The sequence below is a fragment of the Streptomyces sp. Y1 genome (genome assembly GCF_041053115.1).
Lineage (GTDB): Bacteria > Actinomycetota > Actinomycetes > Streptomycetales > Streptomycetaceae > Kitasatospora > Kitasatospora rubellomurina.
Genome location: NZ_CP163445.1, coordinates 169,843 through 1,081,660 on the forward strand (window position 1 = coordinate 169,843; position 911,818 = coordinate 1,081,660).

Annotated in this window: 769 protein-coding genes, 9 rRNA genes, 23 pseudogenes and 2 riboswitches (1 of these 803 cut by a window edge); of the genes and pseudogenes, 375 read left to right on the plus strand and 426 right to left on the minus strand. The window is 74.3% G+C overall.

All coding sequences use genetic code 11. The annotated features are described in order from the left end of the window. The 3 genes from AB2U05_RS00525 to AB2U05_RS00535 all read right to left on the minus strand — a co-directional run. Positions 1-482, minus strand: partial view of an AAA family ATPase gene (locus tag AB2U05_RS00525; protein ID WP_369182062.1) — the beginning only. 2,449 nt of this gene lie to the left of the window's left edge; 482 of the gene's 2,931 nt are visible here — the first part of the coding sequence; it begins with the start codon at positions 480-482; its stop codon lies off the left edge, out of view. Positions 483-883: 401 nt separating this feature from the next. After that, positions 884-1,360, minus strand: coding sequence for a (2Fe-2S)-binding protein (locus AB2U05_RS00530; RefSeq protein WP_045703009.1), 477 nt, complete (start codon positions 1,358-1,360; stop codon positions 884-886). A 19-nt stretch (positions 1,361-1,379) separates the two neighbouring features. Next, positions 1,380-3,683 carry a molybdopterin cofactor-binding domain-containing protein gene (locus AB2U05_RS00535; RefSeq protein WP_045711040.1) on the minus strand — a complete coding sequence of 768 codons (2,304 nt, stop codon included), beginning with the start codon at positions 3,681-3,683 and terminating at the stop codon, positions 1,380-1,382. Between the two features lie 487 nt (positions 3,684-4,170). Here AB2U05_RS00535 and AB2U05_RS00540 point away from each other — a divergent pair, with 487 nt between their 5' ends. Next, a complete protein-coding gene (locus tag AB2U05_RS00540) occupies positions 4,171-4,377 on the plus strand; it encodes a hypothetical protein (RefSeq protein WP_045711039.1) in 207 nt (68 codons plus the stop codon). Between the two features lie 40 nt (positions 4,378-4,417). Here the strand turns inward: AB2U05_RS00540 and AB2U05_RS00545 are convergent, their stop codons facing one another. After that, positions 4,418-5,131 (minus strand): bacterial transcriptional activator domain-containing protein, encoded by a 714-nt coding sequence (locus AB2U05_RS00545; protein WP_052706753.1) that lies wholly within the window; start codon positions 5,129-5,131, stop codon positions 4,418-4,420. Positions 5,132-5,739: 608 nt separating this feature from the next. Here AB2U05_RS00545 and AB2U05_RS00550 point away from each other — a divergent pair. From AB2U05_RS00550 to AB2U05_RS00570, 5 genes are all read left to right on the plus strand, one after another. After that, positions 5,740-8,166 carry a S8 family serine peptidase gene (locus AB2U05_RS00550; protein ID WP_369182063.1) on the plus strand — a complete coding sequence of 809 codons (2,427 nt, stop codon included), beginning with the start codon at positions 5,740-5,742 and terminating at the stop codon, positions 8,164-8,166. Between the two features lie 66 nt (positions 8,167-8,232). After that, positions 8,233-8,415, plus strand: coding sequence for a hypothetical protein (locus AB2U05_RS00555; protein WP_045711752.1), 183 nt, complete (start codon positions 8,233-8,235; stop codon positions 8,413-8,415). 72 nt (positions 8,416-8,487) lie between these two features. Beyond that, positions 8,488-8,679, plus strand: coding sequence for a hypothetical protein (locus AB2U05_RS00560; protein WP_045702999.1), 192 nt, complete (start codon positions 8,488-8,490; stop codon positions 8,677-8,679). A gap of 112 nt (positions 8,680-8,791) precedes the next feature. Further along, entirely contained in the window at positions 8,792-9,172 is a 381-nt protein-coding gene (locus AB2U05_RS00565; RefSeq protein WP_045711751.1) for a hypothetical protein, read from the plus strand. Positions 9,173-9,239: 67 nt separating this feature from the next. Next, positions 9,240-9,440, plus strand: coding sequence for a hypothetical protein (locus AB2U05_RS00570; RefSeq protein ID WP_045702995.1), 201 nt, complete (start codon positions 9,240-9,242; stop codon positions 9,438-9,440). A 134-nt stretch (positions 9,441-9,574) separates the two neighbouring features. Here the strand turns inward: AB2U05_RS00570 and AB2U05_RS00575 are convergent, their stop codons facing one another. Both AB2U05_RS00575 and AB2U05_RS00580 read right to left on the minus strand, forming a co-directional pair. Beyond that, positions 9,575-10,636 carry a hypothetical protein gene (locus AB2U05_RS00575; protein ID WP_369182064.1) on the minus strand — a complete coding sequence of 354 codons (1,062 nt, stop codon included), beginning with the start codon at positions 10,634-10,636 and terminating at the stop codon, positions 9,575-9,577. After that, a complete protein-coding gene (locus AB2U05_RS00580) occupies positions 10,633-10,782 on the minus strand; it encodes a hypothetical protein (protein WP_167352971.1) in 150 nt (49 codons plus the stop codon). The genes AB2U05_RS00575 and AB2U05_RS00580 overlap by 4 nt, the downstream gene beginning before the upstream one ends. A 347-nt stretch (positions 10,783-11,129) precedes the next feature. On the opposite strand from AB2U05_RS00580, the gene AB2U05_RS00585 reads away from it, so the two are divergent. Then, a complete protein-coding gene (locus tag AB2U05_RS00585) occupies positions 11,130-12,215 on the plus strand; it encodes a hypothetical protein (RefSeq protein ID WP_369182065.1) in 1,086 nt (361 codons plus the stop codon). Positions 12,216-12,301: 86 nt separating this feature from the next. Here the strand turns inward: AB2U05_RS00585 and AB2U05_RS00590 are convergent, their stop codons facing one another. From AB2U05_RS00590 to AB2U05_RS00615, 6 genes are all read right to left on the minus strand, one after another. Then, positions 12,302-13,153 (minus strand): SAM-dependent methyltransferase, encoded by an 852-nt coding sequence (locus AB2U05_RS00590; RefSeq protein WP_078860797.1) that lies wholly within the window; start codon positions 13,151-13,153, stop codon positions 12,302-12,304. After that, positions 13,150-13,512, minus strand: coding sequence for a hypothetical protein (locus AB2U05_RS00595; RefSeq protein WP_045702987.1), 363 nt, complete (start codon positions 13,510-13,512; stop codon positions 13,150-13,152). Before AB2U05_RS00595 ends, AB2U05_RS00590 begins: the two co-directional genes overlap by 4 nt. 213 nt (positions 13,513-13,725) lie before the next feature. After that, a complete protein-coding gene (locus AB2U05_RS00600; protein ID WP_369182066.1) occupies positions 13,726-14,319 on the minus strand; it encodes a hypothetical protein in 594 nt (197 codons plus the stop codon). 305 nt (positions 14,320-14,624) lie between these two features. After that, complete coding sequence (locus AB2U05_RS00605; protein WP_369182067.1) at positions 14,625-15,047, minus strand: hypothetical protein; 423 nt, start codon at positions 15,045-15,047, stop codon at positions 14,625-14,627. 148 nt (positions 15,048-15,195) lie between these two features. Then, positions 15,196-16,401: a lanthionine synthetase LanC family protein gene (locus tag AB2U05_RS00610; RefSeq protein ID WP_369182068.1), complete on the minus strand. Its 1,206-nt coding sequence runs from the start codon at positions 16,399-16,401 to the stop codon at positions 15,196-15,198. Positions 16,402-16,778: 377 nt separating this feature from the next. Next, positions 16,779-20,126 (minus strand): lantibiotic dehydratase, encoded by a 3,348-nt coding sequence (locus AB2U05_RS00615; RefSeq protein ID WP_369182069.1) that lies wholly within the window; start codon positions 20,124-20,126, stop codon positions 16,779-16,781. A 264-nt stretch (positions 20,127-20,390) separates the two neighbouring features. Between AB2U05_RS00615 and AB2U05_RS00620 the strand changes: the two genes are divergently transcribed. After that, complete coding sequence (locus tag AB2U05_RS00620) at positions 20,391-20,522, plus strand: hypothetical protein (protein ID WP_279616844.1); 132 nt, start codon at positions 20,391-20,393, stop codon at positions 20,520-20,522. A gap of 124 nt (positions 20,523-20,646) precedes the next feature. Here AB2U05_RS00620 and AB2U05_RS00625 read toward each other — a convergent pair whose 3' ends face one another. Both AB2U05_RS00625 and AB2U05_RS00630 read right to left on the minus strand, forming a co-directional pair. Further along, the gene (locus tag AB2U05_RS00625; protein WP_369182070.1) at positions 20,647-21,588 is read right to left on the minus strand and encodes a cupin domain-containing protein; all 942 of its coding nucleotides are present in this window, start codon (positions 21,586-21,588) and stop codon (positions 20,647-20,649) included. 319 nt (positions 21,589-21,907) lie between these two features. Beyond that, the gene (locus AB2U05_RS00630) at positions 21,908-22,180 is read right to left on the minus strand and encodes an RICIN domain-containing protein (RefSeq protein WP_369182071.1); all 273 of its coding nucleotides are present in this window, start codon (positions 22,178-22,180) and stop codon (positions 21,908-21,910) included. Between AB2U05_RS00630 and AB2U05_RS00635 the strand changes: the two genes are divergently transcribed. From AB2U05_RS00635 to AB2U05_RS00645, 3 genes and pseudogenes are all read left to right on the plus strand, one after another. Further along, on the plus strand, positions 22,101-22,973 hold the full coding sequence (locus AB2U05_RS00635; protein WP_369182072.1) for a substrate-binding domain-containing protein: 873 nt from the start codon (positions 22,101-22,103) through the stop codon (positions 22,971-22,973). The two genes, AB2U05_RS00630 and AB2U05_RS00635, sit on opposite strands and share 80 nt — an antisense overlap. An 82-nt stretch (positions 22,974-23,055) precedes the next feature. Further along, entirely contained in the window at positions 23,056-23,961 is a 906-nt protein-coding gene (locus AB2U05_RS00640) for a ribokinase (RefSeq protein WP_369182073.1), read from the plus strand. Beyond that, a pseudogene (locus AB2U05_RS00645) lies at positions 23,958-24,050 on the plus strand (RbsD/FucU domain-containing protein); the annotation flags it as partial. The gene AB2U05_RS00640 and the pseudogene AB2U05_RS00645, both read left to right, overlap by 4 nt. Before the next feature lie 40 nt (positions 24,051-24,090). Here AB2U05_RS00645 and AB2U05_RS00650 read toward each other — a convergent pair. Next, positions 24,091-24,807, minus strand: a complete 717-nt coding sequence (locus tag AB2U05_RS00650; protein WP_369182074.1) for a flavodoxin family protein — start codon at positions 24,805-24,807, stop codon at positions 24,091-24,093. A gap of 305 nt (positions 24,808-25,112) precedes the next feature. Between AB2U05_RS00650 and AB2U05_RS00655 the strand changes: the two genes are divergently transcribed. Further along, entirely contained in the window at positions 25,113-26,636 is a 1,524-nt protein-coding gene (locus AB2U05_RS00655) for an MFS transporter (protein WP_369182075.1), read from the plus strand. Between the two features lie 510 nt (positions 26,637-27,146). On the opposite strand, the gene AB2U05_RS00660 is transcribed toward AB2U05_RS00655, so the two are convergent. From AB2U05_RS00660 to AB2U05_RS00680, 5 genes are all read right to left on the minus strand, one after another. Next, a complete protein-coding gene (locus AB2U05_RS00660) occupies positions 27,147-27,878 on the minus strand; it encodes a hypothetical protein (protein ID WP_045699686.1) in 732 nt (243 codons plus the stop codon). Positions 27,879-28,086: 208 nt separating this feature from the next. Further along, positions 28,087-30,846, minus strand: coding sequence for an alkaline phosphatase family protein (locus tag AB2U05_RS00665; RefSeq protein ID WP_369182076.1), 2,760 nt, complete (start codon positions 30,844-30,846; stop codon positions 28,087-28,089). Between the two features lie 92 nt (positions 30,847-30,938). Further along, a complete protein-coding gene (locus tag AB2U05_RS00670; protein ID WP_369182077.1) occupies positions 30,939-32,309 on the minus strand; it encodes an ABC transporter permease in 1,371 nt (456 codons plus the stop codon). After that, a complete protein-coding gene (locus AB2U05_RS00675; protein WP_369182078.1) occupies positions 32,306-33,331 on the minus strand; it encodes an ABC transporter ATP-binding protein in 1,026 nt (341 codons plus the stop codon). The genes AB2U05_RS00670 and AB2U05_RS00675 overlap by 4 nt, the downstream gene beginning before the upstream one ends. 49 nt (positions 33,332-33,380) lie before the next feature. Next, positions 33,381-33,773 (minus strand): hypothetical protein, encoded by a 393-nt coding sequence (locus AB2U05_RS00680; protein WP_369182079.1) that lies wholly within the window; start codon positions 33,771-33,773, stop codon positions 33,381-33,383. Between the two features lie 74 nt (positions 33,774-33,847). Between AB2U05_RS00680 and AB2U05_RS00685 the strand changes: the two genes are divergently transcribed. After that, positions 33,848-34,690, plus strand: coding sequence for a class I SAM-dependent methyltransferase (locus tag AB2U05_RS00685; RefSeq protein ID WP_369182080.1), 843 nt, complete (start codon positions 33,848-33,850; stop codon positions 34,688-34,690). A 104-nt stretch (positions 34,691-34,794) separates the two neighbouring features. Further along, entirely contained in the window at positions 34,795-35,373 is a 579-nt protein-coding gene (locus AB2U05_RS00690; protein WP_369182081.1) for a GNAT family N-acetyltransferase, read from the plus strand. 72 nt (positions 35,374-35,445) lie between these two features. On the opposite strand, the gene AB2U05_RS00695 is transcribed toward AB2U05_RS00690, so the two are convergent. Further along, positions 35,446-35,700, minus strand: coding sequence for a hypothetical protein (locus tag AB2U05_RS00695; protein WP_045699675.1), 255 nt, complete (start codon positions 35,698-35,700; stop codon positions 35,446-35,448). Between the two features lie 196 nt (positions 35,701-35,896). On the opposite strand from AB2U05_RS00695, the gene AB2U05_RS00700 reads away from it, so the two are divergent. From AB2U05_RS00700 to AB2U05_RS00710, 3 genes are all read left to right on the plus strand, one after another. Further along, on the plus strand, positions 35,897-36,031 hold the full coding sequence (locus AB2U05_RS00700) for a hypothetical protein (RefSeq protein WP_369182082.1): 135 nt from the start codon (positions 35,897-35,899) through the stop codon (positions 36,029-36,031). A gap of 357 nt (positions 36,032-36,388) precedes the next feature. After that, the gene (locus AB2U05_RS00705) at positions 36,389-37,555 is read left to right on the plus strand and encodes a methyltransferase (protein WP_369182083.1); all 1,167 of its coding nucleotides are present in this window, start codon (positions 36,389-36,391) and stop codon (positions 37,553-37,555) included. 222 nt (positions 37,556-37,777) lie between these two features. Continuing rightward, positions 37,778-38,161: a VOC family protein gene (locus AB2U05_RS00710; RefSeq protein ID WP_045711235.1), complete on the plus strand. Its 384-nt coding sequence runs from the start codon at positions 37,778-37,780 to the stop codon at positions 38,159-38,161. A gap of 138 nt (positions 38,162-38,299) precedes the next feature. On the opposite strand, the gene AB2U05_RS00715 is transcribed toward AB2U05_RS00710, so the two are convergent. After that, complete coding sequence (locus AB2U05_RS00715) at positions 38,300-39,040, minus strand: rhomboid-like protein (RefSeq protein ID WP_369182084.1); 741 nt, start codon at positions 39,038-39,040, stop codon at positions 38,300-38,302. Between the two features lie 283 nt (positions 39,041-39,323). Between AB2U05_RS00715 and AB2U05_RS00720 the strand changes: the two genes are divergently transcribed. The 3 genes from AB2U05_RS00720 (at position 39,324) to argG (ending at position 42,847) form a co-directional block, all read left to right on the plus strand. Continuing rightward, positions 39,324-40,073 carry a rhomboid-like protein gene (locus AB2U05_RS00720; RefSeq protein WP_369182085.1) on the plus strand — a complete coding sequence of 250 codons (750 nt, stop codon included), beginning with the start codon at positions 39,324-39,326 and terminating at the stop codon, positions 40,071-40,073. A 140-nt stretch (positions 40,074-40,213) separates the two neighbouring features. After that, positions 40,214-41,074, plus strand: coding sequence for an SAM-dependent methyltransferase (locus AB2U05_RS00725; protein WP_078860343.1), 861 nt, complete (start codon positions 40,214-40,216; stop codon positions 41,072-41,074). A gap of 360 nt (positions 41,075-41,434) precedes the next feature. Beyond that, positions 41,435-42,847 (plus strand): argininosuccinate synthase, encoded by a 1,413-nt coding sequence (argG, locus tag AB2U05_RS00730; protein WP_369182086.1) that lies wholly within the window; start codon positions 41,435-41,437, stop codon positions 42,845-42,847. Between the two features lie 158 nt (positions 42,848-43,005). Here argG and AB2U05_RS00735 read toward each other — a convergent pair whose 3' ends face one another. The 3 genes from AB2U05_RS00735 to AB2U05_RS00745 all read right to left on the minus strand — a co-directional run bounded on the left by AB2U05_RS00735 (position 43,006) and on the right by AB2U05_RS00745 (position 45,074). After that, the gene (locus AB2U05_RS00735; RefSeq protein WP_369182087.1) at positions 43,006-43,788 is read right to left on the minus strand and encodes a hypothetical protein; all 783 of its coding nucleotides are present in this window, start codon (positions 43,786-43,788) and stop codon (positions 43,006-43,008) included. Next, a complete protein-coding gene (locus tag AB2U05_RS00740) occupies positions 43,785-44,354 on the minus strand; it encodes an RNA polymerase sigma factor (RefSeq protein ID WP_369182088.1) in 570 nt (189 codons plus the stop codon). The genes AB2U05_RS00735 and AB2U05_RS00740 overlap by 4 nt, the downstream gene beginning before the upstream one ends. A gap of 246 nt (positions 44,355-44,600) precedes the next feature. Next, on the minus strand, positions 44,601-45,074 hold the full coding sequence (locus AB2U05_RS00745) for a MarR family winged helix-turn-helix transcriptional regulator (RefSeq protein ID WP_045699668.1): 474 nt from the start codon (positions 45,072-45,074) through the stop codon (positions 44,601-44,603). A gap of 179 nt (positions 45,075-45,253) precedes the next feature. Here AB2U05_RS00745 and AB2U05_RS00750 point away from each other — a divergent pair, with 179 nt between their 5' ends. Beyond that, positions 45,254-45,664: an organic hydroperoxide resistance protein gene (locus AB2U05_RS00750; RefSeq protein ID WP_045699665.1), complete on the plus strand. Its 411-nt coding sequence runs from the start codon at positions 45,254-45,256 to the stop codon at positions 45,662-45,664. A gap of 25 nt (positions 45,665-45,689) precedes the next feature. Here AB2U05_RS00750 and AB2U05_RS00755 read toward each other — a convergent pair. Further along, positions 45,690-45,821: pseudogene (locus AB2U05_RS00755) on the minus strand (SHOCT domain-containing protein); the annotation flags it as partial. A 464-nt stretch (positions 45,822-46,285) separates the two neighbouring features. On the opposite strand from AB2U05_RS00755, the gene AB2U05_RS00760 reads away from it, so the two are divergent. After that, positions 46,286-46,657: a hypothetical protein gene (locus tag AB2U05_RS00760; protein ID WP_369182089.1), complete on the plus strand. Its 372-nt coding sequence runs from the start codon at positions 46,286-46,288 to the stop codon at positions 46,655-46,657. Between the two features lie 30 nt (positions 46,658-46,687). Here the strand turns inward: AB2U05_RS00760 and AB2U05_RS00765 are convergent, their stop codons facing one another. Together AB2U05_RS00765 and AB2U05_RS00770 are read right to left on the minus strand one after the other, a co-directional pair. Beyond that, positions 46,688-47,338 (minus strand): beta-glucanase, encoded by a 651-nt coding sequence (locus AB2U05_RS00765; RefSeq protein WP_052706955.1) that lies wholly within the window; start codon positions 47,336-47,338, stop codon positions 46,688-46,690. A gap of 145 nt (positions 47,339-47,483) precedes the next feature. Then, positions 47,484-48,113 carry a CBS domain-containing protein gene (locus AB2U05_RS00770; RefSeq protein WP_244178888.1) on the minus strand — a complete coding sequence of 210 codons (630 nt, stop codon included), beginning with the start codon at positions 48,111-48,113 and terminating at the stop codon, positions 47,484-47,486. Positions 48,114-48,476: 363 nt separating this feature from the next. Here AB2U05_RS00770 and AB2U05_RS00775 point away from each other — a divergent pair, with 363 nt between their 5' ends. Further along, positions 48,477-50,441 carry a hypothetical protein gene (locus AB2U05_RS00775; RefSeq protein WP_369182090.1) on the plus strand — a complete coding sequence of 655 codons (1,965 nt, stop codon included), beginning with the start codon at positions 48,477-48,479 and terminating at the stop codon, positions 50,439-50,441. On the opposite strand, the gene AB2U05_RS00780 is transcribed toward AB2U05_RS00775, so the two are convergent. After that, a complete protein-coding gene (locus tag AB2U05_RS00780) occupies positions 50,425-51,636 on the minus strand; it encodes an FAD-dependent monooxygenase (RefSeq protein ID WP_369182091.1) in 1,212 nt (403 codons plus the stop codon). The two genes, AB2U05_RS00775 and AB2U05_RS00780, sit on opposite strands and share 17 nt — an antisense overlap. 101 nt (positions 51,637-51,737) lie before the next feature. On the opposite strand from AB2U05_RS00780, the gene AB2U05_RS00785 reads away from it, so the two are divergent. Further along, positions 51,738-52,484: a TetR/AcrR family transcriptional regulator gene (locus AB2U05_RS00785; protein WP_369182092.1), complete on the plus strand. Its 747-nt coding sequence runs from the start codon at positions 51,738-51,740 to the stop codon at positions 52,482-52,484. 92 nt (positions 52,485-52,576) lie between these two features. Next, a pseudogene (locus tag AB2U05_RS00790) lies at positions 52,577-53,376 on the plus strand (HEAT repeat domain-containing protein). Positions 53,377-53,413: 37 nt separating this feature from the next. Here AB2U05_RS00790 and AB2U05_RS00795 read toward each other — a convergent pair. Continuing rightward, positions 53,414-53,779, minus strand: coding sequence for a hypothetical protein (locus AB2U05_RS00795; RefSeq protein ID WP_045699647.1), 366 nt, complete (start codon positions 53,777-53,779; stop codon positions 53,414-53,416). Positions 53,780-54,001: 222 nt separating this feature from the next. Here AB2U05_RS00795 and AB2U05_RS00800 point away from each other — a divergent pair, with 222 nt between their 5' ends. Then, a complete protein-coding gene (locus AB2U05_RS00800) occupies positions 54,002-54,271 on the plus strand; it encodes a GlsB/YeaQ/YmgE family stress response membrane protein (protein ID WP_045711519.1) in 270 nt (89 codons plus the stop codon). 93 nt (positions 54,272-54,364) lie between these two features. After that, positions 54,365-54,688: a hypothetical protein gene (locus AB2U05_RS00805; protein WP_045699643.1), complete on the plus strand. Its 324-nt coding sequence runs from the start codon at positions 54,365-54,367 to the stop codon at positions 54,686-54,688. Positions 54,689-54,695: 7 nt separating this feature from the next. Here AB2U05_RS00805 and AB2U05_RS00810 read toward each other — a convergent pair whose 3' ends face one another. After that, on the minus strand, positions 54,696-56,636 hold the full coding sequence (locus tag AB2U05_RS00810) for an amino acid transporter (RefSeq protein ID WP_369182093.1): 1,941 nt from the start codon (positions 56,634-56,636) through the stop codon (positions 54,696-54,698). A gap of 393 nt (positions 56,637-57,029) precedes the next feature. Here AB2U05_RS00810 and AB2U05_RS00815 point away from each other — a divergent pair, with 393 nt between their 5' ends. Next, positions 57,030-58,538: a N,N-dimethylformamidase beta subunit family domain-containing protein gene (locus tag AB2U05_RS00815; RefSeq protein ID WP_369185870.1), complete on the plus strand. Its 1,509-nt coding sequence runs from the start codon at positions 57,030-57,032 to the stop codon at positions 58,536-58,538. A 15-nt stretch (positions 58,539-58,553) separates the two neighbouring features. Here AB2U05_RS00815 and AB2U05_RS00820 read toward each other — a convergent pair whose 3' ends face one another. After that, positions 58,554-59,408 (minus strand): hypothetical protein, encoded by an 855-nt coding sequence (locus AB2U05_RS00820; RefSeq protein WP_369182094.1) that lies wholly within the window; start codon positions 59,406-59,408, stop codon positions 58,554-58,556. Between the two features lie 229 nt (positions 59,409-59,637). Between AB2U05_RS00820 and AB2U05_RS00825 the strand changes: the two genes are divergently transcribed. After that, positions 59,638-60,381 (plus strand): polyprenol monophosphomannose synthase, encoded by a 744-nt coding sequence (locus AB2U05_RS00825; protein ID WP_045699638.1) that lies wholly within the window; start codon positions 59,638-59,640, stop codon positions 60,379-60,381. Positions 60,382-60,495: 114 nt separating this feature from the next. Beyond that, on the plus strand, positions 60,496-61,761 hold the full coding sequence (locus AB2U05_RS00830; protein ID WP_045699636.1) for an aromatic acid exporter family protein: 1,266 nt from the start codon (positions 60,496-60,498) through the stop codon (positions 61,759-61,761). Between the two features lie 16 nt (positions 61,762-61,777). Here the strand turns inward: AB2U05_RS00830 and AB2U05_RS00835 are convergent, their stop codons facing one another. The 9 genes from AB2U05_RS00835 to AB2U05_RS00875 all read right to left on the minus strand — a co-directional run bounded on the left by AB2U05_RS00835 (position 61,778) and on the right by AB2U05_RS00875 (position 71,666). Then, positions 61,778-62,227, minus strand: a complete 450-nt coding sequence (locus AB2U05_RS00835) for an SRPBCC family protein (RefSeq protein WP_045699634.1) — start codon at positions 62,225-62,227, stop codon at positions 61,778-61,780. Positions 62,228-62,233: 6 nt separating this feature from the next. Continuing rightward, positions 62,234-62,722 carry a VOC family protein gene (locus tag AB2U05_RS00840; protein WP_369182095.1) on the minus strand — a complete coding sequence of 163 codons (489 nt, stop codon included), beginning with the start codon at positions 62,720-62,722 and terminating at the stop codon, positions 62,234-62,236. Positions 62,723-62,828: 106 nt separating this feature from the next. Further along, positions 62,829-64,805 carry a phosphocholine-specific phospholipase C gene (locus tag AB2U05_RS00845; protein WP_369182096.1) on the minus strand — a complete coding sequence of 659 codons (1,977 nt, stop codon included), beginning with the start codon at positions 64,803-64,805 and terminating at the stop codon, positions 62,829-62,831. A 14-nt stretch (positions 64,806-64,819) separates the two neighbouring features. Beyond that, entirely contained in the window at positions 64,820-66,253 is a 1,434-nt protein-coding gene (locus AB2U05_RS00850) for an endonuclease/exonuclease/phosphatase family protein (RefSeq protein ID WP_045711707.1), read from the minus strand. 306 nt (positions 66,254-66,559) lie between these two features. Beyond that, on the minus strand, positions 66,560-66,826 hold the full coding sequence (locus AB2U05_RS00855) for a metal-sensitive transcriptional regulator (RefSeq protein ID WP_045699629.1): 267 nt from the start codon (positions 66,824-66,826) through the stop codon (positions 66,560-66,562). A 76-nt stretch (positions 66,827-66,902) separates the two neighbouring features. Then, a complete protein-coding gene (locus AB2U05_RS00860; RefSeq protein WP_045699704.1) occupies positions 66,903-67,250 on the minus strand; it encodes a PRC-barrel domain-containing protein in 348 nt (115 codons plus the stop codon). Positions 67,251-67,372: 122 nt separating this feature from the next. Next, on the minus strand, positions 67,373-68,047 hold the full coding sequence (locus tag AB2U05_RS00865; RefSeq protein WP_045699627.1) for a response regulator transcription factor: 675 nt from the start codon (positions 68,045-68,047) through the stop codon (positions 67,373-67,375). Beyond that, the gene (locus AB2U05_RS00870) at positions 68,044-69,279 is read right to left on the minus strand and encodes a sensor histidine kinase (RefSeq protein ID WP_045699625.1); all 1,236 of its coding nucleotides are present in this window, start codon (positions 69,277-69,279) and stop codon (positions 68,044-68,046) included. The genes AB2U05_RS00865 and AB2U05_RS00870 overlap by 4 nt, the downstream gene beginning before the upstream one ends. Before the next feature lie 188 nt (positions 69,280-69,467). Further along, a complete protein-coding gene (locus AB2U05_RS00875; protein WP_045699623.1) occupies positions 69,468-71,666 on the minus strand; it encodes an MMPL family transporter in 2,199 nt (732 codons plus the stop codon). A gap of 352 nt (positions 71,667-72,018) precedes the next feature. On the opposite strand from AB2U05_RS00875, the gene AB2U05_RS00880 reads away from it, so the two are divergent. The 3 genes from AB2U05_RS00880 (at position 72,019) to AB2U05_RS00890 (ending at position 75,266) form a co-directional block, all read left to right on the plus strand. Further along, positions 72,019-73,143, plus strand: a complete 1,125-nt coding sequence (locus AB2U05_RS00880; protein ID WP_369182097.1) for a DegT/DnrJ/EryC1/StrS family aminotransferase — start codon at positions 72,019-72,021, stop codon at positions 73,141-73,143. A 79-nt stretch (positions 73,144-73,222) separates the two neighbouring features. Next, a complete protein-coding gene (locus AB2U05_RS00885; RefSeq protein WP_045699618.1) occupies positions 73,223-74,170 on the plus strand; it encodes an NAD(P)-dependent oxidoreductase in 948 nt (315 codons plus the stop codon). 16 nt (positions 74,171-74,186) lie between these two features. Continuing rightward, entirely contained in the window at positions 74,187-75,266 is a 1,080-nt protein-coding gene (locus AB2U05_RS00890) for a glycosyl hydrolase (protein WP_045699616.1), read from the plus strand. 42 nt (positions 75,267-75,308) lie between these two features. On the opposite strand, the gene AB2U05_RS00895 is transcribed toward AB2U05_RS00890, so the two are convergent. From AB2U05_RS00895 to AB2U05_RS00925, 7 genes are all read right to left on the minus strand, one after another. Beyond that, positions 75,309-75,911 carry a hypothetical protein gene (locus AB2U05_RS00895; RefSeq protein ID WP_369182098.1) on the minus strand — a complete coding sequence of 201 codons (603 nt, stop codon included), beginning with the start codon at positions 75,909-75,911 and terminating at the stop codon, positions 75,309-75,311. 107 nt (positions 75,912-76,018) lie between these two features. After that, entirely contained in the window at positions 76,019-76,348 is a 330-nt protein-coding gene (locus tag AB2U05_RS00900) for a deoxyxylulose-5-phosphate synthase (RefSeq protein ID WP_369182099.1), read from the minus strand. An 11-nt stretch (positions 76,349-76,359) separates the two neighbouring features. Then, positions 76,360-77,118, minus strand: a complete 759-nt coding sequence (locus AB2U05_RS00905; protein ID WP_369182100.1) for a polysaccharide deacetylase family protein — start codon at positions 77,116-77,118, stop codon at positions 76,360-76,362. A gap of 32 nt (positions 77,119-77,150) precedes the next feature. Continuing rightward, positions 77,151-77,963: an SDR family oxidoreductase gene (locus tag AB2U05_RS00910; protein ID WP_045699609.1), complete on the minus strand. Its 813-nt coding sequence runs from the start codon at positions 77,961-77,963 to the stop codon at positions 77,151-77,153. Positions 77,964-78,067: 104 nt separating this feature from the next. After that, positions 78,068-78,958, minus strand: a complete 891-nt coding sequence (locus tag AB2U05_RS00915; RefSeq protein WP_045699607.1) for a hypothetical protein — start codon at positions 78,956-78,958, stop codon at positions 78,068-78,070. Positions 78,959-79,050: 92 nt separating this feature from the next. Beyond that, the gene (bla, locus tag AB2U05_RS00920) at positions 79,051-79,971 is read right to left on the minus strand and encodes a class A beta-lactamase (RefSeq protein ID WP_369182101.1); all 921 of its coding nucleotides are present in this window, start codon (positions 79,969-79,971) and stop codon (positions 79,051-79,053) included. A gap of 46 nt (positions 79,972-80,017) precedes the next feature. Next, positions 80,018-80,821 carry an SAM-dependent methyltransferase gene (locus AB2U05_RS00925; RefSeq protein WP_369182102.1) on the minus strand — a complete coding sequence of 268 codons (804 nt, stop codon included), beginning with the start codon at positions 80,819-80,821 and terminating at the stop codon, positions 80,018-80,020. A 221-nt stretch (positions 80,822-81,042) separates the two neighbouring features. On the opposite strand from AB2U05_RS00925, the gene AB2U05_RS00930 reads away from it, so the two are divergent. Both AB2U05_RS00930 and AB2U05_RS00935 read left to right on the plus strand, forming a co-directional pair. Continuing rightward, positions 81,043-81,606, plus strand: coding sequence for an RNA polymerase sigma factor (locus tag AB2U05_RS00930; RefSeq protein WP_157882237.1), 564 nt, complete (start codon positions 81,043-81,045; stop codon positions 81,604-81,606). Further along, a complete protein-coding gene (locus AB2U05_RS00935) occupies positions 81,603-82,310 on the plus strand; it encodes a hypothetical protein (protein ID WP_369182103.1) in 708 nt (235 codons plus the stop codon). The genes AB2U05_RS00930 and AB2U05_RS00935 overlap by 4 nt, the downstream gene beginning before the upstream one ends. 30 nt (positions 82,311-82,340) lie before the next feature. Here the strand turns inward: AB2U05_RS00935 and AB2U05_RS00940 are convergent, their stop codons facing one another. The 5 genes from AB2U05_RS00940 to AB2U05_RS00960 form a co-directional block, all read right to left on the minus strand. After that, positions 82,341-84,110 (minus strand): condensation domain-containing protein, encoded by a 1,770-nt coding sequence (locus tag AB2U05_RS00940; protein WP_369182104.1) that lies wholly within the window; start codon positions 84,108-84,110, stop codon positions 82,341-82,343. Between the two features lie 100 nt (positions 84,111-84,210). After that, positions 84,211-84,888, minus strand: a complete 678-nt coding sequence (locus tag AB2U05_RS00945) for a 4'-phosphopantetheinyl transferase superfamily protein (RefSeq protein ID WP_369182105.1) — start codon at positions 84,886-84,888, stop codon at positions 84,211-84,213. Beyond that, the gene (locus AB2U05_RS00950) at positions 84,885-85,667 is read right to left on the minus strand and encodes a hypothetical protein (protein WP_369182106.1); all 783 of its coding nucleotides are present in this window, start codon (positions 85,665-85,667) and stop codon (positions 84,885-84,887) included. The genes AB2U05_RS00945 and AB2U05_RS00950 overlap by 4 nt, the downstream gene beginning before the upstream one ends. A 4-nt stretch (positions 85,668-85,671) precedes the next feature. Then, a complete protein-coding gene (locus AB2U05_RS00955) occupies positions 85,672-85,962 on the minus strand; it encodes a phosphopantetheine-binding protein (protein ID WP_045702346.1) in 291 nt (96 codons plus the stop codon). 86 nt (positions 85,963-86,048) lie between these two features. Further along, positions 86,049-86,981, minus strand: coding sequence for a 3-oxoacyl-[acyl-carrier-protein] synthase III C-terminal domain-containing protein (locus tag AB2U05_RS00960; RefSeq protein WP_369182107.1), 933 nt, complete (start codon positions 86,979-86,981; stop codon positions 86,049-86,051). Positions 86,982-87,133: 152 nt separating this feature from the next. On the opposite strand from AB2U05_RS00960, the gene AB2U05_RS00965 reads away from it, so the two are divergent. From AB2U05_RS00965 to AB2U05_RS00980, 4 genes are all read left to right on the plus strand, one after another. Continuing rightward, positions 87,134-87,433 carry a hypothetical protein gene (locus AB2U05_RS00965; protein WP_369182108.1) on the plus strand — a complete coding sequence of 100 codons (300 nt, stop codon included), beginning with the start codon at positions 87,134-87,136 and terminating at the stop codon, positions 87,431-87,433. Further along, positions 87,430-88,629 (plus strand): glycosyltransferase, encoded by a 1,200-nt coding sequence (locus tag AB2U05_RS00970; protein ID WP_369182109.1) that lies wholly within the window; start codon positions 87,430-87,432, stop codon positions 88,627-88,629. Before AB2U05_RS00965 ends, AB2U05_RS00970 begins: the two co-directional genes overlap by 4 nt. A 152-nt stretch (positions 88,630-88,781) precedes the next feature. Next, positions 88,782-89,756: an ATP-binding cassette domain-containing protein gene (locus AB2U05_RS00975; protein WP_369182110.1), complete on the plus strand. Its 975-nt coding sequence runs from the start codon at positions 88,782-88,784 to the stop codon at positions 89,754-89,756. Positions 89,757-89,779: 23 nt separating this feature from the next. Further along, positions 89,780-90,544 (plus strand): ABC transporter permease, encoded by a 765-nt coding sequence (locus AB2U05_RS00980; RefSeq protein WP_045702335.1) that lies wholly within the window; start codon positions 89,780-89,782, stop codon positions 90,542-90,544. Between the two features lie 67 nt (positions 90,545-90,611). Here AB2U05_RS00980 and AB2U05_RS00985 read toward each other — a convergent pair whose 3' ends face one another. The 5 genes from AB2U05_RS00985 to AB2U05_RS01005 form a co-directional block, all read right to left on the minus strand. Continuing rightward, positions 90,612-91,922, minus strand: coding sequence for a PLP-dependent aminotransferase family protein (locus tag AB2U05_RS00985; RefSeq protein ID WP_045710649.1), 1,311 nt, complete (start codon positions 91,920-91,922; stop codon positions 90,612-90,614). Further along, complete coding sequence (locus tag AB2U05_RS00990; RefSeq protein WP_045710648.1) at positions 91,919-92,857, minus strand: alpha/beta hydrolase; 939 nt, start codon at positions 92,855-92,857, stop codon at positions 91,919-91,921. Before AB2U05_RS00990 ends, AB2U05_RS00985 begins: the two co-directional genes overlap by 4 nt. A gap of 113 nt (positions 92,858-92,970) precedes the next feature. Continuing rightward, entirely contained in the window at positions 92,971-93,747 is a 777-nt protein-coding gene (locus AB2U05_RS00995; protein ID WP_369182111.1) for a methyltransferase domain-containing protein, read from the minus strand. A 133-nt stretch (positions 93,748-93,880) separates the two neighbouring features. Beyond that, on the minus strand, positions 93,881-94,972 hold the full coding sequence (locus AB2U05_RS01000; protein WP_045702324.1) for an alpha-hydroxy acid oxidase: 1,092 nt from the start codon (positions 94,970-94,972) through the stop codon (positions 93,881-93,883). Continuing rightward, a complete protein-coding gene (locus AB2U05_RS01005; protein WP_244178992.1) occupies positions 94,959-95,126 on the minus strand; it encodes a hypothetical protein in 168 nt (55 codons plus the stop codon). Before AB2U05_RS01005 ends, AB2U05_RS01000 begins: the two co-directional genes overlap by 14 nt. A 78-nt stretch (positions 95,127-95,204) precedes the next feature. Between AB2U05_RS01005 and AB2U05_RS01010 the strand changes: the two genes are divergently transcribed. The 11 genes from AB2U05_RS01010 (at position 95,205) to AB2U05_RS01060 (ending at position 106,020) form a co-directional block, all read left to right on the plus strand. Further along, entirely contained in the window at positions 95,205-96,590 is a 1,386-nt protein-coding gene (locus tag AB2U05_RS01010) for a class I adenylate-forming enzyme family protein (RefSeq protein WP_369182112.1), read from the plus strand. A 47-nt stretch (positions 96,591-96,637) separates the two neighbouring features. Then, entirely contained in the window at positions 96,638-96,928 is a 291-nt protein-coding gene (locus AB2U05_RS01015; RefSeq protein WP_045702319.1) for a phosphopantetheine-binding protein, read from the plus strand. After that, entirely contained in the window at positions 96,925-97,203 is a 279-nt protein-coding gene (locus tag AB2U05_RS01020) for an acyl carrier protein (protein WP_244178991.1), read from the plus strand. Before AB2U05_RS01015 ends, AB2U05_RS01020 begins: the two co-directional genes overlap by 4 nt. Beyond that, entirely contained in the window at positions 97,200-98,417 is a 1,218-nt protein-coding gene (locus tag AB2U05_RS01025; protein WP_369182113.1) for a beta-ketoacyl synthase N-terminal-like domain-containing protein, read from the plus strand. The genes AB2U05_RS01020 and AB2U05_RS01025 overlap by 4 nt, the downstream gene beginning before the upstream one ends. Further along, on the plus strand, positions 98,414-98,965 hold the full coding sequence (locus AB2U05_RS01030) for a hypothetical protein (protein ID WP_369182114.1): 552 nt from the start codon (positions 98,414-98,416) through the stop codon (positions 98,963-98,965). Before AB2U05_RS01025 ends, AB2U05_RS01030 begins: the two co-directional genes overlap by 4 nt. A gap of 67 nt (positions 98,966-99,032) precedes the next feature. After that, positions 99,033-100,664 carry a class I adenylate-forming enzyme family protein gene (locus AB2U05_RS01035; protein ID WP_369182115.1) on the plus strand — a complete coding sequence of 544 codons (1,632 nt, stop codon included), beginning with the start codon at positions 99,033-99,035 and terminating at the stop codon, positions 100,662-100,664. Further along, complete coding sequence (locus AB2U05_RS01040; protein WP_369182116.1) at positions 100,661-102,034, plus strand: beta-ketoacyl synthase; 1,374 nt, start codon at positions 100,661-100,663, stop codon at positions 102,032-102,034. Before AB2U05_RS01035 ends, AB2U05_RS01040 begins: the two co-directional genes overlap by 4 nt. A gap of 50 nt (positions 102,035-102,084) precedes the next feature. Beyond that, entirely contained in the window at positions 102,085-103,059 is a 975-nt protein-coding gene (gene hppD, locus AB2U05_RS01045) for a 4-hydroxyphenylpyruvate dioxygenase (RefSeq protein WP_369182117.1), read from the plus strand. 50 nt (positions 103,060-103,109) lie between these two features. After that, the gene (locus AB2U05_RS01050) at positions 103,110-104,024 is read left to right on the plus strand and encodes a phytanoyl-CoA dioxygenase family protein (protein WP_369182118.1); all 915 of its coding nucleotides are present in this window, start codon (positions 103,110-103,112) and stop codon (positions 104,022-104,024) included. Beyond that, positions 104,021-105,055, plus strand: coding sequence for a thiamine pyrophosphate-dependent dehydrogenase E1 component subunit alpha (locus tag AB2U05_RS01055; RefSeq protein WP_369182119.1), 1,035 nt, complete (start codon positions 104,021-104,023; stop codon positions 105,053-105,055). Before AB2U05_RS01050 ends, AB2U05_RS01055 begins: the two co-directional genes overlap by 4 nt. Then, positions 105,052-106,020 (plus strand): alpha-ketoacid dehydrogenase subunit beta, encoded by a 969-nt coding sequence (locus tag AB2U05_RS01060; RefSeq protein ID WP_369182120.1) that lies wholly within the window; start codon positions 105,052-105,054, stop codon positions 106,018-106,020. The genes AB2U05_RS01055 and AB2U05_RS01060 overlap by 4 nt, the downstream gene beginning before the upstream one ends. A gap of 45 nt (positions 106,021-106,065) precedes the next feature. On the opposite strand, the gene AB2U05_RS01065 is transcribed toward AB2U05_RS01060, so the two are convergent. After that, positions 106,066-107,415, minus strand: coding sequence for an acyltransferase (locus AB2U05_RS01065; protein ID WP_045702307.1), 1,350 nt, complete (start codon positions 107,413-107,415; stop codon positions 106,066-106,068). Between the two features lie 168 nt (positions 107,416-107,583). Between AB2U05_RS01065 and AB2U05_RS01070 the strand changes: the two genes are divergently transcribed. The 4 genes from AB2U05_RS01070 (at position 107,584) to AB2U05_RS01085 (ending at position 112,383) form a co-directional block, all read left to right on the plus strand. Then, complete coding sequence (locus AB2U05_RS01070; RefSeq protein ID WP_369182121.1) at positions 107,584-109,962, plus strand: FHA domain-containing protein; 2,379 nt, start codon at positions 107,584-107,586, stop codon at positions 109,960-109,962. Between the two features lie 83 nt (positions 109,963-110,045). Beyond that, a complete protein-coding gene (locus AB2U05_RS01075) occupies positions 110,046-110,636 on the plus strand; it encodes a hypothetical protein (protein ID WP_369182122.1) in 591 nt (196 codons plus the stop codon). 77 nt (positions 110,637-110,713) lie between these two features. Further along, complete coding sequence (locus tag AB2U05_RS01080; RefSeq protein ID WP_045710886.1) at positions 110,714-111,685, plus strand: serine/threonine-protein kinase; 972 nt, start codon at positions 110,714-110,716, stop codon at positions 111,683-111,685. A gap of 32 nt (positions 111,686-111,717) precedes the next feature. After that, on the plus strand, positions 111,718-112,383 hold the full coding sequence (locus AB2U05_RS01085) for a hypothetical protein (RefSeq protein ID WP_369182123.1): 666 nt from the start codon (positions 111,718-111,720) through the stop codon (positions 112,381-112,383). 2 nt (positions 112,384-112,385) lie between these two features. Here AB2U05_RS01085 and AB2U05_RS01090 read toward each other — a convergent pair whose 3' ends face one another. Beyond that, complete coding sequence (locus AB2U05_RS01090; RefSeq protein WP_045702299.1) at positions 112,386-113,729, minus strand: streptophobe family protein; 1,344 nt, start codon at positions 113,727-113,729, stop codon at positions 112,386-112,388. Between the two features lie 515 nt (positions 113,730-114,244). Further along, positions 114,245-114,559: a hypothetical protein gene (locus AB2U05_RS01095; RefSeq protein ID WP_045710877.1), complete on the minus strand. Its 315-nt coding sequence runs from the start codon at positions 114,557-114,559 to the stop codon at positions 114,245-114,247. Between AB2U05_RS01095 and AB2U05_RS01100 the strand changes: the two genes are divergently transcribed. After that, positions 114,456-115,433 (plus strand): DUF6777 domain-containing protein, encoded by a 978-nt coding sequence (locus AB2U05_RS01100; protein WP_369185871.1) that lies wholly within the window; start codon positions 114,456-114,458, stop codon positions 115,431-115,433. The two genes, AB2U05_RS01095 and AB2U05_RS01100, sit on opposite strands and share 104 nt — an antisense overlap. Before the next feature lie 98 nt (positions 115,434-115,531). Here AB2U05_RS01100 and AB2U05_RS01105 read toward each other — a convergent pair whose 3' ends face one another. Then, positions 115,532-115,951: a DUF4259 domain-containing protein gene (locus tag AB2U05_RS01105; protein WP_045702356.1), complete on the minus strand. Its 420-nt coding sequence runs from the start codon at positions 115,949-115,951 to the stop codon at positions 115,532-115,534. Positions 115,952-116,095: 144 nt separating this feature from the next. On the opposite strand from AB2U05_RS01105, the gene AB2U05_RS01110 reads away from it, so the two are divergent. Both AB2U05_RS01110 and AB2U05_RS01115 read left to right on the plus strand, forming a co-directional pair. After that, positions 116,096-116,917: a nucleotidyltransferase gene (locus tag AB2U05_RS01110; protein WP_369182124.1), complete on the plus strand. Its 822-nt coding sequence runs from the start codon at positions 116,096-116,098 to the stop codon at positions 116,915-116,917. Next, positions 116,914-117,252 carry a hypothetical protein gene (locus AB2U05_RS01115; RefSeq protein WP_369182125.1) on the plus strand — a complete coding sequence of 113 codons (339 nt, stop codon included), beginning with the start codon at positions 116,914-116,916 and terminating at the stop codon, positions 117,250-117,252. The genes AB2U05_RS01110 and AB2U05_RS01115 overlap by 4 nt, the downstream gene beginning before the upstream one ends. Positions 117,253-117,282: 30 nt before the next feature. Here the strand turns inward: AB2U05_RS01115 and AB2U05_RS01120 are convergent, their stop codons facing one another. Both AB2U05_RS01120 and AB2U05_RS01125 read right to left on the minus strand, forming a co-directional pair. Then, positions 117,283-118,896 carry an LCP family protein gene (locus AB2U05_RS01120; RefSeq protein WP_045702292.1) on the minus strand — a complete coding sequence of 538 codons (1,614 nt, stop codon included), beginning with the start codon at positions 118,894-118,896 and terminating at the stop codon, positions 117,283-117,285. Then, on the minus strand, positions 118,889-119,482 hold the full coding sequence (locus tag AB2U05_RS01125; RefSeq protein ID WP_369182126.1) for a DUF6542 domain-containing protein: 594 nt from the start codon (positions 119,480-119,482) through the stop codon (positions 118,889-118,891). Before AB2U05_RS01125 ends, AB2U05_RS01120 begins: the two co-directional genes overlap by 8 nt. Positions 119,483-119,742: 260 nt before the next feature. On the opposite strand from AB2U05_RS01125, the gene AB2U05_RS01130 reads away from it, so the two are divergent. After that, on the plus strand, positions 119,743-119,961 hold the full coding sequence (locus tag AB2U05_RS01130) for an antitoxin (RefSeq protein WP_369182127.1): 219 nt from the start codon (positions 119,743-119,745) through the stop codon (positions 119,959-119,961). 145 nt (positions 119,962-120,106) lie between these two features. After that, the gene (locus AB2U05_RS01135; protein ID WP_369185872.1) at positions 120,107-120,715 is read left to right on the plus strand and encodes a lytic transglycosylase domain-containing protein; all 609 of its coding nucleotides are present in this window, start codon (positions 120,107-120,109) and stop codon (positions 120,713-120,715) included. Between the two features lie 43 nt (positions 120,716-120,758). Here AB2U05_RS01135 and AB2U05_RS01140 read toward each other — a convergent pair whose 3' ends face one another. Both AB2U05_RS01140 and AB2U05_RS01145 read right to left on the minus strand, forming a co-directional pair. After that, positions 120,759-121,430, minus strand: a complete 672-nt coding sequence (locus tag AB2U05_RS01140) for a hypothetical protein (protein WP_369182128.1) — start codon at positions 121,428-121,430, stop codon at positions 120,759-120,761. A gap of 460 nt (positions 121,431-121,890) precedes the next feature. Then, on the minus strand, positions 121,891-122,325 hold the full coding sequence (locus AB2U05_RS01145; RefSeq protein WP_045710884.1) for a hypothetical protein: 435 nt from the start codon (positions 122,323-122,325) through the stop codon (positions 121,891-121,893). A 672-nt stretch (positions 122,326-122,997) separates the two neighbouring features. On the opposite strand from AB2U05_RS01145, the gene AB2U05_RS01150 reads away from it, so the two are divergent. Next, positions 122,998-125,520 carry a cytochrome P450 gene (locus tag AB2U05_RS01150; protein ID WP_369182129.1) on the plus strand — a complete coding sequence of 841 codons (2,523 nt, stop codon included), beginning with the start codon at positions 122,998-123,000 and terminating at the stop codon, positions 125,518-125,520. Between the two features lie 10 nt (positions 125,521-125,530). Here the strand turns inward: AB2U05_RS01150 and AB2U05_RS01155 are convergent, their stop codons facing one another. The 4 genes from AB2U05_RS01155 to AB2U05_RS01170 form a co-directional block, all read right to left on the minus strand. Then, positions 125,531-125,740, minus strand: a complete 210-nt coding sequence (locus tag AB2U05_RS01155) for a DUF6126 family protein (RefSeq protein ID WP_045703682.1) — start codon at positions 125,738-125,740, stop codon at positions 125,531-125,533. Between the two features lie 56 nt (positions 125,741-125,796). Beyond that, positions 125,797-126,141, minus strand: a complete 345-nt coding sequence (locus AB2U05_RS01160; RefSeq protein ID WP_045703701.1) for a helix-turn-helix transcriptional regulator — start codon at positions 126,139-126,141, stop codon at positions 125,797-125,799. A 247-nt stretch (positions 126,142-126,388) separates the two neighbouring features. Beyond that, positions 126,389-126,850, minus strand: a complete 462-nt coding sequence (locus AB2U05_RS01165; protein ID WP_369182130.1) for a hypothetical protein — start codon at positions 126,848-126,850, stop codon at positions 126,389-126,391. Positions 126,851-127,066: 216 nt separating this feature from the next. Then, positions 127,067-128,089, minus strand: a complete 1,023-nt coding sequence (locus tag AB2U05_RS01170) for a glycoside hydrolase family 3 N-terminal domain-containing protein (RefSeq protein ID WP_369182131.1) — start codon at positions 128,087-128,089, stop codon at positions 127,067-127,069. Positions 128,090-128,329: 240 nt separating this feature from the next. On the opposite strand from AB2U05_RS01170, the gene AB2U05_RS01175 reads away from it, so the two are divergent. Beyond that, positions 128,330-128,728, plus strand: coding sequence for a hypothetical protein (locus AB2U05_RS01175; protein ID WP_369182132.1), 399 nt, complete (start codon positions 128,330-128,332; stop codon positions 128,726-128,728). A gap of 19 nt (positions 128,729-128,747) precedes the next feature. Here AB2U05_RS01175 and AB2U05_RS01180 read toward each other — a convergent pair whose 3' ends face one another. Beyond that, positions 128,748-130,319, minus strand: coding sequence for a PLP-dependent aminotransferase family protein (locus AB2U05_RS01180; RefSeq protein WP_369182133.1), 1,572 nt, complete (start codon positions 130,317-130,319; stop codon positions 128,748-128,750). Here AB2U05_RS01180 and AB2U05_RS01185 point away from each other — a divergent pair. Next, complete coding sequence (locus tag AB2U05_RS01185; RefSeq protein WP_369182134.1) at positions 130,318-131,163, plus strand: methyltransferase domain-containing protein; 846 nt, start codon at positions 130,318-130,320, stop codon at positions 131,161-131,163. The genes AB2U05_RS01180 and AB2U05_RS01185 overlap by 2 nt on opposite strands. Before the next feature lie 24 nt (positions 131,164-131,187). Here the strand turns inward: AB2U05_RS01185 and AB2U05_RS01190 are convergent, their stop codons facing one another. Both AB2U05_RS01190 and AB2U05_RS01195 read right to left on the minus strand, forming a co-directional pair. Next, entirely contained in the window at positions 131,188-131,379 is a 192-nt protein-coding gene (locus AB2U05_RS01190) for a hypothetical protein (protein WP_369182135.1), read from the minus strand. An 81-nt stretch (positions 131,380-131,460) separates the two neighbouring features. After that, a complete protein-coding gene (locus AB2U05_RS01195; protein ID WP_045703670.1) occupies positions 131,461-131,970 on the minus strand; it encodes a MarR family winged helix-turn-helix transcriptional regulator in 510 nt (169 codons plus the stop codon). 110 nt (positions 131,971-132,080) lie between these two features. Between AB2U05_RS01195 and AB2U05_RS01200 the strand changes: the two genes are divergently transcribed. The 3 genes from AB2U05_RS01200 (at position 132,081) to AB2U05_RS01210 (ending at position 135,503) form a co-directional block, all read left to right on the plus strand. After that, a complete protein-coding gene (locus tag AB2U05_RS01200; protein ID WP_369182136.1) occupies positions 132,081-133,043 on the plus strand; it encodes an EamA family transporter in 963 nt (320 codons plus the stop codon). A gap of 95 nt (positions 133,044-133,138) precedes the next feature. Further along, the gene (locus AB2U05_RS01205; protein ID WP_045703665.1) at positions 133,139-133,777 is read left to right on the plus strand and encodes an NAD(P)-dependent oxidoreductase; all 639 of its coding nucleotides are present in this window, start codon (positions 133,139-133,141) and stop codon (positions 133,775-133,777) included. Positions 133,778-133,937: 160 nt separating this feature from the next. After that, positions 133,938-135,503 (plus strand): alpha/beta hydrolase, encoded by a 1,566-nt coding sequence (locus AB2U05_RS01210; protein WP_244179029.1) that lies wholly within the window; start codon positions 133,938-133,940, stop codon positions 135,501-135,503. Here AB2U05_RS01210 and AB2U05_RS01215 read toward each other — a convergent pair. Together AB2U05_RS01215 and AB2U05_RS01220 are read right to left on the minus strand one after the other, a co-directional pair. Further along, positions 135,500-135,793, minus strand: a complete 294-nt coding sequence (locus tag AB2U05_RS01215) for a hypothetical protein (protein WP_369182137.1) — start codon at positions 135,791-135,793, stop codon at positions 135,500-135,502. The two genes, AB2U05_RS01210 and AB2U05_RS01215, sit on opposite strands and share 4 nt — an antisense overlap. A gap of 46 nt (positions 135,794-135,839) precedes the next feature. Beyond that, a complete protein-coding gene (locus tag AB2U05_RS01220; protein WP_157882260.1) occupies positions 135,840-136,223 on the minus strand; it encodes a hypothetical protein in 384 nt (127 codons plus the stop codon). A gap of 504 nt (positions 136,224-136,727) precedes the next feature. Here AB2U05_RS01220 and AB2U05_RS01225 point away from each other — a divergent pair. Beyond that, positions 136,728-138,167 carry a lytic transglycosylase domain-containing protein gene (locus AB2U05_RS01225; RefSeq protein ID WP_369182138.1) on the plus strand — a complete coding sequence of 480 codons (1,440 nt, stop codon included), beginning with the start codon at positions 136,728-136,730 and terminating at the stop codon, positions 138,165-138,167. Between the two features lie 74 nt (positions 138,168-138,241). On the opposite strand, the gene AB2U05_RS01230 is transcribed toward AB2U05_RS01225, so the two are convergent. The 3 genes from AB2U05_RS01230 to AB2U05_RS01240 form a co-directional block, all read right to left on the minus strand. Continuing rightward, on the minus strand, positions 138,242-138,829 hold the full coding sequence (locus tag AB2U05_RS01230) for a TerD family protein (protein WP_045703660.1): 588 nt from the start codon (positions 138,827-138,829) through the stop codon (positions 138,242-138,244). 186 nt (positions 138,830-139,015) lie between these two features. Beyond that, the gene (locus AB2U05_RS01235) at positions 139,016-139,708 is read right to left on the minus strand and encodes a hypothetical protein (protein ID WP_369182139.1); all 693 of its coding nucleotides are present in this window, start codon (positions 139,706-139,708) and stop codon (positions 139,016-139,018) included. Continuing rightward, positions 139,705-140,346, minus strand: coding sequence for a class I SAM-dependent methyltransferase (locus AB2U05_RS01240; protein WP_045703657.1), 642 nt, complete (start codon positions 140,344-140,346; stop codon positions 139,705-139,707). The genes AB2U05_RS01235 and AB2U05_RS01240 overlap by 4 nt, the downstream gene beginning before the upstream one ends. Positions 140,347-140,675: 329 nt before the next feature. Here AB2U05_RS01240 and AB2U05_RS01245 point away from each other — a divergent pair, with 329 nt between their 5' ends. After that, the gene (locus AB2U05_RS01245; RefSeq protein ID WP_369182140.1) at positions 140,676-143,033 is read left to right on the plus strand and encodes a glycosyl hydrolase family 18 protein; all 2,358 of its coding nucleotides are present in this window, start codon (positions 140,676-140,678) and stop codon (positions 143,031-143,033) included. Between the two features lie 61 nt (positions 143,034-143,094). Here AB2U05_RS01245 and yidD read toward each other — a convergent pair whose 3' ends face one another. The 6 genes from yidD to AB2U05_RS01275 all read right to left on the minus strand — a co-directional run bounded on the left by yidD (position 143,095) and on the right by AB2U05_RS01275 (position 150,573). Then, positions 143,095-143,670 (minus strand): membrane protein insertion efficiency factor YidD, encoded by a 576-nt coding sequence (gene yidD / locus AB2U05_RS01250; protein ID WP_244179027.1) that lies wholly within the window; start codon positions 143,668-143,670, stop codon positions 143,095-143,097. A gap of 143 nt (positions 143,671-143,813) precedes the next feature. Continuing rightward, positions 143,814-144,584, minus strand: coding sequence for a DUF4239 domain-containing protein (locus AB2U05_RS01255; protein ID WP_045711773.1), 771 nt, complete (start codon positions 144,582-144,584; stop codon positions 143,814-143,816). Between the two features lie 90 nt (positions 144,585-144,674). Continuing rightward, the gene (locus AB2U05_RS01260) at positions 144,675-145,874 is read right to left on the minus strand and encodes a hypothetical protein (RefSeq protein ID WP_369182141.1); all 1,200 of its coding nucleotides are present in this window, start codon (positions 145,872-145,874) and stop codon (positions 144,675-144,677) included. A 308-nt stretch (positions 145,875-146,182) separates the two neighbouring features. Beyond that, on the minus strand, positions 146,183-147,589 hold the full coding sequence (locus AB2U05_RS01265; protein WP_045705313.1) for a family 2B encapsulin nanocompartment shell protein: 1,407 nt from the start codon (positions 147,587-147,589) through the stop codon (positions 146,183-146,185). Positions 147,590-148,430: 841 nt separating this feature from the next. After that, positions 148,431-149,888 carry a PLP-dependent aminotransferase family protein gene (locus AB2U05_RS01270; protein WP_369182142.1) on the minus strand — a complete coding sequence of 486 codons (1,458 nt, stop codon included), beginning with the start codon at positions 149,886-149,888 and terminating at the stop codon, positions 148,431-148,433. A 121-nt stretch (positions 149,889-150,009) separates the two neighbouring features. Next, positions 150,010-150,573 carry a universal stress protein gene (locus AB2U05_RS01275; protein WP_369182143.1) on the minus strand — a complete coding sequence of 188 codons (564 nt, stop codon included), beginning with the start codon at positions 150,571-150,573 and terminating at the stop codon, positions 150,010-150,012. A 472-nt stretch (positions 150,574-151,045) separates the two neighbouring features. Between AB2U05_RS01275 and AB2U05_RS01280 the strand changes: the two genes are divergently transcribed. Then, the gene (locus AB2U05_RS01280; RefSeq protein ID WP_369182144.1) at positions 151,046-151,441 is read left to right on the plus strand and encodes a transglycosylase family protein; all 396 of its coding nucleotides are present in this window, start codon (positions 151,046-151,048) and stop codon (positions 151,439-151,441) included. A gap of 146 nt (positions 151,442-151,587) precedes the next feature. Here the strand turns inward: AB2U05_RS01280 and AB2U05_RS01285 are convergent, their stop codons facing one another. Then, the gene (locus tag AB2U05_RS01285) at positions 151,588-152,172 is read right to left on the minus strand and encodes a pyridoxamine 5'-phosphate oxidase family protein (RefSeq protein WP_045710572.1); all 585 of its coding nucleotides are present in this window, start codon (positions 152,170-152,172) and stop codon (positions 151,588-151,590) included. A gap of 102 nt (positions 152,173-152,274) precedes the next feature. Here AB2U05_RS01285 and AB2U05_RS01290 point away from each other — a divergent pair, with 102 nt between their 5' ends. The 5 genes and pseudogenes from AB2U05_RS01290 to AB2U05_RS01310 all read left to right on the plus strand — a co-directional run bounded on the left by AB2U05_RS01290 (position 152,275) and on the right by AB2U05_RS01310 (position 156,021). Then, on the plus strand, positions 152,275-153,198 hold the full coding sequence (locus tag AB2U05_RS01290; protein WP_369182145.1) for a helix-turn-helix domain-containing protein: 924 nt from the start codon (positions 152,275-152,277) through the stop codon (positions 153,196-153,198). A gap of 34 nt (positions 153,199-153,232) precedes the next feature. Next, complete coding sequence (locus AB2U05_RS01295) at positions 153,233-153,685, plus strand: VOC family protein (RefSeq protein WP_369182146.1); 453 nt, start codon at positions 153,233-153,235, stop codon at positions 153,683-153,685. Continuing rightward, positions 153,682-154,032, plus strand: coding sequence for an MmcQ/YjbR family DNA-binding protein (locus AB2U05_RS01300; RefSeq protein WP_045710570.1), 351 nt, complete (start codon positions 153,682-153,684; stop codon positions 154,030-154,032). Before AB2U05_RS01295 ends, AB2U05_RS01300 begins: the two co-directional genes overlap by 4 nt. A gap of 78 nt (positions 154,033-154,110) precedes the next feature. Continuing rightward, a pseudogene (gene ligD / locus AB2U05_RS01305) lies at positions 154,111-154,989 on the plus strand (non-homologous end-joining DNA ligase); the annotation flags it as partial. A gap of 177 nt (positions 154,990-155,166) precedes the next feature. After that, entirely contained in the window at positions 155,167-156,021 is an 855-nt protein-coding gene (locus AB2U05_RS01310) for a DNA ligase (RefSeq protein WP_244178754.1), read from the plus strand. A gap of 42 nt (positions 156,022-156,063) precedes the next feature. Here the strand turns inward: AB2U05_RS01310 and AB2U05_RS01315 are convergent, their stop codons facing one another. From AB2U05_RS01315 to AB2U05_RS01335, 5 genes are all read right to left on the minus strand, one after another. Beyond that, positions 156,064-156,690, minus strand: a complete 627-nt coding sequence (locus AB2U05_RS01315) for an RICIN domain-containing protein (protein ID WP_369182147.1) — start codon at positions 156,688-156,690, stop codon at positions 156,064-156,066. A 139-nt stretch (positions 156,691-156,829) separates the two neighbouring features. Beyond that, on the minus strand, positions 156,830-157,417 hold the full coding sequence (locus AB2U05_RS01320; RefSeq protein WP_045696052.1) for a type 1 glutamine amidotransferase domain-containing protein: 588 nt from the start codon (positions 157,415-157,417) through the stop codon (positions 156,830-156,832). Positions 157,418-157,503: 86 nt separating this feature from the next. After that, positions 157,504-157,803 (minus strand): hypothetical protein, encoded by a 300-nt coding sequence (locus tag AB2U05_RS01325; protein ID WP_045696049.1) that lies wholly within the window; start codon positions 157,801-157,803, stop codon positions 157,504-157,506. Between the two features lies 1 nt (position 157,804). Beyond that, entirely contained in the window at positions 157,805-158,260 is a 456-nt protein-coding gene (locus AB2U05_RS01330; RefSeq protein ID WP_157882094.1) for a hypothetical protein, read from the minus strand. Positions 158,261-158,326: 66 nt separating this feature from the next. Beyond that, entirely contained in the window at positions 158,327-158,770 is a 444-nt protein-coding gene (locus tag AB2U05_RS01335) for a hypothetical protein (protein WP_052706655.1), read from the minus strand. Positions 158,771-159,059: 289 nt separating this feature from the next. Between AB2U05_RS01335 and AB2U05_RS01340 the strand changes: the two genes are divergently transcribed. Next, positions 159,060-159,656, plus strand: coding sequence for a hypothetical protein (locus AB2U05_RS01340; protein WP_045696042.1), 597 nt, complete (start codon positions 159,060-159,062; stop codon positions 159,654-159,656). Positions 159,657-159,696: 40 nt separating this feature from the next. Next, positions 159,697-160,362: a TMEM175 family protein gene (locus AB2U05_RS01345; protein ID WP_045696039.1), complete on the plus strand. Its 666-nt coding sequence runs from the start codon at positions 159,697-159,699 to the stop codon at positions 160,360-160,362. Between the two features lie 93 nt (positions 160,363-160,455). Here AB2U05_RS01345 and AB2U05_RS01350 read toward each other — a convergent pair whose 3' ends face one another. Next, positions 160,456-161,805, minus strand: coding sequence for a geranylgeranyl reductase family protein (locus AB2U05_RS01350; protein WP_078859845.1), 1,350 nt, complete (start codon positions 161,803-161,805; stop codon positions 160,456-160,458). 436 nt (positions 161,806-162,241) lie between these two features. Here AB2U05_RS01350 and AB2U05_RS01355 point away from each other — a divergent pair, with 436 nt between their 5' ends. Further along, on the plus strand, positions 162,242-163,243 hold the full coding sequence (locus tag AB2U05_RS01355; RefSeq protein WP_369182148.1) for an LPXTG cell wall anchor domain-containing protein: 1,002 nt from the start codon (positions 162,242-162,244) through the stop codon (positions 163,241-163,243). Positions 163,244-163,394: 151 nt separating this feature from the next. Here AB2U05_RS01355 and AB2U05_RS01360 read toward each other — a convergent pair whose 3' ends face one another. Next, positions 163,395-164,495 (minus strand): calcium:proton antiporter, encoded by a 1,101-nt coding sequence (locus AB2U05_RS01360; protein ID WP_045696038.1) that lies wholly within the window; start codon positions 164,493-164,495, stop codon positions 163,395-163,397. A 385-nt stretch (positions 164,496-164,880) separates the two neighbouring features. On the opposite strand from AB2U05_RS01360, the gene AB2U05_RS01365 reads away from it, so the two are divergent. The 4 genes from AB2U05_RS01365 to AB2U05_RS01380 all read left to right on the plus strand — a co-directional run bounded on the left by AB2U05_RS01365 (position 164,881) and on the right by AB2U05_RS01380 (position 168,250). Continuing rightward, on the plus strand, positions 164,881-165,288 hold the full coding sequence (locus AB2U05_RS01365) for a hypothetical protein (RefSeq protein ID WP_157882093.1): 408 nt from the start codon (positions 164,881-164,883) through the stop codon (positions 165,286-165,288). 285 nt (positions 165,289-165,573) lie between these two features. Beyond that, positions 165,574-166,356: a glucosamine-6-phosphate deaminase gene (locus tag AB2U05_RS01370; protein ID WP_045696034.1), complete on the plus strand. Its 783-nt coding sequence runs from the start codon at positions 165,574-165,576 to the stop codon at positions 166,354-166,356. Positions 166,357-166,549: 193 nt separating this feature from the next. Then, positions 166,550-166,993, plus strand: a complete 444-nt coding sequence (locus tag AB2U05_RS01375) for an Rrf2 family transcriptional regulator (RefSeq protein ID WP_045696032.1) — start codon at positions 166,550-166,552, stop codon at positions 166,991-166,993. Positions 166,994-167,068: 75 nt separating this feature from the next. After that, on the plus strand, positions 167,069-168,250 hold the full coding sequence (locus tag AB2U05_RS01380) for a globin domain-containing protein (protein ID WP_369182149.1): 1,182 nt from the start codon (positions 167,069-167,071) through the stop codon (positions 168,248-168,250). A 94-nt stretch (positions 168,251-168,344) separates the two neighbouring features. Here AB2U05_RS01380 and ddaH read toward each other — a convergent pair whose 3' ends face one another. Continuing rightward, positions 168,345-169,169: a dimethylargininase gene (gene ddaH / locus AB2U05_RS01385; RefSeq protein ID WP_045696028.1), complete on the minus strand. Its 825-nt coding sequence runs from the start codon at positions 169,167-169,169 to the stop codon at positions 168,345-168,347. 266 nt (positions 169,170-169,435) lie between these two features. On the opposite strand from ddaH, the gene AB2U05_RS01390 reads away from it, so the two are divergent. After that, complete coding sequence (locus AB2U05_RS01390; protein WP_045696025.1) at positions 169,436-170,218, plus strand: SGNH/GDSL hydrolase family protein; 783 nt, start codon at positions 169,436-169,438, stop codon at positions 170,216-170,218. A 150-nt stretch (positions 170,219-170,368) separates the two neighbouring features. Beyond that, a complete protein-coding gene (locus AB2U05_RS01395) occupies positions 170,369-171,784 on the plus strand; it encodes a DUF2252 domain-containing protein (protein WP_369182150.1) in 1,416 nt (471 codons plus the stop codon). A 23-nt stretch (positions 171,785-171,807) separates the two neighbouring features. On the opposite strand, the gene AB2U05_RS01400 is transcribed toward AB2U05_RS01395, so the two are convergent. Beyond that, a complete protein-coding gene (locus tag AB2U05_RS01400; protein WP_045696019.1) occupies positions 171,808-172,494 on the minus strand; it encodes an alpha/beta fold hydrolase in 687 nt (228 codons plus the stop codon). Between the two features lie 95 nt (positions 172,495-172,589). Here AB2U05_RS01400 and AB2U05_RS01405 point away from each other — a divergent pair, with 95 nt between their 5' ends. Then, positions 172,590-173,231 (plus strand): maleylpyruvate isomerase N-terminal domain-containing protein, encoded by a 642-nt coding sequence (locus AB2U05_RS01405; RefSeq protein WP_045710558.1) that lies wholly within the window; start codon positions 172,590-172,592, stop codon positions 173,229-173,231. 89 nt (positions 173,232-173,320) lie between these two features. Here AB2U05_RS01405 and AB2U05_RS01410 read toward each other — a convergent pair whose 3' ends face one another. From AB2U05_RS01410 to AB2U05_RS01430, 5 genes are all read right to left on the minus strand, one after another. Next, positions 173,321-174,811 carry an MFS transporter gene (locus tag AB2U05_RS01410; RefSeq protein ID WP_369182151.1) on the minus strand — a complete coding sequence of 497 codons (1,491 nt, stop codon included), beginning with the start codon at positions 174,809-174,811 and terminating at the stop codon, positions 173,321-173,323. Positions 174,812-174,884: 73 nt separating this feature from the next. Continuing rightward, positions 174,885-176,276, minus strand: a complete 1,392-nt coding sequence (locus tag AB2U05_RS01415) for an FAD-binding oxidoreductase (protein ID WP_369182152.1) — start codon at positions 176,274-176,276, stop codon at positions 174,885-174,887. A 276-nt stretch (positions 176,277-176,552) separates the two neighbouring features. Continuing rightward, positions 176,553-176,690, minus strand: a complete 138-nt coding sequence (locus AB2U05_RS01420) for a hypothetical protein (protein WP_157882092.1) — start codon at positions 176,688-176,690, stop codon at positions 176,553-176,555. 59 nt (positions 176,691-176,749) lie between these two features. Next, positions 176,750-177,574 carry an HAD family hydrolase gene (locus AB2U05_RS01425; RefSeq protein ID WP_045696013.1) on the minus strand — a complete coding sequence of 275 codons (825 nt, stop codon included), beginning with the start codon at positions 177,572-177,574 and terminating at the stop codon, positions 176,750-176,752. Positions 177,575-177,615: 41 nt separating this feature from the next. Beyond that, positions 177,616-178,164 carry a DUF6328 family protein gene (locus AB2U05_RS01430; RefSeq protein ID WP_045696011.1) on the minus strand — a complete coding sequence of 183 codons (549 nt, stop codon included), beginning with the start codon at positions 178,162-178,164 and terminating at the stop codon, positions 177,616-177,618. Positions 178,165-178,503: 339 nt separating this feature from the next. Here AB2U05_RS01430 and AB2U05_RS01435 point away from each other — a divergent pair, with 339 nt between their 5' ends. The 7 genes from AB2U05_RS01435 (at position 178,504) to AB2U05_RS01465 (ending at position 218,855) form a co-directional block, all read left to right on the plus strand. Beyond that, positions 178,504-196,587: a non-ribosomal peptide synthase/polyketide synthase gene (locus AB2U05_RS01435; RefSeq protein WP_369182153.1), complete on the plus strand. Its 18,084-nt coding sequence runs from the start codon at positions 178,504-178,506 to the stop codon at positions 196,585-196,587. Positions 196,588-196,654: 67 nt separating this feature from the next. Next, positions 196,655-197,905: a cytochrome P450 gene (locus tag AB2U05_RS01440; protein WP_045696007.1), complete on the plus strand. Its 1,251-nt coding sequence runs from the start codon at positions 196,655-196,657 to the stop codon at positions 197,903-197,905. 95 nt (positions 197,906-198,000) lie between these two features. Further along, entirely contained in the window at positions 198,001-214,950 is a 16,950-nt protein-coding gene (locus AB2U05_RS01445; RefSeq protein ID WP_369182154.1) for an amino acid adenylation domain-containing protein, read from the plus strand. A gap of 151 nt (positions 214,951-215,101) precedes the next feature. Continuing rightward, positions 215,102-216,055: an ATP-binding cassette domain-containing protein gene (locus tag AB2U05_RS01450; RefSeq protein ID WP_369182155.1), complete on the plus strand. Its 954-nt coding sequence runs from the start codon at positions 215,102-215,104 to the stop codon at positions 216,053-216,055. Continuing rightward, positions 216,052-216,879, plus strand: coding sequence for an ABC transporter permease (locus tag AB2U05_RS01455; protein ID WP_045696001.1), 828 nt, complete (start codon positions 216,052-216,054; stop codon positions 216,877-216,879). Before AB2U05_RS01450 ends, AB2U05_RS01455 begins: the two co-directional genes overlap by 4 nt. 107 nt (positions 216,880-216,986) lie before the next feature. Then, positions 216,987-217,550: a hypothetical protein gene (locus AB2U05_RS01460; protein WP_157882091.1), complete on the plus strand. Its 564-nt coding sequence runs from the start codon at positions 216,987-216,989 to the stop codon at positions 217,548-217,550. Between the two features lie 240 nt (positions 217,551-217,790). Beyond that, positions 217,791-218,855 carry a TolB family protein gene (locus AB2U05_RS01465; RefSeq protein WP_369182156.1) on the plus strand — a complete coding sequence of 355 codons (1,065 nt, stop codon included), beginning with the start codon at positions 217,791-217,793 and terminating at the stop codon, positions 218,853-218,855. Here the strand turns inward: AB2U05_RS01465 and AB2U05_RS01470 are convergent. Both AB2U05_RS01470 and AB2U05_RS01475 read right to left on the minus strand, forming a co-directional pair. Next, positions 218,843-219,445, minus strand: a complete 603-nt coding sequence (locus AB2U05_RS01470) for a hypothetical protein (protein ID WP_244178752.1) — start codon at positions 219,443-219,445, stop codon at positions 218,843-218,845. The two genes, AB2U05_RS01465 and AB2U05_RS01470, sit on opposite strands and share 13 nt — an antisense overlap. Before the next feature lie 61 nt (positions 219,446-219,506). After that, positions 219,507-220,028, minus strand: a complete 522-nt coding sequence (locus tag AB2U05_RS01475) for a MarR family winged helix-turn-helix transcriptional regulator (RefSeq protein ID WP_045695996.1) — start codon at positions 220,026-220,028, stop codon at positions 219,507-219,509. An 82-nt stretch (positions 220,029-220,110) separates the two neighbouring features. Between AB2U05_RS01475 and AB2U05_RS01480 the strand changes: the two genes are divergently transcribed. Further along, complete coding sequence (locus tag AB2U05_RS01480) at positions 220,111-221,385, plus strand: MFS transporter (RefSeq protein WP_369182157.1); 1,275 nt, start codon at positions 220,111-220,113, stop codon at positions 221,383-221,385. 10 nt (positions 221,386-221,395) lie between these two features. On the opposite strand, the gene AB2U05_RS01485 is transcribed toward AB2U05_RS01480, so the two are convergent. Further along, entirely contained in the window at positions 221,396-222,313 is a 918-nt protein-coding gene (locus AB2U05_RS01485) for an alkaline phosphatase family protein (protein WP_045695989.1), read from the minus strand. An 83-nt stretch (positions 222,314-222,396) separates the two neighbouring features. Further along, positions 222,397-223,404 carry a phosphatidylserine/phosphatidylglycerophosphate/cardiolipin synthase family protein gene (locus tag AB2U05_RS01490; protein ID WP_369182158.1) on the minus strand — a complete coding sequence of 336 codons (1,008 nt, stop codon included), beginning with the start codon at positions 223,402-223,404 and terminating at the stop codon, positions 222,397-222,399. Between the two features lie 316 nt (positions 223,405-223,720). Between AB2U05_RS01490 and AB2U05_RS01495 the strand changes: the two genes are divergently transcribed. Continuing rightward, positions 223,721-225,010 carry a serine hydrolase gene (locus AB2U05_RS01495; protein ID WP_052707347.1) on the plus strand — a complete coding sequence of 430 codons (1,290 nt, stop codon included), beginning with the start codon at positions 223,721-223,723 and terminating at the stop codon, positions 225,008-225,010. A 91-nt stretch (positions 225,011-225,101) separates the two neighbouring features. Here AB2U05_RS01495 and AB2U05_RS01500 read toward each other — a convergent pair whose 3' ends face one another. The 7 genes from AB2U05_RS01500 to AB2U05_RS01530 all read right to left on the minus strand — a co-directional run bounded on the left by AB2U05_RS01500 (position 225,102) and on the right by AB2U05_RS01530 (position 233,896). After that, the gene (locus AB2U05_RS01500) at positions 225,102-225,809 is read right to left on the minus strand and encodes a sigma-70 family RNA polymerase sigma factor (protein WP_244178751.1); all 708 of its coding nucleotides are present in this window, start codon (positions 225,807-225,809) and stop codon (positions 225,102-225,104) included. Between the two features lie 159 nt (positions 225,810-225,968). Then, positions 225,969-226,352: a hypothetical protein gene (locus AB2U05_RS01505; protein WP_369182159.1), complete on the minus strand. Its 384-nt coding sequence runs from the start codon at positions 226,350-226,352 to the stop codon at positions 225,969-225,971. 333 nt (positions 226,353-226,685) lie between these two features. Continuing rightward, positions 226,686-227,777 (minus strand): vWA domain-containing protein, encoded by a 1,092-nt coding sequence (locus AB2U05_RS01510; protein ID WP_045695980.1) that lies wholly within the window; start codon positions 227,775-227,777, stop codon positions 226,686-226,688. Positions 227,778-227,922: 145 nt separating this feature from the next. After that, positions 227,923-231,300 (minus strand): right-handed parallel beta-helix repeat-containing protein, encoded by a 3,378-nt coding sequence (locus tag AB2U05_RS01515; RefSeq protein ID WP_369182160.1) that lies wholly within the window; start codon positions 231,298-231,300, stop codon positions 227,923-227,925. Positions 231,301-231,605: 305 nt separating this feature from the next. Then, positions 231,606-232,838 carry a sensor histidine kinase gene (locus AB2U05_RS01520; protein ID WP_369182161.1) on the minus strand — a complete coding sequence of 411 codons (1,233 nt, stop codon included), beginning with the start codon at positions 232,836-232,838 and terminating at the stop codon, positions 231,606-231,608. A gap of 2 nt (positions 232,839-232,840) precedes the next feature. Further along, on the minus strand, positions 232,841-233,371 hold the full coding sequence (locus AB2U05_RS01525) for a hypothetical protein (protein WP_045695977.1): 531 nt from the start codon (positions 233,369-233,371) through the stop codon (positions 232,841-232,843). 138 nt (positions 233,372-233,509) lie between these two features. Next, positions 233,510-233,896 (minus strand): hypothetical protein, encoded by a 387-nt coding sequence (locus AB2U05_RS01530; RefSeq protein ID WP_369182162.1) that lies wholly within the window; start codon positions 233,894-233,896, stop codon positions 233,510-233,512. A gap of 175 nt (positions 233,897-234,071) precedes the next feature. Here AB2U05_RS01530 and AB2U05_RS01535 point away from each other — a divergent pair, with 175 nt between their 5' ends. Continuing rightward, positions 234,072-235,718 carry a PQQ-binding-like beta-propeller repeat protein gene (locus AB2U05_RS01535; RefSeq protein WP_369182163.1) on the plus strand — a complete coding sequence of 549 codons (1,647 nt, stop codon included), beginning with the start codon at positions 234,072-234,074 and terminating at the stop codon, positions 235,716-235,718. 80 nt (positions 235,719-235,798) lie between these two features. Here AB2U05_RS01535 and pqqB read toward each other — a convergent pair whose 3' ends face one another. The 5 genes from pqqB to AB2U05_RS01560 form a co-directional block, all read right to left on the minus strand. Continuing rightward, positions 235,799-236,671 (minus strand): pyrroloquinoline quinone biosynthesis protein PqqB, encoded by an 873-nt coding sequence (gene pqqB, locus AB2U05_RS01540; RefSeq protein ID WP_369182164.1) that lies wholly within the window; start codon positions 236,669-236,671, stop codon positions 235,799-235,801. A gap of 7 nt (positions 236,672-236,678) precedes the next feature. After that, positions 236,679-238,088, minus strand: coding sequence for a pyrroloquinoline quinone biosynthesis protein PqqE (pqqE, locus tag AB2U05_RS01545; protein WP_369182165.1), 1,410 nt, complete (start codon positions 238,086-238,088; stop codon positions 236,679-236,681). Beyond that, complete coding sequence (locus AB2U05_RS01550) at positions 238,085-238,819, minus strand: pyrroloquinoline quinone biosynthesis protein C (protein WP_369182166.1); 735 nt, start codon at positions 238,817-238,819, stop codon at positions 238,085-238,087. Before AB2U05_RS01550 ends, pqqE begins: the two co-directional genes overlap by 4 nt. Continuing rightward, complete coding sequence (gene pqqA / locus AB2U05_RS01555; RefSeq protein ID WP_045695963.1) at positions 238,804-238,983, minus strand: pyrroloquinoline quinone precursor peptide PqqA; 180 nt, start codon at positions 238,981-238,983, stop codon at positions 238,804-238,806. Before pqqA ends, AB2U05_RS01550 begins: the two co-directional genes overlap by 16 nt. A gap of 666 nt (positions 238,984-239,649) precedes the next feature. After that, positions 239,650-241,926 (minus strand): serine/threonine-protein kinase, encoded by a 2,277-nt coding sequence (locus AB2U05_RS01560; RefSeq protein ID WP_369182167.1) that lies wholly within the window; start codon positions 241,924-241,926, stop codon positions 239,650-239,652. Positions 241,927-242,119: 193 nt separating this feature from the next. Here AB2U05_RS01560 and AB2U05_RS01565 point away from each other — a divergent pair, with 193 nt between their 5' ends. Both AB2U05_RS01565 and AB2U05_RS01570 read left to right on the plus strand, forming a co-directional pair. Beyond that, positions 242,120-242,275 carry a hypothetical protein gene (locus tag AB2U05_RS01565; RefSeq protein ID WP_369182168.1) on the plus strand — a complete coding sequence of 52 codons (156 nt, stop codon included), beginning with the start codon at positions 242,120-242,122 and terminating at the stop codon, positions 242,273-242,275. 58 nt (positions 242,276-242,333) lie between these two features. Then, positions 242,334-242,885 (plus strand): YciI family protein, encoded by a 552-nt coding sequence (locus AB2U05_RS01570; RefSeq protein ID WP_369182169.1) that lies wholly within the window; start codon positions 242,334-242,336, stop codon positions 242,883-242,885. Between the two features lie 46 nt (positions 242,886-242,931). Here AB2U05_RS01570 and AB2U05_RS01575 read toward each other — a convergent pair whose 3' ends face one another. After that, positions 242,932-244,311 (minus strand): helix-turn-helix domain-containing protein, encoded by a 1,380-nt coding sequence (locus tag AB2U05_RS01575; protein ID WP_369182170.1) that lies wholly within the window; start codon positions 244,309-244,311, stop codon positions 242,932-242,934. A 195-nt stretch (positions 244,312-244,506) separates the two neighbouring features. Here AB2U05_RS01575 and AB2U05_RS01580 point away from each other — a divergent pair, with 195 nt between their 5' ends. After that, a complete protein-coding gene (locus tag AB2U05_RS01580; protein WP_369182171.1) occupies positions 244,507-245,361 on the plus strand; it encodes a neprosin family prolyl endopeptidase in 855 nt (284 codons plus the stop codon). Here AB2U05_RS01580 and AB2U05_RS01585 read toward each other — a convergent pair. Continuing rightward, positions 245,312-245,815, minus strand: a complete 504-nt coding sequence (locus AB2U05_RS01585; RefSeq protein WP_369182172.1) for a hypothetical protein — start codon at positions 245,813-245,815, stop codon at positions 245,312-245,314. The genes AB2U05_RS01580 and AB2U05_RS01585 overlap by 50 nt on opposite strands. Positions 245,816-246,093: 278 nt before the next feature. Between AB2U05_RS01585 and AB2U05_RS01590 the strand changes: the two genes are divergently transcribed. The 6 genes from AB2U05_RS01590 (at position 246,094) to AB2U05_RS01615 (ending at position 253,621) form a co-directional block, all read left to right on the plus strand. Next, the gene (locus AB2U05_RS01590) at positions 246,094-247,083 is read left to right on the plus strand and encodes an alpha/beta hydrolase (protein ID WP_369182173.1); all 990 of its coding nucleotides are present in this window, start codon (positions 246,094-246,096) and stop codon (positions 247,081-247,083) included. Positions 247,084-247,094: 11 nt separating this feature from the next. Further along, positions 247,095-248,639: a peptidoglycan DD-metalloendopeptidase family protein gene (locus tag AB2U05_RS01595; RefSeq protein WP_369182175.1), complete on the plus strand. Its 1,545-nt coding sequence runs from the start codon at positions 247,095-247,097 to the stop codon at positions 248,637-248,639. Positions 248,640-248,734: 95 nt separating this feature from the next. Further along, entirely contained in the window at positions 248,735-250,120 is a 1,386-nt protein-coding gene (locus AB2U05_RS01600) for a hypothetical protein (RefSeq protein ID WP_369185873.1), read from the plus strand. 169 nt (positions 250,121-250,289) lie between these two features. Next, on the plus strand, positions 250,290-251,057 hold the full coding sequence (locus AB2U05_RS01605) for a hypothetical protein (RefSeq protein WP_045704259.1): 768 nt from the start codon (positions 250,290-250,292) through the stop codon (positions 251,055-251,057). An 11-nt stretch (positions 251,058-251,068) separates the two neighbouring features. Next, complete coding sequence (locus tag AB2U05_RS01610; RefSeq protein WP_045711412.1) at positions 251,069-252,433, plus strand: serine/threonine-protein kinase; 1,365 nt, start codon at positions 251,069-251,071, stop codon at positions 252,431-252,433. Between the two features lie 117 nt (positions 252,434-252,550). Beyond that, positions 252,551-253,621: a BTAD domain-containing putative transcriptional regulator gene (locus AB2U05_RS01615; RefSeq protein WP_369182176.1), complete on the plus strand. Its 1,071-nt coding sequence runs from the start codon at positions 252,551-252,553 to the stop codon at positions 253,619-253,621. A 23-nt stretch (positions 253,622-253,644) separates the two neighbouring features. On the opposite strand, the gene AB2U05_RS01620 is transcribed toward AB2U05_RS01615, so the two are convergent. The 3 genes from AB2U05_RS01620 to AB2U05_RS01630 all read right to left on the minus strand — a co-directional run bounded on the left by AB2U05_RS01620 (position 253,645) and on the right by AB2U05_RS01630 (position 258,080). Next, positions 253,645-254,736 carry an alpha/beta hydrolase family protein gene (locus AB2U05_RS01620; protein ID WP_045704267.1) on the minus strand — a complete coding sequence of 364 codons (1,092 nt, stop codon included), beginning with the start codon at positions 254,734-254,736 and terminating at the stop codon, positions 253,645-253,647. 110 nt (positions 254,737-254,846) lie between these two features. After that, positions 254,847-257,294: a penicillin acylase family protein gene (locus AB2U05_RS01625; protein ID WP_045704269.1), complete on the minus strand. Its 2,448-nt coding sequence runs from the start codon at positions 257,292-257,294 to the stop codon at positions 254,847-254,849. 117 nt (positions 257,295-257,411) lie between these two features. Further along, positions 257,412-258,080, minus strand: coding sequence for a cutinase family protein (locus tag AB2U05_RS01630; protein ID WP_045704271.1), 669 nt, complete (start codon positions 258,078-258,080; stop codon positions 257,412-257,414). Between the two features lie 183 nt (positions 258,081-258,263). Between AB2U05_RS01630 and AB2U05_RS01635 the strand changes: the two genes are divergently transcribed. Further along, a complete protein-coding gene (locus tag AB2U05_RS01635) occupies positions 258,264-259,094 on the plus strand; it encodes a hypothetical protein (protein ID WP_369182177.1) in 831 nt (276 codons plus the stop codon). Here the strand turns inward: AB2U05_RS01635 and AB2U05_RS01640 are convergent. From AB2U05_RS01640 to AB2U05_RS01665, 6 genes are all read right to left on the minus strand, one after another. Beyond that, entirely contained in the window at positions 259,081-259,947 is an 867-nt protein-coding gene (locus tag AB2U05_RS01640; protein ID WP_369182178.1) for an NAD-dependent protein deacetylase, read from the minus strand. The genes AB2U05_RS01635 and AB2U05_RS01640 overlap by 14 nt on opposite strands. 43 nt (positions 259,948-259,990) lie before the next feature. After that, entirely contained in the window at positions 259,991-260,452 is a 462-nt protein-coding gene (locus AB2U05_RS01645; protein ID WP_369182179.1) for a hypothetical protein, read from the minus strand. A 169-nt stretch (positions 260,453-260,621) separates the two neighbouring features. Beyond that, entirely contained in the window at positions 260,622-262,472 is a 1,851-nt protein-coding gene (locus AB2U05_RS01650; protein WP_063889780.1) for an Ig domain-containing protein, read from the minus strand. A gap of 431 nt (positions 262,473-262,903) precedes the next feature. Beyond that, positions 262,904-263,305 (minus strand): pyridoxamine 5'-phosphate oxidase family protein, encoded by a 402-nt coding sequence (locus AB2U05_RS01655; protein ID WP_045704279.1) that lies wholly within the window; start codon positions 263,303-263,305, stop codon positions 262,904-262,906. Between the two features lie 95 nt (positions 263,306-263,400). Further along, the gene (locus AB2U05_RS01660) at positions 263,401-264,039 is read right to left on the minus strand and encodes an MBL fold metallo-hydrolase (RefSeq protein ID WP_369182180.1); all 639 of its coding nucleotides are present in this window, start codon (positions 264,037-264,039) and stop codon (positions 263,401-263,403) included. After that, the gene (locus AB2U05_RS01665) at positions 264,039-265,124 is read right to left on the minus strand and encodes an S-(hydroxymethyl)mycothiol dehydrogenase (RefSeq protein WP_045704283.1); all 1,086 of its coding nucleotides are present in this window, start codon (positions 265,122-265,124) and stop codon (positions 264,039-264,041) included. Before AB2U05_RS01665 ends, AB2U05_RS01660 begins: the two co-directional genes overlap by 1 nt. A gap of 753 nt (positions 265,125-265,877) precedes the next feature. Between AB2U05_RS01665 and AB2U05_RS01670 the strand changes: the two genes are divergently transcribed. The 3 genes from AB2U05_RS01670 to AB2U05_RS01680 all read left to right on the plus strand — a co-directional run bounded on the left by AB2U05_RS01670 (position 265,878) and on the right by AB2U05_RS01680 (position 268,767). Beyond that, positions 265,878-267,098, plus strand: coding sequence for a cytochrome P450 (locus AB2U05_RS01670; RefSeq protein WP_369182181.1), 1,221 nt, complete (start codon positions 265,878-265,880; stop codon positions 267,096-267,098). Further along, positions 267,095-267,406, plus strand: a complete 312-nt coding sequence (locus AB2U05_RS01675) for a ferredoxin (protein WP_078860960.1) — start codon at positions 267,095-267,097, stop codon at positions 267,404-267,406. Before AB2U05_RS01670 ends, AB2U05_RS01675 begins: the two co-directional genes overlap by 4 nt. A gap of 158 nt (positions 267,407-267,564) precedes the next feature. Further along, a complete protein-coding gene (locus AB2U05_RS01680) occupies positions 267,565-268,767 on the plus strand; it encodes an MFS transporter (protein ID WP_369182182.1) in 1,203 nt (400 codons plus the stop codon). A 21-nt stretch (positions 268,768-268,788) separates the two neighbouring features. On the opposite strand, the gene AB2U05_RS01685 is transcribed toward AB2U05_RS01680, so the two are convergent. From AB2U05_RS01685 to AB2U05_RS01705, 5 genes and pseudogenes are all read right to left on the minus strand, one after another. Then, positions 268,789-269,442 carry a LysR substrate-binding domain-containing protein gene (locus AB2U05_RS01685; protein ID WP_369182183.1) on the minus strand — a complete coding sequence of 218 codons (654 nt, stop codon included), beginning with the start codon at positions 269,440-269,442 and terminating at the stop codon, positions 268,789-268,791. 35 nt (positions 269,443-269,477) lie between these two features. After that, positions 269,478-269,696: pseudogene (locus AB2U05_RS01690) on the minus strand (LysR family transcriptional regulator); the annotation flags it as partial. Between the two features lie 9 nt (positions 269,697-269,705). After that, positions 269,706-270,944 (minus strand): phosphotransferase family protein, encoded by a 1,239-nt coding sequence (locus AB2U05_RS01695; RefSeq protein ID WP_369182184.1) that lies wholly within the window; start codon positions 270,942-270,944, stop codon positions 269,706-269,708. 52 nt (positions 270,945-270,996) lie between these two features. After that, on the minus strand, positions 270,997-271,509 hold the full coding sequence (locus AB2U05_RS01700; RefSeq protein WP_045696563.1) for a hypothetical protein: 513 nt from the start codon (positions 271,507-271,509) through the stop codon (positions 270,997-270,999). A 74-nt stretch (positions 271,510-271,583) separates the two neighbouring features. Further along, positions 271,584-272,258 carry a TetR/AcrR family transcriptional regulator gene (locus tag AB2U05_RS01705; RefSeq protein ID WP_369182185.1) on the minus strand — a complete coding sequence of 225 codons (675 nt, stop codon included), beginning with the start codon at positions 272,256-272,258 and terminating at the stop codon, positions 271,584-271,586. 126 nt (positions 272,259-272,384) lie between these two features. Between AB2U05_RS01705 and AB2U05_RS01710 the strand changes: the two genes are divergently transcribed. Next, positions 272,385-272,783, plus strand: a complete 399-nt coding sequence (locus AB2U05_RS01710) for a cupin domain-containing protein (RefSeq protein ID WP_369182186.1) — start codon at positions 272,385-272,387, stop codon at positions 272,781-272,783. Between the two features lie 104 nt (positions 272,784-272,887). Here AB2U05_RS01710 and AB2U05_RS01715 read toward each other — a convergent pair whose 3' ends face one another. After that, a complete protein-coding gene (locus AB2U05_RS01715; protein WP_045696556.1) occupies positions 272,888-273,745 on the minus strand; it encodes a PhzF family phenazine biosynthesis protein in 858 nt (285 codons plus the stop codon). Positions 273,746-273,933: 188 nt separating this feature from the next. On the opposite strand from AB2U05_RS01715, the gene AB2U05_RS01720 reads away from it, so the two are divergent. Beyond that, the gene (locus tag AB2U05_RS01720) at positions 273,934-274,443 is read left to right on the plus strand and encodes a ricin-type beta-trefoil lectin domain protein (RefSeq protein WP_369182187.1); all 510 of its coding nucleotides are present in this window, start codon (positions 273,934-273,936) and stop codon (positions 274,441-274,443) included. 71 nt (positions 274,444-274,514) lie between these two features. On the opposite strand, the gene AB2U05_RS01725 is transcribed toward AB2U05_RS01720, so the two are convergent. Beyond that, positions 274,515-275,612 (minus strand): DUF5937 family protein, encoded by a 1,098-nt coding sequence (locus tag AB2U05_RS01725; RefSeq protein WP_369182188.1) that lies wholly within the window; start codon positions 275,610-275,612, stop codon positions 274,515-274,517. A gap of 101 nt (positions 275,613-275,713) precedes the next feature. On the opposite strand from AB2U05_RS01725, the gene AB2U05_RS01730 reads away from it, so the two are divergent. The 5 genes from AB2U05_RS01730 (at position 275,714) to AB2U05_RS01750 (ending at position 280,273) form a co-directional block, all read left to right on the plus strand. Then, a complete protein-coding gene (locus AB2U05_RS01730) occupies positions 275,714-276,994 on the plus strand; it encodes an MFS transporter (RefSeq protein ID WP_369182189.1) in 1,281 nt (426 codons plus the stop codon). Between the two features lie 31 nt (positions 276,995-277,025). Beyond that, complete coding sequence (locus AB2U05_RS01735; protein WP_369182190.1) at positions 277,026-277,589, plus strand: hypothetical protein; 564 nt, start codon at positions 277,026-277,028, stop codon at positions 277,587-277,589. An 82-nt stretch (positions 277,590-277,671) separates the two neighbouring features. After that, on the plus strand, positions 277,672-278,475 hold the full coding sequence (locus tag AB2U05_RS01740; protein WP_045696551.1) for an MBL fold metallo-hydrolase: 804 nt from the start codon (positions 277,672-277,674) through the stop codon (positions 278,473-278,475). Between the two features lie 7 nt (positions 278,476-278,482). Then, positions 278,483-278,914 carry a nuclear transport factor 2 family protein gene (locus tag AB2U05_RS01745; RefSeq protein WP_045696549.1) on the plus strand — a complete coding sequence of 144 codons (432 nt, stop codon included), beginning with the start codon at positions 278,483-278,485 and terminating at the stop codon, positions 278,912-278,914. A gap of 129 nt (positions 278,915-279,043) precedes the next feature. Next, positions 279,044-280,273, plus strand: a complete 1,230-nt coding sequence (locus tag AB2U05_RS01750) for an NAD(P)/FAD-dependent oxidoreductase (RefSeq protein WP_369182191.1) — start codon at positions 279,044-279,046, stop codon at positions 280,271-280,273. Positions 280,274-280,370: 97 nt separating this feature from the next. Here AB2U05_RS01750 and AB2U05_RS01755 read toward each other — a convergent pair whose 3' ends face one another. Further along, the gene (locus tag AB2U05_RS01755) at positions 280,371-280,730 is read right to left on the minus strand and encodes a tyrosinase family oxidase copper chaperone (protein WP_078859912.1); all 360 of its coding nucleotides are present in this window, start codon (positions 280,728-280,730) and stop codon (positions 280,371-280,373) included. A gap of 220 nt (positions 280,731-280,950) precedes the next feature. Next, a complete protein-coding gene (locus tag AB2U05_RS01760) occupies positions 280,951-281,868 on the minus strand; it encodes a helix-turn-helix domain-containing protein (protein WP_369182192.1) in 918 nt (305 codons plus the stop codon). Between the two features lie 168 nt (positions 281,869-282,036). Here AB2U05_RS01760 and AB2U05_RS01765 point away from each other — a divergent pair, with 168 nt between their 5' ends. Then, the gene (locus tag AB2U05_RS01765; RefSeq protein ID WP_369182193.1) at positions 282,037-282,795 is read left to right on the plus strand and encodes an SDR family oxidoreductase; all 759 of its coding nucleotides are present in this window, start codon (positions 282,037-282,039) and stop codon (positions 282,793-282,795) included. A gap of 64 nt (positions 282,796-282,859) precedes the next feature. Here the strand turns inward: AB2U05_RS01765 and AB2U05_RS01770 are convergent, their stop codons facing one another. Beyond that, positions 282,860-283,333: a hypothetical protein gene (locus AB2U05_RS01770; protein ID WP_369182194.1), complete on the minus strand. Its 474-nt coding sequence runs from the start codon at positions 283,331-283,333 to the stop codon at positions 282,860-282,862. Positions 283,334-283,538: 205 nt separating this feature from the next. On the opposite strand from AB2U05_RS01770, the gene AB2U05_RS01775 reads away from it, so the two are divergent. Next, the gene (locus tag AB2U05_RS01775; RefSeq protein WP_369182195.1) at positions 283,539-284,522 is read left to right on the plus strand and encodes a S1C family serine protease; all 984 of its coding nucleotides are present in this window, start codon (positions 283,539-283,541) and stop codon (positions 284,520-284,522) included. 375 nt (positions 284,523-284,897) lie between these two features. Here the strand turns inward: AB2U05_RS01775 and AB2U05_RS01780 are convergent, their stop codons facing one another. The 3 genes from AB2U05_RS01780 to AB2U05_RS01790 form a co-directional block, all read right to left on the minus strand. Next, positions 284,898-285,368 (minus strand): hypothetical protein, encoded by a 471-nt coding sequence (locus AB2U05_RS01780; protein WP_369182196.1) that lies wholly within the window; start codon positions 285,366-285,368, stop codon positions 284,898-284,900. 6 nt (positions 285,369-285,374) lie between these two features. Then, positions 285,375-285,929, minus strand: a complete 555-nt coding sequence (locus tag AB2U05_RS01785) for a universal stress protein (protein WP_369182197.1) — start codon at positions 285,927-285,929, stop codon at positions 285,375-285,377. Positions 285,930-286,074: 145 nt separating this feature from the next. Then, a complete protein-coding gene (locus AB2U05_RS01790; RefSeq protein ID WP_369182198.1) occupies positions 286,075-286,803 on the minus strand; it encodes an SDR family oxidoreductase in 729 nt (242 codons plus the stop codon). A 168-nt stretch (positions 286,804-286,971) separates the two neighbouring features. On the opposite strand from AB2U05_RS01790, the gene AB2U05_RS01795 reads away from it, so the two are divergent. From AB2U05_RS01795 to AB2U05_RS01805, 3 genes are all read left to right on the plus strand, one after another. Further along, positions 286,972-287,319 (plus strand): GntR family transcriptional regulator, encoded by a 348-nt coding sequence (locus AB2U05_RS01795; protein ID WP_369182199.1) that lies wholly within the window; start codon positions 286,972-286,974, stop codon positions 287,317-287,319. Continuing rightward, entirely contained in the window at positions 287,316-288,323 is a 1,008-nt protein-coding gene (locus AB2U05_RS01800; protein WP_369182200.1) for a DUF1648 domain-containing protein, read from the plus strand. The genes AB2U05_RS01795 and AB2U05_RS01800 overlap by 4 nt, the downstream gene beginning before the upstream one ends. A 139-nt stretch (positions 288,324-288,462) precedes the next feature. After that, a complete protein-coding gene (locus AB2U05_RS01805) occupies positions 288,463-289,242 on the plus strand; it encodes a hypothetical protein (RefSeq protein WP_369182201.1) in 780 nt (259 codons plus the stop codon). A 13-nt stretch (positions 289,243-289,255) separates the two neighbouring features. Here AB2U05_RS01805 and AB2U05_RS01810 read toward each other — a convergent pair whose 3' ends face one another. Next, on the minus strand, positions 289,256-290,473 hold the full coding sequence (locus AB2U05_RS01810) for a hypothetical protein (RefSeq protein ID WP_369182202.1): 1,218 nt from the start codon (positions 290,471-290,473) through the stop codon (positions 289,256-289,258). A 22-nt stretch (positions 290,474-290,495) separates the two neighbouring features. Beyond that, positions 290,496-291,980: an MFS transporter gene (locus tag AB2U05_RS01815; protein WP_369182203.1), complete on the minus strand. Its 1,485-nt coding sequence runs from the start codon at positions 291,978-291,980 to the stop codon at positions 290,496-290,498. Positions 291,981-292,145: 165 nt separating this feature from the next. Between AB2U05_RS01815 and AB2U05_RS01820 the strand changes: the two genes are divergently transcribed. Then, positions 292,146-294,212, plus strand: a complete 2,067-nt coding sequence (locus AB2U05_RS01820) for an MDR family MFS transporter (RefSeq protein WP_369182204.1) — start codon at positions 292,146-292,148, stop codon at positions 294,210-294,212. Positions 294,213-294,224: 12 nt separating this feature from the next. Here AB2U05_RS01820 and AB2U05_RS01825 read toward each other — a convergent pair whose 3' ends face one another. Further along, positions 294,225-294,794, minus strand: a complete 570-nt coding sequence (locus tag AB2U05_RS01825) for a Uma2 family endonuclease (RefSeq protein ID WP_369182205.1) — start codon at positions 294,792-294,794, stop codon at positions 294,225-294,227. A gap of 301 nt (positions 294,795-295,095) precedes the next feature. Beyond that, positions 295,096-296,259, minus strand: a pseudogene (locus tag AB2U05_RS01830) (WD40 repeat domain-containing protein); the annotation flags it as partial. Between the two features lie 4 nt (positions 296,260-296,263). Here AB2U05_RS01830 and AB2U05_RS01835 point away from each other — a divergent pair. Next, entirely contained in the window at positions 296,264-296,509 is a 246-nt protein-coding gene (locus tag AB2U05_RS01835; RefSeq protein ID WP_045696520.1) for a hypothetical protein, read from the plus strand. A 55-nt stretch (positions 296,510-296,564) separates the two neighbouring features. Here the strand turns inward: AB2U05_RS01835 and AB2U05_RS01840 are convergent, their stop codons facing one another. Then, a complete protein-coding gene (locus AB2U05_RS01840) occupies positions 296,565-297,602 on the minus strand; it encodes an aldo/keto reductase (RefSeq protein WP_369185874.1) in 1,038 nt (345 codons plus the stop codon). A gap of 135 nt (positions 297,603-297,737) precedes the next feature. Between AB2U05_RS01840 and AB2U05_RS01845 the strand changes: the two genes are divergently transcribed. Then, positions 297,738-298,367, plus strand: a complete 630-nt coding sequence (locus AB2U05_RS01845; protein WP_369182206.1) for a TetR/AcrR family transcriptional regulator — start codon at positions 297,738-297,740, stop codon at positions 298,365-298,367. Positions 298,368-299,133: 766 nt separating this feature from the next. Here AB2U05_RS01845 and AB2U05_RS01850 read toward each other — a convergent pair. Both AB2U05_RS01850 and AB2U05_RS01855 read right to left on the minus strand, forming a co-directional pair. Continuing rightward, positions 299,134-299,688, minus strand: a pseudogene (locus AB2U05_RS01850) (TerD family protein); the annotation flags it as partial. 106 nt (positions 299,689-299,794) lie between these two features. After that, the gene (locus AB2U05_RS01855) at positions 299,795-301,003 is read right to left on the minus strand and encodes a cytochrome P450 (RefSeq protein ID WP_045696515.1); all 1,209 of its coding nucleotides are present in this window, start codon (positions 301,001-301,003) and stop codon (positions 299,795-299,797) included. Positions 301,004-301,072: 69 nt separating this feature from the next. On the opposite strand from AB2U05_RS01855, the gene AB2U05_RS01860 reads away from it, so the two are divergent. Then, positions 301,073-302,353, plus strand: coding sequence for a pyroglutamyl peptidase (locus tag AB2U05_RS01860; protein ID WP_369182207.1), 1,281 nt, complete (start codon positions 301,073-301,075; stop codon positions 302,351-302,353). Positions 302,354-302,389: 36 nt separating this feature from the next. Here the strand turns inward: AB2U05_RS01860 and AB2U05_RS01865 are convergent, their stop codons facing one another. Continuing rightward, positions 302,390-302,890 (minus strand): inorganic diphosphatase, encoded by a 501-nt coding sequence (locus AB2U05_RS01865; RefSeq protein WP_045696511.1) that lies wholly within the window; start codon positions 302,888-302,890, stop codon positions 302,390-302,392. Between the two features lie 108 nt (positions 302,891-302,998). Here AB2U05_RS01865 and AB2U05_RS01870 point away from each other — a divergent pair, with 108 nt between their 5' ends. Then, positions 302,999-303,814 (plus strand): hypothetical protein, encoded by an 816-nt coding sequence (locus tag AB2U05_RS01870; protein ID WP_369182208.1) that lies wholly within the window; start codon positions 302,999-303,001, stop codon positions 303,812-303,814. A 93-nt stretch (positions 303,815-303,907) separates the two neighbouring features. On the opposite strand, the gene AB2U05_RS01875 is transcribed toward AB2U05_RS01870, so the two are convergent. The 4 genes from AB2U05_RS01875 to AB2U05_RS01890 form a co-directional block, all read right to left on the minus strand. After that, positions 303,908-304,639 (minus strand): Mut7-C RNAse domain-containing protein, encoded by a 732-nt coding sequence (locus AB2U05_RS01875; protein WP_369182209.1) that lies wholly within the window; start codon positions 304,637-304,639, stop codon positions 303,908-303,910. A 101-nt stretch (positions 304,640-304,740) separates the two neighbouring features. After that, positions 304,741-305,463 (minus strand): DsbA family protein, encoded by a 723-nt coding sequence (locus AB2U05_RS01880; RefSeq protein WP_369182210.1) that lies wholly within the window; start codon positions 305,461-305,463, stop codon positions 304,741-304,743. Between the two features lie 128 nt (positions 305,464-305,591). Beyond that, a complete protein-coding gene (locus AB2U05_RS01885) occupies positions 305,592-305,969 on the minus strand; it encodes a nuclear transport factor 2 family protein (RefSeq protein WP_045696505.1) in 378 nt (125 codons plus the stop codon). Positions 305,970-306,048: 79 nt separating this feature from the next. Next, positions 306,049-307,305, minus strand: coding sequence for an MFS transporter (locus tag AB2U05_RS01890; protein WP_369182211.1), 1,257 nt, complete (start codon positions 307,303-307,305; stop codon positions 306,049-306,051). A 456-nt stretch (positions 307,306-307,761) separates the two neighbouring features. Here AB2U05_RS01890 and AB2U05_RS01895 point away from each other — a divergent pair, with 456 nt between their 5' ends. Continuing rightward, a complete protein-coding gene (locus AB2U05_RS01895) occupies positions 307,762-310,155 on the plus strand; it encodes a molybdopterin cofactor-binding domain-containing protein (RefSeq protein ID WP_369182212.1) in 2,394 nt (797 codons plus the stop codon). A 95-nt stretch (positions 310,156-310,250) separates the two neighbouring features. Beyond that, positions 310,251-310,715, plus strand: coding sequence for a (2Fe-2S)-binding protein (locus AB2U05_RS01900; protein WP_045696503.1), 465 nt, complete (start codon positions 310,251-310,253; stop codon positions 310,713-310,715). A 16-nt stretch (positions 310,716-310,731) separates the two neighbouring features. On the opposite strand, the gene AB2U05_RS01905 is transcribed toward AB2U05_RS01900, so the two are convergent. From AB2U05_RS01905 to AB2U05_RS01935, 7 genes are all read right to left on the minus strand, one after another. Next, positions 310,732-311,334 (minus strand): TIGR03086 family metal-binding protein, encoded by a 603-nt coding sequence (locus AB2U05_RS01905; RefSeq protein ID WP_045696501.1) that lies wholly within the window; start codon positions 311,332-311,334, stop codon positions 310,732-310,734. A 98-nt stretch (positions 311,335-311,432) separates the two neighbouring features. Then, the gene (locus AB2U05_RS01910) at positions 311,433-312,185 is read right to left on the minus strand and encodes an SDR family NAD(P)-dependent oxidoreductase (RefSeq protein WP_369182213.1); all 753 of its coding nucleotides are present in this window, start codon (positions 312,183-312,185) and stop codon (positions 311,433-311,435) included. A gap of 187 nt (positions 312,186-312,372) precedes the next feature. Then, the gene (locus tag AB2U05_RS01915; protein ID WP_045696498.1) at positions 312,373-313,170 is read right to left on the minus strand and encodes a transglycosylase family protein; all 798 of its coding nucleotides are present in this window, start codon (positions 313,168-313,170) and stop codon (positions 312,373-312,375) included. Positions 313,171-313,796: 626 nt separating this feature from the next. Beyond that, the gene (locus tag AB2U05_RS01920) at positions 313,797-314,465 is read right to left on the minus strand and encodes a response regulator (RefSeq protein WP_369182214.1); all 669 of its coding nucleotides are present in this window, start codon (positions 314,463-314,465) and stop codon (positions 313,797-313,799) included. A 102-nt stretch (positions 314,466-314,567) separates the two neighbouring features. Continuing rightward, positions 314,568-316,223: a sensor histidine kinase gene (locus AB2U05_RS01925; protein WP_244178769.1), complete on the minus strand. Its 1,656-nt coding sequence runs from the start codon at positions 316,221-316,223 to the stop codon at positions 314,568-314,570. A 110-nt stretch (positions 316,224-316,333) separates the two neighbouring features. Then, the gene (locus tag AB2U05_RS01930) at positions 316,334-318,811 is read right to left on the minus strand and encodes a SpoIIE family protein phosphatase (protein WP_369182215.1); all 2,478 of its coding nucleotides are present in this window, start codon (positions 318,809-318,811) and stop codon (positions 316,334-316,336) included. A 118-nt stretch (positions 318,812-318,929) separates the two neighbouring features. Beyond that, a complete protein-coding gene (locus tag AB2U05_RS01935) occupies positions 318,930-319,496 on the minus strand; it encodes a Uma2 family endonuclease (RefSeq protein WP_369182216.1) in 567 nt (188 codons plus the stop codon). A 154-nt stretch (positions 319,497-319,650) separates the two neighbouring features. Here AB2U05_RS01935 and AB2U05_RS01940 point away from each other — a divergent pair, with 154 nt between their 5' ends. The 3 genes from AB2U05_RS01940 to AB2U05_RS01950 are packed head-to-tail and all read left to right on the plus strand — an operon-like array spanning position 319,651 to position 322,064. After that, the gene (locus AB2U05_RS01940; protein WP_045711578.1) at positions 319,651-321,009 is read left to right on the plus strand and encodes a PQQ-binding-like beta-propeller repeat protein; all 1,359 of its coding nucleotides are present in this window, start codon (positions 319,651-319,653) and stop codon (positions 321,007-321,009) included. Further along, entirely contained in the window at positions 321,009-321,659 is a 651-nt protein-coding gene (locus AB2U05_RS01945) for a uridine kinase (RefSeq protein WP_369182217.1), read from the plus strand. The genes AB2U05_RS01940 and AB2U05_RS01945 overlap by 1 nt, the downstream gene beginning before the upstream one ends. A gap of 30 nt (positions 321,660-321,689) precedes the next feature. After that, positions 321,690-322,064 carry a bleomycin resistance protein gene (locus AB2U05_RS01950; protein WP_369182218.1) on the plus strand — a complete coding sequence of 125 codons (375 nt, stop codon included), beginning with the start codon at positions 321,690-321,692 and terminating at the stop codon, positions 322,062-322,064. Between the two features lie 42 nt (positions 322,065-322,106). On the opposite strand, the gene AB2U05_RS01955 is transcribed toward AB2U05_RS01950, so the two are convergent. From AB2U05_RS01955 to AB2U05_RS01975, 5 genes are all read right to left on the minus strand, one after another. Next, a complete protein-coding gene (locus AB2U05_RS01955; protein WP_369182219.1) occupies positions 322,107-322,949 on the minus strand; it encodes a DNA-formamidopyrimidine glycosylase family protein in 843 nt (280 codons plus the stop codon). Positions 322,950-322,996: 47 nt separating this feature from the next. Further along, a complete protein-coding gene (locus tag AB2U05_RS01960; protein WP_045711580.1) occupies positions 322,997-323,446 on the minus strand; it encodes a universal stress protein in 450 nt (149 codons plus the stop codon). Positions 323,447-323,489: 43 nt separating this feature from the next. Then, positions 323,490-324,500 carry a zinc metalloprotease gene (locus tag AB2U05_RS01965; protein WP_369182220.1) on the minus strand — a complete coding sequence of 337 codons (1,011 nt, stop codon included), beginning with the start codon at positions 324,498-324,500 and terminating at the stop codon, positions 323,490-323,492. Between the two features lie 116 nt (positions 324,501-324,616). Continuing rightward, on the minus strand, positions 324,617-325,165 hold the full coding sequence (locus AB2U05_RS01970; protein WP_369185875.1) for an AAA family ATPase: 549 nt from the start codon (positions 325,163-325,165) through the stop codon (positions 324,617-324,619). A 203-nt stretch (positions 325,166-325,368) separates the two neighbouring features. After that, entirely contained in the window at positions 325,369-326,295 is a 927-nt protein-coding gene (locus AB2U05_RS01975; RefSeq protein WP_045696478.1) for an LLM class F420-dependent oxidoreductase, read from the minus strand. A 153-nt stretch (positions 326,296-326,448) separates the two neighbouring features. Between AB2U05_RS01975 and AB2U05_RS01980 the strand changes: the two genes are divergently transcribed. Further along, positions 326,449-326,802 carry a DUF6401 family natural product biosynthesis protein gene (locus AB2U05_RS01980; protein WP_045696477.1) on the plus strand — a complete coding sequence of 118 codons (354 nt, stop codon included), beginning with the start codon at positions 326,449-326,451 and terminating at the stop codon, positions 326,800-326,802. Between the two features lie 21 nt (positions 326,803-326,823). On the opposite strand, the gene AB2U05_RS01985 is transcribed toward AB2U05_RS01980, so the two are convergent. Further along, positions 326,824-327,633: a hypothetical protein gene (locus AB2U05_RS01985; protein WP_045696577.1), complete on the minus strand. Its 810-nt coding sequence runs from the start codon at positions 327,631-327,633 to the stop codon at positions 326,824-326,826. A 207-nt stretch (positions 327,634-327,840) separates the two neighbouring features. Here AB2U05_RS01985 and AB2U05_RS01990 point away from each other — a divergent pair, with 207 nt between their 5' ends. After that, positions 327,841-328,611: an alpha/beta hydrolase gene (locus AB2U05_RS01990; RefSeq protein WP_369182221.1), complete on the plus strand. Its 771-nt coding sequence runs from the start codon at positions 327,841-327,843 to the stop codon at positions 328,609-328,611. 29 nt (positions 328,612-328,640) lie between these two features. On the opposite strand, the gene AB2U05_RS01995 is transcribed toward AB2U05_RS01990, so the two are convergent. From AB2U05_RS01995 to AB2U05_RS02015, 5 genes are read right to left on the minus strand one after another with little or no spacing between them, the layout of a single operon-like run. Then, positions 328,641-330,989, minus strand: a complete 2,349-nt coding sequence (locus tag AB2U05_RS01995) for an ATP-binding protein (protein ID WP_369182222.1) — start codon at positions 330,987-330,989, stop codon at positions 328,641-328,643. After that, entirely contained in the window at positions 330,986-334,327 is a 3,342-nt protein-coding gene (locus AB2U05_RS02000) for a hypothetical protein (protein ID WP_369182223.1), read from the minus strand. Before AB2U05_RS02000 ends, AB2U05_RS01995 begins: the two co-directional genes overlap by 4 nt. Before the next feature lie 19 nt (positions 334,328-334,346). Continuing rightward, positions 334,347-338,036, minus strand: coding sequence for an AAA domain-containing protein (locus AB2U05_RS02005; RefSeq protein ID WP_369182224.1), 3,690 nt, complete (start codon positions 338,034-338,036; stop codon positions 334,347-334,349). Next, positions 338,017-342,243 (minus strand): AAA family ATPase, encoded by a 4,227-nt coding sequence (locus AB2U05_RS02010; RefSeq protein WP_369182225.1) that lies wholly within the window; start codon positions 342,241-342,243, stop codon positions 338,017-338,019. Before AB2U05_RS02010 ends, AB2U05_RS02005 begins: the two co-directional genes overlap by 20 nt. A 32-nt stretch (positions 342,244-342,275) precedes the next feature. Next, positions 342,276-343,706 carry a hypothetical protein gene (locus tag AB2U05_RS02015; RefSeq protein ID WP_369182226.1) on the minus strand — a complete coding sequence of 477 codons (1,431 nt, stop codon included), beginning with the start codon at positions 343,704-343,706 and terminating at the stop codon, positions 342,276-342,278. 227 nt (positions 343,707-343,933) lie between these two features. Between AB2U05_RS02015 and AB2U05_RS02020 the strand changes: the two genes are divergently transcribed. Then, complete coding sequence (locus AB2U05_RS02020) at positions 343,934-344,692, plus strand: G1 family glutamic endopeptidase (RefSeq protein WP_369182227.1); 759 nt, start codon at positions 343,934-343,936, stop codon at positions 344,690-344,692. A 132-nt stretch (positions 344,693-344,824) separates the two neighbouring features. Here the strand turns inward: AB2U05_RS02020 and AB2U05_RS02025 are convergent. From AB2U05_RS02025 to AB2U05_RS02045, 5 genes and pseudogenes are all read right to left on the minus strand, one after another. Continuing rightward, positions 344,825-344,944, minus strand: a pseudogene (locus tag AB2U05_RS02025) (hypothetical protein); the annotation flags it as partial. Positions 344,945-344,953: 9 nt separating this feature from the next. Further along, complete coding sequence (locus AB2U05_RS02030; protein ID WP_369182228.1) at positions 344,954-346,378, minus strand: sialidase family protein; 1,425 nt, start codon at positions 346,376-346,378, stop codon at positions 344,954-344,956. 204 nt (positions 346,379-346,582) lie between these two features. Next, positions 346,583-349,105 (minus strand): DUF4132 domain-containing protein, encoded by a 2,523-nt coding sequence (locus AB2U05_RS02035; RefSeq protein ID WP_369182229.1) that lies wholly within the window; start codon positions 349,103-349,105, stop codon positions 346,583-346,585. Then, positions 349,105-349,500: a hypothetical protein gene (locus AB2U05_RS02040; RefSeq protein WP_045696570.1), complete on the minus strand. Its 396-nt coding sequence runs from the start codon at positions 349,498-349,500 to the stop codon at positions 349,105-349,107. Before AB2U05_RS02040 ends, AB2U05_RS02035 begins: the two co-directional genes overlap by 1 nt. Before the next feature lie 149 nt (positions 349,501-349,649). Beyond that, positions 349,650-350,366 carry a hypothetical protein gene (locus AB2U05_RS02045; protein WP_369182230.1) on the minus strand — a complete coding sequence of 239 codons (717 nt, stop codon included), beginning with the start codon at positions 350,364-350,366 and terminating at the stop codon, positions 349,650-349,652. 260 nt (positions 350,367-350,626) lie between these two features. Here AB2U05_RS02045 and AB2U05_RS02050 point away from each other — a divergent pair, with 260 nt between their 5' ends. Together AB2U05_RS02050 and AB2U05_RS02055 are read left to right on the plus strand one after the other, a co-directional pair. Further along, entirely contained in the window at positions 350,627-351,559 is a 933-nt protein-coding gene (locus AB2U05_RS02050; protein ID WP_369182231.1) for a carbohydrate kinase family protein, read from the plus strand. A gap of 40 nt (positions 351,560-351,599) precedes the next feature. Beyond that, positions 351,600-353,768 carry a trehalose-6-phosphate synthase gene (locus AB2U05_RS02055; protein ID WP_369182232.1) on the plus strand — a complete coding sequence of 723 codons (2,169 nt, stop codon included), beginning with the start codon at positions 351,600-351,602 and terminating at the stop codon, positions 353,766-353,768. A 6-nt stretch (positions 353,769-353,774) separates the two neighbouring features. On the opposite strand, the gene rrf (AB2U05_RS02060) is transcribed toward AB2U05_RS02055, so the two are convergent. From rrf (AB2U05_RS02060) to AB2U05_RS02085, 6 genes are all read right to left on the minus strand, one after another. Further along, positions 353,775-353,891, minus strand: a 5S ribosomal RNA gene (rrf, locus tag AB2U05_RS02060). Positions 353,892-353,962: 71 nt separating this feature from the next. Further along, positions 353,963-357,076 (minus strand): 23S ribosomal RNA (locus tag AB2U05_RS02065). A 259-nt stretch (positions 357,077-357,335) separates the two neighbouring features. After that, positions 357,336-358,859, minus strand: a 16S ribosomal RNA gene (locus AB2U05_RS02070). Together the 16S, 23S and 5S rRNA genes form the textbook arrangement of a ribosomal RNA operon. A 601-nt stretch (positions 358,860-359,460) precedes the next feature. After that, positions 359,461-360,258: a hypothetical protein gene (locus AB2U05_RS02075; RefSeq protein ID WP_369182233.1), complete on the minus strand. Its 798-nt coding sequence runs from the start codon at positions 360,256-360,258 to the stop codon at positions 359,461-359,463. Positions 360,259-360,329: 71 nt separating this feature from the next. Further along, positions 360,330-360,836 (minus strand): SigE family RNA polymerase sigma factor, encoded by a 507-nt coding sequence (locus AB2U05_RS02080; protein ID WP_045694076.1) that lies wholly within the window; start codon positions 360,834-360,836, stop codon positions 360,330-360,332. Positions 360,837-361,054: 218 nt separating this feature from the next. Then, entirely contained in the window at positions 361,055-362,716 is a 1,662-nt protein-coding gene (locus AB2U05_RS02085; RefSeq protein ID WP_369182234.1) for a histidine decarboxylase, read from the minus strand. Positions 362,717-362,876: 160 nt separating this feature from the next. On the opposite strand from AB2U05_RS02085, the gene AB2U05_RS02090 reads away from it, so the two are divergent. Continuing rightward, positions 362,877-363,365, plus strand: a complete 489-nt coding sequence (locus tag AB2U05_RS02090; RefSeq protein WP_045694078.1) for an Lrp/AsnC family transcriptional regulator — start codon at positions 362,877-362,879, stop codon at positions 363,363-363,365. A gap of 55 nt (positions 363,366-363,420) precedes the next feature. On the opposite strand, the gene AB2U05_RS02095 is transcribed toward AB2U05_RS02090, so the two are convergent. Genes AB2U05_RS02095 through AB2U05_RS02105 form a run of 3 tightly spaced genes read right to left on the minus strand, consistent with a single transcriptional unit; the run spans position 363,421 to position 371,161 of the window. Beyond that, positions 363,421-364,647 (minus strand): hypothetical protein, encoded by a 1,227-nt coding sequence (locus tag AB2U05_RS02095; RefSeq protein WP_369182235.1) that lies wholly within the window; start codon positions 364,645-364,647, stop codon positions 363,421-363,423. A gap of 53 nt (positions 364,648-364,700) precedes the next feature. Next, the gene (locus tag AB2U05_RS02100) at positions 364,701-368,450 is read right to left on the minus strand and encodes a hypothetical protein (protein ID WP_369182236.1); all 3,750 of its coding nucleotides are present in this window, start codon (positions 368,448-368,450) and stop codon (positions 364,701-364,703) included. 5 nt (positions 368,451-368,455) lie between these two features. Next, a complete protein-coding gene (locus tag AB2U05_RS02105) occupies positions 368,456-371,161 on the minus strand; it encodes a hypothetical protein (RefSeq protein ID WP_369182237.1) in 2,706 nt (901 codons plus the stop codon). Between the two features lie 443 nt (positions 371,162-371,604). On the opposite strand from AB2U05_RS02105, the gene AB2U05_RS02110 reads away from it, so the two are divergent. The 4 genes and pseudogenes from AB2U05_RS02110 (at position 371,605) to AB2U05_RS02125 (ending at position 374,759) form a co-directional block, all read left to right on the plus strand. Beyond that, positions 371,605-372,660 carry an NAD-dependent epimerase/dehydratase family protein gene (locus AB2U05_RS02110; RefSeq protein ID WP_369182238.1) on the plus strand — a complete coding sequence of 352 codons (1,056 nt, stop codon included), beginning with the start codon at positions 371,605-371,607 and terminating at the stop codon, positions 372,658-372,660. Positions 372,661-372,768: 108 nt separating this feature from the next. Further along, positions 372,769-373,446, plus strand: a pseudogene (locus AB2U05_RS02115) (glycosyltransferase family 2 protein); the annotation flags it as partial. 135 nt (positions 373,447-373,581) lie between these two features. Beyond that, positions 373,582-374,109 carry a DUF2064 domain-containing protein gene (locus AB2U05_RS02120; protein WP_369185876.1) on the plus strand — a complete coding sequence of 176 codons (528 nt, stop codon included), beginning with the start codon at positions 373,582-373,584 and terminating at the stop codon, positions 374,107-374,109. Then, the gene (locus tag AB2U05_RS02125) at positions 374,106-374,759 is read left to right on the plus strand and encodes a class I SAM-dependent methyltransferase (RefSeq protein ID WP_045694093.1); all 654 of its coding nucleotides are present in this window, start codon (positions 374,106-374,108) and stop codon (positions 374,757-374,759) included. Before AB2U05_RS02120 ends, AB2U05_RS02125 begins: the two co-directional genes overlap by 4 nt. 39 nt (positions 374,760-374,798) lie before the next feature. On the opposite strand, the gene AB2U05_RS02130 is transcribed toward AB2U05_RS02125, so the two are convergent. The 6 genes from AB2U05_RS02130 to AB2U05_RS02155 all read right to left on the minus strand — a co-directional run bounded on the left by AB2U05_RS02130 (position 374,799) and on the right by AB2U05_RS02155 (position 380,322). Further along, on the minus strand, positions 374,799-375,407 hold the full coding sequence (locus AB2U05_RS02130; protein WP_045694095.1) for a cytochrome b/b6 domain-containing protein: 609 nt from the start codon (positions 375,405-375,407) through the stop codon (positions 374,799-374,801). Then, a complete protein-coding gene (locus tag AB2U05_RS02135) occupies positions 375,391-376,104 on the minus strand; it encodes a molybdopterin-dependent oxidoreductase (protein WP_045694097.1) in 714 nt (237 codons plus the stop codon). The genes AB2U05_RS02130 and AB2U05_RS02135 overlap by 17 nt, the downstream gene beginning before the upstream one ends. A 53-nt stretch (positions 376,105-376,157) precedes the next feature. Next, a complete protein-coding gene (locus tag AB2U05_RS02140; protein WP_369182239.1) occupies positions 376,158-377,528 on the minus strand; it encodes a glycosyltransferase 87 family protein in 1,371 nt (456 codons plus the stop codon). 19 nt (positions 377,529-377,547) lie between these two features. Next, complete coding sequence (locus AB2U05_RS02145) at positions 377,548-378,402, minus strand: S-methyl-5'-thioadenosine phosphorylase (protein WP_045711338.1); 855 nt, start codon at positions 378,400-378,402, stop codon at positions 377,548-377,550. Between the two features lie 90 nt (positions 378,403-378,492). Further along, positions 378,493-378,996, minus strand: a complete 504-nt coding sequence (locus tag AB2U05_RS02150; RefSeq protein WP_045711339.1) for a hypothetical protein — start codon at positions 378,994-378,996, stop codon at positions 378,493-378,495. A gap of 30 nt (positions 378,997-379,026) precedes the next feature. Further along, complete coding sequence (locus AB2U05_RS02155; protein ID WP_369185877.1) at positions 379,027-380,322, minus strand: molybdopterin-dependent oxidoreductase; 1,296 nt, start codon at positions 380,320-380,322, stop codon at positions 379,027-379,029. Between the two features lie 442 nt (positions 380,323-380,764). Here AB2U05_RS02155 and AB2U05_RS02160 point away from each other — a divergent pair, with 442 nt between their 5' ends. The 3 genes from AB2U05_RS02160 (at position 380,765) to AB2U05_RS02170 (ending at position 384,511) form a co-directional block, all read left to right on the plus strand. After that, positions 380,765-381,892 carry an NADH:flavin oxidoreductase gene (locus tag AB2U05_RS02160; protein ID WP_045694104.1) on the plus strand — a complete coding sequence of 376 codons (1,128 nt, stop codon included), beginning with the start codon at positions 380,765-380,767 and terminating at the stop codon, positions 381,890-381,892. 188 nt (positions 381,893-382,080) lie between these two features. Further along, on the plus strand, positions 382,081-382,737 hold the full coding sequence (locus tag AB2U05_RS02165) for a hypothetical protein (protein ID WP_369182240.1): 657 nt from the start codon (positions 382,081-382,083) through the stop codon (positions 382,735-382,737). A gap of 256 nt (positions 382,738-382,993) precedes the next feature. Next, positions 382,994-384,511: a hypothetical protein gene (locus AB2U05_RS02170; RefSeq protein WP_369182241.1), complete on the plus strand. Its 1,518-nt coding sequence runs from the start codon at positions 382,994-382,996 to the stop codon at positions 384,509-384,511. 117 nt (positions 384,512-384,628) lie between these two features. Here AB2U05_RS02170 and AB2U05_RS02175 read toward each other — a convergent pair whose 3' ends face one another. The 6 genes from AB2U05_RS02175 to AB2U05_RS02200 all read right to left on the minus strand — a co-directional run bounded on the left by AB2U05_RS02175 (position 384,629) and on the right by AB2U05_RS02200 (position 390,507). Continuing rightward, a complete protein-coding gene (locus AB2U05_RS02175; RefSeq protein ID WP_369182242.1) occupies positions 384,629-385,618 on the minus strand; it encodes a phospholipase in 990 nt (329 codons plus the stop codon). Positions 385,619-385,715: 97 nt separating this feature from the next. After that, the gene (locus AB2U05_RS02180) at positions 385,716-386,099 is read right to left on the minus strand and encodes a DUF962 domain-containing protein (protein WP_052707239.1); all 384 of its coding nucleotides are present in this window, start codon (positions 386,097-386,099) and stop codon (positions 385,716-385,718) included. Positions 386,100-386,103: 4 nt separating this feature from the next. Beyond that, positions 386,104-386,811 (minus strand): DUF6875 domain-containing protein, encoded by a 708-nt coding sequence (locus tag AB2U05_RS02185; protein WP_369182243.1) that lies wholly within the window; start codon positions 386,809-386,811, stop codon positions 386,104-386,106. Then, positions 386,808-387,992, minus strand: coding sequence for a methyltransferase (locus AB2U05_RS02190; RefSeq protein ID WP_369182244.1), 1,185 nt, complete (start codon positions 387,990-387,992; stop codon positions 386,808-386,810). The genes AB2U05_RS02185 and AB2U05_RS02190 overlap by 4 nt, the downstream gene beginning before the upstream one ends. After that, entirely contained in the window at positions 387,989-389,368 is a 1,380-nt protein-coding gene (locus tag AB2U05_RS02195; protein ID WP_369182245.1) for a cytochrome P450, read from the minus strand. The genes AB2U05_RS02190 and AB2U05_RS02195 overlap by 4 nt, the downstream gene beginning before the upstream one ends. 50 nt (positions 389,369-389,418) lie before the next feature. Further along, positions 389,419-390,507, minus strand: a complete 1,089-nt coding sequence (locus tag AB2U05_RS02200) for a UbiA family prenyltransferase (protein WP_369182246.1) — start codon at positions 390,505-390,507, stop codon at positions 389,419-389,421. A 660-nt stretch (positions 390,508-391,167) separates the two neighbouring features. Between AB2U05_RS02200 and AB2U05_RS02205 the strand changes: the two genes are divergently transcribed. The 8 genes from AB2U05_RS02205 to AB2U05_RS02240 all read left to right on the plus strand — a co-directional run bounded on the left by AB2U05_RS02205 (position 391,168) and on the right by AB2U05_RS02240 (position 403,811). Next, positions 391,168-393,270, plus strand: a complete 2,103-nt coding sequence (locus AB2U05_RS02205) for a transglycosylase domain-containing protein (RefSeq protein ID WP_369182247.1) — start codon at positions 391,168-391,170, stop codon at positions 393,268-393,270. 589 nt (positions 393,271-393,859) lie between these two features. Next, entirely contained in the window at positions 393,860-395,122 is a 1,263-nt protein-coding gene (locus AB2U05_RS02210; protein WP_369182248.1) for a phenylacetate--CoA ligase family protein, read from the plus strand. Continuing rightward, positions 395,119-396,426, plus strand: coding sequence for an MFS transporter (locus tag AB2U05_RS02215; RefSeq protein WP_369182249.1), 1,308 nt, complete (start codon positions 395,119-395,121; stop codon positions 396,424-396,426). The genes AB2U05_RS02210 and AB2U05_RS02215 overlap by 4 nt, the downstream gene beginning before the upstream one ends. After that, a complete protein-coding gene (locus AB2U05_RS02220; protein ID WP_369182250.1) occupies positions 396,423-397,568 on the plus strand; it encodes a GNAT family N-acetyltransferase in 1,146 nt (381 codons plus the stop codon). Before AB2U05_RS02215 ends, AB2U05_RS02220 begins: the two co-directional genes overlap by 4 nt. Positions 397,569-397,624: 56 nt before the next feature. Next, on the plus strand, positions 397,625-398,791 hold the full coding sequence (locus tag AB2U05_RS02225; protein ID WP_045694240.1) for an acyl-protein synthase: 1,167 nt from the start codon (positions 397,625-397,627) through the stop codon (positions 398,789-398,791). Beyond that, complete coding sequence (locus tag AB2U05_RS02230) at positions 398,788-401,328, plus strand: acyl-CoA reductase (RefSeq protein WP_369182251.1); 2,541 nt, start codon at positions 398,788-398,790, stop codon at positions 401,326-401,328. Before AB2U05_RS02225 ends, AB2U05_RS02230 begins: the two co-directional genes overlap by 4 nt. A gap of 163 nt (positions 401,329-401,491) precedes the next feature. Then, the gene (locus tag AB2U05_RS02235; RefSeq protein ID WP_045694118.1) at positions 401,492-402,685 is read left to right on the plus strand and encodes a CapA family protein; all 1,194 of its coding nucleotides are present in this window, start codon (positions 401,492-401,494) and stop codon (positions 402,683-402,685) included. A gap of 58 nt (positions 402,686-402,743) precedes the next feature. Continuing rightward, on the plus strand, positions 402,744-403,811 hold the full coding sequence (locus AB2U05_RS02240; protein ID WP_369185878.1) for a polyprenyl synthetase family protein: 1,068 nt from the start codon (positions 402,744-402,746) through the stop codon (positions 403,809-403,811). A gap of 39 nt (positions 403,812-403,850) precedes the next feature. Here the strand turns inward: AB2U05_RS02240 and AB2U05_RS02245 are convergent, their stop codons facing one another. After that, on the minus strand, positions 403,851-405,194 hold the full coding sequence (locus AB2U05_RS02245; RefSeq protein ID WP_369182252.1) for a GH1 family beta-glucosidase: 1,344 nt from the start codon (positions 405,192-405,194) through the stop codon (positions 403,851-403,853). 195 nt (positions 405,195-405,389) lie between these two features. On the opposite strand from AB2U05_RS02245, the gene AB2U05_RS02250 reads away from it, so the two are divergent. Continuing rightward, entirely contained in the window at positions 405,390-406,460 is a 1,071-nt protein-coding gene (locus tag AB2U05_RS02250; RefSeq protein ID WP_369182253.1) for a hypothetical protein, read from the plus strand. On the opposite strand, the gene AB2U05_RS02255 is transcribed toward AB2U05_RS02250, so the two are convergent. Together AB2U05_RS02255 and AB2U05_RS02260 are read right to left on the minus strand one after the other, a co-directional pair. Further along, entirely contained in the window at positions 406,429-407,199 is a 771-nt protein-coding gene (locus AB2U05_RS02255; RefSeq protein WP_369182254.1) for an N-acetyltransferase, read from the minus strand. The two genes, AB2U05_RS02250 and AB2U05_RS02255, sit on opposite strands and share 32 nt — an antisense overlap. A gap of 74 nt (positions 407,200-407,273) precedes the next feature. Next, positions 407,274-408,119 carry a class I SAM-dependent methyltransferase gene (locus tag AB2U05_RS02260; RefSeq protein ID WP_369182255.1) on the minus strand — a complete coding sequence of 282 codons (846 nt, stop codon included), beginning with the start codon at positions 408,117-408,119 and terminating at the stop codon, positions 407,274-407,276. Between the two features lie 178 nt (positions 408,120-408,297). On the opposite strand from AB2U05_RS02260, the gene AB2U05_RS02265 reads away from it, so the two are divergent. Further along, the gene (locus tag AB2U05_RS02265; RefSeq protein WP_369182256.1) at positions 408,298-409,800 is read left to right on the plus strand and encodes a N,N-dimethylformamidase beta subunit family domain-containing protein; all 1,503 of its coding nucleotides are present in this window, start codon (positions 408,298-408,300) and stop codon (positions 409,798-409,800) included. Here the strand turns inward: AB2U05_RS02265 and AB2U05_RS02270 are convergent. Further along, positions 409,739-410,509 carry an HAD family hydrolase gene (locus AB2U05_RS02270; RefSeq protein ID WP_369182257.1) on the minus strand — a complete coding sequence of 257 codons (771 nt, stop codon included), beginning with the start codon at positions 410,507-410,509 and terminating at the stop codon, positions 409,739-409,741. The two genes, AB2U05_RS02265 and AB2U05_RS02270, sit on opposite strands and share 62 nt — an antisense overlap. An 11-nt stretch (positions 410,510-410,520) precedes the next feature. Beyond that, positions 410,521-411,696, minus strand: coding sequence for a serine/threonine protein kinase (locus tag AB2U05_RS02275; RefSeq protein WP_244178697.1), 1,176 nt, complete (start codon positions 411,694-411,696; stop codon positions 410,521-410,523). Between the two features lie 195 nt (positions 411,697-411,891). Between AB2U05_RS02275 and AB2U05_RS02280 the strand changes: the two genes are divergently transcribed. The 4 genes from AB2U05_RS02280 (at position 411,892) to AB2U05_RS02295 (ending at position 416,063) form a co-directional block, all read left to right on the plus strand. Beyond that, on the plus strand, positions 411,892-413,178 hold the full coding sequence (locus AB2U05_RS02280) for an extracellular solute-binding protein (RefSeq protein ID WP_369182258.1): 1,287 nt from the start codon (positions 411,892-411,894) through the stop codon (positions 413,176-413,178). Further along, positions 413,168-414,082 carry a carbohydrate ABC transporter permease gene (locus AB2U05_RS02285; RefSeq protein ID WP_045694132.1) on the plus strand — a complete coding sequence of 305 codons (915 nt, stop codon included), beginning with the start codon at positions 413,168-413,170 and terminating at the stop codon, positions 414,080-414,082. Before AB2U05_RS02280 ends, AB2U05_RS02285 begins: the two co-directional genes overlap by 11 nt. Further along, positions 414,079-414,903 (plus strand): carbohydrate ABC transporter permease, encoded by an 825-nt coding sequence (locus AB2U05_RS02290; protein ID WP_045694135.1) that lies wholly within the window; start codon positions 414,079-414,081, stop codon positions 414,901-414,903. Before AB2U05_RS02285 ends, AB2U05_RS02290 begins: the two co-directional genes overlap by 4 nt. A 62-nt stretch (positions 414,904-414,965) precedes the next feature. Continuing rightward, positions 414,966-416,063: a radical SAM protein gene (locus tag AB2U05_RS02295; protein ID WP_052707245.1), complete on the plus strand. Its 1,098-nt coding sequence runs from the start codon at positions 414,966-414,968 to the stop codon at positions 416,061-416,063. Between the two features lie 16 nt (positions 416,064-416,079). Here the strand turns inward: AB2U05_RS02295 and AB2U05_RS02300 are convergent, their stop codons facing one another. Genes AB2U05_RS02300 through AB2U05_RS02310 form a run of 3 tightly spaced genes read right to left on the minus strand, consistent with a single transcriptional unit; the run spans position 416,080 to position 418,684 of the window. After that, a complete protein-coding gene (locus AB2U05_RS02300; protein WP_369182259.1) occupies positions 416,080-417,051 on the minus strand; it encodes a galactokinase in 972 nt (323 codons plus the stop codon). Continuing rightward, positions 417,048-417,542, minus strand: coding sequence for an NUDIX domain-containing protein (locus tag AB2U05_RS02305; protein ID WP_369182260.1), 495 nt, complete (start codon positions 417,540-417,542; stop codon positions 417,048-417,050). Before AB2U05_RS02305 ends, AB2U05_RS02300 begins: the two co-directional genes overlap by 4 nt. Positions 417,543-417,601: 59 nt before the next feature. Beyond that, positions 417,602-418,684: an NAD(P)-dependent oxidoreductase gene (locus tag AB2U05_RS02310; RefSeq protein ID WP_078859740.1), complete on the minus strand. Its 1,083-nt coding sequence runs from the start codon at positions 418,682-418,684 to the stop codon at positions 417,602-417,604. A gap of 244 nt (positions 418,685-418,928) precedes the next feature. On the opposite strand from AB2U05_RS02310, the gene AB2U05_RS02315 reads away from it, so the two are divergent. Beyond that, on the plus strand, positions 418,929-420,626 hold the full coding sequence (locus AB2U05_RS02315; RefSeq protein ID WP_369182261.1) for a hypothetical protein: 1,698 nt from the start codon (positions 418,929-418,931) through the stop codon (positions 420,624-420,626). A gap of 13 nt (positions 420,627-420,639) precedes the next feature. On the opposite strand, the gene AB2U05_RS02320 is transcribed toward AB2U05_RS02315, so the two are convergent. From AB2U05_RS02320 to AB2U05_RS02410, 19 genes are all read right to left on the minus strand, one after another. After that, positions 420,640-423,480 carry a hypothetical protein gene (locus tag AB2U05_RS02320; protein ID WP_369182262.1) on the minus strand — a complete coding sequence of 947 codons (2,841 nt, stop codon included), beginning with the start codon at positions 423,478-423,480 and terminating at the stop codon, positions 420,640-420,642. 302 nt (positions 423,481-423,782) lie between these two features. Then, a complete protein-coding gene (locus tag AB2U05_RS02325) occupies positions 423,783-425,201 on the minus strand; it encodes a cytochrome P450 (RefSeq protein ID WP_045694142.1) in 1,419 nt (472 codons plus the stop codon). Positions 425,202-425,232: 31 nt separating this feature from the next. Further along, a complete protein-coding gene (locus AB2U05_RS02330; protein WP_045694143.1) occupies positions 425,233-426,777 on the minus strand; it encodes an MFS transporter in 1,545 nt (514 codons plus the stop codon). Positions 426,778-426,928: 151 nt separating this feature from the next. After that, positions 426,929-427,507, minus strand: coding sequence for a hypothetical protein (locus AB2U05_RS02335; RefSeq protein ID WP_369182263.1), 579 nt, complete (start codon positions 427,505-427,507; stop codon positions 426,929-426,931). Further along, positions 427,504-428,460, minus strand: a complete 957-nt coding sequence (locus AB2U05_RS02340) for an alpha/beta hydrolase (protein WP_078859741.1) — start codon at positions 428,458-428,460, stop codon at positions 427,504-427,506. Before AB2U05_RS02340 ends, AB2U05_RS02335 begins: the two co-directional genes overlap by 4 nt. Positions 428,461-428,603: 143 nt before the next feature. Further along, on the minus strand, positions 428,604-429,344 hold the full coding sequence (fabG, locus tag AB2U05_RS02345; RefSeq protein ID WP_045694145.1) for a 3-oxoacyl-[acyl-carrier-protein] reductase: 741 nt from the start codon (positions 429,342-429,344) through the stop codon (positions 428,604-428,606). After that, the gene (locus tag AB2U05_RS02350; protein ID WP_078859742.1) at positions 429,341-429,844 is read right to left on the minus strand and encodes a 3-hydroxyacyl-ACP dehydratase FabZ family protein; all 504 of its coding nucleotides are present in this window, start codon (positions 429,842-429,844) and stop codon (positions 429,341-429,343) included. The genes fabG and AB2U05_RS02350 overlap by 4 nt, the downstream gene beginning before the upstream one ends. Next, positions 429,841-430,224: a 3-hydroxyacyl-ACP dehydratase FabZ family protein gene (locus AB2U05_RS02355; RefSeq protein ID WP_045694147.1), complete on the minus strand. Its 384-nt coding sequence runs from the start codon at positions 430,222-430,224 to the stop codon at positions 429,841-429,843. The genes AB2U05_RS02350 and AB2U05_RS02355 overlap by 4 nt, the downstream gene beginning before the upstream one ends. Continuing rightward, positions 430,224-430,475 (minus strand): acyl carrier protein, encoded by a 252-nt coding sequence (locus tag AB2U05_RS02360; RefSeq protein ID WP_045694150.1) that lies wholly within the window; start codon positions 430,473-430,475, stop codon positions 430,224-430,226. Before AB2U05_RS02360 ends, AB2U05_RS02355 begins: the two co-directional genes overlap by 1 nt. A gap of 112 nt (positions 430,476-430,587) precedes the next feature. Then, positions 430,588-431,016: a hypothetical protein gene (locus AB2U05_RS02365; RefSeq protein WP_045694152.1), complete on the minus strand. Its 429-nt coding sequence runs from the start codon at positions 431,014-431,016 to the stop codon at positions 430,588-430,590. A 1-nt stretch (position 431,017) separates the two neighbouring features. After that, a complete protein-coding gene (locus AB2U05_RS02370) occupies positions 431,018-431,425 on the minus strand; it encodes a hypothetical protein (protein ID WP_045694154.1) in 408 nt (135 codons plus the stop codon). Between the two features lies 1 nt (position 431,426). After that, positions 431,427-431,753, minus strand: a complete 327-nt coding sequence (locus AB2U05_RS02375; protein ID WP_369182264.1) for a DsrE family protein — start codon at positions 431,751-431,753, stop codon at positions 431,427-431,429. Continuing rightward, the gene (locus AB2U05_RS02380) at positions 431,746-432,726 is read right to left on the minus strand and encodes an alpha/beta hydrolase (protein ID WP_063773475.1); all 981 of its coding nucleotides are present in this window, start codon (positions 432,724-432,726) and stop codon (positions 431,746-431,748) included. Before AB2U05_RS02380 ends, AB2U05_RS02375 begins: the two co-directional genes overlap by 8 nt. Next, on the minus strand, positions 432,726-433,520 hold the full coding sequence (locus tag AB2U05_RS02385) for an SDR family oxidoreductase (protein ID WP_045694158.1): 795 nt from the start codon (positions 433,518-433,520) through the stop codon (positions 432,726-432,728). The genes AB2U05_RS02380 and AB2U05_RS02385 overlap by 1 nt, the downstream gene beginning before the upstream one ends. A gap of 46 nt (positions 433,521-433,566) precedes the next feature. Next, positions 433,567-434,523: a beta-ketoacyl synthase N-terminal-like domain-containing protein gene (locus AB2U05_RS02390; RefSeq protein WP_369182265.1), complete on the minus strand. Its 957-nt coding sequence runs from the start codon at positions 434,521-434,523 to the stop codon at positions 433,567-433,569. Further along, entirely contained in the window at positions 434,520-435,704 is a 1,185-nt protein-coding gene (locus AB2U05_RS02395; protein WP_045694160.1) for a beta-ketoacyl synthase, read from the minus strand. Before AB2U05_RS02395 ends, AB2U05_RS02390 begins: the two co-directional genes overlap by 4 nt. A gap of 440 nt (positions 435,705-436,144) precedes the next feature. Further along, positions 436,145-437,971: an acyl-CoA dehydrogenase gene (locus tag AB2U05_RS02400; protein ID WP_045694162.1), complete on the minus strand. Its 1,827-nt coding sequence runs from the start codon at positions 437,969-437,971 to the stop codon at positions 436,145-436,147. A gap of 56 nt (positions 437,972-438,027) precedes the next feature. Further along, positions 438,028-438,894, minus strand: coding sequence for a LuxR family transcriptional regulator (locus AB2U05_RS02405; protein WP_157882026.1), 867 nt, complete (start codon positions 438,892-438,894; stop codon positions 438,028-438,030). 125 nt (positions 438,895-439,019) lie between these two features. Further along, positions 439,020-439,865 (minus strand): hypothetical protein, encoded by an 846-nt coding sequence (locus AB2U05_RS02410; protein WP_369182266.1) that lies wholly within the window; start codon positions 439,863-439,865, stop codon positions 439,020-439,022. A gap of 649 nt (positions 439,866-440,514) precedes the next feature. Between AB2U05_RS02410 and AB2U05_RS02415 the strand changes: the two genes are divergently transcribed. From AB2U05_RS02415 to AB2U05_RS02425, 3 genes are all read left to right on the plus strand, one after another. Further along, positions 440,515-441,606, plus strand: a complete 1,092-nt coding sequence (locus tag AB2U05_RS02415; RefSeq protein WP_369182267.1) for a sensor histidine kinase — start codon at positions 440,515-440,517, stop codon at positions 441,604-441,606. Next, positions 441,603-442,295: a response regulator gene (locus AB2U05_RS02420; RefSeq protein WP_369182268.1), complete on the plus strand. Its 693-nt coding sequence runs from the start codon at positions 441,603-441,605 to the stop codon at positions 442,293-442,295. The genes AB2U05_RS02415 and AB2U05_RS02420 overlap by 4 nt, the downstream gene beginning before the upstream one ends. A gap of 127 nt (positions 442,296-442,422) precedes the next feature. Continuing rightward, positions 442,423-443,151: a phosphatase PAP2 family protein gene (locus AB2U05_RS02425; protein ID WP_369182269.1), complete on the plus strand. Its 729-nt coding sequence runs from the start codon at positions 442,423-442,425 to the stop codon at positions 443,149-443,151. Positions 443,152-443,158: 7 nt separating this feature from the next. On the opposite strand, the gene AB2U05_RS02430 is transcribed toward AB2U05_RS02425, so the two are convergent. The 23 genes from AB2U05_RS02430 to AB2U05_RS02540 all read right to left on the minus strand — a co-directional run bounded on the left by AB2U05_RS02430 (position 443,159) and on the right by AB2U05_RS02540 (position 472,797). Then, the gene (locus tag AB2U05_RS02430; RefSeq protein ID WP_045694164.1) at positions 443,159-444,484 is read right to left on the minus strand and encodes a glutamate-1-semialdehyde 2,1-aminomutase; all 1,326 of its coding nucleotides are present in this window, start codon (positions 444,482-444,484) and stop codon (positions 443,159-443,161) included. 5 nt (positions 444,485-444,489) lie between these two features. Next, entirely contained in the window at positions 444,490-445,038 is a 549-nt protein-coding gene (locus AB2U05_RS02435; RefSeq protein ID WP_369182270.1) for a dTDP-4-dehydrorhamnose 3,5-epimerase family protein, read from the minus strand. Next, on the minus strand, positions 445,035-446,237 hold the full coding sequence (locus AB2U05_RS02440; RefSeq protein WP_045711377.1) for a polysaccharide pyruvyl transferase family protein: 1,203 nt from the start codon (positions 446,235-446,237) through the stop codon (positions 445,035-445,037). The genes AB2U05_RS02435 and AB2U05_RS02440 overlap by 4 nt, the downstream gene beginning before the upstream one ends. Further along, positions 446,234-447,181, minus strand: coding sequence for a glycosyltransferase family 2 protein (locus tag AB2U05_RS02445; protein ID WP_369182271.1), 948 nt, complete (start codon positions 447,179-447,181; stop codon positions 446,234-446,236). The genes AB2U05_RS02440 and AB2U05_RS02445 overlap by 4 nt, the downstream gene beginning before the upstream one ends. Then, on the minus strand, positions 447,178-448,506 hold the full coding sequence (locus AB2U05_RS02450) for a hypothetical protein (RefSeq protein ID WP_369182272.1): 1,329 nt from the start codon (positions 448,504-448,506) through the stop codon (positions 447,178-447,180). The genes AB2U05_RS02445 and AB2U05_RS02450 overlap by 4 nt, the downstream gene beginning before the upstream one ends. Positions 448,507-448,511: 5 nt before the next feature. Further along, a complete protein-coding gene (locus tag AB2U05_RS02455; protein WP_369185879.1) occupies positions 448,512-449,765 on the minus strand; it encodes a DUF4910 domain-containing protein in 1,254 nt (417 codons plus the stop codon). A gap of 17 nt (positions 449,766-449,782) precedes the next feature. Then, positions 449,783-450,808 carry an NAD(P)-dependent oxidoreductase gene (locus AB2U05_RS02460; protein ID WP_045694175.1) on the minus strand — a complete coding sequence of 342 codons (1,026 nt, stop codon included), beginning with the start codon at positions 450,806-450,808 and terminating at the stop codon, positions 449,783-449,785. A gap of 6 nt (positions 450,809-450,814) precedes the next feature. Then, complete coding sequence (locus AB2U05_RS02465; RefSeq protein WP_369182273.1) at positions 450,815-451,462, minus strand: PIG-L deacetylase family protein; 648 nt, start codon at positions 451,460-451,462, stop codon at positions 450,815-450,817. Further along, a complete protein-coding gene (locus tag AB2U05_RS02470; RefSeq protein ID WP_045694180.1) occupies positions 451,459-452,256 on the minus strand; it encodes a glucose-1-phosphate cytidylyltransferase in 798 nt (265 codons plus the stop codon). The genes AB2U05_RS02465 and AB2U05_RS02470 overlap by 4 nt, the downstream gene beginning before the upstream one ends. Further along, positions 452,253-453,488, minus strand: coding sequence for a methyltransferase domain-containing protein (locus tag AB2U05_RS02475; RefSeq protein ID WP_369182274.1), 1,236 nt, complete (start codon positions 453,486-453,488; stop codon positions 452,253-452,255). Before AB2U05_RS02475 ends, AB2U05_RS02470 begins: the two co-directional genes overlap by 4 nt. After that, entirely contained in the window at positions 453,485-454,759 is a 1,275-nt protein-coding gene (locus tag AB2U05_RS02480; protein ID WP_369182275.1) for a glycosyltransferase, read from the minus strand. The genes AB2U05_RS02475 and AB2U05_RS02480 overlap by 4 nt, the downstream gene beginning before the upstream one ends. A 2-nt stretch (positions 454,760-454,761) precedes the next feature. Then, positions 454,762-455,988 carry an O-antigen ligase domain-containing protein gene (locus AB2U05_RS02485; RefSeq protein ID WP_369182276.1) on the minus strand — a complete coding sequence of 409 codons (1,227 nt, stop codon included), beginning with the start codon at positions 455,986-455,988 and terminating at the stop codon, positions 454,762-454,764. A gap of 1 nt (position 455,989) precedes the next feature. Then, entirely contained in the window at positions 455,990-457,507 is a 1,518-nt protein-coding gene (locus AB2U05_RS02490; protein WP_045694187.1) for a right-handed parallel beta-helix repeat-containing protein, read from the minus strand. Continuing rightward, positions 457,504-459,501, minus strand: coding sequence for an alginate lyase family protein (locus AB2U05_RS02495; protein ID WP_369182277.1), 1,998 nt, complete (start codon positions 459,499-459,501; stop codon positions 457,504-457,506). Before AB2U05_RS02495 ends, AB2U05_RS02490 begins: the two co-directional genes overlap by 4 nt. Before the next feature lie 2 nt (positions 459,502-459,503). Continuing rightward, positions 459,504-461,690, minus strand: coding sequence for a bi-domain-containing oxidoreductase (locus AB2U05_RS02500; protein WP_369182278.1), 2,187 nt, complete (start codon positions 461,688-461,690; stop codon positions 459,504-459,506). Positions 461,691-461,727: 37 nt separating this feature from the next. Next, a complete protein-coding gene (gene asnB, locus AB2U05_RS02505; protein ID WP_369182279.1) occupies positions 461,728-463,638 on the minus strand; it encodes an asparagine synthase (glutamine-hydrolyzing) in 1,911 nt (636 codons plus the stop codon). A 3-nt stretch (positions 463,639-463,641) separates the two neighbouring features. Beyond that, a complete protein-coding gene (locus AB2U05_RS02510) occupies positions 463,642-465,168 on the minus strand; it encodes a Wzz/FepE/Etk N-terminal domain-containing protein (protein WP_045694196.1) in 1,527 nt (508 codons plus the stop codon). Next, positions 465,165-466,538, minus strand: coding sequence for a Wzz/FepE/Etk N-terminal domain-containing protein (locus tag AB2U05_RS02515; protein ID WP_045694198.1), 1,374 nt, complete (start codon positions 466,536-466,538; stop codon positions 465,165-465,167). Before AB2U05_RS02515 ends, AB2U05_RS02510 begins: the two co-directional genes overlap by 4 nt. Beyond that, on the minus strand, positions 466,535-467,803 hold the full coding sequence (locus AB2U05_RS02520) for a glycosyltransferase family 4 protein (RefSeq protein WP_045711672.1): 1,269 nt from the start codon (positions 467,801-467,803) through the stop codon (positions 466,535-466,537). The genes AB2U05_RS02515 and AB2U05_RS02520 overlap by 4 nt, the downstream gene beginning before the upstream one ends. Then, complete coding sequence (locus tag AB2U05_RS02525) at positions 467,793-469,109, minus strand: nucleotide sugar dehydrogenase (RefSeq protein WP_369182280.1); 1,317 nt, start codon at positions 469,107-469,109, stop codon at positions 467,793-467,795. The genes AB2U05_RS02520 and AB2U05_RS02525 overlap by 11 nt, the downstream gene beginning before the upstream one ends. A gap of 74 nt (positions 469,110-469,183) precedes the next feature. Continuing rightward, positions 469,184-470,626 carry a sugar transferase gene (locus AB2U05_RS02530; RefSeq protein WP_369182281.1) on the minus strand — a complete coding sequence of 481 codons (1,443 nt, stop codon included), beginning with the start codon at positions 470,624-470,626 and terminating at the stop codon, positions 469,184-469,186. A gap of 812 nt (positions 470,627-471,438) precedes the next feature. Continuing rightward, complete coding sequence (locus tag AB2U05_RS02535; protein WP_045711675.1) at positions 471,439-472,026, minus strand: protoglobin domain-containing protein; 588 nt, start codon at positions 472,024-472,026, stop codon at positions 471,439-471,441. Positions 472,027-472,164: 138 nt separating this feature from the next. Next, positions 472,165-472,797 carry a MarR family winged helix-turn-helix transcriptional regulator gene (locus tag AB2U05_RS02540; RefSeq protein WP_369182282.1) on the minus strand — a complete coding sequence of 211 codons (633 nt, stop codon included), beginning with the start codon at positions 472,795-472,797 and terminating at the stop codon, positions 472,165-472,167. A gap of 320 nt (positions 472,798-473,117) precedes the next feature. On the opposite strand from AB2U05_RS02540, the gene AB2U05_RS02545 reads away from it, so the two are divergent. Together AB2U05_RS02545 and AB2U05_RS02550 are read left to right on the plus strand one after the other, a co-directional pair. Then, a complete protein-coding gene (locus AB2U05_RS02545; RefSeq protein WP_045694210.1) occupies positions 473,118-473,321 on the plus strand; it encodes a cold-shock protein in 204 nt (67 codons plus the stop codon). Positions 473,322-473,491: 170 nt separating this feature from the next. Continuing rightward, a pseudogene (locus AB2U05_RS02550) lies at positions 473,492-474,877 on the plus strand (DEAD/DEAH box helicase); the annotation flags it as partial. A gap of 171 nt (positions 474,878-475,048) precedes the next feature. On the opposite strand, the gene AB2U05_RS02555 reads toward AB2U05_RS02550, so the two are convergent. The 7 genes and pseudogenes from AB2U05_RS02555 to AB2U05_RS02585 all read right to left on the minus strand — a co-directional run bounded on the left by AB2U05_RS02555 (position 475,049) and on the right by AB2U05_RS02585 (position 484,771). After that, positions 475,049-475,609, minus strand: coding sequence for a hypothetical protein (locus AB2U05_RS02555; protein WP_369185880.1), 561 nt, complete (start codon positions 475,607-475,609; stop codon positions 475,049-475,051). A 141-nt stretch (positions 475,610-475,750) separates the two neighbouring features. Beyond that, positions 475,751-475,906, minus strand: a pseudogene (locus AB2U05_RS02560) (sigma factor-like helix-turn-helix DNA-binding protein); the annotation flags it as partial. Between the two features lie 94 nt (positions 475,907-476,000). After that, a 5S ribosomal RNA gene (gene rrf / locus AB2U05_RS02565) occupies positions 476,001-476,117 on the minus strand. Positions 476,118-476,188: 71 nt separating this feature from the next. Next, positions 476,189-479,306, minus strand: a 23S ribosomal RNA gene (locus AB2U05_RS02570). A gap of 259 nt (positions 479,307-479,565) precedes the next feature. Continuing rightward, a 16S ribosomal RNA gene (locus AB2U05_RS02575) occupies positions 479,566-481,089 on the minus strand. A gap of 786 nt (positions 481,090-481,875) precedes the next feature. Further along, a complete protein-coding gene (locus tag AB2U05_RS02580; protein WP_369182283.1) occupies positions 481,876-483,822 on the minus strand; it encodes a glycoside hydrolase family 5 protein in 1,947 nt (648 codons plus the stop codon). Between the two features lie 190 nt (positions 483,823-484,012). Then, a complete protein-coding gene (locus AB2U05_RS02585; RefSeq protein ID WP_369182284.1) occupies positions 484,013-484,771 on the minus strand; it encodes a maleylpyruvate isomerase family mycothiol-dependent enzyme in 759 nt (252 codons plus the stop codon). 269 nt (positions 484,772-485,040) lie between these two features. Here AB2U05_RS02585 and AB2U05_RS02590 point away from each other — a divergent pair, with 269 nt between their 5' ends. After that, positions 485,041-486,582, plus strand: a complete 1,542-nt coding sequence (locus AB2U05_RS02590) for a glycosyltransferase (RefSeq protein WP_369182285.1) — start codon at positions 485,041-485,043, stop codon at positions 486,580-486,582. Between the two features lie 77 nt (positions 486,583-486,659). On the opposite strand, the gene AB2U05_RS02595 is transcribed toward AB2U05_RS02590, so the two are convergent. Beyond that, positions 486,660-487,481 (minus strand): trypsin-like serine protease, encoded by an 822-nt coding sequence (locus AB2U05_RS02595; protein WP_369182286.1) that lies wholly within the window; start codon positions 487,479-487,481, stop codon positions 486,660-486,662. Between the two features lie 546 nt (positions 487,482-488,027). On the opposite strand from AB2U05_RS02595, the gene AB2U05_RS02600 reads away from it, so the two are divergent. Continuing rightward, on the plus strand, positions 488,028-488,693 hold the full coding sequence (locus AB2U05_RS02600; protein ID WP_045700438.1) for an Ig-like domain-containing protein: 666 nt from the start codon (positions 488,028-488,030) through the stop codon (positions 488,691-488,693). Positions 488,694-488,826: 133 nt separating this feature from the next. Here the strand turns inward: AB2U05_RS02600 and AB2U05_RS02605 are convergent, their stop codons facing one another. Next, positions 488,827-489,321, minus strand: coding sequence for a nitroreductase family deazaflavin-dependent oxidoreductase (locus AB2U05_RS02605; protein ID WP_369182287.1), 495 nt, complete (start codon positions 489,319-489,321; stop codon positions 488,827-488,829). Between the two features lie 161 nt (positions 489,322-489,482). On the opposite strand from AB2U05_RS02605, the gene AB2U05_RS02610 reads away from it, so the two are divergent. Next, entirely contained in the window at positions 489,483-490,166 is a 684-nt protein-coding gene (locus AB2U05_RS02610) for a TetR/AcrR family transcriptional regulator (RefSeq protein WP_045711566.1), read from the plus strand. 90 nt (positions 490,167-490,256) lie between these two features. Here AB2U05_RS02610 and AB2U05_RS02615 read toward each other — a convergent pair whose 3' ends face one another. From AB2U05_RS02615 to AB2U05_RS02625, 3 genes are all read right to left on the minus strand, one after another. Beyond that, positions 490,257-491,033 (minus strand): VOC family protein, encoded by a 777-nt coding sequence (locus AB2U05_RS02615; protein ID WP_369182288.1) that lies wholly within the window; start codon positions 491,031-491,033, stop codon positions 490,257-490,259. A gap of 100 nt (positions 491,034-491,133) precedes the next feature. After that, positions 491,134-491,628 (minus strand): hypothetical protein, encoded by a 495-nt coding sequence (locus AB2U05_RS02620; RefSeq protein WP_369182289.1) that lies wholly within the window; start codon positions 491,626-491,628, stop codon positions 491,134-491,136. Between the two features lie 391 nt (positions 491,629-492,019). Then, positions 492,020-492,484, minus strand: coding sequence for a DoxX family protein (locus tag AB2U05_RS02625; protein ID WP_045700431.1), 465 nt, complete (start codon positions 492,482-492,484; stop codon positions 492,020-492,022). Between the two features lie 341 nt (positions 492,485-492,825). On the opposite strand from AB2U05_RS02625, the gene AB2U05_RS02630 reads away from it, so the two are divergent. The 3 genes from AB2U05_RS02630 (at position 492,826) to AB2U05_RS02640 (ending at position 494,602) form a co-directional block, all read left to right on the plus strand. Beyond that, complete coding sequence (locus AB2U05_RS02630; protein WP_369182290.1) at positions 492,826-493,503, plus strand: TetR family transcriptional regulator; 678 nt, start codon at positions 492,826-492,828, stop codon at positions 493,501-493,503. Positions 493,504-493,616: 113 nt separating this feature from the next. Then, positions 493,617-493,817: a DUF1918 domain-containing protein gene (locus AB2U05_RS02635; RefSeq protein WP_045700427.1), complete on the plus strand. Its 201-nt coding sequence runs from the start codon at positions 493,617-493,619 to the stop codon at positions 493,815-493,817. Between the two features lie 44 nt (positions 493,818-493,861). After that, positions 493,862-494,602 (plus strand): DedA family protein, encoded by a 741-nt coding sequence (locus AB2U05_RS02640; protein ID WP_369182291.1) that lies wholly within the window; start codon positions 493,862-493,864, stop codon positions 494,600-494,602. A gap of 18 nt (positions 494,603-494,620) precedes the next feature. Here the strand turns inward: AB2U05_RS02640 and AB2U05_RS02645 are convergent, their stop codons facing one another. Both AB2U05_RS02645 and AB2U05_RS02650 read right to left on the minus strand, forming a co-directional pair. Continuing rightward, positions 494,621-496,657 (minus strand): hypothetical protein, encoded by a 2,037-nt coding sequence (locus AB2U05_RS02645; RefSeq protein ID WP_369182292.1) that lies wholly within the window; start codon positions 496,655-496,657, stop codon positions 494,621-494,623. 245 nt (positions 496,658-496,902) lie between these two features. Next, entirely contained in the window at positions 496,903-497,652 is a 750-nt protein-coding gene (locus AB2U05_RS02650; protein WP_045700423.1) for a PIG-L deacetylase family protein, read from the minus strand. Between the two features lie 134 nt (positions 497,653-497,786). Between AB2U05_RS02650 and AB2U05_RS02655 the strand changes: the two genes are divergently transcribed. The 3 genes from AB2U05_RS02655 to AB2U05_RS02665 all read left to right on the plus strand — a co-directional run bounded on the left by AB2U05_RS02655 (position 497,787) and on the right by AB2U05_RS02665 (position 499,679). Beyond that, the gene (locus AB2U05_RS02655; protein WP_369182293.1) at positions 497,787-498,149 is read left to right on the plus strand and encodes a hypothetical protein; all 363 of its coding nucleotides are present in this window, start codon (positions 497,787-497,789) and stop codon (positions 498,147-498,149) included. 82 nt (positions 498,150-498,231) lie between these two features. Beyond that, positions 498,232-499,254: an NADP-dependent oxidoreductase gene (locus AB2U05_RS02660; RefSeq protein ID WP_369182294.1), complete on the plus strand. Its 1,023-nt coding sequence runs from the start codon at positions 498,232-498,234 to the stop codon at positions 499,252-499,254. 29 nt (positions 499,255-499,283) lie between these two features. Beyond that, complete coding sequence (locus tag AB2U05_RS02665) at positions 499,284-499,679, plus strand: MerR family transcriptional regulator (RefSeq protein WP_045700415.1); 396 nt, start codon at positions 499,284-499,286, stop codon at positions 499,677-499,679. A gap of 4 nt (positions 499,680-499,683) precedes the next feature. On the opposite strand, the gene AB2U05_RS02670 is transcribed toward AB2U05_RS02665, so the two are convergent. From AB2U05_RS02670 to AB2U05_RS02690, 5 genes and pseudogenes are all read right to left on the minus strand, one after another. Beyond that, on the minus strand, positions 499,684-501,066 hold the full coding sequence (locus AB2U05_RS02670) for an MFS transporter (protein WP_369182295.1): 1,383 nt from the start codon (positions 501,064-501,066) through the stop codon (positions 499,684-499,686). A gap of 38 nt (positions 501,067-501,104) precedes the next feature. After that, positions 501,105-501,467: pseudogene (locus AB2U05_RS02675) on the minus strand (GNAT family N-acetyltransferase); the annotation flags it as partial. Beyond that, positions 501,464-502,756, minus strand: a complete 1,293-nt coding sequence (locus tag AB2U05_RS02680; protein WP_369182296.1) for a type III PLP-dependent enzyme — start codon at positions 502,754-502,756, stop codon at positions 501,464-501,466. The pseudogene AB2U05_RS02675 and the gene AB2U05_RS02680, both read right to left, overlap by 4 nt. After that, entirely contained in the window at positions 502,753-504,195 is a 1,443-nt protein-coding gene (locus tag AB2U05_RS02685; protein WP_369182297.1) for a DUF6271 family protein, read from the minus strand. Before AB2U05_RS02685 ends, AB2U05_RS02680 begins: the two co-directional genes overlap by 4 nt. Further along, positions 504,177-505,256 carry a YbiU family protein gene (locus tag AB2U05_RS02690; RefSeq protein WP_045700409.1) on the minus strand — a complete coding sequence of 360 codons (1,080 nt, stop codon included), beginning with the start codon at positions 505,254-505,256 and terminating at the stop codon, positions 504,177-504,179. The genes AB2U05_RS02685 and AB2U05_RS02690 overlap by 19 nt, the downstream gene beginning before the upstream one ends. A gap of 434 nt (positions 505,257-505,690) precedes the next feature. Here AB2U05_RS02690 and AB2U05_RS02695 point away from each other — a divergent pair, with 434 nt between their 5' ends. Beyond that, a complete protein-coding gene (locus AB2U05_RS02695) occupies positions 505,691-507,652 on the plus strand; it encodes an FUSC family protein (protein WP_369182298.1) in 1,962 nt (653 codons plus the stop codon). 34 nt (positions 507,653-507,686) lie between these two features. Here AB2U05_RS02695 and AB2U05_RS02700 read toward each other — a convergent pair whose 3' ends face one another. After that, on the minus strand, positions 507,687-509,126 hold the full coding sequence (locus AB2U05_RS02700; protein ID WP_369182299.1) for an amidase: 1,440 nt from the start codon (positions 509,124-509,126) through the stop codon (positions 507,687-507,689). A 220-nt stretch (positions 509,127-509,346) separates the two neighbouring features. Between AB2U05_RS02700 and AB2U05_RS02705 the strand changes: the two genes are divergently transcribed. Together AB2U05_RS02705 and AB2U05_RS02710 are read left to right on the plus strand one after the other, a co-directional pair. After that, positions 509,347-510,699 (plus strand): cytochrome P450, encoded by a 1,353-nt coding sequence (locus tag AB2U05_RS02705; protein WP_045711944.1) that lies wholly within the window; start codon positions 509,347-509,349, stop codon positions 510,697-510,699. Between the two features lie 71 nt (positions 510,700-510,770). After that, positions 510,771-511,487 (plus strand): rhomboid-like protein, encoded by a 717-nt coding sequence (locus tag AB2U05_RS02710; RefSeq protein WP_369182300.1) that lies wholly within the window; start codon positions 510,771-510,773, stop codon positions 511,485-511,487. Between the two features lie 7 nt (positions 511,488-511,494). Here the strand turns inward: AB2U05_RS02710 and AB2U05_RS02715 are convergent, their stop codons facing one another. After that, positions 511,495-512,076: a DUF421 domain-containing protein gene (locus AB2U05_RS02715; protein WP_045700399.1), complete on the minus strand. Its 582-nt coding sequence runs from the start codon at positions 512,074-512,076 to the stop codon at positions 511,495-511,497. Positions 512,077-512,131: 55 nt separating this feature from the next. Beyond that, on the minus strand, positions 512,132-512,935 hold the full coding sequence (locus AB2U05_RS02720; RefSeq protein ID WP_369185881.1) for a LysR family substrate-binding domain-containing protein: 804 nt from the start codon (positions 512,933-512,935) through the stop codon (positions 512,132-512,134). A 67-nt stretch (positions 512,936-513,002) separates the two neighbouring features. Between AB2U05_RS02720 and AB2U05_RS02725 the strand changes: the two genes are divergently transcribed. Then, complete coding sequence (locus AB2U05_RS02725) at positions 513,003-513,425, plus strand: DUF5997 family protein (protein ID WP_045700397.1); 423 nt, start codon at positions 513,003-513,005, stop codon at positions 513,423-513,425. A 238-nt stretch (positions 513,426-513,663) separates the two neighbouring features. Here the strand turns inward: AB2U05_RS02725 and AB2U05_RS02730 are convergent, their stop codons facing one another. Together AB2U05_RS02730 and AB2U05_RS02735 are read right to left on the minus strand one after the other, a co-directional pair. Beyond that, positions 513,664-514,056 carry a hypothetical protein gene (locus AB2U05_RS02730; RefSeq protein WP_369182301.1) on the minus strand — a complete coding sequence of 131 codons (393 nt, stop codon included), beginning with the start codon at positions 514,054-514,056 and terminating at the stop codon, positions 513,664-513,666. Beyond that, entirely contained in the window at positions 514,053-514,343 is a 291-nt protein-coding gene (locus AB2U05_RS02735; protein ID WP_045711782.1) for a hypothetical protein, read from the minus strand. Before AB2U05_RS02735 ends, AB2U05_RS02730 begins: the two co-directional genes overlap by 4 nt. Before the next feature lie 446 nt (positions 514,344-514,789). Between AB2U05_RS02735 and AB2U05_RS02740 the strand changes: the two genes are divergently transcribed. Further along, positions 514,790-515,521: a hypothetical protein gene (locus tag AB2U05_RS02740; RefSeq protein WP_244178934.1), complete on the plus strand. Its 732-nt coding sequence runs from the start codon at positions 514,790-514,792 to the stop codon at positions 515,519-515,521. A gap of 91 nt (positions 515,522-515,612) precedes the next feature. Here the strand turns inward: AB2U05_RS02740 and AB2U05_RS02745 are convergent, their stop codons facing one another. The 9 genes from AB2U05_RS02745 to AB2U05_RS02785 form a co-directional block, all read right to left on the minus strand. After that, positions 515,613-516,086: an SAM-dependent methyltransferase gene (locus AB2U05_RS02745; RefSeq protein ID WP_045700453.1), complete on the minus strand. Its 474-nt coding sequence runs from the start codon at positions 516,084-516,086 to the stop codon at positions 515,613-515,615. A gap of 149 nt (positions 516,087-516,235) precedes the next feature. Next, the gene (locus AB2U05_RS02750; RefSeq protein WP_369182302.1) at positions 516,236-517,174 is read right to left on the minus strand and encodes an ADP-ribosylglycohydrolase family protein; all 939 of its coding nucleotides are present in this window, start codon (positions 517,172-517,174) and stop codon (positions 516,236-516,238) included. Continuing rightward, positions 517,171-518,010, minus strand: coding sequence for an ammonia-dependent NAD(+) synthetase (nadE, locus tag AB2U05_RS02755; RefSeq protein WP_369182303.1), 840 nt, complete (start codon positions 518,008-518,010; stop codon positions 517,171-517,173). Before nadE ends, AB2U05_RS02750 begins: the two co-directional genes overlap by 4 nt. A gap of 122 nt (positions 518,011-518,132) precedes the next feature. Further along, positions 518,133-519,977: an ATP-dependent zinc metalloprotease FtsH gene (gene ftsH / locus AB2U05_RS02760; RefSeq protein ID WP_369182304.1), complete on the minus strand. Its 1,845-nt coding sequence runs from the start codon at positions 519,975-519,977 to the stop codon at positions 518,133-518,135. Positions 519,978-520,112: 135 nt separating this feature from the next. Next, positions 520,113-520,673: an NUDIX hydrolase gene (locus AB2U05_RS02765; protein ID WP_045700386.1), complete on the minus strand. Its 561-nt coding sequence runs from the start codon at positions 520,671-520,673 to the stop codon at positions 520,113-520,115. Next, a complete protein-coding gene (locus AB2U05_RS02770; RefSeq protein WP_045700384.1) occupies positions 520,670-521,611 on the minus strand; it encodes a hypothetical protein in 942 nt (313 codons plus the stop codon). Before AB2U05_RS02770 ends, AB2U05_RS02765 begins: the two co-directional genes overlap by 4 nt. Continuing rightward, a complete protein-coding gene (locus AB2U05_RS02775) occupies positions 521,608-521,901 on the minus strand; it encodes a hypothetical protein (protein WP_157882192.1) in 294 nt (97 codons plus the stop codon). The genes AB2U05_RS02770 and AB2U05_RS02775 overlap by 4 nt, the downstream gene beginning before the upstream one ends. A 164-nt stretch (positions 521,902-522,065) precedes the next feature. Further along, positions 522,066-522,680 (minus strand): DsbA family protein, encoded by a 615-nt coding sequence (locus tag AB2U05_RS02780; RefSeq protein WP_045700380.1) that lies wholly within the window; start codon positions 522,678-522,680, stop codon positions 522,066-522,068. Positions 522,681-522,749: 69 nt separating this feature from the next. Then, the gene (locus AB2U05_RS02785) at positions 522,750-524,330 is read right to left on the minus strand and encodes an alpha/beta hydrolase (RefSeq protein WP_369182305.1); all 1,581 of its coding nucleotides are present in this window, start codon (positions 524,328-524,330) and stop codon (positions 522,750-522,752) included. 351 nt (positions 524,331-524,681) lie between these two features. Between AB2U05_RS02785 and AB2U05_RS02790 the strand changes: the two genes are divergently transcribed. Beyond that, on the plus strand, positions 524,682-525,080 hold the full coding sequence (locus AB2U05_RS02790; protein WP_045700377.1) for a PadR family transcriptional regulator: 399 nt from the start codon (positions 524,682-524,684) through the stop codon (positions 525,078-525,080). Beyond that, positions 525,077-525,715 carry a hypothetical protein gene (locus AB2U05_RS02795; protein WP_369182306.1) on the plus strand — a complete coding sequence of 213 codons (639 nt, stop codon included), beginning with the start codon at positions 525,077-525,079 and terminating at the stop codon, positions 525,713-525,715. The genes AB2U05_RS02790 and AB2U05_RS02795 overlap by 4 nt, the downstream gene beginning before the upstream one ends. Positions 525,716-525,809: 94 nt before the next feature. Here AB2U05_RS02795 and AB2U05_RS02800 read toward each other — a convergent pair whose 3' ends face one another. Next, a complete protein-coding gene (locus AB2U05_RS02800; RefSeq protein WP_369182307.1) occupies positions 525,810-526,514 on the minus strand; it encodes a DUF6461 domain-containing protein in 705 nt (234 codons plus the stop codon). Positions 526,515-526,793: 279 nt separating this feature from the next. Here AB2U05_RS02800 and AB2U05_RS02805 point away from each other — a divergent pair, with 279 nt between their 5' ends. The 4 genes from AB2U05_RS02805 to AB2U05_RS02820 all read left to right on the plus strand — a co-directional run bounded on the left by AB2U05_RS02805 (position 526,794) and on the right by AB2U05_RS02820 (position 529,887). Continuing rightward, a complete protein-coding gene (locus AB2U05_RS02805; protein WP_369182308.1) occupies positions 526,794-527,480 on the plus strand; it encodes a polysaccharide deacetylase family protein in 687 nt (228 codons plus the stop codon). A 154-nt stretch (positions 527,481-527,634) separates the two neighbouring features. Beyond that, complete coding sequence (locus AB2U05_RS02810; protein WP_369182309.1) at positions 527,635-528,561, plus strand: immunity 49 family protein; 927 nt, start codon at positions 527,635-527,637, stop codon at positions 528,559-528,561. A 164-nt stretch (positions 528,562-528,725) separates the two neighbouring features. Beyond that, positions 528,726-529,217, plus strand: coding sequence for an HPP family protein (locus tag AB2U05_RS02815; protein WP_369182310.1), 492 nt, complete (start codon positions 528,726-528,728; stop codon positions 529,215-529,217). A gap of 109 nt (positions 529,218-529,326) precedes the next feature. Next, positions 529,327-529,887: a DinB family protein gene (locus AB2U05_RS02820; RefSeq protein WP_045700368.1), complete on the plus strand. Its 561-nt coding sequence runs from the start codon at positions 529,327-529,329 to the stop codon at positions 529,885-529,887. Between the two features lie 40 nt (positions 529,888-529,927). On the opposite strand, the gene AB2U05_RS02825 is transcribed toward AB2U05_RS02820, so the two are convergent. Next, complete coding sequence (locus tag AB2U05_RS02825; RefSeq protein WP_369182311.1) at positions 529,928-530,689, minus strand: GNAT family N-acetyltransferase; 762 nt, start codon at positions 530,687-530,689, stop codon at positions 529,928-529,930. An 86-nt stretch (positions 530,690-530,775) separates the two neighbouring features. Then, positions 530,776-531,552 (minus strand): crotonase/enoyl-CoA hydratase family protein, encoded by a 777-nt coding sequence (locus AB2U05_RS02830; RefSeq protein ID WP_045700366.1) that lies wholly within the window; start codon positions 531,550-531,552, stop codon positions 530,776-530,778. 175 nt (positions 531,553-531,727) lie between these two features. Between AB2U05_RS02830 and AB2U05_RS02835 the strand changes: the two genes are divergently transcribed. The 3 genes from AB2U05_RS02835 (at position 531,728) to AB2U05_RS02845 (ending at position 535,415) form a co-directional block, all read left to right on the plus strand. After that, entirely contained in the window at positions 531,728-533,089 is a 1,362-nt protein-coding gene (locus AB2U05_RS02835; RefSeq protein WP_369182312.1) for a PLP-dependent aminotransferase family protein, read from the plus strand. 53 nt (positions 533,090-533,142) lie between these two features. Then, positions 533,143-533,622 carry a hypothetical protein gene (locus tag AB2U05_RS02840; protein WP_369182313.1) on the plus strand — a complete coding sequence of 160 codons (480 nt, stop codon included), beginning with the start codon at positions 533,143-533,145 and terminating at the stop codon, positions 533,620-533,622. Positions 533,623-533,705: 83 nt separating this feature from the next. Beyond that, a complete protein-coding gene (locus tag AB2U05_RS02845) occupies positions 533,706-535,415 on the plus strand; it encodes a BTAD domain-containing putative transcriptional regulator (RefSeq protein WP_369182314.1) in 1,710 nt (569 codons plus the stop codon). A 98-nt stretch (positions 535,416-535,513) separates the two neighbouring features. On the opposite strand, the gene AB2U05_RS02850 is transcribed toward AB2U05_RS02845, so the two are convergent. Then, on the minus strand, positions 535,514-536,500 hold the full coding sequence (locus tag AB2U05_RS02850) for a helix-turn-helix transcriptional regulator (protein ID WP_369182315.1): 987 nt from the start codon (positions 536,498-536,500) through the stop codon (positions 535,514-535,516). A 100-nt stretch (positions 536,501-536,600) separates the two neighbouring features. Between AB2U05_RS02850 and AB2U05_RS02855 the strand changes: the two genes are divergently transcribed. After that, a complete protein-coding gene (locus AB2U05_RS02855) occupies positions 536,601-537,137 on the plus strand; it encodes a DinB family protein (RefSeq protein ID WP_369182316.1) in 537 nt (178 codons plus the stop codon). A 9-nt stretch (positions 537,138-537,146) separates the two neighbouring features. Here the strand turns inward: AB2U05_RS02855 and AB2U05_RS02860 are convergent, their stop codons facing one another. Then, positions 537,147-537,371: a heavy-metal-associated domain-containing protein gene (locus AB2U05_RS02860; RefSeq protein ID WP_369182317.1), complete on the minus strand. Its 225-nt coding sequence runs from the start codon at positions 537,369-537,371 to the stop codon at positions 537,147-537,149. A 247-nt stretch (positions 537,372-537,618) separates the two neighbouring features. Here AB2U05_RS02860 and AB2U05_RS02865 point away from each other — a divergent pair, with 247 nt between their 5' ends. Together AB2U05_RS02865 and AB2U05_RS02870 are read left to right on the plus strand one after the other, a co-directional pair. After that, positions 537,619-538,314, plus strand: coding sequence for a DUF3152 domain-containing protein (locus AB2U05_RS02865; RefSeq protein WP_369182318.1), 696 nt, complete (start codon positions 537,619-537,621; stop codon positions 538,312-538,314). Positions 538,315-538,449: 135 nt separating this feature from the next. Continuing rightward, on the plus strand, positions 538,450-539,346 hold the full coding sequence (locus AB2U05_RS02870; RefSeq protein WP_244178672.1) for a glutaminase: 897 nt from the start codon (positions 538,450-538,452) through the stop codon (positions 539,344-539,346). A gap of 92 nt (positions 539,347-539,438) precedes the next feature. Here the strand turns inward: AB2U05_RS02870 and glmS are convergent, their stop codons facing one another. Further along, entirely contained in the window at positions 539,439-541,265 is a 1,827-nt protein-coding gene (gene glmS / locus AB2U05_RS02875; RefSeq protein ID WP_045693237.1) for a glutamine--fructose-6-phosphate transaminase (isomerizing), read from the minus strand. A 115-nt stretch (positions 541,266-541,380) separates the two neighbouring features. Further along, complete coding sequence (locus AB2U05_RS02880; protein WP_244178662.1) at positions 541,381-541,656, minus strand: hypothetical protein; 276 nt, start codon at positions 541,654-541,656, stop codon at positions 541,381-541,383. Between the two features lie 193 nt (positions 541,657-541,849). On the opposite strand from AB2U05_RS02880, the gene asnB (AB2U05_RS02885) reads away from it, so the two are divergent. The 4 genes from asnB (AB2U05_RS02885) (at position 541,850) to AB2U05_RS02900 (ending at position 547,130) form a co-directional block, all read left to right on the plus strand. Continuing rightward, on the plus strand, positions 541,850-543,706 hold the full coding sequence (gene asnB, locus AB2U05_RS02885; RefSeq protein WP_045693239.1) for an asparagine synthase (glutamine-hydrolyzing): 1,857 nt from the start codon (positions 541,850-541,852) through the stop codon (positions 543,704-543,706). Positions 543,707-543,930: 224 nt separating this feature from the next. Further along, the gene (locus AB2U05_RS02890; RefSeq protein WP_052706832.1) at positions 543,931-545,046 is read left to right on the plus strand and encodes a hypothetical protein; all 1,116 of its coding nucleotides are present in this window, start codon (positions 543,931-543,933) and stop codon (positions 545,044-545,046) included. Between the two features lie 162 nt (positions 545,047-545,208). Beyond that, the gene (locus AB2U05_RS02895) at positions 545,209-546,633 is read left to right on the plus strand and encodes an aspartate aminotransferase family protein (RefSeq protein WP_369182319.1); all 1,425 of its coding nucleotides are present in this window, start codon (positions 545,209-545,211) and stop codon (positions 546,631-546,633) included. 77 nt (positions 546,634-546,710) lie between these two features. After that, positions 546,711-547,130 (plus strand): hypothetical protein, encoded by a 420-nt coding sequence (locus AB2U05_RS02900; protein ID WP_045693241.1) that lies wholly within the window; start codon positions 546,711-546,713, stop codon positions 547,128-547,130. Positions 547,131-547,142: 12 nt separating this feature from the next. On the opposite strand, the gene AB2U05_RS02905 is transcribed toward AB2U05_RS02900, so the two are convergent. The 3 genes from AB2U05_RS02905 to AB2U05_RS02915 form a co-directional block, all read right to left on the minus strand. Further along, positions 547,143-547,820: a hypothetical protein gene (locus AB2U05_RS02905; protein ID WP_369182320.1), complete on the minus strand. Its 678-nt coding sequence runs from the start codon at positions 547,818-547,820 to the stop codon at positions 547,143-547,145. A gap of 125 nt (positions 547,821-547,945) precedes the next feature. Then, entirely contained in the window at positions 547,946-548,167 is a 222-nt protein-coding gene (locus AB2U05_RS02910) for a hypothetical protein (protein WP_045693243.1), read from the minus strand. 103 nt (positions 548,168-548,270) lie between these two features. Continuing rightward, positions 548,271-552,164: an amino acid adenylation domain-containing protein gene (locus AB2U05_RS02915; protein ID WP_045693244.1), complete on the minus strand. Its 3,894-nt coding sequence runs from the start codon at positions 552,162-552,164 to the stop codon at positions 548,271-548,273. 299 nt (positions 552,165-552,463) lie between these two features. Here AB2U05_RS02915 and AB2U05_RS02920 point away from each other — a divergent pair, with 299 nt between their 5' ends. The 4 genes from AB2U05_RS02920 to AB2U05_RS02935 all read left to right on the plus strand — a co-directional run bounded on the left by AB2U05_RS02920 (position 552,464) and on the right by AB2U05_RS02935 (position 556,949). Beyond that, positions 552,464-553,231, plus strand: coding sequence for a GNAT family N-acetyltransferase (locus AB2U05_RS02920; RefSeq protein ID WP_369182321.1), 768 nt, complete (start codon positions 552,464-552,466; stop codon positions 553,229-553,231). 304 nt (positions 553,232-553,535) lie between these two features. Next, positions 553,536-554,798 (plus strand): MurT ligase domain-containing protein, encoded by a 1,263-nt coding sequence (locus AB2U05_RS02925; RefSeq protein WP_045693245.1) that lies wholly within the window; start codon positions 553,536-553,538, stop codon positions 554,796-554,798. Between the two features lie 46 nt (positions 554,799-554,844). Next, a complete protein-coding gene (locus AB2U05_RS02930) occupies positions 554,845-555,573 on the plus strand; it encodes a type 1 glutamine amidotransferase (RefSeq protein WP_045693246.1) in 729 nt (242 codons plus the stop codon). 350 nt (positions 555,574-555,923) lie between these two features. Next, positions 555,924-556,949: a 6-phosphofructokinase gene (locus tag AB2U05_RS02935; RefSeq protein WP_045693247.1), complete on the plus strand. Its 1,026-nt coding sequence runs from the start codon at positions 555,924-555,926 to the stop codon at positions 556,947-556,949. Between the two features lie 184 nt (positions 556,950-557,133). Here AB2U05_RS02935 and AB2U05_RS02940 read toward each other — a convergent pair whose 3' ends face one another. After that, positions 557,134-557,493 (minus strand): hypothetical protein, encoded by a 360-nt coding sequence (locus tag AB2U05_RS02940; RefSeq protein WP_045693248.1) that lies wholly within the window; start codon positions 557,491-557,493, stop codon positions 557,134-557,136. Between the two features lie 350 nt (positions 557,494-557,843). Between AB2U05_RS02940 and abc-f the strand changes: the two genes are divergently transcribed. Then, entirely contained in the window at positions 557,844-559,478 is a 1,635-nt protein-coding gene (abc-f, locus tag AB2U05_RS02945) for a ribosomal protection-like ABC-F family protein (protein ID WP_369182322.1), read from the plus strand. 35 nt (positions 559,479-559,513) lie between these two features. Here the strand turns inward: abc-f and AB2U05_RS02950 are convergent, their stop codons facing one another. Then, positions 559,514-560,488, minus strand: coding sequence for a LysR family transcriptional regulator (locus AB2U05_RS02950; protein WP_369182323.1), 975 nt, complete (start codon positions 560,486-560,488; stop codon positions 559,514-559,516). An 89-nt stretch (positions 560,489-560,577) separates the two neighbouring features. Here AB2U05_RS02950 and AB2U05_RS02955 point away from each other — a divergent pair, with 89 nt between their 5' ends. From AB2U05_RS02955 to AB2U05_RS02975, 5 genes are all read left to right on the plus strand, one after another. Beyond that, positions 560,578-561,498, plus strand: a complete 921-nt coding sequence (locus tag AB2U05_RS02955; protein ID WP_045693251.1) for a zinc-binding dehydrogenase — start codon at positions 560,578-560,580, stop codon at positions 561,496-561,498. A 347-nt stretch (positions 561,499-561,845) separates the two neighbouring features. Further along, the gene (locus tag AB2U05_RS02960; protein WP_369185882.1) at positions 561,846-562,829 is read left to right on the plus strand and encodes an ABC transporter permease; all 984 of its coding nucleotides are present in this window, start codon (positions 561,846-561,848) and stop codon (positions 562,827-562,829) included. Between the two features lies 1 nt (position 562,830). Then, positions 562,831-563,730 (plus strand): ABC transporter permease, encoded by a 900-nt coding sequence (locus AB2U05_RS02965; RefSeq protein WP_045693253.1) that lies wholly within the window; start codon positions 562,831-562,833, stop codon positions 563,728-563,730. Beyond that, positions 563,727-565,817 carry a dipeptide ABC transporter ATP-binding protein gene (locus AB2U05_RS02970; protein ID WP_369182324.1) on the plus strand — a complete coding sequence of 697 codons (2,091 nt, stop codon included), beginning with the start codon at positions 563,727-563,729 and terminating at the stop codon, positions 565,815-565,817. The genes AB2U05_RS02965 and AB2U05_RS02970 overlap by 4 nt, the downstream gene beginning before the upstream one ends. A gap of 38 nt (positions 565,818-565,855) precedes the next feature. After that, a complete protein-coding gene (locus AB2U05_RS02975; RefSeq protein WP_369182325.1) occupies positions 565,856-567,553 on the plus strand; it encodes an ABC transporter family substrate-binding protein in 1,698 nt (565 codons plus the stop codon). A 91-nt stretch (positions 567,554-567,644) separates the two neighbouring features. Here the strand turns inward: AB2U05_RS02975 and AB2U05_RS02980 are convergent, their stop codons facing one another. Together AB2U05_RS02980 and AB2U05_RS02985 are read right to left on the minus strand one after the other, a co-directional pair. Next, on the minus strand, positions 567,645-567,959 hold the full coding sequence (locus AB2U05_RS02980) for a hypothetical protein (protein WP_369185883.1): 315 nt from the start codon (positions 567,957-567,959) through the stop codon (positions 567,645-567,647). Between the two features lie 373 nt (positions 567,960-568,332). Next, positions 568,333-568,899 (minus strand): annotated as a pseudogene (locus tag AB2U05_RS02985) (tannase/feruloyl esterase family alpha/beta hydrolase); the annotation flags it as partial. Positions 568,900-569,117: 218 nt separating this feature from the next. Here AB2U05_RS02985 and AB2U05_RS02990 point away from each other — a divergent pair. Both AB2U05_RS02990 and AB2U05_RS02995 read left to right on the plus strand, forming a co-directional pair. Next, positions 569,118-570,407 (plus strand): esterase/lipase family protein, encoded by a 1,290-nt coding sequence (locus AB2U05_RS02990; protein ID WP_369182326.1) that lies wholly within the window; start codon positions 569,118-569,120, stop codon positions 570,405-570,407. An 11-nt stretch (positions 570,408-570,418) separates the two neighbouring features. Then, a complete protein-coding gene (locus AB2U05_RS02995; protein WP_369182327.1) occupies positions 570,419-571,450 on the plus strand; it encodes an alpha/beta fold hydrolase in 1,032 nt (343 codons plus the stop codon). A 59-nt stretch (positions 571,451-571,509) separates the two neighbouring features. Here AB2U05_RS02995 and AB2U05_RS03000 read toward each other — a convergent pair whose 3' ends face one another. Further along, complete coding sequence (locus AB2U05_RS03000) at positions 571,510-579,648, minus strand: hypothetical protein (protein ID WP_369182328.1); 8,139 nt, start codon at positions 579,646-579,648, stop codon at positions 571,510-571,512. Between the two features lie 289 nt (positions 579,649-579,937). Next, a complete protein-coding gene (locus AB2U05_RS03005) occupies positions 579,938-580,528 on the minus strand; it encodes a fasciclin domain-containing protein (RefSeq protein ID WP_052706244.1) in 591 nt (196 codons plus the stop codon). 362 nt (positions 580,529-580,890) lie between these two features. Here AB2U05_RS03005 and AB2U05_RS03010 point away from each other — a divergent pair, with 362 nt between their 5' ends. Both AB2U05_RS03010 and AB2U05_RS03015 read left to right on the plus strand, forming a co-directional pair. Further along, positions 580,891-581,415, plus strand: a complete 525-nt coding sequence (locus tag AB2U05_RS03010; protein ID WP_045693257.1) for a hypothetical protein — start codon at positions 580,891-580,893, stop codon at positions 581,413-581,415. 44 nt (positions 581,416-581,459) lie between these two features. After that, positions 581,460-581,963 carry a DinB family protein gene (locus AB2U05_RS03015; protein WP_045693258.1) on the plus strand — a complete coding sequence of 168 codons (504 nt, stop codon included), beginning with the start codon at positions 581,460-581,462 and terminating at the stop codon, positions 581,961-581,963. Positions 581,964-581,995: 32 nt separating this feature from the next. On the opposite strand, the gene AB2U05_RS03020 is transcribed toward AB2U05_RS03015, so the two are convergent. Continuing rightward, a complete protein-coding gene (locus AB2U05_RS03020; RefSeq protein WP_167352900.1) occupies positions 581,996-582,151 on the minus strand; it encodes a DUF6131 family protein in 156 nt (51 codons plus the stop codon). 200 nt (positions 582,152-582,351) lie between these two features. On the opposite strand from AB2U05_RS03020, the gene AB2U05_RS03025 reads away from it, so the two are divergent. Then, entirely contained in the window at positions 582,352-583,389 is a 1,038-nt protein-coding gene (locus AB2U05_RS03025; RefSeq protein ID WP_369182329.1) for a YihY/virulence factor BrkB family protein, read from the plus strand. A gap of 5 nt (positions 583,390-583,394) precedes the next feature. Here the strand turns inward: AB2U05_RS03025 and AB2U05_RS03030 are convergent, their stop codons facing one another. From AB2U05_RS03030 to AB2U05_RS03050, 5 genes are all read right to left on the minus strand, one after another. Continuing rightward, positions 583,395-583,892 carry an ATP-binding protein gene (locus tag AB2U05_RS03030; RefSeq protein ID WP_369182330.1) on the minus strand — a complete coding sequence of 166 codons (498 nt, stop codon included), beginning with the start codon at positions 583,890-583,892 and terminating at the stop codon, positions 583,395-583,397. Positions 583,893-584,019: 127 nt separating this feature from the next. Next, positions 584,020-584,415: an STAS domain-containing protein gene (locus AB2U05_RS03035; protein ID WP_369182331.1), complete on the minus strand. Its 396-nt coding sequence runs from the start codon at positions 584,413-584,415 to the stop codon at positions 584,020-584,022. Between the two features lie 131 nt (positions 584,416-584,546). Next, the gene (locus AB2U05_RS03040) at positions 584,547-585,470 is read right to left on the minus strand and encodes a SigB/SigF/SigG family RNA polymerase sigma factor (protein WP_369182333.1); all 924 of its coding nucleotides are present in this window, start codon (positions 585,468-585,470) and stop codon (positions 584,547-584,549) included. 227 nt (positions 585,471-585,697) lie between these two features. Next, a complete protein-coding gene (locus AB2U05_RS03045; RefSeq protein WP_045693261.1) occupies positions 585,698-586,093 on the minus strand; it encodes an SsgA family sporulation/cell division regulator in 396 nt (131 codons plus the stop codon). 117 nt (positions 586,094-586,210) lie between these two features. After that, positions 586,211-586,582 (minus strand): PRC-barrel domain-containing protein, encoded by a 372-nt coding sequence (locus tag AB2U05_RS03050; RefSeq protein ID WP_045693262.1) that lies wholly within the window; start codon positions 586,580-586,582, stop codon positions 586,211-586,213. Positions 586,583-586,903: 321 nt separating this feature from the next. Here AB2U05_RS03050 and AB2U05_RS03055 point away from each other — a divergent pair, with 321 nt between their 5' ends. Further along, the gene (locus tag AB2U05_RS03055; protein WP_045693332.1) at positions 586,904-587,953 is read left to right on the plus strand and encodes a mechanosensitive ion channel family protein; all 1,050 of its coding nucleotides are present in this window, start codon (positions 586,904-586,906) and stop codon (positions 587,951-587,953) included. 72 nt (positions 587,954-588,025) lie between these two features. Here the strand turns inward: AB2U05_RS03055 and AB2U05_RS03060 are convergent, their stop codons facing one another. After that, positions 588,026-588,766 (minus strand): 3-oxoacyl-ACP reductase family protein, encoded by a 741-nt coding sequence (locus tag AB2U05_RS03060; protein ID WP_045693263.1) that lies wholly within the window; start codon positions 588,764-588,766, stop codon positions 588,026-588,028. 262 nt (positions 588,767-589,028) lie between these two features. On the opposite strand from AB2U05_RS03060, the gene AB2U05_RS03065 reads away from it, so the two are divergent. The 3 genes from AB2U05_RS03065 to AB2U05_RS03075 all read left to right on the plus strand — a co-directional run bounded on the left by AB2U05_RS03065 (position 589,029) and on the right by AB2U05_RS03075 (position 591,534). Then, a complete protein-coding gene (locus AB2U05_RS03065) occupies positions 589,029-590,012 on the plus strand; it encodes a cytochrome c oxidase assembly protein (protein WP_045693264.1) in 984 nt (327 codons plus the stop codon). Between the two features lie 76 nt (positions 590,013-590,088). Then, on the plus strand, positions 590,089-590,727 hold the full coding sequence (locus AB2U05_RS03070) for a YdcF family protein (protein ID WP_369182334.1): 639 nt from the start codon (positions 590,089-590,091) through the stop codon (positions 590,725-590,727). An 84-nt stretch (positions 590,728-590,811) separates the two neighbouring features. Beyond that, entirely contained in the window at positions 590,812-591,534 is a 723-nt protein-coding gene (locus AB2U05_RS03075; RefSeq protein ID WP_369182335.1) for a hypothetical protein, read from the plus strand. Between the two features lie 74 nt (positions 591,535-591,608). On the opposite strand, the gene AB2U05_RS03080 is transcribed toward AB2U05_RS03075, so the two are convergent. The 3 genes from AB2U05_RS03080 to AB2U05_RS03090 form a co-directional block, all read right to left on the minus strand. After that, positions 591,609-593,831, minus strand: coding sequence for an NADP-dependent isocitrate dehydrogenase (locus tag AB2U05_RS03080; RefSeq protein ID WP_369182336.1), 2,223 nt, complete (start codon positions 593,829-593,831; stop codon positions 591,609-591,611). A 167-nt stretch (positions 593,832-593,998) separates the two neighbouring features. Then, complete coding sequence (locus tag AB2U05_RS03085) at positions 593,999-594,358, minus strand: DUF4180 domain-containing protein (protein WP_369182337.1); 360 nt, start codon at positions 594,356-594,358, stop codon at positions 593,999-594,001. A gap of 11 nt (positions 594,359-594,369) precedes the next feature. Continuing rightward, positions 594,370-594,771 (minus strand): helix-turn-helix domain-containing protein, encoded by a 402-nt coding sequence (locus AB2U05_RS03090; RefSeq protein ID WP_045693268.1) that lies wholly within the window; start codon positions 594,769-594,771, stop codon positions 594,370-594,372. Positions 594,772-595,011: 240 nt separating this feature from the next. On the opposite strand from AB2U05_RS03090, the gene AB2U05_RS03095 reads away from it, so the two are divergent. Beyond that, positions 595,012-595,323, plus strand: a complete 312-nt coding sequence (locus AB2U05_RS03095; protein ID WP_045693269.1) for an SAV_915 family protein — start codon at positions 595,012-595,014, stop codon at positions 595,321-595,323. After that, complete coding sequence (locus tag AB2U05_RS03100) at positions 595,320-595,637, plus strand: hypothetical protein (RefSeq protein WP_045693270.1); 318 nt, start codon at positions 595,320-595,322, stop codon at positions 595,635-595,637. The genes AB2U05_RS03095 and AB2U05_RS03100 overlap by 4 nt, the downstream gene beginning before the upstream one ends. 7 nt (positions 595,638-595,644) lie before the next feature. Here the strand turns inward: AB2U05_RS03100 and AB2U05_RS03105 are convergent, their stop codons facing one another. Beyond that, positions 595,645-595,896 (minus strand): hypothetical protein, encoded by a 252-nt coding sequence (locus AB2U05_RS03105; RefSeq protein ID WP_045693271.1) that lies wholly within the window; start codon positions 595,894-595,896, stop codon positions 595,645-595,647. A 369-nt stretch (positions 595,897-596,265) separates the two neighbouring features. On the opposite strand from AB2U05_RS03105, the gene AB2U05_RS03110 reads away from it, so the two are divergent. After that, a complete protein-coding gene (locus tag AB2U05_RS03110) occupies positions 596,266-597,924 on the plus strand; it encodes an APC family permease (RefSeq protein WP_045693272.1) in 1,659 nt (552 codons plus the stop codon). Between the two features lie 74 nt (positions 597,925-597,998). Here AB2U05_RS03110 and AB2U05_RS03115 read toward each other — a convergent pair whose 3' ends face one another. Beyond that, a complete protein-coding gene (locus AB2U05_RS03115) occupies positions 597,999-599,624 on the minus strand; it encodes an FAD-dependent oxidoreductase (RefSeq protein ID WP_369182338.1) in 1,626 nt (541 codons plus the stop codon). A 236-nt stretch (positions 599,625-599,860) separates the two neighbouring features. Between AB2U05_RS03115 and AB2U05_RS03120 the strand changes: the two genes are divergently transcribed. The 9 genes from AB2U05_RS03120 to AB2U05_RS03160 all read left to right on the plus strand — a co-directional run bounded on the left by AB2U05_RS03120 (position 599,861) and on the right by AB2U05_RS03160 (position 606,618). After that, positions 599,861-601,033 carry a SchA/CurD-like domain-containing protein gene (locus AB2U05_RS03120; RefSeq protein ID WP_045693274.1) on the plus strand — a complete coding sequence of 391 codons (1,173 nt, stop codon included), beginning with the start codon at positions 599,861-599,863 and terminating at the stop codon, positions 601,031-601,033. Positions 601,034-601,064: 31 nt separating this feature from the next. Next, entirely contained in the window at positions 601,065-601,493 is a 429-nt protein-coding gene (locus tag AB2U05_RS03125) for a cupin domain-containing protein (RefSeq protein WP_045693275.1), read from the plus strand. Continuing rightward, entirely contained in the window at positions 601,490-602,746 is a 1,257-nt protein-coding gene (locus AB2U05_RS03130; RefSeq protein WP_045693276.1) for a beta-ketoacyl synthase, read from the plus strand. The genes AB2U05_RS03125 and AB2U05_RS03130 overlap by 4 nt, the downstream gene beginning before the upstream one ends. A 5-nt stretch (positions 602,747-602,751) precedes the next feature. Beyond that, entirely contained in the window at positions 602,752-603,993 is a 1,242-nt protein-coding gene (locus tag AB2U05_RS03135) for a beta-ketoacyl synthase N-terminal-like domain-containing protein (RefSeq protein ID WP_045693277.1), read from the plus strand. Positions 603,994-604,027: 34 nt separating this feature from the next. After that, positions 604,028-604,288: an acyl carrier protein gene (locus AB2U05_RS03140; protein ID WP_045693278.1), complete on the plus strand. Its 261-nt coding sequence runs from the start codon at positions 604,028-604,030 to the stop codon at positions 604,286-604,288. 1 nt (position 604,289) lies between these two features. Next, complete coding sequence (locus AB2U05_RS03145) at positions 604,290-604,745, plus strand: SRPBCC family protein (protein WP_045693279.1); 456 nt, start codon at positions 604,290-604,292, stop codon at positions 604,743-604,745. Positions 604,746-604,762: 17 nt separating this feature from the next. Next, positions 604,763-605,083 (plus strand): TcmI family type II polyketide cyclase, encoded by a 321-nt coding sequence (locus tag AB2U05_RS03150; RefSeq protein ID WP_045693338.1) that lies wholly within the window; start codon positions 604,763-604,765, stop codon positions 605,081-605,083. 318 nt (positions 605,084-605,401) lie between these two features. Continuing rightward, positions 605,402-605,863 carry a hypothetical protein gene (locus AB2U05_RS03155; RefSeq protein ID WP_045708695.1) on the plus strand — a complete coding sequence of 154 codons (462 nt, stop codon included), beginning with the start codon at positions 605,402-605,404 and terminating at the stop codon, positions 605,861-605,863. 86 nt (positions 605,864-605,949) lie between these two features. Continuing rightward, on the plus strand, positions 605,950-606,618 hold the full coding sequence (locus AB2U05_RS03160) for a class F sortase (protein ID WP_369182339.1): 669 nt from the start codon (positions 605,950-605,952) through the stop codon (positions 606,616-606,618). A gap of 72 nt (positions 606,619-606,690) precedes the next feature. On the opposite strand, the gene AB2U05_RS03165 is transcribed toward AB2U05_RS03160, so the two are convergent. Further along, positions 606,691-607,716, minus strand: coding sequence for a methyltransferase (locus AB2U05_RS03165; RefSeq protein WP_045693282.1), 1,026 nt, complete (start codon positions 607,714-607,716; stop codon positions 606,691-606,693). 61 nt (positions 607,717-607,777) lie between these two features. After that, positions 607,778-608,860 (minus strand): nitrous oxide reductase family maturation protein NosD, encoded by a 1,083-nt coding sequence (locus AB2U05_RS03170; protein WP_369182340.1) that lies wholly within the window; start codon positions 608,858-608,860, stop codon positions 607,778-607,780. Between the two features lie 215 nt (positions 608,861-609,075). Here AB2U05_RS03170 and AB2U05_RS03175 point away from each other — a divergent pair, with 215 nt between their 5' ends. Next, entirely contained in the window at positions 609,076-610,017 is a 942-nt protein-coding gene (locus AB2U05_RS03175; RefSeq protein ID WP_369182341.1) for a deoxyribonuclease IV, read from the plus strand. Positions 610,018-610,096: 79 nt separating this feature from the next. Then, the gene (locus AB2U05_RS03180; RefSeq protein WP_369182342.1) at positions 610,097-612,211 is read left to right on the plus strand and encodes an MMPL family transporter; all 2,115 of its coding nucleotides are present in this window, start codon (positions 610,097-610,099) and stop codon (positions 612,209-612,211) included. Between the two features lie 65 nt (positions 612,212-612,276). Here the strand turns inward: AB2U05_RS03180 and AB2U05_RS03185 are convergent, their stop codons facing one another. Next, complete coding sequence (locus AB2U05_RS03185) at positions 612,277-612,501, minus strand: hypothetical protein (RefSeq protein ID WP_045693285.1); 225 nt, start codon at positions 612,499-612,501, stop codon at positions 612,277-612,279. A gap of 358 nt (positions 612,502-612,859) precedes the next feature. Between AB2U05_RS03185 and AB2U05_RS03190 the strand changes: the two genes are divergently transcribed. Further along, positions 612,860-614,329: an amino acid permease gene (locus AB2U05_RS03190; RefSeq protein ID WP_369182343.1), complete on the plus strand. Its 1,470-nt coding sequence runs from the start codon at positions 612,860-612,862 to the stop codon at positions 614,327-614,329. Positions 614,330-614,424: 95 nt separating this feature from the next. Then, positions 614,425-614,631: a hypothetical protein gene (locus AB2U05_RS03195; RefSeq protein ID WP_369182344.1), complete on the plus strand. Its 207-nt coding sequence runs from the start codon at positions 614,425-614,427 to the stop codon at positions 614,629-614,631. Positions 614,632-614,651: 20 nt separating this feature from the next. On the opposite strand, the gene hppD (AB2U05_RS03200) is transcribed toward AB2U05_RS03195, so the two are convergent. Then, entirely contained in the window at positions 614,652-615,812 is a 1,161-nt protein-coding gene (hppD, locus tag AB2U05_RS03200) for a 4-hydroxyphenylpyruvate dioxygenase (protein ID WP_369182345.1), read from the minus strand. A gap of 706 nt (positions 615,813-616,518) precedes the next feature. Between hppD (AB2U05_RS03200) and AB2U05_RS03205 the strand changes: the two genes are divergently transcribed. The 4 genes from AB2U05_RS03205 (at position 616,519) to dmpI (ending at position 622,588) form a co-directional block, all read left to right on the plus strand. Then, on the plus strand, positions 616,519-619,659 hold the full coding sequence (locus AB2U05_RS03205) for an amino acid adenylation domain-containing protein (protein ID WP_369182346.1): 3,141 nt from the start codon (positions 616,519-616,521) through the stop codon (positions 619,657-619,659). A 75-nt stretch (positions 619,660-619,734) separates the two neighbouring features. Next, positions 619,735-621,222: a carboxylesterase/lipase family protein gene (locus tag AB2U05_RS03210; RefSeq protein ID WP_369182347.1), complete on the plus strand. Its 1,488-nt coding sequence runs from the start codon at positions 619,735-619,737 to the stop codon at positions 621,220-621,222. Positions 621,223-621,410: 188 nt separating this feature from the next. After that, complete coding sequence (locus AB2U05_RS03215; RefSeq protein WP_369182348.1) at positions 621,411-622,280, plus strand: LysR family transcriptional regulator; 870 nt, start codon at positions 621,411-621,413, stop codon at positions 622,278-622,280. Between the two features lie 125 nt (positions 622,281-622,405). Then, the gene (gene dmpI / locus AB2U05_RS03220) at positions 622,406-622,588 is read left to right on the plus strand and encodes a 4-oxalocrotonate tautomerase DmpI (protein WP_369182349.1); all 183 of its coding nucleotides are present in this window, start codon (positions 622,406-622,408) and stop codon (positions 622,586-622,588) included. A gap of 80 nt (positions 622,589-622,668) precedes the next feature. Here the strand turns inward: dmpI and AB2U05_RS03225 are convergent, their stop codons facing one another. Continuing rightward, a complete protein-coding gene (locus AB2U05_RS03225; protein WP_369182350.1) occupies positions 622,669-624,081 on the minus strand; it encodes an ABC1 kinase family protein in 1,413 nt (470 codons plus the stop codon). 560 nt (positions 624,082-624,641) lie between these two features. Between AB2U05_RS03225 and AB2U05_RS03230 the strand changes: the two genes are divergently transcribed. After that, a complete protein-coding gene (locus tag AB2U05_RS03230; protein WP_045693292.1) occupies positions 624,642-625,475 on the plus strand; it encodes a cyclopropane-fatty-acyl-phospholipid synthase family protein in 834 nt (277 codons plus the stop codon). A gap of 61 nt (positions 625,476-625,536) precedes the next feature. Here AB2U05_RS03230 and AB2U05_RS03235 read toward each other — a convergent pair whose 3' ends face one another. The 3 genes from AB2U05_RS03235 to AB2U05_RS03245 form a co-directional block, all read right to left on the minus strand. Then, positions 625,537-626,817, minus strand: coding sequence for an MAB_1171c family putative transporter (locus AB2U05_RS03235; protein WP_369182351.1), 1,281 nt, complete (start codon positions 626,815-626,817; stop codon positions 625,537-625,539). Then, positions 626,798-627,358, minus strand: coding sequence for an ImmA/IrrE family metallo-endopeptidase (locus AB2U05_RS03240; protein ID WP_369182352.1), 561 nt, complete (start codon positions 627,356-627,358; stop codon positions 626,798-626,800). The genes AB2U05_RS03235 and AB2U05_RS03240 overlap by 20 nt, the downstream gene beginning before the upstream one ends. A gap of 71 nt (positions 627,359-627,429) precedes the next feature. Further along, entirely contained in the window at positions 627,430-627,762 is a 333-nt protein-coding gene (locus AB2U05_RS03245; RefSeq protein WP_369182353.1) for a hypothetical protein, read from the minus strand. A 543-nt stretch (positions 627,763-628,305) separates the two neighbouring features. Here AB2U05_RS03245 and AB2U05_RS03250 point away from each other — a divergent pair. Further along, positions 628,306-630,312: a putative Ig domain-containing protein gene (locus tag AB2U05_RS03250; RefSeq protein ID WP_369182354.1), complete on the plus strand. Its 2,007-nt coding sequence runs from the start codon at positions 628,306-628,308 to the stop codon at positions 630,310-630,312. A 61-nt stretch (positions 630,313-630,373) separates the two neighbouring features. Here AB2U05_RS03250 and AB2U05_RS03255 read toward each other — a convergent pair whose 3' ends face one another. After that, entirely contained in the window at positions 630,374-632,401 is a 2,028-nt protein-coding gene (locus AB2U05_RS03255; protein ID WP_369182355.1) for an ATP-dependent DNA helicase, read from the minus strand. A gap of 395 nt (positions 632,402-632,796) precedes the next feature. Here AB2U05_RS03255 and AB2U05_RS03260 point away from each other — a divergent pair, with 395 nt between their 5' ends. The 8 genes from AB2U05_RS03260 to AB2U05_RS03295 all read left to right on the plus strand — a co-directional run bounded on the left by AB2U05_RS03260 (position 632,797) and on the right by AB2U05_RS03295 (position 637,020). After that, complete coding sequence (locus AB2U05_RS03260) at positions 632,797-633,150, plus strand: hypothetical protein (protein ID WP_369182356.1); 354 nt, start codon at positions 632,797-632,799, stop codon at positions 633,148-633,150. 36 nt (positions 633,151-633,186) lie between these two features. Further along, positions 633,187-633,705, plus strand: a complete 519-nt coding sequence (locus AB2U05_RS03265; RefSeq protein ID WP_045708707.1) for a DUF6328 family protein — start codon at positions 633,187-633,189, stop codon at positions 633,703-633,705. A 98-nt stretch (positions 633,706-633,803) separates the two neighbouring features. Further along, positions 633,804-633,971 (plus strand): hypothetical protein, encoded by a 168-nt coding sequence (locus AB2U05_RS03270; RefSeq protein WP_045693297.1) that lies wholly within the window; start codon positions 633,804-633,806, stop codon positions 633,969-633,971. 29 nt (positions 633,972-634,000) lie between these two features. Further along, positions 634,001-634,183 (plus strand): hypothetical protein, encoded by a 183-nt coding sequence (locus tag AB2U05_RS03275; RefSeq protein WP_369182357.1) that lies wholly within the window; start codon positions 634,001-634,003, stop codon positions 634,181-634,183. Between the two features lie 3 nt (positions 634,184-634,186). Beyond that, positions 634,187-634,522, plus strand: coding sequence for a DUF1360 domain-containing protein (locus tag AB2U05_RS03280; RefSeq protein ID WP_369182358.1), 336 nt, complete (start codon positions 634,187-634,189; stop codon positions 634,520-634,522). 88 nt (positions 634,523-634,610) lie between these two features. Beyond that, positions 634,611-635,012 carry an STAS domain-containing protein gene (locus AB2U05_RS03285; protein WP_369182359.1) on the plus strand — a complete coding sequence of 134 codons (402 nt, stop codon included), beginning with the start codon at positions 634,611-634,613 and terminating at the stop codon, positions 635,010-635,012. A 98-nt stretch (positions 635,013-635,110) separates the two neighbouring features. Next, positions 635,111-636,682, plus strand: coding sequence for a PP2C family protein-serine/threonine phosphatase (locus AB2U05_RS03290; protein WP_369182360.1), 1,572 nt, complete (start codon positions 635,111-635,113; stop codon positions 636,680-636,682). A gap of 149 nt (positions 636,683-636,831) precedes the next feature. Next, on the plus strand, positions 636,832-637,020 hold the full coding sequence (locus AB2U05_RS03295) for a DUF1508 domain-containing protein (RefSeq protein WP_045693299.1): 189 nt from the start codon (positions 636,832-636,834) through the stop codon (positions 637,018-637,020). A gap of 62 nt (positions 637,021-637,082) precedes the next feature. Here the strand turns inward: AB2U05_RS03295 and AB2U05_RS03300 are convergent, their stop codons facing one another. Next, positions 637,083-637,871 (minus strand): SDR family NAD(P)-dependent oxidoreductase, encoded by a 789-nt coding sequence (locus AB2U05_RS03300; protein WP_369182361.1) that lies wholly within the window; start codon positions 637,869-637,871, stop codon positions 637,083-637,085. 54 nt (positions 637,872-637,925) lie between these two features. On the opposite strand from AB2U05_RS03300, the gene AB2U05_RS03305 reads away from it, so the two are divergent. The 3 genes and pseudogenes from AB2U05_RS03305 (at position 637,926) to AB2U05_RS03315 (ending at position 640,210) form a co-directional block, all read left to right on the plus strand. Next, positions 637,926-638,360 (plus strand): MarR family winged helix-turn-helix transcriptional regulator, encoded by a 435-nt coding sequence (locus AB2U05_RS03305; RefSeq protein ID WP_369182362.1) that lies wholly within the window; start codon positions 637,926-637,928, stop codon positions 638,358-638,360. A 106-nt stretch (positions 638,361-638,466) separates the two neighbouring features. Continuing rightward, positions 638,467-639,701, plus strand: a pseudogene (locus AB2U05_RS03310) (SLC13 family permease). A gap of 14 nt (positions 639,702-639,715) precedes the next feature. Then, positions 639,716-640,210 (plus strand): universal stress protein, encoded by a 495-nt coding sequence (locus tag AB2U05_RS03315; protein ID WP_369182363.1) that lies wholly within the window; start codon positions 639,716-639,718, stop codon positions 640,208-640,210. Positions 640,211-640,514: 304 nt separating this feature from the next. On the opposite strand, the gene AB2U05_RS03320 is transcribed toward AB2U05_RS03315, so the two are convergent. Continuing rightward, positions 640,515-643,613, minus strand: coding sequence for a SpaA isopeptide-forming pilin-related protein (locus AB2U05_RS03320; RefSeq protein WP_369182364.1), 3,099 nt, complete (start codon positions 643,611-643,613; stop codon positions 640,515-640,517). A gap of 530 nt (positions 643,614-644,143) precedes the next feature. Here AB2U05_RS03320 and AB2U05_RS03325 point away from each other — a divergent pair. Beyond that, positions 644,144-645,091, plus strand: a complete 948-nt coding sequence (locus AB2U05_RS03325; RefSeq protein WP_078859682.1) for a PHB depolymerase family esterase — start codon at positions 644,144-644,146, stop codon at positions 645,089-645,091. Between the two features lie 20 nt (positions 645,092-645,111). On the opposite strand, the gene AB2U05_RS03330 is transcribed toward AB2U05_RS03325, so the two are convergent. Genes AB2U05_RS03330 through AB2U05_RS03345 form a run of 4 tightly spaced genes read right to left on the minus strand, consistent with a single transcriptional unit; the run spans position 645,112 to position 650,541 of the window. After that, the gene (locus tag AB2U05_RS03330; RefSeq protein WP_369182365.1) at positions 645,112-647,493 is read right to left on the minus strand and encodes a beta-glucosidase; all 2,382 of its coding nucleotides are present in this window, start codon (positions 647,491-647,493) and stop codon (positions 645,112-645,114) included. A gap of 17 nt (positions 647,494-647,510) precedes the next feature. Further along, positions 647,511-648,329, minus strand: a complete 819-nt coding sequence (locus AB2U05_RS03335) for a carbohydrate ABC transporter permease (RefSeq protein ID WP_045708711.1) — start codon at positions 648,327-648,329, stop codon at positions 647,511-647,513. After that, positions 648,329-649,237 carry a carbohydrate ABC transporter permease gene (locus AB2U05_RS03340; protein WP_369182366.1) on the minus strand — a complete coding sequence of 303 codons (909 nt, stop codon included), beginning with the start codon at positions 649,235-649,237 and terminating at the stop codon, positions 648,329-648,331. Before AB2U05_RS03340 ends, AB2U05_RS03335 begins: the two co-directional genes overlap by 1 nt. A gap of 32 nt (positions 649,238-649,269) precedes the next feature. Further along, entirely contained in the window at positions 649,270-650,541 is a 1,272-nt protein-coding gene (locus tag AB2U05_RS03345) for an ABC transporter substrate-binding protein (protein WP_369182367.1), read from the minus strand. Positions 650,542-650,770: 229 nt separating this feature from the next. Between AB2U05_RS03345 and AB2U05_RS03350 the strand changes: the two genes are divergently transcribed. After that, the gene (locus tag AB2U05_RS03350; RefSeq protein WP_369182368.1) at positions 650,771-651,787 is read left to right on the plus strand and encodes a LacI family DNA-binding transcriptional regulator; all 1,017 of its coding nucleotides are present in this window, start codon (positions 650,771-650,773) and stop codon (positions 651,785-651,787) included. A 126-nt stretch (positions 651,788-651,913) separates the two neighbouring features. Here the strand turns inward: AB2U05_RS03350 and AB2U05_RS03355 are convergent, their stop codons facing one another. After that, positions 651,914-653,386 carry an endo-1,4-beta-xylanase gene (locus AB2U05_RS03355; RefSeq protein ID WP_369182369.1) on the minus strand — a complete coding sequence of 491 codons (1,473 nt, stop codon included), beginning with the start codon at positions 653,384-653,386 and terminating at the stop codon, positions 651,914-651,916. 539 nt (positions 653,387-653,925) lie between these two features. On the opposite strand from AB2U05_RS03355, the gene AB2U05_RS03360 reads away from it, so the two are divergent. Together AB2U05_RS03360 and AB2U05_RS03365 are read left to right on the plus strand one after the other, a co-directional pair. Beyond that, positions 653,926-655,932: a glycoside hydrolase family 6 protein gene (locus AB2U05_RS03360; RefSeq protein ID WP_369182370.1), complete on the plus strand. Its 2,007-nt coding sequence runs from the start codon at positions 653,926-653,928 to the stop codon at positions 655,930-655,932. Positions 655,933-655,989: 57 nt separating this feature from the next. After that, complete coding sequence (locus tag AB2U05_RS03365; RefSeq protein WP_369182371.1) at positions 655,990-657,519, plus strand: cellulase family glycosylhydrolase; 1,530 nt, start codon at positions 655,990-655,992, stop codon at positions 657,517-657,519. An 11-nt stretch (positions 657,520-657,530) separates the two neighbouring features. On the opposite strand, the gene AB2U05_RS03370 is transcribed toward AB2U05_RS03365, so the two are convergent. Then, entirely contained in the window at positions 657,531-658,565 is a 1,035-nt protein-coding gene (locus tag AB2U05_RS03370) for a LacI family DNA-binding transcriptional regulator (RefSeq protein ID WP_045705041.1), read from the minus strand. Between the two features lie 281 nt (positions 658,566-658,846). On the opposite strand from AB2U05_RS03370, the gene AB2U05_RS03375 reads away from it, so the two are divergent. The 8 genes and pseudogenes from AB2U05_RS03375 to AB2U05_RS03410 all read left to right on the plus strand — a co-directional run. Beyond that, complete coding sequence (locus tag AB2U05_RS03375) at positions 658,847-660,202, plus strand: ABC transporter substrate-binding protein (RefSeq protein WP_369182372.1); 1,356 nt, start codon at positions 658,847-658,849, stop codon at positions 660,200-660,202. An 83-nt stretch (positions 660,203-660,285) separates the two neighbouring features. Next, complete coding sequence (locus AB2U05_RS03380; protein ID WP_369182373.1) at positions 660,286-661,269, plus strand: carbohydrate ABC transporter permease; 984 nt, start codon at positions 660,286-660,288, stop codon at positions 661,267-661,269. A gap of 2 nt (positions 661,270-661,271) precedes the next feature. Then, positions 661,272-662,129: a carbohydrate ABC transporter permease gene (locus AB2U05_RS03385; protein ID WP_045708718.1), complete on the plus strand. Its 858-nt coding sequence runs from the start codon at positions 661,272-661,274 to the stop codon at positions 662,127-662,129. 49 nt (positions 662,130-662,178) lie between these two features. Beyond that, positions 662,179-663,666: a glycoside hydrolase family 1 protein gene (locus AB2U05_RS03390; RefSeq protein ID WP_369182374.1), complete on the plus strand. Its 1,488-nt coding sequence runs from the start codon at positions 662,179-662,181 to the stop codon at positions 663,664-663,666. 204 nt (positions 663,667-663,870) lie between these two features. Then, entirely contained in the window at positions 663,871-664,887 is a 1,017-nt protein-coding gene (locus AB2U05_RS03395; RefSeq protein ID WP_369182375.1) for a LacI family DNA-binding transcriptional regulator, read from the plus strand. Positions 664,888-665,016: 129 nt separating this feature from the next. Beyond that, the gene (locus AB2U05_RS03400) at positions 665,017-666,243 is read left to right on the plus strand and encodes a sugar MFS transporter (protein ID WP_369182376.1); all 1,227 of its coding nucleotides are present in this window, start codon (positions 665,017-665,019) and stop codon (positions 666,241-666,243) included. Positions 666,244-666,603: 360 nt separating this feature from the next. Continuing rightward, a pseudogene (locus tag AB2U05_RS03405) lies at positions 666,604-667,284 on the plus strand (glycoside hydrolase family 11 protein); the annotation flags it as partial. Positions 667,285-667,457: 173 nt separating this feature from the next. Beyond that, positions 667,458-668,366 (plus strand): annotated as a pseudogene (locus AB2U05_RS03410) (non-reducing end alpha-L-arabinofuranosidase family hydrolase); the annotation flags it as partial. A 116-nt stretch (positions 668,367-668,482) separates the two neighbouring features. On the opposite strand, the gene AB2U05_RS03415 reads toward AB2U05_RS03410, so the two are convergent. Continuing rightward, positions 668,483-669,457, minus strand: coding sequence for a glycoside hydrolase family 6 protein (locus tag AB2U05_RS03415; RefSeq protein WP_369182377.1), 975 nt, complete (start codon positions 669,455-669,457; stop codon positions 668,483-668,485). A 357-nt stretch (positions 669,458-669,814) separates the two neighbouring features. Between AB2U05_RS03415 and AB2U05_RS03420 the strand changes: the two genes are divergently transcribed. Next, a complete protein-coding gene (locus tag AB2U05_RS03420) occupies positions 669,815-670,840 on the plus strand; it encodes a LacI family DNA-binding transcriptional regulator (RefSeq protein WP_369182378.1) in 1,026 nt (341 codons plus the stop codon). Positions 670,841-670,939: 99 nt separating this feature from the next. Next, positions 670,940-671,125 (plus strand): annotated as a pseudogene (locus tag AB2U05_RS03425) (family 1 glycosylhydrolase); the annotation flags it as partial. A 134-nt stretch (positions 671,126-671,259) separates the two neighbouring features. Here the strand turns inward: AB2U05_RS03425 and AB2U05_RS03430 are convergent. Next, positions 671,260-671,385 (minus strand): hypothetical protein, encoded by a 126-nt coding sequence (locus AB2U05_RS03430; protein ID WP_369182379.1) that lies wholly within the window; start codon positions 671,383-671,385, stop codon positions 671,260-671,262. Between the two features lie 311 nt (positions 671,386-671,696). Between AB2U05_RS03430 and AB2U05_RS03435 the strand changes: the two genes are divergently transcribed. From AB2U05_RS03435 to AB2U05_RS03455, 5 genes and pseudogenes are all read left to right on the plus strand, one after another. Further along, the gene (locus AB2U05_RS03435) at positions 671,697-672,617 is read left to right on the plus strand and encodes an NADP-dependent oxidoreductase (RefSeq protein ID WP_369182380.1); all 921 of its coding nucleotides are present in this window, start codon (positions 671,697-671,699) and stop codon (positions 672,615-672,617) included. Between the two features lie 103 nt (positions 672,618-672,720). Further along, a pseudogene (locus AB2U05_RS03440) lies at positions 672,721-672,981 on the plus strand (leucine zipper domain-containing protein); the annotation flags it as partial. Further along, a complete protein-coding gene (locus tag AB2U05_RS03445) occupies positions 672,981-673,241 on the plus strand; it encodes a hypothetical protein (protein WP_369182381.1) in 261 nt (86 codons plus the stop codon). The pseudogene AB2U05_RS03440 and the gene AB2U05_RS03445, both read left to right, overlap by 1 nt. Before the next feature lie 72 nt (positions 673,242-673,313). After that, positions 673,314-674,123, plus strand: coding sequence for a beta-galactosidase trimerization domain-containing protein (locus AB2U05_RS03450; protein WP_369182382.1), 810 nt, complete (start codon positions 673,314-673,316; stop codon positions 674,121-674,123). Beyond that, positions 674,120-674,512 carry a hypothetical protein gene (locus AB2U05_RS03455; protein WP_369182383.1) on the plus strand — a complete coding sequence of 131 codons (393 nt, stop codon included), beginning with the start codon at positions 674,120-674,122 and terminating at the stop codon, positions 674,510-674,512. The genes AB2U05_RS03450 and AB2U05_RS03455 overlap by 4 nt, the downstream gene beginning before the upstream one ends. Positions 674,513-674,527: 15 nt before the next feature. Here AB2U05_RS03455 and AB2U05_RS03460 read toward each other — a convergent pair whose 3' ends face one another. Further along, positions 674,528-675,685: an ROK family protein gene (locus tag AB2U05_RS03460; RefSeq protein ID WP_369182384.1), complete on the minus strand. Its 1,158-nt coding sequence runs from the start codon at positions 675,683-675,685 to the stop codon at positions 674,528-674,530. A gap of 72 nt (positions 675,686-675,757) precedes the next feature. Then, positions 675,758-677,188, minus strand: coding sequence for a xylulokinase (xylB, locus tag AB2U05_RS03465; RefSeq protein WP_369182385.1), 1,431 nt, complete (start codon positions 677,186-677,188; stop codon positions 675,758-675,760). 92 nt (positions 677,189-677,280) lie between these two features. On the opposite strand from xylB, the gene xylA reads away from it, so the two are divergent. The 4 genes and pseudogenes from xylA (at position 677,281) to AB2U05_RS03485 (ending at position 681,575) form a co-directional block, all read left to right on the plus strand. After that, a complete protein-coding gene (gene xylA, locus AB2U05_RS03470; protein WP_045709318.1) occupies positions 677,281-678,453 on the plus strand; it encodes a xylose isomerase in 1,173 nt (390 codons plus the stop codon). 490 nt (positions 678,454-678,943) lie between these two features. Then, positions 678,944-680,452, plus strand: a pseudogene (locus tag AB2U05_RS03475) (glycoside hydrolase family 43 protein). 363 nt (positions 680,453-680,815) lie between these two features. Next, positions 680,816-681,028 carry a cellulase family glycosylhydrolase gene (locus AB2U05_RS03480; RefSeq protein ID WP_369185884.1) on the plus strand — a complete coding sequence of 71 codons (213 nt, stop codon included), beginning with the start codon at positions 680,816-680,818 and terminating at the stop codon, positions 681,026-681,028. A 211-nt stretch (positions 681,029-681,239) separates the two neighbouring features. Beyond that, complete coding sequence (locus AB2U05_RS03485; protein WP_369182386.1) at positions 681,240-681,575, plus strand: hypothetical protein; 336 nt, start codon at positions 681,240-681,242, stop codon at positions 681,573-681,575. A gap of 253 nt (positions 681,576-681,828) precedes the next feature. Here AB2U05_RS03485 and AB2U05_RS03490 read toward each other — a convergent pair whose 3' ends face one another. The 6 genes from AB2U05_RS03490 to AB2U05_RS03515 form a co-directional block, all read right to left on the minus strand. Beyond that, on the minus strand, positions 681,829-682,884 hold the full coding sequence (locus AB2U05_RS03490) for an aldose epimerase family protein (protein ID WP_369185885.1): 1,056 nt from the start codon (positions 682,882-682,884) through the stop codon (positions 681,829-681,831). Between the two features lie 127 nt (positions 682,885-683,011). Next, on the minus strand, positions 683,012-684,520 hold the full coding sequence (araA, locus tag AB2U05_RS03495) for an L-arabinose isomerase (protein WP_369182387.1): 1,509 nt from the start codon (positions 684,518-684,520) through the stop codon (positions 683,012-683,014). Between the two features lie 11 nt (positions 684,521-684,531). Beyond that, positions 684,532-685,218, minus strand: a complete 687-nt coding sequence (locus tag AB2U05_RS03500) for an L-ribulose-5-phosphate 4-epimerase (RefSeq protein WP_045696217.1) — start codon at positions 685,216-685,218, stop codon at positions 684,532-684,534. Beyond that, entirely contained in the window at positions 685,215-686,975 is a 1,761-nt protein-coding gene (locus AB2U05_RS03505) for a ribulokinase (RefSeq protein WP_369182388.1), read from the minus strand. Before AB2U05_RS03505 ends, AB2U05_RS03500 begins: the two co-directional genes overlap by 4 nt. A 360-nt stretch (positions 686,976-687,335) precedes the next feature. Further along, on the minus strand, positions 687,336-688,367 hold the full coding sequence (locus AB2U05_RS03510; RefSeq protein WP_244178758.1) for a LacI family DNA-binding transcriptional regulator: 1,032 nt from the start codon (positions 688,365-688,367) through the stop codon (positions 687,336-687,338). Between the two features lie 326 nt (positions 688,368-688,693). Further along, positions 688,694-690,178, minus strand: a complete 1,485-nt coding sequence (locus AB2U05_RS03515; protein ID WP_369182389.1) for an arabinofuranosidase catalytic domain-containing protein — start codon at positions 690,176-690,178, stop codon at positions 688,694-688,696. A 348-nt stretch (positions 690,179-690,526) separates the two neighbouring features. Here AB2U05_RS03515 and AB2U05_RS03520 point away from each other — a divergent pair, with 348 nt between their 5' ends. From AB2U05_RS03520 to AB2U05_RS03565, 10 genes are all read left to right on the plus strand, one after another. Continuing rightward, entirely contained in the window at positions 690,527-691,669 is a 1,143-nt protein-coding gene (locus tag AB2U05_RS03520; RefSeq protein WP_369182390.1) for a substrate-binding domain-containing protein, read from the plus strand. After that, a complete protein-coding gene (locus AB2U05_RS03525) occupies positions 691,666-693,234 on the plus strand; it encodes a sugar ABC transporter ATP-binding protein (protein WP_369182391.1) in 1,569 nt (522 codons plus the stop codon). Before AB2U05_RS03520 ends, AB2U05_RS03525 begins: the two co-directional genes overlap by 4 nt. Beyond that, positions 693,231-694,238: an ABC transporter permease gene (locus tag AB2U05_RS03530; protein ID WP_045709311.1), complete on the plus strand. Its 1,008-nt coding sequence runs from the start codon at positions 693,231-693,233 to the stop codon at positions 694,236-694,238. Before AB2U05_RS03525 ends, AB2U05_RS03530 begins: the two co-directional genes overlap by 4 nt. Before the next feature lie 405 nt (positions 694,239-694,643). Continuing rightward, a complete protein-coding gene (chvE, locus tag AB2U05_RS03535; protein WP_369182392.1) occupies positions 694,644-695,738 on the plus strand; it encodes a multiple monosaccharide ABC transporter substrate-binding protein in 1,095 nt (364 codons plus the stop codon). Positions 695,739-695,859: 121 nt separating this feature from the next. Next, positions 695,860-697,407, plus strand: a complete 1,548-nt coding sequence (mmsA, locus tag AB2U05_RS03540; protein WP_369182393.1) for a multiple monosaccharide ABC transporter ATP-binding protein — start codon at positions 695,860-695,862, stop codon at positions 697,405-697,407. Positions 697,408-697,410: 3 nt separating this feature from the next. Further along, positions 697,411-698,646 carry a multiple monosaccharide ABC transporter permease gene (mmsB, locus tag AB2U05_RS03545; protein ID WP_369182394.1) on the plus strand — a complete coding sequence of 412 codons (1,236 nt, stop codon included), beginning with the start codon at positions 697,411-697,413 and terminating at the stop codon, positions 698,644-698,646. 406 nt (positions 698,647-699,052) lie between these two features. Continuing rightward, positions 699,053-701,707 carry an RICIN domain-containing protein gene (locus AB2U05_RS03550; protein ID WP_369182395.1) on the plus strand — a complete coding sequence of 885 codons (2,655 nt, stop codon included), beginning with the start codon at positions 699,053-699,055 and terminating at the stop codon, positions 701,705-701,707. Between the two features lie 207 nt (positions 701,708-701,914). Beyond that, positions 701,915-702,853 (plus strand): expansin EXLX1 family cellulose-binding protein, encoded by a 939-nt coding sequence (locus AB2U05_RS03555; protein WP_369182396.1) that lies wholly within the window; start codon positions 701,915-701,917, stop codon positions 702,851-702,853. Between the two features lie 131 nt (positions 702,854-702,984). Next, complete coding sequence (locus AB2U05_RS03560; RefSeq protein ID WP_045696204.1) at positions 702,985-703,515, plus strand: SigE family RNA polymerase sigma factor; 531 nt, start codon at positions 702,985-702,987, stop codon at positions 703,513-703,515. Further along, on the plus strand, positions 703,512-704,306 hold the full coding sequence (locus tag AB2U05_RS03565) for a hypothetical protein (protein WP_369182397.1): 795 nt from the start codon (positions 703,512-703,514) through the stop codon (positions 704,304-704,306). The genes AB2U05_RS03560 and AB2U05_RS03565 overlap by 4 nt, the downstream gene beginning before the upstream one ends. Before the next feature lie 127 nt (positions 704,307-704,433). Here the strand turns inward: AB2U05_RS03565 and AB2U05_RS03570 are convergent, their stop codons facing one another. From AB2U05_RS03570 to AB2U05_RS03580, 3 genes are all read right to left on the minus strand, one after another. Then, positions 704,434-706,467, minus strand: coding sequence for a fructose-specific PTS transporter subunit EIIC (locus AB2U05_RS03570; protein ID WP_369182398.1), 2,034 nt, complete (start codon positions 706,465-706,467; stop codon positions 704,434-704,436). A gap of 106 nt (positions 706,468-706,573) precedes the next feature. Continuing rightward, entirely contained in the window at positions 706,574-707,545 is a 972-nt protein-coding gene (gene pfkB / locus AB2U05_RS03575) for a 1-phosphofructokinase (protein ID WP_369182399.1), read from the minus strand. Then, positions 707,542-708,303, minus strand: coding sequence for a DeoR/GlpR family DNA-binding transcription regulator (locus AB2U05_RS03580; protein ID WP_045696194.1), 762 nt, complete (start codon positions 708,301-708,303; stop codon positions 707,542-707,544). Before AB2U05_RS03580 ends, pfkB begins: the two co-directional genes overlap by 4 nt. Positions 708,304-708,636: 333 nt before the next feature. Here AB2U05_RS03580 and AB2U05_RS03585 point away from each other — a divergent pair, with 333 nt between their 5' ends. After that, the gene (locus AB2U05_RS03585; RefSeq protein WP_369182400.1) at positions 708,637-708,909 is read left to right on the plus strand and encodes an HPr family phosphocarrier protein; all 273 of its coding nucleotides are present in this window, start codon (positions 708,637-708,639) and stop codon (positions 708,907-708,909) included. Further along, entirely contained in the window at positions 708,906-710,564 is a 1,659-nt protein-coding gene (gene ptsP, locus AB2U05_RS03590; RefSeq protein ID WP_045709305.1) for a phosphoenolpyruvate--protein phosphotransferase, read from the plus strand. The genes AB2U05_RS03585 and ptsP (AB2U05_RS03590) overlap by 4 nt, the downstream gene beginning before the upstream one ends. Positions 710,565-710,716: 152 nt before the next feature. Here the strand turns inward: ptsP (AB2U05_RS03590) and AB2U05_RS03595 are convergent, their stop codons facing one another. Then, complete coding sequence (locus AB2U05_RS03595; protein WP_369182401.1) at positions 710,717-711,310, minus strand: hypothetical protein; 594 nt, start codon at positions 711,308-711,310, stop codon at positions 710,717-710,719. Between the two features lie 475 nt (positions 711,311-711,785). Here AB2U05_RS03595 and AB2U05_RS03600 point away from each other — a divergent pair, with 475 nt between their 5' ends. Then, positions 711,786-712,514 carry a hypothetical protein gene (locus tag AB2U05_RS03600; protein ID WP_052707358.1) on the plus strand — a complete coding sequence of 243 codons (729 nt, stop codon included), beginning with the start codon at positions 711,786-711,788 and terminating at the stop codon, positions 712,512-712,514. 112 nt (positions 712,515-712,626) lie between these two features. On the opposite strand, the gene AB2U05_RS03605 is transcribed toward AB2U05_RS03600, so the two are convergent. After that, positions 712,627-712,839, minus strand: a complete 213-nt coding sequence (locus AB2U05_RS03605; protein ID WP_045696187.1) for an MbtH family protein — start codon at positions 712,837-712,839, stop codon at positions 712,627-712,629. A gap of 723 nt (positions 712,840-713,562) precedes the next feature. Between AB2U05_RS03605 and AB2U05_RS03610 the strand changes: the two genes are divergently transcribed. The 7 genes from AB2U05_RS03610 (at position 713,563) to AB2U05_RS03640 (ending at position 720,254) form a co-directional block, all read left to right on the plus strand. Continuing rightward, entirely contained in the window at positions 713,563-714,330 is a 768-nt protein-coding gene (locus tag AB2U05_RS03610) for a hypothetical protein (protein ID WP_369182402.1), read from the plus strand. 63 nt (positions 714,331-714,393) lie between these two features. Beyond that, on the plus strand, positions 714,394-714,861 hold the full coding sequence (locus tag AB2U05_RS03615) for a MarR family winged helix-turn-helix transcriptional regulator (protein WP_369182403.1): 468 nt from the start codon (positions 714,394-714,396) through the stop codon (positions 714,859-714,861). A 26-nt stretch (positions 714,862-714,887) separates the two neighbouring features. Further along, positions 714,888-716,309, plus strand: a complete 1,422-nt coding sequence (locus AB2U05_RS03620; RefSeq protein WP_369182404.1) for an MFS transporter — start codon at positions 714,888-714,890, stop codon at positions 716,307-716,309. A gap of 130 nt (positions 716,310-716,439) precedes the next feature. Further along, entirely contained in the window at positions 716,440-716,733 is a 294-nt protein-coding gene (locus AB2U05_RS03625) for a DUF1330 domain-containing protein (RefSeq protein WP_045696183.1), read from the plus strand. A 194-nt stretch (positions 716,734-716,927) separates the two neighbouring features. After that, positions 716,928-718,160: a glycosyltransferase family 4 protein gene (locus tag AB2U05_RS03630; protein WP_369182405.1), complete on the plus strand. Its 1,233-nt coding sequence runs from the start codon at positions 716,928-716,930 to the stop codon at positions 718,158-718,160. Next, a complete protein-coding gene (locus AB2U05_RS03635; RefSeq protein ID WP_369182406.1) occupies positions 718,157-719,392 on the plus strand; it encodes a glycosyltransferase in 1,236 nt (411 codons plus the stop codon). The genes AB2U05_RS03630 and AB2U05_RS03635 overlap by 4 nt, the downstream gene beginning before the upstream one ends. Beyond that, the gene (locus tag AB2U05_RS03640; protein WP_369182407.1) at positions 719,367-720,254 is read left to right on the plus strand and encodes an SGNH/GDSL hydrolase family protein; all 888 of its coding nucleotides are present in this window, start codon (positions 719,367-719,369) and stop codon (positions 720,252-720,254) included. The genes AB2U05_RS03635 and AB2U05_RS03640 overlap by 26 nt, the downstream gene beginning before the upstream one ends. 3 nt (positions 720,255-720,257) lie before the next feature. Here the strand turns inward: AB2U05_RS03640 and AB2U05_RS03645 are convergent, their stop codons facing one another. After that, complete coding sequence (locus AB2U05_RS03645; RefSeq protein ID WP_369182408.1) at positions 720,258-722,228, minus strand: WD40 repeat domain-containing serine/threonine protein kinase; 1,971 nt, start codon at positions 722,226-722,228, stop codon at positions 720,258-720,260. On the opposite strand from AB2U05_RS03645, the gene AB2U05_RS03650 reads away from it, so the two are divergent. Continuing rightward, positions 722,227-722,451 (plus strand): hypothetical protein, encoded by a 225-nt coding sequence (locus tag AB2U05_RS03650; RefSeq protein WP_369182409.1) that lies wholly within the window; start codon positions 722,227-722,229, stop codon positions 722,449-722,451. The two genes, AB2U05_RS03645 and AB2U05_RS03650, sit on opposite strands and share 2 nt — an antisense overlap. A gap of 15 nt (positions 722,452-722,466) precedes the next feature. Here AB2U05_RS03650 and AB2U05_RS03655 read toward each other — a convergent pair whose 3' ends face one another. Beyond that, positions 722,467-723,525: a methyltransferase gene (locus tag AB2U05_RS03655; RefSeq protein WP_369182410.1), complete on the minus strand. Its 1,059-nt coding sequence runs from the start codon at positions 723,523-723,525 to the stop codon at positions 722,467-722,469. 148 nt (positions 723,526-723,673) lie between these two features. On the opposite strand from AB2U05_RS03655, the gene AB2U05_RS03660 reads away from it, so the two are divergent. Further along, entirely contained in the window at positions 723,674-724,822 is a 1,149-nt protein-coding gene (locus AB2U05_RS03660) for an NUDIX domain-containing protein (RefSeq protein WP_369182411.1), read from the plus strand. Positions 724,823-724,897: 75 nt separating this feature from the next. Next, positions 724,898-725,335: a DUF6188 family protein gene (locus AB2U05_RS03665; RefSeq protein WP_369182412.1), complete on the plus strand. Its 438-nt coding sequence runs from the start codon at positions 724,898-724,900 to the stop codon at positions 725,333-725,335. Positions 725,336-725,388: 53 nt separating this feature from the next. Here the strand turns inward: AB2U05_RS03665 and AB2U05_RS03670 are convergent, their stop codons facing one another. From AB2U05_RS03670 to AB2U05_RS03700, 7 genes are all read right to left on the minus strand, one after another. Continuing rightward, complete coding sequence (locus AB2U05_RS03670) at positions 725,389-725,763, minus strand: hypothetical protein (RefSeq protein ID WP_045709301.1); 375 nt, start codon at positions 725,761-725,763, stop codon at positions 725,389-725,391. 70 nt (positions 725,764-725,833) lie between these two features. Then, on the minus strand, positions 725,834-726,226 hold the full coding sequence (locus tag AB2U05_RS03675) for a roadblock/LC7 domain-containing protein (protein ID WP_341846005.1): 393 nt from the start codon (positions 726,224-726,226) through the stop codon (positions 725,834-725,836). 82 nt (positions 726,227-726,308) lie between these two features. Further along, on the minus strand, positions 726,309-727,421 hold the full coding sequence (locus AB2U05_RS03680) for a hypothetical protein (RefSeq protein ID WP_369182413.1): 1,113 nt from the start codon (positions 727,419-727,421) through the stop codon (positions 726,309-726,311). Beyond that, positions 727,418-727,555, minus strand: coding sequence for a hypothetical protein (locus AB2U05_RS03685; protein WP_369182414.1), 138 nt, complete (start codon positions 727,553-727,555; stop codon positions 727,418-727,420). The genes AB2U05_RS03680 and AB2U05_RS03685 overlap by 4 nt, the downstream gene beginning before the upstream one ends. Continuing rightward, positions 727,552-727,935: a hypothetical protein gene (locus tag AB2U05_RS03690; protein ID WP_045696175.1), complete on the minus strand. Its 384-nt coding sequence runs from the start codon at positions 727,933-727,935 to the stop codon at positions 727,552-727,554. The genes AB2U05_RS03685 and AB2U05_RS03690 overlap by 4 nt, the downstream gene beginning before the upstream one ends. A gap of 617 nt (positions 727,936-728,552) precedes the next feature. After that, entirely contained in the window at positions 728,553-729,572 is a 1,020-nt protein-coding gene (locus tag AB2U05_RS03695) for an MsnO8 family LLM class oxidoreductase (protein WP_369185886.1), read from the minus strand. A gap of 152 nt (positions 729,573-729,724) precedes the next feature. Further along, positions 729,725-730,924, minus strand: a complete 1,200-nt coding sequence (locus AB2U05_RS03700; RefSeq protein WP_045696173.1) for a peptidoglycan-binding protein — start codon at positions 730,922-730,924, stop codon at positions 729,725-729,727. A gap of 365 nt (positions 730,925-731,289) precedes the next feature. On the opposite strand from AB2U05_RS03700, the gene AB2U05_RS03705 reads away from it, so the two are divergent. The 8 genes from AB2U05_RS03705 (at position 731,290) to AB2U05_RS03740 (ending at position 738,894) form a co-directional block, all read left to right on the plus strand. Beyond that, positions 731,290-732,594 carry a DUF6271 family protein gene (locus AB2U05_RS03705; RefSeq protein ID WP_369182415.1) on the plus strand — a complete coding sequence of 435 codons (1,305 nt, stop codon included), beginning with the start codon at positions 731,290-731,292 and terminating at the stop codon, positions 732,592-732,594. After that, the gene (locus tag AB2U05_RS03710; RefSeq protein ID WP_045696169.1) at positions 732,591-733,088 is read left to right on the plus strand and encodes a GNAT family N-acetyltransferase; all 498 of its coding nucleotides are present in this window, start codon (positions 732,591-732,593) and stop codon (positions 733,086-733,088) included. Before AB2U05_RS03705 ends, AB2U05_RS03710 begins: the two co-directional genes overlap by 4 nt. 83 nt (positions 733,089-733,171) lie before the next feature. Continuing rightward, on the plus strand, positions 733,172-733,609 hold the full coding sequence (locus tag AB2U05_RS03715) for a DUF3574 domain-containing protein (RefSeq protein ID WP_045709299.1): 438 nt from the start codon (positions 733,172-733,174) through the stop codon (positions 733,607-733,609). 58 nt (positions 733,610-733,667) lie between these two features. Then, positions 733,668-734,978 (plus strand): hypothetical protein, encoded by a 1,311-nt coding sequence (locus AB2U05_RS03720; RefSeq protein ID WP_369182416.1) that lies wholly within the window; start codon positions 733,668-733,670, stop codon positions 734,976-734,978. 168 nt (positions 734,979-735,146) lie between these two features. Continuing rightward, positions 735,147-735,308, plus strand: a complete 162-nt coding sequence (locus tag AB2U05_RS03725; protein WP_167352918.1) for a hypothetical protein — start codon at positions 735,147-735,149, stop codon at positions 735,306-735,308. A gap of 222 nt (positions 735,309-735,530) precedes the next feature. Continuing rightward, complete coding sequence (locus tag AB2U05_RS03730; protein ID WP_045696249.1) at positions 735,531-736,196, plus strand: response regulator transcription factor; 666 nt, start codon at positions 735,531-735,533, stop codon at positions 736,194-736,196. Further along, complete coding sequence (locus tag AB2U05_RS03735) at positions 736,193-737,503, plus strand: sensor histidine kinase (RefSeq protein WP_369182417.1); 1,311 nt, start codon at positions 736,193-736,195, stop codon at positions 737,501-737,503. Before AB2U05_RS03730 ends, AB2U05_RS03735 begins: the two co-directional genes overlap by 4 nt. A 386-nt stretch (positions 737,504-737,889) precedes the next feature. Beyond that, a complete protein-coding gene (locus tag AB2U05_RS03740; RefSeq protein WP_369182418.1) occupies positions 737,890-738,894 on the plus strand; it encodes a hypothetical protein in 1,005 nt (334 codons plus the stop codon). A gap of 464 nt (positions 738,895-739,358) precedes the next feature. Here AB2U05_RS03740 and AB2U05_RS03745 read toward each other — a convergent pair whose 3' ends face one another. Together AB2U05_RS03745 and AB2U05_RS03750 are read right to left on the minus strand one after the other, a co-directional pair. Further along, the gene (locus AB2U05_RS03745; protein ID WP_369182419.1) at positions 739,359-740,006 is read right to left on the minus strand and encodes a response regulator; all 648 of its coding nucleotides are present in this window, start codon (positions 740,004-740,006) and stop codon (positions 739,359-739,361) included. After that, positions 739,991-741,253 (minus strand): sensor histidine kinase, encoded by a 1,263-nt coding sequence (locus AB2U05_RS03750; protein WP_369182420.1) that lies wholly within the window; start codon positions 741,251-741,253, stop codon positions 739,991-739,993. Before AB2U05_RS03750 ends, AB2U05_RS03745 begins: the two co-directional genes overlap by 16 nt. 233 nt (positions 741,254-741,486) lie before the next feature. Between AB2U05_RS03750 and AB2U05_RS03755 the strand changes: the two are divergent. The 9 genes and pseudogenes from AB2U05_RS03755 to AB2U05_RS03795 all read left to right on the plus strand — a co-directional run. Further along, positions 741,487-743,085, plus strand: a pseudogene (locus tag AB2U05_RS03755) (AMP-binding protein); the annotation flags it as partial. Beyond that, positions 743,065-743,547 carry an acyl-CoA thioesterase gene (locus tag AB2U05_RS03760; protein WP_369185887.1) on the plus strand — a complete coding sequence of 161 codons (483 nt, stop codon included), beginning with the start codon at positions 743,065-743,067 and terminating at the stop codon, positions 743,545-743,547. The pseudogene AB2U05_RS03755 and the gene AB2U05_RS03760, both read left to right, overlap by 21 nt. Continuing rightward, on the plus strand, positions 743,544-745,895 hold the full coding sequence (locus AB2U05_RS03765; protein WP_369182421.1) for an FAD-dependent monooxygenase: 2,352 nt from the start codon (positions 743,544-743,546) through the stop codon (positions 745,893-745,895). The genes AB2U05_RS03760 and AB2U05_RS03765 overlap by 4 nt, the downstream gene beginning before the upstream one ends. A gap of 18 nt (positions 745,896-745,913) precedes the next feature. Next, a complete protein-coding gene (locus AB2U05_RS03770; RefSeq protein ID WP_369182422.1) occupies positions 745,914-746,885 on the plus strand; it encodes a carbon-nitrogen hydrolase family protein in 972 nt (323 codons plus the stop codon). Then, a complete protein-coding gene (locus AB2U05_RS03775; protein WP_369182423.1) occupies positions 746,882-748,012 on the plus strand; it encodes a cupin domain-containing protein in 1,131 nt (376 codons plus the stop codon). Before AB2U05_RS03770 ends, AB2U05_RS03775 begins: the two co-directional genes overlap by 4 nt. 79 nt (positions 748,013-748,091) lie before the next feature. After that, positions 748,092-749,003, plus strand: coding sequence for a fumarylacetoacetate hydrolase family protein (locus AB2U05_RS03780; RefSeq protein WP_369182424.1), 912 nt, complete (start codon positions 748,092-748,094; stop codon positions 749,001-749,003). 41 nt (positions 749,004-749,044) lie between these two features. Continuing rightward, a complete protein-coding gene (locus tag AB2U05_RS03785) occupies positions 749,045-749,800 on the plus strand; it encodes an Asp/Glu racemase (RefSeq protein ID WP_369182425.1) in 756 nt (251 codons plus the stop codon). A 53-nt stretch (positions 749,801-749,853) separates the two neighbouring features. Beyond that, the gene (locus AB2U05_RS03790) at positions 749,854-750,750 is read left to right on the plus strand and encodes a PaaX family transcriptional regulator C-terminal domain-containing protein (protein ID WP_369182426.1); all 897 of its coding nucleotides are present in this window, start codon (positions 749,854-749,856) and stop codon (positions 750,748-750,750) included. Next, the gene (locus tag AB2U05_RS03795; RefSeq protein WP_369182427.1) at positions 750,747-752,366 is read left to right on the plus strand and encodes an amidohydrolase; all 1,620 of its coding nucleotides are present in this window, start codon (positions 750,747-750,749) and stop codon (positions 752,364-752,366) included. The genes AB2U05_RS03790 and AB2U05_RS03795 overlap by 4 nt, the downstream gene beginning before the upstream one ends. A gap of 1,008 nt (positions 752,367-753,374) precedes the next feature. On the opposite strand, the gene AB2U05_RS03800 is transcribed toward AB2U05_RS03795, so the two are convergent. The 4 genes from AB2U05_RS03800 to AB2U05_RS03815 form a co-directional block, all read right to left on the minus strand. Continuing rightward, positions 753,375-753,896: a universal stress protein gene (locus tag AB2U05_RS03800; protein ID WP_045696139.1), complete on the minus strand. Its 522-nt coding sequence runs from the start codon at positions 753,894-753,896 to the stop codon at positions 753,375-753,377. Positions 753,897-753,981: 85 nt separating this feature from the next. Further along, positions 753,982-754,608, minus strand: coding sequence for a hypothetical protein (locus tag AB2U05_RS03805; RefSeq protein ID WP_369182428.1), 627 nt, complete (start codon positions 754,606-754,608; stop codon positions 753,982-753,984). A gap of 24 nt (positions 754,609-754,632) precedes the next feature. Beyond that, on the minus strand, positions 754,633-755,052 hold the full coding sequence (locus AB2U05_RS03810) for a hypothetical protein (protein ID WP_045711104.1): 420 nt from the start codon (positions 755,050-755,052) through the stop codon (positions 754,633-754,635). Between the two features lie 70 nt (positions 755,053-755,122). Beyond that, positions 755,123-755,383, minus strand: coding sequence for a hypothetical protein (locus AB2U05_RS03815; protein ID WP_369182429.1), 261 nt, complete (start codon positions 755,381-755,383; stop codon positions 755,123-755,125). A 93-nt stretch (positions 755,384-755,476) separates the two neighbouring features. Between AB2U05_RS03815 and AB2U05_RS03820 the strand changes: the two genes are divergently transcribed. From AB2U05_RS03820 to AB2U05_RS03840, 5 genes are all read left to right on the plus strand, one after another. After that, positions 755,477-756,118, plus strand: coding sequence for an alpha-ketoglutarate-dependent dioxygenase AlkB (locus AB2U05_RS03820; protein WP_369182430.1), 642 nt, complete (start codon positions 755,477-755,479; stop codon positions 756,116-756,118). Positions 756,119-756,209: 91 nt separating this feature from the next. After that, entirely contained in the window at positions 756,210-756,959 is a 750-nt protein-coding gene (locus tag AB2U05_RS03825; RefSeq protein ID WP_369182431.1) for a VOC family protein, read from the plus strand. 1 nt (position 756,960) lies between these two features. Then, positions 756,961-757,302, plus strand: coding sequence for a TfoX/Sxy family protein (locus AB2U05_RS03830; RefSeq protein ID WP_045696126.1), 342 nt, complete (start codon positions 756,961-756,963; stop codon positions 757,300-757,302). Positions 757,303-757,351: 49 nt separating this feature from the next. Beyond that, positions 757,352-757,960 (plus strand): hypothetical protein, encoded by a 609-nt coding sequence (locus AB2U05_RS03835; protein ID WP_045696123.1) that lies wholly within the window; start codon positions 757,352-757,354, stop codon positions 757,958-757,960. A gap of 212 nt (positions 757,961-758,172) precedes the next feature. Beyond that, positions 758,173-759,000 (plus strand): alpha/beta fold hydrolase, encoded by an 828-nt coding sequence (locus tag AB2U05_RS03840; RefSeq protein WP_045696240.1) that lies wholly within the window; start codon positions 758,173-758,175, stop codon positions 758,998-759,000. A gap of 89 nt (positions 759,001-759,089) precedes the next feature. Here AB2U05_RS03840 and AB2U05_RS03845 read toward each other — a convergent pair whose 3' ends face one another. Continuing rightward, entirely contained in the window at positions 759,090-759,716 is a 627-nt protein-coding gene (locus AB2U05_RS03845; protein ID WP_369182432.1) for a sigma-70 family RNA polymerase sigma factor, read from the minus strand. 169 nt (positions 759,717-759,885) lie between these two features. Continuing rightward, a complete protein-coding gene (locus tag AB2U05_RS03850) occupies positions 759,886-760,641 on the minus strand; it encodes a hypothetical protein (protein WP_369182433.1) in 756 nt (251 codons plus the stop codon). 218 nt (positions 760,642-760,859) lie between these two features. On the opposite strand from AB2U05_RS03850, the gene AB2U05_RS03855 reads away from it, so the two are divergent. Next, positions 760,860-761,609, plus strand: coding sequence for a DUF1775 domain-containing protein (locus AB2U05_RS03855; protein ID WP_369182434.1), 750 nt, complete (start codon positions 760,860-760,862; stop codon positions 761,607-761,609). A 34-nt stretch (positions 761,610-761,643) separates the two neighbouring features. Here AB2U05_RS03855 and AB2U05_RS03860 read toward each other — a convergent pair. Next, positions 761,644-761,751: pseudogene (locus AB2U05_RS03860) on the minus strand (carbohydrate ABC transporter permease); the annotation flags it as partial. A gap of 219 nt (positions 761,752-761,970) precedes the next feature. Here AB2U05_RS03860 and AB2U05_RS03865 point away from each other — a divergent pair. Then, positions 761,971-762,777, plus strand: a complete 807-nt coding sequence (locus tag AB2U05_RS03865) for an IclR family transcriptional regulator (protein WP_045696118.1) — start codon at positions 761,971-761,973, stop codon at positions 762,775-762,777. Between the two features lie 502 nt (positions 762,778-763,279). Next, entirely contained in the window at positions 763,280-764,014 is a 735-nt protein-coding gene (locus tag AB2U05_RS03870) for an alpha/beta hydrolase family protein (RefSeq protein ID WP_369182435.1), read from the plus strand. Between the two features lie 32 nt (positions 764,015-764,046). Here AB2U05_RS03870 and AB2U05_RS03875 read toward each other — a convergent pair whose 3' ends face one another. Then, positions 764,047-764,595: a universal stress protein gene (locus tag AB2U05_RS03875; protein ID WP_045698033.1), complete on the minus strand. Its 549-nt coding sequence runs from the start codon at positions 764,593-764,595 to the stop codon at positions 764,047-764,049. 250 nt (positions 764,596-764,845) lie between these two features. Then, positions 764,846-765,181: a ribonuclease gene (locus AB2U05_RS03880; protein WP_244178833.1), complete on the minus strand. Its 336-nt coding sequence runs from the start codon at positions 765,179-765,181 to the stop codon at positions 764,846-764,848. A 372-nt stretch (positions 765,182-765,553) separates the two neighbouring features. On the opposite strand from AB2U05_RS03880, the gene AB2U05_RS03885 reads away from it, so the two are divergent. The 3 genes from AB2U05_RS03885 to AB2U05_RS03895 all read left to right on the plus strand — a co-directional run bounded on the left by AB2U05_RS03885 (position 765,554) and on the right by AB2U05_RS03895 (position 768,739). Further along, positions 765,554-767,170, plus strand: coding sequence for a carboxyl transferase domain-containing protein (locus tag AB2U05_RS03885; RefSeq protein WP_369182436.1), 1,617 nt, complete (start codon positions 765,554-765,556; stop codon positions 767,168-767,170). Between the two features lie 506 nt (positions 767,171-767,676). Then, a complete protein-coding gene (locus AB2U05_RS03890) occupies positions 767,677-768,048 on the plus strand; it encodes a transglycosylase SLT domain-containing protein (RefSeq protein WP_244178831.1) in 372 nt (123 codons plus the stop codon). A gap of 196 nt (positions 768,049-768,244) precedes the next feature. Next, on the plus strand, positions 768,245-768,739 hold the full coding sequence (locus tag AB2U05_RS03895; protein WP_045698026.1) for a hypothetical protein: 495 nt from the start codon (positions 768,245-768,247) through the stop codon (positions 768,737-768,739). A gap of 84 nt (positions 768,740-768,823) precedes the next feature. Here AB2U05_RS03895 and AB2U05_RS03900 read toward each other — a convergent pair whose 3' ends face one another. Next, positions 768,824-769,285, minus strand: a complete 462-nt coding sequence (locus AB2U05_RS03900) for an HD domain-containing protein (RefSeq protein ID WP_045698024.1) — start codon at positions 769,283-769,285, stop codon at positions 768,824-768,826. Positions 769,286-769,536: 251 nt separating this feature from the next. Between AB2U05_RS03900 and AB2U05_RS03905 the strand changes: the two genes are divergently transcribed. After that, a complete protein-coding gene (locus AB2U05_RS03905; RefSeq protein WP_369182437.1) occupies positions 769,537-770,463 on the plus strand; it encodes an AEC family transporter in 927 nt (308 codons plus the stop codon). Here the strand turns inward: AB2U05_RS03905 and AB2U05_RS03910 are convergent. Beyond that, a complete protein-coding gene (locus AB2U05_RS03910) occupies positions 770,438-770,920 on the minus strand; it encodes a MarR family transcriptional regulator (protein WP_369185888.1) in 483 nt (160 codons plus the stop codon). The genes AB2U05_RS03905 and AB2U05_RS03910 overlap by 26 nt on opposite strands. Positions 770,921-771,115: 195 nt before the next feature. Here AB2U05_RS03910 and AB2U05_RS03915 point away from each other — a divergent pair, with 195 nt between their 5' ends. After that, positions 771,116-772,009, plus strand: coding sequence for an alpha/beta fold hydrolase (locus tag AB2U05_RS03915; RefSeq protein WP_369182438.1), 894 nt, complete (start codon positions 771,116-771,118; stop codon positions 772,007-772,009). Between the two features lie 109 nt (positions 772,010-772,118). Further along, positions 772,119-772,493: a hypothetical protein gene (locus AB2U05_RS03920; RefSeq protein ID WP_045708983.1), complete on the plus strand. Its 375-nt coding sequence runs from the start codon at positions 772,119-772,121 to the stop codon at positions 772,491-772,493. Positions 772,494-772,514: 21 nt separating this feature from the next. Here AB2U05_RS03920 and thpR read toward each other — a convergent pair whose 3' ends face one another. The 3 genes from thpR to AB2U05_RS03935 all read right to left on the minus strand — a co-directional run bounded on the left by thpR (position 772,515) and on the right by AB2U05_RS03935 (position 775,331). Further along, on the minus strand, positions 772,515-773,132 hold the full coding sequence (gene thpR / locus AB2U05_RS03925) for an RNA 2',3'-cyclic phosphodiesterase (protein ID WP_369182439.1): 618 nt from the start codon (positions 773,130-773,132) through the stop codon (positions 772,515-772,517). A gap of 316 nt (positions 773,133-773,448) precedes the next feature. Next, positions 773,449-774,237, minus strand: coding sequence for a MerR family transcriptional regulator (locus AB2U05_RS03930; protein ID WP_045698014.1), 789 nt, complete (start codon positions 774,235-774,237; stop codon positions 773,449-773,451). Then, a complete protein-coding gene (locus AB2U05_RS03935) occupies positions 774,234-775,331 on the minus strand; it encodes a serine hydrolase domain-containing protein (protein WP_369182440.1) in 1,098 nt (365 codons plus the stop codon). Before AB2U05_RS03935 ends, AB2U05_RS03930 begins: the two co-directional genes overlap by 4 nt. A 173-nt stretch (positions 775,332-775,504) precedes the next feature. Here AB2U05_RS03935 and AB2U05_RS03940 point away from each other — a divergent pair, with 173 nt between their 5' ends. Then, a complete protein-coding gene (locus AB2U05_RS03940; protein WP_369185889.1) occupies positions 775,505-776,050 on the plus strand; it encodes a DUF6817 domain-containing protein in 546 nt (181 codons plus the stop codon). Positions 776,051-776,116: 66 nt separating this feature from the next. Beyond that, the gene (locus tag AB2U05_RS03945; RefSeq protein ID WP_369182441.1) at positions 776,117-776,887 is read left to right on the plus strand and encodes a hypothetical protein; all 771 of its coding nucleotides are present in this window, start codon (positions 776,117-776,119) and stop codon (positions 776,885-776,887) included. Between the two features lie 532 nt (positions 776,888-777,419). On the opposite strand, the gene AB2U05_RS03950 is transcribed toward AB2U05_RS03945, so the two are convergent. Then, on the minus strand, positions 777,420-777,683 hold the full coding sequence (locus tag AB2U05_RS03950; RefSeq protein ID WP_045698004.1) for a dsRBD fold-containing protein: 264 nt from the start codon (positions 777,681-777,683) through the stop codon (positions 777,420-777,422). 267 nt (positions 777,684-777,950) lie between these two features. On the opposite strand from AB2U05_RS03950, the gene AB2U05_RS03955 reads away from it, so the two are divergent. Further along, positions 777,951-778,970 carry a DMT family transporter gene (locus AB2U05_RS03955; RefSeq protein ID WP_369182442.1) on the plus strand — a complete coding sequence of 340 codons (1,020 nt, stop codon included), beginning with the start codon at positions 777,951-777,953 and terminating at the stop codon, positions 778,968-778,970. A gap of 8 nt (positions 778,971-778,978) precedes the next feature. Continuing rightward, positions 778,979-779,662 carry a DUF6629 family protein gene (locus tag AB2U05_RS03960; RefSeq protein WP_045698002.1) on the plus strand — a complete coding sequence of 228 codons (684 nt, stop codon included), beginning with the start codon at positions 778,979-778,981 and terminating at the stop codon, positions 779,660-779,662. 5 nt (positions 779,663-779,667) lie between these two features. On the opposite strand, the gene AB2U05_RS03965 is transcribed toward AB2U05_RS03960, so the two are convergent. The 3 genes from AB2U05_RS03965 to AB2U05_RS03975 form a co-directional block, all read right to left on the minus strand. Continuing rightward, entirely contained in the window at positions 779,668-781,038 is a 1,371-nt protein-coding gene (locus AB2U05_RS03965) for an MFS transporter (RefSeq protein WP_045708978.1), read from the minus strand. Beyond that, positions 781,035-781,697, minus strand: a complete 663-nt coding sequence (locus AB2U05_RS03970) for an ArsR/SmtB family transcription factor (RefSeq protein ID WP_369182443.1) — start codon at positions 781,695-781,697, stop codon at positions 781,035-781,037. The genes AB2U05_RS03965 and AB2U05_RS03970 overlap by 4 nt, the downstream gene beginning before the upstream one ends. Before the next feature lie 158 nt (positions 781,698-781,855). Then, positions 781,856-782,575 carry a sensor histidine kinase gene (locus AB2U05_RS03975; RefSeq protein ID WP_369182444.1) on the minus strand — a complete coding sequence of 240 codons (720 nt, stop codon included), beginning with the start codon at positions 782,573-782,575 and terminating at the stop codon, positions 781,856-781,858. Positions 782,576-782,958: 383 nt separating this feature from the next. On the opposite strand from AB2U05_RS03975, the gene polX reads away from it, so the two are divergent. Both polX and AB2U05_RS03985 read left to right on the plus strand, forming a co-directional pair. Then, positions 782,959-784,686, plus strand: coding sequence for a DNA polymerase/3'-5' exonuclease PolX (gene polX, locus AB2U05_RS03980; RefSeq protein ID WP_369182445.1), 1,728 nt, complete (start codon positions 782,959-782,961; stop codon positions 784,684-784,686). Between the two features lie 62 nt (positions 784,687-784,748). Beyond that, a complete protein-coding gene (locus AB2U05_RS03985) occupies positions 784,749-785,354 on the plus strand; it encodes an Imm21 family immunity protein (protein ID WP_369182446.1) in 606 nt (201 codons plus the stop codon). A gap of 353 nt (positions 785,355-785,707) precedes the next feature. Here AB2U05_RS03985 and AB2U05_RS03990 read toward each other — a convergent pair whose 3' ends face one another. Further along, positions 785,708-786,586, minus strand: coding sequence for a carbohydrate kinase family protein (locus tag AB2U05_RS03990; protein ID WP_369182447.1), 879 nt, complete (start codon positions 786,584-786,586; stop codon positions 785,708-785,710). 2 nt (positions 786,587-786,588) lie between these two features. Then, a complete protein-coding gene (locus AB2U05_RS03995) occupies positions 786,589-787,560 on the minus strand; it encodes a pseudouridine-5'-phosphate glycosidase (RefSeq protein WP_369182448.1) in 972 nt (323 codons plus the stop codon). A 139-nt stretch (positions 787,561-787,699) separates the two neighbouring features. On the opposite strand from AB2U05_RS03995, the gene AB2U05_RS04000 reads away from it, so the two are divergent. From AB2U05_RS04000 to AB2U05_RS04020, 5 genes are all read left to right on the plus strand, one after another. Next, positions 787,700-788,614, plus strand: coding sequence for a LysR family transcriptional regulator (locus tag AB2U05_RS04000; RefSeq protein ID WP_369182449.1), 915 nt, complete (start codon positions 787,700-787,702; stop codon positions 788,612-788,614). Positions 788,615-788,755: 141 nt separating this feature from the next. After that, a complete protein-coding gene (locus tag AB2U05_RS04005) occupies positions 788,756-790,420 on the plus strand; it encodes a peptide-N4-asparagine amidase (RefSeq protein ID WP_369182450.1) in 1,665 nt (554 codons plus the stop codon). A 490-nt stretch (positions 790,421-790,910) separates the two neighbouring features. After that, the gene (locus AB2U05_RS04010) at positions 790,911-792,110 is read left to right on the plus strand and encodes an RNA-guided endonuclease InsQ/TnpB family protein (protein WP_369182451.1); all 1,200 of its coding nucleotides are present in this window, start codon (positions 790,911-790,913) and stop codon (positions 792,108-792,110) included. Positions 792,111-792,157: 47 nt separating this feature from the next. Then, positions 792,158-792,526, plus strand: a complete 369-nt coding sequence (locus AB2U05_RS04015) for a hypothetical protein (RefSeq protein ID WP_369182452.1) — start codon at positions 792,158-792,160, stop codon at positions 792,524-792,526. A 118-nt stretch (positions 792,527-792,644) separates the two neighbouring features. Then, the gene (locus tag AB2U05_RS04020; RefSeq protein WP_369182453.1) at positions 792,645-793,382 is read left to right on the plus strand and encodes a (2Fe-2S)-binding protein; all 738 of its coding nucleotides are present in this window, start codon (positions 792,645-792,647) and stop codon (positions 793,380-793,382) included. Positions 793,383-793,505: 123 nt separating this feature from the next. Here AB2U05_RS04020 and AB2U05_RS04025 read toward each other — a convergent pair whose 3' ends face one another. The 5 genes from AB2U05_RS04025 to AB2U05_RS04045 all read right to left on the minus strand — a co-directional run bounded on the left by AB2U05_RS04025 (position 793,506) and on the right by AB2U05_RS04045 (position 800,071). Beyond that, complete coding sequence (locus AB2U05_RS04025) at positions 793,506-794,579, minus strand: hypothetical protein (protein WP_369182454.1); 1,074 nt, start codon at positions 794,577-794,579, stop codon at positions 793,506-793,508. A gap of 136 nt (positions 794,580-794,715) precedes the next feature. After that, complete coding sequence (locus AB2U05_RS04030; RefSeq protein ID WP_369182455.1) at positions 794,716-796,302, minus strand: alpha-amylase family glycosyl hydrolase; 1,587 nt, start codon at positions 796,300-796,302, stop codon at positions 794,716-794,718. Positions 796,303-796,437: 135 nt separating this feature from the next. Next, a complete protein-coding gene (locus AB2U05_RS04035) occupies positions 796,438-797,028 on the minus strand; it encodes a bifunctional 4-hydroxy-2-oxoglutarate aldolase/2-dehydro-3-deoxy-phosphogluconate aldolase (protein ID WP_369182456.1) in 591 nt (196 codons plus the stop codon). Positions 797,029-797,153: 125 nt separating this feature from the next. Continuing rightward, positions 797,154-798,770: an amidohydrolase family protein gene (locus AB2U05_RS04040; RefSeq protein WP_369182457.1), complete on the minus strand. Its 1,617-nt coding sequence runs from the start codon at positions 798,768-798,770 to the stop codon at positions 797,154-797,156. After that, positions 798,770-800,071 (minus strand): alanine racemase, encoded by a 1,302-nt coding sequence (locus tag AB2U05_RS04045; RefSeq protein ID WP_369182458.1) that lies wholly within the window; start codon positions 800,069-800,071, stop codon positions 798,770-798,772. Before AB2U05_RS04045 ends, AB2U05_RS04040 begins: the two co-directional genes overlap by 1 nt. Before the next feature lie 224 nt (positions 800,072-800,295). Between AB2U05_RS04045 and AB2U05_RS04050 the strand changes: the two genes are divergently transcribed. From AB2U05_RS04050 to AB2U05_RS04065, 4 genes are all read left to right on the plus strand, one after another. Next, positions 800,296-801,426 (plus strand): sugar kinase, encoded by a 1,131-nt coding sequence (locus AB2U05_RS04050; protein ID WP_369182459.1) that lies wholly within the window; start codon positions 800,296-800,298, stop codon positions 801,424-801,426. Next, positions 801,423-802,172 carry an IclR family transcriptional regulator gene (locus AB2U05_RS04055; RefSeq protein ID WP_045708968.1) on the plus strand — a complete coding sequence of 250 codons (750 nt, stop codon included), beginning with the start codon at positions 801,423-801,425 and terminating at the stop codon, positions 802,170-802,172. Before AB2U05_RS04050 ends, AB2U05_RS04055 begins: the two co-directional genes overlap by 4 nt. Positions 802,173-802,207: 35 nt before the next feature. Then, the gene (locus AB2U05_RS04060) at positions 802,208-802,615 is read left to right on the plus strand and encodes a RidA family protein (protein ID WP_045697975.1); all 408 of its coding nucleotides are present in this window, start codon (positions 802,208-802,210) and stop codon (positions 802,613-802,615) included. A 158-nt stretch (positions 802,616-802,773) separates the two neighbouring features. Then, positions 802,774-803,493, plus strand: coding sequence for a DUF2470 domain-containing protein (locus tag AB2U05_RS04065; RefSeq protein WP_369182460.1), 720 nt, complete (start codon positions 802,774-802,776; stop codon positions 803,491-803,493). On the opposite strand, the gene AB2U05_RS04070 is transcribed toward AB2U05_RS04065, so the two are convergent. Together AB2U05_RS04070 and AB2U05_RS04075 are read right to left on the minus strand one after the other, a co-directional pair. Next, positions 803,494-804,219 (minus strand): hypothetical protein, encoded by a 726-nt coding sequence (locus AB2U05_RS04070; RefSeq protein WP_369182461.1) that lies wholly within the window; start codon positions 804,217-804,219, stop codon positions 803,494-803,496. Positions 804,220-804,541: 322 nt separating this feature from the next. Further along, on the minus strand, positions 804,542-805,522 hold the full coding sequence (locus tag AB2U05_RS04075) for a peptidoglycan DD-metalloendopeptidase family protein (protein ID WP_369182462.1): 981 nt from the start codon (positions 805,520-805,522) through the stop codon (positions 804,542-804,544). A 2-nt stretch (positions 805,523-805,524) separates the two neighbouring features. Further along, a riboswitch (cyclic di-AMP (ydaO/yuaA leader) is annotated at positions 805,525-805,706 on the minus strand. A 395-nt stretch (positions 805,707-806,101) separates the two neighbouring features. On the opposite strand from AB2U05_RS04075, the gene AB2U05_RS04080 reads away from it, so the two are divergent. Beyond that, a complete protein-coding gene (locus tag AB2U05_RS04080; protein WP_369185890.1) occupies positions 806,102-807,562 on the plus strand; it encodes an MFS transporter in 1,461 nt (486 codons plus the stop codon). A gap of 23 nt (positions 807,563-807,585) precedes the next feature. Here AB2U05_RS04080 and purB read toward each other — a convergent pair whose 3' ends face one another. The 4 genes from purB to AB2U05_RS04100 form a co-directional block, all read right to left on the minus strand. After that, complete coding sequence (gene purB, locus AB2U05_RS04085; protein ID WP_369182463.1) at positions 807,586-809,025, minus strand: adenylosuccinate lyase; 1,440 nt, start codon at positions 809,023-809,025, stop codon at positions 807,586-807,588. Positions 809,026-809,125: 100 nt separating this feature from the next. Then, complete coding sequence (locus AB2U05_RS04090) at positions 809,126-809,581, minus strand: MarR family winged helix-turn-helix transcriptional regulator (RefSeq protein WP_045697965.1); 456 nt, start codon at positions 809,579-809,581, stop codon at positions 809,126-809,128. 82 nt (positions 809,582-809,663) lie between these two features. Next, positions 809,664-810,047 carry a DUF3037 domain-containing protein gene (locus AB2U05_RS04095; protein WP_045698046.1) on the minus strand — a complete coding sequence of 128 codons (384 nt, stop codon included), beginning with the start codon at positions 810,045-810,047 and terminating at the stop codon, positions 809,664-809,666. 44 nt (positions 810,048-810,091) lie between these two features. After that, positions 810,092-810,847 carry a HipA family kinase gene (locus tag AB2U05_RS04100; RefSeq protein ID WP_045697964.1) on the minus strand — a complete coding sequence of 252 codons (756 nt, stop codon included), beginning with the start codon at positions 810,845-810,847 and terminating at the stop codon, positions 810,092-810,094. 162 nt (positions 810,848-811,009) lie between these two features. Here AB2U05_RS04100 and AB2U05_RS04105 point away from each other — a divergent pair, with 162 nt between their 5' ends. Further along, a complete protein-coding gene (locus AB2U05_RS04105; RefSeq protein ID WP_045697963.1) occupies positions 811,010-812,368 on the plus strand; it encodes an NAD(P)/FAD-dependent oxidoreductase in 1,359 nt (452 codons plus the stop codon). Between the two features lie 76 nt (positions 812,369-812,444). On the opposite strand, the gene AB2U05_RS04110 is transcribed toward AB2U05_RS04105, so the two are convergent. Continuing rightward, complete coding sequence (locus AB2U05_RS04110; RefSeq protein WP_369182464.1) at positions 812,445-813,647, minus strand: GDSL-type esterase/lipase family protein; 1,203 nt, start codon at positions 813,645-813,647, stop codon at positions 812,445-812,447. A gap of 159 nt (positions 813,648-813,806) precedes the next feature. Further along, complete coding sequence (locus AB2U05_RS04115) at positions 813,807-815,144, minus strand: aminotransferase class I/II-fold pyridoxal phosphate-dependent enzyme (RefSeq protein WP_369182465.1); 1,338 nt, start codon at positions 815,142-815,144, stop codon at positions 813,807-813,809. Positions 815,145-815,179: 35 nt separating this feature from the next. On the opposite strand from AB2U05_RS04115, the gene AB2U05_RS04120 reads away from it, so the two are divergent. From AB2U05_RS04120 to AB2U05_RS04145, 6 genes are all read left to right on the plus strand, one after another. Beyond that, complete coding sequence (locus AB2U05_RS04120) at positions 815,180-815,848, plus strand: pyridoxamine 5'-phosphate oxidase family protein (protein WP_045697959.1); 669 nt, start codon at positions 815,180-815,182, stop codon at positions 815,846-815,848. Positions 815,849-815,862: 14 nt separating this feature from the next. Further along, positions 815,863-816,567, plus strand: a complete 705-nt coding sequence (locus AB2U05_RS04125; protein WP_063773522.1) for an FMN-binding negative transcriptional regulator — start codon at positions 815,863-815,865, stop codon at positions 816,565-816,567. A gap of 117 nt (positions 816,568-816,684) precedes the next feature. Beyond that, positions 816,685-818,094: a sugar porter family MFS transporter gene (locus AB2U05_RS04130; protein WP_045697956.1), complete on the plus strand. Its 1,410-nt coding sequence runs from the start codon at positions 816,685-816,687 to the stop codon at positions 818,092-818,094. Positions 818,095-818,151: 57 nt separating this feature from the next. Continuing rightward, the gene (locus AB2U05_RS04135) at positions 818,152-818,853 is read left to right on the plus strand and encodes a dienelactone hydrolase family protein (protein ID WP_045708961.1); all 702 of its coding nucleotides are present in this window, start codon (positions 818,152-818,154) and stop codon (positions 818,851-818,853) included. 102 nt (positions 818,854-818,955) lie between these two features. Then, positions 818,956-820,227, plus strand: a complete 1,272-nt coding sequence (locus tag AB2U05_RS04140; RefSeq protein ID WP_369182466.1) for an MFS transporter — start codon at positions 818,956-818,958, stop codon at positions 820,225-820,227. Positions 820,228-820,327: 100 nt separating this feature from the next. After that, on the plus strand, positions 820,328-820,855 hold the full coding sequence (locus AB2U05_RS04145; protein WP_052706309.1) for an HAD domain-containing protein: 528 nt from the start codon (positions 820,328-820,330) through the stop codon (positions 820,853-820,855). Here the strand turns inward: AB2U05_RS04145 and AB2U05_RS04150 are convergent. Continuing rightward, on the minus strand, positions 820,833-821,621 hold the full coding sequence (locus tag AB2U05_RS04150) for a CPBP family intramembrane glutamic endopeptidase (protein ID WP_045697947.1): 789 nt from the start codon (positions 821,619-821,621) through the stop codon (positions 820,833-820,835). The two genes, AB2U05_RS04145 and AB2U05_RS04150, sit on opposite strands and share 23 nt — an antisense overlap. Before the next feature lie 73 nt (positions 821,622-821,694). Then, entirely contained in the window at positions 821,695-823,197 is a 1,503-nt protein-coding gene (locus AB2U05_RS04155; RefSeq protein ID WP_045697945.1) for a glutamate--cysteine ligase, read from the minus strand. Positions 823,198-823,561: 364 nt separating this feature from the next. Here AB2U05_RS04155 and AB2U05_RS04160 point away from each other — a divergent pair, with 364 nt between their 5' ends. Together AB2U05_RS04160 and AB2U05_RS04165 are read left to right on the plus strand one after the other, a co-directional pair. Continuing rightward, positions 823,562-824,134 (plus strand): hypothetical protein, encoded by a 573-nt coding sequence (locus AB2U05_RS04160; protein ID WP_045697943.1) that lies wholly within the window; start codon positions 823,562-823,564, stop codon positions 824,132-824,134. A gap of 420 nt (positions 824,135-824,554) precedes the next feature. Further along, positions 824,555-824,746, plus strand: a complete 192-nt coding sequence (locus tag AB2U05_RS04165) for a DUF5999 family protein (protein WP_045697941.1) — start codon at positions 824,555-824,557, stop codon at positions 824,744-824,746. 125 nt (positions 824,747-824,871) lie between these two features. Here the strand turns inward: AB2U05_RS04165 and gcvP are convergent, their stop codons facing one another. Beyond that, the gene (gene gcvP, locus AB2U05_RS04170) at positions 824,872-827,772 is read right to left on the minus strand and encodes an aminomethyl-transferring glycine dehydrogenase (protein WP_045697939.1); all 2,901 of its coding nucleotides are present in this window, start codon (positions 827,770-827,772) and stop codon (positions 824,872-824,874) included. A 239-nt stretch (positions 827,773-828,011) separates the two neighbouring features. Then, positions 828,012-828,115, minus strand: a riboswitch (glycine riboswitch). A gap of 237 nt (positions 828,116-828,352) precedes the next feature. Here gcvP and AB2U05_RS04175 point away from each other — a divergent pair. From AB2U05_RS04175 to AB2U05_RS04185, 3 genes and pseudogenes are all read left to right on the plus strand, one after another. Beyond that, a pseudogene (locus tag AB2U05_RS04175) lies at positions 828,353-828,664 on the plus strand (PRC-barrel domain-containing protein); the annotation flags it as partial. Beyond that, positions 828,653-829,474: a YsnF/AvaK domain-containing protein gene (locus tag AB2U05_RS04180; protein ID WP_369185891.1), complete on the plus strand. Its 822-nt coding sequence runs from the start codon at positions 828,653-828,655 to the stop codon at positions 829,472-829,474. The pseudogene AB2U05_RS04175 and the gene AB2U05_RS04180, both read left to right, overlap by 12 nt. Positions 829,475-829,671: 197 nt before the next feature. Beyond that, positions 829,672-831,159: an MFS transporter gene (locus AB2U05_RS04185; protein ID WP_045697937.1), complete on the plus strand. Its 1,488-nt coding sequence runs from the start codon at positions 829,672-829,674 to the stop codon at positions 831,157-831,159. Between the two features lie 149 nt (positions 831,160-831,308). Here the strand turns inward: AB2U05_RS04185 and AB2U05_RS04190 are convergent, their stop codons facing one another. From AB2U05_RS04190 to AB2U05_RS04255, 14 genes are all read right to left on the minus strand, one after another. Then, the gene (locus AB2U05_RS04190; RefSeq protein WP_369182467.1) at positions 831,309-832,718 is read right to left on the minus strand and encodes a DNA polymerase IV; all 1,410 of its coding nucleotides are present in this window, start codon (positions 832,716-832,718) and stop codon (positions 831,309-831,311) included. Positions 832,719-832,778: 60 nt separating this feature from the next. Beyond that, positions 832,779-833,483, minus strand: a complete 705-nt coding sequence (locus AB2U05_RS04195; protein WP_045697933.1) for a vancomycin high temperature exclusion protein — start codon at positions 833,481-833,483, stop codon at positions 832,779-832,781. Between the two features lie 131 nt (positions 833,484-833,614). Then, positions 833,615-834,259 (minus strand): MerR family transcriptional regulator, encoded by a 645-nt coding sequence (locus AB2U05_RS04200; protein WP_078860073.1) that lies wholly within the window; start codon positions 834,257-834,259, stop codon positions 833,615-833,617. A 251-nt stretch (positions 834,260-834,510) separates the two neighbouring features. After that, positions 834,511-834,987, minus strand: a complete 477-nt coding sequence (locus tag AB2U05_RS04205; protein ID WP_031070646.1) for a bifunctional nuclease family protein — start codon at positions 834,985-834,987, stop codon at positions 834,511-834,513. Positions 834,988-835,071: 84 nt separating this feature from the next. Beyond that, positions 835,072-835,767 (minus strand): MerR family transcriptional regulator, encoded by a 696-nt coding sequence (locus AB2U05_RS04210; RefSeq protein ID WP_208615479.1) that lies wholly within the window; start codon positions 835,765-835,767, stop codon positions 835,072-835,074. 182 nt (positions 835,768-835,949) lie between these two features. Further along, complete coding sequence (locus AB2U05_RS04215; RefSeq protein ID WP_045697925.1) at positions 835,950-836,492, minus strand: FHA domain-containing protein; 543 nt, start codon at positions 836,490-836,492, stop codon at positions 835,950-835,952. 583 nt (positions 836,493-837,075) lie between these two features. Next, positions 837,076-838,074 carry a DUF881 domain-containing protein gene (locus AB2U05_RS04220; protein ID WP_369185892.1) on the minus strand — a complete coding sequence of 333 codons (999 nt, stop codon included), beginning with the start codon at positions 838,072-838,074 and terminating at the stop codon, positions 837,076-837,078. Between the two features lie 112 nt (positions 838,075-838,186). After that, positions 838,187-838,519 (minus strand): small basic family protein, encoded by a 333-nt coding sequence (locus tag AB2U05_RS04225; protein ID WP_045697923.1) that lies wholly within the window; start codon positions 838,517-838,519, stop codon positions 838,187-838,189. Next, the gene (locus tag AB2U05_RS04230) at positions 838,516-839,634 is read right to left on the minus strand and encodes a DUF881 domain-containing protein (protein ID WP_369182468.1); all 1,119 of its coding nucleotides are present in this window, start codon (positions 839,632-839,634) and stop codon (positions 838,516-838,518) included. The genes AB2U05_RS04225 and AB2U05_RS04230 overlap by 4 nt, the downstream gene beginning before the upstream one ends. A gap of 230 nt (positions 839,635-839,864) precedes the next feature. Beyond that, complete coding sequence (locus AB2U05_RS04235) at positions 839,865-842,360, minus strand: mannose-1-phosphate guanyltransferase (RefSeq protein ID WP_045697918.1); 2,496 nt, start codon at positions 842,358-842,360, stop codon at positions 839,865-839,867. 124 nt (positions 842,361-842,484) lie between these two features. Continuing rightward, positions 842,485-843,105, minus strand: coding sequence for a CDP-alcohol phosphatidyltransferase family protein (locus AB2U05_RS04240; protein WP_045697916.1), 621 nt, complete (start codon positions 843,103-843,105; stop codon positions 842,485-842,487). Between the two features lie 104 nt (positions 843,106-843,209). Further along, positions 843,210-843,326, minus strand: a 5S ribosomal RNA gene (gene rrf, locus AB2U05_RS04245). 71 nt (positions 843,327-843,397) lie between these two features. Then, positions 843,398-846,513, minus strand: a 23S ribosomal RNA gene (locus AB2U05_RS04250). 259 nt (positions 846,514-846,772) lie between these two features. Then, positions 846,773-848,296, minus strand: a 16S ribosomal RNA gene (locus AB2U05_RS04255). A 652-nt stretch (positions 848,297-848,948) separates the two neighbouring features. On the opposite strand from AB2U05_RS04255, the gene AB2U05_RS04260 reads away from it, so the two are divergent. Further along, positions 848,949-849,398 (plus strand): PTS glucose transporter subunit IIA, encoded by a 450-nt coding sequence (locus tag AB2U05_RS04260; RefSeq protein WP_045705418.1) that lies wholly within the window; start codon positions 848,949-848,951, stop codon positions 849,396-849,398. A 78-nt stretch (positions 849,399-849,476) separates the two neighbouring features. Continuing rightward, positions 849,477-851,147, plus strand: a complete 1,671-nt coding sequence (gene ptsP / locus AB2U05_RS04265; protein ID WP_045711787.1) for a phosphoenolpyruvate--protein phosphotransferase — start codon at positions 849,477-849,479, stop codon at positions 851,145-851,147. A gap of 66 nt (positions 851,148-851,213) precedes the next feature. On the opposite strand, the gene AB2U05_RS04270 is transcribed toward ptsP (AB2U05_RS04265), so the two are convergent. From AB2U05_RS04270 to AB2U05_RS04280, 3 genes are all read right to left on the minus strand, one after another. Further along, the gene (locus tag AB2U05_RS04270; protein ID WP_369182469.1) at positions 851,214-853,232 is read right to left on the minus strand and encodes an acetoacetate--CoA ligase; all 2,019 of its coding nucleotides are present in this window, start codon (positions 853,230-853,232) and stop codon (positions 851,214-851,216) included. A 116-nt stretch (positions 853,233-853,348) separates the two neighbouring features. After that, positions 853,349-853,909 (minus strand): NUDIX domain-containing protein, encoded by a 561-nt coding sequence (locus tag AB2U05_RS04275; RefSeq protein ID WP_045705424.1) that lies wholly within the window; start codon positions 853,907-853,909, stop codon positions 853,349-853,351. Positions 853,910-853,986: 77 nt separating this feature from the next. Next, positions 853,987-854,979, minus strand: coding sequence for an NUDIX hydrolase (locus tag AB2U05_RS04280; RefSeq protein ID WP_045711789.1), 993 nt, complete (start codon positions 854,977-854,979; stop codon positions 853,987-853,989). Positions 854,980-855,158: 179 nt separating this feature from the next. Here AB2U05_RS04280 and mmuM point away from each other — a divergent pair, with 179 nt between their 5' ends. The 5 genes from mmuM to AB2U05_RS04305 all read left to right on the plus strand — a co-directional run bounded on the left by mmuM (position 855,159) and on the right by AB2U05_RS04305 (position 861,544). Further along, positions 855,159-856,103, plus strand: coding sequence for a homocysteine S-methyltransferase (gene mmuM / locus AB2U05_RS04285; RefSeq protein ID WP_369185893.1), 945 nt, complete (start codon positions 855,159-855,161; stop codon positions 856,101-856,103). 154 nt (positions 856,104-856,257) lie between these two features. Further along, the gene (locus tag AB2U05_RS04290; RefSeq protein WP_045704763.1) at positions 856,258-857,022 is read left to right on the plus strand and encodes an IclR family transcriptional regulator; all 765 of its coding nucleotides are present in this window, start codon (positions 856,258-856,260) and stop codon (positions 857,020-857,022) included. 389 nt (positions 857,023-857,411) lie between these two features. Beyond that, positions 857,412-858,119 carry an MIP/aquaporin family protein gene (locus AB2U05_RS04295; protein ID WP_341846050.1) on the plus strand — a complete coding sequence of 236 codons (708 nt, stop codon included), beginning with the start codon at positions 857,412-857,414 and terminating at the stop codon, positions 858,117-858,119. A 163-nt stretch (positions 858,120-858,282) separates the two neighbouring features. Beyond that, positions 858,283-859,803 carry a glycerol kinase GlpK gene (gene glpK / locus AB2U05_RS04300; protein ID WP_045704758.1) on the plus strand — a complete coding sequence of 507 codons (1,521 nt, stop codon included), beginning with the start codon at positions 858,283-858,285 and terminating at the stop codon, positions 859,801-859,803. A gap of 145 nt (positions 859,804-859,948) precedes the next feature. Next, positions 859,949-861,544: a glycerol-3-phosphate dehydrogenase/oxidase gene (locus tag AB2U05_RS04305; RefSeq protein ID WP_045704756.1), complete on the plus strand. Its 1,596-nt coding sequence runs from the start codon at positions 859,949-859,951 to the stop codon at positions 861,542-861,544. A 58-nt stretch (positions 861,545-861,602) separates the two neighbouring features. On the opposite strand, the gene AB2U05_RS04310 is transcribed toward AB2U05_RS04305, so the two are convergent. Continuing rightward, positions 861,603-862,823 carry an amidohydrolase family protein gene (locus AB2U05_RS04310; RefSeq protein ID WP_369182470.1) on the minus strand — a complete coding sequence of 407 codons (1,221 nt, stop codon included), beginning with the start codon at positions 862,821-862,823 and terminating at the stop codon, positions 861,603-861,605. 69 nt (positions 862,824-862,892) lie between these two features. Here AB2U05_RS04310 and AB2U05_RS04315 point away from each other — a divergent pair, with 69 nt between their 5' ends. Further along, the gene (locus tag AB2U05_RS04315; RefSeq protein ID WP_167352988.1) at positions 862,893-863,516 is read left to right on the plus strand and encodes a TetR/AcrR family transcriptional regulator; all 624 of its coding nucleotides are present in this window, start codon (positions 862,893-862,895) and stop codon (positions 863,514-863,516) included. Between the two features lie 69 nt (positions 863,517-863,585). On the opposite strand, the gene AB2U05_RS04320 is transcribed toward AB2U05_RS04315, so the two are convergent. Together AB2U05_RS04320 and AB2U05_RS04325 are read right to left on the minus strand one after the other, a co-directional pair. After that, on the minus strand, positions 863,586-864,977 hold the full coding sequence (locus tag AB2U05_RS04320; RefSeq protein WP_045704769.1) for a GntP family permease: 1,392 nt from the start codon (positions 864,975-864,977) through the stop codon (positions 863,586-863,588). Between the two features lie 2 nt (positions 864,978-864,979). Next, a complete protein-coding gene (locus AB2U05_RS04325) occupies positions 864,980-865,534 on the minus strand; it encodes a gluconokinase (protein ID WP_045704752.1) in 555 nt (184 codons plus the stop codon). A 170-nt stretch (positions 865,535-865,704) separates the two neighbouring features. On the opposite strand from AB2U05_RS04325, the gene AB2U05_RS04330 reads away from it, so the two are divergent. Next, complete coding sequence (locus AB2U05_RS04330) at positions 865,705-866,400, plus strand: FadR/GntR family transcriptional regulator (RefSeq protein WP_045704750.1); 696 nt, start codon at positions 865,705-865,707, stop codon at positions 866,398-866,400. Between the two features lie 157 nt (positions 866,401-866,557). Then, positions 866,558-867,016 carry a hypothetical protein gene (locus AB2U05_RS04335; protein ID WP_369182471.1) on the plus strand — a complete coding sequence of 153 codons (459 nt, stop codon included), beginning with the start codon at positions 866,558-866,560 and terminating at the stop codon, positions 867,014-867,016. 4 nt (positions 867,017-867,020) lie between these two features. Here AB2U05_RS04335 and AB2U05_RS04340 read toward each other — a convergent pair whose 3' ends face one another. The 4 genes from AB2U05_RS04340 to AB2U05_RS04355 form a co-directional block, all read right to left on the minus strand. Then, positions 867,021-867,779, minus strand: a complete 759-nt coding sequence (locus tag AB2U05_RS04340) for a metallophosphoesterase (RefSeq protein ID WP_045704765.1) — start codon at positions 867,777-867,779, stop codon at positions 867,021-867,023. A gap of 10 nt (positions 867,780-867,789) precedes the next feature. After that, on the minus strand, positions 867,790-872,355 hold the full coding sequence (locus AB2U05_RS04345; protein WP_369182472.1) for a hypothetical protein: 4,566 nt from the start codon (positions 872,353-872,355) through the stop codon (positions 867,790-867,792). 60 nt (positions 872,356-872,415) lie between these two features. Continuing rightward, on the minus strand, positions 872,416-873,291 hold the full coding sequence (locus AB2U05_RS04350) for a hypothetical protein (protein ID WP_369182473.1): 876 nt from the start codon (positions 873,289-873,291) through the stop codon (positions 872,416-872,418). Between the two features lie 62 nt (positions 873,292-873,353). Next, a complete protein-coding gene (locus tag AB2U05_RS04355; protein WP_045701904.1) occupies positions 873,354-874,853 on the minus strand; it encodes a hypothetical protein in 1,500 nt (499 codons plus the stop codon). A 395-nt stretch (positions 874,854-875,248) separates the two neighbouring features. On the opposite strand from AB2U05_RS04355, the gene AB2U05_RS04360 reads away from it, so the two are divergent. Then, a complete protein-coding gene (locus AB2U05_RS04360; protein WP_045710115.1) occupies positions 875,249-875,776 on the plus strand; it encodes a hypothetical protein in 528 nt (175 codons plus the stop codon). A 141-nt stretch (positions 875,777-875,917) separates the two neighbouring features. After that, positions 875,918-876,694 (plus strand): LamB/YcsF family protein, encoded by a 777-nt coding sequence (locus AB2U05_RS04365; RefSeq protein WP_369182474.1) that lies wholly within the window; start codon positions 875,918-875,920, stop codon positions 876,692-876,694. Between the two features lie 64 nt (positions 876,695-876,758). Here AB2U05_RS04365 and AB2U05_RS04370 read toward each other — a convergent pair whose 3' ends face one another. Further along, a complete protein-coding gene (locus tag AB2U05_RS04370) occupies positions 876,759-877,688 on the minus strand; it encodes an aminoglycoside phosphotransferase family protein (protein WP_369182475.1) in 930 nt (309 codons plus the stop codon). A 51-nt stretch (positions 877,689-877,739) separates the two neighbouring features. After that, complete coding sequence (locus AB2U05_RS04375; protein WP_045710113.1) at positions 877,740-878,507, minus strand: alpha/beta fold hydrolase; 768 nt, start codon at positions 878,505-878,507, stop codon at positions 877,740-877,742. Between the two features lie 123 nt (positions 878,508-878,630). Here AB2U05_RS04375 and AB2U05_RS04380 point away from each other — a divergent pair, with 123 nt between their 5' ends. The 3 genes from AB2U05_RS04380 to AB2U05_RS04390 all read left to right on the plus strand — a co-directional run bounded on the left by AB2U05_RS04380 (position 878,631) and on the right by AB2U05_RS04390 (position 881,020). Next, positions 878,631-879,167 (plus strand): PadR family transcriptional regulator, encoded by a 537-nt coding sequence (locus AB2U05_RS04380; RefSeq protein WP_045710112.1) that lies wholly within the window; start codon positions 878,631-878,633, stop codon positions 879,165-879,167. Between the two features lie 60 nt (positions 879,168-879,227). Continuing rightward, a complete protein-coding gene (locus AB2U05_RS04385; protein ID WP_369182476.1) occupies positions 879,228-879,938 on the plus strand; it encodes a class I SAM-dependent methyltransferase in 711 nt (236 codons plus the stop codon). A 236-nt stretch (positions 879,939-880,174) separates the two neighbouring features. Then, positions 880,175-881,020 carry an undecaprenyl-diphosphate phosphatase gene (locus tag AB2U05_RS04390; protein ID WP_369182477.1) on the plus strand — a complete coding sequence of 282 codons (846 nt, stop codon included), beginning with the start codon at positions 880,175-880,177 and terminating at the stop codon, positions 881,018-881,020. Positions 881,021-881,105: 85 nt separating this feature from the next. Here AB2U05_RS04390 and AB2U05_RS04395 read toward each other — a convergent pair whose 3' ends face one another. After that, entirely contained in the window at positions 881,106-882,605 is a 1,500-nt protein-coding gene (locus AB2U05_RS04395; protein ID WP_045701877.1) for a hypothetical protein, read from the minus strand. A gap of 287 nt (positions 882,606-882,892) precedes the next feature. Here AB2U05_RS04395 and AB2U05_RS04400 point away from each other — a divergent pair, with 287 nt between their 5' ends. Next, complete coding sequence (locus tag AB2U05_RS04400; protein ID WP_369182478.1) at positions 882,893-883,438, plus strand: PAS domain-containing protein; 546 nt, start codon at positions 882,893-882,895, stop codon at positions 883,436-883,438. A gap of 129 nt (positions 883,439-883,567) precedes the next feature. Here AB2U05_RS04400 and AB2U05_RS04405 read toward each other — a convergent pair whose 3' ends face one another. Continuing rightward, positions 883,568-885,049: a hypothetical protein gene (locus tag AB2U05_RS04405; RefSeq protein ID WP_045710110.1), complete on the minus strand. Its 1,482-nt coding sequence runs from the start codon at positions 885,047-885,049 to the stop codon at positions 883,568-883,570. 476 nt (positions 885,050-885,525) lie between these two features. Between AB2U05_RS04405 and AB2U05_RS04410 the strand changes: the two genes are divergently transcribed. Next, positions 885,526-886,740, plus strand: a complete 1,215-nt coding sequence (locus AB2U05_RS04410) for a phosphotransferase (RefSeq protein ID WP_369182479.1) — start codon at positions 885,526-885,528, stop codon at positions 886,738-886,740. 154 nt (positions 886,741-886,894) lie between these two features. Here AB2U05_RS04410 and AB2U05_RS04415 read toward each other — a convergent pair whose 3' ends face one another. From AB2U05_RS04415 to AB2U05_RS04430, 4 genes are all read right to left on the minus strand, one after another. Next, positions 886,895-888,217: an acyl-CoA dehydrogenase family protein gene (locus AB2U05_RS04415; protein WP_369182480.1), complete on the minus strand. Its 1,323-nt coding sequence runs from the start codon at positions 888,215-888,217 to the stop codon at positions 886,895-886,897. Between the two features lie 193 nt (positions 888,218-888,410). Then, on the minus strand, positions 888,411-888,494 hold the full coding sequence (locus AB2U05_RS04420; protein WP_350526312.1) for a putative leader peptide: 84 nt from the start codon (positions 888,492-888,494) through the stop codon (positions 888,411-888,413). A 66-nt stretch (positions 888,495-888,560) separates the two neighbouring features. Next, the gene (locus AB2U05_RS04425) at positions 888,561-889,055 is read right to left on the minus strand and encodes a hypothetical protein (RefSeq protein ID WP_045701883.1); all 495 of its coding nucleotides are present in this window, start codon (positions 889,053-889,055) and stop codon (positions 888,561-888,563) included. Positions 889,056-889,851: 796 nt separating this feature from the next. Beyond that, a complete protein-coding gene (locus AB2U05_RS04430) occupies positions 889,852-890,064 on the minus strand; it encodes a DUF397 domain-containing protein (protein ID WP_031071451.1) in 213 nt (70 codons plus the stop codon). 393 nt (positions 890,065-890,457) lie between these two features. On the opposite strand from AB2U05_RS04430, the gene AB2U05_RS04435 reads away from it, so the two are divergent. After that, positions 890,458-890,997: a hypothetical protein gene (locus AB2U05_RS04435; RefSeq protein WP_078860661.1), complete on the plus strand. Its 540-nt coding sequence runs from the start codon at positions 890,458-890,460 to the stop codon at positions 890,995-890,997. A 23-nt stretch (positions 890,998-891,020) separates the two neighbouring features. Here the strand turns inward: AB2U05_RS04435 and AB2U05_RS04440 are convergent, their stop codons facing one another. Beyond that, positions 891,021-891,509: an NUDIX domain-containing protein gene (locus tag AB2U05_RS04440; RefSeq protein ID WP_045701885.1), complete on the minus strand. Its 489-nt coding sequence runs from the start codon at positions 891,507-891,509 to the stop codon at positions 891,021-891,023. Positions 891,510-891,757: 248 nt separating this feature from the next. Further along, positions 891,758-892,030: a hypothetical protein gene (locus AB2U05_RS04445; protein WP_052706564.1), complete on the minus strand. Its 273-nt coding sequence runs from the start codon at positions 892,028-892,030 to the stop codon at positions 891,758-891,760. A gap of 361 nt (positions 892,031-892,391) precedes the next feature. On the opposite strand from AB2U05_RS04445, the gene AB2U05_RS04450 reads away from it, so the two are divergent. After that, entirely contained in the window at positions 892,392-893,489 is a 1,098-nt protein-coding gene (locus AB2U05_RS04450) for a polysaccharide deacetylase family protein (protein ID WP_244178977.1), read from the plus strand. 543 nt (positions 893,490-894,032) lie between these two features. Here AB2U05_RS04450 and AB2U05_RS04455 read toward each other — a convergent pair. After that, on the minus strand, positions 894,033-894,803 hold the full coding sequence (locus tag AB2U05_RS04455) for a glutamate racemase (RefSeq protein ID WP_369182481.1): 771 nt from the start codon (positions 894,801-894,803) through the stop codon (positions 894,033-894,035). A 57-nt stretch (positions 894,804-894,860) separates the two neighbouring features. Between AB2U05_RS04455 and AB2U05_RS04460 the strand changes: the two genes are divergently transcribed. Then, entirely contained in the window at positions 894,861-896,009 is a 1,149-nt protein-coding gene (locus AB2U05_RS04460) for a glycosyltransferase (RefSeq protein WP_369182482.1), read from the plus strand. Positions 896,010-896,078: 69 nt separating this feature from the next. Next, positions 896,079-896,825 carry a cyclopropane-fatty-acyl-phospholipid synthase family protein gene (locus AB2U05_RS04465; RefSeq protein WP_369182483.1) on the plus strand — a complete coding sequence of 249 codons (747 nt, stop codon included), beginning with the start codon at positions 896,079-896,081 and terminating at the stop codon, positions 896,823-896,825. An 18-nt stretch (positions 896,826-896,843) separates the two neighbouring features. Here the strand turns inward: AB2U05_RS04465 and AB2U05_RS04470 are convergent, their stop codons facing one another. From AB2U05_RS04470 to AB2U05_RS04480, 3 genes are all read right to left on the minus strand, one after another. Beyond that, the gene (locus AB2U05_RS04470) at positions 896,844-897,719 is read right to left on the minus strand and encodes an alpha/beta fold hydrolase (RefSeq protein WP_045701891.1); all 876 of its coding nucleotides are present in this window, start codon (positions 897,717-897,719) and stop codon (positions 896,844-896,846) included. 87 nt (positions 897,720-897,806) lie between these two features. After that, positions 897,807-898,481: a thiol:disulfide interchange protein DsbA/DsbL gene (locus AB2U05_RS04475; protein ID WP_045710106.1), complete on the minus strand. Its 675-nt coding sequence runs from the start codon at positions 898,479-898,481 to the stop codon at positions 897,807-897,809. Between the two features lie 156 nt (positions 898,482-898,637). Next, positions 898,638-899,852: a glycosyltransferase family 4 protein gene (locus tag AB2U05_RS04480; protein ID WP_369182484.1), complete on the minus strand. Its 1,215-nt coding sequence runs from the start codon at positions 899,850-899,852 to the stop codon at positions 898,638-898,640. A gap of 452 nt (positions 899,853-900,304) precedes the next feature. Here AB2U05_RS04480 and mscL point away from each other — a divergent pair, with 452 nt between their 5' ends. The 4 genes and pseudogenes from mscL to AB2U05_RS04500 all read left to right on the plus strand — a co-directional run bounded on the left by mscL (position 900,305) and on the right by AB2U05_RS04500 (position 906,128). Continuing rightward, positions 900,305-900,754 carry a large conductance mechanosensitive channel protein MscL gene (gene mscL / locus AB2U05_RS04485; protein ID WP_045701893.1) on the plus strand — a complete coding sequence of 150 codons (450 nt, stop codon included), beginning with the start codon at positions 900,305-900,307 and terminating at the stop codon, positions 900,752-900,754. 455 nt (positions 900,755-901,209) lie between these two features. Next, positions 901,210-901,617: pseudogene (locus AB2U05_RS04490) on the plus strand (DUF6643 family protein); the annotation flags it as partial. Positions 901,618-902,281: 664 nt separating this feature from the next. Continuing rightward, positions 902,282-903,160: an MOSC domain-containing protein gene (locus tag AB2U05_RS04495; protein WP_045701894.1), complete on the plus strand. Its 879-nt coding sequence runs from the start codon at positions 902,282-902,284 to the stop codon at positions 903,158-903,160. A gap of 442 nt (positions 903,161-903,602) precedes the next feature. Then, positions 903,603-906,128, plus strand: a complete 2,526-nt coding sequence (locus AB2U05_RS04500) for a right-handed parallel beta-helix repeat-containing protein (RefSeq protein ID WP_369182485.1) — start codon at positions 903,603-903,605, stop codon at positions 906,126-906,128. Between the two features lie 270 nt (positions 906,129-906,398). Here the strand turns inward: AB2U05_RS04500 and AB2U05_RS04505 are convergent, their stop codons facing one another. From AB2U05_RS04505 to AB2U05_RS04515, 3 genes are all read right to left on the minus strand, one after another. Then, on the minus strand, positions 906,399-906,971 hold the full coding sequence (locus AB2U05_RS04505) for a TetR/AcrR family transcriptional regulator (RefSeq protein WP_045701898.1): 573 nt from the start codon (positions 906,969-906,971) through the stop codon (positions 906,399-906,401). A gap of 103 nt (positions 906,972-907,074) precedes the next feature. After that, entirely contained in the window at positions 907,075-908,250 is a 1,176-nt protein-coding gene (locus tag AB2U05_RS04510; protein ID WP_045710525.1) for a PLP-dependent cysteine synthase family protein, read from the minus strand. A 170-nt stretch (positions 908,251-908,420) separates the two neighbouring features. After that, a complete protein-coding gene (locus tag AB2U05_RS04515; protein WP_369185894.1) occupies positions 908,421-909,596 on the minus strand; it encodes an ROK family protein in 1,176 nt (391 codons plus the stop codon). A gap of 248 nt (positions 909,597-909,844) precedes the next feature. Between AB2U05_RS04515 and AB2U05_RS04520 the strand changes: the two genes are divergently transcribed. Together AB2U05_RS04520 and AB2U05_RS04525 are read left to right on the plus strand one after the other, a co-directional pair. Next, on the plus strand, positions 909,845-911,023 hold the full coding sequence (locus AB2U05_RS04520; RefSeq protein ID WP_369185895.1) for an MFS transporter: 1,179 nt from the start codon (positions 909,845-909,847) through the stop codon (positions 911,021-911,023). Between the two features lie 132 nt (positions 911,024-911,155). Next, positions 911,156-911,755, plus strand: a complete 600-nt coding sequence (locus AB2U05_RS04525; protein WP_063773576.1) for a HutD family protein — start codon at positions 911,156-911,158, stop codon at positions 911,753-911,755. Positions 911,756-911,818 lie beyond the last annotated feature (63 nt).

Here is a 911,818-nt window from a genome sequence, read left to right on the forward strand (position 1 = left end):
CGCAGCCGGCGCGCCAGGTAGAGCAGGCACTGCAGGGAGGCGTCGTCGGACCAGTGCACGTCGTCGACCAGGATCAGCAGCGGCCCCTGGCAGGCCAGTTCGCCCAGGAAGCCGCAGACGCCGTGCATGATCCGGGTGGGCATCGCGGCGGCGTCCGGCCCGCCGGTGACCGGCCCGACCTGGGCTGCGGCCTCGTCCAGCAGCCGGGCGACCCGTTCGGCTCCGGCCGCGGGCAGGTCCGGCCCGAGCAGTAACTGGGCCAGCACGCCGAGCGGGACGGCGCGTTCCGCGCGGATGCCGGCCGCGCTCAGCACCCGGGCGCCGTGTTCGCCCGCCCGGTCGGCCACGGCGTGGAGCAGTTCGGTCTTGCCGCTCCCGACGGTGCCGCCGATCACCGCCATGGCGCCGCGCCCGCCGACGGCGACGGTGGCCAGCATCTCGGTGAGGAAGGCCAAGCTCCTGTCTCGTTCGACCAATGCCATGGATTTCTCCAGGTAGTCAAGGTGATGATCACGACGGTCACTCCTGCACGCCCTTCCCGAGTGACCGACCGCCTGAAACCGCCGCACCGAAACCTTCGGACCGGAACCGTCGGGAATTCACCACCTCACCGCCGCCTCGCCGGCCACCTCCCTCCCACCAGTCCCAGGCCAGTGCCGCAAGTGTGACACTTTCGCAACTCGCCGACCCGGCCCAATAGTTCGTCGCACATGTTAGAGGACGACGAAAACTTCACATAGAGATCATGTGCGAGGATTTCCGTTAACGTTTCATCGCACCCGGGGTTTAAACCGGTTTCTCTACCCATCCGGAACGCGGTCCATGCGAGACCGGCACCCCGCTTCGTCGACGATCGGTCCGTGCACGTCGGACGGGTGCGGCCTCACATGTGCCGGGCACCGTCCTTGATCGCCTCGCGGATCCGGAAGTACGTGCCGCAGCGGCAGATGTTGCGGATGCCGTCGAGGTCGTCGTCGGTGATCGTGCGGCCCTCCTCGGCGACCCGGCGCACCAGGGCGACGGCGGCCATGATCTGGCCGGGCTGGCAGTAGCCGCACTGGGCCACGTCGTGGTCCAGCCAGGCCTGCTGCATCGGGTGCAGGTCCTTGCCGACCGTGGCCGGCAGCCCCTCGATGGTGGTGACCTCGTCGGTCGGGGCCAGGTCCTTGACCGGGATCGCGCAGGGGTTGGCGGCCTTGCCGTTGACGTGGCTGGTGCACGCCTTGCAGACGTTGATGCCGCAGCCGTACTTCGGTCCGGTGACGCCCAGGACGTCGCGCAGCACCCAGAGCAGCCGCACGTCGTCGGCGACGTCGACGGTGACCTGCTCGCCGTTGAGGCGGAACGTGTGCTTCGGCACGGGGATCTCCTAGCAGCCCTCAGCGGGCCAGGTTCAGGCCGTCGGTGGGGGACGGCGGGACGGGCGGGACGGTCGGCTTGGGCTCGAAGGAGAGGGTGCCGTGGTTGATCGGGAAACTGGTGGGCATGGTGCCCGTCGCCCGGCCGTACGCGCAGGCGACCGCGGCCATCGACGCGGCGACGCCGAGCTCCCCGGCGCCGCCGGGCTCCCCCGTGGTGGTCGGCAGCACGATGATCCGCAGCTCCGGGGGCGTGTTCCACTGCCGGGTGTAGAAGTAGTTGTCCCAACTGGCCTCCAGGAAGTACCCGTCGCGCAGGTGCAGGCTGGAGGTCAGGGTCTGGGCGATGCCGTCCATGACGCAGCCCATCATCTGGGCCTCCAGGCCGCGCGGGTTGACGGCGAGGCCGACGTCCACGGCCATGACGGCCTTGGTGACGCGCGGCCCGGCCACGCCGTTGCGGACCGGCCGGTCGACGGTCTCGGGCCGGCAGTCGATCTCCACCAGCACCGCGCTGACGGCGTGGTACTCGGAGTGGAAGGCGATCCCCTGGGCCGTGCCCGGCGGCATCTCCCGGCCCCACTGGCCGACCTCGGCGACCTTGTCCAGCGCCGCCCGGGCGCGGTCCTCGGCGAGGAACTCGCGGCGGAACCGGTACGGGTCCTTGCCCATCCGGGCGGCGAGCCGGTCGACGATCAGCTCGCGGGCGGTGGTGACGTCCGGGGAGTAGACGTTGCGCATGCTGCCGGTGTTGAAGCCCTTGTCGGTCTCGGTCAGCAGCCGGCTGCTGACGCCGAAGCGGTAGGGCATCGACTGGGAGAGCTGGAAGAAGGTCTCGGAGAAGCCGATGTCGCCCACCGGCAGCTTCGCGGCCAGGGCGGTGAAGATCTCGCCGAGCCCCATGCTGAGGTCGGTCGAGACGCTGGTGTGGTGCTGCGCGTAGCCGAGCACCTCGGTGCCGAGGTAGGAGGCGCGCACCCGGGAGGTGGCCATGGGGTGGGCGCGCCCCTGGCGGGAGTCGTCCGCGCGGTGCCACATGAGCTTGACGGGCTTGCCGATCCGCTGGGAGATCTCGGCGGCTTCCGACGCGGCGTCGTAGAACAGCCGGCGCCCGAAGGAGCCGCCGCTCTCGGTGACGTGCACGGTGACCGCCGAGGGCGGCAGGCCGAGCTTGGCGGCGATGGCCTCCTTGGCGACGATCGGCGACTTCAGGGCCGACCAGATCTCGGCGCGGCCGGGCCGTACGTCGGCTATCGCGCAGTTGGTCTCCAGCGCGCTGTTGCTGCGGAAGTGGAAGGTGAAGGTGCCCTCCACCGTCGGGGTCAGGGCCGGGAGCACGAACGGCGCCTCGGCGGCGCGCAGTTCCGCCAGGACGGACTCGTCGGACTTGCCGGCCGCCGTCCCGGCCTCCCAGGTCACCCGGAGGGCGCGGACGGCGTCGATGCACTGGCCGAAGGTCTCCGCGCGCACCGCGACCCCGGTGGAGATCACCGTGACGTCGGTGACGCCCGGCATGGCGCGGACCTCGTCGAGGTTGGCCACCGACCGGACGGTGCCGTTGATCGTCGGCGGGCGGCACACCATGGTCGGCTTGGCGTCCGGGACTTGGAGGTCCATCGCGAACTTCTTGCGCCCGGTCACCGCGGCGAGCGCGTCCACGCGGTTGTGCGGCGTGCCGATGACGGTGAACCGCTCGCGCGGCTTGAGCACCACGGACACCTGCTCGGTCCGGGCTCCGGCGGCCTTCTCGGCGAGGTCGCCGATGCCGATGGCGCGGCCCACCGCGTCGGTGACGACGCCGGCCCGCAGGGTGAGGTCCTTGACCGCCGCGCCGAGTTCGATCGCGGCCGCCGTCAGCAGCCGGCCCCGGGCGACGGCCGCGGCGACCCGGATCGGCACGAAGGTCGAGATGGTGGTGTTCGACCCGCCGGTGAGCTGGTTGAACAGCAGCTCCGGCCGGGCGTCGGCCAGGGTGACCCGCACCTTCTCCACCGGCACGTCCAGTTCCTCGGCGATCAGCATCGCCGAGGACGTGGTGATGCCCTGCCCGACCTCGGCCCGCGGCAGGGCGAACGACACGGTGCCGTCCTTGTTCACCTCGACCGTGATGAGGTTCGCGGTCGGCAGGGCGGCCGCGGTCATCACGTCGTTGAGGTCGAGCAGCCGCGTGATGTCCGGCGACGGGAGCTGCGCCTGGGCCTCGGGAGCGAGCCCGAGCTCGGCGGCGGCGACGAGGGTCGGGGCCGCGAGCACGTACCCGAGGAACCGGCGCCTGCCCATGGCGTGCGGATCGGCCCCCGGCCTCGGACGTTCAGCCCGGATCATCGGTAACTCCCCTTCTTCGGACCGGCGTTGACCGCCCATTGGGCGTCGGCACCGGGCGTGCTGTTGCTGTCTGCGGCCACCACCTTGGCGGACCGGCCCTCAGACCACCGGATCATCACTCAATCTCCACGGTTCGATGTCGGCCCGTCGCATTCCGGCCGACGGGCGGCCATGGCGGTGGAACTGGCGATCGGGCAGCAGACAAGTCCTTCGAGGGGGCCGGGGGTGGTCACCGGACGGCCCGGCGATATTACCTCAAAGTAACTTGATGTGATGTCAGGGTCGCTTCAAGGCCGGTTCCGCGCGACCCGGGGACGGACCTCCCGGAAACCTGGGATGTCCCGGGCGGAACCGCTCTGCCACACTGAGTGATGTCATGGACACTCACGCCGAGGTGCGCCCCGCGCACGCTGTTCGGCACCGCCGCCAACGTCGCGCTCGGCCCGGTGCTGGTCGCCGGGACCGACGAGGACGCCTCGGCCGGGTCATGGCGACCCTGCACGCCCTCGCCGACGCCCTCGGGCCGCTCGGCGCGCTCACCGGCGGCCTGCTCGGCGACCGGCTCGGGATCCGCCCTGCCCCGTGGACGCTCGCCGTCGCCTCAGCCGTCGCCGCGCGGGATCACGCGGGTCACACGACACGGCCGCACGCACGGCGATCGAAGGACTGCGGGAGCTCGCCGCACGCCGCCTGACGGGCAGTCAAGTATTCGCCGCGGCCGCCGACCCAGCCGCTCAGGTCCGCAGCAGGTTCCGCACCAGGCCGGTCATCTTCGGCGAGGGCGCGACGTTCAGTTCCCGCTGGAGGAAGGAGCGGTACTGCTGGTAGAAGCGGAGCGCGCTGGCGATGTTACCCTCGGCGAGGTGGATCTCGACCACGATGCGATGCGCCGTCTCCCGGACGGGATCGATGTCGATCGCCGTGAGCGCGGTCTGCAGTGCCGCCAAGTACCGCTCGGCGCCGCACAGTTGGCGGGCCAGGCTCTCCAGCGCGTACAGCCGCAGCTGATCCCAGCGCTCGCGCTCCGTGATCAGCCACTCGTCCCCCCAGCCCGGCAGCAGCTCGGCCGCGAGGTCGCCCACCAGGTCGTCGCAACCGGACGGCAACTGGCTGAGCCCGGCCACGACTTGGCGCGCGGTGCCGCGCGCCGCGCGCAGGTCGACCCGCACCGCGGGCGACAGGCAGAGCCACTGCCCGGAGGCCTCGATCGGCATCCCCGGCCCGTGGTGCCGCGCATGGTACAGCGCGGCCCGCAGGTTCGCCGCCGCGCGGTACTGCGCCGAATCCGGCCAGAGCCGCTCGGCGGCCACGCCGCGCTGGACGCCGCCCTCGTGCAGGGCCAGGAACGCCAGCAGGTGTTGCGCGCCGACCGGGAGGAGCACGCGGTCGCCTTCCGCGGTGACTTCGAAGCCCCGCAGCAGTTCGATGCCCAGACCATGCCAGAACACAACCCCCACTCTGCCGCGACGGCGCGTTCCTCGCACCCCCTCAGGCACGCCGCCGGGCGTGCGCCGGAGGCGTGACCAGCGCGTTCGTCTGACCACGCACCAGTGTCACGGCGGTGCCGCCGGGCCGTCGCGGGACGTTCCGGGAGCGTCCCGCGCCCGTCCTCCGCGCGTACTCGGCCCTCGTCGCCGAGCGTCACGAGAGCGCCCGCACCGGGGCCCCGCACGGCCCCGGCGCCCCATCGGCGCAGGGATGTTGACGAACGCGCCGGATCCGCGCCGACCTGATCACGGCCCCCGGAATCACAGACCGTCACAGCGCGGACCCGCCCGCCCGGTCGCCCCGGCCGCCGCCCCCGCCCCGCCGGAGCGACCGGCCGGGACGCCGGCCCGACGGGCCCGTGACGGCGCCCGGCAGGTCGCCACGACGCTCCCCGGCACGCTCGCGCCACGCCCGCCCCGTTGACTGGCACCAGCTGCCGCGGTCCGCGCAGCGGGCCCGCGGCGGCCACCACCCGACCAGGGCCCGGCCGTTCGGACGCGGCACGACCCACCACCCCCGCGGGGCACCGGGCGCACCCGGTCCCCGCCCCCGAGAAGGACGATGCCCCATGGAGCCCAGAGCGGTGCTGCGCGGCGTCCGCGCCCCGGAGGCGGACCTCCTCGGCGACCCGTCCGTGTGCGTCGCCGTCCTGGACGGCCCCGTCGACCTGTCGCACCCGTGCTTCGACGGCGCCGACCTCACCCGCCTCGACACCCTCGTCACCGAGCCCGCCGGCGGCGGCCGGATGTCCCTGCACGGCACCCATGTCACCAGCCTGATCTTCGGCCGGCCCGGCAGCCCGGTGACCGGGATCGCCCCGCGCTGCCGCGGCCTGGTCCTCCCGGTGTTCACCGACGCGGGCGAGGGCCGGGTGCACCAGCTCGACCTGGCCCGGGCCATCGAACGGGCCGTGCAGGAGGGGGCACACATCATCAACATCAGCGGCGGCGACCCCAGTCAGGGCGCCCGGCCGGACGCCATGCTGGAACGGGCCCTGCGGCTGTGCGCCGACCAGGGCGTCCTGGTGGTCTCGGCGGTCGGCAACGACGGCTGCGACTGCGAGCAGGTGCCGGCCGCCGTCCCGACGGTGCTCGCCGTCGGCGCGGCCGGGCCGGACGGCGAACCGCTGGAGCTGAGCAACTGGGGCTCCGCGTACGCGGCCAACGGCGTCCTCGCGCCGGGGGAGGGCATCGAGGGCGCCGTCCCGGGCGGGGGGCGCACGGCCCTCACCGGCAGCAGCTTCGCCACACCACTGGTGTCCGGGGTTGCCGCGCTGCTGGTCGGCGCGCAGGGACGCGCGGGGCGCCGCGCCGACCCGCAGGCCGCCGGACGGGCCGTCCTGCAGGGCGCGGACACCGCGCCCTGCACGCCCGCCGAAGCGCCCGAGTGCCGACGCCGCCTGGTCGGCCACCTGGACGCGGCGCGGGCGTACGAGCTGATCAGCCGAGGAGATCCGACGACACGTCAGGCCGGCGCCGGGACCACGGCGGACGGCGCCCGCCGCACCACCCTCTCCCCCGAGGCCCGGGTCGCCGCAGCCGGCGCACCCTCGTCGCTCGGGACCGTCCCTTCCGACTCGCACGAGGGAGCCAGCACCATGGACACCCAGAGTTCTCCGGCCGTCACCCCCCAGGCCGCGCCGATCGCGCAGCCGGCACCGATCGCGCAGGACGCGCCCCACGAAGCCGTCGCACCGGCCGGAGCACGTGCCGGATCCGGCACGGGAGCGACCGACGGCGTGGCGGCCGCGAGCCCCGCCCCCGTCCCGCCCCCCGAACCCGCCCCGCTCACCGGCGCCACCGCGCTCGGGCTCGCACCGGCGGCGGCCGTGGCACCCGCCGCTCCCGCCCCGGCCGCCGCCCCCTGCGCCTGTCAGGGCGGCGCGCGGGCCGGCGGCGGCGTCCGGCCGTCCTGCGCCTCCACCAACGACCGGCCACTGGTGTACGCGATCGGCCGGGTCGGCGTCGACTTCCAGACCGAGGCCCGCCGGGACAGCTTCCGCCAGCTGATGGACCCCGTCGAGGGCACGATGCCGGACGGGACCCCGACCGAATCACCCGCGAACCCCTACGACGCCCGGCAACTGCACGCCTACCTGACGGCCAACCCGTGGGCGTCCGACAAGGTCACCTGGACGCTGAACCTGGAGAGCACGCCGATCTACGCGCTGGAGGCCGAACTCCCGGTCGGCATGGACTTCACCAGCCCGGGCCCCCTGGACCTCACCCTCGCGAAGACCGACGTGCAGCGGATCGTGAGCGATCCCGCGAAACTCGCCGACCTCGTGATGGCGATCGCCGCCCCACCGGTCTCCACCGTCTACCGCTCCTTCCGGGACGCCTACCTCGGCCAGCACCTGGTGGCCGCCACGGACGACGACTACATCTCCCGGATCTCGGTGCCCGGCCGGCTGACCGACCGGACCGTCCGGCTGTTCTCCGGCCAGATCGTGCCCGTCGTGGAGGTCAAGAGCCGCGGCGTCTTCATCTGGTACGAGAAGCAGCTGGTGGACGCCGTGCTGGCGGCCGTCACGAAGGAGGCCGAGCAGCAGCAGATGGCGATCGACGAGACGTACGTGCGCCGGACCATCGACGCGTTCCTCGACAAGGTCTACTACCAGTTCCGCAACCTCGGGCAGACCTCCGCCGACCGGGCGATGAACTCCGCCGGGACGAACGCGTTCTCGGTCGCCAAGACCATCAGCCAGGCCATGCTGCTGGGCCAGAGCATCCCCAGCAACCCGAGCCAGCGGGCCTCGGCCCTCGGCGGCCTCAACCCCGAGAACCTGATGAACCCCAGCCTGTACTGCATCGACACGATCACCGTCGCGAAGAGCCCGTACTGCCGCATGGGCTCGGACTGCCAGGACGTGACGGTGAGCTTCTTCGACCCGGAGAACGACCGGCGCGCCCGGGTCAACCTGCTGTTCACGATCGACGTCAGCGACGAGTTCCCCGTCAGCCTGGCGCCGGCCCACCAGTTCCTCGGTTCCTGAGCCCGCGGGCACCCGCCGGTGCCCGCAGCACGGGACCCCACTCCTGGAACCCGCCGGAGGCGGATCATGAAGACTCCCAGAACGCTCCCCAAACCGGTCCACGACCTGCCGGTCCTGGCCCCGCCGGTTCGCCGGGACGACCAGGGCGAGGCCGGCCGGCAGCCCTACGGCCCGGGCGTCGAACCCTCCCGGTCGCCGTGCGCCGGCCTGACCGGCCCGGCCCGGGGCATGTGCTACGCCGCCTACTGACGGCCCCGCCCCCGTGACCCGATGAAGATCGACACGGAAGAGGAACACGAACAAGAGAAGGGATGAGCGGAAATGACCCACGAAGAAATCCGCGAGGAGCACCCGGTGTGGTTCCCCACCCCGCAGCTCCCGAAGCTGGCCCCGCCGGTCGACCGCACCGGCACCCACGGCGCCGCCCTGGGTGACACGCAGGGCGTCGAGGCCAACTTCGACCTGAAGAGCCTCCTGGGCGCCGCTGCCCAAGGCCTCGGGTCGCTCTTCTGACGAGGTACCCGTGTCGGCGGCGGAACCCGAGCCCTCCGCCGCCGGCCACCCCACCCGGTGACGCCTCGGCACGGGGTCGGTCACCGGAGCACCCGGCAGGAGAGACAGAACCATGGAACAGCAGCCGCGCCAGGCACCACCGATCGACCGCAAGGTCGGCTACGACCCCGATCTGAAGCTGGTCAAGGTGCTCCCCAGCGTCGACGACGCAGCTTCGAGCACGAACTCGGTCATGCCGACGTCCAACGCGATCGTCGCCTTCGCCGGCCGCCCGACGCCGACAGTCGGCCCGGGCGCAGCCCCGGCGCCCGCTCCCGACGCCGCCGCGGACCCGGGCGACGGGACCACCGGCAAGCCCCATGCCGCGAACCCGCCCACGTACTACCTGGACGGACCGGGCGGCTTCTACGGCCCCAGCTTCGCGGATCCGGCCCCCTGGGCCTGCGGCGGCGCCCCCGGCCCCGGTAGCACCACGCTCGGCGGCCGTCACTGACCACCTCGGGACCCTCACCGACGAGGGATGAGCCCACCGAACCAGCACCAGAGAACGGAAGATCGCCATGATCAACGTAGACGTTCGCGAAGAGCGCCGGGTGTGGTCCCCCACCCCGCAGCTCCCGAAGCTCGCTCCGCCGGTCGACCGCACCGGCACCCACGGCGGCACCCTGGGCGGCGCGCAGGGCGTCGAAGCCGACAGCTTCTGGGACACCCTCAGCAACATCGCCTCCACCGTCCTGCCGATCGCGGCCGCCGTGATCTGACAGCGCCATGGCAGCGCGAACCCGGCGCCGGCCGCGCGGCCCCACCGCCCGCGGCCGGCGCACCCGGTGCAGCAACCCCGGCTGACACCGCACCGACGCGTCGGTGCGGTGTCAGCCGACGGCCCCGGCCCGGGTCACCCGGACCGGTCCCGGAGCAGGGTGCGGAACCTCGCCAGCGCGCCCACCGCCGCGGCCGCCCCGAAGACCTGGTCCACGTCGCTGACCAGCACGCCCGTGCCCACCGCGCCCTCCCGCCGGACCTGCTCCGGCGCGGGCGTCAGGACCTCGGGCGGCGGGATCCGGAAGACCGGCGCGGTGGGCCAGGAGCCGTCCGGCGCCTGGCTGTCGAGCAGGTGACGGGCGGCGGCCACCAGCGCCTCGGTGACCCGGGGCCGGCAGGACATCAGCGCCCGCATGGCGAGGGCGGTGGCGAAGGCCGAGGGGCCGATCTCCGGATCGCCGCACCACCCGCCCGGCCCGCCGGCCCGCTCGGTGAGGGCGTCGTGGACCCGGCCCAGCAGCGCCGGGTCCCCCCGCCGCGCGGAGCCGAGCGCCTGGACGGCGACCGCCGTGGGGTACGCGACGCCGGGCCACCAGTAGCTCCGCCACAGCCCGTCTGCGGCGCGGGAGCGCCGGAGGTCGTCGGCGGCCAGGTCCACCACCCGCCGGTCGCACCGGCCGTGGACGGCGAGGGCCATCAGGGCGGAGGCCGTGACGCAGACGTGCGGCTGGGTCCAGCCGCCGACCGCGTCCGGCGCCGCGCCGATGAACCGGTGGATCCCGTCGAGCGCGTCGTAGGTACTGATGCCGCCGCTGATCGGCTCCTGGTGCCGGACCAGGTACCGGGCCGCCCGCATGGCGGCCGACGGGCGCCAGGGCGTCACGGTGGTCAGGGCCAGCAGCGCCCAGGCCGTACTGTCGGCATCCGAGGGGACGGCCCCGTTGTACGCCCAGCCGCCGTCCCGGCGCTGCAGCGTGACGAGCTGCCGGGCCGCCGGGCCGACGACCTCCCACTCGGCGTCCGCCTCGGCGAGGGAACAGCAGACGAAGCCCGTGACCCAGTGCGAGCTCGCGCCGGCCGGCGTGCGGAAATCGCGCCAGAGGCCGTCCGGGTCCCGGCGCGCCGCGAGGTGGCGCAGCCCCCGCGACAACGCGCCGTCCAGCGAGGACAGCCGGGGTACGGCCGCGGTGCTCACTCCGGCCACCCGCGGACGCCGTGCTCGACGAAGGCCCTCAGCCCGCTCTCGGCCGCCCCGGGCGTGGACCACAACTGCCGGAGCGCGGCGGTGACTTCGGCCGCGGCCTCGCGGACGCGGGCGCCGTCGAGAAGGTCCTCCCTCACCGCCCGGCCCCCTCGTTGTCCTCGTCCCGGGCCGCGTACGTGCACGCGTGGCGACGGCCCTCCTGACACCGCCCGCTGATCCACGGCATGCGGCCTCCTCGACCTCGCGGCGCCGCGTCGCGCCGGTTCCCGCGCCGGCGCTCCATGGGCGGCCGGCCGTTGCCCAGCCTGCGCCGGCGCCTCGGGCACGCACCATCCGGGCTGGCCCGTTCGAAGCAGCCGGGCCGCGTGTTCCCGCGCCGGATCCGCTGCGGTGGAGGGCGCCCCGGCCGTGACGGAGGATGGTGCGCGAACGGTGGTCCGGCGGTGCCGATCGAAACCGGCGCCACGTCCAGGGGCAGGCCGAGGTGGAGATTCCCGAAGAACTGCGGCGGGCGGTCGACGACGCGGTCAACCGCAGCCTTTCGAGCGAGCTCGACGCCCGGGGCCTGCTGCTCGCCCCCGCGGCCCTGGAGGCGGCCACGGCCGACGCCGTCCGCGCGGGGGCGGACCTGCTCCGCCGGGCGGTGGAGCACTGCTACCCGGACGGCCGGGCCGGGGCCTACCGGATCGAGTTCGACGACGACCGGGCCGCCGAACGCATCGGCCTGGGGCTCGCGTTCGGATCGGTCACCGCGCACCTGCTGGCACCGCGGCGGGTCGGCGACGAACGGGCGGCCACCACCGCGCTGTCCTGCGCGGTGTTCAACCTGGCCGTCGGCCTCGTCGACGGCGTGTGCGACGGCGCCCCGCCGCTCGGGCTGGAGCTGCTCCGGACGGTCCGGTCCGTCGACCTGACCGGCGCCGCGACCGAGCCGTGGCCGGACGGACGGCTGCGCGCCGCGCTGCCGGAACCGCTGCGTACGGACCCGACCGTGGAGTTCACCGCCCGGCTCGTCGAGGCCTTCGTCCGCCTCCTGCACCTCGGCCACCCGGCCGAGCCGGGCGCGGCGCTGCGCGAACGCGTCGGCGCCCGGCTGGCGGAGGCCCTGGCGGCGGAGCACCTGTCGGTGCGGCGCCCGGCCGGTGCCACCACCCGTGACCAGCTGGTCGGGTGCTCGCGAGGGACCTCGGTCCTGCCGTTCCAGATCATCGAGCACCTCGCCACCGGCCTGCCGACGCTCCCCCCGCCGACGGCCGGCACGCTCCTCGGCGAGGCGATGTGGCGGATCGACGACCTGGTCGACCTCTGCCAGGACGCGGGCGACGGGGCGCTCAACGCGGTGCTGCTGGCCGCGGCGGACGGCCCGTGGCCCGCCGACCCGCGCGACGGCGCGGCCACCCTCGAACGGGCGCTCGACTCAGGGGTCGTTCCGGCCCTGGCCGCCGAGGCCGCGGCGCGCCTGGAGGCCGGGCTGACGGCGGCCGCTGCCGGCGGGGCCGAGAGCCGGGACCGGCCGCTCTTCCTCTCCTTCGTCCACCGGTACGCCGGCATCGCGCCCCGCGGCCGCTGACCCCCGCCCGGACGCCACCGTCCCACGCGCGAGGGGAGCGGCCGGGCCCGGCCGCTCCCCTCGCGCGCACGCCCTGCGCTCCGGCCTCACCCCATCGGGGCCACCGGCACCGCTTCCGCGGGCGTCCCCCGGCTCACCATGAGGTCCAGCAGCTCGGAGTCCAGGACGGGCCGCTCGGTCAGCGCGGGCACGTACAGCGTGCCGATGCCCGGCATCCCCTCCAGCGCGGCCGCCAGCTCACCGAGTTCCAGCGGCACCACGGTGGAGCGCAGCAGCGGGTGGTTCTTGCTGGTCACCAGCTTGACCCGGTGATCGCGGGGATAGAACCGCAGCAGGTGCTCCTGCAGCGGCTCGAACTGCCGTGCGGCGTACGGTCCGTCCGGACAGGTCGGGTCCCCGACGACCGTCGGCTGCCAGATCACGCAGGTGACGTCGGTCTGGACGGGCCGCTGCCGCAGCAGCAGGTCGGTGGCCTCGTACATCTGGATGCCGCCGTTGGCGATGTCGGTGCCGAGGTCGACCAGCAGCGTGTCGAACGCGGACACCCCGGGGAAGACCTCGACGTGCAGGTCCAGCAGCGCCGCGGCCCGGGTGATCAGCGTGGTCGGGTAGCAGTACACCCAGGGGTGGCCGTAGGTGGCCAGGCAGATCGGCCCCTCGGCGACGGCCGCCGACAGCACCTCGGCCGCCATCCGGTGGTAGGTCGGCAGCCGGTTCATGCCCGGCTCGTAGAACCGGCTCAGGTCGGTCACCTGCGGGCACAGGGTCTCGATGTGCTCGGTGATCCCGAATCCCGAGGCGATGACGAAGGTGTGCTTGCTCCGCCGGATGACCTCCTCGGCCTCCCGGGTGAGCTGGTGCGTCCCGACGATGCCGGTGCCGACGATGCCGATGTCGAAGGGCCACACCGAGGGTGCGCCCATGGCCTGCCCGCTCATCCGATCAACCTCACCAGGCGGAGCATCGCCTCGCGGCGCTCCTCGTCGTTCCCGGCCTGCCGGACGGATTCGATCTCGCTCGTGATCAATGCGCTGACGTCCTTCTGCTCCGGTGGCGGCACCGACCGGTTGATCCAGTCGTGGGTGCCGGAGATCTTGACCGTGATCGCCAGCCGCCCCTCGTCCTCGCCCTGCTTCTTCAGCGCGTCGGACAGCAGCTGCGGATCGGAGAACGTCGCCGCCTCCTCCGGGCTCAACTCGTAGTCGGCGAGGGCCGCTTCGGGATCGGACTGGCAGTGGATGTAGAAGGCGTAGTCGCTTTGCACACGAGCGAGCGCAGCGTCGTAGTCGCGTCGCATGGGTCCCACCTCCCTTTCGGTTGCCGCAACGGTAGGAACGCCCGGCAAGTGCGTCAACGAACCACGCCGCCGTCGACGCCGGGGCCGAGTATCTGAACTCGGCTGCCCCGAAAGCGAGATGACTGATCATCAGTTCTACACTCCGGTGCCCGACGGCGGGGGCAGGAGACCGGCAGGGCCGACCTCCTGCCCCCGCACTCGGCGCGGGACCGGTCAGCCGGCCAGGAGGAACTTGGTGGACGTGGCACCCCGGTAGGTGCTGCAGTCGTAGTTCTGGGTGGTCGCGGTGTACGTGAAGCCGGTGGGCACGTCACAGGCCCACATGCCGCTGACCGGCTTGCGCAGGTGGAAGGCGTTGCTCTGGACGCCCTGGACGGTGGAACAGGCCAGGCCCCAGACGAGGTAGTCGTAGGTGAAGTCGCGGGGGCCGTCGCAGGCGACCAGACCGTCGTACGGCTTGCGCAGGTGGAAGGCGTTGCTCTGGACGCCGGAGATCTGGCTGCAGGCGGAGCCCCAGCTGATGGAGTCGTAGACGAAGCCGGGCGCGCTCACGCAGGCCGTCAGGCCGTCGTAGGGGGTCACCAGGTGGTACTGCGGCGAGCCCCAGCTGCCGCCGCCGCTGCAGCTGCGGTTCATCTGCACCTGGTCGTAGACGTACCCGGTCGGGACGGTGCAGGCCCAGGCGCCGTCGAGGCTGCTGGCGGTGGCGCTCGCGGGGGTCGCGGCGGCCGCACCCGAGAACAGCAGGGCGACGGCGGCCAGGACGGCGAGAAGTATGCGGAAGGGACGGGTGGGTGCGGCGGGCATGGCTCTCCCAAGGTCGTGACCGGGCAAAGGCGCCCGGACAAAGAGGGGTGGCACGGGAACACCCGGACCTGCGGTACCGGGCAGGCGCACAACGGGAGTTGCGGCCCGCCGATGGTTGTAGCACGGAGATGTCGTGGTGATCCCGTGAACCGTTCAAGTCGGGTGGATGCCGCGGAACCTTGACCGGAATCCCGCCGTCGAGATCAGGACACGGCGTCAGGGGGCGATGCCGGAACACGAGCTCGGAGCGCAGCCCCCACCGCCATCCGGAGGCGGTGGGGGCTGCGGCGTCCCGGGGGGCGCGGTCACGCCGTGGCGGCGCCGGTCTTCTCCTCGAGCGGGATGATGCGGGTCTCGGCCGTGCCGATGAGCGGCGTCTCCGAGTACACGTCGAGCTGCCCCGCCATCGGCCCGATCCCGATCCGGTGCACGGTGGTGATGCCGATGGTGCTCACGGTCGCGCTCGGCCCGACCAGGTTGACGGAGGGCACCAGCACGGAGAACGACGTGGACCCGCGGTCGACCGAGATCTCGATGGTCACGCTCACCACCTGGCCGAGCGGGGTCTTGTCCACCGTCACCTCCGAGCCCCGGAACACCAGGGACCTCGTCGAGTCGGCGTACTCGAAGGAGCTCAGGCCGCCCGCTCCGATCGGCATCCAGACGACGTGGAGCGGGGAGTGGCTCCCATGGGTGGAGTGGAACTGGTAGTAGTCCGGCTCGGTCACGGCTTCTCCGTCTCGGTTGGCGGTCCCCCCTGTCTGGCGCCCCAGCCTCCGTCCGGTCCCCCACCGCCCCCGACCGGGCGCGCGTGTTTGGACCGAACGTGCGACACGGCCTCGTCCGAAGGCAGGCAGGCGGGCGCCGGCGGCGGGCTCAGCCGAGGAGCAGGAAGGCGTCCCAGCCCCCTCCGGCGGCGCCGCCGGGCCGAGGGTCGCCGTGGAGGTGGGCGTGGAGGGCCAGGGCCGCGCCGGCGGTGCCCTCCAGGAGGGTGGCGGGCTCTCCGGCGGCGAGGGCGGCGGCCAGGTCGCGGGCGGTGGCCGCGGCGAGGGCCGGCAGGTGGTCGGCCAGGGCGGCGGAGCCGGAGTCCTCGGCCATCCGCTGGACGATTCGCAGCAGACCGCCGGTGCCGTGGCAGAGCCCGGCGCCGGCCAGGTGCCAGGCGGCGGGGTCGGCCAACGCGTCGGCGAGCGCGGCGACGGCCGCGTCCCGCCAGTCCGCGCGGCCCAGTGCGGTGCCGGCGAGGAACAGCGCCCGGGCCGCGCCCGGGGTGCCGTAGCACCAGGCCGCCCGGGTCGGCGCGTCGGCGGGCGGCCGGCCGGCGGCCACGTCCTCGACGCGCACCGTCATCGGCCAGCCGCCGGCGGGCCGCCGGTGCGCGGCGAGCCAGGACGCGAGGGCCTCGATCGCCTCGTCCTGGCCGGGCACCCGGACGCCCTGCAGCCGGGCCAGGGCCAGCAGCGCGAGCGGGCCCGGAACGCCGTGCGCCAGACCGAGGTTGACGTGGCCGCGGGGATGGTCGGGGTCCGCGCCGGGCAGCCCCGGACCGCCCGCCGTCCACCAGCGCGGCAGCGCCCCGCCGCCCGGCGCGGCCAGCTCCACCAGGGCGGCCAGCACCCCGGCCAGCGCGGGCCCCTCCGGCTCCAGGGCCAGCAGCAGCCGGCCCAGACCCGCCGCCCCCGAGACCGCGTCGAAGGTGTGCGCCCGCAGCCCCGCCCCCGCCGCCAGATCGGCCCGCAGCGCCACCACCCGCCCGGCGGCGGACTCACCGACCCGGGGCACCAGCGCGTCCAGCAGGCCGCGGTACTCGCCCGGCTCCCGCGCCATGGTGCGGGCGGCGAAGGCCACCGCGGCGGCACCGGAGTAGAGGCCGCCCCCGCGCATCGCCCCGGGCGCCCGCACCGCACCCGCGAGCAGCCCGTGCGCGGCCCGACGCAACGCCGGGTCCTCCCCGGCCAGCACGGCCAGCGCCAGCGCCGCACCGCTCGGACCGGCCCCGAGCCCGGGGGCCGGGACGGCCTCCGGGTCGGCGGGGCGGGCGAGTTGGGCGGTGACCGCCCGGACGGTTTCGGTGGGAGTCATCGAACCTCGCTCGAAGTGGTGGGTTTCCAGGTGCACACCCGCGAGGCGGCCACCGCACCCGCGGTCCAGGCCAACTTGCCTGCGGAACAGGCACGTTCGGTGACGACAGCAGGCCGATCCCGACCCCCGAGCGCCCACCCGGCACGCCGACCGAGCGCCCACCGAACGGGACCGCCGCCACAGCCCGGGCCGGCCGGCCTGCGCGACAGGCATGGGCGGCGACGACGGCAAGCCGCCCCGAGCGCCCGCACGCCAGCCGCGACCAGCCGGCGCCCGCCCCCACCCACCGCCGCCCCCTCCCCGGCCGGTGCCGACGCCGCACCACGCGGGCCGGCCCCGGGCCGGCCGCCGCAGGCCGGGCCGCCGGCTCGGGCGGCTCATCGCTCGGCGGTGGGGCGGGTGCGGTGGGCTTCGAGGGTGCCGCGGGCGAGGGCGTAGGCGCGGCGTTCCGCCTCGCGGTCGATGCCGATGAGGCGGTTGTGGCCCATGTGGAGGACGGAGGCGAGGGCCGGGCCGGCGGTGGGCGGGGTGAGGCGGGGGGCGTACTGGGCGAGTCGGGCGGCGCGCTCGTGCCAGGCGGCGGTGAGGGCGGGGTCGGCGGGCAGCAGGCCGCCGCCGGGGGTGGTGGGGCCCGCCGGGCCGATGGCGCGCAGGGCCGCGGCGCGGTGGGCCCGGAAGGCCTGGTGGTGCTGTTCGGACTTGGGGTAGGTGGCGGCGATCCAGCCGCCGACGGGCAGCGGGGTGGGGCGGGCCGCGAGGAAGGCCTGGGCGGTGGCGGTGAGGTTGACGGCGGCGAGAAGTTCACCGGGCGTGGTGCGGGCGGCGCGGGCCAGCCGCAGGGCCGCGAGGGCGACCAGGCTGTCGGCGTGGAAGACGCGCTCGGCGTCGGCGAGAGCGGCGGGACCGCCGTAGCGGTCGGTCTCGGGCGTGTAGCTGTCCAGGCGCAGGTCGGCGGCGAGGCCGGCGCGGCGCAGGTCGTGGGCCCAGTCGTGGAGGGCGGGCAGCAGGTCCGCGGCGAGGGCGCGCGGCGTGCCGTGGAAGCGCAGCCGCAGGTGGGGGGCGGGGTCGCGGTAGCGGATGAAGAACCAGCGGTCCACGTCGCCGGGCAGGTCGGCGAGCAGCCGGGGCAGGTGGTCGGCGAGGATCTCGTCGTGCCGGGCCTCGGTGGCGGCGAGGCGGGCGAACAGCCAGGGGCCGCCCGGGAGTTCGGGGCTGCGGGGGTGCGGGGCGGGCAGCGGACGGCGCGCCGCGGGGGCGGCCGGGTCCGCCGGGCGGGCGGTGCGGCGCAGCGGGACGACGAGTTCGGCGGTGCGGGCGCCGCCGGGGCCGAGCAGCCAGCCGCCACCGCCGTCGCCGGTGAGGTCCTCCTGGAGCACGGTGGGCCGGTCGGAGCGGGACTGGCTGTGCAGCAGGCGGCGGTGCCAGGGGTTGTCGAGGTCGAGGCCGATGCGCTGGTCACCGCTGAGCAGGCGCACGGCGGCGGGCACGCCCCAGCGGCGGCGCCACCGGGCGAGGCCCTCGGCCCACTGCTCGTACGGGGCGTCGCCGGAGGGGACGGGGGCGGTGAGGCGCCAGGCGGCGGGCGCGAGGACGACCCGGCCGCGGCGGACGCGGGGCAGGGCGGGGGCGCTGGCGGCGGCGCCCCAGTCCCAGGGCTGCCAGGGGCGTTGGCCGGTGAGCGCGACCTCCTGGAGGAAGCGGGCCGCGTTGGGGGCCCCGGTGCGCAGGTTGAGCGCGTGGTGGGCGGTGGCGCGGATCTCGCGGCCGAGGCTGCGGGAGTGGACGGTGAGGCGTTCGGCGTCGGCGAGGACGACGAGGTCGTCCAGCGGGAGGGCGGTGGGTCCGCCGGGGTCGGGGAAGGCGCTGACGGCGACGCGGTGGCCGAGCCAGCGGGGGGTGAGGGCGATGTTGGCGTGCCGGGGGCGGTAGGGGGTGAACTCCAGTTGGGTGTCGAGGACTTCGTCGGGGTGCGGGGTGCTGCCCGCGGCGGCGGCGAGCAGCGCGCCGCCGTCCGCGCCGTCTCCGCCCGCGCCGGCGAGGTGGGCGGCGAAGCGGCCGAAGGTGGCGCCCGCGCGGTCGCTGCCGGCGGTCGGGGAGAGCACGAGGCGGAACTGGCCGGCGTCCAGGGCGTCGAGGGAGTCGGCGGCGAGTTCGGCGTACAGCTCCAGGGAGGCGGGCGGGGTGTCGGCGGCGCCGCCGGATTCGTCCTGCGGGGGGATCAGACGGGCGAGCAGGTCGTCGTCGAGGACGACCTCGGGCAAGGGCGCGCCGGGCTCGCGGTCGGCGAGGGCGCCGGAGGCGAGTTCGGCCAGCACCCGGTCGCGGGCCGCGTCGGCGTCGGTGCGGGGGCGGGTGGACTGCGGGTTGGCCGCGCCCCGGGCGCCGGCCGGGCGCCGGTAGCCGGCGGGCGGGCCGAGGCCGGTGTCGGGGTCGAGCAGTTCGGTGAGCGGGACGGGGCTGTCGGTGCCGTACCGCTCGACGAACTCCGCGTGGTAGGTACGCAGGTGCTCGGGGGCGGTGACGGGCGGGGAGAGCCGCCACAGGAGCGTGGCGGTGTGCTCGAGGTCGGTGCGGACCTGCTCGGGCAGGACCACCTCGGCGTCCAGGGCGAGGTCGGCGTGCAGCGCTCGGTCGGCGGGCCCGAGCCGGGTCATCCGCCGGCGCGCCTCGCGCAGCACGGCGGTGGCCTGCCCGCGCGGCAGGCCGGCGGCCTGCCCCAACAGGGAACGTACGGTGGCGAGTTCGGCGCGCACGGGGTGGCCGTCCGGCAGTCGGTCGAGGACGTGGCCGAGCAGGTCGGTGCTGTCCGGCGGGGGCGTCAGGTCGGTGAGCAGGAAGCCCTGGGCGACCAGGGTGCGGACGAGCGCGGCGATCGCCTCGGCCGGGGCGGCGGGGAAGTCGGCGGCCAGCGCGGCGAGCAGGTCGGCGTGGCGCAGCGGCCGGGCGGCGTGGCGCACGGCGGCGCGCACCACGGCGGTGGCACGCACGGTCCGCTCGCTGACGGGCTGCGCGCCCCCGGCTCCGGCGCCCCCGCCCTTGGCACCCCCGTCCTTGGCACCTCCGCCCCTGGCGACCGCGCCCTTCCCGCCGGCCGACTCGGCGCGCCGTTCGGGCAGGTAGGGCAGGACGAGCCGGTCGCCGCGCAGGGCGACCTGCTGGTCGGCGGCCAGCCACAGGGTCGCCAGCACCTGCGGTTCGGTGCGCAGCCGGTCCAGGAGCGGGAGGAGCCAGCCGAGGTCGGGGCGGAAGGCGCGGCGTTCGGCGCCGTCCCAGCGGACCTCGGCCCGGGTGCCGAAGCGGGCCGGTGCGACGGCGGCCATCAGGCCGAAGGGGGTGGGGCGGGTGGCCATCCGCAGCCGGTAGCGGCCGATCGCCTCGGCGGCGCGGCGCAGAGCGGCCGGGCGCAGAGCGACGGGGCGCAGGGCGTCAGGGCCCAGTGCGGCCGGGCCCAGTGCGGCCGGGCGAGGCGCGGCGGCAGCCGCCTGGTCCACCAGGTCCGCCAGCGAGGGGCTGGAGACCTCGATCGCCTCCCGCAGCACCGGATCGGCGGCGGCCTCGGCGACGTACGCCATGAGCCCGTCGGCATCGAGCCCGGCCGCATCGACCGCATCGGCCCCGGCGGGGACGGCGCGGTCCGGGCGGGCCGACGCCGGTGTGCGCAGCAGGACGGGTCCGGTCGCGGTGAAGAGCGTGTCCCGGTGTGCCGCGTGCGTCTTCTTCCCCACCGTGCCCCCGTGCCTCGTGTCGCCCTGTCGCCGTATTGCTGTGGTGCCGTGTCGCCCTGTCGCGATGTCGCTTCGTCGAGCGAGTTCGTCGGGTCGTTCTATCCCGACGATCGAAAGGTGTCTATGAGCGATCAAAAGTCATCAAGAGTTGGCTGGATTCGGCCATCCGTTGTCGCACGGTCATTGTCGGGCTCCGCGGCGAGTGCCTAACGTCCGCTGCAGTCCGCCGCGGCCAGTCGCGGCACTGACGAAGGGAGGCCCCCCATGGCCACCGACATGCAGGAGCTGTTCGACCTCGACGTGCAGGACCTCGTCGCCGCCGAGACCGGCGAGCAGGAGGAAGCCGCGTTCAGCATCTCGTGCGAGGGCTCCTGCACCCGCCCGTACTGCATCTGACCGGTGCCACCGGCTCGATCGGGCGGCTCCGCCTGATCCAGCGGCAGTACGGGTACGACCGGGCGCGGTTGCCCGGACCGTTCACACGGTCCGGCGCAACCGCGCCCGTTCGCGTTCCCCCGGCTCAGCCGCCCAGCGGCCCCGGGAGCGGCGGGGCGTCCGGCGCCGGGGCGGGCAGCGGGCCCCGTGCGAGGCGCAGCAGTTCCTCCGGGGTCAGTTCGGCCAGGCGGGCGCGGCTGCGGTGCAGCACCTCGGCGGCGGCGGCCAGCAGGTCGGCGGCCGTCCCGGGCCGTTCGGGCAGGTCGCCGGCGCCAACGCCGGTGCCGCTGCCGCTGCCGCCACCACGGGAGGTGCCGGCGGCCAGGAACTCGCCGACCGCCGCGTGCAACCGCCCGGTGCCGACCTCACGGACGACGAACGACAGGTGCACCGACAGCCCCTGACGCCCGGTCGCGGCATGCGGAGCGCCGCGCGGCACGTACAGCACCTCGCCCGGCGCGAGCACCGTCTGCACCGCCACCGGCCCCGGCTCGGGGGCGAGCCCCGGGCGCCAGCGCCCGTCCGCCGGCGCCTCGTGGACCGTCCACTCCTTCTCCCCCGCGAGCTGGACGACCAGCACGTCCGCGTCGTCCCGGTGCACGTCCAGGCCACGCCGGCCGGCGCCCGTCGCGAAGCAGAACGCCTCGGTGCGACGCCCCAGCTGGAGCGCGATGTCGCCGGCCAGCGCCCGCACGGGGGCGTGCCACTGGTCCAGCTGCGGCAGCAGCAGCGTGGCGCCCTCGGCCAGCAGGGCGGTGATCCGCCCGGGGTCCGCCCAGCCCTCGTCCCGCCGCCCGGCGACCGTGCGCGCCGTACAGAACCGCTCGGGCGCGACGACCTCGCCGCCCATCACCATCTCCACGTACGGCACCCGGAGCAGGCCCCCGTGCAGGACGGCGTCCAGCTCGTCCGGCCGGGGCAGCCCGGCGGGCCACCCGGCGGTGCGGAACACCTGCGGCCTCCGGTCCTCCAGTGCCCTGGCGAAGTCCTCCGTGTCCCCCACCAGCTCGGCCAGTACTCGCCCCATCGCCCATCCCCTCTCGTCCGACGCCCGGCGTCCGGCGTCCCGTCCCACATCGCCTCCGGCGGCTCACAGGTGACCGACCGTCCCATGACGAACGGATGAACGAGGGGCAGCGGTTGAACCGCATCCGCCGGCGGATCGGGAACCGGCCAGCTTGACACCCCCGCCCGCCCGGACCCCCTGCCCCACGACCCCGCAGGCCACCGGGCCCGCCACCCCGCCCACCGCGCTCCGGAGCAGGACCCCGACGGACGGAGATCCGGCGACCGTGGGATAGATCACACCACCCCCGCCCCCGCGGCGACCGGGGCCCGACGCCGGATCAGATGAACCGCCACCGGTGGTCGCCGGCGCCGTTGTCGTCCCAGAGCACGGCCCGCGCCCCCAGGGCGGTGGAGGCACCGGAGATGCCGAGGACGCGGCCGCTGTCGGCGCACTGGATCCTGAAGGTGTCGCCGCCGCCGTGGCGCAGGCGCCACCGGTGGTCGGCGGCGCCCGGCGTCGACGTGCCGGTGGTGCGGGCGGACGGGCGGGGCGCCGTACGGGACCTCGTCGCGCACCTGCACCGGCTGGGGCACCGCCGGCTGGCGATCATCGGCGGGCCGGCGGCCACCACGACCGGGCAGGAGCGTGTGGCGGCGTTCCGCGAGGCGCTGGCGGAGTACGGCCTCGACCTGCCGGACCGGTACGTCGGCCAGGGCGACTTCCAGGCCGACAGCGGCCGGCGGGCGACCGAGCGGTTCCTCGACCTCGCCGAGCCCCCGCAGGTCGTGTTCGCGGCGGACAACCTGATGGCGCTGGGCGCCCTGGACGCCGTACGCGCCCGTGGGCTGCGGGTGCCGGACGACATCGCGCTCGACAACGTCGCCGGCGGCGAGCAGGCGGCGAAGGCCCTCGCCGAGAAGCTCGGCGGCAGCGGGAAGATCGTGATCCTTCAGGGGCTGGCCGGCACCTCCGCCGCGCGCGAGCGGGCCGAGGGCTTCGCCAAGGAACTGGCGGCGTACCCGGGGATCGAGGTCGTGGCGCAGCAGCCGGCCGACTTCGACCGGACGAAGGGTCTCGACGTCATGTCGAACCTGCTCCAGGCACACCCGGACGTCCGGGGTGTCATCGCCGCGAACGACGAGATGGCGCTCGGCGCGGCGAGGGCGCTCGGGTCCGAGGCCGGTGATTCCGTGCAGGTCGTCGGCTTCGACGGGACTCCGGACGGGCTGAAGGCGGTCGAGCAGGGGACGCTGTACGCGTCCGTGGCCCAGCAGCCGTCGCAGCTCGGGAAGATCGCCGTGGACAACGCGGTCAAGGCGATCGAGGGGGAGAAGGTCGAGGAGACCATCAAGGTGCCGGTGAAGGTGGTCACGAAGGAGACCGTGGCCGGATTCAGTGGCTGAGACAGGGAAAGGGGTGGCCCGGGTGCCCGCGGAAGCGGGGCTCCGGCTCACCCCGTTCCGGATTTCCTGATTGGGGAGTTTCATGTACGACTACGACGTGCTGGTCGTGGGGTCGGCCAACGTCGATCTCGTGATCGGTGTCGAGCGCAGGCCCGCGGCCGGGGAGACGGTTCTCGGGTCGGACCTCGCCGTCCATCCCGGCGGCAAGGGCGCCAACCAGGCGGTCGCCGCCGCGCGCCTCGGGGCGCGCACGGCGCTGCTCGCGCGGGTCGGGGACGACGCGAACGGGCGGCTGCTGCTGGAGTCGCAGCGGAGCGCGGGGGTCGACACGACGAGCGTCCTGGTGGGCGGGGCCCCGACCGGCGTCGCGCTGATCACCGTCGACCCGTCCGGGGACAACAGCATCGTGGTGTCGCCCGGCGCGAACGGGCGGCTCACGCCGGAGGACGTCCGGGCCGCCGGGCCCCTGGTCCGCGCCTCGCGGGTGGTCTCGGCGCAGTTGGAGATCCCGTTGGAGTCGGTCGTCGAGGTGGTGCGCCAACTGCCGTCCGGTACGCGGTTCGTGTTGAACCCCTCGCCGCCGCGGGCGCTGCCGGCCGAGGTCCTGGCGGCCTGCGACCCGCTGATCGTCAACGAGCACGAGGCCCGGGTGATCCTGGGCGGCGAGGCCATCGGCGACGATCCCGCCGCGTGGGCGCGGGAGTTGCTGGCGAGCGGGCCCGAATCGGTCGTGGTGACGCTCGGTTCGCAGGGCGCCTTGGTCGCGTCCGCCGAGGGTGAGGTCGTGCGGGTCGCGTCGGTGCAGGTCGAGGCCGTCGACACGACGGGTGCCGGTGATTCCTTCACGGCCGCACTGGCCTGGAAGCTGGGTGCGGGGGCCTCGCTCGCGGAGGCCGCCGCGTACGCCGCCCGGGTGGGCGCCGTCGCCGTGACGCGGCGGGGGGCCCAGGAGTCGTTCCCCACCGCCGCGGAGGTCGAGGCGCTGTGACGAAGGGCGGGAGCCTGAATCGCCATCTCGCCGGAGCCCTCGCCGAGTTGGGGCACGGTGACCAGGTGCTCGTGTGCGACGCGGCGGTCGGGCCCGGTCGGCCGGCGACGGCATGGTCCCGGATGCGGTTCAGCGGTGCTCGGGGTTCTCGAAGTCGAAGCGGCAGCCGGCGTCCCACTCCGAGCGCTGGTTGCCGTACGCCGGGATGCCGCCGGCGTCCTTGAGCATCCGGGCCAGGTGCAGCTGGTTCCACGTCATGAAGGTGGCGTTGCGGTTGGTGAAGTCGTTCTCCGGCCCACCGGACCCCGGGTCGAGGTACGACGGCCCCGGCCCGGCCTCGCCCACCCAGCCGGCGTCGGCCTGCGGCGGGATCGTGTAGCCGAGGTGCTGGAGGCTGTAGAGCACGTTCATCGCGCAGTGCTTGGCACCGTCCTCGTTGCCGGTGATCAGACACCCGCCGACCCGCCCGTAATACGCGTACTGCCCTTCCGGGTTGAGGATCGACGAACACGCGTACAGCCGCTCGATCACCTTCTTCATCACCGAGGAGTTGTCCCCCAGCCAGACGGGCCCGGCCAGCGTCAGGATGTCGGCGGCCATGACCTGGGAGTAGATCACCGGCCACTCGTCGGTCTCCCAGCCGTGCTCGGTCATGTCCGGCCAGACGCCGGTCGCGATGTCGATGTCCACCGCGCGCAGGACCTCGACCGCGACGCCCTGGCGCTCCAGGATGCCGGTGCTGACGTCGATCAGGCCCTGGGTGTGGCTGCGTTCCGGGGAGCGCTTGAGGGTGCAGTTGATCACCAGGGCGCGCAGGTCGGCGTACGAGGTCGTCGGGTCCGGCACGGGGTCCTCCGTCGTGGGGTGCGGGAGGCCGGCCGGACGGGCCCCGGGGCGCTCCCCGCCCAGCTCAGCAGTCCGGCGGCGCGGGCGCACGCCGGGCGGGGCCGGTCGCCTGACGGTGGACGCCGCCTCGTTCCGCCCGACCAGGGTCCTTCCGCGGCCTGGACCGGACGGGGTCTCCTCGCGCGCGTCCGGCCCGATATGCGCGGTTCGGGTGACGGTGTTGCGTACGGTCGGCGGCACGTCGCCGCCCGCCCGCGGGCGGGCCGTCCGTGCGAACTCCCCCTCTTCGAAGGAGACCGGCAGCCGTGCAACGCAAGTGGTGGACGCTGATCGCCGTGTCGGTGGCGACGTTCATGCTGCTGCTCGACATCACCGTCGTGAACGTCGCCCTGCCCTCGATCCGCAGGGACCTGGGCGCGAGCTTCACCGACCTGCAGTGGGTGTTCGACGCCTACGCCCTCTCCCTGGCCGCCCTGGTGCTGACGGCCGGTTCGCTGGCCGACCGGCTCGGGCGGCGCCGGGCCTTCGCGGCCGGACTGGTGATCTTCTCCGGCGCCTCGCTGCTCTGCGCCCTGGCCCCGAACCCGGTCTTCCTCAACGTCTCGCGCGCGGTCCAGGGCGTCGGCGGCGCGGTGATGTTCGCGGTCTCGCTCGCCCTGGTCGCGCAGGAGTTCCCGCCCGGGCGGGAGCGCGGCTCCGCGATGGGCGTCTACGGGGCCACCATCGGCATCGCCGTCGCCGTCGGACCGCTGATCGGCGGGGCGCTCACCGACTCGCTCGGCTGGGAGTGGATCTTCTACCTCAACGTGCCGATCGGAGCCGCGGCCCTGCTCGTCACCTACCTCAAGCTGGCGGAGAGCCGGGACCCGAACGCGACCCGGATCGACTGGGCCGGGGTCGTGGCCTTCAGCACCGGCCTGTTCCTGCTCGTCCTCGCGCTGGTGCGGGGCAACGCCGAGGGCTGGGGCAGCGGCCTGATCGTCGGGCTGTTCGCCGGTGCGGCCGTGCTGCTCGCCGTCTTCGTGCTGATCGAACGCCGGGTTCCGGAGCCGATGCTGCCGCTCGGGCTGTTCCGCCGGCAGGCGTTCACCGGCGTGCAGCTGGCGGCGTTCGCCGTCTCCAGCTCGCTGTTCGCGCTCTTCCTCTACCTCACGCTGTACCTGCAGAACTACCTCGGGCTCTCGCCGTTCGCGGCGGGCGTGCGCTACCTGCCGATCACGGTGCTCAGCTTCTTCGTGGCGCCGGTGGCCGGGGTCCTGCTCTCCCGGGTGCCGGCCCGGCTGATGCTCTGCGTCGGCCTGGTCGCGGTCGGCGCGGGCTTGCTGCTGATGGGCGACGTCCAGCCCGAGGACAGCTGGACCGGTCTGCTGGCCGGCTTCCTGGTCGGCGGCGCGGGCGTCGGGCTGATCAACCCGGTGATCGCCGACGTCGCGGTGAGCGTGGTGCCCAAGGAGAGGAGCGGCATGGCGGCCGGCATCAACGACACCTTCCGACAGGTCGGGATCGCGGTCGGCATCGCCGTCTGGGGAGCGATCTTCGTCGGCCGGGGCACCCACAAGGTCCGCGAGCTGGCGGCCGGCACGCCGATCGCGGAGGGCGCCCGTCCCCGTGAGCTGATCGAGGCCGCCTCCTCCGGCAGTCTGCCGCAGGCCCTCGCCGCACTTCCCGAGCCGGCCCGGGCGGCCGCCGCCACCGCCGCCCGGGCCGGCTTCCTGGACGGCCTCAACCTCGTGCTGCTGCTGGGCGGAGTGGTCAGCCTGGTGGGCGCCGCCCTCGCGCTCTGGCTGGTCCGGGAGGACCAGATCGACCGCCAGGAGATCCAGGGCTGAGGCCCGTCCCCCCACCCGCCTCACCCGCCCTGCCCGCCTCGCCCGTGGGCCCGGACCGCCCTCGAAAACGCGAGAGGACCCGGGAGCGTAGCCTGCTCCCGGGCCCCTGTGTGCCGCCCAATTGCGCACACCGGCACGTTGAAGGGTCGCGGATCAGATTGAAACCGACGCGTTCTACCTTTGAACTACCGTGCCACGAAGCGGCACAGACAGGACTTGAACCCGCATTCGTCGATGTTCGTCCACACCCGGTCGATCCGGTGTTCGGCGGCGAATGCTGAGACTGGAGCGAGAGTCTGAGATTCACGGGCTTGCCTCTACCGCTTGGGCTACCCCGGCCCGTGGTGCCGGGGGGAGGATTCGAACCTCCACTGGTGACCCCTGGTCAGCTTCAACATCAGTGTCAGCTTTTCGCATCGCGCAGCGCGAACCCGCCCCGGCTTCCCGGAACGGAGTCCTCTTTGCGCGCCCGATGCACCCGCCCGGCTCCCCGGGCGGGCGTTCATGAGGCTACCGGAACAGGTAGCCGAAGACGGCGTCGCCCACCCTCCGGTCGGTGACCTCGACCGAGTTGGCCTCCTCGCGGGCGAACTTGACCGCCTGCTGCAGCTTCTCCACCCGCTCGGCGAGCTCGTTCACCCGCCGGGCCGGCAGCGCGCCGGAGAACTTGACCGTGGTCCAGTAGCCGACCGCGATGTCCTCGTAGTAGACCTCGACCTGGGCCGGGTGCTTCTCGGTGGCCTCGGCCTTGACGTGGTTGCGCGGCACCTTCTTGGTCCGGATGGTGCGCACCGGCTCGGTCTTCCAGGAGTCGGTGGACGGGTCGAGGTTCCACGACTCGGAGGCGTCCAGCACCGGGAGCTTCTTCACGAAGGTGAACAGATCGGTGAGCTGCTTCTCCAGGAACAGCAGGTACGGCACCGGCACCTGGGCGAGGAGCACCTGGCCGTCCACCACCACGTCGGCGCTGGCACCGACGTTGGCCCAGTCCTTGGTGGCCGTGATGTCGAAGAGCCGGGTGAGGGTGCTCGCGGTGGACCGCAGGATGTCCTCGGCCTTCAGCTGCACCCGGGTCGACTCCGGCGGCAGCTGCTCGCCCTCCTCGTCCTTGGGCTGGTAGCTGCGGGAGATCCCGGCCAGCAGCGCGGGCTTCTGCAGGTCCTGGTGGGCCTGCGTCAGCTCCTGGAAGGACTTGGACTTGACGCCCTTTTCAACGGCGATGATCTGGTTCAGCTTTGCCACGTCCGGGACGCTATCAGCCCCGAACTGACCGGCGACACCCAATTAGTGACCGAGACCGGTGATCGAGCGGCCGGCCAGGGGCGGCCGGCCAGGGGCGCCGGTCAGGGGCGCCGGTCAGGGACGCCGGCCAGGGGCGGCCGCGCGCACGGCCGCCCCTCGCTCGCACCGACTCCGCCGCTCGAGGGCCGGTCCCCCGTGCGGCGCGGGATCAGCCGTCGTTCTCGGCGGACGGCAGGTAGGCACCGGGCACGTCGTTCGGCGCGAGGATCGCGCCCTCGCCCGGGTACGGCGTCGTCCAGTTGTGCGTCTGGTACCAGGTCAGGTGGTCCATCTGCGCCGGGTTCGCGCGGTCGGGCGCCGCGTTCGGGCCGGAGAGGTGCTGCTTCGACTTCCAGGCGGACCACTGGTCCGCGACGGCCCGCTCGGCCGCCGGCGGCTCGGTCGTGGCGGGCACCGCGGCCGCGTTGCGGTCCTGCGCCGCGGGCACGTCGACGCCGCACGGGGGCGGCGTCTTCAGGCCGTCGGTGAGCGAGGTCCGGTTGGGCACCGAGGTGAACGGCGTGAAGTCCGGCTTGTCGGTGAACGCCGTGGACATCGGGCTGGCCGCGCTGTCCTTCTGGTTCATCGGGTGGATGCCGAGGATCTGCTCGATGGTGCGGACCATCGTGATCTGCGAGTAGTAGCGGCTGTCGACCGCCCCGTGCTGCGCCCAGGGGCTGATGACCTGGATCGGGGCGCGGTGGCCGTCCACGTGGTCGAGGCCGGCCTGGGAGTCGTCCTCGACCACGAAGATCGCGGAGTCCTTCCAGTACTCGCTGTGCGAGATCTCGTCGATGATCCTGCCGGTCGCCAGGTCGTTGTCGGCGACCTGCGCGGCCGGGGCGGCCGGGCCGCCGGTGTGGTCGCTGGACAGCCACAGCATGTTGAGGTCCGCCGGGCCGTTCTGCTCGAAGTCCTGCTTCCAGATCTGGTACCGGTACAGGTCCGGCACGTCGGTGTCGAACCGGGGGAAGCCGGGCACCGACACGTCGTTGAGCGACGGTATCGGCGAGGAGGAGTTGAGGGTGTAGGCGCTGCCCTGCCCCGTCTCGTCCATGGTCTTCGCGTCGCAGTACAGGTTCTGCCAGGTCGCGCCGTCGGGCTTGGTCAGGAACTGGTGGAACTCGCCGAAGTCGCGCACGTCCTTGCCGGCCGCCTGCGCGCCCGACCACAGGAAGCCCGAGCGCTGGTGGCCCAGGCCGTCGTCCTCGGTGTCGTAGCTGCGCTCGTACTCGCCGGCCGAGGACTCGGTGTACTCCGGGTTGTCCGCCTGCATCAGCCAGTTGTGGCCCTCGGCGGAGTTGGTGCCGATGTCGTAGGTGTTGTCGTAGAGCCCGAACTGCTCGGCCAGCGCGTGCTGGTTCGGCGTCACGTTCGCGCCGAACTGGGCCAGCTTCGGGTCGCCGTTGCCCTTCGCGACGTCGCCGAAGACCTGGTCGTACGTCCGGTTCTCCTTGACGATCAGGAAGACGTGCTTGATCGTCGACGGGTCGCCGATCCGGGCCGGCACCGGCTTGGCCCGGCGCTTCTCGGCGGCGCCCTTCTCCGCCGTCCGGACCGCGCCGTCGGTCCAGCCGTTCTGCCGGAAGACCTTCGCGGTCTGGGCGCGGATCTCCCGGTCACCGGGCAGGGTGAACCGCGTCAGGCTAGAGGTCGTGTCGTGGGTGTTGTGGGCGCCGCCGGCGCGGGGCCGCCGGGCGTCGATGCCACGGGTGTTGGAGACGAGGACCGTCGAGCCGACGGTGGTGATCTCCGCCGGGAAGTAGTCCGTGGGCAGCAGGCCGACGTAGCTCACCGGCTCCCGCGCGCTCGTGTAGCGGTAGACCGCCACCGCGTTGGCGCGGCCGAGGGTGACGAGCAGGTGCCCGTCGTCGGTGAGCGTCACCGCGTCCGGCTCGTAGCCCACCGAGGCCTCCGGCCAGGGCTTGGTGGAGATGCGCTGCACGACCTCGTCCCGCGCGGTGTCGATGACGGACACCTGGTCGGAGCCGGTGTCGGTGACGAACAGCGTCCCGTTCCTGGCGTACAGCGCGGTCGGGTGCAGGCCGACCTCGATGGACCCGACCGCGGCGGCCGGGTCGCCGAGGTCGATCACGCTGACGGTGCCCGTGGTGGTGGCGCCCGTGTCCGGGTCGGCCGGCACCTGCGTGCCGTACGAGTTGAGGGTGGTGTCGTCGGCGGTGGCCGGGCGGCCGCCCTCGTTGCCGACGTACAGCTTCCGGCCCACCTGGGCGAGGCCGCGCGGCGCGTTGCCCACCGTCCAGCTCCGCCCGATCGCGCCGGTCGCCGCGTCGATCGCGACCACCCGGTTCTGCCCGTTGACGGCCGCGTACACCGTCGAGCCGTCCGCGGAGAACACCGCGCCCGAGGCCAGCGCGTGCTTGTCGCCGTCCGCCGGGATCGGCACCGCCACCGGGTCGGCGAGGGAGCCGTCCGCCGTCACGGTGAACCTGGTGTAACCGTCCAGCTGGCCCAGCCACAGCTGCTTGCCGTCCGGCGAGTACACCGGGGCCTCCTGGCCGACCGAGCCCTTGGGCAGGCGCAGGTCGTCCGTCTTGGCGGTACCGACGCGCTGCTGCACCTGGCCGGTCCTCAGGTCGACGATGACCAGCGAGGCGTCGCCGTCCGCGAGCGAGGCGGCCAGGTGGGCACCGTCCGGGCTGACCCGGGAGGCCATCAGCTTGCCGTTGTCGATGACGACCCGGCTGCCGTACGGGGCGATGTACTGGTCGCTGGAGACGACCTGGCCGTCCGCGGTGACCTGGCCGACCTGGGCCGTGCCGAACTGCTGGGTGGTCGCGAAGGCCGTGCCCGTGGCCACGGCCACCGCGGTGACGCACGCCGTGGCGAGCGTGGCGCGGCGGCCCAGGGGGCGGCCGAGGAGGGTGCGGTGCTCCGTCCGGACACGTCGACGACGTGTGACCTGCATGGCGTCAACCCTTCGTTGGTTTCGGTTCGTTCGGTGCGGATCGCGCAAGGGGTGGTGGTGCGGGGGGACCGTACGGGGGCCGGCGGCGGGGTTCAGGAGGAGAGCAGCGCGACCTGGCCGTCGAACTGCCACAGCGGGTTCGGCGCGTCCCCGGTCGGGGTGTGCACCAGGAAGTAGCCGTTCACCTCCTTCGGCCCGTCACCGTCCGCCATCAGCCGACCGTCCGGCGCGATGTCGAGCTGGTAGACCGCCGTCCCCGGCGCGGCCGTGCCCGGCAGGTGCCAGGTGACGACGCAGCGCCAGTCGTTGCCCGGCCCCTCCGGGTCCACCTGGCCGTCGCCGCGCTCGCACGCAGCCGTGACCCGCAGCTGGTCCTCGGTGACGGCGGGGCGGTGCAGTTGCTCGGTCTGCAGCCGGTAGAGGTGGGCGAACCCGGTGGCGACCGAGCGCTGCACCTTCTCCTGCGAGATCCCCGAGCCCGTCGACGGCGCGGCGAGGGCGACCGCCCCGAAGGCCAGCGCGAGCAGGCCGGCGAGCGGCAGCACGCCGAAGGCCAGCGCGCGGCGGCCCGCGCCGTCCTCGGCACCGCTGGTGAAGTCCCGCCGGACGAACAGCCGGTACGCCACGGCGGTCGCCACCGCGGCCCACACCAGGCTGACCGCGACGGCGATCAGCAGTTCGTCGAGCCGGACCGGATCGGCGAACAGCCCGTTCCAGGACACGAAGGCGTAGCCGGGCAGCGCCAGGCGCAGCGCCACCGGCAGCGGCAGCATCTGCGCGAGCTGCATCGCGACCGCCGTCAGCGCCGGGACGAGCAGGCCCATCGGCGAGCGCCCGAGGAGGACGGAGCCGAGCAGCCCGATCGCCGCCAGCGCCAGGGTGGGCGCCAGCGCGCACCCCCACGCGAGCAGCACGCTGCCGGCCGCGTCGGACGGCGCCAGCAGGTGCCCGTCGACGCCGACCAGCGGCTCGTTCCCGACCGCCGCCAGCCCGCCCGACGTGCTCGACGCCACCAACCCGGCCACCAGCAGCACGATCACGGTCCCGCTCGCCATGGCCTTCGCCGCGAAGATCCGCCGCGGCGAGCGGACCGTCACCAGCAGGTGCCGCCACGTCCCCAGCCGGTCCTCGGCGGCGAACACGTCGCCCGCGACCACGGAGGTCAGCAGCGGCAGCGCCCACGAGCCCGCGAAACCGAGCACCACCAGCGGGCCCGCCCAGCCCGTGGCGTGCATCCAGCGGCCGAACAGCGTGTCGGAGGGCAGCGTGCCCTGCTGCGCCACCGCGGCCGTGAACAGGCCGGGCGCGGTCCAGCAGGCCAGCATCAGCAGCCGGATCCGCCACTGGGAGACGAGCTTGACGAGCTCGAAGCGGTAGGCGCGGCCGACCGGGACGCGGCGGGCGGCGGCCGCGGCGGCGGGGTGGGCACCGACCGCGGTGGTACGGGCCGTGGTCGTGCTCATCGCTCGTCCTCCTGCTGCTGTCGCTCGGTCGGACCGGTCCGCTTCGTCGGCTTCTTCTGCTCGGCAGGTCCGAGGTGCTCGATAGGTCCGGTCAGGGCGAGGTAGGCGGCCTCCAGCGGCGGGACCACGGGGGCGACCTCGCGCACCCGCACGTCCGCGCGCACCAGCTCCGCCACCAGCCGCTCGACCGCCGACCCCGACGCGCGCACGACCAGCGACTCGGCCCCGCGCCACTCCCCGGCCTCCCCGACCACCCGTACGCCCGCCACCCCGGCGGCCACCCGCCGCGCGGCCGGCGGGTCGGAGGTGAGCAGGCGGTGGTCGAACTCCTGGCTCTCGGGGACCAGTTCGCCCAAGGGGCCGGAGAACCGGAGCTGCCCCGTGGCGAGGATCGTGACCTCGGAGCACAGCGCTTCGAGGTCGTCCATGCGGTGGCTGGACAGCACGACGGTGACGCCCTCGTCCGCGAGCCGGCGCAGCGCCCCGTGCACGTGCCGCTTGCCCGCCGGGTCCAGGCCGTTGGACGGCTCGTCGAGCACCAGCAGCCGCGGCTCGGTGAGCAGCGCGGCGGCCAGCCCGAGCCGCTGCCGCATCCCCAGCGAGAAGCCGCGCACCCGGTCGTCGGCGACGTCCGTCAGCCCGACCTCGGCCAGCGCCCCGTCGATCCGCTCCGCGACCCGCCGCGCCCGGGTGTCCTCGCCGCGCAGCGCCGCCAGCGCGGCCAGGTTCCTCCGCGCGGTCAGCGCCGGGTACAGCCCCGGGCCGTCCACGAACCCGGCCACGCCGTCCGGCGCCGCCAGGGCCCGCCCGACCGGTCTGCCCAGCACCTCCAACTCGCCGCCGTCCGCGACGGCCAGGCCGAGCAGCAGCCCGAGCAGCGTCGTCTTCCCGGCGCCGTTGGGCCCGGCGAGCCCGTGGATCCGCCCGGGCGCCAGGTCCAGCCGGACGCCGTCGAGCGCCACCACGTCACCGAAGCACTTCGTCAATCCACGTGCCCGTACGGCAAGTTGTGAGTCTCCCATGGCCCCTTCTCGCAGTCCCCCAGGACCGTAGGGCCACGACGGGGCGCCGTCAGGAGCGCTCGGTTGAACTCCCATGGAACAGCTGACGCCCGACGCCGCCGCGCCGCACGAATCCGGCCCGCACCTCCATGCTCTCGGCCGCGATCAGCCCCTGGACCGGCTCCGGCCCGCCGCCGTCCGCGTCGAAGGCGACCAGCACCGCGGGCCGTTCACCGGTCTGCCGCTCGACCAGCCGCCGCTCCTCGGGCGTCGGCGCCCGGAACACCGGGTCCTGGAACATGGCCGGGCACCGGACGTACAGCGGGTCCCCGAAGACCAGCTCCAGGCCGTGGTGGTACGACAGGTCGTAGCCCGCCGCGAGGCGCAGCTCGGCGGGCGTCCACAAGAGGACTTCCCAGTCCCACCAGGACCCTTCGGGCAGCTCCGGCAGCTCTTCCCCCATGCCCTGTCCCTCCACCCGGTCCTCCGGCGGGAATCCGTTGTCCCGCCCCGGTCCACCCAGGCGAAGATGGTGCCATGACGAAGGACCAGCCCGCCGCCGAACCGCCCGGTCGCCGGACCTCCTCGGCCCGCTCGGATGTCGGTCGCTTCTACGACGAGTTCGCCGCCGACTACCACCTGGTCTATCCCGACTGGGACGCCTCCGTCGCCCGCCAGGGTGCCGCCCTGGACGCCCTGATCCGCGCCCACCTCGGTGACAGCCCCGCCGAGGTCCTGGACTGCGCCTGCGGCATCGGCACCCAGGCGATCGGCCTCGCCGCCCTCGGCCACCACGTCACCGGCACCGACCTCAGCCCGGTCGCCACCGCCCGAGCCGCCGCGGAGGCCGCCCGCCGCGGCCTCAGCCTCCCGGCCGCGGCCGCCGACATGCGCCGGCTGCCGTTCCCCGCCGGCCGGTTCGACGCCGTCGTCTGCGCCGACAACGCGCTTCCCCACCTCCTCACCCCCGAGGACGTCCACACCGCCCTCACCGAGCTGCGCCGCGTCCTCCGCCCCGGCGGCCTGCTCCTGCTCAGCACCCGCCCGTACGACGACCTGCGCCGCACCCGGCCGACCTCCACCACCCCCCGGACCACCGACCGCGACGGCCGCCGGTCCGTCGTCTTCCAGCTCTGGCACTGGCACGCCGACGGCGAACGCTACGACCTGGAACTCTTCCGCCTCACCCCTGGCTCCCCCGCCGGCTCCCCCGCCGACACCACCTCCTGGCACACCGCCGTCCACCGCTCCACCTACTGGGCCCTCACCTCCGCCCAGCTCACCGCCTTCGCCCACCAGGCCGGCTTCGCCGCCCCCGCCTGGCAACCCCCCACCCGCACCGGCTTCTTCCAACCCCTCCTCACCGCGCGAACCCCCTGACCGGGGCGCCCACGTTCTCCAACGTCCCCCTGCGGGGGCCCGCCCCGCAGGGGGAGGGGGAAATTCCGTTGCCGCCGCAAGCCTCCGCATGCGAAGCTCCGGCCATGGACCTCCCCTCGCCGGTGATCGAGCTCGACGACCTGACGCTGCGCCGATTCGACGGCGAGGCGGACGTTCCGGAGCTGTTCCGGGTGATCGAGGAGTCCTTGGAGCACCTGCGGCCGTGGATGCCCTGGGTGGCCGAGCACAGTCTGGGCATGACCACCGCGTTCCTGGCCGGCCGTGCGGAACGCTGGGCCGTCGGCGAGGAGTTCACGTACGCGATCGTGCAGGGCGGGGCGATCGTCGGGACCTGCCAGCTGTACCGACACGAGGGGTCGTCGGGGGGCGGCCTCGAAATCGGCTACTGGCTGCATCCGGCCGCGACCGGCCGCGGCGTGGCCACCCGGGCGGCCCGCGCGCTGGTCGCGCAGGCCTTCCGGCTCCCCGGTGTCGACCACGTCGACGTCGTCCACGACCCGGCCAACCGGGCCAGCGGAGCGGTCCCGGCCCGGCTGGGCTTCACCGAGCACCTTCGCCGCCCGGCCGAGGCGATCGCCCCGGCCGAGTCCGGCGAGGAGCTGGTCTGGCGGATCACCCGCGGCCAGGCGGCGGCGCTCGCGGCGGAGGCCGGGCAGGCGTAGCCCGCCGGAACCCCGCAGACCGGCCAGACGGCCGGGCCGCGCCGTGCCCCTGGCCAGGGGTGCCGCGATCGGTCAGGCCCGCCCGTCCGAGCCTCCGCCCCGGATGAGGCGCAGCGACGGCTTCGGGTGCTCGGCCTCCCCCTCGACGGCGTCGCGTTCGATCACCAGGACCGGCACGGCCCGGGCGGCCATCGCCCGCAGTTCGGCCTTGCGCGCCTCGTCGGCCTCTTCACCCGGGTAGAGGGTCACGCAGCGGGCCCCGTTCTCGTCCTCCCAGGCGTAGGCGTGGTAGGGCACCGGGTGCCACACCGGTGTCTCGTCCGTCATCAGGAACCTCCGGTTCTCCCCCGCGGGGTGACTCCCGTACGGGGCCGTCCGGCAGTCGGCGGGCGGGCCCCGGCACGGGATTTCGCGCTCGGCACGCTACCGTCTCCGCCGCGCGGGGCGGGGCGAAGTTCCGCATCAGTACCGGTTCGGGGGATCCCGTACGCCCACGCTTCTGCCGCCCCGTGTTCCTTTGCTCGTGCGGCAGGCGGGCGCCTTCCTGCGGCCGCGCGTCCGCGCGCACCGCGAGTCGGCCGCCGTGCCGGCCGCCTCCCTCGAATCGAACCTGGACTTCACGGCGGAACACCCGGTCGAGGTGCGGACGCTGACCTGACGGTGCCCCGGGCCCGCACCCGTTCCCTCCCGGCTCCTCTCGTCCGGGTCACCTACCAGCCAGGGCTTCGATGAAAATCGGTTGCGGGCCGCGCACTTGATGTGAAAGCGTACGAACCACCTCGTAGGACCAGCACGTTGAGGAAGGAGGCCCGTCATGACGGGCGGTATAAGACTCGCCGCGGTACCGGGCCTCGTGCTTGGTGACACCCCGGCTCGCGCTTCGACGCGTGAGCCGCGCCTGCCCTGAGGTCCGCGCCCGCCACTCCGCGGCGCCACTGTCCGGCGTGCCCGCTGCTCAACTCCTCGTCGAAGCGCTCCTTCGTGCCCCCTGCACGTTCGACCACGAGGAGCCCCGGTGTCCGACACCCATCGGTTCGCCATCGCCCAGTCCACCATCCCCCTGTCCGCCCTCTCCGCCCAGTGGCACAGCGAGAACGGCGCGCCGCCGCCGCGCCGCCTGATCGCCGCCGACTCCACCCTGCGCGCCGACGCCGCCTACCGGCTCGCCTGCGAGGGCACCGCCCTGCTCTGGCACGGCGACTACCCCGACGCGCTCCGACTCCTGTCCGCCATGCGCCGCCGCGCCGAGCGGCGCCGATCCCGGTCCGCCCCCACGACGCACGACTCCCCCGCCGAGGCCTTCCATCGGCACCGCCGGGAGCGCGCCCGCCTCGCGCGCGTCCTCGGCATGCTGCTGGTCCCTCTCGATGCCGACCGCCGGATCCGGCTCGACCGCGCTCCCGATGTCCGGGCGGCGTGCCTGGCCGCCTACGGGCCGTTCCTTGACAGCAGAATCCTGTCCCTGCGCGAGCTCCTCGGGGTGATCGGCGCCCACCAGTGGCGCCTGAAGGGCGTCGAGGTCCCGGCCCTCGGCGCCCGCATCCACCCCCACTACGGCGTCTTCTCCCCGGTGCGCGGCGAGTACGTGGACCTCGTCGCCCGGGCCCCGCTGCCCCCGGCCGTCCACGACCATCCCCTCGCCCACGACCTCGGCACCGGCACCGGCGTGCTCGCGGCCGTCCTCGCCAAGCGCGGCCTCGGACCGGTCCTGGTCACCGACACCAATCCGCGCGCCCTCGCCTGCGCCGACGACAACGCCCGGCGCCTCGGCCTCGCCGACCGCATCCGGTCGGCCGGCACCTCGCTCTACCCGCCGGGCGGCGACCGTGCCGCGCTCGTCGTCTGCAATCCGCCCTGGCTGCCGCACCGCCCGAGCTCCGCCCTCGAGCACGGCGTCTACGACCCGGGCGGCCGGATGCTGGCGGGCTTCCTGGACGGCCTCGCGGCCCGTCTGCTGCCCGGCGGCGAGGGCTGGCTGGTCCTCTCCGACCTGGCCGAGCTCCTCGGTCTGCGCACCCGCGCCGACCTGCTCACCGCCATCGCCGCCGCCGGACTGCGCGTCCGGGGCCGGCTCGACACCCGGCCCCGCCATCCCCGGGCGTCCCGTCCCGATCCCGCCGACCCCCTGCACGACGCCCGCGCCCGTGAGACCACCTCGCTCTGGCGGCTGGCTCCGGCCTGACGTCCGCCCGCCCACCCGGAGGCCCGGGCCCGGGGTCCCGCGCCCCGGGGTAGCCGCCCGTGCCGACCGTCCGACGCCGCACCGGGCCGCCGAGGTGGCCCGGTGCGGCCACACCCGGCCACACCCGGCCACCGCCCGTGCACAGCACGAATCCACCCCACCCGCCGCGTGGGCAACCCGGCCCGACGTACCTAGCCTGGAGGAAGGAGGAGGCGAATCACCATGCTGGGAGACGCACCTGTGCTGGCCATGATCCCCGCCGCCGATCTGGCGCGGGCCAAGGCCTACTACACCGACACCCTGGGCCTGAAGCTCGTCGAGGAGACGCCCGAGGACGTCACCTTCGAAAGCGGCGGCATCCGGTTCGGCATGTACGAGACACCGAGCGGCGGCCAGGCCGCGCACACCCTGGCCAGCTTCAAGGTCGCAGACCTCGACGGCGAGATGTCGGCGCTCCGCGCGCGCGGCGTCACGTTCGAGGAGTACGACTTCCCGGGCCTGAAGACGGAGAACGGCGTCGCCGTGGGCAGTGACGGCCTGCGCGCTGCCTGGTTCAAGGACTGCGAAGGAAACATCCTCTGCGTGGCCGAGCGGCCCACCAAGTAACGCCCCGTTCGAGCAAGCCCACGCTCGCCGAGCCCGCTCCCGGCCGCCGCGCCCGCTCCGGCCGGGAGCGGGAAGCGGCTGCCCACCGCCGCTCCGCCACCACCGCACCGCACCGCGTGCGGCCCGACGCGGCCGCGGTCACCAGGTCCGCGACCCGGCCCGCGACCGCGCCCGCACTCGCACTCGCTGCCAGGCGGCACGGGCTGCGGCGACCGGGTCGAAGGCGCCGGGCCGTCCCCGGGTGATCGGGTAGCAGGCCAGCCCGATCAGCACCGCGCTGAAGTGCCCGACGCTGGTGTAGTCCCGACTCTGGACCACCCCCAGCCCGTAGACGGCGAGCACCCCGGCCAGGTACAGGTACCGCCAGGGCCGGGTGATCAGGTAGGTCAGCACCGCCACCACCCCGGCGAGCGCGTAGCTGACGCCGTAGTCGAGGGTGTAGACGGCCTTCGGCGGCGCGAGGCCACGGTGGATCGCCCAGCCCAGTAGCCCCTCGCTGAGATAGGTCGCGCCGACGTGCGCGATCACCGCCACCGAGATCCAGCGCAGGGTGCCGAGCCAGCGCTCGGCCGGCACGTGGAAGAGGTTGTAGAGCACGAAGTAGACCAACCAGCCGCCGCCGGCGATCCACAGCGCGCTGGTCAGCAGGACCCGGACCGGCGAGACCTGCAGGTGGTGGAGATTGGTGGAGCGCCGCTCCAGGATGCGGTCGGCGGTCACGGGGTCGACGTGCCGGATCACCTGGGTGGTGATGAGCAGGATCGCCAGCCAAGCGTAGCTGCCCGGCGCCCGCCGCACGTAGTCCCACGCCGCGCGACCGGCCCGCGCCCACCAGGGCCGCCGGCGCGCCCCGGTCGGCTCGCTGGTGCTCCCGGCCATCGACGTCCTCCTCGGCGGACCTCTCCCTGGTCCCGCAGTCCCACCCTCGCCCCGGGGCGGCGCCGATGCGTCGGCGCACTCCCCTCTTCGGGTGAGCGACCACACCGCGGGCGGCAACGGTCGGAACCCCCGGTGCCGCCCTTCCCAGGCGCCTCCGCACGTGCCGACGGCGGAGCACGTCGGCACAGGCCCCGCCCGCTCCTGGCGTAACCTGGCGATCCGACCTCCCGGGCCTGCCCCGGGCCCGGCGCCGGAGATCCGCAGAACAAGGACATCAAGCACGATGAGGGACCGCCTCGACGCACGCAGGCACACCGGCAACGGCCCCGACGCGGGCACGGACCCTGACGCGGGCACGGGCCCCGCCGCCGGCACCGCCCGTACCGGCGACACCCCCGGCGCCGCCGGCACCACCGGCCGGAACCCCCTGCTCCGCACCGCCGCCCGGCTGCGGCTGACCACGGTCTACGTCGCCCTCCTCACCGCCACCGCCGCGTGGCTCGCCAGCCAGAGCCACGGCGAGCGGGCCCGCTTCGTCCGCCACAACAGCAGCAACGTGCACCACATGGAGGTCGGCAAGTGGTGGACCATGTTCACCAGCGGCCTGGTGGTCGACGGCGTGCCGGCCTGGGCGGGCATCACCGCGGTCGCGGTCGTGTTGGGGGCGGCCGAGTGGCGCTGGGGCCCGGCCCGCGCCGGAGCGGTCTTCCTGTTCGGGCACCTGGGGGCCACCCTGCTCACCGAGGGCGCGATGTGGGCGATGCTCGCCACCCGCATCCCGGGCGCGCTGTCCCACGCCAGGGACGTCGGCATCAGTTACGGGCTGGTCGCCACGGCCACCTGCCTGCTCGCCCTCGGCCCGGCCCGGCTGCGCCGGTACGGCCTGCCGGTGCTCGCCCTCGCGCTGGCCTCGGCCTGGGCCCTGGACCAGGAGCTCGCCGACGCCGGGCACCTGGTGGCCTTCCTCCTGGGCGTGCTGGCCTCCCGTACGGCCTGGGTGCGAGCCCGAGCCCGGGCCCGAGCACCCCGCTGATCCCGCCGGAATCCCTCCCTCCTCCTGGCCCGGGGGGAGGTGGTCGACAGCCGAAGATCGCCCGCTATCATGCGTTCACGTCCAACCGGCTGTCGGCGTAGGCCTGGTGACAGCCGCTCAGGCCTTTGGAGGGGGACCGGATGCTCAAGCCCGGTGACAGCACGGACACGACCGGCACGGGGAGCACGCACCAGACGACCGGAAGGTCCGCGACGGAGGACCTCGCGCACCCGGTCGCACTGCAGACCGACCGGCCGCACCCGGCCCGGATCTACGACTACTGGATCGGCGGCAAGGACAACTTTCCGCCCGACCGCATCGCGGCCGAACACGCCATCTCCGTCTCGCCCGACATCCCGCAGGCCGCCCGGGAGAACCGCGGCTTCCTGCGCCGAGCCGTCCGGCACTGCGCGGAGGCGGGCATCCGCCAGTTCATCGACATAGGCTCCGGGCTGCCGGCCCAGGGGAACGTGCACGAGGTGGCGCAGGAGGTGGCCCCCGACAGCCGGGTGGTCTACATCGACAACGACCCGATCGTCCTGACCCACGGCCGGGCCCTGCTCGCGGACAACCGCACCACCACCGTCCTCACCGGCGACCTCCGCGACCTCGACGAGCTGCTCGACCGGCCCGCCCTGCGCGAGTTGATCGACCTCTCGCAGCCGGTCGCCGTGCTGCTCGTGGCGGTCCTGCACTTCGTGACCGACGAGCAGGCCGCCGCGGCCGTCCGGGCGGTCCACGAGCGGCTGGCGCCGGGCAGCTTCCTGCTGGTCTCGCACAGCACCGCCGAGGGCAACCCGGTTCGCGCCGCCGAGGCCGCGAAGACCTGGGACAACACCGACTCCCCCATCCGCCTGCGCGGTCGCGCCCAGGTCGAGGAACTGCTCGAAGGCTGGGAGCTGCTGGAGCCCGGGGTGGAGTTCGTGCCGCTCTGGCGCCCGGACGGGCCCACCGACGACTCCACCCGCTGGATGTACGCGGCCGTGGGCCGCAAGGCCTGACACCGCAGGCCCTGACACCCCAGGCACTGAGACCTCAGGCACTGACACCTCACCGCGGCGGCCGGCCGTCGTTCCGGGCCGGGCTCCCCACAGGGGGCCCGGCCCGAGCCGTCCGCACGCCAACTAGCCTCCGCACCACGTCAGTTGATCAGACCCACGCAGGCGCGCGCGCCGGGCCGGGGCACCGCCTCCGACTGACGTGATCGTATTGTCTTGCATTGCTCTGCAAATGTATGCCAGAGTTCAGGCATCGGATACGTCGAGATCCCAGGCGTCGCTCACACCGACGTCGTCACGTCCACGTCGCAAGTCAACATCGCTGAGTCAGGAGCCCGCGCCACGCGGGTCAAGGGTGCACCCATGTCGAAGGTCTTGAGCAAGCTGCCGGTCGGTGAACGGATCGGCATCGCATTCTCCGGTGGTTTGGACACCTCGGTCGCCGTCGCGTGGATGCGCGAGCACGGCGCCGTTCCCTACGCCTACACGGCCGACATCGGCCAGTACGACGAGCCGAACCTCGCCGACGTGCCGGCCCGTGGCCGCGCCTACGGCGCCGAGCAGGCGCGGCTGGTCGACTGCCGTGCCGCCCTGGTCGAGGAGGGTCTGGCCGCGCTCGCCTGCGGCGCCTTCCACATCCGCTCGGCCGGGCAGACCTACTTCAACACCACCCCGCTCGGCCGCGCCGTGACCGGCACCCTGCTGGTGCGGGCGATGCAGGACGACGGCGTCTCGATCTGGGGCGACGGTTCCACCTACAAGGGCAACGACATCGAGCGGTTCTACCGCTACGGCCTGCTCGCCAACCCCAACCTGCGGATCTACAAGCCGTGGCTGGACCAGCAGTTCGTCACCGAGCTCGGCGGCCGCAAGGAGATGTCCGCCTGGCTCGCCGAGCGCGACCTCCCGTACCGGGACTCCGCCGAGAAGGCCTACTCCACCGACGCCAACATCTGGGGCGCCACCCACGAGGCCAAGCGGCTGGAGTTCCTGGACGCCTCGATGGAGATCGTCAGCCCGATCATGGGCGTGGCCTTCTGGGACCCGGCCGTCGAGATCGCCACCGAGGACGTCACCGTCGAGTTCGAGTTCGGCCGCCCGGTCCGGATCAACGGCCAGGTGTTCGCCGACGACGTCGCGCTGGTGCACGAGGCCAACACCATCGGCGGGCGGCACGGCCTGGGCATGTCCGACCAGATCGAGAACCGGATCATCGAGGCCAAGAGCCGCGGCATCTACGAGGGCCCGGGCATGGCGCTGCTGCACATCGCCTACGAGCGGCTGCTCAACGCCATCCACAACGAGGACACCCTCGCCACCTACCACACCCAGGGCCGCCGGCTCGGTCGGCTGCTCTACGAGGGCCGCTGGTTCGACCCGCAGGCGCTGATGCTGCGCGACAGCCTGCAGAAGTGGGTCGGCCAGGCCGTCACCGGCAGTGTCACGCTGCGGCTGCGGCGGGGCCAGGACTACTCGGTCATCGACACCCAGGGCCCCAACTTCAGCTACCACCCCGAGAAGCTGTCGATGGAGCGCAGCGTGGACGCCGCGTTCGTCCCGGACGACCGGATCGGCCAGCTGACGATGCGCAACCTGGACATCGCCGACTCCCGCGGCAAGCTGGAGCAGTACGCGGTGCACGGCCAGCTGGCGCCGTGGAGCGGCCTGATCGGCGAGCTGTCCCTGGGCGGGGCCACGCCGATCGCCGCCGGCACCGGCGACGCGGCGGAGTCCACGGCACTGGACCACGCCGCGATCGAGTCCGGCACCGACTGACCCGGTACGGCCCGCCCTGACCGGGCCGTACCCGCCGGGGGCCGCCGCACCACAGCAGGTGCGGCGGCCCTCGGCCGTCCCGCTCCACACCCCGGCCACACCCCGGCCACGCCCGAGCCGCACCCGCCGCGCACCGGCGGCAGATCAGCAGCCCCCGGTCACCGGATCCGCACGACGCCCCGGCCGCGCACCGCCCGCTCCCCCAGCCGCGCGGCCGCCACCTCCGCGACCCCGGCACCCCCGACCGCACGCAGGTCCGCCCCGGCCCCCGCCGCAGCGCCCGAAGGGGCGCCCGCCATCGGCCGCGCCAGCACCGCGTCCCGCAGCATCAGCAGGATCTCGCCGTCGTAGCGCTCCGCCAGCAGCCGGGCGAGCCGGGCCGCGCCGCCCGGTCGGGCGCCCGGGGCCAACTCCGGCAGCCGGCCCGGTTCGCTGAGGTCCTGGGCCCGCCCGGCCCAGCGCGCCGCATCGCCCGGCTCGCCCTCGGCCACGTAGTGCACCGCGAGGCAGTGCACGGCCAGTTGGTCACCGTACTGGGCGGCGATCCGCCACCAGAAGACGCCGTCGCCGGGCCGCCCCATGCCGTAGAGCAGGCAGCCGAGGGTGCGGAGGGCGGTCTTCTCGGCGAGTTCGAGGTCGAGGGCCAGTTCGCCCGGCTCGGCCGCGCCAGCCACGCCCGCGCACAGGTGCCGCAAGTCACGCCGCAGGTCACGCCGCAGGTCGGCCCGGCCGCCGGCCCACGGCGGGTCCCCGGAGCCGAAGGCGTGCGGCGGACGGGCGGCGGACGGCGGCCGGGCGGGCCGCTCGCGGGTCGGCTGGGCGGGCCTGCGGGCGGCGGCGAGGTGTTCGGCGAGCCGCCGGGTGAAGGCCACCGGGTCGTGGTCGCGGAACTCGCGCTCCAGCGCGGCGGCGTGCGTGTCGAGCAGGTCGGCGATCCTCATGTGCCCGCCTCGCCTTCCGGGTGCTCCAGCAGGTACTCCAGGTGGCGCCGCCCGAGGCTGTAGTAGGTGCGGGCGGTGGTGTGCGCGAGGCCGAGCGCCCGGCCGATGTCGGGGTAGGAGAGCCCTGCCTGGCGCAGCCGGACGACATCGGCCTGGACGGGCGCGGCGCGCGCGAGCTCGTCCATCGCCCAGTCCAGGGCGTCCAGTTCGGCGAGCTCGTTCAACTCGTCCTGGCTGGTGTCGGGGCGGCGCTGCGCGATGACCCGCTGCCGTTTGCGCTCGGTGCGGCGGCGTTCACGCAGGACGTCGACGACCGCGTCCTTGACGATCTTGAAGGCGTAGGCCTGCGGGTCGGCGCTGGCGAGGGCGCGGCGCCAGTTCTTGTACAGCGCGGCACCGGCGTTCTGGACGGCGTCCTGCGCGTCCTCGCGGTGGCGCAGGCGCTGCTGGGCGTAGCGGAGGTAACCGGGGTTCTCGTGGGTGAAGAAGGCCTCGAAGTCGGCCGGCAGGTCGGCGAGCGGGTCCGCCCGCAGGGCCCGCTCCTCGCCCGGCCCGGGGGTGCTCACACCCGTCCCCCTTTCGTGGGTCAGCTGGCCGGCCCACCGGGTGGCACGCCGACGGCCCGTGGAAGGGCTCGTGGTGTAACCGTCCGGGAGGGGGCGAATGTTGACCGGATCGGGCGGACAATCGGCGAACGTTTCCGTTCACTTTCGAACATGGCCGCTGACCTGCCGGTTCGGCTCGATCGACCGACACCGAACCGCACCAGAGTGACCCAGATCACACTCCACCGCCGGCCGACTTGACAGGCCCTACGGCGCCGGGTCCACCACCGCCGAGTCCAGCGCACCGGTGACCCGGTCCAGCAGCGCGCGCAGCGCGGCCAGGTCCTCGACCGGCAGGCCGGTCGCGGTGAGCAGCCGGCGCGGCACCTGGCCGGCCCGCCCGCGCAGCGCCGAGCCCTCGGCGGTGAGCCGGACGGTGACCGACCGCTCGTCCTCCGGGCTGCGCTCGCGGCGCACCAGTCCGGCCGCCTCCAGCCGCTTGAGCAGCGGCGACAGCGTGCCCGAGTCGAGCCGCAGGCGCTCGCCGATCCGCTTGACGGGCAGGTCGCCGTCCTCCCAGAGCACGAGCATGACCAGGTACTGCGGGTAGGTGAGCCCGAGGTCCTTGAGCAGGACGCGGTAGACGCCGCCGAACGCGCGGGAGGCCGCGTTCAGGGAGAAGCAGATCTGCTGGTCGAGGCGGAGCAGGTCCTCGTCCGCCATGCCGGGGAGCGTCGTCATGCCCCCATGGTACCGATCGCTTTCACGCCATTGAGTTGTGCGCAATTGAATTGCGTGCTCTACTTACTGCACGGCAGGAACAGCCCGGGCAACCGGGCCGGCTCCGCCCGGCACCAGCAGCACCAGCAGCACCAGCAGCAAACGACGGCAGCACTCCACCGAAGACCGAAGGAACCGACATGGACGCGATCTACACCGCAGCAGCCACCGCCAACGGCCGGGAGGGCCGCGCGGTCAGCTCGGACGGCCGACTGGACCTCGCGCTGGCGATGCCGCAGGCGCTCGGCGGCGACGGCAACGGCACCAACCCCGAGCAGCTGTTCGCGGCCGGATACGCGGCCTGCTTCGCCAGCGCCCTCGGCCTGGTGGGCCGCCAGTCCCGGGTGGACACCAGCGAGGTCTCGGTCACCGCGGAGGTCTCCATCGGCAAGGACGGCGCCGGCTTCGGCCTCGCCGTCGTCCTGCGGGTCGAGCTCCCCGAGGCGCTCGCGGACGGCAGCGGCGAGCTGCTGGTCAAGCAGGCCCACGAGGTCTGCCCGTACTCCCGCGCCACCCGCGGCAACATCCCGGTCGAGCTGGTCGTCGAGTAGTCCCACCGGGGGGGGTGGCCTCCGGTCACCCCCCGCTCGGCGCACCCGGCGCACCCGGCCCGTTGGCCGAGCGCAGCGTGTCGAGTCTGCGCCGGTACTCGGCCTCGTCGATCTCGCCGCGGGCGAACCGCTCCGCGAGCAGCTGCTCCGGCGTCGGCCCGTACGCCCCCGGCGGCCCACCAACCCCGGCAGACCCGCCGGGGCCGCCGGTCCCGGCGGGCCACGCCGTCCCGGACGCACCGGACGCCCAGCCCGGCGGCCCGGCCGCGCCGGGGCCCGCCGCACCGTGCGGGACCGGCTGCCGCGAGCGCGACAGGTACCGGATCAGCAGGACCACCAGCAGCACCAACAGCGCCAGGACCAGCAGCGAGCCGACCACCATCAGCCCGATGCCCCAGCCGCTCAGCCCGTGGCCGCGCCCGAAACCGTGACCGTGCCCGAACCCGGGCCCGAATCCGTGCCAGTGCCTCATCAGGACCTCCTCCTCCGGCCCCTTCGGGCCCGCCGAGGCGATCAGCGCCTTATCACCATCGTGCGCCCGCCACGGCGGGAAGCGGCATGAGGAAAGCCTGAGAAATCGTTTCGGCACGAGGACCGGGCCCGGCGGGGTACGTTGCGGCCATGACCCACCACCCGCCGCCCGACCTGCGCTCGCCCGAGCGGCTCGTCGCGGCCGGGGTGCTGCGCCGCCACGGGGACGGCAGCCCCCACCCGGCGCTGGGCGGCTCCCCGATCAGTTACGTCTCGCTGCCCCTCTGGGCCGCGCTGACCGCCCTGGCCATCGCACCCAACGCGGCCGAGGCCACCGCCACCGCCCTGCTGCGCGCGATCGCCGACCAGGCCGTGGACGCGGCACTGGCCCCCGGCAACGAACGCGCGCCCCGCGACGACCTGTACGTGGCCGCGCCGGCGCACATCGGCCCGTACCGGCGCACCGTCTGGTTCCAGCGCAGCGGCCCGCGCGGTCCGGTCACGGCCTCCTTCCCGCCGTGAGCACGGACGTCGGGGGCCCACCGCCGCCCGTCACCGCTCGACCCGCAGGCTGTGGCAGACCCAGCTGAGCCGGTCCGGCCCGTCCAGCGGCGGCCGGTCGTGGTAGATCCCGTCCGCCACCGACAGGTTGACGATCAGGTAGGCGTGCCAGGCCGGCCCGACGCCGTGCAGGTCCGCGTAGACCAGCTCCTCCTCCACGTACCAGTCCACCGAGTGCGCGCCGAGCACCACCCGCAGACCGAAGGTGGCCCCGGGGCCGATCCCGGCGCTGCCGCCGTGCCAGTAGCGGAAGCCGCCCCGGACGTGGTTGGAGATCTCCAGCAGGTCCGGGTTGTCGGGGTGGTACTCGAAGACGTCGACCTCGTTCCCGCCGTCCCGCCAGGTCCAGATCGCGGGCCAGGCGCCCAGTTCGACGGGCAGCGTCACCGTCGCCGAGAGCACGTCCCCGGTGCGCAACTGGAAACCCTCCGGACTGCCTTCGGTGGTGAGCAGGTTGCAGGTCCACAGGCCGCCGGCGCGCCGCCGGCGGGCGGCGAACACCCCGCCGGGGCAGTACTCGCGGCTCAGGTAGTCGAGTTTGTGATCGCTCCGGTTGGTCGGCCCCATTCTCGGGTAGGCGCTGCTACGCCCGGCGATCCACTGCCTGGTCGAAGTGAAGTCCGCGTCGAACACGACGGTCACGGCCGCCTCCCCAATGCTCCGGTGCCCCGGCAGTCCGACACGCCGGGCACACAGAGTGAGTTACCTGATACGCTCCGCAGTATGCGAACGGGACCAACCGGGTCCGTACCGCGGACCGGCCGCCCCCCACGGTCCGTACGGTCCGTCAGCCCACCGGTGTCGGCGCGTCGCCCGCCTCCAGCCGGTCGGTGACCGAGACCACGCCGTCCACCGAGCGGCACAGGTTGAGCACGATCGGCACCAGGTGCGGCTCCGGCACGGTCCCGCTCAGCACCACCCGGCCCTGATCGACCTCCACCCCGACCTGCGCCGGGCTGACCCCCTCGATCCGGCCGAGCACCTCCTCGACGATCTCCCGCCGGATCACCACGTCCTCGCGCAGGAACACCCGCAGCAGGTCCCCGCGGCTCACCATGCCGACGACCCGCCCCTCCTCGTCCAGCACCGGCAGCCGCTTCAGCCCGTGCCGGCTCATCAGCCGGGCGGCCGCGACCACGCTGGTGCCGGGCGTGGTGCAGACCGGCTGCGCGGTCATCAGATCGGCCGCGGTCACCGCGCCGCCGCGTCCGAGCCGGGCCGGCTCGGGGGCCGGGAGCGGGCTGTGCGGGTCCTCCTGCGCCGCAAGCGTGCGCAGCAGGTCGGCCTCCGAGACCACGCCGAGCGGCCGCCCGTCCGGGTCCACCACCGGCATCCCGGTGATGTCGTACTCGGCCAGCAGCGCGACGATCTCCCGGAACCCGGTCTCGGGCGCGACCAGCACCACGGGGCTGGTCATCACAGATTCGACGGTGGCATGCCGCACGCCGGTTCACCTCGTCCACCACGCTGGTCAGGCCGGGCGCGGATCGGCCCGGCCGGTACCGGCAGCATCGCTCCCGGCGGCCCGAAAGGCCAGGGGCCAAGGGGCCGAACGGGTGGGACCTTGGCCCCTGAGCCGCGCACACGCGCCGAACGCGGTATCCCACGAGGCCGCGGGCCCGGAAGCGTCCGGCGCGCACCTCCGGGCGGGGTGACCGGGCGCGTCGCCCTCGCACCGGCTCCGGTGCGGACGGGAGGGCTCCACGGACGGCGCAACCATCACATGATCGACTCGTTGAACCGTCCACCACGACAGCACGGACGGCGCCGGGAGGGCCTGTTGGCAGGACGGACGGTGAGCGCGCTGCGGCCGCGCCCGGGCACGGCGCAGCGCCCGGTGGTCCGGGCGGAGGCCGCGCTGGTGCGCCACTACCGCCGGCTGGTCCGGATCGCCTACCTGGCGCTGCCCGCCGACCGGGACCGGCACAGCCGGGTGCTGGCCGCGCACGCCGCCGCCCAGCGCGCCCTGCCCTCCCGCTGGTCCCGCGGCACCGAGGCGCCGCTCGCCGCACCCCAGTCCGCCGCACCCCAGTCCGCCGCTTCGCCCGCAGCGCCTCCGACACTCGCCTGGCCCGGCGAGGACGAGGTGTACGCCGCACTGCGCCTGCGGGTGCTGCGGACCGCGCTGCGGCCGCGGCCGGTGCGGCGGGTGGTGGCGCCCCGGGTGTGGGGTCTGCGGCTGTTCACGCCGCACGGCGGGGAGGAGGACGCGGCCCTGGACCGGGCGCTCGCCGCGCTGGACGCCCCGGCCCGGGCCGCGTTCGCGCTGCGCGCCGTCGAGGGGTTGAGCGCGGAGGCCGCCGTCGACGTCCTGCGGCAGGCCGGGGCGGCAGGACCGGAGGCGGCGGTGGCCGCAGCCGCCGAGGTGCCCGCCGGGCCGGGCCCGGACGCGCCCGCCTTCGACCCCTGCGCGGTCCGGGTGCAGCCCACCGACCTGCTGCGCCGCCGCCGGTCGCTGGCCGCCGCGCTCGCGGTGGGCGTGCTGGGGCTGACCACCACGGCGGCGGTCCTGGGCGCCTCCGGACCGGCCGAGCCAGCCGGCAGGCCGTCCGCCGCGCCGCCACCGGGCGGAGCGGCCGATCCGGGCCGGCTGGTCCGGGTGGCGCCGGACGCGTGGCAGCACACGACACGGGTCGACTTCACGGCCTGGCCGGCCCGGGGCGAGCGCCGGGAGGACGGCGCGCTGCTCGGCCGCGCGCTGGCCTCCTGGGCGCAACCGGGCCCGCGGACCCGTGCCGAGCCGGGCACCGACCCGGGCCCGCCGACCGCGCCGCCGCACCTGCTGTACGCCGGCACGGTGGACGGCACCGGCGTGGTGGTGCTGTTCGACGGGCAGCGGATCGCCCGGTACAGCGACGGCCAGGGCGGCGGCCTGGACCTCGCCCGCGCCGACGACCCGGACCCGGCGACGGCGGGCGCGGTGGTGCTGCGCCGTCAGGGCACCGCCGTCCGGTACCTGCTCGCCCCCTGGGTGGAGGACGCGGACACCCGCCGGATCGACCAACCCGACGCCCCCGCCCACCCGCTGGAGCACCCGGACGGGGTGACCGCCGCGGCGCCGGGCGGCGGGTTCGCGGACTGCCGGGGCGCCACCGTGCTCCGGCTGCACTCCTCGCCGCAGCTCGCGGAGCGCTCCGGCGTCCTGCTGGCCGACCTGGGCGGCCTCGTCCCCGCGCACCTCACCTGGTCACCGCCGGACCGCGCCCAGACGCCGTCCCCGTCCCAGACCCAGCCGCCGTCGCCGTCCCCGTCCCCGTCCGAGGCCACCGGCCAGGACGCCCTGCAGGCCTGGGCCCGCGCGGGCTGCGCCGTCCCGGATGCCACGCCGGGCGTCCGGCAGTTGAGCCTGTGGGCCTTCGCGAACCAGCAGCTGCCGCAGAACGCGGGGTCCGCCACCTGGTACTGCCTGCGCGCCGACCGCTGGGACGGCGCGGGCAGCGCCGCCACCGCCGTCCTGCTGCCGGCCTCCCGCACCCCGCAGCGCACCGGTGGCGGCCCGGGCCGGGCCTGCAGCCGCTTCGAGCCGGACGTGGCGGCCTGGGCCTGGTGGCGCTCCCCGCAGGGGGCGGAGTTCCTGCTGGCGGCGGGCAGTCGGCGGGTCGCACGGCTGACCGTCAAGGGCCCGGACTGGTCGGCCGACCGGGCCGTGCCGGACCACACCCTGGCCCTCGAACGGCCCGGCCGCGCCACCGTCCAGGTCGAGGCGACGCTGGACGGCGGCACCCGCATCAGTCCGCCGCACTGAACCCCGCCGCGCTGAGCCCCGGCTCCCGCTCGTAGTCCGGCAGTTCGACGCTCGACACCTGCTCCCCCAGCGCCAGCATCCTCCGCAGCACCCACCGCCGGTTGAGCAGCCCGTTGCGCAGCCGCAGCCCGGTCGCGGTGCGCGGCGCCAGGAACGGCCCGGTGCGGTCGCCGCCCTTCTGGCAGCCGCGGGCGTAGTCGCGCAGCAGCCGCTCGTACCGGGCGAAGGCGGTGCGGTGGTCGCCGCGGGCCCGGGCGAGTTCGCCGGCCAGCACGTAGGCGGCCACCACGCCGGTGCCGGTGCCCATGCCGCCGATGGTGGCGCCGCAGGCGGCGTCGCCGAGCAGGGCGATCCGGCCGGTGGACCAGGCGGGCAGGTCGGCACGGCTGATCGCGTCGAAGTACAGCTCGGGCGCGGTGTCCAGGCTCGCCAGCAGTTCGGGCACCCGCCAGCCGAGCCCGGCGAAGGCCTGCCGGATCAGGGCCTTCTGCTGCTCGGGGTCGTTCCGGTCGTACGCGCGGGCGGGCGAGGCGAAGAGGCAGAAGGCCCCGGCCCGGCCCGGGTCGCGGTGGTCGGCGCCGAGCGAGGCGAGTCGGCCCGGCACGTTGAGCCCGACCGATCCGGTGGCCGGCAGCGTGCCGTCGTTCGGCAGGTGCCAGGTGGCCGCGTAGTAGCCGAGGTGGCGGACGTAGTGCTGCTCGGGGCCGAAGGCGAGGCGCCGGACGGTGGAGTGCAGTCCGTCCGCGCCGATCACCAGGTCGACGTCGCGCGGCGCGCCGTGCCGGAACTCGACCCGGACGCCGTTCGCGTGCTCGGCCAGCGCGGTGATCGAGTCGCCGAAGACGTACTCGGCGCGGGCGCTGCTGTGCCGGTGCAGCAGCCGGGCCAGTTCGCCGCGCGGGAGCTCCACCGCGCCACTCGCGAACTCGGCGGGCAGGTGGAGCAGTCGGCGCCCGTCCGGGTCGACGAAGGTGATCGGGCTGCCGCCGGTGTCGAGTGCCCGCAGTTCGTCGAGCAGGCCCATCCGTTCCAGGACGGTCAGGTGGGTGCGGCCGCGGAAGTCGACGTTCTGGCCGCCGCCGCGCAGCGCGGGCGCGCGCTCGACGACGGTGGTCTCGAAGCCGAAGCGGCCGAGCCAGTGGGCGAGGGCGGGGCCGGCGATGCCCGCACCCGAGATCAGGACCTTGGTGTTCATGGAATCCGCTCCGTCCGACGACCGGGGATCACGGTCGAAAACTGCGCACCGAAAACTGTGTCCAGAGGACACTGTTTGTTGTTGTGTACGGTAGACGCAGTTTGGTCGGAGGGGCAAGCCCCCAGGCGGGAGCGGCACGTGAGCGAGACGGTGAACGAGAGCCTTCGGCTGCTCTGGGGGCCTCCGGCCCGGCCGACCCGGGGCCGAAGCCGGCGCTGAGCCTGGAGCGGATCGCGGCGGCGGGTGTCGAGATCGCCGATGCCGAGGGGCTGGCCGCGGTCTCCATGCAGAAGGTGGCCGGGCTGCTCGACTTCACCAAGATGTCGCTCTACCGCTATGTGCCCGGCAAGGCCGAACTCGTGGCGCTGATGGTCGAGTCGGTCAGCGGCGAGCCTCCCGAGGCCGCGGCCGACGCCGACTGGCGGGATCAACTCACCGCCTGGGCCCACGCGTTGACCGAGCGCTTCAGCCGCCACCCCTGGCTGCTGGACGCCACGGTCGGCCCCCGGCTGCTGGGCCCCCGGGAACTCGCCTGGCTGGAGCGGGTGGTGGCGGCACTGGAGGGCAAGGGCCTCACCGGCCCCGAGCGGATGGACGCCGCCGTCCTGCTCGCCGGGCACGTGCGCGGCATCGCGCTCCAGGCCCGGGGGTCCGGTCCGGGCGGCTCCCCGGAGGCCGAACTGCTGGCCGCACTCGGCTCCGTGGTGCTCCGGCACGCCGACCGCTACCCCGCCCTGGCCGACGCCATGGCCGACCCGGACGGACGCGACCAGGCCCTCGGCTTCGGCCTGGAACGCATCCTGGACGGCCTCGCCGCGCTGATCGACCGGCGGACCGGCGGCAGCTGACGGGCCGCCTCGACCGGGCCACCGCAGACCGGGCCACCGGCACGCGATACCCGTTGGAGCGCGGGCCGTTCGAGGCACTAGCATCGCCCGCCATGGCCATGTTCGTGCATCTGACCAACGCCGCGAACGCGCCGCGCATCCGCCGCTCCGGCATCCGGGCCGGCAGCTGGGCCCAGGGTGACACGCGCGGGGTGTACTGCTTCCCGGTGCTGCCCTCCTACACCCTCACCCACCAGTGGGTGCGCGAGCTCGCCCGGTTCCACCCGAAGGGCGCGCTGGTCGCGGTGCACGTCCGGCTGGACGACGCGCAGGAGGTGCTGGTCGGGCACTACCGGGACCGCGCCAAGGAGGCCCAGCGGTGGCACACCGCCGCCGAGGCCGTCGCGCGGATCGCCGCGCTGCCCGATCCGCGCGGCTGGGAGGTGGTCCTGCCGCGCGCGGTGGCGGCCGGCGAGGTGCACCGCGTCCGCGCGGTGCCGCAGGTCGCCGGCTGGCGCTACCTGCCGGACGCCCACGGCCGCCGCCCCTGCACCTGCATCGGCTGCCGTGGTCGCGGCGGCTACGGCGACCGTCGGCTGCGCGAACGCCACCCGCACCCACTGGACGGACCGCCGCCGCCCGTCCCGGTGCTGCTCGCCCGGATCGCGGCGGCCGGGGACCCGGGCGACCCGGACGAACTGCGGGCCGCCCTGCACTGGTTCGGCCTGCGTCGGCGCGGCCCGCTGGACGCCCTGGCCCGGCTGGCCGACCACCCGGACCCGGCCGTGCGCAGGGAACTGGTCTGGACGGTGCACAACTGGTCCACCCGGGCGTCGCCGAGCTGCTGGACGGCCTCGCACAGGACCCGGAACCGGACGTCCGCGAGGCCGTCGAGGCGGTCCGGGACGTCTGAACCGCCCCCCGAACCGCCCCGTCACCGCGCGCAGGTGTCAGGAGGTGCGCTTCAGCTGCCAGGAGTTGTTGTTGAAGCTCGGCACCGAGGAGTACTGGCAGCTGGAGCTGTAGAAGCTGCTGACGATCGTCCAGCCGGCCGGCGGGTAGGTGGACGAACAGGCGTTGACGACCGTGCCGACCGGCAGGCCGGTGAGCTGCTTGATCTGCTTGGCGTTCGGGGCGAACCCGGAGCCGCAGCCGGCGCTGTTCCACCACTGGACGTCCACGTAGCCGCTCGGGGTCAGCGTGGAGGCGCAGACGTTGGTCGTGTCGCCGGGGGCGGCCTGGGCGGAGCCCATGGTCAGGGCGAGGGCGGCGGCGGTACAGCCGAGGGTGACGGCGACGGCGCGAAGTCGGGTCATGGGAGGTCCTCTCGGAAGTCACGCGGGATGTCCGCGTCACGGCCCCCTTTTCTATGCCCGCGGCATACTCCGTGGACAGTGTCTTTCCGGCCCACCCGGCGGCCCGATCTCGCCCTTCCCCACCGGGCACGGGCCCACCCGGGCGGCTCCTCGACGTGCCCGCCCGGCCGACTCGGGCGATCCTGGGACGAACCGCGTCGTCGACGGGGAAGGTGGACCGCGATGTTCCAGCTCCTGTGGATTCTGCTCATCGGCTTCGTGCTGGGCCTGCTCGCCAAGCTGATCCTGCGCGGACCGCAGTCGATCCCCTGGTGGCTGACCATGCTGCTCGGCGCCGCCGGGGCCTGGCTCGGCAACGCCGTCTCCGGCTGGATCGGCGTCCGCCACACCTCGGGCATCGACTGGATCCGCCACCTCCTCCAACTCGGCTTCGCCGTCGCCCTGGTGGCCTTCGTCGCACCGGCCTGGACGAAGTCCCGCCCACCCCGCTGATCCGGCGCCGACCGGAACTGTCAGTGCCGGGTGCAAGACTCCCGTCCGGGCCCGCCGAACGGGCCCGGACGATTCCGGAACGGGGGTGCACCGATGCGCACGGGCGGGACGTGGCGGCTGCTGCGCGGCGAGGAGCTGCTCGGCGAGATCGTCGTGGATGAGAGCGAGTTCGCCTGGACGGACGGCCGGTTCCTGCCCCGGCCGGGCTTCGCCGAGGTGAAGCCCTGGTTCGACGAATCGGCCGCACTGCTCGACGCCGAGGAGTACGAGGCGTTCGAGCTGGCCTACGACCGGATCGACGGGGCCCTCACCCTGGTCGGCCCGGCCGGGCCCGCCGCCGAGTTCCTGCTGCACATACGCGGCGACCGCGCTCGGTTCCGATGGTCGGACGAGCCCTTCCAGGACGAGGAGCGCTGACCCCGGCTCAGCCGACGTGGACGGCCGGGCGGCGGCGGCGGTCGGGTTCGGCCTCGCGCAGGACCTCGCGGGTGACGGGGGCGATCTCGCCCTGGCCGAACAGGAAGAACCGCAGGAACTGGGCGAAGGGGTTGCCCTCGGTCCACTCGAAGTAGATGTGCGGCTGCTGTCCGGTCAGGTCGCGCACCTGGAGCAGCAGCGCGGCCAGCGCGTTGGGCACGCTGGAGCTCTGCAGCGCCAGCACCCGGTAGCGGTCGTGCAGCACCTCGCCGTGCACGGTCAGTTCGGCCTCGAAGTCGGACGGGTCGAGCACGGTGACCTCGACGAAGACCAGGTCGTCCTCGGCCGGGATGTCGTTGTCGGCGCGGATCTGGCGGAGCTTGTCGCGGTACTCGGCGAGGTCCCGGCTGTTCGGCTCGTTGGCGATCAGGCGCAGCGGGCGGTGGGTGTAGTCGCGGACGAAGCGCTCCGCGGTCTCGTCCAGCGCCACGCCCGTGACGCGCAGTTCGAAGGAGCGCTTGAGCCGGGACAGGAAGGAGACCAGCACGATCCCCCCGATGAAGCAGGCACCGATCTTGACGCCGTCCGGCCGCTCGGCGATGTTGACGGCCGTGGTGTAGAGGAAGACGCCGGAGATCACGGCGAAGCCGACCGTCCAGCGCCGCTGCTCGGCCTTGTGCGCGGCGATGGTGACGGCGATCGCGGCCGAGCTGATCAGCACCAGCACGCCGGTCGCGTACGCGCCGCCCTGGGCGTCGACGTTCGCGTTGAAGATCCACGTGACCAGGAAGGCGATCAGGGTGAGGACGATCACCAGCGGCCGTACCGCGCGGGCCCAGTGCGGTGCCATGCCGTAGCGCGGCAGGTAGCGGGGCATCAGGTTGAGCATGCCGGCCATCGCGGAGGCGCCGGCGAACCAGAGGATGGCGATGGTGGACAGGTCGTAGACGGTTCCGAAGCTGCTGCCCAGGTACTCGTGGGCGAGGTAGGCCAGGGCGCGCCCGTTGGCCTGGCCGCCGGTCTTGAAGGCGTCGGCGGGGATCAGCACGGTCGTGATGAAGCTGGTCGCGATCAGGAAGACGCTCATGATGACGGCCGCGGTGGTGAGCAGCTTGCGGGCGTCGCGGATCCGGCCGACCGGGTCGGCCTCGGTGTCGTCCGGCTCGCCCTTGATGTGCGGCATCACGGCGACGCCGGTCTCGAAGCCGGAGAGGCCGAGTGCGAGCTTCGGGAAGACGGTCAGGGCTACGCCGACCATCGCGATCACGTTGCCGTGCTCGGCGGTCAGCGCGTCCGACCAGTCGGTGACCACGTGCGGCGACTTCAGCACGTGCCACAGACCGTTGGCCACCACGACCACGTTGAGCGCCAGGTAGACGGCGACCAGGACGACGGCGACCCCGATCGCCTCGCCGAAGCCCCGGAGGAACACCGCGCCGAGCAGGGCGATCAGGACCAGCGTGACCAGCATCTGCTTTCCGCTGAGGGCGCTGTGCACGTGCGGGTTCTCGACCAGGTGCGCGGCGCCGTCGGCGGCCGACAGGGTGATGGTGATCATGAAGTCGGTGGCGGCGAAGCCCAGCAGGGTCAGCACGAAGAGCTTGCCCTGCCAGAACGAGAGCAGCCGCTCCAGCATCGCGATGGAGCCCTCGCCGTGCGGGCTCTCGCGGGCCACCCGCCGGTAGACGGGGAGGGCTCCGAGCAGGGTGACGATCACCAGGACGATCGTCGCCACGGGCGAGAGCAGGCCGGCCGCCAACGCCGCGATGCCCGGCTGGTAGCCGAGGGTCGAGAAGTAGTCCACACCGGTCAGGCACATGACCCGCCACCAGGACTGGCCCTCGTGCTCCGGTGCCTGCGCGTGCGGTCCGGGGTGCTGCTTGGCCATGTCGGACAGGCCTTCCAGCATCCACGCCCGGAACCTCGTGCCCCGCGTCGGAGGAGCCATCCCCGGTTCGACCGATCCCGACGACGCCACGTACACCCCTGTCCACGATCTCGGCCGGCCGCACCGCGGCTGCCGGGCCCCCTTGGCCGCCGGACGGCGGGCCTGGTCAGGCTAGGCGGGGTGGGCGCCGTCGCCGGGGAGCCACGGGGCGGACACGCCTGTGCTCCGCCCGAACGGCTCTCTGCGCCGGCGGGATCGGCTCGGCCGGGTCGGCCACCCGGCGCGGCGGTCGGGTCGTACCGCCCGAAAGGGGTAAGGATGTGCCGGCGCCTTGACGCGATCAGTTGACGCGGTCGACTCGGTGAGCGCACCGGCGCACCTAGCGACAAGCAACGACAGCGGGAGGACACGGTGGCGGAGCCGAGCCGGCGGGGGATTCTGGGCCTGGGTCTGATGGCGGCCGCCGCCACCTCGTGCGGCGCCCACCCGTCGGCCCACGCGCCCGCGCCCAGCCTCGACCACCCGGCCACCGCTCGCCCGGCCGGCGACGCCGGGAAACCCGACGAGCGCGCCCTGCCCGGCACGCCCGGCTGGGAGATCACCGACCCGGGCCCGGCCGACGCGATCGAGGGCTTCGCCGACCGGGTCAGCGTGCTGCCCGGCGAGCCCTTCGGCCTGCACGTGTCCACCGGCGCCCCCGCCTTCACCGTCTCCGCCTACCGGATGGGCTGGTACGGCGGGGCCCGCGCCCGCCTGGTCTGGCGGCGCGAGCACGTCCCCGGCACCCGGCAGGCCGCCCCGCAGGTGGACCGGGCCACCCGCACCGTGCTCACCGGCTGGCAGCGCACCCTGGCCGTGGACACCGCCGGCTGGCCCGAGGGCGCGTACCTGCTGCGCCTGGACGCCGAGGACGGCTCCGGCCGCCGCTACGTCCCGCTCACCGTCCGCTCCGCCGTCACGGCCGGCCGGACCGTCGTGATGAGCGCCCCGGCCACCTGGCAGGCCTACAACGAGTGGGGCGGCCACAGCCTCTACAACGGGCCGACCGGCACCCTGGCGACCCGCTCGCTGACGGTCGTCTTCGACCGGCCGTACGACTACGACCACGGCGCCGGGCTGTTCCTGGTGTACGAGGCGCCGCTGGTCGCGCTCGCCGAGAAGCTCGGGCTGGAGCTGGCGTACACCACCGGGATCGACGTGGCCCGCGAACCCGGCCTGCTCAAGGGCGCGAGCGCCGTCCTGTCCCTGGGCCACGACGAGTACTGGTCGCCCGAGCAGCGCGCCAACGTGGCGGCGGCCCGCGACGCCGGGACGAACCTGGCGGTGCTGGGTGCCAACTGCTGCTTCCGCCGGGTGCGTTTCGAGCCGACCGGGCTGGGCCCGGACCGCGCGGTGGTCTGCTACAAGGACGCCTGGGCGCAGGACCCGGGCCACCAGGCCGGCGCGCCGGCGACCACCGACTTCCGGGCCGGCCCGGGCGCGGACCCGGAGAGCGCGCTGCTGGGCGTCATCTACGACGGCTACCCGGTGGACGCCCCGTACGTGGTCACCTCGCCGGAGCACTGGCTCTTCGAGGGCACCGGCGTGACGGCCGGGGCGTCGTTCCCGCACCTGGTCGGCGTCGAGTACGACCGGGTCGACACCGGCTTCCCGACCCCGCGCCCGATCGAGGTCGTCGCGCACTCCCCCGTGGTCTGCGAGGGCCGCCGCTCGCACTCCGACACCGCCTACTACACGGTGCCGAGCGGCGCCGGGGTGTTCGCCAGCGGGACGATGCGCTGGGTGGAGGCCCTGGACGCGAACGGCCCCGGCGGCGGCAGGGCGGACCACGGGATCGACTCGCACGCCGGGGACCTGGTGCGCAGGGTCACCGAGAACGTGCTGCGCGCCTTCGCCGCCGGGCCGGCCGGGCGCACCCGCCCGGCCCGGGACAACCTCGCGGCGGTCTACGGCGCGTCCTGACCGGCACTCAACCGGTCACGGGGCGATCTCGCCCGGGAGCGGGGCGGCGAAGGTGTCCGCCGGGCCGAAGTTCGAGTACTGGTCCTTCGTCACGACCGTCTTGCCGTTGACCACCATCGACTGCACGCCGCGAACGCCCCGGCCGAGCCGGTCGATCCACAGCTCGCAGTCGACCCCGTCCACGCCCTGGGCCGCCATCCGCGCGGCGTTCGACGGGTCCGCCTCGCGCACCTGGTCCATCGTCAGCCGGCCGGCGAGGTGGAAGACCGGCAGGCCCAACTCGGTCTCCATGCCCTTGCGGGCGGCGGGACCGGTCTCCAGCAGGGCCTTGGCGTAGCCGGCGACCTGCTCGCCGTTCGCGTCGGCGCCCTCCCCGCTCTGCAGGTCCTTCGTCCACTTGGTCTCGCCCTTGGCCTTGTCCCGGTGGTAGCCGACGCCGTCCGCGGTCAGCGTCTCCATCCAGTTCAGCACCAGCGCTCCGCCCATGACGGTCTTGCCCTCGGTGCGGGCGCCGCGGGCCGGGGTGTAGTAGTTCATCCGGCCGGTGACGGTGATCCGCACCTGCTGGTCGCCCTCCCCGGTCTCGGAGACCAGGACGACGTTCGCGGCGTACGGCTCGCGGGAGCGGTGGGCTATCGCGACCGCCGGGTCGAACGCGCCGTCGGCACCGGCGGGCGCGCCGACCGCCGCGGCGGTCGCCGACGCGGTCGCGGTCGCGGACACCGAGGCCGAGGCCGATGCCGAGGCCGTCCCAACGGCGGCCGCCGGGGCGGAGCCGCCGGAGCCGCCGGAGCCGCAGCCGGTGAGGGCGGTCAGCGCGAGCGCCGTGGCGGCGAGGACCGGTACGGCGGTGGTGCGGCGGATGGTCAAGGAGGCTCCCCGGGGGTGTCGATCCGAACCGGGGAAGGTTGCCACACCCACACCTCGCAGTCGAACCGCCCTGCGACGGCCGCCCCCGTGGGGGGCCTGGCGGTACCCGTGGCGGGCGGGGGTGAAGCGCGCGGATACACTCACACGGTCTACTGGAGCGCAGGTCGTCGCGGACTACCGACCGGCCTGGCCGGGCAGCCGGCCGGAGAGGGCACGAGGGAAACAGAACATGGTCGAGGCCTCCCCCAAGGTCGTTGTCGTCGTCCCCACGTACAACGAACGGGAGAACCTTCCGGTCCTGGCGGGGCTCCTCGCGGACCTCCCGGTGCCCAACCTGCACCTGCTGGTGGTGGACGACAGCTCCCCGGACGGCACCGGCGAGGTCGCCGAGAAGCTGGCCGCGGAGGCCGGCGGCACGATCGGCGTGCTGCACCGCACCGAGAAGGACGGCCTCGGCCGCGCCTACCTGGCCGGCATGGCCCGGGCCCTGGACGAGGGCGCCGATGTCGTCGTCCAGATGGACGCCGACCTCTCGCACCCGGCCTCGGCGATACCGGCGATGGTGGACGCCCTGCTGACCGGCGACACCGCCGTGGTGCTCGGCTCCCGCTACGTGCCCGGCGGCTCGACGGCCGCCGAGTGGCCGTGGCACCGCAAGGCGCTCTCCGCCTGGGCCAACTTCTACGTCAACGCGATCCTCGGGCTGGGCGTGCGGGACGCGACCGCCGGGTTCAAGGCCTGGCGGGCGGACACCCTGCGGGCCATCGACCTGCCGAGCGTGCGGAGCAACGGCTACTCGTTCCAGGTCGAGATGAACTACCGCGCCGTCCGGCGCGGCATGACGATCCGCGAGGTGCCGATCCGCTTCGAGGAGCGGATCGAGGGCGCCTCGAAGATGAGCCTCGCCGTACAGGTCGAGTCGGCGCTGGCGCCGTGGAAGCTGCGCTTCGACCGCGGCGACCGGCGCGGCTGACCGGGCCGGGGGCCGGGCGACCCGGCCCCCCACAGCCGTCCGGACGCCGCTCGTCCGGGTAGTGCGCGGGCCGGGCGGCGGTGTGAACGGCGCCCGCGGGGAAAGAAGGGCCTCATGGCCCTCGTCCCGGAGTCGATCGTCCCGGAGTCCGTCACGGCCCTGGTCCGCCGGGGCGCCCGCGAGCCCTTCGTCGTCCAGACCGTGCGGGCGACGGTGGCCGCCACCCTCGCCTACGCCGTCGCGACCCGGCTCAGCAGCGAGCCCGCCCCGCTCACGGCGCCGCTGACGGCGCTGCTGGTCGTCCAGGTCACCGTCTACTCGACGCTCAAGACCAGCATCCGCCGGGTCAACTCGGTGGTGGTCGGGGTGCTGATCGCGATCGGCTTCAGCGCCGTGGTGGGGCTGTCCTGGTGGAGCCTCGGGCTGGTCATCCTGGCCTCGCTGGTGATCGGCCGGTTCGTCCGGGTCGAGGAGTTCGTCCAGGAGGTCGCGATCAGCGCGATGCTGATCCTGGGCGTCACCAAGCTCGCCTCGCAGGCCTGGGACCGGGTGCTGGAGACGCTGATCGGCGCCGCGGCCGGGCTGGTGTTCAACCTGGTGTTCGCCCCGCCGGTGTGGGTGGACACCGCCGGGGAGGCCGTCGAGGGGCTGGCCCGGCGGGCCCGGCAGCTGCTGCTGGACCTCGCCGAGGAGCTGGGCCGACCCATCCCGGTGGCCCGGGCCGCCGAGCGGCTGCACGAGGCGCGCCGGCTGGACCAGGCGATCGCGGAGGTGGACGCGGCGATGCGCCAGGCCGAGGACAGCCTGCGGTTCAATCCGCGGATCAGCGAGGGGCTGCTGTCCCGGCTGGTGCTGCGCACCGGGCTGGACACCCTGGAGATCTGCGTGGTGGTGATCCGGGTGCTGGCCCGGTCGCTGACCGACCTGGCGAAGCGGCGCGGGCCGGGCGAGCGGCTGTTCCCGCCGGACGTCGCGGTGGTCCTGGAGGAACTGTTCGCGCACGTGGGCGGGGCGATGGTGAGCTTCGCGGTGCTGGTCACCACCCAGGTCAGCCGGGACGCGGAGGAGGCGGAGCAGCGGCTGGCCGCCGAGCTGGCGGCGGCCTGGGCGTGCCGGGAGAACGTCGCCCAGGTGCTGCTGCGGAAGGTGCAGGAGCATCCGGAGGCGTGGCAGTTGCACGGGTCGATACTGGCCGAGGTGGACCGGATCCTGGACGAGCTGGACCTCGACCACCGCAGCCGGCGGCTGATGGAGGAGCTGGACCGGGCGTCGGTGGCGAGCCGGGAGCGGTTCTCCCGTTTCGCCCGGCTGCGCGGACTGCTCCGCGGCGAGCGGGGTGGCGGCGACGGAGAGCGCCCGGCGTCGGACGCCGGGCGCTGAGTCCGCAGGGGAACGCTCAGGGCATCAGCCAGGGCTGCTGCGGGAGCGGGTGGCCGGTCTCCAGGTAGGTCTTCAGGTTGGACAGCACCGCCGACCAGCCCTGCTCCGCGTCCAGCCGCGCGGCCTCGTCTGGCAGGTTCTGGTGGGTGACGGTGAGCCGGGTGAGGTCCTGCCAGTGCCGCAGCTCGAAGGTGACCCGGGACGGGCCGCCGGCCCGCTCCTCCTCGGGGCCGGCCCAGGTGGTGACCAGCCGGTGCGGGCGGTCGGCGGCCTCGACCAGGCCGATCACGTCGGCGATGCCGGAGTCGTCGGTCCGCTGGTGCTCCCAGGGGGTGCCGGGCAGCCAGGTGGAGACGTTGCGGTGGCCCCAGTACAGGCCGGACTCGTCGGCGTTGGTGAGGGCGTGCCAGACCCGCTCGGGGGTGGCGCGCAGGTAGACGATGCTGCGGTGGGTGAGTGCGGCCACGACGGCTCAGCCCTCGGCCGCGTCGAGCAGCGGCTGGATCTCGATCTTCCGCATCCGCATCATCGCGGCGAACACGCGTGCGGCCTTCTCCCGGTCCTCGCCGCCGACCAGGTCGAGCAGGATCCGCGGGGTGATCTGCCAGGAGAGGCCGTAGCGGTCCTTGAGCCAGCCGCACTGGCTCTCCTCGCCGCCGTCCGCGGTGAGCTTGGCCCACAGGTCGTCGACCTGCTGCTGGTCGTCGCACTCCACCAGGAGCGAGACGGCCTCGTTGAAGTGGAACACCGGGCCGCCGTTGAGGGCGACGTACTCGCGGCCGAGGAGCTCGAACGAGACGGTCATGACCGAGCCGGGCTCGCCCGGGCCGCTCTCGCCCGCGCCGGTGTCGGGGTAGCGGGCGACCTGGGTGATCCGGGAGTCGGGGAACAGCGAGGTGTAGAAGGTGGCGGCCTCTTCGGCCTGTCCGTCGAACCAGAGGAAGGTGGCGATCTTCTGCATGGGCAGACCGTAGCGCCGGGGTCCGACAGTGCGGCCCCGCCACGGCCGGGGGTCACCGGATCGGCGCCCCCGGCCGGTTGACGCGGCGTCGGCCGAGCCGGAGGGCTCAGTGCACCCAGCCCGCGTAGCGCTGGGCGAAGCGCAGGCCGGTGTGCGCGGTGACGGTGACGTCGTAGCGGCCCTGCTTGTCCAGCGGCCAGGACAGTTCGGTCTGCTTGCCGGGCTTGACCCAGACCGTCCGCGCGGTGCCCGCGAAGTCGTTGGGCGCGGCGGTGAAGGCGACGTCGGTCAGGCCGTCGTTGGCGACCTGGAGGGTGAGCCGCAGGTTGCCCCGCAGGTCGGCGGTGACGATCGGCACGCCGACGTCGTTCTGGCCGTCCTGCCCGTCGCGCACGACGGTGCCGGCGAAGCGGCGGACGAAGCCGTCCGGGCCGTGCACGCTGAAGTCGTAGCGGCCGGAGGTGTCGGCGGCGTTCCAGACGTAGCGGGCGGTCGCGCCGGGGGCGACGGTGTACGGGGTGCCGACGAAGGGCAGCGCGATGTTGGGGTAGACGGTGTACGGGAAGGCGACCGAGCCGTCGTTGCTCATCGTGCAGGTGACCTTGCCGGTCCTGCGGTCCACCTCGACGTCGGCCCAGGGCTGGTACGGCAGGGGGCGGTGCGGGCGCTCGCCGCGCTCCTGGACGGGCATCGACTGGGCGCCGGCGGCCGGCAGGGCGACGCCGGGCAGCTTGGTGCCCGCGTCGGCCCTGGCCATCAGGGCGTTGGTGTCGGGCAGGGACGGGATCGAGTGGTCCGGGGCGGCGAAGTCGAAGCAGCTGGTGAGGTCGCCGCAGACCGCCCGGCGCCAGGCGGAGATGTTCGGCTCGGCGACCCCGGTGACCAGCTCCATGAAGCGCAGCACCGACGTGTGGTCGAAGACCTGGGAGTTGACCCAGCCGCCGCGCGACCAGGGCGAGGCCACCCAGAGCGGGACGCGGTTGCCGAGGCCGATGGCGCGGCCGTGGGTGAACTCCTCGGGGGTGCCGGGCTCGGGGGTGGGCGGGACCATGTGGTCGAAGTAGCCGTCGTTCTCGTCGTACATGACCAGGAAGACGGTGTGCTGCCAGACCTCCGAGTTGGACATCAGCGACTGCAGCGCCTGGTTGACCCAGTGCGCGCCGTAGGCGGGGCCGGCCTCGGGGTGCTCGGAGAACAGGTAGGGCGCGACCAGCCAGGAGATCGTCGGCAGGGTGCCGTCCTTGCAGTGGCGGTCGAAGTCGGCGGGGTCGAACTTCGTCATCGCGTTGACGTAGCGCGGGTCGTCGTGCGAGAAGGCGTGGAACTGCTTGAAGTAGGAGAGCGCGTTGTCGTCGTAGTCGCCGGTGCGGTCGTCCTTGCTGGGGTTGTGGTAGACGCGCCACGAGACGCCGGCCGCCTGCAGGCGCTCGGCGTAGGTGGTCCAGTCGGCGACCGGGTTGTCGGTGACCGGCGTGTTGTCGATCCACGGGCCGGTGGTGCCGTCGCGGCCGGGGCCGGCGGTGCCGGTCCACAGGTAGAGGCGGTTGGGGTCGGTGGGCCCGGCGAGCGAGGTGAAGTAGGCGTCGCAGAGGGTGAAGGCGTCGGCGAGGGCGTACTGGTAGGGGATGTCCTCGCGGGTGAAGTAGCCCATGGTGCGCTCGCCCTTGGCGGCGACCCACTTGTTCATCGCGCCGTCGTTGATGGCCTGGTGGCCGGTCGCCCAGTCGTGGGCGAGGCCGCCGGCGTTCTGCGCGTTGTACTTCGAGGTGTCCATCCGGTAGGGCAGCATCACGCCGCCGTCGCTGCGCCGGCTGTCGGGCTGGCGGAACACGTCGGTGCCGTCCGGGAACCGGAGGGCCTGCTTGTCGCCGAAGCCGCGCACGCCGTTCAGCGTGCCGAAGTAGTGGTCGAAGGAACGGTTCTCCTGCATCAGGACGACGACGTGCTTGACGTCCTTGATGGTGCCGGTGGGCTCGGCCTCCGGGCGGGCGGCCGCGGCGGGGGTGGCGGCGAGGCCGGTCAGGGCGGTGGCGCCGGCGGCCGCGGTGGCGCCGACGAAGGTGCGGCGGGAGAGCTCGGGCATCTCGGACCGGCCTTTCAGAGCTGGAAGGTGGCGACGGCGGCGGCGGTGTCGGAGGGCCACTGGTTGGCGGCCGTGTTCGGCTCGGGCTGCGGCCAGTCGGCGACGAGCGTGTGCGCCTCGACGAGCTTCAGCGGGCCGGCGTACTGAACGGCGTCGATGCGGTCCTGCGGCTCCGGGCGGTCGCCGCGCCGCTTGCGGGTCGGCGACCAGGTGTTCCCGGGCGCCTTGGCCGGGTCGGGGTGCTCCTCGCGGAAGGCGTCGGTCAGCCCGGCGTCCTGGAGTGCCCTGGTGACCGGCCAGTTCAGCGGGCCGACGCCCTGGTGCGCGGCGGCGGTGGCGGCCGTCCAGTCCAGGTGGGAGGGCGAGGAGAGGGCTCCGGCCAGGACCACCGGCAGGTGCCGGGCGAGGTCCGCGCGGACGGCGGCGGCCAGGGCGGTGGCCTGCCGGAAGCGCAGCGAGGCCCGCTCGGCGGCCTCCACCTGCGCGGCGCCCTGCCCGTCCTGGACGGCGTACGGGCCGTAGCCGGCCTCGTCGAGGTGGGCGGCCCAGAACCGGACGGCGCGGCCGCCCGGCAGCTGCAGGGTGGCCGCGGCGGCGGGCAGTTCGGCGGTCGCCGGGGTGACGTCGGCGAGCGGGTGGCGGCTGAGGATGCCGACGCTGCCGGGGCTCTGGTAGGCGTACCAGCCGAGCGCGTCGGCCAGGGTCTTCGCGCGCTCGCCGGCGGTCTCCTGGAGGGCGAGCGCGTCCAGGCCCTGGGCGAGGACGACGCGCAGCTGCTTCTCCAGGGCGTCGGTGAAGCCGGCGCCGGCCTCGTGCAGGTTCCAGCTCGCGACCTTGAGGCGCGGCGGGGCGGCCGGGTCGGCGACCGGGACGAGGACGGTGACGGTGTCGGTGGCGCCCGCGCCGTCCTTGACGCCGACGACGACGAGTTCCGGGTTCGCGCCGGCGGCGGGGGCGGTGCCGGTGAGGGTGCCGTCCGGGCTGACGGCGGCCCAGGCCGCGCCGCCGAGCTTGCGGTAGGTCGCGGAGCCGGGCGGGTTGCCGGCCGGGCGGGACCACAGGCCGCCGAGTTTGACGGTCACGCGCGCGCCGGGGGCGACGGGGGCGGTGGTGAGGGCGTCCACGGCGGCGTGCGGGCGGATCACGGCGGGCTTCGGCCGGAAGCTGAACGGCGCGCTCCGGGCGAGGACGCCGTAGCCGTCCTTGGCCAGCAGGTAGGCGGTGTACGGGCCGCCGGTCAGCGCGGAGGTGTCGAGCTGGACGTCGCCGGAGGGGTCGGGGGTGTACTTCCACAGCAGCGAGGAGCCGGTGCCGGGTTGGCGGCTGCCGTCGTAGATGCCGACCCAGTTCTTGGCGTCGGGGGCGTCGGTGGTCCAGTGGAAGGTGAGCCGGTCGCCTTCGACGGGGTTGGCGGAGCTGGTGAGGGTCAGGGCGCTGCCTGCGGCCACGGTTGTCCTGTCCGCCGCCCGGGGCCCGGTCCGCCGGGGGGACGGCGCCGGGGCCGCGCGCGGCTGGTCACGGAGGCTGGGAGGAGGGAGCACCGCAGTTGGCTGTACAACTACGGGCGGGCCTCATTCATCCGAAGGCCAGCGACCGGGGAGTGAACGGTGCGTGACGGAGCGTCGGGCGGTTCGCGAACTCCACGGCGCGGGGCGGGACGTGACGACGACGAGCGGGGCGTCCGGCGGCGGAAGGGGCGGGCACGGCGAAGGGCCGCGACGGAGGACTCCGTCGCGGCCCTTCGGGCGGTTCCGTCAGGCCAGGGCCAGGAACAGCTTCTCCAGCTCGGCCTCGCTCATCGGCGGGGCGTCCTCGTCGGCGGCGGCCAGGCACTGGCGCATCCCGCTGGCGACGATCTTGAACCCGGCCCGGTCCAGTGCCCGCGACACGGCGGCGAGCTGGGTGACCACGTCCTTGCAGTCACGGCCCGCCTCGATCATCGCGATCACACCGGCCAACTGGCCCTGCGCACGGCGCAGCCGGTTCAGGACCGCGCCGACCGACTCCTCGTCCACCTGCATCCCGGGCCGCCTTTCGCCTCGACTCTCCGGCGACCAGTGTACCCCGCGGGGTATCCGTTCCGGGCCGGAGCCCGGCTCAGCGGCGGGCCAGGCGGCGCTCGCCGCCGGCGCCGGTCGCGTACGGCAGCTCGTAGTGCGCGAACACGGCCGGCTCGTCCCCGGCGGGCAGGACGTCGTCGGTGCCGATCGCCGGCGCCTGCCGGACCAGGTTGCGCGGGTAGGCGACCCGCAGGTAGCCGGGGCCCGCCACGGCGCCGAGCAGCGGGACGAACGCCAGGCGGCGGCGGGTGAGCACACCGACCGTCACGGTGGCGAAGAACGGCTCGTCGCTGGCCGTCTCGACGTAGACGGACTCCAGCGTGCCGATCCGGCGGTCCTTCTCGTCGACCACCGGCTGGCCGCGCCACTCCCGGATGTCTGCCATCGCGATCGCCACGGGCCCGACCTCCTGCCTGCCGCCGGTCCTGCGCCGGCCCTCCCATCCTGCGCCGCTCCGGGCGCGGACGCGCGGCGGGGAAGGGGGCGGGCCGCGCGGAACGGCCCCGGCTACGCCGGGCGGCCGGGCGGGACGAGGCCGGACTGGTAGGCGATGGCGACGAGTTGGGCGCGGTCGCGGGCGTCGAGCTTGGCCATCGCCCGGTGCACGTGGGTGCGCACGGTGAACGGGCTGACGAACATCCGCTCCGCGATCTCCTCGTTGGTGAGCCCGGTGGCGGCCATCGCCATCACCTCGCGCTCGCGGGCGGTGAGGACGGCGAGCCGTTCGGCGGGCTCGGCGGCGGCCGGGTCGGGCCGGGCGAGGAGCTGGTCGATGACCGCGCGGGTGGCGGCGGGCGAGAGCAGCTTGTCCCCGGCCGCGACGGTGCGCACGGCGGCGAGCAGTTCCTTCGGGTCGGCGCCCTTGCCGAGGAAGCCGCCGGCGCCCGCGCGCAGCGCCTGGGCCACGTACTCGTCGATCTCGAAGGTGGTGAGGATGAGCACCCGGGTGCCGGACAGCTCCTCGTCGCCGCAGATGGCGGCGGTGGCGCCGAGGCCGTCCGCACCGGGCATCCGGATGTCCATCAGGACGACGTCGGGCCGGGTGGCGCGGGCGAGCTCGACCGCCTCGCGGCCGTCCGCGGCCTCGCCGACGACCTCCATGTCGTCCTCGGCGTCGATCAGCACCCGGAAGGCGCCGCGCAGCAGGGCCTGGTCGTCGGCGAGCAGTACGCGGATGGTCATGCGGCGTGGTCCTTCTCGTGCGGGGCGGTGCGGGCGTCGCGGCTGCCGGTGCGCAGCGGCAGTTCGGCGGTGACCAGGAAGCCGCCGTCCGGCCGGTGGTCGGCGCTGAGCCGGCCGCCGACCGCGCCGGCCCGTTCGCGCATGCCGATCAGGCCGAAGCCGCTCTCGCCCGGGGCCGGCGGGGGCAGCGGGACGGGCCGGCGGGCGGGGCCGGGACGGCCGTTGGCGACGCTGAGCGCGACCCGGCTGCCGCTGTAGGCGAGGGTGATCTCGGCGTCGGCGCCGCGGGCGTGCTTGGCGACGTTGGTCAGCGACTCCTGGACGATCCGGAAGGCGGTCAGGTCGACGCCCGGGGACAGCGGCCGGGCCTCCCCCTCGACGGTGAGCCGCACGGGCAGGCCGGCCCGCTCGAAGCTGTTGATCAGTTCGGGCAGCCGGTCGAGGCCGGGGGCGGGTTCGAGCGGGGCGCGCTCCTCGGCGCGGCGCAGCAGGCCGACGGTGGCGCGCAGCTCCTGGAGGGCGGAGCCGGTGGCGTCGGTGATGTGGCTGAGCACCTCGCGGGCCTGGGCGGGGTGGCTGTCCATGAGGTGGACGGCGATGCCGGCCTGGGCGTTGGCGAGGGCGATGTGGTGGGCGACGACGTCGTGCAGGTCGCGGGCGATCCGGATGCGTTCGTCGGCGACGCGGCGGCGGGCCTCCTCCTCGCGGGTGCGCTCGGCGCGCTCGGCGCGTTCCTCGATGGCGGCGAGGTGGGCGCGGCGGTTGCGGATGGAGTCGCCGAGGGCGCCGGGCAGCAGGGCCCAGGCGAGGACGCCGAGCCGTTCGCCGATCGGGCCGCCGGGGCCGAACAGCAGCGTGATCCCGGTGAGCAGGACGGCGGTGGCGATGGAGGCGCGCAGGGCGGTGACGCGGTCGGTGCGGACGGCGAGGGAGTAGAGCGCGAGCAGCAGCGGGGTGGCCAGCATCGGGGTGAGCCGGGGGCTGGTCAGGGCGAGGGCCATGGTGCAGAGCAGGGTGACGGCGACGACGGCGCGCGGGTGGCGGCGGTGGGCGAACACGGCGAGGGCGGAGAGCAGGGCGATCGCCGCGGTGGCCGGGTCGGGCAGGGTGTAGTGGCCCTGGGTCTGGTCGACGGTGGCGCCGAGCGCGGTGAACACGAGCAGGACCGCTCCGCCGGCGGTGTCGAGCAGCCGGGGGTGGCCGCGGCGCAGGCGCTGCCAGGTGTCGCTCATGGTCGGGGTCTCCGGGTCGTGGTCTCCGGGCCGTGGCGCCCCCGGGGAGGGGCGGCGCACCGGTCGGGGGCCGTCCGGGTGGGACGGCCCCCTCCAGCAACGGTAACGGTCCGCGCTCGAACGTCCCTCCGAGCCGGCCGTGGCCCGGGCCCTGTCCGGCAGGATCGGCCGGACGGGGCCCGGGTGCGTCAGACGGTGACGGGCTCCCGGACCGGTTCCGGTTCGGGGGCGGCCGTGTGCAGCTTGCTGCCCTCGACGTCCACGTCCGGGAGCGCCCGGTCGAGCCAGCGCGGCAGCCACCAGGCGCGGCGGCCGAGCAGGGCGAGCACCGCCGGGACGATCGTCATCCGGACCACGAAGGCGTCGAAGGCGACGGCCGCGGCGAGGCCCAGGCCCATCATCTTGATCATCGGCTCGCTCATGCCGATGAAGCCCGCGAAGACGGCGATCATGATGAAGGCGGCGGCGGTGACCACCCGGGCGTTGTGCCGGAAGCCGGTGACGATCGCCTCGCCCGGGCTCTCGCCGTGCACGAAGCCCTCGCGGATCCGGGTGACCAGGAACACCTCGTAGTCCATGGCCAGGCCGAAGACCACGCCGATCATGAAGATCGGCATCATGCTCATCACCGGGCCGGTCTGCTGCACGCCGATCAGGTCGGCCAGCCAGCCCCACTGGAAGACGGCCACGACGGCGCCGAGCGCGGCGGCCACCGAGAGCAGGAAGCCGAGCGCCGCCTTCAGCGGGACGAGGACGGAGCGGAACACCAGCAGCAGCAGGAGGACGGCCAGGCCGACGACCACGCCGAGGTAGGGCAGCAGCGCGTCGCTGAGCTTCTGCGAGACGTCGATGTTCATCGCCGTCGTGCCGCTGACCAGGACGGTCGCGCCGGTGGCGGTCTTCAGGCCGGCCGCGTGGCCGCGGATGGTGTGCACCAGGTCCTTGGTCGCGGCGTCGCTCGGGCCGGTCGCCGGGATCGCGTTGACCAGGGCGGTGTCCCCCGCCTTGTTGAACATCGGCGGCGTCACCGTGACCACGCCGGGCAGGCCGGAGACGGTCTTGGCGACCTCGCTCGCGGCGGCCTTCGGGTCGGGCGCGCCCTTGGCGTCGACCAGGACGGTCAGCGGGCCGTTGAAGCCGGGGCCGAAGCCGTCCGACAGCAGGTCGTAGGCGCGGCGCTGGGTGGTGGAGGTGGGCTTGGCCTCGTCGCCGGGCAGGCCGAGGTTCAGGTCCAGGGCCGGGGCGGCGAGCACGCCGAGCGCGATCACGCCGCCGAGCAGCACCGCGAGCGGGCGGCGCAGCACGAACCGGGCCCAGCGGGCGCCGCCGTTGTCCCCGGTCGGGCGCGCGGCGCCCTCGGCGGCCTTGCGGACCTTGCGGGGCAGCACCCGGCGGCCGATGAAGCCGAGCAGCGCGGGCACCAGGGTCAGCGCGACCAGGACGGCGATCACCACGGTGCCGGCGGCGGCCATGCCCATCTTGGCGAGCATCGGGATGCCGACCACGGAGAGCCCGGCGAGGGCGATCACCACGGTGAGGCCGGCGAACACCACCGCCGAGCCCGCGGTGCCGACCGCCCGGCCGGCGGCCTCCAGCGGCTCGCGGCCCTCGGCCAGTTCGGCGCGGTAGCGGGACACGATGAACACCGCGTAGTCGATGCCGACCGCGAGGCCGAGCATCATCGCGAGCGTGCCGGTGGTACTGGACAGGCCGAGGGTGCTGCCGAGCGCGGTGATCAGCGACATGCCGAGGCCGACGCCGACCACGGCGGTGAGCAGCGGCAGGCCGGCGGCGACCAGCGAACCGAAGGTGATCACCAGGACGACGGCGGACAGCGCCATGCCGATCGCCTCGCTGCTGCCGCCCGCCTCGGGCTTGGCCATCAGCGCGGTGCCGCCGACCTCGACCTTCAGCCCGGCGTCCCGGCCGTGCTGGGCGGCCTGCTCCAGGGCGGCGGTGGCGCCGTCGGACAGCTTGCCGGCCTTCACGGAGTAGCTGACCGTCGCGTACGCGGTGGTGCCGTCCTTGGACACGGCGTGCGCCTGGAACGGGTCGACCGCGCCGGTGACCTGCTCGGCGTGCGCGAGCTCGGCGACGGTGCGCTGCACGGCCTGCTGGTTGGGCGCGGCGGTGATCTTCTGGCCGTCCGGCGCGACGAACACCAGGCGCGCCGAGGCGCCGTCCGCGTGGCCGCCCGGGAAGCGCTCGTTCATCAGGTCGAAGGCCTGCTGCGCCTCGGTGCCGGGCATCGCGAACCCGTCGTCGGGGGCGGCTGGCGCCTTGGCCGCGAGCACTCCGCAGACGGCCAGCACGGCGACCCACAGCAGGGTCACCAGCTTGCGCCGGGCGAAGGCCCATCGGCCCAGGCGGTACAGGAACGTGGCCACGGGGTGCGGCCTCCTTCGGGTTCGGTGCACGGTCTCGAAAACGCGCCGCGAGCGGCCCGGCGCCGGTCCCGGCGCGGTCCGCCCGCAGCATGTCCCATCCTTCGCCGCCGCCCCCGCCCGCGTCGTCGTCCCTGCGCAGGCCGTTTCCGTACCGCCGCCGTACTGCGGACGCAGTAGGCGACCGGTACCCACGGAGGAGGGGAGGCCCGCGTCACCCGTGCGGGGGAGACGACGGGCCGGGCCCGGTCGGGCGAAGTAGCGTGATGTGACTGTGGCCCGACCGTCCGACGGACGGTTCGGTACGACCTGACCCCGATCGGTGCTGACCCCAGCCCGCCGCCGGAGGTGTCCCATGGGCGTTCCAGCCGCCCGCATCGTGTTCGACGAGAACGACCGCGCGGCCGTCGCCGAGGCGGTGACGGAGATGCTCACCACCGGCGCCCTCACCCTCGGCCCGTGGACCGAGCGGTTCGAGCAGGCCTTCGCCGCCGAGCACGGCGCCTCGCACGCCGTCGCGGTCAGCAGCGGCACGGCCGCGCTGGAGGTGATCCTGCGCACCGTCGACGTCCGCGGCCGCGACGTCGTCCTGCCCGCCGTCACCTTCTACGCGAGCGCCGGCGCCGTCCTGCACGCCGGCGGGCGGCCGGTGTTCGCCGACGTCGACCCGGCGACCCTGGCGCTCTCCCCCGAGACCCTGGAGGCGGCGCTCACCCCGGACACCGCCGCCGTCGTCCTGGTCCACATCGGCGGGCTGATCACCCCGCGGGTCGCGGAGCTGCGCGCGCTGTGCGACCGGCACGGCATCCCGCTGGTCGAGGACGCCGCGCACGCCCACGGCAGCAGCCTCGGCGGGCGCTGCGCCGGGACCTTCGGGCTGGCCGGGGCGTTCTCGTTCTACCCGACCAAGGTCACCACCAGCGGCGAGGGCGGCATGATCCTCACCGAGTCGCCGGAGCTGCGCGACGAGGCCCGGATCTACCGCGACCAGGGCAAGGGCTCGTTCACCACCAACCACCACGTGCTGCTCGGCCACGCCTGGCGGATGAGCGAGCTGCACGCGGCCACCGGCGCCGTGCACCTGCGCCGGCTCAAGGAGTTCATCGAGACCCGCCGGGCCGTCGCCCGCCGCTACGACGAGGCGCTGGCCGGCCTCGACGGCCTGGAGCCGGTCCGCGAGCCGGCCGGTGCCCGCAGCAACTACTACAAGTACGTGGCGCTGCTGCCGCCCGGCACCGACCGGGCCGCGTTCAAGCGGGCCGTCGCCGAGGAGCACGGCGTCCGGCTGTCCGGCGAGGTGTACGACCTGCCGCTGCACCTGCAGCCCGTCCTCGCCCCCTACCGGCGCGGGCCGCTGCCGGTGGCCGAGGACGTCTGCGCCCGACAGGTCTGCCTGCCGGTGCACTCCGACATGACGGAGGACGAGACCGAGCAGGTGATCGCGGCCGTCTCGGCGGTGCACCGGCGGACGGCCGGCTAGCCGGCGCGCTCGGGCAGGGCGCTCGGGCGGGAAACGAACCGGCGGGAACGAACCGGCGGGGAACGAAGGGAGCAGGACCGTGCGGATAGCCGTCACCGGGGGTTGCGGGTTCATCGGCTCACACGTCGTGGACCACCTGATCGCGGCCGGGCACGAGGTGCTGGCCGTGGACACCACCGACAAGTACCTCAACCCCGACGCCGAGCACGCCCGGATCGACGTCCTCGACCTGCCGGCCCTCACCGCCGCGCTGGCCGGCAGCGAGGTGGTCTACCACCTCGCCGCGATGGCCGACGTCGAACAGGTCACCGCCGACCCGGTGGGCGCCGTGCGCGCCAACATCGACGGCACCGAGGCCGTCCTGGAGGCCGCCCGGCGCAGCGGCCTCAGCCGCACCGTCCTGGCCAGCACCGTCTGGGTCTACGGCGCCGCCCTGGCCGACTCCCAACTCGACGGCGAAGAGCAGGAGTTGGACGAGCACGCACCGATCGCGCTGGAACGCAGCGGCCACCTGTACGTGGCCACCAAGCTCGCCGCCGAGATGCTGGTGCACAGCTACCGCGAGCTGTACGGGCAGCACTTCACCATCCTGCGCTTCGGCATCCCGTACGGACCGCGGATGCGCGACGAGCTGGTCGTCGCCCGGTTCGTCCAGGCCGCGCTGGCCGGGCGGCCGATCACCATCGCCGGCGACGGCCGGCAGAGCCGCAACTTCGTCTACGTCGAGGACCTCGCCGACGCGCACGTACGGGCCCTGTCCCCCGCCGCCGAGGACCAGACCTTCGCCCTGGAGGGCTCCACGGCCGTCTCGGTGCGCGGCATCGCCGACACCGTCGACGACCTGCTCGGGCCCGTCACCATCGAGCACGTGCCCGGCCGCAAGGCCGACTACGCGAGCCGGCGGATCTCCTCCGCCCAGGCGAAGCGGCTGCTCGGCTGGTCGCCGCGGACCAACTTCGCGGAGGGCGTGCGGCGTTACGCCGACTGGTACCGGGCCGACCAGGCCGCCCGGGCCCTCGGCGACTGATCCGGGGGCCCGCGCGGTGCCGCACGCCCTGCTGGTCTCCGGCTCGCTCGGCCAGGGCCACGACGTGATGGCGCAGGCCTGCGCGGACACCCTGCGCGACCGCGGCTGGACCACCGACACCGTCGACGCGATGGCCCTGCTCGGGCAGCGCTCCGGCGCCGCCGGGGAGGCCGTCTTCCGGCGGCTGCTCGACCTGCCCGGCGTGTACGACGCCTTCCACTTCTCGGCGCTGCGCCCCGGCGCCCGGATCGCGCTGCTCGCCGACGCCGCCGCCCGGGCCCGACTCGTGCCGGCGCTGCGGGAGTTGGTGGCGGCGCGGCGGCCGCAGCTGGTCGTGTCGGTGTTCGCCACCGCGACCTCCGCGGTCAACGCGCTCGCCCGGGACGGCTTCCGGCACGTCGTGTTCTGCACGGACGTGACGCCGCACCGGCTGTGGGTGCAGGAGGGCACCGACCTGTTCCTCGTCACCTCCGAGGTCGCCGCCTGCGCCGTCCGCCGCTACCGGCCGGAGGCCGCCGTCGCCGTCCTGCCCGCGCCGCTGCGCGCGCCGTTCTACCGTCCGCCCGAACGGGCCGCGGCCCGGGCCGAGTTCGGGGTGCCGGCGGACGCCCGGTGCGTCCTGCTGATGTCCGGCGCCTGGGGGCTCGGGCCGCTCGCCCGCACCGCCGCCGCGCTCGCGGCCGCCGGGCCGCACGTACTCGCCGTCGCCGGGCGCAACCGGGAGCTCGAACGGCGGCTGCGGGCCGCCGCGCGGTGTGAGCCGCGGCTGCTGCCGTTCGGCTACACCGACCGGGTGCCCGCGCTGATGGCGGCCGCCGACCTGGTGGTCACCAGCTCCGGGGACACCTGCAGCGAGGCCCGCGCCCTGGGGCGGCGGCTGCTGCTGCTCGACGTCGTCCAGGGGCACGGGCGGGACAACCTGCAGCACGAGCTGGAGCTCGGCCACGCGGACGTGGCCTCCGCCCGCCCGGCCGAGGTGGTCCGCAACGCCCTCGCCGCCCTCGGCCGGCCCGGGCCGGCCCCCTCCCCCGGCGCCACGCCGGACGCCTGGCGGACGGGGTTCGGGGCGGCGCTGGGGCGGTTGGGGCTGGGGTAGCCGGGGCCGGGGCGGCGCCGGGGGTCGGTCGCCGGGGGTCGGTCAGTGCAGGCCGAGGGTGTTGGCGCAGGTCAGGGTGCCGCTGACGGTGCCGGTGGCGCCCTTGTCGTCCGTGACGGGCAGGCCGGTGAGCTTGGCGGCGTTGCCGGTGCGGCTCGCGTGCTCGCCGACCGGCGCCTTGCCCTTCCAGGTGGTGATGCGGTTGCCGTCCTTGGTGGTCAGCAGCAGTTCGGCCTGGCCGTCCTTGAACGCCAGCGCGGTGACCACGACGGTGTCGCCCCTGGGGACCGGGCTGATCGTCAGCCAGCCGGTCGGTTTGGCCTCGCCGACGCAGTTGACCAGGCGGTACGCGTAGCTGCCGCTGCCTCCCGATCCGGTCAGGGTCAGGGAGCTGTCGCCGCTCGCCGCCCCGGGGGCGGGCACGGCGGCGGGGTCCCCGGAGGGCGTCGCCGGGGCCGTGGTCGCGTCGGCGCCGGTGGGGGCGGCGGCGGGCGACCCGGCGGCGGGCGGGGTCGGGGCGGCGGAAGTCGGGGCGGCGGCCGGGGACTTGGAGTCGGAGCTGCCGCAGCCGGCCGCGACGAGGGCGGCGAGGCCGGCGGCCGCGACGGCGAGGAGTCCGCGGCTGCGGCCGGCGGTGTGGTTCACGTGGATGTCCCCCGATTCGTCCCCGGGCCCGGCCGGGCCCCCGGTGTGCGCTGTCCGCCCTGACGACGCGTCGGCCGCACCGGGCGGTTCCCGAACGGCTCGTCGGATCAGGGGAGTTCGGGCCGGGTCAGCACGCGGTCGGCGGGCTCGCCGGTGGCCCGGGCGTACGCCAGCCGTTCCCGCACCTCGCGCACCGTCCGGGGGCGCCAACCCGGGCCGCCGCAGCAGGTCTTGTGGAACCCGATGCCCGCGTTCAGCAGCACGGACAGGGTCCGCCAGGCGGCGGTGTCGCGGCGGCGGGGCGCGGCGAAGGCCGAGCCCGCGTGGAACAGCGGACGGGCGCAGCGCGGGCAGAACCGTTCGCGCCACGAGTCGTGGGGCTGCTTGTAGGAGGCCCGGCAGGGCAGGCAGACGTAGGAGGTCTTCGCGTGGGCCATGGGAGCGGAGCCTACGGGCCGTCCGGTGCGGGTGCCAGCCGCTTTCGGAGCGGGACGGCGTGGTCGCGCAGCGGGCCGAGGGCGAGGCCGCGGGAGCGGCAGTGGGCGGCGATCGCGGGGAGCGCGGCCAGGGCGGCGCGCCAGGAACCGGGGGCGGAGGTGCAGTCGGAGTCGTGCAGGAGCAGGGTGGCGCCGCCGGTGAGGCCGGGGCGGGCGGTGGCGTAGACGGTGGCGCCGGTGGCCTCGGCCGTCCAGTCCCGGCCCCAGGCCGTCCACAGCACGCTGCGCAGGCCGAGGCGGTGGGCGGCGAGCGCCGGGCCGGCGGTCAGCACGCCGTACGGCGGGCGGTACCAGAGCGGCCGGGCGCCGCAGAGTTCGGTGACGGCGTCCCGGGTGCGGCGCAGTTCGCGCAGGTCGCGGGCCGGGGCGGGGTACCACTGCTGCCGGTGGTGCCAGCCGTGGACGGCCACTTCGTGGCCGCGCCGGACGAGTTCGCGGCCGAGCCCGGGGGCGCGGTCGAGCATCGCGCCGAGCAGGAAGAAGGTGGCGCGGGCGTCGAGTTCGTCGAGCGCGTCGAGGATGTACGGGGTGCTGCGCGGGTCGGGGCCGTCGTCGAAGGTGAGCGCGAGGTGGCCCGGGTCCGTGCCGTGGCCGGCGGTGCGGCGGGCCAGGGTGCGGCGCAGCGGCGGCAGGCGGACGGCGGCCGGGGCGAGGTGTAGGAGCTCGACGGCGGCCGCGGTGAGGGCGAGGGCCTTGACGGGTGCGTCCATGCGCGGGGCGGCTCGGGGCGGCGCGGGGCGGCTCATCCGAAGCGGGAGGCCATGCGGCGGAACACGCCGGGGGCGGCGCCGTGGACGCGGGCCGGGAAGCCGAGCCAGTGCGGCACGTAGAGGCGGTCGCGTTCGGTGGTGATGCCGGCGACGACGGCCTCCGCGACCCGGTCGGCGGACACCGGCCGCGGGCGGTCCCGCTGGTAGGGGGTGCCGCGCCGGTCGAAGAAGGGGGTGTCGACGGCGCCGGGCAGCACGAGCCGCACACCGACGCCGGTGCCGCGCAGCTCGTACCAGAGGCTCTCGGCGAACATCGCGAGGCCGCCCTTGGTCGCCGCGTAGCCGGACTCGTCGCGCACGCCGACCTGGCCGGCGATCGAGCCGAGCAGCACGATCCGGCCGTGGCGGCGTTCCAGCATGCCGGGCAGCAGCAGGCGGACCAGGCGCAGCGGGGCGGCGAAGTTGACCTCGATCAGCCGGTCCAGGGTGTCGGACGGGGTCTGCGCGTACGGGCCGCGCCAGCCGAGGCCGGCGCTGGCGACCAGGGCGTCGACCCGGCCGGCCTCGGCGAGGGCGGCTTCGGCCAGGCGGCGGGGTCCGTCCGGTTTGCCGAGGTCCTCGGGGAGGGCGCGGCCGCCGGTGCGGTCCGCGAGGTCGTCCAGGCGGGTGCGGTCGGTGCCGGAGAGGAGGGTGAGCCAGCCGGCGTCGGCCAGCCGGGTGGCGGTGGCGAGGCCGATGCCGGAGGAGGCGCCGGTGATCAGCGCGACGGGGCGGGCGGGGGGCGGCTCGGCCGGGCGGTCGGCGTGTGCCGACCGGGGGGATCCGGGTTGGGCTTCCTCCGCCATCACGCACCTGCCGCTCCGTGGACGGCCTCGCGGGGCCGTCCTGCCGTCCGCTGCGCCGTCCGTTTTGTCCGGCAAGTCACCTTCGCACGGCGCGGCCGTCCGGGCTACCGGGGCGGGGCGGCGGGTGCGGCCGCCCCGGTGCCGGGCCGGGCGTCGGCGAGTTCGGCGGATTCGCCCTCCAACTCGCCGAAGCGGGACAGCACGAAGGTGCCGCCCACCGCGACCGCGAAGCCCAGCAGGGCGCACCAGGCGTAGCCGGGGCGCGCGGCGTCGCCGAGCGCCGTCACGCCGACCAGCGCCGGGCCGAAGGTCTCGGTGACCGTCCCGGCGGCCGTCGCCGCCGTCACGGTGCCGCGCTGCAGGGCGAGGGCGTAGGCGAGGTAGCCGCCGAGGCCCCCGGCCACCAGCGCGTACGCGGCCGGGTCGGTCAGCACGGCGGCGAGGCCGGAGGCGTCCAGCACCCGTACGGCCAGGCTGGTGATCCCGAAGCCCACGCCCGCCATCAGGCCCAGCCCGGCCGCCGCCACGGTGCCGTCCCGGCGGACCAGCACGAGGGTGGCGAGCAGCATCACGGCCGTCGTGCCCAGCAGCGCCCAGTGGAACGCGGGCGGGGCGTACTCCCGGCCCTCCCGGCCGGAGCCGAGCGCGAGCAGCGTCAGGCCCAGCACGACGGCGACGATGCCGGCGAGGTCGCCGCGCCGCAGCCGGGCGCCGAGCATCCAGACGGCGGCGAGCGCGGTGACCGCCAGGCTCGCGTTGGTGACGGCCTGCACGAGGAACAGCGGCAGGGAGCGCAGCGCGACGATGCTCAGCACGAAGCCGAGGATGTCCAGCAGGGTGCCGAGCACGAACTGCCAGGAGCGGACCAGCGCGGCCAGCAGCCCGGCCCGCACCCGGTCCGCCCGGGGCGCCGAGCGGGCCCCGCGCGCCTGGAAGACCGCCCCGAAGCCGAAGCAGACGGTCGCGACCAGCGCGGTGGTGAGTCCCAGTAGCATGCCTCTCCCAGCCTCGCGGGGCAGCATCGATCCCTCACCAGTCTGATCCCGCCGGGGCGGGGGCGCACGGGTGGACGGGAGGGGCGGGAGCCCTAACCGAGGGCGGTGGCGAGCAGGGTTGCGGTGCGGGCCAGCAGGGGTTCGTCCTTGGGGGCCGCCGGGTCGGGCTTGGTGGAGAGGACGGCGAGGACGATCGGGGTGCCGTCCGGGGTCCAGGTGATGCCGACGTCGTTGGTGGTGCCGTGCTGCCCGGTGCCGGTCTTGTCGGCGAGGCGCCAGTCGGCGGGCAGGCCTTCGCGGAAGCGGTGGGTGCTGGTGGTGTTGGCGAGCAGCCAGTCGGTGAGGCGGCGGCGCTGGGCGGGCGGGAGGGCGTGGCCGAGGACGAGCCGGCGGTACGTGCGGGCGATGGCGTGCGGGGTGGTGATGTCGGTGGTGCGGTCGGGTTCGGCCGTGTTGAGGTCCGGTTCCCAGCGGTCGAGCCGGGTGACGCGGTCGCCGATCGAGCGGCAGAACCGGGTGACGGCGGTGGGGCCGCCGAGTTCGCGCAGCAGCAGGTTGCCCGCGGTGTTGTCGCTCTGGTCGATGGCGGCGGCGCAGAGTTCGCCGACGGTCATGCCGTTGGCGAGGTTCTTCGACTCGCCGGTGACGGGGGCGCCGCCGGAGTTCTTGACGTCGTCGACGGTGTAGTGGATGCGGCGGGCGAGGAACTCGCCGTCGTGGTCGAGGTCGCGCAGGACGGCGGCGACCGCGAGGGTCTTGAACACCGAGCAGATCGGGAAGGTCTCGTCGGCGCGGTGGCGGACGGTGCGGCCGGTGCGCAGGTTGCGGGCGTAGACGCCGAGTCGGCCGCCGTGCTGCTGTTCCAGCTCGGCCAGGCGCCGGCCGACGTCGTTCGTGGCGGCCTGGGCCGCCCCGCCGCCGGCGAGGGTCGTGGTGAGGGCCACGGCCGCCGCGGCGCCGAGGGTCAGGGCGGCGCGGCGGGTGCGCGGGGTGTCCGGAAGGTTCTGGTCCATGCGGGAGGAGACGCGTCGCACCGTCCGATGGTTCGTCACCGGACGGTCAGAGTGCCATCGCCACTCCCGCGTACTGGGCGGCGTCGGCCGCGGTGACCGGGGGGTCGGCCGGGGCCGGCCGCCATGCGGGGGTGGGGACGACGCCGGGCTCGAGCAGGGTCCAGCCGTCGAAGAAGCGGGTGAACTCGGCGCGGCTGCGGGCCTGCACGGCGGTGCCGGCGGCGGCGTAGACGCGGACCACCCGGTCGACGTCCTCGGGGGTGAACTCGGGGGTGACGTGGCTGATCACGAGCGCGCTGCCGGGGGCGAGGGCGGACTTGAAGTGCTCGACGATCCCGTACGCGCCGCTGGCGTCGGGGACGAAGTGCAGCAGGGCGATCAGGGAGAGCGCGACGGGGCGGTCCAGGTCGATGGTGTCGCGCAGTCCGGGGGCGTCGAGCAGCCGCCCGGGGTCGGTGACGTCCGCCTCGACGTAGGCCGTGCGGCCTTCGGGGGCGCCGGTGAGCAGGGCCTGGGCGTGCGAGAGGACGATCGGGTCGTTGTCGGCGTAGACGACGCGGGCGCGCGGGTCGACGCCCTGGGCGATCTCGTGCAGGTTGGGCGAGGTGGGGATGCCGGTGCCGATGTCGAGGAACTGGTCGATGCCGGCGTGGGCGAGGGCGCGGGTGGCCCGGTGCATGAAGGCGCGGTTGGCGCGGGCGGCGGCGCGCACCCAGGGGGCGACGGCGAGGGCGTGGCCGGCGGCTTCACGGTCGGCCGCGAAGTTGGTGCAGCCGCCGAGGTAGTAGTCGTACATCCGGGCCGAGTGCGGCACGTTCAGCCGCAGGTCGACCCCGTCGTAGCGGTTCATCCCGCTTTCCCCTCGCCTCTCGCGCACGGACGACCGGATGGCTGCCCACGGTATCGTCCCGGCAATCGGCCCCGACCCCTCACGTCAAGAAGTACGACGAGATGACCATCTGTATTCGGTGCGCGCCCTGGAGTGACGAAGCGGAAGCCGTGAGGATGGGCCGGGACGGCCCGACCTCGGGCGACCCGGTGGGCGGCGGCAGGCCGCGGAAGGCAGGCGCGATGACGATCGACAGGAGTGTCGGCACGAGTGCCGCGCTGCGGCCGGACCTCACCTACGCCGCGTTCTGCGAGACACACGAACCGGCTTGGCACGCCCTGGCGTTGACCAGGACGGGCAATCGGGCGGACGCGGCGCTGGTGGTCGGGGCGGTCAAGGGCGACCTGTCCCGGTGCTGGCCGCAGGTGCTGCGCTTCGAGGAACCGGCCGCGTACGCCTGGCGGTTGGCGAACCGGCACATCGCCGACTGGGTGTCCGGCGAGGAGCCGGTCGCGGTGGAGGCGGTCACCTTCGCGGCGGTGATCGGCGCGTTCAAGCAGGTGGCGAACGGGCTGCTGCACAGCGAGGCCGACGAGGTGCGGCTGTACGCGGCGATCCTGGAACTGCCGGACCGGCAACGGGACGTGGTGGTCCTGCGCTACCTGCTGGGGCTGCACGTCAAGGTCATCGGAGCCTACCTCGGCCGACCGGTGGCCACCGTGCACTCCAATCTGCGGCACGCCCGGGAGCGACTGGCCCGCCGGCTCGGCGTGCGCGAACTGCCGGACCGGGCGGGCGACTTGTGAACCACGACGGGACGGGTGCCGGGCGCGCGGCGATCCGGGTGCCCCGGCCGGAGCGGCCGCACGCCGAGCGGATCGCCGCCCTGCGCCAGGCGCGGCTGACCGCCGCGCCCGCGCACCTGCCGTCCGAGCACGAGCAGGCGGCGTTCGAACTCGGCCTGGTCGTCGCCCTGGTGCTCGGCGCGCCGGAGGCCTCGCGCGGGCTCGACCTGCTGGTCAACGCCCGCCGGATCCAGCCGGAGGGGGCGGAGGTGTTCGGCGCGCTGCTGCACGCCACCGGGCGGGTGGAGAGCGCCGAGTTCTGGTGGCGCTTCGCCGCCGGATCCGGCAGCGGGACGGCCGCGTACTGCCTGCACCTGCACCACCTGACGCTGGGCGAGACGGACGACGCCGACTACTGGCGGGCCTGGTCGGACCAGCTGGCGGCCACCGAACGCCCGCCGGGGCCGGGGCCGTTGCGGATGAACCGGCCGCTGCTGCCGGACGAGGTGCGGCGCGACATCCTCTCCCGGGTGCACCACGGGCTGGCGCCGCAGCTGCCGGCGGCCCTGGTCGCGGTGATCGACCGGCTGCCGGGGCAGGGCGGGGGCGAGGACGAGGTGCCGAGCCCGTGGGGGCTCACCTCGGGGGCGGCCTCGGCGTTCGCGGCGGATCCGGCGCGCGAGCGGGCCCGTGGGCTCGGGGAGGCCGGGGACCCGTGCGGGTGAGCGGTTCCGCCGCCGCCCGCGGCCACCCGTTCAGGTGAGTGCGGACAGTCGGGCGACGATCTCCTGGTCCCGTCCGCTGCCGGCCCGGACCAGCTCGCCGCCCGGGGCCGGGTGCCGGACGACGTAGTGGTGCGGGGCCATCGCGGTGTCGCGGCCGGGTAGCGCGGCCACCACGGCCCGGTGGGCGGCGGCGGGGTCGAGCGCCGGGTCGGCGCTCACCAGCTCGGCCACCAACCTCCCTTCGTCCAGTCGCAGTTGATGCGGCCCGAGGGTGGCGTCCAGCAGGCCCCGGACGGCCGCCAGATCGACCCAGGAGCCATCGACGAGCCGCCAGTCGCGACCGCGCGCGCAGGGCGGCGGGCCGAGCACGCCGGGCAGGCCGGCCGGCACCACCGGGCCCTCGGCGGCGGCCGCGAGGACGGCGAGCAGGGCACGCGCGAAGCCCTCGGTCTCCGCCGGATCGAGCACCTGCGGGCAGGTGACCAGCACGAACTCCAGGCTGCCGGCGATCCGCAGGATGGTGAACATCAACCGCGCCGGCAGCGTCGGAGCGGGCAGCGGGGTCAGTTCCGGGTCACCGGCCGGGGCCGGCCGGGCGTCGATCACGGCGGCCGGGACGGTCAGGCTCAGATCGTTGACCACCACCTGGCGCGGGAACCGGGTGCCGCGCAGATGAGCCGCGTCCTCCACCAGCTGCCAGACCAGTTCGGCGTCCAGGGTGCTGTGCCAGTAGGCGCCCAGCGAGGCGGACTTGGTGCGGGCGATCAGCTCGTCGAGGTCGTCGACACCGGCGTCGAGCAGGATCAGGGCGTCCTGCGCGAGGGTGCCGACGTGGTCGACCAGCGCGGCCCGCTGGCGGTTGGCGGACAGTGCGGAGATCACCAGCTCGCCGCGCCCGGCCCGGTGGGCGACCAGGGCGGCGAAGACGGCCAGCAGGACGACGGACGGGCTCGCGGAGGTGCGCCGGCAGACCGCTGCGAGGTGGCCCGCGGCAGCGGTCGACCGGACCAGGAGGGCGCCGTGGTCGCCCGGCGGACCGACGATCCGGGCGTCGGCGAAGACGGACTGCGGGGCGGTGGTCAGCACCCGCGCCCAGTGCCGCAGGGAGTTCGCCGCCCGGCGGCGGCCCTGGGTGCTCTGCTCGGCGGCGGCGACCTCCAGCGGCGTCGGGGCGGTGACGGGCGGGAGCTCCTGCCCGGCGGCGAGCGCGTGCCAGTCCCGGATCAGCACGGCGGTGGCGGCGCCGTCCGCCCCCGCGTGGCAGACCACGGCGACCAGGCGGAGCAGCCGGTCGCGGTCGGCGAGCAGGGTGAAGCGGATCCTCGGGGGCGCGGCCAGGTCGAACGGGACGGCGAGGTCGGCTCGGCCCGACTCCTCGGCGAGCGCGTCGAGTTCGGCGTCGGACCGACCGCCGGCCTCGACCACGGTGACGGTGAGGGCACCGGTCGGGTGGACCACTTGGGCGGCCGGGAAGCCGTCCGGGCCGGGGCCGGGCGGGAAGGCCGTCCGCAGCGAGTCGTGCCGCTCGACGAGCCGGCGCAGCGCGGCGAGGCCGGCGCCGAGCGAGGTGCCGTCCGGGACGGGCCAGACGGAGTCCTTGTTGCTCTGCTCGGGGGCTTCGCCGCGGATGCAGCGGATCATGTTGTCCTGGCCGCGGGTGAGCGGGCCGCTGTCGCGGGTGGGCGGGCCGCTGTGGCGGGTGGGCGGGCCGCCGTCGCGGGTGGGCGAGCCGCCGTCGCTCTCGGCGGCGAACGGGACGGAGATCTGCCGGCGGGCCGGCCGGACATCGTGCGGGGTCACGTCGTACCCGTCTTTCGCTCGCCGGGAGGGGATCGACCCGGATGCGATCGGGACGCTACCAGCGAGCTCGCGAACTGGTCCAGACCAAAGTGGAGGAGAATCAACCGGATTGCCACACACGTGAGTTGACATGGACGGGCCGATCGCCGAGCGCCGCCACGGCGGCCCGGAACGGACCGGGGGCGGGCACGTCGCGGACCAGGACCGGCCCCGCTCCGAGCCGGCCCGGATCGCCCACCGCGAGCGGCGACGGGCCGAGCACGGACACCCCGAAGGACTGCGCCAGCCGTCCGCCGTACGCCTTCACGACGGCCTCGCGCCGGCACCAGAGCGCGGTGAAGCGCGCCGAGCGCTCGGCGGGCTCGGGCGCCTCGGCGACGAAGCGCGCCTCCTCGAACGGGAACCAGCGCGCGGCCATCCGCTCGGCCACGGCGGCCTCGCGCAGCCCCTCGACGTCCACCCCGACCTCCCGCCCCTCGGCCAGGGCCAGCACCGCGAGCGGGCCGGACGCCGACCAGCTGACCCGCAGCCGGCCGGCCCCGGCCGGCTCCGGCTTGCCGTTCGGCCCGAGCCGCCAGACCACCTCGGCCGGGCGCACGCCGAGCCGGGCGGCCACCAACTGCCGCACGGCACCGCGCAGCACGGTGAAGCGGGAGCGCGACTCCCGGCCCGCGCGGGCCGTGCGGGCCCGCTCGTCGGCGTCCAGCAGCTGCCCCAACGCCTCCACGACCGGGGCGGGTTGGTCGGTGTCGATGAAGGAGAGCGTGACGTCGGTCATGGCAGCATCAAAGCACTCACCACCCCGAGCCGGCGGTCGTACCCGGCGGCCAGCACGGGCCGCTGCCGCGGCACCTGCTCGGCCAGCAGCGCCCACAGGCCGGTGAAGGGCTGGGCCGGCGGCCGCTCGCCGCCGAGGCCGGCGTCCAGCAGCACCGCCGCCCCGGGCCCCAGCTCCTCGGCCCAGCCCCGGACGGTCCGCGCCGGGTCGTCGACGCCGCGGGCCTGGCGGACCTCCAGCCCGCCCGCCGGGTCGTGCTCGCAGACCAGCACCACCACGGCGTGCCGCTCGGGCAGCGGAACGGGCTCGGGCGGCTCGTGGTGCAGCGCGGTCTGCTCGGCGAGCACGACCACCGCCCGCCGGCAGCTGCCGGTGGCGTGGTGGGCGGCGGCCAGCCGCAGGGCGGTGAAGGCCGCCGCGGTGCCCTGGTCGCAGATCGCGAAGGCGAGCGGCGAGCCCGGGACGGCGCGGCCGAGCGCGAGCGAGGACGGCGCGCCGGGGCGGACGTCCGGGGTGTCGAAGGCGAGGATCAGCAGGTCCACCGGTTCGCCGTCGGCCAGTGCCTCGCGCAGCGGTCCGGCGGCCAGTTCCTCGTAGGAGTGGCCGGCGCCCTCGCCGAGCAGGTCCTCGCGCAGCGGCAGGCCGTACGGGCGGACCAGGTCGGAGACGAAGACCCGCAGGTCCGGGTCGAGCGAGGCCGGCGAGCGGCCGTCGAAGCGGCGGGCCAGCGCCCGGGTGATCCGCAGCCCGGGCCGGTGCGCGCTCGCGGCGGCGGGCACCCGGTCAGTCCTCGGGAATCAGGTGCCCGGCGACGTAGTCCGCCAGGTTGGTGACGGAGCGCAGGTCGTCCTCGGTGATCTGCTCGACGTCCACCTGGATGTCGAGCGACTCCTCCAGCTCCAGGATGAGTTCGATGGTGCCGGCGGAGGTGAGGCCGAGGTCGTCGAACAGGCAGGCGTTCTCGGGGATCTCGGGCAACTCGCGCTTGAGGACGCGCGGCAGGAGCTCGCCGATCGCGTGCAGGATGCGCTCGCGCAGCTCGGGGTCGGTGGTCTGGACCACTGGATCTGACATGGGTGTCCCGTCGCGTCGTACGTGTGGGATGGGCGGGGAGTGCGGCCAGGAGCGGGGAGTTCGGGCCGGCGTCGGCCGACTGGGCGTCAGGAGCGCATGGCCATCGCCGAGAAGGTCGCTCCGACGCCGGCGGCGGCGATCAGGTAGTGGTCGCCGCGGCGCACCAGCCCCCGGGCGGTGGCGGTGTGGAGGTTGATGAGGCCGTCCGCAGCGAAACTGTGCCCGACCGACCGCACGTTGTCCAGCACCACCTTCTCCAGCGGGAAGCCGATCCGGCGCGAGATCATCCGCCAGGACGCCTGGTTGACGTTGTGCGGAAGGATCGCGGCGAGGTCGCCGAACCGGAGCCCGGCCTGCTCCAGGGCCGCCTCGATCGCCTCGACCATCACGTTCGGGTACTCGCGCTGGTAGCGGGCGAGCAGGTCGGCGTCCTCGGCCAGCCGGCCGTCGAACTCCGGGCGCTGGCGCACCGCGAAGGAGAGCATTCGGTGGCGCTCGCCGCCCGCGCTGACCAGGCAGGCGGCCGCGCCCTCGGCGAAGATGCCGGTCTCGGGCACCAGTTGGGCGTCCCGGGTGAAGGTCTTCTCGCCGGCCAGCACGACGGCCAGCGCCCGCTCGTCCGGTTCGCCCGCCAGCAGCCGGCCCGCCAGGTCGATGGCGAGCAGGCCGACGGCGCACGCGTGGTGGGTCACGGTGAAGGCGCTCGCGTGGCCGAGGCCGCGCGCGGCGAGCAGGTCGTGCAGCGGGTTGAGCGGGTGGGGCACCGCCACCGGCATGCTGCGCGCGTGGATCACGTAACGGACGTGCCGTTCGCGTCCGCGCAGCTCGGTCAGGCCGTCCAGGGCGGCGTCGAGCAGGTCGGGCAGCTTCCCGTTCGGGTCCAGTCGCAGCTGGTCCAGGCCGTGGAAGCGGCGAAAGAGTCGGAGTTGACGTGGGGTCAGGCCGATGCGCTCGCCCACCGCCTCGATGGGCACGGTATGCGGGGGGAGGTGAACGGCCACTGCCTCCAGTGCGGTCACGCGGGCTAGTATCACCACGCCCGACCGGTCGCACAAGTGATCTCGGGCCCTTGACACTTCCCCCGCGTCCGCCCGCGCCACCCGCGCGCCGGGGCCGCCGCGATCCTTGCGCGCCGCGCCGAGAGCGGCGTCGTTCAGACGGGAGACCTCCCTTGTCGGACCGTGAACCACCGTGCCCGGACGGGCCGTTGCACCCCGAGCTGCTCGCCCTGCTGGCCGAGGCCGCCGGGGCGCCGCCCGGGTGGGCGGACCGGATCACCCCCGGATCCCGGCTGGACGCCGACCTGCTGCTGGACGAGTGCGAACTCGCCGCGCTGGCCCGGCTGCTGCGGGAACGCTTCGGCCCGCAGGCCGACCTGGCGGGGCTGCGGGCCGGCCTCGGCCTGGCCGCCCTGGAGGCGCTGACCGTCGCCGACCTGCAGAAGCTGCTGCCCGGGGAGGTGCGGGCATGAGTCGGTTCCTGCTGGTGCTGCCGCCGCTGACCGGGCACGTCAACCCGGCCGCCGGCATCGCGGCCGAACTGGCCGCCCGCGGCCACCAGGTCGCCTGGACCGGCACCGAGTCGGTGCTGCGGCCGCTGCTCGGCCCGGACGCCCGGGTGTTCGGCACCGGCACCCGGGCCTTCCGCGCCCAGGGCGGGCACGGGCTGGCCGCCCTGCGCTCGCTCTGGGAGGGCTTCATCGTGCCGTACGCGCGGTTCACCGCGAAGCCGCTGGACGCGGTCGTTCGGGAGTTCCGGCCGGACGTGCTGCTGGTCGACCAGCACACCCCGGCGGGCGCGCTGGCCGCCCACCGGCACGGGCTGCCGTGGGCGAGCTTCGCGCCGGGCGCGATGGAACTGGGCCACCCGTACCGGACGTTGCCGCAGGTGGAGGCGTGGACGGACGGGCTGCTGCGCGGCCTGTGGGAGCGCGCCGGGCTGCCGGCCGCGGAGTACCTGGACCCGCGCTTCTCCCCCGCCCTGGTCCTCGCGACCACCGGGCCGGCGCTGACCGGCGCGGCCGAGCCGCCCGCGCACCACGCGCTGGTCGGCCCGGTGCTGCGCACCCGCCCGGCGGATCCGGGCTTCCCGTGGGAGCGGCTGGCCCCCGGCCGGCGCCGGGTGCTGGTCACCATGGGCACGCTGGCGGGCGACCTGGGCGCGGACTTCCTCGCGCGCTCGGTGCGGGCACTGGAGCTGTGCGGGCCGGACGTCCAGCCGGTGTTCGCCGCGCCGCGCGCGCTGCTGCCCGAACTCCCCTCGCGGGCGGTGGCGGTGGACCGGGCGCCGGTGCTGGAGCTGATGAGGCGCGGCGCGCTGGACGCGGTGCTGTGCCACGGCGGGATGAACACCGTGGGCGAGGCGCTGGCGCACGGGCTGCCGCTGGTGGCGGCGCCGATCCGGCACGACCAGCCGTTCGTGGCCGCGCAGGTGGCGGCCGCCGGGGCGGGCCTGCGGGTGCCGTTCGCCCGGGTGACGCCGGAGCACCTCGCCGAAGCGCTGCGCACCGCGCTGGACTCGACGGCCCTGCGGGAGCGGGCGGTCCGGGTCGGGCGGGAGCTGCTTTCCGGCGGCGGCGCGGTGGCCGCGGCGGACCGGCTGGAGGCGCTGGCCGCCCGGCCGAGCGGGGCGGCCCCCGGCGGAACGCGGCCTCCTGGCGGCCCGTAGCAGAACGTCGGGCCGCGAGTCCATTGGTCTAGGCCATTGTTTCCGAGCCGGGGTTGACCCTAGGGTGTCGCAGCAGCACCGCCCCGCACCGCCGCCCCGCACGACCACCCGGGCAGGTGCCGTGGCAGCCCTTCCCCGTACGGGAGTTCCGGTTGATCGAGACCACGGGACTGCGCAAGTCCTACCGCAAGAAGACCTCCCGCAGGAGCGGCGACAGCCCCACCGTCGACGCCGTCCGCGGGATCGACCTGTCCGTCGCCGCCGGGGAGATCTTCGGCTTCCTCGGCCCCAACGGCGCCGGGAAGACCACCACCCTGCGCATGCTGGCCACCCTGATCCGCCCGGACGGCGGCCGGGCCCGCATCGCCGGGGCCGACCTGTTCGCCGATCCGGCCGAAGTCCGGCGTCGGATCGGCTACGTCGCCCAGGGCGGCGGCACCACCGACAACGTCAGCGCCCGCGAGGAACTGGTCCTCCAGGCACGGCTGTACGGCGCGGGCAAGGCGCGGGCCGTCCGGGCCGCCGAGGACGCGCTGAAGGCCTTCGACCTCAACGGGTTCGGCGACCGCCCGTGCGCCACCTACTCCGGCGGCCAGCGCCGCCGGGTCGACATCGCGCTCGGCGTGATCCACGAACCGCGGGTGCTGTTCCTGGACGAGCCCACGGTCGGGCTGGACCCGGCCAGCCGGGCGGGCGTCTGGGAGGAGATCCGCCGGCTGCGCACCCAGGGCATGACGGTCGTCGTCACCACCCACTACCTCGACGAGGCCGACGCGCTCTGCGACCGGGTCGCGATCGTCGACCACGGCGAGGTGGTGGCCGAGGGCACGCCCGCGGCGCTCAAGCGCGAGATCTCCGGCGACGTCCTGCTGCTCGGCCTGGAGCCCGGCGAGGACGTCGCCGGGCGCGCGGCCGAGGCGCTGCGGCCGCAGCCGTACCTGCACCGGCTGGAGGACAGCGGTGAGGAGGGCCTGCGGCTGTACGTGGCGGACGGCGCGGCGGCCATCCCGCAGGTGCTGCGCGCGCTGGACGCCGCCGGGGTGACACCGGGCACCGTGCAGCTCCAACGGCCCAGCCTGGACGACGTGTTCCTGGCCCGCACCGGCCGCTCCCTGCAACAGTCCTGACCGGCCCGAACCTTGGGGAGATCGTGAAGCTCGCCCGCGACACCTGGCTGGTCTTCCAGCGCCAGCTGCTGCTGATGGTCCGCACCCCGGTGTGGATCGCCGTCGGCATCATCCAACCCCTGTTCTACCTGCTGCTGTTCGCCCCGCTGTTGAAGAAGGTGCTCGCCCCCGAGGGCGCGGGCAGCTACGCCGACGCCTACCAGGTGTACGTGCCGGGCCTGTTGGCGGTGCTGTGCATCTTCGGCGGGCTGTTCACCGGCTTCAGCCTGCTCGGCGAGCTGAAGGCCGGGATCATCGAGCGCTCCCGGGTCACCCCGGTGAGCCGGCTGGCGCTGCTGCTCGGCCGGGCGCTGCGGGAGACGGTGGCGCTGCTGGTGCAGGCCGTGCTGATCACCCTGATCGCGCTGCCGTTCGGGCTGCGGGTCAGCCCGCCGGACCTGCTGCTCGCCTACCTGCTGCTGGGGCTGCTGGCGCTGATGACCTCGGCGATCTCCTTCGGCATCGCGCTGATGGTGCCGACCGACGCCGCGATGGCGCCGGTGGTGAACACCGTCGCGCAGCCGATCGCGCTGCTCTCCGGGGTGCTGCTGCCGCTCACCCTGGCGCCGGACTGGCTGCAGCGGGCCGCCCGGTGGAACCCCTTCTACTGGGCGGTGGAGGGCATGCGCGCGCTGTTCTCCGGGCACGCCGGGGACGCGGCGGTGTGGCAGGGCCTGCTGGTGGTCGCCCTGATGACCGTCCTGGCGGTGTCCTGGTCGGCCCGGCTGTTCTCCACCCGGGTGCGCTGAGGCACCGGGCGGAACCACGAGGGGCCCGGCCGCTGTGCGGCGGCCGGGCCCCTCGGTCGCGTGCTCGTCACCCGCGCGGCAGGCCCGCCTCGGACGTGATGAAGGCCGCCAACTTGGCTACCCCGTCGATGATCTGAGTCTGCGTCAGGGCGCTGATCGAGAGCCGCAGCCGGCGCTCCCCGCCGCCGGTCGGGTAGAACGGCCCCATCGGCGTCCACAGCACCCCGTACTCGCGGGCGCAGCGCTCCATGGCGGCGTCGTCGGCGACGAACGGGACGGTCAGCACGGCGAAGAAGCCGCCCTCCGGCCGGTTCCAGGACACTCCGAGGCTGCGCCGGGTGGAGGCCGGGAAGTGCCGCTCCAGCTCCCGCAGCAGGGTGTCCATGCCGGCCGCGTAGTGCGCGATGGCGGCGGCGTTGGCGTCCCGCAGCCGGCAGTCGTACGTCAGCAGCATGCCGCCGATCACGGCCTGGCTGAGCGCGGGCGTGTTGACCGTCGTCATGCTCTTCAGCTTGGCCAGTTCGTCGGCGAGCAGGCTGCCGCGCCCGCCGGGCGCCGAGACCTCCTGGTCGGCGACGACGTAGCCGAGGCGGGCGCCGGGGAAGCAGGTCTTGGCGAAGGACCCGAGGTAGACGACCCGCCGGTCGCGGTCCAGCGCCTTGAGGGTGGGCCGCTCACCCGGGGTGCGGGCGAAGAAGCCATACGGATTGTCCTCGATGACCAGCAGGTCCTCCTCGGCGGCGACCTCCAGCAGCCGGGCGCGGGCTTCGAGCGGCATGCTGGCGCCGGAGGGGTTCGCGAAGTCCGGGACGACGTAGAGGGCGCGCGGGCGGCGGCCCTCGGCGCGCACGGCCCGGGCGGCGGCGCGCACGGCCTCCGGGTCGGGGCCGGCGTCCGGGCTCTCCGGGACGGGGCGGGTGGTGAGGTCCAGCAGCCGGGCCGCGCCGGTGATGCCGACGTAGCAGGGCGAGCTGACGAGCAGGACGTCGTCCGGGCCGGCGCACAGCGCGCGCAGGACGAGCAGCATGCCCTCCTGGGCGCCGACGGTGATCACCAGGGACTCGGGGGCGACGTCCAGGCCCTCGTCGTTGGCGAGGGTGCGGGCGACCAGGTCGGCGACGATGCCCTTGGTGGGGCCGTACTGGAACAGCGCGGTGCGCACGGCGTCGCGGCTCAGGCCGCGCTCGGCGAGGTGGGCCAGGTAGGTGTCCAGGTGGCGGCCGACGTCCTCGGGCTCGAAGAAGCCCTCGTAGGGGCGGCCGGGGGCGAAGGACACGGCGTCGGGGTAGCGGGTGGTGACCTCGTTGAGGAAGGTCATCGCGTCCAGCAGCGGCTCGCTGAGCGAGCCGTGCAGGTCGGTCAGGTCGAGGTGGGTCATCGCAGTGCCTCCCGCAGTCGTCCGGCGGCGTAGGCCTGGGCGTCGGCGGCGGCGTCCAGGGTGTCGGTCATGGCGAAGAATCCGTGCGGCACGCCGTCGTAGCGGCGCAGGTCCACCGGGACCCCGGCGGCGCGCAGCGCGTGCGCGTACTGCTCGCCCTCGTCGCACAGCGGGTCGTACTCGGCGGTGAGGACGGTCGCGGGCGGCAGGCCGGCCAGGGTGGCGGCGCGCAGCGGGGAGGCGTACGGGCTGGCGCCGTCCGCCGGGTCGGCCAGGTAGTGGCCCCAGTACCAGGCGACGGAGCGGCGGTTGAACAGCAGCGGGTCGTCGTGGTCGCGCAGCGAGGGGGTGTCGGCGGCGTGGTCGGTGTTGGGGTAGACCAGCAGCTGGTGGCGGAGCGCGGGGCCGCCCTCGGCGCGCAGCAGCAGGGTGAGGGCGGCGGCGAGGTTGCCGCCGGCGCTGTCGCCGCCGACCGCGAGGCGGTCCGGGTCGAGGCCGAACTCCTCGGCGTGCTCGACGAGTCGGAGCAGGGCCGCGCGGCAGTCGTGCAGCGCGGCGGGGAACGGGTGCTCGGGGGCGAGGCGGTAGCCGACCGAGGCGGTGACGCAGCCGGCGGCGTTGGCCAGGCTGCGGCAGATCGCGTCGCTGGTGTCGGGCGAGCCGAGCGTCCAGCCGCCGCCGAACAGGTAGAGCAGGGCGGGCAGTCGGCGGCCGGGCGGCTCGGGGCGGTAGAGCCGCAGGGCGAGTTCGCCGCCGCCGGGGCCGGGGAAGCGGTGCTCCTCGACGGCGGCGACCGGTTCGGGCGTGCCGGCGGCGGCGCGGATGTCCGCGAGGTCGGCGGCGCGCGCCTCGGCCAGGGTGAGGCGGTAGAGCGGTGCCGCGCCGCTTCGCGCGCGCCGGGCGCGGTAGGCCTCGGCCTGGGGGTGCAGGGGCATGGGCAATCCCGTTCGGTGGGACGGTACGGTCCGCGTCCAGCGGCTCGGGGTCATTGCTCAGTGGTGAGAGCTCAGTGGTGAGAGCTCGGCGGGTCGAGGTCAGCGGTTCGAGGTCAGCGGTCGGCCTCGACGTAGATCGTCTCATCCGTTCGGAACGCCGTGTCGAGATCGGCAACTTCCGGACACGCGCCCTGCCGGTAGGCGCAGTGGCGGACCTTTTCGGGCGCGAAGCCGGCTCGGGTGAGGACGTGCCGCAGCTCGTCCAGGTCGTAGATCCACTGGTGTCCGTAGTGGCGGAAGATCTGGTTCACCAGGAAGGCCGGGCGGGCGGGCATCGGCGGGCCGAAGCCGAGGGTGGTGAGGCGGCGGCGGTGTTTGGCGAGGAAGCCGTCGCCGGTGGCGTAGCCGACCAGGTAGCGGGCGAGGTCGGGGGTGGTGAGGCGCAGGACCCCGCCGGGGCGCAGGACCCGGCGGGCCTCGCGCAGCCAGCCGATCGCGACGGGCAGGGCGACGTGCTCGATCAGGTGCTCGGCGTACACCCAGTCGACGCTGGCGTCGGCGAAGGGCAGCGGTTCGGCGATGTCGAGCTGGGTGAACCACCGGTCGCCGTCGACCCGGTAGAGGGTGCCGGGCTCGGTGGCGGCGTCGGGGCTGCGCAGGGTGGCGAGGTCGGTGCCGAGGCCGGCCGGGTGGGCGGTCCGGAATGCGGCGAACTCGATTCCGGTCAGTCCGAGTTCGGTGAATTCGGCGTGGGTGCGCGGAAGCGGCCCGGGGTGCGCCGCCAGTTCCGCGCAGGTGGCGACGTCCGCGCTGAATTCGTCCAGCCGAACGGCCAGGTCGTCGGGGTCGTCCCAATCCCAGCCGGGGAAGCGGGCGTTCGGGTCGGTCATCCGGGCCTCTTTTCAGGGGGACGCGACCGGACCGCGCTCCGGTTCATCGCTTCGGGCACGAATCGGTTTCGCGGTGGTGCGTCGAAAGCGGTTCGCGGCTCGATCCGGAGCGCGGTCGGGCGTCGGTCGTGGGTCAGTCGGTCGGGCAGGGCCAGTCGGTGACCGCGCCGCGGTCCAGGTCGGCGAGCCGGGGGCGGCCCAACAGGGCCATGGTGTGGTCCAGTTCGTCGCGGATCAGGTCGAGCACCTGGTGGACGCCGTCCGCGCCGCCCACGGCGAGGCCCCAGAGCACCGGGCGGCCGACCAGGACGGCGCGGGCGCCGAGGGCGAGGGCGATGGCGGCCTCGGTGCCGCTGCGCACGCCGCCGTCGAACAGGACGGGGAGCTCGGCGGGGACGGCTTCGACCACCTCCGGCAGCGCGGCCAGGGAGGGTATGGCGCCGTCGAGTTGGCGGCCGCCGTGGTTGGAGACCACGACGGCGTCGACGCCGTGCTCGACGGCGAGCCGGGCGTCCTCGGCGGTGAGGATGCCCTTGAGGACGAGCGGCAGCCGGGTGCGGGCCCGCAGCCAGCCGAGGTCCGCCCAGGTCAGGGTGGTGTCGAACTGTTCGCGGGCGTGCTCGGCGATGCCCGAACTGCCCTTCTCGGACCGGTGGCTGGTGGCCATCAGGTCCGCGTCCAGGTTGACGGCGTGGATGTGCGGCGGGACGGCGAAGCCGTTGCGCTGGTCGCGCAGTCGGCGGCCGATCCTGGGTGCGTCGACGGTCAGGACCAGGGCGCCGAAGCCGGCCGCCTCGGCGCGTTCGACCAGGGCGGCGAGGGCGGCGCGGTCGCGCAGCCAGTACAGGTGCAGCCAGCGCGGGCCGCCGGCCTTGGCGATGTCCTCCAGGGTGCGGCTGGCGAACATGCTGGTGACGAAGAGCGCACCGGCCCGCCCGGCGCCCTGGGCGGTCGCGGTCTCGCCCTCCTCGTCGACCAGCCGGTGGTAGGCCATCGGCGCGATGCCGATCGGGGTGTCCAGCCGGGTGCCGAGCAGGGTCTGCCCGAGCTCGCAGGTCGAGACGTCGACCAGGACGCGCGGTCGCAGGGCGAATCGTTCGAAGATCTTCCGGTTGGCCGCGAGGGTGCGTTCCGCACCGCTGCCGCCCTCGATGAAGTCCCAGATGTCCCGCGGAACCCGGGCGCGCGCCGCGCTCTCGATCCCGGCCAGGTCAAGTGCTCCCACGTGGATCCTCAATCTCCGGACGGCCGCGCTCGGGCCGGTCCTGGTTCGGCAGCGTATGAGCAACGGCCACATTGGTATAGACCTTGATTTGACCAATCGTCTGTGCCAAGGTCTGGCAACGGAATTGACCGTTGTGATTCTGAGCAACGTTCATGTCAAATCCTCTCACTTGTGTGGAGCGGTGTTGACCCCCTTTTCCTCCCCCTCCTCCCCTCCAGCGTCTCCCTCCGCATTGCCGCACACCGACGCCCCGGACGACTGGGTCGACACCCTGCTGCTGGCCGGCCCCGGGGCCGAGGAGTGCCTGCACCTGGGCGCACCGCTCGACCGCGCCGCCCTGCGCGCGCTCGTCGACGAGCAGGGCGAACGGCTCACCGCCGCCGGCCTCGGCCCCGGCGGGACGGTCGCACTGCGCCTGCCGCCCTCGGTGGCGTTCGTCGCGGTGCTGCTGGCCTGCTGGCGGCTGCGTGCCCAAGTCGCCCTGCTCGACCACCGGTTGACCGACCACGAGGTCGACGCGGCGGTGGCGCGGCTGGCCCCGCAGGTGCTGGTACGGTCCGCCCACCGGCCGACCGCGGCACTGCGCGGCTTCGCCGAGGTCGAACCGCGGGCCGTGGCCCTGCCGGGCGGCCGGCCGGCCGCCACCGGGCACGCCCTGGTCCAGCTCAGCTCCGGCTCCACCGGGCCGGCCAAGGTCATCGCCCGCACCGCCGCCGACCTCGTCCGCGAACTCGACTGCTACCGCAGGCTGGTGGACTTCCCCGGCGGGGGCGACCGGGTCGTCCTGCTCTCCTCCGTGGTGCACGTGCTCGGCCTGGTCGGCGGGCTGCTCAACGCCCTGCACGCCCGGGCCGTGCTCGCCCTGCCCGAACGGATGACGGCTGCGGGCATCCTCGCGACCGTCGCCGCCGGCGAGCGGCCGACCACCGTGATCGGCGTGCCCTTCCACGCCGAGCTGCTGGCCGGCGCCGCCGATCCGCCGCAACTGCCGTGGCTGCGGCGGATGGTCGTGGCCGGCGAACTCGTCCGGCCGGGCCTGCCCGCGCAGTTCACCGAACGCTACGGCGTGCCGCTCGGCACCATGTACGGCACGACCGAGACCGGGGTCATCGCCACCGACCTGTCCGGCGCGCTCAACCCGGCCAAGCGGCCCGTCCACGGGATGCGGCTGCGCCTGGTCGGCGGCGAGCTGCACCTCGGGGCGGACACCTCCCCGTACCCGGGGCTGGACGATCCGAGCCGCTGGGCGGACGGCTGGCTGCACACCCGGGACGCGGCCGAGCTGGACGAGGTCCACGGCCTGGTCACCGTGCTCGGCCGGCTCGACTCGCAGGTCTCGATCGGCGGCCTCAAGGTCGACCTCACCGAGGTCGAACAGACCCTGTCCGGCCTTCCCGAGGTGCGCGAGGCCGTGGTGGTCTTCGCCGGCGGGGCGATCGAGGCCTACCTCGCCGCCGAGCCGGACGCCGACCTCTCGCTCGTCCAGGACGGGCTGGCCCGCCGGCTCGCCGCCTACAAGCGGCCGCGCCGGCTCGCCCTGCTGCCGCGGCTGCCGCGCACCGCCACCGGCAAGCTGCTGCGCGATCCGGCCGCGCTGCGCGAAGCCGCCGCCCGCTGATCCGCCCGCCCGCCCTCTCCCCCAGATCCAGCAAGGAGCCCACCACCATGCAGGACCGCGTCCGCGCGTTCACCCTCGCCGCCCTGGCCGAGATGCAGTACGACGTCTCCGAGGTCACCGGGGACACCGACCTCGGCCCGGCCGGACTCGACCTCGAATCGCTCGCGCTCGCCGAACTGTCGGTGCAGATCGAGGACGAGTTCGGGATCACCTTCGACCTGGACGAGATGGAGACCACCGCGCTGATGACGCTCGACCAGTTCACCGCCGACGTCGTCCGGCGGATCGACGCGCCCGCGGGCACCACCGCGGCCGCCGCGATCGGCGACGCCGCGTGACCAGCGGACCGGAGGTGCACGCCGGGCCCGGCACCCCGCCCGACCGGGCCGAGGTGCTGACGATGCTGGCGGCGTTCGGGCAGCGCGCCGCCGAGACCGTGCCGGAGGAGCTCGGATCGCTCGAACTCACCTGGCTCATCGCGGAGTTCGAGCAGCGCTACGGCATCGAGCTCGACCTCGACGACGAGCGCTTCGGCGCCGTCCGGACGGTCGACGACGCCACCGCGCTGCTGCGCGCGGCCGTCCTGGCCGACCGCGCGGGCGCCCGGCCGTGACCGCCACCGCGCCCACCGGCCCCGCGACGGGCGGCACCGGGCCGCCGGGCCGACCGTTCGCCCCCGCCGCTCCCGTCCCGGCCGCGGCCCGCCCGGTCGTCACCGGGCTCGGCGTGCTCAGCGCCGCCGGGCACGGGCTCGACCCGCTCCTCGACGCGGCCGCGCACGGCAAGGCCGCCTTCGGCCCGGTCACCCGCTTCGACGTCGCCGCCCGCCGCACCACCCGGGCCGCGCTGCTGCCCGACCACCTGCTGCCCGACCACCTGCCGCTCGACGGCCCGCTCCCGCTGGCCGGGATCGTGCTGGACGCGATCGGCCAGGCCTGCCGCCGGGCCGCGCTGACCGGGGCGCAGGCCGCCGCACTGCCCGTCCTGCTGGCCGTGCACAGCGACGAACGGACCGGCGCCACCGCCCGGGCCGTCGCCGCGGGGACTGCCGCGCGGTGGGGCGCCCCGGGCGTCACCCGGGTGTACACCGGCGCGTGCGTGGCGGCGGCGACCGCCGTCGCCGACGCCGCCGTGCTGGTCGCCACCGGACGGCACGAACGGGTGCTGGTCGCGGCCGGCCACCTGGTCGAACCGGGCGTGTTCGCCGTCTTCGACGCCGGGCGCGCGCTGGCCCGGGACGGCGAGCTGCGCCCGTTCAGCACCGGCCGCACCGGCACGCTGCTCGCCGACGCGGCCGCCGCCGTCCTGGTCGAGGCCGCCCCGGCCGCCGAACGGCGCGGCGCCGCCGTGCTCGCCCGGCTGGCCGGCTGGGGCCGGGCCGGGGACGCCCACCACGTCTGCCGCCCCGAACCGGACGGCCACGGGCTCTCCCGGGCGATCCGGTCCGCCCTCGCCCGGGCCGGGGCCGCCCCGGCCGAGGTCGGCTACGTCAACGCCAACGGCACCGGCACCACGCTCGCCGACCTCGCCGAAGCACGCGCCCTGCACCGGGTGTTCGGCCCGCACACCGCCGAACTCCCGGTCAGCTCCAGCAAATCGGTGCACGGCCACGCGCTGGAGGCCTCCGCCCTGCTCGAACTCGCCGTCACCATCGGCAGCCTGGGCACCGGCCTGCTCCCGGTCAACGCCGGCGGCCTCGGCCCGGACCCGGAGATCGGCCTCGACCTCGTCCTGGACGGCCCGCACACCGCCCGCCCCCGCTACGCGCTCAGCCTCAACTCCGCCTTCGGCGGCGCCAACACCGCCCTCCTGCTGGCCGCCGCATGACCGCGACCCCGCCCCCGCTCCCCGCCCCCGCCGCGTACGGCCTGCGGGTCCTCGCCGAGGCCCGCCGACCCGCACCCGGCGCACCCGGCACGCCCGAGGAGCCGCCGCCGCTGCCCGGATTCGCCGCCTCCGGCTTCAACCCGCTCGTCGCCGACACCGCCGAGCACTGCCTGCGCGCCCGCCACGGCGCTCCGCCCGCGCCGGGACGCACCGCCCTGCTGCTCGCCAGCAGGAGCGGCGACCGGGCCACCGCGCGGGCCATCGACCGGGCCGCCGAACCCGGGCGGCGCACCGCACCCCTGCTGTTCTTCCAGTCCAACCCGAACGCCGTGCTCGGGCACCTCGCCGCCCGCTGGGGCCTCACCGGCCCCGTCGTGGCGATCAGCCCGGCCGAGGCCGTCCCCGGCGAGGTCCCGGCGGACGCGCTCGACGCCGCCGCGCTGCTCCTCGCGGACGGCGACGCCGAGCAGGTCCTGCTCATCGCCGCCGAGGCGACGCCGGACGGCCACCGGGCCGTCGCCGTCCTGCTGGCGGCGCAGCCGAGCTGACCCACCGGGGCCGCCCTGCCTCCCGGACCGCCACACCGAGCCCAGCCCCCTGAGAGGGAACCGCCCCGTGACCATCCGCAGTCTCCGCACCCGCCTCGCGGACGACCCCGACGTCGGCGCCGGCAACGTCCTGACCGCCCGGCTCGCCCTCGGCCTCGGCCTGGACGAGCCGCTGCTCACCTTCGACACCCCGGTCGACGACCACCCCGCCTGGCAGCCGTTCACCCCGCGCGAGCTGGACCGCGCCGTCCGGGCCCGCGCCGCCGCGCTGCACGCCCTCGGCATCGGCCGGCGCGACCCGGTGGTGGTCCAGGCCAGCGACGCCGCCGACCACGTGCTCGCCTTCCTCGCCCTGGCCCGCCTCGGCGCCATCCCCGCGCTGCTCAACCCCAACCTGGACGGCGAGCGCGCCGCCCGCTACATCGCCCGGCTCGGCGCGGCCGGGGTGCTGGCCGACGAGGCCCACCTCACCGCGCTGGCCGGCCACGCCCCGGGCGCGCCACTGCTGCCCGCGATCGGCACCCTCGGTGCGGGAGACCCGGCCGCCGCCCCGGAGCCGTACCGGCACTGGTCCGGCGACCCGGTGGCGATCACCCACTCCTCCGGCACCACCGGGATGCCGAAGGCCGTCGTCCACTCGCACGCGAGCCTGTACGCGGCGATCCGCCACCGGCTGCGGCTGCCCCGCCCGCAGGGCCAGGACCGGATGCTCAGCGCGCTGCCCGCCCCGCACGCCGCGACGCTCATCGCGGTCAACCTCGCGCTCAGCTCGCACACCCGGCTCGCCCTCCTCTCCCGGCAGTCCGGCGCGGGCGTGCTGGAGGCGATCGAGCGGTGGCGGCCCACCGGGGTGGTCGGCTTCGCCGCCACCTGGGCCGAGCTCGCCCACCACGACCTCGCCGCGCGGGACCTGAGCTCCGTCGCGCTCTGGTGGAACACCGGCGACTGCGCGCACGAGGCGCACATCCGCCGGCTGATCGCCACCGGCAGCCGGGAGACCGCCACCCGCGCCGGCCGCACCCGGGAGCCCGGCTCGCTGTTCGTCGACGGGCTCGGCTCCACCGAGATGGGCCACTCGCACTTCTTCATCACCCACGGCCCGGGCACCGAGCGCTACGGGCGCTGCGTCGGGCGCCCGCACGCGTTCGTCGACTGCGCGGTGGTCGGCCCGGACGGCGAGCCGCTCGGCCCCGGCGAGGTCGGCGAACTCGCCACCTCCTCGCCGACGCTGGCGCTCGGCTATTGGAACGACTCCGGCACCACCTTCCGCAGCCGCCTCCGTGGCAGTTTCCTGACCGGTGACTTGATGTACCGGGACGAGGACGGCTACTACTACCACGTCGACCGGGCCGCCGACGCGGTCGAACTCGGCGGCGGCCGCAGGCTGTTCACCGCCATGTCCGAGGAGCGGGTACTGGCCGCCTGCCCGGACGTGCTGGACTGCACGGTGGTCGCGGTCCGCGACGGGGAGCGGGTGGTCACCGACGTCCTGCTGATCCCCGCCGAGGGCGCCGACCCGGCGGCCGACCGGACGGCGGCGGTGCTCGCCGCCCTGGACGAGGCCGCCGCCGCGACCGTCCGCCGGGTGCTGGTGGTCCCGGCGGACGGGATCCCGCTCGGCCCGACCGGCAAGGTCCGCAAGGTCCTGCTCCGGCAGCGGCACCTGGAGTCCCTGCGCGCCGAGGCGGTGGACGCGTGAGCCCCGCCCGGGAGAGCGCCGTCGTCACCGGCCTCGGCGTGCTCTCGCCGCTCGGCCGGGGGGCCGGCGCGGTGTTCGAGGCGCTGACCGCCGGCCGCTCCGGCATCGGCGCCGTGCCCGAGGGCCACCCGGCGCACGGCTGGCTGTCCGCCGCCGGGATCGCCCCCGCCGTGGACGGGCGGGAGGTGCTGCCGCCCACCGAGACCCGCTGCGTGGACCGCTTCGTGCTGCTCGCCCTGGCCGCCGCCGACGACGCGCTCGCCGACGCCGGCCTGGTGGTCGGCCGGGACGCCGACCCGCACCGCACCGCCGTGGTGCTGGCCACCGGGGGCGGCGGGCTGGAGACCTTCGAGCAGCAGTCGCACCGCCGGCTGGAGCGCGGCCGCCCCGGCGTCAGCGCCTACCTGCTGCCGGGCATGCTCGCGAACATGGCCACCGCCCGGATCGCCATCAAACACGGCATCCGGGGCTACAGTTCGGCCGTGGTGACGGCCTGCGCGGCCGGCGCCCAGGCGGTCGCCGAGGGGCTGCGGCTGATCCGCGCCGGGGACGCCGACGTGGTGGTGTGCGGCGGGAGCGAGTCCTCGCTGCACCCGACCATCGCCGCCACGTTCGCCAACGCCCGGGCCCTCGCGCAGGGTTGGGACGACCCCGAACTGGCCAGCCGGCCGTTCGACGCCCGGCGCAACGGCTTCGTGCTGGGCGAGGGCAGCGCCGTCCTCGTCCTGGAGCGCGCCGGGCACGCCGACGCGCGCGGCGCCGCCGGGTACGCGGACGTGATCGGCTGGGGCGCCTCCACCGACGCCCACCACCCGACCATGCCCCGCCCGGACGGTGCGGGTGCGGCCGACGCGATGCGCGCCGCGATCGCCGACGCCGGCCTGCGGCCCGGCGACATCGGCTACCTGAACGCCCACGGCACCGGCACCCGGCTCGGCGACGCGGCGGAGGCCGCGGCGGTGCGCTCCGTCTTCGGTGCGCAAGGACCGGCCGTCAGCTCCACCAAGTCAGCAACCGGTCATCTGCTGGGCGCGGCGGGCTCATTGGAGGCCGCCGTCACTACCCTGGCCGTGTCGCGGGGGACCCTCCCCCCGACGCTCAACCTCACCGAGCCCGATCCGGCCTGCGACCTGGACCACGTCCGCGGCGCCGCCCGGACCACCGCGCTGCGTGCGGCCCTGACCAACGCGTTCGCCTTCGGGGGCCACAACCTGAGCCTGGTCCTCGGCCCGCCCTCCACCCGTACGGCCCGCACCACCGGGCGGCCGCACCGCCCCCCGGCGACGCCGTACGACGGTCTCACGACCGCCGCACCACCAGGACCACCCGGACCACCGCACCACCCGGCAGCCCGGCCGGCCGACCACTGAGGCCCCCGGACCGCCGGTCACCCGACCTGTCGTCCCTGGGGGAGATCCCAATGCCCATCCAGAACATCGCCCACGTCGAGTTCCACTGCGCCGACGCCGACAAGACCGCGGCCGGCCTGAGCGCCGACTACGGCTTCACCGCCGACGCCCCGGTGACCACGCCGGACGGCGCCCGCACGGTCGCACTGCACCAGGGATCGATCCGTCTCCACCTGAGCTCCGCCGCCTCGCCCGACCACCCGGTGGCCGCCTACGTCGCCCGGCACGGCGACGGCGTCGCCGCGCTCGCCCTCGGCTGCACCGACCCGGAGGCCGCCCTGGAGCGCGCCGAGCGGCACGGCGCCCGCGTCCTGGACCGCGCGGGCAGGCTGATCGTCGGCTTCGGCGACACCGCCCTGCGCCTCGTCCCGCTGCGCGAGGACGCGCCCTCCGACCGGCCCAGACTGCTGGACGAGCTCGACCACGTCGCGATCTGCGTCCCGGCGGGCCGGCTCGGCGACTCGGTGAAGTTCTGCGAGGCCGCGCTCGGCTTCGAGATGATCTTCGGCGAGTACATCGAGGTCGGCTCGCAGGCCATGGACTCCATGGTCGTGCAGAGCCCGTCCGGCGGGGTCACCTTCACCGTCATCGAGCCCGACACCTCCCGCCGGCTCGGCCAGATCGACGAGTTCCTGGCCTCCCACGGCGGCGCCGGCGTCCAGCACCTGGCCTTCAGCACCTCCGACATCGACAACGCCGTCCGCACCGTCCGCTCCCGGGGCGTGGAGTTCCTGACCACCCCGGGCGCCTACTACGACCTGCTGGCCGAGCGCCTCGGCGCGACCGCCATCCCGGTGGAGACCCTGCGCGACCTGCACGTGCTCGTCGACCAGGACCACGGCGGCCAGCTGTTCCAGATCTTCGCCCGCTCCACCCACCCCCGGCGCACCTACTTCATGGAGCTGATCGAGCGCCAGGGCGCCACCACCTTCGGCAGCTCCAACATCAAGGCCCTGTACGAGGCCGTCGAGCGGACGACCTCGTGACCGGGCGGGTCACCCGGTGACCCGCCCCTGAGCGAGAAGGAAACACCTGCGTGACCACCGTCGCCGAGTTCCAGCTCTCCGCGGCCGACCTCGCCCTGCTGCCCACCCCCGACGAGGTGGCGCACTACCGCGAGCGCGGCTGGTACCTGTCCCGCAAGCTCTTCACCGACGAGGAGCTGGCCGGCCTGCAGGCCGCGGCCGACCGGTACTACGAGGGCCGACGCGATCGCGAACTCCCGGTCCGGCCAGCACGGTTGGCCTCCTGGGAGCCCGCACACGGCCCCGTCCAGCGGCACAACGACTACGTCCACTACGAGAGTGACGCGATCGGCGCGATCCTGCGCAAGCCGCTGGTCGGCGCGGTGGCCGCGCTCCTCGCCGGCGCCGAGGAGATCAGGATCTTCCAGTCCACCCTGATCCACAAACCCCCGGCGCCGGAGGAGCCCACCAACCGGGTGCCCTGGCACTTCGACAAGCACTACTGGCAGACCTCCAGCTCGGAGGAGATGCTGACCGCCTTCATCCCCTTCCACGACTGCCGGGAGGAGAACGGCACCATCACCATGGTCGACGGCAGCCACCGCTGGCGCGAACTGCCCTCCGCGGAGGACTCCACCCGACACTTCGCCGACCGCGACAACGGCGAGCTCGACGCCATCCTGGAGGCCAACGCCGCCCACAACGGCCGCCCGGTCACCCGGATCCCGATGCTGATCCCGCGCGGCCACGTGTCCTTCCACCACTGCCGCACCTACCACGGCAGCGGCCCCAACCTCGCCGCCCACCCGCGCCGCGCCGTCTCGCTGCACCTGCAGGACGGCGCCAACGAGTACCGCCGGCACGACACCCCGGACGGCGAACCGGTCGTCTACAACCACGACGTCCTGGTCCGCCGCACCGCAGACGGCCGGCCCGACTACGCCGACCCGGCCTACTGCCCGACCCTGTGGCGAGGGTCGCTGTGACCGCACCCACCTCTCCGGCGCCCGCCTCCCCCGCGCCCGCCTCCCCCGTCGTGCCCCTGCCGCTGGGCGGGCCCGTCGAGCGCTACCGGGCGCTGCGGCTGATCCGCGGCTTCGAGGAGCTGGCCCTCGCCCTGGTGACGTCCGGCGCGATCCCCGGCGGCATCCACCCGTACGTCGGGCAGGAGGCCGTCGCGGTCGGCGTCTGCTCGGCGCTCGGCCCGGCCGACCGGCTCACCAGCACCCACCGCGGCCACGGCCACGTCCTCGCCCGGGGCGTCGACCCTGGCCGGCTGCTCGCCGAACTCGCCGGCCGCGTCGACGGGTTGAACCGCGGCCGGGGCGGCTCGATGCACGCCGCCGACCTCGCGCTCGGCATCCTCGGCGCCAACGGCATCGTCGGCGCCGGCGCCCCGATCGCGGTCGGCGCCGCCTGGGCGGCCAGGCAGGCCCGCAGCGCCTCGGTGGCCGTCGCCTTCTTCGGCGACGGCGCGCTCAACCAGGGCGTCCTGCTCGAATCGCTCAACCTCGCCGCGATGTGGCGCCTGCCGGTGGTGTTCGTCTGCGAGAACAACGGCTACGCCACCACCCTGCCCGCCGCCACCGCCGTCGCGGGCAGCGCCACCGGCCGCGCCGCCGCCTTCGGCATCCCCGCCGAGGAGGTGGACGGCATGGACACCGAGGCCGTCCGGGCCGCCGCGCTGCGCGCCGTCGAACGGGCCCGCGGCGGCGGCGGGCCCGGCTTCCTGGAGTGCCGCACCTACCGGTACGAGGGCCACCACACCATGGAACGGCGGATGAAGCTGCGCTACCGCACCCCCGAGGAGGTCGAGGCCTGGCGGGCCCACGATCCACTCCCCCGGGCCGCCGCCCTGCTCGACCCGGCGACGGTCGCCGGGCTCGACCGCGCGGTGGCCGAACGGCTCGGCGCCGCCCGGGAGTTCGCGCTCGCCTCGGCGCACCCCGACCCGGCCGGCGCGCTCGACCACCTGTACGCGGACGGGCTGCGCCCCCGGGCGGGGGCGGTCGCGTGACCAGGCTCTCGTACACCAAAGCGCTCAACCGGGCGCTCGCCGACGAACTCGCCGCCGACCCGGCGGTCTGCGTCTTCGGCGAGGACGTCGGCGCCGGGCTGGCCGGCCCCACGCTCGGCCTGCTGGACCGCTTCGGCCCCGAACGGGTCGTGGACACCCCGCTGTCCGAACAGGCCTTCACGGCGATGGCGGTCGGCGCGGCACTGGCCGGGCGGCGGCCGGTGCTGGAGTTCCAGATCCCCTCGCTGCTGTTCCTGGTCTTCGAGCAACTCGTCAACCAGGCCCACAAGTTCTCGCTGATGACCGGCGGCCAGGCGGCCGTCCCGCTGACCTGCCTGGTGCCCGGCTCCGGCTCCCGTGACGGCTGGGCCGGGCAGCACTCCGACCACCCGTACAGCCTGTTCGCGCACGCCGGGATGAAGACCGTGGTGCCCGCCACCCCCACCGACGCCTACGGGCTGCTGCGCTCGGCCGTCCGGGACCGGGACCCGGTGGTGGTGTTCGCGCCCGCGGCGGCCCTGCCGGTGCGCGAGACCGTCACCTGGGAGCTCGCCCCGATCCCGCTCGGCCGGGCCCGGATCCACCGCCCGGGCACCGACGTCACCGTGGTCGCCGTCGGCCACCTGGTGCACGACGCGCTGGCCGTCGCCGAGGAGTTGGCGCCGGAGCTCTCGGTCGAGGTGCTGGACCCGCGCACGCTGTACCCGTTCGACTGGGACGCGCTCGCCGGCTCGCTGGAGCGCACCGGCCGGCTGGTGGTGTTCGACGACGCCAACCGCAGCTGCGGCTTCGCCGCCGAACTGCTCGCCACCGCCGCCGAACAGCTGCGGCTGATCGCCCCGCCCCGGCGGATCACCCGCCCGGACGGCGCCGTCCTGCCGTTCGCCCCGGCCCTCGACCGCGCCCTGCAGCCCTCCCGGGAGCAGCTGCGCCACGCGCTGCGGGCGGTGGTGAAGGAGTCCTAGGCTTGCCAGACGAGCCCTGGGGTCCGAAGACGGGCCCTGGGCGCGTCAGATCACCCTGGGCACCGCGGCCGCCAGGGCGGGCAGTTCGTCGTCGGCCGCCCGGAAGCGGTGCAGTGCCGCCCGGCCGTCCGCCCCGCGCACCCGGGCGGCGAGCCGGGCGGGCAGCACCACGGTGCTCAGGAAGCCGCTGCCGCCGAACCCCTCGACCGTCCAACCGACCCAGGGCAGCGGGTAGTTCGCCGCCGGGCTGAAGAACACCGGCCGCCGGCCCTGGAAGCTCAGCCGGTAGACGCCGAAGCGGCTCCAGTTGGAGAAGCTGAACCGGCGCGCCGCCGGGTCGAAGCCCAGCGGCACGCACGCGCCGAGCCGGGAGCGGCCGACCGCGGCCAGGAAGTCCAGGTTGGCGCGCAGGTTGAGGTGGGCGGCCGGGAAGTCCTCGACCGCCGCCCGCAGCGCGCCGGCCAGCGCCGCCGGCCCGTCCTCGGGCCGGTGCGGCAGGTGCACCTCGCTCAGCAGGTTGCCCACCAGCGCGGGCGACAGGCCGAGCCAGCGGCGGGCGTTGACCGGGACGGTGAGCATCCGCTCGGCCCGGTCCCCGTCCAACTCCCGCAGGGTGCTCAGCAGATGGGCGCAGAGCACGTCCCCGGCGGAGAGCCGGCGCCCGGCGGCCGCGCCGAACTCCGCGCGCATCCGGCGCACTTCGGCCTCGCCGAAGTGGACCTGCACCACCCGGTTGGCGCGCGGCGCGGCCGCCACCTCGCGGGCCAGCAGCTCGGCCTCCGCCGCCGCGGGGATCCGGAAGCCGGGCCGTCCGCAGTCCGGGGCCGGCACCACCCGGTCCAGCAACGCGTCCTGGTCGTCGACGAGTTCGGCCTCCGCCAGGGGCTCGCCCTCGACCGCGGCGGACCAGATCCGCAGCAGCAGGACGAAGCTGTGCAGGTCGCCGATCGCGTGGTGCCAGGAGCAGCCGAGGACCGTCCCGCCGTCCGCGGTGCGGGTGACCCGGACGGTGAGCAGCGGGGCGCCGCCGAGCCGGGCGGCCGGGGCGTCCACCGGGTCGACCAGGTCGGCGCCGGTCGCGGTCGCCCGGCCCATCGCCTCGGCGAGGGTGCCCTCGACGGTGTACACGTCCAGCGGCACGCCGGTGTCGTCGCAGACCGCGCTCAGCACGTCGCCCTCGGTGCGCAGCCGGCCGGCGAAGACCGGCACCCGTTCCAGGGCGCGGGCCAGGCCGGCGGCGAGCCGGTCGTCGTCCAGCGGCCGTTCGAAGTAGAGGACGACGGAGACGGCGAGGTCGGCGAGCATGGTGTCCATCAGGCCGCAGCGCAGCACCCGCCCGGTGGCGCGGCCGGCGCGGACGGTCCGGCGGCGGCGCAACTGCGGCCAGCTGGTCATGGGTCCCCTCCCGGGGCGGCGGCGGACGGCGCGCGGGCACGCCGAACGATAGTGCCGCGCCTTCCCAGTGGTCCAGTCCAATCTCCGTCCAGTCCGATCTCCGTCCGGCCCGTTCGGCGCCCGGCGCCGGACGGGCCGGGAACCCGGGCCGCGGCTAGACTTCCGACCATGGGAGCGCGCCCCGGCGCACCCAGCGCGCCGCCCCTCGTCCTGCTCACCGACTCCGGGTCCCAGCTGATCGACCCCGGCCGGGAGTACCACGTCGGCCGCGACCCGACCAGCGAGATCGTGCTGGACGACCCCCGGGTCTCCTGGCACCACGCGGTGCTGCGCGCCGTCGACGACCACTGGCTGCTGGAGGACGTCGGCAGCACCAACGGCACCTTCGACGACGGCCACCGGGTCAGCAGCGAGGACGTCGGCGCGGGCACCCGCCTGCGCTTCGGGGACCCGTCCAGCGGCCCCGCCGCCACCCTGGCCGGTCTGCCCCGGCCCGTCCCCGGCCCCGCCCTCGCCCCGGGGCTCGCCCCCGGCGACCGCACCGCCGTCCTCGCCCCGCAGGCCTCCGGCACCTTCCGCAGCCCCAGCTCCGTCCGGCCGCTGCCCGAACGCACGCTGCGGATCGGCCGCTCGCACGACAACGACCTCGTCCTGGACGACCTGGTGGTCTCCCGCCACCACGCCGAGCTGCGCGAACTGCCCGGCGGCGGCCACGAGATCGTCGACCTCGCCAGCCACAACGGCACCTACCTCAACGGCAGCCCGGTGCAGCGCGCCCCGGTCGGCCCGGCCGACCTCATCGGGATCGGCCACTCCGCGCTCTGCCTCGTCGACGGCCGGCTGGTCGAGTACACCGACACCGGCGAGATCTCCCTGGACGTCCAGCACCTGGTCGTCCGGGTCGGCCCCGACCACCGGGTGCTGCTGGACGACGTCGGCTTCCCGCTCGCCGAACGCTCGCTGCTGGCCGTCGCCGGCCCGAGCGGCGCCGGCAAGTCCACCCTGCTCAACGCGCTGACCGGTCTGCGCCCGGCCGACGAGGGCACCGTGCTCTACGACGGGCGCGACCTCTACCGCGACTACGCCGAACTGCGCCGCCGGATCGGCCTGGTGCCGCAGGACGACATCCTGCACACCCAGCTCACCGTGCGCCGCGCCCTCGCCTACGCCGCCGAACTGCGCTTCCCCGGCGACACCGCCCGGGGCGAGCGGGAGGCCCGGGTCGCAGAGGTGATCGGCGAACTCGGCCTCGACGGCCGGGCCGACCAGGTGATCGCCAGCCTCTCCGGCGGCCAGCGCAAGCGGGTCAGCGTCGCCCTGGAACTGCTCACCAAGCCCTCGCTGCTCTTCCTCGACGAGCCGACCTCCGGCCTGGACCCGGGCATGGAGCGCTCGGTGATGCACATGCTGCGCGGCCTGGCCGACGACGGCCGCACGGTGGTCGTGGTCACCCACAGCGTGCTGAGCCTGGGCGTCTGCGACCGGCTGCTGGTGCTGGCCCCAGGCGGCCGCACCGCCTACTACGGCCCGCCCGGCGAGGCGCTGGCCTACTTCGGCTTCGAGGAGTGGCCGGAGGCCTTCGAGGCCTTCGAGAACGAGGACCACGCCGCGTGGCAGCAGCGCTTCCGCGCCTCCCCGCAGTACCGCCGGTACGTCACGGCGGAGGCCGTGCCCGCACTGCCGCACCGCGCGCCGGCCGAGCGGCCCGCCCCGGCGATCGGCCGGGAGAAGCCGCAGGGCTGGTTCGCCCAACTCGGCACCCTGGTACGCCGCTACACCTCGGTGCTGGCGGCCGACCGGCTGTTCCTCACCGTCATGGTTGCGCTGCCCTTCGTGATCGGCGTGATGTGCCGGGCGATGGCCGGCTCCCGCCTCTCCCCCGACAACGCCGTCAACTGCCTGCTCACGCTGTGCATCGGCGGACTGCTCACCGGCTCCGCCAACTCGGTGCGCGAGCTGGTCAAGGAACGGGCGATCTACCGGCGGGAGCGGGTGGTCGGCCTGTCCAGATCGGCCTACCTGGTGTCCAAGGTGGTGGTGCTGGGCACGGTCACGGTGCTGCAGGCGGCGGTGCTCACGGTGGTCGGGCTGGCCGGCGTCGACCTCTCCTTCGCGGTGCCGACCGGCGTGGTGATGCCGCAGCTGCCCGAGCTGATCATCGCGGTCGGGCTGCTCGCCTTCTCCGCGATGATGCTCGGCCTGGTGGTGTCCGCGCTGGTGGGGAAGGAGGAGGCCACCATGCCGCTGCTGGTGCTGCTGTCGGTGGTGCAGATCGTGTTCAGCGGGCTGATGCTCAAACTGCACGGCGTGCCCGGCCTGGAGCAGCTGGCCTGGCTGATCCCGTCCCGCTGGGGCATGTCGGCGATGGCCCGCACGGTGGAGCTGCACGGCATCTTCCCGACCGCGATCACCGCCGACCCGATGTTCCGGCACGAGCGGCCCGGCTGGCTGGTGAGCATGGCGGTGCTGCCGGGGCTGTCGGCGGCGTACGGGCTGCTGGTGCTGGGGCTGCTGCGGCGGCACGAGCCGGCGATCATGCGCCGGTAGCGGCCGGGCGCCGCCGGTGGGCGGCTCGTGCGCGGCCGGGTGCGGTGGTGGACCCGCCGGTAGAGTGAAGGAGCAGCGAGGAAGTGCAGCCAGCGATGGACCAGTTCGCGTTCCGCCCCAGCCATGTCGCCCCGCCGGGCGGGATGGCCAGTTGGGCGGCCCCGGACCCGGCCGTGCCGACCGCCCGGCTGGACGCGCTGCTGCCGGTGCAGCTGCTGGCCCGACAGGGCGACTGGGCGCAGGTGCTCTGCTCCAACGGCTGGACGGCCTGGGTCGACGGCCGGCTGCTGCTCACCCTCCCGCAGCCCCCGCCCGCCGCCGGCGCCGCGCCCGCCCGTACCGTCGACCCGCGCCCGGCGCTGGCCGAGGCGGAGGCCGCGCTGGCCCGCTACCGGGCGCTGCTGGAGGACCTGGCGGCGGGCACCCTGGACCTGGCGACCTTCCGGGAGCGGGCCCGCGGGCTGCGGCTCGGGCTGGTGGTGGACGGCGGCGAGCTGTGGGTGTTCGACCCGGCGCAGGACCGCTGGTGCTACGCGGACGGCCTGCGGCTGCAGCCGTACGCGGCCGCCGACCGTCCGGCGCCCGCCCACGCGCCCGCCGCGACGCCGTCGCCCTCGCCCTCGCCGTCGCCCGTCGGCACCACGTACGCGCCCACCCGGGCCGGCGAGCCGTGACCACCGCCGGCCTCCCCGCGCGGTCGGAGCCGCCCGACCCGCCCGAGCCGGCCGAGCCGGCCGCCGCGGGCGGCAGCGTGCTGCCGTCCGGCCTGGTCGGGCGGCGGGTGGCGGGCTACCGGCTGGAGGAGGAGATCGGGCGCGGCGGGATGGCCGTGGTGTACCGCGCCAAGGACCTACGGCTCGGCCGGACGGTCGCGGTCAAGCTGCTGGCACCCGAACTGGCCCGCAACGAGGTGTTCCGGCAGCGGTTCACCCACGAGTCGGAGGCCGCGGCGGCGATCGACCACCCGCACATCGTCCCGGTCTTCGAGGCCGGCGAGCAGGACGGCCTGCTGTACATCGCGATGCGCTACGTCGCGGGCGGCGACCTGCGCGCGCTGATCAGCCGCAGCGGCCCGCTGCCGGTCGACCGGGCGGCCGGGCTCGCCCTGCAGATCGCCTCCGCGCTGGACGCGGCGCACGAGCGCGGCCTGGTGCACCGGGACGTCAAACCGGGCAACGTGCTGGTCGCCGCCGGGACGGACAGCGAGCATCCCGAGCACCTGTACCTGGCGGACTTCGGGCTCACCAAGAAGTCCCTCTCGCTCAGCGGGCTGACCAGCGTCGGCCAGATCGTCGGCACGCTGGACTACGCGGCGCCCGAGCAGATCTCCGGCAAACCGCTGGACGGGCGCTGCGACCAGTACGGCCTCGGCTGCGTGGTCTACGAACTGCTGGCCGGCGCCCCGCCGTTCCGCCGCGAGAGCGACGTCGCACTGCTGTGGGCGCACCTCAACGACCCGCCGCCCGCGCTGCGCGACCTGCGGCCCGACCTGCCGGCCGAGGTGGCGGCCGCCGTCGCCCGGGCGCTCGCCAAGGCGCCCGAGCAGCGCCACCCGAGCTGCCTGCGGTTCGTCGCGGAGCTGCGCGCGGCGGCCGCCCCGGTCCCCTGGCGGGCGCCCGGCCCGCCCACCCAGGTGGTGCCGGCGGGCGCGGTGCCCGAGGCCGTCGTGCCCGACGCGCCCGCCTGGGCGGCCCCGGTGGTCCACCCGCCGCCCCGGCACTGACCGGCCGGAAGCGCCCGGCTAGCCTCACGCCGGTGAACCTCAACCTCCACGGCAGCGCCATACCCTCCGGCCTGACCCGGCGGGCCCGCAGCTTCGTCAGCGTCCACGGCGTCAAGGTCGATGTGCCCCCGGTCGAGGAGCACCGGCAGTGGTGGCTCGACCGGGACGTTCCGGCGGAGGTGATCGATTCGATGGCGGCGTTCCAGCAGCGCTGGGGCGGTCTGGTCCTGCCGCCCTCGCCGATGTACAACGGCGGGCCCCGGTACCTGTCCGTGGACTCGGCCGAGGCCTCGGAGGAGGACGGCTGGTCCTTCGAGGCCGGGGTGCAGCGGGCCGCCGTCCCCTACAGCTTCCGGATCGGGCCGTCCGGCGAGTTCGGTATCCGGGCGGACCGGTGGTTCCCGCTGCACGCGAGCGTCGAGGGCTGGGTGGAGTCGCTGGCGCTGAGCCACCACGCGGCGTTCTGGGCGCGGCAGGTCACCAAGGTCACCGGCCGCGAGGTCGACGGCCTCGACCTGGACGGGTTCGAACCGGTGCGCGAGGTGCGGGGGCTGGCCGACACCTGGTGGCGCGGCGCCGACTCCCTGGTGGCGGTCTACACCGGCGAGGCCGAGGCCTGCTCCTGGCCCGCCGGGCGCACCGCGTGGATCTACTCCGGCCTTGACGCGTGGGGCCTGCGGGCGGGCGTCGAGGACTGAGGTCAGCCGCCCGCGCCGCCCATCACCTCGCCCCGGTGGCGGGTGCGGGTGGCGAGCAGCGCGCCGAGGGCACCGCAGACCAGGCCCCACCCGGCCGCGAGCGGGACGGCCGTCCACAGCACCGGGCGCAGGGTGAGGCTGCCGCTGCCGAAGGACGCCAGCGGGCTGGCGCCGCCGAGGACGGTGCCCAGCAGGTCGCCGAGGCCGCCCTGGCCGAGGCCGACACCGAGCACGGAGAGCCCGTAGTCGGCGTCGGCCCGCGTCCACAGGCCCACCAGCAGCACGGTGACGGCGGTGGCGAGCGCGAAGCGGACGGCGTGCTGCCAGAGGCGGACGGTGCGCGGCGAGCGGTGGGCGGCGAGGAACGCGGCGGCGAGCAGCAGGACGGCGGCCAGCGGCAACAGCCACCAGGCCCGGGCGTCCTGGTCGGTGAGGGTGCCGAGGTCGACCGTGGCGCGGTGGCCGTCCGGGGCGCGCAGCGCGTCGGAGAGCGGCTTCGGGACGGGCAGGCCGAGCCCGCCGGCCAGCCGTCCGTGCCACTCGGCGCCGAGGCCGACGCCGAAGGCCAGCCAGACCAGGTCGGGCAGGGCGAGCAGCACCACGGCCAGGGTCTGCCGGGCGTTGCCGTGCACGATCGCGGTCACCACCCCGGCCACCGCGCCGATCGCCAGGTAGCCGATCAGCACCAGCCAGAGCGCGAACGCGGGCGGGCGGACGGCCAGTTGGAAGCGGACCAGGGAGGGCGGCAGCGGGGCGCGGCGGGAGACGGCGAAGGTGGCGGCGAGCACCAGCAGCAGCCAGGCCAACCCGATGCCGACCGTGCTCGGCGCCTCGGCGTGGAAGCCGACCTCCGGGGTCAGGCCGAGCGCGCCGCCGATGGTCTGCACCAGGTCGCCGCCGAGCGGGACGGTGAAGCGGTGCTTGGCGCCGAGGGTCAGGAGCACCAGGGCGAGCAGCCACAGCAGGGCCGTCCGGGTGATCCGGGCGAGCAGTTCGCCGCTGCCGGCCACGGCCCGGAAGCGCAGCTGGCGCAGGAACACCTCGGCGATCACCACCGCGCCGGCCACCGAGACGGACAGCGGCATCGCGGTGATGCCGGCGTCCACGGCGGCGAAGTCGCCCGCGCCGCCGTCGAGTTGGACGGATCCGCCGACCGCCAGGGCGAGGGTGGCGGCCAGCACGGCGGGGAAGCCGCCGTCCGGGAGGTCGTCGGCGCCGGCCAGCCACAGGCCGAGGGCGGCCACGGCTGCCATCGCGGCGAGGCCGGCCAGCACGACGGCGAGCGCGTCGAGCCAGCCGCGCAGCGCGCCGGGCGGGCCGATGGGCCTGGTCGTGGGCCGAGTCATTCCGCCTCCTGGTGCCCTGGTCCGGTGCCCCGGTCGCCTGCTCGCGTTCACCCGGGCCGTCGCACGCCGTCGCGGCCCGGTCGGGTTCCAGCCTGACCGAGGTCGGACGGGCACGCGCGGCGACGGCGGGCACACCTGCTGTTGCGGGGCTCGGGGGGCCGGGGGGAAATGGGAGGCAGTGGCAGGAGCCTCCCGTGCCGCCCGGCCGTGGCGGCCGGCGGCCTGCGAAACGGAGCCTCGATGAGTTCCCAACCGCCTCCGGCCGGCCCGCCGAGCGAGCCGCCGTTCGGACCTCCGTCCGGTCCCCCGTCCGGCCCGCTGGCCGGGCCGCCGTCCGGACCGCCGTCCGTTCCCCCGCCGCCCTCGGGCCCACCGGGCGCGGGCGGCCCGCCCTCCGGCGGGCGTCCGCGCACGCCCTGGTGGCGCTCCGGGCGGGGGCTGGCGGTCGCGGCGGGCGCGGTGGCGGCGGCCGTGGTGGCGACGGTGCTGATCGTCAACAACCAGAGCGGCGGCCATCACGAGGCCATCCCGACCGCCAACGAGGTCGCGCTGCAGGCGCCGACCGACCCCGGGCCGGACCCGTTCACCCCTTCGGCGGATACCCAGCACGTCACCGCGCCCGCCCCGACGCAGCAGCCCGCGCAGACGGCGGCCCCCGCGTCCGGCACCGCCTCGGCGGTGCTGCACAGCGTGCAGGGCGGCTCGGCCGGTCTGTACGCCGGGTCGATGAACAAGTCCAGCTGCGACACCGAGCGGCTGATCTCGACGGTCTCCGCCGGGGACACCGGCCGGGCCTGGGCCTCGGCGGCCGGGATCTCCCAGTCCGACATCCCGGCCTACCTGCGCTCGCTGACCTCCGCGTACCTGCGGGTGGACACCCGGGTGACCAACCACAGCTACCGCAGCGGCGCCGTCGTCGAGTTCCAGTCCGTGCTGCAGGCCGGCACCGCCGTCCTGGTGGACGCCCAGGGCGTGCCCCGGGTGCGGTGCGCCTGCGGCAACCCGTTGAAGGCTCCGGTGCTGGTGAGCAACGCCAAGTACACCGGGAAGGCGTGGGCGGGCTTCCAGCCGACCACGGTGATCGTGGTGGTGCCGGCGCCGCAGCCGGTGACCGAGATCATCCTGGTCAACATCGAGACCGGCGACTTCTTCTCCCGGCTGACCAGGCGGATCGAGGTGGTCGACAGGCGCGTCGAGCCGCCGAAGGGCCCGATGCCGCCCGGCGTCCCGCCGCCCGCGGCGTGGAAGCCGGCCACTCCGGTGACGCCGACCACCTCGGGGCCGTCCTCGTCCTCGTCCTCGGGCGCGACGACCTCCGGCGGCACGTCCTCCGGGTCGACCTCCTCGGGTGCGACCACCTCGGGGGCCACGTCCTCGGGCGCGACCACCTCCGGGTCGACGACCTCCGGCTCGACCAGTTCGGGCGCCACCAGTTCGGGCGCGACGACGTCGTCCGGCGGCCCGTCGACCTCCGGGACCACCAGCTCCGGTTCGACGACCTCCGCCGGCACGCCGGCCGAGAAGTCCGCCTCGTCCGCCTCGTCCGCGTCGGGCACGACCTCCGGCGCGTCCACGAGCACGGCCAAGAGCACGGCGACCACCGGCACGCCGACCCGCACGCCGACCGCGACCTGCGCGACCACCCCGAGCACCACCTCGCCCTCGCTGCCTCCGTGCCCCACCACCTCGGGCGCCACGCCCTGACGCACGGAAACCCACCGCCCCTGCCGCCACCGGCCGTCACCACCGGTGGCGGCGGGGGCCGTTGCGCACCCGGGCCCGGCTCACCGCCGGACCGGCGGCTACCCGGCGACCGACGGCACCGGCACGAGCACGGCGCGCAGGGTGCGGATCCCCTGCCGCCAGGCCTCGCTCTCGGCCCCCTCGCCCCACAGCTCCGCCAGCTCCGACTCCTCCGCCAGCACCCGGTCCAAGGCCTCCACCGCGAGCGGGCGCAGCTCGACGGGGAGCGCGGGTATCGGCTCGGCCGGGCCGTACGCCGTGGTCACCGGCGTGCCGCCCGGGCACTGCGCGGCGACCAGCGCGGCCGCCACCACGGCCTCGGCGCCCTCGTCCGACTCCAGGTAGTCCTCCCCCTCGGCGGCGCGCAGCAGCGCCGCCCGGATCAGCCCCGCGCGCCCGCCCGGGGCCGCGTCGTCGAGCGACCCGGAGAAGTCCGCCGCCGAGTCGTTCTCGAAGTGCCCGATGCCCCACGTCCCCATGTCGAATTCCTTCCGGTGCCCGAGGTGTTCGTACGCCATGGATGCTGGCACACGGCACTGACAATTCCGCCCGCAGCACCGGAAAGGGGGGCGGGCCGGGGAAATCCGCTCGCCACCCGCCGCTCGGGGTGGCATCATGCGCGCATGATCGGCAAGGGGCTCGACCAGGACGGATGCATCGCGCGCGAAGGCTCGCTCGACCGGGTGGCGGCGGAGTTCGCGCCGGTGGTCGAGGCCGCCCGCGTGCGGATCGCCGCCGCCTTCGGCCCCGACCGGCTGCACAGCGCCTACCTGTACGGCAGCATCCCGCGCGGCACCGCCGTCCCGGGCGTCTCCGACCTCGACGTGCTGCTCGCCCTGCACGACGAGCCCACCGCGGCCGACCGGGCGGACGCCGACGCGGTCGAGGCCGCGCTCGACGCCGGGTTCGACCAGGTCGACGGGGTGGGCGTGCTGCTGTTCGGCACGGGCAGGCTGCTCAGCGAGCTGGAGCGGCACGACCTGGGCTGGTTCGTGGCCTGCCTGTGCACCCCGCTGCTCGGCCCGGACCTCGCGGCCGGGCTGCCCCGCTACCGCCCGTCCGCGCTGCTCGCCCGGGAGACCAACGGCGACCTCGGGCTCGCCCTCGCCGGCTGGCGCGAGCGGCTGGCCGCCGCCGGCTCGGACGGCGCCGGCTCGGACGGCGCGCTGCGCGCGCTCAGCCGCTCGGTCTCCCGCCGGATCGTGCGCACCGGCTTCACCCTGGTCATGCCCCGCTGGGGCGGCTGGACCAGCGACCTCGCCGCCTCCGCCGAGGCCTTCGCCGGCTACTACCCCGACCGCGCCGACCAGATGCGCCTGGCCGCCGCCGTCGCCCGCACCCCCACCACCGACCGCGCCGTCCTGGCCGCCCTCGTCGACGACCTCGCCCCCTGGCTCGCCGCCGAGTACACGGCCGTCCACGGCGAGAAGGCCCCGCGCCCGTGAGTGCGGCACCGGAGCCTCCGCTCGTCCGCGAGGTCTTCCCCGACCTCGTCCGCGAGCTGATCGGCCTGCTCGAAGCGGAGGGCGAGCGCGAACTCGCCATCTGCGCCCGGGACCTGCGCCTCGTCGCCGCCTGCGGCTGCTCCGACGACTTCTGCCAGAGCTTCAGGACCGCGCCCCACCAGCCCGGCACGCCGTACGGCCCGGGGCACCGGTGCCTGCCGCTGCTGCCCGCGAAGGGCGATCTCGTCCTGGACGTGGTCGACGGCCGGATCGTGTACGTCGAGGTGCTCTTCCGCGAGCCCCTGCGGGACGCGCGCCTCCGCCTGCCGAACTGACCGGCCGGCGGAGGCGCGGGCCGACCGGGGTCAGTCGACGCAGGGGATGCCGCCCGCCTTGACGGCCGGCCCCTGCATGGGCAGGCCCGCCGCCGGGTCGGTGGACGGGTCGGCCGGCGCGGCACCGCCCGCGGGGGCGGAGGCCGTGGCGGACGGGGTACGGGTGGCGGCGAGGGTGACCACGATGTGGCCGGCGGCGACGCCGGTGGCCGGGGTGGCGATCACCCCGTACCGGGCGGCGAGCTGCTGGGCGTCCGCCTTGGCGCCGCTGCCGTAACTGACCGTGGTGGCCCTGGTCCTGGCCGGCGCGTCGCCGATCCTGCCCGCCTGGTAGCCGAGTTCGGCCAGCGCCTTGGACTCGGTGACGGCCGCGCCCGCGCCCGCCGCCGCGTTGACGTCGACGACGGCCTTCGGCGCCGCGCTCGGGCTCGGCGTCGCCGTGGGCGCGGGCGTCGGCGTGGGCGAGGCGGCGGCCTCGGTGCCGGGGTCGGCCGGGGTGGCCGGTGCGGCGGGCGCCGGTTCGTGGTTGAAGATCTGTCGGACGATCTTCTTGATCAGGTCCGGGTTGACGGTGTTGACCTCCTGCCCGCCGACCGTCTTGAACCCGGTGATCGGCAGGGTGTTGAACTCGACGTTCCCGCCGGTGAGGTTGGGCGCCTGCTGGGCGAAGTCGAGGATGTTCCACTCGTTGTCGATGACGACGTCCTTCTTCACCACGTCGAACAGCTTCTGCATCTGCCCGAAGTCGTTCAGGATGCCCTGCTGCTTGAGCCGGTACTCGACGGAGGAGATGAAGGCCTGCTGCCGGTGGGTGCGGTCGAGGTCGCCGTTGGTGAGGTGGTGGCGCTGGCGGACGAAGGAGAGCGCCTGGGCGGCGTCGAGGGAGCTGATCCCGGCGGGGAGCTTGAGGCCGGTGCCACCGCCCTCGTGGGTGGCGGTGCGGGAGACGATCGGATCGTCGACCGGGTGGTTGAGGCAGACCTGGATCGGCTCGACGGCCTTCGCGATGTCGTAGAACCCCATCAGGTTGACCTCGGCGAAGTGGTCGATCGGGATGTCCAGGAAGCTCTGCACGGTCTGGATGGTCGCCGACCGCCCGGCCTCCCGGCTCTGCCGCTCCAGCACCGCCTTGGAGAGCCCCTTGCCGGCGAGCTTCGCCTCGGCGGCCTCCTTGGCGATGCCGTACGCCTCCTTGATCTTGTGCATCTTCCCGTCCGCGCCGACGGTCTGCACGTAGTCGTCGCGCGGGATGGACAGCGCGCTGACCTTGCCGCCGTTGGCCGGGATGTGCAGCACGATCATGGCGTTGGTGTTGTAGCCGCCGATCTCGCTGGAGCCGGCGTGCAGCTCGTCCTCGACGAACTGCTTGGGCAGGTCGTTGCCGTCCATGTCCTTGCGGCTGTCGAGGCCGATCAGCAGCAGGTTGACCGACTTGTCCAGGTGCGGCGGCGCGTGGCGCCTGGCCTCGTCCAGCGCTCCCGACTTGACCATGCCGTCGTCGAGGCTGCGGTACTCGTACCAGGTGAAGCCGCTGGCGCCGAGCACCGCGATCGAGACGGTGCAGGCCAGGGTCCGCCCGGCGAGGGTCAGCGGGTTGCTGCCGCGGCGCGGGGCGCGGCCGCGGGGGCGGTTGCGCTCAGCCACGGCGGCCCCTTCCGGTCGGGGCGCCCGCGGCGGGGCGCCGGCGCTCCAGCCCCGCCCGGACCGCGATCACCAGCAGGGCGGCCGCCGTCGCCGTCGCCATCACCGGGAACGCGCCGACCACCCAGCGCAGCGCGCCGGTGCCGAGGCCCGGGCCCCGGTACGTCTCGGAGTGCGCGACGTACTCGACGCCGGAGGCGGCGAGCAGCACCACGATCGGCGCGGCGGTCACCACCCACCACCGGCCGGCCCGGCTGCACAGCGCCGCCGCCGCGCCCGTCCCGGCCACCGCGCCGACCGCGAAGAGCAGGCCGACGCCGGGCCCGCCCAGTTCGTCGGCGGCACCACCCAGCACGGGCAGGCCGACCGCGGCCAGCAGCACCGCCGCCGCCCGGCCCCGGCGGGTCGGCTGCGGGCGCCGCCGGGACGCCCCGGCCCGGCCGCCGCGCGCCGCACGCCCGGCGGTCGCGCCGCCGCCGTCCGCGGACCCCGCCGCCCCGGCCGCCCGGGAGCGCTGCGCGGGGACGGCGGCGTCCTCCGTGCGCGGTCCCGCGTCCTGGTACGGCGTTCTCGCCCGCTGACCGGCCATGCGCACTTCCCTCGATCGTTTTCGGCCGCCGTGGCCGGTTTCCCGCCACCGCGAATGCCGGGACACGGTCCGTCCTGGTGGCGGTTCCCCATCTCCACAGACCGGTAGATATCGGGCTGGAGCATACAAACCCATCCCGGCAAAGTCACCCGTGGTCTCCCGGTGGCGACGGACCGTCCGGGAGGCCGTCGTTAGGATGACCATGATCCCCGCCACGTCGGCACACCATCAGGAACGCGACAGAGGAGCAGAGCGTCACCATGTTTGAGAGTCTGAAGAACCTCGCGGACAAGGCCACCGACCTCGCCCGCGAGCACAGCGATGTGCTCGGGCAGGGTCTGGAGAAGGTCGGCGACGTGATCGACGGCCAGACGGACGGCAAGTACAGCGGGCACATCGACACCGGCGTCGAGAAGGCGAAGGACTTCCTGCGCAACCTCGACGGCGCCGAGGAGCCCGCCGAGAAGCCGGCCGAATAGGCACTGCGGGGCGCGTTCGACCGTACGACGGTCGAACGGGAGAACGGCGAACCGGGGAGGGGCGACAGCGGTGAGCGAGGAGCAGCGGGGGCCGCGCTGGGGCCGCTGGGTGGCGGTGGGGCTGCTGGCCGCGGCCGGCTGGGGCATCGTCCGCAGCGGCGGCCACCTCCCCGACCCGCCCGCGGCGAGCTCCACCCCGACGCCGTCCGCCGCCTCCGCAGCGGCGGGGGCGACGCCGTCCCCCTCGGCCACCAAGCCGGGCAGCGGCGGGCGCTACGACCCCGCCGACTACGCGGAGCCCGTCCGCCGGTACGCCGCCGAGGCCGGGGTCGACCCGCAGCTGGTGATGGCGATCCTCTACAACGAGTCGTACAAGCCGCACGACCCGGACCTCGAACGGGCCTGGCAGCGCAGCAAGCCGGATGCCTCCTTCGGCATCGCCAACATGCACCGGGCCGCCTTCGACGACACCAAACCGGGCCGCCCGTTCGCCGCCCGCCGGTGGGAGGAGCTGCCGGACGACCGGGACCTCGCCGTGCAGGCCGCCTCCTGGCACCTGCACGACCTGGCCGCGCAGCTGCCGGCCCACCCCTCCGCGCCGCTCACCCGGAACGAACTGCTCGCCCTGGGCTACAACGCCGGCGCGGGCAACATGCTGGCCTTCGCCCGGGGCGTCAAGATCGGGCCGCAGGCGCAGTCGTACCTGGACCGGCTGCGGGACAACTGGGAGAAGTCCGGCGCGGCGGTGAAGTAGCCCGCGGGCTCCCGCCACCCTCCTCCGGCCGTCCGGCCGCCGGTCAGGGGCGGGCGTGGCGGCGCAGCCACAGGCCGGTGGCGACGAGGAGGACGGCCGCGGCGGCGGTGCCGATGGCGGCCCAGGTGGTGGCGTCGTCGGTGGTCTCGTGGACGGGCCTGCTGCCGGGGGCGGCCAGGGGGGCCGCCGTGGACCGCGGCACGGTCTGCGCCGGATCGCCGCCCCCACCCGGGGAACCGCCCGAGAAGCCGTCCGCGGAACCGTCCGACGAGCCGCCCGTCGACCCGCCTGACGAATCGCCTGACGAACCGCCCGAGGCGCCGCTCGCCGCCAGTTCGCCGTTCGCCGCCGGGTCCACGTCGAGGTCGCGCTCGTCGTGCCCCGGGGCCGGGGAGGTACAGGCGACGCTCACCCGCCAGTGCCCGGCGGGCAGGCTCTCGCGGGTGGCGTACGCGCCGGGCTGGTCCGGGACGGAGACCAGGCGCCAGGGCCCGGCGGTGCGGCCGTCCGAGGCGGCCGCGGCGACCGTGCCGGTGAAGCCCTCGGTGACCGGGTCGTGGTCGTCCGCCCAGGTGGCGAGCGTGCGGACGTGGCCGCCGGGCGTGCCGGAGAGTTCGAGTCGGACGGTTCCGCCGTGGGCCGCGGCCGGGGCCGCGCTGGGCAGGGCGGCCGCCGTGGCGAGGGCGAGGGCGGCGGACAGCTTGCGGGTACGCATGGCGGGCATTCCTCGTCGGGTGGGGGACGGTGCGCGGGAGCGTCGGGGCGGCGGGGAGGGCGGGGCGCCGGGGTCGGGCGGTGCTCGTCCAGGAGAGCGGCGGGGGCGCCCGAGGATAACGGAAACGGTCCGCGGAGTTACCCGGAGACGTCCGGAAGATGTCACGGAGGTGTCGCGGAGGTTTGCGGCGGGCTCGGCGCACGGCCGCCACGGGGGCGCCGTGGCCGGACACCGGCCCGGAACGCGAAGGTGCCGGGGAGCGCATTCGGGGGGTGTGCGCTCCCCGGCAGGAGGTGGTGATGGCCACCCGGCCGGAGTCCCGGGGCGGCGGCTCCGGCTGTCGTGTCCGGAATGCTAGACCTCCCGGCGGGCTCTGACCAGAGCCGCGGCGAGATGGATGCGGATTCCGAACGCGCCGACCCGGAAAGGCTGTTGACGTGACGTCAGCAAGCCGTACCGGTCAGGCCGCGATCCGGACGCCCGGGTGCGCCGCCACCGGCCGGGCGCCGGCGACGCACCCGCCGTGCAGTCTGCCGAGCCCCGCGGCCAGCACGGCCGGGTCCCCGGCGAGCCAGAGCCGCAGCGCGGCGGAGAGCGCGCCGCTGGGCGCGGCGGCGGCGGGCCCGCCGGTGCGGCCGAGCCGCTCGGCGAGCAGCGGCAGCAGGTCGGCGACGGACGCGGGCAGCCACAGGGTGACGGCGCAGGGCGCGGGCCGGGCCAGGACGCGCTGCAGCGGCAGCAGCGAGCCGTCGTCGTGCAGCGCGGGGACGACCTCCAGCAGGCCGTCCACCGCCACCTCGGAGACGTCGCCGCCGTGGGCGCGCGCGAGGTCCCGCAGCAGGGCCCGCTCGGCGGCGGTGATCCGGACGGTCAGCATGACGTCGTCGCAGTCCATGGTCCCGTTCCTCTGTCTCGGCGTGGGGCCCGGTGGGGGGCGTTCGGCGGGGGCGTTCGGTGCGTGCGGTGCTCTCGTCGGGCCTTCGGTGCGGGCCTTCGGTGCGGTGGATCAGCGGGGTGCCGAGGTGATCCCTGCCCCACAAGTGGCGTCCGCTACCGGCGTTATCAGGCCGTAATGCCCGCCGTGGCGCCGGTGGAGCACCCGGGCACGGCCGCCGTCGGGGTCGGTGCGGCGGACGAACGGGCGGCCGCCGAGCCGGCGCGCGGCCCCGGCCGGGTCGGGCGCCCCGGCGAGGTGGGGCGGGCCGGCCGGTGGCGCGGACGGGTCATCAGGTTCCTCCTTCTCCGATACACCATGCTGGCCCTCGCACGGCCGTGCGGCGAGGGCCGAAAGACCCTGCCCCCGGCCCCGGGCGCGGGCCCCGCGCGCGGGTGTCGGCGCAGGTCAGCGCGACGGTCCTCGCCCGGCCGGCGCGGCCCCGGGCGATCGACCGTTGGAGTGATCCACCGTGGTACCGCGCAACGACCTCGGAACCGGCGCGTTTGCCATGGCGTGCGCCCTCCAGGCAGGACGCACGCGGGGTCCGAGCCGGTCGACCCCGCCCTCCGACCGGCGCCGGCGCCGCCCCCAGCACCGCCCGCACCGGTCCATCTCCCGAGAGGTAGTGTCATGTCCCTGCAGACCGAGACCGAGACCCCACGCCACTGTCCACGGCCGGGAATCGTCCCTCCGAGAACCGCCCCGCCCGCCGCCGGCAGGCCCGCCCTCCCCGCGCTCGCCCCCGGCGCGCTGCCCGGCCTCGGCCACGCCGCCGCGCTGCTGCGCGACCCGCTCGGCTTCCTCGGCTCACTCGCCCCGCACGGCGGCGTGGTCCGCATCCGGCTCGGCCCGCGCAGCGTCTGCGTGGTCACCGACGCCCGGCTCGTCCACACCCTGCTGGTCGCGCTGGCCCACGACTGCCCGCGCGGCGCCGTCCAGGACACCCTCAAGACCGCCTTCGGCGACGGCCTGCTGATGTCCGAGGGCCGGGCCCACCGCGACCGCCGCCGGATCGTCCAGCCCGCCTTCGGGCCGGACCGGATGGCCGGCTACCTGGCCGTGATGCACCAGGTCACCGAGGAGCGGGCCGGACGCTGGCGCCCCGGCCAAGTCCTCGACGTCGCCCGGGAGATGAACCACCTGGCGCTCGAAATCGTCACCCGCTCGCTGTTCGACGCCCGGCTCAGCGAGGACGCCGCTCTCGCCTTCCACCGCGCGCTGCCGGACCTGGTGAAGGGCCAGATCGTCCAGTCCCTCTACCCCCACCCGGCGCTCGGCCGGCTGCCGCTGCCCGTCAACCGGCGCTTCGACGCCGCCGTCCGGGCCCTCAACCAGGTCGTCGACCAGGCCGTCAACGGGCGCGGGCCGGGCGACCCCGCGCCCGGCACCCTGCCCGCCCTGCTCCGCGCCGCCACCGACCCGGCCACCGGACGCCCGCTCACCGAGGCCGACGTCCGCTCCGAGGCGATCACCATGTTCGGCGCCGGCACCGAGACCGTCTCCACCACCCTGACCTGGCTGCTCGACGAACTCCTGCGCCACCCCGAGGTCGAGGCCCGGATCCTCGCCGAACTCGACCGGCACCTGCCCGCCGGCACCGCCCCCACCCCCGAGGCGCTGGCCCGGCTGACGTACACCCGCGCCGTCGCCCAGGAGGTGCTGCGGCTGCACGCGCCGAACGCCTTCCTGATGCGCACCGCCGGGGTGCCCGTCGACCTCGGCCCGTACCGCATCCCGGCGGGCACCGAGCTGCTGTACAGCCTCACCGCCCTGCACCGCGACCCCGAGCGCTACCCCGACCCGCTGGCCTTCCGCCCCGAGCGCTGGCAGGACGCCCCCGGCGGCGTGGGGCGGCCGTCCTTCCTGCCGTTCGGCGCCGGAAAGCACAAGTGCGTCGGGGAGGCCTTCGCCTGGGCCGAGCTGACGGTCGCGGCCGCCGCCATCCTGCGCCGCTGGCGCCCGGTGGCGGTGCCCGGGGCGCGAGCCCGGGAGGTGGTCTGGACCACCGTCCAGGCGCAGGGGCTGCGGGTACGGCTGGCGCCGCGCGCGGCAGCCCGGCCGGGCGAGGGCGGCGGCCCGGTGGCCGCGGGCCCGCTCGCCACCGCCGTCCCGGCCGCCCGGGCCACGCCCGACCCGGTCGCCGCCCCCGTCCCCCCGGCCTTCGCCACGCCGCCCCCCGCCGCGCCCCGACCGGCCGCGGAGCTGGCGCGCGCCGCCGACCGGCACGCCGACTGGGTGCTCCGGCACGGCCTGCTCACCCCGGCCGAGCTGCCCGGATACCGGGCGTACGCGCTGCACGAGCTGATCGGCCACGCCTACCCGCGCGCCCGGGGCACCGAGCTCGACCTGCTGGTGGACGTGCTCGGCTGGTTCACCATCCTCGACGACCGCTTCGACGGCCCGCCCGGACGCCGCCCGGCCGAGGCGCGCGCCCTCGTCGACCCGCTGCTCGCCGTCCTGCGGCGCGAGACCGACCGGGGCGAAGCCGCACGGGATGGAACGGCGCGGGACGAGACGGGCGACTGGGGTGAGGCCGACGACGGGGGCGAGGCCGACGCCGCCGGCCGCTCCCCGCTGCTCGCCGCCTGGCAGGAGCTGTGGCACCGGCAGACCGCCGCCGCGACCCCCGCCTGGCGGGCCCGCGCCGCCCGCGACTGGCAAGCCTGCCTGGCCACCTTCCCCGCCGAGGCCGGGCACCGGGCCGGCGGCACCGTGCCGGCCCTCGGGCTCGCCGAGACCGTGCGACTGCGCCGCCACGGCAGCTGCCTCTACCCGTTCATGAACATACTGGAACGACTCCACGGCGCCGACGCCCCCGCCGCCCTCCACGCGGACCCCGCGCTGCACCGGCTGCGCGCCGCCACCGCCGACGCCGCCACGCTGATCAACGACCTCCACTCGCTGGAGCGCGAGGAGCGTCAGAGCGCACCCGCCTTCAACACCGTCCACACCGTGCAGCGGGCCCTCGGCTGCACCCGGCGGCGGGCCGTCCGGGCCGTCCGCGCCCGGGTCGCCCGGCTGCGCGAGGAAAGCGAGACGCTGCGCGCCGAGCTGGTGCGGCGGCACCCGGAGGGGCGCTGGTACCTCGACGGCACCCGGGAGCTGGTCGACGGCGTGCGGATCTGGTCCGCCACCACCCGCCGGTACCGCTGAGCCCCGAGGGCTACTTGCGGTCGCCGAGGGCGAAGAGCAGCAGCACGAACCCGGCGAACAGGTGCGTGGCGAAGATGTAGATGCCCGCGCGGATCAGCATCTGCTTGCGGCGCGCCTTCTCCTCGTTCGTGCTGTCGGCGGCGCCACCGGGCCGGCTCGCGCCGTCGCCCCGGCTCGCGCCGCTGCTCTCGCTCGCGCTGCCGGTCGTGCTGTCGCTCATGGCGGGGGTTCTCCTCGGGTGGGTCTCGGTCGGCCGGTTCGTGCGCGGGCGCGGGCTCAGCGGGGCGACCGGCCGCCGGAGGCGCGCAGTTCGGAGAGCAGCGCGCCCTGGTCGGTGAGCAGGTCGGTCAGGATGCGGCGCGCGGCACGGAGCAGCTCGGCGACGTCCGGAGTGCTGAGCGCGTACACCACGGTGTTGCCCTCGCGGGTGGCGGTGACCAGCTGGGTGCGGCGCAGCACGGCGAGCTGCTGGGAGAGGTTGGACGGCTCGACCTCGATCTCCGCCAGCAGCTCGCGCACCGGGCGGGGCCCGTCCTGGAGCAGTTCCAGGACCCGGATGCGGACCGGGTGGCCGAGGGTGCGGAAGAAGTCCGCCTTCGCCTGGTACAGCGGGACCGGCATCGTCCGCATCTCTCCGTCTGGTCCGGGTTCGGTGGTCGTCCGGCCGGGCGGGTGCCCGCCCCGGACGGTAGGCATCATCGCGACAGATGAAGATTTCTTCAAGTCGTCACAGCGCTCCGGAGCGACCCGGTCGGCGGAGGGTGACGGCCGGGCGGCGGACGCCGGCCGGCCACCGGCGCGGAGAATGCCGAGGGCCGGGCCCGGGAGTCTGCCAACTCACGGGCCCGGCCGTCAGGGTGACGTGCCGTCAGCAGTTCACCGGCACGTCCGCGGTGACCGGACCCAAGGTCGGCCAGACCGCCTCCAGCGCGAAGGTGGCGTGCACGACCGAGCCGCACGCGACGGTGGCACTGATCCCGTCGACCCGCACGGTGCTGACCGTGAACACCGTCCGCCCGGACACCGAGCCGAGCGACGGGCCGCCGACGACCTCCGCCGACAGCCTGGTGATCAGCTCGCGCGGCGCCGGGGGCCAGGGCGTGTCCGGGGAGGGCGGGCCGGCCAGACCGATCTGCCCGTAGATCACGACGCTACCGCCGGTGACGTCGGCGCAGACCTTGGTGCCCAGACCGGCCTGGAGGCCGGAGTACCCGCAGGTGGTGACCGTGGCGGCGGCGGCCGCCCCCGGCTGGGCGAGTGCGGGTGCGGGGACGGCGAGCATGGCGGCGGCACCGGCGGCGCCGACCGCGAGTCGGGTGATGCGGTTCACGGCTTCTCCTTCAGGGGCGTCAGGGGTCGGTTCGAGGTGGTTCTCGACGTTCGACCATCATCGACATGGCACATGTGACATTTCACAGGTGCCACGACCACGACTTTGCCATGCGATTCATCTGCCGCGACCCGGATTTGCCCTTCGAATCACCGACCCGACCGAAATCTGGCCTTCGATGACGCAAACCCGCCCCGGCGAGCGGCCGACGCCGTCTCACTCCCCCAGGTCGGCCCGCAGGCGGTCGATCCGGTCGACGGCGGCGGCGAAGGCGCGGGGGTCGAGCCGGCCGGAGTCCAGGGCGGCCGCCAGGGCCTCGGCGGCCTCCGCGCCCTGCCGGGGGTCGCGGGCCGAGCAGAGCAGCAGGTCCATCCCGGCCCCGGCGGCGGCCACCGCGCGGTCACCGGTGCCGCCGTACGGGGCGAGGGCCCCGGCCTCCAGCGCGTCGGTGACGGTCACGCCGTCGAAGCCGAGGCGCTCGCGCAGCTCGCCCTGCACCACGGCGGGCGAGAGCCCGGCCGGGCGGTCCGGGTCGAGCGCCGGGTAGACCGCCCAGGAGGTCATCACCAGCCGCACCCCCGCCGCGATGGCGGCCCGGTACGGCGCCTCGTGGCGATCGCGCAGCCGCTCCAGCGGGACGGGCAGGGTCACCGGGCGGGCGTCGGTGTTCTCGTCGCGGGCGGCCGCGCCGAGCCCCGGGAAGTGCTTGGCGGTCGCGGCGACACCGAGGTCCTGCTGGGCGGCGAGGAAGGCGGTGGCCAACTCGCCGACCCTGGAAGGGTCCTGGCCGTAGGAGCGCTCGTAGTGGTCGATGAAGTCGTCCGGGGCGTCGTAGACGTCGAGCACCGGCGCCAGGTTGACGTTGAGCCCGGCGTCGGCGAGCGTCCCGGCGGCGCCGGTGCCGGAGGCGACGGCCGCGGCGACCGGATCCGGCGCCAGGCCCGTACGGCGGGCGGACAGCTCGGGCGCGCCCGGCAGCCGGCGGACCTTGCCGCCCTCCTGGTCGGTCATCAGCAGCAGCGCCCGGGGCTCCGGCGCCTCCGCCGCCGCCCGCTTCAAGTCCGCCACGGCCCGCGCGAGTTGTTCCGGGCTGCGGACGTTCTCGGCGAACAGGATCACCCCGGCCGCCCGGCCCTCCCGGATCGCGCCCAGCGCCTCGGGCGGCGGAGTCGGCCCCGGGTAGGAGAGCACGATCCGCCGCCCGGCGAGCGTGCGGGAGTCCGGGTGGTGGCCGGTCATCGCCGCACTCCTCTCACCGGGTGCCCTGCGCGGCACCGCCGCCGACCCGGCCGGCGCCGGACCGAGCGCGGCCCCCAGCACCAGGGCGGCCAGCCCGAGTTGAACCGCACGCCGGAACGGGACCATCACGCCTCCACGGGGGTGTTCGCCGGTCTTCGGCGTCCAGGGCGCGGCCAGCGTAGCCGGGCGGGCCCGCCGCCCGGCAGTACGCCGCGCGGCGCCCCGGCATAGGCTGGCCCGATGTTCGATCGTCTGGAACTCCGCGTGGTGACGGACCGCCGTTCCTCCCAGGTGCGCTTCCTCGTCAACGGCGAGGACGTCGTCGAGGAGTCGATCGGCCCCGGCACGGACGGCCGCGGCCCCTCCTCCGTGCTGCTCTTCCCGCCCGACGGCCCCTCCCCGCTGCGCGCCACCGAGGAGCCCCGCCGGGTGGTCCTGGGCGAGCCCGAGTGCACCGGCGGCTGCTGCGGCTACCTGTCCGCGGTGATCCGGCGGATCGCCGACGTCGTGCTCTGGTCGGACTGGGAGCTCCCCGCCGACGCGACCCGGCCGCTGGAGTACACCTTCGACGCCGCCCAGTACGAGGCCGAACTGACCCGCACCGCCGCCGCCTGGCCACAGCCCGGAGCGGCCGGGTAGCCACCGAGGACGCACCCGGCTACGACGGCCGTCGACCCGTGCGCCGGACCACGTCGCCCAGGAGGGCGATGCCTTCGGTGATGTCGCCCGGCGGGGTCGCCGCGTAGCCGAGGACCAGGCCGGGTGGGGAGGGCAGTCGGGCGTGCCAGGTCAGGGGGTGGGTCTTGACGCCGTGGGACAGGGCCGCTTCGGCCAGGTCCACGTCGGTGCGGGCGGGTTCCGGCGGGAGGGTGAGCATCAGGTGCAGTCCGGCGGCGGCGCCGTGGACGGTGGCGTGCGGGAGGTGGGTGCGGATCGCGGCGATCATGGCGTCCCGGCGGCGGCGGTGGCGGCGGCGCAGCAGCCGGAGGTGGCGTTCCAGTTCGCCGGATTCCATCAGCCGGGCGAGCACCAGTTGAGGCAGCGCCGGGTTGCCGAGGTCGGCGTAGCGCTTGGCCTCCAGCACGGCCTGGCGCAGCCGGGCGGGGACCAGCAGCCAGCCGGTGCGCAGGGCGGGGGCGAGCAGTTTGGAGATGCTGCCGAGGTAGCAGACCCGGTCGGGCAGGGTGGCGCGCAGGGCGGGCACCGGCGGGCGGTCGTAGCGGTGTTCGGCGTCGTAGTCGTCCTCCAGGACGAGGCCGCCGTCGGCCGCCCAGCCGAGCAGCTCGCGCCGCCGTTCGCCGCCGAGGACGACGCCGGTCGGGAACTGGTGGGCGGGGGTGACCAGGACGGCCGGGGCGCCGGTGGCGCGCAGCGCGTCGACCCGGATGCCCTCGGCGTCGACCGGGACGGGCGGCGCGGCGGCGAGCCAGTGGGCGAGGTGCTGCCGGGTGCCGAGGGATCCCGGGTCCTCGACGGCGACCTCGGTGACGCCCTCCCGGGCGAGGGCTTGGCCGAGCAGGGCGAGGGCCTGGGCGGCGCCGGCGACGATCAGCACCTCGTCCGGGTCGGCGCGGACGCCCCGGTTGCGGGCCAGCCACTGGGCGACGGCCCGGCGCAGTGCGGGGGTGCCGCGCGGGTCGCCGTAGCCGAGGTCGGCGGCGGTGAGGCCGTCGAGGACGGCGCGTTCGGCGCGCAGCCAGGCGGTGCGGGGGAAGGCGGCGAGGTCGGGCAGGCCGGGGGTGAGGTCGATCCGGGCGGGGGCCGCGCGCAGGCGGTCGAAGAGCTCGGGGCCGGGGTCGGGGCGGAAGAGCTCGGCGGCGGGACGGACGGGCGCCGGCCCTGCCGCGACGGCGGGCGCCGGGGCGGCCGGCACGGCCGGGGCGACGACGACGGTGCCGCCCCGCCGCCGCCCGTCGACCTGCCCCTCCTCGGCGAGGCGCCGGTAGGCGTCGGTCACCACCCCACGGGAGACGCCGAGTTCGGCGGCGAGCACCCGGCTGGCGGGCAACCGGCTGCCGGCCGGGAGGCGTCCGTCCGCGACGGCCTCGCGCAGTCGGCGGGCGAGCCAGTCGGTGAGGCCGCCGGGCGGGGCCTCGGCGGGGTCGAGCTGGAGGAAGTCGGCGCCGGTCTCGGCGGGTTCGGGCCTGTCGGGTGCCGCGTCTTTGGACCTGTCGTATGCCACGTCTTTGGACCTGTTCACCGGTCCATAGTGGCGCGAGGGTGGAGCCATGACCACGGAAACGGCAGGACCGAAGACCACCGAGCACGACCACCGCTACGTCCACGGCTACTCGGAGCGCGAGGCGCTGCGCCTGGGCGACCAGGCCGACACCCTCGCCCGGCTGCTGCACGCCGACACGGCGTACCCGGCGGGCAGCCGGGTGCTGGAGGCGGGCTGCGGGGTGGGGGCGCAGACGGTGCACCTGCTGGCCGGCAGCCCGGGGGTGCTGCTGACGGCGGCGGACCTGTCGGCGGAGTCGCTGGCGCAGGCCCGCGCCCGGGTGGCGGCCGAGGCGCCCGGCGCGCAGGTGTCCTGGCACCACGGGGACCTGCACGAACTGCCCTTCCCGGACGGCTCGTTCGACCACGTCTTCGTGTGCTTCGTGCTGGAGCACCTGGCCGCCCCGGTGGCCGCCCTGGCGGCGCTGCGCCGGGTGCTGCGGCCGGGCGGGACGATCACGGTGATCGAGGGCGACCACGGCTCGGCGCTGTTCCACCCGGAGAGCCCGGCCGCCCACCGCGTGATCGGCCACCTGGTGCGGCTGCAGGCCGCGGCGGGCGGGGACGCCCTGATCGGGCGACGGCTGCACCCGCTGTTGACGGCGGCCGGTTTCGCGGAGCCGGTGGTCCGTCCGCGCACGGTCTACGCGGACGCGGGGCGCCCGGGCCTGGCGGAGGGCTTCACCCGGCGGACCTTCGTGGCGATGGTGGAGGCGGTACGGGCGGACGCGCTGGCGGCCGGACTGGCCACGGCGGAGGAGTTCGACCGGGGCGTGGCCGACCTGCGGCGCACGGCCGGGCCGGGCGGGACGTTCCACTACACCTTCTTCAAGGCGGTCGCGGTGAACCCGTGACCTGGGACCGTCCGGCCGCCGCCGTCAGGGCCGGCCCAGGCCGAGCTCCTCGTACCGCGCGGCGACCAGGTCCGAGCAGGCGGCCAGGCCGGGCACCGGCGCGGGCGAGGCGTCGCGGATCACCTTCATCGCCATGACGAAGCGGCGCAGGCGCAGGTTGTCGTCCACCTCGTCGCGGGTCTCGGCCTGCAGGGCGGTCCAGATCGGGTCTTCCATGGCGCCCATCCAAGGGGAGGTCCGTCCGGCCGGGCAACGGGTTTACCCGGCCGGACGGGACCGCACCCGGGCCCGGTCCCGCTACCGCTCCGGCGGGCCGTTGACGTCGCCGAGGGCGGTGAGCATGGCGCGCATGCCGTCGACCAGGGCGGCGGCGCCGGCCTCGTCGAGCCCGGCGAGGAGGCGGCGCTCGGTCGCGAGGTGGTCGGGCAGGGCGCGTTCGATCAGGGCGTGGCCCTCGGGGGTGAGGGCGACCTCGCGGCTGCGGCCGTCCAGGTCGCTGCGGGTCCTGGTGACCAGTCCGCGGGCCTCCAGGCGGTCGAGGCGCTGGGTGATGGCGCCGGAGGTGACCATCGCGGACTGCATCAGGCCGGTGGGGGTGAGGCGGTAGGGCGGGCCGCTGCGCTTCAGCGTGGCGAGGACGTCGAAGGAGGGGGCGTCGAGGCCGTGCGCGGCGAAGGTCCGGTCGAGTTCGCCGGTCACCAGCCGGTGCAGGCGCTTGAGCCGGCCGAACACCTCCATCGGGGAGACGTCCAGGTCGGGGCACTCGGCACCCCACTGCGCGACGACGCGGTCCACATGATCTGTCACGGCACCAGGGTAGGCGACACCCGGCGTTTCCTTAGCGCTCAGGTAACTGTGAGCCACCACACAGGGGCAACCCTGTGGAAAATGCCTTAGCGCTGAGATACATTGGCTTAGTGCTAAAACAACGCCTCGGTATCGTGCTGCTGACCGCCGTCGCCCCCGCGGTCTGGGGATCGACGTACCTCGTCACCACCGAGTACCTGCCACCGAACCGCCCGCTCCTCGCCGCCACCCTGCGCGCCCTGCCCGCCGGCCTGCTGCTGATCGCCCTCACCCGCCGCCTGCCCAAGGGCAGTTGGTGGTGGCGCTCGCTCGTGCTCGGCGCGCTCAACATCGGGATATTCCTCGCCCTGCTGTTCGTCGCCGCCTACCGCCTGCCCGGCGGGGTCGCAGCCACCGTGGGCGCCGTCCAACCACTGGTCACCGCCGGGCTCTCGGCCGCCCTGCTCGGCGACCGGCTCACCCTGCGCACGCTGCTCTCCGGGATCGCCGGCGTCGTGGGCGTCAGCCTGCTGGTCCTGCGGGCCAACGCCCAGCTCGACATGATCGGGGTGGCCGCCGCGTTCGGCGGCGCCGTGGTCATGGCCACCGGCGTGGTGCTCTCCAAGCGCTGGACCTCCCCCGCACCGGTGCTCGCCACCACCGGCTGGCAGCTCACCGCCGGCGGACTGATGCTCGTACCCGTCACCCTGTTCGTCGAGGGCCCGCCGCCCTCCCACCTGACCGGCCAGAACCTGCTCGGCTACGCCTACCTCGGCCTGATCGGCGCCGCGGTCGCCTACGCCCTCTGGTTCCGCGGCCTGCGCGCCCTGCCGCCGACCTCGGTCTCCTTCCTCTCGCTGCTCAGCCCGGTGGTCGCCACCACGCTCGGCTGGCTGGCGCTCGGGCAGGACCTCTCGCCGCTGCAGGCGCTCGGCGCGCTGATCGTGCTCGGCTCGCTGATCGCGGCCCAGACCCAACGGCCCCGCGCCGCGGCCGCACCCCCGCCCGCACCGGAACCCGCGGGCCCCGTACCGGGACTCGCACCCGCGCCCGGCGCCGCGGACGCGCCGCAGCCCGTCCGCGAAGGCGCCTGAGCCCCCGCCGCACCACCTCCTGCCCGCACCACCACCACCCGCCCGCACCACCACCTCCTGCCCGCACCACCACCCCTGACACAAGGAGCACACCCATGCGCATCACCGTCTTCGGCGCCACCGGCAGCGTCGGCAGCCGCGTCGTCACCGAGGCCCTGTCCCGCGGCCACGAGGTCACCGCCGTCGTACGGGACCGGGCGAAGCCGCACGGCCTGCCGGCGGCCGTCGCGATCGCCGTGGGCGACGCCCGTGACCCGGAGGCCGTCTCCCGGGCCGCCGCCGGACAGGACCTGGTGATCACCGCGACCCGGCCGGCGCCCGGCAGCGAGCACGAACTGCCCGCCGCCACCCGCGGCCTGCTGGCCGGCCTCGCCGGGACGGGCGTGCGGCTGCTCGCCGTGGGCGGCGCGGGCAGCCTGACCGTCCCCGGCGCCGGCGGCATGACCGTCGCCGAGGACCCCGGCTTCCCGGCCGACATCCGGCCGATCGCGCTGGCCTGCGGCGAGCAACTCGACCTCTACCGCGCCGACTCCGAGGTCGACTGGACGTACCTGAGCCCCGCCGCGCTGCTGGAGCCCGGCGAGCGTACCGGCCGGTTCCGGATCGGCCGGGACGAACTGCTCGTCGACGAGGACGGGAACTCCGCGATCTCCATGGAGGACCTGGCCGTCGCCCTCCTCGACGAGGCCGAGCGACCCGCGCACCGCCGCGCCCGCTTCACCGCCGCGTACTGAACCCGGCGCCGGTCGGCCGGAACCCGCCCTGGGCCGCCACCCACCGGGTCCCCACCGGCCGCCCCGGCGTGCGCACCCGGAGGGGGTGTACCCAGCACCACCCCCAAGAGGGGCGCGTGCTTGATCGACCGTCAGGACCGCTCCGGGAAGGATCGTTCCCGTGAACACCACCGCATCCCGCGGCCGGCGCGCCGCCCTGGCCGTCGCCGCCGCCGTCCTCGCCGGCCTCGCCGCGCCCGCCACCGCCCACGCCGACAGCCGCGACCAGGGCCGCGACCCCGGCGACGCCCGGCCGGTGCCGGCCCGCTACACCGCGCAGACGCTGAACTGGCACCCCTGCGCCACGCAGCCGACCCTCGAGTGCGCCACCATGGCCGTCCCGCGGGACTGGCAGCACCCCGACGCGGGGGCCGACCTGAGCATCGCCGTCTCCCGGCACCGCGCCACCGACCCGGCCAAGCGCAAGGGCGCCCTGATGATCGCCGCGGGCGGCCCCGGCGCCCAGAACGGTCAGACGCGCCCGGCCGGCCTGGCCGCCAAGGCGCCCGCCGTCGCCGCCGCCTACGACATCGTCGGCTTCGACCAGCGCGGCACCGGCGAGAGCACCAGGGCGGTGTGCCAGACCCCGGCGGAGTTCCAGGAGTTCCTGGCCGGCGACTACCGCGACCGGTCCCCCGAGGCGATCGACCGGGTCATCGCCAACTCGCGCAAGCTCGCCGACAGTTGCCGGAAGAACAGCGGCGACCTGCTGCCGTTCCTGAACACCGGGCAGGCCGCGCACGACATCGACCTGTTCCGCACCCTGCTCGGCGAGCGCAAGCTCAGCTACGACGGCCCGTCCTACGCCTCGATGCTCGGCGCCTACTACGGCGCCCTCTTCCCGCACCGGGTCGACCGGATGGTGCTGGACAGCAACATCGGCTTCGAGGGCACCTGGGAGCGCTTCGAACTCGGCCAGCCGATGAGCTTCCAGCGTCGCTTCGACGAGGACTTCGTACCCTGGCTGGCCGCCCGCGACGCCACCTACCACTGGGGCTCGACGGCCGAGCAGGTCCAGGCGCACTGGGAGCGGGTCCGCGCCGCCCTGCACGACCGGCCCATCGTGGACGGCCCGTTGACGATCGCCCCGAACCAGCTGGACAACGGCGCGATCAACGTGATCTACGAGGCCGAGAACTTCCCCTACCTGGCGGAGGCGCTGACCGCCGTCGACGACTGGCGGACCGCCACCCCGGCGGCCAAGGCGGTGGCCGGGAAGGTCTTCGGCCAGTACCTCAGCCCCGAGTTCCTGGCCGAGTACTTCTCGGTGACCTGCTCCGACACCCCGTGGACCCGGGACATGGACACCTGGGTCGAGCGCGGCGCCGAACTGACCGCCCGCTACCCGCTGGTGGGGGCGCGCACCCTCGCGTTCAGCGCGGTCTGCGCCGCCTGGCCGACCGACCCGGCACCCAAGGTGAAGATCACCGGCGCCCACCTGCCGACCACCCTGATGCTCAACTCGGTGCACGACCCCGCCACGTACTACGAGGCCGCCCTCGGGGCGCACCGCGCGCTGCGCGGCTCCCGGCTGGTCACCGTCACCGGGAACGGCGACCACGGCCAGTACCCGACGGCCAACACCTGTGTCACCGACGTGGTCGAGCAATACCTGCTGGCCGACCGCGCCCCCGAGCACGACCTCACCTGCCCCGCCCCGCAGGCGGGTTGGCCGGAGAGGACCTAGTCCGTCCGCTTCGGCGCGCGGAGCCGGGTGCGCAGCCAGGCGAAGGCGGCGGCCAGCCCGGCGAAGCCGCCGACCGCCAGCTTGATCCCGCCCTTGGCGACCAGCACGCCGACCAGCGGGACGCTCCACCCCAACCAGCTGACGAACGCCAGCACCACCGCGGCCCCGCACACGGCGGCCAGGACGGTGGCGACGACGGCGGCGGGCCGCGACAACTCGGGTGCGCCGCCGCCGTCTTCCGCCGCTTCGGGCGCGTTCCCGCTCATCTGGTTCGTATCCCCATCGACCATGGGTGCGATGGTACGGCCTCCGGGGCGCGAGGCGCCCGTCCGCTCCTCAGCGGCAGGAGAGGTGGGTGTCCCCCGTGTGCTCGCCGGTCTCCTCGTCGGGGAAGCTGACGGCCAGCGTGACGCGGTACTCGTGGACGTCCTCCCGGTGGCCGGGGACGCGGGCCCAGGCCAGGGAGTGCACCTCGGCCTCGGGGGCCTGCCGGCACCAGGCGGCCGCCTCCTCCAGCGCGCGGGCGGCCGAACGCCCGGTGCACACCACGGCGGTGTACGCGGCGACGGAGACGTCCCCGCCGCCCCGGCAGATCCGCGAGACCGCCCGGACGGCCGCGGCGGCCTGGGTCAGGTCCCGGGCCAGATCGTCCACGACCCGGGGAGGCGCCGGCAGGACGACAGCCCCCTCCGCCACGGTCTCCGGCAGGTTCGCACTCACGGTCCGGTCCTCCATCCGCATCGTCATCGGGCCTCAGCTTGCCGGGCACCGGGTGCTGGCATGCCCACTTTCACCGGAACGTCACCCGTCCAGGGGCGAGTTGGGGCCGCCCCCTGGCGCCGGGGCCACCGTTTTGCTAGGGACGGCCGGCGGGGCGGCGGGCATCCGGGCAGGTCACGCCGCCGTCGGCGGGCGCCGCCGGGGAGCCCGGAACGACGCGCACGTACCACCTCCGCGCCCCGGGCCGCCCTCCCGCCCACCGGAGCGCCCGGCCCACCGCCCTTGCGCCCCCGGGCAACTAACGCTCTCTTGACGGGACATGGGAAAAACTGGGCCGCGCACCCCGGCCACCGCGCCGGAAGTTCACCGCGGGCGCTCCGCCGCTGTCGGATGGTCGTGATACTAATCATCCGGCGGAGGGTGCCGGCTGCCTGCGGCCCGGCACGATGACGACGGCTCGACCGTTCCGGAGAGGACCGGGCGGGCAACGGGGAGGGGCATCACATGGCGGCGAAGTTCGGCAGTCTCGGCAGCGCCGGAGGCGGGCGCAAGGTCAGGCTCGGCAAGCGGGTCACCGGTACGGCCGCGGCCTTCACCGCGCTGGCCGCACTGACCGGCTCCCAGGTGACGGGCCTGGGGCTGGCCCCGGTCGCGGCGGCCGACTCCTCCACGGCCGCCCCCGCCCCGGGCGACTTCCCGGGCTCCACGACCCCCGGCAACGGCACCCGCGTCCCGGCGGACGGCGGCGGCACCGTCCAACTGCCGCAGCCGCCCGGCACCCTGCCCGCGCTGCCCGGCCTGCCCGGGGCGCCCGTGGCCGGGCCGTTCACCGCCACCGGGGCCTCGCTGCCCGCCACCGTGTTCGCCGCCTACCGCCAGGCCGAGGCCTCGCTGGCGCAGCGCTCGCCCGGCTGCCACCTGCCGTGGCAGCTGCTGGCCGCGATCGGCCAGGTCGAGTCCGGGCAGGCGAACGGCGGCCGGGTGGACGCCGCGGGTACCACCCTGACCCCGATCCTCGGCCCGGTGCTGGACGGCAACGGCTTCGCCGCGATACCCGACACCGACGGCGGCCGCTACGACGGCGACGCCCGCTGGGACCGCGCGGTCGGGCCGATGCAGTTCATCCCGTCCACCTGGGAGACCTGGGGCGTGGACACCACCGGCAAGGGCAAGGCCGACCCGAACAACATCTTCGACGCCGCCGAGGCGGCCGGCCGCTACCTGTGCGCGGGCGGGCGCGACCTCTCCGACCCGGCGCAGCTCGACCGGGCGATCCTCAGCTACAACAACTCGGCCGAGTACCTGCGCACCGTCAAGAACTGGATGGCCCACTTCGGCAGCGGCACGGTCAGCACCGTCCCGGACGGCACGGGCCCCGCCCCGCTCCCGCTGCCCTCCCCGTTCGCCCGGCCCGCCGGCAGCGGCACCGGCTCGGACGACGGCACCACGGGCGCGGCGCCGGCGCCGCAGCCCACCGCCTCCGCCACCCCGAGCCCGACGCCGACCGCGGCGCCCTCGCCCTCCGCCCAGCCGACCACCACGCCCACGCCCAGCACCACGCCGACGCCGTCCGGTTCGCCCTCGCCGTCCGCCAGCACCTCGGCCACCCCGAGCGGCAGCCCGTCGCCGAGCGCCACGGCGACCACGACGCCCTCGGGCACCCCGAGCACGCCCACCGGCTGCCCGAGCCCGACCGCCACGCCCAGCGCCACCGCCACGCCCACCACGACGACCAGCCCGACCGCGACGCCCAGCGGCACGCCGTCCGCCACCGCGTCCGCCACGCCCGGCGGCACCCCGAGCACGCCCACCGGCTGCCCGAGCCCGACCGCCACGGCCACGCCCTCCGCCACCGCCACGCCCACCACGACGACCAGCCCGAGCGCGACGGCGAGCGCCACGCCCAGTGCCTCGCTCTCGCCCTCGGCCACGCCGACGAAGTGAGCTGAGCACCGCCGCACGCACGGCGAAAGGGCCCGGACCGCTGCCACGCGGCCGGGCCCTTCGCCGTCCGTGCCTCAGAGGTGCTTGACCAGCTCCGGCATCAGGTCCTGGAAGGTGCGTCCGCTGGCCGGCTGCCCGATCGCGGCCATCTGCCAACCGCCGGGCGTGCGCTGCACCTTGGCCATGATCTGCGCGGTGTACGGCCCGCCGCCGGTCAGCGTGTAGCGGGCGAGCTCGGCGCCGGTGGTCTCGTCGACCAGGCGGCAGAAGGCCGCCTCGACCTCCTGGAAGGTCTGCCCGGTGAAGGAGTTGACCGTGAAGACGATCTGGTCGACCTCGGCGGCGATCCTGGTCAGGTCGACGGTGATCGACTCGTCGTCGGTCTGGTCGCCGGCGCCGCCGACCAGGTTGTCGCCGCTGTGCCGGACGGAGCCGTCGTTGCTGGTGAGGTGCTGGAAGAACACCACGTCCACCGGGCGGCCCTGGGAGAACAGCACGGCCGAGGCGTCCAGGTCGATCTCCTGGCCGACGGAGAGCAGCTTGGCGAAGAACCCCTTGGGCTGCGCGGCCCGCCAACCGAGGCCCATCCGGACCACGCTCAGCTGCCCACCGCCCGGCTTCTCCAGGCTGATCTTCTGCCCCTTGGCCAGCGAAACGCTCATCCCGCGCCCTCCTCGTTCCTGCCGCCGACTGCCGCGGATCCACGGCACCGTTGAGACGATTCGATCATCGGACGGCCCTTCCCGGACCCTACCCCCCGACCGCCCCCGCCTCACTCCCGACCGCTCCCGACCGCTCCCGCCTCGATCGGACCGCACCGCGCCCGGCCCCGGCCGACCGCAGGCGGGTCAGGCGTCGCCTTCCAGCAGGTGCTGGCGCACCTCCTGGAAGGTCCAGGCGCCGCCGGCCGGCCGGGAGAAGACCCACACCAGGTCGAACCGGTCCGGCCAGGCGGCGGGTGCGCCGCTGCCGGCGGCGCCGAGCGCCTCGACGATCCGGGAGATGCGCGAGTGCTCCCAGCAGATCAGCACCGGCTGCGCCCCGGCCAGGGCGGCGGTGGCCAGCTCGCTCTCCTGGGACTCGGCGTAGCCGAGGTCGACGGTGAGCCCGAGCGCGGCGGCGAGCGGGGTGACGGTCTGCCGCATCCGGTGGCCGCCGGCCAGCGGGCCCTGGTCGGTGGCCGCGTAGATCTTGGCCGGGGTGCGCAGCCCGACGGCGGGCGGGGTGAACAGGCCGGGCAGCGCCTTGGCGCGGTCCCAGCCGCGCTGGGTGAGGGACTTGGCGTCGTGCTTGCCGTTCTCGTCCAGACCGGGCGTGTCGCCGGACGGCTTCTCGCCGTGCCGGACGATCATCACGAAGGCCTCGTGGCCGGGGTCGCTCGCCTTGGCCACCGGGGCGTCCTTGCCCTTCTTGTCCTTCTTGTCGCTCCGGTCCTTCCGGTCGTCGGAGGAGCAGCCGGCGAGGGCCAGCGGGGCGGCGGCGGCCAGGCCGGTGAGCAGCATGCGCCGGGTCAGTGGCTGACGCGTGAGGGCTCCGCTCATGCGGCACCCCGCTCCAGGCGGACCAGCGCGTCGATGGCGTCGCGCCCGCCGGTGCCGCCTTCGCGGTGCCCCGGGTCGGCGCCGACCGGCCGGTGGACGCGTTCGGCGCGGACGGTGCGCAGGCCGTGACCGGCGAGGTCGGCGAGGACGTCGTCGGGGGTGAACAGGACGGCCGGGTCCTGCGGGCCGCCGACGCCCTCGGCGAGGTTGGTCAGGTCGTGGCCGACGACCAGCAGGGTGCCGCCGGGGGCGAGCGCGTCGGCGGCGCGGCGCAGGGCGGTGCGGCGGTCCTCGGCGGGCAGCTGCAGGTAGGCGACCAGGACGAGGTCGTAGCCGCCGGCGGGCGCCTCCAGGGCGCGGGCGTCGCCGTGGCGCCAGGTGAGCCGGTCGGCGACCTCGTCGGGCAGTTCGGCGGTGAGCCGTTCGGCGCGCTCCAGGGCGACGGCGGAGAAGTCCAGGCCGGTGACGTGCCAGCCCCGGGCGGCGAGCCAGATGGCGTTGCGGCCTTCGCCGGCGGCCAGGTCGAGGGCGTGGCCGGGGGTGAGCCCGGCGAGCTCGCGGACCACCCACCGGTTGGGCTCGGCGCCCCACACCAGTTCGCTCGCGGCGTAGCGGTCGTCCCAGTCCTGACTGTCCATGGCGCCTCCTCCGTTCGGCGGGCCTGCTCGGTACGGGTCAACCTACCGGGCGGCGGAGGCGCCGGTCCGGCCCGGTCCGGCGGGTGGACACCTGGTCAGGCACGGACGGCCGGACCGGCCGGCACTCTTGACGGCGAATATTGGTCCAGTCCAATCTGTTCTGTCGTGGCACGACCGGGCCGGCCGGCCCGCCGTGTCCGCGCACCGTTCGTCAGCACGCGACACCCGCCCCACCCCGCCCGTGCGCCCCCACCGCGCCCGGGGCGGCTCCCTCGGCCCGTCCGGGCCACGCACCGCCGGAACCCCCACACATCCGGAGGACACCCCGCATGCACGACCGCGTCATGCCCCCGCGGCCCGGCCTGCCCGCCCGCGCGCCCGCCGGGCGCCGCGCCGACCGGCGCCGCCGGGCCACCGCCCTCGCACTGGCCGCCACCCTCACCACCAGTGGCGCCGCGCTGGCCCTCTCGCTCGGCCCGGCCTCGGCCGCCCCGGTCAACCTGCTGGTCAACGGCGACTTCGAGACCGGCACCCTGGCCGGCTGGACGTGCGCCAACGGCTCCGTCGTCACCACCCCGGTGCACGGCGGGAGCCACGCGCTCAGCGGCGCCGCGTCCGGCTCCGACACCGCGCAGTGTCAGCAGACCGTCGCCGCCCAGCCGAACACCACGTACACGCTGTCCGGCTGGGTGCAGGGCAGCTACGTCTACCTGGGCGCCACCGGCGCCGGCGTCGACTCCTCGTCCTGGACGCCCGGCGGCACCGGCTGGAGCCCGCTGAGCAGCACCTTCACCACCGGCGCCGGCACCACCTCGGTCACCGTCTACACCCACGGCTGGTACGGCACCGGCACCTACGGCGCCGACGACCTCACGCTCACCGGCCCGGCCGGGCCGACCTCCTCCGCCAGCCCCACGGCGAGCGGCAGCCCGACCGCCACGGCCAGCCCGACCGCGTCCACCAGCCCCACGGCCTCCACCAGTCCGACCGCCACGGGGAGCCCGACCGCGAGTCCGACCGCCACCGGGAGCCCGACCGCCTCGCCGACCGCGACGGCCACCGCGAGCGGCCCGGCCGGGGACGGCAAGGTCACCACCCCGACCGGCCTGACGGTCAGCAAGGTCACCGCCGGCGCCGTGGTGCTGAACTGGCAGCCGTCCACCCTCTCCACCGGGGACGGCCCGGTGGCCTACAAGGTGTGGTCCAACGGGCAGCTTGTCGCCACCTCGATGGGCACCTCGGTCGCGGTCAGCTCGCTGCTGCCCGGCCGCGCCTACACCTTCAGCGTCCAGGGCTACTCCGGCGGCCACGCCTCCGCCCAGTCCGCGCCGGTGAGCACCACGACCGCCGCCGCGCCCGCCCAGCAGCCCGTCCGCTCGGCCTACTTCGACCAGTGGGGCGTCTACGAGAACGCCTACTACCCGAAGAACGTCGACAGCAGCGGCGCCGCGAACAAGCTGGACGTCATCCACTACGCCTTCGCCAACATCGACCCGACGAAGCTCACCTGCTTCCAGGCGGTGAAGGCCTCCGACTCCGCCAACGAGTCCGACCCCAACGCCGGCGACGGCGCGGGCGACGCCTACGCCGACTACCAGAGCGGCTTCGGCTCCGGCACCAGCGTGGACGGCAGCACCGACGGCTGGGACCAGCCGCTCAAGGGCAACTTCAACCAGCTGCGCCAGCTCAAGGCCAAGTACCCGAACCTGCGCTTCACCATCTCGATCGGCGGCTGGACGTACTCCAAGTACTTCTCCGACGCGGCCGCCACCGACGCCTCCCGGAAGACCTTCGTCTCCTCCTGTCTCGACATGTTCCTCAAGGGCAACCTGCCGACCGGCGTCGCCGGGGACGCCTCCGGCGGCCCGGCCTCGGCGGCGGGCATCTTCGACGGCGTCGACCTCGACTGGGAGTACCCGGGCTCGGCCGGCGGCCACACCGGCAACCACTACTCCCCCGCCGACAAGCAGAACTTCACCCTGCTGCTCAAGGAGTTCCGCACCCAGCTGGACGCCCTCGGCGCCGCCCAGGGCAAGCGCTACCTGCTGAGCGCCGCGCTGCCCAGCGGCCAGGACAAGATCGCCCAGCTGGAGACCGACAAGATCGGCGCCTACCTGGACTACGCGGACGTCATGTCCTACGACATGCACGGCGCCTGGGACGCCAAGGGCCCGACCAACCACCAGGATCCGCTGCACGACAGCCCCGCCGACCCGACCACGCCGATCAAGCCCGGCACGCTCAAGTACAACGTCGACACCACGCTCGCCGCGTACACCACCGGCCTGCCCGAGTACGGCATCCCCGGCGGCTTCCCGGCGAACCGGATCGTGCTCGGCATCCCGTTCTACTGGCGCGGCTGGACGGGCGTCCCGGCCGGCTCGAACTACGGCCTGTACCAGAGCGCGACCGGCCCGACGCCGGCCAAGCCGCTGAGCCAGGAGGCCGGGCTGGCCGCCTGGAAGGAGCTCAACCCGAGCGCCGCGCAGACCCACTGGGACCCGGTCACCGGGAGCAGCTGGGTCTACGACGGCACCAACTTCTGGACCGGCGACACCCCGCAGGCCGTCCAGGCGCGCGGGGCCTACGCCAGGACCAAGGGGCTGGGCGGCCTGTTCGCCTTCTCCCTGGAGAACGACGACGCCTCCGGCACCATGCTCAACTCGATGGACGCCGCCCTGCGCTGACGGCTCACGCACGAACGACGGCGGCCCGCGCGGAGACCTCCGCGCGGGCCGCCGCCCGTCCTCACCGCTGCGGCACCGGGTCCGCGCCGCCCCGGCCGGGGCGGCAGCGCAGCAGCCGGCCGGCCGTCAGCCGGGCCCCGCGCAGGGCGCCGTGCCGGTGCAGCGCCTGCACCGCGTACGTCGAGCAGGACGGCGTGTACGGGCAGCAGGCCGGCCGCCGGGGGCTGACCTCGGTGCGGTAGTAGCGCACCGCGCCGTACAGCACCCCGGCCGCGAACCCGGCCGGCGCGGGGGCGGCCGGGTCGGCGGCGCGCCGCCCGCGCCCGCCGGTGAGGGCGAAGCGGACGCCGGAGGCCAGCATCACCGGGATGATCGCGATCATGCACGGGCTGGCGATGTCGCAGAAGGCGTCGCCGCAGCAGTCCAGGCAGCCGTCGTCCCAGCGGTCGCGCTTTCGGGCCGGCTCGTCCTTGCGGGCCGACTTCGCCTTGCGGGCGCTGCGCCGGTACAGCTCCCACTGGTGGCGCTGCTTCTTCCGCCGGGCGCGCTCCGCCGCGGGAAGCCACCACCAGGCCCGCTCCGGGCGCTCGGGCGGGTACGGGGCGTGGGCGCCGAACTCCGGCGTCGGGCTGGACACTGCTGACGTTCCCCTCGGTGACCTCGGCCGGGGACCGAACGCCGACCCCCGGAAATCCGGGCAAGATTATCCGAAGATGATCTGCCCGGATCTCGGCAGGTCGGGACCTCGACAGGTCCAGGCCCAGCAGGTCAGGGCCCTGCTCAGTCCTTCAGGTTGAGCGAGGGGAAGAGGTCCGTGAACGGCTGGGTGGTCACCGAGACGCTGCGGGAGAAGGGATCGTCGAAGTCCCAGATCATGAACAGCAGGAAGGCGATCAGCGCGCTGAAGCAGCCCGCCAGGATCAACTCCCGCGGCGTTCGCCGGATCTGGAGCGCGAACAGCATGCCGACGGTCACCACCGCACCGACGATCAGACCGAACCAGACCACCCCGGGCATCGTCGGCCCGGCGTTCTGGCCGCGCTGGTCGCGGGCGTCGGAGGCCTGGCCGATCCGGTCCATGATCGGCTGGTAGGCCTGCGACTCCAGGTCCGAGGCCGGCGCCCGGGTGGCCACGTCGTTCTGCAGCTTCTGCAGCAACTGGGTGCCCTTGTCGGTGATGTCGCCGTGTTCGGCCATGTAGTCCCACTCGGTGTTCACCACGTACGTGACGTAGCCGTCCACGTCGGCGCGGACCTGGTCGCGGAACTCCGCCGGGTAGACCACGGCCCGGTCGCTCACCTCGCGCAGCGACTGCGCCTCGCGGAACAGGTCGTCCTGGGCGGCGCCGCGCGCCTCCCAGACCCCGGCGATGGCGAGGCCGAGGACGATCGCGTAGACCACCCCGATCATCATCGTGATGTACTCGATGACGTCCGGGGTCTCGCTGTTGTCCTTCCCGACGCCCACCTTGCGGTGCCTCAGCAGCACCACCGCCACCACGACGGCACAGGCCGCCGCCATGGCGATGGCCAACGCCACCCACTCGGACATGGGAACTCCCTTCTCTGGCTTGGCTCATGACGTAACGCGGAACTCGGGGGCGGCCGGGGACGGCGGGTGCCGCCCCCGGGCCCCGGGGGATCAGGACTGCGCGGTGCCGCCGTCACCGCCGTGGCCGGCCTCGCCACGGCCACCGCCGGTGCTGCCGGCGCGGCCACGGCCACCCGGCCGCAGGGCGGCCGCCGCCAGCACGGCGGGCACGGTGACCAGCAGCATCGTGGTGGTCGCCGGGGCGGCGTGGTGGTGCTTCGCGGGCGGCAGCGGCTTGGCCGCCGGGGCGCGGTGCACGGGCCGTACGGACGGGGTCGGCCACAGCGGGCTCGGCCGCGCCGGGCTCGACGCGGCCGGGCTCGGGACCGCGGGGACCGCCGGGACCGCCGGGGCGGCGGGCGCCGGAGGCGCCGGCTGCGGGGCCGGGGGTGCCGGCTGCGGGGCCGGGGGTGCCGGCTGCGGGGCCGGCGCGGCGGGTGCGGGCGGAACGGGGACGGGCACGGGCGCAGGGACGGGCGGGGGCGGAGGCGGTGGCGGGGGCGCCGGGGAGGCGGGCGGCGCCGGGCTGGGCGGCGGCGGAGTCGGCGAGGGCGGCGGCGGAGTCGGCGAGGGCGTCGAGGTGGGGGTGGGCGTCGGCGTCGGCGTGGGCGTGGGCGTCGGCGTGGGCGTCGGCGAGTGGGTGGGGGTCGGCGTGGGGGTCGGCGTCGGAGTGGGCGTGGGGCTCGGTGTGTGGGTGGGGCTCGGTGACGGCGAGCGGGTCGGCGTCGGGGTCGGCGTCGGCGTCGGGCTGGGGCAGGGGTGGTGGTGATGATGGTGGTGGTGATGGTGCCCACCGTGCTCCCCGCCGTCCCCCTCCTCACCGTCCGGCCGGCCCGGCTGGTGCCGGAGCCCGGCGGAGGCCGAGGGGGACGGCGCGGTCGGCTCGTCGTCGCCGACGCCCGGCCGGGGGTGGCAGTGGTGGTGGCCGTACGGGGGCCGGTGCCCGTGGTGGCGCTCCCCCGTCTTCGGGTCGACGGTGACCTCGACCTGGACGTCCACGTCGACGCCGACGTCCACACTGCCGCCCGGGCCGACCTCCGTCGACACGTCCGTCTCGCTGCACACGCAGGTGTCGACGGCCGGGCCCTGGTGCCCGCCGTGCCGCTCGGCGCCGTTCGCGGTCGCACCGCCGACCAGCGCGAACATCGCGATCACGCCGACCGTGGCGCCGGCCAGCCGCACCCGACGCCCGGGGGCCGCAGTCCCACCGCCGTGCAGCGGTATCCGTCGGAACTGCCGACGCTGCGGCATGGGCTCCACACACCTCTCGGGTCTCGGGTCACGCGGGTCTCCGGGCACGCGCTTCGCCGGCTCGCACGGGGCTCCGCTCGTACGGGCCTCCACCCGCACGGGGCTCCGCTCACGCGCGAAGGGCGAAAACAGTCACATCCCGATCAAAATCGATCGCATGCGACCATGCGTGATGCGCCCCCTCGGAAGCGACCGGGGGACGCCACAGGAACCAGCCGGACGGCCCGCCGCCGGGGGCGGGCCGTCCGTCGTCAAGAAAAACGATCTTCACGCCGACCGGTTACGGCCCGCGCGTACCGACCGCGAACTCAGTGGCGGCGGTGGGCGATCTCGACGTTCTCCAGCACACCGACCGCGTCCGGCACCAGGATCGCGGCCGAGTAGTAGGCGCTGACCAGGTACGAGATGATCGCCTTCTCGTCGATCCCCATGAAGCGGACCGAGAGCGAGGGCTGGTACTCGTCCGGGATGCCGGTCTGGTGCAGGCCGATGACGCCCTGGTTGTCCTCGCCGACCCGGATCACCATGATGGAGCTGGTGTTCTCCTTGGTGATCGGGATCTTGCTGCAGGGCAGGATCGGCACCCCGCGCCAGGCCGGCACCTGCTGCCCGCCGAGGTCGACGTGGTGGGGGTAGAGGCCGCGCGCGTTGAGCTCCCGGCCGATCGCGGCGATCGTCCTGGGGTGGGCGAGCAGGTAGTCGGGGTCGCGGCGGCGGTTGAGCAGCTCGTCCAGGTCGTCCGGGGTGGGCGGGCCGGAGTGGGTCTGGATCCGCTGGTCGAAGTCGGCGTTGTTGAGCAGGCCGAACTCCGGGTTGTTGACGATCTCGTGCTCCTGGCGCTCGCGCAGGGCCTCGATGGTCAGCCGGAGCTGGTGCTCGATCTGGTTCATCGGCTGGTTGTACAGGTCCGCGACGCGGGTGTGGACCTTGAGGATGGTCTGCGCGACGCTCAGCTCGTACTCGCGCGGCTTCAACTCGTAGTCCACGAAGGCGCCGGGCAGCTCGTACTCGCCGTGGTGGCCGGCCGACAGGGCGATCTCGGCCTCGCCGCGCTCGTTCTGGGCCTGGAGCGGCAGCGACAGGAAGGTCTGCAGGTGCTCCTGGAGGCTCGGCGCGTTGTCCCGGATCTGGGCGAAGTCGGACCGGCTCAGGGTGAGGGCGACACCGGAGGTGGTGGTCTTGGCGGTGAACTCCCAGGTGGCGTCCGGGTTCAGCAGCGCGTCGTCGCCGAAGCGGTCGCCGTCGGCGGCCACTCCGACCACGGTCTCGTCGCCGTACTTGCCGGTGCCGACCTTGTTGATCTTGCCGTGCGCGATCAGGAAGATGCGGTCGGCCGCCTCGCCCTGGGTGACGAGCACCTCGCCCGGGCCGAAGTCGCGCTGCTGGCAGCGGTCGGCGAGCGCGGTGAGCACCTCGTCGTCCTCGTAGCCGCGCAGCAGGGCGAGTTCGCCGAGCTCCGCCGGGATGACGCGAACCTGGGACCCGGTCTTGATGAACTCCACCACGCCGTTGCCCACGGTGTAGGTGAGCCGCCGGTTGACGCGGTAGGCGCCACCGTTGGCCTGCACCCAGGGGAGCACCTTGAGCAGCCAGCGGGAGGTGATCTCCTGCATCTGCGGCGCGGACTTGGTGGTGGTGGCGAGGTTGCGGGCGGCGGCCGTCGCAAGGCTCTGCTGCCGGTCCTGCTGTGTCTCCGGGCTCGTGTCCACGGACATCGGCAGGGGTCTCCATTCATGAGGTCGGGACACGCGGCCGGGCCCGTACGGAGCCCTGGGCAGGTGCCGTCACGGATCATCAGATCCGCTGAACAGTGGGGGTGTTGGCGCATTTCGCGAGCGCGGCCGCCGTCTCCCGGCGGCCCATCCGGAACCCTAGATCACCAGAACCCGGCAAGACCCGCACGGCGGCCCAGTACCCCCCGATAGGGTGAATCTTGGGCAGTCCGGCCCGAGTTGGCGGGGCGGGCACCGCACCATTCCGGCACCGCCGCACCCGGGGCCGCCAACGGTTCCGGCGCCCGCGCGGCCGGCCGGGGACGGGAGCGCGCGGCGGCGACCGCCGTCAACCCGGCACGCCGACGCACCGGTTGCCGCCCGCCGTGCGGGCACGGAGCAGCGGTCGGCGCCACCGGGAACGCGGGCCGGGCGGGGGTCAGGCCCGCAGCACCGAGGACGGCCCGGAGGACGGGCCGGGAGGCGGCTCGGGCGGCTCGGCGGGCGGCTCGCGCCGGCGGCCGGGAAACACGGGAAGCCCGCCGGGTGCCGGTACGGGGGTGGCCGGCACCCGACGGGCGATCGGGGCGTGCGGACCGGGCAGCCGGAGCCGAACTGTCCTGCACATGCCCATGAAGCATAGAGGCTCGGCGCCACCCGTGTGACCACTTCGGTGCGGAGCGGTACCGACGCATGAGCGGCGGGCGGACGGACCGGACCCACAGCCCGGGTTCCGGCCCCCGCGCCCCGCCCGAGGGCCTATGCTCCTCCCTCCGCTCCGCGGGCGCCGGGCGGTCGGGCGCCGGGCGGTCGGGCCGGACGTGGCTCCTGACGGTTCGGCGGCTTACGGGGCGGGCGGCGGAAGCACCGCGCAGAGCGCGGCGAGCGCGGCCGGGTAGGCGTGGTCCGGCGGGGTGGCGTAGCCGACCACCAGGCCGTCGACGACCGGCATCGCCGCCGGCCCGGCCGCCGGGTGCCGGTAGTCGGCGAGCCCTTCGACGGCGAGGCCCCGGTAGGCGGCGGCCTTGAGCACCGAGCGCTCGGTGCCGGGCTCCAGCCGCAGCACGGCGTGCAGGCCGGCCGCGATGCCGGTCGCCTCGACGTGCGGGGCGTGCGCGGCCAGGGCGGCGACCAGGCGGTCGCGGCGCTCCCGGTAGTGGCGGCGCATCCGGCGCACGTGCCGGTCGTAGCCGCCGGAGGCGAGGAACTCGGCGAGGGTCAGCTGGTCCAGGGCGCTGGCCCAGCCCTCCCGTTCGCCCTTCGCCGCGAGCACCCGGTCGACCAGGTGGTCCGGCAGCACCATCCAGCCGAGCCGCAGCGCGGGGCTCAGGCTCTTGCTGGCGCTGCCGAGGTAGACGACCCGCTCGGGATCGAGGCCCTGGAGGGCGCCGACCGGCTGCCGGTCGTAGCGGAACTCGCCGTCGTAGTCGTCCTCAAGGACCAGCCCGCCGCGGCCGCGCGCCCAGTCGATCACGGCGGCGCGGCGGGCGGCGTGCAGCGGCCCGCCGGTCGGGAACTGGTGGGCGGGGGTGAGCAGCACCGTCCGGACGTCCGGGTGGCGCGCCAACTCCTCGACCCGCGCGCCTTGTTCGTCGATCGACAGCGGCCGGCCGGCGACCCCGGCGGCGGCCAGCAGCCCGCGGTGGAAGCCCAGCCCGTACGCCTCGACGGCCAGCGGGCCCTGCTCGGCGGGCGGCAGGACGGGCGCCGCACCGTCGAAGAGCAGCCGCAGCGCGTGGGCGAAGCCGGAGCAGACCACGATCCGCTCCGGGTCGGCGCGCACGCCGCGGGCGCGGGCCAGGTAGTCGGCGAGGGCGGTGCGCAGTTCGCGCCGGCCGCGCGGATCGCCCGGGCCGAAGGCCTCGCTGGGTGCGGCGGTGAGGGCGCGGCGGGCGGCGGCGAGCCAGGCGGTGCGGGGGAAGGCGGCGGCGTCGGGCTGCCCTTGGCGCAGGTCGTGCACCGGCCCGGGCCGGGTCGAGGACCGGCGGGCCCGGGCGGGCGGGACGGGCGCGGCGCGCTCGGCGACGGTGGTGCCCGAGCCCTGGCGGGCGGTGAGCCAGCCCTCGGCGACGAGTTCGGTGTACGCCTCGGCGGCGGTGTTGCGGGCCAGTCCGAGGTCGGCGGCGAGGGCGCGGTAGGGGGGTAGCCGGGTGCCGGGCGCCAGCCGTCCGCTGCGGATCGCCTCGCGCAGGGCGGTCATCAGGGCGGCGCGGCGGCCGCCGGTGGCGGGGAGGTCGAGGTGCAGGTCGCTGCCGGTGGGGCGGGCCGGCCCGGGAAGCTGCGCGCCCGGCATGTCCGTCATGGTCCCGACCCTACCGGCCGCCCGTCCGCCGCCCGGCGGGCGGGCTCGCACCCCTTTGCACCGGCTGCGGGACGCACGGGGCTGCCGTGGCCGGAGGGGCTGGAGGGGCCCGAGGGAGGCGTCAGGGGACGACGGTGACCGGCCAGCGGCCGGCCTTCACCAGGCGGACGGCGACCGAGCCGATCACCTTGTGTCCGGCCTGTTCGGAGGCGCCGACCACGACGGCGTCGGCGCGCAGCTCGTCGGCGAGCTTGGCGAGGCCGGTGTAGGGGTCGCCGCGCACGGTCAGGAACTGCCAGTCGACCCGCCACACCCCGCGCACCCGGTGCTCGGCCTCGCGCAGCGCGGCGAGCAGCTCGTCGGCGATCTCCTGGGTGGTCTCCTCCACCACGGCTCCGGCCAGCGCGGTGGCGGCGGCGAGGACGGGCTGGATGTAGGCGACGGCGAGGAGGGAGCCCTGGCGGCGGGCGAGTCCGGCGGCGTAGGCGGTAGCCCGCCAGGAGGAGTCGGAGCCGTCCAGGCCCGCCAGGATCACCTTGGGGCCGTCCGTCCCCAGTTCGAAGCCGCTGGGCGCGGCCACCGCCTCCGGGTCGTGGGCGGCCGCGCCGCCGGTGCCCGGCCCGGGGGCCCCGCCGACCGCACCGCCGACCGCCTCCGCGTCCGCCGCATCGCTCTCGTTGCTCATGGCGACGAGGCTATGCCCGCCACGGTGGGTGGTCACGGCGGGCACTCCGGGTGAGGGCTGTGGCGCGGGCCACCCGGGGCGGCGGCCGCGCGGGCGGATCCGGCACCGGGGGCGGGCGGGCCGTCACGCACTGTCGACGATGTGCGCGGCCTCACACCGCCGTCCGCGTGACCCGGGCCACTTCGAGGGGCTGTTTGATCTTGGAAATAGGTGCAAAACGGGCTAAATCGCCACAATTCCTTGATCCTTACGCCCGGTAACACCCCGCTGACGTGCTCAAACCCCCGAATCCTTGAAACCGCCGCAACCACCCCCGTACCTTCGAACCCGTTGCACCGAGCGATCCGCTCCGCAGGGCCTCAGCCCCGGAGCCGGACGAGGTGCCGGACCACGCGAGTCACGTGTCCCCGAAACCGAGGCCTTCCGAGGGCCTGGTTCCGCGTGCTCGCAGACGCCCTCCGAAAGGACCTTCATGACTTTCCGTAACGAGACCGCCGCTGCCACCACCACTGCCACCCCGAAGCGCCGCAACCGCGTCCGGATGGCTCTGATGGCCGGGGCGCTCACCGCCCTGCCGGTGGCCGGCCTCGTCACGGCCACCAGCGCCTCCGCCGCGCCCGCGACCGTCTGGGACAAGGTCGCGGACTGCGAGGCCACCGGCAACTGGGCCATCAACTCGGGCAACGGCTTCTACGGCGGCCTGCAGTTCACCTCCAGCACCTGGGCCGCCTTCGGCGGCACCGCCTACGCCGCGCAGGCCAACCAGGCCACCAAGGAGCAGCAGATCTCCATCGGCGAGAAGGTCCTCGCCGCCCAGGGCCCGGGCGCCTGGCCCGTCTGCTCCGTCAAGGCCGGCCTGAGCAAGTAAGGCCGCGCGCGAGCAGCGCCGCACGCGACGAAGCCGCCGCATCCCGTCCGGGGTGCGGCGGCTTCGTCGTGCGCCGGTGCCGTGGTGTCCGGGCACGGCCACGGTCAGTTCGGCCCGGTCCGTTCGGCCCGGTCAGTTCGGCCGGGTCAGTTCGGCCGGGGCGGGAGCGGCAGCGGGAGCGCCGGCAGGCCGTCGATGCTGGTGCCGACGTACTCCTTGCGCTCGCAGTAGGCGTTGAACTCCACCTCGTCCTTGCGCTCGAAGTACCGCGCGTGCAGGTCGCGGTCCTCGCGGTAGTCCATCAGCGGCACCGCGTACCCGCAGGAGTCGCTGACCCGCTCGGCCGCGACCAGGACGATCGCCCGCAGGCCCGCGCCGTCCACCGAGGGGTCGAAGCGGCCGAGCAGTTCGGCGAAGCGCGGGTCGTCGCGGAAGACCGGCTCACCGCGGCCGTGCACCCGCACCACCGTCGGCGGGCCCTCGAAGGCCGTCCACATCAGGGTGATCCGCCCGTTCTCCCGCAGGTGGGCGAGGGTCTCGGCGGTGGATCCGCCGAAGTCCAGGTAGGCGAGGGTGAGTTCGTCGAGCACGACGAGCGTGCCGGAACGGCCCTTCGGCGAGACGTTGACATGGCCGTCCGCGGCGAGCGGCGCGGTGGCGACGAAGTAGACGGGCTGCCGTTCTATGAACTCCCGCAGCCTGCCGTCGATGCGTTCGTACTGCTTTCCCATGAGGGTGATGGTGCTCCTGTCTCGCCTGGTAAGAAAGATCGTTCCACTGACTGAGACGTTCCGTCAGGCGCCCGCCGACCCGGCGCCGCCGATACTGGAAGGGTGAGCACCGACGCCACCGAAGCGGCCGACGCACCCGGCGCACCCGGCACACCCGGCGAGACGGTCGACGAGGCCGTGCGCGCCCGGCCCGCCGGCGCGCTGCGCCCGTACCTGGCCCGGTACTCCGGCTACCGGCAACGCGGCCTCGCCCCCGCCGTGCACCGCGGACTGCCCTCCCCGTACCTGACCTTCATCCTCACCCTCGACGAACCGCTGGTGATCAGCGGCCACCCCGACCCCGCCCAACCGGCCGGAATCTACCCGACCCTGCTCGGCGGCCTGCACACCACCCCCGCGCTGATCAGGCACGATGGCGCGCAGTCCGGCGTGCAGGTCGCCGTGCACCCGCTCGCCGCACGGGCCCTGTTCGGACTGCCCGCAGGGGAGTTGGCCGGGATCGACGTGCCGGCCGAGGAGGTGCTGGGGCGGCTCGCCGCGCAGGTGCGGGAGCGGCTGCGCGAAGCCCGCGACTGGCCGGAGCGGTTCGCCGTGCTGGACCGGGCGCTGCTGCGGGCCGCCCGGCCGTCCGGGCAGGTGCCGCCCGAGGTGGCCTGGGCCTGGCGGGCACTGCGGCGCAGCGGGGGTGCGCTTCCGGTGGCGGAGCTGGCCCGGGAGACCGGCTGGAGCGCCCGGCACCTGCAGGACCGGTTCCGCCGGGAGACCGGGCTGACGCCGAAGGCCGCCGCCCGGGTGATCCGCTTCGACCGGGCCCGGCGGCTGCTCGCCGCCGCGTCACCGCCGCCCCGGCTGGCCGAACTGGCCGTCCGCTGCGGGTACTTCGACCAGGCGCATCTGGCCCGCGAGTTCCGCGCCCTGGCCGGGCTGCCGCCGAGCGGGTGGCTGGCGGCCGAGGGCCCGGCGGACGGCAAGTTCCGAAACGTCCAAGGCGGCGCGGGCGGCCCGGGCGCAGAGTGGCAGGAGTGACCGCCCCACCGCCCCACCCGAGGAGCTGACAGCCATGGACGCCACCACCCCGACCGCCCCCGCCCCCGCCCCTGCCCCTGCCCCGCAGGTCTGGCCCGCGCTGCGCGCCGCCGACGCCCGGGCGCTGATCCGCTTCCTGGTCGACGCCTTCGGCTTCCAGGAGGTGGTCAGCTACGGCGAGGGCGACTTCGTCGCGCACGCCGAGCTGGCCTGGCCGGAGGGCGGCGGCGTGATGCTCGGCTCGGACCGCCCGACGCCCGAGGGCGCCGAGCCGTGGCCCGGCCGGCCCGGCACCTTCACCGCGTACGTGGTCACCGCCGACCCGGACGCCGTGCACGCCCGGGCCGTCGCCGCCGGCGCCCGGATCACCACGGGCCTCACCGAGACCGACTACGGCTCGCGCGACTTCGCCGCCGCCGACCCGGAGGGCAACCACTGGTCCTTCGGCACCTACCCGGGCGCGCCGCGCCCGGCCCCGGCCTCGTGACGGCCGCACCGGTGGAGCGGCTGCGGGCGCTGTGCCTGGCGCTGCCGGAGGTCGAGGAGCGGACCAGCCACGGGGAACCGACCTGGTTCGCCGGCTCCGGCCGCCGCGCCCGGGTGTTCGTGACGCTCTCCGACCACCACCACGACGACCGGCTGGCGTTCTGGTGCGCGGCCCCCGGCGGGGCGCAGGAACGGTTCGTCGCCGAGGATCCCGAGCGGTACTTCCGCCCGCCGTACGTCGGCCACCGGGGCTGGCTCGGCGTGTACCTGGACGGGCCGGCGCCGGACTGGCGACGGATCGAGGGCCTGGTCGCCCAGGCGCACGCCCTGGCCGGACCGGGCGGCTAGGGCGCCCCGGGGCGCAGGCCGCCGGCACGCGGCAGACTGGCTGCGGGGGCCACCCGCAGGACGCCACGGAGGCGGCCGATGCCGCAGCTCACGGTGGACGGGCGCACCCTCGCCCTCTCCCACCTCGACAAGGTGTACTACCCGCGCACCGGCACCCTCAAGGGCGAGGTGCTGCGCTACTACGCCGCCGTCCACCACGCCCTGCTCCCCCATCTGCGGGACCGCCCGGTCTCCTTCCTGCGCTGCCCGGACGGCGTCGAGGCGGAGGTGTTCATCGCCAAGAACCCGCCCGCCGGCACCCCGCGCTGGGTCCGCACGGTGGACGTGCCGAGCAGCGGCGGCGAGCTGCGCCAGGTGGTGCTGGACGACGGCGCGGCGCTGCTGTGGGCGGCGAACCTCGGGTGCCTGGAACTGCACGTCCCGCAGTGGCACGCGGCCGCGCCCGCCCTCGCCGACCGGCTCGTCCTCGACCTCGACCCGGGCGAGGGCGCCGACGTCCTCACCTGTCGGGCGGTCGCCCTGCTGCTGCGCGAGCGGCTGGCGGCGGACGGCCTGGCGGCCTGGGTGAAGACCTCCGGCTCCAAGGGCCTGCACCTGCTGGTCCCGATCGAGCCGACGCCCAGCACCCGGGTCTCCGGGTACGCGAAGGCGCTCGCCGCCGCCCTGGAGGCCGAGCACCCGGAGCTGGCCGTGCACACCATGGCGAAGGCCCGCCGCCGGGGGCGGGTGCTGGTCGACTGGTCGCAGAACAACGCCAAGAAGACCACCGCCGCGCCGTACACGCTGCGCGCCCGGCCGCAGCCCACGGTGTCCACGCCGCTCGCCTGGGAGGAGCTGGAGCGGGCCGGACGGGAGCTGGACCTGGTCTTCACCCTCGCCGACGTGCCGGGGCGGATCGCCGCGCACGGCGACCTGTTCGCGCCGCTGCTGGACCCGGAGCGGGCGCGGCCGCTGCCGGCCGGCCCGGCCGTCCTCGCCACCGGCCCGACCGGCCCGGCCGGTCCGGCCGGTCCGGCCGGCTCAGCGCCCCCCACGCGACCGGCCGGCCCCGTGCGACCGGCCGGCCCCGCGCAGCCGGCCGCGCCCGAACCGCCGGCCCGCGCCGCCCAGGTGCTCCGCCCGCCGGTGGAGGTGATGCGGCCCGCCGCCGTCCCCGCCGTCCCGCCCGCGGACGGCCTGGGCGGCGCCGGCGTGCAGTACGAGCTGAAGCTGGACGGCTTCCGCTGCGTCGCCTTCGCCCGGGGCGGGCAGCCCGCGTTCCTGCAGTCCCGCAGCGGGCGCGACCTCGCCGCCGAGTTCCCGCCGATCGCCGCCGCCGTGGCCCGGCTGCCCGAGGGGCTGGTGCTGGACGCCGAGCTGGTCGCCTGGCGCGGCGGCCGGTTCGCCTTCGGGGAACTGCTCCGCACCCGTCAGGCGCGCGCCGCCGCCCCGGACACGGCACTCGGCCTGATCGCCTTCGACCTGCTCGCCCTGCCCGGCCGGGACGTCCGCCGGCTGCCGCTCACCGACCGCCGCCGGCTGCTGCTCGCCGCCCTCGCGGACGTCCCGCCGCCGATCCAGCCCGTCATGGCCACCACCGACCGGGCGGAGGCGCTGGAGTGGATGGACCGGCTCGCCGCCACCGGCGTGGAGGGCCTGGTCTGCAAGGCCGCAGGCTCCTCCTACCGCCCGCGCGGTGCGGGCCACGCCTGGGTCAAGTACCGCCGCAGCGACACCGTGGACGCCACCGTCCACGCGCTCACCGGCCCGCCCCGCCGGCCGCACGCCCTGATCGTCCGGCTCGACGACGGGCGCGTCCTCGCGACCACCCCCCGGCTCACCCCGCCCCAGGCCCGCGAGGTCGCCGAAGCCGCGCGCGCCCACCTCGGCCCGCCCACCACCGACCCCGACCACGGCCCCGTCCACCCGCTCACCACCCCCCTGCGCGCCGAACTCACCGTCACCGGGCGGCCGCCCGCCGCCGTCTTCGTCCGGCTGCGCGGCGACTGACGGCCCGGGCCGGCCGGGCGTCGGGGGGTGGGAGGAGAGGGATCAGGTCCAGTTCCAGTTCTGCGGGGAGTCCCCGGGGATGTAGTCCCAGACCAGCACCGGGTCGCCGTTCTGCGACGGGTCCGTACCGCCGTAGTTCTTGGCGTCCATGAAGTTGAAGGTGCCGCCGGTGTCGGCTCCGCTCTGCAGGCGTGCCCATCCGTCGTGGTCACCGGAGAGCTGGTACCAGACCTGGTTCGGCACGGGGTGCCCGCTGCTGTCGTTGAGGCAGTGCCACAGCTGCACCAGGTGCCCCAGGTAGTCGTTCGGGATGTTGTCGTGGGTGCCGCCGCTGATGTCCATGTCCAGGCACAGTCCGCTGCGCTGGTTGGTGATGGTGAACGCCGGCACACCGCTCGGGGTGGAGACGGGGTGGAAGATCCAGCCCTGCTGCGCCTGGTCGTTGCACACCCACATCTGGACCTTGTCGCCGTTGCGCCACGGGTTCTGGGTCTGGCTGCCGGCCACGTAGTCGGCGTCCAGGCACATGTTGCTCGCGTAGGGGGTGTGCAGCTGCCAGTTCCCGGGGTTCGCCTGCGCCATCCCCGGCGCCCACCAGGCCATGGCCAGGGCCGCCACCGCCGTGAGCGACGTGCGCAGGGCTCGGGTGGTCGTGCGCGGTGCGTTCATCTGGTGCCCCTCCGTCCGCGGTCTCCGCCGGTGGGCCGATACGGCCACCGCGTCCGCCTTGACCGATGGTCGTCAAGAAGGGCGAGACCGGCAAGGGGGTACGCGCCGTTCCGGAAAAGGCAGTTGAGGGACCGTCAGGTCAACGCGGATGCTGCTTCGCCGTCGCGTGCGAGAACTCGGTGACCAGGGCGTCCTCGAACAGCGGCAGGTCGGCGGGCCGGCGGCTGGTGACCAGCGGGCCGGGGCCGTCGTGGCAGACGTGCACCTCCTCGTCGACCCAGTGCGCACCGGCGTTGACCAGGTCGGTGCGCAGGCTGGGCCAGGAGGTCAGGGTGCGGCCGCGGACGGCGTCGGCCTCGATCAGCGTCCAGGCGGCGTGGCAGATCGCGGCGACCGGGCGGCCGGCGGCGCAGTGGGCGTGGACGTGGGCGACGGCGGCCCGGTCCAGCCGGAGGTGGTCGGGGTTGGCGACACCGCCGGGCAGGACCAGGCCGTCGTAGTCGGCCGGGTCCGCCTCGCCGACGAGGGCGTCGACGGCGAAGGTGTCGCCCGGGGTGTGGTGGTGGACGGCCAGGACCCGCCCGGGGGCGGTGGACAGCAGGCGCGGCGTGCCGCCGGACTCGGCGACGGCCTGCCAGGGGGAGGTCAGCTCGACCTGCTCGGCTCCGTACGGCGCGACCAGGAAGGCGATCGTGCGGCCGGTGAGGGTGGTGGACGGCCAGCGCATGGTGGGTGCTCGATTGCTCGGTTACTCGGTTACTCGGCGTGCTCGGCGTGCTCGGCGTGCTCGGCGTGCTCGGCGTGCTCGGTCGCTCAGCGCGGGTGCGGGGTGGTCAGGTCGACGGCGGTCGGCGGGGTGGTGCTGAGCCGGGCACGCGGGCAGTCCAGGTGGACGGTCCGCTCCAGGTGGTCGATCCGGGCGACCAGGCCGACCGTCACCGGCACCCGGGCGCCCGGCACCCAGGGCCCGGCGTCGACCAGCAGGTGGTCGCCGGTGTCCTCCTCGACCCGGCCGAGCGGGCCGTCGACGGCCCGCACCTCGTACCCGACCAGGCTGAGTTCCGCGGCGGGATGGGCGCCCGGGCGGTACTCCCACAGCTCGGTGCCGGTCATGTCACGCCTCCGGCTGGTCCCAGGGCCGGCGCTCCCGGCCCTCCTTGCGTTCCCCACGTTCCCCGTGTTCCCCGCGTTCCCGCTGCTCGCGCCCGTCCTCCGGTTCCGGGCCGGCGGCACGCCGCCCGGCCCGGCGGCGCAGCAGCGCCGAGGCGGCCACCGCGGCCGCCACCGAAGCCGCCCAGACCACTCCGAGGGCGGCCAGGACGGCGGTGGTCGGAGTCCGCACGCCGACGCTCAGGCAGATCGCGGTCATCACCAGGGTGGTCAGCACCACCCCGGCCGTCAGCCGACGCCCCACGCTGCGCCCGACGCCGCGCAGCGTGCCGCCGATCCGGCTCGGCCGCTTGGCGCCCATGGTGCTCAACTTGCGGTCCAGGCGGGTGTCCTGGCGCAGATCGGACTCGATCTCCGCCAGCAGCCGCCGTTCCCATCCGCTCAACGCGGGTCCGTCCATCTCGGTCACCTCCGACACTTCCGGTGACGTGCTCGCACCCGGGCGGTTGCCCGGTACGAGCAGGCGTTAACCGCTCCGGGCGGCGCCTGTTCCGGCGCCCGCCCGGCCGAAGGCCCGTGGGCGGGCGAGCAGACTGTCGTCCAGGACGCGCAGCAGGGCCGCGGCATCGCGGTGGACCTCGGCCGCTCCCGCCGCCCGCAGCTGGGGACCGGCGTCCCCGCCGGCCTCCAGGGCGACGCAGGGCACCCCGATCCGCCGCGCCGCCAGCACCTCGCGCACGCTCCCGGCGACGGCCACGGCGTGCGACGGCGCGCCGTCCACCAGGACCAGCGCGGCGCGCAGCGGATCCGCCCCCGGATCGGTGACGGTCAGCACGGGCGCCCCGGCCGGCCCCGGCCCGGTCAGCACCACCGTCCAGCCCCGAGCTGCGCACTCGCGCAGCAACGCGGCCCCGCCGGGCAGCCCGGGCCGCCAGTCGGTACCGAACAGAGCCGCCGAGATCACCGTCATGGCCACCGCTTCCGTCGACGGCCCACGGGCACACCGGCCCGCAGGCCACGCACCGTACGCGCCCTTCCAGGTTAGGCCGCTCCCCGCCCCACCGCGCAGCCTGCCGCCCCACCACCCCGCCCCCGGCTCCGGGCGCCGGAGGCAGCCCGACCCCCAGCCCGCGAACCGCCTGCGGCTGCCCCCGCGGCGCGTGCCGTGGGGGCAGCCGGCGCACGGCGGGCCGCCCGGGCGCACCCGGGCCACCTCGCCGGCGGGGTGGCGCTCGATCGGCCCGGGCTAGCGTCGCCGCATGGGAGTGGACATCACCGTCGTGGCCGTCGACTGGGCGCACCTGCGGGGCATCGCGCCGGACGCGCGGCTGCCGGCCCTGGAGGAGGCGGCGTACGACGAGGTGGCGGTGGAGGCCGGGTGGGTGTGGCCGGTCGAGCCGGGGCGGGCGTGGCTGGGGCGGTACGAGTTCGCCCGCAGCTGCGGGTCGTACACGCCCCACTTCCGGGCCGGGGAAGCCTGGGGGAACGTCCGGGACGCCGCCGGGCCGGCGCTGCGGGCGGCGCTGGACGGCTTCCTGCTGCCGCTGTTCTGGTACGGCCCCGGCCGGGAGGCCGCCGAGCACGTGGAGCCGGGCGTGTTCCCCGCCGGCGACCGTACGGAGCGGTACGGGCCGCTGGTCGCCGCCGGGCCCGGGACGGTGGCCCGGCTGGACCGGTGCTGGCGGGAGGCCTCCCCCGCGCTGCCGGAGCTGCGCGAGCCGTTCGGGCGGCTGGCCGCGGATCCGGGCGGCTGGATCGAGGACTACGAGGACTTCGCCCGGCTGCTGTCCGGGTGGGGCGAGGTGGTCGGCGAGGCCGGGCGACGCGGCTGGGGTGTCATCGGCCTGCGGATCTAGCCGGTAGGATCCGCAGCCCGCAACCGACCGGGAGAACGAGATGACCACCGACCAAGCTGTGCCGGACTTCAGCACGGCCCGTCTGGAGGCGTTCAGCGACGGGGTGTTCGCGATCGCGATCACCCTGCTGGTGCTGGACCTGAAGGTGCCCGAGGCGGACGCGCTCGACGGGCGGAGCCTCGCCGACGCGCTCGGCCACCAGTGGCCGGCCTACTTCGCGTACCTGGTGAGCTTCCTGGTGATCGGCATCATCTGGATCAACCACCACGCGATGTGCGCGCTGGCCCGCCGGGTCGACCGGCTGACGCTCTTCACCAATCTGCTGCTGCTCCTGACGGTGTCCGTGATCCCGTACCCGACCCGGATGCTGGCGGCCTACCTCACGGCGCGGTCCGACGACGCCCACACCGCCGCCGCCCTGTACTCGCTGACGATGGTCGCCATGGGCGCCGCGTTCTCGCTGCTCTTCCTCACCTTCACCCGCGACGCCCGGGCGCTGCACACGCCCATCCCGCCGGCCGCCCGGCGCGCGGCGCTCCGCCGCTTCGGCGTCGGCGGTGTCGCCTACGTCCTCACCGTCGCCCTGGCCTACACGAGCCCCGTGGCGATGCTCGCCACCCATGCCGCGCTGGCCCTGTACTACTGCTTCGACCAGCTCGCGCCGGCCACCCGCCGGGTCCGGGCGGCGGACTCCGACGACGACTGACCAGCCGTGGTGCCGGGCGAGCCGGATCAGGTTGCCGCAGGTGTCGTCGAGGACGGCGGTGGCGCTCCGGGCCCGGGCGCCCCGGGCGGGTGGTCACCGGCCGGGGGCGATCCGGCCGACGAGGTGGAGCAGCCGGTCGAGGGCGTCCTTGGAGTGGGGTTCGGTGAGGTTGCACATGAGCCGGAAGGCCACCTTCAGCAGGGCCGGGTTGCCGAGCCCGGCGGCGCCGGCCGCGCCGAGCAGCCGGGGGCGGCCGAGCAGGTCGGCGGCGAGCCGGCCGAGCGCGAAGTAGCCGGCGTAGGCGGAGCGCAGGGCCTGCGGGTAGGCGCGCAGCGCGAGTTCGCGGCCGCGGTCGGTGGGGCGGGCGAGTGCCTGGACGGCGGTCTCGGCGGCGAAGCGGCCGGATTCCATGGCGTAGGCGATGCCTTCGCCGGTGCCGGGGCTGACCGTGCCGCCCGCGTCGCCGATGAGCAGCAGCCCGTCCGCGTAGTGGGGTTCGCGGTTGAGGCCCATGGGCAGGGCGGCGCCGCGGATGGGTTCGGTGACGGCCTCGGGGGTGTAGCCGTACTCGGGCGGGAGCCGGTCGCACCAGCGGCGCAGCAGGTCGCGCCAGTCGAGGTCGATGCCGGCGGTGTCGAGGACGCCGAGGCCGACGTTGGCGGTGCCGTCGCCCATGCCGAACACCCAGGCGTAGCCGGGCAGGAGGCGTCGGCGGGAGGAGGCGTGGGGGTCGTACAGGTCGAGCCAGGCCTCGAGGTAGCGGTCGTCGTGGCGCGGGGTCTTGAAGTAGGTGCGGTAGGCGACGCCCATGGCCCGGTCGGTGCGCCGGTGGCGGTTCATCGCGACGGAGAGGCGGGTGGAGTTGCCGTCTGCGGCGAGGACGAGCGGGGCGCGGTACTCGGCGGGTTCGCGGTCCTCGCCGAGCCGGACGGTGACGCCGGTGATGCGGCCGGTCCGCCGGTCGGTCAACGGGCCTGCCACGTTGGCCCGTTCGATCAGGCGGGCACCGGCCGAGGCGGCCCGGCGGGCGAGCAGTTCGTCGAAGTCGGCGCGGCGGCGGACGAGTCCGTACGGGGGGTAGGCGGACAGTTCCGGCCAGTCGAACTCCAGCCGCCGGTGGCCGGCGACGAGGCGCAGCCCCTTGTTGTGGAGCCAGCCGGCGGATTCGGAGACGTCGATGCCCATGTCGGTCAACTGCTTGACGGCGCGCGGGGTGAGGCCGTCGCCGCAGACCTTCTCGCGGGGGAAGGCGGACTTCTCCAGCAGCAGGACGTCCAGGCCGGCGCGGGCGAGGTGGTAGGCGGCGGTGGAGCCGGACGGGCCGGCGCCGACCACGATGACGTCGGCCTCCTCCGCGGTCCGGGCGGCCGGGGCGGGCGTCCGCCCGGGGCCGGGCTGCTCGGCGCCGCGCCGCTCTGGACCGGGCTGCTCTGGACCGGGCAATGCGCACTCCCGCGGGTCGGCTGGGCTGGGTGGGCGAGGGACGGGACCGGGCCGGCGTCGCCACAGCGGCACCAGGGGGCTCGGCGGTCCCAGACGGACGATAGAGAACGGCGGTGCCGGACCGCTCCCCCGACACGCGGACCGGCGGCGTGGACCGGTCAATACCGGCCACCGGGCCCGGGATGTCCTTGAGGTGGTCACGACGGGCACGATTCACGCACAACCGGGTGATCCGATTGTTGCCACGGACTCTCCGCCATATTTCGGCCACAACGGCACAATCCAGCCATTCACCCCTTGCGTCACGTTCTTCGCTGCGGGAACTTTTGTGCCCTTCCCGCCGTACGGTGCCGACCCCCCGGCCGTACCGTCCGCCGGGGGGCTCCCTCCCCACCGCGCAGGCTCGTCCCGGCCTGCCGAACCCGATGGAACACCCATGCACATCCGCTCCACCGCAGCACGCTCCCTGGTGGCCGTCCCGACCGCCGCCGCGCTGATGCTCCTCGCCCCCGCCGCGCACGCCGCCCCGGGTGGCGGCCACGGCGCCCCCGGCAACAACGGCACCGTGAAGATCCACGACGCCGGCACCGGCCAGGAGGACATGCGCAACGAGCCCAAGGTCTGCACCTTCTACCTGGACTCCTTCGGCTTCGACCCGAACCAGGACGTGCTCTGGGCCATCTACGACATGAACGACCCCGCCACGCCCGTTGCCTGGGGCGACCTGCCGGTGCTCGAGGACGGCGACGTCCGCACCGAGGACATCAACCTGCCGGACGGCCACTACAAGCTGTACTGGCAGTCGGTCGAGCTGGTCGACGGCGAGCTGCCGGCCGACGCCGACCTCAACAACCCGAAGCACAAGGTCTTCAAGGTCGACTGCGGCAGCGAGAAGCCCGGCCCGACCGGCAAGCCGACGCCGACCAAGACCCCCTCGGCGACGCCGTCCGCGACCCCGTCCGCGACGCCGTCGGCAACGCCCACGCCGACCAAGACCCCCTCGGCGGGCCCGACCACCCCGGCGACCGGCACCCCCTCGCACGCGCCGTCGCCGACCGCGACCGCCACTGCCACTGCCACTGCCACGCCGACCGGTGCCCCGGTGCCGCCGACCACCGCCCCGGCCACCCCCACGGCCACCGCTGCGCCGACCACCGCCCCGACCACCGCCCCGAGCGGCGTGCCCAGCGCCGGCCCGTCCACCACGCCGACCGCCACCGTCCCGGTGCACACCACCACCCCGGCCGGCACCAGGACCAGCCCGGAGCAGCCGCTGATCAAGCCCGCCAAGGTCAGCACCCCGACCCCGATCCCGGGCAAGAAGCTGGCCTCCACCGGTAGCGACGGCACCCTGCTGTACGCGGGCGCCGGCACCGTCCTGCTGGCCGCCGGCGCGGGCGCGGTGGTCTACACCCGCCGTCGCCGCACCGCCTCCTGACGCGCCACTCCCTGTCGCGTCGGGCTCCCGGAGTCCGGTGGCGCCGCGTCTGAGCCGCGGCACCACCTGACCGGGACACCACTGAGCCCCTGGCCCCGCACACATGCGGCCGGCCAGGGGCTCTCCGTCATTTTCTACGGGCGCGGCGCCCTCACGGGTTCACCGCCAGCACCACGTACCCGGCCAGCACCGCCAGGTGGACGGCGCCCTGCAGCGGGGTGGCCCGGCGCGGGATGACCGTGAGGGTGCCGAGCACGATCGTCAGGGTGAGCAGCACCATGTGCGCCGGGTCCAGGCCGAGGACCAGCGGGCCGGACAGCCAGGTGGAGGCGATGGCCACGGCCGGGATGGTGAGGCCGATGCTGGCGAGGGCGGAGCCGAGGGCCAGGTTGAGGCTGGTCTGCACCCGGTTGCGGACGGCCGCGCGCAGCGCCGCGATGGTCTCCGGCAGCAGCACCATCATGGCGATCACCACGCCGACGACGGCGTGCGGCAGCCCGGCGTCGTCGACGGCGGACTCGATGGTCGGCGAGACGGCCTTGGCCAGGCCGACGACCGAGACCAGGGCGACGCCGAGCAGCAGCAGGCTGAGGCCGGCGGCCCGTACGGTGGGCGGGCTGACGTGGTCCTCCTCGTCCAGCACCCGGCCCTCGGGGGTGACGGGCAGGAAGTAGTCCCGGTGCCGGACGGTCTGGGTGGCGACGAACAGCCCGTACACCACGAGCGAGGCGGTGGCCGCGTAGGTGAGCTGGGTGGTCGAGAACTGCGGGCCGGGCGAGCTGGTGGTGAAGGTGGGCAGCACCAGGCTGAGCGTGGCGAGGGCGGCGATGCAGGCCAGGGCCGCGCCGGTGCCCTCGGCGTTGAACACCGCCGTGCGGTACTTGATCGCCGAGACCAGGATGGACAGGCCGAGGATCCCGTTGCAGGTGATCATGACGGCGGCGAAGACGGTGTCCCGGGCGAGGGTGGAGGACTTGTCTCCGCCGTCCGCCATCAGCGTCACGATCAGCGCGACCTCGATCACGGTGACCGCCACCGCGAGCACCAGCGATCCGAAGGGCTCGCCCGACCAGTGCGCGATCACCTCGGCGTGGTGCACGGCGGACAGGACGGCCGCCACCAGGAAGCAGGCCACCACGCCCACCACCCAGCCGGGCAGGTCTTCGTGCCAGGTCAGGGCGAGGACGACGAACGACACCACCGGAACGACGACGGTCCATTGCGCGGCGGCCGCGCGGAGCTTCGTGATCATGCGCCCGAGGATCCCAGGCCGGAGGGCCGCCGCCCGGGCGCCCACGCCGTGGTTCGTAGGGATGTGGCACAACTCATCCGCTTCCGTCCGGTTTCGTCCGCTCACGCCCGGGGCCGCTCCCGACCGGCCGGCGCCGGCGACAGGTTGGCCGATTTCAGGCCTCGCTTCCGAATGGTCATCAGACGAACGGCAGCCCGGTGCAGGTGAACCGATCCCCGGCCGGACGTCGAGTTGTCCGCATACCGAACATTCGGCGAACGGTTGCAGCACGTAGTTGAATCGTCACCATGAGTGTGACGCAACACACAGTGGGCATGTGCACACTCCCCGTGTAAGACTCATCTCAAGGAGTGAGATCCCCTTCGTTTCCAAGGAGGTTCATAACATGCGCGCTCGGATCGCAGCTGTGGTGCTGACGGTGGCAGGGATAGCCGGACTGGCCGCAGGGCCGGCCGCGGCCGCCACCGCCACGGCCCTGCCCGGCACCACGGCCTGCACCGCGGTGGTCAACCACCCCTGCCTCTCGCACGAGGCGGACGGTGACGGCGTCGTCGGCGTCGCCCGGGTGAGCGCCCAGCCGGACCAGTTGACCGTCGTCCGGGTCGAGATCCGCACCCAGGCCGCCTGGGGCAGCCCGTGGCAGACCGTCGCCGCCGCGACCACCGTGCGCTTCGGCTCGGCCGAGGCCACGACCCCGCGCGTGACCGCCAGCGGCCCGCGGCTGGTCTGCGCCACCGCCGGCCCGGCCCTCGAGGCCGACAAGCAGGTCACCACCTGTACCAACCCGTTCTGACCGCAGGCCGGTTGAGAACGACCACGGACCGGGGGCGATCGCGCCCCCTCCCCCAGGGCCGGCCGCCGGAGCCCGCAACCCGGCGGCCGGCCCGCCCGGCCCGCCCGACCGACCCCCGTCCGTCGCCGCCGATCCGTCCGCGCGCCCCGCCACCAGGGAGAACGCCGGAGCCGCCGCGGACGTCCGACCAGCGGACCCGGGTGGACCTGGGGCCCCCGTTCACGGCAAACTGGTCTAGACCTCGAAGGTCTAGACCTCAGCCACGCCCCAGAACGGTGGACCAGTATGGAAATCGTGATCGTCCCTGACCCCGCAGCGGCCGGCGAACTCATCGCCGCGGCGATCACCGATCTGCTGACCGACAAGCCCGACGCGCTGCTCGGCGTGGCCACCGGCTCCACGCCGCTGCCGATCTACCAGTCCCTGGCCGCCCGGGTCGGCGACGGCCGGCTGGACGCCTCGCGGGCCCGGATCTGCCAGCTGGACGAGTACGTCGGCCTGCCCGCCGGCCACCCCGAGTCCTACCGCTCGGTGGTGCTGCGCGAGGTCGTCGAGCCGCTCGGCCTCACCGAGGAGTCCTTCCTCGGCCCGGACGGCAACGCCGCCGACATCGCGGCCGCCGCCACCGCCTACGACCGCGCGCTGGCCGAGGCCGGCGGCGTCGACCTCCAGCTGCTCGGCATCGGCACCGACGGCCACATCGGCTTCAACGAGCCCTGCTCCTCGCTCTCCTCCCGCACCCGGATCAAGACCCTGACCCGGCAGACCCGCGAGGACAACGCGCGGTTCTTCGACAGCCTCGACGAGGTGCCCCACCACGTCATCACCCAGGGCATCGGCACCATCCTGGAGGCCCGCCACCTGGTGCTGCTCGCCACCGGCGAGGCCAAGGCCGAGGCCGTCGCCCTCGCCGTGGAGGGCCCGCTCGCCGCCGCCGTCCCCGCCTCCGCGCTGCAGCTGCACCCGCACGCCACCGTGGTAGTCGACGAGGCCGCCGCCTCGAAGCTCAAGCTCGCCGACTACTTCCGCGACACCTACGCCGCCAAGCCGGCCTGGCAGAAGCTCTGAGCGCCCGCCACCCGGCGCCCGCCGGGTGACGCGCACCGCACGACGACGGCCGGGGCGCCGCACCACCGAGGGGATCGGCGGTGCGGCGCCCCTGCCGTTCGTCCGACCCTGCCGTTCGTCCGACCCGACGGCTCCGGACAGCAGGCGTGCAGGAAATTGGAGTTGTGGAGTCGTATTCGCTAGCGTTCCGAACGTGAGGCTGACCAAGAGCACCGACATCGCCCTCCGGATCGCCATGCGGCTGGCCGTCCTGGGGGAGGGCGACCACCCGACCACCCGCGAGGTGGCCGAGGCGGTCGGCGTGCCGTACACCCACGCGGCGAAGGTGGTCAGCCGGCTGCAGCACCTCGGCGTGGTGGAGGCCCGGCGCGGTCGCGGCGGCGGGCTGATGCTCACCTTCGCGGGCCGGACCGGCTCGCTGGGGCTGCTGCTGCGCGAGCTGGAGGGCGTCGGCGACGTGGTCGGCTGCGAGGACGAGCCGCCGTGCCCGCTGCGGGCCGCCTGCCGGCTGCGCGGGGCCCTGCGGGGCGCCCAGGAGGCGTTCTTCGCCGCGCTCGACCCGCTCTGCGTCGACGACCTGGTGGCCCCGCCCACCGGGCCGGTGCTGCTGAGCCTCACTGCCCGCGCCACCGACTGATCGCACACCCCCGGGGAGCCGGTCCCGCCGCGCGCCCTTTAATGCGAATCTGAGATACCGATAAGGAGTCGTCTGATGCTGTCCGCGAAGTCCGCCGAGGTCGTCGAAGCCACCCTGCCCGTCGTGGGCGCCGCGATCGGTGACATCACCCCGCGCTTCTACGACCGGCTGTTCGCCGCGCACCCGGAGCTGCTGCGCGACCTGTTCAACCGGGGCAACCAGGCCAACGGCACCCAGCGCGAGGCCCTGGCCGGCTCGATAGCCGCCTTCGCGAGCGCGCTGGTCGCCCACCCCGGGCAGCGACCGGACGCGATGCTGGCGCGCATCGCGCACAAGCACGTCTCGGTCGGCATCGCCGACGACCAGTACAAGGTCGTCCACGAGCACCTGTTCGCCGCCATCGTCGAGGTGCTCGGCGAGGCCGTCACCCCCGAGGTCGCCGCCGCCTGGGACGAGGTCTACTGGCTGATGGCCAACGCGCTGATGGCCGTCGAGGACCGGCTGCGCGCCGAGGCGGCCGCCGCCGACGGCGACCCGGCCGACCTGTGGCGCCCGTACACCGTCGTCACCCGCCACCAGGAGACCGACGCCGTCACCACCTTCGTCGTCCGCCCCGCCGACGGCCGCCCCGTCCCGACCGCCCGCCCCGGCCAGTACGTGTCGGTGCGCGTCGAACTCGCGGACGGCGCCCACCAGATCCGCCAGTACAGCCTGTCCGGCACGGCCGACGGCGCGCTGCGCTTCAGCGTCAAGCGCGAGCCCGGCGGCGAGGTCTCCCAGCACCTGTACGAGCACCTGCCCACCGGTGGCACCGTCGAGCTGGCGCCGCCGCTGGGCGACGTCTCGCTCGCCGAGGGCGACGGCCCGGTGCTGCTCGCCTCCGCCGGCATCGGCAACACCCCGATGACCGCGATGCTCGGCCACCTCGCCGCCACCGGCTCCACCCGCCGGGTGATCTCCGTGCACGGCGACCGCGACCAGCTCCGCCACGCCTTCCGCGCCGACCTGGAGCAGCTGACCGCCGCGCTGCCGAACGCCGTCGCGCACGTCTTCTACGAGCGGCCGCTCGGCGCGTGGCCGGCCGAGCGCACCGGCCTGGTCGACCTGTCGACCGTCGAGGTCCCGGCCGGCACCACCGCCTACCTGTGCGGGCCGCTGCCCTTCCTCAAGCACGTCCGCGAGCAGCTGCTGGCGGCGGGCGTCCCGGCCGCCGACATCCACTACGAGGTGTTCGGGCCGGACCTCTGGCTGGTCTGAGATCCGGAACTCCCACCCCGGCGGCGGGACGACCGGAAGGAGCCGGGTGCACGGGCCGCGCACCCCGGAGGTGCTGCTGGTCACCCCGTGACGGTCACCGCCTGAGCTCCAGCGTGCAGCACTTCGCCCCGCCGCCGCCCTTCAGCAGTTCGGAGACGTCCACCGGGACGGGCTGGTAGCCGTGCTCGGCGAGCCGGCCCGCGAGGTTCTTCGCCGCCTCCGGCAGCAGCACCCGGCGGCCGTCCGAGACCGCGTTCAGCCCGAACACCTCGGCGTCCTCCCGGTCGGCGAGGATCGCGTCCGGGAACAGGGTGCGCAGCGCCGCCCGGCTGTCCGCGTCGAAGGCCTCCGGGTAGTACATGACGTGGTCGTCGGCGAGCACCGCGAGCGCGGTGTCCAGGTGGTAGAAGCGCGGGTCGACCAGGGTCAGGCTGACCACCGGGACGCCGAACAGCCGGGCCGCCTCCGCGTGGGCGGCCCGCGAGGTGCGGAAGCCCGTCCCGGCGAGCACCCGGCCGCCCGCCACCAGGTGGTCGCCCTCACCCTCGTTGACGTGCCCGGCCCGGTGCACCTCGCGGTAGCCGCGCTCGCGGAACCAGGCCTGGTAGGCCTCGGACTCGGCGGCGCGCTCCGGGTGGCGGAAGCTCGCCACCAGCGCCCGGCCGTCCAGCACCGTCGCGCCGTTGGCGGCGTAGACCATGTCGGGCAGGCCGGGCACCGGCTCGATCAGCTCGACGGTGTGGCCGAGGTGGCGGTACGTCCGGTACAGCCGCTCCCACTGCCGGACGGCGAGGGCGGTGTCGGTGGGCTGCGCGGGGTCCATCCAGGGATTGATCGCGTAGTCCACGGTGAAGTAGGTCGGCCGGCACATCAGGTAGCGCCGCGGCCGGGCGGTGCGCTCCGGGGTCTGGCTGGGCATGTCCTCAACCGTCCTTGGGGTGGGGGCTCAGGGTGTCGTCCGTTCCTGGGGCGGCTGCCCCGGCGCCGCCGTTCGCACACCCGCGCGGGCGCCCCCGCCGGGCGCAACCCCCCGCGCACCCGGCGCGAGCCCCGGCGCACGGCCCGTTACGGCACACCGCCCGGCCGCTCCGGGCCCGGCGCGCGGAGGGTACGTGGTCCATCTCACGCCCCGCCAGGGTCACCTACGGTGGCGTAGGTCACTTGATTGGGTGAACCATCTCTTTCATGCCGCATCTCCAGGAGACCCTTGACATCAGTTCCTACGCCGCGCTCGGCGACAGCTTCACCGAGGGCCTGAACGACCCCGGTGTCGACGGTGCCTTCGCCGGCTGGGCCGACCGGCTCGCCGGACTGCTCGCCGCCGGCCGGCCGCAGAACCGGTTCCGCTACGCCAACCTGGCCGTGCGCGGCCGGCTGCTCGACCAGATCGCCGCCGAGCAGGTGCCGCAGGTCGAGCGCCTCCAGCCCGACCTGGTCACCTTCTGCGCCGGCGGCAACGACATCCTGCGCCCCGGCAGCGACCCCGACGAGGTGGCCGTGCGCTTCGAGGCCGCCGTCGCCCGGCTCGCCGCCAACGCCGGGACGGTGCTGATCTGCACCGGCTTCGACACCCGCGAGATGACGCTGCTCAAGCACCTGCGCGGCAAGGTCGCCACCTACAACGGGCACATGCGGGCCGTCGCCGACCGCTACGACTGCAAGGTCGCCGACCTCTGGTCGCTGCGCTCGGTGCAGGACCGCCAGGCCTGGAGCGAGGACCGGCTGCACCTGTCCCCGGAGGGCCACCAGCGGGTCGCCCTGCTGGCCGCCCGCTCGCTCGGCCTGCGCACCGAGCAGGACCCGGAGGCCCCGTGGCCGGCCGCGCCCGTCCTGTCCCCCGCCGACCAGGCACGGGAGAACATCCAGTGGGCCCGCGAGCACCTCATCCCCTGGGTCGGCCGGCGCCTGCGCGGCGAGTCCTCCGGTGACCACGTCGAGGCCAAGCGGCCCGACCTGCTGCCGCTCTGACGGCGCGTCAACTACCTGACGGTGTGCCGGGCCGAGCCCGGCCCGGCACACCCCGGGAACCACCGCGCCGCCCCGGACGTCACTCCTCCGGATGAACGATCCGTGCAGCTCACGGGCCGTCGTCGGACCGAACGGGATGGGTGGGGAGTCGTGGCGGACAAGGTGAGTGGCAACCAGCAGGGCACGGCACGGCGGCAGTTCGCGGTCACCGGTTTCGCGACCGGCGGGGACGGCCGGGCCGCGCGGGCCAAGGAGCGCGGCAGGGCGCTGCGGGACCGGGTGCCCCGGGAGCGGCACGCCCGGTTCGCGCCCGCCCCCGGCCGGCCGAGCGCCGTCGAGGCGATCGAGGCCTCCAACGCGGGCCGGCTCGCCGCCCTGGTGCCGATCCGGATCGGCCGGATGGCCGCCACCCCGTTCGCCTTCCTGCGCGGCTCCGCCGGGCTGATGGCCGCCGACCTCGCGGGCACGCCCGTCACCGGGGTCGGCGCCCAGCTGTGCGGTGACGCGCACGCCGCCAACTTCGGCCTGTACGGCGACGCGCGCGGCCAACTCGTCATGGACATCAACGACTTCGACGAGACCGTGCCCGGCCCCTGGGAGTGGGACCTCAAGCGGCTCGCCGCCAGCCTCGTCCTCGCCGGGCGCGAGACCGGGGCGAGCGAGGCGATCGCCCGCGAGGCCGCCCAGCACGCGGCCGGCTCCTACCGCCGCACCATGCGCACCCTCGCCAAGCTGCCCGCGCTCGACGCCTGGAACGCCGTCGCCGACGAGCAGTTGGTCTCCTTCACCGAGGCGCACGACCTCGCCGAGGTGCTGCGGAAGGTCGGCGCGAAGGCGCTCGGCAACACCAGCGCCAGGTTCGCCGCCCGCAGCACCACCCGGACCGCGGACGGCGGTTGGCGGTTCACCGCCGCTCCCCCGGTGCTCACCGAGGTCTCCGACGCCACCGCCCGGGCCGTCGCCGAGGCGCTCGGCCCGTACGTGGCGACCGTGCCCGCCGAGGTGCGCACCCTGCTCTCCCGCCACCGGGTGCAGGACGTGGCCTTCCGGGTCGTCGGCACCGGCAGCGTCGGCACCCGCTCGTACGTCGTGCTGCTGACCGACCACCGCGACCAGCCGCTCGTGCTGCAGGTCAAGGAGGCCCGCCCGTCCGCGCTGCTGCCGCACCTCGCCGGCGCCGGGCCGGTCGACCACGAGGGCCGGCGGGTGGTGCTCGGGCAGAAGCACATGCAGGTCGTCAGCGACACCCTGCTCGGCTGGACCACGGTGGACGGACTCCCGTACCAGGTGCGGCAGTTCCGCAACCGCAAGGGCAGCGTCGACCCGGCCGCGCTGCTGCCCGGCCAGCTCGACGACTACGCGCGGATCACCGGCGCCCTGCTCGCCCGCGCCCACGCCCACACCGCCGACCCCGGCCTGCTCGCCGGCTACTGCGGCCGCAACGAGGCCCTGGACGACGCCGTCGCCACCTTCGCCGTCGCCTACGCCGACCGGACCGAGGCCGACCACGCCGACCTGCTCGCGGCCGTGCGCAGCGGGCGCCTGCCCGCCGAGCGCGGGGTCTGAGCGGGCGCTGAGCGGGCTGGGCTCTACCGGGCCAGGAACGGCGCGACCGCGGCGACGAACTCGGCCGGCGCGGCGGCGTGCACCAGGTGGCCGGCCTCGATCGTGACCAGCCGGCAGTCGGGGATCAGCCGGGCCAGCTCGGCGATCCGCTGCTGCGGCACGTGGCTGGCCGGGCCGCCCGCGACCGCCAGGGTGCGGGCGGTGATCGCGGACAGGCCCTCCCGCCAGGCCGGGTCCGGGCTGTCGAGTTGCGCCTTGACGGCCCGGACCATCGCCCAGTCGAAGTGCGCCGGCTGGTCCGCCCCCGCCGCGGGCGGGCTCGCCGGGCGCGGGTGCAGCGCGGGGATGTCCTCCAGGACCAGCCGGTCGACGCGCTCCGGCGCGGCCTGGGCGACCAGGACGGCGACGACGCCGCCCATCGAGTGGCCGACCAGGTCGACTCGGTCCAGACCGAGGGCGTCGAGGAAGGCGAGCACGTCGTCGCGCATCTGCGGCAGGCCGTACGCGGCGGTGCGGCCGCTGTCGCCGTGGCCGCGCAGGTCGGGTGCGTACACCCGGTGCCCGGGGGCGAGTTCGGGCAGCACCACCTCCCAGTCGGCGGCGCGCTCGCCGAGCGCGTGCAGCAGCACCAGCGGCGGGCCGCCGGGCCGTCCGCTCACCCGGTAGGCGAGCGTCACCTCGGGCAGGTCCACGGTTCGAACATCCGTCATGACCACCACCCTAGGCGTGGTGCGGCGGCCGGGCGCGGCCGCTTCGCCGACCGCTAAGCGGTCGGGGACCACCGGAGGCGGTACGGTGCTGAGCCATGACCCGTGCCCAAGAGGATTTCCTGGCCGTGGCCCGTACGGCCGAGCAGCTGCTGCGCCGCCCGGAGGTCGCGGCCGCCTGGCAACGTCCCAGTGCGCTGGCCGAGTTCAGCGTCGCCGGCCTGGCCGGCCACCTGGCCTACCAGGTGCTGTCCGTGACGCAGGTCCTGGCCGGGCCGGTGCCCGAGGAGGAGACCGTCCCCCTGCTCGGGCACTACCAGCGGTCGAAGTGGCTCGGCGCCCCGCTCGACGCGGACATCAACGTGCGCCTGCGGGAGGGCGGCGAGGAGATCGCGGCCGAGGGGCCGGCCGCGCTGGCCGAGGAGTTCGGCGCGGCGATCGCGGAGCTGACGGGCGCGCTGGCGGCGCAGGACGGCGGCCGGCCGGTGCGGCTGCCGTTCTGGGGGGCGTGGTCGCTCACCCTCGACGACTTCCTGACCACCCGGACGATGGAACTGGCCGTCCACAGCGACGACCTGGCGGTCAGCGTGGACGTCCCGACCCCCGAGCTCCCGCCGGAGGCCACCGACGCGGTGGTCGGCCTGCTGGCCCGGCTCGCGGTGTGGCGCCACGGGTCGGTGAACGTCCTGCGCGCCCTCAGCCGCGCGGAGCGGGCGCCGGGGAGCATCGCCGCGATCTGAGGTCCGCGCACGGCGGCGCGCCTTCGGGGCCCGCCGCCGTACGGCCCCGGTCGGTTCGCCGCCGCACGGCGCCGGTCGGTCCGCCGGGGTCAGTCCGCCGGGGTGTTCGCGCGCCCGGCCGCCCGGTTGGCGAGCACCGACGCCAGGACGGCGAGCCCCGCGACGCCCGCGCACACGGCGCTGGCGGACAGGTAGGCGGCGCGGTGCCCGCCGCCGCCGGCGGTGTGGCGCAGGTAGACGCCGGAGAGCGCCGAGACGGCGACGGCCGCCGCGATCCGCTGGGCCATCTGCAGGATCGCCCCGCTCACGCCGGCCGCCTCGGCGGGCGCGTGCCGCAGGACGTACGCCTGGTTGGTGGAGCCCATCAGGCCGATCGAGGCGCCGCTGAGGAGTTGGAGCAGGGCGAGCAGCCAGGGCAGCAGCGCGGTCGGCGCCCAGTGGGCGACCAGGCCGCTGGTGAGCATCGCGAGGGCGGAGCCGGTCATGCCGGCGGTGACGGTGCGTCGGCCGAAGCGCTGGACCACCCGCCAGGCCAGTGCGGAGGCAACGCCCATGGCGACCGCGGAGGGCAGGGCGACGAGGGCGGCGCCCATCGGGGACAGGCCGAGGCCGTCCTGGAGGAACATGGTGAGGACGAGCGAGGCGGCGAGCGAGGAGCCGAACTGGGCCATCGCGGTGGCCGTGCCGAGCGCGTAGGGCGCGGAGCGGGTGAGCGCGGGGTGGATCAGCGGCTGCCCGCCGGTGCGGGCGTAGCGGCGCTGCCACCACACGAGCGCGCCGAGCAGCAGCAGGGCGGCGCCCGCGAAGGCCAGGGCGCCGCGCCAGCCGGGCGGTTGGACGAAGGGCAGCATCAGGACGAGGGTGAGCGCGGCGACCAGCAGCAGGCCGAGCACGTCGAGGTTGGCGCCGCGCGCGCTGGGCCGGGGCTTCGGCAGGTGGCGGACGGCGAGCGCGAGGGTGGCCAGCCCGAACGGGACGTTGAGCAGGAAGGTGAGCCGCCAGCCGAGCCCGGGCCCGGCGGCGGCCAGCACGGCGCCGCCGACCGGCGGGCCGAGCGCGAAGGCGAGCCCGCCGGTGACGGCGTACATGCCGAGGGCGCGGGCGCGCAGCTGGCCGTCGAAGACGTCCTGGAGGGTGCCGATCATCTGGGAGTTGACGAGGCCGGCGCCGGCGCCCTGGAGGAGCCGGGCGGCGATCAGCACGGCGGGGTCGGTCGCGGTCGCGGAGACCAGGCTGACCAGGGTGAAGAGGGCCAGGCCGGTGACGAAGAACCACTTGCGGCCCTTGACGTCGCCGAGCCGCCCGCCGGGGATGAGGGCGAGGCCGAAGGCGAGCGAGTACCCGGCCACGATCCACTGCAGGTGGGCGGGTTGGGCGTGCAGGGTCTCGCGCAGGGCGGGGACGGAGGTGTTGAGGACGGACTGGTCGAGCAGCGTGGTGAAGCCGCCCGCGACGCAGACCAGCAGGACGCGGCGGCCGGCCGCGTCGAAGCGTTCGCGGGGCGGCTGCGGTATCGCGGTGTCGGTGGCGGATTCGTCGGCGTTGGCGTTGGCGGCGTCAGGAGCGTTCGCGGATCTCACGGCTGGCGATGCTATCCCGGCCGTGCGGCCCGCTCCCCCGGGTTGCCTCCGGGCGCCCCGGCCCGTGCGCCGACTACCCGTGGTCGCCCTCTGGCCGGATGTCGACGGTGCCGCGCAGCAGGTTGGTGGGGTCGTAGGCCTTCTTCACGGCGGCGAGCCGGGCGTAGCGGTCCGGGCCGTAGTGCTCCCGGGCGCTGCGGCCGGCGCCGCGCTCGGCGTGGTTGAGGTAGCCGCCGCCGGTGCCGAAGGGCCGCATCCGGTCGGCGGTGGCCCGCGACCAGGCGAGGTGCTCGGCGTCCTGCCCGGGGTCGGTCCAGTGCGCGGACACCGTCAGCTGGTAGGGCGCGGCGCGGCCGGGGAAGGCGGAGGCCTGCTCGGGCACGTCGGCGATGGCGCCGCGCAGGTACTCGAGGTCGATCGAGCAGCGCGGGGAGGGGTTCTCGCGGGCGGCCTCGACGAGGTGCCGCACGGCGTCGCCGGGGAGGTCGTCGAGGTAGGCGGCGCTGGTGGAGTACCGGTGGCCCTTGGGCCGGGTGTCGTCGCCGAGCGCCTGCAGGTGCGGGTACGGCATGGCGCGGGCGACCTGTGCGGCGGGCCGGATCTCGTCGAAGAGCGACGCGGCCTGCGCCGGCCCGTCCTCCGGATCGCCGGACCACACCGCGAGGAGGAGGAGCACGGGTCCGCCGCGCAGGTGCTCGGGCACCCACGGCTGGTCGCCCGCGTGCCCGAGCCGGGCGACGGTGTGCAGGTCCACGGGCTGGCGCCCGGTGTACGCCCGGTACGCGGCCAGGGCGTCGGGGGCGTCGTCGAGGGCGTGGACGCCGGCGCCGTACAGGACCTGGCCGACCGGGCGCAGCCGGAGCGTGAAGCGGGTGACCACGCCGAAGGTGCCGCCCCCGCCGCGCAGCGCCCACAGCAGTTCGGGGTGGCTGTGCTCGGTGGCGTCGATGATCGAGCCGTCGGCGAGGACGACCTGGGCGGCGAGGATGTGGTCGCAGGTCAGGCCCCAGCGGCGGGCGAGCCAGCCGTAGCCGCCGCCGAGGGCGAGCCCGCCGAGCCCGGTGTCGGCGACGGTGCCGGTGGGGCAGGCCAGTCCGTAGGGGGCGGTGACGGTGTCGAGGTCGCGCAGCCGGCAGCCGCCTTCGGCGACGGCCACCCGGGCGTGGACGTCGACGGTGACGGCGCGCATCGGCGAGACGTCGACCATCAGCGTGCCGTCGGCGACGGCGCTGCCGGCGACGTGGTGGCCGCCGCCGCGCACGGTGACGTCGAGGCCGGCGGCGGCCGCGTACCGCAGGGCCTGGCTCACCTCGGTCGCGGTGCGGCAGCGGGCGATGTGGGCGGGGCGGCGGTCGTGCAGGCCGTTCCACACCGCCCGGGTCTCGTCGTAGGCGGCGTCGCCCGGGCTGACCCAGTGCTCGGGCCGTTCGGGCAGTGCTGCCTGCCGGGGAACCTCTCCCCGCATGGTGGCGACCCCTCTCGCTGACGGACGCACGGACTCGTGGACTCGCCCGACTCGCGGGTCCACGGCGTCGCGGCCCCATCGGCGAGTCCAGGTGCATGGTGCACACACGATAGGTGGGGCACCTGCGAAGTGCGCGTGAACACCGTACGTGGTCAACGCGTTTCGGTCACCGTCCGGGCCGGGACCGGCACTTCGGCGCACCGCTCGCCTCACCCCCGACTCGGGAACGGGCGAGGACCCGGTTGCCTCCACGGCACCCCGGGCCACACCGCCTGCTCAGCCCTCCCGGCCGGCCGCCTCCCGGTCCGCCGCCAGCGAGCTCTCCAGCCGCGCCAACAACTCCCGGAACCGCTCGGTGTCCTGCTCCGTCATCCGCCCCTCGGGCACCGGCCGCCCGGCCGCTCTCTCGTCCATGGCCCCGACGTTAGACCGGAACGATCAACGCCCGATAAACGCGGCCGCCCGCGTTCCGGCTACGGCTGTCGGAACAGCCGCTCCAGCACCTCGGCGACGCCGTCCTCGTCGTTGCCGCCGATGACCCGGTCCGCCGTGGCCAGCACCTCGGGGTGCGCGTTGGCGACGGCGTAGGAGGTGCCGGCCCAGGCCAGCATCGGCAGGTCGTTGGGCATGTCGCCGAAGGCGATCGTCTGCTCGCGCGCGATCCCGTGCCGGCGCGCCAGCTCGTCGAGCGCGGCGGCCTTGCTGACGCCCCGCGCGACGGCCTCGATCAGCCGCTCGCCGTTGGAGTGGTAGAGGGTGACCAGCTCGCCGACCACCGGGCGGAGCAGCGCCAGGAGTGCGTCGGCGGACAACGTCGGGTGCCGGCCGACCAGTTTGGGTGCGGGCCGCCCGAACAGCCGGGCGTCGTCGAGGCGCCGCAGCGGCGGGTCGGTGTCGCTCCACGGGCGCGACTCGTACCGCTCGTCCGCGACCAACTCGTCCGCGTACTCGACGGCCAGCCCGATGCCGGGGGCGGTCGCGCGCAGCAGCCGGGCCGTCTCGCCGAGCACGTCCGCCGGGATCGGCCGCTCGGCGACGACCGTACGGGTGCGCAGGTCGTAGCCGAGGGCGCCGTTGGAGCAGATCGCCACGCCGCGGTGGCCGAAGGCGCCGGCTATGTCGCCCATCAGGCTCGGCGGCCGGCCGGTGACCAGGACGAACAGCGCGCCGGCCCGTTCGACCCGGGTCAGGGCGGCGACGGTGCGGGCGGAGACGGTGCGGTCGCCGCGCACGATCGTGCCGTCGAGGTCGGTGGCGACCAGCCGGGGCGGGCGCGGGCCTGCGGTCGGGGTGCTCATCGTCGATGCTCCTGGAAGAGGTAGGTGGGTGAGGGGTCGGCTCACCACGTCGGCCCGCCCGGCTCGCCGTCGCGCAGCGGCCGCCGCACCGCCCAGGGCAGCACGAACCACAGCCCGGCGAAGACCAGCGCGACGACGACGGTCAGCACCACGGCCGCCGGGGTGCCGAGCACGACGTCCAGCACCAGCAGCACCGCGCCGCTGAGGGCGGAGGCCAGCAGCACCAGGCCGAGTTGGGCGATCCGCACCGAGACCCGGACGATCCGTTCCTTGCCCGGGTGCCGGAACAGCCCGCGGTGCAGCGCCACCGGGGTGGCGAAGACGGCGGAGGCGAGTACGGCCAGCAGCAGGGTGGTGACGTAGATGTCCTGCTGGCCGTCGCCGAGTTCGGCGAACCGCGGGGTGAAGGCGACGCCGAGCAGGAACGCGAACACGATCTGCACGCCGGTCTGCAACACCCGCAGTTCCTGCAGCAGTTCGACCAGCCGCCGGTCCGCCCGCGCCGCGGGGCTCTCCCCGGCCGGCGGCCCGGCGGGCTCCGGTCGCGGCTCGGGCGCGGGCGGGTCCTGGGGCGGCGGGGTGCTGGTCATGCGTCACATTCTGCGCCAGCCGCGCCGGTCGGCGCTGCGCTTCCCCCGGCGGTTCCACCGGTGCGGTGTGCGGCCCTCCGGACCGGCCCCCTCGGGCGTGCGCCCGCGGGCGACTGATGCCCATTGTCCCTGCTCCGCCACGTGCCGAAGGCCGCATGACAGCTACCTGCACTGACGGGAAGCGGACGCGCCGCGACCGCTGTTGCGCATGGGTGGCAGGTTCCTGTCGGGGAAGTTGTGGCTACGCGGAACGCCTGTTTGATTTGGGCGCCGGGATCTCTCTTGGTTCGGGCTGGCGCCCTCCGGTTCAGCTGTGGTCAATCCAGTGGAGGAATTGCAATGACGGTACGGGGATTCGAGGCAGTCCTGCCGCTCTCTCCGCTGCAGGAAGGCCTTCTGTTCCGGTCCCTGTACGACATCGACGGGCCGGACGTCTACGCCACCCAGATGAGTGCAGAACTCAACGGTTCGCTCGATTGCGGCGTTCTCCGCGCGGCCGCCGAGACCCTGGTGCGCCGCCATTCCGTCCTGCGGTCGACCTTCCGGCACGAGAAGCTGGAGAAGCCCGTCCAGGTGGTCCACCGCGAGATCGAACTCCCCTGGCGGGAGGTCGACTTGAGCAACCTTCCGGAGTCGGAGCAGGCCGCCGCGGTGCGGGCCGTCGCGACCGAGGAGCGAGAGCGCCGCTTCGACCTGGCGGTGCCGCCGCTGGTCCGTTTCGCGGTGGTGAAGCTGGGGGGGGATCGCCACCGGGTGATTCTGACGAACCACCACATTCTCCTCGACGGCTGGTCGATGCCGATCCTCCTCGGCGAGTGGTTCCGTCTGTACGCCTCCGGTGCCGACGACTCGGCGCTTCCGCCGGTGGTGCCGTTCCGCCGCTATTTGGCCTGGCTGAACAAGCAGGACCGGGACGCCGCGCGTTCCGCATGGCGGGGGGTAATGGCCGGGCTGGACGGTCCGACCCTCATTTCCCCGTCCGATCCCTCCCGGCGGCCGGTCGACCCGGACCGGGTGATGCACGACCTGTCCGCCGAGGCGACGGCCCGGCTGGGGGCGTTCGCACGCCGGCACGGGCTGACCATGAACACCGTCGTCCAGGGTGCGTGGGCGCTGCTGCTGGGCCGGCTGACCGGCCGTGACGACGTGGTGTTCGGCGCGACGGTCTCCGGACGGCCGGCCGAGATCGTCGGCATCGAGTCGATGGTCGGCCTGTTCATCAACACACTGCCGGTGCGCGTCCGGCTGGACCCGGCGGAGAGCCTGGTCGCCCTGCTGACCCGGGTGCAGGACGAGCAGGCGCGCCTGCTGGCGCACCAGCACCTGGGCCTCGGTGAGATCCAGCGACTCGCCGGGCACAGCGAGCTGTTCGACACGCTGACCGCCTTCGAGAGCTTCCCCGTCGACCCCGAGGTGACGGAGCTGCCGGGGACGGGCCTGCGGGTCGGCGAGGCGGAGAGCACGGACGGCAGCCACTTCCCGATCACGCTGTTCGCGGTGCCCGGCGAGCGCCTGCACCTGCGGGTGACGTACCGGCCCGACCTGTTCGCCCCCGAGCAGGCGCGGCGGATCCTGGACCGCCTGGTGGCACTGCTGGACTCGGCCGCCGACGCCGCGGACCGCCCGGTGGGACGGATCGACGCACTGGCCGGCGAGCAGCTCGTCCCCGCGGCGGCCACGCCCGTCGCACAGCAGACCGGCTCCGTGCAGGAACGTTTCGCCGCGCAGGCGTCCCTTACTCCCGACGCGATCGCGGTGGCCTTCGGCGACACCGAGGTGACCTACGCCGAACTCGACGCGCGCGCCAACCGGCTGGCGCACCACCTGATCGGCCTCGGGGTCGGCGCCGAGTCGACGGTGGCCGTCCTGCAGGAGCGCTCGGTGGACCTGGTGGTCTCCGTGCTGGCCGTGCTGAAGGCCGGCGGCGCCTACGTCCCGTTGGACGGGCGCTTCCCGGCCGCCCGGCTGGCGATGATCGTCGAGCAGACCGCCGCGCGAGTCCTGTTGACCGACCGCGACGACGCCGGGATCGGCTTCGAGCACACCGCACGCGTGGTCCGCACCGACGACCCGGCACCGGCTGCCCTGCCCGCCACCGACCCGAGCGCGGCGGGCCACCCCGGCCGGCTCGCGTACGTGATGTACACCTCCGGCTCGACCGGCACCCCGAAGGGCGTCGCAATCACCCACCGCGACGTGCTGGCGCTGGCCGACGACGGCGCGTTCGCCTCGGACGCCCACCTGCGGGTGCTGGTGCACTCGCCGCAGGCCTTCGACGCCTCCACCTACGAGCTGTGGGTCCCGCTGCTGCGCGGCGGCCGACTCGTGGTCGCTCCGCCCGGGGAACTCGACATCGCCGTCCTGGAACGCGTCGTCCGGGAGCACTCGGTCACCGGGATGTGGCTGACGGCCGGTCTGTTCCGGCTGATGGCCGAGGAGTCGCCCGCCGCCTTCGCGGGTGTGCGCGAGGTGTGGACCGGCGGCGACGTGGTGCCCGCCGCCGCGGTGCGCCGGGTGCGCGAGGCGTGCCCCGGGATCGTCGTGGTGGACGGCTACGGCCCCACCGAGACCACCACCTTCGCGACCAACCACCGGATCGCCGCCGGTGCCGAGCTGCCCGCCGCGCTGCCGATCGGCCGACCGCTGGACGGCATGCGCGCGTTCGTCCTCGACCACGCACTGCGCCCGGCTCCCGCGCTCACCGCGGGCGAGCTGTACCTGACCGGCCCCGGTCTGGCCCGCGGCTACCTCGGCCGCCCGGACGCGACCGCCGAGCGCTTCCTGGCCTGTCCGTTCGGGCCCGCCGGTGAGCGAATGTACCGCACCGGCGACCTGGCCCGGGTCAACGCCGACGGCGACCTGGAGTTCCTGGGCCGCGCCGACGACCAGGTCAAGCTGCGCGGCTTCCGGATCGAGCTCGGCGAGGTCGAGACCGCCCTCGCCGCGCACCGCGGGGTCGGTCAGTGCGTGGCCCTGCTGCGCGAGGACCGCGGTGGCGACAAGCGCCTGGTGGCGTACGTGGTGCCCGCGGCCACGGACGACGCCCCCGACCTGTCGGCGCTGCGCCGGCACGCGGCCGCGGCGCTGCCCGCCTACGCGGTGCCCTCCGCGTTCGTGGTGTTGGCCGAGCTGCCACTGACCGCCAACGGCAAGGTCGACCGCGCCGCGCTTCCCGCGCCCGACGCCGCGGCCGGCGCGCCCGGGCGGGCGCCCGCCACCCCGCAGGAGGAGATCCTGTGCGGCTTGTTCGCACAGATCCTCGGCCTGGACGAGGTCGGCGTCGACGACGACTTCTTCGCCCTGGGCGGCCAGTCGCTCACCGCGACCCGCCTCACCAGCCGGATCCGCGCCGTGTTCGGCGTCGAGGTGCCGGTGCGCCGTCTGTTCGAGGCCCCCACGGTGGCGGCGCTGGCCGAGCGGCTGAACGCCGAGGGCTCCGCCCGCGAGGCGCTGGCCCCGCAGGAGCGCCCGGCGCGCGTGCCGCTGTCCTTCGCCCAGCGCCGGCTCTGGTTCCTCAACCGGCTCGACCACACCGACGGCTCCTACAACATCCCGCTCTCGGTGGAGCTGACCGGCCGGCTCGACGTCGACGCGCTGCGCGCCGCGCTGGCCGACCTGACGGCCCGCCACGAGAGCCTACGCACCGTCTTCCCGGACCACGACGGCGAGCCCTCGCAGCACGTGCTGGCCGCCGAGGACGCCCGCCCCGCCCTGGAGGTCACCCGGACCACCGCGGACGAGCTCGACGCGCTGCTGGCCGCCAGGACCGGGCGCGGCTTCGACCTGGCCCGTGAACTCCCGCTGCGCGCCGACCTGTTCGAGACCGGCCCGGACACCCACGTGCTCCTGCTGGTGATGCACCACATCGCGGCCGACGGCTGGTCGGCCGCCCCGCTGGCCCGCGACCTGGCGGTGGCCTACGAGGCGCGCCGCGAGGGCCGCGCGCCCGACTGGGCTCCCCTGCCCGTCCAGTACGCCGACTACTCGCTGTGGCAGCAGCGGGTGCTGGGCGACGAGGACGACGACTCGAGCCCGACCGCCCGCCAGCTCGCCCACTGGAAGCAGGCCCTGGCCGGCCTGCCGGACACGCTCTCCCTGCCCGTCGACCGGCCCCGCCCGGCCACCGCACCCGCCGCCTCGGGCGCGACGGTGACCTTCGAGCTGCCCGCCGACCTGCACCGCGGCGTCGCCGACACCGCCCGGGGCAGCCAGGCGAGCACCTTCATGGTGCTGCAGGCCTGCTTCGCGGCCCTGCTGACCAGGCTCGGGGCCGGCACCGACATCCCGATCGGCACTCCGATCGCGGGCCGCACGGACGAGGCGCTGGACGACTTGGTCGGCTTCTTCGTCAACACGCTGGTGCTGCGCACCGACACCTCCGGCGACCCGACCTTCCGGGAGCTGTTCGCCCGCACCCGCGAGACGGACCTGGCCGCGTACACCCACCAGGACGTCCCGTTCGAGCGCCTGGTGGAGGTCTTGAACCCGACCCGCACGCTCTCCCGCCACCCGCTGTTCCAGGTCCTGCTGACGCTGGAGAACACCCCGGCCGGCAGCCTGCGGCTGCCGGGGCTGGACGTCACCCCGCGCCTGGTGGACAGCGACGGTGCCAAGTTCGACCTTTCCGTCCACCTGCGCGAGCGCCTCGCCGAGGACGGCTCCCCCGCCGGGATCGAGGGCCTGCTCGCCTACCGCGAGGACCTGTTCGACCGTTCGAGCGTCGAGCGGATCGCCGCCCGCTGGGAGCTGCTGCTGTCGCAGGCCGTCGCCGACGCGGACCGGCGGATCGGCGCGGTGGACGTGCTGCTGCCGGGCGAGCGCGAGCTCGTCCTCACCGACGTCAACGACACCGCCCAGGAGGTGCGCGCCCTCCCGCTGCCCCGGCTGTTCGAGGAGCAGGCGGCCCGCACCCCGGACGCGACCGCGCTCGTCTCGGGCGCCGACCGGGTGTCGTACGCGGAGCTGAACGCCCGGGCCAACCGGCTGGCGCACCACCTGATCGGCCGGGGCGTCGGCCCCGAGCAGCTGGTGGCCGTCTGCCTGGACCGAGGCATCGACGCCGTCGTCGCGATGCTCGGCGTGGTCAAGGCCGGAGCGGCCTACGTGCCGCTGGACCCGCACTACCCGGCGCAGCGGATCGCCCTCGTGCTGGAGGACAGCCGCCCCGCACTGCTGATCACCTCCGGGTCGCTCGACGCCGCCCTGCCGTCCGTGGACGGGGTGGCCCGGCTGCTGGTCGGCGCCGTCCCGCAGGCGGTGCCGGACACCGACCCGACCGACGTCGACCGGCTGAGCCCGCTGACCCTGCGCCACCCGGCGTACGTCATCTACACCTCCGGGTCCACCGGCACCCCGAAGGGCGTCGTGGTCGAGCACCGCTCGGTCGCCGACTACCTGACCTGGACGGGCCGCACCTACGAGGCGGCGCGCGGCACCGCCCTGCTGCACTCCTCCCTCGCGTTCGACCTCACCCTCACCGCCCTGTACACGCCGCTGACCACCGGCGGCGCCGTCCACCTGGCCGACCTCGACGACGAGGACCCGGCCCTGGTCGAGGCGCTCGGCGAGCGGCCGGCCACCTTCATGAAGGCCACCCCCAGCCACCTTGCGCTGCTCACCGCGCTGCCGGACTCCTTCTCCCCCACCGGCGAACTGCTGCTCGGCGGCGAGGCGTTGACCGGCGAGGCGCTGCAGGAGTGGCGCGAGCGCCACCCCGGCGTGCGGGTGCGCAACGTGTACGGACCGACCGAGGCGACGGTGAACTGCGCCGAGTACCCGATCGAGGCGGGCCAGGACGTGCCCGCCGGCCCGGTTCCGATCGGCCGGCCCCAGGGCAACGCCCGGCTGTACGTGCTGGACGCCCAGCTGAACCCGGTCGCCCCGCAGGTCGCGGGCGAGCTCTACATCGCCGGCGAGGGCCTGGCCCGCGGCTACCTGCGCCGCCCCGGCCAGACCGCCGACCGCTTCGTCGCCGACCCGTTCGGCGCGCCCGGCGCCCGGATGTACCGCACCGGCGACCTGGCCCGCTGGACCGCGGACGGCCGGCTGGTGTTCCTCGGCCGGGCCGACGACCAGATCAAGATCCGCGGCCACCGCGTCGAGCTGGGCGAGATCGAGGCCACCCTGCTGAGCCGCCCGGAGACGGCCCAGGTCGCCGTCCTGCTGCGCGAGGACGTGCCCGGCGACCAGCGACTGGTGGCCTACCTGGTGCCCGCCGAGGGCGCCACCGAGGACGAGGACGCGCTGCGCGAGCACGCCCAGCGTGCCCTGCCGGACTACATGGTCCCCTCGGCGTTCGTGTGGCTGCCCGAGCTGCCGCTGACCGTCCACGGCAAGCTGGACCGCCGCGCCCTGCCCGCCCCGGCGGCTCGGGCGGCCGGCCCCCGCCGCACGGCGCGCACGCCGCAGGAGGAGATCCTGTGCGCCCTGTTCGCCGAAGTGCTGCGGGTCCCCGAGGTCGGCATCGACGACGACTTCTTCGGCCTGGGCGGGCACTCGCTGCTCGCCACCCGCCTGGTCAGCCGCATCCGCACCGCGCTGGGCGCCGAGCTGCCCATCCGGGCGCTGTTCGAGACCCCCTCGGTGGCCGGCCTCGCGGAGCGGCTGGGCGAGACCGCGGCCGACCGCCGGCCGGCCCTTCGCCCGGCACAGCGCCCGGAGACCGTCCCGCTGTCCTTCGCCCAGCGCCGGCTATGGTTCATCAACCGGCTGGAGGAGCAGAGCGCGACGTACAACATGCCGCTCGCCCTCACCCTGAGCGGCCCGCTCGACCGGGCGGCGCTGGCCGCCGCGGTGCTGGACCTGCTCGACCGGCACGAGAGCCTGCGCACCGTGCTGCCCGAGGTCGGCGGCGCCCCGTGCCAGGAGGTGCTCGCCCCCGACGCCCGTCCGGTGCTGACCGTCACCGACGCCCGGGGCGCCGACGTCGAGGAGCTGCTGCGTGCCGCCGTCGGCCGCGGCTTCGACCTGGCCGCCGAATTCCCGCTGCGGATCGAGGTGTTCGAGCGCGGCGAGGACGAGCACGTGCTGCTCCTGCTGCTGCACCACATCGCCGCCGACGGCTGGTCGATGGCGCCGCTGGCCGACGACCTGGCCCGGGCCTACGGGGCACGCGCCCGCGGCGAGGAGCCCGGATGGGCGCCGCTGCCCGTCCAGTACGCCGACTACACCCTGTGGCAGCGCGAGGTGCTCGGCGACGAGGACGACCCGAGCAGCCCGATCGCGCAGCAACTCGCTTACTGGACGCGGACCCTGGACGAACTGCCGGAGCAGCTCGACCTGCCCGCCGACCGGCCCCGGCCGGCCGTGGCGACCCACCGCGGCGACGCGGTGACCGTCGAACTGCCCGCGCAGTTGCACCAGGCCCTGACCGCGGTGGCCCGGCAGAACCAGGCGAGCGTCTACATGGTCCTGCAGGCTGCCGTGGCGGCCCTGCTGACCAAGCTCGGTGCCGGCACCGACATCCCGATCGGCAGTCCGATCGCCGGGCGCACCGACGAGGCCCTCGACCACCTGGTCGGGCTCTTCATCAACACCCTGGTGCTGCGCACCGACACCTCCGGCGACCCGAGCTTCCGCGAGCTGCTGGGCCGCGTCCGCGAGGTCGACCTGGCCGCCTACACCCACCAGGACCTGCCGTTCGAGCGCCTGGTGGAGGTGCTCAACCCGGAGCGCTCCACCGCCCGCCACCCGCTGTTCCAGGTCGCGCTCACCCTGCAGAACAACGCCGAACCGAGCTGGGGCCTGCCGGGCCTGACCAGCGGCCAGCAGGCCGTCGGCCTGGCCTCGGAGAAGTTCGACCTGTCCTTCGGCTTCACCGAGCGCCGTGACGCGGAGGGCGGGCCGGCCGGCATCGGCGGCGCCATCGGCTACGGCACCGACCTGTTCGACCGGGACACCGTCGAGCGGATGCGCGACCGGCTGCTACGCCTCCTGGAGGCCGTGGCGGCCGACCCCGAGCGGCCGCTCGGCACGGTCGAGCTGCTGGACGACGAGGAGCGGCTGCGGCTGCTGACGACCTGGAACGACACCGCCCGACCGGTGCCGGACGGCGACGTGGCGCAGCAGTTCGCCGCCCGGGCCCGGCACACCCCCGACAGCCCCGCCCTGCTGTTCGAGGGCACCGTCCTGTCCTACGCCGAGCTGGACCGGCGTGCCAACCGCCTGGCCCACCACCTCACCGCCCTCGGGGCCGGCCCCGAGCGCCTGGTCGCCGTCGCCCTGCCGCGTTCGGCCGAGATGGTCGTCGCGCTGCTGGCCGTCCTCAAGTCCGGTGCGGCGTACATCCCGATCGACCCGGACTACCCGGCCGACCGGGTCGGCTACATGCTGGAGGACGCGCGTCCCGCGCTGCTCGTCACCACCGGCGAGGTCGCCGACCGCACCGATCCGGCCGGGTCCGTCACCCACGTCCTGCTCGACGACCCGGCCACCCTGCTGGCCGTCGCCGGCCTGCCGGACGGCGACCCGGCCGCCGGCCGCCCCGCCGCCGACCCCGCGACGCCCGCGTACGTGATCTACACCTCCGGCTCGACCGGCCGGCCCAAGGGCGTGGTCATCCCCCGCGCGGCGCTGACCAACTTCCTGGCCACCATGGCCGAGCGCTTCCCGATGGGCGCGGACGACCGCCTGGTGGCCGTCACCACCGTCGCCTTCGACATCGCGGGCCTGGAGATGTGGCTGCCGCTGACCAGCGGAGCCGGCGTGGTGCTCGCGCCCAAGGACACCGTCCTGGACCCGGCCCGGCTGGCCGAGCTGATCACCGGCTCGCGGGCCACCTTCCTGCAGGCCACGCCCTCGCTGTGGCAGGCGCTGCTCGCCCACGACCCGGCCGCCCTGGCCGGCGTGCGGGCCCTGGTCGGCGGCGAGGCCGTGCCGGCCGGCCTGGCCGCGGCGCTGCGCGAGGCCGCCGCGGACGTCACCAACGTCTACGGCCCCACCGAGACCACCATCTGGTCCACCGCCGCCCTGCTGGGCGAGCGCCCCGGCGCACCCACCATCGGCGGGCCGATCGGCAACACCCGGGTGTACATCCTGGACTCCGCTCTGCGCCCGGTGCCCACCGGCGTCGCCGGGGACCTCTTCATCGCCGGTGACGGCCTCGCCCGCGGCTACCTGTACCGCCCGGGGATGACCGCCGAGCGTTTCGTCGCCTCCCCGTTCGGTGCGCCCGGCGAGCGGATGTACCGCACCGGCGACGTGGCCCGCTGGGGCAAGGACGGCAACCTCGAGTTCCTGGGACGCGCCGACAGCCAGGTGAAGGTCCGCGGCTTCCGGATCGAGCTCGGCGAGATCGAGACGGTGCTCGCCACCCACCCCGAGGTGGCCCAGGCCGCCGTCCTGGTCCGCGAGGACCGCCCCGGCGACCAGCGCCTGGTCGCGTACGTGGTGCCCGAGCCCGGCGCCGCCCCGCTGCCCGCGCAGCTGCGCGACCACGTCGGCGCGTTCCTGCCGGACTACATGACCCCGACCGCGATCGTCACCCTGCCGGCCTTCCCGCTCACCCCGAACGGCAAGCTCGACCGCAAGGCCCTGCCCGCCCCCGACCTGGGCGTGCTCTCCTCCGGCCGCGCCGCCCGGACGCCGCAGGAGGAGATCCTCTGCGACATCTTCGGGGAGATCCTCGGCGTGCCGCAGATCGGCATCGACGACAACTTCTTCGAGCTCGGCGGTCACTCGCTGCTGGCCACCCGGCTGGTCAGCCGGATCCGCGCCGTCCTGGACGTGGAACTGCCGATCCGTGCCCTGTTCGACGCCCCGACCGTGGCCGGCCTGGCCGAGCTGCTGGGCAGTGCGGCCGACGCCCGCGCCGCGCTGCGCCCGATGACGCGCCCCGAGCATGTTCCGCTGTCCTTCGCGCAGCGCCGGCTCTGGTTCATCAACCGCTTCGAGGACGGCCAGAACCTCACCTACAACATGCCGGTCGCCGTCCGGCTCAGGGGCGCGCTGGACGTCGACGCGATGCGCCTGGCGCTGGTCGACGTGGTCCAGCGGCACGAGACCCTGCGCACCGTCTTCCCCGAGGTCGACGGCGTCCCGTACCAGCGGGTCCTCGACCTCGCGACCGCGCACCCGCACCTGACGGTGAGCCATGTCACCGAGGAGGCGCTGCCGGACGCGCTGCTCACGGCCGTCCGACAGCCGAGCGACCTGGCGGTCGTCCCGCCGCTGCGCACCTTCCTGTTCGTGCTCGGCCCCGAGGAGCACGTGCTGCTGCTGGCGCTGCACCACATCGCCGGCGACGGCTGGTCGATGTCCCCGCTGGCCGGGGACTTCGCCCGGGCCTACGCCGCGCGCCGGGAGGGCCGCGCGCCGCAGTGGTCGCCGCTGCCCGTCCAGTACGCGGACTTCACGCTGTGGCAGCGCGAGGTCCTGGGCGACGAGGACGACCCGACCAGCCCGATCTCCCAGCAGCTCGCCTACTGGAAGCAGAACCTGGCCGGCCTGCCGGACCAGCTCGACCTGCCCTCCGACCGGCCCCGCCCGGCGGAGATCAGCTACCGCGGCGAGACGCTGTACTTCCGGCTCGACCCGGAGCTGCACGCCAGGCTCGTCGTCCTGGCCCGCGACACCCGGACCAGCCTCTACATGGTGCTGCAGGCCGGCCTCGCCGTCCTGCTCTCCAAGCTCGGCTGCGGCACCGACATCCCGATCGGCAGCCTGATCGCCGGGCGCACCGACGAGGCGCTGGACGACCTGGTCGGTTTCTTCGTCAACGCCCTGGTGCTGCGGACCGACACCTCGCAGGACCCGACCTTCGAGGAACTGCTCGGCCGCGTCCGGGACACCGACCTGGCCGCGTACGCCCACCAGGACGTGCCGTTCGAGCGGCTGGTCGAGGTGCTCAACCCGGCCCGCTCGCTGGCCCGTCACCCGCTCTTCCAGGTGGCGCTCAACCTGCAGAACGTGCCCACCGAGGGCGGCGACCTGCCGGGGCTGTCCATCCACCCGCAACCGGTCGGCATGGGGACCGCCAAGATCGACCTGGCCTTCGGCTTCTCCGAGCTCCGGGACACGGACGGCACCCCCGGCGGCATCAACGGCGAACTCACCTTCAACCTCGACCTGTTCGACGCGCCGACCGCGCAGACCCTCGCCGACCGGCTGACCGGTGTGCTGCGGGCGGCGACCGCCCGCCCGGCCGACGCGATCTCCGCCATCGACGTCCTCACGGCCGCCGAGCGCGAGCTGGTGCTGGGGCAGTGGAGCGGCGCCGAGCGGGACGTCCCGACCGGCACACTGGGCGGGCTGTTCGAGGCGCAGGCCGCCCGCACGCCCGAGGCCGTCGCGGTCGTCTCCGACGAGGAGTCGCTGACCTACCGGGAGCTCAACGCCCGCGCCAACCGGCTGGCCCGACTGCTCGTCGGCCGCGGTGTCGGCCCCGAGCAGATCGTGGCCGTCGCGCTGCCCCGGTCGGTGCGCTGGCTCACCACCCTGCTGGCCGTCGTCAAGGCCGGCGCGGCCTACCTGCCGCTCGACCCGAACCACCCGGCGGACCGGATCGCGTTCATGCTCGACGACGCCGCCCCGGCCCTGGTGGTGACCACCGCCGGTACCGCCGCGGCCCTGCCCGAGGCGGCCCGGACCGTCTGCCTGGCGGTCGACGCGTCCGACACCGTCGAGGCGCTGACCGCCCTGGGCGACGGCGACCTGACCGACGCCGACCGGCGCGCCCCGCTGCGGCCCGTCCACCCGGCCTACGTCATCTACACCTCGGGCTCCACCGGCCGCCCCAAGGGCGTGGTGGTCCCGCACACCGGCATCGGCAACCTCGCCGCCACCCACGCGGACCACCTCGACATCACCCCGGGCAGCCGGGTGCTGCAGGCGGTGTCGCTCAACTTCGACCCGTCCGTCGCGGACGTGGCGATGAGCCTGCTGTCCGGCGCCTGCCTGGTCCTCGCACCGGGCACCGGCCAGCTGCTCGGCGAGGAGCTGGCCGCCCACATCGACCGGCACGCCGTCAGCCACGTGATGCTGCCCGCGCCGATGGCCGCCACCCTGGCCGGCGAGCGGATGGCCAGCCTGCGCTGCCTGGTCACCGGCGGTGACGCCTGCTCGGCCGAGCTGGTGCAGCGGCTGTCCGCCGGCGGCCGCCGGGTGGTCAACGCCTACGGCCCGACCGAGTCCACGGTGGCCGCGACCCTCAGCCGGCCGCAGACCGGCGAGCACAACCCGCCGATCGGCGGCCCGGTGTGGAACACCCGCGCCCACGTGCTGGACGACGCGCTGCGCCCGGTCGCGCCCGGCGTGGCGGGCGAGCTCTACCTCAGCGGCACCGGCCTGGCCCGCGGCTACCTGAACCGCGCGCAGCTGACCGCCGAGCGGTTCGTCGCCAACCCCTTCGGCGCCCCCGGCGAGCGGATGTACCGCACCGGAGACCTCGTGCGCTGGAACCGGGACGGGCAGCTGGAGTTCATCGGCCGCAGCGACGACCAGGTCAAGATCCGCGGGTTCCGGATCGAGCTCGGCGAGATCCGTTCCGCCGTCCTCGGGCACCCGGACGTCGCCGAGGCCGAGGTCGTCGTGCGCGAGGACCAGCCCGGGGTGAAGTCCCTGGTCGGCTACCTGGTACCGGAGCCGGGCCAGGGCCCGGACGCGGCCGCGCTGCGGGCCCACACGGCGGCGCTGCTGCCCGACTACATGGTCCCGGCGGCGTTCGTGACGCTGGAGGCACTGCCGCTGACCCCGAACGGCAAGCTCGACCGCCGGGCGCTGCCCGCCCCCGATTACGGGGTGCGGGTGGGCGGCGGCGAGCCGCGCAACCCGCGCGAGGCGGCACTGTGCGAGCTGTTCGCCCAGCTCCTGGGGCTGCCCCGGGTCGGGATCGAGGACAGCTTCTTCGACCTCGGCGGCGACAGCATCATGTCCATCCAGCTGGTCAGCCGGGCCCGCAAGGCCGGCCTGGTGCTCACCCCGCGCGACGTCTTCCAGCACAAGACGGTGGCGGCGCTGGTCTCCGTCGCCGGCTCGCCGGAGGACGTGGTGTTCGAGGCGCCGGAGGCGGCCATCGGCGAGGTCGCGCTGACGCCGATCATCCACTGGCTGCGCGAGCGCGGCGGGCCGGTCGACCGGTTCAACCAGTCGGTCACGGTGCCCGCGCCCCAGGGCTGCGACGAGGCGGGCCTGACCGCCACCGTGCAGGCCCTGCTGGACCACCACGACGCGCTGCGCGCGCGGCTCCACCGGGCCGGTGACGGCTCCGAGTGGACGCTGGAGGTCCTGCCCAAGGGCAGCGTGGACGCGGCCGACTGCCTGGTGCGCGCCGACGTCGCCGGTCTCGCGGGCGACGAGCTCGCCGCGGTGGCCGCCGAGCACGGTGAGGCCGCCCGGGCGGCACTCGACCCGCAGGCCGGGGCGATGCTCCGGGTGGTCTGGTTCGACGCCGGACCGGAGCGTCCGGGCTTCCTGCTGCTGGTCCTGCACCACCTGGTCGTCGACGGCGTGTCCTGGCGCATCCTGCTGCCGGACCTGACCACGGCCTGGGAGGCCGTCGCCGCCGGCCGTCCGGTCGAGCTGGAGCGCGCCCGCACCTCCTTCCGCGGCTGGGCCGCCCGCCTGGCGGAACTGGCCGAGGAGCCGGCCCGGGCGGAGGAACTCGCCCTGTGGACGGGCATCCTGGACAGCGCCGAGCCGCCGCTGGCGGACCGCCCGCTGGACCCGCTGGTCGACGTCGCCGCCACCTCCCGGTTCCTGTCCGTGCAGCTGTCCGCCGAGCAGACCGAGGCGTTGCTGGCACGCGTGCCCGCCGCCTTCCACGCCGGGGTCAACGACGTCCTGCTGGCCGCCCTCGCCCTGGCCGTGGCGCACCGCCGCCGACTGCGCGGCCAGGACGCGGGCTCGGCCCTGCTGGTCGACCTGGAGGGCCACGGCCGCGAGGACCTCGGTGACGGCAGCGACCTGTCGCGCACCGTCGGCTGGTTCACCAGCATGTACCCCGTCCGGCTCGACCCGGGCGCGGTGGACTGGACCGAGCTGTGCGCCGGCGGCCCGGCCGCCGGCCGGGCCCTCAAGCGGGTCAAGGAGCAGTTGCGCGCCCTGCCCGACAACGGGCTGGGCTACGGCCTGCTGCGCTACCTCAACCCGCGGACCGGCCCGCAGCTGGCCGCGCTGCCCGCGCCGCAGATCGGCTTCAACTACCTCGGCCGCTTCGAGGCCCCCGCGGTGACGGACCTGAGCACCCACCAGGTGGTCGCCGAGGCCGCCGGCCGCGCCGGCGGCACCGACCCGCGGATGCCGCTGCCGCACCCGCTGGAGGTCAACGCGTTGGCCGAGGACGCCGGCGAGGGCGCCCGGCTGACCGCGACCTGGTCCTGGCCCGGCGGCATGTTCGCCGAGGAGGAGGTGCGGGAGCTGGCCGAGGACTGGCTGAGCGTCCTGCGGGCCTTCGTCGAGCACGCCGCCCAGCCGGGCGCCGGCGGGCTCACCCCCTCGGACGTGCCGCTGGTGGAGGTCTCGCAGGACCAGATCGACCGGCTGGAGGAGGAGCACGGCGCGATCGCCGACGTGCTGCCGCTGTCCCCGCTGCAGGAGGGCCTGCACTTCCACGCCGCGTACGACGAGGGCGGCCTCGACGTGTACACCACCCAACTGGCGCTGGGCATGGAGGGCCCGCTGGACACCGCCGCGCTGCGCCGGGCCCTGCGCGCCCTGCTGGAGCGGCACGGCAACCTGCGGGCGGGCTTCCGCCACCAGGGGCTGGCGAACCCGGTCCAGTTCATCCCGTCCGAGACCGAACTTCCTTGGTTCGACGTGGACTTGACCCACCTCGACGGGGAGCGGCAGGAGGCGGAGCTGGCCCGGCTGCTGGAGGAGGACCGTACCCGCCGGTTCGACCTGGAGCGCCCGCCGCTGCTGCGGTTCACCCTGGTGAAGCTGGCGCCCGAGCGCCACCGGTTCGTGTGGACCAGCCACCACATCCTGCTGGACGGCTGGTCGATGCCGGTGCTGCTCGGCGAGCTGTCGGCGCTGTACCAGTCGGGCGGCGACGACGCGGCGCTGCCGCGCGTGGCCCCCTACCGCGGCTACCTGGCCTGGCTGGCCCAGCAGGAGCGCGGCCCGGCGGAGCAGGCGTGGCGCGAGGCGCTGGCCGGGGTGGACGAGCCGACGCTGGTCGCCCAGCCGGACCCGTCCCGCGAGCCGGCCGCCCCCGAGCAGGTCACCGTGGCGCTGTCCGAGGAGTCGACGGCCGCGGTGATCGAGCGGGCCCGCCGGATCGGCGTGACGCCCAACACCGTGGTCCAGGCCGCCTGGGCGATCCTGCTCGGCGGGATCACCGGCCGTGACGACGTGGTCTTCGGCGGCACCGCCGCCGGCCGGCCCACCGAGATCGCGGGCGTGGAGACCATGGTCGGCCTGTTCATCAACACTCTGCCGGTGCGGGTGAAGCTGGACCCGGCCCAGCCGCTGGCCGCCCTGCTGACCGCGGTGCAGCGCCAGCAGTCCGACCTGATGGCCCACCAGTGGCTCAGCCTCAGCTCGGTGCAGCGACTGACCGGCCTGCCCGAACTGTTCGACACCATCACGGTGTTCGAGAACTACCCGGCGCAGCCGGAACAGCTGCAGACGCCGTCCAGCGGCGTGCGGATCTCCGGCAGCACGGCCCAGGACGCCACCCACTACCCGCTCAGCCTCGCGGCGGTGCTGTCGGACGGCGGGCTCCAGCTGCGGCTCGGCTACCGGCCGGACCTGCTGGAGGCGCGGACCGTCCGCACTCTCGCCGACCGGCTGGCCCGGCTGTTCGAGACGGTGGCGGCCGAGCCCGAGCGGCTGCTGGGCACCGTCGAGACGCTGGACGCGGCCGAGCGCGAGCAGGTGCTGGTGGCCTGGAACGACACCGCGCGGCCGGTGCCGCAGGCCGTCCTGCCCGAGCTCTTCCAGGAGCAGGCGGCCCGCACTCCGGACGCCGCGGCCGTGGCCTTCGAGGGCACCACGCTCAGCTACGGCGAGCTGAACGAGCGGGCCAACCGCCTGGCGCACCTGCTGATCGAGCACGGCGCCGGTCCGGAGCGCACCGTCGCCCTGGCGCTGCCGCGCTCGCCGGAGTGGGTGGTCGCCCTGCTGGCGGTGGCGAAGAGCGGCGCCGCGTACCTGCCGGTCGACCCGGAGTACCCGGCCGAGCGCATCGCCTACATGCTGGACGACGCGCAGCCGGTGCTGCTGCTCTCGCTGTCCTCCGTCGAGCTGCCGGACTCCGGCCCGCGGCTCCTGCTGGACCACCCGGCCACGGCCGAGGAAGTGGCCCGGCGCCCGCACACCGATGTGACGGACGAGGAGCGCTCGGCCCCGCTGACCCCGGCGAACACCGCGTACGTGATCTACACCTCCGGCTCCACGGGCCGCCCCAAGGGCGTCATGGTGCCGCACTCCGGACTGGCGAACCTCGCGGCCGCGCAGATCGACCGGTTCGCGGTGGCACCGGGCAGCAGGGTCCTGCAGTTCGCCTCGCCGAGCTTCGACGCCGCGGTGTCGGAACTGTGCATGACCTTCCTGACCGGCTCGCTGCTGGTGCTGGCCCCGCAGGACCGGCTGATGCCGGGCGAGGCGCTGGCCGAGGTGCTGGCCGAGCACGAGGTCACCCACGCCACCATCCCGCCGGCCGCCCTGGCCGCCATGTCCGAGGACGACCTGCCCGCGGGCATGACCCTGGTCGTCGCGGGCGAGGCGACCGCGCCCGAACTGGTGGCGCGCTACAGCGTCGGCCGCCGGATGATCAACGCGTACGGCCCGACCGAGACCACGGTGTGCGCCACCATGAGCGAACCGCTGTCGGGGGCGCAGACGCCGCCGATCGGACGGCCGGTCGACAACGCCCGGGTCTACGTGCTGGATCCGGCGCTGCGCCCGGTCGCGCCGGGCGCCCTGGGCGAGCTGTACGTCGCGGGGGCCGGGCTGGCGCGCGGTTACCGCGGCCGGCCGGGGCTGACCGCCGAGCGGTTCGTCGCGAACCCGTTCGGCACGCCGGGTGAGCGGATGTACCGCACCGGCGACGTGGTCCGCTGGCGCCTCGACGGGCAGCTGGAGTTCGCCGGCCGTGCGGACGACCAGGTCAAGGTCCGCGGCTTCCGGATCGAGCTCGGCGAGATCGAGACCGCGCTCGCCGCGCACCCGGCGGTCGGCCGTGCCGCGGTGATCGTCCGCCAGGACACGCCGGGCGTGCGCACCCTGGTCGGCTACGTGGTGCCGGCGGCCGACGCCGAGCCGGTGGAGGGCGCCGATCTGCGCGCCCACGTCGCCCTGACGGTGCCGGACTACATGGTGCCGGCCGCGGTGGTCACGCTGGACGACCTGCCGCTCACCCCGAACGGCAAGCTGGACCGCAAGGCGCTGCCCGCCCCCGACTTCACGGCGTCGTTCCGGGGCGGAGCTCCCGGCACACCGCAGGAGGAGGTGCTCTGCGCCCTGTTCGCCGAGGTGCTGGGCCTGCCCTCGGTCGGCGTCGAGGACGGCTTCTTCGACCTGGGCGGCGACTCGCTGCTGGCCACCCGCCTGATCGGCCGGGTCGGCTCGGTGTTCGGCGTCAAGGTGACGATCCGCGCGCTGTTCGAGAGTCCCACGGTGGCCACCCTGGCCCGCCGCCTGGGCGTCGACGACGACCGGGACCCGCTGGACGTGCTGCTGCCGCTGCGCGTCTCGGGCGAGCGCCCGCCGCTGTTCTGCGTCCACCCGGCGGCCGGCATCGGCTGGGTGTACGCGGGGCTCATCCGGCAGCTCGACCCCGGCCACCCGATCTACGCGCTGCAGGCGCGCGGCCTGGCCCGCCAGGACGACGAACTGCCGTCCGACATGGCGGCGATGGCCGAGGACTACGTCGCGCAGATCCGCGCCGTCCAGCCCACCGGCCCGTACCACCTGCTGGGCTGGTCGCTCGGCGGGCTGGTCGCCCACGAGATGGCAGCCAGGCTTCAGGAGGAGGGCGAGGAGGTCGCGATGCTGGCCGTCCTCGACGCCTACCCCCGGGCTGCGGACGCCCCGGCGCCCGCCGCGGGCCCCGCGGCCGAGCGTCCGGTCGCGGACGAGGAGGCCGAAGTCCTCACCGCGCTGTTGGAGTTCCTCGGCCACGACGTGACCGAGCTCGACGGACAGCCGGTCACCCATGCCGCGGTGATGGAGGTCCTGCGGCGCGACGGCAGCGCCCTGGCCAGCCTGGAGGAGCGCCACATCGCGGCCCTCACCCGGATCGGCGCCAACTTCGAGCGCGTGCTGGCCGGGCACCGGCCCACCGTCTTCCACGGCGACCTGCAGCTCTTCGTCGCCACCGAGGACAAGCCCGCCGACATGGCCACCGACGGCGCCTGGCGCCCGTACGTGACCGGTCGCATCGACACCCACACCCTCGCCTGCCGGCACAACGACGTCACCCGGCCCGGCCCGCTGGCCCGGATCGCCGAGGTGCTCGCCGACAGGCTCCGGTCGAACAAGTAAGGCGCCCGCCAGGGCGGTTCGGCTCCGGACACGACCATCACCATCCACCAGAGAGGCAGCCCACCCGATGCAGGAAGGCACCACCCCCGAGCCCGCCGACGAAGGCGAGCAGCCGGTACAGCTGTTCGACCCGGCCGTGCTGGCGGACCCGCACGGCTTCTACCGGGGCCTGCGCGCGAAGGGGCGCACCTGGCACACCGCCATCCCCGGCGCCGGGGTCGACGTGCACGCCCTCATCCACTTCGAGGACGTCCGCGCCGGGCACGTCGACCGGCGGCTCAGCAGCAACTTCCGCCCCGACTCCCCCGCCCGGGCGAACGAGCCGAAGCCGGAGAAGCCCGGCATCTTCGACGTGGTCGGCCAGCACATGGGCAACTGCGACCCGCCGGTCCAGACCCGCCTGCGCAAGCTGGTCGGTCAGGCGTTCTCCGCCCGGCACGTCGAGCGACTGCGTCCGACGGTGGAGCAGCGCGTCGACGAGCTCCTGGACGCCATGGCCGGCCAGGACGAGGTCGACCTGATGGACGCCTTCGCCTGGCGGCTGGCACTCTCGATGATCTGCACGATGCTCGGGGCTTCCGCCGAGGACGAGGCGGTCTTCCGGGGCTGGTCGGACTCGTCCCGCGGGATCGAGACCGAGCGGTCGCGCATCGAGATCGCCACCGCGATCGCCGAGCGGATGCAGGACCTGCTGGACTCCCGACGCGCCGAGCCGAAGGACGACCTGCTCAGCGTCCTGGTCCAGGCCCGGGAGGACGACGACCGGCTCACCGAGCAGGAGTTGCTCTCGACGGCGTTCCTGCTGCTGGCGGCCGGCTACGAGTCGGTGGCCGGGCTGATCGGCAGCACCGTCCTGGCGCTGCAGAACCATCCGGAGCAGGCCGCGCTGCTGCGGGAGAAGCCGGAGCTGCTGCCGAACGCGGTGGAGGAGGTCCTGCGCTACGAGAGCCCGGTGATCCTCAACAACCTGCGCTTCGTCGCCGAGGACATGACCATCGGCGACACCGAGATCAAGAAGGGCGACCTCGTCGCCCTGTCGCTCGGGTCGGCCAACCGGGACGAGCAGCGCTTCCCGAACGCGGAGCTGTTCGACATCACCCGGGACACCTCCGGTCACCTGGCGTTCGGCCAGGGCATCCACTACTGCCTGGGCGCGCCGCTGGCCCGGATCCAGGCGCAGACCGCGGTCGGCCGACTGCTGCAGCGCTACCCCGACCTCAAGCTCGCGGCGGACCCGAAGGACCTGGGCTGGCTGCCCACCCCGATCTCCCGCATCCTGCGCACGCTCCCGGTCGCCCTGGGCCCTGCCGCGCGCTGAGACCGCGACCAGATTCCCACCATGACGACGCCGTGCCGGACCCCGCGGGCCCGGCACGGCTTCCGGCCTCGACGGATTTGAGGGACTTCCGCACCATGTCCGACCATCACGACTCCGCACTTCCCCTGACGTCCGCGCAGGCCGGCATCTGGTTCGCCCAGCAGCTCGACCCGGCCAACACCATCTACAACACCGGCGAGTTCCTGGAGATCCACGGCCCCGTGGACCCCGAGCTCTTCGAGACGGCGCTGCGCCGGACGGTCGCCGAGGCCGAGACCCTGCGCGCCCGGTTCAGCACCGACGGCCGCACCGCCGTACAGACCCTCGATCCCGACCCCGCGTGGTCCCTCGATCTCGTCGACGTCAGCGCCGAAGCCGATCCGGTGGCCGCGGTCGAGGCCTGGGGCCGCGCCGACCTGGCCGTGCCGCTGGACCTGGAGAGCGACCGGCTGTTCCGCTTCGCCCTGTTCCGGGCCGCCGACGACCACTGGTTCTGGCTGCACCGCTACCACCACATCCTGGTGGACGGCTTCACCGTGGCCATGATCGCCCAGCGGGTCGCCCAGACGTACTCCGAGCTGGCCGCGGGCGGGCCGATCGGGCCGAGCCCGTTCGCCCCGCTGGCCGACCTGCTGGCCGCCGAGGCCGAGTACCTCGCCGGCGACAAGCACGAGCGCGACCGCGCCTACTGGAACGGCGCCCTGGCCGACCTGCCGGAGGAACTGCCCAGCCTCTCCGGCACCACCCCTCGCACCGCCCGCAGCCTGGAGCGGCGCACCGTCCACCTGGACGCCGCAAGCGCCGACCGGCTGCGCGAGACCGCCCGGGAGGCCGCCGTCACCTGGCCGTCCCTGATCATCGCGGCCACCGCGCTGCAGTTGCAGCGGATGACCGGCGCGCCCGAGGTCGTCCTCGGCCTGCCCGTCACCACCCGCCTGGGCGCGGTCGGCCGCAAGGTGCCCGGCATGGTCTCCAACGTGCTGCCGCTGCGGGTGACCGTGCGCCCCGACATGACGGTCGCCGACCTGCTGCACCACGTCTCCGCGCAGATGCGCAACGCGATGCGCCACCAGCGCTACCGCTTCGAGGAGATGCGCCGCGACCTCAGACTCCTCGCCTCCGACCAGCCGTTGGTCGGCCCGCAGGTCAACATCATGATGTTCGACTACGACCTGACCTTCGGCGGGCACGCCTCCACCGGCCACAACCTGGCGATCGGCCCCGCCGACGACATGTCGGTGATCGTCTACGACCGCACCCGCGACGGCGGGCTGCGGATCGACTTCGACGCCAACCCCGAGCGCTACGGCCCCGAACTGGCCGACCACCAGGAGCACTTCCTCACCCTGCTGCAGAACCTCTCCACCGTCGGCCCCGACACCCTGCTGGGCCGCGTCGACCTGGTGGGCGAGACCGAGCTGCGCCGGATCCTGGTCGAGTGGGGCGGCGGCGAGGAGGACACCGACGACCCCGCCGCCACCACCCTGCCCGCGCTGTTCGAGACCCGTGCCGCGGCCTTCCCCGATCGCACGGCCGTGGTGTGCGGCGAGGAGCGGCTGACGTACCGGGAGCTGAACGAGCGGGCCAACCGCCTCGCCGCGGAGCTGACCGACCGGGGCGTACGGCCCGAGCAGTTCGTGGCGATCGCCCTGCCCCGCGGCACCGAACTGGTGGTCGCCCTGCTCGCCGTGCTCAAGGCCGGCGCCGCCTACCTGCCGATCGACCCCGACTACCCGGCCGACCGGATCGCCTACATGCTCCGGGACGCCGCCCCGACGCTGCTGCTGACCGCCACCGGCGTCGAGCTGACCGTCCCCGAGGACGTCGAGGTGCCCCGGCTGGACCTCGACGCCGCGGACACCGCCGACCGGCTGGCCCGTCACCCGGCCCACGACCGGGCCGCCGTCGCCGAGCCCCGGAACCCGGCCTACGTCATCTACACCTCCGGCTCCACCGGCCGTCCCAAGGGCGTCGTGGTGCCGCACCGCAACGTGGTGCGCCTGTTCGGCGCCACCGACCACTGGTTCGGCTTCGGGCCCGACGACGTGTGGACGCTGTTCCACTCCTACGCCTTCGACTTCTCCGTCTGGGAGCTGTGGGGCGCCCTGCTGCACGGCGGCCGGCTGGTCGTGGTGCCGTTCGCGGTCAGCCGCTCCCCCGAGGACTTCGTCGCGCTCCTGGAGCGCGAGCGGGTCACGGTCCTGAACCAGACGCCGTCCGCGTTCTACCAGCTGGTCCAGGCCGAGCGCCGCCGCCCCGAGCCGGCGTCGCTGGCCCTGCGGGCCGTGGTGTTCGGCGGCGAGGCGCTGGAGCTGAGCCGGCTCCAGGAGTGGTACGACCGCCACCCGGACACCGCGCCGCTGCTGATCAACATGTACGGCATCACCGAGACCACCGTGCACGTCAGCTACGTGGCGCTGGACCGCGCGACCGCCGCCGCCGGGCGCGGCAGCGTCATCGGCCGGGGCATCCCGGACCTGCGGGTGTACGTGCTCGACAGCGCGCTGCGCCCCGCCCCGACCGGCACCGCCGGGGAACTGTACATCGCCGGCGAGGGCCTGGCCCGCGGCTACCTGGGCCGCCCCGCGCTGAGCGCCGAGCGCTTCGTCGCCGACCCCTTCGGCGACCCCGGTACCCGGATGTACCGCTCGGGCGACGTGGCCCGCTGGGCCGCCGACGGGCAGCTGGAGTACCTCGGCCGCGCGGACCAGCAGGTCAAGATCCGTGGCTTCCGGATCGAACTGGGCGAGGCCGAGGCCGCCGTCCTGTCCCACCCGCTGGTCGCCGAGGCCGCCGTGGTGGTCCGCGAGGACCGGCCCGGTGACAAGCGCCTGGTCGCCTACCTGGTGCCCGAGCCCGGGCAGCGGCCGAGCACCGCCGACCTGCGCGACCACGCGGCCGCCGGCCTGCCCTCGTACATGGTCCCGGCCGCCTTCGTGCAGCTCGACGCCCTGCCGCTGACCTCCAACGGCAAGCTCGACCGCAAGGCGCTGCCAGCGCCCGAGATCACCGTCACGGCGTCCGCCCGGGAGCCGCGCACCGAGCGCGAGCGGGTGCTGTGCGAGCTGCTCGCCGACGCCCTCGGCCTGCCCGGAGTGGGCCCGGACGACAACTTCTTCGACCTCGGCGGCGACAGCATCATCGCCATCCGGCTGGTCAGCACCGCCCGCGAGCGGGGGCTGGTGCTGCGGACCCGGGACGTGTTCGCGGGCAAGACCCCGGCCGCGCTCGCCGAGGCCGCCGAGGAGGGCATCGAAACCCCCTTCGACGCCGGTTCGGACGACGGGACCGGCGAGGTCCCGCTGACCCCGATCGTGCACTGGCTGCGCGAGCGCGGCGGACCGATCGACGGCTACCACCAGTCCATGCTGGTCACCGCACCCGCCGAGCCCGGCCGCGAGCGGCTGGCGGCGGCGCTGCAGACCGTCCTGGACGCCCACGACGCACTGCGGCTGCGGCTGTCCCGCACCGCCGGGGACACCGAGTGGACGCTCACCGCCGGCCCGCGTGGCAGCGTCGCGGCCGCCGAACTGCTGCGGCACGTCGACGCGACGGGCACCGACACCGCCGGCCTCGCGGCGCTCATCGAACGCGAGCACGCGGCCGCCGTCGCCCGGCTGGCCCCGACCGAGGGCGTGATGCTGCAGGCCGTCTGGTTCGACGCCGGGCCCGGCCGGACCGGCCGGCTGCTGATCGTCGCCCATCACCTCGTCGTCGACGGCGTCTCCTGGCGGATCCTGCTGCCCGACCTGCGGCAGGCCTGGGAGGCCGCCACCGCCGGCACTCCCGCGCCGCTGCGCGCCACGACCTCGCTGCGCGGCTGGGCCCGACGCCTCACCGAGCTCGCCCAGGAGCCCGCGCAGACCGCCGAACTCTCCCGCTGGACCGACCAGTTGGCGGCCCCCGACCCGCTGCTCACCGACCGGCCGCTGGACCGGGCGCGGGACACCGGGGCCACCGCCCGTACCCTCACCCTCACTCTGCCCGCCGCCGTCACCGAGGCGCTGCTGACCCGCGTTCCCCCGGCCTACCACGCCGGGATCAACGACGTGCTGCTCACCGGACTGGCCCTGGCCGTCGCCCGGTGGCGCGAGAGCCGCACCGGCAGCCGGGACACCGCCGTCCTGGTGGACCTGGAGGGCCACGGCCGCGAGGACCTCTTCGACGGCGTCGACCTGTCCCGTACGGTCGGCTGGTTCACCAGCATCTTCCCGGTGCGCCTGGACCCGGCCACCACGGACCCGGGCACGGCCCTCAAGCGGGTCAAGGAGCAGCTGCGGGCCCTGCCGCTGGGCGGCCTCGGCCACGGGCTGCTGCGCCACCTCAACCCGGAGACCGCCGGGGCCCTGGCCGGCCTGGCCACCCCGCAGATCGGCTTCAACTACCTCGGCCGCTTCGCCGGTTCCGCGGCCGGCGAGGACACTGCCTGGGCGCCCGCCCCCGAGGGCGGTCTGCGCGGCGCCGCCGACCCGGCGATGCCGGTGGCCCACGCCATCGAGGTCAACGCGCTCGCCGAGGACCGTGCCGAAGGACCGCGGCTGGTCGCCCACTGGTCCTGGCCGGACGCGGTGCTCCCCGAGCGCGAGCTTCGCGCCCTCGCCGAGGGCTGGTTCGAGGCGCTGACCGCGCTCGCCGCGCACGCCGACCGCCCGGGCAGCGGCGGCCGCACCCCCTCGGACCTGCCGCTGGTCCCGCTCGGCCAAGCCGACATCGACGAACTGGAGGGCGCCTTCCCGCAGTTGGCCGACGTGCTGCCGCTCGCGCCGCTGCAGGAGGGGCTGCTGTTCCACACCCTGTACGACGACCAGGCGCCGGACGTGTACTGCGTCCAGTTCCTGTTCGAGCTGGCCGGCGCCGTCGACACCGCCGCGCTGCGAGCCGCCACCGACGCCCTGCTGCGCCGCCATCCCAACCTGGGCGCCGGGTTCCGCCTCACCGGGGCGAACACACCGGTCCAGATCTACCCGGGCGCCACCGAGGTGCCCTGGGAATTGCTCGACCTGACCGCGCTGCACGGCGAGCGGCAGGACGCGGAGCTCACCCGGATCCTCGACGAGGACCGCGCCCGCCGCTTCGACCCCGCCCACCCGCCGCTGCTGCGGTTCACCCTGGTGCGGCTGGCCGCCGAGCGCAGCCTGCTGCTCTTCACCAGCCACCACGTGCTGATGGACGGCTGGTCGATGGCCGCGCTGGTGCGCGAACTCCTGTCCCTGTACGACACCCGGGGCGACGCCGCGGCACTGCCGCGCGTCACCCCGTACCGCGACTACCTGGCCTGGCTGGCCCAGCAGGACGAGCCGCCCGCGCGGCAGGCCTGGGCGGCCGCGCTGGACGGCGTGACCGAGCCGACCCTGCTGGCCGGCGCGGCCGCCGCCGGCGTCGCCGCGCCCGAGCAGCTGATGGTCGAGCTGCCCGAGGAGTTCACCGCGGAGCTGACCGCCCGCGCCCGCTCCTGCGGCCTGACCCTCAGCACCGTTCTCCAGGGCTCGTGGGCGCTGCTGCTCGCCCGGCTGACCGGCCGCGACGACGTGGTGTTCGGCACGACCGTCTCCGGGCGGCCACCGCAGATGACCGGGATCGAGCACACCCTCGGCCTGTTCATCAACACCCTGCCGGTGCGGCTGCGGCTGGCCCCGGGCGAGACCCTGCTGGAGACGCTCACCCGGTTCCAGGACGAGCAGTCGCAGCTGATGGACCACCACCACCTCGGGCTCGCGGAGATCCAGCGGCTCACCGGACTCGGTGAACTCTTCGACACCCTGGCGGTGTTCGAGAACTACCCGCTCGGCTTCGCGGACCTCGCCTCGCCGTCCGGCAGCCTGCGCGTCACCGACGTGGACGGCCGCGACGCCGCCCACTACCCGCTCACGCTCACCGCGATCCCCGGCACCCGGATGCGGCTGCGCCTGCAGTACCGCCCCGACGTGTTCGGCCGCGCGGAGGTCGAGCGGATCGCCGACCGGCTGCGGCAGCTGCTGGCCACCGTGGTCGCTGCCCCGGAGCAGCGGGTCGCCCGCACCGACGCACTGGCGCCGGAGGAGCGGCACCGGCTGCTCGTCGAGTGGAACGCCACCGAGCGGCCGGTCGAACCCGCCACCCTGGCGCAGCTGGTCGAGGCCCAGGTGGCCCGCACGCCCGACGCCGTCGCGGTCGACTTCGAGGGCGGCACCCACACCTACGCGGAGCTGAACCGGAGGGCCAACCGCCTCGCCCGGCTGCTGGCCGCCCGGGGCCTGGGGCCGGAGCGCACCGCCGCGCTGCTGCTGCCGCGCTCGGCCGACCTGGTGGTGGCCGAGCTCGCCGTCCTCAAGACCGGCGCCGCGTACCTGCCGGTCGACCCGCAGCACCCGCTGGACCGGATCGTCTTCATGCTGGAGGACGCCCGCCCGGCCGTCGTGCTGACCGCCGGCGACCTCGGCGCGCTCTCCCCGGAGGGCACCGGCACGGCCGACCGCTCCGAGACGCTGTGGCTGGCGCTCGACGACGCCACGACCCTGGCCGAGCTGGAGCGGCAGGGCGACGGCGACCTGACGGACGCCGACCGCACCGCGCCCGTGTCCGTCCTCAACACCGCGTACGTCATCTACACCTCCGGGTCCACCGGGCGCCCCAAGGGCGTCGCCGTCACGCACAGCGGTCTCGCGAGCTTCTCCGCCGCCGAGGCCAGGCGCTTCGACGTCACTCCGGACAGCCGGGTGCTGATGTTCGCCTCGCCGAGCTTCGACGCGTCGGTGCTGGAGCTGTGCATGGCCCTGCCCGCGGGCGCCGCCCTGGTGGTGCCCCCGGCCGGGCCGCTGGCCGGGGAACTCCTCGGCGAGGTGCTCGCCGGGCGGCGGATCAGCCACACGCTGATCCCGCCCGCGGCCCTGGCCGGGCTGCCCGCCGCCGGGTTCCCGGAGCTGCGCACCCTGGTCGTCGGCGGTGACGCCTGCTCGCCGGAACTGGTCGCGGCCTGGGCGCCGGGCCGCCGGATGATCAACGCGTACGGGCCCACCGAGGTCACCGTCGCCGCGACCATGAGCGCCCCGCTCACCCCGGACGGCACCGCGCCCTCGATCGGGGGCCCGATCGACAACACCCGGGTCTACGTGCTCGGGCCGGACCTCGCCCCGGTGCCGGTCGGCGTCGCGGGCGAGCTGTACGTCACCGGCGCCGGCCTGGCCCGCGGCTACCTGGGCCGCGCCGGGCTGACCGCCGAGCGCTTCGTCGCCGACCCGTTCGGCGCCCCCGGCACCCGGATGTACCGCACCGGCGACCTGGTGCGCCGGCGTGCGGACGGTGACCTGGACTTCCTGGGCCGCACCGACGAGCAGGTGAAGGTCCGCGGTTTCCGGATCGAGCCGGGCGAGATCGAGACGGTCCTCGCCGCCCACCCCGCCGTGGCCCGGGTCGCCGTCGTGGTCCGCGAGGACGCCCCCGGCGTCAAGCGGCTGGTGGCCTACGCGGTGCCCGCGGACGGCGCCGGGCTCACCGGGGCCGAGCTGCGCGTCCACGCGGCGGCCGCACTGCCGGAGTACATGGTGCCCTCGGCCTGCGTGGTCCTGCCCGCGCTGCCCCTCACCCCGCACGGGAAGCTGGACCGCAAGGCGCTGCCGGCCCCCGCGTACGAGGCGGCCGGCGACGGCCGGGCACCGGGCAACCCCACCGAAGAGCTGATGTGCCGTCTGTTCGCCGAGGCCCTCGGGCTCGACCGGGTCGGCACCGGCGACAGCTTCTTCGACCTGGGCGGGGACAGCATCGTCTCCATCCAGCTCGTCACCCGGGCCCGCCGCGCGGGCCTGGTGTTCACCCCGCGCGACGTGTTCGCGCACAAGACTGTGGAGGCACTGGCCGCCGTGGCCCAGACCATCGACGAGGACGCTCCCGACACCCCGGCGGACGACGGCATCGGCGCCGTGTCGCTGACCCCGATCGTCCACTGGCTGCGCGAACGCGCCGCCCCCATCGACGCGTTCAGCCAGTCCATGCTGCTGCGGGTGCCCGCCGCGCTCGACCTCGCGCAGCTGCGGACCGCGCTCCAGGCCGTGGTCGACCACCACGACGCGCTGCGCCTGCGGCTGACCCGTACCGGCGGCATCATCTGGGGCCTGGAGACCACCGCCCGCGGCTCCGTCCCGGCGGCCGAGGTGCTGCGCCACGTCCCGGCCCACGACCTGGACGAGCAGGCGCTGGACGCCCTGATCGCCACGGAGGAGGAGGCCGCCCGCACCCGGCTGGCCCCCGAGGCCGGCACCATGCTGCAGGCCGTCTGGTTCGACGCGGGAGCGGACCGCCCCGGCCGGCTGCTGCTCGTCGCCCACCACCTCGTGGTCGACGGCGTCTCCTGGCGGATCCTGTTGCCCGACCTCGCCGAGGCGTGGCAGGACGCCGCGCAGGGGCGCGCCCCGCGCCTGCAGCCGGTGGGCACCTCGCTGCGCCGCTGGTCCGAGCAGCTGACCGCGCTCGCCCAGGACCCCGCCCGGCTGAACGAACTGCAGTTCTGGGCCGAAGCGGTGGGCGCCGGCGACCCGGCCCTGGCCGACCGCCCGCTCGACCGCACCAAGGACGTGGCGGCCCACGCCCGTTCGATCAGCCTCACGCTGCCCGCGGAGCTCACCGCCCCGCTGCTCACCACCGTGCCCGGCGCGTTCAACGGCCGGGTCAACGACGTGCTGCTGACCGCGCTCGCCCTCGCCGCCGAGCAGTGGCGCGTCCGCCGCGGCCGCGACGCCGACGGCACCCTGCTGGTCGACCTGGAGGGGCACGGCCGCGAGGAGATCGTGCCGGGCGCCGACCTCTCCCGCACCATCGGCTGGTTCACCAGCCTCTACCCCGTCCGGATCGCCCCCGGCCCGGTCGAGTGGGCCGAGGCGCTGGCCGGCGGCGACGCCCTCGGCGCGGCCGTCATGCGGGTCAAGGAGCAGCTGCTCGCCGTCCCCGACAACGGCATCGGCTTCGGCCTGCTGCGCCACCTCAACCCGCAGACCGGCCCGATGCTGGCCACCCTGCCCGCGGCGCAGATCGGCTTCAACTACCTCGGCCGCTTCGCCGCGCAGAGCCCGCTGGGCGTGCCCGGCTGGGAGACCACCTCGGGCGACGCGCTGGGCGGCTCCGGGGATCCGGCGATGCCGTTCTCGCACCCGCTGGAGCTGGTCGCGCTCACCGAGGACCGGCACGACGGCCCGCACCTGACCGCGACCTGGACCTGGCCCGACGGCCTGTTCGGCGAGGAGGACGTGCGCGAGCTCGCCGAGGCGTGGTTCGCCGTCCTCACCGCCCTGGTGGGCCGCACCGGGCGGACCGACCGGGCCGCGCTGACCCCCTCCGACCTGCCGCTGGTGCGGATCGGCCAGGCCGAGCTCGACCGGCTCCAGGCCGGCGGCGAGCTGGCCGACGTCCTGCCGCTGGCCCCGCTGCAGGAGGGCCTGCTCTTCCACTCGCTGTACGACGACAGCGGCCCGGACGTCTACAACGTGCAGCTGCTCTTCGACCTCGAGGGGGAGCTGGACGCCGAGGCCCTGCGCGCCTCCGCCCGCGCCCTGCTGGCCAGGCACGCCTCGCTGCGCGCCGGATTCGTCCAGGAGGGCCTGGAGCAGCCGGTGCAGGTCGTGCTGCGCGAGGTGCCGCTGGAGTGGCACGACCACGACCTGACCGCGCTGCCGCGGGAGCGGCACGCGCGGGAGGTCGAGCGACTGGTGGCCGAGGACCGGGAGCGCCGCTTCGACCTGGCCCGCCCGCCGCTGGTCCGCTTCACCCTGATCCGCACCGGCGAGCGCAGCCACCGGCTCGTGCTGACCAACCACCACATCCTGCTGGACGGCTGGTCCGTCCCGCTGCTGGTGCAGGAGCTGTTCGCGCTGTACGCGCGGCGCGGCGACGGCTCCGGCCTGCCGCCGGTACCGCCGTACCGCGACTACCTGGAGTGGCTGTCCGGGCAGGACCGCGGCGAGGCCGAGCGCGCCTGGACGGTGGCCTTGGAGGACGTCACGGAGCCGACCCGGATCGCCCCGTACGTGCCCGGGCGGGCGGCGGTGCTGCCCGAGCGGGTGACCGTCGACCTGACCGAGGAGCTGACGGCGGCGCTGGGCGCGCTGGCCCGACGCCTGGGCGTCACCGTGAACACCGTCCTGCAGGGCGCCTGGGCGCTGCTGCTGGGCCGTCTGACCGGGCGCGACGACGTGGTGTTCGGCACCACCGCGGCCGGTCGGCCGCCGGAGCTGGCGGACGTGGAGCGGATGGTGGGGCTGTTCATCAACACCCTGCCGGTCCGAGTCGCCGTCGACCCCGCCGAGCCGCTCCAGGACCTGCTGGTGCGCCTGCAGGGCGACCAGGCGGACCTGCTCGGACACCAGCACCTGTCGCTCACCGACATCCAGCGGCTCACCGACGGCGGTGAACTCTTCGACACCCTGGTGGTGTTCGAGAACTACCCGCTGGACCCGAGCGTGCTCGACCTGCCGGGCACCGGGCTGACGGTGGTCGGTGCGGAGGGCCGCGACGCCACCCACTACGCGCTCTCGCTGATCGCCGTCCCCGGCGCGCGACTCAACCTGCGCTTCAACTACCGCCCCGACGTGCTCACTCCGGCGCGAACCGAGGAACTGGCCGAGCGCCTGGTACGGCTGCTGGAGACCGCCGTCGCCACCCCGGAGCTGCCGGTCGGCCGTCTGGAGACGGTCGCCCCGGACGAGCTGGACCGCCTGCTGGTCGAGTGGGGCGGCGCGGACCGGAAGGCCGTCGCCGCGCCGCGGGCCACCCTCGCCGAGCTGTTCGAGGCGGCCGTCGGCCGCGACGGCGACCGGGTCGCGGTGGTCTGCGACGAGCAGCGGCTGACGTACGCGGAGCTGAACGCCCGGGCCAACCGGCTGGCCCGGCTGCTCGCCGCGCACGGTGCCGGCCCGGAGCGCTTCGTGGCCGTGGCCCTGCCGCGCGGCGTGGACCTGGTGGTCGCGCTGCTCGCCGTGGTGAAGGCCGGCGCGGCCTACGTGCCGGTGGACCCGGACTATCCGGCGGACCGGGTGGCCTTCATGGTCGCCGACTCCCGGCCCACGCTGGTGCTCTCCGCCACCGGCGTCGCCACCGACCTCGCCGAGGGCGTGGCCCGGATCGACGTCGACGCCGCCGACACGGCCGCCGCCCTGGACGGGCTCTCGCCCGAGGACCTGCGGGACGGCGAGCGCACCGCGGTGCTGTCCGCGGCGAACGCCGCCTACGTGATCTACACCTCCGGGTCGACCGGCCGTCCCAAGGGCGTCGTGGTGCCGCACGGCAACGTGACCGGGCTGTTCGGCGCCACCGACCACTGGTTCCACTTCGGCGCCGACGACGTCTGGACGCTCTTCCACTCCTACGCCTTCGACTTCTCCGTCTGGGAGCTGTGGGGCGCCCTGCTGCACGGCGGCCGCCTGGTCGTCGTCCCGCACACCGTCTCCCGCTCGCCCGAGGAGTTCCTGCGGCTGCTGGTGCGCGAGCGCGTCACCGTGCTCAACCAGACCCCGTCCGCCTTCTACCAGTTGGCGCAGGCCGACGAGGAGGCCCCGGAGACCGGCCGGCAACTGAGCCTGCGCCACGTCGTCTTCGGCGGCGAGGCGCTGGACTCCCGCCGCCTGGCCGGCTGGTACGAGCGGCACGCGGACGACGCGCCCCGGCTGGTCAACATGTACGGGATCACCGAGACCACCGTGCACGTGACCCACACGGAACTCACCGAGGCGGACGCCGCCGGCGCCGCCCCGGGCGGCATCGGCAGCGCCATCCCGGACCTGGCGCTGTACGTGCTGGACTCCGCGCTGCGCCCGGCCCTGCCCGGGGTGCCCGCCGAGCTGTACGTGGCGGGCCGCGGCCTGGCCCGCGGCTACCTGGGCCGCCCCGGCCTGAGCGCCGAGCGCTTCGTCGCCGACCCGTTCGGCGCCCCCGGCACCCGGATGTACCGCACCGGGGACGTGGTGCGCTGGAGCGGGGACGGCCGGCTGGAGTACGTCGGCCGTGCCGACGACCAGGTCAAGATCCGCGGCTTCCGGATCGAACTCGGCGAGGTCGAAGCCGCCGTCGCCGCCGCTCCCGGCGTGGGCCAGGCCGCCGTCCTCGTCCGCGAGGACGTTCCCGGGGACAAGCGCCTGGTGGCGTACGTGGTGCCGACCGCGGGCCGCACACCCGACCAGGCCGGTCTGCGCGCCGCCGTCGCCGACGCGCTGCCCGACTACATGGTGCCCTCGGCCTTCGTCGTCCTGGAGACCCTGCCGCTCACCTCGAACGGCAAGCTGGACCGCCGGGCCCTGCCCGCGCCGCAGCTCTCCCACGGCGCCGCCGGCCGCCCGGCCCGCACGCCCGAGGAGGAGATCCTCTGCCGGCTCTTCGCCGAGGTGCTGGGCCGGTCCGAGGTCGGGATCGACGAGAGCTTCTTCGACCTGGGCGGCCACTCGCTGCTGGCGACCAAGCTGATCAGCCGGGTCCGCACGGCCTTCGACGCCGAGGTGCCGATCCGGGTGCTGTTCGAGGCGCCCACCGTGGCGGCACTGGCCGAGCAGCTCGGCGTCGCCCACCGGGCCCGCACGGCGCTGCGCCCGATGCCGCGCCCCTACGACGTCCCGCTCTCCTTCGCCCAACGCCGGCTCTGGTTCATCAACCGCTTCGACGGGCAGAGCTCGACCTACCTGATGCCGTACGCGATGCGGCTGACCGGCGCACTCGACCGGGTGGCCCTGCAGGGCGCGCTGGACGACCTGGTCGAGCGGCACGAGAGCCTGCGCACCCTGTTCCCGGAGGTCGCCGGGGTGCCGCGCCAGCGCGTCCTGTCGCTCCAGGAGGGCAGGGCCGAGCTGCAGGTGCGGGAGCTGACCGAGGAGCAGCTGCAGGAGGCGGTGACCGCCGCCTCGACCCGCGGTTTCGACCTGGAGGCCGAGACCCCGCTGCGGGCCCACCTGTTCGTGCTGGGCCCCGACCGGGCGGTGCTGCTGCTCGTCCTGCACCACATCGTCGCCGACGGCTGGTCGCTGGTCCCGCTCGCGAACGACCTCACCGCCGCCTACGCCGCCCGTCGCGCGGGCGACGCCCCCGGCTGGGCCCCGCTGCCGGTGCAGTACGCCGACTACACGCTGTGGCAGCACGAGCTGCTCGGCTCCGAGGCCGATCCGGACAGCCAGATCTCCAGCCAACTCGCCTACTGGACCGATCAGTTGACGGGGATCCCGGACGAGCTGGAGCTGCCCGCCGACCGCCCGCGGCCGGCCGCGCCGAGCTACCGCGGCGGCGGTGTGCTGCTCTCCGTCAAGCCGGAGACCCACCGGGCGCTGACCGCGCTGGCCCGGGAGCGCGGCGCCACCCTGTACATGGTGCTGCAGTCGGGCATCGCGGCACTGCTGACCCGGATGGGCGCCGGCACCGACATCCCGATCGGCAGCGCCATCGCGGGCCGCACCGACGAGGCGCTGGACGAGCTGGTCGGCTTCTTCGTCAACACCCTGGTGCTGCGCACCGACACCTCCGGCGACCCGAGCTTCCGCGAGCTGCTGGAACGTGTCCGGGTCACCGACCTGGCGGCTTACGCCCACCAGGACATGCCGTTCGAGCGGCTGGTGGAGATCCTGAACCCCGCCCGGTCCACGGCCCGGCACCCGCTCTTCCAGGTCGCGCTCGGCCTGGAGAACAACGACAAGGCCGACTGGCGGCTGGACGGCCTGGAGTGCGTCCCGCAGCCGATCGGCATGCAGGTGGCACGCTTCGACCTGCTGTTCAGCTTCCGCGAGGCGCTGTCGGCGGACGGCACCGGCGAGGGGTTGGACGGCTACATCGAGTTCAGCACCGACCTGTTCGACGAGGCGACCGTGCAGCGGCTGGCCGAGTGGTTCGTCCGACTGCTCGACGGCGCGGCGGCCCGGCCCGACCTGCCGATCGGCCGGATCGCCCTGCTGGGCCGTGCGGAACGCGACGCGACGCTGCGGGAGTGGAACGACACCGCCGCCGACCTCCCGGTCGGCACGCTGCCCGAGCTGTTCGAGGCCCGGGTGGCGCTCGCCCCCGAGGCCACGGCGCTGGTCTACGAGGGCGAGCGGCTGACGTACGCGCAGCTGAACGCCCGGGCCAACCGGCTCGCCCGGCACCTGGCCGCCCGGGGCATCGGCGCCGAGGACCTGGTCGCGCTGGCGCTGCCCCGCTCGGTCGACCTGGTGGTCGCCCTCCTCGCGGTGTCCAAGACCGGGGCCGCCTACCTCCCGGTGGACCCGAGCTACCCGCAGGACCGGATCGGCTACATGCTGACCGACGCCCGGCCCGCACGGCTGGTCACCCGGTCGGCGACCGCCGCCGAGCTGCCCGAGGACGCCCGGGGCATCGCCCGCACTCTGCTCGACGACCCGGACACCGAAGCCGCGGTGGCCGCGCTCAGCCCGGCGGACCTGACCGACGCCGACCGGCGCGACGGGCCGCTCCGGCTGGGCAACGCGGCCTACGTCATCTACACGTCGGGGTCGACCGGGCGCCCCAAGGGCGTCGTGGTCTCGCACCGGGGCGTGTCGAACCTTGCGAGCGCGAAGCGCGAGCGGTTCGCCGTGACGCCGGACAGCCGGATGCTGCAGTTCGCCTCGCCGAGCTTCGACGCCGCGTTCTGCGAGCTGAGCGTCACGCTGCTGACCGGCGCCACCCTGGTGCTGGCGCCCGCCGAGCGGCTGGTGCCCGGCGTGGCCCTGGCCGAGCTGGTCGCCGAGACCGGCGCCACCCACGCCATCCTGCCGCCGGTGGCCCTGAAGGTCATGCCGGCCGACAGCCTGGGCTCGCTCACCACCGTGGCGGTGGCCGGCGAGGCGTGCTCCCCGGAGCTCGTCGAGACCTGGTCCGCGGGCCGCCGCATGATCAACGCGTACGGCCCGACCGAGATGACGGTGTGCACCACCATGAGCCGGCCGCTGGCCGGCGCGCAGACGCCGCCGATCGGCGCGCCGCTGCCCAACACGCGGGTCTACGTGCTGGACACGAACCTCCAGCCGGTGCCGGTCGGCATGGTCGGCGAGCTCTACTCCACCGGCGTGCAGCTGGCCCGCGGCTACCTCAACCGGCCCGACGTGACCGCCGAGCGGTTCGTCGCCGACCCGTTCGGCGCCCCGGGCGAGCGGATGTACCGCACCGGCGACCTGGTGCGCTGGCGGGCGGACGGCGAGCTGGAGTTCGTCGGCCGCGTCGACGAGCAGGTCAAGCTGCGCGGCTTCCGGATCGAGCCGGGCGAGATCGAGTCGCTGCTGCTGCGCCACCCGGCGGTCGGCCAGGCCGCCGTCGTGGTCCGCGAGGACCGCCCGGGCGAGCGCCAGCTGGTGGGCTACGTCGTGCCGATGGAGGAGGACGCCGCCGCCGAACGCGACGAGGAGCACGAGGGCGAGCAGATCGACGAGTGGCAGGTGGTCTTCGACGACGGCTACAGCCAGTCCGTCGACACCGCCTTCGGCGAGAACTTCACCGGCTGGGGCAGCAGTTACGACGGGCAGCCGATCCCGCTGCCGCAGATGCGCGAGTGGCGGGCCGCCACCGTCGAGCGGATCATGGCGCTGCGTCCGGAGCGGGTCCTCGAACTCGGCGTCGGCAGCGGCCTGATCCTCTCCCAGGTGGCGCCGCACGTCGAGGCGTACTGGGGCACCGACTTCTCCGACGCGGCGATCGAGACGCTGCGCGGCGAAGTGGCCGGGATCGACGCCCTCGCCGGCCGGGTGGAGCTGCGCACCCAGCCCGCCGACGACCTGAGCGGGCTGCCCACCGGGTTCTTCGACACGGTGGTGGTCAACTCGGTGGCGCAGTACTTCCCCAACGCCGACTACCTGGAGCAGGTGATCCGGCAGGCGCTCGACCTGGTCGTGCCGGGCGGGGCGGTGTTCCTCGGCGACATCCGCAACCTGCGGCTCCAGCGCTGCTTCCAGACCGGCATCAAGCTGCACGGCCCGGAGGCCACGCAGTCGACGGCCGGGCTGCGCCGGGCGGTTGAGCAGGGCGTGCTGATGGAGAAGGAGCTGATGGTCGACCCGGAGTACTTCCCCGCGCTGCGGACCTCCCGGGGCGGCATCGGCGACATCGACATCCGGATCAAGCGGGGCCAGTACCACAACGAGCTGACCCGCCACCGCTACGACGTCGTGCTGCGCAAGGACGGCGCGGCGCCGGCCGCCGAGGCGACCGTCCACTGGCGCTGGGGCGTCGAGGTGCTGGACGTCGAGCAGCTCACCAAGCGGCTGGCGAACGAGCGGCCCGCGCTGCTCCGGGTGACCGGGGCGCCGAACGGCCGGCTGGCCCGGGAGATCGGCGCGATGCGCGCCCTGGAGTCGGGCAGCCCGCTCGACGAGGTGGTCGCGCTCCACGCCGGGGGGCAACCGCTGCCGTCCGACATCGACCCGGAGCAGTTCCACCAACTCGCCGAGGACAACGGCTACTTCGCGGCCATCACCTGGTCCAGCGGGGCCGCCGACACCGTCGACGTGGTGTTCTCGCTGAGCCCGGACCTGCCCGGGGACGCGCTCTACCGGCCGGCCGGCGCGGCCACCGACCCGAGCGCCTGGGTGAACAACCCGATCGCCCGGCGCGACGTCGGCGCGCTCGCGATCTCCCTGCGCGACTACCTGCGGGGGCAGCTGCCCGACTACATGGTGCCCAGCGCCCTGGTGCCGCTGGAGGCCCTGCCGGTCACGCCCAACGGCAAGCTGGACCGCCGGGCCCTGCCGGCTCCGGACTACCTCGGGGTGTCCTCCGGCCGGGCGCCGAGCACGCCGAACGAGGAGGTCCTGGCGGACCTGTTCGCCACGGTGCTGGGGCTGCCGAAGGTGGGCGTCGACGACAGCTTCTTCGAGCTCGGCGGCGACAGCATCATCTCCATCCAGCTGGTCAGCCGGGCCCGCGCGGCGGGCCTGCTGATCACCGCCCAGGACGTCTTCACCCAGCGCAGCGTCGCGGGCCTGGCCCGGGTGGCGACCGAGGCGCCGGCGGACGGCGCGGACGACGTCGACCCGAGCGGCGCGGGCGAGGACGAAGACGGGATCGACCTGTCGCTGGTGGAGCTGTCCGAGGACGACCTGAGCCTGCTCGAGGAGTTCTGACAGCCCCCGCTCCCGGGCCGGCCGGCCGCCCACCGCCCGGCCGGCCCGGGAGCGGAACCCGCCCTGGCAGTTTCCTGCAGACGCGGTCGACAGTACGAAGGGCCCGACGCGATCATGTGCCGGGCCGTGTAATCGATGGTGGAGGGACAGGATGGAATACGCCATCCAGGTCGAGGACCTGACGAAGCGTTTTTCCGACACGCAAGCACTGGCCGGGGTGGATTTCACCGTCCGTCCCGGCACCGTGCTCGGTCTGCTCGGTCCGAACGGCTCGGGGAAGACCACGACGGTCCGCATCCTCGCGACCCTGCTGAAGGCCGACTCCGGCCGGGCACGGATCTGCGGGTACGACGTCGCCACGGAGGCCCACGAGGTCCGCAGCCTGCTCGGCGTCACCGGCCAGTACGCGGCGGTCGACGAGAAGCTGACCGGAATGCACAACCTCGTCCTGGTCGGGCGGCTGCTCGGCCTCTCCAAGTCGGCCGCCCGCCGCCGCTCCGACGAGCTCCTGGAGCGCTTCGGCCTCACCGACTCCGCGGGCAAGCTCGCCGGCAGCTACTCCGGCGGCATGCGCCGGCGGCTCGACCTGGCGGCGAGCCTGGTCGGGCAGCCCTCGGTGCTCTGCCTCGACGAGCCCACCACCGGCCTCGACCCGCGCAGCCGCAGCGCCGTCTGGGAGACCGTGCGTGGACTCGTCGCCGACGGTCTGACCGTGCTGCTGACCACCCAGTACCTGGAGGAGGCCGACCAGTTGGCCGACGACCTGGTCGTCATCGACCACGGCAAGGTGATCGCGCAGGGCACCGCCGACCAGCTCAAGGCGAAGGTCGGCGGCCAGACGGTGGAGGTCCGCCCGGCCGACCCCCAGCTCCTGGACGACACCCTGCGCCTCGTCACCGAGGTGATCGGCAACGCGGCCCCGAGCGTCGAGGGCGGGCTGATCACCGCGGCCACCCAGGACCCCTCCGTGCTTCCCGCACTGGTCAGGCGACTGGACGACGCCGGCATAGCGGTGACCGGGCTGGCCCTGCGACAGGCGAGCCTGGACGAGGTGTTCCTGACCCTCACCGGTGGATCCGACGAAGAGAAGAGGACCGTGGCATGACGACCGCGATGGGGACGGCACCGCTGGACCGGCCGCCGGTGCGCTCCCGGGTTTCCCCGGTCACCGCGTTCCGGCAGGGGCTGATCCTCGCCTGGCGCAACCTGGTCAAGCTGAAGATCTCACCCGCGCAGATCTTCGTCGCCGCGATCCAGCCGATGGTGCTGACGCTCCTGTTCGTGTTCATGTTCGGCGGCGCCATCCAGGGCAACCGGCACGACTACCTGCAGTTCGTCCTGCCCGGCATCATCGTCCAGTCGATGACGCTGCTGACCGCCAGCGTCGGCACGGGCCTGGCCACCGACCTCAACACCGGCATCTTCGACCGGTTCCGGAGCATGCCGATCGGCCGCTCCGCACCGCTGGTCGGCGCGATCCTGGGCGACCTGGTCCGCCACGTGATCTCGTTCGTCCTGGTGCTCGGCTTCGGGATGGCGCTGGGCTTCCGGATCACCACCGACCCGCTGTCCACGCTCGCCGCGCTCGCCCTGATCATGGTCTTCAGCTTCGCCATGTGCTGGGTGTCCGTCGTGCTCGGCCTGCTGCTCAAGACGCCGGAGGCGATGAGCTCGATCGGCATCTTCGCGCTGCTCCCGCTGACGTTCGGGAACAACACCCTCGTGGCGACCGACACGCTGCCGGGCTGGCTGCAGGCCTGGGTGAAGATCAACCCGGTCACCCACACCACCGACGCCGTGCGCGCCCTGCTCGCCCCCAAGGGCGCCGAGTCCGCCGCGTCCCCGGCGATCTACACGCTGCTCGCCTCGGCGGCCATCCTGGTGGTCGTCGTCCCGATCGCGCTCCGGCTCTTCCTGCGACGGAAGTGATGGCGGCCACCTGGGCCTTCGGGCTTCCCTCCTCCCCCGCGAGGGGGAGGCGCACACCATGCCGAGGGTGGACGTTCCGGGCCCAACCGCCTGGCCAGAATGGCATCATGAGCCGAAGCACCGAACCGAGCCCGTGGTACGTCGCCGCGTCACCCGCCATCAGCCGGGTGGCACTGGCGGGGATCGCCGGGAGCCTCCCCTATCTCGCGATGAAGCTCTACTGGACCTGGGGCGGCACGGTCGGAAGCCCGGGGAACCTCGCCGACCAGTTCCGCAAGAACGGCGCCCCCGAGTTCCTGGTCTGGCTGGAACGGCACGGCATCGACTTCACCGCGGTCGGCACGGTCCTCGGCATCACGCTGCTCGGCGCCCTGACCCGGCCCTGGGGCCAGACCTTCCCGCGCTGGGTGCCCCTCCTGCACGGCAAGCGCGTCCCCCGGTGGATCCCGCTGACCCCGGGCTGGGCCACCGCGCTGACCCTCGCGCCGTACGGGACGATGGGCGTGACGGAGCTCATCTTCGGCAACCTGAACGAGGAGAACCTCGCCGGCATGCCGAAGGGGGTCTACGTCATCGGCTTCGTCGGCTTCTTCAGCCTCGGCGTTTCGATCGCCGTGTGCACCGTGGCCTACCAGCGCCGCACCAGGCACGCCCGAGCACTGGCCCGCTGAGTCCGCTCGCCCCGCGCCCCTCGCCGATCGCGGCCGCTCCCTCCGGACGGCCGGGCGAGGGGCTTCGTGCCGTCCGGCCGTCCGATGGGCGGCGGCTCCCCCGGCGCGCCCCCGGGGATCTGACGGAGCGTCGGGCCGAGGTTGTTCCACGGCTGTGACACCGCGCGCACCGCGCCCTGACCTGGTGGTGCCACGCTCTGCGGGGAACGAGAACCACACCGAGGGGGCCCTGGAATGTCCGTGCGCAACAGATTCGGCACCGTCGCCGCGATCGCCCTGACGACCGCCGTCGGCGCGGTCCTGCTCTCCGCCTGCGGACCCGAGAACGCCGACCCGGCCCCCGGGGCCGGCGCCGCCGCGACGGGGGGCGCGGCGACCGGCTCGGCGGCGCCCGGCACGTCCGGCACCTCGGGCACGTCGGGCACCCCGGGCACGTCCGGCACTCCGGCGCCGGGCGGCAAGGAGGTCAACGGCACCTCCGCCGCCAACCACCTCACCATCAGCACCGGCACCCGGACCGTCGCCATGAACGGCACCACCGTCGACTTCGGCACCGTCGTCCGCGACCTCGCGTGGTCCCCGGACGGCAAGCGGGCCGCGTTCGTCAACGGTGACGGCGACCTCGTCACCGCCGACCCGGACGGCGGCCACAAGGTGGTCGTCGCCAAGAACCCGGGCGGCGAGACCTGGTCCCACCCCAGCTGGCAGCACGCCACCAAGGGCGCCGGCGGCGACGCCGTACCGAACGAGACCGAGCGGTTCGCCAACCTCGTCTTCGCCAGCGAGAAGGGCGGGGTGCTGCGGCTGAAGACCGTCCCCACCAAGACGGTCGGCGGCACCCCGGAGGTGCTGACCCCGAGCCGGTCCGAGGGCGGCGTCGAGGGCATCCCCCAGCCGCCCGAGACCGGCAACACCTGGGCCAACGCGGGCGGGCAGCGCGGCGAGGTCGCGTACGCCAACACGCCGGCGGGCGAAGTCTTCATCTACGACGACTACATCCGCCCCAACACCCGCGACATGGGCAAGGGCTCCCAGCCGGCGCTCTCGCCGGACGGCGGGCGCGTGGTCTTCGTCCGCTCGGTGAACGGCCACGACCACCTGTTCAGCCGCGGCACCGACGCGGACGGGAAAGAGAAGGACCTCACCCCGTCCGCCACCACCGACTACACCGAGCCCGCGTGGTCCCCGGACGGCAGGATCCTCGCCGCCCGCACCCCGGACGGCGTCGCCACCCTGCCGGCCGACGGCTCCGCCGCGCCGACGAAGGTCTCCACCGTCAAGGGGCTGCCCGCCTACCGGCCGTGAGTCCGTGTCGAGCCGCGGGCCAACTCGGCCCGCAGCTCGGCGAGGTGCTCGTCCGCCGACTCGTGCGGCAGGAACTCCACCAGGTCGAGGAAGCGGAACAGCACCCGGTCCTCGGTGACGGCGTACTCGTAGTCGCCGAAGCCGACCACCGCCCCCAGGCCGCCGCGCGCCGCCCCGCGCACGGCGGCCGCCACCAGCTCGTCCCCGCCGTCCGCCGCGCCCGCCCGCCGGCGGGCGTTCGGCCGCGCCAGGTACGGGCACACCATCGCGGCGTACAGCATGCAGGCCCGGTGCCCGGGGCCCTCCATGGTGGGCGCCAGGTTGCGGTACGGCCGGCCCTCGGCCAGCGCCGCCGCGATCGCCGCGCTCTCCGCGGGGCCGACCACCCGCCACACCGGGCCGCGGGGCAGGAACTCGCCGCAGACGGAACAGCGGCGCTCCAGCGCGCAGTCCGCGCTGCGGCCGTGGTCGGTCAGCGCGAACTGCGGCTCGCCGTCCTGCCAGGGCGTGATCGCCGGGACGGGGTAGCCGCGCCCGTCGCGGGGGCGCGCTCCCACCCCGTCCGGCATCGGCACGAGTTCGAATCTCACCCGCCCATCGATACCAGCCCGGCGCGCCGCCGGTCGAGCCCGGGGGCCGCCGCGGGCCGGCTCAGCCCCCCGCCTCCTGCACCAGCATCACCTTCCGCAGCAGGTCCGACAGGGTGCGGCGCTCCTCGACGGTGAGGACGCCCAGCAGGCGGTGCTCCTCGCGGCCGACGACGTCCAGGGCCTCGTGCCAGGCGGCGCGGCCGGCGTCCGTGAGGACGATGTCGACCTTGCGGCGGTCCTCGGTCGAGGGGGTGCGGGAGATGTAGCCGCGCCGTTCCAGGGCCTCCAGCCGGCCGGTGACGGAGGCCGGGGCGAGGTTGAGGTCGGTGCGCAGGTCGGAGGGGGCGGCGTGGCCGCCGCGGCCGGCGAGGACGTGCAGGGTGTCGAACTCGTGCTTGTGCAGGCCGTGTTCGGCAACGCCCTGTTCGCGGACGCGGCCGAGGTGGCGGACGAGGCGCTGCATGCGGGTCACCGCGCCCTCGATGTCGGGGTCGAGTTCGGGCAGCACCGGTTGCCAGCGGTCGACGTGGCCGTCCACCCAGTCGCGGGGGGCGGTCGGGTGTCGGTGCGGGTGCTCGGCCATGACAGGAGTGTACAAAGCGACAGATCTGCCGCCGCCAAAATATTCGTTGCCGAAATTTCGTCAGCGAAATACAGTGCGTCCCATGCCCCAACCACCGGATCCCCAGCACCCCTTGCGCCTGCACGACTTCCGGCTGCTCTTCATCGGCCGGACGGTCTCCGTCCTCGGCGACGCCGTCGTCCCCGCCGCCCTCGCCATCGCCGTCACCCGCGCCACCGGCTCCTCCGGCGCGCTCGCCCTCGTGCTCGGCTGCGCGATGGTGCCCCGGCTGCTCCTGCTGCCCTTCGGCGGGGTGGCCGGCGACCGCTTCGACCCGCGCCTGGTCGCGCTCACCACCGACCTCGTGCGCGCCGCCACCCAGTTGCTCGTCGGCCTCGAACTCCTCGGCGGCCGCCCGAGCCTCGCGCACATCGCCGTCGCCGAGGCGGTCGGCGGCGTCGCCTCCGCCTTCGCCATGCCGACGTCCTCCCCGCTGGTCCGCGGCACCACCCCGGAGGCCCACCGGCTGCGCGCCAACGCCCTGCTCGGCTCCGCCTCCAGCGCCGCCCGCCTCGGCGGCCCCGCGCTCGCGGGCGTCCTGGTGTACACCGCCGGGCCCGGCTGGGCGTTCCTCCTCGACGGCCTCTCCTTCGTGCTGAGCGCGGCCCTGCTCACCCGGATCACCGTCGTCCGCGTCCCCACCGAGCGGCGCTCGCTGCGCCGGGACCTCGCCGAGGGCTGGAGCGAGGTGCGCGCCCGGGACTGGTACTGGACCAGCCTGATCGCGCACGGCGTGTGGAACGGCGCCAGCTCCGTCGCGCTCACCCTCGGCCCGCTGATCGCGGCGACCCGGCTCGGCGGCGACGGCGCCTGGGTGGCGATCACCCAGGCGGCGGCGGTGGGCCTGCTGGCGGGCTCGCTGCTCGCCGCGCGGGTCCGGCCGAGCCGCCCGGTGCTCGTCGGCAACCTCGCCCTCGCGCTGTACGGGCTGCCGCTGGTGGCACTGGCCGTCCCGACGCCCGCGCCCGTCACGGTGGCCGTCTACGCGGTGGCGCTGGCCGGGCTGGGGTTCCTCAACCCGGTCTGGGAGACGGTCGTCCAGCAGGAGTTCCCCGCCCACGTGCTGGCCCGGGTCACCTCGTACGACTGGCTGCTCTCGCTGGCGGCGGCGCCGCTCGGGTACGTCCTCGCGCCGCTCGCCGCCGACGCCTGGGGCAGCCGGGTGCCGCTGCTGGCCGCCGCCGCGCTGGTGGTGCTGGCCTGTGCGGGCACGGCGGCGGTCCCGGGCGTGCGCCGCTTCGGCGCCGCGCCCGCGCGGACGGCTCCGGAACCGGGGCCGGCGGCCGCCGAGCAGCCGCCGGCCCCGGTCAACTCCTAGGCCTGGAAGGTCAGTTCCAGATCCCGGTGATGTCGCTCGCGGTCGCCGCGTTGCCCGCGTGGCCGGTGGTGCCGGCCAGGTCCTCCAGGGTGCGCAGCACGTTGTAGTGGTTGTAGGTACCGGACGAGCTGCTGCCCGGGGTGACGTGGGCGCCGTAGAACACGGTCGGGATCCGGTTGCCGGACAGGCTGTTGTCCTCGTCGAAGGTCATGACGAGCAGGCTGTTGTGGGTCTGCGCCCAGGCCGCGTACGCGCCCAGGTTGTTCTTGATCCAGGTGTCGCCGGTGCTGACCGAGCAGTCGTGCATGTCGCTGCACAGGTTCGGGATGACGAAGGAGACCTTCGGCAGGGTGGTGTAGTCGGTCGGGAACTGGGCGAACGTCATCGCGGAGTTGAGCGGGACGTTGCCGAAGCCGAACCACGGGTTGTGCTTCTGCGCGTACTTGCCGCTGCTGCACGTGGTGCTGCCCTGGCTGGGCAGGGACTCGTTGTAGCTGGCCCAGGTCTTGCCCGCGGCGAGCACCTCGGAGGCCAGGTTCGGGGCCTGGAACCCGCCGACGACCACACAGCTGTCGTCCGTGGTGCCCTGGGTGGAGCCGGAGAACAGCGCGTAGTAGTTCGGCTCGCTGGGGTGCGTGATCGCGTAGGACTGGGTGAGGTTCGCCCCGCCCGCCTTCAGGGTGTTGTTGATGTACGGCGCGCTGCTGCTCCCGATGATCTGGGAGTAGGAGTGGTTCTCCATCACCACGACGATGACGTGGTCGGGCGTCGGCAGCCCGGCCGCCTGCGCCTCGGTGGCGGTGGCGGCCCACAGGCCGGCGGAGGCGGCGACCAGCGCGGCGGCGGAGCCGATCGCGGTCGCGGTGCGCCGGGAGCGGGGGGCCCGGTGCGCGGGGCTGTCGTTCAGGGGCTTCGCGGACGAAGTCATGACGAGTCCTCGGGTGAAGGGCGGCCCTCGCGGGGCCGCCCGGATCGGGGGGTGGCGGGCTGTTGGTGCGCTCGCCAACCGGCCTAGTAGGGCAGCCCGTTGGCGAAATCGGTGGCGAAGGTCGATTCGACGGTGGTGAGCACCCCGGCGTCGCCGACGATCAGGCCGAGCTCGCGGTTGTTGTTCAGCGAGTTGTCGGAGAAGTTCTCCGAGCCGGCGAACACCTTGGCCGAGGCGGTGCCGTAGTCGGCGACGATGGCCTTCGCGTGGATGTACAGGCCGGTGGTCGAGGAGTAGGTGACGACCCGGGCGCCGGACGCGGTGACCTGGTCGAAGGCCCAGCCGTACGAGCTCGGGTTCATGCCGACGACGCGCACGGCGACGCCCCGGTCGGCGGCCGCCGTGATCGCGTCGACCAGCGCCTGGTCGCCGAACTCCAGCTCCTCGACGTCGAGCGAGGTCTGCGCGCCGTTGATCAGGGCCAGCAGCCGGTCCTGCGAGTCGGTGGGCGACCAGACCAGGTTGTCGCCGTCCGTGGGGGTGACGGAGGTCTTGGCGTAGTCGGCGGCGAAGACCCGCTCGATCGCGGCGACGTCGTTGGCGTCGGTGTCGACGACGCCGTAGTCGCGGCTGGTGCTGTAGTAGGTGGCGTCCAGGTTCCCGGTCAGGATCAGGGACTTGGCGCCGTCCACGGTGACGGCCTTCTGGTGGGTGTAGACGTACGCCGAGGAGGAGTACGTCACGCCCACGCCGGCCGCCTGGAGCGCGCTGTAGGCGGCGGAGTTGACCGAGGTGTGCTTGGCGTCCAGGATCACCCGGACCTTGACGCCCGCCCGCTGACGGGCGATCAGGGCGTTGACCGCCGTCGTGTCGCGCAGCTCGTACATGGTGACGTCGACGGACTTGGTGGCCGAGTTGATCAGGTTGTAGACCACCGTGTGGTCCTGGTCGGGGAAGACGACCGCGGTGTACGTGCCGGAGGTGAGGGCGGCCCGCGCGGTGGCGGCCTGCGCGGCGCCCGCGGCGGATATCAGGCCGGCGGTGGCGAGCAGCAGGGCGCCGGTGCGGCGCGCGAAGGTGGCCAGGGACATGGGGGCTCCACGGTCGGCGAGGGGAAGGGGAAGTCGCCCGGGCGCGGGCTGGTCCGGGGCCGCGCGGGCTGCTGGAACAGCATGGCGGGGCGCGGTCAACGCGGGTAGACGACAGCAGGTAAAGCCTTGGCCCCGGCCCGGGAAACGGTTGGTGCGCCCCACCGGCCCCACCGGCCCCACCGGCCCCACCGGCCCCACCGGCAACGGACCATCCGCGCGGACCGGTTCAGGTTGCCCACCGGCCGCCGGTCAGTCGATAGTGGATCTTCGATCGACGCGGTCCGACACCGCGTCAGCCGACGAGAGACCGAGGAACATGGCGAAGACCAGCCTTCTGCGCCCCCTGGCGGTGGCCGCCGCCACGGCCGTCCTGCTCGCGACCGGTGCCGCCCAGGCCACGGCCGCCGCACCGGGCACCGCCGGCGCGGCCCCCGCGCCCGACACCGCGGGCGTGCTCGCCGCCCTGAAGGCCACCCAGGCCGCCGGCGCGCCCGGCGCCTTCGCGGTGATCCGCGACCACGGCGACACGGAGTCCGTCCGCTCCCTGGCGGTCGGTCAGGCCGACCTCGACGGCACCCCGATGAAATCCTCGTGGAGGTTCCGGGTCGGCAGCAACAGCAAGATGTTCGCCGCCGTTCTCGTGATGCAGCTGGCGGAGCAGGGGCGCATCGACCTCGACAAGCCGCTGCGCGACTACCTGCCCGCCGGCACCCTCCCGGAGGACTGGACCATGACCGGCCGCCAGGTCATGGAGCACCGCGCCGGGATCTACGACCACACCAACGACCTGCTTGAGCAGCCCGGCGAGGAGACCACCAGCGCCTTCGAGGCCCGCATCCGCACCCAGGTGTACGCGCCGGCCGACCTGGTGGCGATGTCCGTCAAGCACGGCGTGCAGTACACCCCGGGCAGCCGCTACTCCTACTCCAACACCGACTTCGTGCTGATGGGCCTCGCCGTCGAGCACCTCACCGGCCGCCCGTACGCGGACGTGCTGCGCGAGCGGATCATCGAGCCGCTCGGCCTGCGCCGCACCTCCTTCGTGGTGCCGGACGAGAAGATCACCGGCCCGCACGTCACCGGCTACCTCACCAACGACGACCGCACCAAGCCGCTGCTCGACTCCACCGAGCAGACCGCCTCCTGGCTGTGGGCCGCCGGCGGCGTCATCTCCTCCGCCGAGGACCTCGACCGCTTCCTCACCGCCCTGGCCGCCGGCAGCGCGGGCGGGCTGGTCAGCGACGCCTCGCTCCAGCAGATGACCGCCGTGCTGCCCACCCCCAACCCCAAGATCAGCTACGGGCTGGGGCTGCGCCGGATCACGCTGTCCTGCGGCGACGTGTACGGGCACGGCGGCATCGTCCAGGGCTACCAGACGCAGTCCTTCACCGCCCCGGACGGCCACCGCAGCGTCGTGGTCTTCGCGAACGCCTCCAACAACGGCTCGGTGACCCAGGGCCTGATGAGCGCGCTGGAGCCCGCGTTCTGCGGCGCCAAGCCGGCCGCTGCCGCCCCGCGCCTCGCGCAGCGCGACGCGGCCGCCCCGGCGAACGGCGCGGGGGCCGGGGACGTCCTGCTGCCGGCCGTGGAGGACACCCGGTTCTGAGCCTCCCGCCCGGGCACGACGAACCGCCCCGCGCCGTCGCGGCGAGGGGCGGTTCGTCGTGGGGGCGGCACCCGGTCGGAGCGGCAGCCGGTCAGGCCGTCCCCGCGGGGGCCGACCGGGCCGGGGCGTAGCCGTGCTCGGCGGCCAGCACCGGGCGCAGCGCCCGGATCGCGTAGAAGTTGCGGGACTTGACCGTCCCCGGCGGCACCCCCAGCCGGGCCGAGGCCTCCTGCACCGAGCGGTCCTTCAGGTGCAGCTCGACCAGCACCTCGCGGTGGTGCTTCTGCACCCGGCGCAGCGCCAGCGAGATGTCCCGGGCGACCACCACCTGCTCGTACGGGTCCTCGGCCAGCGGGCGGTCCTCGGGCGCCTCGCCGATGACCTCCTTCGCGCGGGCGGCGGCCATCCGGTAGTGGTCGATGGCGATCCGGCGGGCCACCGTGAACAGCCACGGGCGGCTCTGCTCCGGGCCGGCGGCCAGCGCCTCCGGGTGCTGCCAGGCGCGCAGCAGGGTCTCCTGCAGGATGTCCTCGGCCTTGCCGCGGTCGCCTCCGGTGGCGCGCAGCAGCGAGCGCAGCAGGTACCCGCCGTGCAGGCGGTAGATCTCGGCCAGGGTGTCCGGGTCGAGGGTCGGGCGGGGCTTCGCGGCGGGCACACCGGTGGCGGGCACGGCGGTGGCGGACGCGGCGGCCTCGGGAGCCTCGGGGCCGGTCCCGGCGCTGGAGGCCTGGCGCTGGACGGGAATCCGGACGATCTCGGCGCCGGGCGCGGACTGGGCGACGGACGGCTTCGACGACACGCGCTACCTCTCAGGTCGGGCTGGGAGCACCGCTCGGACTCGGGGACACCTGTGCCGGTCGTCCCCGCTGCCGGCGGCTGTGACAGCAGCGTGCCGGGCGGCGCAAATGCGCCACCAACGCTCCGCTAACGTCCCGCCGCGCCGTCCGTCAGTGGGCCGTCAGCGGCTCCCTCCGGGCTCGTCCCGCAGCTCTGCGGCTAACGCCCGGACCAGGTCCTGCACGCCGTCCTCGCCCCGGTGCTCGATCAGCACCGCCACCCAGCCCACCAGCCGGTCCCGGTCGGCCGCCGACCAGTCGGCCGCCGCCGGGTGCTCGTCCACCACCAGGGCCTCGGCCACGCTCAGCAGCTCCGGCGCCGGGTTCGGCCCCGCTCCCGTCCCCGGCCGGGGCGCCGCCTTCAGCGCCAGCCGGCGGGCCACCGCGATCACGACCTCGGCCCGCTGCTCGGGCACCGCCAGCGCGGGCTGCCCCGGCCGGATCGGCTCCGGTCCGCTCACCAGCGCCGCCAGGTACTCCCGGGCCTGCGCCTCGTCCGCATCCATCGTCGTTCCTTCCCGGTCCCGTACCCGGGACTCGCACCGGTTCCTGCCGCTGGCACTCGACGGCGTCGAGTGCCACCGGGAGACCGTAGCGAGCGGCGGCCGCTCCGGCAGGGGGTTTTCCGCCTCCGACCGGCCGGAGCCGGGGGTTGGCCGGAAGGCGGCCCCCGCCGCGCCCCGACCCGCTCAACGGGGGCTCGCGCCAGCGCGGTTCAGGTGAACCGGGGCGGGCCCGCGGGCCGTGGGACAGGGTGCGGGAACGGCACGACACCCAGGAGGTCAGGCGACGGCCCGCTCCGACGCAACCTTCCTCACCGGCGTCGGCGCCGTCGCCCGTCACAGCATGACGAGCAGCTTGGTGCCCGGGACCAGCTTCCGGTTCACCGAGGTCGACTGGACGAACACGGTGTACGCCGGGTTCTCGCCCGGCTTCACGGTGGCCTCCGCGTTCGGCAGGCCGAGGAGCCGGCGGGCCGCCGGGCCCGAGAAGACCCGGCCCGTCATCCGGCCGGTGGCCGGGTCCTTCTCCGCCACGGCCAGCTGCTTGCTGCCCTGGATCTTCTCGCGCTTGGACAGCTCGTAGAAGGCGCAGCCGGTCGTGTACGCGTGCCCGGCGCGGGTGACGAACTCGCGGATCGGCGTGTTCTCGTCGACGGGCACCAGGATGTACTTGCCGGTGTCGAGGGCGTCCAGGTTGGCCTTCACGTCGGCGGTGTTCAGGTCCTGGCCCATCGCGAACAGGTTCCTGGTGCCGCGCACGCCCTGCTCGCGGCCGCGCAGGAAGCTCGTGGCGGCCGACTTGACCGTGCCGATGGCCTCCTCGACGCCCTTGGTGGAGTCCGCGTCCCAGATCGCGATGTTGCCCGCCGGGAAGCCGTACTCCTGCGCGGTGCGCTTGGCCAGGGAGTTCGGGACCAGGATCGCCGAGGTCCAGTGGTCGGGCAGCTCGTCCATCGCGCCCTGGATGCGGTCGAGCCAGTTCTTCAGGACGGCGGAGCCCCGGCGGCCGCCCATCCGGGCGTGCATCTCGCCGCTCTCCGAGCAGCCGGAGGCGTTCTCCTCGCCGTCGGTGACGACGACCTGGAGGAAGGAGTGCTCCCCGTAGCCCTCCCAGATGTTCTTCAGGTCGTCGATCGACTTCACCGCCGCCTCGATCAGCGCCGTCGCCCCGTTGTCGACGGAGTAGAGGCCGCGCAGCGACGGCAGGTGCTTGACGTCCATGTCCCAGACCAGGTTCTGCACCTGGTGGTCGAAGGCGTAGAGGCTGATCCGGGTCTCGTGCCCGAGCCGGTCCGACTCCTCCTGGAGGCCCTTCACGAACTCGTCGACCACCCGCACGAGTTGGTTCGCGTGCGGCCCCATCGAGCCGGACTTGTCGACCACCAGCGAGACGTGGTTGACCTTGTGCTTGATCGTGTTCGCCGACATGGCTGTACCCCTCTCCGAACGCCGCCCCGACGCCGGTTTCCGGCGCCCCCTTCGACGTTGGTTCCACCCTAGGAGGGGGCACTGACAGCCGGCCGACGTCCGTACGGCCGTCCGCATGACCGCCCGTACGGCCGTCCGCACGTCCTCACGGCCGGCCGCCGGTCCGGCCGGCCGGGAGGTCCTGCGGCAGCAGCAGGCTGAGCTCGTCGAGGTCGGCGACGTCGAGGCGGGCGAGCCGCCCGGCCTGGCGGGTGATCATCGATTCCAGCACCTGCCGGGCGAAGCGCCCGTTGCCGAAGGAGCGGTCGCGCGGGGCGGCGGCGAAGTGGGCGGCGAGGGCGGCGAGCGTCTGCGGGGCGCAGTGGTACCCGGCGGTCTCGGCCTGGCGGCGGACGATGGCGACGAGTTCGTCGTCCGCGTAGTGGTCGAAGGTGATCTCGCGGGAGAACCGGGAGGCCAGGCCGGGGTTGGAGGAGAGGAAGCCGCGCATCTCCTCCTCGTAGCCGGCGACGATGACGACCACCTCGTCGCGGTGGTCCTCCATCAGCTTCATCAGGGTGTCGACGGCCTCCTGCCCGAAGTCGCCGCCGGCGCCGCCGCGGGGGGTGAGGGTGTAGGCCTCGTCGATGAACAGGACGCCGCCGCGGGCCCGTTCGAAGGCGTCGCGGGTGAGCTGGGCGGTGTGGCCGACGTAGCGGCCGACGAGGTCGGCGCGGGCGGTCTCGACGAGCCGGCCGGAGGGCAGCACGCCGAGCTCGGCGAGCAGTTCGCCGTAGAGCCGGGCGACGGTGGTCTTGCCGGTGCCGGGCGGCCCGGCGAAGACCAGGTGGTGGCCGATGGTGGCGGCGGGCAGGCCGGCGTCGAGCCGGCGGCGGGTCTGCCGGGTGAGGTTGACCAGGTCCTCGACCTGCTGCTTGGCGGCGGCCAGGCCGACCATGCCGCGCAGCCGGTCGAGCAGGCCGGGCGCCTCGGGTTCGCCCTGGCCGGCGGCGGCGCGGGCGACGGCGGCGGCGGCCTCCTCGCCGACGTCGGCGGGCAGCAGCCGGGTGAGGTCGGCGTTGTCGAAGTGGTCGAGCGCGGCGAGCCGGGAGGCCTGCCGGTCGACCATCTCCTCGAAGACCTTGCGGGCGGCCCGGCCGTTGCCGAAGTCGGCGCCCTTGGGCATCCGCTCGAAGTGGACGGTGAGGGCTTCGCGGGTGCCCTCGGCGAGTTCGTAGCCGTGCCCGCCGGAGGCGTGTTCGACGATGGTGGTGAGCTCGTCGACGCTGTAGTTCCGGAACGCGACGGTGCGGCTGAACCGGGAGGCCAGGCCCGGGTTGGAGGCCAGGAACTCGTGGATCTCGGTCTCGTACCCGGCGACGATGACGACCAGGTCCTCGCGGTGGTCCTCCATCAGCTTGACCAGGGTGTCGACGGCCTCCCGCCCGAAGTCCGGGCCGGCGCCGCCGGAGCCGGCGGACAGGGTGTACGCCTCGTCGATGAACAGCACCCCGCCGAGGGCCTCCTTGACCACCGCGGTGGTCTTGAGCGCGGTGCCGCCGATGATCGGGGCGACCAGGTCGGCGCGGGCGACCTCGACGAGGTGGCCGCCGCGGAGCACGCCGAGCTCGGCGAGGATCGCCCCGTACAACCGGGCCACCGTGGTCTTGCCGGTGCCGGGCGGGCCGGCGAAGACCAGGTGGCGGCTCATCGGCAGGGCGGGCAGCCCGGCCTGTTCGCGGCGCCGGGCCAGCTTGTTGAGGTTGACCAGGGTGGCGACCTGCTCCTTGACGCCCTCCAGCCCGACCAGGGTCTGCAGGACGGCCTGCGGGCCCTGCTGCTGCCCGCCCGCGGACGGCTGCGGCTGCCCCGGCGCTTCGCCGCCGCCGTCCGCCGCCGCGGGACCGCCGGGCGCGGCGGACGCGGCGGACGCGGTGGCGGCGCCGTGGGCGTCCGGCGAGCGGTTGTCCCGGCTGTCCAGGTTCTCGACGGCGAGGCGGTCGGTGGGCTCGGTCTGCCGCAGCCCGGCGCCGTCGTTCTCGGCGGCCAGGCAGTCGGTGAGCCGGACGGACTCGGCGGACTCGGAGCGCAGCCCGTCCTCGGTGTTGCCGGTGAGCCGGCAGGAGGTGAGCGTGGCGCGGGCGCCCGGCAGCAGGTGCAGGCCGTGGCGGCGGTTGGCGCGCAACCGGGCACGGGTGGCGGTGAGTTCGCCGCCGCGTTCGACGCTGGCGCCGTCCAGGGCGTTGTCGGCGGCCTCGACGTCGCGCAGGGTGGCGACGCCCTCGGGGCCGACCGAGACGCCGCAGCCCTTGCCGCCGCGCAGCAGGACGGCGCCCAGGTAGGTGTTGGCGCCGTCGCCGATCCGGACACCGTGCCGGCCGGAGTCGAGCACGGTGGCGTCCTCGATCCGGCCGCGCCCGTCGCGCAGCGCCTCGATGCCGTGCCCGCCGGCGGCGGTGACGGTGGCGCGGCGCAGCAGCGGGTTGGCGCCCTCGCGGACGACGACGCCGGTGCCGGCCGGGCCGTGCACCTCCAGGCGGTCGAACTCGGCGGCGCTCTCCCCGGTGATCTCGACGCCGTCGCCCTCGCCGTCGCGCACCACGGCGCGCAGCAGGCTGGGGCCGGCCGATCCGCCGACGTGGATGCCGGCCTGGGCGGCGGCGGTGACCTCGCAGTCCTCCAGGGTGCCGCGGGCCCGGCCGGCGATGTGCAGGCCGTGGCCCCGGGTGCGGACGGCGCGGCAGCGGCGCAGCAGCGGGTCGGTGCCGTTGGTGAGCACGTAGCCGTGGCCGCGCACGGCGGTGACGGTGCAGTCCTCCAGGACGACGCGGGCCGTGGAGCCGACGAAGACGCCGAGTTCGGCGTCGCGGATCGCGGTGCGCACCAGGCGGGTGCTGCTCTGCTCCTCGATGGCGACGGCGGGCTTGTCGGTGCCGGAGATCTCGCAGTCCTCCAGGACGCCGCGCGACTCGCCGTTGGCGCACACGCCGTTGCCCCGGGCGTCGCGCAGCACGCAGCGGCGCACGGTCGGGTTGGCGCGCTCGCCGATGACCAGGGCGGAGGTGCCGAGGTGCTCGACCACGCTGTCCTCGATGACGCTGGAGCCGGTGGAGGTCTCGACCAGGCCGGCCCCGGCCGGGTTGACGACCCGGCAGCCGCGCATGGCCAGCTCGCCCTGCTGGCGGGTGAGTACGGCCGTCCAGGAGGTGCCGACCACTTCGCAGTCCTGGAGGGCGAGCTGGCCGCGCGGGACGTCCACGGCGGGCAGGTCCGCGTCCTGCCCCTGCAGCACCAGGCCGGTCAACTGGACGGCCTCGGCGAGCACTTGGACGACCGAGCCGCGCCGGGGGCTGATCCGCACGCTGCCCCGCGCGTCCTCGGCGGTGATGCTCACCACCTTGGTGAGGACGAGGTTCTCCTCGTACCGGCCGGGGCGCACCGAGATCACCGCACCGCTGCGGGCGGCCTGGACGGCCTCGCCGATCGTGCGGTAGGAGCCGGGCTCCTGCCGCTCCGCGCAGACCGTCAGCACCGGGCGCGACATGGGGCGGCCTCGGCCTTCCCGGTCGGCTCGGCCTGCTCCGGGGCCGTCTCCTCCTCGGCCGCCAACACCCGGTTCACCGCCGGACGTTGGAACCCGGCCGAGCCCGAGGCCCCCGCCCCACGGCGCTTCTCCTCGCCCACCATGCTTCCCCTGCGTCCGACGACACTCCTGTGGGGAGCTACGGGCCGGGCGGCCGCCCGGGTTCAGCCGCTTCGCCTCGGTTCGGCGGACTCCTCGGGCGGCGTGAGCACGAAGGAGGGGCAGGGTGGCCGCGACACGGAAGTCGTCGCCGCGGGGCCCGACCGTCAGCCCGGCGGCACGGGGTCCGGTGTCGGGCTGAGGGGCAGGGTGGCCGCCACGCGGAAGCCGTCGTGGTAGGGGCCGACCGTCAGCTCGCCGCCGAACAGGGCGACGCGTTCGGCGAGGCCGAGGAGGCCGTGGCCGGTCGAGAGGGCGCGGCCGGGGCCGGTTCGGGGGCGGCCGGCGCCGTCGTCGACCACTTCCAGGCTCAGCACGTCCGACCAGTCGATCCGGACCACGGCCCGGCTGCCCGGCCCGGCGTGCTTGGTCACGTTGGTGACGGCCTCCTGCACCAGCCGGTAGGCCGTCAGGTCGACGCTGTCGTCCAGGTGCGCCGGGGTGCCGCGCACCTCCAGGTCGACCGTGACGCCGGCCTGCCGGACGCCCTCCAGCAGCGCCGCCAGGTCGGCGAGTCCGCGGCGGCCCGCGCCGGCCTCCACGGTGGCGTCGGCGGTGCGCAGCAGGCGCAGCAGCCGGCGCAGCTCGCCCATCGCGCCCCGGCCGACCTCCTCGATCCGGCCCAGGGCGTCGTCCGCGCCGGGCGGGAGGGCGGCGGGCCCGGCGGCGCGGGCCGCCTCGGCCTGGAGCACCATGACGGCCACCGCGTTGGCCACGATGTCGTGCAACTCCCGGGCGATCTGCGTCCGTTCGTGCCGGACGGCGTCGCGGGCTCGGGCCAGTTCGCGGCGGTCCCGTTCGGCCGCCTCGGCGACGGCCCGGCCCCACACGCCGACGCCCCAGGTCGCGGCGGTGACCGGCAGGTAGAAGGCGATGCCGGCGATCAGCGCGGCCGTGCGGTAGCCGGGCACCGCGAGCTGGTCGAAGGTGTACCAGACGGCCAGCCCGGCGGGCACCAGTGCGCCCGCGAGGGCGGCCAGGCCGGTACTGCGGCCGCCGTCGCGGGCGAGGGTGTAGAGCGCGACCAGCACCCCGAAGTAGGGCGTGAACTGGAAGTCGGTGGTGATGGTCAGCAGGTCGGCGCAGACCGCCACCGCCCACACCACCGCGAACGCCGGGACGGGCAGGCGCCGCCGGTACAGCAGGGCCAGGAACTCGGGCACGCAGAGCGCGACCAGCTCCAGCTGCTTGCGCCAGGTGGTGCCGGGCGCGACCGGGTCGCCGAAGAAGAACGCCTCCGGGACGATCACGGCGAGGGCGAGGGCGGCGTCCTGCAGCCGGGTGGACCGCAGCCAGCGCCGGCGGTCGGCGGCGGGCTGTGCCTGCGCGACGGTGCTCACGGCTACTTGCAGCCGCCGCAGTTGACGGTGATGCAGCAGATGCCCTGGGCGAAGACGACCAGGTCGTGCCCCTCCTGCCCGATCCACCAGGCCTCGGCGGCCGCGGCGGACCCGTCGGCCGGCACGGCGGGGGCCGTGACCGGGAAGCCGAGGCCGGCGTACGCGGACCACAGGTCGCCCTGGTGCCGGCGCAGGCTGTCGGCGAGGGCCGGGAGCGTGGTCCGGACGGCCGCCTGGTCCGCGTGCCGGGACGGCCCGACCAGTGCGAGGACGGCGGCCGCCGTCCGGATGCCCTCCGCCGAGGTGGCGGCCAGGCTGATCCCGGCCACCCGGACGGTCTCGGACGCGCCGCCGTCGCCGTTCGGCCCGATCTCGACCAGGTAGCGCTGCCAGGGGTCGCCGATCGTCTTCGGCGGGTCCGGGACGAGGACGGTGCTCGGCCCGGCGAGGAACCCGTGCGCGAGGGCGGGCCCGGCGGACCCGTCCGGCTCGACGAGGTGCACGGTCGCACCGACGGTCGGGGAGTCGTTCATGGTGGGGTCCCAGCGTGGTGAGGCCGCCCGGGCGCGTGGCCCGGCGGTGACCGGTGGTGTCCCGTCCAGTCCTAACCCGGCCCGCCGGGCGGCCGCCCCCGGGAGCGACCCGTGCGAGTGAGCGGCCGCCGCCCGGCGCTACCCCGGGAAGTCCTTCCAGAAGGGCACGGTGGCCTGCGGGTCCCAGCCCTCCGGGACGGGGAAGCCTCCCGGGTGCGCGAACTCGTGGTCGATGTACTCGGCGAGGTCGCCGCCGTAGGAGATCATGTCCGTTCCCCAGATCGACAGCACCGGGTGGCCGCTGGTGCCCCGCCCGGCGGGGAGGAAGCGGTGCCCGTAGAGCGGGACCAGCGGCGGCGCGGCCGCGAGGAAGGCCCGGTGGTCGTCGGCGAACCGGAAGCCGTACTGCGCCTCGATCCGCTCGAACTCCTCGCCGCCGAGGCCGGGTTCGATCTCCCAGTCGTGCAACTCCCTTAGCAGGCCGGCGGCTTCGGCCCGGAGTCGGGCGCCGTGGGTGTCGGTCACGAGGGCACTCCGGTTCGCCGCGGTTTCCGGACCCGGGCCGACCCCACTGCTCCCCTCGCGTGAAGCTGCCGCCGCGTCGCCCCGCGGTTGCGCGCCGCCCTGACGCGACGTCACCACAATGGGCGCTCGGCCGGATCTCGGCGGCCACGGCAAACCGGAGACCAGGGCGGATCACATGACGCGACTCAGTTCACCGACGCACCGGCGAGACGGAGGAGGAGGAAGAAGGAGGGGACGGGCACTGCTCCGGCTGAGAGCGGGGGCGGCGACCGCGGCGGGCCTGCTGCTGCTCGGCTTCGCGGCACCGGCGCAGGCCGTCGATCCCACCGTCTCGCTCAACAACAAGCGCACCGGCTGGGACGCGAACGAGCCGAACCTGTCGCACGCCCAGGTGTCCTCCTCGGCGTTCGGGCAGCGCTGGTCGACCGCGGTGAGCGGCGCGGTGCTGGCCCAGCCGCTGGTCACCGGCACGAACGTGATCGCCGCGACCGAGAACAACGACGTCTACGGCCTCGACCCCGCCACCGGCAAGGCCAACTGGACCCGCCAGCTCGGCCCGGCCTGGCCCACCTCGGCCGTCAGCTGCAACGACCCGGCCGCCCACACCGGCATCACCGCCACGCCGGTGTACGACTCCTCCTCCAACACCGTCTACCTGACCAGCAAGGCCAACGACGGCCCGGACGTCGACCACCCGCACTGGTACCTGCACGCGCTGAACGCGTCCACCGGCGCCGAGCGCTCGGGCTGGCCGGTGACCATCCAGGGCACGCCGACCAACAGCCCGGGCCACCCGTTCAACGCCAAGACGGCCAACGGGCGCCCCGGCCTGCTGCTGATGAACGGCTCCGTCTACGCGGCTTTCGCCTCCTACTGCGACACCGGCCCGTACGTCGGCCAGGTCGTCGGCGTCAACGTCAGCACCCGCAAGCTCACCCTGTGGTCCACCGAGGCCGGCTCCGACACCATGGAGGCCGGCATCTGGCAGAGCGGCGGCGGGCTGGTCTCGGACGGCACCGGCCGGATCTTCGTCGCCACCGGCAACGGCGCCGGCACGGGCGCCTCGCCGAGCCCCGGCCCCGGCAACCGGCCCCCCGGCCACCTCGGCGAGTCGGTGATCCGGCTCGGGGTGAACAGCGACGGCAGCCTCAGCGCCAAGGACTTCTTCAGCCCGACCAACAACCGCACGATGGACTCGAACGACACCGACCTCGGCTCCGGCGGGCCGACGGCCCTGCCGTCCGGCTTCGGGACCGCCACGCACCCGCACCTGCTGGTCGAGGTCGGCAAGGACGGCCGGGTCTTCCTGCTGGACCGGGACAACCTCGGCGGCATGGGCCAGGGCCCGAACGGCACCGACAACCCGGTCAGCATGGCCGGCCCCTTCGAGGGCGTCTGGGGCCACCCGGCGGTCTTCGGCGGTGGCGGCGGCTACGTCTACACGGTGTCCACCGACACCGGCAACGGCCGCTCCCCGATGCGGGCGCTCAGGTACGGGCTGAACGGCTCCGGCGTCCCGACCCTGACCAGCGCCGGCACCAGCAACGAGGGCTTCGGCTACGGCTCCGGCTCCCCGGTGGTCACCTCCAACGGGACGAACCCCGGCTCCGCGCTGGTCTGGGCGGTCTGGTCCGGCTCCGGCGCGGGCGGCGTCGGCGGCGAGCTGCGGGTGTACGACGCGGTGCCCGTCAACGGCGTCATGCACCTGCGCCGGTCCTTCCCGATCGGCACGGCGGCCAAGTTCGTCGTCCCCGCGACGGACAGCGGCCGGGTGTTCGTCGGGACCAGGGACGGCCACATCGTGGCCTTCGGCAGCCAGTGACGGATTGAGGCCCGGCTCTTGGATCCTGTGCCCGACCGGTTCCTCCGGTCGGGCACAGCCGTGTCCGCGCCGCCCCGGGGTCAGAGCTCGATCAGCAGGCCGTCCTCGGCGACCGCGGCGCCCGCTGCCGTCAGCTCGGGCGGGGTGTCGCGCGCGAGGGGGTTGGTGTTGTTGAGGTGGGTGTAGAGGTAGCGGGGGCCGGGGTGGCGGGCGAGGTGCGGGAGGGAGTCGCGGACGGCGAGGTGGCCCATCCCGGGGGAACGGCGGGCGCCGGCGGTGCGGGCGGCGAGCTCGTCGGGGGTGGCGAAGGTGCCGTCGAGCAGGACCAGGTCGGCGCCGGCCACCGCGCGGTCCATGGCCGGCGTCCAGTCGGCGAGGCCCGGGGCGTACACGGCGCAGGCGGCGCCGCCCTCCTCGGTGAAGCGGTAGCCGGTCACCCAGTCGGGGCCGTCCGGGAGGTCGGCGGCGTAGCGGGGGCGCTTGCCGCCGAGGGCGAAGGGTTCGGCGTTCAGGCCGCCGTCCAGGTGGACGGGCTTGCCCGGGGTGACGGTGTGCCAGTCGGCGGTGGTGTAGGCGGCGAGGAGCGGGCCCGCGGGGAAGGCGTGGTGGAGGGCGTGGCGTACCGCGGCGGTGGCGTGGATGGTCAGGCCGGCGGCTTCGCGCAGGGTCAACAGGCCCAGGGTGTGGTCGAGTTCGGCGCTGGTGAGCAGGGCGCCGCGCAGCGGGGTGTCGCGGGTGCCGGGGGCGGGGGCGAGTTCGGGGGTCGCCAGGAGTTGGGTCCGCAGGTCCGGGGAGGCGTTGACCAGGTACCAGGCGCGGCCGTCGCCGCTGACGGCCAGGCAGTCCTGGTGGCGGGCGGAACCGGTGCGGCGGGCGGCGGTGCATTCGGTGCAGCCGCAGTTCCACTGCGGGAGGCCGCCGCCGGCGGTGGTTCCGAGGATGCGGATCTTCAACTCGCGCTCATTCGCCAGGAGTTCGGTGGAAGCGCCGGGGCACCGGGGCCGCCGATTCGGCCGGGGCGGGGGCGGTGACCAGGTGGTGGTGCGGTGAGAGGCGGCAGGCCGGGTCGGTCACGGCCGGGTCGCCGGTGAACTGGTAGGCCTGGCAGCGGCAGCCGCCGTGGTCCAGCTCGCGCAGCGCGCAGCTGCGACAGGGCTCCGACATCCAGTCGGTGCCCCGGAAGCGGTTGAAGGCGGGCGAGTCGTGCCAGCTCGCCGCCAGGCCGTCGGTGACGGCGTTGGGCGGTGTCAGGCCGGGCAGGCCGGCGGCGGCGAGGCAGGGCAGGACGTCGCCGTTGGGGGCCACCGCCAGCTGCTCGCGGCCCCAGCCGTTCATGCAGGGCTTGACGGTGCCGCCGTGCAGGTCGGCGGCGACGTGGACGATCTCGATCCGCCCGCCGTGGCGCCGCCGGGCGGCGGCCACGTCCCGTTCGGCCTGCCGGACCTGCTCGGCGTCGGGAGCGAGGTGGGCGCGGTTGCGCCAGGCCCAGCCGTAGTACTGGACGTGGGCGAGCTCGACCCGGTCGGCGCCGAGCGCGACCGCCTGGTCGGCGAGGGCGCCGAGCCGGGGCAGGTTGCCGCAGTGGAGCACGGCGTTGACGGTCAGCGGCAGGCCGGCGGCGGTGAACTGCCGGGCGGCGGCGAGCTTCCGGTCGTGGGCGGCGAGCCCGGCGACGGCGGCGGCGCGGTTCGGGTCGGTGTCCTGGAGCGAGAGCTGCACGTGGTCCAGGCCCGCCTCGGCGAGTTCGCCGGCGCGGCCGGCGGCCAGCGGGACGCCGCTGGTGACCAGGTTGGTGTAGAGGCCCAAGGTGCGGGCGTGGGCGACGAGTTGTGCCAGGTCGGGGCGCAGCAGCGGTTCGCCGCCGGTGAGGTGGAGCTGGAGCACGCCGAGTGCGCGGGCCTGGTCGAGGACCCGCAGCCACTGCGCGGTGTCCAGTTCGGCGCGGTAGCGGGCGAGTTCGACCGGGTTGGCGCAGTAGGTGCACTGGAGCGGGCAGCGGTAGGTGAGTTCGGCGATGAGGCCGAGCGGGGCGGGGGTGCGGACGGTGCCGGTGCCGGCGGGCGGTGCGGCGGCGGTCGCGGGGACGGCGGGGGCGCCGGTGCCGTCCAGGGCGAGCAGCCGCCGTTCGGCCAGGTCGGCGAGCAGGGCGTCCACCTGGGCGCCGTCCACCCCGGCGTACTCCTCGGCGAGCCCGGCGGTGACCGCTCGCGCGTCGCGGCGCCCGTCGCAGTGCCGCAGCACGGCGGCGGCGGTGGCGTTGAGCAGCAGCACGCCCTCGGGGTGGAGCAGCGCGGAGCGGCCGCGCACCGGGTCGTGCACCAGGCGGACGCCGGCGCGCAGGCCGGGGACGGGGGCGGGGGCCGTGCTCATCGGTCGGGCCCGTAGTCGACGGCGTCCAGCATGGCCCGCAGCACCTCGCACTTGAAGGCCAGCGCGGCCACGGCGGCCTGCTGCTGGGCCTCGGTGACGCAGTGGTCCAGGACGAGTTCGAGGGTGCGGGCGCTGTCCTCCCGGGCGACCGGGATGCGGTGCTCGAAGTAGGCGTACCCGGCCGGGGCGATCCAGCCGTAGTGCGCGCGCCAGGCGGTGACGCGCTCGGCCATGTGGTCGGGCGAGAACATCTCGGTGAGCGCCGCCGCCACTCCCTCGGTCCACGGCCGGGTCTGGCAGAAGTGCAGGTAGCCGTCGACGGCGAAGCGCACGCCGCGGGCGACGTGCCGCTCGTCGAGGACCTCGGCGCGGTCCAGGCCGACCGCCTCGGCGAGCACCAGCCAGTCGGCCAGGCCGCCCTCGGCGCCGACCGGCACGTCCGGGCGCGGGCCGTCCGGGCCGGGGCCGTCCGACCGGGGGCCGTCCTGGTAGGCGAGGCGGCCGGCCCAGGCCCGGCGGACCTCCGGGAGCGGGCAGTTGGCGATGATCGCGGCGTTCTTGCGGGTCAGGCAGAGCTGGTAGTACCAGCGGTTGGCGACCCAGCGCCGCAGCTCCGGTGGCGTGCAGCCACCGGAGTGCAGGCGCAGGTGGAACGGGTGGGTGTCCCAGTACCGTCCGCGCAGGTCGTACAGCCTGGCCGCGAACCGCTCGCGGCTCAGCGGTCGCGCCACTGCGCGGCCCGTCCGGCGTACGCGGTGACCTCGGCGCCGGTGCGGTGGCACTCCACGGCGGGCGCGGACCAGACGGGCCTGGCGCCCGCCGGCCGGGCCGCGGGCGCGGCGCCGGCCCCCGGCGGCGGTGACGGCGGCGATGACGGGGTGCGGGCGGCATCCATGGCTGCCTCCTCGGTTCGGGGGTGGGACGAGGACACGCGAGCCCTCTGCCCGGACGGTACGAGCCCGTGCCCTCGGCCGCCGGTCGAGAACGCGGGCCGGTGCGGTGCCGGACGCCCGCCGGGCCCCGGCCCGCCGGTCCCGCCGGTGCCCGGGAAGGGGCGGCGCACCGCTCACCCGCCCGGGTGACGTTCGCCCGACCGGACACCGCGGTCGGCTCCCCCGCGGGGGCTCAAGAGCATCGCCCCCCTGGGGGCCTTGGACACGGTGGCGGCAAGGGTGGCCGGCGGGGCCGCGGTGGAGGTCCGGCCGAGCGGGTCCTCGATGCCGCCGCTGATCCGCAGCCCGCAGGCGGTCCTCGTCGTCCCGGTCGACCCGGCACGCGGGCGGGCGCGGCCGCCGAGGCACGCTGACCGCCCCGGGCCGGCGCGGCCCCAAGAGTTCACCAACCGCCTTGATCCACCACCCCCGGATGCACGATGCTTGGCCCGCACATCACAACCCGCCCTGGAGGGAGCACGGTTGGACTGGGCTCAGGCCGCCGGATACGGCGCGGTCGGCGGCGCACTGGTCGAACTGGTCATCGCCAACGGACGTTTACTGGCCTGGCAGGCGGCCCGGCACAAGGCCCGCGACGAGAAACGCCGCCGCATGCCGCCCCTGCGCCACTACATCGACCCGACCGCCGACCTCGCCGCCGGCCTCAGCCGGGTCGCCCTCGGCGCCCTCACCGGCTGGCTGCTGCACTCGCAGGTCACCGGCCTGTACGCGGCGGTCGCCGCCGGGGCCTCCGCACCGGCGCTGATCCGGCAGTTGGGGACCTTCGGCAGCGTCCGCGAGATCGTCCAGGGCCCCGCGCCGGACGGCGACGCGGCGGATCCGGCACCGCGCCGGCCCGAGGAGGTCGGCCCGTGACCTTCCAGCGCCGGTACCTGCGCTCGCTGCTCGCCTCGGACGGCAGGCCGGGCTCGCCTTCGGCATGCCCGCGGCCGGGGCCGGAAGTGGCCTGGTGGCGGCGGTTCCTGGCGTCGCTGCTGGACGTTCCGCCGCCGGCCGTACGGGCGGGCGCGGTGCCCGAGCAGCGGCGACCGGAGGTTCTGCCGCCGGTGGCGCCGCCGTGGCAACCCCGGCCACCGTTCTTCGCCCCGGTTCCGGGCGGGCGCTGGATCCCCCAACCGGCCCAGGCACCGGTTCCCTTCCAGAGTGGCAAGCCCGTCACGGCCGGCGCCGTCGCTATGTCCGGCGGCGTTGGGCGACGGCCCCTCCGTGCCGTGCTGGCCGCCGTCGCCCTCGGCGCGGCGGGGATACTGCTGGCGTTCCTGCTGGGCGCGTTCGACGGCCCGGACCGCCCGGCCCCGCCGAAGCCGACCCCGAGCACCACCGCCCCGGCCGTCCCCGGCCCGACCCCACAGCACCCCTGACCCCGCCTCAGCGCGGCATCGCGGCCAGCGCCGCCCGGGCGACGGCGGCGGCCTGCGCCTTGCAGTCCGGCTCCGGGTGGTCCTCGCCCCCGAGCCGGACCCACAGGCGCAGGTTGCCGTCGCGGACGACCAGGGCGCAGGTCTCGCCGGTGCCGGGCCTGTCCCAGTAGGCCTCGTCGCCGATGCCGGGGGCATCGGCCTGCCGGTCCTTCTTCGCCGCGTCGGAGAAGTCGTCGCGCTGCGTCTTGGTGGCGTTCTCACTGTTGCCCGCGCTGCGCCGCAACTCCACTGGACGGTGGCGGACGGGTCGCGGTCCTCGGAGCGGACGCCCTGGACGACGGAGGAGCCGTACCAGGAGCAGCGGGTCTGGGCGGTGCCGGACCGTTCGACGTACCAGTCCTTGTCGGGCTTGCGCTGGTCGGCCGGCAGGTGCAGCCCGCCCGCCGCCTCCGCGCAGATCGGCGCCTTCAGGTACTTGTCCGGCACCCCTGTCCCGTCCTGCGGGCCCCACAGCAGGTACCCGCCGACGCCGAGGCCCGCGACCAGCACGCCGGCGACCGCCGGGGCGGCGGTCCGGCGCGCGCGGCGCCGGCCCCGGGGTGCCGCCCGGGGGTCGATCACCACCGTCCGGGCCTCGGGTGCGCCGAGCAGGCCGTCCACGGCCCGCTGCTGCGCGGCGATCAGCGCGTGCACGGCCTCCGGCCAGGGCCGCGGGACCTGGGCGACGGAGCCGAGCAGGTCGAGCAGCCGCTCCGGGGTGGGCCGGGCGGCCGGGTCCTTGGCCAGGCAGGCCGCCAGCAGGGGGCGGGTGGCCGCCGGGACGGCGCCCAGGTCGGGTTCGGTGTGCACGACGTTGTACAGGGTCTGCAGGGTGGTCGCCCCGGCGAACGGGCTGCGGCCGCACAGCGCCAGGACGAGCAGCGAGCCGAGCGAGAACACGTCGCTGGCCGGGCCGAGCGCCCGGCCCTCGGCCTGTTCGGGCGACATGTACGCGGGCGAGCCGATCACACCGCCGGTGCGGGTGAGTTCGGAGGCCTCCTCGGCGGCGCGGGCGATGCCGAAGTCGATCACCCGCACGCCGTCCCCGGCCAGCAGCACGTTCGACGGCTTCAGGTCGCGGTGGATCAGGCCCGCGCGGTGCACGTCGACCAGTGCCTGCGCCAGTCCGGCGGCCAGCCGCCGCACCGCCTCCTCGGGCAGCGGTCCGGCCGCGCCCACCACCTCGGCGAGCGTCGGGCCGGGCACGAACTGGGCGGCCAGCCACGGCGTCGGCGCGTCCGGGTCGGCGGCGATCACGGCCGCCGTGTACCCGCCCGACACCCGCCGCGAGGCCTCCACCTCGCGCCGGAGGCGCGCCCGGAAGCCGTCGTCCTCGGCGTACTCGGCGTGCACCTGCTTCACCGCCGCCGGCCGCCCGTCCTGCGCGACCCCCAGCAGCACCCGGCCCATCCCGCCCTGGCCGAGCACCGCCAGCACCCGGAACGGCCCGACCCGGGCCGGCCCGGCCGCACCCAGCGTTTCCACGTGTCCATGCCCCCCGAGGTCGTGTGGCGCAGATCCTACCGACGCACCGGTCCCAGCCCTCCTTCGAGCTCGAATTCACGTTCCGTCAGGGCCCCGTCAGCAGACCGTCAAGAACGCCCGTGGCGGGGCCGCACGGGTCCAGGCTGGTGATCACCTGCGGATCCGCAGGCCATCGCTCCCGGAGGTGAGCCGCATGTCCGTCTTCACCGCGTTCCACTCCCCCGTCCGCCCGGCGCACCGCCTGCGCGCCGTACTCACCGCGCTGGTCCACCGCCTCACCGCCAGCCCGCTCGACAACTCCGTTCTCCGCGCGCTGGGTTCACCACCGCGCCGTCCGTCCCGGCACTGACTCCGCCGGCACCGGCAATCCGCTCGCGCCGAGGGCCGGGCCGCGGTGATCATGAGGCATGGAATTCCTCACCTACCACCGCGACCGGCCCGGCTCGCTGCCGCTGCGCGACGACATGCTGGAAACGCACTGGTCCTACATGGACGGCTTCGCCCAGCAGATGATCGCCCGGGGCCCGACGCTCACCGAGGACCGGGAACTGCCCACCGGGAGCGTGCACATCCTCGACCTGCCGGATCCCGCCGCCGCCCGCGCGTTCGCCTTCGACGAGCCGACCTACCAGGCGGGCGTCTACCGCGACGTGCTGCTGCGCCGCTGGCGCAACCTGCTGGGGCGCACCATGTGGGAGTTCCCCGGCGGCCGCGAGGGCGACGACCGCTTCCTCGTCCTCGGCCTCGGCGAGGGCGAGCCCGCCGACCTCGCCGTCCCCGCCAACCGCGACGACCTCGTCGCCTACGGGCCGCTGCTCTCCGACGACGCCACCGCCTGGCTCGGCACCGCCGCGATCCTCCGCGCCCCCGGCCCCGCCGCCGCCCGGGCCGTCCTCACCGCGGACCGCTACGCGAGCATCGAAGTCCACCCCTGGCACCCCGGCGGCCGGCCGTCCTGACAGCGCCGGGACCCGACCGGGGCCGGTCCGGCGAGGGCGACACCGTTCACCGGCCGCACTGGATCGACGCGTTCGACCCGAGCGGTGGTGCGGCCGGCGCCGGGCCGAGGGTGGTGGTGCCGGGGGTGGCCCGGTGCCCGAGGCCGCTGCGGTAGACGTCGAGGGCCTCCTCCGCGCGGCCGGTGCGGCGCAGCAGGTCGCCGAGCAGCCGGCACAGGTCGGCCAGATCGGCGGTGGCCCCGGCGTGCTGGAGCAGTTCCAGCGCGGTGCGGTAGTGCTCCTCGGCGTCGGCCACCGCGCCGCGCTCCTCGGCGATCCGCCCCAGCAGCCGGTGGGCCGCGCCCGCGTGCACCGCGCCGCGCTTGGGGTGCAGCGAGCCGAGCAGGTCCGAGAGCAGTGCCGCCGCCTCGTCGCCGCGGCCGGACCGACGCAGCACGTCGGCCAGTTCGACGTCGATCTGCTGGGTGTAGAGCGCGGCATGACGATCCGTCAGCATCGCGCGGGCGGTGCGCAGTTCGCGCTCGGCGGCGGGCAGGTCGCCGTCCTGGGCGCGCAGGTAGCCGCGCATCCAGTGGCAGTGCGCCAGTTCGGTGCGGATCCGCAGCTGCTGGTACAGCTCCTGGGCGCGGGCCAGCGAGGCGTCGGCCTCGGCGGCCCGGCCGTCGGCCAGCATGGTGCGGGCCACCGACCGGTGCAGCCGGGCCACCGCGATCGGGTCGTCCACCTGCGTGGCGAGGGCCAGGGCCAGTTCGGCCGCCTGCACGGCCCGGCGGTGCGCCCCCAGGTCCAGGTAGGGGGCGATCACCGCGGAGTAGAGCAGCAGCAGTGCCTGCGGATCGGGCAGCCCGCCCGCGTTGAGCCGGTCGATCGTGCTCTCCAGCAGGTAGCAGGAGTAGCGCACGTCGCCCGCGAGCAGGTGGGCGACCGCCCGGCCGCGCAGCGCGGGCACCCGCCGGGGCAGCGGGGCGTCCCGCAGCAGGTCCTCGGCGGCCCGGAAGTGGCCGATGGCCTCGTCGAGTTCGCCGATCTCCAGGGCGCAGTCGCCCAGCCCGAGCAGTGCCGCCGCCTGCTCGTCGGCCAGCTCGTAGCGGCCGGCTTCGGCGGCCAGCTCGGTGAAGTGCGCGGCGGCGTCCGCCGATTCGCCGGTGCACAGGGTCTGGCGGGCGTCGGCCAGGCGCAGCCGCAGATCGGTGGCGAAATGGGCGGGGCGTCCGGTGGCGAGCTGGTCCGCGCTGACTCCCAGCCGCTCGGCGAGGTAGCGCAGTGCGGTGTCGGAGGGGCGGACCTTGCCGGATTCCAGGGTCGACACGTACGCCGCCGTGTAGGCGGGCTCGGCCAGCGCGCGCTGGGTGAGCCCGCGTTCGGCGCGCAGTTCCTGGATCCGTCTGCCGATCCGCAGCCGGTCGTCGTGCCGGTCGTCCGCCATGCCGCTCCTGTTCCCCGTCCCGGTCGCGCTGCCGCGTGCCGGCCGCTGCCGTGTCCAGGCTATGGCGTGCCGGTGTGACAGCCATTGACTTAAGCCCGAATGTAAGTCAGGTTAAGCCATCAGTTAACGCCGGGTCAGGACTCCCCCGGACCGGACTCGGCCATCCCCCCACTCGCTCTCGCTGAACGGACCCCCATGCGCACTCGGCGAACCATCCTCGGCACCGCCGTCCTGGCGGCCACCCTCGGCCTATCGGCCGCCGCCCCGGCGACCGCCGCCACCCCGACCACGGCGGCGGCGCCGGCCACGAGCCACGCCCTCCCGCCGGCGGTGCCCTCCGCCGCCGCACCGCTCGCCGCCGGCTCCGGCCCGATCTGCTGGTTCGGCGCCTGCTACGACTACGTGTCGGGCCGCCAGACGACCGACGCCGCCGGTGCGAGCGTCCAGATGCTCCAGGCCGCCCCCACCGTCAAGCCCGGCGACACCTCCTCGCACTCGCTGCAGGAGCTGGCCGTGCAGTCCGCCGACAAGAAGTCCACCGTGGAGGTCGGCTGGACGGTCGACCTCGGCCTCAACGGCGACCTGCTGCCGCACCTGTTCGTCTACCACTGGGTGGACGGCCAGGAGAGCTGCTACAACGGCTGCGGCTTCGTGCCGGTCTCGCGCACCGTGACCGCCGGCATGGCCCTGCGGCCCGGGGACGCCGGACGCTACGGGATCGTGAACATCGGCGGCGACTGGTGGATCTTCTACAACCAGCACGCCGTGGGCTACTTCCCCGGCTCGCTCTGGAACGGCGGCTACACCCGCACGCAGGTCATCACCGCCTTCGGCGAGGTCGCCCACGCGGCCGGCAGCACCTGCGAGTCCATGGGCGACGGCCGCTTCGGCAGCGCCCCCGGCTCCGGCTGGATCCGCGACTTCCAGCTGATGGACTCCGCCGACCCCGCCCGGCTGACGGTCACCGCCACCAGCCCCGCCCTCTACGACTCGGGACGGGTCACCCCCACCGGGTTCCACCTGGGCGGCCCCGGCGCCGGCCCCTGCTGACGGCGGTTCGGAGCAGAACACGGCGGCGGCGGCTGAGCAGGAGGCCGGCCAGCGCGGTGGCGGTGCCGACCGCCTCGGCGACCGCGCTGGCGGTCTTCTGCGGGTACCAGACCGGGTCGTACATGTTCGGCAGCGGCCCGAGCGCGCCGACGTCGACGTGGCTGTAGAGGAGTACGGCGCCGAGGGCGGAGGCGGAGACGAGGAAGGCGAACGCCCACACCGCGAAGCGGCGGCCGGCGAACAGGACGAGGAGGGCCGCCAGGCAGGCCGCGGCGGCTTCGACCCGGAACAGGGTGCCCTGGGTCGGGCCGGGTCCGAAGTCGTAGTCGGGAGCGAGGTCGGCGTGGACGGCGGCGTCGACGGCGAGTGCGGCGGCGGTCACCGCCTGGAGCAGCAGTCGGGTGAGCAGCCGAGGGCCGAGGGCCGTGCCGCGGTGGAGGAGGTTCAGGCCCATGGTCCGCTCCGGTGGGGTGGCGCCCCGCCCGCGCGGCGGGGCCCTCAGTCACCGGTACGGGCGGCGGCGGCGGATCGCTCAATCGCGGCCTTCCCCCGGGCGAGCCGATCCGCCTGCTCGGCCGACTCCGGCGGGAGCAACCAGTCTCGGCTGCCGGTCGGCCGCTGTCAGTCCGGATGGTTCCGGGTTCCACGCCGCGCGGCGCGTGGCTACCGTCCCAACCGCTCGACACCCGGCGGTCCGGACGGACCGCCGTCACGCGCTCCCAGGAGGCCACGTTGACCGCGCACCACCCCACCCGAAGGAGCATCCTCAGGTCCGCCGGGGGGCTCGGCGCCGCGCTGGCGCTGGGCGCCGCGGGCTCGCTGGCCTCGGCGCGGTCCGCGGCGGCGGCCGACAACGGCTTCGGCCTGACGATCGTGGACCGCAACGAGAGCGACCCGCGGATGTGGTACTACCGCTTCCAGACCTCCGCGATCGGCTGGAACCCCGCCGTGAACGTGCTGCTCCCGGACGACTACTGGACGAGCGGGCGCACCTACCCGGTGCTGTACCTGTTCCACGGCGGCGGCACCGACCAGGACTTCATCACCTTCGACCGGATGGGCGTGCGCGACTGGACCATCGGCAAGCCGATCATCGTGGTGATGCCGGACGGCGGGCACGCCGGCTGGTACTCCAACCCGGTCAGCTCCAACGTGGGCCCGCGCAACTGGGAGCAGTTCCACATCAACCAGCTGCTGCCGTGGGTCGAGGCCAACTTCCGCACCTACGCCGAGTACGACGGCCGCGCGGTGGCCGGTTTCTCGATGGGCGGCTTCGGCGCGCTGAAGTACGCCGCCAAGTACTACGGCCACTTCGCCTCGGTCAGCGCCCACTCCGGCCCGGCCAGCCTGCGCCGGGACGGCGGCCTGGTGGCGCACTGGGCCAACGCCTCCTCCGCCGCGCTGGACCTGGCGGGCGGCACGATCTACGGCGCGCCGCTGTGGGACCAGGCCCGGGTGAGCGCCGACAACCCGGTCGAGCGGATCGAGAGCTACCGCAACAAGCGGGTCTTCCTGGTGGCCGGGACCAGCCCCGACCCGGTCGACTGGTTCAGCCAGGTCAACGAGCCGCAGGTGCTGGCCGGGCAGCGCGAGTTCCGCTCCGCGCTGGACCGGGCGGGCATCCCGCACGACTCCCACGAGGTGCCCGGCGGCCACATCATCCGTCCCGACATGATGCGGCTCGACCTCGACGGCATCATCGACCGCCTGCGCAAGGCGTGAGGGGCGCACCGGTGTTCCCGTCCCTCTCCCGCCGCGCCCACCGGCTCGCCCTGGCCGCGGCCGCCCTGCTGCTGCCGGTCGCCGTACCGGCCGCGGCCGCCGCACCCGCCACGGCGGCACCCGCCCTGACCGCCTCCGCTGCCGTCGCTGGAGCCGCGGCGTCCTGCCCGGCCGCCGGCTACATCTCCCAGGGTTACACCCCGGAGCACAACGGCATCGACATCGCCAACGACTACGGCACCCCCATCTACGCGGCCGGCGACGGCCAGGTGACGGCCTCCGGCCCGGCGCAGGGCTACGGCCAGTGGATCCGCATCCTCCACCCGGACGGGACCATCACCGAGTACGGGCACATGCGCGAGCGGGAGGTGGCCGCCGGCGACCACGTGGCGGCCGGCCAGCTGATCGCGCTGATGGGCAGCGAGGGCGAGTCCAGCGGCCCGCACCTGCACCTGCGGGTCTGGGCCGACGCGGACGCGACCGTGCGCACCGACCCGATCCCGTACCTCGCGGGGCGCGGCATCACCATGCCCTGCACGCCGGGCACCGGTCCGCGCCCCGCGCCGCCGGCGTACCCGGCGCAGTCCGGCAAGGTGGTGTCGGCGCGTTCGGCGGACGGCCGGCTGGAGGTGTTCGCGGCCGGGGCGAACGGCGTCTCGCACGCCTGGCAGACGGCCGTGAGCGGCGCGTGGTCGGACTGGGAGAACCTCGGCGGCCCCGCGGGCGCCGAGCTGGCGATCGGCGCGGACGCGGACGGCCGACTGGAGATGTTCGCCATCAACGGCACCACCCTCCAGCACCGCTACCAGCTCCAGCCCTCCGGCACCTGGTCCGCCTGGGACACCTTCGGCGGCGGCGGCCACACCATCGCCGTGGGCGCCAACCAGGACGGCCGCCTCGAAGTCTTCGCCTCCGGACCGGTCGGCGTCTTCCACAAGTACCAGACCGCCCCCAACAGCGGCTGGTCCGACTGGGAACCCACCGGCGGCGGCCCCGCCGACAGCCGGATCAAACTCGGCAAGGCCCCGGACGGCCGCCTCGAAGTCTTCGCCCTCAACAGCACCACCTTCCAACACCAGTGGCAGACCGCCGTCAACGGCACCTGGTCCAGCTGGGAGACCTTCGGCGGCGGCGGCCACGGCCTCACCGTCGACCACAACCAGGACGGCCGCCTCGAAGTCTTCGCCTCCGGCCCCAAGGGCGTCTACCACAAGTACCAGACCAACCCCACCACCTGGTCCGACTGGGAACCCGCCGCAGGCCCCGCCGACTCCCAGCTCACCAGCCAGCCGACCGCGGACGGCCGCATCGAGGTGTTCGCCATCAACGGCAGCACCGCGCAGCACACCTGGCAGACCGACCTGAACGCGCCGTACAGCCCGTGGGACACCTTCGGCGGTCCGGGCACCGAGATCGTCGCCACGGCCAACGCCGACGGCCGGATCGAGGTGTTCGGCACCAGCAGCGCCGGCGTCTACCACAAGTGGCAGACCGGCTTCTCCACCTGGTCCGACTGGACCTGGCTCAACACCACCGCCGGACCCGCCGTCAGTTGAGGAGCGATCACGTGACCAGCACCCGAGGCAGCCGCCGGGCGCCCTCCCGCGTCCTGCTCTCCGGGCTCGCCGCAGTGAGCGTGGCGGCGGGCCTGATGGTCGGCGGCACGCCCGCGTCGGCCTCCACCGGCATCGACCTGTGCGCCGAGGTCGGCTACGCCGCGGGCTTCCGGGGCGACGCCCTGGTGACCGCGATCGCGGTCGGCATGGCCGAGTCCAGTTGCAACCCGTTGGCGTCCAACGTCCAGAACAACACGCCGCCGTCCCGCGACCGCGGCCTGTGGGAGATCAACGACTACTGGCACCCCGAGGTGAGCGACGCCTGCGCCTTCGACGCCCAGTGCAACGCCAACGCGGCCTTCCGCATCTCCAACGAAGGCACCAACTGGCAGCCCTGGTCGACGTACAACGAGCGCGCGCACCTGCGGTACCTGGACGCGGCGCGAGCCGCCGTGGACCGGCTCGGCCACCACGAACCCGGACCGGCGCCGCTGGTGTACCCGGCGCAGTCGGGCAAGGTGGTGTCGGCGCGTTCGGCGGACGGCCGGCTGGAGGTGTTCGCGGCCGGGGCGAACGGCGTCTCGCACGCCTGGCAGACGGCGGTCAACGGCGCGTGGTCGGACTGGGAGAACCTCGGCGGCCCCGCGGGCGCCGAGCTGGCGATCGGCGCGGACGCGGACGGCCGACTGGAGATGTTCGCCATCAACGGCACCACCCTCCAGCACCGCTACCAGCTCCAGCCCTCCGGCGCCTGGTCCGCCTGGGACACCTTCGGCGGCGGCGGCCACACCATCGCCGTGGGCGCCAACCAGGACGGCCGCCTCGAAGTCTTCGCCTCCGGACCGGTCGGCGTCTTCCACAAGTACCAGACCGCCCCCAACAGCGGCTGGTCCGACTGGGAACCCACCGGCGGCGGCCCCGCCGACAGCCGGATCAAACTCGGCAAGGCCCCGGACGGCCGCCTCGAAGTCTTCGCCCTCAACAGCACCACCTTCCAACACCAGTGGCAGACCGCCGTCAACGGCACCTGGTCCAGCTGGGAGACCTTCGGCGGCGGCGGCCACGGCCTCACCGTCGACCACAACCAGGACGGCCGCCTCGAAGTCTTCGCCTCCGGCCCCAAGGGCGTCTACCACAAGTACCAGACCAACCCCACCACCTGGTCCGACTGGGAACCCGCCGCAGGCCCCGCCGACTCCCAGCTGACCAGTGAGCGCGCACCGGACGGCCGGGTGGAGGTGTTCGCCATCAACGGCAGTACGGCGCAGCACATCTGGCAGACCGGCGTCAACGCTCCGTACGGTCCGTGGGAGACCTTCGGCGGCGCCGGTACCGAGGTCGGAGCGGCCACCAACGCGGACGGCCGGATCGAGGTGTTCGGCACCAGCAGCGCCGGCGTCTACCACAAGTGGCAGACCGGCTTCTCCACCTGGTCCGACTGGACCTGGCTCAACACCACCGCCGGACCCGCCGTCAACTGACCGCACCGGTGGCCCGGGCGGGAGCACGCGTGCTCCCGCCCGGGCCGTTTCCCCTTCGAGTGGTCTGCGCCACCCTGCGGTTTATTGTCATGCACAAGGAGGTACCGTTTCGTCCGAGGACAACGGTGAGCATGCGAAACGGGGCAGTGGTGCGCGGGACGGGGGTACGGTGAGCGGCATTCTCGTCCACCTGCCGGAGGGGAACGGCGACGAGGCCGTCACCCTGCGGCTCGGTCCGGGAGAGCGGGCGCGCTTCGGCCGCGGCTCCGCGGGCACCCCGGTGGAGCTCCGGCTCGGCGACGAGACGGTCTCCCGGCTCGCCGGCGAGATCCACGCGACCGACGACCACTGGCAGTTGAGCAACCTCAGCAGCACCCACGCCTACCTGGTCGAGAACCCGGAGGGCGCCGGCGAGTACCTGCGGGTGCCGCCCCGCCGGATCGGCGCGCCGATCCCGTTCGAGTTCTCCCGGGTGGTGCTGCCGTCGCGGCGGGAAACCCCGCTGTGCTTCCAGGTGTTCGCGCCCGACCACGTCTACCTGGACCCGCACGCCCGCGGCGCCGGCTCCTGGGAGAGCCGCACCATGACGGCGTACTCGCTGGACGAGACCGCCACCTACTTCCTGGTCCTGGTCGCGCTCTGCGAACCGTGGCTGCGCGACCGGTCCCCCGCCGCCGTGCCCACCACCCCGCAGGTGGTCGCGCGCCTGCGCGGCCACCCGGCCTGCGCCCGGCTCACCCCCCGCGCGGTCAGCTCGCACCTCGACTACCTCGCCGACGAGAAGCTCCGCATCGACCTGCCCGACGACGCGGCCCGCGCCGACCGCCGCAACGGCAAGCGCGAGGCCGTGGTGGGGCTCGCCCTGAAGTTCGGCATCGTCCGCGAGGAGCACCTCGCGCTCCTGCCGCGCCCGGACGCCGTCGAGCCGGGACGGTGAGGAGTGGCGCGATGACGCACCACCCGGCCTTCCGCGGGTCCGACCAGGAGCTGCTGCCCGCCGGCCACCGGGTCGGCGAGTGGACCGTCACCGAGCCCATCGGCGAGGGCGGCTGGGCGACGGTCTACGCCGCCCGCCGGGCCGGCGGCACCACGGCCGCCGCCGGCCCGGACGACACCGGCGGTGCGGCCGACACCGTCGCCCTCAAGGTGCTGCCGACCGCCGGACTCGCCCCCCGCCAGGCCCGCCAGGTCGCCGAAGCGGCGCGCCGCGAAACCGAGTTGGCCCGTACCGCGCCGCACCCCCGGTTGGTCCGGCTGCTCGACTCCCTCACCCTGTCCGCCCCCGACCACCCCGCGCTCGACGGCGCCGTCGTCCTGGTGATGGAACGCGCCCGGGGCACCCTGCGCGACCTGCTCGCCACCGGCGTCGACGAGGACCGGGGCGGCCGGATCATCGCCGGCATCTGCGAGGGCCTGGCCCACCTGCACCGCTCCGGCTGGGTCCACACCGACCTCAAACCCGAGAACGTCCTCATCGGCCCGGACGGCGAGGTCCGCCTCTCCGACTTCGGCCTCGCCGTGGAACTGACCGGCACCCACGGCCACTGCGCCCCCATGGGCACCCCCGACTACCTCCCGCCGGAACGCTGGAAGGAACCGCTCGGCGAGCACGGGATCAAGATCCGGTCCACCGCCGACATCTGGGCCCTCGGCATCGTGATCCACGAGGTGTTCGCCGCCGGCGTCCCGCCCTTCCCCGGCGCCACCCCCACCGCCCGCGGCGCCGCCGCCCAGCAGTACGCCGAAGGGCGCGCCGACCTGCGGCTGGCCGCCGCCGTACCCCCGTTCTGGCGCGCCCTGGCCGCCGACTGCCTCGCCCCCACCCACGCCGCCCGCGCCCCGCACACCGCCGAGAGCCTGCTCGCCCGCATCCGCGCCCACCAAGCCGGCCACCGCCCGCGACGGCGCCGCCCACGGCCGCGCACCGCCCTGGTCGCCCTCGCCGCGTGCGCCTCGGCCGCCGTCACCGCCGCGCTCTGGCCGGACCCGGGCCCGGCCGCACACCCCTCCCGCGTCCGGGTCTTCAACGCCGAGCGCAGCTGCCAGGACCGCGCCGACCGCGACCCCCGGTGCAGCCTCGGCCTCGCCGTCGACCCGCTGCGCCCGTACACCGCCGACAACGTCGTCCCCACCCGCGTCTGGCACGGCGACCTCCTCGACGCCGACTGCCAGCTCCCCGCCGGCCTGCCCGTCATCGACGAGGAGGACCGCACCTCCACCCTCTGGTACCGCGTCCACCTCCCCGGCCCCACCACCGCCTGGCTCCCCGCCGTCCGCACCAAGGACCGCCCCGCCCTGCTCCGCTGCCCCTGACGGGCCCGTCGCGCGGGCAGGCCTCCGGATCGTTCCGGATTCTCCGCCCGCCACCGCCCTGACTAGCTTGTCGACGGCGCCCGCCGGACCGGCGGGCCGACAGCCCTGGGAGCAGCGATGCCGACGACCGCCACCACCAGCCGGCCGAGCGCCATGGCGCTCGGCCCTCAGGAGCGCGCCGTGCTCCGCGCGGTCGGCTGCGGCCTGCGGGACGACGAGATCGCTGCCGCCCTCGCCCTCTCGGAGGACGCCGTCGCCGGGCACCTCGCGCGGATCCTGGTGACGTTCGGGCTGCGCGACCGGGCCGCGGCCATCGTCCACGCCTTCGACTGCGGGCTGGTCGCTCCCGGCCGCGGCCCCCGCACGCGGCCGGCGGGCCCGGTGCGGCGGGGCGCCGACGGCGGGGCGGCCGGGGCGAAGGTGCGGATCTCCGTGCTCGGACCACTGCGGGCCTGGCGCGACGGGCGGCCGCTGGACCTGGGGCACCTGCGCCAGCAGGCCGTGCTGGCCGCGCTGGCGCTGCACGCGGGCCGCACGGTCAGCCGGCAGGAGCTGCTGGACGGCGTCTGGGGAGCGGAGCAGCCGGTCACGAACGTGGTGCCGGTCCACGTCTACCGCCTCCGCAAGACCCTGCGCCTCGGGGACGACCCGGACTCGGTGATCGAGCACGACCGGTGCGGCTACCGGCTGGTCCCCGGCGCGGCCGAAGTGGACCTGACGTGCATGGAGGACCTGGTCACCGAGGCCGGGGCGGCCCATCGGGCGGGCGATCCGGCCGAGGCGGTCCGCCTCTGCGCCCGGGCGCTGGGCCTGTTCCGCGGGGAGCTCCTGGCCGCGCTGCCCGGCCCGCTCGCCGAGTTGGAGCGGCTGCGGCTCAGCGAGCGCAGGATCGCCGTCGCCCAGCGGAAGGCGGCCTGGCAGCTGGAGCTGGGCCGGCACGCCGAGGCGACCGCCGAGCTGTTCGTCCTCTCCGCGGAGCACCCGCTGAACGAGCCGGTGGCCGCGATGCTGATGGACGCGCTGTACCGCGGCGGCCGACAGGCCGACGCCCTGGCCGTGTTCGACCGCACCCACCGCCGGCTGGCCGACGAGCTGGGCGTCGCCCCGAGCCGGATGCTGCGGCGGACGCACCAGCTGATCCTGGCCGGGGACGGAGGCGGCCCGGGCCGCACCGCGGCCGTGCGGTGAGGCCCGGGTGCCCTGCTCGGGGCTCAGGAGGCGAAGGCCCGTTCCAGCCGGGGGATCAGGTCCCGGAGGTCCTGTTCCCAGCAGCCGGCGCTGTGGCCGCCGTTGCACTGGGTGCCCCAGGCGGCGCCGTCACCGTAGTCGACGTAGTGGTAGGGCATGCCCAGGGCGTCCATGCGGTCCTTGACGTGCTTGGAGGCGCCCTCGAGCCAGAACTCCAGGTCGGTGGGCACCCCGCGGCCGTTGCCCACGTAGATGGAGACCCCGACCCCGGCGAGCTTGTCCATGTGCTGCGACGGGTCGACCTCGTTCCACCGCCGGTCCACGTTGAACACCGGGTAGGGCGAGCCGAACAGGGCGTCGCTGTCCACGCCGGGCTTGTACGGGTCGTTCGCGGGGTCGCCGCAGGCGCCGGAGGCCGAGCCGCAGATCGCGCCCTGCGCGTCGATGAGGGAGGCGACGACGGCCAGCCGCAGGTCCATCGAGTCGGCCGACAGGTCGATGTCCCCCGACAGGGACGCGGTCTGGCTGAACAGTTCGGGGTGGTCCTGGGCGTAGTGGAGGGCCCCGAACCCGCCCATGGAGACGCCGGCGACGGCCCGGGCCTTCTTGGTGGCGACGGTCCGCAGGTTCGCGTCGATGAACGGGATCACCTGCTGGAGGTGGAAGTTCTCCCAGTTCTGGGCTCCCAGCTGGGTGTTCTGGTTCAGCCAGTTGGCGTACCAGCCCCGGGCGCCGCCGTCCGGGATGACGGTGATCATCGAGTCGGACATGGTCAGCGCCGGGTAGTTCTGCTGGACGGGGTCGTCGGGCGAGCCGTGCAGGAAGTACAGCACGGGGTAGCGCCGGCCCGGATCGTCGTAGTACCCGCTCGGCAGGATGATCTTGATGTGGTGCTTCCCGGTGACCTCGGGTGTGGTCACGGTGAGGTAGAAGTTCGTCGGGCCTCCCACGGCCGCGTCGACCTGGGTCAGGCCGTACCCGTCCGCCATCCGCGGCGGCGTTCCGGCGGCCCCGGTGCCGGCGGCGGCTTGCGCGGTGCCCGCCGTGGTGGCCGTTCCCACGACGGCGGCCAGCAGGGCCACCACCGTTCGCCACCGGCTGATCGTCCTCGTCACGGTGTTCCCCCTCGTCGTGCGTCGTGTCGTGTCGCGGCGCGGCGTCTCGCGTCGTGTCCCGGGCGTGTCGTGCCGCGGGCGTGTCGTGTCGTGTCGCGGCGTGCGAGCCGTCAGTCCAGGACCTTGGTCTGCAGGACCGGCGAGGCCGCGATCTGGTCCTCGGTGTAGCGCTCGGTCACCCACTGGCCGGCCGCGAACAGCTTGGTCTGGTCCGCGTAGTGCGGCGAGGTCGGGTCGGCCGACTGGGAGTAGGCCAGCAGCGAGGCGGCCTGCGGCGGGCCGTCCGCGGTGAACCGCGTCTCCTGGATGAAGCTGGAGCCGAAGGTGATGTCCATCTTCCCGTCGACCGCGCCGGGGGTGACCACGTTCAGCACGCCCAGTTCGTGGATCGACCCGTGGATCGGGATCTGCTCGCCGTTGCGGGTGATCCTCTGGACGTCCGACAGCGGCGCGTCCAACGCGATGCCCGCGTTGCGCAGCGCGAGGACGGCCCGGGCGAGCGAGTTTCGGACGCTGTCGTTCCCCGCGTCCAGCGAATTGGGCGTGTGCACCGGATCCTTGGGATCGAACGGGACCCGCCACGGCAGCTTCTCGATCGCCTGCCCGTTGGTCAGGTTGAACCAGAAGTTCTCGAACAGCCAGGAACCCCGGCTGTCCGCCGTGTACTTGTGGTTCCAGGCGGCCAGGATCGGGCACGCCTCACTGATGTTGACCAGGTTGCCCTCCACCAGGACGAGCCCGAACGGCGCGCCCTGGCAGGCGCTCACCGTGGCGTTCAGGGCCAGGTCGGCCGCTCTGCTGTTGTCGGCGAACAGCAACTGCCGCATGGTCTCGGGCGTGAAGCCCCGGCCCGGCAGGCCGTCGGTGCCGTTGATCCGGTTCTGCGCGGTCAGGATCAGCTCCTGGGTGCGGAGCGAGCGCGGTTGCCCGGTGTCGCCCATCACCCGGGGGAAGGACAGCGGCTGCTCGGGATTGGCCAGCCAGGCGCTGTCGTTGGCGTTGCCCACGAAGTCGGAGCGGATCAGGCGTGGTTGCGCGTGCGGGTCCAGCAGTCCGGGCGCGACCGCGTTCGGGTCGTTCGGCCAGTCGCACGCGCTGCGCTTGCCGTCGAAGATGGAGACCGGTGGCACGTTGGGCAGCCGCAGCTGCTGGTTGAACAGCACCTGACCCGTCAGGGTGAGGCAGGACTGCGCGTGGGCGTCGGTGATGTTCGGGGCGGCCTGGATGTCCGCGTAGAGCGCGTTGCCCTTGCGGTCGGAGGCGACGGTGTTGAAGAAGGGCACGCCCTCCGTGGTCTCCAGGGAGTTCACCACGTCGTTGACGTCCTTGGCCTGGTCGAGGTGGAACCAGGTGTTCAACGCCCGCAGGTTGTCCATGTTCGCGTCGCGCACCGCGTGCGCGCTCACCACCCAGGGCAGCTGGGTGCCGAGGATCGAGGTGGTGATCGGGCCGTACCGGGTGGACCAGAGCGTCCTGGTGACCCTGCCGACGGAGCCGTCCGGGTTCAGCACGTCGACGCCGACCTGCTGTGAGGTCATCGGCTGCCAGGTGCCGTCCACCAGGTAGTTGGTCGGGTGCAGCGGGTCCACCTGGACGTCGAACAGCCCGAACGGGGCCACCGTGGCGACGGTGTGGGTCCAGGCGACGTCGTCGTTGTGCCCGATGTTCACGGCGGGCAGGCCGAGCAGGCTGGCCCCGGAGACGTTGAACCGCCCCGGGATGGTCAACTGGGCCTGCCACATCCGGTTCTTGCCCTGCCAGGGGAAGTGCGGGTTGGCCAGCAGCATGCTGGTGCCGCCGGAGACCCCCTGGGAGCCCACGGCGAGGGCGTTGCTGCCCATGGCGCCCTGCTGGCGGGCGGCGGCCATCGCCTCGCGGATCCGGTTGCCGGTCTCCTCCGGGGAGAGCGCGGGCTGGGCGGCGGCCGATGCTCCCGGGGGTGCGGCGTTCACTTCGCCGTCCAGCAGCGGATCGGCGCTGCCCATGATGATCTCGGCGTGCGCGTGCCGGTAGACGTCGAGCTCGGTGATCGGCCGCACCCAGGCCGCGCCACGGCAGGCCGGGTCGGAGATGTTGTTCACGCCGGTCTCGGCCAGGTACCGGTTGTACCCCTGGACGTAGCCGCGGATGGCGTCCCTGACCTCCGGCTCCGGGCCCTTGGGCGCGGGCTGGTCGATCAGCCCCTCCACCACGCGGTTGTCGTTGATCCGCTGGAAGTACAGGTCGCTGTTGAGGTTGGTGGTGCTGTTCTGGTTCTGGCCGGGGCTCGCCTTGCCGTCGGGCCCCAGGTAGCGGGACCGCTGGGCGTTGACCATCAGGTAGGTGCCGGCCAGGGTGCAGATGTTGTCCTTGGCGGCGGCGTACCCGTATCCCTTGCCCAGCCCCTCCAGGTCGGCGGCGATGATGTGCGGGATCCCGTACTCGGTGTACCGGATCGTCGGCTTGTCGGGCCCCGGTGCGGCGGACACCGGTGTCCCGGCGGCCGCCGCCGTGCTCATCAGGGCCATCGCGGCCACGACCGCGATCGGCAGCCTCGCCGTGAGTCTCCTCCGTGCCATCGAGCCGTCCTTCCCCGTCGTGCGGGTCCGTGCGTTTGACTGGACACGGCCAGACTAGGGAGGGCCGATGACATCCCGATGAAGCGCCCACGCGCCCGGCCGGCGGGCGTTGCGGGCCTACGCGGGGTACCAGGCGCCGTTGTACCAGACCTCGTTGGCGCTGTCGTTGTGGTGGTCCATGTTGAAGTCTTCGGGGTAGTTGTGGGTGTGGTTGTACGGGTAGGTCCAGATGCCGGCGGACTCGTCGCAGACGTAGTCCCAGTGGCAGATCGTCTTGACGGGGATGTTGCCGAAGAACTTGTCGGCACCGGCGAGCGGGGCGCCGATGAAGCCGCCGAACGGCACGGCCCCGCCGTTGGCCCCGGGAGGGCCCTGCCGCTTGGGGTCCGCGATGAGGATGGCGTTGACGTTGCCGAACGTCTGCCAGTTCTCGGTGACCCACACGTGCACCACACCGGCTCCCAGGGAGTACCCGGCCATCTTGACGTGCTGGTCCGGGCACGCGGCGCGCTGGTCCCGGACCAGCCGGTTCAGCTCGTTGACGCCCGCCCGGGTGCTCGCGCCGTTCGGGATCTGGGTGGGGTACCCGACGTGCTGCTGGATGTTGCCGGTGAACCCGTCGTTGTTCCACGAGCTGCCGGTGCCCCCGACGACGATCGTGTACGTGCCCTCGCACGGGGCGGTCACCCGCGCGGTGGCCCCCTGCGCCGTCGCCCCCTGTGCCGCTGTCAGCCCGACCGTCAGCAGGATTCCCGCTGCCGCGGCCGCGATCCTTCGTGCTCGCATCCGTACCTCCCCACGCAGTCGGCCGCCCCGCCCTCTCCGGTGCGGCGGGCGCTCGGCCGAGACGACAGAGCGACGGTGGCAGCAGCCGATGACATCCCGATGAAGCCCCCGTCCGGACGGCCCGCTCCCGCATCCGCTTCGCGATAGTAGGCTGAGCAGGAAAGATGATCTTCAGGAGAGCTCATGCCCGCCGCCCGACCCCGTGTCCTGCTCGTCACCGACCTCGCCTACCAGGCCCGGGGCCGCCGCTACTGCGACGAGGACATCCGGCTCTCCGCCCGGCTGCGCGAGGACTTCGACGTCGCCCTGTGCCACCCGCTCGACGCCGCCGCGCTGATGGACGGCTTCGACGTGGTGCTGGTCCGCAACAGCGGCCCGGTGCTCGACTACCGCGCCGGGTACGAGGACTTCCGCCGCCGGGCGCTGGAACGCGGCACCCGCGTCTACAACCAGCTGACCGGGCGGGCCGACATGGCCGGCAAGCAGTACCTGCTGGACCTGAGCGCCGCCGGGTACCCCGTCATCCCGACCGTCGACCGGGCCGAGGACCTCGCGCGCCTGCCCGTCGTCCCCGAGTACGTCGTCAAGCCGAAGCTCGGCGCCGACTCGATCGGCCTGCGCATCGTCCCCCGCGACGAGCTCGGCTCCGTGGCGTACGACGGCGTGCTGGTCCAGCCGCTGATCCCGTTCACCTACGAGGTCTCGTTCTACTTCGTCGACGACGCCTTCCAGTACGCCCTGTACGCGCCCGACCCCGAGCAGCGCTGGCGCCTCGAACCGTACGAGCCCACCGCCGCCGACCTCGACTTCGCCCGCCGCTTCGTCGCGTGGAACACCGTCGAGCACGGCATCCAGCGCGTCGACGCCTGCCGCACCCCGGAGGGCGGTCTGCTCCTCGTCGAGCTGGAGGACCTCAACCCGTACCTGTCGCTCGACCTCGTCGACGAGGCCGCCCTGGAGCGCTTCCTCGCCGCCCTCAAGGCCTCCCTGCACGCGCTCGCTACCCGCTCCTGACCCGCCGGGCGGCCTCGGTCAGCACCGCGCCCAGCGGCAGGCCGACCCGGGCCGCGGCGAGCTCGTCCGCCCGGGTCGCGCCCTGGTTGACGATCACCACGGGCGTGCCCGCCGCGGCGGCGCGGCGCACGAAGCGCAGGCCGGACAGGACGGTGAGCGAGGAGCCGAGGACCACCAACGCCTGGGCGGCGTCGACGAGTTCGAAGCAGCGCCGGACCCGGGGCTCGGGCACGCTCTCGCCGAAGAAGACGACGTCCGGCTTGAGCACGCCCCCGCAGGCCGGACAGGGAGCGACCCGGAAGCCGTCCACCAGCTCCGGCGGCAGTTCGGCGTCGCCGTCCGGGTTCAGCCGGGCCGATCCCGCCCGGAACCCGGCGTTCAGCGCGTCCAGGCGGCCGTCCAGCTCCTCGCGCGAGGTGGTGCGCCGGCAGGCCAGGCACACCACCCGGCGCAGCGCGCCGTGCAGCTCGACGGCCGTACGGGTGCCGGCCGCGTGGTGCAGACCGTCCACGTTCTGGGTGATCACCGCCGCCACGTGGCCCGAGCGCCGCAGCTGCTCCACCGCCCGGTGCCCGGCGTTCGGCTCGGCGCCCGCGATCGTGCGCCAGCCGACGTGGCTGCGCGCCCAGTACCGGCGGCGGGCCGCCTCGCTGCCGGTGAACTCCTGGTACGTCATCGGCGTGCCGCGCCGGCGGCTGCCGGTCTCGCCCCGGTAGTCGGGGATGCCCGACTCCGTCGACAGCCCGGCGCCGCTGAGCACCACCACACCCCGCCCGGCCAGCAGCCGCACCAGCGCCTCCAGGCCGGCCGCGTCGGCGGCCGGGGCGCCGGGATTCGTCGCGGGCACACCCATGCCGTTCAGCCTAGAACCGGGGCCGGGGCGAACGCGAGCGCCGTCAGCCGGTGACCTCGACGGTGACGTCGTACGTCCGCTGCTGCGGCCCGCAGGCCAGGGCCTCGCCGCAGGTGGTGCGGGAGGCGGTGAGGTGGGCCGTGCCGGGCATGCGGGCGGTGAAGGAGGTGGCGACGGTGCCGCAGCCGCCGCCCGGGCGGCAGGAGGGGGAGGGCGAGGTGGCCGGGCCGGCGGCGGGGGCGAGGACGTCGGGGGCGGTGCTGGTGGCGCCGGACCAGTAGGTGCTGTGCAGTTCGACGGTGACCGTGGTGCCCGCGGCGACCTTCAGGGTGGTGCGGTCGGCGTGCTCGTCGGCGGTGACGGCGGCCGACGTGCTCGCGGGGGCAGACGGGGCGGCCGACGAGGCCGACGAGGCCGTCGACGGGCCGGCCGAGCCGCAGCCGGCCAGGGCCAGCAGGGCGGCGGCGCAGGTCAGGGCGAGGGCGGCGGGTCTTCTCAGGTTCACAGTGGTTCCTCTGGTGCCGTGGTGCGATCAGTGCCGAAGCAGTACCGAAGCAGTACCGACGTGGTGCCGGTTCGACGCACCGGAGGCCGGATCGGATCCCCCCGGAAGCGGAAAGAGCGCGCCGGGGCGGGCACGTGGCCCACCCCGGCGGCTCGGGCGAGGGTGATCGTCAGGAGACGGTCACGTCGTCGTAGTAGGTGTAGGTCGCGTCACCCGCGTAGTTGTCGTCGTGGTTGCTCAGGGTGAGCGTGTACGAGTGCCCGGGGGTGACGGTCGCGGTCTGGTTGGTCCAGGTCGCGGCGGAGGAGCAGGTCTTGGCGAGGACCGTGGTGGTCGTGCCGGTGGTGTTGTCCTTCAGGGTGGCCGTCGCCCAGTCGTAGGTCAGGGTGTCCGGGCAGGTGTTGCTGTACCAGAAGGACAGCTTGCTGGAGCCGGTCGGCGCGGTGAAGGTCTGCGCGGCGGTGGAGTCCGTGCTGGGGCTGGTGGAGCCGAGCTGCAGGCCGTAGCTGCCGGTGTGGGCGGCCGCGGCGGGCGTGGTGGCGGTGCCGGTGGTGGTCCAGCCGGTGGTGTTGCCGTTCTCGAAGCCGCCGTTGGTGACGGCGTTGCCGCCGCCACCGCCGGTGGACTCGGTCCAGGTGAAGCTGGTGCTGCCGGCGGCGCCGGTGGTGTCCTTCGCGGTGACCGTCACGCTGGCGGTGCCGGAGGCGGTCGGCGTGCCGGAGATCAGGCCGGTCGAGGAGTTGATCGACAGGCCGGCGGGCAGGCCGGTGGCCGAGTAGGTCAGGGTCTGGCCGGAGGCCGAGTCGCTGGCGCTGATCTGCAGGCTCGCCGCGGTGCCGACGGTCCCGGTCTGGTTGCCCGGGTTGGTGACGGTCACGGTGTTGCCGTGGGTCAGGATCGCGTGCGAGATCGCGCAGGAGTTGGTGTCGTTCGACCAGCTGGCCTGCTCGGCGTAGGAGCCGAAGGCGCCGAAGGAGATGTTCGCGGCGCCGCCGGTGGAGCCCGGCTTGATCCAGGCGCACTCGTCGGAGTTCTCCTGGCCGTTGTACGAGCTGCCGGACACGTGGTTGGTCCAGCCGCCGGCCGGGTTCTGGTCGGACATCATCTCGTGCCACTCGTGGCCGAGGGTCATCGTCCAACCGTCCAGGGTGCCGGGCGAGTTGACGAAGCCGACGCCGCAGTTGGCGCCCGCGTCGATGTTGTACGGCTGGTTCGAGAACGCGATGTCGCCGTAGGGCGAGCTCGCCGCGCCACCGGTGAGGGTGGTGTCGCCGTTCCAGTCGTGCCAGGCGCAGTACCCGGTGGTCGGGTTCTGGTAGTCGTCCGGGTTGGTGCCGTGCGGCGACAGGACGATGTAGTACGCGTCGCGGTTGGCGGCGGCGGTGGTGTTGCCGAAGTGGCCGGCGGCCTTGACGGCCTCCTGGGCGAGCTGGTTGCCGGTCGCCTGGGACGGCGAGGCGGCCGCGTTGTCGTACCAGACGCCGGACAGCACGCCGCCGCTCTGGTACGGGATGAAGTTGGCGTTGGACGGGCAGCTGACGGCGCCGGAGGCGACGTTCGGGCCGTCGCACCACTGCGTCAGGTCGGCCGACCAGGTCTCGCCGTTGGTGCCGATGCCCTTGAACATCTGCTGGGTGGCACCGGCGGCGCCCGCCGAGTCGCCCGAGAACTTGGCGTTGCCGTTGGCGTCGGTGGTCTGGGTGCCCCACTGGGTGCCGTAGAAGATCAGGTAGACCTTGGAGTGGCCGCTCTGCACGCCGATGCCGTCGACGCCGCCGCCGTAGGACAGCGTCTGCTGGCCGGTGGCCGCCGCCTGGTTGTGCGCGGCGAGCCACTGCTTGTAGTTCTCGTGCTGCTGCTTGCCCGGCACCGCGCCGTGGCGGTACGGGTGCCCGGCCTGCGGGCTCCAGGGGTTGAACTCGTTGGCCGTGCTGTTGCTCGGGATGCCGGGGATGTCCTGCGCGGCGGCAGGCCCGGCAGCGCCGGCGAGACCGGCGGCGGCGAGCGCCAGGGACGCCATTCCGGTGAGCGTCGCGTACTTCGCACGCCGCAGTCTGCGGGAGTGACCCATGGTGAGGGTGCCTCTCTCGTACCGATCGCCCGGCCGGCCGGGGAGCCGGCGGACGATCCCTTTGTGGGGAAGGGCAGACGGCGAATTCCGCCGGAGGCCAATCCGGTTCGATGAGTCCGCACACCCGGAATTGACCACCCGTCGGTGGGGGCCGCCTGCTGGGCATGAAGGAAAGCAGAGCTGATGAACACCGGTCAATGGAAAAGGGTAAGGACTCATTAAGAACGGCATCCGGGCAGGTGGGAGCCCATGGAGTGCCCCGCCGACGTCCAAGTTGACGCGCGTAACCATTCACTGAATGACGGTCGGGAGATTGTTTCCGTATTCACCGTGACGGCACTTCCGGAAAGCTCGTGGGAAAGGCGGTGGGCGTGTGCCGCTCAGCCACGCCCGAGGACGCGGTCGACCGCGATCTCGATGACCACCCGGTCCGGGTTCTCCCGGGGCGTCCGGTAGCGCGCCTCGTAGCGGCGCTCGGCGTCGGCGACCTGCTCCGGCTCGTCGCGGACGACCGCGACGCCCTCCAGGGTGGCCCAGCGCGCCCGGTCCACCTGACAGACGGCCACCCGCAGGCCCTGCGCGCCGGCCGCGGCGACGTTGCGCGCCTTGCGGCTGGTCCGGCTGGTGATGACCCGGGCCGTGCCGGTCTCCGGGTCGAAGGTGACGCCGACCGGCACCACGTGCGGCGAGCCGTCCGGGCGGGTGGTGGTCAGCGTGGAGATGTGCCGCTCGCGCCAGAAGGCGAGCATGGCGTCGTCGAGGTCGCGCGGGTCCTGGGCCATGATCGGGATCGTACGGCCCCCGGGAGCTCGCGGGACTCCCGGGGGCCTTCGTGGGCGTACGGCGCGTCAGTGCCCGCGGACGGGCGTACGGCGCGTCAGTGCCCGCGGGCGATCCACTCCGGCAGGGCCGGGGCCTCGGCGCCGATGGTGGTCGGGTCGCCGTGGCCGGTGCGCACCACCGTGTCGGCCGGGAGCGACAGCAGCCGCTCGCGGATCGACTCGATGATGGTCGGGAAGTGCGAGAAGGACCGGCCGGTCGCGCCGGGCCCGCCGTGGAACAGGGTGTCGCCGGTGAAGACGGTGCCCAGGTCGGGCGCGTACAGGCAGACTGCGCCGGGGGCGTGGCCCGGGGTGTGCAGCACGGTCAGCTCCGTGCCGGCGACCGCGATCCGCTGCCCGTCCGCGAGTTCGCCGTCCGGCAGCCGCTCGGGGTGGGTGAGCTTCCACAGCGGCAGGTCGTCCGGGTGCAGCAGGATCGGCGCGCCGGTGCGGGCGGCGAGCGCCGGGGCCGCGTCGATGTGGTCGTTGTGGGCGTGGGTGGAGACGATCGCGAGCAGCCGGCGGCCGCCGAGCGCGGCCTCGATGGCGTCGGCGTCGTGCGCGGCGTCGATCACCACGACCTCGGCGTCGTCGCCGACGATCCACACGTTGTTCTCCACCTCCCAGCTGCCGCCGTCGAGTTCGAAGGTCCCGGCGGTGACGAGCCGGTCGATCCGGGCGGTCCCCGCGGCCATCAGAAGACCACCACCGAGCGGAGCACGTCGCCGTGGTGCATGCGCTCGAACGCCTGCTCCACACCGCCGAGTTCGATGGTCTCGGTGACGAAGGCGGCGAGGTCCAGGCGGCCCTGGAGATGGAGGTCGATGAGCATCGGGAAGTCCCGCGAGGGCAGGCAGTCGCCGTACCAGGAGGACTTGAGCGCGCCGCCGCGGCCGAACACGTCCAGCAGCGGGAGCTCCAGCGTCATCTCCGGGGTCGGCACGCCGACCAGGACGACGGTGCCGGCGAGGTCGCGGGCGTAGAAGGCCTGCCGGTACGTCTCGGGGCGGCCGACCGCCTCCACCACCACGTCCGCGCCGTTGCCGCCGGTCAGCTCCCGGATCGCCTCGACCGGGTCGGTGGTGCGGGAGTTGACGGTGTGGGTGGCGCCGAGCCGGACCGCCGTCTCCAGCTTCCGGTCGTCGATGTCCACCGCGATGATCCTCGACGCGCCGGCCAGCCGGGAGCCCATCACGGCCGCGCCGCCGACGCCGCCGCAGCCGATCACCGCGACGGTGTCGCCGCGGCCGACGTTGCCGGTGTTGATCGCGGCGCCGAGGCCCGCCATCACGCCGCAGCCCAGCAGGCCGGCCACGGCCGGCTCGGCGGCGCCGTCCACCTTGGTGCACTGCCCGGCCGCGACCAGGGTCTTCTCAGCGAACGCGCCGATGCCCAGTGCCGGGGACAGCTCGGTGCCGTCCAGCAGCGTCATCTTCTGCTTCGCGTTGTGGGTGGCGAAGCAGTACTGCGGGCGACCGCGCTTGCAGGCACGGCACTGGCCGCACACCGCACGCCAGTTGAGCACCACGAAGTCACCGGGCGCGACCTCGGTGACGCCCTCGCCGACCGACTCCACGATGCCCGCGGCCTCGTGGCCGAGCAGGAACGGGAACTCGTCGTTGATGCCGCCCTCCCGGTAGTGGAGGTCGGTGTGGCAGACGCCGCAAGCCTGAATCCGGACCACCGCCTCCCCCGGCCCCGGGTCCGGCACGACGATCGTGGTCACCTCCACGGGCGCGCCCTTGGCGCGCGCGATGACTGCCTTGACCTGCTGGGCCATCCGATCCCACCTCCGTCCGCCGGTGCTGCTCCGCACCGGCCCGTCCTGCCGCGTTCGGTGGCGGCGCCGCGGCTCGTGCCACGGAACCACCGACCACGAAGCGTAGCGCCCGGCTCCGCGGACGCCGCCGGAGCGACGGCGGTGATCCGGCCCACCGCACATGCCGGTGGCATGCGCCGCCGCTCACCGGCGCCGCACCCGCCGCCGACCGGCGCACCCCGGCAACGGCGGCGCGCGGGCGACGCCGAGCGCCCGTCAGCGCGCCCCGGACCGGCTCGGACCGGCCGCCGCGGTAGCCGGAACCACCCCGTGAACCACCGCCGTTGGCTGGAACTGCCGCAGACGGGCGGCCCGCCGCCCACGTACGGTCGTCGTAGCGGAAGCGGTTCACCCGAGCACGCTCAGCACACCCGCCCCACCTGACGGCGCGCCATCGCGCGCCACCCGCGCCGGGGATCCCCGGGGACGTTCCGCGAACGTTCCGGGCACGTACCGACCGTACGCGCCCGCACGTTTCGCGCCACCGCCCCGGCCGGAGACCCCTGCCCCAGCAGCCCGCCGAGACCACCCCGACGCACCGATTCCCCGTCAGCACCGATTCCCCGACGCACCGAGTCCCCGTCAGCACACGCCACCACGCACCGCGCGCCTCGCCCGACCCCCCGGCCCGCCGCGCCACCCGTCCCCCGCACCATCCCGGTTCCCCCCGCCGGGCCGCCCCCGCGGCCCATCGCCCTGGAGTCTGGAGTACGGATGTCCGCCGAGAACAGTGCGACCGGTGCCGGCCCCGGCACCGCCCCGCTCGTCCCGCTGCACTGCCTGCGCGCCATGGAGCCCGGCCCGCCCCGGCTCGCCGCGCTGATGACCGGAACCCCCGTCTGGCTGGTCAGCCGGCACGCCGACGTCCGGCAGGTGCTGACCGACCCCCGCCTCAACCGCGCCGCCCTGCACGCCCCGGGCGCGCCGCCGCTCAAGCTGATCCCGAACATCCTGGACGACCCGCAGAGCATCCTGAACATCGACGGCGCCGAGCACCAACGGCTGCGCCGCACCGTGCAGCGGGCGTTCACCCCCCGGGCCATCGCCCGCTGGCGGCCCTGGGTGGCCTCGGTGGTCGAGTCCCTGATCGACGAGCTGATCGACCGCGGCTCCCCCGCCGACATCGTCGCCGGCTACACCCGCCGGCTGCCGATCGCCGTGATCAGCCGGCTGATGGGCCTGGACCACCTGGACGGCAAGAGGCTCGGGCACTGGAGCGACCACGCGCTGTCCACCACCGCCTTCACCGCCGAGGAGATCCGGGCCGCGCTGCGGGAGTTCACCGCGTTCGGCGCCGAGGTGATCGCCGAACGCCGGGCCGACCCCGGCGAGGACCTGGTCAGCAGCCTGCTCGCGGCCGCCGCCGAGGACGGCACGATCACCGAGCCGCAGCTGGTGGCGCTGGTCGTCGGCCTGGTCGTGGCCGGCCACGAGACCACCATGACCAGCCTCGGCAACGCCCTGGTCTACCTGCTGGAGGACGGCCGGGACGCCTGGCGGCGGCTCGCCTCCGACGAGGCCAGCGCGGCCGCCGCCACCGAGCAGCTGCTGCGCGCCGTCCCGCTCGGCGACGCCGTCGACCACAACCCCGGGCTGCTGCGCCGCACCGTCGAGGACGTGGAGATCGGCGGGGTGGCGATCCCGTCCGGCAGCGTGGTGGCCGCCGTCACCAACGCCGCCAACCACGACCCGGAGGTCTTCACCGGCGACCTCGTCACCGAGCTGTTCTCCCCGCTGGCCGCCCCGCTGCTGACCTTCGGCGCCGGGCCGCACCACTGCCTGGGCGCCTGGCTGGCCCGGACGGAACTCGAGCTCGCCCTGCACCGGTTGGCCCGCCGCCTGCCCGCGCTGCGGCTGGACGAACCGGTCGAGGGCATCGACTGGCGGCGCGGCCTGGTCACGCGCAGCCCGAACACCCTCCGGGTCGCCTGGTGACGGCCGTACCGCGCCGCTCCGGCGACCCGGTGGAGGAGAGCGCGGCGACGGACCCCGGGGCGGACTCCGACGAGCCCGTGGTCGTCCGGGTCGACCGGGACCGCTGCATCGGCTCCGGAATGTGCGCGATCAGTGTTCCCGCCGCGCTGGCCCTCGGGCCGGACGGGCTGGCTCGGCCGCTGGCCGGATACGCCTCCGGCGGCGCCGAGTTGACGCCGGAGCTGGCCGAGGCGGTGGAGTTCTGCCCGGTCGAGGCGCTGGTCCTGCACTCGGCGCGCGGCGGCCACCGGATCGCCCCGGCGGAGTGACGCTCCGCGGGCAGGGGGCCGGGCACCCACCCGGCCCCCTGCCCGTGTCCGTGCCCGTGCCCGTGCCCGTGTCCCCGAGGAGATCCATGAGCCGGGCTCATCGATCCATGCGCGGATCGATCTTGTTCGCCGCTCCGCCCGGCTGATGGGCTGGCCGCATGCCGAACCAGGAAACCCTCGCGCCCCCGGCCGCCCCCGCCGCCGTCCCCGCCCACCGCTGGGCCCCGGTGCTCGCCGTCGCCCTCACCACCTTCACCACGGTCTCCTCCGAGATGATGCCGGTGGGCCTGCTCACCCCGATGTCCGACACCCTTGGTGTCAGCGAGGGCGTCACCGGACTCTCCCTCACCATCACCGGCCTGATCGCCGCCGTCCTCTCGCTCCTCACCCCGGCCCTGATCGGGCTGCGCGACCGCCGCACCGTCCTGATCGCCTCCGTGGCCGTCCTCGCCCTCGCCGACGCGCTCACCGCCCTCGCCCCCGACTTCCTCGGCCTCGCCGCCGCCCGCGTCCTGCTCGGCGTCGCCATGGGCATCGTCTGGGGCCTGGCCGCCGGGCTCGGCCCCCGCCTCGCCGACGGCCCGCGCCTCGCCCTCGTCACCACGCTAATCTTCTCCGGCGTCTCGATCGCCTCCGTCCTCGGCGTCCCGCTCGGCACCTACCTGGCCGCACTGGCCGGCTGGCGGTCCGCGTTCTGGGCGCTCACCCTGCTCGGGGCCGCCTGCGCCGTCGTCCTGGCCGCCACCCTGCCCGCGCTGCCGGTCCACGAGCGCGTCCGGGCCGGGGGCCCGGCCGGCGCCCTGCGGCACCGGGGCGTCGCCGCCGGGCTCGCGATCAGCGCGCTCGCCGCGCTCGGCCACTTCACCGGGTACACCTACGTCCGCCCGGTGCTGGAGGCCGACGCCGGCCTGGGCACCGGCGTCATCGCGAGCTGCCTGCTGGTGTACGGACTCGCGGGCGTCGCCGGGAACTTCAGCCTCGGCGCGCTGGCCGGCCGCCGCCCGAGGACCGCCGTGCTCACCGCGCTCGGCGGCGTCGCGCTGGCCGCCGGGCTGCTGCCGCCCGCCACCGGGAGCCCGGCCGCCGTGCTGCTCGTCCTGGTCCTGTGGGGCGTCGCCTACGGCGGGGTGTCGGTCTCCACCCAGACCTGGGTCCGGACGGCCGCCCCGGCCCTGGTCGAGCCCGCCGCGGCCCTGTGGGCGGGCGTGTTCAACGCCAGCATCGGGCTGGGCTCGCTGGCCGGCGGGCTGGTCGTCGACCAGGCCGGCAACCGTGCCGCGCTGCTCACCGCGGCGCTCTGCACGGCCGCCGGGTGGCTGCTCGCCGTGTTCTCCCGCCCGCGGCGGGCCGGCGCCTCCTGACGCGTCAGGCCTCCTGCCACGTCAGCCCGCGTGCCGGACCAGCTGCTCGACGAAGCCGGCCGCCAGCCGGTGCGGCCGGTCCTCCCGCTGGACCACCAGCAGCGAGGAGGGCGGCAGGTCCGGCACCGGCAGGTAGCCGATGTCCGGCCGCTGGACGTACCGGACGCTCGCCTCGCACAGCAGCAGGCCGAGCCGGGTGGTGGCCACCATCGACAGCCCCTCCTGCACGGTGGCCGCACCCGCCGGGTACCTCAGCTCGCGGCCGGCCCCGGTGCGCCGCGGAGCGTTCGCCAGCCGCCAGTACGCGGGCGCCGGGCCGCGCGGCTCGATCAGCTCCGGCTCGATCAGCTCCGGCTCGGCGCCCGCCTCGCCCCGACCCGCCGCGACCGCCAGGTAGACCGTCTGCCGGGAGAACTCCAGCAGCACCTCGAACCCCGGCTCCCGGCACGGCCCCAGCACGATCGCCAGGTCCAGCTCGCCCCGGGCCAGCAGCGAGAACGGGTCCGCCCAGGGCAGCTCGACGAGGTGCACGGCCCCCGCCGGCAGCGCGGCGATCGCTCGCGCCACCGGCTCGTACACGACGCACTGGAAGCCGAGCCGCAGCGGCCCCTCCGCCGCGGCCGCCCGGGCCCGGGCCGTGTCGTAGCCCTCCCGCAGCCGGGCGAAGGCGGGCACCACCTGCTCGGCGAGCCCGCGGCCGGTTCCGTCAACTCGACCCGGCGGCTGGTCCGTTCGAACAGCGGGGCGCCGATCCGGCGCTCCAGCCGCTTGATCAGCTGGGAGACCCGCCCCTGGGAGAGGCCCAGCAGCTCCCCCGTACGCCCGAAGTGCAGTTGGTGGACGAGCACCGAGAAGGCCTCCAACTCCTGCAGGGGAAGCCCGGGCAGGGGCGGCTCCGGCGGCAGGGGGCTCGGCGTCCTCGGTTCCACTCCGGCAGTCTACGACCGGGCCCGCGCGGACCCGCACCGCAGGGCGGCGCGCAGCTCGGAGGCCGGATCGCCCTCGTGGTAGGGGCGTTCGCTGGTCTCGATGTGGTCCAGGAACTCCTGGTACCGCAGCGCGTACGCCAGGTGGTACAGCGGCTCGGCGAGTTCCAGCGCCCGCTCCGGCTCGGCGCCGGGCAGGTGGGCGCGCCAGGCCGCCGCCCACACCCCGGCGTAGTGCTGCCAGTCCTCGGGGGAGAGGAAGTCGCGGGCCCGCAGCCCGTCCAGGGCCGGGTGGCCGAGGCAGGCGTCGGCGAAGTCGAGCAGGACGGCCGGGCGGCCCGGCTCGGCCCGCCAGTTGCCGGGGTGGAAGTCGCCGTGCAGCAGCGTCTCCGGCAGCCCGCAGTCCGCCAACCGCCGTATCGTGGCGGGTAGTTCACCGACCAGCTCGGCCACCCGAGCCCGTTCCCCGCCGGTCAGGTCGGTCTCCTCGGGCAGCCGGGCGAGCAGCGCCTCCAGCTGCGCGAGCAGCGCCCGGGGCGTCCGGTCGCGCAGCCCGGCGGCGGCCGCCCGGCCGTCCGCCGCCAGTGCCGCCTGCGCGGCCACCAGCCGTGGCACGGTCCGCTCCACGGTCGCGGCGGACGGGCCCCAGCAGTCCTCGCCCGGCACGTGCGCGAGCAGCAGCCGCCCGGCCGCCGGATCGGCCGCGAGCACCCGCGGCACGAGCGTGGCGTCGACGCCGCCGAGCAGCGCGATCACCTCGCCCTCGGCCGCGTTGAAGTCCGGCGCGGTGGTCTTCAGCCAGGCGTCCGCGCCCTCGGCGGCGGGCAGCCGGTACAGCCCGGAGAGGTTCCAGGTGCGCAGCTGCCGCACCTGCCCGGCGGGCGCCCCCAGCCGCTCCCCCGCCCACTCCAGCGCCGCCCGCAGTCCGTCCGCGTCCGCCCAGGCGGCCCGCCGCCCGGCCGGGCCGAGCAGCGCGGCCGTCGCGGCGTCCGGCGTCCGGGGTGCCGTGCGCGGCGGCTCGGCCGACTCGGCGTGGTAGCGCACCCGCCCGCCGTACGCCCCGCCCTCGCCCTCGCCGTCCAGCAGCCGCAGCACCAGCACCGGCAGCCCGAGCGCCGCTTCGGCGGCCGCCGCGACCCCGCCGACCTCCTGCCACCACCCGCCGGCCACCTCGAAGGGCCCGAGCTGCCCGAAGTACCCGCCCCGGTACGTCAGCTCGACGGTCACGCTGCGACTGCTGCTCCGCTCCATCCCGGCAGCTTCGCCGAGCCGGCCGCCGGCCGCGACCGGTTTTCCCGGCCGGCTAGGCGGCGTAGTCCGCCCACGACCGGCGGCCTGCGGCGTACGCGAAGAGGTCCCGGAAGGTCGGGAAGAACGCCAGGTCGCCGTTGCCGAACCAGAGGAACCGCCCCGGCCCGGCCCCCGCCGGGATCATCAGGACGGCCACGGCGCCGTCCGGCTCCACCGAGACCGGCACGAGGGGCACGTCCGGTGCGAGCCCGCAGTCCTCGCAGAGCTCACCCCGCATCATCTCGACGAACCGGCGCCCGGCCTCCGGGGGCCGGCCGCCGGCCCAGTCCCGCCAGCCGAACACCGGCATCGAGCGGGAGAAGTCGGCCATGCCGTCGCCCTGCCGCAGGAACTCGGCGTAAGTGGGCTCCAGCGGTTGGCCCGCCCAGCCCTCTAGCTCCGCGACCTGCTCCGGTGTCGCGGGCGGGCGCAGCCCCGGTGCGGGCGACATCCGGTCGGGGTCGGGATCGGCGAGGTGCTCGCGCGTCCGCTGCTCCACGACCTCGCGCACCCAGTCACTCAGCACCGCGGTCCCGCTCCTCTGTTCGCCCGTTCGCCTGTTCGCCGTCCCGTTCTGTTCGCCGCCGCCCCTGCCGCCGATCAGCCGGCCCCCCGCGCGAGCAGCCCGGTGAGGAGGGCGCGCAGGCCCGCCGGGTAGGTGTCCTCGGCGGTCAGGTCGGCCCACCGGGCGCCGAGCCGGGCGAGCCGGGGCAGTTCGGCCGGGTCGAGGCCGGCGAAGACCTGTTCGCGGTAGGTGGCCCGGTCGGAGTCGGCGCGGCGGCGGGCGGCGGTGGCCCGGACGACGATCTCGCCGGCGGTGTAGTACCAGAGCGAGCGGTAGCCGTGGACGGCCTGTTCGGGCGTCAGGCCGCAGGCGATCAGGCCGTCGACGATCTGCTCGACGTACCAGAGCGCGGAGGTGGCCATCAGGTCGTCGGCGGTCAGCACCTCGACGATCCACGGGCAGTCGGCGAGCGCCCGGTGAATGGCCTCGGCGGCGGCGAGCACGCGCTCGCGGGGGTCGGCGGGCAGCTCGCGCCGCCGGAGGGTGCGCCCGGCGTAGTCGTCGAGCAGCAGGACGAGCAGTTCCTCCTTGTTGCGGACGTGGTGGTAGAGCGCCATCGGCGTGCTGCCGATCTCGGCGGCCAGCCGGCGCATGGTGAGCCGGTCGACGCCCTCCACGTCGACGAGCCGGCGGGCGGTGTCGACGACCTCCTGGCGGGAGAAGCGGGGCGGGCGGCCGACGGTCTTGCGCGGGGCGGGCGGTGGCGACATGCCCCCATCCTCCCCCAGGGCCCCGGCGGACGGACGTCGGGTGTCGACATCGGCGGCCCGCTGCGCTAGTTTCCTTACGCGTACAAAAACGGTACGGACACTCCTGCCACCGAGAGGTTGCGCCCCATGACGACGACCACCCCCATCGACCTGTTCGCCTCCGCGCTGCAGTTCCGCGCGGACGGCGCCGTCCGCGCCGCCGAGCGGCGGATGGCCGCCGGCGACCCCGGCACCTGGCAGATCGCCACCTTCCACGTGGAGAGCGACGCCGACGTCCACGGCGACCAGTGGGAGCAGCACCCGGGCGCGGACGAGGCGGTGTGCTGCCTCGCCGGCGCGCTGCGCCTCTTCCTGCGCCCCACCGAACCGGGCGGCGCGGAGGAGGAGTTCCGGCTGGACGCGGGCAGCGCCGTGGTCGTGCCGCGCGGCCGCTGGCACCGCCTGGAGGTCGACGCCCCCAGCGACCTGATGTCCGTCACCCTGCGCGAGGGCACCCGGCTGGAGCCGCGCACGGACGCGGCCTGAGCGGCGACGGCCCCGAACGCACGGTGGCCCGGCGGCGTGGATGCCACCGGGCCACCGGGCCGTCGAACCTTCGAACCTTCGAAACCGTCGAACCGTGAAGCGACCTACGGGATCGCCACCGCCGTGCCCGAGACCCGCACCCGCCCGTCCCCCGCGCGCAGTTCCACCCGCAGCACGCCCGGGCGGCCCAGGTCCTCGCCCTGGTGGAGGGTCAGCACCGCCGGGGCCGCCACCGCGCCCCGCTCGCGCAGGTACGCGCCGAAGGCGGCCGCGGCCGCGCCGGTGGCCGGGTCCTCGACCACGCCGCCGACCGGGAACGGGTCGCGGACGTGGAACACCTCCGGCGCCTCCCGCCAGGCGAGCTGCAGGGTGACCAGGTCGCGGGCCCGCATGAAGGCGGCGAGGCCGTCGAAGTCGTAGTCGAGCCGGGCCAGCCGCTCCCGGGTGCCCACCGCGAGCACCAGGTGCCGGGCGCCCGCGTACGCGACGCGCGGCGGCAGCGCCGGATCCAGGTCCTCGGCCGACCAGCCGAGCAGCCCGAGCGCCTGCGCGACGTCCTGCGCCGGCACCTCCTCGACGTGCGGCTCGACGCTGGTGAGCGTGGCGCGCAGCAGCCCGTCCGCGCCTCGCTCGACCTCGACCGGCACGTCCCCGGCCGCCGTGCCGAACACGTACCGCCCGGGGCCGACCCGCTCGGCGAGCGCGACGGCGGAGGCCACCGTCGCGTGCCCGCAGAACGGCACCTCCGTCAGCGGGCTGAAGTACCGTACGCGGTAGGCGCCTTCGCCCTCCCCCGCGGTCAGGAAGGCGGTCTCGGAGTAGCCCAGTTCGGCGGCGACGGCGAGCATCTTCTCGTCGCTCAGGCCGCTGGCGTCGAGCACCACCCCCGCCGGGTTGCCGCCCTCCGGGCGGTCGGCGAAGGCGGTGTAGCGCAGGATCTCGGGGGCGTGGTCATCGCTCATGCCCGGGCCAACACCCCTCGGCCGCCGGCTGTTCCCACCGGACGGGCCGGCCCTACCCGCAGCGCGTAGACGATCCGTCAACGCCCCCGTCCACCGGATGTCCACGCGCCCGCGCGACAGTCCTCGTCGTGCCGGCGACACGTCGGCGCCGAGCTCCGAGAGAGGACGGACCACCCATGAGGAATCCCGTGCGCAAGCAACACCTGTGGGGCGCGCTGGCGGCCGCCGCGATCGCCGTCGCGGTCGTGCCGGGGACGGCGAACGCCGACACCAGCAGCACGATCAGCGTCAGCAACGGCGCCGTCAACAAGTGCCTGGACATCCCCGGCAGCAACAACGCCAACGGGACCCCCGTGCAGATCTACTCCTGCAACGGCACGGGCGCCCAGTGGTGGACCTCCACCACCGAGCCGAACGGCGTCGGCGTCACCCTGTCCGCCCTGAACAAGTGTCTGGACGTCTCCGCGGGCGGCACCGGGGACGGCACCCGGGTCCAGGTGTGGGACTGCAACGGCAGCGAGGCCCAGCGCTGGGTCCGCTACGAGGGCAACGTCCTGATCAACCCGCAGTCCAACAAGTGCCTGGACGTCCCCGGCGGCAACCTCGTGGACGGCCAGCAGCTGCAGATCTGGACCTGCAACTACACGACCGCCCAGCAGTGGACGTTCTCCCCGCCGCGCATCCCGCTCGGCGGCTGACGCCCACCGCACGCGAGCGGCCCGCTTCCCCTGTGCGGGCCGCTCGCTCCGCGCGTCACCGACGCGCGGGCTCAGCGCAGCACCGCCTCCAGGAAGTCCGAGCCGAGGCGGGCGCTGCCCGCGAGGTCGAGCTGGTAGAGCATGTACCGCCCGCGCCGCTCGGTGGTCAGCAGCCCCGCCTTGCGCAGCACGGCCAGGTGCCGGGACACCTCGGGCGAGCTGAGCTGCCAGGCGGCGGCGAGCTCGCCGGTGGTGTGCGGGCCGCGCGCGATGGTCCGGGCGAGGCGCAGCCGGACGGGGTGCGCCAGCGCCTCCAGCCGCTGCTGGACGACGGCGAGCGAGACCGGCTCGGCGGCCCCGGCCTCGGCGACGGGGTACTGGAGGACGGGCCGCCAGCCGTAGGCGTACACCGAGAGCAGGTGCGGGCGGCCGAAGACGGTGGGGATGAAGGTGACGCCCCCGGCGGCGGTGCCGCTGGTGGTGCTGTCCTGGAGCTTGTCGATGACGATCCGCCGCCGCCCCTCGCCGTCCTGGTCGAGGCTGACGGAGGGTGAGAGGTCGCCGATCGCCCCGGCGACGCCCCGGCGGGCGAGCAGGTCGGTCTTGCGGCGGGCGTCGGCGGCGAGGTCGGGCAGGACGCGCCGCCAGGCGTCGGCGAAGAACGCGGACGCGCAGTCCTCCAGCATCTTGCGCACCAGGGCCCGCACGGCGGGCGGGTCGGCGAGCAGCCGGTCGGCGAAGGCGGCCTGCCGGGGGCCGCGGGCGAGGGCGAGGTCGCGGGCCCGCTCGTTGGCGGCGCGGTCGGTGAGCGGGGAGGCCATCGGCCGCGTGAACCGGGAGGAGCCGCAGGTGGTGACGAGGGCGCCGGCGACGTACGCCTCGTCCTCGATCCGGTCGACGGCGTCGAGTTCCTCGGCGAGGGTGGCGCCGGGGTGGCCGGGGACGAGGAAGTCGGCGCGGGAGGAGCGCCAGAGGAAGTCGGCCTCCAGCAGCCGCTCGGACAGCTCGGGCGGGATCGCGGCGGTGGTGCTGTTCGCCCAGCCCTGCAGCGCCGGGTGGTGCCCGGGCTCGGCCAGCACGTGCAGCATGGCGTTCAGCTCGGCCAGCGGGGACGGGGCGAAGAGCAGCCGGTCCTCGGGCAGACCGGTGATGTCGATGATCACACTCACGCCGACGATCCTGCCACCCGCTCGACGACCCGTCCCCGTCGATTGACGCGAACCGTCAATCGACGTGCCAGGCGCCCCCGCCAGGGCGGACGGTACCGGCCATGAGCCTGATCCAGGAGAAGTCCGTCCACGACCACGCCGCCGTCCGCACCGGCCAGCCGCCCGCACCGCCGATCGGCACCGGCCGCGGCGGCCCGTCCGCCCTGCTGAGCCTGATCACCGCCGCCGGCGGCCCCCGGTACGCGGTGGCGCTCGCCGTGGACGCGGTGGGCGGCGGCCTGCTGCGCCCGTTCCTGCTGCTGTACGGCGTCGAGGTGCTGCACCTGCCCGCCGGGTCGGTCGGGCTGGCGCTGTCGGCGGGCATGGTCGTCGGCCTGCTGGCCCTGCCGCTGACCGGCCGCTGGATCGACCGCGGCGCCCGCACCCTGCCGGCCGCGGTCACCCTGCTGCTGCGCGCGGCCGGCGCGCTCACCCTGCTGACGGCGCACGGCCCGGTGCTGTTCACCGCGGCCGCCGTGCTGTTCGGCGTCGGCAGCCAGTCCTGGCCGACCACGCACGCCGCCGTGGTGAGCACCGTCACCGAGGGGCGGCTGCGGGACGCGGCGCTCGCCGCCGGACGGGCGCTGCGCAACGCGGGCCTCGGCGCGGGCGCCCTGCTGGCGACGGTCGCGGTGGTCGGCGGCCCCGGCGCCTTCCGGCTGCTGGCCGGGGTCACGGGCGCGGCCTGCCTGCTGGCCGCCGCCCTGGTCGGCTCGCTGCGGGTCCGGGCCCCGCAGCAGGCGGCCGGGCAGCCGCGCGGCACCGGGGGGACGACCGAGCCGCTGCGCCGGATCACCGTGCTGAGCCTGGCCAACCTGCCGTACGCGTTCTGCTTCGACGTGCTGGAGGTGGCGCTGCCCGCGCTGCTGGTGCTGCACCTGCACGTCTCGGCGGCCTGGTCCTCGGGCTTGTTCGTGGGCAACACCGTGCTGGTGATCGCGCTCCAGCTGGCCCTGGTGCTCCGGCTGGCGAAGCGGCCCCGGCGGGCCGTGCTGGCGGCCGCCGGGATGGGGCTGAGCGTGTCGTACCTGGGTTTCTGGGCGGCGGGCTCGCTGGGCGGCACGGCGGGTGCCGTGGGCGTCGCGGCGGTGGCCGTGCTGTACACGCTGGGCGAGATCCTCTACACCGGCTCGGGGACGGCGATGGTCAGCGCCTCCGCCCCGCCGCACCTGCTCGGCCGGGCGCTGGCCCGGTGGGAGCTGTCGAGCGGGGTCGGCCGGGCGGCGGCACCGGCGGTGCTGACGGCGCTGCTGGCCTCCGGCCCCGGGCTGCTGTGGGGTGCCCTGGCCGTGACCACGGCGGCCGGGGCGCTGGCGGTGCTGCGGCTGGGACCGGCGGAGTAGCCACGACCCGCGCGGTGCGATGATCATCCGCATGGCCCTGACCCCGTACCAGCAGCAGCTCCACGACCGGATCACCGCCGCCACCGAGGTGACGGCCCCGCCGGCCCCCTGGCGCCCGGTCGGCCGGGGCCTGATCCCGGTCGGCGGGCTCCTCGGCATCGGCTTCGCCGTCCACCCGGACACCGGGCACGACCTGGTGCTGACCGTCTCCAGCAGCGGGCACGGCCTGTTCGACGCGGTCACCGGCGAGAAGCTGGAGCGCGCGTACGACCCCGAGGAGGACCCGGACGGCCCGGACCTCTCCTGCCCGGGCATCGGGCCGGTCGCCGACGTCCGGATCCCGGTGGCCGGGCTGTGGGGCGGCGGACTGCACACCGGCGCCAGGGGCGGCTGGGGCATCGAGGTGATCTCCCCGGAGTGGCCCAGCCACCGGGTCCTGATGACGACCGGCCCCTGGACCGGCGAGCACGGCAAGGACTGGCACCACATCTTCCACGCGTCCTGGTCCGAGTTCCGCGCGGCCGGCTTCTCCCCCACCGGCCGCACCCTCGCCGTGGCCACCAGCAGCGATCTCACGCTCTGGACCGTCGCGTAGCCCCTCCTCCGGATGCGGACGCCCCCGCCAGCACGGAAGCTGGCGACGAGGCGTCCCGGCCCGCGGAAGGACCATCCCTCTCATGAGTGCCCTCGACTTCGAGATCGTCGACAGCCCCGACAGCTCGCTCAACAAGACCTCCGTCCTGGTCACCGGCCCGAACGACGCGCTGCTGGTGGACGCCGGGTTCACCCGCTCCGACGGGCGGCGGCTGGTCGAGCGGGTGCGCGCCACCGGCCGCCGGCTGACCACCGTCTTCGTCAGCCACGGCGACCCGGACTTCTACTTCGGCGCCCAGGAGCTCCAGGACGCCTTCCCGCAGGCCCGGTTCCTGGCCACGGCCACGACCGTCGAGCACATCCAGGAGACGTACGAGGCCAAGCTGCGCGCCTGGTCGCACCTCGGCCCGGAGCTGCCCACCCGCCTGGTGCGCCCGGAGGTGCTGCACGGCGACGAGATCGTCTTCGAGGGCCACCGGTTCGAGCTGCGCGGCGCCGACTTCCACCTGCCCGACCGGCACTACCTGTGGCAGCACCACCACTCGGCGGTGCTCGGCGGAGTGCTGCTCTTCCAGGGCCTGCACGTGTGGACGGCCGACACCCCCGCCGAGGCCCAACGGGCCGCCTGGATCGACCTGTTGGACGGCATCGAGGCCCTGCAACCGCTGTGGGTGGCGGCCGGCCACCGCACCGCCGGCGCACCCACCGACCTGACCGCCGTCCGGCAGACCCGGGACTACCTGCGCGCCTTCGAGACCGAACTCGGGAAGGCCCCCGACGCGGCCGCCGCGAAGGAGGCGCTGGAGCGCCGCTTCCCCGACCACGGCCTGCGGATCGCCGTCGACCTCGGCACCAAGGTCGCCAAGGGCGAGCTGGCCTGGGGGTGAGCGCGCGATGATCGAGATCCCCCGGGACGTCGCCGGGTTCGCCGAGTCCCCCGCCCCCGCCGACGTGGTGCGCCGCCAGTACCTCGCCTCGGCCCGGGGCGACCTGGCCGCGCTGCGCGCCACCCTCGCCGAGGACGTCGAGTGGACGGAGATGGCGGGCTTCCCGCTGGCCGGCACCTACCGCACGCCGAAGGGCGTCACCGCGAACGTGATGGAACGCCTCGCCGCCGAGTGGGAGGACTGGACGGCGCACGACGACACCTACGTGGTGGACGGCGAGCACGTGGTGGTGCTGGCCCGCTACACGGCCGTGCACAGGGCCACCCGCAAGCCGCTCGCCGTCCGGGTCGCCCACCACTTCACGGTGCGCGGCGGCCGGATCGTCCGCTTCGAGCAGTTCACCGACACCGCGCTGGTCCGGGACGCGATGACCGCGTGAGGCCTGCCGTTCACTCGTACGGGCGGGCCTCGCGCGGCGCGCCCGATGCGGTCTCGACAGACCACCCGAACGGCGGCAGGCTGAGCCCGGTCTTCCACGGAATCTTCAACGGAGAGTCAGGAGTTGGGCATGGCGGGCAGCGAGCGTCCGATCGTCGTCGTCGGAGCCTCCCTGGGCGGCGCCAAGGCCGCGCAGGCCCTGCGCGAGGCCGGGTACGAGGGCGGCATCGTGCTGATCGGCGAGGAGCACGAGCGCCCGTACGAGCGGCCGCCGCTGTCCAAGGGCTTCCTGCTCGGCAAGGAGCCCCGGGAGAAGATCTACGTCCACCCGCCGCAGTGGTACGCCGAGCACGACGTCACGCTGCGCCTGGGCACCCCGGTCGTCTCGATCGACCCGGCCGCGCACACCGTCACCCTCGCCGACGACGGCGAAGTGGCCTACTCCAAGCTGCTGTTGACCACCGGCTCGGTGCCGCGCCGGCTGCCGGTGCCGGGCGCGGACCAGGACGGGGTGCTGTACCTGCGCCGGGTGGAGGACAGCGAGCGGATCAAGGCGGTGCTGCGGCCCGGCGCCCGGATCGCCGTGATCGGCGCGGGCTGGATCGGCCTGGAGGTGGCGGCCGCCGCCCGGAGCGCCGGGGCGCACGTGACGGTGCTGGAGGCGGCCGAGCTGCCGCTGCTGCGGGTGCTCGGCCGGGAGGTCGCCGAGGTCTTCGCCGACCTGCACCGCGACCACGGCGTGGACCTGCGCTTCGGCACGCAGGTGGCCGAACTGACCGGCGCCGGCGGCACGGTGAACGGCGTGCGGCTCGGCGACGGGACCCTCGTCGACGCCGACGCGGTGGTGGTCGGCATCGGCATCTCCCCCGCCACCGCCCTGGCCGAGGCCGCCGGGCTGACCGTCGACAACGGCATCAAGACCGACCAGCACCTGCGCACCTCGGACCCGGACGTGTACGCGGCCGGGGACGTCGCCAACGCCTTCCACCCGCTGTTCGGCACGCACCTGCGGGTCGAGCACTGGGCCAACGCCGTCAACCAGCCGCAGACCGCCGCCCGCGCCATGCTCGGGGAGGACGCGGTCTACGACCGGGTCCCGTACTTCTTCTCGGACCAGTACGACCTCGGCCTGGAGTACCTCGGCTACGTCGCGCCGGGAGACTACGACCAGGTGGTGTTCCGGGGCGACCGGGCCGGCCGCGAGTTCATCGCCTTCTGGCTCTCCGGCGGCCGGGTCCTCGCCGGGATGAACGTGAACGTCTGGGACGTCACCGACCCGATCCGCGAACTGGTGCGCTCCCAGCGGGTGGTGGACCCGGCCCGGCTCGCCGACCCGGACGTCCCGCTCGACAAGCTGTGAGACCGGCCCGGGGGCCTCGGTCGGCAGGCCGCCGACCGAGGCCCTCGGGGTACGTCGGTCGCCCGGGAACGCCGGGGCCGACTCACCGCGCCTGGAGTCAGGCCGTGCAGGACGACGGGTTGAGCCGCGCCCCGGCCAGGAAGTCGGCGGCGGCCTCCGCGGTGGCGCGCAGCGTCGGGAAGCTCTGGTACGCGTTCACCGGGCTGTTGTAGCCGCCGCCGGCCAGGCGGTGCACCGGCAGCGCGACGCCGTCGATGAAAACGTGGTCGCACAACGAGGACTTACCGTCGTCGGCGATGATCAGGATCACCCTGTCCTTGTACACCTCGGAGAACACCGGGGACTTCGCCGAGGCGGCGGGCGCGCCCTGCGCGGCGGCCGAAGCCGGGCCCGCCACGGCGGCTCCGGTCAAGGTCAGCAGTGCGACGAGTAAACCCTTGGTCATTCGGGTGGTCATGGTTCCCCTCCAAAGAAATGAAGCGGCGCCGGATCTTCGGCGCACGATGCGGTTAGCACACTACCGACATGATCGAATCCGGCACAACGCGTTATCGAGACCGGCACCATGAGCTGACCGGGCGTCACGAAGCCGTACTCCGGCCGCCGTTGTGCACCGGCTGTGCCGTGAACCTGCCGCGCCGTGAACCCGCCGTGCCGTGACCCCGCCGCGCCGTGAGCTACCGGTCCCGCCCCGCCCGCAGGGCGGCCGGGGTGAGGCCGGTGTGCAGCCGCATGGTGCGGGTGAGGTGGCTCTGGTCGGCGAAGCCGCTCAGCTGGGCGACGACGGCGATCGGCGTGTCGGTGGTGAGCAGCGCGCGGCGGGCCCGCTCCAGCCGCAGCCGGACGAGGTACTGGTGCGGGGACTGGCCGGTGGAGGCGCGGAAGGCCCGGGTGAAGTGGGACGGGCTGACGCCGGCCACGGCGGCGAGCTCGGCGAGCGGGAGCCGGCCGTCCAGGGCGCCGTTCATGTGGTCGATGACCTGGTCGAGCCGCTTCGGCGCGAGCCCGCTCCCGCGGCCGCCCGCGGGCCCGGCCGGGCGGCGGGTGGCGGCGATCCGGATCAGGTGCGCGGCGAGCGCCTGCAGCATGGACTGGGCGTACAGCGGGTCGGCCGGCTGCGAGCGCTCGTATTCGGCGACCAGGCGCTCGACCAGCATGCCGAGGAACGGGTCGGTCAGGTGGAAGCGCGGGGCGAGTTCCAGCGGGCCGGGCAGGTCGCTCTCGGTGGCGAGCTTCTCCAGCCAGGCCGGTTCGAGGGCGACCAGCAGCAGCTCGGCGTCCTGCTCCCAGCGCGGCCGGGACGCCCAGCCGGCCGGGTTGACCAGGGCCTGGCCGCGGTGGAAGCGCTCCCGCCGGGGGTGGCCGTCCAGCGACCACCGGAGGTCGGCGGAGCGGCCGGTGTGGACCACCACGACGTGCCGCGACGGCCCGTCCGCCGCCTCTCCGATGCCGCCCGCGCGCTCCAGGCCGCGCTCGACCACGCCCTCGTCGAGGTCGGCACCGCTGCCGGAGAGCCGGAGGAGGTGCGGCTTGATCGCGGAGACGGCGGGCGTGGGGGCGGGGGCCGGGGCGTCGGGGGTCGTACGGGGTGCCATACCGTCGATTCTGGCCCGTTCGGGTGCCGGACGGCGAACGGGCCGCACCGGACGCCGAACACCGTGAGCGGTTCGTTCCAGGCCCCGCAGGATCGTTCAAGCCCCCGGGGGCCCCTGCGCCGGACAGTGGTCGGGCAACGATCCCTTCGGCGGCGAGGAGCCGTACCCATGAGCAAGAACCACTCCCTGGCGGGCAAGGTCGTCCTGGTCGGCGCGGGCGCGAAGAACCTGGGCGGGCTGATCAGCCGCTCGGCGGGCGCGGACGGCGCCAAGGTCGTCGTGCACTACCACTCCGACGCCACCGCGCCGGACGCCGAGGCCACGGTCGCGGCGGTGAAGGAGGCCGGCGGCGAGGCGGTCGCCGTCCAGGGCGACCTGACGAAGGTCGCCGACGTGGAGCGCGTCTTCGCCGTCGCGAAGGAGACCTTCGGCGGCGTCGACGTCGCGGTGAACACGGCCGGCATGGTGCTGCGCAAGCCGATCGTGGAGACCACCGAGGAGGAGTACGACGTGATGCACGCGGTGAACGCCAAGGCCGCGTACTTCTTCATCCGCGAGGCGGGCCGGCAGCTGAACGACGGCGGCCGGGTGATCACCGTCCTCACCTCGCTGCTGGCCGCGTTCACCGACGGCTACGCCACCTACGCCGGGGCCAAGGCGCCGGTCGAGCACTACACCCGGGCAGCGGCCAAGGAGTTCGCCGCGCGCGGGATCTCGGTGAACAACGTGGCCCCGGGCCCGATGGACACCCCGTTCTTCTACGGCCAGGAGACCCCGGAGCGGGTGGCCTTCCACAAGTCGCAGGCGATGGGCAACCGGCTGACCCGGATCGAGGACATCGCCCCGATCGTGACCTTCCTGGCCACCGAGGGCGGCTGGATCACCGGCCAGACCCTGTTCGCCAACGGCGGCTACACCACCCGCTGACACCCGGCGCCCGGGCCCGCTGCCGCCGAGCTGTCGGCGGGGCGGGCCCGAGCCGCGCTTCCGCTCACCCCAGCGCCTCCACCAGGCGCCTGGCCCGGGTGGCCTCCTGCAGCAGCGCGTCCAGCAGCTGCTCGACACCGCCGACGGACAGGTACTCCTCGACCGAGCGCGGATCGGAGGGCAGCGCGACCTCGCCCGCGTCCAGCGCCGCATGGGCCCGGGCGTAGTCGACGCCGAGCCGGTCGAACAGCTCGCCGCGCGCCGCCTCGGGCGCCAACCCCGGCTCCCGGACGGCCACTTCGTGGACGGCGAGGACGGCGAGCAGGACGTGCTCGGTGCCGGGCGTCCGCCGGCCCAGGCGCTCGGCCTGGGCGTCCGTCTCCAGCCGGATCCACGCCGCGCGCCCCGCCGCGCCCGGCTGCAGGAGCCGCTTCCACCGCGGGAGGCGGTAGCTGCCGCGCCCGAGCAGCGCGTCCCGGGTGGGGCGCAGCAGCGGGTCGAGCTCGTCCCGGACGTCCTGGTCCTGCGCGGTCTCCATCGTGCCCCTCCCACCGATGCGGATTTGCTCGAACCATACGCCAGCTTTGCTTCTCCTTTGCCGTTTCCCGCTCGCCGGGGCCTCGTCAAGACCACATCCGGACGGCCTCAGGGGGTGGTGCGGCGAGCGCGGAAGGCGCGGCGCCCCGCCGTTGTTGCTACCGGGAGACCGCCGCCGTCCGGAGCACCCGAGAGGGGTGGACACCATGGCCGACACGCTCCCCGGGCCGGGCCGCGCCCCCGGGGCGGAGTCACCACTGGACTCCTACTCGCGCATCGTCACCACCGTGGCCGCGGCCGTGACGCCCCGGGTCGCGGCCCTGCAGGTCGGCCGGCGCGGCCGGGGCGGCTGGTTCGGCACCGCGCTCGGCTCGGCGGTGGTGTTCACCGAGACCGGCTTCCTGCTGACCAACGCGCACGTGGTCGGCCGCGCCGACGCCGGGACGCTGGCCTTCGCGGACGGCACCACCGCCCCGTTCCACACCATCGGCGCCGACCCGCTCTCCGACCTGGCCGTGCTGCGCGCGGACGGCCCGACCCCGGCGCCGGTGACGCTCGGCGAGGCGACGGCGCTGCGGGTCGGGCAGCTGGTGGTCGCGGTCGGCAACCCGCTGGGGCTGGCCGGCACCGTCACGGCGGGGGTGGTGAGCGCGCTCGGCCGCTCGCTGCCGACCCGCGCGGGCAGCGCGGCGCGCGTCATCGACGACGTGATCCAGACCGACGCCGCCCTCAATCCCGGCAACTCTGGCGGCGCCCTGGCCACGGCGGCCGGTGAGGTGGTCGGCATCACCACGGCGGTGGCCGGAAACGGGCTGGGGCTGGCCGTCCCGATCAACGCGACCAGTCGGCGGATCATCGCCGCCCTGCTCGCCGAGGGCCGGATCCGCCGCGCCTACCTGGGCCTGGCCGGGGTCCCCGCGCCGCTGCCGCCGCCCCTGCGGCAGCGCACCGGGCAGCGCGCCGGCCTGCGCATCGTCGAGGTGGTGCCCGCCTCCCCGGCCGCCCGGGCCGGCCTGCACGAGGGCGACCTGCTGCTGACGGCCGGCGGCGGGCCGATGGCCAGCGCGCAGGCGCTCCAGGGCCTGATGCTCGCCGACGCGATCGGCCGCCCGCTGCCGCTGACCGTCCTGCGCGGCGAGGCCCTGGTGGACGTCATCGCCGTCCCGGCCGAACTCCCGGCCGAGGACTGACCGTTCGGGCCCGATCGCCGGGCTGGACGCCGCACCGCCGAGCAGGCCCCGATCCGGGGGGCCGTGTGCGGGTAGCGGACCGTCGAACTCGCGGCGCACGGGCGCGGTCGGGCAGCGCTCGCGCGCGCCGGCGCCAGCGGCAGCCGGGCACCAGTACGGGACGAGGCCGGCTGCGACCGGCCGTCAGGGCGCGCGGGGCGGTCGCGGCGGGCCCCCACGGTGGAGACCGCTCGACGGGGCCCGCCGTCCGAAGCCGCGACCGACGCACCGCGCGCCCCGGTGTGCCACCGGCGGCCGCAGCTCCGGAGTACCGGCCGGAGCCCTGCGCACCGGTGCGGCCCACCCCGGGGAGGCAGGCCGTCCATGGGGGCCGCGTCAGGCCGTGCCGTCCGGGCGCAGCAGCGCCACCCGTACGGTCCGGCGGGGCAGGGCCGCGGGCAGGGCGGCCAGCCACGCGGCGGCGGTGAACATCGCGTAGTGCCCCAGCTCCCACCCGGGCCCGGCCCAGCCGAGTTCGGCGTGCCGGTGCTCGGCGAAGGCGTTGCAGCACAGCCAGGCGGCCAGCCCGATCAGCGGCGCGGCGCGCGGCCGGGCGCAGCCGCCGAGCAGCGCGCACAGGGCGAGGTGGGCGAGGTACGGGGCCCGGCCGGCGTGCAGGTCGCCGAGCGCGCCGAGGCCGAGCGCGAGGGCCCCGCACGCCAGGAGGGCGGCGGTGCCGGAGGTGGCGGCGGCCGGCCGGGCGCGCACCGGGTGGAACCGGCGCCCACCGGGCCGGGCCCGGTACATCGGGGGCCGGGCCCGGTACATCGGGGGCCGGCCGCCGGCCCCCGCCCGGTGCGTCCGCACCGCCGACTACCGCTTCGCCGCGGCGAGTTCGCGCGCGGCGGGGAGCGGCAGGTGCAGGCGGGCGCGGCGGTGCAGCGCCGTCAGGTCGTGCAGCAGCTCGGGTGCCGGGACGGTCAGCACCGGGCAGTCGGCCCGGCGGGCGCAGTACCCGGGTACCGAGCGCCGCAGCCGGCGCTGCAGCGGGCCGCCGGCGCGGCCGAGGACGAGCAGGTCGTCGGGCCGGTCGGCGAGGTGCACCAGGGCGGGCCCGGCCTCGCCGCGGATCACCACCGGCCGCAGCCGCACACCGGGGTCGGTGCCGCCGAACGCGGCGTCCAGCGCCTCGTGCAGCCGCCGCTCGGCGGCCTCCCGGACGGCGGCGAGCAGCGGCGGGCAGGGCGAGCGGAGGTAGCCGTGCTCGCCGCCGGGCGGCTCCCAGGCGAGCACCGGCCACAGCTCGGCGCCGCGTCGGCGCGCCTCGGCGAGGCCGCGGTGCAGAGCGGCCAGGCTGCCCAGCGAGCCGCTGACCCCGACCACCACCCGGGGTGTCGCGCCGTCCTCGTGCCGCTCGCTGCCGTGCATGGTCCGTCCTCGTCGTGTGGTGCGGTGTCCTTCCACCGTCCACCCAACCGCCCCCACCCCGGCCGGCCCCGCGCTCTTGACGGCTCCCTGACGCCCCGGGCGCCGTTCCGAACGCCCTCCATACGCGGCCGCGCTCGGGGTCCGCCTACAACTGCTCGAAGTGGAAGGAGCGGATGAAGCAGTCGCGCGGCTGGCCGATCGCGAACAGGACGCAGTCGAGGACGGACTGGGCGGTCAGCGGGTCGTCCGCGGTCCGGGAGGCCTCCTGCCAGGAGGGGGCGAGCGGGTCGCCGTCCGTGAAGTCCGGCGGGTAGAGCGAGATGACGCGGATGCCCTCGGGGCGCAGCCGGTGGGCGAGTACGTCCGCGAAGCCGGCCTGGGCGGCCTTGGCGGCGTAGAACGCGGGGTGGGCCTCGGAGCGGTGGTTGCGGGTCTCCGCGGCGGCGGAGACCAGGTTGACCATGTCGGCGCCGGCCGAGGCGCGCAGCAGCGGCAGGAAGTGCTTGGCCGTCAGCAGGGTGCCGGTGGCGCCGGAGGCGACGGTGTCGGCGATCGCGTCGTCGTCGGCGTCCCCCAGGTCGGGGCCGGCGAGGTAGCGGGCGCCGTTGTTGACCAGGACGTCCACGTGCCCGGTGCGGGCGGCGACCCCCGCCGCGAAGGCCCTGATCGCGGCCGGGTCGGCCAGGTCGCAGGCGAACGCGTCCACCGTCGCGCCACTGTCGGCCGCGACCTCGTCGGCCACCCGCCGGGCCGCTTCCAGCGAGCGCGCGGACACGAACAGCCGCGCCCCCGACCGGCCCGCTTGCAGCGCCAACGCCCGCCCGAACCCGCGTCCGGCCCCGGTGACCACCATCGTGCGCCCGGCGAGACCCATGCGCGCACCCCCTTCTCCGCAGTGTCGATCTCCGTTCGCCGCGAGCCTAGCGCCGCCCGCAGCCGCCTCCCCCAGCCACTCCCCCAGCCGCCTCCCGCGCCCGGTGCGCCGGGAAGCCACCGTCCGGCGGCGGCGGATGAACCGCATGGTGCTAGTGTCAGTAGCACCATGTTGCTGAAGCTGAGCCTCGGGGACACCCGCCCCCTGCACGAGCAGGTCGCGGGGGCGATCCGGCGGGCCGTCGCCGAGGGCGAGTGCGCGCCCGGGGGCAAGCTGCCGCCCGCCCGGGAGCTGGCCCGGGCGCTCGGGGTGAACACCAACACCGTGCTGCGCGGGCTGCGCACCCTGCGCGACGAGGGGGTGCTGGAGTTCCGCCGGGGCCGGGGCATCACGATCGCCGGCGGCGCCGACGAACGCGCCGAACTCGTCGCCCGGGTGCGGCAGTTGGTGGCGGACGCGGCGAAGGCCGGCTACAGCGCGGACGAACTCGTGGAACTGATCAGGGGGATGACGTGACGGAGGGAACGCCGGAACGCGGCGGAGGATTCGGACCTGCCTTCTGGGGCGCGGCGGTGTGGTCGGCGGGCGTGACGGCCCTGCTGGTCGCCCTGCCACTGGCCGCCCGGCACCGGCTGCCGGAGCAGGTGGCCACCCACTGGGACGGGCGGGACCCGGACGACTCGATGCCGCTGCTGGCCGCGGCGCTGTTCCCGGCGGCGGTCTGGCTGGTCGTCGTCCTCGGCGTCGCGCTCGGCCACCGGTTCCGGCCCGGGCCGGCGCGCGGCTGGGCCTGGCCGGTGCTGTCCGGCACCGGCGTGCTGCTGACCGGCGCGCAGACCTCGATCGTGCACGCCAACCTCGACCGCGCCCGCTGGCAGGACGCCGCCCCGATGGGCATCGAGGTGGTCGCCGTCGTCGCGGCGGCGGGCCTGGTCATGCTGCTCACCGGGCTGGCCGCCCGCCGGCCCGGCGCCGGGGACCGGGGCGCGCCGCCGGCGGGGGCGCCGGTGCTGCGGATCCCGCCCGGGGAGCGGGTCGCCTGGCTGTCCCGCGCCGGCAACCCGTGGCTGAACCTGGCCGCCGTCGCCTGCGGCCTCGGCGCGCTGGGGGCCGCGCTCGCGGCGCTGAGCGGACTGACCGGAATCCGCTGGCAGGTGGTCACGCCGTGCGCGACCGTGGCGGTGGCGCTGTGGCTGTTCGCCTCGGTACGGGTCCGGGTCAGCGCCGAGGGCCTGCACGTCGGCTTCGGCCCGTTCGGCCGGCCGGGCCGGCACTGGAAGCTCGCCGAGCTCGTCTCGGCGCGGGCCGAGCGGCGCACCGCGCGGCAGGCCGGCGGCTGGGGGTACCGGATCAACGGGCTCGGCACCACGGTGATGGTGCGCGGCGGCGAGTGCCTGGTGGTGCGCACCCGGCGCGGCGCGGACTTCGCGGTGAGCGTGGACGACGCCGAGCGCGGTGCCGCGCTGCTCAACTCGCTGCTGGCCCAGGCGAAGAGCGCTGACGGCCACCCGAGTCGCTGAGCGCACGCACGGCGCAGCGGACCCACCACAGGACCCACCGGATCGGGCCGTCAAGGCGAAAAACCGCCCGATCCGGTGGTGACGCTACGGCGTCGCGCGGGTACACCAGGTGGCAGAAGTCCGGTGCAGGGAGGCCGCCATGACCCGTCGTCCACAGGAATCAAGAGCCGTTCAGGACAATGCCGCCGGCGTCGACACCGCCGTCGACACCGCCGACGGCACACCCACCGCCGCCCCCGGGAGCACCCAGGACGAACGGACCGTCACCCTGCTGCGCCTGGGCGTCGGCCTGATCGGCATCCTGCTGCCGCTCGTCCTGCCGGTGGGCAACTGGCTGTTCGCCGAGCTGCGCGGGCAGAGCACGGCGGGCTGGTGGCCGGACTCGATGAGCGGCTCGTACTACACCAGCACCCGGAACCTCTTCGTCGGCGGGCTGTGCGCGCTCGGGGTGTTCCTGATCTGCTACCGCTTCGACCGGCGGGACGACCGCTGGAGCAGCGCCGCCGGGCTGTTCGCGCTCGGCGTCGCACTCTGCCCGACCTCGCCGGACGACCCGTCGGCCTTCCAGGCCACGATCGGCGTGCTGCACCTGGTGTTCGCGGCGCTGCTGCTGTCCCTGCTGGCGCTGTTCTGCCTGTACTCCTTCCGCAACCCGCGCTCCGTCCAGCCGCGTTGGGTCGACCGGGCGTACCTGGCGGCCGGGGTGGTGATCCTGGCCCTGCTGGTGCTCGCCGCGCTGGCCGGCCTGACGGGCGTCGGCAAGGGCTGGCCGGTGCGCCCGCTGTACCTGTGCGAGTGGTTCTGCACCTGGGCGTTCGGCGCCGCCTGGATCGGCGCCGCGCTCGAACTCGCCCACACCTCGGGGCAGTTCACGCGCCGCGCGGCACTCCCCCGCCAGTCGGCGGCCCCGGCGTCGTGACGGAGCGGCGAGATCAGTCCTGCCAGTAGAACAGCAGGGTGTCGACCTTCAGCGGCACCCGCTCCCCGAAGTAGTAGACGCACAGCCCGGTGACCACCGTCTCCGTGACGGCGTCGTCGATCCAGCGCAGGCCCGCCCGCTCCAGCGGGCCGCGCAGGATCTCCTCTCCCTCGTCGCCGTGCACGAAGGGGCCGAGGGTGCTGACGAAGAGGCTGACGTCCTCGTGGTGGTAGATCACGTGGTAGCAGCCGTCGCCCTGCTGGTTGTCCTCGCCCGCCGACACCGGCTCCTTCGGCTCGGCTCCCTCGGCCGTCAACACCTCGACCGCGCGGCGCAGTTGGCCGTCCACGTCGACGGGCGCGGGCGGCTCGGTGCACAGCGCCTCGACGCGCCAGCGCGGGTCGGTGTCGCGCTCGCACGTCCCGGCGTACTCGTGCAGCACCGCGCGGCGGACGTCCTCGGGCAGGCCGGGGACCTCCACCCGGGGGCTGCCGAGCCGCCGGTACCCGGCCCGGGTCTCGGCGGTGTCGCCGGTCAGGCGGTGCAGGGCCCACAGCGCCCACAGCGCGGTGTCGACGGTCGGCTCGCCGGCCAGCAGGCCCCGCAACGCGGCCGGGTCGTCGGCCAGTTCGGCGGCCCGGTGGGCGACGGCGTGGTCCGGGTCGGCGAGCGCGTCGGTGACGTCCTGGCCGGCCGCGTGCCGCAGCCGCACCCGGGCCAGCCGGTCCTCGAAGCGGCTCCCGGGGCCCTCCCCGAGCTCGGCGAGGACGGCCGCCGGCCCGTACCGGGCGACGAGTGCGTCCAGGCCCGCCTCCCCCGTCTCGCGGCGGTGCGGCCAGGGGCCGGCGGCGACGGCCGCCAGCCCGGGCAGGGCGTCGAGGTCACCGAGCACGCCCCGGGCCTTCAGGAAGGCCTCCCGCATCCCGTACGCGCCCTCGCCCGCGCGGTCCTCGTGGCGCAGCCAGGGCAGCAGTTCGGCCCGGTCGCCCAGCAGGTCGAGCAGCGCGATCCGGACCTCGCTCGTCTCGTCCGGGTCCTGCACCCGGGCGATCAGCTCGGCGGTCCACGGCTGCGGCAGCCGCCCGGCCAGCGCCTGCACGCAGGCCCGGCGCTGCCACCACGGGCGCGCCCGGTCGGCGGCGCAGCGCGCCAGCTCGTCGGCGTCCAGGCGGCGCAGGGCGGCCAGTTCGTCCGGTCCGTACAGCGGGGTCAGGTCGGCTATCGCGGTCACCAGGGGATGCTACGGGCCCGGCCTACCCGGACGGCAAGCGAGTTCGGCCCCCGCCCGTCCGCACGTCGGTCAGGGCCACCAGCAGCGCCGCGAGCACCAGGCCCGCCGCGACGGTGACGCCCAGTTGGAAGGCGTACGCCCAGTCCGGGTGCGGCCCGGCGGCGTGCGCGAAGAACACCGAGCCGACCACCGCGATGCCCACCGCCGAGCCGACCCGCTGGGCGGTCTGCAGCACCCCGCCCGCGCTGCCCGCCCTGGTCAGCGGCACCTGCTGGAGCGTCAGCGTCTGGTTCGGCGCGATCACCAGCCCGCTGCCCGCCCCCGCGACCAGCAGCGGCAGCGCCGTCGTCCAGCCCACCGAGGGCCCCGACCACAGCTGCACCGCCAGCGCCGAGCCCAGCAGGCCGAGCAGCACCATCACCAGCCCCAGCACCACCAGCCGCCGGCCGAGCCGGCTCACCAGCCGTCCGCCCACCGCCGCCGCGACGCCCGAGCCGACCGCGAACGGGGTGATCGCCAGGCCCGCCTTCAGGGCCGAGTAGTGCTGGCCCGCCTGGAGGTACAGCGTGAAGATGAAGAAGATCGCGGTGAACCCGGCGAAGTACACCAGCGACAGCAGCACCCCCGCCGCGTACGGGCGCACCGCGAACAGCGCGAGACTGACCAGCGGCTCCCGGCGCCGCCCGTAGGCGCGCTCCCAGCCGACGAAGGCGGCCAGCAGCACCGCCGCCAGCGGCAGCAGCAGCCAGCGCGCCGAACCGTGCCACTGCCGCTCCTGGACGAACGGCAGCAGCAGCGCGACCGTCCCGGCGCCGAGCAGCAGCACCCCGACCGGGTCGAAGTCGCGGTGCCCGGCCCGCTCGCCGGCCGGCGGGGGCGGCGGCAGCAGTCGGTGGGCGATCGGCAGGGCGGCCACGCCGATCGGCAGGTTGACCAGGAACACCCAGCGCCAGCCGTCCTGCGGCCCGGCCAGGTGGATCAGCAGCCCGCCGAGCAGCGGGCCGACCGCCGTGGACAGCCCGATGGTCGCGCCGAGCGCGCCGAACGCCCGGCCGCGCTCGGGGCCCTGGAACAGCGTCTGGATGAAGCCGGACACCTGCGGCACCAGCACCCCGCCGGCCGCGCCCTGGAACAACCGGGCCAGCACCAGCCACTCCTGGTTCTGCGCCGCCCCGGCCAGCGCGCTCGCGGCCGTGAACAGGGCGAGCCCGGTGAGGAAGACGGCCCGCCGGCTGCGCGCGTCGCCGAGGCGCCCGGCCGGGACGAGCACCAGGCCGAAGGCGAGCGCGTAGCCGCTGAGCACCCACTGCAGGCCGCTCTCCGACATGTGCAGCCCGGCCCGGACGGTGGGCAGCGCGACGTTCACGATGCTGACGTCCAGCAGGGTCATGAACCCGGCGACCAGGCAGACGGCGAGCGCCTCCCAGCGCCGCCGCCCGGCCCGGCCGCCCACGGCGGTGGCGCCGGGCGGCGGCTGCGGCGCGCTGCGGGGGGACGGTCCGGTCATGGGGCAGCCTGTTCGCGGAGGGCGCGGAGGGCGGGGGCGTGCTGCTCGGCCCATCGTCGCCCCGCCCGTACGCCGCCGCCAGGCAGGGCCCGGCCCCTCACCCGGACGGCCGAACCCGGTCGCGACCGGATCGCGACCGGCCCGTGCGCCGCCGAGGCTGAGCCCATGACAGTCGCCACCGAGCCCCAGCCGTCCGCGCCGCCGGTGCTGGACGTACGGCAGCGCAACGTCGTCTTCGGCACCATCGTGCTCGGCATGCTGCTCGCCGCCCTCGACCAGACCATCGTGGGCACCGCGCTGCCCACCATCGTGTCGGACCTCGGCGGGGCCGCGCACATGTCCTGGGTGGTCACGGCGTACCTGCTGGCCGAGACCGTCGCCACGGTGCTGGCCGGCAAGTTCGGCGACCTGTACGGGCGCAAGCTGCTGTTCCAGGTGTCGGCGATCGTCTTCATCTCCGGCTCGTTCCTGTGCGGCCTGGCCACCAACATGACGCTGCTGATCGCCTGGCGGGCCGTCCAGGGCATCGGCGCGGGCGGCCTGATGGTCACCGCGATGGCGCTGATCGCCGACGTCATCCCGCTGCGCGAACGCGGCAAGTACCAGGGCGCGATCGGCGCGGTGTTCGGCGTCGCCACGGTGATCGGCCCGCTGCTGGGCGGGCTGTTCACCGACCACCTGTCCTGGCGCTGGGCCTTCTACGTCAACGTGCCGATCGCGATCGTGGTGGTCGCGGCCGCCGCCCGGACCATCCCCTCGGTCCGCTCGGCCGTGCGGCCGGTGATCGACTACCTGGGCATCGCGCTGGTCTCGGTCGGCGCCAGCGCCCTGATCCTGGCGACCAGTTGGGGCGGCAACCAGTACGCGTGGGGCTCCGGCGTGATCGTCGCCCTGTTCGTCGGCGGCGCGGTGGCGCTCGGCCTGTTCTGCTGGGCGGAGACCCGGGCCGCCGAACCCATGCTGCCGATGCGGCTGTTCCGCAACCCGGTGTTCGCGGTCTGCTCGGTGCTCAGCTTCATCGTCGGCTTCGCGATGCTCGGCGCGCTGACCTTCCTGCCGACCTTCCTGCAGTACGTGGACGGCGACTCGGCGACGGTCTCCGGCGTCCGGATGCTGCCCATGGTGATCGGCCTGCTGATCGCCTCGATCGCCAGCGGCAACGTGGTCAGCAAGACCGGCAAGTACCGGCTGTTCCCGATCGCCGGGACGCTCGTGATGGGCGTCGGCCTCTACCTGCTCTCCCGGCTGGAGCCCGGCACCGGCACGGCCCTCGCCTCCCTGTACATGTTCGTGCTCGGCGTCGGCATCGGGCTGAGCATGCAGGTGCTCACCATCGCCGTGCAGAACACCGTCGACTACGCGGACCTGGGCACCGCCACCTCCGGCGTGACCTTCTTCCGCACCATCGGCAGCTCCTTCGGCACCGCCGTGTTCGGCACCATCTACGCCAACAGCCTCAAGACCGAGCTCGGCAAGGGCGTCGGCACCGCCGCCCGCCTCACCGGCGCCGACCCGGCCGTCCTCGCCAAGGCCGCCGAGAGCCCGCAGGGGCTGCACAAGCTGCCCGCCGAGCAGGCCGCGCCGATCGTCCAGGCGTACTCCGACGCCCTGCACACCGTGTACCTGTGGACGATCCCGGTGGCGGCGGTCGGCCTGGTGGTCGCGCTGTTCCTCAAGCAGGTGCCGCTGCGCGACACCGCCCGGGCCGGCTCGACCGACATGGGCGAGGGCTTCGGGCAGCCGACCACCAGCGACTCCGACCCGCACCTGGAGTACGCCGTCTGCAAGATCGTGCGCGGCGTGGACCTGACCACCGTCCGCTCGATCGTCGGCACCGCCGACACCGGCCTCGACCTCGCCGGCGCCTGGGCGCTGATGGAGGTCGCCGGGCACACCAAGGCGGTCGGCCACGCCTCGCTGGACCTCATCGCCGCCCGCAAACGCGTCCCGCCCGAGGTGCTGGAACCGGTCTTCGACCGGATGACCGCCGAGGGCTTCCTCACCCGCGACGGCGACCGCCTCGCCCCCACCGAGGCCGGCAGCCGCGAGGTCCGCACCCTCGCCGGCGCCTGGTCGGACTGGCTCAACGCCCGCCTCGACGCCGACGCCGGCCGCCCCCGCAGCCCCCAGCTGCGCACCGCCGCCACCGCCATCGCCTGGCGCCTCCTCGTCGAGGACCTCACCAACGGCCTCCCCGCCCACGCCCGCCCGAAGGACAGCGCCCGGGTGTAGCCGCCTTCCCGGCTACAGGCGAGTGGTGTCGAGGTCGAGGTCGAACGGCGCCGGGAGGTGCACGGGCGCGCCGAAGCGGTGCGGGCCGCTCTCCGCCGCGTAGCCCGGCCGGGTCGGCTCGCTGTACAGGGTGCAGGCGCGGTTCTGCCGGTCGACGAGGAGGTAGAGCGGAGCGCCGTACTGGCCGTAGCGACGGCGCTTGACGACGCGGTCGGTGTCCGCGTGGGAAGGGGAACTGATCTCGACGATCAGGAGGGTCTGATCGGGCAGCAGTGCGCCTTCGGTCTTCGCCGCGAGGTCGGCGGGCACGACGGCCAGGTCCGGGACGTACCAGTTCTCGCTGCCGGGCAGGTCGAGGTCGCCGGAGCCGGACACCAGGTCGAGCTGTTCCAGGCGGGGGCCGAGTTGGCGGCGGACGACCTCGGCGGCGGACTCGTGCGCCCACGACGGCGACCTGGGGGTGATGACTCCCTCGACGATCTCGGCGCGGTCGCCCGCGACGTGCTGAACCGCGTACTTCAGTGCCCGCTCGGGGTCGCTGACAGAGCTGTAGTCGCCAGGAACGTGGGGTGCGGTACGCACAACGCATCTCCTTCCCCTCAGCCACTCTCCACCGGGCCGCGTGGTCTCGCGGCCGGCCGACATCCTCAACGACCGGGAAACAGTGGACGTCACGCCGGGCACCCGATGGCCGGCCGTGCCGTCCGGCGGGAGACTGGCCGAGGGGGCGAGGCACGGTTGGAGCGCTGCGATGGGCGATGGGCGGACCCTCGCCTGCCAGGCCACCAGCACCAGCAGCACGGCCGCCCCACGGCCAGCGCCGGCCGGAGGCGAGGACGCGCGCTCGTGGTGGGGACGGTCGGCGGCCCACGGCGCGCCGGCCGTCCGGGGTGAAGGCCACGGCGTTGACGTTCCCGGTGTGGCCCTCGTAGCGGGCCAGCTCCCGACCGTCCCCCGGGTCGACCAGCCGGACGCGGTTGTCGACGCCGAGGGTGGCGAGCAGGTCGGCGTCGTAGTAGTCGGTGCCGCTGCCGGTCAGCAGCCGCCGGCCGTCCGGGGAGACCGCGAGGCAGCGCAGGTTGCCCGCCCCGATCTCGAAGCGGCCGGTCTCCGCGCCCGTGACCGGGTCCCACACGTGCAGCAGGTTGTCCATGGTGGTGGCGACGGCGAGGCCGCCCCGGACGGCGAAGCCGACGGCGGTGACCGCGAACAGGCGCTCGCCGAACCGGCGCAGCTCCCGCCCGCCGTCCAGGTCCCACAGCCGGACCTGGTCCGCGCCGAACTCGGACTGGCCGGAGCCGGTCAGCAGCTGTCGGCGGTCCGGGGAGAACGCGACGGCGGTGACGTCGAAGGTGTGCCCCGGGAAGCGCCGCAGCTCCTGCCCGGTCGACGGGTCCCAGCAGCGCACGGTGTGGTCCCCGCAGCCGGTCGCTACCAGCCGGCCCTCCGGCGAGAAGGCGGCGGCCAGGCAGCCCTGCTCCTGCCCGTGGAGGCGGCGCAGTTCCGTCCCGGTCGCGGTGTCCCACACCACCGCCGGGCCCCACGCGCCGCCGGACACCGCGAGCCGGCCGTCCGGGGCGAGGTCCGCGCACTGCACGCCGTCCTCGTGCGCGACCCAGTGCCGCAGCTCCGCGCCGGTGGGGAGGTCCCACAGCCGGAGCGTGCGGTCCTCGCCGCCGGAGAGGAGCAGCCGCCCGTCGCGGGAGACGGCGACGCAGGTGACGGCCCCCGTGTGGCCGGTGAGGACGGGCGGCGGGCCCGGCGGGCTCGGCGGCGGGCCGGGTGGTGGCCCCGGCGGGGGTCCGGGTGGTGGCCCCGGCGGGGGTCCGGGCGGTGGGCCCGGGGGCGGACCCGGCGGCGGGCCGGTGGGAGGTGTCGCGTCGGCCGGCATGTCGCGCTCCAGCACAAGGAAGAGAACCCGCCCGCGACCACTCTCGACGCTACGCCTCCCCCGGCCCGCGCGCGCCACCCGTTCAGCGGCCGTGGCACCCCGGCCCGTCCGGGTACACATGGCCTGCTCGTACCCAGACGACCGAGGGAGCAGCATCACCGTGGACAAGGACCAGCTGGCCCACCTGGAGCAGCGGATCAACCACCTCGTCACCGTGACGAAGTCCGTCACCACCGACGACTACGAGGACCTGCGCAAGATCATCCACCGGCCGGGGTTCACCACTCCGGCCGAGCTCGCGCTCATCGCCGGCGCCGTCGAGGTGCTGATCCGGCAGACCGAGACCGTGGCCGAGGCCCGCCGGGGCCTGATGGACGGCGCCAGGGCGGTCGGGGCAACCGGCTGACGGCTGAGCGGTGAAGGCCGCTGACCGGCGCAACCGTTCGCCACGGTTGCGCCGGTCAGCCCGTGATCGGGGGGTTGAGCCGGGCGAAGGCCTCCTGGCGGCGGTACGGGAAGTACGGGTACGGCGCGGTACGGGCGCTCGCCGCGTCCAGCCGGGCCACCTGCTCGTCCGTCAGCGACCAGCCGACCGCGCCGAGGTTCTGCCGCAGCTGCTCCTCGTTGCGGGCGCCGATGATGACCGAGGAGACGGTGGGCCGGCGCAGCAGCCAGTTGATCGCGATCTGCGGGACGGTCCGGCCGGTCTCGGCGGCGACCTCGTCGAGCGCGTCGACCACCCGGTACAGCAGCTCGTCCTCGACCGGCGGCCCGTAGTCGGCGGTGTCGTGCAGCCGGCTGTCGGCCGGGAGCGGACGGCCGCGCCGGATGCGGCCGGTGAGCCGGCCCCAGCCGAGCGGGCTCCAGACCAGGGCGCCGACGCCCTCCTCGCGGGCGAGCGGCATCAGCTCCCACTCGTAGTCGCGGCCGACCAGCGAGTAGTAGACCTGGTGGGCGGCGTAGCGGGGCCGGCCGTGCCGGTCGGCGAGGGCGAGGGACTTCATCAGCTGCCAGCCGGAGAAGTTGGAGACGCCGGTGTAGCGGACCTTGCCGGCCCGGACCAGGTCCTCCAGGGTGGCCAGCACCTCCTCGATCGGGGTGGTGGCGTCGTAGGCGTGCAGCTGGAGGAGGTCGAGGTGGTCGGTGCCGAGGCGGCGCAGCGCGCCCTCCACGGCGCGGATCAGCCGGGCCCGGGAGGTGCCGGCGTCCTGCGGGCCGTCGCCGGTCGGGAGGCCGGCCTTGGTGGAGATGAGCACCTGGTCGCGGCGGCCGCGGACGGCCTGGCCGAGGACCTCCTCGGAGGCGCCGTCCGAGTAGACGTCGGCGGTGTCGAAGAGGGTGACCCCGGCGTCGATGGCGATGTCGAGCAGGCGGCGGGCCTCCTGGACGTCGGTGGTGCCCCAGGCGCCGAACAGCGGGCCGCGGCCGCCGAAGGTGCCGGTGCCGAGGCTGAGCGCGGGGACCTTGAGTCCGGACGCGCCGAGGCTGCGGTATTCCATCGCGGTGGTTGTGGTGGTGGTTGCGGTGGTGGTCATGCGGGTGCTCCCCTCGAAGCCGCTAATGGGACTTCCGTTCCGTTAAGATGTCTCGAAACTAGCAGACTCCACCCGACTAATGGAACAGGAATCCCGTTAATGGCCGTCGAGCCCCCCACCCCCGGCACCGCCCGCCCCGGCGGGCGGACCGCGCGGGTCCGCGCCGCCGTCCTGCGGGCCGCCGAGGACGCCCTGGTCGAGCACGGCTTCGCCGGGCTGGACCTCGGCGACCTCGCCCAGCGGGCCGAGGTCGGCCGCACCACCGTCTACCGCCGCTGGGGCAGCACCACCGCCCTGGTCGCCGACCTGCTGACCGACATGGCCGAGCAGTCGCTGCCGCGCGCCCGCACCGGCTCGCTCGCCGGGGACCTGCGGGCCAACGCGCAGCTCGTCCGGCGCACCCTCGCCGACCCCCGGCAGGGCGCGCTGTTCCGCGCCGTCCTCGCCGCGGCGAACGGCGCCCCGGGCACCGCCGATCCGGGCACCACCGAGGCGCTGCGGCGCTTCTACCGGCGCCGGGTGGAGGAATGGGCGCCGTGCGTCACGGAGGCCGTCGAGCGCGGCGAACTCCCGTCGGACACCGATGAGTTCGAGGTGATCCGGGCCGTCTCCGCGCCGCTCTACTACCGGATGCTCACCACCGGCGAACCCCTCGACGAGGCCGCCGCCGACCGCGCGGCCGCCGCCGCCGAGGCCGCCGCCCGGGCGGGGGCGTACCGGCGCCCGTAGGGCTTGTCTGACAATTCGCGCGCCCGGCGGGAATCGTCAGACAAGCCCTACGGCCCGGGAACGCCGGACGGCCGGACGCCGCGGGGTTGCGTCGTCCGGCCGTCCGGTGCGGTGAACCGCTCAGTCCTCGTCGAACTCCTGGTACTCCTCGCGCAGTTGCCCCAACAGCCCCGACCGGAGGTCCGACCTGTCCGGGCCCGCCTCGGTCACGGCCCCGGTCATCGATGGGTCTCCCCCGGTCGGAGCGGTGCGACGAGCTCGGCCGGCCGCGCCCGGCGGGACGGATCCGGCCGGGCGCGGCGGCGTCGACGGCGGCTCAGAACCAGTCGTCGTCGTTCTCGTAGTAGTTGTTGACGACCACCTCGGGGCCGTCGTCGCTCAGCGCCTCGCCGATCAGCATGCCGCCGACCAGACCGGCCGCGCCGGCGCCGATCATCGCACCGGTGCCGAAGCGGCGGCCCTCCGGCCGGCCCTGGCCGGGCACCTGCGGGTGGCCCTGCTGGACCGGCTGCGGGGAGCCGGCCTGCGGCGGGGTGTAGAACGGCGGCACGGTGGTCTGCACCCGCTGGGCGCAGGCGGCGCAGGCCTCGATCTGGCGCGGCACGCCCCACTGCGGCGACCACAGCACCGCCGTCGAACCGAGGCCGTGCGAGGGGTCGAAGAAACACGTCACGGGAGAGCTCCCTGTCACTGCGGGCTGGGTCGTCGGGGGGACGGCGGGCGCGACCGGCGCCGGGACGGGCGCGGCGGGCGCGGCCGGCTGGAGCACGTCGACGCCGAAGTCGGTGGCGATCCCGGCGAGACCCGCGGCGTAGCCCTGGCCGACCGCGCGGAACTTCCAGTCCGCGCCGTGCCGGTACAGCTCGCCGAAGACCATCGCCGTCTCGCTGCCGGTCTCGGGGGTCACCGCGTAGCGGGCCAGCTCGGGCCCGCCGTCCGCGTCGGCGAGCCGGACGTACGCGCCGCGCACCTGCCCGAAGCTCTGCCGGCGGGCCGTCGCGTCGTAGATCGCGACCGCGAAGACGATCTTCTCGACCCCGGCGGCGACGTCCGGGAGCCGGACCTCGATCCCCTCCCGGTCGCCGTCGACCGCACCCGCCCCGCCCAGGTGGCGGACCGAACCGTCCGGGCTCCGCAGGTTGTTGAAGAACACGAAGTGCAGGTCCGAGAGCACCTTGCCGCCCGGCCCGCACAGCAGCGCGCTCGCGTCCAGGTCGCAGCCGGCCTCGGCCGTCCAGCCGAGGCCGATCCGGACCGTGCGCAGCCCGGGGGCCAGTCTGCTCAGCGAGACGTTGCCGCCCTTCGTCAGGGCCACACTCATGGGACTTCCTCCGTGCCGGTTGCCGCCGTATCCCCGTTCGACGACGACAACGCTGTAGAGCCCGTGCCGGTTCCCGCCCCGGTCGCGCGCGCCCGTCAGGGTCGCGTCAGTACCGGACGGGCAGTTCCAGCAGGCCGCGGGCCCGCAGGGTGGGCCGGTGGCGCAGCCGCTCGGCCGGCACGTCCAGGGCGAGGGCGGGGAAGCGGCGCAGCAGGGCGGTGAGCGCGAGGGCGGTCTCCATCCGGGCCAGCGGCGCGCCCAGGCAGTAGTGGATGCCGTGGCCGAGGGCGAGGTGGCCGTTCTCGCGGCGGCGCAGGTCGAGCCGGTCGGGGTCGGTGAACTGCTCGGGGTCGCGGTTGGCGGAGGCCAGGGCGAGCAGCACGGTCTCCCCCTTCGGGACGGTGACGCCGCCGATGGCGAGGTCCTCGCGGGCGAAGCGCCGGATGGCGAGCGGCGCCGGGCCGTCGAAGCGGGCGAACTCCTCGACGGCGCCGTCGATCAGCCCGGGTTCGGCGCGCAGCGCGGCGAGTTGCTCGGCGTGGGTGAGCAGGGCGAGGACGGCGTTGCCGATCAGGTGGACGGTGTTCTCGTAGCCGGCGAAGAGGATGAGGAAGGCGAGCGAGGTCAGTTCGTCCTCGCTGAGCCGGTCGGGCCGGTCGCCGGCGTCCTGCTCGTCCCGGACGGCGATGAGGTCGGAGAGCAGGTCGTCGCCGGGCTCGGTGCGCTTGCGCTCGATCAGGCCGGTGAAGAAGCCGAGCATGGCCTTGACGGCGGCGCGGGCCTGTTCGGGGCGGGTCGGGTCCGGGGCGATCAGGGCGTCGGTCCAGGCGCGGAAGTCCTGGCGGGCGTCCTCGGGGACGCCGAGCAGGTCGCAGATGACGGTGATCGGCAGCGGGGCGGCGTAGTCGGCGATCAGGTCGGCGCGGCCCAACGGCTCGATGCGGTCGAGGAGTTGCTCGGCGACGCGCTCGATCGGGGCGTGCAGGGCGGTGATCCGGCGCGGGGTGAAGGCCCGGGAGACGAGGCGGCGGATCCGGGTGTGGTCCGGTGGGTCCATGTTGAGCAGGTTGGCGTCGAGCGCGGGCGGCAGGGCGAAGCCGCGGTAGTTGCCGGGTGCGGCGTGCGCCTTGTCGAGGGCGAGCCGGGGGTCGGCGAGGGCCTGGCGGACGTCCGGGTAGCGGGTCACCAGCCAGACGGGCAGTCCGTCCGGGCCGAGGACGCGGTGGGCGGGCGCTTCGGCGCGCAGCCGGGCGTAGCCGCCGTAGGGGTCCGTGATCAGGGCTTTGACCGTCGGGTCGATGTCGAGGGGTGTCACCTGGCCAGCCTACGGGCACCGGCCGGGCGGTCTGGCGGGGCGTCAGGCCCTCGCTTTATTGTCAGTCGCATGACACGCCTTCGCCGCGCCGCCGGACTGGCCGCCGCCCTCACCGGCACGCTCGCCGCCCTCCTCGCCCCGGCGGTCGCCCAGGCCGCCCCCGCCTCCACCCGCGTCCCCGCCCGCTGTGCGGTCGCCGACACCGCGCCGACCGACGCCGAACAGGCCCGGCTGCAGGACGGCCGCACCGCCGCCTTCACCGAACGCTCCGGCCTGGACGGGCTGGTGCACGCCTTCCCCGCCGCCCTGTGCGCCGCCCGCGGCGGCCGCCAGGCCGAGCGGATCGTCACCGCCTGGGGCCGGGCGCTGTGGCAGGCGGGCGTCGACCGCGCCCAGGGCCGCCGCCCCGGCGGCGAGCTGCCCGCGCTCGACGACCGCCCGCTGTACTGGACGCGGCTCGCCATGACCGTCCAACTCGCCCGCTGGCAGCCGACGTTCGACATCGACCGGGCCGCGCTGCGGGCCCGCTTCGAGGACGCCTCGCGCGGCCTGGACGACGGCTTCGGCACCGACCCGGCCGTCCGCCACGTCTTCGTCAGCGGCTTCGACCCGTTCGGCCTGGACACCGAACCCCGCCGCGGCAACCCGTCCGGCGCCGCCGTCCTGCAACTGCACGGCCGGCGCATCACCCTGGCCGACGGCAGCACCGCCGAAGTCCGGGCCGTCGTCCTGCCGGTGCGCTACGCCGACTTCGACGGCGGCATCGTGGAACGCGCCTTCCGCCCGCACCTGGAGCGGTCCGGCCCGCAGGCCGCCGACCTGATCACCAGCATCAGCCAGGGCTACCCCGGCACGTTCACCCTGGAGGCCTGGGCCGGACGCGCCCGCTCCGCCGACCCGGCCACCGACAACCGCGGCGCGCTCTCCGGCGGCACCGAGCAGCACCCGGTGGACGCCCCCGGCCTGGCGGACGGGCCGCAGTTCATCCGCACCACGCTGCCCACCGACGCCATGACGGCCGTCCAGCAGCCGTACCCCGTCCTGCTCAACACCCCCGTCACCGAGATCCCCGAGGGCGCCACCGACCCCGTCTACCGCCCGGACGGCCCCACCCCGGGCTCCCGCGCCGTCGCCGGCGGCGGAGGCGGCTACCTCTCCAACGAGGTCGCCTACCGTTCCAACCGCCTCCGGCTCGACCTCGCCCCCGACCTCCCCGGCGGGCACCTGCACACGCCCGTCCTCACCGGCCTGCCCGGCGACCAATCCCTGCTCACCGGCCCCGAGTTCGAGCACAACGAGGCCGCCATCGCCGATCAGGTCCGGGCGATCCTGGGCAGCGCCCGGCTCTGAGCCGCCCTGCCCCGGATCCCGCTGCTCCGGCTCCCGCTACGCCGGGTCGGCGAAGCGGGTGCCGACCGCGCGGGCCCGGGACGCCGCGATCTCCGCGTACGCGGCGTCCCGGTCCGCCCAGTGCGAGCCCTCGACCGACTTGCCGCGCTCGAGGTCCTTGTAGACCTGGAAGAAGTGGGTGATCTCCAGCAGGTCGAACTCCCGCAGGTCCCCGACGTCCCGCAGGTCCCGGTAGCGCGGGTCGCGGGCCGGCACGCACAGCACCTTGTGGTCCGGGCCGCGCTCGTCGCGCATCACCCACACGCCGACCGCCCGGCAGGTCCGCACGCAGCCCGGGACGGCCGGCTCCCCGCCCAGCACCAGGGCGTCCAGCGGCTCGCCGTCACCGCCGAGGGTGCCCACGACGTAGCCGTAGTCGGCCGGGTAGGCGGTGGCCGTGAACAGGGTGCGGTCCAGCCGGATGCGGCCCGCCGAGAAGTCCATCACGTACTTGTTCCGCGACCCCTGCGGGATCTCGATCATCACCTCGAACTCCACCGCGGCCTCCTCCTCGGCGCCCGGGGACGGCTCCTGGGGAGATTGTCCGCCGTTCCGGGCCACCCGGCACCCCTCCGCGTTCAATCCCGTCCGCTACCATCCCCGCCCATGGGGAGCTGGCGGGTCACCGTGCTGGACCACCACCGCGCGGACGGCGGGCGACCGCAGGGCCGCCCGGAGGGGCCGCTGGCGCGGCGCGACGGCATCCAGGTGCACGGCCGGGACGGCGAGCTGAGCTGCACCGACACCACCGGCCGGCTCCGCTGGCGGGTGCCCTGCCCCGGGCGGCCGAACGCCGCGCACCTCTCCTCCGGGCGGGTCCTGGTCACCACCGACTCCGCCGGCTACACCGCCTGGGGCACCCTCGGCCCCGCCCTGCTGCTGGACCTCGCGGACGGCGCCACCGTCGCCGAACTGCGCGGCGAGCGCGGGGCGGCCCTCGGCGGCGGGCGCTTCGCGCTCGGCCTGGAGGGCTACGGCACCTTCGACACCCGGGCCTACGACCGGGACGGCGCCCTCGTCGACTCCTGGCGCAGCTTCGGCCACTACGTCGTCGGCAGCGGCCTGCGGGTGGTCGAGACGGACCGCCGGCTGCCCACCGAGTCCCGGGTGGTCCGGCTGCTCCCCGGCGGCCGGATCGAGCGCGGCCCGCTGCTCACCGACCCGCAGGCCCCCGCTCCCCTCGTTCTGCCGGACGGCACCCTGCTGGTGCTGGACGCGGGGGTGCTGCGCGCGGTCGGGCGCGAGCTGGACGACACCGCGCTCGCCGACCTCCTCCCCCTGCCCGCCGACCAGGGCCACCGGTTCACCGGCACGCTGCACCGAACGGCCGAGGGGCTGACGGTCACCCTGGTCGAACGCCACCCCACCCGGATGGGCCACTACACCACCCACGCCTGGGACCTCGCCCTGCACGCGCCGTAGATCCGCCCAGCCGATGATCGGCAACTCCGGGAAGGAGGGCCGGGCGCCGCCGTGGCCGATCAGGTAGCTCGCCCGGCCCCGGGCGGACCCCGACTACCTCGGGGCGCCGCCGAATTCGCGTACGGCGTCGGTGACGATCGCCTCCAGTCGGGCGTGGTGGGCGCCGCGCCAGTAGGCCTGCCCGCAGTCGCCGCACTGGGCGAAGGCGTCGTAGGAGCGCTCGGTGCCGTCGTGCAGCTGCTCGCGCACGGTGGTCTTGGCGACGGCGCTCAGCGTGCCGTTGCAGGTGGTGCAGCGGCTCCACGGCACGAGCGGGGGCGCGAACCGGGAGAGCACGTCACGCAGTTGCTCGGCGGGGCGGTGGCTGTAGACGTACGCGCCGGCGAACAGTTCGCGGCGGCGCAGCAGGCCGCGGTCGCGGGAGAGCATGACGCGCCGCTCGGCGGCGGAGCGGGCGGCGAGCGCGGCGTCGCCGATGTCCGGGTTCTCGTAGGCGGCGTCGATGCCGAGCAGGCGCAGCCGGCGGGCGAGGGTGCCGAGGTGGACGTCGAGCAGGAACCGCGGTGCCTCGCCCACGGGTTGCGGCCGGGCGACGGCCGCGACCGTGATCTCCTCACCGTCCGTCGGGACGTGCGCGTCGGGCACCGGCCGGCCGTCCACCAGCAGCGCGCCGACCTCGGTCAGCGGCACGCCCAGCGACTCCACGACGTGGCCGAGCGTGGAGGTGCCGTCGGTGCGCAGCTCGGAGCGCCCGGCCCGCCGGGGCGCGGAGACGAAGAGGTGCAGCTCGGGGGCGAATTCGAGCCGGATCTGGGGTCGGTCCACCCGGCCAGCATGCCAGCGGGCGGGTGCCCCGGGCCACCGGGTTTCCGGCCCGGCCCGGCCCGGGGCACCCGCCCGTCCGCGTGTGGGCGTCAGCGTGGGCGTCAGCGCTGCGGCAGCTCGCAGCCGTCCGGGCCGCAGGCCGCGCCGTCCGTACCGCCCGCGCCCTCTCCGACCAGGGTCAGCGGCGCCGGCACCCGGGTCTCCCAGGCCTGCTCCAGCGCCCGGGCGAACGTCTCCGCGGGCTGCGCGCCGGAGACGCCGAGGCGCCGGTCGAGGACGAAGAACGGCACCCCGGTCGCACCCATCGCGCTCGCGGTCGCCTCGTCCTCGCGCACGGCGTCCGCGTACGCCTGCGGGTCGGCCAGCACGGCGGCCGCCGCCTCGCCGTCCAGCCCCGCCTCGACGGCCAGTTCGACCAGCCGCCCCGGCTCGAACGCCGAACGCTCCTCGGCGAAGTTGGCCCGGTACAGCGCGTCCAGCAGCTCGCCCTGCCGGCCGTGCTCCTTCGCGAAGTGCAGCAGGCGGTGCATGTCGAAGGAGTTCGCGGCGTCGCGCCCGCCCGCGTACGGCAGGCCCTCCCCGCGCGCGTTCTCGGCGATCCGCGCCTCCGTGGCCTCGGCCTGCTCCAGGCTCATGCCGTACTTGGCGGCGAGCAGCGGGATGACCGGCCGGGCCTCGTGCGGCGCGCGCGGGTCCAGCTCGAAGGAGCGGTGGACGACCTCCACCTCGCCCCGGTGCGGGAAGCGCTCCAGCGCCCGCTCGAACCGCGCCTTGCCGATGTAGCACCACGGGCAGTTGATGTCACTCCACACTTCGACACGCACGGCGCCGCACTCCTTCCGTCCCGCGCGGACCTCCCGCGCCGGCTCGGGGCACAACACGCTCGACGGGCTGAATATTTCTCGTCCTGAAATGTTCAGGTGCGGGCGGCCCGGTGCCGGCCCCGCACGGCTCAGGAGGCGGACGGCTCGATCTCCCCCGCGAAGACGATGACCTGGTCGATGAGGTTCCGCCGCAGATGGACGACGTCCGTTCCCGTCAGGCGGGGGCCGCCGTCCGGCGTGGTGAAGGCCCACCGGTACCGGGCCCACTCGTCGGGCATGTCCACCGCCGAACAGCGCGCCATCGTGCCGGTCCCCGCCGGGTGGTGCCGGATGTCCAGCACGAACCGTTCGACCGCCGCGATTCCCTCGCTGCGGCCCAACGGCCCCCAGAAGACCACGTCCGAGGTCAGGGCCTGGGCGAGCAGGGCAGTCACATAGCTGTCGTCCGAGGCGTTGAACGCGGAGATGAATGTGTCGATCGCGGTGCGTGCCGTCTCTTCCTGCATCCCCCAGTCATACCAGCCGCTGCGCGTGCGATCGTCCCGCGAGCCCGAACCACTGCGGGCCGGCCGGGCCGACTCCGCGCTACACCCCGGCCGGGGCGACCGCCACGGTGTCGCGGTCGCGGGCCGCCCAGCGGGCGATCGGGCCCATCGCGTAGCCGGCGGCGAGGAAGACGCCGCCGAAGGCCAGCCAGCCGGCGAGGCCGCCGTCGAGCAGCAGGGTGGTGAGGAGCAGCGGTCCGAGGGTGCGGGCGACGGCGACGCCGGTGTTGAAGAAGCCCTGGTACTGGCCGATGCGCTCCGGCGGTGCGAGGTCGAAGCCGAGCTGCCAGGAGCCGGCCGACTGCCGCATCTCGCCGACCACCTGCAGCGAGGCCCCGGCGACCAGCAGGGCGCCGATCGCCCACACCGGGACGTCCAGGGCGGACAGTCCGCAGACCACGCAGGACAGGAGCAGCAGCACGCCGGCCGAGCGGACGGCCCGCACCGCCGAGTCCAGCCCGATAACGTCGCTCGCCGCGCGGACCTGGAAGAGCAGCACGGCCACGGTGTTGAGCACGAACAGCGCCGAGCCGAGCCAGCCGAGCCCGGGGGCGCGCTGGGCGATCCACAGCGGGAAGATGAGGCTGAGCAGCGGCATCCGCAGCAGCAGCACGGTGTTGACGGCGGTGACGGCGGCGTAGCGGCGGTCGCGCAGCACGGCCAGGCGCGGGCCGGCGCCCGGGCCCGACTCCGCTTGCGCGGGCGGGACTTCGGGCAGTCGGCGGAGCAGCAGCGCACCGGCCAGGAGGCCGAGGACGGTGAGGACGAAGGCGCCGAGGTAGGCGGTCCGGGTGCCGATGGTGAGGGCGATGCCGCCGATGGCGGCGCCGACCGCCAGGCCGCCGTTGAGGGTGGACTGGAGGTGGGCGAGCAGCCCGGTGCGTTCGGCGCGCGGCACCAGGCCGGCGACCAGCGCCTGCCGGGCGGCGCCGAGCCCGGACTGCGCGGTGGCGTACAGGCAGATGGCGAGCAGGAACGGCAGGAAGGAGCGGATCACCAGGAACGCGCCGACCACGGCGGCCGCGCCGAGCGCGAGCGCCACGGCCGTGCGCCGCGGGCCCCGGCGGTCGGCGAGGTGGCCGAGCGGGACGCCCGCGACCGAGCCGATCGCCCAGCCGACGGCGAGGCCGGCGCCGAGGGCGGTGGCCGACATGCCGACGACGCGGGTGAAGTAGAGCGCGGAGCAGGTGTAGTAGGCGCCGTCGCCCACCGCGCTCGCCAACTGGGCGGCGGCGAGCGTGCGCTGGGGTCCGGCGGGCGGCAGCAGGGTGAACCGGGCGGTGCTGTGGTTCGGCACTTCGTTCCTGTTCTCCGGCTTCTCCGGCCGGACGGGAGGCGCCGGGCGGATCGGCAAACGGGCGAGCGGTCGGGTGAGCGGGCGGACGGGCGGGCGGCGCGCGGGCCGGGCGTGCGCAACCGTTCGCGTCGGCCCCCAACGACGTCGGACCCACCCTAGGGCCCGAATGGACCGCGCAACAGGTCCAGTGATCTTGGATTTCCCTGGTCCACTTGCGGGTCGTCCGCCGCACCACCTGGCGAGTGGTGAACTCCCGTGCGACGGCGCCGGGTTGGCCGGGCCGGGCGCCGCCGCCCGGCACCGGCCGCGGCGGCCCCGGCTTTCCGCGGCCGTGCCCGCGCCCCGGACGTGCCGTCCGTACCCGCCCCGAACCGTCCGCCGGGGGCGCGCGAGGCACCCGTCCGCGCCCCTTGCGGAGGGCCGCCGGAGCCCGTGGTGACCCGTCAGTAGTGCCCTATGCTCGACGGCGTTCGCGATCCGGCACCGGGGCCGGCGCCGCCCGCACACCCGCCCGCGCGCCCGCCCGAGCCGGCGCCGCCACCCGCGCGAAGGGCCCCTCCCATCTGCACCTCCATCGCCCCCTCGGACATCGCCCCCTCGGACGAGGGCGGCCGGCCGGGCGAGGCCCCCACGACCGGCCGCCGCCGCTTCCTCACCTACCTGCTGGCCGCGCCGACCCTCACCGTCGCCGCCCGGATCGGCCTCGACGCCGCCGCGCCCGCGAGCGCACCCGCCGCCGTCCGGAACACCGCCGCCCGCACCGCGGCCGCCGCCACCGCGCCCCCGCAACTGCTCGGCCTGCCCGGCATCCCCGACGTCGTCGACCTCGGCGACGCCATCACCCTGGCCTGCCTGCCCACCGCCCACCTGCTGGTGCTCGAAGTCACCGCCGCCGGACGGGCCGTGCTGACCCTGCCCCGGCTGGAGGTCGGCCAGGGCCTCACCACCGCGATGGCCATGCTGGTCGCCGAGGAGCTGGACGCCCGGCTCACCGACGTGGACGTGCCGCTCTCGGACGGCCGCCCCGAGCTGCTGTTCAACCAACTGACCGGCGGCTCCACCTCGGTGCGCTCGCTGTACGAGCCGGTGCGCGCCGCGGCCGCCGCCGCCCGTGCCCGGCTGGTCACCGCCGCCGCCCAGCACTGGAACCTCCCCGCCGGCACCCTGCGCACCGCCGACTCCGCCGTCCTCGCCCCGGACGGCCGGCGGGTCGGCTTCGGCCGACTCGCCGCGGCGGCGGCCGCCGTGGCCGTGCCGGCCGTGCCCGTCACCCCCAAGCCCCCCGACCGGCTGCGCGTCGTCGGCACGCCGACCGGCCGGATCGACGCCCGCGACATCGTCACCGGCCGCGCCGCGTACACCGGGGACCTCCGGATCCCCGGTGCCGTGCCCACCGTCGTCGCCCGCCCCACCACCATCAACGGCACCCTCGCGAGCCTCGACGCCTCCGCCGCCCGCGCCATGCCCGGGGTGCTGGGCGTGGTGCGGATCCCGAGCGGCGTCGCCGTCCTCGCCGAGACCTTCGACCAGGCGCTCAAGGCCCGGAACGCCCTGCGCACCACCTGGCACCCCGGCCCGGTCGCGCACCTGTCCGGCGCCGACATCCGGGCCCGGCTCCGCGACGCCCACCCGCCGTTCCTGCTGCCGCCGCTGCTCACCCCGTACCTGGACGGCGAGTTCGACTTCGCCTTCGTCAACCACGCCCCGATGGAGGTGCTGACGGCGGTCGCCGACGTCCGGCCCCACCGCGCCGACGTGTGGTTCGCCGCGCAGGCGCCGATCGTCGCCCAGCAGGCGATCGCCGCCGAACTCGGCCTGCCGCAGGGCGCGGTGACCGTCCACGTGGTGCGCGGCGGCGGCTCGTTCGGCCGCCGGCTGTTCTTCGACGCCGCGCTGGAGGCCGCCCAGGTCTCCCGGGCCGCCGGCCGCCCGGTCAAGCTGATGTGGACCCGCGAGGACGACATGCGGCACGGCCGGATGCGCCCCGCCAGCCACCACCGCGTCCGGGCCACCTACGGCCCGCTCGGCCAGGTCCTCAGCTGGGAGCACCGCGCCGCCACCGTCCGCACCGACCTGGGGCACGGCCTCGGCGAGGCCCTGACCGGAGCCGGGTTCGACCTCTCGCTCGCCGGGCTCAGCCTCGCCCAGGGCTTCTTCCTGCTCACCGAGAAGAACCCGTACGACGTCGGCGTCCCCACCCAGCTGCTCGCCGAGGTGGCGCTCGACATGCCCACCGGCAGCTGGCGCTCCGTCTACTCCGGCACCGTCCGAGTCGCCGACGAGATCATGATGGACGAGCTCGCCCGCCGGACGGGCCAGGACGAGGTCGCCTTCCGCCGCGCCCGGCTGCGCGGCACGCTCGGCCGGGCCGTCCTCGACACCGTCGCCCAGAAGGGGAACTGGGGGCGGCCGATGCCCCCCGGACAGGCCCAGGGCGTCGGCTACCACGAGGAGAACGGCGGCCGGGTCGCCTACCTCGTCGAACTCGACGCCACCGACCGGGCCGACCCCCGGGTGACCCGGGCGGTGTGCGCCGTCGACGTCGGCCGGGCGATCGACCCCCGAGGCCTCGAAGCCCAGCTGACCGGCACCCTGGTCGACGGCATCTCGGTGATCCTTCGGGCCGGCAACCACATCGACAACGGCGCGGTACGGGAGGGGAGTTACGCCGACTTCCGGTACGCCCGGCAGCGGGACACCCCGCCCGCGGTGGAGATCCACCTGCTGCCGCCGAGCGGACCGCCCGGCGGCGCGGGCGAGTTGGGGGTGGCGGCCGCCTGCGCCGCCGTCGCCAACGCCTACGCGCGCGCCACCGGCACCAGCCCCCGCTCCTTCCCCCTGGCGTTCTGACACCTCGCGATCCGACGCCTCACCTGCGGACGCCTCACCCCCCTGACGCCTACCCCCTGCCCTCGCGCCAAGGATCCCAAGGACGGCCACCACCCATGCCCAGCCACACCTTCGTCCTCAACGGGCGGCCCGTCACCGTCGAGGCCCCCGACGACATGCCGCTGCTCTGGGTGCTGCGCGACAAACTCGGCGTCACCGGCCCCAAGTACGGCTGCGGCGTGGGAGTCTGCCGCTCCTGCACCAGCCACCTCGACGGCGAGGAGTTCCAGCCCTGCACCCGTACGGTCAAGGACTGCGCCGGCCGCAGCGTCACCACCATCGAGGGCCTGGCCACCGGCGACACCCTCCACCCCGTCCAGGAGGCCTGGCTGGCCTGCGACGTCGCCCAGTGCGGCTTCTGCCAGCCCGGCCAGATCATGACCGCCGTCGCCCTGCTGCGCCGCACCCCGAACCCGACCGACGCGGACATCGACCGGATCCAGAACATCTGCCGCTGCGGCACCTATCCGCGCATCCGCGCGGCCATCAAGCTGGCCGCCGCCCGGCGCCCCCGGGCCTGACACCCGGGGGCGGGGCCTACGCCGAGACCGGCGCCTGCGGGTCGCGGCCGAAGTAGGCGGCCAGCCGGTCGTACGGCGGCGCGTCCTCGGGCGCCGCGACCTCGGGGCCGAAGGCGTGGTGGTCCGCCTCGTCGCCCCGGTACTCGGGCTTGAGGGCGCCGTGCGCCCAGGCCAGTGCGGCGGCCGCCACCTCGTGGTCGAGTCCGCTGGTGGACTGGCCGGTGGCCCGCGCCAAGTCCCAGCCGTGGACGGCGAATTCGGCGATCTGCTGGTCCACCGGGAAGCGCCGGGGCAGCGTGCCGCCGGGGACCTCCAGCGTGCCGGTGAGATCACCGGCGGCGCGCCAGGCCTCGACCAGCTCGGCCGCGCCCGCCTCGAAGGCGTGCAGCCAGTCCTCCTCCACCCGCTCGAAGGGCTGCGACCAGTCCGGCTGCCCGCCGCGCGCCCGGACGGTGAACTGCCGCAGGTCGAACAGCAGATGACTGACCAGGTCGCCGACGTCCCAGGAGCGGCAGGGCGTCGGGTGGGCGGCCAGCTCGACGCCGGTGCCGTCGATCAGCCCGGCGGTCTGCGCGAGCGCCCGGGAGAGCAGGTCGATCGGGTCGTCCGCTGCGGTCATGGGGCACACCTCTCGATCGGTGGGGGGACGGGCCGTGCCGGGCGATCGTAAGCGCGCACGCCGACAGCCGCCCGGCACGACACCGCGCCCCACCGGGTTCAGGCGGCGAACCCGCCGTCCACCGCCAGCTCCGCGCCGGTCACGTACCGGCCGTCCTCGCCGGCCAGGTAGGCGACGGCGCCCGCGACCTCCGCCGGCGCGCCGTAGCGGCCGAGCGCGGTGAAGCCTCGCTGGAAGTCGGCGGAGTCGCCGTCCGCCGGGTTCATGTCGGTGTCGATCGGGCCGGGGTGGACGAGGTTGACGGTGATCCCGCGCGGGCCGAGCTCCCGGGCCAGCGCCTTGGTCAGGCCGGTCATCGCCGCCTTGCTGGTCGCGTACAGCACGGCGCCGGGGAAGGCGACCCGCTGCGCGAGGCAGCTGCCGATGGTGACGATCCGCCCGCCCTCGGCCAGGTGCGGCGCGGCCGCCCGGGCGAAGAGGTACGGCGCGCGGACGTTCACCGCCAGCAGGGTGTCGATCTCCTCGACCGCCGTCCCCCCGATCGGCCCTACCGCGCCGACGCCCGCGTTGTTCACCAGGACGTCCAGCCGGCCGAACCGTTCGACCACGGCCGCCACCGCGCCGCGCACCGCCGCCTCGTCGGCGCCGTCCGCGCGCACCGCCAGGGCGGTCCGGCCCATCGCGGCGATCTTCGCGACCACCGCTTCGGCGCGCTCGCTCCCGCCCCGGTAGGTGAGCGCCACGTCGGCGCCGTCCTCGGCCAGTCGCAGCGCGATCGCCGCCCCGATCCCCCGGCTGCCGCCGGTCACCAGAGCCACCTTGCCGTTCATCGTCGTCATCTCTGTCGTCATCTCCGCAGAACTCCTCGTGCCGTTCGCTGATCCGACTCGATCCTCGATCAGGGCGCGCGGAAGTTCCGGCGACAATCGGACGTCGCGTTCGACCGTCGACCACCGGCCGGCGCAGGCCCCCACCCGCGCACGCCGAAGCGGCCGCCCCGGGCAGGGGCGGCCGCTCGGCGGCCGATGCGGGGCGGCGTCAGACGGTCAGGGTCTGGCCCGGGAAGATCAGGTCCGGGTCGGCGCCGATGGTGGCGGCGTTCCTGCTGTACAGGCTGACGGTGTCGACGCCGAACTTCGCCGCGATGTCGCTCAGCGTGTCGCCACTCCTGACGGTGTATCCGCCGGTGGCGGCGCCGTTCGTCGGCCGCTCGCTCTTCGGGGCCTGGGTGCTCGGGGCCTGGGCCTTCGGGGTCTGCGCCTTCGGGGCCTGGGCCTTCGACGGCTGCCCCTTGGGCGCGGCGTGCCTGGGCTCCTGCGCCTGCGGCTTCGCCTTGGCCTTCGGCGCGGCCTTGCCGGTGGGCTTCGCCGCCGGCTTGGCCGGGGCGTCGTCCGAGCCGTCCGAGGCGCTGCCGGAGGTGTCGACGGCGGCGGGGGCACCGCCCTTGGTGAGGCCGGCCTTGGCGGAGCAGACGGGCCAGGCGCCCGGGCCCTGCGAGGCGAGGACCTTCTCCGCGACGGCGATCTGCTGCGCCCTGCTGGCCTGGTTCGCCTGGGGGGCGTACGCGGTTCCGCCGTACGCGGCCCAGGTGGAGGGGGTGAACTGCAGTCCGCCGTGGAAGCCGTTGCCGGTGCTGATGCTCCAGTTGCCGCCGCTCTCGCACTGGGCGACGGCGTCCCAGGTGGAGGTGGTCGCGGCGGAGGCCGAGGTGGCCGTGACGAGGCCGGCCACCGGCAGGGCCGCGACGGCGGCGCCTGCGACGACCGCCATCCGCACGCGGTTGCGCTTGGTGACGGTGGCGGGGGTGGCAGCGGCGGTCTCGTGACGGGGAGTCATGTAGGTCCTCTCGACGAACCCCGGGCAGGCATGCGGAACCAGGCCCGGGACATGGGCCGGTCGTTTCCGCTCGCCTCACTCGATGGGCGGCCGGGCACGTGTCGGACGTGCCGTGCCGCCCCGGCCACCTCCGCTCGCCGACGACCTGTTCGAGCCGGTCCTGTCGGCGGGCACGGCCCTCGCGCCGGGTGCTAGTCGGCGGGCCGTGCGTCGGGGTGAACCCGGGTGGCGCTCGTTGCGCCGCAGAAGAAGCTACGGGCCGCCCCCGGGGGCGGCAAGCAATTCTTGAAAGCCGCAGGTCAGTTGACTGTTACCGGCGGTATCGATCAAGAAACTGCGCCCGGTTCGACCGCATTTGACTGCTTTCACAAGATCACATGGTCATTTCCCGTGCGTTCACTCACACCCGTGCGCCCGTCGAACGAGCCGCGCGCTCCACCCACGGCAACCGCGCACTGACGGTCCGTCACCATCGCTCCGCGATTTCCCGGCTACACACCGCAACCAAGTGACCTACGCCACCTCGAACACTCTCCGCAGTCGCGCGGCTCCGCTCGGACACCTGCCGCCGCGCCGCCGGCGTCGACGCGTGCCGGCGCCGACGCGTGCCGGCGCCGATCGAGCCCTCAGCCGCGCCCGCCGAGTTCGGCGTCCCGGGCCAGCAGCGCCGCCTGCACCCGGTTGTCGCAGCCCAACTTGGCGAGGATCCGGCTGACGTACGTCTTCACCGTCGCCTCGCTCATGTGGATGCGCGCCCCCGCGTCCGCGTTGGACAGCCCCTCCCCGAGCAGCTCCAGCACCTCCAGCTCACGCCCGGTCAGCACCTCCAGCCGCTGCCGGGCCCGCGCCGCCCGCGCCGCCGCCGTACCGCCGCGCCCGGCGGCCAGCGAGTCGACGATGTGCCGGGTCGCGGCCGGGGAGAGGAAGGCGTTGCCGCCCGCCGCCGCCCGGACGGCCTGGATCAGCTCGCCGGGCGCGGTGTCCTTGAGCAGGAAGCCGGCGCCGCCCTCGGTCACGGCGCGCAGGACGTTCTCGCGCTCCCCGAAGGTGGTGAGGACCAGCGCCCGCGCGCCGGGCGCGACCCTCGCCAGCTCCCCGAGCGCCGTCAGCCCGTCCATCACCGGCATCTGAATGTCCAGCAGCACCACGTCCACCCGGTGCGCCCGGGCCAGCTCCAACGCCTCCCGGCCGTCCGCGGCCTCCGCCACCACCTCGATGTCGTCGGCGGAGCCGAGGATCATCCTGATCCCGGCGCGGATGAGCGGCTCGTCGTCGGCGACGAGGACTCGGATCACGGCTGGTCGTTCCCCTCGAACGGAAATTCGGCTGCTGCCCCCATCCTCACATCCCCGGGCCGGCCGCCCGACCACCCGGGCCCCGGGGCTGCCCGCAGGCCGTCACCGCACGACGAAGTCCTGCTTCTCCACCAGCACGCCGTCCTTGAAGCAGAACCGCATCACCTCGTCCTCGCGCCAGTCCGCGCTCTGGTCGCCGGACAGGAACCAGCGGCAGCGCGCGCCCTCCGGCGGGGTCGGCCCGCTGTGGTGGAAGTCGCCGGTGAAGAAGTCGTTGCCCTTCGGCAGCCGCTCCTGCACCTCGCCCGCCGGCATGCCGACCTGCAGCTCGTCGTACAGCGCCTTGCGGACCGTCGCGTCGCTCGTCCCCTGCAGGAACGCCACCACGCCCCAGACCAGCAGCGCCAGCACGGTGATCACGACGCCCACCACGCCGACCGCGCAGCCGAGCGCGGGGCTGCGCCGGCGGCCCTCCTCCTCGCCGACCTCCGGCAGGCCCGAGTACAGCCAGTCGTCCGGGTCCGCACCGGCCGGGCCGGCCCCGCCGTCGCCCTCCGCCCCCTCGTACGGGAGGACGGCCGCCAGCCGGAACCCCTGCTCGGGCGTCGCCCCGGCGTGCACCATGCCGCCCGCCAGCCGGGCGCGCTCCCGCAACCCGGCCAGCCCCTGCCCACCGCTCACCGCCGCGCCCGCGCCGGCGCGCGCGCCCACCAGCTCCGGCGCGCGCGGATTCGTCACCTCCACCACCAGCGCGTCCGGCTCGTACCGGAGCGCGACGGCGATCGGCGCGCCGGGGGCGTGCTTGTGCGCGTTGGTGAGCGCCTCCTGCACGATCCGGTACGCCGCCTGGTCCACCGACGCCGCCAGCGGGCGCCGCTCGCCCTCGGTCGTGAAGTCCACCGCCGCCCCGGCCGCCCGGGAGGCGTCCACCAGGCCGGCGACCCCGTCCACCCCGCCCCGGCCCGCCGCCGGACCCACCGCCGGGGGCGGGGTCGTCGACTCGTCGTGCAGCACCCCGACCACCTCGCGCAGCTCGCGCATCGCCGAGACCGCCGCCTGCCGCAGCACACCGACCGCCTCGCGCTGCCGCTCGGTCAGCGTGCGGTCCACCTCCAGCGCGCCCGAATGCACCGAGATCAGCGCCAGCTGGTGGCCGAGGCTGTCGTGCATGTCCTGGGCGATCCGGTGCCGCTCGCGCAGCCGCGCCTGGTGCACCACCATCACCCGCTCGCGCGACAGCTGCTCCCGCCGCTCGCGCAGCGCGTCCAGCAGGGCCCGGCGCTGCGCCCGGTAGCGGCCCCACAGCGCGGGCAGCACGGCGACCAGCAGGAAGAAACCGAGCGACAGTCCGACGATCAGCTTCGGCGCGGCCGAACCAGCGTCCTTCACCGCGCCCGTCACCGTGAACAGCAGCCACCCGAGCGCGAAGGTGCCCACCAGCCGCCACACCGCCCGGATCCCCGCCCCCGCCGCCCACCCGGCGAACACCAGCAACGGGAACGGCCCCGCCGAACAGCCCGTCGCGGCGGCGGTGAGCAGCAGCACCGACGCCGGGAAGGCCCGGCGCAGCACGAACAGCACCACCGTCCCCAGGGCGAACGGCACCTCCAGCCCCGAGTCGGCGGCCACCTCCAGCAGCGCGGCGACCGTGCCCAGCAGCACCGCGAGCAGCACCTCGCCGACCACCCGCCGGGGCCGCCAGGGGCCCGGCAGCGCCTTCCGTACCGCTCTCTTCCAGGCCCGCGCGATCGCATTCACCCGTCGAGGCTACTGGGCCCGTCCGCCGGACGGCCGTCCCCCTTCGTCGTCGCCCGCACCGACGAAAGTCGCCCCCTCGCCGGGCGGGGCCGCGCGCCGCGCGCCCTCGCTCAGTCCGTCGCCGTCAGCAGCAGCGCCACGTCGTCCACCCGGTGCACCGGCCCGACCTCCCGCAGCAGCCGGCCCGCCAGGGCCTCCAGTCCGGCCGCGCCCGCGCCCGCGCCGCCGCCGCGGGCCAGGGCGGCCCGGAGCCGCTCGACGCCCTGGTCGATCGCCTCGGCCGGGTCCTCCACCAGTCCGTCGGTGTACAGCGCGAGCAGCCCGCCCGGCGGCAGGCGCCGTTCGGTGACGGGGTACTCCGCCCGCTCGTCGACCCCGAGCAGCGGCCCGCCGGCCACGTCCAGCACCTCGGCCCGCCCGTCCGGGTGGCGCAGCACCGGGGGGAGGTGGCCGGCGCGGGCGATCCGCAGGGTGCCGTCCGCCGGGGTGAGGCGGGCCAGGCAGCAGCTGGCGAGCAGGCCGGGGTCGAGGTCGAGCAGCAGTCGGTTGGTGCGGGCGAGCACCTGCCCGGCGGGTTCGCCGCCGCTGGCGAACGCCCGTACGGCGCTGCGCAGTTGGCCCATGGCCGCGGCGGCGGCGACGCTGTGCCCCTCGACGTCGCCGATCACCAGGGTGAGGTCGCCGCCGGTGGTGATGGCGTCGTACCAGTCGCCGCCGATCTCCATGCCCTGGGTGCCGGGCAGGTAGCGGGCGGTGATCCGGACGCCGGGGATCCCGGGCAGCCGGTGCGGCAGCAGGCCCTGCTGGAGGCCGCGGGCGAGCGCGAACTCGGCGTCGTAGAGGCGGGCCCGCTCCAGCGCCTGGGCGATGAAGCCGCCGAGCGCGGTGAGCAGGCCGCGGTCCTCGGCGGTGAAGACGCGCGGCCGGTCGAAGCCGAGGATGCAGCTGCCGATCGGCTGGCCGGAGGCGATGAGCGGCAGGAACGCCCAGGCGCCCATCTCGTCGATCGCCAACCCGGGGTAGGCGGCGGTGAGTTCGCGCACCGACTCGAAGAAGATCGGGGTGCCGGCGCTGAGCGTCTCCGCGCCGGGGACGCGGGCGCCGACCGGGGTGGCCTCGAAGCCGTCCAGGAAGCCGTCCGGGTAGCCGCTCTGCGAGACCAGGTGCAGGCGGTTGTCGCGCACGACGTAGATGGCGAGCTCCTGGCCGCCGAAGGCCGGGAGGATCTGCTCGGCGACGGCCCGGCAGACGTCGCGCGCGGTGACGGCCTCGGTGAGCGCGCTGGCGAGCTGCAGCAGGTGGTGGGTGCCGCCGAGGCCGGCCGAGGAGGCGTGGACGGCGGGCGGCGGGGCGGCGGCCGGTTCGGCGGCGCCGGGCGGGGCCTCGGCGGCGACGACCCGGCCGGTGACGCCGTGCGCGTCGGGGTACAGCGAGAAGGCGAGCCAGCCGGCCGGCGGGCGGGCGGCGAGGAAGGCGGTGGGCCGCTGGGAGAGCAGGGCGGCCCGGTAGCGGTTCTCGTAGAAGGGGTCGGCGAGCCAGGGCAGCGCGTCCCAGGGGTGCCGGCCGACCAGGTCCTCGCGGCGGACGCCGAGCAGCGGCTCGATGCCGCGGTTGGCGTAGCCGATCCGGCCGTCCGGGTCGAGCGAGAAGACGCCCTCGCGCAGCCGTTCGACGGCGGCCGCGGCGGCGGTCAGGGTGCGGACGTCCAGGACGGCGCCGACCAGGTGGGTGCGGCCGTCCGAGATGGCGGAGGGCACCCGGGCCCACAGCTCCACCGGGTACGGGTGGCCGTCCCGCCCGAGCACCCGGACGCGGGCGGCCAGCACCTCGCCCTCGGCCAGCGCGGTGCGGGCGGCGGCCCGGAAGCCGGCCAGGTCACCGGGGGCGATCCGGGCGGAGAGGGCGGCCACCGTGCCGTCGAACTCGTCGGGCCCGAGGCCGAAGATCTCGCAGAACCGGGCGTCGGCGGCGAGCGCGCCGGTGGCCACGTTCCAGTCGAACAGGCCGACCCGGGTGGCCGGCGGGGCCGCCGGCGCCAGCTCCACCACGGGCGCGTCCCCGGTGGGCTCCACGGGCTGCCCGGCGGCCGCCAGCTTGGACAGCCCGTCCGCGAGTTCGGCGGCGACGGCGGCCAGCCGGCGGCGCGCCCGGGCCGACACGCCCTCCTCGGCGGCGGGCCACAGCACGCTGAGCACCCCGAACGGCTCGGCGCCGGCCCCGACCGGCACGCAGGCGCTCGCGTAGTCGTACGGCAGGCCGACCGCCAGCTGCGGGAAGCGCCGCATGGTGTCCTCGGTGTCGGCCAGGGCGATCGTGCGGCCGGTGCGGAAGCAGACCGCGACGGGCAGCGGCCCGGCGGCGGCGATCCGCCGGAACGGGCTCATGATCGACAGCGGCACGCCGGCGATGGTGCAGAGCAGCAGCGAGCGGCGGTCCGGCGAGCGCAGGTACACCATCGCGCCGTACGCCCCGGTGCGGCCGAGCGCGCGCCGGGCGGCGTCCGCGAGCAGGTCGTCCCGCTCGGGGGCGGCGTCCCCGGCCCCGCCGGCGGGGTCCCCGGCCCCGCCGGTCGGATGCGGATGGCGCATGCTCTTTTGCTACGCCGGGCCCGGAACGGTGTCAAGACGAGCCCCGCGCGCCCCGGGAGTCCCACCCCGCCCCGCGCGCCCCGACACACCGGGCGCCCCGACCCCCCGGACCCGGCCCTCACACCGAGCCGAGGTCGACCTCCACCGGGTACGGCACCACGGCCGCCACCCGCCCGGCGAACAGCTCCCCCGCCCGGTACGCCCGGCTCGCCTCGTCCAGCACGTAGGTGTGGACGACCGGCACCCGGCCGACCGCCTGCTCGATCCGCCAGTAGAAGGGGATCCCGGCCTGCGCGTACTGGGCGAGCTTGACCACCCGGTCGGTGGTCTCCGAGCCCGGCGAGACGACCTCGACGAGCAGCAGCACGTCCTCGGGTCTGGTCGGCGACTTGTCGATCGTGTCCGCGCGATAGACCCCCACGTCGGGGCGGCGGTTGTTGAGCGGCACGTCCTGCAGCCGGACGTCGAAGTCCGTGTCGGCGTTCCACTCCGAGCCGCCCGCCTCGTCCAGGGCGTTCGCCAGGATCCGCGCAAGCCTGTTGTGCCGCTTCGACGCGCTCGGGCTCACGACCACCATCCCGTCGACGATCTCGATGCCCGCGCACTGCTCCGCGGTCCAGGAGTCGTACTCCTCGCTGGTGATCTGCCGGTGCATCCACTCGGGTGCGATCATCTCGGCCGTCACTGCGTACCTCCCCTGAGTCGCTGGCGGGCCGGTGCTCTGAGACCCACCGTAGTGCACCCGGAGGGTGAGGTTTCGGGTGGTTCGCGGCCGTTCGATATCCTCGGCCGGCGAGGGGCGGCGGTTCGGGTCGCCCATGGGGGAAGCGAGAACCGGTATGCAGTCGCCGTCGTCCGGAGGGCCCGCGCAGGATCAGGACGCGGCGTGGCAGTGGGAGGCCGAGGTGGACGGCACCGGCGGCGGCGAGCCCGGGGACGTGATCGGCGACGACCGGCCGCGGCCCACCCGCCGCAGGCTGCTGCTCGGGGCCGGGGCGCTGGCGGCCGGCGCGGCCGTGTGGGCCCTGACCCGTGCGGCCGCCGAGCCGGACGGCCCCGCGCCCGCGCCGACGAAGCCGCAGCCGACCGCGCTGTCCGGCCCGACGCCGCTGTGGACGTACCGGGGCGCCGAGCCGATGACCCCCGAGCGGCTGCCCCGCCCGCCGGAGCGCCCGCTCTACCTGTCCAAGGCCGGCCTGCAGGTGCTGGACCCGGCCACCGGCGGCGCCGCCCGGCTGGTGGTCTTCGACCCGCCGCCGCAGCCGGGCTGGCCGAGCGACGTCACGCCGCGCCCCAAAGTCCTGCTCGGCCCGCAGCACCTCTTCACCCTCACCTCCCCCGGCCACCTCGACGCCCGCCACCTCACCGACCCGGCCGGCGACTGGAGCCTGCCGCTGCCGGAGGAGCTGGCCGACGGGCAGAGCGGCGGCCTGGGCGGCCCCGGGCTGTCCGTCTGCGCGGACGGCGTGCTGTACGGCTACGCCTGGGGCCCCTACCGCGGCAACGAACCGTCCGTGGACCGCCTCTTCGCGCTGCGCCTCGCCGACCGCGCGCTGCTGTGGACCGTCCGCACCACGGACGACGAGCAGATCGTCGCCGTGAGCCCGGCCGACGGCGGCCGGGTGGCCTGCTCGCGCGGCCTCGGCGAGCGCACCCAGCTGGTGGTCCGGGACGCCGCGGACGGCCGGGAGCTGTGGAGCTCCCCGGGCTCGGGCTGGTGCAGCGCCGGCCCGAAGCACTTCCTCCTCCAGGACGGCACCGGCGGGATCCGCGCGCTGAGCCCCACCGGTGAGCAGGTCTGGACGTACGGCCCGGCGCGGGGCGAGTCCTGGCAGTCGATGCCGCCCGTCCCGGACGGCGGGCAGCTCTACCTGCCGCGCGACAACGGCGTGGTCACCGCGCACGACGCGGCCACCGGCGCGCTGCGCTGGAGCTGCCGGATGCCGTTCCTGCTGGACCGGCGCAGCCACCCGGTGGTCGCCGGCGGCACCCTGTTCGTCCCCGGCCCGGCGGCCGGCGGGGTCTGCGCGGTGGACACCGCGAACGGCCGGCTGCGCTGGAACTTCCGCGACTCCGGCCCCGGCCGGGACGTCTGGACCCTCGCCGCCGACGCCGACCGCCTCTACGCGGGCCACGACGACGTGCTGCACGCCCTCCCCCTGCACGAGGGCGGCTCCGGGACGGGCGGCACGGCCTGATGCGGGTCCGCCCGATCTCCCCCGACCGACTGGTCGAGCTGCTCGCCGAGCGGATCGCCGGGCTGCCCGAAGCAGGCCTGCCCGGCGCCGGGCAGCGGTGGCTGCGGGTGGCGGTGGACGGCGCCGGGCCCGCCCGGCCCGGCGCGCTGGCCGACGCCCTGGTGGAGCCACTGCGGCTGCGCGGCCGCCCGTCCTTCCGGGTGTCGGCGGCCGACTTCCTGCGCCCGGCCTCGATCCGGCTGGAGTACGGCCACCACGACGCGGACGCCTTCCACGACCTGTGGCTCGACGACGGCGCCCTGCTGCGCGAGGTGCTGGACCCGCTGGAGCCGGGCGGCACCGGCCGGGTGCTGCCCACGCTGCGCGACCCGGTCACCGACCGCTCGACCCGCGCCGCGTACCACCAACTCCCGCCCGGCGGCGTGCTGTTGCTCGACGGCCCGCTGCTGCTCGGCCGCTGGCTGCCGCTGGAGCTGACCGTCCACCTGGCGCTCACCCCGGCCGCGCTGGCCCGCCGCACCCCCGCCGACCAGCAGTGGACCCTGCCCGCCTTCGCCCGCTACGAGGCGGAGACCGCCCCCGCGGAGGCCGCCGACCTCACCGTCCGGATGGACGACCCGCGCCACCCGGCCCTGGTCGAGCGGCCGTAGGGAGCCCACCGGCCCGCTACGGTGGGCCGGGTGAACGAACACGCGGTGCCCGTCCTGCCGAGTCGGGACCTGGACGAGACGCTCGCCTTCTACGGCCGCCTGGGCTTCGAGCCCCGCGGCACCTGGCTCGCGGACGGCTACGCGATCGTGGCCCGCGGGTCCGTGGAACTGCACTTCCGGTACGACCCCCGGGTGGACCCGCTGGCCACGGCCGGCAGCTGCTACGTCCACGTGGAGGACGCGGACGCCCTCCACCGGGCGTGGGCCCGGATCGGCGTCCCCGCCGACGAAGCCACCGGCAGCCGTCTGACGGAGCCGACCGACACCCCGTACCGCATGCGGGAGTTCGCCCTCGTGGACCGCAGCGGGAACCTGCTGCGGATCGGCAGTCCGTCGCGGCCGTGACCACGACCGCGACCAGGACAACGGCCGCGGCTCGCCGGCTCGTCAGGGGCGGCGCCCCGCGCCGCCGCGCGACGGCCGGCCGGCCGCACCCGCCGGGGCCGGCCCGCGCTGGCAGAACGGGCACCAGAACACCGCCCGGTCCCGCGGGGCCACCCCCTGGCGGCCCGTCAGGACCGGTGTGACGCAGCGCGGGCAGGGCCGCCCGGCGCGGCCGTAGACCCAGTGCTGGTAGCCGGGCCGGGTGTCGCCGGTGGTGACGTGCCCGGGGCGCAGCTTGTTCGCCTCCAGCATCGCCCTGGCGCGCTCCACCAGCCGGTCGGGGTGCGGGAGTTCGCCGACCTCGGTCCACGGCGTGACGCCGGCGACGAAGCACAGCTCGTTGGCGTAGACGTTGCCGATCCCGGCGAGGTTGCGCTGGTCGAGCAGGGCTTCGACGAGCGGGCGCGCTGGGCGGGCGAGCAGGCGGCGGACGGCCTCGGCCGGGTCCCAGTCGGGGCCGAGCAGGTCGGGGCCGAGGTGGCCGACGATCCGCTGCTCGTCGGCGGTGCGCAGCAGTTCGACGACGGGCATCCGGTAGCCGATCGCGGTGCCCCGGACGGTGCCGAGGACGACGCGGATCTGGTGGGCGGGGCCGCCGGTCCAGCGCTCGCCGGGGCGGTAGACCTCCCAGCGGCCGTCCATCCGCAGGTGGGTGTGCAGGGTGAGGCCGCCTTCGAGGCGGGTCAGCAGGTGCTTGCCGCGCGGGGTGACGTCGAGCACCCGCCGGCCGGCGAGGGCGGCCGTGGCGTGCGCGGGGACGCGGAGCTCGGCGTGGGTCAGCGGCTGCCCGGCGAGGGCCTCGCGCAGCCGGGCCGCCGCGCGGTAGACGGAGTCACCTTCTGGCATGTCTCCATCCTCCACCGCGCGGCGGCCCGGCGTGCCACCAGGGTCGGCTACTCGGCGGCCTGGCCCTCCCGCACGACGGTGACGGGGCAGGGCGCGTGCTCGACGAGGTGGCGGCTGACCGAGCCGAGCAGCACGCCGGAGAAGCCGCCGAGGCCGCGGCTGCCGACGACCAGCAGCGCGGCGCCGCGGGCGGCCTCCAGCAGGGCCTGGACGGCGTTGCCGGGCACCACGCTCCGGGTGATGCGCACGCCCGGGTCCTCGCCGGCGACCTTGGCGATGCTCTCGGCGAGGGCCTGGCGGGCCAGTTCCTCGGGGTTGAAGGCCTCGGCGGGCACGACGCTCGGCCCGCTCCAGCCGTAGAAGGCCGGGTACTCCCACGCGGCGACGGCGTGGACGGTGCCGTGGACGGCCCGCGCGTAGTCGATCGCCCAGCGCAGTGCCTGCTCCGAGGCGGGCGAGCCGTCCACGCCGACGACGATCCGGGGGTCGGTGCTCATTGCGTGTTCTCCTTCGAGTGGTCCCCCATGGCCCGGCCCGGGATCAGCTCCGGTACGCCGCCCAGGCGTTCGCCATCCGCTGCGCCTGGCCCGGGGTGAACTGGGTCATGCAGGAGTCGTAGCTGTAGTCCATGAAGTTGTGGATCGGGTCGAGGCCGGGCCCGGCGCAGGTGTGGCGGCCCTCGGGGCAGCCGTAGGCGGCGCTGCGCTCGGGCGGGGTGTCGTCGACGTAGTCGCCCGGGCCCAGGCAGCCGCCCTGGAAGGTGTGGAAGAGGCCGAGCCAGTGGCCGGTCTCGTGGGTGGCGGTGTTGCCCTGGTCGTAGTGGGTGGCGGAGCCGCCGGGCAGCGAGGCGTCGAGCACGACGACGCCGTCGTCGGCCGGGTCGGAGCGGTAGGCGTTCGGGAAGGTCGCCCAGCCGAGCAGGGACTGGCCGAGGTGGGCGGTGTAGAGGTTGAGGGTGCCCTGGTCGCCCCGGTGCAGGGCCTGCTTCATCGCCTTCTCGGCCGCCGAGCCGGGGGTGACGCCGTTGTACCAGCCGGCGTTGTCGGTCCAGTCGATGCTGGCCAGTTCGAAGTGGAAGCGGGTGTCGGTGTTGCCCTCGCCCTGGCCGCCGTAGGTGGCGTTCAGATGGTCGATCTGGGCGTCGACGGCGCCCTGGGCGAGCCGGCCGGCCTCCCCGGAGTGGATCACGTGGACGTACACCGGGACGGTGGTCGGCACGGCGGCGAGCGGGACGTGGGCGGAGCCGAGCCGGGCCAGCCGTTCGTCGAGGTCGGCCTGCATGGCCCGGGCCCGGGTGGCGTCCACCGCGTTCGGGTCCTTCCCGGACGGCCCGCCGGCCGGCTTCCGCGCGCCGGCGTCGGCGGCGTCCGCGGCATCGGCGGCATCCGCGCCGGTGCCGTCGCAGACCGCCGCCGCGGTCGCCGCGGCCGCGTGGGGCGCGGCCGGCGCGGCGAACTGGCTCAGGCCGGCCGCGGCGACCAGCGCGGCGGCGCAGGGGAACAGACGGGTGGCACGGGTGGCACGCGGGCGCACCCGGGGAGTACGGCGCATCTGCGCTCCTGACGAGGAGACGGGGAATCCGACGGAGGATCGGCCGCACCCCGGTCCCGCCCGGCGGCACTCGGCGGCGCTCGGCGCGGGCCCCCGGGGCCGCGGACCCGCCGAGACTACGACGTCGAGAAGTCGATCTCCCGCAGGGCGCGCGCGGCGGCCCGGTCGAGTACCACGGCCGACGCACAGCCGGCCGGCGGCTCCGCGGCCGCCGCCCGCAGCAACCGGGCCGCCGCGGCCCGGTGCCGGGCGAAGGCGTAGCGGGAGACGCCGCGCCCGCGCCGGCGCTGCCCGTCCCGCGCCTCGGCGGGCCCGACGTCGAGCACCAGCAGGTGCACCCGGCGGCCCTGCCGGGCGGCGGTCCGGGCGAGCCAGGCCCGGACGAACGGCAGCGTGCCGCAGTCGTGCACGGCGAGCGGCCCGCCGTCCAGGACGGCCCGGCGCAGCCGCCGGTAGTGCGCGAGCCGGGCGAGCGGCCGGTAGAGCGCGTACGGGAGGCGGGCGGGCAGGCGCGCCGCGTACTCCTCGCGGACCAGCTGGGAGTCGACCAGCGGCGCGCGCACGCAGCGGCGCATCAGGGTGCTCTTGCCGCTGCCGGGCAGACCGGTGACCACCAGCAGGTCGCCCGCCGGGTAGTGCAGGGCGCCCGGGCCCGGTCCGCGCAGCTCGTGCCGGCCGGCCCGGACGACCCGCCCCTCGAACCCCGTGCGCCCGTCCGCGGCGCGGGGCGGCGGCACCCGGGGCACCGCCGCCCGCGCCGTTCCCGTCCCGGTCACCCTCGCTCCCCCTGCCGTTCTCCCTCCCGGGAGCATCGCGCATTCCCAAGGCCGAGTAAAGACCCGAGGTCAGACGGCAGGGGCGCAGACCCCTACGGCAGCTGCGGGGCGAGCTGGGTGGCGATCAGCTCCAGGTGGTCGAGGTCGTGCAGGTCGAGGATCTGCAGGTAGATCCGCTCGGTGCCGACCGCCGCGTACCGGGCGATCTTCTCCGCGACCTCGGCCGGGGTGCCGGCCAGGCCGTTGGCCTTCAGTTCGTCCACGTCGCGGCCGATGACGGCGGCCCGGCGGGCCACCTCGGCGTCGTCGCGGCCGACGCAGGCGACCAGGGCGTTGGAGTAGACCAGGTCGTCGGCCCGGCGGCCGGCCTGCTCGACGGCGGCCTTCACCCGGCCGAACTGGACGGCGCTGTCCTCGGCGGACGCGAACGGCAGGTTGAACTCGTCGGCGAAGCGCGCGGCCAGCGCCGGGGTGCGCCGGGCGCCGAGGCCGCCGACGAGCACCGGGATGTGGTCCTGGGCGGGCTTGGGCAGCGCGGGCGAGTCGGTCAGCGTGTAGTACTCGCCGGCGAAGTCGAAGGTGTCGCCGAGCTTGGTGTTCCACAGGCCGGTGATGATCGCCAGCTGCTCCTCCAGCCGGCCGAACCGCGCCTTGGGGAAGGGGATGCCGTAGGCGGTGTGCTCGTCCCCGTACCAGCCGGCGCCGAGGCCGAACTCGACCCGGCCGCCGCTCATCGCGTCGACCTGGGCGACCTGGATCGCGGTGACGCCGGGCAGCCGGAAGGTGGCGGCGGTCATCAGGGTGCCGAGCCGGATGGTGCTGGTCTCGCGGGCGAGCCCGGCCAGCGTGATCCAGGCGTCGGTGGGGCCGGGCAGGCCGTCGACGCCGCCCATCTTCAGGTAGTGGTCGGAGCGGAAGAAGGCGCTGAAGGCGCCCAGCTCCTCGGTGGCGCGGGCCACCCTGAGGAGGGTGTCGTAGCTCGCGCCCTGCTGGGGTTCGGTGAAGACTCGAAGATCCATGCGGACCATTCTGGTACGGACCGTCCGCCGTTCCCCGCCCGGATCCGGCCGAACCGGGGAACGTGCGCGGACCCGCCCCGGGGTGGCCAAGGTCTCAGCACGGAACCGTCACGACCCTGCGGTCCGCGGGCCCGGCTCGCCTACCGTGGACGGATGTTCGCGATCCCCGACGAGTCCTTCCGGCGCTCCCCCGACGAGCCGTCCGGCTGCCCGCTGCCCGGCATCGTGGCCGCCTTCACGCCCCGGCTGGCCGAGTTCGCCTTCGAGCCGGGCTTCGTCGCGGCCGTCGACCAGCACGTCGCGATGCTGCGCGAGCTGCTGTACGCGCAGGGGCCGGAGCTCGCGCCCCGGCCCCTGGACCGTGAGGAACTGTCGGACTACGCGCTGGGCTTCCTGGACGCGCTCGCCGAGATCGGCTGGCGGGAACCGGTCGGCCACGACTACGCCGTGCTCCGGCTGACCGCGATCTGCTGGCTGGTGCGCGAGCAGGGCCTGCTGGCCGTCTGAGACGTGACGGGCCGCGGCCCGTCACATCGGCCGGTCGCCGCCCTCGATGCCTGGGGCCGGCGAGCTGCCGGGGCCGGTCTGGGTGGTCGGGCGGACCGGCTGGTTGGCCATGGCGTCGGCCCGGCCGGCCTGGTAGGCGCTGCCGCGCAGCCGGGCGGTCTCCCGCTCGGCGCCGTCCAGCCAGCGCTCCCAGCGCTGGCGCATCGGCATGATCAGGCCGCCGCCGACGCCGACCACCAGCACGCCCGCGACGGACGCCAGCGCCGCGATCAGCACCGGGCCGGTGATCGCGGTGGCGATCCCGGCCTGGCCGAGCGCCGCGATCACGCCGAGCGCCACGATGAAGCCCCAGACCAGGGTGGAGACGGTGCGGCCGTACGCGGCGCCGGACAGCGCGTTGCGGACGATGTCGCGCACGCCGTTGGCGATGGCCATCGCGACCACCAGGATCACGACGGCGACGATGCCCCGGGGCAGCCAGGCCACGATGCTGTGGATCATCACGCTGATCGGGTTCGGGCCGAAGACGCCGAACGCCAGTTGCAGCGCCATCAGCAGCACCGCGTAGTAGACGACCTTGCAGACGATGCCGGTCAGGTCGTAGCTGGACCCGCTCAGGTAGCGGTCGATGCCGGCCCGTGCGGCGACCCGCTCCGAGCCCATCCGGCGCAGCACGCGGTCCAGCAGCCGGGCGATCGCCTTCGCCACGAACCAGCCGATGACCAGGATCGCCAGGAAGGCGAGGAACTGCGGAATGATCTTCGCGACCTTGGACCAGGCGTTGGTGAAGCCCGATCCGAAGTCCACGGACAGTGCGAGGTGCTGAGCCACGGAGTCCTCCACTCGGTGACACGGCGCCGAGCGGAACGGCGGCGCCGGGTGGCCCCCCACCCTTCGTGGATAGCAGCAGCCCGTACGGGCCGCGCGCGGCCGGTGACCGGGATGGTTCCCTCGGGTGAACGGCGCCGCCGTCCGCCCGCGTAGAGTGGCAGTTCCGGCAAGTCCGGCCACACGGCGGCCGGGCGGAGGGGACCGAGGGTGAGCATCAGCGAGGCGGACAGCGGCACGGCGCGCGGCGGGGCCGGCGGCCACCGGCCGTTGCGGTGGCGGACCCTGCCCGAGCGGCCCGTGGCCGCCGTCCTGCTGCTGCACGGCGGCGAGGAGCACAATCTCGCCCGGCCCGGCCCGGTCAACCTGCCGCTGCTGCGGATGCGCGGCTTCCTGCGTCCGCTCGCCCGCGAGGCCGCCGCCGCGGGCGTCGCCGTGGGCACCGTCCGCTACCGGCACCGCGGCTGGAACGGGGAGCGGGCCGACGCCGCCCGCGACACCATCGCCGCGCTCGACGAGCTCGCCGAACAGCTCGGCCCGGTGCCGACCGTCCTGGTCGGGCACTCGATGGGCGGCCGCGCCGCGCTGCGGGCCGGCGGGCACGAGACCGTCACCGGGCTGGTCGCGCTCGCCCCCTGGTGCCCGCCGGAGGACCCGTGCGAGCAGCTCGCCGGACGCGACGTGCTGCTGCTGCACGGCGACCGCGACAGCGTCACCCCGCCCGCCGACACCCGCGCCTTCGCCGCCCGCAGCCGGGCCGCCGGCGCCCGGGTCTGCGGCTACACCGTCACCGGCAGCGGCCACGCCATGCTCCAGCGGATCCCCGACTGGCACCGCGCCACCGCCCGCCTCACCACCGCGCTCCTGGGCCTGCGCCCGTTTCCCGCCGAGACGGCCTCCGCGCTGGCCCTGCCGGCCGGCTCGCCCGAGGCGCTCACCCTGGCCCTCCCCCGCCAGCCCCGCCCGGCGGCGGGCCGGTAGCGGCGGGCCGTGCCTCGGGGCCGTCCGCCTCAGACCATCGGCAGCACCAGCGTGAAGTGCGCGCCCCGCAGCACCGGGTGAAGGCCCTGGCGGGCCGCGAGCAGCAGGTCGCCGTCCGCCCGCTGGGCCAGGGTGCGGGCACGGTGCAGGCCGTCGCCGCGGCCGGGGCCGCGGGTGGAGAAGCCGCGGCGGAAGATCCGGTGGCCGCCGGCGGTGTCGGCGATGCCGGGGCCGCTGTCCTGCACCTCGACGGTGACGTCCCCCTGGGCCGACTCGGCCCGCAGGCTGACCGAGCCGCCGCTGGCGCCCAGGGCCTCGGCGGCGTTGCCGAGCAGTTCGTACAGCAGCACCCGGAGCACGTCGGCGTGCACGGCGGCGACCGTCCCGGCGGGCACGGCGAGGGTCAACTCGACGCCGGGGTGGGCGGTTTCGAAGGCCGGGCGCATCCGGCCGAGCACGCCGAGCAGGTCGGCCTCGCCGCCGAGCGGCAGGCCGTCGAGCGGCAGCGCGCCGGTCTCCTCGGCGAGGGCGCGGGCGCGCTCGGGGCCGGGGTCGGCGCGGTAGGCGGCCAGGCCGGGGGTGAGCAGGTGGCGGTGCAGCGCCCACGCGTCGAGCGCCGGGCGGTCCTGGCCGGGGGACTCGACGGCGAGGCGTTCCAGGGCCTCGGCGAGGTGCTTCCCGGCGTCGGCGGCGAGCCCGATCAGGACGCCGTTGTCGTCGAGCAGCACACCGGCCGGGGTGACCTCCCGCACGACCGGCAGGGCCGCCAGCCGGGCGGCGCCGGCCCACAGGTCGGCCTCCCGCACCGGATCGACCCGCCCGGAGACCAGGGCGATCTCCCGCATCATCTCGTTGACGCTGACCGGCGCGTCGCCGGTGCGCAGCGACAGCGCCGCCCAGAACGCGGCCTCGGCGGCCGGGTTGCCCCGGACCGGGGCGAGGACGGCGGTGCGCAGGGCGGCGGTGAGCTGCGCGTCGTCCGTCCAGCGCGGCAGCGCGCCGGCGTCGGCGGGCAGCCGGCGGGGCGAGCGCAGCAGGTGGTCGAGGAAGAGCCGGATCAGGTCGGGGTGCAGCCCGGTCTCGAAGGCGAGCGAGGCGGCGGTGCCGAGGTCGCCGAGGCCGCTGAGGTCGACGATCCAGGAGAGCGTGCGCCAGGACGACTTCGGCTCGGCGAACACCCGGCCGCCGGTGAACGCGGCCAGCGGCCACTGCGGGCCGGCCACCCGCAGCAGCCCGACCGCCCGGCGCCGCCGCACGGCGACCAGCCGCAGCAGCGAGCGCAGGTCGAGGACGGCCGCCGGGGAGCGCCCGGCGTAGCCGCGGCCGTCGAGGCCCCAGCCGACCGCGAGGAAGGGGGCGAGGCCGGGCAGGGCGGGGACGGCCCGGGTGCCGGGGTCGGCGACGAACAGGTCCACGTCCCCGGCCGGGCGGAACGCGGCGAGGTCCTCGTCCGCGAAGACGCCGAACAGCCGGGTGAGGTGGCCGCCCTCGACCGGATGAGCGGTGTGCGGGCGCGGCCCGTCGCCCGGGGACGCCCCCAGGAACTCGTCCAGCGCGGCGGCGAAGTCGACGGCCGGCTGGGCGCCGCCGGCCAGTTGCAGCGACTGGTAGGCGTCCAGCAGCCGGTGCTCGGCCGAGCCCTGGCGGACCGCCCAGCCGGCGAAGGACGGCGCCCGGCGGGTCGCCGGGTCGAGGTGCCAGCGCAGGAGCTCCGCCGGTTCGTCCTTCCAGGACCACTCGGGCAGCGGCGGCGCGGTGGCCGGGCCGCCGCGCCCGTCGTCGGAGCGCTCCAGCAGGCTCCGCGCCGCCCGGAGCCGGCCGGCCTCGATCAGCCGGCGGCAGGCGTCGGCCCAGTCCTCCTCGGCGTCGGGCAGCGCCGCCAGCCGGGCGGTGAGCGCGGCCCGGCCGGCCGCGACGCCCGCGGCCAGCTCGTCCTCCAGCGCCGTGAGCGCGGCGGCCGCCTCGGGCCAGGACTCCCGGCAGCGGGCGGCGAGTTCGTCCCGGTCGGCGACCGGGGCCTCGATCCCGGCGAGGTCGGCGCGCCGGGCGGACTCCTCCAGCCGGGCCAGGAGTTGGGCGTGGCGGCGCAGCCGGACGGTCTCCAGGCGGCGGCTCAGGTCGTCCAGCCGGGCGCGGTCCAGGGCGGCGCAGTCGGTGAGCACGGTCTCGGCGAGGGCGAAGTGCCCCTCGGCGAGCAGGTTCTCGTACACCTGGTGCTCGTCCTCCTCGGCCGCGATGCCGTCGACCAGGGCCCGGGCGAGCAGCTGCGGCCCGGCCGGATCGGGCGCGTGCAGGGCGACGAGCAGCGCCCGGTGGCGGAAGCGGCCCGGCCAGCGCCGCAGGAGTTCACCCAGGTGCGGGTCGAGCGATTCGATCACCACTGCTCCCGTGACCAGTCGAAGAGCGGCCGCAGCCGTTCCAGGAAGGCGATCATCGGCAGGCCGTAGGGCTCGGTGACGCCGCCGGCCTCGCTGAACAACTCGTCCCAGGAGGTGGCCAGTTCGGCGCCGAGCCGGCGGCAGTACTGGAGTTCCTGGGGCGCGGTGAGCGAGACCTCGGACTCGGCCTCGGTGGCGGCGAGCTCCCGGGCGGTGCGGACGATCGACTCGATCCGCCGCTGGAAGGTGAGCTGGCTGCGCCAGGCGATCGGGGCCTTGCCCGCGGCCGCGACCAGCTCGTCCAGGTGCCGGCGGACGTTGCGGGGCAGGGCCGGCTCCAGCGAGGGGCGCAGCTGCCCGTCCCGGGCGGCGGCGCGGATGTCGACGAGCAGGCCGCGCGGCCCGAACAGGCCGTCGTGCATGGCCTGCCCGGCGTCGAAGTCGAAGCGGCCGCGCAGCCGTTCGATGTGATCGATCTGTCCGGCGAGGTCGGCCCAGGCGGCCTCGGCGGCGGCCCGGTCGGCGGCGTGCGCCATGGCGGCGGTGAAGGCCTTCATCGGCAGCGGGCGGCCGGGTTCGCGCTCGGCGGCGAGGGCGGCGAGGCGGCGCCACCGGTCGGGCAGGGCGCCCGCGAGCATGCCGATCACCTCGCTGCCCTCGGGGCCGCCCCAGAGCAGGGTCTCGGCCATGCCGGCGACGGCCCCGACCGCGCGGGCCGGGGACCCGCCCTCGGCGAGGATCAGCGCGGAGTCGACCAACAGGTCCTTCAACGGGCCGACTTCGAGCCCGGTGGCGGCGGCGCAGGCGGCCGCGGCGGCCGGGTCGGTGAGCAGCCGGCCGACGACCGCGGCCTCGACGAAGGCGCGCCGGCGCCAGGCGTCGGCGACCAGCCAGACGGTCCAGCGCTCCCGGGGCGGGACGACGGGCTCGGCGCCGTCCTCGGCGCCGTCCTCGGCCTCGGGTGCGGGCTCTGGTGCGGGCTCGACGCCGGGTCCGGCTCCGGCTCCGGCTCCGGTTCCGGCTCCGTCGTCGATCGCGCCGTCGTCGTCGCGGCCGAGCACGACGGCCACGCCCCGGCGCAGCTCCGCGGCCGGGACGCGCGCGTTCTCCCAGCGGTCGAGGACGGCCCACGGGTCGTCGAGCTCCCCGATCCGCTCGCCGATCACGCTGGCGAAGCCGTCCCGGCCGGCCGCCCGGCGGGCCTGTTCCAGCAGCGGCAGGGCGACGCTGCGCGCGGCCCGGGACCGGCCCGGGGCGGCGGGGGCGCCCGGGCGGGGCGCCGGCACGCCGGGGCGCCCGGGGCCGGGCGGGATGCCGAGGGCGGCCGCGAAGGCGTCGGCGAAGTCGACGCCGCGCACGTGGATGCCGACCTGCCCGACCCGCCCGGCGGCGTTGCCCCGGGGCCCCTCGCTGAGCGGGGAGAAGCTGCCGAGCAGCACGCTGTCGTCGCTGAGCACGGCGCGCACGCCGGCCCGGCGGCGCTGGACGTGGATGCCGGCCTCCTGCGCGGTGAGCAGTTCGGCGAAGGCCTTGCCGATCTTGCCGGAGACGTGGGTCTGCGGGTGGACGAGGTGGACGCTCGCGCCGCCCGCGGCGACGTCGCGCACCCGCCGCGCCATCAGGTCGTTGGCCACCCGCGGGTCGATCCGGTCGTCGGTGACGGCCAGCCGCCGGCTGCGGGTGGTGAGCGCGGAGGAGATCAGGTCGCGGTGCGCGCTGTCGCGGACCAGTTCGACGGAGGGCGTGCCGCCGGTGGAGCGGGCCAGCGAGTCGAGCACCGCGGTGTGGTACTCGGCCCAGCTCTCCGCCCACAGCCGCACGGCCGCCTCGTCGGCGAGGCTCTTGTCGGGGGTGGGCCAGGGCTCGGGCGCGTTCGCGCCGCGGGCGCGGCGTCGGGCGCCGGCGCCGTCCTCGGCGCCGTCCGGCTGGAGCTGGATGCGGGCGCCGTCCGCCGCGAAGGGGTAGGCCTTGCGGGCCCACAGCAGGGCGTCGGCCACGCAGCGCGGGGCGGCGGGGCCGTCCGCGGCGGGCTCGACCAGCACGCCGATCTCGCCCTGGTCGTTGGCGAGGTCGGCGTGCAGCGGGCTCTGCGAGCCGAACAGCGCCCGGGTGGCGTCCTGGACGACCAGGCAGGCGTCGGTCTGCGCGCTGCGGTCCTCGAACAGCACCTGGGTGGGGTAGCGGGCCTTGAGCTCGTTGAGGGCGGTGCGCACCGGGGTGGGCAGGGTGTCGGCGGCGCTGCGGCCCCAGAGCAGCACCAGGCCGACGCCCTTGGCGAGCCGGTCGGTGAGCGCGGGCAGCAGGGCGTTGAGGGTGCTGTAGCGGATCAGCGGGCTGGAGACGACGAGTTGGGTGGTGGCGGAGCGGATCAGCTCCTCCACCGCCCACAGGTAGCCGGCGGCGCGCTCGACCAGGACGACGCCCGCCCGGCCCCGGTCGGCGTCGACGATCCGCTCCTCGACTCCGGCGGCCAGCCGCTCCAGCCGCTGCTGGGCCTCGTCGATCTGGTCGACCCGCTTGCCGGGCAGGGTGGCGATCTGGGCGAGGAGCTGGTCGAGCAGCCGGTCCAGGGTCTCGGCCGGGACGAGGCCGCGGTCGGCCCGGCCGTTGAGCTTGCGGACGAACTCGTGGTCGGGCTGCTCCTCGGCGAGGCCGGCCAGGTGCTCGGCCATCCGCTGGCGGGCGCGCATGCCCCACATGTGCTCGTCGTCGATGAGCGTGACGGACAGCACGTCGCGGGCGGTGTCGACGCGCACCGCGAGCCGGACGGACAGCCAGCGCAGCTCCTCCGGCGGGCGCAGCACCGGGCTGCCGAAGCCGACGTCGAGCACGTTCTGGCGAAAGCCCCGACGGCGGCGGTCGTGGCGGATCGCCGCCTGGACGGCCTCCAGCAGGTCGCCGGCCGACAGGTCGGCCTCGGTGACGCCCTGGTGCGCGGGAAGTTCGAGGCTGCCCTCGGGGGCGAAGCGCTTGCCGCGCCACTCGGGGAACAGCTGGCCGGTGACCGGCTCGAACAGGAAGCGCCGGGTCTCCTGGACGGTGGCGGCGTCGCGCAGTCCGCCCTCGGTGAGCATGTCGCGGGCGCCGTCCGCGAGTTCGAGGTCGCCGCTGTCGAAGCGGACCAGGATGTGGCCCTTGCTCCAGAGGCTGTGCACCACGTCGACGATGATCCGCTCGGGCAGCCGGAACAGGTCGACCTGGGACTCGACGGTGGTGCGCCCGGCGGCGATGGCGCGGGCGACCAGGTCCTCCAGGGTGGTCAGGCCGCTCTCCGGGCCGAGCAGCACCTTGAGCGCCACCAGGCGGCAGGGGACGGCGAGTTGGGCGGTTCCGTTCATCGCTGCACCAGGTTTCCGTTCACTCGCCCGTCAGCTGCTCGGCCGGGACGATCCGACCGTAGCGCCGGACCGTCTTGGTGATGATGTCCCAGGAGGTGCCGCCGTGTTCGGCGAAGTGCGCGAACCCGCCGACCAGGACGAGCAGCCGGCGGCCGCGCGAGAGCAGCACGTTGGCGACCTCGTTGCGGCCGACGTGCCCGACGTTGCCCGCGACGGTGTTGCCGGACCGGGTGGTGCGGACCAGCGAGACGATCACCCGGTCGGCCTCGCGGCCCTGGAAGGAGTGCACGGTGTGCACCCGGCCGCGCAGCAGGCCCTTGTTCTCCAGCAGGTTCTTCTGCGCCCGGTAGGGGGTGAGGACGACCAGGCCGCCGTCGTCCTCCGCCGGCCGGTCGACCGCCAGCGGGGCCGGGCGCATCCGGTCCACCAGGCGGTCGATCACCTCGACCTCGCCCTGGTTGTACCAGTACGGGTGCTCGGCGCAGTCCTCCAGCCCGGTGGTGTCCAGCCACACCAGGGCGGCGCCCCGCAGGAAGCCCGGCCGCTGCACGCCGTGGTCGAGGTCGGCGAGGGAGGAGGTGCCGAGGAAGCTCTTCGGCAGGCCGTCGTCGTCCGGGCGGAACGGCACGTACGGGTAGAAGGCGCGGCCGACCGGCTGGGCGATGTCCGGGTGCATCCGGAACTGCAGGTTCAACTGGCCGAGCGGGGAGGCGTGGTAGCTGACCGGGCCGGTGTCGGGCTCCTCCCGGTCCACGAACAGGTGGCCGAACATCCGCAGCACCCGCTCGCGCATCTCCCGCTCGTCGTAGTGCAGGCGCATGTCCTTGTCGGGGTGGTCGCGCAGGCTGCGCAGGAACTGCAGGACCTCCTCCTCGCGGTGGGCGCCGAGCTGGCGGTGGTCGCCGATCAGGGTCCAGCGGGTGCCGAGGACGAGCGGGATGATCAGCTCGGTCGGCCAGGCCTTGGCCGCCTCCTCGACGATCACCCAGTCGAACATGTCGCCCGGGTCGCGGTCGGTGTCGGTGATGGTCGCCGCGATGGAGCAGGTGGCGAGGACGATGCTGGCGCCGTTCTTGATCCGGTCGGTCAGCTCGATCTGGTTCGAGGTGACGCTCTGCAGCCAGGCATCGGCGACCGGCCGGTCCTGGTCGTTGAGGGGCAACGGCCGCTCGCCGGGCGGCAGTTCCTCGAAGCGGCGGCGCTCCTCGGGGGACAGCCGCTCGGGGTGCAGCATCCAGGTGAGCTGGGACTCGATGGTCTTCGCGAGGCGATCGGTGAGCCTGCCGAGGGTGTGGGCGAGGACGGTGTGGTCCTTCACCCGCTCCTCGTCGTCCTGCCCGTCCGGGGTCTCCCGCAGGATCAGGACGTCCGGCATCTCCTTGATCAGCCGGGCGGCCAGGTTGTCCAGCGCGTAGTTGGACTGCGCGCTGACCAGCACCCGCGCGCCCGGCTCCTCCCGGAGGAAGCGGCGCAGGGCGTGCGCGGCCACGGTGGACTTGCCGGTGCCCGGCGGGCCCTGCAGGGCGTAGAAGGGCTGCAGGGCCAGCATGTCGTTGATCCGGTCGGGCGCCTCGCCCTCCAGCTGGGCGTCGGGGGCGGAGCGCCAGCGGCCCCGTCCGAGGTCGTAGGAGATCGGGGCGCGCAGGCTGCGGATCAGCGCCGCCTGGTTCTCCAGCATCGTCCGGGCCTTGGCCTGGCGGGCGATCTGCGGCTCGGAGCCGCCGTCGTCGGACGGCCGCAGCCAGCCGATGCTCGGCACCCGGTCCTGGTTGCGGTGCGGGCGCACCACGATGGTGTCGCGGTCCCGCCGCTCCACCAGGTCGACCTTGATCACCCGGTGGCCGAAGTACGGGCCGCGCTGGTGGCCGGGCACCACGTCCAGGGTGATGAAATCGGAGTCGACGTCCAGGTTCTCGACGAAGTCGCTGAGCCGCGGGCGCCGCTTCGGGTCGGTGCTGAACGCGGTCAGCAGCTGGGAGCGGTGGCGCCACGCGGCGTCCCGGTGCTCGTCCCAGGTGAGCACCGCCAGCCCCGGGTCCTCGGCCTTGTCGGTGCGGATGAACGGGTACTTGCGGGCGTCCAGCGCGGTGCGCTGGTAGGCGAGCAGGAAGTCCAGCGAGCGCAGGAACTCCTGCTCCTCGCTGCTGCGGGCCCGGGCCCGTTTCACGGACTCGGTGAGCGGCCGCCAGGACGGCCGCCCCGCACGGACCTTGGCCAGGCTCTGCCCGGGGTAGAACGGCACCACCTCGATCCGGCCGACCTTGCGGCGCGGCTGGGCGCGGACCAGCGCCTGCGCGTGGTTGCGGTCCTTCAGGTACTTGATGACCAGGGTGTCCTCGTGCTGCTCGCCGCGCTGCCGGGTGAGCAGGTCCTGGTCGTACAGGAAGGCGCAGAACCACACCGCCTGCTCGCCGATCAGCACCCAGCGGGCCTCCTGCAGCTTCTCCGGCTCGTCGTTGGCGAAACCCACCGCGCCGTTCGGCGACCAGACCAGCTCGGCCCCGCGCAGCTCCCGGACGTAGAAGTTCCTCAGCGCCTCCCGGCCGGCCGGGGTGTCCGGGCTGTGGCTGATCCACTTGCGCAGCTCGAAGATCGTCTCCACCGACTGGTCCGGCAGGAAGGCGACCAGCCGCGGCACCTCGTCGGCCGCGTCCTCCCAGAGCCGGCGGATGCCCTCCCAGTTCTGCTCCAGCCGGCGCAGCGCCTGGAAGGAGGTGATCCGCTCCTCCGGGGCCTCCTCCAGCATCTCGCGCAGCAGCGACACCAGCGGCTTGGGCAGGTCCACCCGGCCGGTGAGGTGGGCGCGCATCCGCGCGCGCAGCGTGGCCAGCGCGATCGCCTGCGCCGGGCCCGCGGCCGCCTGGGCCCGCGCGAACTCCTCCGGCAGCAGCTCGGGGATCGGCCCGCAGAACCACTCGAAGCCGAGCACGCCGAGCCCGAACACGTCGGTGGTCGCCCACTCCCGGCGGCGGCCGGACCGCTCGTGCAGCAGGAAGTCCAGGGTCTCCGGGGCGAGGTAGGCGAGGTGCCGGGCCTGGTCCATGCCCTGCGGCGCGGCCAGGTAGAGCCGGCGCACCAACTCCCCCACCTGGGCGGAGTTCTGCAGCGCCGTGCGGCGCACCAGGTTGCCGATCAGGGTGCTCAGCTCGAACCGGGAGAGCTGGACCGTCACCGCGTCCTCGCCGTGCCGCTGGACGGCGCGCAGCGCGCCGAGCGTCAGGTTGCGGTGCATCAGCCGGGCGCCGTGCAGGTGGTTCAGCGCGTCCAGCAGCACGCTGAACGCCTCGAAGGCCTCGATCCGCTCGGACTGCGCCCAGCGGACCGTCGCGTCGACGTTCAGGGCCTGGCCCTGGCTCTCGGTGATCGCGAAGGCGACCTCGTTGGCCGCGTCGAAGCCGCCGCTGCGGATGGTGGGCAGCGCGGGGTGGCTCAGCGCGTCGAGCCGCAGCAGGCCGCGCACCTCGTGCTCCCACAGCTCGCCGGCGAAGCCCTGGATGCCGATGAAGACGGACGCCTCCAGCCGGCCGGCCAGGTCCCCCGGGTAGTTCAGCTCGACCCGGAACAGCAGGCCGGGCACGATCACCTCCGGCTCGCCCGCGCGCTCGTACGGGCCGTACGGGGCGTTGGGCTTGCAGAAGAGCCGGTCGACGAGGTCGCGGTGGGCGTCCAGGTCGTCGGTGTGCACTGCGTCAGCCGGGTGTGCGTGCATCGGCGTTCGCCTCCCTGGGGTCGCGGGATGCCGGAGGGTGGTCGGTCGGGGCGAGGTCGCCGCCCAGCCGGAGGGTCAGCAGGCCGTCGTCGGTGCCGACCGCGAGCAGGCCGCCGGCCACGCAGAGGGAACGGCAGGGCACGCCGAGGCGGATGACGTGGCGCTGGACGCCGGCCAGCGGGTCCCAGATCCGCACGGTGCCGTCCTCCCCGGCGGAGGCGACCAGCGGGGTGCCGTCCGGCGCGAAGTAGGCGGCCAGGGCCTCGACCCAGCCGGTGTGGCCATCGAGGACGGCGAGGTCGGGGGGCAGGTCCTCCGGTGCGGCGGGGTCGACCAGGGTGCACCGAATGAGGCCGTCCGCCGCCGCGCTGACGGCGATCACGCCGTCGCCGCCGGGCCGGGCGAAGCCGGTGACGGCCCTGATCCTGCCGCGGCCTCGCGACTGGAAGTCCCACGACCACAAGGTCTGCCGGTAGTCCCACAGCCTCACCCGGCCTGACTGCCAGCCGCACAGCAGCAGGCCCTCGGCGCCCGCACAGGCGGACACCGCGGTGCGCCGTCGAAGACCGTCGCGTCCCCAGGCCGGAAACAGCTCCCGCCACGCGCCGCTCGCCGTGTCGACCGCGAGGACCATGTCCCAGTGGCCGCCGGTCGGGACGGGCGCCACGATCAGCCGGTGACCGTCCGCGCCGAGGTCCAGCACGGCCAGCCCGTCCGGCCTGACCCGGGGGGTGACCGGCGGATCGACCGGGAGGCCGTCCCGGGCCTGACGGGCCAGCAGTCTCCCCGCGGCGACGCCGAGCAGCAGCGGCCCGTTCGGGGCGGGCAACGCGGCGAGCGAGCCGGCCGGGGCGGAGGAGACATCGCTCGGAACGAAGCGGTCGGAGGTGTGGTCCCACACCTTCACCATGTGGTCGTCCCCGCAGCTGACCAGGCGGTCCTCGCCGTCGCCGGTACTGAAGGCCGTCAGCGCGGTGACGGCGCGGACGTGGCCGGTCAGCACCTGGGCCCGGGCCGGGTCACGACGGTCGGCGGGGATGTCCGGGTGGTCGAAGGAGATGTCGAGCAGCGAGACCGTCCCGTTCGAAGCGCCGACCGCGAGCGACCCGGGCCCGAGCGCCGCGAGCGACCGGACACCCTGGGGGAAGTCCACCGGGAGCCGCCAGCGGGCGCCGCACTCCGGCTCCCATATCACCAACCGGTCACCCGTCCCGCCGACAGCCACGTGGCCCTGGAGCACCGCGAGTGCGCGCAGCGGGCCGAGGGCGGCGGTGAGGTGCGGGTGCTCCTGACGGCCGCTGCCCACGTCCCAGATCCGGGCGGTGCCGTCCTCGCCCGCGCTGACCAGGCGAGTGCCGCCGTCCGGTGCGAGGAGGACGGCCAGTGCCGCCACCGGGTCGACGTGCCCGGTCAACGGCCGGCCGTGCTGCTCGCCGGTCGCCGGGTCGACCAGGTGGATCCGGCCGGGGACGGTGCCGAAGGCCAGCAGGGTACCGCCGTGCGCCGTGGGCAGCGCGGCCGCGGAGACGTACGGTTCGGCGCAGGGCAGGTCGTGGTGCTGCCAGGTCCGGGTCTCCAGCACGCACAGCCGTCCGCGCCCCCGGTCGGCCGCGGTGACGGCGAGCTGCCGGCCGCCGTCCAACGCGGTGAGGGTCAGGATCCGGTCGCCGAGGCCGCGCAGCGCGGGGTGGACGGCGTGGCCGGTGGCCGGGTCCCAGATCCGGACGGTGCCGTCGTCCCCGCCGGTGGCGAGCAGCCGGGCGCCGTCCGCGCCGCGCACGGCGGCCACCGCGCGCACCCGGTCGGTGTGGCCGGCCAGGGTGAGGTGCGGCATCCGGCGGCGCAGGCCGGACCAGACCGGCTCCCACAGCGGCTGCTCGCGCGGGACGGACGGGCGCTGCGCGGGGATCGGTACGGCGAGCGCCGCCGGGCCGGCGGTCTGGGCCATGCCGAGGCGGCGCAGCCCGCGCCGGTCGGCCGGACCGCTCTGCCCGGCCAGGTGCGCGGTGACCACCGTGCCGACCACCTCGGCGGGGAGCGCCGTCAGGTCGTTGCCGCGCGTCGCGTCGGCGGTGACGGCGCGCACGTCGAGCCGGTCGAGCAGGTGGGGGCGGGCGGCGAGCAGGTCCCAGGCGTCGGCGCGCGAGCGGGTGAGGTGGCCGGACAGGTGCCGGGCGAGGTACGGGTTGAGCGGCCCCTCCTGCTGCTCGGCGAGCTCCAACAGGGCGGTGGCGAGGGCGAGTCGGTGCCGGGGGCTGTCGGGCTGGGCCAGGAAGTACTCCTGGAAGGTCCGGTGGGCGAGCCGGTACACCGCCTGGCCCTCCTCGGCGTCCAGCATCACGTACGGCGCGGCCACGCGCTGCAACTCGCTCAAGGCGGTCTCGTCCACCCGCTGGTCGCCGAGCGCGCTCGCGGCCGTCACCCACACCCGGTCCGCCTGCGGCAGGCCGCGCCCCTCGGCCAGGGCCAGCGCCTCCAGCAGCTGGCGGCCTCCCGGTACCTGGCGGCTCACCCGCTCGACCGCGGCGGCGAACAGGCGGGTGCCGACGTCGTCGCCGTTGCCGGCGCCGAGCAGGTGACCAAGGGTGAAGGAGCCCGGGGGCGACAGCAGTCCGGGGTCGGCCAGGATCTCGTGGATGACGAGGCCGACGTGCAGGAACTCCAGCCTTCCGCGCTCGACCGCGGCCGTCACCCGGCCCAGCACCGTGTCGAAGTCGGAGCCGTGGCGGTCCCGCAGCTGCTCCAAGGAGGTCCGCAGCAGCTCGGCCAGCGCGCCCTCGTCCCGCTCGATCCGGAGCGTCCCGCTCGCCTCCGGGCCGTCCCCGCCCCCCAGCGCGTCCAGCAGGTCCGTCCCGCCGTGGCCGCCCGACGAGGGCCGGGTGCCGACCACGATCCGCACCCCCGGCACCTTCGCCAGCTGCCGGAACAGCGCCGCCAGCGCCGGCGGTTCGCTCGCCTCGTCGAGCCCGTCCGCCATCACCGTCAGCGGCCGCCCGCGCCCGGCGACCGCCGTCGTCAGCTCCCCCGCCCGCTCACTGGCCGACAGGGCGGCGCCCGGCGCGTCCAGGCCGGCGGCGCGGGCGATGGCGGTGGCGACGTCGTCCATGGTGGCGCCGGTGAGCGGCAGCGAGAGGTCCAGGCGCGGCAGCGGCTGCTCGGGGGCCCAGTCGCCGCCGGGGAAGCCCGCCGTGGCGAGGATCGCGTGGATCTCCGGGTAGGAGTGCAGCAGCACGTTGCCGAGGACGGCGGACTTGCCCGCGCCGGGCGCGCCGGTGACCACCAGCAGCCCGCTGCCCGACCGGTCGGGCTCGCTCAACCAGCGGGCGATGCGCTGCCGTTCGGCCCGCCGCCCGACGAAGTTCCAGGCCAGCTCGCCGAGCGCCGTGCCCATCCCCCGGCGGGCGAAGTGGGCGCGCTCGTGGCCGGGCAGGGCGGCCAGCAGCGCCTGCAGCCGGCGGAAGACGTCGAGCGGCGCGGCGACGGGTTCGGGCAGCAGGGCGGCCCGGGTGAGGCGGCGGACTCCGGCGAGGCCGTGGCTGCTCACCGTTCCGCGCTGCTCCCGGGCCAGCCGGTCCTCCAGCCGTCCCGCCAGGTCGCGCAGCGAGATCTCACTGTCGTTGTCCGTGAAGGTGTCGAGCACCTCGCTCAGCGCCTCCCGGAAGACCGCGAGGTAGCCGAGCCCCTGGTCCTTGCCGGTGGCGACCAGGACGACCCCGCGCACCGCCCGGCGGCGCCGCAGTTCCGCCTCCAGCAGGTCGACGAACCACGCCGCGCCGCACGCCTCGACCACCACCAGCGTCCACTCCGGCCCGGCGCCGCGCTCGCGGACGTGGCCGGCGACGTGCTCGGCGAGGGTGGCCGGGTTCAGCTCGGTGTCGCGGTCCGTGCCGTCCCGGCCGGGCACGACCAGCCAGGCGTCGTCCTGGTTGGACCGCCCGTGGCCGATCCACAGCAGCACGGACGAGTTCCCGAAGGCGCCGTGCCGCCACTCCCGCAGCCGGGCGTCGGTGGCCGCCAGGTCGCGGCCCTCGGACCGGTCCCAGACGACGAGTTCGCCGCCGAGCCGGCCCAGCAGTCCGGCCACCGCCTCGGCCTCGGCGCTCGCGCCGATCGGCGGGTAACGCCGCGCTTCCCGGTACTCGTCGAAGGCGACCGGGACGACCTGGAACCCGTACCGTCCGCCGTCCGCCGCCGCGCTGCCGTTCACGTCCGAACTGCCGTTCAATCCTGGGCCGTTGCTCACTCCTGGACGAGGACCAGCTCGGTCACCGGGTCCGCCCCGCCGGACACCGCCACCCGGTAGAGGCCCGGCTCGTCCAGCACCACCGAGGCGACCAGGACGTCCGGCCGGTCGCCGCGCGCCAGCAGCGGGCGGGCGACGGGCGCGCCGTCCACGTGGGCGTCCTCGACCAGGCAGCTCGCCGCCCCGGCGTCCCGCACGCCGTCCACCGCGACGGTGAACGGCTCGCCGGCCGTGACCAGGTCCGGCAGCCGCAGGCCGACGGTGTCCTCCGGCAGCTCACCGCCGAGCGCGGACCGGGCGGGCAGCCGGGTCACCACGCCGCAGACGACGTCCAGGGCCGTGCTGCTCTTCGCGAGCGCGCCGTGCGTCTGGCCGAGGCAGATCTCGTCCACGCCGTCGTGCGGGGTGGCGGAGTAGCGGAACACGGTGCCGTCGCCGGTGTGGTCGACCGGGACCAGCCGGCCGATCGCGTCGCGCACCAACTCGTCGTCGGGGTGCCGGAGATGGCCGTGGTGGTAGGTGCGCACCACGCCGGCCTCGATGCGCAGCGCCTGCTCGGTCGGCTGCCCTGCGCCGACCACCGCGCGGTGGTTCGGCAGCACGGACGGGTCGAGCAGCGCCCGGGTGCGCCGGGTGCGCTCGAACAGCTCCGGGTCCGCGCCGAGGGCGGCCGCCTCGGCCGCGCCCAGCTCGACGACGTCCTCGTCGGCGGTGACCACGCACCGGTAGGCGGGCAGCAGGTCGTGCACCCCGGGCAGGGTACGGGCCAGCGCCAGCAGGTTCCGGTGCTCGAGCGGCGTGCCGTGCCCGCTGTTCAGCAGCGCCGCCGCCTTCACCGCGCCCAGGAACGGGGTGCCGAGGGTGACGGTGGCCCGCACCTCGGCGGCCAGGTCCGGGTGCCGGGCGCACATCGCGGTGGCGACCAGCCCGCCCATCGAGTGCGCCACCAGCACCACCCTGGGCTCGACACCCGGCGGCCGGGCCGGGTGCGCCCGCCAGGCCGCCAGGTGCGCGCGCAGCTCCGCCGCCAGCTGCTCGGCGTTGTACTCGACGGACAGCCGCCAGTCGTAGCCGAACTCCAGCAGCGCGTCCGGGTGCACCAGCACCTCCCGCAGCCGCCGCACCAGCCGGCCGTACGGCTCGATGCCGCGCAGCACCGGCGCGAACTCGGCGGTGTCCAGCAGCCCGGCCGGCACCACCCGCCCGACCCGGCCGTCCCGCTCCTGCGGGGTGACGGCCAGGGCGGCCAGCCCCTCCCGGTGCCGCCAGCGCGCCGCGAGCTGCGCCGCCCGGCCCAGCCCCCACAGCACCCGGCCGGTCGCCGCCTCGACCAGGCGACTGCCCATGATCCCGGGGATCACCACCACCGCGTCGGCACTCACCCGTACGGCGGGGTCCGTTCGTTCCAGCGGCCCAAGCTGCGTCATGCGGGCAGCGTAGAACACGCGCCGCCGCACGCACCATGACGAGGTGTCACATCTCGGTCCCGATACGGTGGCAGAACGCCTTCAACGCTCCCGGCCCCGGCGCGCTGGGCCGATCAGGGGAAACGCGGTCCGCCCGGCCACCCGGCGGCCGGGGCGCCCGGAGCAGGCCGGTTACCTTGGGTGACGACTGGTCAACTCCACACCCTCACAAGGGAGTAGCCACAGCCATGCCCCGACTCCGTCGGCACACCCTCTCCGTCGCCACCGCCCTCCTCGCCCTGCTCGGCACCGGCACCCCGGCCGTCGCCGCCACCCCCGAGGCCCTCGCCGGGGCCGTCCGCGCGCCGGTCGCCGGGCACCAGCACGGCGGCGGCCTGCGCAACAGCACCAGCAGCAACTGGTCCGGCTACGCCGCCACCGGCGGGCCGTTCACCAGCGTCGGCGCCGACTGGGTCCAGCCGGCCGTCAGCTGCACCGACACCGACGCCTATTCAGCCTTCTGGGTGGGCCTCGACGGGGACACCAGTAGGACCGTCGAACAGATCGGCAGCTCGGCGGACTGCTCCAGCGGCTCGCCGGTGTACTACGCCTGGTACGAGATGTACCCGCAGTACCCGACGAACTTCCCGGACACCGTCGCGCCCGGCGACCACCTCACCGGCAGCGTCACCACGGACGGCGCCGGGAAGTTCACGCTCACGCTGTCCGACACCACGCAGGGCTGGACGCGCACGATCGACAAGTCGCTGAAGGGCGCCAAGCTGGCCTCGGCCGAGGTGATCGCCGAGGCACCGGTCGGCCTGTTCGACGTCCTCCCGCTCGCGAACTTCGGCACCGTCGCCTTCACCGGGGCCACCGCCAACGGCCAAAGCCTCGGCGCCTCGAACCCGTCCGTGATCGACATGGCCAAGGGCGGCGTCACCAAGGCCACCACCTCGCCGCTCGCCAACGGCACCGACTTCGCGGTGACCTGGCAGCACAGCTGACGCCCTCCCCGTGCGCGACGGCGCCGCCGGTCCCGGTGACCGGCGGCGCCGTCCGCCGTCCGCCGTGCGGCGGGCAGTACGCGGCGGGCAGTACGCGGCGGGGACTGCGCGACACGGACTGCGCGGCGGGGACTACGCGACGGCCAGCCGGTCGACCAGGTCGTCCAGGCCGAGCGAGCCCTGGGCGAGCACGCCCGTGTGCCAGGCGCGGAGGGAGAAGTCCGGGCCCCGGCGGCGGCGGGCGGCCTCCCGGCACCGAGCCTACGAGAGGGTCACTCCGACCGTCGCGGCCCAGATGTCGTCCTTGGTGGCCGTGGGGGCGACGGCGCTGCCCCAGGCGAGCACCAGCCTGGTCGGTGTGAGCGCGGAGAAGCCGAAGGTGTCGCCGGGCCACACCGAGGTGGCGCCGAAGCCCCGGGAGACCTGGACGGGGGCGGACAGCCAGCCCTGGGTGGTCGAGAAGGTCCGCAAGTACTGCGCGTAGCCGCGCGGGTCGCTGCTCGCGAGCCAGCCCACGTACGCGATCCCGGGCGGGCCGGCCACGACCTGCATGACGTGCGGGACGTTCAGCGTGTCGGTGGGCACCTGCACCGGCGCGGACCAGGTCGCGCCGTGGTCCCGCGAGTAGGAGAGCCAGCCGGTGTCGGTGTTGGCGCCCTGGGTGTCCCAGGTCGTGTACAGGGTGCCGTCCGGGCCGAGCGCCTCGGCGCCGTCGATCCACCACTCGGTGGCGTTCATCGTCCCGGCGTCGGGGCCGACCCGCACCGGCGCGGTCCAGGTCGCGCCGCCGTCGGTCGAGCGGGTCGCGTAGGTGTGGGCGACGGTCAGCTTGTCGGTCGGGATGTCGGTGACGGTGTAGCCCTGGTAGACCACGTCGAGCGAGCCGTCCGGCTCGACGATGATCGGCGCGCTGTCGGCCCCGCTGTTCGGGTAGCCGGGGCTGATGTGCGACATCGCGCTCCACGTCCGGCCGCCGTCGGTGGACTTCTGGAACACGGCGTTGAGGTCGCCGGTGGCGAACGCGCAGCTGCCGCTCGGCGGGCACACCGTCGTCACCGCCGCCGCGCTCGGGCCGTAGTCCCAGGTCAGGTAGAGCGCGCCGTCCGGGCCTGCGGCGATGAAGACGCGGTCGCCCCAGTTGTTCGCGTCCGGCGGGGTGATCGAGCCGACCGTCTTGAACGAGGCGCCGTGGTCGGTGCTGGCGTCGACGACCGGGAAGGTCTCGCCGGCGCGGGTGACCATGAAGGCCGCGTAGATCGTGCCGTTCGGCGCGACGGTGATCGCCGGGTCCCACGTCCGGGCGCCGTTCTGGCCGGTGCTGCCCGGCAGCGTGAGGGGCGTGCCGAAGGTGGCGCCGCCGTTCAGCGAGCCCGCGAAGCCGATGCCCTTGCAGCCGATCCACACGTCGTAGACGGCGTTGGCCGCCGGGTCGACGGCCTGGATGGTCTCGGCGTTCTGCCCGGCGCAGGAGGACGAGATGTTCGCGGGCGTGCCCACGGTGTAGGAGGCGGTCAGGCCGGCCGCCTTCCCGCTCTGCGGGGCCGCCGGCTGGACGGCGGGCATGGCGGCGGTACCGGTACCGACGACCGGGGCGGACTGCGCGGGCCCGACCGTGAGGGCGAGCGCGGTGGCCCCGGCGCACAGGCCGGTGATCAGGGATCCGAGCGTGGCGCGAGGTGCGTGCACGAGCTGATCTCCTCGGGGTGGAAAGGGAGTTGAGGGTGACGGACCGTCTGCCACGAAGGGCCGCCGATCCGCCCGGGAACGAGTTCCCGCCCTCGCCGCATCCATGCCACGCCGCCCCGAACCCGCACAGCAACGGCCCAATCGGCTCCGCCGCCCAGCCGCGCGGCCGCCCGGTCGAACCGGGTGGCCGCGTGGCCGGGCCCGTCAGCGGCGGGCGAGCTGGCTGGTGATGCTCGGGTCCGTGATCGCGGTGTCGTTCGCGAGCAGCACCGCCTTGCTGAGGACGATCGCCAGCATCCCGTCGCCCTCGAACGGCAGGTACGACCGGCCGGCGGCCGGTTCGTCGGATCCGGGCACGATGCACAGGTAGGTGTCGTCGGGCGCCATCAGCACGTTGCCCGAGCCCAGGTGGATCCGGTACGTGCGCAGCTCGCCGCGGACCTCCAGGAAGCGGCCGTCCACCCGGCAGCGGCCGCCGACCGCCAACCGGGGCAGCAGCCGGGCCAGCAGCTCGCCGCGCTCGCGGGCGCTCTGCGACAACTCGCCGAAGCCGTACGCGTGCCAGTAGTCGCGGTACCGGCCCTGCGGCCCGCCGTCCGACCAGGTCGGGTCGTTGCCGACGCTGGTCACGCCCACGAACAGGTCGACGTCGCGCAGCACTTCGCTCAGCACCAGCGGCGGGACGTCGGCGAGCGGCACCGGCTCGACGAGTTGCAGCCCGGGCCGCACGACCGGGCCGTACGCGCCGCCGCCCGCCTGGGTCAGGTTCTCCGGCGCGTCGATCGGGTAGAAGCGCACCTGGTCGGTGCCCAGGTGCGCGAAGGCCTCCCCCCAGTCCGCGTCCGTGCCGTTCACCCAGAACTCGGCGCGCAGACCCCACTCGGGCAGCAGCCGCTTCGGCGCGGGGAAGGAGTTGTCGACGGCGAGGTGGACCTGGCCGTGCCAGCCGCGGACGGCGGCCAGGGCGTGGAACCGGCGCTGGCGCAGCACGTGCGCGGCGAAGCGGTTGGAGTACACCCGGGTGCGCTCCTCGGCGGCGGTGAGCAGGTACACCTCCCGGTGCGCCTGCTTGAACGGCTGGACGACCTCGTGGCGTTCCAGTACGGCGCGCCAGGCGAGCACGCTCTCCGGCGGGCAGGCGACCGGGTGCCACAGCTCGACCGGCGCGTCCGCGGCGGGCGCGAGTTCCTCGCCGGTCACGGTGCGCAGGGCGCCGTCCAGCCAGGCGCAGGCCGTGCCGTCCACGGTCCAGATCAGCCGGCGGGCCAGGGTGCCGACCAGCGGGTGGTCCAGCAGGCGCTGCCGCCAGGGGCCGTACCGCCAGCTGCGGCGCGCGAGGAACTGCCGGTCCAGCCGCTCGGACTGGGCGGTCAGCATCTTCTCGAGGTCCTTGACCTCGGCCTTGAACTCCTTGAGCCCGTCCGCGTGCTCGCGACGCACCGCGGCGGGCGGGGTCTTCACCGGGCGGCCGGCCTCGTTGTACCAGGTCTGGCGGACCCGGGTGCCCTCCACCAGCAGCTCCACCCGGGCGGCACCGAACTGCTCGACGCGGCGGCCCGGCTCGGTCAGTCCGTAGGCGGGGACGGCGAGTTCCTCGATCTCCGCGCGGCCGAGGCCGAGGGCGGCGGCCCGGTCGCGGAGGGCCTTGTCCAGTTCCTTGACGGTGCCCTTGGACGTCACCCGGGTGCTGAGGACGGCCAGTTGGGCGAGGCCGTCCTCGCCGTCCAGCCGGGCGAGGGCGTGCACGGCGGCGTTGGCGACCTTGGGCGCCTGCGGGCCGATGCCCGGCGCCTTGCGGAGTGCGGACCCGACCAGGCGCGCCAGCACCCGGGCGCTGTCCGGGCGGGCCGGGGTCAGGGGCAGCAGCAGGGCGAGTCCGCGCAGCGCGTCGAAGTTGTACGGGTCGAGCTGGTGGGGCGCCTCGTCGTGCAGTCCCGGCAGCAGGTCGAGGGTGCGGGGGCGGCCGACGAGCGAGAGCCAGGCGGTGATCCGCTCGCGGGCCCGCTCGGGGCCGACCGCGTCGAGCAGGGCCCGGCCGGTCTTCTCCCAACGGGCGGTCGGCTTCGCGGACTTGGCCTCGGTGGCGTGCCGGAGCAGGGCCGTCCACGGCCCTCCCGGGCCCCGCTCGCCGTCGAGCTCGGCGATGTCGGCGAGGGCCTGGTCGGCCCAGGCCTCGCCGGGGTTGACCAGCGGCTCGGTCAGCCCGGCCGCGAGGTCGACGACCGCGCTGTGGTGGGGCCGGATCGACAGGGCCGTCCGGCGGATGGCGGCGACGAGCGCGCCGTCGAGCGGCCGGCCGGCCGCGAGCTCCTCGGCGATCAGGGCCTCGGCGTCGGGCAGCTCGGCCAGGCGCCACTGGCGGCCCTGCAGGTGCAGCCAGTCCTCGCGGAGCGGGCGGGCCGGCCCCGGCGGGAAGCCCAGGGAGACCAGCGCCGCCAACCGGACCAGGTCGCTGCGCTCCTGCCGCAGCCGCTCGACCATCACGGGCCGCCAGCACATCATCATCCGGCCCACCAGGTCCGCGGCCAGCGCCGTCCGGGTGTTCCCGTGCAGCTCCCGTACCCGCTCGCGGGCGGGCGCCGCGCGCTCGCCGGACCAGTCGCCCCCGAGCGCGGCGTCGGCCTCCACCAGCGCCCGGGCCATCTCGCCCACGTGCCCGGAGTCGAGCGCGTCGAGCAGCCCCCCGAGCGCGGGGCCGAGGAGATCGGGATCGGTCGTCGTCGTCATCAGCCACCCACCAGCGGAACGAGCTTCAGGAAGCACACCTCGGTGTCGGCGCGCAGGTCCACCTCGGCGTCCAGCTCCTCGACCTGGCGGTCGCCGACCAGCACCAGGAACCCGTTGCGCCCGAACGCCTCGGCGGCCGCCAGGACCTGCTGCTCGGGATCGACCCGACCGCCCGCGGGGCGCGGCCGCTCGCCGTTCAGGGCGCGCTCGGCCTCGGTGGGCCGCACCAGCCCCTGGTACGCGGCGCCGTGGCCGGCCCCGGCCGCGGCCGCCTCCTGGAACACCCGGCGGCGGATCAGCTCGCGCACCGTCAAGCGCTCCTCCGCGACGGGAAGCCTCCCGGCCTCCCGCCGCAGCCCCGATGTCGTCTCGTCGACGAAGGTCACTGTTGCCATGGCGCAGACCATAGCCCCGGGCACCGACAGCCGGGCCACCGGCCGGTCCGGCCCCTCCTCGGGGGTCGGACCGGCCGGAGCAGGCGGGCCGTCAGGCCGGGCCGACAGCGGGCCGGGCCTCTGCCGCGGGCCGTCAGCGGGCCGGGCCGTCAGCTGCGGGCGAGCAGCCAGCCGCCGAGGCCGTCGCAGGCGCCGGCGGTGTAGCTGGTGGAGCGGAAGCCGGCCGGGACGGGCGAGCCCGGGCAGGTCCACAGGCCCGCGCGGGCGGTGTTGTGGCGCCAGGAGCCGGCCCCGTCGCAGCCGGAGGTGGTGTGGCCGGTGATCACGTACCCGGACACGACCGGGGAGCCCGAACAGGTCCAGATCCCGTCGTGCGGGAGGCTGTGCTGCCAGTTGCCGATGCCGCCGCAGCCGGCCCGGAAGTGGTTGCTGATGACGTACCCGGGCACGACCGGCGAGCCGGAGCAGGTCCAGATGCCGTCATGGACGACGCTGTGCCGCCACGAACCCATGCCGCGACAGCCGGCGACCTGGTGGTCGGTGATCACGTACCCGGCGACCACCGGCGAGCCCGAGCACGTCCAGATGCCGTCCTTCGCCGGCTGCTGGTACCAGGAGCCCGAGCCGCCGCACCCGGCGGGGTCGTGGTCCGTGATGACGTTCCCGGCGTCGACCTTCTGCCCGGAGCACGCCCACTTGCCCCCGCCGCCCCAGTTCCAGGTGGTCTTGGCCTCCGCCGACGACATCCCGGACACCGTGCCGCCCAGGGCCACCGCCACGACCAGCGCGCCCGCCGCCACGGCGGCTCCGACACCACGGCCGACGACCGAGGCCGCCACTCTCTTCCACAGTTGACGAACTATCATGTACGGCTCACTCCAGGCAGGTTGGTGAAGGTCGGACCGCCCGCCGACCGGCGCTCCAGGCGGCGGGACGAGAGTCACCCTAGGTGGTGATGGCGTGAAAGATCAGTGGAGATCCCGAGAATCGCGCCGCGCGGTCCAGCTTGTCCGAAACTCGCCGCACCGGCCGGGAACTCGCGCCTTTCCGATCGCCGGCACCCCCGTTCCGCCCAGACCCACCGCACGACCCCCGCACGGCCCTCCGCTGCCCCTATGCTCGCCGGATGGAGACGAACGGGACGGTACGGCCGTATGAAGTCCTGGTGGCCGGCGCGTACTTCACGGACCTGGTGTTCCACGGCCTGGACCGGCCGGTGCGGCCGGGCACGGAGGTGTTCGCCGACGGCTTCGGCCTGGTGCCCGGCGGCGCGTACACGCTCGCGATGGCCCTGCACCGGCTCGGCCGGCGGGTGGCCTGGAGCGCGGACTTCGGCACCGACCCGTTCAGCGCCCACGTCCTGGCCTGCGCCCGGCAGGAGGGGCTGGACGAGGTCGCCTTTCGCCAACACCCCTTCCCCGTACGGAGTCTGACCGTCGCCCTGTCCTCCGGCGACGAGCGGGCGATGGTCAGCTTCCAGGATCCGGTCGACCCCGCCCCGCTCGCCCCGCTGGTGCGGCGCCACCGCCCGCGGGCCCTGGTGCTCCCCCAACTGCGCTGGGACGAGGCGGCCTTCGCCGCGGCGCGGGCGGCCCGACAGCTCGGCGCGCTGGTGGTCATGGACTGCCACGACACGCCCGCGACCCTCGCCGACCCGGCCGTGCGCCGGATGCTCGACCTGGTCGACGTCCTCACCCCGAACAGCGGCGAAGCCCTGCGCCTCACCGGCGCCGCCGACCTGGACGGCGCGATCGCCCGACTCTCCGGCCTGGCCCCCACCGTGGTCGTCACCCGCGGCGCGGAGGGAGCCACCGCCGTCCGGGGCGGCGAGCGGCACGACGTTCCGGCCGTACCCCGGACCGCCGCCGTCGACGCGACGGCGGCGGGCGACTGCTTCAACGCCGGCCTGGTGCACGCCCTGCTCGACGGCCGCAGCCTGCCCGACTGCCTCGCCGTGGCCGCGCTCTGCGGGGCAGCGGCGACCACCGGCCCCGGCTCCAGCGCCGCCCTGCGCGCCGCCGACCTCGAACCGGCCAACTCCGCCACCCGCTTGAAGTGAACACTTCACCGCGCGCCGTGATCGTGTTAGCGTCCCTCGGATGTCGATGAGTCTGATCACCGATCTGGACGGCACCCTGCTCGGCGGCACCCCGGACGAGCGGCGTCGGTTGCGGGACGCCCTGGCGCGCCGTCCCGAGATCACCGTGGTCTTCGCCACCGGCCGGGGACTCGCCTCGATCCGCGACGTCCTGCGCGACCCCCTCGTCCCGAGACCACGGTGGATCATCGCCGACGTCGGCGCCAGCGTCATCGACGGCACCGACTTCACCCCCGTCGACCCCGTCCAGGAGCACCTGCGGACCGGCTGGCCGGGACCGGAACGGGTACGCGCCGCGCTACGCCGCTTCCCCGCACTCGCCTACCAGCACGGCGTCGTCCAGGACGGCCGCTGCTCCTACCACCTGGCCCCGGACGGGCTCACCGACGAACTCACCGCGGCCGTCGAAGCCCTCGGCTGCACCTGGGTGTACTCCGCGGACCGCTACTTCGACGTCCTGCCGCGCGAAGCCTCCAAGGGCGGAGCACTCCTCGGCCTGGCCGGGAAGCTCGGCTGGAAGCCCGAGGAGATGCTGGTCGCGGGCGACTCCCTCAACGACCTCTCGCTGTACGGGCTCGGCGCGCACGCCGTCGTCGTCGCCGGCGCCGAGCCCGCGCTGCTCGCCGCCCTCGCCGAGCAGCCGTCCGTGCTCCGCCCCGACCGGGCCGGCGCGGCCGGCATCCACGCGGCGCTGCGGGCCCTCGGCTGGCTCGACGACGGCGGGCCGGGATCCGGGCCGGGGCCTGGGCCTGGGCCTGGCTCCTTACCCGATCCCGCCGGGCCCGACGATCCCGGCGGACGCCACTCGCTCGTGGTCGCCTACCACCGCCCGCCGCTGCACTGGAACGGCGACAGCTGGCAGCCGCCCAGCAGCCCCAACGGCATCCTGCCCACCCTGACGAACGCCTTCGCCCACGGCCTGCCCGGCATCTGGGTCACCGCCCAGACCGACCGCGACCGGCAGGCCACGCTCCCCTGCCCACCCGAACTGCCGCTCTCCGCCGTACCGTTGGACACCGCCACCTGGAGCGGCTACTTCCACCGGGCCTGCAAGGAAACCCTGTGGCCGGTGCTGATGTCGGAGCCGCAGCGGTCGGCGTTCGACGCGCGCGCCTGGGCCGACTACCGCACCGTCAACACGCGGTTCGCCCGACGCATCGCCGCCCGGGCCGCTCCCGGTGCCACCGTCTGGCTGCACGACTACAACCTGTGGCTCGTCCCCGGCCTGCTCCGCACCATCCGCCCGGACCTCGCCGTGGGCCTCTTCCACCACACCCCCTTCCCGCCGCCGGAGGCCTTCGACGCCCTCCCCGTCGCCGGTGAACTGCGCTCCTCCCTCGCCCAGTTGGACTGGGCCGGCTTCCACACCGAGCAGTTCGCCGAGAACTTCCGCCAGGCCCTGGCCGGACTGCCCGCGATACCGCACACCGCCGTTCATCCGCTCGGGATCGACCGGCCCGCCATCGAGTCCCTCGCCCGACGGCGCGGACCGCGACGCGAACCGGCCACCGGCCGCGTGGTGCTCTCCGTCGAGCGTCTCGACTACGCAAAGGCCCCGGTCCAGAAGGTCGACGCCGTCGACCTTCTGCTCACCCACCGGCCCCGGCTGCGCGGCCGCTTCACCTTCCGGCTCGTCTGCCCGCCGCCGGAGCCCGGCATCACCGCCTACGACACCACCCGCGACCGCCTCGAACGACGCATCGCGGAGGTCAACGCCAAGTGGCGGCAGGGGCGTTGGCAGCCGGTCGACTACCTGCCCCGCAGCCTGTCCAGCACCCAGGTCATCGACGAGTACCTGACCGCCGACGTGCTCTGGGTGACCTCGCTCCAGGACGGGATGAACCTGACTGCCAAGGAGTTCATCGCCGCGCGGTCCGCGCTCCCCCACGACCACCACGCGGGGCCGGGTGTCCTGGTGCTCTCCCGGCACGCCGGCGCCGCCGTCGAACTCGGCGACGCCGCCCTGCTCACCGACCCGCACTCACCCGGCGACCTGAGCGCCGTCCTGGCCCGCGCCCTCGACCTCAGCCCCGCCGAACGCCGGGTCCACATGCACCGGCTCTCCCGGCTCCTCGGCCACCAGCGCCCCACCGACTGGGCGACGCGGATCGTCCAGGCGATCCGGAAACGCGAAAAGGCCCACCCGGAAACCCGGGTGGGCCTTTTCTGAAGAATTGTTCGGCGGCGTCCTACTCTCCCACAGGGTCCCCCCTGCAGTACCATCGGCGCTGTGAGGCTTAGCTTCCGGGTTCGGAATGTAACCGGGCGTTTCCCTCACGCTATGACCACCGAAACACTATGAAACTGTCGACCCGCCGGCAAGGCGGTCGTTGTTTCAGAACAACACAGTGGACGCGAGCAACTGAGGACAAGCCCTCGGCCTATTAGTACCGGTCAACTCCACCCCTCACAGGGCTTCCATACCCGGCCTATCAACCCAGTCGTCTACTGGGAGCCTTACCCTCTCAAGGAGGTGGGAGTGCTCATCTCGAAGCAGGCTTCCCGCTTAGATGCTTTCAGCGGTTATCCCTCCCGAACGTAGCCAACCAGCCATGCCCTTGGCAGAACAACTGGCACACCAGAGGTTCGTCCGTCCCGGTCCTCTCGTACTAGGGACAGCCCTTCTCAACACTCCTACGCGCACAGCGGATAGGGACCGAACTGTCTCACGACGTTCTAAACCCAGCTCGCGTACCGCTTTAATGGGCGAACAGCCCAACCCTTGGGACCTACTCCAGCCCCAGGATGCGACGAGCCGACATCGAGGTGCCAAACCATCCCGTCGATATGGACTCTTGGGGAAGATCAGCCTGTTATCCCCGGGGTACCTTTTATCCGTTGAGCGACGGCGCTTCCACAAGCCACCGCCGGATCACTAGTCCCTACTTTCGTACCTGCTCGACCCGTCAGTCTCACAGTCAAGCTCCCTTGTGCACTTACACTCAACACCTGATTGCCAACCAGGCTGAGGGAACCTTTGGGCGCCTCCGTTACCCTTTAGGAGGCAACCGCCCCAGTTAAACTACCCACCAGACACTGTCCCTGATCCGGATCACGGACCCAGGTTAGACATCCAGCACGACCAGAGTGGTATTTCAACGACGACTCCCACCCAACTGGCGTTGGGCTTTCACAGTCTCCCACCTATCCTACACAAGCCGAACCGAACACCAATATCAAGCTATAGTAAAGGTCCCGGGGTCTTTCCGTCCTGCTGCGCGAAACGAGCATCTTTACTCGTAATGCAATTTCACCGGGCCTATGGTTGAGACAGTCGAGAAGTCGTTACGCCATTCGTGCAGGTCGGAACTTACCCGACAAGGAATTTCGCTACCTTAGGATGGTTATAGTTACCACCGCCGTTTACTGGCGCTTAAGTTCTCAGCTTCGCCTCGACGAATCAAAGCTAACCGGTCCCCTTAACGTTCCAGCACCGGGCAGGCGTCAGTCCGTATACATCGCCTTACGGCTTCGCACGGACCTGTGTTTTTAGTAAACAGTCGCTTCTCGCTGGTCTCTGCGGCCACCCCCAGCTCGGAGTGCAAGACTCGTCACCAGGAATGGCCCCCCTTCTCCCGAAGTTACGGGGGCATTTTGCCGAGTTCCTTAACCATAGTTCACCCGAACGCCTCGGTATTCTCTACCTGACCACCTGAGTCGGTTTGGGGTACGGGCCGCCATGAAACTCGCTAGAGGCTTTTCTCGACAGCATAGGATCATCCACTTCACCACAATCGGCTCGGCATCAGGTCTCAGCCTAATGAGTGACGGATTTGCCTATCACTCGGCCTACACCCTTACCCCGGGACAACCACCGCCCGGGCTGGACTACCTTCCTGCGTCACCCCATCGCTCACCTACTACCCCGTTGGGTCACCGGCTCCACCACTTCCCTTTGCCCGAAGGCTCCGGGACGGCTTCACGGGCTTAGCATCAGAAGGTTCAGCGTTGGCGCTTCAAAGCGGGTACGGGAATATCAACCCGTTGTCCATCGACTACGCCTGTCGGCCTCGCCTTAGGTCCCGACTTACCCTGGGCAGATCAGCTTGACCCAGGAACCCTTGGTCAATCGGCGCAAGAGTTTCCCACTCTTGTATCGCTACTCATGCCTGCATTCTCACTCGTATACCGTCCACGACTGGTTTCCACCGCCGCTTCACCCGGCACACGACGCTCCCCTACCCATCACAACAGCGTTGGCCTTACGTTGCAATGACACGACTTCGGTGATGTGCTTGAGCCCCGCTACATTGTCGGCGCGGAATCACTTGACCAGTGAGCTATTACGCACTCTTTCAAGGGTGGCTGCTTCTAAGCCAACCTCCTGGTTGTCTCTGCGACTCCACATCCTTTCCCACTTAGCACACGCTTAGGGACCTTAGTCGGTGTTCTGGGCTGTTTCCCTCTCGACCATGGAGCTTATCCCCCACAGTCTCACTGCCACGCTCTCACTTACCGGCATTCGGAGTTTGGCTAAGGTCAGTAACCCGGTGAGGCCCATCGCCTATCCAGTGCTCTACCTCCGGCAAGAAACACGTGACGCTGCACCTAAATGCATTTCGGGGAGAACCAGCTATCACGGAGTTTGATTGGCCTTTCACCCCTAACCACAGGTCATCCCCCAGGTTTTCAACCCTGGTGGGTTCGGTCCTCCACACGGTCTTACCCGCGCTTCAACCTGCCCATGGCTAGATCACTCCGCTTCGGGTCTTGGGCATGCAACTCAGTCGCCCTATTCGGACTCGCTTTCGCTACGGCTACCCCACACGGGTTAACCTCGCTACACACCGCAAACTCGCAGGCTCATTCTTCAAAAGGCACGCAGTCACGGCCACCAGCAAGCTGATGACGACGCTCCCACGGCTTGTAGGCACACGGTTTCAGGTACTATTTCACTCCGCTCCCGCGGTACTTTTCACCATTCCCTCACGGTACTATCCGCTATCGGTCACTAGGGAATATTTAGGCTTAGCGGGTGGTCCCGCCAGATTCACACGGGATTTCTCGGGCCCCGTGCTACTTGGGAGATGAGCAAGCAAGCCGTACAGATTTCGTCTACGGGGGTCTTACCCTCTACGCCGGACCTTTCGCATGTCCTTCGACTACCCATACGGTTTCTGACTCGCCGACCGGCCGGCAGACCGATCAAGCTCATTCCCACGACCCCGCATTGGCAACCCCTGCCGGGTCTCACACCAAACGGTTTAGCCTCATCCAGTTTCGCTCGCCACTACTCCCGGAATCACGGTTGTTTTCTCTTCCTGCGGGTACTGAGATGTTTCACTTCCCCGCGTTCCCTCCACACTGCCTATGTGTTCAGCAGCGGGTGACAGCCCATGACGACTGCCGGGTTTCCCCATTCGGACACCCCCGGATCAAAGCTCGGTTGACAGCTCCCCGGGGCCTATCGCGGCCTCCCACGTCCTTCATCGGTTCCTAGTGCCAAGGCATCCACCGTGCGCCCTTAAAAACTTGGCCACAGATGCTCGCGTCCACTGTGCAGTTCTCAAACAACGACCAGTCACCCACCTCAACAAGCATGGGACCGGCAACCACTGAGACAACGTTTCCGTTCCCTCAGGACCCAACAACGTGCCCGACACAGTCAATCCCCGACCACGTTCCACGCCCGAAGGCAGTACTAACGATCCGATCTCTTCCTGTGCCGAATAGTCAACGTTCCACCCATGAGCGAGCACTCCGGGACATTCGCCCGAAGCTGCTATGTGCTCCTTAGAAAGGAGGTGATCCAGCCGCACCTTCCGGTACGGCTACCTTGTTACGACTTCGTCCCAATCGCTGGTCCCACCTTCGACGGCTCCTCCCCTTACGGGTTAGGCCACCGGCTTCGGGTGTTACCGACTTTCGTGACGTGACGGGCGGTGTGTACAAGGCCCGGGAACGTATTCACCGCAGCATGCTGATCTGCGATTACTAGCAACTCCAACTTCATGGGGTCGAGTTGCAGACCCCAATCCGAACTGAGGCCGGCTTTTTGGGATTCGCTCCGCCTCACGGCATCGCAGCCCTTTGTACCGACCATTGTAGCACGTGTGCAGCCCAAGACATAAGGGGCATGATGATTTGACGTCGTCCCCACCTTCCTCCGAGTTGACCCCGGCAGTCTCCTGTGAGTCCCCATCACCCCGAAAGGCATGCTGGCAACACAGAACAAGGGTTGCGCTCGTTGCGGGACTTAACCCAACATCTCACGACACGAGCTGACGACAACCATGCACCACCTGTATACCGACCACAAGGGGGCACCCATCTCTGGATGTTTCCGGCATATGTCAAGCCTTGGTAAGGTTCTTCGCGTTGCGTCGAATTAAGCCACATGCTCCGCTGCTTGTGCGGGCCCCCGTCAATTCCTTTGAGTTTTAGCCTTGCGGCCGTACTCCCCAGGCGGGGAACTTAATGCGTTAGCTGCGGCACCGACGACGTGGAATGTCGCCAACACCTAGTTCCCAACGTTTACGGCGTGGACTACCAGGGTATCTAATCCTGTTCGCTCCCCACGCTTTCGCTCCTCAGCGTCAGTAATGGCCCAGAGATCCGCCTTCGCCACCGGTGTTCCTCCTGATATCTGCGCATTTCACCGCTACACCAGGAATTCCGATCTCCCCTACCACACTCCAGCCTGCCCGTATCGAATGCAGACCCGGGGTTAAGCCCCGGGCTTTCACATCCGACGCGACAGGCCGCCTACGAGCTCTTTACGCCCAATAATTCCGGACAACGCTCGCACCCTACGTATTACCGCGGCTGCTGGCACGTAGTTAGCCGGTGCTTCTTCTGCAGGTACCGTCACTTGCGCTTCTTCCCTGCTGAAAGAGGTTTACAACCCGAAGGCCGTCATCCCTCACGCGGCGTCGCTGCATCAGGCTTTCGCCCATTGTGCAATATTCCCCACTGCTGCCTCCCGTAGGAGTCTGGGCCGTGTCTCAGTCCCAGTGTGGCCGGTCGCCCTCTCAGGCCGGCTACCCGTCGTCGCCTTGGTGGGCCGTTACCCCACCAACAAGCTGATAGGCCGCGGGCTCATCCTGCACCGCCGGAGCTTTACACCCAGGAGCATGCACTCCCAGGTCATATCCGGTATTAGACCCCGTTTCCAGGGCTTGTCCCAGAGTGCAGGGCAGATTGCCCACGTGTTACTCACCCGTTCGCCACTGATCCACCCCGAAGGGCTTCACCGTTCGACTTGCATGTGTTAAGCACGCCGCCAGCGTTCGTCCTGAGCCAGGATCAAACTCTCCGTGAATGTTTACCGGATGTCCGGTTCACACCCGCGTTGAGCGGCACGGCAACCACCGGAATAGGGCGGCCCCGCGCACTGCGTCCTCGCTAGTGTTTATTTCAAAAGGAATCTCCAACCCCAGGAAACCTGAGGCCGGGGATGTCAACATATCTGGCGTTGACTTTTGGCACGCTGTTGAGTTCTCAAGGAACGGACGCTTCCTTCGAGCCGCCTTCCAGCGGGCCCTCCGGGCTTCGTTCTTTCGTGTTTCCAGCTTATCAGATGTTTTCCGCTCCGTTTTCCGGGGCTTCGTCATCCAACTCGCCGGTGTCTTCCAGGGCTTGACGCCCCGTCCGACGTTTCAAACTCTAGCCGATCCCCGCTCCGAAAAGCGAATCCAGCCGAGTTCGACCACAATCCGATAAAACGCGCAGGCCGAATACGCACCGAGCCGCACCTGCACATGACAGGACCGGCCCGGTGCGAACCGGACGTGATGTCTCAAAGGATTGGCCGCCCCGGGACCGTCCGCGCAGATGCGTGTCCGGTGCTCCCAGCCGAGCGACTGGGAGACAGTACTCCTCCGCCACGCTCAAAACAAAATGCGCAGGCCGCCCCGGGTGGGTCAGCCGAGCGAGGCGAGGATCGGTGCCCAGGTGGCTCCGGTGAGGGCGGCCACCGCCTGCTGGTCGGAGAGCGGCGGGCCCGAACGGGTCGGCTTCGGCACCTCGCTTCCGCTACCGCCGCCGGTGCTGTTCCACTGCACCATCTGGAGCTGAGCGCCGGTCGACTTCAGGGTCACCGTCACCGTCCAGCGGTGGGCGGTGTCCGGGCCGGCCGGGTGGCCGGCCGCGGTCTGTTCCGTCATCACCAGGGCCCCGCCGGGGAGCGCGGCGCTGCTCGGCAGCTCGCTCACCTTGCAGGTGTCGCCCGCGGGGCGGGGCCTCGCACTGCAGCTCAGCCCGTCGCCGTCCTCCAGCGGCAGCTTGAGCCGCTGCGCCGAGACGCCGACGTAGGCGGCGCCGTGGCCGTCATCGAGGACCAGTCCGCCGTTGGCGACGTAGCCGCCGGACGGGTCCGAGGGGTTGTTGCTCTGCCCGGTCTCCTGGCTGAACCGGCCGCCGGGGAACGTGGCCTCCACGGCCTGGATCATCTGGGCGTCGGTGATCGTGGTGCGGGGCGCCGCCATCGGCATCTCCCGCTCTCCCGCGGAGTGGCTGCCGGCGAGCGCGGCGGGGAGCACCAGGCCGGCCACCGCGAGCACGGCGCAGCAGGCGCCGGCTCCGGCGAGGACGGCGGCGGTGCGGCGGCGCCGGCGGCTGCGGCCGCGTTCGACGGCGCCGTTCAGGAAGGTGCCGAGCTCGGGTTCGAGGGCGTCGGTCGTGCGGTCGAGGGCGTGGGCGAGGTCTGTTTCGAACGACATGGTGGGGTCACCTGTTCTGTTCTGTCGCGGGTGAGGGCTCGGGGCGGTGTCGGCCTGCGCGGACCGGGTGCTCAGTGCGGGATCAGGTCGGACAGGCTGTCGCCGAGCAGCGCGCGGGCCCTGCCGAGTGCGCGGGTGCTCTGGGAGCGGACCGCGCTGCTGGTCATCCGGAGCATCTGGGCGGTCTCCTCGATGCTGCGGTCCTCCCAGTAGCGCAGCAGCAGCACCGCCCGGTCGCGGGGCGGGAGTTGGCCGAGCGCGTCCAGCAGGGTGAGGCGCAGCGCGGTGTCCGGGCCGGTGGCCGCGTTGTCGGGCAGGGTCCCGGTGGGGCGTTCGGTGCTGCTGCGGCGGCGGCGCAGGCTGAGGAAGGTGCGGACCAGCACCGTCTGGGCGTAGGCCGCCGGGTTGTCCGCGCGGACCACGCGCTTCCAGTGGACGTACACCCGGCTGAGGGTCTCCTGGACGAGGTCCTCGGCGAGGTGGGCGTCGCCGGCGGCGAGGACGTACGCCGAGCGGTACAGCGCCTTGGCCCTCGCGGCCACGAAGGCCAGGTACTCGTCCTCCTGTGCTGACTTCACTCGGTGCCCGCCCGTTCCCTGGTGGTGTGATCTTCGTGCATACCCCTGATGACTACGTGGGGCGCCGGGATGTCGTGCGGGGCTGTGCACTTTTTTCTCCGGAACTCATTTCTCCGGAAGCCCCTTGTCCGGGAACCCCGTCTCCGGGAACGGCAATGCTCCCCCCGGCCGGGGCCGGGGGGAGCTGCCGCGCGCGCGTCGGCCGAGGTCGGCCGGGCTCAGCCGAGGACGGCCGGGTCCTCGGCGAGGTCGGCGAGCAGGGCGTCGAGCTTCGCCCGGTCGACGGAGGGCATCACGAAGACGTGCACGTAGCTGCGGCGGGTGGACTCGTCGCCGGGGACGAGCAGGACGTCCTGCGAGGACAGCGACCACTTCGCCACCAGGTCGGCGCTCGGCTTGCGGAACCGTACGGTGACGGCGCCCGGGGTGCGGGCCGGCCAGAGCTCGACGCCGAGCTCCTGTTCCATGGCCAGCAGGCGGCGCTCCAGGTAGGCGGCGAGCTCCTGGGCGGTGCGGATCCGGTCGACCTGGTCCTGGTAGGAGTGGCGGGACAGGTGGTCCCAGAGGATCAGCGGGGAGAAGCCGTTGCGGGAGCCGGCGAAGGTGGTGTCGGGCGCGCCTATGTAGTCCGGCTGGGACGGCGGCGAGATCTGGTACTTCACCTTCGTCATGTAGATGCCGCACGGCCACGGCGCGCCGGCCCACTTGTGGCCGCTCATGGCGATCGAGGAGACCATGTCGACCTCGCCGTGCTCGGCGGTGGGCAGGGCGAGTCCGAAGTCGAACTCCGGCAGCCCGGTCTCCGGCGCCCAGCCGTACGCCGGGTCCTCGGCGGCCATCCGCAGGAACGGCGCGTAGCCGGCGCCGAGCGCGCCGTCGACGTGGATCCAGAAGCCGCGGCGCACGTCGACCAGCGGCTGCCCGCTGTCCGGGCAGGTCCCGTAGACCACCTCGCGGCGCACCAGGCCGTACCGCTCGAAGATCGGCAGCAGGCGCTCGCAGACCGTCCGGACGTCGTCGTGGGCGCCCTTGAAGGTGCTGCCGAGGTTGAGGTTGACGAAGACCGGGTGCCCCTTGGCGGCGAAGAACTCGACGAGGACGGCGAGCGCGTCGACGTCGATCTCGCCGGGGCCGTCCCAGGAGTACCCGGACGGGCCGGGGCGGGAGGGCACCTCGGCGGGCCATTCGCGGCGCCCCGTGGCCGGGTCGGTCAGCGGGCACTCGTCCGGGTACAGCTCCAGGCCGACGGCGTGGAAGGTCTCGACGGCCAGCACCCGGACGGCCTTGGCGAAGGAGTAGTGGGTGTCCTCGGAGTAGAACGCGACCGGGCGGTGGGCGTTCGGGTTGTGCCGGTCGGGCTCGGCCTGGACGTAGCGGACCTCGTCGCGGGGGGCGGTCGGCGGGTGGATCAGGGCCTTGCCGCTGAGGTAGTCGCGGGCGTTCCAGAGCGCGTACATGTTGCCCTCGGTGGAGCCCATGGACAGCATGTAGCCCCAGTACGACTCGGGGTCGGCCGGGTCGTGCGGGCGCTTCGCGTGCCACAGCCGCGCGTAGTAGTCGAGGACGGCGCGCTCGATGACCTTGGTGTTCGGCTTGTAGCCGCCGCTCTGGAACGGGTCGCCGAGGTTGTTGATGTTGTTCGGCATGAACCGGGCGAGGTCCAGCGCGGTGCCCTGCATGTCCTGGGTGGCCTGGTAGCCGACCAGGTGCTTGCGCTTGCGGGTCAGGTACTCGTCCACGGTGTCCAGCGCGCGCAGCCGCCGGGTGTCGTCCAGGCCGGTCGCGGGGAGCACGAACGCGTCGCCGTCCAGCTCCGGGCCCGGGTCGACGCAGGTCGCGGTCGCGGGTGCGGGCACGGCGAAGGTGGCGGTCGGGCTCATGGGCGGGGCACTCCGGGCGTGGTGGGGGGGTCGGGGGGCGTTCGCCGCCCGCGCCCAGGATGGAACTTTCCGGCGGTTTCCGGAAGCTCGGCCGAAGAAGATTCGGTCGAAGCCCGAACGAGCTTGCTCATCGACGGAATCGGCTGGGATCCTGGCGGGCATGCCGAACAATCCGCAGCAGCGGCGGACCCCCATCGACGACACCGACCGGGCGATCGTCCGCGCCCTGACCGACAACGCCCGGCTGCCGAACAACGCCCTCGCCGAGGCGGTGGGCATCGCCCCGTCCACCTGCCTGGCCCGGGTGCGTGCCCTCCAGGAGCGCGGCATCATCCGCGGCTACCGCGCCGAGGTCGACCCGGCGGCCATCGGCCTGCCGCTGCAGGCGATGATCTCGGTCCGGCTGCGCGCCCACACCCGCGAGCAGAACGAGAGCTTCCGCACCACCGCGCCCGATCTGCCCGGCGTCCTGGCCGTCTTCCACATGGCCGGCTCGGACGACTACCTCCTGCACGTCGGCGTCGCCGGCCCGGAGGCGCTTCGCGACTTCGTCGTCGACCACCTGACCACCCACCCGGCGGTGGCCCAGACCCGCACCAACCTGATCTTCGAGCAGATACCGGGCCGCCGTTACCTGGGGCCGGTCTGACCCGCGCGGACCACCCCGGGCGCGGTGCTGTCCGCTGCGCTCCGTCCGGTGGCCGTCAGGTCGGGAGCTCGGTGTGGTCGGTGAAGGGGTGGCCGCAGATGTCCCGCAGGCAGATGGCGTGCAGGCCCGGGCCGCCCAGGAACGCGCGGCAGCCGTCGTCGCGGCGGCAGTGGGTGTCCGGCGGGGGCTGGTGATGGATCTTGTGCGATTCGCCCCACGTGTGGCCGCATCCCGGTTGCACGCACACGTCGTCCTCGGCACCGCTGGTCCCGCCGTTCGCGCTGCGGTAGCCGGGGCAGCCGTCGTCCAGCCGGCAGGCCGGTCCCAGTCCGTGGAAGCCCTCGCCGTGTCCGCACCCGGTCTGCCCGCACGGGCCTGTGGTCGGCGCGCCGAGGGCGGGCTCGTACGGCGGCGGCGGGACGTAGCCGGGGCAGTGGTCGATGTTGCAGGGGGCGCCGGGCGACGGCGGCGGGTAGTTCGTGCGCTTGACCAGAATGGTGAGCTGCGCCTGGTGCCGCCCGTCGTTGGCCTGGACGGTGTGGGTGACGGTGGTATCGGCGTCGGCGCCGTTGTGGTGGACGCCGAAGACGATCTGGTCGACTCCGTGCGGAGCGATCAGTGGGTGGTGGCCCGGATCGGTCCGGGCGGGCAGGGTCGCGATCACGGCGGGGCTGTCCGGGCCCCCGATGGACTCCCCGGCCTTCTCGTCGAACACGAGCGGGGCGGTGCCGAGGTTGCGCACCGTCACCGCGTGGGTCGTGAACAGGCCCGGCAGGAAGACGTGGAGTTCGTTCGGGTCGCCCACCGCGGTGAAGTTCCCCGGGGTGGCGCCCCACACCATCCAGGGCTGCAGGGTCTGGTCGGGGTCGGTGGAACTGATCGCCACGAAGTGCAGGGTCTGCGGGTCGTTGTTGGTGAGGCGCAGCTGCCAGGGGCCGTTGGTCTCCGCGATGGCGAAGAGGTGGACGAGGTAGACGTCGTCGTTCCCCCGCACGCACGTGCCCTGCGCCGCGACGACGCCGTCCGTCCCGATGACGGGTACGGCGGTGGTGCCCTCCCCCAGCGGCGTCACCGTCAGCGGGGTCAGCCCGCCCTGCCCCGAACGGACCTCGACGGTGGGCGCCTTCCCGCCGAGCGCCTGGTTGTCCCGCCACAGCGCGATGACGCGCAGGTAGGTCTCGCCGATCTCGATCGGCACCAGGTCGGAGAACGGGAACTCGTCGCTGACCTGTTGGAACGCGAGCTCGACCACCTGCGAGCCGAACGGAAAGTCGAATCCCATGGCGACCTCCTGGTGCGCTCTGGGTGTCGGTCGGATGCGGGATCAGGGCGGGATCAGGTCAGGCGGACGGTCTCGGCGTACACCAGCCGGGTGTCCTGGCGTCCGGGGCCCGGGTCCTGCGCGGGGTAGTTCTCGACCTCGGTGACGAGGACCCGCAGCGGACGGGTCTCCCCGGCCGGGATGCTCAGCTGGAGCTGCGCCCCCAGGGCACCGCTGGTGGCCGCGACGGTCGTCCAGCCGGAGGAGCCGATGACCGCGTCGTCGCCGAGCGCCGCGGTCGCGGCGCTGGTGGCGGCCTGCAGCTCGACGCGGACCGTGTTGGCCTCCGGACCGTCCGGGCCCTTGCCGCCGAGGACCGCCGTGATCCCGGCCGCCGCCTGTGTGACGACCAGGTCCCGGGGCGGGAACAGCTGCAGCGGTTCGGTTTCCACCGGCGCCGACAGGTGGGGCACGTCCACGGCCGTGTGCTCCTGGTAGCGGCAGAGCGACAGGCGCACGAACGGGCGGTACGACGTCGCGGCCAGGGGTGACAGGTCGATGTCGGCGAGCCAGCAGTTCGGCTCCGCGTCGAAGGTCACCGGGTGGAGCACGGCGGTGACCCCTCCCCCGGCCTCGTCGAGCACCTCCGGCACCGCGCCGAGGGCCGCCACGACCTGATCCGCGCGCAGCGGGCTCTTCGGCGCGTCGGTGGTCCAGATCGGGTCCTTCCCGGTGAGGCTGACGTGGTCCGGCTCGGAGCCGGCCGAGACGATCACGGCCAGCCGTTCGTCCGTCCCGGAGGCGAACCAGGGGCGTTCCAGGAACACCCGCAGCCCGCCGCCGCGCGTGGAGCGGTGGACCCCGCCACTGCTGCTGCGCGACCAGGCGAACGCGGGCACCGTGTACCGCGGCCGGGGCGCGGGCGGCCGTGCCGAGCAGGGCACGTCGGTGGTCCCGGGCAGCGTGACCCGTACCGTGCAGGCCTCGGGGTCGACGGCGGTGAGCCTGCCGAAGAAGTCGTGGAACCGCGAGATCGCGGTGACGGTGTAGGTGACCTGCCGGCGGCGGGTGTCGCCGAAGGTGTGCACGATCGTGGGCAGGGCCAGATCCGGCCTGGTGTAGGCCACGTCGTAGGAGCCGACGTGGGTGGCGAAGGCCGCGGCGGCCGGGGCGGACGGCGGATCGGTGATGACGTCCTCGAAGTCCGACCACTCGGCGTGCACGTCGATGCGCCCGGTGCTCGCGACGTCCAGGACCAGGTCGGTGATCCGCAGGATCGCGTCGGTGTCGCCGGTCTGGCGGCTGGCCACGAAGCGGCCGCCCGGGTCGACCAGGGGCCGCTGCACCGCGTGCACGACGGTGATGGTGTGCGGCGGGGTGACGGTGCGGATGTGGCCGTGGTAGACGAGCTGGTTGGTGGTCTTCGTCGAATCGGCCGGATCCGCGCCGGCCCAGATCGCGACCCCGTGGTTGGGGACGTCGGCGAGGCCCGGGCAGGACACGAGGTCCAGCGTCGCCTGCTCGGCCGGCCCCAGTTCGACGGTCATGACGCGTGGTGCCCCCGTGTCCGGAATGCTCGCCGTGCATCCGGCGGGGCCGGCGACGAGCCGCAGGCCGACCGGTGGGTAGTCCGGCCACTTCCCCCAGCGGTGCTGCAGGTGCAGGTGGTCGGCGCCGTCGAACCCCGTCGTGGTGCCCTCCGTTCCGGTGACCGGGTCGACGGGGCGCGAGCGCACCCCCACGGCGAACAGCGGGGCTCCCGGATCCGGCAGCCACGGCAGGTCGACGCCGGTCGCGGGCACGACCTGGTAGGAGCCGGCCCCTTCGTCGTGGGATTGCGCGCCGGGGATGTCGGTCACGTCACGGTCGGCGCGGACGGCGGTGGTGAACGCCGAATCGATCGGCGGCACGGCCGCGGCGCCCACCGCCGAGTCGAACACCCCGTGCTGGAGGGCCAGTTCGAGCGGGGCCTTCGGCGCGAACAGGTACCGCAGGTCATCCGCCGGGTACCCGTGTGCGGCGGCGTAGTCGGCGGCCGAGGTCCCGCGATCGCTGCGGACGACCAGCCGGCTTGGCCCTTCGCCGTCGACGTACGGCCGGGTGGGCAGGAGCTCGGGTGCGGGGACGGGGTCGAAACGGCGGTGCGGGAACGACGCGCTGTGCTGCTCGTCGGCATCGGGCTCCCCCGGTCGCAGCCCGCCTCCGGCGAGATCGGCCAGGCGGGCTCGCAGCTGGTAGTGCCGGCCGAACCGCAGCCGGGGCAGGGACCCCGGTTCGTGGCCGAGCACCATCGTGAAGGGCAGGTCGGGGGTGTCGACCGGCTCCGCGATGCGGTCCGGCCGCGGGGCCACCGCGCTCCACCCGTCCCAGCGGGCCACGGTCTGGTGCACGTAGACGGCGCTGTCCGCGCCGGCGCCGGTGGTCACCGAATCGACCCGGACGCAGCCTTCTTCGAGCAGCCCGTCGGCACCGCCGAGTTGGAGGTCGCCGATGCCGTACCGCACTCGGCGCTGACACAGCGACCGCCAGGTCCGGGTGCGGTCGTCCCAGACGTCGAGGCGGTATCCCGCGACGAGGTTGTCGGCGGTCAGCGGCGAGCCCAACAGGCCCTCCCTGGACGCGCGGTCCTGGGCGCGCCGCAGTCGGTTGTCGTGCTCCTGCTCGCGGCCGGTGTCGAGCAGGGCGACTCCGGCCGACCGCAGGGCGGGCAGCCCGGTGTCGTCGGCGTGGTCCGAGGCGGGCCCGCCGTCGCCGGACGCGGCGATGCCGACCATGCGCAGCGCCGCCCCGTCGACGTCGAAGGGCATGATCTCGAACCGGCCGTTGGCGCCGTCCCCCGCCGGGGCCGCGCCCGGGGCCGCACCTGGGGCGGCGCCCGGAGCGGCGCCCAAAGCCGCGCCCGCCAGGGCGAGCATGCCCAGCGCGAACGGGGCGGCCTGCGGCCCGGAGCCTGCGGCGGGCACGAAGCGGGTGCCGGACAGGGTGTAGGCGGTGGTGGGTGACAGGTCGTCCTGCGCGGCGCCGGCCCAGCCGGCCGTGGGCTCGGACCCGGGCCACCGGGGTGTCACCCGCAGGGTGGCTGGGGCGGTGGACGGGGCGAGCGCGGCCACCGGGACCCCGAGGTCGACGATCAGCCCGAGCGCCCGCAGCAGCATCGGGTGGTCGGCGAGTCTGGCGACGATGTCGTGGAATTCGGGCTGCTCCGGGGCGCCGGGCGGGGCCGCCGCCGCGCTGTCCGGACGCCGGTAGAAGTCGTAGGCCCGGCGCAGCGGCGACGGCTCCGTACCGGCGTCGGTGTCGGAGGGTCGCAGGCCGCTCTGCCAGCCCTCGTTGACGGTGCGCAGCGTGGCCCGCAGCGCCTCGGGATCGGTCTGGTGCGCCGCGGCCAGCGCGGAGCCGCTCTGCCCGTAGGCGGCGCTGATCTGCGCGCCGGCCTGGCTGGCGGGCATGTGCACGGCCTGCCGGTCCTGGTAGGAGGCGGGCTGGTAGGGCCGGACGGCCAGGTCGGGCGGGAACAGCGCGCTCCACGCGGACTGCTGCTGCGCGGCCGTGAACAGCGTCGGGTTCCCGTCGAGGTCGAGGTGCGGCACGGGCTGCACCGGCACGGCGGTGTCGCCGCGGTTCATCGTGAAGCCGACCGCCGCGAGGGCCTGTGGCCAGGCTTGCAGGCCGAAATCGGAGAGCCGCAGCGGCTGATCGGCCGGGCCCAGCAGTCGCGGAGTCAGCAGCACCGAGCACAGGGCCAGTTGGCCGCCGTCGACGGTCGCAACGCGGCCGGCCGGGATGACGGTCCACACGAACTGGCGGGTCAGCGAGGTAGCCATGCGGATCACTCCGGTGCGAAGGCCTGGCAGTACGTCTGCCACGGGTAGGACGCCGTGTCCGGGCCGAGAGCCTCCTGCACCGAGAACCCGGGTTCCGGGCCGACCATGAAGGCGACCAGGGCGACGGGGTTGCCCCCGTGCACGGGCGGCGCCGGTTCGGAGCCTCCGAACGACTTGGAGCACCCGATCTCCACCGAGGTCGACCAGAACGTCAGGTCGACGCTGATGACCAGCCGGGCCGACCCGGTCAGCATGTTCGGCACGTAGGTCATCGCGATGGTCAGTTCGACCGACACCGAGACCAGTCCGAGCACCCGGACCATGCCCCCGATCCGGAGGTAGCCGGTGATCTCGACGGCGCTGCCCTGCTTGGTGAACGTCACCCCGCCGAACACGTGCACCTCGCCCGAGGCCACCCCGAAGTCCATCGCGGCGCAGGCACCGAACTCGAGCGAACCGACGAACCGTTGGAGCCCACCGGAGTCGCCGGCCCCGATGGCCAGTTCGAGGTAGCCGCCGCCTCCGAACGCGGAGACCGCCACCAGGAAGGGCTGTTCGCGCGATGCGAAGGAGAACTCCACCAGCACCGGCTCGTTGACGAACGACAGGGTGATCGCGGCCTGCAGCCGGATGTTCCGCAAGGTGAAGGCGCCCATCGACAGCGGGCTCGGCACGGCCGCCGCGAACGTCGCCTTGATGGCCTTGTCCGAGACCTCGATCGCCGGGGCGGAGTCCCCCACCTGGGGCAGCGCCTGCTGCAGCTTCTGTACGAAGGCGAGGCTGCCGGTGAGCCGGGCGCCGCCGATCGAGAACGAGGTGGTGGGCAGGGCTCCGGTTTCGGCGTGGAACTTCAGTTCGCGGAAGTCCAGCTCGACCAGGGTGTCCTGCGGCGGGATGCTCAGCGTGAAGTTGCTGACTGTGCCGTCCGTGACCACCGGCGGCGGCCCGCCGTTCGCGGCGGCGGGCTTCGTCGTCACGGTGAGGCCGACCTGGCAGGTGGCACCCGGGGTCGGGGCGAACGGGCCCGACTGCTGGGTCAGTTCCTGCGCCCAGGTCAGTGTCGCGACGGGATGGTCGCCGCCCGACCATGTGATCGTCGGGCGGCCGTGCTCCGGCGAGATCCGGGAGATGAGCTCGCGGAGCGGGAAGACGCCCAGCAGGTTCGCGTCCGGGGGGAACAGCTCGGCCGGGTCGGTCGGGAGACGATCGGTGATCGGCCCCAGCGTCCGCGAGATCCGGTTGACGTTCATGTTCGGCGCGGCCACCACCCCGGCGCGGGCCGAGCCGAACTTCAACGGGAGCGTGTCGAACTTCAGGAGCACATCGGGGACTTCGGCCCCGGCCGGGGTCTGCAGCAGCTCGTCGGACAGCTGGGCGTTCAGGATCCCGTCCGCTCCCAGCAGCTGGCGCACGGCCGGCAGCATCACCTCGAGCCCGGTCACCACGGGGTGGAATCCGGGGCCGTCCGCGACGGGTTTGCCGCCGAAGGTCAGCGACCGTACGTGCTGGACGGCGCCGTCGAAGGCCTCGGTGGCGCTCTTCACCGCGACGGCCATGAACCGCCCGACCGACGCCCGAGGTCGCCCAGCCGCCGCGTCATGGACGGCGCCCGGCCCCTGGGCGTAGACGGCGTCGAGCTGGTCGGACCCGGCACCGGCGTGGAACAGCAGTGGCAACGCCATCTCCACGACGTCCCCGGCGGCCCGGGCATGCACCGAGAACAGCACCGGGGCGCCGCCGCGCGTCGGCCAGAACGTGGTGGTGTCCGCCGGCTGATCCAACCCGTCGACCATCAACGGCGCCAGCTCGACGTGCTGGAACGGGAATTGGCGCTCCGCGAGGTCGAAGTCGCGGGCCGGCTCGGTGATCACCAGTGACCGCGTCCCGCGCAGCACCGCCACCGGCGCGTCGCCGGACTCGAACCGGCGCTCGTACGTCTCGACGAAGGACGCCCGGTGGCCGAAGGGGAACAGCACGCCGGTTTCCAGCACGCGGACGTAGAAGTCCCGGCCCATGGCGGCGCGGTGCGTCCAGTCGAGCTCCCCGGCGTCCCCGCGCCAGCTGATGGAGCCGCCGAACCACGCCCCGGAGGCGCTGAGGATCAGCCGGTCCACCGCCATCGGCTGGCCCGGGTGCGCGGCCGCCTGCGCGTCGATCCTGTCGAAGAAACCGCCCAACGGGGTGCCACCCGCGAAGCCCGCGTCGCCGCCCAGCGGCAGCGTCCGCAGCGGGGACACGGACGCGTACGCACCGCCGTCGGCGAGCAGCCGGGTGTGCCACAGTTCCGTGACGCCGCCGGACCCCGTGGCCGGCGCGGCGCGGTGCACGCAGGTGGTGTCCGCCACCAGCCCGAGCAGCACCCGCCACGGAATCTCCAGCGTGCTGCCGTCGGCCGCCGTGCCGGGAACCGGTCGAAGCCGGCCCATCGCCGCGAGGAGACCGCTCCCGGACAGCGGAATCGGCCGGTCGTCCACCGGGAACTCCAGCCTGGAGGGCCCGGCCGGACGGGCTTCGCTGGACGACGACCCGGGCGGCGGCGCCGTTTCGGCGATGTGCTGCGCGGCGAACTCGACGACCAGCCGGCCGCCCGGCCCGGTGGACACCAGCTCGGGCCCGGCCGCTCCCTCCTGTTCGGCCAGACCGACCGCCGTGACGGTCACCCTCACGAGGTCCGGCGGTCGCAGCACCAGATAGGTCACCGGCTCGGTCATCGCTCATCCACCACCTTCCCGCCGCCCGGCGGCCGTCCCGTCCGCGAAGGTGAGCTCGCGCAGCAGCGCGCGGTCCGTGGGGGTAGCTGGGGCAGGAGGGGCCAGGAGGTCGTGCACCAGGCGCTCGGCAACGCGGAGTCTCACGAGGGCACGCCGCACCCCGAGCAGGAGGAAGGGGGTCGGCGGGGTCGAGCCGGGGCGCGGAACGCGGCCCTCGTGCGGGATCCGGAGGGCACAGACGGGCGACGCTCCGGATCGGATGCTTCGTTCACCCCCACACTACGCCGGTCGGGTGAAAAGCAACACCGTCCGTACTCGCCGCCGCCCTGACCGAGCGTCACCGCTCGCCGCCGCCGGAGCGTGACCGGCGGGGACACGGCCGGCGGGGACACGGCCGCCGGGCGGCGGGGTCGCGGGGTGGTGGGCCGGTAGCGTCGCGGGGCATGAGGATTCTGGTCACCGGCGGTGCCGGGTTCATCGGGTCGACGGTCGTCCGGGCGCTGGCGGCCGCGGGGCACGAGGTCCGGGTGCTGGACGCGCTGCTGCCCGCCGTGCATCCGTCCGGCGTGATGCCCGTGCTGCCGGACGGCGTGGAGGCGCGGCGCGGTGACGTGCGGGACGCGGCGGTGGTCGGGCGGGCGCTGGAGGGTGTGGACGCGGTCTGCCACCAGGCGGCGATGGTGGGGCTGGGGCTCGACCTCGACGACGCGCCGGACTACGCGGCCTGCAACGACCTCGGCACGGCCGTGCTGCTCGCCGCGATGGCGCGCTCGGGGGTGCGGCGCCTGGTGCTCGCCGGGTCGATGGTGGTCTACGGGGAGGGCCGGTACCGCTGCCCGGCGCACGGGGACGTCGCGCCCGGCCCGCGGCGCCCGGCGGCGCTGGACGCCGGCCGGTTCGAGCCGCCGTGCCCGCACTGCGGGGCCGAGCTGGGCCCCGGGCTGGTGGCGGAGGACGCGCCGGCCGACCCGCGCAACGTGTACGCGGCCACCAAGCTGGCCCAGGAGCACCTGGCCGCCGCCTGGGCCCGCGCCTGCGGCGGCCGCGTCCTGACGCTGCGCTACCACAACGTCTACGGGCCGGGCATGCCGCGCGACACCCCGTACGCCGGGGTCGCCTCGCTGTTCCGCTCGGCCCTGGCCCGCGGCGAGGCGCCCCGGGTGTTCGAGGACGGCGGGCAGCGCCGGGACTTCGTCCACGTCCGGGACGTCGCCGACGCCAACCTCGCCGCCCTCGCGGCGGTCGGCGACCGGCCGCCGGGCAGTGCCCGGGCCTACAACGTGGGCAGCGGCGACGTCCGGACGGTCGGGGCGATGGCCGAGGCGCTGGCCGCCGCCCACGGCGGGCCGGCGCCGGTGGTGACCGGCGAGTACCGGCTCGGCGACGTCCGGCACGTCACGGCGGACTCGTCCCGGCTGCGCGCCGAGCTCGGCTGGCGGCCGCGGGTGCCCTTCGCGGACGGCATGGTGGAGTTCGCGGCCGCGCCGCAGCGCGCCTGACGGCGAGTGCGGGAGGATCCCCCGAACGGCCCCACCCGGGCGGCCGCGGCACCCCCGCACGGGCGCGGTTCGGCCCCCTCGGCACCGGCCACCGTTAGCGTGACCGCCGTGACTCCTCCCCCTCCTCCCCCGTGGGCCGTCGACGTCGTGCTGCCCTGCCTCGACGAGGCCGCCGCACTGCCCTGGGTGCTCGCGCGGATCCCGGACGGCTGGCGGGCGATCGTCGTGGACAACGGCTCCCGGGACGGCTCCGCCGAGCTCGCCCGCTCCCTCGGCGCGACCGTGGTCGAGGAACCCCGGCGCGGCTTCGGCGCCGCCTGCCACGCCGGGCTGCGCGCCGCCACCGCCGACCTGGTCTGCTTCCTGGACTGCGACGGCTCGCTCGACCCCGCCCAACTCCCCCGGGTCACCGGCCCGGTGCTGGCCGGCGCCGCCGACCTGGTGCTCGGCCGGCGCCGACCGGCCACCGCCGGCGCCTGGCCCCCGCACGCCCGCCTCGCCAACGCCCTGCTCGCCCGCCGGCTGCGGGCCCGCACCGGCGCGCCGCTGCACGACCTCGGCCCGATGCGCGCCGCCCGCCGCGAACGGCTGCTGGCCCTGGGCCTCGGCGACCGGCGCTCCGGCTACCCGCTGGAGATGGTGCTCGCGGCCTCCGCCGCCGGGCTGCGGATCGCCGAGACCCCGGTGGACTACCTGCCGCGCGCGGGACGGTCCAAGGTCACCGGCACCGTGCGCGGCACCCGCCAGGCCGTCCGCGACATGCGGGCGGTGCTGGCCGCGCCGCCGCCCACCCTGCTGGTGATCGCCAAGGCGCCCGCCCCCGGCCGGGTGAAGACCCGCCTCACCCCGCCCTGCACCCCGGACCAGGCGGCGGACCTCGCCGGGGCCGCGCTCGCCGACACCCTGCACACCCTGGGCGCGATGCCCGCCGGGCGGCGCCTGCTGGTCCTGGACGGCGTTCCCGGCCGCTGGCTGCCGCCGGGCTGGGAGGTCGTCCCGCAGGGCGGCGGCGGCCTCGACCGGCGGCTGGCCGCCGCCTTCGCCGCCGCCGCCCGGCTGGCCCCGCGGGCCCCCGCGCTGCTGGTCGGCATGGACACCCCGCAGCTGGAGGCGGCCGCGCTGGCCGAACCGCTGTCCGCCGCCCGCCGCCCGGGCGTGGACGCCTGGTACGGCCCGGCGGCCGACGGCGGGTTCTGGGCGCTCGGCCTGGCCCGGCCGAGCGCGGAGCTGGCCGCCCGCCTCCTGCACGGCGTGCCGATGTCCACCCCGGGCACGGGCGCGGCGCTCCTGCGCCGCCTGGCGCAGGCCCGACTGACCGTCCACCACCTGCCCCGGCTCACCGACGTGGACACCATGGAGGACGCCCACCAGGTGGCCGCCGAGGCCCCCGGCAGCCGCTTCGCCGCGCGGCTGCGCGCCCTCGACTCCGCGCCGGAGGTGGCGAGTTGACGGTCGCCGCGGCCTGGGTGGACGACCCCTTCGCCGACGCCGTCCGGACCGGCCGGGGCCCGCTCTGGCTGCGCCGCGAGGACGGCCGGCGGCGGCGCCTGGACATCGAACGCTGGTGCGCGCCGGCGGCCGGCGCCGACCACAGCCTGCTGCTGCGCTGCGCCCGGCTGCGGGCGCCCGTCCTCGACCTCGGCTGCGGCCCCGGCCGGCTGGTGACCGCGCTGCTCGCCCTCGGCGTGCCCGTCCTCGGCGTGGACGTGACCGGGGCGGCCGTAGCCCGCACGGTGGGCCTCGGCGGCCCCGCGCTGTGCCGGTCCGTCTTCGACCGCCTGCCCGCCGAGGGCCGCTGGGGCGCCGCACTCCTCGCCGACGGCAACCTCGGGATCGGCGGCGACCCGGGCGCACTGCTCCGCCGCGGCGCCGAACTCATCGCCCCGGACGGGCAGTTGCTGGTCGAGGTGGAGCCACGGGAGGTCGAGGAGCGCGCCCTCGTCCGGGTGGAGGGGCCGGACGGCCGGCTCGGCCCGGCCTTCCCCTGGGCCCGGCTGGGCACCGCCGCCGCCCTGCGGCGGGCCCGCGCCGCGGGTCTCGTCGAGGCGGAACGCTGGACCTCGTACGGCCGCCGCTTCCTCGCGCTGCGCAAGGCCTGAGCCGCCGGTCCGCGTGCGGGCGGGCCGGCGGCCCGGCCGCTACTCCGGCTCCGCGGCCCGCCAGTGCGGGTGCTCGCGCTCGGCCCACCGCCGTTCGACCAGCCCGGTCCGCATGCCCAGCCGCGCCTCGCGGTCCCGCCAGGCCATCCGGACGTGCCCGGCGACGACGACGGCGATGGCGGCGGCCAGCCAGTCGTGCACGAAGGTCGCACCGGTGCGCCAGGACGCCGGGGCGAGGTGGGTGAGCCACATCAGCAGCCCGGTGCCGACGATCACCAGGATCGCGCCTAGCGTCCACTGCGCGTACAGCTTCTGCCCCGCGTTGAACTTGCCGGCCGGCCGGTGCGCGGCCCGGCCGCGGACGGCCCGCAGCCACTGCCGGTCCACCGCGGTGAAGCGGCTCAGCCGGACGAAGTCCGCCCGCAGGTCGCGGAAGGCGAGGCCGAGCAGCAGCGGCACCGGCAGCGCCAGGCCGCACCACACGTGCACGGTGACCACCAGCGGCCGGTTGCCGACCAGTTCGGCGAGCGGCGCGACGTAGAGGCAGGCGGCCGTGGCGAGGCAGACGCCCATCAGTGCGGCGGTCGTGCGGTGCACCCAGCGCTCGGCGCGGGAGAAGCGCAGGACCAGGTCAGCTCGTCGGCGCATCGTCCCTCCCGTTCGACCGGCCGACCCAGGCGTCGACGTCGTAGCCGTTGCGCTCCCAGTAGCCCGGCTCGACCGCTCCGGTGACGGTGATGCCCGAGAGCCACTTCGCCGACTTGTAGAAGTACATCGGCGCGACGTACAGCCGCACCGGCCCGCCGTGGCTGTGCGAGATCGCGTCGTCCCGCATCCGCAGCGCGACCAGCACGTCGTCCCGCCGGGCCTGCTCCAGGGTGAGGCTCTCGGTGTACGCGCCGTCGAAGCAGCTGAAGCGGACGGCCTTCGCCCCCGGCCGCACCCCGGCGGCGTCCAGGAGGTGGGCCAGCGGCACGCCCTCGAACGGGGTGTCCGGCACCCGCCAGCCGGTGACGCACTGCACGTCCTTGACCAGCCGCCGCTGCGGCATCGCCCGCAGATCGGCGAGCCGGTGGGTGCCGGGGCGCTCCACCAACCCGTCGACGGTGAGGGTGTAGTCGGCCTCGGTCCGCTCGGGGACGGAGGTCACCACCGAGTAGTAGCGGAAGCCGTTGTTGCCGGGCAGCAGCCCGGACAGGCCGATCGGGTCCCGTTCCGCGAGCGCCGACTCGGCCCGCTGCAGGTACGGCCCGGCGGCCACGCCGGCGGCCCCGAGGCCGAGCAGGCCGAGCACGACCCGGCGCCCGACCGGGGTGCCCCGGCTCTCGTCGTCTGTTCTGTCCACCCGACGATTCGAGCAGGTCGGGGCGGGTGTCGGCCAGGGCCGGGGGCGTTCTTTCAGACTTTCGTCATCTCCGGGCGCATCTCGTGTCCGGGCCGGGCCGGTGCCGTGCGCAGCAGCCGGCGCAGTGCCGGGACGGCGAGCACGCAGGCCAGGGCGGCTCCGTACGCGGCGCGTTGGGCGTCCTCGCCGCCCGTCAGGTAGAGCACCTGGCCGGCGGCGGGCACCGCCAGCCACTCCCACCGGCCGTCCAGGGCGACCAGGGCCACCACCAGCAGGCCGTACCAGGGGTAGCTCGGCGCGACGACCAGCAGCGCGGTGCCGGTGACCAGGAGCGCGCCCCGCCAGGGCCGGCGGGGGTCGCCCCGGCGCAGCACCCACAGCGCCACCGCGGCGAGCAGCAGGGCGGCGGCCCCCGGGGTCCACGCGTCGGGGAGCAGCGCCCGGAGCAGGCCGAAGCGTTCGAGGTGCCCCTGCTCGTAGCCCTCCTCCCGGAGGTATCCGGGCAGGTAGCCGAGGACGCCGACGCCGGAGGCGGCGACGTACGGCAGGTAGGCCGCCGCGAAGGTCGCGAGGGCCGTGGCGAGCAGGACCAGGTCGTGCCGCCGAGGCCGCCGGGCGAACAGCCCGGACAGCGCTCCGGGCAGGGCGAGGGCCGGCAGCAGTTTGGTGGCGACGGCCGCGCCGAGCAGGGCGCCGCCGGGGCCGGCCCGGCGGCGGGCCGCGCAGGCCAGCCCGGCCGTCATCAGGAGCGCGCCGAGGGTGTCGACGTGCGCGTCGTTGACCGCCCACACCGTGATGCCCGGGCACCAGCCCCACAGCGCGGCCCGCCGCCGCTGCCGGCCTCCCGCGGCGAGCAGGACGCCGGTGGTGGCGACCGCCAGCAGCGCGCCGCCCGCCTGCGCGCCGCGCACGCCGCCGCCGAAGGGGTGCGCGGCGAGGAACCAGGCCTCGGCGACGGGCGGGTAGATGGTGTGCACGGCGGGCCGGTTGATCCGGGTGCAGTCGCCCGCCGCGGTGCGCCGCTCGTCCCAGGCCGTGCAGCCGTCGCCGGCCGGGAACAGGCCAGGGTCGCGCAGCCGGGCCAGCGCCGGGTCGTCCGGGGCGTGCGCGTACGGGGAGATGCCGGCCGCCTGGACCCGGCCGTCCCACACGTACCGGTAGGCGTCGTCGCTGGTGCGCGGCGGCGCCAGCAGCCCGGCCGCGGCGACCAGGGCGCTGCCGGCCAGCACCAGCGGCGCCACCCGGCGGTCGTCCACCCCGCGCAGCAGGAGCAGGGCGAGCGCGAAGAGGGCGGCGTCGAGGGCGTACCAGCCGTACAGCGGCGGCCGGTCGGCGAGCGTCCCGCCGCCGGTCACGGTCAGCGCGAGGGCCGTGACCAGGGCGGCGAGGACGAGCGCGCAGGGGAGGACGGTCCGGGCGGGCATGCGGGCGGGCCGGGCCGGGTCAGTGGCCCGGGACGCCGGGGAGGCCGGTGGTGAGGCCGTCCAGCGCGTGCGAGCAGGGGCAGTCCCGGTCGGCGGGCAGGGCCTCCAGGGCCTTGAACAGCACGGTGCGCAGCCGGTCGACGTTGCGGGCGAAGACCTCCAGCACCTCGGCGTGGGTGACGCCCTCGCCCGACTCCACCCCGGCGTCCAGGTCGGTGACCAGCGCCAACGAGGTGTAGCAGAGCCCGAGTTCGCGGGCGAGGACGGCTTCGGGGTGGCCGGTCATGCCGACCACGGACCAGCCGTTGGCGGTGAACCAGCGGGACTCGGCGCGGGTGGAGAAGCGCGGGCCCTCGATCACCACCAGCGTGCCGCCGTCCACCGGCTCCCAGGCCGCGGCGCGGGCGGCGTCGAGGGCGGCCCGCCGCCCGGTGGGGCAGTACGGGTCGGCCATCGACACGTGCACGACCTCGGGGACGGTGCCGTCCGGCAGCGGCAGGCCGTCGTAGTAGGTCTGCGCCCGGCCCGAGGTGCGGTCGACGAACTGGTCCGGCACCACCAGCGTCCCCGGCCCGTACGCGGGGCGCAGCCCGCCGACCGCGCACGGCCCGAACACCTGGCGCACGCCCAGCGAGTGCAGCGCCCACAGGTTGGCCCGGTAGTTGATCCGGTGCGGCGGCAGGCCGTGGCCGCGCCCGTGCCGGGGCAGGAAGGCGATCCGGCGGCCGGCGGCCTCGCCGAGGAACAGCGCGTCGCTCGGCGGCCCGTACGGGGTGTCGACCCGCACCTCGGTCACCTCGTCGAGCAGGGCGTAGAGCCCCGAGCCGCCGATCACGCCCAGCTCGGCCTGTGCGGAGTCCCGACGAACCGTCATCTGTACCACCTCTCTTGGAAGGAATGCCCCGGCTGATGCACGAGCCCTTCGAGCCCTACCCCGCAGGCCCCGGTCCTACGATTCGCCGTCCTACGATTCGCCGCCGTCCTCGCCCGACCCCCGCGCCGGTCCCGATCGGCCGGCCCGGCGGAGCCGGAGGGCCAGGGCGAGGGCGGACGCGCCGAACAGGGCCCCGGTGACGGCGAGCCAGCGGCCCAGGTAGACGCCCTCCGACAGCCCGGTGGCGCCCGGGTAGGGCACCGAGAGGTCGAGGACGAGCGGGAACCAGACGAGCAGCAGCAGGCCCGACAGGAAGGCCGGCACCCGCAGGTGGTTGATCCAGGGCACGGCCGGTGCCGGCCCGCGCCGCCGGCGCAGCACGGACCGGGCCGAGAGGTCGGCGAGCGAGTAGAGCGGGAGCAGGAGCAGGTCGTGGGCGACGGCCGCGCCGACGAACCAGACCGCCACCGCGAGGGGGCGTTCGGCCAGCAGGCGCTGGACGGCGAAGCCGGTGAGGGCGAGGGAGGCGAGGAGCGCGAGCAGGTGCAGCGGGCCGGCGCCGTACCAGCGGGTGAGGGGGGTGCGTCGGTTCATCGTCCGTCCCGGTCGTGAGGTGCTCGTGCGTCAGGCCCTGAAGGTCAGCCGGTGGACCCACTTCGTGTTGTTCACCCCCGGGTTGGCCGGGACGATGACGCGGGCGGGGTACCCGTGGTCGAGCGCGAGGTCGACCCCGTTGACGTGCAGGGCGAGCAGCGAGCGCGGGTCGCGGATCTGGTTGCCGCGCAGCACCACGGAGGCGTACGGGCCGGGCGGCTGGACGGAGTCCACCAGCACGCTCGCCGCGTCCGGGAGCCCGGCCAGGGCGGCGAGGTCGGCGAGGCGCAGTCCGCTCCAGTGCTGGTCCCCGGTGGACCAGCCCTCCACGCAGGCGATCGGCAGCCGGGCCGCGTGCTGGGCCATCGCGAGCAGGTCCTCCCGGGTGAAGGACCGCACCGGTCCGGCGCCGTGCAGCTCCAACCGCCAGTCGGGGCCCACCATCGCCGCGGTGATGCCGACCGCGGCGGCGGTCTTGTTGACCTGGAAGCCGTTGGGCCCGTCCGCCGGGGCCCGGTTGTGCGGTGCCAGCAGCGCGGTGGCGCGCAGCCGGCCGCCGATGCTCTGCCCGGCGGTGACCACGAACAGGGCCAGCGAGCCCGCGCCGACCAGGGCGAGCGCGCCGCGCCGGGCGATCGTCGGCGGGGCGGGTGCGACGGCCACCAGGCCGTCCGCGTCCGGCGGTTCGGGCCGGGTGTCGGCGAGGCCGGTGCGCAGCTCGCCGAGCAGGGAGCGCGACCCGAGCGCGCGGACCATCCGGCCGAGCCGCAGCGCGACGTGGACGGCGAACGCGGCGATGAACACCCACGCCCCGTAGAAGTGCAGGGTGTAGAAGGAGCCCGGGAAGACGTAGTGGAGCTGGATGTTGAGGATCCCGGTGGCGAACTCGAAGACGGCGCCGCCGACGAGCATCAGCAGCGACAGCCGTTCCAGGGCGTGGGCGGCGCTGCGCGCCGGTGGCCACTCGAACAGCTTCGGGATCACCGACCACAGCTTGGCCAGCAGGACCGGGACGAGGACGACGCCGAGCGTCACGTGCACGCCCTGGACCAGCCGGTAGAGCCAGGCCGGGCGGGTGGGCCAGTCGAAGAGGTAGAAGCCCAGCCAACCCTTGTCCGGCGTCTGGTCGTTCAGCGGGCCGAGGTCGGGGTTGTAGGCGGCGTAGGACAGCGCGCCGGTCACGAACAGGACGGGGATGCCGACCAGCAGCACCAGCCCGAACACCGAGGTCAGCCACGGCCCGCGGATCGGGCTGCGCCAGAAGCCGGGCCGGAACGGTCCGGGCGGCGCGGGCGCCCGCCGGAGCCGGGCAGCGACCGCCGACAGCCGGGCACCGGCCGCCGTACGGGCTCGCGCGGCGGCCCGCGCGGCGTCGCGTCCGAGGCGGCGCGACGCGTCGGCGGCCCGCCGGGGCCGGCTCCGAGGCGATCCACCACCGCGCCGACCCATGACCACCGACCGCCTCCCACCGCCCAGGAACCCGTGGCGCGCGTCCCCGGCCGGAGCTGCGCCGCGCGGCCGGGGAAGGGCCGACTGGCCGGCGCCCGCCGGACAGCCAACCACCGGCGGCGCGGCGGCCCCGCCGCCACCACACCGGACCGGCGCCACGATCACCCGTACGGATGACCCCTCCTTTCAGCGCGTGGTGACGGGGATCACAGCGGGTTTCGCGCGGGCACCGAAATGCGGGGGCGGCCGCAGTGGTTGGCACGGGCAACCGTTTCCGTCCCGGCGCACACCGCCGCGGCACCCCGCAAGGAATCCGCTCATGACCGTCACCGAGTCCTCCGCCTCCCGCGCGGCCGAGATCCTGTCCCGGCCCGTCGCGATCAACGGACTGACCGTGCCCAACCGCATCGCGATGGCGCCGATGACCCGCATGTTCTCCCCCGGCGGCGTGCCCGGCGAGGACGTGCGCTCGTACTACGCCCGCCGCGCGGCCGCGGGCGTCGGCCTGATCGTCACCGAGGGGACGTACGTCGGGCACGAGTCCGCCGGGCAGAGCGACGCCGTCCCGCGCTTCCACGGCGAGGAGCAGCTGGCCGGGTGGGCCCGGGTCGCCGAGGACGTCCACGCGGCGGGCGGCACCATCGTGCCGCAGCTGTGGCACATCGGCATGGTGCGCAAGCAGGGCGACCCGCCGTTCGCGGACGCCCCCGCGGTCGGCCCGTCCGGCATCCGGCTGGACGGCACCGAGGGCACCGGGCGGGCGATGACCCGGGCCGACCTGGACGCCGTCATCGGCGCGTTCGCCGAGGCGGCCGCGGCCGCCGAGCGGATCGGCTTCGACGGCGTCGAGCTGCACGGCGCCCACGGCTACCTGCTGGACCAGTTCCTCTGGGCGGGCACCAACCGCCGCACCGACGCCTACGGCGGCGACGCGGTCGCCCGGACGAAGTTCACGGCCGAGCTCGTCGCCGCGGTGCGCGCGGCCGTGTCCCCCGAGTTCCCGGTGATCTTCCGCTACTCGCAGTGGAAGTCGGAGAACTACGAGGCCCGCCTCGCCGAGACCCCGCAGGAGCTGGAGGCGATCCTGACCCCGCTCGCCGAGGCCGGCGTCGACGCCTTTCACGCCTCGACCCGCCGCTACTGGGTCCCCGAGTTCGACGGCTCGGACCTCAACCTGGCCGGCTGGACCAGGAAGCTCACCGGCCGCCCGGCGATCACCGTCGGCTCGGTCGGCCTGGACGGCGACTTCATCCGTGCCTTCGCGGGCGAGGGCGCCCCGGTCGGGGCCCTGGACAACCTGCTCGACCGGCTGGAGCGCGACGAGTTCGACCTGGTCGCGGTCGGCCGCGCGCTCCTGCAGGACCCGCAGTGGGCGGAGAAGGTCCTCGCCGGCCGGTTCGCCGACCTGCGCCCGTACGACGCCGCCGCGGTCCGCACCCTGAGCTGATCGCCCCCGGACAGCCGGAGGCCCCGAGGCCCCGGCCGCCCGCGCCCGACGTGGCGCCGGCGGCCGGGGCCTCGGCCGTCCGTCGCCGATCGCTTCCAATCTGTGACATGGCCCCGTCTAGTTCGTTCGCGTCCCGGTGTGGTGGGATGTGCGCTCACGGGGTGACGACTGCAGACGGGGGTTGTGCGGTGCGAAGTGGACGGCTGAGGGAACTGGGCGGCGACGCGGCGGGCCTGGTCGCGGTGGGACTGGTCCGGCTGGGCGCGCGCGAACAGCTGGGCGCGACGGGCCGGTCCCCGGCCTGGGTCGGCGGGCTGCGGGCGGCTTCGTTCGCGGACGCCTGGCTGGCGTTCGGCGACGCGCCGGGGCCCGGGCTGCGGGTGCCCGCGCCCACCGCGCTGCGCACCGTCACGGAACGGGCCGCCGAGCTGGTGCTCCGCTCCTGCGGCGAGGACGGCCCGACCGCGCTGGAACGGCTGGGACGGCAGGCGACGGACAGCCGCGAGCGGGCCCGCCGGGACGGCGTGACGCACCCGGCCGAGCCCTGCGCGCTGACCCTGGTCTGGCACGGCGTCCAGGCGCTGGCCGCCGAGGACGGGCCGTCCCACGACCGCCGCATCGAGGAGCGCAGCGAGGCCTACGTGCGGGAGCGGCACCGCCGCCAGGACGCCCTGGCGCTCGTGCTGTGCTGCGCCCGGATCGCCGCCGCCGCACTGGTCGAGCTGAGCGAGGGCGATCCGGCGCGGGTGGACGCGTGGCTGGAGCAGGAGGCGGCCCACGCGATGCCCCGCACCGGCCCCGTGCCGCTGTGGGTGCCGGGGCGGCCCTGGCAGCCCGCCGGCTGACGGCCCGGCGCGCGGCCCGGCGGGCGGTCGGGCGGGCGGTCGGGCCGGGGCCGCCGTCCGGTCGTGGACGCAGGGCCGAACGCACGCCCGGCCGCGGCCTCCCCCGCCCGAACGGGTTTCCCACGAGCCATTGAGGACAGGGCGTTCCCGCCCCTACACTCGCGCCCGTCCGTGACCTCGTGTCGCGGCTCCCCCACGTCCCGGAGTCGTTCGATCCGACCCGGGCCGGGCCGAGCATGTCCCCCAACCATCCCTCGTGGAGGACTACTTGAAGGCTCCATCGATACGCCGGCTGCTCCTGGCGGGGGTGAGCAGCCTGGCCCTCGCGGCCTCCGGCGCGCTCGCCGTCCCCACGGTCAGCAGCGCCGCCGCCTACCCGGTGGTGCATCCCACGCTCGCCGACTACGCCCAGGTGTCGGCCGGCACCACGCCCCCCACCCAGGCGCAGTGTGCGTCGGCGGGCCGGCGCTGCTTCAGCCCGCAGGCGGTCAGGGCCGCCTACAACCTGGGCCCGCTGTACACAGACGGCTTCGACGGCCGGGGCCAGACGATCGCCGTCTTCGACTCGTACGGCAGCGACACGATGGCGCACGACCTGCACGTCTTCGACCAGGCCTTCGGCGTCACCGCGATGTGCGGCGAGGAGGGCGTGACCTGCCAGCCGGGCATGCCGACCTTCAGCACCTTGCACGTCCAGGGCTCGCCGGGCACCACCGCGCCGCCGTCCACCAGCCAGGGCACCGGCCAGGAGGACAAGTCCGCCTGGGCACTGGAGGTCGCGCTCGACGTCGAGACCGCGCACGCGATGGCCCCCGGCGCCAACATCCTGCTGGTCAGCACGCCCACCGCCGAGACGCTCGGGGTCCAGGGCTTCCCCGCGCTGATGGACGCCGAGCAGTACGTGGTCGACCACCACCTGGCGAACGTCATCTCGCAGTCCTTCGCCTCCGCCGAGGGCGCGTTCGCCAGCGCCCAGTCGATCGAGCCGCTGCGGCACGCCTTCAAGTCGGCGGCCCTGAACGGCGTCACCGTGCTCGGCTCCTCCGGCGACAACGGCACGGCCGGCTCGACGAAGACCCCGGTCAAGTCCGGCGGCACCACCCTCCCGTACCCCTCGGTGGAGTGGCCGGCCTCCGACCCGCTGGTGACCGGCGTCGGCGGCACGTACCTGTGCACCGACCCGAACGCGACCGCCGGCCGGGTCGCCGACAGCACCGACAACCCGTCCAAGTGCCAGGCCAACCCCGGTGCGGCCGAGGTCGGTTGGACCTTCGCCGGCGGCGGCTTCAGCCGGGTCTTCGACAAGCCCGGCTACCAGTCCGCGCTGCCCGCCGGCTCCACCCCGATCGGCGCCAAGCGCGGCGTCCCGGACGTGGCCCTGCAGGCCGCCCCCGGCACCGGCGCGCTGGTCTACGTGTCGCTCCCGCCGGACGGCAACTCCGGCCTCAACTGCGGCGCCACGCCGTGCAGCACGGGCTGGTACGACATCGGCGGCACCTCGCTGTCCTGCCCGGAGTGGGCCGGCCTGGTCTCGATCGCCGACCAGATCAACGGCGGCGGCCTCGGCCCGATCAACCCGGCCCTGTACAAGCTGGGCGCCGACCCGGCCACGTACGCGGCCGACTTCAACGACGTGACCATCGGCAACAACACCGCCGACCCGACCGTGCCCGGCTACTCCGCCACCACCGGCTGGGACCCGATCACCGGCCTCGGCACGCCCAACGCGGCGAAGCTGCTGCCCGACCTGGTCAGCGCCGCCCGTACGAGCTGACCTCGCGAGCTGACCGCACGAGCTGACCGCGCGCAACACCGGAGGGCCCGCTGCACCCGCAGCGGGGCCCTCCGGCCGTCCCGGGCTCCGGGTCCCGGGCTCCCGGTCCCGGACCGGCTACCTGAACAGGCGGTCGCCGCTGGTGGCCATCCGGTGGGTGGCGCCGTGCCGGTTCACCCAGTCGCGGACGAGGTTGACGGCGTTGGCGCACTGCCAGCTGTTGTCGTACTCGCGCACGCCGGTGAAGGCGCCGTAGCCCGCGATGATGCCGTCCACCTTCGCGTCGCCCAGCAGCTTGTCGACGTACCACGGGTCGTTGTAGGTGGTCGTCCAGGACAGCGTCGCCGCGAGCCGTCCGCCGGCGCGGTCGTCGGCCCCCTTCTTCAGTTCGGCGCAGGTGTTCCAGGTGGCTTCCGTGCAGTTGCCGAACCCCTTGGTGATGTCGGTGTCGCCGTAGTCCATCGCCCGGTGGCCGGCGGGGATCCCGGAGCCGGAGCGGTCGAAGGCGCTGCGGACCTGGTCCCGGGTCCCGGTCGTGGTCATGCCCTCCAGGCTGCCGAGCTTGCCCTCCAGGCTCTTCCACCCCCGGCCGCCGACGTCCGGGGTGCTGCCGCCGTGGTACTCGTAGAAGCCGTAGAGCACCTGGATCCCGGCGGCCGTCAGCCGCTGCGCCTTGTCGTGCAGTCCGGCGACGCTGCACCCGCGGTTCTGCTGCTCCCCGCAGTAGTTCGGGTCCTTGATGTCCAGCCAGACCAGCGACAGCCGGCGCCCCGCGTGCGCGTTGGAGACGATCCGGTCGATCATGCTGTCGAAGCTCGGGCCCAGCCGGTTGTCGCCGGCCGAGGAACAGTCGTGGTAGGCGCGCCACTCGTTCGGGTTCCACCAGGCGCAGACGTCGATCTCGATGCCGTTGGCACCGTGGCTGAGCGCCGCGTCCACGCCGTCCAGGGTGTCAACCCGGTGCGCGATGGCGTAGACCGGGTGGCGCTGATCGGCCGCTGCCGCCGGGGTCGCGCCGAGCGCGGTGGCCCCGACGATCCCGCACAACGCCGCCGTCAGCGCCGACAGCGTCCGGCGGCCGGCGCCGCGCCTGAGGTGAGTGGTCAAGGAAGGCACTCCTTCTTCTCGGTCTTCCGCGCCGGTGGCCCGACACGGAAAGACGATTTCACCAACTGCGCTTGGCCACATGGTAAATGAGTGATGGTCAGGCTGCCTGCGGGGCGGGTCGCCGCCCGTCCGCGGCGCACGGCCCGGCGACGGCGTCCCGCTCGCGCAGCCGCTCCAGCAGGGCCACGAGCTCGGCGTTCCGGCCGGTGGCCATCAGGTAGATCATCATGAGGTCGCCGGAGAACGCGGCCACCGGGTCGGTGAATCCGACCGGCTTGTTCTTCTCGAAGACGAAGTGCCCACTCCAGGCGAAGCCGAAGAACGCGGCCGGCACCCCCCACAGCAGGCGGGCCCGGCGCCGCCCCACGGCCGTCACCGCCACCCCGACCGCGGCGGCCATCCCCGCCACGTGCATCCAGCGGCTGGTCTCGTTCGTGTGGCCGCGCATGTAGTCCTCGAAGCGCTGGTCGAACTCCCTCATGGTGCTACCTCGTCTCTGTGGTGGTCGGGTGTTCCGTGGTGGTCGGGTGTTCCGTGGTAATCGGGTGCGGGGTCCGGACGGGGCAGGCCGCCGCCCCCGCCTCGTAGGCCTCCCGGTAGACCTGGGCGACGCTGACATCCGGCTCGAAGCGGGCGCCGAACCGGAGCTGGTACTGGTGGAACAGCTCGGGATCGTGGTGGAGGAAGAGCACGTCGTGCAGCGCCATGTTGCGCATGGCGAGCATCGGGACGGGCGAGCGGGAGACCGGGAACTCGGGGTTGCGCGCCGCGGGCTCCGGGCAGTCGGGGTGGAACTGGCCCAACATCAGTCCGTCGCCGGCCAGTTCCGCCTTCAGCTCGGCCTGCACCGCGTCCAGGAGGTGCCCGTGCGACCGGGGGAGGTCGGGGAGCACCAGGATCAGGCAGTGGATCACGGGGTTGCTGCGCGCCCACTGCGCGGTGCGGAAGGTCCGGGCCATCTCCCGTACGAGGGAACGCAGTTCGGCGCCGCCGGCGGTCGCCAGGCCGGTCCGGGTGTGGAGGCGCACCGTACCGCCGCGGGCGGCGGGCAGCATGAACGGGCAGACCGCACCGTCCCGGCCGAGTTCCGGGTGCGGGCGGCAGACGTAGTCCGCCAGCCAGCGCACCGCCTCGGCCTGCGGTGCGTCCACGGCGGGCAGCAGCTCGGCGATGTCCGGCGGCGTGCTGCTCATCGCGGCCCACCGCCCGCCGGCCGCCCGTCGCCCGGCCGCGCCTCGAACACGCCGGCGCCGGCCGCTAGCCGCGTCACCCGTACGGTGCCGAAGCCCGCCTCGTGCAGCAGCCCGGTCACCTCCTCGCGGGTCCGCTCCCGGCCGCCGCCGAACAGCGACATCATGTAGAGGTCCATCACCGCGCCCCAGCGGTCGCCGCCGGCCGGGTCGGCGCCCGCCAGGTGGTCGACCACCACCAGCCGGGCCTCCGGACCCATCGCGGCACGGCAGTTGCGCAGAAGCGCCCGGCACGCGTCGTCGTCCCAGTCGTGCAGGATGTGCCGCAGCAGGTACCGGTCGGCGCCCGGCGGCAGCGGCGCGAAGAAGTCGCCCGCCACCAGCTCGCAGCGCGCGCCGAGGCCCGTCCCGGCCAGCCTGCGGGCGGCCGGCTCCAGGGCCTCGGCCAGGTCGACCAGCACTCCGCGCAGCTCGGGGTGGGCGGCCAGCAGCCCGGTCAGCAGGGCGGCGTCCCCGCCGCCGACGTCGACCACGGTCAGCGCCCCGGAGAAGTCGACCGCGTCCAGTACCGCCGCCAACTCCAGGGCGAGGCCGGTCTCCTGGGAGCGGTCGAAGACCGAGCGCAGCGCGGGGTCGGCGCCGAGCCGGCTGAAGAAGTCCTCGCCGAAGGCCTCGGGGAAGCCGGGCCGCCCGGTGCGGACGGACTCGGTCAGCCGCTCCCAGGCGGGGGCCACGGCCCGCGCGACCAGCAGCGCGGTGGGGAGCGCGGAGGCCGGGGCGTCGGTGCGCAACGCCGCCCCGAGCGGGGTGAGTTCGAAGAACTCCCCGGGCCGACCGGCCTGGACGGCCTCGCCGGACGGCCCGGACGACCCGGACGACCCGGACGACCCGGACGACCCGGACGACCCCGACTGCCCGGACGTGGCCCGCAGCGCCCCGAAGGCCGCCAGGGCGTGCAGCAGGCGGGTCAGCAGCGCGGGGTCGGCGCCGGCCCGGTCGGCCAGTTCCGCGGCGGGCAGCGGCCGTTCGGCCAGCGCGTCGGCGAGGCCGAGTTCGGCCATCGCGCACAGGGCGCGCGAGCGGAGGTGTCCGTAGATCAGCTCGCGCATCCGCAGGGCGTGCCGGGCCTGCTCGGCGTCGGGCAGGGCGACGTGGGCCGGCGGCCGCGTGGTGGCGGCGGTCATGAGAGCGCTCCGGTGCAGGTGTCCGCCACGGTGTCAACGGTGTTCCGGCCGCGGTCCGGTGTCTCGCCGACCTCGACGAGCAGCCCGCCGCGCGGCACCAGCGCCGGAATGCCGCCGTACCGGGGGCGGGTGGTGAGCAGGGTGAGTTCGGTGCGCTGGGCCAGCCGGGCCAGCATCGCGGGCAGCACGGCTCCGGCGAGGCCGGCGCCGATGCAGCGGTGGGCGCCGTAGCCGTACGGGAGGTACTCCATGGGCGTGGGGGCGCGGTGGCCCTCGCGCGCCGGGTCCCAGCGCTCGGGCCGGAACGCGTCCGGTTCGTCCCAGGCCTCGGGTGAGCGGTGGGTGATGTACTCGCTGATCGCGACCAGGGAGCCCGCCGGGATCAGGTGGCCGCGGAAGCGGAACGCCTTGCGGCAGCGGCGCGGGCTCAGCACCACCGGCGGATGCAGCCGCAGGCTCTCGTGCACCACCCGCACGGTGTGGGGCAGCCTGCGGACGTCGGCGGGGGTGGCCGGCGCGTCCCCCAGGACCTCGTCGGCCTCGGCCCGGATCCGCTGCCAGACGCCCTCGTGGGAAAGGGAGTTGTAGACCGCCCAGCCGATCGCGGAACCCACCGGGTCGTAGCCGGCGATCAGGGCGCTGACGACCATGTCGCGGATCTCGCGGTCCGTCATCGCGGCCCCGCCCTCGGCCAGCATCACCGAGATCAGGTCCTCCCCCGCCGGGCCGCCCGTGCGGCGCCGGCGGATCTCGGCGTAGATGCGGTCCTCGACGGCGGCGACCGCCGCCACCGCCCGGCGGCGCGGTCGGCCGGGCAGTCGCCAGGCCACCAGCTGCTTGGGGAGCGGGTAGTCCATCAGTTCGTGGATCTCGTCCAACCTGGCGATCAGGAAGGGGGCTTGGGCGGCGAGGCGGTCGCCGCAGAACATCCGCAGCATCGCGCCGCGCAGCGCCTCGCGCAGCTCCCCGTGGATGTCCAGCCGCTGCCCGGGCCGCCAGCCGTCGACGGCCCGGTCGAGGGCGGCCAGGATCATCCGGGTGCTCTCCGCCACCCCGGCGCGGTGGAAGGAGGGTTGCGCCTTGCGCTTGCGGCGGTCGTGCGGTTCGCCGTCGGTGACGACCAGGGCGGTCTCCCCGGCGATCGGCCGCAGGATGTCGTAGGCGCCGGTGAAGACGAAGTTGTCGGGATTGCGCAGGACCAGGGCGTTGGCCTGCGGGCCGAGCAGGAAGTGGGTGCGGGTGGGGCCGAACCCGAAGACGCTGACCTCCCCGTAGCCGTCCCTCAGGTGCTCCAGCCCTTCGGGCAGGGACTGCTGGAAGGCTCGTCCGGCGCGGAACACCTGGGCGGGCGTGCGCGGTCCTGGAATCCTGGGCATGCGGAACTCTCCTCCGGTCTGTCGGCAACGGTCGGGGGTGCGGGGGTGGGTCAGCTGTCGGTCGGCGCGGCCGGCGCGGCCGGCGCCGTCATCTGCCGCGAGTCGAGGGCCAGCAGGTCGCTGCCGAACAGCAGCAGGGCGCCCAGCGCCACCGCGCAGACGGAGGCGACGTCGAAGGCGTCCAGCAGCAGCACCGCGACCAGGTAGCCGGTCGACAGCAGCATGTCGCGCTTGAGCACCGCGTTGGCCGTCGCCGCGTCCGGGGCCCCGACCATGGCCCGGCACTGCCGGAACGCGGCCACCACCAGGGGCAGCGCGAACAGGGTGCGCGGCGGCAGCGCCCCGCCGGCCACGAACAGGGCGAGCGACAGGTAGCCGGTCAGCGTGGCCGCCATGGCGACCCGCGCGGCGGCCTCCCGGGTGGCGAACACCGTCGCCGAGGTCCGCAGCCCGGCCGCGCGGTCGCCCTCGACGTCGGGCAGGTTCTTGATCATGCCCTTGGGCACGAACCAGAGGATCAGGAAGGCCGGCACCGCCCACGCGGCCCCGCTCGGCATCCGCACCCCGGTGCCGAAGTAGCCGAGCAGGTACGGCCCGAAGACGGCCAGGCTCATGCCGACCGGCCCGAGCCAGGGGCGGGCCTTGAGCCGCAGCGGCCGGAACGAGTACTGGAGCGCCCCCGCCAGGGCCAGCGCCATCGGGACCAGGTAGGCGACGCCGTACAGCGGCGCCAGCGCGAGCAGGGCGAGCACCATGGCGTGGCCGGCCGCCAGCATCCGCCGCGGCCCGACGAGCAGCACCAGCCAGACCCGCGAGGGCAGGTTGCGGCTGTCCTCGGCCAGGTCGGTGTAGGCGTTGTAGACATTGGCCAGCAGGCCGTAGACCACGCTCATCAGCAGCCCGAGGAAGAACTGCCAGGTCGCCGCGCCGCCGCCCCGGGCCCAGCCCCAGGCGAAGCCGAGCAGCCCCGGGACGCACGTCCGGGGCCGCCCGAGCATGACCAGCACGCGCAGCCCGGCGGCCCACCCGAGGTGGCCCGGCGAACGGCGCACGGCCGCCTCCCGCTGTTCGGGATCGAGCGCGGCGAGCTCGGCCTGGCCGACGGGCGGGGCCGGCTCGCTGATCGTGGTCGGTGACATCAGGTCCCTCGCTCAGTCCAGCGCCCGTCCACCGGCGGTGGGTCCGGGCGTGCGGTCATGTCCGTTCAAGGCCTTCGGCTTGCCGTGGCGGGCCGGGGCGGCCGTGCGGGGCCCGGACGGCCGTGGGGCGGCGGAGGTGCGGCCGTTCCGGGGCCGTCCGGCGCCGCGTTCTCCCGGCACCGCAGACGCTAGGCCGGTCCGAGAGGCAGTCTCAATGCGCCTTTGTTGGCATCCGGGCTGTATCCGGCAGCTGTATCCGGCGGCCCGCCCCGGCGTCGCCACCGCCCGGGCCGGCACCGGGCTTCCCGTCCGCGTGCAACGTTTCGCGCCGCCCGCGACGTCAAAGAGAGGGAGGGCCGCGCGAAGGGCGCACCGACCGCGCGAGGGGGGCCGGCGTCGGGCCGCTCCGGCGAGCTGACGGAATTCCCGCACATTCTTTCAGTTCGCACACTGTCGACCTTTTCGGGCCATATCCGGCGGCTGTTGCAAAGCCGTGACAGTCGTGTGCGAAAAACCGTTCGACCGGCGCTCGGTAAGGGTTAGCATTCCGGAATGGAATCGAAGCCCTCGCCGATAGCGAATTCGTCCGATGCCGCGGCTCCCCGCCCGCCCCGCACCACGCCGCTGCGGTTAGTCCGTCACGGTGCGACCTTCCTGGGGGTGAGCGTGGTGTCGGGCGCGCTGCTGGCAGGGCTCGTCCTGCCCGTCGCCGGTGGCATCGGGCTGGTCGCCAAGGACACCGCGGAGGGCTTCGACGACATCCCCGACGACTTCAAGACCCCGCCGCTCGCCCAGGCCACCCAGATCTTCGACGCCAAGGGCGGCCTGATCGCCAAGGTCTACGAGCGCGACCGCACCGTCATCACCGCCGACCAGATGTCACCGCTCATGCGGCACGCCCAGGTCGACATCGAGGACGCCCGTTTCTACGAGCACGGCGCCGTCGACCTCAAGGGCATCCTGCGCGCGATCAGCAAGAACGCCGAGAGCGGCACCAACTCGCAGGGCGCCTCGACGCTCACCCAGCAGTACGTGAAGAACGTCAACGTGGAGAAGGCCGGCGACGACACGGACGCCGTGCAGGAGGCCCAGCGCAAGACCCTGGGGCGCAAGATCCAGGAGCTGAAGATCGCGATCAAGTTGGACAAGGAGCTGAGCAAGGACCAGATCCTCACCAACTACCTCAACATCACGTACTACGGGAACGGCGCCTACGGCGTGGAGGCCGCCTCCCAGCGCTACTTCGGCAAGAGCAACAAGGACCTGACCGTCGCCGAGGCCGCCACCCTCGCCGGGCTGGTGCAGAACCCGTCCCAGTACGACCCGAAGCGCTACCCCGACAACGCGGTCAAGCGTCGCAACGTCGTCATCGACAAGATGCTGGAGAACAAGCACATCACCGCCGACCAGGCGAAGGAGGCGAAGGCCGCCCCGCTGGGCCTCAACTACCGCGAGCCGCGCAACGGTTGCATCACCGCCACGGCCGGCATGGGCTTCTTCTGCGACTACGTGCGCCACGTGGTCAAGCAGGACCCGGCCTTCGGCAAGAGCGCCGAGGAGCGCAAGAAGCTCTGGAACACCGGCGGCCTGAACATCTACACCACGCTCGACCCGGACAAGCAGGCCGCCGCCCAGAGCGCGGTGAGCAGCAAGGTGAGGGTGACCGACACCGTGTCCGCCGCCGCCACCATGGTCGAGCCCGGCACCGGCAAGATCCTCGCCATGGCCCAGACCCGCCCGTACGGTCTGGCGACGGAGAAGAACCAGACCGTGGTCAACCTCAACGTCGACGCCTCGATGGGCGGCGGCAACGGCTTCCAGCCGGGATCGACCTTCAAGCCGATCGTCGCCGCCGCCGCGCTCGAGGCGGGGCTGCCGGCGGTGCAGGAGTACTCGGCCCCGAACTCCCTCGAGTACCCGACGATGAAGACCTGTGAGGGGACCTGGCGCAACGACGCCCGGCCCAGGACGGTCGTGCCCAACGAATCCGCCGGCGAGAAGGGCCCGTACCAGCTCAAGGAGGCCATGGCCCGCTCGGTCAACACCTACTTCGTGCAGATGGAGCAGGAGATCGGTCTCTGCGCCGTCAAGCAGATGGCCAACAAACTCGGCATCACCGCCAAGGCCAGCGGCAAGCCGCTGGAGGAGGTCCCCGCGATGGCCCTGGGCGTGGAGGAGGTCAGCCCGCTGACCATGGCCAACGTCTACGCGACCTTCGCCGCCGGAGGCACGCACTGCAGCCCGCTCGCCATCAACAAGATCACCACCGTGGAGGGCAAGGACGTTCCCGTCCCGGCCGGTCACTGCGAGAAGGTGTTCTCCGACGAGACGGCACGGGCGCTGAACACCGTCCTGAACGGCGTGACCGAGAAGGGCACCGGCAAGGACCTCGGCCTGGACGACGGCCGGCAGATCGCCGGCAAGACCGGCACCTCGGACCACAAGCGGGCCGCCTGGTTCAGCGGCTACACCCCGCAGCTGGCCACCTCCGTCTGGCTCGGCGGCCCGGCCGGCGGCGTCGAGATGCGCGACATCACCATCAACGGGAAGTACCACGGCGAGGTGTTCGGCGCGGACGGCCCCGGGCCGATCTGGCGGGACGCCATGAGCCAGGCCCTGCGCGGCACGCCCGAGAAGTCCCTGCCGATGGCCGACATCCCCGACCCGGCCCCCAAGCCCGACCCGAACGCCACCGGCACCGGCACCGCCACCGGGCCCGGCACGGCCAAGCCGAACCCGGCCCCGTCCGGCTCGCCGCGCTGACCGCCGACACCGAGCCCGTCCCCCACCCGACCCGCCGAGCCACCGCTCGGCGGGTCGGTCGGCTTTCCCCGCCGATCCGCTGGGGCCGCACCCCCCGAACGGCGGGTGGCAATTCCGGCATCAGGGCCGCAATCAGGCGGGCCCACATGAAATGTCGTGAATTCAACTACAGAATGCGGGAATCCGTGCGGAGAAACGCGGAGAACCCCGCCGACAAGAGCCGCCGTGAGATCCACCTCACGCCTTCCCCCGTCTTCCGCCGGAGACAGGGCGCTGACCAGGCCTCAGATCGTGTCCACACCGTTCTGACGACCGCTCACCCTGGATCCCAAGGTGTACTCGGGTGCTAGCCTTGCTTCCTGCGAGCGAGAGGCCCCACCACTCCCGAGATCGCATCAGCTGACGAACCGTCCGCGTGCCTCCGACTTACGGTGCGCCCGCTCGGTCCGTTTTCCCACCCGTGGCCTGCCGGGTCGCAGCGGAATCGAATTCCGCCGACCGCCGGCCCAACGATCGCCTCCGACCCATCGGGCGAAGTCGCGTCCCCACGCGACCTCGCTCGGCCTCGCATGCCTCAAAGCAGGAATTGATGCCCGTTCACTCGATAGCGGAGCTCGTACGCTTCGCGCGCCGCAACTCGCCCTTCTACGCCGATCTGTACGCCGGACTACCGGACGGGACGGCGCGGCTGACCGATCTCCCGGTCGTCCCGCAGTCCGAGTTCTGGCAGGCCAACACGCCTCGCGGCAACCGGCTGCTGACCGGACCGCTGGAGGAGGCGGTCGTCTTCAAGAGCGGTGGCACCACCGGCTCGCCGAAGTTCTCGTTCTACAGCCGGGAGGAATGGCGGGAGTTCACCACGTCGTTCGGCGCCGGGCTGGTCGACGCCGGGCTGCGCCCGGGGCACCGGGTCGCCGATCTCTTCTACGCGGGCGACCTGTACGCCAGCTACACCTTCGTCCTCGACGCGCTGCACCGCTCCCCCGTCTCCAACATCCGGCTGCCGATCGGCGGGGCGGCGCCCCTGGACTCGACCGCGCGGACCCTGGAGCAGTTCCGGGTCGAGGTGGTGGCCGGCACCCCGACGACGCTGTGCGCACTGGCCGACCACCTGCTGGCCTCCGGACGCGAACTCCCCTCCGTCGAGCTGCTGTTGTTCGGCGGCGAGGGCCTCTACCGGGACCAGCAGCCGCTGTTGCGCGCGGTGTTCCCCAACGCCCGTGTCTCGTCCATCGGTTACGCCGCCGTCGATGCCGGTCTGCTCGGCCGGCCCGTACCGGGGCCGGACACCCGGGTGCACCGGGCGTTCACCCCGGAGACGGTGGTGGAGATCCTCGACGACCACACCGGCGAGCCGGTCCGCGCCGAGGGCGTACCCGGCCGGGTCGTGGTGACCGACCTGCGGCGACGGCTGATGCCCGTGCTGCGCTACCCCGTCGGGGACCGCGCGGAATGGACCGACGTCGCCGCCGGGCGGTTCCGCATCCTCGGCCGGGCCCAGGAGGGCGTGCGGGTGGGGCCGGTGTCGCTGTACACCGAGGACGTGCTCGACCTCGTCCGGGCCGCCGACCCGGCCGGCCGGGTGACCGGCGTCCAACTGGTGGTACGCCGCTGGGAGGGCCGGGACGGGCTGGTCCTGCGGCTGGCCTGCGACGGGAACCCGGCCGGGCTCCCCGAGCTGGCCGACGCCGTCACGACCGGCATCCACACGGCGCGGCCGCTGTACCCGGAGGCGGTCGCCGCCGCCCACGTCCACCCGCTGTCCGTCACGTGGGTGCGCCCGCACGAGCTCGCCGTCAACGCGCGGACCGGCAAGCTGATCCGCGTCCTCGACGAACGGCCGCACGCGTGACGGCGGCCCAGGCGGCCGCCCACCGCCTGCCGCTCGTCCTGCGCAACCGGCGCTTCGCCGCCGTCTGGGGCGCGCAGGTGCTCACCCAGGCCGCCGGGCGGATGTTCCAGGTCGGCGCGGTGTGGTGGCTGGTCGGCTACGCCGCGGGCCCGGACGGCGGCCTCGCCTCGGGCGCCTTCCTCGCCGTCAGCACGCTGCCCGCGGTCGCGCTGGCGCCGCTGGTGGCCTCGCTCATCGCCCGCCACCCGCACCGCACGGTGCTGGGCCTCTCCGCCGCCGTCGCCGGTCTGATCGCCCTCGGCACCGCCGGCTGGACGTACGCCGCGACGCCCCCGATGGCCGTCACGTACGGTGCCGCCCTGGTACTGGCCGGCTGCCAGGCGGTCTTCGACCCGTGCCTGACCACCTCCGTTCCCGACCTGGTCGAGGACGCCGACATCGAGGCCGCGACCGGCTTCGAACTCGCCACCCAGTCGCTGGCCGGCCTCGCCGGCGGGCTGCTGGGCCCGCTGGTGGTCGACGCCGCGGGCCTCGCCGGCATCGTCGCCGGCTGCGCCGGCGGGTACCTGCTGGCGGCCGCCCTGATCGCCGCGACCCCGTTCCCGGCCGCCCCGGGCACCCCGCGCACCCCGTCCGCGGGCGGCGGCGGCGGTGGCGGTGAGGCACCCGCCGCCCGCCGACCGCTGCGCCGCATCCTGGCCGAACTGCCGTTCGTCCGCCGCGTGCTCCTCTGCTTCACCGCGGCGAACGTGTTCACCACCGCGGTGTTCGTGGTGATGCCGCTGTACACCCGGACGGTGCTGCACGCGGACGGCTCGACCGTCGCGGCCCTGGAGGCGGCCCTCGGCGCCGGCACACTCGTCGGCTCCTTCACGGGCGGCCGGCTCCCGGGCGCGCCCACGGTGGTCGGCGCCGGATGCCTGGGCCTGATGGCCGCCGCGCTCGGCCTGCCCGGCCTGGCCGCCGGAGCGGCCCCGGCCGTCGGGTCGATGGCGGTCGCCGGCTGGTGCGTGGGCGTGATCGGCGTGCGGTTCGTCGCGCTGTTCCAGCGGCTGGTGCCGACCGAGGACCGGCCCGGGTTCTTCGCGGTCATGCAGGCGTTGCTCGGCGCGACCTTCCCGGTGTCCTCGGTCGTGTTCGGCCTGCTCGGCGACCACCTCTCGCCGCGCACGCTGTGCCTGGTCCAGGCCCTCGGCGTGCTGCCGGTCGCCGCCGCGCTGTGGTGGACCGGCCGGCGTGCACCCGCGGCGGCCCCACCGGAGGACCCGGCCACGGCCGCGCGACCGAGCGGGGCCGCGCGATGACCGTCACGATCGCCCCCGCGGCGCCGCAGGACGTCGCGCAGCTGCGCCAGCTCTACTTCGACGTCTACGGCCACGGCTACCCCGTCCCACTCGGCAGCGACCCCGCGGAGATGCGCCGCCTGATCGACGACCCGCACACGCACTGGTTGACCGCACGCCACGAGGGCGCCGGCCGCCTGGCCGGGTCGGTGGCGGTGCAGACCGACCCCGGCGGCCGGATCGGCAAGCTGGTGGGCCTGGCGGTCCACCCGGAACAGCGGGGCGGCGGCCTCGCCGCACGGCTGACCGCCTCCGTCTGCGCGGACGCCTTCGCCACCGGCACGCTGGACTCGGTCTACGCGACCGTCCGCGTGGTCACCCCCGGCCCCCAGCAGGTCTTCGCCCGCAACGGCTTCCAGGCCCTCGGCCTGATGCCGAACGCCGTCGAGGTCGCCGGGTGCGAGAGCCTCGCCCTGTTCGCCCGGTACGCCGACGGCGTCCTGGCCCGGCGGGAGAACGTCGGCGCGGTGCCCCGGGCCCTGGTTCCGCTGCTGGACGCGGCCTGGCAGAGCACCGGCGTCGACTACGGCCGCCCCCGCCGCACGGACGCCCCCGCGCCGGCCGTCGACCGGCCCGCGCCGGTGACCGCGCCGATGGAGCTGATCACCGCGCCCGGCTTCGTCCGCCGCCGCTTCCTCGAACTCCTCCCCGATCCGGGCGAGCGGTTCTTCCCGCTGCACGTCCCGAACACCGTGCTCACGCCGCCGGACGGAGCGTTCGAGGCGTACGCCGACCTGGACCGGGCCGCGGCGAGCTGCTCGCTGATCGCGGTGCACCCTTCCCCGGCGGCCGTCGCCGGGGCGCTGGAGCCCCTGATGGCGGCCGTCACCCGCGCGGGTGCCGACTACGTCGAGACACTGCTGCCGCTGGCCGACACCGCCGGGCTCGACGCCTTCCTGGCCGCCGGGTTCATCCCGAGCGCCGTCTACCCGGCGATGCGCCGCATCGGCGACCGGTTCCACGACTACGTGCTGCTGTCCCGCACCAGCCGTCAGATCGACTTCCGGGCCGCGGCCGTCAGCGGCCGGCTCCAGCCGTACCTGCTGGCCTACCTGACGGCCTGGACATCGACCTACCTACCCCTTCCCGAGGTTTCCCCGTGACCGTCCGTACCGAGACCGCCCGTCCCGAGACCGCCCCTACCGTGAACGCCCATCCCCTGAACGCCCACCTCGCGCCGGTCGGCGTTCCCGACCCGGCCGCACTCGCGCACGTCCAGCGGCTCTGCGACCTGACCGACCCGTACGCGGCCGGGCCGGAGGCCGACGCCCTGTTCGCCGCCGCGATGGCCGAGACCAACGCGTGGCACGCGCAGCGCTCGCCGTTCCTCCGCTCGCTGCTGGACGGCCCGGTGGAGACCCCGGCGCCGACCGTCGGCGAGGGGGTCCGCACGCCCCTGGTGCACGCCAACTTCTTCAAGCGGCACGAGGTGCTCTCCATCCCCCGGGAGGAGGTGTTCCTCCACCTCACCTCCTCCGGCACCACCGGCCAGAAGTCGCAGATGTTCTTCGACACCTGGACGATCCGCTCCGCGCAGCGCATGGTGGCCCGCATCTTCGACCACTACGGCTGGATCACGCCCGACCAGCCCGTCAACTACCTGCTGTACAGCTACGAGCCCGCTCCGCAGCTCAAGCTCGGCACCTCGTTCACCGACAACTACCTCTGCGACTTCGCCCCGGCGAACCACACCACCCACGCCCTGCGGCACACCGGCAGCGGCCACGAGTTCGACGTCCACGGCTGCATCGAGGCGCTGCGGCGGTACGCCGAGGACGGGCTGCCGGTGCGGATCCTGGGCTTCCCCGCGTTCCTGCACTTCACCCTGGAGCGGATGCGCGCCCTCGGCCTGCCGCCGCTCCAGCTGCCGCCCGGCTCCCTGGTCCTGCTCGGCGGCGGCTGGAAGGGGCACACCGACCGGCAGATCGGCAAGGAGCAGTTCTACGCCGGGGTCACGGAGCAGCTGGGCATCCCCTCGGACCGCATCCGCGACACCTTCGGCTCGGTCGAGCACTGCGTGCCGTACATCGAGTGCGGACACCACCGCCTGCACGTCCCGGTCTGGTCGCGGGCGGCGGTGCGGGACCCCCGCACCCTGGAGCCGCTGCCGTACGGCGCACGCGGCTTCCTCCACCTCGTCTCCCCGTACATCACCTCGGTGCCGGCCCAGAGCGTCGTCATGGGCGACCTCGCCTCGCTGCACCCCGCGGGGGAATGCCCCTGCCCGCTGCCCACTCCGTGGTTCACCGTCCACGGCCGCGCCGGGGTCAGCCGGAACCGCACCTGCGCGGCGGCCGCCGCCGAACTCCTGAAGGGAATGTCGTGAACCCCGAACTCGCGAGCACCGCGCCCCACTTCTGGCAGGGCTCGTTCATCGACGACGACGAGGCCGCCCGGCGTCTCGCCGAGCTGCCCGACCTCGCCGCCCGGACCCTGGCCGAACCCCTGCCCACCGAACTGGTGCTGAGCGCCTGCCAACACCTCGCCGACGCCCTCGGCGCGCCGGGCGACCCGGTCCGCACCCGTCTCCTCGCCGAACTCACCGGTGGCGGCGTCGACCCCGACGAGGCGGCGGCGACGCTCGCCGAGATCGCCGGTGCGATCGCCCGCCCGGCCCTGGAACGCAAGCTCCGCAGCGAACTCGGCGGACTGCGCCCCGAGCGGCTCACCCGGCCCGACGCGCGGGAGACCACCTTCGAGGCGTGGGCGCCGGTCGGGCTCCTGGTCCACATCGCCCCCGGCAACGCCGCCGCCGTGGCCCCGCTGAGCGTGATCGAGGGTCTGCTCACCGGAAACCTCAACGTGCTGAAGACCAGCAGCGCCGACACGCCGCTCGCCCAGCACCTGCTCGCCGAGCTGGCCGCCGCCGACCCGACCGGCGCCCTGGCCCGCCGGATCGTCGCGCTCCGCTTCCCCTCCGCCCGCACCGCGTGGCTGCGGCTGATGTGCGAGGCCGCCGACGCGGTGGCGGTCTGGGGCGGCGAGGACGCCGTCCGCGCGGTCTCCGAACTGGTCCCGGCCGGCTGCCGCCTGGTCGAGTGGGGGCACCGGGTCTCCTTCGCCTACCTCACCCGTGACGCCTGGTCGGACTTGGTGACCCTGGACGCGCTCGCCGCCGACGTCTGCCGCTTCGAACAGCAGGCCTGCTCCAGCCCCCAGGTGGTCTACCTCGACACCGAGGACGACGAGGAGGTCTTCGCGTTCGCCGAGCGCTTCGCGGCCCACCTCGCCGACGCCTCCGCCGAGCTGCCCCGGCCCGAACTCGAACCGGCCGAGCACGCCGAGATCACCACCACCGAACTGGTCGCCCGGCTGGAGGAACACCTCGGCCTCACCAGGGTCCTGGCCGCCGAGGACGGCTCCTGGCGCGTCCTCGCCGACACCCGGCCCGCCCTGGCCGCCTCGCCCCTCCACCGCAGCGTCTGGGTCAAGCCGCTGCCCCGCGCCCGCGTCATGCCCGTACTGCGCCCGATGCGCCGGTACCTGCAGACCGCCGCGATCGCCGGCAGCCGAGCCGACGTCGCCCGGCTGTCGCAGGCCGTGCTCGCCGCCGGCGTGCTGCGGGTCACCCCGGTCGGCGGGATGCTCGACGGCTACCACGGCGAGCCCCACGACGGCGTCTACGCGCTCCAGCGCTACAGCCGCCGCGTCAGCGTCCGGACGGACCGCGCCTTCGCCACCACCGCCTGCCTGGACGACCTGGCGGCCCCGGCCTTCGTCCCCGCCGCGCCGAGCGGCCCGCTGCTGGACAAGGCCGGGGTGCAGGAGCAGCTGCGCACCCTCGCGCCGGAGCACGCCCACCTCCACTTCCGCAGCGGCGGCAGCACCGGGGCCCCGGCCCTGTCGGTGTTCACCAACGCCGACTACGACACCCAGATGCGGGCCTGCGCCGACGGCCTGCTCGCCGCCGGGTTCGATCCGGCCCGGGACCGCGCCGCCAACCTCTTCTACTGCGGCGGCATGTACGGAAGCTTCATCAGCTTCTTCTCGATCCTGGAACGCCTCAACGCCACCCAGCTCCCGATCGCCGCCGGCCCCGACCACGCCGCCACCGCCGAGGCGCTGGTGACGAACGGGGCGGACACCGTGTTCGGCATGCCCTCCTACCTCTGGCAGCTGTTCCACGCCCGGGCCGACCAGCTGCGCGCCTACGGCGGGATCAGGAAGGTGTTCTACGGCGGTGAGCACTTCACGGCCGAGCAACGCCGGGTGCTCACCGAGGAGTTCGGCGTCGAGGTGATCCGCTCGGCCGCGTATGGCAGCACCGACCTGGGGCCGCTCGGCTACCAGTGCACCCACGCCGAGGGATCGGTCCACCACGTCCTGACCGACCTGCACACCCTGGAGATCCTGGCCCCGGAGGCCGACCGACCGGTGCCCGCCGGGCAGCCGGGCCGCCTGGTCTTCACCAGCCGCACCCGGGCCGGGCAGCGCCTGGAGCGGTACCAGATCGGCGACCTCGGCCGCGCGGTCGAGGGCGTCTGCCCCTGCGGCAGCCACACCCCGCGCCTCGAACTCCTCGGCCGGTACGGGGACGTCGTCCGGGTCGCCACGTACTTCCTCAACGTCCGGCGCTTCGTCGCGGTGGCCCAGGAGGAGTTCGGCTACCAGGGAGAGCTGCAGCTGGTCCTGGACGCGGGTGAGGGCCGCGAGCGGGCCGTCGTCCGGCTGGACGGGCGGTACGCCCAGGACGGGCCGGCGGCCCGCGCCGCCTTCCTGACCGCCATCCCGGAGCTGGGCTCGGCCGTGGACGAGGAGCTGCTCGACTTCACGGTCGAGACCGTCGACTCCGGGGCGTTCGAACGGACGCCCACCAGCGGCAAGCTCCGGACGGTGATCGACCGACGGCGGACCGCGATGTGATGCCGCCACCGCTCGGCCGGGGCCGGGGCTGGGGCCGGGACACCCCGGCCCCGGCCGGGCGACCGTCTCGTCGGGTGACCTCGGGGCGTGGGTGCCGGGTCGGCCGGCCGATCGCTCGCATAGTCGGAATCCACGTCATATTCACCGATCGTGGGACGAGCCGATGATGCGATTGCCATGCCGAGAGATCCTCACCGCCGCCACCGCCCTGCTGCTCCCCCTCACGGGATGCGGGGCCCCGCAGGCACGGCAGGCCGTGCCGTCGCCACCGCGGGAGCCGAGCTCCGCGGCCACGCCCGCCCCGGCGGGACCGCGGGCGTTCACCCTGGTCGCCACCGGGGACGTCCTGCCGCACACCGAGATCATCCAGCAGGCCAAGGAGGACGCCGGGGGCAGCGGCTACGACTTCACCCGGATGCTCGCCGGCGTCAAACCGGTCATCGGTGCCGCCGACCTGGCCATCTGCCACATGGAGACGGTGTACGGCGCGGACGGCGGGCCCTTCACCGGCTACCCGTCGTTCAAGTCGCCCCCGCAGGTCGCCCGGGCGCTCAAGGACGCCGGATACACCTCCTGCGACACCGCCTCCAACCACACGCTCGACGACGGGCCGGACGGCATCCGGCGCACGCTCGACGCCATGGACGCCGTCGGCCTGTTGCACACCGGCTCCGCGCGCAGCGCCGACGAGGCGGGCCGCCCCGCACTGCTCACGGCGGGTGGCGCCACCGTGGCCCAACTCGCCTACACCTACGGCACCAACGGCATCCCGCTGCCGAAAGGGCAGCCCTGGGCGGTCAACCTCATCGACCGGGAGCGGATCCTCACCGACGCGCGGGCCGCCCGGGAACAGGGGGCGGACATCGTGGTGGTCAGCCTCCACTGGGGCACCGAGTGGCAGGACACCCCGGACGAGCAGCAGCTCACGCTCGCTCGTGACCTGGCCGCCGAGCAGAGCCCCGGCCGGCCCGACGTCGATCTGATCCTCGGCACCCACGCCCACATTCCGCAGGCGTACGAGAAGATCAACGACACCTGGACGGTCTACGGCATGGGCGACCAGCTCGCCGGACACATGTTCAACCACACCGGCGCGGAGGACCCCCGCGGCAACTGGAGCTCGATCGCCCGGTTCACCTTCTCGCCACCGACGCGGCCCGGGCAGCGGTGGGCCGTCACCCGGGCCGAGTTCGTCCCGCAGCTGACGGACCTCGGCCCGCCCTACCGAGTCCTCGACCTGACCGAGGCCGTCCGCCGCGATCCCGGCCGCGGCGACTACGCCCGGGCCCTGGACCACATCCGGTCGGTCGTGCTGAGCCGCGGCGGCGCCTCGGCGGGGCTGACCATGGCGCCCTGACCGGGCGGCGCGGACGTACGCGTGCGGATGAGAGGGTGGGCCCGTGAACGAGACGATCATGGCAGCCGCGCGCGAACGAGCCGCCGGGCACCGGCACCGCTTCGACCTCCGCTTCGAGGCCTACTTCGCCGCCCTGCCGGAACGCCTCGACACCCCGCCGCTCAGCCGCTTCACCCCACGCTGCCTGGAACTGCTGCGGGACCTCTCACTGCGCGGCGGCAAGCGGCTGCGGGTCGCCCTCCTGTACGAGGCCGCCCGACTGGTGACCACCGGCCCGGTCCCCGGCCTGGCCGAGGCCGCGCTGAGCATCGAGCTGCTCCAGACCCACGGGCTCGTCCACGACGACATCATCGACGACACACCCCTGCGCCGCGGCGGCCCCTCCACCTACTACGCCTACCGCCAGGACTTCCCGGAGGCGGACGGCACCGCCCTCGGCCTCGCCGTCCTGGCCGGGGACCTCGCCGCGTTCCTCTCGATGCGGGTCCTGCTGGACGCGGACGTCCCCGCCGGGCTGCGCCAGGCGATGCTGGAGGTGCAGCTGAACGCCGGCGCCGAGACGGTCGCCGGCCAGATCGTCGACCTCGAACGCGACTTCCTCGCGCTCCCGGACGAGGAGTTCCTGCACACCGTCTGCGAGTACAAGTCCACCCGGTACTCCGTGCTCGCCCCGCTGCGACTGGGGCTGCTGGCCGCCGGCGAGGACCTGGCCGCCCACGACGCACGGCTGCGCCGGTACGCGACCCTGGTCGGCATCGGCGGCCAGCTCCGCGACGACTACCTCGACCTGTTCGGCGACGACGACACCACCGGCAAGTCCACCGGCACCGACCTCCGCGCGGGCCGCCGCAGCTACGCCCTGACCGCCCTGCTCGCCGCCGCGGACGAGACGCAGCGGGCCGTGGTGGAGTCCGCGCTCGGCGATCCGCACTGCTCAGCCGACACGGTCGAGCACATCCGCGAGCTGGCCCGGCTGCTGGGCGTGGACGGGAAGCTCCGCTCCGACATGCGCCGCTGCGCCGACGCGGCCCGCACCGAAGCCCAGGGCTGGCGCCCGCACTGGCGCGACGAGGCGGTGTCCTTCTTCGAAGGCCTGCCACTGTCGAACGTGATCCCGGGCGCCTGACCGGACACCCCGGACTCCGGCGCGCTCCCCGAAGGCCAACTACCTTCCTCGGCAGGCACGTTGGCCGGCGATCAGGTCGCGGTACCAGGCGTACGACGCCCTCGGCGTGCGCACCTGCGTCGCAAAATCGACGTGGACGAGGCCGAAGCGCTGACTGAACAGCCCCTCTGCCCACTCGAAGTTGTCGAGGAGGGACCAGGTGTAGTAGCCGCGGACGTCGACGCCCTCGGCGACGGCCCGGGCGAGGGCGTCGAGGTGGGTGGCCAGGTAGTCGATGCGGGGCTGGTCGGGGTCGGTGTCCTCGGTGACGGAGCAGCCGTTCTCGGTGATGGTGATGGGCGGGAGGGTGTTGCCGTACACGTCGCGCAGGTTGAGCAGGAGTCGGCGCAGGGCGTCGGGGACGACGGGCCAGCCGAAGGCGGTGTGGGGGACGTCGGGGATGTCGACGAGGGTGAAGGGCAGGCCGGGGTCGGTGGGGGCGGCGACGCGGGTGGGGTTGTAGAAGTTGAGGCCGAGGCCGTCGAGGCCCGGGGTGCGGATGAGGTCGAGGTCGCCGGGGTGGACGGCGCCGAAGATGTCCTCGGGGACGCCCAGGGCGGAGAGGTCGGGGTAGCGGCCGAGGAGGACGGGGTCGGTGAAAAGCCGGTTGTGCAGGGCGTCGTAGGCGGTGGCTGCGGCGAGATCGGCGGGGTCGGAGGAGGCCGGCTCGACGAGGGTGAGGTTGTTGGAGAGCAGCACCTCCAGGCCGCGCTCGTGCAGCACCGAGGCGGCGAGTCCGTGGGCGAGCAGCTGGTGGTGGGCGGCCGGCAGGGCCTCGAACATCAGGGTGCGGCCGGGGGCGTGGATGCCCAGCGCGTAGCCGAAGACGGTGTGCACGAAGGGCTCGTTGAGGGTGATCCAGGCGGGGACGCGGTCCCCGAGCCGGTCGGCGACGAGGGCGGCGTACTCGGCGAAGCGGTACGCGGTGTCGCGGTCGAGCCAGCCGCCGCCCTCCTCCAGGGCCTGCGGCAGGTCCCAGTGGAAGAGGGTGGGCAGCGGGGTGATGCCGGCCCCGAGGAGGGCGTCCACCAGGCGGTCGTAGAAGGCGAGTCCGGCCTCGTTGACCTTGCCCGCACCGGCGGGCTGGATCCGCGACCAGGCGATGGAGAACCGGTAGCCGTCGAGCCCGAGCCCGCGCATCAACTCGACGTCCTCGGCGTACCGGTGGTAGTGGTCGCAGGCCACCGCCCCCGAGTGCCCGTCCCGCACGGCACCGGGCCGGGCGCAGAAGACGTCCCACACGGACGGCCCGCGCCCGTCCTCGTCCACCGCCCCCTCGATCTGGTACGCGGCGGTCGCGGCACCCCAGCGGAAGCCTGCGGGCAGGTCGAGACGGTCCGTCATGACTGCGTCCCCTAACCGTGGAAAACATGAGGGGAACTCATGTTACCGACCGGGGGCCGGAACACCAGGGCACCGGGAAACCGGCCGAAGTCGCGGTGCGGCCTTTCGGGTGGTGGGTGGGGGCTGACACGATGGCGCGGGGACTCCGAGTGAGGGAGAGCTGCGGTGGCGACGGTGCGCGTGAGTTCGGCGGTCATGACCCACCCCGTGCGGCTGGAGCAGGCCCGCGAGTTGGCCGCGCGGCTTCGGTTGGACGCTCTGGCGCTCGATCCCGAGCCCGATGGTCCGCCGTGCGCGCTGCGGACGGCGTTGGTCGCCTGGGCGGCGGCGGATCCGGCGGGGAGCCACCATCTGGTCGTCCAGGACGACGTGTCCGCGCCGGAGGAGATGGTGGCGCTGGTCGAGCGGGCGGCCGCGCGGTTCCCCGACGAGGCGCTGGTGTTCTACACCAACTGGCACGCGCGCAACGGCGGTGCGGCCCGGCTGGCCGCGCTCGCGGGCGCGGGCTGGGTGCGGGCCGTGCCCGACGAGTTCACGCCGTCGCTCGCCGTCTGCCTGCCGGTCGACACGGCGGAGGACTTCCGCCGGTTCGCCACCGGCAGCGCCGAGCGGCACGACGACGAGCTCTTCTCCGTCTTCTTCCGGGCCCGCGGCCGGATGAGCCTGATCGCCGTGCCCACCGTGGTGGAGCACATCGGCACCAGCAGCATCAACGGCCATGCCACCCAGGGGATCCGGCTCGCCGTCTGCCCGGTGGACGCCGCCGACGCCGGGCCGCTGCTGGAGCGGGGCCGCGTCCTGGAGGAGCCGGGGTGGATCCCCTACATGCGGTACGGCGAGGGGTACGTCCGGCTCGTCGGCCAGGAGCACGGGCCGGACGGCGGGCGCGGCCATCACCGCTGGCGCGACGCCCTGCCGGCGACCGGGCTCGCGGAGCGGACCGTGCGCGAGGCGGTGGCGGACGCCATGCCGGCGGACCTGGCGGCCGAGGTCGCGGGCCGCTTCGGCCGGGGCTTCGCCGAGGAGCTCTGGATCCACTGCCTGCTGCTCGGCCGGCAGGCGGCCGAGGCCGCCCGCCGGCTGGGCGGCGATCACGGTGTACCGGCGGGCGCCCTCGCCCGGCTGCGGGAGGCGGCGGTGGCCACCGTCGGCCCCGCCGGGCTGCCGCCCGAGCGCCGGCCCGAGGCGGGGCCGGACGAGGTGCGGCTGATGTCCGCGTTCGCGTGGACGGCCGTCAGCGCGGGAGAGCGGCTCCCTCCGGCCTGACCGGATGGGCGATCCACACCCCGGGCTCCCAGTACGAGCCGAGGTCGCGGGCGCGCTCGATCCGCAGCGGGGACAGGCCGCCCGGGAAGACGTAGTCGCCGTCCTCCGGGAAGGCCAGGCCCGTCCAGCTCTCCCACTCGGCGACCGTCCCGGTGATCCGCGACGAGTGCTCCGAGGCCCCGACGACCGTGCCGCCGGCGCCCACCTGGGTACGGATCCACGGGTCGAGCGGGGCCCCGTCCGCCCGCCGCCAGGCCGCGTACCGCTCGATCGGCACCAGGGGGTAGCGGTCCTTCCAGGTGGGGCGCACCGGCACCAGCACCACCGGCAGCCCGGCCCGCCGGGCGACGAGGTGCATCCCGTCGAGGAGCAGCCCGGACAGGCCCTTGCGCTGGTAGTCCTCCGCGACCTCGATGCCCAGCGCGCACAGGGCGCCGGCGGGCCGCCCGGCCGCGCGGTCCGCGAACGCCCGGGCGATGGAGTCGTCCAGGCCGGGGCCGAGGTCGGCGGCCGTGCCGTCCCAGCTGCGCGGCAGCGAGCGCCCGGTGCCGGCCACCTCCTCGCGCACGTCGTCGTACAGGACGAACTGGTACGCGCGGAACTCCTCGAACAGCCGGTTCCAGTAGGTGTCGTTGACGTCGCCGTGCAGGTTGTACTCGGGGACGATGCCGGCGAACCGCTCCGGCATCCGGTCCCACAGCTCGGGGCGCTCCGCGTGGGTGACCACGACCAGGGCCATCAGGCCGTCCTCCGTTCCCGACTTTCCCAATGTTTCCGATGTTTCCGACGTCTCCGACGTTTCCGGTGGACCGACTACGCGGGGACCTCGACGTCCCAGACGATGACGATCGGCAGCCCGTCCCAGGCCGCGCGGGCCGCCTCCGCGATGAACTCCTCGTAGCCGCCGGGCGCGAGGCGGCCGTTGAAGAGCGGCTCGTGGCAGGCCCGGACGCGCAGCCCGGCCGCCGTGAACGCCGCGAGGTAGCGGCCCGGCAGGTGGACGTGGTTGCGGACGAAGGCGAGCCGGTCGGAGCCGTGCACGAAGACGCACTGGCCCTGGAGGGCGATGACGAAGGGATGCAGGTCCGAGACGAGGATCCGCCCGCCGGGGCGCACCACCCGGGCCAGTTCGGCGACGCCGGCCGTCAGGTCCGGCAGGTGGGTCATGGCGAGCGAGCAGACGGCGAGGTCGACGGAGTCGTCGTCGAGCGGCAGTTCCTCCAGGCTGCCGGTCCGCAACTCGGCGGCCGGGGCGCGCTCCTGGGCCTTGGCGAGCATCTCGGGCGACTGGTCCACGCCGATGGTGCGGTGGCCGCGGGAGACCAGGGCGGCGCTCTGGCGGCCGGTGCCGCAGGCGGCGTCGAGGGCGGTGCCGGCCGGGAGGGTGTCGAGGATGCCGTGCAGGACGGGCTCCTCGACCTCGATGTACGAGCTGGGCAGCGAGTCGTAGACCGCCGACCAGGAGGCGTAGCCCTCGGCGAGGCCGAGTTCGCTGACGGCGGCGCCGCCGTCCGGCAACAGCCCGTCGCCCGACACGAAACGCCGGATGTCCTCGACGCGTGCGTCGAGGAACTTCTCCTCCCCGTCCATGGCGTGCCGCAGCAGCGCCAGTCCTTCGATTCCCAGGACCAGTTCCCGCACCCGGAATTCACTGCTCATGCGGACTCCTTTTCGAAGAACAGCGGAGAGGAATGCACGGCGGCCGGTCGGATGCGGCCGGATTTCGGCCTACCCGGGGCCGCGGAGGAGGATTCTGCCATTTCGCACGCTGTCCGAAAGGCGGTGCCGGATGGCCGGTTCGGGGCGCCGTTGCCCGGGTTTTCGAAAAAGGCCTAGCATGACCGGCCGAAGCGGCCCGAACACCTGCGCGGAGGCGGAAATGATCGAGGGTTATCTCGGCCGGGAGAGCGTCGTTCCCGGGGGCGAGCTGGCCGTGCACGTGTCCACCGACGCCGCGCGGTTCCGGCTGAGGTTCTACCGGCTGGGAGAGGACGTCGATCCGGTGGCGGAGAGCGGCTGGTTCCCCGGTGCGCTCCACCTGCCGCCCCCGCACCCCGACGGGCTCCCCGGCCGGGCCTCCCCGGCCGACGACTGGGGCTGGCCGGCGCTCACCCTGCCGGTGCCCGGGGACTGGACGCCCGGGATGCACCTCGTCCAGTTCGTCGCGGAGGGCGAGGACCCTGCGCAGGTCGACGCCGCGAACATCGAGGGCCCGGCCCGGGAGTTCTTCGTCGTCCGGCCGGAGCGGGCCGGCAGCCGCTCCCGGATCCTGTACAAGAAGTCGACCTTCACCCGGCACGCCTACAACCGCTCCGACCGGCCGGGCGAGGAACGCGCCGTCAGCCTCTACGACCACCCGGCGTACCTGCGCGAGGACACCCGGCGCGGGCACAAGGTGAGCCTGCACCGGCCCGGCGGCGTGATCGACCTCGCCTACTGGGACACCCCGTTCATCGCCTGGCTGGAACGCCACGGCTACCCGGTCGAATTCTGCACCGATCTCGACCTGCACGAGAATCCCGAACTGCTCTCCGACTACAACCTGCTGCTCAGCGTCGGCCACGACGAATACTGGAGCGAGGCGATGCGCGAGCACGCCGAAGGATTCGTCCGGGCCGGCGGGAACATCGCCTTCCTGAGTGCGAACACCTGTTGGTGGCGGATTCACATGACCGACCGGAACACCGCCTTCGTCTCCGACACCGACCATCACGTGGGCGAGGAATACCCCCATCTCCCCGCCACCGACCAGTGGTGGCCCCCGGCGCCGGACGGCGTGGGCCGCCCGGAGAACTCCCTCACCGGGGTGAGTTTCCGCAACGGCGGAATGTGGGCGAGCACCGAATGGCCCGGGGACCGCCCGCGCGAGGGGTACACCGTGCAGCACGCCGAGCACTGGATCTACGCGGACACCGGGCTGCGGGACGGCGACCGGCTGGGAGCCGGCACCCCGCTCATCGGGTACGAGTGCGACGGCGCCGCCTACGCCCGGGACGCGCACGGCGTCGCCCGCGCCACCGGCGAGGACGGCACCCCGGCCTCCTTCCTCATCCTCGGCATCCACGTCCTCGAACCGGTCCACGAGGACTTCCACCGCTTCGCGTGGGGCCACTGGAACGGCCCGGCCCGCGAGCCGGGCGTCACCAGCCCGCGCGCCGCCACCATGGGCCTCTACACCGCGGACGGCACCGGCGGCACCGGCGGCACCGTGTTCACGGCGGGCACCACCGACTGGCCGGTGGTCTGCGGGCGCGAGCAGGACGCGGGCGTCGTCCGGGTCACCCGCAACCTGCTGGACCGGCTGCGCCACCGCCGTCCGCACGGCAGTCCGCGCGCCTGAGCAGGTCCCGCAGCCCGCGGATCCGGGCCGCCCCGGCCGGCAGGGGCGGCTCGGCGCCGCGCACCGCCGGGTCCGGCCGGCACAGGTGGACGGGCCGCATCCCGGCGGCGAGCGGGCCGAGCACGTCCGGCGCCCACATGTCGCCGACGAACAGCACGTCCCCGGGCGGCAGGCCGCACCGCTCCAGCAGGGCCCGGTAGATCAGTGGGTGGGGCTTGCGCGCCCCCGCCCGGGCCGAGCCGACCACCACGTCGACCACCGCGCCGAGGCCGAGCTCCTCGACGCAGTCCTCCAGGTTCCAGAACCAGTTGGAGCACACGCCGACCAGCAGCCCCCGCTCGCGGAGCTCCCCGAGGACGGGGCGCACGTCCTCGAAGAGCTCCAGCCGGACGGCCTTCATGGCCCGGTCGATCTCCTCGACCAGGCCGGCCAGCTCGCCCGCCGGCACCCCGCAGGCCCGCGCCCGGCGCCGCAGCCGGTCCAACTCCCATCGGTGGTAGGCGGTTTCGCTGACCGAGTGGGCGGCGTGCTGCTCCCCCTCGGCGGGGCCCACCGCCCACTGGTCGCCCCAGCGGGCGCCCTGGACGGCCAGGCCCCGGCGTTCGAAGAGCGTCCGGTGGTCGGGCGGCAGCGGCTCGACCATCCGCACCAGCGTCCCGTAGAAGTCGAGGACGACGGCACGGGTCCGCGGCGGCGGCAGGACGGGCACCGGAGCCGGCCTCAGTACCGGCCGTACCGGCGCGGGAAGTAGTCCTGCAGCGTGCCGTCCCGCTCGATGTCGACGGTCGCGCAGTGCAGCCCGCCGCCGAACGGCCCGACCGCCCGGAACGGCACCGGGACGATCTCGAAGCCGTAGGAGGACAGCTGCTCCGCCAGCCGGACCTCCTTCTCCTCGATGCACAGGGTGTTCTCGTCCAGGTTCAGCATGTTCCCGGCGAGCCAGGGGCTGCAGAAGGACAGCTTCGGTGGGTGCTCCCAGCTCGCGGGCTGCACCGCCTCGACGATCTCCCAGTCGTTGCGCCGGAAGAACTCCATCAGCTCGGCGTCCGCGAGCCGCTCGCCGCAGTGCAGCACCAGGCCGGGGCGCAGCGGCACCCAGGTCGCGTCGATGTGCAGCGGGTGGGTGTTGGTGGAGGTGACGGCGTGCACCCGGTGGTCGGGGAAGTGCCGCTTGAGCCACTGGTAGCCGCTGCGGTTGGTGACGAAGGACAGCTGGACGAACAGGTCCTTGCCGAAGCGGGCCACGTCGGCGGCGTCGAACAGGGGCTCGGCCTCGGTCAGCACCAGGTCGTAGTCGCGGACCCGGGCCAGCTGCTCCTCGGTCGACAGGTCGTTGTAGGTGTCCCAGAACCCGGTGTGGTACGAGGCGTCGGTGAGCCGCGGCTTGGGCGCGGCCTCCCAGCGCATGTGTTCGTCGGCCTCGAAGAGGCTCTGCAGGACGGGCCGGTAGCACAGGTACTCGTGCCAGCGGCTGCGGTAGGACATGGTCGCTTCCAGGACTTCGTTGCCGACGGTGAGCAGCAGGTCCCGGGGCGGCATGCAGCCGAACATGGAGTCGTGGGTCCACTCGGGTGTGCTGACCTGCCGGGTGAAGTCGACGGGGGTGGGGCGGTCGACGCGGATGCCGCGGCGGCGCAGCAGGTCGGCGAAGTCGTCGAGCTGCTCCTCGGCCTCGGCGACCATGTCGGACGGCATCGGGCCGTGGGTCCCCAGCGGGAAGCCGTCGTCGGGGTAGTCGCGGCGGACGGCGTGCTCGGGGGCCTGGACCACGGTGCCCTCGGCCCGCCCGACGATCACGTGGCGCAGCGGGTCCCAGCCGTTCCAGGCGTTGACCCGGACCGGCCGGGAGGTGGTGTCGGGGGTCGTCCCGGGCGCGGTCGTCGTCTGCTCGGTCACGTACAAGCCCTTCGATCGGGGTCGTGTGGGTGACGCAGAGGCCCAACCTGGGGGCGCCACCCAGGAGGAGTCAAGGCGTTGGGCCCTCTGCGCGACACCGAACGTCATCTTCCGGCCGAATGTCCGCGCCTCCGCGCGGCGCGGCGATCGGACGGGTAGTCAGAAGACCGCCCCCATAGCGAACTTGGAGACCTCATGGCTCTTCGCTCGTCCCATCGCCCCCTCGCGCTGGCGCTGTTCCTGTCCCTGGCCGCGGCGGGGTGCGGCTCGGGGAGCGGGAGCTCCGGGGCCGGCGGCAAGCTGACGGTGTGGCTGGCCGTGGACGCCCAGGAGAGCTGGCCGCAACTGGTCCAGTCCACCAATGACCGGTTCGCGAAGGCGCACCCCGGGGTCGCGGTCGACGTCCAGTACCAGCAGTGGACGACGAAGAACCAGAAGCTGGACGCCGTCCTCGCCGGGAAGAACGTGCCCGACGTGGTGGAGATGGGCAACAGCGAGACCACCAACTACATCGTCAACGGCGCCTTCGCCACGCTCGACCCGTCCCGCTTCGACCAGTCGGGCTCCTGGCTGCCGGCGCTCGCCGACGCCTGCCGCCACGACGGCAGGACCTACTGCGTGCCGTACTACGTCGGGGCCCGGGTGGGCGTCTACCGCACGGACTACTTCACCCGCGCCGGTGTCGCCGGCCCGCCGAGGACGTACCCCGAGCTCATGTCCGCGCTCGACCGGCTGAAGGGCACCCTCGGCGCCGAGGACCCGAACTTCTCCGCCCTCTACATGCCCGGCCGCTACTGGTACGCGGCGATGGCCTGGGTGAAGGACGCGGGCGGCGAGATCGCGGTGCAGGACGGCGGCACGTGGAAGGGCGCGCTGTCCTCCCCGAAGTCCGTCGCCGGGCTCACCGAGTGGAAGCGGCTGATCGACGCCTACTACGTGGGCGACCGCGCCAAGGACAACGGCGACCAGCCGGGCGTCGTCGCCCAGGGCCGGGTCGGCGTCTTCTACGGCAACACCTGGGAGGCGGACGCCGCCGCCGACGAGCACGCCGGCGGGGACCCGACGCTCAAGGGCCGGTTCGCCACCTTCCCGTTCCCCGGCCCGTCCGGAAAGCTCCTGCCGCCGTTCCTCGGCGGCTCCACCCTGGCCGTCCCGGTCAAGTCGACCCGCAAGGACCTGGCCGCCGACTGGATCGGGATGTTCACCGACCGGCAGTCGCAGCAGACCCTGATCGCCGCGAACACCCTGCCCAACAACACCGCCCAGCTGGCCGAGGTCGCCGCCGGCGGCATCAACGGGCCGGCTGCCCAGGCCGCGGCGACCGGGGGCTGGATGACCCCGTTCGCGCCCGGCTGGACGTCGGTGGAGAAGTCCAACGTCCTGCCCGAGATGCTGGAGCGGATCGCCAACGGCAAGGCCTCGGTGCAGGACGCGGCGCGGGAGGCCGACCGGCGGATCGACGAAGTGATCAATGAGCGCTGACCGGGGCCGGCGGCGGCGCCCGCGCCTGCTGCCGTACCTGCTGATCGGCCCGACCGTCCTCGCGCTCGTCCTGGTGCTCGGCTACCCGCTCGTGGACATGGTCGTCCTCTCCTTCCAGGACATGACCCGGGAACAGCTGTTCAGCGGCTCGTCGCCGCCCTGGGCCGGGCTCCGGCAGTTCCGCCGGATCCTCGGGGACGCGTTCTTCTGGACGGTGGTGGCCCGCACGGTGCTCTTCACCGCGGTGTGCGTCGCCCTGACGGTGTTCTGCGGGATGGTGACCGCGCTGCTGATGCACCGGGTCTCCCCGTGGGTGCGCTCCGTCATCTCCGGGGTGCTGGTCATGGTGTGGGCGATGCCGGTCATGGTCGCCGGGTCGATCTTCCGCTGGCTCTTCGACGCCGACTACGGCGTGGTGAACTGGCTGCTCTCGAACCTGCCCGGGGTGGACCTGGCCAAGCACAACTGGTTCACCAACCCCTGGGAGGGGTTCACCGTCATCGTCGCGGTCGTGGTGTGGGGTTCGCTGCCGTTCGCCGCGATCACTCTGCGGGCCGCGCTGGCGCAGGTCCCGCCCGAGCTGGAGGAGTCCGCGGTGCTCGACGGCGCCCGGCCGTTCCAGGTCTTCCGGCACGTCACCCTCCCGGTGATCCGGCCGGTCCTGCTCATGGTCACCACGCTGACGGCGATCTGGGACTTCGGGGTCTTCAACCAGATCTGGCTGATGCGCGGCGGCCAGCCCGAGCGGGAGTACTACCTGCTGGGCGTCTACTCCTTCATCGAGTCGTTCGCCGTGAACCGGTACAGCACGGGGGCGGCGATCGCGCTGGTGACGGTCGTCCTGCTGCTCGCCGGCTCGGTCGTGTACCTGCGTCAGATGCTCAGGACGGGAGAGGCCGAATGAGGCGACGGCGGTCGCTGGGACACGACCTGCTCGGGCTGGCCCTCGCCGCGGTGGTGGGCTTCCCGGTCTACTGGATGGTGCTGACCGCGTTCCGGCCGGCCCACGAGATCCTGAGCCTGCCGCCGAGGTTCTGGCCGGGCCGGCCGACCTTCGACAACTTCGCCCGGGCGCTGGGCACGGAGACCTTCTGGGCCAACGTCCGCTCCAGCGTCGTCATCGGCCTCGGCACCGTCCTGGTGTCGCTGGTCGTCGGCACCCTCGCGGCCTTCGCCCTCGCCCGCTTCCGGTTCGCGGGCCGCAAGGCCTTCGTCGTGGTGATCCTGATCGTCCAGATGGTCCCGCTGACGGCCCTGATCATCCCGGTGTACCTGCTGCTGAACGACGTCGGGATGACCGACAGCATCACCGGGGTGATCCTCACCTACCTGGTGTTCACCCTGCCGTTCACGGTGTGGATGCTGCGCGGGTTCATCGCCGGCGTCCCCGTGGAACTGGAGGAGGCGGCCATGGTCGACGGCTGCGGCCGCCTCGGCGCGTTCCGCCGGGTGGTGCTGCCGCTGCTCGCGCCCGGCATCATCGCCACCTCCGTCTTCGCCCTCGTCCAGGCGTGGAACGAGTACGTCCTCGTCTACGTGCTGCTGTCGAGCCCGGAGAAACAGACCGTCAGCATCTGGCTGGTTTCCTTCCAGACCAGCTTCGGGACGGACTACGGCGGCCTCATGGCGGGCGCCACGCTCACCGCCCTGCCCGTCGTGGTGTTCTTCCTCGTCGTCCAGCGCAGGATCGCCTCCGGCCTCGCGGTCGGCGCGGTCAAGGGCTGACCGCGAGCGCAGCAGACCCGGGTTGCCGGGCGGCACCCCGTTCACGTCCACAGGAGGATTCCGTGACGCACGACCGCCTCGATCTCGTGTCCAAGCTGTACCAGCCCTCCGGCTGGCCCCGCGTCCTGCGGGCCGCCTCGGGGGCCACCTCCGAGGCCCCACTCGTCGTGGACCTCGACCCGACCACCTTCTGCGACCTGGCCTGCCCCGAGTGCATCAGCGGAAAGCTCCTCAACCAGGGCCGCTTCACCCCCGAACGGCTGGCCGCGCTCGCCGAGGAGCTCGTCGCCCTGTCCGTCCGGGCGGTGGTGCTGATCGGCGGCGGCGAACCGCTCGCCCACCGGGGCACCCGCCGGGTCCTGCGGATCCTCGGCGAGGCCGGCCTGGCCGTCGGCGTCGTCACCAACGGCACCATGATCGACAAGAACCTCGACGAACTCGCCCGGTACGCCACCTGGGTCCGCGTCTCCATGGACGCCGGCACCGCCGAGACGTACGGCCTCTTCCGCCCCGACCGCAAGGGGCGCAGCGTCTTCGACAAGGTCGTCGCGAACATGCGGCTGCTCGCCGGGGCCAAGACCGGCGCCCTCGGCTACTCCTTCCTCGTCATGACCCGCCGGGAGCCGGACGGCCGGACCGTCAGCAACCACACCGAGGTGCTGCGCGCCGCCGAACTCGCCCACGACATCGGCTGCGACTACTTCGAGACCAAGGCGATGTTCGACGACGAGCACCACGTCGTCCAGGTGCCCCAGGACATCCTCGACTCGGTGGAGCGGCAGCTGGCCGAGGCGGCCCGGCTGCGGAGCGACAGCTTCCAGCTCGTCAACTCCTCCACCCTCACCTCGCTGCGCCGCCACAGCGGGCCCGTCCAGCCCAAGGACTACCACCGCTGCCGGGTCGCCGAGCTGCGCACCCTGATCACCCCGTCCGGCGTGTACGTCTGCGCCTACCACCGGGGCAACCCGCTGGCCAGGATCGGCGACGCCGTCACCGACGACCTCACCGACATCTGGCAGGGCTCGGACCGCGGCATCGTCGACCCGAGCCGGGACTGCCGCTTCCACTGCGCGCGGCACCGTTCCAACCTGGAGCTGGAGCGGATAGCGGAAGGAACGGGCGCAGCCCCCCTCGACGAGGACTACGACCCGTTCCTGTGACCCTCAGGGCCTGTCGCTAGGCTCCGACGTCCGCCCGGCGGCTCCGGCTCCCCGGGGCCGCCCGGGCGGGGATCACCCGGGCCCCGGGGTGCGGGCCGCGCAGCGCCTCCGCCAGGCGCGCCACCACCCCGGGCGCGTCGGCGGCGCGGCACACCCCGACCAGCGAGCCGCCACCACCGGCCCCGCTGACCTTCAGCGGCAGCCCGGCGGCACGCAGCGCCAGCGAGCGCAGCTCCTCCAGCAGCGGGGTCGACATGCCCTGGAAGTCGCGCATCGCCGCGTGCGCCCGGGCCATCGCCGCCCCCAGCGCCTCGTGGTCGCGCCCGCGCAGCGCCGCCCAGGCGGCGGCGGACGCCCGGTCGGCCTCGGCCCGGTAGGCCGCCAGGTCGGGATCGCCGGCCGCGAGCTGCGCCCGCACCGTGCGGATGTGGTCGCGGGTGTCCTTCCGGGTGCCGGAGTCCACCACGACCACCCGCCAGTCGTCCGGGAACTCCAGCCGCTCCCGCACCCGCGGCAGGCCGCGCTCCCGGCCGTCGAGCAGCAGCGCGCCGCCCTCGGCGACGGCGAGGTGGTCCATGCCGCCGCCGTTGAAGCGGGCGAACTCGAACTCGTACGCCCACTGGACGATCGAGCCCTCCGGCACCCGCTCGCCGGGCGGCGACCCGGCCTCGGCGAAGGCCCGGAACAGCGCCACGATCAGCGCCGTGGACGAGGACAGGCCGCTCGCGGGGGGTGCCTGGCTGCGGACGCGGACGGCCGGCGGGCGCGGCGTCAGCCCGGGGAGCCGGCCGCGCAGGAAGGTCCACACCTGCGCCGGCCAGTCGTCCGCCGCCGCCACCTCGGTCGTCTCGCCGGGCACGACCTCGACCGTGGTCGGCAGGTCCAGGGCCAGGCTGACCGAGCGCCCGCCGCCCAGCCAGTCCAGGTCCTCGCCGGACAGGCACGCCCGGCACGGCACCGCCGCGCGGATCGCGTGTTCTTCGCTCACCTGGCCCGGAACCTCCCGTCGACGAGGAACTCCCGGTACATCGCCAGCGCGAGCCGGGTGGGCGGGTGCAGCGGGCCCGGCGGGTCGTCCAGCGGCCGGAACAGCGCGCGCCGCACCTCGTCCGCCCCGGGGGCCAGCTCCCCCGACCAGCGCCGGGCCGCGAAGCACAGCGCGAAGCAGTGGGTGACGTCCCCGTTCGGGTAGGTCAGGGTGTGCACGGCCGGTTCGGAGATCGACCCGAACGCGACCAGGTCCTCCTTCTCCACCCGCAGCCCGGTCTCCTCCGCCACCTCCCGCACGGCCGCGTCGGCGAAGCCGCCGTCCTCCTCGCAGGCGCCCGCGGGCAGCTCCCACACGCCCGTGTCGACCCGCTGCTGGAACAGCCCCCGGCCGTCCCCGTCGAGCAGCAGGACCTGGGCCCCCGGCACCAACAGCCGTCTGTCGCCCACCTTCTGACGCAGCGACCAGATGTACGACCCGACGTAGGCCATGCCCGTACCGCCTCCCTCGCCGCCCGCCCCGCGGCGGGCGCCCACGGCCCCACAGACTGTCACGCACCGTCCTCCGCCAGCCAGCGCGGCACCGCCTCGGGCGTCGACTCCAGCCACCGCACGTACCGGTCCACGCCCTGTGCCACGTCGATCCGGGCCCGCCAGCGCAGCAGCTCCCGGGAGCGCTCCGTGCAGGCGTACCCGCCGAGCGGATCGCCCTCGGGGCGCGGGGTGACGATCCGCCGGGCCCCCGGGAAGTACGGGGCGAGCAGGTCCGCGACCTCCCGGACGGACGTCGGGCGGCCCGTCCCCACGTTCACCGTCCGGCCCGCCATCCCCTCCTCGACGAGCGCGAGCGCCGTCGCCTCGGCCACGTCCTCGACGTGGACCAGGTCCCGCACCTGGACGCCGCCGCCGTTCAGCCGCATCGGGCGGCCGAGCCGGGCCTGCAGGGAGAGCCAGGGCACCATCCAGGAGTGGCTGCCGGGCTTCGGGATCTGCGGCTCCCCGTACACCGAGAAGTACCGGACGATCGCGTACTCGCAGTCGGAGGACGCCCCGAGCATCAGCCGGGTCTGGTGCTCCGCCCACAACTTGCCGTTCGCGTAGACCGACAGCGGGAACAGCGCCTGGTCCTCGTGGAACACGTGCGGGCCGGGCGAGTCGGCGGGGCCGTCGCCGTACACGGACGCGGAGGAGACCAGCACCACCCGGCGCACCCGCGCCCGCGCCGACTCCTCCAGGACGACCTGGGTGCCCTGCACGTTGGCCCGGAACGCGATCCCGGGATTGCGGGTGCAGGCCGCCACGTCCGCGTAGGCGGCCGCGTGGACCACGAAGTCGGCTTCCCGGACCAGCCCGGCGACCGCCTCGCGGTCGCACACGTCGCCGACGACGAGCCGGGCGCCCGTCCCCGCCACCCCGAAGACCTCGTGGCCGGACTCGGGGTAGGCGTCCATCCGGTCCAGGACGGCGACGTCCGCGCCCGCCCGGCACAGCAGGGCGGTGAGCCGGCTGCCCACCAGGCCCCCGCCGCCCGTCACGACGACGCGGGCGTCGCGGAGTTTCTCCAGCCGGGGCCCGACGCTCTCGGCGTCCTCGGCCCCGGTTCCGTTCGATGGCGCGTGCGATCCAGCGGACATGGGTGTCCTTTCCGTGGCGACGGCGAACTCGGATGCGCGCTCACACACAGCCACAGGCTTCCCACGGAAGGTGGCGTGCCAGGCCAGCATCCGGGACTCCCCACCGCTCCGCCAGAGCGAATTCGGCACTCTTGCCAGCCCCCGGCGCGATCCGTACTGTCCGGAACCGGCGACATCCGCAGCGGACCGGAACCACACCCGTACCGCCAAGTCCCGGGCTCCACACGAGAGATGGGGAACACACATGACGCGTCATCAGCTCAGCGGGGTGGTCATGACCCACCCCACGCGCCGGCGGGCCGCCGAGCGGATGGCCCGGGCCGCGCCCCCGGGCGCGCTGCGCGTCGTCATGGACCCGGACCCGACCGGCACCCCCTCGGTGCTGCGCACGGCGCTCGCCGCCTGGGAGGCCGTCGAGGACGGCGCCACCCACCAACTGGTCGTCCAGGACGACATGCTGTTGTCCGAATCGTTCTTCGAACGGGTCCGCCTCGCCGTCGCCGCGATGCCGGACGCGGCGCTGGCGCTGTTCGCCCTGTGGGACTCCCGCAACGGAGCGGCCGTCCGCTTCGGCGCCATGGCGGGCGCCCGCTGGGTCGGCGCCGTCAACGAGTACTTCCCGTGCGTCGCGATCGTGCTGCCCCGCGGCGTCGCCGAGGGCTTCGTCTGCTACGGCCGCGAGCGCCTCGGCGGCTGGCCCGACGACATCCTGATGAACCGCTACCTGCGCGAGAACGGCGTCCCCCGCTACGTCGCCGTCCCCAACCTCGCCGAGCACCAGGACGACGGCTCGATCTCGGGCAACGCCTTCCGGGGGCCGCGCCGCTCGGTCTGCTTCCTCCCCGACGACCGGCCGGGCGAGGAGGGGGACCGGCTGACCGGCCTGACCGTCCTGCCGTTCTTCAAGTACGGCATCGCCCGCTGCGCCGTCCGGGTCGCCGGCCCCGGCCCCGAGCGCTGGCTGCACCTGGACTGCGAGCAGTACCTGCACGGCCTGGGCCTGCCCGGCTCGCTGCTCACCCCGCCCGGGCCGGAGGCCGACCGGCCGGACGTCCGCGGCACCTGGCTCACCGCCCTCGCCATGGGCCACGAGGCCGCCCGCCTCGGCCCGGACGCCGCCGGCGGCGGGCCCGCGGTGCGGCCGGAGGTGTACGCCGAGGCGATGGCCACGATCGGCACCGGCGGCATCAGCAACACCAGCACCGAGGAGCAGCTCGCCGAACGCCGCGAGGCCCTGGCGGCCGTGGCGGCGCGGGCCCTGGCCGCCGGACACGAGGCCGCCGACCACCCGGCTCCCCGGCGCCCCCGGCGGCGCGGCGGCCCGACCGTCCGCGGCGGCCTGAGCGTCCACGGCGGCGCCACTCCGCTCGGCGAGCACCTCGTGCGGCGGCTGGCCGACCTGGCCGGCGCCGAAGCGCCCGACGCCGTCCTCGACCTCACCGGCCTGCGCGCGGGAGCCCCCGCCCGGGAACTGACCATCCGACTGCCCGACGACCCGCGGCCCTACACCCTGGCCGTGGGCGAGGTGTACGGCCCCGGCTGCTCCCGGGACACCCTCATCGGGCGCATGGTGTGGGACGCCCTGCGCAGCCGGCCGGTGACCGTCCAGGGCAGCCCCGACACCGAGGTGCACCCCGTGTACGCGGACGACCTGGCCGACGCCGTCCTGGCGGTGCTCCGCACCCGGCCGGCCGCCCACACCCTGACCGTCGCGCCCGAAAAGCCCACCACGCTCGGCGAGTTGGCGCACGCCGTGCACGCGGCCGTCCGCCCGGTGCCGGTCCGGACCGCCCCGCCCGCGGCCGAACGCCCGTCCCCCCGGCCCGCGTGCCCGGACGGCCCCCGCCCGCCCGCGTGGGCACCGGCGACCGACCACGCGAAGGGGCTGCACGCCTTCGCCCAGTGGCTGGCGTACGAGGGGACGCTGCTCACCGGGATCTGAATCGCCAGGACTGCTACGGCTGTTCGCCCGCCCGCAGTTCGGTGGCGATCTGGCGGCGGCCCGCGACCAGGGTCTCGGCGACCACGGCGAGGCCGGCCAGCAGGGTCAGGCCCGCGGTGGGCAGCAGCACCGGCATCGGGACGGGGGTGATGACCTCGCCGACCCGGACGCCGACCAGTGCGGAGATGTCGAAGGCGCCGCCCAGCAGGGCGACCGCCGCGACCGCGACCAGGGCGCCGCCGAGGGCCGCCGCGAGGGTCTGCGAGAGCGCCTCGGTGACGATCAGCGCGAGCCCCTGGCGCGGCCGCAGGCCCATGGTGCGCAGCCGGGCGAGCAGCGCGGTGCGGTCGGGGGCGGCCCGGAGCAGCGTCAGCAGGACGGCGAGCAGGGCGAATCCGGCGCCGGCGGCGGCCGCGTACCAGAACAGCCGCCCGGCGGCGTGCTGCAGCGGGTCGTCGGCGAGCGCGGCGGCGGTCTCCCGGCTGCTGTGCACCGTGTAGCCGGCGGGCAGGCCGTGGGTGTCCTTGCCGACGGCGGTGGCGTCGTCCGCGACCAGTTTGGCCAGGCCGACCGGCTGGGCCCCGCCGTTGGTCCGCAGGGCCGCCCGGACGCCTTCGGGGTCGACGTCGCCGACGGCGAACCACCGGTTCACCCGCTTGGCGTCCGGCAGGTGCTCCCAGGCGGGGCCGGCGGGGACGACGGCGAACGGCTTGCCCGGGTCCGGCAGGGCGGGGGTGGCGGAGACCGTCCCGGCGAGGGCCAGGGGCAGGTCGTTGCCGTTGGGCGTGCGCACCTGGGCCGGCCCGGTGGCCAGGCGCTCGGCCAGGTCGCGGCTGACCAGTGCGGGCACCGGGGTGTCCCGGCCGCCGGGCGTCCCGGCCAGCGTCGCCGGATCGAACTCGCCGGCCCCGAGGGTCCGGGCGATCTCGGCGTACGCCGCCGGATCGACCACCATCACCAGGTAGGCCTCGGTGTAGTTCCGGTCGGCGCTGAGGAAGCGGGCCTGGGGCTCGACCCAGACCGCGGTCGAGGCCCGGACGCCCGGCAGCGCGCCGGCGGCCTCGGTGAACGGCGCGGTCAGGGTGGCGTAGCCGGGGAGGGAGACGCCGATGTCCCCGCCCGTGGCGATGCGCGCGGCGCGGGTCCGTACGTGGTCGACGGTGTCGAGGACGGTGGCGCCGAAGCCGGTCGTGGTGACGGCGATCAGCAGGGCGAGCAGCGGCAGCGCGGAGGGCTTGCGGCGGCCGGAGTTGTCGCGGGCGGCCCGGGACAGGCCGAGGAAGGCGATCAGGCCGCGGCCCCGGCCGGCGAGGGCGGCGAGCCGGCCGACCGCCACCGGTTCCGTCCGGGCCAGCAGCAGCCCGCCGGTGACGGCGAGCAGGAACGGGGCGGCGACCAGCAGCGGATCCAGTCCGGCACCGGTGCCGACGCCCCGGCGGCGGACCTCCGCCACGGCCGCGGCGGTGACCGCCAGGACGGCGAGTTCGCCGACCAGCCGGCGCCGGCCACCCGCCGCCCGCCGAGTGCCGACCGCCCCGCGGCGCGACCAGAGCGCGGCGGCCCGGAGCGGGAAGGCCAGCAGGGCGATCAGCGTCGCGGCCAGGGCCGCCAGCACCGAGGGGCCCCACCGGGGGGTGGGCAGCAGTACCAGGGCGAGGGCCGTCCCGAGCGCGGCGGCGGGCAGGACGGTGACGGCGCCCTCGCCGATCAGCCGCCGCAGCACCCCGGCGAGGGAGCCGCCGCGGGCCCGGAGCAGCTCGATCTCGGCGGTGCGCCGGTCCGTGCCGAGGGCGGCGGCCAGGAACAGCACCACGGTGGCGACGCCCGCGACCCCGGCCGGGCCGATCGTGCTCAGCGGCAGCACGGCCCGGTGGCGCTGGTCCGCCCGGGTGAGCAGGTCGGGGAGGCCGGAGGTGGTGTGCAGGTCGAGGCGCCCGGTCGTCCTGGCCAGGGCGGTGGCGTCGCGCCCGGTCAGGAAGGAGCGGAGGATGCCGTGCAGCCGGTCGAGCCGGTCGGCGCGCAGCGAGGAGGTGTCGACGGGCAGCCGCCAGAAGTTCTCGGCGGTCGAGCCCCAGCGGGCCAGTGCGGGCAGGCTGCCGCCGTCGACGAATCCGCTGGTCGCCCAGTGCTCGTGGGCGGGGTCGGCGCGCAGGCAGGCGCGGGCCGGGCAGCCGAGGTCGTCCCAGGCCGGGTCCTGCGGGTCGTTGACCTGGTAGAGGCCGACCACCACGGTGGTGCGCCGGGCGCCCGAGCCCTCGACGCCGTTGTCGATGACGTCGCCGAGCTTGATGTGGATGGTCTCGGCGGCCTTCTTGCTGATCACGATCGGCAGCGGAGCGCCGGGGGCGGCGGGGGTCGGCCAGGTGCCGTCGGTGAGGGTGGCCCGGGCGGCCAGGTCGTTCAGGTGGAGCAGGGCGAGGACGGGGTCGGTCCGCTTCTCCGCGATCCGGACGTACTCCGGGTTGCCCATGCCGTGGTCGCCCAGGGCGCGGGTGCCGTGGGCCCGGCCCGACGGGGCGAGCGCCAGCTGCCGGCCGACCAGCTCGGTCAACTCCCTTTGCACCCTGTCGAGTTCGGCGGCGTCGTCGCCCTCCCTGGTCCTGGAGGCGAGCTGCAGGCTGGTCTGGTTGAGGCCGTTGCGGCCGACGAAGTCCTGGAGCGCCGTGTCCGCGCCCCGGTCCGCGACGCGGGGGAAGGCGGCCGCCAGGAAGACGGTGACGAACGCGAGGGCCGCCATGAGCAGCGCGGCCGGCGAGTTCGCCCGCAGTCTGGTGCGGACCCAGCCCGCGGGGCGGTGGGCGGTGTCGGCGGCGGCCTCTCCCCCGCGCCGTCCGCGCACGACGAAGCCCAGCATCACGTTCCTCCCCGGGGCGGCGATCGCCGGTATTCGATCACCGGATAGCGGACGATGCTGTCAGATCCGCTCCGGGAACGGAAGGAACTTGCGCGAATCATGTGACCGATGAGCGAATTCCCCGAATTTCTTTCCGCCACGGCGATGCCATGCACACTTCACCGGCCGGGGAATTCCCCTTTCGCGCATTCTCCGAGCGAAATGCTGAACCGGGAGGCCGCCGGATCCGTTGACCCGGGGCGGCGGCCCCGGCCGGCGTCGTGCGCGCCGCCGGGCGGGGCCGCCGCCGTCGCGGCGGGGGTTCAGTCGGATTCCGCCCGGAACGGGCAGCCCTCCGCGGCGACCGGCCGGGCCGTGGCGGGGGCGGGCGCGCGGCGGGTGACGCGCATCGGGAGTCCGTCCTTCGGGCGCAGGGTCACCATGGGGTCGGTCACCGGAGTGTGCCCCGGCAGGTTGGCCAGGCCGACGCGCTGCGCGAGGGCGGCCAGCACCACGTGGCCGTTGAGCAGGGCGTGGTGGTTGCCGATGCAGACCCGGTGCCCGGCGCCGAACGGCAGGTAGGCGTGGCGCGGGAGCTGCTCCTCCCGCTCCGGGGCGAACCGGTCCGGGTCGAACCGCTCGGGGTCCGGGTAGTAGTCGGCGCGCCGGTGCAGCACGTACGGGCTGAAGACCACGGTCGCACCGGCCGGCAGACGGTGGCCGAGCACCTCCACCTCCCTGGTGGCCTGGCGCGAGAAGTAGTAGACCGGCGGGTAGAGGCGCATGGCCTCCTTGAACACCTGGAGGGTGTACGGCAGTCGGGGCAGGTCGTCGAGGACCACCGGCCGGTCGCCGAGCACCTCGTCCACCTCGGCCAGCAGCCGCGCGTAGCAGTCGGGGTGCTTGGCGAGCAGGTGGAGGCTCCAGGTGAGCGCCGTGGCCGTGGTCTCGTGGCCGGGCATGAACATGTTGAGCGCCTCGTCCCGGATCTGCCGGTCGCTCAGCGGCGTGCCGTCCTCGTGGCGGGCCTCCATCAGGAGGTTGAGCCAGTCGTCCGGGCGGTCGGCCTGTGCGCGCCGCTCCGCAAGGAAGGCGTGGAAGGACCGCTCCAGCCGCTCGATCGCCCGCCGGTACCGCAGGTTGGCCGGGGTGGGCCACTCGATGGTCAGCGGGATCAGGGCGCTCGCCTGCGAGTCGAAGCCGTGGATGGCGTCGGTGAGGGCGTTGCCGAGTTCGTCCGCCTCGCCGAGGATGTCACGGCTGAACAGGTTGCGGCCGACGACGCCGAGCACCACCTTGACCATCTCGCGCCGCACGTCCACCACCTGGCCCTCGGACCAGGCCCCGGCCACCTCGCCCGCCACTCGGGCGGCCACGTCGACGGAGGTCTTCACCGCGGCGGTGCGGAAGCGCGGCTGGATGATCCGGCGGTTCCGCTTGTGCACCTCGTTGGACGCGGTCAGTAAGCCGTCGCCGAGCAGCGGCCTGCCGAACGCGCGGAAGCGCTCGGTCTTCTCGAACGCGGCGCCGTTCTTGATCAGGATCTCGTGGACCAGCTCCACCGAGTTCGCCAGGTACATGTACTGGCCGGCGACCTTGTAGGCGCCGAGGTCTCCGCACTGCTCGAAGGTCCGGGAGAACAGTGCCAGCCGGTCCTGCTTGAACTCCCAGGTGTTGCCGATGACGGCCCGGCCCTTGAGCCGGGGTGGCGACTGGTCGCGGACAGCGGACGAAATGGCCATGAGTCGTGGCCTCTCTGGGTACGGGTGGGCGTCAGCGCGAGCGTGCGCGCCGGAACGCCAGCCAGATGACCGGCGCACCCAGGGCCGCCACCGCGGCGCCCACCACTGAGGTGAGGTGCATGCCGTGCAGGAAGCTCTGGTCGGCGAGGTCCGCCAGCCGCGGGAGGTGGGCCTGCGCGGCCACCGCCTTGGCGGCCTCGGCGGACCCCTCGGCGGCGTGCGCGGCCGGGGCCGGCAGGTCGGCGAGCTTCGGGTGGAGGTCGGAGGCGTAGGAGTTGGTGAGCAGCGAACCGAGCACCGCGACACCGAGCACGCCGCCGATCTGCCGCATCGAGTTGTTGACGGCGGCGCCCGCGCCGGTGCGCTCCGGCGGCAGCACGGACATGATCGCCTCCGTGGTGGGCGCCACCGAAGCCCCCATGCCGAGGCCCTGGACCAGCATCACGAGCCAGAACCAGGGCATCGCGGTGTCCGCGCCGAACCGCACGTAGGCGAGGAAGGTCGCCGCGGACACCACCATGGCCAGCGCGACGACCGGGCCGACGCCGAACCGGCGGACCAGCGGGGCCGAGAGCGGGGCGCCGCCGAGCACGCCGACCGCGACCGGCACCAGGTTCAGGCCGGCCTCGAAGGGCGTCTGGCTCAGCGTGCCCTGCAGGTAGAAGGCGGTGTAGTACATCGAGCCGCTGAGCGCGAAGAAGGTCAGCATCACGGCCAGGCTGGAGCCGGCGAAGCGGCTGTTGCGGAACAGCCGCACGTCGAAGCTCGGGCTGGGCACGCGCAGTTCGACCAGGACGAAGACCACCAGGACGGCCAGGCCGCCGAACAGCGGGCCGAGCACCACCGGGGTGGTCCAGTCGTTGCGGTGGCCGCCCTCGATCAGGCCGTACACCAGGGACAGCAGGCCGACGGTGGAGAGCAGCACGCCGACCGGATCCAGCCGGGGCTTGACCTCGCCGCGCGCCACCGGCAGGAGCAGCCGGGCCCCGACCATGGCGAGGCCCGCCAGCGGCAGGTTCACCAGGAAGATCGAGCCCCACCAGAACCGCTCCAGCAGCGCGCCGCCGACCAGCGGGCCGGCCGCGATGGCCAGTCCGCTCGCGCCGGACCAGATGGCGATCGCCATCGGCCGCCTGGCCTCGTCGAAGACGGCGGCGATCAGCGACAGGGTGGCCGGCATGATCAGCGCGCTGCCGATGCCCATCGCGCCCCGGGCGACGATCAGTTCGGTCGGACTGGTGGACAGGCCCGCCCAGAGCGAGGCGCCGCCGAAGACGACCAGGCCGGTCATCAGGAGCGCACGGTGGCCGTACCGGTCGCCCAGCACGCCGCCGGTGAAGAGCATCACGGCGAAGATCAGGGTGTAGGAACTGATGCTCCACTGCAGCTGGTTGGGGGTGGAGGCCAGGCCGTCGTCGGGCGAGGCGAGGGTCTTCAGCGCGACGTTGAGGATGGTGTTGTCGAGCCAGACCGTCAGCTGCGCGAGCACCAGGACGGTGAGGGCGAGCCACTGGCGGGCGCCGGGCCCCCTCGCGCCGTGCCGCTCCGATGCCCCCTGGGCAAGCTGCTGCACCACGTCCGCACGACCTCTCGACGAAGGGTTGCCGCTCAGCCCCCACCAGGCCGGCCCGGCCGGGGTGCACCCGCTGTCAGCTTGGCGCCACCACCGCGCACCCATCGTGTCGGGTTTGTCCACTGAGGGTCAACGAGCGGCGTTCCATTGGCAATTACTTGCCAGTCGCCCCGTCCGACCGGCCGGGCTCCCCGGCCGTGCCCTCGGCGAGCGAGCGCAGGGTCTCCAGTTGGCGGCGCATCATGAACAGGTCGCCCCAGGCCATCGCCCGGCAGCGCAGCCGCCCCAGCGGCCCGCCGCCCCGGCCCACCACCAGCTTGACCACCAGCCGGGTCAGGCCCGGGCCGTCGTCCTGGACGACGTAGCTGATCGCGAACCCGCCGAACGCCCCCCGGGCCCACGGGGTGTCCAGCACCATGGTCAGGTGGCGGTCCACCTCGAAGTCGGTGAGCTCGAAGATGGTCATCACCCGCTGGCCTCGCTCCAGCACCTCGGCGCCCGGGGTGAGCGAACGGGGGCTGAGCCGCCCGAAGTTGTCCAGGACGTCCCAGCTGTACGGGGCGACCTTCAGCTGGCACAGCCAGCGGAACACCACGGCGCGCTCGGCCCGGACGGTGACGGCCCGGAACCACTCCTCGGCCGGCGGCGGCAGCAGGCCCTCGCACGGGTACCGGGCCTCGCGCTCCTCGGGCCGGGCGCCCCAGTTGCGCGGATCGACCACCACGGCGCTCACCCGAGGGACCGCTTCAGGAAGTCGAGCACGGCCTCGCGGTACTGCTCGGGCACCGTCTTCAGGCCCTGCAGGTGCTCCGTCCCCGGCAGCACCAGCACCTCGGCCTTCGGGTAGTCGGCCGCGAGCCGGCGCACCTCGTCCACCGGGATGATGCTGTCCTCCTCGCCCGCCAGGAAGAGCGAGGGCACGCGCAGGTAGGCGCCCTCGGCCGGCGGCGGCCACTCGCCGTGCAGCATGGCCGTGCCGACCGAGCCGAAGACCCGGCTGAGCACGCCCAGCGCGGGCGCGGTGCGCAGCGGCCGGGGCACCGGGATGCCCTTGGCCTCGATGAAGTTGCGGAACAGCGGCGGGATCTCGCGGGCCGGGCCGCTGTCGGTGACGATCGCGTCCACCGGGCAGTCGGGCCGGCGCAGCAGGTAGAACGAGGGGAAGGTGGAGAAGGAGAAGCCGAACACCGCCACCTTGGCGTCGGCGTAGCCGCGCTGCTCGCGCAGGTACGCCACCACGGCCGCGACGTCGTCGGTGTGGCGCCGGCTCAGGCCCCAGCAGGCGCGGTCGGTGAAGCTGCGGCCGTGGTTGCGGTGGTCGAACAGCGCCACCGTGTACCCGGCCTCGTGCAGGAACGCGGCCTGGGCGAGGCTCGCGGACTTGCTCAGCCCGATGCCGTGCCCGACCACCACCACCCGGTCCGTGCCGCCGGGGCAGAGCCACACGTGCAGGTTCCGCCCCGGTCCGCCCACGGGGAGCAGCACCTCCTCGGCGTCCAGGCCGAACTCCTCGGGAGTGCGGTGGTGCGGGCGGCGGGGCGGGTGGTACACGAGGTAGGAGAGCGCCGCGGCGTACAGCGGCGCCACGGGTACGGCCAGGACGGCCAGTGCCCTGGTCAGCGGGCTCGGCCGTCGACCCCGGGTGTCGGCGGGCGCGTCCTGGTCACCAGTCGGTGCGCGGTCCATCGGTTCCCTCCCCGCTCGGATTCCCGGCCGAGCCCATTATGCCTGTGCACCACCGGAACTGATGCGCACTACCGGAATTGATCGATCGTCAGTTCCGGCCGTGCGCGCCGCGACGCCGGGCCGCAGCGCCGGGCCGCGGCGCCTCAGAGGACGATGCCGCCGTCGACCTGGAGCACCGAGCCGGTCACGTACTGCGCGCCGACCAGGTAGGAGACGGCGTCCGCCACCTCCTCGGGCCGGCCGAGCCGGCGCAGGGCCACGTTCTCCGTCGCCCGGGTGCGCACGGCGTCGGGGAGTTCGGCGGTCATGTCGGTCTCGATGAACCCGGGCGCCACCACGTTGGCCCGGATCCCGTAGCGGCCGACCTCCTTGGCGAGCGCCTTGGTGAAGCCGATGACCCCGGCCTTGGAGGCGGAGTAGTTGCTCTGCGTCGGGTTCCCGTAAACGCCGGAGACCGAGGAGAGGGTGATGATGCAGCCGGACTTGCGCTTCATCATCTCGAACACCACGGAGCGGCAGACGTGGAACGTGCCGTCCAGGTTGGTGTCCATCACCTCCCGCCAGTCCTCCTGCTTCATCATCAGCAGCGGCTGGTCGCGGACGATCCCGGCCGAGGTGACGACGATGTCGATGCCGCCGAGCTCCGCGGTGACGGCGGCCACCAGGTCCCGCACCTGCGGCAGGTCGGCGACGTCGGTCTGCCGGCTGTAGGAGCGGGCGCCGAGCGCGGCGAGCTCCTTCTCCAGCTCCTCGGCCGCGTCGGGCCGGGAGCGGTAGCAGAAGGCCACGTCGTGCCCGTCCGCGGCCAGCCGCAGCGCGGTGGCCCGGCCGATCCCGCGCGATCCGCCGGTGACCAGGGCCACCTTGCCCGTCCTCGCGTTCATCCGATCTCCTTCGTGGACACCGCCGGCTGCTCGGCGGTGAGCTCGGTGGCGGGCCGCATCGCCATGACCACCCGCCCGATCTCCAGCACGGTGCGGCCGTCCACCGCCGCCTCGCCCTCGAAGATCACGGTGTCGCTGAACGACCGGACCAGCCGGACGTGGTGCACCAGCACGTCGCCGGGCAGCACCGGGTGGTGGAAGACCACGTCGGCGATGCCGCCGAAGAGCATCACCTGCCCGGTCAGCACGTCCGGGTTGGGCAGGTCCCAGGCGGCCAGCACGCCGGCCGCCTGGCACCAGGACTCCACCAGCAGGACGGACGGGTAGGCGTGCTCCCGGTCGTCCGCGCCCTCCGGCAGGTCCTGGTACCAGGGCTCGTTGGCGGTCACCGCCTTGCGGGCGGTGAGCCGCTCGCCGGGGACCAGGTCGTCGACCCGGTCCACCAGCAGCATCGGGTAGCGGTGCGGCAGCACCCGCTTGATGCCGGCGACGGTGATCACAGCTCACCCTCCTCGGTCTCCTCGGTGAAGCGCAGCCGTACGGCGGCGGCCTGGCCGCGCGCGGTGCCGGCCACCGCGCGGCAGCGCCAGGCGCCGTCCTTCTCCTGCCAGGCCAGTTCGACCTCCAGGCGGTCGCCGGGGAAGACCGGGCTGAGGAAGCGGGTGGACTCGATCGCCGCCAGCCTCAGCCCCGGCTTCGGCAGCGTGGCGAGGGCGGTGAGGTGGACGTGCTCCACCACGCAGACCCCGGGGAAGATCGGGAAGCCCGGGTAGTGGCCCGGGAAGACCGGCTCGTCCGCCGCCACCAGCACGGCGGCGGTGCCCGCGCCGTCCGCCGCCGGCTCGGGGCGGCCCCGCACCGGGCTGACCGCGCCGGGCATCAGGCCAGTCCGAGCTTGTCGGCCAGCAGGTCGTGGGCCTTCTTCAGGCAGGTGACCTGCTTCAGCTCCTCCTCGCCGAGGGTGACGCCGTACTTGCGCTCCAGGACGACCATGACCTCCATGGCCATCAGCGAGTCCACGCCGACCTCGTTCACGAAGTCGGCCTCGTCGGTCAGTTCGCTCTCGTCCACGTCGAGGACGTCGGCGACGGTGGTGCGCAGCTCGTCCATGTCCAGGACAACGTTCGACATGATTCCTTCTTCCTGTTCGGTCGTGCTCGCGCGGGCTTCGGGGCCCGGGAGCCGGGTGGGGCTCGGAGGGAGGTCAGGGGGTGCCGGGGCCGGTCGACGGGCCCGGGCGGGGTCAGACGAAGAAGACGTCCCGGTAGGCGGACCAGTCCGGGCCCGGCGCGTCCGGTCCGCCGGCCCGGCGGACCCCGGGCTGCAGCCAGCCGGGCCCGGCCTCGAAGTGGGCGAGGTCCGCCGCGTCGACGTAGACCCCGGCGCCGTGTTCGAGCAGGCTGCGGACGGAGTCGCGCGGGCTCGGCAGGGTGTCGAGGGTGTCGTGGCCGACCCGGACGGACGGCGCGGGCCGGGTGTCGGCCGCCGCGAAGGTGACCGCGAGGCCGCGCAGCAGGACGTCCACGCCGCCCAGTTGGCGGTTGAGTTCGCGGGCGAGGTAGAGCACGTCGGCGAACTGGGTCTCCAGCGCGCCGCGGTAGGCCCGTTCGATGACCAGCAGCCGCCGGCCGGGCCCGTCCTCCCGGTCGGTCCGTTCGGTCTGGTCCGCCATCTCAGATCACCCCCAGGAAGAGCGTGGTGCGCGCCGCCGCCACGTGCTCGGCGAACTTGAACGGCGGGCGCAGCTTGATCCGGTCGGCCAGGGGCACGCTGCCGCGCTCCTCGGTGCAGAACCGGCAGGAGTACCAGGTCAGTTGCTCCGGGAAGGCGTCCAGCAGCCGCTCCGCGAGGGCCAGCGTGGACGGGTAGCCGTGCGCCCAGTTCTCCAGGTTGCGCGGCTTGGTGGCGCCCAGTGCGGCCTTGGCGATGCCGGTCGCGTGGCCGCAGGTCCACAGGTGGACGGTGGCGCCGCGCTCCAGCAGGGCCTGGGCCAGCCGGACGGCGCTGGTGAGCATGTCGCTGGTGTGCGGGGCGCCCATCAGGGCGAGCAGCACGTCCGCGTCGGGGATCCGCTGGGCCATCTCAGTGCCACACTCCTCGCACCTGCGGCTCCAGCAGCCGCTCGGCGACGTCGGCCATCTCCACCAGCCGCGCTCCGTCCAGCAGTTGGTCGGCGGTGAGGGCGCGGTGGGCGAGCGAGAAGCCGTCGACCCAGACCTCGCCGCCCCGCTCCAGCAGGGTGTGCAGGGCGCTCGGCCCGCTGGGCAGCGCGGCCACCACGCCGTTCTCCACCAGGAAGAGCACCACCCGGTGGCCGGCCGCGCGCAGCGCCACCGCGTCCTCGGCGAACCGGTCGGCACCCGGACCGGCCCACGGGCCCTGGGACTCGGTCAGCAGGTAGTCAGCCACGGCCCACCATCCGGTCCTCGCCCTTCCCCGTCCCGGGGTCCTTCACCGTCCCGAGGTCCTTTCCCGGCCCGGGGTCCTTCCCGGCCGGTCCGAACGCCTCGGTGAGGAAGCCCAGGACCCGCTCGCGGTAGTCGGCCGCGTCGAACCGGATCGCGTTCATGTGCAGGGCGTTGGGCGCCGTCCAGCTCACCGCGTCCGGGTAGCGGGCGGCGACCGGGGCGATCTGCGCCGGCGGCACCACCGCGTCCTGCCCGCCGGCCACGAACATCAGCCGGGTCGGCACCGCCCGCAGGTCCGGCGGCCACTCGCGGACCACCAGCATGGCCTGGCCGATCAGGCCGAAGGCGCGCCGGTAGAGCGCGGCCGGCAGGCCCTCGGTCAGTTCGGCGGGCAGCGTGCCGCGGCGCAGGGTGGCGAAGTGCCGCAGCCCGGCGCCGATGTCGTACATCGGCCCGCTGTCGCAGACCACCGCGGCCACCGGGTGGCCGATCCGCCGGAGGACGTTGAGGCAGACCCAGGTGGAGAACGAGAAGCCGACCAGCGCCACCTGCCCGCCGCCGAGCTGCGGGTCGGCGTGCACCCAGCGCAGCACGTCCGCGAGGTCGTCGGTGTACCGGTCGGCCATCCGGGTCAGCCGCCGGTCCCGCCCGCTCTCGCCGTGGTTGCGCATGTCGTAGGCGACGACGTGCCAGCCCGCCCGGTGCAGCAGCTGGATGTGCGCCAGGGTGCTGGACTTGGTGCGGCCCATGCCGTGGCAGAGCACCACCGTGTCCGGCCCCGCCCCGGGGACCGCCCAGCCGTGCAGGGCGATGCCGTCCCGGCTGGTGGTGAGGGTGAACTCGCGCTGCGGCAGGCCCTTGTCGGCCGGGGTGCGGCCCGGTTTGCCGGCCGGCGGGTGGTACACCTCGAAGGCGTGCCGGGCCGCCGTGCCGAGCGCGGTCGCGACGGCCGAGGGCAGGCGGGTGAGGCTCATCAGCTGGTCAGCGCCTCTCCGCCGTCGACGCCGATGATGTTGCCGGTGATCCAGGAGGACTCGGCCTGCGCCAGCAGGACGACGGCCTCCGCCACGTCCTCGGGCCGGGTCAGCCGCCCGTGCGGGTTGCTGCGGGCGGCCAGCTCCAGCAGGCTCTCGTGCTCGGGGATCCGCTCCAGCGAGGGGGTCACCGTCACGCCGGCCCGGATCGAGTTGACCGCGACCCGGCTGGGCGCCAGCTCCAGGGCGAGCTGGCGCACGTGCGACTCGAGCGCGCACTTGGCCGCCGACACCGCGCCGTAGTTGGCGGTGACGCGCTGGTCGCCGGCGCTGGTCATCGCGAAGATCTTGGAGCCGGGGCCGAGCAGGCCGGCCCCGTACAGGTCCTGGCTCCAGTAGACCAGCGAGTGCGCCATCACGTCGAGCGTCATGTTCATCTGACGGCTGGTCAGCACGGCTCCGCCGTCGACCGGCAGGTACGGCAGCAGGCTGCCGAAGGCGAGCGAGTGCAGCAGCACCCGCAGCGGCCGGCCGCCGGTCAGCTCGGTGAAGACCGGCAGCAGCTCCGCACGGGTGGCGGCGGCGGCCGCGTTGGCGTTGAAGAAGTGCGCCTCGACGCCGGTGGAGCGCAGCTCCTCGACGGCGGCGCGCGCCTTCTCCTGCCCCGCGGCGGTGTCGAAGTGCACGCCGAGCACGTTGGCTCCGGCCAGCGCCAGGCCCTTCGCGGTGGCGAGGCCCATCCCGCTGGAGGCCCCGAGGACGAGGTTCCAGCTGCCTTCGAGTGGTGTGGTCATGACGTCCTGCCCATCCGATCGTCGGTCCGGTCGATCCAGCGGTGCATCAGGTCCGCTCCGGCGGCGTCGCCAGGACGACGGCCAGGTTGCCCTCGCCGGCGGCGGTGACCACCGCCACCGGGCCCTCGCCCTCGGCGAGCGCGCCGGCCACCTGCAGCACCGGCTCCAGCGAGCCGGCGCCGGCCTCGACCCGGGTCGCCCCCGTGCCGAGCGCGGCGCTCACGGCGGCGGCCACCGGGGAGTCGTCCACCACCGCGACGGTGCGGTGCGGCCGTCCCTCGGGCAGCCCCAGTTCGGTCAGCAGCGCCGCGATCCGCCCGCGCAGCCGGTCCGCCGCGCCGGCGGCCGCCCGGGGAGGCAGGAAGAGGCTGCGGGCGGCGCAGCGGCCGTAGCCGCGCACGCCCCGGGCCCGGAGCCGGTCGGCGGGCTCCAGCACCAGGGCGACGGCCCCGCGCTCGGAGGTCCGCGCGCCCGGGTCCCCCTCGGGCAGCGCCTCCTCGGTGGCGCCGGCCAGCAGCCAGGAGGCCCGGCCGAGGCCGACCGCCCGGCTGCCCGCCTCGATGGCCTCCAGGCCGGCCACCCGCGGCGAGGTGAGGGTGAGGTTGAAGCCCTTGAGCGCGTGCTCGGTGGCCAGCCGGCTGCCGAACAGGTTGATCGAGAAGTACGGCGCGGTGGCCGGGTTGAGCATCCGCGCGCCCTCGGCGACCACGGTCGCGTCGATCGCGGTGTGCACCGCCACGGCCGCGCTGTTGGTGCCGACCGCGGCGCCGCGCCGCTCCTCCTGCTGCTCGGGCTCGCCCGCGTCGGCCAGCGCCTGCCGGGTGGCCGCGAGCAGGTACTGGGTGGCGCTGGGCAGGTACTTGTAGCCGCGCGGCCCGAGCCGCTCGCGGTGGTCGAACCACGGTTCGGGGCCGGCCTCGCGCGGGCCGTGCGCGGCCTCGCCCGCCCGGTCGGACCACGGGGTGACGACCCCGATGCCGGAGACCATCAGATCGGTGCTCATACCCCCGCCTCCTTCAGCACCAGGGACACGTTGTTGCCGCCGAAGGCGTAGGCGTTGACCAGGGCGTAGCGGCCGGTCAGCGGCGTGGCCGCGGTGGGCAGGAACACCTTGCACTCCGGGTCCTGCTCGCCCAGCGCCATGTTGGGCGGCACCGTGCGGCGGTAGAGGATCTGGACGGCCGCGACGAGGGCCAGCGCGGCGGCGGCGCCGCCGGTGTGCCCGAGCAGGGCCTTGAGGCTGTACACCGGCAGCCGGTCCGGGGTGGCGCCCAGCACCTCGCCGAGCACCTGGCTCTCCACCAGGTCGTTCAGTTCGGTGCCGGTGCCGTGCGGCACCACGCAGCCGACCTGGTCCGGGGTCGCGCCCGCCGCCGCCAGCGCCTCGCGCATCGCGCGGGTGATCTGGGTGCCGGTGGGCTCGGGCGCGGTGGCGTGGTAGGCGTCGCAGCTCCAGCCGACGCCCGCCAGCTGGGCGTACACCCGCCGGGCCTGCCGGGTACGGGCGTGCACCGCGGACTCCAGGACGACCATCCCGGCGCCCTCGCCGAACAGGGTGCCCTTGCGGTGCCGGTCGAACGGGCGGCAGCGTTCGGGGTCGATCGCGCTCAGGCGGTTGAAGCAGGCCAGGGCGACCCGGGAGTAGGCCTCGGCGCCGCCGGCCACCACGACGTCGGCCTCGCCGGAGCGGATCAGGTCGGCGGCGAGCGAGAGGCCGAAGCCGCTGGCGGCGCAGGCGTTGCTGACGCTGGAGTTGGCGCCCTCGGCGCCGAACCAGGAGCCGACCGCCGAGGCCACCGAGAAGACCGGGGACCAGCGGTCGGACTCGGGCCGCCCGTCGGTGCGCCACTGCTCGTGCAGGCCGGAGTCGCCCATCCCGGTGCCGATGACCACGGCGACCCGGTGCGGCGGCACGTCGCTCAGGCCCGCGTCGGCCACCGCCTGGCGGGCGGCCTCGATCGCCAGCCTGGAGCCGAGGCCGAGCCGCAGGTCGCCGTAGCGCTCGGGCCCGGTCGGCACCGCGTCGCCGGGCACCGCGTACATCAGCGGCAGCTTCATCTGCGCGTACGGGTCGGGGACCGTGGTCGGGGTGCTCCGCGCCGCGGTCAGGCCCTCCCAGAAGGCGTCCACTCCGGTGCCCAGGTGGGAGACCACTCCCACGCCGGTGATCAGCACGTCGTTCATCAGGTCCTCTCGCCTCGTGCGTGGGCTCGTACCTGCCGAAGATCACTACGGAGTTTTTGCGTGCGAATCCGGTGATCCGGTCGTCCGACTCGATATCTCCGGCTCGATATCTCCGGCTCGACCGAGGAATCCGCCAGGGAATCGAAATGATCCTCCGGGGTGGCTTCACCGTATTCAGCGGCGGCCGGGGCGTTCAACGCGCAGTCAAGTTGCTGCCAGCGCGGGTGAACGGACGCACTCAACCGATTGGCAGCTTCTGGCCATGCGGGCCGCGCGGGTTGTTAGGGCGGCCCGGGAACCTCCTCGGGAACCGACCCGGAACCGCCCCGAGAACCATCCAGGAAACGCCCAGGAACCGCTCGGGAAATGCCGAATGGCGTGCACCGGTGACCGGTACACGCCATTCAACACGTCCCTGCGGAACGCCGTCCACCGAAGCGTCAGAATGCGGCCTCGGGCAGTTCCATCAGGGACAGGTCGCTCCCTTCCGCGAGCCGCCGCCACACCGGGAGCACGGGCAGCACGGTACGGGTGAAGAAGCCGGCCACCGCCACCTTGCCCTGGTAGAACGGGCGGTCCCGGTCCGAGGCGGCGGGCAGGCGCTCCAGGGCCACCGCGGCCTGGCGCAGCAGCAGGTAGCCCACCATCACCTCCCCGGTGGCGAGCAGCAGCGCGGTGGTGTGCTGGCCCACCCGGTACAGCTCCCGGCCGTCCTCGCCGGCGCCGGAGAGCTGGGCCAGCAGCGCGCCGAGCATCCCCTCCAGGGCGTCCAGGGCCGTGGCCAGCCGGTCGCGGCCGGCGGCCAGTCGCTCGCCGCCGTGGGCGTCGGCCAGGAACTGCCGGATCTCCCCGGTCAGCCGCCCGAAGGCGACGCCGTTGTCCCGGACGACCTTCCGGAAGAAGTAGTCCAGGCCCTGGATCGCCGTCGTCCCCTCGTACAGGCTGTCGATCTTGGCGTCGCGGATGTACTGCTCGATCGGGTAGTCCTGGAGGTAGCCGGAGCCGCCGATGGTCTGCAGGCTGTGGGTCAGCTGCTGGAAGCAGCGCTCGGAGCCGAAGCCCTTGACCACCGGGAGCAGCAGGTCGGCCAGCCCCTGGGCGGCCGGATCCGACGCGCCCCGGTGCCCGGCCTCGACGACCCGGTCCTGCAGGCCGGCCGTGTACAGCACCAGGGCGCGCAGGCCCTCGGCGTAGGCCTTCTGGGTCATCAGCGACTGCCGCACGTCGGGGTGCCGGGTGATCGGCACCCGGGGCGAGGACTTGTCGGTCATCGCGGTGAGGTCCGGGCCCTGGACCCGGTCGCGGGCGTACTCCAGGGCGTTGAGGTAGCCGGTGGAGAGGGTGGCCATCGCCTTGGTGCCGACGAACATCCGGGCGAACTCGATGATCGTGAACATCTGCCGGATGCCGTCGTGCCGGTCACCGAGCAGCCAGCCGCGGGCCGGCCGGTCCACCCCGAAGGTCAACTCGCAGGTGGTGGAGGCCTTCAGGCCCATCTTGTGCTCGACGTTGGTGGCGAAGACGCCGTTGCGCTCGCCGAGTTCACCGCTCTCCCAGTCGAAGTCGTACTTCGGCACCAGGAAGAGCGACAGACCCTTCGTACCGGGCCCGGCCCCCTCGGGACGCGCCAGCACGAAGTGCACGATGTTCTCGGCGAGGTCGTGCTCACCGCCGGTGATGAACCGCTTCACCCCGCTCAGCTCCCAGGAGCCGTCCTCCCGCCGGCGGGCGGTGGTCCGGGCGGCGCCGACGTCGCTGCCGGCGTCCGGCTCGGTCAGCACCATGGTGGCGCCCCAGCGCCGCTCCACCATGTGCCGGGCCAGCCGGTGCTGCTCCGCCGTGCCCAGGCGCTGGACCACGGAGGCGAAGGACGGGAAGCCGCAGTACATCCACACCGCCGGGTGGGCGCCCAGCAGCAGCTCGCCCACCGCCCAGAACAGCGAGGGCGGGCACGGCGTCCCGCCGAGCTCCTCCGCCATGCCCAGGCGCCACCACTCGGAGTCCAGGAAGGCCTGGTAGGAGCGGCGCAGGCCCTCCGGCACGGTGACCGTACGGGTGGCCGGGTCGAAGACCGGAGGCCTGCGGTCCGACTCCGCCCAGGAGTCGGCCAGCGGGCCGGCCGCCAGGCGCCGCACCTCGCCGAGCACGCCCCGCGCGGTCTCGGCGTCCAGCTCGGCGAACTTCCCCGTCCCGTAGAGCTGTCGGGAGTCGAGCACTTCGAAGAGGTTGAACTCCAGGTCGCGGAGGTTGGACTTGTAGTGCCCCATCTGGGCCTCCGAACTGTCGGGCGCTGCCCCGCAACGCCGCTGGTGGGGGTGGTGGTTCAGGACCCGGCGCCGACCGGCGCGCTCACGGGGGCCCGCAGGCCGGCGGGGCTCCGGTGCGGCACCGGCCGCGGTGCCAGCATCCCCATCTCCGCCGCCAGCATTCCGGCCCGGAACCGCGACTTCGTCCCCAGCGACTCCAGGATCTCGGCGACATGGCGGCGGTAGGTGCGCACCGAGATCCGCAGTTCGCGGGCTGCCTTCTCGTCGGTCGCCCCGGCGAGCAGGCGGGCCAGCACCTGGCCGGTGATCTCGGCGAGCTCGTACTCGGGCGGCCGGGTCCGCACGCGCGCGGCGCCGGCCGACTGCCAGACGTTGTCGAACAGCGCGCCCAGCGCGTCGATCACCACCGCCGAGCGGACCACCGAGGCGTCCGCGCCGACCGCGGTGCGCACCACCGACACGCGCCGGTCCACGATCACCGCCTCCAGCGAGGGGATCCGGGCCGGCCGTACCTCGATCGGCCAGTCACCCGCCAACTCGGCGGCGACGAAGTCGTGTTGCATCCCCGCGTGGGTACAGAGCATGCGCACCGACACCGTCCGGTCCAGCGCCGCCAGCAGCGACCTGAGGTCGGCGCACAGCTCCTTGGTGCGGCGCGGGCTCGCCGACAGCACGATGTCCACCGACGCCCGGGCGCCGCTGATGACGGTGACGATGGCCTCGCGCACCGGGCCGACGCCGGGCTCCACCAGCTCGACCGGACGGCTGCGCTGCGCCCACGTCCGGTACCGATGGGCCGCCGTGTCGATGAGCATCCGCACGTTGCTCAGCGCGGCGTCGAGCTCCGCCTCGCCGGCCCCGACCAGGCCGCGCAACTCGGCCGCCTCCGGCACCGGTTCGAGCACCCCTGAGTCACGCTCCATAGCCACCCCCTGTGGATCGTCCCTGCACTGCCACGCCCGGCGGCACGCACCGCCACCGGGAGCCGTTCCGCCCGGCGCCGGAGTACGGCGCCGACGCCCGGATTCCTGCGCCCGACCCCGGAGCCCTACGCCGACGTCGAGACGAGCCCGAGTTCGACCGCCCGGGCGCCGGCCTGGAACCGGGATCCGGCGTCGAGTTCCCGCATGATCTCGGCCACGTACCGCCGGTAGGTCCGCAGCGACAGCCGGAGGACCCGGGCCGCGACCTCGTCCGTCTGGCCGGCCCGCAGGCATTCGAGGATCCGCAGACCGGTCTGGCTGCGCGCCCGGCTGTCCGGGCCGGGCCGGTCGGCGTACCGCAGGGCGCCGGCCCACGCCACCGCGTAGAGCGAGGTGAGCGCGCCGACCACGGCCGCGTCCCGGACCACCGAGACCCGGCGCTCGCCCGCGCCGCTGCCCGACCAGACCAGGGCGGCCGAGGAGTCGAGCACCACCGCCTCGCGCAGGGCCGACTCGGTGACCCGCAGCTCGCAGCGGTCCGCCGCGCGCACGGCCTCCCGCACCGGGCCCCGGCCGACCGACCGCGGATCGCAGAGCACCCGCAGCGTCGCCGGCTCCACCGCGGCCACCCGCCGGCCGGCCAGCGCCACCCGCATCAGTTCGCCCGCCGCGCCGGTGTCCGGGACGGAGACGCTGACCTGCCGGACGCCGCCGCCCACCATGGTGGCCAGCGCCGCCTCCAGCGCGGGCTGGTCCTCGATCGCCAGCGCCCGCCCCGAGGACGGGCCGCGGCGCTGGAAGGACTCCACCGAGTCGAGCAGTTCGCGCGCCCGGGAGAGGGTCAGGGCCAGCTCGGCCTCCTCCGCCTGCACCGCGCCCGACCGGCCGACCGCCGCGCCGCTCCCCTCCTGCCGCTCCCACCGTGCTCCGGCGAGGCCATCCGATCCGCTGCTCGCCGGTACGTAATCCACTGCCCGTCTCCCCACTCGGACGGCCCCCACGACGGCGGGCGATCCCTGCTTGCCTGAACACCTCGGCCGACGGGCCGGGCTGACCGCCTTCCGGCCGGTCGACTCGCAACGGTTGAAAGTGAAATGACATTCGGAACAGCTTCGATCGCATCCTCGGGGCCGGCGCACGTCCGGTCACCACCCGAACGGCCCGAACCGCAAACGAGCCACCCCGGGGCGAAGCGGGCTCCATCTCCCCATAAACGCCCAGCACGCGCAAGACCGTGGCAACTTCTTGCCAGTCCACGTTCAGGGGCCTCGACAGGGAACCGAATTCGCCTCGGCACGAAGCGACATGACGGCAGGTCAGGAGCTGCGTGACATGCTCGCGACCGGCGCGCGCCCTGCCCGCGCGCGGGACACTCAAACCCCCCAGAAGAGGGGGGTTCTGCCGCCCCCGACGCCCCCGTAGCGTCGGCTCCGCCACGGAAGGCGCCGCTCCGGACCCGAAGGCTTCACCAACCGGCCAACCGGGTTGCTCCGAGCGTCACTTCCCGTACCTTCGCAAGATCTTGACGTTGTGTGAGTTTCGAGATCCACTTGGCTCGCGTCGCATCGGGCTGCCTGGAGGGTCTCATTGGGGTCAGGGCTGCAGCGGGCCAGGCGGTTCATGCTCCTGGCCACCGGCCTGTACCGGGCCAGCCACCTGATCGGCGGCCTGGCCGCGGCCGTGGCCGGCGGGACGGGCCTCCTGCTGTTCGGGGCCGCCCTGGCGAGCAGCGCGGCGCTGTACCTGCCGGCCTACCGGCGCGGCCGCCTCGACCGCGCCGCGCTCTGGGCCGACGTCGTGTCGGCCGGCTGCCTCGTCCCGTTCCTCGCCCTGGCCACCCACAGCGCACCCGTCGCCCAACCGGGCACCTGGGTCATGCTGCTCGGCAGTTCGGCCTGCGCCGCCGCGTCGGCCGGGCTGGCGGGGCGCGAGGCGGTGGGCGCGGTCGGCCTGGTGGTCGCCGTGCACACGGCCTGCTGCCTGCGGACCGGTGAGCTGCGCCCGCTGGGCGGGCACCTGGTCTCGCTGCTCTCCTCCGCGCTGATGGCGTACGTCCTGTGGCACTACCTGCGCCGCCAGGGCGTCCTGCTGGACGAGGCGCGGGAGCGCGCCGTCCGGGCCGAGGCCGCCCGGGCCCGCCGCGCCGAACGGATCGCCCAGCACCGGGCCCTGCACGACACCGTCCTGGCCACCCTGACCGCCGTCGCCCAGCAGCGGGTCGACCCGACCCGCGCGGAGTTCCGGGAGCGCTGCGCCCGGGAGGCCTCCTACCTGCGGCGGCTGATCCAGCGCGCGGACGAGGAGGACGGGCCGGAGGGGCCGGACGGCGAGGTCGCGGCCGGCGCGGCGCTGGAACAGGCGGTGACCGCCGCCGAGGGCATCGGCCTGACCGTCCACGCCCGGTACCACGGGCTCCCCACCCTGCCCGGCCCGGTGGCCCGCTCGCTGGCCGCCGCCGTGACCGAGGCGCTGAACAACGTCCGCCACCACGCCGGCACGTCGACCGCCCACCTGACCGCCACCGGGCGCGGGCACGGCATCGCCGTCACCGTGGTCGACGACGGCCGCGGCTTCGACCCCGCGCTCCTGCCCGCCGACGGCACCGGCCTGCGGCGCTCGATCCACGCCCGGATGGCGGAGATCGGCGGCACCGCCGCCGTCGACAGCGCCCCCGGCGAGGGGACCCTGGTGGAGCTGAGGTGGCCGGAGTGAGCACCGCGCCCGACCACCCGACAGCCGGCCACCCGAAAACCGGCCCCCCGACACCCGGCCACCCGATCGGCGTCGCGGCCGTGGACGACGACCGGATGCTGCTGGACGGCCTGTGCTCCTGGCTGGAACGGGTGCCGCAGCTGCGCCTGCTCGCCGCCGCCCCGACCGTCGACGACCTGCTCGCCGGGCCCGGCCGGCGGGCGGACGTGGTGCTGCTCGACCTGCTCCTGCGGGACGGCTCGGTGCCCGCCTCCAACGTCGCCCGGCTGTGCGCGGCCGGCCCCCGGGTGCTGGTGATCAGCACCCAGGCCGCGCCCGCCGCCGTGGCCGACACCGTCGCCGCCGGCGCGGCGGGCTACCTGACCAAGGACCACGCCCTGGACCGGCTGGTGGAGGCGGTCACCGAGGTCGCCGCCGGCCGCGCCGTGCACTCCCCCGAACTGGCCTTCGCGCTGGCCCACGACGACCGGCCGGACCGCCCCCGGCTGACGCCCCGCGAACTCCAGGTGCTGCTCGACTACGCCTCGGGCCTGACCCTCAAGGCGACCGCCCGGCGGGCCGGGATCAGCCCGCAGACCGCCAAGTGGTACCTCGACCAGGTCAAGGACAAGTACCGGCGGGCCGGGCGGCCGACCTTCACCAAGCTCGACCTCGCGTCCCGGGTCCGCGAGGACGGTCTGGAGCGGTAACGGGCCCGGCGCCGCCGCGCGCCGGTTAGCATGGCTCAGGCCTCGGCAACGCGCCGAAGTCGCCTTCGCCACAAGGTTCGTGACACTGTCGCGGACGGGCGGGTCGGACACCGTGAGGGGGGCTCGCGTGGGATCGCCCGTCCGGAGCGCGCCTGGTCGTCGTGCGCCGTCGCGCGCGCTGCTGCCCCCGCCGCCGCGCAGGTGGCTCGGGCTGGTGGCGGCCCTCGCCGCGCTGGTGGTCCTGGTGCTCGGCGTCCGGTACGCGGGCGAGGGCGAGCCCGGCACGGTGGACGACCGGATCGGCACGGCGCTGTACGGGCCGGGGGCGCCCTGGCGGTCCGTCGCCCACGCCCTGGACGCCCTGGGGGAACCGGTGGGCGCGACGGCCCTGGTGGCGACGGCCGTGGCGGGCTGCCTGCTGCTCCGACGGCCGCGCGCGGCGGTGTTCACGGTAACCGGCGTCGCCCTGGCCGTGGGGGCGGCGACGCTGCTCAAGCACCTGGCGGGGCGCACCATCCACGGGGACGGGAACCTGTCCTACCCGAGCGGGCACACCGCCTTCCTCACCGCGTTCGCCCTCACCGTGGCGGTGCTCGCCACGAACCACCGGGGCAGCGGGCGCCCGCTCCTGCTCGGCGCGGCGCTGCTGGCCGGCGCCGTCATGGGCTGGGCGCAGGTGGTGCTGGGCGCGCACTACCCGACCGACGTGCTCGGCGGCTGGTGCACCGCGCTGGCGGTGGTGCCGGCGACCGCGTGGCTGGTCGACCGCACGGCCGACCGGCTCACCGGCGCCGGCACCGACACCGACACCGGCGCCGACACCGACACCGACACCCACCGCCGGCAGCCCCGCTGACGCCGGGTCACGCGAAGCGCCGGAACACCGGCTTCACCGGCCGCCCGCCCAGCCAGGGCGCGGGGTCGGCGGCGTCCAGCGCCTTCCGGTACACGGCGCACGCCCGGCCCACCGCCTCGACGGTGTGGTCGATGTCGGCGTCGTCGAGCGCGCTGCTCACCACGAACGAGGGCGCCAGCACGCCGCCGGCCAGGAGTTGGCGCAGGAACAGGGTGCGGTACTCCTGCGACGGCCGCCCGTGCTCGTCCAGGGTGGCGAAGACCAGGTTGCTGGCCCGGCCCCGGACCAGGACGTGGTCGGCGACGCCCATGCCCGCGGCGGCCTCGCGCACGCCCGCGGCCAGCCGCTCGCCGAGGGCGTGCAGCCGGGCGGTGACGCCCTCCTCGGCGTAGGTGGCCTGCACGGCCATCGCGGCGGCGAGCGCGTGCGTCTCCGCGCCGTGCGTGGTGGACAGCAGGAACACCCGCTCGCCGGGGTGGCGCAGCCCGCCCCGCTCCATCAGTTCGCGGCGCCCGGCCAGCGCGGAGACGGCGAAGCCGTTGCCGAGCGCCTTGCCGAAGGTGGAGAGGTCGGGGGTGACGCCGTACAGGCCCTGGGCGCCGGCCTCGGACCAGCGCAGGCCGGTGATCATCTCGTCGAAGACCAGCACGCAGCCGTGCCGGTCGGCCAGCGCGCGCAGGCCGGCGAGGTAGCCGGGCGGGGGTTCGGTGTGGCCGGCGGGTTCGAGGACCAGGCAGGCGATCTCGCCCCGGTGGCGGGTGAGCAGTTCCTCCGTCGCCGCCAGGTCCCCGTACGGGAACGCCACGGTGAGCTCGCTGATCGCGTCCGGGATGCCGGCGGACATCGGCGTGGTGCCGATGAACCAGTCGTCGACGGAGAAGAACGGGTGGTCGCGGCAGACGGCCACCCGGGCGCGGCCGGTGGCGGCGCGGGCCAGGCGCACCGCGGCGGTGGTGACGTCGGAGCCGTTCTTGGCGAACTTCACCATCTCGGCGGTCGGCACGGTGGCGAGGAAGCGCTCGGCGGCCCGCACCTCGACGATGGACGGCCGGGCGAAGTTGCCGCCGCGGTCGATCTCCCGCCGGACGGCCTCCAGTACCCGCGGGTGGGCGTGGCCGAGGCTGACCGAGCGCAGGCCGGAGCCGTACTCGACGTAGCGGTTGCCGTCGACGTCCCACACGTGGGCGCCGCGGCCGTGGCTGATGACCGGGGCCAGGCCCTCGGGGTACTGGTCGTCGCCCTTGGCGTAGGTGTGCGCGCCGCCGGGGATCAGGGCGTGCAGCCGCTCGTTCGCCGCCCGGGACTCGGGCAGCTGGAAGTCGTCAACGGCCATGGGGCTCACTTCTCCTTGGGGGCCAGGGCCTCGGCGAGGCACGGTGCCTTCCGGTCCCGCTCGGACATCGACACGGGCGGCAGCGGCCAGGGGATGGCGAGCTCCGGGTCGTCGAAGGCGATCGTCACGTCCTCGGCCGGGTCGTGCGGGCGGTCGATCCGGTACGAGACGTCGGCGTCGGTCAGCGCCTGGAAGCCGTGCGCGCAGCCCGCCGGGATGTACACGCTGGCCTGGGTCCCGCCGGAGAGCCGGAAGACGGCCGTGTTGCGGAAGGTCGGCGAGTGCGGCCGCAGGTCCACCACGACGTCGAAGACCTCCCCGTGCGAGCAGCGCACCAGCTTGGCCTCGCCGGCGCCGGAGCGCAGGTGCAGGCCGCGCAGCACGCCGCGCACCGAGCGGGAGAGGCTGTGCTGGACGAAGGCGTCGGGGTCGATGCCCACCGAGCGGAGCACCTCGGCGTCGAAGGTGCGGCAGAAGAAGCCGCGCTCGTCGGCGTACGGCGTCGGTTCGAACAGGTAGGCGCCGGCGATCGCCGGGACTTCGGTCACCTTCATGAGGGCTCCTCGGGGAGGACGGCCGCGGTCAGGGCGGCGAACTGGTGGTCGAGGTGCCGGGCGGCGGCCAGGTTCCGCTCGGCGAGGATCTGCCGCAGCTCGGCGGCGTGCTTCTCCAGCTCCCGGAACTGCTCGATCAGCCGCTCGGCGTCGACCTCGCGCGCCGGGTGGCAGTACGCGTCCAGCCCCATCCGGGCCATCAGCGCGTCGCTCTTCGCCGCGTAGCTCAGGGCGAGCGTCGGGGTGCCGGTCTTCAGCGCGCAGACCAGGTTGTGGTACCTGGTGGCCACCACCGCGTCGGCGGCGGCCGTCTCGGCCATCAGCTCGGCCAGCGAGGCGGCCGGGGAGGCGGTGACCAGCGGGGAGCCGACCGCCTCGATGATCGCGGCGACCACCGCCGCGTCGGCCCCGTCGCCGGTGAGCAGCCGCACCGGCCGGCCGTCCTCGGCCAGCGCGCGGACGAAGCGGGTCGTCCCGTCCAGGTAGCGGCGGTGGATCTCCCCTGCCCGGGCGCGGTCGTCGTTGCCGCCGTGGAAGTCCATGACGCCGACGCAGACCTGACCGCCCGGGGAATCGGGCGCAGGGGGCGTCGGCAGCGCGAAGGCGAGGTCCGGGTGGACTTCGTCCCGGGAGACGTCCACGCCCATCCCCCGCATCGCCTCGCGGGACAGCTCGTCCCGGTAGGAGCGGTACGCGGCCAGCCGGGCCGAGCGGCGCACCAGGGCCCGGGTGGCCCGGTCGCGGATCGGGGCGGCGCCGACGCCGACCAGCGCCACCCTGGTGCCGAGCAGCCGGCCGGAGGCGCAGAGCAGGAACAGCGCGTACGGGAAGCCCCAGGGCCGCAGCGGCAGGGTGGCCTCCAGGACGCCCATGCCGGGGACGATCACCACGTCGTGCCGGCGCACCCAGGCGGCGGTGCGCACGGCGTCGACGAGCTTGCCCAGGCCCTTGCCGAGGACGGCTCCGGCCCGGTTGGCCGTCCGGTACTCCCCGCGGTACCAGTGCAGCCGGGTGGCGGGGATCCGGTAGCGGGCCGTGACGGTCTCGGGGCCGCCGCAGAGCGCGTCCACGACGGCCCGCGGATGTGCGGTGCGCAGGTAGCCGAGTACCGCCTCCAGCGAGCCGTCGTTGCCGAGGTTGCCGGCGCCGAGCAGGCCGAACACCCCGACGCGCAACGGGGGTCGGGACCTCGCCGTCATGCCCGCCGCCCCTCGCGCCCGGCCACCAGGTCGTCGACGGAGACGGTGAGCGCGGCCGGATCGACCGGGGCGCGGTCCTCGACCCGCTCGCCGGCGCCCGGGCGCAGCCGGCTGGTCATCCAGGCGGCCAGGTGGCGGCGGCAGGCGCTGCGGTCGGCCGGGGACAGCGGCGCCCGCCGGATCGCCGAGGCGAAGCCCCAGACGTACTCGGCGAGCAGCCGGGGCGTCGGGTGCAGCGGGCCGGCCCGGCGCGGGTCCAGGTTGACGCAGCGGGAGCGCTTGGAGGGGTTGGCCCGCTCGGCGCGGGTGGGGTGGTCGCGGCGGAAGTACAGCAGCTCCGGCACCTGGTGGAAGGGCCCGTGCAGGGTGAGCTCGGCGACGAAGGTGCGGTCGGCGTGGTGGTAGCTGTCGTGCGGCTTGACCCGGCGCAGCACGTCGGCCCGCAGCACGCCGTAGAAGTCGTCGCCGCCGGGCTCGAACAGCAGGCTGCGGAAGCGCTCCGGCGCGGACGGCGAGCCGGTGGCGAGCCCGTACGCGTAGGGGACCTTGACCCGGCCGGTCCCGTCGATGACGGCCTGGTCGGAGTGGGCGAGGATCACCTCCGGCCGCTCGTCCAGCGCCTGCACGCAGCGCTTCAGCAGGTCCCGGGCGTACAGGTCGTCGTGGGAGGCCCACTTGAAGAGTTCGCCGCGGCACTGGGTGAAGACGAAGTTGTGGTTCGGCGCGGCGCCGATGTTGCGCGGCAGCCGCAGGTAGCGGATGCGCGGGTCCTTCGCGGCGTAGTCGCGGCAGATGTCCTCGGTGCTGTCGGTCGAGGCGTTGTCGGAGATGACCAGCTCGAACTCCGCGTAGGTCTGGCCGAGCAGGGCGTCGAGGGATTCGGCGAGGTACTCCTGGCCGTTGTAGACGGGCAGCCCGATGCTCAACCGGGGTACGGCGGTCATGGCGTCCTCACTTCGGAGTGTCCGGGGACGGGATCACGGTGGTGCTCGCGCAGGGCGGCGCGCAGGTGCAGCCACCAGAGGGCCGAGCCGCAGGCCGTGGCGGAGGCGACGCCCCAGGCGGAGCCGACGGTGCCGGCCAGGGCGGCCCCGCCGAGGCCGCCGCCCAGGTAGCAGGCGGAGGCGAAGAGTTGGCAGCGCAGGCTGCGGCGGGCGGCGGCGAGCGCGCGCAGACCGGCCGCCGCGCCGCTGCCGAGGCCGGCGCCGGCGACGCCGAGGGTGGCGGGCACGATGAGCCGCGAGGCGTCGTGCCAGACGTCGCCGAGGACGAGCTCGCCGAGCCGGTCCGGCATCAGCAGCAGGGCCGAGCCCCAGAGCAGGGCGGCGCCGGCCTGACCGCCGCCCAGCAGGAAGCAGAACCGGCCGAGCCGCTCGGGGGTCCGCCGCAGGACCCGGGCCGCCTCGGCGACGGTGACCAGGGACAGCCCCATCAGCAGGGCCAGGAACGGGCCCTGCAGGAGCTCGGCGCCCCGCACGGCGCCGACCGCGCCGACCCCGGCGATCGCGCCGAGGCCGTACGCCCGCAGCTGGCCGGCGCCGCTGAGGCTGACGTTCTCGACCAGGTACCGGGAGCCGAGGTCGCGCTGCTCGCGCAGCCAGCCGCGGGCCCGGGTGACCCGGGGCCGGATGCCGGACTGGAGGAAGCCGTACCCGGCCGCCGCCGCGGCGGCGGCGCCCCAGGCCAGCACGAAGGCGGCCACGGTGCCCACCCGCGCCGCCACGACCATGGCCGGGACGAGCGCGACGCCCTGCACCAGGTCGTTGGCGAAGGCCTTGTGCCCGGTGCCGGCCGCGAAGAACGCGAACCGCCGGGCGTCCTGGAGCAGCAGCGCCGGCAGGGCGAGGCCGAGGCCGGCGAACGCGGGCCCGACGTCGCCGCCGAGGCCGAACCCGACCAGCAGGCAGCCGGCGCCGAGGGCGGTGCCGACGGCGAGCGCGGTGCCGGACGAGCGGGCCGCGGCCGCGCGCCAGGCCTCCTGCGGCACGCCGCTGAACCGCACCATGAGCGGGTCGGTGGCCAGCCCGCGGGAGACGTTGAGCACCACGCCGTAGGTCAGCCAGGCCAGGCTGAACACGCCGAAGGCGTGCACCCCCAGCTCCCGGGCGACGTAGATGCCCACCGCGAAGTTGATCATGCTGGTGACCGCCTGGTCGGCCAGCCCCCAGGACACCCGGCCGAGCACGCCCCGCCGGGCGCCGGGCTCCTGCCCGGGCGCCTGCGCCGGCGGCCCGGCGCCGGCCGTCGTCCGCGCCCCCTCGGTGGCCATCCGCGTCACGCCTTGATCAGCCCGGCGCCCTCCAGGGCGCCGGCCGCGACGGCGACCGCGTCGAAGGGCAGCCCGGAGCGCTCGGCGACGTCCAGCAGGTCGGCCGTGCCGTCCGACATGCTCAGCACCCAGAGCATCGCCAGCTGGGCCTGCCCCGCGTCGGCGTGGCCGCCCAGCGACTCGTACAGCCCGCGCCGGCCCAACTGCGGTTCGCCGTAAGGGCTGAGGTTGACGTAGCGCCGGTTGCGGTCGAGGACGGCGAAGGCCTCGCGGCAGACCGCGAGGGTGTCCGCCAGCGCCTCGGGCGCGACGAAGTCCAGGTCGTCCGCCGAGGTGTGGTACTCGGGGTACCGGCCGTTCGGGGTCCGGCTGAGCGAGCCGACGCCCAGGTTGAACCCGGGCGAGCAGTACTGCCGCTCGTCGTAGCCGTACGGGGTGAACTCGTCGATCCGGTGCGGGCGTTCGGAGGCGGCCAGGACGTACCCCAGCACCCGGTCGATCTCCGCGTCGCCGCGACGGCTCCGCTTGTACGTCAGCGGGCCGCGGTCGCCGGCGCAGGCCAGCACCAGCCCGTGCTTGACCCGCTCGATCCGCTCCGCGTTGCGGGCCAGCCAGGTGATCGCCCCGATGGTGCCGGGCGCGAAAACGAACCGGTAGGTGTACCAGGGCGAGCGCTGCGCGAGCTCCCGGGCCAGGAACACGGCCACCGCGACGCCGGCCATGTTGTCGTTGGCCAGCGCCGGGTGGCAGACGTGGCAGGAGACGATCACCTCGTCGGCGACCTGCCCGGGCACCACGTGCTCGGCGTAGCTGAGGTGGCCGTCGGCGAGCGTGGAGTCCACGCGCACCTCGTAGTCGCCCTCCGGCAGGGCGTCCAGGGTCTCCTGGGACAGGCAGAAGCCCCAGTCCGGCCGGTAGTAGCTGGTGCGGTACGGCACCCAGGTCGGGTGGTCCGGCAGGGTGTGCAGGTGCGGGCGCAGCTCGCTCAGCGGCATGGTCGCCGCGACGGGCACGCTGTAGCCGAGCACGTGCAGGGCGGACGCGGCGAGGTCGACGACCCGTTTCCCGGCGGCGTCGGCGACGTACGCGTCCCGGACGTTCCACTCCTGCGGCACCGTCCAGTCGAGCACCTGCGTGCCGGTCGGCACCTCGTGCCGCTGGAGCGGCAGGTACTCGCCGACGATGTCCAGGGTGGCGCGCACACCGTCGCCGGTGATGCTCCGGCAGAGCGGGTACAGCCGCTCCACCAGGGCGTGCATCTCCTCGCCGACGCCGCTCACCCGCGCCGCCGCAGGGTCTCGTCGACGGTGCCGGCCCCGGCGGCCCGGCGCAGCACGGCCAGCCGGGTGAAGCTCTGCTCGAAGCTCTCCCGGGTGAGCCCGAACCGCCGGTAGGCGTCGGCGAGTTCGAGCGCGCCCTGCTTGACCGTCCACTCGCATGCGAAGCCGGGCAGCGCCTCGCGGAACCGGGAGAAGTCCACCCGGTAGGAGCGCGGGTCGGCGCCGCTCTCCCCGGTGATCCGCACCTTCGCGCCGTCCACCGCCTCGGCGACCTGCTCGGCGATCTCGGCGACGGTGACGTTGTTGACCTCGCTGCCGATGTTGAACGCCCGGTCGTGCACCGCCTCCCGGGGGGCGACCAGCGCGGCCGCGAAGGCCCGGGCGATGTCGGCGGCGTGCACCAGCGGGCGCCACGGGGTGCCGTCGGAGAGCACCAGCACCTCGCCGGACAGCAGCGCGTGGCCCACCAGGTTGTTCAGCACGATGTCGGCGCGCAGCCGGGGCGAGTAGCCGAAGGCGGTGGCGTTGCGCAGGTACACCGGGGTGAAGTCGCCGTCCGCCAGGGCGTGCAGGTCGTCCTCCACCCGCACCTTGGACTCGGCGTACGGCGTGACCGGGCGCAGCGGGGCGTCCTCGGTCACCAGGTCGTCGCCGCCGGCGGCGCCGTAGACGGAGCAGGTGGAGGCGTACAGGAAGCGCTTCACCCCGGCGTCGCGGGCCAGCCGGGCCAGCCGGACGGAGGCGTGGTGGTTGATGTCGTAGGTGAGGTCCGGCGCCAGCGAGCCCAGCGGGTCGTTGGAGAGCGCGGCCAGGTGGATCACGGCGTCCACCCCGGCCACGTGCTCGGCCGTGACGTCGCGCAGGTCCACCCGCGGCCCCGGCGGGTCCGCGGGCGCCGGGCCGAGGACGCAGTCGGCGAACAGGCCGGCGTCCAGCCCGACGACCTCGTGCCCGGCGGCCGCGAGGACCGGGGCCATCACGGTGCCCAGGTAGCCCTGGTGTCCGGTCAGCAGTACGCGCATGCTTTCTCAACCCTCCAGATCAAGCGTCAGTTTGGTGACGGCGAAGGCCTCCGCGTAGCGCGCGTGGCATTCGATGCCGCGGATCCGCGCCAGCCCGAGGAAGGCCTCCCGGTCGTACCAGGGCCGGTGCCGCTGCGAGGGGTAGTGCTCCTGCAGCAGTCGCACCTTGCGTTCGGCGACCTCCGGGGCGAGCGGCTGGTAGGCCACCGGGCGGCCCAGGTCGGCGTCCCACTTGACGATCTCGTAGCCGAGCACGAGGTGGTCGCGGAACGCGGTGGTCAGCAGCGTCGCCAGGCCGCGGTGGTCCTGGTGGGCGTCCTCGGTGCGCGGGCCGAGGACCAGGCCCGGCTCGGTCCGCGCGCGCAGCTCCTCCACGGCGGCCTTGGCCTCGTCCCAGTGCGCGGGCAGCCGGCCGTCCGGCAGTTTGAGGACGGTCAGGCGCAGGTCGGCGCCCGGGCAGAAGGCGGCGAGCGCGGCCCGCTCCTCCTGCTCCCGCTCGCCGCCACCGCCGGAGAGCACCAGCGCGTCGACCCGCAGGCCCGGGCGGGCCAGGCACGTCGTCAGCAGGGTGCCGCCGGCGCCGATGGCGATGTCGTCGCAGTGCGCCCCCACGGCGACGACCGCGGCCAGGCGCCCGGCCCCGAGCCGGATCACGCGGACCCCACCGCGGCGCCGTCCCGCTCCCACACGGCCCACGGGCGCTCGCCGCGGGCGTAGGCGGCGTCCAGCGCGGCCCGTTCCTTCACGGTGTCGGTCGGCTTCCAGAAGCCGCGGTGCCGGTGCGCCACCAGGCGGCCCTGCTTGGCCAGCCCCGCGCAGCCGTCGGCGACCAGGTCCCCGTTCTCCGGGATGTGGTCGAAGACCTCCTGGCGGAGCACGAAGTAGCCGCCGTTCTCCCACAGCGGCATGTCGCTCACCGCGGTGATCCCGCCCACCAGGTTGTCCTCTCCCAACTCCACGCAGTGGAAGGAGGACTGCGGCGGCACCACCATCATCGAGGCGCCGGCGTCGCGCCGGGAGAACGTCTCGATCATCTCCGGCAGCGGGGCGTCGGTGAGCACGTCGGCGTAGTTGGCGAGGAACATCTCGTCGCCGTCCAGGTGGTGGCGCACCCGGCGCAGCCGCTCGCCGATCGGCGACTCGATGCCGGTCTGCGCGAAGGTGATCGTCCACGACGAGATGTCGGTGGACAGCAGTTCCGTCCGCCCGCCGCGCAGCACGAAGTCGTTGGACGCCGTCTCCTCGTAGCTGAGGAAGAAGTCCTTGATGTGGCGGGCCCCGTAGCCGAGGCACAGGATGAACTCGGTGTGGCCGAAGTACGCGTAGTAGCGCATCACGTGCCAGATCAGCGGCCGCGGACCGACCATCGCCATCGGCTTGGGCACGTCGTCGGAGGATCCGCTGCGCATCCGCAGCCCGTAGCCCCCGCAGAACAGGACGACCTTCACGGCTTCACCTCCACGATGCTCAGCTCCGGGATGGGGAAGACCAGTCGGCCGCCCCACTCGTGCACGAAGGACAGCTGCTCGACCAGTTCGGCCCGCAGGTTCCACGGGAGGACGAGGACGTAGTCCGGCCGGTCGGTGGCGATCTGCTCGGGCGGCAGGACGGGGATGCGGGTGCCCGGGGTGAACCGGCCGTGCTTGTAGGGGTTGCGGTCGACGGTGTACGGCAGCAGGTCGGGCCGGATGCCGCAGTGGTTGAGCAGGGTGTTGCCCTTCCCGGGGGCGCCGTAGCCGACGACGGTCTCGCCGCGCTCGGCCGCGTCGATGAGGAAGCGCAGCAGGTCCCGGCGCACCTTGGCCACCCGGGCGGAGAACTCGGTGTAGCCGGACAGCTCCTGGAGCCCGGCGGCCTTCTCCCGCGCCAGCACGTCGGTCACCCGCTGGGTCGGCGCGCCGGCCGCCTCCTCGGGCCGGGCCCACAGCCGGATGGAGCCGCCGTGCGTGGGCAGCAGCTCGACGTCCACCAGCGTCAGCCCGCCGCTGGCCAGCGCCCGAATCGCGGAGGCGACCGTGTAGTACTGGAAGTGCTCGTGGTAGATGGTGTCGTACTGGTTCTCCTCGATCAGGGTCAGCAGGTGCTGCACCTCGATGGAGACCCATCCGTCGTCGGCGACCAGGGCGCGCAGGCCCCGGGTGAAGCCGACCACGTCCGGGATGTGCGCGTACACGTTGTTGGCCACGACCAGGTCCGCCGGGCCGTGCTCGGCGCGCACGGCCGAGCCGGTGGCCGGGTCCAGGAACTCGGTGAGCGTCGGCACGCCCGCCTCCCGGGCCGCGGCGCCGACGTTCACCGAGGGCTCGATGCCGAGGCAGCGGATCCCCCGGTCCACCACGTGCCGCAGCAGGTAGCCGTCGTTGCTGGCGACCTCGACCACGAAGGCGTCCGAGCCCAGGCCGAGGCGCCGCACGGCGGCGTCGACGTAGGCGCGCGCGTGCTCCACCCAGGAGGTCGAGTAGGAGGAGAAGTACGCGTACTGCGTGAACGTCTCCTCCGGGGTGATCAGCGGCGGGATCTGCGCCAGCCAGCAGTCGGTGCAGACCCGCAGGTGCAGCGGGTACGCCGGCTCCGGCCGGTCCAGTTCGTCCGCGGCGAGGAAGCTCTCGCACGGCGGGGTCGCCCCCAGGTCGACGACGCTCCCCAGCGCCGTCGAGCCGCAGAGTCGGCATTTCGTCATTGACTGCCCCCAATTCCGCCCGCGCGGGTGCCCCGCCGCGGGCCGGCGTTTCCGTTCCCCACCGGCGGCGCGAGGTCCGCGCCGCCGGACCGTCCCGCGATCGCGGAGCGGTAGCCCTCCAGCAGGCGCTCCAGCCCCACGGCCGGGCTGAACCCCTGCTCGTACCGGCGCCGGGCCGCCTCACCCATCTCCCGGTTGCGGTCCGGTTCGGCGGTGATCCGGCGCAGGCCGGACGCCAGCGAGGCCGCGTCGCCCGGCCGGTGCAGCAGCCCGGTCACCCCGTCCTCGACGAGCTCGACGAAGGCGCCGTGGCCGGCGGCGACCACCGGCACCCCGGCCGCCATCGCCTCCACGACCACCAGGCCGAACGCCTCCAGCCACGTCGACGGCGCCACCACGGCGACCGCCCGCGCGACGGCCCGCCGGCACTGGTCCGGGTCGTACAGGCCGGCGAACCGCACGTCGTCCCGGCCCGCCGCCCAGGCGGCCACCTCCCGCTCCAGCGGCCCGGCGCCGGCCACCACGAGCGGCACGCCCACGCCGCCGGCCGCGGCCAGGCCGTCCCACGCGGCCATCAGCAGCCGTACGCCCTTGGCCTCGGCGAGCCGGCCGAGGTAGAGCACGTGCTCGCCGGCGCCCGTGCGGCAGGCGCCCGGGTCGGGGACGAAGTTGTGCTTCACCGCCAGCCGTCCGGCCGGCAGACCGGCCCCCAGCAGGACGTCGCGCTGCGCCGCGGAGATGCAGAAGAACCGCTCCACGCCGGACCACCAGCGCCGCCGGTTGGCCGCCAGGCTCACCGCCAGCGGCACCGTCGCCAGCCGGGAGCCGCGGTAGCAGCCGTGCCGGACGGCCGGCAGCGGCGCCCGGCCGACGCACGCGGTGCACGGCCGGCCGTCCCGTTGCAGCGTGCCGGGCGGGCACACCTGCGTGTAGTTGTGCAGCGTGGCGACGGCCGGCACCCCCGCGTCGGCGCAGGCCGCCAGCACCGCCGGCGACAGCAGCGGGAAGACGTTGTGGACGTGCACCACGTCCGGCCGGTCGGCGCGCAGCCGGGCGGTGAGCTCCCTGCGCACCGCCGGGTTCCACGGCACCCGCAGCGGCACCGCGGCCTTGGCCGGCAGCGACATCGCGGCGATGTCGTCGCTGCGCCGCTCGAACACCTCGACCCGGTGGCCGGCCTCGCGCAGCAGCGCCACCTCCTGGTCGACGACCCGGTTCTCCCCGCTCGGCTGCGCGGAGCCGTAGCGGTTGTGCACCACGAGGACGTCCATGGTCAGGTCACCTCCGGTTGCCGGACGCGTCGTCGGGGGGTCGCGGGCGCCGCGAGGGGCGCGCCCGGGTCGGGCACCACCAGCAGCGACGCGGCCACCGTCAGGTGCAGCAGGTACGGCGAGGCGTCGCCCAGCCCGGCCTCGGTGTACGACGCGATCGCGCAGTAGCTGATCAGGAAGATCGCGCAGGCCCGCGCCGGCGACGGCGGCCGCAGCAGCGCGACCCCGCCCAGCGTGAGGAAGACCGCCGCCACGACGGCGACGCCGGCCAGGCCCTGCTCGTTGTAGACGGCCAGCCAGCTGTTGTCGATCGGCAGCCCGCCGAAGGACTTGTCGCCCAGGCCGGTGCCGAACAGCTGCTCCAGGGTCGTCCGGGGCGCCGCCAGCAGGGCGTCCCAGACCTTGGCCCGGCCGGTGAGGTTGGAGAAGTTCTCCTGGGTCTGGCCGCGTAGGAACCACGCCTGGAGCAGTGAACTCAGGCCCACCGCGGCCGTGGTGGCGACCAGCACCGCCCAGCCGAAGAACCGGCGGGCGGCCGCGCTGGTGAGCAGCAGCGAGCCGATCGCCAGCAGCAGCCCGACGATCAGGCCGAGGGTCGCCGTCCGGGTGTGGGTCAGCGCGAGCAGGACGAGCGAGGGCACGACGACCAGCGCCGCGCTGCGCCCGGTCGTGCGGCGGTCCAGCAGGAGCAGCACGGTGAGCCCGATGATCACCGCGGCGTACTGGCCGATCTGCGGCGGGGTGAGCGGCCACAGCGCGCCGACCAGCCGCCCGCCGTAGAGCTCGGGCATGGCCGCGCCCGGGGAGACGACCAGGCCGGCGGCCACCGAGGCGAGCACCGCGAAGTACATCCGGATGTGCGAGCGCACGAGCCCCTCGCCGCCGTCCCACCAGCGGCTGAGCAGCCACAGCGTGCCGACGAACAGGGACAGCCGGAAGCAGCGGAACAGGGCGCCGAAGCCGGAGGTCGGGTGGGCGCTGGCGACCACGCTCAGCACCAGCATCAGGGTGAGCAGGCACAGGAAGGCGCTGGCCCGGATCCGCAGCCGCAGGTTGAGCAGGAGCGCCAGCGCGAACGCGGAGACCAGCGCGCCCATGGTGGCCATCTGGATGAGGGAGCGCGGCAGCGGGACGATCGTCCGCGCCCCGGCGGAGCCGAGCGTGTTGAGGATCAGCAGCCCCCAGACCAGCTCGACGGTCCGCGGCGGGCCCGTCAGGTCGCGGTGCATCTCAACCACCCGCCCGCGGCCGGAGGTTGCTGCCCGCGTCCTGCAGGTACGGCGCGCCCTGCCACTGCGCGAAGTCGAGCGCGCGGCTCGGGTCGTGGGCGACGAAGCTCCACGGCCCGAGGTAGCTGTTGTCGTGCCAGCGGTTGTCCTGCTCGGCGGTGATCGCCTCGGCGACCGCTTCGCCCTTGTACGGCGACCAGTCCGGGTAGGTGCCGTAGTTGGCCAGCACGCCCATCCGGCCGCACCGCGCCGTGCACCCGACCACGGACGGGTCGAAGAGGAAGCGGTTGCCGTGGATGTCCACCCGCTGGGTCTTCCACCGGCAGTCGGCGTAGAGCGGCGCGGTGGCGATCGTCGGCTGGGTGCACTGCTTGGTGTCCTTGGCCAGCAGGGTGCAGTCGCCGGAGGAGGTGTTGGCCGGGCTGTTGCAGAACCGGTCGGCGTTCTCCCACAGGGTGATCCCGGACCAGTTGTCCTCCAGCACGTTCCCGTCGATCTCGATCTTCTCGGTGCGGGCGGTGACCCGCGGTTCGCCGCCGGACTCGGACAGGTAGACGGTCGCGTACGGGAAGGTGTCGCCGCGGTCGGCGGCCCTGCGGCCCTCGACCCAGTCGTTGCGCCGGATGGTGTTGTTGCGGATGACGGCGTTGTAGCTGGTCTCGTAGATCAGCGCGGCGCCGTCGTTGGCCTCCAGCACGTTGCCCTCGATGAGGAAGTCGTTGTTGTTGGTGTCCGCCCACAGCCCGGCGCCGCGGTTGTCGTGCACCCAGTTGCCGCGCACGTCGGCGCCGTTGACGGCCCAGAACTTGACGCCCCCGGTGCAGCCGCAGCCCGGCTGCTTCTTCTCCCACTCGTCGGTGTCGTTGCCGGTGATCTCGTTGCCCTCGACCACCAGGCGGGTGATCGCCGCGGGGCCGGACTTGAACGCGTTGATGCCGTACTGGCCGTTGCCGCGCAGGCAGTTGGCGCGGATCTGCTGGCGGTCGCCGGCCATCAGCCCGGCACCGGAGTTGTGCTGGACCGTCGTGTGCTCGATCACCCAGCCGTCGGCCGAGTCGTGGTTGACCACGCCCTCGTTCTGCGGCGCGACGAAGCCCTGCACGGTCAGGTGGCGGATGGTGACGTTCGCCGCGGCGCCGCCGAACGCGTACTGGTTGGTCCGCTGTCCGTCGAGCACCGCGCCGGGTGCGCCGAGGTAGCTGTCGCCCTCCTTGGGGACGACCTGGGCGTAGCGGTCCGCTTCGAGCCGGTGCGTCCCCGGGCCGAGCCAGAACGTGGTGTTCGGGGGGCTGGCCTTGGTCTTCGCCGCCAGGTCGCCGACCACCCCGGGGTCGACGGCCACCGCGCCCGCCGGCGCGGTCGCCGGCCCGGCCTCGGGCCGGTCGCACACCCGGGCCGCGGCCACGGGCGTGGACGGCGCGGGCGCGGTCGGCTCCGGCCGGCCGTCGGACCCGCTGGTGCAGCCGGTCGCCACCAGCAGGGCCAGCGCCGCCGCCCACTGCCACCTCGTGCTCCTCACCCCTCCTGACCCCCGAACCCGAGGACGGTGCCGAACTCCCGCGCGGCGTCGCTGAGGCCGGTGCCGACCAGCGTGGTCGCGGACACCTTGCGTCCGAAGCCGGCGGAGTACCAGCCCAGCGGCGGCGCGGTCTCGCCGCGGTGCGCCCGCCAGGTCAGCTCGGCGGGCAGGTCGAGCACCGCGCGGCGGTCCTCGCCGTCCTTCGTCCAGGTCAGCACGGCCCGGTGGCCGGTGAGCTCGGCGGCGACCGCCGGGCCGAGGTGGAACGCCAGCCGGACGGCCCGGCGCGGGCCGCGCACCTCGTCGGTGATCCGCAACTCCCGGCTCGCGGAGGACAGTTCGACCCGGCGGCGGTGCACCGAGGGCCGGTAACCGTCGTGCTCGGCGCACCAGCGGGCCACGCCCTCCCCGGCGGTGTCCACGACCAGCACGCGGCTGCGGGCGTGCCTGGTCCACAGGAAGGGGCCGCCGGAGACGGACTGGTCGGCGCCGTCCAGTTCCAGGGTGTTGTGGCCCAGGGTCGAGCGGAAGTACCGCCGCCACGCGGGCTGCCCGTGGTAGCAGAACGTCCCCGGGTCGGCGAGCACGTCGACGCCGTCGTGCCGGACCTCCACGGACAGCGCGTCCGCGTGGCCGTGCGCGGCGATGGACAGGAACCCGTGCGGGCCGCCGTCGCAGCGGCACCAGATCTCCTCCGCGCCGATCTCCTCCGCGCCGATCTCCTCCGCGCCGCTCCCGCCCCCGGCCCGCAGCACGGTCAGGCCCGCGTCGGCGAAGTGGGCCGGCCGGCGCGCCGGCCGGACGACCGTGCCGTCCGTCCCGTACGGCCGCAGCAGCGCGGCCAGCAGCGGGGTGCGGACGTCGGTGCCGGGGACGGCCGGCCACCAGGGGAGCCGGCCGAACACGGCGCCGCCGGTGGCCAGCAGCGAGGCCCAGCGGTCGGTGCCCGCGCCGTCCAGCACCAGGCCGTGGCCGTCGTCCGCGTCCCCCTGCCGGGGCGGCCGCAGCCGGTCGTCCACGACGGCCGCGAGCGCGTCGGTCATCCGCAGCAGGACCAGCCGGACGGTCCCGGGGACGGGCAGGGCGGCGGCGTCCGCCTCGGCCACCGCGGCCAGGCCGAGCTCCAGGACGAGCCCGTGGTACTCGGTGGCCAGCTCGCGGTTGAGGCCGGAGGGGAAGGTGTTGCCGCGCAGGTGCCGCTCCAGCGACCGCAGCGCGCCGGTGCGCCAGCGCGCCGAGGAGGGGAACCAGTCGAACGCGCAGGCCGCGGCGAACTGCCCGGCGGCCTCGGCGACGGCGTGGTTGTTCGCCGAGGACCCGCGGCTGGGGAAGGCGGCCAGCCAGCGCTGGTGGTGCCAGATCTGCTCCCGCGCCACCGGGTCGCCCTCGAACAGGACGGCCGCGCCCGGCCAGCCGTCGAGCAGCCGGCGCACCCACACCCAGGACAGCAGCCGGATGCCCAGCTCGATGCCGCTGATCCAGTGCACGCCGCGCAGCGGCGGGTTGGCCGCCCACCAGGACCGCAGGTGCTCGGCCACCCGCTCGGCGTACCGCTCGTTCCCGCTGAGCGCGTAGGCGGCGGCGAGCACGGTCAGGTACTGGTGGCGGGACGGCTCCCAGATCTGCTTGATGTCCCCGACCGCGTCCTCGTCGCGGTACGGCACGTCGAAGGCGTAGCCGTCCGGGGCCCGGCGCCCGGTCCTCGGGTCGCGCCACCAGTCCGGGGCCACCAGGTCGTCGCGGACCACCCCGAAGTACTCGGCGTGCCCGTCCATCAGCCGGTCCGCCTCGGCGAGCAGGCGCTTCGCGGCGTCCGGCGGCACCGCGGCGAGCGCCCCGGCGGGCAGGACGGCGGTGAACCGGGCGCCGGCCACCGGCGGGCAGGGCGGCGGCGCCGACCGCCACCGGCGCCGGCGCACCGCGTCGCCGACCCGGCCGGCGACCTCCTGGGGCCCCATCGCGGACAGCCGCCGCAGGTACCAGCCCGCGCTCATCGTCACAGCGACCTCGCCAGGGCCACCGGAGCGCCGCCGGCCAGGGCGGACTGCACGGCGAGGGTGGCCGCCGTGGTGGCGACCAGCGACTCCAGCGGCACCGGCATCGGCCCGCCGGTGCGCACCGCCCGGACGAACGCGGCCAGTTCGGCGGACTGCCCCTTGTCCCGGGCCTTGGGCAGCCGGGAGCTGACCCACCGCTTCTTTCCATACACCGACGCCCGGACGAAGTCGTCCAGCTTGAGCACCTTGCCGTCCGCGACCAGGTCCAGCGTCTCCTTGGGGAAGCCGGGCGCGCCGGCGGTGACGTAGCTGAGGGTCGCGGTGGAGTCGTCGGGGTAGCGCAGCACGACCTGCAGGTCCTCGTTCCCGGCGGCGGCGACGGCGTACACCGAGACCGGGTCGGCGCCCAGCAGCCAGCTCGCGGTGTCGATGAAGTGGCCGCCCTCGCCCGCGAACCGCGAGCCCTCGGTGCCCTGCTGGAGGTACCAGCTGCCGTGCTGCAGCCGGCCGGCGTTGACCAGGTAGCGCAGGCTCGCCGGTCCGCTCCGGGCGCCGAAGCGCGCCTTGGCCTCCCGCAGCAGCGGCGCGAAGCGGCGGTTGAATCCCACCTGCAGGCGGTCGTTGCCGGACTCCGCCACCGCGGCGAGCACGCCGGCCAGTTCGTCCCCGGTGAGCGCCAGCGGCTTCTCGACGAAGACCGCCTTCCCGGCGAGCAGCGCCCGGCGGGTCAGCTCGGCGTGCGAGCTGTGCCGGGTGACCACGAACACCGCGTCGACGGCCGGGTCCCCGAGCACCGCGTCGAGGTCGGTGGTCGCCCGCGCGAAGCCGAACTTGCGCTGCGCGTTGGCCCCGGACAGCGCCGTCGTGGTGACGACCGCGGACAGCGCGACGCCTTCCCGCCCGGCCAGGTGCGGCAGCAGCATCGACGTCGCGTAGTTGCCGGCGCCGACGAAGGCCAGCCGCACCGGCGACCCGGACGGCCGGGCCGGAGCGGAGGCCGGGGCCGTGCGCCGCACCTCGGGCACCACGACCTCCGGGGCCTGCCGCTCCGCCTCCGCCTCCGGCACGGGGTAGCGGAACAGCGCGGTGACGGCCTTCAACTCGCCGTCCTTCAGCCGCCGGTAGGTCTCCACGGCGTCCTCGAAGTCGGCGACGTGGGAGACCAGCGGGCCGACGTCGACCCGGCCGCGCGCCATCAGGTCCAGGAAGCAGGCCAGGTTGCGGCGCTCCGTCCAGCGCACGTAGCCGATCGGGTAGTCGCGCCCCTCCAGCTCGTACGCCGGGTCGTAGCGCCCGGGGCCGTACGAGCGGGAGAACCGGACGTCCAACTCCTTCTCGTAGTAGGCGTTCCACGGCAGGTCCAGCCGGCACTTGCCGATGTCGACCACCCGGCCGCGGTCCCGGGCCAGGCGGGCGGCCAGCTCGACCGGCTGGTTGCTGCCGCCGCCGGCCGCCAGGTACACCTGGTCCACGCCGTGGCCGCCGGTCAGCTCGGCGACGGCCGTCTCCACGGCCACCGAGCCGGGGTCGCCGCAGGCCACCGCGCCCAGGCGCTCGGCCAGTTCGCAGCGCGAGGGGTCCGGGTCGGCGCCGACGACGCGCACCCCGGCGGCGGTCAGCAGTTGCACGACCAGCTGCCCGATCAGCCCGAGGCCGATGACCAGCGCCACCTCGCCGAGCTGCGGCTCGCCCTGGCGCACGCCCTGCAGGGCGATCGACCCGACGGTGCCGAAGGCCGCGTGCTGCGGCGCCAGGCCGTCCGGCACCGGCGTGTACAGGTTCTTCGGCACCCAGTTCAGCTCGGCGTGCAGCGCGTGCTCGTTGCCCGCGCAGGCCACCAGGTCGCCGACCTTGACGTCGTCGATCCCGGCGCCGACCTGCTCGACCACCCCGCACAGCGAGTAGCCGAGCGGCGTGTACGAGTCGAGCTTGCCCATCACCTTGCGGTAGGTGGCGGGCAGTCCGTTGACGGCCACGCTCTGCATGACCTTGGCCACCTGGTCCGGGCGCGAGCGGGCCTTGCCCACCATCGACATCCCGGCCTCGGACACCTTCATCATCTCGGTGCCGGTGGAGATCAGCGAGTAGACGCTGCGCACCAGCACCCCGCCCGGCTTGCACCCCGGCACCGGCACCTCCAGCACCGACAGCTCGCCGCTCTTGTAGTTCTGCACAACCTGTTTCACCGGAAGTCCCCTCGCTCCTAAGCCCGTTCCGTTGCTCCTACGCGATCGCGCCGCGGTACCAGTACTCCAGGGTCAGCACGTGCCACAGGTGCTTGGAGTAGTCCTGCCGCCCGGCGGCGTCCTCGGCGACCAGCCGCGCCAGCGCGTCGCGGCGCAGGAACCCGGAGCGGACGAGCTCGCCGTCGTTGACCACCTCGCGCACCAGCGGCGCCAGGTCCCGGCTCATCCAGGCCCGCAGCGGGGCGCTGAACAGGCCCTTGGGCCGGTAGACGATCTCCCGGGGCAGCACGCCGGCGGCCGCCTCCTTGAGGACGGCCTTGCCCTGCCGGCCGACGATCTTGCGGTCACCGGGCACCGCGAACGCCGCCCGGACCACCTCGACGTCCACGTACGGCACCCGGACCTCGGTCGACGCGGCCATGCTGGAGCGGTCCGTGTAGGCGAGGTTCAGGCCCGGCAGGAACATCCGGGCGTCGGCCAGGCACATCCGGTTGACGAAGTCGTCGAGGTCGTTGTCCCGGTACACGTCCGCGTGTTCGGTCAGCACCTCGTCGACCGTCCCGGCCAGGTCCGGGTCGACCAGGCCGAGCAGCTCCGCCCGGTCGTACATGGTGTAGCTGCGCCGGAACGCCGTCTCCTCCGGCAGGTCGGCGAAGGAGAGGAAGCGCTTGGCGAAGCGCACCGACCGCAGCCCCCGGCGGGAGGTGGCGACGGGCAGCCGGTCCACTGCGGCGGACAGGCCGCGCCGCAGCGGCCGCGGCACGCGCTGGTAGCGCAGCGCGAGCCGGTTCGCCAGGTGCTTGCGGTAGCCGGCGAACAGCTCGTCCGCCCCCATCCCGGAGAGCATCACCTTGACCCCGGCCGACCGGGCGGCCGAGCAGATCAGGAAGGTGTTGATCGCGGCCGGGTCGCCGATCGGCTCGTCCAGGTGGTACGTCATCCGCGGCAGCAGGTCGAGCACGTCCGGGGCGATCTCGATCTCGTGCAGGTCGACGCCGAACCGCTCGGCCACCTGCCGGGCGTGGCGCAGGTCGTCGGGCATCGCCTCGAACCTGGCGTCCTCGGCGCGGAACCCGATCGTGTAGGCGGAGATCCCGGGGCGGTCGCGGGCCGCCAGGGCGGTCAGGTAGCTGGAGTCCAGCCCGCCGGAGAGGAAGGTCGCCACCGGGACGTCGGAGAGCAGGTGGCGCCTGGTCGACTCCTCGACGATCGCGGCGAGGTCGGGCCGTTCGCCGGCCCGGGCCCGCTCCCGGCCCTCGGCGGCGACGTCCCGCAGGTTCCAGAACCGGCCGCGCTCCACCCGGCCGTCCGGCCGGCACCGCAGCCAGCTGCCCGGCGGCAGCTTCTCCGCCTCGCGGAACGCGCACCGGGAGTCCGGCACCCAGTAGTAGAGGAGCGAGGCGACCAGCGCCGCGTGGTCCACCTCCAGCCGCCCGCCGGTGGCGGCGGCCAGCGCCTTGAGCTCGGAGGCGAACACCAGGCCCTCGCCGCGCCGGACCAGGAACAGCGGCTTGATGCCGAGCTGGTCGCGGGCGAGCACCAGCTCGCCGGTGCGCTCGTCGAAGATCCCGAACGCGAACATGCCGCGCAACCGGGGCAGGCAGTCGGTGCCCCAGCGCCGCCAGGCCTCCAGCAGCACCTCGGTGTCGGAGGTGCCGCGGAAGCGCACCCCGGCGGCGGCCAGTTCGGCGCGCAGCTCGGGCGCGTTGTAGAGCTCGCCGTTGTACGTCAGGACGAGGCCGTCCGAGACCATCGGCTGGGCGCCGGTCCCCGACAGGTCGATGATGGACAGCCGCCGGTGCCCCAGGTGCACCTCGCCGAGGCCGTCGCCGAGGGCGCGGCCGTACCGGCCCGACCCGTCCGGGCCGCGGTGGGCGAGGGTGTCGGTGAGCAGGTCGGTCACCGCCTTCCCGTCCGGCCACCGGTACGTGCCCGCGATGCCACACATGTGCTACCTCGCCTCCTGGTCGCTGTCCGGGACCTTCGCGGTCCACGTCGTCCGTCGGTGCGGGCGCCGTCCGGCGCCGCTCTGCCGGGCCCGCCGCACATCGCGCCCCCGCGGCGCGGTGTGCGGCCCGTCCCAGAGCGTGCCGTCGGTGCGGTCCCGCGGATCGGGGTCGATCAGCACCACGCCGATCACCTCGATGTCCTGCTCGGCGAGCTGCCGCGCCACGGTGTGCAGCCAGGCGGCGCTGCCGTGCCCGGCCCGCACCACCAGCACCGTCCGGGTGCCGAGGTGGCGCAGGTCGGTCCACGCGGTGCCGGGCGCCACCGAGCCGACGCCGAGCCGGCGTTGGTCACCCGGCAGGGCGTCCGCGCCCGCGCCGTCGACCACGGTCGGGCCGCCGGCCTTGCGACGGCGCTCGGCGAGCGGCGCACCGGGCAGGCCGTCCACGACGACCACCGGGCCCTCCGGCTCCAGTGCCCCGGCGAGGTCCAGGGCGATCGCGCCCGCGTTGCGCGCGCACCCCAGCTCCAGCAGCGACACCGGCTCCTCACCGGCGCGCACGGCGCGGGCCAGGGTCGTGGTGAGCCCGGCCCGGGCCGTCCGGGTCCGCTTGCGCTGCCACCGGCCGCCCGGCCGGTGGGGCAGCTCCGCGATCACCGAGGCGCCGAGGTTCGCCGCGACCTCCCGGCGCAGCACGGGGCGGTCCGCCACCACCGCGCCGACCGCGGCCAGCGCGATCCCGAGGACGAGCCCGAGCACCAGCCCGATCCCGCCGTTGGTGGCGGCGCCCCTGGCCAGGGACTGCTTCTCCGCGCGCGCGGCGTCCACGACCTGCGTGCCGGCGACGAGCCGGGGCATGCCGACCTTCGCCTCCGCCGCGCGCTGGCTGAAGTCGGTGATCCGCGAGGTGAGTTCGGCCCGGCTGGCGAACAGCGACTCCAGGTTCGCGGACGCCTGCGGCCCCTTCTGCGCCGAGGCGTCCCCGATCGTCGTGTTGACCTGGGCGAGTTCCTCCTTCAGCCGGTCGCGCTGGTCGAGCAGGGCCTTGGACTCGGCGTCGGCGGCTTCCTGGAGCCGCCGGACGTGGTCCGCGACGAAGGTCTCGGCCAGCGCCTTGGCCCGGGCCACCGCCTCCGCGTCGCTGTGGCCCGTCGCGTTGATCTGCAGCAGGTTGTTGGTCAGGCCGGTGCCCCCGTACTCCTTCATGAAGTCCTCGGGCTTCTCGGCGGAGCCGAGGGACTTCAGGGCCTGACCGGCGATCCCCGTGGTCTGCAGCAGGGCGACGTCGGTCTTGATCAGCGTTCCGGGGTCGTTCGGCTGGTCCGCCTGGTGGGCGACCAGCACCTTGGTCACCGCGCTCGGCGGCGGCGGCATCAGGACCGTCACCGCCGCGCCGAGCAGCAGCCCGACCAGCGCCAGGGCGCTCCACAGGCGCCGCCGGCGGCGCACCGCCACCACCAGGGCCTGCAGGTCCAGCAGCGGAGCGGCGCCCGGCGGCTCCGACGTCGTGTCCGTCGTACGCGTCGTCACCCCGCACCTCTCCCCGCGTCGGCGCCGAGGGCGAGCGCCGGCTCGGCGCCCTCCGGAGGACGGCCGGCCGAGCGCGCCGTCCGCGCCGTCCGCGCCCGGACGGCGCCGGCGACGACGACGCCGACCACCTCGTGCCCGGCGTCCGTACACGCCCCGGCGAGGCCGGACAGCTCCGCCGCCGTCCAGCTGCCCGCGCTGAGCACGACGAGCGCACCGGACTCCCCGTCACGGTCCGGCACCAGCGGCCGGGCCACCGGGACCTCCACCACCCGCAGCAGCAGGTCGTCCGCCGCCTCGTCGACGAGCTGCCCGGCGGCCCGCAGGGCGGTCCCGTCGCCGTCCGGGACGACGACCAGCAGCCGCCGCACGGACGGCAGCCGGTCCCCGAGCCGGGCGCACACCCGCCGGTAGCGCAGCCGCCGGCCGGCCTCGTCGCCGCAGGCGTGCGGGGTCGGCACGTCCCACCGGACGTCCAGGCCCAGCAGCCGGCGGAGCAGGGCCCGCGGGCCCCGGCCGCGCGGCCCGCGCGCGGGCCGGTCACCGGCGACGTCGACGACGCCGAGCGGCGCCGCGCCCAGGGCCGCCGCGATCTCCGGCTCGGTCCGCAGCCGGCGGCTCATCCGCGCGGCGGTGAGATGGCCGACGACCCCGAGCAGGAACGCCAGCAGCGCCCCGGCCGCGACGAGTTGCGTCCTCGTCGGCGGCGCCTCGGCGGACGGCCGGGCGGCCGGCCCCATCACGACCATGTTGGCCTTGGCGGCGGCCGGATCGACCTGGTCCAGCTTCTTGACGGCGTCCTGCAGCGCGGTGCGCAGCTTGGTGAGCTCGGTGCGGGTCTGCACGCTCTCCACCGTCTGCCCCGGGCCGGCCGCGTCGGCCAGTTCGGTGATCCGGCGGCTGGCCTGCGCCACCAGCTGCCGCAGTTCCTCGGGCTGCGCCGCGGAGGGGTCGGAGCCGTCGCCGGCCGTCCGCGCGGCGAAGGTGACGAACTGCTTGGCGACCTGGTCGGAGAGCTGCTGGGCGCGCTCCGGGGTCTCGGCCGTGCCGGAGATCTTGATGATGTTCCCGTCCGCGGCCGTGGCGCTCACCCGGTCCGTGAGCGTGCCGCCGCCGACCCCGGGCCAGCCGAGCGCGGCGGCCGCCCGGTCGACCACCACCGAACTGGTCGCGATCTCCGACTGGGTCAGCAGCTCGCGCTCCTGCCACACCCCCGGCAGCAGCACCGACGCGGAGGCCGTGTACTGCGGCGGGAACAGCAGGGAGGCGCCGAAGCCGACCAGCCCGCCCAGGACGGCGAGGACGGCGAGCAGCCGCCAGCGCCGCCGGAGGATCCGGCCGACCGTGACCAGGCGTATCGTTTCGTCGCTCAACGGCGCGGCCTTCTCCCGGCCCGGCCCCGGCCACCTGCCGAAACCGGGGCGCGGCCGCCGACCGCGGCGGCGTAGGCGGCGAGCAGCGAGCGCTGGGAGTTGCGCCAGGCGAGCGGCCCGTTGATCCGTTCCTGGCCGAGCTTGCCCATCCAGGCCCGCTTCTCCGGGTCGTCCATCAACCGGGCGACCAGCCGGGCGAATTCGGCCTCGTCGTCGGCGGCCGCGTAGACCGCGGCGTCACCGGCGGAGACCCGGGCCTCCCGGAGGTCGAAGGAGACGATCGGCCGGCCCATCACCATGTACTCCAGGACCTTGTTCATGGTGGACACGTCGTTGAGCGGGTTGCGCGGGTCCGGGGACAGGCACACGTCGGCGGTGGACAGGTAGCGCACCAGGTCGGCGTCCGGCACCCGCCCGGTGAACTGCACCTGCTCGGCGAGCCCGAGCCGCCGGGACAGCTCCACCATCGCGTCGAAGGTGTCGCCGCCGCCGACGAACACGGCGTGCCAGTCGGTCCGGCCGAGCTCGTCGCGCAGCTTCGCGAGCGCCCGCAGGGCGTAGTCGACGCCGTCCTGCGGGCCCATCACGCCCAGGTAGCACAGCAGATGGGGTTTGCCGCGCTTCAACTCCGGCTCCGGCGGCACCGGTTGGAACCGTTCGGTGTCGGGTGCGCTGCGCACCACGAAGACGTCCTCGGGCCGCAGGCCGCCGCGGCGCAGCGCGGTGTCCCGGTAGCTCTCGTTGGTGGCGAGCACGACGTCCGCGGCCCGGTAGGTGAGCCGCTCCAGCGCGCACACGCCGCGGTACAGCAGGTCCGCGCCGCGGTCGAAGCGGGAGAGGTACAGCTCCGGCACCAGGTCGTGCTGGTCGAAGACGAAGCGGGCGCCGCGCCGCTTGAGCCACAGGGCGGGCAGGAACAGCAGGTCGGGCGGGTTGCAGGCGTGCACCACGTCGACCGGGCCGATCCGGCGGGCGAGCCGGGCCGTGTGCCACAGCGCCGTCCCGTACTCCCGCAGGTAGCCGGCCGGCCCGCCGGTGGCGGCCCGCAGCGGGTAGCGGTGGATCCGCACCCCGTCGATCACCGCCTCCGGCTCGGTGTCGCGCTTGCTCCCGCGCGGGCAGATGACGTCCACCGTCCAGCCCGCGTCGCGCAGGGTCGTGCACTCCTGCCACACCCGCCGGTCGAACGGCACCGACAGGTTCTCCACGAGGACCAGCGCGCGACGGCCCTGCCCGTGCGCGCCGGTCGTGTCGTCACCAGGCAAGGCCCGTGTACCCCGGTTCGGCCCGGCGCGCCTCGGCGTCGGGGAGGCGGACGAGATCGACGAGCGCCCGGTCGCCGCCGGGCGGCAGCGCGGACAGCACGGCCGGGTCCCTGGTGCCGACCACGCACACCTCGGCGTGCCGGAGCACCTCGTCGACGGTGGGCGCGAGCAGCTGCGCGAGGTGCGGCAGCCGGGTCTCGATGTACTCGCGGTTCGCGCCGAGCAGCCGCGAGAGGTTCACGTTGGGGTCGTAGATCCGCAGGTCGTAGCCCTTGCCGAAGAGCCGCTCCGCCAGTTCGACGAGCGGGCTCTCGCGCAGGTCGTCGGTGCCGGGCTTGAAGGACAGGCCGAACATGCCCACCCGGCGGCTGCCGGTGCGCTCGACCAGCTCGACCGCGCGCTGCAGGTGGTCGGCGTTGGAGGGCAGCACGTGGGAGAGGATCGGCACCGAGACGTCGGCCCGCCGCGCCGCGTGGACCAGGCTGCGCAGGTCCTTGGGCAGGCAGGAGCCACCGAAGGCGAAGCCGGGCCGCAGGTAGGCGGGGCTGATGTTGAGCTTGCGGTCGGCCAGGAACACGTCCATCACCTGGTGCGAGTCCACCCCGAGCGCCCGGCACACCGCGCCCAGCTCGTTCGCGAAGCCGATCTTGAGGCCGTGGAACGCGTTGTCCGCGTACTTGATCGCCTCGGCCACCGGGACGGGCACCCGGAACACCTCGCCGGGCAGGCCGCCGTACAGCGCCGCGACCACGTCGCCGCTCGCGGTGTCGAGCTCCCCGATGACGGTCTTCGGCGGGTCGAAGAAGTCCCGCACGCTGGTGCCCTCGCGCAGGAACTCCGGGTTGACGGCGACCCCGACGTCCACCCCGGCCGTGCCGCCGAGGTGCTTCTCCAGGATCGGCACCAGCAGGTCGAGACAGGTGCCCGGCAGCATGGTGCTGCGGAAGACGACGGTGTGCCGGCCCCCCTTCTCGGCCGCCGCCGCGCCGATCTGCTCGGTGACCCGCTCCAGGTAGGTGGTGCACAGGCTGCCGTTGGCCTCGGACGGCGTGCCCACGCAGACCAGCGACACCTCGCTGCCCTGCACCGCCTCGCGGACGTCGGCGGTGGCGCGCAGCCGCCCGGCCCGGACGACCTCGGCGGTGAGCTCGCCGATCCGCTCCTCGACCACCGGGGCCCTGCCGTCGTTGACCAGGTCGACCTTCACCTGGTTGACGTCCACCCCGATGACCTCGTGGCCCAGGCTGGCCAGGCACGCGGCCGACACGCAGCCCACGTAGCCGAGCCCCAGGACGCTGACCCTCATGACCCGTTCCTCCCCTCGGGCAGGCCCTTGTGGCCGGCCGTCCGCGCGCCCATCGGGCGACGCTCCCTCCCGCATCAGTAGGCCCCCTGCCCCTGGAGCACCGCACGCAGCGTCTTCCAGAGGATCACCGCGTCCAGGGCGAGCGACCAGTCCTCCACGTAGCGCAGGTCCAGCCGGACCGCCTCCTCCCACGGCAGGTCGCTGCGCCCGCTGATCTGCCACAGGCCGGTCAGCCCGGGCTTGACGAGCAGCCGCCGCCGGATGTCCGGGCCGTACGCGGCGGACTCCTCCGGCAGCGGGGGCCGCGGCCCGACGAGCGACATCGAGCCGGCCAACACGTTGAACAGCTGCGGCAGTTCGTCGAGCGAGTAGCGCCGCAGCACTCCGCCCACCCTGGTCACCCGGGGGTCCCGGCGGAGCTTGAACAGCAGGCCGGCGCCCTCGTTGCGGTCCGCCAGCTCGGCGCGGGCCCGGTCGGCCCCGACGACCATGGTGCGGAACTTCAGCAGGGTGAACTCCCGGCCGTCCTTGCCGACCCGCTGCTGCCGGTAGAACGCCCCGCCCCGGCTGTCCGTCCGCACGAGCAGCCCGACGAGCAGCATCAGCGGCGCGAACAGGATCAGCAGGACCACGGCGCCCAGCCGGTCGACGACCGCCTTGACCGCCCGCGGGCCCCCGGTGAAGGTCGGCATGCTGACCCGCAGCATCGGGATCCCGAGCACCGCGTCGACGTGCAGCCGCGGGCCGGCCACCTCCATCAGCACCGGGGCGACCACCATCTCGGCCTCGCCGCCCTCCAGGTTCCAGGCCAGCCGCTGCAGCCGGTCCGGCGACCAGTGCGGGTCCGGGGTGACCGCGACGACCCGGTAGCCGTCGCGGCGGACGTGGTTGGCGACGTCCGCCAGCCGGCCGACGACCGGCACGCCGTCCAGGCGGTCACCGCCCGGCCCGAGGTCGTACGGCGTGCACACCGCCTCCACCCGCCAGCCGAGGTGCGGGAACTTGCGGGTCCGGCCGATCAGGTCGCGCACGGTGGCCGGGCTGCCGGCGGCGAGGACCGGGCGCAGGCACCGCCCCGCGTTGCGCTGCCGGTGCAGCCACAGGCGCAGCAGGTACCGCTCGGTCATGGTGACGAGCGTGACCGCCGGGATCGCGACGAAGATCCAGAGCTTGATGTTGTGCGAGCCGAGGGCGATCCCGCCGAGCGACAGGACGACGGCGGCCGTGAACAGCGAGCGCCCGAGCCGGCGGAACTCCTCGGCGCCCTGGCCCAGTACGGCCGGCGCCCAGGACCGGGTCGTCGCCAGCGCGCCCAGCACCAGCAGTTCGGTGCCGAAGGCGAGGATGCCCCACTTCTCGTGCCAGTTGGCCGCGTCCCGGACCCCGAAGAACCCGCCGATCGCCGCCACCACGAAGGCGGTGGCCACGGTGTCGCTGATGATCACCGCACGGCGGTACTGCTGCTCCCAGTCGATCTCGGGCCGGCTGTACTTCCCGTTCACCCGGCGCTTGCGCACCGGTGGGAACGGGCGGACTAATTCTCCTTCCCCCTGCTCGACTGCCCCGTCCAGGTCGTCAGTGGGTTCGACGTGCTCGCTCCACACGATTCCTCTCCCCCCGGGAGGCTCGCGCCTCCCGCACTGTTCCTCCCCTCGGGAGGCACCGACTCCCGTGCCGCGCCGTTCCCTCCTCCGGGGGACCCCCGCCCCCCGCGCACGCCAAAACAGGCCCTGGCCGTACCGCGTGAAAACTCCGCCCGGCGTCAACGGACGCGAAAGTCCTGCCGGATTCCCGAGGCGTGCGGGAAACCGCCGCCGGTCACTCCCCACACACGAATCACTCGAAACACACTGCTGGCCGTGCGCAGCGCCGAACCTGGATCATCATTCGTCGCCTCGCCTCCAGCCGTGCGGGGCGAAAATCAATGTAGAGCATCGAAGCCACCCAAAGAGGGGGATGTGTGAAACGCGTGCTCGAAATTTGAACTGGGATGGACCGAAGGGTGACGGCGGGCGGTCCCCGGGCGGCGGCGGCACGTGCGCTGACCTGCGGCGACGGAGGTTCACCGGCCCGCCGGCAGCGACCCTTCCGAGGCGTCGCGCCACGGCCGGCGGGGCCGATTTCAGGACATCCGCGACGCCGTTCGGCCGCCGGAACGGCGTCGGGCGCGACGGGCGGCAAGATCCACGGGAAACAAAGATCGTCTTCAAATGATCAAACCCCGAGCAAGATCCGAAGAATTGACGACGGCGCCCCGCCGGATGCGACGGCGGCCCGGCGCGGAGGTGTTCCGCGCCGGGCCGCCGCCCGCTCTCCGTACCCGGCCGGGCTACCAGGCGGCCCCGGCGTACGGCCGGGACCACAGCGCCACCTGGAGGGTGACGGCCTTGAACCACGCCTGGTGCATCGCCTCGACCTCCGCCTCGGCGTGCCCCTTGGCCGCGAGGAACGGCCGCACGGTCGCCGTGATCGGGTACACGAACGCGATCAGGTAGCGCAGCGGCACGTGCGGGACGGACCGGGCGCCGTCGGTGGCGTTCTTCTTCGCCGACGTGTGGCGCAGCGCGATCTCCTCCTGCTGGGCGAGCCAGCGGGCGTCGTACGGGCGGGTGCAGGTGTCGGCGATCCACTGCCCGAAGCGCAGGCGCACGGCGGCGAGGTACTCGCTGACGGGCGCGCCCTCGGGGGTCGAGAAGTAGGCGAGCAGGTGCGGGTGGGAGCCGACGAAGCCGTACCAGACGTCCAGGATCCGCTCGGTCTGGTCGGCCAGGACCTCGCCGGCGAGCTTGAGCGCGGTGACGTCCGCGTCGGAGAACAGGGTCGCCGCGGCGAGGCCGTCGAGGTCGTCGGCGGTGACCGGGGAGGCGGGCAGGTCGGGGTGGTCGTAGTGGTAGCCGGGAAGGGGCGCGGGCGTCATGGCCGTCCTCGAATCCTTGCGTGGGTGGACCTGGCGGAGGAGTCCTGATTAGGAGTCCTAACTACGCCGAAGCTACCGACCGGACCAGGGGTCGCGCAAGGGCCGGCCCGCGCCGGTGAAAAGGGAGTTGACGAACGATCAGGGCCGCTGCGCGGGCTCGTGCGCCGGCTCGTGCTCGGGGCAGTCCACGCGCAGATCGGCCGCGCCGAGCGGGGCCGCCATCAGCCCGCACCACTCCCCCGCCCGCCCGTCCGGATGCTCGTGGCGCAGGAAGCGGCAGGTCAGGCAGGTGCGGGCGACGGTGATGCGCCCGGTGCGGTGCAGCGAGGCGACGGCCTCCAGCAGCACCCGCAGCGCGGTGGCCCGGTCCTCCGGCGAGGCGGCGGACAGGCCCGCGGCGAGCGGGTCCCGCCAGCCCCGCAGCCGTTCGGCGGCCTCCCGTCCCGGCCCGGTCGGCACCCAGGCCGAGCGCCGGGTCTCCGTCACGTCCGGGACGGCCTCCAGCAGCCCCTTGCGCACCAGCGCGGCGGCGGCGTCGCTGACGGTCGGCGCGGACACCTCCAGCCAGCGCGCGAAACTGCCCGTGCTCTGCGGCCCGGCGCTCGGCGAGGTGACCCGCAGCAGCAGCTGCGCCTGGGTGACGGACAGTCCCTCACGCTTGGCCGCGTCCCGCAGCATCGCCCGCCCGGCGTCCCCGAGCCGCTCGACCGCGTCGATCAGTCGGGCGTCGAGACCGTCCGACCCGCGCTCCACCGCGCCGTCCTCCGCCACCAGGACCTCCCCCTCCGGCCGGCGGCCCAACGAACGGGACCCCGGCGGCCGCCCAGTCTAGGTCCTCCCTTTTGGATCTTGTCCGGCCGGGCCGCGCGGACGACCGAACGAAAGTCCGGGCCGAGATATCCACCCGTTTCGGGCCGGGGCCTGCTACAGTCGTTTTTGTTGCAGTAGTGGTTCCCATGAACTTTGTGTGCGCCTGCTGGTGTTCTCCGCAGGCGCATTTTTGTTTCCCGGCTTCCCGGGCGGGCGCTCATCACGGCGACTCGGAGCCCGCGCTGTGCGCGCTTCGACCAGTCCCTTGAAGGAGATTCTTAATGGCTAATGGCACCGTGAAGTGGTTCAACTCGGAAAAGGGCTTCGGCTTCATCGAGCAGGAGGGTGGCGGTCCGGACGTGTTCGCCCACTACTCGAACATCAACGCCAACGGCTTCCGTGAGCTGCTCGAGGGCCAGAAGGTCGAGTTCGACGTCACGCAGGGCCAGAAGGGCCCGCAGGCGGAGAACATTCGCCCGCTGTAGTTCTGTTCTGCTACGGCACCCCGTTCGATGACGAGGGGCCCGCACCGCGTACACGATGCCCGGTGCGGGCCCCTCGGCATTGCGCCACGGCACTTCTCCGGCCGTTCAAGCCCCCCTGACTGCGCCGCGGTTCCTTCCTCGTGACGCGCCCCTGAGGAAGGTTTCTCCGCATGAACCGATCCAGCCGTTCCCCGTTCCGGAACGACAGCCGGCGCAACGACAGCCGGCGCTCCGCCGACCGGGGCGGCCGTCACGGGTCCGCCGCCCGGGGAGACTTCGCGATTCCGGTGAGCACCACCCCGGCGCTGCCGGCCGTCGAGTCCTTCGCCGAGCTGGACATGCCGAAGGCCCTGCTGTCGGTGCTGACCCGGCAGGGCGTCACCTCGCCCTTCCCGATCCAGGCCGCGACGCTGCCGAACTCGCTGGCCGGCCGCGACGTGCTGGGCCGGGGCCGCACCGGTTCCGGCAAGACCATCGCGTTCGGCCTCGCGGTGCTGGCCCGCACCGCCGGGCGGCGGGCCGAACCCCGCCGCCCGCTGGCCCTGGTGCTGGTGCCCACCCGCGAGCTCGCGCAGCAGGTCACCGAAGCCCTCACCCCCTACGCCCGCGCGACGCGCGTGCGGATGGCGACCGTGGTCGGCGGGACGTCGATGAGCCGCCAGGCCTGGCTGCTGAACCGCGGGGCGGAGGTCGTGGTGGCCACCCCGGGCCGGCTCGAGGACCTGATCCGGCGCGGCGACTGCGAGCTGGGGGACGTGGGTGTCACCGTCCTCGACGAGGCCGACCAGATGGCCGACATGGGCTTCCTGCCGCAGGTCACCGAATTCCTCGAACAGGTCGCCGAGGGCGGCCAGACCCTGCTGTTCTCCGCGACCCTCGACCGCAACGTCGACCGCCTCGTACGGCGCTTCCTCAAGGACCCGGTCACCCACTCGGTGGACCCGTCCGCGGCCGCGGTCGGCACCATGGAGCACCACGTGCTGCACGTGCAGAGCTTCGACAAGAACGCCACGATCGCCCACATCGCCTCCCGTGACGGCGGGGTGATCCTGTTCATCGACACCAAGCACGGCGCGGACCGCCTGGTCGAGGACCTGCTCGCGAACGGGGTCAGGGCCGCGGCCCTGCACGGCGGCAAGTCCCAGCCGGAGCGCACCCACACCCTGGAGCAGTTCCGCACCGGCCAGGTGACCGCGCTGGTCGCGACCAACGTCGCCGCCCGGGGCATCCACGTCGACGGGCTCGACCTGGTCGTCAACCTGGACCCGCCGGCCGACCACAAGGACTACGTGCACCGGGGCGGCCGCACCGCCCGGGCCGGCGAGTCCGGCACCGTCGTCACGCTCGTGCTGCCCGGCCAGCGCCGCGCGATGGCCCGCATGCTGACCGCGGCCGGCATCACCCCCGTCGCCACCAAGGTCCGCTCCGGCGACGAGGAGCTCGCCCGTATCACCGGCGCCCGCGTCCCCACCGGCGTGCCCGTCGTCGTCCCTGGTCCCGTCGTCGAGCGTCCGCGCCGCGGCGCTTCGACCCGCGGCCGCCGCCACCGCCCTGCCGGCACCGGCGGCGGCACCCGCACGGCCTCCGGCCGCGACCACCAGGGCGACTCCGGCCGCCGCCGGGCACCCCGGCCCGCCGCCTCCGCCGCGTAGCAGCCCCGACCGGGACGGCCGGGCGGCCGGGTGGCCGGGCAGTCGAGCGGTCGAGCGCGGCGGCCGGCGTGCCCGTCACCGCCTCGGCCCCGCCAGGGCGTACGCCACGGTGCCGACCGCCAGCAGGGCCCACGCCGTCCCCGTGGAGGCCGCCGTGCCGGGCGGGAAGACCATCCAGCCGAGCACCTGTCCCACGGTGCCGCCCGGAGGCGGCACGAGCACGGTGAACGCGAGCCAGCCGGTCGGCAGGGCCCAGGCGAACCCGGCCCCGCACAGCCCCGCCCCGAGTGCCGCCAGGCCGACCAGGCCGGCGCTGTCCCGGACGACGACCTCCGCCGGAACAGGGCTCGGGCCCGCCGCCCGGACGGCCAGCAGCGCCCCTCCGGCGGACACGCCGATCAGCAGCACGTGCACCGCCCGGCGCGGCACCCAGCGGATCGCCGCCGTCCGCTCCAGCGCGGCGCCGGGCCCGCCGAGTCCGACGGACGCGGCCGCCACCTCCGCGGTGAGGACCAGTCCCACCATCCCCAGGTCCATCGGGCCCGCGCCGCCCCGGGTACCGGCCCACACCGCCAGTGCGACGAGCGCGACCGCGGCGGCCGAGGCGGGCACCTGCCGCGACCGGGCGTACAGCATCAGCCACCTCGCCGCCGCGTCCAACTCCGGTTCCAGACCGGCCCGGACGGTGCCGAGGAGCGCGACGACGTCGGGCACCCCGGCGGCCACGGAGGCCGCCAGTCGGCTCCGGCACGGCGCGCCTCGACGCGTGTTCCCCGCTCATGCCAGCGCCTCCCGCATCGCGATCCGGGCCCGGCGGGCGCGGGTCTTGACCGTGCCTTCGGGCAATCTGAGCAGGACGGCGGTCTCCCGGACGGACAGTCCGTCGAGCACCGTCGCCTGCAGCACCTCACGGAGTTCCGGCGCCAGTCGCCGGCCTTCCGGTGACAGCCGGGGCCGGGGTGCCACTCGCCGCCGGAAATGCGAAAAGGCCCACCCGGGAACCCGGGTGGGCCTTTTCTGAAGAATTGTTCGGCGGCGTCCTACTCTCCCACAGGGTCCCCCCTGCAGTACCATCGGCGCTGTGAGGCTTAGCTTCCGGGTTCGGAATGTAACCGGGCGTTTCCCTCACGCTATGACCACCGAAACACTATGAAACTGTCGACCCGCCGGCAAGGCGGTCGTTGTTTCAGAACAACACAGTGGACGCGAGCAACTGAGGACAAGCCCTCGGCCTATTAGTACCGGTCAACTCCACCCCTCACAGGGCTTCCATACCCGGCCTATCAACCCAGTCGTCTACTGGGAGCCTTACCCTCTCAAGGAGGTGGGAGTGCTCATCTCGAAGCAGGCTTCCCGCTTAGATGCTTTCAGCGGTTATCCCTCCCGAACGTAGCCAACCAGCCATGCCCTTGGCAGAACAACTGGCACACCAGAGGTTCGTCCGTCCCGGTCCTCTCGTACTAGGGACAGCCCTTCTCAACACTCCTACGCGCACAGCGGATAGGGACCGAACTGTCTCACGACGTTCTAAACCCAGCTCGCGTACCGCTTTAATGGGCGAACAGCCCAACCCTTGGGACCTACTCCAGCCCCAGGATGCGACGAGCCGACATCGAGGTGCCAAACCATCCCGTCGATATGGACTCTTGGGGAAGATCAGCCTGTTATCCCCGGGGTACCTTTTATCCGTTGAGCGACGGCGCTTCCACAAGCCACCGCCGGATCACTAGTCCCTACTTTCGTACCTGCTCGACCCGTCAGTCTCACAGTCAAGCTCCCTTGTGCACTTACACTCAACACCTGATTGCCAACCAGGCTGAGGGAACCTTTGGGCGCCTCCGTTACCCTTTAGGAGGCAACCGCCCCAGTTAAACTACCCACCAGACACTGTCCCTGATCCGGATCACGGACCCAGGTTAGACATCCAGCACGACCAGAGTGGTATTTCAACGACGACTCCCACCCAACTGGCGTTGGGCTTTCACAGTCTCCCACCTATCCTACACAAGCCGAACCGAACACCAATATCAAGCTATAGTAAAGGTCCCGGGGTCTTTCCGTCCTGCTGCGCGAAACGAGCATCTTTACTCGTAATGCAATTTCACCGGGCCTATGGTTGAGACAGTCGAGAAGTCGTTACGCCATTCGTGCAGGTCGGAACTTACCCGACAAGGAATTTCGCTACCTTAGGATGGTTATAGTTACCACCGCCGTTTACTGGCGCTTAAGTTCTCAGCTTCGCCTCGACGAATCAAAGCTAACCGGTCCCCTTAACGTTCCAGCACCGGGCAGGCGTCAGTCCGTATACATCGCCTTACGGCTTCGCACGGACCTGTGTTTTTAGTAAACAGTCGCTTCTCGCTGGTCTCTGCGGCCACCCCCAGCTCGGAGTGCAAGACTCGTCACCAGGAATGGCCCCCCTTCTCCCGAAGTTACGGGGGCATTTTGCCGAGTTCCTTAACCATAGTTCACCCGAACGCCTCGGTATTCTCTACCTGACCACCTGAGTCGGTTTGGGGTACGGGCCGCCATGAAACTCGCTAGAGGCTTTTCTCGACAGCATAGGATCATCCACTTCACCACAATCGGCTCGGCATCAGGTCTCAGACTATGTGTGAGCGGATTTGCCTACCTCACGTCCTACACCCTTACCCCGGGACAACCACCGCCCGGGCTGGACTACCTTCCTGCGTCACCCCATCGCTCACCTACTACCCCGTTGGGTCACCGGCTCCACCACTTCCCTTTGCCCGAAGGCTCCGGGACGGCTTCACGGGCTTAGCATCAGAAGGTTCAGCGTTGGCGCTTCAAAGCGGGTACGGGAATATCAACCCGTTGTCCATCGACTACGCCTGTCGGCCTCGCCTTAGGTCCCGACTTACCCTGGGCAGATCAGCTTGACCCAGGAACCCTTGGTCAATCGGCGCAAGAGTTTCCCACTCTTGTATCGCTACTCATGCCTGCATTCTCACTCGTATACCGTCCACGACTGGTTTCCACCGCCGCTTCACCCGGCACACGACGCTCCCCTACCCATCACAACAGGCGTTGGCCCTATAGTTGCAATGACACGACTTCGGTGATGTGCTTGAGCCCCGCTACATTGTCGGCGCGGAATCACTTGACCAGTGAGCTATTACGCACTCTTTCAAGGGTGGCTGCTTCTAAGCCAACCTCCTGGTTGTCTCTGCGACTCCACATCCTTTCCCACTTAGCACACGCTTAGGGACCTTAGTCGGTGTTCTGGGCTGTTTCCCTCTCGACCATGGAGCTTATCCCCCACAGTCTCACTGCCACGCTCTCACTTACCGGCATTCGGAGTTTGGCTAAGGTCAGTAACCCGGTGAGGCCCATCGCCTATCCAGTGCTCTACCTCCGGCAAGAAACACGTGACGCTGCACCTAAATGCATTTCGGGGAGAACCAGCTATCACGGAGTTTGATTGGCCTTTCACCCCTAACCACAGGTCATCCCCCAGGTTTTCAACCCTGGTGGGTTCGGTCCTCCACACGGTCTTACCCGCGCTTCAACCTGCCCATGGCTAGATCACTCCGCTTCGGGTCTTGGGCATGCAACTCAGTCGCCCTATTCGGACTCGCTTTCGCTACGGCTACCCCACACGGGTTAACCTCGCTACACACCGCAAACTCGCAGGCTCATTCTTCAAAAGGCACGCAGTCACGGCCCACCAGCAAGCTGATGACGACGCTCCCACGGCTTGTAGGCACACGGTTTCAGGTACTATTTCACTCCGCTCCCGCGGTACTTTTCACCATTCCCTCACGGTACTATCCGCTATCGGTCACTAGGGAATATTTAGGCTTAGCGGGTGGTCCCGCCAGATTCACACGGGATTTCTCGGGCCCCGTGCTACTTGGGAGATGAGCAAGCAAGCCGTACAGATTTCGTCTACGGGGGTCTTACCCTCTACGCCGGACCTTTCGCATGTCCTTCGACTACCCATACGGTTTCTGACTCGCCGACCGGCCGGCAGACCGATCAAGCTCATTCCCACGACCCCGTATTGGCAACCCCTGCCGGGTCTCACACCAAAACGGTTTAGCCTCATCCAGTTTCGCTCGCCACTACTCCCGGAATCACGGTTGTTTTCTCTTCCTGCGGGTACTGAGATGTTTCACTTCCCCGCGTTCCCTCCACACTGCCTATGTGTTCAGCAGCGGGTGACAGCCCATGACGACTGCCGGGTTTCCCCATTCGGACACCCCCGGATCAAAGCTCGGTTGACAGCTCCCCGGGGCCTATCGCGGCCTCCCACGTCCTTCATCGGTTCCTAGTGCCAAGGCATCCACCGTGCGCCCTTAAAAACTTGGCCACAGATGCTCGCGTCCACTGTGCAGTTCTCAAACAACGACCAGTCACCCACCTCAACAAGCATGGGACCGGCAACCACTGAGACAACGTTTCCGTTCCCTCAGGACCCAACAACGTGCCCGACACAGTCAATCCCCGACCACGTTCCACGCCCGAAGGCAGTACTAACGATCCGATCTCTTCCTGTGCCGAATAGTCAACGTTCCACCCATGAGCGAGCACTCCGGGACATTCGCCCGAAGCTGCTATGTGCTCCTTAGAAAGGAGGTGATCCAGCCGCACCTTCCGGTACGGCTACCTTGTTACGACTTCGTCCCAATCGCTGGTCCCACCTTCGACGGCTCCTCCCCTTACGGGTTAGGCCACCGGCTTCGGGTGTTACCGACTTTCGTGACGTGACGGGCGGTGTGTACAAGGCCCGGGAACGTATTCACCGCAGCATGCTGATCTGCGATTACTAGCAACTCCAACTTCATGGGGTCGAGTTGCAGACCCCAATCCGAACTGAGGCCGGCTTTTTGGGATTCGCTCCGCCTCACGGCATCGCAGCCCTTTGTACCGACCATTGTAGCACGTGTGCAGCCCAAGACATAAGGGGCATGATGATTTGACGTCGTCCCCACCTTCCTCCGAGTTGACCCCGGCAGTCTCCTGTGAGTCCCCATCACCCCGAAAGGCATGCTGGCAACACAGAACAAGGGTTGCGCTCGTTGCGGGACTTAACCCAACATCTCACGACACGAGCTGACGACAACCATGCACCACCTGTATACCGACCACAAGGGGGCACCTGTCTCCAGGTGTTTCCGGCATATGTCAAGCCTTGGTAAGGTTCTTCGCGTTGCGTCGAATTAAGCCACATGCTCCGCTGCTTGTGCGGGCCCCCGTCAATTCCTTTGAGTTTTAGCCTTGCGGCCGTACTCCCCAGGCGGGGAACTTAATGCGTTAGCTGCGGCACCGACGACGTGGAATGTCGCCAACACCTAGTTCCCAACGTTTACGGCGTGGACTACCAGGGTATCTAATCCTGTTCGCTCCCCACGCTTTCGCTCCTCAGCGTCAGTAATGGCCCAGAGATCCGCCTTCGCCACCGGTGTTCCTCCTGATATCTGCGCATTTCACCGCTACACCAGGAATTCCGATCTCCCCTACCACACTCCAGCCTGCCCGTATCGAATGCAGACCCGGGGTTAAGCCCCGGGCTTTCACATCCGACGCGACAGGCCGCCTACGAGCTCTTTACGCCCAATAATTCCGGACAACGCTCGCACCCTACGTATTACCGCGGCTGCTGGCACGTAGTTAGCCGGTGCTTCTTCTGCAGGTACCGTCACTTGCGCTTCTTCCCTGCTGAAAGAGGTTTACAACCCGAAGGCCGTCATCCCTCACGCGGCGTCGCTGCATCAGGCTTTCGCCCATTGTGCAATATTCCCCACTGCTGCCTCCCGTAGGAGTCTGGGCCGTGTCTCAGTCCCAGTGTGGCCGGTCGCCCTCTCAGGCCGGCTACCCGTCGTCGCCTTGGTGGGCCGTTACCCCACCAACAAGCTGATAGGCCGCGGGCTCATCCTGCACCGCCGGAGCTTTACACCCAGGAGCATGCACTCCCAGGTCATATCCGGTATTAGACCCCGTTTCCAGGGCTTGTCCCAGAGTGCAGGGCAGATTGCCCACGTGTTACTCACCCGTTCGCCACTGATCCACCCCGAAGGGCTTCACCGTTCGACTTGCATGTGTTAAGCACGCCGCCAGCGTTCGTCCTGAGCCAGGATCAAACTCTCCGTGAATGCTTTCCACGAAAGAGCGGCACGGCAACCACCGGAATAGGGCGGCCCCGCGCACTGCGTCCTCGCTAGTGTTTATTTCAAAAGGAATCTCCAACCCCGATCAGACGATCGAGGCCGGGGATGTCAACATATCTGGCGTTGACTTTTGGCACGCTGTTGAGTTCTCAAGGAACGGACGCTTCCTTCGAGCCGCCTTCCAGCGGGCCCTCCGGGCGCTTCGTTCTTTCGTGTTTCCAGCTTATCAGATGTTTTCGGCTCCGTTTTCCGGGGCTTCGTCATCCAACTCGCCGGTGTCTTCCGGGGCTTGACGCCCCGTCCGACGTTTCAAACTCTAGCCGATCCCCGCTCCGAAAAGCGAATCCAGCAGAGTCCGACCGCAACCCGATAAAACGCGCACGCCGAATACGCACCCTGCCGTGCTGCGAAAACGCAAAAACGGCCCAGTGCGAACCGGGAAGTGGTGTTTCGAAGGATTGGCCGCCCCGGGACCGTCCGCGCCGATGCGTGTCCGGTGCTCCCTGCCGAGCGACTGGGAGACAGTACCCCCGCCCGGCGCCCGACACAAGTTGCCGGGTCAGTCAGGCCTCGGCGGCCAGTCGGCGGCCCTGTTCGAGGAACTGCGGCCCGGCGAGGACCAGCTCGGCCACCGCGTGCAGGGAGCGGCGGGTGCGTACCAACGTCTCGCTGTCCATGGAGGCATCGTCTCCCCGGGGGCGGGCCCGCGCACGGCTTCCCCCACGAAGGGGCGGTGGCCGGCCGACGAGTCGGCCGGCCACCGCCCGTCGCTCACGCCAGCGGGCGGCAGAGCAAGGCGTCCGGGACGCCGTAGTGCAGCCAGCGCCAGGTGTAGGCGACGCCGGCGACGTACTCGTCGTCCCCGCACTGGCCCTTGTAGTGGCCCGGCGCCCAGTCGCTCGCCGCCGATCCGCCGGCGGCGGGCCGGTTGTCGCCGTGGTCGAACCAGACGTCGCGGCCGGCAGTGGGCAGCCGGGTGGCCGCGGGGGCGCAGAGCAGGGCCGACATGGCGTCGCTGTGCACCGCGTACCCGACGGCGAAGGTGTTGTCGGGGCACTGGAGCTTGTTGTAGCCGGACGCCCAGTCTCCGCCGGTGACGTACCGCTCGTCGGTCACGGTCACCCAGTCGCCGGCGCCCGCCGCGGGCTCGCCGGCGTCGGTGCACAGGCCGCGGCTGTCGCCGCGGCCGAGGCCGGTGAGGCGCTGGCCGTCCGGGCAGTCGCCCTTGCGGTTGCCACCGCTCCAGTCCGGCAGGGCGAGCATCCGGCGGGAGACGTTCTGGTCGCCGTGGTCGAGGTCGAGCATGTTCCAGTGGTTGACCGGGGCGACCGGGCCGGTCAGCGAGGGGGCGTCGACGAGCTTGTTCCAGTCGGTGGCGCGCCAGTCCCCGGGGTCGTTCAGGCCGAGCCGCTTGCCGGTGGGGTCGTAGGAGAGCAGCGCCCAGGTGTCCAGCGGCCTGCCGTTGGCGTCGGCCCAGCCGACCAGGGGCCAGATGGCGAAGTCGGTGTCGTTCTTGGCCAGGAGGTCGGTGAAGGTGTGCAGCCAGGACTGTTCCTTGGCGTCGGTGGAGCCGCGGCCGCCCGCGCCGAACTCGCTGATCCACACCGGGGCGGTGAAGTGCTGGCCGGCCCGGGTGACGAACAGGGCCTCGTCGTCGACGACCTGGGCCAGCTGCTCCGGGGTGAAGTCCTCGTAGCGGGGGTCGCTCGTCGCGCCCGGCCCGCTGCCCGCGCCGGTGTTGGCCGGGCCGGTGTAGGCGTAGAAGTGGGCGGAGTAGACCAGCTTGCCGGAGTCGATCAGGGTGTGGGAGAGGGTGCGGACCGGGGTGAGCATCGGGCGGCCGTGGCTGAACACGGCGGCGGGGATGCCGTACCAGTTGATGCCCTCCATGATGACGAGCATGTCCGGGTCCGCCCCCAGGATCCGGTTTCCGGCCTCCTCGAAGGCGGCGTACTCGTCGTGGGCGTCGCCGAGGCCCCAGTTGGGGTCGTCCCAGGTGTCGCGGCGGACCTCGTTGCGCAGGTCGGCGCCGACCACCCGCTTGTTCGCCCGGTAGCGGTCGACCATGAACACCCAGTCGTCCTCCCACTGCTGGGTGCTCTGGCCGCTGTTCCAGCGCTCGTTGCCGTCCAGGCCGCAGCAGAAGCGGTAGCCGGTGGTGTGGTTGTTGAGGATGACCGCGAAGCCGTCCGCGCTGAGGGCTTCCACGACCGCGTCGTACACCTGCAGTGGAGTGCGGCCGCGCAGTTGGGGGTTGGCGGTGACGGCGGAGTCCGGCACGGGGGTGGTGTCGTGGATCATCGCGTCGGCGAACGGCAGCCGGATGCTGTTGAGGCCCAGTCCGTGGAAGTCGGCCAGGAGTTGGGCCATCGGCACCCGGTCCAGGCCGAGCGGGATGTTGTGCGAGACCTGTCCCGCCTGGTTGTTCGCGGGGTCGTCGGTGTCCCCGCTTCCCTGCCAGGTGCCCTGGGCGCCGGCCCAGTTGGCCGCCTTGAGCTTGAAGCGCTCGCCGTTCGCGTCGACGACGTACCGGCCCCGGGTGCTCAGCGGCCCGGTCCAGGACGGCGTCGTACGGGCGGCGGCCGGGGCCGACCGGTGTACGGCGGCGGTGTCGGCCGGTACGGCGGCACCGGGCGGCGCGGTGGTCAGGGCGAGCGCGGGCAGGCACACCGCCAGGGCGAGGGCGCGTAATCCACGTCCGTATCCAAGTCCGTTCATGGCAGTCCCAGGTGTGGTGAGGGTGTCGGGCCGCCGGTGGCGGCCGGGCGCTTGAATGCGCTCAGCCAAGATAGGACGGGCCGCGTGCGCCCGGACACCCGCACCCCGGATTCGCCACGGTCGGGGGCAGCACGGCGGGCGGACCCGGCGCCGAGCGGATCGTCGGCGCCGGGTCCGCCCAGCCGGGTTGTCAGAAGGCGGAGTTGGCGAACCAGTGCGCCAGCAGCTCCTCGTCCCCGGCCAGTTCGACGCCGTCGGCGGCGCGGTCGAGGCGCCCGTACAGGAGGAGCAGCAGGTCGGCGGCGGTGGCCCGGACGGTGGCGTCGGCGGTCGCGTCCGCGCCGTCCGGGACGAGGCCGAAGCTGTCGGGGTGCAGGTGCACCAACCAGTCGCCGTCGCCGTCGGTGCGGGTGAAGCGGATGGTGCGGTCGCCGCCGCGCAGTTCGGCCGTGTTGGGGGCGAAGAGGGTGGCGAAGGGCAGGTTGGCGAGGAACTCGTCCACGCCGTCGGCCGCCAGGGCCGGGTCGATGTCGGGCTCCAGGCCGAGCGCGGACTCGGCGTCGACGCGGTGGACGAGGGTCTCGAACAGCATCCGGCGCACCCAGAACCGGGCGTGCTGGTCGGCGCCCCAGGCCCACATCGGCGCGTCGAGGTCGCCGTGCGCGAACGTCGCGGCGGCCTCCTCGGCGGCCTCGGCCAGCCAGGCCGGGTACTGCTCCGGGGCCTGGGGCAGCCGCAGGTCGACGTCCCGGCTGCGCGGCGGCTCCTGGATGCGTTGCTGGAGCAGGACGGTGAACCAGCGCTGGGCGCTGCCGGTGTGGCGGACGAGGTCGGCGAGGTTCCAGTCCGGGCAGCCGGGCACCGGCAGGGTCGGGTCCGCGTGCTGCACGGCGGCGACGAAGCGGGCGGTCTCGGCGGCGACGGCGGCGCCGTGGTCGAGCGGGGTCATGGACGTGGTCTCCGGGGCGGGTCGCGGCGGTTCGGAATGGCGATGGTGATGGTGATGGTGCTGGTGATGGCTTGCGCGCTCAATGTTTCATCGCGTGAAGCAAGTGTCGGTGACGCTAGGCCTGAAAGGTTGAGCTTGTCAAGCATCTCTCCCCGCGCACCCGCCTCCCACCCGGGCCGGCCCGGTCGAATCCGGGGATCGGTGGATGGTCCCGGCCTCCGCCGTTGATCATGGAGTCGACAGGTGTGGGTACGCCGAAGGGGAACGGCATGGCGGGGGTCGTCGGCACGGATGTGGCCGGGGCGTTGGCGGGTGGCGGGGTGGCGGCGCAGGAGCGGATCCTGGCGGAACGGTCGGCGGAGGTGGCCGACGAGATGGCCAACGGGTTCACCCGTCGGCATCCCGAGTTCGCGGCGAAGTCGGGGTTCGCGCGCTGGCAGCTCGCGGCGGTGGCGGTGGCCGTCGCCGGTGTCGTGGCGGGGGTGGTGGTCGCGCCGCTGGTCGTCCTGGCGCTGCTGACCGCCGTGGCCACGGCCTACAGCCTGCTGCACGCGGTGGTCGCGCTGGCCGGGCTGCGGCGCGGGCGGCGCACGGGGACCGAGCCGGAGGCGGAGGCGGGCGCGGCGCCGGACGATCCGCCGGTACCGGACGCGCGACTCCCGTTCTACACCGTGCTGGTGCCCGCCTACCGGGAGGCCGAGGTGATCGGCGGGCTGGTGCGCCACCTCGCCGGGCTGGACTACCCGCCGGACCGGTTGGAGGTGCTGGTCCTGGTGGAGCGGCACGACCCGGACACCCTGCGCGCGGTGCTGGCGGCGGACCCGCCGGATTTCCTGCGGGTCGTCCGGCTCCCGCCCGGTCCGCCGCAGACCAAACCCCGCTCGGTGAACCTCGGGCTGATGCTGGCGCGCGGCGACCTGCTGGTGATCTTCGACGCCGAGGACCGGCCCGACCCGGCCCAACTGCGGCGCGTCGCGGCCAGGTTCGCCGCCGGCGACGAGCAACTGGCCTGCGTCCAGGCGCGGTTGCTGTTCCACAACGCCGCCGTGAACCGACTGACCACGCAGTTCGCGATGGAGTACGCGCTGCGCTTCGGGCTCTCCCTGCCCGGGATGGTGCGGCTGCGGCTGCCGATCCCGCTCGGCGGCACCAGCAACCACTTCCGCACCGCCACCCTGCGCGCGCTCGGCGGCTGGGACGCCTGGAACGTCACCGAGGACGCCGACCTCGGGATGCGCTGCGCCGCGCTGGGCTACCGCACCGAGACCGTCGAGTCGGTCACCTGGGAGGAGGCGGTCGACACCCTCGGCCCGTTCATCCGCCAGCGCACCCGCTGGTTCAAGAGGTTCCTGCTGACGACGGTGGTGCACACCCGCCACCCGCTGCGGACGCTGCGCCGGTTCCGCGCCTCCGGCACGCTCGTCCTGCTGGGCGTCGTCGCGGGCGCCCCGCTGACGGCCCTGCTCCAGCCGGTGACGACCGCCCTCACCGTGCTCGCCGTCGGCGGCCGGCTGTGGTCGCCCACCGGTTCCGGACTGGTGGTGCCGGTGCTGGTGGCGCAGGCCGGGTCGATCGCGGCGCAGGTCGCCATCATCTTCGCCGCGGCCGGACGGGCCGGGCTGGCCGCGCCGTGGCGGGCGGTGTTCGCCCCGTTGTACTCGGTGCTGTGGTGGGTCGCGGCCTGGCGGGCGGTCTTCCAGCTGGCGTTCTCGCCGTTCAGCTGGGAGAAGACCCCGCACGGCGCCGCCGGGGGTGTTCGTGAACCGGACGCCGCCCCGGCCGGCGCCCGGGGGCGCGTCGGTACCGGCTGACACGCGCCGCCGGGCTCGCACCAGGGACGAACTCCACTGCCGCCTGGGCGACTTCGGGGCGGGCGGCGGACGACCGGTCAGCGCGCCGCGGCGGTCCGGATCCAGTCGCTGTAGGCGCCGGTGCCGAGGAAGGCCGCGGCCTCGCCGCCACCACGGGAGCGGTCGGTGCCGGAGGGGTGGTTCGGCGCTCCGGCGAGGCCGACGAGGGTCCCGCCGACCATCAGCGGGTTGCCGTCGTCGCCCCGGCGCAGGTGCGCGCCGTCCGGGACGGCGCACAGCAGCCACCGGTCGACGGCCCGGCCGGCACCGCCGCAGGCGCCGCGCACCGCCACGGTCACCCGGGCCGCGCGCAGCGTCGGGGAGCGGACGGCGGAGGGGCCGGCCGCGCCCCAGCCGGAGACCGTGCCCACCGTGCCGGGCGAGGGGTCGGTGCCCTGGCCGGGCAGGCCGACCGCCTTCAGGCCGGGGCCGAGGTCGAGCGGGGCGGCGAGGGTGAGGACGGCCAGGTCGGCGCGGCCGGTCGTCTGGTCGTAGTCGGGGTGCAGGGCCACCTTCGCGACGGCCCGCGCCCCGGGCCTCGACGGGGCCGGGCCCGGCTTCGTCCGGGCCTCGGCGGCGGCGGGCCGGACGGCCAGTTGGGAGTGCGCCATCACGTCGGCGCAGTGCGCGGGCACCAGCACGGTGGTCGCGCCGAGGACGCCGCCGGCGCAGATGTGCGTGCCGCGGTACTCCAGCGACACCTGGTACGGGTACCGGGCCGGATCGGCGTCCCAGCCGCCCTCGATCGCCGCGGCCGGGGTCGGCGCCAGCGCGAGCGCCCACGCCGCCGTCGTCGCCAGACCGCACCGCCCGAGGACGCCGCGCCCGGCGGCGCCCCGGCCAGCCTGCCCACCGAACATCCGATCATCCTCCTGGTCATCACCGCATCGGCACCGCTGCACCACGAGTGCCCATCACTGCCCGCTCGGCGGCACGGCCATGTCCGACCACCGCCCGCGTCCCCGCAACGGCCCCAAAAGGACGTGGACGATCCGACCGGCCGGAACCGGCTCGGCCCCCGGCCGCCCGTCAACTGCGCGCGGGGGCCGCGACGTTGGCGGCCGCGGCCGGAACGGGCCGGCTCGGGCCGCGCACCGGCGCGGGAACCTGCGAGCGAGTCGGCCGGCGAGTCGGCGAGCGAACCCGCAGTGCCATTCGGGTCATCCCGGCGCGGCGCCGGGCCGTCGGAGCCTGCCGCCGGATACCGTCCCGCTGGCTCCTTCGGACAGCAACGCCGCAGGTCAGCAGTGCCGCAGATCAGTAGTGCCAGATGTCGGCAGTGCCGCGCGTCAGCACTGTCGTAGCTCAGCAGTGCCGCAGGCCGGCTTCGCCGTCCGGAGCAACCGTCCACAGTCCTCGGCGTGCACACCCCCGCCGACCGGTCCCGAGTGTCAGGAAATCCAGCCTTGATCTCTCTTCGTCGCCTCGCGTCGCTGACCGTTCCCACCCTCGCCGCCTCGGCGCTCACCGTGGGCGTGTTCGCCGCCCCGGCCGCACACGCGTCGTCGCCCGGCGTCCGGCACTCCTGCTCGCACACGTGTCACCACGGCATCGGGCACGTCGCCAACGCCGCCACCACCGTCGGCGACCCGGTCACGGTGGACGTCTTCCGCGCGGACGGCTTCGCCGGCGGCACCATCCTCGACGTGGAGGCCCCCAAGCACGGCAGCGTCACGGTCAACCCGGACTCGACCCTCACCTACACCCCGGCCGCCGGCTTCGTCGGCAAGGACTGCTTCACCTACTGGGCCCGCACGGTGGACGGCGTGTGGTTCGAGCAGCGCGTCAAGGTCCGGGTCTTCGCCGACACCAGCGGCGCGGACTTCACCAACTCGACGATCACCAACCCCGACACCCCCGACATCGTCCCGCTGGTGGGCGGCGCCCCCGGCACCGTGCTGGTCGCCGTGGACAACCCGATGCACGGCACCGTCCACATGAACGGCGACAACACCGTCACCTACACCCCGGCCCCGGGCTTCGTCGGCTTCGACGACTTCCTGATCACCGGGCAGGCGCCGGACGGCACGGTCATCGTCGAGAACGTGGCCGTCCAGGTCGGCTGCCCCTGACCTCGCCCCACCGCCCGTCCCACCGCCCGCCCCAACGGCCGGCCCGGCGTCCGCACCCGCGGAGGCCGGGCCGGCCGCACTCCGTCGCCGCGCAGCCGTCCTGGACCCGCGGGCCCCCGGCGGACGGCGGACCTCACGCGGCATCGGCGGCGGCGACCCGGAAGACCGGGTACCCGGGGGCGATGCGGATCAGTTCCTCGGCCGGGGCGTCGGGGCCGACGCCGTCGAAGAACGTCGCGACCTGCCAGTTCCAGCGGCGCAGGTAGGCGCGCAGCACCTCGGGCTTGTCGGCGTCGGGGAGCTCGGTGGCGCGGAAGACCTCGACCCGGCGGCCGACCCGCAGTTCGCCGGTGCCGACGGCGCGCAGGTTGCGCACCCACTGGGTGTGGCCGCGCGGGGCGACCAGGTAGCGCTCGCCCTCGTGGGTGAGCAGGTTGACGGGGGTGGTGCGCCACTGGCCGCTCTTGCGGCCGCGGACGGCGAGGATGCGGGAGCCGAAGAGGCTGATCCCGACCTTGGTGAGGCCGCCGACCAGGCCGTTGGACAGCTTCCCGGCGGTGGCGGCGAACTTGGTCTCGGGGACGATCTGACGGGCGGCGGGGCGGGGCGACTGCTCGGGCTGCGACATCGGGACTCCTCGGCTCGGCTCTGCGACTCTGCGACTGGCGCTTCTGTTCGAGAGCACTGCTCTCGTTTCGACGTGATTCAGCTTGGCACGCGCCGACACCGAAAGCAAGAGCAGTGCTCTCGCTTGTGTGCGGCGCTCCGACATGTGGCAGGCTGGTGCGCATGCCAGCGATCCGCACCGCCCGCGAACGGGCCCGCGAGGAACTCACCCGCGAGATCAAGCAGGAGGCCCGCCGCCAGCTCGCCGCCTCCGGCGCCCAGCAGCTCTCGCTGCGGGCCGTCGCCCGCGAGCTCGGCATGGCCTCCTCCGCCCTGTACCGCTACTTCGCCAGCCGCGACGAACTCCTCACCGCGCTGATCATCGACGCCTACACCGAACTCGGCGACGCCGCCGACCAGGCCCTCGCCGCCACCGAGGACGGCACCCCCCGCGAACGCTGGCGGGCCGTGTGGCACGCCGCCCGCGACTGGGCCCGTGCCAACCCGCACGAGTACGGCCTGGTCTTCGGCACGCCCATCCCCGGCTACGCGGCACCCCAGGCCACCATCGAACCGGCCGGCAGGCTGCCGCTCGCCCTGCTCGGCATCGTCCGCGAGGCCCCCCTGCGCGCCACCCCGGCCGAGCCCGCACCGCCGGGCGACCTGCCCGGACAGCTCACCGCCCTCGCCGCCGCCATGGCCCCCGGCCTGCCCCCACTGGCCCTCGCCCGGGCGGTGTCGGCGTGGGTCCAGCTCATCGGCCTGATCGGCGTCGAACTCCACGGCCACCTGGTCGGCGGCTTCGAGCCGGCCGACGACCTGTTCGCCTGGACGGCCGAGCAGACCGCCGAGGCGATCGGCCTCTGACGCCGCCCCGCCCCCTGTCGGCCCCGCACGCGCGTCCGCCCGCCCGGGAGGTGCTCCCGGACGGGCGGACGCGGACGCCGCGGGCCGCCGCTACATCGGCTTGGGCCGGATCATCGCGAACGGCGCGCCCTGCGGGTCGGCGACCACCGTCATCCGGCCGGCCATCATGTCGAAGGGCGCCGCCAGGACCGTCCCGTTGCGCTTGACCACGGCGTCGACGCTGGAGTCCACGTCGTCGACCGCGAAGTAGGACAGCCAGTGCGCCGGGGTGCCGGGCGGGTCGTTGGCGAGCAGCGAGGCGCCGCCGACCGCGCGGCCGCCGACCATCAGCGACCAGTACTCGGCGCCCTCCATCTTCTCGATCTCGATGCCGAAGGCCTCGCCGTAGAACCCGGTGGCGCCCTCGATGTCGTCGGTGTGCAGCTCGTTCCAGGTCAGCGCGCCGGCCTCGTTGACCACCACGGCGCCGGAGAAGTCCACGGCCTGCCAGATGCCGAACACCGCGCCCTGCGGGTCGGCGGCGACCAGCATCCGGCCGAGCGTGCCCACGTCCAGCACCGGGACCAGCAGGGTGCCGCCGGCGCGGACGATCGCCTCCTGGGTGGCCTCCGCGTCGGTGGTGGCCAGGTACGTCGTCCAGACCGTGGGCGGCTCCGGCATCCCCTCGGGGGCCGTGGCCGGGCCGATGCCGGCGGCCGGCTTGCCGTCGAGGGTGCAGACCGCGTACCCGCCGAACTCCGGCGGGCCGACCTGCCCCTGCCAGCCGAACAGGTCACGGTAGAAGTCCAGCGCGGCCTGCTGGTCCTGCGCCATCAGATCGATCCAGCACGGGGTGCCGGTCGGGTACGGGGTCGTGACGTCGGGCATGCTCGTCCCTTCCTGGGTGAGGTCCCCCGCCCGTCACCCTCCCGCCGCCGGACCGCCTCCGCCACCCGAAACGCCGGGCCCGCGGACGGTCACCCGCCGTTCAGGCGCTCGCGGCCCCGGGTTCGCCCACGACGACCGGGCCGACCGCGCCGCCCGCGCCGACCGGGGCCCGGCCTGCGGTCGCGGCCCTGCCGAGGACCCTGCGGGCGCAGAGCGCGGCCAGCAGCGCGGCGACGACGGCGCCCACCACGGCCGAGGCGGTCCAGCCCTTGCCGTCCGTCGCGACGGCCACCGCGATGACCTGCGCGAAGTACGTCCCGCCCGCCGCCAGCGCCGCCCGGCCCCGGCCCACGGACCCCGGCGACCGCTCCAGCCCCCGGGCCAGCACCACGCCCACCGCCAGCCCCGGCAGGGCGGCGTTCACCATGCCGAACACCGCGAGCACCGGCCAGAACGACAGCACGAAGGGCGCGCCTTCCAGCCGCTCCGGAAGGGTCGTCGCGACCAGCGCCAGGACGATGACCGTCACCAGCCCGACCGCCGCCCCCACCCCGTACCCGATACCGCGCCACACCACGGCCGACTTCGCGCTCATGTCGCTCCCCCTTCCCGCCCGGACCACGCCCGGCGCCGATCATGCTAGACCCACCCACCGACAGCCCCCCGGGGTGGTGGGCCCGGCGCGCGACCTGCGCCCTCGCACCGGAAAGCCGACGGCGGGCGGGCGCCCGGCAGCCGCCCGCCGAGCGGGTCTCGCCCGTACCGGGTTCACACGGAGTTCATCCGGCGCGGCGCCACATCTGCCGCTCCGGGGCCCGGCACGAATCATGCTGGCCCGCCCACCGGCCGACCCGCCGGAGTGGGTGGGCCCAGCGCGTGACCTGCGCGCCCGTACCCAAAAGGCGACGGCGGGCGGCTGCATCGCAGCCGCCCGCCGAGCGGGTCTCGCCTGTACTGGGTTCACACAGAGTTCATCTGACGGGGCGTCACACCCCGGCCGGCACCTTCGCGGCCGGCTCGGCGGCCGCGCCGCGACGGCCCGGCAGCAGCTGGTCGAGCGCCAGCGCGCCCGGCCCGGTGAAGATGATCAGGAAGAAGGCCCAGCAGAACATCGCGGCCGCCTCGCCGTGGTTCTGCAGCGGCAGCAGCGCGTCGCCCTGGTGCTCGACGAAGTAGGCGTAGGCCATCGAGCCGGAGGCGATCAGCGCGGCACTGCGGGTGAACAGCCCGCCGAGCACCAGGAGGCCCGCCGCGAACTGGATGAGCGCCGCCCACCAGTACGGCCAGACACCGAACTCGACGGTCTTGCCCTCCCCCATGCCCATCGAGCCGCCCCAGATGCCGAACAGGGACGAAGCTCCGTGGCCGAGGAACAGGAAGCCGGTCACGATCCTGAACAGGCCTATGACATAAGGCTTTGCGGTTTCGAGGTACTGGTTGACGACAGGCATGACAGACCCTTTCGGGGACAACGAACAGGGGTGCATCTGACGGGGCAGCAGCTTAGAAAGTCTTTAGTTGATCGCGCAACCGTTCGGGAAGGTCCGTTACACGGCCGGTCACACCCGTCAGGGCCGCGCCAAACCTGAATCCGAGCGGGATTCGCGGCCGCGACGGCCGATGCGGCAGAGTTGCCGCATGAGGGAGCGAAGCGAGCGAATCATCGAGAGGTGCGCGTTGCGCGAAGCGCCCACCGAGCGCAGCGAGGCGGGCGCATGAGGGAGCGAAGCGAGCGAATCATCGAGAGGTGCGCGTTGCGCGAAGCGCCCACCGAGCGCAGCGAGGCGGGCGCATGAACGCGGACACCAGCAGTCGCAGCCCCGAGCGGGCCGCCCCGTCGAGCCGACGGCGGCCGGTCCAGCAGCGCAGCCAGGAGCGGTACGGCCGGATCCTGGACGCCTGCGCCGGGGTGCTCGACGAGGCCGGGGCGACCGCGCTCACCACCAAGGAGGTCGCCCAGCGCGCCCAGGTGCCGATCGGCACGCTCTACCAGTTCTTCGCGGGCAAGGAGGACCTGCTCGCCGCGCTCGCGTCCCGCAACCTCGACCACTACCTCCAGCGGCTGGACGACCGGCTGGCGGCGGCCGCGCCGGTCGGCCCGGCCGCCTTCACCGACCTCGCGGTGGAGGAGTTCGTCGCCATGAAGCGCACCGTGCCGGGCTTCGGGCAGGTCGACTTCGGCCTCGCCGGTCGGGCCGTACCGGTCGGCGTCCGGGACGACCAGCACCTGCTGGACGCGGGCGTCGACAACAACACGGCCGTCGCGCTGCGCCTCCAGGCCCTCGGCGGCGAGCTGTTCGCGACCGGCGACCCGGCCGCGCTCACCCTCGCCCTGCGGGTCGCGCTGGAGGCCGCGGACGCCGTCCTCAAGCTCGCCTTCCACAGCGACCCGGACGGCGATCCGGCGCTCATCGCCGAGTGCAAGCAGCTGGTCCGCGGCTACCTGGCGCAACGGCTGCCCACCCGCTGAGACCGCCCCGGCACCACCGGGCCCCAGCGTTGCGAGGGCGCCCCGGGCGCAGCACAGTGGATAGCGAACCGCCCGCGCGGGCGGCCGCCACGACGCGACGCGAGGAGCAGACCATGCACGCAGCGGTAGGCGACCAGCTCCACATCCACAGCAGCCGGGTCGGCATGGTGGACCAGAAGGGCATCATCACCGAGGTCCGCGGTCCGAACGGCGAGCCGCCCTACCTCGTCCGTTTCGAGGACGGCCACCGGGGCCTGGTCTACCCCGGGCCGGACTGCAACATCGAGCACACCGGCGAGAAGGCGAGCCGCTGACCGACGCCCGAGCCGCCCCGGCCCGCGCGGGGCGGTGAGGCGCGGTGTCCGCACCGTCGACCCCGCTGCCCGGGGCACTCGCCGGGCTCGCGCCACTGCTGGACCACTACGGGTACCTCGCGGTGGCGCTGCTCGTGCTGCTCGACAACTGCGGCGTCCCGGTGCCCGGGCAGACCATCCTGGTCCTCGCCTCGGTCTACGCGGGCACCGGGCACCTGGACTTCACCGCCGTGCTGCTGATCGCGGCCGGCGCCGCGGCGGTCGGCGACAGCCTCGGCTACCTGATCGGCCGCACCGGCGGGCGGGCCTTCGTGCACCGCTGGGGCCGCTACGCGCTGATCACCCCGGAGCGGCTGGCCCGCGCCGAGGGGTTCTTCGCCCGGCACGGCGGCAAGGTCGTCACCGTGGCCCGGTTCGTCGACGGGCTGCGCCAGACCAACGGCATCATCGCCGGCACCACCGGCATGGCCTGGCGCCGCTTCCTGCCGTTCAACCTGCTCGGCGCCGTGCTGTGGACGGGCGTGTGGGGAGGCTTCGGCTACCTCGCCGGGGCCAACATCGGCGGCGTGTACCGGACGGCGATCCGCTACCAGCTCTGGTTCGCGATCGGCCTCGGCGTGCTGGTCGCGGCCTTCCTGCTGCGCCAGGTGCTGCGCTACCGGCGCCGCCGCCGCGCGGACGGCGACGCCGGCGGGCCCGGCGAGAACGGGGCGCCGGACGAGAAGGGGGAGCCCGGCGAGGCCGAGGGGCCCGAGGAGCCCGGCCGGCCCGGAGCGGCGGACTAGCTCCGGGCCGACCGGGGCTCAGGCGAGCTTCTGGCAGAGCAGCGCGTACGGCCGCGCCGCCCAGAGCTGCCACCAGGGCTGGGTGTAGGCCAGGCCCGCGGCGACCTCGTCGTCGGCGCACTGGCCCTTCGCGAAGCCGTACGAGAAGTCACCGCCCGCCGCGCCGGCGGGGCGGTTGTCGCCCTTGTCGAACCACAGCGTGCGGGTCGAAGTCCCCAGCGGGGCCGCGGACTTGGCGCACAGCGCGCCCATCGTCCGGCCGTTGCGGCTGTAGCCGGTCAGGACGGAACCGGCCGGGCACTGGGCCTTGGCGTAGCCGGGCGCCCAGTCGGTGGACACGTAGGTGCCGCCGTGGTCGACGACGTAGGTGTGGTCGGCGTCCCACGGGTTCGCCCGGGTGACGTCCGTGCACAGGCCGTTGTCGCCGCCGTGGCTGAGCCCGATCAGCCGGGTGCCGTCCGGGCAGGAGGCCTTGAGTGCCTTCGGGTCCCAGTCCGGCCGGGTCTTCAGGTAGGCGGAGCGGTTGTCGTCGAACAGGCCGGCGCTGAGCGCGGGCCAGTTCACCAGGGGCGCCGGCGGCTGACCGACGCTCACCGAGGTGAGCGGCCACTCGCGGTGGAAGGCGAGGAAGGGCAGGTCCGCCGACAGGATCGGGGTGCCGAGGATCGCGATCCGGGCCATCAGTGCCCCGTTGATGTCGAGCCCGCCGTAGAGGGCCGCCGTGCCGTTGACGGCCGGCCCGCTGCCGCTTCCGGCGCCGGTGCCGCTTCCGCCGCCGGTGCCGTCGAGGACGACGGAGCCGTTGACCGCGGCCCGCAGGTACGGCTCGATGGACGCCTTCACGCCGACCGTGTCGTACAGGGCGATCGAGCCCTCGGCGAGCAGGCCGGCCCGGGCCGAGGCGGAGCCCCTGAGGTCGAGGTGCAGCGGGGAGACGGTGGAGCTCCCGGGGTCGGTGGTGGTGGTCCAGCCGGGGCCCTTGACGTAGTCGGAGTGGACGCCCCACTGGCCGTCGTACGCCTGCTCGGCGTCGATGGTGACGGTGCCGTCCGCGCTGACGTCGGCGGAGAGGGTGAAGGCCAGGTTGATCACGACGGGCAGCGCCCCGACCATCACCACGGGGCTGGCGCTGTAGGTGGCCAGCGGGATCCGGATCGGCGTGGTGCTTCCGGTGAGACCCGCGGAGACCCGCCAGTCCGCGTGCGCGCCCAGGGTGAAGCCGATCCTGGCCTGCTGGGGGTCGATCAGGCCGGCGCCGCCCTGGTAGGAGAAGTCGATGGCCGGGCGGAGCGACACCGAGCCGGAGAGCTTCAGCGAACTTCCGTCCGGCAGCGGGACGTTGGCGTCGGCGCTCAGCCCCAGACTGCCGGACACCGAGCCCTGGCCGGCGGTCGCGCCGAGGTCGGTGGTGACCTGGACGCCGCCGAGCTGCGGGTGGACCTCGAAGCTGCCCGGGCTGACGGCGCTGCGCAGGCTGGCGCTGGTGCCGCCGAGCAGTTCGGGGAGGGTGGCCGGGCGAGTGGTGACGGCCACCTTCCCGTCCGCGGTCGGCTGCACGCCGGTGACGGCGACCAGCGCGCCGTGCGGGGCCGCCGGGGTGGGCGGGCTGTCGATCAGCTGCCCGGGCTTGACGGCGGACGCGGCGTCGGCGGACGAGCCGTCAGCGGGCGCGGCCTGGGCCGACAGGGACCGCGGGCCGGTCGTGGCGGGTGCGAGCACGGCGGTGCCGGTGGCCGCGTCGTACGCGGCGAGCGCGAGGCCGGGGGCGTCGGCGGCGGTGGCCGGCGCGCTGCCCTGCGCCGGGGTCGCGACGGTGGCCGGGGTCGTGCCGGAGGCCGGGGGTGCGAGCGTCGCCGACGACGCGGAGGGGTCGCCGGACGGGTCGCCGGACGGGGCCGGGGCGGCGGTCGCGGTCGCCGTCGTGGGGTGTCCGCAGCGGCCGGCGAGGCCGCCGCTCCGGTCAGGACGGCGCCGCAGAGGATGAGCACGCTGGTGGTGGCGGCGGCTGACAGCGTCAGCTTGCGCACGGTCACGTGGAGGGTCCCTTCGGGTCAACGGTGCTGGAGCAGTGCTGACTTGAGCTGAGGGAGCGTGGACCAGAGCGCGAGAAACAGCCCTGACCGGCGGGTAACATTACACTGACCGACCGCACGGTCGACAGGTCCGCGAACCTCCCGGTTCGCGAACACCGATATGCCATGACCCTGACACAAGGGCTTCCCCCGCCGTTCACACGACGGGCGGAATCCGCCGCCGGCGTCACAGTCGACGCCGGCGGCGATCCGACCGGACGGCGCCACCTAGCCCAGCGGGAACACCTCGAACGGCACCGCGAAGCGCGTCCCCAGCCGGCTGCCCGCGCCCCGGCCGAAGCCCTCCAGGAACTCGCGCGGGTCGGCCATCGCCCCGCCCGCCCCGCCCAGGCCAGCCAGGTACGCCTTGTGCTCCGCAAGCGAGGCTACGCCGAGCTCGAAGTGCTCGGTGGTGTCCACCGCGTGCCGCGACTCCGGGGAGGCGGCCGCCCAGATCTGCCGCACGCCGTTCCACGGCTCGTAGCCCTCGTCCACCAGCTCGCGGAAGACCCAGCGGTTGCCCGCGTCCCGCACGCCGTCCAGGGTGGCCCGGCCGACCGCGATGTGGTCGGCCTGGTTGAGGAACACCCCGCCGTAGGTGTCGCGAAAGTTGCTGGTGATCACGATGTCCGGGCGGTGCCGGCGCACCGCGCGGGCGATGTCGCGGCGAAGCGGCAGCCCGTACTCGACGACGCCGTCCCGGTGCCCGAGGAACTCGACGGTCTCGACGCCGACGACGCGGGCCGAGGCGATCTGCTCGGCCTCGCGCAGCGGGCCGCACTCCGCGGGGTCCATCGAGTCGATGCCGGCCTCGCCGCTGGTGACCATCACGTAGACGACCTTCTTGCCCTGGGACGTCCAGCGGGCGACGGCCGCGGCGCCGCCGTACTCCATGTCGTCGGGGTGCGCGACGACGGCCAGTGCGGTCTGCCAGTCCTCGTCGACGGGCTCGTAGGGCTCGGGGGCCTGCTCGGTCATGGTGTTCCGTCCTCGTGATCGTTCGGGCGTGCGGTGGTGACTCTAGAGGGCGGCGGATGTCGATGCGCCGTCAGACGCCCCCGTGCGACGGCGGAGTCGGGAACTCCGGCCCGGCCGCCGAAGTCGAACCGGGCGTGAACCGAATCCTGGTGCCGTTCCTGTACGGCGCGTTGGCGCTGCTCATCCTGGAGACGGTCGCCGTGGTGGCGGTGGCCGTCGCCGTCGCCCCGTGGCTCGGCGACGGGCTCTCGTGGCTGCCCCTGGTGCTCACGGTCGGCGCGGTGGCGTGGCTCAACGTGCGGGCGATCAGGGCGGTTTCACGCATGGGCACGGCCGGGGAGCGACTCCGGCGGCGGCGGGTGGCGCTGGCCGGGGCGACGCTCGTCCAGCTCGCGCTGATCGCGTTCGGCGTCCGGCACGGGAACACCCCGCTCACCGTGGGCCCGGTGCTGGTGCTGGTCGCGGTCGCGCCGCTGGCGAGCCGGGCTTGCCCCTGACCCGCGGGTCAGGGTTTAGCGTCCGGGCACCGCGCGGCCGACCGGCCGCCCGCCCGCTGCCCGACTCCCGAGGAGCGCCGCCATGGCCCTGCCCACCACCGCCCGCGTCGTCCGGCTGACCCGAAAGCCCCAAGGGCTGCCCGTCGCCACGGACTTCACCGTCGCCGAGGAACCGCTGGCCGCACCCGGGCCCGGCGACGCCGTGGTCCGCAACCGGGCGTTCCTGGTCTTCCCGGGGCTGCGCACCCTGCTCGGCGACGAGGGCGCGAACCTGCCGCTGCCCCGGCTCGCGCCCGGGGACGCGCTGTTCGGCCCGGCCCTCGGCGAGGTGCTGGCCGCGCCGGAGGACGGGCCGCTGCACCCGGGCGACCTGGTCGTCCACCTGCACGGCTGGCGGGACGCGGTGGTCGCGGACACCGGTCAGTTCACCGTGGTGGACCAGGAGTTCCCCGAGCCGCTGGCGCTGATCTCGGCCGCCTCGGCCGGCTACGGCGCGCTGACCCGCACCGCCGAGGTCCGCCCGGGCGACGTGGTGCTGGTGACCGCGGCGGCGGGCGCGGTCGGCTCGCTCGCCGGGCGGATCGCCCGGCTGCTGGGCGCCGGCCGGGTGATCGGCACCACCCGCTCGCCGGACAAGGCCGAGCGGCTGGTCGCCGAACTCGGCTACGACGCGGCGCTGGTGCCCGGCGCGGCGCGGCCGTTCGCCGAGCAGCTGGCCGAGGCGGCGCCGGACGGCGTGGACGTGGTGCTGGACCTGGTCGGCGGCGAGCAGTTGACCGCCGCCGTGGACGCGGCCCGGCCGGGCGCCCGGTTCGCCCTGGTCGGGGCCGTCGCCGGGCAGCTCGACCCCCGGCGCGGGGGCGGCAGCGCGCCGGCCGTCGTCGACACCTTCCGGATCGTCACCCTCGGCCTGAGCCTGCGCGGCTTCACCCTGCTCGACCACCCCGATCTGGAGGCCGAGTGGCGCGAACGGCTGGCCGGCTGGCTGCGCGCCGGGGAGATCACCTTCCCGTGGACGCCCGTGGCGGGCATCGATCGGGCGCCCGAGGCGTTGTCCCGACTGTTCACCGGGGACGGCTTCGGGACGACCGTCGTGGAGCTCTGACACCCCGTCGACAGATCGAGGGAGCGGGCATGCGGATCGGGGATGCGGCGGCAGCGGCGGGCACCACGCCCAGGGCGCTGCGCTTCTACGAGCAGCGCGGGCTGCTGCCGCCGCCCGCCCGGTCCGCCTCCGGCCAGCGCGAGTACGGGCCGGGAGAGGTGGCCCGGGTCCAGGTGATCCGGCGGCTGCTGGCGGCCGGCCTGACGGTGGAGGACCTGGCCAGCCGGGCCCGGCGGTTGGACGGGCTGTTCGCGGATCCGCCGCTGCGCTGCTCCGGCGATCCCGGTCCGGAGACCTTCGCGCCCGTCATCACCGCCCGGCTGGCCGCGCTGGACGAGGAGATCGCCCGGCTGACCGCCCTGCGGGCGCGGCTCGCCCAGCACGTCGCGACGGGGGGCGCGGACGTGCTGGGCGAGGTCGGGTAGGCCGTCAGCCGGGCTCGGGCGCGAGCCTGCCCTCGACCGGCTCGGCCGGGCCCGCCACGGCGGGCCAGCGGATCCGGGTGGCGCAGAGCGCGACGACCGCGGCCGAGGCGGCGACGGCGGCCATGCCCCAGGCCAGCCCGGCGCCGCCCGCGATGAACCCGATGACGGCGGGCCCGGCCAGCAGCCCGGTGGTGCCCGTCGCCGCGACCACCGAGAGCGCGTCCGAGCCCTCCCGGGCGGCGGCGACGTAGACGCAGGGCGTCACCGCCGCGACGCCGAGGCCGACGCAGGCGAAACCGAGCAGGGTCGGCACCACGCCGCCCGCGAGCAGCGCGAGGGCGAGGCCGCCGCCGGCCAGCAGGCTGCCCAGGCGGACGATCCGGCCGTCGCCGAAGCGGGTGCGCCAGCCGTCCGCGAAGAGCCGGGCGAGCACCATCATCACCGAGACCACGGCGATGCCCAGCGGGGCGAGACCGGCGCCCGCGCCCACCACGTCCTTGAGGTAGAGCGCCGACCAGTCGTTCATGGCGCCCTCGGTGACGGTGCCGAACACCATCGCGAGGCCCATCCAGAGCGTCGCGACGGCGGGCAGCGCCAGGCCCCGGCGCTTCTTCACCGCTCGCTCCGCGGGGGCGGCGCCCTCCTGCGGCCCGTCCGCGAGCAGCCCCGGCCGGGCGGCGGCGACCAGGGCGAGCAGCACCAGGACGGCCAGGCCGAAGTGCACCGCGATGGTGCCGGTGAAGGCGTTGACGCCGGAGGCGAGCAGCGCGGCCAGGAAGGAGCCGGCGCTGAAGGTGGCGTGCAGGCGGGACATGGTCGCCCGCTCGTACCGGGCCTCCAGCGCCGCGCCCTGCGCGTTCATCGCCACGTTCAGGCAGCCGACCGCGACGCCGTCGCAGAACAGCACCAGCAGGGTGACGGGGTAGTTCGGCACCACGGACAGCGCGAGCAGGATCCCGCCGAGGGCGAGCGCGGACAGCACCGACAGCAGGCGGGAGCCGAACCGCCGCATCAGCGCCGCGACCAGCGGGAACGACACCGCCGCGCCGATCCCGCAGGTCATCAGCAGCAGGCCGATCTGGGCCTCGCCCAGGCCCAGCCGGGCCTTGAGCGCGGGCACCCGGGAGACCCAGCTCGCGTACTGGAATCCGAGGACGAAGAACAGGGCGGCGATGGCCAGTTGGGACCGGCGGAAGTCGTCGCGTACGGGAGGCGTGTGCCGTGGCATGCGTATCAGCCCACTTCGGCTCTGGAGACGGGCCCGACGAACGGGTCGGTGGGGGGCGGGGAGGCTCGATGGAGCGGCATCGCCATGTAGACCGCCCGGGAGCCGTAGCTCTCCGGCAGCCCGATCCCGGGCCGGGCGCGGTAGCCCAGCGAGGCCCACAGCACCTCGGTGCCGCCCACGGCCACCAGCGCGACGGTCCGGTAGCCGGCCGCCCGGGCGGTGCCGTGGACGTGGTGCAGCAGCCGGCGGCCGAGGCCGCGGCCGCGCAACTCCTCGGCCACCACGACGTCGTGGACGTGCAGGTTGCTCGGGTGCGGCGCGCCGCGCTCGACGGCGGCGAGGTCCGGGCAGCGGTCCGGCGGGTACGGCAGGGCGAGCAGGTAGCCGCCGAGGCGGCCGGCGTGCTCCAGCGCGAAGCAGGTGTCGGGCGAGGCACGGTGGCGGGACCGCAGCGCCTCGCGGCCCTCGGAGAGACCGCGGGCGGCGTAGGCGCGCTCCTCCAGGGCGACCAGGGCGTCCCAGTCGCCGTCGCGCAGCGGGCGGATGCGGACGTCGCTCATGCGGGGCCGCCTCCCGCCGCTCCGGCCGCAGCGCCCGCAGCGCCCGCTCCGCCCACGCAGAGGTACGGCAGCGGTTCGAAGCCGTTGAACCCCCGGGTGGTGTAGGCGGTGGCGTACGCGCCGCAGGAGTGGATCCACACCGGGTCGCCGGAGGCGAGCGCGCGCGGGACCCGCACCAGGCCGTCCTGGGCGTACGCGTCGTCGCTGTCGCAGGTCGGGCCGGCCACCACGGCGTTCACGAACTGGCCGCCGGGGTGGGTGGGGAACTCCAGCCGGTACTGCAACTGGTCCATCTCGTACAGGCCGTTGAACTTTCCGCAGCTCAGGTAGAGCCAGTCGGCGTCGGTGCCGTCGAGCTGGCGCCGGGAGGAGAGCCGGGCGACGTGGGCGCGGATGGCGCCGTGGTCGGCGACCAGGTGGCGGCCGGGTTCGACCAGGAACTCCAGCGGCACCTCGCTCGCCGCGCTCAGCCGGGCCATGCCCTCGCGGATCACCGCGAACATCTTGTCCAGCGGCGGCTCCAGCGGGTGGCCGTGCCGGTCGAGCACCCCGAGCGCGGGCAGGCCGCCGCCGAGGTTGATCCGGTCGATCCGGATGCCGCGCCAGGTGAGGGCCTCCAGCACCTCCTCCAGGGAGTCGACGGCGGCGGACCAGGCCTCGGCGGTGAGCTGCTGGGAGCCGACGTGCACGCTCAGGCCGGAGGGCACCAGGCCGGCGGCGCGGGCGGCCTCCAGGACGCGCAGCGCGTCCTCCGGCGAGCAGCCGAACTTGCGGCTCAGGCCCCACAGGGCGCCGTCGCCGGTGGTGGCGATGCGGCAGAACACCCGGGCGCCGGGCGCGTGTTCGGCGATCGCGGCGACGTCCTCCAGGCAGTCGGTGGCGAAGTCGCGCACGCCCAGCCGGTGCGCCTCGGCGATGTTGCGGTCCGACTTGACGGTGTTGCCGTAGTGGATCAGCTCGGGCGGCACGCCGGTGCGCAGCGCCTGGGCGATCTCCTGCGGGCTGGCGGCGTCGAAGCCGGAGCCGAGGGCGGCGAGGTGGGCGAGCACCTCGTCGAGCGGGCAGGCCTTCATGGCGAACCGGACGGCGACGCCGGGCAGTTCGGTGCGCAGGGCGGCGTACTGGCGGCCGATGCCGTCGAGGTCGTAGACGAGCCGGTCGTCGGTGGCGGCGGCGAGGGCGGCGCGCAGGGCCGTCCGGTCGTGCTGGTCGGGGCGCGGTGCGGCGGCGGTGTGCACGGCGGTGTGGGTGGTCGGGGCGCGGTGGGGGGTCATGGCCTGGCGTGTCATGCCGCTCCTCTCGCCGGTCCCGAGCCCGGCCCGGACAGCCCGGACAGCCCCTTCGGCCCGGACAGCCCGGATGGCCGGGACGGCCCGCACGCCCCGCTCGTCCAACCCGTTTCGGCTGCCCGACCCGCGCCGCTCGTCCAACTCGCGCCGCCGGCCCGGCTCGCCCGCACCAGCGGGCCCCAGGCGTCGACCAGCAGCGCGAAGTCCTCGATGTCCGCCTGCGCCTCGTCGAGCAGGCGTGCCCGCAGGGGTGCCAGGTGGTCGGCGAACTCGGCGTACTTGCCGCCGAGTTGACGGTAGCAGCGGTCGAGTTCGGCGAGCCGCCGGTGGTTCTCCGCGCGGTCCGTCGCGGCGCTGCGGCGGGCGGAGTCGGCGACGGCCTCGGGGCGGAGGCGGTGGTGCTCGTCGAGCAGCGCGCCGCCGGCCGCCTCCAGGTCGGTGTAGACCGGGTACAGGTAGAGCATGGAGAGCAGGAACTTGGTCCAGCGCAGCTGGTAGGCGGTGAAGCCGGGGCCGGTGCGGCGTTCGGGCGTGTAGAAGTTGACGATGTGCCGGTTGTGGGTGACGCCGGGCAGGGTGGCGTCGCGGACGAGGTGGTGCAGGAAGTAGTCGCTGCCGATGGTGTCGGTGGCCGGGGGCAGCGGGACGCGTTCGTAGACCTGGTGGTCGAGGGCGATGTTGCACATGTCGATCCGCCAGATGTCCGGCAGGTCGAGCACGGCGCGGTCGACGGTGAAGGGCTCGGTGCCGCCGCCGGTGAAGGAGTCGGCGACGAGGGCGCGCCGGTCCGGCTCGCTCGCCCCGGTGGGTGCCCAGAGGCCGACCACCCGCTGGTGGAGGGCCGGGTCGAGCTCGCGGATCTCCCCGATGTCGACGGAGAGTTCACCGATGAAGGAGGCGCCGACCAGGGAGACCGGCTTGTCGGCGTGCGCCGGGTCGAGGGTGTGCTCGGTGACGGCGGCGGCCGCGTCGGCGGCCTTGCGGCCGATCGTGGCGAGCTCGTGGTCGATCGGGAACACCGGTGCGCCGTCGAGCAGTTGGTAGCGGCTGTCGGAGTCGCGGCGGTGCACCGAGGTGCAGCCGAGCGCGGCGGCGAGCAGGAACGCCCGGTTGGTGCAGGCGCCGTAGGAGACGGCGTCGGGCAGCATGAGGTCGAGCAGCCGGTCCGCCCCCGGGAGCCCGGACCGGCCGATCACCTTGCGCAGGAAGGCGCGTTGGGCGTCCTCGTCGAGGTGGTGGACGGTCACGCCGCCGGCGGGCGGCAGCGCGGCCAGGGCCTCGGCGTGCCGGGCCCGGGCGGCCGGGTCGGCGGAGTCCAGCACCAGCAGGTGCACCCGGACGCCGAACCGCCGGGCGGCGTGGGCGGCTTCGGCCCCGATGGCGGTGACAGCGGCGGCGCACTCGCGGTTGGTGGGCAGGGTCAGGCAGACGGCGCGCATACCCGTTCCTCCCTCTCGACGCCCTCGAAGGAACGGCCGCTCCAGGAGCGCAGGCCGAGCAGCCGCTCGCCCAACTCGGTGAGCTCGGCCGGCCCGTAGCGCAGCGCCTCCGGCCGTTCGGCGTCGCCGAGCAGGGTGCGGTTCCAGTCCGGGGTGGCCAGGGTGCGCCAGGACTCCACCCGGGAGCGGCGCAGCGCCTCGGCCTCCTCCAGCGCGGGCATCATGGACAGGTACTGCACCGCCCGCACGCCGCGCTCGGAGGTGTTGGGGGCGACGCCGTGGGCCAGCAGGCCGTTCCAGATGAGCAGGTCGCCGGCCTTCAACTCGGGCCGGACGACCGGGTATTCGGTGCGGTCGACGGCGGGGCGGATCGGGTCGCGGTCGGCCGGCTGGGCGGCCTGCCACTGGTTGAAGCGACGGAACAGCTCCGGGTCGCACTGGAAGCCGCCGTGGTCGGGGGCGGTGTCGTCGAGCGCGATGATGCCCTGGACGCGCTGCGGGAGCATGCCCCGGACGGTGTCGACGTCCCAGTGGAGTTCGATGTCGAAGCCCTCGTCGGTGGGCTCGATCAGCGCGCGGTCGCGGTTGCGGACGTTCGGCGGGTTGAGGTTGAGCCGGTCGAGGGTGACCCACAGCTCCTCGCAGTCCCAGACGTCCACGAAGGCGTCGTAGACCCGCCGGTTCTGCCGGCTGTCCCAGATCAGCTGGTGGTGGTAGGCCTCGACGAAGCCGTAGATGTGCAGCTGCCGGTCGAGGTCGTCGCGGTACGGGCGTTCGCGGTACCAGTCCTCGGGGCGGTCGGGCGACAGGCCCTGGAACTCCCAGGCGAAGTCCAGCAGGCGGCGGGCGTGTTCGGCCGGGACGGCCTGTTCCACGACGACGTAGCCGTAGGTCTGCCAGAACGCGAAGTCCTCCTCGGAGAGCACCCGTAGCGGGTGCTTCTTGCGGAGCTCGCGCAGCGCCGTCCCGGCGAGGTAGCTCTCGGTGTCCGCGCTGAAGTAGGGGCGCTCGGAGGCGGCCCGGTAGAGGTATCCGTCCGGGTGTTCCGCAGGGCTCGACATGAGCGGGTCCCTCCATGGTTCGTGGTCGGCGCGGCGTTTTTCCTCGGGGGCGCAGTCCGCGAACCGGTCCGCACACACTCCTTCTCGCCGCGGGCCCCGACCGTCGAGTGCCGACGCGTCGGATGGCCAACTCGCGCTCCCTGTACGGCCTCTCACCTCGGATCAGCCTCGACCGGAGCACGCCCTCCATACGTTGGACTAGACCAACTAATGGTGTCAACCCTTTCCGGCCGGTAGCCGATCGGGAAATCCGCGCAGTTCACGACGACTCCCGCCGGCCGTTTATGTTTCGGCGCCGGACATAAACCCGAATATGTTTCGGGAATCCACATAACCGCAGGAGAACTGAACGGTAGGCGTCCCGGAGCCCGTTGCCCGCGCCCGCGCCCGTTTCCCCGAAGGCCGCCGCCCGCCGTCCGCCGTAGCTTGGGACTGTGGCACGCCACCGAGGAACCGCCCGGCTCGCCCCGCCCGCCCGGCTCGCCCCGCCCGCCTGGCTGACCGAGAGCCTGCGGCCCCGCGCCGCGCCGGTCCCCTGGGCCGCGGTCGCCCGCGCCTCGGTGTCACTCGCCGCCCCGCTCGCCGTGGGCACCGCCACCGGCCGGCCCGGCTACGGCGCGCTGGTGTCGATGGGCGCGCTGTCCGGCGTCATCGGGGACACCGCCGACGCCTACCGGATGCGGGTGTTCAACATCGCCGTGCCCCAACTGTTCGGCGCCCTCGGACTGCTGCTCGGCGCCCGGGTGCACGGCGCCGGCTGGACGGCCGTCGCCGCGCTCACCGCGATCGCCCTGGTCTCCGGCATGATCTCCTCGATCGGCGCGGTCGCCTCCGTCTCCGGCCTGCTCCTGCTGCTCAACGCGGTGGTCGGCGCCGGCCTGCCGCTGCCCTCCCCCTGGTGGCTGCCGCCCGCGCTGCTGCTGCTCGGCGGCGGCGTGGTGCTCGCCCTCACCCTGCTCGCCTGGCCGCTGCGCGGCGGCGTCCCCGAGCGGGCGGTGGTGGCCGGCAGCTACCGCGCCGTCGCCGACCTGCTGGAGGCCGCCGGCACCCCCGGGTACGAGGCCACCCGCCGGGCGCTCACCCAGTCGCTCGACCAGTCCTACGACCTGCTGCTCGCCCGCCGGGCCCGCCGGCACGGCCGCTCCCCCACCCTGGTGCGACTGCTGGCCCAGCTCAACGCGCTGATCCCGGTGGTCGAGGGGGCGGCCGCCGCGCACGTGCGCCCGCCCGGCCTCGGCCCGCTGCCGCCCGCCTACCCGGCCGCCGTCCGCGCCCTGGCCGACGCCGTCGAGAACGGGCACCCCGGGCACCCGCCGCCCGAGCTGCCCACGCCCGCCGGCCCGTCCACCCGGGCCCTGGAGGAGGCGATCGGCCACGCCGCCGCCGTCGTGCGCGAACCCGAGCCCGACCCGTACGCCCACGACGACCGGCTCGGCCGCCCCGCCGGCCTCGGCCCGCGGGCCCGGCGGGCCGTCCGGGCACTGCTGCTGTCCGGCGCGTCCTGGCGGTACGGGCTGCGCCTGGCGCTGTGCATCGGCCTCGCCCAGGTGCTGGTGTCGGTGATCGCGGTGCCCCGCTCCTACTGGGTCTCGCTGACCGTCACCTTCGTGCTCAAGCCGGACTTCGGCTCGGTCTTCTCGCGGGCGGTGCTGCGCGCCCTCGGCACGGCGGCCGGGCTGCTGCTCGCCGTCCCCGTGCTGGCCGAGGTGCCGCACGGCTGGTGGGACGTGCCGGTGATGGCCGCGCTGGCCACGCTGATCCCGGCCCTGTCGGCGAAGGGCTACGCCTTCCAGACCGCGGCCATCACCCCGGTGATCCTGCTGCTCTCCGACCTGCTCAACCACCAGGGCTTCCACCTGGTGCTGCCCCGCCTGTACGACTCGCTGATCGGCTGCGGCATCGCCCTGCTGGCCGGTTACCTGCTGTGGCCCGAGTCCTGGCACACCCGGATCGGCGACCGGCTGGCCGACGCCGTCCAGGACACCGCCTCGTACGTCTCGCTGGCCTTCACCACCGCCCCCGGCCGCGACGAGCCGGCCCGCGCCCGCTACCGGCGGCGGCTCTACCGGGACCTCTCGGCGGTGCGCGGCGAGTTCCAGCGGGCGCTCACCGAGCCGCCGCCGGTCGGCGCCCGGGCGCAGGCCTGGTGGCCGCTGGTGATCGCGGTCGAGCGGATCGTGGACACCACCACCGCCACCCGGGTCCGGGTCGAGCACGGCGCGCCGGCGCCGACCACCGCCGAGGTCGCCGCCGTCACCCGCGAACTGGCGTACCTCGCCGAAGCCCTGCGCACCGGCGAGGCCCCCGAGCCCGCCCCGGACGTCCTCGGCCCGCACTGCGCCCTCGCCCGTCTCCACCACGAGGTCCACGCGGCCCGCTCGGTCGCCTTCGGCTGACCGGGCGGCCCGGTTGACGGCACCGGCGTACGGCTCAGTCCTCGATGCGCCGCCAGGGGCGGTCCGCCTCCAGGGCGAAGCCCAGCTCCAGCAGCACCCGCTCCTGCCCGTGCGCCGCCGACAGGTGCACTCCGACCGGCAGTCCGCCCGGCTCCGCGCCGGCCGGCAGGGCGAGGCCGGGGCCGCCGGTCACGTTGTTGACCGGGGTGAAGGCGACGTAGCGCAGCAGCCGCTCGATCAGTTCCTCGAAGGCCACGTTGGGGCTCAGGTGGCCGATCGGCGGGACGGTGTGGGCGAGCACCGGGGAGAGGATCACGTCGTGGTCGCGGAAGATGCCCGCGTACACCTCCTCGGCGCGGCGCAGCCGTCGCAGCACGCCCGGGGTGCGGCGGAACTCGGTCCGGAAGCGCCGGCGCAGGCCGGTGGTCAGGCCGTCCAGCCGCCCGGTGCGGAAGCTCGGGTCGAGCAGCACCGGGCCGGTGAGCGCGATCACCCAGGCGATGTAGCCCCAGTAGGAGAGGAAGTCGCGGGAGAACTCCTCGCCGAAGGGCAGGGTGGCGGGTTCGACCCGGTGGCCCATGGCCTCCAGCCGGGCGGCGGTCTCCTCGACGACGCGGCGGGTCGGCTCGTCGGTCTTGGCGATCGGCGAGTCCACCACCAGGCCGATCCGCAGGGGCCGCGCGGGCGGCCCCTCGACCAGGCCGAGCGGCGGCAGCTTCGGGTTGCGGTGGTGGAGTTCGGCGGCGGCGAAGAACGCGGCGGTGTCCCGGACGGTGCGGGTGAGCACACCGTCGGTGACCAGGTCGATCGGCAGTTTGCCGCCCTGGGCGTTGCCGACCAGCCGCCCCCGGGTGGGCTTGAGGCCGACCAGCCCGCAGCAGGCGGCCGGGATGCGGATGGACCCGCCGCCGTCGTTGGCGTGCGCGATCGGCACCACGCCGGCGGCGACCAGGGCGGCCGCGCCGCCGGAGGAGGCGCCGGCCGAGTGGGAGGGCCGCCAGGGGTTGCGCACGGGCGGGGCGGCGGCGAACTCGGTGGAGGCGTTCAGGCCGAACTCGGGCAGCCGGGTCTTGCCGAGCACGGCGAGGCCGGAGGCGAGGAGTTGGTCGGCGAAGGGGGCGTTGCGCCGGACCGGCCGGGCGCGGAAGGCCTCGCTGCCCATGGCGGTGGGCAGGCCGCGCAGGTCGACGTTGTCCTTGAGGTAGGTCGGCACGCCCCAGAGCGGGCCGCCGACGCCCGCGCGGCTGATCCGCGGCCGGTCGTACGAGGCGTACGCGACGGGCGCGAGCGCGCCGTCGATCCGGGCGGCACGGGCGGCGGCGGCCGCGACCAGCTCCCGGGGGTTGACCTCTCCGTCGCGCACCAGGGCGGCCAGCGCCACCGCGTCGTGGGTGCCGAGCGCGTCGTCCGTGAAGGCGTGGACCCGCTCGCCCGCCTGCCCAGCAGACCCCTCGCCGATCCGCTCGTCGGTCATCCGAACTCCCCTTCCCTGCCAGTTACTGACGGGTAGTCTCACGAGTTCCGCAGTCTACGGGCTCCGCCCGCGCCACGAAGGGCGCACGGGCGTTCGTCGTGCGCCCCCGCGTTCACTCCTCCCGCCGGTCGGCCACCGTTTCGGGACCGGTCGGCGGGAAATGCCCCGGAACAGGATCACGAACGATCCCGATCCTCCCACCCATCCCGAGGTGCCGCCCGTGACCGCCCCGTACACCCCGACCGCCCCGCGCTACACCGCCGTCACCGCGCCCGGCGCGCTCCCGCTCCTCGGCCACGCCCCCGCCTTCGTCCGCAGCCCGCTCACCTTCACGGCCGGCCTCGCCGCGCACGGCGACCTGGTCCGGCTGCGGCTCGGCCCGCTCGACGCGTACGTCGTCTGCCACCCCGAGCTGGTGCGCAAACTGCTCACCGAGGACCGCACCTTCGACAAGGGCGGGATCATCCTGGACAAGGCCCGCGAGGCCTTCGGCGACGGCCTGGCCACCTGCCCCGCCTCCGCCCACCGCCGCCAGCGCCGCCTGCTCCAGCCCGCCTTCCACCGCGACCGGCTGCCCGGCTACGCCGCCATGATGGCCGAGGAGATCGCCGGCACCACCGCCCCCTGGAGCGACGGCGACGTCATCGACGTGCCCGCCGCGATGTACCGGCTCACCACCGCCGTCACCGCCCGCTGCCTGTTCGCCGCGCACGAGCGGGCCGGCTCGCTGCCCGTGCACGCCTGCATGGACGAGGTCACCCGCGGCGTCGCCCGCCGGATCATGCTTCCGCTGCCCGGCGTCGACCGGCTCCCCACCCCCGGCAACCGCCGCTTCCGGCGCGCCCGGCAGGACCTGCTGGAGATCACCCGCCGGCTGATCGCCGAGTACCGCGCCGCCGGCACCGACCGCAACGACCTGCTCTCCACGCTGCTCGGCGCCCTCGACGAGGACGGGCGGGGCCTGTCCGACGCCGAGATCCACGACCAGGTGGTCACCTTCCTGCTCGCCGGGATGGAGACCACCGCCGCCACGCTCTCCTGGGCCTGGACGCTGCTCGCCGCCAACCCGTCCGTCCGCGACCGGCTGCACGGCGAGCTCGACACCGTCCTGGACGGCCGCCCGGCCCGGCACGACGACCTGCCCAAGCTGCCGCTGACCGCCCGGATCGTCCAGGAGACGCTGCGGCTCTACCCGGTCGCCTGGCTGCTCAGCCGCACCGTCACCACCGCCACCGAACTCGCCGGCCGCTCCCTGCCGGCCGGCGCCACCGTCCTGTTCAGCCCGTACCTGCTGCACCGCCGGGCCGACCTCTACCCCTGCCCGGACCGCTTCGACCCGGACCGCTGGCTCACCACCACCCGGCCCGCCCCCGGCACCTACATCCCGTTCGGTCTCGGCGCCCGCCGCTGCATCGGCGACGCCTTCGGCACCGCCGAGGCCTGCCTGGCCCTCGCCACCATCGCCTCCCGCTGGACGGTCACCCCCACCCCCGGCCGGCGGATCCGCCCGGCCCGCAGCTCCGCGCTCACGCCCCGCCCGTTCACCGCCACCCTCGCCCACCGGGTCCGCTGACCGCTGACCGCTCCGCCACATCAACGGCGCACCGGGCCGCGGGACGATCCCCACCCGGTAGCGTGCCAGGCATGAACCCACCCGCCCCAGCACGCCCCCGGCACGGGGTGCTGCGCACCCTCCGGGCGTACCCGCGCCGTTCGCCGCTGACCCTCGCGTACGTGGGGCTGCTCCTGCTCGGGCACGTCTGGGTCGAGGACTGGCTCCCGGCCGACCGGGCCGACGCCCTCCGGCAGTACATCAGCACCAACCTGGACAACCTCGACGACCACCCGCTCACCGCCCTGTTCGGCAGCGCCCTGCTCTACGACGGCACCCTGACCGACGTGCTGTCCACCGCCTTCGGCGGCACCCTGATCACCTTCGGCCTCGGCATCTGCGTCAGCCTGGCCTGGGCCGAGCGCCGCTTCGGGACGCGCCGCGCCGCCCTGCTGCTGCTCGTCGGTCACGTCGGCGCGACGCTCGTCACGGCGCTGGTCATCCTGTTCGCCCTGCGGCAGGGCTGGTACCCGGAGAGCGTCCGGCACGCGTCCGACTACGGCATCAGCTACGGCGCCCAGACCGCCCTCGGGTTCGCCGTCCTGGCGCTGCCGCGTTGGGCCCGACTCCCGTGGGCGGTCTTCGTGTTCGGCTGGCCGCTCAGCGGCGACGCCGAATGGCCGGGCCCGCTGCCGGACTTCACCACCATCGGTCACCTGGTCGCGGCCGCGCTCGGCGTCGGCCTGGCCGCCGCCCCGGCCCTCACCGCCCGCCGCGACGCCATGGCCCGTACAGTGAACGGCAGTTGACGTACCGTCAGTGCGGCGGGCGCCGGTCGGCGACGACCTGGGCGAGCAGCCGCTCGATCGACTCCAGCCGCTGCCGCAGCTCCTCGACGTCGGCCCGGGTGGCGCCCTGCTCGCCCGCCTTCAGGGTGACCAGCAGCTGCCCGTCCGGCTCCAGCCGGGCCCGCGCCACGTCGCTCACGTTGTCGCCGTTCTGCATCCGGATCGCGTGCTCCAGCTCGGACGGGCGCAGCGCCAGCTCCCGCAGCGCGCCGGGCACCAGCTTGCCGTCCCGCACCACGGTGGTCGCCGTGCCCTCCAGGATCCGGGCGGCCCGCGGATCACGGGCCAGCCAGCGGGTGACGGCGGAGTTCACCGCGATCAGCGTGACCGCCCCGATCGCGCCGCCGAACAGGCTGTTGTCGTTCCCGATGATCGCGTTCTGCACCACGTTGGAGAGCAGGAACACGACCACCATGTCGAAGGTGTTCAGCCCGGCCAGCCCGCGTTTCCCGGCCAGCCGGAACAGGATCACGATCAGCGCGTAGACCGCGATCGTGCGGACGATCTTCTCCACGATCGGAATCTGGACGATCACCAGGTCGTGCCACATGGCCCCGCTCCTCCCGAAGGTCGGCAGAGTGGTCAGAACGGGGCACGAGGCTACGCTACGGGCGGCGCTTGGGCTTGCCGCGACGGGCGGCGGCGCCGGCGCCCCGGGCCTTCGGGGCGCCGCCCTTCGCCGATCCGCCCTTCTGCGACTGGGACTTCCTCGGCTGCCCGGGCTTCTGCTGCGGCGACTTCTGCTGCTGGGGCCTGCGCTGCGGCTCGGCCTTCTTCGCCGGGGCCGCCGGGGCCTGGGCGCCGCGCCCGCGGGAGCTGTTGACCGTGCGGCCGCGGACGATCCCGATGAACTCCTCCACCAGGTCGGTGGTCTGCTCCTGCGGCCAGGACAGCGCCACCTGCGACTGCGGCGCCTCGACGACCGGCCGGAAGGTGAGGTCCCGGCGGTGGTGCAGCCGGGCCAGCGACTGCGGCACCAGCAGCACGCCGACGTTGGCCGCCACCAGTTCGATCGCGTCCTCGGTGGTCGCCGGGCGCTCGATCGCCGGGCGCCCGGGCAGGGTCTCTGCGGTGAACCCGAGGGTGTCGTCCAGCGGGTGGAAGACCACGTCGTCGGCGAGGTCGCCGAGCGCGACCTCCTCGGCGGCGGCCAGCCAGTGGTCCTTGGGGAACACCACGACGGTGGTCTCGGTGTACAGCGGGATCGCGCTGAGCACGTCCTTGTCGACCGGCAGCCGGACCAGCCCGGCGTCCGCGCCGCCCTCGCGCACCGTCCGCTCGCCCTCCGGCGACGGGACGGCGATCAGCTCCAGCGGCACGTCCGGGAGGCGTTCGCCCCAGACCCGGGCCCATTTGCCGGGCGTCACGCCCGGGACGTACGCGAGCCGGAACGACGGGTTCACCTGCATGTCTGTCACAGGGCAAGGCTACCGACCGTGACCGTGGGCGCCCGTCCGCTCCCTTACCCTTGTCGGTATGACATCGCTCAAGCAGAAGACCAGCCAGACCATGAAGCCGGCCACGGCGGCCAAGAAGCTGGGGATCTACCTCGCCGCGGCGCCGACCGACTTCCAGGAGGGCGTGGTCTCCCGCGAGGAGCTGAACGCGCTGCAGGCCGAGCCGCCGCAGTGGCTCCAGGAGCTGCGCCAGAACGGTCCGCACCCGCGCCCGGTGGTCGCCGCCAAGCTCGGCATCTCCATCTCCGGCCTCGCCCGTGGCGGCGTGACCGAGGCGCTCACCACCGAGCAGATCGAGGCGATCAAGGCCGAGAACCCGCTCTGGCTCCAGCACGAGCGCGCCAACCAGGTCGACGTCCGCAAGGAGGCCGTCCGGATCAAGGCCAAGCACGAGAAGGAGGCCGCCGAGAAGGCCGCCAAGGAGGCGAAGGCCGCGCACTGACGCCGCCGGGGGCCCGCTGATCCGTTGCTCCACTGAGCGGGCCCCACTGTCAGACCCTTGTGTTTCGCTGGTGCCGACGTCCGTTCCACGGGCGTCGGCACCGTCGTACCCCGACATCGAGGATCAGGGAGGCAGCGGTGGCAGGGGCAGTGGCAGTGGCAGGGGCACCGGGCGATGCGGTGAACGGCGCGCCGGCCGCCGGGTCGAGCTCCTCCCGGGATACTCCCGCTGACTGCGCCTACGCCTCCAGACGAGGGTCGTCGATGTCGACGGCACCGATCCCGGGCGGGTACAGCTCCGGACTGGCCGTGAGGATCAGGTGCTGCTGCGGGCGCACCGGGGTGGGCAGGCTCGCGGCGATGGCGTGGGCCAGGCCCTGGCCTCCGTACCCGTCGCGGACCATGGTCGCCACCACCACGGCCGTACTCGCGTCCAAGGGCTCGAACTCGAGCGACGGCAACGCCAGGACCGCATGCGCGGCACCCTCGTCCTTGACCTCGGCCTCGACCAGGCACAGCACCGGCACCAGAAGATGCTGGAACGGGCTGTGCAGAGCGGAGTCCACGATCCGGTGCAGGCGCGGGTGACCGGCGGCCAGCGCGGACAGGGCGCTGGAATCCAGAATGATCACGCGCTGCGCCGTGGGGCGACCTTGGCGCGCGCGTCCGCCGCAGCAATGTCGTAGACCCGCTGCAGCAGGTCCGGGCCGTCGTCCAGCTCCGTGTCGGTGAGGGTCATCCCGAAGTGTTCCCGCAGCAGCCGGCGGCCCTCGGCAACGCGCTCAGCGATCTGTTCCGCGGTGGGCTGCTGCTCGACCAGCAGGGCCACCTGGGCGCCGATCGTGGTACCGCGGGCCGCCGCGAGGGCGGCCAGCCGGTCACGCGTATCAGGGGAAACCTTGATCGTCGCATCAGCCATACCGCGATCGTACGCCGCTGGTACACCGATGGTGTACCGGTTGGGCCCGAGGGGCTCGGGCCATCCGCACAGGGCCGGGCCGCCCGCGTTCACGGCTGTCCGGTCGGCGGCTCCGCGGCAACGCTCGGAGTGGACCCGGCGCCGTACTGCCGAGCCCGTACGGTCGCCGAGCCCGCACCGCCGCCGAACGGACGGGCAGACGGTCCGACACGCCGGTGCCGCGCCCCTCGGGCGGGTGTGGCACCGGTCACGGCGCCGGCACGGGGGCCCGCGGGCGGGAACGGGGGTTCGTGCCGAAACGATTCCGCGCGCCGGTCGGGCCCTTCCCGCGCCGGACGCGGCGTCACTCCTTCGGCCCTGTCGGCACGGTAGTGTCCGCTGGCGCGGCCACCGACAAATCCACCAGGCGGCCGCCCGTCCCACCGCAACGACCTGGAGGAACTCCCGTGCAGGCTCCCGCCCGAGGTGCCCTGGCCATGGCCGCGGCCGTGCTGCTCGCCGCCGCCGCAGGCTGCTCGTCCGGCGGAGGCCACACCGCCAAGCCGGCCGACGGCAAGGAGAGCAACCACAGCGCGGCGGCCGCGCCCGCCGGGGACGCCGCCGCCCCGGCGAACATCGCGACCGGTCCCGGCCCGAAGAGCTCGTACGACGCCCAGCCGCAGCCCGCGGCCGGCAGCTGCCACTACCGCTACACGGCCGACAAGCAGCCGCTGCCCGACCCGAAGTGCACCCCGGGCGCGATCAGCCCGGCCGTCACCCAGGCCAACCTCAAGGACACCATCTGCAAGCAGGGCGGCTACACCTCGACCGTCCGGCCGCCGGCGAACATCACCGGCAAGGAGAAGGCAGAGAACGCCAAGTCGTACGGCTACAGCGGGCCGATGGGCGACTCCGAGTACGACCACCTGATCAGCCTGCAGCTCGGCGGTGACCCGAACGACCCGCGCAACCTGTGGGTCCAGCCGCCGTCCCCCGACCACGTGCCGGGCAAGGGGCCCAACAACCCCAAGGACTCGGTGGAGACCCACCTGCACACCGCGCTCTGCAAGGGGCAGGTGACCCTGGCCCAGGTCCAGAGCGCGATCGCCACGGACTGGACCACGGCCGAGGCCAAGCTCAACATCAAGGGCGGCGGCGCGCCGAGCGCGGCCCCGGACGCGGACGGCGACGGGGAGTGACGAATCGTTCCCGCTGGGCCGGGTGACGGGCCGCCGGGCGGCTGAGCCGCGCACGGGCCGCGCACGGGCCGCGCACGGGCCGCCGCCCGGCTCAGCCGTCCGACTCGCGCTCGTAGTACGCGCGCATCAGCTCGACCGACCACTCCGGCTGGCGCACCTCGCCGCGCGGGCCGAACTCGGCCAGGTAGGGCTTGAGGTCCAGCACCGGCGTGCCGTCCACCGCGTCCAGGCCGGTGACGTGCACGTCCAGCCCGTCCACCCGGACCAGCGCGCAGCGGGAGACGCCGAGCCGGTTCGGGCGGTTCTTGCCGCGCTGGGCGAAGATGCCGACCAGCGGCCAGTCGGCGTTCCCGCGCGGGTGCCGGGCGCCGGTCTCGATCTTCTCCTCCGGGACGCGGTCGAAGTGGTAGACCACCTCCAGGTGCGAGAAGTCCGCCAGGCCGTACAGCGCCTCCTCGGTGAACCGCTCGCCGTCCAGCCGGATCACCGCCTCGACACCGCCCCAGTCGTCGTCCCGCACCTCCGTGCGCCCGCCGACCACCCGCGCCACCGGACGCGTCGTCACCTCGTCCACGCCTGCTCCCCCTTCGGAGTCGATACCGATCACGGGTACCGTAGCGAGCGGCAGGAAAGGTCGGACGGCGGGGGGCTACGCGATGCCGGGTGCCTTCTTCGCCACCGTGGTGCTGCCCGCCGGGGTGTTCATCCTGGCGATCATGACTCTCTGATCCCGGCCGCCAACTCCTCGGCCATCGCCAGCAGTTCGGCCACCCGCAGGACCCGACCGCCGAAGCCCGGCAGCGGTACGTGCAGCGGCTCCAGCCAGCTCTCCGGGATCGCCGCCAGGCCGTACCGGGCACCGGCCAGGCCTCCGGTGACGGCGGCCACCGTGTCGGTGTCGCCGCCGAGGTCGATCGCGGCGTGGACGGCCGAGCGGTAGTCGCCGGTGGTGCGCAGCGCCCAGACGGCGGAGCCGAGGCACGGCCAGACGGCCCCGTTGGCCTCGGTGGCCCGGTCGGGGTGCCAGTCGGGGGCGAGGACGGTCGCGTAGCGCTCGCGGTGGTCGGGGTGGACCTCGGCGAGGGTGGCGGGGATCGCGGCGAGCGGGTCGGCGCCGTCGAGGGCGAGGCGGACCAGCTCGTGGAAGATCGCCGTGCCCTCCCAGGCGGCCCGGTCGCCGTGGGTGAGGGCGGCGATCCGGCGGGCGGCGTCCATGGTGGCCCGCGGTCCGGCCCCGGCGAAGGCGACGGCGGAGGTGGCGGCGCGCATCAGGGCGCCGTTGCCGGCGGCGCGCAGCGTGGTGTTGAAGTGGACAGCGGCCGCGAGGTCCCAGGGCATGCCGTTGGTGAGGACGTCCTCGGTCTGGATGCCGATGTCCTTGGGGTCGGCGGCGGCCCACCGGCGGAACCGGTCGAAGATGTCGGGAAGGTCCAACTCCCCTCGCTCCAGCAGCGATTCGGCGACCAGCACGGCCATCTGGGTGTCGTCGGTGGCCTCGCCGCGCTCCCAGCCGCCGCCCGCGACCGGCTCGCCGGGCCCGGCCGTGAAGGCGCCGGCCGGGCCGAACTCGTAGGGCGCGCCGAGGGCGTCGCCCACCGCCGCGCCGAGGACGGCGCCGGCGGCGCGGCCCGCTCGGGCGTCCGGGTCGGTCACGCGAGGCCCGGGGTGACCGGCAGGGCCCGCTTGTGCTCGGTGCGGCGGTAGTGGCCGAGGACGGTCTCGAAGACCTGCTCGCTGACCGGGCGGCCCTCCAGGAAGTCGTCCAGGTCGTTGTACTCGACGCCGAGGGCGTCCTCGTCGGGCTTCCCGGGGGCGAGGTTCTCCAGGTCCGCGGTGGGGACCTTGCCGACCAGCTCCTCGGGCGCCCCCAAGTAAGCGGCCACCGCGCGGACCTGACGCTTCGTCAGACCGGAGAGCGGCATCACGTCGGCCGCGCCGTCGCCGAACTTGGTGAAGAAGCCGACGGCCGCCTCGGCCGCGTGGTCGGTGCCGACGACCAGGCCGCCGGCGGCGCCGGCGGCCGCGTACTGGACCACCATCCGCTGGCGGGCCTTGACGTTGCCGCGCACGAAGTCCTCGTGGGCGTGGTCGCGGAAGGTGAGCCCGGCGGCCAGCAGGGCGTCGAAGGCCGCGTCGGTCGCCGGCTTGACGTCGACGGTCAGCAGTTCGTCGGCCCGGATGAACTCGAGGGCGCGCTGGGCGTCCGCCTCGTCCGCCTGGACGCCGTAGGGCAGCCGCATCGCGGTGAAGGACGCCTGGTACCCCTCGGCGCGCAGCCGCTCGACGGCGAGCTGGCACAGCCGCCCGGTGGTGGTGGAGTCCACCCCGCCGCTGATGCCCAGCACCAGGGTGCGCGAGCCCGAGGCCCGCAGCTGGTCGGCGAGGAAGGCGACCCGGCGTTCGGCCTCCTTCGCGGGGTCGGCGACGGGCGCCACCCCGAGGACCAGGGCGATCTCGCGCTGGACGTCCGCGGGCAGGGTTTCGGTCATGGTCGGCTCCTTCGGGTCGGGACCGTGCCATCATCCACCCGGGCCCCGGCCGGGCCTGCGGCGGCCCCGCCCCGGTAGCTCCGGCAGCTCCGGCAGTTCCCGGCAGCTCCGCAGCCCCGGCGTCAGGACCCCGGCCCCGGAGCCGCCTGGTCCGCGGCCGGGTGCCGCAGGATCTCCAGCACCACGGCGCCGTCCACGGTCTCCCGGGCGACCAGCAGGGCCGCCAACTCGTCCAGGTGGTGGCGGTGTTCGCGCAGCAGCTCGACGGCCCGCCGCTCGGCGCGGCGCAGCAGCCGGGCGACGGCCTCGTCCACGGTGCGCTGGGTCTGCTCGGAGTAGGGGCGGCGCAGCAGGTCCTCCAGGCCCTCGCCGAGGTGCTGCGGGGAGCCGCTGGAGTAGCCGACCGGTCCGAGCTCGGGGGAGAGGCCGAACTCCCGGACCATCCGGGTGGCGACCGAGGTGGCGTTGGCGAGGTCGTTGGCGGCGCCGGTCGAGCCTTCCCCGAAGACCACCAGCTCGGCCGCCCGCCCGCCGAGTTGGACGGTGAGCAGGTCGTTGAGGTAGCTCTCGCCGTACAGGTGCCGTTCGGCCTCGGGCAGTTGCTCGGTGGCGCCGAGGGCGACGCCGGCGGGCAGGATGGTGACCTTGGCGACCGGGTCGGCGTGCTCGCACAGCGCGGCCGTCAGGGCGTGCCCGGACTCGTGCACGGCGACGGCGTGCCGCTCCTCGGGCAGCAGCGCGTTGGAGGACTCGCGGCGGCCGAGCAGCACGCGGTCGCGGGCGGCGTCGAGGTCGTCGGCGGTGAGGGTGGCGCGCTCGGCGCGGACGGCGTTGATGGCGGCCTCGTTGACCAGGTTGGCGAGGTCGGCGCCGGAGAAGCCGGGGGTGCCGCGGGCGATCCGGTCGAGGTCGGCGTCGGGGGCGAGGGTCTTGCCGCGGGTGTGCACGGCGAGGATGGCGGCGCGTTCGGCCTGGTTGGGCAGCGGTACGGTGACCTGCCGGTCGAAGCGGCCGGGGCGCAGCAGGGCCGGGTCGAGGGCGTCGGGCCGGTTGGTGGCGGCGATGACGACGATGCCGGTGCCCTGGTCGAAGCCGTCCATCTCGGCGAGCAGCTGGTTCAGGGTCTGCTCGCGTTCGTCGTTGCCGCCGATCCGGGTGCCGCCCGCCCGGCGGCCGCCCACGGCGTCGATCTCGTCGATGAAGATGATCGACGGCGCGCGCTTGCGGGCGTCGTCGAAGAGGTCGCGGACCCGGGAGGCGCCGACGCCGACGAACATCTCGACGAAGCCGGAGCCGGTGACGGACAGGAACGGCACCTCGGCCTCGCCGGCGACCGCCCGGGCGAGCAGGGTCTTGCCGGTGCCGGGCGGGCCGACCATGATCACCCCGCGCGGCCCCTTGGCTCCGGCGGCGGCGTAGCGGTCGGGGCTGCGCAGGAAGTCGACCACCTCGCTGACCTCCTGCTTCACGCCGTCGTACCCGGCGACGTCGGCGAAGCGGGTGGCGGGCCGCTCGGCCTCGATGATCTTGGCGCGGGAGCGGCCGATGGCGCTCAGCCCGCCGCTGAGCGAGCGCGCGGCCATCCGGCCGGACCACAGGAACAGCCCGCCGAAGATCAGCAGCGGCAGGAACAGCAGCAGGGTGGACCAGAGCGAGCTGCCGCCGCTGCTGCGGCTGGCGGTGATGCCGACGTGCTGGTCGGCGAGGTCGCGGCTGAGCGGGGAGTTGTCCAGGGCGGTGGGGATCTGACTGGTGAAGCGGGTGCCGTCCTTGAGCGTGCCGGAGACGCCGCCGGTGTCGGTGATGTTCACCGTCCGCACCTGCCCGGCGCCGACCCGGTTCAGGAAGTCGGTGTAGCCGTAGCTGGTGCCGCCGCTGCGGCCGGGGTGGGAGAACAGCACCAGCAGGAGCAGGGCGACCAGCACGGCGACGGGCAGCAGCCACCGGCGCCACCCGGGCACGGGCACTTGCGGCGGCTTCGCCCCGCCGGGCTTCCCGGGGCCCTGCCCCCAGCCCGGCCCGCTCCCCGGCCGCCCCGCCCCCGGCGGGCTCGCGGAGTGCCGGGCGGCCACCCGCAGCCGACCTCGTACGATCATCCGCACTCACCGCCTCTCGCCCACCACCGGGCCTTCCCCTCCATGGTCGGACGGCCGGGCCCCGGACGGGAGTCCTCGCAGGTACCGGCCGAACGCCACCTGCCCGTCCGGCACGAACGGCCACCGCCGCACGGCCCGCGCCAGCTCGGACAGGCCCAGCCAGCCGTACCAGGCGATCGCCTCCGGATCGACCGCGAGGCGGCCCGCAGGCAGCACCGCCTCATGGACGGCCAGCCAGTACGGGGCGATCGCGCCGCGGCACTGGAAGGTGAAGCGGTGCCGCACGGCCACGGCCACGCCCAGTTCCTCGCCCACCTCCCGCTCCGCCGCCGCGGCGTACGACTCCCCCACCCGTACGGCGCCGCCGACCATCAGGTCGTACTGCCCTGCGAAGCGGCTCGCGCCGTCCGGGCGGCGGTGGACCAGCACCCGACCGGTCGCGTCCCGGCAGACGGTGGTGGCGACCCGGTGCAGCCAGCCGCGGCGGATCGCCTCGGCGCGCTCGACCACGCCGAGCACGCGGTCCTGCCCGTCCACCCGTTCCACCGGTTCCACCGGTTCGGTCACGGCAGGTGCCGGGCGCGGGCGGCGGTCAGGGTGGCGGTGGCGGCGAGGAGGGCGCAGCCGGCCATCAGGGCGAGCAGGCGGCCCGGTGAGTCGGCCGTGCCCGGGAGGCCGGCCAGGTGCCAGAGGGCGGAGCGCAGGCTGCCGCTGACCGGGACGGCCAGGGCGGCGGCGAAGGCGGCGGCGCGGGCGGGGCTCCACGGCGAACCGGTGGCGGCGATCCGCAGCACCGCGTCGCCGAGCAGGCAGAACGCGAAGAACCCGCAGGTGAACACGGAGAGTTCGACCAGCGCGACGAGCGGCCCGGGCCGGCCCTCGCCGATCGCCTGCCCGGCGACCAGGCCGGCCGCGGCGAGCAGGCTGAGCCCGGCCGCGGCCGCGACGAGGTGGCGGCGCAACAAGGCGGCGGCGGTCGTGAGGTCGGCGATCGGGGCGGCGAGCAGCACCAGGTCGTCCAGCCAGTCGCCGCCGGGCCGGCGCCGTTCTTCCGGCGGCGGGGCCGGGGCCGGTTCGCGGGTGGCGCGCCGGAGCAGCCGCAGGCACCGGGCCGCGCCGGCGGTCAGCGGCACCAGGGCGGCGATCAGCCACACCGTGGGCGCGCCCCAGCGCTCCCGTTCCGCCCGCAGCGCGACCGCCGCCCAGTCGGTGGCGGCGGTGGCCGCGACCAGCAGCACGCCCAGCCGGGCGGCGCGCAGGAGTTGGTCCACCCGGTGGCCGGGCTGCGGGGCCGCGCCCCGGCAGAGCCAGGAGCGGGCCGTCGCCGCCGCGGCCAGCGCGGGGACGAGGAACAGGGTGAACGAGACGACCGCGTCGTACGGGTCCGCCTGCCAGGGGCTGGCGGCGCGGAGCCCCTTGGCCTGGGTGGTGACGTACGCGAAGACGGTGAAGGCGACGGCGAGCAGGAGCGACGCCGTGAGCGCCCGCCGCTGTGCGCGGCTCACCGCCGGGCTCCGGCGGGCCCGCCCGTACGGTCCGCCGCCGCGGGGCCGGCGGGGCGGTCGCCGTGCAGCAGCACGTCGGGCAGCCAGGGCACGCCGGGGGCGACGTGGTCCGCCAGCGGCCGTTCGGCCTGGACGGCGTCGGCCAGGGCGTGCGCCAGGCCGGGTGGCGCCTGGGCGGCCAGCAGGGCGGCTCCGAGCAGGGCGGCGGCGGCCTTCGGCCAGTCCGCACGCACCGTCAAGTGGCGTTCCCGGGGCGGTGCTTCGGTGGTGCTCGACGTGTGCTCGACCATGGCGGCATGCTACACGGCGCGTAGTACTTGCCGCGTAGTAATCAACGCACTGGCCCGGAAAACGCGGACGGGCGGCCCGGCGCTGCTCACCGGGCCGCCCGTAGGTGCCGCCAACCGCCTTCCGTCGAGGGCGGGTTGACGCCCCGCAGGGCGTCAGTCGTGGTTCAGGAGAAGTCCAGCGAGCCCGTCCTGGTCCGCTTCAGCTCGAAGAACTTCGGGTACCCGGCGAGCAGTCGCACGCCCTCGAAGACGTTGAGGGCGTCCTCGCCGCGCGGGATCGCGCTCAGCACCGGGCCGAAGAAGGCGACGCCGTCGATGTGGATGGTCGGCGTGCCGACCTCCTCGCCGACCGGGTCCATGCCCTCGTGGTGGCTCTTGCGCAGCGCGGTGTCGTACGCGGTGCTGTGGGCCGCCTCGGCGAGCTCCTCCGGCAGGCCGGCGGCGACCAGGGCCTCGCGGATGACGTCCTCGTCCGCCGGGCGGTCCTGGTCGTGGAACCGGGTGCCGAGCTCGGTGTACAGGTCGCGCAGCACGTGCTGGCCGTGCTGCTCGGCGGCGGCGATGCAGACCCGGACGGGGCCCCAGCCGGTGGTCATCAGGCGCTGGTAGCGCTCGGGCAGGTCGGTGCGGCCCTCGTTGAGGACGGACAGGCTCATCACCCGGAAGGTGAGGTCGAGTTCGCGCTGGCGCGCGACCTCCAGGATCCAGCGGGAGGTGATCCAGGCGAAGGGGCAGACGGGGTCGAAGTAGAAGTCGACCTTGGGGATCTCGTTGTTCACGTCGGTGAGCCTAGTGGGACGAGTGGCCCGCTTTCCAGAGCCAATTCGTACGTCCTGGTTTGGGCCACTTCAGCTGCAGACCGTCCCGTCCGCCGGTGCCCGGCCGTCCAGGAGGTAGCCGTCGACGGTCTGCTTCAGGCACGGGTTGCCGGTGTTGTAGCCGCCGTGGCCCTCGCCCTGGAGGGTGACGGTGACACCGACGCCCGCGCCGAGCTGCTGCGCCATCGCCCGGGCGCCCTCCACCGGGGTGGCCGGGTCGCCGGTGGTGCCGACCACCAGGATCGGGGCGGCCCCCGGGGCGGCGACCTCCGGGTGGTCGGTCTTGCCCGCGACCGGCCAGCCGGTGCAGCCGGTCAGGCCCCAGGCGGTGAACTCGCCGAAGACCGGGGACGCGGCGCGGAAGTTCGGCAGCTGCTGCTGGACGTCCTGGTCGGAGTAGCGCTGCCGGGCGTCCGCGCAGCCGATCGCCCGGTTCGCGGCGCCGAGGTTGCTGTAGTGCCCCTGCGCGTCGCGCCCGCGCAGCGAGTCGGCGAGCTTGAGCAGGGTGTCGCCGCTGCCCTGCTCCATCGCCTCGGTGAGGCCGGTGGCCAGCGCGGGCCAGGTCTCCTGGCTGTACAGGGCGCCGGCGATGCCGGTGACGGCGAGGCTCCCGGTGAGCTTGCGGCCGTCGGCGGTGGGCAGTGGGGACTGCTCGGCCTTCCGCAGCAGCTCGGAGACCTTCGCGGTGCCGTCGGCGCCGCCGGTGCCGGTCGGGCAGGCGGCCGCGGCCTGGGCGGCGCAGGCCTTCATGAAGTCCTCCAGGGCGAGTTGGAAGCCCTGGGCCTGGCCGAGCGCGGACTGCTGCGGGTCCTTGGTCGGGTCGACCACCGAGTCCAGCACCATCCGGCCCACCTGCTCCGGGAACAGGTGGGCGTAGACGCCGCCGAGCTGGGTGCCGTAGCTGATGCCGAAGTAGGAGAGTTTCTGGTCGCCGAGTGCCTGGCGCAGCAGGTCGATGTCGCGGGCGGCGCTCTCGGTGTCCACGTACGGCAGCACCCGGCCGGAGTTGCGCTCGCAGGCGGCGGTGAACCGGGCGTTGCTCTCGTCCAGCGCCTTGACCGCGGCCGGGTCGCCCGGGGTGTCGTCGACGGCCGCGTCGGCGTCCGTCGCCGCGTCGTCCAGGCACCTCACCCCGGCGCTGTCGCCGACCCCGCGCGGGTCGAAACTCACCAGGTCGTAGCGGGAGTTGAGGGAGGCGTAGCTGCCGGCCAGGGCGGGCAGGGTGGCGACGCCGGAGGCGCCGGGGCCGCCGAAGTTGAACAGCAGCGAGCCGATCCGGTGCGGCTCGTCCTTGGCCGGGCTGCGGATGAGCGCGAGGTCGATGGTGCCGGCGTCCGGCTTGGCGTGGTCCAGCGGCACCTTGAGGGTGGCGCACTGCCAGTCCCCGGCGGGCGCGGTGCCGCTGCCGCCCTGCGCGGCGCTGGGCGGCGGGCAGCCGTGCCAGTCCACCGGCTGCTGCCCGGCGAGGGTGCCGCCGCCGGACGGGCCGGTGGCCGGGGAGCTCGGCGCGGGCTCGGCGGCGGACGGGTGGTCGCCCTGGCAGCCGGTGGCGGTGGCGAGCAGCAGCACGGCCAGGCCGAGCGCGCCGGCTCCACGGACGACGGTGTGCATGGGGCGGGTCCACCTCTCGGGCTGCGGCGCGGGATCGCCGGGGCTGGGGGGGCTCGGGTTGAGGGCTCGGCCGGCGCACGAACGACCCTAGGGGCGGAGGCCCGGCCGCGCCCGCCGGTGGCGCCCGACCGGGGGCGTGCGGCGCGTGCCGTACCACCGGCCGAGCGGGTGAGGGATGCCGTGGTGAACCGCGACGCGGCCCAGCCACGTTGTCCGATGTGTCCGGCCCGGCCCGGCACGGCCCGGCACGGTCCGGCACGGTCCGACGCGGTCCCACGCGGTCCCACGCGTACGGGCGCCTACGGAAGGAGCCCCTGGCAGTAGCTTGCTTCGCCTGCTACCTTGCATTGCATGGTACCTGGCACCGCCAACCACGAACCCGGCGACGACCCCGATCGCGCGCCGACCGCCCCGGACGGCCCGGTGGCGACCCAGCTGCGCAAGGGCGTGCTGGAGTACTGCGTCCTCGCGCTGCTGCGCGACGGCCCGCGCTACGGCGTCGAACTGCTCCAGGAGCTCGGCCGCTTCCCGATGCTCGCGACCAGCCAGGGCACCATCTACCCGCTGCTGTCCCGGCTGCGCCGCGCCGGGCTCGCCGACACCTTCCTCCGGGACTCGGCCACCGGCCCGTCCCGCCGCTACTACGCCCTCACCGACGCCGGGCGCGCCGCACTGGACGAGTTCAGCGCCCTGTGGCCGGCCTTCCGCATCACCGTCGACCAGATCCTCACCCCGGGAGAGAAGCCGTGAGCAACCCCACCGACCACCCGCTGGTCCGCGCCCACCTCGACGCCGTCGCCCGGCTCACCGAGCCGCTGCCCGCCGACCAGCGCCGCGAACTGCTCGCCGACCTGCGCGAGCACGTCGAGGTCGCCCTGGCCGAGGCGGGCCCGACCAACCCCGCGGGCCCCGCCGACGAGACCACCGTCCGGCACGTCCTCGACCAGCTGGGCAGCCCCCGGCAGATCGCGGACGCCGCGCTCGCCGAGGCCGGCCCCGCGCGGCCCGAGGCCGGCGGCCGCCCCGAACCGGAGAGCAGCGGCCGCACCACCGTGACCCTGGCCCTGGCCGTGCTCCCGCTGCCGCTGCTGCTCGTCCCGGGCGTCGGACCGGTGCTCGGGCTCGTGACCGCCGTCGCCGCCGCGATCCGGGTCGGGCGCTCCGCGCAGTGGAGCCGGCGGGAGAAGAAGCAGGCGGCCCTGCTCCTGCTCGCGCCCCTGCTCGCCGTGCCGCTGGCGGCCGTCCTCGTCGCCGCCCTGTCCGGGAGCCTGAGCCCGGTCGGCGTGCTCGCCGCCTGCGCGGTGGGCTTCAGCCCGACCCTGCTCGCGGCCGCACGCCTGGCCCGGTCCGCCGCCCGGCTGCGCGCCGCCGCCGTCACGGCCTGACCGCCCTCGACCGTACGGCCTGACCGCCACCCCCGGCGGGGCCCGACCGCCACCCCCGGTGGGGCCCGACCGCCCTCGACCGTTCGTCAGCCGCTCAGCGCGACATCCCCGGCGTGCCGCGCACCGCGTAGGCCGGCAGGCGCAGCTCACCGAGGGCGGCCCGCGGCAGGCCGAGGCCGAACCGCCGCTCCACCACGCCGAGGGTGCGCTCACGGACGGCCGCGTACCCCTCCTCCGGGCCGCCCCGGTCCGCGGGCGCCGTGCCGCCCGGCGCCAGCACCTCGGCGGCGACCAGCTCGGGCAGCAGCAGGTCCGGCTCGCGGCCCCAGCGCCAGCGCTCCTCCCCGAGGCCGAAACCGCACAGCACCGCGCCGTCGCGGGCGTAGTCGAGCAGCGCCGGCGGGTGCTCGGGCATCGGGCGGAAGTGCACCACCTCGACACCGCCGGCCGCTATCTCGGTGAGCCGCTCGCCGCCGGTCGAATCGCCGTACTCGATCGCGAAGGACCAGCCGCCGCACTCGCCGACCCGGACCACGCCGTCCCCGTCGTCGCCGGGGCGGTACGACTCGATGTCGAGGTCCCACACCTCGGTGCCGCTGATCGGCTCGGTGCCGGCAGCCGGGTCCGCGCCCATCCGGCGGGCGAGTTCGTGCGGCGCTATGCCCCGGGCGAACAGCACGCCGTCCAACTCCCCGCGGAGCCCGGCGAGCCAGCGGATGCCGTCGCCGGCGCCGACCCCGGCCCCGACCCCGCTCCCCTCCCCACGTCCGGTCCCGATCGCGCGCGTGCCCTCGCCCATGCCGCCGCCCTCCCCTGGCGCCGGCCCGCGATGGCAGCGGTCGCCGGTCCGCACCCTAACGGAGAGCACCGACAGCCGGAGGGCGTACGGACCGGCGCACCGGGCCGCCGCACGCCACGGGGAGCGGCGGTCGGGCGGACGTGCACCGCACGGTGGCCGGGCGGAGGATGGTGGGGGGACGAATTCCCCCGGGGCGCCGTGCCGTTCACCCGGTGTCACCGCCGGCCGGGTGCGCGACCGTCCACGCTCACACCCGGTAGCACCACCCCGGAGCCCCTCATGTCCCCCGCTTCCCCCACCCGCCCGCTGCGCCCGGCGGCCGGCGCGGTGACCGGCCTGCTGGCCGCCCTGCTCGGCCTCGGCGCCCCGGCCGTCGCCTCCGCCGCCACCACCTCCCCCGCCCCGGCCGGCCCGGTCGTCTACCTCACCTTCGACGACGGCCCCGGACCGAACACCGCCCAGGTGCTCGCCGTGCTCGCACGGTACGGCGTGCCCGCCACCTTCTTCGAGCTCGGCCAGAACGTCGCCGCGCACCCCGACCTCACCGGGCAGGTCGCCCACCAGGGCGAGAGCGTGCAGAACCACACCTGGTCCCACCCCGACCTGCGGACCCTCTCCGCCGCCGACTTCAAGGCCCAGATCCTCGACACCGACCACGCCATCAAGGCCCGGACCGGCACCACCCCCGGCTGCCTGCGGCCGCCGTTCGGCTTCGTCAACGACACCGTCCGGGCCCGCGCCGCCGCCCTGGGCAAGACCATCGTGCTGTGGTCCGTCGACCCGCAGGACTGGTCCCGGCCCGGCGCCACCGCGATCGAACAGCGCGTCCTCGGCTCCGTCCAGCCCGGCTCGGTGGTCCTGCTGCACGACGGCGGCGGCGACCGCAGCCAGACCGTCGCCGCGCTGCCGACCATCATCAACACCCTCCAGCAGCACGGGTACACCTTCCGCACCCTGTGCCGCTGACGCCCGGCCGAGCCACCGCCCGCGCCGCCCGACCAGGGGAGTTGTCAGTCCTGCCTGCTAGCGTCCGTCTCGGACAGCAGGACAGCAGGACAGCAGGAGATCACGGGCGCGCGGCCGCACACCGCCGCCCGTACCGACCGAACGGGGGCAGCACATGGTGGGCGTCACGCGTCACGAAGTGGACCAGGAGCGGATCGCCGACGCGCTGGCGCGCACCCGCGTACGGGCCAACGCCCACTGGCTGACCATCAGTTGCCACGAGCTGAGCGTCGAGCCGATCCGCGCGATGGCCGCCGTCCTGCTGGACCACCTCGGCGCGCTCTCCGCGACGGGCGGGGCGTTGGACGGCCCGGAGGCCCGGGAGCTGCTGCGGACGGCCTCCGAGTGCGCGACGGGCGTGCTGCACCTCGGCAACTTCCCGCGCGGGGACTTTTCGATCCCGTTCCCGTACCTCGGCAGGACGCTGGACAGCGAGGAGCACCGGTTCGGCGACGTGCTCGACTTCGGTGCCACCGCGGCGACCTGGGTCGAGGCCTTCGCGCTGGCCGTGGTCAGCGGGCACGTCGACGAGCCGCGCCGGATGATCGGCCCGCTGTTCAAGGACGACTTCGCCCCGTCGATCCACCAGGGCCTGCCGTGGTCGGACCTCACCTCGGTCTCCGAACCGGCGGACCTCGCCGAAATGGACGCGCTGGGCGCCTACTTCGCCCTGGTGAAGACCGCGCGCTCGCCGTGGATGGCCCCCGCGCCCGACCCGCTGCAGAAGCCCCCGGCCGAGGAACGCGCCGCAGCCGCCCGGGCGCTGGACGCCGCGGGCGAACTGAACCCCGACCAGCGGCTGCTGCGGGTGCTGCTGACGGACGACCAGCCGGCCTTCGAGCAGGCGCTCGCCGCCCGACTGGCCGAGCACCGCGACAGCGCGCCGGCGGACGCGCCGCCCCGCAGCCTGCTCCCGCTCGGCACCATCGCCCTCGCGGCACTGGCCGTCCGGGCGCACGGCTGGCAGCTGGGCGTCAGCTCCGACTACCTGCCGGCGGTGCTGCTGCGGCCCTCCGTGCCGGTCGAGGGGGTCGCGCACTGACCGAGCCGGGGCCGTCAGCCGGGGGCCGTCAGCCGGTGAGCCGACCCGTCGCGAGGATGCCGGGTGACCACACGGTTTGCCCAGCAGGCAAACCATTCGACTCTTTGCTCAACAGTTTGTTTATCATCTCCGGATCCCCGTCACCCACCCGGAGCCGCCCAGTCATGCCCAGCCCTCCCCCGGCCGCCACCAGCCGACCCCACCCCCTGCACGCGCTGCGCGCCGCCGCCTTCGCCATCGGCGCCCTGCTGCTGCTCGTCGGGGTCGGCGTCCTGCTCCACCAGCCCCTGCTGATCCCGCCGCTGGCGGCCAGCGCGGCCCTGGTGCACGGCGCGCCCGGGCTGCCGATCTCCCAGCCGCGCAACCTGGTGGGCGGCCAGCTGCTGTCGGCGCTCGTCGGCTACGCCACCCTCACCGTGACGGGCAGCACCGCCTGGGGCGCGGCCGTCGCCGCCGGGCTCGCGCTGGGCGCCATGATGCTCACCCACCTGCCGCACTCCCCGGCCGCGGCGACCGCCGTCATCGTGGTCCTGCAGGCGCCGCATCCCGTGCCCTTCCTCCCGCTGCTCGTGCTCTCGACCGGCCTGCTGGTCGTGATCGGCCTGCTGCCCGGCCGGGTCGGCGCACACCCGGTCCGCTACCCGCTCTCCTGGTGACACCGAACTCCCGGTGACGCCGAACTCCCGCACGCACCAGGCCAGCTGACGCCCAGTCGAACGGAAAACCGGTGGCGCGGCCGAGCGTGCGTGGACGACCATTCCCCGGATGAGCGATCAACCCACCCGCTGGACGCAGGCGACCGTGTACCCCGACATGTGGGCCGACCCGGCCGACGACCCGCGCGACAGCGACAGCCCCTCGCCGGAGGGCGAACTCGGCACCCTCCGGGAGTACCTGCGGAACTACCGGCTCACCCTGCGGATGAAGTGCGAGGGCCTGGACGCGGAGCAGCTGGCCCGCCGCTCGGTGCCGCCGTCCTCGATGTCCCTGCTCGGCCTGGTCCGCCACCTCGCCGAGGTCGAGCGGGACTGGCGGAACTGGATCACCCACACCGAGCCGCTGCCGAAGCTGTACGGCGCCCGGGACGCGGACTTCGACGGTGCCGTCGCCGAACCGGCCGTGGTGGACGGCGCGTTCGCCGACCTCGAGCGCGAGCAGGCCGCGACCGACGCCGCGCTCGCCGCGCACCCGGACCTCGGCGAGCGCATCGGCCGCGAGCGGATCGCGGTCCGGGACCTGCTGGTGCACCGGATCGAGGAGTACGCCCGCCACTGCGGCCACGCCGACCTGCTGCGCGAGTGCGTCGACGGGCGCGTCGGCCAGTAGCGAACACCCCGGACTCGACGCACCCGTCACTCGGCCGGGCTCAGCCGCCGTGGAAGAGGTGGCTGCGGCCGATCTCCGTGAAGCCGCGCCGGGCGTACCACTCGCGCGGCCAGTCCTCGGCGTCCGCGATCAGGAACAGGCGGGGGATCCCGGCCGCGGCGGCCAGCGCGAGCGCGGTGCCGAGCAGGGTGTCGCCGTGGCCCCGGCCGCGGTGCGCCTCGGCGGTGACCAGGTCCTCCACCTGGGCGAGCCCGGCGCGCCGGTCGAGGTAGAGGTCGGCCCAGGCGGCGACCCGCCCGTCCGGCTCCCGGGCTGCCAGGAACCGCACCTCCTCGGCACCGCGCAGCCGGACCGCCCGGCGGTCGGTGAGCTGCCGGGCCGAGTCCTCGTCCGGGAACCAGACCAGGTTCTGCCGGAGCAGCGCGTCCCGCAGCTCGGCCAACTCGGCTGCCGCGGCGGCCGGTTCGGGACGCACGCAGCCGGCCGTGTCCCGGGCCATCAGCACCAGGTCCTCCCGCTGGTAGCCGGCGGCCGCCAGCGCCGGGGTGGCCCGCTCGCCGATCTCCTCGTCCAGCGTGGCGATCGCGTAGCGGCGGCGCTCCCCGAGGTGCCGGGCAGCGAGGCCGGGCAGCGCCGCCGGATCGGCCTGCGGGCCGTCCACGATCAGGCAGTTGTGCTCCTCCGAGAACGGGTACTCCCGGTCCCGGACGACGACGGCCCCGGGCAGCTCCACCGTCTCGGCGGCCTGGCGGCGGGCGAAGGCGGCCCGGAAGGCGTTCACGTGGTGGATCAGATCGGCCATGCCGCCATCGTCGCCACCGGCCACCGCCCGCCGCAACCGAGTTCCGATGCCCGCCCGGCAGCACCGGACGCGCCGAAAGCCCCGGCTCAGCGGGAGCCGCGCGAGCGCTCCAGGAAGCGCCCCACCCCGTCCCGTACGCCCTCGGTCGGCACCGTGGCCGCGAAGGCGGCCGCCTCCACCGCGAGGCCCTCGTCGATCGGCAGGTTGATGCCCCGGGTGACGGCCCGCAGGCAGGCGGCCACCGCCGTGGGCGCGTGCTGGATGATCCGGTCCGCCAGGTCCCGTGCCGTGTCCAGGAGTTCGACCACCGGGACGACCGAGTTGACCAGGCCGATCTCGGCGGCGCGGGCGGCCGGGATCGGCTCGCCGGTGAGGATCATCTCCAGCGCGCGCTTGCGGCCCACATGGCGCGGCAGCCGCTGCGAGCCGCCGAACGGCGGCGCGAAGCCGAGCGAGATCTCCGGCTTCGCGAAGCGCGCGTGCTCGGCGGCGACGGCCAGCGGCGCCGCCTCGGTGAGCTCGCAACCGCCGCCGTACGCCAGGCCGTTGACGGCGACGATGATCGGCTTGGGGAACTCCTCGATCCGCCGGGTCAGCGTGTGCCCGCGCCGGACGAACTCGCGCAGGGCCCGCTCCGGCCCGCCGGCGATGCTGTCGGCCAGCGAGGGGATGTCGGCGCCCGCGCTGAACGCCCGCTCCCCGGCGCCGGTCAGGATCACCGCGCGGACGCTGTCCTCGGCCTCGATCCGGTCCAGCTCGGCGAGCAGCGCGTCGATCGTCGGATAGTCGAGGGCGTTGAGCTTCTTCTCCCGGTCGATGGTGAGGGTGACGACCTGCTGGTCCCGCTCGCTGCGGACGGTCATGCGCGGCACTCCGATCTCGCCGTACTGAAGGATTTCGCCGTACTTCCGGACGCCGCCGAGCCTAGGAACCGACCACCAGGACAATCCACTCATTGTCCTGGATACACTCGCCCCGCCCCGCCCCGCCCTCCCCCGCCCCACCCTCCACCCGCCCCGGAACGGAAGGTGCCCGCCCGTGCGACCGCCCGCCTACAAGGCCATCGTCGACGAGTACGCGACCGCCATCCGCTCCGGCACCCTCCCGGCCGGCACCCGGCTGCCGACCCACCGCGCGCTCGCCCGCGAACGCCGGATCGCCCTGGCCACCGCCACCCGGGTGTACGCCGAACTCGCCGCCGCCGGGCTGGTGGTGGGCGAACAGGGCCGCGGCACCTTCGTGAAGGTCCGCTCCGGCTACGACGGCATCGAGCCCTCCCGCGACCTGCCCGTCCCCCGGGTCGCCGACCTGTCCTTCAACCAGCCGCTCGCCCCCGGCCAGGGCGACCAGCTGCGGCAGGCCCTGCGCGCCCTCGCCGCCTCCGGTGACGCCGAGGCCCTGCTGCGCCAGCAGCCGCCCGGCGGCCACCGGCACGACCGGGCCGCCGTCGCCCGGTACCTGCTGGACCGCGGCGTCGACACCGCGCCCGAGAACGTCCTGCTGACCAGCGGCGCGCAGCAGGCGCTGGACTGCGTGCTGCGCGCCCTCACCCGGCCCGGCGACGTGCTCGCCGTGGACGCGCTCAGCTATCCCGGCATCAAACTGCTCGCCGGCGCCCACGGCTTGGACCTCGCGCCCGTCCCGGTCACCCCCGCGGGCCCCGACCTCGACGCGCTGGACCGGCTCTGCCGCACCCGCCCGGTCCGCGCCGTGTACACCATCCCGACCGTCCACAACCCGCTCGGCTGGGTGCTCGACCGCGCCCAGCGCGAGCGCCTGGCCGGGATCGCCACCGAGCACGGCTGCACGCTGATCGAGGACGGGACGTACGCGTTCCTCGCCGAGCCCGCGCCCGCGCCCGCCCCCGCCGCCCCCGTCCCCGCGCCGCTGCACGCCCACGCCCCGGAGCGCACCTGCTACGTCGCCGGCCTGTCCAAGAACGTCGCCACCGGGCTGCGGTTCGGCTTCGCCGTCGTGCCCGGCCGCCACGTGCGCGCCGCCACCGCGAGCCTGCGCGCGGCCGCCTGGGGCTCGCCCGGCCTGGTCACCGCCCTCGCCACCGGCTGGCTCGCGGACGGCACCGTCGCCCGCCTGGAGGAGCAGCGCCGCGCGGACGCCGCCGCCCGCCAGCGCATCGCCCGTACCGCCCTGGCCGGCCTCGACCTCACCGGCCACCCCACGTCCTACACCCTCTGGCTCACCCTCGAACCGCACCAGCGCCCGGCCCACGCCGCCGCCCTCCTCGCCGCCGCGGGCATCCTCGTCTCCACCTCCGACGCGTTCAGCACCGGCCCGCACACCCCCGCCGCCCTCCGCCTCGCCCTCGCCACGCCCCCGCTCCCCGCCCTCGCCCCGGCCCTCGCCCTCCTCCGCCGCACCCTCGACTCCATCGCCCCCTGACCCCGACCGAAATGGAGGTGCGGAGCGGGCGCCGCGAGCGCTAGAACGAGGGGATGACCGTCTTCCTCTGTGCCAAGTGCGGCACCGCGCTCACGCCGGAGCTGACCGAGCTCGCCGCGATCCCCGACATCCGGGTCCACGAGCGGGACCAGGAGACCCGTCTGCTGCCCTCCACCCTCCCCCGCGGGTACTACGCGATCGACCCCGAGCCCTGGGGAGGGCCCTACGTCCTGCAGGCGGACCAGGAGGACCCGAAGCCGACCCATTCCCGCGGGTTCCTGGTCAGCCGCGAGGAGGGGTGGGTCATCGCGGCGGGCCCCACGGGCACGGTGGTCGTGCACCCGGGGGACGCGCCCGACCTCCGGCCCCTGCCCGACATGACGGGCAGCGCCGGCTGCTGCGGGCCGACCGGCGAGTCCGGGCTCAACCAGGCCTGCCCGTGCGGTGCCCCGGTCGCCTCGCTCGCGGCGGACTGCTTCGGCCCCTACGAACTGCACCTCGACCCGGTGCGGACCTACCCGTTCGTGCGGTAGGACCGTCACCACTCGTCCCTTACGGTGTCCATGACCACCGTGTTCGAACAGTCCGCACGGTGGGTCAGACCGGGGGATAGACCATGCACTTCAGCCTTCTCGGCCCGCTCCTCGTCCGCGTCGGCCACCAGGAGCGGCCGATCGGCGGCGTCAAGGTCCGCACCCTGCTCGCCGTCCTGCTGCTGGAGGCCAACCGGCCGGTGCCGCCGGACCGGCTCAAGGCCGCGCTCTGGGGCGACCGGCCACCGGCCTCGGCGAACGCCTCGCTGCACAACATGCTGGCCCGACTGCGGACCCAGCTCGGCGACGAGCACGGCGAACGCCTACGCTCCACCCCGCTCGGCTACCTGCTGGACGTCGCAGGCGACGAACTGGACGTCCAGCTCTTCGACCTGGGCGTCGAACGGGCCCGGGAGGCGCTGCGGCGCGAGGACTGGAACGCCGTACGGCAGGAGTCGGCGACGGCCCTGGCGCTCTGGCGCGGCGCCCCGCTGGCCGAGTTCCCGGACCTGCCGCAGGCGCAGACTCCTCGCCGCCGGTGGCAGGAGGCCCACCTGCAAGCCCTGGAGTGGCGCATCGAGGCGGATCTGCGCCTCGGCCACGTCCAGGGGCTGGTCCCCGAGTTGACCGGCCTGACCGGCGAGCACCCGCTGCACGAGACCTTCCACGCCCAGCTGATGCTGGCCCTGCACCGCCTGGGGCAGCGCTCCGAGGCCCTCGCCGCCTACCAGCGGCTTCGCCGCGCCCTCGTCGAGGAGCTCGGCGTCGAGCCCGGCCCCCGGGCCCGGAAGGCCCACCGGCACGTCCTGCGCGAAACATCCGGCGAGCCCGACGAGCCGGGGAAGCCGCAGAAGCCGGAGAAGCCGGAAGGGCCCGCGCCGGCCATCCAGCCACCGGCCCAACTCCCCTCCGCGCTCTCCGACTTCACCGGCCGCCAGGCCGACCTGCGAACCCTGACCGAGGAACTCACGGCCCCGCCCGCCGGCGACGTCCCCCGGGTCGCGGTCGTCTCCGGCATGGGCGGCATCGGCAAGACCGCCCTCGCCCTCCAGGCCGCCCACGCGGTGAAGCACCGCTACCCGGACGGCCAGCTGTACGCCGACCTGCGGGGCTTCGGCGCCGCCCCCGCCCGTGACCCGCACGAACTGCTCTCCGCCCTCCTGGCGGCCCTGCACCCCGGCACCTACTCCGGCCCTCTCCCCGAGCACACCGACGACCGCGCGGCGCTGCTGCGCACGACCCTCGCCGACCGCCGCGTCCTGCTGCTGCTCGACAACGCCCGGGACGCGGCCCAGGTGGAGCCCCTGCTGCCGGGCGGCTCCCGCAGCGCGGTGATCGTCACCTCGCGCAACACCCTCCCCGACCTCCCCGCGAGCGCCCGGCTCTCGCTGCCCCCGCTCGACGTCGAGGAGCAGCGCGCCCTGCTCTCCCGGCTCTGCGGCCCCGGGCGCATCCGGCAGGACCCGGACGGCGCGCTGCGCCTGCTGGCCGCCTGCGCGGGCCTGCCGCTGGCCCTGCGGATCGCCGGCGCCCGCGTGTCCTCCCGCCCGACCTGGTCCCCGGGCACCCTGGCCGGGCGCCTGGACGACAACCGGGGCCGCCTGCGCGCCCTGTCCGTGGGGCGGCTGGCCGTCGACACCACCTTCGCCACCAGCTACCTGGCGATCCGCGACAGCGAGGACCCGGCCTCGTCGCGACCCGGACTTTCGCTGCGGGGGCCGGTCACGCGGGAACGGCCCCGAGGCTGGCAGGGCCCTCCAACAGCGGCCCAACAATCCACCAACACGTCGTGACCGGGCCTGACGAGCCGCACCTCGACCCGGTGCGAACGTATGCCGTCGCGCCGGTGAACCCTCGGCCGACAGGGTCCGCGCACGGCCCGGCCGACTTCCTACTCCCCCGCCCCCTCCTCCAGCCCGGCCCCCGCGCGGCCGAAGCGGGCGCTCCAGTCGGCGAGCAGCGCGCGCAGCTCGGGCGGGTGGACGACGTGGAACTCCGCGCCGAGGGAGCCGAGGGCCATCGCGGGCCAGTCGAGGGAGTCCGCGGTCATGTGGAGGCGGCAGCGCTCGGCGGTGTCCTCCTCGACGGTGCCCCAGCGGCCGACGTGGGCGCGGACGCGCTCGGCCGGGGCCTCGACCAGCGCCTCCACCCGGTGCGGGCGGGGCATGCCGCTGAGCCTGGCGCGGACGTACGCGGCGGCGTCGGCGGCCGGGAGGGCGCGCGGGGCGAAGCGGGCGCCGGTGTGCCGCGGGGCGGCGAGCCGGTCGAGCCGGAAGGTGCGCCAGTCGCCCCGGTCGAGGTCGTGGGCGACGAGGTACCAGCGGCGGTCGAGGCTGACCAGCCGGTGCGGTTCGACGTGCCGCTCGCCGGGCCGCCCGCCCCGGGCGGTGTACCGGAAGGCGAGCCGCTCGCCGTCGCGACAGGCCAGGGCGACCACGGTCAGCACGTCCGGGTCGATCCGGGTGCCGGCGGACCCGGCGCCCCAGTCGACGGGCACGGTCATCGTGCGCAGGGCCTCCACCCGCCGCCGCAGCCGGGCGGGCATCACCTGGACGATCTTCGCCAGCACCCGGACCGAGGCCTCGGCGACGCCCTCGACCGGGCTGTCCGCGGCCGCCTGGAGGCCGACCGCCAGGGCGACCGCCTCCTCGTCGTCGATGACGAGCGGCGGCAGTGCGGCGCCCGCCGCGAGCTGGTAGCCGCCGTCGACGCCGCGCTGCGCCTCGACGGGGTAGCCGAGCTCGCGCAGCCGGTCGATGTCGCGGCGCAGCGTGCGGACGGAGACGCCGAGCCGGTCGGCGAGTTCCTCGCCCGGCCAGTACCGGTGGGTCTGCAGGAGGGAGAGCAGTCGCAGGGTCCGGGTGCTCGTGTTCGCCATGCCCACGATTCTCCCGGCAATTCAGGTCAGGAAGTGACCGCTGTGGTGCGTACCGTGGTTCTTGTCCGAGGGAGCACGACCCGTACGAGAGGCCGCCATCATGACCACCGAGAACACCACCGCCCCCGTCACCGGCGAGCGGGCCGACCTGCTGGTGGCCCTGGCCAAGCAGCGGCACTTCCTGCGCTTCACCGCCCAGGGCCTCACCGACGAGCAGGCCGGCCTGCGGACCACGGTCAGCGAGCTGTGCGTGGGCGGCCTGATCAAGCACGTGACCTCGACCGAGCGGGTGTGGGCGAACTTCATCGTGGAGGGCCCCTCGGCGATGCCGGACTTCTCCGCCATGACCGAGGAGGACTTCGCCCGCCGCGCCGACGAGTTCCGCATGCTGCCCACCGACACGCTGGCCGACGTGCTCGCCGCCTACGAGGAAGTCGCCGCCCGTACCGACGAGTTGGTGGTCACCCTGCCCAGCCTGGACGCCACCCAGCCGCTGCCCGAGGCGCCCTGGTTCGAGGCCGGCGCGGTGTACTCGGCCCGCCGGGTGCTGATGCACATCGTCGCCGAGACGGCCCAGCACGCCGGCCACGCCGACATCATCCGCGAGGCCCTGGACGGCCAGAAGAGCATGGGCTGACGACGGCGCTCACGCCCGGCCGACGAAGGTGAAGCCGGCCCCGTCGACGGCGCCGCGCAGGGCGGCGTCGTCGAGCGGCCGCACCGAGGCGACGGTGACCCGCCCGCCGGCCGCGTCGGCGGTGACGTCGACGACGCCCGGCAGGGCGGCGAGCCCCGCGCTGACGGTCCGCTCGCAGTGGCCGCAGCTCATGCCGTCGACGGCGAGGACGGTGGTGACGGTGGAATCGGACATGGCGGTACCTCCGGTGGTGTGACGGAATTCGGCTCGGCACCACGACACCGGATTCCGCCGCCCGAGCCCAGGGACACGCCCTGCGGGTGGCACCATCGAGTGGTTCCGGGAACCAGCGGGGCCTCCCGCCCGACACGGGGTGAACGTTCCGGCCCCTTCTGTCCGTTGTGTCCGGTGACGACCCCCGGTCCACCGACCCCGTGAAGGAGCCGCATCCCATGACCGTCCCCCCGACCGGCGGCCGCCGATGAGGGCCCGAATACCCGCGGTCCGCCGCCGGCACGCCGCCCTCGCCCTGCTGTCGGCCGCCGCCGTCACGGCCGGCCTGCTGTGGTGGCACCCGTGGCAGCGCGAGGACGGCCCGAAGCCGCTGGCGTTCACCACCGCCCCGGGCGGCTCGCCGCGGTTCGGCACCGGCGAGCACCTGTACCGCTACAAGGTGCGGGTGGAGGACAGCCTGGCCGAGCGCCCCGAGCAGTTCGCCGCCGAGGTGGACGCGGTCCTCGGGGACGTCCGGCGCGGCTGGGCGGCCGGCGGGCAGGCGTCGTTCCAGCGGGTGGCCGCCGATCCGGTGGACTTCACCGTCTACCTGGCCACCCCGGCCTCCACCGACCGGATCTGCGGCCAGTACGGGCTGGACACCGGCGGCTCGGTGAACTGTGGGGTGAACAAGCAGGTGGTGATCAACGTCAAGCGCTGGACGGAGCTGTCCGAGTTCTACGTCGGGAAGCCGGAGCTGTACCACGCGCTGGCCGTGAACCACGAGGTCGGCCACGTCCTCGGCAACGGGCACGTGGACTGCCCGGGCCCGGGCGCCCCGGCGCCGGTGATGATGCAGCAGATCAAGGGCCTGCACGGCTGCGTGCCCAACGGCTGGCCGTACTCCGAGTCCGGCGCCCTGCTGACCGGCCCACCGGTCCAGGCCCCCACCGCCGCGCCGTAGGAACCACCCCCCTCATCCACCTGACCGGCGCAGACGGGATAATCCTGGTCGACCCGGGGCGAACCCGGCCCTGACCACGGAGGAGAACCGTTGGACCGCGTGCCCGGCGCAGAGGACGCCCTGGACTACCCCCGCCTGCTGGCGGCCGCCGAGCGGGCCGCCCGGGCGACCACCGGCCAGGGCCGGGTCGCCGACTACATCCCGGCGCTCGCCTCGGCCGATCCGGAGTCCTTCGGCATGGCCGTGGCCACGGTCGACGGCCGGCTGTACGGCGTCGGCGACTGGGAGCGTCCGTTCTCCGTCCAGAGCATCTCCAAGCTGTTCACCCTGGCGCTGGCCCTGGCGCACGGCGGCGACGGGCTGTGGCAGGGGGTGGGCCGCGAGCCGTCCGGCAACCCGTTCAACTCGCTGGTCCAGCTGGAGACCGAGCACGGCATCCCGCGCAACCCGTTCATCAACGCGGGCGCCCTGGTGGTGACGGACCGGCTGCTGAGCCTGACCGGTGACGCGGCCGGCGCCGTCCGGGACTTCCTGCGCCAGGAGTCCGGCAACCCGCTGCTGGACACCGACGCCGAGGTGGCCGCCTCGGAGGCCGCGCACGGCCACCGCAACGCCGCGCTGGCGCACTTCATCGCCAGCCACGACAACCTGCACAACCCGGTCGAGGCCGTCCTGGAGCACTACTACGCGCACTGCGCGATCGCCACCAGCTGCCGGGACCTGGTGCTGGCCGGCTCGTTCCTGGCCCGGCACGGCGCGCGGGCGGACGGCAGCCGGCTGATGTCGCGCAGCGAGGCGAAGCGGATCAACTCCGTCCTGCTCACCTGCGGCACCTACGACGCCGCGGGCGACTTCGCCTACCGGGTGGGGCTGCCCGGCAAGAGCGGGGTCGGCGGCGGGATCCTGGCGATAATCCCGGGCCGGGCCGCGGTGTGCGCCTGGGGCCCGCGGCTGGACCGGGCGGGCAACTCGGTGGCGGCGGTCACCGCCCTGGACACCCTGACCACCCTCTCCGGCTGCTCGGTGTTCTAGAGCCCGCGAGGAGGCCCCGCGCGGAGGCCCCGCGAAGAGACCCCGCGCGGAGGGCCCGGCCGAAACGACCGGGCCCTCCCCCGATACGGCACCTACTCCACCGTCACGCTCTTCGCCAGGTTGCGCGGCTTGTCCACGTCCCGCCCGAGCGCGACCGCCGCGTGGTACGCGAGCAGCTGCAGCGGGATGTTGAGCAGCAGCGGGTCCAGCTCCGGCTCGCTCTTGGGCACCACGATGCAGTGGTCGGCGAGCTTCTCCTCGGGCCGGCGGTGGGCGACGGCGATGACCCGGCCGGAGCGGGCCTTGATCTCGCCCAGCGTGGTGAGGTTCTTGTCCAGCAGCTCGTCGTCGGGGACGAGGGCCACGGTGGGCAGTTCGGGGCTGATCAGGGCCAGCGGGCCGTGCTTGAGCTCGCTCGCCGGGTAGGCCTCGGCGTGGACGTAGGAGATCTCCTTGAGCTTCTGCGCGCCCTCGCGGGCGACCGGGTAGCCGCGGGTGCGGCCGATGAACATCATCCCGGCCGACTCGGCGTACTCGGCGGCGAGTTCGGCGATCTGCTCGCTCTGCTCCAGGACCTCCTGGATCTGCCCGGGCAGCGCCTGCAGCGCGGCGACGATCCGGCGGCCGTCCGCGGGCGAGAGGTCGTGGATGCGCCCGAAGTGCAGGGCCAGCAGCGCGAAGGCGACGACGGTGGAGGTGAACGCCTTGGTGGAGGCGACGGAGACCTCGGGCCCGGCGTGCAGGTAGATGCCGCCGTCGCACTCGCGGGCGATGGCGCTGCCCACGGTGTTGACGACGCCGAGCACCCGGCCGCCCTTGCGCTTGACCTCCTGGACGGCGGCCAGCGTGTCGTAGGTCTCGCCGGACTGGCTGACGGCCACGTACAGGGTGTCCGCCTCGATCACCGGGTTGCGGTAGCGGAACTCCGAGGCGGGCTCGCTGTGGGCGGGGATGCGGGCCAGCTCCTCGATCAGCTGGGCGCCCATCTCGCCCGCGTAGTAGGCGGATCCGCAGCCGAGGATCTTCACCCGGCGGATCTCGCGCAGCTCGCGGGCGTCCAGGTTGAGGCCGCCGAGGTGCGCGGTGGCGAAGCGCTCGTCGAGCCGGCCGCTGAGGGTGCGCTCGACCGAGCCGGGCTGCTCGTGGATCTCCTTGAGCAGGTAGTGCGCGTAGTCGCCGGTGTCGTAGGAGTCGATCTCCCAGTCGACGGTGGACGGCTGGCGGTGGGTGGTGCGGGCGTCGGAGGTGAAGGTGCGGAAGCCGTCGGCCCGGACGGTCGCCAGCTCGCCGTCCTCCAGGTGGACGACCTGGCGGGTGTAGCGGACCAGGGCGGAGACGTCGGAGGCGACGAACATCTCCTTCTCGCCGAGGCCGAGCACGATCGGGCTGCCGTTGCGGGCGACGACGATCCGGTCGGGCTGCTGGGCGTCGAGCACCGCGATGCCGTAGGTGCCGACGACCCGGCTGAGCGCGGCCCGCACGGCCTCCTCCAGCTCGACGCCCGCGGTGGTGTGCGCGGCGATCAGGTGCGCGAGCACCTCGGTGTCGGTCTCGGAGCGGAAGACGGCGCCGTCCGCGGTGAGCTTGGCGCGCAGCTCGTCGGCGTTCTCGATGATGCCGTTGTGGACGACGGCGATCCGCTCGGCGTTGTCCAGGTGCGGGTGCGCGTTGGCGTCGCTGGGCACGCCGTGGGTGGCCCAGCGGGTGTGGCCGATGCCGGTGGTGCCCTTGAAGCGGGCCGGCACGGCGGCGGCGAGGTCGGCAACGCGGCCCTTGACCTTGCGGACCTTGATCCCGCCGCTGCGGCCGGTGACGGCGACGCCGGCCGAGTCGTACCCGCGGTACTCCAGGCGGGCCAGACCCTCCAGCAGGAAGGGCGTCGCGTCCTTGGGGCCGATATAGGCCACGATTCCGCACATACGTGGTCTCCTCTTGAACGTTTTCGGTCGTCGAACACTCATCGGAGCGTCATCGAAGGGTCATCGGCGAGCCCTCGCGGGGCCGTCCGCGCAGCTGCGCCGGGGTGGCCGGCGCTCAGCCGTACACGATCCGCCGCAGCTGGCGGGCCGACAGCTCCGGTGCGGCCACCCGGCGGGCGGGCAGCTCCTCGGCGAGCCGGGCGAAGATCCGCTCGTTGGTCAGGCCGCGTGCCTGCAGCTCGCCGTGGCGGCGGCGCACGTACTCCTCGGTGGTTTCGGAGAAGTAGGCCAGCACCTCCGCCACGATCCGCGCCGCCTCCCGGGGCCCCAGCGGGCTGGTCCGGGTGAGGTGGGCGAGAAGGTCTTCGTGAGGGTGGGGTGAGCTGGACACGGTTGAGGAGCCTAGGCTCATCGACCCCCCGAAGCCAAAGATCCTGCCCGGATTCGGGCAGACATCGCGTTTTTCCGCACTGGCAACTTCCGCCGCTCCCGGCCGTCGCCTTCCAGCCAGACCCTTGAAGCCACCCAGGCCCGAAACGTAGCGTGATCCCGCAATCACTAAGCGGAAGACCGGAGGCTTGCTGATGTGCGGGATCACCGGATGGGTCGCATTCGAACGCGACCTCACCGCCGAGCGGGGCGTCCTCGAAGCGATGACGACCACGCAGACCTGCCGCGGCCCGGATGCCGGCGGCATCCACCTGGAGCCGCACGCCGCGCTCGGCCACCGCCGACTCGCGATCATCGACATCGAGGGCGGCGTCCAGCCGATGACCGTCGAGCACGACGGCAGACTGCTGGCCGCGCTCACCTACAGCGGAGAGGTCTACAACCACCGCGAGCTGCGCGCGGAGCTGGAGGCGGCCGGACACCGCTTCCGCACCCGCAGCGACACCGAGGTCGTGCTGCACGCCTACCTGGAGTGGGGCGAGCACATGGCCGAACGGCTGAACGGCATGTTCGCCTTCGCCATCTGGGACGCCCGGCACGAGGAACTGCTGCTGGTCCGGGACCGGATGGGCGTCAAGCCGCTGCACTACGCCCCCACCCGGGACGGCGTGGTGTTCGGCTCCGAGGCCAAGGCCGTCCTCGCCCACCCCGAGGTCCGCGCGGTGGTCGACCTGGACGGGCTGCGCGAACTGCTGGCCGTCACCCGCACGCCCGGCCTGACCCTCTACCGGGGCATCCACGACGTGCGCCCCGGCCACGTGGTGCGGGTGCGCCGCCAGGGGATCTCGATGCGCCGCTACTGGGCGCTGGAGGCCCGCGAGCACACCGACGACCTGGACGCCACGGTCGCGACCGTCCGGGCGCTGCTGGAGGACATCGTCCACCGGCAGCTGGACGCCGACGTCCCGCTGTGCTCGCTGCTCTCCGGCGGGCTGGACTCCAGCGCCGTCACCGCCCTGGCCGCCAAGGCCCTGCGGGCCGCCGGCGCCGGGCCGGTGCGCTCCTTCGCCGTCGACTTCGCCGGCCAGGAGGAGAACTTCCACGCCACCGAGCTGCGGCCGACCCCGGACGGCCCGTACGCCCGGATGCTCGCCGAGCACGTCGGCGCCGACCACCGGGTGATCGAGCTGGACGCCGCCGACCTCAGCGACCTCGCGCAGCGCACGGTCGCGCTGCGCGCCCGGGACCTGCCCAGCGGCGTCGGCGACATGGACATCTCGCTGCTGCTGCTCTTCAAGGGCGTGCGCCGGCACTCCACCGTCGCGCTGTCCGGCGAGTCCGCGGACGAGCTGTTCGGCGGCTACCGCTGGTTCCACGACCCGAAGACCGTCGCCGCCGACGACTTCCCGTGGGCCGTCCACAACCTCACCTCCCTGGCCGGCCAGGGCGCCGGCCCGCGCGAGGCGCTGCTCGACGCCGACCTGCTGCGCAAGCTCGACCTGGAGAACTACCGCAAGGCGCGCTACCACGAGGCGCTGGCCGAGGTCCCGCACCTGCCGGGCGTCACCGACCCGGTCGAGCGGCGCCAGCGCGAGCTCGCGTACCTCAACCTGACCCGCTTCGTCTGCATCCTGCTGGACCGCAAGGACCGGATGAGCATGGCCAACGGCCTGGAGGTCCGGGTGCCGTTCTGCGACCACCGGCTGGTCCAATACGTCTTCAACGCCCCGTGGTCGATGAAGACCTTCGACGGCCGGGAGAAGAGCCTGCTGCGCGCCGCCGTCCGGGACCTGCTGCCGGACGCCGTCGCCGACCGGGTGAAGAGCCCGTACCCGGTGACGGCCGACCCGCACTACCCGGTGCTGCTGCGCCAGGAGCTGGCCCGGGTCGCCGCCGAGGGCACCTCCCCGGCGCTCGGCCTGCTCGACCGGCGGGGCCTGGCCGACATGCTCGCCCCGGACACCGACCCGCAGTCGGTGCGCCTCGGCGTCGACCTCGCGCTGGACCTCGACGCGTGGCTGACGGAGTACCAGGTGACGCTGGAGCTCTGACATCCGGCGCACCGGACGGCGCGGCACCCCGCACCCGGCGGGGTGCTGCGCCGTCCGGGTGTCCGGGTGATCACCGGGAACCATCCCGGCGCCCCGGGGCGTCCCAGCGTGCGGTAGCGTCGCCGAGGTCTCCCGAATGGCGGGCGAAAACGCGGACTCCCGCCACCGCGCCGGTCACGATGGGGGGCGAACCGTCCGTCTCGATCCCCCGGGGGATTCCCGCCATGCAGCCGCGATTCTTCGCGATCGTCACCGCCCTGCTCCTGGGCGTCCTGGGCCTCTGCTCGGTGGCCGTCACCGACTGGTCGCCCGCGGGAGCCGCCGCGGCGGCCGCCGCCCAGGCCCCCGGCGGCACCTCGACCGGCGCCCAGCCGGTCGCGACGACCGCCGGCGCCACCCCGACCGGGGATCCGGCGGTGTGGACCAGGTCGACGCTGCGCAACAAGCTGATGGCCGAGATGGAGGCCAGCGACCCGGGCGTCGCCCTCGCCGACCTCGACAGGATCACCAAGGAGAAGCCGTACACCGTGCGCTTCTGCCACCCGATCGCGCACGAACTCGGCCACGCGGCGGTCAAGCGCTTCAACGCCGACTTCCAGAAGGTCATCTCCTTCCCGCACGAGACCTGCGCGGCCGGCTACCTGCACGGCGCCGTCGAGGAGATGCTGAACGCCTCCACCCAGCCCGAGGTGGACCTGCTCAAGCTGTGCGCGCCGAAGAACACCGGCCCGTGCATCCACGGCGTCGGCCACGGCACCATGTTCGTCGCCAAGCAGGACGTCGCCAAGGCGCGCGACCTGTGCAACAAGTTCACCACCGACCAGAACCGGATCCGCTGCTCCGAGGGCCTGTTCATGCAGCTCTTCGGCCCGGACGAGGAGGACGAGCAGGCCAAGGCCAACCTGCCGGCCGACAAGCTCGCCCAGGACCCGCTCTACCCGTGCAAGGACCAGCCGGCGCTGTTCCAGTCCGCCTGCTACTTCTACGCCCCGACCTTCTACCTCTCCTCGCACGACTACCCGAACCACCCCGAGGTCTACGCCGACGCCCTCAAGTGGTGCCTCAACGGCAAGGCCGGCGGCGGGGCGCAGGACTGCAGCCGGGGCGTCGGCTCTCGCACCATGAAGTACAACCTGGACCGCGAGGACTGGGCCGCCCAGCAGTGCGCGACCTCGGCGGAGGGCTGGCAGCGCAAGGCCTGCGCCGAGGGCCTGGTCAGCTACTACACGGTCAACTACACCGACGCCGGCGCGGCCGGCCGGCTCTGCGCCAAGATCACCAACAAGGAGATGCAGGGGTACTGCCGCTCCGCGAGCGGCCTGTCCGCCTCGCTGGACTGACCGCCCCCGTCCCAGCTGCTGGGCCCGCGCCGCACGGCGCGGGCCCTCTGCGTAGGATCACCCGACCATCGCCCGACCAGGCCCGACCAGGCCCGACCGCTGTCCGACCAGGGTGCGCCGAGGACGCCGCGCCTGCCCCGTACCCCTCCGGAGCGCCCGCCCATGACCGCCGAGGACTTCCGCACCTCCGCCCACGCCGCCGCCGACCTCGTCACCGACTACCTCGCCGAGCTCCCCGCCCGCCCGGTCTGGCAGCCGATGGACGAGGCCGCCCGCACCGCGCTGCTCGACGGCCCGCTGCCCGCCGAGGGCCGCCCCCTCGACGACCTGCTGGCCGCCATCGGCCGGGACGTCCTGCCGTACCCGATGGGCAACGGCCACCCGCGCTTCTTCGGCTGGGTCAACTCCGCGCCCGCGCCCGCCGGGGTGCTGGCCACCCTCGTCGCCTCCGCGATGAACCCCAGCTCGGCCGGCGGCGACCACGCCGACGTCCACCTGGAGCGCGCCGTGGTCCGCTGGATCGCCGAGCTCGTCGGCTTCCCGCACCCCGCCGGCGGCGGCCTGCTCACCTCCGGCACCTCGATGGCCACCATCGTCTGCCTCGCCGCCGCCCGCGACCGCGCCGCCCGCCGGGCCGGCGTGGACGTGCGCGCGGACGGCCTGGCGGCACTGCCCCCGCTGGTCGGCTACGTCACCGGCGAGACCCACTCCTGCGTCCGCAAGGCCGCCGAACTGCTCGGCCTCGGCAGCCGGCACCTGCGCACCGTCGCCACCGGCCCGGACGGCCGGCTCGACCCGGCCGAGCTGCGGGCGGCGATCGAGCGGGACCGCGCCGCCGGGCTGCTGCCCTTCCTCGCCGTCGCCTCCGCCGGCACCGTCGGCACCGGCGCCGTCGACCCCTTCGAGCCGATCGCCGACCTGTGCGCCGAGCAGGGCCTGTGGCTGCACGTCGACGGCGCGTACGGCGCCTTCGGCCGGCTCGACCCGGCGATCGCCCCCCGCTACGCGGGCCTGGAGCGCGCCGACTCGCTCGCCCTCGACCCGCACAAGTGGCTCGGCGTGCCGGTCGACTGCGGCTGCGCGCTGGTGCGCGACGCCGGGGAACTGCGCGCCACCTTCAGCCTCGTGCCGTCCTACCTGCGCGACGAGACGGCCGGCTCGCTCGGCTGGTTCTCCGAGTACGGCACCGAGCAGACCCGCCCGTTCCGCGCGCTGAAGGTCTGGGCGACCATCGCCCACCGGGGCCGCGACGGCCTGCGGCAGGACATCGCCCGGTGCACCGCGCTGGCCCGAAAGCTCGGCGAACTCGTCGCGTCGGACGAGGAGTTGGAGCTGCTGGCGGAGGTCCAGACGTCCATCGTGGCGTTCCGTCACCGGGCCCCGGGCCTGGACGGGCCGGCGCTCGACGCGCTCAACCGCGAGCTGCCGGCCGCCGTCCAGCGGCGCGGCCGGGTCTTCGTCACCGGCGCCCGGCTCGGCGAGCGCGAGATGCTGCGCGCCTGCCTGCTCAACGCCGCCACCACCGAGGACGACCTGCGGCTGCTGCTCGCCGAGGTGAAGGCGGCCGCGCGCGAGCTGAGGTCGTAACCTGCCCCGACAGGCCGTAACCGCGAGGTCACGGCCGGTTCGCGGTCGGGAAACACCGTTCGGGCAGGGTGGAGGGCATGGAGCACTCGAAGCCTTCCTCGCGCCGAGCCCACCACTGGCGCCGCGACGCCGTCGAACTCGCCGCCGTCTTCCTCTCGGTGACCGCGGCCGACCTGGTGGCGAAGATCGTCGCCCGGGGCCCGGACGGCCCGGCGGTCCTCGCCGCCTCGGCGGTCGCCCTGGTGGCCGTCGCCCTGCTGCACACCTGGTGGTCGCCGCACGCCCCGCCGCCGACCACGCTCTGGCGGGTGCGCGCCGCGCCCCTCGCCCACACCCACGCGGCCCTGGCCGACCACGAGATCACCCTGCTGTCGCTGCACCCCGGCACCGGGGAGCTCTTCCTGCGCACCCCCCGCTCGCTCTCCCCCGGCGCCCTGGCCGGCCTCCTCACCGCCACCGGCCACACCCTGGCGGACTCCCCCACCCGGATCGCCTGACGCGGTCCGGCGTCAGGCCTCGACCTCGACGGCGGTGCGGATCTCCAGCGCGCGCTCGGCCAGGTCCTGCGGCCGGACCGCACCCGTCAGGTCGTCGACGAAGCCGACCGTGGTCCCGTCCGCCCACACGCAGATCGCCGTCCTGGAACCGGTGTCGGTGGGGACCGTCGCGCACTGGAGCACGCCACCGAGCGAGCCGGTCGGGTAGTCCTGGCGGTCCGTCACGTTCCCGCCCGACACGCCGGGCGCGGTCGGGTGGCCGAAGTACTTGTCCAGCTCCATCCGGGCGTCCGGGAAGCTCCCGGTCAGTCCGACGAACAGGAGTGTGCTCCCGCCCGACCCGCCGGTCCCGTAGCCGGCCACCTCCAGCTGCCGGTACGGGCTCAGCGCGGTCAGCCCCGGCCGGAAGTCGCTCCGGGCGGCGGTGACCCACTTGTCGTCCGGCATCCGCACCTGGTCGCCGATCCGGTCCGCCAGCGCGATCCGGTGCGCCGGCGGTGCGCCCGCCCCGGTGACGGCGGCCACGGTCAGGGCGGTGAACAGGCCCACGACCACCACGACCGCCGCGATCACCTTCCGCGACACCCGGCGGTACCAGGGCAGCGGCGCCACGGGCCGGGTGGTGTTCGCCCAGATCGCCTGCAGGCCGGTCGGCTGCTCGCCCGGGTCGGTGCGGTCGGTCGCGGTCATGTCGTCAATCCATCCAGCGGGCCGGCGGGAAAAGGGGCGAACGGGGCCGAACGCGTGCACGAACGGCGGCGCTCAGGGTACGTCAGTTCGCCGACGACCCGTCCACCCCTTTTCCGAGGCCCTGCTCAGCCGCCGTTCGACGGCTGCACGACGCACGCCGAGTTGGCGAGCATCGAGCCGAAGCCGCCGAGCAGCGTGCCGACCACCGTCCGGCAGGCGGCGGCCTCCTGGGCGTTCTTCGGCCCGTGGTTGTTGCTGTCGGCGGCGGCCGGCTGGGCGAGGGCGAGCGGCGCTGCCAGCAGCAGGGCGCAGCAGGCGGTGGTCAGCGCGGACTTCAGAGCGGTCATCGGGGAGCCCCTTCGGAGAGTCGGATCGGCGGTGAGCCGAGCCATCCCTATCCGAAGGGGCTCCCTCGTGTGCGGACGCTGCGCCGTCCGAGGGCGTGTCGGGTCAGCGCCCGGCGGCCTCGCGTTCCACGGCGCCGATCGCGGCGGCGAGTTCGAGCACGCCGTGCTCCTTCAGCACCGCGTAGTGGTCGCCGGCGAGTTCGACCACGGTGGGCGGGGCGGCGCTGTAGCCGCTGCTGCCCTCGATGAAGGAGTAGTCGTCGCCGGCGGCCTTGAAGACGGTGACCGGCGCGTCCAGCCGCCGCTCGGCGAGCTCGCGGAAGCTGTAGTCGAACTCGTAGGTCTCGCCGACGATCCGGGTGATCCGCCGGATCAGTTCCTCGTCCAGTTCCGGCAGCATCCGGTGGACGAATCGGACGAAGCCGTCCTCGTCCGCCGCCTCGGCCAGGCAGCGCTCCCGGTCGGGGCCGCTGATCGTGCCGGCGAACACCGAGAACAGGATGGACAGGTACGCCGGGTTGGCGTACGAGGACTCCCGGCCCCACCGCTCGCCCTCGCGGGCGCGGACCTTCGGGTTGCCCGGGCAGATCAGCAGCAGGTTCTCCACCCGCTGGCCGGCCTGCTCCAGCTGCCAGGCCGCTTCGAAGGCGACCCGGGCGCCGAAGGAGTAGCCCCACAGCGTGTACGGGCCCTCGGGCTGCACCCGCCGCAGTTCGGCGATGTCGGCGGCGGCCATCTCGCGGATGGTGGCGTACGGGGTCTCGCCGGCGTTGATGCCGTGCGACTGGACGCCGTAGAAGGCGCGGCCCGCGCCGGCCTCGCGGCCGAGCACCCGCAGGTTCATCGGGTAGCCGCCGAGCCCCGGCCAGCAGAACACCGGACTCCTGGTGTCGCCCGGCCCCCGCTGGTCCGGGTTGAGCGGGACGAGCCGGGAGACGGTGCCCGCGGCGCCGTTCAGGTCCCGCTCGACCCGGGCGGCCAGTTCGCCCAGCCGCGGGCACTCGAACAGCACCTGGAGCGGCAGCGTGGTGCCGAGCTCGCGGTTGATCCGGTTGACCAGGGCGACGGCGATCAGCGAGTTGCCGCCGACCGAGAAGAACTCGTCGGTGAGCGAGGCATCCTCGTAGTTCAGCGCCCGCCCCCAGAACCCGGCCAGCCGGCGCTCCACCTCGCTGCTCGGGGCGACGTACTCGCCGCGCACGTCGGCGGTGCGCACCGTGTCGGAGGCGGCGAGCGTCCTGAGGTCGACCTTGCCGTTGGCGGTCAGCGGCAGCGCGTCGAGGACCAGCACCCGGTTGGGCAGCATGTAGTCCGGCAGCAGGGTGGCCAGTTCGTCCTTGATGATCTCGGCCGGGCCCTTCATGTGGACGGCGTCCTCGCGCATGTCCTCGCCGCGGATCTGGTCCTCGCTGACCTTCCCGCCGAGGAAGAAGTACGAGGGGCCGGCGGCCAGGCCGGCCGACTCCAGGATCGCGTCGACGCGGCGCGCGGCGGGCAGCGGGTGGCCGGTCTTGGAGCTGTAGCCGGAGGACATGAAGCCCAGGCCCAGGCCGTTGCGCTGGAGGCGGTGCGCCTGGGTGCCGAGCGCGATGTACTCCAGCCACTCCTCGCCCGCGCCGGCCCGGCCGACCGCGGTGACGCCGAAGGAGGCCCGGGCGTACACCGCCTGGTTGATCGCGATCACGTGCCGGGCTTCGACGACCTCGTCCGCGAGGTGCGTCAACTCGCCGTCCGCGTACCGGTAGAAGCCGCCCGGCAGGCCGTCGATCCGGCCCTCGTGGGCCTGCAGGTACAGCTCGACGGGTATGCCGCGCCGCTCGCCGCCGCCGCGGCCGATCTCGAAGGCGCCCAGGTAGTGGTCCTCCTCGGCGACGTCCAGGCGCTCCCGGGCGGCCGGGTCGAGGCCGAGCGGCCGCACGGCCAGCCCGTACTCGGGCAGCACCTCCTCGAAGACGCCGAGCATGTGGCCGGTCTCGAACTCCAGCACCTCGCGGATGTTGTTCTTGTAGACCGGCTCGATGGCGGCGGTCTTCCCGGCGAAGTGCAGGGTCAGGTACGGCTGCGGGCGGGTCGGCGCGTCCGCGGTGCGGATCAGGGCGTGGTCGACCGGGTGGTAGTAGTACACGCCGGCCGCGAGCCCGTCCAGGCCGCCGGTCTCCAGGTACAGCTGGGTCGCGTACAGCGCGCCGGGCGAGGCGTAGGCGTACTTGGGCAGCAGCCGCTCGGTGCTGTGGAACTGGCCGAACCACCGCAGGATGCGGCCGAGTTCGGGCAGGCTCAGCAGGGCGAGGTCGCGGCCGAAGGCGCCGGCCGGGCGGGGGGCGAGCAGCGCGAGCAGGTCGTCCCGGGTGACCGGGCCGCCCTCGTAGAAGCGGTAGGTCTTGCGGGCGAAGACCGCGCGGCGCTGGTTCTCGGTCTCCCGGCGGCCGGGCAGGTCGATCCGCTCGCGCCCGGCGAGCCGGGCGGGGTCGCGCAGGCCCGGGTCGGAGAGCTGGGCGCGGACCTGCAGCCGGCTGGCCTTGGACTGGTGGTGGCCGCCGTGCACGCCCTGGTCCATCAGGGCGGCCTCGCGGGGGTTGAGCTCGACGCAGGCGACCAGGTTCTGGTGCCCGGTGCGCTCGTCGGCGGTGACGACGGCGGCGGAGCGGCGCACCCAGGTGTGCTCCTCGATCGCGCGGGCGATCTCGTCCAGTTCGACCCGGTGGCCGCGCAGCTTGACCTGGTTGTCGACCCGCCCGGCGAACTGGAGGGTGCCGTCCGGGTTCCACTGCGCGAGGTCGCCGGTGCTGTACAGCCGCTCGGCGGGCGCGAACGGGGAGGGCACGAAGCGCTGGGCGGTCAGCTCGGGCCGGTTGAGGTAGCCGCGGGCCAGCTGGACGCCGCCGATGAAGAGCTCGCCGACGCTGCCGAGGCCGACCGGCGCCAGCTTCTCGTCCAGGATGTAGCACTGGGTGTTGTCCACCGGGCGCCCGATCGGCACCGAGCCGCTGCCGTCGCCGAGGTCGGCCTGGTCGACGAGCTGCGCGGTGGCGTTGATGGTGCACTCGGTCGGGCCGTACAGGTTGACCAGCGCGGCGCCGGGCAGCGCGCGGCCCAGGTCGTGGGCGAGCCGCCGGGACAGCGCCTCGCCGCCGGCGAACACCCTGGTCAGGCCTGTGCACTCGGTGAAGCCCTCGGTGTCCAGCAGGGCCCGCAGCAGGGTCGGCACGCACTGCAGCGTGGTCACGCCGTGCCGCTGGACGGCGGCCACCAGGGCCTCCGGGTCCCGGTGCAGGCCGGGCGCGCCGGCCACCACGCGGGCGCCGACGGCCGGGGCCAGGATCTCCCACTGGGCGGCGTCGAAGCTCATCGGGGTCTTCTGCAGCACGGTCGCCTCGGGGTCGAGGTGGCCGGCGCCGAGCAGCCAGCGCAGCTGGGAGACCACCGAGCGGTGCTCGATCATGACGCCCTTCGGGCGGCCGGTGCTGCCCGAGGTGTAGATCACGTAGGCCAGTTCCTCCGGCTGCGGGCCCTCGCCCTCGACCCGGGCCCGGCCGGCCCGCGCCTCCTCGACGGTGAGGACCGCGGTGCCGCGCGGGGCCAGCGCGGTCAGCCGCTCCCGCAGGTGCTCCTGGGTGAGGACGACGCGGGTGCCGCTGTCCTCCAGCATGAAGCGCAGCCGGTCCTCGGGGTACTCGGGCGCCAGCGGCAGGTAGCCGGCCCCGGCGTACAGGATGCCCCAGGCCCCGGCGACCAGGTCCGTCGACGGCTCGGCGAAGAGGCCGACGCAGCCGTCCGGCCCGGCGCCCAGTTCGCGCAGCCGCGCGGCGAGCCGGCGGGCCTCGTCGGACAGCTCCAGGTAGGACAGCTCGCGCCCGTCCCCGACCACGGCCGGGGAGGCGGACCGGACGCGGACCTGACGGTCGAGCAGATCGGTGAGCGCGCTGCCGGCCGGTGCCCGGCGGGCGTGCGGGACGGCAGGGGTGTCGGTACGGGGGGTGGACGGGGTGAACAACATGGGAAAACCTTTGCTGGACGGAGAGTTGACAAGGCGCTCCGATTGGGGCACGCCGCGATCAGGCTCCACCGTCGCCCGCCCGTTGTCCCAGTCACAAGGGATGCAGGTCTGAACCTCTGGCCGGTTTGTCCCGAGCCTTGGCGCGTTCCCGATCATGCCGCCGGGCCCGCCCGGCCTCGGCGCGCTTCCGGTCGCGCCCCCACACGCCCCAGGAGTCCCAGGCGTCTCAGGGGCCCAGGCATTCGTGCGTTCACGATCACGTAACCGGGCGGAAGCGCGGTCTCGGTAGCGTCAGCGGCATGACGGCATCACGCACTCGCCTCGAACGGTTCTGGCACCGGCCCTTCCGCAGGTCCGACCGCAGGTGTGCGTCGCCCGAGGGCCGGGCCGCCCGGCTGCCCGCGCTCACCGGCGGCCCGTTCCGCCTCGCCCGCCCGCACCCGCCGGTCGACCGGCACCCGGCGCCGGCACCGGCGGCGCTGCCCCCGCTGCGGTCACTGCCGTCACCGGCGCCCCTGCCGTCCCAGCCGTCGCCGCCGCCGGGCCCGTCCCGGTTGTCCCTGGCGGATGGGACCGAGCTCCTGGTCCGCCCGGCCGGTCCCGGCGACCGGACGGCCGCGCTGGCGATGCACGAGCGCTGCTCCCCCGCCTCGCTGCGGCTGCGCTACCACGGCCCGGTCCGCGACGCCGGCCGCTACCTGGACCACCTGCTGGACGCCCGGCACGGCCGCAGCCTCGCCGTGACGGCCCCGGACGGGCGGATCGTCGCGCTCGGGCACCTGATGTGGGACGACGGCGAGGCCGAACTGGCCGTCCTGGTCGAGGACGCCTGGCAGCGGCACGGGCTGGGCACGCTGCTGCTGCGCCGGCTCGCCGCGACGGCCCTGGCCGCCGGGATCGGCACGGTCTACGCCGTCACGCACGCGGGCAACGCCGGGCTGATCGCCGCGATGCGCCGGCTCGCCGCGCCGCTGGACATCCGCGCGGACGGCGGCACCCTGGTGATCACCGCCACGCTGGCGGCGGAGGAGGAGCCGGCCGCCCCCGCCGGTCGGACCGGCCGCTGATCGTACCGCCATCCCGTCGCCGCCCGGCGCGTCCGGCGCCCTCCCGCGGCGCCGGCGGGCGCGCCGACCCGGCGCGAGCGGGAACCCCGGGCGGCCCCACGGCGTCCTCGACCGTGACCGGCCCGTCCGTACACCGCCCTCCTCGACGGCCCGTCAGCAGCCCCGCCGACCGCGTCGCAGCAGGCGGCGTGGGGTCCGGATCGTGGAGCCGGGCGACGGAGTCGGTAGGCTGATCCCGTCCCCGCCGCCCGCCGGCCCGTTGTCCGGCCCCGGGCGGTGCCGCAGCAAGGAGGAACCACTGAGCATGGCAGGCACCGAATCGGAGCCCACAGGCGCACGCGACGCCTCGCTGCCGGCCCGCGCGAAGATCGCGGTCACGGCCGGGCGGGTCGCCGCCGCGGTGTCCCGCAAGGCCGGGCGCGGAAGCGGCTCGGTGATCGGCGGCAAGGTCGCCCTCAAGCTCGACCCCGACCTGCTCGCCACCCTCGCCGACCACCTGGACGTCGTCCTGGTCAGCGCGACCAACGGCAAGACCACCACCACCCGCCTGATCGCCGAGGCGCTGCGCGCCGCCGGCCCGGTGGTCTCCAACGCCCTCGGCGCCAACATGCCGGCCGGCATCACCTCCGCCCTGGCGGGCGGCACCGACGCCCGCTTCGGCGTCATCGAGGTCGACGAGAAGTACCTGGCGACGGTCGCCCGCGACACCCGCCCCAAGGCGATCGCCCTGCTCAACCTCTCCCGCGACCAGCTCGACCGCGCCGCCGAGACCCGGATGATGGCCGAGAAGTGGCGCGAGGGCCTGCAGGACACCGAGGCCGTGGTCATCGCCAACGCCGACGACCCGCTGGTGACCTGGGCCGCCTCCTCCTGCAAGAAGGTGGTCTGGGTGGCCGCCGGACAGGCCTGGAAGGAGGACGCCTGGTCCTGCCCCGCCTGCGGCGGCGTGATGCAGCGCCCCGGCGACGACTGGTTCTGTCAGGACTGCGGCTTCCGGCGCCCCAACCCGCACTGGGCGCTCCAGGGCACCCACGTGATCGACCCGCAGCGCGGCGCCTGGCCGATCCAGCTGCAGCTGCCCGGCCGGGCCAACCTGGCCAACGCCACCACCTCGGCCGCCGTCGCCGCCGTCTTCGGCGTCGCCCCGCAGGTCGCGCTGGAGCGGATGCAGTCGGTGGCCGCCGTGGCCGGCCGCTACGACGTCGTCCAGTACCAGGGCCGGGACATCCGGCTGCTGCTGGCCAAGAACCCGGCCGGCTGGCTGGAGACGTTCTCGCTGATCGACGGCCCGCCGGCCCCGGTCATCCTGTCCGTCAACGCGCTCGACGCCGACGGCACCGACACCTCCTGGCTGTGGGACGTCGACTACGAGCGCCTCGCCGGGCACCCGGTGTTCGTGATGGGCCAGCGCAAGCTCGACCTGGCCGTGCGCCTGGAGGTCGCCGGGCTGCAGTTCCACGTCGTGGACTCGCTGGAGCAGGCCGTCCGGATGGCCCCGCCCGGCCGGATCGAGGCCATCGCCAACTACACCGCCTTCCAGCAGCTGCGGAAGGTCGTGGCCGGCTGATGCCGCGCCCGAACGCCCAACTTTTCGTGATGGAAGGCCTTCGAGGATGAGTGAGAGCAGCCTGCGCGTGGTCTGGGTCTACCCCGACCTGCTCAGCACCTACGGCGACCGCGGCAACGCCCTGGTCGTGGAGCGCCGGGCCCGCCAGCGCCACCTCAACGTGACCCGGATCGACGTCCGCTCCGACCAGGCGATCCCCACCAGCGGGGACATCTACCTGATCGGCGGCGGCGAGGACCGCCCGCAGCGGCTGGCCGCCGAGCGGCTGCGCGCCGACAGCGGCCTGGTCCGGGCCGCCGAGAACGGCGCGATCATCTTCGGCGTCTGCGCCGGCTTCCAGATCATGGGCCACGAGTTCATCAACGACCTCGGCGAGCGCGAGCCGGGCCTGGGCCTGCTCGACGTCTGGACCCGGCGCGGCGAGGGCGCCCGCTGCGTCGGCGACGTGCTGGCCGACGTCGACCCGCAGCTCGGCCTGCCGCAGCTGACCGGTTTCGAGAACCACCAGGGCGTCACCCAGCTCGGCCAGGGCGTCCGCCCGTTCGCCACGGTCGGCGTCGGCCGGGGCAACGGCACCGGCGACGGCACCGAGGGCGCCTGGCGGGACACCGTCTTCGGCACCTACCTGCACGGCCCGGTGCTGGCCCGCAACCCCGCCGTGGCCGACATGCTGATCAAGCTGGCGCTGGACGTCAACGCCCTGCCGCCGGCCGACACCACCTGGTACGACGCGCTGCGCGCCGAGCGCATCGCGGCCACGACGCGCCCCGCGTAGTACTCCGCGACGCCCCGACCGGTTGCCCGCAATGCGGGCAACCGGCCCGCGGGCGGCCCCGGACGTACGACAATGGGGCTGCCTACTGCACACCCTCCTCGGCAGCAGGCTGCACTTCCACGCGGGGGCGCCGACGGCGCCGCTCCCGCGTCGGCTCCTGCCCGGCCGGACCAGGGGCCGTATGCTCGACTTCGCGGCCGTTTTCGGGCGTTCCGTCCGGATTCGGCCGGTCCTCCACCTCGCGGCCACCTCCCCGCCACTGCGGTGCGGGAGCGCCCCGCCACGGTGGCGGCTCGTCGTTCCAGCCTGTAGTCCGGCCGTTCCTCGGTTGCTCGGGAGTTGCAAAGCTAATGCGTATCGGAGTGCTGACCAGCGGCGGTGACTGCCCCGGACTGAACGCCGTGATCCGTTCCGTGGTGCACCGGGGGGTGGTCGACCACGGCGACGAGATCATCGGGTTCCAGGACGGCTGGCGAGGTCTCCTGGAGGGCGTCCACCGCCCGCTGACCCTCGACTCGGTGAGCGGCATCCTCGCCCAGGGCGGCACCGTCCTCGGGTCCTCCCGGGTGCAGCCCAGCCACCTGCGGGACGGGGTCGAGCGGGCCAAGAAGTACTGCTCCGACCTCGGCATCGACGCCGTCATCCCGATCGGCGGCGAGGGCACCCTGAAGGCCGCCAAGCTGATGAGCGACGCCGGGCTCCCCGTCGTCGGCGTCCCGAAGACCATCGACAACGACATCGCCGCCACCGACGTCACCTTCGGCTTCGACACCGCCGTCTCGGTCGCCACCGAGGCACTGGACCGGCTGAAGACCACCGCCGAGTCCCACCAGCGGGTCATGGTCGTCGAGGTCATGGGCCGGCACACCGGCTGGATCGCGCTCAACGCCGGCATGGCGGCCGGCGCGCACGCCATCGTCGTCCCGGAGCGCCCCTTCCACATCGACAAGCTGACCGATGTCGTGCGCGAGCGCTTCGACCGGCAGAAGAAGTTCGCGATCGTGGTCTGCGCCGAAGGCGCCAAGCCCGAGCCCGGCACCATGCACTGGGAGGAGGGCAGCAAGGACATCTACGGCCACGAGCGGTTCACCGGCATCGCCACCCAGCTCTCCCGCGAGCTGGAGCACCGCCTCGGCAAGGAGGCCCGCCCGGTGATCCTCGGCCACACCCAGCGCGGCGGCACCCCGACCGCCTACGACCGGGTGCTCGCCACCCGCTTCGGCTGGCACGCCGTCGAGGCCGTCCACAAGGGCGCCTTCGGGCACATCACCGCGCTGCAGGGCACCAACATCAACCTGGTCCCGCTGGCCGAGGCGGTCGCCGAGCTGAAGACCGTCCCGCAGGAGCGCTACCAGGAGGCCGAGACGGTCATCTGACCGTCCGCCCCTCCGGGCGCCCCCGGACGCGAAGTCCCGCTCCGGGGGCGCCCGGACGTGTTCCTCCACCGGGGCACCCCGAACACCCCGTCCGCATCGGCGTCGTGCGACCGGCCCGCGACGCGGACCCGCCGGTGGTCGGCGGGTCCGCGTCGCGGGCCGTGTCCCCCGGTCGGGGGTGGCGTCAGGCCGGGACGACCCGGTAGCTCTGGGCCGGGAAGGGCAGGTTGGACTGGGCGAGCGAGCCGCTGAGCCACGAGTAGCTGCCGGTGCAGCCGGCGCCGGGGTAGAGCTGCACGGAGGCGGAGCCGTTGGCGACCTGGACCGACCGGGCGGGCGTCGACAGGGCGTGGCAGGTACCGAAGTCGTTGAGGTCGACCGTGGTCACCGCGCCGCTCCCGCCGGTGCCCGTGTAGAGGTAGGCGCCCGGCTGCAGCGGAGGCCAGCCGGCGGCCTGCGCCCCTCCGGCGCCGAGGCCCAGCACGGCCGCGGCCACGGCGGCCGTGACGGCCGAACTGCGGAGCACCGCCTTGGGAGTGAACATGTGAACCACCTTCCAATCGTGTGAGGGTGTTGCGGGACCGGCCTCCATCGTTCGTCCCGAACCTTCCTTCCGCATCAGTCATTTGACTGTACGTCGATCATCGGATCGCACGGCTTCGGAAGCGGCGCGCGAGGGCTGCTACAGTCGAGGGGACCTGTAGTCGTGTGATCGAGGAGTGGCAGACGTGGCGGGTGACGACGACATCTCCGGGTGAGATCCGGATCTGACGGCCACCGGCCGGTGCTCCAGCAGCGCCGCCGAGGTGGTCCGTTTCGTCGTACCCCTTTTCCCGTCCCCGCCCAGGGCAGAGGTCCGCCTTCCTGCCCTCGCTCTCCTTCGAGGTCATCTCCATGTCCGACGCTGCCGTCGTCTGCTCGAACGTCTCCTTCGCCTGGCCCGACGACACCCCGGTCTTCCACGACCTGTCCTTCACCGTTCCCGCGGGCCGCACCGGCCTGGTCGCCCCCAACGGCTCCGGCAAGAGCACCCTGCTCAAGCTGATCGCCGGCGAACTCCGGCCCGCCACCGGCTCGGTGACAGTCACCGGCAGGCTCGGGCACCTGCGCCAGAGCCTGCCGCTGAGCGCCGACCTCACCGTCGCCGAGGTGCTCGACGTCGCCGGGATCATCCGCGCCATCGACGCCGTGGAATCCGGGGACGTCGACGAGCGGCACTTCACCACCATCGGCGACGACTGGGACATCGAGGAGCGCACCCGCGCCCAGCTCGACCGGCTCGGCCTGACCGGCCTGACCCTGGACCGCAGCCTGAGCACGCTCAGCGGCGGCCAGATCGTCTCCCTCGGCCTCGCCGCCCAACTCCTCAAGCACCCCGACGTGTTGCTGCTCGACGAGCCGACCAACAACCTCGACGCGCGCGCCCGGCACCAGCTCTACGACGTGCTGACGGACTTCACCGGCTGCCTGCTGCTGGTCAGCCACGACCGCGCGCTGCTGGACCGCATGCAGTCCATCGCCGAACTCGACGCCGGCGAACTGCGCTTCCACGGCGGCAACTTCACCGCCTACCAGGAGGCCGTCCGGGCCGAGCAGGAGGTCGCCGAGAAGAACGTCCGCAACGCCGAGCAGGAACTCAAGCGCGAGAAGCGGGAGATGCAGCAGGCCCGCGAACGCGCCGAGCGCCGCCAGAGCAACGCCGCCCGCAACCTCAAGAACGCCGGCCTGCCCCGCATCTTCGCCGGGACCATGAAGCGCGGCGCCCAGGAGTCCGCCGGCCGGGCCGGGCAGACGCACGCGGCCCGGGTCAGCGAGGCGAGGGCCCGGCTCGACGAGGCCGGACGAGCCCTGCGCGAGGAGCAGCGCCTCGCCCTGGACCTGCCCGACACCCAGGTGCCCGCCGGACGCAACCTCTTCCTCGGCGAGGGGCTGCAGGTGCGCCACGCCGGCCGGCCGGTGTTCGCCGACCACGGCGTCGACCTGAGCATCCGCGGCCCCGAGCGGATCGCGCTGACCGGGCCCAACGGCGCCGGGAAGAGCACCCTGCTGCGCCTGGTCACCGGCGAACTCGCCCCGGACGGCGGGGAGATCAGGCGCAGCGACGGTCGGATCGCGTACCTCTCCCAGCGCCTGGACCTGCTGGACCTCGACCGCACCGTGGCGGAGAACTTCGCCGCCTTCGCCCCCGAGCGGCCCGAGGCGGAGCGGATGAACCTGCTCGCCCGCTTCCTGTTCCGCGGCGCCCGCGCCCACCTGCCGGTCGGGGTGCTGTCCGGCGGGGAGCGGCTGCGCGCCACCCTGGCCTGCGTGCTGTGCGCGGAACCGGCGCCGCAGCTGCTGCTGCTCGACGAGCCGACCAACAACCTCGACCTGGTCAGCGCGGGCCAGTTGGAGAGCGCGCTGAACTCCTACCGGGGCGCGTTCCTGGTGGTCAGCCACGACGAGCGCTTCCTCGCCGAGATCGGGGTGAACCGCTGGCTCCGGCTGGCCGACGGCGGGCTGGAGGAGGGCGCGGCCCCGGCGGTGTGAGCCGGCGCCGGTCGGGCCGCCCTACCGGCAACGGCCTACCGGCGGTCGGCCCGGTGTGCGGGCGGGAGTCCGGGTGGGAGTGCAGCCGGGAGTACGGGCGGTTCGGGCAGCCAGTCGCGGGTGGGGTCGTACTCCAGCCAGCGGCTGCGCCCGGCCTCCTCGGCGCAGGCGGCGGCAAGGTCGTTCAGCCCCGGGTGCCCGTTCCCGGTGCACCACAGCAGCGACCAGGCGTACAGCGGCGTGGGGTCGACCAGCGGGACGGAGCGCAGCCCCGGCACGTCCGGCAGCGGCACGTCGGCGGGCACCAGCGCGAACGCCCTTGGCTCGCCCGCCACTTCGGCCAGGAAGTGGGCGAGGCCCAGGTTGACGCCGGTGGCCGTGCGCCGGACGCCGAACCGGTCGGCGAACCGCCGCAGGAAGTCGAGCCGGTCCAGCGCGCCGGGCGCCAGGAGCGTGCTGTCGCTCAACTGGTCCGGCCGCAGGGCCGGTTCGGCCGCGAGCGGGTGGTCGGTGCTCAGCACGGCGTCCACCGGTTCGAGCCGGACGAGGCGGTGGGCGAGCCCGGCGGGCAGCGGCGGGTGGACCCGGCCGAAGGCCGCGTCGATGTCGCCGTGCAGCAGCGCGGCCGTCGCCGAGGGCAGGTCGCGCCCGTGCCCCAGGGCCAGTTCCCCGGCCCGTCCGGCGACTTGGGCCAGGGTGCGCAGCGGCGCGTAGAGGTGCCCCCAGACGTCCACGCGCAGCGGACGGTCCGTCCCGGACACCGCCGCGACCGCGGCGTCGGCGGCGGCCACGGCCTGCCGGGCGGGCGGCAGGAAACGCCGCCCGGCCTCGGTGAGGCGCACCCCGTTGCCGCCGCGGTGCAGGAGCTCGGCGCCGAGCAGGGACTCCAGCCGCGCGATCCGCTTGGACAGCGCCTGCTGGGAGATGCCGAGCGCGGCGGCCGCCCGGCCGAAGTGCAGTTCCTCGGCGGTGCGCACGAAGGCCCGCACCTGCGCCACGTCGAGATCCATGGCCCCCAGCGTAGGCGACAACCGACGGCTGTCGGCCTCGCTCGTTCGTTGTTGGATCGCCGGGCGGCCGCGGCGGTTGCATGGTCCCCATGCAGAGACTGATTCCCACCGCGGAGCCCACCCGTCCCGTCGCCTTCGCCGACGCCTCCCAGCCCGTCCCGGAGCCCGACGAGGCCCTGATCAAGGTCGAGGCGTTCGCCCCCAACCGGGGCGAGACCTTCCTCCTCGAACGCCCCCGGCCGCAGTGGCTGCCGGGCAAGGACATCGCCGGGCTGGTCGTCCAGGCGGCGGCGGACGGCTCCGGCCCCGGCGTCGGCACCCGGGTCGTCGGGCACCCGCCGCAGGGCGGCTGGGCCGAGTACGCCGCCGTGCCCACGCACTCGCTCGCGGTGCTCCCGGACGGCGTCGACAGCGTACGGGCGGCGGCCCTGCCGCTGGCCGGGATCACCGCCCTGCGGCTGCTGCGCACGGCCGGCTCGCTGACCGGCCGGCGGGTGCTGCTGACCGGCGCCTCGGGCGGCGTCGGCCACTACGTCACCGAGCTGGCCGTGGGGGCCGGCGCGGAGCTGACCGCGGTGACGGCCACGCCGGCGCGCGGCGCGCGGCTCGCGGCCCTGGGCGCCCGGGTGGTCCACGACGTCGCGGCCGCCCAGGGGCCGTTCGACGTCGTGCTGGAGTCCACCGGCGGGCCGAACCTGCCCGTCGCGCTGTCGAAGGTGCGCCCGGGCGGCCTGCTCGTCTGGTTCGGCCAGGCGAGCCGCACGCCCGCGACCCTCGACTTCTTCGACCTGCTCAACGGGCCCGAGCGCGTGACGATCCAGCACTTCCACTACGCCGGAGCCCCGTACGGCGACGACCTCGCGGCACTGGTGAGCCTGGTGGAGCAGGACCGGCTGCACCCGGAGATCGGCCGCACCGAGGACTGGGCGCGGACCGCCGAGACCCTGGTCGACCTGCGGGAGCGCCGGATCCGCGGCAAGGCCGTCCTGCTGACCGGCGGAGGACGATGACCGGCACGAGGTCACGCGGAGCGCGCCGGGAGGGGGGTACCGCCCGGCGCGCTCCCGGCGTAGCGGCGCACACTGTGGACGCCCGTGACGCAGGCTTTGCAATTGCATGACAAGCGCCTGCGAATGCTTCCCTCGCCGCCGATCATGATCACAGAATGTCTCGACACCAGGCCGCGATCACCTCCGATTCCGAGGGATCGGCCGCGCGTTTCCATCCCGCAGAAAGCCACGTCGAGCATGCGCAGAACCGGCCCACCGCCACCCGCCCCCCGCACCGCGCCCGGTACGGCCCCGAGCGCCGCACCGCGTACCGCGACCGCCGTACCGGCGCGCGGGAAGGCGGGGCCGTGCTCCGCCACGTGATGCGCAAGGCGGTCGGCTGGCTGGCCATGATCGTGGTCGCCACCAACGCCACGTACGTCCTCGCCTCCTGGTTCCTCGACCCGAGGTCCAACTACCTGGGCACGCGCCCGATCCGCACCGAGGCGGAGATCGACCGGGCCCTGGCGCCGTACAACCTGGACCCGCGGGTGCCGCTGGTGGACCGCTGGTGGCACTGGCTCCGCGACGTGGTGCTGCACTTCGACTGGGGCAAGTCCCCGGTCGGGGCCCCGGTGAACGACGAGATCGGCTTCCGCGTCCTGGTCAGCGGCCAACTGGTCACCGCCGCCACGCTGTTGTCGGTGCTCCTCGGTGTCGCGCTGAGCGTGTCCACCGCGTCCCGGCAGTACGGCTGGTGGGACCGGTTCACCCAGCTGGTCTCGGTCTTCCTGTTCAACGTCCCCACGGCCGTCGCCGCGCTGGGCGTGGTCCTCGTCGGGATCTGGCTCAACCAGAGCCTCGGGCTGCGCTTCCTGTACGTCGCCGGGGAGAAGTCCCCGACCGTCGAGGGCCTGCTGCCCACCCTGGCCGACCGGCTGCAGCACCTCATCCTGCCGACGCTGAGCCTGACCCTGCTGGGCTACGTGGGCTACCACCTGACCCAGCGCACCCTGCTGCTCGACGCCATCGACTCGGACTACGTGCGCACCGCGCGCGCCACCGGGCTGACCCGCGCCCAGGCGATCCGCCGCCACGCGCTGCGCGCCTCGCTGATCCCCACCACCACCTCCCTGGCCTTCGGCATCCCCGCCGTGTTCACCGGCGCGGTCGTCACCGAGACCGTCTTCGGCTGGAACGGCATGGGCCAGTACTTCACCCAGACCATCGCCAAGAACGACGTGCACGGCGCCGTCGCGGTCGCGGCGTTCGGCGCGGCCATGACCGCCATCGGCGCCGTCCTCGCGGACATCGCCGTCGTCGTCCTCGACCCACGGGTGCGGGTGAACTGACATGACGACATCCGTGATCCCGTCCGCGGCGCGGCCCGCCGCGGGCAGCGGCCGGCTGTACCTGCGCCGCTTCGCCCGCAACCGCGGCGCCCTGCTCGGCGTGGCGCTGTTCGCCCTCCTGGTCCTGTTCAGCGCCTTCGGCGGCCTGTTCTCGCCGTACGCGCCCACCGACGCGGACTTCACCGCGCTCACCCAACCCCCGGGCGCAGCCCACTACTTCGGCACCAACCAGGGCGGCAACGACGTCTACGCCCAGGCCGTGCACGGTCTGCAGCGCTCGCTGGTGATCGCGGTCAGCGTGTCGGCGCTGACCATCGTGCTGGCCGCGCTGATCGGCGCGGGAGCCGCGTACCTGGGCGGCCGGGTGGAGAAGCTGACCCTCGCGGTCATCCACTTCCTGCTGGTGGTCCCGTCGTTCCTGATCCTCGCCCTGGTCTCGCACCGCCTCGCCGGCGACTGGCGGGTGCTGATCGTCGTGCTCACCGTCTTCGGCTGGATGACCACCGCCCGCGTCGTCTGGTCGCTGTCCACCTCGCTGCGCGAGCGCGACTACGTGCTGGCCGCCGAGTTCATGGGCGTGCGGCCGTGGCGGATCGTGGTGCGGCACATCATCCCCAACCTCGGGTCCCTGCTGGTGGTCAACCTGACCCTCGGCGTCGTCGCCACCGTGCTCAGCGAGACGGCCCTGTCGTTCCTCGGCTTCGGCGTGCAGACCCCCGACGTGTCGCTGGGGACGATGCTCGCGGACGGCTCCGGCACCATCACCAGCGCCCCCTGGCTGTTCGTGTTCCCCGCCGGCCTCGTCGTCCTGCTCACGGTGTCGATGACGCTCGTCGGCGACGGGCTGCGCGACGCGCTCGACCCCACCTCGGTATCGGCCGCCTCGGGAGGCGCACGATGAGCATCACCCTCGCACCGGCCCCCGAGCGCCCGTCGCCCGGCGGCGGGCCGGCCCCCGTGCTGTCCGTACGGGACCTGCGGATCACCTTCCCGTCCGAGGCCGGACCGGTCGAGGCGGTGCGCGGGGTCAGCTTCGACGTGCTGCCCGGCCGGACGCTGGGCATCGTCGGCGAGTCCGGCTCGGGCAAGTCCGCGACCGCGATGGGCGTGATGGGCCTGCTGCCGCCGACCGCCCGGATGTCGGGCGAGGTGCTGCTCGGCGGCCGCGACCTGGTCGGCCTGGACGACACCCGGCTGTCCCGGGTGCGCGGCCGGGAGATCGGCATGGTCTTCCAGGACCCGCTGTCCGCGCTCACCCCGATCTTCTCGGTCGGCCGGCTGCTGTCCGACGCGCTGCGCGTGCACCAGAGCCTGTCCAAGCAGGCCGCGTGGGAGCGCGCGGTGGAGCTCCTCGACCTGGTCGGCATCCCCGAACCCCGGCGCCGCGCACGGTCGTTCCCGCACGAGTTCTCCGGCGGGATGCGCCAGCGCGTGGTCATCGCCCTGGCCATGGCGAACGCGCCCTCGGTCATCGTGGCGGACGAGCCCACCACCGCCCTCGACGTGACCGTCCAGGCCCAGATCCTGGACGTGCTGCGGACGGCCCAGGCGGAGACCGGCGCGGGCGTCGTGCTGATCACCCACGACCTCGGCGTCGTCGCCGGGTACGCCGACGAGGTCGCCGTGATGTACGCCGGGCGGATCGTCGAACGGGCGGGCGTCGACGCGCTGTTCCGGCGCCCCACCATGCCGTACACCATCGGGCTGCTGGGCGCCGTCCCCCGCCCCGACGCCCCGCAGGACCGCCCGCTGGTACCGATCGGCGGCGAACCCCCGTCCCTGGTGGCGCTGCCCACCGGGTGCCCCTTCGCGGACCGGTGCCCCGCCGTGCTCGACCGCTGCCGCACGGCGGAACCCGCGGCGGTCCCCGTCGCCGGGCACGGGCAGGTCGCCTGCCTGCGCGCCGAGGAGATCGCCGACGGACGGCTGCGGGCGGCCGCGCTCTTCCCGGCGCCGGCCGGCAGCACCGTCGACACCGGAACCACCGGCGAAGTGGTCCTGCGGGTCTCCGGCCTGGCGAAGACCTTCCCCGTCACCAAGGGCGCCTTCCTGAAGCGCCGCACCGGCACGCTGCACGCCGTCAGCGACGTCGAGTTCGACCTCCGGGCCGGCGAAACCCTGGGCCTGGTCGGCGAGTCCGGCAGCGGCAAGACCACCACGCTCCTGGAGATCCTGCGGCTCAGGCCGCCGGAGCGCGGCCGGATCGAGGTCGCCGGGACGGACGTCGCCGGGCCCCTCCCCGCCGACCGGCTGCGGGAGCTGCGCGGCGCGGTGCAGATCGTCATGCAGGACCCGATGGGCTCCCTCGACCCCCGGCTCACGGTGTTCCAGCTGCTCGCCGAACCGCTGCAGGCGGTCGGCGTCGACCGGCCGGCGGTCCGGGCCCGGGTGGCCGAACTCCTGGGCCTGGTCGGCCTCGACGCCTCGGTGACGGAACGCTTCCCCGCCGCCCTCTCCGGCGGGCAGCGCCAACGCGTCGGCATCGCCCGCGCCCTGGCCACCCGGCCCCGGATCGTGGTCCTGGACGAGCCGGTCTCCGCCCTGGACGTCTCCGTGCAGGCCGGCGTGGTCAACCTGCTCACCCGGCTCAAGCGCGAGCTCGGCCTGGCGTACCTGGTCGTCGCCCACGACCTGGCCGTGATGCGGCACTTCGCCGACCGCATCGCCGTCATGTACCTCGGGCACGTCGTCGAGAGCGGCAGCACCGAAGCCCTCTTCACGGACCCCCGGCACCCGTACACCGAGGCCCTGCTCTCGGCGATCCCCGTACCCGACCCGCGGCGCGAACGCACCCGCGAACGGATCGTCCTCGACGGCGAGCAGCCGAGCGCCACCGACCTGCCGCAGGGCTGCGTCTTCGTCGACCGCTGCCCGCTGTACCGGCGACTCACCGACGACGGGCTGCGCGAGCGCTGCCGTACGCAACGGCCCGCCCTGGGCCCGGCCGCGCCCGGCTCCGACCACCGCCACGCCTGCCACGCCCGCTGAACACCCCACCGCACAAAGGAATGAGGACCCACACCGCCATGCGATCGAGAATCGCCGTCCCCGCAGCCGCCCTCACCGCGGCCCTCGCCCTCGCCCTCTCCGCCTGCAGCTCCACCGGCCCCGGCGCACCGGACGCCGGCAAGGCCCCCGGCCAGGGCAGCTCCGCCACCGCGGCCTCGGCGAAGGTCGACTACAACCCGCAGCCCTACGACAACGTCAAGGAGGGCGGCACCTACACCAGCGCGGGCACCATCGACGACCAGGGCAACCCCTTCAACGCCAACGCCACGCTCACCGCCAAGCGCGTCTGGTTCTGGTACAACCCGGACGTCATCACCTACTCCCCCACCGGCGAGGTGCAGTACAACCCGGACTACCTCAGCGACGTCAAGTCCGAGGTCGTCGACGGCAACCAGCGGGTCGTCCTCACCCTCAACCCGGCGGCCACCTACAACGACGGCACCCCGATCGACTGGACGGCCGTCAAGGCGACCTGGCAGGCCAACAGCGGCGCCGACAAGGAGTACAACGCGGCCGACACCGAGGGCTACAGCCTCATCACCTCGGTCACCCGCGGCACGGACGACAAGCAGGCCGTCATCGAGTTCAAGGGCGCCGCCCCCTGGTGGTCCAGCCTGTTCACCACCTTCCTGCATCCCAAGGCCGCCACCGTCGCCGGCTACAACGACGCCTACGTCAAGGCCGTCCACCCCGAGTGGGGCGCCGGCCCGTACACGGTCGGGACCTTCGACGCCAAGACCGGCGACCTCACCTTCGTCCGCAACCCCAAGTGGTGGGGCAAGAAGGGCAAGCTCGACAAGCGCGTCTACGTCAACCTGGAGTCGGACGCCGCCGCCAACGCCTTCAAGAACGGCCAGATCGACTACACCTCCGCCGGCGACGCCGAGGGCCTGAAGCGGCTCTCCGGCGTCCAGGGCACCGGGATCCGCCAGGGCGGCAGCCCGTTCGCCTACTCCTTCTACCTCAACGCCAAGTCCCCCAACCTGCAGGACATCCAGGTCCGCAAGGCCCTCCTGGAGAGCGTCGACCGGGCCCAGATCGCCAAGATCCAGTTCCAGGGCCTGGGCGACTACAGCGAGCCGCTGCCCGGCTCCCTGCTGCTCTTCAGCTTCCAGAAGGGCTACTCCGACAACGTCGGCGCCGTCATCAAGCACGACCCGGAGGACGCCAAGAAGACCCTGGACGCCGCCGGTTGGAAGCCCGGCAGCGACGGCATCCGCGAGAAGGACGGCAAGAAGCTCACCGTCACCTACACCCTGCGCGGCAACGACCCCCTGGAGAAGGCCACCGCCGGCGCCCTCGTCCAGATGCTCAAGCCGGTCGGCATCCAGATCGACCTCAAGACCTCCACCGCCGCCGACTTCAGCAAGATCCTCACCGACCACAGCTTCGACATCTTCCTCGTCGGCAACCGCGCCCCCGACCCCTTCGGCACCCGCTACCTGTGCCAGTTCTACTGCAGCGACAGCAGCTCCAACATCGTGAGCATCGGCTCCCCCGACCTCGACAAGGAGATCCACGCCGTCGCCGCCATCGCCGACCCCGACCAGCAGACCACCCAGGCCAACGCCGTCGAACGCAAAGCCCTCGAACAGTACGGCTACCTGCCCCTCTTCAGCGGCCCCTCCATCTACGGCATCAAGACCGGCCTCGCCAACGTCGGCGCCACCATCTTCGCCACCCCCCTCCCGGAAACCGTGGGCTGGCAGAAGTAGCCCCCTCCCGCAACGCCCTGTGGCCGCCCCACCGGACCCCGATCCGGTGCGGCGGCCACCGCCACGCGCTGGCGTCAGCAGCTCAGGGCGGTCACCACGTGCCGATGTCGGCGGGGTCGACGTCCGTTGTCCAGGGGACGGTGCGGTTGGTGGGGGGCTGGGTGGCGTGGTCGACCCAGGCTTCGAGGGCTTTGAAGGCGGTGCGGTAGAAGGGGAGGAGGGGGCGGAGGCGGTCGGGGTAGGTGTCGCAGAAGCCGTCGACGTGGTTGCCGGCCTCGATGCGGTACTGGCGGTGGAGGTGGGCGCGGCCGGCGGTGGCGACGAGGTGGGTGTAGCGGTCGGAGTGGAGGGTGATGGGGAGGAGGGCGTCCAGGGTGCCGTGGAGGGAGAGGAGGGGTTTGCCGATCGCGCCGGTGAGGGAGACGCGGGCGACGGCTTCGCGGACGGCCGGTGGACGGGTGGGGTAGGGGTAGTCGGCGTCGGGGCCCGGGTAGTGGGGGGTCGAAGACGGCGCGGTAGGTGCGTTGGGTGAAGTCCCAGTAGAGCTGGTGGTGGAGGTCCCAGAGGAACTCCGAGCCGGGCGGCAGGCCTGCCTCGATCAGCCGGACATGGGCGTCCGGGTCGGCGCCGTCGCGGTAGGCCGGGTAGTGGGCGAGCACCGCGGGCAGGTGGGTGAGCAGGTTGGGGCCCTCGGGGAGCCAGAGCGGGCCCTCCCAGTCGACGCCGCCGTCGTAGAGGTCGGGGAAGCGCTCCAGCTGGACCCGGGTGAGGTAGCCGCCGTTGGAGATGCCGGTGACGTAGGTGCGCTCCGGTTCGGTGCCGTAGTGGTGCCGGACGGCGGCACGGGCGGCGAGGGCGAGTTCGTGCAGGCGGTCGGTCCATTCGGCGAGGGCGTCGCCCGGCTCGCTGCCAACAAGAGAGAAGTCGGGCCCGGAGTTCCCCTTGTCGGTGGCGGCGTAGGCGTAGCCCTCGGCCAGGGCGTGGTCGGCGATCAGCCGGTCGGCGGCGTACTGGCGGCGGATGCCGGGTGCGGCGGTGACGACCAGGCCGCCGTTCCAGGCGGCGGGCAGCCGGAGGACGAACTGGGCGTCGTGGTCCCAGCCGTGGTTCGGGTTGAGCCGGGTGGCGGAGGGGAAGCAGCCGTCGACCTGCCATCCCGGCACCGGGCGGGCCGGCTGCGGGGTGTCCGCGCTGTGGAGTCCGTCCCAGTCGGCGAGGACCGTGTGGCCGCGGGACAGGGTGCCGGCGGTGGTCAGGTCGTCGAGGGCCACCGCGTGCTGCCGTTCGGCTCCGGGCACGCGCGGTGCCCATCCGGTCGGGGCGGTCGGGGCCGGGGCGCCCGTCATCGCGGGTCTCCTTCCGTTGGGGCCTGATCATGAGGCCGGGCGATGGGGCCGGGTGATGGGGCCGGATCACGCAGCTTCGTCGGGGCGCGCGGCCCCTGGCCAGGTGGCCGACCCCCACAGAGGGACGGTCGGGGTGTGCGCCACCGCCATAGGACGGACACGACGGAATCCGTAGCGTGTCACGCACTCGGCCCTCGGCTCGGAGGAGTGAACACGGCATGTGGAGAAGCGGTAGGCGAAGAGGCGCGGGCTGGGTGCTCGCGGGCGTGCTGGCGCTGGTCGGCGCGATCATCCCGTCCGGAACGGCCACGGCCGCTGCGACAACAGCGGCGGTGCCGGCCAACCTGACCCTGGAGGCGACCTACCCCACCGTCGCCAACGGCTGGGACCACGTCGAGCGGTACCTCGACACCACCCCCGGCTTCCGGCAGGAGCAGTATCCGCCGGACGGCCGCGGCAACCAGGACGGCCAGCGCCTCACCTTCTTCGGCGGCGTCAAGCAGCCCTTCTCCGGCCGCTTCCTGCTCTACTCGGCCCCGGGCTGGAACACCGGCGCGCACCAGGTCCCGGTGCTGCTGGTGCACGGCGCCAACGACAACCCGGACCGGGCCTGGGCCAACCCCGGCGAGTCCGGCGGCTACGGCTGCGGCGCCGCCTCCTGCCCGAGCACCGGGCTGATGCAGAAGCTGGCCGGGCAGGGCTACCGGGTCTTCGCGATCGGCTTCGCGCACAAGCAGGGCGACAACCTGATGCAGGCCCAGGAGGTCGGCGACGCGGTCGCGCTGATCCGTGCCAAGCTCGGCGTCCCGCAGGTGGACCTGGTGGGCTGGAGCAAGGGCGAGATGTCCACCCGCGCCTACGTGTCCTCGGTCAAGCCCTCCTGGGGCCGCCCGTACGCGGGCGACGTGCGCAAACTGATCACCCTCGGCGGGCCGAACGGCGGCTACGACTACCCCTTCGCACACGGGTGGGCGCACGACTTCTCGATCTGGCCGCAGTGCGGCGGCGCGATCAACGCCCCGTCCCCGCACCTGCACATGACCTGCTACGGCACCTACACCGCGCACCCCGAGTTCTCCTTCACCCCCACGAGCGGCTACGACGACTACCCGGGGCAGCGGCAGATGCTGGCGCGCTGGGACTCGGTCTTCGGCATCGACCAGACCCAGCAGGACTGGTACACGACCTACTACGGCGGCCAGGGCTTCTACACCGACGGCGGTGGCATCCAGGCCGCGATCGACGCCGGCTCGCTGGTCGCCCCGCTGAAGCAGGCCGGGGTCCCGGCCTCGGTGACGGCCTACCTGCTGGCCGGCGGCACCCCCAACATCCTCGGCATCTACAACGAGAACCGCGGCCCCAGCGACGGCGTGGTCTTCGTGTCCAGCGCGCTGGACACCACCGGCTTCGGCACCGTCGGCGGCACCGCGCTGATCGCCACCGCCAACCACCTGGAACTCGGCTGGGACGGCGCGGCGAGCGCGCAGGTCGCCGGCTGGCTGAACTGAGGACGCCCCGGATGATCACCGACCGACTGACGGCCACCGACCGGTTGACCGTCAACTACGCCGAGGTCGAGGGCCGCACCACCGGGGAGCCCGTGGTCCTCGTGCACGGCAACGTCTCCTCCAGCGTCTTCTGGCACCCGACCATGGCCGCGCTCCCCACCCGCTACCGCCCGCTCGCGCCCGACCTGCGCGGCTTCGGCGGCACCGAGCCGCTGCCGGTGGACGCCACCCGGGGCCTGCGCGACCACAGCGAGGACCTGCTCTCGTACGTCCGGGCCCTGGCGCTCGGCCCGGTGCACCTGGTCGGCTGGAGCATGGGCGGCGGGGTGGTGCTGCAACTGCTGCGCGACCACCCGGACTTGGTCCGCTCGCTCACCCTGGTCAACCCGGTCTCCCCGTACGGCTTCGGCGGCACGCACGGGGTCGACGGCACGCTCAACTCGCCGGACGGCGCGGGCTCCGGAGCAGGCGGCGCGGCGCCGGAGTTCGTCCGGCTGCTGCGCGAGGGCGAGTCGGGCGCCGGGTCCCCGTTCGCGCCCCGCGCGGTGCTGGACACCGCCTACGTCAGCGAACCGTTGACGGGGTCGGACCGCTACGTGGCCGCGATGCTGACCACCCGAATCGGGGACGACCACTACCCGGGTGACAGCCGGACGAGCGAGGCCTGGCCGGGCTTCGGGCCCGGGGAGCGCGGGGTGCTCAACTCGATGGCGCCGACGCACTTCCGGATCGACGACCTCGAGCTGGTCGAGCCGAAGCCGCCGGTCCTGTGGATCCGCGGCTCGGCCGATGTGATCGTCTCCGACACCTCGCTCTTCGACCTGGCCCACCTGGGCGCCATCGGCGCGGTGCCGGGCTGGCCCGGAGCGGACACCTGCCCGGCGCAGCCGATGGTCGCGCAGACCCGCGCCGTGCTGGACCGCTATGCCGCGGCGGGCGGCCGGGTGCACGAGGTGGTGGTCCAAGGGGCCGGGCACAGCGTGCAGTTGGAGCGGCCGAAGGAGTTCCTGGCCGCGCTGGTGGACGCGCTCGGCGACGCCTGACCGAACGACCCCGCACCCCCTGGCCGGTTGGAGCCGGCCGCCCAGGGGGTGCGGGCGGGTCAGCGCCGCGAGCGGCGGACGGCGATCAGGCTGCCGCCGAGCACCAGGAACAGCACGGTGATCAGCAGCGCCGGCACCGGGTTGCGGCTGCCGGTGGGCGGCAGCGGCGGCTTGGGCGTCGGGCCCGGGCCGGGCGTCGGGCTCGGGCTCGGGCTCGGGCTCGGGCTCGGGCTCGGGCTCGGGCTGGGCGTCGCGCTCCGGACGGTGGTGCTGGTCGAGCAGGTGCCGTCCGCCGCCCGCCGGGCGGCCTCGCCGCCGGAGCAGTTGGAGCCGTCCGCCGTCAGCCGGTTGACCAGGGTCTTGCCGCCCGCGTCCGGCCGCACGGTGACGGTGTACGTGAGCGTCTCCGTCGCACCCGGCCGGACGTCCAGGGTCCACGTCAGCCGCGGCGCGGAGTAGGCCGTCCGCCCGCTGCTGGCACGGGCATCGGCGCCGTAGCTCGCGCCGTCCAGGACCCCGGAGAGGTCGTCGGTGACGACGGCGCCGAGGTACGTGCCGCCGGCCCGGTTGGTCGCGGTGACGGTGTACGTGACGGTGTCGCCGGCCTTCGGGTGCGCCGGGCTCGCCTGCTTGGTGAGCAGGAGGTCGTGCCGCACGGTGATCGGCTCGGTCGGCGTCGCCACCGCCGTGTGGGCGGTCGCCGCCGGGTCGGGACCGCCGGTGACCACCGCCGTGTTGACCGGGACGGCCGTGGCGTCCGGGTCCAGCGTGCCGGACAGCGTCCAGGACGCCGTCGTCCCCACCGGGATCTCGACGGCCGGACAGGTCGCGACCCCGTCCGCGACCGGGCACGGCGTACCGTCCGCGTCGGACGCCATCGACGCGCCGCCCACCCCGGCGGGCACCCGGTCGGTGACGACCACGTTCCGCGCCAGCGAGGGCCCGTCGTTGGTGACGGTGACCCGCCACCGGATCTGCTGCCCGGCGACGACCGGGGAGGTCAGCAGCACCTTGGCGACGGTCAACCGCGCTTGCGGCGAGGGCGAGGTGGACGGAGAAGCGACCGCCGTACGGGTCGGGTCGCTCGGGTCCGGCCCACCGGTCACGGTCGCCGTGTTGGTCGGCGTGACGCTGGCCCCGGCGTCCAGCGTGCCGGACAGCGTCCAGGTCATCGAAGCACCCACGGCGATCTCGACGGCCGGGCAGGTCGCGACGCCGCCGACGACCGGGCAAGCCGTGCCGTCATCGGCCGCCATCGAGGCGTTCGACACCCCGGCCGGGACGTGGTCCACGACGACGACATCGCGGGCCCTGGCCGGTCCCCGGTTGGTGACGGTCACCCGCCACCGGATCTGCTCCCCCGGCACCACCGGGTCGGTGAGCAGCACCTTCGACACGGTCAACCGCGCCTGCGGGGAAGGCGAGTTGGAGGGCGAGGCGACCGCCGTGTGGGTCGGCGTGCTCGGGTCCGGACCACCGGTGACGGTGACCGTGTTGGTCGGCGTCACGGTCGCGTTCGGGTCCAGCGTGCCGGACAGCGTCCAGGTCGTCGAAGCACCCGCGGCGATCTCGACGGCCGGGCAGGTCGCGACGCCGCCGCTGATCGGGCACGCGGTACCGTCCGCGTCGGACACCATCGACACGTTCGACACCCCGGCCGGCACTCGATCGGCCACGACCACGTCCCGAGCCCGCGAGGGCCCGTTGTTCGTCACCGACACCTGCCACCGGATCTGCTCCCCCGGCACCACCGGGTTCGTCAGCAGCACCTTCGACACGACCAGATTCGCCTGCGGCGACGGCGAGTTCGACGGCGAAGCCACCGCCGTGTGCGAGGACGCGGACGGATCCGGACCACCCGTCACCACCGCCGTGTTCGTCGGCGTGACGGTGGCGTCGGCGTCGAGCGTCCCGCTCAGCGTGTACGAGGCCGACTGCCCGACCTCCAGCTCGATGGCGGGGCAGGTGGCGACGCCGGTGCCGATCGGGCAGGCGCTCCCGTCCTCGTCCGAGACCATCGCGGCTCCGGACACGCCGTCCGGCACCCGGTCGGTGACCACGACGTCGCGCGCCCGGGACGGACCGTTGTTGGTCACCGTCACCCGCCACGCGATGGCCCCGCCCGGCACCACCGGGTCGGTCACCAGCACCTTGGCCAGGCTCAGCCGCGCCTGCGGCGACGGCGAGCCGGTCGGCGAGGCGACGGCCGTGTGGGTCGGCGTGCTCGGGTCCGGGCCGCCGGTCACCACGGCCGTGTTCGTCGGCGTCACGGTCGCGTCCTGCGCGAGGGTGCCGGAGAGCGTGTACGTCACCGTCCGGCCGACCGGGATCTCGACCCCCGGGCAGGTGGCCACGCCGCCCGCGACCGGGCAGGCCTCCTTCGTCCCGTCCGGGGACAGCGAGGCACCGACGACGCCGTCCAGGATCCGGTCGCTGACCACGACGTTCCGGGCCTGGCTCGGTCCGTTGTTGGTGACGCTGATCCGCCACTCGATCAGCTGCCCGGGCACGACCGGGTCGGTGAGCAGCGTCTTCGACACGGTCAGCCGCGCCTGCGGCGACGGCGAGCCGGTCGGCGAAGCGACGGCCGTGTGCGCCGTCGCGGTCGGATCGGGGCCGCCGGTGACGGTGGCGACGTTGAAGGGGGTGCTGGTCGCGGCGGAGTCGAGCGTTCCCGTGACGGTGTAGGACACGCTGCCACCGGCCGGGATCTCGACGGCCGGGCAGGTCGCCGTGCCGCCGCTGATCGGGCAGACCGAGCCGTCCGCGTCCGAGGTCATGCTCGGGCCGTCGACCAGGGCCGGGAGGGTGTCCGTGACGACGACGTTCCGGGCCCGCGACGGGCCTCGGTTGGTCACCGTCACCCGCCACTGGATCTGCTGCCCCGGGACGACCGGGTTGGTCACCAGCGCCTTGGCGATGCTCAGGTTCGCCTGCGGCGAGGGCGAGTTGGTGGGCGAGGCCACCGCCGTGTGCGCGGTCGCGCTCGGGTCGGGGCCGCCCGTCACCACCGCCGTGTTCGTCGGCGTCACCGTCGCATCCGGCGCCAGCGTGCCGGTCAGCGTGTACGAGGCCGTCTGCCCGACCTCCAGCTCGATCGCCGGACACACCGCCGTCCCGTTCGCGACCGGGCAGAGGCTCGCGTCCGCGTCCGACTGGAGAACGGCGTTGCCGACGCCGTCCGGGATCCGGTCGGTGACGATGACGTTCCGCGCCCGCGAGGGGCCGTTGTTGGTCACCGACACCCGCCACTGGATCGTCTCCCCGGGGACGACCGGGTTCGTCAGCAGCACCTTCGACACCGACAGGTTCGCCTGCGGCGCGGGCGAGTTGGTGGGCGAGGCCACCGCCGTGTGCGCGGTCGCGCTCGGGTCGGGGCCGCCCGTCACCACCGCCGTGTTCGTCGGCGTCACCGTCGCGTCCTGCACGAGCGTGCCGGTCAGCGTGTACGACGCCGTCTGCCCGACCTCCAGCTCGATCGCCGGACACACCGCCGTCCCGTTCGTCACCGGGCAGACGCTCCCGTCCGCGGCGGTCATGCTCGCCGCGCTGACGCCGTCCGGTACGCGGTCCGTGACCACGACGTCCCGCGCCCGCGACGGGCCGTTGTTCGTCACCGACACCCGCCACTCGATCTGCTGTCCCGGCACCACCGGATCAGTGAGCAGCACCTTCGAGACGACCAGACTTGCCTGCGGGGAGGGCGAGTTGGTGGGCGAGGCCACCGCCGTGTGCGCGGTCGCGGTCGGGTCGGGGCCGCCCGTCACCACCGCGGTGTTCGTCGGCGTCACCGTGGCGTTCGGGTCGAGCGTCCCGGACAGCGTCCAGGTCCGCGTCTCCCCGGCCGGGATCTCGACCGCGGGGCAGGTCGCCGTACCGCCGCTGATCGGGCAGGCGGTACCGTCCTGCGCGGTCATCGACGGGCTCGACACCCCGGACGGCACCTGATCCGTGACGACCACGTTCCGCGCCCGCGAAGGCCCGTTGTTCGCCACCGACACCTGCCACTGCACCTGCTGCCCCGGCACCACCGGGTTGGTCAACAACACTTTCGACACGACCAGATTCGCCTGCGGCGACGGCGAGTTCGACGGCGAAGCCACCGCCGTGTGCGAGGACGCGGACGGATCCGGACCACCCGTCACCGTCACCGAGTTCGCCGGCGTCACCGTCGCATTCGGGTCCAGCGTGCCACTCAACGTCCAACTCACCGACGACCCCACCGCGATCTCCACCGCCGGACACGTCGCGACACCGCCGTTGACCGGACACACCGTCCCGTCCGAAGCCACCATCGAGGCGCCACTCACACCCGCCGGCACCTGGTCCGTCACGACCACGTTGCGCGCCCGCGAGGGGCCGTTGTTCGTGACGGTCACCCGCCACTGGATCTGCTTCCCCGGCACCACCGAATCAGTGAGCAGGGCCTTGGAGACGGTGAGGCCGGCCTGCGGCGACGGGAAGGTCGACGGCGAGGCGACGGCGGTGTGCGCCGTGACGGACGGGTCGGGCCCACCGGTGACGACCGCCGTGTTCGTCGGCGTCGCCGTCGCGTTCGGATCCAGCGTGCCGCTCAACGTCCAACTCACCGACGAACCCACCGGAATCTCCACCGCCGGACACATCGCGACACCACCACTGACCGGACACACCGACCCGTCCGAAGCCACCATCGAAGCACCACTCACACCCGCCGGCACCTGGTCCGTCACGACCACGTTCCGTGCCCGCGAAGGCCCGTTGTTCGTCACCGAAACCCGCCACTGCACCTGCTCCCCCGGCACCACCGGGTTCGTCAGCAGCACCTTCGACACGACCAGATTCGCCTGCGGCGAAGGCGAGTTCGACGGCGAAGCCACCGCCGTGTGCGAGGACGCGGACGGATCCGGACCACCCGTCACCGTCACCGAGTTCGCCGGCGTCGCCGTCGCGTTCGGATCCAGCGTGCCACTCAACGTCCAACTCACCGACGACCCCACCGGAATCTCCACCGCCGGACACGTCGCGACACCACCACTGACCGGACACACCGACCCGTCCGAAGCCACCATCGAAGCACCACTCACACCCACCGGCACCTGGTCCGTCACGACCACGTTCCGCGCCCGCGAAGGCCCGTTATTGGTCACCGACACCCGCCACTGCACCCGCTCCCCCGGCACCACCGGACTCGTCAACAACACCTTCGACACCGCCAGGTTCGCCCGCGGGGAAGGCGAGGAGGTCGGCGAGGCGACGGCGGTGTGCGCCGTGGCCGACGGGTCCGGCCCACCGGTGACCACCGCCGTGTTCGTCGGCGTCACCGTCGCGTTCGGATCCAGCGTGCCGCTCAACGTCCAACTCACCGACGACCCCACCGCGATCTCCACCGCCGGACACGTCGCAACACCACCACTGACCGGACACACCGACCCGTCCGAAGCCACCATCGAAGCACCACTCACACCCACCGGCACCTGGTCCGTCACGACCACGTTCCGCGCCCGCGAAGGCCCGTTGTTCGCCACCGACACCCGCCACTGCACCCGCTCCCCCGGCACCACCGGACTCGTCAACAACACCTTCGACACCGCCAGGTTCGCCCGCGGGGAAGGCGAGGAGGTCGGCGAGGCGACGGCGGTGTGCGCCGTGGCCGACGGGTCCGGCCCACCGGTGACCACCGCCGTGTTCGTCGGCGTCGCCGTCGCGTTCGGATCCAGCGTGCCGCTCAACGTCCAACTCACCGACGACCCCACCGCGATCTCCACCGCCGGACACGTCGCAACACCACCACTGACCGGACACACCGACCCGTCCGAAGCCACCATCGACGCGCCACTCACACCCACCGGCACCTGGTCCGTCACGACCACGTTCCGCGCCCGCGAAGGCCCGTTATTGGTCACCGACACCCGCCACTGCACCCGCTCCCCCGGCACCACCGGACTCGTCAACAACACCTTCGACACCGCCAGGTTCGCCCGCGGCGAGGGAGACGAGGTCGGCGAGGCGACGGCCGTATGCGACGACGCGTGCGGATCCGGACCACCCGTGACCACCGCTGTGTTCGTCGGCGTCACCGTCGCGTTCGGATCCAGCGTGCCGCTCAGCGTCCAACTGGCCGTCCCGTTCACCGGAATGGTCACGGCCGGGCACGTGGCAACCCCACCACTGATCGAACACGCCGACGCGTCCTGGTCGTTGACCATGCTCGCGCCGGTCACCCCGGCCGGGATCCGGTCGGTGACGACCACGTTCCGGGCCGTCGACGGGCCGTTGTTGGTGACCTCGACCTGCCACTTGATCGGCTGGCCGGGGACGACCGGGCTGGTCAGCAGGGTCTTGGACACCACCAGGTTCGCCTGGTGGTCGGGCGGGACGGGGTTGGCCCTGCTGGTGCAGTCGGGCGAGCAGCCGGGGTCGGTGGCGCCGCTCGGCGGGGTGACGGTGGCGCGGTTGTCCAGGGAGCCGACGGCGTCCGGCGGAACCGTCCCGGTGAGCCGATAGCTGACCTGGCCGCCGGCCGGGATGTCGACCGTCGTGTTGATGTTGCCGGTGCCGCTCGCCGCGCCGCCGCAACTGCTGCCACCAACCGCCGTACAGGTCCAGGTGAAGTTCTGGATCGCGGCGGGCAGGGTGTCGCGGACGGAGGCGCCGACCGCGTCCGAGGGGCCGTCGTTCTTCACGACGATCGTGTAGGTCAGCGGCTGCCCGGGCACGTACGGGCTCTTGTCGGGCGTCTTCGTCACCGACAGTCCGGTGGTCACCCGCCCCGGCGTGTCGACGGTGCTGGAGCAGGTCGGCCCGCAGTTCGGGTCCGTCGTGGCGCTCGGGCGGGTCACCGTCGCGGTGTTCGAGAGCGTGCCGGTGGTGGCGGAGGGGACGGTGCCCGTCACCGTGTACGTCACGGAGTCGTTCGCGGCGACGGTCGCCGTCGTGTCGATGCTGCCGGTGCCGCTCGCGGCGCCGCAGGCGCTGCTCCGGGAGCCCGCCGCACAGGTCCAGGTGAAGCCGGACAGCGCGGACGGCAGCGCGTCGCGGACGGCCGCGTCGACGGCGGGCGCCGGCCCCGCGTTGCTCACCACGACGGTGTAGGTGAGCGTCTGCCCCGGGACGTACGTGGTCGGGGCGGCCGACTTCCGGACGGACAGGGCGACCTGGGTCACCCACTCGATGACGATCTGGCCGTTGCCGCCGTTGCTGTAGCCGCCGCCGTCGCCGATGCCGCTGCCGCCCACGTACTGGGCGTCGGTGCGCCCGCCCGAGGTGCCGCCCACGCCGTTGCCGGTGCTGTTGGTGCCGTTGGAGGTCTGGGTGTTGGTGACGCCGGCGCCCCGGTTGTAGCCGGATCCGCCGCCGCCCATGCCGTTGGCGTCCAGGGCTCCGCCGCGCTGGCAGGCGCCACCGCCACCGCCGTAGTAGCCGCCGCCACCCCCGCCGCCGCCCTCGTACTGCGGCGCACTGGCACCCCGGCCGCCCTGGTACTGGCTTCCGGCTCCGGCGGTCGCGCAGGAGGTCTGGGTGGCCGCCGCGCCGCCCGCGGTCTGGGTGCCGCCCCGGCCGGAGGCGGTCGGTTGGTTGTCCTGGCCGCCGTTGGCGCCGCCACCGCCGCCGGCCGCCGGGGTGAGGGCGTCGGCGCCGGGCGAGGATCCGCCGCCACCGCCGGCGATGAGCAGCGGGTTGCTGCCGGAGGCGCCGTTCCACACGGCGCTCATGCCGCCGCCGCTGCCGCCGGTCGCGCTGGCCCCGGCGCCGTTGGTGAAGCCCTGGCCGCCGGCCCCGCCGCCGCCGTACGTCGAGCTGGTGCTGTTCAGCTGCCCGCCCTGCCCGACCGTGAGGGTCAGGGACTGGCCGGGGGTCACGGCGAGGGCGCCGGTGGTGTAGCCGCCACCGCCGCCGCCGTACTGGCCGGTGTAGTACGGCCGGGGGGAGCCCGCGCCGCCGGCGCCGAACACCCGGGCGTAGACGCTGCTCACCCCGGGCGGCACGGTGAAGGTCTGGTCGCCGCCGCTGTAGGTGAAGCGCGCGCAGTTGGTGAAGCCGGTGCTCGGCGTGCACGCGACCTGCGCCCGCTGCTTCGCGGGCAGGCTCCGCGGCGCGTGGGCGGGCGGGGCGGCGGCGAGCGCGAGTCCGCTCTGGGGCACGAGGCAGAGCAGCGCGAGCACGCCTCGCATCGCCGTCGAGAACCGACCGCCGAGCAACGACTTCACCGGAGCCATCCGGCGTCTCCTCTCGCGACCCGCGCCGCCGCGCACCTGCGCCGACGCGGATGTGCGGGCGCGGCTGTGCGGGCGCGGCTGTGCGGACAACACGACAGTCAGGGGAATGCGCGCATGCGCGATCAGAGGATTGCCGAGGTCAGGCGCACGTCAGCGGGACCTGACCTCGTGTCATCGGCTTTTCACAGCGGAATCCGCGCGTTCGGCCCAGCCCGCACTCCGTTCGGCGCAGCGGGCCCGGACGGATCGAAGAACCACCGGACGGAGGCGGAACGCGGGGCGGGCGGCGTCAGCCGAAGGCCGGCACCGTGTCCAGGATCGCCAGGCGCGCGTTGGCCGTCCTGATGCTGCCGCAGAGCACCTGCGCGCCGCCGACGCGGTAGTCCTCGCCGCTGCCGGTGGCCTTGATGACGGCGCCCTGAAGCGAGTTGTACTGCTTGTCCTGGAGGTCGTCCTTGCGCAGGTCGCGGACGACGATCAGCTTGCGGACGAGGTCGCCCGCGCCCTGCTGGGTGGCGAGGGCCTTCTTCTGGTCCTCGGGCAGCTTGGCGAAGGCCGCGTCGTTCGGGGCGAAGACGGTGACGTTCTCCATCGAGTCGAAGATGTCCTTGGCCTTGGCCGTCTTGACCAGCGCGGACAGCTGGGAGAGGTCCTTGGTCTGGTCGATCGCGGTCAGCACGGGCAGGCCGCTCATGGCCCCGAGGCTGCCGGGGCCGTCGCCGGGCAGCGCCGCGCAGGCCTGGCCGAAGGCCTTCTCCGGCGGCGGGGGTGCGGCGACGACCGGGGCGGCCGCGTCGACGCCGCCGCTGCAGCCGGCGAGCGGGGCGAGGGCGAGTGCCAGGGCCACGAGCGTGGCGGGGCGGTGGGTGCGACGGCTCATCGTGGAGGTCCTCCTAGGGGAACCGGCCGAGTCGTTCCGGTGACGCCGGTACGCCGATTGGCGCCGGTACGTCGATACGCCCCAGATGGTGACACCGCGTCAGTCGGCCGCCGGGGAGGTCGGGCCCGCGCGGGGCCGCGTCACCCGTTCCGCCGACCCGCGGACGCGCCTGCCGGGCCGGGCGCTACCGGTCGCGGACGGCGCACAGGGATCGCGGTGATGTGGTACCCGGGTACGGCCACCGGGCACCCTCGCTCCGGCCGGTGGTGAACGCCCCCGGCCCCGGTCGCGTACCCCCGGGCGAGTCGCTTCGCTGGCCCACCGCCCCGCGGCCGGCGGCCCGTACGGAAGGAGCGTGCGCCATGCGCCGTGTCGCCTGGGCAGCCACCATGCTGCCCGCCCTGGCCCTCGCAGCAGCGTGCAGCAGCGGCGGCGGCAGTGCCAAGCCCGCCGCACCGAGCCCGCCGGCCTCCTCGGCGCCGGCCCCCTCGACCAGTCCGCCCGCCAGCCCGCCGAGCACGGGCGGCACGACGGTCGCCGTCCACAGCAACAAGCTCGGCATGATCCTCACCGACAGCCAGGGCCGCACCCTCTACCTGTTCGAGAAGGACTCGCCGACGATGTCCGCCTGCGACGGCGCGTGCGCGTCCGCGTGGCCGCCCCTGACCACCACGGGCGCCCCGCAGGCGGGCAGCGGCGTCGACGCCGCCCAGCTCGGCACCGTCACCCGGGCCGACCACAGCCTCGAGGTGACGTACCACGGCCACCCGCTCTACTACTTCTCCGGGGACCAGAAGCCGGGCGACACCAACGGCGAGGGCTCGAAGGCCTTCGGCGCCGGCTGGTACGTCCTCGACCCCTCGGGCAGCAAGATCGACAACGACTGACGCTCCCGACCGTGGTTGTCGGTGGGGCCTGCTAGCGTCCGGCCATGATGAAGACCGTGCCGTACACCGGCGAGGAGAAGGAGAGTCTGCACACGGCTCTCGACCGGCACCGCGACGTGGTGGTCTGGAAGGTCCAGGGGCTGGACGACGAGCAGCTGCGCCGGCCCATGACGCCGTCCGGGACGAGTCTGCTGGGGCTGGTCAAGCACCTCGGCGGGGCCGAGCTCTGGTGGTTCCGCGAGACCTTCGGCCGGGAGACCGGTCCGATGCCGTTCGACATCGAGGCCGACGAGACCTCCGACATGCGGGTCGAGCCGCACGAGTCGACCGCCGACATCCTGGCCTTCTACGCCCGGGCCAGGGCGGCGGCCGACGAGGTGATCCGCGAGCTCGACCTGGACGCCACCGGCACCTCGTACTCCGGCACGACCGTCTCGCTGCGCTGGGTACTGATCCACATGGCCACCGAGACCGCCCGGCACGCCGGCCACCTGGACATCCTGCGCGAGCTGGCCGACGGCGCGACCGGCGACCACGACCGTAGCTGAGGAGTCGCCGGCCGACCGGGGTGGGCCGAGGGTCAGTAGTAGTGGCGCCGGCCGCCGACCGCGTGTCCGACCGCGCCTGCCACCCACAGGACGAGGCCGATGGCGACCAGGATGAAGCCGATGGTCCACAGGATCGGGATCCCGAAGAAGAACCCGATGAGGAGCAGGATGACGCCGAGAACGAGCACGGTGTCCTCCCTCGGATGACGGGGACGGTTGTCGGACGGGGCCCGGTCCCGGCTCCCCCGCGCCGCGGCCACCACCTGTCCGGGGTGGCGGCCGCGGCATCTCCTGCCGTGCCCACGTACCGCGTCTACCGCTTCCGGGCCGTACCAAACCCCGCGAGCGCCCGGGTGTCGGCCGCCGCGGTTCGGGCAGACGCCGGGGCATGAACCCGATCGAACGCGGACTGCGCGCGGTGGACGGCCTCCAGCAGCGCCACCGCGCGCCCGCCGTGGTCGTCGGCGTCGTGCGCAAGTACGGGGACGACCGGGGCGGCCTGCTCGCCGCCCTGATCACCTACTACGGCTTCGTCGCCCTGATCCCGCTGCTGCTCCTGCTCAGCACCGTCCTCGGCTTCGTCCTGCACGGCCACCCCGGGGCGCAGCGGTCCGTGCTGAACTCCGCGCTCGCCGACTTCCCGATCATCGGCGACCAGTTGCGCCAGAACGTCCACTCGCTCCAGGGCAGCGGTCTGGCCCTGGCCATCGGCGGGTTCGGCCTGCTGTACGGGGCGCTCGGCATCACGCAGGTGCTGCAGCACGCGATGGCCGAGGTATGGAACGTGCCGGGGGTCCAACGGCCGGGCTACTGGCCGCGGTTGGGGCGGGGCCTGCTGCTGCTCGTGGTCCTGGGCGGCGGTCTGGTGCTGGGCACCGCCGCCGCCTCGCTGGTCGGTACGGCGCTGGGCGGGGTGCCCGCCCGGGTCGGCGGCCTGCTGGTCTCGGCGCTGCTGAACACCGCGCTGTGCCTGCTCTGCTTCCGGGTGCTGACGCCGCGCGAGGTCACCACCCGCGCGCTGTGGCCCGGATGCCTCGTCGCCGGACCGCTGTTCACCGCGCTCCAGGCCTTCGGTTCGCTGCTGGTGACGCACGAACTGCGGCACGCCACCCAGGTCTACGGCTTCTTCGCGACGGTGATCGGCCTGCTCTCCTGGCTCTACCTGGCCGCGCAGATCACCGTGTACGCGGCGGAGGCCAACGTCGTGCTGGCCCGGCGGCTGTGGCCCCGAAGTCTGCTGCAGCCGCCGCTCACGGCGGCGGACGAGGAGGTCCTGTCCTCCGTCGCCCGCCAGGAGGAGCGCCGCCCGGAGCAGCGCGTCGAGGTGCGCTTCGGGAAGGAGAAGGAAGCGGAGGGGAAGGAAGCGGAGGAGGAGGACGGCGACGACGGCAGCGGCGCCGAGGCCGACCGCCCCCGGGCTCCCTAGCCGGCCTAGCCGGCCTGGCCGGCCATTCCGTCCCGGAGCCGCGCGGCGTCGAACTCGGCCCAGACCGTCTTGCCCGGGCCGTTCGGCTCCGCGCCCCAGCGGTCGGCGATCCGCTGCACGATGAACAGGCCGTGGCCGCCGGGCAGGGCGGGGTGGTGCGGTTCGCGGAGGGCGGGCAGGTCCGCGGTGCGGTCGCTGACCTCGATCCGCAGCCGGCCCGGGGTGAGGTCGAGGACCAGCTCCCGGGGGCCGCCGCCGTGCAGCATGGCGTTGCCCACGAGTTCGGCGACGACCAGGACGACGTCCTCGGCGATGCCCTCACCGGTGCCCGGCCGCAGGAAGGGCTCGCACCAGTCGGCGAACGCCCGGGCGGCGTGGGCCCTGGCCAGGGCGACCGGCTTGGGGAGCCCCGCGAGGGGCAGCCGGCGCCGCTGGCCGCCGGCGGGCAGCACCGGGCCGGTCTGGTGCGGGTCGCCGTCCAGGGCTCCCCGGCTCATCGTCATCTGAGGGCACCCTTTCGGATCGACGACGCTTTCGCAGCTCGGTTTCCCGGCGGCTCCGGGATTATGCCTGCCCCCGGTCCGCCCTCGGCGGACGGCAGCCGGGCGGGGCGGTCGGCCACCCCGCCGCTCAGCCCGCCAAGGCCGCCTCGACCGACTCGCGGAGGGCGAACACCACGTGGGCGCCGGTCAGTTCGAGCACCCGCATCACGGTGGGTGCCACCGCCGCGAGGCGCAGCTCCGTACCCTCCTGCTCCGCCGCGATGCGGGTCTTGAGCAGGAGGTTCAGCCCGGAGGAGTCGCAGAAGGCGACTCCGCGCAGGTCGATGACCAGCGTGGGGGGCCGCCGTGCGACCAGCTCGGTGAGCGTCGCCGCGGCCGGGGCCAGGGTCTCGACGTCGAGGTCGCCCACCAGCGCGCAGACCGCCGCGCCGGTCCCGGTGACGCGGGTGGTCACCGTCAGGCCGCTCCCGGGTGCGGGCGTCACCAGGGCGGTGTCCCCCAGGTCGTCGTCCGATGGCGTCATCGTCGCCCCCTCCGTGTCCGTGCCTTCCGACCATACGCAGCCCGGGCCCCTCGGCGGAACGGTTCGGCCGGACGGAATCGGGCGGACCGGCGGGGCGGGCGGGTCCGCCGGGTGGGTGACGGCGCGCCCCCTCAGGTGTCCTCGGGTTCGAGCCCCTCCCGCAGCCGCCGCAGCGTGCGGCTCAGCAGCCGCGAGACGTGCATCTGGGACAGGCCGAGGCGCTCGCCGATCTGGGACTGGGTCAGGTCCTCGCAGAAGCGCAGCGACAGGATGAGCCGGTCCCGCTCCGGCAGCGCGGCGACGAGCGGCTTGAGCGCCACCAGGTCCTCCACCCGGGCGAGGTCCCGGTCCTCCTGTCCGAGGCGGTCGCCCAGCGAGCCGGGGCCGTCGTCGCCCTCCGCGCCGCCGAGGTCCAGGGAGCCCGCGGTGTGCCCGTTGGCGGCGGTCAGCCCCTCGATCACCTCGTCGACGGAGACGGCGAGGTCCTCGGCGAGTTCGGCCACCGTGGGGGCCCGGTCGAGGTCCTGCGACAGCCGGTCCTGGGCCCTGGCCAGCGCGATGCGCAGCTCCTGGAGGCGGCGGGGCACGTGGACGGCCCAGGTGGTGTCGCGGAAGTGGCGCCGCATCTCGCCGAGGACCGTCGGCATGGCGAAGGTGGTGAACTCCACGCCGAGGTCCGGGTCGAAGCGGTCGATGGCCTTGATCAGGCCGACCGCACCGGCCTGGAGCAGGTCCTCCCTCGGCTCGCGGTGCGCGGTGAAGTGGCGGATCGCGTACCGGACGAGGGAGAGGTTCATCTCCACCAGGGTGGTGCGGACGTACGAGTACTCCCGCGTGCCCTCCTCCAGCGCGGCGAGGCGTCGGAGCAGGACCCGGGTGAGTTCCCGCGCTTCGGCGGGCGCGATGTCCTTCGGGTCCGCGTCCCCGGTCAGCTCCGCGGGGAGCGGGTCCGCCGGGCGTGGCTCCGCAGAGACCGGGTCCGCGGAGACCGGGTCCGCGGGCCTTCCGCCGGGGACGGCCGCGGGGGCGAGCAGTTCACCGGTGGGCGTGGGCATGCGAGTCCTTTCCCTGACGACACGACGGGACTCCGGGTACCCCCGGTCGGCGGATGGATGCGACCGACCGTGGTGAAGGTTCCGTGAAGTCCGCACCGGCCCCGGCCTGCGCCGGCCTGCGCCGGCCCGCCCCGCAGCGCCGTTCCCGGCCCGCCGCACGGCGGCGCGGGCGGGACGACCGCCGTCCCGCCCGCGCTGGCCGGGCCAGTCCCGCCGACCGGCGCGGGTCAGCCCGCCAGGAGTCGTGCGAGGTCGTGGTCCCAGTCGATCCGGCTGTGTTCCGACCCGGCGGGCACCAGCTCGTCCGTGGCGGCCAGGAACCGGTCGAGCTCCTCGGTCCGGACGGCGAGCAGCGCCACGCCCTCGACCCCGCCGAGCGCGATCAGCGTCCTGGTCCCGTCGAACGGCGAGACGTGGACGTCCCCCTCGCCGGCGGGCGTGCGCACGCCCGCCGCGAGCAGGTCGCGCGAGAGCTCCCACACCGCGTCCGAGCCGGAGCCGCGGAAGTCGAGGCTGATCACACAGGGGTCGTCGGGCCGGTAGGACCAGGCGACGTCCAGGTCCCGGGTGTGGCGTTCGCCGGTGATCAGTCGCATGGTGATCGGCGTGGTCAGCGCGTGCATGCGGTTCCCCTTCCGAAGTCTTCCGAGGTTCGTCCGAAGTCCGTCCGAAGTCCGTCCGCGGGCGCGGCGCGATCGCGGCCGCCCGGTGCGGCGCGGTTCGCGGCGGGCCCGGCGGGCTCAGAAGATCCGGCCACCGTAGAACGGGTCGTAGTAGAGCCCGTAGCGGTCGCGCAGGTCGGCCGTCACGTCGTTCGACCCGTCCTCGCCGAGCCCGGGGCCCCTCTTGATGTCGTCCTTCGAGCGGTCGACGTACACCTTCTGCTCGCCGATCTCGATCCGGATGACGGTGTACGCGGGCAGCAGCACCCGCCGCCCGAGGAACCACGGGCCGGTGTCGACCACCAGGTACCGGGCGCCGACCTCCTCGGACAGCTTGTCGATCCGGCCGACCGGCCCGTCGATGGCCTCGACGTGGAAGCCGATGAGGTCGGTGCCCGCGGTGTGCCCGGCGGTGTCCCGGAACTCCCAGATGTTGACGCGCTCGTTCACGATCGTCTCCTTCCCTCCGTTGCCGTGCACCCGGCCCGGGGCCCCGCCCCCGGGCCGGGTGTCGGCTGCGGCTGCCCCCGATCCCGGGGTTCATGCCACCGAACCGCCGGCCGTCACCGGGGGCCGCGGCCGTCGACCGCTACCGGGCCGCGGCCGCGACCGCCGGCGCGGGCCGCCCCGCCGGACGGCCCGCGGGGCCCGACTGCCCCGATCCCGGCCAGGCATGCGCCCGGCAGGCATGGATCCCGCCGAACGGGAAAACGGCGGACCCGGGACCGGCCCGGCTGCCGGGGCCGAGGAAGGAGAACGAACGTGTGGTGGATGCTGATCCGATTGCTCCTGGCCGGCGTGGGGGTGGCGCTGACCACCTGCGTGCTGGACCGGGTCGCCGAACGGCTGGTCGGCAGGCTCGCCGCCCGGCGGCCCGGCAACGGGACGCCGGACCTGCTGCACGGCTGCCGGCGCCCGCTGCTCGCCCTGGTCGCCGCCTCGCTGGCGCTCGCCGCGCAGCCCTGGGTCGGCGGTTCGCCGCAGACCCGGGACCGGCTGCACCACGCCCTGGTCCTGCTGGCGATCGCCTCCGGCGGGTGGGTCGGCGCCCGGGTCGTCGGGCTCGTCGTGGAGGGCGCCGTCCGGCTCGCCGTCCACCGCCGCGACCCGTCCTCCGCCGGACGCGCCCGCACCCAGGCCGGCCTGCTCGGCCGGATCTGCCAGGCGGTCATCGCGATCGTCGCGCTCGGGGCGATGCTCCTGACCTTCCCGTCCGTACGCGGCATCGGCACCAGCCTGATCGCCTCGGCGGGCCTGGTCGGCGTGGTCGCGGGCATCGCCGCGCAGAGCGTCCTCGCCAACCTGTTCGCCGGGGTGCAGCTGGCGTTCGGCGACCTCGTCCGGATCGGCGACGTCGTCGTGGTCTCCGGCGAGTGGGGCACCGTCGAGGAGATCACCCTCACCGCGGTGGTGATCGCCACCTGGGACCAGCGGCGCCTGGTCATGCCGATGTCCTACTTCGCGAGCCGCCCCTTCGAGAACTGGTCCCGCCGCTCCAGCCGGATCACCGGCACCGCGTTCCTCCACCTCGACCACCGGGCCCCCGTCCCGCTGCTGCGCAAGGAGTTCGAGGCGTTCCTGGCCGACCACCCGCTCTGGGACGGCCAGGGCAGCGCCCTGCAGGTCGTCGACACCACCCCCAGCACGATCGTGGTCCGGCTGCTGGCCACCGCCGCCGATGCCGCCGACGCGTTCTCGCTCCGCTGCGAGCTGCGCGAGCACCTGGTCAGCCACATCTGCGCGCACCACCCCGAGGCGCTCCCCCGGGTCGCCGTCGATCCGGGGCCCCGGCCGCCCGGTGACCATCCCGGGAGCCGGTGACCGCCCGGGGGCGGACACGACGGGACCCCCGCCCCGGCGGACTCCTGGTCTCGCCGGGGCGGGGGTCGGGCCTCAGGCGGTGTAGCCGCCGTCCACGGCGAGGGCGGTGCCGGTGACGTAGCGGCCGCCGGGGCCGGCCAGGAAGGCCACGGCGGCCGCGATGTCCTCGGCCTGCCCGTACGTCCCCAGCGCGGTGAGCGAGCGCTGGAAGTCCGCGGAGTCGCCGTCGGCCGGGTTCATGTCGGTGTCGATCGGGCCCGGGTCGACGATGGTGGCGGTGATCCCGCGCGGGCCGAGCTCCCGGGCCAGGCCCTTGGTCAGCCCGGTGAGGGCGGTCTTGGCGGTCGCCTGCAGCACGAAGTTCGCGCCGGGGACGCGCCCGTTGAAGCAGGACCCGATGCTGATGATCCGCCCGCCCTCGCCCAGGTGCCGGGCGGCGGCCTGGGCCGCGAGGAACACCGAGCGGATGTCGACGGCGAGCACCCGGTCCAGCTCCTCGACGGTCACCTCGGCCAGCGGGCCGTAGGTGAGGAAGCCGGCGTTGTTCACCAGGATGTCGAGCCGGCCCAGCTCCCGCACGGCCGTCTCCACCGCCCGCTCCGCGGCCCCCGCCTCGGCGAGGTCGGCCCGGACGGCGACGGCCCGGCCGCCGGCCGCCTCGATCTCCTTGACCACCGCGCGGGCCTGCTCCTCGGCCCGTACGTAGGTCAGCGCCACCGCCGCGCCCTCGGCCGCCAGCCGCTTCGCCACCGCGGCGCCGATCCCCCGGCTGCCGCCGGTCACCAGGGCCACCTTGCCGGTCAGCTCGCTCATCGCTCTTCCCCCTTCGTGGATGCCGCGTCCGCGGCTCATTCACGGTAGGAGTTGACACCGGTGTCAGGTTCAAGCGCTTTTCCGCGCGGCCGGCCGGGCGGCCCCGGCCCCGCCCCCGGGAACCCGTACGGAGGGGGTGGGGGCACCGGCCGGGGTAAGGCCCGCCTAGGCTGTAGGCCAAGCAAAACGGGCGAACCGGACCCATCCGTGGGGCCACGAGGACGGAAAGCAGGACCCGCCGATGGGCGACGGAATGTCAGGCATGCACCACCACGGCGGGATGACCCGGCTAGGCCCGTTCACCTTCGACAACGTCTGGACGTGGTCCCCCGACTGGGTCTTCCTGCTCGGCGGGCTGGTCGCCCTCGGCCTCTACCTGGCCGCCGCCGTCCGGCTGTACCGGCGCGGCGACAAGTGGCCGGTCGGCCGGGTGGTCGCCTGGGCGGCGGGCGTCGGCTCGATGCTGCTGGTCACCTGCACCGGGCTGAACGACTACGGGATGGTGCTGTTCAGCGCGCACATGATCCAGCACATGGTGCTGTCCATGCTGACGCCGATCCTGCTGCTGCTCGGCGCGCCGATCACGCTGTCGCTGCGCGCGCTGCGCCCGGCCGGCAAGGGGCGTCCGCGCGGCCCGCGCGAGCTGCTGGTGGCGCTGCTGCACAGCCGGTACGTCCGGGTGGTCTCGCACCCCGCGTTCACCATCCCGCTGTTCATCGCGAGCCTGTACGGGGTCTACTTCACCCCGATCTTCGACTTCCTGATGCAGTACCGCGCCGGGCACATCTTCATGATGGTGCACTTCCTGGCCACCGGCCTGGCGTTCTTCTGGCCGATCATGGGCGTGGACCCGGGCCCGCACCGGCCCGGCCACGTGATGCGGATCATCGAGCTGTTCATGGGGATGCCGTTCCACGCGTTCTTCGGCGTCGCCGTGATGATGGCCAGCCACCCGCTGGTGACCACCTTCACGGTGGACGGCGCGCCGCCCGGGACGAACCTGCTGGAGGACCAGAAGCTGGCCGGCGGGATCACCTGGGCCTTCGGCGAGATCCCGACCGCGATCGTGCTGGTCGCCCTGGTGTACCAGTGGATGGGCTCCGAGCAGCGGCAGGCCCGGCGGCGCGACCGGGCCGAGGACCGCAGCGGCGACGCCGAGCTGGAGGCGTACAACGCCTACCTGGCCTCGCTCGACAAGCGCGGCCAGCGCCCGGCCCCGGCCGCCCCGGCGGCCGACGCGGGCTGAGCCCCGCCCGGCCCACCCCGCAGGACCCCCGTTCCGCCCCAGGAACGGGGGTCCTGTCGTACGCGTTCGACCAGACATGCACGTCCTGCTCCTGCCCGCCCTCCTGCTCACCGGCTACGTCCTGCTCTGGCTGCTCGGCTTCCTCGGCTGCGCGCTGCGCCAGCGGCGCCGGGCGCTGCCGGAGGGCGCCGACTACCTGGTGGTGCTGGGCGCGGCGCTGGACGGCTGCGAGCCCGGCCCGGCGCTGGCGGCCCGGCTGGACGCCGCGCTGGAACGCCTAGCCGCCGAGGAGGCCGCCGGGCACGCGCCGCTGCTGCTGGTGACCGGCGGGAAGGGCCCGCACGAGGAGTGCACCGAGGCGGCCGCGATGGCCCGCTACCTGATCGCCCGCGGCGTCCCGGCCGGGCGCGTGCGGCGCGAGGAGCGGGCCGTGAACACCGCCGAGAACCTGCGCTTCAGCGCCGCCCTGATGGCCGCCGAGCGGCCCGGCTACCGCTGCACGGTGGTCACCAGCGGCTTCCACGCCGTCCGCTCCGCCCTCGCCGCCCGCCGGGCCGGCGCCCCCGGCCGGGTGCTCGGCGCGGACGGCCTGCTCGCGCACGGCCCGTACGCGCTGCTGCGCGAGGCGGTGGGCACCGCGCTGGCCTGGCCCCGGGCCAACGGCGCCGCGCTCGTGCTGCTGGCCGGCGGCGGGGTGCTGCTGGCACTGGCCTGATCCCGCGGCCGCCGCACGAACCTCTGGATCGCCTCGCGCCGCTGCGTTAGTTTGAGAACGGAACCGAGCGCGGAGGGGGGCTCTGTGACGTACCGACCGACTGGCGGACCAACTGGCGGAGCGACGGACCGGACCCGGGGCGAGTGGAGCACGCTGCAGCGGGCCTGCGTGCCGGTGGCCCTGGTGGCGACCGTGGTCGCCACGGTGGTGGGCGGGCTGGCCGTCTGGCAGTGGCTGGCCGACGACCGGGGGGTGCGGTCCGCCTACGCCTTGGCCCTGGGGGCGGCCGTGCTGGCCTGCGGCGTGGCCGCCGTGCCGTTCCGGCGGCGGGACGTCCTGGCCGACGCCGTGGGGGTCGTCGTGGTGTTCCTGCTCCTGCCGACGCTGGTCGGCGTCGGCGCGGTGGCGTCCGCGACCAGCGACATCCGGGAGTGGAGGCGCACCAGCCAGGCGGTGACGGCCACGCTGAGCGGCTGCTACGTCTCCGGCTCGCAGCCGATCGACACGGACCGGGGCACGATCGGCTCGGACGACCTCTACAGCTGCACCTACCGCTGGACGGCGGCCGGCCGGGACTGGGAGCAGGTCCGCCGCTCCCCGAACGGCGACCACCCGGACGGCTACCGGGAGCAGGTGTGGGCGGACGGCAAGACCGGCGAGGTGGCCGAGCACCACCCGATCAGGATCGGCCTGTGCCTCCTGCTCGCCCTCGGCTGCCTGATCGTCGCCGTGCCGTCCTGGATCGTGCACCCGTGGATGCTCCTCGAGTACGGCCTGCTCGGCCGCCGCCCGAAGGCCGACGCCTGACCACGCCTGAACATGCCGCAGGCCCCGGGTCCGCCATCGGACCCGGGGCCTGTGTCAGCTCAACTCGACCGGTTTCAGCCGAGGTTGGCGAGCGCCTCGTTGAAGGTCTTGGACGGGCGCATCACGGCGGCGGCCTTGGCCGGGTCCGGCTGGTAGTAGCCGCCGAGGTCGACCGGCGAGCCCTGGACGGCGATGAGCTCGTCCACGATGGCCTGCTCCTGGCCGGTCAGCGCCTCGGCGAGGCCGGCGAAGGCCTGGGCCAGCTCGGCGTCCTCGGTCTGCTCGGCCAGCTCCTGGGCCCAGTACATGGCCAGGTAGAAGTGGCTGCCGCGGTTGTCGATGCCACCGAGGCGGCGGCTCGGCGACTTGTCCTCGTTGAGGAAGGTGCCGGTGGCGCGGTCCAGGGTGTCGGCCAGCACCTTGGCGCGGGCGTTGCCCGCGGTGGTGGCCAGGTGCTCGAAGCTGGCGGCCAGCGCGAAGAACTCGCCCAGGCTGTCCCAGCGCAGGTAGTTCTCCTTGACGAGCTGCTGGACGTGCTTCGGGGCGGAGCCGCCGGCGCCGGTCTCGAACAGGCCGCCGCCCGCCATCAGCGGGACGACCGACAGCATCTTGGCGCTGGTGCCCAGCTCCAGGATCGGGAACAGGTCGGTCAGGTAGTCGCGCAGCACGTTGCCGGTGACCGAGATGGTGTTCTCACCGCGGCGGATGCGCTCCAGCGAGAACGTGGTGGCCTCGACCGGGGACTTGATCTCGATCTGCAGGCCGGTGGTGTCGTGCTCCGGCAGGTACCGCTCGACCTTCTCGATCAGCACGGCGTCGTGGGCGCGCTGCGGGTCCAGCCAGAAGACGGCCGGGTCGCCGGTGGCGCGGGCGCGGGTGACGGCCAGCTTGACCCAGTCCTGGATCGGCGCGTCCTTGGTCTGGCAGGCGCGGAAGATGTCGCCGGGCTGGACGGCCTGTTCCAGGACGACGTTGCCCTCGGCGTCGACCAGGCGGACGGTGCCGGCGGCCGGGATCTCGAAGGTCTTGTCGTGGGAGCCGTACTCCTCGGCCGCCTGGGCCATCAGGCCGACGTTCGGCACCGAGCCGATGGTGGCCGGGTCCAGGGCGCCGTTGGCGCGGCAGTCGTCGATGACGGCCTGGTACACGCCCGCGTAGCTGTGGTCCGGGAGGACGGCCAGGGTGTCGGCCTCCTTGCCGTCCGGGCCCCACATGTGGCCGGAGGTGCGGATCATGGCCGGCATCGAGGCGTCGACGATGACGTCGCTCGGCACGTGCAGGTTGGTGATGCCCTTGTCGGAGTCGACCATGGCGAGGGCCGGGCCCTCGGCCAGCTCGGCCTCGAAGGAGGCCTTGATCTCGGCGCCCAGGTGCGGCACGTTGTCGAGGCCGGCCAGGATGCCGCCGAGGCCGTTGTTCGGGTTCAGGCCGGCGGCGACGAGCACCTCGCCGTACTGGGCGAAGGTCTTCGGGAAGAAGGCGCGCACGACGTGGCCGAAGATGATCGGGTCGGAGACCTTCATCATGGTGGCCTTGAGGTGCACCGAGAACAGCACGCCCTCGGCCTTGGCGCGGGCGACCTGCGCGGCCAGGAACTCGTTCAGGGCGGCGGCGCGCATCACGGAGGCGTCGACGACCTCGCCGGCCAGCACCGGGACGCTCTCGCGCAGCACGGTGGTGGTGCCGTCCTGGCCGACCAGCTCGATGCGCAGGGCGCCGTCGGCGCCGATCACGGTGGACTTCTCGGTGCTCGCGAAGTCGTTGTCGGCCATGGTGGCGACGTTGGTCTTGGAGTCGGCCGTCCAGGCGCCCATCCGGTGCGGGTGGGTCTTGGCGTAGTTCTTGACCGACAGCGGCGCGCGGCGGTCGGAGTTGCCCTCGCGCAGGACGGGGTTGACGGCGCTGCCCTTGACCTTGTCGTAGCGGGCGCGGGCGTCCTTCTCCTCGTCGCTCTGCGGGGCGTCCGGGTAGTCCGGCAGGTCGTAGCCCTGGGCCTGCAGCTCGGCGATGGCGGCCTTCAGCTGCGGCACGGAGGCCGAGATGTTCGGCAGCTTGATGATGTTGGCGGCCGGGGTCTTGGCCAGCTCGCCCAGCTCGGCGAGGGCGTCGCCGATCCGCTGGGCCTCGGTCAGACGCTCCGGGAAGCTGGCGATGATGCGCCCGGCCAGGGAGATGTCACGGGTCTCCACCCGCACGCCCGCCGTCTTGGCGTACGCCTGGACCACCGGCAGGAACGAGTAGGTCGCCAGGGCCGGAGCCTCGTCGGTGTGCGTATAGATGATGGTCGAGTCAGTCATCGGTACTCCGCTTCACGTCTCCAACGTCTTGACGTCAAGATATCTCGTCCCGGGCCTCTCGCTCCACCTCCCCCCGCCCCGGAGCGCGCGCCGGGCGCCCCGGGGGGGCGCGAGCACGGCCGGCTCCACCGTCCCCCGGGGCGCCCGCCGCGGCAAGCCGGGCGGGCTCAGACCGAGGTCAGCCGGGCCGCCAACTCCTCCTCGTCGGCGAGGAACCAGAGCTGCCGGCCGCGGTTGCTCTCCCGGACGAAGTCGCGCAGGGCGTCGGAGGCGGCGATCTGCTCGGCGATGTCGCCGAGCACGACCAGGCCGACGCGGTAGTTGACGAACTTCTGCACGATGCCGCCGGCGACGCGGGTGCGCAGCGCGAAGAAGTCCGGGTGCAGCCGGGCGACGGGGGCGACGACCCAGGTGGCGCCGTGGCCGAAGGCGTCGCCGATGACGTCCATGGCGTCCTGCTCGGTGCGGATCGGCGCGCCCTCGGCGGGCAGCCGCAGGACGGTCGGGCGGTCGGTCACGTCGGTCATCACGTTCTTCCTCAGCTGAAGGTGTGGACGATGGCGAGCAGTGCGGCGGTGTCGGCCGGGTCGCCGAGGAGGATCAGCCGCAGCGTGCGGCCCTGCGGGTCGTGGACGGCTTCGACGTGCAGCGGGCGGCCGCCGTCGCGCGGGCCGGCGACGGCGGCGAGGACGGCGGTGCTGAGCCGGTCGGCCTCGGCGCGGTCGACGTCCTCGATCCGGACGACGGCGGACACCTCGGCGCGCCGCCGGGCGGGGGCGACCGGGGCGCCGGTGAGCGCCTCCAGGTCGACCTGGGCGATCCGGTACTGCTTGCCGATCCGGGTGGCGGCGAGCCGCCCGTCGCGGATGTAGCCCCGGACGGTGCGCACGTGCAGGCCGAGGAGTTCGGCCACCTGTTCCACCGAGTAGTACTGCGCCACCTGCGGCCACCCTCCAAGGCTTCCCTATCCGCACACAAGATAGCACTCAGTAGGTGCGTTTAGGGAAGGATAAGGAGTGGTGTAGTCCATTCGAGGGACCCCCGGCGTCAGGAGTGCGTCAACACATCACCCCATCAGGTCAACGCTGCGTCAGGACCGGCGACGGCCGGCCCGGGCAGGCCTAGCGTCGACTCGGAAGCAGTTCCGACAGGCACCACCACCCCACTCGGGAGCACTCGCATGGCCCGCGTCCTCTGGCACGTTCCGGTCACCGCCTCCGGCACCGGAAGCACCTCCGCCCTCCGCCTGTTCCGCCTGCGCGACGGTCGCCGCTGCGCGGTCGGCTTCTCCACCCCCGAGGCCCTGGCCGCCCTGCTCGGCCCGGACCAGCCGTACACCGAGCTCGCCGAGCCCGCGCTGCGCGACCTGACCGCGCCGCTCGGCGTGGACACCCTGGTGCTGGACCCGCGCCTGGTCGCCCCGCCCGTCGCGGCGGCGCCGCCCGCCCCGCTCGCCCCCGCCGGACCGGCCGCGCAGCTGCAGGCCCGGTGACCGCCCTCCACCTGGTCCCGGGCGGCCGGGAGCCGGAGCCCGAGCCGGCCCGGCCGCTGCACGCCGTCGCCCGGGTCAGCTACGGGCCGCTCCCGCTGGACTTCGACCGGCTGGCGGCGGAGTTCCCGGCCGTCCGCGGCGGCCTGGCGCTCGCCGGGGACGCCGACCTGGAGCTGCGCCTGGCCTGCACCGGGCCGGCGGAGTTACGGGCGGTGGCGGCGGCGCTGCACCGCGCGGGCGCGGCCAGCGTCCGGATCGACCTGGTGCTGCGCACCCTCACCCCGGGGCCGGTGACGCTGCGCCCGGTGAACTGACGAGGGATCAGTCCTCGTAGCCGGGGCGGGGGTTCGGGTTGACGCCCTGCCCGTCGATCGGCTGGCCCCAGGCGTCCTCCCCCTCCCCGCCCACGCAGTAGCCGCTGCCCTGCACCTGCCCGCCGGCGGCCCGGCACTGTTCGGCGGTGACGTCGCGGAGGCGGTCCGGCGCCGCCGCGGCCGGGGTCGCGGCGGCGAGGGCTATGACGGCGGTGACGGCGGCCGCGAGGGCCGCCCGGGCGCGCAGCGTTGTGGTCATGCGGCCCAGGACAGCACGGCCGCGCGGCACCGGCGACCACAGCGCGCCCGCCCGGGTGGACCGGCCGGCGGCCGCGCCCGGACCGGCCGCGCCGCATCGCTATGCGGTCGCCGCCATTCCCATGAACCGGAGCAGGCACCAATGGTGCCCGACCGGCGACCGAAGCTCAATTGCCGCTCAAATGCTGAACCTACTGGTCGGTCACGTAATAACCCGGAAAGCGGGGTGCCCCCTACCTGGGAGAATGTCGGGAAAAGAAAGTAAACATTCAGCAATGGAATCTGTGCAGAGGCCTATGAATAGCCCTACTGTGTGGCAACTCTCCGAGCTCCGCCCACCCCGGAGCCCCCACACACAGAGAGATCGCCCATGGCTTCCCTCAACCAGATCTCGCCGCCCGGCCAGAGCACCGGCACCGGCGCGACCACCCACCGGTCGCTCAAGCGCCACGTCGGCCTCGTCGGCCTCATGTGGGCCTCGGTCGGCTCGATCATCGGCTCCGGCTGGCTCTTCGGCGCCAAGAGCGCCGTCACCGCAGCCGGGCCCGCAGCCGTCATCTCCTGGGGCATCGGCGCCGTCGCGATCGTGCTGCTCGCGCTCGTCCACGCCGAGCTCGGCGGGCTCTTCCCGGTCGCCGGCGGCACCGCCCGCTACCCGCACTACGCCTTCGGCGGCCTGGCGGGCATGTCCTTCGGCTGGTTCTCCTGGCTCCAGGCGGCCACCGTGGCGCCGATCGAGGTCGAGGCCATGATCGGGTACGCCAAGGACGTACCCGGGTTCGGCGGTCTGCAGAACGCCGACAAAACCCTCACCACCAGCGGATTCATCGCCGCAACCCTGCTGATGGCCGTGTTCGTCGCGGTCAATTTCCTCGGCGTGAAGGTCCTCGCCCGGACCAACAGCATCGCCACCTGGCTGAAGATCTTCGTTCCTCTGCTCACGATCTTCATGCTGGCGATCACCAGCTTCCACGGCTCCAACTTCACCTCGCACGGCTTCGCCCCGTTCGGCGCCAAGGGCGTCCTCGCCGCGATCAGCACCAGCGGCATCATCTTCGCCCTGCTCGGCTTCGAGCAGGCCATCCAGATCGCCGGTGAGAGCCGCAACCCCAAGCGCGACATCCCCCGGGCCGTGCTCGGCTCCGTCGCCATCGGCACGGTGATCTACACCCTGCTGCAGGTCGTCTTCATCGGCGCGCTGCCGGTCACCGCCTTCGCCAACGGCTGGGACAAGCTCGACTTCCCCGGCATCGACGGCCCCTTCGCCGGTCTGGCCACCCTGGTCGGCCTCGGCTGGCTGTACTACGTGCTCAAGGTCGACGCGGTGATCTCCCCCGGCGGCACCGGCCTGATCTACACCACCTCCACCTCGCGCATCTCCTACGGCCTGAGCCGCAACGGCTACGCGCCGCAGAAGTTCGAGCAGCTGGACAAGAACGGCGTGCCGTGGGTCGGCCTGATCCTCTCCTTCGTCACCGGCGTGGTCTGCTTCCTGCCCTTCCCGAGCTGGCAGCAGCTGGTCAACTTCATCACCTCCGCCAGCGTGCTGATGTACGCCGGCGCCCCGCTGGCCTTCGGCGCGCTGCGCCGCCGCCTGCCGGACCGCGAGCGCTCCTACCGGCTGCCGCTGGGCGGGCTGATCTCCCCGGTCGCCTTCGCGGTCGCCAGCCTGATCATCTACTGGGCCGGCTGGGACACCCTGCTCCGCCTGGGCATCGCGATCGCCCTCGGCTACGGCCTGCTCGGCAGCTACGCCGCGTACGCGATCATCAAGCGCCTGCCGAACGCGCCGCGGCTGAACTGGAAGGCCGCCCAGTGGCTGCCGGTCTACCTGCTGGGCCTCGGCCTGATCTCCTGGCAGGGCGGCTTCGGCAACGGCGCCGGCCGGATCCCGCTGTGGGCCGACATGGGCATCGTGGTCGTGTTCTCCCTCGCCATCTACTACTGGGCGATCCAGGTCGCCCTGCCGGCCGAGGAGATCGAGCGCGAGATCGCCGACGTGGAGGTGGTCGACGCGGGCGGACACTGATCATCACCGATGCCTGACACGCGGACGGGCCCGCCGGTCATCACGACCGGCGGGCCCGTCCGCGCATGCCGGCCCTACAGGCTCAGCACCGTCCGCAGCGCCGCCGCCACCTCGGCCTCCGCGTCCCGCGCCGGGCCGGGCGAGCGCCAGGCGACGAAGCCGTCCGGGCGCACCAGCACGGCGCCCTGCGGGCCGAGGCCGTGCAGCTCGGCGAAGTCGGCGCCCGGCTCGGGTGCCAGGTCGTCGTCGGCGCCGGAGCCGATCCGGTAGGCGTCCAGCGGGACGGCCAGCCGGTCGGCGGCCCGCCGGGCGCCCTGCTGCCAGTCGGCGCCGCCCGGCCCGGTGAGCAGCACCATCGCCTGCTCGTACAGGTCCAGCGTGGACAGCCGCACGCCGGCCCGCAGGAGCCACTGGTGCGGGGCCCGGCTGCCCGGCTCGCCCGCCGACTCGAAGGCGTCCGGGACGACCGGCCCCGCCGGGTCGGTGCCGGCCACCGCGCCGACCGGGTAGCGGTAGCCGAGCGCCACCGCCAGCACCCCGGCCTGCCGGCCCACCCCCGGCACCACCGCGTAGCCCGGGTGGCTGTGCTCGGCCGAGCGGGCCGACGCGCGCTCGCCGGTCACCCGGGCGACCGGCAGCCGCTCCTGCCCGTACGTCTCCAGCAGGCCCGGGCCGGCCCAGCCGCACAGCACGGCGGCCAGCTTCCAGGCCAGGTTGTGGGCGTCCTGGATGCCGGTGTTGGAGCCGAACGCGCCGGTCGGGGACATCTCGTGCGCCGCGTCCCCGGCCAGGAAGACCCGCCCGACGCCGTACCGCTCGGCGACCCGCTCGGCCGCGTGCCAGGGCGCCCGGCCGGTCACCTCCACGTCCAGCTCCGGCAGGCCGACCGCGGTGCGGATGTGCCGCTCGCAGCGCTCGTCGGTGAAGGCCTCCAGCGGCTCGCCGTGCTCCGGGTGCCAGGGCGCGTGGAAGACCCACTCCTCCTGGTTGTCCACCGGCAGCAGCGCGCCGTCCGCCTCCGGGTTGGTCAGGTAGCAGGCGATGAAGTGCCGGTCGCCGACCACCTCGGCCAGCCGCTTGGCGCGGAAGGTGATGCTGACGTTGTGGAACAGCTCGCCCTTGCCGCTCTGCCCGATGCCCAGGCGCTCGCGGGCCGGGCTGCGCGGGCCGTCCGCCGCGACCAGGTACTCGGAGCGCACCACCCGCTCCTCGCCGCTCTCCCGGCTGCGCAGCAGTGAGGTGACGCCGTCCGCGTCCTGCTCGAAGGAGACCAGCTCGGTGCCGAAGCGGACGTCCCCGCCCAGGTCGCGGGCCGCCTGCAGCAGCACCGGCTCCAGGTCGTTCTGGCTGCACAGGCACCAGGCGGTGGGGCTGAACCGGGCCAGCCGCCCGCCCGGGTCGATCTCCCGGAACAGCCACTCCTGCTCCTCGCCGGTCAGCGAGGGCGCCTGCAGGATGCCGTGGTTGCGGGCCAGCACCGAGGCCGCCGCGCGGATCGCGGGTTCGATCCCGGCCGTCCGGTAGAGCTCCATGGTGCGGACGTTGTTGCCCCGGCCGCGCGGGTGGTGCGAGGTGTCGGCGTGCTTCTCGACCAGCAGGTGCCTGACGCCCAGCCGCCCGAGGAACAGCGAGGCGGACAGCCCGACCAGCGAGCCGCCCACGATCAGGACCGGCACCCGGTCGTCGACCTTCGGATTCATCAATTGCTCCGCCCTGTAGGGGGATTCCGCGGCGCGGCGAATCGGCTCGGCGCCGCCCTCGACGGGCCCGCACGGCCGGGGCCCCGGTTCTCCATCCCCCGCCCGGCCGCCGTTGTGCCGCCCCTTCGCCCGGATGGCCCGCAAATCTCGCGGGCTCGCCGAGCGGCCGATGACGATCGACCTCAGGCCTGGCGCCGATCGCCCGGGCCGGTGTGGCCGAGAGCAGAAAGTGGATCATGACTACCCTGTCCGAACCGCAGCGGAAACAGCCCTCCGACGACAACGACTCCCGGCTGAGGGTGGTGCTGATGCTGGAGATCCAGGACGGCGCCCAGCAGCGCTTCCTCGACGTCTACGAGCAGCTGCGGCATCAGGTCGCCTCAGTGCCCGGCCACGTCAGCGACCAGCTGTGCCAGTCGATCAACGACCCGCGCCAGTGGCTGATCACCAGCGAGTGGCGGGACCAGGAGACCTTCCTGGAGTGGGTGGACAGCCCCGCCCACCGCGAGATGGTCAAGCCGATGCACGGCTGCGTCAGCGACAACTTCCGCTCCCTGCGCTACGCCGTGCTGCGCGAGACCTCGGCGGCCGGTTCCACCGGCACCCGCGCCCCGATGGAGGTCCCGCCCGGGCTGCCGCGCACCGAACCCGCCGCCGGGCAGGCCGGCCCGCCGAAGGCCGACCCGGGCCCGGACGGCGTCGTCCGCCACGCGCTCACCTTCACCGTCAAGCCCGGCAGCGAGCCCGAGGTGGCCCGCATCCTGTCCGGCTACGCCTCGCCCAAGGCCGAGGTGGACGAGCACACCCGGCTGCGCCGCACCTCGCTGTTCCTGCACGGCAACCGGGTGGTGCGGGCCGTCGAGGTGGAGGGCAGCCTCGGCGACGCGCTGCGGCACGTCGCGATGCAGCCCGAGGTACGGGCCGTCGAGGAGGCGCTCAACCCGCACCTGGAGGAGGCCCGGCAGCTGGGCGACCCGCAGTCGGCGCGCGCCTTCTTCGCCAAGGCCGCGCTGCCCGCCCGGCACCAGGCCATCGCCAGCGCCCCCTGCTCCGGGCGGCTGCACCGGCACGCCGTGCTGTACCCCGTCCGGCCGGGCTGCGGGCCGGCCGTCGCCGAACTGCTGGCCACCTACGACAACCTGGCCACCGCCGACCCGACCGGCCCGGTCGCGGCGAGCACCGTCTTCCACCGGGACGACGTGGTGGTGCGCCTGGTCGACCTCCGGGTGCCGGCCGAGGCCGACCCGGTGGCCGCGCTCGGCGTCGCCGGCGAGCGGGAGGCCGCCGCGCTCGGCGCGCTGCTCGACCTCGGCCCGCACGGGGACCTGCGCACCGTCGCCGGCCTGAGCGCGCTGCTCGCCGCGCGCGCCATGAGCCCGCTCACCGACCGCAGCGCGCAGGAATCCTGACGACACCCCGACCCATCGGAGGCAGCACACCATGACCACCACGCCGTTCCCACGGATCGTCTCCGTCCACGAGGCACCGGAGAACCGCCGCCACGGAGCCGAACTGCGCACCATGCTCACCCCGCCGAGCTGCGGCGCGACCAGCGGCTTCATGGGCCTGGCCATCGTCCGGCCGGGCGAGCGGATCAACGAGCACTACCACCCGTACTCCGAGGAGTTCGTGTTCGTCATCTGCGGCGACCTGGAGGTCGACCTCGACGGGAAGACCTACCCGCTCAAGCCCGAGCAGGGCCTCATGATCCCGATCAACGTGCGCCACCGCTTCCGCAACGTCGGCGCCACCGAGGCCCGGATGGTCTTCCACTGCGGCCCGCTCGCCCCGCGCCCCGACCTCGGCCACGTGACCACCGAGGAGGCCGACGCCGCCGGCCCGCCGGAACCCGCGAAGGTCGCCTCGTGACACGGCGCGTCGCCGTCACCGGAATCGGGGTGGTCGCGCCCGGCGGGGTCGGGGTTCCGGCGTTCTGGGAGCTCCTCACCGCCGGCCGCACCGCCACCCGGGGCATCACGCTCTTCGACCCGGCCGGGTTCCGGTCCCGGATCGCCGCCGAGGTCGACTTCGACCCGGCGGCCCACGGGCTCGGCCCGGACGAGGTCCAACGGGCGGACCGCTACGTGCAGTTCGCGATGGTCGCGGCGGACGAGGCGATCGCCGACGCGGGCCTGGACCTGAGCGCCGAGGACCCGTGGCGGATCGCCGTCTCGCTCGGCACGGCGGTCGGCGGCACCACCCGGCTGGAGCACGACTACGCCCTGGTCAGCGCGCACGGCGCCCGCTGGGACGTCGACCACCGGCACGCCGAGCCGCAGCTGCACCGGGCCTTCGCGCCCAGCACGCTGGCCTCCACCGTCGCCGAACGGGTCGGCGCGCACGGCCCGGTGCAGACCGTCTCCACCGGCTGCACCTCCGGCCTGGACGCGATCGGCTACGGCTTCCAGGCCGTCGAGGAGGGGCGCGCCGACATCTGCGTCGCCGGCGCCTCCGACTCCCCCATCTCGCCGATCACCGTCGCCTGCTTCGACGCCATCAAGGCCACCAGCGAGCGCAACGACGACCCGCAGCACGCCTCCCGCCCCTTCGACGCCCACCGGGACGGCTTCGTGCTCGGCGAGGGCGGCGCCGTCCTGGTGCTGGAGGAACTGGAGCACGCCCGCCGCCGCGGCGCCCGGATCTACGGCGAGCTCGCCGGCTTCGCCACCTTCGGCAACGCCTACCACATGACCGGCCTCACCACCGAGGGGCTGGAGATGTCCCGGGCGATCGACCACGCCCTCGACCACGCCCGGGTGAACCGCACCGACGTCGACTACGTCAACGCGCACGGCTCGGGCACCAAGCAGAACGACCGCCACGAGACTGCGGCGGTCAAGCGCTCGCTCGGCGGGCACGCCTACGAGACGCCGATGAGCTCGATCAAGTCGATGGTCGGGCACTCGCTCGGCGCGATCGGCGCCCTGGAGGTGGTCGCCTGCACCCTGGCGCTCGCCCACAACGTGGTGCCGCCGACCGCCAACTACGAGACTCCGGACCCGGAGTGCGACCTCGACTACGTGCCGCGCACCGCGCGAGAGCTGCCGCTGAGCCACATCCTCTCGGTCGGCAGCGGATTCGGCGGCTTCCAGTCCGCCGTCGTGCTCAACAGAACGGGGTGAGTTCCATGACGTCACGTCAGCAGGGCCGCCGGGCCGTGGTCACCGGCCTCGGCGTGGTGGCGCCGAACGGTGTCGGGGCCGACGCCTTCTGGAAGGCCACCAGGCAGGGCGTGAGCGTCCTCGACCGGATATCCCGCGAGGGCTGCGGCGGCCTGCCGCTCAAAGTCGCGGGCGAGGTACGGGACTTCGACCCGCAGGCGGTGATCGACAGCCGCTACCTCGTGCAGACCGACCGGTTCACGCACTACGCGATGGCCGCCGCCGACCTCGCCGTCGCGGACGCCCGCTTCACGCCCGACCCCGAACAGCCCTACGCGGTCGGCGTGGTGACCGCGGCCGGCTCCGGCGGCGGCGAGTTCGGCCAGCGCGAGCTGCAGCAACTCTGGGGCCAGGGGCCGAGGTTCGTCGGACCGTACCAGTCCATCGCGTGGTTCTACGCGGCCAGCACCGGCCAGATCTCGATCCGCGGCGGCTACAAGGGCCCGTGCGCCGTCGTCGCCAGCGACGAGGCCGGCGGCCTGGACGCGCTCGCGCACGCCGCCCGCTCGATCGGGCGCGGCACCGACGCGGTGGTGGTCGGCGCCGCCGAGGCCCCGCTGGCGCCGTACTCGATGGTCTGCCAGCTCGGCTACCCCGAACTGAGCCTCGCCGAGCGGCCCGAGGCGGCCTACCTGCCGTTCACCGCGCAGGCCTGCGGCTTCTCGCCCGCCGAGGGCGGGGCGATGCTGCTACTGGAGGACGAGCAGGCGGCCCGCCGCCGCGGCGCCACCGTCCGGGCCCACCTGGCCGGGCACGGCGCCACCTTCACCGGCGCCTCCCGCTGGGAGGAGTCCCGGGACGGCCTGGCCGCCGCCGTCCGGGCCGCGCTGGACCAGGCCAGGATCGCGCCCGAGGAGATCGACGTGGTCTTCGCGGACGCCCTCGGCGTGCCGGCCGCCGACCGGGCCGAGGCCCTGGCACTGGCCGACGCGCTCGGCCCGGCCGCCGAACGGGTGCCGGTCACGGCGCCCAAGACCGGTACCGGGCGCGCCTACTGCGGCGCGCCGATGCTGGACGTGGCGGCCGCCGTGCTGGCCATGGAGGACGGCGTCCTGCCGCCCACCCCCAATGTCACCGAGGTCTGCCACGACCTCGCCCTGGTCACCGGCCGCGCCCGGCCGGCCGAGCTGCGCACCGCCCTGGTGCTCAGCCGCGGCCTGATGGGCTCCAACTCCGCGCTGGTGCTCCGGCGCGGCGAACGGCCCTGACCTCTCCGGACAACGCTCCCCGAAGGGACACCCCGTGAGCAACACCCTCAGCTACCCCGAGCTGGCGGACCTGATCCAGGCCCGGGCCGGCGTCAGCATCACCCCGGCCGACCTCGAACAACCCGGCGCCCACTTCGACGACTTCGGCGTGGACTCGCTCGGACTCCTCGGCGTCGTCGGCGAGTTGGAGAACCGGCACGGCCTCAAGGTCACCACCGGCGCCGAATCCGCCAAGACCCCGGCCGAGTTCCTCCAGCTGGTCAACTCCTCCCTCTCCGCGAAGGCAGGCGCCTGAGATGCCCGGACACACCGACAACGAGATCGTCATCAACGCTCCGCTCGACCTGGTCTGGGAGATGACCAACGACCTGGAGAACTGGCCGGACCTGTTCAGCGAGTACGCCTCCGTGGAGGTGCTGGAGCGCACCGGCGACAGCGTCCGCTTCCGGCTCACCATGCACCCCGACGAGAACGGCAACGTGTGGAGCTGGGTCTCCGAGCGCACCACCGACCGGCCCTCGCTGGCGGTGCGCGCCCGCCGGGTCGAACCCGGCCCGTTCGAGTTCATGGACATCCGCTGGGAATACGCCGAAGTCCCGGCCGGGACGAAGATGCGCTGGATCCAGGACTTCGCGATGAAGCCCACCGCGCCGGTCGACGACAACGGCATGGTCAACCACATCAACAAGAACTCCCGGATCCAGATGCAGCTGATCCGGGAGAAGGTCGAGAAGCGGGCGGCCGAGCGATGACCGGAACCGGAGGCGGGATCCACCGCGCCCTGATCGTCGCCCGGATGAAGCCCGAGGCGGCCCCCGACATCGCCGAGGTGTTCGCCGACTCCGACCGGGGCGAACTGCCGCACCTGATCGGCGTCACCGGGCGCAGCCTCTTCCAGTTCGGCGACGTCTACCTGCACCTCATCGAGGCCGACCGCCCGCCGGGGCCGGCCGTCGCCAAGGTCACCGGACACCCGGAGTTCCGGAGCGTCAGCGACCGCCTCACCGCCTTCGTCCAGGCCTACGACCCGGCCACCTGGCGCGAGCCGAAGGACGCGATGGCGCGCGAGTTCTACCGCTGGGACCGCTGACGCACCACGCGTCACCGTGTCCTCCATGGGCCCGCCCCCGGCCGTGCGCCGGGGGCGGGCCCAGGTGCGCGCGGGGCCCGCGCGGGCGTCGCGGCCGTCGCGGGCGGTGTAACCCGGCATCACCCGGATCGCCGGGGCACCCGGGTGAACACACCCGGGACTCCACCCGAAGGGCGCACCGACCGTGGCGGCGCCGCCACGCTCCGGTGGCAGGCGGCCGCACGGTGGATGACGGTGGATCAGGCGCCCCTCCCCGCGACTCCCCTCGACCGGCACCCTGCCGGCGGTCGCGGCCCGTGCGCCGGAAGGATCATCCTCATGCGTTCTGCACGCACGCTGCTCGCCGGAGCCGCCGTCGCCGCCGTCCTCACCGCCGGAGCCCCCATGGCCTTCGCCGACGGCTCCGCCGACCAGGGCAAGAACCTCACCTGGCAGGAGAAGACGGACAAGCCCGCCGACGCCCCCAAGACCACCGACGACAAGAAGCCCGCCGCCCCGACCGAGGAGCACAAGGGCTCCGAGAGCAAGGGCACCGAGCACAAGGGCACCGAGAGCAAGGGCTCCGAAGGCAAGGGCACGGAGAGCAAGGGCCTGGAGGGCAAGGGCACCGAGGCCAAGGAGGAGGAGCACAAGGCCCCGCACGGCGGCGTGCACACCGGCGGCGGCGGCCTGGCCCTGTCCGGCGGCGGGCTCGCCTCCGGCGCCGTCCTGCTGCTCGGCGGCCTCGGCGCCGGCGCCTTCGCCCTGCGCCGCGGCCGCCGCACCTCCGCCGCCCTCTGACTGCTCCCCCACCTCCTCCGCCGCCCCTGGGCGCCCCCGCTGCCGGGGCGCACCGGGGGCGGCGGGCCGTCCCGGAAGGGTGAACGATGGCCGGTCCCGGAATGCCGCGGTTGCTGCGCGCCGGCATGGGCGCGGCAGCGGTCGGCCTGCTGCTGATCTACAACTCGGCGGACACCACGCCGGCCGGCGACCCGGCGGCCGCCCCGGCCGCTCCCCCGGCCGCCACCGCGGCTGCGTCCGCACCCCCCTCCCCGGCCGCCCCGGCCGCCGCACCCGGCGCGCCGGTGCTCAAGCGCGCCAAGCCGACCCGGCTGCGCATCCCCCAGATCGCCGTCGACGCGCCGTTCACCGAGCTCGCCCTCGGCCCCACCGGCCAGCTGGACGCGCCGCCGCCGGACGACAAGAACCTGGTCGGCTGGTACCGCGACGGCGTCACCCCCGGCGAGCGCGGCAGCGCCGTCGTGGCCGGGCACATCGACACCAGCAAGGGCCCGGCGGTGTTCCTGCTGCTGAGCCTGCTGCTGCCGGGCAACAAGGTCGAGGTGAGCCGTGCGGACGGCACCGTCGCCGTCTTCTCGGTCGACTCGGTAGAGACCTTCGCCAAGAACGCCTTCCCCGACCAGAAGGTCTACGGCAAGACCCCCGACGCCCAGCTGCGCCTGATCACCTGCGGCGGCACGTACGACAAGCAGAAGCGCGACTACCTGGACAACGTGGTCGTCTTCGCCCACCTGGAGTCCTCCCACAAGGCCTGAGCGGGGCACACCAACGGCCGCCGCCCCCGTCGAGTCGGGGAGCGGCGGCCGTTGGTGCGGTGCGTGCGGGCGTCAGCGGACGGTGGCCTCGAAGGCGTGGAGGTAGGGGTTGACCGGGCGGACCTCGGTGACGGTCAGGCCGGCCTCGGTCATCAGGCGGACCATGCTGGCCTCGGAGTGCTTGGCGCCGCCGACGTTGAGCATCAGCATGAGGTCCATCGCGGTGGTGAAGCGCATCGAGGGGCTGTCGTCGACGAGGTTCTCGACGACGACCACGCGGGCGCCGGGGCGGGCGGCGGCGACGACGTTGGCGAGGGTGCGGCGGGTGCTGTCGTCGTCCCACTCCAGGATGTTCTTGATGATGTAGAGGTCGGCGCGCACCGGGATGTCCACCCGGCAGTCGCCCGGCACCAGGCGGGCGCGGTCGGCGAGGGCGCCGCCGTCGCGCAGCCGGGGGTCGGCGCCGGCCACGACCTTGGGCAGGTCGAGCAGGGTGCCGTGCAGGGCCGGGTGCTTCTCCAACAGGCTGGCGAGGACGTGGCCCTGGCCGCCGCCGATGTCGACCACCGTGTCGATGCCGGTGAGGTCGAGGTAGTCGGCGAAGTCCCGGGCGGACTGCCGGCTGGAGGTGGTCATCGCCTTGTCGAAGACCCTGGCCGAGTCGCCGCCCTCGCTGTGCAGGTAGTCGAAGAACTCCTTGCCGAACAGCTCGGGGAAGACGTTGCGGCCGGAGCGGACGGCCTCGTCGAGCATCGGCCAGGCCTCCCAGGTCCACGGCTCGGTGCACCAGAGGGAGATGTAGCGCAGCGAGTTGGGCGCGTCCTCGCGCAGCAGGCGGGACATCTCGGTGTGCTCGAAGCGGTCGCCGGCGGTCTCGGCGAAGATGCCGTAGCAGGTGAGGGCGCGCAGCAGGCGGCGCAGCGCGCGGGGTTCGGTGTCGAGGGCGGCGGCGAGTTCGTCGACGGTGGCCGGGGTGTCGTCGAGCGCGTCGGCGACACCGAGCCGGGCGGCGGCGCGGACGGCGGCGGCGCAGGCGGCGCCGAAGACGAGTTCTCGCAGCCGCATCGCGGCCTGGGGGTTGGCGGGGGCGGTGGTCATGGCGGTCCTTCGCGGTGAGGGGGGCGGCGGGCGTCGGGAGCGGGCGGGCGGTGGGCGCGGGTCAGCAGAGGCCGGACGGCTCGGAGACCGAGCAGGTGTTGCGGGCGAAGACGTTGCCGGCGCCGCTGTCGCGGTCGGCGAGGTCGGCCGGGGCGTTACCGCTCAGGTGGTTGCCGGTGACGGTCGCCCGGGCGTTGGGGACGCCGACCGCGCTCTTGAAGAGGACGATGCCGCCGGAGAAGTCGGAGCTGCCGCGGTTGTCGTGGACCTCGTTGTCGGTGACCCGCGTGTCCTCGGTGCCGGTGAGCACGATGCCGGCGCCCTGGATGGCGCCGAGCCGGGGGTTGGCCGGGCAGAACTTGTTGTTGGCGACGACCCGGTTGCGGCGGACGTCGAGGTCCCCGGCGCGCGGCACGCCCTCGTCGCCGACCACGAAGACGCCGGCGCAGTTGCCGCTCATCTTGTTGTCCTGGACGGCCAGGCCGCGCAGCCGGCGGACGGTGACGCCGACCCGGTTGCCGCGCAGGTCGTTGCCCTCGACGACGGTGCCGCCGGTGTCGGGCGCCCCGCCCTCGCGGTAGGCGTAGTTGGCGAGGAAGACGCCGGACTGGCCGTTGTCGACGGAGCGGTTGTCGATGATCGTGGCCCGGGTGGACATCTCCTGGCTGATGCCCTGCTGGGCGTTGTCGTGGACGTAGGTGGCCCGGACGGTCAGACCGGTGGTGCCGCTCGCGTCGATGCCGTTCTTGCGGAAGCCGGTGACGGCCAGGGCCTCGACCGTGACGCCGGCCAGCGGGGCCTGCTCGGTGCCGTCCACGCAGACGCCGTGCCCGGCGGCGGCGCAGGCGTTCTCGGTGCCCGTCCCCGGGGTGATCACGGTGGTCGGGCCGGCGCCGCGCAGGGTGAGGCCGGGGGTGGTGATGCGCACGCTGCCCGCGTAGGTGCCGGGCATCAGCTGGACGGTGTCGCCGGGGCGGGCGGCGTCGACGACCTGCTGGACGGACTCGCCGGGTTGGACGAGGTGCAGGGTGCCTTCGGCGGCGGCGTGCGCCGGGGCGGCGGCGGTCAGGGTGGCGAGGACGGTGGTCAGGGCGGTGGCGGCGGCGGTGGCCGCGGCGAGGAGGTGGACCCGTCGCGTGGGCATGTGTGGTGACCTGTCTTTCCGGCGAGCCTCGTCGTGGACGCCGTGTGAGCGGGCGGTGACGGCCGGTGGGTGCGGCCGAATCGACGCTATGGGTGCCCGGGTGGGGCCGCCACCAGGGGTGGGCTGCGGGACTGACGGGGCGTCGGCCCCCGGGCGTGTCCTGCCGGACGGGCCGCCGTACGGGTGCCGTCCGGGCCCGTGGCATGCTCGGGGCCATGAGCACCGCGCCCGTTCCGTCCCTCGCCGACCTCCGCAACCCGATCGGGGCGCACGTCCCGGTCGCCGGGAAGGGACTGGTCGGGACAGGTCTGGCGTACGCGCGGCGGGTCGGCGCCGAGACGGTGCAGGTGTTCACCGCCAACCCGCGCGGCTGGGCCACTCCCGCCGGCAACCCGGCGCAGGACGAGGAGTTCCGGGCCGCCTGCGCCGAGCAGGGCATGACGGCCTGGGTGCACGCCCCGTACCTGATCAACTTCGGCTCCGACAACCCGGCCACCCGGGAGCGCTCGGCCGCCTCGCTGCGGCACTCGCTGCGCCGCGGGCACGCGATCGGCGCGCTGGGCGTGGTGCTGCACACCGGCTCGGCGGTCGGGACGGCGCCCGGCGGCGGCTCGCGGCGGGCCGAGGCGATGGCGCAGGTGCGCGCCGACGTCCGGCCGCTGCTGGCGGAGCTGGACGGGCTCGGCGAGGACGCGCCGTGGCTGCTGCTGGAGCCGACCGCCGGGCAGGGCAGCTCGCTGTGCTCGCGGCTGGAGCAGCTGGCCGAGTACGTGGAGGCGCTGGACGGCCACCCGAAGGTGGGCGTCTGCCTGGACACCTGCCACGCCTTCGCGGCCGGGCACGACCTGGCCGTGCCGGGCGGGGTGACGGCCGCGCTGGACGCGCTCGCCTCGGCGGCCGGGCCGGGCCGGCTGCGGCTGATCCACGCCAACGACTCGGAGGACGTGGTCGGGGCGCGCAAGGACCGGCACGCCAACATCGGCGCCGGGATGATCGGGGCGGAGCCGTTCCGGGAGCTGTTCGAGCACCCGGAGACCGCCGGGGTGCCGCTGGTGGTGGAGACCCCGGACCGCAAGCACGGCGGGGACGGCACCGGGCACGCGATGGACATCACGGCGCTGAAGGGGCTGCGGGCGCGGGCGGCCGTCACCGTCTGAGGGCCGCCCGCGCCTGGAGCTGCCGGGCGGCGCGACCGGTGTCAGGCTGGAACGAGTCTCCGCCTCTGGGGGTAGTGCCGTGTCCTCGACCTGGAAACTCGCCTCGCTGCCGTGCGGGCGCCGGAGCAAGTGGGTGGTGCTCGCCCTGTGGTTGGTGCTGCTCGTCGCCCTCGGCCCGCTGGCCGGAAAGCTGACGGGCGCCGAGGACAACCAGGCGTCCAGCTGGCTGCCGGGCAGCGCCGAGTCCACCGTCGTCCTGAACGAGCAGCGGACCTTCCAGCCGGTGGACACCGCGCAGGCCGTCGTCGTCTACCAGCGGACCGGCGGCGTCACCCCCGCCGACCGGGCGGAGGCCGCGCGCGAGGCCGCCGGTTTCGCCGCCGTCCCGCACGTCGTCGGCCCGGTCGTCGGGCCGGTGGTCTCCGGCGACGGCCAGGCGATGCAGACCGTCGTGCCGATCGACATCAGCGGCAGCAACGGCTGGAACGCCCTCAAACCCGCCGTCGAGACCCTGCGCAGCACCGCCGCCGCGAACAGCCAGGGCATGACCACCCACGTCACCGGCCCCGGCGGGATCGGCGCCGACCAGGCCAAGGCCTTCGCGGGCATCGACAGCTCCCTGCTCGCCGCCACCGTCAGCGTGGTCGTCGTCCTGCTGCTGCTCACCTACCGCAGCCCGGTGCTGTGGCTGCTGCCGCTGCTCTCCGCGGCCGGCGCGCTGACCGTCTCCCAGGCGTTCATCTACCTGCTGGCCGAGCACGCCGGGCTGACCGTCAACGCGCAGAGCGCCGGCATCCTGATCGTCCTGGTGCTCGGCGCGGGGACGGACTACGCGCTGCTGCTCACCGCCCGCTACCGCGAGGAGCTGCGCCGCCACGAGGACCGGCACGAGGCGATGGCCTTCGCCCTGCACCGGGCCGGTCCCGCCGTCCTCGCCTCCTCGGCCACCGTGGTCGCCTCGATGCTCTGCCTGCTGATCGCCGAGATGAACTCCACCCGCGGCCTCGGCCCGGTGCTGGCGATCGGCGTGCTGGTCGCCCTCGCCGCCATGCTGACCCTGCTGCCCGCGCTGCTGGTGATCGTCGGCCGGTGGGTGTTCTGGCCGGTCAGGCCCGGGTACGGCACGCCGGAGCCGACCCGCAGCGGCCGCTGGGCGCACGTCGGGGCGTGGATCGCCCGGCGGCCCCGCGCGGTGTGGGTCGGGACGGCGCTGGCGCTCGCGGCCTGCTGCGTGGGGCTGGTGTCGCTGAACGCCTCCGGGGTCAGCACGGCCGGGACGTTCACCGGCAAACCCGACTCGGTGGTCGGCCAGCAGGTGCTGGAGCAGCACTTCCCCGGGGGGACCGGCGCCCCGCTCAGCATCGTGTCCACCGCGGCCGACGCGCCGGCCGTCCGGGCCGCCGCCCAGTCCACGCCCGGGGTGGCGGACGCCTCGCCGCCGATCGTCCGGGACGGGCGGGCGCTGTTCCGGGCCACCCTCACCGACCCGCCGGACAGCCGGGCCGCCAAGGACACCGTCGACCGGGTGCGCGCCGCCGTGCACGCCGTGCCGGGCGCGGACGCCAAGGTGGGCGGCAACACGGCCGTCGTGCTGGACGCCGGGCGGGCGGCCGCGAACGACAACCGGGCGATCATCCCGCTGGTGCTCGGCGTGGTGCTGCTGATCCTGGCCGTACTGCTGCGGGCCGTCACCGCGCCGCTGGTGCTGATCGCGACGGTGGTGCTGTCGTACGCGGCGGCGCTCGGGATCAGCGCGTTCTTCTTCGCGAACGTCTTCCACTTCCAGGGCCAGGACCAGGCGTTCCCGCTGTTCGTCTTCGTCTTCCTGGTCGCCCTGGGGATCGACTACAACATCTTCCTGATGACCCGGGTGCGGGAGGAGTCCGCCCAGCACGGCACCCGGCAGGGCGCGCTGACCGGGCTGTCGGCGACCGGCGGCGTGATCACCTCGGCCGGGCTGATCCTGGCCAGCACCTTCGCCGTGCTGGGGACGCTGCCGCTGGTCGCCTTCGCCGAGATCGGCTTCGCGGTGGCGCTGGGCGTCCTGATGGACACCCTGGTGGTGCGCTCGGTGCTGGTCACCGCGCTGACCATGGACCTGGACCGGCACATGTGGTGGCCGGGGCGGCTCTCCCGGCGGTCCGCCAACGCCCAGGCGCCGGAACCGGCCGGTCGGCGGCCCGGACAGCCGTGAGCCCGGGGCCGCCGAGGCGGTCCCGGGCCCAGGGCCGGATCAGCTGGATCGGCCGGATCGGCCGATCAGCAGTCGCCGGCGCAGAAGTCGTCGGTGTACGAGTCGGCGTTGAGCCAGTTGGCGTGCGGGCCGAACAGGCCGACGCCGGCGGAGCCCGTGCTCATGCTCATGGCGGACTGCGCGTCCGACACGTGCCAGGCCGCCATCGCCGGAGCCGGCGCCGCGAGGGCGGCGGCACCCGTCACGACGGTGATCACGGCGAGCTTGCGGATCTTCCCACGAAGCGACATCCGATGTCCTTTTTTGTTCGTCTCTGGTCCTCAACCCGCGCCCCCGAACGGCCAGTTCGACCGCAAGACAGAACGGGCGGCGCCCCACCTCGGAGCGCCGCGCCAAGGTTGGCACACGAACGCGGACCGGCGGGCGCTCGCCGCAACCGCGCTGGGACATCCGGGTGACACATCTCCCCCGCGCGGACGAACACGGCCGCACGCCCGCATATCGGGTCGAACGGCCTCGCGAAGGGCGCCGGACGAGCGCCGGACGAGCGCCGGTGCGGCCCGGGTGCGACCGGAAATCTTGCGGTGATCGGCTCGCCCGGGCGAACAAATCCCATCGATTTGGTGCACAGTTCGCCCTGGTCCGAGCATGAACGGTCGCTCCACCGAGCGCGAGCAGGACCACGAAAGGCGCACCACCCTCATGCAGACCAGCCCGGCCGCACCCCGGCAGGCGACCCGACCGAGCGGACCGGACACCCCGGACCAGGTCACCCCCGGACCCGAAAAGGCCGGCTCGACGAGCGGCTCGAAGAGCGGCCGCTTCGGGCTGCCGACCGCCACCGCCCTGGTCATGGGCAACATCATCGGCGGCGGCATCTTCATGATCCCGGCGGCCGTGGCACCGTTCGGCACGCTCAGCCTGGTCTCCTTCGTCGTGCTCACCGTGGGCGCGATCGCCCTGGCGCTGGTCTTCGGGCAGCTGGCGCGCCGCAACCCGCGCACCGGCGGGCCGTACGTCTACGCCCGCGAGGCCTTCGGGGACTTCGCCGGCTTCCTGTCCGCCTGGTCGTACTGGATCACCACCTGGGTGAGCAACGCCGCGCTCGCGGTCGCCGCGGTCGGCTACCTCGACGTGCTGGTGCCGGTCGCGCACAACACGGCCGTCAGCATCGCCGTCGCGCTCGCCTTCCAGTGGCTGCCCGCGCTCGCCAACCTGGCCGGCACCCGGTACGTCGGAGTCGTCCAACTCGTCTCCACCGTCCTGAAGTTCGTCCCGCTGGCGATCGTCTCGGTGGGCGGCCTGTTCTTCTTCGACCCGAAGAACCTCGGCCCGTTCAACGCGAGCGGCCAGGGCGCGCTCGGCGGCATGAGCGCCGCGGCGGCGATCCTGCTGTTCAGCTACCTGGGCGTCGAGTCGGCCGCGATGAGCGCCGGCCAGGTCCGCGACCCGGAGCGCAACGTCGGCCGGGCCAGCGTGCTCGGCACCACCGGCGCGGCCGTGGTCTACCTGCTGGGCACGCTCGCGGTGTTCGGCACCGTCGCGCACGACACGCTGGTGCACTCCAGTGCGCCGTTCTCGGACGCCGTGAACGCCATGTTCGGCGGCACCTGGGGCGGCACCGCGATCGCCGTCGCCGCGCTGGTCTCGATGACCGGCGCGCTCAACGGCTGGACCCTGCTGGCCGCGCAGGCCCCGTACGCGGCGGCGAAGGACGGGCTGTTCCCGGCCGCCTTCGGCAAGGAGAAGCGCGGGGTGCCGACCTTCGGCGTGATCGTCAGCGTCGCGCTCGCCTCGGTGCTGACGGTGGCCAACTTCGCCAGCGGCGCCAAGGGCGCGTTCGACATGCTGGTGCTGGTCACCACCTTCACCGCGACCGTCCCGTACCTGCTCTCCACCGCCGCCCAGCTGTACTGGCTGGTGCGCGGCGCGAGCGAGAAGGTCGACGGCGGGCGGCTGGTCCGCGACGCCGTGCTGGGCGTGGGCGCGTTCGGCTTCTCGCTCTGGCTGCTCGCCGGGGCCGGCTACGCCGCCGTCTACCAGGGCGTGCTGTTCCTGTTCGCCGGCATCCTGGTCTACGTGTGGATGGCCGGGCGCCGCCGAGGCGCCGAGGACTGACCGCACCGGCCCCGCACACAAGCCGTCCGCACCGGGGATCGCCCCGGTGCGGACGGCTTGTTCGTAGCCGGATAGGCTCCCGGCCGGGAGGGATCATGACGGGTCGGAGCTGGTACGAGGACCGGGACGGCGACGCGGACGCCGAGCGGGTGGGCGAACGGGCGGCGCGCGCCGAGCGCTTCGGGTGGCTCGCGATCGCCGGGGTCAGCGGGCTCCTCGTGGTCGCCGTGCTCGCCGCGGTGGTGCTGGCCGTGGTCGCGGTCGTCGCCGGCTACCTCCTCCTCACCGCCTCTCGGCCGTAGGGGCCGTAGGGGCCGTCCCGCTACGGCTGGCGGGCGGGGCCGTCCTGGCGCAGCCGGTCCAGCTCGACGGCCTCGTACAGGGCCTTGATGTTGGAGGATCCGAAGGTCTCGGCGCCGAGTCGCTCGATGACCTCGAAGAAGAGGGTGCGCCGCGGGTGCGTGGACCGGGTGAAGACCTGGAAGAGCTGCCCGCCGTGGTCCTCGTCGACGAGCAGGTTCAGCTCGCGCAGCGCCTCCAGGCCGTGCCGGCGCAACTCCACGCGTCGGGCGAGCAGTTCGTAGTAGGTGGCGGGGGTGCTCAGGAACTCCACGCCGCCGCCGGACAGGGCTCGGACCGAGCCGACGGCGTCCTCGCTGGAGAAGGCGATGTGCTGGACGCCCGAACCGCCGTGGTTCTTCAGGAAGTCGTCGATCTGGCCGGGGTCGGCGGCCGGGTCCGGCTGGATGACGGTGAAGGTGATGTCACCACTGCGGCTCTGCACCACCTTCGACAGCATCGCCTGCGATCCGACGGCGATGCGCTCCTCGAAGATCTCCCGGAACCCGAGGGCCTGCCGGTAGAACGCGACCGTCTCGTCGAGCTCACCGACGTTCACGCACACGGCGAAGTGGTCGATCTCCAGCAGCCCGGGTTCCGGACCGTCCGAGCCGGCGCCGGTTGCGGTGCCGGCGCCGGTTCCGGTGTCGACGGGCCGGAACCCGGGCGGGAGCCCGTCGTCGGCGGCGTCGCGTTCGACCAGGGTGTGGACGACGTCCCCGAAGCCGGCGAGCTCGGCGACGGCGGTGCCCCCGACCTCGCCGGCCAGCGGCCGGGCTCCGCGGTCCACCGCGTGGGCGAGGGCGGCCGACGCGTCGCCGGTGCGCAGGGCGATGCGGGCCACGCCCGAGCCGTGGCGCCGGACGTAGACGGCGGCCGGGTGCTCCTCGTCGGTGCCTTCGGTGAGCACCAGGAGGATCCTGCCCTGGCGCAGGGCGAGGCTGCGGCACCCGTCCGCCGGCCCGCCCGCGGTGCCGACGACGGCGAAGCGGTACCGGCCGGTCCACTCGGCGGCCGCGCGCTCCAGGTCCTCGACGTAGAGCTCCACGTGGTCCAGCCGGAGGTCGTCGACCGGGAGGGCGGCGGCGGGCCGGGGGGCCTGCCGGGGACGATCGTGGCGCTCGAAGTCTTCCGTGACGGTCATGCGTGAAGTCCGATTCCGGGTCGGATCCGGCGCGCACGGCACCGGATCACGACCACTCCCCCGTCGCCCGGTGCGAGACATTCGGCCGGGCGTTCCCTCGCCCCGTGAAACGGGTTACCCAACCCATTGCGGACGGAGCGGAAACCGCCCGATCGGCGGCTCGGAGATCAGTAGATGCGCTCGAAAGCGAGCGCGTCAAGTGACCCACGACACGGTCCGGCCAAGGTGGCAGGGTCCGGCCAATCCGGCGCGAAGGAGACGGATCCGGCGGCCTCTTTGTGTCACGGGCGGCGAATTCCGGAAAGTGAAAGAACGTAACAGAAAAAGCCCGGCAATGGCCTTCGCCTCAAGGCCCGCAAGGCCGGCGTCGGTTTCGTCGAGGCCGCCGTGTTCCGCATGCCGGACGAGCCGCCGAGGGGTGGCGTTCGGGCCCCGCCCCGTGCAGTACTGTGAGGGAGATCCCGGCGCAACCGCCGGTCGACCGCGTGCGTCTCAGTGCGCAAGTCGCCATCGCATGGATGGCGCTCGCGCGGAAAGGGTAACGTCCGAACCGGGCGCACGCGAATGCCGCAATGCGGCGGCGATGACTCCTCCCGGTCCGTGCGGGGCACGGCAGAACCGGGACGGCCGCGCGGCGATCGAACGAGCGACGACAAATCCAGAGCACACAGGCATTCCACAATCACGGGGGGACATCGTGGTTCCGATGGAAAATGAAAGTCACACACGGAATTCCACCGGGGGGCGTCACGGCATCGAAACGGTGCACGGGCTGGTCCGCCGGTGCGCGGAGGAACGGCCGTCCGCGGTGGCGATCGTGTCCGGCGACCGGCGGGTGACCTACCGCGAACTGCAGGCACTCGCCGACGACTACGCCGCCGAGCTCGCGCGCCACGGCGTCGGGCGGGGCGATCTGGTGCCGGTGCTCATGGCGCGCGGCCCGGAGCTCGTCGCGGCCCTGCTGGCGGTGCTCGAACGCGGCGCCGCCTACTCCGCCCTCGACCTCCGGTGGCCGCGGGAGCGGCTCACCTCGTTGATCGCGGCCCTGGACGCGAAGCTGCTGGTGACCTCGGAGGCGGGCGCGTGGCCCGTCCCGGTGGTGGCGCCGCCCCGGGTGGCGGACCTGACGGACACCCACGTCACCGCGGGCCGCGCACCGCAGCGGATCGAGGTGCGCGGCGACGAGCCGTTCGCCGTGTTCTTCACCTCGGGATCGAGCGGCACGCCCAAGGCGACCGTCGTCCCCCACCGCGGCATGGTCGGCCTCTTCGAGGAGTGCGACTTCGCCGACTACGGCCCCGGCAACGTGGTGCCGCAGCTCGCGCCGGCGACCTGGGACGGGTTCTGCCTCGACGGCTGGGGCGTCCTGATGAACGGCGGCACGTCGGTGTTCGTCGACGACGCGGTGCTGGTGCCGGCCACGCTCCGCCGGCTGGTGGCCGAACACGGCGTCAACGGCGCCTCCCTGACGGCCACGCTGTTCAACATGATCGTCGACGAGGACCTCGACGCGTTCGAGGGGCTGCGCTGGCTGATCACCGGCGGCGAGCGCGCCTCCGCCGGCCACATGGGACGCTTCGTGGCGCGCTTCCCGGCCGTCGCCCTGCACAACATGTACGGCCCCGTGGAGACCACCGCGGTGGTGACCGCGCGCCGGGTCACGGCCGAGGACTGCGTCGACCCCGCCGGCGTCCCGCTGGGCCGGGTGCTCGACGGGACGACGATCCTCGTCCTGGACGGGGACCGGCCCTGCGCCCCGGGCGAGACGGGTGAACTGTGCATCGCCGGGGCCGGGCTCGCGACGGGCTACCTCGGCGACCCGGAGCTCACGGCGAGGAAGTTCCCCGAGGTCGCCGTCGACGGGCGGACCCACCGGGTGTACCGGACCGGCGACCTCGGGCACTACTCGGCCGAGCACGTGCTGTACTTCGACGGCCGCCTCGACCGGCAGGTCAAGATCCGCGGCCACCGGATCGAGCCGGCCGAGATCGAGCGGGCCGCCACCCGCGTCGCCGGGATCACGGCCGCCGCGGTGGTGGTGCTCGACGGCCCGGAGGGGCGCGGCCGGAGCCTGTGCCTGTGCTACGCCGGGCGCGGCGAGAACGTGCCCGACGAACCGGCCGTGCGCGCCGAACTGGCCACCCGGCTGCCCGGCTACCTGGTGCCCGACCGGATCCGCCGGCTCGCGGCGATGCCCCTGCTGGCCAGCGGCAAGGTCGACCAGCGGACGGTCGAGCGGCTCGCCGCCGAGGACGAGCACGACGAGTACCCGGACAACGCGCCGGGGGCGCAGCACGCGCTGGACCCCGTCGAGACGCGCCTGGCGGCCGTGTTCGGCCAGATCCTCGGCCGTGCCGGTGTCCCGCCGGAGCGCTCGATCTTCGAGCTGGGCGCCAACTCGCTCGACGCGGCCCGGCTCTGCGCGAAGGTGGCCGCGGAGTTCGGGGTGGCGGTACCGGCCTCGCAGGTGTTCGTGACCTCGACCGTGCGCGACCTCGCCGTCGCGCTGAAGCCGCTGCTGGACGCCGGGGAGTCGGATACGGGCGGTGCCGTGGCGCACGGCACCGCGGCGGAGCAGGCCGGCGGCCCGGTCGCGCTGCCCGTGCACTACGCACTGGCCCTGTGGGAGGGCAGGTCCGAGGCCTCCGACCTCGCGTACCTCTGCTCGATGGCGTGGTGGCTGAACGGCACCCCGGACCTCGGGGCGCTGTCCCGGGCGATCCTCGACGTCCACGGCCGCCACCAGGCGCTGCACTCGCGGTACCTGATGGACCCCGGCCCCACCGCGGTGCCGTCCCCCGACCTGCCCGGACCGGAGCTGCGGCAGCTGCCGGACGAGCGCACCGAGGACGAGGCGGTGGCCGCCCTGCACGCCGCGCTCTACCGGCCGCTGTCGCTCGCCGAGGGGAGGATCTGGCGCTGCGCGGCGGTGCGGAGCACCGAGAGCGGACGCCTGCTGTTCGGTCTCATCGTCCACCACGTGGCGTTCGACGGCGCGTCCCAGGAGCCGATGGCCGCCGACCTGGCCACCGCCTACCGGGCCCGACTGCTCGGCCGCGCCCCGGAGTTCGCGCAGCCCGCCCAGACGCTGGCCGAGATCGCCGACATCTACCGGCGGCGGCGCGCGGCCGCCGACGTGGACGGCCAGATCGGCTACTGGACGCGGGAGCTCGACGGCCTCCCGCAGCTCGCCCTGCCCGGGCGGCTGCCCTCCTCGGCCACCGACGGCCCCCGGGTGTCGGTGTCCCGGCAGGTCTCCGCCCGGGAGATGGAGCCCTGGGACGCCGCCGTCCGCCGGCAGGGGTCGACCAGGCTGGCGGCGCTGGCCGTCGCGTACTCCTCGATCCTGCGCGGGCTGTCCGGCCAGGACGAACTCGCCCTGCTGGTGCCGTTCTCCAGCTGGGCCGGCGACCCCGGCCGGTCGATGTCCACCCGGATGGACATGTTCTGCCTGCGGCTGCGCCCCGCGACCGCCGAGAGCGACGTGTGGGACGGCGCCGGGCGGGCGGTCGGCGCCGCGCTCGCCGCCCAGGACGTGTCCTTCGCCGAGGCGGCCATGCCGGTGCTCGCCGGGATGGGCCAGGAAGCGCTCGGCCGGCTGCCGGTGCTCCTGGTGGAGAACCTGAGCGATCCGGAGCTGCCGCTGCCGTCCTGCCGCTCCGAGTTCGTCCGCATGGACGCCCCGACCACGATGAGCGAGCTGGAGACCGAGGTCTGGTACGCCGCAGACGGCGGAGTGCGGCTCAACGTGTGGGTGTGGACGGACCGTTACCCCGTGGAGTTCGCCGAGCACCTGGCCGACGCGTTCCAGCACGTCCTGCGCGCGGGGCCGGCGGCCCTGGCCTGAGCCGACCCGCCGCGACCTGACGGAGCGTCACCAACTAGCGTGGGTCCCTCGGCATCCCGGAGGAAGAGAGGCACGATGTTCACGACTGACGTCGAGACCATGGACGGCGTCGTCCGCGGACGACGGGCCCCGCGCGCGGTGCAGTGGCGGTCGATCCCCTACGCGGCCGCACCGGTCGGGGAGTTGCGCTTCCGGGCGCCGCAACCGGTGCGGCCGTGGACGGGCGTGCGCGACGCCACCAGGTTCGGCGACGCGGCCGTCCAGCGCCGCAACCCGATGGTGGGCCTGCGCCCGACCGGCGAGGACTGCCTGACCCTGAACGTGACCGCGCCGCCGGACGCCTCGACGCGACCACGGCCCGTCATGGTCTTCCTGCACGGCGGCAGTTACCTCTTCGACACCGCGGCCCGGTACCCCGGCGACTCGCTCGCGGCGCGCGGCGACGTGGTGGTGGTGACGGTCAACTACCGCCTAGGGGCGCTCGGTTACGTCGACTTCAGCGAACTCTCCAGCGCCGACCGGCCGTTCGAGTCGAACCTCGGCCTGCGGGACCAGCTGGCGGCGCTGAAGTGGGTGCGCCGCAACATCGCCGCGTTCGGCGGCGACCCGGACAACGTCACCCTCTTCGGCGAGTCGTCCGGCGCGGACGCGGCGCTGACGCTGATGGCCACCCCGGCCGCGGACGGGCTGTTCCACCGCGCGATCGCGCAGAGCCCGGCCGCGGACTGGGCGGCCGTGGAGCCCGCGGAGGCCCGGCGGTTCGCCCGCCGGCTCCTCGGCCACCTCGGCGTCACCCCGGCCGCCGCGGCGCGGGCCCTGCCCGAGGCTGCCGCCAAGGACCTCTGCCGGGCCACCGAGCGGGCCGTGCGGGACACCGTGCGGGCCAATCCCGGCAGTTACCCGATCGCACCGGTGATCGACGGGGACCTGCTGCCGCAGGCCCCGCTGGACGCCCTCGCCAAGGGCGGCGCGCGGGCACTGCCGCTGATCATCGGAACCAACCGCGACGAGAACACCCTCGCCCAGTTCGACGCGACCGTGCCGACCACCGCGCCCGCGCTCCGCGCCGCGCTGGAACGCTGCGGCGCCGACCCCGACCGGGTCGCCGCCGCCTATCCGGGGTACCCGAAGCGGGCGGCCGCGATCCGGGTCAGCACGGACTTCGTGCTGTGGCGGCCCGCGCAGGCCGTCCTCGAAGGCCACAGCCGCCGCGCCGCCACGTACTGCTACCGCTTCGACTTCGCGCCCCGCGCGCTGCGCCTCGCCGGGCTGGGGGCCATCCACGGCATCGAACTGCTGCCGGTGTTCGGCGGCGTCGACAGCGCGCCGGTGCGGCTGCTGACGCTGGCCGGCGGCCGGCAGGGCTTCCGCGCCGTGCAGGACGAGGTCCAGGACCACTGGCTGGCCTTCGCCCGCACCGGCCGGCCGCTGGACTCCTGGCCGGCCTACACGCCGGAGCAGCGGAACACCCGCGTCATCGACCACCCGTCCCGGATCGAGGTGGACCCGCAGCGCGACCGCCGGCTCCTCTGGAAGGGCGTCCGCGTCCCCGCCGCGGACTGAGCCGGCCCTCGGCGGCGGGCCGTTCGGCGGCGTCCCGTTCGACGGCGGGCCGGTCAGTCGCGTCCCGTTCGGCAGCGTCCCGGTCAGGGGCGGGTGGCGACGGCGGCGCGGCCGGGAGGCCCTGCGGTGGGACCGGGCCCCGGCCTGCGACCATGGAGCCGTTCGCAAGATCGTTTGCAGGGGGATCCATGGAGCTACGGCAGCTGCGCTGCTTCGTCGCCGTCGCGGAGGAGTTGCACTTCGGGCGGGCCGCCGAGCGGCTGCTGCTGGGGCAGCCCGCGGTGAGCCAGCAGGTGCGGCGGCTGGAGCGGGAGGTGAAGGTCGAGCTGTTCGACCGTTCGCCCCGGTACGTCCGGCTGACGCCGGCCGGGGAGCGCTTCCTGCCCGCCGCCCGGCAGGTGCTGGCCGCCGAGGACGCCGCCCGGGCGCTCGCCGCGGAGCTGGCGGCGCCGGCCGTGCTGCGGCTCGGCACCGTCACCGGGCTCGGCGAGCGGCTCGACCTGATCCTGGACGCCTACCAGCGGCGCGCCCCGGAGGTGCTGGTCGAGCTCCGGGCCGAGCCCGTGCGGGAGCGGCTCGCGCAGCTGGCGGACGGGCGGCTGGACGCCGCCTTCGTCCGCGGTGCCGTCGCCGAGGGCAGCCCCGAGCTGCGCTTCCTGCCGGTCTGGCAGGAGGAGTTGGTGCTCGCGCTGCCCGCCCGGCACCCCCTCGCCGAGCAGCCGGCCGTCGACCTCGCGGACCTCGCCGCCCTGCCGCTCCGGTTGACCGAGCGCCACAACCACCCGGCGCTGGTGGACCTGGTCCTGGACGCCTGCGCGCGGGCCGGGTTCCGGCCGAGCCTCCTCCCGTCGCAGAGCATCCTCCAGGACACCCTGGCCTCGATCGGCGCCGGCGCCCCCTCGTGGACGGTGGTGTACGCCGCCAACACCCGGACGACGACCACCCGGCGGATCGTCTTCCGGCCCTGCCGGACCCCGCTCGCCCTGCCGGTCTCCGTCGCCGTGCGCCGCTCCGCCCCGCTGCCCCGACTGCTCCTGGAAGCCTGCCGAGCAGCCTGACCTGCGACGATCAGGATCCGTGATCGCTGCCAGAGCGATTCGGGTCTGGGTGCGGGTGGGCCCGATCGGGTGAACTGGTCTCAGCCGGAGGAACCGGCGGGACACCCCCGAAAGAGGAGCCGAAGATGCCGATCGTCACCATCCAGCAGGGCCCGCGCAGCGTCGAGCAGAAGCGCGAACTGGTCAAGAAGGTCACCGACGCGTTCGTGGAGGCCCTGGAGGTCCCCGCGGAGAGCGTGATGGTGTGGGTGCAGGAGTACCCGGCGGAGAACTGGGGCGTGGCCGGCACGCTCACCGCGGACAAGTAGCCGCCGGACTCCGCGGACGGGCGGCGGCCGCTACCCACGCGGTAGCGGCCGCCCGTTCGCCGTGCGGGTGCTCAGGCCCGTCAGGAGTCGCGGGAGGGCGCGACGGCGCCCGGCGCGACGGCGTCCGGCGCGGCGGCGTCCGGCGCGGCGGCTTCGGCCGCGAAGCCCGGCATGCCCGCGACGGCCTCCGCCCGGTAGGGGATCCGGGCGCCCAGCTGGCTGAGCATCGCCATCTCGGCCATCCACACCCGCTGGAGCTGCACGTGCTCCGGCAGCATCACCATGCGCTCCCGAAGGACCTCCGCGTCCTTGGTGAGCGTGGCCCTGCGCACCGCCTCGCGCAGCCACGCGCGGTCGAAGGTGAAGACCTCCTCGACCAGCGGCTGGACGAGCATCTCCAGCGAGCGGGTCAGCCAGCCCCAGTCCTCGGGCTCCCCGCTCCCCCCGCTCCGGCCGCCCCTGCGCTCCCTGAGGAGCCCGGCCTCGCGCATCAGCGCGACCATCCGCTCCGGATCGCCGTCGACGCAGGCCCGTATCATCTGGCCCATCGACGGGATCGGGCCGTCCGGCAGCCGGACCACGGCGCCGAAGTCGAGCACCCCGAGCCGGCCGTCGCCGGTGAGGCGGAAGTTCCCCGGGTGCGGATCGGCGTGCAGCAGGCCGCAGCGGTTCGGCCCGGCGTGGTTGAACCGGGCGAGCAGCAGGCCCAGCCGGTTCCGGTCCTCCTGGGTGCCGTCCGCCATGACGGCGGAGGCCGGTGTGCCGTCCAACCACTCGGTCACCAGGACGCGTTCGGTCGCCTCGACCACCGCGGGCACGAGGAAGTCCGGGTCGTCGGCGAAGGCCTTCGCGAACACGGCCTGGGACTCGGCCTCATGGAGGTAGTCCAGCTCCTCGATCGTCCGCGCGCGCAGCTCCGCCACGATCTCCTTGACGTTGAGCTCGCCGCCGGTGACCCGGTCGATGATCGGGCTGATCCGGATCAGGTGGCCGAAGTCCGAGGCGAGGGCCTCGGCGGCGCCGGGGTGCTGGACCTTGACCGCGACCTCCCGGCCGTCGCGCCAGCGCCCCCGGTGCACCTGGCCGATGGAGGCGGTGGCCACCGGCTTGTCGCCGAACTCCGGCAGCGACTCCCGCCAGTCCTCGCCGAGGTGCTCGCGCAGCACGGCGTGGACGGTACGGACCGGCAGAGCGGGCCCGCTCTCCTGCAGGCTGGTCAGCGCCGCCCGGTAGGGCCGCACCAGGTGCTCCGGCAGCGCGCTCTCCATCACGCTGAGCACCTGGCCGAACTTCTGCGCACCGCCCTTGAGTTCGCCGAGCACGGCGAAGAGCTGCCGGGCGGTGCGTTCCTCGATCTCGGTCCTGATCAGGTCCTCGGCACCGCCCGCGAGCCGCCGGGCCAGCCCGAACGCGGTGCGCCCGGCGAATCCGACCGGCAGTGACGCCATCTTCATGAAGCGCCGCGCCGTGCCCTTCGGCAGTTCACCGTCCACAGCCGCTTTCCCCTCCCGATCGGCGGGGATCCGGCCGCGACGGCAGCCACCCTCCCGGGGAGCATTGTCGAAAATCCCCATGGCTCAGTCAAAGCGCGGCCGGTAACCAACACACCGCATTCACCTGGCAGTTGCCACTGCAGACGGCCACCGGACCGGCCACGCACCTCCTCCGGCCTGCGAATCTCCGCACGGCCCGGCCTCCCCACGCAGGATTCGCCACCCGTACCGGCGGCCACCGAAGCATCGAATTCGGCCAATTCCGGCCCGAACGGTTTCGGTCACGATCCGCCCCGCGGACGACACCGGAGCGGACAAATGGCTCACTTGCACACGCTCCCGCCCCCTCCGCACCCCCTGTTAGCATCCCGACCATCCATCTCAGCCCACGACTCTCCGACCTGAATTCGTTTCAGCCAACGAGCACCGCCCTGCCGCTGACGTGCTGAGACACCGTCGAGCAGCGCGCCGGGCCGCTCGTGAAGACCGTCACGCATGGCCGCACCGGATCTCCAAGAGCAAGCCTCCCAAGACGCTTCGACCGTGAGGATGGATCGACTATGAGCACGTCCGCGCCCGCCGCCGGTGACAACGCCGTGGGCTCCCTGTACGACCAGCTGACCGACGCGCTGTCCGCGGCGCTCGGCGACAACATCCATTTCGGGTACTGGGACGACGAGCACGACGACAGTCCGATCGACCGGGCCACCGACCGCCTCACGGACCTGGCGGGCGAGCGGCTCGTCCCGGCGGACGGGATGCGCGTGCTGGACGTCGGCTGCGGCAGCGGCCGGCCGGCGGTGCGGATCGCCGACCGGCACCGCGTCCACGTGACGGGCGTCAGCATCAGCGAGCACCAGATCAAGGTCGCCCAGGACCGGCCGGAGGTCGGGCAGGAGGCCGGCCAGGTCGCCTTCGAGCTGGCCGACGCGACCGAACTCCCCTTCGCGGACGGCTCCTTCGACGGCGCCTACGCGATCGAGTCGCTGGTGCACATGGCGGAGAAGGAGGCGGCCGTCGACCACGTCGGCCGGGTGCTGCGGCCCGGCGCGCGGTTCGTGATCGTGGACTTCTTCCTGGACGGCGAGGTCTCCCCGGAGCACGCCGAGGTGCTGGCCACCGCCTGCGGGCTGCTCCAGTTCGCGCCGCTCATCAGCCGCGCCGACTACCAGCGGCTGCTGGACCGGGCCGGCCTGGACCTCGTCGAGTTCACCGACATCCGGACCAACATCGGCCGCTCCTACCGGGTCGCCTCCGACGCCTTCCACCAGGCCCTGCGCGCCATGGTCGGCGGCGAGCTCGGCCCCGAACACGAGGCCGCGGCCAAGCTGTTCGAGACCTTCGGGGCGCTCCCGCCGGTCGGCTACGCGCTGATCACCGCCGTGCGCCGCTAGGCCCCGGGGCCGGGTCCGGGTCAGGGCCCGGGGCCGGGCCCGGTGGCCGGGGGCCGCGTCCTCAGCCGGGGCCGCGGCCCAGCTCCGCCCGCACCCGGCGGCGGACCCCGGCCACGGCCGGGGAGCCGGCGAAGGCGTCCGCGACCCTGACCAGCCAGGCCACCTCCTCGTCGATGCCGACCTGCCCCTCGGCGGCGACGTACCCGGTCGACGGTCCCGCCGGGTAGCGGTGCCCGGCCGCGGTCGCCTCCAGGGCGGCGGCGATGCCGGCCGCCTCCACCGTCACCGCGAGCTGGTCGCGCCCGGCCGCGTCCGCCGTGAACTCGGCGACCCACGACGGCACGTGCGGGTGCACGTACGGTCGCAGCGCGAGCTGCCCGTCGCGGATCTCGATGACGCGGCGGTACAGCGCGAACTGCGCACCGTGCGGCGCGCGCCGGCCCGTCCGCGCGGTGTCCGGCAGCAGTTCCACCGCCGGTACCGTCGCCCGCAGCGCCGACCAGAGCGGCTCCAGCCGGCGGTAGGCGTACCGGGCGCGCAGCGGCCGCGACCAGTTCGCCAGCCGGCCGCGCCAGACCGGCGCGGTCGCCCCCGCCAGCATCAGGACGACGCAGGCGAGCGCCACCACCGCGGACGCCGCGCTCTCGCCGCCGGCCACACCGCCGGTGGTCAGCACCTCCACCACGTCGATGACGTTGCTGGCCGTCCAGAGCAGCCCGATCACGGTGCCGAAGGCCATCATCCGCACGCCCGAACGCAGCGCGCCCGGCGGCATCCGGGCGGCGGAGCGGCCGACCAGCAGACCGAACACGACCAGGCGCCAGACCAGGTGGGCCGTGAGCAGCCCGACGTAGCCGACCAGCAGCGCCCGCCCCCGGCCGTCGTCGACGACCACCCGGTTGCCCACCTGGGCGGGGTCCGCCGCGACGTACGCGGCGACGCTCAGCACCACGGCCCCCGCCGTGACGGCCGCCTGCCGGCGCAGCCCGGCCCGGAGCCCGCCCCGGACCGCGTCCGGCGGCTGGATCGAGTGGGCCAGCATCGCCAGGGCGCCGACCGCGAGGAGCTCCAGCTCGTCGCCGACCAGCCGCAGGCAGCCGGACCCGAGCCAGGGCCACGGCCAGGCCCGGGCGCCGGGCAGGCTCGCCGCGGCGAAGGTCCCCGGCGCCGAGAGCGCCAGCCCCAGCGCCATGCACAGCCCGGCGGTGTAGACGTGGCGCAGCGCCGGATCCGAGCGCCGCCCCCGGTCCGACCAGGCCTTGCCGGCCGTGCCGACGAGGGTGACCAGGCAGGCGAGGTAGTCGGCCGCGTCGGCCAGCCGGTCACCCACGGTCCGCCGCACGGGGGTGCCTCGGGGCCGGGCCGAACACCGAGCCCAGCCGGGCCACCCGGTCGTCGGCTTCGCCGGCGTCCGGGCGCGGGGCCCGGGCCCGGTGCCGGGCGCGCTGCAGGACGAGGGTGGCGATCAGTTCGGCCTCCTGCTCCTGCCGGTCGGAGTAGGCGGAGCGGCCGAGCACCCGCCGAATCAGCTCGCCGGACAAGTGGGGCATCAGCGCCTCGGACGCGGCGGAGCCGAGCGCCGTCGCCCCGGTGTGCCCGCAGAGCAGGTGGCCGACCTCGTGGAGCAGGATGTGCTGCTGGTGCAGCACGCTGGTGTCGGAGGGGTACCCGATGTAGTCGGCCCGGTCGGTGCTGGCCAGGATCCCGCACGGGCCCCGGCTCCGCCCGGGCAGCGGCACCAGTTCGAGCGGCCGGCCCCGGGCCTGCGCCAGGGTCGCGGCGAGGGCCGTCACCTCGAACGGCTCCGGCAGCGGCAGCGCCTGCGCGATCTCCCGGCACCTTCGCCACAACTCCGCGTCCCCACCACGGTCCGCCCGCCTCACGGTTCCTCCCCCCGGCGCTTCCACAGCGCGCCGAGGAATGATCTCAGGCGTGGATGACGGACCGCCAGGATTCAGCCCGGTTCGGAGCCGTCCCGGGCGGCGGACAAGCACAACTCGAACGGCGACCCGGGGGCGTCCGGCCGCCAGCCCCGCGACCGCGCGGCCCGGATGCCCGCGGCGACCTCCCCCGGCAGGACGAGCTCGGCCGGCAGCAGGCGCGGTTCCTGGACGAACGGGCGGCCGGTCTCCACGACGAGCGTCGTCCCGGGGCGGTCCGCGTGCTCCACCGCGTACGCGAGGGTGCCGCCGTCGTAGTCGCAGCACCAGTGCTTCCGGCTCGTCCGCCAGCGGTACGCGACGCCGTCGACGACGATGCGGCGGGAGCCCTTCTTGACCAGTGCCACGCTGCTGCCCCTCGCCCTTCGACCGTCCGCCGGGCCGCCGGCCCGGTCACCGCTGTGCAGTCTCCTCGCGCGGGCCCCCGGTGTCACCGGGTTTTGCCCACTCCGTCACCCCCGTGGTCGCGTACTCGCGGACGGTGCCGACCGGGGGCATCGGGTGCGCGGCGTCCACGGGCGGGGCGGGTGGCACGGGAGGGGTGGCGCTACCGCGCCAGTGGCGGTGTCCCGCCTGGTCAAGGCTCGGTCATGCCGGTCAAAGCCTCGGTCATGGCATGGACACCATGCTTGTTCGCCGGTGCGGGCCCCGCTACCTTTCTCGCACTGGAGCCGCCAAGGCTCGGCACCACACCCCTGGCATGTCCTGGACACCCCCAGCTCCGCCCGGCCCCCGTCGCCCCATCGGGCTGACGCCCCCGGCCGCGCCGAGCCCCCGGGCAGCCGTCTGCACGTGCGCGTCTCCCCTCACCCCGGGCCTGCACACGGGCGGCCGCCTCACCTCGGCGCGCCCGCACGCCCGGGGCCCGACCCCCAACCGGGAGGGCTCCGTTGCACCAGCTCATCCGCTCCGTCCTGCGTCACGGCGGACCCCGTGCGAGCAGACTCCGCGCGAGCACCGCGACGCTCGCCGTCGGCGCCGTGGTCGCCGCCGGCCTCGCCGTCGCCGCGCCGGCCGACGCCACGGGCGCCACGGGCGCCACCGCGCCCGGCGCGAGCGTCAGGCACGCCTGCGCCAAGCCGACCCAGCGTCACCAGATGGCCTGCCAGGCCCTGGTGCGCACCGACGTGGTGCAGCCGCACGCGTTCTCCCTCCACGCGGTGTCGCCCGACGCCACGCCGTCCGGCTTCGGGCCGAGCGACCTGCAGAGCGCCTACGGCCTGTCGGCCAACGGCGGCGCCGGGCAGACCGTCGCCATCGTGGACGCCAACGACGACCCCAACGCGGAGTCCGACCTGGCGACCTACCGCGCGCAGTACGGGCTGCCCGCGTGCACCACCGCGAACGGCTGCTTCAAGAAGATCGACCAGAACGGCGGCACCAACTACCCGGCCGGCGACACCGGTTGGGCGGGCGAGATCTCGCTCGACGTCGACATGGTCTCCGCCGCCGCGCCGAACGCCCACATCCTGCTGGTCGAGGCCAACGCGGCCACCATGAGCGACCTCGGCACCGCCGTCAACCAGGCCGTCGCCCAGGGCGCGAAGTTCGTCTCCAACAGCTACGGCGGCTCCGAGGACTCCACCGACACCACCTCGGACAGCCAGTACTTCAACCACCCCGGCGTCGCCATCACCGTGTCCTCGGGCGACTCCGGCTACGGCGCCGAGTACCCGGCCGGCTCCCAGTACGTCACCGCGGTCGGCGGCACCTCGCTGAACCGCAACTCCAGCGCGCGCGGCTGGGGCGAGACGGTCTGGGGCTCCAGCGGGGGCGGCAACGGCGCCGGCTCCGGCTGCTCGGCCTACGACCCCAAGCCGAGCTGGCAGAGCGACAGCGGCTGCTCCAACCGGACCATCGCCGACGTGTCCGCCGTCGCCGACCCGGCCACCGGCGTCGCCGTCTACCAGACCTACGGCGGCAGCGGCTGGGCCGTCTACGGCGGCACCAGCGCCTCCGCGCCGCTCATCGCCGCCGTCTACGCCGACGCGGGCACCCCGGGCGCGTCCGATTACCCGGCCAAGTACCCGTACCAGCACACGAGTTCGCTGAACGACGTGACCAGCGGCGCGAACGGCAGCTGCTCCCCGTCCTACCTGTGCACCGCGGGCGCCGGCTACGACGGCCCGACCGGCCTGGGCACCCCCAACGGCCTGGGCGCCTTCAAGTCCGGCACCAGCACCGGCAACACGGTGACGGTCACCAACCCGGGCAACCAGAGCACCACCACGGGCAGCGCCGCCTCCCTGCAGATCCACGCCAGCGACTCCGCCTCCGGCCAGACCCTGACGTACAGCGCCACCGGCCTGCCGACCGGCCTGTCCGTCAACTCCTCCACCGGCCTGATCAGCGGCACGGCCTCCACGGCGGGCAGCTACAACGTGACGGTCACCGCGAAGGACACCACCAACGCCACCGGGTCGGCCTCCTTCACCTGGACGGTCTCCACCTCGGGCGGCGGGGGCGCGATCGTCAACGGCGGCTTCGAGACCGGCAGCCTGAGCGGCTGGACCGGCGCCGGTTCGGCGGCGGCGAACACCGCGGCCGCCCACAGCGGCGGCTACGGCGCCCAGGTCGGTTCGGACAGCCCGGGCACGGACTCCTCGATCGCCCAGACCTTCACCGCGCCGGCCGGCTCCAGCAAGGTGTCCTTCTGGTACAGCAACACCTGCCCGGACACCGTCACCTACGACTGGGCCACCGCCACCCTGAAGGACAACACCACCGGCACGACCACCACCGTCCTCGCCAAGACCTGCGCCGCGTCCGCGAGCTGGGTCAACAGGACGGCCACCGTCACCCCCGGGCACTCCTACACCCTCACCCTGAGCAACCACGACGACGACTACCCGGGTGACCCGACCTACACCTACTACGACGACGTGACCGTCTCCTGACCCGCACCACGTCGACCGGTGGGGCCGCGGACCGACCGCGGCCCCACCGCCGCGTCCGCCGTCAGGCCGGCTCGACCGTGACGGTGCACAGCCGCTTGGTGGCCCGGGTCAGCGCCACGTACAGGTCCCGCTCCCCGCCGGGGCGGGCCGCGACGATCTCCTCGGGGTCGAGGACGACGACCCCGTCGAACTCCAGGCCGCGCGCCTCGGACGCCGGCACGACGCGGGCGTGGCGGGCGACACCCCCGGCCGTCAGCTCGCCCGCCCTGGAGTCCGCGCAGACCACCCCCAGCAGCTCGCCCGGGTGCGCGGCGCTCTGGGCGCGGAGCTCCCGGACGACGGCGGCGACCAGCCCGTCCGGCGGTGCGGTCACGGTGCGCGGGCTCTCCCCGCTGCGCAGTGACCGGGTGGGCCGCTGGTCCGGGGCGATCCGCGCGAGCAGGGCCCGGACGCTCTCCAGGATCTCCTGCGTGGTGCGGTAGCTGACGGTCAGCTCGTGCAGCTTGAACCGCGGTCCGACGTGCGGGCCCAGCGCCTCCTTCCAGTCGCGGGCCGTCGTGACCGGGCCCGCCTGGGCGAAGTCGCCCACCAGCGTCATCGCCCGCGCCGGGCAGCGGCGGACGATCATCCGCCACTGCATGGCGGTCAGTTCCTGCGCCTCGTCGACGACGACGTGCCCGTAGGTCCGCCCAGGGGGGCCGTCGACCAGGCTCGCCGCCTCGTCCAGCAGCGGCACGTCGGCCTCGGTCCACGGGTCGTCCGGGCCGCCCAGCAGCAGGGACCGCTCCGGCGCGGTCAGGCGGGGCAGGTGCTCGGCGAGGGCGTCGGCGTCCGTCAGGAGCGCCCGCACGAGCTCGCCGGGCTCCAGCCGCGGCCACAGCGCCTCGACCGCCCGGTCGACGCCGTCGTCCTCGAGCAGATCGGCCCGGACGGCGTCCAGGTCCAGCTCGTGGGCCGGCCCCGGCTCGGCCGCGCCCTCGGCCCGGCGCCGGTCGGCTCCCGTGAACCGGTCGAGGTCGAGGCCCGTCATCCGCTCGGCGTCGGCGTCGATCTGCTCCAGGACGTCGCCCATGTCCCGCTGCAGCGCGTCGGCGACGGCGTCGACCAGGAGCTCCCTGAACACCTGGCGCGCGGGGTTGTGCCCCGGTACGGCCGCCACCGCGGCGTCACGCGCCTCGGCGACCTCCTCGCCCGACAGGTGGACCAGGTCCCGCCCGACCCGCACGGTGAAGTCGCCGGCGGGGGCCTGACGGACGCGCAGCAGGCCGGCCAGCGCCTCGGCGAGGTCGGAGCCGCCCTTGAGCCGGGCCGCGTCGGACGGGCCGACCGCGCCCGGGGTCACTCCGGCCAGCTCCCGGCAGGTCGCCAGGACGACGTCGTTCTCGCCGAGCGAGGGAAGGACCTGGGAGGTGTAGTCGAGGAAGCGGGCGTTCGGGCCCACCACCAGCACGCCCTCCTCCGCGGCGCGCGGGAACGCGTACAGGACGTACGCCGCCCGGTGCAGGGCCACCACCGTCTTGCCGGTGCCGGGCCCGCCCTGCACCACCGTCACCCCGCGGTGGGCGGAGCGGACGATCTCGTCCTGCTCGGCCTGCAAGGTCGCGACGGCCGCCTGCATCCGGCCCGTCCGCCGCGCCGACAGCGCCTCGACCAGCGGGCCGTCCCCCACGACGTCCTCCTCGGTCGGGGCCGTCCCGTCCAGCAGCTCGTCGCTCACCGAGACGACCGTGCGCCCCTCCAGGCCCAGGTGCCGGCGCCGCCGCAGGCCCATCGGGTGAACCGGCGTCGCCTCGTAGAAGGGCCGCGCCGCGTTCGCCCGCCAGTCCACGAGCAGCGGCAGCTCGTCCTCCTCGGAATACAGCCCGATCCGCCCGATCCGCAGGGCCGTGCCGTCCGCCCGGTCGATCCGCCCGAAGACCAACCCCTTTTCGGCGCCCTCCAGCCGGCCTATTTCCTGGCCCAGCCGCTCGGCGGCGATTTCCCTCTCGTACGCCTCACCGGCACTTTCCGCCGGAGCCTTCAGCACACCCGCCCGCTGCGCCCGTGCCTCGGAAAGCCTCTCCGCGAGCAACTCGTACAACGAGGACACGTAATCCCGCTCCGAGTCAAGAGCGCCACGCATTCCGTCGTTCCGCATATTGCAGTCACTCCCCCGACGCCCCACCGAACTTGACCGACTGGAATATAAATAAGCCCCACAGCACTGTCAAGCCCGGAATTCCCCGCCAAAACCATTGCGCCCGGACGAACGCTATGCCTCTGCCGAATGTGCGGACCGAGCGGTTTTTGTGCCCTGGCGGATTTGCGGGTCGACGGAATTCATGTCTCTGCGGCACCGGTCGGTCGGGGCGTGCCGCGCGGCCCGACGTCGTTCACCCGTTTGCCCCACCGCCACCCGCCGCCACCCGGCGCCGCCCCGTCCGGCCGCCGTCCGGCCCGCTCGCCCGGGGGCGGGCCGCCCGCTCCGGACGTAGGTTGCGGGGCATGACCAGTGACGAGACGACGACCCCGGCCGTGGGGGTGCGCCCGCTGGCCGAGGTGTTCGACGCGATCGAGACGGCCAACCGGCGCCCGCAGCCGTGGACCGGGTTCGAGCACGGAGTGCTGGGCGCCTACCGGTGGGCCGCCGGCGCCCAGGTCGCGGCGCCGGTCACCGCCGCTGCCGCGCTCGGTGCCACCGGCCCCTGCCGGGCCCAGTTGCTGGCCGAGTGCCAGGCCGCCGCGGTCCGCCTGCGCGAAGCCCTGGCCGCGGGCGCGGACGGCGTGGGTGCCCTGGGCGCCCTGGGTGCCTACCAGGCGCTGGCCTGGCTGTGCGGCCACCACGACGACCGTCCCTGACCACCGCACCGCCCGTAACGGGGGGAGGAACCGTCCGTGAGCGACGACGGCGCACCGGGCCGCGACGAGACCGCGCAGGAGCGGGCCGACCGCCTGTGGACCGACATGCTCCAGGAGGTGCGCGTCTGCCAGACCGGCGCGCAGATCCTCTTCGGCTTCCTCATCGGCGTCGCCTTCACCCCGCGCTTCGCCGCCCTGCCCGACTTCGACAAGAACCTCTACACCGCCACCGTGATCCTCGGCGCCGTCGCCACCGGCGCCCTCGTCGCGCCCGTGGCCTTCCACCGCCTGCTGGCCGGCCGCGGCATGAAACCCGAACTCGTCCACGTCGCCGGCCACCTCATCGCCGCCGGCCTCGTCACCCTCGCCCTCACCATCGCCGCGGCCCTGCTGCTCCTGCTGCGCACCGCGACCGGTAGCCCGACTGCCGCGTGGATCATCAGCTCCGTCGTCCTCCTGTGGTTCACCACCACCTGGCTCGTCCTGCCCCACGTCGTGCTGCGGCGCGCGGCGGCCCGCCGGTCGGCCACGGACGACGACGGACGGCAGCGGTGAAGCGGGACGGATCACTCCGCGTCCCCGCTTAGGACCGGCCGACCCGGGCAGGCGCGAGGTCCGGAACATCCCGCTACCCGTGAGAGAGGCCGACTCCCATGCTCCTCCTCGTTCTCGTCCTCCTGCTCGCCCTGGTCCTGGGCGGCGCCGGCTTCGCGATCCACATCCTGTGGTGGATCGCCCTGGCCGTCCTCGTCGTCTGGGCGCTCGGCTTCGTCTTCACCGCCGGCGGAGCCTCCGGCGGTCGCCGGTGGTACCGATGGTGACCGGCCACCACACGTCTCCCGATCCGACCGTGAGCGGCTCCGCGAGCGCCGTCGGTTCCTCGCTCCGCCGTGAGCGCGGGGCGTACGAGCCGGAGGGCGAGCAGCCGATCGGCGGCTACCTCGCCGTCATGGCCGCCTACCTGGGCTGCGTCGGCGCGCTCACGGCCTTGGCCCGGCGGACGGGACGGCCGCTGCCGACACCCGGCCCGTAGGACGTGCTGCTCACCGCCGGCGCCGTGCACAAGCTGTCCCGGCTGGTGACGAAGGATCCGGTGACCAGTCCGCTCAGGCTGCCGTTCACCCGCTTCCGCGGCCAGGCCGGTCCGGCCGAACTCGCGGAGGACGTCCGGGGACAGGGGGTGCGACGCGCCATCGGCGAGCTGGTCACCTGCCCGTTCTGCACCGGCCTGTGGATCTCCACCGGCCTCACGGCGGGTCAGGTCCTCGCTCCGGAGGCGACCCGGCTCCTCAGTTCGGGGCTGTCCGCGCTCGCCCTCTCCGACCTGCTGCACTTCGCCCGGGTGGGGCTCCAGGACGTCGCGTCGCGGTAGGTGCCCTGCGCGGCCGCCCGGGCCGATGCGCTCGCGGTGTCCCGGGGAGATGATGGGAGCCGGACGGTCGACGAAGCATAGGAGTCCCATGTCCGACCAACCGGACCGGCACGACACGGCAGGCCAGGCCGACGTGCGACTGCGGGTGACCGCGCGGGAGCGCGCCGTCCGGGCGCTGGTGTGCCGGCTCGCCGGTGAGGCGGACCACGAGACGAGGGCCGCCCTGGACGAAGCCCTGGCCGAGGCCGTGGCCGCCGGGCCCGACCTGCTGGTGGTCGACCTCGCGCCGCTCACGTTCTGTGACTCCAGCTGCCTGAACGCGCTCCTCCGGGCCCGTGAGGACGCCGAGGCCGCGGGCGTCTGGCTGGTCCTGGCCGGCCCCGGGCCGCAGATCAGGCGGCTTCTCGCGATCACGGGAACCGACCAGGACTTCACGGTGCGCGCGAGCCTCCAGGCCGCAGTGGGCGTCAGCAGGCTCCCGCACGGGTGATCCCGACCGGAGGCGGCCGCGGCGACCGGCGGGACCGGGAAGGCCGAGCCACGAACCCGGGCTTCTGGCACCGCCCCGGGGCGTGACATGCTCGTTGCATGGCGGACCGCGAGCAGGTGGAAGAGCCCGTGCCGGGCGGCGGCCCCGCCGCGGAGGCCGGCCTCGCGGTGGTGCGGGAGGTCCTGGCCGGCCTTCCCGGTTCGGTGGTCTTCCTCCGGCCGGAGTACGGGCCGAGCGGTGAGGTGGTGGACTTCCGGATCGCGGCCGCCTCGCCCGACGCGGTCGACATCGGCGGACGCGACGGTGCGCAGCTGGTCGGGCGCAGTGTGCTGGGCACGTACCCGGGCATCGACACCACCGACCTGTGGCGCGGCTACCTGGACGTGCTGGCGACCGGTGCCGTCCACGAGGGGGAGCTGGAGTACGAGGAGGCGGGGGCCGGTATTCCGCACCGGTCCCGGTTCGCCGTCCGGGCGTCCGCCTGTCAGGGCGGGCTGATCGTCTCCTGGGACCGGCTGGACGCCGGAGAGCGTGAGCAGCGCCGGCTGGCGCTCATGCAGCGGCTGGGGCGGATGGGCTGGGTGGATCGCGACCTCGTGAACGGCACGATCGTCTGGTCGGACGAGGTGTACTCGATCTTCGGCAGGGACCGGGCGCTGGGCCCGATGACGCTGGAGGAGCTGTCGGCCCGCGCCGAGGGCGAGGACCGTGCGGCGATGGAGGAGGCGGTGCGGCGCCTGCTCAAGAGCGGGGAACCGATGGACCGCACCTTCGGTGTCCGGCTGCCCGGTCCGGAGGTGCGCCAGGTGCGGGTGGTCGCCGAGACCGAGACGGATGTGCACGGTGACCCGGTGCGGGTCCACGGTTTCTTCCAGGACGTCACCACCGCCAAGCACGCCGAACAGCTGCTGCTGGAACACCGGCAGGCCGCGCTCGCCCAGCAGAGCCTGCTGGCCGCCGAACGCGATCTCGCCGCCCGCCTCCAGGACACCCTGCTTCCGGTGCCCCAGCAGACGCTGGAGCTCGCCGGCCTGTCCGTCGATGTCGCCTACCTGCCGCTCCAGAAGGGCCTCAGGCTCGGCGGCGACTGGTACAGCGCCATCGAACTGCCCGACGGCAGCGCGCTGCTCGTCGTCGGCGACGTCGCGGGCCACGGGCTGGACGCCGTCGCCACCATGGCCCTGCTGCGTTTCACCGCCAAGGGCATGGCCATCACCGGCACGCCGTTGCCCACCGTCCTGGCCAACCTGAACACCCTCCTGCTGCACACCCCGGACCGCACCGGCTCGACGGCCACCATGATCATGGCCGTGTACCAGCCCGCCGACTCCCGCCTCACCTGGGTGCGCGCCGGCCACCCGCCGCCCCTGCTCGTCCGCGATGGCCGGGCCCGGTTCCTCCCCACCGCCGGCGGCATCCTCCTCGGCGCCACCCCGTCCCCCCGCTACGAGGCCTCCACCGTCGACCTGCTTCCCGGCGACCACCTGCTGCTCTACACCGACGGCCTGGTGGAGAGGCCGAACGAGCCCATCGACGAGGGCCTCGCCCGCCTGGCCGCCACGGCCCTGGCCCACGCCCGCACCCCACGGCCCCTCGACGGCATCGTGCGGTCCCTGGTCGCCCCGCACGCCCGTCGCGACGACGTCTGCGTCCTGCACATCAGCCGATGACGCGGCCCCGTGAGCTCCGCCCGCCCGGCCGGCGCCGGGCTCCGCAACTCGAATGGCCGCCACCCGACTAGGTCAACTGGACGGCGAGGCAAGGGATTTGACCCTACTCTGCGACGAGGGGGTCACCTGAGCGAGAGGTACGCACTGACATGGCTGGGAAGTTCGAGCTGTACACGGACGAGAGCGGGATGCACCGGTTCCGGCTCAAGGCGAGCAACGGGACGATCGTGGTCACCGGTGACCCGCAGGAGAGCAAGGACGACTGCCTGAAGAGCATCGAGTCGATCCGCAAGCTCGCCCCGTACGCCGAGCTCAAGGAGACGGCCGGATCGGCCTGACCTCGCGGTACGTGTGCGCGGGCGGGTGGTGCGAACCACCCGCCCGCGGCTGTTCGCGGGGCTCAGGGGCGGCTTTCCATCCAGTCCACGACCTGCCGCCGCGCCCGGGCGTCGAGGGCCTGCTCGTGGGGCTCCGCGCGGTCGAAGCGGTGGAAGTACGCGCCGCGCACGCCGGCGAGTTCGGTGTCGAGGGCGACCCGGAGGACCGCCAGCGTCCCGTCGTCGAGCGTGGAGACGACGGGGAGGCCGCTCTCCCTGACCAGGGGCGTGGGCATCTCCCGTGCCGGGTGGACGACGTTGACCGGAACGCCGTCGCGGGCCAGCTCGATCGCGGACATCACCAGCGCGACCTTGCTGCGGCAGTAGGCCTGGATCCCGTCGTAGCCGCGCTCGAAGTTCAGGTCGCGCAGGTCGAGCGGCAGCTGGCCCATGCTGCCCACCTGCACGATCCGCCCCGCCGGGGACAGCGCGACGGCCAGGTCCCGGGCGATCAGGTGCGGGGTGACGGCGTTCACCGCCATCCGCAGCTCGACCCCGGCGGCGTTGGTCTCCCGGAGGGTGGTGTCGGCACCGCCGCCGGCCGCGGCGTTGTTCACCACGAGGTCCAGCGGGCCCTCGCCGGCCAGGGCCCGGCACATCCGCCGGACCGCGGCGTGGTCGGACAGGTCGCACTCGACCACCCACGGCGCGGGGGCGCCCGTCCTCCCCGCGGCCGCCACCAGCTCGTCCGCCCGCGTCGAGGTGCGCACGGGCAGCACCAGCCGCCAGCCGCGCCGCGCCAGGTCCAGGGCGATCTCGCGCCCGAGCCCGGAGGCGGCGCCGGTCACCACAGCAGTCTTCACGTCATTCATGTCTTGAAGACTATCAAGACCTTGATGATGCTCAGGGCCTGTACGATAGCGGGCATGGCACTGGCGGCGAGCGAACGGCTCGGGTACGACATCAAGGCCGCCGAGGCCGCGTTCATGGCGGCGAAGGCCGAGGCACTGCGGCCGATGGACCTCACGGTGGCCCAGTACGCCACCCTGCTGGCGCTTCGCGACAATCCCGGGATCAGCGGCGCGGGTATCGCCCGGGCCTGCCTGGTCACCCCCCAGGCATCGGCGGCCACCCTGAAGACCCTGGAGGCCAAGGGGCTGGTCGTGCGCGAAGCGGACGACTGGAACCGCAACAGCCGGCCCAACCGGCTGTCCGAGGAGGGCCGGCGGCTGGTCGACCGCGCCGACCGTGCCGCCGGCGCCGTGGAGCAGCGCATGCACGACGCGCTTTCCCCCGCGGACCGCGACACCCTGCGCCGGCTCCTCGGCCGGTGCCGCGCCGCGGCCGCCTCGACCTCCTGACCCGGACGGCCCGGGCGCACGCCCGTCTGCCCGCCTGACGTGCTGCGGCCTGGGACGTTCTGGTTCGATGGGGGCGCCGTCACCGCCGCCCGCAAGGAGCAGGACCCTGAGCACGTCGTTCGCAGAAGCGCTGTCCGTCGGACTGCTGGTCCTGGTGCTGGTCTGCGCGGTGGTGCGGCCGTGGGGCTGGCCGGAGGCGGTGGTCGCGGTGCCGGCGGCGGGGCTGGTGGTCGCCACCGGCGCCATCCCGTGGGCGCACGCGGTGGCCGAGGCGGAACGGCTCGGGCCGGTGATCGGGTTCCTCGCCGCCGTGCTGGTGCTGGCCCAGCTGTGCGACGACGAGGGGCTGTTCCACGCCTGCGGGGCCTGGATGGCCCGCACCTCGGCCGGGAGCCCGCGGCGGCTGCTGGCGCAGGTGTTCGTGGTCGCCTCGGTGATCACGGCGGTGCTCAGCCTGGACGCCACCGTGGTCCTGCTGACGCCGGTGGTGTTCGCCACCGCCGCCCGGCTCGGTGCCCGGCCCAAGCCGCACCTGTACGCCTGCACCCACCTGTCGAACACCGCCTCGCTGCTGCTCCCGGTCTCCAACCTGACCAACCTGCTGGCCTTCGCCGCCAGCGGGCTGAGCTTCACCCGCTTCGCCGCGCTGATGGCGCTGCCCTGGCTGGCGGCCATCGCGGTGGAGTACGCGGTGCTGCGCCGGTTCTTCGCCGCCGACCTGGACGCGGGCGCCCGGGCCGAGGGCGAGGTGGCGGCGCCGGAGATGCCGGTGTTCGCCCTGGTCACGGTGGCGGGCACGCTCGCCGGCTTCGTCCTCACCTCCGCGATCGGGGTGGATCCGGCCTGGGCGGCGTTCGCCGGCGCCCTGCTGCTGGCCGTCCGGGCCCTCGCCCAGCGCCGTACCGCTCCGGCCGCGATCGTCCGCTCGGCCGCCGTGCCGTTCCTGGCCTTCGTCCTCGCGCTCGGTGTCGTGGTCCGGGCCGTGGTCGACAACGGGCTGGCCTCCGCGCTCGGGCACCTCGTCCCGCACGGCACCTCGCTGGCCGCCCTGCTCGGCGTCGCGGCGCTGGCGGCCGTGCTGGCGAACGTGATCAACAACCTGCCCGCGACCCTCGTCCTGCTCCCGCTGGCCGTGCCCTCCGGGTCGGGTGCCGTCCTGGCGGTGCTGCTGGGGGTGAACATCGGCCCCAACCTCACCTACGCGGGCGGCGGATCGTCCGCGAGCACGACACCGAGATCGGGTTGGGCGAGTTCACCCGGCTCGGACTGCTCGTCGTGCCCGCTGCCCTGACGCTGGCCGTGGTGGCACTGTGGGGGTCCCTGCACGTCATCGGAGGCTGAGGAGGCCGACGCCCGTGACCGTCGTCGTCTGGATCGCCGAGGGCACCTGGCCCGCCTGTGTCGACGCCGCGCGCGTCCACGCGCCGCAGGACGCGGAGATCGTCCTGCTCCACGTCAGCGACCAGGACGTCCCCGGCGTCGCGCACGGCGCCTTCGCCGGCCTGCTAGGGCGCGGCCACCGCGAGCGCGACCCCGGCAACCGGGTGGAGCACCTCGCCACCGCCTCGGCCCGGCACCTCCTCGACGCCGCCGCCGACCGCCTCCAACGGCCCTGCGCCCGCCTGGAGCGCACCGGCCGCACCGAACGCGAGGTCGTCGCGGCGGCGGCGGGGGCCGAGCTGCTCGTCCTCGCCCGCGACGGCGACCGCACCCGCCTCGGGCCGCACAGCCTCGGCCCCGCCACCCGTTTCGTCGTCGACCACGCCCCCTGCCCCGTCCTGTTGGTCTGGCCGGAGCCGGCACCGGGCGCCGAGACCCTCCCTCCTCCCCCGCCGCACCACCACCGGTGACCGACGATCAGCGCCCGGCGTCAGCATGGTGTCCATCCGATCGGGAGCGTCACGCGGCGGTGTCGAAGCGCTTCGACTCGAACATTCACCAAATGATTCGGGTTTCCTGATGGCGTGTCAGTGAAGAAATCTGCGCGCGGAGAATTCCGAGGAATTCATTGAATCGGTGTCGAATATCCGGCGAATCAAAGGCGTGCGGTCGAGCCGTCGAGCCTCGGTCGAGCGTCCCAGGACGAGGGAGGGCGGGCGGCCGGCTCGCCGCCGACCGCCCGCCCTCCGTGGGACCTCCCGCGAGGCCTGCCGCTCAGGCGCCGTGGCGGCGCCGGACGGCGGCGTACAGGACGACTCCGCCGAGCAGCACCAGCGCGCCGCCCGCGCCGGCGAGCAGGAGCGCCTCGCTGCCGGTCGGGGGCAGTTCGGGCAGCCGGTCGTTGTCGACGGTCAGCACGACCTCGCCGGCCTCGCCGATCCGGATCTCCGCCTCGGTGACGGGGTCGCCGGGCAGCCGGTAGCCCTTCGGAGCCTCGGTCTCCTTGACCAGGTACCGGCCGGGCCGCTGGGCGCCGAAGTCGCAGACGCCGTCCTCCCCGGTGGTGCAGGGCGGCCCGATCCGCGCGTCCCCTCCGTCAGCGCCGCCGGCGCGGTGCCAGAGCTCGAACACGGCGCCGGGCAGCCGCTGGTGGCTCCTGCGGTCCTGCTTGACGACGCGCAGGGTGCCGGGAAGCGGCCGGTCGACGGCGGTGGTGCCGACGCCCTGCCGCCAGTTGTCGGCGGTGAGCACCAGCGGGCCGAGGACCGCCGGATCGGGGAGCTGGTAGCCCCGGGGCGCCCGGGTCTCCTGCCAGTAGTAGGTGCCGAGCGGCACCGCCGCCGCGCACCGGCCGTCATCGCCCGTGGTGCACGGGCCGCCCTCCTTCGTGCCGCCGCCCGCCGGGTCGCCGTTCCACAGCTGGAACTCGGCGCCGGGCAGCGGCCTGCCCTGCGGGTCGGTCTTCAGCACCGAGACCTGGCCCCGGGCGGGCTGGTCCACGGCGGTGACGGTCAGCCCGGCGTCCGTGGCGGCCTCGGTCAGCGCGAGCGGCCCGGACACGGCCGGCCCGGGCAGCTGGTACCCGGCCGGGGCGGCGGTCTCCTCCCAGTAGTACGTGCCCGGCGGTACGGTCGCCGAGCAGCGGCCGTCGGCGCCGGTGGTGCACGGCCCGCCGACCTTCGTGCCGCCGCCCGCCGGGTCCCCCTGCCACAGCTGGAACACGGCCCCGGCCAGCGGCCTGCCGTCCGGATCCGTCTTCAGCACGCTGACGGCGCCCTCGGCCTGGTGGAAGCCGAAGTCGACGGTGTGGTCGTTCTCGCCCGGCCCGCCGGTGGTGAGCGCGTACTCGGGGTACCGGCCTCCGGGCGGGACGACGCCCTTACTGTCGACGAACCGGTTGTCGCCCGCCCGGGCGACGGTCGGCACCCAGCGGTACAGCGGTCCGCCGCTCGCGTAGTCGGCCGGGTCGTCGACCCGGACGGTGTACGCGGTACGCGGCTTCAGGCCGCCGGGCACGTTGGTGTCGTCGAAGTAGTACTCGCCGCGCGCGGTCGTCCTCGTCGTCGCGATCCGCCGGCCGTCGGCGTCGTACAGGTGGACGGTGGCGTCCGGGACGGGCGCCTCGCCCGGGTCCTGGAGGCCGTCGCGGTCGACGTCGTACCAGAGCCGGTTGCCGATCTGCAGCGGCGCCTGGTCGCATAGGACTTCCAGGTCGGCCATCGAGCCGGCCTTGCCGAAGGAGGTGGTCAGCTGGTTGCCGACGCCGTCGCTGTGGGCGCCGGTGCGGGGGAAGAAGCCGGTGCCGCCGGTGTAGACCGTGGCGAGCGGGTCCATCGCGGAGGACGCGATGGTGGACTCGACCTTGGACAGGGCGATGCCGGCGAAGGCCGCGTTGTCGTGAAAGACGGTCCGCTGGGTGTCGTAGAACTTGTTGCCGCGCCCGGTCAGTCCGCAGCCGCCGTTGGCGTCCAGCACGAAGGTCCCGCCGGGGCCCGGGCACGCCCGGTCGAGGTCGCCGCCGGAGGCCACCGAGGAGATCCTGGGGTCCGTGGCCGAGTTCCGGGCGTTCACGCCCATCTGGTCGGCGAACCGGTCCCGGAAGCCGAGGATCATGCTGCCGTCGGTGTCGATCACGATGTCGCCGAGGATCGGCTGCGGGTAGCCGTTGAGGTACCCGGAGCAGGTGTGGCCGTCCTGGGTCTCGCGCCACACGTCGGACCAGGTGTACCAGCCGGCGCCCGGGCAGGCGGTCAGCGTGTACGTGGGCGGCCGGGGGAAGTCCAGCTTCTGGTCCAGCACGGTGCCGGTGAAGGCCCCGGCGGCCGGGGCGAAGGTCTGGACGACGGCCCGCAGGTCGGCCCGGTCGCCGGTGCTCTCGCCCGAGCAGACGCCGCCGACGTACACCGTGCCGTCCTGGACCCCGAGGCCGTACGGGCGCCAGTCGCCGGCCGCCGGGCAGCCCGGGTCCGGGACGGCGTAGCTCGCCTCGGGGGCGGCGGCGGTCGGCCGGGTGGCGTCGTAGCGGTACAGCTTGCGGTCCACCAGGTTGACGACGTACAGGGCCCGGCCGTCCTCGCTGACCTCGACGTCGCCGAGCGACTCCTTCGCGACGGTGCCCATGAAGTTCACGTCGCCCGCGGTGGCGAAGTCGTGCCGGGTGGTGCCCGCGTTCGGGACTGTGGTGAACAGCGTGGTGGCGCCGGTGGTGCGGTCGGTCAGGTAGATCGCGCCCGGGCCGCCGGGGCCGTAATCGGCGCCGCGGTGGGCGGTGGCGCCGGAGAAGATCCACTTCTTCTGCTTGCTCCACCCGATGCCGTACAGCGCGCCGGTCTGGGCGGCGGTGGCCCGGTCGGTGGTCCGGTCGTCGACCCCGCGCGCGCTGTACGGGAACTCCACCAGGGTGCGGGCGCCCGCCCCGGCTTCCGGGGGATGGATGCAGGCGGTGGCCAGCGGGGCGTTGCGCTGGCAGTAGTCGCCGGGGTTCCACAGCCCCGTGGTGAACGAGACGTTCTTCCCGCCGGACAGGTCGACGAATTCCTCGTTGCTGCTGAGCCGGCTCGGATCGCCGCTCAGGCCCTGCCGGGAGGCGAAGGCGGGGAACAGCAGGCCGGGCCGGGGGTTGACCACCTGGACCCGGTAGCTGCCGCCCTTGAGCGCGCTCCCGTTCGGGTCCAGCGTCACGGTGCCGTCTGCGGCGGTCCGGCCGGTGAGGGTGGTCCCGGCGTCGTCGGTCAGGTCGACGGTGACGCCGGCCATGCCCGGCTCCAGCACCGGGTCGTAGACCCCGCCGGTGTCCACCGCGCGGACCACCCGGACGGTGACCGCGCCGTCGCCGGTGCCGGCGGCGGCGCGGGTCGCGACCAGGCCGGGCACGGCCGCGCACAGGGCCAGGGCGGCCGCTCCGGCGAGTGCCGGGCGCAGCCGTGGGCGCGGTCGGGCGCCCGGTCCGGGGCACGGTCCGAGGCCCGGTCCGGGGCTCGATAGGTCGCTCGGTGGGTCACTCGGTCGGTCGCGGTGCAATTCCACGCCCCCGTCATTCTTTCGCACTTGTATCACCATTCAATTCCCCGGGCGGAAAACCCAACGCGATACAAAATGCCGCAGGAATTCGGCCGTACGTCACCGCACGATGACCCGCCGTCAAGAGCGGGCGGAATTTCACTCACTCGGACGGAGGGCGCGCGCCTTCGGGGCGCAGCGCCCGGCAGGGCCCGCCCGCCGGAGCGCGCGGCCAGCGCGGCCCGCGCCGTCCGCGCCGCCGTGAAACTTTCACCGGCGGAATCGCTCCCACCGGCCGTGTCCCGGGGCGGCCGGGAAGGCCGGCCGGCCACTCCTTGACGGCCCGCGGTCACTGATGCAGCGTCATCAGCCCGAAACCCGTTCGAGACGAGAGAGCAGGTTCCATGCCGCGTTCCCGGTACCTGAAGTCCCGCCTGATCGCCGTGCTCCTGGCCCTCGCCGCCGCGTGCGGCGTGAGCCTGTCGGCCGCGCCCCCGGCCGGCGCCGCCTCGCTGACCCGGATCGCGGACTTCGGCAACAACCCGACCGGCCTGCAGATGCACCTGTACGTGCCGAACGGCGCCAAGGCGCACCCGGCGATCCTGCTGGCGCTGCACGGCTGCCAGGGCTCCGGCCCGTACCTGTACTCCAGCACCGACTTCGCGGGGCTGGCCGACCGGTACGGGTTCGTCGTCATCTACCCCTCGACCAACCCCGGGGGCAGCTGCTGGGACGTCTCCTCCGACCAGGCGCTGACCCGGGGCGGCGGCAGCGACCCGGTCGGGCTGATGTCGATGATCACGTACGTCGAGCGGCACTACGGCGGCAACCCCGACGCCGTGTACGTCACGGGCGAGTCCTCGGGCGGGATGATGACGAACGTCATGCTCGCGGACTACCCGGACGTGTTCAAGGCGGGCGCGGCGTTCATGGGCGTGCCGTACCACTGCTTCTACACGGGCACCGTGCGCGGCTGGAACGGCCCCTGTGCCGGCGGCCAGGTCTCGCTGTCCGGGCAGCAGTGGGGCGACCTGGTGCGCCGCGCCTACCCCGGCTACACCGGGCCGCGCCCGCGCGTCCAGCTGTGGCACGGCACCGCCGACCCCATCTTGAACCACCGCGACCTCGGCGAGGAGGCCAAGCAGTGGAGCAACGTCCTGGGCGTGGACCGGACCCCGCCGACGAGTGACACCCCGGCCGCCGACTGGAACCGGACGCGGTACACCGACCGCTCCGGCACCACGCAGGTCGAGACGTACAGCATCGCGGGGGCCGGTCACCAACTGCCGGTCCAGGGCACGCCGATGGCCGCCTACGCCGTTCACTTCATGGGCCTGGACCGCAGCCGGTGACCGACCGGCCGCGGGCCCGGTCACGGGACGGCGGCCGGCGGGAGGCTGTGGACGGTGACGGTCGGGTGCAGCCGGCGGGTGTGGTCGAGCGCCCGGGCCGGGCCGGTCAGACGCAGCGGCACGGTGAGGCGGGGGTCGGCGCTGGAGGCGGAGATCCGCAGTTCCAGTGCTCCGGGCTCGACGACCCGCCCGCCGTCCCGGCCCGTGAAGCCGGCCAGGTCGGCGGGGAGGGTCAGCTCCACCCGGCAGGCCGCTCCGGCCTCCAGCGGGATCCGGCGGTAGCCGACCAGCCGCTGCACCGGCTGGACGACGCCGGCCACCGGGTCGTGCAGGTAGAGCTGCACGACCTCGGTGCCCGCCCGGGTGCCGGTGTTGCGGAGCCGGAAGGCGAGCCGGAACGCGCCGTCGGTTCCGGTCTCGGCCTCCCGCACCTCCAGGTCGGACCAGGCGAACTCGCTGTAGCCGAGCCCGTGTCCGAAGCCGAAGGCGGGCGTCGGGTCGGTGCTGGAGACCTCGCCGGCCTGGGCCAGGCGGGCGGCCAGGTAGGTGGAGGGCTGGACCCCGGGGTGGGCGGGGACGGAGACGGGCAGCCGCCCGGACGGGTTGACCCGCCCGCTGAGCACGCCGGCCAGCGCCCGCGTCCCGGCCTCGCCCGGGAAGAAGCACTGGACGATCCCGGCCGCCCCGGTGACGGCGCGCCCGAGCGCGTACGGCCGCCCGGCCAGCAGGGTGACCACCGCGGGCGTCCCGGAGTCCACCACCTCCTCCATCAACTGCCGCTGCTTGCCAGGAAGTTCGAGCGATTCGACGTCGCAGCCCTCACCGCTGGTGCCGCGCCCGAACAGTCCGGCGCGGTCGCCGAGGGCGAGCACCACCACATCGGCCCACCGGGCGGCGCGGACGGCCTCGGCGATGCCGTCGGTGTCCTCGCCGTCGACCGTCACGCCGCGCACCGTGCGCAGCTCGCTGCCCTTGAACTCCGCCGCCAACGCCTCGCGCAGGGTGGGCAGTTCGATGCCGAGCGGGGTGCCGGGGTGCTGTCCGCCGACGTGCACCGGGAAGGAGTAGCAGCCGAGGACGGCGGTGGGTTCGTCGGCGTTCGGGCCGATCAGCGCGATCCGGGCGGGGTCGCGCAGCGGCAGCAGGCCGTCGTTGCGCAGGAGCACCACGGCCTGCTCGGCGAGGTCGGTGGCGAGTGCCCGGTTGGCGGGCCGGTCGAGGTCGACGAGACCGCGCAGCGCCTGCGGATCGCTCAGGTCGGCGCCGGCCAGGGCGGCCGGTACGGGGCTCCAGTCGGCGTCCAGCAGCCCGAGTTCGGCCTTCTGGACGAGGACGCGGCGCAGCGCCCGGTCGATCAGCCGCTCGGGCACGGCGCCCGTGACGACCGCGTCGAACAGCGGCTGTCCGAAGGCGTCGACGGTCGGCAGCTCGACGTCGACTCCGCCGGCCAGTGCCTGCCCGGCGGCGGCGGAGCGGTCCTCGGCCACGCCGTGCAGGGTGGCGAGGAACGCGATGGCGAAGTAGTCGGCGACGACCGTGCCGGTGAACCCCCAGGTGTCCCGGAGCAGCCCGGTGAGCAGGGCCTGGTCGGCGGTGGAGGGGAGGCCGTCGGTGTCGGTGTAGGCGGGCATGACCGAGCGGGGCCGGCCTTCGCGGACGGTCATCTCGAAGGGCGGCAGGATGACGTCGGCGCGCTCGCGCGGGCCCATCGAGACGGGGGCGAGGTTGCGTCCGGCGCGGGAGGCGGAGTACCCGGCGAAGTGCTTGAGGGTCGCGACGACGCCGGCCGACTCCAGGCCCTGGACGTAGGCGGTGGCGATGGTGCCGACCAGGTACGGGTCCTCGCCGATGGTCTCCTCGACCCGCCCCCAGCGGGCGTCGCGGACCACGTCGAGCACCGGGGCCAGGCCCTGGTGCACCCCGACGGCCCGCAGGTCGCGGCCGATGGCGGCGGCCATCGCCCGGACCAGCTCCGGGTTGAAGGCGGCGCCCCAGGACAGCGGCACCGGGTAGGCGGTGGCTCCCCAGGCGGCGAAGCCGGCCAGGCACTCCTCGTGGGCCAGCGCCGGGATGCCGAAGCGGTTGGCGGCGGCGATCCTCTGCTGGGTGCGCAGGAGCGAGAGCGCGCCGAGCGCCGGGTCCACCGGGGCGGTGCCGAACGGTCGGGTGAGCTGGCCGAGGCCGTACGGCAGGAGGGTGGCGAGGTCGGGTGCCGGCTCCATCTCGTGCTGGTGCGGGGCGACTTCGTCGCCGCCGGCGTCGGCGCCGACCCAGACGCCGACCAGTTGGGCGGTCTTCTCCCGCAGGGTCATCGCGGCGATCAGGGCGTCGGCCCTGGCCTCCGGGGTGAGTGTGGTGTCGCGCCACGCGGGCGCGGGTTCGGGGGCCGTGTGAGCAGCCATGTGATCCATGTGAGCGTTCACTTTCCTCCCACCCCCGTCAGGCCCTGGACCAGGGCGCGGCGGGCGAACAGGTAGACGACGAAGACGGGGAGCATGGACAGCACGACGGCGCTGAGCAGTCCGGGCACGTCCACGCCGTGTTCGGTCTGGAAGTCGTACAGGCCGAGGGTGATGAGCTTGGTGGAGTCGGACTGGGTGAGGATCAGCGGGAAGAGGAAGCCGTTCCAGGCCTGGAGGGCGGCGAAGACCGTGATCGAGGACAGCCCGCCCTTGGACAGCGGGATCACCAACTGGCGGAACATCCGCGCCGGGGAGGCCCCGTCCATCGCCATCGCCTCGTACAGCTCGGGGCTGATGTCGCGCATGGACCCGGTCAGCACCAGGGTGCAGACCGGCAGGCAGAAGGCCGCGGTCGGGAGGATGACGCCGAGCAGGTGGTCGTACAGGCCGGTCTTGCTGATGACGAAGAACATCGGCACGATGACGGCCTGGGCGGGGATCGCCAGGCCCAGCAGGAACAGCCGGAACACCCAGCCGGTCACCCGGCCGCGGGCGCGCACGATGGCGTAGGAGAGCGGCGGGACGACCAGCAGGACGATGGCGACCACGCCGGCGGTGACGGTCAGGGTGTTGAGGAAGTCCCGGCCGAAGCCGGAGGAGAGGTCGGTCAGGTAGTTCTGCAGGGTCCACTGCCGGGGCAGGCTGAGCGGGCCCTCGGTGGAGTAGTCGGAGCGGGTGCGGAAGGTGGCGATCAGCAGGACGTACAGCGGCAGGCCGACCAGCACCAGCCACACCAGGGAGCCGAACCCGGCCAGGATGTTGGGGCGCCGTCGCATCACAGGCCCTCCGTCGTGCCGCGCATCTTGTCGTAGCCGGAGATCCGGACCACCGCGAGCGAGATCAGGGTGGCGACCACCACGAGGACCAGCGCGACGGCCGACCCGGTGCCGAAGTCGAAGCTCTTGAAGGCCTTCTGGTACATGTAGTAGGAGGTGACGGTGGTGTCCGTGCCGGGGCCGCCCTGGGTGAGGATCAGCACCGTGTCGAAGGTGGTCAGTCCGCCGACGACCATCAGGATCACCGAGGTGATGATGGTGTTGCGCAGCTGCGGCAGGGTGATGTGGAGGAACTGCCGCACCCGGCCCGCCCCGTCGACGGCCGCGGCCTGGTAGAGCACCTGGGGGATGGCCCGGGCGCCGCCCTGGTAGATCAGCGCGTGCAGCGGGGTGAACTGCCAGACGCCGACGAAGGTCAGCACCCCGATCGCCCCGGCCTTGCTGCCGAGCAGGTTGCCGTCGCCGAACAGCCAGGTGAGCTCGGCCGGGACGCCGAAGTTCGGGTCGAGGACGGCGCGCCACACCACCGAGACGGCGGTCGCCGAGAGCAGCAGCGGCACGAAGTAGACGGCCGAGAGCACGGCCCGGTTGCGCTGCTTCCCGGCGGCCCAGACGCCGAGCAGGATGCTGATCGGCGTCTGGGTCACCACCCCGAGGGCGGTGAGCAGCAGGGTCGTCCAGACGGACTGGAGCATCACCGGGTCGTCCGCCAGGGCGGTCCAGTTGTCCAGGCCGTTGAAGCGCGGGTCGCCGATGCCGTCCCAGCTGGCGAAGGAGAGGACGGCGACCAGCAGCAGCGGTGTGAGCGCGAACATCAGGAAGAACACTGCCGCCGGGAGCGCCCACACGACGCCCGGGCGGGTCGCCTCCGCGCCGGCCCGTACGCGGCGCGTCGGACGGCGCGTCATGCGGCGCGTCATGCGGCGCGTCATGCGGCGCGTCATGAGGTCGGCAAGGCCCGCATGGCCTTGATGAAGCCGTCGGCGTCGAGGGCGCCGTTGAAGAACTGCTGGACGGCGGTGTGCATCGGGGTCATGGCGCTCGGCGGGTACGCCTGGTCCCAGGAGAGCTGGAACGAGGGGGCGGCCTTGACCATCTGGTACTGGTCCTTCGAGTAGGCCGGGCTGGCGGAGAGGTCGAGGTGGTCGGGGGTGTTGGTGGTGGTCGGGAGGTTGCCGATGGACAGCTGGGCCTTCACGAACTCGTCGGAGTACATCAGCTTGAGGAAGGCCGCGGCGGCCTCCGGGTGCTTGGACTTCTTGAGCACGGAGTAGAAGTTGTTGGTGTTGCCGACGACGTCGGCCGCGTCGCCCTTGCCGCCGCTCAGGGACGGGAAACCGGTGTAGCCGAGGCCCGACTTGGCGAAGTCCGGGTTGGCGTCCTGCTGGGTGGAGTAGTACCAGGAGCCCATGAGCTCGAAGGCGGCCCTGCCCTTGGCGACCAGGGCCGGGGAGCCGCCGTCGGTGAACTTGACGGAGTCGAAGTTGCTCCCGAAGGCCCCGGCGTCGACGAGTTGCCTGATCGCGGCCAGGGCCTTGCGGCTGTCCTCGCTCCCCCACGCCTCCCGGTCGCCGCCGAGCGCCTTCTGGAACAGGCCGGGGCCGGCGATCCGGTCGTAGAGGTACTCGAACCACATCAGGGTGGGCCACTGGTCGCCGCCGCCGAGCGAGATCGGCGTGATGCCCTTGGCCTTCAACGCCTGGACGGCGGTGAGGAGTTCGTCCCAGGTCTTCGGCGGCGTCAGCCCGGCGTCCGCGAGGACCTTCTTGTTGTGGAACAGCAGCACCGGCTGGGTGCCGCGCATCGGCACTCCGTACGGCTTGCCGTCGACCACGGCCGAGTTGAAGACCGAGGGGAGGAAGTTGTCCTTCAGGCCCGGGTCCTTCGCGATGAACTCGTCCAGCGGCAGCAGCAGGCCCGCCTTGACGAACGGCTGAATGGAGCCGCCACCCCAGTTGAAGAAGACGTCCGGGGCCCGCGAGGTGTTGATGACGGTCTGGAGCTTCTGCTGGTAGTCCGCTCCGGGGATGGTGTCGAGCACCGCCTTGACCTTGGAGGTCTTGTTGAACGTGTCGACGATCTGCTTCTCGACCTTGTTCCCGGCGTCTCCGTAGACCAGCACGTGGATCGTCCCGCCCCCGGCGTCGGAGGAGCCGTCACCGGAGCCGCAGGCGGCGGACGTTCCCAGGACGAGTGCGGTGACAACGGTCATCGCAGCGAGTCTCGATCGCATATCCTGCCCTCAGTTCGAATGTTTCGAGCAAGTTGCCGAATGTTGTGGGAAACCTAGAGCCGACCTGACCGCCCGTCAAGAGTGCGGACGGGATCGGCTCCGGCCCGCCGGCGGGCTAGCATCCGTGCGGTACGGACCGCCCCCGGGCCGTGCCCGACAGCCACCCACGACGGAGTTCGCCCTAGCAGGGGCAGTGCAGGAGGAACCCGTGGACAGAGCGGCCACGCTGGCCGAGATCGCGCAGGAGGCGGGGGTCTCCGCGCCGACTGTTTCGAAAGTCCTGAACGGACGCGCCGACGTCGCCCCGGCCACCCGGGAACGGGTGGAGGAACTGCTCCACCGGTACGGCTACCGGCGGCGGCGCGGCAACCGTCAGACGAGCCCGCTGCTGGAACTGGTCTTCCACGAGCTGGAGAGCGCCTGGGCGGTGGAGGTGATCCGCGGCGTCGAGAACGCCGTCCGCGACGAGGGCCTGAGCATCGTGCTCTCCGAGTCCGCCGAACGGCACGGCCCCGGCCAGTCCTGGGTAGACGGGGTGCTCGCCCGCCGCCCCACCGGCGTGGTGCTGGTGCTGTCCGACCTGGACCGCTCGCTGCGCGAGCAACTGGCCCGCCGGGACATCCCCTTCGTGGTGCTGGACCCGGCCGGCGACCCCGGCCAGGAGGTGCCCGCCGTGGGCACCACCAACTGGGACGGCGGCCTCGCCGCGACCCGGCACCTGCTCGACCTCGGCCACCGCCGGATCGGCCTGCTCGGCGGCCCCGCGCGGATGATGTGCAGCCGGGCCCGGGCCGACGGCTACCGCGCCGCGCTCGACATGGCGGGCATCCCGTACGACCCGCGACTGGTCCGCGAGGGCGACTTCCACCACGAGTCCGGGCGCCTGCTCGGCCTGGAGCTGCTGCGTCTGCCGGAGCGGCCGACCGCCGTCTTCGCCGGGAACGACCTCCAGGCGCTCGGCCTGTACGAGGCCGCCCGCGAGCTGGGGCTGCGCATCCCGGAGGACCTCAGCGTGGTCGGCTTCGACGACCTGCCGCTGGCCCGCTGGGTCGGCCCGCCGCTGACCACCGTGCGCCAGCCGCTGACCGAGATGGCCGAGACGGCGACCCGCCTGGTGATCGACCTGGCCCGCGGGGTGCGGCCCGGCACGCTGCGGGTGGACCTGGCCACCAGCCTGGTGGTGCGCAGCAGCACCGCCGCGCCGCGCGCGCAGCCGGCGGCCTGACTGAGGGTCGGGTCGCCCGGTCGCCTGGTCGCCGGGCCGGACAGCGGTGCGGCCGGGCGGTCCGGGAGTCCCGGTACCGTCCGGCCGCACCGTGCTGCGGTGTCAGTGTCGGTGTCAGTGTCGGTGTCAGCCGAGGGTCCACTGCTGGTTGCGGCCGCCGCCGCAGGTCCACAGCTGGACCAGGGCGCCATCGGCGGTGGAGGCGCCGGACACGTCCAGGCACAGACCGGACTGGGCCCCGGTGACGGTGCCGTCCGCGTTCAGGTGCCACTGCTGGTTGGCCTGGCCGTTGCACGACCAGACGACCACCTTGGTGCCGTTGGCCGCGCCCTGCCCGGAGGCGTCCAGGCACATCCGGCTGCCGCCGTCGTAGACGCTCAGCTCGCCCGCCGAGGTGCGCGTCCAGGTCTGGTTGGTGCCGCCCCAGCAGCTGTAGATCTGCACCTGGGTGCCCGCCGTGGTCGACGCGTTCGGCACGTCCAGGCACTTGCCGGCACCGACCGCGCGCAGCGCGCCCGTGGTGCTGCCACCGCCGCCGGGGGTCGAGCCGCCGAGGGCGGAGAGCGCCGCGTAGTAGGCCGGCTTGGGCTGGTCGTTGCCGTCGTACATGGTGGCGGCGCCGGTGCCGGGGAAGGTGCCGGGGATCCAGGAGTGGGCGTCGTCCACGCCCCACTGGCTCACGCCCACGCAGCGGGACACGGCCGTGCAGGCCTTGACGACGGCGGCGTAGTCGGCGGCCTGCTGCTGGAGCGCGGCGCCGGAGGCGGGGAGCTGGATGCGGTCGTCCAGTTCGGTGACGGCCACGTCCAGGCCCAGGTTCGCGAACCGCTGGATGTCGGCCTGCAGGTCGGCGGGGACCTGGCCGAGGACGAAGTGGCTCTCAAGGCCGATGCCGCCGAGCGGCACGCCCTGGGCGAGCAGCGACCGGGCCAGGCGGTAGAGGGCGTCGCTCTTCGCGTTCACGCCCTCGATGTTGTAGTCGTTGATGTAGAGCTTCGCTCCCGGGTCCGCGGCGTGCGCGGTGCGCAGCGCGTCGGCGAAGTAGCCCTCGCCCATCGCCCGGTAGAACACGTCCTGGACGTAGGAGCCGTCGCCGTTGAAGGGCTCGTTGATCACGTCCCAGGCGTAGACCTGGCCCTTGTAGTGGGTGGCCTCCGCCGTGATGTGGGACTCCATCGCGGAGCGCACCTGGTTGAGCGGCAGGTTCGCGGCCCAGGAGGGGAGTTGGTTCTGCCACACCAGGTTGTGGCCGCGCACGCGCATGCCGTGGGACTTGGCGAACTGGACGATCCGGTCGCCCGGCCCGAAGTTGTACGCGCCCGGGGACGGCTCGATGGTGTCCCACTTCATCTCGTTGGCCGGGGTCAGCATGTCGAACTGCGCCGCGGCGACGGCGGTCTCGCCTGGGGCGCCGAGGTCGCCGCCCTCCAGCGCGGTGCCGAAGTACCGGCCGTTCGCTTCCGCGGCCGCCTTGAGCGTGGTGCCGGCGGCCGCGGCCGGGCTCGTCGCGGCCAGCGCGCCGGTCGCGAGCACCAGCGCCAGGACCAGGGCGGCGGTCCAGGCGCGGTGCAGTCCGGTCAGGATCCTGCGAAGGGGCATGGTCGACCTCCGGGGTCGTTCCGTGGGGGGTGGGGGGTGAACACCCGCGTGGTCAGCGGGCGTTGGCGCGCGAAGGAGGACGGTGGTGGGGCCGTCGGTTCGGGGGGCGGGAGCAGCGCGGCGGTGGGTCGCGCTCCCGCGGCTAGGTAACTCGGGGTGTACGGGACGCGTCAATACGCGGTTGAATGTTTCGACGATGTTTCGGAAATATCCGCGGCTCCCAGGGCCGCCCGGGGACCCCGACCCCGCGGGTGCGCGGGGCCGGGGCCGGGGCCGGGGGGACGGGCTCAGCTGCCGGGGGCCGCCGGGGGCCGGACCACGGCGGCGACCAGCGGCGGAGCCCGGCACCCCGGGCCGTGCGCCACCCGGCGCGGCGGCCTGTAAGTTTCAGCCTCTCGTGGGAGCGCTCCCGCGCCTCTTGACGGTGTTTCACCGGCCCTGGCTTGATGTGGGGGGATCGCCGCGCCCCGATCTGGGCGCGCTCCCACCCCATTAGGCGATCCCGTCAGGACTCCCACCCCCCGTGAAAGGACCCGGACGTGTCCCGTTCCGTCCTGCGCCGGCTACGCACGGCAGCGGCCGCCTCGCTGCTCGGCGTCACCGGACTGCTGCCGAGCATCGGCGCCGCCACCCCCGCGCACGCGGCCACCCCCGTCCACGTCACCAACCCCTTCGCCGGCGCGACCGGCTACCTCAACCCCGACTTCGCGGCCGAGGTCAAGGCCCAGGCCACCGCCGACGGCGGGGCCCTGGGCGCGCTCGAAACCCAGGTCGCCGCCAACCCGACCGCCGTCTGGATGGACCACATCGGCGCGATCGCCGGCGACGGCGGGCGGCTCGGCCTCCAGGCCCACCTCGACCACGCCCTCGCCCAGCAGCAGGCGGGGAGCACACCGGTCGTCCTCCAGGTCGTCATCTACGACCTGCCCGGCCGGGACTGCGCCGCCATCGCCTCCAACGGTGAACTCCCCGCCACAGCAGCAGGGTTGACCACCTACGAGACGCAGTACATCGACCCGATCGCGGCCGTCCTGGCCAACCCGAAGTACGCGGGCCTGCGGGTCGCGGCCATCATCGAGCCGGACTCCCTGCCCAACACCGTCACCAACCAGTCCAAGCCGGCCTGCGCCACCGCCGCGCCGTTCTACGAGTCGGGCGTCGAGTACGCGCTCAACAAGCTGCACGCGATCCCCAACGTCTACAACTACCTGGACATCGGCCACGCGGGCTGGCTCGGCTGGTCCACCAACATGGTCCCGGCGGGCAAGGAGTACGCCAAGATCGCCCAGGCCACCACCGCCGGGTTCGCCAGCGTCGACGGCTTCGTCAGCGACACCGCCAACACCACCCCGCTGACCGAGCCGTTCCTGACCAACCCGGACCTCACCGTCGGCGGGCAGCCGCTCAAGTCGGCCAACTTCTACCAGTACAACCCCGTGTTCGACGAGTACCACTACAACACCGCGATGTACTCCACCCTGGTGTCCAACGGGTTCCCGAGCAGCATCGGCATGCTGGTCGACACCTCGCGCAACGGCTGGGGCGGCCCCACCCGGCCCACCGCGCTGAACTCCGGCCCGACCACGGTGGACGCGTACGTCGCGGCCAACAAGGTCGACAAGAAGCCCTTCCGCGGCGACTGGTGCAACATCAACGGCGCCGGCATCGGCGCCCGTCCGCAGGCCCTGCCGTACGGCGCGGGCAGCCCGATCATCGCGTTCCTCTGGGTCAAGCCGCCGGGTGAGTCGGACGGCGACTACCCCTCCGCCACCCACCCCCACGGCGACCCGCACTGCGACCCGAACGGCACCCAGAGCGACGGGAACGGCAACTCCTACCCGACCGACTCCATGTCCGACGCCAACGTCCCGGCGGGCCAGTGGTACCCGGCCCAGTTCCGGCAGCTGGTCCAGAACGCCTACCCCGCGTTCGACGGCTCCGGCGGCACCACCACCGGCCCGACCGCGCCGAGCGGCGTGACCGTCACCGGCACCACCAGCAGCAGCGTGTCGCTCAGCTGGACGGCCTCCACCGGCCCGGCCGCCGTGACCGGGTACTCGGTGTACCGCAACGGGGTCAAGGTCGCCACCGCGACCGGCACGAGCTACACCGACTCCGGGCTCTCCGCCGCCACCGCCTACCAGTACACCGTCACCGCGCAGGACGCGGCCGGGAACACCTCCCCCGCCTCCCTCGCGGTGACCGCCACCACGGCGACGTCCGGCGGTGGCGGCGGCGGCAGCAGCGGCTGCTCCGCCACCTACGCGGTCGGCAACGACTGGGGCAGCGGCTTCACCGCCGGCGTCACCGTCGCCAACACGGGCACCACGCCGACCAAGTCCTGGACGGTCACCTGGAGTTGGGGCGGCAACCAGCAGATCACCAACAGCTGGAACGCCACCACCGCGCAGAGCGGCGCCGCCGTGACGGCCGCCAGCCAGGCGTACAACGGCGCCCTGGCGCCGAACGCCACCACCAGCTTCGGCTTCCAGGCGACCTACGCGGGCGGCAACACCGCCCCGACGCTGACCTGCACCGCGAGCTGACCTCCCCCGGCCGGGGCCGCACCGGCGGCCCCGGCCCCCACCCCCGAGGAGTTCGGCATGCCCAGAGCCGCCCGTGCCCGTACCGCCGCCTTCGCCGCCGCCACCGCCGCGTGCACCGCCCTGGCGGTGCTCCCGCTCACCGCCTCGGCGGCGCCCACCGCCAGCAGCCTTTCCTGCGGCGTGAGTTACGCCGTCAACGACTGGGGCAGCGGGTTCACCGCCAACGTCACCATCACCGACACCGGCACCACCCCCATCAACGGCTGGACCCTCGGCTACGCCTACACCGGCAACCAGACCCTCCAGAACGGCTGGAACGGCACCTGGACCCAGACCGGGCAGAGCGTCACCGTCACCAACCCCGCCTACGCCCCCACCATCAACCCCGGCGCCGGCTACACCACCAGCGCCAACTTCTCCTACACCGGCCCCAACACCGCCCCCACCGCCTTCACCGTCAACGGCACCGCCTGCGGGCCGCAGTCGAGCCCGCCGCCCACCAGCCCGCCGCCCACCAGTCCTCCGCCCACCAGCCCACCCCCGACCAGCCCACCGCCCACCAGCCCGCCGCCGACCGGGCAGGCCCCGGCCGTGCACGTCGCCGGGGCCACTCTGGCGAAGGCCGACGGCACCCCGATCACCCTGCACGGGGTCAACCGGTCGGGCGCCGAGTTCATGTGCGTCCAGGGCCACGGTTTCTTCGACGGGCCGGCCGACCAGACGTCCGTCACCGCGATGAAGTCCTGGGGCATCAACGCCGTCCGCGTGCCGCTCAACGAGGACTGCTGGCTCGGCCACTCCAACGTCGAACCCGCCTACGCCGGCGCGGCCTACATCAGCGCCGTACGGAGCTACGTCGACCTGCTGCACCGCAACGGCCTGGTGACCGTCCTGGACCTCCACTGGACGGACGGGGCGTACACCGGACCGTCCGCCGGCTGCTCCGACGCCGACGCCACCTGCCAGAAGCCCATGCCGGACGCCGCCGGAGCGCTGCCGTTCTGGACCTCCGTGGCGCAGACCTTCAAGGGCGACGACGCCACCGTCTTCGACCTATTCAACGAGCCCTACCCGTCACGCGCCACCGGGAGCGCGGCCAGTGGCTGGGCCTGCTGGCGGGACGGCGGCAGCTGCGCCGGCATCGGCTTCCGGGTCGCCGGCATGCAGGCGATGGTCGACGCGGTGCGCTCGACCGGCGCGGACAACGTCCTGCTGCTGGGCGGCCTGGAGTACGCCAACGACCTCACCCAGTGGGCCGCGTACCGACCGACCGATCCGCTGCACAACCTGGCCGCGTCCTGGCACTCCTACAACTTCAACGCCTGCAGCACCAGTTCCTGCTGGGACGCCCAGCTCGGCCCGCTGGCGGCCCAGGTCCCGGTGGTCACCGGCGAGGCGGGCGAGAACGACTGCGCCCACGGCTACCTGGACACCCTGCTGCCGTGGCTGGACCGGCACGGCGTCTCCTACCTCGCCTGGGCCTGGAACACCTGGGACTGCGGCAGCGGCCCGGCGCTGATCAGCTCCTACGACGGCACGCCGACCGGCTTCGGCGCCGGCTACCGCGCCCACCTCGCCGGCCTGTAGTCACGCCCCGCTCACGCCGACTCCCGCACCACCAGCTCCGTCGGCAGGACCACCTGCCGGCGGAGCCGGGCCGGCCGGGCGATCTCCTCGAGCAGCAGCCGGACCATCAACCGCCCCATCTCCTCGGTCGGTTGGCGCACGCTGGTGAGCGGCGGCTCGGTGTGCCGGGCCACCACGGAGTCGTCGAACCCGACCACGGCGACGTCCTGCGGCACCCGCCGGCCCGCCTCGCGCAGCGCCTGCATCGCGCCCGCCGCCATCAGGTCCGAGGCGCAGAACACCGCGTCCAGGCCCGGCCGGCGGGCGAGCAGGTCCCGCATGCCCTCGCGTCCGCCGTGCTCGGTGAAGTCCCCGTGGGCGACGAGGCCCTCGTCGGCCGGGACGGCGGCCTCGTCGAGCGCCTGCCGGTAGCCGGCCAGCCGCGCCGCGGCGGCCTCCATGTCGAGCGGCCCGGTGACGGTGGCGATGGCCGTCCTGCCCCGGGACAGCAGGTGCCGGACGGCCGCCCGGGCGCCGCCCGCGTTGTCGGCGTGCACGTAGCCGAGCGTCTCCTGCGCCGAGCGGCGGCCGCTGAGCACGGCGGGCAGCTCCAGCCGCTCCAGCAGCTCGGGGAGCGGGTCGTCCTGGTGCACGGAGACCAGCAGGACGCCGTCCACCCGGCGGGCGGCGAGGTAACGGGTCAGCCGCTCCCGCTCGTGCTCGTCGCGGACCAGCACCAGCAGCAACTGCAGGTCGGAATCGGCGAGTTCGGCGGAGACCCCGGTGATGATGTCGGAGAAGTAGGGCTCGGAGCTCAGTTTCGCCACGCTCTCCGGGATGACCAGCGCGACGGCGTCGGTCCGGGAGGTGACCAGGGAGCGCGCCGCCTGGTTGGGGACGTAACCGAGCTCCGCGATGGCCTGCTCGACCGCCGCGCGGGCCTTGGCGCTCACCCTGGGCGAGCCGTTGACGACGCGGGACACCGTGCCCCGGCCCACACCGGCCCGCGCCGCGACCGCCTCCAGGGTGGGGCGGGCGGCGGGTGGCTGCTGCGCGGCTCGGCTCATGATCGTTCTCCCGGCGGACGGCGGAACTCGGACGGCGGAACTCGGACGGCGGAATGCGGACGGCGGTGGTGGCTGCGGCGACCGGCACCGAGGGCGGCCGGACGACACGGTCCGGTAACGGAGCCGATGCACGCCCTTGACACGCCTCGCGCGGCGAAGCAATCTTCCCACATCGCGGTGGGAGCGCTCCCACAAGTGTGTTCCACCCCGCTCCCCCAGCTATGCCGGCCGCCATTCGCGCGGCGTTTGCCATGGACCACCCTGGACGAGGAGATTCGGCCATGCGGAACCCCGGCACCACCCCCAGCACCAGAACAGCCGCCGCCCGTCGGGCGCGCAAGCCGCTGCCCGCCGCCGCCGTCGCGGCCCTGTGCGCCCTGCTGGTCGCCGGCTGCAGCAGCTCCGGCAGCAGCACCGGCACCGGCACGGGCGCGGCCTCCGGCGGCAAGGTCACCCTGACCGTGGGCGACTACGGCACCTTCGGCTACAAGGAGGCCGGCCTGTTCGACGCGTACATGCGCGAGCACCCCGGCATCACCATCGTGGAGCACACCGTCCAGCAGGAGAGCGACTACTACCCCGCCCTGCAGACCCACCTGGCCTCGGGCAGCGGCCTGGACGACATCCAGGCGGTCGAGGTCGGCCGGATCGCCCAGGTGGTCAAGAAGCAGGCGAACAAGTTCGTCGACCTCGGCACGGCGGCGGGTGTCGACAAGGGCGCCTTCCTGCCCTGGAAGTCGCAGCAGGCCACCGCCCAGGGCGGCGCCGTGATCGGCCTGGGCACCGACATCGGCCCGATGGCGATCTGCTACCGCAAGGACCTGTTCCAGCAGGCCGGGCTGCCCACCGACCGCACCGAGGTGGCCAAGCTCTGGCAGGGCGACTGGGCCAAGTTCCTCGACACCGGCAAGCAGTACCAGGCCAAGGCGCCCGCCGGCACCTTCTTCACCGACTCCGCCGGCGGCCTGTTCAACGCCGTGGTGTCCTCCAGCCCCCTGCAGTACGACGACGCGAGCGGCAAGCTGGACTACAAGAACAGCCCCGGCGTCAAGACCGCCTGGGACCTGTCCACCGGTGCGATCCAGGCCGGGATCAGCGCCGGTCTCAAGCAGTTCGACACCCCGTGGAACCAGGCGTTCGCCAACTCCAAGTTCGCCACCGTGGCCTGCCCGTCCTGGATGACGGCCATCGTCTCCGACAAGTCCGGGCCCGCCAACAAGGGGAAGTGGGACATCGCCGCCGCCCCGTCCGCCGGCAACTGGGGCGGCTCCTTCCTCACCGTGCCCAAGGCCGGCAAGCACCAGAAGGAGGCCGCGGCGCTCGCCGCCTGGCTCACCGCGCCCGCCCAGCAGGCCAAGGTCTTCACCTCGGTCGGCAACCTGCCCTCCACCACCGGGGCGCTGAGCCGGCCGGAGGTGCAGGGCGCCAAGCTCGACTACTTCGGCGACACGCCCACCGGCCAGATCTTCGCCGCCACCGCGCAGTCCATCAACCCGACCGTGATCGGCGAGTGGGACGGCCTCGTCAAGGACGCCCTCACCAACGGCGCCCTGCTCAGCATCGAGCAGCACCAGAGCGACCCCGCCAAGGCGTGGAGCACGGCCGTCAAGGAGATCGACGACAAGGTCAGCGACTGACGGCCCGTCCCGGGCGCCCACCCGTCCCGGCCCCGACCGGCCGGAACGGGGCCGGCCCCGCCCTCCCGAGAGAGGTCACGACCATGCTCGACGAGGCCGTCCCGGCCACCGCCCCCGGCGGGAGGCGCCCCGCTCCCCCGCCGCCGCGCCCCTGGCGCACCCGGCTCTACCGGTGGGACCTCAAGGCGTCGCCGTACCTGTACGTCGCGCCGTTCTTCCTCTGCTTCCTGGCCTTCGGCCTGTTCCCGCTGATCTACACCGGCTGGGTGTCGCTGCACAGCGTCGACCTCCAGACGTCCGACCAGATGCAGTGGCGCGGCTTCGGGAACTACACCCGGATGCTCCACGACGACCTGTTCTGGAACGCCCTGCGCAACACCCTGACCATCGGCCTGCTCTCCACCGTGCCGCAGCTGCTGATGGCCCTCGGCCTGGCCCACCTCCTCAACTACCGCCTGCGCGGCCGGGGCTTCTTCCGGATCGCGATGCTCGCGCCCTACGCGACCTCGATCGCGGCGGCGACCCTGGTGTTCACGCTGCTGTTCGGGCGGGACTACGGGATGATCAACTGGGCGCTGGGCCACCTGGGCCTCGGCCCGGTCGACTGGGAGGGCGGCACCTGGAGCTCCCAGATCGCCATCTCCGTGATCGTCACCTGGCGTTGGACGGGCTACAACGCCCTGATCTACCTCGCCGCCATGCAGGCCGTCCCGCACGACCTGTACGAGGCGGCCGCGCTCGACGGCGCCAACCGGTGGCAGCAGTTCCGGCACGTCACGGTGCCGTCCATCCGGCCCACCATCCTGTTCACCGTCGTGGTCTCCGGCATCGGGGCCACCCAACTCTTCGGCGAGCCCCTGCTGTTCGGCGGCGGCGCGACCGGCCACAGCGGCGGCTCGGCCCACCAGTACCAGACCCTCGGGCTCTACCTGTACGACCAGGGCTGGTACGCCTTCCACCTCGGCCGGGCCGCCGCCGTGGCCTGGACGATGCTGCTGATCCTGCTGGCCATCGGCGCGCTCAACCTCGCCCTGGTCCGCATCCGCCGGGCCCGGAAGGGGAGTTGAGAATGGCCAGGAACCCGGGGCGCCGTGCGGGAGCACGCGGCCTCACCGGAGCCGGACCGCTCACGTACGCGGTGCTGATCGTCGTCGCCGTCCTCTCCCTCTTCCCGCTGTACTGGACCCTGGTCGGCGCCTCGACCTCCGGCAGCCGGATCGCGCAGACCCCGCCGCCCCTGCTGCCCGGCGGGAGCCTGTGGCACAACCTCGACATCGCCTGGAACCAGGTCCACATGGGCGAGGCGCTGCTCAACTCGGTGGTGGTGGCGAGCTGCGTGACCGCCAGCACCGTGCTGTTCGCGACGCTCGCCGGCTTCGCCTTCGCCAAACTGCCGTTCCGGGGCCGCAACGCCCTGCTGAGCCTGGTGGTGGCGACCATGACGGTGCCCGCCCAGCTGAGCGTCATCCCGCTGTACCAGATCATGGCCGAACTGCACTGGACCGACCGACTTCAGTCGGTGATCCTGCCGAACCTGGTGGCCGCGTTCGGGGTGTTCTTCATGCGGCAGTTCCTGTCCGAGGCGCTGCCGATCGAACTGGTCGAGGCGGCCCGGATGGACGGCGCGAACAGCCTGCGCATCCTGTGGAGCGTGGTGCTGCCCATCGCCCGGCCCGGGATGGCCGTGCTCGGCATGCTGGTCTTCGTGCAGTCCTGGAACGACTTCTTCTGGCCGCTGATCGCGCTGAGCCAGAGCAATCCCACCGTCCAGGTCGCCCTGGCCGGCCTCGGCGGCGGCTCGTACGACTCCGACCAGGCCGTCATCCTCACCGGATCACTGCTCGGGACGGCACCGCTGCTGCTGGTCTTCGCCCTCCTCGGCAGGCACGTCGTCGGCGGCATCACCGCCGGCGCGGTCAAGAATTGATGCTCAGTCAGTCATCTTCTCTCCCCCACTGGACGTGGAAAGGCCAGCCATGACTTCCGCGCACACCGAGGTGTCCCCGGCCGAGACCGCCCCGGCCGACACCGCCCCGCCCGCCCTCCCCGACTTCCCCGCCGGCTTCCTCTGGGGGGCCGCGACGGCGGCGTACCAGATCGAGGGGGCCGTCGACGAGGACGGCCGGACGCCCTCGATCTGGGACACCTTCAGCCGCACGCCCGGGCGGATCGCCGGCGGCGACACCGGAGACCGCGCCACCGAGCACTACCACCGCTACCGGCAGGACGTCCGGCTGATGGCCGAACTCGGCCTGGGCGCCTACCGGTTCTCGGTGTCCTGGTCCCGGGTGCAGCCGACCGGCCGCGGGCCGGCCGCCAAACAGGGCCTCGACTTCTACCGACGCCTGGTGGACGAGCTGCTCGAACACGGCATCCAGCCCGCGCTGACGCTCTACCACTGGGACCTGCCGCAGGCCCTGGAGGACCTCGGGGGCTGGCCGGCCCGCGACACCGCCGGCCGCTTCGCCGACTACGCCGCCCTGGTGGCCGACGCGCTCGGCGACCGGGTGGGCCTGTGGACCACCCTCAACGAGCCCTGGTGCTCGGCCTTCCTCGGCTACGGCTCCGGGGTGCACGCCCCGGGCCGCGCCGACTGGACGGCCGCCCTGCGCGCCGCCCACCACCTGAACCTCGGCCACGGCCTCGCGGTCGAGGCGCTGCGCACGGCGCTGCCCCACGACGCCCGGATCGCCGTGTCGCACAACCTGCACGCGGTGCGGCCCCGCACCGACTCCGCGGCGGACCGCGAGGCCGCCCGCCGGATCGACGCGGTGGGCAACCGCGTCTTCACCGGCCCGATGCTGGACGGCGCCTACCCCGCCGACCTGATCAGCGACACCGCGCACCTGGTCGACTGGTCGGAGCTGGTCCACGACGGCGACCCGGCCACGATCGCCCGGCCGATCGACCTACTGGGCGTCAACTACTACACCCCCACCGTGGTGTCGGCCCTGCCGGAGGGCCAGGCCCCGGACGCCGCCGCCGCGAGCGAGGCCGGCCACGGCGACGGCGCCCAGTCCCCCTTCGCCGGCTGCGGCGACCTGCTCTTCACCCGCGCCCCGGGCCCGCGCACCGCCATGGGCTGGACGATCGACCCGAGCGGCCTGACCGAGCTGCTGCTGCGCCTCCACCGCGAACACCCCGGGCTCCCGCTGATGGTGACCGAGAACGGCGCCGCCTTCGACGACCGGCTGACGCCCGAGGGCGCGGTGCACGATCCGCAGCGCATCGCGTACCTGCGCGGACACCTGGACGCCGTCCGGCGGGCGATCGCCGCCGGCGCCGACGTGCGGGGATACTTCCTGTGGTCGCTCACGGACAACTTCGAGTGGGCGCACGGCTACGGCAAACGGTTCGGCCTGTACCACGTGGACTACCCCACCCAGGCCCGGACCGCCAAGGACAGCGCCCGGTGGTACGCGGAGGTGATCCGCCGGGGCACGTTGCCTGACCTGGGTGTGTGAGCGCGCCCGTTCCCTTGACGCCGGTCAGCGGACCGGCGAAGCTGGCAGCGGTGGGTCAACCGGCGCGCGACGAGTTCCGTGCGACGAGTTCCGCGCGATGTGCTCCGTGCGATGAGTTCCGCGCATGGAGTTCCGCGCATGGAGTTCCGCGCGATGTGTTCGGGGTGCAGTTCCCGTGTCGAGTGTCGATCCAGGACGGCCCCCATGCCTCAGACCTTCCCCAGCACCGACCCCAGCGCCGACCCCGCTCCGACCCTGGCCGAGGTCGCCCGCCGGGCCGGTGTCTCCATCGCGACCGCCTCCCGGGTGCTGAACCGTTCCGCCCGGGTCTCCACCGACGTGGCGGCCCGGGTGGAACGGGCGGTGCACGAGCTCGCCTACGTCCGCCGCCGGGCGCCCAGTGCCCGGCGGACGGGCGTGGTGGCCGTCGTGGTCTTCGGCGATCCGACGCAGTACCACGCGGACGCCTTCCCGGTGCGGCTGCTGGCCGGGCTGCGGCGCTCCCTGCCGTGCGCGGAGCGGGAGTTGGCCGTCTTCACGGTGCCCAGGCGCTCCCGGCGGCCGCCGCTGCTGCGCTACCTGTGCGGCGGCCACGTCGACGGAGTGCTGCTGGTCGGCCCCTGGGGGGACACCGCGCTCATCCGGCTGCTGCACGCCGCCAGGGTCCCGGTGGTGTCGCTGGGCCGCCCGCCGGAGCCCGGCACGGTGGCGTTCGTGGACGCGGACAACCTGGCCGGCGCCAGGGAGGCGGTGCGGCGGCTGTGCGCCTCCGGGCGCCGGGCGGTGGCCACCATCGCCGGGCCGCCGGACACCGCGGCCGGCGCGGACCGGCTGGCCGGCTACCAGCAGGCGATGGCGGCGGCGGCCGCGCTCCGGCCCGCGGTGGCGTACGGCGACTTCGGCAGCGCCTCCGGCGAGCACGCGATGCAGCGGCTGCTGGACCAGCGGCCGGAGTTGAACGCGGTCTTCGCCGCCTCCGACCAGATGGCGGCCGGCGCCCTGCGGACCCTGCGGCGGCGCGGGCTGCGGGTGCCCGAGGACGTGGCGCTGATCGGCTTCGACGACGCCCCCGTCGCGGCGCGGTGCCGCCCCGGGCTGACCACCGTCCGCCAGCCGGTGGAGGAACTCGGCGCCCGCGCCCTGGAGTTGCTGCTGCGCGATCCGGCGCCCGGCGAATCGGTCGTGCTCCCCACCCGGCTCGTCGTCCGGGCGTCGGGCTGAGCACGCGCGCACGGCCGGCCCGCTCGAATCCCCTTGCGTCGACGACAACGGCGATGAGAGCGTTCACAGTCGTCGAGAGCGATCCCTGACCCGTGGTCAACCCGCCCCTGCCCACCCCCTGGAGCGCACGTGCCCGACCGATCGACCGCCCAGCGCGCCGAAGCGGCCTCCACCGCCTCCGGCACCCGGCTGTTCAGCCCGACCGCGACGGTGGCCTCCTGCGCCGGGTTCGTCCTCATCGGAGCGCTCCAGGCCCTGTACGGACCGGCGATCCCCGCACTGCGGGAGGACTTCGGCCTCTCCCCCGCGGCTGCCGGACTGGGCCTGAGCGCGCACTTCGTCGGCGGCGTGGCCGGCGTCCTGGTCTTCGACCGCCTGCTCGGGCGCATCGGCAACCGCCGGATCCTGGGCGCCTCCTACCTGCTGATGGCGGTCGGCGCGGCGGGCTTCGCCCTGGCCCCCGACTGGCCGGCCGCCCTGGCGATGGCGCTGCTCGCCGGGCTCGGCTTCGGCGGCATCGACTACGGCCTCAACCAGCTCTTCGCCGTGGGCTTCGGCCGCCGCTCGGCGGCGATGCTGAACGTGCTCAACGCCCACTTCGGCATCGGCGCCGTCCTCGGCCCCGCGCTCGTGGGCGCGGTCGGCGCCGACCACTACCCGGCGCTCTTCCTCGCCTTCGCCGCGGCGAACCTGCCGTTGCTGCTGTGCCTGCGCGGTGTGCACGGCCGGGCCCCGCAGCCGACGCGCGACGCCGGTGACACGGACCGGGCCCCCGGGAGCGTGCTCGGGCGCAGCCTGGGCTCGGTGCTGGCCGTCTTCGTCACCCTGTACGTCCTGCACGTCGGCATCGAGGCGGGTGTGGGCGGCTGGGAGCCGACGCACCTGGAGGCCGTCGGCTACGGCGCCGGGCTCTCCGCCACCGCCACGTCCGTGTACTGGCTGATGATGACCGCCGGACGCTTCCTGGTGGCCCCGATCACGCTCCGCTTCTCCGCCGAGTCGATCATCACGGTGTCCTGCGCGGGGATGACGGCCTGCCTCGCGCTGGCGGCCGTGCCGGGCGTCGCCCCGTACGCCTACGCGGGCGTCGGTCTGTTCATCGCGCCGATCTTCCCCACCGGGCTGCCCTGGCTCCACCGCGCCGCACCCCGCGCCCGCCGGGCCGGCGCGCTGGTGATCGCCGCCTCGATGGTCGGCGGTGTCGTCGCGGGGCCGGCCCTCGGCCGGGCCATCGAGTCGCTGGGCGTCCGCTCGGTGCCGCTGGTGCTCGGGACGGTCTCCGCGCTGTGCCTGGCGGCGACGCTCTGGCTCGTCCGCGCCGCCGCCACGGGAAGCCCGGTCCCGCCCGCCCGGTGAGGCCCGAAACTTTCGATCGATCCGCTCGCCAGGCTCGACCGACCCGCGAAAGTTACCGCTCACAGGTGGAGGATCCGCGAGGGTCTCGACGGATGTCTCAACAGGCAAGCCTTTGACCAGAGATTCTCCCGAGGTGGACTGGACCACACAGGACCGACACTTTCGCTCACCCTGTCGAAAGCATTGACAGCTTGTCACGCGCAGGCCAACACTGTCGTGCCAATGGCCGCGGCTCCCGACCTCGGCCCCCGAGGTCGCCAATCCGCGTGGGGCAGCGCGGAACTGACGACCAGCCGGCTTCCTCCCGTGGCACAGGACCGGCGCCCCACCCCCACCCATTCGGCAGGACGGATCACCTCCGTGAACGCTCCCCACCCCAAGAGCCGCAAGGTCGGCCGCCTCCGGCGGACCGTCCGCAAGGCGCACCTCATCGTGCCGGCCCTCGCCGTCGTCCTGGTCTTGCCCGGCACCGCCGACGCCGCCACCGTGACCACGAACCAGACCGGCACCGACGGCGGGTACTTCTACTCGTTCTGGACCGAGGGCTCCGGCGCGGTCTCGATGTCGCTCAACGGCGGCGGCCGCTACGGCACCTCCTGGTCCAACGCCGGCAACTTCGTGGCCGGCAAGGGCTGGAGCACCGGCTCGCGCAGGCCGGTCTCCTACTCGGGCACCTGGAGCACCAACGGCAACGCCTACCTGTCGCTCTACGGCTGGAGCACCAACCCGCTCGTCGAGTACTACGTCGTCGACAACTACGGCTCCTACCGGCCGAGCGGCGCGTACAAGGGCACCGTCACCAGCGACGGCGGCACCTACGACATCTACGAGACGACGCGCTACAACGCCCCGTCCATCGAGGGCATCAGGACCTTCAACCAGTACTGGAGCGTCCGCCGGGGCACGCGCACCGGCGGGACGATCACCGTCGCGAACCACTTCGACGCCTGGGCCGGGCACGGCATGCGCCTCGGCACCATGAACTACGAAATCCTGGCGACCGAGGGCTACCGGAGCAGCGGCAGCTCCGACCTCACCGTGAGCGCCCGATGACGAAGGAGATCCCCATGCGTGCACGGAAGTCCGGCCCGGGTCGGCCGACCAGGGCGCTCACCGCCGTGGTCGCGGCCGTGGCGGCGCTGGCCGCCACGCTCGGCGTCACCACCGCGCAGGCCGCCACCGACACCGCGCGGACGGGCGCCGGCGAGCTCGGCTGCGCGCTGCCGTCGACGTACCACTGGTCGTCGACGGGTGCGCTGGCGCAGCCGGCGAACGGGTGGGCCTCGGTGAAGGACTTCACCGACGTGGTCTACAACGGCAAGCACCTGATCTACGCCTCGAACGTGTCGGGGTCCTCGTACGGCTCGATGATGTTCAGCCCCTTCTCCAACTGGTCGGACATGGCCTCGACCGGACAGACCGGGATGGGCCAGGCCGCGGTGGCGCCCACGCTGTTCTACTTCGCGCCCAAGAACATCTGGGTGCTGGCGTACCAGTGGGGCCAGTGGCCCTTCGTCTACCGCACGTCGACCAACCCGACGAACCCCAACGGCTGGTCCGCGCCGCAGCCGCTGTTCACCGGCAGCATCCCCAACTCCGGCACCGGGCCGATCGACCAGACCCTGATCGCCGACGGCCAGAACATGTACCTGTTCTTCGCCGGTGACAACGGCAGCATCTACCGGGCGAGCATGCCGATCGGGAACTTCCCCGGCAACTTCGGCTCCTCGTACACCACCGTCATGACCGACACGGTGAAGAACCTCTTCGAGGCCCCCCAGGTCTACAAGGTCAAGGACCGGAACCAGTACCTCATGATCGTCGAAGCCCGGGGCGCGACCGAGCAGCGCTACTTCCGCTCCTTCACCGCCACCAGCCTCAACGGTTCGTGGACCCCGCAGGCCGGCAGCGAGAACGCCCCCTTCGCCGGCAAGGCCAACAGCGGCGCCAACTGGACCAACGACATCAGCCACGGCGACCTGGTCCGCAACAACCCCGACCAGACCATGACCATCGACCCCTGCAACCTGCAGCTCCTCTACCAGGGCAAGGCCCCCAACGCGACCGGCCCCTACGACCAGCTGCCCTGGCGCCCGGGCCTGCTGACCCTCCAGCACCGCTGACCGGCTCTCACCACCCCGCGCACACCGCGACCCCGGCAGGATGTCCGGCCGGGGTCGCGCCTTCTTTTGTGAGCGTTAACAGACTTTGCCCCGTGAGCTCTGTCGGTTCCTCGGGGTCAGTAGCCGTGGATCAGGTTGTAGGCGACCTGCGGCAGGAACTGTCCGGCCGTCGAGCCGGCGCCGGTGCCGCAGTTGCCGTCCGACTCGCCCGGCGCCTTGATCCACAGCAGCATCTCGGCGCCGCCGCCAACCTGCGTGGGCGTGCCGATCCTGCGCCCGGCCGGGTTGCACCAGGCGCCGTCCGATCCGTTGCCGTTGCGGCTGCTGTCGACCACGAACGGCTTGGTGAACCCGTTCGCCGACCGCAGCGACGCGTTGACGGCGTTCCCGTACGCCGTGTTCTGCGCGGTCGGGAGGAAGTTGGACACGTTGAGCGAGAAGCCGTGGGCTCCGCTCACGCCGGCCGCGGCCAGGTGACGGGCCATGGTGTCGGCGCTGAGCCAAGCCGGGTTCCCGGCGTCCAGGTAGACCCAGGTGTTGGGCGCCTTGGCGTTGAACTGGGCGATGGCGTTGCGCAGCAGGGCGTTGCGGGCGGTGATCTGGTTCTGCGTCATGCAGCTCTCGTCGCCGAGCGAGTCGGGTTCGAGGACGACCACCGCGGGCCGGTTGCCGATGCCGCCGGCGAAGGCGGCGATCCAGGTGGCGTAGTCGGCGTCGGAACCCGCTCCGCCGCCGGACTGGCCGGCGCAGATGTCGCGGTTGGGGATGTTGTACGCCACCAGGACCGGCAGTTTGCCGTGGGCGGCCGCGGCGCCGACGAAGGCTCCGGTCGCCGTTCCGATGGTGCCGCTCCAGTTGCCGAACCAGCGCGCCGTCGGCACGTTGGCGATCGACGACCGGATGGCGGGGGCGCGGCCGTCGCCGGGGTTGGCGTTGAGCCACTGCTGGGCGCTGGAGTCGGGGTCGACGTAGAAGCCGCTGGTCATGGTGGTGGGGTCGGCGGCGTACGCGGTTCCGGGGTGGGCGGCGACCACGAGGGCGGTGAGCGCGGGGGCCAGGAGCAGGGAGAGCCTGCGGAGCGAGCGGCGCATGGTGCTTCCTCCACGGGTGGGGGGTGGGTGGGGGGCGAGACGGGGGTGGGGGTGAGACGGGGGCGAAAGCTGGAAGCGCTTCCAATTTCCAGATGATTGAGCCGATCCGAACCGGTGTCAAGGCATCCGCCACGGGTCTCGAACGCACCGTCAAGAATGCTTGGTCACAGCCATAGTTCAGTCACAGGCCGGCCGGATCCGTCGCTCGGCCGGCGGAACGGCCCACCTGGCCCTGGAGTGTGGAAGCGCTTCCGAAAAGCTGAGCCAGAGGGCCGGCCGATCGCCCCGGGGCACCGGATGCCTGTGGAACCATGGTCCGGAGAACGCCCGCCGGCAGCAGGAGGATCGACGATCGCGATGGAGACGTCCCCACGACGCCAGCCGACACTGGACGAGGTCGCCGCCCGGGCCGGGGTCTCCCGCACGGCGGCGTCCCGCGTCATCAACAACGTGCCGCACGTGAGCGCGGCCAAGCGCGCCGCGGTGGAGCGGGCCGTCCGCGAGCTGGGCTACGTGCCGAACCCGACCGCGCGGGCGCTGGCGACCCGGCGCGCCGGGTCGGTCGTGCTGGCGGTGTCCAGCGAGGAACCCGGGCTGTTCGCCGACCCGTTCTTCGCCGAGGTCACGGTGGGGGTCAGCTCCTTCCTCGACCGGACGGACCTGGAACTGGTCCTGCTGCTGGCCGACACGCCCCGCGGCAAGGAGCGCCTGCGGCGCATCCTGAGCTCCCACCGGACCGACGGCCTCGTGCTGATGGCCGTGCGCGGCGACGATCCGCTGGGCCGGCTGGCCGAGGAGACGGACCTTCCCGTGGTCTTCGGCGGCCTGCCGATGAACGGCACGCCCCGGTGGTACGTGGACGCTGACAACCGGGGCGGCGCGCGCCTGGCCGTCGAGCACCTGGTGCGCGGCGGCCGCCGTAACCTCGCGATGATCACCGGTCAGGTCGACCTGCAGGCCGCCGTCGCCCGGGAACAGGGCTTCCGCGAGGCGCTGCTGCTGACCGGCCTGACTCCTGCGGGCGTGGCGCCGGGCGGCTTCACCCAGGCCGGCGGCGAGGCCGCGACGGAACGGCTGCTCGCGGACCGGCCGGACATCGACGGGGTGTTCGCGGCCAACGACGGCATGGCGCTGGGAGCGCTGCGCGCCCTGCGCCGGCACGGCCGGCGCGTCCCCGAGGACGTCGCCGTCGTCGGCTTCGACGACCTCGCCAGCGCCCTCTACGCCGACCCGCCGCTGACGACCGTGCACCAACCGGTGCGCGCGCTCGGACTGGAGCTGGCCCGGATGCTCGCCGCCGTCATCGAGGGCCAGGACCCGAGCCCGCTCGTCCTGCCCACCCGCCTGACCGTCCGCGAATCCGCGCCGCCCGTCTCCGGCTGACACCGCGCCGATGGAGCCGCTCCCCTGCGGAAGCGCTTCCAGCCCGGCCAACCGTCGTCACGACCGCGCCCCGCCCTGGTTCACGGCGGCGGCGCGTCCTCGCCCTGGCCCGGCGCCGAGGACGTCGCGTTCCACCTCGCCGACGAGGACGTCACCGCCATGGGCTGGCCGATCGACCCCACCGGCCTGTCCGCCATCGACGCCGGCACCGACATCCGCGGCTACTACCTCTGCTCCCTGCTCGACAACTTCGAGTGGGCCCGCGGCTACGACAAGCGCTTCGGACCCAGGTCGGCGGCCCGGCCACCCGGCTCGCCGCGTGCTGACCGCCCGGCAGCATCCCGGGCCCGCCGCGGTCGCGGCGGGCCCGTTCGCAGGTGCTGGAACGGGAAGTCGGCGGGGCCGACTTCCCGCGTGGCTCAGTCGTCCGCCTGGTCGGCCTCGGCTCCCGCCGGCTCCTCGTCGGGATCCTCGTTGGGCTCCTCGTTGGGCCCCTCGGCCGGCGCCGCGCTCGGATCGGCCTTCCCACCGGTCACGTCGGGCATGGCTGTTCCCCTCTCCATGTCATCGGGCAGGTGCGGCCGGGAAGTCGGCCGCCCCTGGAGGATGCGGGAGGGCGGCCGTCGTCGGCCAGCCGCTGAACAGCCCTGTGGACGTTCGGCTCCCGCACGGCCGCCCCACCGGTCGGACGGGCCTCGGCCCCCGGCCGCGGCTGTCGCCGGTCCGGCGGGCCCGGACCGCTCAGACGGCGGTGCGCGGGTGCCGGGCGTCCGTCGTCGGCATAGCGTGGCCGACGGCGCCCGCCCGCCCGGTGGCGGTGCGCGAGGCCGAACACCGGCTCCTTGGAGGTCGATTCATGCGCGCGGTGACCTACGACGCTTTCGCCCCGGACAACTCCCGGCTGAAGTACGGCGAGGTGCCCGACGCGAAGGTCGGTCCCGGTCAGGTGCTGATCCAGGTCCGGGCCGCGTCCGTCAACCCGGTCGACTGGAAGGTCATGGCGGGCGGTCTGGACGGCATGATGGACACGGTCTTCCCCGCCATCCCCGGCTGGGACGTGGCCGGCGTGGTCACCCGCACCGGCCCCGACACGCCCGAGTTCGCCCCGGGGGACGAGGTGATGGCCTACGCCCGCAAGGACGCGGTGCAGGCCGGCACCTTCGCCGAGTACGTCGCGGTCGCCGCGCCCGCGGTGGCGCGCAAGCCCGCCGGACTCGACTGGGCGCAGGCAGCCGGGCTGCCGCTGGCTGGCCTCACCGCGCTGCGCAGCCTGGACCGGCTCGGGGTCGGCCCCGCCGACGTCCTGCTGGTGCACGGCGCCGCCGGCGGCGTGGGCAGCCTCGCGGTGCAGCTCGGCCGCGACCGCGGCGCCCGGGTGATCGGGACCGCCTCCGAGCGCAACCACGCGTACCTCCGCGAGCTGGGCGCCGAACCGGTGACGTACGGGGACGGCCTGGCCGAGCGGGTGCGTACGCTGGCGCCCGGCGGTGTGTCGGCCGTCGCGGACTTCGTCGGCGGCCAGCTGGAGACGACGCTCGCCGTGCTCGCCGACGGCGGGCGCCACATCTCGATCGCCGACCCCGGCGTGGCGCAGCACGGCGGCCACTGGATCTGGGTCCGCCCGGACGGCGCGAAGCTCGCCGAACTCGCGGCGGTGGTGGACCGCGGCGCGCTGACCGTCGAGGTCGCCCGGACCTTCCCCCTGGAGCGGACGGCCGAGGCCTTCGACGCCAGCCGCACCGGGCACACCCGGGGGAAGCTGGTCGTCGTGCCGTGACCCGTGCCCCCGCCCGCCGCCGGGAGCGCAGGGCACCGGGGCCCGACCTAGGTGTACTGACCACGGAGGTTGGTGACGGGGTTCACGGCGTGGTGATCTTGAAATGAGTGAGGGCCTTCTGGCTCGGTGCGGATTGCGACATCTGCACCGACTTCAGAAAGGCCCTCATGCCGCACCGCTGACCGAGACCGGACGCCTGCGTCTGGCCCGCTGCATCGTGGAGGACGGCTGGCCGCTGCGCAGGGCAGCCGAGCGCTTCCAGGTCTCGCCGACCACGGCCAAGCGCTGGGCCGACCGCTACCGCGCGCTCGGCGAGGCCGGCATGAGCGACCGCTCCAGCCGCCCACATCACAGCCCGCAGAGGTGCTGCGCCGCTTCGCCCCGGTCGACGGGATCTTCATCGACATGTGCTGGAACCAGCCCAGCGCGAGCCGCTGGGCGACCGACGGCATGCGCCGGGAGGGCCTGGACCCGGCCGACGCCGACCACCGCGACCGCTACGCGGAGCTGGTGGCCCGGCGCTCCATGGCCCGCTACTCCGCCATGGTGGACAAGGCCCTGCCCCCGGACGCCGTCCAGGGCGCCTGGTTCAACAGCCGGCCGAAGACCGGGCTGTTCGAGTAGCGGCAGTTCCTCCGGCACGTCGAGATCGAGGGGCTGCCCACCGGCGGCTGGGGCTACGCGTTCCTGCCGTACGTGGCCCGCTTCGTCCGCCCGCTCGGGCTGCCCGTCCTCAGCCACACCGGACGCTTCCACGAGCGCTGGGGGGACAACGCCGCCCTCAAGCCCCGGGCGGCCCTGCACTACGAGACCAGCCAGATGCTGAGCCACGGTCTGACCGGCGGCATCGGTGACGTGCTGCACCCGCGCGGAGTGCCCTCGCGGGCGGCGTACGAGCTGATCGGCTCGGCCTACCGGCACATCGAGGCGTGCGCGCCGTTCCTCGAGGGCGGACGGGTCGTCAGCGAGGTCGCCGTGGTCGTCGACCCCGCTCTCGGCGACAACCCCGGCGCGAGCACCATGGGCGCCGTCCGGGCCCTGCAGCAGCTCCGCGCGCAGTTCGACGTGGTCCCGCCCACGGCCGACCTGGGCGGCTACCGGGCCGTCGTGGTGCCGGAGAGCACCCCCGTCGACGACGACCTGGCCGAGCGCCTGGGCGCGTACCGCCGGGCCGGGGGCGCCGTGCTGCTGGTCGGGCCCGCGCTGCTCAGGAACGGCACCGAGCCGACCCTGCCGGAGCTCCCGGTCGAGGGCCTGGCCCCGGCTCCGGCCGGCGAGGTCTTCCTCGCCTGCGCGGGCGTGCCCGGTGCGCCGGAGGACTTCCCGGTCGTCAGCCACGGCGCCCGGCTGGCCGCCCGGGCGCTGCCCGGCGCCGAGGTGCTGGCCCGGATCGTGGCGCCCTACTTCCCCCGCTCCGGGACCGCTTCTGCGGCCACTCCTACACGCCCCCGGCCGACCCGACCGACGAGGCGGCCGTCGTCGTCGGCGACGGGGTGGCCGCGGTGACCGTGTCGCTGCTGGAGGCCTTCCACGAGCACGGCCTGGAGACGTACCGTCAGCTGCTCGGCGCCGCGCTGGACCGGCTGCTGCCGGACCCGCTCGTCCGCGCGGGCGGGCCGGTCCACCTGGAGACCACCGTCGTCCGGACCGCCACCAGCACCGTGGTGCACCTGATCAGCTTCCTGCCGTCCCGGGAGACCCCCGAGCTGGACCTGGTGCACGACGCGTTCCCGCTGGTCGACGTGCCCGTCGCGATCCGGCTCGCGGACGCGCCGCGCTCGGTGCGGCTGCAGCCCGCCGGGCGGGAGCCGGCCTGGGAGCGCGACGGCAAGTACGTCCACGTGCGGGTCACCACCACGGACGGGCACGCGATGGTCGTGGTCGAGCACGACTGACCGGAGCCGCCCGGGTCACCCCGCCGGCAGCAGGGTCGGGTCCGCCATGATCCGGCGGACCGTCGTCAGCGCCGCGCCCAGCAGCGGACCGCGCCGGCCCAGGGCGGACGGGCGCAGCGCCTCCGGCGCCCAGGGCCGCACGGTGACCCGGGCGGCCAACTCGGCGCGGACGGCGGGCAGCAGCCAGTCGGCGAGGTCGGCGTAGGCGCCGCCGAGGACGAGGCCGTCCGGGTCGATGAGGTCGACGGCCGAGGTGAGGGCGAGGCCCAGAGCACTGCCCGCGCGCTCCAGCGCCGCCAGGGTCGGCGGGTGCCCGGCGCGCGCCCGTTCGGCGAGCAGGGCGACGGCGTCGCCCGGGCCGTACTGCGCGAGACCGGCCTCGCGCAGCACGGCCGCCTCGCCGGCGTACTGCTCCAGGCAGCCGCGGGCGCCGCAGGCGCAGCCGGGGCCGTCCGGGTGGACGGGGAGGTGGCCGAGTTCGCCGGCGAAGCCCCGGGCGCCGCGGAACAGCCGCCCGTCGATGACCAGGGCGGCGCCGACCCCGGTCCCGGCGGAGACGTGCACGAAGGTCTCCGCGGGCTGCCCGGCGTTCCAGTACTCGGCCAGCGCGCCGAGGTTGGCCTCGTTCTCCGGTTCGGGCACGGTGTCCGCGTCCGGCCAGTGGTCGGCGAGCCGGACGCCGCGCCAGCCGAGGTTGGGCGCGCGCTCGACCAGTCCGCCGGGTTCGTTCGGCACCACACCCGGCACGGCCAGGATCCGGCCGTCGACGCGCAGCCCGAGGGCGGCGGCCTCGGCCTCCGCCGCGGCGGCCAGCGCGGCGACCTCCGCCAGCACCTCCCCGGCGGGCCGGCCCGCGTTGGCCCGTTCCTCCCGGCGCCACACCCGTGGCTCGCCCCTCAGGTCCACCACGCACGCGCCGAGGTGGCCGACGCCGATCTCCAGGCCGAGGCCCGCGGGGCCCTGGCCGCTCAGGGCCAGCGCCCGTCCGGGGCGGCCGGGGCGGCCGCTGGCGGTGGCCGCCGCCTCGGTCACCGCGCCGCGCCCGATCAGCTCGTCGACCAGCGAGGAGACGGCCGCCCTGGTCAGGCCGACGCGTCCGGCGACGTCCGCCCGGGAGAGCGGGCTGTGCGCCGCGACCGCGCCGAGGACCACCGCGAGGTTCTGCCGGCGCATGTCCTGTTGCGACGCGGGCCCGTTCGAAGCGCTCCTGCCCGCCCTGCCGACCACCGTCACGCGCTGCCCCTCCTACCGGTCCTCGGCCGGAGCGCCCTGCAAGGCCCCGGCCCGACGCAGGGTATCGCCGATCCGCGCCAGCGCGTCCTCGTCCTTCCGCACCGGCTCCAGCACCGGGCCGTGGGCCGTCCGCCAGCGGCGGGCGACGGCGTCGGCGGGCTCGCCGGTGAGCAGCGCGGCCGCCTGGGCGGCGGCGCCTAGCGCGACCAGTTCCCCCGCGTCGGGCACCTGGACGGCCCGGCCGGAGAGCCGCAGGACGGTCCGCTGCCAGGCCCGGCCGCGGGCGCCGCCGCCGATCAGCAGCAGCGGTTCGTCGCCCGCCGGGTCGGCGCCGCCCGCGCGCAGCACGTCGTCCAGGGCGGTGAGCAGGGCGTGGGCGGCGCCGTCGTAGGCGGCTTGGAGCAGCTGGCCCGGGGTGGTGTCGTGGCGCAGCCCGTGGACGAGGCCGGAGGCGCCCGGGAGGTCGGGGGTGCGTTCGCCGTCGAGGTAGGGCAGGACGACGGCGGTGCCGCCCTCCTCGACCTCGTCGCGGTCGCGGCCGAGCAGCGCGGCGAAGCGGTCGACGGCGAGGGTGCAGTTGAGCGTGCAGGCGAGCGGCAGCCAGCCGCCGAGGGCGTCGGCGAAGCCGGCGACGGTGCCGCTCGGGTCGGCCGGCCTGGTGCGGCCGACGGCGTAGACCGTCCCGGAGGTGCCGAGGCTGAGCACCGGCTGGCCGGGGCGCAGGCCCAGCCCGAGGGCGGCGGCCATGTTGTCGCCGGTTCCGGTGGCCACCGGTGCGCCCGCGCGCAGCGCCGTCCCGGGGCGTACGACGCCGGCCCGGGCGCCCGGCGCGAGGACCTGCGGCAGCAGGGCCGGGTCGAGTCCGATGCGGTCGAGGATGTCCTTGTCGTAGCCGTCCGGGCCCCACCAGCCGGTTCCCGAGGCGTCGCCGCGGTCGGTGGTCGCCTGCCCGGTCAGCCGCTCGGTCAGGTAGTCGTGCGGGAGGCGGACGGCGGCGACGCGCTCGGCGGCGGCGGGGTCCTCGGCGCGCAGCCAGGCCCACTTGGGCGCGGTGAAGGCGGCGGTGTGCACGCTGCCGGTGCGGCGGGCGAGTTCGGCGGCGCCGATCGCGGCCTTCAGTTCGTCGGCCTGGGGCGCCGAGCGGACGTCGTTCCAGAGCAGGGCCGGGCGGACCGGCGCGCCGGAGGTGTCGAGGGTGACCAGGCCGTGCTGCTGGCCGGCGATCGAGACGGCGGCCGCGCGGTCGGCCCAGCCGGTCGCCGCCGCGGCCTCGCCGAGCGCCCGCCACCACTGCTCGGGATCGCTCTCACGGCCGGCGCCCGTACTGACGTCGTGCGGGGCGCGGCCCTGGCCGAGGACGGCACCGGTGTCGAGGTCGACGGCGAGGGCCTTGGTGGACTGCGTGGAGCTGTCGAAGCCGATCACGACGCGTTGCTCAGCCATGCGTTCCTCCAGGGGGTTCCTTCTGACGTTTCGGCATACTAGTTTGTTAAGAGCCATTGCAAACACCCCTGGCACTGATCCGGAGCCGCTCCATGTCCAGTGACCCGCTCGTCCCCACCCCCGCGCACAAGTTCACCTTCGGCCTGTGGACCGTCGGCTGGCAGGGGCGCGACCCCTTCGGCGACGCGACCCGCCCCGCCCTCGACCCGGTCGAGACCGTGCAGCGCCTGGCCGAGCTCGGGGCCTACGGCGTCACCTTCCACGACGACGACCTGATCCCCTTCGGCGCCGGCGACGCCACCCGCGAGGAGACCGTCAAGCGCTTCCGCGCCGCGCTGGACGCCGCCGGGCTGAAGGTCCCGATGGCGACCACCAACCTGTTCACCCACCCGGTGTTCAAGGACGGCGCCTTCACCGCCAACGACCGCGACGTGCGCCGCTACGCGCTGCGCAAGACCATCCGCAACATCGACCTGGCCGCCGAACTCGGCGCCTCGGTCTACGTCGCCTGGGGCGGGCGCGAGGGCGCCGAGTCCGGCGCGGCCAAGGACGTGCGCACCGCGCTCGACCGGCTGAAGGAGGCCTTCGACCTGCTCGGCGAGTACGTCGAGCAGCAGGGCTACGACCTGCGCTTCGCGATCGAGCCCAAGCCCAACGAGCCGCGCGGCGACATCCTGCTCCCCACCGTCGGCCACGCCCTGGCGTTCATCAACGCGCTGGAGCGCCCCGAGCGGGTCGGCCTCAACCCGGAGGTCGGCCACGAGCAGATGGCCGGGCTCAACTTCCCGCACGGCATCGCCCAGGCGCTGTGGCACGACAAGCTGTTCCACATCGACCTCAACGGCCAGTCCGGCATCAAGTACGACCAGGACCTGCGCTTCGGCGCGGGCGACCTGCGACAGGCCTTCTGGCTGGTCGACCTGCTGGAGTCGGCCGGCTACGAGGGCCCCCGGCACTTCGACTTCAAGCCGCCGCGCACCGAGGACTTCGACGGTGTCTGGGCCTCGGCGGCCGGCTGCATGCGCAACTACCTGCTGCTGGCCGAGCGGTCCCGCGCCTTCCGGGCCGACCCCGAGGTGCGGGCCGCGCTCGCCGCCTCCCGCCTGCCCGAACTGGCGCTGCCCACGGCCGGGGACGGCCTGGCCGGGCTGCTGGCGGACCGCTCCGCCTTCGAGGAGTTCGACGTGGACGCCGCCGCCGGGCGCGGCATGGCCTTCGAGCAGCTGGACCAGCTCGCCCTGGAGCACCTCCTCGGCGCCCGCTGACCGCAGCCGTGAAGACCGAGCCGGGTCGTGCCGCCCGCACGACCCGGCTCGGCGCGCGTCCGACCGGACGCCGATGGGAAACGCAGCGGGGCCCCGCCCACCACCGCACGGGCGGGCGGGGCCCGGGTCTCACGCCTCGAACGGCAGCTCGGCCTCGGCGGTGCCGGCCGGGCCGACGTGCAGCGGGCCGTCCGGGCCGCCGATCCGCAGCTGCCACGGGTGCGGGCTGTCCGTGGTCACCCGGATCCGGTCGCCGGTGCGGCACAGCTGGAAGCGGGCGGTCTCGCCGGGGCCGTCCGGCCGGGTCCGGGAAGGTCTCCTCGTCCCACGCGAAGTCGCACCACTGGTACTCGCGCATCCAGAAGCTGGAGATCGACCTCGGCGAACACGGCACCCCCCGCCTGACGCGCATCGGCGCGCCCGGCGGGGCGGCCACCGCCCCGAACCACCACGTCACGAACCCCCACGTCACGAATCAGGAACCGACCACGTGTCAGACCAGCCCCAGCCCGGCACCGTGCCCAACCCGGTGATCCCCGGCTTCCACCCCGACCCCAGCGTCTGCCGCGTGGGCGACGACTACTACCTCGCCTGCTCCAGCTTCGAGTAGTTCCCCGGCATCCCCGTCTTCCACAGCCGCGACCTGGTGCACTGGACCCAGGTCGGCAACGCCCTGGACCGGCCGAGCCAGCTGTCCCTGTCGCCCGAGATGCCGTCCTCGGCCGGGATCTACGCGCCGACCCTGCGCCACCACGACGGCCGCTTCTGGCTGATCGTCACCATCGTCGGCGGCGGCGGCAACGTGCTCTTCACCGCCACCGACCCGGCCGGCCCCTGGTCCGACCCGATCCCGGCGCCGGGGGTGCCCGGCATCGACCCGGACCTCGCCTGGGACGAGGACGGCAGCTGCTGGTGCACCGTCGCCGGCGTCTCCCAGGTGCGCCTCGACCCGGCGACCGGCGAGACCTTCGGCGCGCCGCAGCCGGTGTGGTCCGGCACCCCCGGCGCCCAGGCCCCCGAGGCGCCGCACCTCTACCGGATCGGCGCGTACTGGTACCTGATGATCGCCGAGGGCGGCACGGAGCGCGGCCACGGCGTGGCCATCGCCCGCGGCCGCACGCCCAACGGCCCGTTCGAGCCGTGCCCGACCAACCCGGTCCTGAGCCACCGCAGCACCCCCCGCCCGATCCAGAACACCGGCCACGCCGACCTGGTCCAGGCCCCGGACGGCTCCTGGTGGACGGTGCTGCTGGCCGTCCGGCCGCGCGGCGGCACCCCCGGCTGGCACGTGCTCGGCCGGGAGACCTTCCTCGCACCGGTCGAGTGGGTGGACGGCTGGCCGGTCGTCGGCGAGGTCACCGCCGAACTGCCCGCCCCGGCCTGGCCGCTGTACCCGGCGGCGGCCGTACCGGCCCGGGACGACTTCGACCGGGCCGAGCTGCACCCCCGGTGGATCTCGGTGCGCGAGCGCCCGGAGCAGTTGTGCACCACGAAGGAACGTTCCGGCTGGCTGACCCTGCGCGCCGCCGGGGCCTCCCTGGACGAGAACGACGCGGTGTTCGTCGGCCGCCGCCAGCAACACCTCGCCTGCCGGGCCCGCGCCCTGATCGATCCCGCGGACGGCCGCGGCGGCCTGGCCGTCCGGCTGGACGAGCAGCACCACTACGAGATCGAGGCGGCCGCCGGCCGGGTGGCCGTGATCGCCCGGATCGGCTCCGTGCGCACCGAGGTCGCCTCCGCGCCGGTGCCCGCCGGGGCGGTGGTGCTCGGCGTCGACATCGACGCGCCGCCCCCGCACGAGGCGCGGTCCGGTCCGGACACCGTCTCCCTCGGCGTCGAGGACGCGGACGGCACCTTCACGGCGCTCGCCACCCTCGACGGCCGCTACCTGTCCACCGAGGTGGCCGGCGGCTTCACCGGCCGGGTCATCGGCATGTACGCCGCGGCCGGCACCGTCCACTTCGACCGCTTCGACTACGAGCCGCTCCGCCTCCCCTGACGTCCCGTCGGGCTCCCCGATCCCCCTGGCCACCCGCCGGGGCTCGCCCACCCACCCCCTTCACCCGAAAGGGACGACCCGTGAACGACGCACGCCAGACCAAGCGCTCCCGCAGGCTCAGCCGGGCGGCCGGCATCGTGGTGGCCCTGGCCACCACGAGCAGCCTGGCCTGCGGCACCGCCGCCGCCGCACCGATCGACCCCGCCCAGGCCCAGGAGGCGACGGCCGACCGGGTCCCGCACAACGCCATGGACGCCGTCGCCCGGATGCAGCCCGGCTGGAAACCTCGGCAACACCCTGGACGCGATCCCCGACGAGACCTCCTGGGGCAACCCGCTGACCACCAAGACCCTGTTCGACCACCTGAAGAAGGAGGGCTTCCGCAGCGTCCGGATCCCGGTCACCTGGTACACCCACCAGCCCGACACCGCCCCGTACACCGTCGACGCGACGTACCTGAACCGCGTCAAGCAGGTGGTCGACCTGGCCCTGGCCGACGGCCTCTACGTCGAGATCAACGTGCACCACGACTCGTGGAAGTGGATCGCCGACATCGCCACGACCACGACAAGGTGATGGCGCGCTTCAACTCCACCTGGCAGCAGATCGCCACCACCTTCCAGGACGAGCCGCGCACGCTGCTCATGGAGAGCGTCAACGAGCCGGTCATCAACACCAGCTGACCCTCACCTCCGCCGCACTCACCCGGCTGGCCGGCGACCGCGCCTACGGGGAGAACGCGACCCTCCAGGTCCGCTACGCGCAGGGCCGGCCCTGGCAGCTCCACGTGATCTCCTTCGACAAGCCGGCGGTGTCCGCCGCCACCGGGACCACCACCGCGCTCACCATCCCCACCCGGTTCAACGGGGACCAGCTGGCGACCATGGAGGCCAGGTACGCCGACGGCAGCAACGCCGGCTCGGCGAGCTGGACGCCGTTCCAGGCGTTCAACACGGCCTTCGCGCCGGACTACGCGGGCAACGCCCTGGTGCTCAAGCCCGACTTCCTCGACGCGCTCAAGGACGGCACCCCGGCCACGCTCACCTTCCACTTCTGGAGCGGCGCCACCGTCACCTACCGGGTGACCAAGTCCGGCACCACGGTGACCGGCACCGCCTCCTGACCCGCCGCGTCCTCCTCGCCCCGGCTGCCGCCCCGACAGCCGGGGCCCTTCATGCCTCCGAGGTGCACCCGTGTTCCCGCTGCGCCCGCGCGTCCTGTTCGGCGCCGCCCACTACCACGAGTACCAGCCGTACGAGCGGTTCGAGGAAGACCTCGACCTGCTGGCCGAGGCCGGCCTGAGCGCGAAGGGGTGGTGGACCCCGCCGGGTCCACCACCCCTTCGCTGTCCGCCCGGTGACGGCTCCGCTGCTCCGCTACCCGGCCGAGAAGCAGTACACCGTCATCGAGCGGAACTCCTCCCCGGGGCGCAGGACGGTGGAGGGGTACGCGGGGCGGTTCGGCGAGTCCGGGAAGTGCTGGGTCTCCAGCGCGACGCCCGCGTACGCGCGGTACGGACGGCCGGAGGGGCCGCTCAGCGTGCCGTCGAAGTGGTTGCCGGTGTAGACCTGCAGCCCCGGCTCCGTGGTCAGGCACTCGACCCGCCGGCCGCTGGCCGGGTGGCTCAGCACGGCGGCCCGCCGGAAGCCGGTCCCGTCCAGGATCCAGTTGTGGTCGAAGCCGGCCCCGGCCCGGCGGATCTGGCGGTCCTCGTCGACGACGCGGTCCCCGATCCGCCGGGCCTCGCGCAGGTCGAAGGGCGTGCCCAGGACGGGCTCGGCGGGCCCGATCGGGATCAGCCCGGCGTCCACCGGGAGGTAGCCGCGGGCCTCGACGCGCAACAGGTGGTCGAGCACCGTGCCGTGGCCCTCACCGGCCAGGTTGAAGTACGCGTGGTTGGTGAGGTTGACCACCGTCGGCGCGTCCGTGGTCGCGCGGTAGCCGATCCACAGCCGGCCGTCCGGGTCGAGCAGGTACGTCACCTCGACGGTGAGCGCTCCCGGGAACCCCTGGTCGCCGTCCGGGCTGTGCAGCCGCAGGCGCACTCCGGCCCGTCGGCCCTCCCGGACGGGCACGCCGTCCCAGAGCCGGGTGGCGAAGCCGTCCGTTCCGCCGTGCAGGGTGTGGCCGGTCGGCTGGGTGGTGAGCCGGTGCGTGGTGCCGTCGAGGGGCAGGACGCCGCCGGCGATCCGGTTGGCGTAGCGGCCGACCGTCGCGCCGAGGTACGCACCCTCCCCGAGCATGTCCTCGACGCGCTCGCAGCCGAGGACGACGTTCGCCCGCCGCCCGTCCCGGTCCGGCGCGTGCAGGGCCTGGAGCCGGGCGCCCAGGCTGAGCACCTCCGCCCGCACCCCGTCCGGCGAGCCGATGGTCCAGCGGGTGACGGGCCGCCCGTCCGGCAGCGTCGCGGCGACGCCCTGGGAGACCGTCAGTTCGGCCGGGGACACGAGGGCGTCGTTCGGCACGGGGGTGCTCCGTTCCTTGCGGGCTGCGGGCTGTACGGGCTGCGGGCTTGGAGCTGTCCAGGGTACGGGGTGCGGGCCGGCGGGTTGCGCGGGGTCAGAACCCCTGGGCCAGGCGGTGGTAGGCCTGGTTCCAGCGCAGCTCCTGGGTGAACCGCCGGATGTTGGTGTCGTCGTCGATCACCAGCAGTTCGACGCCGAGCATCTCGGCGAGGTCGTCGAGCTCCTCGGTGCCGACCGCGCCGGAGAGCACGGTGTGGTGCGGTCCGCCGGCCGTCAGCCAGGCCTCGGTGGAGGTGTGCAGGTCCGGACGCGGCTTCCAGACCGCGCGGGCGACCGGCAGGTGGGGCAGCGGCGCCGGCGGCGCGACCACGTCCACCTCGTTGGCGACCAGCCGGAACCGGTCGCCGAGGTCCGCGAGGCCGACCACGACCGCCGGGCCCGGCTCGGCGTCGAAGACCAGGCGGACCGGGTCCTCCCGCCCGCCGATGGACAGCGGGTGGATCTCGCAGGAGGGGGTGCCGGCCGCGATGCTCGGGCAGACCTCCAGCATGTGCGCGCCGAGGATCAGCTCGCGGCCGAACTCCAGGTGGTAGGTGTAGTCCTCCATGAAGGAGGTGCCGCCGGCCAGTCCGCCGGCGGTCACCTTGAGGGTGCGCAGCAGGGTGGCGGTCTTCCAGTCGCCCTCGCCGCCGAAGCCGTAGCCGTCCGCCATCAGCCGCTGCACGGCGAGGCCGGGCAGCTGGCGCAGCCCGCCGAGGTCCTCGAAGTTGGTGGTGAAGGCCTTGAAGCCGCCCTGCTCCAGGAAGCCGCGCAGGCCGAGTTCGATGCGGGCCGCGTAGCGCAGCGCCCCGTGGCGCTCGCCGTCCGCCCGCAGCTCGGGCGCGAGGCGGTAGCTGTCCTCGTACTCCTTGACCAGCGCGGTGACGTCGCCGTCGTCCGTCGCGTCCACGGCGGCGACGAGGTCGTTGACGCCGTAGGTGTTGACGGAGACGCCGAAGCGGAGCTGGGCCTCGACCTTGTCGCCCTCGGTGACGGCGACGTCGCGCATGTTGTCGCCGAAGCGGGCGAGCTTGAGGCTGCGCAGTTCGGCGCGGCCGGCGGCGGCGCGGGCCCAGGTGGCGATCCTGGAGGACACGGCGGGGTCGCTGACGTGCCCGGCGACGGTCTTGCGCGCGATCCCGAGGCGGGACTGGATGTAGCCGAACTCGCGGTCGCCGTGGGCGGCCTGGTTCAGGTTCATGAAGTCCATGTCGATGGTCTGCCAGGGCAGGTCGACGTTGGCCTGGGTGTGCAGGTGGAGCAGCGGCTTCTGCAGGGCGTCGAGGCCCGCGATCCACATCTTGGCCGGGGAGAAGGTGTGCATCCAGGCGATCAGGCCGATGCAGTCGTCCGCGGAGTTGGCCTCCAGGCACACCCGGCGGATGGCGCCGGCGTCGGTGAGGACGGGCTTCCAGACCACCTCGACGGGCAGTGCCGCGTCGCGGTTCAGGGCTTCGGCGATGCGCTGGGACTGCTCGGCGACCTGGCGCAGCGTCTCCTCGCCGTAGAGCCCTTGGCTGCCGGTCAGGAACCAGGCCTGGCGTCCGTCCAGTGGCTTCTTCACGGGGTGGCTCCTTACCGGGCCTGGGGCTGGCCGTAGACGTTCTGGTAGCGGTGGTTGAGGCTGTCGATGTCCGCCTGGGCGATCGGCAGGGGCTCGCCGAGCTGGCGGGAGAGGTGGACGGTGCGGGCGACGTCCTCGCACATCACGGCGGCCTTGACGGCGGCCCTGGCGTCCTTGCCGATGGTGAAGACGCCGTGGTTCTGCATCAGGACGGCGGGCGAGCGGTGGCCCCGGAGGGTGTCCACGATGCCGCGACCGATCGAGTCGTCGCCGATCAGGGCGAACGGGCCGACCGGGATCTCGGCGCCGAACTCGTCGGCCATCGCGGTCAGGACGCAGGGGACGGCCTCGCCGCGGGCCGCCCAGGCGCAGGCGTAGGTGGAGTGGGTGTGGACCACCCCGCCGACCTCGGGCATGGTGCGGTAGACGTAGGCGTGCGCGGCGGTGTCGGAGGAGGGCGCGTGCTCGCCCTCGACGACCTTGCCGTCCAGGTCGCAGACGATCATGTTCTCGGGCGACAGCTCGTCGTAGGACACGCCGCTGGGCTTGATCACGAGCAGGTCCTCGCCGGGGACGCGGGCGGAGACGTTGCCGGCGGTCCAGACCACCAGGCCGTAGCGGACCAGCTCCTGATGGAGGTCGCTGACCTGGCGGCGGATCAGGTCGACCGTCGTGCCGGTGGTTTTGTTCGCGTTCACAGGGCCTCGCTCGGGGTGGTGAGGGCGGCGTTGCGGATGTCGCGCAGGCGGTGCAGCAGCTTGTCGGCGCCGAGTCCGAAGTGGTCGTGCAGGGCGCGGTATTCGGCGAAGAGGCGGTCGTACGCGTCGGCGGCGGCCGGGTCGGTCCGGTAGGCGCCCTGCCGCACCCGGCCCATGGCGGCGGCCGCGGTCCGGACGTCCGGGTACGCCCCGGCGGCGACGGCCGCGTGGATCGCGGAGCCGAGCGCCGGGCCCTGCTCGGACTCGGCGACCGAGACCGGGCGGCGCAGCACGTCGGCGTGGATCTGCATCAGCAGGGCGTTCTTCTTGAGCCCGCCGGTGACGATGAACTCGGTGACGGGGACGCCGCCCTGCTCCAGGGCCTCGACGATGACACGGGTGCCGAAGGCGGTGGCCTCCAGCAGGGCGCGGTAGACGTCCTCGGGGCGGGTGGCCAGGGTGAGTCCGACGATCACGCCGGAGAGGTGGTGGTCGACCAGGGTCGAGCGGTTGCCGTTCATCCAGTCGAGCGCCACCAGGCCGTGCGCGCCCACGGGTTGGTCGGCGGCCTTGCGGGTGAGCAGCCGGTGCAGGTCCTCGCCGTTCGCCTCGGCCTCGGCCAGGTAGTCGGCGGGCACGCCCTGGCGCAGCCACCAGGCGAAGATGTCGCCGACGGCGCTCTGGCCCGCCTCGTAGCCGTAGGAGCCGGTGACGATGCCGTCCTCGACCACGCCGCAGATGCCGGGGACGTCGGCCAGGGTGGCGCCGTTGACCACGTGGCAGGTGGAGGTGCCCATGATGGCGAGGAGTCGGCCGTTCTCGACGGCCCTGGCCGCGGGGGCGGCCACGTGGGCGTCGACGTTGCCGGCGGCGACCGCGATGCCGGCGGGAAGGCCGGTCCACCGCGCCGCTCGGGCGCTGAGCGAGCCGACCCGCGAGCCGAGCGGGGAGAGCGGGTGTTCCAGGCGGGTGCGGGCGAAGTCCGCGAAGTCCGGGTGGAGCGCGGCGAGGTAGTCCTCGCTCGGGTAACTCCCGTCCTGGTGAATGCCCTTGTAGCCGGCCGTGCAGGTGTTGCGGCTCTCCGTGCCGGTGAGCTGCCAGACGATCCAGTCGGCGGCCTCGATCCAGCGCTCGCACGCGGCGTAGACGGCCGGGTCCTCCTCCAGCACCTGCAGCGCCTTGGCGTACTGCCACTCGGCCGAGATCCGGCCGCCGTACCGGGAGATCCACTTCTCGCCGCGGGCGTGGGCCAGCGCGTTGATCCGGTCCGCCTGGGGCTGCGCGGCGTGGTGCTTCCAGAGCTTGGGCCAGGCGTGCGGGCGGGAGGCCCAGTCGGGGGTCTCGGCCAGCGGGGTGCCGTCCGCGAGCACGGGCAGGACGGTGCAGGCGGTGAAGTCGGTGGCGATGCCGATGACCTGGGCGGGGTCAACTCCGGCGGCGGTGAGCGCGGCCGGGACGGCGGTGCGCAGCACCTCGCGCCAGTCCGCCGGGTGCTGCAGCGCCCAGTCGGGCGGGAGCGGGCGGCCGGTGCCGGGCAGCTCGTGCTCGATGACGGCGTGCGGGTAGTCGTGGACGGCGGTGCCCAGTTCCTCGCCGTCCCGGACCCGGACCACCACGGCGCGGCCGGAGAGCGTGCCGAAGTCGACGCCGACGACGTACCGGTCGGCCCGATCGGCCCGATCGGCCTGGTCCGTCTGATCGGCCGGGTCGGCCTGATCGGTCCGGTCGGCGTCGGGAGTAGCAGGGATCACGGTCACGTGCTCATCCTTCGTACGCGAGGCCTGCGTTGTGACCTGTCGCCGGTGCGTCCTCGACCGGGGCAGGGCGGACGGCACCGGCGACAGGCTTCGTTCCGCTACCTCTCCCTCAGAAGAACGGAACGTTTGACCGCCGGCCGGGCGCACGGAAGCGGGAAGCAGTGGGCCCGGCCGGCGGAGCGGTGAGAAGCGTCATTGTTAACGCTCACGGAGATTGTTAGCGCTAACAAACGACGTGTCAAGGGAAGTTCACGGGCGGAACCCGAGACACCGGGAGCTCAGCGGTCGGGTCGAGCCGGGGTCGGCCGGGGTCGGGTCGCGTCGGGTCGCCGAGCCGCGGAGCGGCTACGTGCCACCGGCTCAGCGCCATGCGGGCGGGCCGACGCTGCGCCGCACCACCATCTCCGGGGTGATCTGCACGTGGGCCGGCGAGGGCGCGGCCCCCTCCAGCTCCCCGACGAGGAGTTCCAGGGCCCGCCTGCCGAGTTCACCGAAGTCCTGCCGCACCGTGGTCAGCGGCGGGGTGAAGTAGGCGGCCTCCGGAATGTCGTCGAAGCCGATGACGCTGATCTCGTGCGGCACCGACCGGGCGGCCTCGTGCAGGGCGCGCAGCAGGCCGAGGGCCATGTGGTCGTTGGCGCAGAACACGGCGGTGACGTCGTCCAGTCGGGCGAGCCGCAGCCCCGCCTGGTAGCCCGAGCGGGCGCTCCAGTCGCCGCGCTGCACCTCCGGCACGGGGGCGCCGGCCGCCCGCAGCGTGAGGCGCCAGCCCTCCTCCCGGTCCCGGCTCTCCAGCCAGTTGGCCGGCCCCGCCACGTGGTGCACGGTGCGGTGGCCCAGGTCCAGCAGGTACCCGGTGGCCTCGCCGGCGCCGTAGCCGTTGCTCACCGAGACCATGGGCACATGGGTCTGGTTGCCCGAACCCACCGCGACGAGCGGCACCGAACTCGACAGCTTGGCCAACGGGCTGACGGAGGAGGTCTGCGGCGCGATCACCACCACGCCCTCCACCCCCTGGTCGCGCAGCCGGTCGACGGCCTCCTGGACCGAACGGCCGTCCAGGGAACGCAGACTGGTCACGCTCACGAAGTACCCGGCGCTGCGCGCGGCCCGCTCGATGCCGTCCAGCATCGAGGCGGGGCCGTACAGGGTCGAGTCGAAGCTGACCACCCCGAGGGTCTGCGACCGGCGGGTGACCAGCGTGCGGGCGGCGGAGTTGGGCCGGTAGTCCAGTTCCCGTATGGCGGCCAGCACCCGGTCCCGGGTGTCCGGCCGGACGTGCGGGGCGCCGTTGAGCACCCGGGACACGGTCTGGTGGGAAACGCCCGCCAGTTTCGCCACGTCCGCCATCACGGGCTGGCGCTGTTCCGTCCCGGCGCTATCGGTTCCCACTCGCAGTCCCCTCCTCGGCTGTGGACCACAGTACGCGACCAGGTCCAGGCCAATCCGTCACCCTCGGTTCAACCGGCGGTTTCTCTTCATACCAGCCGCGCAGGCTGCTGACATGTGCCAATATCGCCAAGTTAACGCTCACACCTCTTCCGTGGAGGCGGTTTCCCCCGTCGCCGCCCCGCGCCCCGCCGCCCCCGCCGCCCCACCGTCCGCAGGCCGACTGCGGGCCGATTGCGGGCCGATTGCGGACCGACTGCGGGCCGACTGCGGCCGGGCCCCGGCTCCGCGGGGACGCGGTGCCGGGGCCCGGCCGGGTGCGCCGGGGCCTACCCGAGGGCCCACTTCTGGTTGTCACCGCCCCAGCAGCTCCACAGCTGGACGGGCGTGGCGTCGGCGGTGAGCCCCCCGGAGACATCGAGGCAGCGGCCGGATGGGACGCCGGTCACGCTGCCGTCCGAGTTGAACTGCCACTTCTGGTTGGCACCGCCGTTGCAGGGCCAGGTCACCACCTTGGTGCCGTCCGCCGCGCCGGCGCCGTACGCGTCCAGGCACAGGGTGCTGCCGGCGATGTTCACCGTGAGCTGTCCGTCCGCGGTGCGGGTCCAGGTCTGGTTCGCGCCGCCGGAGCAGCCGTAGATCTGCGCCTGCAGCCCGGGCGTGCTGGAGGCGTTGGGGACGTCCAGGCACTTGCCGGAGCCGGTGCCGCGCAGCGCCCCCGTGGCGGGCCCCGAGGAGGTGGCGTAGCCGGCGGCGACGATGTTGTCCTGGACGGCGTTCTCGGTGGCCTCGGACGGGTAGCCGGAGGTCATCACGCCCTCGTAGAAGGTGCCTCGGGCGCCGTTGCTGTTGTCGCCGCCGATGCCGAGGATGATCGCGCCCTCCTTGTGCATCGGGTTGTAGCCCGACGCGTTCGGGCGCGGCCCGGAGTAGAACGTCGACAGCCCGCCGGACTGGGCGTCGCCGGCGCGGATCGCCCACTGGTTCGGCGCGCCCTTGACCATGGCCGTCAGGTAGCGGTGGTTCACCGTCGGGTCGTTGGCGTTGTAGCCCGGGTTGGCCCCGGAGAACAGGCCGTTCTCCAGGTCGGCCATCACCCAGGGCCCGGGGCCGCTGCCGTAGCCCCAGACCTTGATGGCGCCGAAGTAGATCGCCTCCATGTGACCGTTGCCGGTGTCGGTGCTGCTCGTCTCGGCGTTGCCGTAGTCGAAGCAGCAGCCGCCGTTGGCGTGGCTGCCGTCGAGGATCGCGTACATCCCCTCGGGCTGGTCGCCGGTCGCGACGCCCGAGGTGTGGTTGTTGCGGTAGCCGGTGCCCGGCGCGACGTACACGCCGTAGGCCCGGTGGCCGTTCAGCGTGGTGGGCGCCAGGGTCGCGTCCGCGAGGTTGTCCGGGCCGGGCGCGGCCCCGCCGCCGGGTGCCTGGGTGAGGTGGTTGCCCCGGCCGCTCTGGTCGTAGATCACGGTGATCACGCAGCTGGTGCCGGCGCAGAAGGCGTCCTGCGCGGCGGCGTCGGCGTAGCCGCCGGTGCTCAGGGCGCCGATGTTCTTCAGCGCCTGGTCCGACGAGCGCCGGACCTGGTAGAGCGGCCCGCCGTACCCGGCATACAGGGCGCGGGTGGTGCTGTGCGCGGCCACGCAGGGCGTGCCGCCGGCGGCGTAGATGTCGCACGGTCCCTGGGTGGCCGCCTGGGCCACGCCGCTCGTCGCGGTGGCGCCCGCCAGGGCGCCGACCAGGACGGCGAGGGCCGCCCCGGCCCGGGCGAGGCGGCGCAGCGCGCCGCGTCCCCGGGTCGTTCCGTTGTCGTCACTCATGGTGCCTCCCTGCTCATCGTTGAGCGCGGCCAGAAAGGAAAGTGAGCGCTAACAATCCGCCCCGGGGCAGCACTCTTCAGCCCCGGGCCGGAGGTGGAGGGTTCCTGGACCGGTGACAGTGCCGCACCGACCCTGTGCCGTCAAGGCTTTTGACACATCGCACCGAGGAACGGCCGGTCAGGCCCGCCGGGCTGTCGGTCCGTCATCCCAGCTCGATTGCACGGAGGTTGACGCTGGCCGATGTGAGCGCTCACACTCCACTCCGGCGCAACCGAGCACGGCTGCCGGTTCGCCGCGCCTTTCACCTGCTCCCCCCACCCACCGGCAGCGATCGAGAGGAACCACCACATGCGCGCACCCATCCGCCGACGCCCCCGGACCGTCCGCGTCGCGTCCGCCGCGCTCGCCGTCCTGGCCCTGGCCGTCGGCTGCAGCAAGCAGGGCGCCGGCGACTCCGGCGCCCCCGCCGGCGGCTCCTCGGCCGCCGCGCCCGCGATCCAGGGCGACATCACCTTCAACGACGACAACCTGACCCGCCTCGACGCCGCGCTCAAGGCCGCCCTCCAGGGCAAGGACCTCTCCCGGCTGGACCTGGCCATGGTGGTCAACGTCTCCGTGGACTACTGGAACGCCGGCAAGGCCGGCTTCACCAAGGGCCTCGCCGACCTCGGGGTCAAGGGCACCTTCCAGGCCCCGGCGAACGGCCGCCTGGACCAGCAGCTGTCCATCCTCCAGACCCTGCGCGGCCAGGACATCTCCGCCTTCTCGCTCTCCGCGATCGACCCGACCGCCGTCAAGTCGCCCATCCAGTCCGCCGGTTCGGCCGGCATACCGGTCCTCGCGATCGACTCGCCGCTGCCCGCCGAGGACGGCGCCGCGCTCTACCTCGGCACGCCCAACTACCAGGCCGGCAAGCGCGCGGGCGAGGCGATGAAGACCGCGCTGGGCGGCCACGGCAAGGTCGTGGTGCTGGTGGGCTCGCTGACCGCCTCCAACGCCGTCGAACGCATCCAGGGCTTCGAGGACGCGCTCAAGGGCACCGACATCAAGGTGTCCAACAAGCTCGCCGACAACATGGACGCGGCCAAGGCCCTCACCAACGCGCAGACCGCGATCCAGACCGACCCGGGCGTGACCGGCCTGTACGGCGTCTACTCCTACGACGGCCCCTCGGCCGCCCAGGCGGTGCAGGCCGCCGGCAAGGCCGGGAAGGTCAAGGTGGTCTCGGACGACAGCGACGCCCAGACCCTGACGTTCATCCAGCAGGGCGTCATCCAGGCGACCGTCGTCCAGTCGCCCTACCAGCAGGGCTACACCGGCGCCTACCTGCTGGCCGCCCTCAAGGTCCTCGGCAAGGACGCCACGCTGGCCGTCGTCAAGCCGTTCCTGGAGCCCGACGGCAGCACCCTGAGCTCCGGCGTGGGCGTGGTGACCCCGGACAACCTGGCCGACTTCCGGGCCAAGCAGGCCCAGCTCGGCATCACCGGATGACCGGGCCAGCCGCCCCCGCGGCCGCCCGGCCGGCCGCGGCCCTGCGCGAGGTGCGCAAGAGCTACGGGCCGGTCACCGTGCTGGACATCCCGGAGCTCGACCTGATGCGCGGTCAGATCACCTGTGTGGTCGGGGAGAACGGCGCCGGGAAGTCGACCCTGATGGGCGTGCTGTCCGGCACCGTCTCCCCCACCGCCGGGGAGGTCCTGGTCGCGGACCGCCCGCTCCAGCCGGGGCGGCCCGACCACGCGAAGGCGCTCGGCGTCAGCCTGGTGGCGCAGGAGTTCCCGCTGGTGGGCCGCCTCAGCGTGGCCGAGAACCTGCTGCTCGGCCGGCGCACCCGGTCCGCCCCCGGTGCGGGGAGGCTGCGCCGGGCCCTGTTCGACCGCGCCGGCACCCGGCGCGAGGCCCGCGAACTGCTCGCGGACATCGGCGTCGAGGGCATCGACGTCGACCGGCCGGTCGAGCAACTGCCCGTTCCGCTGCGGCAGATGATCGAGATCGCCAAGGCCTGGGGCAACCGGCCGCTGGTCCTGATCCTGGACGAGCCGACCTCCTCGCTCGGGCCGGTCGAGGCCGGGAAGGTCCTCGCCCTCGCCCGGCGCCACGCCGCGGACGGCGGCGCGGTGCTGTTCATCGGCCACCGGCTGGACGAGGTCCGGGACATCGCCGACCGGGTCGTGGTGCTGCGCGGCGGCCGCCTGGTCGCGGACCTCGGCCCGGCCGAGGCCACCGAGGCGCGGCTGATCCGCGAGATGGTCGGCGGCGAGCTCGCCCGCGACGCGGCCGTGCGCCCCGTCCCGGCGGCGGCCCGCACCGTCCTGACCGCCCGGGGGCTGACGGCGGACGGCCTCGGCCCGGTCGACCTGGACCTGCGGGCCGGCGAGATCGTGGGCGTGGCCGGACTGATGGGCTCGGGCCGCAGCCGGCTCCTGCACACCCTGATGGGCGCGCAGCCGCGCACCGGCGGCGAGGTCGAACTGGGCGGGCGCCGCTTCCGCCCGCGCCACCCCGCCGACGCCGTCGCCGCGGGCATCGGCCTGGTGCCGGAGGACCGCAAGGAGCAGTCCCTGCTGCTGGCGCACCCGGTGCGCTGGAACGCGACCCTGGCCACCCTCCGGCGCGACTCCTGGCACGGGGTGCTCACCCCCGGCGGCGACCGTGCGCGCTCACAACGGATCGTGGACGGCCTGGGCGTCCGGCTGCACAGCCAGGAGCAGCCGATCGGCGACCTGTCCGGCGGCAACCAGCAGAAGGTCGTGTTCGGGCGCTGGCTGCACGCCACCCCCGACGTGCTGCTGCTCGACGAACCCACCCGCGGCGTCGACGTGGGGGCCAAGGCCGAGATCTACCGGCTCATCGACCGGGCCGCGGCGGACGGGCTCGCCGTCCTGGCCGCCTCGTCCGAACTGGAGGAACTGCTGTGGATCTGCCACCGGATCCTCGTGATGGCCCACGGACGGATCGTCGCGGACCTTCCGCGCGAACACTTCGGCAAGGAGCGGATCATGACAGCGGCCACCAGCCGGCCGGAGCCGGCGGCGCACGGGGAGGGTTCCGCATGAGCACCGAGACCGCTCCCGCCCGCCGGTCCACGGCGGCGCCGGCCCGGAGCCGGCTGCGCGCGCTGGTCGACACCCCGGAGGTGGGCGTCGTCCTCGCCTGCGTCGCCGTGTTCGCGGCGCTCGCGCTGGCCCGGGACACCTTCGCCAGCGCCGTCAACCTCCAGGGCATGGGCGCCGACCTGGCCCAGTACGGGCTGATCGCGATCGGCGAGTCGCTGGTCATCCTGACCGGCGGCATCGACCTGTCGGTGGGCGCCCTGCTGGGCACCAGCGTGATCCTGATGTCCTGGTTCAACGTCCGGGCCGGCCTGCCCGCGGGTCTGGCCGTCCTGGCCACCCTGGGCATCGCCGGACTGGTCGGCCTGCTCCACGGACTGGCCGTCACCCGGCTGCGGATGCCGCCGTTCGTGGTCACGCTCGTCACCTACACCGTGGCCCAGGGCGTGACCCTGGCGATCACCTCCGGCACCTCGATCGTCGGCATCTCGCCGTTCTTCGGCGACGTCGGCCAGAGCTACCTGGCCCAAGTCCCGGTGCCGCTGGTGCTGTTCGCGGTGGTCACCGCCGCCGCGTGGTTCTTCCTGGAGCGCACCTACGCCGGGCGGCAGGTCTACGCGGTCGGCGGCAACCCCGAGGCGGCCCGGCTGGCCGGCATCCGCGGCGACCGGCGGGTGGTCTCGATGTACGTGACGTCCTCGCTGGTGTCGGCCTTCGCCGGGATGCTCGTGCTGGGCCGGATGGGGGTCGGCTCCGCCAGCGGCGTCGGCGTCGGCTGGGAGCTCTCGGCGATCGCGGCCGCGGTGATCGGCGGGGTCAGCCTGACCGGAGGGCAGGGGCGCGTGCTGGGGATCGTCGCCGGCGCCGTCCTGCTGGAGCTGATCAACAACGGGCTGACGACCCTTCAGATCAACTCCAACTACACCGACATCGTGCTCGGTTGCGTCCTCGGCCTGGCCATCACGGCCGACCGGCTGCGCGCCAGGCGGGTGGCCAGGAGGTCCTGAGCCCTCGATCGCCCCGGCCCGCCCCCGCCCTGCCCCGGCGGGGGCTCCGCCGTGCCCCGGCGGGGGTTCCGCCCGCCCCGCCGGCCCGGCACCTCACCGTGCCGGCCGCCGCGCTCACGGGCAATTCGCCGAACGTTCATCGAAGGCGGTCCCGGAGAACCTTCCCGCAGATGGAGCGCACCCGGAGTGCCGACCGGGCGGGGCACCGCGATCCAACGGTGATCCAAGAGCCCTTGACGCCAAACTTGTTAGCGTTAACACTTCATGTCACGCCAGGCCAGAGCTACCGTCATCCCGACGTTCCACAGCACGCGGGACCGCTCCGGCCGGCCCCGCTCGACCGCTCCCGGTCGCCCATCCAGGGGCGCATCGTCCCGGTCGCGGAACATCATCACTGGAGGAACTGTGCGGAAGCTTTCAGCAGGCCTCGTCGCGGTGGGCCTGGCGCTCTCGCTGGCGGCCTGCGGGCAGAGCGCCAACGGAGTCGGCGACGGGGCGGCCAAGGGCGACGCCAAGGGCGGACTCGTCGGCATCGCGATGCCGACCAAGTCGTCGGAACGCTGGATCAACGACGGCACCAACATGGTCAAGGAGTTCCAGGCCAAGGGCTACAAGACCGACCTGCAGTACGGCGACAACGTGGTGGAGAACCAGGTCGCCCAGGTGGAGAACATGATCACCAAGGGCGCCAAGCTGCTGGTGATCGCCGCCATCGACGGCTCCTCCCTCACCAACGTGCTGCAGAAGGCCGCCGACGCGCACATCCCGGTCATCTCCTACGACCGGCTGATCCGGGGCACCCAGAACGTCGACTACTACGCGACCTTCGACAACTACAAGGTCGGCGTCCTCCAGGGCGGCTACATCGCCGACAAGCTCGGCCTCAAGGACGGCAAGGGGCCGTTCAACATCGAGCTGTTCGCCGGCTCGCCGGACGACAACAACGCCACCTTCTTCTTCAACGGCGCGATGAGCGTCCTCAAGCCGTACATCGACCAGAAGAAGCTGGTCGTGCAGAGCGGCCAGACCGACTTCAACCAGGTCGCCACGCTGCGCTGGGACGGCGGCCTCGCCCAGTCCCGCATGGACAACCTGCTGAGCAAGGCCTACACCGGCGCCCACGTCGACGCCGTGCTGTCGCCGTACGACGGCATCTCGATCGGCATCCTCTCCTCGCTCAAGGGCGTCGGCTACGGCAACGCCAAGTCCCTGCCCGTCGTCACGGGCCAGGACGCCGAGCTGGCCTCGGTGAAGTCGATCATCGCGGGCGAGCAGACCCAGACCGTCTACAAGGACACCCGCCAACTCGCCAAGGTCGCCGTCCAGATGGGCGACGCGCTGCTGACCGGCGGGAAGCCCGAGGTCAACGACACCACCCAGTACAACAACGGCGCGAAGGTCGTCCCGGCCCAGCTGCTCCAGCCGGTCAGCGTCGACAAGGACAACTACCAGAAGGTCCTGGTCGACAGCGGCCAGTACACCGCGGACCAGCTCAAGTAGCCGGTGGGGCCCCGTTCGCGGGGCCCCACGCCGAACCGGCGGCGCGGCGGCGCCCGGGTCGATCCCCGGGCGCCCGAGGGCTCCCCCACCGCACCGCCCCGATCGATACGGACGCACACCCATGGCCGGACCCGTTCTCGAAATGCGGTCGATCAGCAAGTCGTTCCCCGGTGTCAAGGCGCTCTCCGAAGTCAACCTGAGCGTCGCCGCCGGCGAGGTGCACGCCATCTGCGGTGAGAACGGCGCCGGCAAGTCCACCCTGATGAAGGTGCTCAGCGGGGTCTACCCGCACGGCAGTTACGAGGGCGAGATCCTCTTCGAGGGCGAGCCCTGCCGGTTCAGGGACATCCGGGCCAGCGAGCAGCGCGGCATCGTGATCATCCACCAGGAACTCGCCCTGGTGCCGTACCTGTCCATCGCCGAGAACGTCTTCCTGGGCAACGAGCACGCCACCCGGGGCATCATCAGCTGGCACCGGACGCTCACCCACGCCGCCGACCTGCTCCGGCAGGTCGGTCTGGCCGAGAGCCCGCACACCCGGATCGCCGACCTCGGCGTGGGCAAGCAGCAACTGGTCGAGATCGCCAAGGCGTTGGCCAAGAAGGTCAAGCTGCTCATCCTGGACGAGCCGACCGCCGCGCTGAACGACGAGGACAGCCGCAAGCTCCTCGACCTGATCCTGGAGCTCAAGGCGCAGGGCATCTCCTGCATCATCATCTCGCACAAGCTCAACGAGATCGCCCGGGTCGCCGACGCCGTCACCATCCTGCGCGACGGGCGGACGATCGAGACGATCGCGATCGGCCCGGAGGGCATCTCCGAGGACCGGATCATCCGCGGCATGGTCGGCCGGGACCTGGAGCACCGCTATCCCGAACGCACCCCGGACATCGGCGAGGTCGCCTTCGAGATCGAGGACTGGACCGTCCGGCACCCGATCGACCAGCAGCGCACCGTGGTGGACGGTGCCTGCCTGAACGTGCGGCGGGGCGAGATCGTCGGCATCGCGGGCCTGATGGGCGCCGGCCGCACGGAGCTCGCGATGAGCGTCTTCGGCCGCTCGTACGGGCGCTGGAGCCGCGGGCGGGTGCTGCTGCACGGCCGGGAGGTCCGCACCCGGACGGTGCCGGAGGCGATCGGGCACGGCATCGCCTACGTCACCGAGGACCGCAAGCACTTCGGCCTCAACCTGATCGACGACATCAGCCGGAACATCTCGCTGAGCGCGCTCGGCAAGGTCGCCCGGTACGGCCGGGTCGACCGGCACGAGGAGAGCAAGGTCGCCGAATCGTTTCGGCGGACCATGAACATCAAGGCCCCGAGCGTGTTCACCACGACCGGCACGCTCAGCGGCGGCAACCAGCAGAAGGTCGTCCTCAGCAAGTGGATCTTCGCCGAGCCGGAGGTGCTGATCCTCGACGAGCCCACCCGGGGCATCGACATCGGCGCCAAGGCGGAGATCTACACCGTCGTCGCCGAGCTGGCCGCCCAGGGCAAGGCCGTGCTCGTCATCTCGTCCGAACTCCCCGAACTCCTGGGCCTGTGCGACCGGATCTACACCATGGCCGAAGGCCGGATCACCGGCGAGGTCGCCCGCGCCGACGCCACCCAGGAATCCCTCATGCGGCTCATGACCATGAGCTCCGCATCCAGCAACGAGCAGGTGTGAGGCATGGCCCAGACCGAGATCATCCCGGACTCCGCCCAGAACGTCCCCGAGCCCGGTCCGAGCCCGTCCGTCGGCTCCGTCCTGGCCCGCGCGCTGCGCGGCAACGTGCGACAGTACGGCATGCTGGTCGCGCTCGCGCTGATCGTGCTGCTGTTCCAGATCTGGACGGACGGCATCCTGCTCCAGCCGCTCAACATCACCAACCTGATCCAGCAGAACGGCTACATCCTCATCCTGGCGATCGGGATGATGATCGTCATCATCGCCGGGCACATCGACCTCTCGGTCGGCTCACTGGCCGCCTTCGTCGGGGCGGCCGCCGCGGTGATGATGGTCGAGCACAACGTGCCGTGGCCGGTGGCGATGGTGGTCGCGCTGGTGGTCGGCGCCCTCGCCGGGGCCTGGCAGGGCTTCTGGATCGCCTACCTCGGGATCCCGTCGTTCATCGTGACCCTCGCTGGCATGCTGCTGTTCCGCGGCGGCACCCAGATCCTGCTGCAGGGCCAGTCGGTGGCGCCGTTCCCCAAGGGCTTCCAGAGCATCAGCAGCGGCTTCCTCCCCGAGGTCGGCCCGCACACCGACTACCACAACCTCACCGTGCTGCTCGGCCTCGCGGTGCTGGCCGTCGCGCTCCTCCAGGAGCTGCGCGGCCGGCGGCAGACCGCCTCGTACGGGCTGGAGGTGCTCCCGCTCGGGCTGTTCCTGGTGAAGCTCGCCGTGATCACGGCGGCCGTGCTCGTGTTCACCCTGCTGCTGGCCAGCTACCACGGCGTGCCGATCGTGCTGCTGATCCTCGGCGCCCTGCTGGTCGGCTTCGGCTACCTGATGCGCAACTCGATCATCGGCCGACACACGTACGCCATCGGCGGCAACGAGCCGGCGGCCAAGCTGTCCGGGGTGAAGAGCAAGCGGGTCGTCTTCCTCGCCTTCACCAACATGGGCGTCCTCGCGGCGCTGGCCGGGCTGGTCTTCGCCGCGCGGCTCAACGCCGGCACCCCGCAGGCCGGCGTCAACTTCGAACTGGAGGCGATCGCCGCCGCCTTCATCGGCGGCGCCTCCGCGAGCGGCGGCGTCGGCACCGTCCTGGGCGCGATCATCGGCGGCCTGGTGCTCGGCGTGCTGAACAACGGCATGTCGCTGGTCGGCGTCGGCACCGACTACCAGCAGGTGATCAAGGGCCTGGTGCTGCTCGCGGCGGTGGGCTTCGACGTCTACAACAAGCGCCGGGCCGGCTCCTGACGCCGGAGCACCCCTGACGCCCTCGCCCTCGGCCGTCCGCCATCGGACGGCCGGGGGCGAGGTGCGTTTCCGGCCCGGTCGGACTTCAGCGGGCCGGCAGCACCAGGACGAGCACGACGAGGGCCGGCCGACACCTGACCGGTCGTGCGGCGGGAGTGCCGGGGCAGGTGGACCGACATGTTGTTCAGGCGCCGGCCCAACCGTCGAGGCGGAGTGCCTCAGGGGCGCGCACACGTCCGCCGGGAAATTCCTTCGACCGTGCGGCAACCCTTCCGCCCACGGCGGCAACTGACGGGTGACACCGAGGGCGAGACGCCCACGGGTCGTCCGATCCGCCGACCGCCGTCGCGCCCCGCCCGCCGTGGCGGGAGCGCGTCGGCGGGGCCGAAGCAAGGAGTAGCCCCCCATGAACGAGACGGATCCCGCGGCGAACGGCCGCGGTCGGCGGCGCGCCCGCCCGGCCCCCGGCGGTGTGCGGCGTCCCCGTGGGCGTCACCGCCGGCGCTGGACCACGCTGGGCCTGGCCCTGGGCGTGCCCGGCGTGCTCGGCCCGTACCTGCTGTTCGTGCAGGCCGACTCCAGGGCCGCGTCGGTGGATCCCGACGCTTACTACACGCTGGTGTCCGTCCGCAGCGACAAGGCGCTGGACGTGCCCGGAGCCGACACGGCCGACGGCGCCTGGATCCGGCAGATGAACCGCGCGGCCGGCGCCGCGAGCCAGCAGTGGCGGCTGCGGCTGACGGGGGACGGCTCCTACGAGCTGGAGAACCGCGGCAGCCACAAGGTCCTCGCGGTGCGCGGGAACTCCACGCAGTCCGCCGCCGCGATCGAGCAGCAGACCGACCACGCCGCCCCCGCCCAGCAGTGGCGGATGCGGGACGTCGGCGACGGCACGGTGACCTTCGCCTCCCGCGCCAGCGGCCTGGTGCTGGACGTGTGGGGCGGCGGCAGCGACGAGGGCGTGCCGCTCATCCAGTACGCCGACCACGGCGGCTCCAACCAGCGGTGGCGGCTGGTCAAGGTGGCCGGCACGGGCGGGTACACCTGGCACAACGCGCAGATCGTCGGCGGCGGCTTCGTCACCGGCCTGGTCTTCAACCCCTCCCGCAAGGACCTGCTGTACGCCCGGACGGACATCGGCGGCGCCTACCGCTGGGACGCGGCCGCCGGGCGGTGGACCTCGCTGACCGACTGGATCGGCGGCGGCGACTGGAACCTGCTCGGGATCGAGAGCCTGGCCACCGACCCGGTCGACCCGAACCGTCTCTACCTGGCCAGCGGCACCTACACCAACGACTGGGCGGGCAACGGCGCGATCCTGCGCTCCACCGACCAGGGCCGTACGTTCCAGCGCACCGACCTGCCGTTCAAGCTCGGCGGCAACGAGGACGGCCGTTCCATGGGCGAGCGGCTGGTGGTGGACCCCTCCGACAACCGCACGCTCTACCTGGGCACCCGCAAGAACGGGCTGTGGCGCAGCACCGACTACGGCGCGACCTGGAGCCAGGTCGGCGGCTTCCCCGTCAAGGACGGTGCCAGCAGCGGGGTCGGCCTGTCCTTCGTCACCTTCGGCCCGGCCGGCAGCAGGACGATCTACGTGGGGGCGGCCGACAGGTCGGCCTCGCTGTACCGCTCCACCGACGGCGGCGCCACCTGGCAGGCCGTCCCCGGCCAGCCGACCGGCCAACTGCCGCAGCACGGCGTGCTGTCCGGCGACGGCTCGCTGTACCTGACGTACACCGACGCGCCCGGCCCGAACGGGGTGACGGCCGGCTCGGTGTGGAAGTACGCGCCGTCCACCGGGGCCTGGAGGAACGTCTCGCCGTCCAGCGGCGGTTACGGCTTCGCCGGCCTGGCGGTGGACCCGCAGCACCCGGCCACCGTGATGGTCAGCACGCTGGACCGCTGGTGGCCCTCCGACGAGCTGTACCGCTCGACCGACGGCGGCGCCTCCTGGAAGGCGCTGGGCGCGAGCTCGCAGCGGGACGACTCGGCGGCGCCGTACGTGGGCACCGGCATCGGGCACTGGATGGGAGCGCTCACCATCGACCCCTTCGACTCCGGGCACGTGCTGTACGGCACCGGTTCGGGCATGTGGGGCAGCACCGACGTGACGGCGGCGGACAGCGGGCGCCCGACGCACTGGAACATCCCGGCCAAGGGTCTGGAGGAGACCGCGACGCTCGCGCTGGTCAAGCCGCCCGGCCAGCCGCTGATCAGCGCGCTCGGCGACGTCAGCGGGTTCCGGCACGAGGACCTGACGAAGGTCCCCGCCAAGGCGCTGAGCGGGCCGCTGTTCACCAACACCACCGGCATCGACTTCGCCCAGCGCAGGCCGGAGTTCGTGGTGCGGGTCGGCCTCGGCGGCGCGCAGCACGGCGCCTGGTCGGGCGACGGCGGAGCGAACTGGGCGCCGTTCGCGACGGCGCCGGTGGGCGACGCGGGCGGCGGGTCGGCGGCCGTCTCGGCGGACGGCGGCACCGTGGTGTGGACCCCGGCGGGCCGGGCGCCGTTCCTGTCGACCGACCGCGGCGCGTCCTGGTCGGCGGTGTCCGGCCTGCCCAGGGACGCGGCGGTGGTGGCCGACCGTTCGGCGGCGGGCACCTTCTACGCCCTCAGCGGCGGCACCCTGTACGCCTCCACCGACGGCGGGTGGCACTTCGCGGCCCGGGCCACCGGGCTGGGCGACGGTCAGCTCAGGGCCGTCCCGGGTGTCGCCGGTGACCTGTGGATCGCCGGCGGGGGCAACGGGCTGCGGCACTCCACCGATGGCGGGGCGAGTTTCCGCACGCTCGACGGCGTGGCGCAGGCGGGCGCCGTCGGCTTCGGCAAGGCCGCGCCCGGTGCCGGCTACCAGGCCCTCTACCTGAGCGGGAAGGTCAAGGGCATCACCGGCCTGTTCCGCTCCACCGACTGCGGGTCGACCTGGACGCGGATCAACGACGACCAGCACCAGTTCGGCGGGAGCGTCATCAACGTCGTCTCCGGCGACCCCGACGTCTACGGCCGGGTGTACCTGGGCGGCTACGGGCGCGGCGTGGTCTACGGCGACCCGTCCTGACCGGCCCGGGCGGAGGTTGGCGGCGCGGAGCCGCCCACCTCCGCCGGTTCCGAGAAACCTGCGCCGGAGCGGCAACCTTTCCGCCTCCGGCGACCACTGGTCGGTGCGAGGTCGATTCGACCCTCCGCAGTCGAGCTACCGAAATGGACGGGAATGAAGGCAACGAAGCATGCCGCCCCACCGCCGAACCGCAGGCGTGGGCTGGTCATGGGCATACCGTTGGCGCTGGTGGCGGTCGGTGTGCTGGTCCTCCTGGCCTTCGCGCTGCTGCCGGGCGGCGGGAGCGGCGGGGCCGGCGGGGCCTCGGCGGAGCCGGCCGCCGCCTCCGTCGCGGCCACCGAGCCGGGCACACCGCCGGCCACACCGCCGGGCACCGGCACCCCGACCGGCCCCACGCCCTCGACGGCACCGCAGTCGGCCGCCTCCCCCTCGCCCTCGGCCACTCCCACGCGGCGGCCGTCGGCCACCCCGTCCCCCTCGGCCGCCACCAGCAGCAGTGCCCGCACCGCTCCGGCGCCCGCGTCCCTGAGCGGGCGGATCAAGCCCGGCGCGAGCTACCAGGGCGTCGCGACGTCCTACGACGCCGCCGACGGCAACGGCGCCTGCTCGTTCGGCCCGTCCGACGACCTCATGGTCGCGGCGATGAACCACACCGACTACGAGACGTCCAGGGCGTGCGGGGCGTCCGTGCTCGTCCGCGCCGCCAACGGCGCGAGCATCACGGTGCGGATCGTCAACGACTGCCCCCTGCCCTGCGCGCCCGGGCAGCTCGACCTGAGCCACGAGGCCTTCGCCAAGCTCGCGGACCTCTCGGTGGGGCGCCTGCCGATCACCTGGACGCTGCTGAGCCCGGGCACGGCGCCGGACACGATGTCGATCCGGTACAAGGTCGGATCCTCCCAGTGGTGGTGCGGGCTCCAGGTGATCGGTCACCGGAACCCGGTGGCGGCCCTGGAGGTCCGGACCGGGGACGGCTGGCGGCAGCTGACCCGCACCGACTACAACTACTTCCTCTCGCCGGACGGCACCGGGTGCGGCGGGGCGATCAGGGTCACCGACGTCTACGGGGAGCAGCTGACCGTCGACGGGATCGCGGTGAAGCCGGACGTCGTCCAGCCGACCCGCGTCCAGTTCGCCCGGCATTGACCGCGCCGCTGGTCGGGCGGGGGGCGGCGGTCGCCGACCGGGGCGACCACCGCCCCGGCCCGGAACGGCGCGATGCTAGGCTCATGCCGCTTGTTAACGCTCACATTGCAGGGAGAGGGCGACCGGGGCACATGCTCCTCGATGACGCGTCCGCGGAGTTCCACGACTTCTTCGAACGCCACTACGCCGAACTCGCCCGTCTCGCCCACCTCCTGACCGGCGAGACGGACGCGGCCGACGACCTCGCCGCGGACGCCCTGGTCGCGCTGTGGCAACGCTGGGACCGGCTCCGCGCGGCCGACCACCCCCTCGCCTACGCCCGCGGGGTGGTCGCCAACATGGCCCGGGCCCGGATCCGCAGCGCGGTCCGCGAGCGGCGCCGCGTCCTGCTGTTCTGGTCCCGCAGCCCGGAGAGGACCTCCGGGCCCGACGTCGCGGCCGTCCTGGACGTCCGCGAGGCGCTCGCCCGACTGCCGTTCCGCAAGCGGGCCTGCGTGGTGCTGCGGCACGCCTTCGACCTGTCGGAGAAGGACACCGCGGCGGCGCTCGGCATCTCGGTCGGTACGGTGAAGAGTCAGACCTCGAAGGGGATGGCCGAGCTGGAACGCGCACTCGGCGCACGAGCGGTCGGCGAACTGGCGACAGGAAGGAGGAACCGGTGAACGAGCACGAGCACATCGCCCAGCAGCTGCGCGAGGCCGCCGAAGCCCACCAGCCCGACCGCGCGAGGATGCTGGCCCGCGTGCAGCGCGGAGCGGCCGGTCCCGCCGTCCGCCACCGCACCCGCTCGGGCCTGCGGTCGTGGCCCAAGGCCTCGATCGCCGCCCTGGCCGCCGTCGGCATCCTGGCCACCGGCACGCTCGCCGTGGCGGCGGTGTCAGGACTCGTCCAGACTCCGACGCCGCCGGCCACCACCGCTCCGGCCACCCCCTCCCCCGCGGTCACGCCGACGCCGACCCCGTCCGCGCCTGCGCCTGCGGCCACCGCCGCCCCGGCGCCGGCCCCCGCCACCGCCGCCCCGACCAGCCCGCGCCCGGCCCCGTCCGCCGGCAACCGGGCCCAGAACGGGCCGCTGTGGTCGGAGGGATCGGTCGACCCGCACAGCACCGTCTACTGGGGCCAGGACAACCTCCTCCTCAGGACCGCCCAGCCGCTCACCTCGCTCACCGTGGAGCTGCGCGTCGCCCAGACCGGTGACGTACGGGACACCGGCACCTGGCGGACCCTGCCGGCCGACGACTTCACCGTCACCGTCCAGGAGTCCGGCGGCGCGCTGGTCTACCGCTGGGTCCTCAAGCCGGGCCGCACGGTACCGGCGGGGCAGCACGAGTTCGCCTGCCAGTTCAACCACGCCACCGGCGTGCGCGCGGCCGGCGGCGACGGCTACCGGGTCGAGGCCCAGTCGGCGGGCGGCGCCGCGTCCGTCTCCGGAGGCCTCGCCCCGGCCCGGTGAGCGGCCGGCCCAGCATCCGGAGGCCGCGTGGGGTCCTCCGCGCCGGACACGACAAGGGCGCCCGCTCCGAGGAGCGGGCGCCCTGAACCGGCGGGGTCGTCCCGGCCGTACCTCACGGGCCGTCCGGTCAGGCGCCGACCAGCACCTTCCCGTCGACGGCGGAGTCCGCGTCGGCCGCGGCGGTGCCCTTGCGCATCCCCTTGAGCAGGACGACCACCGCCGTGGTGACCACCGTGCCCGCCACGACCGCGACCAGGTACAGGAACGGGCTGCCGATCAGCGGGAGCACCCAGATCCCGCCGTGCGGCGCGCGCAGGGTGGAGCCGAAGGCCATCACCAGCCCGCCGGCCGTCATGCTGCCGACGATGTTCGCCGGGATGACCCGCAGCGGGTCCGCCGCCGCGAACGGGATCGCGCCCTCGGTGATGAACGAGGCGCCGAGCACCCAGGCCGCCTTGCCGTTCTCCCGCTCCTCGGGACTGAACAGTCCCCGCCGGACGACGGTGGCCAGGGCCATGCCCAGCGGCGGGGTCATCCCGGCGGCCATCACCGCGGCCATCACCTTGAGGCTGCCGGCGTCCGGGGTCGTGCCCGCGGTGGTGAGCGCACCCGCCGCGAAGGTGTAGGCGACCTTGTTGAGCGGACCGCCCATGTCGAAGGCCATCATCGCGCCGAGCAGCAGGCCGAGCAGGATCGCGTTGGAGCCGGAGAGGCCGTTCAGCCAGTCGGTCAGGCCGCGCATCGCCGAGGCGATCGGCGAGCCGACCAGCACGAACATCAGGAAGCCGACCGCCGCCACCGACAACAGCGGGATCACCACGACCGGCATGATGCCCCGGACCGCGCGCGGCACGTTCCAGCGGATCATCCACAGCACCAGGAAGCCCGCGGCCAGGCCCGACACGATGCCGCCGAGGAAGCCCGCGCCGACCGCCACCGAGACGGCGCCGCCCGCGATGCCGGCGGCCAGTGCCGCCCGGTCGGCGATCGCCCAGGCGATGTACCCGGAGAGGATCGGGACGAGGAAGCCGAAGGAGGTCTTGCCGGTCTGGAACAGCATCGCCGCCCAGCTGTGCGAGGACGTCCAGTCGAAATGGCCCAGCACGGACGGCGCGGAGGCGATCCGGTACCCGCCGATGGCGAAGGCGAGGGCGATCAGCAGGCCGCCCGCCGCGACGAACGGGATCATGTAACTGACGCCCGTCATCAGGTACTTGCGCAGCCGCTCGGCCCAGTGCCCGGCCGACGACGCGCCCGACGAGGCGCCCGCCGGTGAGCTCCCCGCGGCGGCCGGGGCGGCGGCACGCGCCCCGCTGCCGGCCTCGGCGACGACTGCGGCGGCCTGCGCGACCAGGTCGTCGGCGCGGTTGACGGCGGCCTTCACGCCCACGTCCACGGTGGGCTTTCCGGCGAAGCGGGCGCGGTCCCGGACCTCGACGTCGTGGGCGAGGATGACCGCGTCGGCGGCCGCGATCACCTCGGGGGCCAGCACCGTCGTCCCGGCCGAGCCCTGGGTCTCGACCTGGATCCGTGCGCCCGCCCGGGCGGCGGCCAGTTCGAGGGCCTTGGCGGCCATGTAGGTGTGGGCGATGCCGGTCGGGCAGGAGGTCACCGCGACCAGCCGCAGCCCGCCGTCGGCGGCGGGGTCCGGCTCCGGAACGGCGGCCGTTTCCCCAACAGCGACCGTTCCGGGAGCGGCGGCCGGCGCCTCCTCGCCGTTGACCAGGGCCGCGACCGCGCCCGGGCTCGCGGCATCGCGCAGGGCGCCCGTGAACGCGGGGTCCATCAGTCGCCGGGCCAGCGCGGCGAGGATCTGCAGGTGGGCGTCGTCCGCGCCGGCCGGTGCCGCGATCATGAAGATCAGGTCGGCGGGCCGACCGTCCGGGGCGTCGAAGTCCACGCCCCTGGTGCTGCGGCCGAACGCCAGGCTCGGCCGCGTGACGTGGGCCGACCTGCAGTGCGGGATGCCGATCCCGTCTCCCATCCCGGTCGGGGCCTGGGCCTCGCGGGCGGCCACGTCGGCGAGGAAGCCGTCGAGGTCGGTCACCCGGTCCTCGGCGACCAGCCGCTGGGCGAGCGAGCGGAGGGCTTCGCCCTTGTCCGCGGGGGCGAGGTGGAGATCAACGAGTGCGGGTGTGATCAGTCCGCTGGTGTCGTTCATCGTGTCGGTCCTTCGACTGGTGCCTGACAGTGTTCCCTTGCCCCCGGGAATGGCCGCCGTTCCGTCCCACACGGTCGGGCGGGGTGCCTCCGGCTGGAGGCGGCTCTCAACCGCGAAGCGGTCGTTCGAGCGGGATGTCCGCCGTCACGGCCACGGCGGCCGGGTCCAGATCCGCCGGGGTCGGCATGGCGCTCCCCGGCAGTTGCACGGCGGCGGCGCCGTGCGCCAGGGCCGCCGCCAGCGCCCCGGGGCCGGTGCCGCCGGCTCCGAGGAAGCCCGCGAGCGAGGCGTCGCCCGCTCCCACGTCGCTGCGGACGACGGCGACCGGCGCGCTGCCGTACCAGCTGCCCTCCTCGGCGATCAGCAGCATCCCGTCCGCCCCGAGGCTGGCGAGGACCTGCTGGGCGCCGCGCCCGCGCAGTTCCCCGGCCGCGGCCACGGCGTCGCCGACGGTGGCGACCGGACGGCCCACGGCCTCGGCGAGTTCCTCCCGGTTGGGCTTGACCACGTCGGGGCGCGCCGAGAGCGCGGCGAGCAGGGCGGCGCCGGAGGTGTCGAGCGCGATCCGGGCACCGCCCGAGTGCACCTGCGCGACCAGCTCGGCGTACCACTCGGGCTCCAGGCCGCGCGGCAGGCTGCCGCAGCAGGCCAGCCAGTCGACGCCGTCGCCGGCGCCCTGCCCGGTGCCCGGCCCGGTCCGCTGGGTGTCGCGGACGAGCGCCAGCAGCGCGGCCGACTCGGCGGCGCTGAGCTCCGGGCCCACCGCGTTGATCTTCGTGAGGCTGCCGCCGTCCTCGGCGATCGAGACGTTGATCCGGGTGTCGCCCGCGATGGCGACCGCCGCGACGTCGATCCCCTGCCGGCGCAGCAGGTCGGAGAGCAGCCCGCCGGACAGCCCGCCCAACGGCAGGACGGCCGTGGTGCGGTGGCCCGCGGCGGTGAGCGCGCGGGAGACGTTGACGCCCTTGCCGCCGGGATCGAGCCGGTCGTGCACGGCCCGGTTGACCTCGCCCGGTGTGAGCGTTCCCACCTCGTAGGTGCGGTCGAGGCTGGGGTTGGGGGTGATGGTGACGATCATGCGCGGATGACTTCCGGTCCGTGGTTCTCGATCTCGGCGGCCTGCTCGTCGGTCAGTCCGGTGTCCGTGACCAGGACGTCGACCTGGTCCAGCGAGCCGAACCTTGCGAAGTGGCGGGCGCCGTACTTGGAGGAGTCGGCCACCAGGACGACTCGGCGCGCACCGGCGAGCATGGCCTTCTTGACGGCGGCCTCGGCGAGGTCCGGTGTCGACAGGCCGCCCTCCGGGGAGAAGCCGTTGGTGGCGACCACCGCGACGTCCGCGTGGATGTCGGCCAGGTCGCGCAGCGCCCAGGCGTCGACGGCCGCCTGGGTGCGGTGGCGCAGCCGCCCGCCGACCAGGTGGAGGGCGAGCGCGGGGTGGTCGGCCAGCCGGGCCGCGACGGGGAGGGCGTTGGTGACGACGGTGAGCGCGCAGTCCACGGGCAGCAGCCCGGCCAGCCGGGAGACGGTCGTCCCGGCGTCGAGGATCACGCTGCCCTCACCGGGCAGCAGGGACAGGGCCGCCCTGGCGATGCGTTCCTTCTCCGCCGCGGCCGTGGAGTCCCGTTCGGCCAGACCGGGTTCCAGGTGCAGGGCGCCGACGGGCAGCGCGCCGCCGTGCACCCGGTGCAGCAGGCCGGCCCGGTCCAAGGCGCTCAGGTCACGCCGGATGGTCTCCTGCGTGACGCCGAAGTCCTCGGCCAGCGTCTGCACGTCCACCCGGCCCTGCTCCTGGGCGAGGTGGAGGATCTGTTGCTGCCGCTCGGGAGCGTACATGTGGGATTGGATCCGTTTCATGTCCGTTTACGCCTGGTTGCTGGGGTGAAGCCTGACCATACGCGCTTCGGACGGAAAAGCAAGAGCTCGTTCCGCCTCTCGCCCAGCTCTCGTCCGCTCCGTGAAATATGCCCGAACGTGTTGACATCTCCACGCAACCAGGCATAGAACCAACCGAAACAACTCGCTAACGGGCGTGAAACCACAGAATGTCCAGCCCTCGCGACTGCCCCCGTACCGCGAGGACCAGGGACCCACCACCGTGGCCCACCCCCGGCCGACCCGGCTCCCACCCGGGTCGGCACCCCTCTCCTCCTCTCCCCAAGGACTCCCATGCACTCGATCCAGGTCACCGTCGGCTCCAGCAGCGGTCTGCACGCCCGACCGGCGTCGCTGTTCGTCCAGGCCTCCGCCCGACAGCCGGTCAAGGTCACCGTCGGCCGCCCCGGCCAGCCGCCGGTCGACGCCCGCAGCCTGCTGTCCGTCCTCGCCCTGGCCGCCCGCCACGGCGAGGTCCTGGAGCTCACCGCCTCCGGTGACGGAGCCGAGGACGCCCTCAAGGCGCTCGCCGACCTGCTCGCCACCGACCTCGACGCAGCGGCATGACCGAGCTGATGCGCGGGATCGGCGTCGGCACCGGCAGCGCGGCGGGCCCGGTCGCCCGCATGGCTCCCCCGGCCCCGCTGCCCGCGCCGCGGGCCGTCACCGACCCGGCGGCCGAGGCGGCCGCGGTCCGCGCCGCCCTCGGCGCGGTCGTCACCGGCCTGGAGGAGCGCGCCGCCCGTACCAGCGGCACCGGGGCCGAGGTGCTCGCCGCCCAGGCGATGATGGCCGCCGACCCGGTGCTCGCCGACCGGGCCGCCGAGCTTGCCGAGCAGGGCACCGACGGCGCCCACGCGCTCACCACCGCCTTCGACGGCTTCCGCGCCGAACTGACCGCCGCCGGCGGCTACTTCGCGGAACGCGCCCCCGACCTGGCCGACCTGCGCGACCGCGCGGTGGCCCAGCTGCTCGGCCTCCCCGTGCCCGGCCTGCCCGACCCCGGGCACCCGTACGTCCTGGTCGCCGACGACCTGGCACCCGCCGACACCGCGCTGCTCGACCCCGAGCGGGTCCTGGCCCTCGTCACCGTCCACGGCGGCCCGACCAGCCACACGGCCATCCTCGCCAAGGCACTCGGCGTGCCGGCCGTGGTCGGTTGCGCCGAGGCCCTGGGCCTGGCGGACGGCCGACTGGTCCTGGTGCACGGCGCGGACGGGCTGGTCGAGCCCGACCCGGCTCCGGAGGCGGTCGAGCGGGCCACCGCGCGCGAGCGCCGTCGCCGCGAGCTGCTGGCGGGATTCCGCGGGCCGGGCCGGACCGCGGACGGCCACCCGGTCGCGCTGCTGGTCAACCTCGGCGCCCCGCACGAGCTGGCCGGCGCGGCCGCCGCCGACGCCGAGGGCGTGGGCCTGTTCCGCACCGAGTTCCTCTTCCTGGACCGCGCCGAGGCGCCGGGCCCCGCCGAACAGGCCGCCGCCTACCGGCAGGTCTTCGCGGCCTTCGCCGGCCGCCGGGTGGTCGTCCGCACCCTCGACGCGGGCGCCGACAAACCGCTGCCCTTCGCCACGGCCGCCGACGAGCCGAACCCGGCCCTCGGCGTCCGCGGCCTGCGGACGGCCGCCCGCGATCCGCAGCTGCTGGAGACCCAGCTCGCCGCGATCGCCGAGGCCGCCCGGGACAGCACCGCGCAGGTCTGGGTCATGGCCCCGATGGTGTCCGTCCCGCGCGAGGCCGCCGCGTTCGCCGCCCGGGTCCGCGCGCACGGCCTGCCGACCGCCGGCGCGATGATCGAAGTCCCGGCGGCCGCCCTGCGGACGGACCGGCTGGCCGAGTCCTGCGACTTCTTCAGCGTCGGCACCAACGACCTGGCCCAGTACGCCTTCGCGGCCGACCGCACGCTCGGCAGCCTCGCCGAGCTGCTCGACCCGTGGCAGCCCGCGCTGCTCGAACTGGTCGCCACCGCCGCCGCCTCGGCGGCCGCGCACGGCCGTCCGATCGGCGTCTGCGGCGAGGCCGCCGGCGATCCGGCACTCGCCCTGGTCCTGGTCGGCCTCGGCATCACCAGCCTCTCCGCCGCGCCCGCCTCGCTCCCCGAGGTCCGGGCGGCGCTCGCCGCCCACACCCTCGCGCAGTGCCGCGCGCTCGCCGAACTGGCCCTGCGCGCCGACGACGCCGACACCGCGCGCGGCCAGGTCCGGTCGAGCATGTCGGCACGCTGACCGGTCGGTCGCCGAGCGACCGGCGCTCAGCGACCGACCCTCAGAGACCGGCGCTCAGCGACCGACCCTCAGTGACCGGCGCTCAGCGACCGGCCGGCAGCAGCGGGCGATCCGGCGGACTGGCGGGCCGGCGCCGGGTGAGCGTTCGGCCGTCAGCGCCGGCGGCCGAGCCTGATCAACAGCTGCTTCGCCTCGGCGTCGTCGAGACCGAGAGCGGCGGCGACGTCGTCCAGGTCCATGTCGTACCCGACGTCCCGTGCGGCCCTTTCCACGGCCCGCTGGACGACCACCTCCGCCTTGCGGGCCGCCCGGACGGCGGCGAGCGGGGAGGACGCCCTCAACGTGTCGATCTCCTCCTCCAGTTGCCTCAGCAGACAGGCGACGGTCTCCGGCAGCGGCAGGGTGGAGCGGTCGACGTCCTCAAGGTGGTCGTCCCAGTCCTGCTCGCAGACCTCCGCCACCGGGTAGCCGGCCACGTCCAACTCCTCCTCGCCGAACTCCTCCCAGTCCAACCGCCGTTCGGGACCGGACCAACCGCACGCACACACCGCGCGCAGCGCCGCCGCCCGCGGGCGGCCGTGGCGACCGTCGTAGACGCTCCACTGCGAGACGGAGTGCCCGTCGCCGCCGCTCATCATCGAGAAGTACACCGGCCGGGGAACGCTGCCGTCCGCCACGAGCACGCCCGCCCAACCCCGGTGCGAGCCTCCGAACTCCACCGAGGTCCACGTCTCCCGGTCACCCACAGCACACCTCCAGCGCCACGGCCCGAACCCGGCGTCCCCCGATCAGCCGGCGACGCCGGCACCGACGATCCCGCAGCGGCCACCCCCGCACCACCGAAACGGCCGAACTCGACCCGCTCCGGGCGTCCTGGCGAACCCGCGTGCGAAGCCGGGGCGGGGTCCGGTAGCGTGCACGGAGGAGTGCCGGGAAGCCTGGTCGGCGAACAAGGGACACGTGTGTCCGCGGGCCGGTCCGGGGGTGGTGTGCGTGGCGCTCGACGCGAGGTCCGCCGGCACGCCGTCGACCCGGCCCCCTCGGGCCCTGCGCACCGTCCACCGGGCTTCAGTGGGCTCCGGACAGATTCCGAGAACCGAAACACCGTCCGGCGTTCCCGCCGCCCGGTGCCGTCCGACCCCGCAGGGGGGCGGGGCGGCACGCCCCGGCGACGGCGACCCGGGCGTTCCGGCCACGCACCGGACCGGGGGGAGAACCACCGTGACCCACCGTCCCTCACCATGGACCCGCACCGGCGGCGCGCTGCTCGCTGCGACGGCGCTCGTCCCGGCAGCGGCCGCCTGGTACGTCTTCGCCGTCCGGATGCCGGACGACGCCGAGCGGTCCCGCTCGTACTCGGCCGCCGCGACCTGCCCGGCCGGAAGCCCCGGCACCGCCGTCGAGGAATGCGTGCGCACCGTGCCGTTCACCGTCAGCGGCACGGTCCTCCAGCACAAGGACCGGCTGGCAACGCTGGACGGCGCGCCGGCCTGGAGCGGTACGGTGCGGTTCGGCAACCCCGGGCCGCTGCTGGAGGACCTTAAGCCCGGCGACCGGGTGGACGGCACGGTGTGGCGCGGCCAGGTGATGCGCCTGGAGCGGGCCGGCGTCGCGCAGGCCACGGTCGACGAACCCCGCGACGAGGCGCAGCTCATCGCCGGGCTGGGCACTGCCGTCGCGCTGCTGGCGGTGCTCGCCGCCGCCCTGGGCGTACGCCTGGTCACCGGCCGACCCACCGCCCTCGCCCTCGCCCGGTCGCTCCTCTTCTGGACGGTGTTCTCCTGCGTCCTGCCCGCCGTGCTCGCGTTCTGGGTCGGCCTGCCGTGGTGGACGGTTCCGGTCGCGGGCGTCCCGATCGCCCTGTTCGCGGCGGAGACGGCGCGGCGCCTGCACACGGGGAAGGTCCCGGGGGAACCGCAGGGGTTCGTGGCCGGCCGTCTGCCGGCTTGACCTCACCACCAGCTGTGGGGAGCCCCCGCCCGCTCCCAGCGGGCGGGCGGCCCGGGCCCCGGTCCGCGTGGGGTCGGACCGGGGCCCGGGCCGCCGTCAGGTGGTGTGCGGGTCAGGCGCTCATCGCCTCGACGAGGCTCTTCGGGCGCATGTCCGTCCAGTTGGTGTTGATGTGCTCGATGCAGGCCTCGCGGCTCTCCTGGCCGTGCACGACGGTCCAGCCGGCCGGGACCTCGGCGAAGGCGGGCCACAGCGAGTGCTGGTTCTCCTCGTTGACGAGGACGTAGTAGGAGGCACTGTCGTCCTCGAACGGGTTGGTCGCCATGATCGATCGGGCTCCTGTCGGTTGGTCGGGTAGGTGCGGATGGGACGGATGAAACAGGGCCGACGTCCGCCGACGTCCGCCGACATCGGCCCCGCTGGACGCCGCAGTGGCGGCCGCCGTGCGGTGGCGTCCTGCGGAGACGAGCCCGGGCAGCCGGCCGATGATGACGGGCACTCCGACCCCCAGGGGGGGCCGTCACCGGTCTCCAGGGAATTCACAAAGAAATCGCCGGTCGGAATTCTGGCGATTCCCAGCAGGGCCGGACAAGCCGTTCTGCAGCTAACTGCCAGGAATTCCCGGACGCCCGGTCAGATCGGCGGCGCGCGCGGCCCGGGTGAACTCCCGCGATGCTCCCGCGCCACCGGATGCTCCACTCGCCTCAGCGCACACCGGCCGCCGACGCCTCCAGCCGGACCGGGCTCGCTCCGGCCTGCCCCGGCCCGGTGGCGTGGACCTCTGATTCGCGCCGGAATTTCCGTTATCCGCAGTGCCCGTCGACGGTCTCCCGTTGCAGAAAGGCCGAGTTCGCTCGGCCCCGGACGGCGCCCCGGTGGCGCGCTCGCTACGGGAGACCTGCCGATGACCGCTTCTCGCCCTCGTTCCTTCTCCCGGGGCTGGTTGCTCGCGTCCTGCGTGCCCACGTTGCTCGTGCTCGGGATGGCCGTGTCCGTCCCGTCCGCCTCCCCGCGTTCCCCACAGGTCGCGACGGCGCAGGTGCCGGAGATGCCCGGGATACCCGGGATGCCCGGGATGGCACACGCGGCGGGAACCTCCCAGGGCCTCGCCCGCGGCCTCGCCGCCGAGCAGGACGGCTACCGGCTGGACGCCGCCACCTGCAGCGTCCCGGCCGGGCGGCCCACGGCCTACCGATTCACCATCACCGGACCGGACGGCACTCCCGTCACCGACTTCGCCGTCCACCAGACCAGGAAGCTGCACTTCTACGCGATCCGCACCGACCTCACCGGCTTCCAGCACCTGCACCCGGACCTGGCCGACGACGGCACCTGGACCGCCGATCTCGCCGCCCTCGCCCCGGGCACCTGGCGGCTGTACGCCGACTTCATCCCGAACACCGGCCCCCACGCCCCGGAACTCGTCCTCAGCCGCACCGTCACCGTGCCGGGCCGGGCCACCCCGACGCCCCTGCCCGCCCCGACCGACAGCACCACGGTCGACGGCTACACCGTCACCCTGCACGCCCAACCGATGGCCGGCGCCCACCAGTTGACCGCCACCGTCAGCCAGGACGGCCGCCCCGTCACCGACCTCCAGCCCTACCTGGACGCCTACGCCCACCTCAGTGCCTTCCACGAGGGCGACCAGGCCCTCGCCCACCTCCACCCCGCCAACACCGTCAACGGCGACCACGGCGGACCCACCCTGACCTTCCAGGCCCTGCTCCCCGAGCCCGGCAACTGGCGCGTCTTCCTCCAGTTCCAGACCGCCGGGCAACTGCACACCGCCGAACTCACCCTGCACGTCGACTGAACACCCCGGCGCCAGCGAGCGGAGATGCATAAAGAATTCATATAAAACTGCTATGCTTCTAGCATGAGCCACCGAGACGCCGCGCACGGCGCTTCCGATGCCATCGGGTCAGCCCTCTACGGTCTGGCCACCAGGGCCGTGAGGCGCCTTCCCCGCGACCTGAGCCTGACGTCCGCCACCACCTTGGCCACCCTGGACAGGGCCGGCCCGGGGCGGATCACCGATCTGGCGGTGGCCGCGGGCGTCACCCAGCCCGCGATGACCGTCCTGGTCCGGGCGATGGAGGAATCCGGGCTGGTGGAGCGGAAGGGCGATCCGTCCGACAAGCGGGTCACGCTGGTGTGCCTGACCGAGGCCGGCGCGTCGTACGTCCGGACGCGGCACCGGGCGGGCGTCGACGCGTACGCGCGGTTGATCGACGAACTCTCCGATGACGAGGTCGCGGCCTTGACGGCAGCCCTTCCGGCGCTGCTGCGCCTGGCGGAGCTCGACGGCCTCGAAGGCCGGGCCCGAGAGGAGTCGGACCGGTGACCGCGGCCCGGGCTCACGAGCAGCCCATGAGCACGGACCCGATACGTTCCGGGGCACGTCCGCTGGTCCCCGCCCTGATGTTCGTCGCCCTGGTCGTGGCGGCGGTCGGCAGCCTCGGGACGCCGCTCATCACCAGCGTGGCGACCACGTTCCACGTCTCCCTCGACAGCGCGCAGTGGACGCTGACCATCGCCCTGCTCAGCGGCGCCGTCGCCACACCCGTCCTCGGCCGGCTCGGAGCCGGTCCGCACCGGCGGGCCGCGATCCTCGCCACGCTGGCGATCGTCGTCGGCGGTGGCGCGCTCACCGTGCTGCCATTGCCGTTCGCCTGGCTGCTCGTGGGCAGAGCGGCCCAAGGCGTCGGACTCGGTCTCACGGCACTGATGATGGGTGTGGCCCGCGACCATCTCCCCGAGGAGCGCGGCGCGGCCACGATCGCCCTGATCTCGGTGGTCTCCGTCATCGGCGCCGGCGTCGGCTACCCGCTGGCCGCGCTGCTCGCCGAGTTCGGCGGGCTGCGGGCCGCCTACGGCCTCGGCCTGCTCGTCACCGCCCTCGCCTTCGTGACCGCGTGGCGCTCCGTGCCCGCGGCTCCCGAGGGCCGCTCCGCCCACGTGAACGTGGCCGGCGCCCTCGTCCTGGCGGGCGGACTGCTCCTCGTCCTGTTCCTGGCGGGCGAGAGGAGCCTGTGGAGCCGACACCTCGCCATGGCGGCGGCCCTTGCCGTCGCCGCCGTCCTCCTGCTCTGCGTCTGGACCGTTTCGGAACTGCGGACCACGACGCCCCTGGTCGACGTCCGGGCGGTACGGCACCCGGCGGTCGCCGGGGCGAACCTCGCCATGTTCGTCGGCGGGATCGGCATGTACCTCCTGCTCACGCTCATCACCCGCTACGCGCAGACGCCGCACAGCGCCGGCTACGGGTTCGGACTGACCACCTTCGTGGCGGGGCTGGTCCTCATCCCGTTCTCCGCGCTGGGGTTCGTCGCCGGCAGGCTCACACCGCGGGTCCGCGAGCGGATCGACGGCCCCCTGCTCCTGGCCGGCAGCGCCGCCATCGTCGGCGGCGGGTTCGTCCTGTTCGCCGCCGCCCGGTCGAACCTGGCCGAACTGCTCGTGGCCATGGGCGTGTTGGGCTTCGGCGTCGGCAGCTTCTCGGCCGCCGTGCCCGGCGTCATCCTGGCCGTCACCCCCAAGAACGAGACGTCGAGCGCCATGAGCTTCAACTACGTCGTCCGCAGCGTCGGGTACTCCCTGGGCAGCGCCATCGGCGGTCTGGTCCTGGCCGCCGGCACCGCGACGGGCCGTCTCTTCCCGAACGACGACGCCTACACGACCGCGGCGCTGGTCGGCATAGCCGCGATGGCGATCACGACGACGGCCGCCCTGGCCCTCGCCCGCCGACGCTCGCCCGAGACCCGTCGAAGCCGTCCGGCGCCGACGCCGTAGTCGTCGGCTCGCTGACCCACCGCGCGCCGGCCACGGATCCGGGCATGCATCCGAACGTCGATTCCGAGCGTCAATTCCGATCATCAATTCCGAACACCGATTCCGAACACATCCGAACACAGGAGGTACCGTGGCCAAGGGCTACTGGGTCAGCGTCTACCGCACCATCGCGGACCCCCAGAAGGTTGCCGCCTACGACGAGCTGGCCCGTGCAGCGGTCAAGGCCTCGGGCGGGCGGGTGCTCTCCCGCGGCAGCCGGGTCGTCGCACACGACGCCGGGATCGCGGAGCGCACCGTCCTGGTCGAGTTCGACAGCTTCGAGGAGGCGGTCGCCGCACGCGCGAGTGCGGCCTACCAGGAGGCGCTGGCCGTACTCGCCGACGGCGTCGAGCGCGACTTCCGCATCGTCGAAGGCCTCGACTGACGACCGATGCCGCGTCGTGAGCGCGTCCTGCTGGTCGACGACCGGCCGCTGATGCCGGGACCGATGCTCGGGAAGGGCAGGCGGCCGCCGGACACCGGGCGCGCGGGTGGGGCGGTGCAAATCGCCGACGCACGTTCGCTTGTACGACAGATCCCTTTGGCCGGGTGCACGCCGGGCCTGGACAGAACTGCGGCATGCGCGTCGCCATCGTCACGGAATCCTTCCCGCCCGAGGTCAACGGAGTCGCCCACAGCGTGCTGCGGACGGCCGAGCACCTGGTCCGCCGGGGTCACCAGCCCCTCGTCGTCACCCCCGCCCCCGCGCGGGGCGCCCAGTGTCCGCCGCAGAGCTTCGGCGGCGGCGCCGAGGCGGCCGAGATCCCCGTGGTGCACATCCCGTCGATGCCGCTGCCCGGGTACCCGCAGGTGCGGATCGCCCTGCCGAGTCGGCGGCTGCACGCCGCGCTCGCCGCGCACCGGCCGGACGTGGTCCACCTGGCCAGCCCGTTCGTGCTCGGCGCGCGCGGCATGCAGGCCGCGACCCGGCTCGGGGTACCGGCGGTGGCCGTCTACCAGACCGACCTGGCCGGGTACGCGCACGCCTACCGAGCCGGCCGCGGGCTCGGCGAGGCCGCCGCCTGGCGGCGGATCCGGGCCGTGCACGCGGCCGCCGCGCGGACCCTGGCGCCGTCCACCCCGGCCGAGCAGGACCTCACCGCGCACGGGGTGCCCCGGGTGCGGCTGTGGCCGCGCGGGGTGGACTCGGTGCGCTTCCACCCCGGGCACCGGGACGAGGCGCTGCACCGGGCGCTGGCGCCGGGCGGGGAGGTGCTGGTCGGCTACGTCGGACGGCTGGCGCCCGAGAAGCGGGTCGACCTGCTGGCGGCCGCCTCGGCGCTGCCCGGGGTGCGGGTGGTGGTGGTCGGCGACGGGCCGTCCGCGCCCGCGCTGAAGGCCGCCATGCCGGGCGCGGTGTTCCTCGGCAGACGCACCGGCGAGGAGCTGGCGCGATGTTTCGCCTCGCTGGACGTCTTCGTGCACACCGGCCCGCTGGAGACCTTCTGCCAGACCATCCAGGAGGCGATGGCCAGCGGGGTGGCGGTGGTCGGCCCGGCCGCCGGCGGCCCGCTCGACCTGGTCGCGCACCACCGCACCGGCCTGCTGGTGCCGCCCCGGGACGGCGCCGCCGTCGCCCGGGCGGTCGCCGAGCTCGCCGCCGACCCGGTGCGGCGCGCCGCCTACGGGCAGGCCGGGCGAGCCGAGGTCACCGCCCGTACCTGGGAGGCGGTCGGCGACCTGCTGCTGCGGCACTACGCCGAGGTGATCGCCGAGCACCGGGGGCTGCCGCTGCCGCCCGCGCCCCCGGCGGCCGACGCGCCGGCGCTGCCCGCCGAGCCGGAGGGACTGCCGGAGGAGCTGCCCGCATGAGCACGGAACCGGGTACGCCCGGCGGGCCGCTGACCATCGTGCGGCTCGCCAACTTCGTCACCCCCGTCTCCGGCGGCCTGCGCACCGCGCTGCGCCACCTCGGCGCCGGGTACCGAGCCGCCGGGCACCGGCCGGTGCTCATCGTGCCCGGCGAGCGGCGCAGCGAGGAGCGGACCGAGCAGGGCCTGGTGGTCACCCTGCCCGGGCCGGTGCTGCCGGCCAGCGGCGGCTACCGGCTGCTCGCCGACCGGCGGGCCGTCGCGGCCGAGCTGACCCGACTGCGCCCCGACCGGCTGGAGGTCTCCGACCGCACCACGCTGCGCTGGACCGGCAGTTGGGCCCGGCGGCACGGCGTGCGCGCGGTGATGGTCTCGCACGAGAGCGCCGCCGGGGTGCTGCGCACCTGGGGCGTGCCGCCCACGCTCGCCGGCGCGGCCGCCGACCGGCTCAACGCGGCCACGGCGCGGGCGTACGACGCGGTGCTCTGCACCACGGACTGGGCGGCGGCCGAGTTCCGCCGGATCGGGGCGCCGAACCTCGTCCGGGCCCCGCTCGGGGTGGACCTGGCCGCGATGCGGCCGCTGCCGCCCGCCGTCCGGGCCGCCGAACGGGCCCGGTACGCGCGGCCGGAGGAGGCGCTGCTGGTGCTCTGCTCGCGGCTGTCGGCGGAGAAGCGGCCGGAGCGGGCGATCGAGGCGCTGGCCGCGCTGCGGGCCCGTCGGGTGCCCGCCGTGCTGGTGGTGGCGGGCACCGGGCCGCTGCGGGCCCGGCTGGCGGCGCGGGCCGCCCGGCTGCGGCTGCCGGTCCGTTTCCTCGGGCACCTGGGCGAACGGGCGGCGCTGGCGCGGCTGTTGGGCTGCGCGGACGCGGTGCTCGCGCCCGGCCCGGTGGAGACCTTCGGGCTGGCCGCGATGGAGGCACTGGCCTGCGGCACGCCGGTGGTGGTCTCCCGCTCCTCGGCACTGCCCGCGCTGGTCGGGCCGGCCGGGCTCGCGGCCGCCGACACCGGGGAGGAATTCGCGGGCGCCGTAGGGGAGTTGCTGGCTCGGCCGGAGCCGGTCCGGCGGGCGGCGGCCCGGGAGCAGGCCGAGCGGTACGGCTGGCCGGCGGCGGTCGCGGCCTTCCTGGCCGCACACCGGGCGCCGAACCGCGTTGCCGCGGACGGGGGTTGCACGGACGGGAGTGGCACGGACGGGGGTTACGGGGATGAGCGTACTCGACACCGGGTGTGACCGTACGGCCGACGACGGTCGCCGGGCGGCCGGTGAACTGCGCCGCTTCGTCGCCCTCGGCGACTCCCTCACCGAAGGCGTCGGCGACCCGGTCGGCGAGGGCTGGCGCGGCTGGGCCGCCGTCCTGGCGCCCGCGCTCGCCGCCGACGAACACCCGGTGGAATTCACCAACCTGGCCGCCAGCGGCGCCCTCACGAAGGACCTGACGGACCGTCAACTCCCGGCGGCCCTCGCCCTTCGTCCGCAGCTGGCGGCCGTGCTCGTCGGCGGCAACGACACCCTGCGGGCCGGCTTCGACATCCACCGCAGCACCCAGGCGCTGGACGCCGTCCTGGGCGAACTGTCCGGCCACAGAGCCCGGTTGCTCACCGCCTGCCTGCCCGACCCGGGCACCCTGCTCGGCCTCCCGGCCGCCCTGGCCCGGCCACTGGCCCGGCGGATGCGGGCGGTCAACACGGTGGTGCACGCCCTCACCGACCGCCACCGGGCGATCCACCTGCACCTCGTCGACCTGCCCTGGCTCGCCGAGCGCCGCCTCCTCAGCGCCGACCGCCTCCACCCCAGCGCCGAGGGCCACCACCTGATCGCCCGCCACTTCCACCAGCTGCTCGCCGACGCCGGACACCCCCTCGGCCCGCCACCGGCCGCCACCCCCGCCGAACCCCCGCCCGGCCGCGCCGCCGACCTCTGGTGGATGGCCACCCGGGGCACCCGCTGGCTAGCCGCCCGCAGCACCGACCTCCTCCCCGGCCTCCTCGCCCTCGCCGCCCTCGAAGCCGCCACCCGCCTGCGCGGCACCACCGCCCACCACGACGACCGGATGGCCCGCGCGACCGCCCGGGCCCTGGCCTCCCTGGGGTAGCCGCTACCCGTGGGGGGTGGGCAGGGGCAGGGAGTAGAGGCGGACGGTGGCGTCGTCGCCGTCACCGACCGCGAGGGTCCGGCCGTCCGGGCTGAACGCGGCCTGCGGAGGGACGGACTCCCAGACGCCGGCGGTCTTCGAGAGGGCCAGGGTGTCGGTGAGGGTGCGGGTGGCGGCGGACCACAGCTGGACCTCGGCGTGGAAGTCGACGGTGGCGATGGTGCTGCCGTCCGGGCTCGGGACGATGCAGGTGATGCCGGACCCGCCGAGGACGGTGGTCGCGGCGCCGCCCGGGCTCGTGGACCGGAGTCCGTCCCTGCCGGGGCTGCCGGTGAGGACGGACTTGCCGTCCGGGGTGAACGCCACCACGTTCATGGTGCTGTCGAGGCTCGCCAGGTGGACGAGCGTCGCGCCCGCGCTCGGGGTCCAGAGCCGCAGGACCTTGTCCTCGCCGCCGAGGGCGAGGGACGTGCCGTCCGGGCTGAACGCCACCGACGTCTGCCATGGCGTCTTGACGGTGACGGCGGCCTTGAGCGCGTGGGTGGAGGTGTCCGACAGCATGAGCTGGTCGTCGATGGAGGTGGCGACCGTCCTGCCGTCCGGGCTCAGTGCCTCGAAGCTCCCCGCCTCCGGGGGGAAGGTGCCGGTGTTGGCACCGGTCCCGGCGTCCCAGACCTGGACGCCGCGCCGCTGGTAGCCCGCCCCGGTGACGAGGACGTGGTCCGGGCCGAACGCCAGGCTGCGCACCTCGTCGAGCTTGGTGGTGAGGGTGGCGGTGACGGCCCGGGTGGCGGTGTCCCAGATCCGGACGGTGCCGTCCGCGCAGCCTCCGGCCAGGAACCGTCCGTCACGGCTGTACGCGAGCGACATCACGCGGGCGGTCGCGCCGGTCAGCGGGGTCCACGACGGCGGGGGCGCGGTCTTGTCGCCGCCGAGGCCCCGGGCCAGCAGGAAGCCCGCGCCCGACAGGGCGGCGACGCCGGCCAGGCCGCCGAACAGGACGCCACGCCGGCTCGGGCGCCGTTCGGGCGCCTCGCCCGAGGGAGCGGGAGCAGGGGCCGGAGCGGGAGCCGTCCGGGTCGGCAGGGAAGCCACCCCGAGCGGTAGGGTCCCGGCCCCGGCCCCGGCCCCGGCCCCGGGCGCGGGCGCGGGCGCGTCGGTGCGCAGCGCCCGCAGGCGCAGCGCCGTGGCCTGCGCGTCGGGGCGCGACGTCGCGTCCTTGGCGAGGAGTTCGGCGATCAGCGGGCCGAGCGGCCCGGCGTGCGGCGCGGTCGGCACGGGCTGCGTGAACACGGCCGTGATGACCGCGGTCAGGGTCGGCCCGTCGAACGGCGGGCGCCCCTCGACGGCGGTGTACAGGGTGGCGCCGAGCGCCCACAGGTCGGCCCGGGCGTCGACGGGCCGGCCCTCCAGCTGCTCCGGGGGCATGTACTGCGGGGTGCCGATGAGGGCGTTGGTCCCCGTCAGGTGCTGGGTGGCGTCCAAGAGTCGGGCGATGCCGAAGTCGGTGATGACCAGGCGGTCCCCCGCCACCAGCACGTTGTCGGGCTTCAGGTCGCGGTGCACCACGCCGGCGGCGTGCGCGTGGGCGAGGGCGGCGGCGATCTCGGCGCCGATCCGCGCGGCCCGCTCCCAGCCGAGCGGCCCTTCGCCCTTGATCAGCCGGGCGAGCGACGGGCCGTCGACGAACTCCATCACGATCCACGGGGCACCGCCGTGCTGCACCACGTCGTGCACCGTCACGATGCCCGGGTGGCGGAGCCGGGCCGCGGCGCGCGCCTCCCGTTCGGTGCGCGCGATCAGCTCGGCCCGCAGCTCCGGGCTCTCGGTCGAGCGCAGCAGCACCTCCTTGACGGCGACGACCCGGTCCAACAGTTCGTCGTGGCCCCGCCATACCCGCCCCATACCGCCCTGGCCGATCACCTCGACCAGCCGGTACCGCCCGCCCACAAGCTCTCCCGCTGTGCCTGTCATGCCCGCTACCTTAGCCAGGCGCCGCCCTCGGCCGACCGCCCCCGCCGGCCCCGCGCCGGCCGTGCTCGACTGGGGGAAGACCCTCACCGCGCTGATCGTGGTTGGGCTGGTCAAGGATCCGGCCTCGCCAGACCCCGTCCCGGACCGGCACATCGTCAGACAGGAGCCTCCGGCCGGCATCGCGGCGCCCAAGGGCGCCACGGTGCTGGTGACATACGGGTGAGCCCGCGGCCGAGCCTCAGGCGGCGACGGCTTCGACCACGGACAGCACGGTGCCGGTCGGGGTGATCCGGGAGAGGCGCAGGCCGGCGGCGTCGAGGAGGGCGGCGAAGTCGGCCGCGTCGCGTTCGCGGCCGGTGAGGGAGCCCATCATCATCAGGTCGAGCGCCTTGGACTGGTGCGGGGCGTTGCCGTCCGGGACGACGGCGTCCAGGATCAGCACCCGGCCGCCGGGGTTGAGGGCGCGCCGGCAGTGGCTCAGCAGGGTGACGCACTGCTCGTCGTCCCAGTCGTGGGTGATGCGCTTGAGCAGGTGGACGTCGCCGGGCGGCACCGCGGTGAAGAAGTCGCCCTCGGCGAGCGTCCAGCGGCCCGCGATCTCCTTGGTGTCGGCGAGCCGGTGGCCGGCCAGGACGTGGGCGCGGTCGTAGAGGACGCCCCGCACGCCGGGGTGGCGGCGCAGGACCTCGGCGAGCAGGCCGCCGTGGCCGCCGCCGACGTCCACGACCGTTCCGGTGTCGGGGAGTTCGCAGGCGGCCGCGATCGGGGCGTTCTCCGGGTCGGACATCGCCGCCATGCCGACGTTGAAGACGGCGGCGGTGCGCTCGTCCTGGGCGAAGTGGTCGAAGAACGGCATGCCGAAGATGCCCTCGAAGGCCGTGGTGCCCTCGGTGAGGCAGTGCGAGAGTTCGCCGGCCGGCCGCCACATGGTGCGGTCGGTGAGCATCTGGACGGCCGTGCGGGCGGAGTACGGGACGTCGCCGCGCAGCGCCTGTCCGGCGTCGGTGAGGGCGAAGCGGCCGGCCCGGTCCTCCGTCACCACGCCGCGGGTGGCGAGCAGGCGCAGCACCCGGTGGAGGTTCCGGGCGTCCGTGCCGGTGGCGGCGGCGAGTTCGGCGGGGGTGCGGGGGCCGTGCGCGAGGTGGTCGGCCACGCCGACGTCGGCGGCGGCGCGCAGGGCGGCGGGGAAGAGGAAGCCGAGGGCCTCGTCGATCAGGAAGGCGGAGGAGCGGCGCAGCGCCTCGTCCTCGTGCTCCGCGGGCTGGTCGCCGATGGCTCGGCCGGTGTCCTGCCGCATGGGGATCCTCCTCGTTCGTACCGGGTGTGTCCGGGTTCGCCCGGAGAACTGCCCATCGGCGGGCGGGTCGAAGCGCGGCCGGGGGTGGCCGCGGGCGGCGCGGGGGAGGATCGGGGGTGAACGGGTCGTCGGTGTGGAAGGGGTCGGGGTGGCGGCGGCGGATGTGGACGCGGGCGGGCGGGGGCTGTTGGCGGCGGCGGGGGTGCTGTTCCCGGACGCCCACGGGCGGGTGCTGGTGGTGCGGCTGCCGTACGACCGCGAGCACCCGGTGGCGATCCCGGGCGGCGGCTGGGAGCCGCAGGACCGGTCGCCGCGGGAGACGGCCGCGCGGGAGATCGCCGAGGAGTTGGGCTTCACCCCGACGCTGCGGCAACTGGCGTGTGTGGACTGGGCGGTGAAGGAGGGCCGGCCGCCGATCGTGGCGTACCTGTACTGGGCGGACCCGCTGACGGACGAGCAGGTGGCGGCGTTCCGGCCGGATGCGGCGGAGGTCGGCGGCTGGGCCTGGCTGGACGCCGAGGACGCGGGCCGGGCCCTGCCGCCGCTGCTGTCGCGGCGGGTGCTGGCCTGCTTGCGGGCGCCGCGTGCGGCCGGGCCGCTGGAGCTGGAGGACAGCCGGCCGACCGGGCACGCGGCGGACCTGCCGGAGCTGGACGGCCCGGCGCCCGAGTACGTCGGGCTGGCCGCCGCGCCCGGTCTGGGGGCGGCGGTCGGCGGGGTGGCGACCGGGGAGGCCCTGTCGGACCCGCCGCCGGAGCCGCCGCTGGACCGGGCGACGTACTACGCCACCCGGCCGCGCATCCGGGCGAAGGCGCGGGCGGTGTTCACCGACGACGCCGGACGGGTGCTGCTGGTGCGGCTGCGCCCGTACGAGGGGCCGCGCGGGGCGGTGCCGCACTGGACGCTGCCGGGCGGCGGCGTCGAGGCGGACCGGGAGACGCCCCGGGCGGCGGCCCGGCGGGAGATCCGCGAGGAGCTGGGCCTGGAGGTCGCGCCGGGGCGGTTGCTGGCGCTGGACTGGCAGCCGGGGACGGCGGCCGATCCGCAGGCCGGCCCGGCGACCGGCCGGGACACCGCCGTCCTGGTCTACCTCTACGACGGCGGGCGGCTGACGCCGGAGCTGCTCGACGCGATCACGCTGCAGGAGGAGGAGTTGGTGGAGTGGCGGCTGTGCGACCCGGCGCAGGCCCGGGCCCTGCTGACCAGGCCGTCCTGGGACCGCACGGCCGCCGCGCTGGCCGCCCGGGAGCGGCAGGGCGGTCCGGCCGAGCTGGTACGGGGCCGGGCGGCCGGCTGACGGGCGAGCGGGCGGGCGGCCGAGGCGCGGCCGGCTGACGGGCGGGCGGCTGACGGGGTGGGCCAGACTGGGGGCATGCGGAACGGGATCGCGGAACTGCTCGCCGGGCGGCGGGTGGAGTCGGTCGGCGGCGGGACCCGGCTGGAGCTCGGGCTCACCGGGCGGGTGAGCGTCCGGGTGGTGCAGGACTTCCGGTTCGCTGCGCCGCCGCCCGCCGGGCCGGTCGCCGGCGGGTCGGCTTCCGGCGCGCCCACGACGGTCGAGCACGTCTTCCCGGCGCTGGCCTTCCGGCCGACCGCCGCCCTGTCGGCGCTGGTCGGCCGGACCGTCGAGTCCGCCCTGATCACCCTCGCGGGCGGGCTGGAGCTGGGCTTCGCCGGGGGCGGCGTGCTGTCGGTGCCGCCGGACGCGCGGCTCGCGCCGTGGAGCGTGCTGGGCGCCGAGGGCGTGCTGTGCGCGGGGCTGCCGGGCGGCGAGGTGGTGTGGGCGGAGGCCGAGGCGGGAGCGGGCTGAGGCCCGGCGGGGCCGAGGCCGCCGCCGGGCCGTCCGGTCGGTACCGGGAGCGGTCAGACCTCCAGGTCGGCCTCGATCCGGGTGAGCTGGTGGCGGGCCATCGCCAGGTTGGCGCGCGAGCGGTCCAGCGCCAGGTAGAGGAACAGGCCCTTGCCGCCGCGGCCGGCGAGCGGGCGGATCAGGTGGTACTGGCCGGTGAGGGTGATCAGCATGTCCTCGATCCCGTCCTGCAGGCCGAGCATGTCCATGGTGCGCATCTTGGCGCGCACCACGTCGGTGTTGCCCGCCGAGGCCACGTTGAGGTCGAGCCCGCCGGGGCCGTCCAGGGTGGCGAGCGCCATGCCGCTGTTGTAGTCCACCAGGGCCGCGCCGAGGGCGCCCTCGATGGTGGTCATGGCCTGCTTGAGCGCGCCGGCTGCGTCGGTCATGTCGGTAACTCCCGTTCGTTGGTGGGGTGTTCGTTGGCTGAGTGGTGGTGGGAAGGTGCTGCGGTCGGGGTCAGCCCGGTGCGGCCGCGCCCGGCTGCGGGCTCTCGCCGAGCAGCGCGGCGATCCGCTGCGCGCTGCGGCGGGCCTCCAGGTGCAGCCGGCCGACGTTGACGTCCGGATGCGCCAGCAGGGTCAGCACGCAGCTGCCGCCGGCCGCGTAGGTGGCGACGTAGCCGTGCTCGCCGCGCACCAGCGACTCGCGGAACTCGCCCTGGCCGGTGGTGTCGGCGAGCCGCTGGGCGAGCGAGAGCGCGGCCGCCGTCATCGCGGCCAGCCCGGAGGGCTCGGTGCCGTGCGTGTCGTGGGCGATGAGCAGGCCGTCGACGCTGGCCACCAGGCCGCCCGCGAGGTGCGGGGTGCGGCGCTTGACCACGTGCAGTTCGGCGAGCAGCTCGGTCTCCAAGGCGATCAGTTGTCTCCTTCCGACACGCTGCTTCAGCGCCCGCCTCATGGCCGGGGCGGCGGGGTCGCGGGCGGGGAGTGGGTCAAAGTCGGGCCTCCAGAAGGTCTCGGACCCGGGTCAGCAGCGCGATGTCCGGGTCGGGGACGGCCAGCGGCGGGTGGGCCGCGGCCGTGGCGGGCGTGGTGGTGGCGCGAGCGGCCGTGGCGGGCGTGGCCGTGGCGCGCGTGGCCGTGGCGCGCGTGGCCGTTGCGCGCGTGGTCGTTGCGGCGGTGCGGAGCCCGGGGCTGCGCAGGGTCGCGCCGGGGATCCTGCGGTGCAGGCCGCTCCGGTCGGCGGGTTCCGCGGACGGCTCCGGGCGACCGGGCCGCGCGGGGTCGGCCTCTGCGGGGTCGGCCTCCGCCCGGCCGGCCTCCGCCGGGACGTCCGGCGTCGTGTGCCGTGGCAGGTCGAGCAGTCCGGCGGCGGCCAGGCGGCGGACGTCGGCCGTCACCCCGAAGCCGGAGCGGCCGAGCAGCCGGGCCAGGTCCGCCGGGGTTCTTCGGCCGTCCGCGTGGTCCAGCAGCTCGCGGCGCCGGCGGCCGGACGCGCGGTGCGCGGGCAGCCGGCTGTGCGCGGCGGGGCGCACGGGCTCGGTGTCGAGCTGCGGCCAGGGCCAGATCCCGTCCAGCAGGCGGCGCCGGCGCTCGACCTCGCGGCGCAGCCGGTCCGGTTCGACCTCCGCGACCGGGCCGAGCCAGTGCCGGGCGTCGGCTTCGAACCGCCAGGTGCCGCCGGCCGGGTCGGCCAGGACGAAGAAGGCGGCGTCGAACAGCGTGCCCAGGTGGCCGAGTTCGAGCTCGCCGCGGGTGAGCAGCCGCCGCTCGACCAGCACCTCGCCGACCCGGCCGCTCGGGCCGTGCTCCCGGAGCAGCCCGGCCCAGCCCTCGGGGGTGGTCCGGCCGCAGCCGGTGAGCAGGTCGACCAGGCCGGGGGCGCGGTCGGAGTCGGCGGCGACGACCTGGCCGTCGACGAGGTACAGGCTGCCGAGCGGGCCGTGCAGGGCGCCGGTGGCGTGGCGGACGGCGAGCAGGTCGAGCGCCTCGCCCGGGGTGCGCGGGGTGGGCGGGACGTCCTCGGTGCCGGTGGCCGCGGTGTCGGCAGACACGGCGGCCGCGCCGGCGACGTCCTCGACGGGCGGGGCCGGAGCGGTGGTCACGCGGGCCTCCGTCCGGGGGTCGGCGGCCGGAAACGGACGGTCGCGGCCGGGGCCCCGGCCTCGGCTCCGGTCTCGACGTCGGCCCCGGCGGCCCCGGTCTCGACCCCGACGGCCTCGACGGGCACGGCGCTCACCCGAGCACCAGGTCCTCGGCGAGCGCCCGGAGGCGGAAGCGGGCGGCGGCGAGGTTGCCCTCGTCGCGGTCGAGCCAGAGGTGCAGCACGAGCCGGCTGTCGAAGACGGTGTCGATGAAGCGGATCAGGTGGTAGCTTCGGCCCGCGGTGACGATGATGTCCTCGAGCGGGGCCCGCCGCTCCTCCGCCGCGGTGAAGGTCTGGCTCTCAACGGCTGCTCGTACCAGGTCGGTTGCCTCGGCGGCGGCGGTCTCGTACTCGCCGGCCGGGCTGTCGCCGAGGCTGCCGAGGGCGAGTCCGCTCCCCCAGTCGACCAGGCTCGCGGCGCGCGCCCCGGCGATCGTCATGGCCCCGGAGAGGCATTCGTCGATACCCGGCACACCGGCTCCTTCGCGGGGTCTGGGCGGCCGGGGCGCAGCACGGCTCCGGCCGGATCGCCACCAGCAGTGGCGGGTTCGACACGGAAGGCTACTGGCGGTTTCGAGATGACGAACATTCCGGTGGCATATTCACACCATCGGCGTCGAGTTCCGGCCAAGATCTGACGATCAGTCAAGCCTGCCAAGGCGGCAAAGCCGCTGGCCCGCCCGCCGTCACCGAGCGGAGTGGCGCGACGCCGACCGGTCACCTGGTGGGGGACCTTGGCCGATACCCGGCCGTGGCGGCGGGTTTCGCGACCGAAAGTGCGATAAGAGGATGCGCTCGGCGCGGCCGGGAACGACGAAGGGGCCCGTTCCGCTGGACGGAACGAGCCCCTTCGGGTGGAGCGCCAGGCCCGGGTCGCACGGACTCTTCCTACTGAAAGTAGGACGTGCTCTGGTAGCACCGCTGACGCCTGTTCGAGAGATCGTTTCCTCTCGACGTCATGAACACTAGCAGGTCATCACACCAGGTCAGAAATCCGCGGACCGCCCAGGTCGGAGCCCTGGTGCGAGCCCCGCCCGCCGGGCCCGGCAGGCCCGCCGTGCCCGTCAGACCTGCCCGTCAGACCTGCCCGTCAGACCTGCCCGACCGCCTCCGCCAGCAGCCGGTAGGAGTCGAGCAGCGCCGCGCGGTCGTAGCTGCTCGTGGCGACCAGGAACTCGTCCGCGCCGCTGCGCGCCACCAGGGCGGCGAGCTCGGCGGCCGCCTGCGCGGGGGTGCCCGCGATGTGGCCCTTCAGCGACTGCTCGAACGCGGCCCGCTCCCGCGCGCTCATCGTCCGGGCCCGGATCTCGGCCACCGGCGCGAGCGGCGGGAACTCGCCGTGGGTGCGGGAGTAGGCGCCCGCCCACGCCTCCGGCACGAGCAGGTCCCGGGCCCGCTCGACCGTCCCGGCGACCGCCACCGTGCCGGAGACCACCACGTACGGCTCGGCGGCCTGCGCCGAGGGCCGGAAGCGGTCGCGGTAGCGGTCGATCGCCGCGAGCATCCGCTCCTCGCCGTGCGCGGCGGCGATCACCAGCGGCAGCCCGGCCGCGGCGGCGAGGTCCGCGCCCTCGCCGGTGGCCAGGACGAAGGCCGGCACCCGCAGGCCCTCCGCCGGGCGGGCGCGCACGCCCGGGTGCGCCTGCTGGGTGCCGTCGAACCAGCCGAGCAGTTCGGCCAGTTGGGCGGCGAAGTCGTCCGCGGCGTCCTTCTCCCGGCCGAGCGCCCGCCGCACGCCGTCGGTGAAGCCGACCGAGCGCCCCAGCCCCATGTCGATCCGGCCCGGGAACAGCGCGGCCAGCACACCGAACTGCTCGGCCACCACCATCGGCCGGTGGTTGGGCAGCATCACGCCGCCGGTGCCGACCCGGATCCGGGTGGTGGCCGAGGCGACCGCCGCGGCCAGCACGGTGGGCGCCGAGCCGGCCACGCCGGGCACGCCGTGGTGCTCGGAGACCCAGAAGCGGTGGTAGCCGAGCCGCTCGGCCTCACGGGCGAGGGCGACCGTCGCGCGCAGCGCCTCGGCCGGCTCCTCGCCGCGCCTGGTCCGGGACCGGTCGAGGACGGAGAGCCGCACCGCCGGGGGCCGGCCGGGGGCCTTCCCCGGGATCGGGCCGGAGGTCGGGATCGGACCGGAGGTCGGGATCGGACCGGAGGTCGGGATCGGGGTCGGACCGGAGGTCGGGGTCGGGATCGGGCTGGTCACGCCCGTCCACAACGCCCGCCCCCGGCGGCGGCATTCCCCGTGCTCGGCCTCCCCCCTCAGGAAGTGACGTCGAACCCCTGCGCCGCCCCCAGCCGCCGGAGCGAGTCCTGCCCCGGGACACCGTCCGCCGCCCCGCCGCTGTACCCGCAGCGCCGCTGCCAGGCCGCGTAGGCGGCGACCGTCAGGCTGCCGAACGAGCCGTCCACCCACCGCTGTTCGAGCAGCCCCTCGTCGGCGAGCGCCTGCTCGACGATCGCCACCTCGGCGCCGTACGTGCGGTGCCCCTGCTCGGCGGGCGGGTCCTGGCGGGCGGCGGCGGCCGCGTGCGCCACCGAGACGGTGCGCGGCCCGGGCAGGTAGCCGAGCAGCCGGCGCAGCGAGGCCTCCCCGGGGACGCCGTCCGCGGCCTGGCCGGTGTAGCCGAGGCTGCGCTGGTAGTCCGCGTAGTTCTCGGTGTCGGCGTCCGTCCAGTCCGGTCCCGGGCCGGAGCGGTAGTGGGTGCCGAAGCCTTCCCGCACCAGCGCGCGGCCGACCACCGTCACCTGGTAACCGTGCGCGCCGTAGCCGTACGGCAGCCCGTTGATGTCCGTCTCGTAGCGGGCCGGGCCCGGGTCCTGCGGGGGCACCGGGTGCTGCTGCGAGGGCGGGGTGCCCGGCGAGCCGGGACCGACCGGGAAGGCCGGCCAGGCGCCGGGGTCGGTGTGGTCGTTGTACGGCACGTGGGCGTGCGCGAACCAGCCGCCGCAGGTCTCCCAGACGTGCTCGTCGCGGTGCGGGGTGAAGTCGACGGGCCGGCCCATCGGCCAGGCGTCCGGCACGCCCCAGGAGGCGATCCAGGCGTGGATGCGGTCCCAGCCGGCGCACGGGGTGTCCACCAGCCTCGGGTAGACGGTGCCCTGGTGGCGGCAGTACGGGAAGAACACCGCCTCGATCTGGATGACCACCCGGCCGGCCCGGTTGGTGCGGGTCGGGCTCTGGCCCGGGCTGAGCAGGCTCTTCGAGCGGGAGTCGGCCGGGAACAGCTGGGCGGTGCGGCCGCTGAACGGGTCCCAGACCAGGTGCGGGGCGTCGCCGGCGCCGCTGCCGGTGAAGTAGCCGACCAGGTCCTCGTAGGTGCACCAGTCCTGCGGGGCGTCGGCGGTCGCGTTGCGGTCCCAGGTGATGTGGGCGATGGCCTTCGGCGGGTACTGCTGGTCGGTCGGCGCGTGGTCGCCGAGGTCGTGGATCTCGGCACCGGGCAGCCACAGCTCGGGCATGCGCGCTCCTCCTCCGAACGGCGTCATGACGTCGCCCTAGGTATCGGCAGGTCCGCCGTCCGGATTGACCCCGGACCGCCGGAATCCGCGCCGTTCGCGGTGCTGAACCCCCGGATGCCGCACGGCCGTTCGGATCAAGGAGGGCGGCTCGTGCGCACGTACGAGGTGCGGGCACGGCCGGCGGCGGCCGCTCCTGAAGCCGGAGCGCGGCGCGGATTCCACCTCGCCGGGGCCGTCCTGTCAATCGTTGACATCGGAAATGGTCTAGTCCACGGTGGACGGCGGCCGGCCGCGAGGCCCCTGGAGCCAAGCCCATCACGCCACGGCCGCAATGCTTTTGACGATCAGACGGAGGCGCGTTCCGCATGCAGAGAGTCTGTCTCGCCCTGCCCACCAACCGGCCCTGCGCCGCCGCCGTCGCGGACATCGCCGAGGAGGCCGCGTACGCCGCCGCCCACTTCGACGTCGAGGTCCACCTCCTCGTCCTCGACACCGCCGACAGCGCCGGCCACGCCGAGAACGCGGGCGCGGTCGGTGCCCTCGCCCCCGCCGCCGGGGTCGTCGTGCACCACCTCGACACCGGGCAGCAGCGGGACTTCCTCCGCCGGGTGATCCACCGGGCCGGCGCCACCGAACCGGACCTCCTGCTCGACCTGATGCTCCCCGACACCGTCTCCTACGGCGCCTGCACCAACCGGGTCTTCCTGGTCGCCGCCGCCCTCGGCTGCGCCTCCGTGCACCGCCGGGACTCCGACAGCACCTACCAACTCCTGGACGGCCGCAAGGTCTTCCCGATCCACCACGAGCTGCGCTCGCTCGGCCGCCCGGCCGGCGAGGCGGCCGCCGGCGTCACCCGCAGCGAGCTCGACCCCGCCGACGCCGCGAAGCCCGTCGCCCTCGTCGGCGGCTCGTTCATCGGCGAACTGTCCGTCGACATCGGCGGGATCAACACCCTCGACCCGGCCGTCTACCACGAGGTGGTGAGCCTGTGGGCGCCGCCGATCTGGTCCGAGGAGGAGAAGAGCGCGCTGGTCGAGGCCTCCTTCACCGGCGGCGGCACCGAGCCGTTCACCGTCGACGAGGCGGTGCTCGGCGCCCCCGACATCCGGCGGGTCGACATGTGCAACCTCGGCCTGGACCACCGGGTCTACGAACGGCTGCCGCTGCCGCCCGCACCCGACACCATCGGCAGCGACTACTTCCTGCTGCACGCCGTCCTCGACTCCGGCCTGCCCGGCGTCGTGCACAACCGGCACATCGTCAACCACTACACGCCCGAACGCCGCACCGGCCCCGGCTTCACCGCCTACCAGCTGCGCTTCGCCAAGTTCCTGCTCTCCATGCTGTACCTGCACCCGGTGTACGGCGAAATGATCGCCCTCGGCGGGGAGTTGCTCGACGAGCAGCACCGCCTGCGGGTCGAGCCGGTGCTCGACTCGGTGCGCCGCAGCGCCGCTTGGGACCGCGCCGCGAACGTCCACCGGCTCGACGTCCTCGACCGCTGCTACCGCCGACTCGGCGGCACGTACGCCGAGTTCGCCGACCACCTGGCCCCACGGCGGCAGCAACTGCTGGACGAGGCCCAGGCCGACGCCGAACGGTTCGCCCTGCTGATCGAGGGCTGGGGCGCCCTGGTGGCCGCGGCCCGGGCGCAGCGGGTGGCCGGGTGAGCGGGGACCTCCGGATCCGGCCGCTCGGCGAGGCCGACTGGCCGGCCGTGATCGCCCTCGAACACGCCGCCTACGCCGCGGACGGCCTCTCCGAGGGCGCCGACGCCCTGACCTCGCGCGGCCGCAGCTCCCCCGGCACCTGCTACGCCCTCGACCAGGCCGGCACCGTGCGCGGCTACCTGCTGAGCCTGCCGTACCCGCCGCTGCGCTGCCCCGACCTCACCCGGCCCGAGGAGCGGACCCACACCTCCACCAACCTGCACGTGCACGACCTGGTGATCGCCGAGGACCTGCGCGGCCGCGACGTCGCGCTCGGCTTCCTGCGGCACTTCCAGGACCGGGCGAAGGCCCAGGGCTACCAGCGGATCTCGATGGTCGCCGTGCGCGGCACCGACATCCTGCTCCGCCTGCTCGGCTACCGCGCCCACCGCGAGGTCGCCGTACCGCCCTGCTACGGCCGGCGCGCGGTCTACATGTCGACACCGCTGAGTTGACCGCCGTCAGCCGCACGGGCGGGGCCGACACCCGCGCGGCTGAACCGGTGCATCCACCGGCCCGGCCGGCCGTTGACCCCGGCATGGAGACCAGGACCTGGACCGGGCTGCTCGCCGCCACCGCCGTACTGCTGACGGGCGCGACCCTCGCCCCCGCCGCCGGCGCCGCCGACACCCCGACCGCGCCGCGCGCCGCCTACACCCGCACCCAGCTCTTCTTCGGCACCGAGCGGCCGGACGGCGGCCCCGCCGTCACCGAACAGGAGTTCCAGGACTTCGTCGACACCGAGGTCACCCCGCGCTTCCCGGACGGCCTCACCATCGAGCAGGCCCGCGGCCAGTACCGCGACCGGCACGGCGTCATCGAACGCGAACGCTCCTACCTGGTCACCCTGCTGTACCCGGCCGGCACGGCGAAGCAGGCGGGCGCCGCCGTCGAGGACATCCGCCGCGGCTACGACCGGCGCTTCCAGCAGGAGTCCGTCGGCCGCGTCGACGAGCAGGTCAGGGCGTCGTTCTGACCACGCGCCGCCGGAAAACGGCAGGCGGCCCGCGGGCCCGGGCGGGCAGGATGGCGCCATGCCGTCGCTGCTGCCCGCCCTCGCCGAGAACCCCGCCCTGCCGGCCGAACTGCTCCAGCGCCTGGTCGACGCCGCGCCCGAGGACGAGGACCTGGCCTGGGCGCTGGCGCACCGCACCGACCTGAGCGCCGCACAGGCCCGGGCGCTCGCCGCGCTGCACGAGGACTCCCCCTACCTGCTGGCCGGGCTCGGCGTGCCGGTCGACGACCCGCTCGCCCGGCCCGACCTCGCGCTCGCCCTGCTCGACCAGGGGCGGGGCCGCCCGGAATGGGCGCTGCCGCTCGCCCGCCACCCGGACCGGGACACCCGCGTCCGGCTGGCCGGCTGCCCCGGGCTGCCGGACCAGGCGGCCGAACTCCTCGCCGCCGACGAGGAACCCGAGGTCGCGGCCGAACTCGCCTACTTCACCGGGCGGGCGGACCTGCTGCGCGCCCTGGCCCGGCACCCGGCGTTCGAGGTGCGCCGGGGCGTCGCGGCCAACGAGGCCACCCCGCCGGACCTGCTGGCGGCCCTCGCGGCCGACGAGGAACCCGAGGTCCGCTCCCTCGCCGCCGGCAACCCCGCCACCCCCGGAACCGCCGCCGCCCGCCTCCTCGCCGAACCCGACGCGCCGCCCCGCCAGCAGCTCGCCGCCCACCCCCACCTGCCCGCCGAGGCCTACCGGCGGCTCGCCGAGGACGAATCGCCGTGGGTGCGGGCCGAGTTGGCCGAGAACCCGGCCGTCGACGAGGCCGTGCTGCGCCGCCTCGCCACCGACGACGACCCGGACGTCCGCCGGCGCCTCACCCGCAACCCGCGCATCCCGCTCGACCTGCTCGCCGAGCTCGCCGTCACCGTCCGGGTCGGCGCCACCCTGCTCGACCGCGTCGCGGCCGCCACCCCCGCCGAACTCACCACCCTCGCCGCCTCCCCGGAGCCCCGGGTCCGGATGCTCGCCGCCGAGCACCGCGACCTGCCCGCCGCCGTCCGCGACCGGCTCGCCGAGGACCCGGACGCCGCCGTGGCGAAGTCCGTCGCCCCGCACCCCGGGCTCACCGCCGCCCGACTCACCGCCCTGCACGACCGGTTCGGCGGCCGGGTCGCCCACGCCGTCGCCCGCAACCCCGACGCCCCCACCGCCCTGCTCGACCGGATCGCCACCGCCGAACCACCCGCCGCCAAGGCCCTGCGCGCCATCGCCCAACACCCCCACGCCGGCCGCACCGCCCTCACCGCCTGCCTCACCGCCCCGCACCCGACCTCCAGCTACGCCGCCGCCAACCCCGCCCTCCCCGCCGACGTCATGGCCGCACTGATCCACTCCGCCTGATCCACTCCGCCTGAGGCACCCGCCCAACGGTCGGGGGTCGGCGGATCCGCGCTCACGGAATCCTCAGGGGCGCCCGGCGAGGCTCGGGGTATGGCGGAGCAGCGGATCGGGAACGGGCGGGGCGGTGGGTGGGGTCGGGGCGCGGTGCGGGGTGGTCCTCCGCCGGGCGTGCCGGCGGCCCTCGTCGCGGTGGCGCTGGTGGCGGTGCTCCTGGTGGGGGCGGCCGCGGCCACGGTGGCGGCCACCGCCGGGATGCGGCCGCTGAAGGCCGTCTGCCGGCACGTCGGGGACCTGGGGCACCGGAGGCTGCTGACCCAGCACTGCCGGTGAGCGGTCGCGGCGGCCACCGGCCTCATCGAATCCTCAGGTTGCGCCTGGGAACCTCGTCCAGGTCGACGGCGGCGCCCTCTGGATCCCCCGCGAGGGGGCGCCGCGTCGACGTCCCGGGCGCCCCGGCGCCGGCCACCGCCCTGCCGAAGGACCCCTGCCGTGACCGTCCACCGAGACCGCCGCCCGGCGGTTCCGTCCCAGGTCACGGCTATCCTGGCCGGCATGCGAGTACTGGTGGTCGAGGACGACGAGGACCTGCGGTTCGCCGTGGCCGCCGCGCTGCGCGGCAGCGGACTGGCCGTCGACGAGGCCGCGGACCTGCCGGCCGCCGACGAGGCGCTGTTCGTCACCGCCTACGACTGCGTCGTGTTCGACCGGATGCTGCCCTCCGGCGACTCCGCGGACTACGTGCACCGGATGAGGGCGGACGGCCGGACCGTACCGGTGCTGTTCCTCACCGCCCGCGACACCGTCGCCGACCGGGTCGAGGGCTTCGCCACCGGCGGCGACGACTACCTCGTCAAGCCCTTCGCCGTACCCGAACTGGTCGCCCGGGTACGGAACCTGTGCCGGCGCACCGCCGTCGCCCGGCCGCCGGTGGTGCGCTGCGGCGGCCTGGAGATCGACACGGCCCGGCGCACGGTGCGCCGCGACGGCGTGCTGCTCTCCCTCACCACCAAGGAGTTCGCCGTCCTGGAGACCCTCGCCACCCGGCCCGGCGAGGCGGTGCGCCGCACCGACCTCATCGAGCGCTGCTGGGACGAGCTGACCGAACCCAACTCCAACGTGGTCGAGGTCCTGGTCTCCCAGCTGCGCCGCAAGCTCGGCGACCCGCCGCTGATCCACACCGTGCGCGGCGTCGGGTACCGACTGGAGTCGCCGGAGTGAGACGCCCGCTCGCGCGGCTCCGCCGGCCGCGCCGGACGGCGCCGCCCACCCCGGCGGGCCGGATCCGCCGGCTGCGGCGGCGGATCGCCCTGCTCTTCGCCCTCGTCAGCGCCCTCGGGCTGGTCGGCATGACGGTCATCGCGGTGCACGCGGACGACGCGTCCTGGCGCTCCCAGGTCGACGCCGATCTCAAGCTCCGCACCAGCGAGTTCACCGCCGACCTGCACTACGACGAGCAGGGCGCGCTCGAGTACCCGGACCCGAGGGAGGGCGGGTACGACTGCCCGCCGGTGACGCTGTTCACCGGCAACGGCGAGCAGGTGGCGCCCCTCGCCGCCCCGCACCGGCCGTGCCTGGTGGTCCCCACGGCGGCCCTGCAGGCGATCGCCGACGAGGCGCTGCGGGAGGGGGACCTCAGCCGGGCCACCGTCACCGCGCCGAACGGCCACCGGCTGCGGCTGTCCGCCCAGCCCTTCTCCACCTCGGCCACCGAGAACTCCGACGGCGTGGTGGTCACCGCCGTCGACGTCTCCTCCAACCTCGACGACCACGAGCGCCTGGCCCTGCTCCTCGCCGCCGCCTGCGCCGCCCTGGTCGCGGTCTCGGCCGTGGCCGGCCACTGGCTCGCCGGACGGGCGGTGCGGCCCGCGCTGGCCGCGCTCGACCAGCAGGAGGCCTTCTTCGCGGACGCCGCCCACGACCTGCGCACCCCGGTCGCCTCGCTGCGGCTGCTCGCCGAGACCGGCCTGCGCGGCGGGGCCGAGACCACCGAGATCATGCGCCGCACCCTGCGCCAGTCGACCAGGATGAGCGAGCTGGTCGACGACCTGCTCACCCGCGCCCGGCTGATGGCCGGAGCCGTCCCGCTGGACCGCGAGCCGCTGTGGCTCGACCAGCTCGTCGAGGCCGTCGTCGCCGACACCCCGGCGGACGGGCACCGGGTGACCGTACGGGCCGAGCCGGTGGTCGTCCACGCCGACGCCGGACTGCTGCGCCGCGCCGTCGCCAACCTGCTCGGCAACGCCCTCGCCCACGGCCACGCCCCGGGCGAGCCCGCCGCCGTCGAGGTCGCCGTCGGCGCGGACGGCACCGTCACGGTCGACGACGCGGGGCCCGGCATCCCGCCCGAGCAGGCGAAGTCCCTGTTCGAGCGCTTCCGCAGCGGCGCCGGATCGAGCGGCCTCGGCCTGTCCATCGCCGCCTGGGTGGCCCACGCGCACGGCGGCTCGCTCACCGTCGACCGCAGCGCCCGCGGCGGGGCGCGTTTCCTCCTGCGCCTGCCCGTCCCCGCCCAGCACCGGCCCTGAGGCCGCCGCCCGGGCCCCGGCCTCGGTTGACCAGTCGGGCGGCCGGAGGCCTTGTCCGGGCCCGGTCCCGGTGCTTGAATCCGCGTCAGTCGGACTCGCGACCGGGCGGGTCGCCCACACCACGGGGGTGATCGACATGCCGACCTGGACCGATCTGATCTGAACCGGAGGCCGGTCCCCCGCCCGGGAGACCGGCCTCCGGCCTGTTCCGGGCCGCGCCGCCCCGCCCCTCCTCCGCCACTCCCCGCCCCAGCGGCCACAGCCGTACCGCCGCCGTCCGGGGCCGGTTGCAGTTGGGTTTCCGTTCCGTCCGGCCCGCGCACGAACGGGGGCGGCGTCCGGGATCGTGGGCGGTGACGGCTCGTGCGGCGGCGGGGGGAGTTGCCATGGCGGAGGGGCGGGAGCCGGCGCTGGTGCCCGGGGTGGTCGGGGCGCTGGTGCGGCTGGCGCAGGGGGTGGCCGGGGGGCCGGGGCGGGCGGTGGCGGAGGTGGTGCGGGCGCGGCTGCGGGCGACGCCCGAGGGGGCGCGGGCGGTGGACGCCGTCGCGGCGAGCCCCGGGGACGAGCGGGCGCGGGCCGAGCTGACCGCCGCCGTCACCGAACTGCTGGCCACCGACGAGGCGTTCGCGCAGTACGTACGGTCCACCGAGCTGGGCCGCCCGGCCGATCCACCGACCGTGCACCTGCGGCTGGACCCGGCCGTGACCGGCGCGCGGGCGCTCGCGGCCCGGCGCGGCAACGTGGCGATCGTGGCGGCACTGGCGCTGGTCCTGGTCACCGCGCTGGTCGCGCTCGGCATGCACCTGGGCTCGCGTCCGCTGCTGAAGCCGGACGGCCCGCACGTCGCGCACGGCGGGCAGGCGCTGCGCGAGCCGGCCGGGGCCCGCAAGGTCCTCCCGGACGTCGGCGCGCTGCCGCCGGGCGGCTGGCAGGTGGAGAGCGGGCCGGACACCGGCACGAGCGGCGCGGGCGACGCGCCGTGCCTGCTGACCGGCCTGCCCGCCACCCTCTGTTCCGCCCCGCTGACCTACGCCACGGTGACGTTCCGGGCCTCGCCGGCCCAGCACGTGCAGTTCACCGTGCTCTCCTTCGACTCCGCCGAGATCGCCGCCCGGGCCTTCACCGGCGCGCTCGACTTCCTCGGCAGCGCGCCGGCGGCAACGCCGGTGCCGCTGCCGCCGATCGGCGACCAGAGCGCCGCCCGGGCGAACGGCCCCGGCGGGGTCGCGGCGCTGGTCCGGGTGGGCGGCACACTGCTGTACGTGCGGGACTCCGGTCCGGGCGCCTCCGCCGCCGCCCCGGCGCTGCCGGTGTTCGCCCGGCTGCTCGCGGAGCGCGCCCGCCTGGCCCTGGACGGCGCGGATTCGAGCGACGGCGCCACCCCTGCCTGAAACCCGTTACCACCCCGGGGAGTTATCGAGGTGGTGTACGGGGCCGACCGGCGCCCTCGCAGGGGTGGCGGCTGCGTTGACGGCTCGTTGACCGGCTGTATACCGGCCGGCGGGAAGGTCCCTTTTCCTTTTGTTGGCCTATCGCAGGAGAGGTATGGAAACCCCATCATCCCGTTCGAGCGGCGTCGCGGACGTCACCGTTCGTCGGGGGCGCACCGGCCGGCGTCGGACGGCTCCACTGCTCGCTCTCCCCCTGATCGCGGGTCTGGTGCAGGCGCTGCTCCTGCCGTTCGCCGCGCCGGCCTCGGCCGCGGTCGGCGATCACACCTCCGGCCGGGGGGGCGAACCGGACCGACGCGTCGGTGACGCGGCCGGACATCGGCGGCACCTCGGCCGGCGGCCGGTCTCCCGCCCGGGAGGCCGGCCTCCGGCCGTTGCGGATCCGCCCGACGGCCTGAAGGGCCTCAGGAGTGGTCGAGGTAGGCGAGCACCGCCTGGACCCGCCGGTTGACGTTGTCGTCGTCGGTGAGCCCGAGCTTGCCGAACATCGAGGTGGTGTACTTGCTGATCGCGCTGTCGCTGAGGAACAGCCGTCCGGCGATGGCCTGGTTGGAGAGTCCTTCGGCCATCAGGCCGAGCACCTCGTACTCGCGCTCGGTGAGCCGCTCCAGCCGCCGGTGGGAGGTGCCGGAGGTGAGCAGCGCGCCGATGACGGCCGGGTCCATGGCCGTTCCGCCGGCGGCGACGCGTTCGAGGGCGTCGATGAACTGCTCGCCGTCGAAGACGCTCTCCTTGAGGAGGTAGCCGACGCCGCCGGCGCCGTCCGCGAGGAGTTCGCGCGCGTACAGCTGCTCGACGTGCTGGGAGAGGATCAGCACCGGCAGCCCGCGGACCTCCCGGCGGGCCGCGAGCGCGGCCTGCAGGCCCTCGTCGGACTGGGTGGGCGGCATCCGGACGTCCACCACGGCGACGTCCGGGCGGAAGGCGAGCAGCGCCCGCAGCGTCTCCGGGCCGGTGGCGGCGGTGGCCACCACCTCGTGCCCGTACGCCTCGATGAGGTGGACCATGCCGTCGCGCAGCAGGTAGAGGTCTTCGGCTACAAGGATTCGCATGGGACCACCATGATCGCACGGGTGGGGCCGCCCGCGGGGCTCTCCAGTTCGAACGTGCCGTCGAAGACGGCGAGTCGGCGGCGCAGCCCGGCGAGGCCGCCGTCCGGCCGGACGGTGGCGCCGCCGCGGCCGTCGTCCTCGATCTCGACGACGATGCCGGTGCCGTCGTGCGCGAGGGTGATCCGGGCCGCGGTGGCCCGGGCGTGCTTGACGGCGTTGGTGAGCAGTTCGGCGGTGCCGAAGTAGAGGGCCGATTCGATCGGCGGGTCGAGGCGCAGCCGGGGCCGGTCGGCGGGCGCGGTGACGGTGACGGCGATCGGGGTGGTGAGGGCGAGGGCGCGGACGGCGTCGACGAGGCCGCGTTCGCTGAGCACCGGCGGGTTGATGCCCCGGACGAGGTCGCGCAGTTCGGCGAGCGAGCCGGCGGCGCCGGCCCGGGCGGAGCGCAGCAGGGCGCGGGCGCGTTCGGGGTCGGTGGCCATCAGGCGTTCGGCGGTGGCGAGCGAGATGCCGATGGCGACGAGGCCGGCCTGCGCGCCGTCGTGCAGGTCGCGTTCGATGCGGCGGATCTCGGCGGCCTGGGTGACCGTCATGTCGGCGCGCTGGGCGGTCAGTTGGTCGACTCGGTCGGCGAGCAGCATCGCGGTGGAGGGGCGCAGGAAGCGGACGGCGGCGGGTTCGAGGGCCCGCCAGGCGTACGGGGCGGTGCCGATCGCGACGGCGGCGCCGATCGGCCCGACGAGGAGCGGGGCCGCGCCGGTGAGGGCGAGGACGGCGGCGGCCGCGCCGGCGGGCGGCAGGCAGGCGGGCAGGCCGGCGGTGAGCGGCGCCAGGGCGGTGAAGCGCAGGTCGCGCCAGGTGGCGGGGTCGCGCCAGTAGGTGCGCATCCGCTGGTCCATCAGGGCGTCGCGCCGGGTGCGCTCGTACCGGTCGCCGTTCCACCAGTAGCCGGTGGCCATCCGGGTGACCGGCCCGGGCTCGCGGTAGCCGGCCGGGACGGCGGTGCCGGTCCAGCGGGCGACGAGGGCGCGGACGGCCCGGCAGAGCGGGCGGGAGGCCGCGAGGGTGCCGGTGACCGCCAGCACCACGGGCAGCAGCCAGGACCACGGGTTGCCCGCGCCGCCGTGGACGCCGAGCGCCGCCGCGGCGGCCCACAGCGCGGGGACGGCCATGGTGACGCCCGCGACCGCGCACGCCCGCAGGAACCCCGTCCCGGCCCGGGCCGGCCATCCGAGCAGTTGTTTCATCGCCGTGCCTTTCCCGTTTCCGTTCGACCGCCCCCCACTCTGCACCGAACGGAGGCCGGCGTTCCGAGGATCGCCGCAGAAGTGTGGCCAGGCCCACTCACCGGTGGGTCCAGGCGCACGGGCGGGAGCGGGCGGCCGGTCCTTCCCCCGAATGCGTGTATCGCTCTCTTGACTGCCGTCACCCGCGCGCCATACTGGCCTCACTCCCCGCTCGCCCGATGAGGTGTCCGCCCATGGAGCTCACCCCTTCCGCGCACCTGGACACGTTCTGCCGAGACCACCTCCCGCCTCCCGACCAGTGGCCGGAACTCCTCTTCGAAACACCGGAGTTGGCCTACCCGAAGCGACTGAACTGCGCCCGGGCACTGCTCGACGACACGATCGACCGCCTCGGGCCGGACCGCCGCTGCCTGCTCACCCCCACCGGCCGGTGGAGCTACGGCGAGCTGCGCGAGCACACCGACCGGATCGCCCGCCTGCTCACCGAGGACGAAGGGCTCGTCCCCGGCAACCGGGTGCTGCTGCGCGGCCCCAACACCCCCTTCCTCGCGGCCTGTTGGCTCGCCGTGCTGAAGGCCGGCGGCGTGGTCGTCACCACCGTGCCGCTGCTGCGCTCCCCCGAGCTCACCGAGCTGCACGCCATCGCCCGGCCCGTCCTCGCCCTGTGCGACCACCGCTTCCTGGACGAGCTGCGCCGCGCCGAGACGCCCGGGCTGCGCGTCCTGCCCTACGGCGGCCCGGGCCCGGACGACCTCACCGCCCGCAGCGCCGCCAAGCCCGCCGGCTTCCCCGCCGTGCCGACCGCCGCCGACGACGTCGCGCTGATCGCCTTCACCTCCGGCACCACCGGCCGCCCCAAGGCCACCCTGCACTTCCACCGCGACGTGCTGGCGATCGCCGACACCTTCTCCCGCCACCTGCTCCGCCCCACCCCCGACGACCTGTTCGCCGGCACCCCGCCGCTCGGCTTCACCTTCGGTCTCGGCGGGCTGCTGGTCTTCCCGCTGCGGGCCGGCGCCGCCAGCCTGCTGCTGGAGCAGGCCTCGCCCGAGCAGCTGGCCGAGCACGTCGAGCACCACGGGGTGAGCGTGCTGTTCACCGCGCCCACCGCCTACCGGGCGATCCTGGCCGCCGGGCAGGCCGGGCGCCTGGCCGGGGTGCGGCGCTGCGTCTCGGCCGGCGAGCCGCTGCCCGCCGCCGTCTGGGAGGCCTTCCGCGCCGCCACCGGGCAGCGGCTGATCGACGGCATAGGCGCCACCGAGCTGCTGCACGTCTTCGTCTCCGCGGCCGACGACGACATCCGCCCGGGCGCGACCGGCCGCCCGGTGCCCGGCTACCGCGCGGCGGTCCTGGACGAGCAGGGGCGGGAGGTGCCGGACGGCACGCCCGGCCTGCTCGCCGTCAAGGGCCCGACCGGCTGCCGTTACCTCGCCGACGACCGGCAGCGCGGCTACGTCCGCGACGGCTGGAACCTCACCGGGGACACCTACGTGCGCGACGGCGACGGCTACTTCTGGTTCCGGGCCCGCAACGACGACATGATCGTCTCGGCCGGCTACAACATCGCCGGGCCCGAGGTCGAGCAGGCGCTCGCCGCGCACCCGGACGTCGCGGACTGCGCGGTGGTCGCGGCGCCGGACGAGCTGCGCGGCGCGGTGGTCAAGGCGTACGTGGTGCTGCGGGCGGGCGCACCGGCCGGGCCGGAGGCCGTCCGGGCGCTGCAGGAGCACGTGAAACGGACGATCGCGCCCTACAAGTACCCGCGGGCGGTCGAGTTCGTCACCGCGCTGCCGCGCACGGCCACCGGCAAACTGAGCCGCGCGGAGCTGCGGCGGCGGGCGGCCGGCCCGGCTTCCACGACGGACCCCAGCGAGGCGGCAGCCCCCGCGAGCATGACCATCGAGCGCCGGGTCGAGTGGTCCGACACCGACGCCGCCGGGCACTACCACTTCTCCGCCGTCCAGCGCTGGGCGGAGGCCGCCGAGGCCGCGCTGCTGCGCCGGCTCGGTCTGGCCGAGCTGTTCGGGCGCATCCCCCGGGTGCACTTCGAGGCCGACTACCGCGAGCGGCTGTGGTTCGGCGACGTCGTCCGCACCGAGCTGCGGGTGGTCCGGGTCGGCGGCTCCTCGCTGCACTACGCCTTCCAGGTGCACGGCCCGAACGGGCTGGCGGCCGAGGGGCGGATGGCGGTGGTGCACGCCGCGCCGCACGCGAAGGGCGCCGAGCCGTGGCCGGAGCCGGTGCGCCGCGCGCTGACCGGGGCCGGGCCGCAGCAGCCGGAGGTGCTGTCGTGACCGGGGCGTCCAGGATCGCGGTGATCGGCGCCGGCCCGGGCGGGCTCTACTTCGCCGCCCTCGCCCGGCAGTTGGCGCCGGACCGGCGGATCACCGTGTTCGAGCGCAACGCCCCGGAGACGGAGTCCGGCTTCGGCGTGGTGTTCTCCGACGAGACCCTGGACGGCATCGCCCAGGCCGATCCGAAGGTCTTCGCCGCGATCAGCGCCGAGTTCGCCCGCTGGAGCGACATCGACGTCCGCTACGCCGGCCAGGTGCGCACCAGCGGCGGGCACGGCTTCGCCGCCCTCGACCGCAACCGGCTGCGCGCCGTCCTGCGCGCCCGCTGCGAGGAGCTGGCGGTGGACCTGCGCTACCGCACCGCCGCCCCGCCGCTCGCCGAACTCGCCGCCGAGTACGACCTGGTGGTCGCCGCGGACGGCATCCACTCGCCGACCAGGGCGGCGTACGCGGACGCCTTCGGCCCCGAGCTGGACGAGCGGCACGGCCGCTACATCTGGCTCGGCACCGACCGGGTCTTCGAGGCCTTCACCTTCATCGTCGAGGAGTTCGACTTCGGCGTGCTGCAGGTGCACGCCTACCCGTACAGCGCCACCCGCTCGACCTTCATCGTCGAGATCGCCGAGGACGCCTGGCGCCGGGCGGGCTTCGAGGCGCTGGCCGCACAGGAGTGGGGCCGCGGCGAGAGCGACCTGGCGAGCGTGCGCCGCTGCGCCGAGCTGCTGGCCCCGCACCTGGACGGCTGCCGGCTGATCCCCAACGCCTCCCGCTGGATCCGCTTCACCACCGTCCGCAACGCCCGCTGGCGACACCGCAACGTCGTCCTGCTCGGCGACGCCGCGCACTCCGCGCACTTCTCGATCGGCTCGGGCACCAAGCTCGCCCTGGAGGACGCCCTCGCGCTCGCCGCCTCGCTGAGCGAACAGCCGGACCTGGCGGGCGCGCTGGCCGCCTACGAGGCGGAGCGGCGGCCGGTGGTGGAGTCCACCCAGCGGGCGGCGCAGGCGAGCCTGGAGTGGTTCGAGACGATCGGGCGGCGCACCGGGCAGGGCCCCGACCAGTTCGCGTTCAACCTGCTGACCCGCAGCCGCCGGGTCACCTACGACGGCCTGCGGGCCCGCGACCGCGGCTTCGTGGACGCCGTGGACACCGCCTTCGGCGGCTCGCCCGGAGTGCCGCCGATGTTCCGGCCGCTGAAGCTGGCCGCGCTGGAGCTGCGCAACCGGATCGTCGTGCCGCCGCTGGCCACCTTCACCTCCCCGGACGCCCTGCCCAGCGCCTTCGACCGGGCCCAGCTCACCGCCCTGGCGCTCGGCGGCCCCGGCCTGCTCATCGCCGGGATGACCGCCGTCAGCCCCGAGGGCCGCACCACCGACCGCTGCCCGGGGCTGTGGAGCGACCACCAGGAGGCCGCCTGGCGTGAACTCCTGCTCGCCGTACGGGCGGTGAGCGACACCCCGGTCGGCCTCCAGCTGACCCACGCCGGCCGCCGGGGCGCCACCGCCACCCCCGGGCCGGACGGCGTCGGCCGCCCGCTCCCCGCGGCCGAGGGCTGGCCGCTGCTGGCCGCCTCGCCACTGCCCTGGGACGCCGACAGCCCCGCCCCGCACGAGGCGAACCACATCCAACTCGCCGCCGTCACCGCCGACTTCGCGGCCGCCGCCGAGCGCGCCGCCCGGGCCGGCTTCGACGCGCTGGAGCTTCAGTTCGGCCACGGCCACCTGCTGTCCTCCTTCCTCTCCCCGCTCACCAACCGCCGCACCGACCGCTACGGCGGCCCGCTCGCCCACCGGCTGCGGCTGCCACTCGAAGTGCTGACCGCCGTCCGCGCCGCCTGGCCCACCGGGCGGCCCCTGCTGGTGCGGATCTCGGCCTGCGACTGGGCTCCCGGCGGCACCACCGAGGCCGAGGCGGTGGCGATCTGCCGGGCGCTCGGCGAGGCCGGGGCGGACGCCGTGGACGTCTCCACCGGCGAGGTGGTGGCGCACCAGCGGCCGCCGTACGGGCGCGGCTACCAGACGCCGTTCGCCGAGCTGGTCCGCGCCGCCACCGGCCTGCCGACCGTCGCGGTCGGGGCGATCTCCGGCCACGACGACGCCAACTCGGTGCTGCTGGCCGGCCGGGCCGACCTGGTCGCGGTCGGCCGCGCCCACCTGTACGACCCGCTGTGGACCCTGCACGCCGCCGCCGACCAGGGCTGCACCGGCCCGGGCGTCCACTGGCCCGAGCCCTGGCGCGCGGGCAGCCGCAAGCCGCCCGGCCCGGGCGCCGACCGGGTCGCCCCGCGCCTGCACCTGCTGCGCGAGAGCGCCCCGCCCGTCCACCGCCGCTGGCGGCCCGCCCCGTAACAGGCAAGGAGAAACCCGTTGCTGGACCTCCCCCGCTTCACCGCCGCCGCCGTCCAGACCGCCCCCGTCTACCTCGACCCGGCCGCCACCGTCGACAAGGCCGTCGCCCTGATCCACGAGGCCGCCCGCAACGGCGCGTCCCTGGTGGTCTTCCCCGAGGTCTTCGTGGCCGGCTACCCGTACTGGAACTGGACGATGACCCCGGTGCAGGGCTCGCCCTGGTACGAGCGCCTGTTCCGCGCCGCCGTGGACGTCCCCGGCCCGTACGTCGACACCCTGTGCGCCGCCGCCCGGCAGACCGGCACCGTCGTGGTGATCGGCGTCAACGAGCGCGGCCCGCACAGCCTCGGGGCGCTGTACAACACCCTGCTGATCATCGGCGCGGACGGCGAACTGCTCGCCGCCCACCGCAAGTTGGTGCCGACCTGGGCCGAGAAGCTGACCTGGACCCAGGGCGACGGCAGCACCCTGCGCGTCCACCGCACGGCGGTCGGCCCGCTCGGCGCGCTCGCCTGCGGCGAGAACACCAACCCGCTGGCCCGCTTCACCCTGCTCGCCCAGGGCGAACTCGTCCACGCCGCCTGCTACATCGCCCTGCCGGTCGCCCCCGAGGACTACGACATGGCGGAGGCGATCTCGCTGCGCGCCGCCGCGCACTGCTTCGAGGGCAAGGTGTTCACCGTCGTCTCCTGCTCCACCATCTCCCCGGAGATGGCCGACCTGATCGCGGACGGCGACCCGCAGGTGCGCAAGCAGCTCGCCCGCCCGCGCAACGCCCTGTCCGGCGTGTTCGGCCCGGACGGCCGGCCGGTCACCGAGCCGCTGGTGGACGAGGAGGGCGTGGTCTACGCCGAGATCGACCTCGGCCGCTGCATCCAGCCCAAGCAGATGCACGACATCGTCGGCCACTACAACCGCTTCGACGTCTTCCGGCTGCGGGTGGACGACCGTCCGCTGCGGCCGCTCTCGTTCCCCCAGGAGGAGGCATGACCAGCCGCGAGGAAGCCCGCTACGACGACGACCGGATCGGCCGGTCCCGCGTCACCGAGAGCCCCGAACTGCTCGCCTACTACGAGGAGTTGGCCGAGCACCAGGCCGGCGCGCTGTGGACGGTGGCGAACGAGATCGAGCCCTGGTACCCGCAGCCGAGGTCCGTCCCCGTGCTGTGGCGCTACGCGGACCTGCGCCCGCTGGTCCGTAAGGCCCTGCCCCTGGTCAAGGCCGACGACGCGGGCCGCCGGGTGGTCATGCTGGTCAACCCCGGGCGCCGCGAACTCAGCGCCGCCGTGGGCCTGCTGTACACCGGCCTGCAGATCATGGGCCCCGGCGAGGCGATGACCGCGCACCGCCACCAGGCCGCCGCCCTGCGCTTCGTCCACGAGGGCACCGGCGCCTGGACGATCGTGGACGGGCAGAAGCTCAGGGTCGGCCCGCGCGACTTCGCCATCACCCCCAACAACACCTGGCACGAGCACGGCAACGAGGCCGACGACGAGCCGGTGATCTGGCAGGACGGCCTGGACATCCCGCTGGTCAACACCCTCGACGCCAACTTCTACGAAGTCCACCCCGAGCTGTACCAGCGCCCCGGCCCGGTGGCGAACTCCTCCCTGCTCAGCTACGGCGGCAACCTCCTGCCGTACGGCGCCGAGAAGTGGACCCGCCCCTACTCGCCGCTGCTCGGCTGGCCCTGGGAGCCCAGCTACGACGCGCTGCGCCGGCTCGCCCGCGCCACCGAGGGCTCGCCCTACGACGGCGTGGTCATGGAGTACACCAACCCGGTCACCGGCGGCTCGGTGATGCCCACCATGGCCGCCCACCTGCAGCTGCTCCGCCCCGGCCAGGCCACCCGCGCCCACCGGCACACCGGCTCGGTGGTCTACACCGCCGCCCAGGGGCACGGCGTCTCGGTGGTCGCCGGGCAGCGCTTCGAGTGGCAGCAGGGCGATGTCTTCGTCGTCCCGTCCTGGGCCTGGCACGAGCACGCGAACCTCGACCAGGGCGAGGACGCCTGCCTGTTCTCCTTCAACGACTTCCCGGTGATGCACTCCCTCGGCCTCTACCGCGAGGAGGCCCACCCGGCCCACGACGGACACCAGCCCGCCACCCCTTCCTGAGCCTCCTGGCCTTCCTGAGCCTCCTGACCTTCCTGGCCTCCCCGACCTTCCTGACCTTCCCGACAGGAGTACCGCAGCCATGCACCTGCTGACCTACCGCGCGGACGGCGACGACACCCCGCGCCTCGGCGCGCGGATCGGCGCCGACCGGGTCGCCGACCTGACCGCCCTCGCCCGCGCCGCCGGGGCCGAACTCCCGGGCGACCTGCTCGGGTTGATCCGGGCCGGCCGGCCCGCCCTGGCCCTCGCCGGCCGCCTGCTCGCCGACACGCCGGGCACCCGCCCGCCGGACACCCGTCCGCTGGCCGAGGTCACGCTCTGCGCCCCGCTGCGCCCCGGCAAGATCGTCGGCGTCGGCCTCAACTACGTGGAGCACGTGGCCGAATCGCACCGCAGCCTGGACACCGAGCGCGAACTCCCGGACCGCCCGGTCCTGTTCGGCAAGCCCGCCACCGCCGTCACCGGCCCCGGCCAGCCGATCCTGCACAACGCCGACCTGACGAAGCAGCTCGACTGGGAGTGCGAACTCGCCGTGGTCATCGGCGAACCCGCCTTCCGGGTGGCCGAACAGGACGCCCTGCGGCACGTGTTCGGCTACAGCATCGTCAACGACGTCAGTGCCCGCGACCAGCGCCGGTCCGGGCAGTGGTTCTTCTCCAAGGGCCAGGACAGCTACGCGCCGTTCGGCCCGGTCGTGGCCACCGCCGACGAGATCCCCGACCCGCAGGACCTCGACCTCTCGCTGCGGGTCAACGGCGAGCTGCGGCAGGACTCCAACACCCGGTACATGCTGTTCGGCATCGCCCGGCTGATCGCCGACATCTCCTCCGGCATGACCCTGGAACCGGGGGACGTGATCGCCACCGGCTCCCCCTCCGGCGTCGGCGCCGGCCTCGTCCCGCCGCAGTTCCTGCAGCCCGGCGACCTGGTCGAGGCCACCATCGAGCGGATCGGCACCCTCGCCAACCCCGTCATCGACGCCCGCACGTGACCGATGCCCGCACGACATCCGCCGAAGGGAGCACCACGCCCATGCCGCCCACGTACCGGATCGGCCAGATCGTCCCCAGCTCCAACGTCACCATGGAGACCGAGGTCCCCGCCCTGCTGCGGGCCCGCGAGGCCGTCGCCCCCGAGCGGTTCACCTTCCACTCCAGCCGGATGCGGATGACCAGGGTCACCCCCGAGCAACTGCGCGCCATGGACGGCGAGTCGGACCGCTGCGCCGCCGAACTCGCCGACGCCCGGGTCGACGTGATCGGCTACGCCTGCCTGGTCGCCGTGATGGCCACCGGCCCCGGCTACCACCGCGAGGCCGAACAGCGGCTGCACCGCCGCACGGTGGAGAACGGCGCGCCCGCGCCCGTGGTCACCAGCGCCGGCGCCCTGGTCGCCGGGCTGCGGACGCTCGGCGCCCGGAAGGTCGTCCTGGTCACCCCGTACCTGCGGCCGCTGGCCCGCACCGTCGTCGACTACCTGGCCGCCGAGGGCGTCGAGGTCCTCGACCACGCGGCCCTGGAGATCGGCGACAACCTGGACGTCGCCGCCCACGACCCGGCCCGGCTGCCCGCGATCGCCCGCGGCCTCGCGCACGCCGAGGCCGACGCCGTGGTGCTCTCCGCCTGCGTGCAGATGCCCTCGCTGTCCGCCGTCGAGGAGGCGGAGCGGCAGCTCGGCAAGCCGGTCGTCTCGGCCGCGATCTGCACCACCCACCAGCTGCTGCGCGCCCTCGGCCTGCCCGCCTTCGCCCCCGGTGCCGGGCAGTTGCTCTCCGGCGCCTACTGCTGACCGGGGCGCCACGGCTATGATCACCACCGACTTCCAGGGAGGAGGGCCCGCACATGCCGGACGGCACCACCCGGCCCAGCGCCCTGATCCACACCGTCTACGGCGAGTTCGTCCGCCGCCTCGGCGGCTGGATATCGATCGCCGACCTGATCGCGCTGATGGCCGAACTGGACGTCGACGGCCCGTCCGTCCGCTCGGCGATCTCCCGGCTGAAGAAGGCCGGCACCCTGCTCCAGGAGCGCCGCGACGCCACCGGCTACCGGCTCGCCGCCGCGATGGAGCCGGTGTTCCAGGAGGGGGACCGGCGGATCTTCCACAGCCTGGAGCCGGCCGACCTCGCGGACGGCTGGGTGGTCGCCGTCTTCTCGGTGCCCGAGTCCGCGCGCGCCCACCGCCACCAGCTGCGCTCGCGGCTCAGCTGGCTCGGCTTCGGCAACGCCGCCCCCGGCGTCTGGCTCGCCCCCGCCCGGCTGCTGCCGGACGCCCGCCGCCTGCTGGCCCGGCTCGGCCTGGACGGCTACGTCCACCTGTTCCTCTCCGCCGAGTACGCCGGCTTCGCCGACCTCCGTACGGCGGTGGCGAGTTGGTGGGACCTCCCGGCGATCGAGGCGCAGTACGCGGCCTTCTCGGACGCCTGGCGGCCGGCCCTTCACCGACTGAGCCCGCCGAGCCGACCGAGCCCGCCGAGCCGACCGGATCCGCCGAACCGGCCGGACCCGGCCGAGGCGTTCCGCGCCTACCTGCCGATGCTCACCCAGTGGCGCCGACTGCCGTACCTGGACCCGGGGTTGCCCGAGTCGCTGCTGCCCGAGGACTGGAACGCCGGCCCCGCGCGCGCCCTCTTCACCGAGCTGCACCGCCTGCTCGCCGAGCCGAGCCTGCGCTACGTCGAGAAGGTCACCGGGCTGTCCCCCGTCCCCCAGGAGACCGTCCCCCAGGAGCCGTCATGAGCACCCCGTCCTCCGCCGACCTGTTGATCCGCGCCGCCGCCGTGCACACCCTCGCCCCCGGCGAGCCGCCGCAGCGGGCGATCGCCGTCACCGGCGGCCGGATCACCGCCCTCTCCCCCGCCCCGGACGGCCTGGACGCCCTCGCCGGGCCCGCCACCGAGGTGGTCGACGCCCCCGGCGCCACCGTGCTGCCCGCCTTCGACGACACCCACGCCCACCTGGTCATGGCCGGCCACAGCGTCCACGGCGTCCCCGTCCACGAGGCCCGCGACCTCGCCGACTTCCTCCGGCTGATCCGCGAGCGCGCCGCCCGCACCCCCGCCGGGCGGTGGATCACCACCACCGTCAACTGGCAGGAGGTGCAGCTGGCCGAGCAACGCCTGCCCACCACCGAGGAGTTGGACGCCGCCACCACCGACCATCCGGTGCTGGTCCGCCGAGGCGCTTACAACATGGTGCTCAACTCGGCCGCGCTGCGCCTGACCGGGATCACCGACGCCACCGAGGCCCCGCCCGGCGGGGTGATCGAACGCGACGCGCACGGCCGGCGCACCGGCCGGCTGATCAACCGGGCGACCGAGCTGGTCGACCGGGTGCTGCCGCGCCCCACCCTCGCCGAGCGGATCGACGGCCTGCGGGCCGCCTCCGCCGCCTTCGCCGCCACCGGGATCGGCACCGTCCGCGACTGCCTCGTCCCGGTCGAGGACCTGGACGTGCTGCACGCGGCCCGCGCCGAGGGCGCGCTCGCCGTCCGGGTCCGGGCCCTGGTCTCCGGCTTCGCCACCCGCACGCCCGAGCAGGTCGACGCCCTGCTGGACCGGATGGACGAGTGGACGGCCGCCGGTCGCGACGACGACCAACTGCGCCTGTGGGGAGTCAAGTTCGGCATCGACGGCGGCTTCGAGGCGGGCGCCGTCGAGGAGCCCTACGCGGGGCAGCCCTGCTTCCACGGCCGGCTGCTGTGGGAGCCGGCGGAGCTGGTCGCGGCCGTCGACCGGGTGGTCGCGCGAGGCCGGCGGGTCGGCGTGCACGCCTGGGGCGACCGCGGGCTGCGCGTCCTGCTGGACGTCTTCGAGCAGGTGCTCAAGCACCGGCCCGACCTGCCGCCCGGCACCCTGGTCGTCGAGCACGGCGGCCTCGCCCGCGCCGACCAGCGGGCCCGGGCGATCGCGCTCGGCATCCCCGTCACCGTGCAGCACCCGCTGCTGCACGACGGTGCCCGCACCCAGCAGCGTGCCTGGGGCGAGGCCCGCACCGCCGCGCTCTTCCCGCTGCGCGAGTGGCTCGACGAGGGCGGCCGGCTCTCCGCCGGCTCGGACTTCCCGATCGGCCCCTACGGCGCGATGCTCTCGGTCTGGGGCATGACCACCCGCCGCACCACGGCCGGGGTTCTCGGCCCCGAGCACGCCATCACCCGGGCCGAGGCGATCGCCCTGCACACCGTCGAGGCCGCCCGGCTCACCGGCGAGAGCACCCTGCGCGGCAGCCTGCGCCCCGGCGCCCTGGCCGACCTGACGCTGTGGCCCGCCGACCCGCTGACCTGCCCGGTCGACGGGCTGCGCGACCTGAAGCCGGTCCGCACGGTCATCAACGGCCGCACGGTGCACGCTGCCTGACTGTTCGTCAGGCGAAGCCGTCAGGCGAAGCCGTCAGGCGAAGCCGTCAGGCGAAGCCGTCAGGCGAAGCCGTCAGGCGAAGCCGTCAGGCGAAGCCGTCAGGCGAAGCCGTCAGGCGAAGCCGTCAGGCGAAGCCGTCAGGCGAAGCCGTCAGGCGAAGCCGTCAGGCGAAGCCGTCAGGCGAAGCCGTCAGGCGAAGCCGTCAGGCGAAGCCGTCAGGCGAAGCCGTCAGGCGAAGCCGTCAGGCGAAGCCGTCAGGCGAAGCCGTCAGGCGAAGCCGTCAGGCGAAGCCGTCAGGCGAAGCCGTCAGGCGAAGCCGTCAGGCGAAGCCGTCAGGCGAAGCCGTCAGGCGAAGCCGTCAGGCGAAGCCGTCAGGCGAAGCCGTCAGGCGAAGCCGTCAGGCGAAGCCGTCAGGCGAAGCCGTCAGGCGAAGCCGTCAGGCGAAGCCGTCAGGCGAAGCCGTCAGGCGAAGCCGTCAGGCGAAGCCGTCAGGCGAAGCCGTCAGGCGAAGCCGTCAGGCGAAGCCGTCAGGCGAAGCCGTCAGGCGAAGCCGTCAGGCGAAGCCGTCAGGCGAAGCCGTCAGGCGAAGCCGTCAGGCGAAGCCGTCAGGCGAAGCCGTCAGGCGAAGCCGTCAGGCGAAGCCGTCAGGCGAAGCCGTCAGGCGAAGCCGTCAGGCGAAGCCGTCAGGCGAAGCCGTCAGGCGAAGCCGTCAGGCGAAGCCGTCAGGCGAAGCCGTCAGGCGAAGCCGTCAGGCGAAGCCGTCAGGCGAAGCCGTCAGGCGAAGCCGTCAGGCGAAGCCGTCAGGCGAAGCCGTCAGGCGAAGCCGTCAGGCGAAGCCGTCAGGCGAAGCCGTCAGGCGAAGCCGTCAGGCGAAGCCGTCAGGCGAAGCCGTCAGGCGAAGCCGTCAGGCGAAGCCGTCAGGCGAAGCCGTCAGGCGAAGCCGTCAGGCGAAGCCGTCAGGCGAAGCCGTCAGGCGAAGCCGTCAGGCGAAGCCGTCAGGCGAAGCCGTCAGGCGGCGATGAGCTCCCGCAGGTCGACCTCGCCGCGGTGCAGCGCCCGCAGGTCCTCGTGCAGGCCGGACGGCGGGACGACGAGCACGCCGCAGCGCGCGTGGTCGAGGCAGTGGCGGGCGACCGAGCCGCGCACCAGCCGGCGCAGTCGCCCGCGCACGGAGGCGTGCTGCCCGGCGCTGACCACCAACAGGTCACCGGGCCGGTCGGCCAGCTCGGTCAGCACCGGCCCGGCCTCGCCGCGCATCACCAGCGGCCGCACCGACAGGCCGATCGGCAGGCCGCCGAAGGCCTGCCCGAGCGCGCTCTCCAGCCGGGCCTCGGCCGCGTCCTGCCAGGCGCGCAGCAGCGGCGGGCACGGGCGGGCGCGGTAGCTGCGCTCGCCGCCGACCGGGGTCCAGGCGAGCACCGGGACCAGCAGCGCCTGCCGGGCCCGGGCCTCCTCGGCCGCCCGGTGCAGGGCGGTGAGGCTGTGCAGGGAACCGCTTACTCCGACGATGACGCGCGCGTCGCCCGACATGATCCTTCGCTTTCCGCTCTCAAGGCTGTTCAGTGTCTGCGATTACACTCCCACACCCTCATATCGGCCTGCAAATCGAAGGTATTCACTGAATATCGCCTTGCATCGATCGGAAATCCGATGACTGCTCCTCAGCCACCCGTACCTCCTGCAACAGCCCCCAGGTGAAGTCGGCCGCCCAGGAGCGCACCCGCCCGTCCACGTCGGGCGCCGCGAAGTCCAGCCGGAAGCGCGTCGGCGCACTCCCCTCCCGCGGCACGGCCCCCGGAAAGGCCGCCCCCACATCGCCCACCACACAGCCCCAGGGCACCAGGTCCGCGACCGTCCGCAGGACCGGCGCCGGCACCCCCTCCGCCCGCACCAGCCACGCGTTCAGCACCGGCGCCCCGATCTCCGCCGGCCCCAGCAGCACCTCGAACCGCAACTGCGGCCAGAGCGGCAGCGCCCACTGCCGGGCCACGCACTCCAGATCCCCGACCCGCCGCGCCGCACTCCGCTCCGCCGCCCCGAGCACCACCGCGTACCGCCCACCCCCACGCGGAAAGCGCGACGACCGCACCATCGCCTGCCACCGCCGGTTCGCCTCCCGCATCCCCGCCCGCGTGGCCCCGAGCCGCCGCACCGCCTCCTCCACCAACTCGGGCCGGAAGTCGGCCATCCGCCGCAACAGCACCAACTGGAACTCGGTCACCCCGAAGCCGTCGATCGCCATACCCGCAGGCTAGGCCCCGGCGGGTCAGCGATACGGCCGCCCGTCGTCGCGGTGCACGGCGCCCTCGCCCTCGGGCCGCCAGGAGCGGCTGTGCCGCGACAGCCTCCAGGTCTCCGACTCCCGCCGGGCGGCACCGATCCACTCCGCGAGCTCCGGCAGCGCGCCCTCCCGCAGCACCCGCCGGGCCGCGGCCCGCTCGCCCGCCGGCAGCGGCGAGACCCCGATCCGCACGGTGTTCCACCACGCCGGATGGATGCCGCCCCCGTAGTTGGCGGGGAGCCGCGGCACCCACTCGACGTGCAACGCGGTCCCGTCCCCCCACGGGCGCGCACCGAAGTCCACGCCGGCGGCCGCCGCCTCCTCCGGGCCGATGGCCGTACGGATGTCCGTCAGGGTGAGCGGCCACGCGAGATCGCGCGGCAGCCGGCGGTTACGGGCTGACATGCGCCCGAGGATGGCAGACCGCTCGATCGCACCGCACCGGGATTTCCGCCCTACCGGCGGCGCGTCGCCGTCAGCGGGTCGGCCCGGCCGAGCAGCTCCGCGAGCGGCACGCCGGTCCGGGCGGCGGCGACCCTGCGGGCCCGCACCCGGGCGCGGGCCCGGGGCGGAACTTCGGCTCCCGCCCGCAGCCGCACGGCTCGAAGCCCTCGAACCGCGGCCCGGCGCAGCGCGGGCAGCTGTGTCCGGTGGCGCCGGGGTGCCGCTTGAAGCTGATCCGGCACTCGACGCACGCGTAGTGCAGCGTGTCGTGGTCGAACGCGTAGGCGCACACGGGCCGACCGTATCGGCGGCGCTCGGTCCTTGGCCGGGAGTTTCCCCTCCCCTGGTTCGCGCATCTGTTCGAATCAAGGCGTACGCTGGCCTCATGCGGAGCACCGTCCACCTCCAGCCGTCGCTGTTCGACGACGCCGACACCGGCGGCTCCCGGCTGGGGCCGCTCGGCGGGCTGCGGCGAATGGTGCTCGGCGACGGGGCGTGGCTGGACGTGCTGCCCGGGTGGCTGCACGGAGCCGACGAGCTGTTCGAACACCTGGCCGCGACCGTGCCCTGGCGGGCCGAGCAGCGGGAGATGTACGAGCGGACGGTCGACGTCCCCCGGCTGCTCGCCTCCTACCCGGCGGACGCCGAGCCGCCGCACCCCCTCCTCGGCGAGGCCCGGGCGGCGCTGAGCCGGCACTACGCGCGGGAGCTCGGCGAGCCGTTCCGCACCCTCGGCCTCTGCTACTACCGGGACGGCCGCGACAGCGTGGCCTGGCACGGCGACCGGATCGGGCGCGGCGCCCGCGAGGACACCATGGTCGCGATCCTGTCGGTCGGCGAGCCGCGCACGCTGGCGCTGCGGCCGCGCTCCGGCGGCGGGCCGGTGGTCCGCCGCCCGCTCGGGCACGGCGACCTGGTGGTGATGGGCGGCTCCTGCCAGCGCACCTGGGAGCACGCCGTCCCCAAGACCGCCCGCCCGGTGGGCCCGCGGATCAGCATCCAGTTCCGCCCCCGCGGCGTCGCCTGACGCCCGGGCCCGGTTACCGCTGCGCCCCGGTTGCCGCCGCGCGGCGGGGCGCGGAGGCTGGCGGGAGGGGCGCCGACGCGCGGAGGGCAGGATGCCGAAGGCAGGCAGGTACCGCGAGGGCGTCCCGTGCTGGGTCGTCCTGACGGCGCCGGACACCGCCCGGGCGGAGCGCTTCTACGGCGAGCTGTTCGGCTGGGAGTTCGTGCCGACCGGCCCCGGCCGCTCGGTCGCCACCCGGTACGGCGCTCCGGTGGCGGCGGTCGAGGCGGCGCCCGACGCGCCCGCCGCCTGGACCACCCAGCTGGCCTGCGCCGACCTGCGCCGCACCGCCGCGCTGGTCCGCACCGCCGGCGGCCGGATCGCCCGTGAGCCGTACGAGGTGCCCGACCAGGGCCGCGCCGCGATCGCCGTCGACCCGCTCGGCGCGCCGTTCGGCCTCTGGCGCGGCGACACCGTCGACGGCGCGGGGCTGGTGAACGAACCCGGCACGCTCGCCTGGAACGCGCACCTCTCCCCCGACCCGGACGCCGCCCGCGCCTTCTACCGCCGCGTCTTCGGCTACACCTACGACCGGCCGCGCGCGGGCCGCACCCTCGCCCGGCTGGCCGGCCTGCCGGTCTGCAGCCTCGGCCCGTCCGACGAACCGGCCCGCTGGCTGACGCACTTCGGCACCGCCGACACCGACCGCGCCGCCGAGCAGCTGCGCGCCCTCGGCGGCGCCGTCCTCACCGCCCCCGAGCCGACGCCCTTCGGCCGCGCCGCGCTCGTCGGGGACGAGGCCGGCGCGGTGTTCGTCCTGGTCGCCGTGCCGCCACCCCACGAGAACGCGGAGGCCGCCTGAGATGGCCGTCGACAGGACCGACCCCGAGCACCGATTCGCCGCCCTGGTCGAGGAGTTGAAGGACCTCCCGGGCGTCCGGCCGCCCGCCGCCGGCCGCCGCCGCTTCGGCGCCGACGCCCTCACGGCGGACGGCCACATCTTCGCCATGCTCTCCGCCGGCCGCCTGGTCCTCAAACTGCCCCGGGCCCGGGTGGACGACCTGGTCGCGGCCGGCGCGGGCGCCCACTTCGACGCCGGCAAGGGCAAGCCGATGCGCGAATGGCTCGCCCTCGACCCGGCCGCCGACCTCCCCTGGCCCCAACTCGCCCGCGAGGCCCACGCGTTCGTCCACGGCTCGGCCTGACGCAGCGGGCCCGCCCGACCCCGCGCGGCGGCCCCGCTACGGTGCTGTCATGAGTTCCTTCCTGACCGTGTACCTGACCGACGTCGAGGGCAAGCACGAGCTCGTGGGCTGCGCCGACGAGGAGGTGGTCGCCGAGGTCGCCGACTACTTCGACGCCGGACTCGCCCGCGCCGACGCGGAGTCCGCCGACGAGATCGCGAACGGCGCCCCCACCGCCCGCGAGGCCCTGCGCGCGGTGGTGTTCGGCGGCCCGTACGACGAGGAGTACGGCCACCAGTACCGCTCCGCCTACCGGCGCCTGTGCGCGATCGACGCCACCGACCTCGACAACCGCTCCTTCGGCCCCTTCCGCGGCCGCTGGCTGGACGTGGTCGACGAGGGCCTGCGCGCCCACGGCATCACCGCCGTCTCGCTCGAGGACTTCTTCTACGGCTCCGGCTTCCCCGCCGGCCTCCCCTACAGCCCCGACCTGTCCTGCGGCGAGTGGTCGCCCGCCCGCTGCCGCGAGGCCCTGCGCCAGTTCGAGTCGGCCGAACGCGAGGGCCGCCCCGCCCCGGCCCTGGACCGCGCGGTCTCCGAGGCCGTCCAGGAGGTCCTCGGCTGGCTCCGGCTGGCCCGGGAGGTCGACACCTACGGCGTCATCGGCTTCGTCAGCTGAGTCTCCGGGGCGGCTGGGCCCGGCCGGGTGACGTGTGGCACCGACGGACGGTTCGCGTTGCGGATCACGGGGCCGCTCGCAGGATGGCTGTGGGGGTGCGGCCGGACGCCGCCCCCACCGCCCAGCTGCGCGCCAGGTCCATCGGTGGCGGGCCCCGCACGCCGTACGGGCCGGACCGTCCACCGGCCGGTGCACCCGACGAGGAGAACGCCATGCCCATCCTGACCACCCGTGACGGCGTCGAGATCCACTACAAGGACTGGGGCAGCGGCCGCCCGGTCGTCTTCATCCACGGCTGGCCGCTGAACGCGGACGCCTGGGAGGACCAGATGAAGCTGGTCGCCGACCACGGCTTCCGCGGCATCGCCCACGACCGCCGCGGCCACGGCCGCTCCAGCCAGCCCTGGGACGGCTACGACTTCGACACCTTCGCCGACGACCTGAACGACCTCCTCACCGGGCTCGATCTGCACGAGGTCACCCTGGTGGCCCACTCCATGGGCGGCGGCGAGCTCGCCCGCTACATCGGGCGCCACGGCACCGGCCGGATCAGCAGGGCGCTCCTGCTCTCGGCGATCCCGCCGCTGATGGGCCGGACCGCCGGAAACCCCGAGGGCGTGCCGGGCGAGGTGATCGACGGCATCAGGGCGGGCATCCTGAAGGAGCGTTCACAGTTCTGGAAGGACCTGGCGCCGTCGTTCTTCGGCGCCAACCGCCCCGGCAACCAGGTCACCCAGGGCAACCAGGACGCCTACTGGCTCATGGCCATGCACCAGAGCATCAAGGCCGGCGTGGACTGCGCGACGGCCTTCGCGGAGACGGACTTCACCGAGGACCTGAAGAAGTTCGACGTCCCCACCCTGATCATCCACGGAGACGACGACCAGATCGTGCCGATCGACGCCACCAGCCGCAAGGCCGCACGGCTCGTCCCGAACGCCCGGCTCAAGGTCTACGAGGGCGCCGGCCACGGCATCGCCGCGGTCCCCGGGGAGAAGGAGAGGTTCAACCAGGACCTCCTGGACTTCCTCGGGAGCTGAGCCCGGCCCGCCGCCCGGGCATGCCGCGCTCCGGCGCGCCCCGGCGGCGGGCTGATCGATCGGTCCGGCGGTCAGGCCGCGCAGGCCGATCAGGCCGCGCAGGCGACGAGGGGCGCGTCCGTTCCCCGTTCGGCCGCCGCGAGGAGCCCGATCAGGGTGGTGCGGGCGCGGGAGACCCGGGACCGTACGGTGCCGATCGGGCAGCCCGTGACCACGGCGGCCTCCTCGTACGGCAGACCCAGCATCGTGGTGAGGACGAAGGCGTCCCGCCGCTCGGCGGGCAGCGTCTCCAGCAGTTCGGCCAGCGCCAGGCCCTCGTCGAAGCCGGGCGCGTCGCAGTCCTGCACGCGCTCGGCCGTGGCCTGCCAGTCGTCGGTGGCCACCAGGCGGGGCCGGGCGGCCGCCGTGCGGAAGCGGTCGGCGACGGTGCGGCGGGCGATGGCCAGCAGCCAGGTGCGGGCGGAGGAGCGGGCCTCGAAGCGGTGCAGGCCGCGCAGGGCGCGCAGGTAGGTGTCCTGGGTGAGGTCGTCGGCGGCCTGCGGCTCGCCGCTCAGGTGGGCGACGTAGCGCAGGACGTCCGGGCGGGTGGCGCGGACGAATCTCTCCACGGCGGCCGGATCGCCGTGGCGGGCGGCGAGGGCCCAGGCGGTGATCGTGGCGTCGTCGTGCGGGTGGCGGTATCGGGCGGAACGCGGGCGTGGCAGGGCAGGTGTCATCGCCGGGAGTCCTTCTCGGAGAGGCGTGGGAGCGGCGGCTCGGCCGCAGGACCGTGCCGGGGCGCTCCTCAGCGCCGCAGCGTCGCAGCGTCGCTGGGTCGCAGCGCGGCAGCGTCGCCGCACCCGGCAGCGGGTACGGCGTCGGCGGAGGGAGCCCCGGGGAGGGCCGTCAGGCGACGGCGATCCCGGCGGGCGGTCCCCGAGAGGTGAGGGCGTGGACGAGCAGCAGCTGCCGCAGCCGCTGGGCGGAACCGGCACGGACGGGCCGCAGGCGCGGCCGGTGCGGCGGGCAGGCCAGCCGGAGCAGGAGGAGCAGCGGCGCGAGGAGCCGCGCGGTGACGGCCCGGCCGAGGCGGAACGCGCCGCGCTCGCCCGCCGACAGCCACAGGCCCATCAGCAGGGCGGCGAGCAGGTGGGCCGCCAGCATGCCGGTCATCCCCCCGCCGACGTGCTGCGCGGGCCCGGCCGTCACGGTGCCGAGCTGGTGGGCGTGCGCGCCCACGGCCGTCCCCGACATGCCCGCCATCCCCGGCATACCGGCCATGCCTGGCATGCCGGCCAGGTCGCCGAGCCCGGCCGCCTGCGCCATCCGCACCGTCTCAGCGGGCGACACGGGATGGGAGGTGCACAGGAGCAGCCGGGCCCACTGGTCGGCCAGGTCGCCGCCGGCCGAGGTTCCGGAACCGGCCGCGGCCTGCCCGAGCGCGAAGAGCGTGTGCAGGGCGGCCTGGACGCCGACCGTCAGCCCGGTCACCAGCAGCGGCCCGCGCTCGCGGGCGCCGAGCGGCCGGGCGAGGCCGAACACGGCGGCCAGGGCGGCGACGGCGGACCAGGCGGGCACGGGGGTCCCGGACATCAGGACGTGACCGAGCGAGGCGAGCAGCACGGACACGGCCGCGAACACCGCGGCCCGTCCGGTGCGCATTCCTCCACCCACGTCCATGGCGGCACATCGTCGCACCCCGAGCTTGCGCGCCACAGACCGGGGTCGGCCAAAATCAGGTCGTCCGGCCGGTTCCGTCAGGGCGTGACGCGCATCACACCGGATGCCGGGAACTCGTCGCCGGTTCGGGCCGACTTGCTGCGACGGGGCCGACCCGCCCCTCGCCCCCCACAGCACCCTGCCCCCCGGAGCGCCGTTTCATGAACACCGCCCGCCTGGCCGCCCGCGCCGCCACCGTCACGGCCGTCGCGGCCGGGGCCCTCGCCCTCGCCGTCCCCGCCTTCGCCCACGTCGAGGTGGCGTCCGACACCGCGCAGGCGCTGGCCGCCAAGGCCACCCTGACGTTCACCGCCGAGGCCGAGTCGAGCACCGCCGGGCTCGCCAAGTTCCAGGTCGTCCTGCCCGCGGGCATCGCCCCGGCCGACGTCACGCTCGCCGACGCCCCGGCCGGCTGGACCTTCGCCGCCACCGCGGACGGCTTCACGGTCGGCGGCGCGGCGCTGCCGCAGGGCAAGGACGCCGTCTACAAGATCACCATCAAGCAGCTGCCCGACGCCAAGGAGCTGGTCTTCAAGACCCTGGAGACCTACAGCGACGGCAGCATCGTCCGCTGGATCGACCTGCCCCAGGGCGGCACCGAGCCCGAGCACCCCGCCCCCACCCTCAAGCTCGCCGCCGCCGCGCCGGGCGCCACCCCGCTCGCCCCCTCCACCGCGGCCACCCCGACCGCGACGGCCACCCCCTCGGCCGCCGCCTCGTCCGCCGCCCCCTCGGCCGCCGCCCCCTCCGCGACCCCGAGCATCACCGCCTCGGCCACCCCGGCGGCCGCCGCCAAGAGCGACGACTCCTCCTCCTCCTCGGCCGCCCCCATCGTCATCGGCGCCGCCGCCGTGGTCCTGCTCGCCGCCGGCGGCGCCTGGTGGTGGCGCAAGCGCTCCACCACCCGCTGAGGTTCCCGAACTCCCGCCCCGCCCGCGGGTGCGGTCAGTCCTTGACCGCACCCGCCAGGCCGGAGACCAGACGGCGTCGGACGGCGACGAAGAAGACGAGGACCGGCACGGTCATCAGGGTGGAGGCGGCCATGATGGCGCCCCGGACTTCAGCGTCGGCAGGTTGCCCATCGCAGGGACGTTGGGCGTGGGCGATCGGCCCCAACAAGAGGCGGTTCGCGAAGTTTTGCAGTGCACAACGTTGTATCGAGGACGAGGTGATCCGCCCGCGAAGGGGTAGGTTCTGACCACCACTGGACCAGACAACCGCCGATCACGACCAGGAAAACGGACCAGGGAAACGGACCAGGGAAACGGACCCATGACGGACACGGCCCCCAAGAAGCCCGTGACGGAACGCAACCAGTCCTCCTCGCTGCGCCGCGCGCTCGCCGTCCTCGGCCACGTCCGCGACCACGGCGACGGCCGCGGCGTCCCGCTCGCCCAACTCGCCGAAGCACTCGGCCTGAACAAGAGCACCGTGCTGCGGCTGACCGGCCCGATGCTCGACGAGCACCTGCTCGACCGGGACCGCGAGACCGGCTGGTTCCGGCTCGGCCACGGCTCGCTGCGGCTCGGCCAGGCCTACCTGTCCACCCTCGACCTGCGCAGCGTCGCCACCGAGCACCTGCGCCGGCTCCAGCGCGAGGCGGGCGAGACCGTCCACCTGACCGTCTGGCAGGCGCCCGGGATCGTCTACCTGGACAAGGTCGAGGACGAGACCAACGTCCGGATGGCGTCCCGGGTCGGCAGCCGGGCGCCCGCCTACTGCACGGCCACCGGAAAGGCGATCCTGGCCTGGCTGCCCGAGGAGGCCGTCGCCGAGGTGGTCGCGGCGGGCCTACGGCCGGTCACCGCGTGGACCATCGCGGACGAACCGCGCCTGCGCGCCGACCTGGCCAGGATCCGCGCCCGCGGCTACGCCATCGACGACCGCGAGAACGAGCCCGAGGTGCGCTGCGTCGCCGCGCCGATCTTCGACCACACCGGCGAGGTGACGGCGGCGCTCTCGGTGTCCGGCCTGACCTCCCGGATGACCGCCGCCCGCGTCCGCGCCCTCGGCCCGGTCGTCGCCCAGGCCGGCCTGCGGATCTCCCGCGAACTCGGCTCCGACCGCCAGCCGGCCTGAGGCCGGCCCCGGACCGGCCCCAGACCGGCCCCGGACCGGCCCCGGACCGGCCCGGTCCCGGCAGCGGCCGGGAAACGCGAACGAGGCCCGGCGCCAAGGAAGGCACCGGACCTCGTCCGAACTGGAGCGCCAGGCCCGGGTCGCACGGACTCTCCCCACTGAAAGTGGGACGTGCTCTGGTAGCACCACTGACGCCTGACGAGGAATCATCTCCCTCGCGACGGAATGAATACTAGCAGCTCAACGGCCCTGGGCCGAACCACGAACGATCCCCCGCACCCCGCCGGCAGTGGCCGGGAAACGCGGACGAGGCCCGGCGCCAAGGAAGGCACCGGACCTCGTCCGAACTGGAGCGCCAGGCCCGGGTCGCACGGACTCTCCCCACTGAAAGTGGGACGTGCTCTGGTAGCACCACTGACGCCTGACGAGAGATCATCTCCCTCGCGACATGAGGAACACTAGCAGTTCAGCAGCCGCCCACCGAAATCGAGGCGAACCCCTCATGACGACCCCCCTCCCCGAGTCCGTCCCGTACGCGGACGGGCAGTTCCTGGACGTCCACCGCCCGCCGGCCGGCACCCCGGGGCCGGTACCCGTCGTGCTGCTCTGGCACGGCAGCGGCTCCGACGAGCGCGACGTGCTGCGGCCGCTCGCCCGGGCCGCCGCCGACCTCGGGCTGCTGGTGCTCGTCCCGGACTGGCGGCCCCACCTGCCGGACGGCGGACGGGCGGACCTGCTCGCCTCGCTCGCCCACGCCCGCCGCGCCGCGGCCGAGTTCGGCGGGGCCGGCGGGGGCGGGGACGGCGGGGGCGGGGAGCGCCTCGTCCTGGCCGGCTGGTCGCTCGGCGCCAAGGAGGCGGTCGGCCTCGCCACCCATCCGGACACCCCCGCCGACCTGCGCCCCGCCGCCGTGGTCGGCATCGCCGGCCGCTACGACACCCCGACCGCCACCACGGGCGAGGCCACGCTCCCCGCCCTGGCCGCACGACCCTCCCCCGTCCCGCTCCACCTGGTGCACGGCGCGGCGGACGAGGTGGTCGACGTGGCGCACGCGCGCGAGCTGCGCGCGGCCGCACCGACCGCCTCGTACCTCGAACTCCCCACCGACCACGCGGGCGTGGTGATGACCGCGTACAGCCCCGAGGCCCGCCGCTGCCTCCCCGCCACCGCCCCGGCCGCCGTCCACGCCGGCCGACGGACCGCCCTCGCCATCGCCGCGGCCGCCGGAGTGTCGTAGGGCGGCCGGTCCGGCGGTTCCCGCCGGGCGGTTCAGCTCCCGGTGACCGACTGCCGCAGGCCGTGGCCGCGTTCGAGCTCCTCCAGGTCGCGCTGGAGGGCGGGTCGGGGGACGGTGAGCACCGGGCAGGTCGCGTGCCGGACGCAGTAGGCGGCGACGGAGGGGCGCAGCAGCCGGGAGAGGCGGCCGCGTTCGTGGCCGGCGCCGAGGACGAGGAGGTCGTCGGGGCGGTCGGCGCAGCCGACCAGGGTGCGGCCGGTGTCGCCGCGGACGGCCTGGCAGCGCAGGCGGACTCCGGCGTGGTGGCCGGCGAAGGCCTCGTCCAGGGCCTGGCGGAGCCGGGCGACGGCGGCGTCGCGGCCGGCGGTGAGGGCCGGCGGGTAGGGGGTGCGGCGGTAGCCGAGCTCGTCGCCGGGCGGGGTCCAGCACAGGACGGCGAGGAGTTCGACGTCGGTGCGGCGGGCCTCGGCGGCGGCGTGGTGGAGGGCGGCGATGCTGCCGAGCGAGCCGCTGACGCCGACCACGATCCGGCTCTCCGCCGGGATCGTTCCGCTCGCCCCGCCCGCCCCGCTGTCCTTCATGGCCTGGACCGCCTCTCCGCCCGCATCGCCGAACCGTCACCCCAGCAAAGCGGCGGACGGCTGCCGGGCCGAGGCCCGTTGACACGGCCCTGACGCGGCACCGGGCGTTCCGTACGCGTCCCTGACGTACGGCCGGAGCCTCCCCGCCCCGGGCACCCCGGCGGCCCCGCCGTGCGGCCCCGGCGCCGAGGCGCGCCGGGACCGCGCGGCGGGAACGCACGCGGGAGGGGCGGATCCGGTGGGGCGTCGATCAGCAGCTCTGGTCGATCAGCGAGAACGTGGCGTAGTGGTCGCCGGTGTAGTAGTCCTCCTGGTCGCCCTGCCCGGTGATGATCCGCCGGGCGCCTCTGGTCGGAGCGCCCGGGGTGATGACGGTGTACTCGTGGTAGTAGCCGTAGGACTGGGTCGGCAGGACGTGCTCCCGGTTCTGGAACACCACGCCGTCCTGGCTGTACGGGAACGGCCCGTCGGAGGCGATCAGGTTGAGGGTGTCGTCGGCCTCCTGCGGGAGGGCGGTGAGACAGACCGTGCCGCTCACGGCGGCGTGGGCGTCGGTCGCGACGGCGACGGGCGCGAGGGTCATCATGGCGACGGCGGCGACGGCGGCGGCGCGGGTCTTCCACGCGCGTAGAGTGCGAGTCATGCCCCCAGTGTGGCGGGCCACGGTCAACTCCGGAAGCCTCCCGGCCAACAATTAACCCACGGGTAACTCCCGTGTCCGACCAGCGACTTGACCAGTATTCCGAACCCACGACGACCTCCTCCAGGGGCGTCCACGAACCGCCCGGGCGGCCCAAGGGTCGACCGGCGTCGAACTAGCGGAATCACCGCTCCCGCGCCTCCCCCGGCCCCGCCCTGTCGGCCTCCTCACACCTTCGGGCGGCTCCGGCCCCACCTCGCCCCCGCCGCATAGAGTGACGGATCGTGTCGAGCCGGAACGATCTCTGACGGAGTGTGCATGAGCACGGGTGGTACGGGCGGTCCCCGCAACACGGGCAGCAGGACCGGCAAGGGCTCGGCGCCGACCGCGGCGCCGGCCGCCGCACTGACCGCGCGCCAGCTCGTCGGCCTGCTGGTCGACCCGGACGGCTTCCGCGGCTGGGACGAGCCCCCGGCCGGCCCGCCCGCCGACACCGACTACCGCGCCGCGCTCGACCGGGCCCGCGCCCGCACCGGGCTGGACGAGGCCGTCCTCACCGGCGTCGGCCTGATCGACGGCCGGCCGGTCGCCCTCGTCGCCTCCGAGTTCGGCTTCCTCGGCGGCTCGATCGGCGTCGCGACCGCCGAACGCATCACCCGGGCCGTCGAGCGCGCCACCGCCGAACGCCTGCCGCTGCTCGCCCTGCCCGTCTCGGGCGGCACCCGGATGCAGGAGGGCTCGGCGGCCTTCCTCTGCATGCTGCGGATCACCGCCGCCGTCCAGGCGCACCGCGCGGCCGGACTCCCCTACCTCACCTACCTGCGCAACCCGACCATGGGCGGGGTCTTCGCCTCCTGGGGCACGCTCGGCCACCTGGTGTTCGCCGAGCCGGACGCCCGGCTCGGCTTCCTCGGCCCGCGCGTGTACGAGGAGCTGCGCGGCGTGGAGCTGCCGCCGGACGTCCAGCGGGCGGAGACGCTGGCCGAGCGGGGGCTGGTGGACGCCGTGGTGCCGCCGCAGGAGCTGCGCGAGCTGGTCCGCCGCACGCTCGCCGTCCTGGCCGCGGCGCCGCCCCCGCCGTCCCCTTCTCCCCTCCCCTCCCCTTCTACCGACACGGCCCCTTCCACCGTCACGGTCACGACGACCGACACGGCCACCGCACCCGCGCCCGCCGACGCCTGGGACTCCGTCCTCCGCACCCGCCGCCCCGACCGCCCGGGCACCCGCGAGCTGCTGCGCCACACCGCCGAGGAGCTGGTGCTGCTGGACGCCCCCGGCGGGCGCGGCGGCGCACTGGTGCGGGCACTCGCCGTGCTCGGCGGCCGGCCCGTCCTGGTCGTCGGCCAGCAGCGGCGCACCCCCGAGCACGAGCGGCCGTTCACCGCCGCCGACCTGCGGGCCGTCCGCCGCACCGCGCGGCTGGCCGAACAGCTGGGCCTGCCGCTGGTCACGGTGGTGGACACCGCCGGGGCCGAGCTCTCCGCCGACGCCGAGCGGGACGGCATCGCGGTGGAGATCGCGTACTGCCTGACCACCCTGCTCGCGCTGCGCACGCCCGTCCTCGCCGTCCTGCTCGGCCAGGGATCCGGCGGCGGCGCGCTGGCGCTCCTCCCGGCGGACCGGGTGATCGCCGCCGGGCACGCCTGGCTGGCGCCGCTCCCGCCCGAGGGCGCGTCCGCGATCGTCCACCGGGACGGCGCGCACGCCCCCGAGCTGGCCCGCTCCCAGGGCATCGGCGCCGGGCACCTGGCCGAGGTGGGGCTGGTGGACGAGGTGGTGCCGGAGCTGCCGGACGCCGCCGAGGAGCCGGCGGCGTTCTGCGCGCGGCTGGGCCGGGCGGTCGGCACGGCGCTCGGCGCGCTGGCGGCGACGCCGGAGGCGCGGCGGCTGGCGGAGCGGGCCGTCCGGCACCGGCGGCTCGGCGACCCGCGGTGAGCCCGCGCCGCCCACGGTGTGGCCCCGGTCGCACCTACGGTGTGGCGCCGGTCTCAACCGGGACCGAGATCGTCAGTACGCAAAGTGCCGCCGCCGGGTCGGGCGCGTGACGGCCGCGGGCGCCAAACGGTGAGTGCGCTCACACCCCGACCGCATCCACGACGCCCGATAGTGGTCGCCGGCGCGCCCGCGCCCGACCGACCGAAGCGGGGCCAGGCAGCCCGGGAGCAGCCTCGACCGGCCCGCGCCACCCGCCTTCGAATCGACGGCGCCCACCCCCGTACGACGCCGCGTCGTAACGAGGGGGTCTTGGCGACGGCCGATCCCGTCTGGCAACAATTGCCCAGTCGTCAGCCGCACCGGCACCTGTCCCGCCGGTGAACGGCTTGCTGCCGAGTCACGCCCCGCGACCGTATCGGCCCCTGTCCGGCCACGGTCCCGGGCGGGGCGTGACCCGGCCCAACCTGATTGAGGTCTTGTTCTACATGCCCGCTCTCAAGCTCCGCATGCGCACTTCCGCCGCGATTCTCGCCGGCGCCGCCGCTCTGACCGGCCTCGGTGCGGCCGTCCTGCCCGCCACCGCCGCGAACGCCGCGACCCCGCAGACCGTCGCCGCGCAGATCGTCCCGGCGAACCAGCTGGCCTCGTTCAACCAGATCATCAGCCACGAGTCCGGCTGGAACGTGACCGCGACCAACCCGAGCTCGGGCGCGTACGGCCTGGCCCAGGCGCTGCCGGGCTCCAAGATGGCCTCCGCCGGCTCGGACTGGCAGACCAACCCGGCCACCCAGATCAAGTGGGCGCTGGACTACATGAACTCCCGCTACGGCAGCCCGAACGCCGCCTGGAACTTCTGGCAGGCCAACCACTGGTACTAAGCCGCCCCCACCGCACCGGCGCACCTGACCACTCCCCCTCACCCCGGGGGCCGGACAGGGACTCCCGAGGTGACCCGACCGGCCCGGCCCCACGCGCGATCCGCGCGGGGCCGGGCCCGGTCGCGTTCTCCCGCCGCCTCCCGGGAACCGCGCGGCGGCGCACACCGTCCCCGCTCCTGAACGACCAGGGGGAACGATGTCCGCACGCACCATCGGCCGGCTCGACCAGAACCGGAGACCGGACCTTACGGCACCTGCCGCGCACTGGTGGTGGCGCCTGCTCACCATCGGCACGCTGGCGGCGGGCCTCGTCCTGGGCGTGTTCGCCCTGGTGACGGTCCACCAGACCATCCCCTTCGCCCTGGAGTGCGACCCGCCGGGCCCCGGGCCGAACGATCCCGGGCCGGATCCGGACTTCCTGACCCCGCTGGTGAAGGCCCTCGGCTACCTCTCCAGTTACCTCGCCGCCTTCGCGGCCGGCCTCTGGGCGCCGCACTCCCTGCTCCGCGGCCGCCCCCGCTGGGTGCGCGCCGTGGCCGGCCTCCTGCTGGCGCCGCTCGCCCTGGGCGCCCTGGGCACCGCCGACCTGCTGTTCAACGTGGCCCCGGCGCACGGCCTGCACCTGCTCCTGCCGCCCACCCACGGCGTGTGGCTGACCCCCGGGATTTGCCCTCCGCCGCTCGCGCCCTGACCACCCGGCCGCGCTCGGCGGCGCGCGGCGCGCCCGGGGCCCGCCGACTGCGGGCGGCACGCCGCCCAACCGGCCAGGGTGGGCTCAGAGTTCGCCGGTGAGGCCGAGCAGTTCGCGCATCCGCGCGTACTTGGCGACGAGCCGTTCGGCGGTGGCCGGGGGCAGGGTGGCGAGGCGGTCCGGGTCGGAGTTGTGGGCCAGGTCGGCCCGCTTGACCAGCAGGGCGCCGGGGGTGGCGAGGATCCGCGCGGCGTACTCCTCGACCGGTTCGTCGGGGCGGCGGGTGAGCGCGTCCACGATCGCCTTGGTCTCCTCGGGCAGTGCCGCCCCGGCCAGCCACTCGCGGCTCAACCGGTCGTCCTCGACGGTGTCGTGCAGCCAGCCCGCCGCGATCTGCGCCTCGCTGCCGCCGCGTGCGGCCGTTCCGCCCGCGACCGCCGCGATGTGCTCGGCGTAGGGGTGCCCGTTCTTGTCCACCTGCCCCTGGTGGGCGCGGCGCGCGACGGTCTCGACCTCGGACAGGCTCAGGTAGCGGTCATCCTCCATCCGCCCATCCTAGGGGCCGTCTTCGACGCCCGGCCGAGGGCGGATCCCGGGCGGGTCCCAGCGCGGGTCCGAGCGCGGACGCCCGGGCGGGCACCCGGGGCGCCGGTCGGTCCTCGGACGGCCACTGGTTTACTGCCCCGGGCGGGCGATCCCCGCCTGCACCATCCGCACCACCGGCACCACCGGCACCACCGGCACCACCGCGGCCGCCCACCCCGCCCGGCCGTCCCCTCCGAGCGATCCGAGGAACCATGCCTTCCCTGCACCCGCTGCTCTCCGGCTTCGCCCCGATCTGGGCGCTCACCGGAGTCGGCTACCTGGTCGGCCGCAGCAGACTGCTCGGGGCGCAGGCGGAGGCGGTGCTGACCAAGTTCGTCTTCCACGTGGCGATGCCGGCCGCGCTGTTCCTGATGATCTCCCGCACTCCGCTGGATCGTTTCGCCAACCCCTCCATGCTCGCCTTCGCCGCCGGCACCGCCGCCGGGACCGGCCTCGGGCTGCTCGCCGGGCGCCTGCTGTTCCGCCGCAAGGGCGGCGAACTCGCGATCGGCGCCATGGCCTCCGGGTACGTCAACTCGGCCAACCTCGGCATACCCGTGGCGATGCAGGTCGTGGGCGACGCCTCCTTCGTCGCGCCGGTGGTGCTGTTCCAGATCCTGCTGGTCACCCCCGCCGTGCTGGCGGTGCTGGACAGCGGCGCGGCCGGCCGCCGGGCGCTGGTCACCCTGCCGCTGCGCAACCCGATCCTGCTGGCCACCGCGCTCGGGGCGGTGGCCTCGGCGACCGGCCTGTACCTGCCCGCCGAACTGAACCACTCGGCCGAACTCCTCGGCGGCGCCGGCGTGCCGACCGCCCTGGTCGCCCTCGGCATGTCGCTGCACAACCGCCCGCCGGCCGAAGGCCGTTCGCGGCTCGCCGAGACCGGGTTCATCGTCGCGGTCAAGACCCTCGTCCAGCCGCTGGCCGCGCTCGCCGTCGCCGGTCCGCTGCTGCACCTGTCCACGCACCAGCTGCTCACCGTGGTGCTCTTCTCCGCGCTGCCCACCGCGCAGAACGTGTACACCTACGCGCGCGAGTACGGGCAGGCCACCGGGCTCGCCCGGGACGCGGTGCTCTGGTCGACGCTGGTGTCGATGGCCACGCTGTCGGTGATCAGCTGGTCCCTCGGGCCGTCCTGACCCCCGGCGACGCCGAGACCACCGCGCCCGTCACCGCCCCCGTCACCGCCTCCGTCACCGTCTCCAGGAAGCGCCGGACGGTCGCCAGTTCGGCCGGCTCGAACTCCCCCATCGCCGCGACCAGTTCGCCGATCAGCCCGCCGAAGAAGCCCTCCCCCAGCTCCATCGCCCGCTGCTCCACCACCAGGTGCACCCGCCGCCGGTCCCGCGGGTCGCGTTCGCGGCGGATCAGCCCGAGCCGCTCCAGCCGGTCCACCAGGCCGGTGGTGCCCGCCGAGTTGAGCCGCAGCGCCTCCCCAAGCCGGCCGGGGGTGACCACCCGGCCGGCCCGGGCGGCGTCCAGCAGGTGGATCAGCGCCCGCAGGTCGGTCGGGTGCAGTTTGTTCCGCGACGCGAACTCGGCGCCGAACAGGTCGAGTTCGACGGTCAGCGCGCGCAGCAGGTGGACCAGCCGCAGCGGCTCCGCCGACGTCGCCGTCTCCGCTGTTTCCGTCTCCGTCGACTCCGTCTTCGCCGACTCCGCGGGCAGTGAGGTCTCGGACACCCTCTTCTCCGTCCCGGGCACGCATGTGCCACTATTCTCTCGCTGAGCGAGATACTTGTTCTGCGAGTGACCCCATCATGCCCTGATGCCCGCCGCGGAGGCACACCCATGTCCGGCACACCCGTTCGCCCGCCCTCCCAGCGCACCGCCGCCTTCCTCGCCGCCTACGACGCCCTGCTCGCCCGCTGGCCCGTCCCCGTCGAGGCGGTCACCGTCCGCACCGCCCACGGCACCACCCGGATCAACGCCTGCGGCCCGCGCGACGGCCGCCCGCTCGTCCTCCTGCACGGCGGCGGCGCCACCTCCACGACGTGGTTCGCCAACGCCGCCGCCTGGGCCGGAGCCGGCCACCGCGTCCTCGCCGTCGACCTCATCGGCGACCCGGGGCGCAGCGTCCACGACGGCGCCCCGCTCGGCGGCGTCCCCGGCCTGCTCGGCTGGCTGGACGCCGTGCTCGACGCCCTCGGCGCCACCGAGGCCGACCTCTGCGGCCACTCCTACGGCGCCTGGATCGCCCTGGAGTACGCGCTCCACGCGCCCGCCCGGGTCGGCCGGCTCGCCCTGCTCGACCCCACCCAGTGCTTCGCCGGCTTCCGCCCCGGCTACCTCCTGCACGCCCTCCCGCTCTTCCTCCCCCGCCGCACCCCGGCCCGGGCCCGCCGCTACCTCGACTGGGAGTCCGGCGGCAGCGGGCACCTGGACCCGGACTGGCGCGAGCTCTACGCCCTCGGCTACGCCGACTTCCCCGCCTCCCGGGTCGTCACCGGCCCCCGCCCCGCACCCGCCCGCCTCCGCACCCTCGTGCCCCCCGTCCTCACCCTCCTCGCCGAGCACAGCCACACCCACGACGCCCGGCGCGTCGCGGCCGCCGCCCGCTCCGCGCTGCCGACCGCCACCGTCGCCGTCGTCCCGGACACCGCCCACCACAACCTGCCGATGACGGGCGCGGCCCGGGTCAACGAGCAGGTGGCCGCCTTCCTCGCCGACTCCGCCCGCACCTGACACCGGCCGGGGGTCCGGTACCGTGGCCTGCTGCGCCGGCGGCAGTGATCGACGACACTGATCGGCGGCAGTGATCGACGGCACTGATCGACGGAGAGGCGGAGGACGGATGACCCTGGAGGCGGGCCGGCGCGTCAGGCTGGCCGAGGACCTCGGGATCGGCGAGGCGCTCGCCGGGGAACCCGGGGGCGTCGTCGGGTTCCTCTCGCTCGCGGCCGGGATCGAGGGCACCGTCGAGCGCGTGGACGGCGAACTCCCCGAGAGCCACGAGGTCCGCGAGTACCAGCGCCTCAAGGCGCTGCTCGACGACTACGGGCACACCATGCCGGCGGCCAGCCGCCAGCGGCTGGAGACGGAGATCGCCGCGCTGGAGCCGCAGTGGGCCGCCCACCGGGAGGCGGGCGAGCGGGTGACGGTCCGGGTCCGGCTGGACAACGGCCTCGTCCTCGACGGGGCCCACCAGGACATCCTCACCCCGCTGTGACGCAGGACCTCCGCCGGTCGGCTACGGCCCGGCCGGGGCACTGTCGCCCCCGGCCCGGACCGCGGCGCCGAGTCGCCAGGACTCGATGTCACGGTACCGGATCGGCCCGGGCCCACGGCCGATGTTGCTGCCGACCAGGTGGAGCCGCTCGGCCTGCCACACCCGCCCCACGAACCCGTTGAGCCCGGCCGCCGCCTGCGGCACGCTGGTGGCATCGTCGCGCCGGGCCCGCGCCAGCGTCAGATGGGGCCGCAGCGGGCGGTCCCGGAAGGCGATCCCGCAGGACCGGACCAGCTCCCGCACGTCCTCGGCGAGCAGGTGCAGCCCCTCCAGGTCCCCGTCGATCCCGCTCCACAGCAGCCGCTCGTCGAACTGGCCGCCGCCCCGCAGGGCCAGCCGCGGGGCGGGATGCGAGGCCGCCAGGCCGGCCAGCGCCGACCGCAGCAACGGCACCGCCGTGGACGGCAGTTCACCGAGGAACGCCAGGGTGATGTGCCAGTCCTCGATCCGGTTCCACCGCAGCCGCGGGTACCCGGCGTACGCGGGCCGCAGGGCCCGGGCCAGCTCGTCCTTGGCATCGTCGGGCGGAGCCAGCGCCACGAAGACGCGCAGGGTCGAGGGCTCAGGGTGATCGTCCACAAGGGATGTCTAACACCCCCGCCACCGCCCGCCAACCGGCACCCCCCATGCCCCACCGCCCGTCGCCCGTCGCCCGTCGCCCGTCGCCCGTCGCCCGTCGCCCGTCGCCCGGAGGCGTACGACCTGACCTTCTCCTCCGCCTGCCCCGGGTTCATCGACGGCTCGTCGCCCCCGCAGCCGGAAACAGCGAGGAGAGCGGTGGGAACCGGGCACGCCATGACCGCTCGTGCCGTGAGCCCCGGTCGGGCAGACCGGTTGGACCGGGCGGGCCGTGGAGCTCGAACGGATCGGATCATCCGCACCGTCCTCCCGGCCGTCACCGGGGCGGCATGCCGACGCCGGCGGAGCGGAGCCCGGCCTCGGTGAGCGCGGTCAGCCGGGCCGCGACCGGGGCCCGGTCCTCGCGGTGATGGTTGATCAGCTGGTACTGGGCCGAGGCCCTGGCCCAGGCCTGGCGGGTGGCGTGGTCTCCCAGCAGGGCGGGGTTGGCGAGGTAGCGGTCGGCCATGGCAGTCGCGAGTTCCTCGATCCGCGGGTCGTCCGGCTCCCAGCTCTGGGCCTCCCAGCCGCGCTTGGCCAGGTCGACGTACTCGCGGTCGTCCAGACCGTGTTCGAGCTGGGTCAGGAAGCCGTCGAAGGCCTCCGGGACCAGCGCCCGGGCCAGCACCAGGGCCTCGCGCTGCGCGGCCACGTAGGCGGGGTCGAAGCCGAGGCCGGGCATCCGGTCCAGCACGGCGCAAGCGCGGTCGGGCAGCAGGGCCCGGTCGCCGTCGGCGAGCCGGTGCAGGGTGTCGCGGCGGGCGACCAACTCGTCGATGCGTTCGGTGAGCTGGCGCCCGACGTCGGCGAGCGCGGCGTCGAACCGCGCGGCGTCGGCGTCGAGCATCGGCCCGATCCCGGCCAGCGGCACGCCCGCGGCGGCCAGCGTCCGCACCTGCACCAGCCGCAGCAACTCGTCGGAGCCGTAGCGCCGGTAGCCGGAGCCGTCCCGTTCCGGCTCCATCACCAGGCCGAGCTTGTGGTAGTGCCGCACCGTCTTCACCGTGACGCCGACGAACGCCGCCGCCTGCCCGATCGTGACTCCGTTCGTGACCCCGTTCGTCATCGGGCCAGCTTGCCGCAGAACACCGCGTCGACCAAACGCTGTTGGGCGGCCTGGAAGGCCGGTGCGATCGACAGGTCGGCGTCGTCCACCCAGGTCAGCCCGGCGGTGAGGGTCCGGCTGCCGTCCGCCGCGCCGTACATCAGCGCCGCCGAGCCCATGGTGGCGCCGTTGTGGTGGTAGACGGTGCCGCCCGCCGTCTCCTGGGCGAACACCCCCAGGCCGTAGCCGACGGTCTCCTCCGGGGTGCGCATCTCGGCCAGCAGGGCCTCCGGCAGGAGCCGGCCGGCCATCAGGGCGGAGAAGTAGGTGTGCAGGTCGCGGGTGGTCGAGATCATGTCGCCGCCGGCTCCGACCCAGGACGGGTTCTGCCGGGTGACGTCGACCGTCCGCTGCCGCCCGGCGTCCTCGTAGCGGTAGTAGCCGTGGTTGTGCGGCTCCGGGATCTCCGGCGAGGCGCCCGGGGCCACGGTGCCGGTCAGCCCCAGCGGCTCCAGCACCAGCCGCCGCAGCTCCTCGGCGAACGGACGGCCGGTGGCCCGCTCGACCACCAGCCGGGCCAGCACGTAGTTGGTGTTCGCGTAGCTCCAGCCCGCGCCCGGCTCGAACCGGGCCGGCCGGGACAGCGACAGCCGCACCAGGTCCTCGGGCGGGTAGGTCCGGAACCGGTTGTCCACCCACTCCTTGCCCTGCCAGGGGACGCCCAGCACGATCGTCCCGTCCTCGTAGAGCTCGCCGGTGTGGTTGAAGATCCCGCTGGTGTGCTGCAGCAGCATCCGCACGGTGATCCGCCGGTCGAGACCGAACTCGGGCAGGTGGTCGGCGACCCGGTCGTCCAGGCCGATCCGGCCCTCGGCCACCAGCAGGAGCACCGTGGTGGCGACGAAGCTCTTGGTGCTGCTGCCGATGCGGACGTGCCCGTCCGTCAACGGCGCGGCGCTCCCGCCCAGTTCCCGCACACCGGCGCTGCCGACCCACGCGCCCCGCTCGTCGTTCACCCGGAGCTGGACGCCGAGGAAGCCGGACCCGACCAGCTCCTCGATCGCCGCCTGCAGCTCCGGACGGTCCTGCGGACGGTCGGAAAGGTTGGTGGACATGCTGTCTCCTCACATCGATGGCCCGCGCCCTGGTCGGCGTCGCGCCGTTGCGAGGAGCCTCCACCCTGACCCGAGGTCAACCTCAACCGTGATCCGGCTCACAGCCGCCTTCCGCCGCACGAACGTGGTCGATCGCCGATCGGGCGACGATCATGGAGCGGGTGGACGAAGAGATGACCGCGAAGGCCCTGACGATCCTGCGGGCGGCCGGAGCCGAGACGATCGAACACCCCGGCGGAACGCTGCTGGCCCACCTGCGGCGCGTCGGCGAGCTGCTCGCCTCCTGGGGCGCCCGCCCGGCGCTGGTGTCGGCCGGGCTGTGCCACGCGTTCTACGGGACCGACGGGTTCCCGGTCGCGCTGCTGGACCTCGGACGCCGGGCGGAACTGGTCGAGGCGATCGGCGCCGAGGCCGAAGCGCTCGTCCACTTCTACGCCTCCTGCGACCGGGCGTCCTCCTACCGCGAACTGGCCGACGAGCGGGGCACGTTCGTCGACCGGTTCACCGGCGCCCCGGTGTTTCCGGACCTCGGGGCCCGTCGCGACTTCGCCGAACTCACCGCCGCCAACGAACTGGACATCGCCGCGGTCAGCCCACAGGCCCGCGCCCGCTACGGCGCCGACCTCCTCGACCTCTTCACCCGGTGGCGGCCACTGCTGTCCGAACCGGCCTGGGCGCACTGCCTCGGCGTGCTGGGGCAGCCCGGCCGGGAGAGCTGACGAACCGCCCGTCTGCCGCGCCGGTGGCGTCCCGGCGGGGCGGGGCAGGAGCCGTAGCCTGGCCGGATGAGCGGAGCCAAGGCGAGGGGCGGGGCACGGGCCAGCGCCGAGCACGTGATGGCCCCGGCCGTGGTGTTCGCGATCCCGGTCCTCAAGCTCGCCTGGACGCTCGGCGGGGGCGACGCCGCGCGGGACGCCCTGTCGGCCATGGGGCCGGCCAACTGGGTCGACGTCGTCATCGGCATGTTCCTCGCCGAACCGGTGCTCGCCGCCGTCCTGGCGGCCGTGGCCTGCCACCTCACCTACGCCTACCGGGCCGCCCACGGGGGCGCCGCCCGCCACCGGGAGCGCGCCCTGATCGCGACGGCGGCCGCCGCGTCGATCGTCCCGCTCGCGGCCGGAGTGGTGGTCGGAGCCTTCAACGGCCTGTGGTGGGGCGTGGCTTCGGGCGCGCTCGGCTACCTGCTGCGGCTCGGCGTCGTCGCCGAGTACCGGACGGGCGCCCGCTCCGCCGACACCGGTCACCGCACCGGCCGCCCCGCCACCTCGTTCCGCCCCCGGGCGGCCGAGGCCGTCCGCGTCGCCGCCCTGCTGCTCGCCCTGGTCGTCCTGCCCGCCCTCGCCGTCTCGGCCGCGCTGAACGGCCGCTCCTGGACGAGCGTCCTGAGCTGCGACGTCAACACCGGCACCGGGCCGCAGCGCGCCCGCGTCGTCGAACTCGACCGCTCCGCCCCGGGCGTGGTCGGCTGGGACCTCGCCGCCCGCGAGGTGGTCAGCGGCACCAACTGCGCCGTCGAAGCCGACGACGTCATCCGCCCGCCCTGGTGGCGCAGCTAGGCCCTGTCCGACACCTTCCGCCCGGGTCCGCCCGGGCCCGCCCGGCCCGAAGACCCCGGGCGGGCCCGCGCCGGCCTACGGCACGACGCCGGGCACGGACCGGCTGCACACGCTCACCTGGCAGTACGTCACCGGGCTCGTCCCCTCCGAGGAGCCGCCGATGGCGGCCGCCGGGCTGCTCGCGGCGGGCCTGGACTCGCCCGCGCTCCGCCGCCTCGCCGGGCGCCTCGTCGCCGGCGAGCTGACTCCCCGCGCCCTCGCGGCCGAGGGCTGGCGGGGTGCCACCCCGACCGCAGCCCGCACCGACGCCGAACGCGGCCTCCTCGACGCGGTGGGCGCTGCCGGGTACCGCCTCGCCCACCTGACGGAGACGCGGCCGGAGGAGGTCCCGGGGTGGGAGGCGGCGGTGCGCTCGGCCGCCGTCCGGCCGGCAGCCGGCCTCCCGGCCGATACCTCCGGCCGGCCGTCAACGACCGGCCGGCCAACCCCTGGAGCTGACCGGCGGCGGGTGGCGGCGCGTCCGCGCGGCCGTTCAGTAGATCAGGTAGCCCGGGCGGTGCCCTTCGTCGTCGATCTCCCCGGTGGCCTGGGCCCGCAGCTTGCGGGACAGCTCCTCCAGGGCGCGGGAAGCCGCGACCTCCTCGCCGATCCTCGCGAGCGGGCGGTCGTCGGCGCTCTTCACGGACTCCCCGTGTGCGCTCAGGCCGGGCGCCCGAGCTCCGGTGAGTCGGGCGTCGCACGCCGTGTGCACGCCGTCCTCCTCGAAACTCAGCTCCACTTCCCATTGGTTGTGCATGCCATACCTCCTGGCGCCGGCCCCCGTCGCGGCTGTCGGGGCCGGCACGGGCGGTGGCCCGTGGCGGCCGCTCACACCAGCGTGCGCCCGCCCCGCCCGTAGCGGCAAGCGCGGCCGCGCCCGCCGCTACGGGCCCCGCGGTCAGCCGTTCGCGCGGCCCGCCCGACGCCCCGGCGGTACGCTGACGGAGGCGCGCCGCGACCGCCGACCGACCCCGGCGCGGACCCACGGGCGCGGCGCCGGCAGCGACAACCTGGCGGTCCCACCGTGGCGGTCTTCCTCCTCGCGATCGGCGCGGCCTGCTGTCTGGGGCTCGGCTTCGTCCTCCAGCAGCACGCGGCGCAGCGGGCTCCCCGTGCCGACCTGCTGCGGTGGCGGCTGCTGCTCGACCTGATGCGGATGCCCGAGTGGCTGCTCGGCACCGGCTTCATGGTGAGCGGGCTGATCCTCTCCGCGCTCGCCCTCAACAAGGGCGAGGTCTCCCTCGTCGAGCCGCTGCTGACCACCAACCTGCTGTTCGCCATGGCGCTCTCCCGGGTGCTGACCAAACAGAGCCTCGGCCGTTCCGGCTGGGCCGGCGTGCTGCTGCTCGGGCTCGGTGTGACGGCGTTCATCGTGGCCGGGCAGCCCACCGGGGGCGGGGCGCCCGCCGGGGAACTGCGGCACTGGCTGGTGGTCGGCATCGTGGTCGGGCTGACCCTGCTGCTGGTCTCGCTCGCCCGCCGGCTGCCGCTGTTGGAGGAGGCCACCCTGCTGGCGCTCGCCGCCGGGCTGCTCTACGGCCTGCAGGACGCCCTCACCCGCACCACCACCCAACGCCTGGACCACCAGGGGCTGGACGCGGTGCTGCGCAGCTGGCAGCCGTACGCGGTGGTGGCGGCGGGCGTGGTCGGGCTGCTGCTGGTGCAGAGCGCCTTCGAGGTGGCGCCGCTGCGGATGTCCCTGCCCGCGCTGACCGCCGCCCAGCCGCTGTCCGGGATCGCCTGCGCGGTGGGCTTCCTCGGCGACCGGCTGCGGGTCACTCCGGGCGCGCTGGCCTGGCAGTCGGCCGGGTTACTGGCGATCGTGATCGGGGTGATCGTGATCGGCCGCCACCCCGCGATGCCGGGCAGTGTCTACGACACCCTGGAGAGCATCGGCGCACCGCCCGAGCAGGGCCCGGACGGCGCCGACGAGGACGAGGACGAGGACGAGGGCGCGGGTGGGGACGAGGGCGAAGGCCCGGGCGGGGGCACCGGCCCCGACCGACCTGGCGACCCCAACCCTCCTCGGGACGAGGGAGGTTAGCCGGCCCGATGTGCTGGAGCGCGCAGGCGGATGCCGTGGCCGGCGGGGTGGTCGCGGGCCTCGGCGTGCTGTGCCTGGTCCGCGCCCGCCGGGCCGGTCGGCCGCAGCGTCTGCCGCTCGCCGCGCTCCCGCTGGTCCTGGGCGCGCACCAGCTGATCGAGGCGCTGGTCTGGCTCGGTGCGGACGGCGAGGCGCCCGGCGCCCTCACCCAGGCGGCCCGGACGGCCTGGGCGGTGATCGCCCTGCCCCTGCTGCCCGTACTCGTGCCCGCCGGGGTGTGGTGCGCGGCCACCGAGCCCGGGCATCCGGCCGGCCCGGGCCACCGCCGGGCGCTGGCCGCACTGACCCTGCTCGGCGCGGCAGTCGCCGTTCCGCTCGCGGTGGCCGTCGCCGCCCACCCGGTGACGGCCACCGTGCACGGCCGCACCCTCGGCTACGGCATCGGCGTCCCGCACCCGACCGTCCTGCTCGCCGGCTATCTCCTCGCCACCGTCGGCTCCTTCCTGTTCAGCGGTGACCGCTCGCTCCGCCTCCTCGGCCTGCTCACCGGGGTCGGCGCCGTCCTGTGCGCCCTGCTCTGGCACCTCGCCTTCATCTCCACCTGGTGCGCCCTCGCGGCCGCCGCCAGCCTGCTGCTCCTGCGCTGGGCCGGGCTCGCGCCCGCGCCCCGGCCGGCGCCCGACGTCCGCTGACTCGGTCACGAGCCCCCCGGAACCGCCGGGACCGCCGCCCCCTGCGCCGCAGCCACCGGCTCCGCATCGGACTCCGCGACGGTGCCCTTGCCGCCCCGCTGTCCGTCCATCTCCCGCCACTCCCGCCGCAGCCCGGCCACAGTGGTGGTGACGAAGTAGGCCGCGCCGCCCGCGACCAGGGCGGGTATCAGCCCGGTCATGGCGACGACCGCACCGGCGACCAGCCCGCCGAGCGGGATGCCCGCCCAGGCCAGCGAGTCGCTGAGGGCGTGGACCCGGCCCAGCAGGTGGCGGGGCACCCGCTCGAAGAGCACCGCGCCGAGGATCGGGTTGAGGAAGCCGGAGCCGAAGCCACCGATCGCGAAGACCGTCAGCACCACCCCCATCGGCGCGCCCGAGGCGAGCACCAGGAAGCGCGGCGCTCCGGCCACCAGGAAGCCGACCAGGAACACCGTCCGGCGGGGCAGCCGGTGCGCCACGGCGGCCGCTATCAGGCTGCCGACGACGGCCGCGACACCCATCGCGCTGCCGATCAGGCCGATGGCGCCCGGGCCGTTCCCGGACTCCCGGGCCCACACCGGCACGAGCACCGTCGAGAACCCGGCGTCGAGCAGATTGGTGATGCCGACCATCACGATCACCGTGAGCAGCAACGGCTCGGCCCGCAGGAAGCCGAAGCCCGCGCCGAGCATCCGCCAGTAACCGCCCTGCTCGCCGCCGGAGTCGGGCTCGCCCTCCCCGGGCGCGGTCGGAACGGCCGTGCGCCCCATGCCGCGTGGCAGGGCGAAGGCGATGATCAGCGAACCCAGCGCGAAGGTGGCCGCGTTGAGCGCCAGGCCGGACAGCGGGCCCACCAGCGCGACCAGGCCGCCGCCGACCGCCGGGCCGATCGTGGAGGCCAACCGTTCGGTGACACCGGACAGCCCGGTGGCCCGTTCGAGCGGGACCCGCGCGTAGTCGGCGGCCTCCGGGACCATGACGGACTTCGCCAAGTCCCCCGGGCCGCGCATCGCCCCGATCACCGCGACCATCGCCAGCAGCAGCCAGAACGGCAGCAGCCCCTGGGCGTGCAGCAGCGGGACCAACCCGGCCGCGACGGCGCTCACCGCGTCGGTCGTCCAGGACACCACGCGCGGCCCGAGGCGGTCGACCAGCGGCCCGGTTAACGCCTTGACCAGCACGTACGGCGTCATCTCCGCGAAGGCGACCAGGCCGGTCATGGTCGCGCTGCCGGTGGTGGCCAGGACGAACCAGGGCAGGGCGATCGCCGAGACCCGCGTCCCGGTCAGGGAGACGGCCGTGGCGGCCAGCACGCCGACCAGCGGCCGGAGGCTTCGCCCCGCCCGGTCGGCGGGTACTGCGGTGGTGCCGGTCATCGCTCCCCCTCGGTGTCGGCGTCGGTGTCGGTGGTCGGGTCGGCGTCGGCGGCGTCGTCGGCGTCGCCGACAGCCGGATCGGGGAACACGTGCACGATGACGGAGACCTGCTCGGCGCCCGCCGGGACCGGCCCCTCCGCCCCCTCCCGGCGGTAGCGCTTGATCACCGCGGACAGCTCCGCCCCCAGCTGCTCCGCCTCCGCCGGCGTGAGGCGCAGCACCAGGTCGTTGAAGTCCACGGCCTTGCGCCACTCCCGGGGCATGGTCTCGAAGGCGTCGAGCGTGCGCTGGCCGGTCAGGGTGTGCGCGGCCAGGACGGAGCGCAGGAAGCCGACCGCCGTCTCGGTCTCCTCGTCCGCCAGGTCGTCGCCCGTCCAGACGGTCATCATGCGGACCGAACGCCACCAGCGCTCACGGGCGTTGCCCCGCTCCGCGTCCTCCTCCACGAAGCCCGCGGCGGCGAGCTGGCGCAGGTGGTAGCTGGTGGCTCCGGAGTTGAGCCCCAGCTGCTCGGCGAGCCTGGTCGCGGTGGACGGCCCGTGCTTGCGCAGCAGGCCGACCAGCTGCATGCGCACGGGGTGCGCCATCGCCTTCATGCCCTTGGCGGTGAGGACGACGTGCGGATCGTCGCTGTGCTTCCAACCCTGGTCTTCGGTCATGGCAGGAGCGTAGGACCGCACAGAGTTCTTTGCAAAGGGTTTTTTGCGAAAAACTTCGTGCGGTCGGCACGCGCGAGACGAATCGGCACGCGCGAGACGAATCGGCAGGCGCGAAACGCATCGGCCCGCGCGAAACGAAGAAGAGACGCGCCCCGGCGTCACTCCTGCGCGACGGCCAGCAGCAGCACCACCGTCAGCCCGCCGCCCGGCGTCGGCTCCACCGCGATCCACCCGCCGGCCGCCAGCACCAGGCTGTGCAGCGCCGGCCCCACCGGCCCGCCCGGCCGCACCCGGGCGAGCAGCCACTCCCGCGCCTCCGGCGGCTCGTACCAGCCCCGGTCCGAGATCCGGACCTCCACCCGGCCCCGGTCCCACGCCGCCGCCCCGGAGCCCGGCCCGCCCGCCGCTTCGGCCCGGACGGACACCCGGGCGCCCAGCGGGCTGCGCCGGATCGCGTGGTCGACCAGCCCGGCGACCGCGGCCTCCAGCCGCCGGGCGTCCCCGGCCACCACCGGCAGCCCGGGCGCCACCCGCACCGTCACGTTCGCCGCCCGGCCGCCGCCGCGCACCACCCGGCGCAGCACGTCGGCCACCTGGACGTGCCGGGACAGCGGCCCGCAGCCGGCCTGCCGACCGGTCCAGCGCAGCCGTTCCAGTTCCGGCCGGGACAACGCCCGCGGCCCGGCCACCGCCCCCGGCCGCACCAGCCCGAGGCCCTCGACCGCCGCCGCGCCGTCGTCCGGCTCACCCGCCCGGCCGCCGCCGGCGCCGCCCGTCCCACCGAGCGTCCCACCGAGCGCGCCGCCGATCCCGCCGCCGAGCGCGCCGAGTACCCGGGCCCCCGACGCCACGTAGCCCCAGAGCTTCCCGCGTGCCATCGTCCTGCCCTGCCCCTCGTGCCTCACCACCGGCCGTCACCCGGCCGCCACCCGGCCGTCTCGCCCGACCGCAGCCACCGCAGCCCACCGCGACCGACCGCGCCGCGCCGCTGCTCCGGCCCTCCCGCCAGCCTGCGCCTCCCCCGCCCGGGTGACAATCCGGCTCCCGGTCGCCGTCTCCGCACCACCCCCGCCGCTCGGCCGGTCGGACACCCCCCGACCGGCGGGTACGCGGCCGCCGCCGGGCCCGATCCCGGACGACCGCAGGACGGGACAGCGGGCCGGGACAGCGGGCCGGGGCAGCCCGGAACCACCGCACGAGGGGCCACCGCCCCCGCCCCGACCCACAGGCGAGGGCCGTCCCCCGCCCCTAAGCTGACCTCATGCCCCGGCTCAACGACCAGGTCAGGGAACTGCTCCAGGAGTACGCCGACCTGATCAACATCACCGGCGGGGACGCCTTCCGGGCCCGCGCCTACGAGAAGGCGGCCCGGGCGGTCGGCGAGTACCCGGAGGACGTCGCGGGCCTCGACGCCAAGGGCCTCCAGCAGATCCCCGGCGTCGGGAAGTCCACCGCCGAGAAGGTCGCCGAGTTCCTCGCCACCGGCCGCATCCCCGCGCTGGAGGAGCTGCGCGCGAAGATCCCGTCCGGTGTGCGGGAGATGACGGCCGTCCCCGGTGTCGGCCCGAAGCGCGCCCTCGCCCTGCACCGGGACCTCGGGATCTCCTCCGTCGACGAGCTCGCCGAGGCGATCCGCGCCGACAAGCTGTCCGGCCTGGCCGGCTTCGGCGAGCGCAGCGGCGAGAAGATCCTGCACGGCATCGAGCTGCTGCGGCAGTCCGGCGGCCGCACGCTGCTGGACGCCGCGACCGAGCTGGCCGAGCAGCTGGTCGCCGCGTTGTCGGCCGTCCCGGGCTGCACCCGGTGCGCGTACGCGGGTTCGCTGCGCCGGATGCGCGAGACGGTGGGCGACGTCGACGTGCTGGCGACCGCCGAGGACTCCGCGCCGCTGATGGCCGCGCTCACCGAACTCCCGTACGTGGCCGAGGTGATCGGGAGCGGCCCGACGAAGACGTCGATCCGCACCGACCAGGGCGTGCAGGTGGACCTGCGGGTGGTCCCGGAGGAGGACTGGGGCGCGGCGCTGGTCTACTTCACGGGGTCGAAGGCGCACAACATCAAGCTGCGCACGATGGCCGTCCGGGCCGGGCTGAAGCTGTCCGAGTACGGGCTGTTCGAGGTGGACGGCGGCGCCAAGGTGGTGTCGGCGACCGAGGACGAGGTGTACGCGGCGCTCGGCCTGCCGTGGATCCCGCCGACGCTGCGCGAGGACCGGGGCGAGATCGAGGCCGCGCTGAACGACGAACTCCCGGTGCTGGTCCGGGAGTCGGACCTGCGCGGCGACCTGCACACGCACACCGACCTGACCGACGGCCTGGCCACCCTCACCGAGATGGTCGACACCGCGGCCGCCCGCGGCTACTCCTACTACGCCGTCACCGACCACGCGCCGGACCTGGTGATGCAGCGGATGACCGACGAGAAGATGCTCGCCCAGCGCGAGCAGCTGCGCGAACTGGCCGGTCGGCACAAGAAGTTGCGCCTGCTGCACGGCACCGAGCTGAACATCGGCCCGGACGGCGGCGTGGACTGGCCGCCCGAGTTCCTGGCCGGTTTCGACGTCTGCGTGGCCTCGGTGCACTCGCACTTCAACCTCGACCGCGCCGCGCAGACCCGCCGCCTGATCCGCGCCTGCGAGAACCCGTACGTGCACGTCATCGGCCACCTCACCACCCGCCGGATCGGCCGGCGCGGACCGATCGACGTCGACCTGGACGCGGTGTTCGCGGCCGCCGCCCGCACCGGCACCGCGATCGAGGTCAACAGCTCCCCGCAGCGGCTCGACCTGCGCGACGAGGACGTCCTGCGGGCGAAGCGGCACGGCGTCCGCTTCACCATCGACAGCGACGCCCACGCCACCGGCCAACTCGCCTACCCGCGCTACGGGATCGGCACGGCGCAGCGCGGCTGGCTGACCGCCGAGGACGTGGTCAACACCTGGACGTGGCAGAGGCTGAAGCACTTCCTGCGCAAGGACGCACTGCGCTGACCCCTGGCGGGCGCCCCCACCCCGGTTCCCCGCTTGTCACTGGTCAGCGGCACACTGCACGCATGAGCACTGATCCACATGCCGTCCGGACGACCCTCGATCCGACCTGGGTCGAGTCCATGGGCGGTCCGCTGATCGTCGTCCCGGTGTCCGCCCTGCAGCACTGGGGCGGCTGCACCGAGGACGGCATGATCATCGGTGACGGCGACCAGCCCGACGACTACGACCGGGCCTGCGAGGTCGAGGAGCTGGCCGAGGTGATCGGCCTGGGCGACCGCGGCGACGTCTCCGCGCTGGTGCTGGGCGACGGGCCCGCCACCACCTGCTACCTGCCGGAGCAGCGGGCCTTCGTGCGCCGGCTCGCCGCCGCCTCCGACGCCGAGTTGCTCGCCGTCACCGAGGCGGCGCTGGACGACCCGGCGACGCCGTGGGAGGAGTGCGGCCGCTGGGAGACCGACGGACCGGCGGTCCTCATGGACTCCGCCGTGGCCGGCACGGACCTCGGCGTGCCCTACCCGGACGGCCGGGGCGAACCGCACCAGGCCCCCGTCGACCTGCCCGCGGGACGCTGGAGGGTCCGCGCGTTCCAGAAGACCGGCGACTCCCCCTGGATCAGCGCGGTCCAGCTCCTCCCGCACCTCGACGGCCGGTCCACGACGGCTCCGTGACTCGAACACCCGACGCGCGCCCGCACCCCTGGAGGAACGGTCACGGGACGCCGGGACGGTCCGGAGCGGCCCCCGAGCCGCCCAACGGGCGCTCACGACCGGTACGCGGCGTGGTGATACCCGCGCAGCCGGGGGCTACGGATCGCGGGCAGCCCGACCAGGGTGGCCCTGAAGGCCTCGGTGCCGTCAGCTCCGTGCCACACCCAGCACACGCGAACACGTCCACACCAGCTCCCCCCGCTGCGCTCCACCGGGATTATGCCTTGGTGGGCGACCCCGGGGAGGGGGGCCGCCCACCCGGCGGTCGCCCGCCGCGGTCCGCCCCTGTCGACGCGCGGTCCGCCGGCGCGCGTTCAGCCGCAGGACGCCCCGGGGGAGGCCAGGACCCGGGCCGCGCTGCGGTGGCCGAGGGCGACCGCCGAGCGCAGATCCCCCACACCAGCTGCCAGGTACCCCGCCAGGAACCCGGCGGCGAACGCGTCCCCGGCTCCCGTGAGGTCGCGCACCTCGGCCACCGGCGGCACCGGTACCGTGAACGGCGCCGCGCCGGGCGCGTCGACCGTGGTCGGCTCCGCGCCCGCCTTGGTGACGACCGTGGTGGCCGGGAGCCGGGCCCGCTCGGGGCCGGGCCGGCCGGCCGCCAGGAGGCCGAGGTAGTCGGCCTCGGAGCGGTTGGCGAACAGGAAGGTGGGCGCCAACTCGCCCAGCAGGTCGAGGAAGCGCTCCCGCCCGTAGTGCTCCAGCATGCCGGTGGAGGAGGCGTCCACCGAGGTGGTGCCGCCGGCCCGGCGGACGCGGGCGAGGGCGTCGAGCGCGGTGGCGCCGACCGGATCGCCGTCGAAGGAGTAGGCGGGCACGTGCAGGTGGGCGAGGCCGGCCAGCCAGTCGTCCGGGACGCGTTCCAGGAGCTTGGCGGCGCCCCGGTCGGGCAGCATGGTGCGTTCGCCGGCCTGGTCGATCAGCACCACGATGCTGCCGGTGCGGCCGCGCCGCTGGACCCGTACGTCCACGCCGTGGCCCCGGAGTTCGGCGACGACGGCGTCCCCGGCCGGGTCCGGTCCGACGCAGCCGAGGAAGCGCGCCGGGTGGGCCCCGGCGGCGAAGCAGGCGACGTTGGCCGCGCTGCCGCCGCGGCGGCGGAAGACCTGGGCGCAGGAGTCGGTGCCGTGCCGCAGCGGGCCGTCGACCCAGACCACGACATCCTCGACGAGGTCGCCGAGCACCCCGAGCACGGTCAGGACCCTGAGGTGGCAGCGGCGGCCAGCGCGGTGGCGATCTCGCCGCCGAGGCGGACGTTGCCCCGGTAGACCTCGACGTTGACCTCCAGGCTGCGGCCGCCGGTGTCGCGCTGGATGAAGTCGAGCAGGAAGGGGGTGGAGGCGTTGCCGGTGACGCCCTGGCGCTCGGCCTCGGCCCAGGCGCGGGCCAGGATGCCGTCGAGTTCCTCCGGCGGCAACTGCTTGGCCGGGTCGACCGGGTTGGCGATCAGGACGGCCTGCGGCAGTCCGAGCCGGTCGCGGGCGTCGATGACCCCGGCGGCCTCGGCCGGCGACTCGACGGCGAAGTTGATCTCGTGGCCGGAGTCGGTGACGTAGAAGCCGGGGTACTTGCGGGTGCGGTAGCCGATGACCGGGATGTTGTAGGTCTCGAAGCGCTCCAGGGTCGCCCGGATGTCGAGGATCGACTTCACGCCGGCGCTGATCACGGTGACGGGCACGGCGGCCAGCACGGTCATGTCGGCGGACTCGTCGAAGCTCTCGGAGGCGCCGAAGTGGACGCCGCCCAGGCCGCCGGTGGAGAACACCCGGATGCCCGCGCGGTGGGCGAGGAAGGCGGTGGCGGCGACGGTGGTGCCGCCGTGCCGACCGAGCGCGGCGACCACCGGCAGGTCGCGCAGGCTGACCTTGTCCAGGCCGTCCGTCGCGGACAGTTCGGTGATCTGCTCGGTGCTCAGGCCGACCGTGGGCACGCCCGCGTGCACGCCGATGGTCGCCGGGACGACGCCGGCGTCCCGCAGCTGCCGCTCCGCCTCCAGCGCGACGGCCAGGTTGCGCGGGCGCGGCAGGCCGTGGGTGAAGATCGTCGACTCCAGGGCGACCACGGGCCGGCCCTCGGCGACGGCCCGCGCGACCTCCTCGGAGACGCGGACGGCCTGCGCGGGGGCGGCGGGAGCGGCGGCGGACGGGCTGTCGGGCAGTGCGGTCATGGATGCGTGCTCTTTCCTCGGATGCCACTGCGGCGGGGCAACGTGGGCTTCAGCGTAAGGACGGTTCGTATCGGGATCCAGAATCAGTAACGGGCGTTCCCATAGGCTTTCCCCTATCGGTCTGGCCTACGCTCGGACCATGGCATTCACCTTGCGCCAGCTCCAGGTCTTCCTCACCGTCGCCGAGACGCTGCACTTCGGACGGGCCGCCGAGCGGCTGCACATCTCCCAGCCCACGGTCAGTCAGGAGGTCGCCCGGCTGGAGCGGACGGTCGGCGTCGAGCTGTTCGACCGCAGCCGCCGCTCGGTCGTGCTGACCGAGGCGGGCGAGGTGATGGCCGCCGAGAGCGCGCGGCTGCTCGGGCAGGCCGAGGCGCTGCTGGCCCGGGTCCGGCTGCACGAGGAGTCCCGGCTGGGGACGGCCCGGATCGTCGCCTCGCCGAGCGTGGTGAACCGGCTGCTGCCCGCCGTGGTCAGCCGGGCCGAGCAGGAGCTGCCCGGCCTCGACACCACCGAACTCGCCGTCGACACCGGGCAGGTGACCGCGACCCTGGCCGCCGAGCTGGCCGACATCGGCCTCGGCCGCTTCCTCGCCGAGACGGACGGCTACCGGCTGGAGCGGATCGCCGACGAGCCGGTCGTGGTCGCCCTCGGCCGGGACCACCCGCTGGCCGGCCGGGACAGCCTGCGCCTGGCCGAACTGCGGGACCTGCCCCTGCTGTTGTGGCCGCGCGAGCAGCACCCGCGCTACTACGACCACGTGCTCGGCCTGTGCGCGGAGCACGGCGTCGACCCACCGGTGCTGGTCAGCCCGCCGCGGATCGTCGGCTCCCGGCTCTACCTGCTCGCCCGCAACCGCGCGTTCTCGCTGGTGCCCGGCTCGATGACCGGCCACCTCACCGAGGCCGTGGCCACCGTACGGCTGGAGGGCCGGGCCGTCCTGCCGCTGGAGATGCAGTGGCGGCTGGACGACCGCCGGCCCCGGCTGGCGGCGCTGCGGGACCTGATCCGACAGGAGGCGGCGGCCCTCGAACACCACCGGCGGCGCCCGTAGCCGCTCACCCGCCACCACCCGCACCAACATCCCCGCCACGGCCGACCCTTGACGCTGACATGCCGCCACCGGAAGGATGCGCGGACCATCCACCCGGCCCGAGGCAGCGCCCCGGGCCACCCGACCCGGGGGGATCCGACCTTGGCCGTCCGCCAACTCCTCCACCGCGCCGCCCGGTTGCTCGGCGCCGCCGCCCTGGTGATCGCCGGCAGCCTCACCGCCGCCGGCCCCGCCCACGCCGACTTCGGCACCGACTACCACGACCCGGTCACCGCCACCCGCCCGCTCACCCGCCCCGACACCCGCTCCTGCACCGTCGAGGTGATGCACGAGCGGCAGTTCCGCAACGGGTACGGCAACCCGCCGGACACCCCGTACACCACCACCCTCACCCCGCCCGCCGACTGCGCCGGGCCGTGGTCCGCCGTCGTGCTCGACCTCCACGGGCAGGTCGCCGGGCGGCAGTTCGACCGGATGTTCGGCGTCCGCGTCGGCGGCGTGCAGGTCATGCTCTCCTCCACCCCGGAGCCGTCCAAGGACGGCATCGAGTGGCGGCTGGAGCACGACGTCACCCGCTACGCGCCGCTGTTCGCGGCCGGCCCGCAGCCGTTCTCCTTCGACCTCGCCAACGTCACCGACGCCACCTACACCGGCGTCTTCACGATCAGCGCGAGCCTCACCTTCTACACCGCGGACGACCGCCGGCCCGCCGCCCGCACCGCCGACCGGCTGCTCACCTCCGGGCCGTTCTCGCTCAGCCAGGCCGCCCCGGCGGCCACCGGCAGCCTCACCTTCCCGCAGAACCTCGAACGCCTCACCGCCGAGGTGTACGCCCGCGGCGGCGGCGCCTGCGAGGAGTTCGCGTACGCCTCCGCGCCGGACGCCTTCGCCACCGCGAACCCCGGCGCCGGCCTCTGCGGCAAGGGCCCGTTCCGCGAGCTGCGGCTCAGCGTGGACGGCCGGATCGCGGGCGCGGTCTGGCCGTACCCGGTGATCTACACCGGCGGCTGGGACCCGCTGCTGTGGCGGCCCGTCCCCGGCATCTTCGCCTTCGACCTGCCCGCCTACCGGCTCGACCTCACCCCGTACGTCGGCCTGCTGCTGGACGGGCGCCCGCACACCCTCGGGATCGCGGTGAACGCCAGCGAGGCGCAGAGCAACGACCTGTGGACCGGCCAGGTCAACCTGTTCGCCGAGACCGACCACGGCACCGCCCGCACCACCGGCGCGCTCACCGACCACCGGGTCGCCCCGGAGGCCGCCGTCACCACGCAGCTCGCCGACCACGGCGGCGGCAGCGGCGACTGGACGGTCACCGCCGCGCGGCACGACCTCGCCCGCGGCTGGGTGCAGACCTCGCACGGCCGGGTCACCACCGAGGTCCGCGACGACCTCGCGTTCAGCTCCGCCCAGCAGCTGCGCGACAGCGGCAACGACGTCACCCTGCACAACCTCGCCGACCTCACCCGCAGCACCAGCACCTGGGGCGGCGGCCCGCACCGCACCACCACCGTGCACGAGGGCGAACCGCTGGACGTCACCTACCTGGTGACCCACGACGCGGCCGGGAACACCGACCAGCGCACCGCGATGGACCTCGGCTACCACCGGGAGGCCACCACCGCGACCGGCAACCACGTCACCGAGCGCGCCACCGTCGACCACACCCTGCGGCCCACCGCCCAGCGGCACGACGGGGACCGCACCGTCCGCACCGGCAGCAGCACGGAGGACTACCGCAGCGACGGGCCCGAGGGGCCGTACCACCGGACGCTGAGCTTCGTGGACGGCTGGCCGAAGCCGTAGCAGCTCCCTCGGGGACCCGCGCACGCCAGGGGCGAAATTTATTCCGATTTGGGGAGCTTTGCCCCTGGTGCACGCGGCCCCGGAAGCGCATGATGGGAGTGGACCTGTGAGGTAGCTGAAGGAGTTCGACCGCAGGAGGCAGTGGCGACAGATCGAGACGGATCAGGGTCTGCCGCTGGCGACTACCTCGGTCGACGATCGAACTACCGGCTGGAGGGCTGAGCGTTACGCCCGGAAGCCACCCCAACCTCACAGGTTCCGCGCGTCCACGAAGCATCCCCTCGGCTCCGTGGACGCGCTCCTGTCCGGCGTGAAAACGCTCACGTCCGGCGCGGAAGCGCGCACGTCCACTGCGGCCCGCCCCGCCGGACGGAAAGTTCGCGCCCCGCCCCCGGCGCGGTTCACCCTCACCCGGTGAGGCTGGCCGGATCGTGCCGTGTGTCAGTGGTGTGTGGCATGTTGATCGCCGAGTCGAGAGGGGGTGGGTCAGATGATCCGTGCGTACAAGTTCGTCATGCGGCCCACCGTGGGCCAAGCGCAGGCGCTCGCCGAGATGCTGCGCGACCACTGCTCGCTCTACAACGGGGCGTTGCAGGAACGCCGGGACGCCTACCGGCACGTCTCGAAGACGACCGTCCGGTACGGCGACCAGTCCGCGCAGCTCAAGGAGATCCGGGCGTTCGACCCGGAGCGGCAGGGCCGCTGGTCCTTCTCTTCTCACCAGGCGACGCTCCGCCGTCTGGACAAGGCGTTCGCTGCGTTCTTCCGCCGGGTCAAGTCCGGCGAGAAGCCCGGATACCCGCGCTTCCGAGGCGCGATGTGGTTCGACACGGTGGACTTCCCCGGGGACGGGGACGGCTGCCGTTGGAACTCCACCCCGCACGACCCGGTCACCCGCGTCCGGTTCCAGGGTGTCGGGCACGTCAAGGTCAACCAGCACAGGCCCGTGGTCGGCAAGGTCAAGACCGTGTCCGTCAAGCGCGAGGGAAAGCGCTGGTACGTCATCCTGACCGCCGAGCAGGCCGAGCCCGAGCCGCTGCCCGCGACCGGATCCGTGGTCGGCATCGACATGGGCATAGCCAACTTCCTCGCCGACTCGGGCGGCGAGTTCGTGCCCAACCCCCGACACGGCCGCAAGGCCGCCGCGAAGCTCGAAGCCGCACAGCAGGCCCTCGCCCGGTGCAGGCGGCGCAGCAATCGCCGCCGCAAGGCCGTCCGGAAGGTCGCCGACCTTCACCGCAAGGTCCGCCGTCAACGCCTCGACCACGCCCACAAGACGGCCCTCGACCTGGTCCGTTCACACGACCTGATCGCGCACGAAGACCTCAAGATCCGCAACATGGTCAAGGCCCCCGCACCGAAGCCCGACCCCGACCAGCCTGGCACCTTCCTGCCCAACGGCGCGGCGGCGAAGGCCGGGCTCAACCGATCGATCTCGGATGCCGGTTGGGGGGTGTTCCTGACGATCCTGCATGCCAAGGCTGAGAGCGCCGGACGGGAAGTGATCGCCGTGGACCCCCGCAACACCTCCCGGACCTGCCCCGGATGCGGGCACGTCGCAGCGGAGAACCGGCCCACACAGGAGACCTTCCACTGCGTTAGCTGCGGTCACTGCGCGCACGCTGACACGGTGGGAGCCATCAACGTTCTACGGGCCGGGCTGGTCCGTCGCGACGCCCGCCAGGGTTAGCGAGAAGCCCCCGGCCTCAGCCGGGGGAGGAGTCACGAACGCTTCCAGTGGACCTCGCCTCCAGCCGTCGCGCCCTGCTCGCCGATGCCACCGACCTCGGCCTCGGCGGCGCCGTCTCCCTCTCCGGACTCTCCGCCGCCCCCGCCGCCGCCTCCCCGCTGCTGTGGCAGCGGCCCGACGGCTGCGGCGCGCCGCGCGTCTGCGGGCTGCACCTGCAGTTCGGCTCGGACGCCTCGCGCGAGGTCGTGGTGTCCTGGCACATCACCGCCTCCGTCGACAACACCCGCGTGATGTGTGGACGGCGGACGGGACCGCGGGCGCGGCCGCGGGCAGGACGACCAGCGCTGATCCACCGGCGGCGGGGCGCCGGGCGCGGTAGCGTTCATCCGCCCGACGTTCCCCCGGAGGCCCGATGACCGCACCGCACCGCACCCCGTCCGACCGCCGTACCCCGCCCGACCGCCGCACCGGGAAGAGCCGCAGCGCCGGGAGAGACCCCCGCGCCGGGAAGAACCGCCGCGCCGGGGAGGGCCGTTGAGCAGCGGCCGGCCGGCCGACTACGGCCGGCTCGCCGCCATCGGCCCGTACTTCGCCCTGGACACCTCCCCGGGCGGGCCGCCGCCGGGCTCCCGGCCGCTGCCCGAGCTGTTCGGCACCGGCCCGGACGCACCGCTGGCCGCCCGCGTCCGGGTGGTGGCGCAGCGCCTGGGCACCGCCGAGCCCCGGGTCGCGGCGTCGATCCTGCACCTCGGGCTGGCGGCCCGGTTCTGGTCGGTGGGGCTCGGGGCGGCCGCGCTGCTGGGGGTGGTGCCGACGCTGGAGCGCGCCTGGGTGCGGGTCCCCGAGCAGGGCCCGATCGACCTCTGGGCTCCGCCGGACGCCGCCCGGGTCGACGCCGGCCCGGGGGCCGGGTCGCTCGCCGACCGGCTCCACCGGGCCGTCCTGGTCGGGCAGTTGGCGCCGCTGGCGGCAGCCGTCCGGGCAGCGGCGCCGCTGTCGGCGCGACTGCTGGACGGCAACGCCGCCTCCGCGCTGGCCGGCTCGCTGCGGGTGCTGGAGGCACACGCCCCGGGCCCGGCGCGGGAACTGGCCGCCGAGCTGCTGTCCCGCCCGCCGCTGGCGGGGACCGGAACGCTGCGGATACTCCCGGGCGGCGGCGCGGTGTTCCGGCGGCGCAGCTGCTGCCTGTACTACCGGGTGGGGCCGGACGCCGGGGTCTGCGGGGACTGCTGCTTCACCCGGCCGCCGACGCCGGTGAACCGGGTCGGCTGATCCGAAGGGGCCCGCGCCCGGCTTGTCCAGAGCCGGGCGCGGGCCGCCGATTCCCCACCCGGGGCCGATGCCCTGGCGCCGGGTGGGAGCACTCCCCGGACGGGACCGGGACCGGGCCGCGGTCTAGACCGCGACCGCCTCCTCCATCTCCTCCTCGGCCTCGGCGTCCGCCTCGGTCCCGACCGCGGCCTCCGCCCCGCCGCGTCCGCGCCGCTCGTACAGCGCCGCGGCCGCGACCGCGGCTCCGCCCAGCAGCAGCCAGACCACCAGGGTGGCCACGTGCCCGCCGAGGCCGGCGCCGCCGTCGAAGTACAGGATGCTGCGCGCGCCCTCCTGGAAGCCGGCGCCGGTCCAGAAGCCGTGCAGGGTGCCGAAGAAGCCGTTCTGCAGCTCGGGCCGGTAGATGCCGCCGGAGGAGGTGAAGTTCAGCATCACGAACAGCACCATCATGGCGAGCGTGGTCCACCGCTTCAGGAACGTGTGCAGACCGATGCCGATCAGCACGATGCCCGCCGAGTAGAGCCAGCCGAGCGCCCACACGGCAGCCCGGGAGTGGTCGACGACGTGGAAGACCGGTCCGGCGGTGGCGATCCCGATCACGCTGACCACCAGCGACACCGCCACGCCCACCAGCACGCGGACCCGCATGGCCAGCGCGGCCCCGGCCGCGCCGATCACCGCGACGCTGGCGTACGAGCCGATGCTCAGCGCGACCAGCAGGAAGAACAGGCCCTGGCCGGTCGGGTCGCCCTCGGCGAGCGGGGTGAGGTTGGTGACGTGCAGCGGCACGCCCTGCTTGTCCGTGACGGTGGTGAACACCGCCGTGGCGGCCACCACCGAGGTGTCCGAGTTGCCCTTGGCGACGAGCAGCTCCGGGCTCCTGGCGTCCGGCACGAAGGCGCCGACCAGGTCGCGGTCGCGCAGCTGCTGCTCGGCGACGGACCGGTCGGGCAGCGTCCGGACGTCGAGCGCGTCGCCCGCCTTGGCGCGGATCGCCCGGGCGAGGCCGTCCGCCTGCGGGGTGGCGCCGACCACGGCGACCTTGAGGTGGTGCGGCTCGGGCTGGTGGAAGGCACCCTGGTAGGCGAGCGCCATGCCGAGGCACATCAGCAGCGGGGTGATCAGGTGGACGGCGAGGTGCTTGAGCGAGTGCCCCAGGGTGGGCACTGCGGCGGGGTTCCGGGGTGTGCTGCTCATGGCGGTCGTACCGTCCTCCGTGCTCTCTCAAAACAAGGTGGCAAAACCAACCAATGAGGGTGGTAAATGCAACCATCTATGGATGTAGCTTACAACTATCCGCCACTGCGGGAAAGCCCTCCCGCTCCGGCGCCCGTCAGCCCAGCTCGAACACCCCGTACGAGAACCCGTCCGCCCGCAGCTCGCCGTCCGCCACCCGCACCCCCTGCGCCTCCAGCGGCCGGACGGCTCCGCCACCCTCCGGCAGCCGCACCGCGCCCGGCTCCCGGCGCGGGTTCACCGCCACCAGGTACCGCCCGTCCCGGGTGTACACCAGCGGGTACCCGGCGTGCCGGACGTCCACCGAGCCGGCGGAGCCCAGCCCCGGGTGCGCCCGGCGCAGCGCGATCAGGCGGCGGACGGTGTGCAGCAGCGAGGTCGGGTCGGCGCGCTGGGAGAGCACGTCCGGGCGGTGCGGGTCCGGGTCGACCGGCAGGTACAGCCGCTCGGCCGGGGCGGCGGAGAAGCCGGCGGTCGGGCCGGGCGCCCACTGCATCGGGGTGCGCGAGCCGGCCCGGTTGAAGCGCGGGCCGAGCACGCTGCCCTCGACGTCCGGCAGCCCGGGCAGGTAGCGCATGCCGATCTCGTCGCCGTAGTAGATCGCCGGCAGAGTCGGCCAGGTGAGCAGGAAGGCGAAGGCGGGGGCCAGTTGCTCGGCGGTGCGCGGGCCGGTGGCGAGCCGGGAGAAGTCGTGGTTGGCGGTGGGCAGCACGATCTGCCCGTCGCCGCTGGTGAGTTCGGCCGCCGAGCGCCAGGCGTCCAGGAAGGGCTGCGGGGTGCCGCTCCCCTCGGCCTCGAAGTAGCAGGCGTCCTGGCGCCAGAACTCCTCGACCGTCCCGCCGTTGTTGTTCCACAGCGAGCGCAGCGGCAGGCCGTGGTCGGCGCCGCCGAAGTGCAGGAAGAAGTCGGCGTGGAAGCCGGCGGCGACGGCGGCGGCCGGGTCGCCCCACTCGGCGAACAGCGCCGCCTCGGGGTGGGTGCGGTCCAACCAGTCGCGGGTCTCGGTCCAGAGCTTGGCGGTCTCCGCCTTGTCCGGGTCGTCCTTGACCAGCGAGTACGCCATGTCGACCCGGAAGCCGGCCACGCCGAGGCCGAGCCAGTGCGCCATGATCCCGCGCAGCGCGGCCCGGTTGGCGCGCGGGCCCTCGGCGTCCACCGGCTGGCGCCAGGGCTCCTCCGAACTGCTGCGCGCGTAGCCGAAGTTGAGCGCGGGCTGGCAGTCGAAGAAGTTCGGCCGGTACCAGCCGGGGCGGGCACCGGGCGAGGCGACGAAGCCGTCCACCTGCCGGTCGGACCAGATGTACCGGTGGTCGGACGGGTCCTCGGCGGAGGCCAGGAACCAGGGGTGGCGGTCGGAGGTGTGGCCGGCGACGAGGTCCAGCAGCACCCGGATGCCCCGGCCGCGGGCGGCCTCGACCAGCGCGACCAGGCCTTCGGTGTCGCCGTAGCGCGGGGCGGCGGCGAGGTAGTCGGTGATGTCGTAGCCCGCGTCGCGGAACGGCGAGGCGAAGCAGGGGTTGAGCCAGACCGTGTCGACGCCGAGCCAGGCGAGGTGGTCCAGGTGCTCGGCGATGCCCGCGAAGTCGCCGATGCCGTCGCCGTCCGAGTCCGCGAAGCTCTGCGGGTAGATCTGGTAGAGGACGGCGTCGGCGAGCCAGTGGGGGCCGGGGCGGGTCGAGGTCATGGGGTGGGTCCTCCTGCCGGGTCCTGGGCCTGGGGGCTGAAGCTCGGGGCTGAGGCTCGGGGCTGAGCCGGATGCCCCCGATTCTCGTCCAATCCCGCCCGCCCCGACAGTCCGCCGCCCAAGCGACAGGCCCGCCTACTCCCGAACCGCGCAGGCCGCCGTGAACGCCCGGGCCCGCCGGGTGATCTCCGCCCAGTCCCCCGCCGCCACCGCCTCCGGCGGCACCACGTCCGTGCCCGCGCACACGGCGAGCGCGCCCTGCCGCAGGAACTCGGCCGCGTTGCCCGCGTTCACCCCGCCCGAGGCGACCAGCGGCACCTGCGGGTACGGGCCGCGCAGGTCCTTGAAGTAGCCGGGGCCGAAGGCCCGGGCGGGGAAGATCTTCACGGCGGCGGCCCCGAGGTCCACCGCGTGCGCCACTTCGGTCGGGGTGAGCGCCCCGAGCACCACCGGCACCCCGGCGGCCCGCGCTGCCCGCGCCACCTCGGGCCGGCAGCCGGGCGTGACCAGGAAGGACGCCCCGGCGGCGATCCCGCGCTCGGCCTGCTCGGCGGTGAGCACCGTCCCGACGCCGACCCGCCGGCCGGCCCGCGCGGCCAGCTCCAGATGGGTCGTCACATCCGGTGTGGTGAAGGTGAGTTCGGTGAAGCCGATGCCGCCCTCGGCGAGCGCGGCGCACAGCGCGGCGGCGTCCGGTATCCGGGGCGCGCGGACCACCGCGATCACCGGTCCGGTGCCGGCCCGCAGCTCGGCCCGGAAGTCGGCCGAAGTCCCCTGCTCGGACGGCGCATTGACGGGCGGCGCATTGACAGGCGACGAACGGACAGGCGACGAACGGACAGGCGGAGCGTTCACAGGGCCATGACCCCTCGGTCGGTGCGGCGCAGGGCGCGCCCCGGGCGGGCGCCCGTGGTGCGGCCCTGCCGGACGACGGCGGTGCCGTTGACGTACACGTACGCGATGCCCTCGGCGGGCAGCCGGGGGTGTTCGAAGGTGGCGGCGTCCCGGACCAGGTCCGGGTCGAAGAGCACCAGGTCCGCGTGGTGCCCGGGGGCGATCCGGCCGCGCCCGTGCAGCCCCAGCCGGGCGGCCGGGCGGCCGGTCATCCGGGCGACCGCCTCCTCCAGCGTCAGCACGCCCGACTCCCGGCTGTAGCGGCCGAGGTAGCGGGGGAAGGTGCCCCAGGCGCGCGGGTGCGGGCGGGCACCGACGAGCAGGCCGTCGCTGCCCGCGGTGTGCGCGGGGTGCCGCATGATCGCGCGGACGTTCTCCTCGTGCCCGACGTGCTGCAGGATCGTGGTGGCCAACTCGTCCCGGACCAGCAGGTCGAGGAAGACCTCGGTGCCGCCGCGCCCCTGCTCGGCGGCGAGTTCGGCGACGGTCCGACCGATCGCGCCCGCCAGCTCCGCCGAACCCACCCCGGACACCTGGACGGTGGCCCAGTCGGCGACGACGCCGTGGCAGCCGTCGCTGCCCTGCTCCTCCATCGCGTACCGGATCCGCTCGCGCACCGCCGGGTCGGCGAGCCGGGCCAGGGTCGCCGCCGGCCCGCCCTCGCCCGCCCAACTGGGCAGCAGGGCGGCCAGGGTGGTGGAGCCGGGCAGGTACGGGTAGCTGTCCAGGGTGAGGTCGACGCCCTCGGCGAGCGCCGCGTCGACCAGCGCCAGCAGCTCTCCGGCCCGGCCCCGGTTGACACCGAAGTTCATCGTGGCGTGGGTCAGGTGCAGCCCGCAGCCGGACCGCCGGGCGATCTCCACCATCTCCGCGTAGCCGGCCAACGCGCCCTCGCCGTACGAGCGCTGGTGCGGCGCGTGGAAGCCCCCGTAGGCCGCGACGACGGTGCACAGGTCGACCAGTTCGGCGGTGTCCGCGTACATCCCCGGCGTGTAGCTGAGGCCGCTGGACATGCCGACCGCGCCGTCCAGCAGCCCCTGCGCCAAGTGCTGGCGCATCCGGTCGAGTTCGGCCGGGCTCGGCGCCCGGTCGGCCCAGCCCATGGCGAGCATCCGCAGCGTTCCGTGCGGGACGAGGTAGCAGGCGTTGACGGCCGGCCCGGTGCGGTCGAGCCGGTCCAGGTAGCCGGCGACCCCGCGCCAGTCCCAGTCGAAGCCCGCCGGATCGCCGTTCCAGCCCGCCAGTTGACGGCGCAGCGCGGGCAGCGTGGTGTCGTCCACCGGGGCGTACGAGAGGCCGTCCTGGCCGAGCACCTCGCAGGTGACGCCCTGGGTGACCTTGGCCGGGTGCTCGGGTTCGAGGAGCAGTGCGAGGTCGGAGTGGGCGTGCATGTCGATGAACCCGGGGGCGAGGACGAGCCCGTCCGCGTCCACCACGGACGGCCCGCCCAGCCCCGACCCGATCTCGGCGATCAGGCCGCCCGCGATCCGCACGTCGGCCCGGCGGCGCGGCGCCCCGGTGCCGTCGACGACCGTCGCGCCCTTGAAGACCTCGTCTCTCTCCCCGTCCGCCATCAGAAGAACGTCCTGACCAGGCCGGTGACCTTCGGCTCGGCGGCGTCGGCGCTGTCCAGGACCGGGATCGCCGTCCACTTGTCGAAGGCCGTGCACGGGTGCGAGACGCCGAGCCGCAGCACCGCGCCGACCGGCGCGAGATCGCCGGCGTCGCGCAGGAAGGCGTGCTGGTCGTTGAGCGCGGTGATCCGGGCCGTCGTCCCGGTCAACTCGGCTCCGCCGCGCACCTGTTGCGGTTCGGGCAGGCCCTCGTCGAAGGGCAGGTCGCGCTTGCCGGCGTCCAGCAGCGCGAGTTGCGGTTCGGGCCGGGAGGCCACCCGGGCCCAGCCGTGCAGCGCGCTGCACAGCGGCGCCCGTCCGGTGCCGCGGGCGAACGGCGAGACGCCGCGGTAGAAGCCGTCGTCGTGGGCGAGGTAGGCGCCGGAGCGGAGCACCACCAGGGCCTCCGGCAGGCCGGCCGTCTCCTCGACGACCAGGTCGAAGTAGGCGCTGCCGCCGGCGGTGACGACCGGTGGCGCGTCGTCGGGGTAGGCACGGGCGAGCCGGCCGTGGAGTTCGCCGAGGGACGTGAGGTAGCCGCGGACGGCGGCGAGCGCGTCCGGTTCGGCGTCGTGGGCGAGCGCGCCCTCGTAGCCGCCGACGCCCGCGAGCCGCAGGGTGGGGGCGCGCAGGACGGCGGCGGCGATCTCGACGGCCGCGTCGACGCCCCGGGCGCCGGTCCGCCCGCCGGGGCCGCCGAGTTCGACCAGCACCTCGACCGGCCGTTCGGCGCCGGCGGCGCGCAGCGCCTCGTCCATCAGCAGCACGCTCTCGGTGGAGTCGACCCAGGAGACGAAGGCGAAGGCCGGGTCGGCGGCGAGTTCGGCGGCGAGCCAGGCCAGCCCGGCCGGGTCGAGCAGGGTGTTGGCGAGCAGGATGCGCCGCACCCCGAAGGCCCGGGCGACGCGTACCTGCGGGAGGTTGGCGAGGGTGATGCCGTGGGCGCCGGCGGCCAGTTGGGCCTGCCAGAGGGCGGGGGCCATGGTGGTCTTGCCGTGCGGGGCGAGCGCGACGCCGGCGGAGGCGCACCAGTCGGCCATGGTGCGCAGGTTGTGGTCGAGGGCGGCGGCGTCGAGGGTGAGCAGCGGGGTGCCGAGGTCGCCGAGGGTCGGCCCGGTGGCGAGCCAGTCCCGGACGGTGTGCCCCCAGGACTGCGGCGGAGCGGCCTTGAACCGCCAGTCCAGGGTCTCGTCGGCGAGGGCGGACACCGCACCCTCGGCGATGCCGGGTCCGGGGACGCTCCTTGCGAAAGTCTGCTCCACCGTCTTCTCTCCCTCGCACGTGTTGCAACATGTGCAACGCTGGTTGCACATGCTGGCATCATGGTTCTAGCATCGGCGCCGGATCACGGTCAACGGACCGTGCACCGGCTCACCGACCGGCACGTGACGCGCCGACGCCGGTCGGTCCTTGATCAACGCCTCGACCGGCGCGGGAGGTTCAGCCGGTCCCGGCGCCGAAGCGCCGCAGACGAGGAGCCCCGCAGATGCCGAGCCACGACACCCCCGCCCCGCCCCGCCCCGGCCCTCCCCCGGCCGCGGTGTGCGTGGGCGAGTCGATGGCCGTCCTGCTCCCCGACCGCCCCGGCCCGCTGGAGGCCGTGGAGACCTTCCGGCTGTCCGTGGGCGGCGCCGAGTCCAACGTGGCCGGCGCACTGGCCGCCCTCGGCGCGCCCGCCGCCTGGATCAGCCGCGTCGGCGACGACGGCTTCGGCCGCCGCCTGCTCGCCGAACTGGCCGCCCGCGGCGTCGACGTCTCCGCCGTCTCCGTCGACCCGCACCGCCCGACCGGCCTCTACCTCAAGGAGGTCGGCGGCGCCACCGGCCACCGCCACGACCTCGGCCCCGGCCGCAGCCGCCTGCACTACCACCGCCGCGGCTCCGCCGCCGCCGCACTCTCCCCCGCCCTGCTCGCCGACCCGGCCACCGCCCGACTGCTCGCCGGGGCCAGGCTGCTGCACCTGTCGGGCATCACCGCCGCCCTCTCCGACGACTGCCTGGCCCTGCTGCGCGCCCTGCTCGCCGAGCGCCGGCCCGGACGGCTGGTCAGCTTCGACCTCAACTGGCGCCCGGCGCTGTGGCGCGACCGCGACCCGGCCGTGCTGCCGCCGCTGCTGGACGCCGCCGACGTCCTGCTGCTCGGCGCCGACGAGGCGCGGGACGCCTTCGGCACCGGCGACCCCGCCGCCCTGCGCCGCCGTTTCCCCACCCCCGCGACCGTCGTCGTCAAGGACGCCGCCCGCCAGGTCACCGCCCTGGACCGGGACGGCACGGCGGTCACCGAACCCGCCCTCGCCGTCGACGTGGTCGAGGCCACCGGCGCGGGCGACGCCTTCGCAGCCGGCTACCTGGCCGGCACCCTCCGCGGCCTCGACCAGCGCGGACGGCTACGGCTCGGCCACCTCAGCGCCGCCTGCGCCCTGACCGCCCCCGGCGACCAGGCCGAGCTGCCGCCCGCCCCCGTCGCGGCCGCCCTGCTCGCCGCCTCCGCCGCGGACTGGGCCGCCACCCGCGTCACCGCCGACGGCATCACCTCCCCCGCCCTACCCGACGCCGAACACCCCCCGCGCCCGGGCACAATGAGCGGCATCCCCGACCCCCGGAGCCGAGCCCGATGAGCCAGACCGTCACCCGCGCCCTGCGCATCCTCGCCCAGCTCGGCGAGGGCGAGCGCTCCCTCGACCAGCTCGCCGAGGTGCTCGGCGTCCACAAGACGACCGTGCTGCGACTGCTCCAGAGCCTGGAGGAGGAACGGTTCGTCTACCGCGACGCCGCCTACCGCTACCACCTGGGCGCCGGCCTGTTCGCCCTCTCCGGCCTCGCCCTGGAGCAGCGCGGCATCCGCCGCATCGCCGCCCCGCACCTGGCCGAACTCAACGCCGCCACCGGCCAGACCGTCCACCTGGCCGCGTACGAGGGCGGCGAGGTCGTCTACATCGACAAGTTCGACTCCCGCCACCCGGTCAGGATGTACTCCCGGATCGGCCTGCGCGCCGCCCTGCACAGCGCCGCCGTCTCCAAGGTCCTGCTCGCCGACCTGCCACTGCCCGAACGCCGCCGGGTGGTGGCCGGCATCGACTTCACCCCCCACACCCCGCGCACCCTCACCACCCCCGAGGCGCTGCTCACCGAGCTGGAGCAGGTCGCCGCCCAGGGCTGGGCGCAGGACCACGCCGAGCACGAGGCGTTCATCAACTGCGTGGCCGCCCCGATCCGCGACGCCACCGGACGGGTCGTCGCCGCGGCCTCCCTCTCCGTGCCGGACGTCGTCCTCCCGTACGAGCAGGTGCTGGACCTGCTCCCCCAGTTGCTCGCCACCACCCGCGCCGTCTCCGCCGACTGCGGCCGCCCCGACCACACCTGACGCACCATCACCTCACGAAGGAGCCAAGGAGCCCCATGTCCGACAAGGTCGAGATCCGCACCGACGGCGCCCCCGCCCCGGCCTGGATGTTCTCCCAGGGCGTCCGCAAGGGCCCGATCCTCCAGGTCTCCGGCCAGGGCCCGCAGGACCCGGCCACCGGCGAGTACCTCCACCCCGGCGACGTGAAGGCGCAGACCCGCCGCACCCTGGAGAACGTCAAGGCCATCGTCGAGGCCGGCGGCGCGACCATCGAGGACGTGGTGATGTTCCGCGTCTACCTCACCAAGCGCGCCGACTTCCCCCTGATGAACGAGGTCTACGCCGCGTTCATCGACGAAAACATCGAGCCCGGCGGCGTGAAGCCCTGCCGCACCACCGTCTTCGTCGAACTCCCCCAGGAGCCCATGCTGGTCGAGATCGACGCCCAGGCCGTCATCTCCTGAGCCCACCCGATCTCCCGCCCCCACCCGATCTCCCGACCCCACCCCCGAAGGGCCCGGGCGCACACGCCGCCCGGGCCCTTCGGCGCGCCCCCACACCCACTTGCCACACCCCCACGCGGACATTAGGTTAGGCTCACCTAACTTACTGGAGGTCCGCCATGACCCTGCCCGCCGGCGACGCCGAGGCGCCCGAGCCCACCACCGCCGAACGGGCCCTCAGCCTGCTCGACACGGCCTCCTCGCTCACCGTCCGCGCCCTCGGCGAGCAGCACGACCTGGACACCCCGGTCAGCGTGCACGGCTCCCGCCTGCGGCTGTGGGCCCCGCTGGACGCCCCGCTCACCTCGGCCGCCGCCCGGGCCACCGGCGGCCTCGCCGTCGTCCTGGACGTCACCGACGTCGCCCCGGTCGCCGTCCGCGACCGCATCCGCGCCCGCCTCACCCTGGCCGGGCGACTGCACCTGGCCCACCTCGCCGACGACGGCCTCGGCGTCCACCTGCGCGTCGACGTAGCCCACGCCGTCCTCGCCACCCCGTACGGCACCGGCGCGCTCACCGCCGCCGACCTCGCCCTCGCCGCCCCCGACCCGCTGGCCCGCCACGAGGCCGCGCTGCTCACCCACTTCGCCGACGAGCACCCCGACGCCCTCACCGTCCTCACCCGCCTGCTCGACCCGGCCCTGCTCGCCCGCCACCCCGAGGTCCGCCCGTTCGCCCTGGACCGCCACGGCCTGGTGCTGCGCCTGGACCACCCGGACGGCCACCGCGACGTCCGCCTGGTCTTCCCCCAACCCGCCCGCGACACCGAGGACTTCGGCCACCGGATGCACGAGCTGCTCACCGCGGCCGAGTACGGCCTGCCGACCCGCCACCGGTAGTCACCGCTCGACGGCGTCCTCCAGCACGATCCGCCCCAGCCGCGCGTACAGCTCCGGCCGCCGCCACCGCACCGCGAGCGCCAGCCCGATCCCGCCCAGGAACACCCCGACCACCAGGTACGGGATCAGCCGGAACAGCAGGGTGCCCGCCGCGACCCCGGCCGCCGCGCCCCGGTTGAGCACCAGCAGCACCAGCGCCACCCCGAGCACCTTCGCCGTCAGGTGCAGGTCGAACCAGGCCGTCACCCCGATCGCCGCCAGCCCGAACAGCGCGTACCAGCCCCAGCCGAGCTCCACCCCCAGCTGAGCACGCACCAGCCCGCGCAGCGCGTAGGCGAAGAAGCCGAGCACCGAGGCCTCGAACACGATGTACGCCAGCACCGCGAGCAGCCCGGAGGCCATCCCGACGACCCGGCCGAGCCCGTGCGAGACGTAGCCGTAGAACGCGCCGGCGGCCGTGATGTGCCGGGCCATCGCCACGTACCCGACCGAGAACACGGTGAGCACCGCGGTCGCCACGACGTACGCGGCGGGCGCGCCGACCCCGTTGCCCTGCCCGACGACGATCGGCAGGTTCCCCGTCATCGCGGTGATCGGGGCGGCCGTGGCGACGGCCATGAACACCACGCCCGGCAGGCCGACCGAATCGGCCTTCAACCGGTCGATCCCGCGTGCCCCGCCGACCGCGCCCGACCCGCCGACCGCGTCCACACCCCGTACGGCCATCCGGCCTCCTCGTCCGCCCGGCCCGCCCGCCCGCCGGACCGGGCCGGGCACTGACGACCGACAGCATCGGCGCGCCGCCGAACGCCTCGCAAGCCGCGCCGCCCCGAAGTTGACGCCGCGTTCGAGAGCCGGCCGGCCCCGCGAACGCGAAAGCGGCCGGCCCGGCCACGCGAGGAAAGTCTCGCGAGGCCGGGCCGGCCTGGGCGTGTCCCGCGCCCATGTCCACCGGTGCAGCGGTCATCCGGTCGAGCGGTCACCCGACATGACCATCCCGGAGGGCCGATTCGCCCCGCACCGGCGGTGGTTCCTGAACCCGGAGGGGTTACAGCGCGACGCCGTGCGCCCGCAGGTAGGCGACCGGGTCGATGTCCGAGCCGTACTCCGGACCGGTGCGGATCTCGAAGTGCAGGTGCGGGCCGGTCACGTTGCCGGTCGCACCGGACAGGCCGAGCTGCTGGCCGACGGTGACGGTCTGACCGATCTTCACGCCGATGACGGACAGGTGCGCGTACTGCGCGTAGTGGCCGTCGGCGAGCTTGATCTCGACCTCGTTGCCGTAGGCGCCGCCGTTGCCGGCCTTGACCACGACACCGTTGGCGACCGCGCGCAGCGGGGTGCCGGTGGAGGCGACGAAGTCCTGGCCGGTGTGGTGGCCGGAGGCCCACATCGAGCCGGCGACGCCGTAGGCCTCGCCGAGCACCGGGTTGGCCAGCGGCGCGACAAAGCCGGAGGTGGCGGCGACCGGGGCGGCGGTGACGGCCTGCGCCGGGGCGGCGACCTGAGCCTGGGTCTGCAGCTGGGCGCCCGGCTTGGCGTTCTCGGTGGTGACCTGGAGGTCGCCCTGCGGCGCGGCGGCGGGCTTCTGGGCCGGCGCGGCCGGCTTCTCGGCCGGAGCGGCCGGGGCCGCGGGAGCGGCCGGAGCGGCCGGAGCCGCGGCGTGGCCGGCGACGACGAGCTGCTGGCCCGGGAAGATCAGGTTCGGGTTGGCACCGACGACCGCGTGGTTGCGCTCGTACAGCGCCTGCCAGCCGCCCTGGACGTGCTTGGCGTCGGCGATCTTCGACAGGGTGTCACCGCTGACGACCCGGTAGCTCTCGTCCGCGGAGGCGGAAGCGGCGGCCGGGGCGGCCGGCTTGGCGTCAGCGACGGCGGCAGCGGCAGCAGCCGGGGCGGTGTGCGCGGTGTGGGCCTGGGCGCTCACCACGGTGACCAGCGGGAGGGCGAAGGAGACCCCGGTGACCGCGGTGGCGATGCCGATCCGGGCGGCGCGGGGCAGGGTGATACGACGAGCCTGAGCAGGCATGGAAGTTTCCTCTCCGACGCCTGCGAGGTGAGCTGTCGGGTTCGGGCTGGAGTTGCCCGGCCGCATGTGCGGCTTCACCCCAAGCCGGTCCTGGCCGTCCGCGCGTCGAACACGCGGACACCGGTCCGGCGACTTACCTGTGGGTCCCCCGCTCCTGCCGTACAGAGTTCAGTGCGAGCCACCGGGCAGCGGCAGGACTCGGCGTTCCACCCGGCGGATCCGTCCGGGCTGGCCGGTCGGTCGCTGAACTAAAACCCATCCGTTCGGGTGAAGCAATGTCGATCTCCCGAACGGCGGGCGGCCGCCTCGCCCGCGGTGACCCTCCGCATGATTCACCACACCGTGCGTGCACAATCCATTCACCGGGCGCCACTGATCCACGACCCTGCGCCGAACTCGTCCACGCACCGCATCCGCACGACCACCCCCCGTCGCCGTCGACACACCTCCCGGTGACCCTTGTCACGCACGCCCCCCGGGGCGCAGGATCGGGCCGTGGCCACCTCCGAGGCCGGCACCCTGCGCCTGGGCACCGCGCAGGGTCGCTGGGTACTACTGGCGACGGTGCTCGGCTCCAGCATGGCGATGCTCGACGGCACGGTCGTCAACGTCGCGCTGCCGCGGATCGGCGCCGACCTCGGCGCCTCCCTGGCGTCCCTGCAGTGGACGCTCAACTCCTATCTCCTCACCCTCGCCGGGCTGATCCTGCTCGGCGGCGCGCTCGGCGACCGGTACGGCCGGCGCCGGGTGTTCCTGCTCGGCGTGGTCTGGTTCGCCGCCGCCTCCGCGGCCTGCGCCGCCGCGCCGAACATCGAGGTGCTGATCGCCGCCCGCGCCATCCAGGGCATCGGTGGCGCCCTGCTCACCCCCGGCTCGCTCGCCATGCTCCAGGCCGTCTTCCACCCGGACGACCGCTCGCCGGCGGTCGGCCTGTGGTCCGGCCTGGGCGGGGTGTCGGCCGCGGTCGGCCCGTTCCTCGGCGGCTGGCTGGTGGACGGCCCCGGCTGGCGCTGGATCTTCCTGCTGAACCTGCCGCTGGCCGCCGCCGTGATCGCCGTCACCTCCCGGTACGTGCCGGAGAGCCGGGACGAGAGCGCGAGCGGCCGCTTCGACGTGCCCGGCGCGCTGCTGGCCGCGTTCTCCCTCGGCGCGATCACCTACGCGCTGACGGCCGCCGGGGAGGGCCTGTCCCCGGCCGTCTGGATCTCCGGCGCGCTCGGCCTCGTGCTCGGCGCGGCCTTCCTGGCCGTCGAGCGCCGCACGCCCGACCCGATGCTGCCGCTCGACCTGTTCTCCTCCCGGCTGTTCACCGCGGTGAACCTCGTCACCCTCTGCGTCTACGCCGCCTTCAGCGGGGTGTTCTTCCTGCTGGTGGTGCAGCTGCAGATCGTCTCCGGCTTCTCCCCGCTGGTCTCCGGCTTCGCACTGGTGCCGATCACCGTGCTGATGCTGCTGTTCTCGGCCCGCGCCGGGCGCCTCGGCAAGCGGATCGGCCCGCGCCTGCCGCTCACCTTCGGCCCACTGCTGTGCGCCGCCGGGGTACTGCTGATGCTGCGCACCGGCCCGCACTCCTCCTACTGGCTGGACGTCCTGCCCGCCGTCGCCGTGATGGGCTCCGGCATGACGCTGCTGGTCGCCCCGCTGACGGCGACGGTGCTGGCCGCCGTGGAGGTGCGGCACGCGGGCATCGCCAGCGGCGTCAACAACGCCGCCGCCCGCGCGGCCGGCCTGCTCGCGGTGGCCGCCCTCCCGGCGCTGGCCGGGCTGAGCGGCGACGCCTACCGGGTGCCGTCCTCGGTGGACTCCGCCTTCCGCACCGCGATGCTGATCTGCGCGGGCCTGCTGGCCACCGGCGGCCTGATCGCCTTCGCGACCGTGCGCGGCAACGTCCTGGCCCCCGAGGACGAGGAGCACCCGGTGGCCGAGCCGAACTGCGAGTGGCCCTGCGGCACCACCACCCCGCCGCTCGATCCCGGCCGCGCCCGGACGCCGGAGGGCCCCGCCACCGGAACGGCGGCAGGGCCCTCGTCGACCAACTGACGAACCGTCAGGGGCCGTCCTGATCAGAGGATGTCGGCCGGCGCGTACTTGGCGGCCGCCGGGTACGCGGCCGCGACGGCCTCCACCTGGCGGACGATCTCGGCGACCTGCGCCCCGGCCGCGCCCGTGAAGGACAGCTTGTCGGCCAGCAGCGCGTCCAGCGCGGCCCGGTCCAGCGGGATCCGCTCGTCGGCGGCGAGCCGGTCCAGCAGCTCGTTCTCCCGCGCGCCGGCCCGCATCGCCAGCGCGGAGGCGACGGCGTGCTCCTTGATGACCTCGTGGCCGGTCTCCCGGCCGACGCCCGCGCGCACCGCCCCCATCAGCACCTTGGTGGTGGCCAGGAACGGCAGGTAGCGGTCCAGCTCCGTCTCGATCACGGCGGGGAAGGCGCCGAACTCGTCGAGGACGGTCAGGAAGGTCTCCAGCAGGCCGTCGAAGGCGAAGAAGGCGTCCGGCAGCGCGACCCGGCGCACCACGGAGCAGGAGACGTCGCCCTCGTTCCACTGGTCGCCGGCCAGCTCGCCGGTCATCGAGGCGTAGCCGCGCAGGATGACGGCCAGGCCGTTGACGCGCTCGCAGGAGCGGGTGTTCATCTTGTGCGGCATCGCGGAGGAGCCGACCTGGCCCTCCTTGAAGCCCTCCGTGACCAGCTCGTGGCCGGCCATCAGGCGGATGGTCTTGGCCAGGCTGGACGGCGCGGCGGCCAGCTGGACGAGGGCGGTCAGCACCTCGAAGTCCAGCGAGCGCGGGTAGACCTGGCCGACGCTGGTGAGCACGTTCTCGAAGCCGAGGTGCGCGGCGACCCGGCGCTCCAGCTCGGCGAGCTTCTCGGTGTCCCCGCCGAGCAGGTCCAGCATGTCCTGCGCGGTGCCGACCGGGCCCTTGATCCCGCGCAGCGGGTAGCGGGCGATCAGCTCCTCCAGGCGGCGGAAGGCGACCAGCAGCTCGTCGGCGATCGACGCGAAGCGCTTGCCCAGGGTGGTCGCCTGCGCGGCCACGTTGTGCGAGCGGCCGGCCATGACCAGCTCGGAGTGCTGGGCGGCCAGGTCGGCCAGGCGCACCAGGACGGCGACCGTGCGGTCCCGGACGTGCTCGAGGGACTGGCGGATCTGCAGCTGCTCGACGTTCTCGGTCAGATCCCGGGAGGTCATGCCCTTGTGGATCTGCTCGTGGCCGGCGAGCTCGCTGAACTCCTCGATCCGGGCCTTCACGTCGTGGCGGGTGATCCGCTCACGGGCGGCGATCAAGCCGAGGTCGACCTGGTCGACGACCCGCTCGTAGTCGGCGACGGCGGTCGCCGGCACCTCGACGCCGAGGTCCTGCTGGGCCTTCAGGACGGCGAGCCACAGGTGGCGCTCGAGGACCACCTTGTGCTCGGGGGACCACAGCTGGGCCAGGGTCGCCGAGGCGTACCGGGAGGCCAGGACATTGGGGATCTGGGGCTTCGCGCTCACGCTTCGCAAGCCTAACAGCCGAGGTCACGCCCGGTGCAGGCGCCAGGACGCTACGCCCGTAGAGCCATGGCGCCACTGCCTCGGCGCTCCTACGTCGCCCGCGTCGGCGCTACTGCGCGCCGCCCGAGCGGCCGACCAGCACCGGCAGCACCTGCGCGCAGATCGAGTGCAGCGCGATCCGCTGCTCGTCGGTCATCTCCTCGAAGGCCTGGTGGGTGCGCGCCATCTCGGCACGGATGCGGCCCAGGATCTCCCGCCCCTCGGCCGTGATCACCACGATCTTGACCCGGCGGTCACCCGCGGCGGCCTCCCGGTGGGCGAGGCCCAGGGACTCCAGCCGGTCGACGATCCCGGTGACGTTCGAGGCGTCGCAGCCCAGCCGCCCGGCCAGCGCCCGCATCGGCACCGGCTCCTGCACCGCCCCCAGCGCCTTGGCCTGCGAGGAGGAGAGCCCGTGCCGGGCCGCGGCCGCCGCGAAGTCGTGGAAGTAGGCGGCGCCGACGGCGGCCAGCACCTCCATCAGCTCGGCGTTGGTCGGGACGGTCGTCGTCGCTGTCGAACCCATGGGGCCAGGGTACGGCGAACTGCTTCAGTAACTCAAGATTTGACCACGGCAACCGTCCGCGCGCCGCCGACACCGAGAGTCATTAGAGCACCAGCTGCTCGAACAACCGGCGCAGCTCCGCGTCCGGGTCCGCGGTCAGCCCGGTGTGCACCGGCCCCGGCTGGACGATCGCACTGCGCGGCGCCGTCAGCCAGCGGAACCGCTGCCCGGGGTTGTCCCCCGCGGCCGGACCGGCCGCGGGGCCGCCCTGGCAGACCGCCTCGATCCCCTGCAGCGCCCGCCGCACGCCCTGCACGTCCACCACCGGGTCCAGCGCCAGCAGCCGCCCCTGGTCCAGGTGGGTGCGCGCGGCCAGGTGGCCGCTCTGCCGGCAGTACAGCAGCACCCCGACGTTGACGCACTCGCCGCGCTCGACCCGCGGCACCGCGCGGACCACCGCGTACTCGTAGTCGTACCGCTCGATCACCGCCGGCAGCGCGCCGGACGACGACGGAACGGACAGCGGCTCGGTCATGCGGGTACCTCCGGCAGCCAGTCGCGCGGACCGGCCAGTCGCTCGGTCAACTGGTCGCGGTACGCGGCCCGGACGTCCTCCGGCGAGTCGAAGCCGGGCTCGTCCGCCAGCCAGACCTCCGGGATCTGCGCCACCGCGTCGGCCACCGCCGCCTCCGCGAGCGGCGCCAACTCCCGGTCCGCGCCCGCGAGATCGGGCCGGTGGTGGAGCAGCGCGTGGTCGGCGGCGTCGTACCGGCGGCGGGCCCAGGCGGCGGCGCCGGCCCAGTTGTGGTGGAAGATGAGGCTCGCGCCGTGGTCGATCAGCCGCAGCCCGCCGGTCGCCACCAGCAGGTTGGGGTTGCGCCAGGAGCGGTCGACGTTGCCGATGAGCGCGTCGAACCAGAGCACCCGCCCGGCGAGTTCGGGGTCCACCTCGAAGCAGAGCGGGTCGAAGTTGAGCGCGCCGGAGACGAAGGACATCCCCAGGTTGGTCCCGCCGCTGGCCCGCATCTGGTCCTGGATCTGGTGGTCCGGTTCGCTGCGGGCGAGCACCGGGTCGAGGTCGACGGTCACCAGTTCCGGCACCGGCAGTCCGAGCCGCCGGCCCAGTTCCCCGGCGAGCACCTCGGCCACCAGCGCCTTGCGGCCCTGTGCGGCGCCGACCCATTTCAGCGCGTAGAGCCGCCGGTCGTCGGCCTCGACCAGGCCCGGCATCGAGCCGCCTTCTCGCAGTGGCGTCACGTAGCGGATCGCCGTCACCTCGGGGAGCACGGCGGACAGCTTATCCGGCCCGCCGCACCGTCCTCCTTCCTCCGCCCCGCCGTCCTCCCTCCTCCGCCCCGCCCCGGTGGCAGCCCCCGGTGCTCCGTGCGAGTGTGGCGGGCAGTAACAGGGGACCTTCACGGTACGACCCGCACGGCAAAGGGATGAGCGATGGAACGACCTCGGATCCTGATCGTGGGCGGCGGCTTCGCCGGCCTGGAGTGCGCCCGCCGCCTGGAGCGCAAGCTCGCGCCCTCCGAGGCCGAGATCTCGCTGGTCACACCGTTCAGCTATCAGCTCTACCTGCCGCTGCTGCCGCACGTCGCCGCCGGCGTGCTCACCCCGCAGTCGGTGGCGGTCTCGCTGCGCCGCTCGCTGCGGCGCACCCACATCGTCCCCGGCGGGGCGATCGGTGTGGACCCGGCTTCCAAGGTGTGCGTCGTGCGCAAGATCACCGATGAGGTGGTCGCCCAGAAGTACGACTACCTGGTGCTCGCGCCCGGCAGTGTCACCCGCACCTTCGACATCCCGGGCCTGACCGACTACGCCCGGGGCATGAAGACGCTCGCCGAGGCGGCCTACGTCCGCGACCACGTGATCGCCCAACTCGACCTCGCCTCGGCCACCCTGGACCAGAGGGAGCGGGAGTCGCGGCTGCAGTTCGTGGTGGTCGGCGGCGGCTACGCGGGCACCGAGACGGCCGCCTGCCTGCAGCGCCTGACCACCGCCGCCGCCCGCCGCTACCCGCGGCTGGACGCCCGGCAGATCAAGTGGCACCTGATCGACATCGCGCCGAAGCTGATGCCCGAGCTCGGCGACCCGCTCGGCGAGGCCGCGCTGGAGATCCTGCGCGGCCGCGGCATCGAGGTGTCGCTCGGCGTCTCGGTGGCCGAAGTCGGCGCCGAGTCCGTCAAGTTCACGGACGGCCGGGTGCTGCCGTGCCGCACGCTGATCTGGACGGCGGGGGTGGCCGCGAGCCCGCTGATCGCCACCCTGGACGCGGAGACGGTGCGCGGGCGCATCGCGGTGACGGCCGAGATGCGGGTGCCGCAGTTCGAGGGCGTGTTCGCGTTGGGTGACGCGGCCGCCGTCCCGGACCTCGCCAAGGGCGACGGCGCGGTCTGCCCGCCGACCGCCCAGCACTCCGCCCGGCAGGGCCGCGCGGTGGCCGACAACGTGATCGCCGCGCTCCACAACCAGCCCCTGGAGCCGTACTACCACAAGGACTTGGGCCTGGTGGTCGACCTCGGCGGCAAGGACGCGGTGTCCAAGCCGGTCGGCGTCGAGCTGCGCGGGGTGCCGGCCCAGCTGGTGGCGCGCGGCTACCACCTGATGGCGATGCGCACCAACGCCGCGAAGTTCCGGGTCGGCGCGAACTGGCTGCTGAACGCGACCGCCGGGGACGACTTCGTCCGCACCGGCTTCCTGGCCCGCCAGCCCGCCCGACTGCAGGACTTCGAGTACACCGACGCCTATCTGACGCGCGATCAGGTCAGGTCGCACGCCCAGGCGTTGCTCGCCAAGGGCTGACCGGCGTGCCGCCGCTCCCCGCCCGACCGACCGGGCGGGGAGCGGCGGCACGCACGGGGAGCGGCGGCGCAGCGGGTCAGCGCGCGGTCAGGTACATCCCGCTCGCGTCCCGCCCGGCCGTGTTGCGGCAGGCGTAGTTGCCGCTGGGCTTCGCCCACAGCAGGGTCAGGCAACTGCCGAGCGCCTGCTGCCCGTAGTAGTTCGGGTGCATCGACTCCTGCAGCGCGCCCTGGGTGGTGTTCAGCCCGCCGTCCAGGAACCGCGCCCACTCGCCGGTGGTCGCGGACGGCGGCGTGCTCGCGGTCGGCTGCTGCGCCGAGGTGGAGCAGACCTCGTGGCCCTGCAGCAGGTTGGACAGGTCCAGGAACTGCACGCCCTTGCCGGCGGCGACCCCGGCGAGCGCGGTGGAGATCTGCGGCACCATGGAGTCGCGGGCCCAGTCGGCGTCGCCGTTCCAGAACGGGCAGCCGCCGGTGTCCGACCGGCTCCAGCCGCTCTCGGGGTAGCGCATCTCGGCGCTGCGCGGGATCGGCGAGGGGTAGGACTGCAGCACCAGGCGGTAGTCCCCTTGCGCGTAGCCCGCGTTCGCCATCACCGCTCTGATCTCGTCGATGGCCTTGCCGACCCCCGCCATCGCGGCGGGCATCTTCGCGTCGATCGCCGACTGCTGCGAGCCGTGGCAGTAGCTGTACCAGACCAGGTAGTCCTGCACGCAGGTGGAGATGACGTCGGAGAAGCCGAGGTCGTTGCCCCCGATGGACAGGGTGATCAGCTTGACGTTGTTCTGCGCTGCCACGGTGGCGAGTTGGTCGGCCTGCGGGGCCTCGCCCTTGTAGGCCTGCCCCCCGTTGGAGGCGCGGAAGACGTTGGCGGTGACGGCTCCGGAGCAGGCCAGGTTGATCTGCTTCTGCGCGACGGTCGGGGCGCCGAGCACCTCGGCGACGTCCGAGCGGTCGCACCCGCTCGCGGCGGTGGTGCCGTAGACCAGGCTCGGGTCGTACGAACTGCCGGTCCAGGCCCGGTCGGTGCCGGTGCGGCCGCCGGTGGAGTCGGCGGAGTTGCCCTTCCAGCGACCGGCCTCGCCGGAGATGTAGCTGTCACCCAGGGTGACGCTGGCGGTGGGCCCGCTCGGGGCGGTGGCGGCCCGGGCGGGCGCGGCGGCCAGCAGCCCGCCGGCCAGCAGGCCCCCGGTGGCGAGCGGGAGGGCGAGGGCTGCACTGAGCAGCCGTCTGCCGAGTCGAGGGGCACTGCGGATGATGCTCGTACGGTTTTCGGGCACGGCGAAGGCTCCTGCGGCTCGGTCTCCCCGCGAGTGGGGGCGGGGAGACGCCTGAGGTGTGAGGGAAGGCCGCCGGCCGGTGGCGCCAAGAAGATGGCATGACAACTCGGCCGGGCGCCAGGCCCGTGCAGCAGGTTTCCCAGTTTGTTACCGGCGGGTTCAGACCAGCCGGGAGCCGCTACCGTCCGTTCCCAGCACGGCCGCGAGATCGTCGGCCAGCCGCCCAGCGGATGAGACCTCCAACGCGGCCACGGTGAGCCGCAGTCCGGGCGGCGACTGGAGGCGGTAGCGCGCGCCGGGCGCCGCGACCCAGCCGCGCTGGACCAGCGCGGCCAGCGCGGAGGTCTCGTCCGCCACCGGCACCCAGACGTTCAGCCCGCTCCGCCCGTGCGCCTCGATGCCGTGCGCCGCCAGCGCCGCCAGCAGCGCGTCCCGCCGCGCCCGGTACGCGGCGGCCACCCGCGGCGCCGGTGCCGCGTCGGCGCGCCACAGTTCGGCGACGGTGCGCTGCAGCAGGTGGCTGACCCAGCCGGCGCCGAGCCGCAGCCGTCCGGCGACCCGGCCGACGGTCTCCGCGTCGCCGACCGCCACCGACAGCCGCAGGTCCGGCCCGTAGGCCTTGGCGGCCGAGCGCACCACCGTCCAGCGCCGGGGGCCGGAGCCGGCCAGCGGGTGGTACGGCTGGTCGACGATGCCGTGCCCGTGGTCGTCCTCGATCAGCAGCACCTCGGGGTGCCCGGCGAGGACGGCCCGCAGCGCCTCGGCCCGGCGCGCGGTGAGCGCGGCGCCGGTCGGGTTCTGCGCCCGGCTGGTGACCACCACCGCGCGGGCGCCCTCGGCCAGCGCGGCGGCCAGCGACTCGGGCAGCGGGCCCTCGTCGTCCAGCCGGACGGGCGCGGGCCGCAGCCCCATCGCGGGCAGCAGGTCGAGCAGGCTGCCCCAGCCCGGGTCCTCGACGGCCACCGCGTCGCCGGGGCGCAGCCAGGCGCCGAGGGTGCGCTCGATCATGTCGAGCGAGCCGGAGGCGACGGCGATCGGGCCGCCGGGCAGCCCGTCCGCCTCGAAGGAGGCGCGGGCGAGGTCGAGCAGCGCGGGTTCGACGGCGACGTGCCCGTAGAGGACCGGCTGGGCCCGGGCGGCCTCGGCGGCGGCCGCGAGGGCCGGGCCCAGGTCGGGCAGCAGCGCCGGGTCCGGGTTGCCGTCGGCCAGGTTGCGGGCGTGCGGGGGGACGGGCACCTGGATCTGGTCGCGGGGGGTGAGCTTGGGCCGGGGCAGGATCCGGCTGCCGCGACGGCCGGCGGTCTCGATCACGCCGCGGTCGCGCAGCAGGCGGTAGGCGGCGGCGACGGTGTTGGGGTTGACGCCGAGCTCGGTGGCGAGGTCCCGCAGCGGGGGCAGCGCGGTTCCGGGGGCGAGGCGCCCGCTGCTGACGCCCTGTTCGATGTGGGCCGCGATTTCGCTGGCGCGTCGCCCTTTCAGGGGATAGTCTCCTAGCACAAACCAGATTATGCACTAGTACAACGAGGTCTGTCATGTCGGCCAGCTCAGACGGCTCCCCCTCCTACGCCCGCACCCCGCGCACCACCCCCACCCGCTACAAGGACCGCGCCACCTGGGAGCAGGAGGCGATCCACGCCGTCCTGGACGAGGCCTACATCTGCCACCTCGGCTTCGTCGCCGACGGCGCCCCCGTCGTCCTGCCGACCATCTACGCCCGGGTCGGCAGCCGGCTCTACATCCACGGCTCCACCGGCAGCCGCCCGCTGCGCGCCGCCACCGCCGAGCAGGGCCTGCCGGTCTGCGTCACCGTCACCCTGGTCGACGCCCTGGTCCTGACCAAGTCCGCGTTCAACCACTCGGTGAACTTCCGCTCGGTGGTCGCCCACGGCACCGCCCACCAGGTGACCGACCCGGCCGAGCTCGACGTCGCGCTCGCCGCCCTGGTCGACCACGCGGTGCCCGGCCGCTCCGGCGAGGTGCGCCCGGCCAACGCCAAGGAGCTGGCCGCCACCGCCGTCATCCGGCTGGAGCTGGACGAGGTCTCCGCCAAGACCCGCGCGGACGACGCCGGCGACGACCCCGAGGACCAGGACCTCCCGCACTGGTCCGGCCTGATACCGGTGACCACCGTGCACGGCGCCCCCGTCCCGTACGACGAGGCCGTCCCGCTCCCCGCGCACCTGCGCCGCTACCCCCGCTGAACAGGAGCACGACGATGCTGATCCGCTCCTGGGACCGCGGCGACGAGGACGAGTGGCGCGCCTGGCTCGCCGAGGGCCGCGACTTCGGCCTGCTCGCCGCCAACGGCGCCCCAGGCGAGGGCCCGGTGCTCGTGCCCACGCACTTCCTGCTGGACGTCGAGCACGGCGAGATCCTGCTCCACCTCGCCGCCCCCAACCCGCTGCTGGCCGCCGTCCGCGCCGACCCGCAGGTCACCCTCGCGGTCACCGACGGCTACGCGTTCGCCCCGAGCCACTGGCGCGGCGCGCCGGGCACACCGACCAGCTACTACGCCTCCGTGCACTTCCACTGCACCGCCGAGATCGTGACCTCCGCCGCGGGCAAGGCCGAGATCCTCAACCGCCAGCTGGCGCACTTCCAACCGGAGTCGCCGGAGGTCCGGGTCGTCCCCGGCGAGGGCGAACTGGCCCGCCAGCTGCCCGGGCTGAGCGCCCTGCGGCTGACCGTCCGCGAGGTGCGGGCCAAGTTCAAGTACGACGACAAGAAGCCGGCCGAGGCGCAGCTCGCGCTCGCCGACCGGCTGGCCGAGCGGGCGGCCGGCCCCGGGCGCGCCCGCGACCAGTACGCGGCCGCCCGCACCCAGCTGCTGCGCCGTCACCGCAAGCGCGCCGAGCGTGCCGAGCGCCGGGAGGAGAGTGTCCGCGCCCGGCGCGCGGAGCGCCTGGCCGCCTCCGACTGACTCCGGATCACCCGATCGGGCCCCGCCGCCTTGGCGCGACCCCCGGCCCGCTGTTCGAATGAGACGAATCGCGCCCACTCGGCCGTAGGAGCGGGCCCGTCCACTCGGGGAGCGCGCTTGTCCACACTCAACACCCAGCGGGCCGGCGAGGCCCACCTCGGCCACGTGGTCTTCATCTCCGCGGCCGCCGCGATGGGCGGCTTCCTGTTCGGCTACGACAGCGCGGTGATCAACGGCGCGGTGACGGGCATCCAGAAGCACTTCGCGGTGGGTCACGGCACCACGGCCTTCGTCGTGGCCATCGCCCTGCTCGGCTCGGCGGCCGGCGCGGTGGCCGCCGGCCGGCTCGCCGACCACCTGGGCCGGGTGCGCACGATGCTGCTGGCCGCGGCACTGTTCGCGGCCAGCGGCCTCGGCTCGATGTTCCCGCCGAACATCGAGACCCTGGCCACCTGGCGGGTGATCGGCGGCGTCGCGATCGGCATCGCCTCGGTGATCGCGCCGACCTACATCGCCGAGGTCGCGCCCACCGCCTACCGCGGCCGGCTGGCCTCCTTCCAGCAGATGGCGATCGTGCTCGGCATCACCGTCTCCCAGCTCGCCAACTGGGCGCTCAACCAGGCCGCCGGCGGCGAGTCCACCGGCCACCTCGGCGGCATCCAGGCCTGGCAGTGGATGCTCGGCGTGGAGACCGTCCCGGCCCTGGTGTACGGGCTGATGGCGCTGGCGATCCCGGAGTCCCCGCGCTTCCTGATCGCCGACCACCGGGAGGCGCAGGCCCGCAAGGTGCTGGTGGAGGTGGAGGGCGAGGGCGTCGACCTGGACGCCCGGGTCGCGGAGATCCGCTCGGTGCTGGAGTCCGCGCACAAGCCCCGGCTGAAGGACCTGCTCGGCGGGCGGTTCGGCCTGCTGCCGATCGTCTGGGTGGGCATCGGCGCCTCGGTGTTCCAGCAGTTCGTCGGCATCAACGTGATCTTCTACTACTCCTCCTTCCTGTGGCAGTCGGTCGGCATCAACGAGTCCAACTCGCTGCTGATCAGCCTCTCCACCTCGATCATCAACGTGATCGGCACGGTGATCGCGATGACGCTGGTGGACCGCATCGGCCGCAAGCCGCTCGCGCTGGCCGGCTCGATCGGCATGGCGGCCGCCCTGGGCACCGCCGCCTGGGCGTTCTCCTACCGGCACGGCACCGGCGACACCGCGACGCTGGACGACACCCACGCCACCGTCGCGCTGGTCGCCGCGCACGTCTTCGTGCTCTGCTTCGCCTTCTCCTGGGGCGTGGTGGTCTGGGTGCTGCTCGGCGAGATGTTCCCCAACCGGATCCGCGCGCTCGCCCTGTCCGTCGCCGCCTCGGCCCAGTGGATCGCCAACTGGGCGATCACCGTGAGCTTCCCGGACCTCGCCGACTGGAACCTCTCGGCGACGTACGTCATCTACGCGGCCTTCGCGCTGCTCTCCATCCCGTTCGTGGCCTTCGCCATCAAGGAGACCAAGGGCCGCGCCCTGGAGGAGATGGGCTGACCGGCCCGCCCCCGCACGCACCCCCGCCGCACACGGCCCGACCATCGCGAGGAACCCATGCCTGACCAGGGCGGCTCCCGGCAGAACGTCACCTTCCCGAGCAACGGCCGCACCGCGCACGGCTACCTGGCCCGCCCGCCGCAGGGCGTCGGCCCCGGCCTGGTGGTGGTCCAGGAGTGGTGGGGCCTCACCTCGCACATCGCGGCGATGGCCGACCGCTTCGCCGCCGAGGGGTTCACCGTCCTCGCCCCCGACCTGTTCGGCGGCGCCACCACCCACGACCGCACCGAGGCGGCCCGCTTCAAGCGCGAACTCCCGGTCGAGCGCGCCGTCGAGGACCTGTCCGGCGCCGTCGACTTCCTGCTCGGGCTGGACGGCGTGGTCGGCGACGCGGTCGGCGCGGTCGGCTTCTGCATGGGCGGCGGCTTCGCCCTGCTGCTGGCCGCCCGCGCCGGCGACAAGGTCGCCGCCGTGGTGCCGTTCTACGGCCTGCCGCCGGACCCGGACTTCGACTACCGCGGCCTGACGGCCCATGTCCTCGGCCACTTCGGCGAGTTGGACGGCTCGATCCCGATGGCCGCGGTCGACGAGGCGGCGATCCGGATCGGTGAGGCCACCGACATCCGCCCCGAGATCCACTTCTACCCGGCCGGGCACGCCTTCATGAACGACGAGAACCTGATCGGCACCCACGACCCGCTGCAGGCCCGGATCGCCTGGCGCCGCACCCTCACCTTCCTCTGGGGCCACCTCGGCTGAAAACCTCGGCCGACACCCTCGACTGGCACCCTCGGCCGAATCCCTCCGCACGGTACGAAAACCGGATGGACACCTGTACGAACTCCCGCCATAGTCACCCGGGTGCCGACCCCCACCGCCCCGCACCCGCGCCGCCTCGCCTGGGCGAGCCGCAACTTCCGCATCCAGACCGCCGCCACCGTGGTCAGCGGCCTCGGCAACGCCGGCGCCCCCATCGCCACCGCCTTCGCCGTCCTGAACAGCGGCGCAGGCACCACCGAGGTCGGCTACGTCACCGCCGCTCGGCTGCTGCCCACCGTGCTGTTCCTGGTGGTCGGCGGCACCCTCGCCGACCGGCTGCCGCGCCACCGGGTCATGGTCGCCGCCAACGTGTTCAGCGGCCTGTCCCAAGCCGTCCTGGCCGCCCTCGTGCTGGCCGGCGACGTCCGGCTCTGGCAGCTGCTGCTGCTCTCCGCCGCCGGCGGCGCCGGGTACGCGCTCTACTCCCCCGCCGCCGGCGGCATGATCATGCAGGCCGTCCCCGAGGAGCACGCCGCCCGCGCCTTCTCGGTCTTCCGGATGGGCCAGAACGCCTCCCAGATCGGCGGCGCCGCGCTCGGCGGCGCCCTCACCGCCGCGGTCGGCCCCGGCTGGGTGCTCGCCCTGGACGCCCTCTGCTTCCTGGTCGCCGCCGCCCTGCGCTTCCTCCTGGAGCCCGAGTCCGCCCCCGCCCCCTCCGGCGGCAGCATGCTGCGCGATCTGCGGGACGGCTGGCGGGAGTTCTCCTCCCGCCGCTGGCTCTGGGTGATCGTGCTGCAGTTCGCCGTCGTGGTCGCCTGCGTCAACGCGGTCGAGGCGGTCTACGGGCCCGCGGTGGCCAAGGACCGGCTCGGCGGCGCCGGCGCCTGGGGCCTGGCCATGTCCGCCTACGGCGTCGGCCTGGTCGTCACCGGGCTGCTGATGGTGCGCTGGCGCCCCCGCCGCATCCTGCTGGTCGGCAACTGGGGCGTGTTCCTGTTCGGCGCGCCCGCCCTGGCCCTGGCCGTCGCCGCGCCGCTGCCGCTGCTGGTCGCCGCGATGTTCCTCTCCGGCGTCGGCGTCACCGTCTTCGGCGTCAACTGGATGGTCGCACTGCGGCAGGAGATCCCCGAGGAGGCGTTCTCCCGGGTCTCCGCGTACGACGAGCTCGGCTCCTACTCGCTCGCGCCGATCGGCACCGCCCTGGCCGGCCCGGCCGCCGCCGGTCTCGGCCTGTCCGGCGCGCTCTGGGCCTGCGCCGTGCTGTGCCTGCTGCTCAGCGCCGCCGTCCTGGTCGACCCGCAGGTGCGCCGGCTCGCCCGCCGGAGCACCGAGGACGCACCGGAGGCCGTCCGGGAGTCCGCGCCCGCGCCGTGAGCCCCCGTGCGCCCCGCGTGCGCCCGCCGGAAAGCAACCATGAGTGGTTCCGGTTCGTCCGACCGAGGAGGAACACCATTTCACCTGGGGGGCGCCACCAGTGCCGAAGCCACTGCTCTTCCTGGACGTCGACGGCGTCCTCAACCCGGTCTGCCCGCATCCGGACGCCGGGTTCGACACCCACACCCTGCTCGGCTACACCGTCCTGCTCTCCGCCCGGCACGGCCGCTGGCTGCGCGAACTCGCCGGCCGCTACGAACTCGTGTGGGCCACCACCTGGGAGGAGCACGCCAACACCCACATCGCCCCGGCGATCGGCCTCGACCCGCTCCCGGTGGTCCGCTTCACCGGCTACGTCCCGCAGCCGGGCGACCCGCGCGTCCCGCTGATGGAGCTGTTCTCCGCCGCCAAGTGGGCCCCGTTACTGCGCTACGCCGCCGGGCGCCCGTTCGCCTGGGTGGACGACGTCATCCCGAGCCGGCTGATCCGCAACTCGCTGTGGCGCCGCGACCGCCTGCTGCTGCCGATCGACCCCGGCCAGGGCCTGGAGCGCCGCCACGTCGACCGGCTGCTCGAACGCCCGCCGCGCGCGCAGCCGCTCCCGCTCAGGGGGTCGGCAGCCAGCTGACGTGCCCGGCCAGCAGCGCGTACCCGACGAAGGCCACCGTGTCGATCAGCGCGTGCGCCGCCACCAGCGGCATCACCCGCCCCCAGCGCCGGTACAGCAGGCAGAACACGGCGCCCATCACCATGTTGCCGACCAGCCCGCCGACCCCCTGGTACAGGTGGTACGAGCCGCGCAGCACGGAGCTGGCCGCCAGCGCCGCCGGCCAGGACCACCCCCGCTGCGCCAGCCGGCGCAGCAGGTAGCCCAGGACGACGACCTCCTCCAGGATCGCGTTCTGCCAGGCCGACAGCACCAGCACCGGCACCCGCCACCACACGTCCGGCAGCCCCGAGGGCGCCACCGTCAGGTTGTAGCCGGCCGCCTGCGAGGCCAGGTACAGCGCCAGCCCGGAGCCGCCGATCGCCGCCGCGACGGCCGCGCCCCGGCCGAGGTCGCGCAGCTTCTGCCCGAGGTCGAAGCCCAGCACCCGCAGGGTGGTGCCCTCGCGCACCAGCAGGTAGCCGACCAGCACCACCGGCATCAGCCCGCGCCCGATGGCGTAGAGCTGCCACACCAGGTCCAGCCAGGGCCGCCCGGGCGCCCGCGAGCCGTTCAGCGTGGCGACCTGCTGGCCGAGCTTGATCGGCTCGGTCAGTGAGCCGGCGAAGCTGATCAGCGCGCTGATCCCGCTGGCGCCGAGCGAGAGCCCGAGCACGATCAGCAGCTCCGCGCCGAGCAGCCGGCGGGTGGGCGTCGCGGTCTCCGGCTCGCTCGGGGCGGTGGTCACGGGGGCTCCAGACAGGCGGTCGTTCCCGCGACCGACCGGCCGCGGGAACGATCATCCTGGCACAGCCGCGAGGCTAGCCCACCGGCCAGGTGTGCACCGGCTCGCCGCCACGCATCAGCTCGGCGTAGCGTCGGGTCATCGCGGCGAGCGCGGCCGGCCGGTCCATCCCGTACCGCTCGCGCAGCCGGTGGAAGGTCGCGCTCTGCCAGGCCGCGCCGTTGGTGCGGCGCAGGCAGCGCTGCTCGATGATCCCCAGGTAGCGGTCCCGGTCGGCGGGCTCGACGCCCCACTCGTCCAGGCCCTGGTGGGCCATCGGCAGCAGCTCGTCCAGCACCAGGTCGACGGCGGGCACCGTCTGCAGCCCACCGCGGCCGCCCCGGCCGGAGCGCGGCCAGTGGAGCACCGCGTCGATGCCGTAGCGCGCGCCCTGCCGGAAGTTCTCGTCCGCCCGCTCGAACGGCAGCCGGGTCCACACCGGCCGGGGCTGCGAGGCGAGCACCCGGACGAGCCCGTAGTAGAAGGCGGCGTTGGCCAGCGTGTCGGCCACCGTGGGCCCGGCGGGCAGCGCCCGGTTCTCCACCCGCAGGTGGGCGACCCCGCCGGCCACGTCGTAGACCGGCCGGTTCCAGCGGTAGATGGTGCCGTTGTGCAGCCGCATCTCGGCGAGCCTGGGCGCGGCGCCGGAGGCCAGCGCCTTCAGCGGGTCCTCGTCGTCGCAGATCGGCAGCAGCGCCGGGAAGTACCGCAGGTTCTCCTCGAACAGGTCGTACGCCGAGTCCACCCAGCGCTCGCCGAACCAGGTGATCGGGCGCACGCCCTGCGCCTTGAGCTCCGCCGAACGGGTGTCACAGGCCTGCTGGAACAGCACCGGCCGGGTCTCCCGCCACAGCTCCCGTCCGAACAGGAAGGGCGAGTTGGCGCCGACCGCGAGCTGCGCGCCGCAGATCGCCTGGGCCGCGTTCCACACCGAGGAGAACCGCTGCGGCGTCACCTGCAGGTGCAGTTGCAGCGAGGTCGCGGCCGCCTCGGCGACCATGGTGATCGACTCCAGCTGCAGGTGCTCGACGCCCTCGATGTCGAGCGCGATGTCCTCGCCCCGGGCGGCCAGGATCTGGTCGCTGAGCAGGCTGTAGCGCTGGTTGCCGCTCATCGCGTCCAACCCGGTGTGGGCGTGCTCCAGGGTCGGCAGGATCCCCACCATGACGATCCGGGCGCCGGCCTCGGCGGCCTGCCGGTCGGCGTAGCGCAGCCCGGTGTCGATCTCCTCGCGCAGTTCGTCGAAGACGTGCCCGCACAACCGGTGCGGAGCGATGTTCACCTCGATGTTGAAGCGGCCCAGCTCGGTCTGGAAGTCACTGGAGCCGATCGCGCTCAGCACCTGCGCGTTGCTCATGACCGGCAGGCCCTGGTCGTCGGCCAGGTTGAGCTCGATCTCCAGGCCCATCACCGCCCGCGGCCGGTCGAAGCGGTTCTCGTCGAGCATCCGCCCGAGCGCGTCCTGGCACGCCTGCAGCTTGCGTCGGTACAGCTGCCGGTCCGCCAGTTCCGCACGCGTGGCCACGACCTTCTCGCCCACGGTCCCCTCCTCCAGAGCCACCGGCCGTCGAATCGTGCCAGCATCATGCCCACCCCGAAGATCGATACCCGAATGCTTGTACTGGCTTGCAATGCAAGGAATCTGACGGCCATTCACCAAATCAATCGACTTGCCCGACGCCACCGCCTGTGATAAACAGGTCACCCTGCGCACCTGTTCGATGGAATTCGCACTGCGCTCCGGCCGGTCGGTTCCCGCCTCGCGTCCTCGGCGACGGCGGCGACCGCGCCGGCACCGCGATCATGCACAACCGGACACGGCCAGTCCCGTCAGCGCTGACGCACCGCGCCACGCCGGTATGCCGCACTCGCACGCCGATCTCGCACGGAGGGCGGACCCCGCCATGACTCTGCAGACCCCCCAGCCCCCACCGAGTGCCCTGCGCGCGGTCCTGGGCGCGCTCGACTCGCAGACCGCGCTGCGCCAGCCGGCTGCCGCAGCGCTGCTCCATCCGACCGGACCGCTGCTGCCCGCCCATCCCCTCGCCGTCCACGTCCTGGACGGCCCGCGCGCCGAGCTGTCCGCCGCCCGCCGGACGGGCTGGCGCTTCCTGATCAAGGACGGCCCCGAGGTGGCTGCCGCCGCCGAGGTGGTGCAGAGCGCCGAGGGCCACACCTTCTCCCACTTCACCGCCGGCCCCTACCTCGACTCGACGGTCCGGGCGCTGCGCCAGGCCTGGCAGCTCGCCCAGGGCTCCCGGGCCCAGCGCCAGCCCCGGCTGCTCACCTTTCCCGGCCAGTACGCGACGGCCCTGTGGCTGCACAGCCCCGAGGCCGACCCGTCCGCCGACCTGCTGATCCCCCTGGCCCCCGCCCCGCTCGGCGTCACCGCCCACCGCGCCCAGCCGGCGGCCGAGCTGCTGCCGCTGCTCGCCCGGGCGCCACTGGCCCGGCCGCTGCTGCTCGGCTCCTCCTGAACCCGCCACCTCCGTAGGGCCGCCGGGCGCCACCGCCCGGCGGCCCTGTGTCGCGCCCGCGGCTCCCCGCCCCCACCACCCGAACAGCAGCCGAACGGCACCCACCCGGACGGGCCATTGCGCATGGCCCCGGCGGGCCATCAGCCGACTGGCCCACTGGTGCGCGATTTCCGGCCCGGCCCACCTGAACGGGTGATCTCTACCCGGGAGTTGTGGCGCATGTCACGAAATCCCTGCGCGCGCGTCCGCAGATGCCGACACTGGGAACCAGCGTGGAAGGACCCCTGTCCTACCCACTTGAGCGCTGGTCCACACCTGGCCGGCGCACGGACAGAATCCGGCCACCGCGGCGGTTCCCGACGCTCGTTCGTCGGCGGCCGCACCACGGGGAGGATCGCAGAGCGAAGCGAGGGTACGCGTATGTGCCAGCACCGTCCTGAGTGCCCATCGGCCGAGTCGGAGGACCGCGAGGCGGCCGTGCCGTTGGCCTGCCACCCGGAGCAGGGCTGGAGCCTGCTCTGCAACGGCGTCGTCCTGTTCGAGGACACCGGAGAGCTGCTGCCGGACGGCCGGGTGATCGCCCCGCGCCGCCCGGTCGCCCACGCGGCCTGACCGCGCCGGCGGGGGCAGCCGCCAGGAGCAAGGGGGAACGGGCAGGGCCCCGGCGAGGGATCTCGCCGGGGCCCTGCCGCGTCACCGCGCCGATCAGCCCGTCTGCCGATCGGACGGTCTGCCGATCAGACGCCGTACTCGTCCAGCGGCGGGCAGGAGCAGACCAGGTTGCGGTCGCCGTACGCGCCGTCGATCCGGCTCACCGGCGGCCAGTACTTGTCCGCCGGGTTCACGCCCGCCGGGAAGACGGCCTCCTGCCGCGCGTAGCCGTGCGCCCAGTCGCCGGCCAGCGAGGCGGCGGTGTGCGGGGCGTTGCGCAGCGGGTTGTCCTCGGCGGCCCACTCGCCCGAGCCGACCTTGTCGATCTCGCCGCGGATCGCGATCATCGCCTCGCAGAAGCGGTCGATCTCGTGCAGGTCCTCGGACTCGGTCGGCTCGATCATCAGCGTGCCGGCCACCGGGAAGGACATCGTCGGCGCGTGGAAGCCGTAGTCGATCAGGCGCTTGGCGATGTCGTCCACCGTCACGCCCGTCTCCTTGGTCAGCGGGCGCAGGTCGATGATGCACTCGTGCGCGACCAGCCCGCCGGGGCCGGTGTAGAGCACCGGGAAGTGCGGGGCGAGGCGCTTGGCGATGTAGTTGGCGTTCAGCACGGCGACCTGGGTCGCGTGCTTCAGGCCCTCGCCGCCCATCAGCCGGACGTACGCCCAGGAGATCGGCAGGATCGCCGCCGAGCCCCACGGCGCGGCCGAGATCGGGCCGACGCCGGTGGCCGGGCCGGCCTCCTCCTGCAGCGGGTGGTTCGGCAGGTACGGCGCCAGGTGGGCGCGCACCGCGACCGGGCCGACGCCCGGGCCGCCGCCGCCGTGCGGGATGCAGAAGGTCTTGTGCAGGTTCAGGTGCGAGACGTCCGCGCCGAACTTGCCCGGCTTGGCGAGGCCGACCAGGGCGTTCAGGTTGGCGCCGTCCACGTACACCTGGCCGCCGGCCTCGTGCACCAGGCCGCAGATCTCGGTGATCTGGGTCTCGTACACGCCGTGGGTCGACGGGTAGGTGACCATCAGCACGGCGAGGTTGTCGCGGTGCTGCTCGATCTTGGCCTTCAGGTCGTCGACGTCCACGTCGCCGTCGACCAGGGTCTTGACCACGACCACGCGCATGCCGGCCATCACCGCGGAGGCGGCGTTGGTGCCGTGCGCCGAGGAGGGGATCAGGCAGACGTCGCGCTGGGTGTCGCCGTTGGCGTGGTGGTAGGCGCGGACGGCCAGCAGGCCGGCCAGCTCGCCCTGGGAGCCGGCGTTCGGCTGGATCGAGACGGCGTCGTAGCCGGTGACCTCGACCAGCTGCTGCTCCAGCTGGCGGATCAGGGTCAGGTAGCCCTGGGCCTGGTCGATCGGCGCGAAGGGGTGCAGCTGGCCGAACTCGGGCCAGGTGACCGCCTCCATCTCGGTGGTCGCGTTGAGCTTCATGGTGCAGGAGCCCAGCGGGATCATGCCGCGGTCCAGCGCGTAGTCCCGGTCCGACAGGCGGCGCAGGTAGCGCAGCATGGCGGTCTCCGAGCGGTGGCTGTGGAAGACCGGGTGGGTCAGGTACTCGTCCTCGCGCAGCAGGGCGGCGGGCAGCGCGTCGGCGCTCTCGGCGACCTCGACGGCCGGGACGCCGAACGCGGCCCAGACGCCGGCCAGGTGCTCGCGGGTGGTGGTCTCGTCGGTGGAGACCGAGATCCGGTCGGCGCCGTCCTGGTACACGTTGATGCCCCGGGCGCGGGCGGCCTCGGCGATCTCGGCGGCGCGGCCCGGCACCACGGCGGTGACGGTGTCGAAGAACTCGCCGTGCAGCAGCTCGACGCCGCCGGCCCGCAGGCCCTCGGCGAGGGCGGCGGCGTAGCGGTGGGTGCGGCGGGCGATGTCGGCCAGGCCGTCCGGGCCGTGGTAGACGGCGTACATCGAGGCCATCACGGCGAGCAGCACCTGGGCGGTGCAGATGTTGCTGGTGGCCTTCTCGCGGCGGATGTGCTGCTCGCGGGTCTGCAGCGCCAGGCGGTAGGCGCGGTTGCCGTCGGCGTCCACGGACACGCCGACCAGGCGGCCGGGCAGCGAGCGGGCGTACTCGGCGCGCACCGACAGGTAGCCGGCGTGCGGGCCGCCGAAGCCCATCGGCACGCCGAAGCGCTGCGAGGTGCCGCAGGCGATGTCGGCGCCGAGCTCGCCCGGCGACTTGAGCAGGGTGAGGGCCAGCAGGTCGGCGGCGACGGCGACGATCGCGCCCAGACCGTGCGCCTGCGCTATCACCGGGGCGAGGTCGCGGACCACGCCGGTGGCGCCCGGGTACTGCAGCAGCACGCCGAAGACGCCGCGCTCGGCGATCTCGGCCGGGATGCCCTCGGACAGGTCGGCGACGACGACCTCGACGCCGGTCGGCACCGCGCGGGTGTTGATCACCGCGACGGTCTGCGGCAGGGTCTCGGCGTCCACCAGGAAGACGCCGCCCTTGACCTTGGTGACGCGGCGGGCGAGCGCCATCGCCTCGGCGGCCGCAGTGCCCTCGTCCAGCAGCGAGGAGCCGGAGGTGGGCAGGCCGGTCAGGTCGGAGACCACGGTCTGGAAGTTGAGCAGGGCCTCCAGGCGGCCCTGCGAGATCTCCGGCTGGTACGGCGTGTAGGCGGTGTACCAGGCCGGGTTCTCCATGACGTTGCGCAGGATCACCGGCGGGGTGAAGGTGCCGTAGTAGCCCAGGCCGATCATCGGCTGGAGCACCCGGTTGCGGCCGGCCAGCTCGCGCAGCTCGGCCAGCACCTCGGCCTCGGTGCGCCCGGCGGGCAGGTCCAGGCCGGTGATGGAGCGGATCGCCTCGGGAACGGCGGTGGCGGCGAGTTCGTCCAGCGAGCCGTAGCCCACGGACGCCAGCATCTTCTCCTGCGCCGCGGCGTCGGGGCCGATGTGGCGGTTCTCGAAGGGGCTGGCCAGCTCAAGCTCGGTGAGGGTCGAGGCGCCGGTGGGGCGTCCCGCGTTCGGCTGGGCGTTCATGGTGGTCGAGGCCTCCTGGTCACGGACCGGCGGGGGGTCCGCACCCCGGCCGGCCTCCACCGCTGCGGACAGCGGAAGGGCCGCGGGCGGACGGACCCGACAGGCCTCCCCCTCTGTCATCGGGACCTGAGAGCTTCGCCCGCACGTCGCGCCGTGGCGCTCCGTCGGCTTGCACCGTCGGTGAGGGTGGTGGTCGTCGGCTCCCGCGCCGGCGCTCCTGCCCTGCTTTCCAGAGTGACCTATCCCGCACGGTACTGATGCCTGAGAGATTCCGGGGAGGAGTTGCTCCTTCGGCGCCCCTACCAGCGGTTTTCACTGACGGGGACTCTCCCGCGCGGGCTCGGCGGTCGGGGCCCAGGGTACCAGCGGGAGGCCTCCCGATCACGGGTGTGTCAGGTCACTCGGGGTCTACGCGCGTGGCATGCGCGGGCCCCCGGACGGCCCAGCGCGCAGCCCGTCCGGACGCACCCCGGTCGCGCCCGTCCGATAGATGCCTTTTGGTGTGAAGTGGCGGACGGGCGGGGAGCTCCGGCCGCCGTACCTGCGGGGATTCCGCAGGCGCAGCGCACTGGAGGAAAGAGTGCAGACCGACATCGACCCCCGGGACCTCATCGGCCACAAGGCGGTCGACCGCAACGGAGACAAGATCGGCACGGTCGACGAGGTGTACCTGGACGACGCCACCGGCCAGCCCGAGTGGGCCGCCGTCCGGACCGGCATCTTCGGCCGGGACGCCTTCGTCCCGCTCACCACCAGCGAGTTCTCCGGCGAGGAGCTCCGGGTCCCGTACGACAAGTCGCTGGTCAAGGAGTCGCCGGACTTCGGCGTCGGCCAGCACCTGTCACCGGCCCAGGAGCTCCAGCTCTACCGCTACTACGGCCTGGACACCGCCGCGGACGGCCGCCCGGCGGCCGCCGAGCCGGTCCGGACGGCCCAGCCCGACCTCGACTTCGGCACCACCACGGCGGCGGCCGCGGCCACCCGGCCGCTCGCCTTCCACGCCGTCGAACCCCACACTCCCGACTCCCACGCTCCCGACCCCCACGTTCCCGAACCTGCCGCGCCCGTCGCGACCACGACCACCCCCTCGACCGCCAGCACCGCCCCGGAGGCCACCGTGCGGACCCTCAGCACCCCCGCGCCCGCCGCCACCGCCGTGGCGACCACCACCACCGCCGCCCCGGCGGTCGAGCCCAAGCCGCAGTCCGTGGCCAACGGCTCCGCTCCCGCCACCGCGCCCGCCACCGCGCCCGAGCGCCCGGCCGGGGCGGCCACCTCCGCACCCAGCGGCCCGGTGGAGATCACCTGCCGCGAGGAGCGGCTGGACATCACCACCGAGTGGCACGCGGTCGGCACCGCGAAGCTGCGCAAGTACGTGACCAGCGAGCAGATCGAGCGCCGCGTGCCGGTGGTCCGCGAGCGCGTCCGGGTGGAGCGGATGCCGGTGAGCGAGGCCGAGCGCGCCTCGCTGACGGAGAAGGAGATCGCCGAGGCCGTCGAGGAGGTCACCCTGCGCGAGGAGCGCCCGGTGGTCCGCAAGTACCTCGCCCCGATCGAGCGGGTCCGCCTGGTGGTCGAGCGCTACACCGCGGAGGAGGTGGTCCGGGAGGAGCTGCGCCGCGAGCAGGTCGAGGTGCACGACGACACCCCGGCGGCGCCCGCCGAGACGCCCCGCCCGGCGGCGATGAGGCCGCTCTCCTGAGCACCGACCGGCGCTGACCAGCGCCGACACCCCTGCAACGAAGGGCCCCGGACGTCCGTCCGGGGCCCTTCGCCGTGCCCGCGCGGACCGCCCGGCCCCTCCCCTTTGCCAAAGCTTAACCACTCGATATTTGACACTCTGAAGTATCTACAGCATCGTTACTTCAGTTCATTCACTATGTACGGGAGGAAGCAACCGTGAGTGAGGCACCCCAGCCCACCATCGCGGCCGAGAAGCAGAGCAGCGCCCGGGTCCTGCCGGCCCTCATCCTGGCGATGCTGTCGTTCAGCGTGGTGCAGACCGCAGTCGTCCCGATCCTGCCCTCGCTGGCCAAGGAACTGAACGTCTCGGCCTCCAACATCACCTGGCTGATGACCGCCAACCTGCTCTCCGCCGCTGTGCTGACTCCCCTCCTGGGCCGCTTCGGCGACCTGCGGGGCCGTAAGCCCATGCTGCTGATCTCGCTGATCGGCCTGGTCGCCGGCTCGGCGCTGGCGGTCGGCACCCACTCCTTCACCTGGCTGGTCGTCGCCCGCGTCCTGCAGGGCGCCGGCGGTGGCGTGATGCCGCTGGCGATCAGCATCGTCCGCGACGAGCTGCCCAAGCAGAAGGTCACCGGCGGCGTCGCCGCCATCAGCGCCTCGATGGGCGTCGGCTCCGGCCTCGGCCTGGTCGCCACCGGCCTCCTGCTGGAGCACTGGAACTACAAGTCGATCTTCTGGATGGGCCTGCTCTTCGGCCTGCTCGCGGTCGCCCTGGTCATGTTCCGCGTCCCGTCCGACCCGGTCACCGACAAGGAGGGCGGCGCCGACCCGCTCGGCGCGCTCACCCTGGCCGGCTGGCTCTCCGCCCTGCTGGTCGCGGTCAGCCAGGGCAACCACTGGGGCTGGACGTCCACCAAGACCCTCGGCCTGTTCGCCGTCGCCGCCGTGGTCGCCCTCGTCTGGGGGATCATCGAGACCAAGGTCGCGCACCCGCTGGTCGACATGAAGATGATGTCCCGCCCGGCCGTCGCCTTCACCAACCTCGCCGGCCTGCTGATCGGCTTCGGCATGTACGGCTCGTTCATGGTCATCAGCAACTTCGCCCAGGCGCCCGCGGTGATCACCCACTACGGCTTCACCGCCACCGTCCTGCACGCCGGCATCATGCTGCTGCCGTCCGCGATCGGCTCGATGGTCGCCGCCCCGCTCGGCGCCCTGCTGATCGCCCGCCGCGGCCCGCGCCTGCCGCTCGTCGCCGGCGGCGTGCTCGGCGCCGTCTCGATGGCCTACCTGGCCCTGCGGCACAGCGCCGAGGGCGACATCTACACCGCCTCGGCGATCTTCGGCCTCGGCATCGGCCTCGCCTTCTCCGCGATGCCCGCCTACATCAACGGCGCCGTCCCGGTCGAGCAGAGCGGCATCGCCAACGGCATGAACTCCGTGCTGCGCACCGTCGGCGGCGCCATCGGCACCGCCGTGATGGCCGCCATCCTCACCGGCGACACCATGAAGCTGCCGCCGCAGATCCCGCTGTCGCTGCCCACCCTGGACGCCTTCAAGAACTCGTTCTGGACCGCCGCCGTGGTCTGCGTCATCGCCGGCGTCGTCCCGTTCCTGATCCGCAGCGTCAAGCCGGCCACCGTCGTCGCCGGCACCGCGCAGCGCGAGCCCAGCGACACGCTGGTCAAGACCGACGCCTGACCAGGGCGTCCGGCCGCCGCGCTCAGGGACAGGGCGCGGCGGCCCGGCCCGCGGACCGTCGTGAGGGCATCACGACCGCCCGAGGGCCGGCACGGTGAACGCGGCCCCGCCCGGTACTCCCCCACCGGGCGGGGCCGCTTCGCGTCGTCTCACTCCCCCGCGTCCTCCCCCGCGTCCTCGCCCGCGCCGTCCGCCCCCTCCGGCCGCCGCAGCGGCAGCGGCCGGGCCGCCTCCAGCGCCGGATCGTCCACCGCGAAGGTCCGCACCCGCCCCGGCCCGCTCCACGGCGTCTCGAACCGCACGGTGACCCGGCCGACACCACTGCCCTGCACCCACCCCGGCCCGAACTCGTCGTGCCGGACGTCCTGCCCGGGCAGCCAGCGCCGCACCACGACGGCCTCCGGCTCCCGCACCGCCTCCTCGGCCCCGGGCGCCTCCGGCTGCTCCGCCGCCTCCTCCCGCAGCGCCTGGGCGAACAGGTCCTCCTGGGTGTAGTCGGCGAGCTGCGCCACCCCGACGCCGAGCAACCGCACCCCGCCGGTGATGTCCACCTGCTCGGCCAGCCGCCGCGCCGTCGCGATGACCACGGCCTCGTCGTCGGTCGGGCCGCCCAGCGTCTCGGAGCGGGTCAGCGTCGAGAAGTCGAAGCGCCGCACCTTGAGCACCACCGTCCGCCCCGAGCGCCCGGCCGCCCGCAGCCGCCGCACGCACCGCGCGGCCAGCGCCTCCACCTCGCGCAGCACCCGCTCCCGGTCGGCCAGGTCCACCTCGTAGGTGTCCTCCACCGACACCGACTTGGCGTCCTGGTCCGCCACCACCGGCCGCTCGTCCAGCCCTATCGCCATCTGGTGGATCCCGGCGCCGTGCGCCCGCCCGAGCAGCGCGACCAGCTCCGCCTCCCCCGCCTCCGCCAGGTCCGCGACCACGGTCAGCCCGGCCCGCCGCAGCACCTGCTCGGTGGCCGGCCCGATCCCGGGCAGCGCCCGGACCGGCATCGGCCCGAGCACGGCCCGCTCCTGCCCGGGCTCGATCAGCACCAGCCCGTCCGGCTTGGCCCGCTCGGAGGCGATCTTCGCCATCAGCTTGGAGCCCGCCGCGCCCACCGAGCCGGTCAGCCCGGTGAGCCGGTGGATGTCCGCCCGCAGGTCCTCCCCCAGGGCCAGCACCAGCCGCTCGCCGGTCGCGTGGTCGGCCTCCGCCAGCGCCGGCCCGTACGGACCGGCCGCCAGGTCGACGAAGGCCTCGTCCAGGCTCAACGGCTGCACCAGCGGCGACAGTTCGCGCAGCAGCCCCATCACGATCTCGCTGTTCTGCCGGTACGCCTCGAACCGGCCGGCCAGGAACGCCGCGTTGGGGCACAGCCGGCGCGCCTGCGCCATCGGCATCGCCGAGTGCACCCCGAACCGGCGCGCCTCGTACGAGGCCGTGGCCACCACCCCGCGCCCGCCCAGCCCGCCCACGACCACCGGCTTGCCGCGCAGGCTCGGCTTGGCCGCCTGCTCCACCGCCGCGAAGAAGGCGTCCATGTCGAGGTGGATGATGCTCGGCAGAGACCGCACCCGTTGATCATCGCGCACGGGTACGACAACGCCGGCGAACCGGGCCCGCCGCAGTCGGCGCTACCGCCCCGCGGCCTCCGCCAGTGCCTTCGGGATGCCGTCCTCGCCGGGCCCGAGGAACACCGGGTCGGGCTTCACCAGCGCGTTGAACGCCGCCTTCCCGGCCCCGGCCACCTCCCGCAGCCCACCGAACAGCCAGGTCCCGTCGTGCAGCTCCGGCACCCCCACCGCGTACGACCGGATGCCGGCCGCCTCGCACAACGCCAGCGCCCGGCGGACGTGGAAGTCCTGGCTCACCAGCACCGCCCGGTCCACCCCGAAGATCCGGTGCGCCCGGGTGCAGGAGTTCCAGGTGTCGAAGCCCGCGTAGTCCCGCACCACCCGCGTCCCCGGCACCCCGTGCTCGGTCAGGTAGCGGTACATCGCGTCCGGCTCGTCGTACTCGGTCCGCCCGTTGTCTCCGGTCACCAGGATGGCCTGCACCTTCCCCTCCCGGTACAGGTCCAGCGCGGCCACCAGCCGGTGCTCCAGGTACGGCGAGGGCCTGCCCTGATCCAGCCCGGCGCCGAACACCACCGCCACCGGCGCGGACGGCGCGCTCTCCACGGTGCCGACCCGGTCCCCGGCCGCGAACCACAACCAGGCGCTCGGCGCCAGCGCCAGCGAACAGAGCACCGTCACCAGCTGGAAGACCCTGCGCTGCGCGCGCCGCTGCCGCAGCCGGATCCGCAGCAGCCCGGCCCTGCGCCGCAGCAGGCCCGCCATCGCCGTACCGCCCCCCACGAGCCCTCCCTCGATCGCTCCGCCGCAAGCCACGACGAGGCCGTGGGCCCGGACGGTTCCCCGCCCGGGCCCACGGCCTCGTGCTACGTGGCCCACGGCCTCGTGATGAGTGCTCAGACCGCCCGGTTGCGCCGCTGGGCGAGTTCGTCCGCCGGGTCGTTGCGGACCAGCGTCTCGCCGGTGTCGGTCCGCTCCGCGTGCAGCCGCCCGAGGACCAGCTCCAGCTCTTGCCAGACCGCCCCGACCGCGATGCCGAAGACCCCCTGACCGCCCTTCAGCAGATCGACCACCTGCTGCGGCGTGGTGCACTCGTAGACCGTCGCCCCGTCGCACATCAGCGTCAGCCCCGCCAGGTCGGCCTGCTCGGCGGCCTGCAGATGGGCGACGGCCACCCGGATGTTCTGCAACGAGACGCCCGCGTCGAGCAGTCGCTTGACGATCTTCAGCAGGAGCACGTCGCGGAAGCTGTAGAGCCGCTGGCTGGTCGCCGGGTACGGCGTCCGGACGCTCGGCTCCAGCAGCCCGGTGCGGGCCCAGTAGTCCAGCTGGCGGTACGTGATGCCGGCCGCCGCGCAGGCGGTCGGCCCGCGGAATCCGAGCAGTTCGGAGGTCGGCGCCAGCTGCTCGATGGCGGGCTGGCCCGCCTGTACGGCGGGGAACCTGCCCAGCCGGGGCAGGTCGGTCACGGTGCTTGCGGTGCGCGGGAGGTGCACGGCGCACAGGCCTCCCACGACCGCGTCATCGCCGGTGCTGCTCATACCTACCTCCGTCCACGTGTGCTGCGGGCAACCCGACTGCGGGCATCGGCCACCCGGACAGCCACTCCTGACGGTAGGCAGTCCCCTATGACCCGTCAACGATCGCCACGCCGGGCCAGACAAACCACGTCACTCAGGAGAGTGGTTTTTCGTGCCCCTAGTGTGGGTAGGTGGACGGCTTTTGGCAAAACGGCCAGCACCACGGCCGCCCGGGCCCGCCCGTCCTCCTGCGGACCCCTCCTGCGGACCTGCTACTGGGGGCCGCTCCCGCCGAAGTCCTCCGGCGACACCTGGTCGAGGAACTCGCGGAACTTCTCCACCTCGTCCTCCTGCTCGTCCGGGATCGCGATGCCCGCCTCGGCGAGCACCTCCTCGCTCCCGTAGATCGGCGTACCGGTCCGCAGCGCCAGCGCTATCGCGTCGGACGGCCGGGCGCTCACCTCGACCCCGCCGGAGAACACCAGCTCGGCGTAGAACACGCCCTCCCGCAGGTCGGTGATCCGCACCTCGGTGAGCTGCTGGCCGAGCGCCTCCAGGACGTCCTTGAAGAGGTCGTGCGTCAGCGGGCGCACCGGCGTCATGCCCTGCTGGGCGAAGGCGATCGCGGTCGCCTCGCCGGGACCGATCCAGATCGGCAGGTACCGATCTCCCCCGACCTCCCGCAGCAGCACGATCGGCTGGCTGGAAGGCATCTCCACTCGGACACCCACGACGTCGAGCTCATTCACACAGGCAACCCTATGGCTCCGACCCCGGATATGAAAGCGCAGAACCGACGCCGCTGGTCAGCGCGCCGCACCGATCGCCCGCCGCTACCCGTGGGTGCGCAGTCCGGCCTGGACCATCGCCGCGTGCAACCGCACCGACAGGGTGGCCAGCTCCCGCGCGGTGGCCTCCGCGTGCGCCCTGGTCTGCGGGTTCCGGTGCCGGCGCAGCGGCGCCACCACCTGCTCGACCAGCGCGATCTCGCGGTCCGCCGCCGCCTTCATGGCCCGCAGGTGCCGCGGCTCCAGCCCGTACCGGCCGAGCTCCGCGACCAGCCGGGCCACCTGCAGCGCCTCGCCGTCGTAGCCGCCGTCCGGTCCGGGCGCGAGCAGCCCGTAGGCCTCCCACTCCGCCAGATCCCGTTCCCCCGCCCCGGCCGCGGCCAGCAGCTCGGCGCGCCCGAGCCGGACCCCGGCCGAGGCGTCGGCCGAGGCGACCAGTTCGCGGTCCGCCTCCTCCAGCGGCCCGGGCCGGGCGTCGGCGGCGGAGGGCAGCGCGGGCGGGCTCTCCCCGCGCTCGATCGCGTCCAGGTGCTCGCGGATCACCCGCAGCGGCAGGTAGTGGTCCCGCTGCATCCGCAGCACGTACGCCAGCCGCTCGACGTCGGCCGGGCTGAACTTGCGGTACCCCGAGGGCGTGCGCTGCGGCTCGACCAGCCCCTCCGCCTCCAGGAAGCGGATCTTGGAGATGGTGACCTCGGGGAAGTCGTCACGCAGGAAGGCCAGCACCGCGCCGATGCTCAGCAGCTCGTCCGCGCCGCGCCGCCGCCCGCCGGCCCGCTCCGGGCGGACCGGCTGCCTGGGGCCCGCGACCACCCCGCGCCCGCCCCGGTCCGCCTGCGGACCGGACGACGACGCAGGGTTGGCCGCCCCGAGAGAAGAGGAAGGGGTATTCGTATTCACTCGGGCTCCTGCCGACGTTGGTTTCAGTACCCCCGGTTGTGGCCGGCGAAGAACACCAGCCGGTACTTCCCGATCTGGACCTCGTCGCCGTTGTTCAGCGGCACCTCGTCGATCCGCTCCCGGTTCACGTAGGTGCCGTTGAGGCTGCCCACGTCCGCGACGCTGAAGCCGGACGGCGTGCGGCGGAACTCCACGTGGCGGCGCGAGACCGTGAAGTCGTCCAGGAAGATGTCGCCCTGCGGGTGGCGGCCCGCCGTGGTGACGTCCGAGTCCAGCAGGAAGCGGCTGCCCGAGTTCGGGCCGCGCTGCACGATCAGCAGCGCGGAGCCCGGCGGCAGGGCGTCGATCGCCGACAGCACCTCGGCCGACAGGGCCGGCGTGGAGCCGGTGCCGGTCGTGGTGGTGGGGTCGTAGGACTCCAGGCCGGAGATCGAGATGGTCGAGGTGGTCTCCGCAGCCCCCTCGGGCAGCAGCCCGCCGCGCAGCGCGGTGCCGCAGTTGGAACAGAAGCGGGCCGCGGCCGGGTTCTGGTTGCCGCACCTGGGGCACGGAGTGGGGCCAGCCATGTTCACAGCCTCCTGGCGCGGCACACCCGACGGGTTGTGCCCGGCGTACGGGTCCGGAGCGAACCCTCCACCAGAGGTTGAGGGTGCTGACGGGAAACCTATGCGCGGGTCGCCGGAGGGGTCAACCGACGCGCCGTGGCCCGCGGGATTCCCCGCGTACTGGGCGGCGCCGCCGTCCCGGAACAGCTGCTGACCCGCGTACGGCGCGGCCTCGGGGGCCGGGCGCATGCCCGGCACGGCGGGCTCGTCCTCGGGTCGGCGGTGCCGCGCGGTGGGCGCCTCGACGGCGGCCGCGTCACGGCTCTTGTTGCGACCGAACAACTTCGAGAAGAAACTCACGGGCGAATCCCCTTGCGTGTGACAGACCCGCCCGCGGGGCAGGGTGAGAACCTCGGACAGGCTGTGGGCCCGGTTGCGGCCGGGGCCTGCTGGAGTGGTACTCCGACGGTTGGTGCTGCGGTTGGTGCTCCGGCGCGTCCCGGTACTCCGCTGAGTACCGGCACGAACCAGTCTCGCCCACGCGACGGCGGCGCCCCGCACCGGGTGCCGCCCGCACGTGACGGGCCGTTGACCAGGCGCCTCGTCACTTCGAGGCCGGCTTGGCGTACTGCGGCGTCTTCAGGTCCACCACGGCGTCCACGACCACCTTCTGCTGCTGGGTGATCGTCGCCCGCGCCTGGTGGCTCTCCAGGGTACGGACCACGCCCCCCGGGATGTTCAGCGCGGGCACCAGGTCCTGCGGGTTCCCGACGACGGTGAACCGGTAGGGCGCCGAGGCCTTCTTGCCGTCGATCTGCACCCCGCCGCCCGAGAGGTCGGTGAAGTAGGTGTTGACCACCACGCGCACGTCGTTGATCTGAATCGCCTCCGCCCCCGCCGCTCGGAGTTCCTGCAGGGTGTCCAGCAGCATATCTGCCTTCACCAGCCCTTGGGGGTCGTCGACCGTCAGTACGATGCCCGGACCGGTGGCCTTCACGGTGCCGGCGAGCACGCCGAGTTCCGTCGCCTTCTTCCTGGTCTGCTCCTGGGCCTCCTTGGCCTGGTTGGAGCTGTTCTCCAGCTTCGCCAGGGACTGCTCCAGTTCCGCCTTCTCCTGCTGCAGACGCTGCTGACGGCTGTCCAGTTCGTCGAGGATGCGGACCAGGTCCTCCTGACGGGCGCCGCGCAGCTGGCTGTGGTGGTCGTTGGTGGACCGCACCTGGATCGCCAGCGCCAGGCCCAGCGAGAACAGCAGCAGGGCCACCACCAGCTGCCCGCGCGACAGCCGCGGCGGCCAGAGCGCCGCCTTCAGGCGCCGCCGCCCGGCGTTCCCGTCCACGGGCTCGGGCTCGGGCTCGGGCTCAGGTGCAGCTTCGGGCGCGCGATCGGGTGCCGACGCCTCGTCGGGTCCCGCCTCGTGCTCGGCCCCGGCCGCCGGCTCGGACACCACGGGCTCCGGCTCCGCCTCGGGCGCCCGCGCCGGCGCGGCGTCGGACTCCGCCGACTCCTCCGGCCCGTCCGCGCCCTCCGCCGCCGTCTCGACGGCCTCCTCGGCCGACGTGTCCGCAGGGGCCGACTCCGCCTCGGCCGGCTCCGCCGCCACCTGCTCGGCAGCGGCCTCCGCGGGCTTCCGGGCCGCCTTCACCGCGCGCTCCTCGGCCGCCGGAACGGCGTCCGGCTCCTTCTCCTTCTCGTCCGCCACCGGGCGGCCCGTCTCAGGCACGGAAGACATGGCGCCGGATCGCTGCCGCGTTGGAGAAGATGCGGATGCCGAGGACGACGACCACACCGGTGGACAGCTGCGAGCCGACGCCCAGCTGGTCGCCGAGGAACACGATCAGTGCCGCGACCACCACGTTCGACAGGAACGAGACGACGAACACCTTGTCGTTGAAGATCCCGTCCAGCATCGCCCGGACGGCACCGAACACGGCGTCCAGCGCCGCCACCACCGCGATCGGCAGGTACGGCACCACGGCGTCCGGCACCTCGGGCTGGACGAAGAGTCCGACGACCACCCCGATCACGAGACCCAGTACGGCAATCACGGTCTAGCTGCTCCTGTCCCTGCGGAGGACGGCCCGGTCGAGGCCGTCGTGGGCGAGTGGGCGGACGTGGTCTTCGCGGCCCCGCTGGGCGTGCGCCGCCCGGAACCCGAGCCGCCGCCCGCGCTCGCGGACGGTGAGACGGACGCACTCGGGCTGATCGGGGTTCCCGGGGTCGCGGTCGACGCCTCGGTCGGGGTCGCCGTGGGGGCCACGGTGGATGTGGGTGTGGGCGTCGGTTCGGGCGTGGCCGGCTGCGCGGTCCGCAGCGTCACCCCGACCGCCGCCGGCAGCGTCAGGCTCTTCTGCACGGAGAGCGTCGACTTGATGCCGTACTTCTCCTGGAGCAGCCGCAGGTACGACCCGGCCATCTCCCCCTCGAAGGCGTCCAGGACCTTCGGTCCGTCCCCGATCGCCAGGACGGTGTACGGCGGCACGAGCGGCCGGTTGTCCACCAGCACCGCCTCGCCCGCGGCGCGGATCGCGGAGAGCGCGGTCAGCCGCTGGCCGTTGATCGAGACGGCCTCGGCACCGGCGCCCCAGAGGCCGTTCACCACCAGCTGCAGGTCACGGTCGCGCAGTCGCCCGCTGTTGGAGAAGCCCTGCCCGGCCCGCGGGTCGACGTTGCCGCCGAGGCCGGTCCCCGCCGCGTCCTCCAGGACCAGCTTCACGCCCGGGCCGGTCACCTCCCCCAGGCCCACCGCGCCGGCCAGGCCGGCCGCGTCGCCGCCCCCGGAGGGGAGCGCCTGCTGCTGGGTGTCGTCGACCTTGCGGCGCAGGTCCTGGACCTGCTTCTGGAGGCGGTCGGCCGAGCCGTTGCTGTCGTTGATCCGGTGGATCAGCGCGTCGCGCTCCTTGGCCAGCGTCGGCTCGGCCTTGCGCGCGTTCACCGCGCCGACCGTCACCACCGCGCCGACCAGCGCCAGCCCGGCACCGAGCGTCAGCAGGCCCCGGGCCGTCCTGGGTATCCGGCTGTCGCGGGCCCCGCCGCGCGCGGCGGCCGCCTCGGCGTAGCCCTCGTCCAGGCCGTGGTCCATCACGTTGGTCAGCAGGGACATCGAGGCGTCCGGACGGTTGTACCGTCCGTTCGGAGCACTCGGTGTCGGCGTCGCTGGCATGCCGACCATCGTCCCACGTCGGCACGGTCGCCCACGCACGGCCCCTGAGCTGCGGACACGACGGAAAGTGACGGATCGCTCCGAATGAGGTGAAACCGGACAGCGGGGCGCGCGGACCGTACCGCGCGCCCCGCCGGTCGGGGCCGTTCATGCGCCTTCGGTGGAACTTCAGTGGATCTTCGGTGGGCCGTGCGCGCCGCCCGGAGGCGCCGGCGTACGGCCGCCGGCCCTCACCGCCCGGCGCCGTCGACCACCGCCGCCCACTCGTCCAGCAGCGCCTCGGTGGCCTCGTCGTCCGGCCCCTCCGCCCACAGGTGGGTGACCGCCTCGGCCGGATCCGGCAGCACCAGCGTCCAGCGCCCGTCCGCCTCCACCACCCGGACCCCGTCCGTGGTGTCCAGCTGCCGGCTGCCGGCCGCCTCCACCACCGAGCGCATCACCATGCCCTTGGCCGCCCACGGCGTCGCGATGTCCCGGCGCCGGATGTGCGCCTGCGGGATGCGCGCGTCGATCTGGCTCAGCGTGAGCTGGGTCCGCGCCACCAGTCCGACCAGCCGCACGAAGGCCGCGGCGCCGTCCAGCACCCCGCTGAACTCGGGCACCACGAAGCCGCCGCGCCCGTCCCCGCCGAACACCGTCCCCTCGGCCGACGCCGCCTTCGCCAGGTCGTCCGGCGTCGTCGTGGTCCAGATGACCTGGGTGCCGTGGTACGCGGCGACCTGCTCGGCGATCCGGGTCGTGGTCACCGGCAGCGCCACCTGCCCGCTGCGCCGCTCGGCCGCCACCAGGTCCAGCAGGACCAGCAGCGCCCGGTCGTCGTCGATCACCCGGCCCAGCTCGTCGACGAACGCGACCCGCTCACCGACCGGGTCGAACCGCACCCCGAAGGCCGCCCGGGACGACGCGACCAGCTCGCCGAGCCTGGCCAGCCCGGCCCGGCGCGTCTCCGCGTCCTCGGTCGGCCGCGCCTCGTCCAGCCCGCTGGAGACGGTCAGCGCCTCCACCCCGAGCCGGCCGAGGATGCTCGGCAGGACGAGCCCGGCGCTGCCGTGCGCGGTGTCCACCACCACCTTCAGCCCGGCCTCCCGGACCCCGGAGGTGTCCACCGTCCGCAGCAGGTTCCCGGCGTAGGAGTCGAAGACGCTGGACGGGAAGGTCAGGTCCCCGATCTCGCCGGGGAAGGCCCGCCGGAACTCCTGGCGCGCGTAGACGCGGTCCAGCTTGCGCTGCCCGGCCTGCGAGAGGTCCGCGCCGCGCTCGTCGAAGAACAGGATGTCCAGCGAGTCCGGCACCCCGGGCGTGGTCCGCAGGAAGATGCCGCCCGCGCTCCCCCGCGCCGTGTGCTGCCGGGCCACCGGCATCGGCACGTTCTCCAGGTCACGGACGTCGATCGCCGAGGTCTGCAGGCCCGAGATCATCGCCCGTTTGAGTGCACGGGCACCACGCGAGTGGTCACGCGCGATGGTGACGGTCGCCCCCTTCTTGAGCGTCGTCGCGTAGGCCCCGGCCAGCCGCACGGCCAGCTCCGGGGTGATCTCCACGTTCAGGATCCCCGAGACGCCGCGCACGCCGAACAGGTGCTCCTGCCCGCGCGACTCCCAGATCACCGAGGTGTTCACCACGGCGCCGGCCTCGATGGTCTTGAACGGGTAGACCCGGACGTTCGCCGCGATGATCGACTCCTCGCCGACCAGGCACTCGTCCCCGATCACCGCGCCGTCCTCGATCCGCGCGGCCCGCATCACGTCCGTGTTCTTGCCGACGACGCAACCGCGCAGGTTGCTCTGCGGGCCCACGTACACGTTGTCGTGCACGACGGCCTTGTGCAGGAAGGCACCGCGCTTGACGACCACGTTGCTGCCCAGCACGGTGTGCTCGCGGATCTCCACGCCGGCCTCGACCTTGGCGTAGTCCCCGATGTACAGCGGCCCGCGCAGCACGGCCTCCGGATCCACCTCGGCGCCCTCGGCCACCCAGACGCCCGGCGAGATCTCGAAGCCGTCGAGCTCGACGTCGACCTTGCCCTCCAGGACGTCCGCCTGGGCCTTCCCGTAGCTCTCGTGGGTGCCCACATCCTCCCAGTAGCCCTCGGCGACGTAGCCGTAGACCCGCTTGCCCTCCTTCATCAGCTGGGGGAAGACGTCGCTCGACCAGTCGACGGACTCACCCGCCGCGACGTAGTCGAAGACCTCGGGCTCCATCACGTAGATACCGGTGTTCACCGTGTCCGAGAAGACCTGCCCCCAGGTCGGCTTCTCCAGGAAGCGCTCGACCTTCCCGTCCTCGTCGGTGATCGTGATGCCGAACTCCAGTGGATTCGGCACCCGGGTGAGGCAGACGGTGACCAGTGCGTTCTTACGGCGGTGAAACTCGATCAGTTCGGTGAGGTCGAAATCGGTAAGCGCGTCGCCGGAGATCACCAGGAAGGAATCGTCCTTCAACGCGTCCTCGGCGTTCTTGACACTCCCCGCAGTGCCGAGTGGTGTCTCCTCGTGGGCATAGGTGAGGTGCATGCCCAGGTCCTCACCATCGCCGAAGTAGTTCTTGACCAGCGACGCCAGGAACTGGACGGTCACGACGGTGTCGGAGAGACCGTGCCGTTTCAGCAATCGGAGCACGTGCTCCATGATCGGCCTATTCGCGACCGGAAGCAGTGGCTTCGGCATGCTGGAGGTCATCGGGCGGAGTCGGGTGCCCTCGCCCCCTGCCATGACTACGGCTTTCATTACGGGTGCGTCCTCCTTCGCGGTGGTGGACCTGCAGGTCCATCAAACCGTTCCAGAGGGTTCTCTACCCGGAAGGTATCGTCCGACGCACCGGCCCGGCGTGGGACTTCTCTCAGATCACGTCTCAGACCGTGGACGCCGAGCCCGCGGTGCTCGCCCGGACGATCTGCCGCGCCTGAACCGCGTAGAGAATCGCGGCCCACCAGTACAGGGTCGTCCCCCACCAGATGAACGCCCAGCTCACCACCTCGGCCGGCCGCGCGATCCAGCTGTCCAACTGGCCGAGCAGGAGAAGCGGAAACGCGTACATCAGGTTGAAGGTCGCGGCCTTGCCCAGAAAGCTCACCTGCAGCGGGCCGTAACCGTGCCGGTTGAGAATCGGCAGCAGGACGGTGATGAAAGCGTCCCGGGCCACCAGAATCGCCGTCACCCACCACGGCAGAATCCCGCGCCAGGTCAATCCGATGAGCGTGGAGAAGATGTAGAGCCGGTCCGCCAGCGGATCGAGCAGCTGCCCCACCCGGCTGATCTGCCCCCACCGCCGGGCCAGCTTTCCGTCCAGGTAGTCGCTGACGCCGCTCAGCATCAGGATCAGCAGGGCCCAACCGTCGTTGTTCGGGCCGTCGAAGACCGGCCAGAGAATGAGCCAGAGGAAGATCGGAACGCCGACCAGCCGGCCCATGCTGAGCACGTTGGGGATGGTGAGGACGCGATCGGTCTGGACCCGCGTCTCCTGGACCTCCACCCGGGGGCCTCCTGAACCGTATGACGACAATGCACGTTGAACTTGACCTTACAACAGAAAAGCCCCCGTCCGGTTCACCCGGCGGGGGCTTCTCTCGAAGAATTGTTCGGCGGCGTCCTACTCTCCCACAGGGTCCCCCCTGCAGTACCATCGGCGCTGTGAGGCTTAGCTTCCGGGTTCGGAATGTAACCGGGCGTTTCCCTCACGCTATGACCACCGAAACACTATGAAACTGTCGACCCGCCGGCAAGGCGGTCGTTGTTTCAGAACAACACAGTGGACGCGAGCAACTGAGGACAAGCCCTCGGCCTATTAGTACCGGTCAACTCCACCCCTCACAGGGCTTCCATACCCGGCCTATCAACCCAGTCGTCTACTGGGAGCCTTACCCTCTCAAGGAGGTGGGAGTGCTCATCTCGAAGCAGGCTTCCCGCTTAGATGCTTTCAGCGGTTATCCCTCCCGAACGTAGCCAACCAGCCATGCCCTTGGCAGAACAACTGGCACACCAGAGGTTCGTCCGTCCCGGTCCTCTCGTACTAGGGACAGCCCTTCTCAACACTCCTACGCGCACAGCGGATAGGGACCGAACTGTCTCACGACGTTCTAAACCCAGCTCGCGTACCGCTTTAATGGGCGAACAGCCCAACCCTTGGGACCTACTCCAGCCCCAGGATGCGACGAGCCGACATCGAGGTGCCAAACCATCCCGTCGATATGGACTCTTGGGGAAGATCAGCCTGTTATCCCCGGGGTACCTTTTATCCGTTGAGCGACGGCGCTTCCACAAGCCACCGCCGGATCACTAGTCCCTACTTTCGTACCTGCTCGACCCGTCAGTCTCACAGTCAAGCTCCCTTGTGCACTTACACTCAACACCTGATTGCCAACCAGGCTGAGGGAACCTTTGGGCGCCTCCGTTACCCTTTAGGAGGCAACCGCCCCAGTTAAACTACCCACCAGACACTGTCCCTGATCCGGATCACGGACCCAGGTTAGACATCCAGCACGACCAGAGTGGTATTTCAACGACGACTCCCACCCAACTGGCGTTGGGCTTTCACAGTCTCCCACCTATCCTACACAAGCCGAACCGAACACCAATATCAAGCTATAGTAAAGGTCCCGGGGTCTTTCCGTCCTGCTGCGCGAAACGAGCATCTTTACTCGTAATGCAATTTCACCGGGCCTATGGTTGAGACAGTCGAGAAGTCGTTACGCCATTCGTGCAGGTCGGAACTTACCCGACAAGGAATTTCGCTACCTTAGGATGGTTATAGTTACCACCGCCGTTTACTGGCGCTTAAGTTCTCAGCTTCGCCTCGACGAATCAAAGCTAACCGGTCCCCTTAACGTTCCAGCACCGGGCAGGCGTCAGTCCGTATACATCGCCTTACGGCTTCGCACGGACCTGTGTTTTTAGTAAACAGTCGCTTCTCGCTGGTCTCTGCGGCCACCCCCAGCTCGGAGTGCAAGACTCGTCACCAGGAATGGCCCCCCTTCTCCCGAAGTTACGGGGGCATTTTGCCGAGTTCCTTAACCATAGTTCACCCGAACGCCTCGGTATTCTCTACCTGACCACCTGAGTCGGTTTGGGGTACGGGCCGCCATGAAACTCGCTAGAGGCTTTTCTCGACAGCATAGGATCATCCACTTCACCACAATCGGCTCGGCATCAGGTCTCAGCCTAATGAGTGACGGATTTGCCTATCACTCGTCCTACACCCTTACCCCGGGACAACCACCGCCCGGGCTGGACTACCTTCCTGCGTCACCCCATCGCTCACCTACTACCCCGTTGGGTCACCGGCTCCACCACTTCCCTTTGCCCGAAGGCTCCGGGACGGCTTCACGGGCTTAGCATCAGAAGGTTCAGCGTTGGCGCTTCAAAGCGGGTACGGGAATATCAACCCGTTGTCCATCGACTACGCCTGTCGGCCTCGCCTTAGGTCCCGACTTACCCTGGGCAGATCAGCTTGACCCAGGAACCCTTGGTCAATCGGCGCAAGAGTTTCCCACTCTTGTATCGCTACTCATGCCTGCATTCTCACTCGTATACCGTCCACGACTGGTTTCCACCGCCGCTTCACCCGGCACACGACGCTCCCCTACCCATCACAACAGGCGTTGGCCCTATAGTTGCAATGACACGACTTCGGTGATGTGCTTGAGCCCCGCTACATTGTCGGCGCGGAATCACTTGACCAGTGAGCTATTACGCACTCTTTCAAGGGTGGCTGCTTCTAAGCCAACCTCCTGGTTGTCTCTGCGACTCCACATCCTTTCCCACTTAGCACACGCTTAGGGACCTTAGTCGGTGTTCTGGGCTGTTTCCCTCTCGACCATGGAGCTTATCCCCCACAGTCTCACTGCCACGCTCTCACTTACCGGCATTCGGAGTTTGGCTAAGGTCAGTAACCCGGTGAGGCCCATCGCCTATCCAGTGCTCTACCTCCGGCAAGAAACACGTGACGCTGCACCTAAATGCATTTCGGGGAGAACCAGCTATCACGGAGTTTGATTGGCCTTTCACCCCTAACCACAGGTCATCCCCCAGGTTTTCAACCCTGGTGGGTTCGGTCCTCCACACGGTCTTACCCGCGCTTCAACCTGCCCATGGCTAGATCACTCCGCTTCGGGTCTTGGGCATGCAACTCAGTCGCCCTATTCGGACTCGCTTTCGCTACGGCTACCCCACACGGGTTAACCTCGCTACACACCGCAAACTCGCAGGCTCATTCTTCAAAAGGCACGCAGTCACGGCCACCAGCAAGCTGATGACGACGCTCCCACGGCTTGTAGGCACACGGTTTCAGGTACTATTTCACTCCGCTCCCGCGGTACTTTTCACCATTCCCTCACGGTACTATCCGCTATCGGTCACTAGGGAATATTTAGGCTTAGCGGGTGGTCCCGCCAGATTCACACGGGATTTCTCGGGCCCCGTGCTACTTGGGAGATGAGCAAGCAAGCCGTACAGATTTCGTCTACGGGGGTCTTACCCTCTACGCCGGACCTTTCGCATGTCCTTCGACTACCCATACGGTTTCTGACTCGCCGACCGGCCGGCAGACCGATCAAGCTCATTCCCACGACCCCGCATTGGCAACCCCTGCCGGGTCTCACACCAAACGGTTTAGCCTCATCCAGTTTCGCTCGCCACTACTCCCGGAATCACGGTTGTTTTCTCTTCCTGCGGGTACTGAGATGTTTCACTTCCCCGCGTTCCCTCCACACTGCCTATGTGTTCAGCAGCGGGTGACAGCCCATGACGACTGCCGGGTTTCCCCATTCGGACACCCCCGGATCAAAGCTCGGTTGACAGCTCCCCGGGGCCTATCGCGGCCTCCCACGTCCTTCATCGGTTCCTAGTGCCAAGGCATCCACCGTGCGCCCTTAAAAACTTGGCCACAGATGCTCGCGTCCACTGTGCAGTTCTCAAACAACGACCAGTCACCCACCTCAACAAGCATGGGACCGGCAACCACTGAGACAACGTTTCCGTTCCCTCAGGACCCAACAACGTGCCCGACACAGTCAATCCCCGACCACGTTCCACGCCCGAAGGCAGTACTAACGATCCGATCTCTTCCTGTGCCGAATAGTCAACGTTCCACCCATGAGCGAGCACTCCGGGACATTCGCCCGAAGCTGCTATGTGCTCCTTAGAAAGGAGGTGATCCAGCCGCACCTTCCGGTACGGCTACCTTGTTACGACTTCGTCCCAATCGCTGGTCCCACCTTCGACGGCTCCTCCCCTTACGGGTTAGGCCACCGGCTTCGGGTGTTACCGACTTTCGTGACGTGACGGGCGGTGTGTACAAGGCCCGGGAACGTATTCACCGCAGCATGCTGATCTGCGATTACTAGCAACTCCAACTTCATGGGGTCGAGTTGCAGACCCCAATCCGAACTGAGGCCGGCTTTTTGGGATTCGCTCCGCCTCACGGCATCGCAGCCCTTTGTACCGACCATTGTAGCACGTGTGCAGCCCAAGACATAAGGGGCATGATGATTTGACGTCGTCCCCACCTTCCTCCGAGTTGACCCCGGCAGTCTCCTGTGAGTCCCCATCACCCCGAAAGGCATGCTGGCAACACAGAACAAGGGTTGCGCTCGTTGCGGGACTTAACCCAACATCTCACGACACGAGCTGACGACAACCATGCACCACCTGTATACCGACCACAAGGGGGCACCCATCTCTGGATGTTTCCGGCATATGTCAAGCCTTGGTAAGGTTCTTCGCGTTGCGTCGAATTAAGCCACATGCTCCGCTGCTTGTGCGGGCCCCCGTCAATTCCTTTGAGTTTTAGCCTTGCGGCCGTACTCCCCAGGCGGGGAACTTAATGCGTTAGCTGCGGCACCGACGACGTGGAATGTCGCCAACACCTAGTTCCCAACGTTTACGGCGTGGACTACCAGGGTATCTAATCCTGTTCGCTCCCCACGCTTTCGCTCCTCAGCGTCAGTAATGGCCCAGAGATCCGCCTTCGCCACCGGTGTTCCTCCTGATATCTGCGCATTTCACCGCTACACCAGGAATTCCGATCTCCCCTACCACACTCCAGCCTGCCCGTATCGAATGCAGACCCGGGGTTAAGCCCCGGGCTTTCACATCCGACGCGACAGGCCGCCTACGAGCTCTTTACGCCCAATAATTCCGGACAACGCTCGCACCCTACGTATTACCGCGGCTGCTGGCACGTAGTTAGCCGGTGCTTCTTCTGCAGGTACCGTCACTTGCGCTTCTTCCCTGCTGAAAGAGGTTTACAACCCGAAGGCCGTCATCCCTCACGCGGCGTCGCTGCATCAGGCTTTCGCCCATTGTGCAATATTCCCCACTGCTGCCTCCCGTAGGAGTCTGGGCCGTGTCTCAGTCCCAGTGTGGCCGGTCGCCCTCTCAGGCCGGCTACCCGTCGTCGCCTTGGTGGGCCGTTACCCCACCAACAAGCTGATAGGCCGCGGGCTCATCCTGCACCGCCGGAGCTTTACACCCAGGAGCATGCACTCCCAGGTCATATCCGGTATTAGACCCCGTTTCCAGGGCTTGTCCCAGAGTGCAGGGCAGATTGCCCACGTGTTACTCACCCGTTCGCCACTGATCCACCCCGAAGGGCTTCACCGTTCGACTTGCATGTGTTAAGCACGCCGCCAGCGTTCGTCCTGAGCCAGGATCAAACTCTCCGTGAATGTTTACCGGTAATCCGGTCCACACCCGCGTTGAGCGGCACGGCAACCACCGGAATAGGGCGGCCCCGCGCACTGCGTCCTCGCTAGTGTTTATTTCAAAAGGAATCTCCAACCCCAGGAAACCTGAGGCCGGGGATGTCAACATATCTGGCGTTGACTTTTGGCACGCTGTTGAGTTCTCAAGGAACGGACGCTTCCTTCGAGCCGCCTTCCAGCGGGCCCTCCGGGCTTCGTTCTTTCGTGTTTCCAGCTTATCAGATGTTTTCCGCTCCGTTTACCGGGGCTATTCGCATCTGAAATCTGGTGTTAACCGCGGAGTCGCGGCGACTCGACCAACCATAGCGGGTCGCCGAGCGGAGCGCGAATCGGGACGCGTCCGGAGTCACCCGGGCGGCGGCATGATTTGTTGCTCTCGCGAGCATATACAGCAATGGTCTCGATTCGCCAAGATGCCTGTAGAGTGCGGCGCATCGGCCAAGAGGACTAGACCACTAGCGGCCGGTGGGTCGCCGGCCGACAGGGCGGGTGGGGCGGGGAGCTTCGCCCGGGAATGTCAGCAGATGTCTGAAGTTGGCATGAATTAGGCTTCAGTTGATCGTCGCGCCGCTGCTCGCGGCCGCTCGCTAGTACTGCGCACTTGGGAGGCACAACCATGACCACTGTGACGTCGCCGCTGACTGGTCGGGTCGTCGGGCTCGCGAACGTTCCGGACCCGGTGTTCTCGGGTGCGATGGTCGGCCCCGGCACCGCGGTGGACCCGGTGCGCGAGCCCACCGAGGCGCTCGCTCCGGTGGACGGCATCGTCGTCTCCATGCACCCGCACGCGTTCGTGGTCGTCGACGACGAGGGTCACGGTGTGCTGACCCACCTCGGCATCGACACCGTGCAGCTGAACGGCGAGGGCTTCGAACTGCTCGTCAACAAGGGCGACAAGGTGGTCCGCGGCCAGGCCGTCATCAAGTGGAACCCGGCCGCCGTCGAGGCCGCCGGCAAGTCCCCGATCTCCCCGATCGTGGCGCTGGAGGCGACCGCGGACTCGCTGGGCAGCGTGCGCGAGGACGGCGAGGTCCAGGCTGGCGGCGAGCTGTTCAGCTGGAGCTGAGCCCCTCCCCTCTCTTTCCCCCACACCCGCCCCGCCGGACGAAGCCGGGGCGGCCCGGCATTCAGCGGAGAACAGGTAATGGAGAAGACACTGCGCGGCGTGGGTGTCAGCCACGGGGTCGCGATCGGCCAGGTGCGGCACATGGGCACGGCGGTCCTGGAGCCCCCGGCCACCCGGATCCCGACCGAGGACGCACCGCGCGAGCAGGCTCGTGCGCAGGCCGCCGTCGATGCCGTCGCCGCGGACCTGATCGCGCGCGGCAACCTGGCGGGCGGTGAGGCGCAGGGCGTGCTGGAGGCCCAGGCGCTGATGGCGCAGGACCCGGAGCTGATGGCCGACGTCGCCCGCCGGATCGCGGTCGGCAGCAGCGCCGAGCGCGGCGTGTACGACGCCTTCGCCGCCTACCGCGCGCTGCTCGCCTCCGCCGGCGAGTACCTGGCCGGGCGGGTCGCCGACCTGGACGACGTGCGCAACCGGATCGTGGCGCGGCTGCTGGGCGTGCCGATGCCCGGCGTTCCGGACAGCGACGAGCCGTACGTGCTGTTCGCGCGGGACCTCGCGCCGGCCGACACCGCGCTGCTCGACCCGACGCTGGTGCTCGGCTTCGTGACCGAGGAGGGCGGGCCGACCAGCCACAGCGCCATCCTGGCGCGGGCGATGGGCGTGCCGGCCGTGGTCGCGCTGCCGGGTGCGGCGGACGTCGCCGAGGGCACCGTCGTCGCGGTGGACGGCAGCACGGGCGACGTGCTGCTCGACCCGACGCGGGAGAAGCAGGACGAGCTGCGGGCGATCGCCGCCGAGCGCAAGGCCGCGCTGGCCGCCTCCTCCGGGCCGGGGCAGACCTCGGACGGCCACCGGGTGCCGCTGCTGGCCAACGTCGGCGGCCCGGCGGACGTGCCGGCGGCGCTGGAGAACGGGGCGGAGGGCGTCGGCCTGTTCCGCACCGAGTTCCTGTTCCTGGACGACTCGGCGAAGGCTCCCAGCGAGGAGAAGCAGGTCGAGGCGTACCGCAAGGTGCTGGAGGCCTTCCCGGAGGGCCGGGTCGTGGTGCGCGTGCTGGACGCGGGCGCCGACAAGCCGCTGGACTTCCTGACCCCGGCCGACGAGCCGAACCCGGCGCTGGGCGTGCGCGGTCTGCGCACCCTGCTCGAGCACCCCGAGGTGCTGCGCACCCAGCTGCGGGCGCTGGCCACGGCGGCCGAGGGCCTGCCGGTGCACCTCGAGGTGATGGCCCCGATGGTGGCCGACCGCAAGGACGCCGGGGACTTCGCGCAGGCCTGTCGCGAGGCCGGGCTGGACGCCAAGTTCGGTGCCATGGTGGAGATTCCGTCCGCCGCGCTGCGGGCCCGGGCGATCCTGCAGGAGGTCGAGTTCCTCTCGCTGGGGACCAACGACCTCGCCCAGTACACCTTCGCCGCCGACCGTCAGGTGGGCGCGCTGGCCCGGCTGCAGGACCCGTGGCAGCCGGCGCTGCTCGACCTGATCGCCGCGGCCGCCGAGGCGGCCCGGGTCGCCGGGAAGAGCTGCGGGGTCTGCGGCGAGGCCGCCTCCGACCCGCTGCTGGCCGTGGTGCTGACCGGCCTGGGCGTCACCAGCCTGTCGATGGGCTCGGCGTCGATCCCGTACGTGCGCTCCTCGCTCGCCAAGTACACCCTGGCGCAGTGCCGCCGGGCGGCCGAGGCGGCCCGGGCGGCGGACAGCGCCGAGGAGGCGCGGGCCGCGGCGCAGCAGGTGCTGTCCGGCGAGTAGCGGGGACAGAGACAAGAAGGGGCGCTCCCCCACCGTCGTGGTGGGAGAGCGCCCCTTCGGCGTTGCTCAGGCCTGGCGGTCGCGGCGGACCTGCTCGAAGAAGCGCAGGTGGTCGATGTCGTCGACGGAGCCGGGGTTGACGGCCTGCTCCAGCGGGGTGCCGGAGAGGATGCGCTTGACCGGGACCTCGATGCGCTTGCCGGTGAGGGTGTGCGGCAGGCCGCGGACGGCGATCACCTCGTCGGGGACGTGGCGCGGGGACAGTTCGGTGCGCAGCGAGGTGCGGATGCGCCCGATCAGGCCCTCGTCCAGCTCGGCGCCGGGGGCGAGGACGACGAACAGCGGCATCCAGTAGCCGCCGTCCGGCTCCTCCAGGCCGATGACCAGGGACTCGGCGATCTCGGGGAGGCGCTCGACGACCTCGTAGATGTCCGAGGAGCCCATCCGGACGCCCTGGCGGTTGAGGGTGGAGTCGGAGCGGCCGTGGATGACGACGGTGCCGCGGGAGGTCACGGTGATCCAGTCGCCGTGGCGCCAGATGCCCGGGTACACGTCGAAGTAGCTGTCGTGGTAGCGGGTGCCCTCGGGGTCGTTCCAGAAGCCGGTGGGCATGGACGGGATCGGCCGGGTGACGACGAGCTCGCCGACCTCGTCGGTGTGCGGGCGGCCCTGGACGTCCCAGGACTCGACGGCCGCGCCGAGGCAGGGGGCCTGGATCTCGCCGAGGTACACCGGGAGGGTCGGGACGCCGCCGACGAAGCAGGAGCAGACGTCGGTGCCGCCGCTGACGGAGGCGAGCCAGACGTCCTCCTTGACCTCGTCGTAGATCCAGCGGAAGCCGTCCGGCGGGAGCGGGGAGCCGGTGGTGCCGATGCAGCGGACTGCGGAGAGGTCGAGGTCGCGGCCGGGGTGCAGCTCGGCCTTGCGGCTGGCGATCACGTAGGCGGCGGAGGTGCCGAGGACGGTGGCGCCGGTGCGGGCGGCGACGGACCACAGGGCGCCGGTGTCGGGGTGGCCGGGGCTGCCGTCGTAGGTGACGATCGTGGCTCCGACCAGGAGGCCGGCCAGCAGGAAGTTCCACATCATCCAGCCGGTCGAGGTGTACCAGAGGAAGCGGTCCTGCGGGCCGAGGTCGAGGTGGAGGCCGGCCTGCTTGAGGTGTTCGAGCAGGATGCCGCCCTGGCTCTGGACGATGGCCTTGGGCAGGCCGGTGGTGCCGGAGGAGTAGAGGACCCAGAGCGGGTGGTCGAAGGGGACGGGCTCGAAGACGGGCTCGACGTCGTCGGCGACCAGGTCGTCCCAGTGCAGGGCGCCCTCGGGGGCGGGGGCGCCGAGCAGCGGGACGTGCACGACGGTGTGCAGGCTGGGGAGTTCGCGGCGCAGCTCGGCGACGACGTCGGTGCGGTCGTGGTCCTTGCCGCCGTAGTGGTAGCCGTCGATGGCGAAGAGGACGGCGGGCTCGATCTGCTGGAGGCGGTCGAGGACGCTGCGGGCGCCGAAGTCGGGGGCGCAGCTGGTCCAGATCGCGCCGACCGCGGCGGTGGCGAGGAGGGCGACGGCGGCCTGCGGGACGTTGGGCAGGTAGGCGCTGACGCGGTCGCCGGGGCCGATGCCGCGGGCGCGCAGGGCGGCGGCCAGGGAGCCGACCTGGCGGCGCAGTTCGGACCAGGTGAGGACGGCGGGCTGCTCGGTGGTCTCGTCGAGGTGCAGGATCGCCGGGCGGTCGGCGTTGGCGGCGTCCTCGGCGGCGCGCAGGGCGTGCTCGGCGTAGTTGAGGCGGGCGCCGGGGAACCAGCGGGCGCCGGGCATGGCCGCGTCGGCGAGGACGGCCTCGGGGGCCTGGGTGAAGCGGACGTCGAACCACTGGGTGACGGCCGTCCAGAACCGGTCGAGGTCGGCGGTGGACCAGGCGTGCAGGTCGGCGTAGCGCTGGGCGGCCTGCTGGTCGTCCTCGGCCGGGGCGAGCGGGGCGGCCGGGGCGCCGTGGTGTTCGGCGGCCCAGGCCTGGAAGGCCACCAGGCTGGTGGCCGCGGCGCGCTCGGGGTCGGGGCGCCAGAGGGGTCGGTCCTGGGGTGGGGTGCTCACGGTGGTGGTCTCCCGGCCGGTGGTGGGGACGGGAGAGCTGGTGGCACCCCGTCCGGTTGGGCTGTCGGAGCAGACCATGCCATGTGCGCGCCCGCCGCGCCAGGGTCGGCCGGCGGTCAGCGGAGGGTGACTTCGCGGTCGAACTCGCCGTTGAACCAGGAGCGCAGGACGTTGGTGTGGAAGTCCCAGACGAGGGTGGTGTCGGCGGTGGCGAGCTGCCAGCCGTCGGTCTCGTCGGTGGGGAGCGAGGGCGGGAGTTCGGCGAGCGGGCGGGCGGGAAGCAGGCCGCAGAGGAAGACGAAGCGGCCGTTGGGGTCGGAGGCGGTGGTGATCAGGGTGACCTCGGCCGGGTCGGCCTTGATGCCGGTCTCCTCGCGCAGCTCGCGGACGCAGGCCTGCTGCCAGGTCTCGCCGTAGTCCATGTAGCCGCCAGGGAAGGCGAGTTCGCCGTAGCCGGGTTCGATGGTGCGGCGGATGACGACCAGGGCGGGGTCGGCGTCGGGGCGGGTGACGGGGAGGACGGCGATGGTGACGGGCAGCGGGTTGCGGTAGCTGATCTCGGCGCAGCCGGGGCAGGTCCGGGGCCACTCCCGGGTGCCGGCCGGGTAGGCGGTGCCGCAGAAGTGGCAGTGGGAGTGGGGTCGGTGGGCCGCCTGGTGCGCGTGATCGGTGGTCATGGCCCGAGGGTAGCTCGCGGGGCGGGCCGGGCGGGCGGGTATGGCGGAGACCGGCTCGGCCGCGAACTGCCGGTCGGTCAGCCGGAGTCCGGGCCGGTGTCGGGCCGGCCGACCGCGTCGGGGCCGTCCGCGTCGGGGCCGCAGTCCCGGGTGGGGCGGAGCAGGGCGGGGTGCAGGAGGCTGGCGTCGCCCGCGTGGTACGTCCGGGCGCGGGGGCCGCCGCGGGTGCCGGTGCGCTGGGTGGTGGCGCCGGTGCCCTCGACGAAGCCGGGGACGGAGAGGACCTTGCGGTGGAAGTTGCCGGGGTGGAGCTTCTCGTCCCAGACGGCCTCGTAGACGGCGCGCAGGTCCGGGATGGTGAAGTCGTGGGGCAGGAAGGCGGTGGCGAGCGGGCTGTACTCGAGCTTGGCGCGCACCCGGTCGAGGCCGTCGGCGAGGATGCGGGCGTGGTCGAAGGCCAGCCGGATCGGCTGCCGCGCGGCCGGGCCGGGGCCGCTGGGCCCGCCGACACCACCCCCGTGGGAGTCGGCGGGCCCAACGGCGGCTCGGGGGCGGCAGCTGGGCCGCGTGGGCAGGTCGAGGTCGGCGACCGGGTGCCAGGCGGCGGCCGCGGCGTCCGTCCCGGCCTGCGGGTCGGGGAGGTCGGGGGCGAAGGCGAGGTAGGCGACCGAGACGACGTGCATGCGCGGGTCCCGGTCGGGGGCGCCGTAGGTGCCGAGCTGTTCGAGGTGGAGGCGGCAGAGTGCGGCCTCGGTCTCGGAGGCGCCCTGGAGGCCGGTCTCCTCGGCGAGCTCGCGGGCGGCGGCCTCGTGCAGGCCCTCCTCGCCGGCGCGCAGGAAGCCGCCGGGCAGGGCCCAGCAGCCCTGGTAGGGCGGGGCGCCGCGCTCGACGAGCAGGACGTGCAGGCTGCCGCGGCGCATGGTCAGGGCGACCACGTCGACGGTGACGGCGATCGGCGTGTAGGCGCGCGGGTCGTACGCGGCGAGCCACTGCTGCTCGTCCGGCGGGGCGGCGGGCCGGCTCGCGGGCTCGCCGACGGGCGCGGCGGTCGTGTCGTCGTCCGCTGTCATGGTCGGCTCCTCTCCGCGCTCGCCCGGAAACCTGCGGCTGTCGTTCTCTGGCTGAGCACAACGTAGCGAAGGCGTTCCCGGGCGGCAAACGGTTTTCCCGGCCGGAGGCCCGAAGCCGGGCCCTAGGCTGGTGATCGGTGGGAACCCCGCCCGAGGAGACCGCGCCCGAGGAGGCCGACATGCCCGCTGCTCCCCCGCCGGACTTCGCCGCGGCCCTGGCGGCCGGGCCGCTGGTGCTGGACGGCGGGATGTCGAACCAGCTGGCGGCGGCCGGGCACGACCTGTCGGACGAGCTGTGGTCGGCGCGGCTGCTGGCGGACGATCCGCAGGCCGTGGTGGCCGCGCACCGGGCGTACTTCCAGGCCGGGGCGGACGTCGCGATCACCGCGAGCTACCAGGCGAGCTTCGAGGGCTTCGCCCGGCGCGGGGTGGGCCACGCGCAGGCTGCCCGGCTGCTGGCGAGCAGCGTGGAGCTGGCCCGGGAGGCGGCGCGGTCGGAGCCGGGCGGCCGGCGGCGCTGGGTGGCGGCTTCGGTGGGCCCGTACGGGGCGGTGCTGGCGGACGGTTCGGAGTACCGGGGGCGGTACGGGCTGAGCGTGGCGGAGCTGGCGGCCTTCCACCGGCCGCGGCTGGAGGTGCTGGTGGCGGCCCGGCCGGACGTGCTGGCGCTGGAGACGGTGCCGGACGTGGACGAGGCGCGGGCGCTGCTGGGGCTGCTGCGCGGGTCGGAGGTGCCGGCCTGGCTGTCGTACAGCGTCGTCGGCGACCGGACCCGGGCCGGGCAGTCGCTGGCGGAGGCGTTCGCGCTGGCGGCGGAGGTGGACGAGGTGCTGGCGGTGGGCGTGAACTGCTGCACGCCGCAGGACGCGGACCGGGCGGTGGCGCTGGCCGCCGGGGTGACCGGGAAGCCGGTGGTGGTGTACCCGAACAGCGGGGAGGAGTGGGACGCGGGCCGGCGGGGCTGGCGCGGCGAGCCGACGTTCCGGTCCGCGCGGGTGGGCGGCTGGCTGGCGGACGGCGCGCGGCTGGTGGGCGGCTGCTGCCGGGTCGGGACGGACGGGATCGCCGCGCTGGCGGCGGAGGTGACGGTGCTCAGGGTGCAGGAACCGGGCGCGGTGGGCTGAATTCGCGTCGCGGAGGCCGAAAAGGGTGCGTCGGCGGAGGGCCGGTGGCCGGTTTCCGAGGGGGAGGGTGCACGAACCGGAGACGGCCTGGCAGACTCGTCCCGTCAACCCGATGGTCGACAATGTCGACCGCTGATTCGCGCGGAGGTATCCCATGCCCGGCCCGATCCAGTCGCTCTCCCGGGCCGCCGCGATCCTGCGGCTGCTGGCCGGCGGTGAGCGCCGCCTGGGCCTGTCCGAGGTCTCGACGGCGCTGGGCCTGGCCAAGGGGACGGCGCACGGCATCCTGCGGACGCTGCAGCAGGAGGGGTTCGTCGAGCAGGATCCGGAGAGCGGCAAGTACCAGCTGGGCGCCGAACTGCTGCGGCTGGGGCAGAGCTACCTGGACGTGCACGAGCTGCGGGCGCGGGCGCTGGTGTGGGCGGACGACCTGGCCCGGGCGGCCGGGGAGACGGTCTACCTGGGGGTGCTGCACCAGCAGGGCGTGCTGATCGTGCACCACGTGTTCCGGCCCGACGACACCCGGCAGGTGCTGGAGGTCGGCTCGATGCAGCCGTTGCACAGCACCGCGATCGGCAAGGTGCTGGTGGCCTACGACCCGGTGGCGCGCGGGGAGTTGGGCGACGGCCCGTACGAGTCGTACACCCTGCGGACGCTGACCGAGCCGGCCGACGTGGACGCCGAGTGCTCGCTGATCCGCGAGCGCGGCTGGGCGGACTCGGTCGAGGAGACCTGGGAGGGCGTGGCCTCGATCGCCGCGCTGATCCAGGACCGGCGGCGCAATCCGGTGGGCGCGGTGTGCATCAACGGGCCGGTGGAGCGGATCTGCCAGGACGGCTTCGTGAAGCCCTCGCTGGTCGCCTCGGTGCGCAGCGCGGCGCGGGCGATCTCCCGCGACCTGGGCGCCGGGCGGTTCTGAGCGCGCGGTCCACGAACGAGCGGTCCACGAACGAGCGGTCCACGAACGAGCGGTTTCCGAACGAGCGGCCCCGGGCACGAGTCCGGGGCCGCAGTCATGTCGTCACGCTGAGGTACGAACGGGCTCCCCGGTTGTCCGTGCACTGGCGTTTTGTCCGCATTCCGGACGCGCCGCTCGGTAACTTCGGAGGGCGGGCCGAGGGAAGGGTCACAGCTGCGTAACCCCACCTTGACGTGGGGGCGACCCAAAGAGGAAGCTTCCGCATGACGGTCGACATTGTCGAACGACGGCCGGGAAGATCACTCCCACAACGCGCTCACCCGCACAGGGATCGACCCGGCCAGCTGCCCCCACCCGCACCTCCGGGCCATATGGACAAGGGAGTCTTTGTGTCCGCGTTCTCCAACGGCGACGTCTTCGTCGGCGAAACCCTCGGCACCGCCGCCCTGATACTTCTCGGCGGCGGCGTCTGCGCCGCCGTGACCCTCAAGAAGTCGAAGGCCGTCAACGCCGGTTGGCTCGCCATCACCTTCGGCTGGGGCTTCGCGGTCCTCATCGCCGCCTACATGACCGGCGCCAAGTCCGGTGCGCACCTGAACCCGGCCGTCACCCTGGCTCTCGCGGTCAAGAGCGGCGACTGGAGCCAGGTGCCGCTCTACATCGGCTCGCAGCTGCTCGGCGCGATGATCGGCGCCGTCCTGGTCTGGCTCACCTACCTCGGCCAGTTCCAGGCCAACAAGGAGCCCACCCTCGGCATCTTCTCGACCGGCCCCGAGATCCGGAACCCGGTCCAGAACGTGATCACCGAGGTCATCGGCACCTTCGTGCTCTGCATGGCGATCCTCACCCTCAGCCCGCAGCTCGGCGCCGGCGGCACCACCATCGTCGCCCTCACCGTGGTCGGCATCGGCCTCTCCCTCGGCGGCCCGACCGGCTACGCGATCAACCCGGCCCGCGACCTCGGCCCGCGCATCGTGCACGCACTGCTGCCGATCCCCAACAAGGGCGGCTCCGACTGGTCGTACGCCTGGGTCCCGGTCGTCGGCCCCGTGATCGGCGGCCTCGTGGCCGGCGGCGTGTACAACGCCCTCTTCTAAGAGGCCCGCGGTTCCGAAAGGCCGTCCACCAACGGCCCCTGCCGCAGGCCCCCCGCTGAGGCAGCCGCGGAACTCGCCGAGCACAGGGACTGGCCGAACGGGCCGGTCAGCTCCAATCTCTCCGTACCACCCTTCCCCCGCACGTGAGCCGAGGACCCTCCACATGACCTCCACTGGCAACTACATCGCCGCGATCGACCAGGGCACCACGTCCAGCCGCTGCATCATCTTCGGCGCCGACGGCCGGATCGTCTCCGTCGACCAGCAGGAGCACCGGCAGATCTTCCCGCAGCCCGGCTACGTCGAGCACGACGCCGCCGAGATCTGGACCCGCGTCCAGTCCGTGGTCCGCGGCGCGCTCGACAAGGCCGGCCTGACCAAGGACGACATCCGCGCGATCGGCATCACCAACCAGCGCGAGACCACCGTCCTGTGGGACAAGAACACCGGCGAGCCGGTGCACAACGCGCTGGTGTGGCAGGACACCCGCACCGAGGCGCTCTGCCGCGAGCTCGGCCGCAACGTCGGCCAGGACCGCTTCCGCCGCGAGACCGGCCTGCCGCTGGCCAGCTACTTCGCCGGCCCGAAGATCCGCTGGCTGCTGGACAACGTCGAGGGCCTGCGCGAGCGCGCCGAGGCCGGCGACATCCTGTTCGGCACCATGGACACCTGGGTGATCTGGAACCTCACCGGCGGTGTGAACGGCGGCAAGCACGTCACCGACGTGACCAACGCCAGCCGCACCATGCTGATGAACCTCAAGACCCTCGCCTGGGACGAGAGCATCGCCGAGTCGATGGGCGTGCCGCTGGCCGTCCTGCCGGAGATCCGCTCCTCCGCCGAGGTGTACGGCGAGGCCGTGGGCGACCTGGCGGGCGTCCCGGTCGCCTCCGCGCTCGGCGACCAGCAGGCCGCGCTGTTCGGCCAGACCTGCTTCAACGAGGGCGAGGCCAAGTCCACCTACGGCACCGGCACCTTCCTCCTGCTGAACACCGGCGAGAAGATCGTCAACTCGTACCACGGCCTGCTGACCACGGTCGGCTACCGGATCGGCGACCAGGCCCCGGTCTACGCGCTCGAAGGCTCGATCGCCGTCACCGGCTCGCTCGTCCAGTGGCTGCGCGACCAGCTCGGCATCATCTCGACGGCCGCCGAGATCGAGACCCTCGCCAACACCGTCGAGGACAACGGCGGCGCCTACTTCGTCCCGGCCTTCTCCGGCCTGTTCGCCCCGTACTGGCGCTCCGACGCCCGCGGGGTGATCGCCGGACTGACCCGGTACGTCACCAAGGGCCACCTGGCCCGGGCCGTCCTGGAAGCCACCGCCTGGCAGACCCGCGAGGTCGTCGACGCCATGCAGAAGGACTCCGGGGTCGAGCTCACCGCCCTCAAGGTCGACGGCGGCATGACCAGCAACAACCTGCTCATGCAGAACATCGCCGACGTCCTGGACGCCCCGGTCGAACGCCCGTACGTGGCCGAGACCACCGCCCTCGGGGCCGCCTACGCGGCCGGTCTCGCGGTCGGCTTCTGGAACGACCTCGACACCCTGCGGGCCAACTGGCACCGCGCCGCCGAGTGGACCCCGCGCATGGACGAGGCCACCCGGGAGCGCGAGTACAAGAAGTGGCTCAAGGCCGTGGAGCGCACCATGGGCTGGGTGGAAGAGGAAGAGAACAACTGACCGACAAGCCGGTCGGGGCACCGAGCCCCGGCCGGCTGGTCCCGTTGCCGGCCCGTCGCAGCGGGCCGACCGGCCTCTCCCGCAGGGGCCGAACCCACACGAGAGGAGTAACGGCGCCGCCGCGCAGCGCGCCGTACACAACGCCATGGCAACCATCCCCACCCTGGGCGCCGAGCGCACCGCCGGCCGCACCGCCTCCCGCGCCGAGACCCGCGAACTGCTCGGCAAGGCCACCTACGACCTCCTGGTGATCGGGGGCGGCATCCTCGGCACCGCCGTCGCCTGGACCGCCTCCCAGGCGGGCCTGAAGGTCGCCATGGTCGACTCCGGCGACTTCGCCGGCGCCACCTCCAGCGCGTCCTCCAAGCTCGTCCACGGCGGTCTGCGCTACCTGCAGACCGGCGCCGTCAAGCTGGTCGCCGAGAACCACAAGGAGCGCCGCGTCCTCTCCACCGACGTGGCCCCGCACCTGGTCAACCCGATGACCTTCTTCGTGCCGGTCTACAAGGGCGGCCCGCACGGCGCCGCCAAGCTCGGCGCCGGCGTCTTCCTGTACTCGGCGCTGTCCGCCTTCCGCGACGGCATGGGCCGGGTCTCCACCGCCGCCCACGCCGCCCAGCAGGTGCCCGCGCTGCGCACCGAGGGCCTGCGCTCGGTGGCCGTCTACGGCGACCACCAGATGAACGACTCGCGCGTCGCCGTGATGACCGTGCGCGCCGCCGTGGACGCCGGCGCCGTCGTCCTCAACCACGCCGAGGTCACCGGCCTGCGCTTCACCGGCGGCCGGGTCACCGGCGCCGAGGTGCGCGACCGCCTCGACGGCAGCGAGTTCGGCATCGACGCCCGCCTGGTGCTCAACGCCACCGGCCCGTGGGTCGACCACCTGCGCATGATGGAGGACAAGGGCGCCGCACCGTCGATCCGCCTCTCCAAGGGCGCGCACATCGTCGTCAAGCGCCGGGCGCCGTGGCGGGCCGCGCTGACCATCCCGATCGACAAGTACCGCGTCTCCTTCGCCATCCCGTGGGAGGACCACGTCCTGCTCGGCACCACCGACGAGGAGTACACCGGCGACCCCCAGGACGTCCGGGCCACCGACGCGGACATCGACCAGATCATGGACGAGGCCGGCCACGCGATCCGCGACGAGCACCTCGACCGGGACCTGATCACCTACGCCTTCGCCGGCCTGCGGGTGCTGCCCGGCGGCCCCGGCGACACCGCCTCCGCCAAGCGCGAGACCGTCGTCACCGAGGGCCGGGGCGGCATGCTGTCCGTCTCCGGCGGCAAGTGGACCACCTACCGGCACATCGGCCGCATGGTGCTGGAGAAGCTGGCGCACGCGCCCGGCACCAGCCTCGGCGAGGACATGTCCCCGATCGCCCCGACCGTGCCGCTGCCGGGCGTCGGCGCGCCGAACGCGGTGGCGCACCGCCTGCTGATCGACCGCGAGCCGGGCTCCCGGATGGAGCCGCTGGTCGCCAAGCACCTGGCCAGCCACTACGGCACGCTCTCCTTCGAGATCGCCCGCATGATCGACGAGAACCCGGAGCTCGGCCGGCCGATCCACGAGGACGGTCCGGACGTCTGGGCGCAGGTCGCCTACGCGGCCGACAACGAGTGGGCGTACACGGCGGACGACGTGCTGCGCCGCCGCACCACGATGGTGGTGCGCGGGCTGGACACGCCGGAGATCCGGGACGAGGTCGAGGCCTTCCTCACGAAGCGCGGGAGCAAGTAAGTCCTTTGCAGCGGGCGGGCGTTCGGGGTTTCCCCGGGCGCCCGCCCGCCATTTCGGCTCAGATCGGCAGCCCCGCCTTGACGACGTGCCGGAGGTGGCGCTCCGGACGGGTGAGCACGGTGAGGTCGGCCAGCGGATCGCCGTCGACCAGCAGCAGGTCGGCGTGCGCGCCCGGGGCGAGGGTGCCGATCTCCCCCGCCATGCCGAGCAGTCGGGCCGCCGTGGTGGTCGCCGAGCGGAGCACGGCGGCGGCCGGCTGAACCTCGGCCCGCAGGGTGAACTCCTCCAACTGGGCCGGGTGCAGCGGGCCGAGCAGGTCGCTGCCGTAGACCAGGTTCACCCCCGCGCGGTGGGCGCGCTCCAGGGCGGACAGGCCCTGGTCGCGGACCTCGGCGAGCTTGCCGAGCGAGGCCGGCGGCAGGCCCGAGGCGGCGCCGAGCTTCGCGGTCCGCTCGTACGCGACCAGGGTCGGCACCAGGAAGGCGTCCTTCTCCAGCAGCAGCGCGACCGTGCTGTCGTCCAGCAGGTTGCCGTGCTCGACGCAGCGCACCCCGGCCCGCAGGGCGCGGTCGATCCCGCGCGGGTGGTAGGCGTGCACGGTCACGTAGCGGTTGTGGTTCTCGGCCTCCTCGACGGCCGCCCGGATCTCCTCCTCGCTGTACTGGACGGCGGCGATCTCGTCGTGCGGGGAGGCGACGCCGCCGGACAGCAGCACCTTGAGGTGGCGGGCGCCCTTGCGGAACTCGTCCCGGGCGGCGGCGCGCACCGCGTCCACGCCGTCCGCGATCCGACCGAAGTTCGGCCGGGCCTCGCAGCAGGGCAGCGCGTCGTCGCCGAGCGGGCGCAGGTCGCCGTGGCCGCCGGTCTGGGAGAGCGCCTTGCCGCCGTGCAGCAGGCGGGGCCCGAGGGCCAGGCCCTCGGCGAGGGCCCGGGCCATGCCGTGGTCGGCGCCGCCGACGTCGCGGACGGTGGTGAAACCGCGGCGCAGCATGCGCTCGGCCTCGGCGAGGGCGCGGACGGTGGCGTAGCCGGGGGTCCAGTCGGCGACGTCGCGCAGGTCGAGCGAGGTGACCAGCAGGTGGACGTGGGCGTCGATCAGGCCGGGCAGCACCGTGCCGCCGCGTGCGTCGAGGACCCGGACGCCGTCCGTGGCCGCGGGCGGGCGGCCGGTGCCGGTGGCGGCGATCCGGCCGTCGGCCGCCTCCAGCCAGCCGAGGTCCGTACGGGTGCCGTCCTCGGGGTGGAGCAGGTGGGCGTTGGTGATCAGCAGTCGGTTCATGGGTGTCCTCGTTCAGTACGGCTCGTATTGAATACGACCCGTACTGAATACACCATGTATCGTTCCCCTGTGAACCCGCCCCCGGCCGATGCCGCCGCTCCCCGACCGCCCCGCCGCCGCGTGCACACCCGGGCCCGCCTGCTCGCCGCGGCGCGCGAGCTGTTCCTCGACGTCGGCTTCGCGCGGACGAGCATCGAGGACGTCTGCGCCGCCGCCGGCTACACCCGCGGGGCCTTCTACTCCAACTTCGGCAGCAAGGAGGAACTGCTGCTGGCGCTCTTCGACGAGCAGGCCGCCGGGCGGATGGCCGAGTTGGAGCGACTGGCGGCCGCCTACGGGTCGCTGGCGCCGCGGGAGCGGGCCCGGCGGCTGGTCGAGGCGCTGCTGCGGGTCGAGCCGGCGGACGCCGGGTGGATCCTGCTGTTCCTGGAGTTCCGCCTGGTCGCGGCCCGTACGGCGGCGCTGGCCGAGCAGGTCGCCGCGCACGACCGGGCGCTGGCGCGGGCGGTGGCGGAGGTGCTGGCGCGGGAAGTGCCCGAGCTGGTGCCCCCGGGGGCGAGTGCCGGGCAGGCGGCGGCGGTGATCCTGGCGGCGCGCGAGGGGCTGCTGGCCCGTACGGCGGCGGGCGGCGCGGTGGCCGAGGAGCTGATCGCGGCGACGACGGCCGTGCTGTCGGGGCTGCTGGGGCGCTGACGGAACGCCGGAGGGGCGGAACCCGTGCGTACGGGTTCCGCCCCTCCGGCGCGCGACGCGCTGCGTGCGCTAGATGACCAGGCTGAGCGGCAGGATCAGGGCGATCGCGACGACCGAGATCACCGTCTCCATCACCGACCAGGACTTCAGCGTCTGCCCGACGCTCATCCCGAAGTACTCCTTGACCAGCCAGAAGCCGGCGTCGTTGACGTGCGAGAAGAACAGCGAACCGGCGCCGATCGCGAGCACCAGCAGGGCCGAGTGGGTCGAGGACATGGTCGCGGCGAGCGGCGAGACGATGCCGGCCGCGGTGATGGTGGCGACCGTCGCGGAGCCGGTGGCGAGGCGGATCAGCACCGCGATCAGCCAGCCGAGCAGCAGCGCCGAGATGTGCCACTCGGCGGACCAGTGGCTGACCATGTCGCCGACGCCCACGTCGATCAGGGTCTGCTTGAAGCCGCCGCCCGCGCCGACGATGAAGACGATGCCGGCGATCGGGCCGAGCGCCTTGCCGACGGTGTCGGAGATCCGGCCCTTGTCGAAGCCGGCCGCCCGGCCGAGGGTCAGCATGGCGAGCAGCGTCGCGGCGAGCAGCGCGATCAACGGGGAGCCGATGAAGTCGAACACCCGCTGGCCGGTCGCCTTCGGGTCGTCGATCACGACGTCGGCCAGGGCCTTGCCGAGCATCAGCACGACCGGCAGCAGGATGGTGGCCATGACGGCGCCGAAGGAGGGGGTGCGCTCCTGCTCGACCGTGTCCTCGGGGGTCACGGCGGTCGGGATCTCCAGCGGGCCCACCCAGCGCTCGGCGACCCGGGCGAACAGCGGGCCGGCGATGATCAGGGTCGGGACGGCGATCAGCAGGCCGAGCGCCAGGGTGACGCCGAGGTCGGCCTTCAGCGCGTCGATGGCGACCAGCGGGCCCGGGTGCGGGGGCACCAGGCCGTGCAGCACCGACAGGCCGGCCAGGGCCGGGATGCCGACGCGCATCAGCGGCACGTCGCCGCGGCGGGCGACCAGCAGCACGATCGGGATCAGCAGGACGACGCCGACCTCGAAGAACAGCGGCAGGCCGAGCACGGCGGCGATCAGCGCCATCGCCCAGGGCAGCGCCTTGGCGCCCGTCCGGGACAGCACGGTGTCCGCGATGATGTTCGCCCCGCCGGAGTCGGCGAGCAGCTTGCCGAGCATCGCGCCCAGGCCGATCAGCAGGCCGACGCTCGCCACCGTGGAACCGAAGCCGGTGGAGAAGCTGGCGAGGAGCTTGTCGAAGGGGGCGCCCGCGACGGCGGCCAGCAGTCCGGAGCCGAGCGTGAGGGCGAGGAAGGGGTGCAGCTTCAGCCGGGTGATCAGCAGGACGATCGCGCCGATGGCGAGCAGCACCGCGATCAGCAGCTGGGTGTTGCTGCCGGTGTGCGGCAGGGCCGGTGGGGCGGCCGCCAGGAGGGTGGTGGGGGCAATACTCACGCGAGGTCTCCATTGACGGGCCGCAGGAGGTCCACGGCCATCTCGACGAGTTCTTCGGGGGACGGGCCCACGTCCAGGACGGCGCCGCGCTCGTCCGCTCCCAGCGGCTCCAGGGCCGCGTACTGGGAGTCGAGCAGCGAGGCCGGCATGAAGTGGCCGGTGCGGTGGGAGATCCGGTCCTCGACCAGGTCGTGACCACCGCTGAGGTGCAGGAAGAAGGCCTCCGGGGCGGCCGCGCGCAGGATGTCGCGGTAGCCGTGCTTGAGCGCCGAGCAGGTGACCACGCCACCGGTGCCGTCCTCGGTGCGCGCCTTGAGCCAGGCGCCGATGGCGCGCAGCCAGGGCGCGCGGTCCTGGTCGTCCAGCGGGATGCCGGCGGACATCTTGGCGATGTTGGCCGGCGGGTGGAACTCGTCCGCCTCGGCGAAGGGGAGATCGAGGCGGTCGGCCAGGAGGCGGGCCAGGGTGGTCTTGCCGACCCCGGAGACGCCCATCACCACGACGGTGAGGGGGGCGACCGGGTGGTCGTGGTTCTCGACGCTGAGAGCCATGGGTGGTGCTCCTTCGTTGCAGGCCGCCACTATCGCTTCAAAGATATGACGTATTCAAGTGGCGGAAACCAAATCGTCATACTTTTTGGCTGTGGGCTCGATCGCACCCGGCCGGAGGCGAGCTCCGGGGCGACGTGAAGTGCCCGGGGGCGGGCGTCTACGCTGGTCGGATGGAGATCCAGGGGCTGCCCGGTCGGGTGCTTGGCGAGCTCGGGCCGGCGATCGCGTCAGGGGAGATCCCCGAGGGCGCGGTGCTGCGCGGGGAGGAGCTGGAGGAGCGGTTCGGGGTGTCCCGGACGGTCGTCCGCGAGGCGGTGCGGGTCCTGGAGGGGATGCGCATGGTGGCCTCCCGGCGGCGGGTCGGCATCACCGTGCAGCCCAAGTCGCTCTGGGACGTCTTCGACCCGATGGTGATCCGCTGGCGCCTGGCCGGCGCCGACCGGTCCGCCCAGCTGCGCTCGCTCGGCTCCCTGCGGATGGCCGTCGAACCGGCCGCCGCCGCCCTCGCCGCACTCCACGCCAGCGACGACGACCGGCGCGAACTCAGCTCGCTGGCCGTCGAGTTGACGGTGACCGCGCGGGCCGCCGACCTGACCGCCTTCCTCGGGCACGACATCGCCTTCCACTCCCTGGTGCTGCGCGCCTCCGGGAACGAGATGTTCGCCCACCTCGGGGACACCGTGGGCGCGGTGCTCACCGGCCGGACGGAGTACCAGCTGATGCCCCACCAGCCGGAGCCGTACGCGATCCGGCTGCACCGGGAGGTCGCGGACGCGATCTGCGCGGGCGACGCCGTCCAGGCGGAACGGGCGATGCGGACGATCGTCACCGGCGCCCTGGCGGAGCTCGAACAGCAGTTGGGCTGAATCCGGTCGGCCGGGCCGCCCCGATGACACGATTTGGCATCCGCTCGGCGATTTGGGAGGCATGGTCCCGGTTCGGCGGGGCAGAGTGACGCAGGGGGCGCATTCCGTACGCCCCCGTTCCCTGCCCGTCACCGATCGCGCGCCTGGGGGTCGCTCGATGTCCGTGCCACGCCGCCGTCGCCGCCTGCCCGACGAGGTGCGCGCCGCCGCAGTCCGGGCGGTGCTCTCGCTGGCCTTCACCCTGGTCGGCGTGGTGGTCGCCACGCTCGCCTCGTACGCAGGCAGTTGGCTGCTGACGCCCGCGCTGCTGGCGATGGGGCTCGGGGTGTTCGGCAGCATGTGGTGCCTGCTGGAGATCCTGATCTCCCGCCAGGTCGCCGCCCAGCGCCAGCGCGGGCCGAACTCCGCCCACCCGATGGCGGGCGGACGGGCGGCGCCGCCCGATCCGCTCGCCGGCCGGCCCCTCCCCCGGCCGGGCCAGCAGTACCGCCCGGGCCAGCAGCCCCCGCCGAACCAGCAGTACCGCCCCGGCCAGCAGCCGTACCCGGGCCCGCGGCCCGCCGGCCAGCCCGGCCGGCCCGGGCACTCTCAGCTGCCGACCGGCCGGCGCTGGTGACCCGTCAGAGCACGACCCGGTAGTGGGTGGTGAGCCGGCGGTCGTCGTGCAGGACGTGGAAGGCGAGCATCGGCGGCTGGTCGAAGGAGATCCCGCGCCCGCCCTCGCAGGGCAGGGTGGTGGTGGAGACCACGCCCGGCGCGACCAGCAGCGGCAGCCCGGCGAAGGTGGTCGCGGCGGGGGTGTGGGAGTGGCCGCAGAACAGGGCCACGACCCGGGGGTGACGGCGCAGCACTTCGGCCAGCCGGGCCTCGCCGAACTGCCGGATCTCGTCGACGTACGGGATGGACAGTTCGACGGGCGGGTGGTGGAAGGCCACCAGGGCGGGCAGGTCGGTCCGTCCGCCCGCCAGTCGCTCGTCCAGCCAGGTCAGGGTCGCGTCGTCGAGCAGGCCGTCGTGCTTCCCGGGTATGGACGAGTCGAGCATCAGCACGTCGGCGCCGGGGAGTTCGTGCAGCCGGTTGATCGGCTCCTCGCTCGCGGCCTCCCCGAGCAGCCCCTCCCGGTACGGCCCCCGGACGTCGTGGTTGCCGGGGCAGGTGAGCACCGGGTGGCGGGACTTGAGCACCCGGGCGACCTGCGCGTACTCGGCGGGCAGGCCGTGGTCCGCGAGGTCGCCGGTCACGAGCACCGCGTCCAGCGGGCCGGGCAGGGCGTCGAGGTACGCCATCACCTGCTCGGCCCGCCGCCGGGCCCGCTTGCCCCCGTCGTGCCGCTGGACCTGACCGAGGTGGATGTCACTGAGCTGCGCGATGGTCACCATGCCGCCCACGTTAGGGCTTTGCGGCCGCCTCCGCCGGGCGCTTGAACATCCGAGTGGCGGTGATCTCACCGTGGACGGTCGGGCCGTCCGGGTCCTGCGGGGCCGGCAGGCCGGGGCGCAGGTGCTCCTCCACCGAGATGTACTTGAGGCCCGCCCGCAGGTCCGCGTCGTTGCGCAGCCGGATCACCAGCGGGAACTCGGCGAGCGCCGTGGTGTCGAACAGGCCGGTGGTGTAGATGAGTTGGACGCCGAGGGCGTCCGCGACGGCGCGCTGCAGCTCCAGCAGGTAGGTGGCGTTGGCGCGGCCGATCGGGTTGTCGAGGAACAGCGTGCCGGCGTGCCGGAGCTGGGACTGGCCGCGGTCGTTGGCGCGCAGCGCGGCCATCGTGCAGTACAGCGCGATGGCGGCGGTGAGCAGCTGGCCGCCGGAGAAGACGTCGGACATCTGGCCGACGCCGACGCGCTCGGCGCGCAGCACCGCGTCGGGCTTGAGGATTTCGACGCTGACGCCCTTGGGGCCGATCGCGGCGGCGACGCCGCGCAGCAGCAGGGACATGCCGTCGCGGCGCAGGTCGCTGTTCTTCCTGACGGCGGCGCGGGTGGCCTCGTCGATGACCTCGCCGAGGCGCTCGACCAGGGTGGCGTGGTCCGGGTCCTCGAAGCGGATCCGCAGGAATTCCTGGCCGGACCACTCCCCCAGGCCCTCGGGCAGCCGGGAGAGCCGCTGGGCGGCGCGCAGGGTGGTGAGCGAGGACTCCACCAGGCCGCGCAGCCGGTCGACGATCGAGCCGCGGTTCTTCTCCAGCTGGGCGAGCTCGTCGGTGAGCACCCGCAGCCGGGGCGCGAAGGCGGCGGCCCAGTTGGCGGCGTGCTCGGGCAGGGCGGCGGCGGGCAGTTCGCGGATCTGCTGGCGGGCGGGGGTGCGGACGGCCTCGTAACGGGCGGCGTTGGCGTGCCGGACGAGGGCGTCGGAGGTGTCGCGGACGGCGAGTTCGGCCGAGGACAGCTCGCCGGCGGCCGTGCGCAGGCCGCGCCGGGCGTCGGTGGCGGCGGTGCGGGCCTCGGGCAGCGAGCCGAGGTAGGGCTCGACGGGCTGGCCGTCCTCCTCCGGGTGGTCGCGCAGGCCGTCGCGCAGCTGTCCGGCGAGCTCGTCGAAGTCGGCGGCGGCCGACTGGGCGGCGTCGAAGGTGCGCTGGAGGTCGGCGTGGGCGGTGCGGGCCGCGTCCAGGGCCTCGCGGCGTTCGGCGAGCCGGCCGGTGGCGGTGCGCAGCAGGGCCTGGGCGTGCTCGGGGTCGGTGGGGACGAGGTCCTCGGGCAGCTCGGTGTGCGCCTCGCCGTCCGCGGGGGCGGAGCGTTCGGCCTCGCCGCGCAGCCGGCCGAGCTGTTCGCTGGCGGCGGCGGAGCGGGCCTCGATGGTGGCGACGAGTTCCTCGGCGCGGGCGGCGGCGGCCTGGCGGGCCGGGCCGTCGGCGCCGTCCGGGCTGCCGAGCAGTTCCTCGGCGCGGGTGCGGACCTTGTTGGTGAGACGGTCGAGTTCGGCCGCGGCGGTGGCCTCGTCGCCCTCGGCGCGGGCCTGTTCGGCGCGCAGGTCGGCGCCGACGCCGACCTTCTCGTACAGCTGGGAGGCGGCGCGGTAGGCCTCGCGCAGGGCGGGCAGGGCCGCGGGGGCGGTCTGCTCGGCGGCGTCCTCGGTCTGCTCGGCGGCGGGGATCTCGGCGCGCTCGCCGCGCAGCGCGCGGCCGGTGCGGCGGGCGTCGTCGGCGGCGCGCTGGGCGGCGCGGCGGTCCTCGTCGCAGGTGCGGGCGCGTTCGGCGCAGACGCTCTGGCGGCGGTCGCACTCGGCGGCGTCCTCGGCGAGTTCGCGCTGGCGGCGGGCCCAGGTGGCGCGCTCGCGCAGGCGGAAGGCGAGGCCGGAGAGGGCGTCGGCGCGGCGGCGGGCGCGCTGGGCGCTCTCGCGGTGCTCCTCGTGGGCCGAGGCGGCGGCGGCGTGGTCGGCCTCGGCCTCGTCGTGGTCGGCGCGCAGGGTGGCGAGGGCGGCGGTGGACTGCTCGGCGTGCTCGCGGGCGGCCTCGGCGGCGGCGGCGAGCTCGGCGAGGGTGCCGGGCGGGCAGGACGCGTGCCAGGAGGCGAGGCGGGCGGCCAGCGCCCGGTCGGCGCCGAGGCGGCCGGCGAGCTCGCGGATGTGCTCCTCGCGGGCGGCGGCGCGGGTGCGCAGTTCGCGGCGTTCGCCGTCCGCGGCGGACTCGTCGTGCATGGCCGGGTTGGGCGGCACCAGGAAGAAGGCCGGCTCGTCGGTGATCGGGGCGATCAGCGAGGCGGCGGCGCCCACGGCGACGGTGGAGCGGGGCAGCAGGGCGGCGGACCGCAGGGCCTCGCGGGCGCGCTCCAGCGAGGCCGGGTCGGTGACCACGACGCCGTCGACGAGTTCGGGGCGGGCGGCGAGGATCGCCTCGTGGTCGGCCGGGTCGACGGACTGGGCGAGGTAGCGCCAGCCGGGCAGGGCGGGGATGCCGTGCTCGGCCAGGTACTCGACGGTGGCCAGCACGTCGGGGCCGGGCGGCAGCAGGCCGCCGTCGCCGAGGGCGGCGAGGATGCGGGAGTCGTCGGCGGCGGCCGTGCGCAGGTCGAAGAGGGTGCGCTCGGCGGTGGCGATGGACTCGTCGAGGAGTTCGCGCAGGTACTCGGCGTTGCGGTCGAGCACGGCGGGGGTGAGGAAGCCGGCGTCCTCCTCGGCACCCTCCTGGTAGGGCGTCAGGGAGAGCAGGTCGGCAAGGCGCTGCTCGGTGGCGAGCAGGGCGGCGGTGCGCTGCTCGACGGCGAGGGCCCGGGCGGCGGCCCGGCGGGCGTCGCCGGCTCGCTCGGCGGCGAGTTCGGCGCGGGAGGTGGCGGCGGCGGCCTCGCGCAGCCGGGCGGCGGCGCTCTCGGCGGCCGTACGGGCCTGGGCGAGGGCGGCCGCGGCGGCCTTCTCGACGTCGGCGGCGTGCAGGGCGGCGCGGGCCGGGTCGACGTCGCCGTCCGCGTCGATGAAGCCGGCCTCGACGGCGGCGGCGGTCTCCTGCTCGACCTCGGCGAGGCGCTGGCGCAGGTGCTCGGACTCGCTGCGGGCCTTCTGGGCGGCGGTGGCGGCCTCGGTGGCGTCGGACTGCGCCTTGGCGCCGTCCTCCTGGAGTTCGCTCGCGCGCTGCTCCTCGGTGTCGGCGCGGGCCTCGGCGGCCGCGGCGGCGGCCTCCAGGGCGCGGGCGAGCGCGCTGGCGGCGCGGGCGCGGGCGGCGAGCGCGGGGGCGGCGTCGAGTTCGGCCTCGCGGATGGCGGCGGCGACCCGGGCGACCCGGTCGGCGGCGGCGCGGTGGCGCAGGACGGCCTCGGCGGCCTGCCAGGCGGAGTGCAGGGTGCGGGCGTCGGTGAGTTCGCGGCGCAGCGCGGCGGCGTCGGTGGTGGCCGCGGCCAGGCCCAACGAGGCGTGCCGGTAGGTGAGTTCGTCGACGATCAGGCTGTGCCGGGTGCGGTCGGCCTCGGCGGCGGTGACGGCGCTCGCGGCGGCGGCGACCTCGATGGCGAGGTCCTGGGCGCGGTCGCGTTCGGCGGCGGCGCGGGTGCCGAGGGCCTGGGCGAGGCGGCGGGTGCGGCGTTCGGCGGTGCGGTGGGCCTCGCGGACGGACTCGCGGGCGACGGCGGCCTCGGCGATGCGCTCCAGGAGGTCCAACGAGCCCGCAGTGAAGTCGCGTTCGGCGGTGAGTTCGGCGCGGCGGCCGAGCTTGGCGGCGAAGCCGTGGACGAGGTCGGCGATGCCGTCGGTGTCGCGGGTGTCGGTGACGGCGCGCAGCAGCAGGTCGGTGAAGTCGCTGTCGTGCTTGACCGCGAAGAGGCCGGCGGCCTCGCCCTCGTCGGCGTTCATCTCGCGCTGGTAGCGGAAGAGTTCGGGGTCGAGGCCGAGTTCGCCGAGGTGTTCCGTCCAGCGGTCGTGGCCGTCCTCGAAGACCAGGTCGAGGTGCGGGTGGGCCTTGCCGGCCTCCGCCATGGCGTCGCGGAAGCCCTTCATGGTGCGGCGGCGGCCGCGGGCCTTCTGGTCGCCGGCCAGGCTGACCCGTTCGGCGACCGGCAGGGAGTCGAGGGTGAGGCCGGGGCCGGGGCGGAAGGAGTACCAGGTCTCGGCGAACTTGCGCGGGTCGGAGGAGACCTGGCGGCCGCGCCACTCGCTGACCTTGCCGACCACGATCAGTTCGCCGGTGACGGTGTGCTGCCACTCCAGGGCGACGTGGCCGCAGTCGTCGGCGAGCAGGAACTTGCGCAGCACGCCGGAGCTGGCGCCGCCGAGGGTGTTGCGGTGGCCGGGGAGCATCACCGAGAAGATCAGCTTGAGCAGGACGGACTTGCCGCCGCCGTTCTCCAGGAACAGCACGCCGGCCGGGGCGGGGCGGCGGACCGGGCCGTCCGGGTCCTCGCCGAACAGGCCGATCTGCTGCGGGGCCGGGTCGGCGACGGGCTCGCCGACGCCGCGCAGGTCGAGCACCGTGTCGGCGTAGCGGGCGCCGGCCGGTCCGATCGAGTAGAGGCGGACCCGGTTCAGCTCGTACATGTGCGGCGGTTCTCCGTGCGGTCTATGCGGTCTATGCGGTCTACGTGAGTTGGGCGGGTGTCAGAGCGAGTGGAACGGCAGGCCGGCGTCGGCGACCAGGTCGTCGGCAGTGTCGGGCGGCAGCAGGCTGGCGGTGCCGTCCGAGACCGGGACGACGCCGAGGTCGAGCAGTTCGGCCATGGCGGCGCTGCCGGCCAGGTCGCGGACCTGGAGCTGGTAGCGGGCGGTGGTGCGGTAGGTGCCGCCGGAGTCGTCGGAGACCTTCTGCAGGAAGCCGGAGTCGACCAGGAACAGCACGGCCTTGGCGACGATGCCGGTGGTGGAGCCGGAGAGCCGGCGGGCGTCCTTGGTGGCGCCGGTGGCGGTGCGCCGGGACCACACCCGCCAGGCGGCCTCCAGGCCGGGGGCGTCGGAGGCCGGGTCGGTGTTGGCGCCGTCTGCGTCGGCCTGCTCCTCCAGGCGGCGGCAGGCCTGGCGGACGAAGGAGTCGACGCCGTTGACGGTGATCCGGCCGAGGTAGCCGTCGTCGGCGAGGTCCTCGGGGCGGGGGAAGGCCATCGCGGCGACGGCGAGGTGGGCCAGGCCGTGCAGGAAGCGGTCGGTGGACTCGGTGGCGGCGCGGCGCGAGTAGTCGCCCATCCGGACGGCGAACAGCGAGTCCTCGGCGGCGGCGACGGCCATGCCGGCGCGCGGCGAGACCTCCAGGACGACCAGGCCCATGCCGGTGGCGACGGCGTCGGCGAGGCGGGCGAACGGCGGGTCCTCGCGGTGGCGGCGCACCAGTTCGGCGTACTCGGCGTCGCGGGCGGGCAGCAGCTTGGCCTGCAGGCCGAAGGAGACCAGGCGGGCGGCGTCGGCGACGTCGGCCGGGGTGATCGGCGCGGGGGCCGCGGGTTCGGTCTCGGCCGCCCAGGACGTGTCGTGGTGGGTCGTCACGGGCGGTGCTCCTCGGGGGTGGCGCGGTGGTGGTGGTTCGTCAACTCGGTCGTCCCGGCGGCTCAGCCGGCGTCCTTGCGCTCGGCGGCCATGCCGGCCGCGTCGAGCAGGGCGCTGCCGACGATCAGGTCGGCGCCGCCGAACTCCGGGTCGCGCAGCGGGGTGCCGTCGTCCACGGCGAACAGCAGCCGCTCCTCGCCCTGGCGGTAGGCGGTGCCGACCGGCGGGCTGGCGGCGTGCACGGCGAGCAGGGCGACCAGGTACGGCAGGTCCGGGTCCTGCGTGCGGGCCTCGGCGAGCAGGCCGGACAGCCGCCGGGGGGCGTCCGCGGGCAGGTCGAGCAGCAGCAGGGCGGCTTCCAGCTGGGCCTCGGAGAAACGGCTGTCGTCCGGGGTCGCGACCAGGTCCGGGTCGGGCAGCTCGGCGCCGAGGTGCTCGCGCTCGACGGGCGGGGTGAGCAGCAGGTCGACCAGGTCGGCGACCCGGACGGAGACGGGGGTGCGCAGCCCGGCGCCGCGCGCGAAGAAGGCGCCGGTGGGGCGGACGGCCTGCTCTACCGGCAGCCGCAGCACGGGGGCGAGCAGCTGCCCGTACAGGTCGATGCCGCTGCGGGCGCCGGGGGTGGCGAAGGCCTGCCGGTCCTGCTCGGCGCGGAACAGCGGGCCGGCCTCCAGCAGGCGGGTCTGCAGCTTCGTGTGGCGGCGGATGCAGTCCTTGACGATGTCGAGCAGCTCGGCGGCGCGGCGCTTGTGCTCCGCTCCTTCGGGAGTGTGGGGCTCGGCCTCGTCGCGGGCCTTGCGGATGTTGGTGAGAATCGCGTTCTCGTGCCGGTAGCGGTCGGCGATGTGGTCCAGGGCCTCGTCGATGAGGTCGGGGATGGTGCGCATCCAGTCGACGGCGCGGACGTTGCGGCGGGTCGCCTCCAGGGCGCGGCGCAGCGTCTCGGCGTACTGGACGGTGCGGTAGCGGGCCTGTTCGGCGGCGAGCTGGGCGTCGGCCAGGCGGCCGCGGCGGATCAGTACCTCGAGCTTGACCTCGGCGGCGATCTGGGCCGAGGTGACGTCGGTGTCCAGCGCGCCGACCAGGACGTTGACCGCCTCGTCGGTGGTGCGCAGGTAGACCCCGCCGTCCGGGCCGGGGACCTCCTCGATGAGCTTGAAGTCGTAGTCGCGGCGCACGTACTCGCCGTCCGCGCCGAAGGTGCCGTAGACGGCGCGGAAGCCGCGGTCCACGCTGCCGACGTTGATCATCGACTCCAGCACCCAGCGGGCGACCCGCTCGTGCTCGGCGGCGGGCCGGGTCGGGGCCTGGGCGGCGACCCGGGGCAGCAGCCGGGCGAGCACTATGTCGCGGTCGGCCCCGGTGTCGAAGTCCATGTGCAGGGTGACCAGGTCGATCGCGGCGAGGCCGACCTCGGCCATCGCGTAGCCGCCGTACTCGCCGGCCAGGTTGACCTTGCGGTTGTCCAGGTCGTGCAGCGGGGCGGTGCAGGCCAGCGCCTTGAGCCGGCGGGCCAGGCCCTCGTCGGCGGCGGGGCCGGGCGCGGGGCGCGGGGCGGGCACGCCGACGGCACCGGCGGGGCCGGACGCGCCGGCGGACGGCCGGAGGCCGGGCTCGGTGGGCTGGTCTGCGATGGCGGTCACGGTGGACAAGATTAGAGGTTCGCACCGACATCGACCGAAACGGACCTTGCGGGCGGCTCCGGACGCGGCCGGAGGGCGGGGTTCCGGCCGGATCCGGACCGTGGCCCCAACGGGATCCGGTCCGCTCCGAACGTGTGCTGAACGTGTGCTGAACGCGCGCCGAACGCGTTCGAGGGATCTCGTTGAACGCGTTCAAGAGGGTGCGTTGAACGCGTTCAAATGCAGGGTCTAGAGTCGGTTCCGCGCAGGCGGCACAAGGCCCGTCCTGCTCTCCCGGCACGCCCGACCGGCGTGCCCGTCCGGAGGTGTGCGAGATGGACGACGTCGACCCCGCGGTCATCCTGCGAAGGGCCCGGCGGTGGCTCCGGTTCTTCGTGGTGTGCCTGGTGCTCAGCGGGCTGACCGCCTTCCCGCTGGAGACCGAGAGCCGCTGGCTGGTCGAGTTCGCCTCGGGGCCGGCCGCGCCGGTGACCGACCACTTCCCGGCCGTCACGGCCTGGTTCGAACGGGTCCACCAGGGCATCGTCGAGACCGACGAGCGGTACCCCTTCCTGGCGTACGGCACCGACTGGCTGGCCTTCGCCCACCTGGTGATCGCCGCCGCCTTCTGGGGGCCGATCAAGGACCCGGTCCGCAACATCTGGGTGATCCGCTGGGCGGTGATCGCCTGCGGCGCCGTCATCCCGCTGGCGCTGTTCTGCGGGCCGCTGCGGGGGATCCCGGTGCTCTGGCGATTCGTCGACATGTCGTTCGGCGTCTTCGGCGCCATCCCGCTGCTGATGGTGCTGCGGGCGCTCCGCCCGCTGGAACGTTCCTTCATGGCACGACTGGCCGAAAGCTGAGCCGATCGGCCCGGCGGCGCCGCCCCGGGGCGCGGGGGCGGCGCCGCACGCCGGTGCGTGCGCGGGGGTCGGGTCACGGAACACGGGCTTCATCCGCAGGCCCTACCATCTGGCACAACAGCTGCTGGGAGGCGGACGGGCGTGGCCGATGCGGTGATCGATCTCAATGCGGATCTCGGGGAGGGGTTCGGGCGCTGGACCCTGACCGACGACGAGGCACTGCTGTCCGTGGTGACCAGCGCCAACGTCGCCTGCGGCTTCCACGCCGGCGACCCGTCGACGATGCGCCGGGTCTGCGCGCTCGCCGCCGAACGCGGCGTCCGGATCGGCGCCCAGGTCTCGTACCACGACCTGGCCGGCTTCGGCCGCCGCGCGATGGACGTCCCTCCGGAGGAGCTGGCCGACGAGATCGCCTACCAGATCGGCGCCCTCCAGGTCTTCGCCCGCGCCGCCGGCTCCCGGGTCTCCTACGTCAAACCGCACGGCGCCCTCTACCACCGGACCGTCGACGACTCCGAACAGGCCGAGGCCGTGGTCGCCGGCGTCCTGCGGGCCGGCGCGGTCTGCGACGGGCCGCTGCCCGTCCTCGGCCTGCCCGGCTCCCGGCTGCTCGCCGTCGCCGAGGGCGTCGGCCTTCCGGTCGTCGCCGAGGCGTTCGCCGACCGCGCCTACACCCGCGCCGGCACCCTCGTCCCGCGCCGCGAGCCCGACGCCGTCGTGCACGACCCGGAGTCGGTGATCACCCGCGCCGTGGGCATCGCCCGGGACGCCGCCGTCGAGGCCGCCGGCGGCGAGCGGATCCCCGTCGCCGCCCGCTCCCTGTGCGTCCACGGCGACACCCCCGGCGCCGCCCAGCTCGCCTGGCGCATCCGCGGCGCCCTGGCCTCGGCCGGCATCCGGGTCGAGGCCTTCGCGTGAGCGTGCCCGCCGTCCGCCGGGTCGGCGAACGGGCCCTGCTCAGCTGCTGAGTCCTGTCCGCGGCTCACCGCCCCGACAGCGCCTCGGCGACCGCCCGCTGGGCCGGGTCGAGTGCGGCCCCGGCGCCGTCCCCCGCCGCCCAGACCGCGTTCTGCAGCACCCGGGCCAGCGTCCAGGCAGCAGCGGCCGCGCGGTCCAGCTCCAGCACCTCCGTCAGCAGGTCGAAGCGCCGGCGCAGGGCGCGGGCCGGGTCGTCGGCGGCGAGCACGTCCGCCCAGCGGTTGCGCAACGCCGGGAGCAGTTCGAAGCCGGGGTGCCCGGCGAGCGGCTTGGGGTCGATGGCCAGCCAGGGCTCCGTACGGCCGCCGCCCGGGAGCGGGGCGAGGACGTTGCCGTAGTGCAGGTCCCAGTGGAGCAGCCGGTCGCCGGGCTCGGCGCGGACCTCGCGCAGGGCGGCCGCGCAGTCGGCGAGCAGCCGCCGCTCGGCCGGGTCGGCGAGGGCGCCGACCGCCCCGGGGGCGGCGCGCAGCAGCCGGTCCGCGACCTGCGCCAAGTCCCGGAGCCCGGCTGGCGCCTGATGGAGCGTCAAGTCCCGCAGCAGCTCGGCCAGGACGCGCAGGGCGGCCTCGCCGTCCGGCAGGTCGAGCAGCGAGCGCCCGGCGTCCAGACGCTCCAACAGCAGGCTGCCGGTGGCGGGTTCGTGCGCGAGCAGGCGGACGGCGCCGCGCCCGCCCCAGGCCCGCAGCGCGAGCGGTTCGCCCGCCGTCTCCTCGTCCACCGGCTGCAGCTTGAGGACGGCGGGCGTGTCGTCGGCGCGGCGCACGGGCAGCACCAGCGCGACCGCGCCGTGCGCCGGCGGGCCGTCCGGGCGCAGCTCCCAGCGCCGCAGCAACTCCCCGGCCAGCGCGGGCAGTCGGGCGGACCAGGCCCGCCCGTCCGGGCCGAAGAACTCCTCCAGCGACGCCACCAGCGCGGACGGGACGACCACGGGCATCGGCGGGCTCCTCTCGAACGGTCCGGTCGGCCAGCCTAGGGGGCCTGCGGTTCAGGCCGCGAGCGCCGCCGCGGCCGCCGCCGCGAAGCCGTCCGGGTTGTCGATCATCAGGTTGTGCCCGCAGTCCGGCAGCGCCACCACCCGCACGCCCGCCGCGCGCAGCCCGTCCGCGTCACGGGGTTCGCCGTCCGCGAGGGGGTGGAGGAAGGTGCGCGGGAGGTCGAGGCCGAGCAGCATGTCGCGCATGGTGGGGACGGTCGCGCGGGCCAGGTGGACGGCACTGCGGTGCAGCGCCTCGGGGCCGGCGAGGCGCATCGTGGACCACCAGAACGGGCCCACCCGCTCGGCGACCTGCTCGCGCCCGCCGGCCAGGAACTCCGCCTCGGTCCAGCTCGCGATGCCGCTGCTGCCCGGCCGGGCGGGCGCCGGGGCGATCGGGTCGAGGTTGGCGTCGGCGAGGACGAGCCGCGCCACCAGCCGCGGGTGCCGGTGGGCGAGCACGATCGCGACCGCCCCGCCCATGCTGTGGCCGACCACCTCGGCGGCCTCGACCCCGGCGGCGGTGAGCGCCGCCGCGACGGTGTCGGCGTGCTCCTCCAGGGTGTACGCGCGGTCGGCGGGCCGGTCGCTGAGGCCGAAGCCGAGCAGGTCGAGCAGCAGCGAACGGCGCCCGGCGAGCAGCGGGTGGGTGGCGGCGGCCGCGAAGTAGGCGGGCGAGGTCGCGCCGAGGCCGTGCAGATAGACCCGGGCCGGTTCGGCGCCGGGCAGTTCGACCCAGCGGATCCGGTCGCCGTTCGGGGTGACGGGGGCTTCGCGCACTGCGGGGCTCCTTCTCCGGGTTCTCCGGGACCGCCCCGAAGCCCCTCGACCATACCTCGACCGCGAGGTATAGCGGTAGCGATATACCCATAGGCCGAGGGACGGATCTGCGACAGTGGGCCCATGCTGAAGCTCGCCATCCTCGGATTCCTGTACGACCGACCGCTGCACGGCTACGAACTGCGCCGCCACCTCAGCGCCCTCACCGGCCACGTCCGCCCGATCAGCGACGGCACGCTCTACCCCGCGATCAAACGCCTGGAGACCGCCGGCCTGCTGGTCCGCGAGACCGAGCCGGGCACCGCCGCCGCACCCCGGCACACCCTGCACCTCACCGAGGCCGGACGCACCGCCCTGCGCGACCGGCTGCGCGAGCCCGAGCCGCTGGACATCAGCGACGAGAACCGCTGGTTCACCCTGCTCGCCTTCCTGCGCCACCTCGCCGACCCCGCCGCCCAGGCCGCCGTGCTGCGCCGCCGGCTGGCCTTCCTCGCCGAGCCGGCGAGCTTCTTCTACGAGGGCGAACGCCCGCTCGGCGCCGAGGAGTTCGCCGACCCGTTCCGGCGCGGCCTGCTCCTGGTCGCCCGCGCCACCAGCGAGGCCGAACTCGGCTGGCTGCACGCCACCCTGGCCGAGCTCGGCGAGCCCGCCGCAAAGTGACCGAAACCCGCCGCGGCAGCGGGCTTCCACCCCCGAACCACCCGTGTTCGGATGGCGGACATGAGCGATGACACGCACACGAGCGACGAGCGGCGCCCGGGCTACGACGGCACCGGACCGGGCGCGATCACCCCGGACGGCTGCGCCGTCGAGATGTGGCTGCGCCTCCCGGCGGGCGACGCGCCGGACGTCATCGAGGCCGCGGTGCCGGCCGGCGCACACATCCTCGAACTCGGCTGCGGCGTGGGCCGGATGACGCACCCGCTGGCCGACCGCGGCTTCACCGTGACGGCCGTCGACGAGTCCGCCGACATGCTGGCCCGGGTGCGCCCGCAGGTCCGCACGGTGCGCAGCCCGATCGAGCGGCTGGACCTCGGCGAGCGCTTCGACGTCGTCCTGCTCGCCTCCTTCCTGGTGCACGCCGGTGACGCGAAGGTCCGCCAGGGGCTGCTGGAGACCTGCCGCCGCCACGTCGCCGAGGACGGCTGCGTGCTGATCCAGCGCGAGGGCGCCGACGTGCACCGGAGCGTGCCCCGGGAGACCCCGGTCGGCGCCGGCCTGGCCCGGGTCGTCTCCTCCACGCCGGTCGGCGACGGCGTGCACTCCGTCCACGTCGAGTACGAGTTCCCGGACGGCCGCTGGACGCAGACCTTCCTGTCCCGCCCGCTCAGCGACGAGCAGTTCGAGCGGGCGCTGGCGGAGGCCGGGCTGCGGATCGAGACGTACCTGACCGAGGACCGCGTCTGGGTCCGGGCCCGGCCGACCGGCTGACGCCCGGGGAGCCCCGGAAGCCCCGGAAGCCCCGACGGCCCGGTACGCAAAGCCCGATTAAAGGGTGAACCAAGAACTGTCATCTTCACCCCGTACTATCGGGCCGCGCGCCGGGCCGGCACGCGGCCGGGGGGTCGCACGGGCAGCGGCACGCCCGTACGCCCGCCCCCGACCCGCGAGGACCCGACCATGCCGCACCCGCACCACGACCGACCGACAGCCGCGGCGGGTGCCCGGTGATCGACTGGTTCCACGGGGCCGTGCTCGGCCTGATCCAGGGCCTCACCGAGTTCCTGCCCGTCTCCTCCAGCGCCCACCTGCGGGTCTTCTCCGCCCTGCTGGGCTGGGACGACCCGGGCGCGGCCTTCACCGCGGTCACCCAGCTCGGCACCGAGACCGCCGTGCTGATCTACTTCCGCCGGGACATCGCCGCGATCGTACGGACCTGGGCGCTGTCGCTGTTCCGCCCGGCGCTGCGCTCCGAGCCGGACGCCCGGATGGGCTGGTTCGTGATCATCGGCACCCTGCCGATCGGCATCCTCGGCAAGCTGTTCCAGGACAGCATCGAGACCCACCTGCGCGACCTGCGGATCGTCGGCACCACCCTGATCGTCTTCGGCCTGGTCCTGGCCTTCGCCGACCGCATCCGCGCCGTCCGGCACGCCCGGCCGATCACCGACCTCACCCTGCCGCACGCCGGCGCCTTCGGCTTCGCCCAGGCACTGGCGCTGATCCCCGGGGTGTCCCGCTCCGGCGGCACGATCAGCGCGGGCCTGCTGCTCGGCTACAGCCGGGAGGCGGCGGCCCGCTACTCCTTCCTGCTCGCGATCCCGGCGGTGCTCGCCTCCGGCGCGCTGGAGCTGTTCAAGATCGGCGAGGGCCCGGCGCCCGCCTGGGGGCCGACGGTCCTGGCGACGGCGATCGCCTTCGTGGTCGGCTACGCGGCGATCGCCTGGTTCCTCAAGTACGTCTCGCACCACAGCTTCGTGCCGTTCGTGGTCTACCGGGTGCTGCTCGGCATCCTGATCATCGGACTGGTCGCGGGCGGCGTCCTGGCGCCGGACGCGGGCTCGATCAAGTAGAACGGCGTTTCAAAGAGACCGGCCCGGAGAACAGCGGTGGGCCGGGACACCCGTCCCGGCCCACCGCTCTCGCGTCTGATCGGCCCTAGCGACCGAACTCCCGGGCCTTGGTCAGCCGCCCCCGGACGGCGGCGTGGACCTCGGCCTCCTCGGCCGGGTCGGCGGCGAGCCTGCGCAGCCGCTCCAGCACGCGCGCGTCGCCCGTGGTGGCGACATGGCGCGCGGCGAGCTCGCGCGTGGACTCCTCGCAGTCCCAGAGGCACTCGACGGCGGGCCCCTCGGGGAAGTGCACATCGGTGGCGGCGAGCGCCTGGGCGGCACGGCCGCGCAGGTCGGAGGAGGCGGCCTCCCCGTAGATGTGGCGCAGCACGGGGACGGCGTCCGCGGCGGCCAGCCGCCCCGCACCGTCGACCAGCGAGCCGAGCCCGCAGCCCGTCACGCCCTTGGCCGAGATCCACCGGCGCAGGCCGGCGACCACCAGGGGCGCGTCGGCCGGCTCGCCGACGTCCGCGAGCAGCCGGACGGCGGCCTCGCCGAGCGCGCTGTCGGCGGCGCCGCCGGCCGGGTCGGCCCAGCGGCGGGCGTGGGCCAGCACCTCGGGGCCGCGCATCCGGCCGAGCAGTTCCAGGGCGGCCCGCACGATCCGGTCGTCCACGTCCGCGGCGGCGGCCTCGATGAGCTCGATGGCGGCCGGGTCGCGCTGGTCGACGAGGTGGCGCAGGGCGGCCCGGCGGGCGCCGGGCAGGCCGCCCGCGGCGGCCTCCAGCAGCAGCGGGCGGTCCTCGGGCCGCACGACGGCGGTCAGGCAGCGGGCGGCCGCGGCCGCGCGGCGGTCCACCGCGTCGGGGGCGGACGGGTCCTCGGCGGGGCGCGGCTGCTCGGACCGGGCGAGGAAGGCGCCGGCGCCCAGGCCGCCCAGCTCGCCCTGGTCGGCCCAGGCCAGCACGTCGGCGGTGGACCAGCCGGGCGTGACGCCGCTGCGGTTGAGCTGGCGCTGCCAGAGGTCGAAGGGGGACTGTTCGCTGGCCGCCGCCACTCTCGGGTGGTAGGCCGCCCACAGCCGCCAGGGCCGGGGCTCGTACGCGTTGCGGATGAACTCGCGCAGCTCGGCGTCGCCCTCGGGGCCCGGCGGGAAGCGGTCCAGCACGGCGGTGCCCAGCAGCAGGAGGCCGCGGTCGTCGTCGCGCAGGGCGAGCTCGTCGAGGGCCCAGGCCCAGTTCGCGCCCGTGGCGGCGTACTCGCGCAGCATCAGCAGCGCGTCGCGACGGCCGTAGGCGGCGAGGTGGCCGAGGACGGAGAGGGCGAGACCGGTGCGGCACTCGTCGTCGCTGACGAGGTCCTCGGCGGAGTGCAGGTGGTCCTCGATGCCGTCGAGCGGCGCTTCGAGGTCCATGTAGATGCGGGCGTAGTACAGAGAGCGGCTCTCGACCTGCCAGTCGGCTCGCGGATCTCTGGTGACGCACTCCTCCAGGGCGGCGATGGCCTCGGTACGGTCGGCGGCCAGCGCGTGGAGCTGCCCGTCACCGCGGCCTCGCTGAAGGAGGCCGAGGAGGCTGGCACTAGGTGCTATCACTGGCTCGAACATGAGGTCAGCATCCGTTGCGGCGGTCGTAGTGGCAACGGGATTTCCGTCGCCGGGGTCTCTGGTCGGTACTGCGGTGGGCGCCCGGGCGCCGGAATCACCGAAGGTTACCGCCTCGGGACCGCTTCCGCACACAGGGCGACGGAGGCCCCCGCCACAGTGGCATATGCCACGGGAATTTTGCCTGCGTTCTGTCCAAATCGCCCGCACGGATGACGACGCTGTGCGACAGTCTTCTCACCACCCCACGGCCCGCACCCGGCGGGCCGCACCCGAGCGATGGACCCGTCATGACCATGCCGTTAGGCTCCCCGGCCGCCCTCCGCCCGCCGGACGCCGCCACCGCGGACGGCGCCCGAGCGGGCGCGACGGAAGGCCGGGACGGCGGCCGCCCGGAGGCGGACGGCACGGACACCGGAACGGACGACAGAGTGGACGGCACGGCGCAGGAGCCGTCCGGCCCCGGCCTCAACGGGCGCCCCGGCGGACACGACCACGACACCGAGCCCTACGGCATCGGCGCCGCCGAATGGAACCTCCTCACCGACGACGTCCGCTGGAACGCCGAGACCTACCTGCTGCTCGGCTGCGACCCCACCGACGCCCCGCTCAGCCTCGACCGGCTGCCCGACCGCCTCCCCGAGGCGGATCGGCCGCTGCTGCGCCGGATGATGACCGACGCCCTGGTGCACGGCCGCACCACCGCCGGCACGATCCGCGTCCGCCGGGCCGACGGCCACCACGACAGCGTCGACTGCGCGGGCGAGCCCGTGCTCGGCGCGGACGGCACCGTCACCGCGCTGCGCCTGCTGCTCCGGTCGGTCCCCGACCTCTGAGCCGGCCTCCGGCCCGCGCGCCCCTTCCGTTGCGCGCGCCCCTTCCGTCGCGCGCGCTCCGCCCGTTCCGCCGCCACCGCGCCGGCCCGACCGCCAGACCGCGCGCCCGCCCGTGCGTCCGACCGCCCGTCAGGACGGCCTCGGCCGGTTCTTGGCGTCCGCCACCCGCAGCTGCCGCCCGAGCTCCGCCCGCAGCTCGTCCACCGCCGGCACCCCCCGGTAGCGCGCCGTCAGCCGGTACATCTCGCGCAGCCGGTCCCAGGTCCGGTGCGAGGAGTTCTGGCCGATCAGGTTCAGCACCATCTTCGCCTGGAACTCCGCCGCGTCCGGATCGCCCGCGATCCAGTGCACCGAGGACAGCGTGATCCGGTCGAACAGCGCCGAGCGCAGCCGCCCGGTGCCCTCGCGCAGCGCGATCACCCGCTCCGCGTGCCGGCGGGCCTGCGGCAGCGCCGTCGCGTCGTGCTCGGCCAGCGTGCGCAGCACCAGCGCCTGCATGCCGCGCAGTTCGGCCTCGTCGAACGTCTGCATCCAGGACGGCGGCGGCTCCGGCGACCCCTCGGAGAACAACTCCTCGGCCTCGCCGAGCAGCCGGTAGGTGTCCTGCGAGTGCCCGATCGACGCGCGCGCCCACGCCTCGACGGTGTTGAACATGGCCCGCGTTCTGGGCTGCAGCCGACCGCCGGCGTCCTTCGCGGCCGTCATCAGGTCGATCGCGTCGTCCGCCCGCCCCAGGTGCACCATCTGACGCGCCGCCCGGGAGATCGCCTCCCCGGCGCGCGGACGGTCGCCCGCCTCCTTCGCCGCCTCCGCCGCGATCATGAAGTACCGCTGGGCGGTGGGCTCCAGGCCCACGTCGTGCGACATCCAGCCGGCCAGCACCGCCAGGTTGGCCGCGACCAGCCACAGCCGCTGCTCCACCGCGGGCTCGTGGCGGTGGGTCAACAGACCACCCACCTCGTTGAGTTGACCGACCACCGCCTTGCGCTGCAGGCCGCCGCCGCGGGCCGCGTCCCAGGCCCGGAACACCTGCACCGAGTGCTCCAGCGACTCCACCTCGTCGGGCCCGACCGGGCCCGCGTCGAACACGTCCACCGTCGGGCGCGCCCCGCCCCCGGTGACCACCTGTCGCGGCCCGGGGACCGCGGCCGCGTACGCGACGGCGTCCCCGCCCAGCCAGCCCTTCAACGAGTCGGCGATGACCGCCCCGGCCGTGAGCGCGGCACCCGCGCCCACCAATCCACGTCGGTTCAGCATGAGGTCCATTCCCGTGAACTCGGTGAGGACCGCGGCTGTTCGATCCGGCGACCACGGGACTGCTGCGGACGGCGCCGCTCCGGACCTGGTGGGCCGGTGTCGTTCCAGACCGAGGTCCTCAGTGGTGACGACACGGCCGAGCCGCTCCGTGAACACGGCTGCCAGCACCCTCGGCACCGGATCGCGGGGGATCTCCCCCTGCTCGATCCAGCGCCGTACCCTCGAGGTGTCGGTGGACAGCTGCTGCTGCCCCATCGCGGCACCCCGGCGGTTGACCAGCCGCGCCAGCTCGCCCTTCGACCATCCGGTCAGGACGAACAGGTCCGCCAGTCGGGTGTTGGGTCCCCTGCTCAAATGAAGCCCCCAGGTTCCTCGGCTGCAACGAGGCTAGAGCGTCCGGCATGTGCCGGGCGAGCATTCGCTACCGTTCGCCAGGGTCCGCCAGGCTACTCAGCCAGTGCGCCGCGGGTGTCTTGTAGGAGTGCGCCACCTCGCCCCCGGGTCGGGCGGCGTCCCACCGGCGTCGGGGCAGTCCCCCGACCGTGGCACGGGACGCTCCCGGTCCTCACCCGAGGGGGTGGCGCGGCCGGGTGGCGCGGGGGCGCCGGGCACGGCCACGGCAGTCCGGCCGACCGCATTCCCCAGGGTGCGGACGGCCGGTCGACCGCACCCAGGGGTTCCGACCCCGCGTCCGTGCCCGGCGCCCGCGCACCACCCACCGACCGAAGCAGAGACGCCGTCGCGCGCCCCCCAGGAAGTACGCGCGCCGGCCCTCCCCCGCCCAGCGGGGCCGCACCCGCAGACGGACCGGAAGGGACCACCCTCAGCCCATGTACTCCTCAGCGACCACCCCGACGCCCACCGCGACCCGCACCGCGCTGCGCCCCCCCACCGCAGCCGCCGGCCGTCCCGGCCCCAAGCAGGTGCCCCCGGGCGTCCGACCGGTCGCGCCGCGCGGTGCCGAGGGCCGGTCCGCGGACGCCCGGGTCCCGGTCGGCCGTACGGCGCTGGGGCTGCGCGCCCCCGAGACGGCCGTGCCCGCCGGGCAGCGCCTCCCGCTCGCCCGCCAGGCCGACAGCCAGCTGATCCGGCGTCCGATGCGGCCCGGCGCCCCGGTCGGCGCCGAGCGGATCGACCCGTCCGCGCTGCAGACCCCGGCGGTACGGGCCGCGCTGGCGAGCGTCGCGCGGATATGTCCCGCGTTCACCCCGCGCCAGGTGCTGCGCGAGGGCAGCCGCCACATCCTGGTGGCGGGCACCATCGGGCGCGCCCCGGTGGTGGCCAAGTGCCTGGCGCCGCAGGCGGTGCGGAGTGAGTACTTCGAGCAGCTGGTGGCCGACTTCCACCACGAGGTCGCCGTGTACCGGGCGTTCGTCCGGCACCGCCCGCCGGTGCGGCTGCCCCGGCTGGTGGCGGCCGACCACGACCGCTGCGTGCTGGTCATGGAGCGGGTGCCCGGCCGGCCGGCCGCGCGCGAGCGCCACCCCGTCAACGCGCCCACCCCGGGCGAGGTGCGGGCGCTGCTCGGCGCCGTCCGGACGCTGAACCTCTGGCGGCCGCCGAGCGACGTCTTCCAGCCGCGCCTGGACTACCAGTTGGAGATCGCCCGCTACCACTCGGTGGGCCAGCTCACCGACCGGGACGCCGGCGACCTGCGCGGCCTGATGCACGGCCTCGGCCACACCCCGCTGCAGCTGTGCCACGGCGACGCCCTGCTCAGCAACATGCTGCTGGCGCCGTCCGGCCCGGTGCTGGTCGACTGGGAGCAGGCCGGCTGGTACCTGCCGGGCTACGACCTGGCGGTGCTGTGGAGCGTGCTCTCCGGCGACACTGCCGCCCGCCGCCAGATCAGCCAACTCGCCCAGAGCGGCGGCACGATGGCCCGGGACGCGTTCCTGGTGAACCTGGTGCTGGTGCTGATGCGGGAGATCCGGCTGTACGACGTGCCGGGCGCGGGCGAGGAGCAGCGGATCATGATCCGCCGGCTCTACGACGACGCCGCGCTGGCCCGCCGGGCCGTCCGGGCCGCGGTCGGCACCCGCTGAACCGCCGTACGGCTGTGCCCGCGCCTTCCGTCCGGGAGGCGCGGGCACAGCCGTCTCCCGGACGGTCGCGGGGGCGGGCCGCCACGGGGCTGGCGGTTTCTGGCGGACGGCCCTCCGGCGCGCCCGGCGGGCCGCGCCGCGGGAGCCGGCTGCCTCAGCGCCGGGTGCCGCGCTCCAGGGCGGCCCGACCGGCGGCCTCCAGCACGGCCTCCTCGGAGGCCAGGTGCACCCGGCTGCTCAGCACGTCCCGCAGGTAGCGCTCCAGCGGGTGACGCCGGCTCAGCCCGGGGTTGCCGGTGAGCGCCACCGCCTGCTGGACGGCCGCGGTGGCGGCCCGGGTGGCCAGCAGGTGCGCGGGGCCGGTCCGGGCGACGGCGTCCGGCTCGCCCCGGTCCACCCGGGGCGCCAGGCCGGCGACCAGTTCCTCGGCGCCGATCAGCTGGGCCTCGATCTCGCCGAGAGCACAGCGGTAGCGGGGCAGGGTGCCGAGCGGTTCGGTGAGGTTCGCCGGGGTGCGCTGGTTGAGGAAGCGGATCAGCCAGGCCTCGGCGGCGCGGGCGACGCCGAGGGCGACCGCGGCGAGGGCCAGATCGTGCCAGGCGCGGGCGAGTTCGGCCTCCTCCGCCTCCTCCGTCCGGTCCGCCCCCTCGGCTCCCTCGGCCACGTCCGTCCCGGCCGGCTCGACGGGACGCAGGCCGAGCGCGAGGTCGGCCGGCACCGGGACCCGGTCCAGCACGACGTCGTGGCCGGCGCTGGCGCGCAGGCCGAGCTGGTCCCAGGTCGGGTCGATCTCCAGGCCCTCGCTCTCGCCGCGGACCAGGAACGTCCCGACCCTCGGCTCGGGTTCGTCGGTCCGGGCGGTGACGGCCATCCAGGCCAGCGCCTCGGCGCCGGTGCAGTACGTCTTGCGGCCGGTCAGCAGCCAGCCGTCGCCGTCCCGCCGGGCGAGCGTCCGGGGCGGTTCGCCCGGCCCGTCGCCGGGTTCCGTCCGCAGCGTGTTGACCAGCGCGGGCCCGCGCCGGGACTCGGTGATCAGCCGCCGGTAGCCGGCCGCCGGCCAGAGCGCGCGGCGGGCCTGCGCGGCGTGCTGGAGCAGGGTGAACGCGGTGACCACGGCCACCGAGGCGTCCCCGCGGCCGAGTTGGGCGAGCACCCGGACGGTGTCGGCGAGCGTGCCGCCCGGTCCGCCGTACCGGGGGGAGACGGTCAGAGTGAGCAGTCCGGCCTCGTGCACCGCCTCGATGCCCTGGTACGGGAAGGTCGCGTCGCGGTCGTGCTCCTCGGCACGGGCGGCGAGCAGGTCGACCACCCGGGGCAGCCCGGCCAGGGCGGCCTCGACGGCCGAGCGGTCGGCCGCCGGGCGGTCGGCCGCCGTGGGCACGGGCGCGGCGGGCGTCGGGGTCGAACGGCCCGTTCGGGGACGATCGTTCGAGGGACGATCGTTCGAGGGGCGGTCGGTGGCGGCGGTGGTCGTCATGATGCTGGTGCCTCCGGGCGGCAGCGTGAGCAGCGTGAGTTCGACACGTGCGGGCGGCGCACCCGGCGGACCAGCGGTCGTCCGGGCGTGCGGTTGCCGGTCGGCGGCCCCGGGGGTCAGCGCACGGCCCGCCCCCGGGTTCGGCGCCGGCCGCGGTCCGGCCGGCCGCCCGCCGCCACGGGGACGGATCCCCTCAGCGACCCGGACACGCCGCGCTGGCGGTGCGTCGCAGGTCCAGGTGCCTGCGACGGGTCAACAGCGGGAGACGGCACGGCATGTACGCGACTGTACGAACGGTTGATCGATACCGTCAAGCAGCGCCCGGGGGGCGGACGCGGACCGGTCAGCCCTGCTGGAACATGTCCGCGGGGAGCGGCTTCAGCAGCTGATACAGGTCGTCCGAAATCGGTCGGTCCCAGGAGGCGATGGTCACCTGCACGCCGTCGCTGCGGCCGAACTGGGAGCAGAACACCCGCTCCTCGCTGACCTTGACCTTCTTCACGATCAGCAGGTCGTCCCCGAGCATCACCGGGAAGTCCTCGGCCGAGACGAACTCGACCGGCTCGTCGTTCTCCAGCGCCGCGAGCAGCTGCCGCACCTCGAAGGGCACGTTGTCGCCGGTCTCCCGGGCGGGCGAGCCCTCGGGGAGGTTGCCGATGAACATCGCCGGGCCTCTGCCGCCGAACAGGTCGTAGCGCAGGAAGATCCCCTGGCAGGAGCCGTCCGGGCCGGTCATCATGGCCGCGCCGAAGTCGCCGGGCCAGTCGCCCGGGTCCATGGCGAGCACGTCGAAGTCCGGGCCGGCGGGCTGTCCGGAGCGACGGCGGAGAAATGACATGGGACCATCGTACGTGTCCGGCACACCAGCCTCGCGAGGTGGGTGGGGCACCGTCGGCGGGCTCCCCGGTGGCCGACGGGAGATCGACGCTCAGAGACCAATGTTGACTCTGAGCAACCGTCCGGGCTACGTTCGGTTCAGCACGACAGCCGTTTCCGGGTTCACCCTCCGGGGGGACGGCATGTCGCAACGCGGCCCTACCCGCGTATCCCTCACTGTGCACCTGTCGTGCCGAACCGCCGAGCACCCAGCTTCGTCGTCGCAGCACACAGCACCACACACAAGCCAACAGTTCCACCATCACAAGCCAGATCCGCGGGGCCCCGGCCCGTCGCTCCCGTGGATCTTGCTCGGGACGCCGCCGCGTGGGGGCGTGCGGGTCCCGAGCGAAGGTGCCGCGTCCGAGTCGCTCTCGGGTTCGGCGCCAGCCTCCCGGCGACTGCCGGCCCCTCGTGGGCCGGGACCGGCCGACGCACCCCCGGTGCGCAGGGGAAGACTGGGAGGATGGCCTGGCAGCGCTGCCGGGCCGCACAGCAGGCGCCGTGTCTGGCCGCGTGGGGGCGGTGGGCACGGCGTCTGCCTGTGCTCATACTCTGAGCTGCGTTTGTCTAACAGTCAACAGAAATTCTGACGGGGCACGCTCAATCGATCATCAGTTGTGATGTTCGTGTCCGGAATCACCTGCGGAGCGGACCCGTTGGACGGGACCGCTCCGCTTCCTCGGTGTTTCCCGGTCTCCCGGTTTCCCGACTTGCCGGTCTGACGAGGCCTCAGACGAGGCCCCGGGCCGGGCCCCTCAGGTCAGGTCGAACTCGCCGTCCCGGGCACCGAGCACGAAGGCCCGCCACTCGGCCGGGGTGAAGACCAGGACCGGCCCGTCCTCCTGGCGGCCGTCCCGCATCCCGATGTACCCGTCCACGAACGCGATCTGGACATCCCCGACACCCTGGCTGCTGCACAGCCACTCCGCGCCGGTGAAGTCCACCTTCGGCTTCCCGCTAGGCGCCAGCTCCGGCTCCGCCCCGCCCGCCTGAACGTCCGTGCCGCTGTTGACTGCCACTGATCGATCTCCTCCCGACGGCTTTCCGAGGGCCAGCCTAGTCACAGCCCACGACCCGGGTCAGCGGGTTCTCCAGGTCTCCCCCGCGCGGGCGGCCGACGTCCGCCCGAGGGCGCCCGCAGGACCCTCGAGGGCGTGTCCCGACCGGCGCACGACCCCCGCAGCTGCCAGAGTGGCGCAGAGCGCCCGGCAGCGGGCCCGCCGGGCCCCCGCGGCATCCCGCGCACGGCACCCGCCCGGAACGGCCCTGCCGGACCCCCGCGCGCAGCGGCCGTACGGAACACCCGTGCAAGGCCCGCGACATGCCCGCGACATGCCCGTGATCGCCCAAGGGAGCAGCCGATGAGCCGCCGGGACGGCACCCGCGCCGATGTCATCCCCATCTCCGACGCCCCGTCCGCCCACCCCCCGGCGCCCCGAACGCCACCCGTGCCCACCCCGCTGCCCCGGCCCACCCCGGCCCGGCCGGCCGGACACGGGCGCGTCGGGGTCGTCCTGGTCTCCCACAGCCGGGATCTGGCCATCGCCGTACGGGCCCTCGCGCTCGCGCTGGCCGGTTCCGACTCCCCCGCCCCGGTCGCGGCGACCGGCGGCGACCCGGCGGACGGGCCGGGCATCAGCGCGGTGCTGGTGGCCGCCGCCACCCGGCGGGTCGACCAGGGCCACGGCGTGGTGGTGCTCGCCGACCTCGGCGGCGCGGTCACCACCGTCCGGGCGCTGCTGGCCGACGCCGACGAGCACGGGCTGCCGTTCCCGGTCCGCTTCGCGAACGCGCCCTTCGTCGAGGGCGCGGTGGCCGCCACCGCGACCGCCACGGCGGGCGGCGACCTGACGGCGGTGCTGGACGCGGCCGAGGAGGCCTACCGGCAGCACAAGGGCTGAGCCGGGCCCGCGGGAACGCCCGTTCAGGGACGCTCGACGCCCTCCCAGCTGAACACCGCCGGGCCGGCGCACTCCAGCGCGTGGCGCAGCCGCTCGTGCTCGGCCTCGATCATCGGCGGCAGCCCGTCCAGCGGGAACCACCCGACCTCCAGCGACTCGTCGTCGTTCACCCGCGCCTCGCCGCCGACCGCGCGGCAGCGGAAGGTCAGCACCAGGTACTGCGTCACATCGCCGTTCGGGTAGGTCACCTGCGGCGTGACGGTGGCCGAGGCGAGCAGCTCGGGCACCACCCGCACGCCGGTCTCCTCCAGGCACTCGCGCACCACGCCGTCGGCCGGCTGCTCGCCGGGGTCCAGGATCCCGCCGACCGAGGCCCACCGGCCGTCGTCGGCCCGGCGGGCGAGCAGCACCCGGCCGTCGTCGTCCCGGACGACGGCGACGACGGCACTCAGCCAGAGCGGTCGGGTGCCCACCAGGGCGCGGAGGTCGGCGAGGAACGCGGGGATGGCCATGCGGCGCAGCCTACCGAGGGCGGTCGGCGTCCGGCCGCCGGGGAGATGCGCATTCAGTGAAAGAAGGAGATGTACTCAGTACCCCGGAATGGTGAAAGAGAAGCGAAGAAGATTGGCCGACAGTACGGAATCCGGTCGATCTGACCAATTTCGTTCGATCTTCCGCACCAGGCGCGCCGGACGTCGCCTTGTCGGCCACTCGTCCTTTGGGTGTCGGCGAAGGCCGGCGGGAATTTGTCCGCGCCCCGTCAAAGTGCCGCGCGGCGGCGGCAGCGCAGCCGTCCGACCGCGAGTCGACCGAGCAGCAGGACCCCGGCGGCCAGGCACCCGGCCACCGCCATCGCCCACGCCGGCCCGTCACTGTCCGGAACCGCCACCGCCACGACGATGCCCAGCGCCAGGCAGGCCAGACCCACCACCGCCAGCGGAATCCGGTGCGTCACCAGGGCGCAGCCGCTCCACGCACGGGCCATCCGGGTCGCGCCGTGCAGGTGGAGGGGATCACGGTCCGCATCTGCCATGAGCCCAAGGTACCCCGGCCCGGCGCCGCGGGCAGCACGCGCGCAGTCAGCGGCCGATCACCCCGCGCGACGGCGCCGCGGGGTGATCAGGAATCGGACGACCGCCGGCACGGCAGGCGGAGGAGTGCATTCCGACTCCACAATCAGTCCACGAAAAATCCTCGTCCCCCCGGTACAACCATCCACCCGGTGCAGCGGTCTCATGGGCATCGAGTGATCCGGGAGCCGTTCGCGGGAAGGGTGTACACCCCCCACCGCGAACCGGAATTCCCAGGGGGCGGAACCGCCGCACCCTGGGGTCGGAGGCCGGGCTCCGTCCTCCGGCGGTACCGCCACGCCGCTCGGCGACCGAGGGGGAACCGTGCCGCAGTCCCAGTCCACCACGTCGATCTCCCGGGCCCCCACCCGGCCCGCACCGAACCTCCGCGCACTACCGCCACCGGGGGCGGGCACCTGCGCGGCCGACCGCCACGGGGGCGTCGGCCGCGCACGCACCGGACCGCGCGGGGCGGCCGGGCCGCACCGCCCGTCCACCGGCGAGGACCAGCAGGACGCACGGGGCGAATGGCTGCGGTTCGCCCCCGTCCAGCCGCTGTTCCGCGCCCGCGCCGCCCAGCGGCTCGCCGTGCTCGCCTACCACGGGGTGACCGACCACCGGACCTTCGGAGCCCAGCTCGACCGGCTCCGAAGACTCGCCACCCCGGTCTCGCTCGCCTCCGTCCTCCAGGCCGTCACCGAACGCCGGCCGTTGCCGCCCCGCAGCGTCCTCGTCACCTTCGACGACGCCGACCGGAGCGTCCTCACCCACGCCCTGCCCGCCCTCGACGCCCGGGGCATCCCGGCCACCGCCTTCGTCATCTCCGAACTCATCGGCACCGAGCGCCCCTTCTGGTGGCACGAGGCCGACTTCCTCGCCCGCCACGGCGGCCGCGCCCGCTCCCTCGACTGCGGCCACCCCTCCCAGCTGCTCCGCCGGCTCAAGGCCATGCCCGACCCGGACCGCCGCCGCAGCCTCCACGAGCTGCGCGCCAGCGCCGACCGGCGGCCGCCCAGCCAGGAACAGCTCACCCCGCAGGACCTGCTCGCCCTCCGGGACGGCGGCGTCGCCATCGGCAACCACACCCAGGGGCACCCGTGCCTCGGCCGCTGCGACGACGAGACCGTCCGGGCGGAGATCGCCGGCGCCCACGAGGCCCTCAGCCGGTGGCTCGGCGAACCGCCGATCGCCTTCGCCTACCCGGACGGGGGGCACGACCCGCGCGCCGAGACCGTCCTGCAGGAACTCGGCTACCGGCTCGGGTTCCTCTCCGACCACCGCCTGGGGCCCCGGCTCCCCACCAGCCCCCTGCAGATCAGCCGCCTCCAGGTCGACTCCACCACCAGCACCCGCCGCTTCGACACCATCCTCTCCGGCCTCGAACCGGCCTACCGCCGCTGGCGCCGCCAGGCCGTCGCCTGACCACCCGCCCGGGTGGGCCGTGTGTGGGAAGTCGGCTGAGCCGACTTCCCACACACGGCCCACCCGGGTGCCACACATGGGGCCCCGGGGGGGGCGAGCTGCCGCACGGGAAGTCGGGCCGCCGGCACGTCAGAGGTGGAAGCGCCGGAAGTCGAACCGGCCGACTTCCCACGCGAAACCACACCTCGCCAGCCGCCCTTTCTCCGGGCGCAGGGGCACCACCTGCGGGAAGGACGCCCCTCAGACACCTCTGCGGGACGAGCTATCGCACAGGAAGTCGAACCGGCCGACTTCTCGCCGCCCTTCCCCGACCAGGCTGCCCGCAGGGAACAGCCCGCTCAGGGGCTCTCAGGGGACGAGCGGCAGCACGGGAAGTCGGGCCCGCCGACTTCTCACGCCAGGGCCCCGGGCCGGCCGGCTTTCCGCGCCCGGCGGCGCACCCGCTCGTAGAGACGTGGAAGCGCAGGAAGTCGAATTCGTCGACTTCCTGCGCAGGAGCTCGCGCGAGGCCGGAGCGAGGGGGAGCCGGCCTGCGGGAACCGGTCAGGCCGTCAGGGCGGTCAGGGCGCGGCCCTGGGGGTAGTGGGTGGCGACCGGGGGGAGGGTGGCGGGGGTGCCGGCGTGGAGGACGGTGAGGGTGCCGGTGCCGGTGGTGGCCGGGTCGGCGATGCGGCGCAGGGCCTGGGCGGCGACGGCGTCGGCGGAGCCGAGCAGGGTGAGCGCCGGGGAGGCGGTCGGGGCGACGGCGGTGCGGATGAGGTCGGCGACCAGCTCGTAGTGGGTGCAGCCGAGCACCAGGGCGTCCGTGCCGCCCGGGGTGCGGGCGGCCGCGTCGGCGACGGCGGCGGCGATCGCGTCCTCGTCGCCGTACTCGATCGCGTCGGCCAGGCCCGGGCAGGCGACCTCGGTGACCTCGGCCGTGCCGCCGAAGTCGCGGATCAGCCCGCGCTGGTAGGCGCTGCCGGTGGTGGCCGGGGTGGCCCAGATGGCGACCCGGCCGCCGAGCGCGGCGGCCGGCTTGATCGCCGGGACGGTGCCGATGACCGGGATCCGGGGCTCCAGTTCGGCCCGCACGGTGGCGAGCGCGTGCACCGAGGCGGTGTTGCAGGCGATCACCAGGGCGTCCGGCTCCAGCTCCGCGGCGGCCCGGCAGCAGCCGAGCGCCAGTTCGGTGACCTCTTCGGACGTGCGCGGCCCCCACGGCATGGAGGCGGGGTTGGAGGACAGCACCAGGTCGGCGTCCGGGCGCAGCTCCCGGATCGCGGCGGCGGCGGCCAGCAGGCCGATTCCGGAGTCCATCAGTGCGATCTTCACGGGGCAAGACTTTAGTCGATCCGCCCGGCCCGGCCCGTTCTGCGGCAGACTGCCGGAGTGACCGTCCTGCTGTGGATCGCCGCGTTGTCCCTGCTGGTCTGGCTCTGGCTGGCGTGCTGCCACGGCCTGTTCTGGCGCACCGACGTCCGGCTGCCGCCGCGCCGCCCGCCCGTCCGCTGGCCGCAGGCGGTGGTCGTGGTGCCGGCCCGGGACGAGGCGGCGGTGCTGCCGCTGAGCCTGCCGACGCTGCTGGCGCAGAAGTACCCGGGGCGGGCGCGGGTGATCCTGGTGGACGACCACAGTTCGGACGGCACCGGCGCGCTGGCGGCGGAGCTGCGGTCGGTGGACGGCCTGGAGCTGACCGTCACCACTCCTCCCCCGCTGCCGCCGGGCTGGACGGGCAAGCTGTGGGCGCTGCGGCACGGGGTGGAGCTGGCCGGCCCGGACGCCGAGTACCTGCTGCTGACGGACGCGGACATCGCGCACGGCCCGGACTCGCTGGCCGAGCTGGTGGCCGCGGCCGAGAGCAACGGGCTCGACCTGGTGTCGCAGATGGCCCGGCTGCGGGTGGAGACCGGCTGGGAGCGGCTGATCGTGCCCGCGTTCGTGTACTTCTTCGCCCAGCTGTACCCGTTCCGCCGCTGCAACCGTCCGGGCGCCCGGACGGCGGCCGCGGCGGGCGGCTGCTCGCTGGTGCGGCGGGAGGCGCTGGAGCGGGCGGGCGGGGTGGCGGCGATCCGGGGCGCGGTGATCGACGACGTGTCGCTGGCCCGGGCGGTGAAGTCCTCCGGCGGGCGGACCTGGCTGGGGCTGGCCGACGCGGTGGACAGCGTCCGCCCGTACCCGGGTCTGGAGCAGCTGTGGCGGATGGTGTCGCGCAGCGCCTACGCCCAGCTGCGGCACTCGCCGCTGCTGCTGCTCGGCACGGTGCTGGGGCTGGCGCTGGTCTACCTGGTGCCGCCGGTCGCGGCGGTGGCCGGGGTGGTGGCGGGGTCGGCGCCGGTGACGGCGGCGGGCGCGGCGGCGTGGGTGCTGATGACCGGCACGTACCGGCCGATGCTGCGCTACTACGGGCAGCCGAGCCGGGCCGCGCTGTTGCTGCCGTTCACGGCCGGGCTGTACCTGCTGATGACGGTGGACTCGGCGCTGCAGCACTGGCGCGGGCGGGGCGCGGCCTGGAAGGGCCGGACGTACTCCCACCGGTAGCCGCCCCGGCCCGTCGGACCGGCGCCCGTCCCCCTGGCACGCCCGGCCGATCGGATCCATACTGCGCGGATGGACCGCCAACGGATCTCCCGCCTCGCCCACGCCCGTCACCCGATCGCCGCGCCGCTGTCGGACGACTCGGTGGCCCGTCTGCTGGAGCGGGCTGCGGCGGGCGCCGGGGGTGGCCGCGCGCTGGACCTCGGCTGCGGCGAAGGCGCCTGGCTGGTACGGCTGTTGGCCGCGCGGCCGAACTGGCGCGCGGTCGGCGTGGACCTGGACGCGGCCGGCCTGACCCGGGCCCGGGAGAGCGCGACGGCGCTCGGCGTCGAGCGCAGGCTGGGCCTGCACCACCTGGACGCACGGGAGTTCCGCAGCCGCGATCCGTTCGACCTGGTGCTGTGCGTCGGCGCCACCCATGCCTTCGGCGGACTGCTGCCGACCCTGGCGGCGGCCCGCGAACTCCTCGCCCCCGGCGGCCGGTTGCTGGTCGGCGAGGGGTTCTGGGAACGCGAGCCGTCCGAGGCCGCACTGACCGCCCTGGCGGCGGCCCGGGAGGACCACGCCGGCCTCGCGACCACCACCGATCGGGTGATCGCGGCCGGCTGGACTCCGGTCGACGGCCATGTGAGCTCCCAACCGGATTGGGACGCCTACGAGTTCAGCTGGACGGGCGCGCTGGCCGAGTGGGCGCTGGAGCACCCGGAGGACCCCGACGCCGGGGCCGCCCGGGAGGCCGCGGACCGGCACCGGGCGCAGTGGCTGCACGGCTACCGGGGCGCCCTCGGCTTCGTCACCTACCTGCTGCGCCGCGACTGAATTCCCCTTCGGAGACCGCTACTTCTGCGTCCTGGCGAGGAAGTCGTCTATCAGCGGGGCGATTTCGGGCAGCTTCTCCTCCAGCGCGAAGTGCCCGGTGTCGAAGACGTGCAGCTCGGCCCCGGGCAGGTCACGCAGGTAGGCGCGGGCGCCCGCCTCGGTGAAGAACGGGTCGCCCAGCCCCCAGAGCACCAGCGCGGGCGGCTGGTTGGCGCGCATCCAGTCCTGCCAGACCGGGTAGAGCTCAAGGTTGGAGAAGTAGTCGAGGGCCAGTTCGACCTGGATGTCCTTGCGGCCGGGCAGGTCGAGGAAGTGCTGGTCGAGCGTCCAGCCGTCCGGGGCGACCAGACTCGGGTCGCCGGTGCCTCCCTCGTACTGGCTCCGGGTGACGTCCAGGGTGAGGATCGACCGGGCGACGTCCTCGGCGCCCGGGACGCCGCGCTTGTGGGCGATGAACTCCCTCGCCCGGTCGGACAGTCCCTCCTCGTAGGCGTTGCCGTTCTGCACCACCAGGCCGGTGATCCAGTCCGGCCGGCGGGTGGCGAGGCGCAGGCCCACGGGCGCGCCGAAGTCGAAGACGTACAGGGCGAAGCGGTCGAGGCCGAGGGCGAGGCAGAAGCGCTCGACCACGTCGGCGAGGGTCTCGAAGCGGTACGAGAAGGCGTCGGGCGCGGGGCTGTCGCTGTTGCCGAAGCCGGGGTAGTCGGGGGCTATCAGGCGGTAGCGGGTGCCGAGCGCGTCGAGCAGGCGGGCGTACTGGTGCGAGGCGGAGGGGAAGCCGTGCAGCAGCAGGAGGACGGGGGCTTCGGCCGGTCCGGTCTCGCGGTAGAAGACGCGCAGGCCGTCGAGGTCGACGTGGCGGTGGTGGACGTGCGGGATCGTCAGCTCGCTCATGCTAACCATTAAACAGCATCTGAATGGTTAGGCAAGGGCGTGCGCCGGAGCGAGCTGACCGATCGTCATCCTCGGAGCGGGCGGGGCTCAGTGCTTGCGCAGCTGCTCCTGCTGCACCAGGTAGTCCAGCACCTCGGGCATCGCCTCGACGCTGCCGGCCTTGGTCGGCGAGGTGCGGTACTCGCCCTGGACGACCACCGTGGGCAGCTCGTTGATGCCGTAGCGGACGAACTCGGCGGCGGCCTCGTCGACGGACTGCCGCACCTCGGCGGAGCGGTAGGTCTGGCGGAAGCGCAGCGCGTCGACGCCGTGCCGCACCGCCCAGTCGGTGGCGGCGTCCTCGGTGGTGAGGTCGGCCCGGTCGGTGTGGATGGAGCGGAAGGCGGCGATCTGCAGCTGGTCGACCAGGCCCAGGCGGTCGAGGGTGTAGAAGAGCCGGGCGTGGGCGCGCTGGGTGTTCGCCTCCTCGGCGCCCGGCCAGATCGCCGGGACGCGGCGCAGCGCGACGTCCGCGCGGTGCCGCTCGGCCCAGCCCACCAGCGGCTGTTCGAGCTGCTGGGAGTGGCTGCAGTCGTACCAGAAGAACTCGACGGCCTCGGTGCGGGCACTCTCGCGCACCGGCTGCGGGTGGTCGAGCTTGACGAACTGGACGCCCTCAGCAGGGGGTTGACGGCTCAGCGCGCCCGCCTGGACGGGGGACGCGACGATCCCGGCGGCGACGGCGAGCAGGACGGTGGAGCGCAGCAGCGACTTCGAGTTCACACCGGGCAGTGTGCTGGTGACGAACCGTTACCGGCGAGTCGGTACGGTACGGCCGGGCCGGGATTCGCCCGATCGGCGCAGCGCCCGGCCGTTCTCCGTACTCCGGGCCGTACTCCGGGCGGGGTCCGGCCGCGTGGTGCTCGGCCTCCGCGGCGCTCAGCCGCGCGGCGCCTCGCACCCGGCCCACACCTCGGCGACCAGTCGCTGCCAGTCGTCGACCACCGCGCCGAGTTCGAAGTGCTCCAGCGCGTGCGCCCGGGCGGCCGCGCCGAGGCCGTCGCGGTTGCAGGCCAGCACCTTGCCCAGGGCCTCGGCCAGCGCGAGCGGGTCCCCGGGGGCGACGAGCGCGCCGGTGGCGCCGTCCCGGACCACCTCGCGGACCCAGCCGACGTCGGTGGCGACGGCGGGCACCCCGGCCAGCGCGGCCTCGATCAGCGCGCCGGGCACGCCCTCGCTGTCGCTGGTGAGCAGCAGGGCGTCGGCGGCCCGGTAGAGCGGGACGGGGTCGGGCAGCGGGCCGAGGAAGTGGGCGCGGGCGGCGGCCGGGTGGCGGGCCAGGGTCTCCCGCAGCGGGCCGTCGCCGGCGACGGCGAGCCGGACGTCGGGCAGCCGGTCGAGCACGTCGAGGGCGAGGTCGAGGCGCTTCTCGGGAGCTATCGCGCCGATCCAGGCGACCAGCAGGACGTCGGCGGGCAGGCCCAGCGCGTGCCGGGCGGCGCGCCGGCCGGCCCGGCCGTCCGCGGGCGGATAGCTCTCCGCCGCACGGGAGTTGGGGATCACCCGGACCTTGCCCGCGGGCAGCCGGAACTGCTCCTCCAGGACGGTGCGGGCCTCCTCGGTGAGCGTGGTGACGGCGGCGGCGCGGTGCAGCAGCGCGTCGCCGCGCGCCCGGCGCAGCCGGTTGGCCGTCCAGTAGCAGGGGTGCCCGACCGAGACGTAGACGAAGGGGGTGCGGGTGCCGGCCAGGGCGAGGGCGCAGGCGGCCAGGGTGTGCGAGCCGTGGGCGAGCACCACGTCGGCGGAGCGGGCGGCGATGCGCAGCGCGCGCAGGGTGCTGGGGCGCAGCCGGCCGGGGCCGAGGACGGCGGCGGACGCGGGGCCCGGTACGGCGGGGGCCCGGTCGGGCTCCGCGCCGACGGCGACGACGCTCGGGTCGGCGCCCGCCGGGCCGCTCCCGTCCGGTCCGCCGCCGCGGACGTCGGCGGCGGGGTGCGGGGCGAGGGCGCACAGCGCGGAGGACTGGCCCCGGCGGCGCAGTTCCCGGTGGAGGTCACGGGCGAAGTTCTGGGCGCCGCCGCGGCGTTGGTCACTGATCAGGTGCAGCACGCGGGGGCGGGTTCCGGCCGGTTCGGCCGCCGTATGGTCGGGCATGGACCGACCTTGGCACAGCGCAACGCGCGTTACAGCCCCTTCGCGCAACCTGACGGTGGCCCGTAAGCCCGCGCCCGTACACCCGGTGTGCGCCGATCTGCCGCCGTCGTGCGCCGGTTGCGCCCGCCGTGCGCCCCGACAGGTCGCCGATCGCGCCGCGGCGCCTCCGACGGCCCGGCCGCGCGCCCCGTCAAGGACCGGCTCGCGCCCGCCCGGACACCCCGCCGGCGGCCCGGGATCGGCAGGTACGCGGAGGGCCCGCACGCGGCCCGGCGGGACGCGCCGGGGCGGGCGCGCGGCCGGGGCCCGGCCGGGCGGGGGCGGGTGACCGGTTACGCAGATCGGGTGAACGCGGTTGGACCTCGGCCCGGCAGCCTCGGCACCATGTCCGACCGGGGCGCGCGCCGAGCCGCCCCATCTCCCCCTCCCCCGTACGGATTTGGAGTCATCCGGTGTTCAAGGGATTCCGCAGCTTCCTGCTGCGCGGAAACGTGGTGGACCTCGCGGTCGGCATCGTGATCGGCGCGGCCTTCACCGCCGTCGTCACCGGGTTCGTGACCGCCTTCCTCACCCCGCTGATCGGGGTCGCCACCGGCGCGGTCGGCGACTTCACCCAGAAGACCTTCGACATCGGGGGCACCGACTTCCCGTACGGCGTCTTCGTCAACGCGCTGATCAGCTTCGTGCTCGTCGCCGCGGTGATCTACTTCGCCGTGGTGGTGCCGGTCGGCAAGCTGCAGGCGCGCTTCGAGAAGGACAAGCCGGCGCCGGCCGCCAAGGTCGACTGCCCGGAGTGCCTCAGCCCGATCCCGGCCGCGGCCAGCCGCTGCTCGTTCTGCACCTCGGAGGTCGCCGCCCGGCCGGGGCTGCCCGCGCAGTCCCAGGCGCTGCAGTCCAGCTGACGCCCGGCCGGGGGACCGGCCGCGCCGGGGCCGCCCGTCCCGCCGGGGACGTCCTCCCCGCCGGGGCCGCCGCTGCGGCGCAGGTCAGGGACCGTCCACCCGGGGGTGCGACGCCGGCTCCGAAGCGCTGACGGGGACCTTATCCCCGAAACATTCACGAGCCCCCGTCGCCAGGTCGGCGGGGGCTCGAATGCGCCGGCGCACGCCCCGTCCGTAAAAGTTTCTCCGGAGGGCCCCCGACCGTCCACCGCCCGGTCACCCCAAGGGGTTCCGGCGATGCCGTCCGGGCGCTGTTCGATCACTGACGTTACGTCGGGGTTGTCCGGAACTGGTTGCCGGTTTGTCCGTTCTTCCTACTTTCGAAACCTTTGTGCGAGCGAAGACTGTGTAAACACTCGAACTGCTCCCCCTCCCGCTCTCCTCAGCAGGCGCATTGTGGGCTTACCGTATGCCCCATGACCTCGCCCCGCTCCTACGACGGAGTCGGCTACCCCTCTCCGTCCTTCTCCTCCAGCACGCCGATCTACGACAGCCTCGTGGCTGAGCGCGGCGTCCCCCAGATCGCACCCATCAACGTGCCGGCCGCCCTGCCGCCGGCGCTGTCGTCCGGGTACGGAACCGGCCTCGGCCAGTCCTACGACAACCGGTACGGCGCCGGGTACGAGAGCGCCGGCAGCAACCTCCCCGCGCTGCCGCCCGCCCGCCTCGCCCTGGGCCCCGGCCCGAGCAGCGCCCCCGCCGCCGGCCCGGCCACCGCGTACATCCCCGCGCAGCCCGCGCCGGCGTACGCCGCCGCCCCGCAGCCGTCCGTCCCCGGCTACGGCGCCCCCCAGCCGTACCAGCGGCCGCAGCCCGCCGCGCCCTCCTTCGGCCAGGGCGGCTACCAGCCGACCGGCGGCCAGAGCTTCGGCGGCCAGAACACCTTCGTCGGCCAGGGCGGCCAGCAGACCTTCGGCGCCCAACCGCCCGCCGGCCCGGGCGGTTTCGGCCACCCGCAGCCCGGCAGCCAGCCCCAGGGCTTCGGCGCCCCGCAGGGCTTCGGCGGCCCGCAGCCCGCCGGCCCCGGCTTCCCCGGCCCGGGCGGCGACCAGGCCATGGGCAGCACCCAGCTCCTCCCGGCCATGGCGCCGGTCGCGCCCGTCCGCCCGATGCAGCCGCAGCGGCCCGGCGGATACGCCGAGCCCGGCCAGTTCACCACCGGGGCGCCGGGCGGCTACCAGTCGCAGGGCCAGGGCTACTGAGCCGCTGACCGAACACCCAGGGCCGACCCCACCGGCCCGAACCCGCACCACCTGAGCACCACCCGGCGCCCCCTGAACGCCGGGCGAACGGAGAAACGGGTCATCCACGGACCGCCCGGTACGCCCCTCACGGCTACCCGGGCGGTCCGTGCGCGTACGGGGGCACTCCCACGCGCCGCGGCAGCCCTCCCGAACGCGCCGCCGGCCGGCCGCACCGCAGCCGGGGCCCTTCCCGCGGCCAGGGGGCCCTTCCCCGCGGCGGGCACGCGGCTGGCAGGATGGGGGAATGCAGCTCACCGGACTCCACGTCTACCCCGTCAAGTCCATGTACCGCCTCAGCCCCCAGAGCGCCGACGTCCAACCCTGGGGCCTGGCCGGAGACCGGCGCTGGATGCTCGCCGACCCGACCGGACGCTTCGTCAGCCAGCGCGAGAACACCGCCCTCGGCCAGATCCGGCCCGACCTGCTGCCCGGCGGCGCGCTCCAGCTCACCGCCCCGGACGGCTCCCGGATCGAGGTCGCCGCCCCCACCGTCGCCACCGGCGCACCCCTCGCCGACGTCGAGGTCTGGGGCGACCACTTCCACGCCGCCGAAGCCGACGAGAAGGCCCACGCCTGGATCGCCGAACACCTCGGCGACTACCGCCTCGTCCACCTCGACGACCCGCGCGCCCGAGCGATCGAACCCGACTTCAGCGAACCCGGCGAGACCGTCTCGATGGCCGACGGCTACCCGCTGCTGGTCACCACCACCGCCTCGCTGGACCGCCTCAACGAGCTGATCGCCGCCGAGAACCCGGACGGCCACGAACCCCTGCCGATGGAGCGCTTCCGCCCCAGCGTCGTCGTCTCCGGCACCGAGCCCTGGGCCGAGGACGGCTGGCGCCGGATCCGGATCGGCGAGCTCACCTTCAAGGTCGTCAAGCCCTGCGGCCGCTGCGTCATCACCACCACCGACCAGGAGACCGGCGAACGACGCGGCAAGGAGCCGCTGCGCACCCTGGCCCGGCACCACCGGCTGCTCGGCAAGGCGGCGTTCGGGCAGAACCTGATCCCCGAGCGGCCGGCCGGCGTCGAGGGCGACGTGCTCGGCACGCTGCGGCTGGGCGACGAGGTCGAGGTGCTGGAGGACGGGGCGCAGTGGCCGGTGACCGAGGCGCGCTGAGCCTGCGTGTGCCGTGCCGACGCATGCTGTGCCGACGCAGGCCGGGCTGACGCGGGCCGGGCTGACGCGGGCCGGGCCGCTGCGGGCCGGGCCGACCGGCTCCGACCTGCGACGGGGCGCGTCGGCCCGGCGGCGGGCGCTGAACCGGCGACCGTACCCCGACCGGTACGGAACCAGGGCTGTGCGCGCTCGTTGAAGCAAGTGGTCGGAACCTGTGGCCGCGGCGGGTGCCACCCGTGCCCGCCCGGCCCCCGCACCACGGCGGGCGGCCGGAGCACCCGCGCGGGCGCGCTACGGTGGGCGGACGGCCCGGCACGCCCCCGCGCGGACGGTCCGCTGATCGCAGGCCCGTTCGCCGGCCCGACGAAGGTGGGCCCGACGACAGTGGGTCCGACGAAGGTGGGGACGACCGAGGTGACGAAGGTGGGGACGACAGACCGTCATGGCTGAGCACAGGGTCCGGGTCACCCAGGACAGCGCATCCCGCTGGCGTCGCCGCGCGGGCGAGTACGACACTCTCACGGAGGCGCTCGCGGCCGCCGAACCGGGCGACACCGTGACCGTCCGGCCCGGGAGCTTCCGGGAGAACGTGCTGCTCGACAAGGCGGTCACCCTCGTTCCGGCCCAGGGACCGGGCACCGTCCGGATCGAGCCCGCCGGCGGCGTGGCGCTCACCGTCACCGCCGCCGCGACCGTCCGCGACCTCGTCGTCGAAGCCACCGACAGCTCCTCCCCCGCCGTCCTGGTCACCGGCGCGCAGGCCACGCCCGCGTTCAGCGGCTGCCGGATCGAGACCCGCTCCGCCACCGGCGTCGAGATCGGCGACGGCGCCCGGCCCACCCTGCGCGGCTGCGTCGTCGCCAACCCGGCCGGACTCGGCCTGCGGCTGCGCGGCGAAGGCACCGCCGCCGCCTTCGAGGACTGCGAGGTCGCCGCCGCCGGACAGGCCGGGCTCGCCGTCCTCGGCGGCGCCACCGCCGCGCTCGACCGCTGCCGCATCCACCACGCCGCCGGCGCCGGGGTGCTGCTCTCCGACCCGGGCAGCGCGGCCGAACTGACCGGCTGCGAGATCTACGAGATCCGCGGCAGCGGCGTCCAGGCCGACGCCCACGCGGGCGGACGGCTGGTCGACTGCGAGATCCACCGCGTCACCGGCAACGGGCTCACCCTCGACGGCGAAGCCGAACTCGCGCTCACCGGCTGCCGGGTGCACGACGTCCCGGAGAACGGCGCCGACCTACGCGGACGCGCCCGGCTCAACCTCGCGCACAGCACCATCCGGGACTTCGGTCGCGGAGCGCTCTCCGTCTGGGACCAGGGCACCGAAGCCGTCGCCGAGTCCTGCCAGATCCACGGCTCCACCGGCGAGTACCCGGCGCTCTGGGTCAGCGACGGCGCCCGGCTCACCCTCACCGACTGCTCCCTGCACGACCTGCCGGACGCCCTGTTCGTCCTCGACCGCGACTCCGCCGCCACCGCCGCCGGCTGCTCCTTCAGCCGGATCCGCAGCTCGGCGGTCTCGGTGAGCGGCGGCGCGACGGCTTCCCTCACCGCCTGCCGGGTCCAGGAGGCCGGCACCGGGCTGTGGTTCCGCGACCACGGCAGCGGCGGGCTGCTCACCGACTGCGAGATCTCGGACGTCGCCACCGGGGTGATCGTCACCAAGGGCGCCGACCCGGTGCTGCGCGACTGCACCGTCCGGGCCAGCACCGACGCCGGGGTGTACGTCTCGGCGCAGGGCCGGGGCACCTTCGAGGACTGCCGGGTCTCGCACGGCAAGGGCTTCGGGTTCCACATCATCGACGGGTGCCGCACGCAGCTCACCCGGTGCCGGGCCGAGCAGAACGAGCGGGCCGGGTTCGAGTTCTCCGAACCCGGGCCGGTCGCGGAGGGGTGCACCTCGGACGACGTCGGGGCGGCCTTCGGGACGGCCCCGGGGCTGGGGGCGGGGTTCGGGGCCGGCGCGGGTACGGGCTTCGGGGCGGGTGCGGGCTTCGGGGCGGGGGCGGGCGGTTCGGACCTGCCGGCGCCCCGGTCTCCCCAACTCACCACCGCCGCAGCCGCGTTGGCCACCGCAACCGCTTCCACCGGCGTCGGTGCCGTCGGCGGCAGTGCGTCGGCGACCGCGGCGATCGGGCCGATCCCGGACTGCCGGCCCGCCGAGGAGGCGCTCGCCGAACTCGACGCGCTGGTCGGGCTCGCCACCGTGAAGCAGGAGGTGCGCACCCTCATCGACCTCATCTCGGTCGGGCGGCGACGCCGACAGGCCGGCCTCAAAGCGCCCTCGCTGCGCCGGCACCTGGTCTTCACCGGCGCCCCCGGCACCGGGAAGACCACCGTCGCCCGGCTCTACGGCGAGATCCTCGCCTCGCTCGGAGTGCTCCAGCGCGGACACCTGGTGGAGGTCGCCCGGGTCGACCTGGTCGGCGAGCACATCGGCTCCACCGCGATCCGCACCGCCGCCGCCTTCGACCGGGCACGCGGCGGGGTGCTCTTCATCGACGAGGCGTACGCGCTCGCACCCGAGGACGGCGCACGGGACTTCGGGCGCGAGGCCATCGACACCCTGGTCAAGCTGATGGAGGACCACCGGGACGAGGTGGTCGTCATCGTGGCCGGCTACACCGCCGAGATGGAGCGCTTCCTCTCCGCCAACCCCGGTGTCTCGTCCCGCTTCTCACGCACCATCAGCTTCCCCGACTACACGGCGGACGAACTCCTGGAGATCGCCCGGGCGCAGTGCGCGGAGCACGAGTACGCGCTCTCCGAGGAGACCGAGAGCGCCCTGCTCGGCCACTTCGCCGGGCTGGAGCGCGGGCCCAACTTCGGCAACGGGCGCACCGCGCGGCAGGTGTTCGAGACCATGGTCGAGCGCCACGCCGTCCGGGTCGCGCACCTCGCCGACCCGTCCACCGAGGAACTGCAGCTCCTCGTCCCCGCCGACCTGCCGACCGCGCCGCTGCCCTGACCAGCCGCTCGCACCGGCCGGCGGCATCCGGAACTCACCGGCTGTGCGGGCGCGTTGAGGCGGGATCGGCATCGTGTTCGGCCGGGTGGTGATCCGGCGTCGGTCCGATGACTGACGGCGGGGGTCGGGCGGCGGGCCGAGGGATGACGGCGAACAGATTTCAGCGAACAAATAACAGATAACAGCTTTCAACTTTCAGCTTTCAGAGTCTGTTAGCTGTTCGTCGTTACCTGTCAGCCGCCATCCGTCGCCCGCCGCCCCGGCCGGCCGCTACCCCAGCAGGCGCCGCACCAGCAGGTCCACCCGCTGCTCCGCCAGGTCCGACTGCAGCCGGCCACCGCGCGCCAGGGTCACCAGCCCGTGCAGGGCCGCCCACCCCACCTCCGTGAACACCACCGGATCCTCCTCCCCCGCCGCCTCCGCGAAGGTTCCCGCCAGCACCTCGAAGGCCTCGTGCAGCGACGCGGGCGCTTCGGGCCGGCCGAACGGCAGGTCCGTGACGAGGGTGAACATCGCGTCGTAGAGCGCCGGGTTGGCGAGGCCGAAGGCCAGGTACTCCCGCGCCGCCGCGGCGAACGCCCCCGCCGGGCCGTCCGCCGCGGCGACCACCGTCCGCAGGCCCGCGGCCAGTTCCGCGAACCCCTCCACCGCGACGGCCGCGACGATCTCGGTCTTGCCCGCGAAGTGGCTGTAGAGGACGGGCTGGCTGTACTCGATCCGCTCCGCCAGCCGGCGCGTCGTCACCGCGTCCCAGCCCTCGGCCTCGGCCAGCTCCCGGGCGGTCCGGATGATCAGTTGGTGCCGCTCGGCGCGTTCGCGCTCGCGGCGCTGATGAATCGACATATCCAGACCCTAGCACCGCTAGACAATCGAGCGGCGAACCGACCTGTCGTCGTTCCCGTTCCTAGCGCCGACAGGAAAGAGAACGGGAGCCGCCGGGCCGGCGTCAGCCCGCGAAGGCGCCACCCGCCAGGAACGACTCCAGGGCCGCCCGGTACGGCGCGATGTCGATCCGCTCGCCGGCCAGCCAGTCGTCCGAGTAGTACTTGTCGAGGTAGCGGTCCCCCGGGTCGCAGATCAGGCTGACCACGCTGCCCGTCCGGCCCGCCGCCCGCATCTCGGCGACGATCCGCAGCGCGCCCCACAGGCCCGTCCCGGTGGAGGCGCCCGCCTTCTTCCCGAGCACGTCCTCCAGCAGTCGCACGGCCGCGATCGAGGCGGCGTCAGGAACCTTCATCATCCGGTCGATCGCGCCGGGCACGAAGCTCGGCTCCATCCGGGGCCGGCCGATGCCCTCGATCCGCGACCCGCTCTCGCAGACCGCGTCCGGGTCGTGGTTCACCCAGCCGTCGAAGAAGCAGGAGTTCTCCGGGTCCGCCACGCAGATCCGGGTGTCGTACTGCATGTAGTGCACGTACCGGGCGATGGTCGCCGAGGTGCCGCCCGTCCCGGCGGTGGCGACGATCCAGGCCGGCTCCGGGTGCGGCTCCAGGCGCAGCTGGGCGAAGACCGACTCGGCGATGTTGTTGTTGCCGCGCCAGTCGGTGGCCCGCTCGGCGTAGGTGAACTGGTCCATGTAGTGCCCGCCGGTCTCCTCGGCGAGCCGGGCGGAGGCCTCGTACACCTCGTCGGAGCGCTCGACGAGGTGGCACTCGCCGCCGTGGAACTGGATCAGGTCGATCTTCGCCTGGCTGGTGCTCTTGGCCATGACGGCGATGAACGGCACGCCGATCAGCTGCGCGAAGTACGCCTCGGAGACGGCGGTGGAGCCGCTGGAGGCCTCGATGACGGGCTTGCCGGGGCGGATCCAGCCGTTGCAGAGCCCGTACAGGAACAGCGAACGGGCCAGGCGGTGCTTGAGGGAGCCGGTCGGGTGGGTGGACTCGTCCTTGAGGTAGAGGTCGATGCCCCACTCGGGCGGCAGCGGGAAGCGCAGCAGGTGGGTGTCGGCGGAGCGGTTGGCGTCGGCCTGGACCTTGCGCACCGCCTCCTTGAGCCAGGCCCGGTACTGCGGGTCCGTGCGGTCGACGTCGACGGTCGGCTCGGTGCCTCCGACCGCACCCGCCGAGTCCGTTCCGACCGCGCCGTCCGTGTCCTGCTGGCCGCCCGGCTGGGTGCTCATGGTCGCTCTCCCTCGTCGAAACCCCCCTTTTGATCACTACGAGTATAGGAGAGTCACGATAAGTGACCTTTTTCGAAGTCTCAGCTTCCGCTTATTACCCCGCTTATTACCCCGCAGGCGGGGCCCGGGGGCGAGCCGGGGAGACGCACCCCGCACCCGCCCGGCGCCCGCTACGCCTGCACCGACTGCGGGTCCGCCAGGTACGGCCCCCAGCCGAGCTCGGCCGCCCCGGCCAGCGCACCGTGCGCGAGCTCCGCGCCGACGATCGGCACCCGGCCGCTGCGCCCCCACAGGCAGCGCTCGGCGACCACCGCGCGCAGCCGCTCGGGCGCGGCCTCCAGCAGATCGAGGTGGAGCCCGCTGAGGACCACCCGGTCCGGGTTGAGGATGTTGGCGACCCCGGCGAGGCCGAGGCCGAGCCGGTCGATGACGTGCTCGACCGCCGCCCGCGCCCGTTCGTCGGTGGCGGCGGCCCGGCAGAGGTCGCGCGCTTGGTCGAGCAGCGGGCGCCCCGGCTCCGGGGTGAGGCCGGCGGCGGCGAACAGCGCGTCCGGGTCGGTCTCGGAGTTGAGGCAGCCCCGGTTGCCGCAATTGCAGGGGCGGCCCTGCGGGTCGACGGTCAGGTGGCCGACCTCCAGGGCGAGGCCGGCGCTGCCGGTGTGCAGGTGACCGTCGATCACCAGCGCGCCGCCGACGCCGCGGTGGCCCGAGGTGACCAGCAGCAGGTGCCGGGCGCCGCGGCCGGCGCCGTGCCGGTACTCGGCGAGCGCTGCCAGGTTGGCGTCGTTGGCGATCGCGGCGGGCAGCGGGTGCAGGGCGTTCGGGCCGTGGTCCGCGCGGCCGACCTCGACGTCGTAGAGGTCCGCGACGGGCGTGCCGCTCGGCCAGGCGAAGTGCAGGGCGGCGAGCGCGGTGCCGTCCGGCTCGGTGACGGGGTTGGGCAGCGCGAGGGCCGCGCCGAGGCAGCGGCGGTCGGTCGCGCGGGTGAGCTCGGCGCCCGCCTGGGCGACCGCGCGCAGCATCCGCACCGGGTCGGTGGCGGCGGGCAGCGGCAGGTGGACGGGCGGGTCGAGCAGCCCGCCGAGGCCGGCCAGGGTGACGCTCAGCCCGTCCGCGTGGATCTGCCCGGCGATCACGACCGGGCCCTGCGGGTCGATCGCCAGCCGGTGCGAGGGCCGGCCGCGGCCGCCGCCGGCCGGGCGGGAGTCGACGGTGATCAGGCCGAGCGCCTCCAGCTCGGCGGTGACGGCGCCGGCGGTGGCCCGGGTGACGTCCAGCGCGCGGGTCAGCGCCGAGCGGGTCGGCGCCTGGCCGGTGTGGATGAGCGAGAGCGCGGGGCCGAGCAGCGTCCGGCCGCGGTCGGGAGCCGCGCGGCGGTGGGCGTCGCGCTGCGCGTCGGAGCCGTTCCCGGTGCCGGGCCGAGGGCTTGAAGGTGAGAGCTGCACGCCCCTATTGTGACTTTGTGCCGCTTCGAAACAAAATCCGCTCGTTCCCCCGGCCCCTCTCCCGCCCCGACCGGACCCCGACCCAGTCTCGCAGCACACCCCCGGCGACGGACAGCCCCTGGAGCACCGCGCGCCTCGCGCTCACCGCGATCTTCGCCGTCGACGGCTTCCTCTTCGCCGCCTGGGTCGTACGCATCCCCGACGTCCGCAGCCAGGTCCACGCCTCGCACAGCGCCCTCGGGCTCGCCCTGCTCTGCCTGTCCATCGGCGCCGTCCTGACCATGCCCGCCGTCGGACGGCTCTGCCTACGATACGGCTCGCGCCCGGTGACGGTCGGCTCGCTCACCCTCCTCAGCCTCGCCGTCGCCCTGCCCGCGCACGCCCACTCCGTCACCTCGCTCGGCGCGGCGCTACTGCTCTTCGGCGCCGGGTACGGCGGCGCCAACGTCGCCATGAACAGCGCCGCCGTCGACCTGGTCGCACAGCTGCGCCGGCCCGTCATGCCCAGCTTCCACGCCGGGTACAGCCTCGGCGGACTGCTCGGCGCGGGCCTCGGCGGGCTGCTCGCCGACCGGCTGACCACCGCCTGGGCGCTCGCGCTCGGCGGGGCACTGGGGCTGGCGGTCACCGCCGGCGCGGGCGCCGCCCTGCTGCGCAGCCCGGCCGCGCCGATGGTCGCGCCGGACAACGGTGCGGCGGAGCCGGGTGGCGGCCGCCGCCCGAGGCGCACGGGGGCGGGGCACGTCCGGCTGCTGGTCCTGCTGCTCGGGCTCACCGCGCTGTGCACCGCGTACGGCGAGGGCGCGATCGCCGACTGGACCACGCTGCACCTCACCGACGACGTGCACACGGGCGCCGGGACGGCCGCCGCCGGGTACGCGGCGTACGCCTTCGCGATGACCAGCGGGCGGGTCGGCGGCACCTGGCTGTCCATCAGGCTCGGCCAGACCCGGCTGATGCTGCTCGGCGGACTGCTGGCGGCGGCCGGGATGCTGCTCGCCGCGCTCGCCCCGGCGGCGGCGCCGGCCATCGGCGGGTTCGTCCTGGTCGGCCTCGGGCTCGCCAACCTCTTCCCGCTCGCCATCGCCCGGGCCGGCACGGCGGGCGGGCCTCAGGGCGTCGCGCTCGCCTCGACCCTCGGGTACGGCGGGATGCTGATCGGCCCGGTGGTGATCGGCTTCCTCGCCGACGCGGTCGGGCTGCCGCTCGCCCTGACCACGGTCGCGGTCGCCGCCTCGGCGGCGGCCCTGCTGCCGCTGGCGGTGGGGGGCGGCGCGGTGGCGGCCCGGCGACGAGCGGGCGACCGGACGGCGCCGGGTGAAGGGTGACGGCCGACTGCTGAGGGCCGGCGGATCAGAGCGGACAACCGACGGCGAACAGATGACAACGAACAGATAACAACTTTCATCATCTGTCAGTTGTTCGCTGTCGATCGTCCGGCTGTGGCAGGATGCGGCCCCATGACGACCTCCGGACGCATCCAGGTACTGCGGGCGAGCGAGCGCCCGGCCTCCCCGTGGCTCAACGGGGGCGGGGTGACCAGGGAGGTCGCCGGGTTCCCGGCCGGGGCCGGGCTGGACGGCTTCGACTGGCGGGTCAGCCTCGCGGACGTCGCCTCGGCCGGGCCGTTCTCCGTGTTCCCGGGCATCGACCGGGTGATCACCCTGGTCGAGGGCGCCGGGATGGTGCTCACCGTGGACGGCACCGAGCAGCCCGTCGACACTCCGCTGCGCCCGTTCGCCTTCCCGGGGGACGCCACCACGGACTGCCGACTGCTGGGCGGACCGGTGGTGGACTTCAACGTGATGACGCGGCGCGGGCGGGTCGAAGCGACCGTCGAGGTGGTCCGCACCACGTCCGCCACCGTCGACGTCCCGCCGTCCGGGACCGTCCTGCTGGTCTGCCTCGCCGGCGCCGCCCACCTCGACGGCCTCGAACTCGCCCGCTACGACGCCGCGTTGGTCGACGCGCCGGGCCGGTACGAGCTCCGGCTCCCGGTGGACGGCGGGAGCGGGGCGGGAGCCGTGGCCGTCGTGGCCTTCCACCCGACCGCGAGCTGAGCCGCTGACCCCGCCGGGCGCAGCGCCGCCCCCGCCGCCGCCTGGACGGCGGACGGCGGGGGC

Bases quoted from the DNA above. Each gene is read 5' to 3' on its own strand.
- AB2U05_RS00535 (WP_045711040.1), bottom strand. From the start codon at position 3,683: ATGATCCGGGCTGAACGTCCGAGGCCGGGGGCCGATCCGCACGCCATG.
- AB2U05_RS00540 (WP_045711039.1), top strand. From the start codon at position 4,171: ATGGCGACCCTGCACGCCCTCGCCGACGCCCTCGGGCCGCTCGGCGCG.
- AB2U05_RS00550 (WP_369182063.1), top strand. From the start codon at position 5,740: ATGGAGCCCAGAGCGGTGCTGCGCGGCGTCCGCGCCCCGGAGGCGGAC.
- AB2U05_RS00555 (WP_045711752.1), top strand. From the start codon at position 8,233: ATGAAGACTCCCAGAACGCTCCCCAAACCGGTCCACGACCTGCCGGTC.
- AB2U05_RS00560 (WP_045702999.1), top strand. From the start codon at position 8,488: ATGACCCACGAAGAAATCCGCGAGGAGCACCCGGTGTGGTTCCCCACC.
- AB2U05_RS00565 (WP_045711751.1), top strand. From the start codon at position 8,792: ATGGAACAGCAGCCGCGCCAGGCACCACCGATCGACCGCAAGGTCGGC.
- AB2U05_RS00570 (WP_045702995.1), top strand. From the start codon at position 9,240: ATGATCAACGTAGACGTTCGCGAAGAGCGCCGGGTGTGGTCCCCCACC.
- AB2U05_RS00590 (WP_078860797.1), bottom strand. From the start codon at position 13,153: ATGAGCGGGCAGGCCATGGGCGCACCCTCGGTGTGGCCCTTCGACATC.
- AB2U05_RS00595 (WP_045702987.1), bottom strand. From the start codon at position 13,512: ATGCGACGCGACTACGACGCTGCGCTCGCTCGTGTGCAAAGCGACTAC.
- AB2U05_RS00600 (WP_369182066.1), bottom strand. From the start codon at position 14,319: ATGCCCGCCGCACCCACCCGTCCCTTCCGCATACTTCTCGCCGTCCTG.
- AB2U05_RS00610 (WP_369182068.1), bottom strand. From the start codon at position 16,401: ATGACTCCCACCGAAACCGTCCGGGCGGTCACCGCCCAACTCGCCCGC.
- AB2U05_RS00620 (WP_279616844.1), top strand. From the start codon at position 20,391: ATGGCCACCGACATGCAGGAGCTGTTCGACCTCGACGTGCAGGACCTC.
- AB2U05_RS00625 (WP_369182070.1), bottom strand. From the start codon at position 21,588: ATGGGGCGAGTACTGGCCGAGCTGGTGGGGGACACGGAGGACTTCGCC.
- AB2U05_RS00630 (WP_369182071.1), bottom strand. From the start codon at position 22,180: ATGATCGCCAGCCGGCGGTGCCCCAGCCGGTGCAGGTGCGCGACGAGG.
- AB2U05_RS00640 (WP_369182073.1), top strand. From the start codon at position 23,056: ATGTACGACTACGACGTGCTGGTCGTGGGGTCGGCCAACGTCGATCTC.
- AB2U05_RS00665 (WP_369182076.1), bottom strand. From the start codon at position 30,846: ATGCAGGTCACACGTCGTCGACGTGTCCGGACGGAGCACCGCACCCTC.
- AB2U05_RS00670 (WP_369182077.1), bottom strand. From the start codon at position 32,309: ATGAGCACGACCACGGCCCGTACCACCGCGGTCGGTGCCCACCCCGCC.
- AB2U05_RS00675 (WP_369182078.1), bottom strand. From the start codon at position 33,331: ATGGGAGACTCACAACTTGCCGTACGGGCACGTGGATTGACGAAGTGC.
- AB2U05_RS00680 (WP_369182079.1), bottom strand. From the start codon at position 33,773: ATGGGGGAAGAGCTGCCGGAGCTGCCCGAAGGGTCCTGGTGGGACTGG.
- AB2U05_RS00685 (WP_369182080.1), top strand. From the start codon at position 33,848: ATGACGAAGGACCAGCCCGCCGCCGAACCGCCCGGTCGCCGGACCTCC.
- AB2U05_RS00690 (WP_369182081.1), top strand. From the start codon at position 34,795: ATGGACCTCCCCTCGCCGGTGATCGAGCTCGACGACCTGACGCTGCGC.
- AB2U05_RS00695 (WP_045699675.1), bottom strand. From the start codon at position 35,700: ATGACGGACGAGACACCGGTGTGGCACCCGGTGCCCTACCACGCCTAC.
- AB2U05_RS00710 (WP_045711235.1), top strand. From the start codon at position 37,778: ATGCTGGGAGACGCACCTGTGCTGGCCATGATCCCCGCCGCCGATCTG.
- AB2U05_RS00715 (WP_369182084.1), bottom strand. From the start codon at position 39,040: ATGGCCGGGAGCACCAGCGAGCCGACCGGGGCGCGCCGGCGGCCCTGG.
- AB2U05_RS00720 (WP_369182085.1), top strand. From the start codon at position 39,324: ATGAGGGACCGCCTCGACGCACGCAGGCACACCGGCAACGGCCCCGAC.
- AB2U05_RS00725 (WP_078860343.1), top strand. From the start codon at position 40,214: ATGCTCAAGCCCGGTGACAGCACGGACACGACCGGCACGGGGAGCACG.
- argG (WP_369182086.1), top strand. From the start codon at position 41,435: ATGTCGAAGGTCTTGAGCAAGCTGCCGGTCGGTGAACGGATCGGCATC.
- AB2U05_RS00735 (WP_369182087.1), bottom strand. From the start codon at position 43,788: ATGAGGATCGCCGACCTGCTCGACACGCACGCCGCCGCGCTGGAGCGC.
- AB2U05_RS00745 (WP_045699668.1), bottom strand. From the start codon at position 45,074: ATGACGACGCTCCCCGGCATGGCGGACGAGGACCTGCTCCGCCTCGAC.
- AB2U05_RS00750 (WP_045699665.1), top strand. From the start codon at position 45,254: ATGGACGCGATCTACACCGCAGCAGCCACCGCCAACGGCCGGGAGGGC.
- AB2U05_RS00760 (WP_369182089.1), top strand. From the start codon at position 46,286: ATGACCCACCACCCGCCGCCCGACCTGCGCTCGCCCGAGCGGCTCGTC.
- AB2U05_RS00770 (WP_244178888.1), bottom strand. From the start codon at position 48,113: ATGACCAGCCCCGTGGTGCTGGTCGCGCCCGAGACCGGGTTCCGGGAG.
- AB2U05_RS00780 (WP_369182091.1), bottom strand. From the start codon at position 51,636: ATGAACACCAAGGTCCTGATCTCGGGTGCGGGCATCGCCGGCCCCGCC.
- AB2U05_RS00795 (WP_045699647.1), bottom strand. From the start codon at position 53,779: ATGACCCGACTTCGCGCCGTCGCCGTCACCCTCGGCTGTACCGCCGCC.
- AB2U05_RS00800 (WP_045711519.1), top strand. From the start codon at position 54,002: ATGTTCCAGCTCCTGTGGATTCTGCTCATCGGCTTCGTGCTGGGCCTG.
- AB2U05_RS00805 (WP_045699643.1), top strand. From the start codon at position 54,365: ATGCGCACGGGCGGGACGTGGCGGCTGCTGCGCGGCGAGGAGCTGCTC.
- AB2U05_RS00810 (WP_369182093.1), bottom strand. From the start codon at position 56,636: ATGGCTCCTCCGACGCGGGGCACGAGGTTCCGGGCGTGGATGCTGGAA.
- AB2U05_RS00815 (WP_369185870.1), top strand. From the start codon at position 57,030: ATGGCGGCCGCCGCCACCTCGTGCGGCGCCCACCCGTCGGCCCACGCG.
- AB2U05_RS00825 (WP_045699638.1), top strand. From the start codon at position 59,638: ATGGTCGAGGCCTCCCCCAAGGTCGTTGTCGTCGTCCCCACGTACAAC.
- AB2U05_RS00830 (WP_045699636.1), top strand. From the start codon at position 60,496: ATGGCCCTCGTCCCGGAGTCGATCGTCCCGGAGTCCGTCACGGCCCTG.
- AB2U05_RS00840 (WP_369182095.1), bottom strand. From the start codon at position 62,722: ATGCAGAAGATCGCCACCTTCCTCTGGTTCGACGGACAGGCCGAAGAG.
- AB2U05_RS00845 (WP_369182096.1), bottom strand. From the start codon at position 64,805: ATGCCCGAGCTCTCCCGCCGCACCTTCGTCGGCGCCACCGCGGCCGCC.
- AB2U05_RS00855 (WP_045699629.1), bottom strand. From the start codon at position 66,826: ATGCAGGTGGACGAGGAGTCGGTCGGCGCGGTCCTGAACCGGCTGCGC.
- AB2U05_RS00860 (WP_045699704.1), bottom strand. From the start codon at position 67,250: ATGGCAGACATCCGGGAGTGGCGCGGCCAGCCGGTGGTCGACGAGAAG.
- AB2U05_RS00865 (WP_045699627.1), bottom strand. From the start codon at position 68,047: ATGACCATCCGCGTACTGCTCGCCGACGACCAGGCCCTGCTGCGCGGC.
- AB2U05_RS00870 (WP_045699625.1), bottom strand. From the start codon at position 69,279: ATGAGCGACACCTGGCAGCGCCTGCGCCGCGGCCACCCCCGGCTGCTC.
- AB2U05_RS00880 (WP_369182097.1), top strand. From the start codon at position 72,019: ATGGGCGTTCCAGCCGCCCGCATCGTGTTCGACGAGAACGACCGCGCG.
- AB2U05_RS00900 (WP_369182099.1), bottom strand. From the start codon at position 76,348: ATGGCCCACGCGAAGACCTCCTACGTCTGCCTGCCCTGCCGGGCCTCC.
- AB2U05_RS00905 (WP_369182100.1), bottom strand. From the start codon at position 77,118: ATGGACGCACCCGTCAAGGCCCTCGCCCTCACCGCGGCCGCCGTCGAG.
- AB2U05_RS00910 (WP_045699609.1), bottom strand. From the start codon at position 77,963: ATGGCGGAGGAAGCCCAACCCGGATCCCCCCGGTCGGCACACGCCGAC.
- AB2U05_RS00915 (WP_045699607.1), bottom strand. From the start codon at position 78,958: ATGCTACTGGGACTCACCACCGCGCTGGTCGCGACCGTCTGCTTCGGC.
- bla (WP_369182101.1), bottom strand. From the start codon at position 79,971: ATGGACCAGAACCTTCCGGACACCCCGCGCACCCGCCGCGCCGCCCTG.
- AB2U05_RS00925 (WP_369182102.1), bottom strand. From the start codon at position 80,821: ATGAACCGCTACGACGGGGTCGACCTGCGGCTGAACGTGCCGCACTCG.
- AB2U05_RS00930 (WP_157882237.1), top strand. From the start codon at position 81,043: ATGACGATCGACAGGAGTGTCGGCACGAGTGCCGCGCTGCGGCCGGAC.
- AB2U05_RS00945 (WP_369182105.1), bottom strand. From the start codon at position 84,888: ATGACCGACGTCACGCTCTCCTTCATCGACACCGACCAACCCGCCCCG.
- AB2U05_RS00955 (WP_045702346.1), bottom strand. From the start codon at position 85,962: ATGTCAGATCCAGTGGTCCAGACCACCGACCCCGAGCTGCGCGAGCGC.
- AB2U05_RS00970 (WP_369182109.1), top strand. From the start codon at position 87,430: ATGAGTCGGTTCCTGCTGGTGCTGCCGCCGCTGACCGGGCACGTCAAC.
- AB2U05_RS00985 (WP_045710649.1), bottom strand. From the start codon at position 91,922: ATGACCCACCTCGACCTGACCGACCTGCACGGCTCGCTCAGCGAGCCG.
- AB2U05_RS00990 (WP_045710648.1), bottom strand. From the start codon at position 92,857: ATGCCCCTGCACCCCCAGGCCGAGGCCTACCGCGCCCGGCGCGCGCGA.
- AB2U05_RS00995 (WP_369182111.1), bottom strand. From the start codon at position 93,747: ATGACCGACCCGAACGCCCGCTTCCCCGGCTGGGATTGGGACGACCCC.
- AB2U05_RS01005 (WP_244178992.1), bottom strand. From the start codon at position 95,126: ATGAACGTTGCTCAGAATCACAACGGTCAATTCCGTTGCCAGACCTTG.
- AB2U05_RS01015 (WP_045702319.1), top strand. From the start codon at position 96,638: ATGCAGGACCGCGTCCGCGCGTTCACCCTCGCCGCCCTGGCCGAGATG.
- AB2U05_RS01030 (WP_369182114.1), top strand. From the start codon at position 98,414: ATGACCGCGACCCCGCCCCCGCTCCCCGCCCCCGCCGCGTACGGCCTG.
- hppD (WP_369182117.1), top strand. From the start codon at position 102,085: ATGCCCATCCAGAACATCGCCCACGTCGAGTTCCACTGCGCCGACGCC.
- AB2U05_RS01065 (WP_045702307.1), bottom strand. From the start codon at position 107,415: ATGACCAGCTGGCCGCAGTTGCGCCGCCGCCGGACCGTCCGCGCCGGC.
- AB2U05_RS01070 (WP_369182121.1), top strand. From the start codon at position 107,584: ATGGGAGCGCGCCCCGGCGCACCCAGCGCGCCGCCCCTCGTCCTGCTC.
- AB2U05_RS01090 (WP_045702299.1), bottom strand. From the start codon at position 113,729: ATGACTCGGCCCACGACCAGGCCCATCGGCCCGCCCGGCGCGCTGCGC.
- AB2U05_RS01100 (WP_369185871.1), top strand. From the start codon at position 114,456: ATGAACAAGTCCAGCTGCGACACCGAGCGGCTGATCTCGACGGTCTCC.
- AB2U05_RS01095 (WP_045710877.1), bottom strand. From the start codon at position 114,559: ATGTCGGACTGGGAGATCCCGGCCGCCGAGGCCCAGGCCCGGCCGGTG.
- AB2U05_RS01105 (WP_045702356.1), bottom strand. From the start codon at position 115,951: ATGGGGACGTGGGGCATCGGGCACTTCGAGAACGACTCGGCGGCGGAC.
- AB2U05_RS01110 (WP_369182124.1), top strand. From the start codon at position 116,096: ATGATCGGCAAGGGGCTCGACCAGGACGGATGCATCGCGCGCGAAGGC.
- AB2U05_RS01125 (WP_369182126.1), bottom strand. From the start codon at position 119,482: ATGGCCGGTCAGCGGGCGAGAACGCCGTACCAGGACGCGGGACCGCGC.
- AB2U05_RS01130 (WP_369182127.1), top strand. From the start codon at position 119,743: ATGTTTGAGAGTCTGAAGAACCTCGCGGACAAGGCCACCGACCTCGCC.
- AB2U05_RS01140 (WP_369182128.1), bottom strand. From the start codon at position 121,430: ATGCGTACCCGCAAGCTGTCCGCCGCCCTCGCCCTCGCCACGGCGGCC.
- AB2U05_RS01145 (WP_045710884.1), bottom strand. From the start codon at position 122,325: ATGGACTGCGACGACGTCATGCTGACCGTCCGGATCACCGCCGCCGAG.
- AB2U05_RS01150 (WP_369182129.1), top strand. From the start codon at position 122,998: ATGTCCCTGCAGACCGAGACCGAGACCCCACGCCACTGTCCACGGCCG.
- AB2U05_RS01155 (WP_045703682.1), bottom strand. From the start codon at position 125,740: ATGAGCGACAGCACGACCGGCAGCGCGAGCGAGAGCAGCGGCGCGAGC.
- AB2U05_RS01160 (WP_045703701.1), bottom strand. From the start codon at position 126,141: ATGCCGGTCCCGCTGTACCAGGCGAAGGCGGACTTCTTCCGCACCCTC.
- AB2U05_RS01170 (WP_369182131.1), bottom strand. From the start codon at position 128,089: ATGACCGGCCACCACCCGGACTCCCGCACGCTCGCCGGGCGGCGGATC.
- AB2U05_RS01175 (WP_369182132.1), top strand. From the start codon at position 128,330: ATGTTCGATCGTCTGGAACTCCGCGTGGTGACGGACCGCCGTTCCTCC.
- AB2U05_RS01185 (WP_369182134.1), top strand. From the start codon at position 130,318: ATGACCACGGAAACGGCAGGACCGAAGACCACCGAGCACGACCACCGC.
- AB2U05_RS01180 (WP_369182133.1), bottom strand. From the start codon at position 130,319: ATGGCTCCACCCTCGCGCCACTATGGACCGGTGAACAGGTCCAAAGAC.
- AB2U05_RS01190 (WP_369182135.1), bottom strand. From the start codon at position 131,379: ATGGAAGACCCGATCTGGACCGCCCTGCAGGCCGAGACCCGCGACGAG.
- AB2U05_RS01205 (WP_045703665.1), top strand. From the start codon at position 133,139: ATGCGCATCACCGTCTTCGGCGCCACCGGCAGCGTCGGCAGCCGCGTC.
- AB2U05_RS01215 (WP_369182137.1), bottom strand. From the start codon at position 135,793: ATGGTCGATGGGGATACGAACCAGATGAGCGGGAACGCGCCCGAAGCG.
- AB2U05_RS01225 (WP_369182138.1), top strand. From the start codon at position 136,728: ATGGCGGCGAAGTTCGGCAGTCTCGGCAGCGCCGGAGGCGGGCGCAAG.
- AB2U05_RS01230 (WP_045703660.1), bottom strand. From the start codon at position 138,829: ATGAGCGTTTCGCTGGCCAAGGGGCAGAAGATCAGCCTGGAGAAGCCG.
- AB2U05_RS01235 (WP_369182139.1), bottom strand. From the start codon at position 139,708: ATGAGCGGAGCCCTCACGCGTCAGCCACTGACCCGGCGCATGCTGCTC.
- AB2U05_RS01240 (WP_045703657.1), bottom strand. From the start codon at position 140,346: ATGGACAGTCAGGACTGGGACGACCGCTACGCCGCGAGCGAACTGGTG.
- AB2U05_RS01245 (WP_369182140.1), top strand. From the start codon at position 140,676: ATGCACGACCGCGTCATGCCCCCGCGGCCCGGCCTGCCCGCCCGCGCG.
- AB2U05_RS01255 (WP_045711773.1), bottom strand. From the start codon at position 144,584: ATGTCCGAGTGGGTGGCGTTGGCCATCGCCATGGCGGCGGCCTGTGCC.
- AB2U05_RS01260 (WP_369182141.1), bottom strand. From the start codon at position 145,874: ATGCCGCAGCGTCGGCAGTTCCGACGGATACCGCTGCACGGCGGTGGG.
- AB2U05_RS01265 (WP_045705313.1), bottom strand. From the start codon at position 147,589: ATGTCCGTGGACACGAGCCCGGAGACACAGCAGGACCGGCAGCAGAGC.
- AB2U05_RS01270 (WP_369182142.1), bottom strand. From the start codon at position 149,888: ATGACGGACATGCCGGGCGCGCAGCTTCCCGGGCCGGCCCGCCCCACC.
- AB2U05_RS01275 (WP_369182143.1), bottom strand. From the start codon at position 150,573: ATGAGCAACGAGAGCGATGCGGCGGACGCGGAGGCGGTCGGCGGTGCG.
- AB2U05_RS01280 (WP_369182144.1), top strand. From the start codon at position 151,046: ATGACTTTCCGTAACGAGACCGCCGCTGCCACCACCACTGCCACCCCG.
- AB2U05_RS01285 (WP_045710572.1), bottom strand. From the start codon at position 152,172: ATGGGAAAGCAGTACGAACGCATCGACGGCAGGCTGCGGGAGTTCATA.
- AB2U05_RS01295 (WP_369182146.1), top strand. From the start codon at position 153,233: ATGGACGCCACCACCCCGACCGCCCCCGCCCCCGCCCCTGCCCCTGCC.
- AB2U05_RS01310 (WP_244178754.1), top strand. From the start codon at position 155,167: ATGCGGCCCGCCGCCGTCCCCGCCGTCCCGCCCGCGGACGGCCTGGGC.
- AB2U05_RS01315 (WP_369182147.1), bottom strand. From the start codon at position 156,690: ATGAACGCACCGCGCACGACCACCCGAGCCCTGCGCACGTCGCTCACG.
- AB2U05_RS01320 (WP_045696052.1), bottom strand. From the start codon at position 157,417: ATGCGCTGGCCGTCCACCACCCTCACCGGCCGCACGATCGCCTTCCTG.
- AB2U05_RS01325 (WP_045696049.1), bottom strand. From the start codon at position 157,803: ATGACCGGCACCGAGCTGTGGGAGTACCGCCCGGGCGCCCATCCCGCC.
- AB2U05_RS01330 (WP_157882094.1), bottom strand. From the start codon at position 158,260: ATGGACGGACCCGCGTTGAGCGGATGGGAACGGCGGCTGCTGGCGGAG.
- AB2U05_RS01335 (WP_052706655.1), bottom strand. From the start codon at position 158,770: ATGACGGTGATCTCGGCGGCTCTGTTCGGTACCGACTGGCGGCCCGGG.
- AB2U05_RS01340 (WP_045696042.1), top strand. From the start codon at position 159,060: ATGGGAGTGGACATCACCGTCGTGGCCGTCGACTGGGCGCACCTGCGG.
- AB2U05_RS01345 (WP_045696039.1), top strand. From the start codon at position 159,697: ATGACCACCGACCAAGCTGTGCCGGACTTCAGCACGGCCCGTCTGGAG.
- AB2U05_RS01355 (WP_369182148.1), top strand. From the start codon at position 162,242: ATGCACATCCGCTCCACCGCAGCACGCTCCCTGGTGGCCGTCCCGACC.
- AB2U05_RS01360 (WP_045696038.1), bottom strand. From the start codon at position 164,495: ATGATCACGAAGCTCCGCGCGGCCGCCGCGCAATGGACCGTCGTCGTT.
- AB2U05_RS01365 (WP_157882093.1), top strand. From the start codon at position 164,881: ATGCGCGCTCGGATCGCAGCTGTGGTGCTGACGGTGGCAGGGATAGCC.
- AB2U05_RS01370 (WP_045696034.1), top strand. From the start codon at position 165,574: ATGGAAATCGTGATCGTCCCTGACCCCGCAGCGGCCGGCGAACTCATC.
- AB2U05_RS01380 (WP_369182149.1), top strand. From the start codon at position 167,069: ATGCTGTCCGCGAAGTCCGCCGAGGTCGTCGAAGCCACCCTGCCCGTC.
- ddaH (WP_045696028.1), bottom strand. From the start codon at position 169,169: ATGCCCAGCCAGACCCCGGAGCGCACCGCCCGGCCGCGGCGCTACCTG.
- AB2U05_RS01390 (WP_045696025.1), top strand. From the start codon at position 169,436: ATGCCGCATCTCCAGGAGACCCTTGACATCAGTTCCTACGCCGCGCTC.
- AB2U05_RS01400 (WP_045696019.1), bottom strand. From the start codon at position 172,494: ATGACGGATGTTCGAACCGTGGACCTGCCCGAGGTGACGCTCGCCTAC.
- AB2U05_RS01405 (WP_045710558.1), top strand. From the start codon at position 172,590: ATGACCCGTGCCCAAGAGGATTTCCTGGCCGTGGCCCGTACGGCCGAG.
- AB2U05_RS01415 (WP_369182152.1), bottom strand. From the start codon at position 176,276: ATGCGGGGAGAGGTTCCCCGGCAGGCAGCACTGCCCGAACGGCCCGAG.
- AB2U05_RS01420 (WP_157882092.1), bottom strand. From the start codon at position 176,690: ATGGACGAGAGAGCGGCCGGGCGGCCGGTGCCCGAGGGGCGGATGACG.
- AB2U05_RS01425 (WP_045696013.1), bottom strand. From the start codon at position 177,574: ATGAGCACCCCGACCGCAGGCCCGCGCCCGCCCCGGCTGGTCGCCACC.
- AB2U05_RS01430 (WP_045696011.1), bottom strand. From the start codon at position 178,164: ATGACCAGCACCCCGCCGCCCCAGGACCCGCCCGCGCCCGAGCCGCGA.
- AB2U05_RS01435 (WP_369182153.1), top strand. From the start codon at position 178,504: ATGACGGTACGGGGATTCGAGGCAGTCCTGCCGCTCTCTCCGCTGCAG.
- AB2U05_RS01440 (WP_045696007.1), top strand. From the start codon at position 196,655: ATGCAGGAAGGCACCACCCCCGAGCCCGCCGACGAAGGCGAGCAGCCG.
- AB2U05_RS01445 (WP_369182154.1), top strand. From the start codon at position 198,001: ATGTCCGACCATCACGACTCCGCACTTCCCCTGACGTCCGCGCAGGCC.
- AB2U05_RS01450 (WP_369182155.1), top strand. From the start codon at position 215,102: ATGGAATACGCCATCCAGGTCGAGGACCTGACGAAGCGTTTTTCCGAC.
- AB2U05_RS01455 (WP_045696001.1), top strand. From the start codon at position 216,052: ATGACGACCGCGATGGGGACGGCACCGCTGGACCGGCCGCCGGTGCGC.
- AB2U05_RS01460 (WP_157882091.1), top strand. From the start codon at position 216,987: ATGAGCCGAAGCACCGAACCGAGCCCGTGGTACGTCGCCGCGTCACCC.
- AB2U05_RS01475 (WP_045695996.1), bottom strand. From the start codon at position 220,028: ATGGCCGAGCACCCGCACCGACACCCGACCGCCCCCCGCGACTGGGTG.
- AB2U05_RS01480 (WP_369182157.1), top strand. From the start codon at position 220,111: ATGCCCCAACCACCGGATCCCCAGCACCCCTTGCGCCTGCACGACTTC.
- AB2U05_RS01485 (WP_045695989.1), bottom strand. From the start codon at position 222,313: ATGACTTCGTCCGCGAAGCCCCTGAACGACAGCCCCGCGCACCGGGCC.
- AB2U05_RS01490 (WP_369182158.1), bottom strand. From the start codon at position 223,404: ATGTCCCTGGCCACCTTCGCGCGCCGCACCGGCGCCCTGCTGCTCGCC.
- AB2U05_RS01495 (WP_052707347.1), top strand. From the start codon at position 223,721: ATGGCGAAGACCAGCCTTCTGCGCCCCCTGGCGGTGGCCGCCGCCACG.
- AB2U05_RS01505 (WP_369182159.1), bottom strand. From the start codon at position 226,352: ATGGATGCGGACGAGGCGCAGGCCCGGGAGTACCTGGCGGCGCTGGTG.
- AB2U05_RS01510 (WP_045695980.1), bottom strand. From the start codon at position 227,777: ATGTCGGCGAACACGATCAAGCACAAGGTCAACCACGTCTCGCTGGTG.
- AB2U05_RS01515 (WP_369182160.1), bottom strand. From the start codon at position 231,300: ATGTCGCGCCCGGTGCTGACGGTCTGCGCGGAGCGGCAGGAGCCCGGC.
- AB2U05_RS01525 (WP_045695977.1), bottom strand. From the start codon at position 233,371: ATGAACGACTCCCCGACCGTCGGTGCGACCGTGCACCTCGTCGAGCCG.
- AB2U05_RS01535 (WP_369182163.1), top strand. From the start codon at position 234,072: ATGACGCGACTCAGTTCACCGACGCACCGGCGAGACGGAGGAGGAGGA.
- pqqE (WP_369182165.1), bottom strand. From the start codon at position 238,088: ATGAGCACGGCCCCCGCCCCCGTCCCCGGCCTGCGCGCCGGCGTCCGC.
- pqqA (WP_045695963.1), bottom strand. From the start codon at position 238,983: ATGGATGCCGCCCGCACCCCGTCATCGCCGCCGTCACCGCCGCCGGGG.
- AB2U05_RS01565 (WP_369182168.1), top strand. From the start codon at position 242,120: ATGTCCGTCTTCACCGCGTTCCACTCCCCCGTCCGCCCGGCGCACCGC.
- AB2U05_RS01570 (WP_369182169.1), top strand. From the start codon at position 242,334: ATGGAATTCCTCACCTACCACCGCGACCGGCCCGGCTCGCTGCCGCTG.
- AB2U05_RS01575 (WP_369182170.1), bottom strand. From the start codon at position 244,311: ATGGCGGACGACCGGCACGACGACCGGCTGCGGATCGGCAGACGGATC.
- AB2U05_RS01580 (WP_369182171.1), top strand. From the start codon at position 244,507: ATGCGCACTCGGCGAACCATCCTCGGCACCGCCGTCCTGGCGGCCACC.
- AB2U05_RS01585 (WP_369182172.1), bottom strand. From the start codon at position 245,815: ATGGGCCTGAACCTCCTCCACCGCGGCACGGCCCTCGGCCCTCGGCTG.
- AB2U05_RS01600 (WP_369185873.1), top strand. From the start codon at position 248,735: ATGGTCGGCGGCACGCCCGCGTCGGCCTCCACCGGCATCGACCTGTGC.
- AB2U05_RS01610 (WP_045711412.1), top strand. From the start codon at position 251,069: ATGACGCACCACCCGGCCTTCCGCGGGTCCGACCAGGAGCTGCTGCCC.
- AB2U05_RS01615 (WP_369182176.1), top strand. From the start codon at position 252,551: ATGCCGACGACCGCCACCACCAGCCGGCCGAGCGCCATGGCGCTCGGC.
- AB2U05_RS01625 (WP_045704269.1), bottom strand. From the start codon at position 257,294: ATGGCACGGAGGAGACTCACGGCGAGGCTGCCGATCGCGGTCGTGGCC.
- AB2U05_RS01630 (WP_045704271.1), bottom strand. From the start codon at position 258,080: ATGCGAGCACGAAGGATCGCGGCCGCGGCAGCGGGAATCCTGCTGACG.
- AB2U05_RS01635 (WP_369182177.1), top strand. From the start codon at position 258,264: ATGCCCGCCGCCCGACCCCGTGTCCTGCTCGTCACCGACCTCGCCTAC.
- AB2U05_RS01640 (WP_369182178.1), bottom strand. From the start codon at position 259,947: ATGGGTGTGCCCGCGACGAATCCCGGCGCCCCGGCCGCCGACGCGGCC.
- AB2U05_RS01650 (WP_063889780.1), bottom strand. From the start codon at position 262,472: ATGGCGTCCCTGGCGCTCGCCGCCGCCGGTCTCGCCGGCGCTGCCGGG.
- AB2U05_RS01655 (WP_045704279.1), bottom strand. From the start codon at position 263,305: ATGGCCCAGGACCCGCGCGACCTCGACGACGCCATGCTCGCCTTCTGG.
- AB2U05_RS01660 (WP_369182180.1), bottom strand. From the start codon at position 264,039: ATGGCCGCGGGGACCGCCCGGATCGACCGGCTCGTCACCGCCGGGACC.
- AB2U05_RS01665 (WP_045704283.1), bottom strand. From the start codon at position 265,124: ATGGCCCAGCAGGTCAAGGCAGTCATCGCGCGCGCCAAGGGCGCGCCC.
- AB2U05_RS01670 (WP_369182181.1), top strand. From the start codon at position 265,878: ATGTCCGCCGAGAACAGTGCGACCGGTGCCGGCCCCGGCACCGCCCCG.
- AB2U05_RS01680 (WP_369182182.1), top strand. From the start codon at position 267,565: ATGCCGAACCAGGAAACCCTCGCGCCCCCGGCCGCCCCCGCCGCCGTC.
- AB2U05_RS01695 (WP_369182184.1), bottom strand. From the start codon at position 270,944: ATGGAGCGGAGCAGCAGTCGCAGCGTGACCGTCGAGCTGACGTACCGG.
- AB2U05_RS01705 (WP_369182185.1), bottom strand. From the start codon at position 272,258: ATGTCGCCACCGCCCGCCCCGCGCAAGACCGTCGGCCGCCCGCCCCGC.
- AB2U05_RS01710 (WP_369182186.1), top strand. From the start codon at position 272,385: ATGACGACGACCACCCCCATCGACCTGTTCGCCTCCGCGCTGCAGTTC.
- AB2U05_RS01715 (WP_045696556.1), bottom strand. From the start codon at position 273,745: ATGAGCGATGACCACGCCCCCGAGATCCTGCGCTACACCGCCTTCGCC.
- AB2U05_RS01730 (WP_369182189.1), top strand. From the start codon at position 275,714: ATGAGCCTGATCCAGGAGAAGTCCGTCCACGACCACGCCGCCGTCCGC.
- AB2U05_RS01735 (WP_369182190.1), top strand. From the start codon at position 277,026: ATGGCCCTGACCCCGTACCAGCAGCAGCTCCACGACCGGATCACCGCC.
- AB2U05_RS01740 (WP_045696551.1), top strand. From the start codon at position 277,672: ATGAGTGCCCTCGACTTCGAGATCGTCGACAGCCCCGACAGCTCGCTC.
- AB2U05_RS01745 (WP_045696549.1), top strand. From the start codon at position 278,483: ATGATCGAGATCCCCCGGGACGTCGCCGGGTTCGCCGAGTCCCCCGCC.
- AB2U05_RS01750 (WP_369182191.1), top strand. From the start codon at position 279,044: ATGGCGGGCAGCGAGCGTCCGATCGTCGTCGTCGGAGCCTCCCTGGGC.
- AB2U05_RS01755 (WP_078859912.1), bottom strand. From the start codon at position 280,730: ATGACCACCCGAATGACCAAGGGTTTACTCGTCGCACTGCTGACCTTG.
- AB2U05_RS01760 (WP_369182192.1), bottom strand. From the start codon at position 281,868: ATGGCACCCCGTACGACCCCCGACGCCCCGGCCCCCGCCCCCACGCCC.
- AB2U05_RS01765 (WP_369182193.1), top strand. From the start codon at position 282,037: ATGAGCAAGAACCACTCCCTGGCGGGCAAGGTCGTCCTGGTCGGCGCG.
- AB2U05_RS01770 (WP_369182194.1), bottom strand. From the start codon at position 283,333: ATGGAGACCGCGCAGGACCAGGACGTCCGGGACGAGCTCGACCCGCTG.
- AB2U05_RS01775 (WP_369182195.1), top strand. From the start codon at position 283,539: ATGGCCGACACGCTCCCCGGGCCGGGCCGCGCCCCCGGGGCGGAGTCA.
- AB2U05_RS01785 (WP_369182197.1), bottom strand. From the start codon at position 285,929: ATGCACGGCAGCGAGCGGCACGAGGACGGCGCGACACCCCGGGTGGTG.
- AB2U05_RS01790 (WP_369182198.1), bottom strand. From the start codon at position 286,803: ATGGGTCTCGCCGGGCGCACGATGGTGGTCACCGGGGCCGGACGCGGG.
- AB2U05_RS01795 (WP_369182199.1), top strand. From the start codon at position 286,972: ATGTTGCTGAAGCTGAGCCTCGGGGACACCCGCCCCCTGCACGAGCAG.
- AB2U05_RS01805 (WP_369182201.1), top strand. From the start codon at position 288,463: ATGACCCGTCGTCCACAGGAATCAAGAGCCGTTCAGGACAATGCCGCC.
- AB2U05_RS01815 (WP_369182203.1), bottom strand. From the start codon at position 291,980: ATGACCGGACCGTCCCCCCGCAGCGCGCCGCAGCCGCCGCCCGGCGCC.
- AB2U05_RS01820 (WP_369182204.1), top strand. From the start codon at position 292,146: ATGACAGTCGCCACCGAGCCCCAGCCGTCCGCGCCGCCGGTGCTGGAC.
- AB2U05_RS01840 (WP_369185874.1), bottom strand. From the start codon at position 297,602: ATGGAATACCGCAGCCTCGGCGCGTCCGGACTCAAGGTCCCCGCGCTC.
- AB2U05_RS01845 (WP_369182206.1), top strand. From the start codon at position 297,738: ATGGCCGTCGAGCCCCCCACCCCCGGCACCGCCCGCCCCGGCGGGCGG.
- AB2U05_RS01860 (WP_369182207.1), top strand. From the start codon at position 301,073: ATGACACGCCTTCGCCGCGCCGCCGGACTGGCCGCCGCCCTCACCGGC.
- AB2U05_RS01870 (WP_369182208.1), top strand. From the start codon at position 302,999: ATGGGGAGCTGGCGGGTCACCGTGCTGGACCACCACCGCGCGGACGGC.
- AB2U05_RS01885 (WP_045696505.1), bottom strand. From the start codon at position 305,969: ATGCAGGAAGAGACGGCACGCACCGCGATCGACACATTCATCTCCGCG.
- AB2U05_RS01895 (WP_369182212.1), top strand. From the start codon at position 307,762: ATGCTCGACGGCGTTCGCGATCCGGCACCGGGGCCGGCGCCGCCCGCA.
- AB2U05_RS01900 (WP_045696503.1), top strand. From the start codon at position 310,251: ATGCCCAGCCACACCTTCGTCCTCAACGGGCGGCCCGTCACCGTCGAG.
- AB2U05_RS01905 (WP_045696501.1), bottom strand. From the start codon at position 311,334: ATGACCGCAGCGGACGACCCGATCGACCTGCTCTCCCGGGCGCTCGCG.
- AB2U05_RS01910 (WP_369182213.1), bottom strand. From the start codon at position 312,185: ATGACGACAGAGATGACGACGATGAACGGCAAGGTGGCTCTGGTGACC.
- AB2U05_RS01915 (WP_045696498.1), bottom strand. From the start codon at position 313,170: ATGACTCCCCGTCACGAGACCGCCGCTGCCACCCCCGCCACCGTCACC.
- AB2U05_RS01930 (WP_369182215.1), bottom strand. From the start codon at position 318,811: ATGCGCCATCCGCATCCGACCGGCGGGGCCGGGGACCCCGCCGGCGGG.
- AB2U05_RS01940 (WP_045711578.1), top strand. From the start codon at position 319,651: ATGCAGTCGCCGTCGTCCGGAGGGCCCGCGCAGGATCAGGACGCGGCG.
- AB2U05_RS01945 (WP_369182217.1), top strand. From the start codon at position 321,009: ATGCGGGTCCGCCCGATCTCCCCCGACCGACTGGTCGAGCTGCTCGCC.
- AB2U05_RS01955 (WP_369182219.1), bottom strand. From the start codon at position 322,949: ATGCCAGAAGGTGACTCCGTCTACCGCGCGGCGGCCCGGCTGCGCGAG.
- AB2U05_RS01960 (WP_045711580.1), bottom strand. From the start codon at position 323,446: ATGAGCACCGACCCCCGGATCGTCGTCGGCGTGGACGGCTCGCCCGCC.
- AB2U05_RS01965 (WP_369182220.1), bottom strand. From the start codon at position 324,500: ATGCGCCGTACTCCCCGGGTGCGCCCGCGTGCCACCCGTGCCACCCGT.
- AB2U05_RS01975 (WP_045696478.1), bottom strand. From the start codon at position 326,295: ATGGATCTTCGAGTCTTCACCGAACCCCAGCAGGGCGCGAGCTACGAC.
- AB2U05_RS01980 (WP_045696477.1), top strand. From the start codon at position 326,449: ATGTTCGCGATCCCCGACGAGTCCTTCCGGCGCTCCCCCGACGAGCCG.
- AB2U05_RS02000 (WP_369182223.1), bottom strand. From the start codon at position 334,327: ATGAACGGAACCGCCCAACTCGCCGTCCCCTGCCGCCTGGTGGCGCTC.
- AB2U05_RS02005 (WP_369182224.1), bottom strand. From the start codon at position 338,036: ATGCACGCACACCCGGCTGACGCAGTGCACACCGACGACCTGGACGCC.
- AB2U05_RS02015 (WP_369182226.1), bottom strand. From the start codon at position 343,706: ATGACGCAGCTTGGGCCGCTGGAACGAACGGACCCCGCCGTACGGGTG.
- AB2U05_RS02020 (WP_369182227.1), top strand. From the start codon at position 343,934: ATGCCCCGACTCCGTCGGCACACCCTCTCCGTCGCCACCGCCCTCCTC.
- AB2U05_RS02035 (WP_369182229.1), bottom strand. From the start codon at position 349,105: ATGACGACGACGACCGATCCCGATCTCCTCGGCCCCGCGCTCGGGGGG.
- AB2U05_RS02040 (WP_045696570.1), bottom strand. From the start codon at position 349,500: ATGGCAACAGTGACCTTCGTCGACGAGACGACATCGGGGCTGCGGCGG.
- AB2U05_RS02045 (WP_369182230.1), bottom strand. From the start codon at position 350,366: ATGATAGTTCGTCAACTGTGGAAGAGAGTGGCGGCCTCGGTCGTCGGC.
- AB2U05_RS02050 (WP_369182231.1), top strand. From the start codon at position 350,627: ATGGAGACGAACGGGACGGTACGGCCGTATGAAGTCCTGGTGGCCGGC.
- AB2U05_RS02055 (WP_369182232.1), top strand. From the start codon at position 351,600: ATGTCGATGAGTCTGATCACCGATCTGGACGGCACCCTGCTCGGCGGC.
- AB2U05_RS02075 (WP_369182233.1), bottom strand. From the start codon at position 360,258: ATGTCGTTCGAAACAGACCTCGCCCACGCCCTCGACCGCACGACCGAC.
- AB2U05_RS02085 (WP_369182234.1), bottom strand. From the start codon at position 362,716: ATGAGCCCGACCGCCACCTTCGCCGTGCCCGCACCCGCGACCGCGACC.
- AB2U05_RS02090 (WP_045694078.1), top strand. From the start codon at position 362,877: ATGCCGAACAATCCGCAGCAGCGGCGGACCCCCATCGACGACACCGAC.
- AB2U05_RS02095 (WP_369182235.1), bottom strand. From the start codon at position 364,647: ATGGGATTCGACTTTCCGTTCGGCTCGCAGGTGGTCGAGCTCGCGTTC.
- AB2U05_RS02100 (WP_369182236.1), bottom strand. From the start codon at position 368,450: ATGGCTACCTCGCTGACCCGCCAGTTCGTGTGGACCGTCATCCCGGCC.
- AB2U05_RS02105 (WP_369182237.1), bottom strand. From the start codon at position 371,161: ATGACCGAGCCGGTGACCTATCTGGTGCTGCGACCGCCGGACCTCGTG.
- AB2U05_RS02110 (WP_369182238.1), top strand. From the start codon at position 371,605: ATGAGGATTCTGGTCACCGGCGGTGCCGGGTTCATCGGGTCGACGGTC.
- AB2U05_RS02120 (WP_369185876.1), top strand. From the start codon at position 373,582: ATGCCCGCCGGGCGGCGCCTGCTGGTCCTGGACGGCGTTCCCGGCCGC.
- AB2U05_RS02130 (WP_045694095.1), bottom strand. From the start codon at position 375,407: ATGCGCCGACGAGCTGACCTGGTCCTGCGCTTCTCCCGCGCCGAGCGC.
- AB2U05_RS02140 (WP_369182239.1), bottom strand. From the start codon at position 377,528: ATGCCCGCCCGGACCGTCCTCCCCTGCGCGCTCGTCCTCGCCGCCCTG.
- AB2U05_RS02145 (WP_045711338.1), bottom strand. From the start codon at position 378,402: ATGACGGTTCGTCGGGACTCCGCACAGGCCGAGCTGGGCGTGATCGGC.
- AB2U05_RS02150 (WP_045711339.1), bottom strand. From the start codon at position 378,996: ATGAACCGACGCACCCCCCTCACCCGCTGGTACGGCGCCGGCCCGCTG.
- AB2U05_RS02160 (WP_045694104.1), top strand. From the start codon at position 380,765: ATGACCGTCACCGAGTCCTCCGCCTCCCGCGCGGCCGAGATCCTGTCC.
- AB2U05_RS02180 (WP_052707239.1), bottom strand. From the start codon at position 386,099: ATGAGGGAGTTCGACCAGCGCTTCGAGGACTACATGCGCGGCCACACG.
- AB2U05_RS02185 (WP_369182243.1), bottom strand. From the start codon at position 386,811: ATGAGCAGCACGCCGCCGGACATCGCCGAGCTGCTGCCCGCCGTGGAC.
- AB2U05_RS02190 (WP_369182244.1), bottom strand. From the start codon at position 387,992: ATGACCGCCGCCACCACGCGGCCGCCGGCCCACGTCGCCCTGCCCGAC.
- AB2U05_RS02195 (WP_369182245.1), bottom strand. From the start codon at position 389,368: ATGCCCAGGATTCCAGGACCGCGCACGCCCGCCCAGGTGTTCCGCGCC.
- AB2U05_RS02200 (WP_369182246.1), bottom strand. From the start codon at position 390,507: ATGTCACCGACCACGATCAGCGAGCCGGCCCCGCCCGTCGGCCAGGCC.
- AB2U05_RS02210 (WP_369182248.1), top strand. From the start codon at position 393,860: ATGCCCGTTCACTCGATAGCGGAGCTCGTACGCTTCGCGCGCCGCAAC.
- AB2U05_RS02220 (WP_369182250.1), top strand. From the start codon at position 396,423: ATGACCGTCACGATCGCCCCCGCGGCGCCGCAGGACGTCGCGCAGCTG.
- AB2U05_RS02235 (WP_045694118.1), top strand. From the start codon at position 401,492: ATGATGCGATTGCCATGCCGAGAGATCCTCACCGCCGCCACCGCCCTG.
- AB2U05_RS02240 (WP_369185878.1), top strand. From the start codon at position 402,744: ATGGCAGCCGCGCGCGAACGAGCCGCCGGGCACCGGCACCGCTTCGAC.
- AB2U05_RS02245 (WP_369182252.1), bottom strand. From the start codon at position 405,194: ATGACGGACCGTCTCGACCTGCCCGCAGGCTTCCGCTGGGGTGCCGCG.
- AB2U05_RS02250 (WP_369182253.1), top strand. From the start codon at position 405,390: ATGACCCACCCCGTGCGGCTGGAGCAGGCCCGCGAGTTGGCCGCGCGG.
- AB2U05_RS02255 (WP_369182254.1), bottom strand. From the start codon at position 407,199: ATGGCCCTGGTCGTGGTCACCCACGCGGAGCGCCCCGAGCTGTGGGAC.
- AB2U05_RS02260 (WP_369182255.1), bottom strand. From the start codon at position 408,119: ATGAGCAGTGAATTCCGGGTGCGGGAACTGGTCCTGGGAATCGAAGGA.
- AB2U05_RS02265 (WP_369182256.1), top strand. From the start codon at position 408,298: ATGACCGGCCGAAGCGGCCCGAACACCTGCGCGGAGGCGGAAATGATC.
- AB2U05_RS02280 (WP_369182258.1), top strand. From the start codon at position 411,892: ATGGCTCTTCGCTCGTCCCATCGCCCCCTCGCGCTGGCGCTGTTCCTG.
- AB2U05_RS02285 (WP_045694132.1), top strand. From the start codon at position 413,168: ATGAGCGCTGACCGGGGCCGGCGGCGGCGCCCGCGCCTGCTGCCGTAC.
- AB2U05_RS02290 (WP_045694135.1), top strand. From the start codon at position 414,079: ATGAGGCGACGGCGGTCGCTGGGACACGACCTGCTCGGGCTGGCCCTC.
- AB2U05_RS02305 (WP_369182260.1), bottom strand. From the start codon at position 417,542: ATGGCCTACGTCGGGTCGTACATCTGGTCGCTGCGTCAGAAGGTGGGC.
- AB2U05_RS02310 (WP_078859740.1), bottom strand. From the start codon at position 418,684: ATGTCCGCTGGATCGCACGCGCCATCGAACGGAACCGGGGCCGAGGAC.
- AB2U05_RS02315 (WP_369182261.1), top strand. From the start codon at position 418,929: ATGACGCGTCATCAGCTCAGCGGGGTGGTCATGACCCACCCCACGCGC.
- AB2U05_RS02320 (WP_369182262.1), bottom strand. From the start codon at position 423,480: ATGCTGGGCTTCGTCGTGCGCGGACGGCGCGGGGGAGAGGCCGCCGCC.
- AB2U05_RS02325 (WP_045694142.1), bottom strand. From the start codon at position 425,201: ATGGCCATTTCGTCCGCTGTCCGCGACCAGTCGCCACCCCGGCTCAAG.
- AB2U05_RS02340 (WP_078859741.1), bottom strand. From the start codon at position 428,460: ATGGACCGCGCACCGACTGGTGACCAGGACGCGCCCGCCGACACCCGG.
- fabG (WP_045694145.1), bottom strand. From the start codon at position 429,344: ATGAACGCGAGGACGGGCAAGGTGGCCCTGGTCACCGGCGGATCGCGC.
- AB2U05_RS02355 (WP_045694147.1), bottom strand. From the start codon at position 430,224: ATGCCCGGCGCGGTCAGCCCGGTGCGGGGCCGCCCCGAGCCGGCGGCG.
- AB2U05_RS02360 (WP_045694150.1), bottom strand. From the start codon at position 430,475: ATGTCGAACGTTGTCCTGGACATGGACGAGCTGCGCACCACCGTCGCC.
- AB2U05_RS02365 (WP_045694152.1), bottom strand. From the start codon at position 431,016: ATGGCGGACCAGACCGAACGGACCGACCGGGAGGACGGGCCCGGCCGG.
- AB2U05_RS02370 (WP_045694154.1), bottom strand. From the start codon at position 431,425: ATGGCCCAGCGGATCCCCGACGCGGACGTGCTGCTCGCCCTGATGGGC.
- AB2U05_RS02380 (WP_063773475.1), bottom strand. From the start codon at position 432,726: ATGAGCCTCACCCGCCTGCCCTCGGCCGTCGCGACCGCGCTCGGCACG.
- AB2U05_RS02385 (WP_045694158.1), bottom strand. From the start codon at position 433,520: ATGACCACACCACTCGAAGGCAGCTGGAACCTCGTCCTCGGGGCCTCC.
- AB2U05_RS02390 (WP_369182265.1), bottom strand. From the start codon at position 434,523: ATGAGCACCGATCTGATGGTCTCCGGCATCGGGGTCGTCACCCCGTGG.
- AB2U05_RS02395 (WP_045694160.1), bottom strand. From the start codon at position 435,704: ATGAACGACGTGCTGATCACCGGCGTGGGAGTGGTCTCCCACCTGGGC.
- AB2U05_RS02400 (WP_045694162.1), bottom strand. From the start codon at position 437,971: ATGGGGCACTACAAGTCCAACCTCCGCGACCTGGAGTTCAACCTCTTC.
- AB2U05_RS02405 (WP_157882026.1), bottom strand. From the start codon at position 438,894: ATGGAGCGTGACTCAGGGGTGCTCGAACCGGTGCCGGAGGCGGCCGAG.
- AB2U05_RS02415 (WP_369182267.1), top strand. From the start codon at position 440,515: ATGCTCCTGGCCACCGGCCTGTACCGGGCCAGCCACCTGATCGGCGGC.
- AB2U05_RS02430 (WP_045694164.1), bottom strand. From the start codon at position 444,484: ATGGCCGTTGACGACTTCCAGCTGCCCGAGTCCCGGGCGGCGAACGAG.
- AB2U05_RS02435 (WP_369182270.1), bottom strand. From the start codon at position 445,038: ATGAAGGTGACCGAAGTCCCGGCGATCGCCGGCGCCTACCTGTTCGAA.
- AB2U05_RS02440 (WP_045711377.1), bottom strand. From the start codon at position 446,237: ATGACGGCGAGGTCCCGACCCCCGTTGCGCGTCGGGGTGTTCGGCCTG.
- AB2U05_RS02445 (WP_369182271.1), bottom strand. From the start codon at position 447,181: ATGACCGCCGTACCCCGGTTGAGCATCGGGCTGCCCGTCTACAACGGC.
- AB2U05_RS02450 (WP_369182272.1), bottom strand. From the start codon at position 448,506: ATGGCCACCGAGGGGGCGCGGACGACGGCCGGCGCCGGGCCGCCGGCG.
- AB2U05_RS02455 (WP_369185879.1), bottom strand. From the start codon at position 449,765: ATGCACGCCCTGGTGGAGCGGCTGTACCCGCTCTGCCGGAGCATCACC.
- AB2U05_RS02460 (WP_045694175.1), bottom strand. From the start codon at position 450,808: ATGCGCGTACTGCTGACCGGACACCAGGGCTACCTGGGCACCGTGATG.
- AB2U05_RS02475 (WP_369182274.1), bottom strand. From the start codon at position 453,488: ATGACGAAATGCCGACTCTGCGGCTCGACGGCGCTGGGGAGCGTCGTC.
- AB2U05_RS02480 (WP_369182275.1), bottom strand. From the start codon at position 454,759: ATGGACGTCCTCGTGGTGCACAACCGCTACGGCTCCGCGCAGCCGAGC.
- AB2U05_RS02485 (WP_369182276.1), bottom strand. From the start codon at position 455,988: ATGCACCGCGACCTGACGGGCCCGCCGCGGACCGTCGAGCTGGTCTGG.
- AB2U05_RS02495 (WP_369182277.1), bottom strand. From the start codon at position 459,501: ATGAGCGCGGGCTGGTACCTGCGGCGGCTGTCCGCGATGGGGCCCCAG.
- asnB (WP_369182279.1), bottom strand. From the start codon at position 463,638: ATGTGTGGCATCGCGGGCACGTACCGGTGGCCGGACGGGAAGGCGGTG.
- AB2U05_RS02525 (WP_369182280.1), bottom strand. From the start codon at position 469,109: ATGAGGGTCAGCGTCCTGGGGCTCGGCTACGTGGGCTGCGTGTCGGCC.
- AB2U05_RS02535 (WP_045711675.1), bottom strand. From the start codon at position 472,026: ATGACGCCCGCGCCCCTTCCCGGCTACCACTACGACCACCCCGACCTG.
- AB2U05_RS02545 (WP_045694210.1), top strand. From the start codon at position 473,118: ATGGCTAATGGCACCGTGAAGTGGTTCAACTCGGAAAAGGGCTTCGGC.
- AB2U05_RS02555 (WP_369185880.1), bottom strand. From the start codon at position 475,609: ATGCTGTACGCCCGGTCGCGGCAGGTGCCCGCCTCGGCCGCCGCGGTC.
- AB2U05_RS02580 (WP_369182283.1), bottom strand. From the start codon at position 483,822: ATGAACGGACTTGGATACGGACGTGGATTACGCGCCCTCGCCCTGGCG.
- AB2U05_RS02585 (WP_369182284.1), bottom strand. From the start codon at position 484,771: ATGACCCCGCTCGACCACGGCGCCGCCGTCGCCGCCGAGACCGCCCGC.
- AB2U05_RS02590 (WP_369182285.1), top strand. From the start codon at position 485,041: ATGGCGGGGGTCGTCGGCACGGATGTGGCCGGGGCGTTGGCGGGTGGC.
- AB2U05_RS02595 (WP_369182286.1), bottom strand. From the start codon at position 487,481: ATGTTCGGTGGGCAGGCTGGCCGGGGCGCCGCCGGGCGCGGCGTCCTC.
- AB2U05_RS02605 (WP_369182287.1), bottom strand. From the start codon at position 489,321: ATGTCGCAGCCCGAGCAGTCGCCCCGCCCCGCCGCCCGTCAGATCGTC.
- AB2U05_RS02610 (WP_045711566.1), top strand. From the start codon at position 489,483: ATGCCAGCGATCCGCACCGCCCGCGAACGGGCCCGCGAGGAACTCACC.
- AB2U05_RS02615 (WP_369182288.1), bottom strand. From the start codon at position 491,033: ATGCCCGACGTCACGACCCCGTACCCGACCGGCACCCCGTGCTGGATC.
- AB2U05_RS02620 (WP_369182289.1), bottom strand. From the start codon at position 491,628: ATGAGCGCGAAGTCGGCCGTGGTGTGGCGCGGTATCGGGTACGGGGTG.
- AB2U05_RS02625 (WP_045700431.1), bottom strand. From the start codon at position 492,484: ATGCCTGTCGTCAACCAGTACCTCGAAACCGCAAAGCCTTATGTCATA.
- AB2U05_RS02630 (WP_369182290.1), top strand. From the start codon at position 492,826: ATGAACGCGGACACCAGCAGTCGCAGCCCCGAGCGGGCCGCCCCGTCG.
- AB2U05_RS02635 (WP_045700427.1), top strand. From the start codon at position 493,617: ATGCACGCAGCGGTAGGCGACCAGCTCCACATCCACAGCAGCCGGGTC.
- AB2U05_RS02650 (WP_045700423.1), bottom strand. From the start codon at position 497,652: ATGACCGAGCAGGCCCCCGAGCCCTACGAGCCCGTCGACGAGGACTGG.
- AB2U05_RS02660 (WP_369182294.1), top strand. From the start codon at position 498,232: ATGGCCCTGCCCACCACCGCCCGCGTCGTCCGGCTGACCCGAAAGCCC.
- AB2U05_RS02665 (WP_045700415.1), top strand. From the start codon at position 499,284: ATGCGGATCGGGGATGCGGCGGCAGCGGCGGGCACCACGCCCAGGGCG.
- AB2U05_RS02680 (WP_369182296.1), bottom strand. From the start codon at position 502,756: ATGACACGCCAGGCCATGACCCCCCACCGCGCCCCGACCACCCACACC.
- AB2U05_RS02685 (WP_369182297.1), bottom strand. From the start codon at position 504,195: ATGCGCGCCGTCTGCCTGACCCTGCCCACCAACCGCGAGTGCGCCGCC.
- AB2U05_RS02690 (WP_045700409.1), bottom strand. From the start codon at position 505,256: ATGTCGAGCCCTGCGGAACACCCGGACGGATACCTCTACCGGGCCGCC.
- AB2U05_RS02700 (WP_369182299.1), bottom strand. From the start codon at position 509,126: ATGACCGACGAGCGGATCGGCGAGGGGTCTGCTGGGCAGGCGGGCGAG.
- AB2U05_RS02710 (WP_369182300.1), top strand. From the start codon at position 510,771: ATGAACCCACCCGCCCCAGCACGCCCCCGGCACGGGGTGCTGCGCACC.
- AB2U05_RS02715 (WP_045700399.1), bottom strand. From the start codon at position 512,076: ATGTGGCACGACCTGGTGATCGTCCAGATTCCGATCGTGGAGAAGATC.
- AB2U05_RS02720 (WP_369185881.1), bottom strand. From the start codon at position 512,935: ATGCAGGTGAACCCGTCGTTCCGGCTCGCGTACGTCCCGGGCGTGACG.
- AB2U05_RS02725 (WP_045700397.1), top strand. From the start codon at position 513,003: ATGACATCGCTCAAGCAGAAGACCAGCCAGACCATGAAGCCGGCCACG.
- AB2U05_RS02735 (WP_045711782.1), bottom strand. From the start codon at position 514,343: ATGGCTGATGCGACGATCAAGGTTTCCCCTGATACGCGTGACCGGCTG.
- nadE (WP_369182303.1), bottom strand. From the start codon at position 518,010: ATGACCGAAACCCTGCCCGCGGACGTCCAGCGCGAGATCGCCCTGGTC.
- AB2U05_RS02775 (WP_157882192.1), bottom strand. From the start codon at position 521,901: ATGGTCGAGCACACGTCGAGCACCACCGAAGCACCGCCCCGGGAACGC.
- AB2U05_RS02785 (WP_369182305.1), bottom strand. From the start codon at position 524,330: ATGCACACCGTCGTCCGTGGAGCCGGCGCGCTCGGCCTGGCCGTGCTG.
- AB2U05_RS02790 (WP_045700377.1), top strand. From the start codon at position 524,682: ATGGTACCTGGCACCGCCAACCACGAACCCGGCGACGACCCCGATCGC.
- AB2U05_RS02800 (WP_369182307.1), bottom strand. From the start codon at position 526,514: ATGGGCGAGGGCACGCGCGCGATCGGGACCGGACGTGGGGAGGGGAGC.
- AB2U05_RS02805 (WP_369182308.1), top strand. From the start codon at position 526,794: ATGTCCCCCGCTTCCCCCACCCGCCCGCTGCGCCCGGCGGCCGGCGCG.
- AB2U05_RS02810 (WP_369182309.1), top strand. From the start codon at position 527,635: ATGGTGGGCGTCACGCGTCACGAAGTGGACCAGGAGCGGATCGCCGAC.
- AB2U05_RS02815 (WP_369182310.1), top strand. From the start codon at position 528,726: ATGCCCAGCCCTCCCCCGGCCGCCACCAGCCGACCCCACCCCCTGCAC.
- AB2U05_RS02820 (WP_045700368.1), top strand. From the start codon at position 529,327: ATGAGCGATCAACCCACCCGCTGGACGCAGGCGACCGTGTACCCCGAC.
- AB2U05_RS02825 (WP_369182311.1), bottom strand. From the start codon at position 530,689: ATGGCCGATCTGATCCACCACGTGAACGCCTTCCGGGCCGCCTTCGCC.
- AB2U05_RS02830 (WP_045700366.1), bottom strand. From the start codon at position 531,552: ATGACCGTCCGCAGCGAGCGGGACCAGCAGGTCGTCACCCTCACCATC.
- AB2U05_RS02840 (WP_369182313.1), top strand. From the start codon at position 533,143: ATGACCGTCTTCCTCTGTGCCAAGTGCGGCACCGCGCTCACGCCGGAG.
- AB2U05_RS02845 (WP_369182314.1), top strand. From the start codon at position 533,706: ATGCACTTCAGCCTTCTCGGCCCGCTCCTCGTCCGCGTCGGCCACCAG.
- AB2U05_RS02850 (WP_369182315.1), bottom strand. From the start codon at position 536,500: ATGGCGAACACGAGCACCCGGACCCTGCGACTGCTCTCCCTCCTGCAG.
- AB2U05_RS02855 (WP_369182316.1), top strand. From the start codon at position 536,601: ATGACCACCGAGAACACCACCGCCCCCGTCACCGGCGAGCGGGCCGAC.
- AB2U05_RS02860 (WP_369182317.1), bottom strand. From the start codon at position 537,371: ATGTCCGATTCCACCGTCACCACCGTCCTCGCCGTCGACGGCATGAGC.
- AB2U05_RS02865 (WP_369182318.1), top strand. From the start codon at position 537,619: ATGAGGGCCCGAATACCCGCGGTCCGCCGCCGGCACGCCGCCCTCGCC.
- glmS (WP_045693237.1), bottom strand. From the start codon at position 541,265: ATGTGCGGAATCGTGGCCTATATCGGCCCCAAGGACGCGACGCCCTTC.
- asnB (WP_045693239.1), top strand. From the start codon at position 541,850: ATGTGCGGGATCACCGGATGGGTCGCATTCGAACGCGACCTCACCGCC.
- AB2U05_RS02890 (WP_052706832.1), top strand. From the start codon at position 543,931: ATGCAGCCGCGATTCTTCGCGATCGTCACCGCCCTGCTCCTGGGCGTC.
- AB2U05_RS02895 (WP_369182319.1), top strand. From the start codon at position 545,209: ATGACCGCCGAGGACTTCCGCACCTCCGCCCACGCCGCCGCCGACCTC.
- AB2U05_RS02900 (WP_045693241.1), top strand. From the start codon at position 546,711: ATGGAGCACTCGAAGCCTTCCTCGCGCCGAGCCCACCACTGGCGCCGC.
- AB2U05_RS02905 (WP_369182320.1), bottom strand. From the start codon at position 547,820: ATGACCGCGACCGACCGCACCGACCCGGGCGAGCAGCCGACCGGCCTG.
- AB2U05_RS02910 (WP_045693243.1), bottom strand. From the start codon at position 548,167: ATGACCGCTCTGAAGTCCGCGCTGACCACCGCCTGCTGCGCCCTGCTG.
- AB2U05_RS02915 (WP_045693244.1), bottom strand. From the start codon at position 552,164: ATGTTGTTCACCCCGTCCACCCCCCGTACCGACACCCCTGCCGTCCCG.
- AB2U05_RS02920 (WP_369182321.1), top strand. From the start codon at position 552,464: ATGACGGCATCACGCACTCGCCTCGAACGGTTCTGGCACCGGCCCTTC.
- AB2U05_RS02925 (WP_045693245.1), top strand. From the start codon at position 553,536: ATGGCAGGCACCGAATCGGAGCCCACAGGCGCACGCGACGCCTCGCTG.
- AB2U05_RS02930 (WP_045693246.1), top strand. From the start codon at position 554,845: ATGAGTGAGAGCAGCCTGCGCGTGGTCTGGGTCTACCCCGACCTGCTC.
- AB2U05_RS02935 (WP_045693247.1), top strand. From the start codon at position 555,924: ATGCGTATCGGAGTGCTGACCAGCGGCGGTGACTGCCCCGGACTGAAC.
- AB2U05_RS02940 (WP_045693248.1), bottom strand. From the start codon at position 557,493: ATGTTCACTCCCAAGGCGGTGCTCCGCAGTTCGGCCGTCACGGCCGCC.
- abc-f (WP_369182322.1), top strand. From the start codon at position 557,844: ATGTCCGACGCTGCCGTCGTCTGCTCGAACGTCTCCTTCGCCTGGCCC.
- AB2U05_RS02950 (WP_369182323.1), bottom strand. From the start codon at position 560,488: ATGGATCTCGACGTGGCGCAGGTGCGGGCCTTCGTGCGCACCGCCGAG.
- AB2U05_RS02955 (WP_045693251.1), top strand. From the start codon at position 560,578: ATGCAGAGACTGATTCCCACCGCGGAGCCCACCCGTCCCGTCGCCTTC.
- AB2U05_RS02965 (WP_045693253.1), top strand. From the start codon at position 562,831: ATGACGACATCCGTGATCCCGTCCGCGGCGCGGCCCGCCGCGGGCAGC.
- AB2U05_RS02970 (WP_369182324.1), top strand. From the start codon at position 563,727: ATGAGCATCACCCTCGCACCGGCCCCCGAGCGCCCGTCGCCCGGCGGC.
- AB2U05_RS02975 (WP_369182325.1), top strand. From the start codon at position 565,856: ATGCGATCGAGAATCGCCGTCCCCGCAGCCGCCCTCACCGCGGCCCTC.
- AB2U05_RS02990 (WP_369182326.1), top strand. From the start codon at position 569,118: ATGTGGAGAAGCGGTAGGCGAAGAGGCGCGGGCTGGGTGCTCGCGGGC.
- AB2U05_RS02995 (WP_369182327.1), top strand. From the start codon at position 570,419: ATGATCACCGACCGACTGACGGCCACCGACCGGTTGACCGTCAACTAC.
- AB2U05_RS03000 (WP_369182328.1), bottom strand. From the start codon at position 579,648: ATGGCTCCGGTGAAGTCGTTGCTCGGCGGTCGGTTCTCGACGGCGATG.
- AB2U05_RS03005 (WP_052706244.1), bottom strand. From the start codon at position 580,528: ATGAGCCGTCGCACCCACCGCCCCGCCACGCTCGTGGCCCTGGCACTC.
- AB2U05_RS03010 (WP_045693257.1), top strand. From the start codon at position 580,891: ATGCGCCGTGTCGCCTGGGCAGCCACCATGCTGCCCGCCCTGGCCCTC.
- AB2U05_RS03015 (WP_045693258.1), top strand. From the start codon at position 581,460: ATGATGAAGACCGTGCCGTACACCGGCGAGGAGAAGGAGAGTCTGCAC.
- AB2U05_RS03025 (WP_369182329.1), top strand. From the start codon at position 582,352: ATGAACCCGATCGAACGCGGACTGCGCGCGGTGGACGGCCTCCAGCAG.
- AB2U05_RS03030 (WP_369182330.1), bottom strand. From the start codon at position 583,892: ATGACGATGAGCCGGGGAGCCCTGGACGGCGACCCGCACCAGACCGGC.
- AB2U05_RS03035 (WP_369182331.1), bottom strand. From the start codon at position 584,415: ATGACGCCATCGGACGACGACCTGGGGGACACCGCCCTGGTGACGCCC.
- AB2U05_RS03040 (WP_369182333.1), bottom strand. From the start codon at position 585,470: ATGCCCACGCCCACCGGTGAACTGCTCGCCCCCGCGGCCGTCCCCGGC.
- AB2U05_RS03045 (WP_045693261.1), bottom strand. From the start codon at position 586,093: ATGCACGCGCTGACCACGCCGATCACCATGCGACTGATCACCGGCGAA.
- AB2U05_RS03055 (WP_045693332.1), top strand. From the start codon at position 586,904: ATGCTGATCCGATTGCTCCTGGCCGGCGTGGGGGTGGCGCTGACCACC.
- AB2U05_RS03060 (WP_045693263.1), bottom strand. From the start codon at position 588,766: ATGAGCGAGCTGACCGGCAAGGTGGCCCTGGTGACCGGCGGCAGCCGG.
- AB2U05_RS03065 (WP_045693264.1), top strand. From the start codon at position 589,029: ATGCACCACCACGGCGGGATGACCCGGCTAGGCCCGTTCACCTTCGAC.
- AB2U05_RS03070 (WP_369182334.1), top strand. From the start codon at position 590,089: ATGCACGTCCTGCTCCTGCCCGCCCTCCTGCTCACCGGCTACGTCCTG.
- AB2U05_RS03080 (WP_369182336.1), bottom strand. From the start codon at position 593,831: ATGACTGACTCGACCATCATCTATACGCACACCGACGAGGCTCCGGCC.
- AB2U05_RS03085 (WP_369182337.1), bottom strand. From the start codon at position 594,358: ATGACCGACGTGACCGACCGCCCGACCGTCCTGCGGCTGCCCGCCGAG.
- AB2U05_RS03095 (WP_045693269.1), top strand. From the start codon at position 595,012: ATGGCCCGCGTCCTCTGGCACGTTCCGGTCACCGCCTCCGGCACCGGA.
- AB2U05_RS03105 (WP_045693271.1), bottom strand. From the start codon at position 595,896: ATGACCACAACGCTGCGCGCCCGGGCGGCCCTCGCGGCCGCCGTCACC.
- AB2U05_RS03110 (WP_045693272.1), top strand. From the start codon at position 596,266: ATGGCTTCCCTCAACCAGATCTCGCCGCCCGGCCAGAGCACCGGCACC.
- AB2U05_RS03115 (WP_369182338.1), bottom strand. From the start codon at position 599,624: ATGAATCCGAAGGTCGACGACCGGGTGCCGGTCCTGATCGTGGGCGGC.
- AB2U05_RS03120 (WP_045693274.1), top strand. From the start codon at position 599,861: ATGACTACCCTGTCCGAACCGCAGCGGAAACAGCCCTCCGACGACAAC.
- AB2U05_RS03125 (WP_045693275.1), top strand. From the start codon at position 601,065: ATGACCACCACGCCGTTCCCACGGATCGTCTCCGTCCACGAGGCACCG.
- AB2U05_RS03135 (WP_045693277.1), top strand. From the start codon at position 602,752: ATGACGTCACGTCAGCAGGGCCGCCGGGCCGTGGTCACCGGCCTCGGC.
- AB2U05_RS03145 (WP_045693279.1), top strand. From the start codon at position 604,290: ATGCCCGGACACACCGACAACGAGATCGTCATCAACGCTCCGCTCGAC.
- AB2U05_RS03155 (WP_045708695.1), top strand. From the start codon at position 605,402: ATGCGTTCTGCACGCACGCTGCTCGCCGGAGCCGCCGTCGCCGCCGTC.
- AB2U05_RS03160 (WP_369182339.1), top strand. From the start codon at position 605,950: ATGGCCGGTCCCGGAATGCCGCGGTTGCTGCGCGCCGGCATGGGCGCG.
- AB2U05_RS03165 (WP_045693282.1), bottom strand. From the start codon at position 607,716: ATGACCACCGCCCCCGCCAACCCCCAGGCCGCGATGCGGCTGCGAGAA.
- AB2U05_RS03170 (WP_369182340.1), bottom strand. From the start codon at position 608,860: ATGCCCACGCGACGGGTCCACCTCCTCGCCGCGGCCACCGCCGCCGCC.
- AB2U05_RS03175 (WP_369182341.1), top strand. From the start codon at position 609,076: ATGAGCACCGCGCCCGTTCCGTCCCTCGCCGACCTCCGCAACCCGATC.
- AB2U05_RS03185 (WP_045693285.1), bottom strand. From the start codon at position 612,501: ATGTCGCTTCGTGGGAAGATCCGCAAGCTCGCCGTGATCACCGTCGTG.
- AB2U05_RS03190 (WP_369182343.1), top strand. From the start codon at position 612,860: ATGAACGGTCGCTCCACCGAGCGCGAGCAGGACCACGAAAGGCGCACC.
- AB2U05_RS03195 (WP_369182344.1), top strand. From the start codon at position 614,425: ATGACGGGTCGGAGCTGGTACGAGGACCGGGACGGCGACGCGGACGCC.
- hppD (WP_369182345.1), bottom strand. From the start codon at position 615,812: ATGACCGTCACGGAAGACTTCGAGCGCCACGATCGTCCCCGGCAGGCC.
- AB2U05_RS03205 (WP_369182346.1), top strand. From the start codon at position 616,519: ATGGAAAATGAAAGTCACACACGGAATTCCACCGGGGGGCGTCACGGC.
- AB2U05_RS03210 (WP_369182347.1), top strand. From the start codon at position 619,735: ATGTTCACGACTGACGTCGAGACCATGGACGGCGTCGTCCGCGGACGA.
- AB2U05_RS03215 (WP_369182348.1), top strand. From the start codon at position 621,411: ATGGAGCTACGGCAGCTGCGCTGCTTCGTCGCCGTCGCGGAGGAGTTG.
- dmpI (WP_369182349.1), top strand. From the start codon at position 622,406: ATGCCGATCGTCACCATCCAGCAGGGCCCGCGCAGCGTCGAGCAGAAG.
- AB2U05_RS03230 (WP_045693292.1), top strand. From the start codon at position 624,642: ATGAGCACGTCCGCGCCCGCCGCCGGTGACAACGCCGTGGGCTCCCTG.
- AB2U05_RS03260 (WP_369182356.1), top strand. From the start codon at position 632,797: ATGACCAGTGACGAGACGACGACCCCGGCCGTGGGGGTGCGCCCGCTG.
- AB2U05_RS03270 (WP_045693297.1), top strand. From the start codon at position 633,804: ATGCTCCTCCTCGTTCTCGTCCTCCTGCTCGCCCTGGTCCTGGGCGGC.
- AB2U05_RS03285 (WP_369182359.1), top strand. From the start codon at position 634,611: ATGTCCGACCAACCGGACCGGCACGACACGGCAGGCCAGGCCGACGTG.
- AB2U05_RS03290 (WP_369182360.1), top strand. From the start codon at position 635,111: ATGGCGGACCGCGAGCAGGTGGAAGAGCCCGTGCCGGGCGGCGGCCCC.
- AB2U05_RS03295 (WP_045693299.1), top strand. From the start codon at position 636,832: ATGGCTGGGAAGTTCGAGCTGTACACGGACGAGAGCGGGATGCACCGG.
- AB2U05_RS03300 (WP_369182361.1), bottom strand. From the start codon at position 637,871: ATGAATGACGTGAAGACTGCTGTGGTGACCGGCGCCGCCTCCGGGCTC.
- AB2U05_RS03305 (WP_369182362.1), top strand. From the start codon at position 637,926: ATGGCACTGGCGGCGAGCGAACGGCTCGGGTACGACATCAAGGCCGCC.
- AB2U05_RS03325 (WP_078859682.1), top strand. From the start codon at position 644,144: ATGCCGCGTTCCCGGTACCTGAAGTCCCGCCTGATCGCCGTGCTCCTG.
- AB2U05_RS03330 (WP_369182365.1), bottom strand. From the start codon at position 647,493: ATGGCTGCTCACACGGCCCCCGAACCCGCGCCCGCGTGGCGCGACACC.
- AB2U05_RS03335 (WP_045708711.1), bottom strand. From the start codon at position 648,329: ATGCGACGGCGCCCCAACATCCTGGCCGGGTTCGGCTCCCTGGTGTGG.
- AB2U05_RS03340 (WP_369182366.1), bottom strand. From the start codon at position 649,237: ATGACGCGCCGTCCGACGCGCCGCGTACGGGCCGGCGCGGAGGCGACC.
- AB2U05_RS03345 (WP_369182367.1), bottom strand. From the start codon at position 650,541: ATGACCGTTGTCACCGCACTCGTCCTGGGAACGTCCGCCGCCTGCGGC.
- AB2U05_RS03355 (WP_369182369.1), bottom strand. From the start codon at position 653,386: ATGCCCCTTCGCAGGATCCTGACCGGACTGCACCGCGCCTGGACCGCC.
- AB2U05_RS03365 (WP_369182371.1), top strand. From the start codon at position 655,990: ATGCCCAGAGCCGCCCGTGCCCGTACCGCCGCCTTCGCCGCCGCCACC.
- AB2U05_RS03370 (WP_045705041.1), bottom strand. From the start codon at position 658,565: ATGAGCCGAGCCGCGCAGCAGCCACCCGCCGCCCGCCCCACCCTGGAG.
- AB2U05_RS03375 (WP_369182372.1), top strand. From the start codon at position 658,847: ATGCGGAACCCCGGCACCACCCCCAGCACCAGAACAGCCGCCGCCCGT.
- AB2U05_RS03380 (WP_369182373.1), top strand. From the start codon at position 660,286: ATGCTCGACGAGGCCGTCCCGGCCACCGCCCCCGGCGGGAGGCGCCCC.
- AB2U05_RS03385 (WP_045708718.1), top strand. From the start codon at position 661,272: ATGGCCAGGAACCCGGGGCGCCGTGCGGGAGCACGCGGCCTCACCGGA.
- AB2U05_RS03390 (WP_369182374.1), top strand. From the start codon at position 662,179: ATGACTTCCGCGCACACCGAGGTGTCCCCGGCCGAGACCGCCCCGGCC.
- AB2U05_RS03395 (WP_369182375.1), top strand. From the start codon at position 663,871: ATGCCTCAGACCTTCCCCAGCACCGACCCCAGCGCCGACCCCGCTCCG.
- AB2U05_RS03415 (WP_369182377.1), bottom strand. From the start codon at position 669,457: ATGCGCCGCTCGCTCCGCAGGCTCTCCCTGCTCCTGGCCCCCGCGCTC.
- AB2U05_RS03420 (WP_369182378.1), top strand. From the start codon at position 669,815: ATGGAGACGTCCCCACGACGCCAGCCGACACTGGACGAGGTCGCCGCC.
- AB2U05_RS03430 (WP_369182379.1), bottom strand. From the start codon at position 671,385: ATGCCCGACGTGACCGGTGGGAAGGCCGATCCGAGCGCGGCGCCGGCC.
- AB2U05_RS03435 (WP_369182380.1), top strand. From the start codon at position 671,697: ATGCGCGCGGTGACCTACGACGCTTTCGCCCCGGACAACTCCCGGCTG.
- AB2U05_RS03460 (WP_369182384.1), bottom strand. From the start codon at position 675,685: ATGCGCCGGCAGAACCTCGCGGTGGTCCTCGGCGCGGTCGCGGCGCAC.
- xylB (WP_369182385.1), bottom strand. From the start codon at position 677,188: ATGGCTGAGCAACGCGTCGTGATCGGCTTCGACAGCTCCACGCAGTCC.
- xylA (WP_045709318.1), top strand. From the start codon at position 677,281: ATGTCCAGTGACCCGCTCGTCCCCACCCCCGCGCACAAGTTCACCTTC.
- AB2U05_RS03515 (WP_369182389.1), bottom strand. From the start codon at position 690,178: ATGAGTGACGACAACGGAACGACCCGGGGACGCGGCGCGCTGCGCCGC.
- AB2U05_RS03520 (WP_369182390.1), top strand. From the start codon at position 690,527: ATGCGCGCACCCATCCGCCGACGCCCCCGGACCGTCCGCGTCGCGTCC.
- AB2U05_RS03525 (WP_369182391.1), top strand. From the start codon at position 691,666: ATGACCGGGCCAGCCGCCCCCGCGGCCGCCCGGCCGGCCGCGGCCCTG.
- AB2U05_RS03530 (WP_045709311.1), top strand. From the start codon at position 693,231: ATGAGCACCGAGACCGCTCCCGCCCGCCGGTCCACGGCGGCGCCGGCC.
- mmsA (WP_369182393.1), top strand. From the start codon at position 695,860: ATGGCCGGACCCGTTCTCGAAATGCGGTCGATCAGCAAGTCGTTCCCC.
- mmsB (WP_369182394.1), top strand. From the start codon at position 697,411: ATGGCCCAGACCGAGATCATCCCGGACTCCGCCCAGAACGTCCCCGAG.
- AB2U05_RS03550 (WP_369182395.1), top strand. From the start codon at position 699,053: ATGAACGAGACGGATCCCGCGGCGAACGGCCGCGGTCGGCGGCGCGCC.
- AB2U05_RS03555 (WP_369182396.1), top strand. From the start codon at position 701,915: ATGGGCATACCGTTGGCGCTGGTGGCGGTCGGTGTGCTGGTCCTCCTG.
- AB2U05_RS03560 (WP_045696204.1), top strand. From the start codon at position 702,985: ATGCTCCTCGATGACGCGTCCGCGGAGTTCCACGACTTCTTCGAACGC.
- AB2U05_RS03570 (WP_369182398.1), bottom strand. From the start codon at position 706,467: ATGAACGACACCAGCGGACTGATCACACCCGCACTCGTTGATCTCCAC.
- pfkB (WP_369182399.1), bottom strand. From the start codon at position 707,545: ATGATCGTCACCATCACCCCCAACCCCAGCCTCGACCGCACCTACGAG.
- AB2U05_RS03580 (WP_045696194.1), bottom strand. From the start codon at position 708,303: ATGTACGCTCCCGAGCGGCAGCAACAGATCCTCCACCTCGCCCAGGAG.
- AB2U05_RS03585 (WP_369182400.1), top strand. From the start codon at position 708,637: ATGCACTCGATCCAGGTCACCGTCGGCTCCAGCAGCGGTCTGCACGCC.
- ptsP (WP_045709305.1), top strand. From the start codon at position 708,906: ATGACCGAGCTGATGCGCGGGATCGGCGTCGGCACCGGCAGCGCGGCG.
- AB2U05_RS03605 (WP_045696187.1), bottom strand. From the start codon at position 712,839: ATGGCGACCAACCCGTTCGAGGACGACAGTGCCTCCTACTACGTCCTC.
- AB2U05_RS03610 (WP_369182402.1), top strand. From the start codon at position 713,563: ATGCCCGGGATACCCGGGATGCCCGGGATGGCACACGCGGCGGGAACC.
- AB2U05_RS03615 (WP_369182403.1), top strand. From the start codon at position 714,394: ATGAGCCACCGAGACGCCGCGCACGGCGCTTCCGATGCCATCGGGTCA.
- AB2U05_RS03620 (WP_369182404.1), top strand. From the start codon at position 714,888: ATGAGCACGGACCCGATACGTTCCGGGGCACGTCCGCTGGTCCCCGCC.
- AB2U05_RS03630 (WP_369182405.1), top strand. From the start codon at position 716,928: ATGCGCGTCGCCATCGTCACGGAATCCTTCCCGCCCGAGGTCAACGGA.
- AB2U05_RS03635 (WP_369182406.1), top strand. From the start codon at position 718,157: ATGAGCACGGAACCGGGTACGCCCGGCGGGCCGCTGACCATCGTGCGG.
- AB2U05_RS03640 (WP_369182407.1), top strand. From the start codon at position 719,367: ATGAGCGTACTCGACACCGGGTGTGACCGTACGGCCGACGACGGTCGC.
- AB2U05_RS03650 (WP_369182409.1), top strand. From the start codon at position 722,227: ATGCCCGCTACCTTAGCCAGGCGCCGCCCTCGGCCGACCGCCCCCGCC.
- AB2U05_RS03645 (WP_369182408.1), bottom strand. From the start codon at position 722,228: ATGACAGGCACAGCGGGAGAGCTTGTGGGCGGGCGGTACCGGCTGGTC.
- AB2U05_RS03655 (WP_369182410.1), bottom strand. From the start codon at position 723,525: ATGCGGCAGGACACCGGCCGAGCCATCGGCGACCAGCCCGCGGAGCAC.
- AB2U05_RS03665 (WP_369182412.1), top strand. From the start codon at position 724,898: ATGCGGAACGGGATCGCGGAACTGCTCGCCGGGCGGCGGGTGGAGTCG.
- AB2U05_RS03670 (WP_045709301.1), bottom strand. From the start codon at position 725,763: ATGACCGACGCAGCCGGCGCGCTCAAGCAGGCCATGACCACCATCGAG.
- AB2U05_RS03700 (WP_045696173.1), bottom strand. From the start codon at position 730,924: ATGCCCGAGCTGTGGCTGCCCGGTGCCGAGATCCACGACCTCGGCGAC.
- AB2U05_RS03705 (WP_369182415.1), top strand. From the start codon at position 731,290: ATGCAGAGAGTCTGTCTCGCCCTGCCCACCAACCGGCCCTGCGCCGCC.
- AB2U05_RS03715 (WP_045709299.1), top strand. From the start codon at position 733,172: ATGGAGACCAGGACCTGGACCGGGCTGCTCGCCGCCACCGCCGTACTG.
- AB2U05_RS03720 (WP_369182416.1), top strand. From the start codon at position 733,668: ATGCCGTCGCTGCTGCCCGCCCTCGCCGAGAACCCCGCCCTGCCGGCC.
- AB2U05_RS03730 (WP_045696249.1), top strand. From the start codon at position 735,531: ATGCGAGTACTGGTGGTCGAGGACGACGAGGACCTGCGGTTCGCCGTG.
- AB2U05_RS03740 (WP_369182418.1), top strand. From the start codon at position 737,890: ATGGCGGAGGGGCGGGAGCCGGCGCTGGTGCCCGGGGTGGTCGGGGCG.
- AB2U05_RS03745 (WP_369182419.1), bottom strand. From the start codon at position 740,006: ATGCGAATCCTTGTAGCCGAAGACCTCTACCTGCTGCGCGACGGCATG.
- AB2U05_RS03750 (WP_369182420.1), bottom strand. From the start codon at position 741,253: ATGAAACAACTGCTCGGATGGCCGGCCCGGGCCGGGACGGGGTTCCTG.
- AB2U05_RS03775 (WP_369182423.1), top strand. From the start codon at position 746,882: ATGACCAGCCGCGAGGAAGCCCGCTACGACGACGACCGGATCGGCCGG.
- AB2U05_RS03780 (WP_369182424.1), top strand. From the start codon at position 748,092: ATGCACCTGCTGACCTACCGCGCGGACGGCGACGACACCCCGCGCCTC.
- AB2U05_RS03785 (WP_369182425.1), top strand. From the start codon at position 749,045: ATGCCGCCCACGTACCGGATCGGCCAGATCGTCCCCAGCTCCAACGTC.
- AB2U05_RS03790 (WP_369182426.1), top strand. From the start codon at position 749,854: ATGCCGGACGGCACCACCCGGCCCAGCGCCCTGATCCACACCGTCTAC.
- AB2U05_RS03795 (WP_369182427.1), top strand. From the start codon at position 750,747: ATGAGCACCCCGTCCTCCGCCGACCTGTTGATCCGCGCCGCCGCCGTG.
- AB2U05_RS03800 (WP_045696139.1), bottom strand. From the start codon at position 753,896: ATGTCGGGCGACGCGCGCGTCATCGTCGGAGTAAGCGGTTCCCTGCAC.
- AB2U05_RS03805 (WP_369182428.1), bottom strand. From the start codon at position 754,608: ATGGCGATCGACGGCTTCGGGGTGACCGAGTTCCAGTTGGTGCTGTTG.
- AB2U05_RS03810 (WP_045711104.1), bottom strand. From the start codon at position 755,052: ATGTCAGCCCGTAACCGCCGGCTGCCGCGCGATCTCGCGTGGCCGCTC.
- AB2U05_RS03820 (WP_369182430.1), top strand. From the start codon at position 755,477: ATGCGGAGCACCGTCCACCTCCAGCCGTCGCTGTTCGACGACGCCGAC.
- AB2U05_RS03825 (WP_369182431.1), top strand. From the start codon at position 756,210: ATGCCGAAGGCAGGCAGGTACCGCGAGGGCGTCCCGTGCTGGGTCGTC.
- AB2U05_RS03830 (WP_045696126.1), top strand. From the start codon at position 756,961: ATGGCCGTCGACAGGACCGACCCCGAGCACCGATTCGCCGCCCTGGTC.
- AB2U05_RS03835 (WP_045696123.1), top strand. From the start codon at position 757,352: ATGAGTTCCTTCCTGACCGTGTACCTGACCGACGTCGAGGGCAAGCAC.
- AB2U05_RS03840 (WP_045696240.1), top strand. From the start codon at position 758,173: ATGCCCATCCTGACCACCCGTGACGGCGTCGAGATCCACTACAAGGAC.
- AB2U05_RS03845 (WP_369182432.1), bottom strand. From the start codon at position 759,716: ATGACACCTGCCCTGCCACGCCCGCGTTCCGCCCGATACCGCCACCCG.
- AB2U05_RS03850 (WP_369182433.1), bottom strand. From the start codon at position 760,641: ATGCGCACCGGACGGGCCGCGGTGTTCGCGGCCGTGTCCGTGCTGCTC.
- AB2U05_RS03855 (WP_369182434.1), top strand. From the start codon at position 760,860: ATGAACACCGCCCGCCTGGCCGCCCGCGCCGCCACCGTCACGGCCGTC.
- AB2U05_RS03865 (WP_045696118.1), top strand. From the start codon at position 761,971: ATGACGGACACGGCCCCCAAGAAGCCCGTGACGGAACGCAACCAGTCC.
- AB2U05_RS03870 (WP_369182435.1), top strand. From the start codon at position 763,280: ATGACGACCCCCCTCCCCGAGTCCGTCCCGTACGCGGACGGGCAGTTC.
- AB2U05_RS03875 (WP_045698033.1), bottom strand. From the start codon at position 764,595: ATGAAGGACAGCGGGGCGGGCGGGGCGAGCGGAACGATCCCGGCGGAG.
- AB2U05_RS03880 (WP_244178833.1), bottom strand. From the start codon at position 765,181: ATGATGACCCTCGCGCCCGTCGCCGTCGCGACCGACGCCCACGCCGCC.
- AB2U05_RS03885 (WP_369182436.1), top strand. From the start codon at position 765,554: ATGAGCACGGGTGGTACGGGCGGTCCCCGCAACACGGGCAGCAGGACC.
- AB2U05_RS03890 (WP_244178831.1), top strand. From the start codon at position 767,677: ATGCGCACTTCCGCCGCGATTCTCGCCGGCGCCGCCGCTCTGACCGGC.
- AB2U05_RS03895 (WP_045698026.1), top strand. From the start codon at position 768,245: ATGTCCGCACGCACCATCGGCCGGCTCGACCAGAACCGGAGACCGGAC.
- AB2U05_RS03900 (WP_045698024.1), bottom strand. From the start codon at position 769,285: ATGGAGGATGACCGCTACCTGAGCCTGTCCGAGGTCGAGACCGTCGCG.
- AB2U05_RS03905 (WP_369182437.1), top strand. From the start codon at position 769,537: ATGCCTTCCCTGCACCCGCTGCTCTCCGGCTTCGCCCCGATCTGGGCG.
- AB2U05_RS03915 (WP_369182438.1), top strand. From the start codon at position 771,116: ATGTCCGGCACACCCGTTCGCCCGCCCTCCCAGCGCACCGCCGCCTTC.
- AB2U05_RS03920 (WP_045708983.1), top strand. From the start codon at position 772,119: ATGACCCTGGAGGCGGGCCGGCGCGTCAGGCTGGCCGAGGACCTCGGG.
- AB2U05_RS03930 (WP_045698014.1), bottom strand. From the start codon at position 774,237: ATGACGAACGGGGTCACGAACGGAGTCACGATCGGGCAGGCGGCGGCG.
- AB2U05_RS03935 (WP_369182440.1), bottom strand. From the start codon at position 775,331: ATGTCCACCAACCTTTCCGACCGTCCGCAGGACCGTCCGGAGCTGCAG.
- AB2U05_RS03940 (WP_369185889.1), top strand. From the start codon at position 775,505: ATGACCGCGAAGGCCCTGACGATCCTGCGGGCGGCCGGAGCCGAGACG.
- AB2U05_RS03945 (WP_369182441.1), top strand. From the start codon at position 776,117: ATGAGCGGAGCCAAGGCGAGGGGCGGGGCACGGGCCAGCGCCGAGCAC.
- AB2U05_RS03950 (WP_045698004.1), bottom strand. From the start codon at position 777,683: ATGCACAACCAATGGGAAGTGGAGCTGAGTTTCGAGGAGGACGGCGTG.
- AB2U05_RS03960 (WP_045698002.1), top strand. From the start codon at position 778,979: ATGTGCTGGAGCGCGCAGGCGGATGCCGTGGCCGGCGGGGTGGTCGCG.
- AB2U05_RS03965 (WP_045708978.1), bottom strand. From the start codon at position 781,038: ATGACCGGCACCACCGCAGTACCCGCCGACCGGGCGGGGCGAAGCCTC.
- AB2U05_RS03970 (WP_369182443.1), bottom strand. From the start codon at position 781,697: ATGACCGAAGACCAGGGTTGGAAGCACAGCGACGATCCGCACGTCGTC.
- AB2U05_RS03975 (WP_369182444.1), bottom strand. From the start codon at position 782,575: ATGGCACGCGGGAAGCTCTGGGGCTACGTGGCGTCGGGGGCCCGGGTA.
- polX (WP_369182445.1), top strand. From the start codon at position 782,959: ATGCCCCGGCTCAACGACCAGGTCAGGGAACTGCTCCAGGAGTACGCC.
- AB2U05_RS03985 (WP_369182446.1), top strand. From the start codon at position 784,749: ATGAGCACTGATCCACATGCCGTCCGGACGACCCTCGATCCGACCTGG.
- AB2U05_RS03995 (WP_369182448.1), bottom strand. From the start codon at position 787,560: ATGACCGCACTGCCCGACAGCCCGTCCGCCGCCGCTCCCGCCGCCCCC.
- AB2U05_RS04000 (WP_369182449.1), top strand. From the start codon at position 787,700: ATGGCATTCACCTTGCGCCAGCTCCAGGTCTTCCTCACCGTCGCCGAG.
- AB2U05_RS04010 (WP_369182451.1), top strand. From the start codon at position 790,911: ATGATCCGTGCGTACAAGTTCGTCATGCGGCCCACCGTGGGCCAAGCG.
- AB2U05_RS04025 (WP_369182454.1), bottom strand. From the start codon at position 794,579: ATGAGCAGCACACCCCGGAACCCCGCCGCAGTGCCCACCCTGGGGCAC.
- AB2U05_RS04030 (WP_369182455.1), bottom strand. From the start codon at position 796,302: ATGACCTCGACCCGCCCCGGCCCCCACTGGCTCGCCGACGCCGTCCTC.
- AB2U05_RS04040 (WP_369182457.1), bottom strand. From the start codon at position 798,770: ATGGCGGACGGGGAGAGAGACGAGGTCTTCAAGGGCGCGACGGTCGTC.
- AB2U05_RS04050 (WP_369182459.1), top strand. From the start codon at position 800,296: ATGCCGAGCCACGACACCCCCGCCCCGCCCCGCCCCGGCCCTCCCCCG.
- AB2U05_RS04055 (WP_045708968.1), top strand. From the start codon at position 801,423: ATGAGCCAGACCGTCACCCGCGCCCTGCGCATCCTCGCCCAGCTCGGC.
- AB2U05_RS04060 (WP_045697975.1), top strand. From the start codon at position 802,208: ATGTCCGACAAGGTCGAGATCCGCACCGACGGCGCCCCCGCCCCGGCC.
- AB2U05_RS04065 (WP_369182460.1), top strand. From the start codon at position 802,774: ATGACCCTGCCCGCCGGCGACGCCGAGGCGCCCGAGCCCACCACCGCC.
- AB2U05_RS04070 (WP_369182461.1), bottom strand. From the start codon at position 804,219: ATGGCCGTACGGGGTGTGGACGCGGTCGGCGGGTCGGGCGCGGTCGGC.
- AB2U05_RS04075 (WP_369182462.1), bottom strand. From the start codon at position 805,522: ATGCCTGCTCAGGCTCGTCGTATCACCCTGCCCCGCGCCGCCCGGATC.
- AB2U05_RS04080 (WP_369185890.1), top strand. From the start codon at position 806,102: ATGGCGATGCTCGACGGCACGGTCGTCAACGTCGCGCTGCCGCGGATC.
- AB2U05_RS04090 (WP_045697965.1), bottom strand. From the start codon at position 809,581: ATGGGTTCGACAGCGACGACGACCGTCCCGACCAACGCCGAGCTGATG.
- AB2U05_RS04105 (WP_045697963.1), top strand. From the start codon at position 811,010: ATGGAACGACCTCGGATCCTGATCGTGGGCGGCGGCTTCGCCGGCCTG.
- AB2U05_RS04120 (WP_045697959.1), top strand. From the start codon at position 815,180: ATGTCGGCCAGCTCAGACGGCTCCCCCTCCTACGCCCGCACCCCGCGC.
- AB2U05_RS04125 (WP_063773522.1), top strand. From the start codon at position 815,863: ATGCTGATCCGCTCCTGGGACCGCGGCGACGAGGACGAGTGGCGCGCC.
- AB2U05_RS04135 (WP_045708961.1), top strand. From the start codon at position 818,152: ATGCCTGACCAGGGCGGCTCCCGGCAGAACGTCACCTTCCCGAGCAAC.
- AB2U05_RS04160 (WP_045697943.1), top strand. From the start codon at position 823,562: ATGACTCTGCAGACCCCCCAGCCCCCACCGAGTGCCCTGCGCGCGGTC.
- AB2U05_RS04165 (WP_045697941.1), top strand. From the start codon at position 824,555: ATGTGCCAGCACCGTCCTGAGTGCCCATCGGCCGAGTCGGAGGACCGC.
- gcvP (WP_045697939.1), bottom strand. From the start codon at position 827,772: ATGAACGCCCAGCCGAACGCGGGACGCCCCACCGGCGCCTCGACCCTC.
- AB2U05_RS04195 (WP_045697933.1), bottom strand. From the start codon at position 833,483: ATGGCGGGCCTGCTGCGGCGCAGGGCCGGGCTGCTGCGGATCCGGCTG.
- AB2U05_RS04200 (WP_078860073.1), bottom strand. From the start codon at position 834,259: ATGAGCAGCACCGGCGATGACGCGGTCGTGGGAGGCCTGTGCGCCGTG.
- AB2U05_RS04215 (WP_045697925.1), bottom strand. From the start codon at position 836,492: ATGGCTGGCCCCACTCCGTGCCCCAGGTGCGGCAACCAGAACCCGGCC.
- AB2U05_RS04230 (WP_369182468.1), bottom strand. From the start codon at position 839,634: ATGCCAGCGACGCCGACACCGAGTGCTCCGAACGGACGGTACAACCGT.
- AB2U05_RS04235 (WP_045697918.1), bottom strand. From the start codon at position 842,360: ATGAAAGCCGTAGTCATGGCAGGGGGCGAGGGCACCCGACTCCGCCCG.
- AB2U05_RS04260 (WP_045705418.1), top strand. From the start codon at position 848,949: ATGACCACTGTGACGTCGCCGCTGACTGGTCGGGTCGTCGGGCTCGCG.
- ptsP (WP_045711787.1), top strand. From the start codon at position 849,477: ATGGAGAAGACACTGCGCGGCGTGGGTGTCAGCCACGGGGTCGCGATC.
- AB2U05_RS04275 (WP_045705424.1), bottom strand. From the start codon at position 853,909: ATGACCACCGATCACGCGCACCAGGCGGCCCACCGACCCCACTCCCAC.
- AB2U05_RS04280 (WP_045711789.1), bottom strand. From the start codon at position 854,979: ATGACAGCGGACGACGACACGACCGCCGCGCCCGTCGGCGAGCCCGCG.
- mmuM (WP_369185893.1), top strand. From the start codon at position 855,159: ATGCCCGCTGCTCCCCCGCCGGACTTCGCCGCGGCCCTGGCGGCCGGG.
- AB2U05_RS04290 (WP_045704763.1), top strand. From the start codon at position 856,258: ATGCCCGGCCCGATCCAGTCGCTCTCCCGGGCCGCCGCGATCCTGCGG.
- glpK (WP_045704758.1), top strand. From the start codon at position 858,283: ATGACCTCCACTGGCAACTACATCGCCGCGATCGACCAGGGCACCACG.
- AB2U05_RS04305 (WP_045704756.1), top strand. From the start codon at position 859,949: ATGGCAACCATCCCCACCCTGGGCGCCGAGCGCACCGCCGGCCGCACC.
- AB2U05_RS04310 (WP_369182470.1), bottom strand. From the start codon at position 862,823: ATGAACCGACTGCTGATCACCAACGCCCACCTGCTCCACCCCGAGGAC.
- AB2U05_RS04325 (WP_045704752.1), bottom strand. From the start codon at position 865,534: ATGGCTCTCAGCGTCGAGAACCACGACCACCCGGTCGCCCCCCTCACC.
- AB2U05_RS04330 (WP_045704750.1), top strand. From the start codon at position 865,705: ATGGAGATCCAGGGGCTGCCCGGTCGGGTGCTTGGCGAGCTCGGGCCG.
- AB2U05_RS04335 (WP_369182471.1), top strand. From the start codon at position 866,558: ATGTCCGTGCCACGCCGCCGTCGCCGCCTGCCCGACGAGGTGCGCGCC.
- AB2U05_RS04340 (WP_045704765.1), bottom strand. From the start codon at position 867,779: ATGGTGACCATCGCGCAGCTCAGTGACATCCACCTCGGTCAGGTCCAG.
- AB2U05_RS04345 (WP_369182472.1), bottom strand. From the start codon at position 872,355: ATGTACGAGCTGAACCGGGTCCGCCTCTACTCGATCGGACCGGCCGGC.
- AB2U05_RS04360 (WP_045710115.1), top strand. From the start codon at position 875,249: ATGGACGACGTCGACCCCGCGGTCATCCTGCGAAGGGCCCGGCGGTGG.
- AB2U05_RS04370 (WP_369182475.1), bottom strand. From the start codon at position 877,688: ATGCCCGTGGTCGTCCCGTCCGCGCTGGTGGCGTCGCTGGAGGAGTTC.
- AB2U05_RS04380 (WP_045710112.1), top strand. From the start codon at position 878,631: ATGCTGAAGCTCGCCATCCTCGGATTCCTGTACGACCGACCGCTGCAC.
- AB2U05_RS04385 (WP_369182476.1), top strand. From the start codon at position 879,228: ATGAGCGATGACACGCACACGAGCGACGAGCGGCGCCCGGGCTACGAC.
- AB2U05_RS04395 (WP_045701877.1), bottom strand. From the start codon at position 882,605: ATGTTCGAGCCAGTGATAGCACCTAGTGCCAGCCTCCTCGGCCTCCTT.
- AB2U05_RS04400 (WP_369182478.1), top strand. From the start codon at position 882,893: ATGACCATGCCGTTAGGCTCCCCGGCCGCCCTCCGCCCGCCGGACGCC.
- AB2U05_RS04410 (WP_369182479.1), top strand. From the start codon at position 885,526: ATGTACTCCTCAGCGACCACCCCGACGCCCACCGCGACCCGCACCGCG.
- AB2U05_RS04415 (WP_369182480.1), bottom strand. From the start codon at position 888,217: ATGACGACCACCGCCGCCACCGACCGCCCCTCGAACGATCGTCCCTCG.
- AB2U05_RS04420 (WP_350526312.1), bottom strand. From the start codon at position 888,494: ATGCCGTGCCGTCTCCCGCTGTTGACCCGTCGCAGGCACCTGGACCTG.
- AB2U05_RS04425 (WP_045701883.1), bottom strand. From the start codon at position 889,055: ATGTCATTTCTCCGCCGTCGCTCCGGACAGCCCGCCGGCCCGGACTTC.
- AB2U05_RS04435 (WP_078860661.1), top strand. From the start codon at position 890,458: ATGAGCCGCCGGGACGGCACCCGCGCCGATGTCATCCCCATCTCCGAC.
- AB2U05_RS04440 (WP_045701885.1), bottom strand. From the start codon at position 891,509: ATGGCCATCCCCGCGTTCCTCGCCGACCTCCGCGCCCTGGTGGGCACC.
- AB2U05_RS04445 (WP_052706564.1), bottom strand. From the start codon at position 892,030: ATGGCAGATGCGGACCGTGATCCCCTCCACCTGCACGGCGCGACCCGG.
- AB2U05_RS04465 (WP_369182483.1), top strand. From the start codon at position 896,079: ATGGACCGCCAACGGATCTCCCGCCTCGCCCACGCCCGTCACCCGATC.
- AB2U05_RS04470 (WP_045701891.1), bottom strand. From the start codon at position 897,719: ATGAGCGAGCTGACGATCCCGCACGTCCACCACCGCCACGTCGACCTC.
- AB2U05_RS04480 (WP_369182484.1), bottom strand. From the start codon at position 899,852: ATGCCCGACCATACGGCGGCCGAACCGGCCGGAACCCGCCCCCGCGTG.
- AB2U05_RS04495 (WP_045701894.1), top strand. From the start codon at position 902,282: ATGCAGCTCACCGGACTCCACGTCTACCCCGTCAAGTCCATGTACCGC.
- AB2U05_RS04500 (WP_369182485.1), top strand. From the start codon at position 903,603: ATGGCTGAGCACAGGGTCCGGGTCACCCAGGACAGCGCATCCCGCTGG.
- AB2U05_RS04505 (WP_045701898.1), bottom strand. From the start codon at position 906,971: ATGTCGATTCATCAGCGCCGCGAGCGCGAACGCGCCGAGCGGCACCAA.
- AB2U05_RS04510 (WP_045710525.1), bottom strand. From the start codon at position 908,250: ATGAGCACCCAGCCGGGCGGCCAGCAGGACACGGACGGCGCGGTCGGA.
- AB2U05_RS04525 (WP_063773576.1), top strand. From the start codon at position 911,156: ATGACGACCTCCGGACGCATCCAGGTACTGCGGGCGAGCGAGCGCCCG.